The organism is Spirosoma flavus (assembly GCF_054778555.1).
The window spans coordinates 288,357-1,211,102 of the sequence record NZ_BAAGZL010000002.1; the positions used below are offsets into that span (position 1 = coordinate 288,357).

Annotated in this window: 722 protein-coding genes, 6 tRNA genes, 1 other RNA gene and 1 pseudogene (1 of these 730 cut by a window edge); 373 read left to right on the forward strand and 357 right to left on the reverse strand. The window is 48.0% G+C overall.

Features of this window, described 5'->3' with window-relative positions:
• The 9 genes from fumC to ACYVF1_RS10275 form a co-directional block, all read left to right on the forward strand.
• Positions 1 to 877 carry the 3' portion of a class II fumarate hydratase gene (gene fumC / locus ACYVF1_RS10235; protein ID WP_461078284.1) on the forward strand. 524 nt of this gene lie to the left of the window's left edge, so only the last 877 of its 1,401 coding nucleotides appear in the window; its start codon lies beyond the left edge, outside the window; its stop codon occupies positions 875 to 877.
• A 171-nt stretch (positions 878 to 1,048) separates the two neighbouring features.
• On the forward strand, positions 1,049 to 1,402 hold the full coding sequence (locus tag ACYVF1_RS10240) for a PadR family transcriptional regulator (RefSeq protein ID WP_461078286.1): 354 nt from the start codon (positions 1,049 to 1,051) through the stop codon (positions 1,400 to 1,402).
• A gap of 37 nt (positions 1,403 to 1,439) precedes the next feature.
• Positions 1,440 to 1,931 (forward strand): hypothetical protein, encoded by a 492-nt coding sequence (locus tag ACYVF1_RS10245; protein ID WP_461078288.1) that lies wholly within the window; start codon positions 1,440 to 1,442, stop codon positions 1,929 to 1,931.
• A 50-nt stretch (positions 1,932 to 1,981) separates the two neighbouring features.
• On the forward strand, positions 1,982 to 4,384 hold the full coding sequence (locus ACYVF1_RS10250; protein WP_461078290.1) for an ABC transporter permease: 2,403 nt from the start codon (positions 1,982 to 1,984) through the stop codon (positions 4,382 to 4,384).
• A 312-nt stretch (positions 4,385 to 4,696) separates the two neighbouring features.
• On the forward strand, positions 4,697 to 5,134 hold the full coding sequence (locus ACYVF1_RS10255) for a MarR family winged helix-turn-helix transcriptional regulator (protein ID WP_461078292.1): 438 nt from the start codon (positions 4,697 to 4,699) through the stop codon (positions 5,132 to 5,134).
• Positions 5,131 to 6,462 (forward strand): TolC family protein, encoded by a 1,332-nt coding sequence (locus ACYVF1_RS10260; RefSeq protein WP_461078294.1) that lies wholly within the window; start codon positions 5,131 to 5,133, stop codon positions 6,460 to 6,462. Before ACYVF1_RS10255 ends, ACYVF1_RS10260 begins: the two co-directional genes overlap by 4 nt.
• Positions 6,463 to 6,488: 26 nt before the next feature.
• Positions 6,489 to 7,598, forward strand: a complete 1,110-nt coding sequence (locus ACYVF1_RS10265) for an HlyD family secretion protein (RefSeq protein WP_461078296.1) — start codon at positions 6,489 to 6,491, stop codon at positions 7,596 to 7,598.
• A 53-nt stretch (positions 7,599 to 7,651) separates the two neighbouring features.
• On the forward strand, positions 7,652 to 9,208 hold the full coding sequence (locus ACYVF1_RS10270) for a DHA2 family efflux MFS transporter permease subunit (RefSeq protein ID WP_461078298.1): 1,557 nt from the start codon (positions 7,652 to 7,654) through the stop codon (positions 9,206 to 9,208).
• A gap of 241 nt (positions 9,209 to 9,449) precedes the next feature.
• On the forward strand, positions 9,450 to 9,929 hold the full coding sequence (locus ACYVF1_RS10275; protein WP_461078300.1) for a response regulator: 480 nt from the start codon (positions 9,450 to 9,452) through the stop codon (positions 9,927 to 9,929).
• A gap of 142 nt (positions 9,930 to 10,071) precedes the next feature.
• Here the strand turns inward: ACYVF1_RS10275 and menD are convergent, their stop codons facing one another.
• Together menD and ACYVF1_RS10285 are read right to left on the reverse strand one after the other, a co-directional pair.
• Positions 10,072 to 11,826 carry a 2-succinyl-5-enolpyruvyl-6-hydroxy-3-cyclohexene-1-carboxylic-acid synthase gene (gene menD, locus ACYVF1_RS10280; RefSeq protein WP_461078302.1) on the reverse strand — a complete coding sequence of 585 codons (1,755 nt, stop codon included), beginning with the start codon at positions 11,824 to 11,826 and terminating at the stop codon, positions 10,072 to 10,074.
• Between the two features lie 94 nt (positions 11,827 to 11,920).
• Positions 11,921 to 12,097, reverse strand: coding sequence for a hypothetical protein (locus tag ACYVF1_RS10285; RefSeq protein WP_461078304.1), 177 nt, complete (start codon positions 12,095 to 12,097; stop codon positions 11,921 to 11,923).
• A 262-nt stretch (positions 12,098 to 12,359) separates the two neighbouring features.
• Between ACYVF1_RS10285 and ACYVF1_RS10290 the strand changes: the two genes are divergently transcribed.
• From ACYVF1_RS10290 to trmB, 4 genes are all read left to right on the forward strand, one after another.
• Positions 12,360 to 13,304 (forward strand): hypothetical protein, encoded by a 945-nt coding sequence (locus tag ACYVF1_RS10290; protein WP_461078306.1) that lies wholly within the window; start codon positions 12,360 to 12,362, stop codon positions 13,302 to 13,304.
• On the forward strand, positions 13,304 to 14,617 hold the full coding sequence (locus ACYVF1_RS10295) for a bifunctional folylpolyglutamate synthase/dihydrofolate synthase (protein WP_461078308.1): 1,314 nt from the start codon (positions 13,304 to 13,306) through the stop codon (positions 14,615 to 14,617). The genes ACYVF1_RS10290 and ACYVF1_RS10295 overlap by 1 nt, the downstream gene beginning before the upstream one ends.
• Positions 14,614 to 15,030, forward strand: coding sequence for a hypothetical protein (locus tag ACYVF1_RS10300; protein ID WP_461078310.1), 417 nt, complete (start codon positions 14,614 to 14,616; stop codon positions 15,028 to 15,030). The genes ACYVF1_RS10295 and ACYVF1_RS10300 overlap by 4 nt, the downstream gene beginning before the upstream one ends.
• A gap of 131 nt (positions 15,031 to 15,161) precedes the next feature.
• Positions 15,162 to 15,824 carry a tRNA (guanosine(46)-N7)-methyltransferase TrmB gene (gene trmB / locus ACYVF1_RS10305; protein ID WP_461078312.1) on the forward strand — a complete coding sequence of 221 codons (663 nt, stop codon included), beginning with the start codon at positions 15,162 to 15,164 and terminating at the stop codon, positions 15,822 to 15,824.
• Between the two features lie 97 nt (positions 15,825 to 15,921).
• On the opposite strand, the gene gap is transcribed toward trmB, so the two are convergent.
• Positions 15,922 to 16,914: a type I glyceraldehyde-3-phosphate dehydrogenase gene (gene gap, locus ACYVF1_RS10310; RefSeq protein ID WP_461078314.1), complete on the reverse strand. Its 993-nt coding sequence runs from the start codon at positions 16,912 to 16,914 to the stop codon at positions 15,922 to 15,924.
• Positions 16,915 to 18,168: 1,254 nt separating this feature from the next.
• On the opposite strand from gap, the gene ACYVF1_RS10315 reads away from it, so the two are divergent.
• From ACYVF1_RS10315 to ACYVF1_RS10330, 4 genes are all read left to right on the forward strand, one after another.
• Positions 18,169 to 18,984, forward strand: a complete 816-nt coding sequence (locus ACYVF1_RS10315; protein ID WP_461078316.1) for a 2,3,4,5-tetrahydropyridine-2,6-dicarboxylate N-succinyltransferase — start codon at positions 18,169 to 18,171, stop codon at positions 18,982 to 18,984.
• A 268-nt stretch (positions 18,985 to 19,252) separates the two neighbouring features.
• Positions 19,253 to 19,786, forward strand: coding sequence for a helix-turn-helix transcriptional regulator (locus tag ACYVF1_RS10320; RefSeq protein ID WP_461078318.1), 534 nt, complete (start codon positions 19,253 to 19,255; stop codon positions 19,784 to 19,786).
• 137 nt (positions 19,787 to 19,923) lie between these two features.
• Positions 19,924 to 21,036 (forward strand): glycosyltransferase family protein, encoded by a 1,113-nt coding sequence (locus tag ACYVF1_RS10325; protein ID WP_461078320.1) that lies wholly within the window; start codon positions 19,924 to 19,926, stop codon positions 21,034 to 21,036.
• Complete coding sequence (locus tag ACYVF1_RS10330) at positions 21,033 to 21,416, forward strand: DMT family transporter (protein ID WP_461078322.1); 384 nt, start codon at positions 21,033 to 21,035, stop codon at positions 21,414 to 21,416. The genes ACYVF1_RS10325 and ACYVF1_RS10330 overlap by 4 nt, the downstream gene beginning before the upstream one ends.
• 434 nt (positions 21,417 to 21,850) lie before the next feature.
• Here ACYVF1_RS10330 and ACYVF1_RS10335 read toward each other — a convergent pair whose 3' ends face one another.
• From ACYVF1_RS10335 to parS, 4 genes are all read right to left on the reverse strand, one after another.
• The gene (locus ACYVF1_RS10335; protein ID WP_461078324.1) at positions 21,851 to 23,290 is read right to left on the reverse strand and encodes a tetratricopeptide repeat protein; all 1,440 of its coding nucleotides are present in this window, start codon (positions 23,288 to 23,290) and stop codon (positions 21,851 to 21,853) included.
• 153 nt (positions 23,291 to 23,443) lie between these two features.
• The gene (gene gyrA, locus ACYVF1_RS10340) at positions 23,444 to 25,963 is read right to left on the reverse strand and encodes a DNA gyrase subunit A (protein WP_461078326.1); all 2,520 of its coding nucleotides are present in this window, start codon (positions 25,961 to 25,963) and stop codon (positions 23,444 to 23,446) included.
• A gap of 326 nt (positions 25,964 to 26,289) precedes the next feature.
• The gene (locus ACYVF1_RS10345; RefSeq protein WP_461078328.1) at positions 26,290 to 26,739 is read right to left on the reverse strand and encodes an RES family NAD+ phosphorylase; all 450 of its coding nucleotides are present in this window, start codon (positions 26,737 to 26,739) and stop codon (positions 26,290 to 26,292) included.
• 139 nt (positions 26,740 to 26,878) lie between these two features.
• Complete coding sequence (gene parS, locus ACYVF1_RS10350) at positions 26,879 to 27,262, reverse strand: type II RES/Xre toxin-antitoxin system antitoxin (RefSeq protein ID WP_461078330.1); 384 nt, start codon at positions 27,260 to 27,262, stop codon at positions 26,879 to 26,881.
• Between the two features lie 127 nt (positions 27,263 to 27,389).
• Here parS and ACYVF1_RS10355 point away from each other — a divergent pair, with 127 nt between their 5' ends.
• From ACYVF1_RS10355 to ACYVF1_RS10365, 3 genes are read left to right on the forward strand one after another with little or no spacing between them, the layout of a single operon-like run.
• Positions 27,390 to 27,968, forward strand: coding sequence for a DUF4142 domain-containing protein (locus ACYVF1_RS10355; RefSeq protein WP_461078332.1), 579 nt, complete (start codon positions 27,390 to 27,392; stop codon positions 27,966 to 27,968).
• Positions 27,968 to 28,114: a hypothetical protein gene (locus ACYVF1_RS10360; RefSeq protein WP_461078334.1), complete on the forward strand. Its 147-nt coding sequence runs from the start codon at positions 27,968 to 27,970 to the stop codon at positions 28,112 to 28,114. Before ACYVF1_RS10355 ends, ACYVF1_RS10360 begins: the two co-directional genes overlap by 1 nt.
• Complete coding sequence (locus ACYVF1_RS10365; RefSeq protein ID WP_461078336.1) at positions 28,098 to 28,385, forward strand: hypothetical protein; 288 nt, start codon at positions 28,098 to 28,100, stop codon at positions 28,383 to 28,385. Before ACYVF1_RS10360 ends, ACYVF1_RS10365 begins: the two co-directional genes overlap by 17 nt.
• 207 nt (positions 28,386 to 28,592) lie before the next feature.
• Here ACYVF1_RS10365 and ACYVF1_RS10370 read toward each other — a convergent pair whose 3' ends face one another.
• Positions 28,593 to 29,090, reverse strand: coding sequence for a hypothetical protein (locus ACYVF1_RS10370; RefSeq protein WP_461078338.1), 498 nt, complete (start codon positions 29,088 to 29,090; stop codon positions 28,593 to 28,595).
• 8 nt (positions 29,091 to 29,098) lie between these two features.
• A complete protein-coding gene (locus ACYVF1_RS10375) occupies positions 29,099 to 29,539 on the reverse strand; it encodes a hypothetical protein (RefSeq protein WP_461078340.1) in 441 nt (146 codons plus the stop codon).
• Positions 29,540 to 29,837: 298 nt separating this feature from the next.
• On the opposite strand from ACYVF1_RS10375, the gene ACYVF1_RS10380 reads away from it, so the two are divergent.
• Complete coding sequence (locus ACYVF1_RS10380) at positions 29,838 to 31,667, forward strand: glycoside hydrolase family 2 protein (RefSeq protein WP_461078342.1); 1,830 nt, start codon at positions 29,838 to 29,840, stop codon at positions 31,665 to 31,667.
• Between the two features lie 232 nt (positions 31,668 to 31,899).
• On the opposite strand, the gene ssrA is transcribed toward ACYVF1_RS10380, so the two are convergent.
• Positions 31,900 to 32,273, reverse strand: a transfer-messenger RNA (tmRNA) gene (gene ssrA, locus ACYVF1_RS10385).
• Between the two features lie 160 nt (positions 32,274 to 32,433).
• On the opposite strand from ssrA, the gene ACYVF1_RS10390 reads away from it, so the two are divergent.
• Entirely contained in the window at positions 32,434 to 33,075 is a 642-nt protein-coding gene (locus tag ACYVF1_RS10390; protein WP_461078344.1) for a hypothetical protein, read from the forward strand.
• On the opposite strand, the gene ACYVF1_RS10395 is transcribed toward ACYVF1_RS10390, so the two are convergent.
• Together ACYVF1_RS10395 and ACYVF1_RS10400 are read right to left on the reverse strand one after the other, a co-directional pair.
• Positions 33,064 to 33,408, reverse strand: a complete 345-nt coding sequence (locus ACYVF1_RS10395) for a YciI family protein (protein WP_461078346.1) — start codon at positions 33,406 to 33,408, stop codon at positions 33,064 to 33,066. The genes ACYVF1_RS10390 and ACYVF1_RS10395 overlap by 12 nt on opposite strands.
• Positions 33,409 to 33,470: 62 nt before the next feature.
• Positions 33,471 to 34,244, reverse strand: coding sequence for a helix-turn-helix domain-containing protein (locus ACYVF1_RS10400; protein WP_461078347.1), 774 nt, complete (start codon positions 34,242 to 34,244; stop codon positions 33,471 to 33,473).
• Positions 34,245 to 34,511: 267 nt separating this feature from the next.
• On the opposite strand from ACYVF1_RS10400, the gene ACYVF1_RS10405 reads away from it, so the two are divergent.
• From ACYVF1_RS10405 to ACYVF1_RS10440, 8 genes are all read left to right on the forward strand, one after another.
• A complete protein-coding gene (locus tag ACYVF1_RS10405) occupies positions 34,512 to 35,054 on the forward strand; it encodes a DUF6580 family putative transport protein (RefSeq protein ID WP_461078349.1) in 543 nt (180 codons plus the stop codon).
• A 356-nt stretch (positions 35,055 to 35,410) separates the two neighbouring features.
• On the forward strand, positions 35,411 to 38,362 hold the full coding sequence (locus ACYVF1_RS10410; protein WP_461078351.1) for a PQQ-dependent sugar dehydrogenase: 2,952 nt from the start codon (positions 35,411 to 35,413) through the stop codon (positions 38,360 to 38,362).
• Positions 38,363 to 38,445: 83 nt separating this feature from the next.
• Positions 38,446 to 39,414 carry a sugar phosphate isomerase/epimerase family protein gene (locus tag ACYVF1_RS10415; RefSeq protein WP_461078352.1) on the forward strand — a complete coding sequence of 323 codons (969 nt, stop codon included), beginning with the start codon at positions 38,446 to 38,448 and terminating at the stop codon, positions 39,412 to 39,414.
• Positions 39,415 to 39,620: 206 nt separating this feature from the next.
• Positions 39,621 to 41,213 (forward strand): serine hydrolase domain-containing protein, encoded by a 1,593-nt coding sequence (locus ACYVF1_RS10420; protein ID WP_461078354.1) that lies wholly within the window; start codon positions 39,621 to 39,623, stop codon positions 41,211 to 41,213.
• A 136-nt stretch (positions 41,214 to 41,349) separates the two neighbouring features.
• On the forward strand, positions 41,350 to 41,673 hold the full coding sequence (locus tag ACYVF1_RS10425) for an ArsR/SmtB family transcription factor (RefSeq protein WP_461078356.1): 324 nt from the start codon (positions 41,350 to 41,352) through the stop codon (positions 41,671 to 41,673).
• A 6-nt stretch (positions 41,674 to 41,679) separates the two neighbouring features.
• Positions 41,680 to 42,162, forward strand: coding sequence for an SRPBCC domain-containing protein (locus tag ACYVF1_RS10430; protein WP_461078358.1), 483 nt, complete (start codon positions 41,680 to 41,682; stop codon positions 42,160 to 42,162).
• A complete protein-coding gene (locus ACYVF1_RS10435; RefSeq protein WP_461078360.1) occupies positions 42,146 to 42,538 on the forward strand; it encodes a DoxX family protein in 393 nt (130 codons plus the stop codon). The genes ACYVF1_RS10430 and ACYVF1_RS10435 overlap by 17 nt, the downstream gene beginning before the upstream one ends.
• Positions 42,539 to 42,543: 5 nt before the next feature.
• Complete coding sequence (locus ACYVF1_RS10440) at positions 42,544 to 43,107, forward strand: DUF4256 domain-containing protein (protein ID WP_461078362.1); 564 nt, start codon at positions 42,544 to 42,546, stop codon at positions 43,105 to 43,107.
• A gap of 111 nt (positions 43,108 to 43,218) precedes the next feature.
• Here ACYVF1_RS10440 and ACYVF1_RS10445 read toward each other — a convergent pair whose 3' ends face one another.
• From ACYVF1_RS10445 to ACYVF1_RS10455, 3 genes are read right to left on the reverse strand one after another with little or no spacing between them, the layout of a single operon-like run.
• The gene (locus tag ACYVF1_RS10445; RefSeq protein WP_461078364.1) at positions 43,219 to 45,465 is read right to left on the reverse strand and encodes a xanthine dehydrogenase family protein molybdopterin-binding subunit; all 2,247 of its coding nucleotides are present in this window, start codon (positions 45,463 to 45,465) and stop codon (positions 43,219 to 43,221) included.
• Positions 45,462 to 46,469: an FAD binding domain-containing protein gene (locus ACYVF1_RS10450; RefSeq protein ID WP_461078366.1), complete on the reverse strand. Its 1,008-nt coding sequence runs from the start codon at positions 46,467 to 46,469 to the stop codon at positions 45,462 to 45,464. Before ACYVF1_RS10450 ends, ACYVF1_RS10445 begins: the two co-directional genes overlap by 4 nt.
• Positions 46,466 to 47,020 carry a (2Fe-2S)-binding protein gene (locus ACYVF1_RS10455; protein WP_461078368.1) on the reverse strand — a complete coding sequence of 185 codons (555 nt, stop codon included), beginning with the start codon at positions 47,018 to 47,020 and terminating at the stop codon, positions 46,466 to 46,468. The genes ACYVF1_RS10450 and ACYVF1_RS10455 overlap by 4 nt, the downstream gene beginning before the upstream one ends.
• A gap of 259 nt (positions 47,021 to 47,279) precedes the next feature.
• Here ACYVF1_RS10455 and ACYVF1_RS10460 point away from each other — a divergent pair, with 259 nt between their 5' ends.
• A complete protein-coding gene (locus tag ACYVF1_RS10460; RefSeq protein ID WP_461078370.1) occupies positions 47,280 to 48,263 on the forward strand; it encodes a YihY/virulence factor BrkB family protein in 984 nt (327 codons plus the stop codon).
• A gap of 69 nt (positions 48,264 to 48,332) precedes the next feature.
• On the opposite strand, the gene ACYVF1_RS10465 is transcribed toward ACYVF1_RS10460, so the two are convergent.
• From ACYVF1_RS10465 to ACYVF1_RS10485, 5 genes are all read right to left on the reverse strand, one after another.
• A complete protein-coding gene (locus ACYVF1_RS10465; RefSeq protein ID WP_461078372.1) occupies positions 48,333 to 49,376 on the reverse strand; it encodes a sialidase family protein in 1,044 nt (347 codons plus the stop codon).
• Between the two features lie 36 nt (positions 49,377 to 49,412).
• Entirely contained in the window at positions 49,413 to 49,727 is a 315-nt protein-coding gene (rhaM, locus tag ACYVF1_RS10470) for an L-rhamnose mutarotase (protein WP_461078374.1), read from the reverse strand.
• 251 nt (positions 49,728 to 49,978) lie between these two features.
• On the reverse strand, positions 49,979 to 51,373 hold the full coding sequence (locus tag ACYVF1_RS10475) for an FGGY-family carbohydrate kinase (RefSeq protein ID WP_461080719.1): 1,395 nt from the start codon (positions 51,371 to 51,373) through the stop codon (positions 49,979 to 49,981).
• 136 nt (positions 51,374 to 51,509) lie between these two features.
• Positions 51,510 to 52,784, reverse strand: coding sequence for a sugar isomerase (locus ACYVF1_RS10480; protein WP_461078376.1), 1,275 nt, complete (start codon positions 52,782 to 52,784; stop codon positions 51,510 to 51,512).
• 89 nt (positions 52,785 to 52,873) lie between these two features.
• Positions 52,874 to 54,979: a bifunctional aldolase/short-chain dehydrogenase gene (locus tag ACYVF1_RS10485; RefSeq protein WP_461078378.1), complete on the reverse strand. Its 2,106-nt coding sequence runs from the start codon at positions 54,977 to 54,979 to the stop codon at positions 52,874 to 52,876.
• A 276-nt stretch (positions 54,980 to 55,255) separates the two neighbouring features.
• Between ACYVF1_RS10485 and rhaT the strand changes: the two genes are divergently transcribed.
• Entirely contained in the window at positions 55,256 to 56,293 is a 1,038-nt protein-coding gene (gene rhaT, locus ACYVF1_RS10490; protein ID WP_461078380.1) for an L-rhamnose/proton symporter RhaT, read from the forward strand.
• 97 nt (positions 56,294 to 56,390) lie between these two features.
• Positions 56,391 to 57,635, forward strand: a complete 1,245-nt coding sequence (locus tag ACYVF1_RS10495) for a cation:proton antiporter (protein ID WP_461078382.1) — start codon at positions 56,391 to 56,393, stop codon at positions 57,633 to 57,635.
• A gap of 65 nt (positions 57,636 to 57,700) precedes the next feature.
• Here the strand turns inward: ACYVF1_RS10495 and metF are convergent.
• The 8 genes and pseudogenes from metF to hisG all read right to left on the reverse strand — a co-directional run bounded on the left by metF (position 57,701) and on the right by hisG (position 67,735).
• Positions 57,701 to 58,659: pseudogene (metF, locus tag ACYVF1_RS10500) on the reverse strand (methylenetetrahydrofolate reductase [NAD(P)H]).
• A gap of 62 nt (positions 58,660 to 58,721) precedes the next feature.
• A complete protein-coding gene (locus tag ACYVF1_RS10505) occupies positions 58,722 to 59,609 on the reverse strand; it encodes a phosphatase PAP2 family protein (RefSeq protein ID WP_461078384.1) in 888 nt (295 codons plus the stop codon).
• A 27-nt stretch (positions 59,610 to 59,636) separates the two neighbouring features.
• Positions 59,637 to 63,002 (reverse strand): UvrD-helicase domain-containing protein, encoded by a 3,366-nt coding sequence (locus ACYVF1_RS10510; protein ID WP_461078386.1) that lies wholly within the window; start codon positions 63,000 to 63,002, stop codon positions 59,637 to 59,639.
• A gap of 73 nt (positions 63,003 to 63,075) precedes the next feature.
• Complete coding sequence (locus ACYVF1_RS10515; protein ID WP_461078388.1) at positions 63,076 to 63,606, reverse strand: hypothetical protein; 531 nt, start codon at positions 63,604 to 63,606, stop codon at positions 63,076 to 63,078.
• Positions 63,607 to 63,683: 77 nt separating this feature from the next.
• Positions 63,684 to 64,832 carry a histidinol-phosphate transaminase gene (gene hisC / locus ACYVF1_RS10520; RefSeq protein WP_461078390.1) on the reverse strand — a complete coding sequence of 383 codons (1,149 nt, stop codon included), beginning with the start codon at positions 64,830 to 64,832 and terminating at the stop codon, positions 63,684 to 63,686.
• A 106-nt stretch (positions 64,833 to 64,938) separates the two neighbouring features.
• Complete coding sequence (locus tag ACYVF1_RS10525; RefSeq protein ID WP_461078392.1) at positions 64,939 to 65,448, reverse strand: peptide deformylase; 510 nt, start codon at positions 65,446 to 65,448, stop codon at positions 64,939 to 64,941.
• Positions 65,449 to 65,460: 12 nt separating this feature from the next.
• Positions 65,461 to 66,750 carry a histidinol dehydrogenase gene (hisD, locus tag ACYVF1_RS10530; RefSeq protein WP_461078394.1) on the reverse strand — a complete coding sequence of 430 codons (1,290 nt, stop codon included), beginning with the start codon at positions 66,748 to 66,750 and terminating at the stop codon, positions 65,461 to 65,463.
• 124 nt (positions 66,751 to 66,874) lie between these two features.
• On the reverse strand, positions 66,875 to 67,735 hold the full coding sequence (hisG, locus tag ACYVF1_RS10535; RefSeq protein WP_461078396.1) for an ATP phosphoribosyltransferase: 861 nt from the start codon (positions 67,733 to 67,735) through the stop codon (positions 66,875 to 66,877).
• Positions 67,736 to 68,026: 291 nt separating this feature from the next.
• Here hisG and ACYVF1_RS10540 point away from each other — a divergent pair, with 291 nt between their 5' ends.
• From ACYVF1_RS10540 to ACYVF1_RS10570, 7 genes are all read left to right on the forward strand, one after another.
• Entirely contained in the window at positions 68,027 to 68,677 is a 651-nt protein-coding gene (locus ACYVF1_RS10540) for a 7-carboxy-7-deazaguanine synthase QueE (protein WP_461078398.1), read from the forward strand.
• 29 nt (positions 68,678 to 68,706) lie between these two features.
• On the forward strand, positions 68,707 to 70,614 hold the full coding sequence (locus ACYVF1_RS10545; protein WP_461078400.1) for an OmpA family protein: 1,908 nt from the start codon (positions 68,707 to 68,709) through the stop codon (positions 70,612 to 70,614).
• A 169-nt stretch (positions 70,615 to 70,783) separates the two neighbouring features.
• The gene (trxB, locus tag ACYVF1_RS10550) at positions 70,784 to 71,749 is read left to right on the forward strand and encodes a thioredoxin-disulfide reductase (RefSeq protein ID WP_461078402.1); all 966 of its coding nucleotides are present in this window, start codon (positions 70,784 to 70,786) and stop codon (positions 71,747 to 71,749) included.
• Positions 71,750 to 71,836: 87 nt separating this feature from the next.
• A complete protein-coding gene (locus ACYVF1_RS10555) occupies positions 71,837 to 72,907 on the forward strand; it encodes a peptidoglycan DD-metalloendopeptidase family protein (protein ID WP_461078404.1) in 1,071 nt (356 codons plus the stop codon).
• Between the two features lie 213 nt (positions 72,908 to 73,120).
• Positions 73,121 to 73,477 carry a T9SS type A sorting domain-containing protein gene (locus ACYVF1_RS10560; RefSeq protein WP_461078406.1) on the forward strand — a complete coding sequence of 119 codons (357 nt, stop codon included), beginning with the start codon at positions 73,121 to 73,123 and terminating at the stop codon, positions 73,475 to 73,477.
• A 152-nt stretch (positions 73,478 to 73,629) separates the two neighbouring features.
• Positions 73,630 to 74,742, forward strand: coding sequence for a sensor histidine kinase (locus tag ACYVF1_RS10565; RefSeq protein WP_461078408.1), 1,113 nt, complete (start codon positions 73,630 to 73,632; stop codon positions 74,740 to 74,742).
• An 81-nt stretch (positions 74,743 to 74,823) separates the two neighbouring features.
• Entirely contained in the window at positions 74,824 to 75,582 is a 759-nt protein-coding gene (locus tag ACYVF1_RS10570; RefSeq protein WP_461078410.1) for a LytR/AlgR family response regulator transcription factor, read from the forward strand.
• 61 nt (positions 75,583 to 75,643) lie between these two features.
• Here ACYVF1_RS10570 and ACYVF1_RS10575 read toward each other — a convergent pair whose 3' ends face one another.
• The 4 genes from ACYVF1_RS10575 to ACYVF1_RS10590 form a co-directional block, all read right to left on the reverse strand.
• Positions 75,644 to 76,945, reverse strand: coding sequence for an amidohydrolase family protein (locus ACYVF1_RS10575; RefSeq protein ID WP_461078412.1), 1,302 nt, complete (start codon positions 76,943 to 76,945; stop codon positions 75,644 to 75,646).
• 28 nt (positions 76,946 to 76,973) lie between these two features.
• The gene (locus tag ACYVF1_RS10580; protein WP_461078414.1) at positions 76,974 to 80,069 is read right to left on the reverse strand and encodes an amidohydrolase family protein; all 3,096 of its coding nucleotides are present in this window, start codon (positions 80,067 to 80,069) and stop codon (positions 76,974 to 76,976) included.
• Between the two features lie 289 nt (positions 80,070 to 80,358).
• Positions 80,359 to 81,540 (reverse strand): PepSY-associated TM helix domain-containing protein, encoded by a 1,182-nt coding sequence (locus ACYVF1_RS10585; RefSeq protein WP_461078416.1) that lies wholly within the window; start codon positions 81,538 to 81,540, stop codon positions 80,359 to 80,361.
• Between the two features lie 77 nt (positions 81,541 to 81,617).
• Positions 81,618 to 84,047, reverse strand: a complete 2,430-nt coding sequence (locus ACYVF1_RS10590) for a TonB-dependent receptor domain-containing protein (RefSeq protein ID WP_461078418.1) — start codon at positions 84,045 to 84,047, stop codon at positions 81,618 to 81,620.
• Positions 84,048 to 84,357: 310 nt separating this feature from the next.
• On the opposite strand from ACYVF1_RS10590, the gene ACYVF1_RS10595 reads away from it, so the two are divergent.
• The 4 genes from ACYVF1_RS10595 to ACYVF1_RS10610 all read left to right on the forward strand — a co-directional run bounded on the left by ACYVF1_RS10595 (position 84,358) and on the right by ACYVF1_RS10610 (position 88,873).
• On the forward strand, positions 84,358 to 84,795 hold the full coding sequence (locus tag ACYVF1_RS10595; RefSeq protein ID WP_461078420.1) for an SRPBCC family protein: 438 nt from the start codon (positions 84,358 to 84,360) through the stop codon (positions 84,793 to 84,795).
• 202 nt (positions 84,796 to 84,997) lie between these two features.
• Positions 84,998 to 86,563 carry an amidase family protein gene (locus tag ACYVF1_RS10600; RefSeq protein WP_461078422.1) on the forward strand — a complete coding sequence of 522 codons (1,566 nt, stop codon included), beginning with the start codon at positions 84,998 to 85,000 and terminating at the stop codon, positions 86,561 to 86,563.
• Between the two features lie 66 nt (positions 86,564 to 86,629).
• Entirely contained in the window at positions 86,630 to 88,369 is a 1,740-nt protein-coding gene (locus tag ACYVF1_RS10605; RefSeq protein WP_461078424.1) for a M14 family metallopeptidase, read from the forward strand.
• Positions 88,370 to 88,375: 6 nt separating this feature from the next.
• Positions 88,376 to 88,873 (forward strand): YybH family protein, encoded by a 498-nt coding sequence (locus ACYVF1_RS10610; protein WP_461078426.1) that lies wholly within the window; start codon positions 88,376 to 88,378, stop codon positions 88,871 to 88,873.
• A gap of 283 nt (positions 88,874 to 89,156) precedes the next feature.
• Here the strand turns inward: ACYVF1_RS10610 and ACYVF1_RS10615 are convergent, their stop codons facing one another.
• Complete coding sequence (locus ACYVF1_RS10615; RefSeq protein ID WP_461080722.1) at positions 89,157 to 90,890, reverse strand: glutamine--tRNA ligase/YqeY domain fusion protein; 1,734 nt, start codon at positions 90,888 to 90,890, stop codon at positions 89,157 to 89,159.
• A gap of 302 nt (positions 90,891 to 91,192) precedes the next feature.
• On the opposite strand from ACYVF1_RS10615, the gene ACYVF1_RS10620 reads away from it, so the two are divergent.
• The 3 genes from ACYVF1_RS10620 to ACYVF1_RS10630 all read left to right on the forward strand — a co-directional run bounded on the left by ACYVF1_RS10620 (position 91,193) and on the right by ACYVF1_RS10630 (position 97,069).
• Complete coding sequence (locus ACYVF1_RS10620) at positions 91,193 to 92,533, forward strand: TolC family protein (protein ID WP_461078428.1); 1,341 nt, start codon at positions 91,193 to 91,195, stop codon at positions 92,531 to 92,533.
• Between the two features lie 75 nt (positions 92,534 to 92,608).
• Positions 92,609 to 93,739, forward strand: coding sequence for an efflux RND transporter periplasmic adaptor subunit (locus ACYVF1_RS10625; protein ID WP_461078430.1), 1,131 nt, complete (start codon positions 92,609 to 92,611; stop codon positions 93,737 to 93,739).
• A 96-nt stretch (positions 93,740 to 93,835) separates the two neighbouring features.
• Positions 93,836 to 97,069, forward strand: a complete 3,234-nt coding sequence (locus tag ACYVF1_RS10630) for an efflux RND transporter permease subunit (protein ID WP_461078432.1) — start codon at positions 93,836 to 93,838, stop codon at positions 97,067 to 97,069.
• Between the two features lie 101 nt (positions 97,070 to 97,170).
• Here the strand turns inward: ACYVF1_RS10630 and ACYVF1_RS10635 are convergent, their stop codons facing one another.
• The gene (locus tag ACYVF1_RS10635) at positions 97,171 to 98,061 is read right to left on the reverse strand and encodes a carbohydrate kinase family protein (RefSeq protein WP_461078434.1); all 891 of its coding nucleotides are present in this window, start codon (positions 98,059 to 98,061) and stop codon (positions 97,171 to 97,173) included.
• A gap of 688 nt (positions 98,062 to 98,749) precedes the next feature.
• Between ACYVF1_RS10635 and ACYVF1_RS10640 the strand changes: the two genes are divergently transcribed.
• Positions 98,750 to 99,061, forward strand: a complete 312-nt coding sequence (locus tag ACYVF1_RS10640) for a hypothetical protein (protein WP_461078436.1) — start codon at positions 98,750 to 98,752, stop codon at positions 99,059 to 99,061.
• Between the two features lie 142 nt (positions 99,062 to 99,203).
• Here the strand turns inward: ACYVF1_RS10640 and ACYVF1_RS10645 are convergent, their stop codons facing one another.
• From ACYVF1_RS10645 to ACYVF1_RS10670, 6 genes are all read right to left on the reverse strand, one after another.
• Complete coding sequence (locus tag ACYVF1_RS10645) at positions 99,204 to 100,526, reverse strand: sugar porter family MFS transporter (protein WP_461080724.1); 1,323 nt, start codon at positions 100,524 to 100,526, stop codon at positions 99,204 to 99,206.
• 225 nt (positions 100,527 to 100,751) lie between these two features.
• Complete coding sequence (locus ACYVF1_RS10650) at positions 100,752 to 101,666, reverse strand: winged helix-turn-helix domain-containing protein (RefSeq protein WP_461078438.1); 915 nt, start codon at positions 101,664 to 101,666, stop codon at positions 100,752 to 100,754.
• Between the two features lie 145 nt (positions 101,667 to 101,811).
• Positions 101,812 to 102,303 carry a hypothetical protein gene (locus ACYVF1_RS10655; protein WP_461078440.1) on the reverse strand — a complete coding sequence of 164 codons (492 nt, stop codon included), beginning with the start codon at positions 102,301 to 102,303 and terminating at the stop codon, positions 101,812 to 101,814.
• Positions 102,304 to 102,358: 55 nt separating this feature from the next.
• Positions 102,359 to 102,769, reverse strand: a complete 411-nt coding sequence (locus tag ACYVF1_RS10660; protein ID WP_461078442.1) for a hypothetical protein — start codon at positions 102,767 to 102,769, stop codon at positions 102,359 to 102,361.
• A 234-nt stretch (positions 102,770 to 103,003) separates the two neighbouring features.
• Positions 103,004 to 103,609, reverse strand: coding sequence for a T9SS C-terminal target domain-containing protein (locus ACYVF1_RS10665; protein ID WP_461078444.1), 606 nt, complete (start codon positions 103,607 to 103,609; stop codon positions 103,004 to 103,006).
• A gap of 365 nt (positions 103,610 to 103,974) precedes the next feature.
• The gene (locus tag ACYVF1_RS10670) at positions 103,975 to 104,988 is read right to left on the reverse strand and encodes a bestrophin family protein (protein ID WP_461078446.1); all 1,014 of its coding nucleotides are present in this window, start codon (positions 104,986 to 104,988) and stop codon (positions 103,975 to 103,977) included.
• A gap of 218 nt (positions 104,989 to 105,206) precedes the next feature.
• On the opposite strand from ACYVF1_RS10670, the gene ACYVF1_RS10675 reads away from it, so the two are divergent.
• From ACYVF1_RS10675 to ACYVF1_RS10685, 3 genes are all read left to right on the forward strand, one after another.
• Positions 105,207 to 106,088 carry an SDR family NAD(P)-dependent oxidoreductase gene (locus ACYVF1_RS10675; protein WP_461078448.1) on the forward strand — a complete coding sequence of 294 codons (882 nt, stop codon included), beginning with the start codon at positions 105,207 to 105,209 and terminating at the stop codon, positions 106,086 to 106,088.
• Between the two features lie 78 nt (positions 106,089 to 106,166).
• Positions 106,167 to 107,096 carry a helix-turn-helix domain-containing protein gene (locus ACYVF1_RS10680; protein WP_461078450.1) on the forward strand — a complete coding sequence of 310 codons (930 nt, stop codon included), beginning with the start codon at positions 106,167 to 106,169 and terminating at the stop codon, positions 107,094 to 107,096.
• A gap of 87 nt (positions 107,097 to 107,183) precedes the next feature.
• Entirely contained in the window at positions 107,184 to 108,446 is a 1,263-nt protein-coding gene (locus ACYVF1_RS10685) for a lactate 2-monooxygenase (RefSeq protein ID WP_461078452.1), read from the forward strand.
• A gap of 101 nt (positions 108,447 to 108,547) precedes the next feature.
• On the opposite strand, the gene ACYVF1_RS10690 is transcribed toward ACYVF1_RS10685, so the two are convergent.
• Entirely contained in the window at positions 108,548 to 108,982 is a 435-nt protein-coding gene (locus tag ACYVF1_RS10690; protein WP_461078454.1) for a VOC family protein, read from the reverse strand.
• Between the two features lie 259 nt (positions 108,983 to 109,241).
• Here ACYVF1_RS10690 and ACYVF1_RS10695 point away from each other — a divergent pair, with 259 nt between their 5' ends.
• Positions 109,242 to 110,051: an SDR family oxidoreductase gene (locus ACYVF1_RS10695; protein ID WP_461078456.1), complete on the forward strand. Its 810-nt coding sequence runs from the start codon at positions 109,242 to 109,244 to the stop codon at positions 110,049 to 110,051.
• A 103-nt stretch (positions 110,052 to 110,154) separates the two neighbouring features.
• Positions 110,155 to 112,827: an MGH1-like glycoside hydrolase domain-containing protein gene (locus tag ACYVF1_RS10700; RefSeq protein WP_461078458.1), complete on the forward strand. Its 2,673-nt coding sequence runs from the start codon at positions 110,155 to 110,157 to the stop codon at positions 112,825 to 112,827.
• 63 nt (positions 112,828 to 112,890) lie between these two features.
• On the opposite strand, the gene ACYVF1_RS10705 is transcribed toward ACYVF1_RS10700, so the two are convergent.
• Together ACYVF1_RS10705 and ACYVF1_RS10710 are read right to left on the reverse strand one after the other, a co-directional pair.
• The gene (locus tag ACYVF1_RS10705; protein WP_461078460.1) at positions 112,891 to 113,091 is read right to left on the reverse strand and encodes a hypothetical protein; all 201 of its coding nucleotides are present in this window, start codon (positions 113,089 to 113,091) and stop codon (positions 112,891 to 112,893) included.
• A 90-nt stretch (positions 113,092 to 113,181) separates the two neighbouring features.
• Positions 113,182 to 113,373, reverse strand: a complete 192-nt coding sequence (locus tag ACYVF1_RS10710) for a hypothetical protein (RefSeq protein ID WP_461078462.1) — start codon at positions 113,371 to 113,373, stop codon at positions 113,182 to 113,184.
• A gap of 285 nt (positions 113,374 to 113,658) precedes the next feature.
• Here ACYVF1_RS10710 and ACYVF1_RS10715 point away from each other — a divergent pair, with 285 nt between their 5' ends.
• Complete coding sequence (locus ACYVF1_RS10715; RefSeq protein WP_461078464.1) at positions 113,659 to 116,490, forward strand: substrate-binding domain-containing protein; 2,832 nt, start codon at positions 113,659 to 113,661, stop codon at positions 116,488 to 116,490.
• Positions 116,491 to 116,569: 79 nt separating this feature from the next.
• On the opposite strand, the gene ACYVF1_RS10720 is transcribed toward ACYVF1_RS10715, so the two are convergent.
• Positions 116,570 to 117,673 carry a fasciclin domain-containing protein gene (locus ACYVF1_RS10720; RefSeq protein WP_461078466.1) on the reverse strand — a complete coding sequence of 368 codons (1,104 nt, stop codon included), beginning with the start codon at positions 117,671 to 117,673 and terminating at the stop codon, positions 116,570 to 116,572.
• A 372-nt stretch (positions 117,674 to 118,045) separates the two neighbouring features.
• On the opposite strand from ACYVF1_RS10720, the gene ACYVF1_RS10725 reads away from it, so the two are divergent.
• The 4 genes from ACYVF1_RS10725 (at position 118,046) to ACYVF1_RS10740 (ending at position 121,987) form a co-directional block, all read left to right on the forward strand.
• A complete protein-coding gene (locus ACYVF1_RS10725; RefSeq protein ID WP_461078468.1) occupies positions 118,046 to 118,915 on the forward strand; it encodes an AraC family transcriptional regulator in 870 nt (289 codons plus the stop codon).
• Between the two features lie 226 nt (positions 118,916 to 119,141).
• Entirely contained in the window at positions 119,142 to 119,405 is a 264-nt protein-coding gene (locus tag ACYVF1_RS10730) for a DUF983 domain-containing protein (protein WP_461078470.1), read from the forward strand.
• A gap of 61 nt (positions 119,406 to 119,466) precedes the next feature.
• Positions 119,467 to 120,372 carry a carbon-nitrogen hydrolase family protein gene (locus ACYVF1_RS10735; protein WP_461078472.1) on the forward strand — a complete coding sequence of 302 codons (906 nt, stop codon included), beginning with the start codon at positions 119,467 to 119,469 and terminating at the stop codon, positions 120,370 to 120,372.
• A gap of 151 nt (positions 120,373 to 120,523) precedes the next feature.
• On the forward strand, positions 120,524 to 121,987 hold the full coding sequence (locus ACYVF1_RS10740; protein WP_461078474.1) for a hypothetical protein: 1,464 nt from the start codon (positions 120,524 to 120,526) through the stop codon (positions 121,985 to 121,987).
• A 127-nt stretch (positions 121,988 to 122,114) separates the two neighbouring features.
• Here ACYVF1_RS10740 and ACYVF1_RS10745 read toward each other — a convergent pair whose 3' ends face one another.
• Both ACYVF1_RS10745 and uvsE read right to left on the reverse strand, forming a co-directional pair.
• Complete coding sequence (locus tag ACYVF1_RS10745) at positions 122,115 to 122,534, reverse strand: EthD family reductase (RefSeq protein ID WP_461078476.1); 420 nt, start codon at positions 122,532 to 122,534, stop codon at positions 122,115 to 122,117.
• A gap of 458 nt (positions 122,535 to 122,992) precedes the next feature.
• The gene (gene uvsE / locus ACYVF1_RS10750; RefSeq protein ID WP_461078478.1) at positions 122,993 to 123,892 is read right to left on the reverse strand and encodes a UV DNA damage repair endonuclease UvsE; all 900 of its coding nucleotides are present in this window, start codon (positions 123,890 to 123,892) and stop codon (positions 122,993 to 122,995) included.
• A gap of 139 nt (positions 123,893 to 124,031) precedes the next feature.
• Here uvsE and ACYVF1_RS10755 point away from each other — a divergent pair, with 139 nt between their 5' ends.
• Positions 124,032 to 124,433, forward strand: a complete 402-nt coding sequence (locus ACYVF1_RS10755) for a hypothetical protein (protein ID WP_461078480.1) — start codon at positions 124,032 to 124,034, stop codon at positions 124,431 to 124,433.
• Between the two features lie 93 nt (positions 124,434 to 124,526).
• Here ACYVF1_RS10755 and ACYVF1_RS10760 read toward each other — a convergent pair whose 3' ends face one another.
• Positions 124,527 to 124,979, reverse strand: a complete 453-nt coding sequence (locus ACYVF1_RS10760; RefSeq protein WP_461078482.1) for an FKBP-type peptidyl-prolyl cis-trans isomerase — start codon at positions 124,977 to 124,979, stop codon at positions 124,527 to 124,529.
• A gap of 278 nt (positions 124,980 to 125,257) precedes the next feature.
• Between ACYVF1_RS10760 and ACYVF1_RS10765 the strand changes: the two genes are divergently transcribed.
• A complete protein-coding gene (locus ACYVF1_RS10765) occupies positions 125,258 to 125,626 on the forward strand; it encodes a PadR family transcriptional regulator (RefSeq protein WP_461078484.1) in 369 nt (122 codons plus the stop codon).
• 36 nt (positions 125,627 to 125,662) lie between these two features.
• Positions 125,663 to 126,187 (forward strand): hypothetical protein, encoded by a 525-nt coding sequence (locus tag ACYVF1_RS10770; RefSeq protein WP_461078486.1) that lies wholly within the window; start codon positions 125,663 to 125,665, stop codon positions 126,185 to 126,187.
• A 79-nt stretch (positions 126,188 to 126,266) separates the two neighbouring features.
• On the opposite strand, the gene proS is transcribed toward ACYVF1_RS10770, so the two are convergent.
• Complete coding sequence (proS, locus tag ACYVF1_RS10775) at positions 126,267 to 127,739, reverse strand: proline--tRNA ligase (RefSeq protein ID WP_461078488.1); 1,473 nt, start codon at positions 127,737 to 127,739, stop codon at positions 126,267 to 126,269.
• A 270-nt stretch (positions 127,740 to 128,009) separates the two neighbouring features.
• Here proS and ACYVF1_RS10780 point away from each other — a divergent pair, with 270 nt between their 5' ends.
• Together ACYVF1_RS10780 and ACYVF1_RS10785 are read left to right on the forward strand one after the other, a co-directional pair.
• On the forward strand, positions 128,010 to 129,278 hold the full coding sequence (locus ACYVF1_RS10780; RefSeq protein ID WP_461078490.1) for a hypothetical protein: 1,269 nt from the start codon (positions 128,010 to 128,012) through the stop codon (positions 129,276 to 129,278).
• Between the two features lie 175 nt (positions 129,279 to 129,453).
• Positions 129,454 to 131,034 (forward strand): hypothetical protein, encoded by a 1,581-nt coding sequence (locus ACYVF1_RS10785; RefSeq protein ID WP_461078491.1) that lies wholly within the window; start codon positions 129,454 to 129,456, stop codon positions 131,032 to 131,034.
• 63 nt (positions 131,035 to 131,097) lie between these two features.
• Here the strand turns inward: ACYVF1_RS10785 and ACYVF1_RS10790 are convergent, their stop codons facing one another.
• The 3 genes from ACYVF1_RS10790 to ACYVF1_RS10800 all read right to left on the reverse strand — a co-directional run bounded on the left by ACYVF1_RS10790 (position 131,098) and on the right by ACYVF1_RS10800 (position 133,435).
• Complete coding sequence (locus tag ACYVF1_RS10790) at positions 131,098 to 131,604, reverse strand: shikimate kinase (RefSeq protein WP_461078493.1); 507 nt, start codon at positions 131,602 to 131,604, stop codon at positions 131,098 to 131,100.
• Positions 131,605 to 131,680: 76 nt separating this feature from the next.
• Complete coding sequence (locus ACYVF1_RS10795) at positions 131,681 to 132,832, reverse strand: BT_3928 family protein (RefSeq protein ID WP_461078495.1); 1,152 nt, start codon at positions 132,830 to 132,832, stop codon at positions 131,681 to 131,683.
• A 30-nt stretch (positions 132,833 to 132,862) separates the two neighbouring features.
• Positions 132,863 to 133,435 (reverse strand): DUF1599 domain-containing protein, encoded by a 573-nt coding sequence (locus ACYVF1_RS10800; protein ID WP_461078497.1) that lies wholly within the window; start codon positions 133,433 to 133,435, stop codon positions 132,863 to 132,865.
• 102 nt (positions 133,436 to 133,537) lie between these two features.
• On the opposite strand from ACYVF1_RS10800, the gene folP reads away from it, so the two are divergent.
• The 4 genes from folP (at position 133,538) to ACYVF1_RS10820 (ending at position 140,984) form a co-directional block, all read left to right on the forward strand.
• Positions 133,538 to 134,380: a dihydropteroate synthase gene (gene folP / locus ACYVF1_RS10805; protein WP_461078499.1), complete on the forward strand. Its 843-nt coding sequence runs from the start codon at positions 133,538 to 133,540 to the stop codon at positions 134,378 to 134,380.
• Between the two features lie 81 nt (positions 134,381 to 134,461).
• Positions 134,462 to 134,534, forward strand: a tRNA-Lys gene (locus ACYVF1_RS10810).
• 372 nt (positions 134,535 to 134,906) lie between these two features.
• A complete protein-coding gene (gltB, locus tag ACYVF1_RS10815) occupies positions 134,907 to 139,481 on the forward strand; it encodes a glutamate synthase large subunit (protein WP_461078501.1) in 4,575 nt (1,524 codons plus the stop codon).
• Between the two features lie 12 nt (positions 139,482 to 139,493).
• Positions 139,494 to 140,984 carry a glutamate synthase subunit beta gene (locus tag ACYVF1_RS10820; protein WP_461078503.1) on the forward strand — a complete coding sequence of 497 codons (1,491 nt, stop codon included), beginning with the start codon at positions 139,494 to 139,496 and terminating at the stop codon, positions 140,982 to 140,984.
• 82 nt (positions 140,985 to 141,066) lie between these two features.
• On the opposite strand, the gene ACYVF1_RS10825 is transcribed toward ACYVF1_RS10820, so the two are convergent.
• Positions 141,067 to 141,522, reverse strand: a complete 456-nt coding sequence (locus ACYVF1_RS10825) for a RidA family protein (protein ID WP_461078505.1) — start codon at positions 141,520 to 141,522, stop codon at positions 141,067 to 141,069.
• 96 nt (positions 141,523 to 141,618) lie between these two features.
• Entirely contained in the window at positions 141,619 to 142,332 is a 714-nt protein-coding gene (locus ACYVF1_RS10830) for a DUF2461 domain-containing protein (RefSeq protein ID WP_461078507.1), read from the reverse strand.
• A 179-nt stretch (positions 142,333 to 142,511) separates the two neighbouring features.
• Here ACYVF1_RS10830 and ACYVF1_RS10835 point away from each other — a divergent pair, with 179 nt between their 5' ends.
• Complete coding sequence (locus ACYVF1_RS10835; protein ID WP_461078509.1) at positions 142,512 to 142,946, forward strand: DoxX family protein; 435 nt, start codon at positions 142,512 to 142,514, stop codon at positions 142,944 to 142,946.
• Positions 142,947 to 143,069: 123 nt separating this feature from the next.
• On the opposite strand, the gene ACYVF1_RS10840 is transcribed toward ACYVF1_RS10835, so the two are convergent.
• Positions 143,070 to 144,107, reverse strand: coding sequence for a spore photoproduct lyase family protein (locus ACYVF1_RS10840; RefSeq protein WP_461078511.1), 1,038 nt, complete (start codon positions 144,105 to 144,107; stop codon positions 143,070 to 143,072).
• An 89-nt stretch (positions 144,108 to 144,196) separates the two neighbouring features.
• Positions 144,197 to 145,516: a hypothetical protein gene (locus ACYVF1_RS10845; protein WP_461078513.1), complete on the reverse strand. Its 1,320-nt coding sequence runs from the start codon at positions 145,514 to 145,516 to the stop codon at positions 144,197 to 144,199.
• Between the two features lie 125 nt (positions 145,517 to 145,641).
• On the opposite strand from ACYVF1_RS10845, the gene ACYVF1_RS10850 reads away from it, so the two are divergent.
• Complete coding sequence (locus ACYVF1_RS10850) at positions 145,642 to 146,739, forward strand: LamG domain-containing protein (RefSeq protein ID WP_461078515.1); 1,098 nt, start codon at positions 145,642 to 145,644, stop codon at positions 146,737 to 146,739.
• Between the two features lie 28 nt (positions 146,740 to 146,767).
• Here ACYVF1_RS10850 and ACYVF1_RS10855 read toward each other — a convergent pair whose 3' ends face one another.
• The 6 genes from ACYVF1_RS10855 to ACYVF1_RS10880 form a co-directional block, all read right to left on the reverse strand.
• The gene (locus ACYVF1_RS10855; protein WP_461078517.1) at positions 146,768 to 147,583 is read right to left on the reverse strand and encodes a sulfate/molybdate ABC transporter ATP-binding protein; all 816 of its coding nucleotides are present in this window, start codon (positions 147,581 to 147,583) and stop codon (positions 146,768 to 146,770) included.
• Positions 147,580 to 148,245: a molybdate ABC transporter permease subunit gene (modB, locus tag ACYVF1_RS10860; protein ID WP_461078519.1), complete on the reverse strand. Its 666-nt coding sequence runs from the start codon at positions 148,243 to 148,245 to the stop codon at positions 147,580 to 147,582. Before modB ends, ACYVF1_RS10855 begins: the two co-directional genes overlap by 4 nt.
• A gap of 105 nt (positions 148,246 to 148,350) precedes the next feature.
• Positions 148,351 to 149,088 carry a molybdate ABC transporter substrate-binding protein gene (gene modA, locus ACYVF1_RS10865; protein ID WP_461078521.1) on the reverse strand — a complete coding sequence of 246 codons (738 nt, stop codon included), beginning with the start codon at positions 149,086 to 149,088 and terminating at the stop codon, positions 148,351 to 148,353.
• Positions 149,089 to 149,109: 21 nt separating this feature from the next.
• Entirely contained in the window at positions 149,110 to 150,183 is a 1,074-nt protein-coding gene (locus tag ACYVF1_RS10870) for a cytochrome-c peroxidase (RefSeq protein WP_461078523.1), read from the reverse strand.
• A 34-nt stretch (positions 150,184 to 150,217) separates the two neighbouring features.
• Positions 150,218 to 150,724, reverse strand: a complete 507-nt coding sequence (locus ACYVF1_RS10875) for a molybdopterin-dependent oxidoreductase (RefSeq protein WP_461078525.1) — start codon at positions 150,722 to 150,724, stop codon at positions 150,218 to 150,220.
• A 7-nt stretch (positions 150,725 to 150,731) separates the two neighbouring features.
• Positions 150,732 to 152,756 (reverse strand): TonB-dependent receptor plug domain-containing protein, encoded by a 2,025-nt coding sequence (locus tag ACYVF1_RS10880; RefSeq protein ID WP_461078527.1) that lies wholly within the window; start codon positions 152,754 to 152,756, stop codon positions 150,732 to 150,734.
• A gap of 101 nt (positions 152,757 to 152,857) precedes the next feature.
• Between ACYVF1_RS10880 and ACYVF1_RS10885 the strand changes: the two genes are divergently transcribed.
• Positions 152,858 to 153,448, forward strand: a complete 591-nt coding sequence (locus ACYVF1_RS10885; RefSeq protein ID WP_461078529.1) for a hypothetical protein — start codon at positions 152,858 to 152,860, stop codon at positions 153,446 to 153,448.
• A complete protein-coding gene (locus ACYVF1_RS10890; RefSeq protein WP_461078531.1) occupies positions 153,445 to 154,857 on the forward strand; it encodes a hypothetical protein in 1,413 nt (470 codons plus the stop codon). The genes ACYVF1_RS10885 and ACYVF1_RS10890 overlap by 4 nt, the downstream gene beginning before the upstream one ends.
• 12 nt (positions 154,858 to 154,869) lie before the next feature.
• Here ACYVF1_RS10890 and selD read toward each other — a convergent pair whose 3' ends face one another.
• The 5 genes from selD to solA all read right to left on the reverse strand — a co-directional run bounded on the left by selD (position 154,870) and on the right by solA (position 159,543).
• Positions 154,870 to 155,910, reverse strand: coding sequence for a selenide, water dikinase SelD (selD, locus tag ACYVF1_RS10895; RefSeq protein WP_461078533.1), 1,041 nt, complete (start codon positions 155,908 to 155,910; stop codon positions 154,870 to 154,872).
• A complete protein-coding gene (gene mnmH / locus ACYVF1_RS10900) occupies positions 155,891 to 156,955 on the reverse strand; it encodes a tRNA 2-selenouridine(34) synthase MnmH (protein WP_461078535.1) in 1,065 nt (354 codons plus the stop codon). The genes selD and mnmH overlap by 20 nt, the downstream gene beginning before the upstream one ends.
• Before the next feature lie 88 nt (positions 156,956 to 157,043).
• Positions 157,044 to 157,592, reverse strand: a complete 549-nt coding sequence (locus ACYVF1_RS10905) for a hypothetical protein (protein WP_461078537.1) — start codon at positions 157,590 to 157,592, stop codon at positions 157,044 to 157,046.
• A 26-nt stretch (positions 157,593 to 157,618) separates the two neighbouring features.
• Positions 157,619 to 158,221, reverse strand: coding sequence for a YbhB/YbcL family Raf kinase inhibitor-like protein (locus ACYVF1_RS10910; protein ID WP_461078539.1), 603 nt, complete (start codon positions 158,219 to 158,221; stop codon positions 157,619 to 157,621).
• Between the two features lie 152 nt (positions 158,222 to 158,373).
• Entirely contained in the window at positions 158,374 to 159,543 is a 1,170-nt protein-coding gene (gene solA, locus ACYVF1_RS10915) for an N-methyl-L-tryptophan oxidase (RefSeq protein ID WP_461078541.1), read from the reverse strand.
• 165 nt (positions 159,544 to 159,708) lie between these two features.
• On the opposite strand from solA, the gene ACYVF1_RS10920 reads away from it, so the two are divergent.
• Positions 159,709 to 160,656, forward strand: coding sequence for a DUF4886 domain-containing protein (locus tag ACYVF1_RS10920; protein ID WP_461078543.1), 948 nt, complete (start codon positions 159,709 to 159,711; stop codon positions 160,654 to 160,656).
• 115 nt (positions 160,657 to 160,771) lie between these two features.
• Here ACYVF1_RS10920 and ppsA read toward each other — a convergent pair whose 3' ends face one another.
• The 9 genes from ppsA to ACYVF1_RS10965 form a co-directional block, all read right to left on the reverse strand.
• Positions 160,772 to 163,411, reverse strand: coding sequence for a phosphoenolpyruvate synthase (gene ppsA / locus ACYVF1_RS10925; RefSeq protein WP_461078545.1), 2,640 nt, complete (start codon positions 163,409 to 163,411; stop codon positions 160,772 to 160,774).
• An 8-nt stretch (positions 163,412 to 163,419) separates the two neighbouring features.
• On the reverse strand, positions 163,420 to 163,809 hold the full coding sequence (locus tag ACYVF1_RS10930) for a MarR family winged helix-turn-helix transcriptional regulator (RefSeq protein WP_461078547.1): 390 nt from the start codon (positions 163,807 to 163,809) through the stop codon (positions 163,420 to 163,422).
• Positions 163,810 to 164,093: 284 nt separating this feature from the next.
• Positions 164,094 to 165,377, reverse strand: a complete 1,284-nt coding sequence (locus tag ACYVF1_RS10935) for a sensor histidine kinase (RefSeq protein ID WP_461078549.1) — start codon at positions 165,375 to 165,377, stop codon at positions 164,094 to 164,096.
• A 74-nt stretch (positions 165,378 to 165,451) separates the two neighbouring features.
• On the reverse strand, positions 165,452 to 166,831 hold the full coding sequence (locus tag ACYVF1_RS10940; RefSeq protein WP_461078550.1) for a sigma-54-dependent transcriptional regulator: 1,380 nt from the start codon (positions 166,829 to 166,831) through the stop codon (positions 165,452 to 165,454).
• Between the two features lie 120 nt (positions 166,832 to 166,951).
• Positions 166,952 to 168,106, reverse strand: a complete 1,155-nt coding sequence (locus tag ACYVF1_RS10945; protein ID WP_461078551.1) for an ABC transporter permease — start codon at positions 168,104 to 168,106, stop codon at positions 166,952 to 166,954.
• Between the two features lie 97 nt (positions 168,107 to 168,203).
• Positions 168,204 to 169,448 (reverse strand): ABC transporter permease, encoded by a 1,245-nt coding sequence (locus ACYVF1_RS10950; RefSeq protein ID WP_461078552.1) that lies wholly within the window; start codon positions 169,446 to 169,448, stop codon positions 168,204 to 168,206.
• Between the two features lie 93 nt (positions 169,449 to 169,541).
• A complete protein-coding gene (locus ACYVF1_RS10955; protein WP_461078554.1) occupies positions 169,542 to 170,204 on the reverse strand; it encodes an ABC transporter ATP-binding protein in 663 nt (220 codons plus the stop codon).
• A gap of 52 nt (positions 170,205 to 170,256) precedes the next feature.
• Positions 170,257 to 171,720 (reverse strand): TolC family protein, encoded by a 1,464-nt coding sequence (locus ACYVF1_RS10960; protein WP_461078556.1) that lies wholly within the window; start codon positions 171,718 to 171,720, stop codon positions 170,257 to 170,259.
• A 5-nt stretch (positions 171,721 to 171,725) separates the two neighbouring features.
• Positions 171,726 to 172,988 (reverse strand): efflux RND transporter periplasmic adaptor subunit, encoded by a 1,263-nt coding sequence (locus tag ACYVF1_RS10965; RefSeq protein ID WP_461078558.1) that lies wholly within the window; start codon positions 172,986 to 172,988, stop codon positions 171,726 to 171,728.
• 252 nt (positions 172,989 to 173,240) lie between these two features.
• Here ACYVF1_RS10965 and ACYVF1_RS10970 point away from each other — a divergent pair, with 252 nt between their 5' ends.
• Positions 173,241 to 175,532 carry a GH92 family glycosyl hydrolase gene (locus ACYVF1_RS10970; RefSeq protein ID WP_461078560.1) on the forward strand — a complete coding sequence of 764 codons (2,292 nt, stop codon included), beginning with the start codon at positions 173,241 to 173,243 and terminating at the stop codon, positions 175,530 to 175,532.
• A gap of 205 nt (positions 175,533 to 175,737) precedes the next feature.
• Positions 175,738 to 176,994, forward strand: a complete 1,257-nt coding sequence (locus tag ACYVF1_RS10975; protein ID WP_461078562.1) for a sialidase family protein — start codon at positions 175,738 to 175,740, stop codon at positions 176,992 to 176,994.
• 61 nt (positions 176,995 to 177,055) lie between these two features.
• Here ACYVF1_RS10975 and ACYVF1_RS10980 read toward each other — a convergent pair whose 3' ends face one another.
• From ACYVF1_RS10980 to ACYVF1_RS11045, 14 genes are all read right to left on the reverse strand, one after another.
• Positions 177,056 to 178,039 carry an NADPH:quinone oxidoreductase family protein gene (locus tag ACYVF1_RS10980; RefSeq protein WP_461078564.1) on the reverse strand — a complete coding sequence of 328 codons (984 nt, stop codon included), beginning with the start codon at positions 178,037 to 178,039 and terminating at the stop codon, positions 177,056 to 177,058.
• A 98-nt stretch (positions 178,040 to 178,137) separates the two neighbouring features.
• Positions 178,138 to 179,004, reverse strand: a complete 867-nt coding sequence (locus tag ACYVF1_RS10985) for a sugar phosphate isomerase/epimerase family protein (RefSeq protein ID WP_461078566.1) — start codon at positions 179,002 to 179,004, stop codon at positions 178,138 to 178,140.
• A 137-nt stretch (positions 179,005 to 179,141) separates the two neighbouring features.
• Positions 179,142 to 182,309, reverse strand: coding sequence for a PVC-type heme-binding CxxCH protein (locus ACYVF1_RS10990; protein WP_461078568.1), 3,168 nt, complete (start codon positions 182,307 to 182,309; stop codon positions 179,142 to 179,144).
• A 15-nt stretch (positions 182,310 to 182,324) separates the two neighbouring features.
• Positions 182,325 to 183,230 (reverse strand): ThuA domain-containing protein, encoded by a 906-nt coding sequence (locus tag ACYVF1_RS10995; RefSeq protein WP_461078570.1) that lies wholly within the window; start codon positions 183,228 to 183,230, stop codon positions 182,325 to 182,327.
• A gap of 197 nt (positions 183,231 to 183,427) precedes the next feature.
• A complete protein-coding gene (locus ACYVF1_RS11000) occupies positions 183,428 to 184,492 on the reverse strand; it encodes an NAD(P)H-dependent flavin oxidoreductase (RefSeq protein ID WP_461078572.1) in 1,065 nt (354 codons plus the stop codon).
• A gap of 133 nt (positions 184,493 to 184,625) precedes the next feature.
• Positions 184,626 to 185,291, reverse strand: coding sequence for an SGNH/GDSL hydrolase family protein (locus tag ACYVF1_RS11005; RefSeq protein ID WP_461078574.1), 666 nt, complete (start codon positions 185,289 to 185,291; stop codon positions 184,626 to 184,628).
• Positions 185,292 to 185,503: 212 nt separating this feature from the next.
• On the reverse strand, positions 185,504 to 186,553 hold the full coding sequence (locus tag ACYVF1_RS11010) for a PKD domain-containing protein (protein ID WP_461078576.1): 1,050 nt from the start codon (positions 186,551 to 186,553) through the stop codon (positions 185,504 to 185,506).
• A gap of 214 nt (positions 186,554 to 186,767) precedes the next feature.
• A tRNA-Ser gene (locus ACYVF1_RS11015) sits at positions 186,768 to 186,854 on the reverse strand.
• A gap of 81 nt (positions 186,855 to 186,935) precedes the next feature.
• Entirely contained in the window at positions 186,936 to 188,048 is a 1,113-nt protein-coding gene (locus tag ACYVF1_RS11020; protein ID WP_461078578.1) for an asparaginase, read from the reverse strand.
• A 90-nt stretch (positions 188,049 to 188,138) separates the two neighbouring features.
• Positions 188,139 to 188,942: a TatD family hydrolase gene (locus ACYVF1_RS11025; RefSeq protein ID WP_461078580.1), complete on the reverse strand. Its 804-nt coding sequence runs from the start codon at positions 188,940 to 188,942 to the stop codon at positions 188,139 to 188,141.
• Positions 188,943 to 189,059: 117 nt separating this feature from the next.
• Entirely contained in the window at positions 189,060 to 190,064 is a 1,005-nt protein-coding gene (locus tag ACYVF1_RS11030) for a glycosyltransferase (RefSeq protein ID WP_461078582.1), read from the reverse strand.
• The gene (locus ACYVF1_RS11035) at positions 190,051 to 190,698 is read right to left on the reverse strand and encodes a polysaccharide deacetylase family protein (RefSeq protein ID WP_461078584.1); all 648 of its coding nucleotides are present in this window, start codon (positions 190,696 to 190,698) and stop codon (positions 190,051 to 190,053) included. The genes ACYVF1_RS11030 and ACYVF1_RS11035 overlap by 14 nt, the downstream gene beginning before the upstream one ends.
• A gap of 100 nt (positions 190,699 to 190,798) precedes the next feature.
• A complete protein-coding gene (locus ACYVF1_RS11040) occupies positions 190,799 to 191,920 on the reverse strand; it encodes a glycosyltransferase (RefSeq protein ID WP_461078586.1) in 1,122 nt (373 codons plus the stop codon).
• A gap of 96 nt (positions 191,921 to 192,016) precedes the next feature.
• Complete coding sequence (locus tag ACYVF1_RS11045) at positions 192,017 to 192,976, reverse strand: lysylphosphatidylglycerol synthase domain-containing protein (protein ID WP_461080726.1); 960 nt, start codon at positions 192,974 to 192,976, stop codon at positions 192,017 to 192,019.
• A 46-nt stretch (positions 192,977 to 193,022) separates the two neighbouring features.
• Here ACYVF1_RS11045 and ruvC point away from each other — a divergent pair, with 46 nt between their 5' ends.
• The 6 genes from ruvC to ACYVF1_RS11075 all read left to right on the forward strand — a co-directional run bounded on the left by ruvC (position 193,023) and on the right by ACYVF1_RS11075 (position 197,452).
• Positions 193,023 to 193,613, forward strand: coding sequence for a crossover junction endodeoxyribonuclease RuvC (gene ruvC / locus ACYVF1_RS11050; protein WP_461078588.1), 591 nt, complete (start codon positions 193,023 to 193,025; stop codon positions 193,611 to 193,613).
• A gap of 202 nt (positions 193,614 to 193,815) precedes the next feature.
• Positions 193,816 to 194,922 carry a sensor histidine kinase gene (locus ACYVF1_RS11055; protein ID WP_461078590.1) on the forward strand — a complete coding sequence of 369 codons (1,107 nt, stop codon included), beginning with the start codon at positions 193,816 to 193,818 and terminating at the stop codon, positions 194,920 to 194,922.
• On the forward strand, positions 194,919 to 195,659 hold the full coding sequence (locus tag ACYVF1_RS11060; protein WP_461078592.1) for a LytR/AlgR family response regulator transcription factor: 741 nt from the start codon (positions 194,919 to 194,921) through the stop codon (positions 195,657 to 195,659). The genes ACYVF1_RS11055 and ACYVF1_RS11060 overlap by 4 nt, the downstream gene beginning before the upstream one ends.
• Before the next feature lie 190 nt (positions 195,660 to 195,849).
• Complete coding sequence (locus tag ACYVF1_RS11065) at positions 195,850 to 196,023, forward strand: Sec-independent protein translocase subunit TatA/TatB (protein WP_461078593.1); 174 nt, start codon at positions 195,850 to 195,852, stop codon at positions 196,021 to 196,023.
• 100 nt (positions 196,024 to 196,123) lie between these two features.
• Positions 196,124 to 196,888 carry a dioxygenase family protein gene (locus ACYVF1_RS11070; RefSeq protein ID WP_461078595.1) on the forward strand — a complete coding sequence of 255 codons (765 nt, stop codon included), beginning with the start codon at positions 196,124 to 196,126 and terminating at the stop codon, positions 196,886 to 196,888.
• Between the two features lie 9 nt (positions 196,889 to 196,897).
• The gene (locus ACYVF1_RS11075) at positions 196,898 to 197,452 is read left to right on the forward strand and encodes a hypothetical protein (RefSeq protein WP_461078597.1); all 555 of its coding nucleotides are present in this window, start codon (positions 196,898 to 196,900) and stop codon (positions 197,450 to 197,452) included.
• Positions 197,453 to 197,520: 68 nt separating this feature from the next.
• On the opposite strand, the gene ACYVF1_RS11080 is transcribed toward ACYVF1_RS11075, so the two are convergent.
• Positions 197,521 to 198,357 (reverse strand): toxin-antitoxin system YwqK family antitoxin, encoded by an 837-nt coding sequence (locus ACYVF1_RS11080; protein WP_461078599.1) that lies wholly within the window; start codon positions 198,355 to 198,357, stop codon positions 197,521 to 197,523.
• Between the two features lie 130 nt (positions 198,358 to 198,487).
• On the opposite strand from ACYVF1_RS11080, the gene ACYVF1_RS11085 reads away from it, so the two are divergent.
• Positions 198,488 to 198,922 carry a secondary thiamine-phosphate synthase enzyme YjbQ gene (locus ACYVF1_RS11085; protein ID WP_461078601.1) on the forward strand — a complete coding sequence of 145 codons (435 nt, stop codon included), beginning with the start codon at positions 198,488 to 198,490 and terminating at the stop codon, positions 198,920 to 198,922.
• A 44-nt stretch (positions 198,923 to 198,966) separates the two neighbouring features.
• Here ACYVF1_RS11085 and ACYVF1_RS11090 read toward each other — a convergent pair whose 3' ends face one another.
• The gene (locus tag ACYVF1_RS11090; RefSeq protein WP_461080728.1) at positions 198,967 to 201,027 is read right to left on the reverse strand and encodes a thioredoxin domain-containing protein; all 2,061 of its coding nucleotides are present in this window, start codon (positions 201,025 to 201,027) and stop codon (positions 198,967 to 198,969) included.
• A gap of 97 nt (positions 201,028 to 201,124) precedes the next feature.
• The gene (locus ACYVF1_RS11095) at positions 201,125 to 202,771 is read right to left on the reverse strand and encodes a T9SS type A sorting domain-containing protein (RefSeq protein WP_461078603.1); all 1,647 of its coding nucleotides are present in this window, start codon (positions 202,769 to 202,771) and stop codon (positions 201,125 to 201,127) included.
• Between the two features lie 117 nt (positions 202,772 to 202,888).
• On the opposite strand from ACYVF1_RS11095, the gene ACYVF1_RS11100 reads away from it, so the two are divergent.
• From ACYVF1_RS11100 to ACYVF1_RS11115, 4 genes are all read left to right on the forward strand, one after another.
• The gene (locus tag ACYVF1_RS11100; protein ID WP_461078605.1) at positions 202,889 to 203,347 is read left to right on the forward strand and encodes a hypothetical protein; all 459 of its coding nucleotides are present in this window, start codon (positions 202,889 to 202,891) and stop codon (positions 203,345 to 203,347) included.
• A 132-nt stretch (positions 203,348 to 203,479) separates the two neighbouring features.
• A complete protein-coding gene (locus ACYVF1_RS11105) occupies positions 203,480 to 204,793 on the forward strand; it encodes an MFS transporter (protein WP_461078607.1) in 1,314 nt (437 codons plus the stop codon).
• Positions 204,794 to 204,886: 93 nt separating this feature from the next.
• A tRNA-Val gene (locus ACYVF1_RS11110) sits at positions 204,887 to 204,964 on the forward strand.
• Positions 204,965 to 205,324: 360 nt separating this feature from the next.
• On the forward strand, positions 205,325 to 208,054 hold the full coding sequence (locus ACYVF1_RS11115; RefSeq protein ID WP_461078609.1) for a T9SS type A sorting domain-containing protein: 2,730 nt from the start codon (positions 205,325 to 205,327) through the stop codon (positions 208,052 to 208,054).
• A 547-nt stretch (positions 208,055 to 208,601) separates the two neighbouring features.
• Here ACYVF1_RS11115 and ACYVF1_RS11120 read toward each other — a convergent pair.
• The 7 genes from ACYVF1_RS11120 to ACYVF1_RS11150 form a co-directional block, all read right to left on the reverse strand.
• On the reverse strand, positions 208,602 to 209,414 hold the full coding sequence (locus tag ACYVF1_RS11120; protein WP_461080730.1) for a putative Ig domain-containing protein: 813 nt from the start codon (positions 209,412 to 209,414) through the stop codon (positions 208,602 to 208,604).
• Between the two features lie 3 nt (positions 209,415 to 209,417).
• A complete protein-coding gene (locus tag ACYVF1_RS11125) occupies positions 209,418 to 211,208 on the reverse strand; it encodes a hypothetical protein (protein ID WP_461078611.1) in 1,791 nt (596 codons plus the stop codon).
• Between the two features lie 20 nt (positions 211,209 to 211,228).
• Positions 211,229 to 212,440 carry a hypothetical protein gene (locus ACYVF1_RS11130; protein WP_461078613.1) on the reverse strand — a complete coding sequence of 404 codons (1,212 nt, stop codon included), beginning with the start codon at positions 212,438 to 212,440 and terminating at the stop codon, positions 211,229 to 211,231.
• A 769-nt stretch (positions 212,441 to 213,209) separates the two neighbouring features.
• Positions 213,210 to 216,320: an efflux RND transporter permease subunit gene (locus ACYVF1_RS11135; protein WP_461078615.1), complete on the reverse strand. Its 3,111-nt coding sequence runs from the start codon at positions 216,318 to 216,320 to the stop codon at positions 213,210 to 213,212.
• An 83-nt stretch (positions 216,321 to 216,403) separates the two neighbouring features.
• Positions 216,404 to 217,483: an efflux RND transporter periplasmic adaptor subunit gene (locus ACYVF1_RS11140; RefSeq protein WP_461080732.1), complete on the reverse strand. Its 1,080-nt coding sequence runs from the start codon at positions 217,481 to 217,483 to the stop codon at positions 216,404 to 216,406.
• A 76-nt stretch (positions 217,484 to 217,559) separates the two neighbouring features.
• A complete protein-coding gene (locus tag ACYVF1_RS11145; RefSeq protein WP_461078617.1) occupies positions 217,560 to 218,828 on the reverse strand; it encodes a TolC family protein in 1,269 nt (422 codons plus the stop codon).
• 138 nt (positions 218,829 to 218,966) lie between these two features.
• Positions 218,967 to 219,665 (reverse strand): response regulator transcription factor, encoded by a 699-nt coding sequence (locus ACYVF1_RS11150; RefSeq protein WP_461078619.1) that lies wholly within the window; start codon positions 219,663 to 219,665, stop codon positions 218,967 to 218,969.
• A 542-nt stretch (positions 219,666 to 220,207) separates the two neighbouring features.
• Between ACYVF1_RS11150 and ACYVF1_RS11155 the strand changes: the two genes are divergently transcribed.
• The 4 genes from ACYVF1_RS11155 (at position 220,208) to ACYVF1_RS11170 (ending at position 225,605) form a co-directional block, all read left to right on the forward strand.
• Positions 220,208 to 221,896: a tail fiber domain-containing protein gene (locus tag ACYVF1_RS11155; RefSeq protein WP_461078621.1), complete on the forward strand. Its 1,689-nt coding sequence runs from the start codon at positions 220,208 to 220,210 to the stop codon at positions 221,894 to 221,896.
• A gap of 119 nt (positions 221,897 to 222,015) precedes the next feature.
• Positions 222,016 to 223,596 carry a tail fiber domain-containing protein gene (locus ACYVF1_RS11160; RefSeq protein WP_461078623.1) on the forward strand — a complete coding sequence of 527 codons (1,581 nt, stop codon included), beginning with the start codon at positions 222,016 to 222,018 and terminating at the stop codon, positions 223,594 to 223,596.
• 286 nt (positions 223,597 to 223,882) lie between these two features.
• On the forward strand, positions 223,883 to 224,110 hold the full coding sequence (locus ACYVF1_RS11165; RefSeq protein WP_461078625.1) for a hypothetical protein: 228 nt from the start codon (positions 223,883 to 223,885) through the stop codon (positions 224,108 to 224,110).
• A 148-nt stretch (positions 224,111 to 224,258) separates the two neighbouring features.
• Positions 224,259 to 225,605 (forward strand): Gfo/Idh/MocA family protein, encoded by a 1,347-nt coding sequence (locus ACYVF1_RS11170; protein WP_461078627.1) that lies wholly within the window; start codon positions 224,259 to 224,261, stop codon positions 225,603 to 225,605.
• Between the two features lie 78 nt (positions 225,606 to 225,683).
• On the opposite strand, the gene ACYVF1_RS11175 is transcribed toward ACYVF1_RS11170, so the two are convergent.
• Positions 225,684 to 225,881, reverse strand: coding sequence for a hypothetical protein (locus ACYVF1_RS11175; RefSeq protein ID WP_461078629.1), 198 nt, complete (start codon positions 225,879 to 225,881; stop codon positions 225,684 to 225,686).
• A gap of 131 nt (positions 225,882 to 226,012) precedes the next feature.
• Here ACYVF1_RS11175 and ACYVF1_RS11180 point away from each other — a divergent pair, with 131 nt between their 5' ends.
• Positions 226,013 to 226,918, forward strand: a complete 906-nt coding sequence (locus ACYVF1_RS11180; RefSeq protein WP_461078631.1) for an oxygenase MpaB family protein — start codon at positions 226,013 to 226,015, stop codon at positions 226,916 to 226,918.
• A gap of 156 nt (positions 226,919 to 227,074) precedes the next feature.
• Here ACYVF1_RS11180 and ACYVF1_RS11185 read toward each other — a convergent pair whose 3' ends face one another.
• A complete protein-coding gene (locus ACYVF1_RS11185; protein ID WP_461078633.1) occupies positions 227,075 to 228,523 on the reverse strand; it encodes a glycoside hydrolase family 30 protein in 1,449 nt (482 codons plus the stop codon).
• Positions 228,524 to 228,950: 427 nt separating this feature from the next.
• On the opposite strand from ACYVF1_RS11185, the gene ACYVF1_RS11190 reads away from it, so the two are divergent.
• Positions 228,951 to 229,247: a hypothetical protein gene (locus ACYVF1_RS11190; RefSeq protein WP_461078635.1), complete on the forward strand. Its 297-nt coding sequence runs from the start codon at positions 228,951 to 228,953 to the stop codon at positions 229,245 to 229,247.
• A gap of 26 nt (positions 229,248 to 229,273) precedes the next feature.
• On the opposite strand, the gene ACYVF1_RS11195 is transcribed toward ACYVF1_RS11190, so the two are convergent.
• A complete protein-coding gene (locus ACYVF1_RS11195) occupies positions 229,274 to 230,878 on the reverse strand; it encodes a SulP family inorganic anion transporter (protein ID WP_461078637.1) in 1,605 nt (534 codons plus the stop codon).
• 157 nt (positions 230,879 to 231,035) lie between these two features.
• Here ACYVF1_RS11195 and ACYVF1_RS11200 point away from each other — a divergent pair, with 157 nt between their 5' ends.
• Positions 231,036 to 232,250 carry a THUMP-like domain-containing protein gene (locus ACYVF1_RS11200; protein WP_461078639.1) on the forward strand — a complete coding sequence of 405 codons (1,215 nt, stop codon included), beginning with the start codon at positions 231,036 to 231,038 and terminating at the stop codon, positions 232,248 to 232,250.
• Positions 232,251 to 232,277: 27 nt separating this feature from the next.
• Positions 232,278 to 232,958, forward strand: a complete 681-nt coding sequence (locus tag ACYVF1_RS11205) for a hypothetical protein (protein WP_461078641.1) — start codon at positions 232,278 to 232,280, stop codon at positions 232,956 to 232,958.
• Positions 232,959 to 233,021: 63 nt separating this feature from the next.
• On the opposite strand, the gene ACYVF1_RS11210 is transcribed toward ACYVF1_RS11205, so the two are convergent.
• The 3 genes from ACYVF1_RS11210 to ACYVF1_RS11220 form a co-directional block, all read right to left on the reverse strand.
• Positions 233,022 to 235,529 carry a bifunctional UDP-N-acetylmuramoyl-tripeptide:D-alanyl-D-alanine ligase/alanine racemase gene (locus ACYVF1_RS11210; RefSeq protein WP_461078643.1) on the reverse strand — a complete coding sequence of 836 codons (2,508 nt, stop codon included), beginning with the start codon at positions 235,527 to 235,529 and terminating at the stop codon, positions 233,022 to 233,024.
• A gap of 36 nt (positions 235,530 to 235,565) precedes the next feature.
• Complete coding sequence (gene corA, locus ACYVF1_RS11215) at positions 235,566 to 236,693, reverse strand: magnesium/cobalt transporter CorA (RefSeq protein ID WP_461078645.1); 1,128 nt, start codon at positions 236,691 to 236,693, stop codon at positions 235,566 to 235,568.
• A gap of 127 nt (positions 236,694 to 236,820) precedes the next feature.
• Positions 236,821 to 237,699, reverse strand: a complete 879-nt coding sequence (locus ACYVF1_RS11220) for a sugar phosphate isomerase/epimerase family protein (RefSeq protein WP_461078647.1) — start codon at positions 237,697 to 237,699, stop codon at positions 236,821 to 236,823.
• Between the two features lie 286 nt (positions 237,700 to 237,985).
• Here ACYVF1_RS11220 and ACYVF1_RS11225 point away from each other — a divergent pair, with 286 nt between their 5' ends.
• Entirely contained in the window at positions 237,986 to 239,188 is a 1,203-nt protein-coding gene (locus ACYVF1_RS11225; RefSeq protein ID WP_461078649.1) for a hypothetical protein, read from the forward strand.
• A gap of 78 nt (positions 239,189 to 239,266) precedes the next feature.
• Here ACYVF1_RS11225 and ACYVF1_RS11230 read toward each other — a convergent pair whose 3' ends face one another.
• Together ACYVF1_RS11230 and ACYVF1_RS11235 are read right to left on the reverse strand one after the other, a co-directional pair.
• A complete protein-coding gene (locus tag ACYVF1_RS11230) occupies positions 239,267 to 240,379 on the reverse strand; it encodes a Gfo/Idh/MocA family protein (protein ID WP_461078651.1) in 1,113 nt (370 codons plus the stop codon).
• Between the two features lie 80 nt (positions 240,380 to 240,459).
• The gene (locus ACYVF1_RS11235) at positions 240,460 to 241,935 is read right to left on the reverse strand and encodes a DEAD/DEAH box helicase (protein WP_461080734.1); all 1,476 of its coding nucleotides are present in this window, start codon (positions 241,933 to 241,935) and stop codon (positions 240,460 to 240,462) included.
• A 612-nt stretch (positions 241,936 to 242,547) separates the two neighbouring features.
• Between ACYVF1_RS11235 and ACYVF1_RS11240 the strand changes: the two genes are divergently transcribed.
• The 5 genes from ACYVF1_RS11240 to ACYVF1_RS11260 all read left to right on the forward strand — a co-directional run bounded on the left by ACYVF1_RS11240 (position 242,548) and on the right by ACYVF1_RS11260 (position 249,377).
• Positions 242,548 to 243,042 carry a hypothetical protein gene (locus tag ACYVF1_RS11240; RefSeq protein WP_461078653.1) on the forward strand — a complete coding sequence of 165 codons (495 nt, stop codon included), beginning with the start codon at positions 242,548 to 242,550 and terminating at the stop codon, positions 243,040 to 243,042.
• A gap of 145 nt (positions 243,043 to 243,187) precedes the next feature.
• A complete protein-coding gene (locus tag ACYVF1_RS11245) occupies positions 243,188 to 243,973 on the forward strand; it encodes a hypothetical protein (protein ID WP_461078655.1) in 786 nt (261 codons plus the stop codon).
• Positions 243,974 to 244,204: 231 nt separating this feature from the next.
• Positions 244,205 to 246,289 (forward strand): TonB-dependent receptor, encoded by a 2,085-nt coding sequence (locus ACYVF1_RS11250; protein WP_461078657.1) that lies wholly within the window; start codon positions 244,205 to 244,207, stop codon positions 246,287 to 246,289.
• 303 nt (positions 246,290 to 246,592) lie between these two features.
• Positions 246,593 to 248,506, forward strand: coding sequence for a BACON domain-containing protein (locus tag ACYVF1_RS11255; protein WP_461078658.1), 1,914 nt, complete (start codon positions 246,593 to 246,595; stop codon positions 248,504 to 248,506).
• A 214-nt stretch (positions 248,507 to 248,720) separates the two neighbouring features.
• Complete coding sequence (locus tag ACYVF1_RS11260) at positions 248,721 to 249,377, forward strand: response regulator (protein WP_461078660.1); 657 nt, start codon at positions 248,721 to 248,723, stop codon at positions 249,375 to 249,377.
• 174 nt (positions 249,378 to 249,551) lie between these two features.
• Here the strand turns inward: ACYVF1_RS11260 and ACYVF1_RS11265 are convergent, their stop codons facing one another.
• The 5 genes from ACYVF1_RS11265 to fucP all read right to left on the reverse strand — a co-directional run bounded on the left by ACYVF1_RS11265 (position 249,552) and on the right by fucP (position 255,834).
• Positions 249,552 to 250,874 carry a hypothetical protein gene (locus ACYVF1_RS11265; RefSeq protein WP_461078662.1) on the reverse strand — a complete coding sequence of 441 codons (1,323 nt, stop codon included), beginning with the start codon at positions 250,872 to 250,874 and terminating at the stop codon, positions 249,552 to 249,554.
• Between the two features lie 272 nt (positions 250,875 to 251,146).
• Positions 251,147 to 252,163: a zinc-binding alcohol dehydrogenase family protein gene (locus tag ACYVF1_RS11270; protein ID WP_461078664.1), complete on the reverse strand. Its 1,017-nt coding sequence runs from the start codon at positions 252,161 to 252,163 to the stop codon at positions 251,147 to 251,149.
• A 123-nt stretch (positions 252,164 to 252,286) separates the two neighbouring features.
• On the reverse strand, positions 252,287 to 253,078 hold the full coding sequence (locus ACYVF1_RS11275) for an L-fucose dehydrogenase (protein ID WP_461078665.1): 792 nt from the start codon (positions 253,076 to 253,078) through the stop codon (positions 252,287 to 252,289).
• A gap of 63 nt (positions 253,079 to 253,141) precedes the next feature.
• Positions 253,142 to 254,497, reverse strand: coding sequence for a hypothetical protein (locus ACYVF1_RS11280; protein WP_461078667.1), 1,356 nt, complete (start codon positions 254,495 to 254,497; stop codon positions 253,142 to 253,144).
• A gap of 83 nt (positions 254,498 to 254,580) precedes the next feature.
• Positions 254,581 to 255,834, reverse strand: a complete 1,254-nt coding sequence (gene fucP / locus ACYVF1_RS11285; protein WP_461078669.1) for an L-fucose:H+ symporter permease — start codon at positions 255,832 to 255,834, stop codon at positions 254,581 to 254,583.
• 560 nt (positions 255,835 to 256,394) lie between these two features.
• On the opposite strand from fucP, the gene ACYVF1_RS11290 reads away from it, so the two are divergent.
• Entirely contained in the window at positions 256,395 to 258,623 is a 2,229-nt protein-coding gene (locus tag ACYVF1_RS11290) for a tetratricopeptide repeat-containing sensor histidine kinase (protein ID WP_461078671.1), read from the forward strand.
• A gap of 228 nt (positions 258,624 to 258,851) precedes the next feature.
• On the opposite strand, the gene ACYVF1_RS11295 is transcribed toward ACYVF1_RS11290, so the two are convergent.
• Positions 258,852 to 260,309 carry an alpha-L-fucosidase gene (locus ACYVF1_RS11295; protein ID WP_461078673.1) on the reverse strand — a complete coding sequence of 486 codons (1,458 nt, stop codon included), beginning with the start codon at positions 260,307 to 260,309 and terminating at the stop codon, positions 258,852 to 258,854.
• Between the two features lie 23 nt (positions 260,310 to 260,332).
• Positions 260,333 to 261,445, reverse strand: coding sequence for a glycoside hydrolase family 18 protein (locus ACYVF1_RS11300; RefSeq protein WP_461080736.1), 1,113 nt, complete (start codon positions 261,443 to 261,445; stop codon positions 260,333 to 260,335).
• A gap of 363 nt (positions 261,446 to 261,808) precedes the next feature.
• Here ACYVF1_RS11300 and ACYVF1_RS11305 point away from each other — a divergent pair, with 363 nt between their 5' ends.
• A complete protein-coding gene (locus ACYVF1_RS11305; protein WP_461078675.1) occupies positions 261,809 to 262,207 on the forward strand; it encodes an OsmC family protein in 399 nt (132 codons plus the stop codon).
• Positions 262,208 to 262,256: 49 nt separating this feature from the next.
• Here the strand turns inward: ACYVF1_RS11305 and ACYVF1_RS11310 are convergent, their stop codons facing one another.
• On the reverse strand, positions 262,257 to 263,297 hold the full coding sequence (locus ACYVF1_RS11310; RefSeq protein WP_461078677.1) for a sugar phosphate isomerase/epimerase family protein: 1,041 nt from the start codon (positions 263,295 to 263,297) through the stop codon (positions 262,257 to 262,259).
• Between the two features lie 84 nt (positions 263,298 to 263,381).
• Positions 263,382 to 264,110: a 3-keto-disaccharide hydrolase gene (locus ACYVF1_RS11315; RefSeq protein WP_461078679.1), complete on the reverse strand. Its 729-nt coding sequence runs from the start codon at positions 264,108 to 264,110 to the stop codon at positions 263,382 to 263,384.
• Between the two features lie 159 nt (positions 264,111 to 264,269).
• On the opposite strand from ACYVF1_RS11315, the gene ACYVF1_RS11320 reads away from it, so the two are divergent.
• Positions 264,270 to 264,644 carry a nuclear transport factor 2 family protein gene (locus tag ACYVF1_RS11320; protein WP_461078681.1) on the forward strand — a complete coding sequence of 125 codons (375 nt, stop codon included), beginning with the start codon at positions 264,270 to 264,272 and terminating at the stop codon, positions 264,642 to 264,644.
• Positions 264,645 to 264,667: 23 nt separating this feature from the next.
• Here the strand turns inward: ACYVF1_RS11320 and ACYVF1_RS11325 are convergent, their stop codons facing one another.
• The 3 genes from ACYVF1_RS11325 to ACYVF1_RS11335 all read right to left on the reverse strand — a co-directional run bounded on the left by ACYVF1_RS11325 (position 264,668) and on the right by ACYVF1_RS11335 (position 267,753).
• Positions 264,668 to 265,096 carry a response regulator gene (locus ACYVF1_RS11325; RefSeq protein WP_461078683.1) on the reverse strand — a complete coding sequence of 143 codons (429 nt, stop codon included), beginning with the start codon at positions 265,094 to 265,096 and terminating at the stop codon, positions 264,668 to 264,670.
• A gap of 244 nt (positions 265,097 to 265,340) precedes the next feature.
• Positions 265,341 to 265,763, reverse strand: coding sequence for a response regulator (locus ACYVF1_RS11330; RefSeq protein ID WP_461078685.1), 423 nt, complete (start codon positions 265,761 to 265,763; stop codon positions 265,341 to 265,343).
• 184 nt (positions 265,764 to 265,947) lie between these two features.
• Positions 265,948 to 267,753 carry a right-handed parallel beta-helix repeat-containing protein gene (locus ACYVF1_RS11335; protein WP_461078687.1) on the reverse strand — a complete coding sequence of 602 codons (1,806 nt, stop codon included), beginning with the start codon at positions 267,751 to 267,753 and terminating at the stop codon, positions 265,948 to 265,950.
• A 275-nt stretch (positions 267,754 to 268,028) separates the two neighbouring features.
• On the opposite strand from ACYVF1_RS11335, the gene ACYVF1_RS11340 reads away from it, so the two are divergent.
• A complete protein-coding gene (locus ACYVF1_RS11340; RefSeq protein WP_461078689.1) occupies positions 268,029 to 268,487 on the forward strand; it encodes a DoxX family protein in 459 nt (152 codons plus the stop codon).
• 173 nt (positions 268,488 to 268,660) lie between these two features.
• Here the strand turns inward: ACYVF1_RS11340 and ACYVF1_RS11345 are convergent, their stop codons facing one another.
• Genes ACYVF1_RS11345 through moaC form a run of 3 tightly spaced genes read right to left on the reverse strand, consistent with a single transcriptional unit; the run spans position 268,661 to position 270,366 of the window.
• A complete protein-coding gene (locus ACYVF1_RS11345) occupies positions 268,661 to 269,269 on the reverse strand; it encodes a DUF6992 family protein (RefSeq protein WP_461078691.1) in 609 nt (202 codons plus the stop codon).
• A gap of 55 nt (positions 269,270 to 269,324) precedes the next feature.
• Positions 269,325 to 269,897 (reverse strand): NTP transferase domain-containing protein, encoded by a 573-nt coding sequence (locus tag ACYVF1_RS11350; protein WP_461078693.1) that lies wholly within the window; start codon positions 269,895 to 269,897, stop codon positions 269,325 to 269,327.
• Positions 269,890 to 270,366 (reverse strand): cyclic pyranopterin monophosphate synthase MoaC, encoded by a 477-nt coding sequence (gene moaC / locus ACYVF1_RS11355; protein ID WP_461078695.1) that lies wholly within the window; start codon positions 270,364 to 270,366, stop codon positions 269,890 to 269,892. Before moaC ends, ACYVF1_RS11350 begins: the two co-directional genes overlap by 8 nt.
• Before the next feature lie 77 nt (positions 270,367 to 270,443).
• Between moaC and ACYVF1_RS11360 the strand changes: the two genes are divergently transcribed.
• The gene (locus ACYVF1_RS11360) at positions 270,444 to 271,637 is read left to right on the forward strand and encodes a molybdopterin molybdotransferase MoeA (RefSeq protein WP_461078697.1); all 1,194 of its coding nucleotides are present in this window, start codon (positions 270,444 to 270,446) and stop codon (positions 271,635 to 271,637) included.
• A gap of 79 nt (positions 271,638 to 271,716) precedes the next feature.
• On the opposite strand, the gene ACYVF1_RS11365 is transcribed toward ACYVF1_RS11360, so the two are convergent.
• Together ACYVF1_RS11365 and ACYVF1_RS11370 are read right to left on the reverse strand one after the other, a co-directional pair.
• The gene (locus ACYVF1_RS11365; RefSeq protein WP_461078699.1) at positions 271,717 to 272,364 is read right to left on the reverse strand and encodes a DJ-1/PfpI family protein; all 648 of its coding nucleotides are present in this window, start codon (positions 272,362 to 272,364) and stop codon (positions 271,717 to 271,719) included.
• A 224-nt stretch (positions 272,365 to 272,588) separates the two neighbouring features.
• Positions 272,589 to 273,548, reverse strand: coding sequence for a GlxA family transcriptional regulator (locus tag ACYVF1_RS11370; protein WP_461078701.1), 960 nt, complete (start codon positions 273,546 to 273,548; stop codon positions 272,589 to 272,591).
• A 154-nt stretch (positions 273,549 to 273,702) separates the two neighbouring features.
• Between ACYVF1_RS11370 and ACYVF1_RS11375 the strand changes: the two genes are divergently transcribed.
• Complete coding sequence (locus tag ACYVF1_RS11375; protein ID WP_461078703.1) at positions 273,703 to 274,305, forward strand: DUF4254 domain-containing protein; 603 nt, start codon at positions 273,703 to 273,705, stop codon at positions 274,303 to 274,305.
• Positions 274,306 to 274,404: 99 nt separating this feature from the next.
• On the forward strand, positions 274,405 to 275,463 hold the full coding sequence (locus ACYVF1_RS11380) for a glycosyltransferase family 9 protein (protein ID WP_461078705.1): 1,059 nt from the start codon (positions 274,405 to 274,407) through the stop codon (positions 275,461 to 275,463).
• Here the strand turns inward: ACYVF1_RS11380 and ACYVF1_RS11385 are convergent.
• The 5 genes from ACYVF1_RS11385 to ACYVF1_RS11405 form a co-directional block, all read right to left on the reverse strand.
• Positions 275,460 to 275,837, reverse strand: coding sequence for a hypothetical protein (locus ACYVF1_RS11385; RefSeq protein ID WP_461078707.1), 378 nt, complete (start codon positions 275,835 to 275,837; stop codon positions 275,460 to 275,462). The two genes, ACYVF1_RS11380 and ACYVF1_RS11385, sit on opposite strands and share 4 nt — an antisense overlap.
• A 124-nt stretch (positions 275,838 to 275,961) precedes the next feature.
• Positions 275,962 to 276,960, reverse strand: a complete 999-nt coding sequence (locus tag ACYVF1_RS11390) for a glycosyltransferase family 9 protein (protein ID WP_461078709.1) — start codon at positions 276,958 to 276,960, stop codon at positions 275,962 to 275,964.
• A 74-nt stretch (positions 276,961 to 277,034) separates the two neighbouring features.
• The gene (locus ACYVF1_RS11395; protein ID WP_461078711.1) at positions 277,035 to 278,099 is read right to left on the reverse strand and encodes a DUF4249 domain-containing protein; all 1,065 of its coding nucleotides are present in this window, start codon (positions 278,097 to 278,099) and stop codon (positions 277,035 to 277,037) included.
• Positions 278,099 to 280,510: a TonB-dependent receptor gene (locus ACYVF1_RS11400; RefSeq protein WP_461078713.1), complete on the reverse strand. Its 2,412-nt coding sequence runs from the start codon at positions 280,508 to 280,510 to the stop codon at positions 278,099 to 278,101. Before ACYVF1_RS11400 ends, ACYVF1_RS11395 begins: the two co-directional genes overlap by 1 nt.
• A 196-nt stretch (positions 280,511 to 280,706) precedes the next feature.
• A complete protein-coding gene (locus tag ACYVF1_RS11405; protein WP_461078715.1) occupies positions 280,707 to 282,437 on the reverse strand; it encodes a helix-hairpin-helix domain-containing protein in 1,731 nt (576 codons plus the stop codon).
• 63 nt (positions 282,438 to 282,500) lie between these two features.
• Between ACYVF1_RS11405 and ACYVF1_RS11410 the strand changes: the two genes are divergently transcribed.
• From ACYVF1_RS11410 to ACYVF1_RS11420, 3 genes are read left to right on the forward strand one after another with little or no spacing between them, the layout of a single operon-like run.
• On the forward strand, positions 282,501 to 283,043 hold the full coding sequence (locus tag ACYVF1_RS11410) for a DUF2306 domain-containing protein (protein WP_461078717.1): 543 nt from the start codon (positions 282,501 to 282,503) through the stop codon (positions 283,041 to 283,043).
• Positions 283,044 to 283,063: 20 nt separating this feature from the next.
• Entirely contained in the window at positions 283,064 to 283,363 is a 300-nt protein-coding gene (locus ACYVF1_RS11415) for a 2TM domain-containing protein (protein WP_461078719.1), read from the forward strand.
• A 54-nt stretch (positions 283,364 to 283,417) separates the two neighbouring features.
• Positions 283,418 to 284,614, forward strand: coding sequence for an FAD-dependent oxidoreductase (locus ACYVF1_RS11420; RefSeq protein WP_461078721.1), 1,197 nt, complete (start codon positions 283,418 to 283,420; stop codon positions 284,612 to 284,614).
• Between the two features lie 53 nt (positions 284,615 to 284,667).
• Here ACYVF1_RS11420 and ACYVF1_RS11425 read toward each other — a convergent pair whose 3' ends face one another.
• The 6 genes from ACYVF1_RS11425 to ACYVF1_RS11450 form a co-directional block, all read right to left on the reverse strand.
• Positions 284,668 to 285,234, reverse strand: a complete 567-nt coding sequence (locus ACYVF1_RS11425; protein WP_461078723.1) for a pentapeptide repeat-containing protein — start codon at positions 285,232 to 285,234, stop codon at positions 284,668 to 284,670.
• Between the two features lie 11 nt (positions 285,235 to 285,245).
• Complete coding sequence (locus tag ACYVF1_RS11430; RefSeq protein WP_461078725.1) at positions 285,246 to 286,040, reverse strand: thymidylate synthase; 795 nt, start codon at positions 286,038 to 286,040, stop codon at positions 285,246 to 285,248.
• Between the two features lie 98 nt (positions 286,041 to 286,138).
• Positions 286,139 to 286,288 (reverse strand): hypothetical protein, encoded by a 150-nt coding sequence (locus ACYVF1_RS11435; RefSeq protein ID WP_461078727.1) that lies wholly within the window; start codon positions 286,286 to 286,288, stop codon positions 286,139 to 286,141.
• A 332-nt stretch (positions 286,289 to 286,620) separates the two neighbouring features.
• Positions 286,621 to 287,358, reverse strand: coding sequence for a LytR/AlgR family response regulator transcription factor (locus tag ACYVF1_RS11440; protein WP_461078729.1), 738 nt, complete (start codon positions 287,356 to 287,358; stop codon positions 286,621 to 286,623).
• 23 nt (positions 287,359 to 287,381) lie between these two features.
• Positions 287,382 to 290,492: a two-component regulator propeller domain-containing protein gene (locus ACYVF1_RS11445; RefSeq protein ID WP_461078731.1), complete on the reverse strand. Its 3,111-nt coding sequence runs from the start codon at positions 290,490 to 290,492 to the stop codon at positions 287,382 to 287,384.
• Positions 290,493 to 291,071: 579 nt separating this feature from the next.
• The gene (locus ACYVF1_RS11450; protein WP_461078733.1) at positions 291,072 to 291,530 is read right to left on the reverse strand and encodes an OsmC family protein; all 459 of its coding nucleotides are present in this window, start codon (positions 291,528 to 291,530) and stop codon (positions 291,072 to 291,074) included.
• A 62-nt stretch (positions 291,531 to 291,592) separates the two neighbouring features.
• Here ACYVF1_RS11450 and ACYVF1_RS11455 point away from each other — a divergent pair, with 62 nt between their 5' ends.
• Together ACYVF1_RS11455 and ACYVF1_RS11460 are read left to right on the forward strand one after the other, a co-directional pair.
• Positions 291,593 to 291,946 carry a hypothetical protein gene (locus tag ACYVF1_RS11455; protein WP_461078735.1) on the forward strand — a complete coding sequence of 118 codons (354 nt, stop codon included), beginning with the start codon at positions 291,593 to 291,595 and terminating at the stop codon, positions 291,944 to 291,946.
• 256 nt (positions 291,947 to 292,202) lie between these two features.
• Positions 292,203 to 292,625 carry a response regulator gene (locus tag ACYVF1_RS11460; RefSeq protein ID WP_461078737.1) on the forward strand — a complete coding sequence of 141 codons (423 nt, stop codon included), beginning with the start codon at positions 292,203 to 292,205 and terminating at the stop codon, positions 292,623 to 292,625.
• Between the two features lie 72 nt (positions 292,626 to 292,697).
• Here ACYVF1_RS11460 and mtgA read toward each other — a convergent pair whose 3' ends face one another.
• The 3 genes from mtgA to ACYVF1_RS11475 form a co-directional block, all read right to left on the reverse strand.
• Entirely contained in the window at positions 292,698 to 293,561 is an 864-nt protein-coding gene (mtgA, locus tag ACYVF1_RS11465; RefSeq protein WP_461078739.1) for a monofunctional biosynthetic peptidoglycan transglycosylase, read from the reverse strand.
• A gap of 101 nt (positions 293,562 to 293,662) precedes the next feature.
• Entirely contained in the window at positions 293,663 to 294,784 is a 1,122-nt protein-coding gene (gene hemW, locus ACYVF1_RS11470; protein ID WP_461078741.1) for a radical SAM family heme chaperone HemW, read from the reverse strand.
• A 42-nt stretch (positions 294,785 to 294,826) separates the two neighbouring features.
• Complete coding sequence (locus tag ACYVF1_RS11475; RefSeq protein WP_461078743.1) at positions 294,827 to 295,279, reverse strand: GNAT family N-acetyltransferase; 453 nt, start codon at positions 295,277 to 295,279, stop codon at positions 294,827 to 294,829.
• A 393-nt stretch (positions 295,280 to 295,672) separates the two neighbouring features.
• On the opposite strand from ACYVF1_RS11475, the gene ACYVF1_RS11480 reads away from it, so the two are divergent.
• Positions 295,673 to 296,212 (forward strand): DinB family protein, encoded by a 540-nt coding sequence (locus ACYVF1_RS11480; protein WP_461078745.1) that lies wholly within the window; start codon positions 295,673 to 295,675, stop codon positions 296,210 to 296,212.
• 116 nt (positions 296,213 to 296,328) lie between these two features.
• Here the strand turns inward: ACYVF1_RS11480 and ACYVF1_RS11485 are convergent, their stop codons facing one another.
• The 3 genes from ACYVF1_RS11485 to tilS form a co-directional block, all read right to left on the reverse strand.
• The gene (locus ACYVF1_RS11485; protein WP_461078746.1) at positions 296,329 to 298,611 is read right to left on the reverse strand and encodes a carboxypeptidase regulatory-like domain-containing protein; all 2,283 of its coding nucleotides are present in this window, start codon (positions 298,609 to 298,611) and stop codon (positions 296,329 to 296,331) included.
• Between the two features lie 173 nt (positions 298,612 to 298,784).
• Entirely contained in the window at positions 298,785 to 299,228 is a 444-nt protein-coding gene (locus ACYVF1_RS11490) for a hypothetical protein (RefSeq protein ID WP_461078748.1), read from the reverse strand.
• 11 nt (positions 299,229 to 299,239) lie between these two features.
• On the reverse strand, positions 299,240 to 300,580 hold the full coding sequence (gene tilS / locus ACYVF1_RS11495; protein ID WP_461078750.1) for a tRNA lysidine(34) synthetase TilS: 1,341 nt from the start codon (positions 300,578 to 300,580) through the stop codon (positions 299,240 to 299,242).
• Positions 300,581 to 300,613: 33 nt separating this feature from the next.
• Between tilS and ACYVF1_RS11500 the strand changes: the two genes are divergently transcribed.
• From ACYVF1_RS11500 to ACYVF1_RS11545, 10 genes are all read left to right on the forward strand, one after another.
• The gene (locus tag ACYVF1_RS11500; RefSeq protein WP_461078752.1) at positions 300,614 to 302,452 is read left to right on the forward strand and encodes an OstA-like protein; all 1,839 of its coding nucleotides are present in this window, start codon (positions 300,614 to 300,616) and stop codon (positions 302,450 to 302,452) included.
• 95 nt (positions 302,453 to 302,547) lie between these two features.
• Positions 302,548 to 303,198 carry a T9SS type A sorting domain-containing protein gene (locus tag ACYVF1_RS11505; RefSeq protein ID WP_461078754.1) on the forward strand — a complete coding sequence of 217 codons (651 nt, stop codon included), beginning with the start codon at positions 302,548 to 302,550 and terminating at the stop codon, positions 303,196 to 303,198.
• Positions 303,199 to 303,318: 120 nt separating this feature from the next.
• Complete coding sequence (locus ACYVF1_RS11510) at positions 303,319 to 304,218, forward strand: outer membrane protein assembly factor BamD (RefSeq protein WP_461078756.1); 900 nt, start codon at positions 303,319 to 303,321, stop codon at positions 304,216 to 304,218.
• Between the two features lie 79 nt (positions 304,219 to 304,297).
• The gene (locus ACYVF1_RS11515) at positions 304,298 to 304,606 is read left to right on the forward strand and encodes a DNA-directed RNA polymerase subunit omega (RefSeq protein WP_461078758.1); all 309 of its coding nucleotides are present in this window, start codon (positions 304,298 to 304,300) and stop codon (positions 304,604 to 304,606) included.
• A 163-nt stretch (positions 304,607 to 304,769) separates the two neighbouring features.
• Positions 304,770 to 306,023 (forward strand): bifunctional phosphopantothenoylcysteine decarboxylase/phosphopantothenate--cysteine ligase CoaBC, encoded by a 1,254-nt coding sequence (gene coaBC, locus ACYVF1_RS11520; RefSeq protein WP_461078760.1) that lies wholly within the window; start codon positions 304,770 to 304,772, stop codon positions 306,021 to 306,023.
• Entirely contained in the window at positions 306,020 to 306,934 is a 915-nt protein-coding gene (gene porD / locus ACYVF1_RS11525) for a type IX secretion system protein PorD (protein WP_461078762.1), read from the forward strand. The genes coaBC and porD overlap by 4 nt, the downstream gene beginning before the upstream one ends.
• A 101-nt stretch (positions 306,935 to 307,035) precedes the next feature.
• Positions 307,036 to 308,709, forward strand: coding sequence for a DNA repair protein RecN (recN, locus tag ACYVF1_RS11530; RefSeq protein ID WP_461078764.1), 1,674 nt, complete (start codon positions 307,036 to 307,038; stop codon positions 308,707 to 308,709).
• Positions 308,710 to 308,783: 74 nt separating this feature from the next.
• Positions 308,784 to 309,236 carry a viral A-type inclusion protein gene (locus ACYVF1_RS11535; RefSeq protein ID WP_461078766.1) on the forward strand — a complete coding sequence of 151 codons (453 nt, stop codon included), beginning with the start codon at positions 308,784 to 308,786 and terminating at the stop codon, positions 309,234 to 309,236.
• Positions 309,175 to 309,870, forward strand: coding sequence for an SCO family protein (locus ACYVF1_RS11540; RefSeq protein WP_461078768.1), 696 nt, complete (start codon positions 309,175 to 309,177; stop codon positions 309,868 to 309,870). The genes ACYVF1_RS11535 and ACYVF1_RS11540 overlap by 62 nt, the downstream gene beginning before the upstream one ends.
• Entirely contained in the window at positions 309,867 to 310,289 is a 423-nt protein-coding gene (locus tag ACYVF1_RS11545; RefSeq protein ID WP_461078770.1) for a c-type cytochrome, read from the forward strand. Before ACYVF1_RS11540 ends, ACYVF1_RS11545 begins: the two co-directional genes overlap by 4 nt.
• A 38-nt stretch (positions 310,290 to 310,327) precedes the next feature.
• Here ACYVF1_RS11545 and lptC read toward each other — a convergent pair whose 3' ends face one another.
• From lptC to ACYVF1_RS11560, 3 genes are read right to left on the reverse strand one after another with little or no spacing between them, the layout of a single operon-like run.
• The gene (gene lptC, locus ACYVF1_RS11550; protein WP_461078772.1) at positions 310,328 to 310,927 is read right to left on the reverse strand and encodes an LPS export ABC transporter periplasmic protein LptC; all 600 of its coding nucleotides are present in this window, start codon (positions 310,925 to 310,927) and stop codon (positions 310,328 to 310,330) included.
• Between the two features lie 13 nt (positions 310,928 to 310,940).
• Positions 310,941 to 312,242, reverse strand: coding sequence for an OmpP1/FadL family transporter (locus tag ACYVF1_RS11555; RefSeq protein WP_461078774.1), 1,302 nt, complete (start codon positions 312,240 to 312,242; stop codon positions 310,941 to 310,943).
• Positions 312,202 to 313,011, reverse strand: a complete 810-nt coding sequence (locus ACYVF1_RS11560; protein WP_461078776.1) for a type III pantothenate kinase — start codon at positions 313,009 to 313,011, stop codon at positions 312,202 to 312,204. The genes ACYVF1_RS11555 and ACYVF1_RS11560 overlap by 41 nt, the downstream gene beginning before the upstream one ends.
• 632 nt (positions 313,012 to 313,643) lie before the next feature.
• Between ACYVF1_RS11560 and rho the strand changes: the two genes are divergently transcribed.
• From rho to ACYVF1_RS11595, 7 genes are all read left to right on the forward strand, one after another.
• Positions 313,644 to 315,851, forward strand: coding sequence for a transcription termination factor Rho (gene rho / locus ACYVF1_RS11565; protein ID WP_461078778.1), 2,208 nt, complete (start codon positions 313,644 to 313,646; stop codon positions 315,849 to 315,851).
• 235 nt (positions 315,852 to 316,086) lie between these two features.
• Entirely contained in the window at positions 316,087 to 317,100 is a 1,014-nt protein-coding gene (locus tag ACYVF1_RS11570) for an OmpA family protein (RefSeq protein WP_461078780.1), read from the forward strand.
• Between the two features lie 295 nt (positions 317,101 to 317,395).
• A complete protein-coding gene (locus tag ACYVF1_RS11575) occupies positions 317,396 to 319,240 on the forward strand; it encodes a sensor histidine kinase (RefSeq protein ID WP_461078782.1) in 1,845 nt (614 codons plus the stop codon).
• Entirely contained in the window at positions 319,203 to 319,829 is a 627-nt protein-coding gene (locus ACYVF1_RS11580) for a response regulator (RefSeq protein WP_461078784.1), read from the forward strand. Before ACYVF1_RS11575 ends, ACYVF1_RS11580 begins: the two co-directional genes overlap by 38 nt.
• Positions 319,830 to 319,920: 91 nt before the next feature.
• Positions 319,921 to 320,805: a sterol desaturase family protein gene (locus ACYVF1_RS11585; RefSeq protein ID WP_461078786.1), complete on the forward strand. Its 885-nt coding sequence runs from the start codon at positions 319,921 to 319,923 to the stop codon at positions 320,803 to 320,805.
• Positions 320,798 to 321,001: a hypothetical protein gene (locus tag ACYVF1_RS11590; protein WP_461078788.1), complete on the forward strand. Its 204-nt coding sequence runs from the start codon at positions 320,798 to 320,800 to the stop codon at positions 320,999 to 321,001. Before ACYVF1_RS11585 ends, ACYVF1_RS11590 begins: the two co-directional genes overlap by 8 nt.
• A 50-nt stretch (positions 321,002 to 321,051) precedes the next feature.
• Positions 321,052 to 321,762 (forward strand): hypothetical protein, encoded by a 711-nt coding sequence (locus tag ACYVF1_RS11595; protein WP_461078790.1) that lies wholly within the window; start codon positions 321,052 to 321,054, stop codon positions 321,760 to 321,762.
• Here the strand turns inward: ACYVF1_RS11595 and ACYVF1_RS11600 are convergent.
• A complete protein-coding gene (locus tag ACYVF1_RS11600) occupies positions 321,759 to 322,064 on the reverse strand; it encodes a GNAT family N-acetyltransferase (RefSeq protein WP_461078792.1) in 306 nt (101 codons plus the stop codon). The genes ACYVF1_RS11595 and ACYVF1_RS11600 overlap by 4 nt on opposite strands.
• 89 nt (positions 322,065 to 322,153) lie before the next feature.
• Between ACYVF1_RS11600 and ACYVF1_RS11605 the strand changes: the two genes are divergently transcribed.
• Entirely contained in the window at positions 322,154 to 322,525 is a 372-nt protein-coding gene (locus ACYVF1_RS11605; protein WP_461078794.1) for an immunity 8 family protein, read from the forward strand.
• Positions 322,526 to 322,583: 58 nt separating this feature from the next.
• On the opposite strand, the gene ACYVF1_RS11610 is transcribed toward ACYVF1_RS11605, so the two are convergent.
• The 8 genes from ACYVF1_RS11610 to ACYVF1_RS11645 form a co-directional block, all read right to left on the reverse strand.
• On the reverse strand, positions 322,584 to 324,017 hold the full coding sequence (locus ACYVF1_RS11610) for a TolC family protein (RefSeq protein ID WP_461078796.1): 1,434 nt from the start codon (positions 324,015 to 324,017) through the stop codon (positions 322,584 to 322,586).
• The gene (locus ACYVF1_RS11615; RefSeq protein ID WP_461078798.1) at positions 324,010 to 327,213 is read right to left on the reverse strand and encodes an efflux RND transporter permease subunit; all 3,204 of its coding nucleotides are present in this window, start codon (positions 327,211 to 327,213) and stop codon (positions 324,010 to 324,012) included. Before ACYVF1_RS11615 ends, ACYVF1_RS11610 begins: the two co-directional genes overlap by 8 nt.
• A gap of 26 nt (positions 327,214 to 327,239) precedes the next feature.
• The gene (locus tag ACYVF1_RS11620; RefSeq protein WP_461078800.1) at positions 327,240 to 328,328 is read right to left on the reverse strand and encodes an efflux RND transporter periplasmic adaptor subunit; all 1,089 of its coding nucleotides are present in this window, start codon (positions 328,326 to 328,328) and stop codon (positions 327,240 to 327,242) included.
• Positions 328,329 to 328,397: 69 nt separating this feature from the next.
• Positions 328,398 to 328,688, reverse strand: a complete 291-nt coding sequence (locus ACYVF1_RS11625; protein WP_461078802.1) for a hypothetical protein — start codon at positions 328,686 to 328,688, stop codon at positions 328,398 to 328,400.
• 309 nt (positions 328,689 to 328,997) lie between these two features.
• The gene (locus ACYVF1_RS11630; protein WP_461078804.1) at positions 328,998 to 329,747 is read right to left on the reverse strand and encodes a hypothetical protein; all 750 of its coding nucleotides are present in this window, start codon (positions 329,745 to 329,747) and stop codon (positions 328,998 to 329,000) included.
• A 196-nt stretch (positions 329,748 to 329,943) separates the two neighbouring features.
• Complete coding sequence (locus ACYVF1_RS11635; protein WP_461078806.1) at positions 329,944 to 330,897, reverse strand: alpha/beta fold hydrolase; 954 nt, start codon at positions 330,895 to 330,897, stop codon at positions 329,944 to 329,946.
• A gap of 179 nt (positions 330,898 to 331,076) precedes the next feature.
• A complete protein-coding gene (locus tag ACYVF1_RS11640; protein ID WP_461078808.1) occupies positions 331,077 to 332,432 on the reverse strand; it encodes a sensor histidine kinase in 1,356 nt (451 codons plus the stop codon).
• Positions 332,433 to 332,537: 105 nt separating this feature from the next.
• Positions 332,538 to 333,209: a response regulator gene (locus tag ACYVF1_RS11645; RefSeq protein WP_461078810.1), complete on the reverse strand. Its 672-nt coding sequence runs from the start codon at positions 333,207 to 333,209 to the stop codon at positions 332,538 to 332,540.
• Positions 333,210 to 333,336: 127 nt separating this feature from the next.
• Between ACYVF1_RS11645 and ACYVF1_RS11650 the strand changes: the two genes are divergently transcribed.
• Together ACYVF1_RS11650 and ACYVF1_RS11655 are read left to right on the forward strand one after the other, a co-directional pair.
• Positions 333,337 to 334,299 carry a helix-turn-helix transcriptional regulator gene (locus ACYVF1_RS11650; RefSeq protein WP_461078812.1) on the forward strand — a complete coding sequence of 321 codons (963 nt, stop codon included), beginning with the start codon at positions 333,337 to 333,339 and terminating at the stop codon, positions 334,297 to 334,299.
• A 94-nt stretch (positions 334,300 to 334,393) separates the two neighbouring features.
• Entirely contained in the window at positions 334,394 to 334,825 is a 432-nt protein-coding gene (locus ACYVF1_RS11655) for an SRPBCC family protein (RefSeq protein ID WP_461078814.1), read from the forward strand.
• Positions 334,826 to 334,904: 79 nt separating this feature from the next.
• Here the strand turns inward: ACYVF1_RS11655 and ACYVF1_RS11660 are convergent, their stop codons facing one another.
• The 3 genes from ACYVF1_RS11660 to ACYVF1_RS11670 all read right to left on the reverse strand — a co-directional run bounded on the left by ACYVF1_RS11660 (position 334,905) and on the right by ACYVF1_RS11670 (position 341,282).
• Complete coding sequence (locus ACYVF1_RS11660) at positions 334,905 to 336,113, reverse strand: acyl-CoA dehydrogenase family protein (RefSeq protein WP_461078816.1); 1,209 nt, start codon at positions 336,111 to 336,113, stop codon at positions 334,905 to 334,907.
• A gap of 150 nt (positions 336,114 to 336,263) precedes the next feature.
• A complete protein-coding gene (locus ACYVF1_RS11665) occupies positions 336,264 to 338,096 on the reverse strand; it encodes a RagB/SusD family nutrient uptake outer membrane protein (RefSeq protein WP_461078818.1) in 1,833 nt (610 codons plus the stop codon).
• 30 nt (positions 338,097 to 338,126) lie between these two features.
• The gene (locus ACYVF1_RS11670) at positions 338,127 to 341,282 is read right to left on the reverse strand and encodes a SusC/RagA family TonB-linked outer membrane protein (RefSeq protein WP_461078820.1); all 3,156 of its coding nucleotides are present in this window, start codon (positions 341,280 to 341,282) and stop codon (positions 338,127 to 338,129) included.
• A 430-nt stretch (positions 341,283 to 341,712) separates the two neighbouring features.
• On the opposite strand from ACYVF1_RS11670, the gene ACYVF1_RS11675 reads away from it, so the two are divergent.
• Both ACYVF1_RS11675 and ACYVF1_RS11680 read left to right on the forward strand, forming a co-directional pair.
• On the forward strand, positions 341,713 to 344,754 hold the full coding sequence (locus ACYVF1_RS11675; protein ID WP_461078822.1) for a SusC/RagA family TonB-linked outer membrane protein: 3,042 nt from the start codon (positions 341,713 to 341,715) through the stop codon (positions 344,752 to 344,754).
• 11 nt (positions 344,755 to 344,765) lie between these two features.
• A complete protein-coding gene (locus tag ACYVF1_RS11680; protein ID WP_461078824.1) occupies positions 344,766 to 346,451 on the forward strand; it encodes a RagB/SusD family nutrient uptake outer membrane protein in 1,686 nt (561 codons plus the stop codon).
• A 122-nt stretch (positions 346,452 to 346,573) separates the two neighbouring features.
• Here ACYVF1_RS11680 and ACYVF1_RS11685 read toward each other — a convergent pair whose 3' ends face one another.
• The 6 genes from ACYVF1_RS11685 to ACYVF1_RS11710 all read right to left on the reverse strand — a co-directional run bounded on the left by ACYVF1_RS11685 (position 346,574) and on the right by ACYVF1_RS11710 (position 355,047).
• The gene (locus tag ACYVF1_RS11685) at positions 346,574 to 347,560 is read right to left on the reverse strand and encodes a GlxA family transcriptional regulator (protein WP_461078826.1); all 987 of its coding nucleotides are present in this window, start codon (positions 347,558 to 347,560) and stop codon (positions 346,574 to 346,576) included.
• Positions 347,561 to 347,846: 286 nt separating this feature from the next.
• The gene (locus tag ACYVF1_RS11690; RefSeq protein WP_461078828.1) at positions 347,847 to 348,746 is read right to left on the reverse strand and encodes an SDR family oxidoreductase; all 900 of its coding nucleotides are present in this window, start codon (positions 348,744 to 348,746) and stop codon (positions 347,847 to 347,849) included.
• 70 nt (positions 348,747 to 348,816) lie between these two features.
• Positions 348,817 to 349,656 carry a crotonase/enoyl-CoA hydratase family protein gene (locus ACYVF1_RS11695; RefSeq protein WP_461080738.1) on the reverse strand — a complete coding sequence of 280 codons (840 nt, stop codon included), beginning with the start codon at positions 349,654 to 349,656 and terminating at the stop codon, positions 348,817 to 348,819.
• Between the two features lie 317 nt (positions 349,657 to 349,973).
• Positions 349,974 to 351,479, reverse strand: coding sequence for a DUF1501 domain-containing protein (locus ACYVF1_RS11700; RefSeq protein ID WP_461078830.1), 1,506 nt, complete (start codon positions 351,477 to 351,479; stop codon positions 349,974 to 349,976).
• A gap of 63 nt (positions 351,480 to 351,542) precedes the next feature.
• Positions 351,543 to 353,171, reverse strand: coding sequence for a DUF1800 domain-containing protein (locus ACYVF1_RS11705; protein WP_461078832.1), 1,629 nt, complete (start codon positions 353,169 to 353,171; stop codon positions 351,543 to 351,545).
• Positions 353,172 to 353,400: 229 nt separating this feature from the next.
• On the reverse strand, positions 353,401 to 355,047 hold the full coding sequence (locus ACYVF1_RS11710; RefSeq protein ID WP_461078834.1) for a DUF1800 domain-containing protein: 1,647 nt from the start codon (positions 355,045 to 355,047) through the stop codon (positions 353,401 to 353,403).
• 138 nt (positions 355,048 to 355,185) lie between these two features.
• On the opposite strand from ACYVF1_RS11710, the gene ACYVF1_RS11715 reads away from it, so the two are divergent.
• The gene (locus tag ACYVF1_RS11715; protein WP_461078836.1) at positions 355,186 to 356,304 is read left to right on the forward strand and encodes a trans-sulfuration enzyme family protein; all 1,119 of its coding nucleotides are present in this window, start codon (positions 355,186 to 355,188) and stop codon (positions 356,302 to 356,304) included.
• Between the two features lie 99 nt (positions 356,305 to 356,403).
• On the opposite strand, the gene ACYVF1_RS11720 is transcribed toward ACYVF1_RS11715, so the two are convergent.
• Positions 356,404 to 356,739, reverse strand: coding sequence for a hypothetical protein (locus tag ACYVF1_RS11720; RefSeq protein WP_461078838.1), 336 nt, complete (start codon positions 356,737 to 356,739; stop codon positions 356,404 to 356,406).
• A 139-nt stretch (positions 356,740 to 356,878) separates the two neighbouring features.
• On the opposite strand from ACYVF1_RS11720, the gene ACYVF1_RS11725 reads away from it, so the two are divergent.
• Positions 356,879 to 357,469: an NAD(P)H-dependent oxidoreductase gene (locus tag ACYVF1_RS11725; RefSeq protein ID WP_461078840.1), complete on the forward strand. Its 591-nt coding sequence runs from the start codon at positions 356,879 to 356,881 to the stop codon at positions 357,467 to 357,469.
• Positions 357,470 to 357,533: 64 nt separating this feature from the next.
• Here ACYVF1_RS11725 and ACYVF1_RS11730 read toward each other — a convergent pair whose 3' ends face one another.
• The 4 genes from ACYVF1_RS11730 to ACYVF1_RS11745 form a co-directional block, all read right to left on the reverse strand.
• Positions 357,534 to 358,721: a thioredoxin domain-containing protein gene (locus ACYVF1_RS11730; protein WP_461078842.1), complete on the reverse strand. Its 1,188-nt coding sequence runs from the start codon at positions 358,719 to 358,721 to the stop codon at positions 357,534 to 357,536.
• Between the two features lie 177 nt (positions 358,722 to 358,898).
• A complete protein-coding gene (gldC, locus tag ACYVF1_RS11735; RefSeq protein WP_461078844.1) occupies positions 358,899 to 359,249 on the reverse strand; it encodes a gliding motility protein GldC in 351 nt (116 codons plus the stop codon).
• Positions 359,250 to 359,410: 161 nt separating this feature from the next.
• Positions 359,411 to 360,148: a response regulator gene (locus ACYVF1_RS11740; RefSeq protein ID WP_461078846.1), complete on the reverse strand. Its 738-nt coding sequence runs from the start codon at positions 360,146 to 360,148 to the stop codon at positions 359,411 to 359,413.
• Positions 360,145 to 361,674, reverse strand: a complete 1,530-nt coding sequence (locus tag ACYVF1_RS11745) for a sensor histidine kinase (protein WP_461078848.1) — start codon at positions 361,672 to 361,674, stop codon at positions 360,145 to 360,147. The genes ACYVF1_RS11740 and ACYVF1_RS11745 overlap by 4 nt, the downstream gene beginning before the upstream one ends.
• A 611-nt stretch (positions 361,675 to 362,285) precedes the next feature.
• Here ACYVF1_RS11745 and ACYVF1_RS11750 point away from each other — a divergent pair.
• Entirely contained in the window at positions 362,286 to 362,633 is a 348-nt protein-coding gene (locus ACYVF1_RS11750; RefSeq protein WP_461078850.1) for an ArsC family reductase, read from the forward strand.
• A gap of 29 nt (positions 362,634 to 362,662) precedes the next feature.
• Complete coding sequence (locus ACYVF1_RS11755; protein WP_461078852.1) at positions 362,663 to 363,046, forward strand: group III truncated hemoglobin; 384 nt, start codon at positions 362,663 to 362,665, stop codon at positions 363,044 to 363,046.
• Between the two features lie 59 nt (positions 363,047 to 363,105).
• On the opposite strand, the gene ACYVF1_RS11760 is transcribed toward ACYVF1_RS11755, so the two are convergent.
• On the reverse strand, positions 363,106 to 363,867 hold the full coding sequence (locus tag ACYVF1_RS11760) for a DUF4197 domain-containing protein (protein ID WP_461078854.1): 762 nt from the start codon (positions 363,865 to 363,867) through the stop codon (positions 363,106 to 363,108).
• Between the two features lie 226 nt (positions 363,868 to 364,093).
• Between ACYVF1_RS11760 and ACYVF1_RS11765 the strand changes: the two genes are divergently transcribed.
• From ACYVF1_RS11765 to ACYVF1_RS11775, 3 genes are all read left to right on the forward strand, one after another.
• Positions 364,094 to 365,353: a competence/damage-inducible protein A gene (locus ACYVF1_RS11765; RefSeq protein WP_461078856.1), complete on the forward strand. Its 1,260-nt coding sequence runs from the start codon at positions 364,094 to 364,096 to the stop codon at positions 365,351 to 365,353.
• Positions 365,354 to 365,424: 71 nt separating this feature from the next.
• A complete protein-coding gene (locus tag ACYVF1_RS11770; protein WP_461078858.1) occupies positions 365,425 to 366,876 on the forward strand; it encodes a dihydrolipoamide acetyltransferase family protein in 1,452 nt (483 codons plus the stop codon).
• 101 nt (positions 366,877 to 366,977) lie between these two features.
• Positions 366,978 to 367,505, forward strand: a complete 528-nt coding sequence (locus ACYVF1_RS11775) for a 5' nucleotidase, NT5C type (RefSeq protein WP_461078860.1) — start codon at positions 366,978 to 366,980, stop codon at positions 367,503 to 367,505.
• A gap of 56 nt (positions 367,506 to 367,561) precedes the next feature.
• On the opposite strand, the gene ACYVF1_RS11780 is transcribed toward ACYVF1_RS11775, so the two are convergent.
• From ACYVF1_RS11780 to aroQ, 7 genes are all read right to left on the reverse strand, one after another.
• Positions 367,562 to 368,374, reverse strand: coding sequence for an acyl-CoA desaturase (locus ACYVF1_RS11780; protein ID WP_461080740.1), 813 nt, complete (start codon positions 368,372 to 368,374; stop codon positions 367,562 to 367,564).
• Between the two features lie 108 nt (positions 368,375 to 368,482).
• Positions 368,483 to 369,142, reverse strand: coding sequence for a DUF4159 domain-containing protein (locus ACYVF1_RS11785; RefSeq protein ID WP_461078862.1), 660 nt, complete (start codon positions 369,140 to 369,142; stop codon positions 368,483 to 368,485).
• Positions 369,139 to 369,834: a 16S rRNA (uracil(1498)-N(3))-methyltransferase gene (locus ACYVF1_RS11790; RefSeq protein WP_461078864.1), complete on the reverse strand. Its 696-nt coding sequence runs from the start codon at positions 369,832 to 369,834 to the stop codon at positions 369,139 to 369,141. Before ACYVF1_RS11790 ends, ACYVF1_RS11785 begins: the two co-directional genes overlap by 4 nt.
• A 160-nt stretch (positions 369,835 to 369,994) precedes the next feature.
• Entirely contained in the window at positions 369,995 to 371,482 is a 1,488-nt protein-coding gene (locus tag ACYVF1_RS11795; RefSeq protein WP_461078866.1) for a S41 family peptidase, read from the reverse strand.
• Between the two features lie 53 nt (positions 371,483 to 371,535).
• A complete protein-coding gene (locus ACYVF1_RS11800) occupies positions 371,536 to 372,111 on the reverse strand; it encodes a MarC family protein (RefSeq protein ID WP_461078868.1) in 576 nt (191 codons plus the stop codon).
• Positions 372,112 to 372,116: 5 nt separating this feature from the next.
• Positions 372,117 to 373,145 (reverse strand): aminotransferase class V-fold PLP-dependent enzyme, encoded by a 1,029-nt coding sequence (locus ACYVF1_RS11805; protein ID WP_461078870.1) that lies wholly within the window; start codon positions 373,143 to 373,145, stop codon positions 372,117 to 372,119.
• A 111-nt stretch (positions 373,146 to 373,256) separates the two neighbouring features.
• Positions 373,257 to 373,679 (reverse strand): type II 3-dehydroquinate dehydratase, encoded by a 423-nt coding sequence (aroQ, locus tag ACYVF1_RS11810; RefSeq protein WP_461078872.1) that lies wholly within the window; start codon positions 373,677 to 373,679, stop codon positions 373,257 to 373,259.
• A gap of 74 nt (positions 373,680 to 373,753) precedes the next feature.
• Between aroQ and xerD the strand changes: the two genes are divergently transcribed.
• On the forward strand, positions 373,754 to 374,656 hold the full coding sequence (gene xerD / locus ACYVF1_RS11815) for a site-specific tyrosine recombinase XerD (RefSeq protein WP_461078874.1): 903 nt from the start codon (positions 373,754 to 373,756) through the stop codon (positions 374,654 to 374,656).
• Positions 374,657 to 374,699: 43 nt separating this feature from the next.
• Here xerD and ACYVF1_RS11820 read toward each other — a convergent pair whose 3' ends face one another.
• From ACYVF1_RS11820 to ACYVF1_RS11840, 5 genes are read right to left on the reverse strand one after another with little or no spacing between them, the layout of a single operon-like run.
• Complete coding sequence (locus tag ACYVF1_RS11820; RefSeq protein WP_461078875.1) at positions 374,700 to 375,338, reverse strand: outer membrane beta-barrel protein; 639 nt, start codon at positions 375,336 to 375,338, stop codon at positions 374,700 to 374,702.
• Between the two features lie 50 nt (positions 375,339 to 375,388).
• Positions 375,389 to 377,200 carry a serine/threonine protein kinase gene (locus tag ACYVF1_RS11825; RefSeq protein ID WP_461078877.1) on the reverse strand — a complete coding sequence of 604 codons (1,812 nt, stop codon included), beginning with the start codon at positions 377,198 to 377,200 and terminating at the stop codon, positions 375,389 to 375,391.
• Positions 377,201 to 377,208: 8 nt separating this feature from the next.
• Positions 377,209 to 378,153, reverse strand: coding sequence for a Stp1/IreP family PP2C-type Ser/Thr phosphatase (locus ACYVF1_RS11830; RefSeq protein ID WP_461078879.1), 945 nt, complete (start codon positions 378,151 to 378,153; stop codon positions 377,209 to 377,211).
• Positions 378,154 to 378,166: 13 nt separating this feature from the next.
• A complete protein-coding gene (locus ACYVF1_RS11835) occupies positions 378,167 to 379,381 on the reverse strand; it encodes a serine/threonine-protein kinase (protein ID WP_461078881.1) in 1,215 nt (404 codons plus the stop codon).
• 51 nt (positions 379,382 to 379,432) lie between these two features.
• Positions 379,433 to 381,130 carry a trypsin-like peptidase domain-containing protein gene (locus tag ACYVF1_RS11840; RefSeq protein ID WP_461078883.1) on the reverse strand — a complete coding sequence of 566 codons (1,698 nt, stop codon included), beginning with the start codon at positions 381,128 to 381,130 and terminating at the stop codon, positions 379,433 to 379,435.
• Positions 381,131 to 381,462: 332 nt separating this feature from the next.
• Between ACYVF1_RS11840 and ACYVF1_RS11845 the strand changes: the two genes are divergently transcribed.
• Positions 381,463 to 383,532 carry an ATP-binding protein gene (locus tag ACYVF1_RS11845; RefSeq protein ID WP_461078885.1) on the forward strand — a complete coding sequence of 690 codons (2,070 nt, stop codon included), beginning with the start codon at positions 381,463 to 381,465 and terminating at the stop codon, positions 383,530 to 383,532.
• A gap of 4 nt (positions 383,533 to 383,536) precedes the next feature.
• Here ACYVF1_RS11845 and ACYVF1_RS11850 read toward each other — a convergent pair whose 3' ends face one another.
• From ACYVF1_RS11850 to ACYVF1_RS11860, 3 genes are all read right to left on the reverse strand, one after another.
• On the reverse strand, positions 383,537 to 383,875 hold the full coding sequence (locus ACYVF1_RS11850; protein ID WP_461078887.1) for a HepT-like ribonuclease domain-containing protein: 339 nt from the start codon (positions 383,873 to 383,875) through the stop codon (positions 383,537 to 383,539).
• Positions 383,865 to 384,167, reverse strand: a complete 303-nt coding sequence (locus ACYVF1_RS11855) for a nucleotidyltransferase family protein (RefSeq protein WP_461078889.1) — start codon at positions 384,165 to 384,167, stop codon at positions 383,865 to 383,867. Before ACYVF1_RS11855 ends, ACYVF1_RS11850 begins: the two co-directional genes overlap by 11 nt.
• Before the next feature lie 73 nt (positions 384,168 to 384,240).
• A complete protein-coding gene (locus ACYVF1_RS11860) occupies positions 384,241 to 384,894 on the reverse strand; it encodes a response regulator (RefSeq protein ID WP_461078891.1) in 654 nt (217 codons plus the stop codon).
• Between the two features lie 175 nt (positions 384,895 to 385,069).
• Between ACYVF1_RS11860 and ACYVF1_RS11865 the strand changes: the two genes are divergently transcribed.
• A complete protein-coding gene (locus tag ACYVF1_RS11865) occupies positions 385,070 to 386,107 on the forward strand; it encodes an MBL fold metallo-hydrolase (protein ID WP_461078893.1) in 1,038 nt (345 codons plus the stop codon).
• Positions 386,108 to 386,194: 87 nt separating this feature from the next.
• On the opposite strand, the gene ACYVF1_RS11870 is transcribed toward ACYVF1_RS11865, so the two are convergent.
• Positions 386,195 to 386,821, reverse strand: coding sequence for a cysteine hydrolase family protein (locus ACYVF1_RS11870; RefSeq protein WP_461078895.1), 627 nt, complete (start codon positions 386,819 to 386,821; stop codon positions 386,195 to 386,197).
• 214 nt (positions 386,822 to 387,035) lie between these two features.
• Between ACYVF1_RS11870 and ACYVF1_RS11875 the strand changes: the two genes are divergently transcribed.
• From ACYVF1_RS11875 to ACYVF1_RS11885, 3 genes are read left to right on the forward strand one after another with little or no spacing between them, the layout of a single operon-like run.
• Positions 387,036 to 387,827: an SDR family oxidoreductase gene (locus ACYVF1_RS11875; protein ID WP_461078897.1), complete on the forward strand. Its 792-nt coding sequence runs from the start codon at positions 387,036 to 387,038 to the stop codon at positions 387,825 to 387,827.
• A 2-nt stretch (positions 387,828 to 387,829) separates the two neighbouring features.
• Positions 387,830 to 388,174 carry a hypothetical protein gene (locus tag ACYVF1_RS11880; protein WP_461078899.1) on the forward strand — a complete coding sequence of 115 codons (345 nt, stop codon included), beginning with the start codon at positions 387,830 to 387,832 and terminating at the stop codon, positions 388,172 to 388,174.
• Between the two features lie 15 nt (positions 388,175 to 388,189).
• Complete coding sequence (locus ACYVF1_RS11885) at positions 388,190 to 389,098, forward strand: helix-turn-helix domain-containing protein (protein WP_461078901.1); 909 nt, start codon at positions 388,190 to 388,192, stop codon at positions 389,096 to 389,098.
• Between the two features lie 124 nt (positions 389,099 to 389,222).
• On the opposite strand, the gene ACYVF1_RS11890 is transcribed toward ACYVF1_RS11885, so the two are convergent.
• Together ACYVF1_RS11890 and ACYVF1_RS11895 are read right to left on the reverse strand one after the other, a co-directional pair.
• Positions 389,223 to 389,720 carry a methylated-DNA--[protein]-cysteine S-methyltransferase gene (locus ACYVF1_RS11890; protein WP_461078903.1) on the reverse strand — a complete coding sequence of 166 codons (498 nt, stop codon included), beginning with the start codon at positions 389,718 to 389,720 and terminating at the stop codon, positions 389,223 to 389,225.
• A gap of 151 nt (positions 389,721 to 389,871) precedes the next feature.
• Positions 389,872 to 391,110: a PQQ-dependent sugar dehydrogenase gene (locus ACYVF1_RS11895; RefSeq protein WP_461078905.1), complete on the reverse strand. Its 1,239-nt coding sequence runs from the start codon at positions 391,108 to 391,110 to the stop codon at positions 389,872 to 389,874.
• A 230-nt stretch (positions 391,111 to 391,340) separates the two neighbouring features.
• Between ACYVF1_RS11895 and ACYVF1_RS11900 the strand changes: the two genes are divergently transcribed.
• The 3 genes from ACYVF1_RS11900 (at position 391,341) to ACYVF1_RS11910 (ending at position 394,134) form a co-directional block, all read left to right on the forward strand.
• Positions 391,341 to 392,186 (forward strand): serine O-acetyltransferase, encoded by an 846-nt coding sequence (locus tag ACYVF1_RS11900; protein ID WP_461078907.1) that lies wholly within the window; start codon positions 391,341 to 391,343, stop codon positions 392,184 to 392,186.
• 68 nt (positions 392,187 to 392,254) lie between these two features.
• Positions 392,255 to 393,163, forward strand: a complete 909-nt coding sequence (gene cysK / locus ACYVF1_RS11905) for a cysteine synthase A (RefSeq protein ID WP_461078909.1) — start codon at positions 392,255 to 392,257, stop codon at positions 393,161 to 393,163.
• 101 nt (positions 393,164 to 393,264) lie between these two features.
• Positions 393,265 to 394,134, forward strand: a complete 870-nt coding sequence (locus tag ACYVF1_RS11910) for a YitT family protein (protein WP_461078911.1) — start codon at positions 393,265 to 393,267, stop codon at positions 394,132 to 394,134.
• Positions 394,135 to 394,147: 13 nt separating this feature from the next.
• On the opposite strand, the gene ACYVF1_RS11915 is transcribed toward ACYVF1_RS11910, so the two are convergent.
• A complete protein-coding gene (locus ACYVF1_RS11915; RefSeq protein ID WP_461078913.1) occupies positions 394,148 to 394,450 on the reverse strand; it encodes a winged helix-turn-helix transcriptional regulator in 303 nt (100 codons plus the stop codon).
• Positions 394,451 to 394,641: 191 nt separating this feature from the next.
• Here ACYVF1_RS11915 and ACYVF1_RS11920 point away from each other — a divergent pair, with 191 nt between their 5' ends.
• Positions 394,642 to 395,550, forward strand: coding sequence for a DsbA family protein (locus tag ACYVF1_RS11920; RefSeq protein WP_461078915.1), 909 nt, complete (start codon positions 394,642 to 394,644; stop codon positions 395,548 to 395,550).
• A gap of 329 nt (positions 395,551 to 395,879) precedes the next feature.
• Positions 395,880 to 398,318 (forward strand): outer membrane beta-barrel protein, encoded by a 2,439-nt coding sequence (locus ACYVF1_RS11925; RefSeq protein ID WP_461078917.1) that lies wholly within the window; start codon positions 395,880 to 395,882, stop codon positions 398,316 to 398,318.
• A 68-nt stretch (positions 398,319 to 398,386) separates the two neighbouring features.
• Here the strand turns inward: ACYVF1_RS11925 and ACYVF1_RS11930 are convergent, their stop codons facing one another.
• The 4 genes from ACYVF1_RS11930 to ACYVF1_RS11945 all read right to left on the reverse strand — a co-directional run bounded on the left by ACYVF1_RS11930 (position 398,387) and on the right by ACYVF1_RS11945 (position 401,835).
• Positions 398,387 to 399,253, reverse strand: a complete 867-nt coding sequence (locus ACYVF1_RS11930; protein ID WP_461078919.1) for an SDR family oxidoreductase — start codon at positions 399,251 to 399,253, stop codon at positions 398,387 to 398,389.
• 21 nt (positions 399,254 to 399,274) lie between these two features.
• Positions 399,275 to 399,868: a TetR/AcrR family transcriptional regulator gene (locus ACYVF1_RS11935; RefSeq protein ID WP_461078921.1), complete on the reverse strand. Its 594-nt coding sequence runs from the start codon at positions 399,866 to 399,868 to the stop codon at positions 399,275 to 399,277.
• Between the two features lie 183 nt (positions 399,869 to 400,051).
• A complete protein-coding gene (locus ACYVF1_RS11940; protein WP_461078923.1) occupies positions 400,052 to 400,810 on the reverse strand; it encodes a class I SAM-dependent methyltransferase in 759 nt (252 codons plus the stop codon).
• 113 nt (positions 400,811 to 400,923) lie between these two features.
• The gene (locus ACYVF1_RS11945; protein WP_461078925.1) at positions 400,924 to 401,835 is read right to left on the reverse strand and encodes an EamA/RhaT family transporter; all 912 of its coding nucleotides are present in this window, start codon (positions 401,833 to 401,835) and stop codon (positions 400,924 to 400,926) included.
• Between the two features lie 144 nt (positions 401,836 to 401,979).
• On the opposite strand from ACYVF1_RS11945, the gene ACYVF1_RS11950 reads away from it, so the two are divergent.
• Positions 401,980 to 402,651 carry a PorT family protein gene (locus tag ACYVF1_RS11950; RefSeq protein WP_461078927.1) on the forward strand — a complete coding sequence of 224 codons (672 nt, stop codon included), beginning with the start codon at positions 401,980 to 401,982 and terminating at the stop codon, positions 402,649 to 402,651.
• Positions 402,652 to 402,671: 20 nt separating this feature from the next.
• On the opposite strand, the gene ACYVF1_RS11955 is transcribed toward ACYVF1_RS11950, so the two are convergent.
• From ACYVF1_RS11955 to ACYVF1_RS11985, 7 genes are all read right to left on the reverse strand, one after another.
• Entirely contained in the window at positions 402,672 to 404,234 is a 1,563-nt protein-coding gene (locus ACYVF1_RS11955) for a hypothetical protein (RefSeq protein WP_461078929.1), read from the reverse strand.
• A 201-nt stretch (positions 404,235 to 404,435) separates the two neighbouring features.
• Positions 404,436 to 406,142: a tetratricopeptide repeat protein gene (locus tag ACYVF1_RS11960; protein WP_461078931.1), complete on the reverse strand. Its 1,707-nt coding sequence runs from the start codon at positions 406,140 to 406,142 to the stop codon at positions 404,436 to 404,438.
• Between the two features lie 732 nt (positions 406,143 to 406,874).
• On the reverse strand, positions 406,875 to 410,366 hold the full coding sequence (locus ACYVF1_RS11965; protein WP_461078933.1) for a VCBS repeat-containing protein: 3,492 nt from the start codon (positions 410,364 to 410,366) through the stop codon (positions 406,875 to 406,877).
• A gap of 20 nt (positions 410,367 to 410,386) precedes the next feature.
• Positions 410,387 to 411,421 carry a GntR family transcriptional regulator gene (locus tag ACYVF1_RS11970; protein ID WP_461078935.1) on the reverse strand — a complete coding sequence of 345 codons (1,035 nt, stop codon included), beginning with the start codon at positions 411,419 to 411,421 and terminating at the stop codon, positions 410,387 to 410,389.
• A gap of 22 nt (positions 411,422 to 411,443) precedes the next feature.
• Positions 411,444 to 411,581, reverse strand: a complete 138-nt coding sequence (locus tag ACYVF1_RS11975) for a hypothetical protein (protein ID WP_461078937.1) — start codon at positions 411,579 to 411,581, stop codon at positions 411,444 to 411,446.
• 294 nt (positions 411,582 to 411,875) lie between these two features.
• Positions 411,876 to 413,378 carry a RagB/SusD family nutrient uptake outer membrane protein gene (locus tag ACYVF1_RS11980; RefSeq protein WP_461078939.1) on the reverse strand — a complete coding sequence of 501 codons (1,503 nt, stop codon included), beginning with the start codon at positions 413,376 to 413,378 and terminating at the stop codon, positions 411,876 to 411,878.
• A 9-nt stretch (positions 413,379 to 413,387) separates the two neighbouring features.
• Positions 413,388 to 416,678, reverse strand: a complete 3,291-nt coding sequence (locus tag ACYVF1_RS11985) for a SusC/RagA family TonB-linked outer membrane protein (RefSeq protein WP_461078941.1) — start codon at positions 416,676 to 416,678, stop codon at positions 413,388 to 413,390.
• Between the two features lie 84 nt (positions 416,679 to 416,762).
• Between ACYVF1_RS11985 and ACYVF1_RS11990 the strand changes: the two genes are divergently transcribed.
• Positions 416,763 to 420,812, forward strand: a complete 4,050-nt coding sequence (locus ACYVF1_RS11990; protein WP_461078943.1) for a two-component regulator propeller domain-containing protein — start codon at positions 416,763 to 416,765, stop codon at positions 420,810 to 420,812.
• A gap of 16 nt (positions 420,813 to 420,828) precedes the next feature.
• Here the strand turns inward: ACYVF1_RS11990 and ACYVF1_RS11995 are convergent, their stop codons facing one another.
• The 6 genes from ACYVF1_RS11995 to ACYVF1_RS12020 all read right to left on the reverse strand — a co-directional run bounded on the left by ACYVF1_RS11995 (position 420,829) and on the right by ACYVF1_RS12020 (position 429,275).
• On the reverse strand, positions 420,829 to 421,236 hold the full coding sequence (locus tag ACYVF1_RS11995; RefSeq protein ID WP_461078945.1) for a putative toxin-antitoxin system toxin component, PIN family: 408 nt from the start codon (positions 421,234 to 421,236) through the stop codon (positions 420,829 to 420,831).
• A complete protein-coding gene (locus ACYVF1_RS12000; protein WP_461078947.1) occupies positions 421,226 to 421,450 on the reverse strand; it encodes a hypothetical protein in 225 nt (74 codons plus the stop codon). The genes ACYVF1_RS11995 and ACYVF1_RS12000 overlap by 11 nt, the downstream gene beginning before the upstream one ends.
• A gap of 73 nt (positions 421,451 to 421,523) precedes the next feature.
• Positions 421,524 to 424,493, reverse strand: coding sequence for a PVC-type heme-binding CxxCH protein (locus ACYVF1_RS12005; protein WP_461078949.1), 2,970 nt, complete (start codon positions 424,491 to 424,493; stop codon positions 421,524 to 421,526).
• Positions 424,490 to 426,031 (reverse strand): sulfatase family protein, encoded by a 1,542-nt coding sequence (locus ACYVF1_RS12010; protein ID WP_461078951.1) that lies wholly within the window; start codon positions 426,029 to 426,031, stop codon positions 424,490 to 424,492. The genes ACYVF1_RS12005 and ACYVF1_RS12010 overlap by 4 nt, the downstream gene beginning before the upstream one ends.
• 8 nt (positions 426,032 to 426,039) lie before the next feature.
• A complete protein-coding gene (locus ACYVF1_RS12015; RefSeq protein ID WP_461078953.1) occupies positions 426,040 to 428,247 on the reverse strand; it encodes a hypothetical protein in 2,208 nt (735 codons plus the stop codon).
• A complete protein-coding gene (locus tag ACYVF1_RS12020) occupies positions 428,244 to 429,275 on the reverse strand; it encodes a hypothetical protein (protein ID WP_461078955.1) in 1,032 nt (343 codons plus the stop codon). The genes ACYVF1_RS12015 and ACYVF1_RS12020 overlap by 4 nt, the downstream gene beginning before the upstream one ends.
• Positions 429,276 to 429,401: 126 nt before the next feature.
• On the opposite strand from ACYVF1_RS12020, the gene ACYVF1_RS12025 reads away from it, so the two are divergent.
• A complete protein-coding gene (locus ACYVF1_RS12025) occupies positions 429,402 to 431,090 on the forward strand; it encodes a glucosidase family protein (RefSeq protein WP_461078957.1) in 1,689 nt (562 codons plus the stop codon).
• A gap of 55 nt (positions 431,091 to 431,145) precedes the next feature.
• On the opposite strand, the gene ACYVF1_RS12030 is transcribed toward ACYVF1_RS12025, so the two are convergent.
• The 6 genes from ACYVF1_RS12030 to ACYVF1_RS12055 form a co-directional block, all read right to left on the reverse strand.
• Complete coding sequence (locus ACYVF1_RS12030; protein WP_461078959.1) at positions 431,146 to 431,409, reverse strand: hypothetical protein; 264 nt, start codon at positions 431,407 to 431,409, stop codon at positions 431,146 to 431,148.
• Between the two features lie 156 nt (positions 431,410 to 431,565).
• The gene (locus ACYVF1_RS12035; protein WP_461078960.1) at positions 431,566 to 433,110 is read right to left on the reverse strand and encodes an FG-GAP repeat domain-containing protein; all 1,545 of its coding nucleotides are present in this window, start codon (positions 433,108 to 433,110) and stop codon (positions 431,566 to 431,568) included.
• 289 nt (positions 433,111 to 433,399) lie between these two features.
• Complete coding sequence (locus tag ACYVF1_RS12040; protein ID WP_461078962.1) at positions 433,400 to 435,205, reverse strand: RagB/SusD family nutrient uptake outer membrane protein; 1,806 nt, start codon at positions 435,203 to 435,205, stop codon at positions 433,400 to 433,402.
• 20 nt (positions 435,206 to 435,225) lie between these two features.
• A complete protein-coding gene (locus tag ACYVF1_RS12045) occupies positions 435,226 to 438,858 on the reverse strand; it encodes a TonB-dependent receptor (protein WP_461078964.1) in 3,633 nt (1,210 codons plus the stop codon).
• A gap of 190 nt (positions 438,859 to 439,048) precedes the next feature.
• Positions 439,049 to 440,155 (reverse strand): FecR family protein, encoded by a 1,107-nt coding sequence (locus ACYVF1_RS12050; protein WP_461078966.1) that lies wholly within the window; start codon positions 440,153 to 440,155, stop codon positions 439,049 to 439,051.
• A gap of 109 nt (positions 440,156 to 440,264) precedes the next feature.
• Positions 440,265 to 440,867: an RNA polymerase sigma factor gene (locus tag ACYVF1_RS12055; RefSeq protein ID WP_461078968.1), complete on the reverse strand. Its 603-nt coding sequence runs from the start codon at positions 440,865 to 440,867 to the stop codon at positions 440,265 to 440,267.
• A gap of 412 nt (positions 440,868 to 441,279) precedes the next feature.
• Between ACYVF1_RS12055 and ACYVF1_RS12060 the strand changes: the two genes are divergently transcribed.
• The 4 genes from ACYVF1_RS12060 (at position 441,280) to ACYVF1_RS12075 (ending at position 447,689) form a co-directional block, all read left to right on the forward strand.
• Positions 441,280 to 443,688, forward strand: a complete 2,409-nt coding sequence (locus ACYVF1_RS12060; RefSeq protein ID WP_461078970.1) for a TonB-dependent receptor — start codon at positions 441,280 to 441,282, stop codon at positions 443,686 to 443,688.
• Positions 443,689 to 443,702: 14 nt separating this feature from the next.
• Positions 443,703 to 445,001: a DUF4249 domain-containing protein gene (locus ACYVF1_RS12065; protein WP_461078972.1), complete on the forward strand. Its 1,299-nt coding sequence runs from the start codon at positions 443,703 to 443,705 to the stop codon at positions 444,999 to 445,001.
• A 19-nt stretch (positions 445,002 to 445,020) separates the two neighbouring features.
• Positions 445,021 to 446,358, forward strand: a complete 1,338-nt coding sequence (locus ACYVF1_RS12070) for a DUF4249 domain-containing protein (RefSeq protein ID WP_461078974.1) — start codon at positions 445,021 to 445,023, stop codon at positions 446,356 to 446,358.
• A gap of 122 nt (positions 446,359 to 446,480) precedes the next feature.
• Complete coding sequence (locus tag ACYVF1_RS12075) at positions 446,481 to 447,689, forward strand: DUF6371 domain-containing protein (RefSeq protein ID WP_461078976.1); 1,209 nt, start codon at positions 446,481 to 446,483, stop codon at positions 447,687 to 447,689.
• 353 nt (positions 447,690 to 448,042) lie between these two features.
• Here ACYVF1_RS12075 and ACYVF1_RS12080 read toward each other — a convergent pair whose 3' ends face one another.
• On the reverse strand, positions 448,043 to 448,939 hold the full coding sequence (locus tag ACYVF1_RS12080) for an SDR family oxidoreductase (RefSeq protein ID WP_461078978.1): 897 nt from the start codon (positions 448,937 to 448,939) through the stop codon (positions 448,043 to 448,045).
• Positions 448,940 to 449,329: 390 nt separating this feature from the next.
• On the opposite strand from ACYVF1_RS12080, the gene ACYVF1_RS12085 reads away from it, so the two are divergent.
• From ACYVF1_RS12085 to secG, 6 genes are all read left to right on the forward strand, one after another.
• A complete protein-coding gene (locus ACYVF1_RS12085; protein WP_461078980.1) occupies positions 449,330 to 449,572 on the forward strand; it encodes a hypothetical protein in 243 nt (80 codons plus the stop codon).
• A 312-nt stretch (positions 449,573 to 449,884) separates the two neighbouring features.
• The gene (locus ACYVF1_RS12090) at positions 449,885 to 451,366 is read left to right on the forward strand and encodes a MiaB/RimO family radical SAM methylthiotransferase (protein WP_461078982.1); all 1,482 of its coding nucleotides are present in this window, start codon (positions 449,885 to 449,887) and stop codon (positions 451,364 to 451,366) included.
• A 61-nt stretch (positions 451,367 to 451,427) separates the two neighbouring features.
• Positions 451,428 to 452,777, forward strand: coding sequence for a sigma-54 interaction domain-containing protein (locus ACYVF1_RS12095; RefSeq protein ID WP_461078984.1), 1,350 nt, complete (start codon positions 451,428 to 451,430; stop codon positions 452,775 to 452,777).
• Positions 452,758 to 453,327, forward strand: coding sequence for an LPS assembly lipoprotein LptE (gene lptE, locus ACYVF1_RS12100; protein WP_461078986.1), 570 nt, complete (start codon positions 452,758 to 452,760; stop codon positions 453,325 to 453,327). Before ACYVF1_RS12095 ends, lptE begins: the two co-directional genes overlap by 20 nt.
• A 106-nt stretch (positions 453,328 to 453,433) precedes the next feature.
• Positions 453,434 to 454,225 (forward strand): hypothetical protein, encoded by a 792-nt coding sequence (locus tag ACYVF1_RS12105; RefSeq protein WP_461078988.1) that lies wholly within the window; start codon positions 453,434 to 453,436, stop codon positions 454,223 to 454,225.
• 56 nt (positions 454,226 to 454,281) lie between these two features.
• Positions 454,282 to 454,680: a preprotein translocase subunit SecG gene (gene secG, locus ACYVF1_RS12110; protein WP_461078989.1), complete on the forward strand. Its 399-nt coding sequence runs from the start codon at positions 454,282 to 454,284 to the stop codon at positions 454,678 to 454,680.
• A gap of 52 nt (positions 454,681 to 454,732) precedes the next feature.
• Here the strand turns inward: secG and ACYVF1_RS12115 are convergent, their stop codons facing one another.
• The gene (locus ACYVF1_RS12115) at positions 454,733 to 455,440 is read right to left on the reverse strand and encodes a hypothetical protein (protein WP_461078991.1); all 708 of its coding nucleotides are present in this window, start codon (positions 455,438 to 455,440) and stop codon (positions 454,733 to 454,735) included.
• Between the two features lie 273 nt (positions 455,441 to 455,713).
• On the opposite strand from ACYVF1_RS12115, the gene ACYVF1_RS12120 reads away from it, so the two are divergent.
• Together ACYVF1_RS12120 and groL are read left to right on the forward strand one after the other, a co-directional pair.
• Positions 455,714 to 456,010: a co-chaperone GroES gene (locus ACYVF1_RS12120; RefSeq protein WP_012925587.1), complete on the forward strand. Its 297-nt coding sequence runs from the start codon at positions 455,714 to 455,716 to the stop codon at positions 456,008 to 456,010.
• Positions 456,011 to 456,135: 125 nt separating this feature from the next.
• The gene (gene groL, locus ACYVF1_RS12125) at positions 456,136 to 457,773 is read left to right on the forward strand and encodes a chaperonin GroEL (RefSeq protein WP_461078993.1); all 1,638 of its coding nucleotides are present in this window, start codon (positions 456,136 to 456,138) and stop codon (positions 457,771 to 457,773) included.
• Between the two features lie 119 nt (positions 457,774 to 457,892).
• Here the strand turns inward: groL and ACYVF1_RS12130 are convergent, their stop codons facing one another.
• Entirely contained in the window at positions 457,893 to 459,275 is a 1,383-nt protein-coding gene (locus ACYVF1_RS12130; RefSeq protein ID WP_461078995.1) for a sensor histidine kinase, read from the reverse strand.
• 867 nt (positions 459,276 to 460,142) lie between these two features.
• Here ACYVF1_RS12130 and ACYVF1_RS12135 point away from each other — a divergent pair.
• Positions 460,143 to 460,562, forward strand: a complete 420-nt coding sequence (locus tag ACYVF1_RS12135) for a DoxX family protein (RefSeq protein WP_461078997.1) — start codon at positions 460,143 to 460,145, stop codon at positions 460,560 to 460,562.
• 345 nt (positions 460,563 to 460,907) lie between these two features.
• Here the strand turns inward: ACYVF1_RS12135 and ACYVF1_RS12140 are convergent, their stop codons facing one another.
• Positions 460,908 to 464,654, reverse strand: a complete 3,747-nt coding sequence (locus ACYVF1_RS12140) for an RICIN domain-containing protein (protein ID WP_461078999.1) — start codon at positions 464,652 to 464,654, stop codon at positions 460,908 to 460,910.
• Between the two features lie 76 nt (positions 464,655 to 464,730).
• Positions 464,731 to 465,390 (reverse strand): ABC transporter ATP-binding protein, encoded by a 660-nt coding sequence (locus ACYVF1_RS12145; protein ID WP_461079001.1) that lies wholly within the window; start codon positions 465,388 to 465,390, stop codon positions 464,731 to 464,733.
• Between the two features lie 168 nt (positions 465,391 to 465,558).
• Here ACYVF1_RS12145 and sucC point away from each other — a divergent pair, with 168 nt between their 5' ends.
• Complete coding sequence (gene sucC, locus ACYVF1_RS12150; RefSeq protein WP_461079003.1) at positions 465,559 to 466,776, forward strand: ADP-forming succinate--CoA ligase subunit beta; 1,218 nt, start codon at positions 465,559 to 465,561, stop codon at positions 466,774 to 466,776.
• A gap of 85 nt (positions 466,777 to 466,861) precedes the next feature.
• Here the strand turns inward: sucC and ACYVF1_RS12155 are convergent, their stop codons facing one another.
• Entirely contained in the window at positions 466,862 to 467,695 is an 834-nt protein-coding gene (locus ACYVF1_RS12155; protein ID WP_461079005.1) for a M48 family metallopeptidase, read from the reverse strand.
• Between the two features lie 180 nt (positions 467,696 to 467,875).
• On the opposite strand from ACYVF1_RS12155, the gene ACYVF1_RS12160 reads away from it, so the two are divergent.
• From ACYVF1_RS12160 to ACYVF1_RS12205, 10 genes are all read left to right on the forward strand, one after another.
• Entirely contained in the window at positions 467,876 to 468,487 is a 612-nt protein-coding gene (locus ACYVF1_RS12160; RefSeq protein ID WP_461079007.1) for a fumarylacetoacetate hydrolase family protein, read from the forward strand.
• 253 nt (positions 468,488 to 468,740) lie between these two features.
• Complete coding sequence (locus ACYVF1_RS12165) at positions 468,741 to 470,627, forward strand: M23 family metallopeptidase (protein WP_461080742.1); 1,887 nt, start codon at positions 468,741 to 468,743, stop codon at positions 470,625 to 470,627.
• Positions 470,628 to 470,692: 65 nt separating this feature from the next.
• Complete coding sequence (gene bcp, locus ACYVF1_RS12170) at positions 470,693 to 471,142, forward strand: thioredoxin-dependent thiol peroxidase (RefSeq protein WP_461079009.1); 450 nt, start codon at positions 470,693 to 470,695, stop codon at positions 471,140 to 471,142.
• 61 nt (positions 471,143 to 471,203) lie between these two features.
• Complete coding sequence (locus ACYVF1_RS12175) at positions 471,204 to 472,061, forward strand: transketolase (RefSeq protein WP_461079011.1); 858 nt, start codon at positions 471,204 to 471,206, stop codon at positions 472,059 to 472,061.
• A gap of 38 nt (positions 472,062 to 472,099) precedes the next feature.
• Entirely contained in the window at positions 472,100 to 473,062 is a 963-nt protein-coding gene (locus tag ACYVF1_RS12180) for an AAA family ATPase (protein WP_461079013.1), read from the forward strand.
• A complete protein-coding gene (locus tag ACYVF1_RS12185) occupies positions 473,056 to 473,625 on the forward strand; it encodes a hypothetical protein (protein WP_461079015.1) in 570 nt (189 codons plus the stop codon). The genes ACYVF1_RS12180 and ACYVF1_RS12185 overlap by 7 nt, the downstream gene beginning before the upstream one ends.
• A 9-nt stretch (positions 473,626 to 473,634) precedes the next feature.
• Positions 473,635 to 474,591: a transketolase family protein gene (locus tag ACYVF1_RS12190; protein WP_461079017.1), complete on the forward strand. Its 957-nt coding sequence runs from the start codon at positions 473,635 to 473,637 to the stop codon at positions 474,589 to 474,591.
• Between the two features lie 102 nt (positions 474,592 to 474,693).
• On the forward strand, positions 474,694 to 475,266 hold the full coding sequence (locus ACYVF1_RS12195; RefSeq protein ID WP_461079018.1) for an RNA polymerase sigma factor: 573 nt from the start codon (positions 474,694 to 474,696) through the stop codon (positions 475,264 to 475,266).
• Between the two features lie 65 nt (positions 475,267 to 475,331).
• Positions 475,332 to 475,796, forward strand: coding sequence for a hypothetical protein (locus ACYVF1_RS12200; RefSeq protein ID WP_461079020.1), 465 nt, complete (start codon positions 475,332 to 475,334; stop codon positions 475,794 to 475,796).
• An 8-nt stretch (positions 475,797 to 475,804) separates the two neighbouring features.
• Positions 475,805 to 476,257 carry a Spy/CpxP family protein refolding chaperone gene (locus ACYVF1_RS12205; RefSeq protein WP_461079022.1) on the forward strand — a complete coding sequence of 151 codons (453 nt, stop codon included), beginning with the start codon at positions 475,805 to 475,807 and terminating at the stop codon, positions 476,255 to 476,257.
• A 114-nt stretch (positions 476,258 to 476,371) separates the two neighbouring features.
• Here ACYVF1_RS12205 and ACYVF1_RS12210 read toward each other — a convergent pair whose 3' ends face one another.
• The 5 genes from ACYVF1_RS12210 to ACYVF1_RS12230 form a co-directional block, all read right to left on the reverse strand.
• Positions 476,372 to 477,397, reverse strand: coding sequence for a LiaI-LiaF-like domain-containing protein (locus ACYVF1_RS12210; protein ID WP_461079024.1), 1,026 nt, complete (start codon positions 477,395 to 477,397; stop codon positions 476,372 to 476,374).
• A 96-nt stretch (positions 477,398 to 477,493) separates the two neighbouring features.
• Complete coding sequence (locus ACYVF1_RS12215; RefSeq protein WP_461079025.1) at positions 477,494 to 477,973, reverse strand: PspC domain-containing protein; 480 nt, start codon at positions 477,971 to 477,973, stop codon at positions 477,494 to 477,496.
• Positions 477,974 to 478,209: 236 nt separating this feature from the next.
• Positions 478,210 to 478,830 (reverse strand): phosphoribosylanthranilate isomerase, encoded by a 621-nt coding sequence (gene trpF, locus ACYVF1_RS12220; protein WP_461079027.1) that lies wholly within the window; start codon positions 478,828 to 478,830, stop codon positions 478,210 to 478,212.
• Between the two features lie 196 nt (positions 478,831 to 479,026).
• Positions 479,027 to 480,013 carry a c-type cytochrome gene (locus tag ACYVF1_RS12225; protein ID WP_461079029.1) on the reverse strand — a complete coding sequence of 329 codons (987 nt, stop codon included), beginning with the start codon at positions 480,011 to 480,013 and terminating at the stop codon, positions 479,027 to 479,029.
• Positions 480,014 to 480,128: 115 nt separating this feature from the next.
• The gene (locus tag ACYVF1_RS12230; RefSeq protein WP_461079031.1) at positions 480,129 to 480,305 is read right to left on the reverse strand and encodes a hypothetical protein; all 177 of its coding nucleotides are present in this window, start codon (positions 480,303 to 480,305) and stop codon (positions 480,129 to 480,131) included.
• Between the two features lie 85 nt (positions 480,306 to 480,390).
• On the opposite strand from ACYVF1_RS12230, the gene ACYVF1_RS12235 reads away from it, so the two are divergent.
• The 3 genes from ACYVF1_RS12235 to ACYVF1_RS12245 are packed head-to-tail and all read left to right on the forward strand — an operon-like array spanning position 480,391 to position 483,958.
• Positions 480,391 to 480,738: a PadR family transcriptional regulator gene (locus ACYVF1_RS12235; RefSeq protein ID WP_461079033.1), complete on the forward strand. Its 348-nt coding sequence runs from the start codon at positions 480,391 to 480,393 to the stop codon at positions 480,736 to 480,738.
• Positions 480,739 to 480,760: 22 nt separating this feature from the next.
• A complete protein-coding gene (locus ACYVF1_RS12240) occupies positions 480,761 to 483,442 on the forward strand; it encodes a permease prefix domain 2-containing transporter (protein ID WP_461079035.1) in 2,682 nt (893 codons plus the stop codon).
• A gap of 54 nt (positions 483,443 to 483,496) precedes the next feature.
• Positions 483,497 to 483,958 (forward strand): YybH family protein, encoded by a 462-nt coding sequence (locus ACYVF1_RS12245; protein ID WP_461079036.1) that lies wholly within the window; start codon positions 483,497 to 483,499, stop codon positions 483,956 to 483,958.
• A gap of 68 nt (positions 483,959 to 484,026) precedes the next feature.
• Here ACYVF1_RS12245 and ACYVF1_RS12250 read toward each other — a convergent pair whose 3' ends face one another.
• Positions 484,027 to 484,875, reverse strand: coding sequence for a sugar phosphate isomerase/epimerase family protein (locus tag ACYVF1_RS12250; RefSeq protein ID WP_461079038.1), 849 nt, complete (start codon positions 484,873 to 484,875; stop codon positions 484,027 to 484,029).
• Positions 484,876 to 485,174: 299 nt separating this feature from the next.
• On the opposite strand from ACYVF1_RS12250, the gene ACYVF1_RS12255 reads away from it, so the two are divergent.
• From ACYVF1_RS12255 to ACYVF1_RS12275, 5 genes are read left to right on the forward strand one after another with little or no spacing between them, the layout of a single operon-like run.
• Positions 485,175 to 485,513 carry a PadR family transcriptional regulator gene (locus ACYVF1_RS12255; protein WP_461079040.1) on the forward strand — a complete coding sequence of 113 codons (339 nt, stop codon included), beginning with the start codon at positions 485,175 to 485,177 and terminating at the stop codon, positions 485,511 to 485,513.
• A 47-nt stretch (positions 485,514 to 485,560) separates the two neighbouring features.
• Positions 485,561 to 488,167 (forward strand): ABC transporter permease, encoded by a 2,607-nt coding sequence (locus ACYVF1_RS12260; protein ID WP_461079042.1) that lies wholly within the window; start codon positions 485,561 to 485,563, stop codon positions 488,165 to 488,167.
• 48 nt (positions 488,168 to 488,215) lie between these two features.
• The gene (locus ACYVF1_RS12265) at positions 488,216 to 490,822 is read left to right on the forward strand and encodes an ABC transporter permease (protein WP_461079044.1); all 2,607 of its coding nucleotides are present in this window, start codon (positions 488,216 to 488,218) and stop codon (positions 490,820 to 490,822) included.
• Between the two features lie 49 nt (positions 490,823 to 490,871).
• Positions 490,872 to 493,520 carry an ABC transporter permease gene (locus ACYVF1_RS12270; protein WP_461079046.1) on the forward strand — a complete coding sequence of 883 codons (2,649 nt, stop codon included), beginning with the start codon at positions 490,872 to 490,874 and terminating at the stop codon, positions 493,518 to 493,520.
• Between the two features lie 50 nt (positions 493,521 to 493,570).
• Positions 493,571 to 496,186 (forward strand): permease prefix domain 2-containing transporter, encoded by a 2,616-nt coding sequence (locus tag ACYVF1_RS12275; protein ID WP_461079048.1) that lies wholly within the window; start codon positions 493,571 to 493,573, stop codon positions 496,184 to 496,186.
• 28 nt (positions 496,187 to 496,214) lie between these two features.
• Here ACYVF1_RS12275 and ACYVF1_RS12280 read toward each other — a convergent pair whose 3' ends face one another.
• Both ACYVF1_RS12280 and ACYVF1_RS12285 read right to left on the reverse strand, forming a co-directional pair.
• Positions 496,215 to 496,697: a hypothetical protein gene (locus ACYVF1_RS12280; protein ID WP_461079050.1), complete on the reverse strand. Its 483-nt coding sequence runs from the start codon at positions 496,695 to 496,697 to the stop codon at positions 496,215 to 496,217.
• 49 nt (positions 496,698 to 496,746) lie between these two features.
• On the reverse strand, positions 496,747 to 498,180 hold the full coding sequence (locus ACYVF1_RS12285) for a hypothetical protein (protein ID WP_461079052.1): 1,434 nt from the start codon (positions 498,178 to 498,180) through the stop codon (positions 496,747 to 496,749).
• Positions 498,181 to 498,454: 274 nt separating this feature from the next.
• Here ACYVF1_RS12285 and ACYVF1_RS12290 point away from each other — a divergent pair, with 274 nt between their 5' ends.
• Positions 498,455 to 499,030, forward strand: coding sequence for a Crp/Fnr family transcriptional regulator (locus tag ACYVF1_RS12290; protein ID WP_461079054.1), 576 nt, complete (start codon positions 498,455 to 498,457; stop codon positions 499,028 to 499,030).
• 73 nt (positions 499,031 to 499,103) lie between these two features.
• Positions 499,104 to 500,582: a serine hydrolase domain-containing protein gene (locus ACYVF1_RS12295; protein WP_461079056.1), complete on the forward strand. Its 1,479-nt coding sequence runs from the start codon at positions 499,104 to 499,106 to the stop codon at positions 500,580 to 500,582.
• On the opposite strand, the gene ACYVF1_RS12300 is transcribed toward ACYVF1_RS12295, so the two are convergent.
• Together ACYVF1_RS12300 and ACYVF1_RS12305 are read right to left on the reverse strand one after the other, a co-directional pair.
• The gene (locus ACYVF1_RS12300; protein ID WP_461079058.1) at positions 500,574 to 501,095 is read right to left on the reverse strand and encodes a dihydrofolate reductase family protein; all 522 of its coding nucleotides are present in this window, start codon (positions 501,093 to 501,095) and stop codon (positions 500,574 to 500,576) included. The genes ACYVF1_RS12295 and ACYVF1_RS12300 overlap by 9 nt on opposite strands.
• A 66-nt stretch (positions 501,096 to 501,161) precedes the next feature.
• On the reverse strand, positions 501,162 to 501,962 hold the full coding sequence (locus ACYVF1_RS12305) for a helix-turn-helix domain-containing protein (protein WP_461079060.1): 801 nt from the start codon (positions 501,960 to 501,962) through the stop codon (positions 501,162 to 501,164).
• A gap of 181 nt (positions 501,963 to 502,143) precedes the next feature.
• On the opposite strand from ACYVF1_RS12305, the gene ACYVF1_RS12310 reads away from it, so the two are divergent.
• From ACYVF1_RS12310 to ACYVF1_RS12350, 9 genes are all read left to right on the forward strand, one after another.
• Positions 502,144 to 502,482 carry a PadR family transcriptional regulator gene (locus ACYVF1_RS12310; protein WP_461079062.1) on the forward strand — a complete coding sequence of 113 codons (339 nt, stop codon included), beginning with the start codon at positions 502,144 to 502,146 and terminating at the stop codon, positions 502,480 to 502,482.
• A gap of 81 nt (positions 502,483 to 502,563) precedes the next feature.
• Positions 502,564 to 505,161: an ABC transporter permease gene (locus ACYVF1_RS12315; RefSeq protein ID WP_461079064.1), complete on the forward strand. Its 2,598-nt coding sequence runs from the start codon at positions 502,564 to 502,566 to the stop codon at positions 505,159 to 505,161.
• A 51-nt stretch (positions 505,162 to 505,212) separates the two neighbouring features.
• Positions 505,213 to 507,846: an ABC transporter permease gene (locus ACYVF1_RS12320; protein WP_461079066.1), complete on the forward strand. Its 2,634-nt coding sequence runs from the start codon at positions 505,213 to 505,215 to the stop codon at positions 507,844 to 507,846.
• A gap of 51 nt (positions 507,847 to 507,897) precedes the next feature.
• Positions 507,898 to 510,519, forward strand: coding sequence for an ABC transporter permease (locus ACYVF1_RS12325; protein ID WP_461079069.1), 2,622 nt, complete (start codon positions 507,898 to 507,900; stop codon positions 510,517 to 510,519).
• Between the two features lie 419 nt (positions 510,520 to 510,938).
• Complete coding sequence (locus tag ACYVF1_RS12330; RefSeq protein WP_461079071.1) at positions 510,939 to 511,274, forward strand: PadR family transcriptional regulator; 336 nt, start codon at positions 510,939 to 510,941, stop codon at positions 511,272 to 511,274.
• Positions 511,275 to 511,375: 101 nt separating this feature from the next.
• Complete coding sequence (locus tag ACYVF1_RS12335; RefSeq protein ID WP_461079073.1) at positions 511,376 to 513,997, forward strand: ABC transporter permease; 2,622 nt, start codon at positions 511,376 to 511,378, stop codon at positions 513,995 to 513,997.
• Positions 513,998 to 514,044: 47 nt separating this feature from the next.
• Positions 514,045 to 516,681: an ABC transporter permease gene (locus ACYVF1_RS12340; protein WP_461079075.1), complete on the forward strand. Its 2,637-nt coding sequence runs from the start codon at positions 514,045 to 514,047 to the stop codon at positions 516,679 to 516,681.
• A 108-nt stretch (positions 516,682 to 516,789) separates the two neighbouring features.
• Entirely contained in the window at positions 516,790 to 519,399 is a 2,610-nt protein-coding gene (locus tag ACYVF1_RS12345; protein ID WP_461079077.1) for an ABC transporter permease, read from the forward strand.
• A 114-nt stretch (positions 519,400 to 519,513) separates the two neighbouring features.
• Positions 519,514 to 522,192, forward strand: coding sequence for a permease prefix domain 2-containing transporter (locus tag ACYVF1_RS12350; protein WP_461079079.1), 2,679 nt, complete (start codon positions 519,514 to 519,516; stop codon positions 522,190 to 522,192).
• A gap of 68 nt (positions 522,193 to 522,260) precedes the next feature.
• On the opposite strand, the gene ACYVF1_RS12355 is transcribed toward ACYVF1_RS12350, so the two are convergent.
• The 3 genes from ACYVF1_RS12355 to ACYVF1_RS12365 form a co-directional block, all read right to left on the reverse strand.
• Positions 522,261 to 523,694, reverse strand: coding sequence for an alpha/beta fold hydrolase (locus ACYVF1_RS12355; RefSeq protein WP_461079081.1), 1,434 nt, complete (start codon positions 523,692 to 523,694; stop codon positions 522,261 to 522,263).
• A 70-nt stretch (positions 523,695 to 523,764) separates the two neighbouring features.
• Entirely contained in the window at positions 523,765 to 524,574 is an 810-nt protein-coding gene (locus ACYVF1_RS12360; protein WP_461079083.1) for an AraC family transcriptional regulator, read from the reverse strand.
• A 2-nt stretch (positions 524,575 to 524,576) separates the two neighbouring features.
• Entirely contained in the window at positions 524,577 to 525,845 is a 1,269-nt protein-coding gene (locus ACYVF1_RS12365) for a hypothetical protein (protein WP_461079085.1), read from the reverse strand.
• A gap of 202 nt (positions 525,846 to 526,047) precedes the next feature.
• Here ACYVF1_RS12365 and ACYVF1_RS12370 point away from each other — a divergent pair, with 202 nt between their 5' ends.
• The 7 genes from ACYVF1_RS12370 (at position 526,048) to ACYVF1_RS12400 (ending at position 537,962) form a co-directional block, all read left to right on the forward strand.
• Positions 526,048 to 527,226 (forward strand): hypothetical protein, encoded by a 1,179-nt coding sequence (locus ACYVF1_RS12370; protein WP_461079087.1) that lies wholly within the window; start codon positions 526,048 to 526,050, stop codon positions 527,224 to 527,226.
• 26 nt (positions 527,227 to 527,252) lie between these two features.
• On the forward strand, positions 527,253 to 529,715 hold the full coding sequence (locus ACYVF1_RS12375) for an ABC transporter permease (protein WP_461079089.1): 2,463 nt from the start codon (positions 527,253 to 527,255) through the stop codon (positions 529,713 to 529,715).
• 414 nt (positions 529,716 to 530,129) lie between these two features.
• A complete protein-coding gene (locus ACYVF1_RS12380) occupies positions 530,130 to 530,456 on the forward strand; it encodes a PadR family transcriptional regulator (RefSeq protein ID WP_461079091.1) in 327 nt (108 codons plus the stop codon).
• Positions 530,457 to 530,461: 5 nt separating this feature from the next.
• A complete protein-coding gene (locus ACYVF1_RS12385) occupies positions 530,462 to 533,080 on the forward strand; it encodes an ABC transporter permease (RefSeq protein ID WP_461079093.1) in 2,619 nt (872 codons plus the stop codon).
• Positions 533,081 to 533,210: 130 nt separating this feature from the next.
• Positions 533,211 to 535,865: an ABC transporter permease gene (locus ACYVF1_RS12390; RefSeq protein ID WP_461079095.1), complete on the forward strand. Its 2,655-nt coding sequence runs from the start codon at positions 533,211 to 533,213 to the stop codon at positions 535,863 to 535,865.
• 67 nt (positions 535,866 to 535,932) lie between these two features.
• A complete protein-coding gene (locus tag ACYVF1_RS12395) occupies positions 535,933 to 537,108 on the forward strand; it encodes a helix-turn-helix domain-containing protein (protein WP_461079097.1) in 1,176 nt (391 codons plus the stop codon).
• Between the two features lie 59 nt (positions 537,109 to 537,167).
• Complete coding sequence (locus ACYVF1_RS12400) at positions 537,168 to 537,962, forward strand: C10 family peptidase (RefSeq protein WP_461079099.1); 795 nt, start codon at positions 537,168 to 537,170, stop codon at positions 537,960 to 537,962.
• 66 nt (positions 537,963 to 538,028) lie between these two features.
• Here ACYVF1_RS12400 and ACYVF1_RS12405 read toward each other — a convergent pair whose 3' ends face one another.
• Positions 538,029 to 539,444, reverse strand: coding sequence for a sulfatase family protein (locus ACYVF1_RS12405; RefSeq protein WP_461079101.1), 1,416 nt, complete (start codon positions 539,442 to 539,444; stop codon positions 538,029 to 538,031).
• Positions 539,445 to 539,594: 150 nt separating this feature from the next.
• Between ACYVF1_RS12405 and ACYVF1_RS12410 the strand changes: the two genes are divergently transcribed.
• Together ACYVF1_RS12410 and ACYVF1_RS12415 are read left to right on the forward strand one after the other, a co-directional pair.
• Positions 539,595 to 540,680: a glycoside hydrolase family 43 protein gene (locus tag ACYVF1_RS12410; protein ID WP_461079103.1), complete on the forward strand. Its 1,086-nt coding sequence runs from the start codon at positions 539,595 to 539,597 to the stop codon at positions 540,678 to 540,680.
• A 77-nt stretch (positions 540,681 to 540,757) separates the two neighbouring features.
• Positions 540,758 to 541,957, forward strand: a complete 1,200-nt coding sequence (locus ACYVF1_RS12415; RefSeq protein WP_461079105.1) for a glucuronyl esterase domain-containing protein — start codon at positions 540,758 to 540,760, stop codon at positions 541,955 to 541,957.
• A gap of 201 nt (positions 541,958 to 542,158) precedes the next feature.
• Here ACYVF1_RS12415 and ACYVF1_RS12420 read toward each other — a convergent pair whose 3' ends face one another.
• Genes ACYVF1_RS12420 through ACYVF1_RS12430 form a run of 3 tightly spaced genes read right to left on the reverse strand, consistent with a single transcriptional unit; the run spans position 542,159 to position 547,987 of the window.
• Positions 542,159 to 542,890, reverse strand: a complete 732-nt coding sequence (locus ACYVF1_RS12420; protein ID WP_461079107.1) for a DUF3823 domain-containing protein — start codon at positions 542,888 to 542,890, stop codon at positions 542,159 to 542,161.
• Between the two features lie 12 nt (positions 542,891 to 542,902).
• Positions 542,903 to 544,693 (reverse strand): RagB/SusD family nutrient uptake outer membrane protein, encoded by a 1,791-nt coding sequence (locus ACYVF1_RS12425; RefSeq protein ID WP_461079109.1) that lies wholly within the window; start codon positions 544,691 to 544,693, stop codon positions 542,903 to 542,905.
• A gap of 12 nt (positions 544,694 to 544,705) precedes the next feature.
• Positions 544,706 to 547,987: a SusC/RagA family TonB-linked outer membrane protein gene (locus ACYVF1_RS12430; RefSeq protein WP_461079111.1), complete on the reverse strand. Its 3,282-nt coding sequence runs from the start codon at positions 547,985 to 547,987 to the stop codon at positions 544,706 to 544,708.
• A 259-nt stretch (positions 547,988 to 548,246) separates the two neighbouring features.
• Between ACYVF1_RS12430 and ACYVF1_RS12435 the strand changes: the two genes are divergently transcribed.
• From ACYVF1_RS12435 to ACYVF1_RS12505, 15 genes are all read left to right on the forward strand, one after another.
• The gene (locus ACYVF1_RS12435) at positions 548,247 to 550,844 is read left to right on the forward strand and encodes a kelch repeat-containing protein (RefSeq protein ID WP_461079113.1); all 2,598 of its coding nucleotides are present in this window, start codon (positions 548,247 to 548,249) and stop codon (positions 550,842 to 550,844) included.
• Positions 550,845 to 551,111: 267 nt separating this feature from the next.
• The gene (locus ACYVF1_RS12440; RefSeq protein WP_461079115.1) at positions 551,112 to 551,699 is read left to right on the forward strand and encodes an RNA polymerase sigma-70 factor; all 588 of its coding nucleotides are present in this window, start codon (positions 551,112 to 551,114) and stop codon (positions 551,697 to 551,699) included.
• Positions 551,700 to 551,831: 132 nt separating this feature from the next.
• Positions 551,832 to 553,073, forward strand: coding sequence for a FecR family protein (locus ACYVF1_RS12445; protein ID WP_461079117.1), 1,242 nt, complete (start codon positions 551,832 to 551,834; stop codon positions 553,071 to 553,073).
• 172 nt (positions 553,074 to 553,245) lie between these two features.
• A complete protein-coding gene (locus tag ACYVF1_RS12450) occupies positions 553,246 to 556,839 on the forward strand; it encodes a SusC/RagA family TonB-linked outer membrane protein (RefSeq protein WP_461079119.1) in 3,594 nt (1,197 codons plus the stop codon).
• Between the two features lie 6 nt (positions 556,840 to 556,845).
• Positions 556,846 to 558,366, forward strand: coding sequence for a SusD/RagB family nutrient-binding outer membrane lipoprotein (locus ACYVF1_RS12455; RefSeq protein WP_461079120.1), 1,521 nt, complete (start codon positions 556,846 to 556,848; stop codon positions 558,364 to 558,366).
• 118 nt (positions 558,367 to 558,484) lie between these two features.
• On the forward strand, positions 558,485 to 560,674 hold the full coding sequence (locus tag ACYVF1_RS12460) for an outer membrane protein assembly factor BamB family protein (protein WP_461079121.1): 2,190 nt from the start codon (positions 558,485 to 558,487) through the stop codon (positions 560,672 to 560,674).
• Between the two features lie 96 nt (positions 560,675 to 560,770).
• On the forward strand, positions 560,771 to 562,135 hold the full coding sequence (locus tag ACYVF1_RS12465; RefSeq protein ID WP_461079123.1) for an enolase C-terminal domain-like protein: 1,365 nt from the start codon (positions 560,771 to 560,773) through the stop codon (positions 562,133 to 562,135).
• Between the two features lie 255 nt (positions 562,136 to 562,390).
• Positions 562,391 to 564,634: an outer membrane protein assembly factor BamB family protein gene (locus ACYVF1_RS12470; protein WP_461079125.1), complete on the forward strand. Its 2,244-nt coding sequence runs from the start codon at positions 562,391 to 562,393 to the stop codon at positions 564,632 to 564,634.
• A 69-nt stretch (positions 564,635 to 564,703) separates the two neighbouring features.
• Complete coding sequence (locus ACYVF1_RS12475) at positions 564,704 to 565,615, forward strand: sugar phosphate isomerase/epimerase family protein (RefSeq protein WP_461079127.1); 912 nt, start codon at positions 564,704 to 564,706, stop codon at positions 565,613 to 565,615.
• A gap of 20 nt (positions 565,616 to 565,635) precedes the next feature.
• Positions 565,636 to 567,585, forward strand: coding sequence for a family 16 glycoside hydrolase (locus tag ACYVF1_RS12480; protein WP_461079129.1), 1,950 nt, complete (start codon positions 565,636 to 565,638; stop codon positions 567,583 to 567,585).
• A 159-nt stretch (positions 567,586 to 567,744) separates the two neighbouring features.
• On the forward strand, positions 567,745 to 569,028 hold the full coding sequence (locus ACYVF1_RS12485) for a glycoside hydrolase family 71/99-like protein (RefSeq protein WP_461079131.1): 1,284 nt from the start codon (positions 567,745 to 567,747) through the stop codon (positions 569,026 to 569,028).
• 164 nt (positions 569,029 to 569,192) lie between these two features.
• Positions 569,193 to 570,338 carry a tRNA 2-thiouridine(34) synthase MnmA gene (mnmA, locus tag ACYVF1_RS12490; protein ID WP_461079133.1) on the forward strand — a complete coding sequence of 382 codons (1,146 nt, stop codon included), beginning with the start codon at positions 569,193 to 569,195 and terminating at the stop codon, positions 570,336 to 570,338.
• A gap of 93 nt (positions 570,339 to 570,431) precedes the next feature.
• On the forward strand, positions 570,432 to 571,136 hold the full coding sequence (locus ACYVF1_RS12495; RefSeq protein WP_461079135.1) for a 3-keto-disaccharide hydrolase: 705 nt from the start codon (positions 570,432 to 570,434) through the stop codon (positions 571,134 to 571,136).
• Between the two features lie 22 nt (positions 571,137 to 571,158).
• A complete protein-coding gene (locus tag ACYVF1_RS12500) occupies positions 571,159 to 571,413 on the forward strand; it encodes a hypothetical protein (RefSeq protein WP_461079137.1) in 255 nt (84 codons plus the stop codon).
• A 58-nt stretch (positions 571,414 to 571,471) separates the two neighbouring features.
• Positions 571,472 to 572,140 (forward strand): HAD family hydrolase, encoded by a 669-nt coding sequence (locus ACYVF1_RS12505; protein ID WP_461079139.1) that lies wholly within the window; start codon positions 571,472 to 571,474, stop codon positions 572,138 to 572,140.
• Positions 572,141 to 572,171: 31 nt separating this feature from the next.
• Here the strand turns inward: ACYVF1_RS12505 and ACYVF1_RS12510 are convergent, their stop codons facing one another.
• Entirely contained in the window at positions 572,172 to 575,303 is a 3,132-nt protein-coding gene (locus tag ACYVF1_RS12510) for a leucine-rich repeat domain-containing protein (protein WP_461079141.1), read from the reverse strand.
• A 187-nt stretch (positions 575,304 to 575,490) separates the two neighbouring features.
• On the opposite strand from ACYVF1_RS12510, the gene ACYVF1_RS12515 reads away from it, so the two are divergent.
• The 5 genes from ACYVF1_RS12515 (at position 575,491) to ACYVF1_RS12535 (ending at position 582,443) form a co-directional block, all read left to right on the forward strand.
• Positions 575,491 to 576,534: an agmatine deiminase family protein gene (locus tag ACYVF1_RS12515; RefSeq protein ID WP_461079143.1), complete on the forward strand. Its 1,044-nt coding sequence runs from the start codon at positions 575,491 to 575,493 to the stop codon at positions 576,532 to 576,534.
• 154 nt (positions 576,535 to 576,688) lie between these two features.
• Positions 576,689 to 577,378: a hypothetical protein gene (locus tag ACYVF1_RS12520; RefSeq protein WP_461079145.1), complete on the forward strand. Its 690-nt coding sequence runs from the start codon at positions 576,689 to 576,691 to the stop codon at positions 577,376 to 577,378.
• Between the two features lie 135 nt (positions 577,379 to 577,513).
• Complete coding sequence (locus tag ACYVF1_RS12525; RefSeq protein ID WP_461080744.1) at positions 577,514 to 579,865, forward strand: peptidylprolyl isomerase; 2,352 nt, start codon at positions 577,514 to 577,516, stop codon at positions 579,863 to 579,865.
• An 82-nt stretch (positions 579,866 to 579,947) separates the two neighbouring features.
• On the forward strand, positions 579,948 to 581,324 hold the full coding sequence (locus ACYVF1_RS12530) for a peptidylprolyl isomerase (RefSeq protein ID WP_461079147.1): 1,377 nt from the start codon (positions 579,948 to 579,950) through the stop codon (positions 581,322 to 581,324).
• A 156-nt stretch (positions 581,325 to 581,480) separates the two neighbouring features.
• Positions 581,481 to 582,443 (forward strand): AAA family ATPase, encoded by a 963-nt coding sequence (locus tag ACYVF1_RS12535; protein ID WP_461079149.1) that lies wholly within the window; start codon positions 581,481 to 581,483, stop codon positions 582,441 to 582,443.
• Between the two features lie 106 nt (positions 582,444 to 582,549).
• On the opposite strand, the gene ACYVF1_RS12540 is transcribed toward ACYVF1_RS12535, so the two are convergent.
• The 8 genes from ACYVF1_RS12540 to ACYVF1_RS12575 form a co-directional block, all read right to left on the reverse strand.
• Positions 582,550 to 582,717 carry a hypothetical protein gene (locus ACYVF1_RS12540; protein ID WP_461079151.1) on the reverse strand — a complete coding sequence of 56 codons (168 nt, stop codon included), beginning with the start codon at positions 582,715 to 582,717 and terminating at the stop codon, positions 582,550 to 582,552.
• A 58-nt stretch (positions 582,718 to 582,775) separates the two neighbouring features.
• Complete coding sequence (locus ACYVF1_RS12545; RefSeq protein ID WP_461079153.1) at positions 582,776 to 583,780, reverse strand: ABC transporter ATP-binding protein; 1,005 nt, start codon at positions 583,778 to 583,780, stop codon at positions 582,776 to 582,778.
• Between the two features lie 4 nt (positions 583,781 to 583,784).
• Complete coding sequence (locus tag ACYVF1_RS12550) at positions 583,785 to 584,651, reverse strand: nitrilase-related carbon-nitrogen hydrolase (protein ID WP_461079155.1); 867 nt, start codon at positions 584,649 to 584,651, stop codon at positions 583,785 to 583,787.
• Positions 584,652 to 584,730: 79 nt separating this feature from the next.
• The gene (hydA, locus tag ACYVF1_RS12555) at positions 584,731 to 586,113 is read right to left on the reverse strand and encodes a dihydropyrimidinase (protein ID WP_461079157.1); all 1,383 of its coding nucleotides are present in this window, start codon (positions 586,111 to 586,113) and stop codon (positions 584,731 to 584,733) included.
• A gap of 38 nt (positions 586,114 to 586,151) precedes the next feature.
• Positions 586,152 to 587,654: an NCS1 family nucleobase:cation symporter-1 gene (locus tag ACYVF1_RS12560; protein ID WP_461079159.1), complete on the reverse strand. Its 1,503-nt coding sequence runs from the start codon at positions 587,652 to 587,654 to the stop codon at positions 586,152 to 586,154.
• Positions 587,655 to 587,703: 49 nt separating this feature from the next.
• A complete protein-coding gene (locus ACYVF1_RS12565) occupies positions 587,704 to 588,756 on the reverse strand; it encodes a nucleoside hydrolase (protein ID WP_461079161.1) in 1,053 nt (350 codons plus the stop codon).
• Positions 588,757 to 588,861: 105 nt separating this feature from the next.
• Complete coding sequence (locus tag ACYVF1_RS12570) at positions 588,862 to 590,214, reverse strand: aminotransferase class III-fold pyridoxal phosphate-dependent enzyme (protein WP_461079163.1); 1,353 nt, start codon at positions 590,212 to 590,214, stop codon at positions 588,862 to 588,864.
• A 131-nt stretch (positions 590,215 to 590,345) separates the two neighbouring features.
• Positions 590,346 to 591,803, reverse strand: coding sequence for a CoA-acylating methylmalonate-semialdehyde dehydrogenase (locus ACYVF1_RS12575; RefSeq protein WP_461079165.1), 1,458 nt, complete (start codon positions 591,801 to 591,803; stop codon positions 590,346 to 590,348).
• Between the two features lie 106 nt (positions 591,804 to 591,909).
• Here ACYVF1_RS12575 and ACYVF1_RS12580 point away from each other — a divergent pair, with 106 nt between their 5' ends.
• The 3 genes from ACYVF1_RS12580 (at position 591,910) to ACYVF1_RS12590 (ending at position 593,034) form a co-directional block, all read left to right on the forward strand.
• The gene (locus ACYVF1_RS12580) at positions 591,910 to 592,380 is read left to right on the forward strand and encodes an Lrp/AsnC family transcriptional regulator (RefSeq protein ID WP_461079167.1); all 471 of its coding nucleotides are present in this window, start codon (positions 591,910 to 591,912) and stop codon (positions 592,378 to 592,380) included.
• Positions 592,381 to 592,490: 110 nt separating this feature from the next.
• Positions 592,491 to 592,721, forward strand: a complete 231-nt coding sequence (locus ACYVF1_RS12585) for a hypothetical protein (RefSeq protein ID WP_461079169.1) — start codon at positions 592,491 to 592,493, stop codon at positions 592,719 to 592,721.
• The gene (locus ACYVF1_RS12590) at positions 592,714 to 593,034 is read left to right on the forward strand and encodes a type II toxin-antitoxin system PemK/MazF family toxin (RefSeq protein WP_461079171.1); all 321 of its coding nucleotides are present in this window, start codon (positions 592,714 to 592,716) and stop codon (positions 593,032 to 593,034) included. Before ACYVF1_RS12585 ends, ACYVF1_RS12590 begins: the two co-directional genes overlap by 8 nt.
• A 41-nt stretch (positions 593,035 to 593,075) precedes the next feature.
• Here the strand turns inward: ACYVF1_RS12590 and ACYVF1_RS12595 are convergent, their stop codons facing one another.
• On the reverse strand, positions 593,076 to 593,930 hold the full coding sequence (locus ACYVF1_RS12595; protein ID WP_461079173.1) for a DUF4349 domain-containing protein: 855 nt from the start codon (positions 593,928 to 593,930) through the stop codon (positions 593,076 to 593,078).
• A gap of 367 nt (positions 593,931 to 594,297) precedes the next feature.
• On the opposite strand from ACYVF1_RS12595, the gene topA reads away from it, so the two are divergent.
• The 3 genes from topA to ACYVF1_RS12610 all read left to right on the forward strand — a co-directional run bounded on the left by topA (position 594,298) and on the right by ACYVF1_RS12610 (position 600,170).
• Positions 594,298 to 596,970, forward strand: a complete 2,673-nt coding sequence (topA, locus tag ACYVF1_RS12600; protein ID WP_461079175.1) for a type I DNA topoisomerase — start codon at positions 594,298 to 594,300, stop codon at positions 596,968 to 596,970.
• 117 nt (positions 596,971 to 597,087) lie between these two features.
• Positions 597,088 to 599,394: a glycoside hydrolase family 20 protein gene (locus ACYVF1_RS12605; protein ID WP_461079177.1), complete on the forward strand. Its 2,307-nt coding sequence runs from the start codon at positions 597,088 to 597,090 to the stop codon at positions 599,392 to 599,394.
• Positions 599,395 to 599,465: 71 nt separating this feature from the next.
• The gene (locus ACYVF1_RS12610) at positions 599,466 to 600,170 is read left to right on the forward strand and encodes an SIR2 family NAD-dependent protein deacylase (protein WP_461079179.1); all 705 of its coding nucleotides are present in this window, start codon (positions 599,466 to 599,468) and stop codon (positions 600,168 to 600,170) included.
• 123 nt (positions 600,171 to 600,293) lie between these two features.
• Here ACYVF1_RS12610 and ACYVF1_RS12615 read toward each other — a convergent pair whose 3' ends face one another.
• The 3 genes from ACYVF1_RS12615 to ACYVF1_RS12625 all read right to left on the reverse strand — a co-directional run bounded on the left by ACYVF1_RS12615 (position 600,294) and on the right by ACYVF1_RS12625 (position 602,636).
• Positions 600,294 to 601,025, reverse strand: a complete 732-nt coding sequence (locus ACYVF1_RS12615) for a hypothetical protein (protein ID WP_461079181.1) — start codon at positions 601,023 to 601,025, stop codon at positions 600,294 to 600,296.
• A gap of 48 nt (positions 601,026 to 601,073) precedes the next feature.
• Positions 601,074 to 601,562: a hypothetical protein gene (locus ACYVF1_RS12620; protein ID WP_461079183.1), complete on the reverse strand. Its 489-nt coding sequence runs from the start codon at positions 601,560 to 601,562 to the stop codon at positions 601,074 to 601,076.
• 63 nt (positions 601,563 to 601,625) lie between these two features.
• Positions 601,626 to 602,636 (reverse strand): OmpA family protein, encoded by a 1,011-nt coding sequence (locus ACYVF1_RS12625; RefSeq protein WP_461079185.1) that lies wholly within the window; start codon positions 602,634 to 602,636, stop codon positions 601,626 to 601,628.
• A 302-nt stretch (positions 602,637 to 602,938) separates the two neighbouring features.
• Here ACYVF1_RS12625 and ACYVF1_RS12630 point away from each other — a divergent pair, with 302 nt between their 5' ends.
• The gene (locus ACYVF1_RS12630) at positions 602,939 to 603,958 is read left to right on the forward strand and encodes a threonine aldolase family protein (protein WP_461079187.1); all 1,020 of its coding nucleotides are present in this window, start codon (positions 602,939 to 602,941) and stop codon (positions 603,956 to 603,958) included.
• 114 nt (positions 603,959 to 604,072) lie between these two features.
• Entirely contained in the window at positions 604,073 to 605,671 is a 1,599-nt protein-coding gene (locus ACYVF1_RS12635; RefSeq protein WP_461079189.1) for a GNAT family N-acetyltransferase, read from the forward strand.
• Positions 605,672 to 605,679: 8 nt separating this feature from the next.
• Here ACYVF1_RS12635 and ACYVF1_RS12640 read toward each other — a convergent pair whose 3' ends face one another.
• Together ACYVF1_RS12640 and ACYVF1_RS12645 are read right to left on the reverse strand one after the other, a co-directional pair.
• Positions 605,680 to 606,825, reverse strand: coding sequence for a DUF819 family protein (locus tag ACYVF1_RS12640; protein WP_461079191.1), 1,146 nt, complete (start codon positions 606,823 to 606,825; stop codon positions 605,680 to 605,682).
• Positions 606,826 to 606,927: 102 nt separating this feature from the next.
• On the reverse strand, positions 606,928 to 607,818 hold the full coding sequence (locus tag ACYVF1_RS12645) for a glycerophosphodiester phosphodiesterase family protein (RefSeq protein WP_461079193.1): 891 nt from the start codon (positions 607,816 to 607,818) through the stop codon (positions 606,928 to 606,930).
• A gap of 131 nt (positions 607,819 to 607,949) precedes the next feature.
• Here ACYVF1_RS12645 and ACYVF1_RS12650 point away from each other — a divergent pair, with 131 nt between their 5' ends.
• Complete coding sequence (locus ACYVF1_RS12650; protein ID WP_461079195.1) at positions 607,950 to 608,966, forward strand: LLM class flavin-dependent oxidoreductase; 1,017 nt, start codon at positions 607,950 to 607,952, stop codon at positions 608,964 to 608,966.
• 92 nt (positions 608,967 to 609,058) lie between these two features.
• Here the strand turns inward: ACYVF1_RS12650 and ACYVF1_RS12655 are convergent, their stop codons facing one another.
• Together ACYVF1_RS12655 and leuS are read right to left on the reverse strand one after the other, a co-directional pair.
• On the reverse strand, positions 609,059 to 611,347 hold the full coding sequence (locus tag ACYVF1_RS12655; RefSeq protein ID WP_461079197.1) for a fused MFS/spermidine synthase: 2,289 nt from the start codon (positions 611,345 to 611,347) through the stop codon (positions 609,059 to 609,061).
• A 133-nt stretch (positions 611,348 to 611,480) separates the two neighbouring features.
• A complete protein-coding gene (leuS, locus tag ACYVF1_RS12660; RefSeq protein WP_461079199.1) occupies positions 611,481 to 614,306 on the reverse strand; it encodes a leucine--tRNA ligase in 2,826 nt (941 codons plus the stop codon).
• Positions 614,307 to 614,437: 131 nt separating this feature from the next.
• Here leuS and ACYVF1_RS12665 point away from each other — a divergent pair, with 131 nt between their 5' ends.
• The 10 genes from ACYVF1_RS12665 to ACYVF1_RS12710 all read left to right on the forward strand — a co-directional run bounded on the left by ACYVF1_RS12665 (position 614,438) and on the right by ACYVF1_RS12710 (position 625,564).
• Positions 614,438 to 616,276, forward strand: a complete 1,839-nt coding sequence (locus tag ACYVF1_RS12665; RefSeq protein ID WP_461079201.1) for a hypothetical protein — start codon at positions 614,438 to 614,440, stop codon at positions 616,274 to 616,276.
• A 189-nt stretch (positions 616,277 to 616,465) separates the two neighbouring features.
• Positions 616,466 to 617,659: a S8 family peptidase gene (locus ACYVF1_RS12670; protein WP_461079203.1), complete on the forward strand. Its 1,194-nt coding sequence runs from the start codon at positions 616,466 to 616,468 to the stop codon at positions 617,657 to 617,659.
• A 90-nt stretch (positions 617,660 to 617,749) separates the two neighbouring features.
• Positions 617,750 to 618,322 carry a Crp/Fnr family transcriptional regulator gene (locus tag ACYVF1_RS12675; RefSeq protein WP_461079205.1) on the forward strand — a complete coding sequence of 191 codons (573 nt, stop codon included), beginning with the start codon at positions 617,750 to 617,752 and terminating at the stop codon, positions 618,320 to 618,322.
• Between the two features lie 75 nt (positions 618,323 to 618,397).
• Entirely contained in the window at positions 618,398 to 618,853 is a 456-nt protein-coding gene (locus ACYVF1_RS12680; RefSeq protein ID WP_461079207.1) for a DoxX family protein, read from the forward strand.
• A gap of 147 nt (positions 618,854 to 619,000) precedes the next feature.
• Positions 619,001 to 620,068, forward strand: a complete 1,068-nt coding sequence (locus ACYVF1_RS12685) for a sulfite exporter TauE/SafE family protein (protein WP_461079209.1) — start codon at positions 619,001 to 619,003, stop codon at positions 620,066 to 620,068.
• Between the two features lie 74 nt (positions 620,069 to 620,142).
• Positions 620,143 to 621,339: a trans-sulfuration enzyme family protein gene (locus ACYVF1_RS12690; RefSeq protein WP_461079211.1), complete on the forward strand. Its 1,197-nt coding sequence runs from the start codon at positions 620,143 to 620,145 to the stop codon at positions 621,337 to 621,339.
• A 25-nt stretch (positions 621,340 to 621,364) separates the two neighbouring features.
• Entirely contained in the window at positions 621,365 to 622,474 is a 1,110-nt protein-coding gene (locus ACYVF1_RS12695) for a Gfo/Idh/MocA family protein (protein WP_461079213.1), read from the forward strand.
• A gap of 5 nt (positions 622,475 to 622,479) precedes the next feature.
• Positions 622,480 to 623,214, forward strand: coding sequence for a phosphoadenylyl-sulfate reductase (locus ACYVF1_RS12700; protein WP_461079215.1), 735 nt, complete (start codon positions 622,480 to 622,482; stop codon positions 623,212 to 623,214).
• An 87-nt stretch (positions 623,215 to 623,301) separates the two neighbouring features.
• A complete protein-coding gene (gene cysD / locus ACYVF1_RS12705) occupies positions 623,302 to 624,204 on the forward strand; it encodes a sulfate adenylyltransferase subunit CysD (protein WP_461079217.1) in 903 nt (300 codons plus the stop codon).
• 91 nt (positions 624,205 to 624,295) lie between these two features.
• The gene (locus tag ACYVF1_RS12710) at positions 624,296 to 625,564 is read left to right on the forward strand and encodes a sulfate adenylyltransferase subunit 1 (RefSeq protein ID WP_461079219.1); all 1,269 of its coding nucleotides are present in this window, start codon (positions 624,296 to 624,298) and stop codon (positions 625,562 to 625,564) included.
• 144 nt (positions 625,565 to 625,708) lie between these two features.
• On the opposite strand, the gene ACYVF1_RS12715 is transcribed toward ACYVF1_RS12710, so the two are convergent.
• Positions 625,709 to 627,580, reverse strand: a complete 1,872-nt coding sequence (locus tag ACYVF1_RS12715; protein ID WP_461079221.1) for a M61 family metallopeptidase — start codon at positions 627,578 to 627,580, stop codon at positions 625,709 to 625,711.
• Between the two features lie 189 nt (positions 627,581 to 627,769).
• Here ACYVF1_RS12715 and ACYVF1_RS12720 point away from each other — a divergent pair, with 189 nt between their 5' ends.
• From ACYVF1_RS12720 to ACYVF1_RS12730, 3 genes are all read left to right on the forward strand, one after another.
• The gene (locus ACYVF1_RS12720; protein ID WP_461079223.1) at positions 627,770 to 630,844 is read left to right on the forward strand and encodes a tetratricopeptide repeat protein; all 3,075 of its coding nucleotides are present in this window, start codon (positions 627,770 to 627,772) and stop codon (positions 630,842 to 630,844) included.
• Between the two features lie 89 nt (positions 630,845 to 630,933).
• Positions 630,934 to 632,616, forward strand: coding sequence for a TonB-dependent receptor (locus ACYVF1_RS12725; protein ID WP_461079225.1), 1,683 nt, complete (start codon positions 630,934 to 630,936; stop codon positions 632,614 to 632,616).
• Positions 632,617 to 632,634: 18 nt separating this feature from the next.
• On the forward strand, positions 632,635 to 634,188 hold the full coding sequence (locus ACYVF1_RS12730; protein WP_461079227.1) for an HU domain-containing protein: 1,554 nt from the start codon (positions 632,635 to 632,637) through the stop codon (positions 634,186 to 634,188).
• Between the two features lie 94 nt (positions 634,189 to 634,282).
• Here the strand turns inward: ACYVF1_RS12730 and ACYVF1_RS12735 are convergent, their stop codons facing one another.
• The 5 genes from ACYVF1_RS12735 to ACYVF1_RS12755 all read right to left on the reverse strand — a co-directional run bounded on the left by ACYVF1_RS12735 (position 634,283) and on the right by ACYVF1_RS12755 (position 641,713).
• Positions 634,283 to 635,254 carry an XdhC family protein gene (locus ACYVF1_RS12735; RefSeq protein WP_461079229.1) on the reverse strand — a complete coding sequence of 324 codons (972 nt, stop codon included), beginning with the start codon at positions 635,252 to 635,254 and terminating at the stop codon, positions 634,283 to 634,285.
• Positions 635,217 to 637,532, reverse strand: coding sequence for a molybdopterin cofactor-binding domain-containing protein (locus tag ACYVF1_RS12740; protein ID WP_461079231.1), 2,316 nt, complete (start codon positions 637,530 to 637,532; stop codon positions 635,217 to 635,219). Before ACYVF1_RS12740 ends, ACYVF1_RS12735 begins: the two co-directional genes overlap by 38 nt.
• Positions 637,529 to 638,953 carry an FAD binding domain-containing protein gene (locus ACYVF1_RS12745; RefSeq protein WP_461079233.1) on the reverse strand — a complete coding sequence of 475 codons (1,425 nt, stop codon included), beginning with the start codon at positions 638,951 to 638,953 and terminating at the stop codon, positions 637,529 to 637,531. Before ACYVF1_RS12745 ends, ACYVF1_RS12740 begins: the two co-directional genes overlap by 4 nt.
• Positions 638,954 to 639,038: 85 nt before the next feature.
• A complete protein-coding gene (gene preA / locus ACYVF1_RS12750; RefSeq protein ID WP_461079235.1) occupies positions 639,039 to 640,307 on the reverse strand; it encodes an NAD-dependent dihydropyrimidine dehydrogenase subunit PreA in 1,269 nt (422 codons plus the stop codon).
• Positions 640,308 to 640,357: 50 nt separating this feature from the next.
• Positions 640,358 to 641,713 (reverse strand): NAD(P)-dependent oxidoreductase, encoded by a 1,356-nt coding sequence (locus tag ACYVF1_RS12755; RefSeq protein ID WP_461079237.1) that lies wholly within the window; start codon positions 641,711 to 641,713, stop codon positions 640,358 to 640,360.
• A 393-nt stretch (positions 641,714 to 642,106) separates the two neighbouring features.
• On the opposite strand from ACYVF1_RS12755, the gene ACYVF1_RS12760 reads away from it, so the two are divergent.
• Positions 642,107 to 643,381, forward strand: coding sequence for a PQQ-dependent sugar dehydrogenase (locus tag ACYVF1_RS12760; RefSeq protein ID WP_461079239.1), 1,275 nt, complete (start codon positions 642,107 to 642,109; stop codon positions 643,379 to 643,381).
• 240 nt (positions 643,382 to 643,621) lie between these two features.
• Positions 643,622 to 644,998 carry a PQQ-dependent sugar dehydrogenase gene (locus tag ACYVF1_RS12765; protein ID WP_461079241.1) on the forward strand — a complete coding sequence of 459 codons (1,377 nt, stop codon included), beginning with the start codon at positions 643,622 to 643,624 and terminating at the stop codon, positions 644,996 to 644,998.
• A gap of 92 nt (positions 644,999 to 645,090) precedes the next feature.
• Here ACYVF1_RS12765 and ACYVF1_RS12770 read toward each other — a convergent pair whose 3' ends face one another.
• Positions 645,091 to 646,800 (reverse strand): IlvD/Edd family dehydratase, encoded by a 1,710-nt coding sequence (locus ACYVF1_RS12770; RefSeq protein WP_461079243.1) that lies wholly within the window; start codon positions 646,798 to 646,800, stop codon positions 645,091 to 645,093.
• 334 nt (positions 646,801 to 647,134) lie between these two features.
• Here ACYVF1_RS12770 and ACYVF1_RS12775 point away from each other — a divergent pair.
• Both ACYVF1_RS12775 and ACYVF1_RS12780 read left to right on the forward strand, forming a co-directional pair.
• Positions 647,135 to 647,221 (forward strand) — tRNA-Ser (locus tag ACYVF1_RS12775).
• A gap of 999 nt (positions 647,222 to 648,220) precedes the next feature.
• Complete coding sequence (locus ACYVF1_RS12780) at positions 648,221 to 648,457, forward strand: hypothetical protein (RefSeq protein ID WP_461079245.1); 237 nt, start codon at positions 648,221 to 648,223, stop codon at positions 648,455 to 648,457.
• A 75-nt stretch (positions 648,458 to 648,532) separates the two neighbouring features.
• Here the strand turns inward: ACYVF1_RS12780 and ACYVF1_RS12785 are convergent, their stop codons facing one another.
• Positions 648,533 to 649,129, reverse strand: a complete 597-nt coding sequence (locus tag ACYVF1_RS12785; RefSeq protein WP_461079247.1) for a MiaE family protein — start codon at positions 649,127 to 649,129, stop codon at positions 648,533 to 648,535.
• A 124-nt stretch (positions 649,130 to 649,253) separates the two neighbouring features.
• Here ACYVF1_RS12785 and msrA point away from each other — a divergent pair, with 124 nt between their 5' ends.
• The 5 genes from msrA to ACYVF1_RS12810 all read left to right on the forward strand — a co-directional run bounded on the left by msrA (position 649,254) and on the right by ACYVF1_RS12810 (position 653,654).
• Positions 649,254 to 649,916: a peptide-methionine (S)-S-oxide reductase MsrA gene (gene msrA / locus ACYVF1_RS12790; RefSeq protein ID WP_461079249.1), complete on the forward strand. Its 663-nt coding sequence runs from the start codon at positions 649,254 to 649,256 to the stop codon at positions 649,914 to 649,916.
• Between the two features lie 138 nt (positions 649,917 to 650,054).
• A complete protein-coding gene (locus ACYVF1_RS12795) occupies positions 650,055 to 650,747 on the forward strand; it encodes a hypothetical protein (RefSeq protein WP_461079251.1) in 693 nt (230 codons plus the stop codon).
• Between the two features lie 111 nt (positions 650,748 to 650,858).
• Positions 650,859 to 651,872, forward strand: a complete 1,014-nt coding sequence (locus tag ACYVF1_RS12800) for a hypothetical protein (protein WP_461079253.1) — start codon at positions 650,859 to 650,861, stop codon at positions 651,870 to 651,872.
• Positions 651,873 to 652,011: 139 nt separating this feature from the next.
• Entirely contained in the window at positions 652,012 to 653,070 is a 1,059-nt protein-coding gene (locus ACYVF1_RS12805; protein WP_461079255.1) for a hypothetical protein, read from the forward strand.
• Between the two features lie 80 nt (positions 653,071 to 653,150).
• Positions 653,151 to 653,654, forward strand: coding sequence for a hypothetical protein (locus ACYVF1_RS12810; RefSeq protein ID WP_461079257.1), 504 nt, complete (start codon positions 653,151 to 653,153; stop codon positions 653,652 to 653,654).
• Between the two features lie 120 nt (positions 653,655 to 653,774).
• Here ACYVF1_RS12810 and ACYVF1_RS12815 read toward each other — a convergent pair whose 3' ends face one another.
• Together ACYVF1_RS12815 and ACYVF1_RS12820 are read right to left on the reverse strand one after the other, a co-directional pair.
• Positions 653,775 to 654,770, reverse strand: a complete 996-nt coding sequence (locus tag ACYVF1_RS12815; protein ID WP_461079259.1) for an EamA family transporter — start codon at positions 654,768 to 654,770, stop codon at positions 653,775 to 653,777.
• Positions 654,771 to 654,905: 135 nt separating this feature from the next.
• On the reverse strand, positions 654,906 to 655,328 hold the full coding sequence (locus tag ACYVF1_RS12820; protein WP_461079261.1) for a hypothetical protein: 423 nt from the start codon (positions 655,326 to 655,328) through the stop codon (positions 654,906 to 654,908).
• A gap of 99 nt (positions 655,329 to 655,427) precedes the next feature.
• On the opposite strand from ACYVF1_RS12820, the gene ACYVF1_RS12825 reads away from it, so the two are divergent.
• The 12 genes from ACYVF1_RS12825 to ACYVF1_RS12880 all read left to right on the forward strand — a co-directional run bounded on the left by ACYVF1_RS12825 (position 655,428) and on the right by ACYVF1_RS12880 (position 670,949).
• Positions 655,428 to 656,333 carry a LysR family transcriptional regulator gene (locus tag ACYVF1_RS12825; RefSeq protein WP_461079263.1) on the forward strand — a complete coding sequence of 302 codons (906 nt, stop codon included), beginning with the start codon at positions 655,428 to 655,430 and terminating at the stop codon, positions 656,331 to 656,333.
• A gap of 62 nt (positions 656,334 to 656,395) precedes the next feature.
• Positions 656,396 to 657,094, forward strand: a complete 699-nt coding sequence (locus ACYVF1_RS12830; protein WP_461079265.1) for a hypothetical protein — start codon at positions 656,396 to 656,398, stop codon at positions 657,092 to 657,094.
• On the forward strand, positions 657,048 to 658,721 hold the full coding sequence (locus ACYVF1_RS12835) for a S8 family serine peptidase (RefSeq protein WP_461079267.1): 1,674 nt from the start codon (positions 657,048 to 657,050) through the stop codon (positions 658,719 to 658,721). Before ACYVF1_RS12830 ends, ACYVF1_RS12835 begins: the two co-directional genes overlap by 47 nt.
• A gap of 265 nt (positions 658,722 to 658,986) precedes the next feature.
• The gene (locus ACYVF1_RS12840; protein WP_461079269.1) at positions 658,987 to 659,355 is read left to right on the forward strand and encodes a hypothetical protein; all 369 of its coding nucleotides are present in this window, start codon (positions 658,987 to 658,989) and stop codon (positions 659,353 to 659,355) included.
• Complete coding sequence (locus ACYVF1_RS12845; protein WP_461079271.1) at positions 659,333 to 659,533, forward strand: helix-turn-helix transcriptional regulator; 201 nt, start codon at positions 659,333 to 659,335, stop codon at positions 659,531 to 659,533. Before ACYVF1_RS12840 ends, ACYVF1_RS12845 begins: the two co-directional genes overlap by 23 nt.
• A 66-nt stretch (positions 659,534 to 659,599) precedes the next feature.
• Positions 659,600 to 660,112, forward strand: a complete 513-nt coding sequence (locus ACYVF1_RS12850) for an O-acetyl-ADP-ribose deacetylase (RefSeq protein ID WP_461079273.1) — start codon at positions 659,600 to 659,602, stop codon at positions 660,110 to 660,112.
• Positions 660,113 to 660,126: 14 nt separating this feature from the next.
• Positions 660,127 to 660,720 carry an O-methyltransferase gene (locus tag ACYVF1_RS12855; RefSeq protein WP_461079275.1) on the forward strand — a complete coding sequence of 198 codons (594 nt, stop codon included), beginning with the start codon at positions 660,127 to 660,129 and terminating at the stop codon, positions 660,718 to 660,720.
• 304 nt (positions 660,721 to 661,024) lie between these two features.
• Positions 661,025 to 664,270 (forward strand): SusC/RagA family TonB-linked outer membrane protein, encoded by a 3,246-nt coding sequence (locus ACYVF1_RS12860; RefSeq protein WP_461079277.1) that lies wholly within the window; start codon positions 661,025 to 661,027, stop codon positions 664,268 to 664,270.
• Between the two features lie 71 nt (positions 664,271 to 664,341).
• Entirely contained in the window at positions 664,342 to 665,940 is a 1,599-nt protein-coding gene (locus ACYVF1_RS12865) for a SusD/RagB family nutrient-binding outer membrane lipoprotein (RefSeq protein WP_461079279.1), read from the forward strand.
• Between the two features lie 66 nt (positions 665,941 to 666,006).
• Complete coding sequence (locus tag ACYVF1_RS12870; protein ID WP_461079281.1) at positions 666,007 to 666,633, forward strand: hypothetical protein; 627 nt, start codon at positions 666,007 to 666,009, stop codon at positions 666,631 to 666,633.
• Between the two features lie 74 nt (positions 666,634 to 666,707).
• Positions 666,708 to 669,533 (forward strand): M14 family metallopeptidase, encoded by a 2,826-nt coding sequence (locus ACYVF1_RS12875; RefSeq protein ID WP_461079283.1) that lies wholly within the window; start codon positions 666,708 to 666,710, stop codon positions 669,531 to 669,533.
• Positions 669,534 to 669,626: 93 nt separating this feature from the next.
• Complete coding sequence (locus ACYVF1_RS12880; protein WP_461079285.1) at positions 669,627 to 670,949, forward strand: M20/M25/M40 family metallo-hydrolase; 1,323 nt, start codon at positions 669,627 to 669,629, stop codon at positions 670,947 to 670,949.
• Positions 670,950 to 671,137: 188 nt separating this feature from the next.
• Here ACYVF1_RS12880 and ACYVF1_RS12885 read toward each other — a convergent pair whose 3' ends face one another.
• Entirely contained in the window at positions 671,138 to 671,545 is a 408-nt protein-coding gene (locus ACYVF1_RS12885) for a hypothetical protein (protein WP_461079287.1), read from the reverse strand.
• A gap of 77 nt (positions 671,546 to 671,622) precedes the next feature.
• Positions 671,623 to 672,165: an NUDIX hydrolase gene (locus tag ACYVF1_RS12890; protein ID WP_461079289.1), complete on the reverse strand. Its 543-nt coding sequence runs from the start codon at positions 672,163 to 672,165 to the stop codon at positions 671,623 to 671,625.
• A gap of 132 nt (positions 672,166 to 672,297) precedes the next feature.
• On the opposite strand from ACYVF1_RS12890, the gene ACYVF1_RS12895 reads away from it, so the two are divergent.
• Positions 672,298 to 673,203 (forward strand): DUF2911 domain-containing protein, encoded by a 906-nt coding sequence (locus ACYVF1_RS12895; RefSeq protein ID WP_461079291.1) that lies wholly within the window; start codon positions 672,298 to 672,300, stop codon positions 673,201 to 673,203.
• Between the two features lie 93 nt (positions 673,204 to 673,296).
• Here the strand turns inward: ACYVF1_RS12895 and ACYVF1_RS12900 are convergent, their stop codons facing one another.
• The 6 genes from ACYVF1_RS12900 to ACYVF1_RS12925 form a co-directional block, all read right to left on the reverse strand.
• A complete protein-coding gene (locus ACYVF1_RS12900) occupies positions 673,297 to 673,851 on the reverse strand; it encodes a hypothetical protein (protein WP_461079293.1) in 555 nt (184 codons plus the stop codon).
• Positions 673,852 to 674,063: 212 nt separating this feature from the next.
• Positions 674,064 to 674,276: a hypothetical protein gene (locus ACYVF1_RS12905; RefSeq protein ID WP_461079295.1), complete on the reverse strand. Its 213-nt coding sequence runs from the start codon at positions 674,274 to 674,276 to the stop codon at positions 674,064 to 674,066.
• Between the two features lie 95 nt (positions 674,277 to 674,371).
• Positions 674,372 to 676,054, reverse strand: coding sequence for a sodium:solute symporter family protein (locus tag ACYVF1_RS12910; protein WP_461079297.1), 1,683 nt, complete (start codon positions 676,052 to 676,054; stop codon positions 674,372 to 674,374).
• On the reverse strand, positions 676,051 to 676,176 hold the full coding sequence (locus tag ACYVF1_RS12915) for a hypothetical protein (protein WP_461079299.1): 126 nt from the start codon (positions 676,174 to 676,176) through the stop codon (positions 676,051 to 676,053). Before ACYVF1_RS12915 ends, ACYVF1_RS12910 begins: the two co-directional genes overlap by 4 nt.
• 77 nt (positions 676,177 to 676,253) lie before the next feature.
• Positions 676,254 to 677,132 carry a hypothetical protein gene (locus ACYVF1_RS12920; protein WP_461079301.1) on the reverse strand — a complete coding sequence of 293 codons (879 nt, stop codon included), beginning with the start codon at positions 677,130 to 677,132 and terminating at the stop codon, positions 676,254 to 676,256.
• A 66-nt stretch (positions 677,133 to 677,198) separates the two neighbouring features.
• A complete protein-coding gene (locus tag ACYVF1_RS12925; protein WP_461079303.1) occupies positions 677,199 to 678,386 on the reverse strand; it encodes a hypothetical protein in 1,188 nt (395 codons plus the stop codon).
• Positions 678,387 to 678,430: 44 nt separating this feature from the next.
• Between ACYVF1_RS12925 and ACYVF1_RS12930 the strand changes: the two genes are divergently transcribed.
• On the forward strand, positions 678,431 to 679,648 hold the full coding sequence (locus tag ACYVF1_RS12930) for an aspartate aminotransferase family protein (protein ID WP_461079305.1): 1,218 nt from the start codon (positions 678,431 to 678,433) through the stop codon (positions 679,646 to 679,648).
• A gap of 47 nt (positions 679,649 to 679,695) precedes the next feature.
• Here the strand turns inward: ACYVF1_RS12930 and ACYVF1_RS12935 are convergent, their stop codons facing one another.
• The 3 genes from ACYVF1_RS12935 to ACYVF1_RS12945 form a co-directional block, all read right to left on the reverse strand.
• Positions 679,696 to 680,394 (reverse strand): NAD-dependent epimerase/dehydratase family protein, encoded by a 699-nt coding sequence (locus ACYVF1_RS12935; protein WP_461079307.1) that lies wholly within the window; start codon positions 680,392 to 680,394, stop codon positions 679,696 to 679,698.
• 160 nt (positions 680,395 to 680,554) lie between these two features.
• A complete protein-coding gene (locus tag ACYVF1_RS12940; RefSeq protein WP_461079309.1) occupies positions 680,555 to 680,830 on the reverse strand; it encodes a hypothetical protein in 276 nt (91 codons plus the stop codon).
• Positions 680,831 to 680,908: 78 nt separating this feature from the next.
• A complete protein-coding gene (locus ACYVF1_RS12945) occupies positions 680,909 to 682,495 on the reverse strand; it encodes an acyl-CoA carboxylase subunit beta (RefSeq protein ID WP_461079311.1) in 1,587 nt (528 codons plus the stop codon).
• Between the two features lie 165 nt (positions 682,496 to 682,660).
• On the opposite strand from ACYVF1_RS12945, the gene ACYVF1_RS12950 reads away from it, so the two are divergent.
• From ACYVF1_RS12950 to ACYVF1_RS12965, 4 genes are all read left to right on the forward strand, one after another.
• Positions 682,661 to 684,544 (forward strand): beta-N-acetylhexosaminidase, encoded by a 1,884-nt coding sequence (locus tag ACYVF1_RS12950; RefSeq protein ID WP_461079313.1) that lies wholly within the window; start codon positions 682,661 to 682,663, stop codon positions 684,542 to 684,544.
• A 206-nt stretch (positions 684,545 to 684,750) separates the two neighbouring features.
• Positions 684,751 to 685,272: a GreA/GreB family elongation factor gene (locus tag ACYVF1_RS12955; RefSeq protein WP_461079315.1), complete on the forward strand. Its 522-nt coding sequence runs from the start codon at positions 684,751 to 684,753 to the stop codon at positions 685,270 to 685,272.
• A 172-nt stretch (positions 685,273 to 685,444) separates the two neighbouring features.
• The gene (locus ACYVF1_RS12960) at positions 685,445 to 686,149 is read left to right on the forward strand and encodes a hypothetical protein (protein WP_461079317.1); all 705 of its coding nucleotides are present in this window, start codon (positions 685,445 to 685,447) and stop codon (positions 686,147 to 686,149) included.
• 4 nt (positions 686,150 to 686,153) lie between these two features.
• Complete coding sequence (locus tag ACYVF1_RS12965; RefSeq protein ID WP_461079319.1) at positions 686,154 to 687,437, forward strand: hypothetical protein; 1,284 nt, start codon at positions 686,154 to 686,156, stop codon at positions 687,435 to 687,437.
• 33 nt (positions 687,438 to 687,470) lie between these two features.
• On the opposite strand, the gene ACYVF1_RS12970 is transcribed toward ACYVF1_RS12965, so the two are convergent.
• The 6 genes from ACYVF1_RS12970 to ACYVF1_RS12995 all read right to left on the reverse strand — a co-directional run bounded on the left by ACYVF1_RS12970 (position 687,471) and on the right by ACYVF1_RS12995 (position 692,533).
• Complete coding sequence (locus tag ACYVF1_RS12970) at positions 687,471 to 688,568, reverse strand: DKNYY domain-containing protein (protein WP_461079321.1); 1,098 nt, start codon at positions 688,566 to 688,568, stop codon at positions 687,471 to 687,473.
• A 162-nt stretch (positions 688,569 to 688,730) separates the two neighbouring features.
• On the reverse strand, positions 688,731 to 689,279 hold the full coding sequence (locus ACYVF1_RS12975) for a KdsC family phosphatase (protein WP_461079323.1): 549 nt from the start codon (positions 689,277 to 689,279) through the stop codon (positions 688,731 to 688,733).
• Between the two features lie 9 nt (positions 689,280 to 689,288).
• Positions 689,289 to 690,350 carry a type IX secretion system protein PorQ gene (gene porQ, locus ACYVF1_RS12980; protein ID WP_461079325.1) on the reverse strand — a complete coding sequence of 354 codons (1,062 nt, stop codon included), beginning with the start codon at positions 690,348 to 690,350 and terminating at the stop codon, positions 689,289 to 689,291.
• Positions 690,351 to 690,505: 155 nt separating this feature from the next.
• Positions 690,506 to 691,222 carry a DUF3575 domain-containing protein gene (locus tag ACYVF1_RS12985; protein ID WP_461079327.1) on the reverse strand — a complete coding sequence of 239 codons (717 nt, stop codon included), beginning with the start codon at positions 691,220 to 691,222 and terminating at the stop codon, positions 690,506 to 690,508.
• On the reverse strand, positions 691,219 to 691,965 hold the full coding sequence (locus ACYVF1_RS12990; RefSeq protein WP_461079329.1) for an LVIVD repeat-containing protein: 747 nt from the start codon (positions 691,963 to 691,965) through the stop codon (positions 691,219 to 691,221). Before ACYVF1_RS12990 ends, ACYVF1_RS12985 begins: the two co-directional genes overlap by 4 nt.
• Before the next feature lie 31 nt (positions 691,966 to 691,996).
• On the reverse strand, positions 691,997 to 692,533 hold the full coding sequence (locus ACYVF1_RS12995) for a hypothetical protein (protein WP_461079331.1): 537 nt from the start codon (positions 692,531 to 692,533) through the stop codon (positions 691,997 to 691,999).
• Between the two features lie 149 nt (positions 692,534 to 692,682).
• On the opposite strand from ACYVF1_RS12995, the gene ACYVF1_RS13000 reads away from it, so the two are divergent.
• On the forward strand, positions 692,683 to 693,132 hold the full coding sequence (locus ACYVF1_RS13000) for a rhodanese-like domain-containing protein (protein WP_461079333.1): 450 nt from the start codon (positions 692,683 to 692,685) through the stop codon (positions 693,130 to 693,132).
• Here the strand turns inward: ACYVF1_RS13000 and ACYVF1_RS13005 are convergent.
• The 4 genes from ACYVF1_RS13005 to ACYVF1_RS13020 all read right to left on the reverse strand — a co-directional run bounded on the left by ACYVF1_RS13005 (position 693,114) and on the right by ACYVF1_RS13020 (position 697,669).
• Positions 693,114 to 694,508: an APC family permease gene (locus tag ACYVF1_RS13005; RefSeq protein WP_461079335.1), complete on the reverse strand. Its 1,395-nt coding sequence runs from the start codon at positions 694,506 to 694,508 to the stop codon at positions 693,114 to 693,116. The genes ACYVF1_RS13000 and ACYVF1_RS13005 overlap by 19 nt on opposite strands.
• 103 nt (positions 694,509 to 694,611) lie before the next feature.
• Positions 694,612 to 695,529 (reverse strand): heme-dependent oxidative N-demethylase family protein, encoded by a 918-nt coding sequence (locus tag ACYVF1_RS13010; RefSeq protein ID WP_461079337.1) that lies wholly within the window; start codon positions 695,527 to 695,529, stop codon positions 694,612 to 694,614.
• Between the two features lie 15 nt (positions 695,530 to 695,544).
• A complete protein-coding gene (locus ACYVF1_RS13015) occupies positions 695,545 to 696,615 on the reverse strand; it encodes a mandelate racemase/muconate lactonizing enzyme family protein (protein WP_461079339.1) in 1,071 nt (356 codons plus the stop codon).
• Entirely contained in the window at positions 696,605 to 697,669 is a 1,065-nt protein-coding gene (locus ACYVF1_RS13020; protein ID WP_461079341.1) for a DUF1611 domain-containing protein, read from the reverse strand. The genes ACYVF1_RS13015 and ACYVF1_RS13020 overlap by 11 nt, the downstream gene beginning before the upstream one ends.
• A 101-nt stretch (positions 697,670 to 697,770) precedes the next feature.
• Between ACYVF1_RS13020 and ACYVF1_RS13025 the strand changes: the two genes are divergently transcribed.
• Positions 697,771 to 700,299, forward strand: coding sequence for a serine hydrolase (locus ACYVF1_RS13025; protein ID WP_461079343.1), 2,529 nt, complete (start codon positions 697,771 to 697,773; stop codon positions 700,297 to 700,299).
• A 192-nt stretch (positions 700,300 to 700,491) separates the two neighbouring features.
• Entirely contained in the window at positions 700,492 to 701,526 is a 1,035-nt protein-coding gene (gene holA / locus ACYVF1_RS13030; protein ID WP_461079345.1) for a DNA polymerase III subunit delta, read from the forward strand.
• An 8-nt stretch (positions 701,527 to 701,534) separates the two neighbouring features.
• Here the strand turns inward: holA and ACYVF1_RS13035 are convergent, their stop codons facing one another.
• Positions 701,535 to 701,942 carry a response regulator gene (locus ACYVF1_RS13035; RefSeq protein WP_461079347.1) on the reverse strand — a complete coding sequence of 136 codons (408 nt, stop codon included), beginning with the start codon at positions 701,940 to 701,942 and terminating at the stop codon, positions 701,535 to 701,537.
• A gap of 217 nt (positions 701,943 to 702,159) precedes the next feature.
• A complete protein-coding gene (locus tag ACYVF1_RS13040) occupies positions 702,160 to 702,330 on the reverse strand; it encodes a hypothetical protein (protein WP_461079349.1) in 171 nt (56 codons plus the stop codon).
• Between the two features lie 48 nt (positions 702,331 to 702,378).
• Here ACYVF1_RS13040 and ACYVF1_RS13045 point away from each other — a divergent pair, with 48 nt between their 5' ends.
• A complete protein-coding gene (locus ACYVF1_RS13045) occupies positions 702,379 to 702,753 on the forward strand; it encodes a hypothetical protein (protein ID WP_461079351.1) in 375 nt (124 codons plus the stop codon).
• A 235-nt stretch (positions 702,754 to 702,988) separates the two neighbouring features.
• Here the strand turns inward: ACYVF1_RS13045 and ACYVF1_RS13050 are convergent, their stop codons facing one another.
• Both ACYVF1_RS13050 and ACYVF1_RS13055 read right to left on the reverse strand, forming a co-directional pair.
• Entirely contained in the window at positions 702,989 to 704,542 is a 1,554-nt protein-coding gene (locus tag ACYVF1_RS13050) for a sodium:solute symporter family protein (RefSeq protein WP_461079353.1), read from the reverse strand.
• Positions 704,543 to 704,721: 179 nt separating this feature from the next.
• Positions 704,722 to 706,197, reverse strand: coding sequence for an acyl-CoA synthetase (locus ACYVF1_RS13055; RefSeq protein WP_461079355.1), 1,476 nt, complete (start codon positions 706,195 to 706,197; stop codon positions 704,722 to 704,724).
• 247 nt (positions 706,198 to 706,444) lie between these two features.
• Between ACYVF1_RS13055 and ACYVF1_RS13060 the strand changes: the two genes are divergently transcribed.
• Both ACYVF1_RS13060 and ACYVF1_RS13065 read left to right on the forward strand, forming a co-directional pair.
• Positions 706,445 to 706,789 (forward strand): hypothetical protein, encoded by a 345-nt coding sequence (locus ACYVF1_RS13060; RefSeq protein ID WP_461079357.1) that lies wholly within the window; start codon positions 706,445 to 706,447, stop codon positions 706,787 to 706,789.
• Positions 706,790 to 707,270: 481 nt separating this feature from the next.
• Complete coding sequence (locus tag ACYVF1_RS13065) at positions 707,271 to 707,525, forward strand: hypothetical protein (protein ID WP_461079359.1); 255 nt, start codon at positions 707,271 to 707,273, stop codon at positions 707,523 to 707,525.
• 364 nt (positions 707,526 to 707,889) lie between these two features.
• On the opposite strand, the gene ACYVF1_RS13070 is transcribed toward ACYVF1_RS13065, so the two are convergent.
• From ACYVF1_RS13070 to ACYVF1_RS13100, 7 genes are all read right to left on the reverse strand, one after another.
• Positions 707,890 to 708,963: a glycosyl hydrolase gene (locus tag ACYVF1_RS13070; protein ID WP_461079361.1), complete on the reverse strand. Its 1,074-nt coding sequence runs from the start codon at positions 708,961 to 708,963 to the stop codon at positions 707,890 to 707,892.
• Between the two features lie 79 nt (positions 708,964 to 709,042).
• Entirely contained in the window at positions 709,043 to 710,137 is a 1,095-nt protein-coding gene (locus tag ACYVF1_RS13075) for an IPT/TIG domain-containing protein (protein ID WP_461079363.1), read from the reverse strand.
• Between the two features lie 18 nt (positions 710,138 to 710,155).
• Positions 710,156 to 711,724 (reverse strand): RagB/SusD family nutrient uptake outer membrane protein, encoded by a 1,569-nt coding sequence (locus tag ACYVF1_RS13080; protein ID WP_461079365.1) that lies wholly within the window; start codon positions 711,722 to 711,724, stop codon positions 710,156 to 710,158.
• Between the two features lie 145 nt (positions 711,725 to 711,869).
• Positions 711,870 to 715,097 carry a SusC/RagA family TonB-linked outer membrane protein gene (locus ACYVF1_RS13085; RefSeq protein ID WP_461079367.1) on the reverse strand — a complete coding sequence of 1,076 codons (3,228 nt, stop codon included), beginning with the start codon at positions 715,095 to 715,097 and terminating at the stop codon, positions 711,870 to 711,872.
• A 91-nt stretch (positions 715,098 to 715,188) separates the two neighbouring features.
• Positions 715,189 to 716,979, reverse strand: coding sequence for an ATP-binding protein (locus ACYVF1_RS13090; RefSeq protein WP_461079369.1), 1,791 nt, complete (start codon positions 716,977 to 716,979; stop codon positions 715,189 to 715,191).
• 19 nt (positions 716,980 to 716,998) lie between these two features.
• Positions 716,999 to 717,640, reverse strand: coding sequence for a response regulator transcription factor (locus ACYVF1_RS13095; RefSeq protein ID WP_461079371.1), 642 nt, complete (start codon positions 717,638 to 717,640; stop codon positions 716,999 to 717,001).
• Positions 717,641 to 718,038: 398 nt separating this feature from the next.
• A complete protein-coding gene (locus ACYVF1_RS13100) occupies positions 718,039 to 719,838 on the reverse strand; it encodes a glycoside hydrolase family 9 protein (protein WP_461079373.1) in 1,800 nt (599 codons plus the stop codon).
• A gap of 592 nt (positions 719,839 to 720,430) precedes the next feature.
• Between ACYVF1_RS13100 and ACYVF1_RS13105 the strand changes: the two genes are divergently transcribed.
• The 3 genes from ACYVF1_RS13105 to ACYVF1_RS13115 all read left to right on the forward strand — a co-directional run bounded on the left by ACYVF1_RS13105 (position 720,431) and on the right by ACYVF1_RS13115 (position 726,370).
• Positions 720,431 to 723,643 (forward strand): SusC/RagA family TonB-linked outer membrane protein, encoded by a 3,213-nt coding sequence (locus ACYVF1_RS13105; RefSeq protein WP_461079375.1) that lies wholly within the window; start codon positions 720,431 to 720,433, stop codon positions 723,641 to 723,643.
• Between the two features lie 19 nt (positions 723,644 to 723,662).
• Entirely contained in the window at positions 723,663 to 725,186 is a 1,524-nt protein-coding gene (locus ACYVF1_RS13110; RefSeq protein ID WP_461079377.1) for a RagB/SusD family nutrient uptake outer membrane protein, read from the forward strand.
• A 131-nt stretch (positions 725,187 to 725,317) separates the two neighbouring features.
• Positions 725,318 to 726,370 carry a glycoside hydrolase family 43 protein gene (locus ACYVF1_RS13115; RefSeq protein WP_461079379.1) on the forward strand — a complete coding sequence of 351 codons (1,053 nt, stop codon included), beginning with the start codon at positions 725,318 to 725,320 and terminating at the stop codon, positions 726,368 to 726,370.
• A 79-nt stretch (positions 726,371 to 726,449) separates the two neighbouring features.
• Here the strand turns inward: ACYVF1_RS13115 and ACYVF1_RS13120 are convergent, their stop codons facing one another.
• Positions 726,450 to 726,692, reverse strand: a complete 243-nt coding sequence (locus ACYVF1_RS13120; RefSeq protein WP_461079381.1) for a hypothetical protein — start codon at positions 726,690 to 726,692, stop codon at positions 726,450 to 726,452.
• Positions 726,693 to 727,267: 575 nt separating this feature from the next.
• Here ACYVF1_RS13120 and ACYVF1_RS13125 point away from each other — a divergent pair.
• From ACYVF1_RS13125 to ACYVF1_RS13135, 3 genes are all read left to right on the forward strand, one after another.
• Positions 727,268 to 727,786 carry a DUF2231 domain-containing protein gene (locus ACYVF1_RS13125; RefSeq protein WP_461079383.1) on the forward strand — a complete coding sequence of 173 codons (519 nt, stop codon included), beginning with the start codon at positions 727,268 to 727,270 and terminating at the stop codon, positions 727,784 to 727,786.
• Between the two features lie 165 nt (positions 727,787 to 727,951).
• Positions 727,952 to 728,143: a hypothetical protein gene (locus ACYVF1_RS13130; protein ID WP_461079385.1), complete on the forward strand. Its 192-nt coding sequence runs from the start codon at positions 727,952 to 727,954 to the stop codon at positions 728,141 to 728,143.
• Positions 728,144 to 728,154: 11 nt separating this feature from the next.
• Complete coding sequence (locus tag ACYVF1_RS13135; RefSeq protein ID WP_461079387.1) at positions 728,155 to 728,337, forward strand: hypothetical protein; 183 nt, start codon at positions 728,155 to 728,157, stop codon at positions 728,335 to 728,337.
• A 104-nt stretch (positions 728,338 to 728,441) separates the two neighbouring features.
• Here ACYVF1_RS13135 and ACYVF1_RS13140 read toward each other — a convergent pair whose 3' ends face one another.
• The gene (locus tag ACYVF1_RS13140; protein ID WP_461079389.1) at positions 728,442 to 729,167 is read right to left on the reverse strand and encodes a DUF3891 family protein; all 726 of its coding nucleotides are present in this window, start codon (positions 729,165 to 729,167) and stop codon (positions 728,442 to 728,444) included.
• Positions 729,168 to 729,412: 245 nt separating this feature from the next.
• Between ACYVF1_RS13140 and ACYVF1_RS13145 the strand changes: the two genes are divergently transcribed.
• Positions 729,413 to 730,291 carry an alpha/beta fold hydrolase gene (locus ACYVF1_RS13145; protein ID WP_461079391.1) on the forward strand — a complete coding sequence of 293 codons (879 nt, stop codon included), beginning with the start codon at positions 729,413 to 729,415 and terminating at the stop codon, positions 730,289 to 730,291.
• Between the two features lie 106 nt (positions 730,292 to 730,397).
• Entirely contained in the window at positions 730,398 to 730,694 is a 297-nt protein-coding gene (locus ACYVF1_RS13150) for a hypothetical protein (protein WP_461079393.1), read from the forward strand.
• Between the two features lie 174 nt (positions 730,695 to 730,868).
• On the opposite strand, the gene ACYVF1_RS13155 is transcribed toward ACYVF1_RS13150, so the two are convergent.
• From ACYVF1_RS13155 to treZ, 3 genes are read right to left on the reverse strand one after another with little or no spacing between them, the layout of a single operon-like run.
• Positions 730,869 to 731,825 (reverse strand): TIGR03885 family FMN-dependent LLM class oxidoreductase, encoded by a 957-nt coding sequence (locus ACYVF1_RS13155; protein ID WP_461079395.1) that lies wholly within the window; start codon positions 731,823 to 731,825, stop codon positions 730,869 to 730,871.
• Positions 731,826 to 731,856: 31 nt separating this feature from the next.
• On the reverse strand, positions 731,857 to 736,152 hold the full coding sequence (gene treY, locus ACYVF1_RS13160) for a malto-oligosyltrehalose synthase (RefSeq protein WP_461079397.1): 4,296 nt from the start codon (positions 736,150 to 736,152) through the stop codon (positions 731,857 to 731,859).
• Positions 736,145 to 737,995 (reverse strand): malto-oligosyltrehalose trehalohydrolase, encoded by a 1,851-nt coding sequence (treZ, locus tag ACYVF1_RS13165; protein ID WP_461079399.1) that lies wholly within the window; start codon positions 737,993 to 737,995, stop codon positions 736,145 to 736,147. Before treZ ends, treY begins: the two co-directional genes overlap by 8 nt.
• A 344-nt stretch (positions 737,996 to 738,339) precedes the next feature.
• Here treZ and ACYVF1_RS13170 point away from each other — a divergent pair, with 344 nt between their 5' ends.
• Positions 738,340 to 739,134, forward strand: a complete 795-nt coding sequence (locus ACYVF1_RS13170; RefSeq protein ID WP_461079401.1) for an NIPSNAP family protein — start codon at positions 738,340 to 738,342, stop codon at positions 739,132 to 739,134.
• A gap of 895 nt (positions 739,135 to 740,029) precedes the next feature.
• Positions 740,030 to 741,550 carry a hypothetical protein gene (locus ACYVF1_RS13175; RefSeq protein ID WP_461079403.1) on the forward strand — a complete coding sequence of 507 codons (1,521 nt, stop codon included), beginning with the start codon at positions 740,030 to 740,032 and terminating at the stop codon, positions 741,548 to 741,550.
• A gap of 1,140 nt (positions 741,551 to 742,690) precedes the next feature.
• Here the strand turns inward: ACYVF1_RS13175 and ACYVF1_RS13180 are convergent.
• Positions 742,691 to 743,014, reverse strand: a complete 324-nt coding sequence (locus tag ACYVF1_RS13180; RefSeq protein ID WP_461079405.1) for a hypothetical protein — start codon at positions 743,012 to 743,014, stop codon at positions 742,691 to 742,693.
• A gap of 184 nt (positions 743,015 to 743,198) precedes the next feature.
• On the opposite strand from ACYVF1_RS13180, the gene ACYVF1_RS13185 reads away from it, so the two are divergent.
• The 3 genes from ACYVF1_RS13185 to ACYVF1_RS13195 all read left to right on the forward strand — a co-directional run bounded on the left by ACYVF1_RS13185 (position 743,199) and on the right by ACYVF1_RS13195 (position 744,771).
• Entirely contained in the window at positions 743,199 to 743,465 is a 267-nt protein-coding gene (locus ACYVF1_RS13185; RefSeq protein WP_461079407.1) for a hypothetical protein, read from the forward strand.
• A gap of 114 nt (positions 743,466 to 743,579) precedes the next feature.
• On the forward strand, positions 743,580 to 743,807 hold the full coding sequence (locus ACYVF1_RS13190) for a hypothetical protein (protein WP_461079409.1): 228 nt from the start codon (positions 743,580 to 743,582) through the stop codon (positions 743,805 to 743,807).
• A gap of 85 nt (positions 743,808 to 743,892) precedes the next feature.
• A complete protein-coding gene (locus ACYVF1_RS13195; RefSeq protein WP_461079411.1) occupies positions 743,893 to 744,771 on the forward strand; it encodes an MBL fold metallo-hydrolase in 879 nt (292 codons plus the stop codon).
• Between the two features lie 787 nt (positions 744,772 to 745,558).
• Here the strand turns inward: ACYVF1_RS13195 and ACYVF1_RS13200 are convergent.
• From ACYVF1_RS13200 to ACYVF1_RS13210, 3 genes are all read right to left on the reverse strand, one after another.
• Positions 745,559 to 746,356: a luciferase domain-containing protein gene (locus tag ACYVF1_RS13200; RefSeq protein ID WP_461079413.1), complete on the reverse strand. Its 798-nt coding sequence runs from the start codon at positions 746,354 to 746,356 to the stop codon at positions 745,559 to 745,561.
• 97 nt (positions 746,357 to 746,453) lie between these two features.
• Complete coding sequence (locus tag ACYVF1_RS13205; RefSeq protein ID WP_461079415.1) at positions 746,454 to 747,362, reverse strand: helix-turn-helix domain-containing protein; 909 nt, start codon at positions 747,360 to 747,362, stop codon at positions 746,454 to 746,456.
• A 1,137-nt stretch (positions 747,363 to 748,499) separates the two neighbouring features.
• Complete coding sequence (locus ACYVF1_RS13210) at positions 748,500 to 749,051, reverse strand: cupin domain-containing protein (RefSeq protein ID WP_461079417.1); 552 nt, start codon at positions 749,049 to 749,051, stop codon at positions 748,500 to 748,502.
• Positions 749,052 to 749,115: 64 nt separating this feature from the next.
• On the opposite strand from ACYVF1_RS13210, the gene ACYVF1_RS13215 reads away from it, so the two are divergent.
• From ACYVF1_RS13215 to ACYVF1_RS13260, 10 genes are all read left to right on the forward strand, one after another.
• Positions 749,116 to 749,724 carry a TetR/AcrR family transcriptional regulator gene (locus ACYVF1_RS13215; protein WP_461079419.1) on the forward strand — a complete coding sequence of 203 codons (609 nt, stop codon included), beginning with the start codon at positions 749,116 to 749,118 and terminating at the stop codon, positions 749,722 to 749,724.
• A gap of 1,444 nt (positions 749,725 to 751,168) precedes the next feature.
• Positions 751,169 to 751,474: a response regulator gene (locus ACYVF1_RS13220; RefSeq protein WP_461079421.1), complete on the forward strand. Its 306-nt coding sequence runs from the start codon at positions 751,169 to 751,171 to the stop codon at positions 751,472 to 751,474.
• A 324-nt stretch (positions 751,475 to 751,798) separates the two neighbouring features.
• The gene (locus ACYVF1_RS13225) at positions 751,799 to 752,353 is read left to right on the forward strand and encodes an RNA polymerase sigma factor (RefSeq protein WP_461079423.1); all 555 of its coding nucleotides are present in this window, start codon (positions 751,799 to 751,801) and stop codon (positions 752,351 to 752,353) included.
• Positions 752,354 to 752,769: 416 nt separating this feature from the next.
• A complete protein-coding gene (locus ACYVF1_RS13230; protein WP_461079425.1) occupies positions 752,770 to 752,979 on the forward strand; it encodes a hypothetical protein in 210 nt (69 codons plus the stop codon).
• Positions 752,980 to 754,255: 1,276 nt separating this feature from the next.
• Entirely contained in the window at positions 754,256 to 754,921 is a 666-nt protein-coding gene (locus ACYVF1_RS13235; RefSeq protein ID WP_461079427.1) for an RNA polymerase sigma-70 factor, read from the forward strand.
• A 52-nt stretch (positions 754,922 to 754,973) separates the two neighbouring features.
• A complete protein-coding gene (locus tag ACYVF1_RS13240) occupies positions 754,974 to 755,972 on the forward strand; it encodes a FecR family protein (RefSeq protein ID WP_461079429.1) in 999 nt (332 codons plus the stop codon).
• A gap of 24 nt (positions 755,973 to 755,996) precedes the next feature.
• Entirely contained in the window at positions 755,997 to 759,386 is a 3,390-nt protein-coding gene (locus ACYVF1_RS13245; RefSeq protein WP_461079431.1) for a SusC/RagA family TonB-linked outer membrane protein, read from the forward strand.
• 39 nt (positions 759,387 to 759,425) lie between these two features.
• Complete coding sequence (locus tag ACYVF1_RS13250) at positions 759,426 to 761,093, forward strand: RagB/SusD family nutrient uptake outer membrane protein (protein WP_461079433.1); 1,668 nt, start codon at positions 759,426 to 759,428, stop codon at positions 761,091 to 761,093.
• Positions 761,094 to 761,193: 100 nt separating this feature from the next.
• Positions 761,194 to 762,954, forward strand: a complete 1,761-nt coding sequence (locus ACYVF1_RS13255; RefSeq protein ID WP_461079435.1) for an FAD-dependent oxidoreductase — start codon at positions 761,194 to 761,196, stop codon at positions 762,952 to 762,954.
• 24 nt (positions 762,955 to 762,978) lie between these two features.
• Positions 762,979 to 764,973, forward strand: a complete 1,995-nt coding sequence (locus ACYVF1_RS13260; RefSeq protein ID WP_461079437.1) for an FAD-dependent oxidoreductase — start codon at positions 762,979 to 762,981, stop codon at positions 764,971 to 764,973.
• Positions 764,974 to 765,283: 310 nt separating this feature from the next.
• Here ACYVF1_RS13260 and ACYVF1_RS13265 read toward each other — a convergent pair whose 3' ends face one another.
• The gene (locus tag ACYVF1_RS13265; protein WP_461079439.1) at positions 765,284 to 765,409 is read right to left on the reverse strand and encodes a hypothetical protein; all 126 of its coding nucleotides are present in this window, start codon (positions 765,407 to 765,409) and stop codon (positions 765,284 to 765,286) included.
• A gap of 282 nt (positions 765,410 to 765,691) precedes the next feature.
• Here ACYVF1_RS13265 and ACYVF1_RS13270 point away from each other — a divergent pair, with 282 nt between their 5' ends.
• The 9 genes from ACYVF1_RS13270 to ACYVF1_RS13310 all read left to right on the forward strand — a co-directional run bounded on the left by ACYVF1_RS13270 (position 765,692) and on the right by ACYVF1_RS13310 (position 780,164).
• Complete coding sequence (locus ACYVF1_RS13270; protein ID WP_461079441.1) at positions 765,692 to 766,393, forward strand: hypothetical protein; 702 nt, start codon at positions 765,692 to 765,694, stop codon at positions 766,391 to 766,393.
• 209 nt (positions 766,394 to 766,602) lie between these two features.
• On the forward strand, positions 766,603 to 768,024 hold the full coding sequence (locus tag ACYVF1_RS13275; protein WP_461079443.1) for a carboxylesterase family protein: 1,422 nt from the start codon (positions 766,603 to 766,605) through the stop codon (positions 768,022 to 768,024).
• A gap of 483 nt (positions 768,025 to 768,507) precedes the next feature.
• Positions 768,508 to 770,100 carry a hypothetical protein gene (locus ACYVF1_RS13280; RefSeq protein ID WP_461079445.1) on the forward strand — a complete coding sequence of 531 codons (1,593 nt, stop codon included), beginning with the start codon at positions 768,508 to 768,510 and terminating at the stop codon, positions 770,098 to 770,100.
• 394 nt (positions 770,101 to 770,494) lie between these two features.
• A complete protein-coding gene (locus tag ACYVF1_RS13285; protein ID WP_461079447.1) occupies positions 770,495 to 771,121 on the forward strand; it encodes an RNA polymerase sigma-70 factor in 627 nt (208 codons plus the stop codon).
• Positions 771,118 to 772,137 carry a FecR family protein gene (locus ACYVF1_RS13290; protein ID WP_461079449.1) on the forward strand — a complete coding sequence of 340 codons (1,020 nt, stop codon included), beginning with the start codon at positions 771,118 to 771,120 and terminating at the stop codon, positions 772,135 to 772,137. The genes ACYVF1_RS13285 and ACYVF1_RS13290 overlap by 4 nt, the downstream gene beginning before the upstream one ends.
• A 212-nt stretch (positions 772,138 to 772,349) precedes the next feature.
• On the forward strand, positions 772,350 to 775,778 hold the full coding sequence (locus ACYVF1_RS13295; protein WP_461079451.1) for a SusC/RagA family TonB-linked outer membrane protein: 3,429 nt from the start codon (positions 772,350 to 772,352) through the stop codon (positions 775,776 to 775,778).
• Positions 775,779 to 775,798: 20 nt separating this feature from the next.
• Positions 775,799 to 777,253 carry a RagB/SusD family nutrient uptake outer membrane protein gene (locus ACYVF1_RS13300; protein WP_461079453.1) on the forward strand — a complete coding sequence of 485 codons (1,455 nt, stop codon included), beginning with the start codon at positions 775,799 to 775,801 and terminating at the stop codon, positions 777,251 to 777,253.
• A gap of 43 nt (positions 777,254 to 777,296) precedes the next feature.
• Complete coding sequence (locus ACYVF1_RS13305; protein WP_461079455.1) at positions 777,297 to 778,853, forward strand: sulfatase; 1,557 nt, start codon at positions 777,297 to 777,299, stop codon at positions 778,851 to 778,853.
• A gap of 1,083 nt (positions 778,854 to 779,936) precedes the next feature.
• Positions 779,937 to 780,164, forward strand: coding sequence for a helix-turn-helix domain-containing protein (locus ACYVF1_RS13310; RefSeq protein ID WP_461079457.1), 228 nt, complete (start codon positions 779,937 to 779,939; stop codon positions 780,162 to 780,164).
• A gap of 63 nt (positions 780,165 to 780,227) precedes the next feature.
• Here the strand turns inward: ACYVF1_RS13310 and ACYVF1_RS13315 are convergent, their stop codons facing one another.
• Positions 780,228 to 781,388 (reverse strand): redoxin domain-containing protein, encoded by a 1,161-nt coding sequence (locus ACYVF1_RS13315; RefSeq protein WP_461079459.1) that lies wholly within the window; start codon positions 781,386 to 781,388, stop codon positions 780,228 to 780,230.
• Between the two features lie 1,054 nt (positions 781,389 to 782,442).
• Between ACYVF1_RS13315 and ACYVF1_RS13320 the strand changes: the two genes are divergently transcribed.
• Positions 782,443 to 782,835, forward strand: coding sequence for a c-type cytochrome (locus tag ACYVF1_RS13320; RefSeq protein WP_461080746.1), 393 nt, complete (start codon positions 782,443 to 782,445; stop codon positions 782,833 to 782,835).
• A gap of 124 nt (positions 782,836 to 782,959) precedes the next feature.
• On the forward strand, positions 782,960 to 783,499 hold the full coding sequence (locus ACYVF1_RS13325) for a hypothetical protein (protein ID WP_461079461.1): 540 nt from the start codon (positions 782,960 to 782,962) through the stop codon (positions 783,497 to 783,499).
• A gap of 326 nt (positions 783,500 to 783,825) precedes the next feature.
• On the opposite strand, the gene ACYVF1_RS13330 is transcribed toward ACYVF1_RS13325, so the two are convergent.
• The gene (locus ACYVF1_RS13330) at positions 783,826 to 784,182 is read right to left on the reverse strand and encodes a hypothetical protein (RefSeq protein WP_461079463.1); all 357 of its coding nucleotides are present in this window, start codon (positions 784,180 to 784,182) and stop codon (positions 783,826 to 783,828) included.
• A 16-nt stretch (positions 784,183 to 784,198) separates the two neighbouring features.
• Here ACYVF1_RS13330 and ACYVF1_RS13335 point away from each other — a divergent pair, with 16 nt between their 5' ends.
• Together ACYVF1_RS13335 and ACYVF1_RS13340 are read left to right on the forward strand one after the other, a co-directional pair.
• Positions 784,199 to 785,632 (forward strand): hypothetical protein, encoded by a 1,434-nt coding sequence (locus ACYVF1_RS13335; RefSeq protein ID WP_461079465.1) that lies wholly within the window; start codon positions 784,199 to 784,201, stop codon positions 785,630 to 785,632.
• Positions 785,633 to 785,779: 147 nt separating this feature from the next.
• Complete coding sequence (locus ACYVF1_RS13340; RefSeq protein WP_461079467.1) at positions 785,780 to 787,225, forward strand: bZIP transcription factor; 1,446 nt, start codon at positions 785,780 to 785,782, stop codon at positions 787,223 to 787,225.
• A gap of 164 nt (positions 787,226 to 787,389) precedes the next feature.
• Here the strand turns inward: ACYVF1_RS13340 and ACYVF1_RS13345 are convergent.
• A tRNA-Leu gene (locus ACYVF1_RS13345) sits at positions 787,390 to 787,471 on the reverse strand.
• Positions 787,472 to 787,610: 139 nt separating this feature from the next.
• On the opposite strand from ACYVF1_RS13345, the gene ACYVF1_RS13350 reads away from it, so the two are divergent.
• Both ACYVF1_RS13350 and ACYVF1_RS13355 read left to right on the forward strand, forming a co-directional pair.
• On the forward strand, positions 787,611 to 788,024 hold the full coding sequence (locus tag ACYVF1_RS13350) for a DUF3127 domain-containing protein (protein ID WP_461079468.1): 414 nt from the start codon (positions 787,611 to 787,613) through the stop codon (positions 788,022 to 788,024).
• Between the two features lie 160 nt (positions 788,025 to 788,184).
• Complete coding sequence (locus ACYVF1_RS13355; RefSeq protein ID WP_461079470.1) at positions 788,185 to 788,859, forward strand: tetratricopeptide repeat protein; 675 nt, start codon at positions 788,185 to 788,187, stop codon at positions 788,857 to 788,859.
• A gap of 57 nt (positions 788,860 to 788,916) precedes the next feature.
• Here the strand turns inward: ACYVF1_RS13355 and ACYVF1_RS13360 are convergent, their stop codons facing one another.
• Complete coding sequence (locus tag ACYVF1_RS13360) at positions 788,917 to 789,729, reverse strand: SDR family oxidoreductase (RefSeq protein WP_461079472.1); 813 nt, start codon at positions 789,727 to 789,729, stop codon at positions 788,917 to 788,919.
• An 85-nt stretch (positions 789,730 to 789,814) separates the two neighbouring features.
• Positions 789,815 to 790,516, reverse strand: a complete 702-nt coding sequence (locus ACYVF1_RS13365) for an NUDIX hydrolase (RefSeq protein ID WP_461079474.1) — start codon at positions 790,514 to 790,516, stop codon at positions 789,815 to 789,817.
• Between the two features lie 295 nt (positions 790,517 to 790,811).
• Here ACYVF1_RS13365 and hslU point away from each other — a divergent pair, with 295 nt between their 5' ends.
• Entirely contained in the window at positions 790,812 to 792,200 is a 1,389-nt protein-coding gene (hslU, locus tag ACYVF1_RS13370) for an ATP-dependent protease ATPase subunit HslU (protein ID WP_461079476.1), read from the forward strand.
• 70 nt (positions 792,201 to 792,270) lie between these two features.
• Here the strand turns inward: hslU and ACYVF1_RS13375 are convergent, their stop codons facing one another.
• Complete coding sequence (locus ACYVF1_RS13375) at positions 792,271 to 792,672, reverse strand: hypothetical protein (protein ID WP_461079478.1); 402 nt, start codon at positions 792,670 to 792,672, stop codon at positions 792,271 to 792,273.
• Positions 792,672 to 794,033, reverse strand: coding sequence for an MFS transporter (locus tag ACYVF1_RS13380; protein ID WP_461079480.1), 1,362 nt, complete (start codon positions 794,031 to 794,033; stop codon positions 792,672 to 792,674). Before ACYVF1_RS13380 ends, ACYVF1_RS13375 begins: the two co-directional genes overlap by 1 nt.
• A 109-nt stretch (positions 794,034 to 794,142) precedes the next feature.
• Between ACYVF1_RS13380 and mltG the strand changes: the two genes are divergently transcribed.
• The 7 genes from mltG (at position 794,143) to ACYVF1_RS13415 (ending at position 801,378) form a co-directional block, all read left to right on the forward strand.
• The gene (gene mltG, locus ACYVF1_RS13385; RefSeq protein WP_461079482.1) at positions 794,143 to 795,180 is read left to right on the forward strand and encodes an endolytic transglycosylase MltG; all 1,038 of its coding nucleotides are present in this window, start codon (positions 794,143 to 794,145) and stop codon (positions 795,178 to 795,180) included.
• Between the two features lie 110 nt (positions 795,181 to 795,290).
• Entirely contained in the window at positions 795,291 to 795,698 is a 408-nt protein-coding gene (locus ACYVF1_RS13390) for an acyl-CoA thioesterase (protein ID WP_461079484.1), read from the forward strand.
• A 93-nt stretch (positions 795,699 to 795,791) separates the two neighbouring features.
• The gene (locus ACYVF1_RS13395) at positions 795,792 to 796,745 is read left to right on the forward strand and encodes a YihY/virulence factor BrkB family protein (RefSeq protein WP_461079486.1); all 954 of its coding nucleotides are present in this window, start codon (positions 795,792 to 795,794) and stop codon (positions 796,743 to 796,745) included.
• A gap of 261 nt (positions 796,746 to 797,006) precedes the next feature.
• Positions 797,007 to 798,026: a glycosyltransferase gene (locus ACYVF1_RS13400; protein WP_461079488.1), complete on the forward strand. Its 1,020-nt coding sequence runs from the start codon at positions 797,007 to 797,009 to the stop codon at positions 798,024 to 798,026.
• 98 nt (positions 798,027 to 798,124) lie between these two features.
• Positions 798,125 to 798,745 carry an L-threonylcarbamoyladenylate synthase gene (locus tag ACYVF1_RS13405; RefSeq protein ID WP_461079490.1) on the forward strand — a complete coding sequence of 207 codons (621 nt, stop codon included), beginning with the start codon at positions 798,125 to 798,127 and terminating at the stop codon, positions 798,743 to 798,745.
• A 102-nt stretch (positions 798,746 to 798,847) separates the two neighbouring features.
• Positions 798,848 to 799,873, forward strand: coding sequence for a hypothetical protein (locus ACYVF1_RS13410; protein ID WP_461079492.1), 1,026 nt, complete (start codon positions 798,848 to 798,850; stop codon positions 799,871 to 799,873).
• Between the two features lie 185 nt (positions 799,874 to 800,058).
• On the forward strand, positions 800,059 to 801,378 hold the full coding sequence (locus ACYVF1_RS13415; RefSeq protein WP_461079494.1) for a hypothetical protein: 1,320 nt from the start codon (positions 800,059 to 800,061) through the stop codon (positions 801,376 to 801,378).
• A 94-nt stretch (positions 801,379 to 801,472) separates the two neighbouring features.
• On the opposite strand, the gene tig is transcribed toward ACYVF1_RS13415, so the two are convergent.
• Together tig and ACYVF1_RS13425 are read right to left on the reverse strand one after the other, a co-directional pair.
• Positions 801,473 to 802,834 (reverse strand): trigger factor, encoded by a 1,362-nt coding sequence (gene tig, locus ACYVF1_RS13420; RefSeq protein ID WP_461079496.1) that lies wholly within the window; start codon positions 802,832 to 802,834, stop codon positions 801,473 to 801,475.
• 161 nt (positions 802,835 to 802,995) lie between these two features.
• Positions 802,996 to 803,077 (reverse strand) — tRNA-Leu (locus tag ACYVF1_RS13425).
• A gap of 264 nt (positions 803,078 to 803,341) precedes the next feature.
• Between ACYVF1_RS13425 and ACYVF1_RS13430 the strand changes: the two genes are divergently transcribed.
• The 4 genes from ACYVF1_RS13430 to ACYVF1_RS13445 all read left to right on the forward strand — a co-directional run bounded on the left by ACYVF1_RS13430 (position 803,342) and on the right by ACYVF1_RS13445 (position 809,690).
• The gene (locus tag ACYVF1_RS13430; protein ID WP_461079498.1) at positions 803,342 to 805,612 is read left to right on the forward strand and encodes a RelA/SpoT family protein; all 2,271 of its coding nucleotides are present in this window, start codon (positions 803,342 to 803,344) and stop codon (positions 805,610 to 805,612) included.
• A gap of 119 nt (positions 805,613 to 805,731) precedes the next feature.
• Complete coding sequence (locus ACYVF1_RS13435) at positions 805,732 to 806,238, forward strand: Fur family transcriptional regulator (protein ID WP_461079500.1); 507 nt, start codon at positions 805,732 to 805,734, stop codon at positions 806,236 to 806,238.
• Between the two features lie 245 nt (positions 806,239 to 806,483).
• A complete protein-coding gene (locus ACYVF1_RS13440; protein ID WP_461079502.1) occupies positions 806,484 to 807,770 on the forward strand; it encodes an adenylosuccinate synthase in 1,287 nt (428 codons plus the stop codon).
• 162 nt (positions 807,771 to 807,932) lie between these two features.
• Entirely contained in the window at positions 807,933 to 809,690 is a 1,758-nt protein-coding gene (locus ACYVF1_RS13445; RefSeq protein ID WP_461079504.1) for a GMC oxidoreductase, read from the forward strand.
• Between the two features lie 144 nt (positions 809,691 to 809,834).
• Here the strand turns inward: ACYVF1_RS13445 and ACYVF1_RS13450 are convergent, their stop codons facing one another.
• A complete protein-coding gene (locus ACYVF1_RS13450) occupies positions 809,835 to 812,363 on the reverse strand; it encodes an ATP-dependent Clp protease ATP-binding subunit (RefSeq protein WP_461079506.1) in 2,529 nt (842 codons plus the stop codon).
• A 64-nt stretch (positions 812,364 to 812,427) separates the two neighbouring features.
• On the reverse strand, positions 812,428 to 812,994 hold the full coding sequence (locus ACYVF1_RS13455; RefSeq protein WP_461079508.1) for a WbqC family protein: 567 nt from the start codon (positions 812,992 to 812,994) through the stop codon (positions 812,428 to 812,430).
• 221 nt (positions 812,995 to 813,215) lie between these two features.
• On the opposite strand from ACYVF1_RS13455, the gene ACYVF1_RS13460 reads away from it, so the two are divergent.
• On the forward strand, positions 813,216 to 814,088 hold the full coding sequence (locus ACYVF1_RS13460; protein WP_461079510.1) for a lysophospholipid acyltransferase family protein: 873 nt from the start codon (positions 813,216 to 813,218) through the stop codon (positions 814,086 to 814,088).
• Positions 814,089 to 814,161: 73 nt separating this feature from the next.
• Here ACYVF1_RS13460 and ACYVF1_RS13465 read toward each other — a convergent pair whose 3' ends face one another.
• Positions 814,162 to 814,545, reverse strand: coding sequence for a hypothetical protein (locus tag ACYVF1_RS13465; RefSeq protein WP_461079512.1), 384 nt, complete (start codon positions 814,543 to 814,545; stop codon positions 814,162 to 814,164).
• Positions 814,546 to 814,823: 278 nt separating this feature from the next.
• Between ACYVF1_RS13465 and ispG the strand changes: the two genes are divergently transcribed.
• The 4 genes from ispG (at position 814,824) to ACYVF1_RS13485 (ending at position 818,124) form a co-directional block, all read left to right on the forward strand.
• Entirely contained in the window at positions 814,824 to 816,845 is a 2,022-nt protein-coding gene (gene ispG, locus ACYVF1_RS13470; protein WP_461080748.1) for a (E)-4-hydroxy-3-methylbut-2-enyl-diphosphate synthase, read from the forward strand.
• A 120-nt stretch (positions 816,846 to 816,965) separates the two neighbouring features.
• A complete protein-coding gene (locus ACYVF1_RS13475) occupies positions 816,966 to 817,154 on the forward strand; it encodes a DUF6728 family protein (protein ID WP_461079514.1) in 189 nt (62 codons plus the stop codon).
• Positions 817,151 to 817,501: an MmcQ/YjbR family DNA-binding protein gene (locus tag ACYVF1_RS13480; RefSeq protein ID WP_461079516.1), complete on the forward strand. Its 351-nt coding sequence runs from the start codon at positions 817,151 to 817,153 to the stop codon at positions 817,499 to 817,501. Before ACYVF1_RS13475 ends, ACYVF1_RS13480 begins: the two co-directional genes overlap by 4 nt.
• A 65-nt stretch (positions 817,502 to 817,566) precedes the next feature.
• On the forward strand, positions 817,567 to 818,124 hold the full coding sequence (locus ACYVF1_RS13485) for a tetratricopeptide repeat protein (RefSeq protein ID WP_461079518.1): 558 nt from the start codon (positions 817,567 to 817,569) through the stop codon (positions 818,122 to 818,124).
• A 16-nt stretch (positions 818,125 to 818,140) separates the two neighbouring features.
• On the opposite strand, the gene ACYVF1_RS13490 is transcribed toward ACYVF1_RS13485, so the two are convergent.
• The 4 genes from ACYVF1_RS13490 to ACYVF1_RS13505 all read right to left on the reverse strand — a co-directional run bounded on the left by ACYVF1_RS13490 (position 818,141) and on the right by ACYVF1_RS13505 (position 823,139).
• Positions 818,141 to 820,270 carry a ComEC/Rec2 family competence protein gene (locus ACYVF1_RS13490; protein ID WP_461079520.1) on the reverse strand — a complete coding sequence of 710 codons (2,130 nt, stop codon included), beginning with the start codon at positions 820,268 to 820,270 and terminating at the stop codon, positions 818,141 to 818,143.
• On the reverse strand, positions 820,267 to 820,719 hold the full coding sequence (locus ACYVF1_RS13495) for a GNAT family N-acetyltransferase (protein WP_461079522.1): 453 nt from the start codon (positions 820,717 to 820,719) through the stop codon (positions 820,267 to 820,269). Before ACYVF1_RS13495 ends, ACYVF1_RS13490 begins: the two co-directional genes overlap by 4 nt.
• 118 nt (positions 820,720 to 820,837) lie before the next feature.
• A complete protein-coding gene (locus ACYVF1_RS13500) occupies positions 820,838 to 822,214 on the reverse strand; it encodes a M43 family zinc metalloprotease (protein WP_461079524.1) in 1,377 nt (458 codons plus the stop codon).
• On the reverse strand, positions 822,174 to 823,139 hold the full coding sequence (locus ACYVF1_RS13505; protein WP_461079526.1) for a PhoH family protein: 966 nt from the start codon (positions 823,137 to 823,139) through the stop codon (positions 822,174 to 822,176). Before ACYVF1_RS13505 ends, ACYVF1_RS13500 begins: the two co-directional genes overlap by 41 nt.
• Before the next feature lie 361 nt (positions 823,140 to 823,500).
• Here ACYVF1_RS13505 and dnaB point away from each other — a divergent pair, with 361 nt between their 5' ends.
• Both dnaB and ACYVF1_RS13515 read left to right on the forward strand, forming a co-directional pair.
• Positions 823,501 to 825,105: a replicative DNA helicase gene (gene dnaB, locus ACYVF1_RS13510; RefSeq protein ID WP_461079528.1), complete on the forward strand. Its 1,605-nt coding sequence runs from the start codon at positions 823,501 to 823,503 to the stop codon at positions 825,103 to 825,105.
• 92 nt (positions 825,106 to 825,197) lie between these two features.
• On the forward strand, positions 825,198 to 825,773 hold the full coding sequence (locus tag ACYVF1_RS13515) for a DUF2911 domain-containing protein (protein ID WP_461079530.1): 576 nt from the start codon (positions 825,198 to 825,200) through the stop codon (positions 825,771 to 825,773).
• Between the two features lie 71 nt (positions 825,774 to 825,844).
• Here ACYVF1_RS13515 and ACYVF1_RS13520 read toward each other — a convergent pair whose 3' ends face one another.
• From ACYVF1_RS13520 to ACYVF1_RS13580, 13 genes are all read right to left on the reverse strand, one after another.
• A complete protein-coding gene (locus ACYVF1_RS13520) occupies positions 825,845 to 826,645 on the reverse strand; it encodes an LOG family protein (RefSeq protein ID WP_461079532.1) in 801 nt (266 codons plus the stop codon).
• Positions 826,646 to 826,875: 230 nt separating this feature from the next.
• Complete coding sequence (locus tag ACYVF1_RS13525; protein ID WP_461080750.1) at positions 826,876 to 828,087, reverse strand: pyridoxal phosphate-dependent aminotransferase; 1,212 nt, start codon at positions 828,085 to 828,087, stop codon at positions 826,876 to 826,878.
• Between the two features lie 130 nt (positions 828,088 to 828,217).
• Positions 828,218 to 829,102, reverse strand: coding sequence for a DUF5694 domain-containing protein (locus ACYVF1_RS13530; RefSeq protein ID WP_461079534.1), 885 nt, complete (start codon positions 829,100 to 829,102; stop codon positions 828,218 to 828,220).
• Between the two features lie 30 nt (positions 829,103 to 829,132).
• A complete protein-coding gene (locus ACYVF1_RS13535; protein WP_461079536.1) occupies positions 829,133 to 832,516 on the reverse strand; it encodes a VCBS repeat-containing protein in 3,384 nt (1,127 codons plus the stop codon).
• Positions 832,517 to 832,608: 92 nt separating this feature from the next.
• Positions 832,609 to 834,459: a RagB/SusD family nutrient uptake outer membrane protein gene (locus ACYVF1_RS13540; RefSeq protein WP_461079538.1), complete on the reverse strand. Its 1,851-nt coding sequence runs from the start codon at positions 834,457 to 834,459 to the stop codon at positions 832,609 to 832,611.
• A 13-nt stretch (positions 834,460 to 834,472) separates the two neighbouring features.
• Positions 834,473 to 837,718, reverse strand: coding sequence for a SusC/RagA family TonB-linked outer membrane protein (locus tag ACYVF1_RS13545; protein WP_461079540.1), 3,246 nt, complete (start codon positions 837,716 to 837,718; stop codon positions 834,473 to 834,475).
• Positions 837,719 to 837,948: 230 nt separating this feature from the next.
• On the reverse strand, positions 837,949 to 840,057 hold the full coding sequence (gene recG, locus ACYVF1_RS13550) for an ATP-dependent DNA helicase RecG (protein ID WP_461079542.1): 2,109 nt from the start codon (positions 840,055 to 840,057) through the stop codon (positions 837,949 to 837,951).
• An 86-nt stretch (positions 840,058 to 840,143) separates the two neighbouring features.
• The gene (locus ACYVF1_RS13555) at positions 840,144 to 841,568 is read right to left on the reverse strand and encodes a DUF5723 family protein (protein ID WP_461079544.1); all 1,425 of its coding nucleotides are present in this window, start codon (positions 841,566 to 841,568) and stop codon (positions 840,144 to 840,146) included.
• 288 nt (positions 841,569 to 841,856) lie between these two features.
• Positions 841,857 to 842,459: a NifU family protein gene (locus ACYVF1_RS13560; protein WP_461079546.1), complete on the reverse strand. Its 603-nt coding sequence runs from the start codon at positions 842,457 to 842,459 to the stop codon at positions 841,857 to 841,859.
• A 131-nt stretch (positions 842,460 to 842,590) separates the two neighbouring features.
• The gene (gene rpmA / locus ACYVF1_RS13565) at positions 842,591 to 842,935 is read right to left on the reverse strand and encodes a 50S ribosomal protein L27 (RefSeq protein WP_461079548.1); all 345 of its coding nucleotides are present in this window, start codon (positions 842,933 to 842,935) and stop codon (positions 842,591 to 842,593) included.
• Between the two features lie 100 nt (positions 842,936 to 843,035).
• The gene (gene rplU, locus ACYVF1_RS13570; RefSeq protein ID WP_461079550.1) at positions 843,036 to 843,353 is read right to left on the reverse strand and encodes a 50S ribosomal protein L21; all 318 of its coding nucleotides are present in this window, start codon (positions 843,351 to 843,353) and stop codon (positions 843,036 to 843,038) included.
• A gap of 127 nt (positions 843,354 to 843,480) precedes the next feature.
• Positions 843,481 to 844,242, reverse strand: coding sequence for an HpcH/HpaI aldolase family protein (locus ACYVF1_RS13575; RefSeq protein ID WP_461079552.1), 762 nt, complete (start codon positions 844,240 to 844,242; stop codon positions 843,481 to 843,483).
• 113 nt (positions 844,243 to 844,355) lie between these two features.
• The gene (locus ACYVF1_RS13580; RefSeq protein WP_461080752.1) at positions 844,356 to 845,258 is read right to left on the reverse strand and encodes a histone deacetylase family protein; all 903 of its coding nucleotides are present in this window, start codon (positions 845,256 to 845,258) and stop codon (positions 844,356 to 844,358) included.
• 134 nt (positions 845,259 to 845,392) lie between these two features.
• Between ACYVF1_RS13580 and ACYVF1_RS13585 the strand changes: the two genes are divergently transcribed.
• From ACYVF1_RS13585 to ACYVF1_RS13605, 5 genes are all read left to right on the forward strand, one after another.
• On the forward strand, positions 845,393 to 846,142 hold the full coding sequence (locus tag ACYVF1_RS13585; protein ID WP_461079554.1) for an SDR family oxidoreductase: 750 nt from the start codon (positions 845,393 to 845,395) through the stop codon (positions 846,140 to 846,142).
• Between the two features lie 130 nt (positions 846,143 to 846,272).
• Positions 846,273 to 846,713 carry a hypothetical protein gene (locus ACYVF1_RS13590; RefSeq protein WP_461079556.1) on the forward strand — a complete coding sequence of 147 codons (441 nt, stop codon included), beginning with the start codon at positions 846,273 to 846,275 and terminating at the stop codon, positions 846,711 to 846,713.
• Between the two features lie 105 nt (positions 846,714 to 846,818).
• Complete coding sequence (locus ACYVF1_RS13595; protein ID WP_461079558.1) at positions 846,819 to 847,139, forward strand: hypothetical protein; 321 nt, start codon at positions 846,819 to 846,821, stop codon at positions 847,137 to 847,139.
• Between the two features lie 235 nt (positions 847,140 to 847,374).
• Positions 847,375 to 848,622, forward strand: coding sequence for a sugar MFS transporter (locus ACYVF1_RS13600; RefSeq protein ID WP_461079560.1), 1,248 nt, complete (start codon positions 847,375 to 847,377; stop codon positions 848,620 to 848,622).
• Positions 848,623 to 848,722: 100 nt separating this feature from the next.
• Positions 848,723 to 849,643 carry an ROK family protein gene (locus ACYVF1_RS13605; protein WP_461079562.1) on the forward strand — a complete coding sequence of 307 codons (921 nt, stop codon included), beginning with the start codon at positions 848,723 to 848,725 and terminating at the stop codon, positions 849,641 to 849,643.
• A 96-nt stretch (positions 849,644 to 849,739) separates the two neighbouring features.
• Here the strand turns inward: ACYVF1_RS13605 and ACYVF1_RS13610 are convergent, their stop codons facing one another.
• The gene (locus tag ACYVF1_RS13610) at positions 849,740 to 850,753 is read right to left on the reverse strand and encodes a zinc-binding alcohol dehydrogenase family protein (RefSeq protein WP_461079564.1); all 1,014 of its coding nucleotides are present in this window, start codon (positions 850,751 to 850,753) and stop codon (positions 849,740 to 849,742) included.
• Positions 850,754 to 850,812: 59 nt separating this feature from the next.
• Positions 850,813 to 851,991, reverse strand: coding sequence for a cysteine desulfurase family protein (locus ACYVF1_RS13615; RefSeq protein WP_461079566.1), 1,179 nt, complete (start codon positions 851,989 to 851,991; stop codon positions 850,813 to 850,815).
• Between the two features lie 105 nt (positions 851,992 to 852,096).
• Here ACYVF1_RS13615 and ACYVF1_RS13620 point away from each other — a divergent pair, with 105 nt between their 5' ends.
• On the forward strand, positions 852,097 to 852,963 hold the full coding sequence (locus tag ACYVF1_RS13620) for a mechanosensitive ion channel family protein (RefSeq protein WP_461079568.1): 867 nt from the start codon (positions 852,097 to 852,099) through the stop codon (positions 852,961 to 852,963).
• 54 nt (positions 852,964 to 853,017) lie between these two features.
• Here ACYVF1_RS13620 and ACYVF1_RS13625 read toward each other — a convergent pair whose 3' ends face one another.
• Complete coding sequence (locus ACYVF1_RS13625) at positions 853,018 to 853,752, reverse strand: TlpA family protein disulfide reductase (RefSeq protein WP_461079570.1); 735 nt, start codon at positions 853,750 to 853,752, stop codon at positions 853,018 to 853,020.
• Between the two features lie 188 nt (positions 853,753 to 853,940).
• On the opposite strand from ACYVF1_RS13625, the gene ACYVF1_RS13630 reads away from it, so the two are divergent.
• Entirely contained in the window at positions 853,941 to 854,303 is a 363-nt protein-coding gene (locus ACYVF1_RS13630) for a DUF1304 domain-containing protein (RefSeq protein WP_461079572.1), read from the forward strand.
• 257 nt (positions 854,304 to 854,560) lie between these two features.
• Here ACYVF1_RS13630 and ACYVF1_RS13635 read toward each other — a convergent pair whose 3' ends face one another.
• The 3 genes from ACYVF1_RS13635 to ACYVF1_RS13645 form a co-directional block, all read right to left on the reverse strand.
• Positions 854,561 to 855,889, reverse strand: a complete 1,329-nt coding sequence (locus ACYVF1_RS13635; RefSeq protein WP_461079574.1) for an ammonium transporter — start codon at positions 855,887 to 855,889, stop codon at positions 854,561 to 854,563.
• Positions 855,890 to 855,956: 67 nt separating this feature from the next.
• Complete coding sequence (locus tag ACYVF1_RS13640; protein ID WP_461079576.1) at positions 855,957 to 857,114, reverse strand: porin; 1,158 nt, start codon at positions 857,112 to 857,114, stop codon at positions 855,957 to 855,959.
• A 356-nt stretch (positions 857,115 to 857,470) separates the two neighbouring features.
• On the reverse strand, positions 857,471 to 857,821 hold the full coding sequence (locus ACYVF1_RS13645; protein WP_461079578.1) for a 4Fe-4S dicluster domain-containing protein: 351 nt from the start codon (positions 857,819 to 857,821) through the stop codon (positions 857,471 to 857,473).
• A gap of 133 nt (positions 857,822 to 857,954) precedes the next feature.
• Between ACYVF1_RS13645 and ACYVF1_RS13650 the strand changes: the two genes are divergently transcribed.
• Positions 857,955 to 858,989, forward strand: a complete 1,035-nt coding sequence (locus tag ACYVF1_RS13650) for an acyl-CoA reductase (protein ID WP_461079580.1) — start codon at positions 857,955 to 857,957, stop codon at positions 858,987 to 858,989.
• A gap of 35 nt (positions 858,990 to 859,024) precedes the next feature.
• Here ACYVF1_RS13650 and ACYVF1_RS13655 read toward each other — a convergent pair whose 3' ends face one another.
• Entirely contained in the window at positions 859,025 to 859,816 is a 792-nt protein-coding gene (locus ACYVF1_RS13655) for a hypothetical protein (RefSeq protein ID WP_461079582.1), read from the reverse strand.
• Positions 859,817 to 860,004: 188 nt separating this feature from the next.
• Here ACYVF1_RS13655 and ACYVF1_RS13660 point away from each other — a divergent pair, with 188 nt between their 5' ends.
• Positions 860,005 to 860,613, forward strand: a complete 609-nt coding sequence (locus tag ACYVF1_RS13660) for an outer membrane beta-barrel protein (protein WP_461079584.1) — start codon at positions 860,005 to 860,007, stop codon at positions 860,611 to 860,613.
• 323 nt (positions 860,614 to 860,936) lie between these two features.
• Positions 860,937 to 861,497, forward strand: a complete 561-nt coding sequence (locus tag ACYVF1_RS13665) for an RNA polymerase sigma factor (RefSeq protein ID WP_461079586.1) — start codon at positions 860,937 to 860,939, stop codon at positions 861,495 to 861,497.
• Positions 861,498 to 861,564: 67 nt separating this feature from the next.
• Here ACYVF1_RS13665 and ACYVF1_RS13670 read toward each other — a convergent pair whose 3' ends face one another.
• Positions 861,565 to 863,280, reverse strand: coding sequence for an alpha/beta hydrolase (locus ACYVF1_RS13670; protein ID WP_461079588.1), 1,716 nt, complete (start codon positions 863,278 to 863,280; stop codon positions 861,565 to 861,567).
• Between the two features lie 273 nt (positions 863,281 to 863,553).
• Here ACYVF1_RS13670 and ACYVF1_RS13675 point away from each other — a divergent pair, with 273 nt between their 5' ends.
• The 8 genes from ACYVF1_RS13675 to ACYVF1_RS13710 all read left to right on the forward strand — a co-directional run bounded on the left by ACYVF1_RS13675 (position 863,554) and on the right by ACYVF1_RS13710 (position 874,022).
• Positions 863,554 to 865,122 carry a response regulator gene (locus tag ACYVF1_RS13675; protein ID WP_461079590.1) on the forward strand — a complete coding sequence of 523 codons (1,569 nt, stop codon included), beginning with the start codon at positions 863,554 to 863,556 and terminating at the stop codon, positions 865,120 to 865,122.
• Positions 865,123 to 865,222: 100 nt separating this feature from the next.
• On the forward strand, positions 865,223 to 868,834 hold the full coding sequence (locus ACYVF1_RS13680) for a response regulator (RefSeq protein WP_461079592.1): 3,612 nt from the start codon (positions 865,223 to 865,225) through the stop codon (positions 868,832 to 868,834).
• Between the two features lie 69 nt (positions 868,835 to 868,903).
• Positions 868,904 to 869,269 (forward strand): response regulator, encoded by a 366-nt coding sequence (locus ACYVF1_RS13685; RefSeq protein WP_461079594.1) that lies wholly within the window; start codon positions 868,904 to 868,906, stop codon positions 869,267 to 869,269.
• Positions 869,270 to 869,278: 9 nt separating this feature from the next.
• Complete coding sequence (locus ACYVF1_RS13690; protein ID WP_461079596.1) at positions 869,279 to 870,088, forward strand: CheR family methyltransferase; 810 nt, start codon at positions 869,279 to 869,281, stop codon at positions 870,086 to 870,088.
• Positions 870,070 to 870,651 (forward strand): chemotaxis protein CheB, encoded by a 582-nt coding sequence (locus tag ACYVF1_RS13695; RefSeq protein WP_461079598.1) that lies wholly within the window; start codon positions 870,070 to 870,072, stop codon positions 870,649 to 870,651. The genes ACYVF1_RS13690 and ACYVF1_RS13695 overlap by 19 nt, the downstream gene beginning before the upstream one ends.
• A gap of 118 nt (positions 870,652 to 870,769) precedes the next feature.
• Positions 870,770 to 871,240 carry a RidA family protein gene (locus ACYVF1_RS13700; RefSeq protein WP_461079600.1) on the forward strand — a complete coding sequence of 157 codons (471 nt, stop codon included), beginning with the start codon at positions 870,770 to 870,772 and terminating at the stop codon, positions 871,238 to 871,240.
• Positions 871,241 to 871,243: 3 nt separating this feature from the next.
• Positions 871,244 to 872,359 carry a D-TA family PLP-dependent enzyme gene (locus ACYVF1_RS13705; RefSeq protein ID WP_461079602.1) on the forward strand — a complete coding sequence of 372 codons (1,116 nt, stop codon included), beginning with the start codon at positions 871,244 to 871,246 and terminating at the stop codon, positions 872,357 to 872,359.
• A gap of 4 nt (positions 872,360 to 872,363) precedes the next feature.
• Positions 872,364 to 874,022, forward strand: a complete 1,659-nt coding sequence (locus ACYVF1_RS13710; RefSeq protein WP_461079604.1) for a sulfatase family protein — start codon at positions 872,364 to 872,366, stop codon at positions 874,020 to 874,022.
• A 54-nt stretch (positions 874,023 to 874,076) separates the two neighbouring features.
• Here ACYVF1_RS13710 and ACYVF1_RS13715 read toward each other — a convergent pair whose 3' ends face one another.
• Positions 874,077 to 875,078, reverse strand: a complete 1,002-nt coding sequence (locus tag ACYVF1_RS13715) for a 3-hydroxyacyl-CoA dehydrogenase family protein (protein ID WP_461079605.1) — start codon at positions 875,076 to 875,078, stop codon at positions 874,077 to 874,079.
• A gap of 96 nt (positions 875,079 to 875,174) precedes the next feature.
• On the opposite strand from ACYVF1_RS13715, the gene ACYVF1_RS13720 reads away from it, so the two are divergent.
• Positions 875,175 to 875,444, forward strand: coding sequence for a hypothetical protein (locus ACYVF1_RS13720; RefSeq protein WP_461079606.1), 270 nt, complete (start codon positions 875,175 to 875,177; stop codon positions 875,442 to 875,444).
• A 5-nt stretch (positions 875,445 to 875,449) separates the two neighbouring features.
• Here the strand turns inward: ACYVF1_RS13720 and ACYVF1_RS13725 are convergent, their stop codons facing one another.
• Complete coding sequence (locus ACYVF1_RS13725; protein ID WP_461079607.1) at positions 875,450 to 876,190, reverse strand: EcsC family protein; 741 nt, start codon at positions 876,188 to 876,190, stop codon at positions 875,450 to 875,452.
• A 109-nt stretch (positions 876,191 to 876,299) separates the two neighbouring features.
• On the opposite strand from ACYVF1_RS13725, the gene ACYVF1_RS13730 reads away from it, so the two are divergent.
• Positions 876,300 to 877,019: a murein L,D-transpeptidase catalytic domain family protein gene (locus tag ACYVF1_RS13730; RefSeq protein ID WP_461079609.1), complete on the forward strand. Its 720-nt coding sequence runs from the start codon at positions 876,300 to 876,302 to the stop codon at positions 877,017 to 877,019.
• On the opposite strand, the gene ACYVF1_RS13735 is transcribed toward ACYVF1_RS13730, so the two are convergent.
• The 3 genes from ACYVF1_RS13735 to ACYVF1_RS13745 form a co-directional block, all read right to left on the reverse strand.
• Positions 876,989 to 878,233 (reverse strand): L,D-transpeptidase family protein, encoded by a 1,245-nt coding sequence (locus ACYVF1_RS13735; protein WP_461079611.1) that lies wholly within the window; start codon positions 878,231 to 878,233, stop codon positions 876,989 to 876,991. The two genes, ACYVF1_RS13730 and ACYVF1_RS13735, sit on opposite strands and share 31 nt — an antisense overlap.
• A gap of 137 nt (positions 878,234 to 878,370) precedes the next feature.
• The gene (locus tag ACYVF1_RS13740; RefSeq protein WP_461079613.1) at positions 878,371 to 878,613 is read right to left on the reverse strand and encodes a hypothetical protein; all 243 of its coding nucleotides are present in this window, start codon (positions 878,611 to 878,613) and stop codon (positions 878,371 to 878,373) included.
• Between the two features lie 98 nt (positions 878,614 to 878,711).
• Complete coding sequence (locus ACYVF1_RS13745; RefSeq protein WP_461079615.1) at positions 878,712 to 881,111, reverse strand: T9SS type B sorting domain-containing protein; 2,400 nt, start codon at positions 881,109 to 881,111, stop codon at positions 878,712 to 878,714.
• 596 nt (positions 881,112 to 881,707) lie between these two features.
• Between ACYVF1_RS13745 and ACYVF1_RS13750 the strand changes: the two genes are divergently transcribed.
• Positions 881,708 to 883,465, forward strand: a complete 1,758-nt coding sequence (locus tag ACYVF1_RS13750; protein WP_461079617.1) for a tail fiber domain-containing protein — start codon at positions 881,708 to 881,710, stop codon at positions 883,463 to 883,465.
• Positions 883,466 to 883,548: 83 nt separating this feature from the next.
• On the opposite strand, the gene ACYVF1_RS13755 is transcribed toward ACYVF1_RS13750, so the two are convergent.
• Together ACYVF1_RS13755 and ACYVF1_RS13760 are read right to left on the reverse strand one after the other, a co-directional pair.
• Entirely contained in the window at positions 883,549 to 884,829 is a 1,281-nt protein-coding gene (locus ACYVF1_RS13755; protein WP_461079619.1) for an RNA polymerase sigma factor, read from the reverse strand.
• Between the two features lie 80 nt (positions 884,830 to 884,909).
• Positions 884,910 to 885,251, reverse strand: a complete 342-nt coding sequence (locus ACYVF1_RS13760; RefSeq protein WP_461079621.1) for a YciI family protein — start codon at positions 885,249 to 885,251, stop codon at positions 884,910 to 884,912.
• A 239-nt stretch (positions 885,252 to 885,490) separates the two neighbouring features.
• Between ACYVF1_RS13760 and ACYVF1_RS13765 the strand changes: the two genes are divergently transcribed.
• Positions 885,491 to 889,657 carry a hybrid sensor histidine kinase/response regulator transcription factor gene (locus ACYVF1_RS13765; protein WP_461079624.1) on the forward strand — a complete coding sequence of 1,389 codons (4,167 nt, stop codon included), beginning with the start codon at positions 885,491 to 885,493 and terminating at the stop codon, positions 889,655 to 889,657.
• A gap of 39 nt (positions 889,658 to 889,696) precedes the next feature.
• Here the strand turns inward: ACYVF1_RS13765 and ACYVF1_RS13770 are convergent, their stop codons facing one another.
• Both ACYVF1_RS13770 and ACYVF1_RS13775 read right to left on the reverse strand, forming a co-directional pair.
• Positions 889,697 to 890,899, reverse strand: coding sequence for a glycoside hydrolase family 88 protein (locus ACYVF1_RS13770; RefSeq protein WP_461079627.1), 1,203 nt, complete (start codon positions 890,897 to 890,899; stop codon positions 889,697 to 889,699).
• Between the two features lie 17 nt (positions 890,900 to 890,916).
• Complete coding sequence (locus tag ACYVF1_RS13775; RefSeq protein ID WP_461079629.1) at positions 890,917 to 892,101, reverse strand: alginate lyase family protein; 1,185 nt, start codon at positions 892,099 to 892,101, stop codon at positions 890,917 to 890,919.
• 9 nt (positions 892,102 to 892,110) lie between these two features.
• Here ACYVF1_RS13775 and ACYVF1_RS13780 point away from each other — a divergent pair, with 9 nt between their 5' ends.
• The 6 genes from ACYVF1_RS13780 (at position 892,111) to ACYVF1_RS13805 (ending at position 901,079) form a co-directional block, all read left to right on the forward strand.
• Entirely contained in the window at positions 892,111 to 892,374 is a 264-nt protein-coding gene (locus ACYVF1_RS13780; protein ID WP_461079631.1) for a hypothetical protein, read from the forward strand.
• Between the two features lie 41 nt (positions 892,375 to 892,415).
• Positions 892,416 to 895,544 carry a SusC/RagA family TonB-linked outer membrane protein gene (locus ACYVF1_RS13785; RefSeq protein ID WP_461079633.1) on the forward strand — a complete coding sequence of 1,043 codons (3,129 nt, stop codon included), beginning with the start codon at positions 892,416 to 892,418 and terminating at the stop codon, positions 895,542 to 895,544.
• Between the two features lie 26 nt (positions 895,545 to 895,570).
• Positions 895,571 to 897,328, forward strand: coding sequence for a RagB/SusD family nutrient uptake outer membrane protein (locus ACYVF1_RS13790; RefSeq protein ID WP_461079635.1), 1,758 nt, complete (start codon positions 895,571 to 895,573; stop codon positions 897,326 to 897,328).
• 27 nt (positions 897,329 to 897,355) lie between these two features.
• On the forward strand, positions 897,356 to 897,751 hold the full coding sequence (locus ACYVF1_RS13795) for a hypothetical protein (protein ID WP_461079637.1): 396 nt from the start codon (positions 897,356 to 897,358) through the stop codon (positions 897,749 to 897,751).
• A gap of 18 nt (positions 897,752 to 897,769) precedes the next feature.
• Positions 897,770 to 898,765 (forward strand): DUF4466 family protein, encoded by a 996-nt coding sequence (locus tag ACYVF1_RS13800; RefSeq protein ID WP_461079639.1) that lies wholly within the window; start codon positions 897,770 to 897,772, stop codon positions 898,763 to 898,765.
• A gap of 127 nt (positions 898,766 to 898,892) precedes the next feature.
• Positions 898,893 to 901,079, forward strand: coding sequence for a polysaccharide lyase family 8 super-sandwich domain-containing protein (locus ACYVF1_RS13805; protein WP_461079641.1), 2,187 nt, complete (start codon positions 898,893 to 898,895; stop codon positions 901,077 to 901,079).
• 167 nt (positions 901,080 to 901,246) lie between these two features.
• On the opposite strand, the gene ACYVF1_RS13810 is transcribed toward ACYVF1_RS13805, so the two are convergent.
• Complete coding sequence (locus tag ACYVF1_RS13810) at positions 901,247 to 909,613, reverse strand: putative Ig domain-containing protein (protein ID WP_461079643.1); 8,367 nt, start codon at positions 909,611 to 909,613, stop codon at positions 901,247 to 901,249.
• A 477-nt stretch (positions 909,614 to 910,090) separates the two neighbouring features.
• Here ACYVF1_RS13810 and ACYVF1_RS13815 point away from each other — a divergent pair, with 477 nt between their 5' ends.
• Positions 910,091 to 910,561, forward strand: a complete 471-nt coding sequence (locus ACYVF1_RS13815; protein ID WP_461079645.1) for an FKBP-type peptidyl-prolyl cis-trans isomerase — start codon at positions 910,091 to 910,093, stop codon at positions 910,559 to 910,561.
• A gap of 94 nt (positions 910,562 to 910,655) precedes the next feature.
• Complete coding sequence (locus tag ACYVF1_RS13820; protein ID WP_461080754.1) at positions 910,656 to 911,615, forward strand: L-threonylcarbamoyladenylate synthase; 960 nt, start codon at positions 910,656 to 910,658, stop codon at positions 911,613 to 911,615.
• A 77-nt stretch (positions 911,616 to 911,692) separates the two neighbouring features.
• On the opposite strand, the gene ACYVF1_RS13825 is transcribed toward ACYVF1_RS13820, so the two are convergent.
• The 4 genes from ACYVF1_RS13825 to ACYVF1_RS13840 form a co-directional block, all read right to left on the reverse strand.
• A complete protein-coding gene (locus ACYVF1_RS13825) occupies positions 911,693 to 912,040 on the reverse strand; it encodes a carboxymuconolactone decarboxylase family protein (RefSeq protein ID WP_461079647.1) in 348 nt (115 codons plus the stop codon).
• Between the two features lie 125 nt (positions 912,041 to 912,165).
• On the reverse strand, positions 912,166 to 913,239 hold the full coding sequence (locus ACYVF1_RS13830) for a phosphotransferase family protein (protein ID WP_461079649.1): 1,074 nt from the start codon (positions 913,237 to 913,239) through the stop codon (positions 912,166 to 912,168).
• 34 nt (positions 913,240 to 913,273) lie between these two features.
• Complete coding sequence (locus ACYVF1_RS13835) at positions 913,274 to 914,557, reverse strand: acyl-CoA dehydrogenase family protein (RefSeq protein ID WP_461079651.1); 1,284 nt, start codon at positions 914,555 to 914,557, stop codon at positions 913,274 to 913,276.
• Positions 914,558 to 914,592: 35 nt separating this feature from the next.
• Positions 914,593 to 915,468, reverse strand: coding sequence for a 1-aminocyclopropane-1-carboxylate deaminase/D-cysteine desulfhydrase (locus ACYVF1_RS13840; protein ID WP_461079653.1), 876 nt, complete (start codon positions 915,466 to 915,468; stop codon positions 914,593 to 914,595).
• A 57-nt stretch (positions 915,469 to 915,525) separates the two neighbouring features.
• Between ACYVF1_RS13840 and ACYVF1_RS13845 the strand changes: the two genes are divergently transcribed.
• The 4 genes from ACYVF1_RS13845 (at position 915,526) to ACYVF1_RS13860 (ending at position 919,928) form a co-directional block, all read left to right on the forward strand.
• Positions 915,526 to 916,557, forward strand: a complete 1,032-nt coding sequence (locus tag ACYVF1_RS13845) for an RluA family pseudouridine synthase (RefSeq protein ID WP_461079655.1) — start codon at positions 915,526 to 915,528, stop codon at positions 916,555 to 916,557.
• A 49-nt stretch (positions 916,558 to 916,606) separates the two neighbouring features.
• On the forward strand, positions 916,607 to 917,059 hold the full coding sequence (locus ACYVF1_RS13850) for a GNAT family N-acetyltransferase (RefSeq protein WP_461079657.1): 453 nt from the start codon (positions 916,607 to 916,609) through the stop codon (positions 917,057 to 917,059).
• 148 nt (positions 917,060 to 917,207) lie between these two features.
• Positions 917,208 to 919,490: a transglycosylase domain-containing protein gene (locus tag ACYVF1_RS13855; protein ID WP_461079659.1), complete on the forward strand. Its 2,283-nt coding sequence runs from the start codon at positions 917,208 to 917,210 to the stop codon at positions 919,488 to 919,490.
• Between the two features lie 69 nt (positions 919,491 to 919,559).
• Positions 919,560 to 919,928, forward strand: a complete 369-nt coding sequence (locus ACYVF1_RS13860; protein WP_461079661.1) for a hypothetical protein — start codon at positions 919,560 to 919,562, stop codon at positions 919,926 to 919,928.
• Between the two features lie 14 nt (positions 919,929 to 919,942).
• Here ACYVF1_RS13860 and ACYVF1_RS13865 read toward each other — a convergent pair whose 3' ends face one another.
• From ACYVF1_RS13865 to ACYVF1_RS13880, 4 genes are all read right to left on the reverse strand, one after another.
• Positions 919,943 to 920,575 (reverse strand): NAD(P)-dependent oxidoreductase, encoded by a 633-nt coding sequence (locus ACYVF1_RS13865; RefSeq protein WP_461079663.1) that lies wholly within the window; start codon positions 920,573 to 920,575, stop codon positions 919,943 to 919,945.
• A gap of 69 nt (positions 920,576 to 920,644) precedes the next feature.
• The gene (gene trmD / locus ACYVF1_RS13870; RefSeq protein WP_461079665.1) at positions 920,645 to 921,319 is read right to left on the reverse strand and encodes a tRNA (guanosine(37)-N1)-methyltransferase TrmD; all 675 of its coding nucleotides are present in this window, start codon (positions 921,317 to 921,319) and stop codon (positions 920,645 to 920,647) included.
• A complete protein-coding gene (rimM, locus tag ACYVF1_RS13875; RefSeq protein WP_461079667.1) occupies positions 921,309 to 921,899 on the reverse strand; it encodes a ribosome maturation factor RimM in 591 nt (196 codons plus the stop codon). The genes trmD and rimM overlap by 11 nt, the downstream gene beginning before the upstream one ends.
• 111 nt (positions 921,900 to 922,010) lie before the next feature.
• Entirely contained in the window at positions 922,011 to 922,583 is a 573-nt protein-coding gene (locus tag ACYVF1_RS13880; RefSeq protein ID WP_461079669.1) for a 30S ribosomal protein S16, read from the reverse strand.
• Positions 922,584 to 922,746: the final 163 nt, after the last annotated feature.

Here is a 922,746-nt window from a genome sequence, read left to right on the forward strand (position 1 = left end):
CAAAGCCAAGCAGTTCATGCATGTCGTCAAAATTGGCCGGACGCACTTCATGGATGCTACGCCGTTGACAGTAGGGCAGGAGTTTTCGGGCTACGTATCGCAACTCGACCACGGTTTGCGGGCCATCAATAATACGTTGGCTCACCTGAGCGAACTGGCGTTGGGCGGTACAGCGGTTGGAACGGGTATCAATACGCCCCCGAATTATTCGGAGAACGTAGCAACGCATATCGCTACGTTGACCGGGCTATCGTTTGTAACGGCTGAAAATAAATTTGAAGCGCTGGCCGCTCACGATGCCATTGTCGAAGCGCACGGTGCGTTGAAAACAGTAGCCGCCAGTCTGATGAAAATCGGCAACGATATCCGGATGTTATCGTCGGGCCCACGGGCGGGTATTGGCGAATTGCACATTCCTGATAATGAGCCGGGTTCGTCGATTATGCCGGGTAAAGTGAACCCTACCCAGTGCGAAGCCATGACCATGGTGGCGGCCCAGGTGATGGGTAACGACGTAGCCATCAATTTCGGCGGGGCTCTGGGTCACTTCGAGCTGAACGTATTCAAGCCTGTCATGATTTACAACTTCCTGCACTCGGCCCGATTGATTGGCGATGTCTGCGTATCGTTTAACGATAAATGCGCCGAAGGTATCGAACCTATCGAAGCTAACATCAAAAAGCACGTCGATTCGTCGCTGATGCTGGTAACGGCGCTCAATACAAAAATCGGTTATTACAAAGCGGCCGAAATTGCCCAGACGGCCCATAAAACCGGTTCGACGCTACGTGAAACCGCCCTGAAGCTCGGTTATTTAACCGATGAAGAGTTTAATGAGTGGGTGAAACCAGAGGACATGGTAGGAGAGATTAAATAAATCTTCAGTACATATTATAAATAGAAACAGCCATGGCCGCTACGTTCAGTACGTAGCGGCCATGGCTGTTTCTAAAGGGTAAAAGCAGAATAACTTTTATGTTATTTTTATATATAAGAATTTTATATATTTTTGTTGCAGACTTTAGCTAATGCTAACCAGATAACCTATATGGATTCACCGAACCACGAATTCTTAAGAGGGACACTCAAAACAATTGTTCTTCGATTATTTGCCAAACGAGGACGCATGTATGGCTACGAAATCACTCAGGCTGTCGAAGAACGAACAGGAGGGGAGTTGATTCTTACCTTCGGCGCGCTCTATCCTGTTCTTCACAAACTGGAGGAAGAGGGATTGCTTATCACCCAAAGCCAGGAAGTTGACGGGCGGCTCCGCAAATATTATCAACTTACCCCGTCGGGTAGCGAAACGGCTGTTCGGAAAGCGGCTGAATTTGACCGGTTTATTCACTTGGTGCGGCTACTGATCGATCCGTCCCCAACTATAGCTATAGGTCAATAACTACGTACTAACCTCCCAAACCATTCCTGCCTGACATATGAATAAACTTTCTCGCGCACAACTTGATTTAGTTGCGCAACACATTCAGCAAGCTCAACCCCATCAGGCGTTGCAGGCTGAATTAATAGATCATCTGGCTTCCCAGATTGAGCAACGCATGGATCAGGGGCAGGCATTTTTAACCGCTTTTGAACAGGCCACACAACAGGCAAATGTGCAGGCGCTGGTTCAGTTAAAACAACTTTATATCCGGGAGTTCACTGGCCAGCCTGCATCCGCTACACAACGTAAGTTACAATCAAAACGACGCCCAGCAACCAAACCTTTTCAGTATATGCTGCTCTCGAGTGGGCTCACATTTCTGATCCTGATGGTTTTTTTTATCGTAATCATTTGGCCGCTAGCGATACCGATCAACGTTTTTCAAACGGCCTGGGGAATCGGGCTGGCGGGGTTGTTGGGCATACTTATGGTGCGGTGGTGGTTAGCTCGCCGATCCCGTAGACCAAAATCATTCTTCATCGCCTGATGCTACGTAGCGTACAATCGATTTTCGTTCCTAACTAATTTCCTTTTTCGATGGTAATTCACTACTTCACAGTGGCCCGGCGTCACTTGTGCCAGTATTGGCATGTCAATCTGATTAGCTTACTGGGTCTGGCGGTCGGGCTTGCCAGCGGCCTGGTCATTTTTCTGGTGGTCAATTATATGTTCAGTTTCGACCGCTACCATCCGCATCTCGACCGGACGTATTGGATAGTGACTGACGTCATTGGGGAAAGATCGATGCCCACCGATGCGGCTCCCCGCCCGCTGGCTGAAGTGCTCCGGCGAAACTATGCGTTTGTGGAAAGCAGCGTTCGGCTGGAGACTTTCTTTGGGCGTATTCTCAGCGTGTCAGATGGCAAGGGCAGTTGGGTCAAAAAGTTTGCAGAAGCCCGTAACATCTGTTTTACCGAACCTCAGTATTTCGAATTATTCGGCATGGAATGGGTCAATGGTAACCCCAAAACGGCGCTCTCAACTCCTAATACCATTGTGCTGAGTGAACGTTACGCTCAAAAATATTTTAACACTACCCAGGCTATGGGGCGGACACTACGGTTAGACAACCGAACCGACCTGACGGTAACCGGAATCGTTAAGGACCCACCTGCCAACACCCAGCTACGTTACGATGCGTTCGTTTCCTACGCTACCATTCCGGTATTGGAAGGCCCCACGGCACTGGCCGACTGGCAGGGGCTACAAGCCATGTGTTTTGTCCGTTTACGGGAAGGAACCAACCCTGATCTCCTCCAAAAGAGTTTACCCGTCATTCGGAATAAAAATCTATCGGCCCAGGAAGCCAGGCATTTCGATTATAAACTTTTACCGCTGGCTGATCTTAATCACGAACGTAGCGGTACGGCCCCTCGCCCGATTCTGTATGCGCTGATTGGCGTGGGGGTACTTCTGGTGATAGCGGGTTGTATCAACTTTATTAATCTGGCAACCGCCAGAGCGCTGAAACGGGCCAGGGAGGTTGGCGTTCGTAAAGTGGTGGGTAGTACCCGATGGCAACTGATCGGCCAGTTCATGCTGGAAACAGCTATATTAGTGATCCTTGCGATGTTCGCAGCGCTCCTGCTGACTCAACTGAGTTTACCTTCTGTCAACCGAATTCTGGCTGCAAACATCGAAATGCTACGTCCCGATTTGTCCATTGGCGACGTAGTGCAGCCCCGTGCAGTAGGTTGGTTTCTGGGGCTGCTCATGGGGGTTACCATCCTGTCAGGAATGTACCCGGCATTGGTGCTGGCTCGTTTTAGCCCCGCAACAGCACTCGCCAGCCAGGCGGTCATTCGTGTCAATAGCCGGTTCACCGTTCGGCAGGGGCTTATCCTGGTCCAGTTTGTTTTGATGCAGTTTTTTATCCTGAGTGCATTGGTTATCACGACGCAACTCTGGTACATGCAGCGCGCTACCTGGGGCTTTGAGTCTGAATCAATTGTCGCTGTTTTCTTACCCCAACAAAGCCCCGCTCCATTGGAGTCGCTGCGTGAACGATGGTTGCAGGTGCCGGGCGTTGAGCAAGTTGCTTTTGGTAGTGATTTTCCCGCGTCGCCCTACAACCGTCCAAGTTCATTTAGTTTTCACAAGGCGACAGAGCCGGAACCGTTTGAAACCCGCGTACGCGCCATTGATGAACACTACCTGTCGGTTTTGGGGCTAGCCTTAGTGGCGGGGAGAAACGTGCGAGACTCCGATACGACCGGTCGGGACGTAGTCGTTAATGAAACGATGGTGAAACAACTGGGCTTGTCTTCACCGGCTGCAATCCTGGGTAAACCCATCCGGGTAAAAGACGCTGATCGCGTGGTGGTGGGTGTTGTGCAGGATTTTCGAACGGGAGATCTGCACCAGCCCATTTTACCCGTAACGCTGATCCACGACCGTCCTCACAGTCGGGTAGCGTTGATACGTCTGCGTCCAGATCACGCATCCACAACTCGGGATGAGCTACAGCAGATTTGGGATAAAGTGTTGCCCGACCAGGTTTACCGTGCGCAGGAAATGAGCGAATTATTAAACAGCTTTTCCGACATGGAGCGATTGCTGGCCCAACTGATCCTGGCCTTTGCGTTCGTTTCTATCGGCCTGAGCTGTCTGGGATTATATGGGCTTGTTACGTTCCTGAGCGAAGCCAAAGCCAAAGAAATCGGTGTTCGTCGGGTGCTGGGTGCCCGTACCGACCAATTACTATGGTTGTTTGGCCGCGAGTTCGGAAAACTATTTGGTCTTGGCTTCCTTGTGGCCGCACCAATTGGCGTATGGATGTTATCGGGTTGGCTACAGCAGTACACCTACCGTATTTCAGTAAACGGCTGGCTGCTGGGGGGCACCTTCCTGCTAACCGGACTTATAACCGCCTTAACGGTCTCCCGTCAGGCATTAAAAGCGGCCCGTATCAATCCGGTTCATTACCTGAAAAACGAGTAGCGAGTACAACTACCCATAAAGGAAAATTAACCGTTAAAAAAAGTACGGTCTTCCTGTTAGCTCCGCTTTAATGTAAACCCTGATTAAAATTCCCTTAAAGTTATATTGGTCCTAAGCGCTAAAAAGCTTGCAAAACGCACCATTTCGGTGCGTTTTGCTTTTGTATTATTTTAATAGGGGGATTTTTTAGGATTAATTATAGAATAAAATAGAGCCTTTCTACAGTATGTACAATATAACAAAAATATGTTGTTTGAACGAAATTTGTTTAAACAAATATTGGTTATACCTTTGACACGCTCCTTTAAGACCATGGACATGCAGTTCCGTAACGAATACCATCGGCTCATCATCAATCTGCACAAGACCGACGGCTACATTTTCAATCACTTCCAGCAGAAAATGGCCCCGTTCGATTTGTCGGTGCAGCAATACAAGGCGCTACGTCTGCTTTCGGACGTCTTTCCGAACACTCTGACCGCTGGTGAACTGAAGGAGAAAATGACCGATATGAACTCCGACATGACCCGGTTGATCGATCGGCTGGTGGCGAAAAACCTGGTTGTTCGGGAAGTAGATGCCCAGAATCGTCGTCGGGTGAACCTCCGGCTGACCGAAACCTCAAATAAGTTTGTCGAAACGGTTGCGCAGGAGTTTAAAAATTTTGAATCCATCGTCAGTCACCTGACGGAGGAGGAAGCACGAGTTATGAATACGCTACTTGAAAAAATCAGAAATAGCTCACTATGAAAACGTATCGAATTGGCATTGGTTTTTGGCTGGCAAGCGTTACGCTGGCAGCAGCCCAGTCCACGCCAACGACCATGCCACTGGACAAAGCCATACAATTGGCGCTGCAAAATAACACCGGAATTAAGTTGGCTGATACGCGGACTCAAGCTGCGGAAGCCCGCTTACAGGAGACCAAGGATCGAAGTTTACCATCGGCCAATGCGTCATTGAGTTACTCCCGGTATAGCCTGACTGGCCCATTTTCGTTTGGGAAAGGGGAGGACGGAAAACCGTTGTTCGGTATTCCCGCCGGAGGTTTCAGTGCGACCATGGGGGGCGTTACGTTCAGTAAAGAAGTTTTTGGCGGATTTGCCGAAAAGTCCGCTGAAAAGTCGGCAGAGTTGCTGGCCAAAGCCAGTCAGCTGGATGCCCGCCGGAATCGCTCGGAACTGGCTTACACTGTAACGGACGCTTATTATAATATGGTCAAACTGATACGTTCTGTCAACGTCATCGAACAGAATATCAGGCAGTTTGACGAACGGGAACGCGAAGCCAATAACCTGCAGAAAGAGGGGGTAGTAACCGCCAATGAAGTCCTGAAAATTCAGTTGCAGAAAAACAATCTGAATTTGAGCCGATTGCAGGTCGAGAAAGCACTTCAAACCTCCTTATATAACTTCAATCTGCTGATCGGGTTACCTGATAAACAGCCAATTACCCTGGATACAACGCTTACGAATCCGGCGGCTGTAGCTGAACCACTCGCTAGTTTTCTGGATCAGGCCGTTCAAAGTCGCCCGGAGGTACAGGCCAATGCGCTACGTGTTCAATCGGCGCAGGAGCAGTTACGTAACACAAAAAGTGTAATGTACCCACACCTGGGTGTATCGACGGGTTACAATTACATCAACCCATCGGCCCGGATTATTCCGGAAGCCAATTCGTTTATCAGTGCCTGGAACGTAGGGGCTGGTGTTACGTATAATATTGGGTCCCTGTATAATCTGAAAGGTAAACTCCATACCGCGCAAACGGCTATTGATCAGGCAACTTTACAAGGACAGCAGCAAAACGACCAGATACGTTCGGAAGTCGTTACGTCCTATAATAATTATCAACTGGCGCTGGAACAGCAGAACGTCATTCGGACGGCCGTTGCCCAGGCGCAGGAAAACTACCGGCTGACAGAGTCCCGCTTCCGGAACGGGCTGGTGGGGTCAACCGATCTGCTCGAAGCCAATAGCTTTCTGATTCAGGCTCAACTTAATGTAATCAACGCAACCGTAGATGCGCAACTGGCCTATCAGCGCCTGTTGAAAGCTACTGGACATAATCTCAATTAATTCCCGTTTCGTAAAACGACACAATCATGGATAAGAAAACAATCTTTCGGATAGCGGGCGTCATCGTGCTGGTTGTTGCCCTATTTTTTGGGTACAGCGAGTTCAAGTACCTGCAACGGCACGAAACCACCGACGACGCGCAGATTGACGGCGATGTAAACCCGGTGATTCCTAAGGCGGGTGGCTACGTAAAAGAGATACGGTTTAAAGATAACCAGATGGTAAAAGAAGGCGATACGTTGCTGGTATTGGACGACGCTGATTATCGAATCCGGGTATTACAGGCTGAAGCGGCTTTACAAAGTGCAATGGCGGCTGCGGGCGTATCACGTTCGCAGGTTAACGTAGCATCGGCTACCATACAGAGTTCACAGGCGAGTGTACAAACGGCTCGTAATCAGGTAATTACGGCGCAGGCCAACGTAGCGGCTGCCCAGGCGCGCGCGCGCAAAGCGAATCAGGATTTTGAGCGATACGGTCGCTTACTGGCCGAAAAAACGGTGCCCCAACAGCAATTTGACGCCGTTGAGGCCGAGCGCGATGCGGCTCAGGCGCAGTTACAAGCGGCTCAGGCGCAGTTGCAAACGGCTCAATCACAAGTCAGTGCCGCTGGTACGCAGACGGGCGTAACGAGTTCGCAGCGTCGGGCAACGGAAGGGCAGATTTCAGTAGCGCAGGCGTCCATCAAACAACGCCAGGCTGAACTGGATATGGCGCAGTTGCAGCTTTCCTATACCCTTGTACGGGCCCCGATTTCGGGTGTCGTATCGAAACGTTCGGTGCAGATTGGGCAACTGGTTCAGGCTGGCCAGGCCGTTTGTTCAGTCGTTGGCAATTCGACGCTCTGGGTGACAGCCAATTTCAAGGAAACCCAGTTGAAACAGATGCAACCTGGCCAGACGGTCGATATTGATGTCGATGCGTTTGGTAACGAAAAACTGGTCGGTCACGTGGGGTCGTTCGCCGGGGCTACGGGGGCAAAATTCTCGCTCTTACCTCCCGACAATGCAACCGGTAACTACGTGAAAGTAGTGCAGCGGATTCCGGTACGTATCGAACTGGATAAGAACAGCCCACTTTACGCAAAACTGCGTCCCGGCATGAGTGCAACCGTAGCGGTTGATTTACAGAAATAGGAAACCAACGTAACGCCAGGACAAATGTGTTACGTTGTTAAACCGAAACGATTATGAATTTAGGTTTTGATAAATGGGTAGTTGTGTTGACCGTAACGACGGCTGCCCTGCTGCAAACCATCGACTCGTCGATTGTGAACGTAACGCTCAACCAGATGATGGGTAATCTGGGTGCGTCGCTGGGCGATATCAGCTGGGTCGTAACGGGTTACGCAGCAGCCAGCGCCATTATGATTACGATGTCGGGCTGGTTGACCTCTAAACTGGGTCGTCGGAATTACTTTGCCGCGTCGATCGTCCTGTTTACGATTGCGTCAATTTTTTGTGGTACGTCGACCAACGTTTGGGAACTGGTTTTCTTCCGGGTCGTACAGGGTATCGGTGGGGGAGGCCTGTTGACTACAGCGCAATCGATTCTGATTCAGACCTTTCCGAAAGAGCAGTTAGGTATTGCCAACGCCATCTTCGGTATGGGCGTCATTATTGGCCCGTCGATTGGTCCAACGCTTGGTGGTTACATTACCGATAATCTGTCCTGGAACTGGGTATTCTACATCAACATCCCATTTGGGATTGCTGCCACCGTGCTGACGTACCTATATATTAAAGAGCCGGCCGAGAAAGTGCTGGCCGGGAAAATGGACTGGCTCGCGCTTATCATGCTGACGGTGGGTATCGGTGGCTTACAGATCGTACTGGAAAAAGGCCATGAAGAAGACTGGTTTACTTCTGAGTTCATTGTCATAATGTCAATTCTGGCTGGTGTCGGTATTATCGGATTTATCTGGCGTCAATTGGTTGTCAAACAACCGATTCTGGATTTAAGCCTGTTGCGCGAACGCCGATTCGCGGTTGGCACCCTGTTCAATTTTATTCTGGGCTTCGGACTGTTTGCGTCGGTATTTATCATCCCGGTTTTCTGTCAGACGATTCTCGGTTTTACCGCAAGTCAGACGGGGTTATTGCTGATGCCAGGTTCGATCATGACTGGGCTGATGATGCCGGTGGTAGGAGGGTTGCTGAGCAAAAATTACATCTCGCCTATCTGGTACGCGGCCATCGGCTTCCTGCTGTTTTTCGGCTTCTGTTTCGATCTGTCGACCATCAGCCTTGCCGCCGGACCCGATTATTTCTTCTGGCCGCTGATTATCCGCGGTATCGGTATGGGTATGATTTTCATCCCTTTGACAACCATTACATTAGCTGATCTGAAAAACATTGAGATTCCACAAGGGTCGGCGCTAACCGGTATGATCCGGCAATTGGGTGGTACGTTCGGAACGGCGATCATGACAACGTACATTTCAACCCGTACCGTTTTTCATGCGTCGCGGCTGTCGGATAACGTATCGATTTACAATCCACTGTCGGTTGACCGTATCAAACAGTTCACCGGCTTGTTTCTGTCGAAAGGGGATGCGCTGATGACGGCGACCGGCAAAGCGTACGGGATGATGCAGGGGGCGGTGATGAGACAGGCACTGGTGATGACCTACGCCGATACGTTCCTGATTATTGGCGCCTTCTTTTTAGTCTGTGTGCCGCTGCTGCTCCTGTTTATCGGTAAGAAAATTGCAACGCCAGCCCATACGGAAATGGTAATGGAGTAAATTGAAATGTAGTATAAAGTTGTGAATTTGTTTTGTTCATGTGTTCGATTACATCGGCTGGCCTCATGGCTGGCCGATGTTTTTTGTTAAAACGTATTGCTGAGTCGCTGTCGTTGCTGGCTCAATTGTAACAGCAACGTCAGAGGACCATTCCCTTACTTCCTTGCCTAATCGTGGGCTATTTAGAAGAATGGTTAGATTCTATTGTATTTTTGTTATAAACCCATTTATTCAAAAGACTATGAAGTCAATGTCAATGCGAATAGTGGTCGTGGATGACAGTGACGACTATCGCCAACTTATCCGGTGGACGTTAACCAATGATCTAAAGGGAATTGTAGTTGAAGAAATGACTAGTGGGCAGGAACTGATCCATTGGCTTGCTCAATACCGAAGCCAGTTGGTGAAGACGCCCGGATTCGACGATTGCCAGGTGACGGTCATTCTGCTCGATCTGCACATGCCGGAGCTAAGCGGGCTGGATACCCTTAAAATGCTGGGCGACATGAGGGATTTGCCCTATATGCCCGTCATCCTGTTAACTGCTTCTACAAGTGAACAAGTCAAACATCAGGCTTACGAGCAGGGGATACATCTGTACATGGTAAAGCCAACCGGGCCAAGAGGTCTTTACCGGGTGGTGGAGGCCGTTAAGCTCTGCTACCGGGATACACTACACATCCGAGAGCAACAAAACTTACCGCCTATACTTCTAAAATAGGTATTAGCTTCGGAATGAGTTCATCCAATCGGGTTATTCAGCTTCTACAAAAAACAGGGACCGAACAAAAAGTTTAGAAGATGAACGTCAGGAAAGGTCAGTTACTGTACGTCCAGTTGAATTATTGATTACATAACTATAACTATAGTTTTAGTTTACTGCTGATTTCAGATTTATACGTCTGGAACTGTTGCTGGTTGGCCAGTTTGCTGGTTGTAATTTCTATTAGTTTAGCGGAAGAACTTGGTTGGAAAAAGTCGGGCAGGAGGGAGGCCAATTTTTCCGACGATTCACAGACTTCATAAGCGATCCGGGCGTCTTCGGCAGTACGTTGGGCGGTGTAACCGTGTGGGGTTTCGAAATAGGTTTCCAGTTCGGGTTGTCGGCTCGGCCCCTCGATCATCCGGAAAATATGACCACCATCGTTATTGAGCAGCACAATCCGCAGATTCGGCGGTACAGGGTTTGACCAGAGGGCATTCCGGTCGTAAAAGAAAGCCACGTCGCCGATGAGCAATGTAACGAGTTGGTCGGTAGCAAGCGCAGCCCCCACCGCCGTACTCAGACACCCATCGATTCCACTGACCCCCCGATTAGCGGACACCGCTACGTCGAGGTCTCCGCGCAGCCCCACCAGATTCGCGTAACGTACCGGCATACTGTTTGCCAAATGAAGTATACTACGTTGGGGCAACTGATCGAATACGAGCTGAGTCGCCGAAAAGTCGGTAAGAGGCTGGTCGGGTTGGGCAAGGGTTTGTGCTACGTGCCGGGCGGCCTGATGATCGGCGGATTGCCAGCGTTTCAGGAAGTGGCCTGCTTCCGTCTCGTTATCTTCGTCGTCACCCTGAAGAAACCGTTGGTAGTCTATATCCGCGAATAGTTTTTCCAGAAACGCAATCGGTTGAGCAGGAATCAACGTGGTCAGGCTCTGAAACGAATCGACGATACGTTCGGCGGAAGGTTGAATATGCCAGTGTTGGAGAGCCGGGTATTGTCGGAAAAACGTTTTCAGGTTACGCGTCAGGAACGAATTGCCGAGGGTAATCAGTAAATCCGGGCGTAACAGCTCTGCTACGTCAGGGGAAAGTCCCGACAGGAACGTATCCGTGTGTAAAATAAATGAATCAGTACCGGCGAGGTTACTGGTTATCTCACCCAAAACCGGAACCCCGAATTCCTCGCTTAATTTACCCAATATAGTACGTAGCGCGGGCGTATACGGAAACTGTCCGACGGCAATAAGAATTCGTTCGCTACGTTCCCACGCATTCAGGAGTTCATGCCAGGTTTCAGCAGGAAGCGTTGGCTGTGCCGGGCAGACTGCAATGGTACGTACTGGCCCATACTGGAACGTATCAGTCGCTGCCGGATAAAAAGGCTCGCGGAGTGGTACGTTAATATGCACCGGCCCGGCTGGCGAAAGCTGACTGAGTGAAATCGCTTCGTTAATCGACCGTTCGATGAACCAGCGGGCCTCTGCATGATTGTAATCGGCGGGAAGGTCGTAACTCCGTTTGATGTGTGTCCTATATATACCAGGCTGGTCAATGGTCTGCCCATCCTGTTGGTAGAGCCATTCGTGGGGTCGATCGGCGGTAAATACCAGAAGCGGAACCTGTTGAAAGAACGCTTCAGCGACAGCCGGAGCCAAATTATAAACCGCGCTGCCTGAGGTACAGATGAGCGCAACCGGGTTCTGGCTTTGCTGGGCCATTCCCAATCCGATAAATCCCGCCGACCGTTCGTCAGCCACTACGTGCACCCGTAATTTTGGATGACGGGCAACCGCCAGGGTTAGGGGAGCCGAGCGGGAACCAGGCGAAACAATGACCTCGGAAACACCTTTCTGGTGTAGCAATTCGGCAATATCGACAATAGGCTGTAGTACGGGCATCGGGCAAAATTAATGGATAATGATGAATGTAAAATGACGAATGGAGTTCCAGTAAAAACCAATTCATTCGTCATTTTACATTCATCATTATCCGCTAATTCTTCCTTCCGGAGCCGCTTTTTTTGCCACCACCCGAAGTTTTGTTGACCGTAGCCCAGGCGCGACGCTCGGCTTCTTCATTCGAAACGCCCCTATCTTCATAACTTTCCTCAATATGTTCGGCCTGCCGTTTCTGTTTGTCGGTATAGGCCGATTTGTCTCCTCGTGGCATACGCGTAGTCGTTTAGTTTAAGAATTCATTTGTCCAATGATGGAGCATTGGCTTCGTGCTGAGAAAACGACGGGTTTCCTGTTTTGTTAATCCGTCGATAGACCGGTAAGAAAATAGACTTAGATAGTTAGAAAGCGGTACGTTCAACCGGTCGTTTTTTGTTTTTTGCGTTACTTTGCTACCTCAACTCAGCTTTGTAAACTCCTGGGCGTAAACGAAGTTGCCATTTGCTACGTTATAGAGTCTGAAAACTATAGTCTGTATGAACCGGATTACATTTGAAAACGAAGACGAAATTCGGGTTAAATCCTTGACCGGTGCCCTGATTATCTACGGACTTATGATTGCGCTGTTGTTTCTGGTTCACTGGTCGCAGACGATCCCGAATCCGCCACCGATACAATTTGTTGAGGTAAATTTTGGGTTGGATAATCGAGGTAGCGGACGCATTCAGACTTATAATAAAGCGTCGGATTCACCGAATCGGGAGGATGTGAAAGCGGCCGATAAGAAACCGAATCCGAAGATTAATACGACCCCGCGCCTGGAGAAGGTTCGCCCTACGCCCAGTCCGAAAGTGGAGGAGGCCAAGCCCGCGAAGGTAGCCACCGAAAAACCCATTATTGCCAGTAAAGCCGAAAGCCCGGTAACGGCCCCGGAACGACCGGAACCGAAACGGGTTGAAGCGCCCAAGAATACAGCCCCGGTTGAGCAAAAGGCACCACCGGCTCCGCCCAAAAAAGTGGAAACGGTGAATACGGATGCGCTTTTTAAGAAATCGTCGGGTGGGGGTGGTTCCAACGGAACGGTTGGTAAAGCTTCCGGTGTTGGAGGAAACAATAACGGCGATGATGCCGACGGGGTTGGCGATAAGGGCAATCCAAAAGGGAAAATCGACGCCAAAGAATTTTACGGTACGCCGGGGGGAGCTGCAACAGGTGTTGCTTTTGACGTATCAGGTTGGTCATTAGCAAGTAAGCCAAATGTCAGTGACGAATCCGACGAGACGGGGAAGATTGTCTTTCAGATCAAAGTAGATGGCAGTGGCGAAATCATGAATGTTCGCCAGTTACAGAGTACGGTAAGCCCGTCGGTGAGTGAAGTATACCGGAAGGCCGTTCAACGACTCCGGTTAAGACCCAAGGGAGGAGCTACTCCGCCTACAGCCACCGGAACCATTACATTTATTATTAAGGCAAAAGATTAATGCAGTACACGGAAGCCCTCGACTATTTATACAGTCGGCTCCCAGTTTTTCACCGGATCGGCCCCAAGGCGATTAAACCCGGTTTAGGCAATACACTGGCTTTATGCGAAGCCCTCGACAATCCGCAGGGGAAATTTCGTAGCATCCATGTGGGAGGGACCAACGGAAAGGGAAGTACCTCCTACATGCTGGCGGCCATTTATCAGACAGCTGGCTACCGGACCGGTCTATATACATCGCCCCATCTGCAATCGTTTACCGAACGTATCCGTATTAATGGAGTCCCCATTGCCGAGGAGGACGTAGCCCGGTTTGTTGTCGAACACCAATCACTCATCGAACGTATCGAACCGTCGTTCTTTGAAGTGACGGTGGCAATGGCGTTCGATTATTTTGCCAGGCAGCAAGTCGACGTCGCGATTATTGAAGTGGGTCTGGGTGGACGGCTCGATTCAACGAACGTAATAACCCCACTGATTTCTGTTATCACCAACATCGGCTATGACCATACCGATATTCTGGGTGATACGTTGCCGCAGATTGCCAGTGAAAAGGCGGGTATCATTAAACCTGGCTTACCTATTATTATAGGAGAAACCCATCCCGAATCGGAACCCGTTTTTAGTAAAACAGCGCAATTGCTAAAAGCCCCTATTACGTTTGCTGACCAGACGTACCAAGTGGAGAACCGTGGCATAATCGACGGAGTACGACACCTGAGTGTTACGTATGGGGGGGAGAGCAACTACGTCCAAAACCTGTCGCTCGATTTATTAGGAACGTATCAACTGCCTAATCTCGCCACGGTATTAGCTACGGTAGAAGCGTTACAGCCGCAACTGCCGGTACGTTGGGAAGATGAAGCCAGCGCCTTGTCGGCCGTTACGTTACTGACCGGACTAAAGGGCCGTTTTCAGATGCTGGGTGATCAACCCAAAGTTATTGCCGATACCGCTCACAATCATCCGGGACTGATTGCCTTATTCGAAACAATTGCTACGTTGCCGTACGCTACGTTACGAATTGTCCTGGGCATGGTTGCGGATAAGGATCGGGGCAAGGTGCTGGATGTGTTGCCGAAAACGGCTGTCTATTATTTTTGCCAGGCGCAAACACCACGTGCTCTGCCCGCCGAAACCTTACAGGCTGAAGCCAGACAAGCGGGGCTATTGGGTGCGGTTTATCCTGAAGTAAACGTAGCGTTGAAGTCTGCTCTGGCAGAAGCTTCTGCCGACGATTTAATTCTGATAACGGGAAGTAATTACATCATCGCCGAATTAACTAATTTGGACACAAAACCTTTTACCGTATGAGCCTTCGACAATTAACTGTCATTTTTCTGACATCCTTATTTTTTTCCGTACAGGCGCAGGTACCTTCGACAACGCCTGATAAAGTTGAACAGGAAAAATTCGTATTCCTTAACAATGGCGCTACCGTTGGTATGATCATTAAGTCAGTATTGAAAGCGGATACCAAACGACTTAAGCTGACCGAGCCACAAGTGCCCAAAGCAAGAGACGTTATCAAGAAAGCAGTTGTCAGTTATAATGACGGGGTTAAAGCGCTAAAGAAGAGCGGCATGAATCAGAAAAAATTACGAACTCTGGCGATTGAGATTGAAACTGAAAAACTTCGTGGGTATAAACCAATCCTGACGCCCGAACAATATACATTGGTTGTTGCTCAGCACCGTAAAATGTATCCTGAAGCAAAACTTCCTTGATGATAACCAATCAACGTATTAACTTAAGTTATTTATATTTAATACGTTGATTGTCATATTTTTAACTACAATTAAATAAAGCGAATTCCTCACTACGTCAACCGAAGAGGTTGACGTTTTAATTTACAACCGTGACTAGACGAAAAACCCATCGATTTCTGCAGAATGCAGAAAGCTCAAACGTTATTGAAGTTGGTAAACCCCAGTATAAGACAATTCGTGGCCGCTGGCATGCGGATTATTTTAAAAATGAAAATCCGATTATCCTTGAGTTAGCCTGTGGAAAAGGTGAATATACAGTAGGACTAGGGCAGGCTTTTCCTAATTCCAATTTTATCGGCGTTGATATAAAGGGCGACCGAATTGCGAGAGGATCAAAAGCAGCACAGGAGTTGGGCTTAACAAACGTAGCGTTTCTACGTACCGACATTAATTTTCTTCTTGAATTTTTTGCCGGGGAGGAGGTAGATGAAATATGGATTACGTTCCCTGATCCGATGCCCCGACCTAAACAGGAAAAGCACCGATTGACGCATCCCCGTTTTTTAACTTTGTATAAACAGATCTTAAAGCCCGGTGGTACGTTACATTTGAAAACTGACAATCCTGAACTGTTTAACTTTAGTTTACAGCAACTAAAAGAAGAAAAAATACATGATTTACAATATACAACAGATCTTTATAATTCACATTTGAACACAATTCACATTGGTATCAAAACCAAGTATGAACAATTGTTTTTTGATAAAGGATTTACAATTAACTATTTACAATGTAAAATGGGTGCGATTTAACAATATCGCACCCATTTTAATATAATCTGTATTTATTTCTGTAATTTACATTTGTTAATAAACATCAAGTAGATGACAGAAACGTATGAAACTGATCTTAGAACAGGCTTGCGATCAAATCTGCGGCCCGGCTCGAGTAACCAAACTCATTATCATACCAGCCTACAACCTTAGCAAGGGTTCCATTGACAGCTGTTAACTTTGAATCAAAGATGCACGAGTGAGGATTGCCAACGATATCAATTGAAACAATTTCATCCGTGTTGTACTCCAGAATTCCTTTCAACGACGATTCTGAAGCTTCCTTAATGGCATTGTTGATTTCGTCAATAGATGCTGGTTTCTTCAGGATAACGGTTAAATCTGTAAGCGATCCATCTGGAGTAGGAACGCGCAATGCGTTACCATCCAGTTTACCTTTTAACTGAGGAAGTACCAGACCAACGGCTTTGGCGGCCCCTGTAGAGGTAGGAACAATTGATAATGCAGCTGCACGTGCACGACGCAAATCGGAGTGTGGAGCATCCTGTAAATTCTGGTCAGCGGTGTAAGCGTGGATAGTTGTCATGTATCCTTTTTCAATGCCAAACACATCGTCTAGAACCTTAGCCATTGGAGCTAAACAGTTGGTTGTGCAGGAGGCATTCGAAATAATGGTTTCGTTGCCTGTTAGTGTATCTGCGTTAACCCCTAGTACGACAGTTGGTATGTTTCCTTTGGCGGGTGCAGAAATAACAACTTTTTTAGCACCGGCCTGTAAATGCATACCTGCACCTGCTTCATCAACAAAACGGCCGGTTGATTCCAGTACTACGTCAATTTCTAAGTCTTTCCAGGGAAGATTCTTAGGATCACGTTCTGCATAAGCATGAATCCGATTTCCATCTACGGTTAAACTATCGCTGTCTGACGAAACTGAACCCGTAAACTTTCCATGTACGGAATCATATTTTAGCAAGTGCGCGAGGGTCGCATTATCTGTAAGGTCGTTAATGGCGATTATGTCAATGTTTTCTTTTTCCAATAATCGTCGGAACGACAGGCGTCCGATACGGCCGAAGCCATTAATAGCAACGCGTATTTTTTTCATGAACAGAGATAATAATTTGTTTTCGGGGTCAAATATAAAGATTTATAAGCCTATAATAAATCTGTATTAGTAAGCATTTTATTAGCAATTAAAGGAGTAATTTTTTAGCAAATATATTTTTTAAGCAAAATATTAGCAAAATGTTAAGTTATTACTAACAATTGTTGGCATAATACATCGATATTGCTAAGATATATTAGTTTTTACTAACTTTTATGCTAATTAAATACTAAATTTATATGAATTACTAAAGATAATGGATTTAGATATTTGTTAGTTATCCGGTAGGGTAGGACCGTTAGTATAGTCCTTCTATTTGCTGATGTTCGTATTTATAATAACAAACGATTAACTACTAAAGCTAGACAAAAATAGTTTCTCTTAAATCCTTCTATCTTAAGGGAACAGTAATATTAGACGAACAAACTAATAAACGGAACGAGTTTGGTATATCCATTTACTATTACTTTTAACGTAAATGAGTTTTATAGGAAGATTTTCTCTCTTGATACCCTTTTTACCAATTCTAGTAGAGAATTCTACATTTATAGCTGAGAATCTTCCCCAGTAGCAATAAAAGCGTTGGTAACAATCACTTTGGTTGCCTTTCTCGTTCATGAGAAAAATGAAATGAAAGAGTTTATATATTATAACTTCTGTATAAAGAAGTGTATAAAGTCTAGATAGCTCCAATCCTATTTCTCAAGTTGCCTAGTATAAATGAGATAAGCGTTCATGACTATCTAGCCACCTATTTAGAAGCTTAACTCGATTAAAATACTCTTGTGTTCGTCCAAATCAAACTAGCGCTAAATTACCATTCCCGCTTACTACAGCCCTGCGTTTTCTAATCAACCTACAACTTTCGATCTCAGACTGTCCCAACTATTACACAGTGAAATACATTTTTTTACCTAATTGGACATGCGAAAGACTAGTTGGGTCAAGATGCTTACTTAAATGCATAACGGCATATTTTTTGCTCTATATTCTATGGAAGCTGCTTTGTAATATATAACTCATTGTTTAGTTTACAACCAAAATTATGATAGGGCAGGAAGCCCTAATTTCTTTTCAAAAAAATATTTTAGGACTCTTATATTTTAACTATACATGCCTTCTTCTTACCTTTGAAAACAAGGGCTGATAGGGCTATATAATATTGATGTACAGCAATATAAAATTTGGTCATTTTCCTAAATAGGGCCATATCAGCACTTTACAACACATTAATTAAACAATTACTTTAATTAAATGACTCAAGAAATTGAACATTTATGGGCTAACCGAGAGTTGTTAGCGAACCCTGAATCGACTCAACTTATTCAGGACATAATAAAAAAATTAGATAGGGGAGAGCTGCGAGTAGCCACACCACCTACCGAAGAAGGCGGCTCATGGACAGTTAATGAATGGGTTAAAAAAGCTATTTTGCTTTATTTCCTCAGTCAGCAGATGCGGACGGAGGAGGTGGGCATTTTTACATTCAATGATAAAATTCCTTTAAAAACTAACTTTGCTGAGGCCAAAGTTAGGGCGGTTCCACCGGCGGTTGCTCGCTATGGTTCTTACCAGGCACCCGGTGTTATCCTTATGCCATCGTATGTAAACATCGGAGCTTACGTTGACGAGCGAACTATGGTTGATACTTGGGCTACGGTAGGAAGCTGCGCACAGATTGGGAAGGACGTCCACCTCAGCGGTGGGGTAGGTATAGGAGGAGTTCTAGAACCACCTCAAGCCGCTCCGGTTATTATTGAAGACGGCGCTTTCATTGGTTCTCGCTGCATTGTAGTCGAGGGGGCTCATATTGGCAAACGAGCTGTATTGGGAGCGGGGGTTACTATCACTGGCTCTACTAAAATAATTGACGTAACGAGTGCTAATGCAGTAGAATATAAAGGACACGTTCCTGCTAACTCGGTTGTGATACCTGGAACTTATGCTAAACATTTTCCTGCCGGTGAATTTCACGTACCCTGTGCCATCATCATTGGGCAACGTAAAACGTCAACCGATTTGAAAACGTCGCTTAATGATGCATTACGTGAAAACAACGTATCAGTTTAAATGTAAATTAACAATAGAGAAATGAATTGGTCACTCTATTGACAGTGTATTTAAATAAATTGCTTTGCGACACGTCAATAGTCAAGTGAACGTACTGTATACAAAAGAAAAGTGGTCGATGTTATAGTTAAACATCGACCACTTTTCTTTTGTATACAGTCAACATTAATTACAAAATTGTTTTACACAAAATTGGATTCACATTTTTTATAATTTACAGAATCGTTTTGTATTTATATTTGTGACGTTCGATTTAACTACTGATGTTATGACCATTAATGACAAGATTAAACAAATTCTGATCGACAAAAACCTCACACCATCTTATTTCGCTGACGAAATCGGTGTACAGCGTTCCAGCATCTCTCATATATTATCAGGACGTAATAGACCTAGTTTCGATATCATTCAAAAAATAATCCGCCGTTTCCCTGAACTGGGTTATGATTGGATTATGGAAGAGGATAACTCACAAGGAAATCAGGTACCTTCATCTAATTATGGAAACCGTCCTCCTTCAAATAATAACCGACCAGTGACGGATCGGAGAGATCCTTATGCAACAACTAGTCAGTTACCGTTTTCGTATGTAAATCCACCGTCAAGTGTTCGTACGCAACGTAATGAAATTCCTCCTGCTACAACACCGATCAATTCACCTGTACAATTTACCGAACCGGCCAGTGAATCGAACAACGCGCCAGAACCAGTTGTAAACGCAAACGCTCAGGAGAAAAAAGTTGAACGTATTTTAATATTTTATACAGACGGCTCTTTCCGTGAGTATATGCCGTCCATGTAATTCGTCTACCGTAGTCTTTTATTGAATTATTGGTCTATACATCTAATTCATTAGTTACCTACATAATATTCTATCTTCTCATATCAATTCTTCTGCAGGGTTATTAAGAAACTCGTGTAGGAACATATATGAATTGATTGATAAACGATGCGAGTGTTATTTATTGTTCAGGGCGAAGGTCGTGGTCATTTAACTCAAGCTATATCAATGGCGCAATTGCTACTACAGCAAGGGCATTGCGTATTGGTGGCTGGGTTAATGTCGATCAGCACAGACCCGTTCCGCCATTTTTTATAGAGCAGTTTTCATCTCCCATTATCGAACTGCCAGGCCCTTCATTAGTTTATAATCCTCAAACGAATGCCCTTGATTTAAAGACAACCATTAAAGGTATTCTAAAAAATACCGTTGTTTATAAGAATAGTATACGTCAGCTACGTATGGCTATCGAGCAACATCACCCTGATATCGTTGTCAATTTTTTTGAGCTATTGGGCGGTTTAACTTATGCCAGGTATAAGCTTAAGGCGCCTATGGTGTGTATTGCTCACCAATGCTTGGGATTACATCCTAACTTCCCATATCCAACGGGAAAATTACTTGACCGACTCCTTTTTAAAATTCTAATCAAAATCAATAGTTGGGGAGCAAAACAACGATTTGGATTATCATTCGATGAACAATCCGATGTCCCTGAAAAGCGTCTTCGGATTATGCCTCCCTTGTTACGTAAAGAGGTAACCTATAGAAATAGATTCAACGATGAAGATTTTGTTGTTTCCTATACTACTCAACCCGGACTACAATCTGAAGTCGTTAACACATGTTTGCAGAATCCTGCTGTTAACGTTAAATATTTTCAACCACAAACTGACCGTTTTAGTACACCAGTCGGTCAGCTTGAATTTATACCAATTGATGGTCAACTGTATTTAGATAAAATGCAACACTGCCGGGCGGTAATGACCACAGCAGGTTTTGAATCCGTTTGTGAAGCCATGTATCTAGGAAAACCGGTACAGATGAGACCGATGGATAATCACTTTGAACAGACTTGTAATGCTTTAGACGGGCAACGAGTAGGGGCAGGCGAGGCAGTTGCCAAGTTCGATGTCCGTAAATTACTCATCTACACTAACCAATATGATATGTCCGTCAGTGAGCGTTTTCACGAATGGTATAATAAAGGTACACCTCGGTTTATCCAAGCGCTTCAGGATGTAATCAAGCAAGCCAATAAGGAGTCATGAATCAAGCGCTACTAAGCTGGCTATGTTTAATCACAGCCGGATTTTGTCAGATGGGCTGGACATATTCACTAAAACTCATCCGATTTACCAACCTACAATCGTTTTGCTGGAGCAGTTTTAGTAAAGCGAATCTAATTATGATTGGCCCTTGGATAGGTTATATTGTATTCGGCGCAGTAAATTCTTTTTTGCTTTCAATCGCTATGCGCACAATCCCAACAGCGACAGTTTTTATTATCTGGATGGGTCTGTCCATTTTACTAATAAAGTTGTGCGATGTATTCTGGTTTAAACTACACTGGTCTTTTTCTGAATTCTTTTTTATCGGATTAATCCTTGTGGGCATAATAGGTTTAAAATTATCCGTTCAAGCTGACTAGACATTTATAGATATGAGATTAGTGACGCATATTTTAAAATGGATGTGGTTGCCGCTTATAGTAAGTGTCTTACTCTTTGTAAACTCATCTAATTTTTGGCTCAAATATGTCTTTTGGTTTATAACTGCTACCTATGTCCTTACCGATTGTGCACGAGGTGTAAAACCCATTTATTCGTCTAAAACCCATTTATTCGTCTAAAACCTCATTTTTCGCCATAAAATAGACTTTTTTAGTACACTTATTACTTAACTCTCTGTAAAGCAATACTTTACTGTTCCACGTGGATAACGTGTGGATAATACTGTTTACAAGTCCTTCTTAAACCAATACATTAAGTGGATTTTCCATCACCCTAATTGTTGTATAATTTATATTATGTTAAGTAGTATGTTTAAAGAATAGGGCCAGCGTTAGCCAGCCCCACCTATTTGTTATTCTACACAGACTACTTTCTTCTCCTCATACTGCTTGAGGATGTTTTGCAGGTTCGTCAGATTCTCGGTTACCTCTGCTTCCTCTTTAATGGATTTAGCTTTCGTAAAATAAGGTAGCGCCTGTTTGAACTTACCACACACTTTACCTTCAACCTCTTTGCCTTTCGCTTGGTATTCTTTCATATCCATAGCCGCCAGCCCTTTATTCAATTCAGCACCTTCATTATAGTAGAAAACACCTAACTGGTAATTAGCATCATAATTGTTCGGATCAACAGCGATTGCTTTGTCCAGATACACCTTTTCTTGCTTTTTATCTTCGGCAATTTTTTGTTTTAGCGGATCAATTTTTGACGCATCAGCTGCGGCTGTTGTATTCGCTGCAGCGGCTTTAGCATCCGCTTCAAGTTGAGTTATTGCCGCCTTTTGATCGGTGCTCTTTTTCTGTACATCAGCTAACTGACGTTTCAGTTCAGCGTTCTTAGGCTGTTTCTTAATAGCCGCTGACAACCGGGTTACTTCGCTGTTATAGGTTTCGACTAATGCCTTAGCGTCAGCAAGTTGCTTATTCGCCGAACTTCCTTTCTTGGAATCCCCTTCCAGCTTACGTAGCTCTTCCGACGATTTGCTCGCCATGTTATTATAAATAATTGACAAATTTACCAGATTCTGTACATTGTTCGGATCCTTATCGACCATCGCTTTCATACCGGCAATGGCATCATCCATCCGGTTTGCCGCCAGCCAGATATTGATTTTTTCATTCGACAAATCTTTATTCGTCGGAGCCAGCGCAATACCTTTATCGAGCATGGCTAACGCTTTGTCAATTTCATTGTCCGAACGATAGAGTGTTGCCAGCGAACCATAGATAGTAGCGTCTTTTCCCCCACTCGCTACGTATTTTTCCAGTTGTGTCTTTGCCGTAGCATTGTCCTTAATTTGCTGAGCTGCAATGGCACTGTACAAAGGTGCCAGCGTGTCTTTAGGGTTAATGTCACCCGCCATCGCCAAAGATTTCAGTGCATCGCCGTAGTTTTTGCTTTGAAACTTGGCCACCCCCTGCTGCATAAAGGCATTATACAGCGTCGGGCTTTTCAAGGCCTCTTCAGCTTCTTTTGCTAGTTTGCCAGGACCGCCTTTTTTATCTTTATCCAGTTCGACTACTTTCTTATAAGCATCATAAGCGGTTGTGGCAGCTGCCGAATCCAGTTTAATGTTGCCACCGGCGGCAATACCTTCATACGTTTTGGCACGGGCCATCCAGGTACTTGCCTTCGCACTGGATTTGGCATCCGTAATATCCTTATCACTCTTTTCTTTTTCCTTCTTAATAGCGTCCTGAGCAGCCTGATCAACGGTAGCCGCCCCTGTTTGTTGCGCCTGCACACCTGCCGACAGGCAACACGCGACGAGAATCAAAAAAACTGGTTTCATGTGTAAAATGGGGTTGTGTTTTCCTTAATTAGAAACGAAATTACGGAATCTGTCTGTATAAGCATGATAAGCTATAAAATGTTTGAGCCACTTGCTTGATTTTTACATCAGGCAAAGTGGCTCAACTAGCTTATTTTTAGGTATTTATACGTATTACTCCTCCTGGGCAACTTCAGGTTCGGCGTTTTTTCCCTCCTCCCCTTCTTCCTCCTGACGAATTTTTGTTACCGAAGAGATCTGGTCATCCTCACGCAGGCTGATAAGTCGGACGCCCTGGGTGTTCCGTCCAATCACGCTGATTTTGTTTACTGGCGTTCGAATAGCAATCCCTGATTTATTGATAATCATCAGGTCATCATTATCTGCTACGTCCAGTACAGCTACCAGCCGACCCACTTTTTCGGTCACTTTCAACGTACCAACACCTTTGGCACCCCGGTTGGTAATCCGGTATCCTTCGATTTCAGAGCGTTTGCCGTACCCTTTCTCCGACACGACCAGCAACTGCGCTTCGGGCGAGTCGATACAAACCATACCGATTACGTGGTCGGTTGTATCCTCATCGTCGAGCGAAATACCACGAACACCGGCTGCAGTACGTCCCATCGGACGTACCCGACTTTCGTGGAAGCGAACCGCCTTACCAGCGCTGGAGGCAATCACGATATCGTTGTTACCATTCGTCATGCAGACGCCAATCAGTTGGTCATCTTCATCGATGGTAATAGCAATGATACCATTTTGACGGGGGCGCGAGAAGGCTTCCAGCATAGTCTTCTTGATGGTTCCCTGCCGCGTGCACATCACAATGTAATTATTGTTGATGTAATCCTCGTTTTTAAGATCCGTTACGTTAATGACCGCTCGTACTTTATCGCCCGACTCGATATTGATGAAGTTCGCTAGGGGACGACCTTTAGCAACACGTGATCCTTCAGGCAACTGGTGAACAGGCAACCAGTATAATCGTCCCCGCTGGGTGAATACCAGCAAGGTATTGTGCATAGTTGCCGTAAACAAATGCTCCGTAAAGTCCTCTTCTTTAGTAGCGGCTGCTTTAGCTCCAACTCCTCCCCTGCTCTGCGACCGATATTCGGTTGTTGGTGTCCGTTTGACGTAGCCTTCGTGCGAGATGGTGATCACCATGTCCTCGTCGGCAATCAGGGAAAGGTCGCTGATGTTTCCGTCGCCCAGGGCGTTGATAGCCGTCCGACGTTCGTCACCATAGCGTGCCCGGACATCAATCAACTCTTCTTTAATAACCTGCCGTTTACGCTCTTCGCTGGCCAGAATGGCACGCAGTTCGTTAATCTCCTTCATCAACTCGTCGTATTCGGCCTGTAGCTTATCGCGTTCCAGACCGGTGAGCCGTTGCAGACGCATTTCCAGAATCGCTTTGGCCTGCAGGTCGCTCAGCGAGAACTGGCTCATCAGGCCTGTGCGGGCAATCTCCGGATCGCGCGAGGAGCGTATCAGGTTGATCACGGCATCGATATTATCCAGCGCAATCAACAAACCTTCCAGGATATGCGCCCGTTTTTCGGCTTCCCGCAGTTCATATTGCGTCCGGCGGGTCACTACGTCGAAACGGTGCTCAACGTAGTACTTCATCATATCCTTCAGATTCAGCAACATTGGGCGGCCTTTCACCAGCGCTACGTTATTGATACTAAAGGAGGACTGAAGCGCCGTATGCTTATACAGGTTGTTGAGTACTACGTTCGGAATGGCATCCTTACGGAGGTCATATACGACGCGCAGTCCGTCGCGGTCTGATTCATCCCGGAAGGCCGTGATACCTTCGATTTTCTTTTCGTTGATGAGATCAGCCGTTTTTTCAAGCATCACCGCTTTGTTGACCATATACGGTACGTCCGTCACGATGATCTGGGTTTTGCCTTTGTTTTCTTCGATGGTTGCATTGGCCCGCATCACGACGCGCCCACGCCCCGTCATAAAGGCCGATTTAACGCCTTCCATGCCGTATATAGTGGCTCCCGTCGGAAAATCCGGCGCTTTAACGTACTGCATCAACTCTTCTACGGTGATATCATTGTTATCGAGATACGCAATAATACCATCGACCACTTCCGTCAGGTTGTGCGGAGCCATGTTGGTAGCCATACCCACGGCAATCCCCGACGACCCGTTTAATAACAGGTTCGGCAGTTTGGCCGGCATAACGGTTGGTTCCTCCAGCGAATCATCGAAGTTGGGCTGGAAATCGACCGTTTCTTTATAAATATCGTTCAGCAGTTCTTCAGCGATACGTTTCAGGCGCGCTTCGGTATAGCGCATCGCAGCGGGTGAATCGCCGTCGATAGAGCCGAAGTTACCCTGTCCATCCACGAGGGGGTACCGCAGCGACCAATCCTGCGCCATACGTACCATCGTGTCATAAACCGAAGCATCACCGTGCGGGTGGTATTTACCCAGCACTTCCCCCACAATACGAGCCGATTTCTTGTGAGGCTTGTTATAACTAACGCCCAGTTCGGCCATACCGAACAACACCCGGCGATGGACCGGCTTCAGACCATCGCGCACATCGGGTAACGCCCGCGAGATGATAACCGACATCGAATAGTCGATGTAGGCACCGCGCATTTCGTCCTCAATGTTTATGGGAATAATGTTACTGGGAGATTCGAGGTCGGGATTTTCTTCCGCCATTTGTTAGAAGGAGTTTCGCAAAAAATTACTATTCAAACGCCTGGCTTTTGCCTGGCACACCTTATAGACAAATATACAAAATTTTCGGGACAAAACAGAAATAATCCCGTAAATCGCCAATAAAATAGGCAAAAACAGGCCTTTATTTTCATTTCTACCGCCAAAAATTGCGGTTACATCAAGTTGTCTATCATCTAAATGAAATACAATTCTATTTCAACTCAAATTGAGTTATAAAGTTGTAGGGTTATAAGGTTGTAAAGTTGGCTGACGCAAGAGTGGTATGTATGCGTCAGCCAACTTTACAACCTTATAACCCTACAACTTTATAACTTCAATCTTGGGTCGAACACGAACGGTTCGGTACGTAGCAACTGGATTTGCAGGAAATCAGGATGGGCGGGGTTGAGTAGGTAATTCCATTCGTTCGGGATAATGGCCGACGGCACTTTCAGCACGGCCGTTCGGACGCTACGTAGCCACTCCCCTCCTATTCGCTGGCAGGTATCGTATTGTCGGAACTCAAACCAGTCGGCTGGCAGACTGTCGACTGTGATAGTTTCCAGGGCCAGGCTATCCGATACGTCGATAACCATTACCCGAAAATCAGCTAATAAACCCTCCCCGCTCCGGTGTACTACGTTCTCAAGACAGGCCAGCGCCCGCGTGGCGGCAGTATAAACAACCATCTGTCCCCGCTCATTCCAGCGGGCCGCTCCTCCCGAAGCAACCAAACGATTAGCATACTGCGTTTTAGTAATCCGATAAACGAGCAATGTAGTAGTTGTAAAGTTGTAGGGTTATAGAGTTGTAAAGTTGTAGAGTTATAAGGTTGTAAAGTTAGCTGACGCCAGAATCAGGTTTATGCGTCAGCCAACTTTACAACCTTATAACTCTACAACTCTACAACTCCCGTTATGCCAGGTCGCCGTATTCGATACGTATCAGTTCGTCGAAAATGAGGTCAATGCCGCCTGAGGTGTGGAGCAGGTCAAATGGGATTTGGTTGCCTAATCCGTAGGCGGGTTTGTCCATCCAGCGCCGAAACGAGTCGGCGGAGCCAAAAACGGACTCCCCTAGCTGAAACAGCGACTTGATTTTGAGGACTTTCTCGCTGTCCTGTGGATTGAGTTTCTTTTTCTCGCGTTCGTACCGCTGAAACGTTTTGAGGGACGTATCGAACACCTCGGCGAGTTGTTCTCGTTTGTAGCCGGTTAATTCGGCAATCTCGAAAAAACGGGTTGCCGGAATTCCTTTGAGTGCCAGAAAGACAAGGGCTGTGCGGTTCGATGGTATCATACGACAAACATAGGAATTTTGTCTGACAAACACAGAATTTTGTCTATCGGTTCTCCATTTGTCAGCTTCTTCAAACCTAAGTAGATATTACTGGTTATAGTAGTTGATCAACTAATTTTAATATGTTATGAAAAAGGTAACCATAATGCTGTTGCTGGCCGTTAGTACGTTGACTTTCCAGGCCTGTGGCGATAAGAAACAGGAAAGTACCGACAGCGTAGAAAACGCAGATTCGACAAATGAGGCAAAAGAAGAAGCTGGCACCGGTCAGGACGACGACACCAATGAATTTGCGGTGAAAGCAGCCAACGGCGGAATGCTGGAAGTAGAACTCGGTCGGCTGGCCCAGGAGAAAGCCGCCAGTCAGGATGTGAAAGACTTCGGCGCGATGATGGTGAAAGATCACTCGAAAGCCAACGAGGAGTTTAAAACCATTGCGGCTACGCACAACATCACCCTCCCCTCTACGCTGGGTAGTGAAGAACAGGAACACGTGAACGAAATGGCTAAATTATCGGGCGCCGAGTTTGATAAGAAATACGTCAAAATGATGGTCGATGACCATAAAGAAGACATTGATTTATTCAAAAAAGCGGCCGAAGATGACGACACGAATCCGGCCGTTAAGGAGTTCGCCCGCAAAACCTTACCTACGTTGCAAACGCACATGGACCGTATTAATGCCATCGATAAAGCCATGAAGTAATGCATAGCCATACAATCATAAATAACGTATCAACCCGCGCTCAGTTACTGGCGCGGGTTGATACGTATCGGCCAAAATCCTATGAAAACGCGCAACCGAATCTGTTACGTAGTAACAATATTATTGGCTATGAATCACTACGTTAACGCGCAATCGACAACCGGCGGACGTAGCGGAGGCTCAACAGCCTCGACCGGTACAGGCTATCTGACCGGCGGAAAACGGCCAGCCGAAACAAGCCCTTACAGTATGACCATTGACGATGAGGGCTCCGCACGGAATTATATGTACGTACCACCCATGCCCAAGCCTAATCGAGCTTCTACGCCCGATGGTTCAGGTTCGTCAAGGGAACATCCTCGCTCAGATTCGGTTAAAGGTGTTGTGCCGCCAAAAGTCGGCCGGAAAAGTGCGTAGTTGACAACATAGCCTAGTTCGAATAATAGATCTACCCTCACTTTTCGATCAAAGTTCCTTCCTCGACAAATAGCTTATAGCCTGAAAGTGTCTGCACTACGTTGCTGCCGATGATAACGGCATCGTTGCAGGCGAGGCATTGTTGAGATCCGTGAAGCGCAGACCCGGTCGCTTTGTAAACCATGAACCCATCACATCCCTTACTTTCTAGTGAGGATTGCGTGCAGGTTGCTCAACCTGGTTTCGTAAACGGATTACCTCCTGCTCCAAACTAGTGGCTTTGAAATAATAATAAAGACCTAGTACCAAGAATACCTTCGAAAGAATAAATACGGCAATAAAAGCTGCCTTCCAGTGCTTATGGACTCGTATATGCGTAGTATCGACCTCTACCTGAACATACTGGGGCTCTGCCTTGGGTGAGCCATGACGGCTTTGGAAGGATTCATGGAAAACGGGTTCCTCCCATTTTTTTAGATCGGTCTGGTGAATACGCAACTCTATTTTCTCGCGGATGCCCGGTGGGGGTGGCACCGCGTTTCTTAAAAAGTACGCTTCCAGATTGGCTTCTACCTGGTTCAGGTCCGACAAAATATCGTCATCAGTTGCCAATAGGCGCTCAAACTCTCGCTTTTCCTGTTCGCTAACTACCCCTAACAAGTGAGCCTCCAGAATGCCGTCTTTTAAATACTGATAGTTTTTCAAAATCAAAGCTATTTTGAGGATCGTTGGTGTTTAAACTGTTGAGCAATGAGTTGTAAGACAGTAGCCGGGGTCAGCTGTAATTTATCAGCCACTTGCTCAACGCTGTAACCCTGGTAAAACGAGAGTTCGAATACGAGCACGCCCAGATCATCGGTCGCCGACGGCGAAACACTCACGGACGGCCTAACAGGCCTTAAGGCAAGCGCTTTGGCCCGGGCTAATCGAATGAGTGTAGCACTTACCAGCCCCGAATTTTCGGTCAAGGATTTTACCTCTGGACTAATGAACAGCTCAAACAAGACAGTTTGGGCAAGCTCTGGCTCAGGAATGATTTTACAAATGATTCCATACACTAAGGAACCATAACGATCATAGAGCGCCAGGCTGGATTGGCCAGGAGTGCTTTTGGGGGCAGCCGGCTCAGGATAGGATGGATGTAAGGAATTCATTCTGTTTTACTTCGTTCATTAACCAAAGCGTACGCTTCATGGCAAAGAATAGTCTGGCTTCGCTACTTAGGATAGTGGTAGGCGAAACCTTAGTTTGTATCAATTGACTGCAAGGTAGTCAATACCAAGATATTTTATAGTAATTCATGAAAACCCAAACTCAATACGGCTTAGTTTAAACAGGAAGGTTAAGAAACATAGGGTATACTAACACATAGTGTGCGTTAATTTGTGCATTCTAAAACAAGTAACGTTGAACGGCCCATTTTTGGAGGAGATACATCCCCCTGTCTAAAGTATGCATAAATATATTTCCTTCATTGCTATCTCGCTGTTGGTAACCAGCCTTATCTTCTCAAGTCAAAGCGTTCATGCCCAGGTCGCCGAGTTGCCAACCCGCTGGACTAAAGCGGCTCTGGCGGCCCCATTACCACTAAGTGAATACCCGCGCCCGCAGTTGCAACGTAGTGAGTGGCTTTGCCTGAACGGTACCTGGAATTATCAAGGTGGCAAATCGGTCGCGTCGGCTAAGAACCCTACCAGCGCACTTGCTTTCACGGCTACGACCGAAAAAATACGGGTTCCCTATTGTCCTGAATCGGTGCTGTCGGGTATCCAGCGGAAGCAGGAGACCAACATGTGGTACCAGCGTACATTTACCCTACCCCCTGTCTGGAATGGTAAGCAGGTCTTGCTGCACTTTGATGCCGTCGACCACCACGCTACCGTTTTTGTCAACGGACAGAAGGTGGGCAGCCACGCCGGCGGTTATGACGCTTTTTCCTTCGACATCACTGCCTTGCTGGTACCAGGAGCTAACAGCCTCGTCGTGGCCGCTTATGATGCCAATGACGGGCGCACGCCTTCGGGAAAAAACGGCCCTCGAGGTGATTATACCTTTTCTTCCGGTATCTGGCAAACGGTATGGCTGGAACCGGTCAGCCGCGATTATATCCAGACCCTACGGCTATTACCGGACTTAGCAGGCAAGCGGCTCAAACTTGAGGTCAAGGCCAGTGTGGCAGCCCGAATTACGGCGGTCGTGCTGGACGGAAAAAAAGAAGTGGCCCGGGCCGACGGAATGGCCGGAACGGCTTTTTACGTGCCTATTGCCAATCCCAAACCCTGGTCGCCAGATTCCCCTTTTCTCTATGATGTGAAACTTACCCTGACAGCACCCAACGGGAGCGCATCGGATGAGGTAATGAGTTACGCTGGCATGCGGGATGTCAATTTGGGTAAGGTTAACGGCGTTGTCCGCCCCTTGCTAAATGGGCAGTTTGTCATGCAGCTCGGCCTGCTCGATCAGGGCTATTGGCCCGATGGTATTTTGACCGCACCAACGGAAGAGGCCCTTAAATTCGACATTGAGTATACGAAGAAAGCCGGCTATAATCTCATCCGGAAGCACATGAAAACAGAACCCCAGCGGTTCTATTACTGGGCCGATAAACTGGGACTGCTCGTGTGGCAGGATATGCCTGCTATCTGGTATCCCAACGAAGACACCCTGGTCACCCGGGCTACGTTTCGCAACGAGCTGAAAGCCATTCTGGATGACCATTACAACTCCCCGTCCATTATAGCCTGGGTGCCTTTCAACGAAAACTGGGGGGCGTTCGATGTAGCCAATATTACAGACTGGGTCAAGCGGTATGATCCTTCCCGGCTGGTCAATGGCAATTCGGGATTCAACAATAATCCGCCTTATCAAAAAGCGTACGGCGATCCAAAGAACGGCGATTTTGTGGATACTCACATTTATGTGGGTCCCAATAAAGCTTCAGAACCCGACGAAAAACGGGCGGCTTCGCTAGGCGAGTTCGGGGGTGTGGGTTTGTTCGTTCGGGGGCATATGTGGCCCACCGAAAATAACGCCTACGCGTATGAGCCAACTAAAAACGCGCTAACCGATCGCTACGTTTTCTTACTTGACCAGGTTGAACAATTGATGCGCTACCGGGGGTTAAGCGTAGCGATTTACACTCAAACCACCGATGTTGAGCACGAAGTCAACGGCCTGCTCACGTATGACCGGGAGGTAGAAAAAATGGATACGGACCGAATTCGTACTGTCAATCAAGCCGTCATACAGGCCGGTTTTAGTCTGACATCCAGAAAAGAATAGCCTGCAGGTATCCTCAAGGCATTATCACCTAAAATCAGGCATCGGTCTGCCAGGCAGAGCAGGCTTAGCCTATGCATGCGATCTCTCAATAGTGATTATGTTCCTGGGAGAACATTATGGCCTTCTAACGTAGCTGCCTAAAAAGACAGAATCGGAATATACCTTACGTATACTCCGATTCTGTGTGTAATACTGCCTATAATACTAATAAGTATTTGATTTACAGGCTCATTTGTGGAGACGGAGGGATTTGAACCCTCGTCCAGTCCAGGAAACCGACGTGCTTTCTACATGTTTAGGTACACTTAGGATTGTCGGGAATCGGCCCGGTGTGTACCAGACCAAGCGTCATCCGTAGGTGCTTGTTTCTTACTCGGCCGTTAACACCATAAACCGAGCCAGCGCTGCGAGTCGATGCCTCCTGATCCAGCCAGCAGCACGTAGGCCGGGGAGACAATGGCTATTGCTTAATCCTCCGGATTAGGCAGCCATGGCGTAGTTATACTCGCCAGTTATTGTTTTGACGATTTGTTAGGGCGGGAAATTCCGTCAACTCCCGACATGCTTACACGCGACCTCAACAAGCTGTCAATTCCGGTCGTCCCCAGGTTGACACGTACCCGTATAAATAGACGTGTACTTGATTAACTGAAAACAGCCTTGTTTGGTTCGTCTGCAACGTAGTATACCTTTCCCCTAGATAAGCCGATAGCGTAAACTTATTGAGGTATAATTAGTTATCCCAGCACAAACCCTTCGTCCGACCATGACTTTTACCCCTTTTGAAACAAATCTGTATCAGTGCCTGACGCCGTTCTTCGAAGCGAATCAGTTTACCTGGATGCCCGAGAAAAAACAGTATCGACGTCAGACCGAGATTGGCTTTCAGAACGTACTGCTTTCTCCGGTTTTTCACGGCGACGAAACTGTTCTGGATGTGCATGTGGGCTGTCGTAATGAACAGGTTGAGCAGATTGCCCAGCAATTTCTTAATAACCTGATCGACCTGCGCGCCGACGCTAATACGTTGCTCGTTTCTATTGGTAAATTCAACGGGTTTCCAACTACCCGATATAGTATTCATTCGGATGCTGAACTACGCGCGAACTGCCAACAGATTGAGCAGTTTTTCCAGACAGCTGGCTTTCATTTTTTAACCGAATCCTGCTCTCTGCCAACCCTCGACCGATTACTGAATGAGCAGCCAGGGCAACCCTGCCAGTACGTATATAACCAGACGCATCGTTGTTACAAAGGACTCATTACCGCTCGTCTGAATCACAATGCCCACTTCGACGGGCTGGTCGATAGGTATCGACACCGCCTGATCCACCAGACGCAAAATCCCTACGAACAGGTGTACTTCGAGCGACTTATCGCCTATTTATATCACTACTCAGCTAATTAACACAATTGGCTTCGGAATTTCACGGACTTCTACGGTTCCGCCGTACGCTACTATGGGACAGGATTTCGCTCGTTCCAAAGCCTGTTCTGCGCCTTCTGCCCGAATAACGAGCTGGCTTACTACTCTGAGATTGCCCGAAAAAACCGATTCCTTTTTCACTGTTTTTTCGGCTCCTGATACCGTGTGACTTTCACCGGGAAACGCAAAACTGATCACGTAAACACCTTCAGTTTTCCAGATGTCGAGTAATTTGTCCCATTCCGGATTTACCAGTTTTGCCTGTTCGCTCGTATACGTATCAGGCACCCTCACTAATAAACTAAACTGTTTCATTTGCTTGTTTTTTAAACAAAGGTCAGCTTAGCAGTTACTCAATCCTTGTAAAAAATCATTGATTACCAATACCGAACCGATTTAAAGAAATCCGTTGGTGTCAGTCCTGTAAAAAGCTTGAAGTCTTTATTAAAATGAGGCTGGTCGTAATACCCGTTATCAAGCGCTAGATCGAGGAACGAAGCCGGCGAATCGTGTTGGCGAATAATTGCTTTCATTCTGATTATGGAGGCAAACTGCTTAGGCGTTGTCCCGGCCACTTTCCTGAACCGCTTTTCAAAAGCATCCTGGCTGATGCATAAATCGCTGGCCAGCTCTTTAACGCTGATCAGCCCGTTGGATGAATACATGCTACGTATTGCTTCGGATACGAGCCTGTCGGGTTTATGATTGATGAGTTTCGAACACAAAAACCGCTCAACAAGGGCTATTCTAGCTGGATTATGGGCAGCTTCAGCGAGTTGCTCTTCTAGTATCGACATTTCAGTTTGAGGGAAAAAAGTGTCCAGCGAAACGCTTTCTTCAAACAATTCGTGAAGCGGCTGCCTGAAGAAAGCATTTATACCGGCCTCGTTAAACTGCACAACTAAAGCCGCTGAATCAGGGGCGTAGTGAAAAAGCCGGACCGATTTCCGTAAGCCCGAAAAGGTTATTGTGGGCAGGATTACATGGGCAGATTCACGCCGATCGGAAATCTGTCCTCTAAAGCGAAAAGCAATCGTGAATGACGTACCGGGAAGAATTCTGTTTACGAGCTCGTCCTTACTTTCAATCATCCGATACGCCTTAATGTAAGGCTGTAACTGTTCAGTTGGCAGGTATTCAGTCGTTTCCATTAGCTCTTGACTATCTGAATTTTAGGCGATCAGGCACACTGGGAATTATACATAGTTCATCTTGTCAATGTTCCCGCTGTACCGATATCAAGATATCTACTTTCCAAATTGTCGATCTCCCTTTATTAGCCTTTATGCTGCATTCGCTGTCTATCCTACTTCGGATTAGCTTGGCGATCTCTGTTTCCGGGACTATCTTTGCAGCGAAAACACGGCACATCACTACGTTCGTAGCAGTTCGTTTCCGTTAACTATATTATTGCATTCATGAAACCGCTTCATATTCGCCTGACTACGCTGACTCTCCTGGTGTTGACAACGGCTCTGTTTCGCATTTTACCGCATTGGTACAATTTTACCCCCGTAGCTGCCTTAGCGCTCTTTGGTGCCGCTACGTTCGAGCGGAAGTGGCTGGGCCTGGTGGCTCCGCTGGCCGCTATGCTCCTGAGCGACGTAGTGATTGGCTTTCATGGCAACATGGAGTCTGTATACGTTAGTTTCGGTCTGACGTGGCTGCTGGGTTTGTGGGCGCTACGTCGGCCGACGGTGTGGAAAGTAGCGGCAGCTTCGCTGGCATCTTCCCTCCTGTTCTTTCTGATTACCAACTTCGCTGTCTGGTACGGCAGTACGTTCTACCCGCAAACGCTGGCGGGTCTGACGAGTTGCTACGTTGCCGGAATGGCCTTTTATAACGGTACGTCCTTTTTCCTGAACGGAATCCTGGGCGATCTGTTTTTCAGCGGATTATTATTTGGAGCGTACTATCTGCTTCAGCAACGATTCGTAGTATTACGTCCCCTACATGCCTGATCAAACAGTTTTACTCCTGACAAAAGCACAATCATAACGGTTGTGCTTTTTTTTATTCAACCGGATAAAGGTGGAAAATTTGTAGCGTCATAGAATTATAGGATTTACTATCTCAAAACATTGTCCTGGTTCAGCGAACTCTAACCCGCTACAACTATATAACGCTATCACCCCGTATCGAAAACGTCGACGTTCTCCCCGATTTGGTCGATAATATTTGGCGCTTTCGAAGATTCCTGCTACCATTGTATCACTTCGATACAATAGACGTAAATGCTTCAACAGCAAAGTAAAAAGTCAAGTATTCCGGCTTCATCTTCTGATCACCCTATCTGATTTTTATACCTGTTAAACCTATGATAACCAGTACGCATACTTACGCGTGGCTTACACGTTCTTTACGTTACGTTCTTCGGACCGGGCTGGCCGTTGGACTGACGGCATTTATCGGGCAGGATGAGCCCCCCAAGCCCGATGAGAGTCGGTTTACGCCCGTAGTCGTTGCCGACGATTTAGACGAGCCGATGGCTTTTGAAGTATTAAAAGATGGCACCGTTTATATCGCCGAGCGTAAAGGCGCCTTCCGGAAATACGATCCCGTTACGAAAACGACCGACCTGATTGCCACTATTCCGGTCAACACGAAATACGTGAGCGCTGAAGGTGTATCGCGGGAAGCCGAAGAAGGGTTGATGGGACTCTCCCTGGACCCCAATTTCGACAAGAATCATTGGGTTTACCTGTACTACGCGCACCCCACGGAAAAGAAACATCTGCTGACCCGCTGGCAATTACAGAACGATAAGCTCGTACAAGGCTCCGAAAAAGTGATGCTGGAAGTGGGTACGCAACGCGAAGTTTGCTGCCACACGGGTGGCGGTATGACCTGGGACCGCGCCGGAAATCTCTACCTGACTGTCGGCAACAACACCGGCAACCAGCAGGCCGCCCAGACCGACGAACGCCCCGGACGCAGTAGTTGGGACGATCAGGGGCACGCGGGCAATACGAACGATCTGCGCGGGAAAATACTACGTATCCACCCCGAAGCCGATGGTACGTATACCATCCCCGACGGAAACCTGTTCCCAAAAGGCACCGCCAAAACCCGCCCTGAGATTTACAGCATGGGCCACCGCAACCCCTGGCGCATTTCCATCGATAGCAAAACGGGCTACATCTATTGGGGCGAAGTTGGCCCTGATGCCAGCGAGGACTCCGAAATTGGCCCACGCGGCTACGACGAAATGAACCAGGCCCGTAAACCCGGTAACTTCGGCTGGCCGTGGTTCGTGGGTAACGATCAGGCATTCCCGGTTTTCGACTATGCGACGAATAAGCCGCTGGAGAAAAAAGATCCAAAGAAAACTATCAATTCATCGCCCAATAATACGGGCTTGACCGAATTGCCGCCGGTGGCTCCGTCGTTCATTTACTATCCCTACGGCGTTTCTGAGAAATTTCCGCTGGTGGGCTCGGGCGCACGTAGCGCTACGGGTGGACCAATTTACCACCAGTCCGATTTTAAAAATGCCAAACGCCCCTGGCCGGCGTATTACGAGAATAAGTGGATTGCTACCGACTTTTCGCGGGGCTGGATTATGGCCATCACCATGAACGAGCAGGGCGACTACGTATCGATGGAGCGCGTTTTACCAAGTTACCACCCTGTCGAACCAATCGACATGAAGTTTGGGCCCGATGGCGATATGTACGTACTGGAATACGGTAGCAACTGGTTCCGCAAAAGCGACAACTCCCGGCTGGTACGTATCGAGTACAACGGAGGCAACCGCAAACCCAACGTTCAGGCATCGGCCAGCACGACGGGTGGCACGGTCCCGTTTCAGGCTACGTTGTCGGCTGATGGTACTAAAGATTACGACGGCGATGCGTTGAAATACCAGTGGAAAATCGCGTCACCTGGGGCGGCTCCCCGCGTGTTTAACACGGCCAATCCGAACGTACCGTTTGCCAAGGCTGGCGTTTATACGGCTACCTTGACCGTAACCGACCCGCAAGGGGCTAGTAACAGCAAATCGATACGTATCGTAGCCGGAAATGAGCCGCCTAAAGTCAATATCAGTCTGGCGAGTAACAAAACGTTCTTCTTCCCGAATCAACCAATTCAATACGCCGTTCAGGTAGCGGATAAAGAAGATGGCACGCTATCGACGGGCAAAATTGCACCCGGCCGCGTAGCGATGAGCATCGATTATACATCGGAAGGATTCGATTTAGCCGAAGTAACGCAGGGACAACGTAGCGTCGATGCTTCGACTCAATATGCCGTAGCGCAGGCCCTGATTACCCAAAGCGACTGCAAGGTATGTCATCAGGTATCGACCAAATCGGTTGGCCCATCGTTTGTGGATGTTGCCACGAAATACAAAGGCGATGGTGGTATTACGGACAAACTGGTTAAAAAAATACGTAGTGGCGGTGTCGGTGTATGGGGCGACGTAGCCATGCCAGCTCACCCGGCTATGTCGGTTGCCGACGCGGGCACGATTGTCAATTACATTCTGCACGTAACGGATAAGACGTTCAGTACGTTGCCCACCGAAGGAACGTTCACGCCAAAAATTCCGGAAGGTGACAATGGTCGCGGTTCGGTTATCATCCGGGCGGCTTATACCGATAGAGGCAATTCGGCCAGTGGTGTGAAAAATATTCCGACGCAGACGAGCGAAAAGAGCATTGTGCTCCGTAGCCCTCAACTGAACGCATCAGACGCTCCAATTGTCAAAGAAGCGGAACTGAAAGGTCAGGGTATGGGACGGGGAATCAACGTAATACCACGTGCCAATGGCTACATCGCGTTTAAACAAATCGATCTCACCGGAATCAAGCAACTGGAATTGGCGGCCCAGGCTCAGAAACGGGAAGGCAGCGTAGGGGGCACCATCGAAATCCGGCTCGATTCGCCCACGGGTGACTTGGTTGGCGAAACCAACGTAGCAGTTACCGAACGGCGCATGGGTGGTGCACCTGCCACAGCGACAGCCATTCAAAATGCGGGTGGTGTTACTACGTCCCCAACATCTACGTCAACCGTTGCGAGTAATACGTCTGCCCCAACGCCAACCCCAGCAGCCCCTGCTACGTCGGCACCGACCAGCCAGACTACAGCCGCGGCCCCTGCCGGTGGAGGTTTTACGTTCCGTGGACCTACTCCGCTCAAAGCCGATCTGAAAGCGGTGAGTGGCATTCACGATGTGTACTTTGTTTTCAAAAACGATAAGGCCCGCGACATTGAGCCGCTGCTCTCCCTGTCGACCATTACGTTTAACAATGTCAAGAAATAAACCGCCCAGGGCATTGTAGGAGAAAAGGGCTGCTTAGCCGTTGCCCTACCAAAATGCCCCAGGCGGTGATTCGCAAAAAGAACATGGTATCAAGACGAGATTTTCTCAAAAATTCAGGGCTGGCGCTCGGTGGGCTGGCGGTGACTTCTTACGCTTCTGCCGAAAACCTGTGGACGCCGACGGCTGCGCGGCCTATTGGCCTTCAGTTGTTTACGCTGTTCCGGCAGATGAACGAAGACCCGAAAGCGACGCTGGAAAAAGTGGCGGCTATTGGCTATAAGGAAATTGAATCGGCCTTTAGCACACGGGGCGGCTACTATGGTTATAAACCCAAAGAGTTCAAACAACTGGTAGAAGATCTGGGCATGCACTGGCGGGCGCACCATGCCATGGGAGCGCCTTTCCGCCCTCGCCCTACCCCTCCGGCTGCTCAACCGGGCAGTGCCAATCCGGGGCAAGGGCCAGCTGGCGCGCAACGGCCAGGCATGGATTTTTCGAAAATGCCGCCAATGCTGAGTCTGCGCGATAATTACCAGCAGTTGGTAGATGATGCGGCCGAAGCTGGACTTACCTACCTGGTCTGCGCCAGCACGCCCGTGGCTACGGTAGACGAAATCAACAAATCCATTGAGGTATTTCAGAAAACGGGCGAAGCCTGCAAGAAAGCCAAGGTCGGTTTTGCCTACCACAACCACGCTACTGAATTCGATTCCGTCGAAGGCGGTAAAACACCGTATGAACTGATTTTATCACAGACGGATAAAGACTTGGTAAAGATGGAGTTAGACCTGGCCTGGGCAACCAAAGCCGGTAAAGATCCGGTTGCTTTATTTAAAGAGCATCCTGGCCGATTCCCGCTCTGGCATACGAAAGATATCAAGCAGGACCTAAAAACCCTCACCGAAGTGGGCAACGGCGTAGTCGATTTCAAGAAGGCATTTGCGGCTGCCGACATCGCCGGAATGAAGTATTTCTTCGTCGAGCAGGACATGGCTCCTTCTATCGACAGTGTGCAGACGAGCTACCAAAATCTGACCAAGATTCTGGCTTAACGTATTACGTTACTACGTAGCAAAAGGGATAAATATGGGGTTAATTCCATACTTATCCCTTTTTTATTCCTGAACTGGAAATTTTCCCGAAAAATATTCGTCAGTCAGTTCGATAAAATCCTCATGAACCTGTTCAGATTGGATAGTAGGGTAATCCGCTTTCCGGCTTTTCTGCAGAAACCCCAATTGATTCCATCCCGACCCTTATGCAATTAAATCGTAGAAATTTCCTCCAGCAACTTGGCTTCGGCGCAGCTGGATTGATTGTGGCTTCGTCGCTGCCAGCAGCGGGTATTTCGTTCCCCTACAAAACGGGCAAACTACCTCGCAGTTTTCCTGAGGCACAGGGTGTTGCTCCCGGTGGCTTGCTCGATTTCGTAACTAGCATCGAATCAAGCAAACTCAACGTGCATAGTGTGATGGTAGTCCGCCACGGGCAGGTGGTGGCCGAAGGCTGGTGGGCTCCCTACGCGCCCCAATACAAACACACGCTGTATTCGCTCAGCAAAAGTTTTACGTCGACGGCGGTCGGCATGGCGGTGGCCGAAAAACGGCTGACGGTGGAAGACAAAGTGGTGAAGTTTTTTCCGGACGACGTACCAGCAACCGTCAGTGCGAATCTAGCCGCCATGCGTGTGAAAGATTTGCTGACTATGTCCACGGGACACGACAAAGATACTACGGGTGCCCTGCGTGGTAATAATGAGACCAGTTGGGTAAAGTCCTTTCTTGCACAACCCGTTGAACATGAACCGGGTACGTTCTTCGTTTATAACAGTGGTGCTACGTATATGCTCTCCGCCATTGTGCAAAAACTGACGGGTCAAACTGTTTTAGACTATCTGAAACCTCGGTTGTTTGGCCCATTGGGCATTGAAGGCGAGGATTGGGAAGTATCGCCACAGGGAATCAATACGGGGGGCTGGGGGCTACGTGTCCGTACGGAAGATATCGCCAAATTCGGACAACTTTACCTGCAAAAAGGCATGTGGAATGGCAAACGACTGATTCAGGAAAACTGGATCAACGATGCGACCCGTGCCGAAGTACAATCGAAAGGCGGTAAGGGCGATGCGGCTGTAAACGACTGGATTCAGGGATATGGTTACCAGTTCTGGCGGTGCCGAAACGATGCCTATCGGGGCGATGGTGCGTTCGGTCAATACTGTATCGTTCTCCCGAAAGAAGATGCGGTCATAGCCATTACGTCCGAAACAGCGAATATGCAGGGCGTTCTGGATGCCGTATGGAACCATATTTTGCCCGCCCTTCGGGGAACCGATCTGGCTGCGGCCAAAACAAAACAGGCTGCGCTCACTAAAAAGTTAGCAACGCTCACTCTTCTGCCCGAAAATTCGCAACCCGCTACTACGGTTGCCAATCAGATTAGCGGTAAAACCTATGCTATTGCCGAGAACTCGCTCCACATCAAAGACGTTTCGCTGACGTTCGGGAAAGATGGTTGTATTTTCAAGGTACAAGACGATAAAGGAAGCCATCAGGTTCTGTGTGGCGTGAACCGTTGGGTTGAAGGAACCACGACCTTTCCCATTACTCAACTGCTGCTCACGTCGACTCCAGTCCCGGGTAGCGAAGACCGGAAAGTCGCAGGCAGTGGCACCTGGCAGGACGCCAATACATTCGTGATGACCTGGCGATTTGTCGAAACCGCTCACTACGACACCGTTACGTGTAAGTTCGACGCTAGCAGTGTTCAGGTTGAATTTCAGAAAAGCCTCTCGAAAATCAGCACTGCCAAAGACCAGCGACCTACACTGTCCGGAAAACTTGTCGCCTAAAAAAAAGCCTACCGGGAACGTAGCGCGTGTTTGAAAAGCCTGCAAAGTTTTTTAATTGAAAAACTTTGCAGGCTTTTTTACGAAAAATTGCGTAGTCAAATAACTACACGTATATTTGTAGTCAAATAACTACACGATGAACTTACGACGAGATGTATTCCAAGCCATAGCCGACCCAACAAGGCGGGCTATCCTGCTGCTGGTTGCTACGCAATCTATGACTGCCGGTGCCATCGCAGCCAATTTCGACACCGCCCGACCAACCGTTTCCAAACACCTTCAAATTCTCACTGAGTGCGAATTGCTAAAACAGGAACAGAACGGCAGAGAAATGTACTATCACATCAATGCTTTAAAAATGAAAGAAGTCGCCGATTTTATCGAGCCATTTCGCCAGATGTGGGACGACCGATTCAATAAACTGGAAGCCATCATGAAAAACTATCAATCCAAGCAATAAAACACCATGGAACAGAAAACGAAAGTCCATGCGGAAAACGGTAAGCAGGAACTGGTGATAACCAGAGAGTTTGATTTGCCGTTGGAACTGCTGTTTAAAGCTTACGTTGAACCCGATATCGTGGAGCAGTGGATGGGAACGAAAGTACTGAAACTGGATAATAAGAAGCACGGTGGTTATCAGTTTGTAACAACCGATCCAAAAGGAAACAAATATGGATTTAATGGAACAATCCATGACTTTGCGCCAAACCATAAAATCACCCGGACGTTCGAAATGGAGAATACTCCTTTTGGTGTCCAGCTTGAGTTTCTGGAATTTGAATCCCTCACAGATGATACGAGCAAACTCACGATGCATGTCATTTACAAATCAACCGCCCTGCGCGATCAGATCATGCAATTGCCCTTTGTGAAAGGTATTAATATGGCACACAATCGTTTGCAGAACGTAGTAAACAACATCATGTATCATGGCAAAACGCAATAAAATCATGTATTGGGTAGCAACCCTCTGGCTCGCTTTAGGAATGCTGTCGACTGGCGTAGTCCAGTTAATGAATGTAAAAGAGGGCCAGGGCGGACTTGATATGATCACGCATGAGGGTTATCCTGCTTATCTGCTAACCCTGCTGGGCGTCTGCAAGATTATGGGCGTCGTTGCTCTACTTGTCCCCAAATTTCCTCTAGTGAAAGAATGGGCTTATGCCGGTTTCTTCTTCATGATGTCGGGAGCAATCTTTTCGCATTTCGCATCGAGGGATGAGATCAGTTCAATCATACCTGCTTTGCTGCTCCTAGTTCTTACGCTTGCGTCCTGGTACTTCAGGCCTGTTGACAGAAAACTTGTTTTTGTAAACCAATAAATAGAATGAACAACAAAAAGGAATTGATGCCCGAACAGCGGGAAGCATTAATCAACGTATTGAAAACTCGTTTTGAGAAACATACGAACCGTCACCAGGGAATCAACTGGGCCGATGTTCAAGCTAAGCTTGAAGTAAATCCGGCTAAGTTATGGTCGCTCAATGAAATGGAGAGCACTGGTGGTGAGCCCGACGTAGTAAGTAGTGATGCGACTACGGGTAATTTCATTTTTATCGATTGCTCAGCCGAAACGCCAAAAGGCCGCCGAAGTATCTGTTACGACCACGAAGCGCTGGAATCAAGGAAAGAAAACAAACCGGGTAATAGCGCGGTCGGGATGGCAGCCGACATGGGCATCGAGCTATTAACGGAGGATGAATATCGTGAACTACAAAAATTCGGAAAGTTTGATGCGAAAACATCGAGTTGGGTAAAAACGCCCTCAGCCATTCGAAAACTTGGTGGTGCACTTTTTTGTGATTTTCGCTATGATACGGTTTTTCTATATCATAATGGAGCAGAATCGTACTATGGTGTGAGAGGATTCCGTGGCTCGCTTATCGTATAGTTTGTTCGTTTATGCCACGCTGACGAAGGAAACATCTTAACGTATCATCACTTGCCGTTCATGATATGGTAAGCTGCTTCCTTCGTCAGCATGATAACAAATAACATTCGTTTACATCAGCTTGTCTAACGTAATGGGCAACGTTCGGATGCGTTTACCAGTAGCGTGAAAAACGGCGTTGGCAATAGCTGCCGGAACTGCGACCAGCCCAATCTCTCCTACTCCTTTCACACCCAGCGGGTTCACAATATCATCGTGTTCCTCTACAAAAATCACATCGAGGTCCTGTACATCGGCGTTGACCGCTACGTGGTATTCGGCCAGGTTGTGGTTCATAATTCGGCCAAATTGATTGTCCATCACGCTTTCTTCCTCCAGCGCCTTGCTGATGCCCCACACCATACCGCCAATGATCTGGCTACGTGCCGTTTTGGGATTCAGAATCTTCCCGGCGGCAACGGCGCTTACGAGACGTGTTACGCGAACCGTACCAAAATCTTCATCAACTTCTACCTCCGCAAAGGCTGCCGAATGCGTAGCCCGAGCGTATTTTCGCTGCTTGAACAGGTTCGGCAACGCAGACGATGTTTCTCGAACAGCAGCTCCCCCATTAGCGTCAACAACGGCCCGCAAGGATACCGAAACAGACGTATCATTTTTCAATCGAATCGCTTTATCGGCAAATACGACGTCTGTAAACGCGGATTTGGCAAAGGGTGAATTAGGCATTTTGCGTGCGATTTTGAAAAGCTTTTTGGCTAAATCGTCGCAAACTGTTTTCACAGCCGTACCAACCGTAGCGGCTGTCCAGGAGCCCCCTTCGATGGGAGCGGCCGGCATATCACTATCTCCGAGTTTAAACATGACGTCCTCAATTGGCATCCCCAACGTATCGGCGGCAATCTGCGTCATGATGGTATACGTACCGGTGCCAATATCGGCGGTGGCGCTGCTTACGCGTAATTTTCCATTCACCATCAGCACCGCTTCGGCGCGGGCGGGCATGTGATACGCGTCCCAGATTCCGGTAGCTATCCCCCAACCAATAAGTGTACTGCCCCGACGCATGGAGCGCGGTTCCGGATTTCGCTTCATCCAGCCAAAACGTTCGGCTCCTTGTCGAAAACATTCCCGCAATTCTTTGCTGGAATACGGCAGATCGGCAATCTGGTCGCGCTCAGTATAGTTTCTGAGTCGAAATTCAACGGGATCGATACCCGCGTTATAAGCGAGCTCATCGACAGCACATTCGAGGGCGGAAACACCTGTAACGCCACCCGGCGCCCGCATATCCATGGGCGTTGCTACGTCCAGGTGCACCAACTTGTGTTCAAGTTTGTAATTCTCAACCGGGTACAGCATCGCGCCCCAATTGGCAATCACTTCAGTATAATCTTCGTACTGAGATGTTTCTGACGCAACGCCATGATAGAGTGCTGTCATTTTGCCATCAGCTGATGCGCCCAGCGCCAACGTCTGCACGTTAGCCGGACGATACCCAAGCGAAAACATTTGCTGGCGCGTCAACGTCACCCGTACCGACCGTTTCAATTCACGAGCAGCCATTACAGCCATAAATAATTGATACTGAGGGCGCAATCCAGATCCAAAAGCACCACCAACGTAAGGCGAGATTACCCGAATATCTTTGAATGGAATATCAAATACCTGCGCTACGTACAGAATGCTGTTTGTTACGCCCTGAGTTTTGTCATAAATCGTATAACGCCCCCCCGATTTATGACGTCCTTTTTCATACATCACCGTACTGGCAAACATTTCCATCGGGTTATGATGCTCCATACTGTGCATGAATTCGCCGGTCATCTGCACCGGCGACGCATTGAAGGCTTCTTCAAAATTACCGCGTGGTTTCGGTGGGCCAGGCTTAAACAGCGTAGCCATACCCACAGAAGGTTTACGCCCTTTGTGTCGATTCAACTCCACGGCGGTTTCGTGCTTAACTTCTTCGTAATCAACTTTAACCAGCGAAGCCGCATACCGAGCCAACTCGAATGTCTCGGCTACGACCAGCGCAATGGGTTGTGCATTGTACACAATGTTTTCATCGCGCAGTGGACGGAAAGGTGAACCAGGGGGCGCATCCTGGTCCTTATAGCTCATGTCGAACCAGGCGATTTTTGGGCGATTTTCGTGCGTAAAAACTTTCACTACGCCTGGCAAACTCAGGGCATCCTGCGCGTCGATACGTTTGATTTTCCCTTTCGTGATCGCGCTGTTCACTACGTAGCCATACAGCAAATCCGGTACGTCGAACTCAGCCGCATATTTGGCTTTTCCGGTCACTTTATCGTAGCCATCGACACGGCTCAACGGTTTTCCAACGTACTGCATCATAACGTATTAAGATTTGCGGCCTCCAACAGCGCTCGCACGATAGCCCGTTTAGCCAGTTCTATTTTAAACGTATTGTGTCCAAATCCCTGAGCGCCTTCCAGCATGGCTTCAGCGACCTGCTGAAAAGCATCTTTAGACGGTGCCTTATCGTACAACAGAGCCTCTACCTCCGGTCGTCGCCAAGGTTTATGCGCCACGCCCCCCAAGGCAATCCGGGCTTCAGCGATGCGTCCGTTTTCCAGTTCCAGCGCTGCCGCAACCGACACCAGCGCAAATGCATAGGATGTACGGTCGCGTAGTTTGATGTAGGCATAATAGGCTGGGAAACCACGTGCGGGCAACTCAATGGCTGTTATCAGCTCATCAGGTTGGAGGGTATTGTCGATGTGGGGCGTATCTCCCGGCAATCGGTGAAACTCCGCAAAAGGAATGCTACGTTCGCCATACGGCCCCGTAACGTGGACAACGGCTTCGAGCGCAGCCAACGCCACGCACATATCCGACGGATGCGTAGCGATGCAATGAATATCCCGATTGGCGGCCTGCGTGCCTAAAATAGCGTGTATCCGATTATACCCCTCAATGGCTGAGCAACCAGAACCGGGTTCTCGCTTATTACAGGGTGTCGCTACGTCGTAGAAATAGTAGCAGCGGGTCCGTTGCATTAAATTACCGCCATCGGTTGCCATGTTCCGAAGTTGGGGCGACGCGCCTGCGAGAATCGCCTTCGAAAGCAGCGGATAGCGTTCCGTTATCTTGGGATGATACGCGGTATCTGCATTGGTCATGAGGGCGCCCAATAGAATCCCATCCGTTTCGGTATCATCGATGGTGGCCAGCGGCAGGTGTGTAATATCAATCAATCGCGAAGGACGTTCTACGTTTTCCTTCATCAGGTCGATGAGGTTCGTTCCGCCCGCAATGAATTTAGCAGTCTCTTCCGAAGCCCGTTCGCGCACAGCGTTGCTGACGCCCTCGACCCGTGTGTAGGCAAATGGGTTCATAACGTAGCGGGGTTCGGGTGAATAACTGACTGGATAGCTGTAACAATATTGGGGTAAGCCCCACAGCGACAGATGTTTCCGCTCATTAGTTCGCGTATATCATCGGTTGTTTTTGCGTGGCCTTCGCGCATCATTCCAATCGCCGAACAAATCTGTCCAGGTGTACAGTAGCCGCACTGAAAAGCGTCGTGTTCGATAAATGCCTGCTGCAAGGGGTGCAGGTCGTTACGTTCCGACGTATCAGTTCCTTCCGACTGGGCTATTCCTTCGATGGTTGTAATCGATTTTCCTTCCTGCATAATGGCCAGTGTCAGGCAGGAATTGATCCGTTTACCATCAACTAAAACCGTGCAGGCCCCACATTGACCGTGGTCGCAGCCTTTTTTGGTACCGGTCAGGTGCATGTACTCACGTAGTGCGTCGAGCAGCGAAGTCCAGGGAGCCAGTTGTAATTCGGTTTCGTTGCCGTTGACTGTCAGTCTAACCGCATGGGTATCAGGTAACGACGGTGCAGTATGGGGTAAAGGAGGAGCTTCCGTAGTAAGGTTCATAGCGTTCAGTATAAGTCTATTGACTCCATGTACTGTTCGAACCACTAATCAGACAGGTTGTTCAAAAAAATAAATTAAAGGAGCTTTTCTCATTTTATGGCTATCAAAATGCCCTTTATAAGCCTCAATGGTAACAAGTTTTCCCCGATGTAGTTATCCCTATTGATCGAGCTTGCCTTGAGCACGCTTGAAATTATTGATACACATGGCAAATCTAATCACGCGGATATACCCGAAATTATTCGCAAACTCTATACCTATGCCGACCAGCAAAACCAGGACCAAGAAGCCTAAAGAAGGTTTCTTCTCCAATCTCTGGGTTATGCTCAAAGATGCATTTAATGGGTTTCAGGATGACCGTTGCCTGAAATTGAGCGCAGCCCTGGCTTATTACACCGTGTTCTCACTGGCGCCACTGCTAGTCCTTATTATTTCCCTATTCAGTATTTTCTTAGGAGAAGAGGCCATACGCGGACAAATTTTCTCACAGATCAATGGACTGGTGGGTAATGAAGCAGCCAAACAGATTCAGGAAATGATCAAAAGTGTTGAGCTGTCGGGTAAAACCAATACGGCGCTGGTTATTGGTATTGTTACGTTACTGATTGGTGCCAGCAGTCTGTTTATCGAGATTCAGGATTCGATCAACTTAATTTGGCGGGTGAAGCCAAAACCGAAACGGGGGTGGGTAAAGCTTCTGAAAGACCGATTATTATCATCATCATTGGTGGTCAGCCTGGGTTTTCTGTTGATGGTTTCGCTGATTATCAATGGAATCGTAGCCGCCATGAGCGATTATCTGGTACGCTTCATCCCGGGCGTAGGCGTCTATATCATCATGGCCGTCAATTTTACAATCAGTACGGCCGTAATCGCCCTATTATTTGCCGTCATTTTCAAGGTACTCCCCGATGCTAAAATTGCCTGGAAAGATGTTCGCTGGGGGGCAATTTTTACGGCGTTACTCTTTATGCTGGGACAATATTTAATTGGGTTATACATCAACACGACTGGCACCAGTTCTGCGTATGGGGCGGCTGGATCGCTGATTGTGATTCTCACCTGGATTTATTATACCGCAGCTATTCTGTATTTCGGTGCGGAATTCACGCAGGCTTATGCCAATCATTTTGGCATTAAAATCGAACCCGCTGACTACGCGGTGTACGTCGAACAAACCGAACAGGAACGCGACGTTTCCCATATTCCGACGGAGAAAAAAATGGAAGAAGCGAAAAAGTAATAAATGCTGTAGACTGAATAATGTACAAAACAGCCATTATTCAGTCTACAGCATTTATTACTCAATTCATTAGGGCATTTTATTCGCGTCAAGTACTACGTGCCGAACACGCTGACGTTTCCAGGTATACGTTACGTGTACAAGCCCATCATCCGTTTGAATGACAGCCGGATACGAATATTCGCCGGGTTCATTTTCAAGCACAGCCAGCGTTTTCCAGGTTTTACCATCTTTAGAAATCGCTACGTCGAGTGGCGTACGTGGGCCGTTTTTGTTCCCTGTTCTTGTCGTAGGATTATACACCAATACTTGTCGGCCATCTTTCAACGTAACGGCATCGGTGCCAGAGTTTGGGTTAGGAAGCTCCGTTTTTTCCAGCTTCGACCAGGTTTTGCCCCCATCTTTCGACCAGGCCTCCTGAATAAAGCCCAATTTCTGGCTACGGCAAAGAATCTGCAGCTGGCCGTTCGGGTGGAACAACACGCTCGGCTGAATGGCTCCGTCGTTAACACCGTCGTTGATGGCTGGTGTTCGGGTCCAGGTTTTGCCCCAATTACTGGTCATCTCGAAATGTACTCGCCAGTTATTGTCTTCCGAACTGGTTGGGCACAGCAATACACCGGAGGGCAACAGAACGGGTTTGTTTTTAATTGGCCCCAGGATCCCATCGGGTAGTCTCTCGGCTGCTGACCAGGTTTTACCGTTATCGTTCGAGCGCTTTAACAAGCCCCACCAGGTTGACGGACTTGGTCCCACTTTATAAAACAGTATTAATTCGCCTTTTGGAACCTGAAACAGAACTGGATTCCAGCAGGGTAATCGTTTACCATCGGGCTGTACGCCATCTGCCACCTCTACCGGTGTTGACCAACCCGTTTTGCTCCGACTACTCACCCAAATACCAACATCCGGGTTACGTTCTTCCGTCCCACCAAACCAGGCGGCCACAATACCAGATGGCGTCTCGGCCAGCGTCGAAGCGTGGCATTCGGGGAATGGAGCCTTCTCGTAAATAAACTCACGTTGACGAACAGCGGGGTTATCTGGCTGCGCCGAAAGTTTGGGTATGGCTATAGACAGTGTTGCAAAAAGGAGTAACCAATATTTTTTCATGTACTTGGTAAAAGTGAATGGAGGCTGAATGTACGCTTAATCCATGTGAAAGACCCGTTCCAGACGTATCGCTACGGGCGAATTATCGGGATACGTATCCATCAAATCGGCCATATAAGCCCACCATTTCTGCATAATGGCCTGTTCAGGCAACGTATCGGCGGTGTGGTTGAGCGTGCGCTTCTGCACGGCAAAGAGCATTCCGGAAGCACGGTCAAGAAAAATAGAATAATCGCGAATACCCGCTTCCGTTAATAAGGCGGATAGCTCGGGCCATATTTCATCATGACGGCGTAAATACTCAGCTTCAACGCCGGGTTTAAGTTTCATCGTAAAGGCAATCTCTTCCATATACAAAGGTTGATTCAATGGCTATGTTCCAGCCGAGCCACCGGACGTTCTCACGTTATTGATACGTTGAATTTGACATTAAGACTATCGTTTCATCTTAAATAATTCGGTTCCGGCCAGCAGGAAACATCCGGGACCGTCACCTTCAGAGCTGGTTTACTGTCGAACGTATTAGCCAGCCTCATTTTAGACAGACTCTCCTTCTTGTCAGACTGAACGTAGTAAAGGACTTACATTCAGTCAATTTAAAGTCAGTGTACGGTTACGGATGCGGTGTATTTTTTGAGATCAACGCAATCGCCTGGCAATGGATGCGAATTCCAGTGTTGGTGAATGGCCAGTGCAGCCCCCAGGGCCGAAGCCTGTGCAACTGATGCAGCATACACGTCAATGCTGGGAAAAGCAATCGCCAGCAGATTCATGTAGATCGGATTTTTGCCAAACCCCCCATCAACAAAAATGCGCTTGACGGGTGAACCGGCCAGCACCAGATTCGTTGAAATCAATTGTTGGGCTACGATGTCGAGTATAAGCTGGTGATAGGCTTCGGTATAATCGGCAAAATCAGTCAGTTCGCGCTGCCCGAACAGCGATCCTTTCATGGAAAGCAGTTGATTCCCCTTGGCGTCGGCTCCCGTTGTTACCTGGCTGTTTCGCTGACGTAGCTGGTCAATAATTTTTGGATTATAAGCAACGCGAACGTATTGATCAACAGGTACTTGAAAATGCACAGCCAGCCGTTTTATCTGCTGTTCGTGCTCATAGCCCGCAAACAGTCGCGCCGATTTCACCGGCTGACCTTTGTAATGCATGTAATTGAGGCAATCGTACTGCAACTCTTCTGGCGTCAGCGGACGGTTGTTGAACGGGTTCATACTGATGCACCACGTTCCCGTCGAAATTAGTACAAATGGTTCCTGAAACGATGCCAGATAGGGTACCAGTGCCGATGAGCTATCGTGCAAACCAACCCCTGCCTGGAGCGACGTACCGTCAATCGTTACAGTCTGAACCGAGTCGGAAGCAACAATGGGAGCCAGTCGACTATCTATTTCTTCATCGGTGACCCATTTGTGGTATTGCTGCCGGTCGAAATCCCAAAGCATGGTATGGCAGCCGACACTGGTCATGTCGGAGACGGGCCACTTGGTAATGAGGTAACTAATGTATTGCGGCAGGTGCAGCGCGTAGGTCAGTTTATCGAAAAGTTCAGGTTGCTCATATTTCATACGATATACCTGAAGTCCTGAATTCAAACTTCCCAGCGAAGGTGAGGCCGTCTGGCGCGTTAACTCTATTTCTGGCCCATACGTACCAAAAAACTGCTGCGACAACGTAGCAGGATAGGCTTTCAGGTAATTATACAGTTGCCCGACCGGCTCACCGTCTTTGTCAATATACACTATACTAGCTCCGTAACCAGAGACATTGACAGCCTTCACGGCGAACTGGGGCAGACGTAACACCTCCTCCAGCGACGTAGTGACCCAATTTCGAAGCCGATTTACGTCTTCGCACGAATCCCCGTCTTCGTCTGAAATCTCATCAAACTGTTCCGATTTTTCCCAGACAATCCGGTACTGTTCATCAAAAAGAAACAGTTTTTTGTTCGTCTTCCCAATGTCGAAAATAGCAACAACGTTCATGTATAAAGAGTGAAAGAGCAAATGAGTGAAATCGGACCGCCGAAGCGGAGCGAAAAGCTGACGCAACATATTCTGCCGGATGGAATTCGCTCCGCTTCGGCGGTCCGATTTCATTCATTCACTCTTTCGCCATTGTTTATAGTCCCGTGGCGAAAGTTTTGGCACCACGTTCGCCGATGAGTTGCTGGCGAACGTCTAATTTGCGGAAGAGTCCAAGTGGGTTTAAGGCGGCACCAGCCCGACGACGCGCTTCGGCAACTAGTGGGCGCACATCGGTACGGAAGGCATCCTGAAGTATTTCCTGCGCCCGAACGGGGTCGTTAGCTTCACGAGCTTCTTCCAGCGCTTCCCGATCAACCAGTAAGGCTTGCGCATAGGCCAGTTGAATGGCTTCGACCGACTGAAGTAGGTCTTCAAGCGGGTCTTTTACATTGTGGCTAGCGTCGATCATCCAGCCAAGGTCTTTAGCGTGATTCATACCGCGAGCGTCCATACCGTCCACCAATTCCGTGAAAATCAGGAACAGTTGGTACGGGCGAATGCTGCCGACGGTTAAATCATCGTCACCATATTTCGAATCGTTGAAGTGGAAACCGCCGAGTTTGCCCTGATGCAGCAAAATCGCGACAATCTGCTCGATGTTGGCATTCGGTAGGTGATGACCTAAGTCAACAAGCGTATAAGCTTTTGGACCGAGTTTATTGGCATATAAGAAACTGCTGCCCCAGTCGCCTACGGTCATCGAATAGAAATTCGGCTCAAAGGCTTTGTATTCCACGAACATCTTCCAGGCGTCGGGGAGCGCGGCATAGATTTGGGCCAGACTGTCCAGGGTACGGTCGAAGGCTTTACGAAAATTCAGTTGCCCCGGAAAACAGGAACCATCTGACAGCCAGACCGTCAGCGAATCAGAACCCAGCGCAACACCGTGTTTTATTACGTCGATGTTATGCTCAATCGCCTGCTGCCGTACGGAAGCATCCGTATGTTGCAGCGAGCCGAATTTATAGCTCAGGGATTGGTCAGCCTGATCCTGGAACGTATTGGAGTTTACCGCGTCGAAACGTAGTCCATTCTGAGCGGCTAATTGTTTAATAGCTTGTGGATCCGTCGGGATATCCCAGGGGATATGCAACGAAATGGCGCCACTCGCACGATTCAGGGCGTGAAGTAAACCTACGTCGGCAATTTTCTCTTCCAGCGAACGGGGCTCTCCCCCACCCGGGAACCGCCCGAAGCGCGTACCACCCGTACCCAGCGCCCAGCTCGGAATAGCTACCTGAAATTCAATCAGTTTCTGAATAATCGGTTCCGCCTTGGCAACCTCCTGCGTCCAGTACGACAGTTTTCGCTGGTGTCCTTCCAGTTGACTCTGGTTATAATCCGCTATGTGTTCCCGTTCGATTTGCATAAGGGTTCAGGTTTAATGAATAATGTAGAATAAATAATGGGGTTACTTTCACCCATCATTCATTCTACATTATCGATTAGTCAATATTTCTACCGCACAAATGCCATGGCGACGCCACCATCTACGTTCAGTACGTTGCCGGTTGATTTGGCAAGCAGACCATTGACGCAGGCCAGGCAAGCATTGGCGATATCGTCAGGCAGAATGATTTCGTTCAGCAAGGTACGTTTCGCGTAGTAAGCTGGAAGTTCAGCGACAGTGATGCCATACGCTTTAGCACGACCTTCGGCCCAGGCGCCCGCCCAGATTTTGGAATCGGAGATAACGGCGTCGGGGTTTACTACGTTCACACGGATATGGTCTTTGCCTAACTCAGCCGCGTTCAGGCGACTCAGGTGCAGTTGGGCCGCTTTAGCTGAACCGTAACCCGCGTTGTTCGGACCCGATACCAGGGCGTTTTTACTAACGATGTTGATAACGTCGCCACCCAGTTTCTGCTTGCGCATAATTTCGACGCCTTTCTGCGTCACCAGGAATTGACCTTTCACCAGTACGTCGTATAGCAAATCCCAGTCTTTTTCAGTGTGCTCTTCGATGGGTTTAGAAATACTCAATCCAGCGCAGTTCACCACAATATCGACGCCACCAAACGCTAACGTAGCGGTATCGAACGTAGCGGCAATGGTTTCGGCATTCGTTACGTCCAACTGATCGGCAGCATACGCATCTTTGCCGTATTGCTTCTGGAATTCATCTTTCGCACCCGCCAGACGGTCGGCGTCGTTGTCGTTGATCACCACGACAGCGCCTTCCGACAGGAATTTCTTGGCGATAGCTTTTCCAATTCCGCCGGCACTACCCGTAATCAGAGCGATCTTGCCCGACAGCGGTTTTGGCTTCGGCATCCGTTGCAATTTCGCTTCTTCCAGCAACCAGTATTCAATGTCGAACGCTTCCTGCTCGGGCAGTCCAACGTAGTCCGAAACGGCTTCGGCGCCTTTCATTACGTTGATGGCGTTGGTATAGAACTCAGCCGCTACCCGCGCCGTCTGCTTGTCTTTGGCGAACGTGATCATACCCACCCCCGGCCACAGCAATACGACCGGATTTGGGTCGCGGATAGCAGGGCTGTTGTCGTGTTTGCAACGCTCGTAATAGGCGGTATAATCGGCCCGGTAGTCTTCAAAGGCTTTTTCCAGATACGTAGCACTATCGGCGCCAGTAATTTGCTCAGGATCAAGTACCAGCGGACGGATTTTAGTACGTAAGAAGTGGTCGGGGCAGCTCGTTCCCAAACGTGCCAGTCGGGGCAGATCGTTCGAGTTTACGAATTCCAGAACGCGCGGGTCGTCGGTAAAGTGGCCAATCATCTGGCGGTAGCTCGACGCCAGACCACGCAACGTTGGCATCAGGTCGGCTGCCAGTTTTTTGCGCGTATCAGCATCCGTATTTTCGCGGGCTACGCCACCGAAAACAGGCCGTTTTTTACCAAAGTTCTGGTGCAGGTATTCCGACGCCTGCTCAATTACTTCCAACGTATTGATGTACGATTCATAAGACGTTTCCCCCCAGGTAAACAGACCATGCCCGCCGAGGATAATCCCCCGTAAATTTGGATTTTTCTGAACGGCTTCTTCCAGTTTCAGGCCTAGGTCGAAACCAGGGCGCTGCCAGGGAATCCAAGCCATCTTATCACCCCAGATTTCGTGCATAATGGCCTCGCCGTCTTTGCTGGCGGCAATGGCAATCAGCGCATCCGGATGCAGGTGGTCGATGTGTTTATAAGGTAGCAGCCCGTGTAAGGGCGTATCAATGGAAGGGGCAGCACATTTAGGATCGAACAGGCAGTGGTCGAACAGACCCACCATTTCGTCTTCATGGGCCAGTCCGCGATACCGGCTTTTCAACGCATGCAACCGCTCTACGTAGAGGTTCGCACAACCCTTTTTAGTAAGCGTACCAATGTCCCCGCCTGAACCTTTCACCCACATCACCTCAACAGGATCGCCAGTCAACGGATTGGTTTCCATCAACTTAACGGACGTATTGCCGCCAGCGTAGTTGGTCAGTCGAAGGTCGGCTCCGAGCAGATTTGAGCGGTAAATAAACAGGGCTACTTCGTCGCCGGCGAGTTCGGCCGCCTTTTTCTCATCCCAGAGATAGCTTACGTAGTTGAACGCTTGCGTCGTATTCATAAATTGGAGTAAGTAGTATCTATCTGTAATCTTGTTTTAGCAAAGTACGTTTAATTTGATTTCTCCTGCTTCATGTACTCTCCTGTAATTAAATTTTTTGACACCTTCGCTTGACTGCGTGGAAATCTAACTCCGAAAATGACCCATACGCGAAGCGTAACAGGAGAGAACAGGTAAGTTGGGGAGTAGTTGTAGATAAATTTGTTAAAAAATATGATTACCCGGTGTTTCTGAAAAACAAGTGTTCCAATTATCATTCATATTTCATTAAAAAAGGTGGCAGTTATCTGGGGAGTTATTCTACATGCGCTGGGCGGTTTTGCATCTGGCAGTTTTTATTTACCCTACAAAAAAGTTCGCGGGTGGTCCTGGGAAAGTTACTGGTTCATCGGTGGGCTGTTCTCCTGGATAGCAGCTCCACTCATACTCGGTACGCTGACCGTTCCTCATTTGTTCGACGTATTGAAACAGTCGCCTTCTGATACGCTCTGGTGGGTCTATTTCTGGGGTGTTTTATGGGGTTTTGGCGGATTAACTTTTGGGCTGGCTATGCGCTATCTGGGTCTGTCGCTGGGCATGGCTGTTACGTTGGGGCTATGTGCTTTTTTCGGAACGCTGGTGCCGCCTATTTACCAGGGCCAGTTTGGTGAGCTGATCAGTACAACTTCGGGCCAGGTGATTATTCTGGGGCTAGCCGTTTGTGTATTAGGCATTTCCATCTGCGGAGTCGCCGGTATGATGAAAGAACGTACCTTATCCGAAGAGCAGAAAAAGGCGGTTATTGCGGAGTTTGACATCCGGAAAGGACTGATGGTCGCGATTTTTTCGGGCGTGATGAGCGCTTGTTTCGCCTTCGGACAAACGGCCGGACAACCCATTGCCGAACTGGCAGTAAAGGCTGGCGCTGACCCGTTGTACATGAACAATGCCGCGCTGGTCATTATTCTTCTGGGCGGATTAACAACCAACGCCATCTGGACGATTTATCTCAATATCAAAAACCGCACGTATACTGACTACACGAACTTTTCTACCCCCATTGTAGCCAATATCATCTTCTGCGCCCTGGCCGGATTTACCTGGTATTTTCAATTTTTCTTCTACGGCATGGGCGACAGTAAAATGGGTGAGTATCGCTTCTCGGGCTGGACGCTCCACATGGCGTTTATTATTGCCTTCAGCAGCATGTGGGGCCTGTTTCTCCACGAATGGAAAGGCGCCAACAAGGCCACCATGCGAACCATTACGCTGGGCATCCTGACGGTCGTGCTGTCAACCGTTATCGTCGGCATCGGAAACTACCTGGCCGCATAAATAGTGATAGGCAATGAACGATGCGTGATAAGTAATGAATTTTGTCTAGCTAACTTTCGGCCATAATTCATCACGCATCGTTCATTGCTTATCATTTATGAGTCTATTTAGCCTGATTACGTTGCTGATTGTTGGTGCAGCTCTGTTTATGTACCTCAATACACGCTTTCTGAAATTGCCGGATACCATTGGTGTGATGGTTTTATCGCTGGTGATTTCTCTGGCGCTCATCAGCTTAAATGGCTTACATCCGGCCTGGTTTCAATACGTTCGTCAGAACATCGCCCAGATTGATTTCGGACGTATTTTGTTCGACGTAATGCTGAGTTTCCTGCTCTTTGCCGGGGCCTTCCACACCGACGCAACGTTGCTACGTATCGAACGCCGTTCTGTAATGCTATTTGCATTCGTGGGTGTCATTATCAGTACGTTTCTCGTCGGAACGGGCCTTTACTACGTTGCTAATGAGCTGGGGTTCGGCTTATCATATACGCTGTGCCTCCTGTTCGGCGCTCTGATTTCGCCCACCGATCCAATCGCCGTACTGAGTATTCTGGCGAAATTCGACTTACCCGAAAATGTCAAAATCAATATTGTCGGCGAATCGCTGTTCAACGATGGCGTGGGTGTGGTCATGTTTGCCTCGATTTATCAGTTGGTACAACAAGGCCCTGAGGTTGTCAGTGCAGGCGAGGTAGCCTGGCTTTTTATGAAAGAAGCGGGTGGCGGTATGCTGTTCGGACTAGCGCTTGGTTACGGAATGTATGGGCTCGTCCGGTCAATTAACCACTATCAAACGGAAGTATTGATTACAGTGGCAGGCGCAATGGGTGGCTATTTACTGGCACAGCAGCTGCACATTTCAGGTCCGCTGGCAATGGTTGTGGCCGGGCTGCTGGTGGGCGACCGAAAACGCGACGTCATGAGCGAGACAAGCGAAGATTACGTCGATAAATTCTGGGAACTTGTCGATGTCATTCTGAACGCCGTTTTATTCGTAATGATAGGGATCGAATTGGTTCTCATCAATTTTCACATCACTCAATGGACCATCTACGTACTGGTTATTCTGCTGGTGCTGCTGGCGCGTTACGTCTCCATTCTGATACCCTTCACGCTGGCCCACCGTTGGCTGGACCTCGACAACAAAGCCCCGCTCATGCTAACCTGGGGTGGTTTACGGGGCGGTTTGTCGATTGCAATGGCGCTATCGATTGACGATACGTTGCCGCACAAAGATTTTCTGGTGACTATTACGTACGCTGTTGTGCTATTCTCCGTTATCGGGCAGGGGCTGACGATGGAGCGGCTCATCCGGCGACTCTATCCGTCAGGTAGATAAAAATAAGGGCATTTAGGGACGTTTTCTGGTAAAAACGGCACAGAACCGGCGTAACTCGTGGGGCTTTAAAACAACTCGCGCGCAATTTTCATGACATTGTCGGACTTACCCATGGTATAAAAATGGAGTACGGGTGCCCCCGCATCGATCAGTTCGCGGCCTTGTTGGACGCACCACTCCACCCCTACTTGCCGGGCCTGCTGATCGTTTTCACAGGCGTCAACGGCTTTTACCAGATCGGCGGGCATTTCCAAATGAAACAGCTTCGGGAGAATTTGCAATTGCTTGCGGGTACTTAACGGTTTCAGCCCCGGAATGATGGGCACCATGATGCCGTGCTGACGACACCGCTCGACAAAGTCCAGGTATTTCTTATTGTCGAAAAACATCTGCGTCACAATGTAATCGGCCCCAGTTCAACTTTTTGCTTCAGGTAGTGGAAGTCAATATCGTGGTTAGCGGCTTCGAAATGTTTCTCGGGATAAGCGGCCACGCCAATACAGAAATTACTGGGCGCCAACGCCGTATCTTCTTCGTGCAGGTAGATTCCTCGATTCATGTTGGCAACCTGTTCCACCAGTTCGCTGGCGTAGGTGTAGCCGTTTTCTTTCGCTTTAAACGTAGTAAATGGCTTAGCCGGATCACCACGTAGCACCAGCGTATTGTCGATACCGAGGTAATGTAAATCAATCAGAAAATCTTCGGTTTCTTCGCGGGTGAAGCCGCCACAGAGCACGTGGGGCACCGGATCAACTCCGAAACGGTGCATGATGGCGGAACAGATTCCGACCGTACCGGGCCGTTTGCGCGTCACAATTTTCTGAATAGTGCCATCGGGAAGCGGTCGTTCAATGTATTCTTCGCGGTGATACGTTACGTCGATGAACGGGGGCTTGAACTCCATCAACGGCTCAATATTACCGAGCAGGCTTTTCAGGTTGTCGCCTTTGATGGGGGGAATAACTTCTATCGAAAAAATCGGTTTGCCGTTGGCGGCCTTAATGTGATCGGTAATTTTGGTCATTTCTGAAAACGGAGTACTACGTTCATTTTCACTACGTAGCAACACCCGAAAAAGCGGAAAACTTACCGCGAGAACACAGACAACTGAACATAGATTCCGTTGGCCGTTCCGCTGCTCCACGGCTGAATGTCGAGCCGTTGGCCCAGCGCCGTCTTGTTTTTGACTTCGTGAAGCTTCGGAATACCCCACCCTACCAACGTACCAAACGCGGCACCAGCCAGTAAATCAGACGGATAATGCAATCCCCCCTCGTACCGTAGCACCGCCGTGGCCGTCGCCAGTCCAAGCGAACCTACCCAGACAACCGGCTTCAGCTTCGACTGTGGGAAGTAGTGTCGGAACACTTCGCTTGTGAAAACGGCCGTGGCAAAGGCATTGGCTGCGTGGCCCGAAAAAAACGACTGTCGGGCATCCCGCTCGAGTTTATCGGCCAGTGGCGCATCGGGGTTGTATACGAACGGGCGAGTACGTTGCGTGACGGCTTTCACAATTCCTTTCACCCCATTTGTCAGCAGCATGGTTTCTACGTACATCACAGCCACCGTTTTTAAATCCTGCCGCATGGGTTTCGTGCCCAGCGTCAATAGCCCGGTTAACCCAATGGTGCCTGCCAGCGTTACGTCGCTGAGTTTATCGGCCGTCGTCGACCAGTGAAACGTCGCTTTCTGATCGAACGAGTTCACGTCAGATCGTTTCAATACGTTAATTTCTGCCGGAGTAAGGGGGTCGATGGTATGCGAAAGCGCGAAAGAGCCGCCTAACGTAGCACCCCCCGCCCCCAACAGGGTCAATTCGCGACCCGTGCGAAGTTCGTAGGGAGCCTGGGCGAAAGATGGGGTTATGAATAAGGCAAAATGGAGAATAAAAAATGTGGTGACATTACGTTTCTTCAGGACTTTTTTCCAACTACGTTCACAAATTTTTATCATCTCCACACGTTCATTATTCATTTTACATTAGTCAATAGTCTACACAAATCATACCACCCGAATTACTTCAGGTTCCTCGGCTAGCAATACCAGCCGTCCTTCAACTTCGGAGAAGCCCATTTCGCGGTATAGATTTGTAAAGTAGCGCAACGAAGCTGCTTGATCTTCAGACTGTTCCCTGCCGTAAGCTGCAGCCGCTTCATATTGGACCAGCACAATCTGACCCTCCGGGAAATGAACGACCCGATGTGGCGCTCCATGAATTCGCCGGCTGCTCAGAATGTTGCGGTCGGTATCAATACGTAGCGTAGCGTCGAACAAAGGGGCCAACGCCGGATGCGTCACGATATTGAGTAAATGTTTTCTGAGTTCAATCTGCTCTGCCTGACGTATCAACCCCTCGCTCAGCAGTCGTCGCAAGCTGCTGTCAATACTTTCGGGTCCTTTAATCAGGCTTAAGGCCGCGCATAGTTTACGGTCTCGTTCGCGGGTTTGTTCAAAAGTCGTTACGTCGAACATTCGGTCGGCCAGCCGACGGAGCTGCAAATCCTGCCCCCGGTGGCCGCTAACAATGTCGTCCAGAACAATCTCGTCTAACGTATCGCTGTGTTTTTCCTGCGTTCCCGCATCGGTACAGAGGCTGATTTCGTAACTGCTACGTCCCTCTTCCCAGGCGCAGCCGCATTTCTGAGCCGCTTCACTCCCCCGCAGAAAGGCGTGCAGCCAGTAACTCACGTCCTTTTGATTGATTCCTTTCCCAAAATCCGACGATTTTGCGATCACGTAAAGCCGGTCGGTTGGGCGGGTAAAGGCAACGTAGAGGAGGTTCATGTTTTCGATAAACGTCCGCGTCATTTCTTCCTCATACTGAGCGGCCACCGCTGTGTTACGTAGTTTACTGGTTGTATTCGACGGAGCCGACATAAGCCGGGTCGTGTGACCGGGCCCTGCTACGTGTGACAGGGCATCGGATTGAATATCAGTCAGATCGAGCCAGATTGTACTATCGTTGATGGGTTCTACCCGCCAGTTGGCAAACGGAATGATAACGACCGGAAATTCACGACCTTTCGATTTATGGATTGTCTCGATCGTTACGGCATTGCGAATACTCCCCTCCACCGACACTTTCTCCTGAACGCCTTCCCAATACAACAGAAAATCGCTCAGGTGGCCGCTACGTTTGTGATTGAAAGCCAAAACCTCATCGAGAAACCGGAACAGAAACGGATTATGTTCAGCCTGCCGAAATAAGCCAAACTGAGCGGTCAGCCGTTCGGCCAATTCATACGGATTCAACTGACCTAACTCGTACGGATCGACGGAAAAACCTTCTGCGGTCAGGTAGTCATACATAGCCGAGATGTCGGCGGTTTCAGCGGTCCGACGCAGCGTTTCGGTCAATTCATCGTCGGGAAAGATCCCGCGCACAACCCGATGGAACAGATACAGCAACTCATAACGTAGCAGCCGCTGGTCGGGTCGCTGAAGCAGCCGCATGAGGGTAATGATCCATTTTACGGGTTCCGAAAACTCCAGCGAGAGGGAATCGGCTGAAACGAGCGGAATTTGCTCTTTATGCAACTCGTTAGCCAGCTTTCGAGCATGGGATTTTTTGCGGCACAGAATCGCTATGTCGCCGAACCGGTAGCCATCGGCCAGCGATTTTCGCAGATGCGCAAGCGTGGTGTCAAGCATCTGGGTGGTTAAATCCTTTTCTGCTTCTTCACCGTTCGCCACAAAATCAATCTGCACATGACCATTTGGGCGGGCATCGGGTTGCGGCTGTTGATGGAATTGCTGCTGGGCATCGAATACATCGGCTAGTTTGGGGTGATGACTCTCAAACTGCCGGGCCGTATACTCAAAGAAGTTATTGTTGAAATTTACAATGGGCTTGGCACTGCGCCAGTTGGTATTCAGAACATCGGGCGTCAGATGACCATCGAGCATATCAATGCGGTCGGCGGTCCAGGACGTGGGATTATGGGCTATTTTCAGACTGTCAAGTTCTTTCCGATGAAGCGCTACAATCTGATCCATATCGCCCCCCCGGAACCGGTAAATAGCCTGCTTGCCATCACCCACGGCGAGGTTAAAATGGTTGCCAGCCAGCGCATTCTCGATCAGCGGCAGCAGGTTGGCAAACTGCAATCGGGACGTATCCTGAAACTCATCGATCAGTATGTGGTTGTATCGCGTGCCCAATCGCTCATACAGAAACGGTACCGGCTCCGTCGATACAATAGTCAGGATTTTCTTGTTAAATTCTGAAATGTGAACGCGTCCATCCTTCCGCAGCAGATCGTCGAACTCGATTCGCATCTGCTTCAGCAGGGCCAGTTTCTGCAAGTGCGGCAACAGACAGTCGAACAACGCCACCTGCTGCCCCCGTTCGTCACGAATGGCCTGAATCTGGCGGATACAATCGCTCAGTTCATCGGTCATGGCGTCGATCATCCCCTGAACTGGCATGGGCGTTTTCTTACCATACCAATCGCCTTTCTCAACCGCGTTACTGACACGGGCACCCGGTTCTTTGCCCGTATTTCCCTCGGCTATCGCCCGCAGGTATCCACCTACGCCTGAGTTCCCATATGCGAAATCACCTTCATCCAGGCCCGCATCGGCAATCCGTTTCCAGGCTCGTTGGCCCTGCGCTGTAATATCAACTTCGACCTGTTGGTTGTGCGCGAGCAATTGCGTTCGAATCATTCGTAACGCGCTGGGCGACAGCTCCTGCGCGGCATTCACAGCCTGATAAAACTGGTCGGAGGTGAGGTTACGACCAAATTCACGAAGTAGTTCGGGCAGTTGATTCCAACTTTTACCTTCGGTGGCCGCGTGGGTATAGTACTCGCTCAGGATGGTCGTGATTTCCTCCATCTCGTCCGTACCCGCCTTTTCGATGAGGTTATCGATGGCCAGCTCAAGCACTTCGTCTGTTTCCAGCTCAACCTCAAACGAATAGGGCAATCCCAGCTCGTCGGTGAAAGCCGCTACTACACGTTGAGTAAAAGAGTCGATGGTCGTTACGCTGAAATCGGCGTAGTGATGCAGAATAACTTTGAACACGGAAGCCGCTTTCTGGCGCACTTCTCGTTTGTGAATCTCAAAAGAATCTGTGCCGGGGCTATCCCCATATAATTCGCTCACTAATTCGTTGAGCAAACCCAGCGCTTTGGTGTCAGTAACCTCATCGTCAACATTATCCTCGTCATTACGCTTAATCCTGGAAAGCGTTTTCAAAATCCGCTCTTTCATTTCGTTGGCGGCTGCGTTGGTAAACGTAACCGCCAGAATATGCCGGAAATAATCGTCGTACACACCCGGCTGGAGCGCCAGTTTGAGGTACTCTTTCGTGAGTGTGTACGTTTTGCCCGACCCAGCCGAAGAACTATAGATCTTGAACATGGAAGAAAAGGGCAGCGGGAAAGGCAGCGGACAGACCGGGTACCCCTAGCCTCACTACCTTTGCCCGTTGCTTTTAAAAATTATACCGAAGCCCAAGTCCTGTATTTAGATTCAGAAAAAAAGGCGCCTGGAGCAGTTCGACGTAGCCGCCGGTTTCCAGAAAGAACGAATACGGTTTACTCGCCGGAAACACCTCTACCCCTCCTACACCAGAGGCTCCAAGAGAAAGCGCATTTTCATATTCACCATTTAGCCTTGGCGGATAAAAACGGCGCGTATTTACCTGTCCGCCAAAACCATAATACACCCGAACGCTCTCACTTTTGGTGAGCGCCAGATGCCAGATATAATGTCCCTGAATCGTAAGTCCAACACTTTTATAGACCCCTGAGCCATAGCTACGACGGGTTCCGTATATGCCACCATACGTACCGATGTTCAGGTCAAAGGCATGGTTTCCGCCAAAATATTTGCGAATGTTTGCACCCGCCGGTTCCCCAATCCGGAACCCTACCGACCAGTTATTGTACTGCGCTAACGCAACATCGGAAAAGAGCAGTAATCCCAGAATAGCCCCAAAAACGGCCACATACGTTTTTTTCATAAACTAGATAATTTGTCTTCCTCAGACTGGCAATCTCCGTTTTCGTAACATGAAGTTTTATTCTTTGTTACAAAAAACTAAGCGTTCGACACCAACTCAGGCTTCGATGCGTCTTCGCCGGACGCCAATGGCAACTCGCCCGTTACTGGTACATTGCTCATGGTTTGCAGTACGTTCATCAATCGCTCGTTCTCGTCCGACGTACCGACGGAAATCCGCAGACAATCCGCGCAAAGGATAACTTTCGAACGATCGCGCACAATCACTTGCTGCTCAATCAGGTGCTCAAAAACGTCTTTTGCCTGATCGAACTGCACCAGCAGAAAATTGGCATCGGACGGGTGAATAGCCCGCACCGACGGCAAAGAACGCAGTTTTTCGGCCAGCTGACGCCGTTGCTCCAGAATTTGCGCCACCATTTCGTTCTTCTCGGCTTCATTGTCCAGCGCTTTCAGGGCCAGTTGCTGGGTTGGTGCCGAAATGTTATAAGGTGGCTTGATTTTATTCAGCACCTGAATCAGTTCTTCGGACGCAAAGCACATACCCAGACGTAGCGCGGCTAGTCCCCAAGCCTTAGAAAAGGTTTGCAGAACCACCAGATTCGGGTACGTATCGAGTTCGGTAGTCCAGGACAACGTATCGGCAAAATCAATATAGGCTTCGTCCACAATGACCAGCGAATGATCGGCGGCTTCGAGAATGCTACGTATGGCTTCCCGCTGCAAGAGGTTCCCCGATGGATTATTGGGCGAGCACAGCCAGATAAGTTTCGTTTTTTCGGTTATAGCTGCCAGTACCGCCGACGTATCAACCTGAAAATCTGGCGTTAAAGGCACTTTAACAATCTGAACATCATTGATCGACGCCGACACTTCGTACATGCCGTAAGTGGGCGGCATAATCAGAATATTGTCCTCGCCGGGGATACACGTAGCCCGTACCAGCAGGTCAATGGGTTCGTCGGAACCGTTGCCCAGGAAAATCTGAGATGTTCGTACGCCTTTAATCGGTGCCAGTTTCTCTTTAATGGCCCACTGATGCGGATCGGGGTAGCGGTTGTAATCGGCATCGGTACTACGTTCGGTCGCAATGGCTGAGCCGAATGGGTTTTCGTTGGCATCTAAAAATACACCGATGGTACCAGTATACTCATCGCGGGCCGAAGAATATGGCGTTAGCGACAAAATGTGCGAACGAAGAATGTTACGTAGATTGAATGACTGCATTGGTTTAATTTCTGAAAGAACCGGGCATCGAACTCAATTGGTTCGATAGCCATTATTTTAACTTCTGAGAAAAAGCATGATGTTTACAACCCATTTAGTTAAGCAACTATGCTACGTTCGCTTTTGGCGTAGGCCGCCATTGAAACGATTGGTCGTCAATGGCGCGCATGGTACACAAAACGCCGTTCAGGTGGTCGTATTCATGCTGAATCAGCTCTGATAATCCCCAATCCGTTACGTTCCAGGTATGCGGTTGCCAGTGTTCATCGCGATACGTTAGCGTCAGGCTGCGATGGCGTTGGACACGTACCAACAGGTTTGGGAAGCTCATGCAATCGTCCCAGAGTTCGGCCATGCTATCACTGTAGGTTACAATTTCGGGATTGATAATCACTTGTGGTTTGCCGATGTTGAGGTAAATCAGCCGCTTCATAATACCCAGTTGTGGAGCAGCAATACCACGCCCAAACTGATACGTTGTCCGGATCTCCTCCATTACGTTGTGCAGATCGGCTACCCAGCCCGTCACGAGCGGAAGTTCGCTTTCCTGCACAGGTTCGCAGGTTTCGTATAAACGAGGATCACCCAAGAGTAATAGGTCGGCGAGATGTTTCATAGGGACAGGAAATCAGGCCAAATTTTCTTCCTCTAAACTCGCCAGCCGCAGGCTTACGGCTCGTTTATGAGCGTCGAGCGATTCGGCTTCGGCCATTGCTTCCACGACCGGACCGAGTTGCTGTAAACCCTCAGGCGTGATATGCTGAACTGTGATTTTCTTCACAAAACTGTCTAGTGATACGCCACTGTACGCTCGAGCGAATCCGTTGGTTGGCAATGTATGATTCGTGCCCGACGCGTAATCACCCGCCGATTCGGGTGTATAATTGCCGAGAAAGATAGAACCAGCGTTCGTGATACGTTCAGAAACCGCTTCTGCATTTTCGACGCTCAAAATCAGGTGCTCGGCAGCGTATTGATTTATCAAATCCAGTACATCGTCTTGTTTATCAAGCAGAATCATTTTGCTGTTTTTCAACGCTTCCGCTGCCATAGCCTGGCGGGGCAATCGGCTTAATTGCGTCGTTAACGTCAGGTTAACACTGTTAAGTAGTGTTTTACTGGTCGAAACAAGTAGTACCTGACTATCGACACCATGTTCGGCCTGCGAAAGTAAGTCAGCAGCCACAAAGGCTGGCACTGCTGAGTCGTCGGCATAAATGGCAACTTCGCTGGGACCGGCTGGCATGTCAATCGCTACGCCTTCTTTAGCCACCAGCATCTTGGCCGCCGTTACGTATTGATTGCCCGGACCGAAGATTTTGTACACCTGCGGCACCGACTCCGTTCCGTAGGCCATTGCTGCGATTGCCTGTGCCCCGCCGATCCGAAATACGCGGGTGACCCCCACCAGTTTGGCCGCAAAGTAGATGGCCGGATGGTCGCTGGGGGTGCACAGGATGATCTCGCGGCAGCCTGCCAGTTGCGCAGGAATGCCGAGCATCAGCACCGTACTGAACAACGGAGCCGTACCGCCCGGAATGTAAAGTCCAACTTTGTCGATGCCTACACTTTTCCGCCAGCACGTAACGCCGGGCATGGTTTCAATTTTCTCGACTGGCTGCTTCTGCCGTTCGTGAAACAGGCGAATATTCTGATACGCCTGCCGAATGGCCATTTTTAACGTATCACTGAGTTGGTTTTCGGCGGCATCAAGTTCCGCTACGTTCACTTCCAGTCCACTGGCTGTTACGTCCAGTTTATCGAACTTTCGAGTTAGCTCAACCAGAGCCGCATCGCCCCCGGCTCTTACCTGCGCCAGAATCGGCGCTACGGCGGCTTCAATCTGTTCGGTTGCCTGCACCGGCCGAGACAGCAGGGCAGACCACTCACTACGTTGCGGAAAAGGGATGATGTTCATAATAAAGAGCCGTTTCAAAGAGCGAAAGGGCGAAAGAGCAGAAGAGCGAAGCCATCCGGCAGAGTAACTTGCGTGAGCTATTCGCTCCGCTCCGGCGGCCCGGTTTCATTCTTTCGCTCTTTTTTTAATATATCATTTTCTCAATGGGTATAACCAGAATTCCTTCGGCACCGGCGGCCCGGATGGCTTCTATGTTTTCCCAAAACTCATTTTCGTTTAATACCGAATGCACGGAACTCCAGCCTTCTGTAGCCAATGGCGTTACAGTCGGACTCTTCATACCGGGTAATAGGGACGTAATCAGATCCAGCGCGTGATTTGGTGCGTTCAGGACAATATATTTATTATTCTTGGCGACCTGTACCGCTTTAATTCGGAACAGCAGTTTATCGGCTAATGTCTGTTTCTCAGCATCGAGTTCGGGGCGAGCAATCAGGATGGCTTCGGAGCGGAAAATGGTTTCCACTTCTTTCAAACCGTTGCTTAGTAACGTACTACCAGAACTAACAATGTCGCAGACGGCTTCAGCCAGTCCAATACTCGGCGCAATTTCAACCGACCCACTGATTTCGTGAATATGCGCCTTTACCCCTTCTCCGGCTAGATAATTTCCGAGTAGGTTAGGATAGGACGTAGCGATATTCTTTCCTTCCAGACTCTGAACGCCTGTCCACTCCGTACCGCGCAGAATGGCAATTGACAGGCGGCATTTCGAGAAACCAAGCTTATGAATCGTCTTTACATTACGGCCCATCTCTACCGCTACGTTCTCGCCAACAATACCTAAATCCGCTACGCCATCCTCTACGTAGCCTGGAATATCGTCATCACGCAGAAATAAAAATTCGGCCGGAAAATTCGACGAGATGGATTTGAGTTTACCAGTGCCGTAGTCGAAACGGATACCGCACTCTTTAAACAGTTGATACGAATCTTCGCTCAACCGACCCGATTTTTGCAGGGCAATACGTAATAGAGAAGACATTACTTGATGGATGATGTAGGATGTATGAACGATTTCATACTCCAGAGGAAAACTAAGCTGTGGTTTGGAAAATCAGGGCAAAAATAGAGAAAACGGGTAAATGCCGACGTATGAACGTATCAGGCACGATGATGGTGCCAATGTCGGAAGGGAGAATGTGTAGCCCGTTTTGAAATCATGGCGCGAAGATAGGCAAAAAGAAAGAGCAAAATAGCGAACGAGTGAATTTCCAGCGCCATCACTCATTCACACTTTCGTTTTTTCATCATTCGCAGTGCGTATCTTTGTACTATGGTACTGGAACAGAAACAACATCCGATAAACATAGAATCAGCGTCAACCGCTACGCTGCCGGTTATGGAAGCGTTTTACACACTTCAGGGCGAGGGAGCCCATACGGGCCGGGCGGCTTATTTTATTCGGCTGGGTGGCTGCGATGTGGGTTGCCATTGGTGCGACGTAAAAGAATCGTGGGATGCCGAGATTCATCCGAAACTGTCCATTGATGCAATCGTCGATGGGGCGTTACGTTATCCGGGGCGGATGGCTGTCGTAACGGGTGGCGAACCGCTCATGCACGATTTAACTGAATTGACTCAGACGCTGCAAAATGCTGGTTTCCGCACGAACATTGAAACGTCGGGCGTTTGTGAAGCGGTTACGGGGTCGTGGGACTGGATTTGTTTCTCGCCCAAAAAGTTTAAAAAGCCGAATCCGGCTATTTTCGAGAAGGCCGACGAATTAAAAGTTATCATTTATAATACGTCCGATTTCGCCTTTGCGGAGTCATTTGTGCCCTTTTTACGTCCCGATTGCAAACTCTTTTTGCAAACTGAGTGGAGTCGTTCCAATGAAATGCTACCTCGCATCGTTGATTACGTAAAAAATAATCCGCAATGGCAAATTTCGTTGCAGACACACAAGTACATGGACATTCCATAAGCGAATGTGTGATATATAATGCAAAATGCATGACAATTCGTGCATTCATTCTCATTATTCATTGTACAGTATTCATTACACCTTCGTCCTACGCCCAGAGTTCTAAAGCAAAAGAGCTTTATGCGCAGTCCATAAAATTGTTCGGAGAGCGGAAAGCGGGTGAAGCCATTCCGTTTATGGAACAAGCGGTTAAGCAAGACCCTGGCTTTTTAGATGCCCATCTAAAACTCGGCCAGCTTTACGAATTCACGAAAAGGTTTGATCCGGCCATTGCAGCCTACCGAGACGCCATTCAGTTGCAGCCCGACAGTCCGGCAGCGGCAGCGGCTTATCAGTCGCTGAGTACGATTCTTCTTCGGTTGGGTCGTTACGGCGATGCACTCCCATATCTCGAAAAATACCAGACGTTATTCCCGCCACAATCGGCTCAGGTAAAACGGATTAATCGTCAACTGGCCACCGCGCGTTTCGGCCAGGAGGCTATGAAAAACCCGCAGGCTGTTGACCCCAAACCTATTTCGTCGGTCTTGCAAACGACGCCTTCGCAGTATTTTCCTGTGCTGACAGCGGATGAACAGACACTTGTTTTTACGGCGCTCAAACCCGAAGGCGATGAGGATCTGATGGTTGCCACGTTCAATGGTGAAATATGGTCGCCCCCGGTTTCGTTGTCGCCGGGCATCAATACGCCTGATAATGAAGGCACTGCCAGTCTCTCTGCCGACGGACGTACCATCGTTTTTACGGCTTGCCAGGGACGTAAAGGTTTCGGTAGCTGCGATTTATACGTAAGCCATAAGACGGGCAGCGACTGGTCGAGCCCAGAAAATTTAGGTCAGATTATCAATACGCGTTATTACGAATCACAGCCCGCGTTGTCGGCAGATGGCCGTCGATTGTATTTTATTTCCGACCGACCCGGCGGCAAAGGTCAGCGCGATATCTGGCAGAGCGACCTTGGTGCCGATGGAAACTGGGCCGAACCGACTAATCTGGGTGAGCCGGTTAATACGCCTTTCAATGAAGCCTCACCTTTCATTCATGCTAATGGACAAAGCCTGTTTTTTGCTTCTGAGGGCCATGTTGGCATGGGTGGTTACGACTTATTTGTGGCTGATTACGGCGCTTCGGGTTGGTCGACACCTAGTAATCTAGGTTACCCCATCAATACGTCAGAAGATCAGGCTTCCCTGTTTGTTGCGGCCAACGGTACACGGGCCTATTACTCGTTTGAAGAGCAGAAAGATGGCGTTTCGCAGAAATCACGGCTATACACCTTCGATTTACCCGAAACGTTACGTGAGCGCGTTAAACCGGTCAGCTACTTAAAAGGGGTTGTCGCGGACGCTAAAACTAAAAAGCCTTTAGCAGGTACCGTTGAGCTTATTGATCTAAAAACCAACCAGGTAGTCTCTCGTGTACAAGCAGACACTCAGACGGGTCAATATACGGCTGTATTACCGAGCGGTGGCGAATACGCGCTCTACGTAAGTGTGCCAGGCTATCTTTTCAAAAGCCTGTCGTTTGATTTCACCCAGAAAACCAAAGGCGACGGCATGTCGCTAAGCATACCGCTGGAATCGGTAGCGGCTGGTACGTCGGCGAATGAAATACTCAATAATTTATTTTTTGAATCAGGCCGCTATGATCTGGCGGAAAAGTCACGTACTGAACTTGATCGCCTGTCTGCCTTTTTACAGGCTAACCCAACCCTAACCGTTGAAATTGCAGGGCATACCGACGATAAAGGGGACGCAACTGCGAATCAGGCACTTTCACAAAAACGAGCTCAGTCTGTAGCGGCATACCTTACTAAAGCCGGCATTGCCGCAACTCGAATAAAAGCGGTCGGTTATGGCAAAACCAAACCCGTAGCTCCCAACACTACTGAAGAAAACCGACGCCTGAACCGACGTATCGAGTGGCGGGTGTTGTAAGTTTCAAAGAGCGAACGAGTGAATGGTGAAAGAGCGAATGTCATCCGGATGGTTTCGCTCTTTTGCTTTCCTGCGGGATTTTTTTCAATTTTGTGTATGTTGTCAGAATACCCTCGTCCAGCAAAGTATAGGCAGGGGGTATTTTTTCATTTTGCTTCGTTTCTCTGCAATGACATCCGAACACGTTAAGTGCTTGATTATAGGCTCTGGCCCAGCCGGTTACACAGCGGCCATTTACGCATCGCGTGCGAATATGAATCCCGTTCTGTATCAGGGCGGTCAGCCCGGCGGGCAACTCACCATCACCAACGAAGTCGATAATTTTCCGGGCTATCCCGATGGCGTTCAAGGTCCGCAGATGATGCAGGATTTGGAAGCGCAGGCGCGTCGGTTCGGGACCGATATTCGGTATGGCCTGATTACCAGCGTACAATTCGTCGATCAGCCCAGCCACGACAATCCGCACCGGGCCATTGTTGACGATAAACATGAAATCACCGCTGATTCTATAATTATTTCGACGGGCGCTTCGGCCAAATGGCTTGGCTTACCCTCCGAGATGCGACTCAACGGCCTGGGCGTATCGGCCTGTGCTGTTTGTGATGGTTTCTTCTTCCGGGGCCAGGACGTAGCGATTGTTGGTGCCGGCGATACGGCCGCCGAAGAAGCCAGTTATCTGGCCAATCTTTGCCGGAAAGTGTATATGCTGGTACGTCGCGATGAGATGCGGGCGTCGCAGTTCATGCAGAAACGTGTGCAAACAGCTCCTAATATTGAAATCCTGTATAATACCGTTACGGAAGAAGTACTGGGCGACGAAGGCGTTAACGGCGTTCGAATAAAAGACACCCAAACCGGCGAAGAACGTATTCTGGACGTAACGGGCTTTTTTGTGGCCATCGGTCATACACCGAATACAGGAATTTTCCGGGATTACCTTGAGCTTGACGATAATGGCTATATCATCGTCGAAAAAGGTAGCACCCGCACCAACGTACCGGGCGTATTTGCCTGTGGTGATGCGCAGGATAATGTGTATCGGCAGGCGATTACGGCTGCTGGTACAGGCTGTATGGCCGCCCTTGATGCCGAGCGTTATCTGGTTACGCTGGAAATGCAGGCTGAAGAAATTTAAGCTATTAATCCGTTCTAAGTTTCAGGCTGACCACCGGTCGGTTTTCGCGTCAGCCAGCCTGAAACCTGGAACTCGTCTATACCTGTGATGAGAAAAACCGCTACACAGTGGCTGCTAGCCATTGGGTGTTGCCTGTTTCTGGCATTGCCAACACAGGCGCAGGAGCGCGGGCGATTTAAAAATAACCTGCGGATTACACCCAAAAATGAGGAAAAACCGAATGCACCGACGGTTCAACAACCGCAAAAAGCGGACGAGCAGTTTGAACAGGAACCAACACAGCTACGTTTCAACAGTCAGTTTGAACCCAAAAAAGAGCTGAACCCCGTAGTCAGCGAAGACACCAGCCAGATTGACCAGGGCGAAACCAGCGTAGTTGAAGTCGTAGATTCTGTACTTATAGGCACGGAATGGGTTAAAATCGCTGATTACTACGCCGTTTGGGATTCACATACCATTGACCCCTACAACATCAATGCCCTCGAATTCGATGAAGCGATCGACATCAAGTTGTATGACCCACCGGCAAACCGATATTGGTCAGCTCCGCTCGATGTTGGTAAAATGACGTCTAATTTTGGGTATCGCTGGGGTCGCTGGCACACCGGAACCGACCTCGATCTTGAAACCGGAACTCCTATTTATTCTGCTTTCGATGGCATCGTGCGCGTAGTAGGCTGGGATGGCAACGGGTATGGCCGCTACGTATTGGTTCGCCATTATAATGGCCTGGAAACGCTCTACGGGCACATGTCGAAGCAAACCGTTGAAAATGGTCAGCTCGTTAAAGCTGGCGACCAACTCGGGTTGGGCGGAAATACAGGACGCAGTTTTGGCGCACATCTTCACTTCGAAACCCGTTACGAAGGAAATCCGTTTAGCCCCCTGAATATTTATTCTTTCCCAGAAAATAGCATTAATTCTGACCACTTTCTGTTGACAAGTTCCGTTTGGGATTATTTACGGGGTGGGCGTTCGTCATCGTCAGAAGGTTCGTCAAGACCACGGCTTAAACGGACCGTATTGCATCGGGTACGTTCCGGCGAAACACTTAGCTCCATTGCCGACCGCTACGGTATGTCGGTATCTTCGTTGAAACGTAAAAACCACATGTCAGGCTCGCGCCTTCGACCGGGGCAAAAGTTGCGTGTGCATTAAGTATTGATTCTCTGCCTATATGATCCCGAAGGTGCGAACTTTCGGGATTTTTTTTGGCTGCTATCCCGAGCCATCAATTAGTCATCCCCTGAAAATCTACAGTTATCCGGTCAATTCCAACGTTCGTCGCCTTTGATTTTCAGGCTTGTTATGTCCATTGCAACTTTGTCTCACTAAACAACGAGATAAACAAACAACGAAATAAAACAAGCCATGAAAAAAGTACTTACACTGATGCTGGGACTGATCGCCGGAACTGTATCGTTCGCCACTCCTTCAACGAATCAACCTTCTGCCTCTGAAACGCGTGTCGTCATGACAACCGATCATAAACTAAAACTATACGTTCAGCCACTTCAGGCCAAAGGTAAGCTGGCAATTCGGGACGCAAACGGTCAGGAGATTTACAATTCGAACGTATCGCTACAAAAAGGGCTTAGCCAGTCCTTTGATTTTTCAAACCTGAGCATGGGAACGTATCAACTGGTGCTGAAAACGGGCGACCAAACAGTGACGAAAACCTTTGTTGTTCAGGCCGCTCCCAACGAGAGCTTCCTGATGCAGGAATAATCTCGTGCATTGAATTTGTTCTCGAACGTAGAAACCGGTTAGCCACCGGTTTCTACGTTTAAAATCACATAGTAGCCAAAAGGAACGTAATGCTTTCCTTTATAGGCAACAGACTAGAAGTAGCTTTACCGTTTCGTAGGTCAAACCGAATCATGCATAATCGACTTACTTTCAGGCAGAAATGGCAAATTGCCCTGTATTTATTGGGGCTTTTTTCACCGTTACTGCTTTACGTCAATCTACCCGATTCGGCGCGTAACTGGTCTTCCATATCCCGAGCTATTCCCTTCTTTGCGGTTTTTGCCCTTATCAACCTCGGCCTTTACTACGTTGGAATCACAGCGACGGACTGGTGCCAATGGCAATTGTCCCGTCTGTTCGGCAGAGACGTATTGATGGGATTTAGCGGAAAATCGTTTCTGTTCACGTTTCTCATTGCGCTGGCGCTTTCTGTTCTCTTTACGCAGGTGCTTCACCAGATTCTGGGTGGTATAGCGTTTTTAGTGGATTATTTTGGTCCTTCGACGGCCCATAAATCACATAATTCGCCGTTTAGCCCAGACGTACTGGCCTACATGAAGAGAGCCAATAACGTACTCTCGATCGTAATTATGCTATCGGCCTTTTACCTGACCATCAATTTGCGGGCCTTTCAGCAACTGAAAGATGTGCAGCTGAAAGCCGAGCGTTTGGAAAAAGAAGCCCTGCTTAGCCAGTTCGAAGCCCTGAAACATCAGCTTAGTCCACATTTTTTGTTTAATAGCTTAAGTATTCTGACCTCACTGATACATGAAGATGTTGATCTTTCCGAGCAGTTTATCAAGCGATTATCAAAAGCGTATCGTTATATTCTGGATCAACGTAATCAGGATCTGGTTCTGCTGAAAACGGAACTGGACTTCATCAAAGCGTATACGTTTCTGCTCCAGATTCGCTTCGAGAACAAGTTTGAAGTAATTATCGATGTATCGCAGGAAAGCCAGCTTCAGTGTCGGATTGCGCCACTAACGCTTCAGTTACTCGTTGAAAATGCGGTGAAACACAACCGAATGTCGCTTCAGGAGCGGCTCATGGTACGTATTTACACGCAGGATGACTGGCTGGTGGTAGAAAATCCTGTTCAGCCACGCGACCAGCCCGAGCCATCTACGGGTGTAGGGCTCCAAAATATTAAGAATCGCTATGCACTCCTAACCGATCGTACCATTCATTACGGAGAAGAGTCAGGTTCATTCATCGTCAAAATACCGTTATTAAATGAATGAAAGAGCGAAAGAGTGAATAGCTGATGCGAAATTATTCGCTCATTCACTCTTTCGCTCTTTCATTCTTTCGCTCTTTAAATCATGACTGTTCTGATTATTGAAGATGAAGCCCGTTCGGCGCGGCACCTCGAACGGATGCTCAAAAAATATGATCCCAGCATCCACATTCTGGCTCAGCTACCGTCGGTGCGGGAGTCCGTTACGTGGCTGTCGCAACACCCTACGCCGGATTTGATCATGATGGATATTCACCTGGAAGATGGACTGGCTTTCACTATTTTTGAGCAAATCCACTTAACTACTCCAATTATTTTCACGACCGCCTACGACGAGTATATGATCAAGGCGTTTAAGGTCAACAGTATCGATTATCTGCTAAAACCCGTCGACGAAGAGGAACTGGAAACCGCCCTGATAAAATGGAAAACGCTACGTAGTGTTGCCGCCAGCCCTGATCTAACCCAATTGCTACAAGTGATGCAGCAATTTCGTGAATCGCCTTTTAAAGAGCGCTTTATGATCAGTATCGGCACAAAAATACGAAGCGTCGAAACCGCCGACATCGCTTATTTCTATTCCGAAGAAAAAGCTACGTTTCTGATGACCCGAGACAATCAGTTTTTACCCCTCGAATACAGTCTCGATCAGCTGGCAGGTCTGTTAAATCCGTCGCAATTTTTCCGGGCCAATCGGCAATTTCTGGTTGCCCGTTCGGCTATACAAACGATTCATACGTATTCCGCGGGCAAGCTAAAACTTGATTTACAGCCTATTACGCGCCAGGAAGTATTCGTTAGCCTGAGCCGTCTATCCGATTTTAAAGACTGGCTGGGCCGCTAACAAAAACGAATGCCACTCCTTAACGGAATGGCATTCGTGATGTACTTCGTAAACACTTTTGTTATTTCTGCTCGTATTTATCCTTGTACTGCTTGTACAATCGTTTGTGCCGGTCGTCCAGATTTACTTTACGGCCCTGTATAAAAGCATGTTCCACTACGTTGGTGCGCATATCCAGCGCGTCGCCCGCCGAAACAAACAACGTAGCGTGTTTACCTTTTTCTAACGTACCGACCATTTTATCGATACCCAGAATTTTCGCCGTATTCGACGTAACGAGTTTAAGCGCTTCTTCTTTGTCCGTTATACCAAAGCCAGCGGCTGTACCCGCCAGAAACGGTAAGTTGCGGGTCCGCCACCACTCGTCGGCGTAGCTTAGTGCCACGAGTACACCCGCTTTTTGCAGAATCCCCGGCATCCGATACGGTAAGTCAACGTCTTCGTCCTCGCGATTGGGTAGCCGATGCAACGCGCTCAGAATCACGGGTACGTTATTTTCTTTCAGGAACCCAACCACTCGATTGGCTTCTTCACCACCTACAATCACTACGTTCGGTATGGCCAGCGACTTGGCGAACGTAACGGCCTCGATGATGTCTTTACCGTAATCGGCCCGGACATAAAGATTCTGCTTTCCCGTAAATAATCCTTTCATCGATTCCAGCTTGAGGTTCATCGGCATCGGATTGGTTAGCGCTGCGTACGCTTTGGCCTCGGTGAACGTAGTACGTAACACTTCGATAGCCTGCGCGCGCCGTTCGTTTTTCCGGACGACCGACGAGAAATCTTCGAAATTAAATTCCCGCGCCAGATACGTCGGCCAGTTCAGCCAGATACCGTCGTCCTTTTTCAGCACAGCATCTTCCCAATTCCAGCCATCAGACATCATGACGCTCGAACTTCCAGATACGGTTCCGCCCTGCGGCATGGCCTGCGAGAAGAGTACACCGTTATTACGTATCGTAGGAATAATCTCAGAATCAGTATTATAGGCAATTAACGCACGCACGTTCGGATTCAAAACACCAGTTTCCTGTTTATCGACCGTAGCCCGCACCGCGCTAATTTCCTGCAAACCAACTGTCGATGCAGGCGAAATAATCCCCGGATAAACGTGCTTGCCCGATACGTTGATGGTCTCTACGTTGGTCAGGTCAAGCCGGACCGTTGTCCCATCTACTACGTTGGTAATGATACCATTATTAAAGATCACAACGCCATTCGGAATCACCTGTCCGTTGCCAATGTGGACCGTCCCTCCCATTAAAGCAATGGTTCTTGTCTGCGCCCCTCCCGGAGCCGGATTCTGCGCCACGCTAGTCAGCGAAACCAGCGAAGCAGCGAGTATGAGTATATTTTTCATTTCTTCGTTCTGTTTCAGGTTTCAGCCTTTATTTCTCTTCCCCTTCTGCGATAACACCCTCAATATCTTCGCAATGCCACATCCGCGCCCGTCGGAATGTAGGACGTACGGTAGGTGAACCACTCGCTTTAGCATTCAGCATCTTCTGAACCAGCCGGGCTTTTTCAGCATGCATCGCGTCGCGTTTGGCGTCTTCGTCTTTCAGGCTGAAGAAAATGGCGCCATCGATTATTGTATATTCTGGACGGGCATAAATCGCCAGTGGGTGCGCATTCCATAGCACTAAGTCGGCGTCTTTACCGGCTTTAATACTTCCCAGGCGATTGTCGAGGTGCAGTAGTTTCGCTGGATTTAGCGTCACCATTTTCCAGGCATCTTCTTCGGTCACACCGCCATATTCTACGGTTTTGGCCGCTTCCTGATTCAACCGACGGGCCATTTCGGCATCATCAGAATTGATAGAAACTGTTACGCCCTGACGGTGCATCAGAGCGGCATTGTAGGGAATAGCATCGTGAACCTCCATCTTATACGCCCACCAGTCGGCGAAAGAAGAACCACCCGCGCCATGCTTCGCCATCTTATCGGCCAGTTTGTAACCCTCCAGAATGTGCGTGAACGTATTAACTTTAAAGCCCAGTGAATCAGCCACTTTGATGAGCATGTTAATTTCCGACTGAACATAGGAATGGCACGTAATGAATCGCTTCCCTTCCAGAATTTCGCCCAGCGCATCCAGTTCAATATCCCGACGTGGGGCTTGCGCCAACCCCTTGGCTTTTACATTCAACGTATTGTAATTCTGCCACATGCGCAGGTATTCTTTCGCCCGCGTAAAATGATCCATATACACCTGCTCAACGCCCATCCGCGACTGCGGGAAACGCGTCAGTACGTTCGGGTTGGGGTAGTTGGCTTGTTTTACGTTCTCACCCAATGCAAACTTGATGAAACCATCGGCGCCTTTGATCAACATGCCTTCCGGCGATTCACCCCACTTCAGTTTCACGATAGCCGACTGACCACCAATGGAGTTGGCCGAGCCATGCAGCAGTTGCGACGTAGTAACGCCCCCCGCCAGCTGCCGGTAAATATTGATATCTTCGGGATTAATCACATCAGCCATCCGTACTTCGGCCGAACTAGACTGTCCACCTTCATTAATCGACAGCAGCGCAATGTGCGAATGTTCGTCGATGATGCCGTTGGTGAGGTGCTTACCCGTTCCGTCGATTACTTTCACGTCGGCTCCAGCGGTTAGTCCCTTCCCTACTTTCGAAATCTTGCCGCCTGTCACCAGTACGTCGGCGTTGGTCAGAATGCCATCTTTTTCATTGGTCCAGACCGTTGCATTCCGAATCAGCATGCTTTCTGATTTGGGTAATTGCGCGTTGCCCATCCCGACAAACGGATAGATAACCGTTGCCGCCGTATTGCTTGCGGGCGTAGTAGCCGTTCCCGACGTAGCTACGGCAGCTGTTGAACTTCCTGCCGTGGTAGACGTAGCAGAGGTCGATTGGGGCGCATCGCCCGTACGTACCGCCGACCACGCAATAACCTTACCATCAGGCGATTCGCCATCCCCTTTAATGGTCGTGCCCATGCGGTAACCTGTCAGCCGGGTTGTGGCCGGATTTCGTCGATTCAACTGCACCTGCATCGAAATAACATCACCCGAAACAGAGACTTTCGGCGTTATTTTTACCGTATCAATAAGAATCTGGTATTCAGGCTTTTCGGGCGATTTTCCGGTAATGTTCAATTTCAGGTTCGATTGCTGCCCGATAGTCAGATTCCACGTACCGCGCAAATCCGCTACGTTTTTGTTCGTAACAATGTGCTGTTTGCCGCGCATCCAGTTTTCGTAAATCACGTTGTCGGCGCTGAACAGGTTTCCCGACGTAATGATAAAATTGGCCAGGCGACCTTTTTGCAACGTACCGAGCTGATCTTCAGCACGTATCAGCCGCGCCGGAACGGTGGTTAGCGCTTCCAGCGCTTTTTGTTCAGACAAACCGCCTTCGATGGCTCTACGCAGATTGGCCCAGAAATCGGCTTTGTTACGTAGCCCCGCCGTGGTGATCGCAAACAATACGTTGGCGTTGGCCAGCCGACCAGCATTCAAGGGTGCCATTTCCCAGTGCTTCAGTTCGGCCAGCGATACGTTGTCAGCATCCCAGGGGTCTTCTACGTCGTAGGGTTGCGGAAAATTCAGGGGAACAATCAGAGCCGCTTTGGTCGCTTTTATTTCGTCGATACGCTGGTATTCGTCTCCACCCGAGCGGACAACGTATTGAACGCCAAACTCATCACCAATTTTATCAGCCCGTAAAACGCCCATTTTATCGGTGGCTTCAAAAATGGCAGGCAACGGCTGAATCCGGCTGAATGCATCCAGCGACAGGTTCGATTGCTCTTTATTGCCAGCCCGTTTATACCAATCAGCGTCATAAAATGCCTGCCTCAGCAACGCCACTACGCCCATCATGGAGTTGGGATACTGCTGAGTCGAACTGCCTTTGCTGAATGAGTAGTGCGCCGTAGCGTTCGACTTGATCATCAGCAGATTCTCGCGGTCGTCGGCCAACGTAACGAGGGCACCCGTACCGCGGGCGATACCATCGTGCGGATGCGTGAGTACGGCACCAAACCCTAGTTTTCGTAACTCGTCGGCTTTGGCCGTATTGGCTTTAAAAATCAGGCTGGCGTCGTTTTCGGGCTGAATGGCCTGGTTCCAGTAATAGGGTCCTTTTTTGTTGGATTCGTATTGCGGTGGTCGGCCTCCCCCACCAAAGCCACCACCAGCGGCCCGCGTCACCTCGGGCATTCCATAATCGGAGTCGATGTCGATCAGGGCGGGATAAATCCGTTTTCCGGTTAAATCGGTCACTACGGCACCTGCGGGTACGCTCACCGCCGTTCCTACTGCTTCAACCCGACCATCGCGGATAAGGAGCGTAGCTTTGTTAAGTGTAGTTTGCGGGTCGACAATGATGGTTGCATTCGTAAAAGCATACAGTCCAGGTCGTTCGTCATGAACGCCGTTCTGCGGAAAAGTCGTCTGTGCTCGCGCCGTGTAAGTAATGGACAGCGCAAACAGTCCAGCCAGGAGATGTTTCTGCATGAAGTGATTGATTGATGATTTGGGTGAAGGATCAAAAATACAGAAATCAGCGCGCCAATAGGCACATTCTCCAAAGAAGATTTTGGTAAGTGGGAGAATCTAAGAAGTAATTTAACTTAGCAAAGCCCGTATACGAATGAATCAACGTATCGGTATTAATTAGAGCATCAAAAGCAGGAAGGTATAGAGACTCATAACCTAAATACTAGTTACGGCAATGTATTGCTCTACCCTCGCTCGGAACCAGTCGCCCGTTTCAGTAGAATAAATAGTTATGAAGTTGTATCAACTAATTCGCGCTGATGGCTTTTGGAAACGCTTTCGGCTGAGTTGATTTGGTAGTTTGGCGGGGCTTTTTTGCTTTCTTCTTCCGTCCCCACCAGATGTAAAAACCTGTTACGGGTAAGCTGGCAGCAATCAGACTGGCCATAAAAGCAATGATTTTACCGGGTAATCCCAGGATTGCGCCAACGTGTACGTCGTAATTTAACCGGGCAATTTTGTCGGCTATCAGAAGCGTTTTGTCAAACCGGCCGTAAAGGTGTTTCACGGGCACTTCCTTCAATGTGTACTGATCGTAATACCGGTAATCCAATTTCCAGAACGTACTGGCATCGGAATTCAGGGCAACGGCAATCGTTGACGTAGCTGTTTCCGGATAATGCACTTCAACGGTTTCCGCCTGCGGAGCGTGCGTAGCTGTCTGGAACCAAAGTTGGTCTACCACAGGCGCTTTTGGCGTCACTGGCTGTTTGGGAACAATAGAAGCTGGCTCATAAAAATCGACCTGCGTTCTTCCGCCCGATGTTATCCAATAAACCGACTTCGAAAACCACTGAAATCCCCAGATCAGGCCCGTAAACGCTAGCAGAAACAGTACGCTGGTGGCGTAGAAGCCCAATACGTTGTGCAGGTCGTAGTTACGGCGTTTCCGGGAAGCCTGCCATTTAACGGCAAATCGTTGCTTGCGGGCAGCTCTGTTTCTGGGCCACCAGAGCACTACTCCCGAAATTAGCAATACCACGAAAATCAGGGTCGACGACGCAACAATAGGCTGACCGATTGTCGGGGGTAGCCAGAGGTAATAATGCCCCTGAAGTACCTGATAGAAAAAGTCATAGCTCATGTCCTGCACATGTAGCACTTTCCCCGAATATGGATTTACATAAGCGAGATAATAATACGTTGGTTCGTAATGATAATACGTCAGAATGGCCGCTCGTCCACCCGTTCGATACGTAACGCTATGCAAATTCTTGCCGGGCAAAAGCTGATGGCCAATCTCCCGCATACGCGAAGGCGGAAGCACGGACTTGGCCTCCGCAGGAACGTAGCGGTACGATTGCGTCAGGTCTTCGATCTCCGTTTTGAACGCGTACAGGCAACCCGTTACCGCTACAATAAATACGACCAGCCCCGAAGCCATGCCTAGCCAGAGGTGAATTTTACCGATTGCTTTCTTTACGTTCATACCGAAGCGCTTAGGAGTAATTAACTAATAAATCGGTGGTCCGGGAAGAAGCTTCCCCCCAGACCACCGATCTGATTCTAAAATTTATAGGCCACGCTGCCGATAACGCTACGTAGTTTCTGCGGATTCATAGTTGTGTACCCGATCCAATACCGTTGATTGGTGAAATTATCGGTCTTTACCCCAAGCCGGAATTTGCGATGTTCGTAAAATGCCGATGCATTCAGAACAGTGTAGGCAGGCAGGATAAATTCGCCCTGACTAATGCTGTTCTGGATTTTGTTGTCGCTGGCGTAATTTCCGCCGATACCAAAACCTAAGCCTTTTACTACGTAATCGGGCAAACGGTAGCTTAACCACAGATTGGCCAGCACCGGCGATGAGGCCGTAGTAGGCCGACGTCCATTGACATCCGCATCCGCATTGGTCAGCTTAGAATCGTTGTACGAAAAGCCGCCCACTACGTTGAAACCGGCGAATGGGTTGGCAACTACGTCGATTTCGATACCCCGGCTCACCTGCGTACCATCCTGAGTTTGAGCAAATCGGGCGGCTGCCAGTGGGTTAGGATCGGTACGTAGCAGGTTTTTCACCTGAATATCGTAGTAACTGATCGTTGTGGTCAGTCGGCCGCCAAAGGTATTTAATTTCACCCCGGCTTCGAACTGATTAGCCTGTTCCAGTTTCGCAAACCGCCGGGCAATGCTGTCGGGCGCCGTTACGTCGTATGCGTTGTACAATCCACGATTCGCGAAGCTGTTCTGGTAATTAGCAAACAACGACACCTGGTCTTTAACTGGCTGATAGACAACTCCAAATTTCGGCGAGAAGGCGGTTTGCTCGTAGCCCGCAACAGCCGCGCCTTCCGTACCGCCCTTGTTGTTGAAGTGGTCGACCCGCAACGCAGCCAGCACACTCAGTTTATCGGTCAGATTCAGGACATCCGACAGAAAAGCACTGTACGTTTCGCGAATGCCCGTGACGGGGTACGTAAAATCAGGGGCTTTGCTGGCATACAGGGCGCTCAGAGCCGCTCCACTGAACTTGCTGTAATCGTAATTAGCTTCGACGGGTACGGTATCATACACACTACCAAAAAACAATTGATTGGAGTTAACCCGCAGGTAATCGAGCCCAAGCACCAGTCGGTTGCGCATATTTCCCAATTGGAAATCACCGTTTATCAGCTCCTGCACCTCAACAACGTTGTTGGTGCTGTTGCGCGTCGACTGATCGGCACGTACTATGTTATTCACACCCAACGTAGTACCGCCCGGAAGGAGGTAGAAATAGGGCCCGATGCCATTGGAAAAACTGTGGCTCGTACTGATATTGGTAGACGACGTCCACGACGGCGAGATACGGTAGTTTACCTGCCCGAATAGGTTGGTGCTGTTAGACTGCTGCGTCAGGCCGCTGCCCATGTATGAGTTACGGTAGTCAACATTCAGTTGGTCGGCCCGAGTAGCACCGAGGGTGTTGCCAGGAACGTAGAAGAAAATAAGCTGTTTGCCTACGTTTGTCGACCGATAGATTTCGGCATCGAGCAGAATCGATAGTTTTTCGGAAGGTTTGAACAACAGACTGGGCGCAATGGCTACGTTACGGTTGAAGCCCACCGTCTGAAAAGTACCCTGGTGCGTGAAAGCAGTATTGACCCGAAGCAACAGGTTTCTATTTTTCGTCAGCGGAGCATTCACATCAGCACTCACTCGCTGAAAATCGTAATTACCCGCCGACACGGCCACTTCGCCCCCGAACGTGTCGTACGGTTTTTTGGTCACCCGGTTAATTAAGCCACCATACGATGTTAATGAGCTGCCAAACAACGTAGCGGAAGGCCCTTTAATCGTTTCCAGTTTTTCGAGATTGACAGCGTCAATATCACTTGTTACGTTACCGGCCAACCCGTTGCGAAGCTGACTCTGCACAATAAACCCGCGGGTGCTATAATAACCTCCTCCATCGCCAGCCCGTCCGGTGGCTTCCCACATCCGCTGAACGCCCGGCGCGTTGCGCATGGCATCATCGACCGAAAAAACTAACTGTTCCGTGAGCAACTCCTTCCCAATACTATTGTACACCTGTGGGTTTTCAAGATTCTTGAGCGGCATCTTGGACACATACTCGCTCGACGTTCGGGAAAATCGGTTGATACGACTCCCACTAACCGTAACCTCCTTTAATTGAGCCGCGTTTTCGGTCAGCGTGAACGCCAGTGTTACAGTTTCCCCTGAGCCTACAGTTACCTCTTTTTCAGCGGTTTTCAGGCCAATGGCCGACACCTGTACAATGTACGAACCGGCCTTAACGCGATTAACGATGTATTCGCCTTTAGAATTAGTGATGGCCCCCTGCCCTTTTCCTTTCAGACTTATTGTGACAGCCTCCGCTGGTGTTTCATCCGAAGTAGTTACAGTGCCCCGTAGTGTGGCTGTTTGTTGTGCCTGCACCGCCAAAGGCAGCAGACCCAAAAGCACTATGCAAATTTTTGTATATAAACTCATAAGTGGATTGACATTATTTCCACTTGCAAAACAAAGGCTAAATCATGGTAAAGAAAAATTATTTTTAATTAATCTAAATAGTACTTAGAATTTTTCAATTGTAGATACTGGCGCGATCAGGTCCATCTGAACGGGCTGGATATTCCAAATGTACATTGCATGGCGTTGCTGGCGAATCACAAAAAGTATTCATAAACAACCCGTTACGTTTACACACAAAAACAAATGCAGAGTAAACCCACTTTTATATACGTAGCAAATAGGGGCAGTGAAACGTCCTATTGTATCCAGCAAATTGCTTATTACGAACATGAAAGACTACGTCGTTAAGAAAAAAATCAGCCTTAAAGCTGAGCCGTCAGTCGTTTGGAATGCACTGACCAATCCTGAAAAAACCAAACAGTATTTCTTCAATTGCGAAGTTTTTTCCGATTGGGAAGTTGGCAGCACAATCCTGTTTACGGGTCGAATGTTCCTGATCAAAAAAATTGAGATGAAGGGGCAAATCCTGGAAATCGAGCCAAATAAACTATTGAAATACAGCCTCGAAAACGATGACGATGATGACTCGAATTTTTCAATTGTCACCGATAAGCTAACGTACCGAAACGGCGTAACGACGTTATCCATCTCCGACGATGTTGGTCAGGGGACAGGCGCTGAAGATCGTTATAAACGCTCCGAAAAAGGCTGGGATACTATTCTGGAAGGCCTGAAAAAACTCGTGGATAGTGAAACGGAATCATAACGTCCCGGAATAAATTCCAGTTTAGCCCAGATTGGCTAAAGCGTACGAAACAAAGAGAAAATTAGACATTCAAAAGGCAGAAGGCTATAATTCAGCGAGATAGACTATTTTAGAGACGGCAGTTGGTTTATGTTCAAATTAGCTTTATACTGATTTAGGCCATTCTCCATCCTATCATTACCCACCTCCGTATCTCTAAACCATGAAAAAAGCTTTCCTTTTGCTGCTGTGCATACTTCTATTGCACTTTTCGTTGGTAAATGCCCAGTCGTTCAAGCCCAAAGACCTGCGCGAAGCCACCGTTGCTCAACTTCACACCGCTATGCAGGCCGGCAAATTGTCGGCGGTTCAGTTGGTGCAGCTCTACCTCGACCGTATTGAGGCCTACGACAAACAAGGCCCGTTTCTGAATGCCCTCATCATGATTAATCCAAAAGCCCTAAGCGAAGCCCGTCGGCTCGATTCGCTATATAGGGTGACGGGAAAGATGATTGGACCATTACACGGTATTCCGGTGATTGTCAAGGACAATTATGATACGTTCGACATGCCTACAACCAATGGTACGCTGGCCATGAAAAAATCCATACCGCCCGACGATGCCTTTGTGGTACGTAGGATCCGGGAAGCCGGTGCCATTATTATTGCCAAATCCAATCTGGCCGAGTTTGCTACGTCGGGGCATTATTCGGTGAGTTCGATTCTGCCGGGCTATTCCCGCAATCCGTACGATACCCGACGTACTACGGCGGGCTCCAGTGGTGGCACGGCAGCTGCCGTAGCGGCTGATTTTGGCACGATTGGATTAGGAACCGATACAGGAAGTTCTATTCGTGGGCCTTCGTCGCACCAAAGTCTGGTCGGTTTCCGGCCCACATTGGGGCTGGTCAGTCGCGATGGAATTGCTCCGCTGGCGATGACGAATGATACAGGCGGCCCCATTTGTCGGACGGTAGAAGATGCCGTTCGCGTATTAGATGTAATTGCGGGCTACGACAAAGCTGATTCAATAACCCGACGTAGCGAAGGCAGAATTCCACCAACGTATCGCCAATGTCTGGACAAAAACGGCTTGAAAGGGGCACGTATTGGTGTATTTCGTCAGTTATGTACGACCAAAAATTCAGACCCGCAGGTATATGCCCTATTCAACAAGGCGCTGGACGAACTGCGGGCGGCTGGCGCAATCGTTATTGACTCGGTACGTGTACCTGAACTGGATACGATCAATAAATCATTCGACACCATTCCGCAGCTCCGGCGTGATTTCAATCTTTACCTGGCGAGTCTGGGGCCAAACGCACCCCACAAAACGCTGAAATCCATCATCAAATCGAAGCAGTATCACCCTTATCTCGAAAAAACGCTGCTGGATGCCGACGCCGATACGTTACTTCCTGAAGCGCATAAAGGCTGGGCAAAAAACATGGGTCTGCGCGCCCGGCTCCGCCAGTTGTTGCTACGTTCCATGGATTCGACGGGGGTTGACGTACTGGTTTACCCATCATTCAGCTACCCGCCCCGGCTCATCGGCGATTTAAATACACCATCGGGCACGAACAACAATGCCCTGTCACCACCGACAGGTTTTCCGGCCTTTACCGTACCGATGGGGTTCACATACAACGATTTACCCGCCGGATTACAGTTTTTCGGAAGACCGTTTAGTGAGCCAATGCTCATCAAGCTCTGTTACGCCTACGAGCAGGCCACGCACCACCGCCAACCGCCAGCCAGTACCCCCGTTTTGCCAAAAAAGAAGCGGTAATGTTTAATGCAATGCGGACGGTCGACACCGTTACGTTTAATCAGTCATGCCTGTTAACTTGCCTGTATGTTACGTCCCTTCACTTTCTCTTTTCTATTTTTTCTGAGTCTGACAACCGTTCTGGCTATGTTCAACAATTTGTCTGCGCAACGTAGCGTCAATGCGTTGTCGCCATTTGAACGGGACACCAACCAAACGGCAACGTATTACCAGATTATCAGTTGGTATCAGCAATTAGACCGTCAGTATGAGCAAGCCAAACTGGTCGAGATTGGGCAAACTGACATCGGAAAACCGCTGCATTTATTTCTCCTGGCAGCAGACAAACAGTTCACAGCCCGGCCAGATCGCGTTACGTTGCTCATTAATAACGGCATCCATCCCGGCGAACCCGAAGGCATCGACGCCTGTATGATGCTAGCCCGCGACTTATTGAAAGCCAATAAGTTACCCAAGAACGTATTGCTGGCTATTGTACCGGTTTATAATGTAGGCGGCAGCCTGAACCGGGGTGTTTCGCGCGTGAACCAGAATGGCCCAGACTCCTACGGTTTTCGCGGAAATGCCCGAAACCTCAACCTCAACCGCGATTTTATCAAAGCTGAATCTGAAAATACGCGGGCGTTTCAAACCATGTTTCAGTCGCTTAAGCCGCAGGTTTTCGTGGATAACCACACCAGCGATGGCGCTGACTACCAGCACCTATTAACGTATTTCGCGACTCAGAAAGATAAATTAAATCCGAATGTATCAGGCTACATGACCGAAACATTCCAGCCACAGTTGGATAAAATACTGACTACCAAAGGCTTCCCGCCCGCTCCTTACGTAGATCACGTTGGCGATACGCCCGAAAGCGGCCTGGTTGGCTATAACGATACGCCCCGGTATTCGACGGGGTACGCTACGTTATTCAACTGCTTTGGTTTTACGCTCGAAACGCATATGTGGAAACCGTATCCGGCGCGGGTCAAGGCATCCTATGTTTTCGATGAGGCCGTACTACGTCTGTGCGAACGGGAAGCCAGTACGATTCTGGCAACTAAAAAACGGGCTGATGAGGCCGTTCGTCAACAAAAAACCTTTCCACTCAGCTTTTCTCTCAATCGGACTAAAGTTGATTCCGTTACGTTTCTGGGGTATGAAGCGGGTTACAAACCTAGCGAAGTATCGGGTCTGAAACGGCTTTACTACGACCGAAGTAAGCCCTTTACGAAGCGCATTCCTTATTTCAATACGTTTACGGCCAATGTCCAAGTGGACAAACCGCGTTTCTACCTGATTCCGCAAGGTTGGCGCGAAGTAATTAGCCAGCTCAAACGCAATGGCGTTACGTTGCAACCGCTGTCGAAAGATACCATATTGACCGTATCCGCTTATTACATTGATACGTTCAGAACGGGCCAGCGCCCCTATGAAGGCCATTACGTCCATTCGAACGTTACGATACGTACTGAAACGCAGAAACTTCAATTTTACAAGGGTGATTATCTTATTTCAACCAATCAGCCCACGAATCGATATATCATTGAAACGCTTGAACCACAAGGCGTTGATTCTTTTTTCGCCTGGAATTTCTTCGATAGTATTCTGGATCAGAAAGAGTATTTTTCCAATTATATTTTCGAGGACACAGCCGCCGAATTAGTCCGAAAAGATTCGGTGTTACGTAAACAGCTCGAAGAAAAACGGGCATCCGACAAAGCCTTTGCCGAAAACGCCAACGCCCAGCTGGATTTCATTTATCGCCAAACGCCTTATTACGAAAAAACGCACAATCGCTACCCTGTTTACCGACTGAATTGAGGTGTTATGGAAAATCTACTACGTATCTGGTTGTTGATTGCGATGCCCTGTTTGGCACTGGCGCAGGTTGACAAAAGTCCAAAAGTTACAGAGTCAACAGACGTAGCTTCGATTCGGGCACTACGTCTCCAGTCGAATCAGGCGATTGAAGCACGTAAACTTCAAACGTTCGGCGAGACGATGCTTCCGGATATTCAGGTTACGCGCGGAAGTGGTTCACACGTATCGAGCCGCGACTCGGTACTGGCGTCGGTCGCTCCGCAATTTAAAGATCCAAATTTTATGGGCTATATACGTACTACAGAGCGAATTGACATTAGTACGTCGGCCCCGCTTGCCGCCGAACATGGGCACTGGACCGGCCGTTTCCGACGCCCCGATGGCATTCAAATCATCACCGGAACGTACCTGTCCATGTGGCGCAAAACCGACGCAGGCTGGAAAATCCAATCGGAATTATTTATAAGTCTGAATTGTACGGGTAGCGAGGCTTGTGGGAAGTGAACGTTTGGTTTAGCATTTACAAATACAAATTCTTACCAAGCAGTACGTTTTCGACTTCACTAATCTCATCAATGTCGTTCCAGAATACACTGTAAGCACTGATGATGAAGTTGTTAGGTTGGTTTACGGAATCTACATCCAAATGCTTGGTCGAGAAAAGCGGAATCGCTACTATACGACCGTCATTTAACTGAAAATAATTACGTCTGAATCTATCCGTACCCCAGTCAAGGTGGGCATCCGGATAAATTCAGACGTTTAATTCTCAGAGTATGATACTTTTCTACCCCTTCTTCTGCTCTTTTGCCCAAGCGTCTTTCAACGTAACGGTGCGATTGAAAACGGGTTTGTCAGGTGTAGAATCGGAATCGAGAACGAAATAGCCTTTCCGCATGAACTGTACGTTGGATTGGGCGCCCGAACGTACCAGATCGATCAGAGCCGGTTCTACAAAAGCACGTACTACGTCTAACGAATTGGGATTCAGCAACTCACGAAATTCACGTTCGTCGGCAGCCGGGTTCTCGACGGAGAACAGGCGGTCGTAAAGCCGTACTTCGGCTTCGACGGCGTGCGGTACCGACACCCAGTGTATCGTGCCTTTCACGTTAATACCCGACGTATCGGAACCGCTGCGGCTCTCGGGAATGTACGAGCAACGTAGTTCGATGATTTCACCCGCGTTATCTTTCACTACTTCGTCGCATTTGATGATATACGCTCCTTTCAGACGTACCATACCGCCCGGAAACAGCCGAAAGAATTTCTTCGGCGGGTTTTCCATGAAATCATCGCGCTCGATGTACACCTCTCGACTAAAAGGTACGTTCCGCTCGCCCGCGCCGGAATCTTCGGGATTGTTTTCGATCGACATGATTTCTTCCCGACCAACCTCGTAGTTCGTGATGACCAGCTTCAATGGTTTTTCATCGACAACCGCCATCACGCGGTGGGTTGTTTTGTTCAGTTCTTCGCGAATGCAGAATTCCAGCAAGCCAACGTCAATCATGTTGTCGCGCTTGGCGATACCGATCCGGTCGGCAAATTCACGGATGCTGGCCGACGTATACCCGCGCCGACGAATACCAGCAATGGTTGGCATACGCGGATCGTCCCAACCACTGACGTGACCTTCTTCTACCAGCTGCTTCAGTTTCCGCTTACTCATGACGGTGTACGTCAGATTGAGCCGGGAAAACTCAATTTGTCGCGATGGAAAAATATTCAGTTTGTCGATAAACCAATCGTAAAGCGGACGGTGGACTTCAAACTCAAGCGTACAGAGTGAATGCGTAATATGCTCAATGGAATCCGACTGGCCGTGGGCGAAATCATACATTGGGTAAATGCACCATGCATCGCCCGTCCGGTGGTGGTGCGCATGCTTGATCCGGTAAATAATCGGGTCACGTAATTGCATATTCGGCGACGCCATATCTACCTTGGCACGTAGCACTTTCGCACCGTCGGGAAACTCCCCGGCTTTCATCCGGCGGAACAAATCCAGGCTTTCGTCGACGCTCCGGTCGCGGTATTTGCTCATGCGTCCTGGCTCGGTCGGCGTACCTTTCTGCGCAGCAATTTCCTCCGAAGTCGAATCATCGACATAGGCTAATCCTTTCTGAATCAGCGTTTCGGCAAATACATATAGCTGGTCAAAATAGTCCGATGCGTAAAATTCGTTTTCCCACTCAAAGCCCAGCCAGCGCACGTCGTTTTTAATAGAATCGACATATTCAGTGTCTTCGGTAACGGGGTTTGTGTCGTCGAAACGGAGGTTGGTTTGCCCGCCGTATTTGTCGGCCAGCCCAAAATTCAGACAAATCGATTTGGCGTGCCCGATGTGGAGATAGCCATTGGGCTCGGGCGGGAAGCGCGTATGTACACGGCCTCCGTTTTTGCCGGCAGCAATATCTTCTTCAACAATTTGTTCTATAAAATTCAGGGAGCTTCCGGGGTTGCCAATACCAGCATCGCTCCGGTCAACTCCTTCGGAGTCATTCAATACGTCGGCCATATTCATCCATCAATTCAGTCGAAGCCCGAAATTACGTCCTTTGGCCGGGTTTGGCAAACAGAAGTACATATGCTAGTCACGATAGGGGTTGATTTTAACATTAAAACGGGCCTACTTAATCGACAAAAAAGGCGGCATTGCACTCCGTCATTTTACCCAATTAGCAGCGAGAAGAACTACTTAAGTAAACAAAATGGGTTGTTAATTTCTTATTAATCAACGAACAAAATGATGTTATGAACGGGTTGTTGGGTAGTACACCCGATTGACTATCTACCAAAAGATTTCAGGGTTCACTCTGTATGAAAAAAGTTTTTATCGGCTTTCTGCTGGCGCTGGGCTGTTTTTTTTCGCCACTTGTGTCGGCTCAAAAGACATCAGATTCATTAGCTAAACAAGCCTTTCTTACCGATTGCATTCAGTACGCGCTGGAACACCAGCCCCTTGTCCGCCAATCAGTTATCGACCAGGAAATTGCCGAACGTACCGTTCAGAGCGCGTTAGCCGCCTGGTATCCGCAAATTGCAGGCAGCTATAACCTCCTGCACTACCTCAAGCTTCCCGTTACGCTCATTCCGGATGCAACAACCGGCGAACGACGACCCGTTGCGCTCGGCGCCCAGAATACGTCGACGGTATCGTTTTCGCTTACGCAAAGTATTTTCAGTCGCGATTTGCTACTGGCCAGTCAGACCGCCGATACCTATCGCGTGCAGGCTACGCAGGTCACGAACCGAAATAAAATCGACGTGGTGGTCAATGTCAGCAAGGCTTTTTACGACCTTATTCTGACGCAGCGTCAGGCCGATATTCTGACTGAAGATATTACGCGTCTGCAACGTAGTTTACAGGATGCCACCAACCAATATCAGGGCGGTATTGTCGATAAGACGGATCCGCAACGGGCACGTATTGCGTTGAATAATTCAGTAGCCCTACGGAAACAATATCGCGATCAGGCGAGTGCTAAGTATCAGATTTTGAAGCAATTGATGGGCTACCCGCCTAATTCGCAACTCAGTGTAGCTTACGATACGTTGCAACTGGCGAACGAAGCCAACATTGATACGTTGCAGTTAGTAAATCCGCAGAACCGCATTGAATACCAATTATTACGTACGCAGGGGCAGTTGCTGGATGCGAATGTGCGCTACAATCGCTGGTCGTATCTGCCGACGGTAAGCGCCAACGCCAACTACAATTTCCTCTATCAGAATAACGCCCTGGGACAGTTGTATGGTCAGTCGTTCCCCAATTCGCTCATTGGCCTAACGGTAGCGCTGCCTATTTTTCAGGGAGGTAGACGTATCCAGCAGACAAAAATCGCTGAACTACAAGTCAAACGTTTGCAGTGGGATTTAGCAGCGCTGACTAGTGCTGTCGATGCTGAATATGCGCAGGCTCTGTCGAATTACAAAGGGAATCTGGCAACGTACCTTGCGTTACGCGAAAACCAGCAATTAGCCGAGGAGGTTTACCGGGTTATTAACCTACAATATCGTTCAGGAATTAAAACGTACCTGGATGTTACCATCGCCGAAGCCGACCTACGTACCGCCCGTTTGAACGTATTCAATGCTTTATATCAGGTTTTAATCAGTAAGCTCGACGTGCAGCAAGCGTTGGGAGCCATACAGTTTTAGCGATTATCGGCCTATAAACCATTCACAGTCAATTAGTAAAATCACTACTATTCACCGAGCAATCGCCAACGTAACATGAAGAATCAATTTATAAATCCATCCATAATTGCCGTTGTTCTCGCTGCTCTGCTTACGGCCTGTGGCGGTAAAAAGGATGATAAGCAGCAACAGGCACCTCCCCCACCAACGCCCGTTACGGCGGTGAAAGCGGAGAAAGGCAGTGCAACATATTATGACGAGTTTCCAGCCACGGTAACAGCGCTGCGCGAAGTAGAAATTCAGCCGCAGGTATCCGGAAACATTACGGGTATATTCTTTCAGGATGGCCAGCACGTTAGCAAAGGTCAGAAACTTTACACGATTGACCCACAGCAATATCGGGCTGGTTATGACCAGGCCGTAGCGAACCTGAACGTACAGAAAGCCAACCTGAACCGGGCTCAGAAGGACGCCGACCGGTATAATACGTTGGCTCAACAGGACGCCGTTGCCAAACAATTGGTCGATAACGCCAACGCTACGTTGGAAGCCGCCAAAATGCAGGTGGCAGCCGCTCAGGCCAGCATTCAGCAGGTCGCTACAAACCTCAAATACACAACTATTTACGCCCCGCTTGATGGCACCATCGGCATTTCGCAGGTACGGTTGGGAGCCGCCGTGGCACCGGGTTCTACGCCACTCAATACAATCTCGGCAGATGACCCTATTTCGGCTGATTTGCAGGTCGATGAATCGCAGATTACCCGGTTTGGAGCCTTGCAGGGCAAACTAAACGTAACCCGCGATTCAACCTTTATCCTGATGCTACCCAGCGGCCAACCATATTCATATCCAGGTTCGGTACGTATCATCGACCGGGCCCTTGACCCACAGACAGGTACGCTACGTGTCCGCATCGCTTTCCCCAATCCGAAACGCCTTTTAAAGCCCGGTTTAAATGGAAACGTTCGGGTAAAAAATAGCACCGGTCAGCCGCAATTGTTGATTCCGTATCAGGCCGTAACCGAACAGATGAGCGAATTTTTCGTATTTGTCGTAGGCGACAGCAGTAAAGTGAGTCAGAAAAAGGTAACGCTCGGGGCACGTATCAACGACAAAGTAATCGTGAAAAACGGCCTGAACGAAGGCGAAGTGGTCGTCACAGAGGGTACACAGAAGATTAGAGAGGGAGCGGTGGTAAAAGTAAATGAGCGAAAGAGTGAATGAGTGAACGAGTGAATACCATCCGGGGAAAAATCATCCGGCAGGCTTTCGCTCGTTCACTCATTCACTCGTTCGCTCATTAAAATCACTCATTGAATCATGTTCGCAGAAATTTTTATCAATCGACCGGTTACGGCTATTGTTGCGTCTATCGTCATTCTGGCGCTAGGCATATTAGCCTTGCTGAGCTTGCCGGTTAGCCAATACCCCGACATTACGCCCCCGGTGGTGCAGGTCACAGGTACTTATACAGGCGCTGATGCTCAGACAGTTGAGCAGACAGTCGCTACACCCATAGAAACGCAGGTGAACGGTACGCCCGGCATGGACTACGTGCAAACCAACGCTACCAATGATGGCCGGATGACCATGAACGTAACGTTTAAGGTAGGCACCGACGTAAATATTGCCGCGCTTGATGTACAGAACCGTGTGGGTATTGCTCAGCCTCAGTTACCGGAAGAAGTTACCCGATTGGGCGTTGTGGTCCGTAAGCGGAACCCGTCACTGTTTATGCTAGTGGCCATTTACTCGCCAAACAAGACGCACAACGTATCATTCCTCGATAACTACGCCAACATCTACATCCGCGACGCGCTGTTACGTGTTCCGGGTGTGGGTGATATTTTCAGCCGCGCCGACGATTTCAGTATGCGGATCTGGCTTAAACCAGACCGTCTGGCGCAGCTTGGTCTAACCGCCGACGACGTAGTGGCGGCTTTGCAGGAACAGAACTTACAGGTAGCTGGTGGGTCGGTGGGCGCATCGCCACAACCAGCTACTCAGGCATTTGAGTACACCGTATTTACCAATAGCCGACTTAGTAAGGAAGACGAATTTCGTAAAATTGTGGTACGTAGTGATCCGTCCCGTGGCTCGCTGGTGTATCTGGAAGACGTAGCGCGGGTACAATTAGGTAAGTTTTCCTACGCCAGCAACTCGTTTGTCGATGGTAACCGGGCGGCTTATCTGCTCGTGTATCAGTTGCCGGGAAGTAACGCGCTCGAAACCGCCAAAGGGGTATACGCGGCTATGGATAATCTGAAAAAGACCTTTCCGAAAGATATCAACTACGTAGTGCCTTTTGAATCGGTTTCGGTTATTCAAGTATCTATTTCTGAAGTAGTTGAGACGCTTTTGGAAGCGTTGGTTCTGGTGGTTTTGGTTGTATTCCTTTTCTTGCAAAGCTGGCGGGCCACACTCATTACATTGCTGGCGATTCCCGTGTCCATTGTCGGTACGTTCGCGCTATTCGTGCCACTAGGATTTACAATTAATACGTTGACACTTTTTGCGTTCGTACTAGCCATCGGTATTGTTGTCGATGATGCCATTGTGGTAGTTGAAGCTGTGCAGGTGAATATTGATAAGGGTATGTCGCCAAAGGACGCCACTCGGGAAGCCATGCGCGAAATTTCAGCCCCGGTTATTGCTATTGCGCTGATTCTGGCGGCTGTGTTCGTGCCGGTTGGTTTCATTCCGGGTATAGTTGGCCGGTTGTATCAGCAATTTGCCATCACCATTGCAGTATCCGTACTGATTTCAGCGTTCGTGGCTTTGTCTCTAACACCGGCATTGTGTACACTGCTGCTACGTCCGATGGAAATCAACGAAAAAGCGACGGGGCTAAACAAGCTGTTCTACAAATTCAACCAATGGTTCGAGCGCGTAACGAATTCGTATACGAATGGCGTGAAGCGATTAATTAAATCGACACCACTGGTTCTGGTTGCGTTAGCTGTTATTTACGTAGGAACAGGATTGCTGTTTAAAGCGAAACCCACTGGCTTCATTCCGACTGAAGATGAAGGCCGTTTGATCGTAACCTACGAAATTCCTGAAGCGGCTTCGACCTCTCGAAGCCTGACGGTGCTCAACAGAATTATGAACATTCTGAAACAGCAACCCTACGTAGCACACTTTTCGGCGCTGGGGGGGCTGAACGCCGTTACCTTTGCGTCCAAGTCGAACAGTGGTACGGTGTTTATTCAGCTAAAACCGTGGGAAGAACGTAAAGAACCGGGTATGCAGGCTGATTCATTGGTCGTTAAACTGCAACGCGCGTTGGCGGTCTTGAACGATGCCCGGCCACAGGTCATTCAGCCGCCGGCTATTCCAGGGCTTGGTCAATCGTCTGGATTTACGTTCGAGATTCAGCAACGAGAAACCAACGATGATGTTCGGGCTTTCGACAACGTAGTACAGAACTTCCTCGCTGAAGCCAATAAACGGCCCGAAATTGGTCGCGCGTTTTCGTACTTCACGGCCAAAACGCCTGCGTATCGTGTTGACGTTGACCGCGATAAGTGTAAGAAACTAGGCATTTCGGTCAGCAACGTTTACCGAACGATGCAGACATTCCTGGGTAGTCAGTACGTGAACGATTTTATTATTTATGGACGGAAATTCCGGGTCGTCGCGCAGGCCGACACCATGTATCGAAGCGATATAAATCGGTTAGGCCAGTACTACGTTCGCAATCAGGGCGGGCAACTGGTGCCCATCAGTGCCGTTATTAAGACAAGTATTATCGAAAACGCGCCACTAATTTCGCACTTCAACCTGTTCCGGTCAGTCGAATTGAACGGGGGGGCCAAGCCGGGATACAGCAGCAGTCAGGCAAACGATGCGTTACGTGAGGTCGCGGCCAAAGTGCTACCGGCGGGCTATGCATATGATTTTGGCGGATTAAGTCGCGAGGAAATTAACGCAGGCAACAGTTCCGTTTACATTTTCGCTCTGTCGATTGGCTTCGTTTTCCTCTTCCTGGCGGCTCTTTACGAAAGCTGGTCGGTGCCGTTTTCGGTGTTGCTGTCCGTACCGATCGGTGCATTAGGCGCTATTACAGCACTGATTATTTTCCCATATTTAAGCAATAACGTGTATGCGCAAATCGGTTTGATTACGCTGATTGGTCTGGCGGCTAAAAACGCTATTCTGATTGTGGAATTTGCCAAAGAGCGTGTCGATAAAGGAGAAGATTTGATTGATTCGACACTAGAAGCGGTACGGTTGCGCCTTCGTCCGATTTTAATGACGTCACTAGCGTTTATTCTGGGTGTATTCCCGTTGGCGCTCGCTAGTGGAGCCGGTGGTGTTGCCCGCGCTACCATCGGACGTACCGTATTAGGTGGTATGCTGGCGGCTACGTCGATTGCCATTTTTGTAGTACCTGTGCTTTACGTAGGTATCACCCGATTGGCTTACGGTAAGAAAGGGCTGGAGGCTTTGCGTGCAAATGCCAAAAAGTCAGAAAATGGAAAAGCGGGTAAGACCGACGTAGTTAAACATCAGCCTGTTCCAGCTAACGGCAATGGTAATCATGACGTGTAACTAGATTCGCGTCAAATCGAACACAGATGGTTATGAAAAGCGTAGCACTGATCATAACCATCTGTGTTTTTGCTTTTACTGGCCTTACTGCATATTTAGTACTACGCCCCCAACTGCTGGCGGAACTGCAAAATTGTATCCTCAGAAAATTCTGGTGTCGCACCCTGCTTTGTTGCTACGTAAGCTCCTGTAGTACAAGCGAATGACAAGATTTCCTGAGGAGTTTCACCTTGTAACGTTTTGTAAAGAAAAGCAGCCAGAAATGCGTCGCCACTGCCAATAGTATCAGCGACTTTAACCGGAAAACCAGCCTGACGAACAAAGCCGTTTTTATCTAATAATACCGCTCCCTTCTCCCCCAGCGTAACGCACAATTGATCCAGTTCAAAGTGTTCGCGCAGAAATTCCATCGCGGGTTCTACATCAGTCGGCCCATTAAGCCAGCCGCTGATTTCACTTAGTTCATGTTCATTCAGTTTGGCAATATGCGCTTGTTGAATTAGCTCAAGAACCAATGTTTTTTCGTAATGGGGCGCCCGGAGATTTACATCGAACACTTTACGTCTGGCTACCCCTAGCAACGTAGTGAGCGTTTCCCGGCTTTGCGGACTACGTGCCACCAGACTTCCATAAACAAACAGGTCACTGCTACGTACCGCTTCGAGTAAGCCCGGTTCCAGTTGGATGTAATCCCAAGCTACCGGATGCACCAGCTTATATGTAACTTCGTTGCTATCGGATATATTGGCCTTTGCTACGCCCGTCAGGTGCGACTGCCCTACCTGCACCAGTTCGAGCGGGATGCCTTTTCGGCTCAAAAAATCGAGCAGTTCCTGCCCTAGTTCATCGTTACCTACTCTACTGATAAGTTGTGCATTCAGACCAAAATTACGTAGGTCGGCTGCTACGTTCATGGGTGCCCCACCCGGTTGTTTATTAGTGGGCAGTACGTCCCAGAGAATTTCGCCAAAGCAGGTGATTGTCGGTAACATAAAGTTAAGGAATGAAGGTTAAATGCCTAGCCAGAATGCCGTCGGCAAAAGTAAGCAATGTATTCAGGCTTGACTGCATAACAACTGCATGCATCTTTAGTAAGAACTGAAGTAGAGTTTCGTAAGACCACGCTGTTTTAAGGCGACAAAAAAGGAACTAAGTTCGTTTGGTTTATTAGTAATCAGCTCTTCTGGCAAACCAAATCGTTATTTTCTAGAAACTTTTATGACACTTTTGTGCCCTTGATGGTTTTATATTTAATAAACTATAAAGTATGTTTTGTATTTTTCCTATAATTCAAAACCATCTACCCTTAATAAGTAGTTATCTCAAAAGCAAAACCACAGATCATATTAAAAATTACAAGTTCTCATTATAAGACAATTATGGGACATTGATTCGTTTTTCGCCTTTTAAAATTCTACGTATTGTCTTTACAACCATAACCACTATATTTGTATTTATCCAATACTACATACTGTCGCGCGTAACAGGCGATTAATAGTCGGCTTAACGGGTTTATCAGGCCGTAACCGACTCAAACAGGTAACCGTTCGATTATTAACACCTTGCCGAACGAATTCCCACTTATTCAATCAGGCAAAACGATTCGCAACCGGAGCCAACGGCAAATCAGTCAACCGGTTGTTGCACTTCGTTTAGCCTTCACCAGGAAACTTAATCAACATGCATCGTTTTTCAGTAATATACCTGCACAAAAAGCAGTACCATCATATTGATTGTGAAACCCATTCGGAAGCTGACACCCTCCTGGAGCAGTTGAATGCCCAGGAAGAGCATAAGCCGATTGGTATCTACGACGCCAAAACAGAATTATTTTATTGGGAACCTGTACGCCAGCGTCAATACGATGAGGCTACTATTGAAAGGCAGGGCAAAATTGCGACCCATATCATCCAGATTGCGCAGGATCTACGGAGTCGTGACCAGACGGAAACCGCACAATCTAATTCGATTGGGCAGCTTCTTGATGCATAATCCCTGATTATTTAGGTTTTGGGCTGATACGTGCCAACTAAAATTTCACATTTTCACGAACCGGATAGCGTTGGAAGCTAGGGCTTACTACCTTAAACGGAATGCCCAACCTTTGTTCAACAGAAATACCTCCTCACTGAAATCAGTGAGCCACAAACGTCTTTTCGATTTGTTCGAGGCTGGTACCTTTAGTTTCGGGCATCAAACGTAGCACGAACAGCAATTGTAAAACCATCATTATCGTAAAGAACAGGAACGTATTGCCTCCCCCGAACCGCTCGGCCAGGTACGGAAAGGTAAACGTAATGATGGCGGCCATGAGCCAATGGGTGAAGCTCCCCAGCGACTGACCACTGGCACGAACTTCGTTTGGGAAAATTTCGGAGATAAATACCCAGATAACGGCGCCCTGCGAGAAGCCGAAAAAAGCAATGTAGGCAAACAGCAGAATGGGCACCGTCAGACCAAATTCTTCGACGTAAAAAGCTCTGGCAACCAGTCCCAACGTAATAATCAGGCCAACCGAACCGATTTTCATCAGCGTTCGGCGGCCATACTTATCAATCAGATTAAGCGAAATCAGCGTAAAAATAAGGTTTATTAACCCTATTCCGGTCGAAGAGAGCAGAGCCGAACTCTTGCCCAGACCGGTCATTTCAAAAATACGGGGTGCGTAATAAATGATGGCGTTAATACCCGAAACCTGATTAAAAACGGCAAATAATACAGCCAGTGTAATCGGGGTTTTGTATTCGGCCGAAAATAGCCGCGTAGAGCCTCCTGTCTGATGATTGCTCTGTTGGATGGCAATGAGTGTCTGCGAAGCTGTTTCCGGATCAATCATGTTCAGCACTTCCAGCGCTTCGGCCACCTGCCCGCGTTTGAGCAGCAGCCAGCGCGGACTCTCGGGAATATTCAGCACAGCGATCAGAAACACCAGCGAAGGAACGGCCTGAACGCCCAGCATCCACCGCCACGATTCACCGCCAACATCGCGCAGGAGGTAATTCGACAGATAGGCAATCAGAATACCCAATACAACATTGAACTGAAACATGGCAACCAGACGACCACGCGATTTGGGGGGTGAAATTTCGGTTATATACATTGGGGCGGCTACGGAAGATGCTCCAACACCCAGCCCACCTAAAAACCGGAAGACCAGAAAGCTACCCCAGTTGGGCGCCATCGCCGTACCGAGTGACGCTATCAGATAAAGAATGGCTATCCAGAACAGCGTTTTCTTTCGGCCCAACTGTTCAGTCGGGATTCCGCCCAGCAACGAACCAATGACGGTTCCAATCAGGGCGATTGAAACCGTCAGGCCGTGTTGCCAGACATCCAGTTGCCAAAGCGTCTGGATTGACTGCTCGACGCCCGAAATAACGGCCGTGTCGAAGCCAAACAGAAAACCGCCCAGAGCAGCCGTAACAGACCAAAAGAAAAGGCGCTGTTTCTGATTCATCATAGGTTAATTGCGACAAGTCATTTCAGACTTACCTTGCAAACTTACTTAACTTACCTGATTCGGGGTTTTGAGAATTGTTCAAATTATTTCGAAAATGATCAAAAACGATAAAACCCTGGTAAACAGGGTTTTATTTAAAGAATTTCAAAATCTACTTCTAGAAATGTTACGTCAATTTGCAGATTTGTTTCAGCATAATGCCTGCTCGTCCAGGCTACGGCTTTATGAAGGCAACGTAACATCCTTTGGCCGAATTTCCAGCCGGTACCCAACCCCATGTATGGCAATCAACCGAACAGTTGGATCGTCCTGAAAAAGTTTCCGCAAGCGTGACACAAATACATCAACGCTACGTCCGACGATAATTCCTTCGTCTTGCCAGACGGCCTTGAGAATGGCATCCCGTTCGATCACCTGATTGGGTTGGCTGACAAAAAACCGGAGCAGCTTGGCTTCTCGATACGTTAGCGTGTGGCTAGTTGAACCAGATTGGAGCGTTAAAGTAGCCGGATCGAACGTAGATTGACCGATACGTATCAGTTCTGGGGAGACCGGCAACGTATCAGTTGTTTCTTGTGATGAGTTACTACGTCCTGATTTTCGCCAGACAACGTAACCAAGCCCCGTTAGCATTGCGCCGACGCCCAACATCCAACCCAAGGTAGACGTATCGTTTTTCGGCTCAGCATGATGAAAAGAGACCTGCAGATTGTAGCAACCTATTTTTTGCGAACGGCCAGCACACGGAATTTCATTGGGTTTTGCTACATCGAGCTTAGTGTATCCCAACAGCAGTTCATTCCGTTGGCAATCCAGTACCGCTACGTCGTAATCAGCCCGGATGTTATACTGTTTAAGCGATTCTTTAAGTAAGCCAGGAAGTAATTTATAATCAAACGAATGGTCTAGCTTAACAATAAACGTACTGGCATTCGGTTGCTTAACTGGCTCAATCCGGGACGTAGCATCACCCGCCCGACGTAGCAGATGATCAGCCGTCCGACGCAAGGCTAGGTTAACACGCCGGGAAAAATCCACCTGTTCGGTCGCAGTATTTGCGGGAATACCGACATACGTAACAAAACCGCCTAACAGGGCAATGCTGATTATTCCCAAAAGCCCCACCACTTTTCCCATAACCTATCTCATTAACAACGTATTCTTACCCTGTAAAGCTAATGAATAACGATGAGAGATAAACGATCCGCCATAGCGGATCGCTGCACCATCAGTAACTTCTGGCGTCGGCAAACCGCTATGGCGGACCACTTATCTCTCATCTCTAGCATCCTTGCCCCTTCAGTGGTTTTGGAAGCCAGTTCTGTGGGAAAGGCCAGATGATTGGTTTTAGTCTGATAATTCGACGTGCCTGCGTATCTACGCTTCTAGCAGGTTCAATAATCAGGTCGTCGCCAGGCCGGGCGCCAGCCAGAACTTTGGTTACGTCTACAGAATATACAACCTGACGATTATCAGACGCTCCTTCACGGATAAATATACCGTCGCGAATCAGGTAAATATGAAACGGAATTTTAACAGCTTCTTCTGATTCGGGGTTTCCCGATACAACCGCCAATGTGCCTTCACTGTAGAGGGAAAAAGTTTCGTAATTGAGTGATTTCCCATTCAGCAACAACGGATTAGCGTAGAACGTAGGCTTTCCAGCCGGATCAGTTTTGGGACTTTCTTTGGCTACGCCTTTTGTAGAATTAGCCCGTACTGATAACCATACCATACAGGTAGTCACAGCCAGTAAACTCAGGATTTTCTTCATTGGAGTAAGTATTTAAACGGATGGATTGTAAATCAAACCTATAACTACGCTTGTGTTAACGTACCAGAATTTCGTTGTGGGGCAGGGCGTATTGCTCATTCGCTGTAATCAGCACAATAGAATCACCCTTCCGACATCTGGACAGTACGCGCTCAATCGGAATCTGATTGAATTTCTCTTGGGCGAACATCACCAGCGTTTTTGTGCTTTTATCGCGAATGGCAATGCTGAACGGAATCCGGTCGACAGGTTTGCTTTCTGTTTTCGACAAATTCACGGTATTCACCGTCAGTTCGCCGGTTGCCGTTGTCGAAACGCTGCATTTCCCGGTAGGCGTGTACTCATTCACGACCATTTTGCTACCCAAAAACGCAGCTGAACAATTGGTAAAATTTTGCTGGCCCAGGCACAGGTTCGACACGAGAGCACACGCAGGAATAAGGAGGAATTGACGTACGTTTTTCATGATGCTTGTTTTTAGCTGACACCAAGGCAAAACTATAGCCATGCTTCTAAAGCACCGGTAAAGTTCTGTAAAAGGTTGTTAAGGAATTGTAAAACCATAAAAAAACCCGCTACGTTGACACGTAGCGGGCTGGGATTGAATGGTTAACCGACTTGTCCGAAAAGACCGGTTAACGTAGTTAGTGTGTGAGTGTAATGAATTGGGCTGCTACGTTACCGTAGGCCCGTGGTGCGATTAGTGACGAATGTCGATACGCGACATAAACTGCTTCTGCTCAGGACCAACCACAAAGGTGTAAGCACCATCGGGCAGAGCCGACAGGTCGAACCGGCGGGATTCGCCTTTGAACGAATCGGTTTTCACCAGTATGTTCTGAGCATCATAAATCGCTACGTTCGTCTCGTCAACGTTTTTCGATGGCAGCACCACTTCAACTTTATTTTTATCGTATGCGGTCAGCGTTGGTTGTACGAGTTGCTTCAGATTACGTTCGTCCACGTTGATCGTGTTCGCTTTGATCGTAATTCCCTGCGACATCCACCAGGCATCGTTACCAGCCGTCAGGAAGTATTGACCGTCAGGCAGATTGTTCAGATTGAACTGAGTTGGTTTCTGATTGCTTTTGCTGATGGTTCCCCGGTAGAGAATAGTGCCATCCGCATCGATGATCGCTACGTCGACAGCTGCTCCCGGCTTTGTATATACACGTACTTTCTTTGCTTCGGACTTCTGCACTTTCACACCACCCATTCCTGATCCATTGTCGGCTTTGGCACCTCCCATGCCTGCCAGACCCCATACTGACAATAGTACGGCGATTGATAAACGGAACTGTTTCATTGGCTTGAAATATTTAAATTAACCGTGACAAAGGTGGTCGGTTAACTAGGTATAATGCAATAGTAAAAGCCGAATGAAAGTCGTTTTCAACGAATATTCTTTTAAAAGTTCAATTCTCTATTCGTTAAATAGGGCGATTCTAAAAAAAGTGCAAAAAGTCCCTTTAAATTACTCATGAATTGTATTTTTCTAATATTTGTAATTTATAGGACTATATACGTTTGCAACCCTAATTTTCATTCTTATAGTGCAATTGTTAAAAAATGAGTTATAAAGTTGTAGGGTTATGTAGTTGTAAAGTTGGCTGGCGCCAGTGCAATGTTTATGCATCAGCCAACTTTACAACTTTATAACTCTCCTTCCCCTTACATCAGAATATTATCGACGGCTTGCATACGTTGCGGTAAAGCCGTTTCGCCCAGCATATCGCGTAGGTCAATTTCAATATTTCGGCAGATAGCGGTCATAGGAATATCGTTGATGCTGTTCTCGAACGGGTTTTCGCTGGTATCGCCCACCACTTCCATAGTGTTGAACACCCAGGCAATGATGGTATAAAATGGAACGGTCAGCCAAATGTGCCAGCCGCCAACTTTAGCCATCTCGTTAAGCAGTCCATATGGCAATACTGCAATGAACAGCCAGGTAAAGACGTAGCTGAAGAATGCGTACTGCCGGGGAAATGGAAATGATTTGATACGTTCGCAGGCGCCCTGTTGGTTATAAAACTCGGCCAACCAGCGTTCGAGTTCGACGTGGTAATAGTCGGATAAGAAATTGGCATCGCGTAACTGGCGAAGCTGAGCTGACTGCTGACGTAGCAGATACGTAGCAGGATTGGGATGCTTGATAATGGCTTCGATTTCGTCCTGAGCCAGAAAACGACCCAGTTCTACGTCCAAACTGCATTGCCGAAATGCTTCGATACGTTCAATAACGTCGTGCGCCGGATCGTGATGGAGTACCCAAACGGGTTTCTGCCGAAGCTGCACTCGTAACGCCGTTATGTAAGCCAGATGGCGATAAATTAATTGCTGATGAATTTGCTGAACGTCGTGATCCTGCCCGATTCCGTTATTCGATTGCTCTGTTACGTAATCGAGTACCATAATAGCGAAGGAGCGGCTGGCATTGGTGATGCTGCCCCAGATGCGACGAGCCTCCCAAAGACGATCGTAGGATGAATTATTTTTAAATCCGACGTAGAACGCCACGGCTGTACCAATGGTAGCAATCGGCACAAAAGGAACCGCAAGAAATGTCCAGTTGAGTACTACGTATAATCCGCAGATAAGGGATGAATACATCAAAAAGAGCACCACAGAGCGCCAGGCAAATGGGAAAATGATGTGTAGAGGAACCCGTTTGGTTGTAAACATGCAAATGGAGATTAAAAAGTGATTAAGCGCAAATAAGGCCTAATCAATAAAAACACGTAGTGACCATCTCTAGATTGGCTTCAGATTGCCAAACAACGTCTTACAGATCTCCAGGCTTTGTGCTACGTTCTCATTTCGACTACAAATCCCCGCAATTCGACTACAGGAAGCGGATGCCCTAGCCTGACCTTTGGGGCATCATTAAAAGTCAAGTAAACATGATACATCTGAATGAAAGTGAGGGCGCTCAAACCGCTCCAACATCTGTTCCGTCTCCTAAAGTCTGGTTTATAACAGGCGCTTCCCGTGGTTTTGGCCGTGTCTGGACGGAGGCAGCGCTCAAGCGTGGCGATAGAGTGGCAGCCACAGCCCGCTCGTTGGCAAGTATTGCCGATCTTAACGAAACATATGGCGATAATGTGTTAACGCTGGAACTCGACGTAACTAAGCCAGAACAGGTAAAAACGGTTGTAGCAAAGGCGCACGCCCACTTCGGCCGGCTTGATATTGTGCTTAACAACGCGGGCTATTCGCTCGTTGGCACGATCGAAGAAGCCAGTCAAGACGATATTCGATTGCTCTATGAAACAAACGTGTTGGGTCCAGTGGCGGTTATACAGGCGGCTTTACCACTGTTACGTGAGCAGGGCTGGGGGCATATACTGGGCACATCGAGCAACCTCGGTCACGTAACGCTACCCGTCATTGGCTACTACTGCTCGTCTAAATGGGCATTCGAAGCCATTCACGAAAGTCTGGCCGCCGAGGTCAAGGATTTTGGTATAAACGTAACGATTATCGAACCAGGAGCCTATGCAACCGAGTTTGGAAGTCAGGAGTCGTTAAAATTTGCGGCAAATCTTGATATATACGCCGATTTTAAAGCCCATTTTTTTGAGGGTTTACGAAACCTGGAACGCGGTGACCCGGAAGCAACGCCAGAAGCACTTTTCAAAATGGTTGATTCCGAAAATCCGCCGTTACGTTTCTTCCTGGGTAGCCATAATCTGCCCTGGGTACGTACCGCCTACGCTGAGCGGCTAGCGACATGGGAAGCGTGGGAGGGCGTTTCCAATTCAGCGCAGAGTGTGTCAAAATAAAGGCTACCGCCTGAGTTAAGGGTCAGCAATAACTGATACGTTATAGGTATCGGTTATTGCTATATTCATTCATTTAAGATGAAAAAAGAAGAAAATAGCCACCTTAAGTTTAACTCAATTTCGGATGCGCATCGGGTCTTTGGCTTACCGAAACCAGTGCATCCCCTGATCAGTTTGATCAGCCATGCCCACGATCACATTGATATTAGTAGCCTTGCTAACTCTCACATATTGAGTTTTTACAAGATAGCATACAAACCAAAACTGAGCGGAAAACTCAAATATGGACAGGGGCATTACGATTTCGATGAAGGCGGATTACTATTTGCGGCCCCAAATCAGCTAATCGGCCATCCTAGCGATGACACTATTCATGCAGGTGCCTGTTCGCTTTACACACTCCTGATACATCCCGATTTTTTGTGGAATTATCCGTTGGCCAAAAAGATCAGACAGTATGGCTTTTTTTCTTACTCAGCCAATGAAACGCTGCATCTTTCGGAGACCGAAAAAGAAATGATCATCTCCATTTTCCACATGATCGAAAATGAACTGAGCAGCCGTATCGATGATTTCAGCCAGGACGTTGTTGTTTCCCAAATTGACTTATTACTAAACTACGCGAATCGTTTTTACAAACGTCAATTTCTAACCCGGAAAGCGGTTAACAACGACCTGCTTCAAAAGCTGGACGATTTGCTAGACGGTTATTTCACGAACGAAACTTCCGTAAATCAGGGGTTACCAACCGTTCACTACCTGGCAGACCATTTAAATCTTTCGCCAAGTTATTTAAGTGATATGTTGCGGTCGTTGATTGGTCAAAATACGCAGCAATACGTGCATACCAAACTCATTGAGCTGGCCAAAGAAAAACTGTCTACGACCAATTTGTCGGTAAGTGAAGTGGCTTATGCGTTAGGGTTCGAACACTCGCAATCGTTCAGCAAACTGTTTAAAACCAAAACGAATCTCTCGCCATTGGAATTTAGACGCTCGTTCAATTGATTCCTCCTGAAATCGAGAACGGTAAATACGGTAAATGAGCGCAACGGCAGCCTTCTCCTGTAAAGGCTCCCAGTAATTAAATGACCGATGCGTGCACTAGATTGGCAACGAAACATTTATCTGAATGGCTTTGCCGGAAAGAAGCCATTCATTCCTCCCCATTTCGATGAATTAGAGCTGGCTGCCATCGACCGGTTGACTCCAGCCGCAACAGCATACATTGTGGGTGGGGCTGGGCATGAGCTTACCTTGCAGGCCAATCGGCAGGGGTTCAATAAATGGCAGATCGTACCGCGAATGCTACGTAACGTCGAGAACCCTGATCTAAGTGTCGAGCTGTTGGGGCATAAACTGGGATCTCCTCTCCTGCTCGCTCCCATTGGCGTACTTGAAATGGCGCATCCCGAGGCCGATTTGGGCGTAGCAAAGGCAGCTACCGTAACGAATACTCCGTATATTTTTTCGAATCAGGCTTCGGTATCTATGGAAGCCTGTTCGGCGGTGATGGGCGATACGTTACGCCTGTTTCAGTTGTACTGGAGTCGATCCCGCGAATTGGTTAGCAGTTTTGTGGCTCGGGCCGAAGCCTGTGGCTGTGCAGGTATTGTGCTCACCCTTGATACGACTATGCTGGGATGGCGTACGCGCGACCTGGCCCTGGGGCATTTGCCCTTTCTGCACGGAAAAGGATTGGCTCAGTACACCTCCGACCCTGTTTTCGCCCAATTGCTCGACGAATTTCTGCTACGTCCGCCTGCGGCCCGGCCTGCTATCACGCCCACTACGTTACGGAATCTCGTGGCGGCTGTTCGTAAATATCCATCGGGCACGTTTTTGAACAAGCTACGTTCGGGTCGGGCGATGGGAGCGGTTTCGCTCTTTTCCAGTATTTACACCAACCCGACCATTACATGGGACGATCTGGCGTTTATACGTCAGCAAACCCATTTACCAATTCTGTTAAAAGGCATTCTGCATCCCGACGATGCCCGTAAAGCGGTCGATTACGGCATGAATGGTATTATCGTCTCGAACCACGGCGGTCGGCAGGTCGATGGATCAATCAGTGCAATAGAAGCGCTACCAGACGTAGTAGATGCCGTAAATGGCCAGCTACCGGTCTTGTTCGACAGCGGTATTCGGAGCGGGGCCGACGTACTAAAAGCCTTGGCACTCGGCGCCAGGGCCGTTTGTCTGGGACGTCCTTATGTATATGGGCTTGCATTGGGCGGACAGCAAGGCGTTGAAACGGTTATTCAGCACTTGCTGGCCGATATTGAATTAACGCTCAGTTTGAGTGGTTATAAAAGCCTGTCCGAGCTTAGCCCTGACGCGTTGCGGGCTGTTTAAAAAAACTAGTCTTAATTTTAATTATCGACACGTAGCGACCAAACTTGCTTGGTCGCTACGTGTCGATAATTAACCATACTGGTTATCCCGTTGACTAACTCCTACGCCTTTTCAGCCAGAATACTAACCATCCAGTTTACACCAAATTGGTCGGTTACCATGCCGAACGTATCACCCCAGAATTGCTTTTGAAGCGGTGACTTAACTTGTCCATTTTGAGAAAGCGCTTGAAAGTAGCCGGATAATTTGGGTTCGTCGCTACCCTCCAGCGATAAACTAAACGAAGTTTTGGGCTGGTTTTCTGAGCTGTTGGGGTCGTCGCTGGCCAACAGTGCGATGTCGCCGGAAAGTCGGGCATGCATAATTTTCGATTTCACTTCGTCACTGTTAGCCTTGGGGTCGGCATGAGCCTCAGCCGGACCTTCACCGAACGTGGTCAGTAGCAATTCCCCCCCGAAAACATCCTTATAAAACGTCATGGCTTCCCGGCAATTTCCGCCAAAGAAAAGATAGGGGTTGAGTGTTACCTGTGTCATAGCACTTAATTGTTTATTGGTTTATGGTCAGTACGTTTGTTCCTGTCATCGCCATCAGACCTGATTTTGCCTGATACGTCACATTAAACGCATTTAATGTGTTTTCGCCAAACCGGAGTTATTACCAATCAGTTATAACTTGGTCTCGACAATTATACGAAAGAGACAGTACTATTAACCATACTTTGTTACGTTGCTGTTTACTTTTTTAAACCATTATACAGACGTAGCATTTATTTATCATATCCTGTTACCATTCATGGATCAAGTCTTAAAAGGCCAGACGGCCATTATCACCGGCGCCAGTAGCGGCATCGGAGCGGGTGTAGCGAAATCACTGGCCGCAGCCGGAGCCAACGTAGTGGTGAATTACCCAAACGATTCATCGAAACCAGCGGCCGATGCCGTACTAAAAGACATTACCGATGCGGGCGGCACAGGCATAGTGGCGCAGTGCGATGTTAGTCAGGAAGCTCAGGTACAAAAAATGTTCGCCGACGTCGTAGCCGCTTATGGCACTGTTGATATTCTCATTAACAACGCTGGCCTTCAGCGCGATGCCAAATTCGATGAAATGACGCTGGACCAGTGGAATACCGTTATTAATGTCAATATGACGGGACAATTTCTGTGTGCACGGGAAGCGATCCGCGAATTTCTGCGCCGGGGTCCGCGACCGGACGTATCAGCTGCTACTGGCAAAATTATCTGCATGAGTTCGGTTCACGAGCTGATTCCGTGGGCAGGACACGTCAACTATGCTACGTCGAAGGGAGGGATTAAAATGCTGATGCAGTCGCTGGCGCAGGAGTACGGCGACCGCAAAATCCGGGTCAACAGTATCTGTCCGGGAGCCATTCAAACGCCCATCAACCGGCCCGCCTGGGAAACGCCCCAGGCCCTTAACAGCCTGATGACGCTCATTCCCTATAATCGTATCGGCCAGCCGCAGGACATCGGCAACCTCGCTGTTTTTCTGGCTTCCGATCTATCCGACTATATCACCGGCGCCAGCATCTTCATCGACGGCGGCATGACCGTGTTTGAAGGCTTCGCAACGGGAGGATAAGTAATATACGAAGAGTACTGTATGAAGTAGGATGTAGGGTATATCCTGCTTCATACATCCTGCTATCCCCATATTTCATACATTCTATTCCATACATCATTTGTTGACTACCGAACAACAGCGCCTAAAAGATCCAGCCTGGCGGCAATGGGGGCCTTATGTCTCTGACCGTCAGTGGGGAACCGTGCGCGAAGATTACAGTGCTAACGGCGATGCGTGGAATTATACGACCCACGACATGGCCCGCAGTTATACGTATCGCTGGGGAGAAGACGGCATTGCCGGAATTTCGGATGATAAACAGCAGTTGTGCCTCGCTCTGGCCCTCTGGAATGGCAACGATTCGATTCTGAAAGAACGCTATTTCGGCTTGACCAATCACGAAGGTAACCACGGCGAAGACGTAAAGGAGTTGTATTTCTACCTCGACAATACGCCGACGCATTCGTACCAGCGAATGCTTTATAAATATCCGCAGACAGCCTATCCCTATGAGTGGCTGTTACGTGAAAATGCGCGCCGTTCGCGATTGGAACCCGAATTTGAACTGCTCGATACGTGCATTTTCGACGAAGATCGCTATTTTGATGTATTCGTAGAATACGCCAAAGCAGGTCCTCAGGATTTGCTGATGACCATTACGGTGTATAATCGTGGGCCCGAAGCGGCTACGTTGCACGTATTACCAACACTTTGGTTTCGCAATACCTGGGCGTTTGGCGACGATACGGACGGCGTACCCAACTATTGCCCTTCCCTGATTTTACAGCCCGACAGAACGGTGTCCGTCGAAGACTCCGCCCTCGGACGCTACGTTCTCCATGCGGAAGGTCAGCCGAATTGGTTGTTCTGCGAAAACGAATCGAACGTAGCCCGTTTATATGATATTCATACGGGCGCCCTATATCCTAAAGATGGCATCAATGACTACGTAGTGAATGGTGCGGATTCTGTCAATCCTGCTCAGGTTGGCACAAAAGCAGCTGCTCACTACGTCCTGAACGTAGCGTCCGGTACGTCCACTACAATACGTCTCCGGCTCGAAGCCACCGGCCCGACTGGCACCGAATTGACGCAGCCGTTTGCTGATTTCGACCAGATACGAGCACAACGCAAACAGGAGGCCGACGAATTTTACAAGGCTATTCATCCCGAACCGGCTACCGATGACGAAAAACGGGTTCAGCGGCAGGCTTTCGCGGGCATGCTTTGGAACAAACAATACTATTATTATGACGTCACGCGCTGGCTCAATGGCGACCCTCATCAGCCGCCACCGCCCCTGGAACGGTGGCAAGGACGTAACCATACCTGGCTGCAACTAATCAACGCGGGCGTGGTTTCGATGCCCGACAAGTGGGAATACCCCTGGTATGCCGCCTGGGACTGGGCTTTTCACTGCGTTGCACTGGCCGTTATTGACCCCGATTTTGCCAAACAGCAACTTATGCTGCTCACGAACGAATGGTTCATGCACCCGAATGGGCAGTTACCCGCCTACGAATGGAATTTTTCGGATGTCAATCCACCTGTTCAGGCCTGGGCAGCCTGGCGCATTTTTCAGATGGATAGCAAGCGGTTAGCGGCTGGACGTGAACCTACTGAGGCAGAAACCCGACAAGCCAGTGATTTAACGTTCTTACGCGGTATTTTCCATAAACTGATGCTCAATTTCACCTGGTGGGTCAACCGAAAGGATGAAGTGGGCAACAACATTTTCGAGGGGGGGTTTCTGGGATTAGATAACATTGGCGTATTCGATCGCAACACCGTGTTTCCGAACGGAAGCCATCTGGAACAGGCCGACGGTACGAGCTGGATGGCCATGTACGCCCTGAACATGATGCGCATTGCCATGGAACTGGCCCGTTATGACTCTGTATACGACGAAATGGCAACCAAATTCTTCGATCATTTTTTGTACATCGCTGGCGCCATTACCAGCATGGGTGAAAGCCATATTGGCCTCTGGGACGAATCTGACGGGTTTTTCTACGATCAATTGCGCATGAGTGATGGTAGTGTACAACGACTTCGGGTTCGAACGCTGGTTGGCCTGATTCCGATGTTTGCCGTAGAGATTCTGGACGAAAAACTGTTGAAGGCCAATCCTGCTTTCTGGCAGCGGATGAACTGGTTTCAAAGCCACCGGCCCGATTTGTATCACCAGGTGTCGCGGTATACCGAAACAGGGCACCATGAAAAGCGACTACTCAGTCTGCTTCGTGGTTTCCGGCTCAAATCATTACTGGCTAAAGTAATGGACGAAACGGAGTTTCTGAGTCCGCACGGTGTACGGGCAGTCTCAAAAGTATATGAGAATCAGCCATATACCTTCACGCTGGACGGCACAACTTTCACCTTGACCTACACCCCCGCCGAGAGTGATAGCAATATGTTTGGCGGCAACAGCAACTGGCGCGGTCCCGTCTGGATGCCGACCAATTACCTGATCATCGAAAGCCTTGAGCGGTTCTACGATTATTTTGGCGACGAGTTTACAATAGAATACCCAATCGGAAGCAAGCAGCAGGTAACGCTTAGCGACGTAAGTCGTGAACTGACCAACCGACTCATCAGCCTGTTCACAACCGATGCCAACGGCAAACGACCCGCCATGGGGCTGCATCCGAAGTACCAGGACCCTTATTTCCGCGACTACACGCTCTTCTATGAATATTTCGACGGCGACAATGGTCGGGGACTGGGAGCAAGCCACCAAACCGGGTGGACAGGCCTTGTGGCTGAACTCATCAATCGAAAGTATGGTAAGTAAAGCGGTTAACAACTAGCAATTAAAGCTTCAAACATTGCACAGGTTGTCAACCGCCTTACTACGTTATTGGTCTGCCTGCAATTGCCGAAACCGACTTAAACCTACCTGAGCTTGCGTTTGCTTAGGCTTTGGCGCAGAAAAACGGCTAGAAATCGACGGATCATGCTGCCTGTCGGTGGTCAGCGCAATTAAGGAACTAACTTGCGTATGCAGATTCTCTACTTGTTGTTGTAATGAAAAGAGTTGTTTCTCTACTGAAGTCATAGCGTAATGATAGTATTGCTCAACGTACTACGGGAAACGTAGCATCAACTGTGAGTAAAGATTATTTTAGAATGGTGAAATTGGAGTGCATTAACGGGAGAGTATGTTTCCACCGAAAGGCGTAGACATACGGGCCAGCCCTTTGAAAACGAATTCGTTTTGACGAATAAAGCGCAATTGGGCGAAAACAGAAAAAGTACAAATTATCTTTTTTATAAATTGGGACAGATCATCTTTTTTAACCTCGTCTAAACTTTCAAAATTTTTCTTTAATTTATTCATAATCAATACAAATTAAGACACTTCTTTATTATTCAATTACACATTACTAACTAAATTAAGAGTAATATTAGTTTTCGTATATCAGTAAAATGCAAAAACTACTTCTGATTCTTCACCAAAAAACCGAATTGTACAAGCGATTCACCTAGTATTACTATGGTCTTTTTGTTGAAAAAAGGCGGATTTACCGAAGGAAAAACTAACCCTGATAAGGCTCATTCTGTGGCTTTGTAGTAAAATATTCACATCGTATATTTGGTCAATACCATAATCCTATACCCTTTTATGCGTTGGCCTGGTAACGAGTATATCCGATTCCGTCCATACTTGTTTTGGTGGCAGTTTTCGGCGTACAGAAAGTTCCGTTACCTCCTCCTAGTCGGGTATTTCGCCGTGGCCAGTTGTCAGCCGTCGGGTTCAGAGCGGATTTTTCGGATTGGTTTCTCGCAGTGTACTGGTGGCGACGAATGGCGAAAAACATTGCTGCACGACATGAAGCGGCAGTTGGCGTTTCACCCCAATTACACCCTTCTGTATGAAGACGCTGCTAACAATACAGATCGTCAGATTCGTCAGGTCGAAGCCCTCGCCAATCAGAATATCGACTTACTGATTATCTCACCGAACGAAAGTGCACCATTTACAAAAGTCGTTGAGGCTATTTTTCGAAAAGGCATACCGGTTATTTTGCTGGACAGAAAAGTTAATTCCGACTTATACAATGCCTATATCGGGGGCGACAATACTGAAATTGGCCGGATGGCGGCCGAATTCGTAGGGAAGTATTTGAACGGCAAAGGCAACGTAACAGAAATCTGGGGGTTGCGTAGTTCATCGCCTGCGCAGGAGCGACACAATGGGTTTCGAGAGGAATTAAAAAAATATCCAGGTATTCACGTAACGGCAGAAATCGACGGAAAATGGGAGCGGGATACCGCCCGTAACGTAGTATCGACTTCCCCTGACATCTTCAAAAACACCGATCTGATTTTCGCACACAACGATGTAATGGCCATCGGAGCATACGAAGCTACGAAACGTAACGACCTGACCGACAGACTTGAATTTATTGGTATTGATGCCTTACCCGGCCCCCGTGCGGGTATGCAGGCCGTGTCCGACGGCATCCTGAAAGCTAGTTTTTTATACCCGACCGGTGGCGAAGAAGCCATTGAAACAGCAGCCCATATACTCGAAGGGAAAGCGTTCAAACGGGAACAAATCCTGACATCGATTCAGGTCGATGCGAAAAACATTCGGGGACTGAAGGCACAAAGTGACAAATTGCTCGCTCAACAGGCTGATATTGAGAAGCAAAGTCAGATTATAGATGAGCTTACCCGAACGTATTCATCACAACGGAGCACCCTTTACATTACGCTGTGTAGCTTACTGATTGCCGTTGCGCTGGGTATCTGGGCTTATTATTTACTACGGGCGAGAAAAGTGGCTTACCAGACGCTCGAACGACAAAACGAGGAAATTCGTCAGCAAAAAAATCAGCTCGAAGACGTATCACGGCAGGCACGGCAGGCCACAGAAGACAAACTTCGGTTTTATTCATACATCTCACACGAATTTAATACGCCCCTCAGCCTGATTTTAACGCCTACGGAAGACTTGTTGAGTAAGAAATCGGTTAGCCCTTCCGAACTCCGGACGAGCCTATCGATGGTGCAGAAAAATGCGTACCGGCTGCTACGTCTCGTCGACCAGATGCTGGATTTACGCAAGTCGGATGCTGGTAAACAGCGGCTTCGGGCAGCAGAACAGGACGTAGTAACGTTTGTTAACGACATCGTAAACGATTTCAGACGCAAGGCTGACAAGCAACGTATTGACCTTCAGTTTTTGACCGAACTGAGTGTTCAGCCACTTTGGTTCGAGGCTGAAAAGCTCGATAAAGTTTTAGTCAATCTCCTGTCGAATGCCTTTAAATACACACCTAAAGGCGGCCTGATTCATGTCAAGCTTGACAAAATTGACGAGCAGGTACGTATCCAGGTACAAGACAACGGCCAGGGCATGACGACCGACGAGCAAGCCCACGCGTTCGACTTGTTTTTCAGTGGAGCACGCCCTTTTAACCTCTCAAAAGGACTTGGCCTGGCTCTGTCGAAAGAATTTATGGAGTTACATCAGGGCACTATTCGCGTGGAGTCAACATCCGGACAAGGTACCCTGTTTACGTTGCTTTTACCACTCGGTAACAGCCATCTGAGCGCTTCCGAACAGATAAAGCCCGATACAAATGAACGTAGCAGTTCGTATCAGAGTATCGATGGGCTAGAAACGGACTTTGGAAACGTAGCAGCAATACGTTTACCCGAGAAGAATGCCGCTACGTTACTGATTGTGGAAGATAACGACGACTTACGTTTGTTTCTGAGCGAACGCCTGAGCGGTGAATTTGATATTATTGCGGAACCCAATGGCGCGCTGGGTTGGGAACGCGCCCTCGAAACTATTCCCGATCTGGTAATCAGCGACGTAATGTTACCCACGTTGTCAAGATCCATCCAGTCTGGAACCGAAATAGACGGTCTGCAACTAACACAACGGCTCAAAACGGACCTACGCACATCGCACATTCCGGTTATTCTGCTGACGGCAAAACGTCAGACTGAGCATCAGATCGAGGGCGCCCGCGCTGGTGCCGACGCATACCTGACAAAACCGTTCAACACTACGTTCCTGCTCGAAACCATTCGTACTACGCTGGCGAACCGGCGTAAATGGCAGCAGCGACTCACGTCTGATTTTACAATTCAAACTGGCAATCGACAGGACAAAAAATTCCTGAATGAACTCACCTCACTCATCGAACAAAACCTGAGTGATTCGACTTTCAGCGTCGAAAAACTTAGCCGGGAAATGGGTTTGTCGAGGGTGCAGCTGTACCGGAAAGTTCAGGCGCTTCTTGAGATGAACGTAATGGATTACCTAACCGAAATCAGGCTGAAACGAGCGAAATACCTATTGCGGGAAACCAACCGACCCATGGCCGACATTGCTGTTGAAACGGGCTTCAACTCAGCAGCGTATTTCACTACGTTCTTTAAACAGCACACTCAGAAAACCCCTTCCGAATACCGAAAATCGCCCGTTGGAACGTAACATACCACAACTAAAACTCCGCCAAACGTAGCATCGTGCTACGTTTGGCGGAGTTTAATACGTATTCAATCAGCTTAATTTAGGGAGCTGCGGGAAGTAGGACGCGGTCAATTACTTGGATAATACCATTCGAAGCTACCTGGTCGGTTTGTACTACGTTGGCAGCAACTGATCCGTTTCCTTTACCGGTAATAGTCACTTTACCACCGCTAACATTAATCCGGACGCTGGTTCCCTGAGCCGTAACGATATCGGCACCATCCTGGAACGTCTGCGCATAAGCCCGGTATTTCAGAAGGTGATAAAGCAACAGATCAGCAACTTTCTTTTGGTCAGCAGCTTTAATAGCAGCTTCACTCGCATAACCAGCGGCTTTGAAGGCATCGTTCGTCGGAGCAAATAGCGTATAACCGTTTTTAGAGCTCTGGTTGATGATGTCCTGCACACTCGAACCAGCCCGTTCAATAGCTGCTGTCAGGAATGACAGGTTATTGTTGGCCTTAACAGCACCGGACAGGTTGGCAGTTGCTGGCATAAGCACCTGATTGATAACATGTACTACGCCATTTGTAGTAGGCAAGTCGCCCTCGGCAATTTTGGCCTGATTGACGCTAATGTTCGTCAGACTGGTTTTAAACACCGAAATCTGGTTGTCAGCCAACGCAGTCTGATATTCAGTGTTTACCGCCGTCGGAATGGACGACTGATCAATACGTGAGCCTACAATGTGATACCGAAGAATGCGTTGCAGATCGGCTACCGGGGCGGCTGCAATGGCCGCTTCACTGGCAAAACCGGCTGCTTTAAAGGCATCGTCAGACGGAGCGAAAATGGTGATCAGGCTATTATTAAACTCGCTAGCCAATCCGGCACGGGTTATAGCAGCCTCCAGAAAATTCAAATTAGATTTTTGAGCAATAAACGATACTGAGTTTACAACAACCAATGTGCCATTGCCAGGAGTTGTTGACGTACCAGAACCAGGGGTAGTCGATGTACCAGAACCGGGAGTTGTTGATGTGCCAGAACCGGGTGTAGTAGCCGTACCGGAACCAGGTGTTGTACTCGTTCCGCCACCCGTTGGGTCAGGCGTATCCATCTTACAACTTGAGAAAAAAGGTGCCGCTGCACAGAGCAGCACGAACGTACTCCACCGGAAGTACGAATGAAAGAATCGGTTCATTTTGTTGAGTAAATTAAGTGAACGTTAACATTTTATTCTCCGTCTTTACCGTCGCTCATTTGCATGAAATACGGATAGGACATCTGCATAAAAAACGTAGATTGTTCGGGGATGTTTTAGAAAATCTATCAATTTTTATGAAGGCAAATTACATATACATGATTTCTAAATATCTATAACGCATTGATTTTCAGAATTTTATTTTATAATTCTGTTTTTCTATGTAACCTTTTGAAAAAGTTACATTTTACGAATATCAATACTTATTTAGAGTAAATCTTACTAAAATCAGTACATATGAATAGAGCAAATTAAGTTGAACATTAGATATAATTTCAAACTTCATAACGTATACATAATTGATCCTTTTTTATGTCAACAGCGATCCCGAATTACAAATTACAGGCGTTTCCAAGGCACGAACCTCATGCTCTATTCTACATGACTCGCCTGGAAAAACTGGTTCAGGAATTTCACGGCATCGACAAGCCTCACTCGCATACATTCTATTTATTGATGTGGATCCGACAAGGTACGGGCACCCACACCATTGATTTCAAAACCTATCCGGTACGTATCAATCAGCTTTACTTTCTTACTCCCGGCCAGGTACATAGCTGGGAATTATCGTCAGATATTCAGGGATACAATTTGTTTTTCGAAGCCAATTTTTTTCGGGAGCGATTCGGGCAGCGGCTGTTTCAATATCCTTTTTTCCACTCTAATCAGCACCAACCACTCCTCGAAGTGACGAATGATGCCAGCCGTCTTGATACGTTGTTTTCCTACGCGTATGACGAATATGAGCACCAGCAAATTAATCGGGCGGAGGTTTTTCTATCTTTTGTGCACCTGTTACTCGAAACGGCAAACCGGCTTTATACCCAACAACTTACGAGTTCTGATGCGCAACTTTATGACCGCATTCGACAGTATGAGGAACTGATTGAGCAACAGTTTATGACCATTCGGGAGGTCAGGCACTACGCCGATCAAATGCATTTGACCCCAAATTACCTGAATCACATTTGCAAAAAAGTGCTCGATAAATCGGCCAGTCAGCTTATTCACGAACGTATCGCTATTGAAGCCAAACGCTGGTTAACCCATACGTCCAATTCCATTAAGGAAATCGGCTTCCAACTCGCTTTCGACGACCCCTCCTACTTTGTTCGCTTTTTCAAAAAGCAAACCGGTCAAACGCCCGCCGAATTTCGAGAAGAACTAAGACTTCATCGTTGATTTGTACCATAACTGACTTAATTTGAACTATCACTACTACGTTTGTAAATAGTACTTTTGTAACGTAACAAACGGCCTGCCAAATCGATGAGCATTTCCCCGTGTTACGTCCCTTGCCATGTTCGCCAATAGCCGATTCTATAGCGTAGTCGCCAATAAATGCCCAAGATGTCATCAAGGCGATTTCTTCGTTAAAAGCAGCGCCTTCAGTAAAAATTTCGACCAAATGCATTCGCACTGCCCGAATTGTGGCGAAAACTTCATGCCCGAACCCGGATTTTATTGGGCATCGATGTTCGTAAGTTATGCGTTATATACCATTTATTGCCTGTTGACGTTTTTTATCTTTGTACAATGGCTACAGATTGATCTGGATTACTATTTAATTGGTCTGGTACCCACGTTGATCCTGTTAACTCCGTATTTCTTCCGGGTAGCCCGCCGAACCTGGCTCACCTTATTCGTTGCGCCCAAACCCAATTTGGCGTAGCTATGAGCAACGGCCATTAATGGCAAGATGATTACCTTTATGGCTTACCGCCAAATTGATTATGCTTGTCAAAGTCGCCGTGGTTCAGGCATCGCCTATATTTTTCGACATTCAGCAGACAATCGATAAACTGGAAGCCTGCGTTGCTACGTCAGCAGAGCAGGGCTGCCAGTTTATTTTGTTTCCCGAATCCTTCATTCCGGGTTACCCCCGCAAATTCACCTTCGGCGCTAAAGTTGGTTTACGTACCGATGCAGGGCGCGAGCTTTACCTGAAATACTGGCAGAATAGCCTGCAAATTCCCAGTCCTGAGTTAACTAGAATTGAGCAGATCGCCCGCGATTATAACATGTTTCTGGCCGTGGGCGTCACCGAACGGGATGCCCTACATGGCAGTTTATATTGTACGTTGATTTACGTATCACCAACGGAGGGTTATTTAGGTAAACACCAGAAAATCAAGCCAACCGGCGTGGAGCGACTCGTTTGGGGTGAAGGTTCCGGCAAAGACTCGCTACGTGTGTTCGACACCAGTTTGGGACGTATCGGTGGGCTGATCTGTTGGGAAAACTACATGCCTTTGGCCCGTCTGAGCATTTACCAGCAGTTTCCGCAAATCTACCTCGCTCCCACCGCCGACGCCCGTCCAACCTGGCCCGCTACGTTGCAGCATATCGCCTGCGAAGCACGTTGCTACGTCCTGGGCTGCAATCAATTCGTGCAACGGAGTGATTACCCAGAAGATTATCAGGCCTTTCTGGATGAGGATGAACTCATTGTAAGTCGGGGCGGAAGTGCCATTATATCACCCCAGGGCGAGTTTTTAGCCGAACCGCTTTGGGGTGAAGAAGGTATTTTGATCGCTGAACTGGATTTGGATAATGTAATGAAAAGTAAACTTGATTTCGACGTAGTAGGCCATTACACCCGCCCGGATCTATTTGCTTTCACCCTGAATAAATTCTAGGACAAAGCCCGATTATCCGTCTGCATATTACATTAGATTCCGGTTTACCGATAACTAAAAACACAACGTATTGACCTGCTTTTCAGCGCCTTTTATTTCCTGATTGGCTTATCTTTCATGCAGTTTTGATTAATCCTGTAACCATACTCGCATGAAAACTTTCTACGTTTTATTCGCCATTCTGCTTAGTACGTCGGCATCGGCTCAAATTATAACCAATTACGTGGTGCGTTCCCCAAATTCTACCACACCAGCTGTTTACAACACACTTGTTGGCAGTTTTGCGGGAAATTCAACACTAACGGGCGGTTATAACGTATTATTAGGACCTTTTGCCGGCTCTAAAACGACATCGGGTAGTAGCAACATTCTGATAGGGTATCAGGCTGGCAATGAGAACACAACAGGAAGCAATAATGTTTATGTGGGCGGGTATGCGGGCTTTAATAGCACCGTTGGTACTGAAAACGTCTTTGTTGGTCATGAATCGGGAGAGAGTAATACGACCGGTGGCGGCAATGTATTTGTAGGATTTCAGGCGGGTCGTGCTAATTCAGGCGGAGTGGCCAACGTATTCGCCGGTCACCTGGCGGGCTATACAAATACAGGTGGTACTCAAAATGTATTTATGGGAAATCAGGCTGGCTTTCTTAACACAACAGGTAGTGAAAATGTCATTATTGGCAATGAAGCGGGCTACACCAATTCAGAAGGCTATGCTAATGTTTTCCTGGGTTTTGCAACCGGCAACAAGAACACAACCGGACATTACAATACCTTTTTAGGTTATGCTTCTGGCTACAAAAATACAGTTGGGCAGGCTAATACGTTCGTCGGTTATCTGGCTGGTGATCAGAACACAACAGGCGGAAATAACGTCTTCGTTGGGCAACAGGCAGGTTTTTTTAATACCACAGGCAGTAATAACATTATTATTGGCCCCTCGTCCGGCACAGTTGTTACTACCGGTAGTCAGAATATTATGCTGGGCGTGAATGCTCAACCTACTTCCGGAACCCTTCAAAATGCAGTGGCCATTGGTGCCAATGCGAGAGTAGCTTTGAATAACGCGATTGTACTGGGCGATCCAACGAATACCAGTATCGCCGTAGGTATCGGTACCGATTCACCCCAATTTCCGCTCGATGTGCGAGGCACCATTAATCTGCGGAATAGCGGTAGAATTAAATTCAGTCATCTTGTTAACCCCAACATACGTAACGGCACCACCGACCAATTTCTAACAGTTAACGAAGAGGGGGAAACCGTACTAGCCCGCCACCGACTACGTATCGACAACGTGAATCAATGGAGCGACAGGGTTTTTAGCCGGTCTTATGTGCTACGTCCGTTATCTTCAGTAGCTGCGTATGTGATCAGGTATGGGCACTTGCCGGGGCTTCCCTCAGCCAAGAACGTAGTAGAAGAGGGAATTGATCTGAACATACTGAATGCTACGTTGCTGGAAAAAATTGAAGAACTTACTCTTTACAGCATTCAACTGGAAAAAGCCAATCAGCAACAGCAGCAACAACTCAAAGCGATTGAGCGAAAGCATCAGCACGAAATTGATGAATTACGAGAACTCGTTAATCAATTAGCGAAAAGGAAATAAACCGCTTTACGTTTATTATGCGCTCAGTAACCAAGCCAGGTTGGTAACAGGCAATAAATTTAAAAATAACGGCCTTTTTCTGCTTTACATCAACAACAGAACCTTTACAATTTGGTACGACGTATAATCACTTGATTACTTCACTGATTTGTATCGTTGGGCTGATGTTAGTGTACTTTGGAAAATCTGCTCTAATGGCTTCTCGATTAGGAGCAATAGCTGCCTGATAATCAGCCAAACTTTTAACATAAAAACTTCCAATTGCCATGAAGGGTAATGGCGAGTTAGGCATTCCATTGGATACCCCTTTTTCTATAGTATACCGTACTAAATTAGCCCCTATCAAACCGGCTACAAATGGCATGTGATTCTTTTCGTAATAATCCATGTCGAACGTTTTGCCTTCTGCATACGGGTACAAAATGGAAATTTTAGTCAAGCCTTTTTCAACACCATCTGTTTTGATTTCAGATTTAGGCGTGTTTTTCTGTTGGGCAAATGTTGAAAAACTTATGCTAACAGCTAATACAAATAATACGAATTTCATTTTTTAAAAGGCCTTTTTTAATTGTCTGGAGCGAAGCTACTAAAAGTAACGAAAATCTACTTTTTTTAAGCGGCAAACATCGGAGATTTCGCGCTATACTACAGAGCCTAAAAGGGAAGCAACGTACATACCCTCCTTCTATAGTGAGCATGTAGCTGGGTTAATGAGCTGACAAAGCGAAGTAATTAACCAATATAAAACAGAAAAAAGCAAAAAAAGCAGATGGGCAAGGCTCATCTGCTTTCCTACTTCTATCCACACCATTTGAAGAAAGCACGTTCGTGCATCTTCTTCTAGTATGTCGTAAATATGAGATGAATAAAGGGTTTGTTTGCATATGTGACCATTAGTTTATTTAACGGTCCTGTTAGCAGTAAAAATTACCTAACCGGCTGAGTTTCGCCTATAGGCTAATCAGTCTTTATGAAAGGAAAAATATAATTCTATCCCAGCTAAGCCTATTGAACCAACTCTTTATTCATCACTTTTAAAACGGCCAATTCTTTCATTTTACATTCGTAGACAATGTCTACTTCTTTGCCATATGTATTAACGGGCGAGTAAAGCCAGTCGGCATGGGCTTCTTTTCTGGCTGTTGGATCTTCGAACTGTTTCCGGGAATCCGAAAAATGAAATACAGGTCGTACATCCCACGTACTATAGGCAGTCATGAACGCTTCTTCCTCAGTTTGTTCGCCGGGATTGAGCGAATGGTGAAAGTAGTCGAAGACGATGGGCGTCCCAATAGTTTCGTACAAGTAGGTCAAATCGGCCACTGTATATAAGCTCTGCCGGTCATCGTTTTCGACGGTTAACCGGGCCCGTAGATTTTCCGATAATAGGGCGAAATTTCGGGCAAATCGATCCAATGTTGCTTTCTTATCGCCATACGTTCCACCCGCATGAATATTAATTTTATTCCAGTGCGAAGGCGTCAATCCCATTAAATCAAATAGTTCTGACTGATATTCCAGATCGACGATGGTATTGTCGAGCACTTTACCCTGTCCGGCCAGGTGGTTGAATGGCCCCGGATGAGTCGTCAGCCGAATAGGCCGAGAGCCAATTTTTTCGAGAGTTGCTTTTATATCCGCAAAATCAGGCAGTTGGGAAATTTTATATTCAGATGCCCAGGGAAATAAATCTGACGAAACACGAAAAAGCCGGAAGCCATTTTCAAGATTCCAGTCGACAATCTTCAATAAATCCTGCACATTCTTCAGGGCTAGTTCCGACGCATAGGCAACCCCTTTTTCGGCGAATGTTTTTTTAACCATTCCCCGGTTAGTTGTGATTTTACTGGCCTGAAGGCTAAGATTGATGCAGGCGTAGCCGACACCATGTGGTGAAAGTATCATAACGTTTGAAAGAGATTTTTGACATCCGGCTTAACCGCTTGGTCAAAAGTTAATCGATTATTATTACTATCCGTTGTATCTTTTGCACGAAAGTCATAGACTTTTTGCAATGGGACGTAACGGGTTCTCATTACTATTTATGGAAGACTTTACACTTGAACAGATAACCAGCATAACTAGCGGTTATCGTAACCTGGCCCACGCTTTAAACGGATTTCAGGGGGAGCATTGGCAGGAATTGACCGACGAACAACATTTAGATATCAACGCCTACCAGAACAGTTTGCTCAACCGGGCAAACGACCTTCAGACACGTAGCGTCCGACCCGCTTTTACCAATGCGACCGACGTAGCGGATCAGGTTCGTCAGGCCATCGAAAAGGCCCGTATGGGGCTTCGGTACGTTCAGGATTTACCCGTTGCGCTCAATATTGGGGCTATTATTGTAGCCATGGCCTCCTACGTAGCACGCCCAAACGTTCGTGGTTTACAGACAACCCTGCGGGAGCTGGACGAGCTGTTGAAATCAAAAGCAGAATAAATAAGTAAGGGGTATGCAGCGACGGCGATGCTACGTTTGTACTGCCCGCTCGTCTCCCCATACCCCTTCTTCCTGCTGCCTATTTTTAGCAATCTACGAAACCAAACCTGATGGCGATTTTACGCCAACGAGTTCTACTTCGAAGGTTAAATCCTGACCGGCCAGCGGGTGATTCGCATCGAGCGTAACGCTAGTGTCAGTCAGTTCCCGTACGATGACCGGAATGGGGCGCGGGTTACCATCTTCGTGCATATTCAACGTAGCGCCCACTTCGAGCGGAATCTCGTCGGGAATCTCTGATCGATTCAGCGTGAAAATCATTTCTTCGTTAGCCGGCCCGTAAGCGTCCTCAACTGGAATATTTATCGTCTTCTTTTCGCCCTGGTTCATACCGGCTACGCCTTCATCGAATCCTCTGATAACCTGTCCGCTTCCTACTGTAAACTCCAGCGGAGTACGTCCTTCTGATGAATCGAAAATGGTTCCGTCGGTTAGCGTTCCGGTATAATGCACCTGAACGGTATCGCCAGATTTTGCCTGTGCCATAGTTGTATAGTTTTAATGTAACGTAGCCGTAAAGCTACCAGAATTGTAGCAAATGGCTACACTCTGCTTGTTGAGCAACTCAATAGTTGAGCCAAAAGTTTACAAAATGGTTGTTCGGTATAGGCAACGGATTCGCTTACGAACATAGAAGCTGTACATTCAGACAAACTAGATTGTTACTTCGTATAGATAAATGATTTAAGATTTTTTCCGCTTCCATATATTGGAAATTTATATATCTTTATTGTACATTAGTCGCATAATTTAGAAAATAACCTATGGACACATCGGGCAGTGAATTTTTACGAGGTACGTTAAAAACCATTGTGCTGAAACTGCTGGCGGAACAGAAGCCACCCAACCGTGGGCGCATGTACGGCTATGAAATTACGCAGGCTGTGAAAGAACGAACCAACGGCGACATTGTACTAACATTCGGGGCTTTATATCCCGTTTTACATAAACTGGAACAGGAAGGATTGCTCATTACCGAAACCGAAGAAGCCGAAGGACGACTACGTAAATATTATTCGCTAACACCCCAGGGCGACGAAACAGCTATGCAAAAAATATCTGATTTTGAACGCTTTATGGAAAATATGCGCCTACTGATGCAATCCCCGATCGGCCTGAGCCCTGGCCAATAACCTATACCTTACAGTACGACTAAACAGAAAAGCGTCATGGAAAAACTAAGCCCGCAACAAGTGGCCATTCTGCACAAACATCTTCTTCAGAATGGCTCTACCAACGTACTGCTCGATGAACTGGCTGATCACCTGGCCTGTGAAGTAGAATATTATATGTGGATCGGCTTATCATTCGATTCGGCTCTGAACGCAGTTTTGGAGCAAGCTAACGTAACAGCCGTTCGCCATCTGCACAATACGTATCAGGTTGAACTCGCCATGACGCCCGAACAGATTAATCAGGCCAGTCTGGACGACATCGTGTTTGAGTTTCGGAATAAAGCCTATGGAGCCTACGCGCTACGTCAATCATATCGACTTACGTTACGGAACGCCTTCATTATGGCCGTTGGGCTATGCATGATGCTGATGGCCATGATGGATTTACTAAGCCGCAAAACCTGGTCCTATTTCAGTCCGTGGGGAGCCGTCTGGATCGTTGGTCTGTGTGGCGTTACATTTGCTACAGCCAGTTGGTATATGGAACGTATCCGTCAGCAGGAACTATCGTTAAGATAAGTCAAAGTCGATAATTGTCAGTCAATAGTCATGAACAAAACTCACGAATGACCAATGACTGACGATTATCGACAAATTTCTAATAAGCTCTGGCAAAAACGACCCGGCCTTTTGAAGGTTTACCGGAGAAAATACAAACGCCTTCTTCTGGTTCCTGATCTAATGGAATACAACGTATCGTGGCTTTAGTCGCTTCTTTAATAGCTTCTTCGGTCTCCGACGTACCGTCCCAGTGGGCCAGCAAAAATCCGCCTTTTTCGATTTGCTCCTGAAACTGCTCAAACGTATCGACCCGGTACGTATTCTCCTGTCGAAACGCTTTCGCTTTTTCGTAAATTGATTGTTGAATATCGTCGAGCAGGGCTTTAATACGTTCGGTGAGGCCTTCAAACGAAACCGTTTCTTTGGTTTTCAAATCGCGCCGGGCAATTTCGACGGTGCCGTTTTCCAGATCGCGGGCTCCCATCGCCAGACGTACTGGTACACCCCGCAACTCGTATTCAGCGAATTTCCATCCCGGTTTATTCGCGTCAGAATCATCAAACTTCACCGAAATACCGGCTTTTTTCAATTCTTGAAGCAGGGGTTTAACCTTGGCTGTAATTTGCTCAAGTTGTTCTTCACTCCGGTAAATCGGCACAATAACCACCTGAATTGGAGCCAGTTTAGGCGGCAACACCAAACCATCGTCATCAGAATGCGCCATAATGAGCGCACCCATTAAGCGAGTCGATACGCCCCAGGACGTCCCCCAGACGTAATCCAGTTGGTTCTGTTTCGTCAGGAATTGCACATCGAACGCTTTGGCAAAGTTCTGCCCCAGAAAATGCGACGTACCGGCCTGTAGGGCTTTTCCATCCTGCATCATGGCTTCGATACAAAGCGTGTCTTCGGCGCCGGCAAAACGCTCATTCGGTGTTTTAGCCCCCCGCACAACCGGAACGGCCATCCATTCTTCGGCAAACTGGGCATACACATCAAGCATCTGGCGGGTTTCGGCCTGCGCTTCTTCTTTGGTTGCATGGGCCGTATGTCCTTCCTGCCACAGAAATTCAGAGGTACGTAGAAAAATCCTCGTCCGCATTTCCCAACGTACTACGTTCGCCCATTGGTTAATAAGTAACGGCAAATCGCGGTACGACTGAATCCAGTTCTTGTACGTACTCCAGATAACCGTCTCCGAAGTCGGCCGAACAATAAGTTCTTCCTCGAGCTTTGCTTCCGGATCGACAATCACACCTGAGCCATCCTCCGCGTTTTTGAGCCGGTAATGCGTCACCACAGCACATTCTTTGGCGAAGCCTTCTACGTGCGACGCTTCTTTACTTAAATATGATTTGGGTATGAAAAGCGGAAAATAGGCATTTGTGTGGCCGGTTTCTTTGAACATATCGTCCAGCGCCCGCTGCATTTTTTCCCAGATCGAAAAGCCATAGGGCTTAATGACCATACACCCGCGCACGGCTGAATTTTCGGCCAGGTCGGCCTTTCTGATTAACTCGTTATACCACTCCGAATAATTTTCGCTTCGCGAAGGAATTGCTTTAGCCATACTTTGGATAGTTAGTTGCTAGCCGTTAATCACCAGTCAATGGTTGCTATGATTTCAGGATCATTGACTGACGGCTGACGGCTAGCGACTAACAAAATTTAACAATTTTTAAAATCTAATTAAACCTTAATGAACAAATGGGAATCTAATAGGTTGAGAACTTGCAAATATAGGTTTTTACTCTATTTTTGTAATGAAACGGTTGATTCCTGTGTTATATAGAAAACCGGTACTCGTTATGAGTTTTTACTACGTTAATTCCCTTGCCAAATGAAAACGCAACCACTATATCGCTTTTTAACGCTGGCTGCTTTGGTTGGTATCTGGAGTTGCTCCTCCAGCCGTCAGACAGCGCAGAACGCGTCGGATTCCGACGATTTGTACGGTATTTCCAATAATTCGGAAGTATACGCCAGCAACAATGATTCGTACAACGATTCGCAGTTAAGCCGTCGGCAACAACGGTATGAGCGTCAGCAACAAGGCGCTCGTAACGCAAACCCGGATTATAACGATGAGCAGAGTTATAATTCGAACACCGACGAGTATTACACGGAACTGAGCGCCCGAAATCTAAAACGTGGCATCTCGCCAGACCCAGGTTGGGGGGATGATAACAGCTACAATTCGGGCTTTGTCAATGGCTACAATGCCGCTACGGCATCGGCCTACAGCTGGAACCGTTGGGGTTTCAACAACATGGGCTTCTATAATGGCTTAGGACTTGGTTTGGGCATGAGTGCCTTCAGCTACGGCTATCCCGGTTTTGGTGTTAGTTTTGGCAACCCATTTTATTCGCCGTATTACGGTGGTGGTTACGGCTACAACCCCTTCTACTCGCCATACCGCTATGCCGACCCATTCTATGGTTCATATGCCTACGGCGGTGGTTTTGGTAGCTTTTATAGCCCTTTCTATTCGCCTTACGGAAGCTACTATGGAGGGTATTATGGCAGCCCTGTGTATGTCAACAATGTATACGTAGCAGGCGCCGACCCTTATCGTAACCGAACCTATGTTCGTAACAATGACCGGTCGGCAGGACGTTATTCCTCAGGCTTTGATAATTCACCCCGCACTTACAATTCAAATGGTGGTCGTCGAAGTGCCGATAACGTAGGAACGGCCACACCGGGTAACGATGGTTACTATGCTCGTCCAAGCACAAGTAGTCGGGGGTCAAGCCGTGGTTCTTCTTACTACTACGACAACAGCAACAACTCGGGTAGTGGTTTTAGTGGAAGCGGCCGTGCGGGTAGTGCGGTATCTTCTCCATCTTATAATGGCAATTCCAGTTCAGGTGGCGACTATTATGCTCGTCCTCGTCAAAGCAGTCGGGGCAGCTATTCTCCTTCTGACGGTGGACGTAGCGTATTCACCCCACCCGCTCATCAGCAACAATCGCAGCCTAGCTTCCAGCAGCCCTCGCAAAGCAGCCGGAGCTTTAGCCAGCCTAGCTTCAGTGCCCCCAGTAGTGGTGGCAGCATGGGCGGAGGTGGTCGCTCGTTTGGTGGAGGTGGCGGACGTGGTCCGAGATAACTCAAGATTAAATTATTTGTAAAAAATCCCCGCTGATTAGGACAATTAGCGGGGATTTTCGTTTTGTTTACATTGTGGGTCCGCTACGTATTTTTTGGCCCTCCATTAAACGTTTAGGCGATTAATTTTTCTAAGGATTACGTACGTGGCATCCACCACCAATCGCTTTATAAATATGAAAAAACAGTTCTTTTTTTCGGTGGCTATTGTGTTACTGACACAACTGGCTTATGGGCAGGGGGCAACTGCCGACTATGCCGATGATGCGTTTCGCTTTTCTGATTTCAGTCAGAATGGATCAGCCCGTTTTCGGGGCATTGGAGGTAATCACGCGGCTTTAGGTGGCGACGCCAGCAATATTTCTGGTAATCCGGCCGGGTTGGGTTTCTATAATCGTTCGGAGTTGAGTATTAGTCCTGCTTTTACGTCAGTCAATAACCAGTCGACGTTTCTGGGCCAGCAGCTTACCGGCAGTAATGGTAAGGTAAGTGTAGGGCAGTTTGGGTTGATTCTGGCCGGAAGCACCAACGGAAGCCGTCGCTGGCGCCGTTCAGCATTTGGCGTTACATACTCGCAGTCAACTAATTTCTATGACTATACTGATGCGCACGGGCAAAATAACAACCCAAACTCGTCGGTCCTTCAGCCGTTTATTAATGGGGCGAATAGTGCCCGATACAGCGAACAGGAGCTAAGTGATGCCTTTCGTCCCAACGATCGCCAGGCCGATTTTTCGGAAGCTGCTGCCTATGGCCTTTACCTAATTAATCCAACTGATTTGGGTGCGAACGGTTCCGGTCCTCCATATACACGTTTTGATGCCAATACCCGCAAAGATCAACGGGTTACCCGCACCAATTCGGGCACGCACTCGCAATGGACGCTCGCCTATGCGGGCAATCTGGACAATAAACTTTACATTGGCGGATCGCTGGCCCTGACCCGGCTCCGATACTCGTATGAATCGGTGATTGTTGAAACACCCATCAATGGCGTTTATTTTAACAATTACGGACAGACAACCCGACTTGACGTAACGGGTAACGGAATCAACGCTACGTTGGGTTTGATCTACAAACTGACCCCAGAACTCCAGGTCGGAGCCACGATTGTAACGCCAACTTGGAGCAGCGCCAACGAAGTATTTGGACGCACCTTGACGGCTTCGGTTAAACCCACAAATCCGGAAGGTATTGTGCTGAAGACCAACAATGTCGACGTAGTAACGCCTTACGACAATTTCGAATATTCGCTCCAAACGCCGTTGCGTGCGTCGGCAGGTGCTACGTATTTCATCAACAAAGGCAAAATCGGTTTCCTGACTGCTACTGCCGAATACGTTGGGTATCAGACCATGCGGGTACGTACCTCGACCTTCGCCAGTCAGCAAGACAACACCGATTTTAAAAATGACGTAAAGGCCATTATTCGGGATAGTTATGACAATGTCCTTAATCTTCGGGCAGGTGCCGAAATCCGGGCGGGTCTGCTACGTATCCGGGCTGGTGCAGCTTATCTGCCTAGTGCCTACAAACTAACTTTGGATCGGGTTGCGAAGGAAGACCGCACGAAAATTCTGCTATCAGCGGGCTTAGGAGTACGTAACGACCGTTTTTTCGCAGACGTATCGGGTTCCTACCTGACTTACAAGTCCGGGTTTTCACCCTTTCAGCTTCCGAACGATTCCGACACGCCAACAATAGCGGTTAATAATCGCAACACTAACGTAATGCTATCGTTAGGAGTATTCTTCTAAACATACAATCACAACTGAAAAGGGCCAGCTTAGCTAAGCTGGCCCTTTTCAGTTGTGATTGTATTAAAGCCATTTGCCTAATTCCAGCAAAACTTCGTCTTCCGTTATTTCTCCATTCATTACTACGTTGGCCTGCCGATAAATTGGTAAGCGTTCCAGGTAGCGCTGTTGCAAAACGGCCAGTAAATTAGGGTCGCTGGGATTATTGAGTGGTCGGTCGTCCTGCGCATGAGCAAGAATTCGACGTACCAAAATATCGATGGGGACATCCAGAAACACGGATACGCCCGTGGCATTGATATAGGCCATGTTATCGTGAAAACAAGGCATTCCTCCCCCTGTCGATACTACAACATTTCCACCCGGTTTGATAGTGCGCAGTAACCGCCGTTCGGCCTCTCGGAAATATACCTCACCCGATTGTGCAAAAATATCCGCAATGGACCGGCCTTCTTCCCGAACAATTAGTTTATCAGTATCCAGAAAGCGATAGTGCAACGTTTCAGCAATCCGTTTCCCCAACGTACTCTTCCCCGACGAGGGCATTCCAACCAGGAAAATGTTCTTCATATGTCGAAAGAGCGAACGAGTAAACGAGTGAAAGAGCGGAATCCAGCGCTCTTTCACTCGTTTACTCGTTCGCTCTTTAAAACTTCTCTTTCATAATTTGTTTTACCTCCTCCGCTTCGGGTGTGGAGTTATAGTGCCATTTGCCACGAACTACGCCGTTGTCCAGAAGCCAAGTACCTGGATTTGAACGCATAATGGTTTTCAATACGGTAGCATCAGCTTTATAATAAGGTACGTTCTCTAGTTGATATTCTTTGCGAAACGCTTTGATTTCGTCATCGCTGGTCGAAGTCAAGATAAACGGCTTAATATCGGACCCCTGCAAACCTTCTACCAATTCACGTATCGCCGGCAGGCTACCAGCGTCAATATCAGTTGTATTCTTGATGATGATGAACAGCTTTTTCCCTTCGAAGGTCTGTTGGGTATAATCACCCGAATCATCCCAAACGCGGTAATCGGTAATTTTGGGTTTGGCACTTTCATTTACCAGCACCATTTCCTTGAATTTATAGCTCTGGTCGGTCGGGTATTTATCCAGTTCCTCCGTTTTCCCGGCGCGCTCCATTATATATTTATAACGTAGCGGCTCCGACGGTTTCATCTGGGTCGGAATGCTTTTACCAACGGCATACGGCAGCATATCGATCGGTGGTAAAAATTGAACGGCGTATACCCCAAGCGCCAGCGTTAATACGGTGGTTAGAGCCACCAGCCAGCCCGTGTTACGTGCCCGAAGTCGATTTCGATGACCGATGATAAACAAAATCAGCACGGTGAGTACTACGTCTTTCCCGAACGATGTCCAGGGTTTTAGTTTTATAGCATCGCCGAAACAGCCGCAATCGGTAACGCGATTAAAATACGCTGAATAAAACGTCAGAAACGTAAAGAAAACAATAAGAAAGAACAACAGCCAGACGGTGATTTTGGGTTTATAGGAAACCAGCAGAGCCACCCCCAAAATAACTTCAGCCGCGCAGAATAATACCGACATGACCAACGTAAAGGGTACTAATCCCATGAAGAAATCGTGCAAAAACGGTACGTCCTGCGCGAACACTTCAAAATACTCTTCAAACTTGATTTGGGTGCCAACCGGATCGTTTAGTTTGATTAGCCCCGAAAAAATAAAGACAATACCAACCAGAATCCGGGCGATGCGGGCGGCAATCAGCATAGGTGGCGTGCCGGTTTTTACTTTAGGCAGCGAAGTTGTTGGGGTCATACGTAACGCGGGTGGAAATCCGCAGTAGAGTTATAGTTGCGGTTTTTCACCCGCATTACTTAGTTTTATCAGGCAAAAAACGGCGTAATTAATCATATCCATATAATTGGCCTCAACGCCCTCCGACACCAACGTATTGCCCTGATTATCCTCAATTTGCTTCGTACGTAGCAGTTTCATCAGAATAATATCAGTCATAGAACTAACCCGCATGTCGCGCCAGGCCTCGCCGTAATCGTGATTTTTGGCAAACAACAGGTCAATAACCTTGCCAATTTCGGCGTCGTACAGTTGCTCAAGTTCATCGGTCGGGATATCCATCCGGGGCGAACTAGCCGACGTGTCATGGGCTAACTGCAACTGAATCAGCGCCATTACACAGTAATTAATAATGCCGACAAATTCAGGCTCAATACCTTCGCCTACCCGACTAACGCCTGTTTCCTGAAGCGTACGAATTCGCTGGGCTTTTATAAAAATCTGGTCGGTGATGCTGGGCAAACGCAGAATACGCCAGGCTGTGCCGTAATCTTTGTTCTTTTTTAGGAAAAGGTCTTTGCAGCGTTGGATAACCTGCCGATATTCGATTTCAGTATTCTTCATAGTCATCAGTCGATAGTCACGGTTCGCCGGGGCGGTTAGTCGATAGCAAAGCCTGGAAACGAATTGCTACAACTGTCGACTAATGACTATCGACTATTTTTTATGCCGAAAGTTACGAAAAAAACGCTGAACTGCCGGGGAAGGCTAGTTGATTTGCGAACACCCGCCGTGATGGGTATCCTGAACGTAACACCTGATTCGTTCTTCGCCGACAGCCGCGTTACGTTGGAGAAAACCGTAGAAGTTGCTGGAAAGATGCTTGATGAAGGGGCTACGTTCCTTGACATCGGTGGCTACTCAACCCGCCCCGGTGCCACCGACATTTCGCCCACCCAAGAAGCCGACCGCGTACTACCGATCATCGAACAAATTCTGACGGCTTTCCCGAACGCCCTGCTTTCTATTGATACGTTCCGGGCATCGGTAGCCCGTCAGGCGGTTGATGCCGGAGCCGTTCTGATCAACGACGTAGCAGGCGGCACACTTGATCCGGCCATGTTCGAGATGGTAGTTACCTTGGGGGTTCCATATATATTAATGCATCTGCGAGGCACACCACAAACCATGCAATCGCTGGCTAAGTATGAGAACGTAGTAACTGAAGTGATTGACGAGTTGGCAGCCCGGTTGGTCGAGTTACGTGCTTTGGGAGTAAAAGACGTTATTCTGGACCCCGGATTTGGCTTCGCGAAGACACCATCGCAAAATTTTTTTTTGCTGAATCACCTACGCGAATTTGCCTTATTCGAAGAACCGGTTCTGGTTGGGATTTCGCGCAAATCGACCATCTGGAAAACCTTGAACATCAGCGCCGATAAATCACTAAATGGCACTACGGTTTTGAACACAGTTGGGCTTCTGCAGGGGGCCTCTATCCTACGTGTTCACGATGTCCGGGATGCGGTTGAAGCTATAAAATTGACTCAACAATTAACTTTTTTTTGAGGCATACTTGCATTTAGTGCAACAAACCTCTACTTTTGCATTCCCAAACGACGACGCTCTGGCCGAATCGAAAAGGGAAATGATTTGGTAGCTCAGCTGGTAGAGCAATACACTTTTAATGTATGGGTCCTGGGTTCGAATCCCAGCCGAATCACAGAAGAAAGCCGAAGGGTGAAAAGAAGATAAAAATCGACTTTTCACCCTTCGGCTTTTTAATGATATTCCGATATAGTGAGCGTCAGTTATAATTGCTTTTTATTCACTTTTCAAGAACAATTATAATCAAATTCACAATTAGTGCCGTTCGCTATAAAATTCCGGAGAAGGCTGTTTTTACCAACTTTTTTTAGTAGTATATTGCGTGACTTTGTCACAAACGCCCTTCAGTCCGATTGCCTTCTCTAAGTTATAAGTACAGATCGGACTACCCGTTAATTTTGATTTTCTTAAAATTCGCCCCTATTTGTTGCGATTTTGTTAATTCAGTAATCCACGAATAGCGGCATTACCCAACACTGTTACGACCATGTCTGATCAGGTTGACCAACTGGCGAGTCTCTACCGCCCCGAGTTTGAACACGACAACTGCGGTATTGGCTTCGTGGCCCATATCAAAGGTCGCAAGTCACACCGTATCGTATCGGATGCTCTCCAGATGCTTCGGCGGATGGAGCACCGGGGTGCGGTGGGTTCCGAGCCCAATTCGGGCGACGGAGCCGGTCTGCTTATTCAACTTCCGCACGAGTTTTTCGTCGATGAAACTCGTAAGCTGGGCGTTCATCTGCCCCCCGCCCTTGAGTACGGTGTGGGTATGGTGTATTTTCCGAAAGATGTATGGCTTCGGGAAGAATGCCGGGCCATTCTGAACCGGAACATGAAGAAGCTAGGTCTCGAATTACTTTGCTACCGGGTCGTCCCGGTCAACAACAGCGATTTGGGTACTGGTTCTCGCTCGGCGGAACCGCAAATGGAGCAGGTGTTTATTAAACGTCCTGCTGATGTTACCAATCCAGACGATTTTGAGCGCAAACTTTACATTCTGCGTAACTACAGCACGCGGCTCATCAACGAGACGGTAGCTGGTGTTGACCATTTTTATTTCTCGTCGCTTTCGTGTCGGACAATTACGTATAAAGGACAACTAACCACGCTGCAACTGGAGCCTTACTTCCCGGATCTCCAGCAGGAGGAGGTTGTTTCGGCCATTGGTGTAGTCCACTCCCGTTTCTCAACCAATACGTTCCCATCGTGGAAGTTGGCCCAACCGTTCCGCTATATTGCCCATAATGGTGAGATTAACACTGTTAAGGGTAACGTTAACTGGATGAAAGCAGCAGAAGGGTTACTTGAGTCGAGCAAGTTTACGAAGGAAGAGATGGACATGCTGTTGCCCATCTGCGATCCTCGTCAATCAGACTCAGCCAACCTCGACAACGCGATCGAACTACTTGTGATGAGTGGCCGGTCGCTGCCGCACGTGATGATGATGCTGATTCCGGAAGCTTGGGACGGAAACGATCACATGGACCCGGTACGTAAAGCTTTCTATGAATTTCATGCGGCTCTGATTGAGCCCTGGGATGGTCCGGCGTCGATTTCATTTACCGACGGACGTATCGTTGGTGCTACGTTAGACCGGAATGGGCTACGTCCATCACGGTTCTGGGTAACGAACGACGACATCGTTATTATGGCGTCGGAAGTGGGCGTACTCGATATTGATCCCGCGAAAGTAGTGTCGAAAGGTCGTCTGCAACCGGGTAAAATGTTCCTCGTTGATATGGAGCAGGGCCGGATTGTGGCTGATGAAGAAATCAAAGCGCAAATTTCTTCCCGTAAGCCTTACCAGCAGTGGCTCGACGATAATAAAATAAAGATTCAGGACCTCGAAGCGCCAATACGTTCGTATAATCACTACGACCCCGCTAAACTGCTACGTATGCAGCAGGCATTTGGCTTTACGTCGGAAGATTTGCGGATGATTCTGGCACCGATGGTCGAAACGGGTAAAGAAGCGCTCGGCTCGATGGGAACCGACGTACCATTGGCGGTACTATCGGAACAAAGTCAGCACATGAGCCACTACTTCAAGCAGTTGTTTGCTCAGGTTACGAATCCGCCCATCGATTCGATTCGGGAGCGCTCGATTATGTCGCTGATTTCGTTCGTGGGTGCTACGTATAATCTGCTGAGTGAATCACCGGAACACTGCCGGCAGGTTGAACTGGAGCAGCCTGTTTTGACCACGAAAGAGTTTGACAAACTGCGATTTATCGATAAACCTAAGTTTCAGGCTAAAACCATTAACTGTCTGTTTACAGCCGACGGTCACGGGAAATCACTGGAACGTGCTTTGGATCGTATCTGCCGCTACGCTGAAGATGCCATTCAGGACGGCTACTCGATTCTGGTGCTTTCGGACCGGGCTATTGATTCCAGTCACGCGCCAATTCCGTCACTGCTCGCTACGTCAGCCATTCACCACCACCTGATACGTCAGGGATTACGGGGTAAAGTGGGTATTGTAGTTGAAGCGGGCGACGTATGGGAAACCCACCACGTTGCTACGTTGATTGGCTATGGCGCTTCGGGTGTGAACCCCTATATGGCGTTCGAAACCATCGCCAACCTTAAAGAAAAAGGACTGCTGGCCGTTGATTACGACCTTGACAAACTTTACAAAAATTACGTAAAAGCGGTGAATGGCGAGTTGCTGAAAATCTTCTCGAAGATGGGCATCTCGACGCTGCAATCATACCAGGGTGCTATGATTTTTGAGTGCCTTGGCCTCAATCAGGACGTAGTAAGCCGCTACTTCACAGGTACCGTATCACGTATCGGCGGCATGGGTCTCGATGAGATTGCCCGCGAAATACTGGTACGTCACTGCGTAGCATTCCCAACCACGCCGATGGCGGCACCACGGCTCGAAGTAGGGGGTATTTATCAGTGGAAGCAACGGGGTGAAAAGCACATTTTCAACCCCGACACAATTCACCTGCTGCAACAGTCGACGAAGAAGAACGATTACGCGCTTTTCAAGAAATACTCGAAGCTGATTGACGATCAGACGCAGAAAGCCATTACGTTACGCGGTTTGCTGAAGTTCAAAAAAGGCAATCCTGTTCCGCTGGATGAGGTCGAATCGATTGAAAGCATTTTCAAGCGTTTTGCAACGGGAGCCATGTCCTTCGGTTCGATTTCGTGGGAAGCACACACGACGCTGGCGATTGCGATGAACCGCATTGGTGGCAAAAGCAACTCGGGAGAAGGTGGTGAAGACGAGCTACGTTATAAACCGCTCGAAAACGGCGATAGCATGAATTCGGGCATCAAACAAGTGGCTTCGGGCCGGTTTGGTGTGACGAGTTACTACCTGACCAACGCCAAAGAACTGCAAATCAAAATGGCGCAGGGAGCCAAGCCCGGCGAAGGTGGCCAATTACCTGGTTTTAAGGTCGATGACTGGATCGGTCGGACGCGTCACTCTACGCCTGGCGTGGGCCTGATTTCACCCCCGCCCCACCACGATATTTATTCAATCGAGGACTTGGCGCAGTTGATTTCCGACCTTAAGAACTCCAATCGAGAAGCACGCATCAGCGTGAAACTGGTATCGGAAGCCGGTGTTGGAACGATTGCAGCCGGTGTTGCCAAAGCGCACGCCGACCATATTCTGATTTCTGGTCACGATGGCGGAACGGGGGCTTCTCCCCTCTCCTCAATTCGTCACGCCGGGCTTCCGTGGGAATTAGGATTGGCCGAAGCGCACCAGACGTTGGTTAAAAACAAACTTCGTGGTCGCGTTACGGTACAGGCTGACGGTCAGATGCGTACCGGTCGTGATCTGGCGATTGCGGCTCTCCTCGGCGCTGAAGAATTTGGTGTGGCGACGGCGGCACTCGTAGCGGCAGGATGCATTATGATGCGCAAGTGCCATCTCAATACGTGCCCGGTAGGTGTAGCGACGCAAAATAAAGAGCTACGCGCACTCTTCACGGGCAAGCCCGAGCACGTAGTAAATATGTTTACGTTCCTGGCAATGGAATTGCGTGAGATCATGGCTGAGCTGGGCTTCCGGACTATCAATGAAATGGTCGGTCAGTCGCAAATGCTTACAATGCGGCAAAACCTCCCGCATTGGAAATACAAAAACGTCAACCTTGATGCGCTGTTATATAGAGAGCCTACCAATCTGGAGGTTGCTTTGTACAAACAGGAAGAGCAAAACCACCATCTGGACGAAGTGCTCGACCGTAAGCTGATTGAACTAGCCAAGCCAGCTTTGGCCTCAGCAGAATCAGTATATGGAGAGTTTACGGTCCAAAACATCGACCGGAGTATTGGCACGATGCTGTCGAACGAGATTTCGAAAGTGTATGGTGGTCCTGGCCTTCCAGAAAGTACCATCCACGTAAAACTGCGTGGAACGGCTGGCCAGAGCTTCGGAGCCTTCAGCACAAGCGGTATAAAACTTGAACTCGAAGGCGATGCCAATGACTATTTTGGCAAAGGTCTCTGCGGTTCGCAACTTATCGTGTATCCTGACCGGGCCGCTCAGTTTAAACCGGAAGAAAACAGCATCGTCGGCAACGTATCGCTTTACGGTGCTACGTCGGGAGAAGCGTTTATTCGCGGTATGGCGGGCGAGCGTTTCTGCGTCCGTAACTCAGGAGCGAAAGTAGTTGTTGAAGGTATCGGTGACCACGGGCTCGAATACATGACAGGTGGTCTGGCTATCATCTTGGGCAAAACCGGACGCAATTTTGCGGCAGGGATGTCCGGGGGCGTTGCCTACGTCTGGGATCTGGACGGTACGTTCGCATCTAAAGTGAACATGGAGATGGTGAGCCTCGAGCCTTTAAATGAGGAAGATCAGGGCATTGTACGGGAATACGTCGATAAACATTTCCAGTATACAACCAGCAACGTAGCCCTTTCGCTGATTCAGGCTTGGGACAATCTAATCGGTCAGTTTGTGAAAGTGATGCCAAGCGATTTCCGGCAGGCGCTGGCAGGTCGAGGCATTTCGCTGGCCGACCAGATCCGTGATAAAAATATTGTTTATCAAGATATTACCGTGGACGTAACGCACGGTTGAGTATAAAATAAGATGGGAAAACCTACCGGATTTTTAGAATTTGCACGTGAGTTACCCAAAAAGCGTGCGCCCCAGGAACGTATTCACGATTACAAGGAAATTGACGTACCGCATTCCGAACAGGATTCTGGTCGGCAGGCAGCTCGTTGTATGGATTGCGGCACTCCGTTCTGCCATAGCGGGTGTCCGCTCGGAAATATCATTCCCGAATTTAACGATGCGGTGTATGAGCAGAACTGGGCTTACGCGTACGAAATTCTGAGTACAACCAACAATTTCCCGGAATTTACGGGTCGTATTTGTCCAGCACCCTGCGAAGCATCCTGCGTTCTGGGAATTAACAAGCCGCCAGTGGCGATTGAATTTATCGAAAAATCAATTGCAGAAGTCGCTTTTGAACGGGGATACGTAACGCCGAAGTTACCCAAAGAACATACAGGTAAAAAAATAGCAGTAGTTGGCTCTGGACCAGCCGGTTTGGCAGCTGCCGCTCAGCTTAATAAGGCGGGCCATACGGTGACCGTCTTTGAACGGGCCGATCAGATTGGCGGACTGCTCCGTTATGGTATCCCTGATTTCAAACTGGAGAAATGGACCATCGACCGAAGGCTAGCCGTTATGGAAGACGAAGGCATTACCTTCAAAACGGGCGTTAATGTCGGTGTCGATCTGAAAACCAAAGACTTGCTGAATGATTTCGATCTGGTGATGCTGACTGGCGGTTCTACCGTTCCACGCGATTTACCAATTCCCGGACGTTCACTGAAAGGAATTTATCCAGCTATGGAATTTCTGAGTCAGCAAAACAAACGTAACGCCGGCCGGCCCGTAGAAGTAGATCACCAGGGCGAAAAATACGGCGATGGCGAACTTTGGGCCACCGATAAGAACGTAGTAGTGATTGGTGGCGGTGACACCGGTTCAGACTGTGTGGGCACGTCGAACCGGCATGGAGCCAAGTCGGTTACGCAAATTGAACTAATGCCAATGCCCCCCAAAGATCGGGCAGAAAACACGCCCTGGCCCAACTGGCCAATGATGCTACGTACCAGTACGTCGCACGAGGAAGGTTGTGACCGGCACTGGTCTATAAATACCAAAGAATTTGTGGGCGACGAAAATGGTAATCTGAAAGCGCTACGTATCGTTGATCTGGAATGGAAAAACGAAAACGGACGAATGCAGATGGTTGAAGTAGCTGGTTCTGAACGCGACATTCCCTGCGAACTGGCGTTGCTGGCGGCTGGTTTCCTACACCCCCAACATAACGGTCTGCTCGATGAACTAGGTGTTGAATATGATGATCGGGGCAATGTAAAAGCCACTAACTATCAGACTACTACTAATCCAAATGTATTCTCGGCGGGCGATATGCGCCGAGGCCAATCACTGGTAGTATGGGCTATTTCGGAAGGTCGCGAGGCTGCCCGTGCTGCCGACAAATACCTGATGGGCGAAAGCCGACTCGAAGCGAAAGCTGTTTCGTTAATTGAAGTAGACTGATTTTCAGGAAATACAGCGTACAAAAAAGCCGCTTCTAGTTTAGAAGCGGCTTTTTTGTACGCTGAAGTAAGCGTCATATCGTTTATTTAATCGCGATCACTTCGATTTCAATCAAAACGTCGTCCTGAGCTATCTTAGCAACACTATTCGTTTTAGCTACCTGCGACGTTGTAACACCCGCAAAATACGTTTTAGCAACCTCACCAACTTGTTGAGTTAAAGAAGATTCAACCAGCCCTTTTCCTGACGTACCTTTATAATTATAGGTTATCTGTGTTACGTTGCTCATCGACATGCCGACACGTCCCAGGGCGGCTTTGATATTCTCAAATACCTGTTCAGTTTGTTTGGCTATACTTCCTGTGCCAACCAGTTCGCCATTGGCGTTATAGGGTCGCTGCCCACTGATGTATACCTGTTTTCCCGGTAGAGCAGAAGTCACTTTATAAGTATACCCAAGCGATAAATTCGAGGGTGTCTGTGCCAGGGCAAACGTTCCCAGCAACGTACTGATTAAAAGGATAAAGCAGAATTTCATAGTTCTAAGCGGTTCAATGACTTGTTAATTCAATTAAAGGTTTTCAATTCTCACGTAGCGCTTCTCAACCAACATGATAAACTAAGTATAACCAGCTTATAATAACGTAACAGGCTCTTCTTTTTCGTCAAAAAACAGGTAGTTCAACCAATCGCAGTAGGGCTTAATGATGCGGCATCCTCGTATCAATTCATCCACAAAATTTGCGCCTAAAACATCTTTATCAGTAAACCGATGCATAAAAAACAATTCTTTCCGGCGAAGCAAATCAATCTCAGGATGATCGACGGGATAGCCTTTCGGCATGCTTTTTAATTGCTCCCCATGTGCTTCGGGGAAATAGGCTTTGAACGTATCATTTTCGATAATGTCTCTCAACTCATCTACGTTATAGTCTACTTCCTGCCGAAATTTAGCTAGATTAGATGGTGTCGGCTGCCACATACCCGCCCCCAGAAACGATTGATTATCAGGCTGTATATGTACGTAGTAATCGATACGTCCCGAGTGTCGGCCGCCGGGCCCAATCGCAAATGCCAGATTTGACTTATACGGTTTTTTATCTTTAGAGAAACGAATGTCGCGGTTGATGCGGAAAACGCAGTCTTTAACAGACGTATTGGCCAACGGTTCATAAGGCGCAAGACCGGCCAGCACCTGTTCTACTACGTTACAAAGTTCAGCTTTAGCCGCATCGTATCGGGGTCGATTGGTCTGAAACCACTCTCGATTATTATTCTGAACAAGGTCTCGGAGGAACGTAAGCGTAGCTGGTGTAAAGCCAGCCTTTGGGGCAGATTTTGCTTTCATGACTAGTCAAAGATACAAAATTGTGCCCCAAGGTGGTTAACTCAACTGCCTATTTGTTAACTAATCAGTCTATTTGGATGCAATTTATTCTCCCGGAACCCCTAACTGGTTCGCGCTCAGCTTGATTTGGACGTAACCATTTTATATATTCGGTACAGTTTCACTAAATGCTTACTCGTATGAACGTATTACATCGTATTGAGCATTGGGGCGATACGCATCACCCCGCCTGGACAGACGCTCTCCGCATTATGCTGGGGATTATTCTGGTGCTGAAAGGCATAAGTTTTATTAGTGATACAACCTACCTGCATAATCTGGTGGGTGGGTTACATTTTGACCTTTATGCGGTCATGGCCGTTCATTACGTTGCGTTTGCCCATTTAATGGGTGGTTTTCTGATTATGGTGGGTTGTCTTACGCGGCTTATGTGTATCATTCAGCTACCAATTCTGATAGCGGCTGTCTTCTTTGTCAATATTCGCCAGGGATTTTCTCCTTTAAACTCGGAACTATGGCTTTCGCTGATTGTGCTGGGACTGCTACTATTATTTCTGGTCCTCGGCTCTGGTCGATTCTCCATGGATGAGTACGTGAAGCAACATAGTCGGTAGTCTGAACCGGGATTTCAACAAGGTTGGAACGATTTTCAGGATTTGTTTACATGATTCTTCTGCAACGTAAACAAATCCTGAAAATCGTTCCAACCTTGTTGAAATCCCGGTTCGGAAACCGGTTCAGAAAATGTATCGAATCTCACACCACGGAATCTCATCTTTGACCAGCCCTTCAAATACATCAACCATTTTCCGCTTGAGCTGGTGATTGTAGCGGATATTCCAGCCGCCAAACTGACTCACTTTACTTTCCTGTAATTCAGGCACCCACAATAATTCTTCAGCTTTTGGATTGATGGCTAAATTGGCCTGATGCTGCCATTGATTGTGTGTCAGGAAAATCACTTCGCATTTGAGCTGCGCCCGAACTTCGGGACGTAGTGATGCATCGAGCTGACGAAATAAATCACGGTAATCGTTGCGCCACTGCTTCCCGCCGTAAACAATGACGGGAGAAAAATTTACATGTACTTCGTAACCAGCGTCATAGAAATCGTTGATGGCCGCAATACGTTTCTCGATGCTGTCCGTACGAACATCGACTAGTTTACTTACGTGGCTGGGCATCAGGCTGAACCGGATGCGTATTTTTCGCTGCGGATCGAATTTGAGCATCGCCTGATTCACAAACTTCGTAGCAAACGTAGCTTTTGCTCTTGGGTGGGCGCGGTAGAATTCAAACACTTGCCGAATGCCGTCGGTCAAACTGTAGTCAATAGCGATATCGGAGTTACAGCCAATGTCGTATGTATAAAATTCAGGATCAGTTTGATTGATTGCCTTTGGCCAGGGAAGGCTCATCACGTGATGGTCGACCGAAGCAATATTTTCTTCTACATTAGTAAAGAGCGTAATGGGATTTACGGTTTTATGTCGGTCAACGTAGCAATACGCACAACCACCGAAACAACCGTTGGCCAGACTTGGCGCTATATAATCCGCGCTACGTCCACTCCACTTAATATCCTGCGACTTCAATCGACCCAGTACCAGTACGTCGGATTTAATCTTAAAATGATTCATACCCAGTTCAGGTAATCGATTATGCTGCTTCACTTCAAGGGCTTCCGCTTCCGGAAATTTGGCCAGTACAGCTTCTCCCCTCCCATTCAGAGAATCGGCAGTATAAAGTATATAGGATGGATTAAAATCAGGCATAAATAGACGTTGAGGCTACATTTAGTAAACGTCTGACGAGCTCCGTTAGTTCAAACCATAAAACATCAAAATCACTGATTTACAGTATATTATAAATGATTTTTAGCCGTAACTGGTGAATCAAAAGTATCTTCAAACACTACGTCACCATTCGGTTTTGCCAATCGGATCGCATCAACTGAACCGGTGCCTTCAAAGTCGTAGCTTATCCCCACAATGTCTTTTGCTTCAGCAGATAATTGAACTTCGTAAGCCTTTCTACTAGCTACAAACACTTTCGCCAATCCATTTCGTACTTCACAACGAACGTTCACCCATTTCGACAAATCCACACCAAAAGCCGATAAATTAGTGTCTTTTGCATCGGCGTAATGGTCTGGCAAATAAATACCTAAGTCACCAACACAACCTTTAGCCGATAGCGGAATAGAAAAGTATCCATTTTTACAATGAATCATAATGGTAACCCGCTGACAAATCGACGAGCCTTTTTGATAATCATTTTTTAGTCGGGTCTCCATCGTAAAGTTATCACTCCGAAGATTGTTAAACTCTTTTATGTATCGGTAACGAACGGTTGGAGGCTTGGGCTGCATCGGAATATTCTGTTGTTCAATCAGAGAAACCGGAATACCTAAACTACCCTTTTGACGCACTTCACTTTCTTTAAAGTAAACGGGTACTGGCTCCTGCATCACCGCTACGTTCCAACCTTCCGACGGAATCAGAAGATTATGCTCCTGCACAATTTGATTGCCAATAATCAGCTTAGCCCGGAAATAGCCCGGATAGTAATATATAGACGTATGTTCGTGACCGTTCTTCGGAACGAGTTGCCGACGCCGTGAGTCCCACGACTGTTGAATAAATATTGAGTCGGTGGGTGATGACGTAGCATTGTAATGAAACACCACCGAATTAGGAATTCCTTTCGTAACGGCCTGGCTACTGAACGAAAAATTTTCTGGCGTAAGCGGTCGGTGCCGCATGTAATTCAGGAAAATTGCCGACACGCCAATCAGACCTACTGCGAGCAGTCCACCAAGCCACCAACGGCGGGACGAATTTGGTAGTATGGCGTGGGGATTGATTGTTACGGTACGTTCCAGAGTTTCAGCTGGTGTTGAATCAGGCTGTAGTCCCTTTTTGAACTGCTGCCAGTTTTCGTAGCCGACGAACTGAACTAAGGCATTCAATGTAGTAGCTGTCGGTGCCGATTGGTATTTCACACGACCCCATACCCGCTTGAGCGTTGTGACGCTTAACGCTACGTTCGTCTGCTCGGCGATGCGTTCGCTTAATTGCTCAAAATCCTGCGTCGACCAGCCTTCTGAATTTCCCCAGGCAACTTTTTCTTCAATCAACTGACGACACCGAGCCAGTTGCCAGTCTTGCTGTTCCGATACCATTAACTACTCAAGTTCAGTTCATTACGTATTTGTGCAAACTTGAACACGGGTTGAACAACTTTGAATTGTCCATGTATCCGTCAAGTTGGATGTTTGCTTCTATACAGTCAAATGTAAGGAAACAAATGAAATCAATCCTGCTTGTTTTCAGCTTATTAGTTAGCCGCTACGTGCTTGCGCAGACGACCGCTCCGTTCGATGATTCGCATTGGGAAATCGTCGGAAAAATGTCAAAAGAAACATTTCAGGGCAAAGAAGGCATTCTGCTTACTGAAGGAACTGCTTACCTCAAAGACGATACGTTTCTTAACGGAATCATTGAATTTGACATGATGTTGGCGAAAGGCCGTTATTTTCCGGGCGTTCGTTTCCGCATGCAGGATAAAGACAATTATGAATCCGTTTATTTACGTCCGCATCAGCTAGGCAATCCCGACGCGCTTCAGTACACGCCTGTTTACAACCAGCAAGCGGCCTGGCAGCTTTATTATGGCGATGGTTATTCAACGGCTGTTACGTACCCGCTCAATGAATGGGTGCATATTAAACTTCTTGTTAGCGGCACGCAGGCGGAAGTATACGTTGGTGATCATAGCAAACCAGCATTCGTGATTCACAAACTTAAACGCACGCCCTACGCTGGAAGTATTAGTCTGGAGAATACCGCACCTGTTCCTACACGTTTTGCCAATTTTCAGTATACGAAACGGGATAATCCACCCTTGCAAGGTAAGTTTAAAGCGGAAGAAGCGGCTCAATCGGGCACGATTTCCAGTTGGCAGGTTTCGAATACGTTCGATAAAAAACGGCTTGAAAGTAGCTATACAATCCCCAAAGAGCTGGCTAGTCAGTTAATCTGGCAAAAATTATCAGCCGAAAACTCGGGAACGGTCAACTTCTCCCCTATTAGCAAACTGAGCGAAACCAGTAACACCGTTTTTGCCAAATTTATTATCGTGTCCGAAAAGCCACAGATCAAGAAACTTCGGTTGGGTTTCAGCGATGAAGTCAGAGTGTATACCAATGGAAAACTGGTTTACGGTGGGCAGGATGAGTTTTTGTCGCGAGATTACCGATTTCTGGGTACTATAGGTTATTTCGACGCTATTTATCTGGATCTCAGGCAGGGAAAGAACGAAATCTGGTTCGCCGTTTCGGAAAGCTTCGGCGGCTGGGGCATCAAAGGCCTGATCACAGATCAATCAGGAATAAAGCTAGAATGATGATGGATGACGTTTGATGTAGGAAATATTATGCCTCAAACGTCAACCAATCGCCCACGTGTCGTTGACTCCAGGCGAGGTTTTTAGAGGTTAGCTGCGTTGTTTCGGTTTCGATAATCCATTGATGTTGAGTCTTGTTATACTCAATCCGCGTGATACGTTCTTGAAATGGGCTCGATTCGCTACGTTGATCGACCTGTCGGTCAGCGTCAACCTGGCCTTGTACCAACGTAATCACACGGTCTGCTAGGGCCGCTACGTCGATGACATGGTGACTGACCAGCAACGTAGTGGTGCCCCAGTTTTGATGCAGTTCGCGTAATACCTGACGTAGCATCTGGCTGGCCTGCGCATCGAGTGCGGCAAAAGGCTCATCGAGCAACAACAATTTGGGGCGACGTACCAGCGCCCGGGCCAGCGCCACCCGTTGCCGTTGCCCACCCGACAACCGGGCTGGTTTCTGATTGACAAACGATTGCAGTCCTGTTGCTTCAATAAGTTCATTAACAAGCGGTTGTTGATCGTTTGCCACAGCGTACTGAATATTTTCCCGAACGGTCATATTTGGAAACAGAGCCGTATCCTGAAAAACGTAACCAATCGATCGCTGCTGCGGAGCTCGATTTATTCGTCGATGCGTATCGAGCCAGACCAAATCATCAACCACGATACGTCCCTGCCGAGCAGTTTCCAGACCGGCCAATACACGTAGCAAGGTCGTTTTCCCCGATCCTGACGGCCCAACCAGCGCAGTAAGATCACCTATTTTCAGGTCAACCTTTACACGAAGTTCACCGGAACCTTCGGCAAACAGGCGAGGTATTGCTACGTCGATGGCGATCATACCGTTACCCGTTTGTTAATGGCGTAAACCACCAGAAGAATACTAAAAGACACGGCTAATAATAAAGCGGCATACGCATGAGCCGTCTGGAAATGAAGCAGTTCAACTTCGTCGTAGATAGCAATGGAAGCTACCCGAGTCTGACCCGGCAGGTTTCCACCAATCATCAAAACTAAGCCGAATTCACCAATTGTGTGGGCAAACGTTAACACGATTCCTGTCAACAAAGCGGGTTTGCAGTTGGGCAAAAGTACTCGCCACAGCGTTCGAATTGACGATTGCCCAAGGGTATACGAAGCTTCACGCCAGGAAACAGGCAGGTTCTCTATCCCTGCCTGAATCGGATGGACCATAAACGGTAGACTGTAAATCAATGAAGCCACCACTAATCCTTCAAACGAAAAAACTAACTGCACGTTAACGGTTTTTAGTAACCAGGCTCCCAGCGCACTCGTCGGACTGAATGTCAGCAACAGATAGAAACCGACAACAGACGGAGGTAAAACTAGCGGCAAACTAATTATGGCTTCAACGACCGGCTTAAATCGGAACCGACTCAACGCCAGCCAACCCGCCAACGGCACACCAATCAGCAATAATAGCAGTGTGGTAATTCCCGCTAAGCGTAGCGTGAGCCAGATAGGTCCCCAGTCGATGGGCATAAATGAGTGCTAGTAATGATGAGCGATGAACGATGAGTGGTAAGTTGGCTGACGCGTATATTTTGGACGGCGTCGGTAAACCTATCACTCATCGTTCATCGCTCATTATTTTATTTGGTATCCAAATTTCTGCAAAATACGTCGTGCTGCCGGGCTCCCCAAAAAAGCAAGAAATTGTTGAGCGGCTTTGGCTTGCTCGGTACGTTTCAACACCACAACACCTTGTGCAATAGGCGAATATCCTGTTGTTGGTATATCAACCCAATGACCGCGCTTGGTAAGACTGGGGTCAAGCACAACTGATTTAGCGGTGAAACCTATCTCAGCCGAACCCGATAAAATGTATTGATTCACCTGCGCAATGCTTTCGCCGTAGACAATTTTTGGCTGTATTTTTTCCAGCAATTTTCTGGTTTTCAGGAACGAGATGGCCGCTTCGCCATAAGGGGCGGTCGCTGGATTGGCAATCGCTATATGGCGAACACCCGGTTCAGATAGCACTTTCAAATCAGCACCGACGGTTAAATCGCCTGCCGTCCACAAGACCAACGACCCGTACGCATAAACTACCGGTGCCTCCAGCGTAAATCCAGCTTTATGCAGCGTTTGTGGATATTCCATATCGGCCGATAAAAACACATCGTACGGCGCGCCCTGCTGAATTTGCGTAGTCAGTTTTCCAGATGAGTTTACGATAGATTCGACATTGATACCTGTTTGTTTCTGGAAAGCAGTTTTCAGTTGCTCCATCACAAACTGCGCATTTGCCGCCACCGCTACTCGCAACGACTGAGCGAATAGACTTGACGGACAAAGAAGCAAAATCAGAATTAACTTTTTCATAAATACGATAAACAGTACGCGCTACTTTATACGATGATGCGGATTGGCGAACTCGGGCTTATTGACGAACGTACTATCCGTAAATAAATGCATAAACGCAATCAACTCAGACTTTTCATTACGTGTCAAATGAAAACCATTTGTTTCCGCCGGCAATTCGCGACTCAGCGTTGGGCTGTTTTGAATATGTTCGCTGTAATGATCCAGAACAGCGTCTAACGTAGCAAATCGTCCATCGTGCATGTAAGGAGCGGTGAGGGCGATGTTACGCAGGGTCGGCACGCGGAATCGTCCTTTGTCCAGAGCAAGCCCGGTAATAGCCTGTCGACCAGCATCTTTCACCCGTTGGTCGAGACCGTTGTTGTGAAATACTTCCTGATATAATTTTGGTCCACCGTGGCAATGTGCGCAGTTACCTCCGCGCGTGTTACGTTCCAGGGAAGGCGACGTATTGAAAAGCTGCATCCCTCGTTTCTCCGATTCAGTCAACTGATACGTTCCCTGCAAATACTGATCGTAGCGCGAATTAGCCGAAATCAGGGTTCGTTCGAACTGAGCGATGGCTTTGCCAATGCGTGCGTCGGTAATGGTATCGGAGCCAAACACTTTTTTAAATAAGGCTGGATAAGGCGCTGTTTTCTGCAATCGCTGGGCTGCTTCGCCAGTTTTCGACCCCATTTCATCGGCATGCCCAAGGGGAACCAAGGCCTGTTCTTCTAAACTGTTTGAGCGTCCATCCCAAAATAATTGCCGTACCCAAAGTAAATTCGTCAACGACATTGAATTGCGCTGGGTGAGTTTACCACTGACGCCTACGCTCAACGGAAGTCCATCCGTAAAAGCCCGCGCTTGTTGATGGCAACTTGCGCAGGAAATGGTTTGGGTTGACGATAATTTTGGATCATAAAACAACATTCGCCCCAGGTAAACGCCTTCCTGCGTCGTTGGATTATCCGTAGGAATGGTGAACCGACCGCCAAACGCAGCGGGATAGTGAAGTGTATAAGGACCAGTTGGCACAGGGTCATCAATCGCTGTCCAGGCAGAAACGCCCAGAGCGACTAAACAAATAAAACCAAGTAGCCAGATACGCATCTTTTAACAGTATGTTATCATGCAGACAACATTATTACTTAGCAAACCGTACTTCAATTGATTTTACTTCGCGAATCCAGCGGGCTGGTTTTTTCTCACCGGGAACCACCACGCGAAACGGTCCGACGCCCTGCGCAAGCGGAGCGCCATCAACAGCATCGGCCAGAATAATGGTTCTGGTAGCAAATTCTGGGTCTATTTCAGGAAGGGCAAATACAACCTCGTAACCATCTATAGCTTTCACTACTACGTATTTTGTCAGGTTTTCGCCCCGGAGTTCGCTGCCTAACGTAGCGCCCGCCTGTTTGAGCAGATCGACCAGAGGAACACCCGCATAGGTATGTTCTTTACCATCTCGCTCCTTCGCCGTTACGTCGGTATGGGTCATGGCTTTCAGATCGGCAGCCTGTAAAGTAAGCGGTTTTGTAACTTCGCCGGAGATCGTAATTGTCTGGGCGCGAACGCTTGGTGCCAGTAAACATAAAGCGATGAAGAAAGCGGATTGGGCAATCGTTTTGCTACGTAAGCTTAGGGAGTTCATAATGGGTTTACAGATTACTAATCACCAGATTAACAAAGAAATTTCGGCCCGGTTCCGGGAAGCCTTCAGCTAATGCATAATTCCGGTCGAAGATATTATTCACCCCGCCTTCCACACTGACGTATCGTTGGATGCGAACATTTCCTTTAGCATTCGCAACCATAAAACCGCCCGCCTGTGTACCGTAGCTAGTGCTATACCGACTCGAGTTATACTCAACGTTACCAATTAAACCAACCCGACGTAGTAACTGGGCCTGCGCATAGACAAACACTTTGTTTTCAGGTACGTCGATAAATTTCAAATCGGGTGTACTTAAGTTTTCCCGGTGGATGTACGAATATTGAACACCCGCCTGAAACGCTGTACTCACCGGAATTTTAAGTGATACGTCTCCTCCATAAAATACAGCCAGACCCGTGTTCTGAAATTGATAAACGTTTGGCTGTACGTTGTTCACCTGCTGAATAGCATCGGTCAGTCGGCTATAGAACGCGCTGGCCTGGACTGCTACGTATTTGCTCCATTGATCAGCGTAGGCAGCTTCGAGGTGCAGCGCCGATTCTGCTTTTAAATCAGGGTTCGGAATAGCGGCACCCATTCGATACGAATACCGATCCTTTACAGTAGCGAAACGAGTTTTCTTAGCGACCGTCAGGCTCAGTTGTCGTTGCTCCTCTGGGTTGTAAAAAAGGCCAGCCTGGGCGTTTAACGCATCGCTATTATTACCGGGAAATGGCAAAATCGTTTTGGTCGTGCTGTTGTAGTTCTCGGCTTGTAAACTTGTCCGACTGTTGTAACTAATTCCCGGAACGAGCGAAAACCGACTTCCCAGCGCAATGACATCTTCCACACCAAACGATAGCGTCTGATCGACGAAGTTACGTACCGGTTCACCTGCATTGTTTTCCTGGTGACGATCCTGTTTGTAATGAATTGACGCTTTCAGGTTATGACTAGTGGCCAGTCGGGCACCATATTCAAGCGAACCACCTTTAGTATCGTCGTTGTAGTAACTGTTGAATGAAGAACCCCGCGTCTGCGTCGTGTATGTATTGTTGTCGAAGGCACTCAGCAGGTTTTTAAACTTATCGTAAAAAAGTCGAACCTTCAGGTAACTATTCGTTGTGATGGCCGTACGAGAAATAAAATACCAGCTTTCTTTATCCCAATACGGCCATTGCCAGAATCGAGCCGTTTGCCGGGAATCGCCCCCGACGTAGGGCGGTGTGCCTTTGGTGCCGTGCTGATTGATATAACTGATTGTATATTCGTCAGTTGCGTTTGGTGTAAAGCCAACCTTGAGGCTGTATTTCCGATCGTTTCGGTACGCATTTTCGCGATTGCCGCCATCCTCCTGCGTCTGTGGTGCAAAATCGGCCGACAGCGGAAACGTTTCCTGCTTCAGTTGCGAGGCCGATCCCTGAATATAAAACTTTCCCAGATTACTGCCAATGTTCAGATTCAGTCGACGCCCCTGCCCACTTAACCAACCGGCCCGCCCATCAAATTCCAGCTTTTTCTGCGGTCTACGAGAAACCAGATTGATCGCTCCGCCCAGGGTATTGGGGCCGTAGGTCACTGACGAAAACCCTTTTGCTACGTTCACTTCAGCCAGATCGAACGTAGTGAATCGACCTAAATCAACGTAGCCATCGTAGGGGACGTAAACCGGAATACCGTCGATAAAAACCGGCACCTGTCTAAGATCGAAGCCCCGCACATATACCATCGTTTCGTTACGTGCTCCAACGCTGGACACGTTGATACCGGGCAACAAATTCAGCGCGCGTCCAACATCGAGCCGGTTAAAAGCTTCGATACGTTGGCTCGAAGCTGTATTTGTTGAGTCTATTCCTCGTCGGCCCAACACAGTTACTTCACCCAAACTAAAGACACGGCTGGTACCAGCCGTATCAGCTTGCGCCAATACGTTCACTGTCAATACACTAGTAATCAATACTGCCGCAAAAGCGGTACGTAACGTAAAGTTGAGCATTCGTTTGTTATTGCGCCAGGTCGTTATATTCACGCAAATATAACGTTATCAACCGAATGCTGATGACCCGTTACGTAGCATCTATGTTGGGCCGGTAATCTATATTCGCGCTACGTCTTATTCATCATTCCGGCATGTCGATTTTTTCGGACCGATTTTACGCAGCCAGCCACCGTCGGCGATACTGGTACGTACAGTTTATGTATCTGATTGTCAGTTGTACGCTGGTAGGCATATTGCTTTGGTTGCCTTTAAATCAGGAATGGCTCACCGATTCGATCAGTCGATTTTACAACCAGCGCCAGCGATTGAGCCAAAAGACCTCCGTTGCTGAACGTCGACAGGAAGGTTACGCGCAGGCAAGTCCCTATCTCGATCTCATTCGTCAGCGTTGCCAGCCTAACGACTATTTTTTGATTCCTCCACAACGTTACCTGATTCGCAATGCCTATAATCTGGGCAAATCGACGGGTTACAACTGGCTATATCCGAGCAGTTTATATTATCACCTCGGCAAATCAGTTCATTTGCTGGATATGACGGCACCCGATTCGTTACTCCAGCGAGCCACGCACACGTTCTGGGTGTTCGAAAACAAGATTTTCCTGTTGACTTTTAAAGAACACAACCGCCCCCTGGTGCTGGGTGAGTTCAAAAAATACGATCCGCATTTTTTCGCCTACACACCCGATCAAGCGCGGGCTTACTACAAATCGAAGCAATGACGCTAGCTGTTACGTATCTTGTTCTTGCTCAGTTTCTAACCGGTTTTGGCGTCGTGACCCGACTTCGCCCGGTTTCGAACGGGCTGAGTTTGCTGGGATTATCGATGCTGGCAGGGCTGGGTATAAGCTCCGTGTTACCTTTTGTGCTTCAGTTTGCCCAAGTGCCTATTGCGCGATTGCCCATGTTCATCGGACTTGGCATACTGGCCGTTTTATCAGTACTGCTGTTACGTGGACAGTCCGCGTATCTGCGTACTACGTTGGCCCGACACCAGTTTATGGTTCGTTTGTATGAATTACCCTTTCTGGTTTTCTGGGGGTATCTGCTGTTTATTAGTGCCTGGAAATGTGCGTGGTATCCAAATTTACCGTTCGATACCATCGTCGGGCCGGACTTGCTTGCTACGTTTGCGGTGAAAGAACATACGCTGGTTTCATCGGTATTTACGGAACATCTGCCGTCCGTATCTGTATTCAGTAACCAGCCTTTTTATGCGCCATTTACGGCCATGCAGCAGATACTTTACCTACTGGCGGCTGGGGGAATTGGTACGTTTGCTTTCGGAAAATTGTGGCTTACGATTCTGGTAATGGCCTTCGGTTTGTTTATCTACGCCGAGATGCGGGAGCGCATTCACCCGCTGCTGGCTGGTTTTCTGATCACCATTCTAGCCTGTAGTCCGGAACTGTTCGCTTACACATTTCTCGTTCAAACTGACTGGGCAAACGCAGCTTTTTTCGCAGTTGGTGTTATGCTGTTACAGCGCTATTTTGATGATTCACAACGTAGTACGTTGATTGCGGCTACATTGTTCTTTGTCTTTGCCTGCTGGACACGTACTGAAACCATTTTGTTTGTTTCAATTGGCTCACTGCTGTTGTTTATCAACTCGTTACGTCCTTCGGCAGGCAAGGCACTCATGAAGGCATCGGCGTTATTTGTCGCCTGTCTCCTACCCTTTGTTTTTTGGAATTACATTTTTCTGCGCGGATACGTAGCATTGCCCGCCAGAACGCATTTAGGAGCCCTTCAAAACGTAACGGGAAATTACTTTACTAAATTATTCACCATCTACGGCACTATGACCGATACGGTACTGCTCCACCAGACTTACTGGAACTACGCCGTCTATGTATTTCTGGCACTTACTACGTTGAATATCATCATCTTCCGCGACAGAAAGGGACAATTCACACTCTTTTGGATACTGGCGACTTACGTACTCTTTGATTTCCTGATTTTGCACATTGAAGGAGCGAACGTTCCCTTTACGTTCCGCCGGGGATTCTTTAAAATCCTGTTTCTGATGTATATCTATCTAGCTTCTACGTCTCTACTTGGCAAGATTTCGGACTGGCTGTATCAGTGGGAAGCACGTTTCATACAGCCCCAAAATTCCGTTGAATAAATGCAGAAGTGGTTATACAACTGATATCAGCGGACCACCCTCTTGCGGCTTTAGCCAGCCTAAGCGCTGGCTCGGATATCCATGTTCCTGCAAAATCTGCTCTACTTCGGGGGCATGTTCCGGCGTAACAGCCACTAGCAGGCCCCCACTGGTTTGGGGATCGGCTAACACATATTTCTGCTTATCGGTCAAAGATCCTACTTTATGACCATAGCTCGCCCAGTTACGTTGCGTGCCACCGGGGTAGCAACCTTGTTCAAGGTAATAATCGAGGTTGCTGATAATCGGTACGTTATCGAATTCTACTACAGCTGAAACCCCACTACCTTCGCACATTTCGGCAAGGTGCCCCAACAGACCAAAACCTGTTACGTCGGTCATGGCTTTAACGCCTTCAAGCTGTCCAAATACCTCACCCAGCTTATTTAAGGTCGTCATACTTTTTAACGCGATGGCGGCATCTTCGGTACGTAGTATATCCCTTTTTTGAGCCGTAGAAAGAATTCCAACACCAAGTGATTTGGTCAGGTATAATCGACAGCCAGCCGTAGCGGTGGAATTCTGTTTTAATTGCGGGATATTCACTAACCCATTGACAGCCAATCCAAAAACGGGTTCAGGACAGTCGATGCTATGGCCGCCGGCCAACGTAATACCTGCTTCGGCGCAAATAGCCCTCGATCCCTCTAAAACCTTTTGGGCTACTTCGGGCGGTATACTATTGATTGGCCAACCCAGAATCGCAATTGCCAGAATGGGCTTCCCACCCATCGCATACACATCGCTGATCGCGTTGGCTGAAGCGATACGTCCGAAATCGTAGGCATCATCCACAATCGGCATAAAAAAATCGGTTGTCGAAATGAGTGCTGTCCCATTCCCCAGGTCCAAAACAGCGGCATCGTCGCGTTTGTCGTTACCAACCAGCAAACGCGGGTCAGCAAGTTGCGCCAGTGGACTGTGTAATATTTTATCGAGAATAGCCGGACTGATTTTACAGCCACAGCCAGCTCCGTGCGAGTATTGAGTAAGTTTAACCGTTGGTGTATTCATTCGTTTGAACGCTGTTTTTTAGCACGGACGTACTGAATTCTACTAATTGTTCAGCGCAATAAATGGTATCTGAGTTTGAAAGCAGAAGCGAAAAAACCTGATCCTCGTTCCGTCTGCTCAACCCGTTTCGATAGCTTTTGTCGTAATAAACCAGTGCCAATCGAATAAAATCCTCCATCCGATTTTCCTGAATGGCTGCAACAGACTGTTTGGTCTGGAGGGGACCGAGTTGTTTGTGGATGCGCTGGGTGCAGGTAATGAGAAAATCTTTGTCCAGCTTACCATACTCATCAACCAGATTCGCAATCCGTCGTTCCAGATCAACCTGAATATCAATTAGTACAGCCGCTCCCATCTGGCGCCAGAATGGATTCGGAATGATTAGTTTCCCAATCTTCAGGCTTTCGTCCTCTACCCAAATAGGGCGTTGCCGATCCAGCTTTTTTAATGTATCGGCAAGGTTATTTTCAAATTGTTCCTGCGTTGGCTGTATCAATCGGTTAAGAGTTCCATATGATGAACCCTGGTGCTGCGCCAAATCTTCCAGATCGATAACCTGCTGGTCCATTGCCTGGAGTTGCTGAAGGATTCTGGTTTTGCCCGATCCTGTCATACCGCCAAGAATAACCAGTTGAAAGACAGCTGCAAACTGCTCAAGTACCCAACGGCGATATTGCTTATAACCCCCTTCAATCAGGTAAACCTCAAAACCGTATAAACTTAGCGCCCAAGCCATTGCGCCACTTCGCATACCGCCCCGCCAGCAATGCACGGCAATTTTCTTGTCGGGAGCCATATCCAAAGCCTGCCGGATAAACCCCGACCATTTTGGTCCCGTCAGGTCAAACCCCAGCAGAATCGCAGCTTCTCGTCCGACCTGTTTATACGTAGTACCAACCTGCACCCGCTCCTCATTGCTAAACAATGGCAAATTGAATGCGCCGGGAATATGTCCATGCGTAAATTCGGCAGGTGTACGCACATCGGCAAGCGGTATGGGATCGTCAAACCGTAGAAAGTCGCTTATCGATATGGCTTTGATCATGGTATTCTGATGAATGTACGAATATCGCTCATCCGATTTAAGAAACTGCAAATCCGGTCAATTCACCTGAAATTACGGAGACAAATGGCTACAAATCCTGGACCTCTTTTAACGGTTTCCAGGGTTCTTTAGCCCGTTTAGCGTCTTGGGGATCGCCTGAACAGACCCGGCAGAGGTACGTCACTTCTACAGACCAACCTCGATTGGCATTTCCTAAAGCCAGCCGGATTTGGGTCCGGGGCGTCAGCCACGTAACGGTCTGGAGTTCGCCAACCTGCGCGGTTTTTCCTTTGCCGTATTTGTCCGTTATCAATGCCGCTAAGTCGATGGCGAGCTGTTTTACGTCGGCTTCAGAAACGCCCGGCAGTACGTAGTAAAAATAGTTTGCTGACAGCAGCGAGTCGCCATTAAATTCATACTCAAGCCCTACCGTTCGGCCAGCCAAGGGCACGCGGGCATAAACAAGTTGCTCTTTCTTGACCGACGTAGGCTTTAGCGTATCAGCATCCCGAACCTGTTTCGGCGAAAAACCCCAACGAACTTTTCGAAAGTCAAATTCTGTCTGAGCCAGTAGTTGATTAATGACAAGGAATTGCAGAAGAAACAGCAAAAAAACTCGTATGTGAATGGTTTTCATAAATATCAAATTACAATTCGGAACGGTTACTGCGGACGTTTAAATAAACCCACATACCCAGCTTTCCCTAAAACATGCCCATCGATAGCTTTTAAGACGGCCATCCGCGTCTCCGAACCGCCCGCACTCGGTTTAACATCAAGTTTAGTATCCAGCGCATATAGTTCGAATACGTAGTGGTGCAAAGGCCCCGAAGCTGCAGCGCCCGGCCCCCGATAACCCGCTGTAAACACATTCATCTGGTAACTGCCATCGGCCAATTGCGCACCCGCCGGAACGCCTTCGGGAAGACTCGTCGCTGTAGCGGGTATATTCCAGACTAGCCAATGCAGGTTATCGTCGGTCGTTTTGTTTCGGCTGACATCTACGTCATGCATGTGCAACACAAAGCTCTGAGTACCTGGTGGTACGTCAGACCAACTCAAAGCAGGCGATGTTCCTCCGCCCGGTGCTGCGTTTGGGGCCGCCTGGGAAAATTTCACGGGAATAATCCCTCCGTCAGAAAAAGCGGTTGTAGTCAGGCGCATGGGCAGTAAAGCCGTCGTCGAGGCCGGCGTTGCGTTTTGCTGAGCGTATGTGGCGGAAATTACTCCTGTTAATAACGCAATGGCAATAGCTAGCTGCTTCATGGTAACATTTGGTTAAGAGACCAATCTTGATCAGGAGGACGTACCGATTTGTTTTTACAGGTACAATCGGATTCCAGTGTCGATTGTTTCGCCAACGTATTGCCTTTGTGCAGTTTGACGTAACGTAGCCTGTAATTACCGACATGTTTTTGTTACGTAGTATGCGTCGAAAAGTTTGTTAGCTGAAAAGGTTTTATGTCAAACTCGGTACGTCCTTGCAAAGCCAGGTCGGATAGAATTTGCCCGACGGCCGCCGAATGTTTAAACCCGTGCCCCGAACAGGCCGAAGCCAACAATACATCAGAATGGTTCGGATGATGATCGATGATAAAGTCGCCATTTGGCGTCATGGTATACAGGCAAACTACTGATTTAATGCATTTTGGCCCAATGTCGACAAAATTAGGCGCTACGTATTGCTCATACATGCTTTGCTTTTCTGAATCTGAAACTGTTCGATTTATTTCATCTGGCGACGTAGCGCGTTCGAATGTTTCAGTCGCGACTTTAAGCCCACCTGCTAATCCATTGATCGCTGGGAACCCATATACACCTCGATCATTCAGAATAAATACCGGTAGTTTATCCGGTGTATATTGAGCATAATTACCCTGAATCTCAAACCAGTACAAAACTTGCCGATATACTTTGAGCAGGTCGGCATACGGCGTATTACGTAGCGACTCGGTGATCCAGCTTCCCGTCGTAAGGATTAACTTTCGGGTTTTATACGTTGCATTGTTCGTGTGAACAATTACCCCTCCGGCAGTTTTGTCAAACGACACCATCCGCTCCTGCGTATGAACCGACGCGCCATTTTTCCGGGCCTGATCGAGCTGTACAGTAATGCAGCGTTCGGGTTTTAAAAAGCCAGCCTCCTGCTCATAATAACCGATGTCATTCGGCTGAAACCGAAACTGCGTAAATTCCCGACGTAGCGTTTCCGGATCGAGAATTCGGTGCTCAATTCCGAACTGTTCGGCTGCCTGAAGCGTAGTCGTAAGCCAGCCGGGTTTGTTACGTGTCCGCACCGATGAGTCGCGCTGCCCGACAAATAGTCCACCCGTGATAGCCAGAAGTTGTTCGTCAGCACGTTGTTCGAGTTCCCGCCAAATCTGATAGGAACGTAGCGCCAATGGCACAAAGTGTAGGCCTTCGCCAATAGCCTGCCGCGTAATTCGGGTATCGCCGTGCGTTGACCCCAGTGTATGCGGTGGATTGAACTGGTCAATGCCTGCTACGTTAGGTGTTTGTTTGGAAAGCTGATAAAGTGCTGCGCTGCCCATCGCGCCCAAGCCTACTACAATCGCGTCGAGAACCATATCGGGAATCAATTACGCCATTAGATGGGTAAAGAAATGACTAAATCCGTTTAGATTATAAAGGAAAGTTACTACGTTGTGGATTGCTCGTAAATTATAGGTAGCCAATAATTCATTAACCTTATAACTTGACTCAGAAATTTACCAGGATTCTTTGACTAAAAAATGATCAAACTCAGCCCCGTTTTTCGAAGAACATTTATTCTTTTCTTATTCCTCTTCTCGGTCGAAATCGCCTTTGTACAGGCACAATCGGGCGGCAGCGAAAAACCATTACGCTTGTTTATGATTGGGAATAGCTTTTCGCAAAACGCATCGAAATATTTACCCGAGTTAAGCAAAGAAGGAGGCCACGTATTGGTGATCGGGCGGGCCGAAATTGGCGGTAGTTCGCTCCAACGCCACTGGGACCATGCCGAAGCGGCCGAACGAAACCCCGATGATCCGCAGGGGAAACCCTACAACGGAAAATCCCTGAAAACGCTGTTATCCGATGGTGTCTGGGATATTGTTACGATTCAACAGGCATCCATTTTATCCGGCGACGTAGAAACGTATCGTCCTTACGCCAAAAAATTATACGACTACGTTAAAAAACTCCAGCCGAATGCAAAAGTAGTTCTTCACCAAACCTGGGCATACCGCACTGACTCAAAGGATTTTAGTCGGATAGCCAATGGAGATTCTGCCAAAAGTGCGCAACAAATGTGGGAGAAATCGCGGGCGGCTTACCATACTATAGCTGGTGAATTAGGTATTCCAATTATTCCAAACGGCGATGCTTTCTGGCGAATAAATTCCAGTTCGAAATGGGCGTATCACCAGGACAATACGTTCGATTCGAAACAGGCGAAATCCCCCACGTTGCCCAACCAAACGCACTCATTGCATGTAGGTTACCGATGGGACAAAGACAAACTGGTTTTTGATTCCCACCACGCCAACGCGGCTGGCTGCTATTTAGGCGGGCTGGTTTGGTACAGCTTCCTTTTTCGCGAATCGCCCGTCAAGCTGACGTTTAAACCAGTAGAGGTCGACGATGATTTTGCTCGTCAATTGAAAAAAGTGGCCTGGAAAACGGTTAAAAGAGAAAGAAAGGCAAAAATAAAGTGAAAAATAGCGGCATTCTGTTGCAGCCCACACAATAAAGCTGGATTCTCGGCGTTTTTTGAGAGTTACGTTTCCATTGCTCCAGTAGGACAACTACTGGAGCTTTTTTATTTTCCCTTCATAGTAACGCTACGTATCCGTCCGTTCCATTCACCCGAATTCGCTGCCCATCTTGAATTAATTTGGTTGCATTATCCAGGCCGACCACGGCGGGTAAGCCATATTCTCGTGCGATAACGGCTCCGTGCGTCATCAGCCCGCCTACCTCGGTAATCAGCCCTTTAATAGAAACAAACAAGGGCGTCCAGCTAGGATCCGTAAATTTAGTGACCAGTATATCTCCGTCTTCCAGATCGGCATCTTCCATATTTAAAATGACCCGCGCCCGTCCCTCAATAATTCCTGAAGAAACCGGAAGTCCTGCCAAAGCACCAGCCGGAAGATGTTCGCGTTTGTAGTTACTCGTAATGATTTCGCCGTCAGACGTAAAAACGCGGGGGGGCGTTAGTTTTTCAAAGATTTTGTACTCATCTTTTCGATCGCTGACGAGCTGGTAATCCAGTGCATGAGTGCTAATAACTTCGCCCAGTTCGTCAAAAGTGAGGTAATAAATATCTTCTTTTTCGCGGAGAACGCCGGCCTCAACGAGCCGTTCGGCCTCTTTCAGTAAAGCCTGTTTATACACAAAATAGCGGCTAACGATGTCGTATTTTGGATATTCCCGATAACCGGCGAGGTTACGTACCAGACTAATCATTCGCCTGGTCTCTTCGGCTTTTTGTTCGCCATCCGGTAGTTGTTTCAATCGGTCCAGCAATTCCTTTTCCTTTTTCAAGGCTTCCTGCCGTCCGTGCTCAAATTTTCGCTTACTTTCACCGGGCTCAAAGTTTTTTATGTTGCTGAGAATCAGCGGAACAAGCGTTGCAGGTTTTTCACTCCAGCGTGGTCTCGTAATATCAATTTCCCCGGCGCAGCGCATGCCGTATTTGGTTAGAAATGCTTGAATAGCTTCTCGGGCTTCCTGCCCGCCCCGAATCGTTACCAGTTCATCCAGAAAAACACCCTCTTTTTCTTGTCGAAGAGTATCCCGTTGCAGATACGTAATGACGTCGGGATAAGGGCGAATCGCATCGGCAACATCCAGTAACGCCAGCCCCATTTCCGACGTAACATTATTGGGAACAGACTGCGACAGTGTATCTGCTACGTTCTTTTCACCCAGCCACGTCAGCATATTCTCATTGATCCAGGCCGACGCATTCATAGCAGTCATAATCACGCCAAAACTCTGCTGATCAGATAAATCTTTCCGCTTTCTCGAATGTTGAATAGCTTCAGGAATAAAACGAATCAGCTCCGTTCCTGATTTGTTCTGAATGGCCTGTTTTAACTCGTCTATTGACGTCTGGCTACGCTTGATCAACTCATCAACGATGGACGGATCATAGTCCTTCAATGTTTGATAATCGACGTACGAAGGGTCCTGATTCTTACTGAGTCCCTGTTCCGACGTATCATCTGGCAGGGTCTTGATAAAATCTCCGCGCTCCAGAATGGCCGTTACGGCACCTTTGATAATCGGATCAGATTTTCCCAGCACATTTACGATAATGTTTCTTCTGGCAGGGGAAGCCAGATCCGGCGCCACATCAACAAACATCCTTCCTCCAGCGGTAGGCATGGGTCGGGGAGCGGTTAATTGCCAGATTGATATCCCAAAAGGCTTCATCGCATCCGTCATCATCTGCTGATGGCCGACCGATACGTATACATGATTCTCCTGGTCTGTGGTTTCCGGAATGGGAAATAACGTAGTAATCGGGCGGCTTTGGACAATATAAAACGCATCATCCGCCAAACACCATTCAATGTCCTGCGGCTGGCCGAAGTGCCCTTCTATGTTTCTGCCGATGCGCTCAAGTTGTAAAATCTGCTCATCCGTCAGTGCCTGACTTTGCTGCTCTGAATCAAGTTCATGCTGTTTCGTACCGCCCTCTTTTAGTGCATAAATAGCCAGCTTCTTGGTGGATACGTTCTTCTCGATAACCTTACCGCTACGTACTTTATACGTATCTGCGTTCACCAGGCCAGAAACCAGTGCCTCACCAAGTCCGAAGCTGGCATCTATGGAAGTAACTTTTCTGTTACCCGTGATGGGGTCGGCCGTAAACATAATTCCGGACACCTGCGGAAAAACCATCTGCTGGATAACTACACTCAACTGCACTTTACGCTGATCGAAGCCATTCTGCATTCGGTAGATTACCGCGCGATCCGTAAATAGCGATGCCCAGCACTTACTGATATGCTTCAAAATCGCTTCTTTCCCAATGATATTCAGGTACGTATCCTGCTGACCAGCAAAGGAAGCCGTTGGTAAATCCTCCGCCGTAGCACTAGACCGAACGGCGTAAGCATCGCTTTCTCCAGTTTTTAAGAGATGACTTATTATATCTTCTTCGATATCTTGAGGAACAGCCGTTTCCTCAATGATCCGGCGAATTCTGGCACTAAGTTCACCAATTTTATCGCGGTTCTCCGGCTTTAGAAACGATAATTCATCCAGCAATCTGTCGATCAATGGTTCCTGAGTGATGATCCGTTTAAACACTTCGGTGGCAACACAAAAGCCATCTGGTACGTGTATTCCTTCGATCCTGGAAAGCTCCCCCAGGTTCGCGCCTTTACCGCCGACAATGCTAATTTGTGATTTACCAGTAGACTGAAAATCAATCACGTACGACTTAGTGCTTTTCATTTCTACGATTATTTATTGTTGAGTGTATTGGTTGTTGCATTCATCAGCTCAATTGCTTTCAAAAAATAAGCTTCAATAATTTCGCGCTGTTCATTTGAAAATGAGGCAATGAGTTGCTCCGACTGACTCCTGAATTCTTTATAAAGCGGCTCTAAAAGCGCCATAATAGCGGGGGTGTTCGGCACGATGAAAACCTTTCGCCTATCGTCCTCAGCAAACTGTCTTTTGACCAGATTTTTCTTTTCAAATCTGTCAATCAAACCAGTAATGGCTCCGGTGGTCAGCCCGGTCAGCGTCGACAGTTCGCCAGCAGTCATTTGCCCTCTTTCGATCAAGAATCCCAGGTACTTATGATCGGTGCCGGAAATACCGGCCTTCTGGGCAACAGCCTCATGCATTTGAATAGACGTGTACGCATACAATTGACTCAATTTTCTAACCCGTTTTACCCCCTCCTGATCCGGCATATATCTTATCTTCTAAATATCTTTGTTACTAAGATATTATTAAATAGTATAAATTCCCAAATGGATTATTCCTTTTGAGATCAGTTTATCAGCAAGAAAATAAAGTGAAAAATAAAGGGCTATCTGTATCAGCCTATACAATAAAGGAGGCACCCAGCCGTTTTATAGGAGTTACGTTTGTTCTGCTCCAGTAGGCTTCTGCTGGAGCTTTTTCTTTATAAGGCAAATCCGATCCGGAATTCAGTCCAGCCGTCGCTATTGGTTTTGAGCGAAAACGGGAATTGGTGGCTGAGCAACACTTCGCGGGTTAGCGTTAGCCCAATTCCCTGCCCTTCTGGCTTTGTACTGTAGAAAGGATTAAACAGGTTTCCTGCTACGTCGTCAGGAATAATTTGTCCATTATCGCGAATGAGCAACTGCTCAGATGTACTGACTACCTCAACCTGTTGTCCTGGCCCACAGGCTTCTATGGCATTTTTCACTACGTTCAGAAGTACCTGCTCCATCTGTTCCACATCGACTAATTGAACGTTACGTTCATCAGTAAGAACAGTCAACGTAACGCCACGGCCTTCGGCCATTGGCTGCATGAGTCGTGCTACGTTGCGGGCAATATCACTCATATCTGCCGACTGTTTCTGGGGCTGGGGCAGTCGCACTACGTCGGCAAATCGACGCATGAACCGGTTTAGCCGGTCGTTACGCTCCATAGCGACCTGCACGGCGTGCTGCACATCGGGCTCTGCTACGTAGGACTGCGTTACGTCAAGAATCGAGTTGACGGCTCCAATCGAGTTATTGACTTCGTGCGCCATCATCCGAATTACTTTGCTGTACGCTTTCTTTTCCGTCGCCAGAATTTCGGGCGTTAATTCTTCGATAATCAGAAACGACCGTCGAAAACCTCTGTCCATGAAATTGGCCCGTATCACTTTGTAAGTCTCGATGCCATTTGGTTTCATAATCCGAGATTCACCATCGGCCAGATCGGCTACCTGGGCCAGCAATGAGTAGCCCAACGCATCGAGTGGTTTACCCACTACGTCGTTTGGCTGAACCGATAATAACGTACTGGCCCGTGGATTGACAGACGCAACATTTCCATCGAAATCGAAAATCAAGATGGCAATCGGAGCTGCCTCGATGAGCTTGTTCAGAAAAAATTGCTGTTCCACTTGTCGGGTACGTTCCAACCGAAGCTGGTCGATCATGAGATTATAGACCGTAATTAGTTCGTCAACTTCCTGATTACCGGTCTGCACGAATTTTACCGTAAAGTCTTTATCCCGAATGGCTTCAATACCCGACGCAATAAATTCTGACGGCTGTTGAAAGGATCGGTAAATCTGAATGGCAAAGTAAATGGACAGTAAGAGGCCAATCTCGCTGACAATAAACAGCAGCTTATCTTGTTTCAGTACCAGAAAAAGCAGCGCTGTAATGGCAACGTGAACAACAACGATATAAACAATGTAACGGGTTCGAAAGCTGACGTGCATAAGGGCATGGGGCAGCGGGGTAATGGACTGGGGTTCAGGACTAATAATATTAATGTATCCTCGGTCCCATGTCTTTACCCTTCTGCTTCAGAATATGGTATCCCAAATTTCTCCAATCGGCGGTAGAGTGCAAAACGGGTGATACCCAGCGCTCGCGCGACTTTCGCGACCCGGTTCTGATGGAAAGCCATCGCCCGCTGAATCATCTGGTACTCCATTTCCTCCAGCGTCATCATGCCAACATCAGGCAGGGAGTTAGAAGACTGAGACACAGCGTTATTTTTTTGCGGTAGGTTTTGCTGAAAATCGTCGGACTGGAGTTCGTCGTTGGGCGACAGGAGAACCGTACGTTCAACGATATTTTTCAATTGACGAATATTTCCGGGCAATGTCAGGTTTTTCAACCATTTCTGTGCCGTCGAACTGACTCGTAAATCCGGGCGATTGTAAATGGTTTTCAAGTTGTTGACGAAATAATTAACCAGCAGCGGTATATCGCCAGGGCGCTCGCGGAGAGCCGGTAACCGTACCGTGATTAGGTTAATCCGGTAGAATAAATCTTCCCGAAACAGACCGTTGCTAACCATTTCTTCCAGATTCCGGTTCGTGGCGCAGATAACACGAACATCCACGGTTTTCGGCTTGCTGCTTCCCAGCGGCTCAAATGTTCGATCTTGTAACACACGTAGCAACTTAACCTGGCTGGCTGGGTCAAGATCGCCGATTTCGTCAAGGAAAATGGAGCCTTTATTCGCTAATTCAAACCGCCCGACACGATCGGTTTTGGCATCGGTATAGGCACCGCGTACATGGCCAAATAACTCGCTTTCGAACAACGTACTGGAAATCCCGCCGAGGTTGACTTTCACAAATGGCTGGCGTTTCCGGCGGCTGTTTTGATGAATGGCTTCCGCTATTAGCTCCTTCCCTGTACCACTTTCGCCCGTGATGAGCACCGGCGCATCGGTTGGCGCAACACGCCCAATGGTCGACAATACGTCCAGCAGCTTCGTATCGTCGCCAATAATATTATCGAATTGAAATTGCTGATCGAGCTTCCGGCGACCGGGCGACGTAGCGATTGTTTGTGCCAGATTGAGGGCAGTACGTACCGACTGCACTATGTGATCGTTCTGCCAGGGTTTGGTAATAAAATCTTTAGCCCCGGCTTTCATGCCTTCCACAGCGAGGTCGATACTTCCCCATCCGGTAATCAGAATAATCGGTACGTTCGGCAACCGCTCCCGAATCCGACGTAGCAATCGCAAACCGTCGTCTCCCGACGTATCAATCGAGAAATTCATATCCAGCAAAATGACCTCGGGGGTTTCCTCGGCCAGCACCTCGAACGTCTCAAACGGGCCGTCGGCCAGCCGCACAGTAAAGCCTTCTTTCCTGAATAAAAGCGAAAGAGACGTTTGAACAGCAATATCGTCGTCAATGATGAGCAGCATGTCTGAACCGAGTTTTAGCAGATCTAAGGATTTTCTGGATTTTGTTTTTCGCTTCTTCGAAGCGCTTCATCGATTAGCAAAATCCAGAAAATCCTTAAATCTGCTAAATCCCGGTTCAGATTACTCTTCGTGCAGCGCCACTGCCGGTTGAATCAACGCAGCCTGACGACTGGGGAAGAGGGCGCATAACGTAACGATGGCATATATGATCGCAATTGCAATTATAATAGCCGTTACGTAAATACCCGCTTGTACGTCAAACACATTTAGCAGTGGGAACTGGATGGCGAAGAGCAGACCGATCAGCATGGCGAACGTAGCGAGGACCCAGATTTCGCCGATAAACTGCGTCGAAATGCCGCTGCCCGTTGCGCCAATGGCCCGTCGCAGGCCGATTTCGCCACGACGCTTAGCGATGCTCAAGTTCAATACGCCGAACAAACCGAGCGCTACGTTGATCAGCAGAAAAGTGCAGACAACCAGTGCAATAATAACCGGTACCAGGACTAAGTTATGCTGATTTTTCCGCGAATCGGCCAGGTAATCGACTTCCACGCTCCAGCCGGTGACCATCGACGCAATATCTTTCACAATTTTCGCTTCAAAAACCGCGTCAGTTCCGGGTTTTACGCGAATCAGCATCGTATCGTTCCAGGTTTCGTTGACCTTGACCAATTCAAAAATGGCTGGTTTATCGGACATAAATTCGCCTTTCGCCTTGAATTTATCAACCACACCAACGACCCTTAATTTATCACTAACTATTTTTCCTAGTGCATTTTCATCGCCAAATAGTCCTTCTTTTGCCTTCTGGTTAATGACAATAGGTCTGTATTTTCCGACGCTGTCCACGTTTCGGTACCAGCTTCCCGCCGTGAGAGGAATCTCCAGAACCTTCACAAAATCTTCATCGGTTACGTAGAAATCGGCAAGAACCTTACGCTTATTGTAATCGACGCCGTTGTTCATCTGATTGGCTGAAAACGGAAAATTACCACTCATCCGCGACACAACTTCCACTTCAGGATATGCTTTTAGCCGCTGCATGATTCGCTGCTGCTTATCGGCGATATCCACCGTATCCTGGTTATTTCTCAAGCCTAAGGCCCATATGTTTTCGTACGTAAATCCAAGCGGTTGCCGATAATTTCCGACGTTAATGACAATCAGCGTTGCCAGTCCGAACAAAACCATAAACGAAGCCCATATTTCCACGATCAGCAGCGCGTGAGACTTCTTTTTATTCCAGATTAATTTAAAGAGATGAGGTAGCATTTTAAAAGAGCGAAAGAGTGAATGAGCGAAAGAGTGAAGGGCTAGTGCGAAAAAGAATTCGCTTATTCACTCCGCATCGGCGGTCCGATTTCGCTCTTTAAGATTTTAGCGCTTCAGCGATATTGAGTTTCGACATGCGAAGGGCGGGAAGTACGCCCGACAGGAATCCAAAAACCAGGCAGACGAGCAGGCTAACCAAGAACACATTCAGGTTGATGGTCAGATCGGCGAAGGGAATCCAGCCGCTTGCATTGATCAGTTGAATGGCAATGCTTGCCAAAAGCAAAGCGATAGCCCCGCCAATCAACGTAATGAAAATGTTTTCGACGATAAACTGCCAGACCAGCGTTTTTATGGGTGCTCCGAAGGCTTTCCGAATGCCGATTTCCGAAGCCCGCTCCATAATGCGACTAACGTTGACGTTCACCAGGTTAATAGCTGGCAACCCCATGACCATCAGCATAAGAAACGCTACAACACCGTAGAAAATCGTTTTGAGTCCGGCATTTTCGCCAATAATCGTCCCGATGAAATTTTCTACGTAAGGTTCACAGGGCACTTCCAGTACGGCATATTTAAAGCCATCTTCAAATCCAGGTAGCGGAATTCGATTGATACGTCCCTGAAACTCTTCCTGAATAGCCGCAAAATCGGCTTTGTTTTTGGCCAGTATCATACAGACGTACCCTCCGCGCATTCCGCCACGCTGATAATTACTTTTGGGCGTCGTGTACGGGAAATAAACATCGGCATAACTAAATGGTCGGGTGATCGGCCCGCTTCTGACTACACCGATTACCCGATAGCGAATGTTTTCGATCTCAATCGTCTTACCAACGGCAGATTCTGAGTCCTCAAAATACTGCCTCTTTAAATCGTCGGTGATAACGGCTACGTAGTCGCCATTGGCAGTATTTTGCTCATTATAAGGTTTCCCTTCAATAAATTCGAAGCTGTTGACGTACCAGAAATCTGCGTCGGTAAACTTCGTATTTAGTTTAATTTTTTGCGACCCAACATAAGCATTCGACGTATTGACAAACGTACTTAGGGTCACTCGTTCGGGAGTTTTTAGTGTCTTTGCAAAATCCGTCAAAAACTTGAAACTCATCGGTCCTGAATTCCGGGAGGTCCGACTCGAATCCCGCATACTCATCTGCATGACATACAGCGTCCGGTCACGATTCACTTCAGGATAGTGCGTTCCAAAAAGGTGATCTAGAAACGACGTAAGCACCATTAACACAGTCAGTGTCAGGCTGATGCCAAACAACGTAATGAAGGTATAAAACGGATGCCGCAGCAATACCTTCCAGGCGATTTTGATGTAGTTCAGTAGCATAATTAAAGAGCGAAAGAATGAATGAGCGAAAGAGCGTAGGAGTGAGTGTTAAAGCTTACTTTTCGCTCATTCACTCTTTCGCTCTTTCACTCTTTATAAAACCTGCGTGCCGTCGAATAACCTCACCAGTCGGTGCGTACGTTTGGCCATTTGCTCATCGTGGGTAACCATGACGATGGTAGCCCCTTCGCTGTTGAGTTGCTGGAGAATAGTCATGATCTCGTTTCCCATTCCGCTGTCGAGGTTGCCAGTTGGTTCGTCGGCCAGGATTATGTCGGGGTTACCGACGATGGCGCGGGCAATGGCGACCCGTTGTTTCTGACCGCCAGAGAGTTGTTTCGGGAAATGCTTCATGCGATTGCCCAAACCCACTTTCGCCAGAGCGTCTTTGGCGTAATCCTGACGAGGTTTGCCGTTGGTGGATCGATACAGCAACGGAATCTCTACGTTATCCAATACCGACAAATCATTGATCAGGTGAAAACTCTGGAAAATGAATCCAATTTTCTGATTCCGTAACCTGGCCAATTCCTTGTCGCGATACTGCGTAACAGGCTGTCCATCAAGCTCGACCGTACCTTTTGACGGTTCGTCGAGCAGGCCCATTACGTTGAGTAGCGTACTCTTGCCGCATCCCGAAGGGCCCATTATGGAAACAAATTCACCTTTCTGAATATCCAGATTGATGTTGTTGAGCGCCAGCGTTTCGATGGTGCTGGTCCGGTACACTTTTTCGATGTTTTTGAGATGTATCATGATAAGTTGGTAGTCATTAGTAGTCAGTCGATAGTAGAGTATGCATCAGCCACTATCGATTATTGACTATTTTTTGGTTTGTTTCAAAATCGTACAGAGTCAATAAACGTAGTGTGTAAAACGCCTGCCAATAGTCGCGGAGGGCGATGATGGCGTCGCGACGGGCACGGTCTTTTTCCTGCGTGGCAATACCTAAATCGGTCACGCTCAGATCACCGAGCTTAAAACGGTCCTGCGCAATCTGGTAGCGACTCTGACCAATTTGATCGGCTTTTTCGGTTAGGGTTACCTGCTGGCGGAGCATCTGGAGTAACGTAACTTGTGTAAAAATCTCCTGCTCAAAGGTCAGTTTGTCCTGTTCGACTGTCTGCTGCGTCAGCTCGCGATTCGCTTTCGCTGTTTCGACGACTGCCTGCTGCCGTCCCCACGACATAATCGGTAAGGTAAACTGAAGCGATACGTATTCCCGATTCTGTGGCCGCACGTACACATCACCTAAACTTGGGCCCTGGTTCGACAAACCATAACCAGCTATCAACGTAGCGTTCAGGCCATTATTCTTGCGTGCTTTATCGAGATCGCGGTCGGCTTCCAGCAATCTCCGGCGAAAACCAATAGCACTTGACCGATTGGCAACGGCTTCGTCGAGCGCCTGTCGAACATTGACGTTCAATAAGGGCAACTGATTGGGAATAGCCAGCTTGAGCGGTTGCAACTGAGCCGTGTCACGCATACCCGCAAACGACCTCAGACGTAACGAAGCCACTGCTTCTGTCTGACGCGCCGATGCCAAATCTTTCTCGGCATTCAATACGCTCAGTTGCAGTTGGAGCAGGTCATTCTGCGAAATTTTGCCCAGTTCGAGTTTGTGCAACGCAATGTGATATAACGTATCATTATTCACCCGGTTGGTTTCGGCAATCTGTAAATTCACCTGCGCCACCAGCAAATCGAAATAGAGCGTAGTTGCCGACAGCGAAACCTGTTCGCGCGCTTCCAGCGATTGCTGATTTCCTTCAGCATACACCAGCGGCTGAATTTTCCGGTCCCAGCGCATCAGGTTGAACTGAAACAGTGGCTGATTCAGGCCAATCCCGAACGGAACGCCATTATACAGGGTGTTTCCCTGTATGAAATTATCGAATCGTTGAAGTTGCTTTTGCAAAAAAATGGTCCCACCCGTTGGCGCAATCGTCTGACTTAGCGATAGATTCAACATTGAATTGTTATACGAGACCGGTTCAAATTGAATATTGCCATCAGGCTGTATCACCTGAACGTACGAACGGGTAAAGTTGGGCAACGTACCATCCAGACTTAATTGGGGTCGAAACTGCGCCAGAAACGAGCGGTACTGCCAATAGTTGGTGCGTAGCTGAGTACTGGCCCGCTTGGCCGCTACCGACTGATTTTGAGCCAGTTGCAAAACTTCATTCAATGTAATGGTTTGTGTTTGTCCGAAGGCCGTTTCGCTAATCAGCCACAAACCGAGCAATAAAGAAAAAATGCGGTTCATAGCGGTTACGGTTTCTTGGGGTCAATCGTGATTTCTTCCAGGTTTTCATACTCGCTCAGATCGGTCAGAATAACCTGTTCGCCCGCTTGTATCCCCTGCTTGATCTCTACAAAGTCGAAGTTTGTCAGGCCAATCGTCACTTCTCGCCGTTGCGCTACGTTGCTTCCTTTCGGTAATACGTAAACGTATTGTTTACGCTTACCCTTAAACGTTGGGCCATTTGCCACGCGCACCGCTTCGCCAACACGATCTGTAATAACAAATACGTCAACTTTCATATTGGGACGTAGCGATGCGTGATGGCTGTTGTCCAACTGAACCACGAACTGCAATACGCCATTTTTTACTGCGGGTTTTACCTGAGAAATCTGTCCACGCAGGCTAGCTTCGTTCACTTTAACGATGACAGGTAAACCGGCTTTCACCTGACTGGCATACACATCGGAACAGGAGGCTTCAATCCGAAAACTGCCTAAATCAGCTAGTTTAGCCAGTATTTCACCTTCGTTTACCGACGAGCCAATGTTCTCGTTTACCCAGGTCAGCACGCCGGGCCGGTCGGCAATAATGTTGGCCTGTTTCAGTTTATGATCTAATTCTTTCAGGTTCTTTTCTTCAATCTGCGCCTGTAACGTGGTTTCGCGCAGGCTGGCTCCCATCGATTGCCGATTGTAAACCAGATCATTTTCGAGTTGCTTTTTCTCCAGTTCGGCAACACGTAGTAAATTTTCGGTGCGTGTTACGTCTTCGGCGGTGCTCCCTCCTACTTTCTGCAACCGCCTGGCGCCCTCTACGTCCGCTTTCAGTTTATTGATATTGAGCTGTTTAATCTGATCATTAACCTCGGCGTCGTACAGGCTTTTGTTCAGTTTCATACGCAGTTGGTCAATACCGTTACGTTTCAGTGCCAGTTGATCAGACAGTTTTTCGCGCTCAATTTCGGAGAGTGATTTATCAAGATCGAGAATGGGCTGGCCGGGTTTTACAGCTGTGCCGGGCAGAAGAAGGATGCGCCGGATGCTGGCCCGAATAGGGCTGGTAATGATTTGCTCGAAAGCCGGAATTACTTCGCCCGTCGCATTCAATGAGTTTTCTACGGGGCCTCTTTCCGCAACCGCCGTCCGAATTCGGCTGGCTTCAACCGATGTTTTTAGCGCATTTCTTGCCCATAAAATTACAGCCGCTATTCCAACTGCAATCGCTACTCCAACGAGCAAGCTCCGATTACGACTTCGGTTGGTTATCTCCGGGGCAAGTTCCTTATCCATTTTCTCTGTTGTTATTCACAGAGAATAAACCAAACGACGTGCCATTGCATAATTTACTATCTATCAGTAAATTACCCCATACCACGTTACTGAAAATTGTGCGAAATCGCACAGTTCGTTACGTTATCGCACCGACCATTCAGCTGAAAGTTGACCAGTCTGATTTTTTCGATCTAAAAACTGTGTGCGCATCCGAAAGCTTTTCGTACCTTTTTAGCTTCTAATTACCTAGAATCGGTACATTCTCAAACAATGACAAAATTTACTTTATCTGTTCTTTTCCAATTCTTTGCTTTCCTTGCCTACGCGCAACCAAACCTCGCTCGCTACGTCCACCCGCTGATCGGCACCGAAAAAATGGGGCATACGTTTCCCGGCGCGACCGTCCCGTTTGGCGCCGTTCAGCTCAGTCCCGATTCCGATACGTTGTCGTACGAGTTCAATGGGATATACAATGGTGATGTATATCGGTACTGCGCGGGCTATAAATACGAAGACAAAACGATTGTTGGTTTCAGTCACACGCACTTCAGCGGAACGGGCCACTCCGACCTCGGTGATTTTCTGATTATGCCGACACAGGGCGAATTACAACTCAATCCGGGCGTCGCTTCGAATCCGAAAAGCGGTTATCGGTCAGCATTTTCACACGCGAATGAAATTGCCGAAGCGGGATATTATAAAGTTAAACTCGACGATCACAACATTCTGGCCGAGCTGACGGCGTCAAATCGGGTTGGTGTCCATCAATATACGTTTCCGAAATCTGACCAGTCGCACATCATTCTGGATCTGATGCACGGCATTTATAATTACGACGAAAAAGTCGTCTGGACGTATGTGCGCGTCGTGAATGATACATTGATAACCGGCTACCGACAAACCAACGGCTGGGCCCGCACCCGAACCGTTTATTTCGCCTTATCATTCTCGAAACCCTTTAAAAGCTACGGCCAAAAAAATCTGGATAAGCCCCAGGTTTACAAAGGATTCTGGCGGAAATTCGACCAAACGCGCAACTTCCCGGAGATTGCGGGCAAGCGCATTCGGATGTATTTCGATTTCGATACGCAGGAGGGAGAAAAGGTAAAACTAAAAATGGCGATTTCGCCGGTTAGTCAGGAAAATGCACTGGCGAATATGCAAGCCGAGGTTCCGCACTGGAATTTTGATCAGGTAAAAACGCAGGCTCAGGCCGCCTGGAATCAGGAACTAGCTAAAATTCAGATTGATGCGTCAGAGACCGATAAGGTCAATTTCTATACGTCGCTCTACCACACGTTCGTCAACCCGACGGTTTATATGGATGCTAATGGCCAATATAAAGGGTTGGATCAGAACGCGCATCAGGCTAACGGGTTCACCAACTACACGACCTTTTCACTTTGGGATACGTATCGGGCGCTGCATCCTTTTTTCAATCTGATGCAACCGAAACGTAACAACGACATGGTGCAGTCGATGCTCGCTCATTATGACCAGAGTACGTTGAAAATGCTGCCCATATGGTCGCACTACGCCAACGACAACTGGTGCATGAGCGGTTACCATAGCGTATCGGTACTGGCCGATGCGATCATCAAAGGTGTTTTTAAAGGCGATGCACAAAAAGCGTTAGACGCCTGTGTTGCTACGTCCAACCACCGTGATTATGAAGGCATTGGCGACTACATTGATAAAGGGTACATTCCGGCTACGTCCAATGGTACGTCCGTTTCTAATACGTTAGAATACGCTTACGATGACTGGTGCATTGCACAGCTGGCGAAGAAATTGAATCGACAGGATGTTTATGAAACGTATCAGAAACGCGCCCAGAACTGGCAAAATGTTTACGACAAATCCATCGGTTTCATGCGTCCGCGATTGGCTGATGGCACGTTCAAACCTGAATTTGATACGTATAGCACGCACGGACAGGGATTTATCGAAGGTAATTCCTGCAACTTCAGCTTTTTTGTGCCGCAAGACCCTGCTACGTTGATTCAGTATATGGGTGGACCGAAGAAATTTGCCGCCCGTCTTGATACGCTGTTTGCGATGAATTTGCCCGATAAGTTCTTCGCTGAAACCGAAGATATTACGCGCGAGGGTATTATTGGCGGTTATATTCATGGCAATGAGCCTGCACACCACGTAGCGTATCTGTATAACTGGGCGGGGCAGCCCTGGAAAACGCAGGAACGTATCCGAACGATTCTAAAAATGCAGTATAAACCTACTCCAGATGGCTTGGGTGGCAACGACGACTGCGGTCAGATGAGCGCGTGGTATCTGTTTTCGTCGATGGGCTTTTATCCGGTATCGCCCGGTTCCGAAGAGTACTCCTTAGGCAGTCCCTCCGTCAAAAATGCGCAACTTCATCTCGAAAACGGCCAAACGTTCACGATTGAAGCTATTAATCAGAGTGATCAGAATGTGTACGTCCAGAAAGTGCTGCTAAACGGCAAGCCATTAACTCAGCCTACAATTACCCATTCTGACATTTTAAAGGGTGGTAAGCTAACGTTTTATATGTCAGCAAAACCAGTAAAAAATAAATAATAATCGCTAAGATAACCGCAAAAGGTCGCGAAGTGCTTCGCGACCTTTTGCGGTTAAAAAGTAGTAACGAGCCAACTATTAAGAATTTATCTAAATAAAATTTGAAGGTCACTTTTCAGATTGTACTTTTGCAGGCTAACGATTCAACACGCTGGCTGCGAGTGGAACATCTAGTTTTTCAGTACATTATCAAGCCAATAAATTCATGAACAAGATTTTAAAATCTATGCTCGTAGGTAGCTGGCTCCTGCTTTCAGGAGTCGTTAGTTACGCAACCACCGGTAACTTCAACGATACGACTCGCACTTACGCCGTTCCGACACTGGCGAAAACGCCGAAAGGAAACGTAGCACTATCGTGGACCGAAAAAGACAAGGACGGTACTACGTTCTTTTACTGGGCCGAATCGAGCGATAAAGGCAAAACATTTGGTGATAAAAAGCTGATTTACTCCGCCGTTGGGTTGGTCAGTTCCCGACTGATGCGCCCGAAATTAATGTTCAAAAAAGATGGTTCGCTGGTAGCCGTGTTTGCCGCTCCCGGTACGTCGGTTAGCGCACCAACGGCATCATCTCAGTCAGGCCATGACCATGGCGATGCTCATGCTGGACACGGCAATGCACCAAAAGCGGGAGGCCGCCCGACGGATTTGCAAATTGTGTACAGCGTCTCGAAAGATGGCAACACCTGGAGCCAGCCAACACCTGTTCACGCCGACAAAACACCCAATACGGTACGTGGTTTCTTTGACGCTACGTTGTTAGCAAACGACGAGGTTGCCGTTGCTTATCTGAACGATATTCCCGGTAAAGCCCACGAGCGCGATTTAAAATTCGTTACGTCGAAAAGCGGCAAATTTACCGATGTAAAAACCTTAGACCCGTTTACCTGCGATTGCTGCAACATCAGTCTGCTGGTTGATAACAAGGGCGCGCTGAATTTATATTATCGTGAAAATCAGGATAACATCCGGGATATTTACAAAATGATTTCGACCGATAACGGCGCTACGTTCTCTAAAGCGGAAAACCTGTTTGCCGATAACTGGAAAGTGAACGGCTGCCCGCATTCCGGACCAACATCCAGCGCCAGTTCGGCCGGGAATCTGATTGCCTGGACATCAGGCACAACGGATTCGCCGGGTATTCGGGTGGTGACGCAACAAGGCAAACGTCTGTTTGTACTGGAAGACCAGTCGGCGAAAAACGCGTTTCTGGCGTCGGCGCCTAAATCGGCGGTTTTAGTTTGGGAACAAAATCAGGCGCTGGAAACAGGATTAACTTCAGTCATCGCGTACAAGCACATTACGTCGGATCAGAACCCGGCAACGCAGTTTGTTAAAAACGCTGTCAGCGGCACGAACGCAACAGGTGTTGTTATTGATAACCAACTAATTGTGGCTTACGAAGTCAAAAAAGGGAATAACAAAAACGGAGTAAGTGTGGCGCAGGTAGACTTGTAATATGTATGATTTATGAAGTATGATGTATTATCTACAGTCGATATACATCATACTTCATAAATCATACATTTTCTATTACCACTACTGCTTTTCCTACGATTTTCCGTTCCATCATATCGGTGAGCGCTTGAGGGGCTTCAGCCAGCGAATAACGTTTGTAAACGTGGGGCGAAATCTTGCCCTCAGATGCCCACTGAGCCAGCATCTGCATATTCTGCCGATTTAAGGCGGATTCTTTCTGCGTAAACATGCCCCAGAAAACGCCCACAATTGAACTGCCTTTGAGCAAGGCCAGATTCAGTGGGATTTTTGGAATATCGCCCCCAGCAAAACCAACTACCAAGTATCTACCTCGCCAGGCCATCGACCGAATAGCCGGTTCGGACCAGCGATCTCCGACGGGGTCATATACCACGTCAACACCTTTACCTTCCGTAATTTCTTTGATACGTTCGCGGAGGTCTTCGGTTGTGTAATTGATTAAATGCATAGCGCCTTTCTCCTGACAGACAGTTAGTTTCTCATTTGTTGAAGCGGCTGCAATTACCGTAGCCCCCATCCGTTTACCCAGTTCTACGGCGGCCAGCCCTACCCCGCCAGCGGCTCCCAAAACCAATAAAGTTTCGCCTTCTTTCAACTGGGCACGATCTTTCAGCGCGTGGTAGGACGTACCAAATGCATAGAGCGTTGATGCGCCCGTTACGTAATCCATGCCATCGGGCAGTAGAATCGTAGCACGCGCATCGGCGATACGTTCTTCAGCCAGTCCGCCGTGAGTTCCGAACGTGAAGACTCGATCACCGGGTTTGACGTGTTTAACGCCTTCGCCAACAGCCTTCACTACGCCCGACGCTTCACTTCCTGGCGAAAACGGCAGAGTTGGCTTAAACTGATACATGTTTCGGATGGTAAGTGTATCCGGAAAATTCAGGCTACAGGCTTTTACCTGAATCAACACCTCGCCAGCTCCCGGTACTGGCGACGGTACGTCCTCCAGTGTGAGCGTATCGGGCAAGCCGTAAGCGCGGCAAAGAATGGCTTTCATATGCAACACGGATAAAAAACACACCTACGTTAACACAATCCGGCCGCGTTACGTAGTTGTTGGCTAAAAGAACGTAATGATCACTCAACTGCTTTGGCCTAATTCGAATATTTAGCCTGCATAGATTTAATAAACCGGAGACCATTTTCGGCAATGTCCCAAGGGTCGTTGTACTCGCGCCAGACGTTGATGGAATTGGCGAAATCTATATCGTTCCGTGTAAACGCTTCGATGGTCATCCAGCCTTCGTAGTTTACTTCGGCCAGCGTTCGGAACGTATCATCCCAGGGAATATGGCCAGCGCCGGGCGTACCGCGGTCGTTTTCACTGATGTGCACGTGTGCAAGCAACGGGGCAATGGTACGTATCGCATCCGGGAACCGCTTCTCCTCCATGTTGGCGTGGTGCGTGTCAAACATTGCCCGCACATTAGGATGGTCAGTCAGGCGAAGCAGGTGCGTCAACTGAGCCATCGTATTGCACAAATAGCACTCAAACCGGTTTAGAGCCTCGGGAGTCAGTACGATATTGGCTTGTTTGGCGTAATCGCCAACAGTATTCAGGACTTCGGCGCTGTGGGCGTATTCATCAGGTTGGGGTTCACGTCGGCTGAACGTAGCGAAGGCAGAATGCATCGGTCCGCAAATTACCGTAGCGCCCATCGCGTGCGCCCGATCGATGGCTCCTTTCAGAAAATCGACGGCTTTCGCCCGAACGCTGGCCGAGTCGCTGGCCGGATTCTCATCGGGTCCAACCACCATAACCGTAGTACGTTGCAAACCCAATTGATCCAGATGCTGTCCGAACTGACTATACGCTGCTACGCCCTGATTATCAATAAAACACTCGATTCCGTCGTAACCAATATTTTTTAAGCGTTCGGCAATGGGGTGCATTTTCTCCGAAATCGGGGCCGACCAGGCAAGCAGATTGAAACCAACAGGGCACGCGTTTGATAAAGCCATAACTTAATAAATAAGGGTAAAGAACGGTTAGACTGTACCTGTTCAGGAACAAGTTCACAATGGGAGTTTTACCTTACTGAGGAAACTCTATACAAAGAAAAACTTTAAACCAGACGCTACGTATCAAATGGTACGTATCATTTCTCCATCGGATGCTCTTTCAGCAATTGTTCGGGGGAGTAAAAGTCCTTTTTCTGCCCGGTTGACGCCCGCACTTTTTTAACCTGTTCGGGTGTTATGGCAGGTGCTTGATTTCCAAAAGAATTACGCACGTAGGTTAGCACGGCAGCCAGTTCGTTGTCTTTCAGCAAACCACCAAACGGCGTCATCGGAACCTGACCAGGAAATTTCTGACCGTTCACTTCAATCGGCCCAAGCATACCTTTCAAGACCAGTTTGATGAGTCGTTCTTCGTTACCCGTTACCCATTTCGTACCGGCCAGGGGCGGAAATCCAGAGGCAGCCAGCCCTTTACCATCGGCCTGATGGCAGGTGATGCAGTAACCTTCCTTGGCAAAAATTTCCCGGCCCGTCGTGTACAAATCCAGGTCGGCGCCTTTCAGGCTGGACGTAACGGTTATTTCTTTTTTCTTCTGAACCGGCCTGTCGTTCAGGTGCGCTACGGCCGTTTCGTGCGCGTGAACCATCCAATCGTCCATTGGCTTCTTGGCGGCTTCGGCCAGAATGGGCAGGCCTTTTTCTTTTCCTATCCACGAAGCGGCTACGATGGCATCCAGCCGAACGCGGCTATTCTCATCACGAGCGGCCTGCATGAGCAAATCTGCCTGATCCGGCACCTGATGACCCGTATAACGTACCACCTGAACGGCAGCCGCCCGCGCATGGTAGTCCTTGGCTTTCAGCATCTGACGGAGCAGTTTCTGGTCTACTTTGTCCATCCCCCAGCTAACCCACAGCGCTTCCAGCATATGGTGTTCGTAACGCGGATCATTTTTGTCCAGCTTTGCTACCCAAGGGCCAATTTTGGCTAATACTTCATTCACATCCCGGCCACGTAACTCACGGCGGGTGCGGTAGCGCGCCCGGTATTCGGGTAATTTCAGGTTATCAAGCAATTCGTCAATAGTCGCTCCGTCGATTTTGGCGGGTTTCACCAGCGGACGAGATGGATACGTAACGCGATAGATACGTCCGTGTGAGTGGTCTCGTAGCGGGTCGCGGGCGTTGTGCTGCATGTGCCCGATCAGGATGTTGTGCCAGTCGATCAGGTAGAGCGAACCATCCGGCGCAAACTCCATATCGACCGGACGGAAGTTACGATCTTCGCTCACGACCAAATCCTGCCGATGTTTGCTTTTATAGCCCGTGCCGTCATCCACCATCGTGTGCTCTTTCATTCCCAGAAAACCGATGGTATTGTTGATCAGCAAATCACCCTGAAGTTCATCCGGGAAGTGGCGGCTCGACACAAATTCCAGTCCAGACGTTGGACGTACCCGGTGTGCTTCTTCAATAAGTTGCACCGATTTATGAGTGGCTTCACCGTAACGTGGCAATACACTGCCGGGCATCATCCAGCGTACATCAGGGCTTGATGTTTCGGCAAAAAACGGCTGACCCCAATCGTCGAAAGCAATCCCCCAAGGATTTGGAATAGAAAGCTGGGCGGTACGTTCAAGTTTCTTAAGCTGAGGAGCGTAGCGGTAAAATCCACCATTGGTCGCCCGTACTGGTCCGTACGACGTCTCTACGTTGGTATGCAGAAAAACGCCCTCACCTGAATAGATTGCACCAGATGGATCGACCGTGAAGGCATGGCTGTTGTGGTGCGTATCGTGGTCATCGTAACCACTCAGCAGAATTTCCACTTTGTCGGCTTTGTCGTCGCCATTGGTATCGACGAGTAGTTTCAGGTTCGTTCCCTGCGATACGTAGACGCCTTCTTTCGCGATTTCGAAACCCAGCGGCAGGTGCAGTTTATCAGCGAAAATGCTTTCTTTATCGGCCTTTCCGTCGTTGTTGGTATCTTCAAAAATCAGGATTTTGTCGTTAGGTTTGGCGTCGCCGGGTTTGTAGTGCGGATAACTGGGCATCACCGCTACCCATAACCGACCTTTGTTGTCAAACGACATTTGCATCGGTTTGGCCAGATCGGGAAACTGCTGCTCATCGGCAAACAACTCAATTTTATAACCTTCCGGCACTTTTAGTTTAGCCAGTGCTTCCGGACCGGTCAGGTACGTCAGGCTTCCGTTTTTCTCTGGGTTATAATTGGTTTTTACAGCCGGTAGAATCTTTGTTTTTTCATCAGCAGCCGCTACGTCCATTTTCTCACCTTTGGAAGCCGCCAGCCAGATCGCCTTGTCGCGAATGGCCGTCATCTGGCGGATTTTCTCAATTTCAGCCGGATAATTGTCCGGGCCGAACGGATTATACCGACGACCGTAGACGTGGACGCCATTTGGAATTTTGAAATCATTGTGCCACATCCAGTTTTTCTCCATCACGGCCTCGTGGACGAGTTTCCGATTGGTTTCGGCTTTAGCTGGCGTTTTCCCAAAAACCTGATCGGCGAGCAGCAGACCCAGTTTTTTGTAGCCTTCTTCGGTAAGCTGCGAACCGTCGATGGTTAGGTCGGCCTGGCTGTCGGCGTACCACTGTTTCGAGGGCGTAAACATATCGATAAACAGCACTTTGTTCTGCTCACAAACTTCCTGCATGGCTTTGGTATACATCGCCAGATTCTCGTTTTCCTTTTTACCATTCGGTAAATCGAACTTGGCCGACAAATCCTCGAACGCGATGGGCGACACAATAGCCAGTTGAGGAGCCGACGTACCGTTGTATTTCTGCTTCAGCGTCCATTTAATGAATGCATCCAGCTCACCTTTATAGTTTTCCAGTTTTTCTTTACCCTGAAACGATTCATTGTAGCCAAAAAAACCAATGATAATATCGGTTTTCAGGCGAGTGAGCCATTGGTCAGGCGTTTCAAAATGACCTTCGCTGCCCGAGTTTGTCGCGCATTCGGTCTGAAATTTTTCGGCACCCGGAAATGCCCAGGGGCTAAATCGGGATGCATGCGGCCGGAAACCGGGCGTATCACCCCCGTCGCACATGTTACGTATGAATAGCGAATCGGTGGGGTAACGTAGCTGCATCTCGGTTTCGAACGTACCGAAATTCATCATCCTTGAACCCAGGTTGTTACCGAGCAAAACGATACGTGCTTCCTTTTTAACGCTGAGGGCTGGAGGAGCGGCCAAAAAAGCGCTGAAGGCAAAAAAGGCCAGCACAACGACACCTACCAGGCCGGCTATGCTGATGAGCCTCGATGTATTCATATTGATTGTCAGAGATTATTTTGGATGACCGTACGGAACGTTAATGTCAATTTTACCTTTCCATTTTTTCGGTATGGGTTGGCCGAGCGCCCAGTGAATGGCGTTGATCACCAGATGCTGAAACGACTCAACCTGGAAATCTTCCGGATGGCCCATGGTCGTCATGAATGCTTTGCCACCCCATTGATTCTGCCACGTCCAGGCCACCGGATTTTCAATAGCTTCCTTATCTGGATCAACCGCTTTACCCATCAACAGATACGTAGCACCCTTGGCCGGATAGTCGGGTTTGACCCGGTACAACCATGACGCTACGTGAAATGAGGGGGCAACTCCCGTCAGAATTGGGTTCTTGGCGGCTTCGGGAATTATCGTTACGTCGGTCGTGCTTTTGTGGCCATAGTGCGTGTGTTTGGCTGCGCCACCCCAACCTGGAGGACTGCCAAAAGCAAATTCGCCAAATGAATTCCAGCGTTTCCGCTCGTCTCCATCAGGGTAATTAAACGCGTGAGTCGTGGTGCGGAAGCCGACAACCGGTTTGCCCGATTTCAGGTATTCGTCGATGTAATTTAATTGTTCCTGTGGGAGCAGACGCCAGCGCAGGAAAAACACGGCCAGATCGGCCTCACGTAATGATTCCAGCCCTGGAATGTCTTTTTCGCCATTATAATCGGGTACTGATTTCAGGACTTTTGTCCGCATCCCGTAGTTCTTTTCCAGTTCGGCGGCAATTAATGGAAGCGTCAATTCACCGCTGTACTCATGATCGCCCGTAACAAACACTACGTACGGCTTTTCGGCTTTGGCAGAGAGCGTTTCCAAATGGTTGGCAAAGGCTTCGTTTTGAGTCAGACCAAGCAAGCTGGATAAGCCCAGGAGGCCAGAAGTCTGTTGCAAAAAAGCTCTGCGTTTGGTTTTCATGGATTGTCGGTTTAGGATTTTCGAAACATCGCGCCCATAATTTCTGGTGCCCTTTCGTCAGTAAATCAGGGTTACTATTTAGGTTTTATGACAAGACGATTGGCCGCTTAATTTACCCATAACTTTATGGATTAGCTGGTATTAGCTAAAAAAGCGCAAATGTTGGCTAATATAATGGAACTTGCGGCTGATGTTACCTAAGCAGAACGCTTCAGTTTTTCGACCAGGGCCAAGAAAATATCGCTTGCTTTACCGCGTTGGCTACGGTAGGCAGATTGACCCGCCCAAAGTGAAATATAATCACGCAGATTATGTTGCTGCCCATAGGTACGTAGCGCGGCTGTCAAATTATTCTGGTACGTATAATAAGGAATCGTTACGTTCGATTGCTCGATACGTTTCATGAAACCATTTTTGATACCTCGCGCCCAACGACCGGAAAAAGCCCTTGTCAAGGCCGTCGACGTATCATGAGCAGTCAGTACGGCTTCTTTATAGATTTCACTGGCGGCACTTTCATCACTGACAATGAAGATACTGCCAAGTTGAACGCCTGAAGCGCCCAGCATAAATGCGGCATTTACAGTTCGATCATCATATAATCCTCCGGCAGCAATTACGGGCACTGAAACCGCATCAACCACTTGCGGAAGCAACGACATGAGCCCCACTTGAGGTAAGGCTTCATCCGTCAGAAAACTGCCCCGATGGCCGCCCGCTTCGATGCCCTGCGCCACAATCGCATCGACGCCCAGATCAGCCAGCACCTTTGCTTCGCGAACACTGGTAGCCGTTCCAATCAGCCTAATGCTCCGATTCTTACATTGGCCAATTACCTCCGGTTCCAGCGTACCAAAAGTGAAACTGATGATCGGCACTTGTTCATTGAGTAACACCTCTACTTGATCCATATAACTGAAGAACGTAAAGTCTGTCAAGGATTTGTGCTCAAAAGGGAGGCCAAGCTCGTCATAAATCGGCTTCAATAGCTGTTGCATGGCATCCAGCTGTTGCTGATCAACCGGATCACGAGTCGAGTGGGTAAACAAGTTAACGGCAAAAGGCTTGTTTGTTTTGGCTTTAGTCTGTCGAATTAACTCGGCTGTTTTTTGGGGCGACAAGCCACCGACTGGCAACGAACCCAGTCCACCTTCATTAGCGATAGCGGCCACCATAGCAGGGGTAGTCACTCCGAGCATCGGTGCCTGAATGATCGGGTAATCAATCTGTAAAAGCTGGGTTAATGAATTAGGCAAAATCATAAGTTGAGAAAAAAAGTCAGGTAATTGCAACTTACATCCAGACAACGTACTACTCAAAAACGTAACGTAGTAAAAAACAAATGCCGACCGAGTACATCAGTCAGCATTTGTTTTCAGGAACGTTCTGCTACGTTTATTTTCCTGCTGTCAATATGTTTTTCATCTGTTCGGCAACGTACTGATTGCCAGCGTCGTTTAGGTGAACACGATCGGTGGTCAGAATTCCCCGATCCTTATTTTCAGCGTTGCTTTTTAGATTGTAATCCAGAAAAGCCTTCCGCAAATCTATCAATGGTACGTTGTATTTTTTGGCGATATCACGGATGAACTGGCTGTACTGATTCAGGTCGCCATCCTGCTGATTGGTCATGTCTGTTTTTTCGCCGATTGCCGCTGGCGTACACAGCGCCACTTTGATATTAGCCGCCTGGAGTTTCTTGACAACGGCCTCATAGAATTTCACAAACTTGTCGGGGTCAGTGCCGGTGCCCGACGTTGCTTTGTGCCACACATCGTTCACGCCCACCCAGATCACAACCATATCGGGCTTCTGCGCCATCACATCATCGTCCATGCGCAGGAACAAATCATAGATTTTATTCCCGCCAATGCCAGCCCCTATTAGCTCATACTGATCGGCTGGAAGCATGGTTTTCAGCCGGTCGATGTAGCCGCCGGGCTTAACGCCAGCTTGTGTGATGGAATCGCCAAAGAAAATAATTCGGGTGGGTTTGGCAGCCGTCATTGCCAGCAGGCCGACGACCAGAAACGCAAGAATGAGTCGGGCAAATGTTTTCATAGTCAGCAAAGACATTCTGACTTCAGATTTACTAAATATGTATGTGTTGGCCTGGGCTAAAAATAACAACGGACTACCGTTTAATAAACTTCAGACTGAAACGTTATATAATGAACAGGCATAATTTTATGGGTTATTTGAAATGGCATCCCCATTGGGGTGCCATTTTTTGTTTAGTCGGTGTAGACCACAAAACATGCTACGTTAGTCTTTCATTTGCGCTTCGTTAACGTATAATCCGAACTTTTACTGACAAGCCCGTTTGCGTCGATAGCGTAGAATTTTAAGGACGTATCTGAAGTTATTTCAACCTTGAATTTCTTCCAGGCCGGGTCAAAATCTGTGTTCCAGTTACGATAACTCATTACGTTATTGGCATCGATTTTAAATTCGACCTTTTGCCTTTTTGCCCCTCCCTGATCAGTTGCATTATAGTAGTAAAAATTCTTTCCAGCCGAAAAATCAAAGAATACGTCTTTAGATGACAGGTAGTTGCCCTGATCCCAGTTCCCTGTCAATACAGAAAGGATTTGCCCTGATTTTACAACTACATCGACTGGTTTTTCTATGTCGCTTGTTTTAGTAAACAACTTAGGCAATTGTTCTGTAAATGAATTTCCCGTTTCAAATAGGCGAGAAACTTTCATCTCGTCATCGGACACCAATTCAATACGAGCGTGCCTAACCTGTTTTCCAGTAGCATCTTCCACATAAATAATGCTATTTACTATGCTGTATTTAAACTCGACTCTGGCCGTTTCCATAGCACTGGGGATAGAAACGCTAGGCTGGTAGTAATCCTGATAAATAAGGATATTGGTTTCGGGCGAAAACCGGTAGGTATAATTGTCAAATTTGTTTCCTTCGTCTTTTACATAAACACCCCAGACACCCGATAAATAATCCACCAGTTTTTTGTCATCTACTACGTCAGCCATGGCGTATTGAACGGCAGGAATGAGCACATTATCGGTTTTTGAGTTTTCACCACCATTTCCTCGGGCTGTCAGTTTCACTGAATAAGTCCCGGCTTTTGAATAGCGTAGTGTTGGATTTGGCTCCGTGGATGTCTTGCCGTTGCCAAAATCCCAGCTAAATGATTCGGCGTCTTTAGAGGTGTTGGTAAAGGAAACCTGCCCGTTTGCATTCACCCAGGTAAAGCTGGGGGCTGGCTTTACGGTTGCTACCTCAATTTCATTCGCCGAACAGCCTGCAATTGGTAAAATACTAACCAATACGAGAAAGGTGTAAAGCAATTTCATAAGGGTGAAGATAATTTTGAAAATTAAGTTAGCTTCTCAATCTTTTTTGAGCTCAGTCGGTTACAAAATCTCGTTTTTACCGTTGCATACGATTGGAAAATTCAGGCACTCAGGAGTACTACTAAAGTATGCACGATGAAGATAGCAAGTTTGGGCACAAGAAACAAAAAAGGCTTATAACCAACTGATTTAAAGTAAGTTATAAGCCTCTTAGCAGAGAGCGAGGGATTCGAACCCCCGGTACCCTTGCGAGTACTTCTGATTTCGAATCAGACCCGTTCGACCACTCCGGCAGCTCTCTTCGACTTTGGGATTGCAAAGATGCACGTTCACCCTTAATAACGCAAGGCATCCAGACAAAAAATAGTGCTTACAACCCAATTCACTCGCTCATTTCGCCACTGATGGGTTGAGCCAGCAAGGTCCGCAGGCGCGTTGTGGCCACCAGCTCCCGGTCGTTCTCACGACCCAGCAAGACCATGAGCTTTGTAATTGCCGCTTCGGTAGTAATATCTGCCCCGCTCACGACGCCAATCTCTAACAGCGGAACGCTTGTCTGGTATTGCCCCTGCGTAACGCGGCCGCCTTCGCACTGTGATACGTTAAAAATCAGCACACCTCGGTCGATAGCTCCTTTTAGCGCTTGTAGCAGCCAGGGGTCGGTGGGCGCATTGCCGGCTCCAAACGTTTCCAGCACAATACCCCGCAGATCAGGCATAGAGCAGATCGCTTCGACAACCGATAACGTAATACCGGGAAACAGTTTCAGAATCGCTACGTTCGGGTCGAGTGTAGTCCGAATTGTCAGCGTCTGGTCTGGCTGATGTGCCCGAATGAACGGGCGATTGTAGTCGATACTCACCCCCGCCGTTGCCAGGTGCGGATAATTTTCTGACACGAACGCATTGAACTGTACACTCTCCCGCTTGGTCGATCGATTGCCACGTAGCAGCAATGAATTGAAATACACGCACACTTCGGGCACCATAGGCCTTTTTTGGTGCTGATTTTCCGACTCCCCGGCCGATTCCACGGCGGCCGCAATCTCAAGGGCAGTCAGAAAATTTTCGCGGGCATCACTCCGGGCAACACCAATTGGGAGCTGAGCCCCCGTCAGAATAACGGGCTTATTTAGTCCTACCAGCATAAAACTAAGTGCTGATGCTGTGTATGCCATCGTGTCGGTACCGTGCAGAATCACAAAGCTGTCGAACGTAGCGTAGTTGCTCTGAATAATTTGAGCCAGTTCCACCCAAACCTCAGGTTTCATATTCGACGAATCGATGATATTCGGAAGCGTTAGCAACGTAACGTCGAAATTTAGTCGATGAAGTTCGGGGAGTCGTTCAATAGCACGCTCAAAGTCAAAGGGAACCAGTTGGCCGGCCTGCTGATCATAGACCATCCCGAACGTACCACCGGTATAAATAACGAGCACCGACGCCCGTGGCTGACTGGACGAACGCGGTTTAATGTGAATGGTTCTGTAAGACATTTTTGTACTATGTCTGGGTTAATCTCCAGCTTAGTTTCTGTATAAAGCGGGCAAAATTTAAACGGCCAAGCTGGAGCTTAGCCTAAGCAATCAGGGCAGTAAATTAGCGTATAAAGCCGGCAATAGCGATTGTGCATTAGCGGTTGTGTGCCGTGCTACGTCGTCGATATGCACTTGTTTGAGGTCGGCTACGCGTTGGGCAATCAGTTGTAGATAAGCGGGTTCGTTACGTTTTCCGCGATACGGTACCGGGGCCAGATACGGTGCATCGGTTTCCAGAACGAGATGCTCCAGATCAACGTAGGGCAACACTTTATCCAAACCGCCATTCTTGAACGTAGCCACTCCACCAATACCCAATTTGAATCCCATACCAATGGCGCGATTGGCCTCGTCAAGCGTTCCAACAAAACAGTGAAAAATGCCTGTTAGACCGGGTAAGGCCAGTTTCTCGATCAGGTCGGCGGCTTCGGCAAAGGCGTTACGTTCGTGGCCCGAGCGGGTGTGCATCGAAACGGGTAAATTTTGCGCTGCTGCCCATCGGAGTTGCGTTTCAAAGGCTACGAACTGCTGCTTGACAAATGTCATATCCCAGTAAAAATCCAGTCCGATTTCGCCAACGGCCATAAACGCATTCCGATTCAGGGCATCTTCCACGGCCGCCAATTCTTCCTCGAATGTATCACTAACGTAGGACGGATGCAGTCCCATCATCGGCAAACAACGGTCAGGATACTGTTCGGCCAGCGCCATCATGCCTGCTGCGGTTTCGCGGGCGCAGTTTGGCATCCATATCTGGCTTATCTGCTGTTTTTCAGCTTGTTGAAGCATCCCATCCCGGTCGTCATCAAACTGGGAATCGTAAATATGGGCGTGAGTATCGATAAAAGTCATTTCTGAAGTTATAAAATTGCAGGGTTTTATTGTTGTAGATTTATAGAACAGCCTACCGGGGAAGTTGCTGACTTATAGCGTTTTGCGTCAGCCAACTTTACAACTTTTCAACCTAAATCACCCATACCTCCTCCCCTTCCACACAAGTCCCGTTGGCAGGAGGTAAAAAAGTACAGCCAGCGGGCCAATAATGAGTTGGTAGGGTTCAAATAGCAACGCATACGGCCATAAGCTGGTTCGGCGGAGCCGGCTCAGACCGTAGGAAATTATAATAGCCTGGCCAAGCAACCGCACCAGATATAACCCAACGGCCAATACGGGCGAAATCAAGACTAGCAGCAATAACAGCGGCCCTGTCAGGTATTGGACAAACAATGAAATTACCATCCACAGGGGCAGATTTGTAGCTCCGCGCATCCAGCGTTTTCGTTGCTGAAAAAACGCCTGAACCGTAGTTATAGGCTTTGTACGGGCTAATACGTTCGCTTCAAGCAGATTGCGAAAGCCATATCCTTTAGCAACAATCGCCTGAAACAGAGTATAATCCTCCGTTACTGAGAACGGTAGCGATGCATAACCGCCAACGGCTTCATACGCGACCCGGCTCACCGCCATGTTATTACCAATTGCCGTCACCGGAATACCTACACTACTCAGAATATTGGTTTGGGCGAGATTATAGAGCCAGTCAATCGTTTGGAGCTTGGTGAAAAGACCATCGCCTTCGGGTAACGTAACGCCGGTAACAATACCCGTTTTTGCCGTCAATTGCCGACTCATTTCCCTGAGCCAGTCGGGTGGAACCTGCGTGTCGGCATCGGTAAAAAACAGTAATTGACCTCGAGCCTGTTGCGCGATTTGCGCCAGTACGTTCGCTTTGCCCCGCAAACCCGCCTGCACAGACGTTACGTCGATGAGCCGGTACGTTGGTTTGTCGACAATAAACTGAGCAATGACATCCCGCGTCTGGTCGGTAGACTGGTCGTTACCGATGATCACTTCGAGTGTACCCGGCGCGTGGTGAAGCTGGTCGATAGCGTTCAGGCAATCCAGAATGTTGCTTTCTTCATTACGAGCCGCAATCAGGATGCTGACGACAGGCTGCGTCTCAGAAACCGGCATAAATGGGTTGCGGGACAGCCCGGAACGAATACCCCCGCTCGGCAAAATGAGCCAGCATTCGGGGCAGAACGTAACGCATGGTAGGCCAGGCTTTCAGGCTGTCGTGGAAGACGACAATAGAACCTGGTTCGGTGTATTGAATGGTTTTCTTAAGACAGCTATCAGCGGGTAGATTAGGATCGAAATCACCGCTCAGTACGTCCCACATCACAATCGAATATGACTCCATCACCTCGGCCACCTGCGACTTCCTAATACGTCCGTAAGGCGGGCGAAACAGGTCCGTTTCGACGCCCAGCTCCTGCTGACATTTTTGGATATTTTCCAGATACGTAGCATCGTCGGTACGCCAGCCATTGAGGTGATTGTAGGTATGATTGCCGACCATATGCCCTGCTTCGAGTACCTGATACAGGACATCGCGATGTTTGCGAACATTGTCACCGATGCAGAAGAACGTAGCCTGAGCCGCAAATTTATCCAGTTGCTCCAGCACAAATTCCGTTACGTTAGGAATCGGACCATCGTCGAAGGTCAGATAAATCGTCGGTTCGGCGTCAGCTTCAATTTTCCACCAACACTCAGGATACACCGTTCTGAGCAGGAAATTCGATTTATGGAGAAACAAGCCCAAGGTATTATAGGATATAAGATGTATGATATAGGATGTAGAGTATAGGATGTTTGAGGTATGTAGGCTGATACATCATACTTCATATATTCTATGTCAAACATCAGTTAAGTTTTCGTCCTTTCCAGACATAGCCTTTTCCCTGGGCAGCCAGCCCGAAGAAAAGGACGTAGAGTGGATAAAAAAGTTGCGTCAGCGGGATGGTTACCACCGATGATTTTTTTTGTAAAAAAACAAGAACTTGCCGTAAAAACAAAAACTCTGGCAAGACCTTCAGCCCTATAACGATGAGTGCAACCGTTCCGTTTAAAAAATTGACGTAATAGCCTAACACAGCCAGAACCGGAGCCGCATTACTGACAAAAATAAACACCGCCAGCAGCGACGGCAGCGGACTTGCGTAAGCTCGCCATTTACTCGCCCACCGTTTCCGCTGGTTATAAAAGGCGCGCCACGAACGATGTGCCCCCGTTCGGACAATAGCGTCGGCACTTTTCAGAAACTGAACGCCCTTCGGGTACCGGGCAGCAATTTTGTGCATCAAAAATTCATCATCGCCCGATGCCAGATGGTCGACCCCCGCAAAGCCGTCTACTTCCTCAAATACTTCCTTTACGTAACAAAGGTTAGCTCCGTTGCACATGGTCGGAAAACCGAGCGACAGCGTACTGGCCCCCGCCCCAATCAGGCTGGCAAACTCTACTGTTTGTAAGGAGTCAAAAACGCTACGCTCGGTTGTAAACGTAACGGGACCCGTTATCATTTTTACGCCAGTATGCGCATAAGTTGCTGCAAATGAGGCCAGCCAGTCTGGACCAACGCGGCAATCGCCATCGGTAGTGAGAATCAGTTCACCCGTTGCCAGCGCAATACTTTGGGTTATTGCCCGCTTTTTCGGCGACGTGGTACGGTCGTTGGCTAAAGGCAAAGGACGGAGGATATAGGATACCTGCTGAACGTAGCGCTGAAGGATGGACAACGTATCGTCGGTTGAAGAATCGTCAGCAACAATGACTTCAAAATGTCGATACGTTTGAACGTTCAAATCCTGCAATAAATCGGCAATGTTGCTGGCTTCGTTCCGAACCGGGATAATAACGGTGATAAACGGGCCATTTTTGAGGTTTATCTCACTTTGTACCGATGGCATTCGCTGCCAGGCAACCCAGAGCACCAGGGTAAAAAAGGCGTAAAGACTACTGATTATTAACAGAATAAGAGTCATCTCATAAAGGCCCCGACAGGCTCCGGCTGTCGGCTACGTAGTAATAACCCTATTAGTCGCTAGCGCGACTCCGACAGCCGGAGCCTGTCGGGGCCTTTATAGACTTAGTTTAATTTTCCATACCCAAATCAGGCCGACTAATACGGGTGTTAATAAGTTTGCGACCCACAACGTTAACGTAGCGGTCAGCAATACAGGCGCGGGAATACCAAAGGGTGAAAATACCCACAACGAAGCGGCTTCCCGAACACCCAGATCGCTCAGCAGATTGAAGGCGGGCGTTATGGTTTTTACGAGGAACACCACCCCTATGCCGGATGCTGCTACGTTCGGTAAAGGGTTCAGGCCGACCAATCGCATTGCCAGGTAAAATTGCACGGAAAAAACAACGTAGCGAAGGGCCGCAACGCTCAGCGCTTTGATGATTTCCGCATGGGAATATAGCCCTGCTACGTTCCAATACTCCGAAAATCGACGCAGCGTAGGGCGCTTTTCGAGCCAGTTTACCAGCCGGTAACGTAGCAGTCCGAACACGACGCCCCCCAGCGACAACGCAACCAGCACGATGAGCAGCCAATACCCGGCAGTATTGTCACGTTCGGGGGCAGTGCTTAGGTAATACGCCCAGGCCACCGTTCCGAAAACTAGTGCTACGTAGAACTGCATTCCGCCCGACACCATCGACGCTCCGATGGCCTTTGCCCGATGATTCGGTAACGACAATACGCGACCCGCCGTATCGCCTAGCTGAGCGGGCAAAGCGAAACCCAGTGTTACGCCCACCAGCACTCCTTTGTAAGCCTCGGCAAACGTAGTGACTTCGACACGCCGGAGCAGAATCTGCCACTTTAACGCTTCGAAACCCCAATTTATGGGCGTCAGTAAAAACAGAGCTGTGGCCCAGCGCCCGGGGTGATCAACGCTACGTAGCTGTAATTGAACCACCGACCAATCGACGGGCTTTTGACGTACTACGTAGATGATGTAGACGATCAATCCGACAAAAACGGCTGTTTTTGCCCAGAAAATGAATTTTTTGCCCGATGTTAGCGACAAAACAAATGAAGAACACGTTACTTTGTAAGAAACCTCAACCCAGCTCATGTATATTACCCCAAAATCATCCGAACAACAGACCGAGAAAATCATCCTCGGCGTCGATCCCGGTACCCAGGTTGCCGGTTACGGCATCATCTCGGTACGCGCGGGGGTCATGCACATGGTACTGTCTGATGTGGTTCAATTGAACAAATATAGTACCTATCAACTGAAGCTTCAGAAACTCTACGATACCATTCTGCGACTTATTGATGAATATCACCCCGACGAAATGGCTATCGAAGATCCTTTTTTTGGCAAAAACGTGCAGGCTATGCTCAAGCTCGGTCGGGCGCAGGGTGTGGTGATGGCGGCTGCCCTTTCACGGAATATTCCAATTGTGGAGTACGCTCCGCGACGTATTAAACAGTCGGTGACGGGCAATGGCAATGCGTCGAAAGAGCAGGTTTCGCATATGGTCAGTCATTTGCTACGCGAAGATTTGAATCCAAAGTTTTTCGACGCAACCGATGCCCTGGCGATTGCTGTATGCCACCATTTTCACGAAAACGCTCTCCCAACGGTTTCGAATAAGAAAACCAAAAAAGGTGCCTGGGGCGCGTTCGTCAGTGAAAATTCAGGCCGGATTATGTAAATCCGGCCAATCGTCCGCGTTACTTCTACTTTTTCTTGGTTACACGTCGATTGATCGTTACGTTCTCGGCGTCTAACGTATTGAGCTGCTGAATTATAGTATTTAAAGTTGGAGAATCTCATTCACCGACACATTCGGGCGGTTCGTCCCAATTTTCACCTACGCTACGTTTCATTCGCCGATTGCGCCTTAACTTTCCCGAATGACAAATCGGCTTTCGACTATAGCCATTCACTTATTCGGCTGCCTGACGTTTCTGGCCTTACCCTATCTGTTCGCTGCGGATGGGTTTGCGAAACTGGCAGAGCTGCCCTACAATGCCCACGAACGACGGAACGTACTGTCGTATCTGCTCACGATTGCTTTCTTTTACGTCAATTACTACGTCCTGATTCCAAAACTCTATTTTAACCGGCGCTACGTTCTGTACGGAATTAGCGCACTAGGTTGTTTTTTGTTGATTGAAAGCGTGTTAGTTGCTATTAATCGGGGGCCATCACGACCACCGATGGAACGTCGATTCCCCCCATCCGAACGTAGTGAATATCATCCTTCGTTTCCCAACGACAACCGGCCACCTCGACCGCCCGATGAGTTTAATCAAATGGGGCCGAGAGACCAACCGGGGTTGCCGCCCGAATCGAGCCAAACGTTTTTTCTGACGGTAGCGGGGCTGCTATTGGCCCTGGCGATTCGGGTGAACAACCGCCTGCGCGAAACCGAACGCGAGAAAATCCAGACGGAACTTTCGTACCTCAAAGCCCAGATTAACCCTCATTTTCTGTTCAATACGTTAAATAGCATCTATGCGCTGGCAATTGTCGATTCGCCCCCGGCGGCCGATGCCATTGTGAAACTGTCGTCGTTTCTGCGCTACGTGATTCAGGATTCGCAGAAAAATCTGGTGTCGCTGGCTAACGAGCTGGATTATATCAGTCATTACGTTGCCTTACAGAAACTGCGTATAGTCAGTTCGGTAGAAATTGAGTTTACTATAAACGGTCGACCCAACGGCAAGCAGATTGCGCCATTGCTGCTGATTTCGTTTATTGAAAATGCGTTTAAATATGGCGTTAGTCCCGAAGAGCCGTCGACTATTCAGATTCAGATAACGATTGGCGAGAATGACCTGAACTGTTACGTATGTAATCGAAAAGTGCGTGTGTTTCAGCCGATGGCGGTGGCAAGTGGCATCGGGCTGACCAATACACAGGCTCGTCTCGATTTATTATATCCCAACCAACATCAACTGGTTATTAGCGACAAACCCGATCGTTTTACCGTCGATTTATTTCTTACGTTGTCATGATACGTGCCATTGCGCTTGACGATGAACCCCCTGCCCTACGTGTGCTGACCCACTTCTGTCAGCAGGTCGATTTTGTCGATTTGCAGAAAACGTTCACCCGCACCGACGAAGCGTTACGTCATCTGGAGCAGTTTCCGACCGATTTGTTGTTTCTTGATATCAACATGCCGTCGATTTCGGGCATCGATTTTTACAAATCGCTGAGTGATCCATCGGCCGATGGTACGTCGCTGAAGCAGCCGTTCATGGTTATTTTTACGACGGCGTATGCGGAGTATGCGGTGGAAGGGTTTACGCTCAATGCTGTCGATTACTTACTGAAGCCCTTTACGTTCGAACGATTTTTACAGGCCGTTAACAAAGCGGCCGATTATCACCGATGGCAGCAGCGTTCAGAGCCCTCCGGCGAAGCGTACTTGTACGTCCGGGCCGATTACACGCTTCATAAAATTGCCTTTACCGACATTGTCTTGATTGAAGGACTGGATGACTATCTCAAAATTCATCTTCAGCCTGGTAACCGTACCGACGTAGCACGGCCCATTGTGGCCCGCATGACCATGAAAACCATGCAGGAACGCCTACCCCCGGCTGATTTCATCCGTGTCCATCGTTCATACATTGTGCCGTTACGTCGGATTGAAGCAGTACGTAACAAAACTATTTTTATCGGTGGCCGCGAAATTCCGATCGGTGCCAGCTACGAAGCTGATTTCCAGAATCGATTTAATACGTAGAAAGAGTTAAGCAGCATACACTGAAGCAAATACCCGAATGACCAGGTTTTCGGGCGTTTGCTTTTAGCACCTGATTTACCGACACAATCGGTCGGTTTACCTACAATTGGTGTCTCGATGCAACGAAACGGGTCTGTTTCACGATACTAGTAATAGACAACTGCAACGTATCACCTAAAAACTCCGATTAATGTTTGGTTTAGGCACCCCCGAAATCGTGCTGATTATGTGCACACTTCTTCTGTTTTTCGGTGCGAAAAAACTGCCCGAACTCGCGCATGGGCTGGGTAAAAGTATCCGTGAATTTAAGGATGCTACACAGGACGTAAAATCTGGGATTGACCAGGCCTCTATCGATCAGTAATGAACAATGGGAGATTAAAGGCAACCTGCCCACATCACTTAGCTCTCACCGTTCATCCCCTATTTAATTAACTCCTCTACTACAATTGATTTTCAGGAACATGGAACGTAAAGAATTTTTAAAACGCGGCTTTGGCAGTTTATTGGGCATCGCGGCTGTGGCCCCGTTGGTAGGTGGCTGCTCAAAGACCGAAATCGACCCGACAACGACAACCGGAACCAGCACCAGTACAGGAACCAGTACGTCGACTGGGTCAAGCAATGGTAGTTCGTCGAGTAATTGCTCCGTAACGCCGTCCGAAACCGAAGGCCCCTTCCCTACCAAAACTCCGGCCAGCTACGTTCGGAAAGACATTACTGATGGCCAGACAGGTGTAGCTTTTACGATGAATATTACCATTAAAAACGCCAGTGCCAGTTGCGCTGCCCTGGCCGGTGCGGTAGTCGACGTGTGGCACTGCGATAAGCTTGGTAATTATTCGGAATACGGTGGAACAGGGATGCAGAGCACAAATTACACGAGCGTTCACTTTCTGCGTGGCCGTCAGACTACGGACGCGAATGGGCTGGCGTCCTTTACGTCAATTTTTCCCGGATGGTATTCGGGTCGCGCACCACACGTTCACGTTCACATTTATAATGCATCGGGCAAGTCGCTGCTGGTAACCCAAATCGCTTTCCCGTATGATATTTGTAACACGGTTTACACAACCGGCCAGTCATACGGTTATACGAAAGGGAAACAGGATACTTTGAACGAAAAAGACAACGTATTCAGCGATGGTTTTACTACAGAATTGGCTACCGTATCGGGCAGTCTGTCAGGTGGTTATACGCTGACGCACACTATCGTAGTAAACGGATAAATACCGCTTATGTCTACACGTATTATTCGCCTGAGTTACCGGAAACTCATCGACGCGTCGTCTCAGAAACTATGGGATAAATACGTGTTTGAAGATACCTACATGGAGTTTTACATGCAGGCCCAGTTTTATAATCAGGAGAATAAATACGCTACGTTCCAGGAATTGCTCGACAATGTGCCCAACGCCGACCGGCTGCACCAGCAAACCAGTACGGCCGCTGTTGGGTACATTCGGCAGCTCAGTGGCATCATCCCCGACGTAGTGAACCAATCGGGAAAACTCTGCCTGCCGTTCACGCAGTTCCGATTCGACATTATCCACTCGCACGTCACCGACAAACAGGCGCACAAAGTGGCCATTACGTTCTTCAGCGAACCGATTACCTGGATCGACACGGTAGGCACTACGTTGCTCATTGCCTATGGCGATAAACTGGAAGCTCTTCGTAAAGGAGACATTATTGATACTGATATGATTGCCTTGCAACCTTATTTGAGTATTGCTTACTATCAGAGGCTAGAACTAGGTGGGGAGAACGTATCAACTAATTCAGGATTATAGTACTATACTTATCGAACGGTGCGATTCAGTTACGGCGAGAGTTACTCAGGGACGTAGCACTTTAAGGCTTACATCTGATACGAAAGCCTGAACTGCATATCACCCTGAAACCGGAAAACGGATAGTACACAGGTTGATGCGATGGGGCGACCATCGTTAACGGCGGGTTGCCAGTTTAGCTTTTCGGGGGTCCATTCGGGCATGTTCCGAATGGTTTGCTGCATGTAGGCCTGAATGGCCGTTATCTGTTGGGGCGCCAGTGAAAACGACCGTACATCAACGTTTACCCGAATTATCTGCCCAATCTCATTGATAGTCAGGGTAGCTGTCAGGTTCCGGACCCGCTCCCCGTCGAGCACAGTACTCAATTGTTTCTTCAGGTAGGACTGAAGATCCTGAGTTTTTCCCAGAAATTTAGCCGCCTTGTAATACGGTTCACATTTCTGCTGAACGCCATCGCTTGTAAAACACTGGCTTTTGGTCAGCCGCCCCCCCTTATAGAATTCCCGACGTTTTATGGACCCATCTTCGTAAAAAACCATGAACGGGCCATGCAGCAGATTTTGCTTATACTCGCAGCTTAGATACAGCTGACCCGACGGATACATGATTTTGGTTGGGCCGTGGTGAATAACGCGACTCAGACTATCGAGAGGCAGGCCATTGGGCATTGTTTTGGGCAGCAACGAGTAGGAATCCAGCCGAAACAACGCTCCATTTTTCTGATAGATTCGAACAGAATAGTAGTCTTTGTGTTTACCGTAATACAGAATTTCTTCATCATATTCGGCAAAGGTATGACGTATCGCTGGCCCCGACGAAGCCCGCAACGTATCGGCTACCTGTTCGGCTTTAGCTGCCCGGCCAGCCAGAAAAATAAACAGCAAAAAGTAAACGATTTTCATTGGCCGCACCTGTTGAGTTGATCAACACCTATCAGCTTCATTCGAGCCAAAAATAACCAGAATTACAACTCAATTTACTCTAAATAGTTACACACTAACACATTTAACTTCTACTTTACGCTGCCTGCCAATGCCTGTTTATCAACACACGTTTCAACTGCCTTCTTATCAGCGGGGGTTTCATCTCATCACCCACCTTGTTGAACGTGAGTTTCCAGAATTATCTTCCATTCGTGTGGGAATGTTGCACGTTTTCATACAGCATACGTCGGCTAGTTTAACCATTAATGAAAACGCTGATCCGACTGTTAGAGGTGATTTTGAGCGGTTTTTCAATAAAACTGTTCCAGAAAACGCGCCCTACTACCAGCACGATTATGAAGGTTCTGACGATATGCCCGCCCATTTAAAAGCAGCCATGCTGGGCCATTCGGTGAGCATTCCAATCACAAACGGTCGACTTAATTTAGGAACCTGGCAGGGTATTTATCTGGGCGAACATCGCAACCACGGAGGTCGCCGAACGCTGGTTCTTACAGTTTGGGGAGAAATTAATGAGCAATGACCGACGAGTTATAGATGAGCGTGTAAGTTGTCCTGAAGCACTCCTCACTTATAACTCAATAATTTCGCCCAAACCTCTTCTACGTTCGTTACCGGTAGTTGACAGGCCCGGTTATAGCACACGTAAACGGCTGTTTGTCCATCAATAGGACCGCGTTGTTGCAGTAACGGGAGATCGCTTTTATCGACAGTTCCGCAGAGAATTTTGTTCGGGTAATAATTGGCATCTAGTTCAGCCCGGAATTGATCGACTTCTGGACCCGCTATCGCGATTTCGGCGGTTGGGCGGACACGTAACGCAAATTGGGCGGCCCAGTTGGTGAGGTAATCGGCGTTTTGCTGCACTAACGGCTGGATTCGACCCAGCATCTGATCGGCTCGCTCAGCATAAGTCTGACGCTCCAACAGTAAACTAAGCGTGTACAGATTTTCGGCCATCATCGAATTCGAAGACGGTATTACTTTGTCGAACAGCTCCTTACGTCGGGCTATGAGTTCTTCGCCGTTTTTGTCCGTAAAGAAAAACATCGGATCAGCCTCACCTTCGCCCGATTTTATGTCCGAAAAATTAGTCAGAACGTATTGCGTCAATTGATCCGCTTCGGTGAGCCAGCTTTCGGTAAAAGTAGCCTGATACAGTGCCAGCAATCCGTCGATAACGGCAGCATAATCTTCCAGAAAACCCGCCTGGCGCGCTCGTCCCAACTTGTACGAATGCCACAATCGCCCGTTGCGACTATCGCGCATTTTTCTCACCAGAAAAAACGCCAGACGTAGCGCCAGTGCTAAAAATTCAGGTTCGTTGAAAACCCGATAAGCCGTTACCAACCCTTTCAGCATCAGGCCGTTCCAGGAGCAAAGAATTTTATCGTCCAGCCCCGGGCGAATGCGCTCATTACGTACACGTAACAGTCGCAGATGCGTAGCGTCGAGCCGTAAATTCAAGTCATCCAGCGACCAACCGATGCGTTCAGCAAACGCTTCGTCGGTTTCGGTTCGGTGGAGAATGTTACGTCCGTGTTCCCAGTTGCCTTCATCTGTTATATGATATAGATCGGCGAACCAATCGTAATCGTCGCCTAGAATCTCTCGTAATTCAGGGGTTGTGAACGTATAAAATTTTCCTTCAACGCCTTCACTGTCGGCATCCAGTGCTGAATAAAAACCACCTTCCGGGCTGAGCAATTCGCGCTGTGCAAATCCAATGGTTTGATAAACAACGTGTTTGTAAAGTGGACTTTTTGTCAAACTGTAAGCTTCAGCGTAGAGCGTTAACAACTGCCCATTGTCGTAAAGCATTTTCTCAAAATGCGGGGCAAACCATTCCACGTCCGTCGAATACCGGGCAAATCCACCACCAAGCTGGTCATAAATACCACCCAGCGCCATTCTGTCCAGCGTCAGTTTTACCTGCTGCAAAGCCCGCTCCGACGTAGCAGAATCCCCTCCCATCGCTGCATGGTAACGTAGCAGAAACCGCCAGACGCTCGGCATCGGAAACTTCGGCGACCGGTGCATGCCGCCTTTCTCACTATCGGTTTTTACGGCAACTTTCCGGTATAAACCATCCAGCATATCTGGCGCAAACAGCGGGTTGTTCTGGGTCAGGCCGTAACGTTCCGAATCACTCAGGTTCAGTTCGGTGGCAAAGCCTTCTGCCGAATTTGCTAAATCCGTGCGGTGTTCGTCAAACGCGTTTCGAATGCTGTCGAGCAAATTGACCCAATTCCGTTTGGGGAGATACGTAACGCCATAAAACGGCTTGGCATTGGGCATCAGAAATACGTTGAGCGGCCAGCCACCCTGAACGCCCATCGCCTGCACGGCATCCATGTAAATTGCATCGACATCCGGGCGCTCTTCCCGGTCAACTTTGATGCACACAAAATGCTCGTTCATCACCTGCGCTACGTCGTCTTTCTCAAACGACTCATGCTCCATGACGTGGCACCAGTGGCAGGCCGAATAGCCAATACTCACTAAAATCGGCTTATCCTCATCGACAGCCCGGTTCAATGCCTCCTCCCCCCACGGATACCAGTCGACAGGATTATTGGCGTGTTGCAGTAAATAGGGGCTGGTTTCGTATTGCAGTTGATTGGGCATTTTTAAAGAGCGAAAGAGTGAATGAGCGAATGAGTGAATGGCATCCGGCAGAATAGCTTGCGTAAGCCATTCGCTCATTCACTCTTTCGCTCTTTACTTAGTGAGTAATAGCAATTTTCTTCGTCTGACTTCCGGTTTCGTTCTGGATACGTAGCAGATACATGCCAGCTGGTAGATTTACTACGTTTAGCTTCTCCTGCACGTTCTTGACTACTTTTTTAACGACGATCTGGCCGGTTGTGTTTAACAGGATGAGCTCGGTCGGTTCGGTTGGTAATTTTCCCAATGATACGTTCAGCTCGGTCTGGGCGGGGTTTGGGAAGACCGTTACGTTGGCCAGCAAAGGCTCATTGGCGGTAACGGTTCCCATATCGAAACGGCACAGATACACTTCCCGGCCCGTTACCTCAATGCTACGTTGCCACGATTTATAACGTACCGTCAGGGTATTTTTCTGCCCGTCGGCTGCGTATGGATTCTGGGCGGCTATCAGGATCTGGTTTCCTTTCGCTACGCCACGCCAAACGGGTAACTGCTTGTCCATGAGGTCGCGGGCTGGGGTTTCGATGACGAGTTCGTAAGTCCCCTGAAACATATCCGCAAAGCGCGACAGACGATAAAGTCCGTGCGTAAAATGTTCATAAGCGGCATACGTATCATTGCGTGTGGATGCGAGCTGTGGATTTTCCCAGAGCCATAAACCCGCTGCGCCCGAAAAAAACGGAAAAATGGCAGTGGCTTCGGCCATAAACGGCTGGATGAAATTCGGGAAACTACTCGAGCTATCGTGGTAACGCAACCAAACCCAGGGTACCACCGGCTTGCTGCTCCACGCTCGGTTTACTTCAACATGAAACAGCATATAAGCCAGATAGTCCGGAGCCAGCGGATTCGGGTAATCGTAATAAAAATAGGACGAAGGTGAGAGCGCATCAAGCTGATCGTAATAGGGCCCGCCGATACTACGTCCGGTCGAATCCTGCACCATATAATTGGTCAGGCTTAGGTTCGATTTCCAGTCGTTCCAGGTGAAGGTTGGTACGTTCAGGTACGTATTGAGGATGGGCGTATCGGCGTAACTACTGACGCTTATCCCCGTCAGATCAGCCCGTTGACGGACGTAGCGCATTCCTTCGGCATAGAGATTTCGCATGGCCTTTTTATACGCAGCCACAAATTCGGTGTCCGACAGATTCCGGTACGTAGCAGGCACGCGACTGTCCTGCTTGAGCCGGAGTATGCGCGTATCCGTTTCCAGAAACCGTTCGATATCTAAGGCGAATCGACCAATCGGCACTACATATTGACCGCTGGCATTCTTCTGACCACCAGCCAGTTCCGACAGAAATTTATCCCATTTGGCGCGATACGCTGTCAGGTCGTTTCCCCAGGGACTTTCGATGGTTTCCCAGGGTTGATTCAGTCCCGTCGCGAAGCCATAGTAAACAACGGCGCGTTGCTGGGGCTTCACCAATGTACCGAATTCATTAGGCTGTACATCCGTTAAATGGCTGAATCCGTGACGTAATGGGCTGGCCTGGGTATCCGTAAAACGTGGTCCACCGTAGATCACTGGAAATGGCAGCGTAAAGTCGGGAAATTTGTTCCACTCGATCTGATTCGGCTGACTGACGGGCGTAAACGTAAGCCGGTCGGCGCACTGTTGTTGAGCCGTCGCCATTGAACAAATTATCAGCCAGAAACCGATCAGATACGTAGTAAAATAGCCGAAAGAAACGCGCATGGCTTGAAGTTTCGGTAAAAGTACAGAATTTTAAGGGTAGAAATCGTTTACTCTACAAACGCACACTACTGATACAGCTGCCCCGCCGGCTGATTAAACTGTCTAAATCAATTCGTTATGAATATGTTCCGATTCCTGTCTGTGCTCACAATTTTCGCGCTTACAATCATTGGCTGTAAAAAAGACGATGGCACCACGCCAGGTATTACCAACAATTCGCAAACTGAGTTGCTGGTAGCAAATAATTGGCGAATGAAACGAGTGTCTGACCTTTCGAATCAGGAAATAAATCGCAACCGACTGAATCTGAGCACACAAGTTATTTATGATCTGGATATGCAATTCCGGAACAACGGAACGGTACGTGCGCTTGATCCCAAACAAAGTGGTACGGTTGTTAATGGTGGTTCCTGGAAACTAACTACTGACAATCAGTCCATTGACGTAGATGTACAAGGATTCAAAGGCATTTTTCCAATCGTTCAGCTCACTCGTAATAAACTTATTCTACGTCAGCGGGCTCCTGTTGATGGAAAAGATTCTGACATTAACCTGGAATTCGATCCGTCGATTTAATCCATAAGCTATTTAGTTAACTACTGCGCCCGCTACGGTTAGATCGCCGTTTAGCTACTTTTTTTGTGTATTATGGGAGCGAATCCATAACTTCGGCCATTCCTACCGTTTCACGCAATCGCGCATTCGTTGATGAAAAACATTCCGCGTATTTTGACCGCCTGGACTTTCTACGACTGGGCTAATTCGGTTCATTCGCTCGTTATTGTTTCCAGTATTTTTCCGGTCTATTTCTCAGCTACGGCCCTGAACGAAGCGGGTGGACCCATCATAAATTTTCTGGGCATTTCGATTAAAAACTCAGTGCTTTTTTCATACACCATTTCATTTGCCTTTCTATTTACAGCCCTGCTGTCGCCCATTTGCACTGCCATCGCCGATTACAGCGGACGCAAGAAAGCATTCATGAAAGTGTTCTGTTACACGGGCGCCATTAGTTGCAGTCTGCTGTATTTCTTCGTCCAGGAAACCACTACGTTCGCCGTTATCTGCTTCTGGCTCAGTTTGATTGGCTGGAGTGGCAGTATTGTATTTTACAATTCGTACCTCCCCGACATCGCTACCGAAGACCAGTATGACCGGGTGAGTGCACGCGGCTTTTCGATGGGGTATCTGGGCAGTGTTCTGCTCATGATTCTGAACCTGGTCGTGATTTTAAAGCGCGACTGGTTTGGAAATATTTCGGAAGGTATGGCCTCACGGCTCGCCTTTCTGACGGTTGGACTCTGGTGGATTGGCTTTGCTCAGATACCCTTCAACAGACTACCCGATGGCATCAAAAAGGGAACCGGGAAATCAGAAAACTACCTGCTGAATGGTTTTAAAGAACTACGTAACATTTGGGCTGAATTGCAGGAGCGTCCGCTGGCCAAGCGGTTTCTGGTTTCGTTTTTTGTCTACAACATGGCCGTTCAGACTGTGATGTACGTAGCAACCATTTTCGGAAGTGATGAACTAAAATTGCCCGGTCAAAGTCTGATTATCACTATCTTATTGATTCAGCTAGTTGCCATTCCGGGCGCATATGGCTTCTCTCGTCTGTCAGAACGTATCGGTAATACGTACGCGCTCATGGTAGCGGTGGTCATCTGGATAGGTATCTGTGGCTGCGCGTACTACGTTCAGACAGAGAACCAATTTTTCATTCTGGCAGCGGTGGTAGGCTTAGTTATGGGTGGTATTCAATCGCTTTCGCGCTCAACGTATTCCAAACTCATTCCCGCTACGAACGAAACCGCTTCGTATTTCAGTTTCTACGACGTAACAGAAAAAACGTCGATTGTTTTTGGTACGTTGGTCTACGGGCTAATCGAGCAAATTACGGGCAGTATGCGAAATTCAGTGCTGGCTTTACTGGTCTTTTTTGTGCTTGGTTTTCTGCTCCTGTGGCGAATTCCTTCGCAAAAAATATATCACACCCGCTTGGAAACAGAGGAAGTTTTGTAAGTTTGCGATGTCATATATGCAGTATAATGTCTGATATAGGATGTAGTAGACGCTGTTCTCATACACCATATATTCTACATCATACGTCAATTCAGGAGGTTAGCTCAGTTGGTTCAGAGCGCTGCTTTGACAGAGCAGAGGTCAGCGGTTCGAGCCCGCTACTTCCTACCAAAGAGGACTGGTTGCACATTTTTGTGACCAGTCTTTCTTTTTGCCCTCAAAATAAGAAATACCCGTTTTACTTCAGGAGGGGTATAATCAGTAATAGACTACCAAATTGGGGGACATCGATTTTCTGACCTTCTTCCATCAGTAAAGATTTATGATTATCAACTTGACTTTAGCCCGGGCTGCATAAAGTCAAGTCAAGAAGCAGTACCTTTGTGGTTAACTGTAATTTTAAAAAGCATTATTCCTTCCCTTTGGCAATCCTGAGACATAGTGCTTTTCACCTCCCGCCCACAATTTCCAATCATCCATCCTCAACCGGATTCGTCGTCCGCTAAAAACTGATATAACTTTAGAGAGTTAATGAAACGAATTTGTATCCTTTATTTAATTGTTTTAAGTTTTTTTCCACAACTGGCTATTGCCCAAATTCAGGTAACATTTCCCGTAAGTAGAGCCGTTTTTCAGCGATCGAATAGCAATGAATCGAAGATTCGCATCAATGGTTATTTTACATTACCCGTAAGCAGAATTGAAGCTCGTGTTCAGGCACGTAATGGTCAGGGCGTTTCATCCGAATGGGTGACGATCCAAAATAATCCATCGGGTGGAAATTACGCCGGGGATCTGACGGTTCGGGGGGGCTGGTACAATCTGGAAGTGCGAGGCATGAAAGACGACCAGGTTGTAGGAGTTACGGTGGTGGAGCGCGTTGGCGTTGGCGAGGTATTCATCGTGGCGGGTCAGTCGAATGCGCAGGGGATGTATTATGAAATGGGGAGTGCAGCTGATGATCGGGTAAATAGTATTAATTACTTCGATGCAACAGAATCATCTAGCGAGCCATCCGTCAACGTATTGAATCAGTTCTCCCATATGGCTCAGGGGGGCAGAGTCGCTCCCCGCGGCATAGGCACCTGGTGCTGGGGGCGGCTGGGCGATTTGCTAGCGCAACGTTTAAACGTACCCATTTTATTTTTCAATGCAGGTTATGAAGGGACGGCCATGCAGAATTGGCGGGAAAGTATTGAAACGGGACGCGCAAAGAGTGTTTATATAGCCGATGCATTTTATAAGGATGGTCAACCCTACGCCAATTTGCGCGTTGCCTTACAGTTTTATACCCATATGTTGGGCGTACGAGCAATACTTTGGGAACAGGGAGAGGCCGAGATTTTTGCGAACTCAACAGCAACCAGCTATTTTAATAACTTACAGTTTGTCATTAATCGGAGCAGACAGGATTCAGGCAAAAATATTGCCTGGGTGATATCGCGATCATCGTATTCAGGCGATATATTAGGTCCTCGACCAGAGCTCATAACGGCTCAGAATCAAGTGATCGCTACCGGATCGAACGTTTATGCGGGGCCTGCTACCGATGCAATCCAGATTCCCCGCCTGCGCCCCCCCCGAACAAATACTGATGATGTGCATTTCGATGTCAATGGCTTGGGTGAAGTTGCTACGGCCTGGAATAACAGCCTGAACGATAGCTTCTTCAGCATGGCCCAGCCTCAGCCACCTGTTCCGGCCCCGACGGTATCCGTTACGTGTTCGACTGCCAATCAATTGTCTATTGCTGTAAATGGGTCGTTTTCGTCGGTAAGCTGGAGTTCCGGCGAGACTGGCCAGACGATTGTAAAAGGGGCCGGTACGTATCGGGCTAAAGTAAAAGATGCCACCGGAAATATACTGTTTTCATCCGCTGTGCGGATACCCGATGCGCCAACCATACAAGCTTCCAGCTCGACTACCTTCTGTGCTGGAGGTAGTGTTAAATTGAAAGCTTCCTACGACAACAATATTGCCTGGACAACTAACGCAACCAGTCAGGAAATTACGCTAACGACAGCAGGCGATTATTCAGTACGTTATCAGGATGTGAGTGGATGCTCGTTCGTTTCAGCACCAGTGGCAGTACGTGTCAATCCGTTACCAGCTATGCCCGTCGTCACGGCAGCCAATCCAACCACGTTTTGTCAGGGGGGAGCTACGACCCTAAGTACAAGCGACAATGCCGCTTATAACTGGAGTTCAGGACAAACATCCCGCAGTATTACAGTGCAGACTGGAGGGACCTACACCGTAGCGGTAACCGACCAGAATGGGTGTACATCACCCCGCTCATCGGGGGTTGCCGTGGTCGTTAATCCATTGCCACCAACGCCAAGTATTACAGCCAGTCGCAGTACAACCTTTTGCGCCGACCAACAGCTCACATTGACAGCCAGTGAAGATCAGCAATACCAATGGACCAATGGGCAAACCTCACGTGCGATTTCGGTCAGTCAAACGGGAAGTTATTCACTACGTACCCTGAACAGTTTCAGCTGTGTCTCAGCAGCTTCGCCCCCCGTTCAGGTACTGGTGAATCCGTTGCCGCCAGCACCCACACTCACGGCCAGTGGACGGACCGTCTTTTGCGATGGTGACCAGGTCATTTTAACAGCAGCCAGTTTATTGAAGCCTGTCTGGACAACGGGAGATACAACAAGGACCATTACAGTGCGACAATCTGGAAGCTATACGGCCCGGGTGAAAGATGCCAACGGGTGTGATTCGCCCCCATCCGTAGCGCAGACCGTTGATGTGAAAGCCCTACCCAGTGTTCCTCTCCTGAAGCAGACGGGTACGTATACACTAGAAGCTATGGGCTCACTAACAGGCGATTACTACCGCTGGTATCTTAATACTGATACACTCGCGTCCCGGACCGCAACTATCAAAGCCAGTCGATCAGGTCTATACTCAGCTCAATCGTTTATAGATTACAGTGCTACGTTAACCTGTTTCTCCAAGCTATCTACCGGTTTGAACTTCATCGTTGATGATACCAATCAAGGACTAAGCATTTATCCAAACCCCAGCCCTACGAAAGTAATCTCAATCGAAACGCTGGCAGATTTAACTGACGCAACTATTTACATTTACACACTTTCCGGTCAGGAAATTACCAAGTTTAGCGTGCCGGTATTTAACGAACATAAATCGATTGATCTTACAGGCTTCTCAGGCGGAATGTACATTATGCAGGTACGGGCGCCTGGTTTTTCAGTTGCTAAACGCTTTGTAATCGGCGTTGGCAATTAAGCTCGGGCTCAATGGCGGCTTTCAGCTCATATATTTATTCTCCGTAAACCTGCTACCAATTGGTTTGAATTTTCACCAGTTAAGGCTGCCAGCAAGGGCTGATTACAAGCAAGTGTAATCAGCCTTTTTTTGTCGTCTTTTTGCTCGATCTGAAAACTATCTTGATCGAACACAAACCAAAGTTTCTCTACACAGTTGGCTGTTTTTAAGTATAGTTCAGACTTACTCATTGAACAGTTAGCCTTTGGGTTAACGGCTTAGCATTTTGTACTTAAGTTGCTCTGATCTATAGTAAGCTGATGGTTTCCGGTCCATCTACCACGAAGCAAGCCGATACAGATAATCGTTATAATGGTCATCTGGCTGTAATTGAACTAAGCCTGACGGATGAGACTTCGTCTGAATCACCCCCGCCCATCATAATACCAGTGATGTACCCCATCTCTTACTATTGAAATTTATGTCATAGTAACCCAGGTAAAACGTAAATCACCCCACTTAATTTACCAGAAACCAGTGGGGTGATTAATGAACGTACCAAGTAAATCTAGTGAGCTTTTACAACCCGAATCGTCTGCGATTCGCTAGTCGTACGGACCTGCAAGAGCAATACGCCCGGACCGCAATCGACGGCTAAACGAATCCGCTGACGAGCCGATGAAGAGTCAATCCGTTGTTCAGCGAAGCGATGGCCGTGTTGAGTCACCACCGATAGATCAACGGACTGGCCTTCCACTCCGCTGATTTCCATGTCCAGCCACTTGCCCTCAATTGGATTACCCAGCACACGTACCTGTAAACTGGCTCCTGGCTCTGTGGCACCCTGACGAGCCGGTGCATTACAGGCTGCCAGCCAGTTATAGGCATGGCTGGCCGTGGTTCCTGCCTGCTGCGCCCGTAACTGGAGCGTCGCATTATCAGTGTACAAGGTCAACGAGCAAGGACCCGATGCTGTGGTGGGTAGCAGTTCATTGACCACCGAGAAACTGACCGGCTCACCGCTCAAACCACTATACTGCGGGCTAAACGTGATGGTCCGACGGTTGGGTCCCGCGCTTACGCAACTGAGTGTCTGCACACCGGTGATGGTAAAGCCACTGGAGGTACCTGCTGGATTCACCGTCAACACAAACGTAGTACTCACACTCAGCCCGCCGGGATCGGTAGCCGTCACCGTTACCGTACTTATTCCAGGTTGTGTGGGCACTCCACCAATCTGATTGGGCTGACTGAAGTTCATACCTATGGGTAAGCCACTTACCGATAGCGCCAGGCTTTGGGGTGTCTCGTTATCGGTAAAGGTAAGCTGGGGAAGTGTGTACCCAAAAGCCTCCCCTACCTTAGCCGTTTGATTGGCCAGCGACTAATTCACCCGGGGAGCTGTGTTGGGCTGGGCACCGCTGCAAGCCGCGAACCAGTTGTAAGAGAGGGAAGCTTCACCAGGGGTGCCGATCTGCTGCGCTTTGAGGATAATTACCGGATTGTCCGTGTACAGTTGCAGCGTATAGGGCCCGGCCGCCGTGGTGGGGAACAGCTCGTTGAGTACCGAGAAGCTCACTGGCTGGCCGGTAAGGCCAGCATATTGGGGCGTGAAGCTGATCACGTAGCGATTGCTGGCAATCTGCTGACAGTTGTTGGTTGTTACCGACGTAATGGCAAACGGCCCCGACGGTGCATTCGTTTGCACCACCGTAACAGAAGCCACGCCCTGACAATTACCCGTAGTGCCCGTCACCGAGTAAACACCCGGCGCATTGACGACGATAGACGTGGTATTAGCGCTGTTGTTCCACAAGTAGGTCGTGGCACCGCTGGCCGTCAGCGTAGCACTCTGCCCTGGAGCAATGGTCAATGAAGGCGTAGCAGAAATGCTAACCGTAGGCAGTGAATTATCCTGGATTACTTGGGCCGTAGCGACAGCGGAGCAAGCGTTGCTGCCGGTCAGCGTCATTGAATACGTTCCTGCTGCGGTCGCACTAATGGTTTGCGTAGTGGCACCGGTGTTCCAAAGATATGTACTGGTTCCCCCGGCACTCAAACTCACCGATGAGCTTGCACACGTAAGCGTAGCACTGGCCGGGCTAATACTCACGGTGGGCACGTTGTTGTCTTGGAATACTTGGGCGCTGGCTGTGGCTGTGCATCCATTGCTACTGATCACCGTAACGGAGTAAACTATAGCGGACGTAGCACTGATGGAGGGCGTAGTTTCACCCGTACTCCACCGGTACGTTACTCCACTGCCATTGATCGATAAGGTCACCGCTGGATTGGCGCAGGTCAATGTAGCGCTATTGGGCGTGATACTCGCTATCGGTGCGTTACTATCTTGGGAAATCTGGGCCAAAGCCGTTGCTGTACAACCATTCGTAGCCATCAACGTAACTGAGTAGGTAGCGGCAGACGTAGCACTGATGGAGGATGACGTTTCTCCGGTATTCCAGCGATACGTACCACTGCTACCTGTAGCACTCAGACTCACGGACGAGGTAGCGCAGCTCAACGTAGCACTCGAAGGTGTAATGCTCACGGTCGGTACGTTGCTGGCTTGGAAAATAGTCAGGCTGGTCGTGCTTGAGCAACCTGAGGACGTAACGGTAACCGAATACGTACCCCTCGCACTCGCGACCGCTGTGCCTGAACTGGCATTCTGACTGAGGATTCCCGGCCCGGCGAAGCTGTAGCTGGTTCCTCCCGTCGCTGTCAGCGTCAAACTGGATTGGGCGCAGGTTAACGTACCCCCGAAATTGGCGGTCAGCGTAGCCACCAGCGGTGGAGTTATGGTGACGTTGGTGGTCGCTCTGGCCGATTGGTTATTAGCACTAACCGTCAGGGTAAACGCCTGACTACTGGGCACCGACGGGGTCAGGTTCTGACTAAAATTCGTATTGGCCGTCGTTCCCGTGGTGGTGCTGGTGCCGTTGGTGAGCGTGAAATTATAAGTACCCGTTACGTTGCCCACGGTGGCCGTAAAGGTGAGGGGTAATCCCAGACAGACCAAATCATCGACTGCGGCAAAACCGGCGATGGTCGGGGTGGTAGCCGGATTTACCACCAGCGTATACACTAGACTCACGGCGTAACAACCGCTGCTGGGTATGGTGGCCCGCACCGTCAATGTAAAACTTCCCGCCTGTGTGGGCGTACCCGACAAAACACCCGTATTGGATAGGGTTAGCCCCGGGGCAGCGGACCACTCTCCAGAGTAACGGTGGTACCCGCTGGGATTTGCTGGCCCTGCTGCGTGATCGCGTATACAACAGAGAACGACTGTGTGAATGGCGTACCCGCCGTGGCAGTGGTGGTGGTCGGCCGTTGTATATTGTTTACGGTAACCTCAGTCGAACTGGTAACCGTCGTGCTGGTAGTACTGATACACCCATTGGCATTAGCCGCCGATACCGAATACGTACCGGGAAGACTTACGGTTCGGATAGCACCGCTGCCGGGCAGTGGACTCCCGCTGCTGTTGACAAAGGTGTAGGACGTACCGCCCGAAGCCGTCAGCGTTACGTTGGTCATCGTACAGCTCAGTGGTCCATTGTTAGTCAACTCCGCCTGTGGTGAACTGTTGACGGTTACGTTGGTGGTGGCCGATGCCGATTGACCGTTATCCGTCACGATTAGGGTGAAGGCTTGAAGACCCGAGCCAGCCGCTGTTAAATTCTGACTCAACGACGTGGTAGACGTAGTGCCTGTGGTGGTACTCGTTCCGTTGGTGACAGTATAGGCATAACTGCCTGTTACGTTACCCACCGTCGCCGTGAAGGTAACCGGAGTTCCTACACAGGCCTGATTTGGACTAGCGGTAAAACCTGTGATCGTGGGATTTATATCTGTTGAGTAATGGGCTGTAATGTTGGGGAGACGATAGGAATATGTAGTTGAAAAGGGATAAGCTTTTCCTACCCCGCCTGTGATCGTGATATTGGCATCAGAGCCCACCACTACCCCTTCCGTGGCAGAAACAGTATAATTTACACCACCATAAACTCCATAACCTATATGCGTCACGTAAAACCCTACTTTTTGTCCAGCTGGGATAACCACATTGATGGGGATGGGAGTGGGAACGCCGTTACCTAACGAAGAAACGGCATTGGCTCTACCCACAAATGTCCAGTCGGCAGCCGTAGTTTCTGAGCCCTTATAACTTCCTATTTTATAATAAATTTCGTAATCAGCTGTGGTGGAAGCATACAGATTGGCATCGAAACAAGTGATAGTGCTGGTATTGGCGGCTTCAATATCGAACATAATTCCTCTATGGCCATTATTGGCATTATAATGGTGTCGCAAGCGTAGTGCCCGCGCATACGTCAGCAGCCGCAGCTTGCCTTGCCCTACTGTTTTTTGTTTTACGAACCGATAACCGCTCAGGGTCATCTTGTACTGAATTAACCTGGCAATAGGCCGTAAAAGCCGCCGAGAAACACAGCAGAAAAAGTAAAAGTCCAGATTTCATAAAGCCTGAGATGAGGAAAAAATGCTTGTTAATTTACTTTCCAAAAAGAGTACTTATTATTTAAAATAACCTACTTGTGTATACTTAAAAGCGACTGCTAAATACTATCAATATATGTTCCTATGCTAACACTGTCGTCGCATCGGCCAGAAAAATTGCGTAAATAGGTGCTTCTACGGCACTGAATGTGAATGCGGCTATGGCTAACTACTAATTCGCTAGTTACGGTTTAGGCTACTAATACCTATTTTAAAGTAATACTTGAAGAGGGAGGGTGAGATATGTGACTAGTGTAGGGTAACAAAGATTGTAGAAGTGTACTATATTAAGAGAGTTGTATTGAAGCTAAAAAGCGCCTAGTATCCAACTTACAGATCAAATACTTACTGGATTAGCCTAATCATCAGCGCTCAGCTAGCTACTGGACTTGTTTATTGTCGGTTGAAATGAGTGATAGGCGATAATGACAGATTCCTCTTGCCTTTTTATTTCACTGAACCAATGCATTTCATGGAAACCAAAATCGGCGTTGTACGGTCCTTTTGCACCCATTACGTACAGACAACGAGAGCATTAACCCAAGAAAATGGTTTGGAGATTTTCAGGTTTCCCAATCCATTTTCCGGGAATATTGCCACCAACTAAGCTTCAGTAAGCAACAGTAATTTTATGACTTGGCTATCATTCGCGTTAATCTAAATCGCTCAAGCTATGAACGTGATGCCGGTTAAAGAGTCGATAAATAATGGGGAAGATGAGCAAGGTTAATATCGTTGCCGTAATTAATCCGCCAATCACTACGATGGCAAGTGGCTTCTGCGTTTCCGAACCGATTCCCGTAGAAACGGCAGCCGGCAGGAGACCAATAGCGGCCATTAATGCGGTCATAACAACGGGTCGAATGCGGGAGCGCACCCCTTCGCGTATGGCTTCATCAAGTGGCATTCGCTCTTTTCGATTCTGATTGAAGACCGAAATCAGGATCACACCGTTCTGAACGCAAATTCCGAACAGCGCAATAAATCCTACCCCTGCCGAGATTCCAAAGTTCATGCCCGTAACATGCAGCGCCAGAATACCGCCAATGAGTGCGAACGGTACGTTCAACAAGACCAGTCCGGCGTCTTTGCCATTCCCGAACGTAATGAACAGGATAACAAAAATGGCGGCAATACTAATCGGAACGACCTGCCCCAACCGCTCCGTCGCCCGGACCTGGTTTTCAAATTCGCCAACCCATTCAACTGAGTAGCCTTTGGCCGGCTGAAGTTTCTGCTGCACTCGTTGTTGCGCTTCGGCAATCGTACTACCCAAATCGCGACCACGTACCGAAAATTTCACCCCAATAAAGCGTTTATTTAAATCCCTATAAATGAAAGCAGGGCCGGTAATTTGCCGAATACTGGCAATCTCTTTCAGGGGAATTTTACTACCACCCATCGTAGGGACCATCAGCCGCATGATGTCGTCTTCGCTTTTGCGGTATTCGGGCAGAAATCGAACGCGGATGTCAAATTTACGTTCGCCCTCGTACAAAATCGACGCAGTTTTACCACCAATAGCCATCTCGATAACGGCCTGTGCATCAGCGGTTGATACTCCGTAAAGCGCCATTTTATGGTCGTGAAACAAGACGCTAAGTTCGGGCTGACCTACGTTGCGGATGATACCTAAATCTTTCACACCCTCTACGTCCTTGATGGCTTCCATGGCCTGATTGGCGTATTTTTCCAACTCGTAGATATCCGAACCGAAAATTTTGATACCGTTGCTCGCTTTGTAACCCGCTACGGCTTCCGCTACGTTGTCGATAATCGGTTGCGAATAATTGTAGGTTATACCAGTATAGTTTTTCAGCTTGACGTCCATTTCGTCCGTCAGTTGCTCAGTCGTAATCTTGCGCCCCCACTCTTCTTTTGGCTTCAGATCGACCTGAAACTGGCAGAAATAAAATCCGTTTGGATCAGTACCATCGTTGGAGCGCCCCACCTGCGAAAGCACCTGTTTCACCTCGGGAAACGTATTCAAATCTTCCCGAATCGTTTTGGCCATATCGACACTTTCGGGCAGCGACATGCTCATAGGTAGTTCGGCAGTTACCCACAACGCGCCTTCGTTGAGTTGCGGCAAAAATTCCGTTCCGAGCATGGATGACGAAAAGAACGTAGCAATCATAAAGCTAATGGCCGCGAACAGACTTATCCGACGGTGGCGGAAGCACCAGCCAAAACCAGCCATCACAATGCGATTGAAGAAATTGACGATGGGGTTATTTTTCTCCCGTACGTTTTTCCGCAAAAGAATGGAGCAGAGCACCGGTACTAACGTAAGCGTAAACAGCAAGGCACCCAACAGTGCGAATCCGAGTGTCCAGGCCAGGGGCGAAAACATTTTTCCCTCTACTTTTTCAAAAGAGAAAATCGGCAGCAACGCCGTAATAATGATCAGTTTGGAAAAGAAAACCGCTTTCCCCAGCTCTCCTCCCGTTTTTCGAATTAGCCCTAGTTTAGCTAGCCGGTTAAAGCGCTCCATCCCAACGCGGTGCGCCCTATGGTCGAGTGCAACAAATATGCCCTCAACCATCACCACTGCCCCGTCGATGATAATCCCAAAATCGACCGCTCCCATCGACAGCAGATTGGCCGACATTCCTCTCAGTTTCAAACACATGAACGCGAACAGGAGCGCCAACGGAATAATGATCGACACGATCAACGTAGTGCGCCAATCGGCCATGAACAAAAAGACGATCACGGTAACCAGTACGATGCCTTCCGTGAGGTTGTGCAGAACGGTTTTCGTACAGAACGTGATCAGGTCATCGCGGTCATAGAAAGTGACCATTTGCACGTCAGAAGGCAGAACGCGCGTATTCAATTCTTCAATTTTATCTTTCACTCGCGTCAGCACTTCGCTCGGATTTTCGCCTTTTCGCATCACGATAATCCCTTCCACTGCGTCGTCGTTTTTATCCAGCCCGACCTGACCGACACGGGGCAGATTGGATTCCACTACGTCCGCTACGTTCTTGACCAGAACAGGATTGCCGCCTACTTCCTCAATGAGGATGTTTTCAATATCCTGGATAGACGTCAGCAGACCAATCCCCCGCACTACGTATGCCTGCGAATTTCGCTCAATTACGTCGCCCCCTACGTTAATGTTGCTACGTGTAACAGCCTGATATACTTCGAGTGGCGTAATGTCGTATTTGGTCAGTTGCGTTGGATTTACCCGTAATTCATAGATCTTATCGCGTCCACCAAACGCAACGATATCGGCCACGCCCGGTACGCTACGTAGCTGGCGGTCAATGACCCAGTTTTGCAGGGTAAGTAGCTCGCGGCTGTCGCGATTTTTGCTCTCCAGCGTGTAACGATAAATCTCACCCGTTGGCCCATACGGAGGTTGTATTTCAGGATCGACGCCCTCGGGCAGTGCTACGTTCCGAAGCAGATTATTCACCTGCTGGCGGGCGAAGAAATCCTCGACGCCGTCGTCGAAAATGATTTTCAGGACGGATAGCCCAAACATCGTCGTCGAGCGGACGTTGCTTTTCCGCTGCACCGAGTTCATGGCAACCTCAATCGGTACCGTCACGAACCGTTCGACCTCCTCCGCCGACCGGCCTTTCCATTCCGTCACGACGATAATCTGCGTGTTCGTTACGTCAGGGAAGGCTTCCAGCGGAGTGCGTAAATAGCTGAAAATACCGGCAATCACCAGCCCCGCCGTCATGAAGAAAATGAAGAAGCGGTTTTTCAGCGAAAAGCCAACCAGATTTCGAATGAATTTATTCATAATCCCTTAAAGAGTGAAAGAGCGAGAGAGTGAAAGAGTGAATCTCAGCTCAGGACGCTCTTTTACTCTTTCGCTCTTTAGAATTAATTATTAAGTGCGTTGTAAACGAGTAATTGATTTCTGGAAATGACCTTTTCGCCGGGCTTAATGCCCTGGCTGATATAGGCCCGATCGCCCAGCGATTTGAGCACGGTCACTTCCCGAACGTCAATATCCGAGCGGCTTTTGAACACCAGTACGTAATTTTTGGAACGGTCGAAAATGACGGCGCTGGAGGGTACAGTAGCCGATTGTCCACCGGCTTCGTACCGAAGCGTTACAGTCGCGTGCATCTCCGGGCGTAGCTTCATTCCCTGATTTGCCAGCCTGATACGTACCGTCATGGCCTTGGTATTTGGGTCCAGCACCGTATAGATTTTATCGACCTGCCCTTTGAAAATTTCGTCGGGATAGCTGAGCGTCTGTACGGCCGCTTCCATGCCGGTTTTCACCTGACGAATGTCGCTTTCGTTGACATTAGCCAGCACCCAGATTTGGTTAATTTGCCCAATTGTGAACAGATTATCAGCGTTATCGGAACGTAGCTGCATGTCGCGGTTGACGTTTTTTTCGATCACGTAGCCATCAATGGGGGCTTTTACGGTGTACATCGACGCTTTGCCGATGCCGTAAATTCGCGACACTTCTTTCACCCGATTCGATTCGGCCTGAGCCTTCTCGACTTCCTTTTGGGCGGCCACCACTTCCCGTTGCGACGTCAGTTTGGTTTCGAACAAATCCTGAGCTACCCGCAGGTTTTTTTCGGCAACCAGCAAATCCGATTGCGCCTGAATTCCCTGCCGCTCCAAATCGGCTACCTCGCCCGAACGTATCGACGCCAGCACCTGTCCTTTACGAACGTAGTCGCCGAGTTCAACTTTTACGTCCTCTACGTTCCCGCCAACTAGCGGGAATACCTTAATGACCCGGTTTTCATCGGCCACCACCCTGCCAACCAGCGTCAGTTCACTACGTACTGGTTGCGTGATAACGCTATCGAGTTTGATACGTTGCATCATCGTATCGGACAGCATAAACGCCTTATCGACGTCAGCGGTTGGTTTCGGCTCACATGCGCTGAGCATAAGCAGGCAACTAACTGCCCAATAAATAGTATGTTTCATACTTGTTTCGTTACGCCGAATCCAGAAATCGGCGGTGAGAGTGGATCGCATTTTCATGGATTGACTAATGACCGATTTACTTATACAGGTCTTCGCCGAGGAGATAATTAAGTTCTTCGTAGGCGCTCACCCGGTCTGCTTTCAGGCGATTGAGCTGGCTAACGCTATCATTATACGCTTCGATCAAATCGACAAATTCGAGGAGCGTAATATTGCCTTTTTGGAAACTGGTGATTACCCCTCGATTCAATTCCTCAAACTGGTTCGTAAACTGGCCTTCCACCGATTGCACCCGCCGTTCGACTTCCCGTATTTTTTGCAGGGACGTAGCGACTTCGTTTCCCACCTGATTTGCTTTTTGTCGCTGTAGCTGACTCTGGTATTGAATCTGACTGCGGGCCGCTCGAATTGCTCCCTGATTCCGATTGAAAACTGGTATATCCGCCAAAACCGACAAACCAACGTAGTTCTGAATATAGCTCCCAGCCTGATCGTACGTACCGCCAATTCGCAAATCCGGCGTTGCCAGAGCGCGTTGAAGATTATAATTTAGTTCGGCCTGTTTTGTAAGTGATTCCGTTGCTTTTAGGTCCGGACGATTACGAATGGCCATCTGCTGGAGCGTATCTTCCGACTGGACAGGTACGTGATACTGAGTCAACAGACTGTCGCCAACGACTGGCTTAACAGGCTGATCGACTGATAATAAAGTACGTAGCGCCCGTTGATCGTCGGCCAATTGAAACAGAATAGCAGTACGATCATTGGCGATTTGAAAAAGTAAGGCTTTCAGACGTAGCAATTCCCGAAGTGATACGTTGTTCCGATTGTACTGGACTTCATAAGCCGCAACGGTCGTTTGTAACGTAGCGAGTTGCTGATCGAAACGGGCCAGCGTTTGCTGCTGAAAATAAATCGAATAGAACCGGCTACGTAAGTCGAAGCGCAAACCACGTAGTAGATCCAGGAGCTCAAATTGGGTCAATCGAGCTGCTTCCGATGCCAGCGCGATACGTTTGTTACGTTTCCCCGCCGTATACAACAGTTGCTGAATGGCGAGACTTTTCTGCCCCTGACGCCCTACATCCAGCACTCGCCGGGTTTCGTTATTGTAACTACTAACCTCCAGACTGACGTTTGGATTATCGTACAAACTGGCCTGTAGAATCTGTGCCTGACTGGCATCGACGCGAAACCGCTCAGCCAACAGCAACAGGTTATTCTTTACAAACAGGCTGTCGGCCTGCTGAAGCGTTAGCCGAAGTGAATCCTGCCCAACGACGCTTTGAGCCGGTAGAGAACGAATAGAAACCCCGAGAAAAAACAGAAAAACAAACAGCCGCATGTGAAACATATTGTACGGCTACAAAGGTCTTCTGCCAATGTTACAGCAGACTTAATATAAACTTAGAATGTCTATAGAAAACAATTAGAAAGCGATTAGAGGATTATTAGCTAGTTTCCAAGTGTTTTGGCCTGGGCTTTATTCCTCCTCTTCCTTCAATACGTACCCCATGCCGAGCCGCGTGTGAATCAGTTTTGGCTTAAAATCACGGTCTACTTTTTTACGCAGGTAATTAATATAAACCTCTACTATTGAGGTTCCCGGATCGTGACGAAGGTGCCAGACGTGTTCCCCAATATCCAGTTTGGAAAGGACGCGCCCCCGGTTGCGAATCATGTATTCTAGTAAGGAAAATTCGCGGGCAGTCAGCTCAATGGGAGTATTGCCCCGATGAACCTCTTTGGTAGCACCATTCACGGTCAGGTTAGCGACCTGCCATGTCGTTGCTTGTCCGGTAGACGATTCCATCGAAAATTCTGTACGACGGAGACAGGTTTCGATTCGGGCAATTAATTCCCGGAAATCGAATGGTTTAACTATGTAATCGTCTGCGCCAATTCCAAGCCCCTCCACTTTATCTTCGATTTCGCCCAGTGCCGACAACATAATGATGGGTAACTGCGGTTTCGAGGATCGTACACTCCGGCAAACTTCAAAGCCATTGATTCCCGGCAGGTTAATATCCAGAATCAGCAAATCGACGCCGGGTTTTAGCGCAATTTCACGACCGTTAAGTCCTTCATAAACAACCTCGGTAGCATAACCTTCTTCCTGGAGCCCCCGCTTTATGTTCTGAGCGATACGTCTGTCGTCTTCAATTATTACGATTTTCTTCATATATCCACCAAATAATAAAAACACCAGCTCATAAGTCTGGTGTTTTTACGCTTATTTATAGATTACCAACTCTGTGACAAAAGTAGGATCTTGCTAGTTACCAGCCCATTAGAAGAGAATTAGATTTTTCTTAGATTAAGCTTAGAAGATCAACTAATACTTCGGAGCGCGCTTATATTATAAGTTTGTTAAAGTGGTAAACCCAGGCTGAAGCCAGCGATTTCACCTTACTTTTCTCTTCACTTTTACCCTCATCCATTTTGATGATTCGAGGGAGTTCTAAAAGAATTTATCGATCAAATAACAGATTGTTAAGTGCTGTCCCAATCCGACGATTTCGTAATCTGTCCTGTAATTTTACCTAAGCAGTATAACTATAAATAAGCCTTCATGTTTGGTGAAAGAAACTTCACCTACTGCACTCAAACATTGATTTTTAGTTTCTTTTTAAAACTTCAAACAGATTCTATATCACGGATAGTTATATAAAAGATGGATTCAATCTCCATCATAGGGTTTTCATTTTCTAACTATTAAATGCCATGAAAAAAATTGCACGTAACAACCATTTGACTCAGTTGCTCATTGCATTAAGCTTGAGTATAACCCTTTCCTACGGGCAAATCCGATTAGGTCCTCCAACAGGCACACTCGATGGATCGTCCAGTCTGGATGTCGAATCAGGTCCGTATCCTACGGGCAGTGCGTACCGGGGCTTACTACTACCTCTGGTTAACTCAACACAACGCGGACAAATTGGGGCTCCTGCCAAAGGCTTGATGGTCTTTAACACGTCTACTAACCAGGTTGAAGTCAATACAGGTACCTCAACTGGCCCCATCTGGACCCCTGGCGGAGCAGGAAGTGGTGGCGGGAGTTGGTCACTTACGGGTAATGCGGGCACAAATGCGAATAATTTCCTGGGCACGATAGATGCTAACCCGCTTATTTTCAAGATTTTCGGCTACAAATCGGGAATAATTGACCCGATTAACTTTAACACAGCCTTGGGGTTCCGATCTCAGGTCAATATGCAGGGGAACTATGCAGCAAAGCAAGGATTTGCTAATGTAGCGTTCGGTTATCTTACCCTCGAAGCGAATACAACAGGATTCGACAATACAGCACTTGGTACTACGGCACTTTATACAAATACGACCGGTGAAAATAACACTGCAGTAGGTACAGGTTCAATGGCTCGGAACACAACAGGTAGTTTTAATGTCGCTGTTGGAGGTAATACGTTGCCTTTTAATACTACAGGTTACTCGAACATGGCTATTGGGGTAGATGCGCTGGCAGAGAATGCCGACGGCCATGATAACGTAGCAGTTGGCGGTTCTGCCCTGTTAGTTCATCACGGTGGTGAAGGTAATACGGCCGTAGGTAATCTTGCTCTACGTCAGCTTAGCTCGGGTATCTTCAACACTGTTGTAGGCTTACTGGCAGGTCAGTACAGTGTAACGGGCGATCGCAATACGTTCATTGGTGTGGATGCTGGGCCTGCCAGTGGTAGTGGCGTCGTCAGTAATGCTATTGCTATTGGCAACGCAGCTCGCGTGAATAGCGGCAATTCGAACGCTATAGGCTCGCAAGCCGTCGCGAGTGTTGGTAATGCAACCGCCATTGGTGCATTGGCCAGAGTGAATGCCTATAATTCAACCGCTCTTGGTTTTAATGCTGCCGCCAATTCACCCAATACGATTGTACTGGGCGACGCTAACATTACCACACTACGTTGTAATGTGCAAACCATCTCCTCCCTGTCGGACCGACGCATCAAAGACAACGTCAAAGCCAACGTGCCCGGACTGAATTTCATCACCAAACTCAACCCGGTTACCTACAACGTAAACAAGCTCAAAGAAGCCAAACTGGTGGGCTACCCCCTGGCTAGCGTGAAGGAAGACAAAGTGCGCCACAGCGGTTTCATTGCCCAGGACGTTGAGTCGGCGGCCAAAGCGGTGGGCTATGATTTTGAGGGTGTTAAGCAGGAGGAGAACGGCAAGTACTACACGGTAGGCTATACGTTATTTGTGGTGCCTTTGGTGCAGGCTGTCAAGGAGCTCAATGCGGAGGTGGAGCGGCTGCAGGCCAAGCTGGCCAAAACCGAGAAAGAACGCGATTCGGACATAGCCAAACTGCTGGATAGAATTGCCGAAGTAGAACGAGTTCAGGCAAAACTGGCCAAGCCAGAAAAAGAGCCTAGCACGGATGTGGCCAGAGAATAATTATTAGTAATTTATTTCTTGGTATTTCGCTAAGTTTCTGGGCATTGTATAGTGATAATTATACAAAAAGTTGCCTGAATTTTATTTATTTGGGCTTTCAATTTAAACTAATCAATGCCATGCACACGAATACGCTCAACAACCATCTCAAGCACTTATGTATTGCGCTTGCTCTTAGTGTGACCAGCGCCTACAGCCAGATTCGGCTCGGTCCCCCAACTGGATCACTCGATGGGTCGGCCAGTCTGGAAGTCGAATCAGGTTCTTATCCTACAGGCAGTCCGTTTCGGGGCTTACTGTTGCCTTCGGTTAACTCAACCCAGCGGGGTCAGATTGTAGCCCCGGCCAAAGGGTTGATGATCTTTAATTCGACGAGTAATCAGGTTGAAGTCAATACGGGAACGGCAGGCGCTCCCGTCTGGACACCGGGTGGAGCAGTGAGCGGTGGTGGAGGTGGAAGTGGTTGGTTGCTAACTGGTAACGCTGGCACATCAACGAGCAATTTTCTGGGCACTACAGATAACGTACCACTTACGTTCAGAGTGAATAACATTAAATCAGGTTATATTGACCCAACTACGTTTAATACGGCATTCGGTTACCGGTCGCAGGTCAATACAACGGGTAGCGAAAATGTATCGCTTGGTTACCTTACATTGGAAGCCAATACATCAGGTATTCGCAACACGGCACTTGGTACTACGGCACTTTACCTGAACACCACAGGTAGTTACAACACAGCCATAGCGCCGGGTTCGTTGGCACGTAACACCGGGGGCAGTTACAACATAGCCATCGGCTCAAATTCATTGCCCAATAATCTTACTGGTAATTCGAATATGGCGCTGGGGGTGGATGCACTGGCACAGCTTAGCAGTGGGAGCGATAACGTAGCAGTTGGCGGTTCCGCTTTATTAGCGCAAACGAGTGGTGTACAAAATGTCGCTATTGGCAATCTAGCGCTACGGCAACTTACCAATGGTGTTAACAACGCGGCTTTGGGTCATAACGCGGGCGAGAATAGTACGTCGGGAAACTTCAATACGTTTGTAGGGGCTTACTCAGGTCCCGCGAGTGGTAATCCTGCGATTGCTAATTCCAGCGCACTTGGTGCTCAGGCCATTGTGAATACGTCCAATACGATTGTACTTGGTAACAACGGCATTACCGCACTACGTTGTAATGTGCAAACCATCTCCTCCCTGTCGGACCGACGCATCAAAGACAACGTCAAAGCCAACGTGCCCGGACTGAATTTCATCACCAAACTCAACCCGGTTACCTACAACGTAAACAAGCTCAAAGAAGCCAAACTGGTGGGCTACCCCCTGGCTAGCGTGAAGGAAGACAAAGTGCGCCACAGCGGTTTCATTGCCCAGGACGTTGAGTCGGCGGCCAAAGCGGTGGGCTATGATTTTGAGGGTGTTAAACAGGAGGAGAACGGCAAGTACTACACGGTAGGCTATACGTTATTTGTGGTGCCTTTGGTGCAGGCTGTCAAGGAGCTCAATGCGGAGGTGGAGCGGCTGCAGGCCAAGCTGGCCAAAACCGAGAAAGAACGCGATTCAGACGTAGCGAAGCTTCAGGCCAGAGTCGCTGAAGGCGAAACGGCATATAATGAGCTAGCTGCTCAGGTAAAACAAATGCAGGCGTTACTGGGTGTCAAAACGGATGCCTCGACGAAACTAGGTAAAAAATAATCATGTCTATTTCTTGCAGAGTCAGGTTAATAAGCCTGACTCTGCCAAGAGAAAATCTGTTGTTCATCAATTCTGAATAGCCTTACACAAATTAGCTACTTATAAAAACAAACGTTACTTTATACATTCCCCCCTCTGCTAACTAAAGCGTTTTACCTGATACATTATAGTAAATACATAGTAACCGATAGATCAATTTTATTAAATAATAATTTTTTCACATAAAAAAATGTAACCCAATATAGGTACTTACGTCTAAAGAATAGAAAGATTTAATTAGACAGCTATGCAAAAGATATTAAACGTAATCATGGTAATTTCGGCGGCCTTTTCCCTGTTCATCTGCTTCTACAAAATGACTGGAAATGACAGTTTAAACCTACTTAACACTGAGGCTTCATCAGTTCAGGTTAAACCGGTTTCTAGCGGAGATGGCGTACGGCCTCAGTTTGCAAAAGCCAACATCAGCAATACTACCACTGAAAAACAGCGCAATAATCGCATCGGTATTTAAGCACCAATTCATATTGTCAATGTCACGTAGATAGCCCTGAATAGGGCTATTTTTATTTTCATCCGGTTCTACCGCCCAGCGCTCCATTAGGTTAATGGCTTTTAATGCTTTTACTTCACTACGTTCTCAGCTAATACCTGATTCACAGATGAAAACTACACGCAGACATTTTTTACGCAACTCGGCCCTGTCAGCTGCTGGTGCCGGACTGATCCATCTTCCCTCTCCCGAAGCTATCGCCAGCCAACGGAAACAGGTTTCACCCAATGATAAATTACAAATCGGTGTAATCGGCTGCAATGGCATGGGCTGGTCTGACCTGCGTTCACATTTGCAGATGAGCGACGTAGAATGCGTGGCGCTGGCCGATGTTGACCAGAGCGTACTCGATAAACGAGCGGCCGACGTCGACACGATGCAGCACAAAAAACCCCAGCTCTTTAAAGATTACCGGAAGATGCTGGAAAACAAAGACATTGACGCTGTTATCATCGGCACGCCCGACCATTGGCACTGCATGGCCATGATCGACTCACTGTCGGCTGGCAAAAATGTGTATTGTGAAAAACCGCTCGCCAATAGCATTGAAGAATGTAACCTGATGCTGGCTGCAGCTCGTAAGTATAACAAAATTATACAGATAGGTCAGTGGCAACGTAGCGGTTCGCATTATGCCAAAGCGATAGAGTATATTCGTTCGGGCAAATTAGGAAACATTCGTCTGGTTAAAGTGTGGGCCTATCAGGGCTGGATGAACCCCGTTCCGGTTAAGCCCGACAGTGCTCCGCCGGCCGGTGTCGATTACGACATGTGGCTCGGACCGGCTCCCAAACGAGCCTTTAATCCCAACCGTTTTCATTTTAATTTCCGGTGGTTCTGGGACTATGCCGGTGGTTTGATGACCGACTGGGGTGTTCATGAAATCGACATTGCGCTTTACGCCATGAATGCCAAAGCCCCCAAATCAGTGATGGCTTCGGGTGGTAAACTTGCCTACCCCGACGATGCCTCCGAAACTCCCGATACGTTGCAGGCCGTTTATGAATACGAAGGCTTTAACATGCTGTGGGAACACGCGACCGGCATCGACGGCGGTAATTACGGACGTACCGAAGGCATCGCATTTATCGGCAATAACGCTACGTTGGTCTTGAATCGCGACGGCTGGGAATTACTGCCCGAAACAGAAACGAAGAATGGTATCAAAGTGTATAAAGTAGAAGATATTCCCAATCAGGTACGTAACGGCGATTATCTGGGCGAACACACCAAAAACTTTGTGCAGGCGATTAAAGCGAACGACCCCAGTATCCTTAAATGCGGTATAGAAACAGGTAGCATTGCGGCCATCAATGCGCATATGGGCAACATCGCCTATAAAACAGGCCGTAAGGTTTACTGGGACGCCACTGCCAAAGGTTTCAAAAACGATACGCAGGCCAACGCGCTGATAGCAGCTCATTACCACAACGGCTGGAAATTACCCGTCGTTTAATCAATAACAAGTGGAGCATAAACAATAAAAAAGATGGTTAAAGACGTACCATTTTTATTGTTTATGCTCCATTTTTCATTACGTCCCGAACACCTTCTGGATTTTGGCTGATACGTCACTGAACGATTCTATACAGTAGAATTCGCCACTGGTAGTCAGAATTTTACAACCTTGTCCAGCCGCACTATCTACTTTTATAATGTGATTGGCATTGATGATGTATTCATCACCCGATTTTGCATCTATAGATTTTTGCAGAATCAGGAATGGGTTCATAGTCTTATGATTTAACGTAGTGATAGTTAGCTACTTTGCCAGCTATGACGTATTAATCGATGCCATCTCAAAATGTTCCGGTTATTGCGGTTAAAAGTTGCTAACTTACTTGAGGGCAGCCGAACCTTACTATGAATACATCCTACAGCAAACGATTTGGCCTTTTTCGAAACTCCGCCGTCCGACGCGAACTGCAAACGCTCGACCCCATTCGCGATCATCAGCGGATGGTTCATTTATTGACGGCCTATGAATTTCCGTTCGACATGACCCGGGCGCTCGAACTGGCACTTTTCCATACGTACGCCAGTCCGCGCATATCGGGTTTGCTGGCACGTACCGGCGAATTTACTAACCACGGACAGAAACGATACGATGACACCAGCCGACTGATTGCTGAATTTATGGAATCAGGCTACGACAGCGAGCGAGGTAAACGAGCCATCGCCCGCATGAACTGGATTCATAATCAGTACAATATCGACAATGCCGATTACCTGTTTGTGCTCGCTACGTTCGTTTTTTATCCTACCAACTGGATAAACGATTACGGTTGGCGGAAACTGACATCATCCGAAGAACTAGCATTATTCTATTTTTTTCGAGAAGTGGGCAAACGTATGAACCTCAGTAACATACCCGATACCATAGCTCAACTATCAGCCTTTACGGACGATTACGAACGTCGTTATTTTCGGTATACTGAAAGCAATCGCAACGTAGCAGACGCTACCGTGAATATTGTAAAAGGCTGGTTTCCTGGATTTTTACATGGGCTGGTACGTCCTACGTTTGCGGCCCTGATTCCCGACAAACTACGTATCGCGTTCGGCTATAAACGGCCAGCCGATTGGTTTATATCCTTGACAAAAAGCGCACTATGGCTCCGAAAATGGCCGCTACGTTGGATTACATTTAAGAAATACCCAACCCTGATCGACAACTCGACGTATCGCTCTTACCCGACCGGCGCCCCCGAAATTGAATCCATTGGTCCTGAATCAATGGGTAAGCAACCCACTGCCCACACTAAATGAAAATGATACCAATCGAATTTTGGGCTCACGGCAACCTGATTCAATTCCCAAAAAAGGCGCTCTGGTTACAGCATCATGGCCAACAGATATTTTCTGGAAATCCTGCAAAAAGCCAGCTAACGTAACTTTATGCCAGTGTTTAGCAGGCAAAGTTGATCACTTTGCCTTCGTTTTTTTCTCTTCGTTTTTCCAGACATAGGTACCTACAGCGCCAGCCGGTAACGTAGTCGAAACAGAGTTGTTACGTAGAGCGATGACGAATTTCTGCGGGGTTCTACTATCATTCAGCACGATGAGAGTTACCCCTCCTTCCGGAGTTTTAAACGCTACGTTGGGCAACGATTTTAACGTATCAGACGCGATACGTACCGAACCTGGCCGCACAAATTTAGAGGCTATTGCTACGTTGTAATAAGCCGGGTTGCGTTTTACCGTATTGCCTTTAATAGTCAACGCGCCCAGACATTCGGTACAGCCGCCCGGCGTATGTGGTTTTTGTTCCGGGTCAGCCGCTAGATTCCACTGCAACACCGTGCGGCTCCAGTTGCGGGTGCCACCAATAATAAGTTCGCGAACGTGCCAGACCAGATCCCCTTTCAGATTGCCAGGTGCGCCGATCCACTGTTCGGTGAAATACAGGTTTTTGTCGGGATAGGCCTTGTGTACCTCCGAAAGCGCGGTGATGGGACCGGCATACAGGTGAAAAGCAGACCCGTCCACATATTTCCGGGCTTCGGCATCGTTCAAAATCGAAATCGGGTAATCAGGTCGGTCGGCGTTGTGGTCGTACAGAATGATTTTCGTTTTGATACGTGCCGCTTTAAACGATGGTCCCAGACTTTTTTTGATGAAGAGCGCCTGTTCAGCCGGTAACATCAGCAGGCTTGGGTTATTACCCGGGTGCAAGGGTTCATTCTGAATGGTAATGGCATCGATGCGAATTCCTTCTTTCGCCATCTCCTGAATGTATTTCACAAAATAGCGGGCATAGACGTCGTAGTACGTTGACTTCAAGCTCCCTCCTTTCGAATTTCTGTTACTCTTCATCCAGGCTGGGGGCGACCAGGGGGAACCCAGAATTTTAATAGCCGGATTTATAGCCAGAATCTCTTTTAAGACCGGAATTAAATGCTCCCGATCGGGGGCCAGACTAAATTTGGCCAGCGTTGGGTCGGTTTCGCCAGCCGGTACGTCGTCGTACGAGAAAACGCGTTCGTCCAGGTCCGATGCGCCAATACTCAGGCGTAAATAACTGACGCCAATACTTTTTCCAGTTGTCGAAAACAATTCGTTCAGCAACGCGGCACGGGCTTTGGCTTCCATGCCATGAATCAGCATAGCGCTGCCTCCGGTGAGCGTATACCCAAATCCGTCGATCGTTTGATACGTTTGCGTGTCGTCAATATGAATGGTTTCTCCACTCGCAGTGCCGCCTGACATTGACAATGAAGCCTGCTTCACAAACAGAATCGACTTGTTGGGATCAGTGAGCCAGTATTCGACCTGGTTACTCGTTTTTTTAGAAACCGACTGACCGAAACACAACGTAATGACACTGAAAACAAGTGTGGTTACGGAAAACAGGGAACTTATGAACTGCGTCATAGAGAGGTAATTTGACTTCAATTTACTGCCGAAGCAACTGATACTGGTAAACTATTCAGGTAAAAAACCCTCCCATCATAATGTGTAACTTTTTGACGGCTAGCCTCTACAAAACATTAATATGCTGATTATCAGTAGACACTTAAGGCGAACGTGCAAGCTGTTAATTAATAGCCATTGCTTAATTCGTAAATTAGATTCTTACGTATCACCTCAACCAGCTTATTTTATGAGCTAATTTTTCAGGCGCTGCACTCGGTGTGCTTAGTTGTGCTTTAGGATAAATTAAAGGATAAGCGACTATTAATCAACTTACTGGTGAAGCTCATTATTAAAATCATACCGTTAAATTAATTGAGCAAATCAGCAGTTGAAGGATCAGTCAGGATAAGTACTTTAGCCAATTAATTTTTAGCCACATTCTTATATGAGTCCTGAAATTAAAGTTGGTCTCCCAGTCAGAGCACTGTCGAGTCCTTTGAATAATTCTCTTAGTATAGAAGCCTATGGATCAAGCGGCTATATCCGCAAAGTCGATACAACAGGCGTTTCTATTTATCTGACCCACGGAAGTTTCAGAAAGGTGCTTGAAATTTTTGTACCGAATTATCTATACGGTGAAAATTTTTCAGAAGATTTATACGGCGTTTACGACGCACCTCTTTACAAAAGCCCGATTTCAACGCATTATCGTAAAATTTATCCCCAAGATTGTCGAAGTTAAGAGACACCTCTTTTTTGTGTTTTTTCTTAGCTGACAACCTTCTCTTTGCGTATCTTTTTTCGAGGGCTCAGGGCTATGTGCTGCAATTCGTAGTGAATTCCCTGAGCCTTTGCTGTTTCGCGGAAATCGTGCAACATGTTGAAAATGTCATGATCGATAAAAGGGGCTTTATGACCGTCAATCAATACGTCGTCGCCGGATTTGAGCTGACCCAGCGCTTCTTTTAACTGCGGTTTGCTCAGAAAATACATGTCTTTATCGAACTCAATCACTACTTTCCGCCCATCGCGCATGACTCGAAACGTGGACTGAAAGTTTGTATATAGAACGAACCCGATTCCAACGACAGCCCCGAATGCAATACCGATTAGCAGATCGGTAAAAATGATACCTATTACTGTGATAATGAAGGGAATAAACTGACTCCAGCCGTCCCGATACGTCTTTTTGAAAATAGCGGGTTTCGCCAGTTTATACCCAACCATAATTAACACAGCAGCCAGACACGACAACGGAATCATGTTCAGCAAAGGACCTCCCAGAAATACGGCAATCAACAGAAAAATACCGTGTAATATGGCTGAAACGCGGGTTCTTGCCCCGGCATACACATTCGCCGACGTTCGGACCACCACCGACGTAACAGGCAATCCGCCAATCAACCCTGACAACATATTACCTATCCCCTGCGCAATCAGTTCCTGGTTGGTAGACGAAACCCGTTTTTGTGAGTCGAGCCGGTCAGAAGCTTCGAGATTCAGAAGGGTTTCGAGGCTGGCTACCAAGGCAATCGTACCTGCAACGCCATAAACCTGCGGATTCTTGAGCTTACTAAAATCTGGGAAATCGAAGATCGAAAACACACTTTTTCCAGGCGCGATAGTCGGAATCTGAACCATGTGCTGGTGTGCCGTATCGCCTAGATACCATTCCGGAACCGCTGCCCGAAAAAACTCATTCAGGGCAACTCCACCCAAAACCACCACGAGCGGTGCCGGGAAATTTTTCAACACAGCTTTAGTGCTTTTGCCTACTGTCTGGTCCCAAAGAATTAAAAAAGCCAGCGAAATCAGGCTAATGACCACAGCCCCTGGACTGGCCGTTTCGATGGCGCGGTAGATTTCAGAAATTGTATTTTCGCCATCGGCCAGCTGCTGAAATTCGAATTCACCCTCATAGTCATTGTCGCGACCCAGCGCGTGTGGTATCTGCTTGAGAATGATTACAATACCGATTGCCACCAGCATTCCTTTAATCACACTATCGGGGAAGAAACTACTAAAACGTCCGGCCTTAATGATGCCTAGAACGAACTGAATAATCCCGGCCAGTACTACCGCTACCAGAAATGATTCATAAGCCCCTAATTTTGTAATGGCATCGGCCACTATAACGGCCAGCCCAGCCGCCGGCCCACTAACACTAACCTCCGAGCCAGACAACGTACCGATAATGATACCGCCAATCATACCCGCTACCAGTCCGGAGAATAAAGGTGCTCCGGAAGCCAGTGCAATGCCCAGACAAAGGGGCAGGGCTACCAGAAAGACAGATAAACCCGCTGGTAAATCCTGTCGTAAGTATTCAGATTTGTATGTACTCAGCGTGCGAAAAGGGCTTACTTTTTTCATGAAAACGGTATTGATCAAAGGTGGTTTAGTTTAAAAGCCTTGACGCTATTCGTTACGTTTAATTCGATTCAATGTAACTCTTTATGCATTAGGCATAATGCAAAATTAGAAATTAATTAAAGTTTGATTAAAAGTTGATTAAAAACTTATTTGACTGTTGATTAACATCTCTTTAGAAGAGCGGAAATTCATTCAGGCCAACCTCCGCGCTGATGTTCAGGCACTGCTGCTACGTACGCAAGCCACAGATGGATTGGCGATAAAAAAACTGGCCGCTCAGATTAAAGCCCGCCAGAAAGCCCGCGAAAAACTCCCGATCTGGTACGCCAACGACGAGCTGATTTTTCCACCTGCTCTATCCGTCGAGCAGGCTTCGTCGGAGGCAACTGCCCGCTACAAAGCGTCATTGGTGAACGGGAACATGCTACTTGATCTAACGGGTGGAATGGGGGTCGATACGTGGGCGTTCGCGCAACGTATCGAGCGCGTTGTCTACGTGGAGCAGCAACCCGAACTGGCCGAACTGGTTGCTTATAACCTTCCGCTGTTGGGTATCACAAATGTTGACGTTCGTACTGGCGACGGTCTGGCATTACTCAACGAGAAAAATCTGTTTCCTGACCCTGCTGACTGGCTGTACCTGGATCCTCATCGACGTAATGAGCAAGGAGGTAAGGTAGTACGTCTGGACGATTGTGAGCCCAATCTGGCTCAACCGGGCCTGGTGAAGAAGTTGCTGGAAAAGTCCACCAAAATTTTAGTGAAGGTTTCTCCGTTACTTGACATCAATACTGCCGTCAGACAATTACAGAACGTGGAATCGGTACATGTTGTAGCTATACAGGGCGAAGTGAAGGAAATTTTGCTTACACTTGGTAATCAGTCAGTTTCAGAAAATAATATAAAATCTAACGCTGTTAACTTACTTTCAGAAGGTCCGGTTGAGCTGAGTTTTTACCGACATGAAGAACAACAGGCGAACGTTATGTTCGGAAATCCGCTCCGGTACATTTATGAACCGAATGCTGCTGTGCTGAAAGCTGGTGCATTTCGGTTGATAGCCGAACGGTTTGGTCTGACGAAACTGGCACCCAATAGCCATCTGTACACAAGCGATACGTATCAGCCGGCTTTCCCTGGCCGCGCCTTTGCTTTGACGGACATGATTAAACCTGATGCCAAAACGCTCAAATCGGTAGTACCGGACTTACAGGCAAATCTTACCGTGCGCAATTTTCCGCAGACAGTGGCAGCGTTGCGGAAACAATTAAATTTGCGCGAAGGGGGAACTACGTACATCTTTGCAACCACCCTGTTCAACGGGGATAAACGTTTACTGATTACTCATAAAACAGACACGTTTTCAACCTAGTTACCTTTCAAAAAACAGAACCCACCCATGCGTAACGTATTTTGCCATATCTGGCTTTTCTGCATCATAGCTATAACGTATCGCTCACACGCTCAGACGGTTTATGCCGGCGAAAGCACCATCGATAAAGCCAAAGTATCGGGCTTGTATCTAACCGTCCAGGGCGATGGCAAGCAGATTGAAAAAGACTGGGAAACCGAGTTACGGAAGTACGGCAACATGTCGGCGTCGCGCGGTACGTATCGCGTTACTAATGCCGATATATCCGCTATTTCGTCGGAACCAATCAATCTGGCCAGCACCGTAAAATCGTCGCGTTCGGCCGCGACGATTTTTGTCTCGTTCGATTTGGGAAATGGTAATTATGTCAGACCCGGCAGTGCGGGTTATGCCGCAGCAGAAAGCTTTTTAAAGAACTTTTCTGATAACAGTCTTTATGGTCTTGAGGTGAAAACCGCCGAAGGCAGCTTCGACGAAGCTCAGCGAATTCACCAGAAAACGGTTCGCCGGGGTGAGCAGCTTCAGCGGGCCATCGAGCAGAACGCTAAAGAAAAAGACAAGCTTTTGAAACGTATTGAAGACAACGCTAAAGAGCTTGAACAGCTTCAGAAAGATATAGAAACCAACAAAACGGAACAAGCCACTGCCCTGACCGAACTCGAAAATCAAAAGAAAAATATCGAAGCGGTAAAAGCAAAGAAAAATTAAATGTCAAAGGGCATATGATAAGAGCAGAGGGTAAAAGACTGTATATCAATTACCCTCTGCCGTTTAGTTTTTAAAAAACACCCGTTTTACCCGTTCACTGACACCAGTCAGGATTTCATAGGGGATAGTGCCGATACGTTGGGCGAGTTCGGCGATGGGCAACGTATCACCGAAAATCAGTACGTCGTCGCCCTCCTTGGCCGACGCTTCCGTTACGTCGATCATCGTCATATCCATACATACATTTCCCACGGTGGGGCAGCGGGTTCCGTTTACCCAAATCTCGCCAGTACCATTACCTAGTCGACGGTCGTAGCCATCGGCATATCCAATGGCAATGGTTGCAATACGTGCATCATGTTCTAATACTCCCTTTCGACTATACCCTACTGATTCTCCGGCCTTTACGGTTTTGATCTGACTAATTACCGAACGCAACGTACCGACAGGCTGTAAGGCATTAGGGTCAATACCGCTGGCTTCGACACCATACAAGCCAATACCTAGCCGAACCATGTCCAGCTTATAATCTGGAAACCGGACAATACCCGCCGAATTGAGCAAATGGCGAGTCGGACGGTAGCCAAGGGCTTTTTCAAGAAAGTCGGTACTACGTATAAACGTTTGGTATTGCTGCTGTGAAAACGAATTGAATTTTGCTTCATCAGCGCCAACCAAATGGCTGAAAACCGTAGCCACCCGTAAATCAGTACGTTGATTTAGATAGGCTGCTACGTCCGGCAACTCGCTTTCCAGAAAACCAAGCCGGTGCATCCCCGTGTCAATTTTCAAATGGCAGAGGGCATGGGGCAGCGGGCGTGGGGCATTTTCAGTACTCTCCCTAGGCTCCAAATCCTCTGCTACGTATGCACCCCATTCACGTAGCAGACGCATGCTGTAAATTTCGGGTTCGAGCTTGTATTCAAGGAGGGCTGCGAAGGTTTCGGGGGCGGGATTCATGACCATAATGGGCAGATGAACGCCATTTTGACGGAGCGAAACACCTTCGTCGGCGTAGGCCACAGCCAGATAATCGACCCGGTGAAACTGAAGCAGTTGCGCCACTTCGGCACTGCCGCTTCCGTAAGCAAACGCTTTCACCATCACCATCAGCTTTGTTTCACTACCTACTTTTTCGCGGTAATAATTGAGGTTATGAGTCAGCGCGTCGAGGTTGATCTCCAGAACAGTACCATGAACTTTTCGCTCCAATCGATGAACGATACGTTCGAAGGAAAACGGGCGCGCTCCTTTGATCAGCACCGTACTATCTCGCAACGTACTAACCGGAAAATTGGTCAGAAATTCATCAGTCGTCTGGTAGAAAAGGCTATTCTCAGCAAAAAAATGAGCATTTTGGCTAAGTACCGGCCCGATTCCGATGAACTGCTCCACCTGATTACTTTGTATTAGTCCGCTCACCTGCTCGTACAAATCGGAAACGGGTTGCCCAGACTGCAATACATCCGACAGGATAACCGCCCGGCGACTGCGTGTGCTCTGCTGGTTCAGAAAGCCCAAAGCCAGTTGCAGGCCCGCCACATCATTATTATATGAATCGTCGATCAATACGCAATTATTGATGCCCTCTTTCTGTTCCAGCCGCATCGACACCGGGCGTAACCGATTGATACGTAGCTGGATAGCTTCGACCTCCCAACTACGTAGCGTCAGCATGGTTACGATGCAATGCATCAGGTTTTCGACCGAAGCAAAATCCTGGAAAGGCAGTACCAATTGCATGGCGGCCATTCCATTACCCGTCAACTGGAGTTGTTTTCCATGCAAAGCAGCCTGATAAACTGCTTCTTTGCCCGTTAACGACCACGTAACGAGACGCATCTCCGGGTTGACAGCTTTGAGCAGCAGATTAACCTCCTCATCGATATCTGCGTAGTCGACGCAATAAATCAACGTATCGGCGTGCGTAAATAGCCGGAGTTTTTCAGCGATTTTCTGTTTTCGGGTTCGGAAGCCTTCGTCGTGCGCCGTCCCGATATTTGTAAAAATGCCAATCGTTGGGCGAATAATCGCTTCCAAAGCGGGCATTTCCTGCGTTGTCGAGATACCGGCTTCGAAAATACCCAGCGTGTGTTCCTGATTTAGTTTGTGAACCGACAGCGGTACACCCAGTTGAGAATTATAACTTTTAGGGCTTTTGGCCACCACAAACGTATCGGTCCCCTCGCCCCCATCCAGCAGTTGCGCCAGCCACTCCTTCACAATGGTTTTGCCGTTGCTTCCCGTAATCCCAATCACCGGAATCTGAAACTGCTGTCGGTATTCGGCGGCCAGTTGCTGAAGCATTCGGAGACTGCTTTCGACCTCGATGAACGTAGCATTGGCGTAATTGGCCAGTTCGTTACGTCGTTCGGGATTTAACGCCGACCGTTCGACAACAAATTGCCGTATGCCTTTCTGGTACAGGTCGGCGATGAATTCGTGTCCGTCGTGATGTTCGCCTTTGATGGCAAAAAAAACGCCGTCGGTCAGATCGGTCATGGAGCCGGTCACTTGCCGGGAATCCGTAAACCAAACCGAGTTTATCAGTTGATTATCAGTTGCTGTCATATAAAAATAGCGTTACGTCCAACTCGAACGTAGCGTTCACATCCATCCGCGCCGTTTAAAATAAATGACTTCGCCAACGGCTATTATTGCCATAACGATCAGCACCCCGTAATAGCCGTGAGGCTGACGAAGTTCAGGCATATTATCGAAATTCATGCCGTAAACGCCCACAATAAACGTAAGAGGAATAAAAATAGAGGAGATGATCGTCAGGGTTTTCATCACCGAATTCATGCGGTTACTCACGATGGAATAGTACACATCCATTAGTCCCGCAATTAGTTCGCGGTAGGATTCGAGTGTTTCGATGACTTGGTTGACATGATCAGCTAGATCGCGTAAGTAAGGCAACGTAGCAGGTTTTATTAGTTCCGATTCTTCCCGAAGCAGCGTCCCAATGATGTCGCGGACCGGGTTCACCGTTCGTCGGATAACGGCCAGTTCCCGTTTTAGCTTGAACAGCGTAGCGAGGGTCTGTTGGGTAGCGCGTTCCTGCACGATTTCCTCTTCCAGATCGTCCATTTTTTCGCCGATACGTTCCGTGAGCAGAAAATAATGGTCGACCATTACGTCCATCAGCGCGTAGAGCAGGTAATCGGTTCCGTTACGTCGGGTTTTGCCGGACGAAGCTTTAATCCGATCAATCACCGGTTCGAAGATGTCTTTGGTACGTTCCTCCTGAAACGAAATGAGGTAATGTTTACCCACAACAAAACTGACATGCTCTACGTCGATTTCCTGTTTATGCCGACTGTGGTGGAGCATTTTCATGGTCACAAAAACCACCTGCCCCGCCGGATGGTACGTAACGCCGTTGTCGGTACGGGGAGGAGCGTCGTCGTAAATATCAATCTTGGGTTTCTGTTCTACGTTCAGAACGTCTTCCAGCAATAAGGGGTGCAGGTGATATTGCCGGCCAAGTGCCGCTACTACGTTCGGTTCATGGATTCCATCAACATCAACCCAACTTACAAATGGCGTTTCCCGCTCGGGTAAACGACAGGTGCTCAGCTTATTACTTTCATCAATTTTATAATCAGTCGAATTGAAGTCAATACGTTTGATTTTAGTAGCGTGCTGAATTTCTTCTCCTACGTAGGTGAGCGTGCCGGGCGATGTGCCGAGCGTTTTTTCGGCCGAATGATAACGACGGTGTTTCGACATAAAGTCTGTCTGTTGTTCTGAGTTAGTACCTCGAACAACCATTTTCGTCAAAGATAAACCAACTCAGGTTACCGACGATAACCACGTAGATGCCGATTGGTTCACGACCTGATGGTTTCAGCTATAATTAGACTTTGGCAATCATCCGGTCGAAAACGGCCCGTTGCTCTTTCATGGATTTTACTTTGTCGGCGGGGTTGGTATGGCATTCGAGCAGGACCCAGCCGTCGTAATTCATCTTCACCAGATTGGTTAGTAATTCCTGATAGGGATAGTCGGTGCGGTCTAGCTCGCGGACGTGGCACGTAGCGCCAAAGCGGTCTTTCACCAGATTGAAATTGGCTGCAAAACCCTTTCCATTCAGATCCTGTGGGTTACAGTTCCAGCAAATGGTAGCGTTGGGATGCGTCGCTACGTCCATAATCTTTCTAATGTTTGGCAATTCCTGCGTTTCTTCCCCGTGAACTTCCAGCCGAATTTGCTGCCCTAGCTCGGCGCCGTAGCGAGCCAGTTCGTTAAGCGATTCTCCAATTTGTGTCAAAGTCTTTTCAACGGGCACTTCTTTATGTAAGGCATTAGGCTTCACTTTCACGCCTGTTCCGCCCACATCGGCACTCAGTCGGATGAACTCTTTGGTACGTTCCATCGACGCTTTCAGGCGGTCAGGTTCTACGTAGTCAAACTGCTGATTGGTGCCCAGGCCAATCAATTTAACAGGGCTATCGGCAAATTTCTTTTTGACTTCACTACGTTGAGCAGCCGTCAGTTCGGGCATTACGTTGTGCGCATGTTCAACCCGCAACTCGACGCCAAGAATCCCCGTATCGGCACAGTTTTTAATCAACGTTGGCAAGTCCCAATCTTTACCCCACAGATACGTAACGAAACCCAACTTTACCGACGTTTTCTTGCTTGCGGACGTAGCCCAGCCTGTACTCGCCACCAGAGAAGCTCCCGCCAATAAAGAAGCCTCTTTCAGAAATGTTTTTCTATCAATAGTGGTCATGAATTTTTTGTATTGGAGGTGATTGCGGCAGCAAGTGCTACGTCCTGAAAATGACTTACTGACTGGTAAAGTATATCATTTTCAGTTGCTACTTATGAATAATGTATGAAGTAGAATGTAGGGTTTTTACTCGTCGCATACACATAATGCATACTATTTCATAGATCAGACTCTCTACGTCATAAATTATACATCGCTCATACAACGCTTGGCCAACTTTCTGCATCTACGATAAACCAAACGTTCCATTCGCTATCCAATACGTACCATCTAAGCTTTTACGGTCATGTTCCGGCCAATTCTACTTTCCGCCATTACAGCCCTCCTGCTAACTGCGTGCAGCAGTGGTAAATCTGCTCTCAAACGGGGTGATTTCGATCTCGCCGTTAAGAAAGCTTCGCAACGACTCAACCAGTCAAGTTTTTTGTCGAAACGGGGACAAGAACTGGCGCCTTTAGTTCTTAGGGATGCGTTCAAATTAGCGTACGACCAGCATCAGGCCACGATTCGTCGGCTGTCGTCAGCTAATCCAACTACCGCAAATCAGACACCGGCTTTCCGTTGGGAAACGGTTTTTCAGGAATATGGCGAACTTCAAAAATTGACGGATAATGCCCGGGCAAGTAACTGTGCGGCCTGCGCCGAATGGCTGACAACGTATCCCGTTTCCTACGCCGACCAACAACGCGAAATTCGGCAGTTAGCAGCCGCCGACCGTTACGACGTAGCCGAACAGGCGTTTGCTTATCGGGAAGACGACCGACAGGCCGCCAAAGATGCTTACCTAAATTACCAGAAAGCCCTCGACTGGGTACCCGATTTTCGGCAGGCACGGGGCAAAGCCGAGGACGCGCTACCTTTCGCCATTCTGCGCGTTGCCATTGAGCCATTGAGCCCAAGCCCTGAATTAGATCGTTCCGACAGTCAGGAATTGCAACAACTTATTTTCCGGCAAGTCGGTCAACAAACGGCGCCATCAACTTTTGTGCGATTTTATCCGCCCGATGCACGAGGTAGTGAGTTCGTCCCCGGCGATGGCTATCCGATTCATCAGGCCATTCAGATGGTGGTGAGTGGATATACGCCCTCGCGCGAAAACAAAACGTCGACCTGCACGACCGTTTACAGCAATCAGGAATACAAAGTGGGCGAGAAGAAAATTAATGATTCGACTAAAGTAGATATTAAAGAAAAAGTAAAAGGCACGCTTACTACGTACCGACGGGAAATCTACGCGAGCCTGGATATGCACATGCGGGCCATCGATACACAAACCGGAAAAGTGCTGTGGGAAGAGCCCATCGGCGAAACACGTAACTGGGTCACCGAATGGCAGTCGTTCACTGGCGACGATCGTGCTCTTAACGGTAATTCTTTGAAAACTGCCGACCCTTTTCCACCGTCCCGCTGGAGACTCCTCGACAGCATGCGCGACGAACTGGCCAGCGACGTAGCCCGCCGATTACGTTCGCGGTACGCGAGAGAGTGACAAATAATGTAGGGTATATGAAGTATGGTGTATAAACTCGTTCTAATACATCATACTTCATATACCCTACATTATTTGTCACTCTTTCCAGTCGAGTTGGATTTTGCGGCCTGTTTCAGCGGCCTGGAGAATGGCTTCTATTAGCTTCAAATCCTTCCAGCCTTCTTCGCCCGATGCTTCCGGTTTTGTGTTCGACCGGATGGACTGAACGAAGGCATCCATCTGCGCAATCTGCTGGTAATGCGGAGACGGTACGTCCATCGGACCTTTACTGGTAACACCTTGAGCCCCTGTGGCATTATAGGCCGGTTCAAGCTTGTACCAACCCCAGCGTTCGCAGGTAACGTAGAGCCGGTCAACGTAGGAAGAATACGTAGTACGGCAATCGGCAATGGTCCCTCCCGGAAACTCAAACTGCCAGAATACCATCTCATGAACGTCTTTGAAATGTTCCTTATCATACGTAAATGCCTGCGCCGTTACGTTGATAGGGTCAAGATTGAGCGCCCGTCGAGCACCCTGAATGGCGTACACACCCAAATCCATGATGGCTCCTCCCCCACCAATCTTTTTGTCTAATCGCCAGGATTTTGGGCCGGGAACGGTGAAACCCAAGGCGGACTCAATCACTTTTACCTGTCCGAATTCCTTCGCAGCCACTAACCTACGCAGTTCCAGATGATGGGGTTCAAAATAGAGCCGGTAGCCCACTGATAGCTGAACCGTTGCTTTTTCGCAGGCGGCTATCATCTGTCGGGCTTCGGTAGTATTCAGGGCCATCGGTTTTTCGCAGATGACGTGTTTGCCAGCCTGAGCAGCCCGAATAGTGTATTCGGCATGCAGAAAATTAGGAAGCACTACGTAGATAATATCAATATCGGGGTTGTTCCGAATCTGGTCGAAAGTCTGGTAGTTATAGATGTTTTTGGCCGGGATATTATATTTCTCCGCCCAGGTTTTTGCCTTGTCGGGCGACCCCGTTACGATACCCGCCAGATAGCAATTTTGAGTTTCGAGCAGGGCGGGCGCCAGTTGATTGGTAGCGTAATTTCCCAAACCGACGAGGGCAATTCCCAGCTTTTTCGGAGCCGGTTGTTCATCCAAAAAATGTGTCTGTGGACGTATCATTAACCCGCCAGCACTTAGCGCCAGGGTTTGTATGGATGTTCGACGGGATATAATTGCAGGCACAGGATACGTGTTTTTGCAAAAAGACACAAAAAAAGACAGTCTGTTGCAGTAAACAGACTGTCTAACTATTTTTACTAATGCTACTCACCAGTCGATGCCGACGTAGTAGAAATTGTGCTATTTTCTGACGAGCGCCCTTCTTTACGGGGGCCGCGCCGACGTTTGTTCCGTTTTTTCGTTTTATCCTGATCTGCTACGTTACCTTGCCCGTTTGCTACTGAATTACTACCCATTACCACTGGAGACGTAGCACCAACCTGAGATTGATTGTCTGCTCCACCGCCATTACGTCGGCGCTCGCTACGTCTTTCCTGCTGTTCGCCAACGGGCGTTCCTTCATGGCCTTGACGAGACTGACCACCCCGTCCTCTTTTACGATTTTTAGTACGTGAATTATCGCCACGTCGCCCTTCAGTACGATGCCCATCGCTCCGGTGCCCACTGAACCGCCGTGGGTCGAACAAAGGCGATTTACCCAAACCTAATTCTTCGGTGATGGACTGCTTATCGACTTCGCGCTCAATTAGTTTTTCGATGCGGGTAATTCGGTTCTGGTCTTGGTCGCTGATGAACGTAATGGCTGTTCCCGTCGTGGCCGCCCGGGCGGTACGTCCGATACGGTGAACGTAATCTTCGGCATCACGGGGAATGTCGTAATTCACTACGTGGGTCAGATTATCAATATCAATGCCGCGCGATAGTACGTCGGTAGCGACCAGAATCGGGAAGGCTTTATTCTTGAAATCACGTAGCACTACCTCGCGGGCGTCCTGCTCCAGGTCCGAGCTAATCCCCCGCGATTCATAGCCTAGTTTACTCAATGCACGAACAATGCTATTCACTTCCGCTTTCTTGGAGGTAAACAGTACCATGCTCTGCACCGGTTTTGGGCTGTTCGTAATCAGGTGAGCAAGCAAGGGCAATTTCTGGCTATCATAAGCCAGGTAAAACTGCTGGTCGATTCCGGCCGCTGGTTTCGAAACGGCCAGTCGAATTTCTTCGGGATCCTGGAGAATTCGTTTCGAGAACTCCCTGATTTTATTGGGCATGGTGGCCGAAAACAGCAGCGTTTGCCGTTTCGCGGGTAGTTTGTCGACAATATTTAGAATATCGTCGGAAAAGCCCATATCGAGCATCTTGTCGGCTTCATCAAGTACCAGATAATCCAGCTTACCGAAGTTGACATAGCCAAGTTGCATGTGGGCAATCAGCCGACCTGGCGTAGCAATGATAATATCGGCGCCGGTTTCGAGTGCCCGTCGTTGTTTGTCCCAATCATCGCCTTTACCGCCCCCGTAGATGGCAATGCTGTTCGCTTCTACAAAATAACCGAACCCTTCTACCTGCTCATCAATCTGTTTGGCCAACTCACGCGTGGGCACCAGAATAAGCGTACTGGTGTGGTCGTGATTGGCGTGTGAAATACGATCGAGAAGAGGAATCAGATAGGCGGCCGTTTTACCGGTACCGGTCTGAGCGCTGGCGATGAGGTCGCGCCCTTCGAGAATTTTGGGGATGGCCAGCTCCTGAATGGGCGTGGCTTTAAGGTAGTTCATGGCGTCTACACCGGCCAGCAGGTCGTCGTGCAGATTAAATTCCTGAAATGTCAAGGTACAGCTGCGTAAAAAGTGAATAAACGCTGACCTTACTTCCCCGGCCAGCAAATCGTCGCACTAGCAGATCATTCGTACAAATGATCCGCTTGATTTGAAACAAATATACTAAAAAATAGGGATTTATTGGTTCGTCGATGCCCTCACTAATGTGGCCTTATTTGAGCACACAGGTTCGTGCTACGTATGTCAGCAAACAGATCTTATACTCTTCTCTCATGAAAAATACCGGATTGACAGTAGATAAACTACCGCTTTCAGGTGATTGAATCAGCGCGAACGCGAACTGAACTTTGTATCGGAGTTAGCCAATAAGCTTTCCGTTTATATCCACATCTTAATTCCGTTTCTATCCACACCTTACTTATGTTCTACGTATCACTTGTCACCAGGCTCGCGAATCAGCCCGGGTTCACCCAGCAGGCCAGCCGCACCGCCGTTTGCCGGCCCCGCCCTGGTCCGGCACTTACTATCGGCTAATTAGTCTACAATTTGCTAATCCCACCCATTTAACTGCTTTTCAACTTATTACACCTTTTTTAACCACATCATTTTATGAAAAAACAATTAATTACCTGTCTGTTTGTAGTTGCTTCGCTCGTTGGGATGGATGCTTGTAAAAAACCTGAGCCACAAGACCCCCAACCCGATCCTAACCGGTTGGTTGGCCAGCCCGGAAATCCTCGTTTTAATCTCCAGTTTACGAATCAAACAGGTGCCGATTTAGATCTGCACGTTATTGAGCCGTCGGGCACCGAATTGTATTGGAACAATAGTTACTCTCGCACGAATGGCCAGTTAGACGTTGACTGCAATTGCTACGACTGTAGTTTGGGCCCTAACGAAAATGTATTCTGGCCCAATGGCCAGGGGCCGAAGGGTACGTATAAAGTTTGGGTGGAACATTTCGAAAAGTGCGGATCGGGTTCATCTACTACCTCAAGTTTCACCCTGCGTATTCTCGTCAACGAAGTCATTAAGCAGACTTATACGGGTACCTTGTCAAGTTCAAACCCCAAAAGTCAGGTCTGGACGTGGACCCAGAATTAACGTTTTCCTGCCACCGCCAAAATCCAATTTTTAGGTCTCGGCGGTGGACTAACACCAGCGGTTTTCTGCCTGCTTACAATGTATATCGTTGGCAGAAAATCATTACGTTACTATCTATCCTCTTTTCTACCCACATCATCTTTTTATGAAAACCAATACTATCCGACAGTTTATCGGTCTGCTATTCCTATCTGTCCACGTCTGGGCACAGGACGTTATTGTCAAAAATGATAAAACAGAACTGAACGTTAAAGTAGAAGAAATCACAACCAATACTGTCAAGTACCGCCAATTTACGCGCCTGGATGGCCCGATTTATAATCTGAATAAATCTGAGGTATTCATGATTATTTACAAAGATGGCACTCGGGAAACGTTCAGCAGTCCAGGTCCCGTTAGCTCACTGCCTTCGGTTTCCTCCTATAGAGAAACGACCTCTACTACCAGTTCATCGCAGCCAACACCAGCCCCGAATGTGTCTAACCCTCCAACGTCCGTAGGACGCGGATGGACTTATGGGATAGGCTACATGACTGCTGCCGAAGCGTTTGGTAGCGTCCACGGATATACTACTGAAGGTGGCTATTACTGGCTGCTCGGTCAGCGTCAACTGACAGGGATTTCGCTTGATTTAGGGTACATGGACTTTTTCCAAACCTATTCGACGAGCTGTACCACCTTTATGGCCAATAGTTTTTTGCGGTTTTCGCCCACGTCAAAGGTTTATATCGGTGGAGGATTGGGTTATGGCCTAGTTGGTGTTCCGACAGTTGACCGATATGGTCTCAATAAAAAAGCCTATTACGACGGAGCAAGTGGCAAGGTGTTTATGGGCGTGGGTAGTTTCAGAGCAACTTTAGTTTGGCCTTCGCTTGAGGCCGAAAGTGGCAGTTTAGTTACGTTTGGACTTTATACAAATCCGTTTAAGTGATTGATTAATTTCATAAAACATATCGGAATACCGCAATTCGTTTAAACGCTGGCAGAAAACCATACTTTACTATTAAAAAAGAAGACGATGCTTTAATTAAAACATAATTACTGCCGAAGGAGTATTAGCATGATATCACAGCAAGGCACTGAATATATATTCAGTGCCTTGCTGTGATATCCCTGAAAAGTTGGCAATTTCACGATAAAATTGCCTTGTTACATAGCCATTATGCTTCGGTGTTTCATTAGCGCAGGCCTGTTAAGTATTGTTGTCCCGACAGTTTTGCACGCCCAAACCTCAGACCCTTCCAGCCTCGATGATACGTTGCATCTCAATGAAGTTGTGGTGCGGGGCTACGCTACGAACCGGCGTCTGCTGGAAACGCCGGCCTCGGTGGGTTTGCTCACGCGCCGGGATTTGAACCAGCGTTTCGGTACACCTACACTCGTGCCAGCACTCAATACGTTGCCGGGCGTGCGGGCCGACGAGCGATCGCCGGGGAGTTACCGACTGGCGATCCGGGGAAGCGCAATCCGGTCGCCGTTTGGGGTACGAAATATCAAGACGTACTGGAATGAGATGCCGCTTACCGATGCGGGTGGCAATACGCCCCTGAATGCCCTCGATGTACGTGCTTTGGGCAGGGTTGAAGTTATTAAAGGCCCGTCGGGTAGTTTGTATGGCGCAGGCACAGGCGGCACAATTCTGTTTAACGGACTAACCGTACCGGCCAATAAAAGTAGTGTTGAATTATCGGCGCTTGGCGGTAGTTACGGACTTTTCGGCAATGGCATTTCGCTGCAAACCGGCAAGAATAATTCAGCTATTTCACTCAATTACAATCACCTGCAGAGCGATGGCTACCGCGATCAGAGTGCCGTGGTGCGCGATAATCTGAGTTTAGCCATGTCGTTTAACGTGAGCCCGAAACGGACGATTTCGGTGCTGGGCTTTTACTCGGATTTACACTATCAGACGCCCGGTGGACTTAATGAAGCGCAGTTTAAAGCCAACCCACGAGCCGCCCGGCCTGCTACGCCAACGTTACCCGGCAGTGTTGAACAGCAGGCTGGTATTTATCAAAAAATCGGGTATCTGGGCGTTTCACACGAATACCGCTGGAACGACCGCATTCAGAACACAACCGTCATTTTTGGCTCACATACCGATTTTGCTAACCCCTTCATTACCAACTACGAACGACGTACTGACCAGGGGCTCGGCGGGCGGACAATTACGCAATTTCGCTTCCCAAACGGGCCTTTACCGACAACCGTAACCGTTGGCGCCGAACTGCTACGTACCTTCATCGTCGACAGAAACTTTGGCAACCGACGAGGTGTGGCCGACACCATCCAAACCGACGAAGAACTCACCGCCCGCCAATCGACTCTGTTTTTGCAGGCCGAAACGGAACTACCCGCCCGATTTCGGCTAACCGCCGGACTGAGCCGAAACGATGGGCAATACGGATTTACACGCTTTCCGATACGTACCGGAAATCCACCCGCTACGTTGCTGACACGCAGTTTTTCGCCCGTGTGGCTGCCACGCCTGGCGCTGCTACGTACCTTCGGGCAGAACGTATCGGCATTCCTTAGTATCAGTACCGGCTATTCGGCTCCGTCGAGTCAGGAAGTACGTCCGTCGGCGGGCGGTTTCAACACCAGCCTGAACGCGGAACGAGGCACGAGCTATGAAGTGGGTTTGCGGGGTTCTGCGCTGGCGAATCGACTGTATTTTGACGTAGCATTCTATCAGTTTCAGCTTCGTGAAACTATTGTCCGTCGATCAGACGCGGCCGGTGCCGAATATTTTGTCAATGCCGGACGTACCGACCAGTTAGGACTTGAAGCACAGGCTAGTTACACGGTACGGTTCACGGGGGGGGAACTGCGTTTCTGGGATAATATAACCCTGACGAACTACCGATTCCGAGACTACCAGCAGGGTACTGCTGACCTATCAAATAACCGGATTCCGGGGGTACCGCCGACAACGAACGTAACGGGTATTGACGCGGAATTCAAACCGGGCTTTTACGCTCACCTGACGTATCAGTTCCTCAATCAGTTTGCACTCAACGACGCCAATACCGTTTTGTCATCGCCTACCCGCCTGTTTCAGGCAACTGTGGGATTCCGCCGAAACCTCGGTCAGCATTGGACGCTTGACCTCTACGTTAGTGGCGATAATTTGCTGAATCAGACCTATTCGTTGGGTTACGATCTCAACGCCGTTGGTAACCGTTATTTCAATGCGGCTCCCGCTAGAAATATGCTGGCCGGCGCGCGACTGGGCGTGAAATGGTAGCCTACGATAATACTAGTGCTGTTACCTAACTTACAGTAGCAGCAAGTTAAAATCGAGGGACGTAGTACAGGGCCATTTTTCAAGGTGATGGCCCTGTACTACGTCCCTCGATTCATTCCGTACTTTCCAGTAGCAAACACCAGCTATTGCCCTCCCCGAATGGCTTTTCTTTCCGCTAAGCATCTACTGTCAACAAGGTAGATAAATACCCTCATTATACCCTCTGGGCAGTATTTCGCTACGAAACGGTTCGCGGGAACTTTGCTCTGATAATCAATCATCCTTTCTCAATCTATACACATCATGAAAATAAGAACTACGTACTGGATTAGCCTAATCCTACTATCTATAATTCAGCTAGTTAGCTGTGAACAGAAGAAAGTTAATCCGCCAACGCTGGGGATCGATGGAGAGCCGCAGCAACTTACGTTTGCCTCGTCGGTAACCGATCAATCCTTTTCCATTAAAAACACCGGTGGAGGAGACCTGACCTGGACGGCTTCAGCCGATAAATCTTGGATTCAGGTTTCGCCTTCTCAGGGAACGAACACAGGCACAGTATACGTAACGGTAGATAAACAGGGCCTTCAGAGCGGCAATCAGTCGGGTATAGTTCAGGTAAAATCGAACGGTGGTGACCGCACGATCCGAGTGTCTATGACGGTTGGCAGCCCGATTCTTTCGGTATCACCAGCGTCGCTCAACTTCGGTACGTCGACGAGTCAGATGCAGGTAAACGTAGCGAATACCGGGGAGGGAAAACTAACCTGGAGTGCTACGTCGAATCGGAACTGGCTCACCATTACGTATCCCAGCGATCCAAATGCGTCTAATTTTACGGTAAACGTGAACCGGAATGGACTATCGGCTGGCACGCAGACCGGTAGTATTGCCGTTACGTCGAACGGCGGTTCCGTGGAGGTTCCGGTAACCGTCACCGTTGATCAACCTGCGGCAACGCTCGCCGTTAGTCCAGCCAACCTATCGTTTGGTACTACGTCTACAGAGCAAACTCTTAGCCTGTCAAACAGTGGCGGAGGCACACTGACCTGGTCCGTCAGCAGTAACCCAAACTGGCTCAGCGCATCACCAACGAGTGGCAGCAATAACGGTACAGTAACAGTACGTGTCAATCGGTCGGGTTTGGCGAGTGGTTCGTATACCGGAAGTATTCAGGTTACGTCTAACGGAGGCACGAGTACCATTCCGGTTACGATGAGCATTCCGACAGTTCAGTCTCAGCCTATTCTTTCAATTAGTCCATCATCGCTGAATTTCGGGGGTACGACCACTCAACTAACGCTTTCTGTAGCCAATACCGGAACCGGAACCCTGAACTGGACTGCAACGGATGATCGGAGCTGGCTGACGGTTTCACCAGCTAGTGGCAGTACCGGCACAATGACTGTGAACGTTAGCCGGAGTGGTTTAGCAGAGGGCAGTTACTCAGGAACGATATCGGTTGCTTCAAACGGAGGAAGCGCTACTATTCCCGTCACCATGGTTGTGAATCCAACTACAGGCTCCGCTACGCTTATTTTTGAGAACACGCTCATTGAAGACATCAATGTTTCGGTGAATGGAACCGTGGTTGGCAGTGTACCGGCGGGCGAGACCCGAAATCATACCGTATCTGGCTTAACGAATATGACTGTCGGGTTTGCGGTGCTGAGTGAGCAAAACGGTGGAGAACCGATGGCAGGCGTCTTCAGCGCCGTTAGTAATCCGTCTGGCAGCTATCGCTTCACGATTGATAATGTTATTGGCTCTCAATATTATTTTGCTCCCCTCATCACAAACAACGGGGGCAGTCGGTTGCTGGTAGGGGTCAATATGGGGCTACAATCAGAGAAACGAACCAATCGGGTTGCACCGGCTACTACCAAGAACGTCTATTTTGGCTATTTCAGGGGATACAGTAACTCGAACGTGCGCGCTTTTAAAGAAGGCAGCAATTACTCTGGCACCTATTTATACTGGAACGCCGGCAGTCAGTTTAACGTAACAAAGGGATCGGGGGCCGTGAACCTGACGGCTACGAGCTCGCTGCGGGAAGGCGTTTCGGAGGCAACCACCGGAACCGAAAGCGGCACTACGTATAGACTTGGTGGTTCTACGAATTCTATCAAAAGCTCAGAACATCTGATGCAGGAAGATCGGGAATGGAATGCGCCCGCTACCCTATTCCGACGGGCAAAACTACTTGGGGAGAAGTAATACAGAAACGAGCAGAGCTTACCGGTAAGCTCTGCTCGTTTCTGGCCTGTTCTTAAAAATTTGAACAGCTTCTAAGATTGTATAAGGCGATAGCTGGTCTACAGTAGCACTTTATTGATTAAACGGTATGTTTCTAAATTATTAACCAACAGGTTGTTATTTCAATCGTTTTGCGCTTATCTTCCTACGCAAAAAAGCCTGAAAATCAACTAGTATGGATACAATTAGGGTATTGCTGGCCGACGACCACGATATTTTGCTGGAGAGCTTAACATTACTGTTAAGTCGTATTGACCAGGTTGAGGTAGTCGGTGCTGTGAGCAATGGGCAGCAGGCCTTACTCTTTCTGCAACAGAATAAAGTAGACGTTGTTCTTGCCGACCTGAACATGCCCATTTTGAACGGCCTGGGCCTGGCCAGCGAAATCAGGAAACATCATTCTCAGGTGCGGATTATTCTGTTGACGATGGTTGAAGAGGCTGCCCAGATACGGGATGCTATTCAGATTGGCGTGGATGGGTATTTGCTGAAGAAGTCAAAACGGGCGGAAGTAGAAATGGCAATTCGCACCGTAGCCGGTGGGCAAACGTACTTCAGCTCGGCTATTACCCGTCAACTGGCGCAGCTACCCGACGCAACCTCAACATCTGGTCAGCTACAGGCCGATGAAGTTGAAACACTGACCGCGCGCGAACGTGAAATCCTCTTCCTGATTATTCAGGATTTGACCAATCAGGAGATCGCGGCCCGGCTCTTTATCAGTTCGCTCACCGTTGAAACTCACCGACGTAACCTATACCGCAAACTGGGCGTGAGCAGCGCCCTCGGCCTTATGCGCTATGCGCTCAGGAATGGAATGGAAATTAGTTGATGTACGCAAAATTCCACTGACCAAACCTAGATAAGTCCTCGGCATACACTACTTATTGAAAAAAGGCGAGATGTTGTGAACAGCGTGATCTCAAATCATGCAGCTACAACATTCGCCTTTTTAGTTTATAAGGTATTTGCAGTGAGGATAAGTTAAAACCCTTGCTACTAAACGCTATTTAAGATCGAGATAAAGCATACGGAATGAACCGGTTAGGGTAACTTTTTCCAATGACCAGTCTTTGTTGCATACGCCATGAGTCTGATAACCAGTCGCGATTACAGATCCTGTCACATAGGTTACCCCATTGACGATTTCAATTTTATCGATACTGACTTGCCCCGGAGAGGTAATTGTTTCATTAGAGCAGTTTACATAGGCGCACAGAAAGCCGTGTCCATTCAGTGGGTCATCTGTTGGCTTAAAGGCCAGCATTGCCGTGTTAGGTCTTTCTTCATTATCAAATTTGTAGTACCGTTCAGCCAGTTCATTCGTATTAAGTCTAAAATACATCTGGTTTACGCCCGCTCCACAACCGATATAGATCTGGCCATCGATTCGGCTACAGGAGAACGAGTGCCCTTTATATTCGGCATTATTGATCAGTATGTTAAAGAAAGTCCCATCCCCAACGTAGATCTGACAGATCAGGGTTACCTTAAACGGTTTTCCCTCAAACTCGATATCAGCCGTGACCAGCACCGGGTTCTGCTTTGGCACAGTCGTTGGGGCGGTGTAAGTTGCCCCTGTAAGCTCCGGGTTTAGTTTACCCTCACCGATCAGTTGCCAGTTTTTACCCAAGCCTCGTTTGGCTTTCAGCGGTTTTTCCTTTGCGCTTTTAGGATAGTTGGGGTCCTCCGTGTTAAGAACTGCATATAATTCTATCGTCCCACCCAACGGAACATATTCAGCGCCACTTCCAGTATTGGAGCCAATCTGGGTAAAGTTCAATTGCGATTCTTCGTAGGGCGTCCAGTCGCTGAAGTGCTCCATCGGCACAGTGACTTCATGCTTGCTCATGTTGACGCTACTGCCTGTTACCTGATACCAGACGCCGTCGTTACGTTGGTAAGCAATACGTAGGTTTTCAGGCTGTTTGCTCGAAATTTTCTTTTCATCGTATTGAAACGTCAACGTAGCGGGTTTGCTGAATTGCAAGCCTTCGGGCAGAAAGCGATAGGCCACGCCAAGACCCGTGGAGTTCTTGTTGGTAATGGGCTGAATGGAAATGTCGGTGGCTTTGCTGACTGCGCCCGCCGGAATCACCAATTGTACTTTACCGCCCTCTGCACTGATGCTACCGCCTTCAGGTCCGATGACTTTACTGGTAGCGGTTCCCTGGGGTTGACCTACTTCGGTAACGGTCCCGGAATGGTCTGGTATTACGACAGTAGTGCTATCAGGTCCGCCAGGCACGATAGGGTCGGTTGGGTGCTTACAGGATGTAAACGAAGCAATAAACGCTCCGCCGAGCAATAGATAATGGTGTAGTTTCATGGTTGTATCTGTGAAATCCATTAGTACACAGTTGCGTTGTTTGTCAAGTCAACCGTACAGTGCAAAAGTGGCTTACTCACCCCAACCCATCCTATCGATAAATCTTTGAACTGTTATAATGGGCGAATCAATTGCCAATTGAGTTGTACTATTTGTAGATACGTAGCGTGCTCATGAGAGACTTTTTTTGGTTAAAGAAACTCCCTAAAAACAAAGCTCCCCAGACCAACCTGCGTCAGTCTGGGGAGCCGGAATGTATTACGTATCGTCGATTAACCGATTTCAACCATCGCCTTAATGACGCCGTTAGCGGGGTCGAGCCAGCCCGCAAATTCGTCACTTACCTGCCCGAACGTAACGCGATGAGTGATGTACGTAGTTGGGTCGATAAGCCCTTTTTTCATGGACGTAGTGACGTGTTCAAAATCCTGTCGGGTAGCGTTTCGGCTGCTCATCACCGCAGCCTCCCGCTTGTGAAACTCCGGATGACTGAACGAAACCTCCCCGCGCTGCAAGCCTACCAATACGTAGCGCCCGCCGTGAGCCATGTACTGAAATGCATTATTAATAGCCCGTTGGCTTCCGGTGGCGTCAATAACAACCGTGGGCATATCGCCGTTAGTGATAGCCATTAATTGTTCTGTTACGTCCGAATCCGTTGCGACAACGGTATGCGCTACGTTCAGACGGTTACGGCAAAAGGCCAGTCGAGACTCGTTGATATCCAGCGCTATTACGTTGCCGCCCGCGATCCGGGCAAACTCCATTACCCCTAATCCAATCGGACCTGCGCCAATTACCAGCACCCACTCGCCCGGCTGAACATCGGCCCGCCGGACACCATGTGCACCGATTGATAACGGCTCAACAAGTGCCAACTCGTCGAAACTTAGACCGTCTCCATGTACTAATAATCGGGTTGGCACCGACAGGTATTCAACCATCCCACCATCGGAATGAACCCCAAAGACATTGAGGCTGGCACAGCAATTTGTTTTACCCATCCGGCAGGCAACGCAATGGCCGCAGTTGATGTAAGGCAGGAACGTAACGGCTTCACCAGCGGTAAATTCCGACGTATCGTCCGTTTCTACGACTTCGCCAGCCAGCTCGTGGCCCAGAATTCGGGGGTAATTGAAAAAGGGTTGTGTACCTTCAAACGCGTGAAGATCAGTGCCGCAGATACCGATACGTCGGATACGTAATAACGTTTCGCCGGGAGCACGTTCAGGTTTTACGCCGGTTTGATACGTCAGTGTTCCGGGCGTTGTACAGACTAGTGTTTGCATAATGTTAATCAAAAGGCCCCGACAGACTCTGGCTGTCGGAGCTAACGGAGGTAGCTACTGATTTAGTCACTTTCGCGACTCCGACAGCCGGAGCCTGTCGGGGCCTACATCACCCGCGTTACGTTAGGACGCATTGGCCAGCGCGCGGTCGAGGTGGACGTAGCCGCCATCGACGTAAAGCAACTGACCGGTTGTATGACTCGAACGGGACGATAGCAGAAACGCTGTGGTATTAGCAATTTCTTCGGCCGTCGTCATTCGGTTTTCGAGCGGAATTTTGGCAACAATCGACGCCAGTTTTTCTTCGGGATTGGGCAGTGTCTGAATCCATTTTTCGTACAAGGGCGTCCAGCATTCAGCGACGATGATGGCATTGACCCGGATACCGTATTTCAACAACTCAACCGCCCACTCGCGGGTGAGTGCGTTACGTCCGCCGTTGGCTGCTGCATAAGCCGACGTACCACCCTGCCCAGTTTCGGCGGTTTTGGAACTGATGTTGACTATTGCACCTTTCGATTCTTTCAACGCGGGCAGTGCATGGTGAACAATCAGGTAATAATGCACCAGATTTTTGTGCAGCGACGCCATAAAAGCTTCGTAATTTCCTGTTTCCAGTCCTACACCATCGTTCACACCCGCGTTGTTCACGACCCCATCGATACGTCCGAACTTATCCAGTGCCGACTTTACAGCCTTCTCTGATTCTTCCGGCTGAGTGAGTTCGGCCACTATCTGAAACGCCTGTTGGCCAGCGGCTTCAATGTCGGCCACAACCTTCTGATTATCGGCTTCGTTACGTCCGATAATAACGGGAATAGCACCTTCGGCCGCCAGCACTTTTACAATACCTTCGCCAATGCCTTTGGCTCCGCCCGTTACGAGAATGACTTTGTTTTGCAGGTTTAGATCCATTTGTACTACTATTTTATGTGTTAGGGTTGAGTTGTGTCAGAACAAGTTAACTAGTCCGCCAATTCAGTTTTCCGGCACGTACCAAAAAGGGATTTCCGCAATTTCTTCTTCCTTAGAAGCCCCCGCTTGGATACTCACTTTGATCATGTTTTTACCCAGTTTCAGATTGGTCGGCAGCAGAATGGTTTGCCAGCCCCGTTGCTGATGAGGGCCACGCTGCGTGAACAGTAAATCCGGCTTCTGATATAATGAGTCGTTTACAGAAAGGCGTATAATCCGATTGATCTGCTTACTACTCCAATCCGCTGTCTGCTGACGCTTTTCAGTTCTCGACAACGTATCACTCCAGTCCGGTTTTGGAGCCAGTTTGGCCAGGAGCGTATCCAGTGCTTTGGGGTATGCTACGTACAAACGAATGAACGGCTCACGGATAACGTCGGCCTGAATAGAGGCCATATCAATATAGTCATCCTCAGCGCGCTGATCGTCATACATACCAGCATTAATGGAGTGACGATCAACGCGATCCGTATTCAGATGGCGCCGGTTCAGGCCAGCCGTTCGGCTGTCCATTCGTGGCAAGCCACTTAAAAGTTCGAGGGCAACAATCACAATAAAAGCACCGAACATCAGCCCCATCGTTCGTAAAATCCGTTGATACGACAGATGGCTATAAAACGTATTGAGAATAAAACCAGAGGGTTTATAGAGCCCCCATAAAAATATCCTGAATAGTGTAGTAAAGCGATAGTGGAGATCGATGCCGACTGGATGGGCTCTGACCTTAGGCAAACTTAACACAAAGCTGGCCAGCATATAAATTGCGAAAAGTACATAAGCCGCTATTTTAACGGCTGGCCAATACTGGACTGGAATAATCGGTCGGAGGACCGAGTAAATCAGCATGAGTGCCAGATAAGCAGATGCCAGAATGATCAGGAAAAACACAAATAGAAAGGCCACGGCAAACACGACGTTACAGCGCCGGTCCAGTCGCAGGATATAGGCTTCCAGTGATCCCATATCAGCGGCCATCCGCTCCTGGGCATATTTGGTCGAAAAAGGAATGCGATCATAGTGAATACCCGTCGGATACACCGCCAGCAGCCCCACCAACCCTACCCAGAAAGCGCGCATGACGAAATTCGTTAGGAAAGCCAGAAATAAGACGTAGCAGGTAGCCTTCATCATGCTGTACGCTAGAAGAGGAAGACTCCCCTGCAAGCCTGCTGTATGGCTCATCAGGTTGTAGCGGAAGTAATCGAATACCACATCCAGCAAATCCGGCAATTGCAATACAGCAAACAGGGCCGCTCCAGAAATGACTAGTTCAAGGTTCCAGCTTTGCGTGGTTAACTCGCGCAATTTCTCCTCCTGCTCAGGTGAAAGTATGGCCTTAGATGGTGGCGGTTGAGACACTGAAATAATACTTGAAAATGATTAAAAAATACGAAAAGACGAACGATCTTTATTTAGCACAAGACTTATTAATACGTTCATTACTAGTGCGAAGCAGCTAGTTTAACCCGTTTCACCGAAAAATTTCGAACGGCGAAATATAACACAGGTAAAAAGCAGATGGCCGGAACGATATAGGCCGTTTGCATGGTACTCTGGTCAGAGATAAGGCCCATTAGTACCGGGAAAAATGCCCCACCCATAATGGCCATAATTACCAGCGATGAACCCAGTTTTGTTTTCGCGCCCAGACCACGAATGCTCAGGGCGAAAATGGTGGGAAACATAATCGACATGAAAAATTCGACGCCAATCAATGCATACACCGAAATCATGCCACTGGCCATAATCGCTAAAACCAGTAAACCGACGTTTATAACGCTGTAAAGAGCCAGCAGATGCGGAGGAGTGACGTACCGCATCAGGAACGTACCAAAGAAACGCCCCACCATAAACCCGAGCAACGCACCTGACAACCACTCTGCGGCTGATTTCTCGCCAAGCCCGGCCGCCTGACTGCTGAACCGAATGAAGAAACTGCTGATACAAACTTGGGCACCTACATAGAAAAATTGCGCCACAACCCCCAGAATCAGGTTTTTCTCTCCCAGAATCGAGCCGGAACCCGTAGCGTCAGCATCGGCCTCTTCATTGATAGTTGGCAACGTAGTGCGGCTTATCAAAATAGCAACCAGCAATACAACCGCCCCAATCACCAGAAACGGCGTCTGAACCGCCGATGCTTCTTCTTTCAGATACGCTTCAAATTGTGCCGGCGCCATCGTCTGTTGTTCGGCCGCCGATACGTTCCGACCGGACAGAATAAACCGTCCGCCAATCAGCGGGGCGAGAAAGGCGGCTAATCCATTAAACGACTGCGCAAAATTGAGCCGCTGCGTAGCCGAGTCGGCGTCGCCCAGCACTGTGATGTAAGGGTTAGCAGCCGTTTCGAGGAGGGTCAGGCCGCTAGCGATGATAAACAGAGCGATCAGAAAAAAGGCAAATTGGCGAGTCTCGGCTGCGGGATAAAACAGGAACGTACCACCCGCAAATAGCAGCAATCCTAACGTAATACCGGCTTTATAGCCATATCGCTTCATGAGCAGACCCGCCGGGAGCGCCATTAGGAAATACGCAATATAAGACGCCGAGTCAATCAGAGCCGATTGAAGATCAGTCAGTTGGCAGGCCTTTTTGAGGTGCGGAATCAGGATTGGATTGAGGTTCAGGGCAAATCCCCACAGAAAAAAAAGGACCGTAATTAAGGCTACGGCAAAGCGGTTTGCAGGTTTAGACACGAGTTAAGGTAAGTTAGTTCAGGACTGCATAATTAGGGCAAAGTACGGATAATTACCAGTGCATCTTTGCTAAAAAATTACCTGGATAGTGTGCTATTTTATCTTCCTTATGGTCTTATGAATAAGTTGTATCCAGCACAGACACGTCCAGGTTACTGCACCAACCCAACTGTTACGTTCTGCCCGTGAATTTGAGTGGGTGCGCCCGATGAGATTGAACAAATTAACCCAGCCAGCCAAACGGTCTTTCCGATTAAAACGGTTTTTTTCGATATAAAAAAAGTAAAAACTCAGGCATAAACAAATTGTATATTTAAGCTTTGAAACGGCCGTTTCAATTGACACGAAAGGCAGAGTTCGCCTGGGTGTCTACGGACATTCAATTACTTGCCATTACCTGGGTAGACCGAAAGAAATTGATTCGGTTCGGCGGGTTGGCTTTAGTGAGTTGATAAGCTGGCCAAGTCAAACCAAGACCATTCGTTAGGGTAATCGCTCAGCATCATTCGTTAAAATTTTGCAACAAATACATCCTGATCTTATTTATAGCCTATTTCGTCATGATGAAGACCATTGGCCTACTCATTCTCCTCTGGCTGGCCGCTTCCAATCGGGGGTATGGCCAAACAAATCCAGCGAGCATTGTTAGGTTGATCACTCAATACCGCGCCGAACTGAAGACAGCCCGTACCAATAAGGAACGGGCTCGGCTTTTGTTCAATTTAGCAGACTACTATTCAACCATCAATAAGGACTCGGCGATCTATTTTATCCGCGAGGGAATTCCACTTGCCATTAACCTGACTGACAAACATTTTCTGGTTGATTTATACGGCGAGTTAGGCCGGTATTACGAGGATGTTGGCAACACGGCCGAAGCCTTATCGACATTCCAGAAAGCCGAGACTATCGCCCTGCAGGCCAAAAACGATTCGGCCACAGCGCATGCGCGAATACTCCTGGCGAACTTCTATACCAAACAGGGAAATGACGAGCAGGCGCTTCACAAAGTACTGGCCGCGCTTTCCTATTTTGAACTGTATAAAAATCAGAAAAAAGCCTTAATCTGTAAGATCTATAATACGCTGGGAATTATCTATTCCAATCAGAAAAACTACCTCCTGTCCCTTCACTATTTTGATCAGTTAAAAGAAACGGGCGCGACCATCCTCAATGGTTATTATGTCTATTTAGCATGCATCAACGCGTCGGAAGTTTATACCGCGCTGAATGATTTCCAGCAAGCAGAAACTACGGCTAATCAGGCCCTGCTCAAGGCAAGGGAGCTGAAAAATGACCGAGGGGTTGGTTTCGGCTATGGGCAGCTGGCCGATATTATGCTCAAAAGAAAGCGGTATCCGGAAGCGATCGAGTATGGAAAAAAAGCCTTGCAAATCCGGGAGCAATTAGCCGATCTTCGGTTAACGGCGATGTCGGACATCACCCTGGCTGAAATTTACTATGAACTCAAGGATTATGGGCTGGCCCTCCCATTCGCCAGCCAGGCCGTGACCCTGTTAACCAGAACCCATGACCGAAATAAAGTAAAAGCGCTCGAAATCCAGGCTCAAATTCTGGAAAAACAACAGGAAGACAAACAAGCCTTTTCAGCCTATAAAGCCGCCCGTGAACTGAATGACAGTTTAACCAATATAGAGCGAGCCAGAGAGATAAGTCGTATTCAGGGCTCGTTTGATCTGGAGCGAAAACAAAGGCAGATTCAACTGCTTAACAATGACTTGGCGATTCAGCAGCTTCAGGCGGCTCAACGGCAAAAGCAGGTCTTATTATTGAATCAGGCAAAACAGGCCAGCGATCTTAAGAATCAATTACTGTCCCGAAAGGAGCAGCTTAGCAAATCCCAGCTTACATTACAACGCCTGGCAGCCAAACGACAGGAGACCCTGATTGCTCAGCAACAAACCCAGCTTCAGTATGAACGTCAGCAACGTTTTTTGTATGGAACGATCGTCGCCTTACTGATTGGGGTTATTTCATTAATCAGTTATTTTTTCCGCCGACAGCAGAAAGCTCAACACCTGTTAAGTCGTCAGCATACGGAAATTCAGCAACAAGCCTTGCGCCTGGTTGAGCTCAATGCGACAAAGGACAAGCTTTTTTCCCTGATCGGCCACGACTTACGTAGCCCCATGGCTTCCTTGAAAGCATCCCTTCAGCAGATTCAGCAGGGGAATAAAGGTCTTAATTCAGGACTGTCCAGATCGCTAAGTCGTTTAGATTCCCAGGTGGATACCGTAATTACCTTATTAACCAATTTACTGGACTGGTCAATGATGCAGTTAAAAGGTCTTAAGCCAAACCTGCGGCCGATCACTTTATCCGACATAATCGAGGAGGTAATCAGTCTCAGTAGTGATACCATTCGCTACAAAAAGTTGACGATTATCAACCAGGTAAGAACAGACGCGATGGTGATGGTGGATCACCATCAACTAGCGGCTATTGTTCGAAATATTTTAAGTAATGCCGTTAAATTCACGCCACCAGAAGGCTATATTCGGCTGCATACCCTTACTGAGCCGGATTGGGTTGAATTACGGATCAGTGATACGGGCATCGGTATGACGACTCAGCAAGTGGCTGACTTATTTCATACCCCTCAAGTTCGGCCGGGAACTCTTGGCGAACCAGGAACAGGACTAGGCTTACAGATATGCCGGGAACTTATTGAGCGGCAGGGCGGAAGGCTACACTTTGAAAGCACTCCCGACAAAGGAACTCAGGTTCGTATTCGTTTACCGGCTGCAAATTTACTCCAAACCGTCTGAATTGACTTATTGAGCCACCCTTTCGAAGGTGTACGGCGTCAAATGTTAGTGGACAAATGAGAGGAGAAACGTTCAGCTACTAACTCTTCGACTGAACGTAAGCCAGACCTATACATTAAAGCTGTTTAAACTCTCATTCGCGAGCTTTTTTTGTCATTCTGACGCAGCCGGGCCGCCGGAGCGGAAGAATAGCAAAAACAATCCGATAAACAAGTAGTGGATGATCACTTATTTCTCCAGTTTAAAAACCCAGGCGGGCTGCGTGGCTAACCACTGACGCGCCTGCTCCGGCAACGTAACGGTTGTCCCGTTCGGCGACGTATTAGTTTTGAGCGGTTTAGCGTATCCTAACAGTTTTATGTTCACTTTTTTGGCTGGCGATACGTTGTTCAGAATTAGTGTTGCCGGTGGAATTTCACCTTCGGCGGGCAGATACGTCTGATACGTAGCGCGTTCATTTCCGGTATAGGCCCACTTTTCCTGCCGATACGGAACTACGGGTTTAGTGTCGTAGATCGATTCGCCATTGATACGTAGCCAGGCACCAATTTCCTGTAATCGTTGGTACGCTTCAGGATGCCACTCACCATCGGGACCGGGGGCGATGTTCAGGAGCAGGTTTCCGTTTTTAGCCACGATGTCTACCAGCGTATGAATCAGTTTTCGGGCTGATTTGAAATTCTCTTTCGGAATGTATGACCACGAATCGCCCATCGTCATGCACGACTCCCACGGAATAGGCAGGTACGTATCGGGAATGGATTGTTCGGGCGTTACGTAATTTTCGAATTCCCCGGTCACGGTCCGGTCCACAACCAGTAGTCCCGGCTGGTGGCTCCGGCCCATTTGGGCGATACGTGCCATGTCGATGTCCTGATCGTAAGGTATGGTACGTTGCCAGCTAATGGTGGAATCGATGGTGCTTGCCGGACGTACCCAGCCGCCATCCAGCCAGAGAATGTCGATTTTACCGTAGTCCGTCATCAGCTCCTGTATCTGGTTGAACGTAAAGTCTTTAAACTGCTGCCACTTCTGCGGATACTTTTTTGGCGCATACGATACGTTTCGGTCTTTGGGCGGAAAATACGGATCCCAGTAGGATGGTACGTGCCAGTCGGGCTTGGAAAAATACGCGCCCACCATGAAGTTCTGATTTCGGAAAGCCGAGAACACCTCTTTCGCTACGTTACTACGTGGATTTTTGGAGAACGGCGTCTTCGGATCGGTGATTTTATAATCGGTCTGTTTGGTATCAAACATGCAGAACCCGTCGTGGTGCTTGGTCGTAAACACTACGTATTTCATGCCCGCATCTTTGGCCGCCGTCGCCCAGCGTTCGGGATTGAATTTGGTTGGATTGAAGGTTGTCTGGAGGTTTTCATACGCCCGCTTGTAGTCGTACCAGTTAGCCGCATACGGTCCCCGACGAACGCACCAGCCTTCATCCTCAGGACATAACGACCAGGATTCGACAACTCCCCACTCGCTGTAAGTTCCCCAGTGCATCAGCAAGCCAAACTTGACATTCTGCCACTGGGCCAGTTTCTGACGTACCAGACTGTCTTTAGGTACTATGTAGTGCGCGTGGTTCTGTTCCGAATGCTGCTGAGCAAACAACGTAACGGGCAACAATGTCAGGAGCAAAGACCAATTTTTGAGAAGATTTCGGAAATCGTAATTCTTCATGATGCTACGTCTTTGTTAAGAATTTACTTCCACAATCCATTGACCAGTTTGTCCAGAAGTACGGGCTGGCGGAGGTCATAAATGTATTCCCAGAACATCACCCCGGCTAAACCTTTCTGCTTTACAAAGGCCAGTTTAGGCTCAAACGATTCCGTATCAGCGTAGGAAATAAACGTACGCGAATCCGGATTCCAGAGGAAAGGCGCTTTGGCGTCGGCGTCCCAATAGCGAACGAAGCCGTTTTTATTGATGTATTTCGCCACTAGTTCGTCGTAACTGATAAACAGGTGCTTACCGGTTGCGGGTTGATAAAGACCATTGTCAACAGGGCGCACGTCGGTCCAGCCGCGTCCGTAAAACGGGAGGCCCAGCACAATTTTTTCGACAGGGACACCCGCTTTTATATGTCCATCCACCGCAGATATCGAACTGTTACGTGACTGGTTTCCTTTCTTCGACTGCGCCAGCGGACTATGGTGCCCCGTCACTTTATCATTGCCATGATAGAGGTCATACGTCATTATATTGACGTAATCGAGGTAGCGTTGCGCTTCGCCCAGATTAGTATGATTCACAAAAGCGGTATCGCCACCGGTAGCGGCCGTCAGCAGGTAATGGTTCGCGCCGATACGTTTGTCCTGCTGGCCCTGCTTATCCAACTGTTCACGAATGGCTTTCAGAAAAAGGGTAAAGTTCTCTTTGTCTTCAGGTCGAAAAATGTTGCCGGCCCCAATCTGAGCCGGGTATTCCCAGTCGATATCCACGCCATCGAGATGATGTTTTTTCAGGAAGCTGACTGCACTGCTGGCAAATTTCTTTCGGGAAGCATTCGTCAAAGCCGCATCCGAAAAATACTTGCATCCGCCCCAACCACCTACCGAAATCAGCACTTTCAGGTCTTTGTTAACCGATCGGAGCGACGTTAACGCAACCAGATTCGCCGAATCTTTGGCACTAATGGGCGCGAATTCGCCGTTTTGAGCAGGTACTGCAAACGCATAATTGATATGTGTGAGTTTATTCGGATCAATCTGAGCCTTTGTCCAGCCATTTCCGCTCACATAGCCAATTAGTACGCTACGTTTAGGTGGAATTGGCGTTAAACCCGTTATACTGGCTAATACGGTCAGACCAATTAGCCATGCGGCTAAAAAATGAATTGAGGTTGCTCTACGTTTCACTGCTCTTCGGTTTGGAACATAATAAGCAAAGCTACCAATTATTTAAAATTTTTAATAAACCAACTTATCATTTTAAAAATATTCACGAAATAATATTATGTCGATTACCATTTTAACTTCCGTTTAGAAAAGCGCCAGCCGTTGACACAAAATATAATAGCCCTAATTATATTGTCATTCTGGCCATAGCCGTTTTTCAGTAGGAATTTTGAGAATAGTAGTCTTAGAAGCTTCTTGATAAGCAATCTGACTTAGTAAATTATCCTCACAACGTAATGGCGTTAGCTAACGTAGCGCCCGATAAACCCTTGTATGCTTATGGAAATGTCGGCAGTTGTAAAAAATACGTACCAGCACCACAGTGTGATGGTAGAAACCAACGGCGATTCAAAACCGGTTCAGATTGCCGCCAAAGCGTCGGGATACGGCTCGTCTGTCAATGGTGGAGAATTGTTGCTGATGGCGCTGGCTACCTGCTTCTGCAACGATATTTATCGGGAAGCGGCCAAACGTAACATCGCTGTTTCAGAAGTTGAAGTTGTGTGCAGGGGTGAATTTGGGGCAGAAGGTGAGCCGGGACGTAATTTTCGCTACAAAGCCAAGGGCATTGCCGATGCTCCGGCCGAAGACATACAAGCCTTGATTCATTATACGGATAGCGTTGCCGAAATTCACAATACGTTACGACAAGGGCTATCTGTTACGTTGACAAATTAATGTATCTCAACGTAACAGATAGCCCTTTTTGTTTAGTAAAACGCTACGTCTAACTTAGGATATTCCGGCAATAGTTGACGCACTTTTTAACCTCCGCCACCGAATTAGACCCTTCTGGCACCTTATATTCAAGTTCTACTGAGGCTGGAAAGGTGTATTTCTGCTCGCTCATCAGTTTCAACACTTCCTTAAGTGGCGTATCACCCTGCCCCCAGGATAGATTTCCTTTACCGTTCGCTGGCCCCTGCCGGTCTTTGATGTGCATGCTGGAAATGCGGTCGTGCTTCTGTTTGATCAGCCCGATTGGGTCGGGCTGGCCAGCGGCTATGTAATGCCCCAAATCAAAGTTCATGGCATTTCCTGGCGACTGAGCCAAAGCCGTATCCCAGAAGGTAGGGGTTTGCTGCTCATGGCCGTGATAACCGACGCGAATTCCATGTTTCTCAGCCATTTTACCGAGTTTCATCGTATGTGCGTCATTGGCCGGATGTTCGAGCGTAACCTGATTGGCTCCCAGTGTTTTAGCGGCCTGCATGCCGTAGTTAATCTCTGCATCGGAGCTATTTATACCAAAAGCGTCGGGCTTGAAACCGTAAATAGTTACACCTGCCTGATTATACATTTTTCGAAACTGCTCAAACTTAGCCATCGATGCCGACGCACGCCATTTGGTCATTTCCTGGCGATACGCTTTCTGCTGCGCTTCCATTTCGGTCAGTGTCTTCTGCTCATCTTCGGTTAGGGGCTGGTTTTCGCGTCGCTTTCTCATAAGCGGAAACATGGTCTGCATATTGACCGTGTTTTTAGGTGCCCCCGCAAAAGTCTCAGCCGGGCCTCCCATCAGTTCGATGGCGCTTATACCGCTATCCAATATGTACTGCAACGTAGCTTCGGCACTTTGATCGGGCATATCGCGGAACGAGTACGTAATGCAGCCAATCTGCACACCTTTCATCAACGAATTGGGCTTATCGCCCAGGCTGCGGATGATGGCGGGAGCACCGAACAGTTTGCTGTTGTTGACAACAGCTCCCGAAACTAGTAGGGCCGCAGCTCCTAAAAACTGACGACGTGATGACTGATTTTCCATGAAATAAAGGGTTTAATGAATCCTGTAAAATGGTTAATAGATAATGAATAAGGTGAAAGTCCGTCGGTTCTTATTCATTATCTATTAACCATTCTTAATTTTAATGTTTCGGAACCAGACGCTGGTGTTCCAATCCTGTAAACCAATGTGCCCGACAAATTTACCGTTTGCAAACGGAATCCCTTTCTGAGCTTTGGCAGCTACACGTTTTTTCCAATCGGCACTAGTTACGTCGTGTTCCTGCACCACGTAGCCATTGATTGTTACGGTCAACTTATTCTTTTTCAGCGAAACATCCACTTTATTCCAGCTTCCCAGCGGTTGCGGTTCCTGGATGCGGACATCGGCAATGCCAAACAGATCACCAGAGCTGTGTGGATGCTCCACGGCTTTCTGATACAGCGCATCATCCCCTACCTGAACTTCAAGGGCAGTGCTGTATATTTTCTCATTTTTTGGCGATTCCTCGGCAAAGAAAAAGAAGCCGCTATTCGTGTATTTTTCGATTTTGAATTCGGCTTTAAACTCGAAATCACCCGAAAAAACGGCATCGGTTGTTAAATCACCGGCATCCCGGGGGGTCGCTCCCGCCGTTTGAGGGACATCCAGATGCAGCACGCCCTGTTCTACTTTCCAGGATGATGGTGTGCCTTTGCCATTATATCGGTGCCAGCCAGATAGATCCCGGCCGTTAAAAAGAAGTTTCCAGCCCTCTTTTTTTTCCTGGGCGGATAACGTATTAAGTGGTTGTGCATGAAGACCCGCTCCGGTGAGGCAAACAAATAAACTAAGGGCAAATCGATTGATAGACATGAAGTTTGGCATTTGAAACTATATAAGATAATCAGTCCTATAAACTCCTCATGCTACGTTATTACGTATCAGTTTTTCAGATAAAATACCAATTCAGACCGACTACGTTGATTGGACAATTGGGCGTATTCTTGCCAGAAACGTTAGCTGATACGTACCATGAGCACTTTAACCCAAATTCAGGAAGCGGAGGATCGATTGATGCATGCTCAACGTAGCAGCAATGTCGACGAACTCGATACGTTACTGGCCGACGATTTGCAAGCCGTTGGGCCTGATGGCCAGATAGCTGGTAAGGCCGATGATCTGACGGCCCATCGTTCGCGTATCTTTCGCATCGACTCAATGACCCGGTTATCCTTGACAATCAAGGTATTGAAACCCGATATCGTCGTTACGTTCGTCCTGATGGATATATTGGGGACCATTCACAATCTTCCTGCATCTGGACGCTACCAGTACACGCGCGTATGGTGCCTGACAAATGGGCAATGGCAGATTACGGCGGCTCACATTAGCCAGGTTACTACGTAAATGCGCTGTCACGGGGATAGGCGCTAAAAGCTATTTGGGTGGACACACGCCTTCCAATACGAAATAATCAAGTTCAACTGTTCTTTATAGTGAACAAACTCGCTAGCTTTTACATGAAAGCCCTGAATCGTTCCTTCATACGCCAGATTAACCAGTTCAGGCCCGGCAGCTGTGGTATAAAAAATAAACGGGATCGATTTTTTACGCAGAAACTCATCGGCATCAATAAGACGCCGAAATTCAAGCCCATTCATTACGGGCATATTGATATCACAAAGAATGAGAAGGGGCTTTTCCTGCGTTGTTTCCAGATAGGCTCTTGCTCCCAGGCCATCGGCAAAAAAACGGATTTCATTCAGTAACCCTAATTCCTTTATTGCCCGCCCAAACAAAAACTGGTCATCTTCATCGTCGTCCACGTAAACAATTGGCCCATCGGTTAGCGTTGTCATGGGTTCATGGAAAAGGCCGGGGCGTGTTTAACTCAGACCAGTGGAAGAAAAACCATCAATCGACAGCCACTCAAATAGGTATCATCGACGTAGTGACTAAGTAACTACTGACCGGCAAAACTGTTTCAATTTGCCCTATTCATTACTACAGCAGATCTCTACAAAAAAACCTGCCGTTCTGAACAAAGTATTCAGTAAACGACAGGAATGTATTAACGAGTTGCATTGACAGGCACTTAACCTACTAATTTGTCCGACGGCTTGGCGTTTTAGCCAGTCCAAACCAGTATAAACGTATTTGTTCGGCCAATTCAACCAGTGCGTGGTGATTAATCGGCTTCACAATGTATGTATTAGCCCCTAAATCATACGCCAGATTGATATCGCTTTCGTTTTCGGATGTGGTCAGTACAACGATCGGAATATGACGATAGAGCGGAGACGTTTTCATATGCTTCAACACATCGAACCCGTTTATAATAGGCATATTCAAATCCAGCAACACCAAATCAGGCAGAAATCGGGGGCTTTCAATCTTTTCCAGCACGTCCGTTCCATTGGTAGCAAACTGAAGGTTATACTGTAAGGAGTCTTTTTCAAAAGCTGTCCTGATAAGGTATTGATCATCTTCATCATCATCGACAATCAAAACGTTATACGTTTTCATGTTACGGTAAGCAAACGGTCTATTTAAGTAATTGTACGTATAAATATGTGCGTCTAAACTACAAATTTTTTACGTTTCCGTAGCGTCAAAATGGTTATTTAATCGACATACATGCTTACCAAATAGTATAAATTGACAACATCGCCTTAGTGATGCGATGTTGTCAATTTAGGGCCTGTATCATTTATTGACGCCCAACTTCCCGCCACATTGTAGCGCTCTGACGATATAAGGTTATGGTTTGGCCGGGTGCAAACGTAAAGTTGGCCCCATTTTTTAAGATGCAGTGTGCATTGTGCTGAATCACAACAGGATGATCGGCCTGTAGCGTAATCTGCTTGCCGGGAGCCACCCCTGGAATGCTCGTAATGGTGCCGCTCGAACTGCTGATGTAAACGTAGTAAGAGCCTGCATTAGCCAGATTTAACGTACCGTTATTAATCGCAACAGCAGCGGCACCCGCATGGGCCCAGGTGTCGTAGGGTTCGTTTTTAAACCGCACATTCGCACCATAAACAGGACGTTCTTCGTCATCCTGGTAGAAATTATTATCATCAACCAGCCAGTTATTATAATTATTGGCTCCTGGCGAGCAGACAACTCTGGGATGGGTGGAAATTGGCTTATAGCCGGAATAGCCCATAAACGAGTTTCCCTGCATTGAGATCACGTTTACTTTGCCGTCGTTATTTACCAGATTCAGCGGGGTGAACAGAATATCGACATTTGATGAGCCTTTCGTTCCCAGCCGGTTAAAGGTATTACCCTGCAGCACGTGAGCGCCGGGCGCAGCAGCCACAATTTCGATGGTTGCGCCTTTGTTGTTTTCAGCGTAACATCCCTGAATAACCCCCGAAACCCCTCCATTAAATCCCGAATATTGCAGTTTGATTCCTCTCCCGGTAGCTCCCGAACCATTGCCCAGCATCCGACAGCCGATGAACGAATTATTACAGCCATTTTCAATAAAGCACCCATAGTCCAGGTTACTGTTGAAAGCACAACTCAGAAACACGATTCCGTTTGGTGCCACCCCAAACGAAGCCGGAGCCGCATAAAGCCCCTTGTTGTTCCATTCAAAAACGCATTTTTCGACAATACCCTCGTTGGCGTCGATCAGGTTTAACCCTTTGTCAAAAAAGCCGACGTTTACTTCTTTCAAGGTGAAATTGGCCAGATTCCTAATGTCGAGCCCGGTTGCTTTACGCGCATTTCTATTTGTCGGAATAATACGAAAACCTTCCAGGTTCAGATTGTCATCGGTAGTACCCACAATTTTAAGTACGGTTATATCATCGTTACCGGTATAGCGAATCGCTACGTTAGACCGACCCGTACCCAGAATATTCAGGCGTCGGCCGCCGGTGTCCATATTCCCGGTGCTGTTGTTGATTGTAACCGACAGTGGTTGCGAGGTATTGTAAATGCCATCGCTCATAAACAGGGTGATACCTTTGTTTTTACAGTAGGTGAGCGCCTTCTGGAGAGCAGCATGATCGTCGGCTTCGCCGTCGCCTTTGGCCCCAAACCATTTCACGTTAACGAACGATTCCACGATTCGCTCGTAAACAAGACCCGATTTGGTTCGAAGCACCATTACCCCATCATCGGGCATTTTGGTGTCGTTCACATTTCTAACGAATATCCCACCCCGGCCCAGATCGGATATGTTAATAACCGACGGTGCGTTATCGGCCGCCACCGTCCACGCCTGTACGTCGGCCATCGTTCGGTAAACCGGTAGCGTATTCGCTCTGGGGTCGATTCGAAATGGAGTTTCCTGACCTTTTTTGTTGCGTTCATACCACAACCCATCTGCCTTCCGCCCTAAGTTGACGGCCCCATCAGCATTCGGTGCTTTGGGTGGCCCGATCGGGAATGTCTGCGCCTGAACCCCGATTGAACCCAGAATAAAGAACAGTATAAATAACTGGTTCACAAAAGATTGGCGTACTCGATCATTGAATGTTCGTTTGTCCGCTACGTTCATAGAAATTCGAATTTATGATTTGTAGTAAAAGTGAGTAGTCATTATAACGAACGAGCTACCCCGTTAGTTGATAGTATCCGGCAATTCCAGGCGAATTGCTTGTTCTGAAGCCGGTTTCAGAGCCAAAGCAAACGTACTGGAAACGTAGCAAAAAGGGATTCATAGGTCGTGGGAATAATGTCGTAAATGACCCGGTTTTTGCCGGTTTCACCCCTCCCATCCCCGGCGAAAAGCGGTAAATTTGATACGTAATCAAACATACAAATACTACCGACATGGCACACATTCAATCGTTAAACGCAAGCCCGAAAGTATCGAAAAAAGTAAACGTAACGTACTGGATTTTAACTGGTTTATTTGCTTTTGTTATGACAGGCTCGGCTATACCGAACATACTGGTCAATTCTATGTCAGTGCAGGGGTTCAGCGAAATGGGCTATCCTACCTACATCATTCCCTTTCTGGGATGGGCCAAACTGCTGGGGTCGATTGCTATTCTGGTGCCTGGCTTTCCTCGTCTTAAGGAATGGGCGTATGCTGGTCTTATTTATGACCTACTGGGTGCTACGTATTCCGTCGCAAACAGCGGTAAAGATGTCAGCAACTGGGCGCCTATTTTTATCTTTGTGGCGTTAGGTTTTGCGTCATATGTCTTCTACCACAAAAAGTATAAAGCCAGCGCTACGTCCGAAGCAGCCCAGCCCGTTCGGCGTAGCCTGGGAGCAATAGCTTAAGCATCTTTCAGTAACGAAACTCTTTTCATCCCGAGGGCTTTAGTCTTTCGGGATTTTTTTGTTTTATAATTAGCCGACAAAACGTACTGATCCCTCGCTACGTAACGACATCGAGCAGTTGTGAAATTTATGGACTGCGGTTGGTAGCCTATTGACGATGTTCCTGCGCTACGTCATCGAATCGGCAACGTAACACCCAAACCCGACGCAGTGGCTGAGAGCAACAGCCGCTCCTGTTTATCGCCCCGATTCTTGAAAATGAGATAATTAACAACATCGAATACCAGCAGAAATGCTCCCTGCGCCATAATCGACGTACCATAACCACGTAGCTGGTCGGCATTGTCGGGATGGCTTACGGCTCGTTCCCGCAAGTAGGCACCACCGACTACGTAGGCAACATCCAGGCCCGCGTTGACCAGTAGAATCTGCTTCATGTTTTCGTGCTGCCGAACAGCGTCAGCCAGTGTCTCGGTTGTTGCGCTACGTTTCCGCGAACCCAGCAAACCAGCCCCTGCAATTCCCAGGTTGACCAGATTCCAGTAGACGTTCATCCGGTGAAAGTATTTCGTCTCGCCCGACGTCTGCCCCGCAGCTATACTACCCACCGCGATATTGGCAAGGGCGAAACTGCCCAGCGTCAGCCCGATGGTTTTCTGGTGTCTGATCCGTTGCGCGCTAAAATCCTGAAGTTCAGTTGAAGTTGTGCTACGTTGCGCTTGAGCAGCGTTGCCAAGTAGCAACGATCCAGCGGCCAACAAAAATTGTCGAAATGGGGTCATACGTAGCGCGGTTGGAAACGGCATTATGTACAAAACGCTACGTTCGATTAATAGTTTATAAACCTAGTTTTGCCCTGGAGCTGGCGTCGTTGATGTTGGTCAATTCCCGAACGTCGGTAACGGTCAATAATTCAATATCATTCTGAAGCAGAATCTTCCGTGGCGCATACTGTCCATTAGCAACTGCCTGATGCAGAATTGGCCCAATGGCGGGTTCATAAATACCCAGTAGTGGTTCGGGCAATTGGCCATCAGAATCATAAAAAACGGTTGCCATTTTTGCCTGATTTCGCCCTTTGACCAATACCTCGAGGGAATTAATGGTAAGCAGGGGCATATCGCAGGCAACGACCAACCAAGCTGCTTCGGGGTCATATTGAAAAGCAGACAGGATACCATTGAGCGGAGTTCCCAATTCGAATGCATCGACGATACGTAGCTGGCTGGAGTCGACCAAATCGGCAGCCTGTGCCGCGTTGACTGACCAGAATACAACACTGCAATAGGGACGTAGCAACTCCGTCAGGTGTTCGCGCTGTGGTTTTTCGTGATAACGTAGCAATGATTTATCCTCGCCCATGCGGGTGCTACGTCCACCTGTCAAAATGAGTCCGTTGAGTTTAGACATCGCGCCGAAAATCTCGTTTACCGCCTGTTTTTTCCATCAACTTCGTCTCTTTGATTACGATATCATGCGAAAACGCTTTGCACATATCGTAAATGGTCAATGCCGCCACGGAGGCTCCTACCAGCGCTTCCATTTCAACGCCGGTTTTCCCTTCGGTCGATACCAGGCAATCAACGATGGCGTCGGTGCCTTCGGTTGTGATGGTAATCTGGCAGTTATCCAACCCCAGCGAGTGGCAGAGCGGAATTAAATCGTCGGTACGCTTGGCGGCCATCGTACCCGCAATAATGGCAGTCTGAAAAACAGGGCCTTTTTTAGTGCTGATATCCGAACCGCTGAGGTGTTGCATAATATCAGGTCCCAGCGCAACCACCGTTTGAGCGCGGGCAGTTCGTCGGGTAACGACTTTGGCCCCTACATCAACCATGGATGGATTTCCTTCGGCATTAAGATGTGAAAAAGAAGGCATAATTGATCAATGATAAATAGATTGCGACTTCGGTGCCAAAATTGATCATTTATCATTCATAATTCATCATTGTTACCATGCTTTCCGTTGCCGACGCCTTCGCCATTACGCAGCAATATTTGCTTTCGCTACCGGACAAGACCATTTCGCTTATTGATGCACAGGGTCGTGTGTTACGTGAGTCCGTTTCCGCCGACCGCGATTTTCCGCCCTTCGACAGGGTAGCAATGGATGGTATCGCCATTCGCTTTGCCGACTACGAGGCTGGAGAACGCCAATTTCGGATCGTTGGTATGCAGCGGGCCGGTCAGCCTCAACAGACACTTAATGAGCCTAAGACCTGCCTTGAAGTAATGACGGGGGCTATACTTCCGGTAGGCGTTGATACGGTGGTTCGGTATGAAGATATACGTATCGCCGACGGAATGGCTCAAGTTACGATTGACGATGTTGAACCGGGGCAACACGTTCATCCTCAGGCTACCGACCGCCGGGCAGGTGCCGAATTACTACCTGTCGGTACGTTGCTGGGACCTTCTGAACTGGCGGTGGCGGCTTCGGTCGGGCAGGTGAACGTAACGGTGAGTGCCTTACCACGAATCGCCCTGATTTCTACCGGCGATGAACTGGTGGACATTGGTGATTCACCGCTTCCTTACCAGATTCGCCGTTCCAATACGTATATGCTCCGGGCAGCTCTGGCATCGCTGGGTATTGATGCATCCCTGCACCATATTATTGACGACGAAGCTGTTTTGACCGAACGATTGGCTACGTTACTTGCTGAACACGACATGCTTATTTTAAGTGGTGGCGTTTCGGCCGGGAAGGCGGACTTTGTCCCCGACGTATTGTCAAACCTTGGTGTGCAGAAGCGTTTCCATAAAATTGAACAACGTCCGGGCAAACCACTCTGGTTCGGAACGGCACCCGAGAAAGCGGTGTTTGCGCTCCCCGGCAATCCCGTATCAACCATCCTGTGCGCCTATCGTTACGTACTGCCGTATCTGCGGGCATCGCTGGGAATGGCTCCCGCGCCAATACGGTACGCCCAACTGGCTGAGTCCGTTACGTTCCGACCGCCGATTACGTATTTTCTGCCGGTACGTTTAACCTCGGAGCCAATCGGACAAACCCTCGCTCATCCACTTCCCGGCTCTGGTTCAGCCGACTTTGCTAATCTTCTGGCAGCTGACGGGTTTATGGAACTTCCCGCCGAACGGTCGGAATTTGGGGCAGGTGAAGCTTTTCAGGTATGGGAAACGTTGTAGATTACAACCAAAGACCATGCAGCTTTACTTAATACTCCGTTTGCTATGTAGCGATAGGTTACGTACCAAACGGACTGACTTATTCGCGTTTGGCTGCCGTTTTGGCTGGTTGATCAACAATTAAACCTTCGTCGGGTTTCCATTTGTCGTATTCCATATAACGAGCCGTTTGCGTGGCTACGACGAGTCCTTTGAGTTTCGCTACTACGTGCAAGGCACCATCGATACCCGCCGAAACTCCGGCCGTTGTAATGATCTGGCCATTGTCGACAAAGCGCGTATTCCGTAAAATTTTAGCGTTCGGCGTTGCTTTTTGTAATGGATCGATATAGCTATGGAACGTAGTAGCCTGCTTGCCATCCAACAAACCCGCTTTGGCTAACAAGCCGGCCCCCGTGCAGACAGAGAGCATAATTTCAGCTTGTTGCGCACTTGCTTTGATCCAGTTTATGAGCGTTTCGTTTTTTATAAAAGGAGCGGTTTGCCCTCCCGGCAACACTACGATATCCGGTTTCGGGCAGTCGGCAAGGCTGTAGTTCGGAATAATTTTGATGAATCCCTGACTGGTAATAGGCTCTTTAGTCAGTGAAACGGTGTACACGTTGAAGCCCTGCGTAGACGCAAACACTTCGCTTGGGCCCGAGAAATCCAGTACTTCAACGCCATCGTGAATAAAAATCGCTACGTTGCGTTTGCCCGTTTTTTGTGCCTTTTGTAAGGAGTCCATAAGTGAAATACGACGTTGGATTAATTTCATACCACAATGCCTGCAAATACCGGGTCCGTCGTGGCGTTCGAAATCGCACTCATTGCCACAAGGCTCACAGAAATAAGCCATTAAGTCTTCTTTTCGAGCGACTTTCTGGGCCTCAGCTCTAACAGGAGAGATGGTCAGCAGGCCAATCCACAAAAAAAAGCGGGTGAAGGTCATACCAATATTCATAAGCGGAATTAGTAAGGTGATCGTTTAGTGACTGTCCGGGAGCTTGATTTTTGCCAGATTCGGCGCAGTTGACGAGCATCCTGAAAACCGCATTTGGCGGCTATGGCTTCCATTGTCATGCCCGGATTATGTTGCAGGGTTCGTGCCAGTTCCAGACGTAGCTGGGTTGTATAATTATGAATCGTCGTACCTGTTTCTTTCCGAAATGTGCGCGTCAGATTACGGGTACTCATGTTGGCAATTTCAGCCAATTCGTCCAGCGTTGCTTTGGCTTCCAGATTGGCAATCAGCCAGTCCTGCATCTGATGAATGGCCACATTCATGTGATTTCGGTAATCGAGGTAAACGCTTTGCTGGGAATGTTCAGCGCCCCGCCGAAAATAAACCACTAATTCGCGGGCTATTTTTGTGGCAAACAAGGCTCCATGATTCTCTTCAATAATGGCTAAACTCAAGTCGATACCGGCGGTGATTCCTGCGCTTGTATAGATAGTACCATCTTTTACAAACAAACGGTCATATTGGGCCATCATGTGAGGGTACGTGTTCTGTAGTTCTTCAACCCGTTTCCAATGGGTTGTGCATTTTCGGCCATCAAGCAAACCAGCCTGAGCCAGCGTGAAGGCTCCGGTACAAATCGAACACAGAGTTACCCCTTTCGCATGCTGATGACGGAGCCAGTCAAAGAAACTGGTTTCGTTTTTAAACTCAGCCGACCGAATATAGGCCATATCCATACCCGGCAGAAAAATATAGTCGCCAGGATGTGTTTGCAGATTATCGTATTGTGTAACAGTAGTAAAACCTAATCCGGCCGAACTGGTAACAGGGCTCTTGAACGAGCAGTATGTCAGCTGATAAGGGGCACCATATTCAACAGCTTCGTAAAAAACCTGGATTGGGCCCGTCAGATCCAGAACGTGTACATATGGCGGAACAACAAAAATTACCTGTGCAATACGCGTCATTGGTCAGCAAATTCGGTTTGTAAAATTAGGCAGCAAATTAAGCACACATGAGACTTCTACCGGACATTTCAGGCCACATTCACAACTAGCCTGAACATGCTCTTTTCCTGAATTCCCGCCGAAAATCCGTATCTTTGCTGTCCATTCACTGCTTATGAACGCTACGTTTGCCAACGACATTTTCCGTCAGAGCATTCAGGATTATCACCTGACCGATCACGTCGATACACCCATTAAAAATCCGTATTCAGACAACGGTATCTCCTTTTTGCTGTATCAGAAAAACTGGATTGATACGGTTCAGTGGCACCTCGAAGACATCATTCGCAGCCCAACGATCAGCCCGGATGAGCTGGTAGCGATTAAACGTCGGATTGATCAGTCGAATCAGGACAGAACGGATACTGTGGAGTTGATAGACAGTTGGTTTGTCGATTTATATGCCGGGATTGCAGTTAAGCCCGAAGCCCGGATGAATTCGGAAACACCCGCCTGGCTTCTAGACAGGATGTCGATTCTTCAGCTTAAACTATACCACTTTCGGGAACAGGTTGAACGCCCATCGGTTTCAGACGAACACCGTCAGAAAGCCAGTCTAAAACTCGACGTATTGCTCGAACAGGAAAGTGATCTGGCCCGCTGCTTCGATGAACTCCAAGAGGACATTCAACAGGGTAATCGTTACGTTAAAGTTTACCGGCAGATGAAAATGTATAACGACCCAACGCTGAATCCGGTACTTTACAACGATAAATGATAAGAGATGAACGATGCGTTTATTGACGCATATATTTGTTGATTGCGTTAGCAAACCCATCATTCATCCCTCTACGTTCATCCCTTATTAATTTTTCTTTTGAAAAAAAGCCTGCTCCTCCTTCGGTTTTCGGCTATGGGCGACGTAGCGTTGCTGGCGCCTGTTGTGCAGGCTTTCACGCAGCGTTACCCGGATATACCTATAACGTTGGTTACGAGGGGCCGTTTTCGTGTTTTTTTCGAAGGGTTTTCCAACGTTACCGTCGTAAGTGCCGATTTTACAGGTCGCCACAAGGGGTTTGCAGGACTGGTTCGCCTATTTCGGGAATTACAACAGAAGAGTCCGTATGCGCTAATTGTTGATGTTCATCAAAACCTACGTACCACCGTACTAAAAAGCCTGTTTCGGCTGGTCGGCGTTACGTCGGTGACGATTGAGAAAGGGCGTGCCGAGAAAAAAGCGCTGACACGCAAAGAAAACAAGATACGTCTCCCATTACCCCACAGTGTAGAACGTTACGTCCAAACCTTCGAGGAAGCCGGATTTTCCCTACAACCTGCTCGCCCCTTTCAGTTTCCGACTTATGTCTCCGCAGAAGACGAACTTCAACATTTTCTTGGTAAACAGCTGATTCCAGACAACGTACCGTGGTTAGGAATAGCGCCGTTTGCTCAGCATCGCCAGAAAATGTGGCCTTTTGAACGATTTGAGCCACTTGTCGAGGCACTGCTACTTCACCAGCCACTTGCTATTTTTCTGTTCGGTGGTGGAGCTTCCGAAGTCGCTCAGTTGGAAACGCTGAAGCAGAAATTCCCACAAGTTGTCTTAGTAGCCGGTCAACTTTCTCTATCAGCTGAACTGGCGCTGCTACGTCGACTTAAGGGTATGGTTTGCATGGATTCGGGGAATATGCACCTGGCCGCACTGAGTGGCGTACCTGTTCTCTCAATCTGGGGAGCCACGCACCCTGACGCTGGTTTCGGGCCATGGGGACAGGGCGAAGAAGCTATTCTCCAGATTCCGGCCGACGTATTGACCTGCCGCCCATGTTCTGTTTTTGGCAATAAACCTTGTTGGCGGGGCGATTTAGCCTGCTTATATGATATTTCCGTGCAGAACGTAGCAGAGCGCGTGCAGCAGATGATAGCCCGTGATTAAGTAAGTTTCTCTCGCAAAATTTGTAGAATTAACTCCTGCCCTACTTTTAGGCCAGCAATATCCTGCTTCATTCCAGTCATTGCCTGTTTCATTCCATTCATCTCATCGCGCATTTGATTCTGACTTTCTTCGAGCCGCTCAAAACCGATATCAACTTTGCGATTAAGTTGATGTAAGCGTTCATTAGTTGCATCGGAAGCGTCGGCGAGTCGGATAAGTTCCCGGCGCATTGCCGCTTGCTCCTGCTTGACCTCAAGAAATCCCTGTTGCGTATCGACGGTAAGTTTTGCTACCGCTTTTGCAATTGATTCCGCCTGTTTGCCCTGATCTACCGTCAGGGCTTCTAACTGTTGTACGCGTTGTTCCAGATACATACGTCAAATAGCTTATTTCCAAGCGTTGAGCGCGCCTGTAACTCATCCCTTTTTACGATGAAACTCGGCTTTCGTCACTACTTTTCGGTGGAAATTTTGCTCTTTTAAACCAACTAGCTGAATCTCAATCAAAATTTTTCTTTTTTGTCCGCAATTCTTTCACGTCAAAATCGAACGGGAGGTTGTTCATGCATTTGAAGTGTTTCATGGGACAATTTCCGAAACCAGTAGCCGAACAGGGACGGCAACCCAGGCCCGGAGTTTCGAGCCGAACGTGTGGGGTTTTATAAGGGTAGAAACCAAGTTGCGGGGAAGAGCTTCCCCAAATCGAATACACTTTTTTCCCGAAAGCAGCCGCAATGTGCATTAATCCAGTATCGTGGCTAAACACAACGCGTGCCTGTTGCAGTATTGATGCCGATTGATTCAGATTATAATGCCCACAAGCATTGTAGACGTATCGCTCTCCAATAGCCCGTACGATTTCATCGCCCGCCTGTCGGTCGTTTTTATCGCCCACTAACACAATCGGGTAATTGATTTTCAGGCAAAGTTCAATCATTCGCATGACGGGCATCCGGCGCGTAAAACTCTGCCCACCAATGGCATAAGCAACAAAATCCTGCCGATGCGTTTCGGGTAGCCAGTCCGTTTCAACCTCGTCTTTATACGGAACGAAGTAATCCAGACCCATGCCGTCATTTTCAACGCCCAGTGGGTGTACGGCCGTAAAATACCGATCTACTACGTGTTGATCAGGCATGGCATTCACTTTACACCGAACGTAGAGCCATTGGCGTAGTCTCTGATTTTCGACAGTAAAGGATTTACATCCCAACGCAATTCTTATAAATCCGGTAACAAAGGAATTTTGTAAATCGACAACGTAATCAAACTGTTCAGCCCGGAGCTGTCGAATGAACGTCAATACACTGCCATCGAGGTAATGTCGTCTCGTTACATTGGGATTGTAATCGATAATTGGCTGAAAATCGCGTGATGTGCAGAAATGAATCTCAGCAGCAGGGAGTTGCCGTTTTAAACAACGAATGACGGGTGTTGTTAGCACTACGTCGCCAATAGACGCGAATTGTAACAGGGCTATTTTAACGGGGCGCGTCATGTTGTTCACATTTACACAAATTTATTTTATTTATTCTCAATCACAAAAAGCAGTTTCCAGCCAATAATTCGCCGTCAAAACTGCCACCAACGAGGTTGGATAGGTGTTCGGTAAAGACTATTCTCACAAACAAAACAGGGCGATCGGTCTGGTATAGTTACAACCGGATCTAAGTCTGGTATACCTTCTCCCGCACTTCGGTCAACATAAATATATTGTTCAGAAAGGCCCGCTGCCCCAAAATAACCATAAACAACAGTTCCAGGATCATTCGTACAGTGTAGGTTACCACGTACCGTTGATGGCGCTGTGTCGAACAGTCCGCCCGTGTTGTTGACTAGCCCTTTTACACTTTTCCAAAAATCGTAAGCGCCTTTACTGATGGACTGTTGCTGTACTTCAAGGTAATAGCGACTCTTTGATTTATAAGGTACCCGCATAATAAACTGTCGGCTAATGGCATTTCCATTGACATTGGCATCGGAGCTGACATTGATGCACGAGTAACAGCGGTTTATATTCCAGCAGTTTGAGCAGCACCCTAAGCCAGTCAGTGTGCCGTCGAGCGCGTCCTTTATAAAGCAAACGCTCGTAAATTCATAGTTTGCCCAGTCCCATCGGTAATAATTTCCCGTCGTTTCAGGGTCTTTAGCATCTATGTACACATTCCATCCCTGACTTTTTGCCGTAGATAAAGCCCCTGACTCTTTGGTATATTCATAATACACTTTCTGAATGGGAACGCCAGGGGGCAATACTTCCGGTTCTGATTCATATTTTTTGCCAGCTTTTGTCTGAATAATCAACTTGTAGCTGCGACCCACCACGCCCCGAATGCCCGTAGCACTGGTCTGATAGACGCCCCCTCCAGCCGTCATTTCCTTTAACGTTTCGCGATTGCCTAGGTTATCTTCAATCGTCACCGTAGCGCCTGTTTCGAGTAGGTTCAAACTTTTGTAGGAGTAATCCGCCGTCCGGGTAAGCTTAACGGTATAAGGGCCAGGCTGATCGGTAATTTGCCCTTCTACAATCAGCGACGAAGGTATACTGATGCTATCCGGCTGAAACTCAGTTACGCAGGCAACCATCAGAAAAATAAACAAAACAAGTGGTGTATAGGCCAGTGCGCGACGTTTCATCAGAATTTAAAATTATAGGTCAGCGACGGAAAAGCCGTTCCAAAAATTGATAGCTTGTATGCATCAGAAAATGACGCCGGACTCAGTTTATAAAAAATGGAGTAGGCATTTTTGTGAGCGTAGACGTTGTAAACGGAGAAAACCCAACTGCTCTGATTTCGTTTTTTCTTAAGCGGATTTTGCTCGAACGTCATCGAAAAATCGAGTCGGTGATAATCGGGCACCCGCTGCTGATTCCGGTCAAGGTAAATCGGGACACGTATCCCACCAATCCGTGCAATTGCCGATGGTTGTGTTGTTGGCCGGCCGGTGCTATATGTAAAATTCAATGACATACTGAACCAGGAAGTCGGTCGATGGGTCGCCAGGATGTTCAGCGTGTGTGGTTTATCATAATTGGCCGGATAGGGATTTCCGTTATTAACGCGCTCATCGGCATAAGGACTCGTCATGGTCAGAAGTGTTCGGGCGTAGGTGTAACTCACGAATCCCGTCCACCGACCTTTATTTTTACGGAATAATCCCTCAAATCCGTAGGCCTGCCCCCTGCCCTGCACAATCTGCGTTTCAACGGCCTGGGCCAGCTGCAATTCGGCACCATCCCGATAATCGATGGCATTGGTGAGGGTTTTGTAATATATTTCCCCCGATGCTTCAATATCATTATCAGCGGTATTCCGGAAATAACCCAGCGACCATTGATCGGCAATAACGGGTTTCGTATACGTATCACTCAGATGCCAGCGCGAAGTCGGTAAGGCCGCAGTGGTATTCGTAACCTGCTGAATGTATTGCCGTAATCGACTGTAACCCGCCTTTACCGACTGCCCCTCTGCCAGCGACCAACGTATCGCCAATCGAGGCTCCAGTCCACCCATTGTGTTATAAATCTTGCCTGCTTCGTAGTTTTTTGTCGATACCACCGTTTCGTCCTGCCGGGGCGAATTTTCGGTATAGGAACGTACCGTAGCTGGCCCACGATTCAAAAGCGCGGAGTAACGTAATCCGGCGATTACCGCTACGTTCGCATTTACTTTCCATTCGTCCTGCACATAAGCAGCGAGTTCGTAAGCACGCTCCCGCGCCAGATCGATCGGCAGTACGTTTGACATCGGGCCGGGAATTCGGGTGTTGGGCTGAACGTAGTAATCAATAAAACTCAGACCTGCCTGCCACTGATGGGTTTCGCTGGGCGTAAATGTCAGATCCGTCTTAAGTTGGCGATGCCAGACTCCTGATTTCAAATTGAACGCGTTCGCTGAATCGGACGACGACAGATCAGCCTCATATTGGCTTAAGATAGCCGCCGTTGCCAGATTTAATTGTTTGCTCATGAAGTAGTTCCAACGTAGCGACGCAGTTGTGGTCTGGTAATTGAATTGCGTCGATGAGGCATTGATTTCCTGCCCGGAAAGGGAGTCGGATGCCAGTTTAAAAACGTCGGTACTACGATAACCTGTGAACGTGATGGTATGCTTTTCGTTCAGCTGATACTTCAGTTTGGTTGTTAGGTCGTAGAAGTTTGCCTTTGTATCCTTCAGGTTAGGTGGTGCCAGCTTAAACAGAAAATCATTGAACGAAACACGGGCAGCCGCCAGAAACGACAACTTATTTTTGACAATTGGTCCCTCAACGCCCAACCGACTCGAAATGATGCCGATACCACCGTTGACACCCCATTTCTGCATATCGGGTTCCTTGATTTTCACGTCCAGCACCGACGAAGCCCGGCCACCAAATGCAGGCGAAACGCCCCCTCGGTTCAGTGTTACGTCGCGCACTACGTCGGGATTGAATACCGAGAAAAAACCCATCAGGTGACTCGAATTAAAGACCGGCGCATCGTCAAACAGAATCAGGTTCTGATCGGCACTCCCCCCCCGCACGTTGAATCCCGGTGCCCCCTCACCTACTGTTGTGACACCAGGCAATAACAGCAAACTACGCACAATGTCGATTTCACCCATCAGGGGTGGAATGCGTCGGATGCTACGTATCGTCAGCTGCGACACTCCGATTTCAACTTTCTTTACATTACGATCGGGAGCTTCGCTGGTGACGACAACCTCTTCCAAATCTTTGGAGTCGTCTTCCATCACGATTTCCCGAAAAAGCGTTTTTTGTAGGGATATCGTATCCTGACGGGGTCGGTAACCGACGTGAGTAAACCGTAAAATATAATCGCCGGGCTGAAGTTGAATGACGTAAAAACCATCTTTCGCCGTTACGTATCCTTTCGATACGTTCAGCACAACGATATTCACGCCCTGAATCGGTTTACCCGTTTTAGCATCTCGCACATAACCCGTCGCCGAGAACGTATTAACCGACGTTTTCGGCTTGACTACTGACTGAGTTTTCCCTTCGTTGAGTAAGCAGATCGACAAAATTAGTACACACAATAAGCGCATAGAAACGGGTTTAGAAAGCCGTTGAAAATTGTCATGTTAAGTAAATGATGTCGGTTAGTTTTAAAGCAAAGCCACACTGCACTTCAGCAAACTGCTTCGCTTAGACTTCGAGTTAAGGTCCTAATCTTAAAAGATTTACTTTAGTATATTTACCCTATCAAATGAGTCATTAATGATGAATTAATGCCCATTTGCCTTACTTAGATATCTGTTCCCGGCGCTGTTGCAGATACGTTGTCATTTCTTCCAGCGTCAACGCATTGAATGTCATCCCTTTGGTCAGTCCACCTTTACGCCCAATGGCAACACCATAATGCATATCGAGCAGGCCCTCCAGGTCGTGGGCGTCGGGGTTGATACTGAGTTTAACGCCCTGCTGCATGGCGTAATCAATCCACCGCCAGTCGATGTCGAGCCGGTAGGGGCTGGCGTTGATTTCGATCACTACGTTGTGTTCGGCGCAGGCGTCGATAATGGCGCGGTGGTCGATGGGATAACCTTCGCGCGCCAGCAACAATCTGCCCGTCGGGTGCCCTAGAATGGTCGTATACGGATTCTCGATGGCACGTAGCAACCGCGTCGTCGCTTTTTCGAGCGACATGGTCAGCGTCTGGTGAACGGATGCCACTACGTAGTCGAACGTAGCTAACGTAGCGTCGTCATAATCCAGCGAACCATCGCCCAGAATATCGGATTCGATGCCTTTAAAAATACGGAACGTATCGCCAAATCCTTCGTTCAGTTTATCGATTTCAACCTGCTGTTGCTGAACCCGTTCTACGTCGAGACCATTGGCATACGTAGCGGTTTTTGAGTGATCGGCGATACCGAAATACGTAAGGCCAAGCTCCCGACAGTAAGCCGCCATATCGGCAACCGATTGTTTTCCATCCGACCACGTACTATGGTTATGCAACGTACCGCGCAAATCGTCCCAGGTTACCAGTTCATCGGTTTGGTGGCGGCTGGCCCAGCGAAATGCAAAATCATCTTCACGCATTTCCGGTACGATGTATGGCAAACCAGCCCGTGAGTAAATGGCCTTTTCTACGTCCTCGGTGGCGGCCTCCGTTACTTCCGAAACCACACTCGTATAAGCAACCTCCAACAACGACGCTCCACCATTGCCGACCTGCTGCAAATGCGGTTCGGACGCCGTTTGGATAAATAGCTGTCGGTTCATTTGCTCAGCCGGATAAAATAATAGCTCTACCTGAACATCGAATTTCATAAACTGACCCCGCCAGGCAAAGGGCGACGACTCAGCTTCGTTTTGCGTCAATGTCGGCAAGTTGTTCAGACTGAGCATGGCCGAAAGCGGGTCGTTTGTTTGTACGAGCAGTTGTACCGTGTCAACCTCCTGCGCTTTCCGGCGCACCTGCCCACTGATCTCAACGCGATCGAATAGTTTAGCCAGCTCTTCGTGCAACAGATTGGCAATCATGGCCGCTTTATCCATGCGTACTTTGCCCTGTTGTTCGTGCAAAAACTCCAGCGCAGCCAGAATTTTTTCCTGCGTACTTGCACCGAATCCTTTGATTTTGGCAATCTCGCCGTTTTCGCCCGCTCGTTGCAGATCCTGCAGGTTATCGATACCCAACTCGTGCCAGAGCGTACGTACTTTCTTAACACCCAATCCTTTAATTCGGAACATATCCAACACACCCTCAGGCGTTTGCGCCAACAGTTCATCGAGATCGGTCAGGCGACCGGTGTCGGCAATTTCGCGGATTTTCTGCGCTACGGATTTTCCAACGCCCTGTAATTTGATCAGTTCTTCGACGGGTAGATTGGCTAAATCAGCCGTTGATTTATCCAGATTAAAGGCAGCTGTCTGAAACGAACGGGTTTTAAAAGCGTCGCGGTCGTGGAGTTCCATCAAACGGCCCGTCAATTCGAGCAGGTCAACAATTTCGGCGTTGGTCATAAAAAAATGGTCATTTACTCCGCAAGTTAGGGAATTGGTCGGATAGCCCGATGCCTGCGGAATGTGCCACTCTATCTTTACTTCACAAACCCGCTCAAACCGATGTTAACCGACCTGATTCACTCGCCCGCTGGTGCCCTTCACCTCTATGCTGCCTTGGCGGCTTTAGTGCTGGGAACCTGCGTTTTACTACTACCTAAAGGCAGTAAAACGCACAAACAGGTAGGCTATGGCTACGTAGTGGCTATGATTCTGGTGAACGTAACGGCGTTTATGCTTTATAATCTGTTTGGCAAATTTGGCCCGTTTCACGTGGCAGCTCTGTTCAGCGGACTGTCCATTATCGGCGGTATGCTGCCCATCATTTTCCGACGCTACGTACCGGGCTGGTTCTACTACCACTATTATTTCATGAACTGGTCGGTAGTGGGGCTATATGCCGCATTCTGGGCCGAAACACTCGTACGGCTTTTCCCGATGCAGCAGTTCTGGCCGGTCGTTGTCGCGGCCACCAGCCTAACGGCTTTTATGGGAACCTATCTCATAAACCGGAACAAGACTAAGTTCTTCGACAAGTATATTCCTAAACCGAAACCAATAATCTAAACTAAACAACTTTCACCAAGATGGAAACCTCACAAACAACCCCCAACCGAGATCCTTATATCTGGAAACAAGCTAAAGCACGGGTAGGCTTCAAAATGCATCTGCGTACTTACCTACTTGTCAATGCTGGTCTCTGGCTCATCTGGACGGCTACCAATTTTGCCTTTCGCGCAGACCATTCAGGTAACATTTTTCCCTGGCCTATATTTCCACTTATTGGCTGGGGCATTGGTTTGGCTTCCCACTACTTTCATGTCTATCAACGAGTTAGCGAACGTAGCCTGATTGAAGAAGAGTATCAAAAACTCATTAGTCGCTAATTAACTGGCAGGCACTACGTCCAATCTCACCATCACAATACGTCAGTACGTATCATGACACATCAGAAAGCCCTTATTATTGGCTGTGGCATTTCCGGCCCGGTGCTGGCTTTATTCCTGAAACAAATTGGTATTGAGTCGATTATTTACGAGGCCAATTCGACCTACCGCGATGAAGCCGGTGCGTTTCTGGGCGTTACGCCAAATGGCCTGAACGTATTGAAGGAATTTATGCCTTTGGATTCCATTTTGACAGAGTTTACGCCGGGAAAAATGACGTTTTACAATGCAAAAAATAAAAGCATTGGCGAAATCGACAATGCGGATCAACCGGAACGTTACGGGGCTCAAACGGTTCAGTTAAAACGTGGTTTGCTCAATAAAGCAATACGTCAGGTAGCTATCGATAATGGTATCAGAATCGAGCTTGGAAAAAAGTTGACATACATTACACAAACAGATAAAACAGCCACCGCATTTTTTGATGATGGCACTCACATCTCAGCGGATTTCATTATCGGCTGCGATGGTATTCATTCCGCAACACGTAACGCTATTTTTCCTGATACACCAGCGCTGAAATACACAGGATTACTATCGACCGGTGGCTTTTCTAAACTGAAAAATGTAAACGATTTATACGGTTCGATTCGGATGACTTTTGGCGAACGGGCATTTTTTGCTTATGCCATTTCTAATACGGGCGATGTATGGTGGTTCAATAATATTTCCCAGGAAAAAGAACCGGAACGTAATGAATTATCAGGAATCGAACTAGATCAGCTAAAAGCAAAACTTTTTGCCCTTCACCAAAACGATCCCGCACCCATCGCCGATATCATTAAATCAGCGCAAAAAATCGAAATTTACCCGGTTTACGACATCCCTTTTTTGAAACAATGGTACAAAGGCCGCGTGTGTCTTCTTGGCGACGCAGCGCATGCAACGGCCCCTCATATTGGCCAGGGCGCTTCATTAGCGCTCGAAGATGGTATTGTACTGGCCAAATGTCTTCGGGATTTACCAGACTTGTCCACGGCATTTGCTACGTTCCAGTCACTACGTCAGGAGCGGGTGCAGAAAATTGTAAAAGAAGCGCGAAAAGTGGGTGATACGAAAACGGTTCCGAATAAAATTCAGCAATTTTTTAGAGATTTATTACTGCCCTATTTCGTAAAATTTGAAGCAAAAAAAATGGACTGGGTTTATTCATATAAAACAAACTGGGAAGAGATAATAAATAAAGTATGATGTAAGAAGTATGATATATGCAGGTCCATATATCGTACTTCTTACATCATACTTTATTTGGTAATAACAAGTCCATATTTCGTCAATAAGCCCGGCAAATTATTCAGAGAGAAACGAGCTTTTTTTACTTTATTATTTTCCGGATCTAGTTCGATATTATAGGAGCTGGAAAAATCAACCTGAGTCAGATCATTTTCTTCAAATTTTGCCAATTCAAGATCGCAATTGGCGAAAGTACTACCGGTTAATTCGCACTTAACAAAATAAGCTTCTTTTAAGGAGCAATCAATAAACTGTGCTTTCTTCAATTTGCGATTTAGGAAAACGGTATAATCAAGTTGGCACGTCTGAAAATCGGCGTGAAAGCCAAACGCATTACACAATCCAAAGTCGACGTGCGCTAGTTTGCAATTGACGAATGTAACGTCGTACAGCTTCGTGTTTTTCAACGTAGCGTTGACAAGCGAACAATCCTCGAACCGGCAGTTGATAAAGTTGGAACTGGCAAACGATGTACGTGACAAATCCAGTTTTTTAAACCGACATTGTTCAAACTCATGGTTTGTCCACTTATCAGGCAGTTCATCAGGTCGCTCGAAAACCTGGTCGAAATACTCCATACTGCTACGTCCTACACCGCTACCGGCGCTTTGATGGCTGGATACGGATTGTAGTTTTCGAGGGTGAAATCATCGTACGTAAAATCAAAAATGGACGTTACGTTCGGATTCAGGCGCATCGTAGGTAGCGGACGCGGTTCGCGCGAGAGCTGGATATCAACCTGCTCTAAGTGGTTCACGTACAGGTGAGTATCGCCACCCGTCCAGATGAATTCGTGAGCGGCATATCCGCATTCCTGCGCTACCATCATCGTCAGCAGTGCGTAGCTGGCAATGTTGAACGGCACACCCAGAAATACGTCGGCGCTACGTTGGTAAAGCTGGCAGGAAAGTTTGCCGTCTGCTACGTAGAACTGAAACAAGGCGTGACAAGGCGGCAGAGCCATATTTGGTACGTCGGACGGGTTCCAGGCAGAAACCATCATCCGGCGTGAATCGGGGGAGTTTTTGAGTTGACGTAGCACGTCGCTGAGTTGGTCAATCACACGACCGTCTGGAGCAGCCCAGCTTCGCCATTGTTTTCCGTAAACCGGCCCCAGGTTTCCGTTTTCGTCTGCCCATTCATCCCAGATACTTACACCATTGTCTTTCAGATACTTAATATTCGTATCGCCCTTAATGAACCATAACAGTTCATGAATAATCGACCGGGTATGTACCTTTTTGGTTGTCAGCAGCGGGAAGCCATCTTCCAGATTAAAGCGCATCTGATAGCCAAATACGCTGATGGTGCCGGTGCCGGTGCGGTCGGTTTTGCGGGTGCCGTGCTGAAGAATGTGGCGAAGGAGGTCGTGGTACTGTTGCATAAACAAAAATCGGAAGTGCTACGTCGTAAATCAACAGTTAACAAAAATAAACCCCTTCGTCAGCCTGGCGAAGGGGTTTGGATTACGGAACGCAGTCGCTAAGCATGCGCTTTTTTTAGGCCACACCTGCCTTTTGCACAGGCCGCCGATTTCGCTTTCTTCGACTTCTTCTCTTTCCGCACATCCACAGCAAACGAAACGGTAGTCAGGGTGGTTAGCAGCGCCAACCCAAGCAGGATTTTTTTCATTGGTAGTAAGTTGTTAAGGTTTCGGAAGCATAACGCGTTACGTAGCATTTTATGATGTGATTATCGAAACCCAACGTACTAATTTTAACGCTGTAACCAACTAGCGTTTATAGTGCTTTCCGGTAGCTATCACGCCAACTCCCTGAAATGAGCTAGGCCCACTTCAGGGGGTTGGGGTTTAAAATTGAATTTGGTGAATTATGCTATAGCGAGCAGCCCCGCTCATCGGTCAGTCGATCGCTAATTGATCAGTCGCAAAATTCAATACGTTCAGGCGAATAATTACAGCTCAGGTCTGAGTACGGGCCGTACAAATTGAGTGAATTATACAATTATCGAAACCGGTTCAGCAGCATCTCTTTTCGGCTTTTCGAGACAGGCACCGATACGTTATCGCTCATCATTACGTAGCCCCCTTCGCCCCGGACGTAGCGAATTAATTCATCCAGATTGATCAAATGAGACTGGTGAACTCGTAAGAACGTATCGCCGGCCAACAGCTCTTCAATTTCTTTCAGCGTCCGCGACACGAACAGCGACTTGCCATTTTTCAACCAGACACGGGTGTAATTATCATCGGCTTCACAGCGCACAATGGTGTCGGTATGTATTACGTCAAACCCATGCGTAGTTGGCAAAGCGATCTTCTGGCGCCCTTTTTTCGAGTCCAGTTTTTCCATCAGAATCTCGATTTGCTGCGCCATCTGCGTTACCGACTGACGCTGATACTTGGCTACTGCTTTCTGAAGATCCTCTTTATCAATGGGTTTAAGTAGATAATCCAAGGCGCTAAACCGAATGGCCTTAATAGCATACATGTCGTAACCCGTAGTGAATATGATCGCGAATGGAATCGTGGGCAGTTTTTCCAGTAACTCAAAGCCGTTCAGTTGAGGCATTTCGACATCAAGAAATACCAGATCGGGCGGAGTTTCCAGCAAATAACGCAAGCCCTCCGTCGCCGACCGTAACGTAGCAACCACCGCTACGTCCGGGCAGTATTTTTCCAGTTGCAGGGTCAGTGTTTCCCGACAGTGCTCTTCATCGTCGATGATAACAGCTTTAATCATAGGTTTAAAAGTGGTACGTTGAGTTATACTAGCGGGATTGTCAACACTACACGCGTGCCAGCTGGTTCGCCCTGATCATCAACCAAATCATGAATCGACACGGTGGGTTGCTGACCGTATAGGGTTTGGCTCAGCTTCAGTCGATCCGCCGTTATCTGCATCCCTTTCGATTTAGTGTGCGTTGCGGATTTACTCTTCAGTGCAGCCGCTTTCTCCCGGCCCACGCCATTATCTTCAATCACGCAGCTCAGTTGTTTTCCTTGTTTTTGAATCTCGATCAGAATGTGTCCCCCTCCTTCTTTCTGCATCAGCCCATGCCAGATCGCATTCTCTACATACGGTTGAATGAGCATTGGCGGGAGTTCCGTAAATTCGGGTTCAACAGCCTCATCGACTTGAATTGAATAGGTAAACTGGCCGGAAAACCGCAGCGATTCTAGTTCCAGATAAAGCGAAAGCGTATCTAATTCACTCGCCAGCGTTACCAGCGAAGCCGTTGAGCGGTTGAGAATGAGCCGGATTAACTTTGAAAATTTCGATAGATAAACCGAGGCCGATTCTGACTCATTTTTCATAATGAACCGATTAATTGAATTCAGGCTATTGAAGATAAAATGAGGATTCATCTGGGCTCGTAGAGCCTGCATCTCCATTTCGGCCAGTTTTTTATTGACCTCCGTCTTATTCCATTCTTCCTGCTGAATCTGCCGAACCCGGTACCGAAATCCGAGATACAAAAGCCCAAGCAACACGCTCACAACCAGAAAAATAAACCAGGTTGTGTTCCAAAAAGGGGGCTGAATCGTAATCTCAAGAGAAGTTCCCTTTTGATTCCAGATGCCGTCGTTATTGGCGGCTTTCACGTTAAACTGATAATCGCCGGGGGGCAGGTTCGCGTAACTGACAAACCGCCGTGTTCCGCTAAAAATCCAGTTTTTGTCGACACCGACTAATTGATACGCATAGGTATTCTTTTCGGGATGGATAAAATTTAGGGCCAGAAAATCGAAAGAGAGGTAATTGTCAAGGTGAGAAAGTACGATTTTTTTTTGCGGTAATGGCGCATGACGCGCGCCAATCTGGACGTTGGTGATATAGACTGGCGGAATACGTTTATTGATCTGAATTCGTCGGGGAGCGAACATACTAAAACCGTTAGCGCCACCAAACAGCAATGTATTAGTAAGCCCATGTGCATACGCTTCTAAGAACTCATTCGCCTGAAGCCCATCGTTTTTATCGTAGTTCTGGCACTGCCGGGTCTGGGGATTTAATCGGGACACACCCTGATTCGTCGCTAACCACAAATTGCCTTCTTCGTCCTCAAGAATACCGGTAACATGATTACTGGGAAGGCCATGGTGGGTTGTAAAAGCCGTAAATGAATCCGTTTGTGGTTGATATACATTCAGTCCACCCTGATTCGTACCAATCCAGACGCGCCCCTTTCGATCTTCGTAGATACAGCGGATGTCTTTATCGTTTAACTTTCCAGATGGCGACTGATAATCAGGCTGATACTGTTTAAAACGTCCTGTGGCAATGTTAAGTCGGCTAATTCCCCTGCGGACGGATGCCGTCCATACTGAACCATCCCGGGTTGGCACGGCCAGAATGAGTCCTTCATCGCCCAGCGTGGCTGGATTTCTCGGGTCGTGACGATAATAGGTGAACTGATGTGTCTTCGTATCGAAGCTGGCTAATCCACCATTGCCAGCAAGCCATAATTCACCTCGTAATCCTTCCCGAATGCTTCGAATGGCTATAGACGATGGGTATCGGATAAACCTCCCCGTTTTGGGCTCAAACTGGTGAAGGCAGGCCCCCGCCCCGACCCACAAATGCCCTGAACGATCCTCCCAGATTGCGTTGACGTTATTACTAATCAACTGGTTAGGATCACTCGGATTGGCCGGATAAGCCTGGTATTTTCCGGTTGCCGGTTGAAACGAATATAACCCGCTGGATTCATTAGACAGCCAGATCAGACCTGAGCGATCCTGGCACAAGGCGCGTATGCTGTTTTGGGGCAGCCGGACATGAGTTATGTTGGGTACTACCTGAAACGAATGGAATTTCTCCGGCACCGGATTCAGTATATCCAACCCATTATTGGTTCCTACCCAAATCAAGCCCTCCTGATCCTGAAATAGGGAAAAGATCGTGTTGCTGCTGAGACTGCCCTGCTCCGTTAAATTAGCACCAAATTGATTCCAGTGATTCGTTTTCGGGTTCAGCCGGATTAATCGATCCAGACCAGGAGGAGCCGCCCATAGATCGCCAGACCGGGTTTTCAACAACGCTCCAGCCATGATCTGCATTCTATTTTCCTGTCGATCGGGTTCACGTATGGCACACCGAACAGGCCGCCCACCTGGTTCGATCTGATACAAATGGCCTGATTCTGTCGCGATCCAGAGCGTTCCTTTGTCGTCCGAAAGAATGGAGGCTATTGCCGGAGCTGGCTCCGTAGCCGGTAAGGGAATTAACGTAGCCGATCCCGACCCGCGATCAAATAGAAACAAACCCGCTTTCGTACCTACCCAAAGCTGGCCCAGTTTGTCTTCTTCAACTGCAAATACGTCGGGATTCGCCGAATTGAACGGCTTATGAAGGGTAAAATTCCGCGATGTCGTGTTAAAGCTTATGAGTCCCTTCCGGGACGCTATCCAGAGTATCCCATAGTGATCTTCCATGACCGAGAACATCACATTACGTAACGAGATACGGTCTGAGTCGATCACCCGGTACGTCGTAGCTTTACCACTACGTCGGTCAAATAACTGAAGGCCACCGCCTAAGGTCGTCACCCACATCCTACCCGCCCGGTCTTCACAGATGTCGGTAATGACATTGTGCGAAAACGTATGAGTAGGATCAGCCGGATCGGGTTTATAAACGGTAAATGAATAGCCGTCGTACTTGTTAAGTCCGTCGCGGGTACCAATCCACAGAAATCCCTGCTTATCCTGCCAGATACAGAGTACTGTATTCTGAGAGAGGCCATTTTCAACCGACAGGTGAGAGAACTGAACCGATTCCATACCCGCCTGCTCTTGACCGAAACAGGTGCCCCAAAGAATCAGGCACGTAGCAATGTATACACTAAACAGGATGTATTTTCGGAAGTTCATGAACCTGCATCTGGTAAGCGAAACAAGTAACTATGTGAGGGAAAAGCAAACGACTTTGTGATTCTTATGGTGGAATTACTCAAGATTCAATTCGATAAACGTATCATTTCTCCTAAATCAACAACTACGTTTAAAACTATAACGGAGCAGCACGTACTGATTTCTCTAAAAATGAAAAAGCAGACCTTCAAAATAAAGTCTGCTTTAAGTATTACCTATTCTATTAATTCTTACAGAGCCAGTTGAATTGCTATGCAATTCTTGTATTTTTTATCAATAGGTTTGCGCAGTGCCTAGTGCTACGTTGTAAATCTCATCCAAATCAATTCGTACCAATTTGTTCCATACCCGCCTATTCTGCCGAATTGATGAGGCTAAACTATACTGCAACGCAACATTGTGCTACCTAGAATGAGTATCGAACTGGTTTGGGTGAGTAAACAGCCGGAATAGAGAAGAATTGGGAACGTAGCAACTATGTTTATTGAGCTTAGTTGGGCTCAATAAATTAGAAGGCAGTTTTTATGATTGCCGTGGCTTAATCATAAAAACTGCCTTCTGACTAGCTTCCTGCTACGTTCAGGCAATTTCAAACGAGTATGTAATGTCGGCGGTGGGACGTAGCTGGGCGGTCGCTGAGCAATATTTATCCATCGACAGGTCAATCGCCCGCTTCACTTTATCGGCATCTAACTGGCCTTTGAGCAAATAGGTAATGTGAATTTTTTTAAAGGGAGCCGGAATGGCTCCTTTTTCCCGTAATCCGTCCACTTTCAACCGAAAATCGTCGATGACCTGTTTCTGTTTTTTCAGAATCAGAATCACGTCGATAGCCGAACAGCCGGCCAGCCCCATCAAGAGCATTTCCATGGGTCGGGCACCGGCATTGTGTCCGCCAGTATCGGGTGCTGCGTCTATGTGCTGCGCCACGCCCGACGTACCAACGGCTTCAAAATGAAAGGCATCGTCGACGCGAGCCAGTTCGATGTGCATAGTAGTGAACTCCTGGTGGGTATCTACTTCTTGTGTATCAGGCATTATAATTTTTGCGTTTATCAGGTAAAATGTTTAAATTCACACACTTCAAAGTGAACAGGATTATGTCTGAAAAATTCACTGACGATATATTTGACCTCAAAAACGACCGCCGACTCAGCGTTTATTTGTATCGGGCCGGCTTCGGTTGCTGGCTTTTATACATCGTTTCGGGAGCTCGGTTTATGGAGTCTGTTCGTATCTACCGAACAGATTTTGGGGTGTTCTCGTTCTTTCTGATGGTGATGGCTCTGTCGGCGTCCATGATTTACGACTATTACCACCATCCCATTGAGTTTGCTCAGAAAAAAAAGTGGCTGGCGATCAGTTATTTAATTCTGGGAGGCCTGATTTACTTTTTTATTCTGCATAATCAGCCCGTTTCGCTAGAAGAAATTTTCGGCAAAGGTTTGTTCTAAATTGCCTTGCAGACGCTATGTATCTGCTTCAAAAAGCTCATCTTTGCGAGTGAAATCCAAATTTCTATGTGATTACGTATATAAGTAAAAATAACTAATCAATACGTTCAACCCATACCAATAAAATCTACTCAACTTCTATTTTTAAAATCGATACTTAAATAACCTGCCTTTGCCTTAAAATATACCGTACTTAATCCAACTCTCATCCTTCTTGTTGACATTGCTCTGCTTTGTCAGCAGCCCAGCCTACCGTATGAATGATTCATCTACCCCATACGTACTTCTTGTCGATGATGACGAAGACGATCGATTTCTGTTACAGGAGGTATTTCGCCAATATTGCCCCGAATGGCAGCTTAGATGCATTGAAGATAACGAGCAGTTAATCAATACGTTAACAAACTCGTCTGTATTACCCGCCCTTATTTTACTGGATCTGAATATGCCTTTTATGGGCGGCTTCGAAATGCTTCAGGCGCTTAAAGCAATGCCCGATTATCGTACTATTCCAGCCGTTATGCTAACTACATCCGATCAGCATAGTGATCGGCAAAAAGCGCTCGAACTTGGTGCCGACGATTTCTTGACGAAACCGGCTACACTCAATCAGTTCAACCAGCTCATTCTAAAAATAAATCAGCGATGGCTCCAGCCAGCCACGAAATCGGTGAAGTAGTTTTCAGTCGAAAGTCATAGGTTGAGATGTCAACTTGTCTCAGACAGCAGCTTGCTGTCTGAGACAAGTTACTCACAAATTGCGGATGTACTTCTCCCCGCCCAAATATCGCATCTGTCTGGCAATTTGCTTAGTTCGACGCTGTATGTAGTTTGATGGATTGCTAATGGAAAACTGAATCGGGTTGGGTAAGACGGCGGCTATTCGGGCTGCTTCGTTACGTGAGAGCGTTGACGCTGGGTGATTATAATAGCGTTGGGATGCGGCTTCGACACCAAACGTCATGGGGCCGGTTTCTGCTACGTTCAGATATACTTCTAGTATCCGCTTTTTCCCCCAGATCAACTCGATTAACACGGTAAAGTAAACTTCTAACCCTTTTCGGATATAGCTACGTCCGTTCCATAGAAATACGTTTTTTGCTACCTGCTGCGAAATCGTACTGGCTCCACGTGGGCGTTTTCGGTGCTGGTTTTCTTTAAGCGCATCCCGAATTTCGTCGAAATCAAAACCCCAGTGAGTTGGAAAATCCTGATCTTCAGAGGCAACTACGGCCAGTGCCATTTCTTTATTAATGTCGTCGTAAGACCGCCATTTTTTGTAAATATGCCCTGACTCATTCGTGCCAACCGGATTCATCCAACGCGACACAATTAGGGGCGTAACCCAAACCGGTACGTATTTGAGCGCGATCACGTAACCCAACGATAGAAAAAATACCCACAGAAATAGCCTGACGCATAGGCGATATATGATCCCTATCATCGGTTGCTCCTGTACATAACGACGTACTTGCCCCCAGCGCGAATCATTCCGCGAAGCAGCGTGTCCCGACCGGTACGATTGCGCTGTAGACGCATTAGAAGCCCTTGGACGCGGTTGCTGAGGAGGTGCATTGCGGAATCGATTGGCTGGACGTTGTGGCTGTGGGTTCATTGGAGAATCTATTCTGCGAAAATAATAGGAAAGCCTACTCATCGTCACTCAGTTTGAGCAACTGACGCAAAAAAACGGTTACTCCGAAAAATAAGGAGAGCTTATTCTACAAACAACGTAGCAGCCACACGATCGGCGAAAAGTTTACCTAACGGGGTCAGCAGAAGCTGGTCGCCCTGACGGGTAAGCCAGCCGGTAGCATACATGGCCGCGAGGTCGCGGGCCTGCGTTTGGGCAAAATCGGCCCTAAGCAGCGTCGATAATTGGGCCAGCGAACACCCCCATTGGGTCCGCAGTCCCGTCAGCAAATAATCATTAACCTGATCAGCAGAAGAGAGTTTTTCAACGGTAGCAGGTACGATACCTTGTTGAATTTCGGTGATATAACGAGAATTGTTAGCAATGTTGTATTGCCGCGAATAACCATTATACGAATGAGCGCTTGGTCCAACTCCTAAATAAGGTCTGCGCTGCCAATAAGCCGTATTATGGCGGGCGTATTGACCCGGTTTCGCAAAGTTCGAGATTTCGTAATGTTCGTAGCCAGCACCTGTAAGCGCCTGAACCAATTCCTCAAATTGGTCGGCTGCCAGGGCTTCATCAGCCGCCGGAAGTTGCCCTTTTTTTTGCCATCGTCCAAAGGCCGTATCTGGCTCGATTGTCAACGCATAGGCCGACAAATGCGGTACGTTCAGGGCCAGCATGTTTTGTAAATCGTCATGCCATTTGTCTTTTGGGCGATTGGGGATGCCATAAATCAAATCGACGCTCAGGTTACCAAAACCAGCTTCCTGCGCTAGAGCGACGCAATTTTGGGCTTCAGTCGCCGTATGCGCCCGGTTCATCCAACGTAGCACCGGCTCGTCAAAAGTTTGGATCCCAATACTCAGACGATTCACGTACTGACGTAGCATCCGAAGTTTTTCTGAAGTCAAATCATCGGGATTGGCCTCCAGCGTAATCTCGGCAGTTGGCGAAACCGTAAAGTACTGCCCAACAGTAGTCATGAGTTGAGCTAATTCTGTTTCGGTCAGCAACGACGGCGTACCTCCGCCCAAATAAATTGTGGTAAGTTCACGTACTGGCAGGTAGTCTTTTTGCAAACCAATTTCCGCACAAATAGCATCCACAAGTGCCGGTTTTCGGCTTAGATTCGTACTGAAATGAAAATCGCAGTAATGGCAAGCCTGCTTGCAAAAAGGAATGTGAATGTAAAGATGCATGAGCAGCCAGCGAAGAAAATAGTAGAACGTCTTTTTCCCCTCTTATAATTTCTTCTCTAGAACAATAGTCAACCCGCGCTTACCCTGAACCGTTCCAACAATATCAAAGCCGTGTTTCAGATTCAGGATGAGCATGGAACGCCACTGATTGTAAGTCTGCGTTCGGATAGTCTGGTATCCGCGCTGGCGACACCATTCGTGCTGACGCTTCATCAGTTCGGAAGCAATGCGCTGCCCTCGAAAATCAGAATGAACACACCCTAGCCAGCTGTAGAATTCGCCGGGTTGACGTTCGTAGCCAAGTTTACAGCCAACAACACGTTCACCCGAAACGGCCAATTCAAGCGATAGTCCGGTGCGTACTTGCTGATACTGAAGTTGTTCTAGAAATTCTCCTTGGGATTGATTGGCAAATACCTCAACAAGCAACGCAAGCAATGAACTTGCAACAGGTTCGGCCGGTAAATTGTCGTAGGATAAATAACGTAGTTCCATTCGGCGAAAATGCAGAAAAGAACCATTCAGCCAAAATAAGCAAGATTACCGGTCAGGGCATTTCTTGCATCGCTTACCTTTTTTATACTTCTTGCAGCACTTTTTCAGTACGCATTCATGACCCAAAAAGGGGTTTGACTGCATTGGCATTTTCGACGTAGCGTCGGCGATAAAACAATCAGCTATAACAGCTTCTGCGTTCATGCTCACGAGTTGATTGAGAGATCAAAATTAACACTGTTTAGATTCATTACAAACTAAACGACGAGAAATAGTTTATTAATGGCTAACCTGTTGCTGCAGAACATACCAAAAATTAAAAATTTATTGATCGCTACGTCTGTTTTTGGCAAGTTTTGGTTTCAGAATGGTCTTTTTTAATTATCAAAAACCATGAATAACGTACCGTCTCCAAGTACGCGTGAAGTCTGGCTTCGTGGTCCTCTACCTGACGTACCGCTGTTGCTTCAACCTGTCGCCCATGCATTGATGCAAGCTCGCGAAGAAGTCAATACCCTGCTGAATGACTTTCCGGAAACCTTACTTTGGGAACAGCCTGTCAATCCCCGCAACGACCATCGGCTAGCCTCCGCTGGTTTCCATCTACAACACCTGACGGGTGTACTTGACCGGCTTTTTACCTACGCCCGCAACGAATCGCTGTCCGACGAACAACTTACGTCGCTGGCTGCCGAAAGCAAAACAACTGAACCACGACTAACGCTTCGAGAATTAATACGTCGATTTGATGAACAGGTGGAGAAAGCGCTTACTCAACTCCGACAAACCGACGAACATACACTCACGGAGGTAAGAACCGTTGGGCGGGCGCAGTTGCCTTCGACGGTAATTGGCTTATTGACGCATTCGGCGGAGCATACCATGCGGCACGTCGGCCAACTGCTAGTTACTACTCAGCTAATTGCTACGTAGTAGATAATAGAACTAATTTTCCACTAGTGTATAGTAAAAAAGCGCAGGCCATCGACCCGCGCTTTTCAATTTATAATCTACTTCTTTCTCTCAATCTATACTTTAGCCACTACGTCCTATTGCACGGCAACAATCTTAAACTCAGTACGTCGATTTTGCTGGTGTTCGCTCTCGGTACAGTTCACCCCATCGACGCATCCATTCAGAATCTCGCTTTCGCCGTACCCTTTGGAAATCAGCCTACTGGACGGCACTCCGCGCGAAACTAGGTAGTCAAGTGCAGCACGCGCCCGGTTTTCCGACAGTCGGATATTATAAGCATCGGTGGCACGGGCATCGGTATGCGAACGTAGCTCAATCTGCATCTGCGGATATTCTTTCAGAATAGCCAGTACGTGGTCAAGTTCGCGAGCGGCATCCGGGCGGATGAAGAATTTATTCAAATCGTAATAAATGTTCTTCAACTGGAACACGTCGCCAACACCGTATAAACCAAGGGAATCTGTAACAACACGCGTGTTTTTCTTGGTCTTGTTGTACTTGGCTTTCTTCGTAGCGTAACGATCTTTCTGCGCTGTGATGGTGTAAGGCGCATTGGGCTTCATATCGAACTCATAGCCGCCATCCGGACCCGTCGTAACCGTCTGCTCCGATTTGTCTTTTTCGTTACGTAGCGTCACTTTCACGCCCGGCGCTGGTTGCTGGTTCACTTCCGTTTTAATCACCCCTTTCACCAGCGTATTTTCCGACCGTTCCAGATAAATCGAGACGTTCATTACAGGTTTCTGTGATTGGGTCAACGTAGAGAAACGAACACTGTTCAACGCAAAGCCCTCTTTTACAGCCTTAAACTCGTATTCAGTGTTTGAATCGACACACAATTCCGCACGTCCTTCTACGTTCGTCAGGCGCAGGTCCTGGTTCACGCCGTTACGCATGATACGTACATCGGCGTTTTCAAGGGCGGATCCGGATTTAGCATCATACACAAAAATATTGAGTTGTTTGCAGTTCCGACGGAAGGCATAAATATCATCGTCGCTAACCCCTTTTTTGCGGTTACTGCTGAAATAACCCGTTGTTTGGCCTTTATCCGTGATGATACCGAAGTCATCTTTTTCAGAGTTGATAGGCGCACCTACGTTCTGTACGCCTTTGTAGGCGACCCCTTCCCGCAGTTCAGCTACAAATACGTCCAGACCACCCAGACCTTCGTGCCCGTCGGACGAGAAGTAAAGATTGTCGCCTTCCGCTACGTACGGGAACATCTCGTTGCCTTCCGTATTAATTTCTTTACCCATGTTAACGGGCGTACCCCACTGGCCGTTGTTGTATTCCACTACGTAGATATCCGTACCCCCAAATCCGCCCGGCATATCCGACGCAAAATAGAGTTTGGTGTTGTCAGGCGAGAAAGCAGGGTGGCCTACGGAGTATTCGCTACTGTTGAACGGAAGCTCTTTTACTTCAACCCACTTTCCATTCTTATTCACGGAAGAATACAATTTTAATTTTCTTACACCATCAGAGCTTTTACCCGATTTTCCTTTACTTCCGTTGTTACGGGTGAAGACAATCACGTTCTGATCTTTGGTGAAGGTCATGGGACCTTCGTGGTATTTTGTGTTAAGCGTCCGGCTGAAAATTTCGGCCTTTGTCAGTTTCTGCCCGTCGGCTCCAAATTCTTCGGTGGGAACTTTACCATCGCCCCCACTACCCAATACAGCGGAACCCGGTGAACGTTTCACTTCTGTAATTGGAACGTGCAACTGATTGGTATCCGGGTGAAAATAAAGGTCCAGAAAGGGCGTCTGATTCCAGTTAAAAACCCGTTTAATAACGCCACCTTCATCGCGCGATGACACAAAAACCAGCCCGCCTTTATAATACATCGGGCTGAAATCGGCCTGGCGAGAATTGATTGGAAGATTGTATAATCGGTAGGAAGATGAGTCCTGATAAAAGCGACTCATATCCATATAGGAAACCGTATAACGACGCCCACGGAGGTCCTGACCCTGTTTTTCACCATATAGGCTATACATTTTCTGGGCTTCGCGGTACTTTCCATTCTGAGCCAGTGCCTGGGCGAAATACATGTAAATTTCGCTGTCCAGATCAGTATAATTTTTGGTCAGCTCACTATAGACTCGTTCGGCATTACGCGTATCCTGCAACTTGCGATAGCTGTAAGCCAGCTTGATCATAGCATCACGCGTCTCGGCGGGGTCTTTCTTTTTGTCACCGCGCAGAAACTCCTCATACGCCCGCACCGCGTTGACATAGCTGAAATTATCAAACTGCTTATTGGCCGCTCGTAACTTCGCACTTTGAGCCTGAACACCCAGGCTCCACAAGGCCAGTCCTGCCAGTAGCAGAACCCGTACAATTCGGTTCATGATTTTTAATGAGTTAGAGAAAAAAACAGGACTCGATCAAACACTAACAAATAAAGTGCCAACTTTACAAAAGTACGTTTTTTCTCATTTATAGCGCTAAACAAGCGCGAGACCTTATTCAAAAAATACAATTCAAGAACTCTAATTTTATCGTAATCTGAAGATTTCAGATCTCAGTGTCTCTTTCGGACCCGAACTACTACCGAGGTAGTCGAAATAGGGTAAGGATAAGAGAGTGAGCATTCAAATCGCAGGGGTGCATTTTGTAAAGGTGGGCAGTCGTAGATTTCATAATCGAGAGAAGGATCAATAATAATAGAATAACTATCAGTCCCGTTATCCCAACGTAAGGTTCGCTTAAACTGCCCTTTATCATCAGTCGTTACGGTATATTCGCCAGTAGCAGTTGGAGAAACCAGTGGTCCTCCATCTTTCAAACCGGAAAATGTTAAATTCACTTTAGGCAGCGGTGTTCCAGTAGAGTCCTGCATTACTCCTTCTACTGTCGATGTTTTGATAGAACGGTCTAAACACGATCCGGTCAATAACGCTACCATGGCTAGCCAAAATAGATTTCTGAGCAGGTGTTGACTTGCCGTCATTTGTCCTCCATTCATGCTTATACGTATTAGCGGCCTACCATTGTAATCCTGACAACTCTTTTTGTTTCTGCTGTTATGCGAAATAAATGAGAAATTCGGCAGCCAATCACCCACGCTATAGCGCCATTAGCCAATAACACGTTGGCATTTCCTCGTTCAGTTCGATCTAGTTTGAGATCATTCAATAAATCACTAACCAGCTTGCTCCCCTTTAGACCAAGCGGCCGAAAGCGGTCACCCTGCTGCCAAGGACGAATGGTGAGCGGAAAAGTAAATTTGTCGGCATCCAGACAGGCAATCGTTGAATCTGTAGATGGCTGAAAATCGGCTGGCTTTTCAAACACCTCAATCTGTAGTGTTACGTCTCCAGGCAACGTAACAGTCGACTCGGGCAAGCCATGTAGAACAATCTCAAAATCATTTCGGGCAGATAGTGGTTCAAGTAACAGGCCACTACGTTCGTGTACAATTCGATGCGTTGCCGACTGAAATACTTGCCCGGCTGGTTTCTGCAACGTAGCAAGGAGTTTGGTAACTTGATCAGCCGTGAATCCAAACGGTTTTAACCACTCCCCCATCCGAAAAGCAAATTCTGATACGTTGGCTAATTTTTCCATCGGCATCCAGATACGCTCATTCCCCACAATGGCCACCTGCTGCCACGATCGATCAAGTTCTTCCTGAACCAGTATTTCAGTCGCCCGCAACTTCTCGATGGTACGCTGCCAGGTATTCCAGAAATTCGGATTCAGGTTTGTTAGAACTGGTACTACGTGATGGCGGATTCGATTACGAGCGTATTTGTCCGACTGATTAGAGCTATCCTCCCGATAGGTAACGTGTTGTTCTTCAGCGTACGTAGCAAGTTGTTCACGGGTGGCGAAGAGCATAGGACGTATCAGCTTATCCTGGCGAACGGCAATTCCATGCAGTCCAGCCAATCCAGTGCCGCGTGTTAGGTTGAGCAACACGGTTTCCAAAACGTCGTTTTGATGATGAGCCGTAGCAATTCTAACGTAGTGGTGTTCGGCCAGTAATTCGTTGAACCAGGCGTAACGCAATTCGCGGGCGGCCATTTGAATTGATATGTTACGTTTGGCGGCAATTTCCGTCGTATTGAAATGCGTCAAATGAAACGGAACTCCATATTCTTCGGCCTTGTTGCCCACAAACAGCACGTCGGCTTCCGACTCGTCGCCCCGCAAACCAAAGTTTACGTGGGCAATGGCGAACGGCTGACCCGCGCGATGAAAAAGGCGAGCCATCACCATCGAATCGAGTCCACCACTAATGGCCAGCAACACCCGACCGGTTGGTTCAACCAGTTTCTTATCGTTAATAAATGCTAAAAAATCCTGTTCCAGCATCCAGAATCGGCCCTATGCCGTAGTTTTGTCTATATGAATCGCCTGATTTCCTGCTTTACTGCCTTCCTTCTACTCGGTTGCCTATTCGTGTTTACGCCCGCATTGGCTCAGGTGACTCCACCTTCGCCCGGTCGACCTGCTACGACTACCGACAAAGTAGAGCTGTTGCCAGGGGCCGATAGCTTAGTGGGTATCAACGTACCGGGTCAGGTAGTACGAAAGATTTATAATAACGTTCGGTTTCGCCAGAAAGGCATGCTGTTATATTGCGATCTGGCGATTCAGAACGTAACGACCAACGTTATCGAAGCCTACGGCAACGTCCGTCTCCTTCAGGGTGATACCATCAGTGTGCGGGGTGATACGTTGTTCTATTACGGCAATACGCGGCAGGCAAATGGTCGTGGACATGTAATAATGCGTGATCGTAAAATGACGCTTACTACGTCCCAACTCGATTACGACATGTTGTCGGGAATTGCTCATTACCCTAAACCAGGACGTATCGTCGACAAAGAAAACATACTGACCAGCCGCGAAGGCTATTACGATACGCACACAAAATTATTCACATTTCGCCAGAATGTCCGCTTAGTTAATCCAAAAGGTACGCTTACGGCTGATTCGCTGCTATATAATTCGCTGACCCGCATTGCTACGTTCCAGGGCCCAACCCGAATTACGAATAAAGATGGCATTCTGACGGCTGTTGCCGGAGATTACAATACCGTTACGGGAATTTCAAACTTTCAGCGTCGCGCTACGGTGGAAACACCTAAATATCAACTTACTGGTGATTCGCTCTACTATGACAACATATCGGAATTAGGGGTTGCGAAAGGCAACGTAGTAATGATTGCAAAAGACAAAAAAGCAGTCATTACAGGCGAACATGTGCGGTATAATGGGAAAATAGGAATTTCGAGGGTGACGGGCCGACCTGTTGCCAAAAGTCTGGCCAATGAAACTACTAATGACACGCTTTACCTACGTGCCGATACCTTATTTTCATTCGATAACAAAGTAACAAACACGCGCCGATTTCTGGGCCAGAAAAACGTATTTGTTTATAAGTCAGATCTGCAAAGCAAGTGCGATTCGTTGATTTATGACACCGCGGATTCGACGATTTATTTCTACAAAAAACCAATTGTCTGGAGTCAAAATAAGTATCAGATGGAAGCCGATTCGATTCGGGCGTTGATGAAAAATAATCGGATCAATACTTTATTTATGAAGACAAAATCCTTCGTGATTTCGCTCGATACGTTGAAAAATTTCAATCAAATCAAAGGAAGGACCATTACAGCTTATTTTGAAACCAAAATCATCTCAGCCACAGCAACATCCGCATCAGTAGTCCAAACAAGCAAACAGGTATCTGGTACAGCAATAAATGCAAAAAATGGATCGGTTTTTGCAACGAATTCGGTAGCAAAAGGCGTAATAGATGATAAAGACGCTAAACCAGCTTCTACGACGGCTCTGGCACGAGAGCAAACCTCACTTGACTGGGTAATTGTGGAAGGAAATGGACAAAGCATTTATTATGCCGTTGACGATAAGAATAAAATGATTGGACTAAACCACGTGGAGTGCAGTCGAATGAACATCGACTTTAACGATAACAAGGTTGGTCAGATTCGATTTTATGGAACGCCTGATTCGCAGTTAATTCCGCCGAAAGAAATAACTTCCGAGAATGAACAACTCGATGGTTTTCGGTGGCGTGACGCGGAAAAGCCAACCAAAGGGCAAGTTTTATGGATAGAAACTCCGCCTGCTGAGACTCCTGGGATTAAAAAACCAGTAAAAAATAAGTCAAAAATTAAACCATTGGCTCAAAAATTCGTTCAAAAGGCAAGAAATTAGGCCGTTTAACAATTTTTTAGATAATAGGCCGTTGACTTTGTCTTTTATCGTGGATAGGTTTGTGTTGAATATTTGTGCATTTGTAGAGGACTTTCATGAAACAATTTATACTTATTGGTGTATTGTCGGGCTTGCTAATGGCAACTATCCCGCTCCGAGCGCAGGTCGCTCAGCGGGATTCTGATGGCCGAAAGGGAAGCCGACTTGAGCTGGGCCGCGCAACGAAAACCAGCACAAGCACCGTATCGAATAAACGCTTTTCGGTGGTGCCTAATCCGGCTCTATCGAACTACGACCATCCCATAACGGTCAACAAAAACAAAGCCATCAATGAGCACTACCGCGCCTTGTTGATGCCAGCCACCAGCGCTAGAACTGGATCGTCTGTTTCGACCGATTTAGTAGCAGCCGCTCCTCCCAGCGAACTACGTTCATCTACACCCGTACAAGAAGGTAGCAACCGGATGTACACGAGCGATAAACTCTGGGTGTCGAACGTATATCCGAATCCTGCTGACGACGTTGCCGAGTTAGATTATCAGTTCAGCGGTTCAGTTGGTGAAGCAAAGCTAGTGCTGCTCAACGTGTTGGGCGCTCCCGTACCGGGCTACGAACTGAACCTAGAACCTAATGACCGGAAAGTCAAAATTGTGACCAGACCTCTGGATACGGGTTATTACCTATATCAACTCACGGTTGATGGCAAAAAAGTAGCTACCAAACGGTTGCTTGTCCGCCACCAATAGTTTGCCAATTTGTTAAAATTACATAAACAGGCTAAGCCTTATTTATTTTTCAGCACTATACCGGGCTACATCGTCGTTGAAGCGGTGTAGCCTGTATTTTTTTTGTATCTTTGCAAACGTATGCAACACCGTCATATTGGTAAGATTCTGCTGGGGGCCTGGGCCATCTTTTGTTTAGGCTCATGCAGTCCGTTCTCAAAATTGCAGAAAAGTGGGAGCGATGACGAAAAATATAAGGGTGCCCTCAACTACTACAAAAAAGAAGACTGGTATCGTGCAGGTTTGCTGTTCGAAGAACTGATTCCTGTATTGAAAGGTAGCACCGAGTCGGAGATGGCACAATTCTATTATGCCTACACCCAGTACCGCCAGCAACAATATCTACTGAGTGCTACGCTCTTCAAAAAGTTTTACGAGACGTTTGCCCGCTCGGAATACGTGGAGGAAGCGATGTATATGTATGCCAATTCGTTGTACAAAGACACGCCCTCTTTCAACCTCGACCAATCGAATACGTTGACTGCTACGTCGGCTCTGCAAGACTTTCTAAATACGTATCCTGATAGTAAATACAAAGCCGATGCAACTAAACAAATCCTTGATTTGCGCGGTAAACTAGAGCGGAAAGCCTACGAAAAAGCTATGCTGTATTATAAGACCAGCGGCTTTAATATTGCCTCCTACAAATCAGCCGTAATTGCGATCAATAACTTTCAAAAAGAATTTCCTGATTCGGAATATAACGAAGAACTTGCATTCAAGAAGGTAGACGCTGAATTCAGTTTGGCTCAGAACAGTCTGGAAACCAAACAAAAGGAACGTTATCAGGAGGCAATTAGTTATCATCAGGCATTTGTAGATAAATACCCTAACAGCCGATTCCTGAAACAGGCGGAAAAGATGTATGAGATCAGTCAGAAGGAAATCGAACGTCTCAACAAGCTGGAGCAGGAACACGAACAGGAAAAAGAACGCCAAAAAAATCTCAACCGACCCGCCAAAGTAACGGCAGCAAATTAATTTTTAAGTCAGGAATATTCAGTCGTCTGAATCATCGCTGCCGACTGGATATTTTGAACTATCGACTAGCAACTATATTATGGCAACCAATCAATCTATCATTACCCGCGATAACGATAAAATTGCGGCTCATACTGGCAACCTGTACGAATCAGTTGCGATTATTTCGAAACGTGCCCGGCAGATAGCTACTAAAAACAAAGAAGAACTGAGCAACAAACTATCGGAGTTCGTTTCAGCCGTCGATAACCTCGAAGAAGTATTCGAAAATCGTGAACAAATCGAAATTTCGAAGTTTTACGAGCGGATGCCGAAACCTACATCAATCGCTACTGACGAATTTTTGGAAGGTAAAATTTACTGGCGTTACAACGACGAGCAGCAGTAGTAGTATCAGCAGGTATTCTGTTTACAAAACCGCATGGTACGTCGCCGTGCGGTTTTGGCGTTTTAGTTATTATTCTCTGTTTCAAGTTCCAGACGATCTTCAACTTTATTAACTTGTTGGGATAATCTGGGCTACTAAACAAGGAATCTGAAACATCTTTTTCGTGAAAGGCAAACGCGTTCTTCTTGGGGTATCTGGCAGCATTTCCGCGTATAAATCGGCCCTGCTCGTCCGTCTGCTGGTAAAAGCTGGAGCTGAGGTTCAAGTAGTTATGACCGAGTCAGCCAAAGCATTTATTACTCCTTTAACGCTTGCTACGTTGTCGAAGCGCTCTGTTTTGTCTTCGTTTGTAGGTTCTGAAAAGGAGAGCGATGGTCGATGGAACAACCACGTAGAATTAGGCTTATGGGCCGACGTAATGGTAATTGCTCCGGCATCGGCACATACACTGGCTCGTTGCGCTATGGGTTTATGCAATGATCTTCTATCAGCTATTTATTTATCGGCCCGTTGTCCGGTTTATTTTGCTCCTGCAATGGACGTCGATATGTATCGGCATCCAACGACAGTTGAGAATCTACGGCGGCTGGCTTCTTTTGGTAACCATATTATTGAGGCTGAGCATGGTGAGTTAGCGAGTGGGCTAGTTGGCGAAGGCCGTTTAGCCGAACCAGGGACCATTGTGCAAGTGCTACGTGATTTCTGGGATAAATCGGACGTAATAGAAGAAAATACCGCAAAGATGGCTCCCGCTACGTTAGATTCTTTACGTGGGAAACGAGTACTGATTACCGCAGGTCCAACCCAGGAAGCGATTGATCCGGTACGTTACATCAGTAATCATTCGACCGGGAAAATGGGATATGCCATTGCAAAAGCCTTTTCCCAAGCGGGAGCCAACGTAACGCTTGTCAGTGGACCCACTGCGTTGCCCCTCCCCGCCCCGACTGTACACCGTATAGATGTTCGTTCGGCACAGCAAATGTTTGAGGCTGCTCTGGCTCATTTTGATCAAGCCAACGTAGTAGTATTAAGTGCAGCTGTAGCTGATTACACACCTGCACATCCAGCCGATCAGAAAATCAAAAAAAAGGAGTCTGTTTTTTCGTTGGAGTTAACTAAAACAACCGACATTGCAGCTACGTTAGGAACAAAGAAACAGCCGGACCAATTGATGATGGGGTTCGCGCTGGAAACCGACAACGAACTAGCTAATGCTCTCAAGAAACTGCACAGTAAAAATTTAGACTGGATTGTCTTAAATTCACTGCGAGATCCAGGTGCGGGTTTCGGGCACAATACCAACAAAATTACTGTTATTGATAAGGACGAACAAATTCATGAATTTGCGCTGAAATCGAAAGACGAAGTGGCACAGGATTTGGTCGTACTAGTAGCGAAAAAACTTGCTGTATGAAACAGGTAGTCTGCTTATTTTTTCTGATTGGTTGCGTATTTTCAGCCCGGGCTCAAGAGCTTAACTGCCAGATAACCATTAATTCTGACCAGTTATTTGCCCAGCAGAAAACCGATTTTTCGTATGTAAATCAGTTAAAGGGCATTATCACGGAATTCATGAACAACCGGCGCTGGACTAATGACCAGTTTGCCGTTGCAGAACGTATTAACTGTTCACTCTCTATTAACCTTATTAAGTCGCTGACGCAGGGCGCTTTCGAAGCTACAGCTCAAATAACTGTGACCCGGCCTGTCTACGGAACGAATTATGAAACTACTGTTTTTAGTTATGTAGATCGGGCTTTTAATTTTGTTTATCTGCCAACTACACCTGTGTATTTCCGTGACAATCAATTCACTGACGATTTAACTTCGCTACTGGCCTTCTATGCTAATATCATTCTCGCGGTTGATTATGATACGTTCGGAAAGCAAGGTGGGAATCCCTACGTTCAGCGGGCTTTTGCAATTACCAATCTGGCTCAGCAAGGGTCGCCTAATGGCGCATGGCAAACCGGTGGTGACCGTCGGAATCGGTACTGGCTGATTGAAAATATGCAAAATCAACAACTAATCCCGTTTCGCGAAGGGATGTATACGTATCACCGCATGGGTCTCGATGTTTTCGCATCCAATCCAGTACAGATTCGTAAACAAATGCTAACCTTTCTCAGCACGATCCGTACCATTGGCTTGCAATTGCCTAACTCGGTGTTAATCAACTCTTTTTTCGATGCGAAATCGCAGGAGCTGTACAACGTTTTTTACGAAGGAACGCCGACGGAACGTAAACAGGCATTTGATTTACTGTCGTACCTAGATCCGGCCAAAACAGAAAACTACAGAAAATTAATCACCTTAGGACAGTGAACTGCCAATAAATGAATACGGTGAAATGATTAGTGTATAATTATCAACTGATAAACATTAATCGTAATACATTATTCATTTACTTATGCCTTAGTCATTATATGCTCTCCCATTTATTGATAAAAAATTACGCCCTGATTGATGAGCTTTCCCTCAGCCCCAATCGGGGTTTAAACATCATTACGGGTGAAACAGGTGCGGGAAAATCCATCATGTTGGGAGCCATCGGTTTATTACTGGGTAACCGGGCCGATACACGCGTCCTCTACAATCCCGAAAAAAAGTGCGTAATAGAAGGCACATTTGGCGTTTCGGGGTATATCATCGAACAAATTTTTGAAGATGAAGAGTTGGATTATTCCGATGTATGTATCGTCCGTCGGGAAATCAGCGTAAGTGGCAAATCGCGGGCGTTTGTCAATGATACTCCCGTTAATTTGGAAACGCTACGTCGGGTAACAAGCCAGATGATGGATATTCACTCACAGCACGATTCGGTGTTGCTTGGCTCTAATGAATATCAGTTGGAAATTGTTGATACGTATGCTCAGAACGACAATCTGCTACGTAGCTATCATACTGATTACCAACTCTATCGATCAAAAAAAACGCTTTATGACCAGCTTCAGTCTGAAGCGGCAGCCATGCGTAAGGAGTTCGATTATAACAATTTTTTGTACGAAGAACTCGTAAAAGCGCAGCTACAGCCTGATGAACAGGAATCGCTCGAACAGGAATTGACGATTCTGGAAAATGCTGAAGAAATTAAAGAAAGACTTCAACTGGCCTACGAATATTTAGACAATACGGAACAGTCAGTTATTGACTTTTTAAAAGGTGCAGTCAGTAATCTGGCTTACATCAGCAAGCTATCAGATCAGTATGAGCAGTTACAGCAGCGGGCGCAAAGTAGCCTTATCGAACTACGTGATTTGGCCGACGAAATCAGTACTGAACAGGACCACGTCGAAGTAGATGATACGCGTGCCGAAACCATTCGTGAGCGGCTAAATCTGATTTACCAGCTTCAAACAAAACATCAGATAAAGGACGTAAACGGACTGATTGCGTTACGTAACGAACTCGGCCAAAAAGTAAGCAAGGTGCTGAACCTGGATGATGCTTTAGCTGAAGCCAAAGCGGCTGCTACGTTAGCCTACACGCAGCTTCAGGTTAGTGCTGAAACGTTGTCGGCTTCGAGGCAGACCGTTTTGCGCCCTATCGAAACCGAGATTGGGGGGCTGTTATTCGATCTAGGAATGCCCAATGCATCACTTCAGATAGCTGCGGAAACTGGAAAGCCAACAGCAACGGGTGTAGACACCATTACGTTCCTGTTCAGTGCCAACAAAGGCGTCAAACCACAACAACTGAAAAACGTAGCTTCTGGTGGTGAATTCTCACGGCTGATGATGGCTATCAAGTATATTCTAGCCAGTAAGCGGTCGTTGCCAACCATTGTTTTCGACGAAATTGACACGGGCGTTTCAGGTGAGATTGCTATTAAAATGGGGAATATGATGCGTGATATGGCTCATAGCCACCAGATTATTGCCATTACCCACTTACATCAAATTGCGGGTCAGGGTGTTGAGCATTACTTTGTCTACAAAGACAATTCGTCGGATAAGACCGTTAGCCGTATAAAAAAATTGACGCTGGAAGAACGTATCCAGGAAATCGCGCAGATGATTGGCGGCAAGAATCCGTCGGCCAGCGCTCTCAAAAATGCCCGCGAAATGCTGAAACAGCGTGCTATTCCGGCTACCAAATGAAACTAAAATCGTTCTTTTGCCGTCCCTCCTGCGTCAGGATGACAAAAGAACGAATCTATAATTTAATCACTTCTATGAGAAAATTTAACTTAGCCCTGGCAGGCTTTCTTCTTATCACCGCTGGTTTTGAGTCCTGTAAATCCGGTGACGATATAAAGGAAGCTGAAAATGAAGTGTTTGCGCTCCATGACGAAGTTATGCCCAAAATGGACGACATTATGCGGCTTCAGAAACAACTGAATCAACGCGTAGCAGCGATCGACAGCGTTAAAGAAACCGGCTCGGCAACCACAACGCTACGAACCAGCGAAGAAAAAGCACAGGCCAGCCGCTTGCTTTTAAACTTAAACGTAGCGGATAGCCTGATGAGGGGCTGGATGGACCATTATAATGGCGATACGTTGGCTAAACTGTCGTCGGATGATGCGCTACGTTATTTGAGTGATCAAAAAGAAAAAATTACCGATGTTAAAACAAAAGTTAAATCCAGTATTGACCAGGCTACGCAGTTTCTACAAAAAAAGTAACGGCACTACGTTACTGCTTATCCTGACAACGCTTTTACTACGTTGTACTTCATCCGATGATAAACTTCCGATTCTGGGAGAACGAGAAGCCGTTACTAAAACAGTTGACGGCAAGACAGTTATAGATTCTGTCTATCATAGCATTCCTGACTTCAAATTTGTCAGTCAGTATGGCGATACCGTCACGGCTAAAACAGTAACGGGAAAAATATACGTAGCGGATTTTTTCTTTACGACCTGCCCGACTATCTGCCCCAAAATGAAAGTGCAGTTGAAGCGAGTTTACGAAAAATTCAAGGGTAACCCGAACGTAATGCTATTGTCGCATACCATAGACCCGGCCCACGACTCGGTCTCGGTGCTTAACCAATTTGCCAAAGATCTGGGCGTAACTGATCACCAATGGCTGTTTGTGACGGGCGATCGTGAGAAGATTTATGACATTGGCCAGGGCAGCTATATGGTTACGGCACAGGAAGATAGCTCTGCTCCTGGTGGTGTTGTGCATAGTGGAGCATTCATTCTCGTTGATAAAGAACGGCACATCCGGGGCATTTACGATGGTACCACTGAGGCCGGTGTTGATAAGTTAATTAATGATATGAATCGGCTCCTGGCCGAATACAAATCATGAAGTATAATTTTCCTGGCCTTTTCACAATTATTCTCGTTCTCACGACTGTGTTTGCCTGTCAGAGCGAAGAGGAAATCAAGCGGCAACGATACATTACAGAAGGCATTCTTATTTACAAAAATAATTGCGCCAACTGCCACCAATCGAAAGGGGAAGGGCTGGCAGCACTCTATCCGCCACTGTCAGGTTCCGATTATCTGGATGATAAACACAGTGTTATCTGCCTTATTCGTTACGGTCAGAAAGGACCAATTGTAGTCAATGGTAAAACGTATAACCACCCCATGCCAGCTCAGCCGCAACTTAGCGATTTAGAAGTAGCCGAGCTTGTTACGTACATCTACAACGAATGGGGAAATGAAAAAAAGTTGATAAACGTCACCGACGTAACGCCGATTTTGAACGAGTGTAAAAAGTAATTGAAGGGACTCTTATCACTCAAGCAGTTGGAGGCTCCTTAAATTCCTCCTTCCATATTGAAAATTCCGGTTGGCTTGCGGATAGAGTATTGGGAAAAATCTTGATTGGCATCGAGCCCGACGCCGTACAGTTTCTCTCCGGTCTGCTGACTGAGTACGGTCACTCGCTTATCTGTGTATACTTTTTTTGAAACTGGGTTCCAGGTGAGTTCAGGCGTAAGTAGTTTTTCCTGTTTCTGCTTATTGATAACCACTACGTTACCCATTACCGTGTACAAATCTTTTACCCGATCATAGCGGCCTGAATCAGAACGTAACGTAGTTACCTCATCGCCGGTTGGTCCATAAAATACAATATTGACAGGCTTAGGGTATTTTCGATTGTCGTTTTCGTACCGATACTGCTTGGCCGTAGTCAGCTTCACTTTCAGCATAGCATTCTCGCTATACAGCAGCTTTACGTCGTTGATTTCTTCAATAGGTCCAGTGTACCGGGCGACGTTTTTAATTTTTTTGGGTTCCTCGCAGGCAAGCAGTAAATAATTAAAAATGACTAATGAGCAATAAAAAGTCCAACGAAACCAAACAGGAAGCTTCTTACTCTTTAGGGCAATTATATTGCATTCGTCATTCATCATTCAACAATCTTGTTTAGTCGACCACTTGCTTGCGGAACCACCAGTCGTTTAGGGAGAAGCCCAGTGCAAATCGCACGTACTGTTCCCGAATTTGTGTTCCTGTTAAGACGCCACGCTGGCCGCCAACGATAGATAGTGTTACGTGGTTGACTAAATAAGCACCCAATGGTAACGATAAACCGATACTGCCGTTTATGTCTGTGATCTGGGAACCGTTGACGCGATAAGGCATTTGATTATACTGAAAACCAGCTCGGTACGTAATCAAATCACGGTAACGCATGGAACTGGCTTTAGGTGTGTATTCGATACCAGCGGCTATGTTCATAGCATCAACAAGATTTCCTGGTTTATTGTCGGCCGTGCGGTAGCGACCCCACTGCTGAAACCCTACGTCAACACCAAATACCAACGTATTGTTTCTTTCCAGACTAATGCCGAAGCGAGCCTGTTGCGGCAACGTTACCTGACCATTCGAGTTGAGTCGAATGGTATCCGGGGCTGCCAGGGCCTGGCCCGCCAGCGTTGTTTGCTGATAAATATCGGTTTGACGCGCGTTGATACGTGTCTGTGGGTCATACGTAGCACCTACGTTCAGCGTCCAGGCTTCGGTTAGTTTCGGGCGCCAGGCAGCTCCTAAACGCCATACGATATCGCTATATGTTGTCCGGCTCAGGCGATTCACCCGTAAATCTTCGGAACTGATATAAGCGCGGGAGTCGGATGAGTGGGTTATGTTTCCGAAAAGAAACGAAGCATCTACACCAGCGTAGATATTTTTCGTCAGACGGAAACCATTTCCAAGCGTAGCTTTATTCAGCCCGCCTTCTCCTTTATAATTGTATTCTGCCGAGAAGTTAGTGCCAGGAACAAGCTCTTTTTGTTGCGTATTATAGTTAACGAACGTATAAGGTCGCAGGCCCAACGATATATTCCAGCGGGAATTGGCCGGGAAAGCCAATGCCAGATAGCCTAAGTTCCCCCCTGAATTACGTTGACTTTGTCGGCCATTATTAATATTTTGACTTAAGCCTTTCGATTGAGCTATTAGTCCTACTTCAAAAACCGTAAATCGCGACCGACGCGCTAATAACGCTGGATTCTGAAGATTTAAGTAAAACGGGCTGGCGTTACTCACACCAACGCCCCCCATACCCATATTGGTTACGTTACCTTCGCTATACGTATCGCCAATTCCCAGAGCAGAATAGGGCGAGTTACCCAAACTCTGCGCCCATACTGCCGGCGATGTTGCGGCAACAGCCAGCAAACTACTACTTATTATCTGGCGTACCTGTCTGTAAATTCTCAACATTATGACGTAAAATTCGATTCAACCCAATCAGCACGAGTTCGGGAACTACAAATATCGGGGGTTTCAGACGACTTTCAAAAAACGAAGCATCACCCCCACACACCAAAACCACTACGCTTGGCCACGTTGACCGATAGTATTCTATGAGTCCATTCAGTTCAAACAGCATCCCATTGAGAACACCGCTCTCCATTGCCTGCCGCGTATTCCTGGCTATCACAACTGGCCAATCCGCTGCTACGTCTGTACTCGTTACCTCAATCATTGGCAAACGAGCAGTCTGCTCATGCATCGCCCGAAAGCGCATCCGTACCCCCGGCGAAATCAGTCCACCCTGAAACGTAGCATCGGCGTCAACAAAATCGGCGGTTAAACAAGTACCCAAATCTAGCACCAGACACGGTTCGCCTGGAAATAAAGTAACGGCCCCGACTGCTGCTGCCACCCGATCTGCCCCTAACGTAGCGGGCGTATCGTAAGCCTTTCGTATGGGCACGGCCGTTTGCGAATTCAGTATCAGAATAGCGGCCTGCAAATCCGTTAGCTGAGTACGAATTTCTTCAGCGGGGCGGCTTGTCGACGACACAATCACCTGCTTCACGCTACGTTGCTTTATATCAGCGAATAACGTATCAATAGACACGTATCGTTTTGTTTCCAGCAGGGTTGCTCCATCGAACCAACCTATTTTCAAACTCGAATTTCCCCAGTCGATCACCAGATTCAGCGGTGATGACGTAGCAGTGGGAGATTTGCGTTCCAATTCCATGAATACTTGAACAGCCAACGTTGATTTCGGCCACAAAATTTGTAAATCTGTGGCGAATTAAGTTTTTTTAACGACAGAAACAGTTCGGGCCTGTTATTTGTATATGTATTAGTGACTGACGGGTCGTACACCGGAACTTGGCAGGCAAGTTTATCTCTGAAAAGTGTTTATTAATTTAAGCTGATTGGGGAAACATTTGCCTAACAATAACGTTATCTTGACAAAACCGGAACAAACTAGTACATTTGTTTCCATCAAGCTAGCGCGGCAGGTAGTGCTTTTTGAAAGCCGTAACTCATATTCAGCAGTAATACCTACGGCAGACCAGCGCAACATCGCATCGTCGTTTTCTAATTAGTTTGACAACCGGCCTGTCTGGCCCCACCAGAACATTAGGTTCGGAATCATAAAATCATCCCAGTTTAAAATTTTGGTTCTTTTTTCACTACGTAATTACCTGAATCTGTGAAGGTTAATTTTATTAACCACTCAGTGTTCCTACTTGATGGACCGCTGTACTACCTGATTTTCCGCCAGTCAATCAAAACAGTCTTTTCTTATTTCAACAAGTCCCAATTTCCATCCTTACCGCTCCAACGGTCCTTTAAAGGTTTATCGCTAACCTGACCTCTATGTATAACAAGGAAGATTTAAGTATGAAACTCCTCTCGGAGCTTCAACCAATTGCCGCTGAATTTGGTATTCGCGACACAGCTAAATACACAAAAGAAAAACTTATTCTGAAAATTTTAGGCGAACAGGCGCTTCGACCCGGACCGGAAGAAACGGCTCCCGTTGTCGAAACTCCGCGCAAAGGTCGTCGCACGAAAACAACCGAAGCCGTCATTGAAACGCCTACACCGGTAAGCCCACCAGTTGATATAACGCCGGAAGCTTCGGAAACACCGAAACCTCGTGGTCGTACCCGCCGGGAAACTGCTCCGAAAGCCGTTGAAACTACCGACGTAGCACCAACTCCCGTTGATGAGCCTGTCGTGCTAACGCCAGAGCCTGAAGTTATTGCTACGTCTGAGCCAGTGGTTACTTCGTCTGAACCTAGTACGTTGCCAACCGAAACGCCGGAACAACAGCCTCGTATGCCGCGCTCCCGTATCGATGAGCCACGGCCAAACAACCAACAACTCCGTAACCGGAACGATAATGGCCGTGATGGTGGTCAAACAAATTCGGGGGATTCTAATACACCATCGAACGACCGGAATTTCCGCCCCGGTTCTCCACGCAACGAACGGAACGGGCGGCCTGATTATAACCAGTCACGTCCTTCACGACCTGATGGAAATGGTCAACGCGACAACAATCGGCAACGATTTGAGCCCAACCGTGAAGGCGGCCAACGCGATACTGGGCCACGCGACGGCGGTCAGCGGGATAATAATCAGCGCAGGGATCAGCGGCCTCGTACCCAACGTGTGGCAAATGATGAGCTAACGCTAAATTTTGGCGCACATCACGATGACGAGTTTCTGACGCCAACCGTTATTTCGGCCGACACAGCTCCAAATATTGAGCCTACAAACGCTCCTGTAAATGTAACTCAGCCGGCGGTTGAAGCGCAGGAAAATCCTGAAAATCAGCCTGTGCAACCCGGTCAACCCGAAACGAATCAGGCCGGTCAGCCTAATCTAACCGGTCCTTCTCGTGAAGCGCAGGAATACCAGAATCGCATCCGTCGACAGTATAATCAGCACATCCGGGAGTTCGACGGCATTATTGATAATGAGGGCGTACTGGAAATTATGCAGGATGGCGGATACGGGTTCCTTCGTTCGGCTGATTATAACTACCTGGCCAGCCCCGACGATATTTACGTATCGCCTTCGCAGATTAAACTGTTTGGCCTGAAAACAGGTGATACGGTACGTGGAGCCATTCGCCCACCGAAAGAAGGTGAAAAATATTTTGCCCTGCTACGTGTTTCGACCGTAAATGGGAAAACGACGGAAGAAATTCGTGATCGGATTCCGTTTGAATACCTGACTCCGCTTTTCCCCGACGAACATCTTCGGTTGAGCAACCGTCCTGAAAACTATTCATCGCGCGTTTTGGACCTGTTCGCCCCTATCGGGAAAGGCCAGCGTGGGATGATTGTGGCCCAGCCTAAAACGGGTAAAACGGTACTACTTAAGGAGATAGCCAATGCCATCACGCAAAACCATCCCGAAGTTTACCTGATTGTGTTGCTGATTGACGAACGTCCGGAAGAGGTGACCGACATGGCACGTAGTGTAAATGCTGAAGTGATTTCTTCTACGTTCGATGAGCAGGCCGACCGGCACGTAAAAGTTTCGAGTATGGTGTTGGAAAAAGCCAAACGGATGGTTGAATGTGGTCACGACGTAGTAATTCTGCTCGACTCCATTACACGTCTGGCACGTGCTTACAATACTGTTGTTCCCTCCTCGGGTAAAATTCTATCGGGCGGTGTAGATGCCAACGCTTTGCACCGACCCAAGCGATTCTTCGGTGCCGCTCGGAACGTAGAGAATGGCGGTTCGCTGACAATTATTGCTACCGCTCTGATCGACACAGGTTCGAAAATGGACGAAGTGATTTTCGAAGAATTCAAAGGAACCGGTAATATGGAGCTTCAGCTCGACCGAAAACTAGCCAACAAGCGAATTTATCCGGCTGTCGACGTACTGTCATCCGGAACACGTCGTGAAGATTTGTTGCTGGACAAAGAAACGCTGCAACGTGTCTGGATTCTTCGTAAACACATGGCCGATATGAATCCAATGGAAACGATGGATTTCCTGCTCGATCGTATGAAAGGCACCCGTACAAACGAAGAGTTCCTCATTTCAATGAACCGATAGTTCATTAATTATATACCAATAACTAAAAAGGCGAGACTGCTACGTAGCAGTCTCGCCTTTTTTTAATCAAGAATTAATAGTACTGGTAAAACGAATACATTCTTTTGCGGGCGAGCGATGCTTAACTACATCATTATGAGCCTATTTTACCATTTGGGTTTATCGATAAGATACGTGTTGCTACGTTCAGTTGTTCATTCCATTCACAACTTATCAAGCCTATTCCTATTTCTTCATGAAACACTTTCTGGCAGGCCTTCTCCTGCTTCCTCTCCCCTGCCTGGCTCAGGACATCAAAGCGTATCAGAATTACGACTTTGTGGCTGGCGACAAAATTATTTTTGCCGATGATCTGGCCGATTCTCCGTTAGGGGAATTCGATCTACATTGGAAACTCATTGAGGGACAAGCGGTTGTTAATAAAGCGGGCGACGAAAAAGCTTTCTTTATAACTAAATATTATACCAAAGTGGCTCCTCGGTTAAAAACACCAGCCTATTTACCCAAAAACTTTACCGCTGAATTCGACAGTTATCTCGATGAGTCCTACGACAGTAACGAAGGCATTTACATTCAATTTTTGAATGGCGCAGAACCCGTTGTGAGTATTAGATCAAACCGTGATTATTCGGTGTTTGATGGTCCTAATACTAAACTGAATGGCGAATACCCTAAAGCTATTGCAGCCGAAAATTACCTTAATAAGTGGCACCACTACGCTATTGCTGTGCAAGATAACCAGGTGAAAATTTACTGCGATCAGTACCGAGTGCTGGTCGTACCTGAAGTTATTTTTAAAGCCACTTCGCTGTTAGTCGGTGGCGATGCCAGCGATGGCAAGAACATGATGTTCCGCAATTTTAAGCTGGCTGCCGGGGGCGGTATGAATTTGATCAGCAAAGCCTTTACAGATGGGAAATACGTTTCGCACGGCATCCTGTTCGACGTGAATAAAGCGACATTGAAACCACAGTCGATGGGCGAAATCAACGCCATTGTGAATGCCTTGACTGCTAACCCTAGTCTGAAGGTTGAAATTAGCGGCCACACCGATTCAGACGGTGACGACGCTAGCAACCTGAAGCTTTCAGAAGCTCGATCTAACACTGTTAAGTCGCAGCTTGTATCAATGGGTATTGACAGTAACAGACTCACTACCAAGGGGTATGGCAAAACAAAACCCATTGCCGATAATGCTACGTTCGAGGGAAAAGCCAAGAACCGCCGTGTCGAATTTGTGAAGCAATAATACCATCAATTAGGTAAAAAAAAGCCGCGCCAACTAGAACAGGCACGGCTTTTTATGCTTTACGGAGCTACTATCTTCACTTACCTAGATAACTCCTACTTGACGACGATACAAAAATGGTGTGGATAGAATGTCTAATAAGTCGTACAGAGTTCGTCAAATTAATCTTTCAGTTGTGTGGATAATGCTTTATCAATACAAAATTCGCCTTCTAATGATTGACAGACAATCCCCCTAAAGGGGGATTTTTTTATCTAAGAATCTGCTTTCTTTTGTGGTACTAAAACCAACCCGTATGCGAAGGCTTATTCTAGGTCTTTTATTTTCATTACTCGTTTTCCATAGCCGGGCGCAACCTTGTGTTTATTTAGACAGCCTTACTACCGGCTCATATGTGTCGGACTGTCTGATGGCTTTCACCGACTCTCTTGGCACCCGCACTATTAATCAACTCGATCTGAACAAGTTTAAACCGGTAGGCTCACATCAGCCTAATTTTGGTACAGATGGGCTTGTACATTGGCTCACATTTACTTGCCAAAACACGACCAACAGCGTCCGCCAGTTTATACTGGAAGTTGACATCGTGTATGCCGATGAAATGAGTTTTTACGTACTGGATGGGCAAAAAATCACTAAGAAAATAGAACATGACAGCTGGCATATCCCGCTCTGGGATCGGGAAATCCCCTCACGCTATTTTGCCTTTCCGCTTCATCTTCAGGCGCATCAGTCAGCACGAGTGTTCATAAAAGCGCAGGAACGTAGTGGTACGTTAATTACACCCATCCGAATCTGGGAGAAACCTGCCTACGAATATTATCATGCCACTGAAACTACGGTCTTGCTGCTACCCGCCATTATACTTCTCTTTATTGCGACGGCTGGTTTGTTATTGTTTTTGACATCGAGGAATGTTATCTGGCTCTATTACGCTATTCAGGCTTTCGGGACGGCAATTTATAATCTGAATATCGAAGGTATGATGGCTCATTACGCACCCGAGCCGTTTAATCAGATAAAAGGCTATGCGCTGGGCGTTTCGATGAGCTATATCGCTAACCTGCTTTTCACCCAGCAATACGTCTACAAACGACTCCCTAAACCGATTCCGTGGCTTAAATGTGCCTGCTATTCCGTCATTGGTATACAGATTTGCTGGTTTTTATACGTGCTTTTAACGCCTTTTCAGGAACGTAATGCCGATATAGCGCTGATTCTAACGGGCTTTACCGCTGGTTTTACATTCGTTTACCTGCTCGTCTGCCTGGTTGCAGGGAGTTATGAAGCCCGCTCGTATATGGTCGCGATTGCACCGTTTTTGTTTATTGTGGTGGTTCGCGTGCTGGATAGTGCCGACCTCATTACTACGCAGGACTGGCATTATTACCTCCGTTACTACGCCCCATTATTCGAGATTATCGTGTTGGGAATCGGCACTATTCAGCAATTGATCCGTGAGCGAGAAGCCACCCTGATCCAATTAAGTCGTGCAGAACGTGAAATCATAACCGCTCAGGATGCTGAGCGTCAACGTATTGCCGCCGATTTACACGATGACCTTGGAGGTGTTATTGCCACCATTAATCACCAGCTTACCCAAAGTCTCTACGCAAAGACATTAGCAGAGCTACAGGACAAAGTGGCTGACATTCAAGCCATTTCAGCCCAGGCCGGTGATAAGGTACGTAGCATTGCTCATAACCTGATGCCACCAGACTTTGAGCGACTTGGCTTGGTTGAGAGCGTACAGCAACTGGTACGTTCGTTGAACGACACACGATTCCAGTTTGCTACGTTTGGCGAACCCAGGCGCCTTTCACCTGAAATTGAATTGAACGCGTATCGAATTTTGTCAGAACTGATTCATAATGTTCACAAACATGCTCAGGCTCAGCAGGTTTTAGTGCAATTATTATTTCATACCGATGGTATAAGCCTGGAAGTTGACGATGATGGTGTTGGACATAAGATCACAGAAAATGCAGGAAGATCGACCGGAATCGGATTGAAAAATATATCTTCAAGGGTCAATTATCTAAATGCTCGCTGGCACACCGATACCAGCGAGCAGGGTACGACCACCCTTATTGAGATTCCTTATGAGTACGTCTCAGGTAAGTATTCTGATCGCCGATGACCATCGCATGTTTAATGACGCTGTTGTCAGCATGTTACGTCCTATTTTTGGACCAATCTGGCAGGTTTTCGATGGTTCTGACCTAACCTATGCAATCCAGAGACACAATCCTGAGTTACTGCTTCTTGACATTAATTTGCCGAATCTCAACGGATTGGAAGCGGCACGTATCATTCGTCAGACTGTACCGAGCTTACGAATCATTCTAGTTACAATGTACAACCATGTTCATTTTGTAGCTGAAGCAAAAGCACTTGGCTTAGAAGGGTACTTGTTGAAAGATTCGCCTTCGGAAGTGCTCATTCAGGGAATTCATTCCGTATTGGCAGGCAACTATTTCTTCGATCCCAAACTCCAGAAATTACCCGATTCATCCGACGATTTTGTAAAAGGCGCCATGCTGTCCCGGCGCGAAAAAGAGGTTATTCAGGGGCTGGTTTCCGGGAAAACCGCCGAGCAGATTGCCGATGATCTATCCATCGCCTTTGAAACTGTAAAAAGCCATCGTAAAAACATTTATTTGAAGTTAGGGATCAACAGTATTGTTGAGCTTGTACGTATTAGTCGTTCCCAAGGCTGGGCGAAATAAGCTACGAGGCTGCTGATACAAGAATACGAGAATAGGCGGTAGCAGGATCATCACTCTTTATTCCTTAACTTGCATAAAAGTCAGAAAAAGTATGAGGGATTTGATTCAGTACGCCATTCCGGGTTTTGTCATTCTGTTGGTTGCTGAAGTCATTGTAACGGCTAAACAGCAGAAAGATTATTACGACGCCAAAGACACGGCCAGCAGTCTATCGATGGGTATTGGCAACGTTATCATCGGGTTTGTCGGGAAACTAATTGTTTTTGGTACCTATTCGTTGGTGTATAAATTTCGGCTGTTTACCGTCGACATGACCCAATGGTGGGCGTGGGTAATCTTATTTTTTGCCGACGATTTTAGCTATTACTGGTTTCATCGAATCAGTCACAGCAGCCGATATTTCTGGGCATCGCACGTAGTGCACCACTCGTCAATGAAATATAATCTTGGCACGGCGCTACGTCAGACCTGGACGGGTAATATTTCAGGAGCATTTGTTTTCTGGATATGGCTTCCCTTGATTGGATTTTCGCCAGTGGCCGTCATGACCATGCAGTCAATCAGTCTGTTGTATCAGTTCTGGATTCATACAGAGCACATCAACAAATTTCCGTCTCCCATCGAATTTATCTTCAATACCCCCTCGCACCACCGGGTGCACCATGGTTCCGATCTGGATTATCTGGATAAAAATCACGCGGGTATACTCATCATCTGGGACCGTCTTTTCGGTACGTTCCAGGACGAACATAAGCGGCCGACGTACGGACTAACGACGAATATCAATACGTTTAATCCGGTACGTATTGCCTTTCACGAATGGGCGGCTATTGGGCGGGATGTCCGTCGGGCGGGTTCTTTCGGTGCAGCTATCGGTTACATTTTCGGACCGCCGGGTTGGAGTCATGATGGGTCGCGTAAAACAACGAAGCAATTACGAGCAGAAAAGACTTCAGAATCAGTATTACATGAATAAAATTCTACAAACACTAATTGCTATCAGCATGGTAATTACCTGGATAGCTACATTTTTTATCGCTTTCGGTTCTCCAAGTCTCCTTGGCAAAACGTCCATTTTAGCGAGCGGCCTATTGATAAACGTAGTACTGGGAATTGTCCACAGTTTCGTTAAAACGCGGGCTGGTAGTTTTCAGGAATGGCTGAGCAGCTAATCAATCAATTTTTTTAACCCAGTACCCCATTTTTCAGTTAGTAAGGCACTATGGTTGCTGCCTTTCTTATAGCCTGCAATTTACTGATTGCCAGCAGTGATACGTTAATACCGACCGACTCGGCACGTCTAAAACGGCCGAAGCTGTCCCCTGCCTTCAACCTTGATTTTCGCGATTCATTTCTTGAACAGCAACACGTCAACGTTTGGGGTGTAAACGCCGGTATTCAATTTGGCCTGAAACGACACCAGATTACGCTCGGGTATTACTGGATTAGCTACGCTACGTATCTGCGCCTGATCAACTGGAGCCGAGCAGCCTCCCGACGTATCAATCTGGATTATTATACCCGCACCGATATGTGGTTTATGAGCCTTTTGTACTGGTTCAACATCACCAATAATCAAAAGTGGCAAGTCAGTATTCCCGTCGAGCTGGGCGGTGGAGTGGCCAACGCCATTCCGCTAAATCTTCGGGAAGAAACGCCGAGAGACCGGAGCCGCCGTGATTTTTTTGTTCCCTTGCAGGCAGGTGCTTATGCCCAATGGCGAGCCACCCGCTGGGTTGGCCTGAGTGCGCAGTTGGGTTACCGACTTTCCGTTTTTCAGACGGCTATCGATCAGAACTTTAACGGCACCTATTACAGCATAGGCGTTACGATCTACCCTGCGATAGTTACCGACCTATGGCGCTGGATACGAAAAGGTGACCGGATTTCGCCCGTTCACCCTCCGCAGCCTCGAAAATTACCAACTCTCTAAAAATCATTAACCGAATACGTAGTAGAAACCACCCGGTTCCAGTCGGGATGCCGTTTTAGGTAAGCGGAAACGAACGGGCAGAGTGGTACGATTTTAAGGTTGTGATCTTCAATATAGTGCAGTACGCCATCTACAAGCTTCGAACCAATACCACGCCCCTCCAGGCTGGGGTCTACTTCGGTGTGCGTTAGCGCTAACGTATCGTCATCTACTTTGTGGTAAGCCACAATGGAAAGTTTGCCATCGGTTTCTAATTCGAATCGGTGTCGTTGTGAGTTGTGCTGAATGCTGGAAGATTCCATTATGTTCGTTTATTTGTTATTCTCACTACGTAAAAATAAGGGTAGTTGTTCAACACGATCAGCGTATTTTGTATTAACGCTCAACATCTATGAAACCAATTATTGTAAGCTGCGACTCGTCTGATGTTATTGATTTCTTCGACTATCAACCTGAAGTTCATGACGATTTTGGCTTTCCACTTAATCTGACCATCGGGATTGAGGGGCAAGAAGGAGCCAATAATTTTCAGCTCATGGTGGCTACGCCGAAGTATATTCAGCGAACGCATCCTAACCAGTCGGCTGTTCTGCTACGTCATTATCTGGTTGTATTTCAGTATGATTTCAATGAGATTCTGGATATAATTAATAACTACGTTCGTTCGATTGAAGAAGATTCCTGGGAAAAAGTAGCCGAAAAAATTGGCAGGATTGCTCAATGGGAATTTGAGGATTATAAACCGTTTGTCGAACCTATATAAAAAACGCCCACTATTAATCAGTGAGCGTTTTCAATATCAGCAACGTAGCGTTTCTTACTTATCGCCAGCCGCCACCCAAGGCGCGGTACGTATTGACAACTGCGTTCAACTGCTGCATCCGAGTTTCGAGTAGCTCCATTCTGGCATCTAGTACGTCGCGCTGGGTCAGCAGAACTTCCATATAATCGGCTCTGGCTGAAGTAAATAACTTAACCGATATGCTGCTCGACTGGGTAAGTGCCTGCACCTGGCTGTTCTTCGTATTGTACTTTTTTTCCAGGTTATCCATGTTCGACAACTGATTAACCACTTCGATGTAGGCACGTAGCACCGTCCGCTCGTAATCGTAAACAGCCTGAATCTGTTTGGCGCTGGCACTTTTGTAAGTAGCCGTGATAGCGTTTTTATTGACCAGTGGTCCAGTTAAATCACCTAACAAAGACGCAAATAATGATTCGGGCAGATTTGCCAAATAGATTGGATTGTAGGCCATCACACCTAACTCGGCCGTAAGACGTAGCGACGGGTAGAAATTGGCTCTCGCTACGGTCACATCGATTTTGGAAGCCTGCAGCCGTAATTCAGCCTGTCTAACATCCGGTCGATTTTCCAGTAATTGAGTAGGTACGCCAGCCTGAACTTTAGCAGGTATTAAGGTGCCGAAATTCTGAGAATCACGCTGAACAGGTTGCGGAAACCGACCAACCAGGAAATTAATCCGGTTTTCTGTCTCAACAATCCGCTGCTGAATTTCGTACTGAAGGCTCTGTGTTTTGTACACTTCGGCCTCAAACCGACGTACTGCCAGTTCCGTTACTTTGGCCGCTTCCTTCTCTTGCTTGATAATGGACAGGGCATTATTCAGAATTACAAGGTTCTGCTGTATTATAGTCAACTGATTATCAAGCGACATCAACTCATAATACGAAGTAGAAATTTCGGAAACCAGATTGATAACCTGGAAATTCCGCCCCTCAACAGAACTTAAGTAGTTGAGAACAGCCGATTTCTTCGCATTCCGCAGTTTGTGCCAGATGTCGACTTCCCAGCTGGCGAAGGCCCCAAAATACGAATTGGGCAAAATGGTTGGCGTAGGCTTACCGGGTTTGATTTCCGACATCTCATCCGCGGCCCCTTTACTGGTGTAGCGAGATACTTTTTCAGCGCCACTTCCGCCACCTAACGTAACAAACGGTTGATATTCCCCCGTCCGGGCCAATACTTCGTTACTGGAAATCTGAATTTCCTGCAACGTAATATTTAACTCCTGATTGTTACGTAAAGCCGTATCAATCAGAGTTATCAGATTAGGGTCGGTGAAATACGCCCGCCATGCCGTTTTTGCACTATTGGTTGAGTCCTGCGAGTTGTTATAACTCGCAGGCACTGCTCTATTTTCGGTTTTCTGAATCAGCCGGGGTACACTACAGCTGACACTCATTAGGGTAATAACTATTATCCCTAACCCGTTCGCTATTAATTTTTTAGTCATTGACTTCGCTTTCTTCAGGTTGCGGAAAATGGTCTACTGAATGAACCAGGCTATCGGTTAACGAATCGTCTTCTTCACCTTTAATCAGTTGTCGGCCATCTGCCAGATTACCAAATATGTAGTACAATCCAGGGATGATAATGACTCCAAAAACGGTTCCGAATAACATGCCGCCCATCGCTGAAGCACCAATGGTACGGTTACCAATAGCACCGGCACCGGTTGCAATAATCAGTGGTATCAAACCGGCTACGAAGGCGAATGAGGTCATCAAGATCGGGCGGAAACGAACTCTGGCCCCTTCGATGGCTGCGTTCAGAATCGTTTCGCCCTGCTGGCGTTTCTGAACGGCAAATTCCACGATCAGTACAGCGTTTTTACCCAACAGACCAACCAGCATAATAAGACCAATCTGGGCGTAGATGTTGTTTTCCAGCCCCATCAGCTTGAGCAGCAGGAACGAACCAAATACCCCAACCGGCAGCGAAAAAACAACGGCTAACGGAATGATAAAGCTCTCATACTGAGCAGCTAATACCAGATAAACGAAGGCTAATACAATCAGGAACACGTACAGCGACTCATTGCCCCGAATCGATTCGTCGTAAGAAAGACCTTCGAACGCGATGTCGTATCCACGTGGCAGTGTCTTGGCGGCTACTTCCCGGATGGCGGCAATAGCATCAGCCGTCGTAAATCCTTTCGCGGGAAGCCCCTGAATAGCAGCCGAGTTGTACAAGTTGAACCGGGTAATCTCGTTCGGCCCTTGTCCTTTTTTCAGCTTCATGAACGACGAGTAAGGCACCATTTCACCCGCTTCGTTTTTCACGAAAAGCTTCAACAGATCAGACGGAAGTCTACGGAAACTTGGGTCAGATTGTACATACACTTTAAAGAACTGGTTGAACTTAATAAACCCTTGTTCGTACGTACTACCGATCATGATGTTGAGGTTATCCATCGCTTTGCCGATAGACACGCCCTTCTGCATGGCCAGCTGATTATCAATCTCCAGCTCGTATTGCGGATAGTTCGCAGCAAAGAAAGAGAACAAGCCCGTCAGCTCTTTCCGCTTCGCCAGATTATCCATGAACTCCTTCTGGATTTTATCAAACTCCTGATAATCAGTATCAGATGTTTTGTCCAACAAACGCATTGAGAAACCACCCGACGTACCAAATCCTGGAATGGCTGGTGGCTCGAAGAATTCGACCGTGGCTCCGAGATCTTTCGATTTCACCTCCAGCTCTTCCATGATCTCTTTCACGTTCTTATCCCGCTCCGACCAGGGTTTCAGGTTGATCAGACACGTACCAGCATTTGAACCCCGGCCTTCCGTCATGATTTCATAGCCAGCCAGCGAAGAAATCGACTCAATTCCTGGCACCTCTTCACATATTTTCTGAAGGTGTCGCGAAACCTGGTTTGTTTTTTCCAACGTAGAGCCTGGGGGCGTCTGTATGATCGCGTAAATCGTACTCTGGTCTTCGTTCGGGATAAAGCCCGCTGGCAAAACCTGATTCTCGTAAACGATACCGGCGCAGAAAGCAGCTAAGACAATGAACGTAACAACTCTACGGTTGACGATTAATTTCAGCAAGCCAACGTAGCGCCCGGTCATTTTATCGAAACCCCGGTTGAAACTATCGATTCCTCTTGACAGGAAGTTTTTCTTGCGCTCGTGTCCATGATGATTTTTTAACAGCATGGCACACAATACAGGCGTAAGCGTCAGAGCGATCAGGGCGGAAATCACGATGGAACTTGCCATCGTAATCGAGAATTGCCGATAGAACGTACCAACCGGCCCCGACATGAACGAGATGGGCAGGAATACTGACACCATCACCAACGTAATGGCAATAATGGCACCGCTGATTTCACCAAGCACTTTCCGTACCGCACCAAAGGGCGTAATATGCGGCTCTTCTTCCATCTTGGCGTGCACGGCTTCCACCACCACAATGGCATCATCGACCACAATACCGATAGCCAGTACCAGCGCAAAAAGTGTAATTAAGTTGATGGAAAGCCCAAACGCCTGAATCACAAAAAACGCCCCAACCAACGATACCGGAACCGCCAGAATCGGAATTAACGTAGAGCGCCAGTCGCCCAGGAAGATGAACACCACCAGAGCAACAAGCAAAAACGCGTCACGTAGCGTGTGAATAACCTGTTCGATAGAGGCATCCAGAAACTGCGATACGTCGTAACTGATTTTATAGTCCATCCCCGGAGGAAAGGAACTTTTCATTACGTCGAGCTTCTTTTTTACTTCGTCAATTACCTCACTGGCGTTACTACCATAGTTTTGACGTAGCACGATCGCTGCCGAAGCATGACCATCGAGGTTGGAATAAATATCAAAGAATTCACTACCTAATTCAACTTTGGCGATATCCCTCAAGTGGATACTTTCACCCTCGGCATTGGCTCGGATAATGATACTCTCATATTCTTTCGGCTCGTTATAACGTCCTTTATACGTCAGTACGTATTCCAGCGATTGAGCTGCGATACCGGAACTTTGACCGATCCGGCCAGGACGACCGATGATACTTTGCTCGCCCAACGCCTTCATCACTTCTTCTACCGAAATATTATAGGCCCGCATGCGGTCAGGGTTTAGCCAGACGCGCATTGCATAACGGCGACTACCTAGTATTTGCGCCCGCGCTACCCCTCTGGTCCGCTGAATTTCAGGGATCATTTTAACGGTAGCGTAGTTGAACAGAAATTTTTCGTCAATGCTCTCATTCTTTGAATAGAGGTTGACGTACATCAACATACTGGGCTGAATAGGCGTAATGATAACCCCCTCACGTTGAACCAGTTCTGGCAAAAGCGGCATTACCTGGTCCACCCTTGTTTTCACCCTGATAACGGCGTCGTTCGGGTCGGTTCCGGGTTCAAAAATGATACGTAGAGTAGCTTCACCGGCGCTGGTTGCGTCAGTAGCAATATAACGCATATCCTGAACCCCGTTTATGGCCTGTTCCAACGTAATAAGGGTAGATTTCACCAGTACGTCGGCGCTGGAACCGGGATAGGCAATAAAAATATTAACGGTCGTAGGGGCAATATCCGGAAACTGAGAAATAGGCAATTGCCTGATAGCCAGCACACCGATAAAGACGATCATGACCGATATGACAATAGCGAATACAGGTCTGCGTATGAATTTACTAAACATATCTCCTGGTTTTTAAACGGGTTGAGTTACTCGGCATACAGGCTCAAATTCGAGATCACAGAAGCGGGTTCATTGTATTTGTAGGCTATTTTCTGATTTTCGCGAACCTGACGTAAGCCTTCCAGAAGGATCTTATCATCTTTGTTCAGACCCGATTTAACCACAAAAATGTGAGGCAATTCCGCAGCCAATTTGATCTCTCTCGACCGAACTTTATTTTCTTTGTCCAGTACGTATACATACTTTTTATCGAGCACTTCAAACGTAGCTTTCTGCGGTATAATCATGGCGTTCCGAAGCGGCAATGTCATCTGGATGTTACCCGTTTCGCCGTGGCGTAAGAGACTTTTAGGATTGGGGAACGTAGCACGGAAGGCGATGTTACCGGTTTCGTTATTGAAGTCAGCCTCAATTGTTTGCACTACGCCCGGATGCGGAAACACCTGATTATTAGCCATCAGCAGGTTTACATTGTTCAGGTTTTCCTGTTGGGCGTGAGTCTTATAATTCAGGTACTCAGCTTCCGGTACGTTGAAGTACACCCACATTTTGCTGTTGTCCGACAACGTAGTAAGCAGATCACCCTCGTTGACAAGGCTACCCAACCGCACTTGAAAGTGATCCATAATGCCGTCGAAAGGCGCTCTCACTTCGGTAAAACCTAAGTGAACCTTTGCCAAAGACACTTCAGCGTTTGCTTTGTCAAGTTTTGCTTTCGCAAGCGCCAATTCGTTTTTCGAAACGATGTTACTATCGGCCAGCGCTTTTGTGTTTTTAAATTCAACACCAACAAAATTGGCTTCAGCTTCTGCTTTTTGCAGTTCGGCCTGATATTGAATGGGCAAAATCTGGAACATAAGTTGCCCTTTCCGAACATATTGGCCTTCATCTACATAAATTTTCTGTAGATAGCCCTTCTCCAGTGCTCTTAATTCAATATGCTGGATAGAATGAACCTGACATACGTACTGGTTCGTAATGGTCGTATCTCTCACTAACGGACTGGTAACCTGAAACTTAGCTTCTTCTTCCTTCTCTTCTTCGTGATGTGAGCAGCTTGTGTTGCCTAGTAAGGCACAAACGCTCACCAGTATGAGTACGAGGCCTTTTTTCATGATCTGTTTATGGTTGGTTGTCACAACGTAGTATGGTAGCCACCAAGGGGGTTTGTAGTTTGAAATCTATTATTTTGACGGGGGATGCTGAACGATAACTGCCTGATCTGGCGGTGCATTAGTAACTGGTTCAAACCGACGTATTAGACTATCTTTCATTAGATTATCGCGCTGGCAATCGGAAAGCCGTTGTTGCCAAATTGCCTGGTCTGCCGGATGTATTACGTTGCCTAACTCGTCTTCGTAAACGATCAAGTGTCGGCTCTTTTCATACAGCAGAAATCCATTAAACGCCAGTGAAAGCGCTAGTGCCAGTCCAAAGCCATAGAGCAAAATCAAGGGGTAACTCCGGCGTTGCATAGCTTAATGTCATGTTGCTTTGCTCCAAAGCAAATACCAAGACATTAAAACGACATGAGAAGCAGATTAGAAGATATTAGAAAAGTCTATAACCAGGTTCATTGCAATACTGTAAAGAGGCTTTATTATAAATATAATACTATTTTTTACCCTAAAGAGGCAATATATTAGCTATTTGGGGCTGAGATAAACCACATCCTTAAATCTTATTATAAACGGATTAAAATTAAAAAACCAGACCGCATTGGTCTGGTTAGAAAGCGCTAATTATTTCACCTGCGCCGGTTATTAACGAAAAAGCTTTAATGATTATTGACCCAATCGAACGCTACTATCCATATTGAAAAGGAGTCGTCGACTGGCATCAAATGTAATTTGCATTGCCGTAGCCTGGTAACTGGTTGGAATTGTCACCACATGCTTTACCTGAACAAAGTCCGAAATCTGCGGAATTCGGCCACAATACCAAACACTGGGATCATTCCAAATGCCTGTTTTGACAGAATAAATGACAGTTTGGTTCGGAGGAAGCATTGTATTGACATTATAGATAAACGTAGCGGGTTGTCCGAGACATTCGGTTTCAGGATTAAATTGCCGGTCATTGTTGAGATCAATATAAGGCGTAAATGTTTCGCGCAGAGTTCCAGGAGTGTTTAGATTGAGCAACGTATAAGCACCATAAGTACGGTTGAAATATTCAATCCCTACGTCTGTCGGTGTCCGTTGTGCTGGTACTGGTATACCTTCAAACGCTACATTTCCGTCCGAGTTCATTTGCTCAATAAAGCGTAGATTAGCCGTTGATCCGTCGGAAGTTAACATGCTTACTACCATTTGACCGCCGTGGCATAAGTTTAGGGTAGTGGCTGTAGGCGAAGCGTTGGAGACAACTGCCGTATTGCTGCTCGAAACTGTAAAACTGAATATAGAAGGACACGTATCAGCAGAAGGAGAGGAAATAACCTGTCCTATAGGTAAGCCATTTGCATAACTTGTAAATTTCAGAGTAAATAATAATCCGCTAGTAAGTAAGAAATAAGGTAAAAAATTTTTCATAAAGGTTAGATAATTTGAGTTAATTAATCGTGAATGAAAACATGAAAACAGTTGAGTGCAATCTACTATAAAAAGTATTTATCACAGAAACTCTATAGAAAATTATATATTGCTTATTCTTTCAACTGTACCCTGACATATCCCTAATAACCTTTAAGCCATAATTAAGGAATGGCTTAACATTAAGATCAGTGTGTTATTTGCTTAAAAATTCACGGATGAGCTTAAAGGTTTTTGCGGGCTCTTCAACGAACGTATTGTGGCCACTACGTTCAAACAGCACAAATTGCGCCTGGGGGCAAAATTCTTTATACTGCACCGCCATCCAGGGAACTGCCACCCGATCAAACCGTCCCGTCATAATGAGTATGGGCATTTTCAGATTTTTCAAGACCGGTCTATAATCAAAGTTTCCAATGTCATTGCCAACGGTAAAATCACCATCATTACCCACCATTTGATAATACAGTTTCGTGTTGTATTTATTGGGGTACGCATAGTTTCGTGGCGTATTGAAATACGTAGGATTGTAGGCGTACATAAACTCGTAGGGTATGCGCGAATAGATTGCCTGATGTACCGGATCGCTGGATTGATATCCCTGTTTGCGGACGACCATCAATGTATCCCAGACTTCAGGATAGTTCGTCCTTATTTCCTTGTTATAATTGTCGTCATTTTCCTGCCACATGGCATTACTATGACAAGGAGCAGACAGCAGCAAATGACTCACCCGATCGGGATATTGCAGCGCATACCCCTGTGCGACCACAGTGCCATACGAATGTCCGAGAACATTTATTTTGGTAAAACCCATTGCTTTTCGCAATCCTTCAATGTCCTCAATATCTCGTTTTAAGCTATATTCTTTCACGTCTTTAGCCGTATCCGACTTTCCTCTGCCGAAAGCGTCAAAATAAACGAGGGTGCAACTAGAATGCAACGTATCAAATCTTCTTAAACCCGGATGCGCACCACCCGGCCCTCCCGGGATAATGAACAAGGGATCACCTTTCCCAAAACTGACCGTCCAGATTTTCGCCCCATTGACGGTATAATACTTCCCATCGGTTCGACTATCCGGAAACGTTTGGGCCAACAAACAGTGAATATTCGTAAAAAATACGATAGAAGCAATGAGCACACGCATAGCGAATCGTTGTTTACTAAGCTGTTAGACGTTCAGCAAAGCTAGAACAGTCGCCAGGTCTGTGCCACTCTAAATGAATAAGCAACGTAGTATCAACCCTAAATACCGTTTTCAACGCGTTAAGTCGCAAAACGAGGAGATCGTCAGAAACTACAGATTACCGTTATAAAAGTTCCGTCTTAAGTTTGACTAGGTAAGCTGATGGTAACCAGAGTGCCCTGGTTCAGATTGGAGATGATCTGGATAACGCCCTGATGCAGGTCAATGATTTTTTGCGTTACGGTCAGGCCGATACCGTAGCCAGGCACACCTTCTACGTTTTTCCCCCGGTAAAGCGGATCGAGTATGTGCACAACATCGGCCTCGGCAATCCCTCGTCCCTGATCCGATACGTTCACAGTGATCTGGTCGCCCTTCGCCTGCAGTTGTATCGAAACCGCTTCACTCGAATATTTACAGGCGTTATCCAGTACGTTCAGAAAAGCCGTCGTGAGCAACGTAGCATTTCCTTTTACAGTAAAAGTTTCTTCTGAGCCTGTCTTAAATTGGAGCGGCAGGTTACGGCCCGGATATTTCGTCTGCACCTGACTGATCGCGTTGAGCAGACAATCATCTACCTGAATTGTGGTCAGCGCAACGGCCCCATCTGTCACTTTGGCTAAACCCAGTAAACCGTTCGTCAGCGCGATCACTTTCTTGAGCTCGTCCACGGCTACTTCCATACTATCGCGCCAGTCGACCGGATTCTGGTCGTAACGTAATGATGTTTCCAGCGTTCCTAACGTATTAGTGAGCGGGGTACGTAGCTCGTGCGATGCGTGCGAAACAAAGCTACGTTGGGAAACAAACGCGTCTTCCAGCCGAAACAGCATCTGATTAAACGTCATGGCAAGCTGGGCAATTTCATCCCGGCGATTACCTTCATTTACCCGTTTGTGCAGGTGTGTAGCCGTAATCTGCTCTACCTCATCCACAATCTGAGAAATAGGTTTCAGCACCCGACCAGAAAAGTACCATCCTGCCAATACAATCAACGCAAAACCTAACAGATTGGCCAGCAGCAGAATCTGCTGCAACGTACCAAGTTTGGCCAGACCGATTCGGTCGTAACCCGATGCAAAAATGTAAAACAATTGCCCCCGGTCGCGGTAAGGCAACGAGATCGATTCGAGATGACCACTTCTGAATTGAGACAACGACGTAGTGTCCATCAAGGGAATTTTTTCTTTATAATAGTCCGACTCTTTTAAGTTTCGGTTCGTAAATACCAGATTGTGACGGTCATCATAAATGCTGATCTGCTCTTCCACAATGGTGAGCAAATCGGTACGTACCATATTTTTAAAAAAGTTATCGTGCAGATGCCGTCGGGAAATTAACACCCGCCCAGCCACACGAGCTTTCGAGAGCAACCTGCTATAAAATTCCTCCTGCCGATAAAGTGAATAAAAATACCAGACCAGCAACGACAGCGTGATCTGAATGGCTGTAGCCAGCAGCGTGAAAATGATGGTTATCCGATTCCGAATGAGCATGGTAAGGATGTATGATGTATGATGTAAAATGTATGATATATGATGTATGGGATGCTACGTCCTTTTGTCGAACATACATTTTATATCATACTTCATACATATTTTTCAGCCTTCACGAAGAACATATCCCATTCCCACCATGGTATGGAGTAACTTGGGGGTAAAACCCTTGTCGATTTTCTTTCGCAGGTAGCTGATATACACGTCGATAACGTTTGTATTACTATCAAAATTCAGGTTCCAGACCCGTTCGCTGATATCAACACGGGAAATGATTTTTCCCCGATTCAGCATTAGGTATTCCATCAGAGCATACTCGCGGGTAGTTAATTCAATACGTTTGCCAGCGCGGGTTACAGTTTGCGTACCCAGATTCAGCTCTAAATCAGCCAGCCGGAGTATCTGCGTATGCTTGGGGCTGTTCCGACGGGTCAACGCTCGGACACGCAACAGTAATTCCTGAAACTCAAATGGTTTGGCCAGATAATCGTCGGCACCAGCGTTAAAGCCATCCGATTTGTCGGCCAGACTGTCCAGCGCGGTTAGCATCAGTACAGGAACACCCTCGTTTTCAGAGCGAATCAACTGACACAGTTCAAAACCGTTCATCTGCGGCAGATTAACGTCTAATATGATGATGTCATACACACCCTGTCGGAACAGTGACAGGCCGGTACGTCCATCATAAGCAATTTCGACTTCGTAGCCCTCGGCCGACATGCCTTTACGGATAAACGAAGCCAACCTTTCTTCGTCTTCAACTAAGAGAATCTTCATAAAAAGGGGTTCGTTGATACGTTATATTCACTACGTCAGATAGGCTGTTACACGTTCTACGTAAAAAAAGGACTGCTTGTTCAACTCTACCGTTGTAATTTGCGGCACGTTCTTCTTTATCCTGTTTATGAATCGCCTTGACCGCCTGACCGCTATTCTGATTCACCTGCAAACCAAACGGGTTGTTCGCGCTCAGGAACTAGCCAACCGCTTCAAAATCAGCCTGCGAACGGTGTATCGGGATGTTCGGTCGCTTGAGGAAGCGGGCGTTCCTATCGGCGCGGAGGCAGGTTTAGGTTATTTTCTGACGGACTACCATCTGCCGCCCGTTATGTTCTCCACGGCCGAAGCCAGTGCCTTACTGTTAGGCGGCAAATTAATCGACCAATGGGCTGATGAATCAGTACGTACCGAATTCGAGTCGGCACTTTTCAAGATCAAATCTGTACTAAAAAAGGTCGATCAGGAACACCTGGATAATCTCGACGCGCATATCAACGTAGCGAAACCCCGTTTCCAGCAACCGTATTCCGACGATTTATTGAGTCATATTCAGCATGCTATTGCCCAAAACCACGTACTGGAACTTCTCTACCATTCGCTGTACAAAGATGCCGAAACCCGACGCGAAGTTGAACCTGTTGGGCTGTATCATTATCGCTTGAGCTGGCATCTAATTGCGTTTTGCCGAACGCGTCAGGATTATCGCGATTTCCGCATCGACCGCATTCGCCAACTGACTGATACAGGCCAACGATTCGCCCGTCGGGAGCGATTATCACTTCAGGAATATCTCGATCGATTGGGAGTCGACATGCCTGTAACGGACGTAACGATTACGTTGCCCAAATCAGTAGGTCGTTATATGTCAGGCGAAAAATACAGCTTTGGTTTTCAGCGGGAAGATGACCTTGGCGATTCTGTTCGGTTGCATTTTCAGACGCCCTACCCCGAAGGACTCGCCCGTTGGCTGCTGATGTTTGGCCGATCCATAACGATTGAACAGCCCGATACCTTACGTACCACCATGCAGCAACTGGCCAACGAAATACAGGCGCATTATGGAATAAGCGAAAGTGTGAATGAGTGAATTGCTCACGGCAGCGCTATTTCGCCCTTAAATACTACTGACATACAGTTGTCACTACGTTAGCCGAACTTTGACGTAGCAAAACTTTTCAATTATGCGCAACGATCTTATTGTATCTCAGTCCATCAACATCAACGCCAGCCCCGATAATGTCTGGAACGTATTGACCAACCCTGCCCTCATCAGCGAATATCTGTACGGCACCGAAACGGTAACTAACTGGAAGCCAGGCAATGAAGTAATATTCCAGGGTGAATATGAAAATCAGTCGTACCGCGACAAAGGCGTAGTGCTGGAGAATGTTCCGAATCAGCTACTTAGCTACAGTTACTGGAGCGGTTTTTCCGGGGCCGAAGACAAACCTGAAAATTACGCGACTATTACGTATACCCTAAAACCCATCGACCGCACTCAAACTGAATTCACCTGGACACAACAGGGATTCGCCACCGAAGACGGTTATAATCACTCGCTGAAGGGCATGGATGGACTGTTGAAACAGATAAAGGAAATTGCGGAGAGGTAAATAAAGAGTGAACGTGTGAATGAGTGAAAGAGCGCTGGCGTCAGCAATTCGCTCTTTCACTCATTCACACGTTCACTATTTATTTAAACGCCGGTATACCCGTTATCTCAGCGCCTAAAATCAGGAGTTGAATATCATGTGTACCTTCGTAGGTACTGACCGATTCGAGATTCATCAGGTGTCGCATGATGGGGTATTCGCCGGAAATCCCCATCGCTCCCAAAATCTGACGTGCTTCGCGGGCGGTACGTAGCGCGATCTCAACGTTGTTACGTTTTGCCATCGAAATCTGGGCGTTTGTGGCGCGATCTTCGTTTTTCAACGTACCAAGTCGCCAGCACAACAGTTGGGCCTGCGTAATATCGGTCAGCATTTCAGCTAGCTTTTTCTGCACCAACTGAAAACTGGCGATGGGTTTATTGAACTGAATACGTTCGAGAGCGTAGCGACGCGCCACTTCGTAGCACTCCATGGCCGCACCCAGCGCCCCCCAACTGATGCCGTAGCGAGCCTGCTCCAGGCATTTCAAGGCACTTTTTAGACCAAAAGCATTTGGCAGCATATTCGTTTTAGGAACCTGTACGTCCCGGAAAATCAGTTCGCCGGTGCTGCTGGCACGTAGCGACCATTTGTTTTTGATTTCATTGGTCGAGAAACCTTCCATACCGCGTTCCACAATCAACGCCCGAACTTTACCCTGATCGTTACGTGCCCAGACGATGGCAATATCGGCGATGTTGGCGTTAGTAATCCAGAGTTTAGAGCCGTTCAGCAGGTAGTAATCACTACGTTCGATGAAGTTAGCTTCCATGCCACCGGGGTCGGAGCCGTGGTTGGGTTCGGTGAGACCAAAGCATCCCAACAGTTCGCCCTGCGCCAGTTTTGGTAAGTATTTCTTCTTTTGTTCTTCGGAACCGAACGTAAAAATTGGGTACATTACCAGCGAACTCTGCACTGAAACGCACGAGCGCATCCCCGAATCGCCCCGCTCAATTTCCTGCGTCATCAGACCGTACGAAATCTGGTCCAGCCCTCCCCCACCGTATTCAGTTGGAAGCGTCGAGCCAAACACACCAATTTTCCCAAACTTTCGGACAATATGTTCTGGAAATTCGCCCCGTTGCGCATAGTCTTCGGCAATGGGCGTTATCTCACGTTTCACAAAATCGCGCACGGCCGACCGAACCAGCTTGTGTTCGGCCGTCAACAGATCGTCAAGACAGTAGAAATCGGGTGACTCAAACGAATCAACCTTATTTCGGGGAGGGGTGAGGGACGGTGTTTGCATAGTAAAAACAACTCAAAACAGGCCCGCTTGTTGGTATAAATCCCAAAAATTCACCCGCATTCCGCTATTTTTTAGGTAGCGAAATACGGGTGAATCAATTGAGTGAAAAGAAACGTTTTTATATCGGCGACATTTCTCGCAAATGTCCTATTATTTAGGCAGTTCGGTCAACGGCGCTACGTTCAGTTCGAAGCCAGCGTACCCTTTGTTCTGGTTAATTCTTCCTTTCGAATTTCCATCGATGGCGCTCTGAGGTACCGGCCACAATACGTGGTATGGACTTATTTTATATTCGTCGCCGTGCCGGGTAACAACACCTTTGTTATAGAAATTGCTCTTCTCCATGACGCGATCATAGAAGAAATTATTATCCGAGAAGTTATTCAGACTATAGGTTTTGCCGTTGTAAGCCGGTTTGCCCGTTTGCGCCAGAATGTAGGCGATACGTGTTAACTCGGTTTTGCGGGGTTCCTCGAAATACAGCTCACGCGCCCGTTCGTCCAGAATGGTGCCAATGTTGATTTTATCTGCTGTCAACGGACTGCAACCCGCCCGGGTTCTTACCTGATTCAGATCGTTGGCAGCATTGGCTAAATCGCCTTTCCAGAAATAGGCCTCGGCACGTAGCAGATACGTTTCGGCCAGTCGGAACACGTACCAATCGGTATGACCACCTACTGCCTGAACGCGTTCTGGGTCGGGGATAAACAACTTATAATGAGGCCAATCGAACCAGCAACGTATCGTATCGATGGTAAGCAGGGCACCGGCGTCGGTACGTAGCTGAAGTTTTTTGCCGTAATACGTATCCTTGCCTTTGAGCGCCGGATTGTTATATACCAGATCCTGCATCCGCATCCAGTTGCCAGGCGCATGGCGCAAATCTTTTGGATCATCCCAAACGCCGTGCGTCGAGTAATACGTTGGCCGCACCCGACCGATGCCCCGTCCGTATTGATTAACCTGGTCAATCTCAATGGCATACGTATCAATCGTACCGCGATTACCGCTCGGCGTGTTGATGTTGTTGTGCCAGAATGGTACCGTATTACGCATTAACTGAATGCCGTCAGCAAAATTGCCATCAATCAGCAGTCGGTCGATCACCATCATAATACCTTCGCGGTTGGTCGGTATTGATTTGTTTTCCGGACGGTGCAAATCCCAGATTATGTTCTTGGTCGCATCACCAGCCGTTGCCCCGAACCGCGTTTTCATTAGGCTGTGTGTACCACCATCGATCACATTACTGGCCGACTTAATCGCGTCATCGAACAGGCCAAGTGCCAGGTTAATTTTCGTAAGCAAATGACTCACAGCGCCTTTGTTCACCGTTCCTTTATCGGTATTAGCCGGAACCCATTTCTCGGCAAACTCAAGGTCTTCCTTCATTTTCTTCAGAATAACCTCTCGCTTGGTCGTCTGATAATCCAGTTTTGGCTCGGTAGCCTCGTTCAGAATCAGCGGTACGTCGCCAAACTGGTGCGTCAGTCGATAATAGCGCGCTGCCCGGTGAAAATAAGCCGCCCCAAGGAGTTCGTTGCGTTCCTGCTCCGATTTGTATTTCGGCTGATCGATACGTGTGATGGCGGTGTTCGCGTACTTGATTCCTTTATACCCTTCAGTCCAGTACCAGCCGATTTTGTTGTAATCGCCACTGTTGAGCTGCGCGGTCGGCGTAATCTGCAAATTCATGTTCTGCGCCGGACCCGATTTATCAGTGGTTCCTTCAACGGCGATGTCAGAAAAAATTGCTTCCGTTACCATCGGCGGAGCATCACCGTACCATTCGATGCGCATGTTACGTTCGCAGGCAACCAACGTAGCCCGTAGTCCGGCGGCATCGTTAAAGGTGTTTTCGGGTGCAAAAAAGGACAGCGGTTTCGGTTCGAGCCAGGATTTATCGCAGCTCGTCAGCGTGGTTACCAGCACCAACGCACTCAGCCGAACACCCTGTTTTATATGGTTCTTATTGATTTTCATGATGTTAATTAATTCTGTTGGATAACAGGCTTATAGCGAAATATCGAGTCCAAGTGTCAGGATGCGGGGCGTCGGTACGTTGGCTCCATCGTCGTTTGGTTCTGCATCCCAGAAATTCCAGTTTGGTGCGTAATAGCCTAGGTTCCGGCACGAAGCAAACACTTTCAAGTTCTGAATGTGCGCTTTCTGAACCCATGTTTTGGGCAGGGTGTAGCCCATCGAAATGTTGTCGAAACGGATGAACGAACGGTCGCGGTACACAGAAAATCCGGTAGCACCGCCTTCGCTGGAATACAGCCGGGCGTACTCATTGGTGGGGTTGGCTTCGGTCCAGTACGGTATTACGTAAGAGCTGGTCCGGTCGAGGAAGCCGTCGATGTTTTTCGCCTGGTTGTAAGCCGCTTTGTGGCCCCAGTACGAATACAGCACGAACGACACGTCGAAATTCTGGAAGAATTTGAATTCGTTACGTAGCGTCCAGCGATACCGTGGGTTGGTGTAACCCTGGAAAACTTTGTCGGCATTGGTGTATTTTCCGTCGTTGTCTACGTCTCTGATTTTGAAATCGCCCGGACGGACGCCGTATTTAGCAGCCTGTTCTTTTTCGGCCACCTGCCATACGCCATCGACCTGGAAATTCCATATTTCATCGATGGAATGACCGATGAACCAGCGATTTGTTACGTCGTCGATTTCTTTACCGTTCTTGTCGTAATCGCCATACAGGTGAACAATTTTATTCCGGTTTAACTGGAAGCTGGCAGTTGTACGCCAAGCGAAGTTCGGTTTGTTGATGTTCACCGAGTTTAACTGAAACTCAACCCCTCGGTTACGTACTTCGCCGAGGTTGTCCATTACAAAACTGAAACCCACTACGTCGGGCAGCAACCGCCGGACCAGCAAATCGGTAGTGGACGAGTTGTACACTTCAATCGAGCCGTCGATCCGGTTGTTGAGCAGGCCAAAATCCAGACCCAGGTTCAGCGACGTCGTACGTTCCCATTTCAGGTTTTTGTTCTGCATCCGGTCTACGTACAACTGGTTCACCTGATATACAGAACCATCGGGTTTCACGTAGAGATACTTACCAGTCGTCAGGTTAGAAAGTGCTACGTAGCGACCGTCGGTTCCCAGATCGCGGTTACCATTGCTTCCCCACGACAGCCGCAGTTTACCATAATTCAACCAGCTGCTCTTGAAGAATTTTTCATCCGTAAACACCCATCCCAAAGCCGCCGACGAGAACGTAGCACGCGGATTCGCCTGCCCAAACGCCGAGTAACCATCGCGCCGGGATGACAGAGTTACCATGTACCGATCTTTGAACGAATAAAACAGACGCGCCATCAGACCATCGCCGGTGCTGTATTCGTCGTTGCTGGTTACGGTGGGCGCCGTACCCGTGCTGATACCGTGCCAGATCAGCACGTCGCTGGGCAGAAACCCCTTATTGGTCATGGTGTTATCCCATTTCTGGTATTTCTCGGCGTTTGCCAGCAACGTTACGTCGAAGTTGTGCGAGCCAATGTTTTTATTCCATTTCAGGATGTTGTCAACCTGCCAGTAGTACGTCTTGGCTTGTTGGCGACTGGCGGTTCCACCCGTAGCGGTATAATCGGCGTGTTTCGACGAAATGGCGTTATACCTTTCATAAAACTCAAAGCGGGGCGTGAAATTCATCCGATACGTAATGCCCAACGGAAGTTTCAGGTTGCCGAACAAGGTAGTGTTCAACGTCGTAATCTTGATACGTTGGTCGGTGAGGCTGGGGGTATAATATGGATTGTTACCGCCACTGGCTTCGTTGTTTGGGCGCCATTTATACGTACCATCATCGTTCAAGGGTGACCCCCAGGGCGAGAGCGTTCGGGCCAAATTGTAATCAGCCACAACTGGACTTTCATCGCGGTCAGCAAACTGGGTCGTCATCCCTACCGACAGATAGTTGGTGAGCTGACTTTCCAGATTGATCCGGCTGCGAACAGTTTTGAAGCGGTCTCCCCAGATAATTCCCTGATTGTCCAGGTATCCCAGCGACATGTAATACGACGTACCGTCTTTTCGACCCGAAATGCTAACGGTATGATCCTGGCGCATCCCATTCTGGAAAATCATATCGTACCAGTTCGTGCTTTTGCCCGCCTTGTAGTTTTCAATTTCAATAGGCTGCATACCTAAACGTTGCAGCCAGATCGTCGTTGGGTCACCTTTCGAACCATCGTAAGCCAGCCACTGATCGACGGTTACACCAGCGGGGAGGTTATTAGGGTTATCGAACTGGCCTGGTTTATACGTAGCGTTAATATTTTTCATTACGTCACTTCGCCAGGACACAAACTCGTTCGGACCCAACACCGGTTGATTTCGCGATACGCTGGCCATACCAATATTGGTGTTGATATTGATGACCGGCTTACCTTCTTTCCCTTTTTTAGTTGTGATCAGGATAACACCACTGGCCGCTTTGGCACCAAAAACAGCCGCCGAACTCGCGTCTTTCAATACGTCAATCGTCTCAATATCATTGGGGTTAATGTCTGACAGTTCACCGTAATAAATCGCTCCATCGACAACCAGCAGAGGGCTGGTAGCCGCATTCAGCGAGTTACGACCCCGTACGAGCAGGCTACCCCCGCCCTTTGCCGACGGCGACATACCAACGTTTAGACCGGCAATGTTTCCCCGGAGCATATCCTGCACGGAGTTCGGGTTTTCGTTGTCGAGTTTAGCCCCGCTGATTTGCGACACGGCTCCCGTCAAATCGCGTTTTTTCTGCGTTCCGTACCCAACCACCACCACTTCGTTCAGCATTTTCTGGTCGCTGGCGAGCGAGATATTGATTGTGCTTTGGTTACCAACCGTCACCTCCTGCGCTACGTAACCCACTGCTGAAAAAACCAGAATCGTGTTGTCATCGGCCACGTTAAGCTTGAACCGTCCTTCGGCATCGGTTGTCGTACCATTGGTGGTATTTTTCACGACTACAGTCACACCAGGCACAGGCGTATTATCTTCTTTCGAAAGAACCTGTCCCGAAACGGGTTTGTCAGCAAACAAACCCGTAGTTGTGTATAAACCGATGGCCGGTAATGTGGTTGCCCAGATTGGAAAGGAAGGCAGTAAGCAGCCTGTCAGCACACCACAAATCAGAACTTGTCTTATAGACAAGGTAGATTGTTTAGTCATAATTAATTGATAAAATGGAGCTTAGGTTAATCTGGTATTAAATCAATATTAACTCAGTTGTTGAAGAAAGGTAGTTGATACCTGTAGATCTTAAGATGATACATATTAAAGCGATATTAATTATATACCTACTACTATTTTCTGCCAAAATCAGCGACACATTATTAAAGAAACGTTAACGCGTTTAGGTAGTTTTTCTAAATAGACAAAGGCGATCTTTGCCGACAGTTTTACGTGTATAGTTGTACTCTATTCTTAAAAAGAAGTTGCTGAAAAACGTATAATTCTTGATAATGAGATTACTATCCATTACAAAAAATTTATTAGATATTCAACATGTAAATATTAAGATTTTGTTATTAATTATACCATAACTAAGTAGTAATTTTGAATCGTTGAGTAATTTTCCTTTTAATTTAACCAACCTCTTATGCAATTTATCTACCATTTTTCCCCTCCACTTTTCCGGATTGGGGTTCTGGTGGCAAGCCTGTTTTTGGCTTCACCAGCCTTAGCTGACAATCCACCTTTGCCTGTTACAATAGCCAATTTGCCCCGTAATGAGAGCCCTGCTGCCGATGTAACTGTTAGCGGTCGCGTTACGGATGCAGCCACCAATGAAGCCCTGGCCGGCTGTAGTGTTGTGATCAAAGGTACACAACGGGGCACGACAGCCGACGCCAACGGTAACTATAAAATTGTAGTGCCCGACGGCAACGTAACACTGGTGTTTGGTTTCATTGGTTTCGTTTCGCAGGAAATCGCGGTTAACGGACGGACATCCATCAACGTAGCACTCAGCGCATCAGCTTCCGAGTTGTCGCAGGTAGTGGTTATCGGTTACGGAAGCGCATCGAAAAAGGACATGACGGGCGCTGTAAAATCCATCAAAAGTGCGGATTTCAACCGGGGTGTCATTAACTCACCTGAGCAGCTGTTGCAGGGTAAAGTGGCGGGCGTAAACGTTACGTCGGCGAGTGGCGAACCGGGTGGTGTTCAGAACATTACGATACGTGGTCCGGGTGGCGTTCGGACGGGCAGTACGCCCCTGTTTGTGCTCGACGGTATCGCGCTGGACAATTCGAGTACGGGTGGTGCTACGAACCCGCTCAACTTCCTGAATCCGCAGGATATTGAGTCGATCGACGTACTGAAAGATGCTTCAGCCACAGCCATTTATGGATCTCGCGGGGCAAATGGTGTGGTACTAATTACCACCAAGAAAGGAAAGTCTGGCTTTTCAACGATCAATCTTTCGTCGAGTTTAGGAATTTCCAATCTGGCTCGTCCGCTGCCAATTTTCGGTGCCGATGAGTACCGTAAGCAGGTTACGGCGGTGGGCGGTGTGTTGGAAGATTTCAAAGGATCGACCGACTGGCAGAAAGAAATTTCGCGGACGGCCTACACCTGGAATCACAATCTGTCGTTCAGTGGCGGTGGTGACAAACTAACGTATTACGGTTCGTTTGGTGTTCAGAATCAGGAAGGTGTCTTAAAAGGCAGTGATTTGAAACGGTATACCGGACGTATAAACGTATCGCAGAAATTTCTGGAAGATCGGTTAAATGTTGATGTAAACCTGACGGCATCATACACGCTGAACAACCGTCCGCCCATCGAAGGGATGCTCGGCGGTGCAATATCGGCCAATCCGACTTTACCGGCTTACGATGAAAAGGGGGATCCTTTCCGATACCAAAGTGGTACAAATCCGCTCATTACGCTGGCATTGAACCAGGACATTACAACGATCAATCGGGTTGTTGGCAACATTTCACCGTCTTTCAAAATCACGAAGGATTTGGTGTATAAGCTCAATCTTGGGGTCGACAATTCGAGTTCAGTACGTGATCTACAATCGTTACCCAGCGCGGTTCCGCAACAGGATGGCCGACTAGAAACGTATTACCGCACTAATCGCAATACGTTGATTGAGAACTACTTCACCTATACATTAGCGAAGCAGGATCACAATCTATCAGCGCTTTTGGGACATTCCTACCAGAAAATTTTCGTTCAGGAACGTAGTTACAGCATCAACAAATTTCCAATTTCTCCTATCCAGCCGATTTACAATCCCGGACTTGGTCAGGATTTGACGCTGGCGAACAACAAACCCGGTGGTTTTGCCATTGAAAATGAGCTGCAATCGTTCTTCGCTCGGGCCAATTACCAATACAAAGACAAGTATTTGGCTACTGCTACGGTGCGTGCCGACGGTTCATCTAAATTCGGTGCCAACAACAAATACGGTATTTTCCCATCGTTTTCAGTGGGCTGGCGTTTGAGCGAAGAAGCGTTTCTGAAATCGGGGCCATTCACCGACTTGAAACTGCGCGCTGGTTGGGGACGTACTGGCAATCAGGAGATTCCGTCCAAGATCACCCAAGCGCTGTTCACCTCGCAGGTGTCGGCTGCAACCAGCTACCCGCTCACGGCATCTGGCCCTTACCCCGCCGGTACGTCGTACTCGCGACTGGCCAACCCGGACATTCAGTGGGAAGTATCGTCGCAAACTGACTTAGGTATTGATTTTGCTCTCTTTAAAGGAGCACTTTCGGGCTCGGTGGATTACTTCAACAAAATCTCCAATAACATTCTGCTTGAAGTTATTCCGTCGGATCCAGTGCAGCCTGCCGGTACGTTCTGGACCAACGTGCCCGACATGACCATCACCAATAAAGGCCTTGAGTTGGATTTAAACTATCGCTACGCTAGTCTGAGCGGTTTCCGATTCGACATTGGCGGTAACATTACGTTTATCGACAACGTAGTGAAAAACTCACCCTATACGGTGATTCCTTCTGGTTCGGCGTCGGGTTCGGGACTGACGTCGGCTACGATCAACGGTTATATCAACGGGCAGCCGATTGGTACGTTCTTCCTGAAAGAATTTACGGGTTTCGACGAAAAAGGAATCAGTACGTTCCGGGACACTGACGGCGATGGCATCGTGACCGACAAAGACCGGGTTGCAATTGGAAGTGCCCTACCCACAAAGCAGTTCAACCTCAATACTAATCTGGCTTACAAGGGTTTCGATCTGGCTATCAATTTCAATGGCGTATCGGGCAACAAGGTTTATGATAATACGGCCAACGCCAATTTCTACAAACTGCGGCTGTCGAAAGGACTGAATACGACCCCTGAAGCGATTCAGTATACTAACGAGTCAATCAACAATTCGGCACCGGTCTCGTCCCGGTATCTGAAAAATGGCTCGTTTTTCCGACTCAACAACATGTCGCTGGGGTACAACCTCAATCCGAAAAGCATTGGTATTAAACGCTTTATTTCGGGAATTCGCCTGTCGGCTACGGGTCAAAACCTGTTTGTCATCACCAAATACGACGGTTACGACCCTGAGGTTAACATCGACCGTACGATCAACGGAATTTCATCGTATGGTATCGATTATCTCAGCTATCCAAAAGCCCGCACGTTTGTGTTTGGTCTGAACCTCACTTTTTAGCATTAAAACCTATGAATAAGAAACTTATATCCATGTTGGCCCTGGTTAGCCTGTTCGTGGTGAACGGCTGTACCAATCTGACAGAACGCGTACTGGATGAAGCGTCTGTAGCTGGTCTTTCGGACCAACAGGCTGCTGATGGCATCATCGCTCCGGTTTATGCTCGTCTGCCAGATATTTTCCTGCATACCAACTACTTCGCGCTTCAGGAAATCTCGACCGACGAGGCCATTCTGCCTTACCGGGGCGGCACCGACTGGGGCGATAACGGTATTTATCTGGCCATGCACCAGCATACGCATACCAGCACTGACCCTAACATACGTAGCACCTGGAACTTCATTTTGCAGGGTTTATCGCGCGCTATTATCGCTTCCAATACGTTGCCAACGCTGAACACGGCCGCAGCCAAGACGTACCTGGCCGAAGCGCGGGGAATGCGGGCTTACTACAATCTGCTAACGCTGGATTTATTCGGGCTCGTGTTCGTGAAGGACGATCTCGGTGCTACGTCCAGCCTTTTGCGGGGAGAACAGGCCGTCGAGTATTTGAAAAGCGAATTTCTCGCTGTTGAACCCAATCTGGAAACAACCGTTGGCCCTGGCCGACTGTCGAAAGGAGCCGTTTGGGGCTTGCTGGCGCGCCTGTATCTGAACGCAGCCGTTTACCGCGACCGCTACGCTACGCAATTCACGTTCAAGTCGGAAGACATGGACAAAGTAGTCGAGTATTGCGACAAAATCATTAGCTCGGGGCAGTATCAGCTTTCCAAAGATTTCTTCTCGATTTTCAATTCGGATAATCACGACAATAAAGAGCTGATCTTTGCCGTCGACCAACGGGCTGACCTGAATGGACACAACCGGATGGCTTATTTCTCGCTCTCTGGCGACCAGTTTCCAATTCCGGCTTATCCGAACGCCAACGGTACTGATGGACCGGGTATAACGCCCGATTACTATCGAAGCTGGGTTAACGCCTACGCGCCCGCCGACCCATCGGTAGACCCACGTTTTTATAAGCAAAATCTTCGGATTTACTCTAATCCAGCCGATTCGTGTGTAGCAGAAGCCGATTTCAACGTAAACCGGGGCATTTTGCGCGGCCAGCAGTATGGCCTGATTCGTCGGAACGGCGTGTTCTTAAAATGCCCCGATGGTAAGTTCAAAGTGGCTAAACTGTATCACGATACGCGTAACAGACCAACACAGCCAGTTGATTTCACTGAGCAAATCGACTTCACAGTTGCGGGTAGTAATTACAATACGGGCTACCGGGTTGAGAAGTATGAATTCAGCAAGAAATCGGTGAGCGGCCGGAACTTCGGTGAAGCTGACATTATCATTCTGCGGCTGGCGGATATTTATTTAATGCGGGCTGAAGCCAAGCTGCGTAAGAGCAACGATGCCGCCAGTGCGCTGGCCGACGTCAACGTAGTAAGAGCAGCACGTAACGTAACGACGCCCCCACCCGCTTTATCGTCGATGTCACTGGATTTATTGTTCCGGGAACGAGGATTTGAGCTGTACTGGGAAATGGTACGTCGTACCGATATGATACGTTTCGGAAAATACGAAGGCACATGGACCGAGAAAACGAACACAGATAAGTTCAAGCGTATTTTCCCAATTCCGCAAACAGCCGTAGACGGTGCTTCGAACCTGCCGGGTTACTTGAAGCAGAATGACAGTTATTAACGATTATGCTACGTTAGCACTACCTAAAATGGTGCCAACGTAGCAACAAAAAATGGGGTGCCAGTTTAAAAGCTGGCACCCCATTTTTTGTTTGACTAACGCGTACGGTCGGCCGTGCTACGTCACGCCATTACTAACCCTTCTTTGTTGTATTTATTTCGGTATTCAATAGGCGATAAGCCAGTGATTTTTTTGAACGTAGTGCGAAAAGCTTTGGTGTCGGTATAGCCAACATCATACATTACTTCATTGATATTTTTTCGGTTGGATTCGAAGCTTTTTTTGGCCACTTCTACTTTTACTCGCTGAATATATTCAACTACCGTATTAGCCGTCGCCTTTTTAAAACGTCGTTCCAGATTTCGGCGGCCAAGTGCTAGCATATCGGCTAGTTGATCGACGGATATTTTATCCTGGAAATTTGATTCAATAAATTCCTGCGCTTTTTTCACAGGTTCATCTTCGTGTTCTTTCTGTCCCTGAAAAATAATGAATGGCGACTGGCTATGTCGGTCAATATCAATCATGAACGCTTTCGCGATGATAATGGCTACGTCGCGACCGGCAAACTTTTCAATCAGATAAAGAATTAAATTCAGATACGAATAGGCTCCGCCACTTGTGTAAATTCCATCTTCTTCGGTCATTATTTTATCATCGACCAGATTTACATCGGGAAAAATGCTTCTGAATTCACCAGCCATCCGCCAGTGGGTAGCGCATTGTTTTCCATTCAGTAATCCTGTTGAAGCCAACAAGAAAGCGCCAATACAAAAACTGGCTACTTCTGCGCCAGTATTGTATTGTTGAACAATCCAGGGGATAAATTTTTTATTCTGTTGCAGGTTACTTGAATGCTCACCGTGAATAGCCGGAATAACAATAAGATCTGTCTTTTTTATATCCTGAATAAGTGCATCAGGCGTTACAGAAAATAAACCATTTTGCTGCTTAATTTTTTTGGAAATACCTACCAATTGAATTGAGAATAATGGTGGTTTTCCCATACTCGTCAATAGCTTGTTAACTTCGGAAAAAATCTGGTGCGTTCCTTCAATATTTGTGAGGCTGGTATGCCCGATGGGAGTAAGAATAGATACGTGTTTCATGGGATAAAAATAACCAAATCTAGTGTCGGAACCAACCCCAAATTCGGTACATTTCTCCTTATTTTAGCCTATATACGGAGTTAATTTTGCACTAGTGAATAACCTGCGTTTTTGCAGTATTATCAGTGAACGTAGTGTCAATAATTAACCATAGATAAAAATCAACTATACCAAAACACGTATCATGACACAAGTAACTATCTACCTGCGCGCCTATAATGCACTGTACAAAAACTCGTTAAATTCTTTTTCGTCAGTTATGCAAACGATGCACTTTCTACGTAGCTTAAGCGGTCTCTCCTCCTTCTTTTTTACTGGCGCGATTTGCCTGTTTGATGGTCTGCTCAATAGTGTCCCATTGTTCCGACGTAACGCTTTCTAAATGGCTAAATTCACCCGCCATCAAGACCTCACCCCCGTCGATAGTGATGGTTTCTCCGGTAATAAATCCGGAATAATCCGACAGTAAAAAAGCGGCCAGATTAGCCAGTTCGCCGTGTTCGCCTACGCGCTTAAGTGGGATTCGGCTAACGGGGTCCATAAGTTTTACTAAGGGTTCGGGAAAGAGCCGATCCCAGGCACCTTTTGTCGGAAATGGACCGGGCGCAATGGCGTTGAGTCGAATGCCGTATTTACCCCACTCGCCCGCCAGCGATTTTGTCATAATTAACGCTCCACCTTTCGCTACCGCCGATGGCACTACGTACCCTGAACCCGTAGTCGCATACGTAGTGGAAATATTCAGTACGGTACCCGGAATTTTGTTCTCAATCCAGTATTTACCAACCGCCAGCGTAAAGTAATACGTTCCTCGTAACACGATGTCGACGATGGTATCAAACGCTTTGTACGACAGTCGTTCGGTTGGGCTGATGAAGTTTCCCGCTGAGTTATTCAGAAGCCCGTCGATATGTCCGAAACGTTCGATGGTCTGTGCGATAACAGCTTCGATTTCCTCTGGCTTTCGCACATCGCAGGCAACGGCCAAAACCTGCCCGCCTGTTTCATCCGTTAACTCCTTCGCCGTAGCCTCGATGACAGGCAACCGACGGCTGCAAATCGTTACGTTCGCGCCAAGTTCCAGCAGATACCGGCTGATCGATTTCCCAAGGCCCGTTCCGCCCCCGGTAACAATAATGGTTTTTCCTTTCAGCGCATCTTCGCGCAGCATTCCGGTAGCGTTCATAAGTAAAGAGTGAAAGAGCGAAAGAGCGAATTTGTTGAGTCCAGCGCTCATTCACTCTTTCGCACTTTATTTAATATCCTCGATCTGATTTTTTGTTAAACTCCGCTTTGCGTTTTTCGAGCGTGGCCTGCATGGCTTCCGAAAAATCGTCGGACTGGAGTTGACTGGAGTTCCAGACCGCTACGTATTGCAGGCCATCTTCGATGGATTTATTCAGACTATAGTTGAGCACTCGTTTGGCACCCTGTACGGCCGAAGCAGGATTGTCGGCAATCTGACGAGCTAACGTGGTAGCAGCTTCGAAAAGCTGGTCAGGCGTATCGTAAACGTGGTTGACCAGACCGATACGTTCGGCAAAAGCAGCATCGTAGTCGGCGCCGGTAAACGCCAACTCGCGCGTAAATCCCTGACCAATAATATGAGGAAGGAACTGGAGTCCGCCAATGTCGGGCGTGATGGCCAGTTTCGCTTCACGCAGACTAAACTTTGCATCACGCGAACACAACCGAATATCGGCTGCGGCAATCATGTTCAGACCACCTCCAATGCACCAGCCATGTACGGCCGCAATAATCGGTTTAGGCGATTCGTGCATTTTCTGGAAACCCGACTGCATCTGACGGATCATCATCATAAGTTCTGCCCGCGTGTGCGCCAATACCGTACCAGTGGTCATGCTGCTTAACCGAGGCATCATCTGCGCTACGTGCAGTCCGTAGCTGAAGTGGTCGCCACTGCCCCGGAAAATAACGCAGCGGATGTCGGACATCCGGTTGATTTCGTCCATGGCCTGAGGGAGTTCCTCCCAGAACTCGGGACCCATGGCATTGCCTTTACCCGGTCCCAGCAACGTAACGGTCAGTACGCCCTGATCGGTGGTAAACGACAGTGATTGATACGCCTGTCTCATAACGTAGTATGCTTGCATACGGTTTGTTGTAAAGGTAGCAGAATAACCGAATACAACGCAAACAGTACTACGTTGGCAGGGCGTATACTATGAAGCTGATCTTGTAGAGCGTTTCGTCGCGTAGCGACTTAATGTTTGTAGAACATCATGGACTAAATTAGCCACTACGTCGCGTAGCGACCAAACAACAAATAAAGTTTGGTCGCTACGCGACAGACAAAATAGATATGAAAAAGACAGATGGCTATAGACATTAGGTCGCTACGCGACGAAACGTCCTACAGGATTAGCCTAAAACAGAAAGGATGGTAAATCCATTAGCCCACAACACTAATTTTGTATGGTCCGGTAAATTTTAGTTTTCCATCCAGTTTGATATTTTTCACCATAACATTCTGGTTCACCGTAACGGTATGAGCCGCATTTACTTTTACGTATTCGTTCGCAAACGGCATCCGGCCAACGGTCCAGGTGTTTCGATCCTGCCAGTTGCCTGACGCAACAGTTTCGACCGTATCGGAAAAGAGCGAAACCGTCGGGAAATCGTGGAAAAGCAACGAACTCGTGGTCGTGCGGTTGGTGCCGAACCAGTCGTTCAATACGTCGGTATACACCCGCCGGAAATCGATTTGCATCGGAATATCCTTGTTTCCATTGGTACCAACCAAGTTCGCCAGATCAGGATTCTGGCCGATGGTCCGGTGTTTTACGCTGCTACCAAACACAAATACAGGCGCTGCAATACCGTGATCGGTGCCTTTCGAGTTATTGGAATTGGCCCGGCGTCCAAACTCCGAGAAAGTCATGCCTACCACCCGGTCTTCTTTGCCCATGAGGTTCAAATCCTGCTGAAAAACGCCAATAGCATCCGAGAGTTTTCCTAGCAGAAGGGCATGTGCGCCAACCGTTACGTCTGTATCAACCTGCGTCGAATGCAGATCGAAACCGCTCAGCGACACAAAATAAATTTTCGTTTTCAGTCCACCATCAATCAGCCGGGCCACAATTTTAAGCTGGTCGGCCAGCGAGTTTTTAGCGGTAGCATCCGGGTAAGTCGCCCGATTGACACCCGCATCGGCAGCGGCTTTGATTTCAGTGGCGTAGCCCACCGACAGTGCCTGTTGCCGCCGGATGAACGAAATCAATTCACCCGCTTCACAGCATGGCAAATCGCCGGGCGAAGTTTGTCCGCCAGAACCGACCAGTTGATAAAAGCTATTCGGGTCACTCAACGCAATCCCCATCGACTGCTGACTCCCGAGCAGGGCCGTAGAGGTCAAATACCCAATCTGAATGGCCAGTGGATCTTCCATCTGAGTGTTCGGATAGCCCACCGGATAGCCCGGAAATCGGTTTTCCAGATACCGGCCAGCCCAACCCGAATCAGAGGTCTGGTTGGAATCGACGGCAGTCATCCAAATGTCGGTTGCCCGGTAGTGCGACTGATCGGGGTTAGGATACGAAACTGAGTGGACAATCGACAGTTTTCCATTATTGTACATATCCCGCATCTTGGTCATAGCCGGATGCAGGCCCGTAGCCGGATTGCCATCCAAACCCAGCACGGAGTTTTGCGGGATAGCGATATTGCTACGTAACCCATTGTACAATGAATACTGGTCGAGCGGAATTACGGTGTTGAGGCCGTCGTTTCCGCCGTTCAGATAGATTATGACCAATACCCGATCGCTGGCGAGGGCGGTTGTTCCCAGCAAGGATTGCACCAGTGCAGACTGTCCCGACATGGCTTTCAGTCCAAATCCATTCAGCATTACCGGCAATACCGACGCCGAAGCAGCCGCTAAAAAGTCTCTACGTTTCATGAGTCAATGAGCGAAAGAATGAAAGAGCGAATGAGCTGCCGGATGGCTTTCGCTTTTTCTCAATTAAAAAAGGTGATACTCCGCCATGCGAAGCATATACTTCATTAGATTTTGGAACCGGTACAGAACTGCGTTTTTATAGTTGGTATTCGTAGGCGCCCCCCGATAGCGATTCCATTCAAATTGCCAGGATGAGCACTGAAGCCCCTGCATCATGATCGTATTGATCAGGAAATCTTTCTGCGTTTGAAACAGATCGGTCGCAAACAGATTTTTGGCAAACAAATCCAGTACGTCCGTACAGGAAATGGACGGCGTATTGGTTACATCCGAAAAGTTGGGCTGTATTGCGGTAACCCACGCCACCAGATCGATGCCCATTTTATAACCGGGTTTCACCTGAAGCCATCGCCAGATGTAGGCATCCGTGTAATCACTACGTAGGGCGATGGTCGTCGTATTCATCCAGATTCGGGTGTATCCCGTCTGGTAATATGGCTCGTAACCAAACACCGATGGCTGGTCGATGAGGGCCATTTGCAAATCACGCATCCGCCAGAACATGAAATCGAAATACACCTTGAAAGCGGCATAGTCGGTCGTCATATCCGGCACCGGTTGGTTGAAAAACCGCATCGCGCCCACCGCCAGATCCGCCGGTGACTTGATCATCGCCCCGATGTTGGTCGTATCAAAGAAAATCTGGCTGGTTAGCAGCTTGACAATGACCGGCTGAATCGCATAGTTGTTGGCTGGACTAGCGAAGAAATTGGCCAGGGGAATGATAACATTATCTTCAATTGTCTGGTCGACGTTGGGGTTAACGTACCACCGATACAATTTGCGGCAGATGAAGCGGGGACACTGAGGATGGTTCAGCAGCATGGTCACCAGATCAGCCAGTTCCTCATCACCCGCCGTCGCTGTCGAACGCCCAACAATAGTCGTATTGCCGTAATTTGACGAAAAGACCTTATTGGTTTTATCGTGCTTAGTAAGGTTGAACGTAGTACCGAACGTAGTAGAGCCGTTAACCCAGTAGTTTGTGTATTTCCAGCCGGTCAGCACGCGGGCGGCTGTTTTTACGTCGTCTTCCGTATAATTCTTATTTCCCGCAAAGTCGAAAGCGCCTACCGTAAATAACTCCTGAAGTTCGCGCGCATAGTTTTCATTGGGTTTACCGACCTCATTTTCATTCCCATTAAGGTAACGTAGCATAGCCGGTTCCTTGCTGATCTGCGTAACCAGCGAGCGAAAATTACCCAGGGCATTGTTACGTAGCAGCAACAGGTATTTATTCACAAACCGGTAATCATCAACCACTTCACGCGTAGTAACAAAGTGGTTCTGCCAGAAGAGCGTCAGTTTGTCGAGCAGACTAGGCGGAGCGGTTTGCGACGTCATCAACCCCATCCACCAATACCGCAGATAATGACCAAAATCGAAATTCCGATCGCCATTGAACGGTTTGTCCAGATACGTCTGTCCAGCCGTCGGTTTTGTACTGTCTAGATCAACGGGGGGCGGGGGCGAATAATTGGCGTTGTTGATGAGTTGCTGAACAGCGGTAGCCGCCGTCAACCCGGTAAAGTTGGTGATTTCGGTCTGTGTAGGACCGAACGTAGCGCGACGCAGTAGGTGTGCGGCTGTTTTAGCCGTCAAAGGTTGAGTATACTGATCCAGATATGGCATTAATCAGTACGTTACGTTACAGAAAAAGTTGAATCGATATTTATTTTATCCGAGTGATGGGGGACCGTTTAATCAATAAAACTAAACCAAAAAAACGAATTATGCTAACATTAATTCCATTTTAATTAAAGTTTTGTTTACCTTTTTCAATAATAGTAAATATAAAATAAATAATTGACTGAAACAGAGGATGTAGGTATTTTTACTCTGTATTACTTTCACTACTCAACTAACAAATATGGTACTCAGCCATACGTAGCACGAACTTCATCAGATTCTGCATTCGAACCAGCACCGCGTACCGATAGCCGGTATTGGTGGGCTCCGTACGGTAGGCGTTCCATTCAAAATTCCAGGAGGTGCGCGGCAGATTCTGCATCATAATCGTGTCAATCAGGAAGTCGACCTGGGCAGTGAATAATTCGACAGCAAACAGATTTTTAATGAACGTATTGACAATTTCCGTACATGTAACGGCGGGCGTAACAATGACATCTGAAAAGTCGCCGGTGGGCGATGCGGCTCGCTGTAGTTGCGTAGCCCAGGCCACTACGTCGATGCCCATCAGGTAATCTGGCTTTACCTGAAGAAAGCGTAGTACGTAGGCATCGGTATATTGGTAACGATACCCGATTGTTGTTGCATTAATCCAGACTCGGGAGAAACCTGTCTGATAATAAGGTTCGTAGCCAAATACCGACGGCTGATCCATAATGGGCTGGAGCATATCCTGCATTCGATAAAACAGAAAATCACCGTAGATTTTAAAAGCCGCATAGTCAGCCGGTAACGCAGGAACCGGCTGGTTGAAAAACCGCATCATCCCTACGGCCAGATCCACAGGCGCCTTAACCATCGCGCCAATCGTTGAATTATCAAAGAAAATCTGGCTGGTCAGCAGCTTGACAATGACCGGCTGGATCGCAAAGTTGTTCGTCGGACTGGCAAAGAAATTGGCCAAGGGAATAATGACGTTGTCTTCAATAGTCTGGTCGACATTGGGGTTAACGTACCACCGATATAGTTTGCGGCAGATGAAACGGGGAGTTTGGGGGTGACTCAGCAGCATGTTCACCAGATCGGCCAGTTCCTCATCGCCCGCTGTCACTGTCGATCGGCCCGTGATGACTGTATTCCCGTAATGACTCGAAAACGTTTTATTGGTTGTATCGTGTTTGTCGAGCGCAAAGTGGGTCGTAAAATCGGTTGAACCGTCGTCTTCAAAGTTCGTATACTGCCAGCCCGTCAGTACACGGGCAGCGGCTTTCACATCATCTTCGGTATAGTTTTTATTCCCTGCAAAATCAATCACACCTACCGTAAACAACTCCTGCAGTTCTCGGCCATAATTCTCATTCGGCGACCCGACAACATTCTCATTTCCATTAAGGTAACGTAACATAGCGGGGTCTTTCGTAAGCTGAATAACCAGCGTGCGAAAGTTGGTAAGGGCCCCGTTACGTAACAAAAGCAGGTATTGGTACAGGAATCGATAATCGCCAACTCCTTCGCGCGTAGTGACAAAATGATTCTGCCAAAACAGGGTAAGCTTATCGAGTAAACTGAGGGGTGCAGTCTGAGACGCCATCAACCCCAACCACCAACAACGCATGTAATGACCAAGCTCAAAATTACGACCGTGGTCAAATGGCTTATCCATATACGTCTGTCCCGACGTAGGTCGATTACTTTCAAGATCGACGGGGGGCGGGGGCGAATAATTGGCGTTACTGATCAGCAACTGGACAGCTGCAGCGGCCGTCATCCCGGTGAAATTGGTGATTTCGGTCTGCGTTGGTCCGAACGTAGCACGGCGCAGGAGGTGCGCAGCTGTTCTAGCCGTCAATACAGTTGTATACGGATCTAAATAAGCCATTAACAGGGAGTTTACCCCAAAAATAAAAAGAAAAATGGCCTGTCCAGACAATTCTGACCTCTTACTGCCAAAATAACCGGCAGAAACGCTGAACTTGGCGTACAAAAAATGCGCCGTTCCTGCGGCAGTACCTAGCCTATGCAATTTGATACACTTGTCCTCCGCGCTACGCATCAGCCCGATGCAAACACTGGCGCCGTTGTTCCTCCACTATATTTATCGACAACGTTTGCCCGGAACGAAGCGAACGAACTACCTGCCGGCTACCTCTACACCCGAACCAATAACCCTACCCGCGAAGCCCTCGAAAAGGCATTAGCCGTCCTCGAAGGTGGCGCTGTCGGTATGGCATTTGGGTCGGGACAGGCGGCTACTATGACATTGCTACAGGCGCTACGTCCCGGCGATCACGTACTGTTATCAACCGATGCTTATTTCGGGACACCCGCCCTGCTCGAACATATTTTTCACCCCTGGGGGCTTACGTATACGCGAGTAGATTTAAGCGATTTGGCCGCTGTACAAGCGTCTATTCACGAAAATACCCGGCTAATCTGGTGCGAAACGCCCTCGAATCCCCGGCTAACGATTCAGGATTTAGCCGCAATTAGCGAGATAGCTCACGCAGTAGGCGCGTTATGCGTCAGCGACAACACCTGGGCCACGCCCGTACTCCAGCGCCCCCTGGCGTTAGGTTGCGACGTAGTAATGCACTCAACCACCAAATATTTGAGCGGCCACAGCGACGTATTGGGCGGGGCGCTGATTTTTAAGGATGATAACGAATTCAGCCAGCGTGTTCGGCAGATTCAGGGACTTTCGGGAGCGGTTCCGTCGCCTTTCGACTGCTGGTTAGTAAGCCGTGGAATAAAAACCCTGGCGGTTCGGGTTCGGGCACAGAGCGAAACCGCGCAACGTATCGCCGAATTTTTAGATGGTCATCCGGCGGTGGAAATGGTACATTATCCCGGCTTGAGTCACCATCCTGATCGAGCGCTTATTGATCGGCAAATGCTCGGTTCAGGGGCTATGCTTTCGGTTCGGGTAAACGGTGGTGCCACCGAAGCTCTGCAATTCATTGGTAAGTTGAAGCTTTTCACCCGCGCCACCAGTCTGGGTGGTGTCGAAAGTTTGATCGAGCACCGGGCCAGCGCCGAAGGCCCCAATTCTACATCCCCCGCCAATCTGCTACGTATTTCGGTCGGTTTGGAGCATGCTGACGATTTGATTGATGATCTACGGCAGGCGTTAGATTAGGCCGCGACAGGCTCTGGCTGTCGCAGTCACCATAGCGACTAAACCAGTAGCTATAGCCCACAGCCAGAGCCTATGGGAGCCATTGAACTAACGTAACACCTACCGCCGAAACCGACGTGGCAACACGTTCGGCATAGGCTTTATAAAACTTGGCATTTCTTCCTGGCGGAGATTCTTCTGAAAATGCCGATAGGGACGTAGCGCACTGTAGTACGTTGACGTATCGGGGACTTTCACGGGCATATTGTCTAACGTAGCACGCAGTACGTAGTTCGGGTCGGAATGATAGCGGTAGAATGAGTTGTTTGGTCGGGCGTTGGGTATCACATCCGGCGGGAAAACGGATGGTACTGAATCGCGTCGGATAAAAGACGAAGACACCTGCGCATGAGCAAAACCCGACAGGAAAAGGAGTAACAACGTAACGCGCTTCATAACATAATATCCGTTTAGCGAACAACTAAATTAATAGACCCGTTCTACGTTCAAAACGTTGCAAAACGGCCGCAATGGTCTCTACGAACTAAAGATAATAGGCCGTGGTTTTGTAACCGTATTGAATATACCTACGAAAATGAAAATTGCACTTATAGCCACCTCATCACGCCCAAACAGTAATTCGCTACGTTTCGTGAATTACCTTCGGCACTTACTGACCGATGATGGTCAGCATGAGGTTTCGATTGTTTCTTTTGAGAATTACGATATACCGTTTGTTGGTCAGGGAACGCTTCAGGCGGACAAACTAACTCCCTTCCAGCAAGAACTGATTAGTGCCTGGGAAGCTGCCGATCTAGTCATCTTTGCCATGCCCGAATACAACTGGACGGCTCCGCCACAAGCCACAAACACCATCCATCAATTGGGAGGGCCTGTTTTCAAGCACCTTTTCGATAATAAAGTCTTTGCGATGGCCGGTGTTTCGAACGGGCGTGGTGGTCGGCAACCGGCACTGGACATGACCACAGTGGTGAATAAACTGATCAGCTTCACCAACAGCTACTCAATTGTTTCGCCAAAGCTGTATGAATCGCACGAAACGGCCGTCAATCTGGATGCCGAAGGCCATTTTATCGGTCACGAGGTTTACGAACGTACTGTCCGCTCCTTCGTCGACTATACGCTCAACGTAGCACAACGCTGGCAGGTAATGGTTACTGAGTAGTTTTAAAGAGCGAAAGAGCGAATTTCTGGTGCCAGAAATTCGCTCTTTCGCTCTTTAAAAATGGTTATTTCAATTTCCCCATCTGTTCTACGTTCCGGCGCGTATCGATACGGCTGGCTTGAGCCATTTCCATTGATTTTTGAGCCGCTTTCTGTGCGTCAGCCGTTTTCCCCGCCCGTCGATAGGCTTCGGCTTGTTCGTAGTATAGATCAGCCTGCTCTTTTGGCGTTGGTTTCAGCGCCAGACCTTTATTGACCCATTTTACTACTGTCGGTACGTCGGAAACATCGGGACTGCTGCGGTTAAAAAGCCGCGAAATATACAGATACTCAGGAACCGTTAACTGGTTCGAATTGACTTGATTATCCATCCGTTCCGTGGCTTTAGCCGTTTGTCTGGCCCGGAAATACGCGTTCACTTCTGGAAGCAGCGTCCGGTTTGCGGCTATCTTGGGGTCGATACCAATTTTGGCTAATCCCTGCCGAATTTCAAGAATTTTGGCCGCCGGAAACTGTGCACCACGGCTGCTGTACAACGACGACATCAGAATATTTTCACCCACGTTCTGGACTTCCTGCGCCCCGTAGTTTTTCCGGAATGCATCAATATGACCAAGTAGATACGCAAACATCGGATTTTCGTAGTCCAGTACTAATTTTTGCAGGGCCAACCAGTTCGTCTGATTGGTATAGGTGGCGGGGGATTGCTGTTTAGCGTATTCGTTCATGGCCGCCATATTAGCTACGGTGTCGCGCGTAACCCGGGCAAACATGGCATAATCAATCAGAAAACTAGTTGACCGTTCGCCCTGCTGAAAGCGCGATTTCATGGTCTGGCTACGCGCCTGTGGGTCCAGCGCATTGGTACCATGACGTATCACCTCATCGGTCGAATTATTGCTCATGGCGAAATGCACCATATTTTGCTGCGGATCGAAGTACAGAAACAACGGCAGCGATGGCACAAACAGATGCCGACTTTCTAAAAATTGGCGCGTAGCTGGCTGACCAATATCCAGTTTCGTGCTCACGAACTTGCTATTGTAAAACTTCCCAACCCGAGCATCTTCCAGCGTCGGAATAAAGCTCTGACAAACGTGGCAGGTTGGTGAGAACACCTCGACAAAAACCGGCTTTCCAGCCCGACGAGCTTCCTGAAACACTGCACTAATCGGAATCTGCCGGAAGTTGATACCACCCTTTTGCCCAAGAGCAATGTTTGCTACGAATAATAGCAGAATGACTTTTTTCATGAATGGAGAATAATAGTGATAAACAGGCATCAGCAAATTAACGGCCAACCTGTTGACTTCTTATTTCCTGTGGGAAATGAATACTGTAAAACGTTTAATAACAAATGGCTCGTTTACCAAATAAGCGCCTATTATTCAACTTCCTACCATTACGCATTCTTCATTTCACCTGATTTATTAACCTTGCTTTTCCTGTTGCTTAATCTCCTCTTCGAGCCGTTTGCTAAGCACCTTACAGGTATTTTCAATGTCGTTGGCCATGCGTTGGTCGCCTGTTGCATTTACCGCTGTATCGGCAATGCCACTCATCATTTCAATAAGGAAGCGCTTCATATCCACCACTTCCATATCCTTGGTCCAAAGGTCAATTTTGAGCGTACTATTGTGGTAATGGTCCCAAAGGGCAATGGCAATGGCACGCGTATCGCTTAAGCCTTCGTTTGGGTTATCGGTGGCTTCCCAATAGATTTTATCGGGGATATTCTGGTTGTCTAATTCAACCGAAAAATGAATGTCTGATTTTTTCATAGCCACAAATTTACGCACTATGCCCCAAAACCTCTTCGTTAAATTGATGGAGATATTCGCCAAATGCCTTTCTTGACTTTTGGTTATAGAATGACGAATGGTGCGGTACGTTCGCTGAAACCAGAGCGATTGTTGATTGGAATGTTATTCAGCCTGCTACGTTAGCGGGTTCGTACAACAGCCAGTCTCCGCATAATTTCATTCCGGTTTCCTTCCGGAATAGGTAGTGAGTTTGGCTGATTGTGCATGTAAAGTTGGGTTCGCTCCAATCGCACTACATACTCCAGATTGATCAGATGTGAGCGTGAAAGCCGATAGAATTCAGTCGTTGGAAAGTACTGAGCGAGATACCCTAGGTTCATTGTAAATAGCCGGGGTTTATCTTCATCGGCCATAAACACTTTTACGTAGGACCCTTCGGCCATCAGGTAAACGACCTGACTTTTCCTGATTTTTTCGTAGCCTTTTTTTGCAGGCAGATACAGATTTTCCGATTCCGCTACGTTGGTTTCCTGTTGCTTTTTAGTATGATTCAGATAGGCCAGCTCGACCTGAAAAGCGAGTTCGTTATGACGAAACGGCTTTAGCAAAAAAGCGGCTGGCAACGTATCTTTTGCCTGCTGAAATACCTCAGGTTCCGACTGTGCAGTGAGGTAAATAATGGGCATCCAATGGATTTTCAATAATTCGCGAGCGGTTGTAATACCATCCACTGAAGAGCCGCTTAATACAATGTCAATGATCGCCAGATCAGGTTGTTGCTCAACGGCAGCTAACGCTTCCTGATAATTTCCTGCAATAGCAATTACCCGATGCCCGGCACGTTCGAGGGTTTCCTGAATGTCGACAGCGGTTATAAATACGTCTTCTACCAGCAAAATATTTAGCGAACTATTCATGAAACAACAGTAAAATTTAGGTTAAATACGGTTCCGCTCTGGTTTTTAAATGAATAGGTACCCCGCAACTGAGCGACCTGTATCTGAATCAATCGCATCCCAAATGACTGATGCGTTTTTGCCGATAAGTCGGCAATGGGTACCTGTGCAAGCCCCGGTCCATTATCGGCCACCCTCAGGTAGATTCGGTTCTTTTGCTGTTGGCAGGTAATCCGGAAAGCCGGTTCTTGATGGTCAGCAAACGCGTATTTGCAGGCATTAGTAGCCAATTCGTTGAGTATCAACCCTAATGGCAGCGCCAGATCGGCCAGAATACCAATTGGCTCCACCTCATAAACCGGCTGAATATACGGATAGCCAAATGACAGCAATACGTTCTCGACGAGTTCTGGAATAAATTCGGCCAGGTTTATCTGCGTCAACGTATCATTATCGTAGAGTCGGCGATGCAGAATGGCCATAGTTTCGATCCGTAGCTGACTAACTTCGGTGGCTCTTTTGGCAGCACTGTCGGTCAGGCGATTAGCTTGTAAATTGAGTAGGCTGGAAATAACCTGTAAGTTATTTTTTACTCTGTGATTCTGCTCTTTTACCAATGCTTCGTTACGTATACTGATCCGTTGATTTTTCCGATAAAGTCGATAAAAAACAATACTCATAACGGCCAGAATTAGCAATAGAGCGATCATGGTAGCTATAAATCGTTGCTGCACCTGCAAATTCTCCGAACGTAGCACCAGTTCTTTCTGCTGAGCTTTCAGCAAGGCTTCTTTTTTCTCTGTTTCAAATTCGAGGCTCAACCGCGTAACGGCTCCATCGCGATCAGTAATGTAATTGTTACGTTCCAGTTCATGAACTTTTTCACCATACTCATAGGCCTTCTTCCAATCACCCGTTTTCAGATAAAAGTTGCGGTAAGTCAACTGCAGCAACATACGATCACTATACGAATTGGCATACGTACTATTTTTCAGATGGCGTTCGGCTTCAAGAAGTAAGTGGCTAGCCTGACTCAGTTTGCCCATTTCCGAATACAGGACTGCCATTGCCAGCAAAATAGTAAAGTACTGACTTTTTTCTTCGGTCATAGCCAGACTGAGCGCTTTCCTCAGATGTATCATAGCCGTGGTATCTTTTTTCTCGTACCATAGCTTTTGGCCAGTTTCCAGGTGTCGATTTAATATATCTAACGGCTTTGTACTAACGCTTAAAATAGCTTCGTCGAACTGCCGATAATACCTGGTGGAATCCAAGTTAGCTTTGGGCAAATCAGGTTTTTTCCCTCCCTCCGACCAGTCTCGCTCATAAATATCACCTATGGTTCTATAAGCTCGCGCCAGTGCTGTTTCTGACTTGATGCGTCTGGCGGTATGCAAAGCTAATTGAGCATACTGAACTGTTTTTTTATAGTCGCCCTGCCGAAACCCACTTCGACTAATCCACCTGTATAAACGAACCAGATTTTCGGAATCGCCCCGTGGTTCAATAATTGCCAGCGATTTAAAAAACCAGCGTTGCGAAGTCAAAAAATCACCAGCGCTATCAAAAGTTTTCCCGTATAGATAGTACGCTTCAGCTAATAAGAGAGAGTCTTTAGTTACTATCGCTTTTCTGTAGACCGTGTCGGCCCAAAGTAATTTATGCGGCTGTAAAGGCAATATAATCGGTTTTTGGGCAAGGCTCCTGTAGCCCGTCAGGCAGCCTAACGCAAGTCCCCAGGCAAAAAGGAAACATGGAGCAGACAAACGCATGTGGATAGACAGTCTGGTTTTCTAACCGAAAGTACAGGCAAATCAAGGTAGTTACAAGTAAAATATTCTCGTTGCGTAAAGTCGGCATTTCATAAAGAAAAAAGCCTGATAGGTAAAGAATAGGAGGAAATTTATTCAGAAATAAAGGAAATTTGGCTGTCATCAATCTCATCTGTCATTACTCAAAGAGTCAATGAAAATTAGAGAATGATAAATTTCTATCCACATCATTTTTTTTATTTGTCCCTATTGGCTACAGTTTTACTCAAATAAAGTATTCTTCCCCATTGATTTCAGAAAAGTGTATTTATCGTAAGTCTTCGGCCTAGTTGGTCGGCAAACGGGCGCGTAAAACCTGTACCTTCGCCCAAAAGAACGTAACGCTAATGTATACGCTATACGCCATTCCCAACTGCGATACCGTCAAAAAAGCCCGTACCTGGCTGGCCGAACATGGGGTTAATTATCAATTTCACGACTACAAAAAGCAGGGCATCGACCAGAAAACGATTGAACACTGGCTCACCCAAAAGCCTTGGGAAGAATTGGTAAACCGAGCAGGCCAAACCTGGAAAAAACTCCCCGACAACGAGAAACCTACTGATAAAGAAGGTGCTATTGCGTTGATGCTCGACAAAACTTCCGTCATTCGACGACCGCTGATTGAAGCAGATGGTAAGATTGTAGCGCTGGGTTTTAATTCTGAGCAATACGCGGAAACGTTTTCAGCCTGAATTAGGGTTTTCTGGTAAAACGTACCGTAATGGAAAAGCGAACGCTGGATTCACCGGAAGCTATTAAGTTTCTGGTCGATTCGTTCTATGAAAAAGTGCAGTCAGACCCATTCATCGGTCCGGTGTTCACCGACGTAGCACAGGTTGACTGGAATGCGCACCTGCCTAAAATGTATGCGTTTTGGGAATCGATTATCCTGGGAAATAATCGGTACGACGGGCACCCGTTCCGCCCGCATTTACTAATCAATCAAAGCCATACGCTAACCACCAGCCATTTCGAACGGTGGCTACAGCTATTTTACAAAACGCTGGACGAGAAATTCACCGGCGAAACTGCCGAACAGGTGCGCCAACGCGCTACGCAGATCGCGATAGTCTGGAGCAAAAAACTGGAGTATATCAACGAATAATGTACAAGGCTCACTGAATGATTCAGTGAGCCTTGTACATTATTCGTTTTCCGGCCGTTTTACTGCTTCGAAAACACTCGTTTCAACAGGTCAGTAACACGAGCAGCTGGATTTTCGCGGATTTTTTTCTCTTCCTGAGCCACCAGAATAAACAGCCCATCAACGGCTTTGCCCGTAGCGTATTCAGTCAGGTTTGGATTCGCTTTCTGCACAAACGGTATCTTATTGTACGTATTGACCAGATCCGAATAATACTTTGTCGCGTTATTTTTCCGTAACGTACTGTCAATAATCGGTGTAAATTCAGTCACTAGTTGCTGCCCCGATGTCCGACGAAGATACACAGTAGCGGCATCATCTGTACCGCCCAAAATACCAACCGCATCCTGAATGGTCATCGACGTAATAGCCTTCACGAACACAGGAGCCGCTTTTTTAGCCGCATCCTCAGCCGCTCTGTTCAACGACAACTCGAACTGATCGACCTGTTTACTAAACCCAATTTGACGGAGCTTATTTGCTACGTTCTGCGCTTCGGGCGGAAAAGCAATTTTTAAGAGTGGGTTTTTAAAGTATCCGTCCAGTTTCGAAGCCTGATTCGAGCCGTTCGTAACGCCGATACGTAACGCTTCTTTCAAGCCAGTAGCAATATCTGTATTCGTCAGGCTTCCCGACGTACCAGCCGACGGTTGCGTAACGGCGTCCAAAATCTTACCAAAAACGCTTCCACCCGACGATTTCTGGCGTGTGGAATCCTGAGCAAAACTGGGTTGACTCAATATAAAAGCCAACAGGCCGGCAGTAATTATGTGTTTCTTCATTTTCCAATTAATCAGGTTGCCATTTCATAACGGTCAATGGCCCTAAATCGTTTTTTCGTACTTTTGACAAGAATAAATGTATAATGTATAATGGTTAATGAAAAATTATTTTCACCTGTCTGATTATCAGATAAATAAATTTTCCATTACCTGTTAGGAAGCACCCAGCATAACATTATTCATTATGCCGCACGGGCGACTCTGATTACTCATTATTTATTAACGAATGACCAACATGATCCGTGCCGAGGTCATTACTATCGGCGACGAAATTCTCTTCGGTCAAATCACCGATACCAATACCCAGTGGATTGGTACTGAATTGACAAATATCGGCATCCGGCCAGTACGTAAAACTTCGGTTGGCGATCAGACCGACGCCATCCTGAACGTCTTGCAGGAGGCACACCAGCGAGCCGATGTTATCATTATTACGGGTGGACTTGGCCCAACTAAAGACGACATTACCAAGAAAACGCTCTGCACGTATTTTGGCGTGGACATGGTACGTAACGAAGAGGCTTTAGCATTGGTTACTGGCTTTTTCGAAAAGCGAGGCCGCGCCATGACCGACCTCAACCGCGCCCAGGCCGACCTGCCTGCCAATGCCGTTTATATGCAAAACGACTGGGGAACAGCGCCCGGAATGTGGTTTGAACACGAAGGTCGGGTCTACGTATCGCTGCCGGGCGTACCGTTTGAGATGAAGCACTTGATGACGAACCGCATCCTGCCGAAGCTCACTTCGTATTTGCAGACGCCCATCATCAAGCACAAAATTATCCGGACCGTAGCCATTGGCGAATCGTTCCTGGCCGAACGTATCGAAGCTTGGGAAGATGCGTTACCTCCTCATATCCGATTGGCCTATCTACCCAGTTTCGGCGGGGTACGGTTACGTCTGACCGCTACCGGCGACGACAACGCCCAGCTCGACCGTGAACTGGCGGAGCAGGTCGAAAAAGTATTGCCGCTCATCGAAAAAAACGTATTTGGTTATGATGGCGATGAACTCGAAACTGTCATTGGCCGGTTATTGAGTGAGAAGCAACTATCGTTAGGCGTGGCTGAAAGTTGCACGGGTGGGTACGTATCGTCGCAGATTACCAAAGTACCCGGTTCGTCGGCGTATTTCTGGGGGGGCGTCGTCAGTTACAGTAACGTAGTGAAAGTAAATCAGTTGGGTGTACAGTCAGCTACGCTGGAGCAGTTCGGAGCCGTCAGCGAAGAAACCGTTCGCCAGATGGCGGAAGGCGTTCGGAAGGCACTCGGCACTAACGTTGGCATTGCCACAAGTGGCATAGCTGGACCCGACGGTGGCACACCCGACAAACCCGTTGGCACGATCTGGATTGCCTGTGCAACCGACAATCGAACCGTTGCCCGCCTGCTCAAACTCGGCCAGTACCGCGAACAGAACATTCAGCTAACCACTACGTATGTGCTGAATTTGCTGCGGGAAGAATTACTTAGTGATGAGCGATGAGTGATGAACGATGAGTGACTTCTAAAACTCATTGTTTATCACTCATCGCTCATCGTTCATCACTAAACAATATGGCTCTCATCGATATGGTGATGCCCAAAATGGGCGAAAGTATAATGGAATGCACGGTCATCAATTGGCTCAAAAAGCCCGGCGACCGGATTGAAGCGGACGAATCGGTGTTGGAAGTGGCTACGGATAAAGTAGATACGGAAGTACCTGCCTCGGCAAGTGGCATTCTGAAAGAAGTTTTAGTAAATGACGGAGACGTAGTGGCCATTGGCGCACCTATTGCCCGCATTGAAACAGAAGCAAGCGTCGATGGAGAAAACGTACCAGTAACGGATACGCCAACAGACGAACCAGCCGAGACACCAAAAGGCATCGGCGACGTTGCCAACGTAACGGCTCAGTCGAAACCGAGCGACGTAGCAGAAAGCGAAGTTGCTACGGCAGCCAGTGAACTCGAAGCTAACATCGCTGCCCTCAGCAGCCCGGCATCTACCGGAAAACCCGGCCCATCTTCTGGCGTTACGTTGCTGGACAGTCCTGTTTTCGCAAATCGATTCTATTCGCCTTTGGTTTTAAGTATTGCCAAAGAAGAAAACGTGTCGCGCGACGAACTCGAACGAATTCCCGGCTCAGGCGCCGAAAACCGGGTTACCAAAAAAGACATTCTGGCTTACGTACTCGATAGAGCTGAAGAACGCGGTTTCGGGGCAAAAACGCCAGCGTCTAAACCTACTAACGGCCAGACCACCGTATCCACTACGTTCCCCGTTGCCAAAAATCCGGTTCCTGCTACGTCGGTAAATGGTCAGACCGATATTATTCAGATGGACCGAATGCGCAAAATGATTGCGCAGCGTATGGTAGAATCGAAGCAGATTTCACCCCACGTTAGTTCGTTTGTAGAGGCCGATATGACGTCGGTGGTGGACTGGCGAACCAACGTTAAGGATCGTTTCAAAAAGCAAACCGGTGAAAATTTGACGTTTACGCCCATCCTCATCGAAGCCGTCGTGAAAGCCATCAAGGACTTCCCGATGATAAACGTATCGGTCGAAGGCGATAGAATTTTGGTCAAAAAAGCGGTGAACATTGGCATGGCGGTAGCCTTACCCAGTGGTAATCTCATTGTACCGGTTATTCACAATGCCGATCAGTATAACTTGGTCGGGCTTGCCACAAAAGTGAACGATCTCACCCGACGCGCCCGCGAAAATAAACTCACTGCCGATGATCTGGCTGGTGGTACGTATACCATTTCCAACATTGGTACGTTTGGCAACCTGATGGGTACGCCGATCATCGTACAACCACAGGTCGCCATTATGGCTTTTGGTGCTATCGTTAAAAAGCCCGCCGTCATCGAAACGCCCCAGGGCGATTTCATTGGCATTCGGCAACTGATGTTTCTCTCACACTCCTACGACCACCGTATTGTTGATGGGTCATTGGGCGGTCAATTCGTCCGGCGCGTAGCCGATTATCTCGAACAATTCAAACCTGGATTTAGCTGATTTAGAGATTTTCAGGATTTTATTTTCGACAAAACCGCTTCGAAGAAGCGAAAGCAAAATCCAGTAAATCCTTAAATCAGCTAAATCTTGGTTCAGACAATATGAAACAACGCATTGCCATTGACATGGATGATGTCATGGCCGACACCCATTCCAAGTTTATTAAGTTGTATCTGGAAGGCGAAATGCCTCGCTATACGCTTGAAGAGTTAAAAGAAAAATCATTCCACGAACTGTTCGACGAACACGAGTATCGCGCCATATCGCAACGGGTTTACGAACCAGGCTTTTTTGCCGACATTCCGGTTATGGATGGTGCCCAGGACGTAATTGCCAACCTGATGGAAAAATATGAAATTTTTGTAGCGTCGGCAGCGCAGGAATTTCCCAATTCATTACGTGAAAAATGGGACTGGCTTCAACAGCATTTTCCGGCAATTTCCTGGCGCCACTATATTTTTATGGGCGATAAAAGCGTCTTAAATACGGCTTACCTTATTGACGACATGCCGCGTAATCTCCGCACATTTCAGGGGGAGGGCTTATTATTTGATGCGCTCCATAACCGAGACGACACGGAATTTAAACGCATGAAATCCTGGCAGGACGTAGCAAAACTTTTGCTATAACGTAACAAAAAAGGCTCCGAGCGCTCGGAGCCTTTTTTGTTACGTTATAGCGCTTTTTACGCTTCCATTTTTTCCTTCTCTTCAACTCGGCGATCGTGTCCGACTTCATACTGTGCCTTTTTGGCTTCAGCCGACGGTCTGAGACGAACGATGTGCAACTTGTGCAGAATGCCAATCATCGGATAAGTTGGATCGAACTCGAACCATTTTGCACCAAAATTCGCTGAGTTAGGGCGCTTGTGGTGATTATTCTGGAATAATTCACCCATCATCACTACGTCCAGAATTAGCGAATTTTTCGATTTATCCTGGTTATCGAAGTTAGAGTAGCCGTATTTGTGCCCGCTCCAGTTGATGATAGCGCCATGTACAGGCCCCATCACGAAATGCACTGGTAACAGGAAGAAAAACGCCCAGTGCATATCCAGATAAATAAAGGCGAAAATGTAAAATAAGCTATATACTACGCCCCAGCCGAGCCGCGACGCCCAAGAGTCGCCCAATTTCTCGATGAAATTCCACTCTGGATAGTTACGGTCAAACTGCCGCTCTACCGTGTATTTCCGGTGAAGGACGGCGTTATAAATGTTTTTCGTCTGCCACATCATCGTAAAGATATTTTTGGTGTGGTGGGGCGAGTGAGGATCTCTTTCCGTGTCGCTGAATGCGTGGTGCATCCGGTGAAGCACCGCATACGCACGTGGGCTCAGGTATGATGAACCTTGAGATAAATAAGTCAGCGCGTAAAAGAACCGCTCCCAGAATTTGCTCATCGAGAACATCTTATGGGCTGAGTAGCGGTGCAGAAAAAACGTTTGGCAGAACAGGGACAGGTACCAGTGTCCAACAAACGCAGCCAATACAAAAATCACAGTATCTCCAATTAAAGGGTGAAATGACGAGGCACTAAGAATATTACTACAAAACTAACGAATTCTTAACAGTTTTGACGCTCTATCCCCAAATAATACTTTATATTAATTGGTAGTTGTTGCGTATTGCAATAGATTGGCGCCCATACGTAATGCTTGCTGACGTAGAGGTTCAGGGTCGTTATAAACACTTTGATCTTCCCAGCCATTGCCCAAATCGCACTCATAGCTGTAAAAGCAAATCAAACGCCCCTGATAAATGAGCCCGAATCCTTGGGGAGCCTTACCGTCGTGTTCATGTACTTTAGGCAGTCCAGTAGCAAACTTGAATTTCTGCTGATACACCGGGTGGTTATATGGTAGTTCCACAAAGTTGAGTTCTGGAAACACTTTCTTCATTTCCCGCCGGATAAACTTGTCGAGGCCGTAGTTATCATCGATATGCAGAAATCCGCCCGACATTAGGTATCGGCGCATGTTCTGAACGTCAGCATCACTAAACGTAATGTTTCCGTGCCCAGTCATATGTACAAATGGATAGCCAAATATGTCAGGGCTTCCCGGCTCCACAATGTCTTCTTCGGGGAAGATGTTCATGCGGAGGTTGGCGTTGGCGAACTTGATCAGGTTAGGCAGCGAGGTTTTGTTGGCATACCAGTCGCCCCCGCCGTTGTATTTCAGCTTAGCGATCTTATAAGCATACTGACCGTTGGCGACAAAAACCGACGACTGAAGCAGAAACAATACAATCAGTAATTTTTTCATGTATTAATAAAATTCAAAATCTGACAGGCGGTCAGGGCTGCCGTTTCGGTACGTAGTCGGTTATGGCCGAGCGTTACCATCTGAAAACCAGCATCTACAGCCTGTGTTATTTCCTTCTCCGAAAAATCACCTTCCGGCCCAATCAGTACAACGTAGCGCTCTCCCTGAATAGCCTTTTTCGCTACGTTGACAGGCGGTTCATGGTCGGGTAAATGCGCTATAAACCGCTGCTCCTCGCCTACCGAGGTCAATAGTTTCTCGAATGGCAATGCATCATCCAATATAGGCAAAAACGACTGTAAAGACTGCTTCATAGCCGCAATTGCAATTTTTTCCAATCGCTCCAGCTTCAGTACCCGACGTTCGGAATGTTGACCAAAAAAGAAACTGATACGTTCAATACCAATCTCAACGGCCTTCTCCACAAACCACTCGATACGGTCGAGGTTTTTGGTGGGCGCTACGCAAATTCGAATGGAAAAAGGACGCGGTTGGGTTGTCTGGGTAGTCAATATCCGAAATTCACACCGTCGGGCATTGGCTACCGTAATAACGGCTGAATGGCGGTTTCCGTGCCCGTCAGTCACAGCAATTTCATGACCTATCGCCAAACGTAACGTTTTGACGGCATGGTGTGAATCCTCTTCGGTCAGAAACAGTGAATCAACCGCTGGCTGATAAAATAAATGCATAGGTAGCAAATGTACGAAATTGAAAGTACGCGGTCGATTCACCACGTTACGCCTATTCCGTTATCTAATAAGCCCGTAACCAACGTAGTGATTCGAGTAGAGTAACCCCGCCAGGTTTTCCATTACGTTCCTTTGGGTACTTATCTTTGAAACAGTACGTTTACTTCGACTGCTTTTTGATTAACTCTTGGGCTTTTTCCAGTTCAAGATCCCTACCTTCTTTTTTATCCTGCCATCGGTAGTGAATCGCATAATCAGGCATTAAACCCCGCCCTCGATTCGATTTAGGGCTGGCTGACGGAACACGAAACAAGGGAAACTTGAGCCATAATTGCGTATTGGGCAAGGTAAGCGTCTGATTAATACCGCCACTACAACCCGCCTTGCCCCCGCCGGTTTCCTGACCAATCACTACAGCCTGACGCTGTGACTTGAGCGCAACAGCGAGTAAAGCGCCCGCTGAGAATGTAAAACCACTCGTTAGTAAGTAAACTTTACCTTTAAAAACAGGCTCACTTTGCGGTTGGAGCCAACCAGAGCCACCAGTTTTGAAATAAAATCGGTTCCCTTCCTGCCGTAAATAGGTTGTATTATCTGCAAACAATTGCTTGGTTTTAGCATCAAAATATTGGCTAAATGATGGAGTATTCGGGTTTCGTAACGTAGCCCACGTATCGCCAATTATTTGGAAACGCGTGTGCATCATGTAGCCCATCAAATTTGCGGCTGACTCTACATTTCCGCCTGGATTTTGCCGTAAATCGATGATTAAATGCTGTATATTTTGCTCATTCAGCTGCTTAAATACCTCTTTATGAAAGGCTTCGGCATCGTCATAACCAAAACCATTAATGGTTAACAACGCTGTTGCCGGAACGTCTGACAGTACTTTTAAATTACGCATTCGGTCAAGCTCTTCTGCACGCTGCCGGTCAAGATTGGCCTGATTCTCAGCTTCTGTCAGCACTTTCGGCGCACTAAACGTTGAATCGGCTGAAGCTGATTTCTTGGTTTTCTTGTAAACAGAATAGTGGGCTGATCGGCCATCTGCCGAAACGATTGTCAGTTGAAAAGGCTCTTTATTGCCATAGTATTCCCAGGCTACATCTTCCAGCACATGCCAGTTCAAATAATACTGTTTTAAGGACTGATTATAGCCATCAGCGGACTGAATAGATTTACCTTTTTGACAGATCGCGCTTATTGGATAACCATTTATGTGGGTGATTTCATCGCCTGCCAGTATAGTCGAATCGCTGCTTTTATTGTTGATTATGAATAACCGATTTTGATCCAACCAACTATCGAAAGGAAGGTAGGAAACCGGTGGATCTTCGCCTGGAGCCATTAGTAAATAGGTATGTCCACACCGAATAAGTGTTACAACAGGTGCCAGTACCTGATAAAATTCGCGCTTGGTTAACGGCTTTCTAATCTGATACGTAGCCTTTGCAAATGCGTCGTCAATCTCCTTTTTAGATGTGTACCAGTACAAACTTGGATGCGCTTCTTCCAATGCTTTTTTGAGCAAACGAATATCCTGTTTGAGTTGCGCAACGGAGTATTTAACCCCTGACTTGGGTGATTGGCTATGAACAAGCGAGCATCGAATTACTACGTAAAAAACGGTTAAGTATAGTGATCTCATCAGCGCGTATGGAGCCAAAAAATAAAACAAATGCTAGCAGATGTAGCGCTACGTTAGAAATCCGCAATGAGGTTCGTCTTAAAAAGCTTAATAGCAATCGCCAGTAGAATAATACCGAAAATTTTACGTAACACAGCTAGCCCTCCCGATCCAAGTTGTGTTTCGAGCCAGCCCGACGATTTCAGGACCAGATAAATAAGAATTAGATTGAGAACGATGCCGATGATGATATTAACGATCTGATATTCGGCACGTAACGAAATTATAGTGGTTAACGTACCGGCTCCGGCGATAAGCGGAAAAGCAATCGGAACGATATGAGTAGCCCCGCCGGTATCGATCTCTGACTTAAAAATGGTACGTCCCAGAATCATCTCCAGTCCAATCAGGAAAATAATCAGGGCTCCCGCCACCGCAAACGACGCTACGTCGACGCCGAACAGTTTCAGCAATCGTTCACCAACGAACAGAAACGACACCATCAGCGCGCCTGATGCGAACGTAGCCCGTTCAGCCTCAATTTTCCCCGATTTGCGACGTAAATCGATAATGACAGGCAATGAGCCTATTACGTCGATAACCGAAAACAAAATGAGGGTAACGGAGATAATTTCTTTAAAATCAGGCATAATCGTTAACGTAGCACGTTCGCATTAGTAGTCCACGTTTCTAAAAAGCGTTTCAATTTATCAATTTCTTCGTCCGTTATCGCCGGAAAATTAGCGATTCGGAATGTAGTGTTTTTCCAGTCACCGTAGCCGTTTCCGAGCGTAATACCTGCTTGTTGGGCGGCTAATTTGATCGCTTTTATAGCCGACTCGCTTCCTTCCAAAGCGATTACGGTATCTGAACGGGTGGCAGAGTCATCAATCAGTAATTTGAAACCGGTGCTACGTGTCTCGAAAAATGTATACCAGTCAGACGCCCGTTTTTTGGTCATCAGGTCAATTTCTGCAATGGGCTGAACCTGCTGCAGCACGCGCATGAGCAGATAAATTCCCAGTCCATTGGGCGTGTAAGGCGTCTGAAACTTTTCAAAATTCTCGTGAATAAAGAGAAGACTGTTGTAGTGCGCATTCTCACCGATTTGCTTCGCCCGTTCGAGAGCGGCTGGCGAATAAATGAAAACAGCCAGTCCTGCTGGTAATCCAAAACACTTTTGTACCGACGCAAACCAGACATCAGCAAGCTCCCAATTAAACCGAATCCCGGCCATCGACGAAACGGCATCTACTGCAATTAAACCCGAAAAATCACGTCGGAACTGGGCTAGCGTTTGTTCATTGACCTGCGTGCCGTTCGAAGTCTCATTCTGGACAATACACAGTACATCGGCTTCGCTCAAATTCAGGGGCGGTTTGATCCGATAGGCATATTCGGCCCATTTTTTACCGAATGCCCCACTGAATGGATGCAGACTCGCTTCTGAGGTCAGTGATTGCGCGACGATTTCCCAGCACTCCGTTGCCGATGACACCAACGCTACGTGGTACTCAGTCGGTACGTTCAGTTTTTCATGGATCAGACGAATCGTTTCTTTCACGATGTCCATGAAACCCGCACTCCGGTGATTCATGCTGACAATACCCTGACGTACTGCATCGACCGCATAATCAGCCACTTGCGGATACACTTTCGAAGGACCGGGATAGAAGGTTATCATGGAAGGAAGTTATAGAGTTGTAGGGTTATAAAGTTGTAGAGTTATAAGGTTGCAGAGTTATAATTTTCGCGAGCACGTCGGTCAACTTTATAACCGTATAACACTACAACGCTACAACTCCAATAAATACCTGATTGCCAGTTCGTAGCCTTTTAAGCCAAGCCCAGCAATAACGCCTTTGCATTTGGCAGACAAATAACTGTGATGCCGGAACGACTCGCGGGCGTGCACGTTGGAAATATGTACCTCTACTGCCGGTGCCGTAATCGCGCTCAACGCATCGGCAATGGCGATGGACGTATGGGTATAAGCACCCGCATTAATGACGATTCCATCGATGTCAAAACCCAGCTCGTGAATTTTATCAATCAGTTCGCCTTCGTGATTCGACTGAAAATAGCGAAGTTGCACCTCTGGAAACAGATCTTCGATGGTTTTGAGGTAATCGACAAACGAACGATTGCCATAAATGGTGGGCTCTCTCTTGCCTAGCAGATTTAGGTTTGGGCCGTTAATAATCAGAATCTGTTTCATGCCAGTAGCCAGGACGTAGCGTCCGAGTAAAGATTAATTTACGTATGGCCGGACGTAGCGTCCAGCTTAACACCATGTGGCAAAGTTATATAAACGCCTTTAAGAATTACCTGAAGCTGGAACGGTCGCTGGCCGAAAATTCGGTGGAAGCGTACCTGCACGACGCCGAAAAATTATACGAATACGTACTACTCACCGACCCCGCCAGAACACCCATGCAGGTAACTGAGAAGGAGTTGATGAATTTCCTGAAATACTTGGGCGAGTTAGGTTTAACGGCCACAAGCCAGGCCCGGATGCTGTCGGGACTGAAGTCATTTTTTAAATATTTACTGCTCGAAAACCTGATTCAGAAAGACCCTACCCAACAGCTAGAAGCTCCCAAATTAGGGCGTAAGTTACCTGATACGCTCAGTTTTCCGGAAATTGAATCAATCCTGCATGCCATCGACCTTTCGACTCCCGGCGGCACCCGCGACCGGGCAATGCTGGAAGTTCTCTACAGTTCAGGGCTGCGCGTTTCTGAACTTTTAAACCTGAGATTGACAAACTGTTTTTTCACGGAGGGATTTATCCGCGTACTGGGCAAAGGCGACAAAGTTCGGCTGGTCCCAATCGGCGAAGATGCTATGCACTATACCCGAATTTACGTAGAACACGTTCGGGGCCATTTGCCGGTTCAGAAAGGTGACGAAGACACTATTTTTTTAAATCTACGCGGGAGCCAACTGTCGCGTATCTCGGTGTTTACAACCATCAAGAAACTGGCGTCTGAGGTCGGCATCCTGAAAACCATCAGCCCCCATACGTTTCGGCATTCATTTGCCACGCACCTCATCGAAGGCGGAGCTGACTTACGGGCTGTCCAGCAAATGCTTGGTCACGAATCCATCACCACCACCGAAATTTACACTCACCTGGATAGAGATTATCTGCAACAGACCTTGCGCGAGTACCATCCGAGGAGTAAGCGGTGAACATTGTAGCGTTGCATAATTATGCCGCACCAGCCTCGAATGTCTAAAATAACTCATTCACATACACAATCACACCCAACGAAATACGGAAGGCTGCTACGTCGGCTTTGTCAGTTTGTTCGATACCATTCAACGTAAGAGGTGATTTAGCCCCGGCCTGAACGCTACCGTTCAACGTAATGGCCACGGGCAACGCCACAAAATAATTGAGGCCCGCACCTACGTGTAGAGCTCCTCCCTTGAAAATGAGATTATCGCGTCGGCCAGCGTTGTTGAGAACCTGATCTACTTTACCCGTCTGATACGTATAACCTACTTCTGCAAAGGGACGTAGCGCGTGGGTCGTGGCCGAAAAATTAAAACGTAACCCGCCCGTTACGTGCGAAAATTGAAATGCTTTGGCCGCTATGTTGTCGCTATTTAGGGTTGATAAGTTGTATTGGGCGAAAATCTCGTAGCGTTGAGTGAAACCATAGCCAGCTCGTACGCCAAAGCCCGGCCCATCCCCTGCATTTTCATCCAGAAATTGAAAATAATCAGACGACCAACCCATGTAATGTCCTGAAAGACCGAGACTAAAGCCTTCCGTAGTTGATCGTTGCCGAATGGTCTGCGCGTGTATAGTCGTCGATAAGAGAAGACCAAAGGTTAACATCAGGAAAATAGATCGGAAATGGTTCATGGCTGTGTCTTTTGAAAAGATTATGTGTATGAATGAGAATTATGAGGTGGTCAGAACGTAATGACGTCATCGCCGGTACGCACTTCGAAGGTTTGTCCAGACCGAAACTGAACTGGCTGACCCTTAGCTTCTTCACTAATTGTAGCCGAACGTAACGAGATCCGTTTGCCGTTGACTGCTTCTACCGAATTGATTCGAAACTCGAGTAGGCTCTTCTTGCGGAACACCTCGCCGTCGGCCCGTTTGATACGGCTGATTTCTCCATACGCCGTAGCACCACTCTGAATCACCACTTCGCCATCACTCACTACCGGCTCGGTAACCCGAAAGCGAATCGACTGCCCTTCCTGAGCACCATCGGATGAAAGGCCATCGACCAGACTCAGGCTTACCCGTAACCGGCGGATAGCAATGGATTTGTGGGCGCTTGAGCGGGGCGTTACCGTTTCAGGAGTCGGTTCAGGTTTTGTGGCCGGCGTAACTGGATTGGCGGGTGTTTCGACTGGAGAATTTGTCGAGGTTGGCTCTGGTTTCCCGACAATAGTGGGCGGGTTGCTATAGGGTCTAGCATTAGGGTTTGCGGTCCTTGGTTGCCGGATTACTGGCTCTGATTTTTTCACAACAGGGACAGCAGGCGCTGGACTCAATTCCCGGACTTGCGGAGTTGATACAGGTGTATTATTTTCCTCCGTTACGGTGGTAGTCAATACTGGTTCCTGATTGGTCGGCTCGATACGTTCCGTTTTTGGCGTTTTCTGATTGGCTATTAATACGGCCTTCTCCTTAATGGGCTTTTCTTGTGAACTGTCGAATACGATCAGGCCAATGAACAGTAAAGCCAGAAGCATAAGTCCACCTGCCAGAAGGGTTTGCCAATTTTCAGCAGCCCACCGTTTCATAGGATTGATAGGTCCCAACTGGGTATCTGCTGATACTAATTTCGTTTCCAGAAGCACCGTCTGCCGAACGGGCTGAATATTCATAATATCGGCGGCAGGAGCAGCGGGAGTAAGTTGGGCTGGATCGAGAACAGACAGTTGCGAATAATAGGGTTGCAGAGCTTTTTGAAATTCTTTGGCATCGGCAAACCGTTTTGCTGGATTTTTGTCAAGTGCCTTATGCACAATGGCTTCTATCTCTTTCGGGATATCGCCGTTTAGCTTACGTAGCGCAATCGGCTTTTCCCGAATGATAGCCTGCATTAGTGCGAAATCCGTTCGGCTGGCGAAGGGCAATTTACCCGAAAGCAGTTCATACAGCAAAATCCCGATGGCATAAATGTCTGAAGAGGGTGAAGGGGCTTCACCCTGCACGAGTTCGGGAGCCATGTATTCAAGGGTACCTACCAGCCGATTGGCCTGCGTCATCCGCTGATTTCCGATGACACGGGCAATACCGAAATCCATCAGTTTAACCTGTCCTTCTGGTGTCAGCATCAGGTTGGCGGGTTTGATATCGCGGTGTAGAACGCCTTTTCGATGGGCGTGTGCTAAGCCTTCCAGCGCCTGCCGAACAACCTCGGCGGCTACCGGAACCGATAACCGGCCCGTTTTGCGGACAAGCGTTTCCAGACTGTCGCCTGCTACGTATTCCATCGCCATGAAATAGTCGCTGCCATCCTGCAAAAAGTTGTAGACAACGGCAATATTGGGGTGGTTGAGCCGGGCCAGAATCATGGCTTCGTTGCGGAAACGCTCCGTGAAAGACGCCTGGTTGACAAGGTGCGTATGGAGCATTTTCATCGCAACAGGGCGTTCAAGGTGCGTATCGGTGGCCTGATAAACAGTGCCCATCCCGCCCTCACCCAGCAGCGATTCAACGCGGTAATGATGAATGAGTCGGCCTCGCATTGGTGGTTGCATGGTAGAAGTCATTGAAGAAGTTCAATATCACGGGTGAAAGGGACGTCAATTTCGCGGGTTTCTTTTGGCGATGGAGCCTCATCAGCCATGATACGTTCGGCCAGCACAATCGTAATGTTATCGTGGCCACCCCGGCTTTTAGCTAGGTTAACTAACTCATTAGCAGCATCATGCAGGCTTTGTTGCTGTAATAGGCTAACAAAATCGGCTTCCACGCAATACTCGTACAAACCATCCGAGCACAACATCAGTCGGTCGCCGTTGTCGAAGGGTAAAATGCAGCGGCCCAGGTCGATCTGAACGTTGGCTTTCGTGCCCATTGCCTGGGTCAATACGTTACGTTCGGGGTGGCTGGCAGCCGCTTCCGGGCTTATGTCTCCCTTACGTAGCAATTCCTGAATGTAGGTGTGATCCTGCGTTATCTGAATTAATTGGCCATTTTTGAACAAGTACGCCCGACTATCGCCAACATGCGCAAAGTACAATTGCTGTTCATGCACCACGATGGCCGTACACGTAGTACCCATGCCCCGAAACGTATCGTGCAAACGAGCTTCTTCAAAAATCTGGCGGTTCGCAATCTGAAACGCCCGCGCCAGATTCTTTTCAATGGTTTCGTTATGCTGAAAATATTCCCGACTCACGAGTTCAGCGGCCATCTGACTGGCTACTTCACCGGCTAAATGTCCGCCCATACCATCGGCAACCAGCAACAGATACCCTTTTGTCCGACGAATGCCTTCGTCTGCCAGCCGGACAAACAGGCCGGTATCTTCGTTGTTCTGGCGCACATTGCCCAGATCGGATACGACCACGGCGTTTACTTCGCCAGTGGAGACTGCATCCCCTGTAGCTATCGTTGATACGCCCGCCGGCTCGATAACTGATTCGACGGTTTCGGGAAGTGATGCGGGGTCGTTTTGCCCGAATAGCCGTTTGATGAGATTTTTCATGTGTTAGGAATTGCTATCGGTCAAAGTAACACTGGTATAAATTCTGTACTTCGGGATCAATCGTAAACTGCTGTTCAACGCCCTGATGGCGAATGGTAATCGGCAAAACCTGGCCGGGTGTTCGTTTGACAAAAAAAGGCTCCTGAGTCTGTACCGTCCCATCGGGCAGAACCAACTGGATGTCATAGTCAGCGTTTAGTACTTCAACCCGAATCTGTTCGTATTGCGTGACAGGTGCTTCGGTTGTTACGTCTCCTGCTTTTTTTGTTGGATTGGTTGCCCCATGATTAGCCCAGAACATCATTAGTATAATACCCAAAACGGCGCCTAGAAACCAGTAACGATACGTGCGAATAGAAGCGGAAAGCTCTTTTAAAGGGAATGTAACTAAAGCCAAAGCATTTTGAGCAAGTAACTGTGAATCAGCGGGCTTGTCCAACATTTTGATCATGTTAGCAGCGTTGGGCCGTTTGTCCGGATTGGCGTTCAGGCAACTGCCGATTAACGTAGCCAATTCTGGAGAAAGTGCTGGATTCAGCATTTGAGGGCGTGTAAACTGCCCTCGTTCAATTTGGTGGCGTAGAAGAAGCGGATTAGCCGCATCAAAAGGTAAATGGCCCGTCGTCATTTCGTAGAGCAGGACACCCAGAGCCCATACGTCTGATTTAGCATCAACCTGTCCGCGAAACTGTTCCGGGGCCATAAACTCGGTCGTTCCAACGGTGTGTCCAACTTTTGTCAGCTGTGGTGTTAAACGGCTTTTGGCGATACCGAAATCCACCAGTTTCACTTGCCCATTTGGCTGAATCCGAACGTTTGAGGGTTTCAGATCGCGGTGAATAATGCCCATTTGGTGCAGGTGAGCTATCGCGTTGGCCAGTTGTTTGATGATTCGGGTAGCTTCGTCGTTGCTCAAGCGATCTCTCCGACGTATCACTTCATCAAGTGACTGACCTTCAACCCATTCAATAACTAAGGCAGGCCGCTCATCAAGTAAGTTAAAGTCATACAGGGCGGCAATATTTGGGTGCGATATCGAACCCTGAACCGACGCTTCATTCCGAAACCGGGCGGTAAACTCTGGCCGGTATAACACTTTCACCGCTGCCAGTTTTCCCGTTTCGATATGGGTGGCTTTAAACACCTCTCCCATTCCTCCTGCCCCAACGTAGTCGGTCAGGCGATAGCCAGCAACAACACGGTAAAGAAATGGATGAGAGGGTGACATGAGCGTTAAATTTTATGTGTTAAAATCGTCTTGCCTAATTGTCAAGTAGGTTTACTCTACCACTTGCCGGCGGCCCATCAGTTCCAGACCGTATTTGATAGGGATAGCGAACGTAATGCGGGTAGCGTCTTCGTGGCTGGTGCTGGCGGAGAAAATTCCGATGGCGTTGCCTTCGCTGTCGAATACTGGGCCACCGCTGTTGCCAGCACCCGTTGCGTTGGCTGTAAGTTGATAGTAATCACCAAATTCGCTATAGTAAGCGGCAGCTTTGCCCATTGTCTGACCACGTAGTATTTTACCAACATTACCAGGTGTTACTGTTACGTCTGGCACTTTCACGATCTGCGGATTCCGGTTTGAGAAGTCTGACGAATACTCTCCCACGTATACGTCCGGCGAAATACCAGGGTAACCCATAACCGTGATTGGTTGACCTGGAGCGACCGTTTTATCGGCGTCACGTAGTTTAACCGGAGCCAGCGTTTCGGCAAGGCCAATTTTGATAAGTGCTACGTCGTGTTTGCTCGATACGATGGGTTTGCCTTCGGCGGGGAAACGTTGCTCGTTTTTGTTAAACGTAACGTCCATGTAGGTATTCACGCCTTCGATCAGTTTACCCGACATTGGTTTTTTACCAAAGAACTGGGTTTCAGACGGTACCCAACGGAATTCCTGAACAGGTTGCGCACTGAACTCCCAACCTTTAGCCCCTTCTACCAACAGAATACCAGGGAACGCATCCTGCGGGAAGCTGTAGTACGAATTCCAGGCAGCTGCTACGTGGCGGTTGGTCATAATGTGACCTTGTGGCGATACAACGAAACCCGTTCCGCTGGCGCCTGCCATGGCGATGGGCTTACCAACGGCTACGTTACGTTTCAGGCCTAGTAGCGGTTCAATTTTACCCTGTGCGGTTTCGATGTACACCGCTTTGTTGACGATACGTCCATCGGGTAGTTTGATTGGCATATACTCATGGTAAATGTCGTCGCCAGTATTGGTATGGATGAGTTTGTAGCCAAATTCGATGAACACAACTTTGCTGGTGTTAGAAGAAGCGATCTGCTCGGCCGATAAACCTGTATTAGCAGCTTTGACCACTTCCGTTTTTTCGTGGTGATGCACATGCACGGTTTCGGGCTTGATGTTATCCTTGAACATAAATGCCAGCCCTGACAAAACTACCAGCAGGGCCGATACGCTCAAGAGTACCGATGTGTTGGTTTTCCGCCGTTCTGTACTCATCATCCGTTCTACCGTCTGCTTACCCAAACCAACTTTAGGCGGCATAGCCAGTTCGTTCTCATTTGATCCGCCTACGGGTTCGGTGAGCATCAGTTCGGTGGTGGACTTCATCGATACCGGAATATCGACAATGCGAGTACTCATCATCAGTTCGGCCGGACGTGGATTCAGATCGAACTGGAAAACGGGGCCGCCCTGACCCAATTGAATTTCGTCGCCGGGCTGAACTTGGGCCGAACCAGCGATGCGGCTTTTGTTGACGAAAATACCATTGCGGGAATTGTTGTCGATCAGCGTGAAGGTGAAGGGCTTACCCGACTCACGGACAATTTTACCATGCTCACGGGAAACGGCGGAGTCGCGCTCGGGATCGAAACGCACTACGTTGGTAGCGGCCCGTCCGAAGGTCAATTCATTGTATTTTTTGTAGTCGAACTCTTCGACCTGGTTTGCTTTAGTACCGGTTAGGTGACGAATAACGTAGCGGTTAACAAGAGTTGCCATGATTTTCTGTATGTCTTGGGGTAAGAAATTGTTGTCGTTTTGACTGATACAAAGTTGGCGGATGCTACGTCGGTGGGAAATCGGGGAATGCCCGGATATTGGGGGCGGAAAACCTATATTTTACATCTATAGGAAAACCTATAGACTTGTTAAAGTGTGGGTTAATGAGCGAAAGAGTGAATGAGTGAAAGTGCGAGTAACAGGAAGCAACAATTTGGGCTTATAACTTGCTATTGAGGCAGTTAAATGCAAGTTTTACAGTAACGAAAGTGTGAGAACTAATGACTATCCAACCGCTCTTTCGCTCATTCACTCTTTCGCTCTTTAGAACCGTGCGTCACCTGTTCCTCTTCTTCTTGACCATTTCGTTAGTTTCAGCGCAGAACCCTACTATTGATTCGCTACGTAATCAGCTCACCAAATTGTCTGTCGACAGTAATCGTGTGAAAACCATGCATGAACTGGCAACCAACTTATGGTGGAACGGGTATGATTCGCTGGCTCGGCAAACGCTTTTCCAAATCATGCCTTTAGCCAGGCGAATCAAGTACCAGGAAGGCGAGATACGGGCACGATTAGCGCTGGCACGTATCGAAGCGGATTATTTATCGGACACTAAATCGGCTCACGCTCAACTGGATACCGCCTTTAAGATGGCAATAGCTATTCATAATCTATCGCTGGAGGGACAGGTCTATTTTCGACGGGCGCAACTGTATGAAAATCTGGAAAGTAAAATTCCCGAGTCCAGAAAATTACTGCAAAAAGCGCTACAAACGCTTCGAAAAGCCGGCGATCGGCGTTGGGAAGCCCAGGTATATAATGATATGGCCATCATGCAAATGGGCGAAGGCAAATACGTTGACGCGATCAACCTCTGGCTGGATGCCCGTCGTATTCAGGAGTCGATAAAAGATTGGAAAAGCCTTCGCAGTACGTTACCTAATCTGGGGGCGGCTTACCTGAAATTGAACCGTTATGATGATGCCATGGCTTGTTTTAATGAAGCCGAAAAAATTGCCGATCTGCTTAATGATAGAACTGTGAAGAGTTTCATTATACGCCGGAAAGCCGAAGTCCTCGAAAAAGAAGGTAAGTATCAGCAGGCGCTGGACATCTATCTGAAAGATTTGAAACAGTGGGAAGTTTCTAATCAGTCGAATTCGCTCTGCCGACTTTATGGAGCCATAGGCAGAATGTACATCCAATTAAAACAGTACGACAAAGCTCTTTATTACAGCAATTTAGCCCAAGACTTAAACCGAAAAATTGTCGCTAAAGACATCGAAACCCTGGATCACAGCGCGCAATCTAATTTCGGGAAGATATACTTAGCCAAGAAGCAATACGCTAAGGCCGTAGAAGCGGCAAAAGTGGGCCTACTCTGGACTAAAGGCATAAAAGAAATGCGTCCCGAACGTACCGAATACGTTCGCCAATTGGCTGATGCCTATGACCACCTAGGACAACCGGCCAAAGCACTCTATTATTTTAAATGGTATAAGGCTGAAGCAGATACGATGCTAAATGAAGAAGCTTTGCAAAAGGCAACGGCGGCCAGCATGACCTTTGATTTCGAAAAAAAGCAGCAGGTCACTCAATTGAAACAGGCTCAGCAGGAAGCCCAAATCCAATCGCTGGAAAACGATAAATTGGAACAACTCCGTAATTTTCTGATTGCGCTGCTGGTGGTCGGAGCTGGAATTTTGGTTTATGTATTCTGGAATAATCGGCGGTTAAAAAGTAAAAATGTAGAATTGTCGGAGAAGAACGCTGAAATTGAAGCAGCTTTATACAGGGGGCAGACGATTGAGCGGAAACGGGTAGCCAGCGAACTACACGATAGCGTAGCAGCCAAAGTATCGGCCCTGAAATGGCGATTCGAAGCCTTTGATACGGCCCGATTCGATGACGATCAGATGAAAGAACACGGCCGTCTGCTCGAACACATGGGCGAGGTTTACGACGATATACGTACCATCTCGCACAACCTGATGCCGGAGATTCTGGAGAAGCAAGGTTTGCAGGCCGCGCTCATCAAACTGACTGATACGCTGAATGTGCAGAACCGCATTAAGTTTATGCTCGAAGTCGATCAGTCGGGCGAGGATGTGCGGGGGAAAACGGCTTACGAACTCTACGCCATTACGTTAGAACTCGTCAACAACATTCTCAAACACGCCAAAGCGCGTCAGGCCGACATTGCCCTGCTACGTCAGAATGGATTTCTAACCTTGACCGTGCAGGATAACGGGCAGGGCATTGCCAGCGGAAAAACCCGGAATGGCATTGGTTTACAGAATATTCAGTCACGGCTGGAGCGGCTGGGCGGTACGTGTCAAATTTCGAACCGGGAGCAGGGCGGCACACAGGTTAACGTGCAGATTCCGATTGCTGCGTAGGAAATCACTCATTTAATAAGCTTTCTACTTCTGCCTGTAAAATAGGGAGTTGTCTAATAATAATGCCCCAAATTATTTCGTCGGAAACAGAATCATAGCCATGTATAATTCTGTTTCTAACAGCAACAATTTTACGAGAGTCGGTAATGTTAATTTCTTCGCTTTGTTTTAGAATCCGGGTCATTGCCTCGCCAATAATTTCTATATTCCGTTCAACAGCCCGCTTTGTTCGTAAATCTTTCTGATAAATCTGAAACTGCTTAGGAGTATCTATGAAAAAGCTTTCAATCTCATTAATTGCAGTTAAAATATCGTAAAGCCAAGCTTTTACGTTATCGTGCATAAATTAATTGTTTTTGCTCATTAATTTTTTCCCTAAAATATGGATTTCTGATTGCCTTTTCTTCTAATAAATCGACAGGGCGTTTCAGAATTTCTTCTAATGAAAATTTCAAATCGAAGTAATTGTCCCCATATTCCAAAACGTCGATCGGCATGAAATCAACTAATAGGTCGATATCACTACTACTGCTAAATTGATTTGTAAGAACAGACCCAAAAGCATATAAACTCTTTACGTTATGGGAAGTACAAAGCTTCTCAATTGCCGCATTATATTTTTCAAGATTATTCATGTTAAAACAATCTATTTAGAGTTTCTGCGTAAAAGCATCTTCTTTAAAAACTCAAATTTACGAACACTGACTATTACAGCAACCCATGCTTCACTGCATATTTAATAATACCAATTGAGTTTTTGACGCCCAATTTGCGAAGGATGTTATGCCGGTGCGTTTCAACGGTTCCGGGGCTGATGAATAACTTATCGGCAATGGCGTTGGTCGATAATTCCTGCGCCACGAGTTTAATGATTTCAATTTCTCGGTCGGTGAGCGGAACCAGTGGAGCCGGGGCTTCATCCGTAGAACGTACCGGCTCGACAGGCAACGCCATTAATTGGCTCATCACCGATTCAGAAAAATATTTTTCGCCCCTGGCCAAAGTTTTTAATGCCCGTTCCAGCTCGGCTTTCCCGGCTTTCTTCATGACGTAGCCTGAAATACCCGCCCGAAATGCCTCCCGAATTTTATCGGCATCTTCCGAAACCGTCAACATCAGCACCTTGAGCTGTGGAAACAGTTGACGAATCTGTAACGTCAGATTGATACCATTCAGGTCGGGCATGTCCATATCGGTTAGCAGGATATCGACTTCATTTTCTTCTATGAAACCAGCAACGTCGCGGCTGTCATTGAACGTTCCAACAACTTCAATGCCATCAATACGGCTCAGGAGCAGCGATAAACTGTCTAAAATAATTTCATGGTCATCAGTTAAAACGACGCGAATTGGAGCAGACATGGTACGTATGGGCCAGTGTAGAGGAACAGGATTAGCCAAAGATAAGCTGTGATTTGACGTTTGGCAATTCGCCTAGTTACTCTATACTCTTAGAAATCACCGAAATGGAAAAACTTTCCGTGTTACGTTCCCGTTTTAATTTGAATCCTGCTCTTCTGGTTCGTATTTTGACGGCATGTACTCTTTTATTCCCCTGGTCGTAGTGGCCTGTTTCCTAACAATGTCGGCTTGTGCTCCCCGCTATAAAGGTCCCGTTACGGATCATTTCGACGGAAAGAAATTCTTTAATCCAGGCATGCCGGAGCGAACATCCGGCGGTTTACTGAAATGGATGTTCAATCGGGATAAAGGCCCCTGGCCGGATCAACCCGATGCCTACGTAGGAGCTAAACCCGCTACCCGCATTGAGGGCGACAGTCTGGTGCTTACATTCGTTAACCATTCTACGTTCCTGATTCAAACCAACGGCCTGAACATTCTGACTGACCCTGTCTGGTCGAATCGGGTTGGTCCAACGTCGTGGCTGGGTGTCAAACGCAAACGGCCGCCGGGTCTTCGCTTCGACGAACTCCCTCCTATCGACGTAGTACTGCTGAGCCACAATCACTACGACCACCTGGATATGCCAACCCTCAAAAAGCTAGTTAAAGCGCATAATCCGCTCTTTGTGACACCGTTGGGCGTATCTCATCTCCCTAAATCTGCCGGTGGACGTATCAGTAAAGAACTCGACTGGAACGATACGTTAACCATAAATTCAAAGCTCTCGCTTAGCTGTACACAGGCTCAGCATTTCAGCAACCGGGGACTTGGTGACCGCGACGAAACGCTCTGGTGCGGGTATCTGCTCCATACAAGTTTCGGCACTACGTATTTTTGCGGAGACAGCGGCTACGGGCCTCATTTCAAACACATTGCCGAACAGGCCGAACGTAGCATAACCGGTCCAATAAAACTCGCTCTACTCCCAATCGGCTCTTATCGGCCAGAATGGTTTATGGCTCCCGTACACGTATCACCTGCGGGTGCCGTGCAGGCGTTCATCGACAGTAAGGCTAAACAGGCCGTAGGCATCCATTTTGGTACGTTCCAGCAAGGGGACGATGGCCTGTTCGAACCTGCCGACGATTTAAAAAAAGCGCTTCAGGAAAAGAACGTACCACACGAACAATTTCTGGTCCCGAAAGAAGGGCATCCGATGGTGTTCAAATGAACGTAGCACGGCCGGACACGGCCCTGGAAAACTGTAATTCCAGCTAACGCAGCGGGTTTCGATAGCAACGGTCGACCGTCCGCGTTACTAATCCTCCTGAGAAACCATACCCACCTTGCTTACTAATTCTTCCAGATCAAGCTCCTCAGCAGGTGTAGTATCAGCCTGAAGTACCCGTTCCATATAAGCCAGCGCATCCTCTTTATGGCTGGCTTTTATGGAGGTTACGCAGTCAGAGGGTATGTTAAGTTTCAGGTCGCGCATGTAGGCGTCGTTGGCCGTAAACAAAACGCACGAGTCAGTGCTCATACCCGTCAGAATCAGATGCTTTGCTTTAAAATACGTCAGTAGTGTATCCAACGTAGTAGCATAAAAAGCTGAATTCTTCGGCTTGAGTACGAAATAATCATCCTTCTCTGGTCTCAGTACTTCCGCCAGATTTTGTCCCAAAACACCATCGTTCAATACGTGGTCGGTTACTTCCTTGAAATCAGACCGCCAGCGACCAAAGTTATCGTTGATATAAATGACGGGAATACGTAGTGTTTTGGCCTTCCGTTTCAACGTAGCAATACGTTCGGCAATACGTTGGGCGGGGCCTAACAATTCATCGCCACCCGGAAATTCCAGGTCATTAATCATATCAATAATCAGCAGCACAACCGGCGATGAATCCGGTACGTTGCCATGGAGGTCTCCCTCTTTTGTTTCCATATACGTTACGTTTATTACAGGCCATACCTACGAAAATGGCCTCGAACACTCAAACAAAAAAATATAGTAATTGGCTAATCACATCCTAAAATATTTAGGGTATGTGGCTCGTCCCCGCCAACAGAATCTTCCCTTTCGACTACAACGTTTCGACTTTTGGCTACATCTGTTTTTTTATCCTTGCTGAACTTTGCAACAGAAAAAAACAGAAACCATGAACTTAGACAACAATACAATTTTAATCACTGGCGGAACGGGCGGTTTCGGCCTTGAGTTTGCGTCTAAACTTATTGACCTCGGAAATACGGTAATTATTACCGGCAGAAACACCCAAAAACTACAGGAAACCAAACTAAAACTTCCTGCGGTTCATACCATACAAAGCGATGTGAGCAAAGCAGAAGACATCGTCAATCTGTATAACCGGGTAACTCGGGAATTTCCTGACCTTAACATTCTCATTAACAACGCCGGGGAAATGCGCAAAATTAGCCTGAATCAGTCCCACGATCTGACCGACATTACCCGCGAAATTGACATCAATCTCATAGGACCGATACGTATGGTTCAACAGTTTCTGCCGCATTTAAAAAAGCAGAAAAACGCTTGTATTCTTAACGTGACGTCGGGTATTGCGTTGATGCCGTTTCCGATTTCGCCCATTTATAGTGCGAGCAAATCGGGACTCCGTTCGTATACGCAAGCATTGAGGGTTCAATTAAAACACAGCAATATCAAGGTGATTGAATTGGTAGCTCCGGGAAGTTCTACACCCTTAAATGAGAAATTCAAAAACGAGGACGGCTTTAGTGCTAGTGCATTGATGGCTCCCGATAAAATTGTTGATGCGGCTATTAAAGGAATGAAAAACGACCAGGATGAGGTCTATCCCGGACTCGCCAAAGTAATGCGGATTTTGAGTCGAATTGCACCCAAATTTTTGATTGCACAATCGGGCAAAATGGGCGCGTCGTTTATGTATGGAACTAATCAAACTACCAAATAAAAATGAAAATCATCAGCATCATACTCCTATTTATTTCCGCATTTCTGAGCCTGAAACATGGTTGGGATGCCTTTCAACCGACCACTGCTGAACAAACAAAAATGATGGCCGATTTAGGCATTACAAAAGGCATCATGCCGTATTTTGGTGTACTATCAATTCTTATTGGCTTAATGCTGTTTTTTCCACAAACATTTTTCATCAGCAATTTATTGAACGCGATTACCATTGTATTGATAATGGCATTTTCTCTAAGAGCAGGAAATACCACCATGGCTTTGATCGAAATACCTTTTCTTACAATGCCGTTGTTGTTAATTTGGCTGAAATATCCATTCCGATTTTAAAAATTAAATTGCAATATGAAAAGCGTAAAACCCTATCGAATAAAATCAATTACTGAAGGCCATCGACTAACGAACCTTCCCGAGCCGCATCATCCACTAATCAGTATTGTTGATGTGTCAGAGTTAAAAAGTAACGCCAATATAAATGCCGTAATTTTCGACTTTTATGTTGTATCGCTGAAACGTGGTTGCGACAAACTTCTTTATGGACAGCAGCAATATGATTTTGATGAAGGAATAATGGCTTTTGTATCACCCGGGCAGATTTTGCGGGGCGAAGAAAACGGTGCTCATTCAAAGCTGAAAGGCTGGATGTTGTTTATCCATCCCGATTTTTTGTGGAACACCCCACTTGCCAAAAAAATTAAGCAGTATGAATACTTCAATTATGCAGCAAACGAAGCATTATTCCTTTCCAATAAAGAAGAAAATACCATCAACGGCATTGTTGAAAATATAAGACAGGAATACCAGGCAAATATTGACAAATTCAGTCAGGATGTCATTATTGCACAGCTGGAATTGTTGTTTACCTATGCGCAACGATTTTACGAACGTCAATTCATAACCCGAAAAATTACCAACAGAAAAATTCTGGATCGTCTGGAAGAAGTATTGACAGATTATTTTAACAATGACGATCTACTTTCCAAAGGACTACCTTCGGTTCAATACATTGCCGATTCGCTTGCTATTTCTACTAAATATTTAAGCAGTTTGCTGAAACAACTCACCGGGCAAACTACCCAACAACTCATTCACGAAAAGTTAATTGAAAAAGCCAAAGAAAAGCTATCTACCACCGAATTATCAATCAGTGAAATTGCTTACGAATTAGGCTTTGAACATTCACAGTCGTTTAGTAAAATGTTCAAAAGCAAAACCAAGCAATCACCCCTGGAATTTAGGCAGGCTTTTAATTAAATACTGAAAAAATAAATTGAAAGATTGCCAATTTTCGATAACGCTACGTTAGATCTTGAAAGCACGAAAATTTACGTAGTGACTTTGATGGCTGAACTGATTTTTGTACGGATATCCCGTCAGTCTAAAACAAGGAGAGTTGACTTGAACGAACGAAAGCGCCTTCGTGCTCGAGCAACCATTGTTTTCGCCAAAGCCCACCCGCATAACCCGTCAGTGACCCGTCCGAACCGATGATGCGGTGGCAGGGTACGACAATCCAGAGTGGGTTTCGTCCGTTGGCAGCCGCTACAGCCCGTATCGCTTTCTCGTCGCCGATACGTCGGGAAAGGGCCAGATATGACAACGTAGTGCCAAACGGTACGTTCAGCAATGCTTGCCAGACGCTTTGCTGAAAGTCTGTTCCGGCTGGGTTCAACTGAAAATCAAATATTTGGCGCGTACCGTCAAAATAGTCCTGAAGTTGACTAATTGCGTGTTGAACAGGCTCTGGCAACGTATCGGTTGGTTCATTTGTCGGCAGTGATTCAGGGACATCGATGCAGGAAATAGCCGAAACACCACGTTCATCACCAATGATACGTACCAAACCAAGGGGAGACTCTAATACTACAGTTGCCATACTATTTACTACTACGTGCCGAAGATACAGAAAGCCCACCGCAGACGCAATGGGCTTTCTGTAGGCCCCGACAGGCTCTGGCTGTCGGAGTCGGGTAAGTGACTAATTACATCCGGCAACTCCGACAGCCAGAGCCTGTCGGGGCCAATATCTACTGATTCGTCGATAGTTTCAGAATTTTGCCGGAACTGAGATCGCACAGGTATAATTCTTTCTTCTGATCTTCACCAAAAGCAGATATAGAACCTGCACTCCTGACTATTTCCTGATTATCAGCCGCTTTATTGCCATTCATCGTCAACGCCCAGACACGTCCACTGGCGTAGTCGGCATAAACGTATTTCCCGGTTAAACCTGGATTCGAGGGGCCACGGTACACAATTCCACCCGTAATTGATACGTCGCCCTGACTACGTCCGTATTCGAAAACAGGCGCAATGAGTTCTGCTGCGTTTGAGGTATTACCACTGGCATTATAATCTCGGGTACCCTCCTTAACCCGCCATCCGTAGTTTCCGCCTTTGGTAACAATATCAATCTCTTCGACGGAATTCTGACCAACATCACCTACCCAAAGCCGCCCTTGATCATCGAAGCTCATGCGCCATGGATTCCGTAAGCCATAGGCAAAAATTTCTTCGAGATAGCGACTGGAATTTCCTTTGAACGGATTGTCAGCCGGAATACCATACTGACCTTTTTCCGTACTGTTAACATCCACACGTAGTACTTTACCCAACCAGCTTGCCCGGTTCTGGCTATTGTTTTGCGGGTCACCCCCACTACCGCCATCACCCGTTGCTACGTATAGATAGCCATCAGGCCCAAACAGAATTTTTCCGCCGTTGTGATTCGTATACGGTTGCTCGAAACGAAACAAAATCACTTCGGAGGCCGGATCAACCTGCGTAGCGCTAGCCGACGATGCTTTGAACCGACTGACAATCGTTTCGCGCGGGTTGTCTTTCGTATAGTTGACGTAGAAGAAACCATTTTGCTGAAAATTAGGGTGGAAGGCCAGTCCAAGTAGTCCCATTTCGCCACCCGACGCTACTTTCGATCGGATGTCCAGATACGTACCGGCCGAAGCGGTATTGACGTCATTTTCGAACACGCGGATACGCCCGGTTTGTTCAACCACAAAAACCCGGTTCGTGCCATCATTAGCAAATGTATATTCTACCGGAGATTCGAAAGTTAATTTTGGGTAGGCATTGACGGTCGTTACTTTGGCCGCTCCAGTGCCTGTGTTTGTTGAATCGGTTGTAACAACGTCGTTGCTGCTGGTCGGTTTACAGGCCGACGCCACAAACCACGAAACAATCGACGTAGCCACCAACGAAATGACAAACGTGGTTATCGTTTTAATTAACATGACAATTTGACTCATTTGATTACAAATTTTGTCTGCAAATCAGATTCCAATTAGAGTCGGCGAACTTTGCGGCCCACTTTTTGTTCCAAAATCAGGGAATTAGGCAACAGAGTACTCGTATCTATTCGTTAAACGAATGATCGGCAAGGTGTAGTGTTTCCCCAGAACGGGGTGTGGCCTCCACGAACAATGCACAAATTCCTTGTCTTTTTCTCATTTCCTGACGCCATACACTCGCTAATCGTATGACCACCGGTACCAGTAGTTTCTTAGAACACCTGCAAACCCAACGGGCACGCTACCGTTACAGACTTCCATCGCGGCCTGATGCCGGCCGTTTCATCGACCAGCTTATGCGGCTGTTGTTTCCGGTTACGCAGGACTGTAAATCGGTTTCGCAGCATGTCGAGGAAACGTATCAGGCACTACAGGATCAGCTCACCAACCTGATTTGCCCACTCGAAAAAAACCTGACCGAAAGTCCGGCGACGATCACCGGCCGTTTTTTCGAGCGTCTCCCGGCCATCTACGACAGTCTGCTACTCGACGCACACTCAATTGCCGATAATGACCCCGCTTCAATTGGCGTTGAGGAAGTTGTGGCGGTGTATCCCGGCTTCTACGCCATTGCCGTTTACCGGATCGCTCATGAGCTGCTGCACCTTGGCGTACCGCTTCTGCCCCGCATGCTGACCGAATATGCCCACGGACAAACCGGTATCGACATTCACCCCGGCGCTACCATTGGTCGGTCTTTCTTCATCGATCACGGCACGGGCGTGGTCATCGGCGAAACCACGATTATTGGCAACAACGTCAAGATTTATCAGGGTGTTACGTTGGGCGCAACCTACGTAGCGAAATCGATGGCGCAGAAAAAACGTCACCCAACCATCGAAAACAACGTAGTGATTTATGCCAACGCGACTATTCTGGGCGGTCATACCGTAGTCGGTCACGATTCGGTTATTGGCGGTAACGTCTGGCTCACCAGTAGCGTAGAACCCCATTCACTGGTTTTCCATCAACACCAAACCGACGTTCGGTTAAAATCACTGGAGTCTCTCGAACCGATCAACTTTGTGATCTAGTAAAAGAGACAAAACGACCTGCGGAGACAAGACATACCTTGTCTCTACTAACCCATTCACGACTATTTATGAAATTTCCTTCCATCCTCGCTACCATCGGTCAAACTCCTCACGTACGTATCAACCGGCTATTTCCGGGTTATGATGTCTGGACCAAACTGGAACGGGCCAATCCCGGTGCCAGTATTAAGGACCGGATTGCACTGGCGATGATTGAGGATGCCGAAGCGAAAGAACTGCTCAGGGAGGGAAGTACCATTATTGAGCCAACTTCGGGCAATACCGGTATTGGTCTGGCGATGGTAGCGGCCGTGAAGGGCTACAAAATTGTGCTGGTGATGCCTGAATCCATGAGTGTCGAACGGCGCAAAATCATGGCTGCCTACGGTGCCGAATTCGATCTGACACCACGCGAAAAGGGGATGAAAGGTGCCATTGAACGGGCGCATGAGCTAGTTGCTTCTATACCCGGCGCCTGGATGCCCCAGCAGTTTGAAAACCCGGCCAATATCGACGTGCATATACGTACCACGGCCGAAGAAATTCTGGCCGATTTCCCCGATGGTTTCGACGTATTGATTACGGGAGTTGGTACGGGTGGTCACATTACGGGAGTTGGACAGGTTTTAAAAGAAAAATTTCCGGCGCTGAAAGTCTTCGCCGTTGAACCTGAATTATCGCCGGTACTTAGCGGTGGCACACCGGGACCACACCCAATTCAGGGCATCGGCGCGGGATTTATTCCTCAGAATATGCATACCGATTTGCTCGACGGTGTAATTCAGGTCAGTAAAGAAGAAGCCTACACGATGGCACGACGGTCGGCTCGGGAAGAAGGCACTTTCATTGGCATTTCGTCGGGGGCGTCGCTGGCGGCTGTTGCGAAAAAATTACCAGATATTAAGCCTGGTAGCCGGATCTTAACCTTCTGTTATGATACCGGCGAGCGGTATTTATCGATAGAAGGTTTATATTAGCCGTTCTGTCTCTCAGGCGATTCCGCTTATAGCCATTCCTTTTACTTATCCATTCACATGGGCCGATACCCATTTGTATCGACTTTTAATCAACGTTATTTATGCATAGACAAACAAATACGTATCGAATCATAAAGGATTCTATCTTTATTGTAGCTGGTGTATTCAGTGCGGGTCTAGGGATTAAAGGCTTTCTGACATCCAGCAATTTCATCGACGGGGGCGTCACGGGCGTTTCCATGCTGATGGCTAATCTGTTCAAAATCCCCCTTCCTTTCTGGTTGCTCATTATCAACCTGCCCTTTATTGGTCTTGGTTATCGGCAATTTGGCCGTCAGTTCGCCTTGAAAAGTACGCTCGCTATCGCCGGGCTCTCAATCAGTCTGGCCGTTGTCCCTTACCCAGACGTAACACCTGATTTTCTTCTAACCTCAGTTTTTGGAGGATTCTTCATTGGTGCAGGTATCGGTCTGACTATTCGCGGTGGCGCCGTTCTGGACGGTACGGAGATTGCCGCCCTGCTCATAAGCCGAACGAACCCAACGCTCAAAGTCAGCGACGTGATTCTAGTACTGAACGTATCGATTTTTGGTGCTGCGGCATTCTTTCTGGGTGTCGGCCCGGCACTGTATTCGATGATTACGTATTTCGCAGCCTCGAAAACGGTCGATTTTGTGATTCACGGTATTGAAGAATATACAGCCATTCTGATTGTCTCGAAAAATCCGGAACCCATTCAGCAGCAAATTATTGAGCGAGGCTGGGGTATCACTATTCTTCGGGGCCACGGTGGCTACGGCAAGCACGGAAGCCACCAGGAAATAGACAGTGTATTATACACAGTTATTACACGACTGGAAATCAGCCGGCTACGTTCGATGGTCATTGAATTAGATCCCAATGCTTTTATCATCCAGCACAGTGTTGATGACGTAGCAGGGGGTAAAGTAAAAAGCCTGCCTATGCACTAGACCAGAACACTGGTTATAATGTCTCTAACTGCTTGAAGACGGGGATTAACGGTCGTCCTTTTTCGGATAACGTATACTCAATGTGTAAAGGCTTTTCTTTAACTATTACCTTGTTCAGATACCCCTCTTCCACTAATTCTTTCAGAGAAGAAGCGAGAGATTGCTTATTAGCTCCCTCAATTTGACGTAACAACGTATTGAAGCGGAGCGGACCGTTCAACGCTAGCCGAAATAGCTGCGGCTTCCATTTTCCGGCAAGCAGCTTTAACAGCTCTTCGGCAGGACAGCCATTATCATTTTCTTGTACTTTTCCCATAGTCAAGTTTTTTTGACTAATTGACTTCACCTAAAACCTGCACCAACTTTGCGGAAAAGTCATGTGTTAGAGTCTGGTAGAGACATTTAACAAAGGTACTTCAGAATTACAGGTGAAAGCCTTATCAAAAAGATCTAAAATGGATTTAACATGGATTTAGTGAAATCCGTTTGACAGAAACTCAAACTAAAATGGAAAATCAGACTATCAATCCGCTGCTGTGTGATCTGGAAACGGGTCAGTGCCAGATTCCAGATTCATCAACGCTCGACGTAGCCAATAAACCGAACAAAGCACTAAAAATTATTTACTATACCGACCCCATCTGCTCGACCTGCTGGGGAATCGAGCCACAATTGCGGAAACTAAAGCTTGAATATGGCAACGACCTTGACATAGAATACCGTATGGGCGGTCTATTACCAGACTGGAGTTATAACAGTGGAGGCATCAGTAAGCCTTCCGACGTAGCACACCACTGGGACGAAGTCAGTCAATATTATGATATGCCTATCGATGGTGATATTTGGCTCGAAGATCCGTTGCCTTCTTCTTATCCACCTTCGATTGCTTTCAAGGCTGCTCAGTTACAGGATGAAGTGAAAGCAATTGAATTCCTGCGCAAGATGCGCGAGATGGTTTTTCTGCAAAAGAAGAACATTACGAAGTGGGCGAATGTGGCGGAAGCGGCTCAAGCGGTTGGGCTGGACAGTGCGCAACTGAGAATCGATTACGACGGCAAAGCCAGAACGCATTTTAAGGACGATTTGGAGCTCGGCCGGCAATTGGCAGTGCGGGGATTTCCAACCTTGTTCTTTAGGGATGATTTAGGAAGACAGGAAGTTGTCTACGGATTTAAGCCCTACGATTTATTCGAGAAAGCTGTTCAGGATCTGCACCCATTAGTAGTAAAAGAAGCTTTTGATACACAATGGCAAAGCTTATTCTCAGTGTATCATTCGCTGACGGCCCGTGAATTTGCAGAATTGTCGGGCATGTCCCGGCAAGAGAGCGAATCTTATTTACAGAAATTGGCGGCTGAGGGTGAGTTGAGCCAGCTCGACACGAAAAACGGTAGCTTGTGGAGCAATAAGAATTGAGCTATAACACGATAAGTAGACTCGTGAAAACTATTTAGATCGATATTTTTTAATTCATTAATACTCTGAAAGGGACTTTGTCTAACTACAAACAAAGTCCCTTTTAGAGTATTTGCGTGTTATGAGGCTGCAAAGAATCCAAATTCTTTACGTTCAACTATTTATCTGAAGCAGATTCAGCTGCAACGCCCATAATTTCCTGCATTTTACTTTATTTTCCTCCCGCTAAAACTCATTTTTAGCCGCTTGTGGAGAAGTGCCGCGCTTCGTTCATAACGATTCGTCTTTTAAACGAAATTCGTTTTTCATCAACCTAAACATTACTCCACATGGCGTTTTATCTACGCGCTGGCCTTCTTTTCTGCTTATTTCTCACCTGTCATGTAGCATCGTACGCCACAAAAGATCCGATTGTTTCGGGTTCGGTACGCGATGAGCATGGTGCTAAAGTCGAATTCGCGACTGTTGCGCTGCATCGGGCTACTGATTCGGTCGTCGTAAAAACTGAATTCAGCGACGAAAGTGGTACGTTCCGATTCGATAAACTTCCGGCAGGAGAATATTTCGTATCGGCCTCGCAGGTTGGTTTCGAACGAAGCCAGACAGCTACGTTCATAATCGCTTCTATCGACCAGACACTCGCTCCTATTCAGCTCAAGCCCAGTCAAAAAATGCAGTTGAAGGAAGTGACAGTACAGGCTCGGAAACCGCTTTTCGAGCGGGAGATCGACCGAATTGTAGTTAATGTTGAGGGTAGTCCGCTCAGTGCCGGTGCTACGTCGCTGGAAGTGCTGAGCCGTGCACCGGGCGTTACGGTTGACCAGAATGATAATCTGGCGCTACGTGGGAAACAGGGCGTACTGGTACTCATTGACGGCAAGCGCGTTCCAATGACAGGCACCGAACTCGGCGATATGTTGCGGGGTTTACCGGCCAATTCGGTTGAGAAAATTGAACTCATCACCAATCCACCGGCCAAATATGATGCGGCTGGTGGTGCTGGGATTATCTCCATTAAATTAAAAAAAGACGGTCGACAGGGGACCAACGGCAGCGTTAATATGAGTTATGGGTATGGCCGTTACGGCAAATTCTCCACGGGTCTTTCGCTCAATCACCGGCATAAAAAACTAAACTTATTTGGTAGCTATAATTACAGCGACCGCAACGTGTATACACAGCTTAATTTGCACCGAAACTTCTACCAAAATAATCAGTTTGCGGGCAGCAGTGATCAGGCGAATTCGGGTAAAACCAACTACACTACGCATACATACCGCGCCGGTCTGGATTATAGTCTTTCGAAGCGAACATTGGTTGGAGTTGTAGTAAACGGACTGGCAATGGATGCGGAAGCCAAGCTCACCAACGCGACCCGGACCGCCGACGAGAAGAACGCGTTACAATCTGATTATCAATCAGCTAATCGCCGAACACTATCGATACCGAACCGGGCGCTCAACGTCAATTTCAAACATAGTTTTGACTCAACCGGACGTAGTGAATTAACCATTGACGGCGACATTGCCCATTACGAAACTCACCGGCTGCAAACGCTGGCCACTACGTTCACGCTGCCGGTACGTCCGCCCACTACGTTGTATGGTAACCTGAACGGCGCGCTGGACATTCGTTCAGCAAAAGCTGATTTCACCCATACGTTCTCCAACAAATTACGGCTCGACGCGGGCGTGAAAATGAGTCGGGTACATTCAGATAATAACGTACTGTTTGTGAACATCAATGAAGGAGTCAGCGTCATCGACACGGGAAAAAGTAACCAGTTTCGGTACGACGAAAGTATCGATGCGCTCTACGTTAATCTGAATAAAACGTTCAAAAAATTAACGATTCAGGCGGGTCTGCGGGGTGAACAAACCAACGCAACGGGTTATCAGGTAATTGGCAACACGGGTTTCGAACGCAATTATTTTCAGTTGTTTCCGAGTATCTTCTTCAAACAATCGGTATCGAAACTGCACGATTTGAGCCTGTCGCTAAGCCGACGTATTGACCGGCCGACATATAACCAGCTAAACCCATTCCGGGCCTATATCGACGCCACTACGTATTTCACCGGCAATCCGTCACTCTTTCCGCAGTTGAGTTATAACATCGAACTGACGCATACCTTTAAACAGAAATTTGTTACGTCGGTGATTTATACTCGGACCGATCAGCCCATTATTGACGTAATACAACCCGCCCCCGAAGGAAACCGCCAGGCCGTATCAACCTTCCAGAATCTGACTCGTTCGGAGTATTTCGGGATTACGATGGCCGTACCGGTGCAGCCAACTTCCTGGTGGACAATGGATAACAACGTAGTAGCGTACTACAATCGGTTTATCGGCAATCTGGCCGGTACGTCTATTAATCGTGGGATACCAACGTATACCATCAACAGCACCAGTACGTTTACCCTGGGGCGCGGCTGGACTGCCGACTTATCGGGCCGGTACCAATCGCGGGAACTGTATGGCTTTCTGGACATCCGCCCGCTAGGGCAATTAAACGTGGCCGTGCAGAAAAACATGTGGGGTAAGAAAGGCACGCTACGTATGAACGTAACGGATATTTTCTACACGAATCCGGTTCACGCTACGGCGGCTTATGCGAATTACGTGGAGCAGTTCGATCAGCGGCAGGACACTCGGATTGCGACAGCGTCGTTCACGTATCGGTTTGGTAGTGATACCATTGCTCCGTCGCGTCGTCGGACGGGGGGCGCAGAAGACGAAAAACGCCGGGCTGGTGGAGCGTCGTAAACGTACAGTATGTTAATCGTCAGTCAATAGTCATTATTTTTTCAATCTTGATGACTATCGACTGACGACTATTGACTTAGCTGTGCAAACCCCTCAATTGTTATTTCGGGTTTTCCCAGATCGGTCCAGGTCTGCTCGGCCTCGAATGTTTCCGGATATTTATTAATGGCTTCAGTGATGTGCCATCCATAATTTGCCATGGTGTTGAACCATCCTACAAATTTCATCAACGAGGCAGGGGCTGTCAGTACGCGCAGTTTTTCTTTCGAATAAGCCGCTACGTAACGTTCTGCCGCTTCGAGCTGAGTCACTGGTTCTGGTCCCTGAATTACGTATTCCTGCGGAACGCCTTCTTTCGCCAGGAACAGCGCTTTGGCTACCTGCTTCCCGTAATCCTGAGCGGCAACGTACCACTGTTTTATGGCTGATCGACCAATAAGCAACACCATGTTGCCGGCACGTTGTTGGCCGCTGATCGTTTCCATAAAACAGGATGGATAGAAAATACTGTACGGAATGCCTGATTCTTTCAGAAGACGAACGGCATTCTGCTTGATGTCAAACGCCCACCAGTGAAATCCGTTCGTTTCCTGGTAACGCATGACGATCGATGCCAGATAGGCAATCCGCTGAATTTTTGCCTGACGAGCAGCCTGAATCAGATTTACAAGCCCTTCACCCTCGGTATGAAAGTCACTCTGTTTTTCCGTTTGCTTTACGGACAGGTTCAGATAAACGGCATCCATTCCCTGCAAAGCATCAGTCAGGCTGGCTACGTTTTTAACATCACCAGGCACGACTTCAGCTTGCGGAAACAGCGCATTCGCCTTCGCTACGTCTCTGGCTATGATACGTACGGTATGCCCTGCCCGAATGAGTTCAAGCGTAACAGGATGGCCGAGCATACCCGTTGCGCCAATAATGGCGACACGCATAAAGACCAGAATGTAAGCGTTTTAGCTCAATTGACGTACAAATCGACGCATCGTTTCACAGTAGATCTGCTCCGACTGTTCAACGGGTTGCTCATCTTTAAGCAGCATCGCCAGCGTAATCATCCCGTGTGATAGTGACCACCACTGGTAATAAAGTCGTTTGATACTTTCTTTCGACTTGGGAATGAACGAGAAAATCGTTTGGCAGACAATATCACTAACCGCCTGCATCATCTCGGATTGACAAACCGGCATCGTGCAATAGGCACCGTCCAGATTGTACATTACCTGATAAATTTCGGGTTGCTGGCGAGCGAATTCCCACTGCGCCACGGATATTTCGTACAGGCGTTTTTCGGGGTCGCGGTAGAGTTTGAGGATACGGTCGTATTCCTGGTAGAGGTGACGGAAACCTTCGTTGCGAATTTCATCTAACAGCACATCTTTGCTGTCGAAATATTCATACACTATAGGCGCACTGTATTCAATGGCATCGGCGATTTTACGAATCGAGACGGCCTGCCAGCCCTCTCGTCGGGCAATCGACTTGGCCGTTTTTACGATGCCTGAGCGGGTCTGCTCACGGCTTCGCGGCTTGCGTTCGATTATTTCCATAAGTAATAGGTACTCAGTCTTCAGTTAACGGTGTTAAATTGTGTGTAAACTACATATTATGTTAATACTGTCCAAAGTATCTGGCAGAATTTCAAAAAAAAAGTAATTTACTACCAATTACACACTCGAAATTTTCATAAGTATCTGTTTTGCAGACTAACAGACGAACCTGTAGCCACAATATCAGTTACTTGATTTTTCAGCAAGTAACCAAACTGCTTCATCTCCCAGTTGATACGTATCACCATCAGTCGTTCCGTAACAACCGATCACTGTTAGGCCTGCTTCAGAAAACAAATGAACCAACTCAGCCAGCGTGTACACGTAGTACTGAGCATTACGTTGCTGAATTTCACCCTCACGTACGTAGGTAAGTTGAGCGTCTATCCTACTGGCAAGCGCGTCGTATTCATGCTCCGCCAGGAACAGTATATTGTCCCCCACAGGTTGCCAATTACGAGCTTGATAATCAGGCAGTATTGATTCAGCCACCATTTCTGAATGAGCCAGAAAACGACCTCCCGGCTTCAGTAAATCGGCAATTCGGCGCAGAAACGAAAGCATTTCGAGCCGGGGAAAGAAACTGAAACTATTACCTAAACAATACGCGGCATCGAACGATGCCGCCTTGCCAAAGTCAGTGAGGGGCAATGTCAGGAAATCACCAGCAATGGCATTGATTGCCAGTTTATTAGCGCTGGCCGTTGTTTCTAGCTCAGCAATGTATTCCGGTGAAATATCGACCGCTGTTAATCGGGCTCCCATTCGGGCAAGTGGCAACGCATGACGACCGTATCCACAGAAGACATCCAACAATCGGTCGTCGGGGCCAAATTCCAGCGTTTCAACCAATAATTCGAGATCGAGATGCGTTTGTTCATCAGTTTGGGCGGCCTTCCAGGTTTCCTGCGGCAAACCGTAAAAAAAATCGTGATACCACATAAATAAGCAGTTTACAATTTACAGCCGTGAGTTTACCGTTGTCTATTACTGAGTAGTTTATCAATAACGACAAACAACTAATAACGGTAAATAGTAAACTGTAAACCCTAGTATTAACGCAATGAAATAAGTCCGATGGCGAGGATGGCGAGTACCAACCCAATTTTGTTTAGATTTGAGAGTTTCTCCCGAAAGAAGAGCGTTCCCAGCAAAGCAGCCAGCAAAATAACACCGATGTTATAAAGTGGATAAACAAAAGCACCGTTGCTGCCAAATTCCGATAAGGCCAGCAAGAGCGTATAAAAACTCAGAAAATTCGGGACTCCCAACGTAACGGACGCCACCAGATTTTTACCTTGAATCGTTTCTTTCCCCTGAATAATACGTACCACGAGCATCAACAGGCCAGCGCCAACAGCGCCCAACACCATCGTCAGCATAACCTGAATCGTCTTATCGGTCGACGAAATGTACCGGAGGTTCATGTAGTTAATCAACGTATTGGTGATGCCGTATAGTAGAAATACGGCCACCGGAAGTAACACGTTCAGGTTCATCGGCGTTTGCCCGGAACGTACCGCCGTCGGCTCATTTCCAGTTTCTGGTTCTTTTTTATATGTACTCAAGCCCACGGCCACCACTGCCAGTACCAAACCCAGGTAATTCAACGTACCGAACGTATCAGTTCCCGTTTGAAAGACGAACAGACTGAAACAGACCGGAATAACCAATGACAAATTATTGGCAAGCGACGTAGCGGTGATGCCCACTCGCTGAGTCGATGCGCCCGACAGCAGAAACGTAATGATAAACCCCACACCTAGCCCCAACGCCAGCCAGGTCCAGTCTTGCGCGAAATCGACAGAAAACGTCTGCCCCGCAGGCAGGAGCAGCCAGCCGACCAGAAAACAGACCGGATAATTGAACACAATGGCCTGAAACGTATTGACTTCGTAACGTGGAAACAGCCGGAAATTGAGGAGCAAGAGAACCGATAGTACAATGCTAAGCACTAGAAAGAGCATGGCGAATCGCAATTTTCGGACGAAAATAATAGCACCAACGGCTTGTCCGTATATCTTTAGCTGGTTTCGTAACGCTTTCGACGTAGCAATACGTTCGTATCGCCTGAACAGACCTTACTTTTGCGACAAGCTTATTCTCACGTTATGCGGATTTGGGTACGGGTTTTATTGCTTTTTCTGTTAGTTCGATCGATGTCAGTGTTTGGTCAGCACAAGCTAACGCTCTCGGTGGCCAGTGCACCCTCGTATGTGCATACTGCTTTTAGTTACCGATACCTCTATCCCGACAGTGATGGCCAGATTGTGGAACCCATTTTCATGAATGGCGAACGGTGGTTGCCGGGGATTCAGGCAGGCCTTACGGCTACGTATACCTGGGAACCGGGCTGGTCGGTTTCGTCGGGGATCTGGTATCACCAACTCACAACGCGTCAGGTACGGCAAGCCATTGCGGGAAACGGACGTAGTACTATTCGCTATAGAACCATTCGTGTACCAGTCCTGCTTCATTTTCGGATGAATCAGAAGCGCTTATCGCCTTATTTTTCGTTCGGTACATTTCTCGATTTTCCGATACCCTCGCGGGTAATTGCCGAACGTGAAGGTTTACCCACTCAATACCTCCGTCTCAGCGCCGACTCAGGGCCAATCTTTCACATCATGCTGGGCGCTGGCGGTCAATACCGGCTTAATGAACGGCTTTCCCTCACCCTACAACCGCTGGCATCTTACAAACTGGGCCGATTTGGCGGGGCCGATACGAACGACCCGTCGTATGAAATCAGTATGCTGGCGCAAATCGGCTACACGTTTTGAGTTTGCTACGTTCGGGGAATCTATTTTTTCTCCAGCAGTTGGTTGACCAGGCGTTTCAATTCATCGATCTCAGCCTGTTGCTGCTGATCCTTTTTTTCCATCCTCAGCAATTTGTCCTCCTGCGATTGATTGGTTTTTTCCAGTTGAATACTGTAAAGCGTGAGTTCCTCAATCTTTGCCAGCAACGTAGCATCCATCTTCGCTACGTCGATACCTTGTTTCACTACGTCTTTAGCCGAAGGAACGCCCGGCAGATGACCGTGCTGACGGACGTAGCGCTCCACTTCGGGCAAATCCTTTAGCCGATACGTAGCATCAAAAACGTAGTCACTCCACTCCGAGGTATTTTTCACCGCTACTTTGACTTTCTCGGTTAAAATCCCCTCTTCCACAAACAGCTTATAGCCCGAAGGAGTGTGTGCTACGTTGCTACCGATGATGACCGCAGCATTCTGAGCACTTTGCAGAAACGTACCGCTACGTTGCCACAACGATTCCGAAACGCCTTCCCGGACCGAGCTGTTTATGCTACCTAAGACCACATCTCCAGCCGAATTTACAGTCAGGAACTTGTACTGGTTTGTAACGGAAGCTGGCGAGCTGCTGGTTAAGTTGGTCAACCGCAAGCCTGATTGGTTGGCAATACCCTGGGTGATTTCCAGCTTGTTCTGAGGGGCCGAATTACCGATGCCTACCTTTGAACCCGGTGCTCCCAGAATGACGGAGTTACTGACGGTGACAATGGCATTGACACCGATGGCTGTTGCGTTGTTGACCGTGGGCCCATTCGTACCAGCACCGAAGCCAATAAAGGTATTGTAATTGCCGCCCCCATTGCCCGTGTAGTTGGCTGCCCGGCCGATGTAGGTGTTGTTCTGGCCGGTAGTGCTGCCGTAGCCCGAGCCATCACCAATGAAGGTGTTACCCAAGCCTGATATATTGTTGTAGCCGGAGCCATTGCCAATGAAGAGGTTATACGAGCCGTTACTTTGAATGCCTGCTGCGTTGCCCATAAACAGATTGGCAGTGCCGGTGGTGTTGTTCAAACCAGTTTGATAACCAATGAACACGTTATTGCCAGCAGTGGTGTTTGAATTACCTGCCTGATGGCCAATGAACACGTTGTTGCGACCAGTGGTATTGTTTGACCCAGCAAAAGAACCCAGGAACGTATTCTGGCCTCCGGTTGAATTCACATTACCTGCTGCATAGCCCAGGAATGTATTTAGGCTTCCGGTTGAATTCAATTGACCTGCAAGTGAACCCAGGAACGTATTCTGGCTTCCGGTTGAATTGGCGTAGCCCGTATAATAGCCAATAATGACGTTTTCAACGCCCGATGTGGTTAGCATCCCTGATCTATAGCCCACAAATGTGTTACCTGTGCCCGTATTACTTTGCCCGGCAAAGGCACCCAGGGTAACCGTACGGCTTCCTGCATACGTACCCGCATAAGGTCCCAGGGTTATGTTTGATTTTCCATCAGCACTAGTCGATGCGGTGTAGTAGATACTTTCGGTTTGTTGAGCCAGGGCAGGGCTCATTAAAGCACCTACGCAAAGTAATAGAAGAGTTTGTTTCATCGCGTCAGAGATTTCATTTTATCAAATCTAGCTGAAAACGAGTCTGATTCTGATCCACTTTTACTTTCCGGCAGGGTTGGCAATGTAGAAACAGAAAAGCAGACGGGCGGTGCTCATCTGCTTTTCTGTTGAATTTTCGTTTGATCTTCAGCTTTTCCGATAGTATTTCCATTTCCAGTTTAATGCTCTGAAGCATTATTCTCAATAAACAGAAGAAACAGGTAATTGCTCGGCCTTTGCAAACGCGGCCCGATAGCCTGCTTCAATCGACGCTAATTCCGTCTTTTTGTTTTGCCCGGTCAACGCCCGGTGAAGCCCCACCATCGACCAGCCATTACCTGGGTTATGCGCTAAATCCTGTCGGTAAACGACCTCAGCTTCCTGCCATTTGTTCATTTCCAGCAAATACGCACCTAAAAACTGTCGGGCGGGTAAAGGCCAGTCGGCAGGTTCGGTGTAAATTAATACGTCCTCAATGGCAATTGCCTTTTGTAGGGATGCCAGCGCCTGATCCTGCTTTTTGGTGGCAAACAAAATAGAAGCATTCAGAATATGCTCCGCAAGTTGAGCCGATGGGTATAGAGCATTAAAAGGGATACGTCGCTTTTTCAGAATCGGGTCTTTCAGTCGCTCCCGAAGCAATTGCAGCTGCTGCTCCGCTTCAACCGGTTTGTTGGTACGTATCAGGGCCATTCCTCTCGCAAAATGATCCAGCAGATTTGCGTATGGCCAGTTCTGATCCGGTTTAGGCGTAGCTAACACCTCGTTCCATTTCCCCAACCTGACCAGCGTGAGCGACGGCAACATGTATAGATACTGATCATACGGATTATCGGCAACGGGCGCTACTGATTTGCGGCAACGTAGCGCATCGATTAATCCTGTTTTGTACATGCCTCCCGTCAGGGCGCAGTACGTCTGCACGGCAAAATAATGGGGCGAATGCTTCACTAATCCCAGGTTCGCAGCCAGTGAATCGTACGTAAGCAGATTGTCATCGGCCAGATCATTGACAATCACTCCTTGTAGAAAATACCCGTTACGTTGGTATTCATGGCTCGACATATGGACCATGTGCGCTACCCCCGGAAAGAGCGTTTTGAGTCGATCAGCGTTTGGAAACGCTACTTCCGGATGTTTAGAAGCTTCCGTAAGATGAATATAATAGTGCAACGCTCCCGGATGATCGGGCGAAGTTTCCAGTACGTTCTTGCTGATATCAACAACCTCCTGCGTCCAGGCTTTGGGCGTACCGTCATTGTTCCAGAAGTCCCAGGCGTGCATCAACATAACTGCGTCAACGTACAGCATTTTGCTATCGGGGTCATTAAACTCAGTAATCAACCGTCGGGTTGCGTTGGCGTAGGCCTGATTTAATTGTTTACGTTGCGCATCTGCCGGGTCCGAATTGTAGCGGGTATTCATCACCTCAATCAACTTTTTCTCTTTTGGGGTGGCCGAAGCAGCTAGCTCGTTCATGCGGCTCAGAATGGTCGACATATCGGCAGGAACCTTGTATAAATGAGCCGAATTATAGTACGGTCCACCTGCCAACGCCTGCCCCCACCAAGCCATCGCCGACGTAGAATCCAATCGGGCAGTTTCCTTAAATGAAGCCATAGCTTCCTTCATGTGGTAGCTATAATACATGGTCAGTCCCTGATTGAAATAAAATTGAGCGCTATCGACGCGGGTAGAGATGGGATACGAGTACGCTCCCCAGCCGGGTAGCGGTACGATGAATTTCCCATTTTCCATCGGAGAAATCAGGCCATCTGCACCCGCTCCGCACATAACGATCGAGTTGTTTTTGTCACTCTTTCCGTCCAGGGGATTCGTCAAATTGCTCAAAACCAGGAAAGCGCCTGCCAGCAAGGGCGTTATGAGCAGCATTAGAACGTATTTCATAGCCGTATTTTCGATGCATTGTCACGTAGTATCCGGGTTCACACTCGCTTCTAAAGCGTTTCTCCGACCCGGTTTCGAGACGAACGTACTAATTAATCCAATCCCGGCAACCATTTTTTGACTATTTGGTAGCTCTTGTAAACCCTAAACAGTCGCTTTCAGAGTGACTGTTTTCTGCGTTTTTTACTGACAGTGATTATGGTCAGGCTGACGTAGTAACGTCCCATTTGCGTTAATTTCTTCTTATAGATGGAGAAGAGTTAATGGCTGTTCCTGGCAAAAACGCGTTTTGTTTTCCTGTCAATTGCGTCTCCTCTCTCATTTATTCTATAAATAGTCGTTGTTTAGACGCCATTACTTAGAATAATACAATCTTATCAAATACCACTTATCGCCATTTTTTGGTGGTTTATACCTCAAAATCTACGCTTGGTAAGGTTTTGATTGTTTACTGAGACTTCTATCCCTCATCTTTGTATCATCAAACACAAACAACTACTACTAATGAAAACGAATTTTTTGCACATCAATCGCCCGGCCCGCCCTCGCATTATTGAAGTAGGTGGCCCAGTAATCGGCCTTCGTGGTCGTACAATTTACCGGATGCGGGTCCGCTAAGCGGCTGCTTCCCTGGCGGTGAGCTCCCGATAAATGGGAGCTTTTTTTATGCCTTCCCCGTTCATTTTCGTACCAAAAATACCAGACCTAAACTCATTACAGACCAACAAATAACTATTCGAGTACTCCGCGCATTAAATTATAACGAAATACCTGTAACCGCTCATTGACGTTTCCAACAAGAGTTAGCTTACCGCCATCTTTCATACGTAACGAACAGATTGATTTTGCCTCTTTATCAGCTTGTATACCAGTATATTTGGATATCTTAAAATTCCCGTGACCGTCTCCCACCAAAAGTGAACCTTTCGATGCGTCATGCCAGCCGCCGATGGTTTCCGATGCGTAGGAGTTACCAATGAGCAATGCGTCAGTGTGTCCGTCTCGATTGAAATCGTCGGCCAGAATACCGTGTACTGGGGCAAATTGGGTTTCCTGTGGCAGCGGATGCGCTTTAAAGCTGCTACCAATATTTTCAAAGTACATTGTTCGGAATTCAGTCGCCTTAAGGTGATACGCTGATTTAAGCTCATCTTCCGTAAACGATTCGTTGAACGTAGCATTTGCATACGTCTCGAAATTCGGGAAACGACGTTTCATGGAGGGAATCTGCGCCGTAAGCAAATCGCGGGTTTGCCGTATCCATTGCTTCCCCTCGTTGTAATACGTCATAATCGGATCGATACGTCCGTTTTTATCAAAATCGGCGGCAAACAACTCCATCGGCTGTTCGGGCGACGCTTTGTATTTGGTATTCAACCCCAGATTTCCAGCCATTAAATCCGTATCGCCATCGTTGTCAAAATCGGCAGCAACAAGCGAATTCCACCAGCCGGTGGCTTTGGGCAAAGGGCTTTGGGCAGAGGGGCTGGAACGTAGCAGATACGGCTTCAGGTCTTGCCCTTTGTCCAAAGCCCTTTGCCCCTGGCTACCTCGCAACACCGTAATTTGCATCCATTCGCCACAAAGGGCCAGGTCTTGCAGACCATCTTTGTCGAAATCAGCCCAGACAGCCGACGTAACCAGGCCAATGTTTTGTAGTTCAGGAGCGGCTTGCGCTGTTACGTCGATAAACCGACCGCGTTCATTTTTGAGCAAAAAACTTTTGGCCTGCATCGGATATTGCCCCGGAATTAGCCGACTTCCGCGAAACAAATCGAGGTCCCCATCATGGTCAAAATCACAGGCAGTTACGCACGAACCACTGTTATTGATGGCGGGTATTGCCTGACGGGATAGCGTTAAATGACCTTGCCCTTCATTTATGTAGAGCCGATCCTGATAAGCGTCCGACGGACCATTGGCGTGGCTCCCACCGCTGACTACATACAAATCCTGATCCCCATCCTGGTCGGCATCGAAAAACAAAGCGCCTGTATCTTCCTGGTTTACATTTTTAGGAAGTTCCGTTTTTGTAAAATGACCATTCGATTGCTGGAAATACACATAACTTTTCTGTCCAAAATCCGAACCAATATAGACATCCTCCAAACCATTTCCATCCACATCTGCGACTGCCATCGGCGGCCCATTCTGCGAATGTTTATGTGGTAGTAAAGGCGTCTGCGCAAAATCATTAAACTCACTTTCGACATGAACATAATCCAGACCAAGGTCAGCGGCAGAAACTTCCTGAAAGTAAGCGCGCGACGTAACGCTACGTGGTTTGTACTCCCCAATTGGCTCATAAGCGATACGTAGCAATTGATTCGCTTTGACATTACGCAGCATCTGATACGTTCCATTATTCCAGATGACCTCCACAGAATCAATTACCGACGTATCACCCAACCCAAAATGCAGGTAAGGCTCGACCGACGATACGTATCCCCGCGTCGGATTGAACTCAGCCGTTTGCGTATGATTTCCGTAATACACATTGACGCGGGTTCCCTGCGATGGATTCCGTTCGAGCGCCAATCGAAGCCACGAATTAGTATGCCCCTTGTCCTCTGCCCTTTGCCCCACACTATTTTCATACACAAAGGCTTCATCATCAATAGCATTGATTACTACGTCCAGATCACCGTCATTATCTAAATCAGCATAAGCAGCCCCATTGGAGAAATTTGGCGCATCAAAACCCCATTGCTCCGATACATCCTCAAACGTCAAACTGCCTTCTGCACACCGATTTCGGTAGCAGAAATCAGCCAGTTTTACATCTGGAAGCTCCATCAGCTTTTTGTAAGCTTTTTTATTTTTCTCCTGCTCATCACCAAAACCTCCAGCGTGTAAATCAGCCAGATAAGCCGTGAAATCCAGATTTGTTACGTCGCGCCGATAGCCATTGGTAATCAGTAAATCACGATACCCATCATTGTCAAAATCAGCGAACAACGGCGCCCAGCTCCAATCTGTCCTATCAACCCCTGCGAGTTGGGAAATTTCGGAGAAGCCCATCTTCCCTACACCCAACTGCAACGTATTGCGCATGTACTGAGGCTGGTAACCCATTTGCAAATCCATGCGAAATCGGTCGTAATTGTATCCGGGCAGCATCATTTTCTGCCGCTGATTTGTGTTTGGCAACATATCGACGACCATGATATCGGGCAGCAAATCGTTATTGATATCGGCAATATCGACACCCATTGCGTTGTGTGTCTGGTGCTTCAGATAATCAGCCGCCCGATTTGTGAACGTACCGTCTTGATTATTAACCCACACCAAATCATTCGACAGAAAATCATTCGCGCAGTACACATCTTCCCAGCCGTCGCCATTCAGATCAGCAATGGCAATTCCCAACCCATACCCCTCCGTCAGAATACCAGCCTCACGGGTAACATTGGTGAAGTGTGGGGTTGGGCATGGGGCATAGGGAATAGGGTTAGCTTCTCCGGATTTCATATCCTTAACCCTCTGCCCAGAACCCTTTGCCCCTTGCCCTCTGCCCTCTGCCAAACACCCATCATTTCGATACAGCCGATCGTTGCTGGGCGCTTCGCCGTTTACCATTTTCGGACGTAGCGCATTGCGATTGTATCGGTCGAGGGCGTTAGTCAGTACGTAGGCATCGAGGTCTCCGTCGTGATCGTAATCAAAAAAGGCGGTTTGGGTACTGTAACCCATGTCGTTCAGGCCGTATTCGCGGGCCATTTCCAGAAAGCGAACGGGACCACCTTTTTTCTTTGTCTGATTGATAAATAGCAGATTAGCGCGTTTGGTCGTGTCTTTGTCGTAACCCGCTACGCTCACGTAAATATCCTGCCAGCCATCCTGATTCAGGTCAACAACCGTAACGCCCGTACACCAGGCATGCGTCGTTACGCCCGCCGATTCCGTTACGTCCTCGAAACTGAGTGGTGATTCATCATCCTTTCCTTTGCTTAGGTATAACCGGGACGAAACCTGATTTCCCGTAAAAAAAATATCCTGCCAGCCATCATTATTGAAATCACCGATACCGACGCCCCCACCATTGTACAAGTATTCAAAACGCAGAATATTCACCGAATCCGATTCCTGAATTCGGTTATTGAACGTAATGCCGGTCTGCGATGAGGGGAGTCGCCGGAACAGTTTTGGCGTCGAGGGTTTATGTCCAACAGCCCAGGCTAATGAAGCCACTACAGGAATCAGGAGCAAAAAAAGTCGTTGCATGATGGATCAGGCGAAGGGATTTACAACGAACCTCGGTCGATAAATTGCATCGGAATGCGGACGGTCTGTTTCTGATTCTGGGCAATGATACTCGCCAGATTTCGCCCAATCGTCGCTACGTCGGTTTTTATCACCGAAATACCTCCGCCCAACACCGATTTGTAACTGGCATCGTTGAATGATACAATGCCTAGTTCATGGCCTAGCTTCAAGCCTTTTCTGCTTGCGTCCTGAATAGTCGTTATTAAATCGTCATCATCTACAAGCAGGTAAGCCGATCCTCGTTGCAAAGGCGCTTCATGAACGTCATCCAACACTTGCCCGTTTAGATGATGCGTTTCCGTAAATTCCAGAAATGCACTGTACCAGTCAGCGGGAATGTATTCGTTGTCGGTCGTGACGAAATTCAGTATGTGATAGTTACGGAATGTAGCGGCATTCGCTTCCAGAATAGACCGGAAATGTTCGCCACAACCGAAACGTACTGATGCGCAGTTTCGCGGAGCCGTTGCCGTTGAACCATCCAGAAAAATGAGCCGGTCAGATGGGATTTTCTTCAGCAATTCAGCTAAGTCGCAGATTTCGCCCAAATGGTGCGGCATCAGCACGAAATAATGGTAATTACCCGCCTGTTTTTCAAGCCCGTCGAGCAGGTAATCGCGCTGGTATTCGTAGGCATAAATATCGACTTTGTAGGATTTGCCTAACTGTTCGCTAACTGCCTTAAAAATAGCTCGATTGGTTTCGCTTATGGCCCCCGTCAGGAACAATACTCGTTTGACGATTTTACCGTGCGAAATGAAAAATCCCTTTCGGTACAACGACGTAATGTGCCCGCTTTTAAGCAGGTTGCAATACGCTTTTTCGACCGTAGCGCGAGCCAGATAATACTCGGCACTGGTTTCGTTGATACTCGGCAGTCGGTCGCCGGGTTTGAAGATACCGGCTTCAATTTGAGCAATAACGCCATTGATAATTTGTTGGAATTTGGGCGTTTTTCCGTTTTCGTCAATCCGTAAAAAAGATTCGTTGCGAATCGCAGTTCCCCCAATCATAATCGTTGCGGTTGGTGATTTATTACATCCAGCCGATACCCAGAACCAGCAACAGCATAATCAACAGGACAATCAGAGCTTCGAGCAGATAGCTTTGTTTATCGCTCAGTAGTTGCCTAAGCTTGCTGATATAATGCCGTATCAGTCGGGTAAAGGCCATAGGTTGATGCCGAAACGAAAGTAGACTGATGCCGAAAAATCGACTTGGACGATTTGTACAAAAACTTAGATGATAATTGCAAAGGGGCTTTTTATTACGAAAACAGCCCAGATACAAGGTGTCTGAGCTGTTTATTCTAAACCTAGCTTATGCAATTGCAATAGGCTTTTACCAACCTAATTTGAAATCTTCCCTGTTGCTGTGTCCTCACAGCAACTTATGCGGTAGATAATGTATTGCTGACGCATAGGTCGCTGTGAGGACACAGCAACGGGAGGTAATGTTTTTCGTATATTAATACCCCGGATTCTGCTTGACATTTGGATTAAGATTCGTCTCGATGTCAGGAATGGGGTAGTACAGATTTTTTTCCACCTTGAAGGCTACGTCGGTACGGGCTGAACTCCAGTTAAAGGAAGCCAGATTGATTTTACCAGCCATATGCCAACGACGTAAATCGAGCCAGCGGCTGCCTTCTTCTCCGGCTAATTCACGTAAGCGTTCGCCCATGATCCAGTCGAAAATTTTGGCTTTGTCGGTTTCGGTAGCCGCGAAATTAGCGGGCGATGTACCGCCTTTTACCATTTCCCTAGCACGAGTACGTACCTGATTGATCAAACCAATCGCTTCCGTTGTCGAACCACCTGATTCCAGAATCGCTTCAGCTTTCAGCAGCAGTACGTCGGCATAGCGAAGAATGCGAGGATTATTGACCGACGCTACGCCCGACTGCGATTTCTGATCGCCCGTATGCCAGTACTTGTAGAACTTAAGAGTTTGCGGTTCAAACGTAGAAGTAATACGTGGGTCGCCAGCATCGAAGGCTTGCGCTAATTTCTGCGTAGCGATATAAGGCGCTTGGCCGCCTAACTGCGAGCTATTTTCGTACCAACCCCAGAACGCCGACGTAGAACCGACGCCGTTCCGCTGAAAATCATTGGCCAGCCACACGTTGTCAAAATCGGGTTGCGAAGCTTGAAATTCAAACAGCGATTCGGCATTGTTCTCGGTTTTTACATCGAAATTATCGTTGAAATTCGGCACCAGACTAACACCCGATATTTTGTTGAATGCCGTAATGGCCGCCGTAAAATCAGCCGCTGCCTTCTTGGCCGATGCTCTGAATACCAACGCTTTCCCTAACAGTCCATTCGCCGAATTGCTGGTCACGCGCCCACGGTTAGCAGCATCCCAGGTGGCAGGCAATAACGTAGCAGCATCGGTGAGGTCTTTAATCGCCTGATCGAGCAGTTCAGTATCTTTTGAACTCGGCGGAGTGATTTTATCCGGCGTCTGAATCCGTTCTGTAATCAACGGCGACGTACCGTAGTAATTCCAGAGCAGAAAATTTGTGTAGCCGCGCAGAAAAAGCGTTTCACCACGAAGCCAGTTTTTTAGATTAGCCGTTTTGATAATACCTTTTTCGGCATCCAGTTTCTGTAACGCCGTGTTAGCCCGGCTAATTAACTGATAAGCAGTCCGATAAAATACCTGATTCTGACCCGTTGAAGGCTGTAACGTACCAAAAATCTCGAATGCATACGTACCTGTCGACGTAATATCATCGCCCGGTAACTGCCAGAAACCTTGTATAGGCGAACCCGCATTAAACCAGTAATAATCAGTCAGTTTGGCATATACACCCAGCACCGTCTTGTTAAAATCAGATTCTTCGGTGAAATATGACGCTTCGGTTGGTGAGAGCGGTTGCAGGTCGAGGTTTTTCTCGCTGCAACTTGCGTAAAATAGTGTCGTAAAAACGACGGTCAAGACAACGATTATCGAATATTTTTTCATGTTCAGGAGTTAGAAAGTAGCCGAAATACCCATGGTGATCGAACGTACCGGCGGAATCAAATCACTGCCGCCCCGGTCAATATCCTCAGGATCAAGACCTGTCCACGGCGTAACGACAAACAGGTTCGTTGCGCCTACGTAGGCACGTAGGCCGTTTATGAAACCAAGCGAGCGTGTCAGCGAAGCAGGAAGTGAGTAGCCTAACTGCACGTTTTTCAGGCGCAGGAAAGCGGCACTTTCGACAAAGCGGTCAGAAAAACGGTTGTTCCCAGCTGGGTCTGAGCGAACGGCGCGAGGCATCGTGGTGGATGGATTTTGCGCCGTCCAGCGATTCAGGGTGGTTGTCCATTGATTACTACCTGCGCCACTCATGTTTTCACCAGCCGCCCGCCAGCTATTGTAGCGATACACATCACCAACTCCCTGAAAGAAAATCGACAGATCGAAGCCTTTGAAGCTGCCGCCCAGGCTAAATCCGTAATAATATCCGGGAATGCTGCTACCCAGGAATGTCCGGTCGTTGGTGTTCACTTTGCCATCGGGCGTTTCCGAACGAATTTGTCCGGCATCTTTCGGATCGCCATACACATCCTGAAAATACATATCGCCCGGCGCGAAATTGTTGTTGTTGATTGCATCCGAATTTTTGGCCTTCCACGCATCGATTTCGGCCTGATTCTGGAAAATGCCACCTTTTTTATACCCCCACAGATAATTCATTGGCTGGCCCACTTCGATACGTCCATACTCGTTTCCGAAGGGAAGATTCTGGAATGTCGACTCGACGCGATTTTTCACCGTGGTCAGGTTACCGGAAATGTTGTACCGAAAATCTTTGCCCACCGTACCGTTGTAGCCAAGCTGAAATTCCATCCCGCTGTTCCGTACCGAGGCAATGTTTAGAATCGGCTGGTTCTGATTACCCACGCTAGCGGCCAGGTTTGCAGCCTGCAAAATCCCGGAAGTCAGGCGATTATAATATTCAACCGTAGCCGTCAGTTTCCCTTTCAGGAACGATCCATCAAAACCTAAACTGGTCGTTTTGCCGATTTCCCAGGTCAAATCCTGCACTGGAAAATCAGGCAGCGACGTGCCGTTCAGCAACGTACCAATCCCGTTTCCATTCCCCGAACCCAGTGCGTAATCGGGCGCATCAGAAACGAGTGATAGATACGCAAACGAGCGCGTTTCCTGATTACCCAGCTTGCCCCAGCCCCCGCGAATTTTTAGGTCATCGATGAACGTAGCGGTTTTCATAAACGGCTCAGCACTGATCCGCCAGGCCAGCGAAATCGCCGGGAACGTACCCCATTTATAACCCGGCGCAAACCGCGAAGCCCCATCCCGACGAACCGTTGCATCAACGTAGTACCGGCTGGCGTAGTTATAGCTCACGCGTCCCAAATACCCTTGCAACGCGTTTTGGTCGCGAAACGAACTGACATTGGTATACGGTTGTATGTTCGTCAGGCTTCGAAATTCTGGCTGGGCGTACTGAATCTGCGACGCGCCACCCTGCAAAAACTCATACGTGTACTTCTGGTCCATCGCGTTCAACAACACATCGACATTATGATCGCCAAACGACTTTGTATAATTGATACTGAACTCTTTAACAATGTTGGCATTTCGCGAATGCCGCTCACCATAGGTTCCTTTTGAGGTGCCATCACCCACCGAATACGGGTTACCGGGATTTTGCAGGAAGAGGTAATTATTGACCGCTGTCCAGTCGTTACGTCGGTTATAATACCAGTCGACGCTGAGCGTACCTTTGAATTTCAATCCCAGAATCGGCTCAACCTGCACAAACGCCGTTCCGATATTCCGTAGCAGCGAATAAGTTCGGTCGGACGTAGCGACCATACCGTAGAGGTTGTTGTTCGTTTCCGGCCCCCATAGCAACGTAGTGGCGTCGACAACGAAAGGCGGAATAGAAGGCAAATACTGCGGCCGCGACGTAACGGGTGTTCCTAATTCGGGGTTCGGCTTGAAAGTTAAATTGACAGATGGCGCGTAACCCAACGGCCCGTTGGGATCGTAGATCTGCTGCCAGGGCGACGTTTCAGCCGCATACTGTAACGCGCTTGGCGTGTTGTCAACCGCTTCAGAGTATGCCAGCCGATACGTTAATCCGGCCGACAGATATTTCGACACTTTCGTATCGACGTTCGTAGCCAGCGAATACCGCTTTAAACTGTTCTGAATCAGAGGCCCTTCGGTATTCGTATACCCTGCCGATACGTAGTACCGCGTCGCATCGTTACCGCCCGAAATCCGAAGGCTGTAGTCCGTATTGGGAGCGTTTTTGTTCAATAAGGGCGTTTGCCAGTCGGCAGTGGGTTTATTGCCTAGATAAGCCGCGTTGGTGGGGTCGAATTGTACGGGTAAGTTCTTGGCTTCGTTGGGGTTATTGGCGTAGGCTTCGCGGTAGAGCGCCACAAATTGCGGTACGTCGAGCATATTCAGTTTCTTCGTTACGTTCTGAATGCTGTGCGAAATCGATACGTCGACTTTTGGTGCACCGCGCGCTCCTTTCTTGGTCGTAATCAGGACTACGCCGTTGGCGGCCCTTACCCCATAAATAGCCGCTGCCGACGCATCTTTCAGCACAGACATCGACTCAATATCGTTGGGGTTAATCATCGACAATACATTCACATTCCCCCGAATGTCGCGGGTGACCGAACCACTGGCATTATCCGTTCCCGAACCATATTCCGTCAGCGGAATACCATCCACTACGTAAAGCGGCTCAGCGTTCCCGAACGTACTAACCCCCCGGATACGTACCTGCGGACGCGCCAGTGGACTACCTCCTGGTGTCGATACGTACACGCCCGCCATCCGGCCTTGCATGGCCAGTTCCGGCGCCTGCGCAACGCTCTTACTGATTTCTTTGGAAGAAACCGTTGAGATAGCTCCCGTCAGATCTTTTTTCTCCCGCGAACCATACCCAATAACTACAACTTCGCTCAGCGAACCTTCTTCGGCCGCAAGGGAAATGGTATAATCATTAGCATTGGTGATCGGCACTTCTTTCTTAATGTATCCGACAAAGGAGACGACGAATTGCTGCGCGGAGTTAGGTACCGACAGACTAAAATTACCATTAGCATCGCTGGTTGTCCCTTGCACCGAACCGGCAATTACGATATTGGCACCCGGCAAGGGTGTGCTGTTGCCCGCGTCGAGAACCTTCCCTTTTATGGTCCTGGTTTGTGCATAGGCGCTACTGAAAAGGAGTAGCAAGATCACTGCCATTACCAGATTTCTGGGAATAGAGTAAGGCTGATTCATACGTGTCGTTGGGATAAATATTTAGCTTTCTGACACGAAAATTGGTATCATTAAAAGATACCTTTGTCCTATTCTGTCATAGGTATGCGCGTACTGAAGTCGCTTTTCTTGATTCTGTTTTTAGTTGTACCAGTCTTTGGACAGGTCTCGTTTGAGCACCTGACTACGGCGGATGGCTTGTCGCAGAGTACGGTTTGGGCGATTGTGCAGGATAAAAAAGGGTTTATTTGGATGGCTACGTCCGATGGACTCAATCGGTACGACGGATACAGTTTTAAAGTGTTTCGGCGTCAGCCAGGTCTGAAGAATAGTTTGCCAATCAGCAACATCGCAGCACTCTACGCCGATCAGCATAACACAATTTGGGTAGGGCCGCGTAATAACGGCCTGTGTCGGCTACGTCCTGATGGCGAAACGTTTGACCATTTTCCGTTGCTAACACCAGGAACTCCTGATAGTCAAGTCAGTATTTCCTGTTTTGCCGAAGCTAATAATCGGCTCTGGATTGGTACGGCAGAAAAGGGATTATTCTATTATGATTATGCGACGCAAAAAGTTGACCGTTATGCTGATGCCCGAATCGGTACGTCGGTCACGGCCTTGTATCGGGATGAAGCTGGGCAATTATGGATTGGTACAACACAAGGAACAGTATTGGCATTCGGCCCTCAAACGGGCGAATTAGCCTCATATGCCATACCCTTTACAGCCGACGTAGCCGCTCACCATCGCTCTATTAATGTCATCAAAAAAGATCATCTGGGTCGTTTTTGGGTGGGTACGCATGGGCGCGGGCTATTCCAGTTTGAGCCAGATACAAAACAATTTCGTCAGGAATTTATCAAGCCCGGTGTGTATGAAACCGTCAATGTCATCACTGACGTAATCGACGATAAAGCGGGCAATCTCTGGGTAATGACCGATTACGGAGCCTGGTTTTACCCACAGGGCAATTCCGACCGGAAAGTTTATCTGCTGCCCGATAGCGAGGACAGTCATAGCCTGAGCACACACGCCTTAAAACGAGGGCTTTGCGATGCCGACGGAAATCTCTGGATTGGCTCCTGGCAGGGCGGCCTTAACATTCGTTACGCCCAACCCGAGCGGTTCAGTTCGTTCCGACACGAACCCCACAATCCACAAAGTTTGCTGGCCGACCGGGTCACCGCTGTTACGTATGACCGTCTGGGCAATCTGTGGGCGAGTTCCATCAAAGGATTAACCGCCATTTCACCCAACCGACAACAATCTCGTCGGTTTACGTCGGCCAATTCGCCGTTAAAAGCCAACGACGTTAATGTATTATTCCGAACGCCAACCGGCAACGTACTGATCAGCACCTGGACAGCCGGATTTTCGCTGTACAATCCTGACCAGAATCGGTTTACGCCGTTTTTGTTGCCGGGTAAAAGTAAGTCGGTGAAAGCGTTTACTGCATCGAAATCGGGTCGGGTATGGATTGGAAGTCATGAACGGGAATTGTATCTGTTCGATGAAAAAAACGGTCAGTTAGAACCGGTCATGAGTAATGCGTTAACGCAAATTTTTCAAAAGTTCGATCTTAACGTATTAGTCGAAGATGCGTCGGAAAATTTGTGGATTGGTACGTATAATTCAGGGTTGCTACGTTGGAATCGAAAAACGGAGAAGATTCGCCATTTTTCCAGTAGCGATAAACCAGTAGCGCTGGGCAGCAACAGCATTACGGCCCTTTATATTGATGCGCAAAAAAGACTCTGGGTTGGCACTAACGGCAATGGACTTCAGTTGTTCGATGCTCGCACCGAAACATTCCAATCGTGGACAACTAAAGACGGGCTGGCCAATAATTTCATCGCCAGTATTCTCGAAGATGATCAACAAAACCTCTGGCTATCGACGAATGGCGGTATTTCGTGCTTCAATCCGAAAACCCATTCCATTGAAAATTATGATCAGAGCGATGGCCTGATTGGTAAAGAGTTTTTGCCCGATGCCTGCACGCGACTACCATCTGGTGAACTAGCTTTTGGGAATATGCAAGGGCTAGTCGTTTTCCGTCCCAAACGGGTACGGTCGAACACAACGCCCCCGCTGGTTTATCTTTCTGATATAAAACTCTTTAACCGCCCAATCAATCCTGCCGATAGCGATGCGCCAACACAGCTGGATATGACCGACGTAACGAAACTGGTTTTCCATCCTTTCCAGTCAGTTTTTACCATCGATTTTACGGCGTTGTCGTTTCTGCCGCACCGTAACATCCGGTATGCGTATCAACTTGTGGGTTTCGACAATGACTGGAACTATGTTGGCTCGCAACGGTCAGCTACGTACACCAACCTGCGTGAAGGGGATTATCAGTTTCTGGTTAAAGCCGCTATTGGAAACAGTGCGTGGAGCCAGCCCAAAACTGTGCAGATAACTGTACTGCCGCCCTGGTACCGGACGTGGTGGGCGTATCTGTTGTATGGATTATTGTTTGTGAGCGCCTTGCTGACCTTCCGTCGAATTGTCAAAATTCGGGAGCAATTGAAAGCCGATATACGTATTAAGCAACTAGAAGCAGAGTCAATCAAAGCACTCGACGATGCCAAAACCAGTTTCTTTACCAATATCTCGCACGAGTTTCGAACGCCTTTAACGCTGATTCTGACGCCCTTAGACAAACTTGTTTCAGAACCAACCTTTGGCGATCGGCTTCAACACCAGTTTCAAACCATCCAACGTAACGCTCAGCGATTACTACGTTTAATTAACCAGTTATTGGATTTATCGAAGCTGGAAAGCCAGAGTTTAGTGCCCGATATTAGTCGTAACGATATTGTTCCATTTGTGGAACGGATCGTTCATTATTTTGATGAGCTGGCTGAAAGCAAACGAATTACGCTGTCGTTTAGGAGCAATTTTGATACGTTCGATGGTTTTTTCGATGCAGATATTGTTGAGAAAGTGATTTATAATCTGCTCTCTAATGCGTTCAAGTTTACGCCACAGGGTGGAGAAATTCGGGTAAATCTGGCGTTTATGCCAGCCGAAAAAAGCGTATGTATTACCGTAACTGATACGGGAATTGGTATTTCGCCGGGAGCGCAAACACATATTTTCGAGCGGTTTTATCAGGTGGCCGAACAGCATACGCAAAAGAAATCGGGTAGCGGTATTGGCCTTGCGCTCACTCGCGAGCTGGTTGAACTGCACAAAGGAAGTATTACCATTGAAAGCACTGAAAACGTGGGTACTACGTTCACTGTTACGTTGCCGCTCGATGCGCAGGCATTTCCGTCTGAGTGGGTTTCGCAATTGCATGAGATTCTCACAGAATCCATTCAGCCGTTGTTACCCACTACGTTGCCAGAGCAAGTCACTACGTTACCCACCAAAGCGCTACCAATTTTGCTGGTGGTTGAGGACAATGAGGAACTTCGGCAGTACCTGAAAGAAAGTTTCTCAGGAACGTATCACGTACTAACTGCTGCTAACGGTCAGCAAGCTATTTCACTGGCGCAGAAGCACATTCCCGATCTGATTCTGTCAGACTGGCTGATGCCAGTCCAGGCCGGTCCCGAAATGGACGGAACCGAACTTTGTCAGGCAATTCGATCTAACGAAAAAACCAGTCATATTCCGTTTCTGCTACTGACGTCGCGAGCGGCTAACCAGAGTCAGATTATGGCTTTCGGCACGGGTATTGACGATTACATGACCAAACCGTTCAATCTGTCGATTCTGGAAACAAAAATTAAAAGTCTGATCCGAAACCGTCAGTTACTCCGTGAAACCTGGCAGAAAAAAATACTGGCCTCTCCTTCCGACGTTCAACTGCCTCCTATGGAAGAATTGTTCATCCAGAAAGCCATTTCCATCATCGAAGCCCATATCGACGACACTCATTTCGACGTAGAGCAACTGGAAGAAGCAATGAACATGAGTCGGATGCAACTCTATCGGAAACTAAAAAGCATTCTCAACCTGTCGGGTGCGGAATTTATCCGGCAAGTGCGGCTGAAACGAGCAATTCAATTGCTGGAAAGTGGTCATTATAACGTATCGGAAGTAGCCTGGCAAGTCGGCTTCAACGATCCGGCTTACTTCAGTCGATGCTTTAAAAAAGAGTTTGGCAAAGCGCCACAGGAGTTTTTGATGAAGGTATAAGTGACTTCTGAAGTGGCTAAAATAGCTGAAGGAAGTCAGTGGCTTTCAGTACAGGAATCTTTTGGAAGGGGTGCAAAATCAATAAATCTTCATCGCCACTGATAATGCAGGAAGCTTGAGCGGTTAAGGCAAGAGCTAGATACTTATCATCTTTTGGGTCACGACAAGCGGGCACGGTTTCAGTTACCTGAATTTCATGAAATCGACTTAAAAATCGGTCTGCAATTTCCTCCCGTGCTGCCAAACTGAAATATTTATCAAATTTACTTCTGAACAAGACATCGAGAAATTCGAGCCACGTTTCATTTGAATAGACAATTTGACCAATCGAGTCCGCTTTTTTCAGTGCCTGAGCATTGGTTGATAATGGGGATAAAGCCGCGCTAATAAGTGTATTGGCATCAAAAACGAATTTACATTTCATTCAGAATTTGCGCCAGTATTTCGTCAGAAAATCCTTTTTCTTCGGCTTCAGCCCGTATTTTTTCCAAAAAAGGCCAGAGGTCGTCTTCCTGCTTATCTAATAAATCATTTAGAAGCTGGTCAAATTTTTCGGAGATACGTTGTCGAATTTGTGGATTGCTATAACGCCATTTGCGAGCCGTGTCGTTAGCTACCTCAAGAATAATTCGGTCCATAAACGTAGTAATTAATATAGATCAAAAATACGACTAAATGCAGAAAGTACGTACCGAACATCAACGGTTCGGTTTACTTCAATGTCGACAGATACGTCACTAGATCAACCAGTTCCTGCTTAGAGAGCGCTTCGCCAAAAGACGGCATCATCGACCGGGGTGCTTTGGCTTTTGATTGAATATCAGCTTTACGTAGCGTTTGCGTGACACCACCGGGTAATTTCAGTACCAATTCATCATTCGATTCACTGCTGAGCAGACCCATGAGTTGACCACCGTCGCGGGTATGAATTTGATACGTTTCGTAGCCGTAATTAATACCTTCATCGGGATAAAGAATGGCACGAAATAAGCCTTCATTGGAAAGTTTTGCGCCAATTTTAGAAAGTTCGGGACCGAATAAAGCACCTGATTGCTGTACCCGATGGCAGGGTTGGCAGTTTTGCGCAAAAATCGTTTTCCCCTTGCTGGCGACACCGTTTTCGTGGACGAGTAGATAAACGGGTGGCAACGGTTCCCCATTTTTACCGGCGGGTTTGGGCAAATAGTCGGCTGCTTCACGCTTGATTTCGTTACGGAAAGCCCCGAACAATACGCTACTGGCGGTCGGTTTTAATGCGTCGGGAAACGTTTTTTTCTTCACTTCATCGAGCAAGGCGCGTTCGCCAACCCAACTACTTCCCAATAAGCGAACCGCTGTTTTGCGAAGTTCGACTGGGCGTGACTCATCCAGCATTACGCCACTCAGCAACGCCAGCGCATCAGGACTTCCGTTGCCTTTGAGCGCTGTCATGATTGCTTCGGCGGTGGTATCGTCGTGCAATTGCTGCTTAACGAATTCTCTCTCACCGAATTTCCAGAGTAGTTGCATGGCTTCAACACCGACCTGTCGGGCAGCGCAGCAGCGTACCAGATTGAGCAGTTGATCGCGTTTATCGGTCAGGTGAAATTTCTCGACCAGATGCACGTAGCTTTCGGTTTGACCAGCTGTTTTTAACGCTGCTTCGAGCGACTGGTTCAGGATTTCGTTACGTGCTACATTGTTTCCGTCCATATGTTCCAGCGCCAGTCGCTGAATATCAGGGCGAGAATCGGTCAAGAGTGAACGTAATACGTCGTTTTTATCCGGCGATCGATGAAAATCGAAGGCTCGGAAATAGCGTAGCGTTTCGGATACGTCGGGGGTTTGCCGAATAAGTTGTCCTAATAATGGCAAGGCTTTTGCCGAACGACTCCGCCAGACAATAGCACGACCAGCGGGTTTATTCCAGTTGGCTCCAACTTTCCGTTGCCAGGCATCAAAACAAGCATCGGCACTCAGGTCGGAGCCGATGCCGAGTGCTTCCAGATACCAGCGATCTTTGCCTGTATGCTGCATCGCCAGCGTCGCCCACGATTCAGCCGCTTCGGGCGTTTTCAGGAAACGTAACGCAATCGCCCACTCTCTACGGACTTCGGGCGCTGGGTCTTTGGCCAACGTAGCACACAATTCAAACGGAAAACTTTCCCGCTGTCGAGCTGTTCGCAAGGCAGTGATACGTAGATCAGGGTTGGGATCACGTAGCGCTTGTTTTAAATAGGAATCGCCCGTTGATGGCAATTTTGTTAACAACCACAACGCCCGCGCTCGCCAAACCGGATTCGTCGATTGATACAATTTCTGCAAACTACTTTCTGCCTTGCTCCCCATTTTTTGCAAACTCACCCAGGCTTTCCGACGTGCTGCCCAGTTCGGACTTTTCAGCGCTTCAGTGGCGGATTCGGGTGTATTGAAGCGAAGTTTCGGAGTGCGATAGGTCGCTTTGCCGCCATAACTTACCCGGTAGATCCGGCCTTTATTTGCATCAGCGGCAGTGCCTCCGCCGATACCGGGGTCGTACCAGTCGGCTACCATTACTGAACCATCGGGCGCTATGCTCACATCAACCGGACGGAACCATTGCTGGCTGCTTTTCAATACGTTATGAATAGTAGCTTTATAGCCAGCACCTTGTTTTTGCGTTGTATATGAACGGACTACGTTGTACAACGCTTCGGCATGAAGCAATTGATTTTGATACAAAATCGAAAATTGGGTTCCTTCGTACACACACAAACCCGCTGGTGAACCCGCACCCGTGATCAGCATGGTTGGAATAACGCCAGGGTCGTTCTGATGCCAGTGCCGTTCGGGAACGGTTTTCTCCAAATTGGTGCGCGAGGCAGTCCAGGCGGCTCCGGTCATTTCGTCGGCAAAACCGTAGTTGCCGTATTCCATGACGTAGTCAATCCGGACGGACTGGTTGCCGTCATCATCGTTATCCGACACCCAAAGATTGCCGAACGAATCCAGCGTTGGTTCGTAGTGATTTCGGAAATTATGCGCGATGGTTTCCAGTTGGCTACCGTCGGGATTGCAGCGTAGAATCAGGCCGTTACGGTATGGATTCCCTTTGCCGTTTACGGGGTTACCTGCTACGTCGATGACAAGTTTGCCATGTTGGTCGCGGACTTCTCCACCATTGTTCCCCATCGAAAAATAGAGTTTACCATCGGGTCCCCAGAAAGGTGCGTGGATGCCATGATCGCGCGCTCCGAATCCCGAAAACAACGTATCGATACGGTCAGCGTGATCGTCGTGATTGGTATCGACCAACATCAGCAAATAGGGAGCCTGCGCCAGATATACGCGGTCTTCGGCCAGCAGCAGACCCATTGGCGATTTCATACCAGGATGCTCGAAGAAAACGGTACGTTTATCGGCTCGACCGTCGCCGTTTGCGTCTTCCAGAATGACGACCTTGTCGCCTTTTTTGTCGAATTCAGCGGGTGCTACGTCGTAGTTATGTGATTCGGTCACCCAAACGCGTCCGCGCTCATCCACGTCCATATTGGTTGGATTCGTCACCAGCGGTTCGGCAGCAAACTGCTGAACTATAAACCCTTTGGGCACCTGCATCGTTGCCAGCGCTGCCCGTGGATCGTGTGGGTCTGGCAATACGTTGATGAACCCAAATGCAAGGGTTATAGCTACGATAATACCCGTCGATATTCCTCTCTTCATACGTCCTCTTTCGCCAGCATATCGGTGGCCTCGGTATCTTTATATTCTTGTGTGAGTTTTTTTAACTCTCGTTTCAACTGGCTAATAATGGCCTGATTTTTAGGATTGGTGTAATCATTTTTCATTTCGTTCGGATCGGTTTTTAGGTCGAAAAACTCCCAGGATTCACCATTTCCGTAGAAATAAATCAGCTTGTAGCGCTCCGTCCGAATACCGAAATGCGCCATTACGCGATGGTCGTACGGATATTCATAGTAGTGATAATAGACGGCTTTTCGCGATTCGGCGGATTTGGGTAGCGGTAGAAACGATTTCCCCTGCATATCGGCTGGGATTGGAACGCCCGCCGTTTGCAGAATCGTTGGCGCAAAATCGGTGTTGACGAAAAGTTGTTTCGTTCGGGTTCCGGGTTTGAGTTTGGGCGGATAACGTACCAGCAACGGCATGTGGAGCGATTCTTCATACATAAACCGCTTGTCGAACCAGCCATGTTCGCCCAGATAAAAGCCCTGATCCGACGAATACATAATCAGCGTGTTTTCTTTCATGCCGTGCTTATCCAGGTAATCCAGCACACGCCCTACATTCCGGTCGACGGATAAAATGCAGGCCAGATAATCGTGCATGTAGCGTTGAAACTTCCAGTTGTCCAGCGCTTTACCGGTCAGATTTTGATCTTTAAATGCTTTATTGAGTGGATCGTAATAGGCTTTCCAAGCCTTGAGTTGCGCCGGATTCATGCGTTTGATAATCGGCATGGTATCGATATCGACTTTCAGGTCGAGGACGAGTCGCATGGTGGGCGTCGCAATCTGCATATCCTGATGCTGAGCTGCTTTACGGCCTTCATACGTATCGTAAAAAGTCGCTGGCATTGGAAACGTTTTGCCATCAAACGCGTGTAAATCAGTAGTGTCAGGTTGCCATTCGCGGTGGGGTGCTTTGTGACCAATAACCAGACAGAACGGTTTCGACGCATCGCGACCGCTATCGAGCCAATTCAGTGCATCGTCAGTAATTACGTTTGTCGCATAGCCTTCTTTCCGAACGGTTTTGCCATCCATCTGAATGAAATTCGGATTGTAATACAGCCCCTGGCCGGGCACAACTTCCCAGAAATCGAAATATTGCGGAGTAGCTTTCAGGTGCCATTTACCAATCCAGGCCGTTTGATAGCCAGCCTGTTGCAAATACTTCGGGAACATGGCCTGACTGGCATCGAAGGTTCCCTGATTGTCGCGATGGCCGTTCATGTGGCTGTATTTACCCGTCAGCAACGTAGCGCGGCTGGGCGCACAAATTGAATTGGTGCAGAACATGTTCTCGAACACAGCCCCTTCGCGCCCAATTCGATCAATATTGGGCGTTTTGATATATGGGCTGCCGTACGCACTAATGGCTTTCAGCGCATGGTCGTCGGAGAAGATAATGATGATGTTCGGCCTCGAGGGCGCTACGTCCTTTACCGGAATCCGACTAAAGGCAGCGAGTACAATTAGCGTTACAATGCCGAAAATGAGTTTGGTAATTCGAGTCATGTCATACCTTATTTTAAGACAATATCGCCCGTTTGGGCATCTAAAAGTAAGGTTGATCCGCGTTCCAGCGGAATCGTTATAGATTTTCCACTTCTCAGACGTAGCGTTCGCGTGCCACCATCTTTGGTATGCAGTAATAGCAAACCGCAGTTGGCGTAGGTAAAATCGTTACGTTCGTTGTAGATGTGACAACCTGCCTGCCTGAAAATTTCCCGAAATCCATCCGTTCCGTTAAGAGGCAATCCGCAGAAAATCGACGTAAACTCTTTCAATTTTTTACGGGCCATAATGACTTGCTTGCTCGTCTGCAATTCGGCCAGCGGTTCGGCCGTTTTGTCATTCACAGCCACGAGTGGCTCCACCGGACCGCTGAATTTGTAGTCGTAAGCGGGTTTTAGGAACGTAACGTTTGGCGTTTGTTTACCGTCGATACGTTCCAGATTCATTCCTGTTAGTGATTTCACGAAGGCTAAATCGAGTCGTTCACCGTTCGTATAGCCCGTCAAGTAATTCCAGACGATGGTACGTCCTCCTTTCGCTACGTTGTTCTGGATGAATGTTCGCTGCGCTTCCGTCAGTTTGTAGACATTCATGAAAACCACAGCTTTATACTGAGCTAGATTGACCCGATTTAGGTCGAAATCGTAGACATGGTCACCAACCGCGCCGGAACGCATGGCCTGCTCAATGGAATGATCCAGTACGTTGACGGTAATGGGTAACGGAGCCGATTTTAAATAATAAAACACATCCTGACTCCAGACATAAAGCACATCAGCCTCAGAGTGATACGGAACGGCAATCCGTTTTTCGAACAGTTCTTTTTCGGCCTTCATAGCAGTCAGATACTTCGGATCGTCCCACCAGCCAAAGCCTTTCTGCGGACCAAAATCATAGAACCAGAAGCCAATTCCCCGCATCAGGGGCAATAGTGCACAACGCTTCATGATACTGGCATAGGTAGTGTCGTAGCGCGAAGTGTAGCGTATGTTTTCAAAATCATTCTTGTACAAATAGCCGTTGTCAATTTCGTCGAACCAGAGTTTGCCGTGAAGCAAAGTCGATTCGATAATGCCGCGCGAATTTCCGGAGCCGCCCGCTTTTCGGCTATCGGGCCAGTACGTTTGCGGGGCCGATAAATAGTCGATGTACGGACTATCGAGAACTTGCTGTATAAACAGGTGACCACCAACAGTTTGGCGATTAAACGTCATATGCAGGTAACCGTAGAAAATACCCGTAACCAGCGGTCGGGGCCAGTTTTCCTTTGCTAGGCGGCAGAAATAGATGGCATCATCGGCAACAACTTGCTGCTGGGCGGTGAAGTAATCGATGGTACGTTGGTCCTGAACGGGATCTTTGAAAAAACCATCCTGCGTTTTGAGTCGCTCGGCTACGTTGGGTACTGTCGCATTATCGAACGTAGTGCTTGTCGATTGCCAGGCTTTTTGGATTGCCGAAACCGTTTTGTATTTGGTCTTAAGCCAGTTGCGAAAGTAGCTCGTCATGGCCGGGCCTGTATCCGGGTCGTGTTCGATGAAGCCCCAGTAATGCCATTCGCCATAAATGCCTCCCGCTACGTGCATACCAATCAAGGCATTGCCTTCAGGCGTTTTCGAGAGTTTTTGGCATAACTCAAACAGTTTCTGACCAGATTCCTGTCGCCAGCGTGTCGATGCCAGACTGGCTCGTAAAGCTGCATGAATGTCGTGTTCTTCGTTGTGATAAGGTGGTCCGGCTAACAACGTAGTATCGACGTGCGCATCAGCATATTGGGTGCATTCTTCCGGATGCGCTTTGTTCCACCAGAAGGGCGCGTTTACATGGATACGTAGCACGACGCCCGCATCTGGACATTGATCAAGGACGCCCCGAATTTGTCGTTGTGCTTTCTGAATATCGAGCGTATCGGCGTTTTTATACCAGATATCTTCGAACCACAAATCAACCTGAAACAGCCGGAATCCAATCTGGCAAAAGTTGTTCAGGTTTCGGGCGGGCACTTCCTCCCACGACCAACGTCCGCCGTATGCGTGTGTGAGCGCGTAAAACGTTGGCGTTTGCGCTTGTCCATTCACAAACAGTGTCGGCCGGCCGTTAAACGGCTTTATTTCAGCCGATTTTGGTGACTGAGCCAGCAGCGATTGATAGCAAATAATCAATAAAAGGGAGATTACAAACTTCATCAGCACTATACTACGTCGATGTTTTATCATTTCGTTTTGCTCTTCAACCAATCCATCAACTGTTCTTGATACTCGCCGAGATAATTGTGTTCAACGCCTTCGATTTCTTTCCACCACAGCTTTACCCCCGCCTTCAGAAAGTCATCTTTGAGTTTGCGATTCTCTACGTTCAGCCACTCTTTTTCGCCCCAAACCATCCAAACCGGCACATTTTTAAATTTAGCAGCTTCATCATAGGTCACGTTTTTGCCTAATGCGGCTGAGTACATTCCGACGGCAGCCCAGCGGTTCATCGTTTTCTGAGCAATACGGAACGTACCACCGCCACCCATCGAGAATCCGTATAGATATTGCCGTTTCGGATCGGTTTTGAATTGATTATCAAAATCTTGTAGACATTCAAAAATGTCGGTTTCGGCGACGTTGCGATAGCCTTTGTCACCCCGCCCCCAGGGTAAAATCATAAACCCTTCCCGGCGACTCATTTGGGCTGTAGCGCCCGCAGGCTTTGGCTGGAGATAGTCGTATAGCATGTGCCAGGGCGGATTATTCGTTCCACCACCACTGCCATGCAGTTCTACGTAAAACGGAAAATCGGTTTTCTTGGTCGCAAAACCTTTTGGCAGAAATAGCCAGTAATAGCTATTTTTCCCATCAGCCTTGGATTTGAAGGCCATAATCAGGGGCCGGGTGCCCTGAAGATATGTTTCCCATTTTGCACCTTCACCCTGCAAAAAGGCCAGTGTACCCACGGCTGCCTTAACTTGTTTATCATCAGGACGTAACCCGTGCGTCGAGTCCAGGCTCATCAGGATAACCGATTCGAAGTGGCGTTTCAGAAGTGGATTTTTCTCGTTTGCGGCCAACGTCCGTAAATATGCCACTAACTGCTGTATCTCATTTCGCTCGCTTGCCAAGGGCAGTTTGGATGCTTCACTAGTTGTATTCGAGGTAGCTGACTGTGCATAGCTAGTGATGTACGTAACTACCAGAGCGAGTAACAGAGCGTATTTTCTATACCTAAATGCGAACGTATTCATCCGATTTATGAGATTCATGTTGCAAACAACGTGTCCTGAATGGCTTACTTATCCTGCTTTATCCTGACCATCGACAAGGCAGGACAATGGCCTGATCGTAATCGTCTTACTTGCAGCTAATTCGTTTATAGTCTATCAAGAACTATGAAATCGCTTTATAAAGCCCTTCTACTTTTCGCATTCGTTATTAGTAGCTTATCCATCAGCTTCGGTCAGCAGCAAACTCAGTTTGGCAAAGGGACTGATGAGTATGGCACGCTTTTCAATAGCCTGAAAGATCAACTTATTCATACCCAATATCGAAAAACGGTTCACTTCGGCGGGAAGGAACGTAAACAGTTTGTGCAATGGATTCGGGATCATGTGCACGTAATGAAAGCCATGAAATACCTGGAACCGGATATCAGTACGTTTTGGCAGTTTTTCATCGAACAGCAAACGCCCGAAGGGCTGTATTTCGATTACTACTACCCGATGGTAGCGCGGGAAAATCACCGGCTCAATCTGTTTGAAAAGCGATATTGGAAAGTGTTTGCCCGCGATACCATTCAAATGCATCGGCTGCCAGTTGAGGCTGATTTAGAGTATTTAATGGTCGAGGGCGGACATTACATCTGGCAGGCTAACGGTGGTGATACGTCTTACATAAAAACCTGGATTCCCCGACTTGAAAAAGGAATTCGTTATTCGATGACCGATCCGCTACGTTGGTCCAAAAAATACCAGCTCGTGAAGCGCGGCTACACGCTCGATACGTGGGATTTTATGCAGTTGCCCACCACGCGAGCCGAATATGTAAAACAGGGAAAGGATGTACAGACTGGCATTTTCAACATCGACGAAAATACACCGATGGGCATTATGCATGGTGACAACAGCGGTACCTATGCCGCCTGTCGGCAACTGGCCCAACTTTATACAGCTTTAGGAAACGTAGCAAAAGCAACGTATTGGACGGAACAGGCCGATGGCATTCGGAAACGCACGAATGATCTTTGCTGGAACGGGAAATATTACGCGCACTTTGTCCCCGACGATCCGGTCCCTTCCTATCTGAGCATGGACCAGAAAAACACGCTGAGTTTATCGAATCCGTATGACATCAACCGGGGATTACCGACGGATGATATGGCTCAGTCGATTATCCAAACGTACCAGAGTCTGAAAGAAAAAAACGTAGAAAATTCATTTGCGGAATGGTTTGGCGTCTATCCGCCAGTTGAGCCCAGTTACGCGGATTATCTGCCGGGCTCCTACATGAATGGAGGTGTCAACACCATTGTTGGCGGAGAACTTGCCAAAGCCGCTTTTCAGCATGGTTTTGAAGAATACGGCGTAGATATTCTGAAACGCATGATTGAGTTAAATGAAAGTCACGGTGGCAAACTTCCCGTATCCTACAAACCCGATGGTACGGTTGACGAAGGCATTCCCGACAACTGGGGACAAGCGGCCATTATGAGCGCGATGGTTGAAGGATTAGCTGGTGTAGTCGATTTGGGCCACTCGTTCGAACAGGTTGAACTGGCTCCGCGATGGTTATCCGCTGGGAAAAACGAAGCGGATATCACTATTGCGTACGGTCCATCTGGAAAATACGTTCACTATGATTATCAGCACAATCCGCAACGCAAAACCATTACGTTGTCCATTGACGGAGCGTCAAAACAATACAATCTCCGCCAGCTTCTACCAGTCGGGAAACGCTTGAAACGCCTGACAGTTGATGGTAAAGCAAACGCTTCGACGCTCCAAGTAGTACGTAACAGTCAATACGTTCTGGTGAAAAATATACCAGGTGGAAAGCACTCAATACAGCTAACGTATAAATAATTGATCCGCTTCAATATGACTTTTAAATCCTAATTGAAGCGGAGGATACTGCATTTTAAGAACTCGCTTGAGTATCTGGCCGACATCTTTTACAGGTTACAGCGCCAGTTTTCAATTTTTCCTCCAGCTTTTGGGCGGCATCTTTGGCCTCTTCATAAGAGAAAAAACCGCCGTGCCAGCGGCCCATAGCATTGCCTAAAACATTGGTTTGCAACCCTCTACCGTAATTACAAAAGGGGCAATCTTCCAGATGGAGCGTGATTTTAGGAGTGCGATAATATGCATAAAAATACACTCGTTTATTGTTGACTTTATTCATTGCAATAGGTGCTATTGACCTAATTATCAGGTAATAGACTTTTTTCAGGTTGTTAATAAGTACTCACTCTACTATTACTCATGACGAAAAGCGACTCGCTATAATTCTCGGTTTAATCACAATTACAGTTTTTTAACACTTGCCTAAGCTGACTTTTCAACGTTTGCCAGACGTGGTATTTTCCAGCAAAATCAGTGGGAGATTGCCGTTCCAGTTGGGTTTAAATCCGACTTCATTCAGAAATCCCCGCGCATAATTGCCCAGTACTACGTCTACATCGCCATCGTGGTCCCAATCCTGCGCGTCCATGCAAAGCCACCGGCCGTATTGACTCACTGGAACGGCGTGTGGCTGAAATTGGGCCGTTTTCTGTTGCTCAAAATAGATGAACGTTTCGGCGGGTTTATTTTTCAGATCGGCGAAGAACGCAATGGTCGCTACGTCCAGATCGCCATCTTGGTCAAAGTCAGCAGCCAGCGCTTTCGTACAGCCGTTGATGGGATAGAAATATGTTTGCTTATACTGCCTATTTCCCTGATTAATGAAAATATAAACGCCGTGAAAGGACTTCAGAATACGGGAATAATCGCTGTTATCGCCACAGGTGTAGAGAATATCCAGACGCCCATCTTTGTTGAAATCGACTAGCTGAAAGCTCGTGGAGCCATAAACGGGTGGGAAACGCAGCAGATTTTGTTCCGTAAAACCGCCTTGCTGATCGTTGGTAAACAGCCAGATTCCTTCATCGGCATGCGCGAACAGGGTCATGAAATCGAGCCAGCCATCGTGGTTAAAATCGCCCGTGATGGTCTGCGTAGCGCCGGGGACTTCTTTAATAATCAACTTGTCAAATTGGTGATCGCTACGTTGTTTGAGCCAGTATAATCCGCCTGCATTATGTCCAAATCCACAAACAAGCCAATCGGTCAGGCCATCGCGGTTGAAATCGCCGGGCGTAGATTGGATAGGACGTGGCAGTTGCTGCGCCAAGGGACGTAGTGAAGCATTCGCTGATTTGTTTAGGTCAATTTCCAGCACTTCGCCAACGGGTTTGTCAACGGCCAGCATGGTCCCGATGCAGGTGAGCAATGCCTGACCAGAGCCTGTTACGTTATGTAGAAACGTAGCATTAACGGCAGGCGATGGCAGTTGCCGAACAAGCGTTGATTTTAACGTAGCATCCCATCCATAAAGTCCACTGCTGGTTTCGTCGCTGCTATAGATATGTCCACCAGTAGAGTCAATAGCGACCATTGTTGTAGTCGCGAGTTGGTCTTTTATTTCGGCAGGTTTTACCAGTTTAAAGATTGACCAGTCGTTGACGAGAGGCACTGAAGGAGTCGCTTTTGCGAGTGTGTCAGGGGCCAGTTTTTGGTAGTAATCAATCAGCTTAGTCCAATCTTCGAGCGAAATGGCCGCCGTAGATGGTCGGAAATAGTGGGTTTTCTGCCAGACTTCCAGCCCTAATTTCGTTGCCATTTCTGGTAATACATGCTTCTGCCAAGTTTCTTTATCCAGCATTTCAGGCGAAACCGGTAAATGACACGTACCGCAATATTGCTGAGCCAGTTTTTCACCCTCCAACGTCGCTGGATTCTGCACCTTTCCAGATGATTCCTGCCCGGATTGACAGCTGGTAACTCCGATCCACAAAAACGACAGGGCACAACTCCAGAAAATAACAAATGACAGTCTTTGCATAACTGATTCGAATTAGCGTAACCATTGACCGACTATAAATAGAAAAAAGGCAGCACGGCGACTGCCTTTTATCCTTACTGAAGGGGTGGTCATTAATATTTAAGTAACACTGTATGCAGTTCTATGTACCAGCGTTCACGCCCGAGAGCCGTTCGATTATTGTACTTATTCTTTAGCTGCCCTGGCGACTCCCAGACGTGGACGCTGGTACGAATTAGGCCCTGACAGGCTCCGGCAACTCCGACATCGGACCGCCGAAGCGGCCGGAGCCTGTCAGGGCCTACCACTATTAATTATAGCCAGGATTCTGCGTCAAGGACGATTTCCCACCGGAGGTGCTCAGGTCAATCTGGCGTTGCGGAATTGGGTAGTAATCGTTCTTCCCACTCACAAAACGTCCACCCCGAATATCGGTTGCTATCGTGCTTTCGTACGTGAAGTAGTTGTTCAGCGTAGGTTCAGCGATTCCCCAACGTACCAGATCGAAGAAGCGGTGACCTTCCATCGCCAGTTCAAGTTTACGCTCAAAGTAGATGGCTTTCAGAGCGCCGTCTTTGCCTAAGCTGGCGAAGCGGCCCGCCGGATAAACCTCCATTTTGTAGTTCGCAGCTGGCGTATTTGTGTATCCGGAAAGTGGAGCCGCATCGTTCACGTACTTGTAGACAAAATTGACCGGATTAGCCGCCCGCGCCCGTACCTGATTGACGTAGGTCTGCGCCTGTGCCAGATTGCCCAACTGTGCTTCAGCTTCGGCCGCCATCAGAATTACATCGGCGTAACGTATCAGGTTCAGGTTAATCGCTGTACCCGGAGCCCACGAGTGCTGATCGGAATACTGGTTCTGCGTTGCCTGCATATATACGTGTTTTTTGGGCGAGTATGGCCCCGCATACGTTTGACCTGGGCTCCGAATCCAGTCGGCTCCCGGGTGATTTCCCCAGTCGAGATAAGGCAATCCACGGCGACCAATGGTCCAGTCGATACGTGGGTCCAGATTACCAGCGTCGGGCGTGAAGGGTTGCGTAGAAGCAATTCCCTGGTCGTTTTTCACCGGGTGCGTATTGTAATCATCCAGATACGGCAGGCCCGTTGCATCGGTCCGGTACGAGTTAGCTAAATCCTGCGAAGGCTGATAGAAACCGCAGCACCGGAACGGACTATTGCCGTACGGATAATTCAGCATATCGCCCTGATTGGCGCTGGCAATGGTTCCGGTTCCGTCGTTCGCTACCATCTGAATTGCGAAAACTGACTCCGAATTGTTTTCGGTAGCTGCGTCGAAATTGTCGTGGAATTTCGTCACCAGCGCGTATTTCAGGCCATTGGACGTAACACCCTGACTTATGATCTGATCAAACAGCGCTTTGGCTTCGGCAAACTTATGCTCGTACAGATACGTCTTCGCCAGATACGTAGCAGCCGCCCATTTGTTCGCCCGACCCACGTCTGACTGCGTATTGGGCAGGTTGTCCATCGCGTATTTGAAATCCGCTTCGATGTTCGGCCAAATATCAGCGGTGTTGGTTTGACCACTAGCCGATGACGTCGTGATGGTTTCGTCGATCCAAGGCACTTTGTTCCACATTTTCTTCAGTTCGAAGTAGTAGTGCCCCCTTAGAAAACGCGCCTGAGCCGCAAAACTGGTTTTCTTCGCATCGGTGATACCCGTAGCTTGTCCCAATATGCGCAACGTAGCATTCGTCCGGTTTACACCTTCATAAACTGTCCGCCATTTGCTGTTGAAATAGCCGTTGCTGGCATCGGCCGTGAATTTGGCGATGGCGTCAACGGCGGGCTGGTCGCTACCGTCGCTGCCTTTGTGCGCTTCGCCACCAGCAATACTGCCATAGGTCCAGTTGTCGGGCGAGGCTTCCCAGGCATTCCCGCTGGCGAGGTTCAACGCCGAGCCGTTGTTGTACTGGCCATCCAGAGCCGCGTAGGCACCAGTCAGCAACGCATCAACGCCACTTTCGGTAGCCAGCGTCTGGTCACTCAGCGCGCCCTGCGCCGGAATTTCCAGACTGTCTTTACAGGAATCAAACGTCAATACAACGGCCGTAACCGCCAGGATCGCTATATATTGTGGTATTTTCATCGATTTGAGTTTAATAAGCATTAGAACGTAACATTCAGACCAACCAGGAACTGACGCTGGTTCGGATAAACGCCCTCGTCAATCCCGAACGACGTAGTGGTCGAGAACGACTGGTTCAAACTACCCCCCGAGCTGTTGTTGGTGTTGGCCGTCGTACCAATCTCAGGATCAAGACCCGAGTATTTGGTGATCGTGAACAGGTTAGCCGATTGCACATACACGCGCAGTCGCTCGATGCCCAGTTTTTTCAACGTAGCAGCTGGAAGCGTGTAGCCAAGCTGAGCGTTTTTCGCGCGCAGATACGAGCCGTTTTCTACGAAATACGAGTTTGGTACGTTGGCTGAGCTGAACGAACCCACCGTTTCCTGAATCGGTGCTTTGGCGTTGTGATTGTCAGGTGTCCAAGAATCATACAGCGCCGTTCTGCTCTTCGCACCCTGGAAGTTTGCGTTGAAATCGGTCCACCATCTTACGTTGTTCCAGATATCGTTGCCCTGCGTTCCGTAGAAGAAAATGCCGAAATCGAACTTCTTATACGTAGCACCCAGGTTCAAACCATAGCTGAATTTTGGGTTCGGATTGCCCAGATACGTCCGGTCAGCGTCCGTAATCTGTCCATCGCCGTTGGTGTCTGCATACCGGAAACGACCAACTGCTACGTCATTCTGATAAACCGAACCCGCGTTTCCTGTCTTTTGCTGAACCTGAGCGTTAGCCGCATTAATTTCTTCCTGCGAATTCCAGAATCCGACCGTTTTGTAGCCATAGAACTGGCCAATCGAGTGGCCAACTGCGTTCCGAACAATGTAGCTACCGTTGAACCGGCGACCTTCCTGATCGAAATAATCAATGCCTTCGGCCAGCGAAACGATTTTGTTGTTATACGTAGTGAACGTCAACGTAGCGTTCAGTTTTAGATCGCTGCCAACATTGAAGTTCGTAGAAGCCGCCAGATCGATACCCTGGTTACGCATCCGTGCTACGTTCACCGCGGGTGCTGTACCCAGACCCGCCGTGCCCGCCAGTTCGAGCGTATAAAGCAGGTCGCGCACTTCTTTGTTGTAATAGTCAACCGTCAGGTCAAGTTTGCCTTTCCAGAGGCTGGCATCGAAACCAATATTGGCGTTGATGTTTTTCTCCCATTTTGCATCGGGATTACCGATACGTGTCCGCTGGAATCCTAACGTATTAGACGAATTTGAGCCCGTAATTGCGTAATACGACGAGGTACGGTCACCGCCATACGTCGTGTAGGCGTTGGCCGGATCAACGTTCAACTGGTTACCCATTACGCCGTAACCCCCACGGATTTTCAGGTCGGTCAGCCAGGTCAGGTTACTCATGAAAGCCTCCTGTGAAATCCGCCAGCCCGCACTCACCGCCGGGAACCAGCCATACTGGTAATTCAGGAACCGCGACGAACCATCCCGACGGATCGTAGCCCCAAGCAAATACCTGTCTTTGAAGCTATAATCGACCCGGCCAATCAGCGAGAACAGCGCGTCAGAATAACGGCTGCTGTAGTTGGTTGGCGTACCCGAACCCGTCGACAAGTTGGTGAAGTTAGGGTCGAACGAGAAGTACCCCTGCGTGTTACCGCCTACGTTACGTCCCCGGTTCTGATACGCTTCCGTACCAACCAATACTTTCAGATCGTGCGTGTTATTGAAATTGTGCTGGTACTGTACCGTATTGGTCCAGGTCCAGTTGTAGCCGCTGAATGTATTTTCCGTGTACGAATTGGTCGTTGTGTTTTCCTGATTCTCGTAAGTTGGGTACGAAAACGAGTTGAAGTTACCCATGAATAGCTCCCCCCCGAAACTGCTGCGCGCCGTGAAATCTTTCAGAAAATCGACCTCAGCGTACATATTTCCAAACAGACGGTTGCTCAGGCCCCGGTTGTTGCGGGTACGTTCCTGAATAGCTACCGGGTTGTTGGCGTTACCCAGTCCCTGCCCGTAGCCACCAGCGTAATTTCCCATGATGTCGCGGACAGGAATGATCGGCTGTTCCCGAAACGCCATACCAATAGCGCTACCTTCCTGCAGGGCGTTGATACGTGGGTTGTCCGTTACCGAAAAAGCCAGATTTTCACCCACGCGGATGTTTTCGCGGATGTTATACTGGCTGTTGGAACGTATCGTATACCGTTTCAGATACGTATTGAGCAACGTTCCCTGTTGATTGAAGTAGTTGAACGAGAACAGATAGTTTCCCTGATTACTACCACCGCTAACAGCCAGATTATGGCTTGTGATTGGTGCCGCTTTGAAAATCTCGTGGAACCAATCCGTTCCGGCTTTGTTGGCGCGAGTGATCCTATTGAAAGCGTTGTATTGATCGGCGCTGGTATAATTTGGGTTTACATTATACTTCGATGGATCAACAGACGGATCACCTTCGTGAGCACCCTGTGGCGCAATATAATCCGGCAGAACGGGCGTTGCGCCACTACCATAGAGCGGATCATTGATCGTTACGTTCGGATTAGCGTTACGTAACGCGTTGAATTTCAACTGAGCCGTTTCCTGCGGATTCAGCAAATCCCATACGTTGCCACCTTTTGGTAGCTGCGTTCCGTAATACGCGTCGTACTGCACTTTAACCTTACCATTTCCGCGACGGGTCGTAATGATAATCACACCGTTAGCCGCCCGCGACCCATAAATCGAAGCCGAACCCGCATCTTTCAGCACCTGCATCGACGCTACGTCATTGGGGTTGATATCGTTGATATTTTGCGTTGGAACGCCGTCTACTACGTATAAAGGCTGGTTGTTACCAAACGTGTTAAGACCCCGAATCCGAATCTGCGGAGCCTCGCCCGGCTGACCCGAACCCAGCACCGTAACACCCGAAGCGCGACCCTGTAACTGGTTGGTAATCTGCGCCGTTGGCTGCTGCTGCAATTCTGCTACGTTCACCACGGCAACGGCGCCGGTCAGGTCTTTTTTACGTTGCGTACCGTATCCGACTACAACGACCTCGCTCAGCGAACGAACGTCGGTAGCCAGTTGAATATCTGGCAGGGTTGTGCGGTTGTTGATGGCAACTTCCTGCGAAGTGTAGCTGATTGACGAAATAACCAACGTACCATTTCCGTCGGGAACGTTCACCGAAAACCGTCCTTCGGCATCAGTGGTGGTACCTACGTTGCTGGTTCCTTTCAGCAACACCGTCGCGCCCGGCAGGCCAGCGCCTTTTTCATCGAGAACCCGACCCGTGACGGTAATGGGTGGGGCGAGTTTTTCGACGTTTGGGCCAGAAACCGCGTTTGTGGACGCTTTTTCGGCTGCCCGTTTCAGAATGATGGCTTTGCCACTTGCTTCATAACTGATCGACGCAGGGCCAAGAATTCGGTCCAGTACGTCGGAAAGACGCTCGTTGGTGAAGTTCAGCGCGCCGGTACGTTGCTGAGCGAAGATTCGTGGGTTGTACATGAACTTCACATCTGCTTCCTTACCAATGCGGCTGATAGCTTGTTCTAAGGTTAGGTTAGTCAGTTGAATACTCAACCGCCGATTAAGTAATTCCTGACCGTACGTATCGTGAGCCCGCGCCATAGACGCGAACGTAGTGACGGCGACAAACAGGTAAAAACTGAATCGCATAATTTTGAGCAGCCTTTGCTGCATTTCTATAGGAATTGTCATATTTTTGAATTGAATTGTCGTTTTAACTCGGCAAAAAGAATTCCCTTACCCCCGTCAGGAGGTGCTTTTTAGAGGAGAGCAATCAGGGGAATGACTCTGGAGTCAGTGGTGTTGGCGCATCGCTGACTCTTTTTTTGGTGTCAGTTTAGGTGTTTTTTGGGCATAGGCAGGGGTGTTGAGTTGAGTAAATTTATGGGCATCCTTTGCTGTTAATTAAAATTTTTCCGTCCATCTGTTCATACTGCGCATCCAGCGTCTGACAGATCATCGCGAGCTTCTCGAACAGCGGTTCATCATCCAGCGAAGCCGTCAGGTAGCAGTTTTTCATAATCTCCGCGTCGAAAACAATCTCGACACCATAGGCTCTCTCCAAAGCGGCAAAAACTTGGGAAACGGGCGTAGCGTTGAACTCAAACATAGACTGCTGAATCGGCATATCGAGCAAGGTTGGCGAATCGACCAGCGAACGTACCAAACGGCCTTCTTTCCGGTCGAGCAGCACCCGCTGGTTGGGTTCCAGCACCATGCCAATCAAATGTTTTGATTGCTGTTTCTCCAGTCGTTCTTTGTCGGAGCGTGTAAACACCGACACTTTGCCCGTCTTAACAATCACATTCACCGGTTCTTTGCCCATGGCCCGAACGGTGAAACTGGTTCCCAGAACTTTAGTAATCAGGTTATCGGCATATACGAAAAACGGTTTTTCAGGATTTTTAGCCACTTCGAAAAAAGCCTCACCGACCAGATAGATTTCACGGTTGGGATGCTGATCAAACTGTTTTGGGTAGCTAATCCGGCTGCCCGGCTGAAGCAGGACCGAACTTCCATCGGAGAGCAGCACCAGCCGATTTCGGGTTGATGTATTCGTAACTTCGGCTAACGGCGCTGTCGAATCAGCAGTTAATTGATGATAAATTTGGGAGGCAGGGTCAGCCGTTTGCCGGTTCCATTGCCAACCTAATCCAATCGTCATAATCAAAATTGCCGCGGCTACAGCCCACCGCCAGAATGTTGTCTGGTACCAGACTGTTGGTTGGCTGATCACCACCGGCGCGGTGTCTTCCAAAATGAGCCGAATATTTTGCCGAAGCTTACTGGTTGGCAAACCAAACGTATCGCCCTGAATAGCCAGCAGAGTTTCTTTAGCTTTTCGGTATACTGGTGCCTTGTCTGGGTAACGTATCGGAAACTCTTCCCACTCTTGATCGACTTCAGGCGATGCTTCTCCGGCTATCCAGCGTCGGAACGATTCATCCTCCAGAAAATCCCGTAACTCAGAATGATTAAATGTTTTCATCAAAAAACGCTATTGACTGGCCCTTTATATAGACAATTAGCGAGGGAGAAGAATATACCCTCCCTCTTTCGACTTTTTTTAAGTTTTTTTGACGTAACGGATGATGGCCTCAGGAAAGAGCCAAAAGCAATAGCGACAGGGTAAAGTTTTCCCAGTGATCGCGCAGAAACGTAAGGGCTTTGTGCAGATGATTCGACACCGACTGGCGGTTGATATTCATGATCTGGGCAATGTGATCGACCGCTAACCCTTCGAAGTAACGCAGGTAAAGCGCTTCCTGCTGACGGACAGGCAGGTGATTGATTGCTTCTTTTACTCGGTGCACCGTCCACTGCTCATTTTCCAGGATGAATGATACGTCCTGAAAATTCTGTTCAGCCGCCAGATCTGCCGCTTCGTCTTCAGCCACCCAACCCCGGCGATAGACCCGCTGTAATTCAAGCAGCATTTTATGCCGGAACGATTTGAACAGGTATTTTCGGATGGAATCGGTGGTGCCCAGCGATGTTCGTTTCTCCCACAGATAAACAAACAGGTCGTGGAGACAGTCCTCAATCAATCCGACATCTTTGGTGAATCGGGTACCAAACCGGAATAGACTATTATAATTGTTCGTAATGATCTGCTCAAAAGCTATCCGGTCTCCTTCTCTGAACTGTTGCCAGAGCTGTTGATCGGAGGGAGAGCCAGTAAGCGGAGCAACGTCAAGCATAAGGGTACTTTCAAATTTAATACGTAGCAATTACTTCATTTAGTGATAATACTACGTTCCTAAAACGAATTCAACGTATCAATAATTACTACGTTGTTAGTACTGCCATCGTTTCAGTTACGTCAAGTAAATTTCAATACGTTCGGTAAGCGCTGGCCTCTATAAACGTAATGTTAACAAGATCAAATTGGTGCCAATCTGAAGATAATTTATCGACTTTATACGTAACAAAGAATAAGTCACCAATTGCAGCCGCCAGCGGTTATCTCACAGAGTCGATGGCGAGAAAAGTTTAGTATTAAAACCAGGACAAATCCTCACCACTACGTATATAGGTAAACTTATTCATGTAATAACTTTATCATTAAATGCGCAGGCTACACCCTATGCCTATTTACACCAACGTTCTTTTATGACTCGACTGGTACTGGTTGCTTTACTGACGATAGGGATCGCGACGGCTCAGGCTCAGGTTCTTTACACGCTCTCTGGTACAGTTCGGGATTCGACTACGCGCCAGCCCATTGTACGGGCCGCCGTTGTACTCGATTACGAAAAAACAACTACCGGCACGTACACCGACGATCAGGGGCGATTTTCGATTCAGGCCCGGCCGGGGCAGCACGTTGTTGTGGTACGTAGTCTGGGTTTTGTGCCTTTCCGAACTACTATTTCCCTGCGCGAAAATCGAATTTTGAACATACTACTTCCTTCAGTATCAAGTCAGTTGGAAGAAGTGGTCGTAACCAGTAAAGGATATGATCGTAACGTTCGGCAGCCGCTACTGGGCGTGAGCCAGATTAACATTGCTACGTTGAAGAAAATGCCGGCCGCACTGGGGGAAGTCGATATTTTGCGGAGTCTGCAAATGCTGCCGGGCGTGACAAGTGTAGGCGAAGCGGCCAATGGCGTTAACATCAGGGGCGGCACTACCGATCAGAACCTGATTCTGATGGACGATACGCCCATTTTCAACCCGACGCACATGTTCGGGTTGTTTTCGGTTTTTCCGCCCGATGCTGTTGGTGGTCTGGATTTGTACAAAGGCAACGTACCAGCGCGCTACGGGGGACGGGCCGCTTCGGTGCTGGACATCAACCTGCGCAATCCCGATTTGAATCAATTTCGGCTGAGCGGGGGCGTCAGTTTAGTCGCCAATCGGCTAACGGTCGAAACGCCGATTGTAAAAGGCAAACTCAGTTTGCTGGTATCGGGTCGGGGCGCGTTCAACGATTTTCTGTTGCGATTAGTCTCAAGCCGATTGGACAACATCCGGGCTAAGTTTGGCGATGGTGCAGCCAAGCTGTTCTGGCGCCTAAACGATAAGAACACCGTGACCGCTATGGGGTATTTAAGCCAGGATTTGTTCCAGACCAATCTGCTAGGGAGTTTGGCCAACATCAACGCGGTCAATACGCAATACGCCCAGCAAACGGCCAATGGAATGGTACGTTGGTTTCATGCGTTCAACCCCCGCCTGAATGTGCAGACGACGGCGTTGGTTGCCCAATACATTCCGAGAATTATCTCGACGGAAGATAGCACCGCCAATCAGGTCATCCTAAAACAATCGCTGCTGCAACGGCAGATTAAGTCGAATCTCAACTATCAGCTGGATAATCAGAAGATTGAGCTGGGTATCAGCGGCACGCACTACCGGCTGAATCCGGGCGAGTTGATACCGGGAAATAGCTTAGCCGTCAATTACCAGAAAACGCCCATCGAAAATGCAATGGAACTGGGGATTCATGCTGAAGACGAAATCAGTCTTTCTGATAAACTGGCCGTGTCGGTAGGGCTGCGCTACTCGCATTTTCTGAACCTGGGGCCATCCGTCGTGCGTCAATACCGTAACGACGGACCGGCAAATGGCGAGGTTGCCGATGTAACAACGGTGGTTGATTCGGTGGTGTACGGAGCCGGAAAAGTGACGAAACAGTACGGTGGTCTGGAGCCGCGGCTGGGCCTGCGCTACGCACTGACGCCCAATTCCTCGATCAAAATTGGCTACAACCTCATGCGGCAGTATTTGCAGGTAATTACCAACACAACCACACCGCTGCCCACCGCCCGCTGGAAAACAGCTGACGAGCATATTCAACCCCAGGTAAGCCAGTTATGGTCGGCGGGGTATTTTCAGAATTCGAAAAATAACATTTTCGAGATGTCGGCGGAGGTGTACTGGCGGAGTACCCAACACATTTTAGACTACAAACCGGGTGCTGATTTTTTGCTGCAACCCTACCCGGAAACGCAACTGTTACCCGGTCAAAGCAAAGCCTACGGGCTGGAAGTGATGTTTTCCAAGAAGAAGGGCGAGCTAACAGGTTGGGTGAACTACACTTACGCCCGCACGCTCAATCAGGTGAATCAGGGAGTCGATTTTCAGCAGCAGATCAACAATGGCGACTGGTACCGGGCCAACTACGACCGTCCGCATAGTCTGAACATCAGCCTGAATATTAACCAGGGAAAACACCACAGTTTCTCGTTTAATTTTGCCTATAGTACGGGGCGGCCTTACACGGCACCGGAAGGTTTCATTCGCTACCAGAATCGGACGTACCCCTATTACGACGAGCGCAACCAATACCGGATTCCCGATTATCACCGGCTGGATTTCGCCTGGAACATTTACAATCCGAGTATGAAAAATCGGCGCTGGCAGGGGCACTGGACCTTTACGGTTTATAATCTGTACGGCCGACGGAACGTATACTCCATTTTTTACCGGACAGAAGGGCAGGCTACCAACCCATACCGCCTGAGCATCTTTGCCGCCCCCATCCCGAGTCTGACGTACAATTTCGAGTTTAAATAAACCATCTCAACCATATGCGTCCGGTGTTCATGATACTGCTGGCCATGCAGTTGATTTCCTGCGTTGATCCTGAAGAGGGAATCACACGGGGTACTGTAGACGTATTGGTGGTCGATGGAATTATTAACAACGTAGCAGAACCGCAGATTATCCGGCTGAATCGTTCAAAATCCGATCCGTTTTCGGGCCGCACTAGTTTTACACCCATTTCAAAGGCAACAGTCGACGTAGTGGTTGATTCGGCCGACGTTATCCCCTGTCACGAAACGGTCGATGGGACGTATCAATTACCTTCGGATTTCAAAGGGCAGGCTGGCCATGCGTATCAACTGCGCTTTACATTGGCAGATGGAACGCGGTACGTATCGGATCAGCAGATATTACCCGCCTATCCGGTACCATCGATTGACAAAGTGACCGCTCGGTTTAGCCGGACAAGCCTGTTCCCGCCACTGGATGGTTCCTTCGCGGCAGCCCACGATTTATTTATTGAACTCAGGGACCCCGCCGAAGCCCATAATTACTACCGCTGGGACTGGAAACTCTGGGAAAAACAGGAGTGGTGCCGGACCTGCCAACAGGGCGTTTATTCCATATATGGCATCCGGGATAGTCTGGTCAGGTCGAATTCTTCGCAAGGGAATTATTACATCTACACGGCGGATAATTCGACCTCGCTCGAAGACTGCTACCATGAATTAACGCCACCTCCCTACTCAAACCGGTTTCCACTGCCCGATTATGCCTATGATTATATGTGCCGGACGCAATGCTGGGAAATTCTGTATGGGCCTGATAGTCAGGTTTACGATGATCTTTATACAAACGGCGGTTTAATTACAGGGCTCAAGGTGGCGCAGATTCCGTTTTATACGTATAATTCGTGCCTTATCGAGATTCGGCAGAGTTCACTAACGGCAGACGCCTATCGGTATTTTAAAGCCTTTCAGGACCAGGCGCAACGTACCGGCGGACTGGCCGACACGCCACCGTCGGCATTAGCAGGCAATGTGAAAAATATAGCTGATCGCAAAGAAGTTGTTATCGGCTTTTTTACCGCTGCGGTTTTAACTCCCTTCCGGTACTGGCTCGACCGCAAAGATGCGTTTGGCGTATCGTTTGGCGGCTCCGGGCCAGCAGGTTATAAAGCAGAGTTGTTTTATGCGCTGAACCGACGCCAGCCCATTGCCGAACCTATTCTGCCCGCCGTCCCTCAAATGGTGATACGTAACAGCCCGAATCGGCCCCCAACCGCTCTTTGCCTCCCCAACAATAATCGAACCCCACGTAAGCCGGAAGGCTGGCGGGATTAGTCCTGTAAACAACCGGTTTATGCTACGTTATTCTTCCGTGCTACGTTCGATTGGCTGGCTACTCGGCGGGCTCCTAATTGTCGGGTTGCCTGCCGCCTGCGTGGACCCCGAAGACCTGCTCCTACACGGCACGAACGACATCCTGGTGGTAGATGGCACGATCACTAATCTGGCTGAAGCGCAGGTCATTAAGATTAACCGATCAACCGCCGACCGGCTGACGGGGCGCTTCGGGACACTGCCCGTTACGAAGGCACTAGTGGAAGTGGTCGTCGATTCCTCACAAGTGATTGCCTGTCATGAAACCATAGATGGCTCTTATCAGTTGCCCAGCGATTTCAAAGGACAGGCTGGTCATGCGTATCAGCTCCGCTTTACCCTCAGCAATGGCACCCGCTACGTTTCCTCGCAGCAGATTATGCCTGCCGTCTCGCCTATTTTAAAGACCTACGCCGAATTTAATCCGCAAAGTTTGCCGGTTGGCCAGCTGGGTAATTTCCGGGCGGGTCATGATATTTTCATCGACACACAGGACCCGCCCGATCAGCGAAACTATTATCGCTGGGACTGGACACTTTACGAACGCCAGTACTGGTGCAAAAGCTGCTATCAGGGTGTTTATTCTGTGTACAAAGTGATTCCTCGCCAGTATTTATACGGGTACTATTTTGTGGCGGGCAACGATCTTTATGAAGATTGCTTCGCCCCTCCAGTTGGTCAGGAAGCGTCTGACGCGCCCTTAGTAAAAGGTGGCTATTGGTATTATGATTATCAGTGCCGAACGGCCTGCTGGGAAATACTGCGGAATAATTCGATTAATTTATTTGACGACCAATACAGTAATGGCGGACTGCTTACAAAGCGGAAAGTGGCCCAGATACCGTTTTACCAGCACGCGCCCTGTCTGGTCGATATTCGGCAGGTAGCATTGACTAAGGATGCTTACATCTACTTTAAACGGTTTCAGGATCAGACCCAGAATACGGGCGGACTGGCCGATACGCCCCCAAGTGCTTTGCCCGGAAATGTGCAAAACGTAGCGAACACACGGGAATCGGTAGCCGGGTATTTTACAGCGTCAGCCGTTGCGCTGATTCACCAATGGCTCGACCGCAAAGATACCAAAGGAATTCCGCTAGGGGCCATGGACCCTCTAGGGCCGCATACGAACGTAGGCGACGATCTGTTCTATGCCCTAAACCTTCGTCGGCCTTACCCTGAGCCTTCGCCCCCATACACTGGTGCCCGCGAAGAACCCCAGGTACGTATCTGGCCCAACAACGACCGTCCGCCAACAGCTCCCTGCGGCCCCAGCGAGACCAAAACACCCTATCAGCCCGAAGGCTGGCGCAATTAAGTTAGGTTGTAAGGTTATAGAGTTGTAGCGTGAATAGGTTTAAACTTTTAGCCAGTTCCTTAAAACCTTCAACCCTACAACTTTACAACATTACAACCCTACAACTTTACAACTTTCACCTCATGCCTCAATCTGCGTTTCGGTATCAATTACCCAAAAAAGCCATCAAAGGGGATTGCCCAAATTGCAGTCCTAGGCACCGAAAGACACTTAGTCGATACGTCGATACCCAAACCGGAGAACCCTTACCCGACATCTATGGGCGATGCGACCGGGAGAGTAACTGCGGTTATCACCTCAATCCGTATCAGAAAGGCGCATCGGGCCTATCGTACTATGAAGAAATAAAAGCGCAGTTTAGCCGCCAGCCGATACCGAAAGAATGGTTTACGGTGGCCGCAAAACAGAAATACAAAGGAACCACAAAACAAAGCATCATTACGTATCTGATTCAGAACGAAGGGGCTACGCTCGAACAGGCCGAACGGGTGGTGGCCTTTCTGTTTGAGGAACCCATTGCCCGGCCAGGGCCTACTGTTACCCAACCCGAGCCTGGTCAGGTTTTCGCAATCCCGCAGGAGGTGTTTGAGCAATCGCTGGGGCATTACGATCGGAATCAGTTTGCTTATCTGCTACGTCGTCATTTTGGGCACGATGTAGCTGCTACGTTGCTGAAACAGTTTACTATCGGTACGTCGGGACGTTGGCCGGGAGCGTGTGTATTCTGGTACGTCGATGAGCAGCAGCGCGTTCGGGGCGGGCAGATCAAATTATTCGACGATACGTTCCATACCGTCAAATACGTAGTGAAAGATGGGGAGAAGCGTAGTAGAACGTCCTGGGTGCATTCGGCCTATGCGCTACGTTGCGATCGGCTGAATCTTCCGTATCCGGACTGGCTGATGGCTTATCTGGACGAACGTAATGACGTGCAGAAATCACCCTGCCTGTTTGGCTTACCCCAGTTACGTAACGCTCCGGCAGATCAGCCTGTCGCCATTGTTGAAGCACCCAAAACGGCTGTCATCAGTACGTATTATTTTCCTGATTTCATTTGGCTGGCGGTGGGTGCCCTGTCATACCTGAACGCCGAGCGATTAGCGCCACTACACGGACGGAAAATAGAATTGTTTCCTGATTTATCGAAAGACGGCAGCGCCTTTGACCGCTGGAACCGAGTTGCCGGTGAATTACTGGGACAAGGGTTTCAGATTACGGTGTCAACGTATCTGGAAGACAATGCGACTCAGGATGAAAAAGATGCCGGCCTCGACTTAGCGGACTTCTTATTGGAGCAGTGGATTGAATACCCGCCTGACTGGGATAGTTAGCCGTTCAACCCGCATCCGCCTTAATGCTATTGTTGACTGACGCTAAAGTCTGTCTCGGACGGAATAAAGAGTAACCTGCGACGAGCGCAACTTCCAGCTCCTGACAAAAGGCTTTTCTTAGTCCAGAGTTATCTCATCTCGATTAATTGCACCCAAACCACCGTGAATAGCAATTATATACATCGTTAACGTAGTGGAATAACTGACAACACAACCTCAACTGATCGCTCAAGGTTGTAACTTCGTTTAGTTATCGTTTCTGTAATCGATCAACGAATCTGGGAAATTTCGTTGATCGATTACAGAAACGACAAAGCTGAACTTCTTGAAACACAAGAATACGTCGACGGTGCTTATATACTTGGTGATCCGCCGGTTACCTGTACGGTACTACCAGTCATATAACTTGAATCTTCGGAAGCCAGCAATACGTAGGCGGGAGCCAGTTCGGCGGGTTGGCCGGCTCGCTTTAGTGGTACGTCCTGGCCAAAGTTCTTCACTTTTTCCGGGTCCATGGTCGCTGGAATCAGCGGAGTCCAGATCGGCCCTGGTGCTACGCAGTTGACCCGTATTCCTTTTTCGGCCCATACCTGAGCCAGATTGGCCGTAAAATTCTGGATGGCCGCTTTGGTGGCGGCATAATCCAGCAGCGTCGGGCTTGGTTTATAAGCGTTTATCGACGTAGTATTTACGACTGTACTACCTGGCTTGAGGTGTTTTTCAGCCGCCCGGCACAGGTAAAACATCGCGAAAATATTGGTCCGGAATGTGCGGTCTAACTGCTCGTTTGTAATATCCTGCAAGGAGTGCTGCGCCATCTGATAAGCGGCATTGTTAACCAGAATATCTAGGCCGCCCAGTTCGTCAACCGCTTGCTGAACGAGCTGTTCGCAGTGGGCATCGTCACTGATATCGCCAGCCACTAGCACCGCCTTTTGGCCAGCTTCCTCGACGTACCGAGCCGTTTCACGGGCATCTTCCTCTTCATTCAGATACGAAATCAGTACGTCGGCTCCTTCGCGGGCAAAGGCAATCGCTACCGCCCGGCCAATTCCTGAATCACCACCGGTAATAAGGGCTTTACGGCCTGTTAATTTTCCAGAACCTTTGTAGGACGTTTCGCCATGATCGGCCTTGGGTTGCATTTGAGATTCACTACCTGGTACGTCCTGTTGCTGATCAGGCTGGGGTGGTTGCGGATACTTTGTCTGTGGGTCTTGCATGGCAGACGTTGTGTGCTGAGATGTCATAGTTATTCAGTCAATGTTACACGGTATATAGTGTTAACCGATTTTTATAGACAAGAGAAATCAAAATCTTCCTGAATAAGGAAACGGCCGTCTAATTGAGCCACTAAAACCAGTTATGAAACCTTATACTACGTTCGGATTCACCGTGTAGTTGATGCCAGAAGGTTTGATACGTATGATGTGACTCCACAGAGGTAATGACCGCACCGGTCACCGCATACGACCACATCCCTCAACTTTGCGTCTCCGTTTTAAGCCTCAATCACCGTATTGATACGTTCTAAAAACCCGGACACGAAACTTTTTCAACTTCGTTTACCATGAATTAATCCCAACGCCATAAACGAAAGTACACCCCGCGCCGGCGGACCGGCCGAGTTCAAAGCCGATGTGTTGCAGCTAGTCCCCAATGGCGAACCCATCATGGCCGTTGCTCGCAAGATGGGTATTAGTGATTGGCCCACCATGCCTATTCTAGACGAGACCAATTTTGACCGTCTCCAGTTTCCTGAACTTAATGGCTTGGGGGAAACAATAAAACAGGTCGATGTCATTTTCGCGCCAAGTGAGCAATGGATGCTTTACGAGCAGGAAATACCCAAAACAGAAATTATCTGGTACATTAAAAAATAATGTCGTGTCCCCACCTTTAGAAAGTGGGGATTTTTTCAACAAGATGACTCGAATAAACGCCGACTAAATTCTGAACTCTTTCTTAATTAGATCTTAGTACGAAATAAAAAGACAAAAACAGGCAGTTTAGTAGGTATATAGTAATCAGCATCTTAACACAATTTAACTGTCATTTCCTGCCAAAATGACAGTTTTCAGGGCTTTCTTCGTAAATTTGTAAAAAAAGCCGATAGTCGTCAGTCATTAGTCAATAGGAGCTTTTCTACTAATGACCAATGTTTGACGACTGTTGACTAATGACTTTTATTGATAATGGCTCTCATTCCCGAACTGACCATACTGCAACCGGCTGATAAGGAACAAATTGACCTGCCTCGCACTTCAGAAGACGAACTAGCGGTAGGTAAAAAGCGGCTTTATATTGAAAGTTACGGTTGCCAGATGAATTTTGCCGATAGTGAAATTGTGGCGGCTGTAATGCGTAACGCCGGTTTCGCTACTACGTCCTCGGCTGAAGAAGCAGATCTTATTTTTCTTAATACCTGCGCCATTCGCGACAACGCGGAGCAGAAAGTACGTAACCGGCTCAAACACCTGACCGGCCTAAAACGTCAGAAACCCGAACTTCTGGTTGGAATGCTCGGCTGCATGGCCGAACGACTCAAAACCAAGCTTCTTGAAGAAGAAAAAGTCGTGGACATTGTGGCGGGCCCCGACGCCTACCGTGATATTCCGAAACTGGTGGAAGAAGCCGAATCGGGTCAGAAAGCGGTGAACGTATTCCTTTCGCGCGAGGAAACTTACGCTGATATTTCACCCATTCGCCTGAACTCCAACGGGGTAACGGCTTTCGTATCCATCATGCGGGGCTGCGACAATATGTGCAGTTTCTGCGTCGTGCCTTTCACCCGTGGCCGCGAACGTAGCCGCGATCCACACAGCATTGTTCGCGAAGCTCAGGACCTTTTCAACCAGGGATATCGGGAAGTGACGCTGCTTGGGCAAAACGTAGACTCGTATAAATGGCATGAGCAGTCCGAGGAGTTGGCTGAAGGAAATGGAATTGATTCGTCAACACAACCTTCTGCTCTTACCCCTCTGCCCGCTACCACTACGTTTGCCAATCTGCTTGAGATGGTGGCGCAAATCCATCCAGATTTGCGGGTGCGCTTTTCGACATCACATCCGAAAGATATTACGGACGATGTGCTGCACACGATGGCGCGCTACGTAAACATTTGCAATTACATTCACCTGCCGGCCCAAAGTGGTAATAGTCGAGTACTCAAGCTAATGAACCGGACGTATGACCGTGAGTGGTATGTGGGTAAAATCGACCGGATTCGGGAAATTCTGGGTGAAGACTGTGGTATTTCGACTGATATGATTTCGGGTTTCTGCACTGAAACAGAAGAAGAACATCAGGAATCGCTGTCGCTAATGGACTATGTTCATTACGATTATGCCTACATGTTTGCTTATTCAGAACGCCCCGGTACGTTGGCCGCAAAAAAATACGTGGATGATATCCCTGAAGAAGTTAAAAAGCGCCGTCTGAACGAAATCATCGCGAAGCAACTAACCCATTCTGCTGAACGTAATCAGCGGCATATCGGGCAAGTACAGCGCGTTCTGATTGAAGGGCCATCTAAACGGTCCGACGATTTCCTGTGCGGACGTAACGACCAGAACAAAATGGTTGTTTTTCCCAAAGGAAATTTCCAGAAAGGCCAGTACGTCAACGTATTAGTCACCGAATGTACATCCGCTACGTTGCGGGGCGAGGTGGTTTAACTGTTTCCGGTTTCAGCCGGTACGCCGGCGTGGCTAAAACCGGAAACTTGAAACAGATACAATGAACAATCAGGAAATTCAAAGTGTAAAACAACGATTCGGTATAATCGGGAATGCACCGGCACTCAACTACGCCATCAACGTAGCGATGCAGGTAGCAGCTACTGATCTTACCGTACTCATTACCGGCGAAAGCGGTAGTGGTAAAGAATCGTTTTCGAAAATCATACATAGCCTGAGCGCCCGAAAGCATGGTCAGTTTATTGCCATCAACTGCGGAGCTATTCCCGAAGGCACAATTGATTCTGAGCTTTTTGGGCACGAAAAAGGCTCTTTCACGGGGGCTGTCGATGCGCGGAAAGGGTATTTTGAAACAACCAATGGAGGCACCATTTTTCTGGATGAAATTGGCGAGATGCCACTCGGTACACAGGCTCGTTTGCTACGTGTGCTGGAAAACGGGGAGTTTATTCGAGTAGGTTCGTCCAAAACTCAAAAAACTGACGTCAGGGTAGTAGCCGCCACGAACGTCAACCTGATGGATGCCGTTGAAAAAGGGAAATTTCGGGAAGATTTATATTACCGGCTTAATACAGTTCCCATCTACGTACCGCCCCTACGCGAACGTGGCACTGATATCGAACTCTTGTTCAGGAAGTTCACTACTGATTTTGCCGAACGATACCGAATCAAGCCGCTTCAGCTCACCGAAGATGCCAAAGAAACTTTAATGGCATTTCCGTTTCCGGGCAACATTCGGCAACTGAAAAATATCGCGGAACAGATATCTATTCTCGAATCCGATCAGAATAAGGCCATCGACGGGCCGACACTAGCAAAATATTTGCCACAAGCGCAACAGCCTAGTCGCACGATGGCATTGTTTCCGTATGCAAACGGCAGCACAACTACTGAAAGCTTCTCTGAACGCGAACTGCTGTATAAAGTGCTGTTCGATATGCGCCGGGATGTAAACGAACTGAAGAAACTAGTTCGTGACGTATTGGGTAATGAACAGGATGGCCGGCAGATTCTGCACACGCACAAAGATCTGTTCGACTCCATTACACCTGATGTCGATTCTCGGCCGTCTACCGACATAACCCGTTTATTACCAGCCACTAACGGCACGTTACGTACTGACACGCCACCCTCCGAAACATACGGTAGCCATCCACCTGTGCAGATTTTCGAAGATGTTGACGGTGACATAAATGACGTAACAGTTGAAGACGTCAGCCATGAAACCGAAGAAGATGATTCGCTTTCGCTGGAACGGCAGGAGAAAGAAATGATTTTGAAAGCCTTACGACGTAACAACAACAAACGGAAGTACGCGGCTCAGGCACTTGGCATCTCCGAACGGACGTTATATCGAAAAATTAAACAGTATGAGATTGATGAAGAGTAAGATAAACGTGATGGGTGATGAGCTAAGAACGATGGGTGTTAACAGGTATCGCTTTATTTTGGTAATCATCGCTCTTAGCTCATTACTCGTCGTTCAATCTTGTGGTATTTACTCGTTTACGGGGACGACGCTTTCGCCCGACATAAAAACCGTAACTGTCAACAACTTCGTACTGGCTACGGCAGGGGGACCAGCTAACTTGCCGCTTACATTTAACGAGAAGTTGAAAGAATATTACCAGCGTTATACAAATTTGAAAGTTGTACCGGCAAACGGTGATATTTTATTAGAGGGCAATATTACGGGTTATGAACTGCAGGCAGTAGCCCCCACTGCGCAGGATCAAGCTGGGGTTAACCGCCTACAAATCACCGTTTTAGCTAGATTCTATAATAACAAAGACGAAACCAAGAATTTCGAGCAATCCTTCTCTTTTTACCAGGATTTTCCACAGGGTCAAACACTTAGTCAGAATGAAAGTCGGTTGGTGCCGAAAATTTTGGATCAAATTGTGCTAGATATTTTTAATAAAACAGCCGCCGACTGGTAACAAAAGATTTACGGGGGTAGCTGTAGCGATTTACTCGTGAAAAAAGTAGTTTAGCGAACCATACAACGTAACACTGGGCAGTTTCACTCGTCAATGACCGTTTCCTGTGCAGACACTCGATAAAGAAACCTTTTCATACTGGGTTACTCACCCTGAAGACCTCACGGTAACCGACCTGAACCAGCTTCAGGAGAGTTTGTCAATGTACCCATATTGCCAGTCGCTTTATACCCTGACGGCTAAGGCAGCTTCAATTCACCAGCGTACTCAGGCCGTTACGTTGATTCGGCAGGCGGCTGCCCATGCCCTCAGTCGGAACGCGTTACGCAAGCTGGTTGATAATGAATTTCAGTGGTCTACCAATTTACTGTCGAGGCTCAATGAATTATCGGCCAAGCACGTACCTATTCCCGACGATTATCAGCAAGAAAGTTACGCGCTCTTTAAGTCGAAACAGGGCTTTAGTGGAGGCTTTCCGAAATTGCAGCTTCTGCGTTTGCCCAGCATGCCCACGCCAGAAGACGCCACGCTGAGCGAAACAAATCTGCAAAATGAACTAGCCCAGATTGCTGAACCACCAGTTGAACCACTAACGGAAGCCGATCTGGCCCGTCAGCGTCAGTTTGAGCTGATTGAAAACTTCATCAAAAACGAGCCGAGTATTTCCCGCATTTTACCCAAGGAAACAGCCGATCAGGAAGATTTAACCAAACGGAATAAAATAGTCGGAGGGCCGCTAGTGACCGAAAGTTTTGCCAAAGTTTTAGAGAAACAAGGAAAATTTGATAAAGCCCGCGATGTCTATAAGAAACTAATGTCGAGAAATTCAGAAAAAAAGGCGTACTTTGCGGAAAAAATGGCTGAAATGGAAAGCCGACGAAAATCATCAGAGAGCTGATTTTTGCGTTTCTCCAGATAAGCAAAGGCATTAACTAAACATACGTAACATTTTACATGGTAACGGCAATCATTGTTCTTATTTGCATTCTTACCGTACTGCTGGTTTTAATCGTTCTGATTCAGAATTCGAAAGGCGGAGGTCTCGCGGGTGAATTTGGTGGTTTGGGTTCGAATCAATTAATGGGTGTGAAGAAAACAACCGACCTGCTCGAACAAATCACCTGGGGTCTTGGCATTGCCGTAATGGTCTTGTCGCTAGCGTCTTACGTTATGGTCGACCGCAGTCAGGCGGCAATCATCAACAGTGCAAACGTAGACCGGGCGCAAACCCAGACGCTACCAGGCGCTGCTGCACCAGCACCAACCGCTGCTAACGGAGCTGCACCAAGTCAGGCAGTTCCAGGCGCGCAATCGCCGGGTGCTTCGACCTCGGCACTGACACCTCAGAAATAACAGCTGAGCACGTAACAGCATAGAGAGCCACGTCCGAAACGACGTGGCTTTTTTATGCTACAGCCTGTGCCAACAGTTGCTGCGCAATAGGCAGCAACGTTTCCTGAACGGGATACGTCCGCTTACTCTCCAGCGTATACGTAGCTGGATTAGGCAAATCCCGATACCGACGTATTAAATCGAGTTTGATGTTTTCGAACGTATTAACCAGACTCTTACGTACAGCTTCTACGTAACGTAGCTTTACTACCCGTCCTCCTGGCTCCTTCTCTGAATAAAGAGTTATGGAAAAGTAATAAACCTGAGTTTCAGACTGATTTGAGGCATGAAGCAGTAAATAGCCTTCTTCAGGACGTAGGGGTAACACGCCTACAGGCATTAGAGTCATCGAACGGGCAATGTTATCCCAGCGCTGATGCCCTTCGTTCAACATGGCCTGAAATCTCGGAAGGGCAAACTCCATAATAGCATCCATTTCGGCCATAAATGCCGGATCGGTCACTTCCGATTTGTATTCAATTCTTGGTGGTGGACCAGTAATTCGGTTAATACGTTTGGGGAAAGCGGCATTTAACGTACCTTTGCCCCTCGAAAAACGAACACCAGCGTTGTAATGATCGCGTAGTTCAGGCAGATCTGGACAAAGTTTATGTTCGGTGAAGTTCTGCTGAACAGCTTGTAAGTATGCCATCACGACATATTTCTGGTATTCGGCATCGAGCCAATTATGTGTAAACCAGTCAGATTGTAATTTTTTCATAGGCCAAAATCAGCCATCTGGTGGGCAGATGACAAGGTTAATGTAGGCAATCGCAGATAAAATACCAAATTCTATTTGCTTAAAAACGCACTTTTCCCAAAGGAAGTACAGCGAATAGTTTAATTGGCAGTATGTCAGAGTGAAAGCTGAAAATTTGACAGTCTGACCGGGGTTGGCACAAAAATTGGCGAATGCCGAACCGGGACCGCCACTGCGGTCGTATGAATTCAATAGTACACAAACAATAATAACCTTAATCAACTCATTACTATCATGGTAGCAGAAACGGAAAGCGTTAAAGTGAACGTGAAACCGCTGGCCGACCGGGTGTTGGTAGAAGCCGCTCCGGCAGAAGAAAAAACCTCGTTCGGGATTATTATTCCTGATACAGCGAAGGAAAAACCCCAGCGTGGTACGGTCGTTGCCGTTGGCGCAGGTAAGAAAGATGAGCCGCTGACGGTTCAGGTGGGTGATACGGTGTTGTATGGCAAATATGCTGGTACAGAGATCACTGTTGATGGCAAAGAGTACCTTATCATGCGTGAATCTGACATTTTCGCAATCCTGTAATTTAATGATGAATGATAAATCGGGGCCGCCCGTGCGAATAGATGATGAATTGTCCCTAAGTATTGCAATTCTCGTTCATTCGGTTCATTCATAATTAATCATTCATAATTCATCATTAATCAACAATGGCAAAGAAAATATTTTTTGATACCGAAGCTCGTGAGCGCATTAAGAAGGGTGTAGATACCCTCGCCGACGCAGTTAAAGTAACACTGGGTCCTAAAGGACGTAACGTTATCCTTGACAAGAAATTCGGCTCGCCTGCCATCACCAAAGATGGTGTGACAGTAGCCAAAGAAATTGAACTGAAAGACGCCATGGAAAACATGGGCGCTCAATTAGTGAAAGAAGTAGCTTCGAAAACGGCTGATTCAGCTGGTGATGGTACGACCACCGCTACTGTACTGGCGCAAGCTATTTATTCTATCGGTGCCAAGAACGTAGCAGCCGGTGCAAACCCAATGGACCTGAAACGCGGTATCGACAAAGCAGTTCAGGCTGTGACGGCCAATCTGTCAGAGCAGGCACAAACCATTGGCGATGACTTCGGTAAAATCGAGCAGGTAGCTACCATCTCGGCTAACCACGACGAAGAAATCGGTAAGATGATTGCCGAAGCCATGAAGAAAGTAGGCAAAGAAGGTGTAATCACGGTTGAAGAAGCTCGTGGTACCGAAACGGAAGTTAAGACCGTAGAAGGTATGCAGTTCGACCGCGGTTACCTGTCGCCTTACTTCGTGACGAATACCGAGAAAATGGAAGTTGAACTGGATCGTCCGTTCATCCTGATTTCGGAAAAGAAAGTTTCGTCGATGAAAGAATTGCTTCCAGTTCTGGAGCAAGTTGCTCAAACCGGCCGTCCTTTATTGATCATCGCTGAAGACGTTGACGGTGAAGCTCTTGCTACGTTGGTAGTAAACAAAATCCGCGGTGCCCTGAAAGTAGCGGCTGTAAAAGCTCCTGGTTTCGGCGACCGTCGGAAAGCAATGCTGGAAGACATCGCTATCCTGACAGGTGGTCAAGTTATCAGCGAAGAGCGTGGTTTCAAACTCGAAAACGCATCGATCGATTATCTGGGCCAAGCTGAGAAAATCCTGATCGACAAAGACAACACGACTGTTGTAAATGGCGTTGGCGCGAAAGAAGACATCACAGGCCGCGTAAACCAAATCAAAGCACAAATCGAAAACACTACGTCGGATTACGACCGCGAGAAATTGCAGGAGCGTCTGGCTAAGTTGTCGGGTGGTGTTGCTATCCTTTATATCGGTGCTGCTACCGAAGTTGAGATGAAGGAGAAGAAAGACCGCGTTGACGATGCGCTGCACGCAACGCGCGCTGCCGTTGAAGAAGGTATCGTAACGGGTGGTGGTATCGCCCTGATCCGTGCTATCCCTGCACTTGATAGTGTCAACGCTGGCAATGAAGATGAGAAAACGGGTGTTAACATCATCCGTCAGGCACTGGAATCTCCGCTACGTACCATCGTGGCTAACGCTGGTGGCGAAGGTTCTGTAGTTGTCAATAAAGTAAAAGAAGGTGACGGTGGTTTCGGCTACAACGCGAAGAACGATACGTTCGAAGATCTGTTCGCAGCTGGTATCATCGACCCGAAAAAAGTATCTCGTCTAGCCCTGGAAAACGCAGCGTCTATCGCTGGACTGTTGCTGACGACCGAATGCGTTGTTGCTGATGAGCCAGAAGAAGCTCCAGCAGGTGGCGCCGGTCACGGTCACCCAGGCGGCATGGGCGGCATGATGTAATCATCTGAACCCGGATTTAACAGGTTCAAGGATTTACATGATTTTATAAAAAGCTCCTGATCTTTCATCAGGAGCTTTTTTGTTTATGCCAATATCTGCATTTACTGCTTTCTGAAAAACTAAACTTTTGATACGTCTTTGGTAACACCAGCCGTTAGTAAGGGCAACGTAACGCGGAACCAGCCTTGGGTTTCTTCAATACGTGGATTCGAGGAGTTCAGCAGTCGGTATTTATCGGTGATATTATTCAGCCCTACCCCATTCGATTCGACGCGCACGTTACGTCGCTGGATGTTGTTTTCGACAATTAACTGACCTTCTGACGTAGTATAAATGCGGATAGTCAGTGGCTCGTCGGGTAAGGCGCGGTTGTGCTTGACCGCGTTCTCAACCAGTAATTGCAAAGTCAGTGGTGGAATAAGCGACTCAGCCAAGGCATCTGGAACGGATATCTCAGGAAGAATACTACCACCGAACCGGGTTTTCAGCAAGTGGAAATAAGATTGGATAAAGTTCAGTTCAAGGCTGAGCGTTGTGAGTTCCTGATCGGTCGCCCGGAGGAGATAACGATACACACTGGATAACTCGTCCACATAATCAGTGGCCTGCTGCGGATTTTCATCGATAAGCGAAGACAGTGTATTCAATGCGTTGAACAAAAAGTGCGGATTAACCTGACTTTGCAACGCCTTCATTTGCGCTTCGATATGCTGCTGCTTGAGTTGTTGAAGTGCCAGATCAGCCTGGAGTTGACGGCGTAAGTGCTGCTCGCGTTCGCGCAGGAGTTCCTGCTCAGCCATTATCTGTCGCGTTGCCTGCTGCCGCTGCCGATACGACAATCCCAACGATACGCAGGACAGGTCCATCAATATACCCAGTTGCATAATAAAACTAGGATGGATAGGTAAGGGAAGGTGATTTAGCCTCTCAACCCCCAAGTCAGTATGAGAGAGAAGTTGGATAGACGCCCCTATTTGACCTGCCCACAAGGCTAACGTTCCTACGAAATAAAAGCGGGCCAAAATGTCTGTCCGTTTTAAATGAACTATAAACGTGTATAAAATGGACAGATTCGTGCCAAGCATAATAATTGTCCGGCCGATATTTAATTGTAATTCATGCCACCCAGTTTGCCACAGGGACGAAAACAGGTTGAAATATATCTCGGGCAGAATCATTATCACCCACGCCCATTGCATGATTCGATACCAACGTAGCAGTCGGGGAGATGCGCCCAGATTAAGGAACGTAATGGCCAGTTCCAGATATAATACCGAGAACAGGTTAAACGGAATAGTCCGCACAAAAGCCAATACATCAGGAGCCGGACGTAGTAGTTCTACGCTGAACGAGATCATCCAACAAAAAATATACAATCCGTAGAGGAGATAAATCCGCTCCCGACGAGTGATCCACTGAATCAGATTGGCCACTAGTATAACCGTAGTAGCCCCAGTATAGAGCAGCAGCCATTGTTCGTAGGAAGGCAAGCTTAAATTCATGAATCGGCACTACATAGTTCAAAACGAAAATACACAAAAGTCGCTTCACATACCTATTTTTCCAGTGTACCGGATTGCTGGCTGGGACGTAGCAGAAAGCCGTCAACTTTGGGCTACATTCAGAAACAGACAACGTAGCTCATGACGCCCCAGCGCATTCTCTTCGCAACTGTACCTTTCAATGGTCATTTCAGCCCCCTCACTGGTCTTGCTGTTCATCTTCATAACCTTGGCCACGATGTACGTTGGTGGTCATTACGGTGAGCGGGTCAAAAAACTGGATTTGATCCATTACCCAACAGTGAAAGCTTAGGTCATTAATCAGGAGAACATTGATGAGCTTTTTCCGGAACGTAAGACAATTAAAAATCCAGTAAAACGCGCCCGGCTCGACGTTAAAGAAACGTTATTAAATCCAGTTCCGGGCTACGTCGAAGATATGATGGCTATTCATGCCGAACGGCCTTTTGATCTGATCGTTTATGATCTGGCTTGTTTAGGCGCCTTATTTACACAACAATTGCTATCCATTAAAGGTACTAACTATCGATTTTTATCGTAAACAGGCACAGCAGTTGAGCGAAGAATTTAGACGGTATCAGCCAAATGAGCTAGCTACCGATTACATCCATAGTTTTTTTGAACACAAACAAGAGTCGGCCATAGCCAATTAGTCAGTTTGCTTAAAGCTGACGTATTACTAAAAAATCAAAAAGCCGCTAGTTTAGCGGCTTTTTGTTGTATAAGTGACTGGCAGTGGTTTAGGTTAGTGTAGTACTACTTTTTGATTCAAACCTTTGATACTTTTGAACGTCGTTACGTCTATAAAAAACGCATCGTGCTTATTCATCGTTAAAGCCTAATACTATGAGGAGATTCTTTTCGGCAGACGGTATTTCTCAAGAAAGTGGACTCGCTTTTATTCGAGTGATAGTAGGATTATCTCTCGTGTATCACGGCTGGGAAGTATTTGACCCTATTCAAATGAAGCAATATGCAGCCTGGGATACGTTTAAAGAATCAGCTTCTCCTTCATTTATGGTTTATCTGGGTAAGGGCTCCGAATTGGTAGCGGGCATTTTGCTAACAATAGGACTATTGACAAGGCTAGCGGCATTACTTACGATTGGCACCATGCTCTACATAACGTTTTTTGTAGGGCATGGAAAATTCTGGTATGAAGACCAGCATCCTTTTTTGTTTGTACTGCTTGCCCTTGTTTACTTTTTTACCGGCGGAGGAAAGTGGAGCCTCGATAGAATAGTTTTTGGCCCTACCCGGACGTAGGATTCGAAGCGAAAAGCTACGTAGTGATTACTTAAATAACTTAACGTAGTGAACTCACTAAACTTGTTAGCGAATCAGGACCTTATATAAACAAAAAAGCCAAGCGAGACACTCTCTTGGCTTTCTGATTTACTCAACGTTATGAAAAACTTTTCTTTTCGACACAATTATAAAACAAAAATAATAAAAAAAATATTCCACAGTCAAAAAAAAATCTACTCATTCCTTAAAACCCTAAAAATCATCTAATTATACAATTTGTTTATAGGTAAAAATACCCGGCATTGTCTACTTAGGCCATACTTATAGCCGGACCGTTCCCTCATAGAATTCCGGACTACCAAACTACCTTTCTATTAGTAAACGATGAGCTTGGCTCCATTGTTTACCATCTTGTAAGTGGATTAGGTATAGTCCGGTGGGTAAATTAGTCAATGGCAATCGATACGTTGTCGATTCTTTCAGCTGGAGCGCTTCCGAACGAATGCGCTGGCCAGTCGGAGAAATTAGATGTAATTGGATTTCCGTAGGTTCGCTAACTGGGATGTTTATCAATACGTAATCCTGAGCTGGATTCGGGTAAATTGTCACAAGATTCCCAACTTCTTCGCCAACTCGGCCACCTGCCGAACAGCCAACGGTTTCAACTTTCCAGTGTTGCGCATAAGCACCACTCAGTGAGTACTGGATAACAACTCCGCCTTCATCCTGACTGCCTATATCGAGCATTTTATTGGAATGAACGGCCTTGAGCGTTGAAAAGCCATCACCAACCGATTGCATCAACCACCGCTGATTTGTGGCCGATGATACGCTGGTTGCCTGCGTTATCATGGCCCAGTCGTTGGTAGCCGCATTAGGTACAGTAAGCGCTTTGCCGCTATGAATAGCGACCAGCTGATACGTATTGGCCACACCCGTTGTACGAAGCTCCCATTTCTGCCACACCTGATTAGCAAAGGTTCGTTGCTTAACCGGCGCACCATCCGTTGTTGAGGCTCCTTCAACTTCCAGCGATTTCCCGCTGATTCGATTTGTGATTTTATAGCAAGTTGAAGCGGATGTCGGTGGTGCGACAGTCGCACTTGTACAGCCCGTCGCTTCAATTTTCCAATACTGTACGTAGGCCCCGCTGGCTGCATATTGAATTACCATAGCGCCTTCATCCTGATTAGCTATGTCGAGCAATTTATTGGAGTGAGCGGCTTTTAAGGTCGAAAAGCCATCGCCATCCGTTTGGATAACCCATTTCTGGCTCGACGCATTTGTATTAGTCGTCTGATTTATACTCGCCCAGTCGTTGGTAGCCGCATTCTGAACGGAAAGCACTTTGCCACTATGTTGAGCCACCAACTGATACGTATTTGATCCCAGCGATAGAAACTTCCACTTTTGCCAGTCCTGATTGGCGAACGTATTCTGTTTTACGGCGGCTCCTTCAGCTGCCGAAGCGGCTTCAACAGTCAGCGACCTGCCACTGATTCGATTCGTAAGTTTATAACAGGACGCAGGGTCATAAGCGCCTGGTGACGTAGTAGTACTAGTGGTGCCCGTTGTTAACGACACCTCTACCCCACCCGACCAGGCTGTTCCTGCCCTGGTAAACACCCTGAAATAGTACGTTGTCTGCGGGCTCAGATTAGTAACTGTCACCATACTGGCAGTGCCACGATAAACGACCTTTCCGCCTTCAATGGCTGAACCGTTACCCGTAAAATCGGAATTTGCCGTATACGTTGTGCCCGATGGCCTGTCCAAGAAACTACTTCCCGACCGAGCAGCAACGAGAACCTCATCGAAAGGAGCGATCGGCGACGACCAGTTTAAATTCACATTCGTATTGGCATTCAACGTAGCAGTCAGGTTACGTACCGCCAGATTTGCCGAAGCGCAGTCGGGGTAAATCTTTACCGAATCAGTTGCCGTCAACCCGCCGTTATCCGTTACCTGAACTTTGATGAGGTAATAATACGTATCACCGTCGCAGCCAACTGGCGAAATTTTAACGCTGGGCGAAGCCTCCGTAACTACCGGCTCAGCATGCTGGTGATTGTTGTGGCGCAAAATGACCTGCCAGCTATAAGCCAGACTAGCCGTTGCTTCGTCGGTAACCGTAGCTTTTAACTGATACGTACTTTCCTTGTCTAACGGATATAAACTTCCATTAACTGGAGCCGTAATTTTCACGGTTGGAGCTGTGTTGTTCAACGAAATGACCTGCTGCTGACTGGCCGTTTGCCCCTTCGTATCGGTAACAGTTAGACGTACCGTGAAACTGGTGGTACCCGTCCCGGTAAAGGTATGCGACGGATTGGCTAAAGTAGAAGACGTATTATCGCCAAAATTCCAGGCATACGTAAGCGCGTCACCATCGGGGTCGCTGGAACCATCGCCTTTAAATTGTACAGTTAATGGGCTACTGCCCACCGTTTTGTCGGCAGTTAAGACGGCAATTGGTGGCTGGTTTGTTCCATAACTGATTTTCCGGATTTCGCCGTTGTTGATATTGGTATAAAAAAGCGTGCCATCGAGTGGGCTGATCTCTATATCAACAACGCCATTGGTGCCTCCCGCCGGCACAAAATCATTCACAGCCGTTACGGCTCCATTGCTATTTAACGTAGCATATTTTATCCAGTTAGCTCCGTAATCGGCGAAATAATACTTGTTACGATAGGCTGTCGGAAAGTTCGTGGCCGTGTAATAAGCGCCCCCTGTAACGCAATTTCCTTTGAAAGGCGTACCGGTGGCGGGTGAGCCGCTTGAGCCAATTACTGAAGCCGTTGTGGTTGTGGTTCCCAGTACGGGCACACGGGCCGTAGCTTGTGTATGATGCCAATCCAGCAAAGGTAGGCTGTGAACGTAGCGTCGCTGTAGCCCCGCCAAGGGCTGACCACTACACGGGTTCAACACCGTAGTCGTGCCGCTGGAAGCCTGCTTCAATAAGTTTGCAAACGTCAGATAGGGTTTGTTACAGGTATTAGTTGGGTTGGGTTCGTCACGGTTTTCTAGTGTCTGAGCCGCAGTTGAGTATGAACTTTGCTCCAGAATACCTTCAAAGATTGGCCATCCAGCATTCTCTCCTCCCTGTTTTATAAGGTGTGCATCCTCCCAGGTCGACCAGCCTACATCACCCACAAACAAGGTCCCCGGATTTCCATTCGCCGGATTTGTACTACCGGTACCCGGCTGAAGCCCCATCCGATATGGATTCCGGAATCCAAGCGCCCAAACACGTGATTGTGGAGAACGTGGAGCGGCTGAATTATAAAACGGATTGCTGGAAACACCATCGCCAGTGTTTGGGTCCAGACGTAGTACTTTGCCGCAGAGCGACGTAATCATCTGCGCGCGAAACGCTCCTACGTTCTCGTTAGTCCGCATGATACCATCGGTAATGGCTTGCTGCCAGTACGTATCACTCGAGCTGCCTTTATCAGTGGTATTATAACTGGCATTATCGCCGGTCGATACCAGCAACGTACCATCGGTTCCAAACAGGACTGTTGCACCCGCGTGCGATTCGTGGGTCAATGGAACACCTGTAGATTTCGTTTCGCCAAGGAGTATTTTCCGAGTGCTTACATCGGCCGCCAGTACGTTGTTCGTCTTAACAACCTTATAGCGAGTAAGTCGGCTTATCGTGGCGTTGAAATACACGTCGGCGGTAGGACTGTAAGAGGCCGTACCAAAATAGAGCAGGTGGTGGCGGTCTACTACGTAGTAAAGGTAAATAAGGCCGTTTGTAGCGAAATTCGGGTCGAGACACATGCTTAACAGACCGAAATCACGCCAGTTCCCAACTTCCTGGCTAATGTCCAGAACGGCAGTTGTCTGCTTAACGTATTGAACGCCGTTCCAGTCTGATACCCAGACACGTCCGGCTTTGTCCCACACAAAAAGCTGCTTACCATCGGGCGAAAAGATGGTGCCCATGGGCGTGGTATAGCCATTTTGAACCAGACTATTGTTGAAACCAGTGGGCAATTGACCAAAGGTCAGCATTGAACGGAACGTAAGCAGAATAGCTAGTATAAAGCCGAATGATCTGCGGGAACGTAGTAACAGAGAATCAACGTACAAGTTTTTCATTTATGGGTAGTTAAAGGCAATAAAAAACTAACTCCCTCAAAAGGAGGCATTGACATTCCAGAAAGAGCGTGTTGGATTAAGCGATTACCATTCCGTCCCGAATAACTAATTTTCGGTCCGCCAAGTCGGCCAGGTGCTCGTTATGCGTAACGATGACCAGCGTCTGACCGAATTCATCGCGCAGCCGAAAAAAAAGCTGATGAAGTTCTTCGGCATTTCGGGAGTCAAGATTACCGCTGGGTTCATCGGCGAAAACAATCGCCGGCTGGTTAATCAGCGCCCGGGCAACGGCAACCCGCTGCTGCTCCCCTCCCGACAGTTGAGACGGTAAGTGGTCGGTGCGGTCACGTAAACCAAGCATGTTTAGTAATTCATACGCTCGTTCACGTACCTGACTCTCAGCCGTTCCTGCAATGAATCCGGGCAGACAAACGTTTTCGAGCGCTGTAAATTCGGGCAGGAGGTTGTTGAATTGAAACACAAATCCGATACGTTCATTTCGGAATTTCGCCAGTTGTTTGTCGTTCAGCGTAAAGACGTTTTGCCCGTCGATCAGCAATTCACCCGAATCAGGCCGGTCGAGCGTTCCCAGAATCTGGAGCAATGTAGTTTTGCCGGCACCCGACGCGCCCACAATCGAAACCACTTCACTCGGTTCGATACGTATATTAATTCCTTTCAGGACCGGCAGATTTCCGTAATTCCGGCGTATATCGGTTGTTTGAAGAAGCGACACTTGTTGAATGATAAATGATGAATAATAAATGATGAATGATCGTGTAGAAAAGAAGAGGAGAAATCGCTTTTAGGTGATAACGTTCATCATTCATCATTCATCATTCATCATTTCCTGTTAACTTGCCGCGCAAAAATACGATTTCCAAATCTCCTTGTTGCAGTTACCATGAATATACACGAGTATCAGGGTAAAGAAATTCTCAAAAAATACGGCGTTCGCATTCAGGAAGGCATTGTAGCCGAATCGCCAGAGAAAGCCGTCGAAGCCGCCAAGCAGATTATGGCCCAGAGCGGATCAAAATTTGTCGTTGTAAAATCGCAAATCCATGCGGGCGGACGTGGTAAAGGTAAAATCGTTGGCAGTGAACAACGGGGTGTTGCCCTTGCCAAATCGGTTGAAGATGTACGTGACATTGCCAAAAATCTGATTGGCAACGTACTGGTCACGCATCAGACCGGCCCTGAAGGAAAAAAAGTAAATAAAGTACTGGTTGCACAGGACGTATTTTACCCCGGTGCTTCTGAACCGAAAGAGATGTATCTCAGCATATTGCTCGACCGGAGCAAAGCCTGCAACGTAATCATGGCCAGCACCGAAGGTGGCATGGACATTGAAGAAGTGGCGGAGAAAACCCCTGAGAAAATCGTGAAAGAATGGATTGATCCGGCCGTTGGCCTGCAATCGTTTCAGGCACGTAAGGTAGCATTCGGACTAGGACTGGAAGGCGAAGCTTTCAAGGAAATGGTCAAATTCGTTACGTCGTTGTACAAGGCCTATGTTGATACCGACGCATCGATGTTCGAAATCAACCCTGTCCTGAAAACATCGGACAACAAAATTCTGGCTGTCGATGCTAAAGTGAATCTGGATGATAATGCGCTGTATCGTCACCCGGATCTGGCTAATCTACGCGATATCTCAGAAGAAGATCCCCTCGAAGTAGAAGCATCGGCAAATGATCTCAACTACGTTAAACTCGATGGAAACGTTGGTTGTATGGTAAATGGAGCCGGACTGGCAATGGCCACTATGGACATTATCAAACTGGCAGGTGGTGAACCCGCAAACTTCCTCGACGTAGGCGGTGGCGCTAATGCCAAAACGGTTGAGGCTGGTTTCCGTATTATTCTGAAAGACCCGAATGTAAAGGCTATCCTGATCAATATCTTCGGTGGTATCGTTCGTTGCGACCGCGTAGCAACTGGTGTTGTGGAAGCGTATAAAGCTATCGGTGATATTCCCGTGCCGATCATTGTTCGTCTTCAGGGCACGAACGCGGCTGAGGGTGCGAAAATTATTGATGAATCTGGCCTGAAAGTACAGTCGGCGGTTGAGCTGAAAGAAGCTGCCGAAAAAGTACGCCAGGTTGTTGAGTCGCTATAAGGAGTTTTCTTTCTAACTAATCCAGAACGTAACGAAAAAGCCGGAGTTTATGCTCCGGCTTTTTCGTTACGTTACACTCTACAATTTAGCGACGGGCGCTTGCGTAATATTTCTGCGCGTCAGGCAGTAATTTCTGCAAATCAGCAATCCGACGCTCATCGGAGGGGTGATCTGAAAAGAATTCAGAAGACGCTTTGCCACCACCTGCTTTCGCCATTCGCTGCCAGAACGTAATGGCTTCGGCTGGATTGTAACCTGCCATGGCCATGAAAATTAATCCCAGGTGATCAGCTTCGGATTCCTGCTTACGGCTATGTGGAAGCCCACGACCAAACTGATACGCCAATGGACCTACGACTCCGATCGCTTGCTGAAATATTGCCTGCGTTTGAGGGGTACGCGCCGACGTAGCAATACCGGTTGCCACCTGGCCAGCTGATAACAACCCATTGGCAACCAGGCCTTCACTCATGCGTTCATTACCGTGTTCTGCAATCGCGTGCGAAACCTCATGGCCTAATACAGTAGCCAGACCAGCCTCGTTTTGGGTATAAGGTAGAATACCGGAGTAAACAACAATTTTACCACCTGGCATACACCAGGCATTTACCTGACCACTCTGTACAAGATGGTACTCCCATTGAAAACCTTCGAGTCGTTTGTTATAGCCGTTGGTGTTCATATACGTTTCAACAGCCTGACGAATACGATTTCCGACACGGTTGACCATTTCAGCGTCAGAGTTACTGGTACTGACCACTTTGCTTGTATCCAAAAAGGCCTTGTACTGCGTAAAGCTCATGGCGAGCATATCGTTGTTTGGCACCAGAATGAGTTGCTTTCGCCCTGTTAACGGGACTTTCTCACAGGCTGTCACCGCGAAGGCGATTGACAGCATGACAATAATGGCTTTTTTCATTTTTTAGTGTTTTTATAGTGACTGGGTATTCTGACGTATAATGACCTCAAACCTACCCGATTTGTTCAAATTTTTCCCTGATCCATGCGGTCAGGGCGTCTTTAGTCCTTAGATTTGCAGCTCATCTACAGGTTTAAATTCTGTCTTTATATAGATGGACAGAATGTCCGCGTTACGTCTATGAAAATCATTTGTGTTGGTCGAAACTATGTTGAGCACATCAAGGAGTTAAATAATGAAACACCCGACGACCCGGTTATCTTCCTGAAACCTGAAACGGCCATACCACTAAAAAATGAGCCGTTTTTCTACCCCGAATTTTCAAAAGACGTTCATTTTGAGGTCGAAATCCTGGTTAAAATCAACCGGGTTGGTAAGAATATCGACGAAAAATTTGCGCATAAATACTACGACGAAATCGGCATTGGCATTGATTTCACAGCGCGTGATGTACAAAGTAAACTGAAAGCCAAAGGCTTGCCGTGGGAACTGGCAAAAGGATTCAACGGCTCGGCGCCTATCTCGCAGTTCGTACCCAAAACCGATTTCCCAGATTTGCAGAATCTGAATTTTCAGCTTGATCTGAATGGCGATACGCGCCAGCGCGGAAATACGAGTCTGATGTTGTACAAAATCGACTACCTGATTTCGTTTGTATCTCGGTATTTTATGCTTCAGCAGGGCGACATCCTCTTCACCGGAACGCCCCACGGCGTTGGCCCCGTTCAAGTTGGAGACAAACTCACGGCCTCCATTGAAGGGCGGAAAATGTTGGAGGTTGACGTAAAATAATTATTGCTTGTCAGGTAACCGACGCTACGTCCTTATCTGAAAAATTAGTTTGCTTTTGAGACGATTTATCATTCTCTGCTTTCTTGGGATTTCAGTTGCCAGTGGCCTGACATTTGGTCAGAAAGGAGTCGTGCTTCCGGCACAGCCAGCCCAGCCATCGGCCCCGACGGCTTCCGTGTTGGCAGGTATTATTCAACCCGGTTATTTTCTGTTTCCCATTCAACCCGGTGCTATCAACTCGCTGTCGGGGGGCATGGGCGATTTACGTCCGAATCACTTTCATGCAGGTATCGATATTCGTACGGGTGGGCGCGAAGGACTGGATGTTCACGCGGCTGCCGATGGATACGTATCACGAATTGCAGTATTTACGGGTGGATACGGTAACGTAATATTTATCAAACACCCCAACGGACTAACAACTGTTTACGGTCACCTTCGCAACCTGAACGATACGTTAGGAACGTACCTACGCACAAATCAGTATCAAAAGAAAACGTTTGAAATTGACCTTCGTCCGGAACCCGGCCAGTTTCCGGTGAAAAAAGGTGATGTGATTGCTGCATCAGGCAACACAGGCGGCTCGGGTGGACCACACCTGCACTTTGAAATCCGCGATGGGAAAGACAATTTGATTAATCCCTTGCTATACGGGTTTACAGAAATTAAAGACGACGTACCGCCTTATTTCGAACGGGTCGCCCTGAAAACCATGACCGCTACGTCACGTATCAACGGTGAATATCAGCGTATCAGCTACGTTCCGGTTCGGCGTGCCGACGGTACGTTCACGATTACACAACCCATTACTGCCTCCGGATTGATCGGGATGGAGGTTTTGGCGTACGACAAAACAAGTGGCTCGCCGTATCGCAATGGCATTAGTTGTCTGGAAATTAAACTGGATGGCAAAGAGGTGTTTGCCTACAACATGAACAGCTTCCCCAATGAGCTGACTCGGTTCATGAACATCCACGAAAATTATGAAGTAGAGCAAATGAGTGGTCAGCGGTATCACCGGGGATACATCGCCGATGGTAACGTATTGAATCTATATAAGTTACCTAGCAACGCGTCGTATCGCGGTCGATTGCCCCTACTCGATGGGCAACCGCACGAAATCACGCTGACACTTTTCGACGCTTACGATCAGGCTACCCGACTCATTTTTACCGTCCAGCCTGAAGCTCCTTCAGTTTTGCCAATTTCACCCGATTCGGCAGCAGTTCAGGCAGATGAGAACGTAGCAGACGTACCGACAAAAGAGCCTTCAGTAACCATCACAACGGATGAAAATGTACTGAAACTAGCTGTCAAAAATGTGTCGTTAACGAATCCACCAAAAGCCAAACTCATTACCGGACGTAACGTAGCAGAGCAATCTGTCAGCTATGTACGTAACAATCAAGCCATTTATCTTATAGATTTGCGCTACGTATTACCCGACTCCGTTCAGTTTGGCCGGGGTGTGGTTCGTACGAATCTGAAAAAGCGGATTGTTCCCGGACGTAAAGAGACGGTTGTCGATGGCAATAATCGACTGGAATTCGGCGAACGAACGCTTTTTGACACACTTCATCTGGCCATGCGCCCTTTGCCAACGGGTGGTTTGGAAATTAACCAGCCAACCATTCCGCTCAACGATTATCTGACGGTGCAGTATACGCCAACCTATCCAATTGCGATTGACACCGCCCGAACCAAAGCGTACTGGGTGAGTGGTGGCCGCGAGAGCTATCTGGGAGGCACCTGGAACAAAGGACGTATTGAATTTAAAACCCGTTCGCTAGGGCGTTTTCAGTTGATGACCGATGCTAATCCGCCAACGGTTCAGATTCTGAGTGCAACGCCAACTGGTTTTTCGGCCCGTGTTCGGGATGATTTGTCAGGAATTGCCGAGTTTCGGGCGCTGGTCAATGGCGAGTGGGTATTGATGCAGTATGATTATAAACGAGCGTTAATTTGGTCAGATAAACTGGTTCCTGGCGAGTTGTTCGAGCCGGGAGCTGAAGTGCTGGTTCAGGTGAAAGATCGTTCGGGCAATATTGGCTCCGATACTACTGTCATTCAAGAGCCCCGGCGAGTAGTTACCCGTAAGGCAAAAACCAAAGTATCCAAGCGTAAGCGAAGTAGACGATAAATTGTTCCTATTTCAATCGGGCCGCCGGAGCGGTTGAAATACGAAACCATTAACCTGAAACAAATATGAGTTTACAAATTGGCGATCCCGCCCCCGATTTTACGAGCATTGATCAGAATGGTCAGCCTGTTAAATTATCCGATTATCGGGGCAAAAAAGTAGTCCTATATTTTTACCCCAAAGACGATACGCCGGGTTGCACTGCTCAGGCCTGTAGCCTACGCGACAATTACGAGAAACTACAATCGTCTGGCTATGAAGTTTTGGGCGTTAGCGTAGATGATGAAAAGTCGCACCAGAAGTTTAGTAAGAAATTTGATCTACCCTTCAAACTTGTGGCCGATACTGACCATCATATTGTAGAAGATTACGACGTATGGAAAGAAAAGTCGATGTATGGCCGAAACTTTATGGGCATCGTTCGCACTACGTTTGTGATTGACGAAAACGGCATCATTACCGAAATCATTCGTAAAATTGACACCCAAAACCACGCAGACCAGATTTTAACGTAACGCGGACTGAACGTTCGCCTTCATTCACTCATTATTTGCGGACAAGCAGTCCGCGTTACATATGGAAATCGAAACACTCGAACACATTGCTACCGCCGTACGGCGCGATATTGTCCGCATGGTTGCGGCTGTTAATTCTGGCCACCCCGGCGGTTCGCTCGGCTGCACCGACTTCATGGTTGCACTTTATTTCGACATCCTCCGCTTAAAGCGCGATGCCGATGGCAAGCCAATATTTGACATGAACGGTCGCGATGAAGATCTTTTCTTCCTCTCAAACGGCCACATTTCGCCGGTTTTCTATTCGGCACTGGCGCGCGCAGGCTATTTCCCGGTTTCTGAACTTGCTACGTTCCGCAAACTGGATAGCCGGTTGCAGGGGCACCCAACCACGGCTGAACACCTGCCTGGTATACGTATCGCATCGGGTTCGTTAGGTCAAGGTTTGTCGGTAGCATCTGGGGCAGCGTATGCTAAAAAGCTCAACGGCGACGATAAGCACGTATACGTACTAATGGGTGATGGCGAACAGCAGGAGGGCCAGGTATGGGAAGCGGCTCAATTTGCCCCCAACAAAAAACTCGGTAACCTAACCGCCATCATCGACCTCAACCACGCCCAGATCGACGGGTCTACTGACAATGTCAACGACAACCGTGATCTAGCGGCAAAATATCGCGCTTTCGGCTGGCACGTCGACGAAATGGACGGCAATGACATGGCTGACGTAATAAAAACACTACGTAAGTCTCAGGAGAATCCAGACGTACCGACCATGATTCTGATGCGTACCCAAATGGGTTTTGGCGTCGATTACATGATGGTAGGCCACAAATGGCACGGCATTGCCCCCAACGCCGAACAACTTACGCAGGCGCTTAATCAACTGCCATTGACGGTGGGTTACTCGGATTATTAATAGGCTCAAACAACCAGAGGTTGTTTCGGCCTTTACGTATGCAAATCAAACGCCTAGTCATCGAAAATTTCAAGTCCATTGAACGGATTGAGCTCATTGAGCCAAATCCGTTCACGGTCTTTGTCGGCCCCAACGGGTCGGGCAAATCGAATATTTTCGAGGCTTTGGAGTTTGTGAACGTAGCATATAAATATAAAGAAGCAACAAGTTTGTTTGGTGGATTAGAAAACTTACAGAGAAAACAGAATAAATCGTCAGTTTTTAATTTTGACGCTGATTTAGGACAACTCCGAATTTCTTCTAATAGCTTTTCTGGTATTGCTTCTTATGAAGCGGCAACATATATAGAAAGCTCTCAGACGCTATCTTATGAAGGAGACACTTACCAACAATTTTTGGATAGATTTTTACGCCTTTTTATAGGTAATCATAAAATCCTTAAGTTAGGTAGGAATGATGATCAACGTTTATCTCTTTCAGCAGAAAATCTCGAAAAAGTACTAAAACGTATTCTTACAAATAGTACGCTAAAGTCTGAAATCTTCGAATGGCTTGATTTATTTGTTCCCGGCTTTAAGTCTGTTGAAGTTGATGATCGTGATGAGCTTCACTGGTTTGAAAATTCATCTTCTGACTACTTCACTAAAGAACTCATCTCAGATGGTACCTATAATATTCTTGCTCTATTAACGGCTGTTTACCAAAGTGATGATAAACCCCAGTTTCTCTGCATTGAAGAACCTGAAAACGGCCTTCATCCGCAGGTTGCAGGTGAACTAGTTGATTTCTTTCGAATTATGTGTGAAGAACGGGGTCACTACATTTGGCTGAACACGCATTCCTTATCAATGGCTTCACGAGTTAGACCAGAAGAATTCGTTGTTGTAGACAAGAAAAACGGAGCTACTACAACTCGACAATTTACCGATGACGACTTTCGCGGAATAAGGACTGATGAAGCCTGGCTTACGAACATGCTAAATGGAGGTCTGGCATGGTAAACGTCGGTTTTATTTGTGAAGGAGACACAGAGGTAAAGATTGCTAAATCAGATGCCTTTCAACAAATGCTGAGCAACCTTAATTTGCAATGCGTATTTCCAATTGAAGATGCAGACGGTAATGGTAATCTATTACCTCATAATATTCATCCAAAGCGGCAAACGCTTGAAATTGCGGGCGCCGATTTAATCTTTATCTTAACAGATCTTGATGAAGACGTAACAATTCGTAACACCCGACAGCGAATAGGTGAATTTCCTAACCAACACATTATCGTAGCAGTACAGGAAGCCGAAGCTTGGTTTCTAGCAGATTCTGTTACACTCAGCACTCTGCTTGGTAAGTCTGTCTACTTTGAATTTCCAGAGCGCGAAACAGAGCCATTCGAAATAATTCGCCAATTATTTATCGAAGAAACCGGACGTGGCGTTGGCACAAAACCTATCCTTGCCCGTCGGATGCTAAAATATGGCTTTACCATCGAAAATGCAGCCCAACACCCAAATTGCCCTAGTGCTAATTATTTTTTGACCAAATTGCAAACCCTCGCTTCGGCGAACTGAAAATAGACCATGAAAAAATACGAATACACAGATAAGAAAGATACGCGTTCAGGATTTGGCGCGGGCATTGCCGAACTCGGAAAAACCCACCCCAACGTAGTGGCACTGACCGCCGATCTGGCTGGTTCTTTGAAACTGGAAACGTTTATCAAAGAGAATCCAGACCGATTCATTCAGTGTGGTATTGCCGAAGCCAATATGATTGGCGTATCAGCGGGCCTTACCATCGGTGGTAAGATTCCGTTTGCTACTACGTTCGCCAACTTTGCTACGGGCCGCGTGTATGACCAGATTCGGCAGTCGGTGGCGTATTCGAATAAGAACGTGAAAATCTGCGCTTCACACGCAGGTGTTACGTTGGGCGAAGATGGCGCTACGCACCAGATTCTGGAAGATTTGGGCATGATGAAAATGCTGCCCAACATGACCGTCATTAACCCCTGCGATTATAACCAAACCAAAGCTGCTACTATCGCCATTGCCGACCACGAAGGGCCGGTGTATCTGCGTTTCGGGCGCCCGGTAATTCCGGTATTTACCCCCGCCGATCAGAAGTTTGAGATTGGTAAAGCGTGGACTGTGAACGAGGGTAAAGACGTATCGATTTTCTGCACGGGGCACCTGGTTTGGGAAGCGATCAAAGCGGGTGAGATGCTAGCTGAAGAAGGAATCGAAGCCGATATTATCAACATTCACACCATTAAACCGTTAGATGAAGAGGCTATTTTGGCCTCGGTAAAGAAAACGGGTTGCGCGGTATCGGCCGAAGAACACATGCTGAATGGTGGCTTAGGCGACAGCGTAGCACAGGTTTTAGCTCGCAACTACCCTGCTCCACTTGAATATGTAGGTGTGCAGGATACATTCGGTGAAAGCGGTACGCCCGACCAACTGATGAAAAAATATGGCCTTACCGCCGACAAAATTGTTGAGCAGGTAAAGAAAGTAATGGCAAGAAAATCGTAGAGAAAGAGCAAGCACTTTCTCATAACCGAGCGGTTCTGTTGCCGAACGGTTTATTGCTGACGCTTAGGAGACAGGGCATGCCCTGTCTCTACACATAAAAAAATGACTGACGAAGAACTTCTCGCTAAATACCGCGACCCGTCGAGCCGGAATTATGCCTTCAACCTGATGGTACGGAAGTATCAGCAGAAGATTTATTGGCATATTCGGAAGATGGTTATCGATCACGATGACGCCGACGATCTGGTGCAGGAAACCTTCATAAAAGTCTGGAATAGTCTGGAACAGTTTCGGGGTGATAGTCAGTTATATACATGGATATATCGTATTGCTACGAACGAGTGCCTTAATTTCCTCAATAAAAAACGGCGACGCTTTTTTCTGCCCATCGGCGACGTAGAAGGTGAGTTGATGGAAAAGCTCGAAAGCAGTTCTGAATTCACTACGTCGGGCAATGAGCCTAGTGGCGAGGAAGTGCAGATGAAACTCCAAAAAGCGTTGTTAAAATTACCGGACAAACAACGTTTGGTGTTCAATATGAAGTATTTCGATGATATGAAATATGAAGAAATTGCCGAAATTACCGGTACGTCGGTTGGGGCACTGAAAGCGTCGTATCATTTGGCGGTAAAAAAAATCGAAGATTATATAACAAATACGGATACAACGAATTAAACCTCAGCGTGTCGGGACTGTCAAACTCTCAAACGAGAACAGAATTGTGTAATTGATACACCACCATGAACAAGTATAATAACATTCGGCTTGATGAACTCCCACCGGAGCACCCGATGCGGCAAAATCCGTTTGTTGCGCCAGATGGCTACTTCGACGACTTACCTTCGCGGGTACAGGCCCGAATCGCTCATAAGGCGAAACCAGCCTTTCGGATCAGCTGGTCGTGGCAGCGTTCGGTGGCGTCGCTAGCGGGCGCCAGTCTGATTGCTATACTGGTCTGGCAAACCTTGCCACAACGACAGGAGTCGATTGGAAACGAAGCGCTGGCGGGTGTTAGCGACGATGTGATTGCCGCCTATCTGGATGAACAAGGTATCAATGCTGATGAACTGGCCGACAGCCAGCAACTGCATTCGTCGTTAGGAAGCGATACAACGGCAATTCAATTTTTGAACGTAGCACCGACCGAAATTCAGCAGTTGATCAATGAGCAGAAACTGATTGATAAGTCAAATCGCGACTCTTGATTTTAAGAATGGTTAATTTCACCACAATGAGATACGCATGGATTGGTTGTCTGGTTGGTCTGTTGTTTTTAACGACCGCCGTTAAGGCACAGAACGACGTCAACGGACGCCAGAAAATTGAAGCTGCCAAAATTGGCATGATTACGAATCGGCTGAATCTTACCACCGATCAGGCTCCGCAATTTTGGGCGATTTATAACGAATACAACGGCAAAAAGCAGGAGCTGAACCGACGTGTTCGGCAACTGAATAACGCCCCATCGCGCAATTCGCTGACCGATGATCAGTTGGTTAATGGCCTACGGGAAGTAAACTCAACCAAACAAAAACTTGCCGATCTCGACGAGGAATACATGAGTCGATTCCTGAAAGTCATCAGCCCGGCTCAGTTGGCGGAGCTGTATAAGACGGAGCAGATGTTTAATAAAATGCTGCTTAATCGATTGAACCAGAATAATTAAGAACCGGGATTTAACAGATTTAGGGATTTTCAGGATTTTGCTTTCGCTTCTTCGAAGCGCTTTGGTCAAAACAAAATCCTGAAAATCCCTAAATCTGTTAAATCCCGGTTCTGACTAATAGCGCACTACTTTAAAGTGCGAGATGCCGCCATCGAAACGTATCGTTATTTTTTTGGAAGCAGCATCATAATCGGGGCTTACGTACTCTCCTCCACCTACGCTCGTAAAATCATCGAGTTGCTCGATGTTCAAAGCGCCATCTTTTTTGATACGGCAACCGACCGACTTCGGAACACGTACCGTTACGGAAGCCGCACCTACATCTAGTTTAACATCAGACTGATCGGCTTTATCACCTAATTTGAGGTCCAGTTCGGCGGCTCCGGCGGCAAGCTTCAGGTTTTTCACAACATAAGCGCTCAAATCCAGATCACCTGTGCCAGCGCCTAATGCTACGTCCATACTCCACACAGGCGTAGCGTTCAGATGGACATCCATCCGATTTTCGAATTTACCGTCTTTCCAGTCAATATTCTGACTGTCTTCTGTTGGCTTTAACTCAATAGTCGGGATATGAGTCGTCTCGTCGCGGTCAACCGACATTGAATAGATACCCGCTGTCTGTTTGGTATCAGCTTTAATCAGTTCGCTGCTTGGATCGCTGATGACAAAACGACCGGCACCACCGGCCAGCTTCAGCACCGCTTCACGCGTATCGGCTTCCATTGCTTCTGAGAACGTATTGGAATGCGATTCCAGGTTTCCTAACGAGCGACGTTCGCGCTCCGACCGGTAATCGTCTTCATTGTCATCATCATCGCCATTATCATGATCATCGTCATCATCATCGTCGTCGTCATGATGCCAGCGCCAATTGTATTCGTCACGATCCCGATGGTGCGAGAAAAACCCGAATAACGTAGTGGGCACAGCCACGGCTAACATAACCGTTGTGATAAAAGCGGCTTGACTATGACGCCGTTCCAAAATTATATGGGCACCCGCCAGAATCAGCAAAAGTGGCCATAAGTTCACTAAACTGTGCCAATCGACATCCAGCCATCCTGCCCGGCGGGCCAGAAGCAGTACGCCAAGTGTCAGCAGAAAAATTCCCCAGAATAATCCGTTTCGTCGTTGCATGACAGTAAGAAAGAATTTTGTGTATAAAGTAAGATGTATGGTGTACGAGTATAACTCAGAATGTATACACCATACATTCTACTTGAAACATCTGGTTTACAGAGTTCCGTTTGGATCGTTTGGATTGCTGCCGTAATTGGTGGTGTTATCGTAAGGCGGTTTAATCCGGTCTTTGAAGATTAACCACAACCCAATCGCAATCAGGAAGAACGGCCACAGATCACCGAAATCAATATCCAGATAACGGTCTAAAAGAAAAATGACGCCAAGAATAATCAGGACAGCCCCGCCGACGATACTGCGGTCGGAGGCAGGTTTGTTGGGATTGTAGGGATTCATGGAAAAATAAGGATTAGAAAAAGCCGTTGATTGAACTACTGCGCCGTCCGAACGTCGTTCGGGAAGCGCAATCCACAGGATAATGTAAATAATAATTGCCGGAAAATGCGGCAAAAAAATACCGATTACAAACAGTACGCGTACCAAAGCACGGTCAATGCCAAAATATTCGGCCAGACCAGCGCATACACCCCCTAACTGGGCCTGGTCGGCAATACGTTCTAATCGCTTGTTCATGATTTCTAGTTGTTTAAATCGATGTAAACCTAGCAGATAGAGAAGCTCGAAGAAAACAGAATTGGAAGAATGGACGCGGCTATGGATAGATGTATGTTTTCAATGATAGTAGGTAATACATAGTAGCACAAAGCAGAGAAGTTTGTTTAGCGAGTAAATGGTATGGGTCCTTTAAGCGTCGTACCTGGTTTCCATAACTCCTCCCCTATTTTCTGCCCTTACCCATATATCTCAGGCTAATCTACCTCTATAGCCTCCAGAACATCCATTAGTTCGCCGAACTCCTTGTTACCGGGCCGTTCTTCGTCGCCCCCGCTTAGGGCAATACCACGTACGGGTAAATCTGTCAAGAGTTCATGTACATTCTCGACAGATACGCCGGTTCCTAGGAGGATCGGATAGCGAGCAGCTAACCGTTGGATGATTTCTTTGAAATCGGCATCATAATGAAGTGATGTATTACTTTCGAGCAAGATATAATCGGCCCCGGTAGTGCTGGTCCGAAACAACGTATCGAGTTGATCGAGCGTCATTAATGATACATCAACGCGAAGGATAAGTGGACGGCCAAACGTAGTGAGGTAGGGTAATAGAGCCGCTTCATCTATTTGTAATACGTCGGGTTGATACGTAGTAAGTAGTTGCTCAATCTGTTCAGGGTCGATGGATGTTGTTTCGCCAACGATCTGAACGCCAGCCACCCACGATTTTATTTCTTCAAACTTTTTCGGGTCAACGTAATCTGATACATCGGCATCCATCGAAAAACCGAGCATATCAACGCCCATGCCTGCACAGTAGCGTGCATCGCTGAGGTTTGTTACGTTAGAAATTTTAACGAGCGTTTTCAGAGCCATAATTGAAGTGAGCCGAAACAATACTACGTTCTCAGCATAGGCACAAAGGTAGAAATGCTATCCGTAATATTTTATTTCCGCGCTGAGACTTGCCCTGTGCCATAAATGAGCACGTAGTATTTCATAAAAAAACCCTGATGAGATAGCAGCAACCACTATCTCATCAAGGTTTTTCAGCTTTCTAATATGTGCTACGTTAACGCTGTGCTACGTTAGCCGTGAACTTGTCAACTTTATTGGGAATTGGTTTCAGTGACATCAGATACGTGTATATAGCCCCTAAGTCCTCCTTTTTCATGCCGCCGTACATTGTCCAGGGCATGATCGTCTGGAAGTCATTTGGCCCAACTTTGTTTGGCTTGTACGTACTATCGGCATAGGTACTGAAACGAGTAATAAAAGCCTCTTTTGTCCAGCCGCCGATACCGGTTTCTTTGTCAGGCGTGATGTTTGCCGTATATAATGTACCGCTCGGCAACTTAAAATCACGACCACCAGCAAACGATTTTTCTTTGATAATCTGCCCTTTATCCACCTGCGTATGGCATTCTACGCAACCAGCGATCATGACCAGATATTTACCTGTAGCCAGCTCATCTTTCGGATCAGGCATTGGCTGCGGTTCCGCTTTTTGCGGAATGGTATTCAGGATGAAATTAAACGGGAAATCGGCTTTAGATTCCGCCGGTTTGTTTTCGATAGGTTTGATACTACGTAGATACGCAACGATACTTTTAGCGTCTTCATCGTTCATTTTACCGTAATACGGATAAGGCATTACCGGGAAAAAAGCATGCCCGTCGCGGCTGACGCCCGTAGTGATAGCCCGATAAATTTCACCGTCACTCCAGCTGCCAATACCGGCGGGTGTAATGTTTTTCGACGTAAAAGAACCAGGAAAACCCATCCCCTGATTGAACATTTCTCCTCCTTTCCCTAATGTTCCAGGTACTAATGGTGCTGAAAATAAGCTGTAGTCGCGTGTACTGTGGCAGTCCATGCAGACTGTTACGTGATTTGCCAGATATTCACCTCGTGCGATACGTTCTGGGGTTCGTTCTATCGTAAGAGTTGGTGCATCGCCCACATTAGGTAACGCCAGTTTAACATAAGCCAGCACACCAAGTACAACCAGCACAATGACGCCAACTACAATACTGATAATTTTGCCTACTTTTTTCATGTTTGGTTTAATAAAGAGGAGTAGAGATAATTTGATCGTTAAATTATTGATAGTCAGAAAACAATAAAAATGAAACAGTGAAATTAATTATTAGGCGGTCATCTTATTTGACCAGCTATTTTTGAGCAGTCTGCACAATAGCTTCAGCTACGTAGCCAGCAACTAATTTACTGGCTGGATAATTGACAAATTCATCAGCCAGCTTCCGAACGTTACTGCTGTTAAAGCAATCGTCACTACGTTCATCATCGGACAAATTCTGTACGAAATCGGACAATTGGTTTCCTATCATATACGCCCAATCAGGCTAAAAACGCATTTTTTACAGATTGGCAGAGCATTTGTTCTACAGAAGTTGAATATATACAAGCTACGTAATGAAACGAACGTATCTGGGCGAGTTTGAAGAGGTAGTCCTGCTGACGGTTGCCGTCCTGAACGAAAGGGCGTACGGCGTCGCCATTACCGATGAACTGGATCGGCAAACGGGCCGCTCGGTGAGCATCAGTGCCGTTCATGCCGCCTTAAGCCGACTTCAGGAAAAAGGCATGCTATCCTCGCACATGGGCGATGCAACCGCCGAGCGGGGTGGTCGGCGTAAACGGTTGTTTACAGTTACGGCACTTGGTAGCCGCACACTTCACGACATCCGTTCCATGCGCGACCAATTGTGGAATTCAATTGAACCCAATGCTTTACCAACCATCGGTCTGGCTGGTTCATAACCCTCCCTCTGCCCCGAATCTTATGCCACATACTCCCCGAAACGTCGGACCGCCCCGCCTGGCTGATCAACTGCTCGAATGGTTTTGTGCTCCTCATCTGCTGGAGGAGGTGCAGGGCGATTTGTATGAACGCTACGTTCGGGATGAGCAACGTAGCGGTACGTCAAACGCCAACCGTCGATACTGGTTCAACGTGCTACGTTTCATGCGCCCATTTGCCATCAAACGACGACCATCTGACTATTTACAACCGATTTTACTCCATCCGATTATGCTACGTAATTATTTTAAAACCAGCCTCCGCAATCTGGCAAAGAACAAAATCAGTACGTTGATTAACCTGCTTGGACTTACGCTGGGCGTTACGGCCTGCCTGGTTATCTACCTGATTACCAATTATGAACTTAGCTACGATACGTTCCATCCTGAGAGTGAGCGTATTTACCGGCTGGTTGGTGAAGCGCAATACGGCAATCCAGGCGATAAACATCCTGTTGGCTTTGTACCTAACGCGGTTCCGGCAGCGATTCGGAAAGAAATTGCGGGACTAGAAACAGTGGTGGCTTTCCATAATATTAGTTCCGACGTATTGATTCCGGATGGAAATGAGAAGCCAAAGCGATTCGAAAATTCTCATAGTGAGATCGTTGTCGCAGAGCCGCACTACTTCGATATTTTCAAGTACCAATGGCTGGCTGGTAACCCGCAAACGGCACTCAATGAGCCATTTAACGTAGTACTCTCGGAGCAGAAAGCCCGTACCTATTTTGGCGATCTACCGATTGAGAAAATGATCGGTAAAGAAGTTATTTATCAAGATTCGGTTCACACGAACGTAGCGGGGATTGTGAAAGGCTGGAGCCAACCCTCCGATTTCATATTTACCGATTTCATTTCGTTTGCCACGATTCGGGCGAGTCAGTTAAAGAAAGGCATAAATCTTGATCAATGGGATGATATCTGGTCGGCTTCGCAGGCATTTGTCAAATTACCGAAAGGCGCTACCCCTGCTCAATTCACCACTCATTTCCAGCGCTTTGGCAAAATCCATTATGCAAAAGAGTTTAAATATACGCCCGCCTTACAGCCTTTATCTGACCTCCATTTCAATGAAGATTATAGAGACAATTACTCCCGAAAAGCCCATTTGCCAACCTTATATGGGCTGATGGCGGTGGCTGGGTTTATCCTGCTGATTGCGGCCATCAATTTCATCAATCTGTCGACGGCTCAGTCGGTGCAGCGGGCCAAGGAAACCGGTATTCGGAAGGTGATGGGCGGCAGTCGCGCCAGTCTGGTTGTCCAGTTCCTGAGCGAAACGACGTTCCTGACACTGATTGCGGTTCTGGTCGCTTTAGTACTCGTCAAACCGATTTTAGCTGGCTTCCAGTCACTGATACCCAAAGGGTTAACGTTCGATTTATTCAGTGTGCAAACGGTCGTATTTCTGCTCGGCGTTACAGTCATTACGTCCCTGTTATCCGGATTTTACCCATCCTGGGTTCTATCATCGTACGTACCGGCGTTGACGCTCAAAGGTCAGACGGCTTTGACGAATGGGCAAAAAGGGCATTTTCGTAAAGCATTGATTATTTTCCAGTTTACGATTTCGCTCGTGTTTATTATCGGTACGTTGATGGTTGGTCGCCAGCTTAGTTTTATACGAAATAAAGATCTTGGCTTTTCGACGGATGCGATACTGGAAGTTCGTCCCCCTTGGGGCGACCGAGAGAAAGGATCTGTGCTTTTGCAAAAAATCAGGCAGTTATCGAACGTTGATCGTGTTACGCTCGAATGGTTTCCGCCCATGGGTCCTGCTTATATGGTCACGAAGTTGAAATACCAGCCACCTAAAAAACAGGCCATCGAAGCGGACGTATCGGCAAAAGTTGGGGATGAAAATTTTATTCCGCTCTATCAGTTACGTCTTCTGGCCGGGCGCAACTACGTCAAAGCGGATTCTCTTCGGGAACTGGTCATTAATGCTACGTATGCCAAATTGCTTGGTTTCCGCAAACCAGCCGACGCGCTGAATCAACTGATCGAGTGGCAGGGCAAAAAAATTCCGATCGTGGGTGTAGTCGCTGATTTCCATGAACAGTCTTTTCACGAAAAAATTAATGCTACGTTCATTGGCTACATGCCCGGACAGGCACGGAATATTGGGATAAAACTGCGGACAAAGGGTAAAGACATGGCCGATGTAAAAGTAACGCTAGCCAGCCTGGAGCAGCAATGGCAGAGTGTTTATCCAGATAACAAGTTCGACTATAAATTTCTCGACGATTCCATTGCCAGTCTATACGAAAAAGAGCAGAAAACCGGTCAGCTCGTCAATACGTCCACGCTCATTGCTATTCTGATTTCGTGTATGGGACTGTTCGGGCTGGCAATGTTCACGGCTGAGCAACGTACCAAGGAAATCGGCGTTCGGAAAGTATTAGGCGCATCCGTTGGCAGTATCATTACGTTGCTGTCGAAAGATTTTCTTAAGTTAGTGGTCATTGCTCTCGTCCTTGCTTCACCCATTGCGTGGTGGGCCATGAATCAGTGGCTGAAAGATTTTGCTTACAAAGTCGACATTGAATGGTGGATATTTGTGCTGGCGGGCATACTGTCTATCGGCATTGCGTTACTGACAGTTAGTTTTCAAAGTATCAAAGCCGCGCTGGTCAATCCGGTGAAATCGTTACGTGCCGAATAATTACGTAGCGACAAGGCATGCCTTGTCGCATACCAATCCAAAGCAAAAAGATTCATGCGTCAGTTGCGTCTTCTGATTTTCATCTGCCTGTTTGGTTCAGCGAATCCATTGGTGGCTCAACAATCTGTCCCCAGCTTCCCACCAACCGATTCATTGCGGTCGATAACGCTTCCACCCCAAATTGACCGGGTGCTCCGTGATTACGAACGCGAATGGGGCGCTGGTAATGCCGAAAAGCTAGCCAGTTTATTTACGCCAGATGGGTTTGTTCTGCAACCTCGCCGACCGGCTATTCGCGGTCAGGCAAACCTAAAAAATGCATATAGTAATTCGGGAGGGCAACCGCTTTTTCTGCGTGCACTTTCATTTGCACAAGGTGGAGATGTCGGTTATATCATTGGCGCGTACCGGGCAAAAGCAGAAGGACCCGATATCGGAAAATTTATTCTCGCCCTTCGCAAAGGTACTGACGGTCGCTGGCTGATTGCCGCCGATATGGACAATGGTGTGAGGTAGTACGGAACATGGGGGTAAGGGCATAAAATTAACTATCTTATGCCCTTACCCCCATGCCCTCTGCCACTTTACTGCCCGCTCCCGTAGATTTTGCGGAAGTTTTTCACGCTTTCGGCAATTTCGGGACCGTTGTTTTCCCAATGGTATTCATATTCAGCCGAAATTGGGCCTTTGAATTTCTGCCTTTTCATCTCGGCAATAACTTCAGATACTTTACAATCACCGGTTCCCCATACTACGTCGTGGTATTTCCCGTCGGGCGTGTCTTTCTTTACGTCCTTAAAGTGCATTCCCAGTACGTGTCCGTTTAGTTTTTTCAGGCATTCGACCGGGTCAAGTCCCGAACGTACCCAGTGCCCGATGTCGGCGCAGGAACCAACGTATTTACTGCCGCCAATGGCCGCCAGCACCGTATCAGGATGCCAATAGCGCGATGGTTTGGGGTGATTATGCAGCGCTACGTTGATTTTGTATTCATCGGCTAGTTTCCGAACCAGCGGCATTTGTTGTGGAGTCGGCTCGGAGTTGATATTCTGAATGCCCATATCTTTGGCAAATTCAAACAGCGTTTTCCATTCATCGTCGGTTTTGGGATTCACTACGCCATACGCCACAATGGTTAGCCCCCGCTCTTTAATTAACTCTTTGACAGCCTGACGTACCCCCGCGTCCATCGTAAAGTCCATCTTGGCTTGCCCGCCACCACCAATGGCCTGCCCCGGAAAAGCTTCGACATATTTCAAGCCACAGCTATCAATTTTCCGGATCGCTTCGGCAAAGTGGAATAAACGGAACGAATAAGCTTGTGCACCCAGTTTCCAGCCTGCTTTATCTTCGGGACTTTTCTGCGCCAGGATGCCGCTAAACGTGGCGAAAAATAAAGCTCCGCAGAGCAGGATTTTGGTCAGATGTTTCATTATCAGAACAGATTTTATTTCTGACTAAAAGTGTAGACCGAATGGCGTTTACCTATCCTGCCACAAACGGCATTTACGTAGTAGTCAACGTAACAAAACAGGTGTCGGCCTTTCCTCACCGCGTCAATTACAGGCAGACTGAGCCCGTTCAGGCTTGTCCCATACCGTACGTTCTTTGTCCGAAACCGGACAAAGGAATACAACCTACTGTCTCTACAAAAGCCATTTCCAGCCAATCAGGTGGCATTTTACATTCTGGCAGATCATTTGATCAGCAAAACTAGAACTTATAAACGACCATGAAACGAACGTATCTGGGCGAGTTTGAAGAAATTGTTCTACTAACCGTTGCCGTACTGGAAGGTCAGGCATATGGCGTAGCGATTACTCACGAAATTAATGAGCAGACGGGTCGTTCGGTGCGGCTCAATCAGATCCACGCAGCCCTGGATCGACTCGAGGATAAAGGTATGGTGAAGTCGGAAATGGGTGAACCCACCGCCGAACGAGGTGGTCGTCGCAAGCGACTGTTTACGGTAACTGCGTATGGCCGTAGAACGTTACAGGAAATTCAGGAAGTACGGGTCAGTTTCTGGGATCGGTTGTTAAGCCCCCTTAAACCGGCGACAAGTCTATAACCTGGGGCATCAAGTAACTCCGGCACCAACCCAACCCCTAATGCTCTATGCGCAACACACCACCCCGCCTAGCCGACCGACTACTACGTCTGTTCTGCGCTTCTGATCGATTGGAAGAGGTGCAGGGGGACTTGCATGAGGAGTTTGCGTATCAGCTACGTCGGGTGGGGGAACGGCGAGCGCGATGGCGCTACTGGTGGGACGTAGTAGGGTTTCTCAAACCAACATTTTCACGAAAACGACAACCTGAAACGTATTCGACAACTTTTCTAGTAAATCCGATTATGATCCGTAATTACCTTAGAACAGCCTGGCGAAATTTGGTTAAAAACCAGTTCTACTCGGTCATCAACATCACGGGGCTGACCGCTGGTCTGGCTGTGGGCATGCTCATTCTACTCTGGGTGCAGGATGAACTGAGTTTCGACCGTTTCCATCAACAATCGGCCAACATTTACCGACTTGAAAACTGGGCCGGCACGGGTAGCAGTCGCCAAATCTGGACGTCGACCGTAGCGCCAATTGCCGAAATGGGCAAAAAGGAGCTGCCGGAGATTAAACAGGCCGTTCGCTTATCGTACAACTACATGTACACCTTGTTTAAATACAAGGGCAAAACGGTTAATGAAGAAAATACAACTTTCGCCGATCCGACGCTGTTCTCGATGTTCGACTTCCCGTTGATTCAGGGAAATCCAGCGAATCCATTTCCGGATAATCACTCAATTGTACTGACGGAAAGTACGGCGAAACGGTATTTCGGAAACGACAATCCAATTGGCAAAGTCCTGACAAATGCGCATAATAACGCGTTTAAAGTCAGTGGAGTAATCCGGGATTTTCCGAAAAATTCGAGCATCCGTCGCGATATGATACTGCCAATTTCGCTGCTGTTCGACAGTATTTATCGCGCACGTACGGATGATCGTAATCAGATGAATGACTTTTCGCAGTTCAACTACGATACGTATTATCTGCTGCAACCGGGAGCCTCCAACGATAAACTGACCGATAAACTACGTACCATTCACCTACGCAACAAACCCGACGATACCGACCTGACGTATCTGCTGCAACCGCTTTCGGCTATGCACCTGTATCGGGCCGATGGCAGCAATGGCGGTATCGAAACGGTACGTATGTTTTCAATTATTGCGCTGCTGATTCTGGTGATTGCCTGTATCAACTACGTTAACCTTTCTACGGCCCGTTCCCTGCTACGTTCCAAAGAAGTAAGTATGCGTAAAATTGTGGGAGCCGCTAAGAGTCAGTTATTTATGCAGTTCCTGATCGAAACGGCGCTGCTGTTTGCGCTGGCAACGGTACTGGCATTCGGGTTGATGTATGTGCTACTACCCGCTTATAACCAGCTATCGGGCAAAGAACTGGTGCTGGATTTGTCAGACTATCGACTCTGGCGGCTTATTGGGTTAACGATTGTTGGTACACTGGCGGCATCGAGCATCTATCCCGCGTTGCTACTCTCGTCTTTTGAACCGCTGAAAGCGCTGAAAGGTAAAGTGTCGCCCCGTTTGAGCGAAGCTACGTTCCGAAGAGTGCTGGTCGTAACGCAGTTTGCCGTATCGGTAATCCTGATTGCCAGTACGTTAATTATCAGCACTCAATTAAAATACATCCAGTCGAAAGAGCTCGGCTATGACAAAACGCACGTGTTTGGCTTTTTCATGCGGGATGACATGAGCCGGCATTACGATGCGGTGAAAGCCGATTTACTGAATCAACCCGGTGTAGCGGCCGTTACGCGGGCCAGCAGTAACATTGTTCAGCTTGGCGCGCAAACTGGCGATAACGAATGGGTTGGCAAGGAAAAAGGCGAAACCATGTTTATTCGGCCCGTTGCCATCGACAAGGATTTCATTCCATTTTTCAAAATGCAGCTGTTGCAGGGCGCCAATTTCAGTGGTGCACCGGCTGATTCGCTGCACTTTATACTGAACGAAACCGCCATTAAACGCGCCAGACTTGACAACCCAATCGGCAAATCGTTCCGATTGTGGAAGGACAAAGGCACGATTGTCGGCGTGGTGAAAGACTTTCATTTTGAATCCATGCGACAAAAAATAGAACCAGCAATTTTCTATTATAGACCTAGCCAGATGCAGGCATTGTATGTCAAAACAACGGGTCAGAATGCACAAGAAGCGATTGCCGCAACGCAACGTGCCTACAGGCAATACAATCCAGATTTCCCGTTCGACTACGCGTTTCTGGACGATTCATTCAACCGGCTGTATAAGTCGGAACAGCAAACGGGATTACTATTCAATGTGTTTGCGGGAATAGCCATTCTCATTTCCAGCCTGGGTTTGTTTGGGCTCGCTACGTACACGGCGCAGGTACGGACTCGCGAGATTGGCGTCCGTAAAGTATTGGGAGCCAGCGTGTCGAGCATCATTCAGATGCTGGCGACGGATTTCATCAAACTGGTACTCATCGCTATTCTGATTGCTACGCCCATTGCCTGGTATGCCATGAGCCAGTGGTTGCAGGATTTCGCCTACAAGATTGACGTTCAATGGTGGGTCTTTGTGCTGGCAGGCTTCCTAGCGCTTGCCATCGCCCTGCTGACCGTCAGTTTCCAGAGCATCAGAGCCGCGCTGATGAACCCGGTAAAATCGTTGCGTTCTGAATAATCCCGTAGAGATAAGGAATACTTTGTCTCTGCAATGAACAACTAAACAATGAACCCACCGAAAATCGCCGACCAACTGCTGCGTCTCTTTCTTTCTCCCGACCGACTGGAGGAGGTACAAGGCGATTTGCACGAGGAATTTGCGTATCAGGTACGACGTATCGGTGAGCAACGGGCACGCTGGCGCTACTGGTGGGACGTAGTGGGATTTATTAGACCATTCTCCAGAAAACGACAAAAAATACAGTATTCAACAACCACTTTAATGAGCCCGACTATGTTCCGAAATTATATCAAAATTGCCTTTCGTAACCTTGCCAAGAGCAAGTCGTTCTCGGCCATCAATACCCTCGGCCTTGCGTTAGGCATGGCTTGCACCTTGCTGATTCTCCTCTGGATTCAGGACGAACGTAGCATGGATGCGTTTCATGCAAATAAAAACCAGTTGTACCGGATTTACATGCGCGAGTTTTTCAGCGGAGAAATGCAGGGGGTCATCTGGACACCAGGTCCGCTGGCGGCTGAGCTAAAAAAAGAAATCCCTGAAATTCAATATGCAACGGCCTACGAATGGCCAAGCCCTCAAACCTTTTCGGTTGGTAACAAAGTAAATAAACAGGTGACCAACACGGCTGGACCTGATTTCTTCAAGATGTTTAGCTTCAAACTCTTGCAGGGCACAGCTGAAGCCGCGCTTAAAGGCCCAAATAGTCTGGCAATCTCCCAAAGTATGGCCGACGCTTTTTTTGGGAGCCCCGAAGCCGCCATTGGCAAGTCAATCCGGTTCGATAATAGGAAAGATTTGCTGGTGACAGCTGTTTTCGAAAACCTGCCGAAAAACAGTACGTTACAATTCGACTGTCTGCGAAACTGGGATGGGTACGTTGCCGATGGCAATGATTGGGCGAAAGGCTGGGGAAGCACCGATCCGCTTACATTTTTCATGCTTCGCCCAGACGCCGATCCGGTGAAAGTGGAAGCCAAAATGAAGCACATGCTCGACAAATTCAATCGCGACGAAGGCAAGCCATTTCATACGGAGGTGGCCATGCAGCCTTTTCACGAATATTATCTAAACAGCAATTTCAAAAACGCCCAGATCGACGGCGGACGAATCGAGTACGTACGATTATTTAGCCTGGTTGCGGTCTTTATCTTACTGATTGCCTGCGTCAATTTCATGAATCTGGCCACGGCCCGATCGGCTAAACGAGCGAAAGAAGTGGGCGTTCGGAAAGTTGTCGGGGCGATGCGTTCGCTGCTCATCGGGCAGTTTGTCGGCGAAGCGATGCTGCTGACGGTATTCTCCGTTTTTCTGGCGATTTTACTGGTTGGTTTAATCTTGCCTGCCTTCAATACCCTCACTGGTAAACAAATCGTCCTTCCTATCAATGAGCCTGCTTTTTGGGGCGGATTAGCTGGATTAACCCTGCTGACAGGACTCGTCGCGGGTAGTTATCCCGCCTTTTTTCTGTCGTCGCTGAGCCCTATTCGCATATTGAAAGGAACCCTGAAATTCGATACGAAATCAACCTGGCTTCGGCAGGGATTGGTCGTTTTTCAATTCTCGCTTTCCATTATTCTCATTGTCGGGATGATCATTGTTTATCGACAAGTCGATTATACACAGACCAAAAATCTGGGTTATGATCGCGAAAATCTTATTCACTTCCCGCTGGAGGGTGAGCTGGCTAAGAATTACGATGTCCTGAAATCGGAGCTTGGGCAGCTTCCGGGCATAAAAGATGTATCGTACATGACTGCCGATCCGGCGTCTAACGGCGCAGGTACTGAAGGCATTAGCTGGCTGGGCAGCGATCCCAATGATAAAGTTCGGTTTACGCCTGTAGGGGTCGGTTTTGATTTTGCCAAAACCATGAATATTCAGGTTCGGGAAGGGCGGGACTTCTCCAAAGCATTTCCGGCTGACTCCAACCGCTTTCTGATCAACGAAGCGGCCCTGAAGATCATTGGCTATAAGCAACCGATTGGAAAACCCATAACCTGGGGAAAACAGAAAGGAACCATCGTTGGCGTAGTGAAAGATTTCCATTTTCAATCGCTTCACACGGCCATTCGGCCACTTATTGGTTATCTCCGAACAAGTCGTCTGGCCGGAAATGTCAATGCCATTGTACGTATTGAAGCCGGAAAAACAACTGAAGCTCTCGCCCAAATAGAACGTATCTGCAAGCAGTTGAATCCAAATTATCCGTTTACGTACACTTTTACCGATCAACAATACGCCCGTCAATACCAGAGCGAGCAGGTAGTCAGTAAGCTCTCCAATTACTTTGCGTTTCTGGCTATTTTCATTTCCTGTTTAGGCTTATTCGGCCTCGCTACGTTCACAGCCGAGCAACGTACTAAAGAAATCGGCGTTCGAAAAGTGCTGGGCGCATCGGTGACGAGCATCATTGGTCTGCTCTCGAAAGATTTCCTCAAACTGGTTGCTATTGCCATCCTACTGGCATCGCCTGTCGCGTGGTGGGCCATGAACAAGTGGTTACAGGACTTTGCCTACAAAATTGATATTGAGTGGTGGGTTTTTGCAATGGCTGGTCTGGTTTCGGTCGTAATCGCCCTGCTGACCGTCAGTTTTCAAAGCATCAAAGCCGCCTTGGTCAACCCAGTAAAATCGTTACGTTCCGAATAATTACGTAGCGAGAAGGCATGCCTTCTCGCTACAAAAACAAATCAAATCCATGCACCCACCCCACCTAGCCGACCGGTTGCTACGTCTGTTCTGCGCTTCTGATCGATTGGAAGAGGTGCAGGGAGACTTGCATGAGGAATTCACGTATCAGCTACGTCGGGTGGGGGAACGGCGAGCGCGCTGGCGCTACTGGTGGGACGTAGTAGGGTTTCTCAAACCAACATTTTCACGAAAACGACAAACTGATACGTATTCGACAACTCAGTTTGTGCAACCAATTATGCTACAGAACTATATAAAAATTGCGCTACGTGCGCTCTGGCGCAGCAAAGGCTATGCTGCCATCAATGTATTTGGCCTTTCGGTGGCTTTTTGCGTCTGTACGTTTTTGTTTCAGATGGTATATCGTCAACTCACCTTCGATTCATTCCATAAGGATGGCGACCGAATTTTTCAGGTGTACCGCTTCAACAACAACTCAGAGAAAACGAGTCGCTCGGGGAGTATGCCGATGCCCTTAGCACCTGCATTAAAAAAAGAATACCCGGAGGTGGAAGCCGCAACCCGATTTGTGGAGAGCAGTAGTTTGTTCGACTATAAAGGAAAGTTTGTCGAAAAAAATCTTAAATATGTCGACGCCGATTTTGTAAAGGTCTTTTCATTTCCCATGATCAAGGGGAATCGTTCACTGGCGCTACAAGACCTAAGTAGCCTGGTTATCAGCGAAAGCACGGCCCTAGCCATTTTTGGCACCGTAGACCCAATTGGCAAAACGCTACGTCTGGGAAGAGATGGTAATCAGCGGGAATACATAGTTACAGGTGTTCTAGCCGATTCGCCTGACAATTCGTCAATTAAGTACGATGCTCTGGCTCGTATCGAAAATTCGTTAGCCTATCAGAATTCTAAAAATCAATGGGATGCTTACAACCACACAGCTTACGTAAAGCTGGCGCCAAACGCAACGCAGGCTGCCCTTGAGAATCGACTGAAGCCTTTTGCGCAGAAATATTTTACCGTTGATCTGGAGAAATTAAAAAAACAAGGCGTCAAGCCCGATGAACGGGGTGACCTGGTTGCTATACGTTTTCAAAAACTCGCTAATGTTCACTTCGACAGAGAAATTGCCAGTTCTAGTGCCCCAGTTGCTCTGGTTTATGCCTTGCTGGGCATGGCTGTTTTTATATTGCTGATTGCCAGTATCAATTTTATTAACCTCAGCATAGCTCGCTCATTTACCCGCGCCCGTGAGGTAGGGGTTCGAAAATCGTTAGGGGCCGTAAAAAACCAGTTATTTGCCCAGATTTGGGGCGAATCGGCGCTGCTTTGTCTGGCGGGCTTCATTTTAGGTACGCTTCTCGCTATTCTACTCGCACCGGCTTTCAATGCCTATTTTAATGCGAAAATCGTTATGGCTTATCTCCTCCAGCCGGGAGCCATTGCGGGTATTTTATGTATGTTTTTGCTGGTCACGCTGGTAGCGGGTGGATATCCGTCCTGGCAAATGACCAAAATCAACACTGTTGAGGTCTTAAAAGGTAAGATTACCGTAAAACGACCAGGCTTCCTGCGTAACTCATTGATCGTAACGCAGTTTACCATCTCATGTCTACTCACCTGCTGCACAATCTTCGCCATTCAGCAGGTCGATTATTTGCGAACAAGGCCGCTGGGTTTCGAGAAAGAACAAGTGATCAGTATTCCGGTAGGTAATAAATATAGTGGACGACAGTTGGTACAGCGCCTGCGTAACAAACTTAGGAACGACCCATCCGTTCTGGCCATTTCTGGTTCGGGCGTAAACTTGGGGCGAGGTAAAGATGGCTCTACGTCGAGGGGCGTTCTTAGTTTTACGCATAAAGAAAAAGAAATAGCAAGCGACTGGCTTCTGGTCGACTACGATTACCTTAAAACACTAAATATCAAACTACTTTCTGGACGCGATTTTAGTCCTGCCTTTCCTTCTGATTCATTAGATCGGGTCGTCATTACAGAAACAATGGCGAAACAACTTGGCGAAAAAGACCCCGTTGGCAAGTTCTTCCAGACCGATACAGCGGGATCAAAAATTCAGATTATCGGGCTAATTCCCGACTATCATCTGTATTCACTTCAACAAAAGCCGAAAGCCATTACAATGCACATTTCGGCCTCAGAGGCAATTAGTTACATTTTCGTACGGGTCACTCCGCAGAGCCTAAACAGCTCGATGGAAAAGCTAAAACATATTTGGCCCGAAATAGCGCCGGGCGCTGAATTTACCGGGACGTTTGTCGACGAAAATATTGACGCCTTATATCGGAACGAGGAATCGATGGCCATGATTTTCAGTTTTGCATCCGGCATTGCGATTCTCCTGTCGTGTCTGGGTTTATTTGCCGTGGCGCTGATGGCCATCGAGCAACGCACTAAAGAAATCGGCGTTCGTAAGGTACTTGGCGCAAGTATCCCCGGTATCATCCTGTTGGTATCCCGCGATTTTATAAAACTTGTACTTGCAGCTTTAGTCATTGCAGTGCCTTTAACCTGGTTCTTAATGAATCAATGGCTATCCGAATATCCCTATCGTATCGAGTTAAGTTTATGGGTTTTCGGATTAGTAGGCGCTGGGGCCGTCGTCGTGGCGTTGGCAACGATCAGTTTCCATAGTGTCAAAGCCGCCCTGATGAATCCGGTAAAATCGTTACGTTCCGAATAACAGACGCTACGTAGCGACAAGGCAAGCTTTGTCGCTACAAACCAAAAACCATGCACCCACCCCGCCTAGCCGACCGGTTGCTACGTCTGTTCTGCGCTTCTGATCGACTGGAAGAGGTGCAGGGGGACTTGCATGAGGAATTCACGTATCAGCTACGTCGGGTGGGGGAACGGCGAGCGCGCTGGCGCTACTGGTGGGACGTAGTGGGGTTTCTCAAACCAACATTTTTGAGTAAACGAAAAACTGATACGTATTCAACAACTCATTACATGTACCCTGTCATGATTCAGAACTATATCAAAATCGCCTTTCGAAATCTTCAGAAAAGCAAGGTATCGAGTTTTATCAACGTACTGGGTCTCACGCTCGGCCTGGCATGCTGTGTGCTCATTACGGCTTACGTTTTAGATGATCTGACATACGATCAGTTCCATCAGAAGGCAGATCGAATCGTCTTATTTCAGCAGTTTGAGAATTCGGCCAGTAGTGGTGGCAAGTTTGCTACCGACTTAAAACAGCGTTTTTCAGCCGTGTCGGATGCGGTGCGTTTGACACGAATTAAGCCATTGATCGCCAATCCCCAATCGGCGGCTTATGAATCTAATTTCTGGTTTGCAGATAGTAGTGCGTTCAACGTGTTTACTCTACCGCTGGTGCAGGGCAACCCAAAAACGGCTCTGAATGAACAATATGGAGTGGTACTATCGGAAGCGATGGCCCGAAAGTATTTTGGCGTCGAGAATCCGGTAGGGCAACCGCTACATATCAACAATAAGGCGACGCTTCACGTAACGGGTGTGCTACGTAGCCTCCCCACCAATTCGCACCTGAAGATCGATTTTCTGGCTAACTACGCTAATGCCAATGAATTGGCTGGCTACGAAGTAACGAACAACTACTGGGGCAGCAATGATACATGGACGTACCTACTACTGGCTCCGGGTACCAATGCTGCTACGTTAGAAGCCCAATTTCCGGCCTATCTGCGGCAATTAGGCGATCCTAACGTGAGCGTCTGGAAACTCAATCTGATTCCGCTCACGGATATTTATCTTCGTACGAACCTGGTGGCTACCAACCGGCTGACCTACGCCTATGTGTTTGCCATCGTGGCCCTCCTTATTTTGGGATTAGCCTGTTTTAACTACGTCAATCTGGCAACGGCGCGTGCCACACAACGGGCGAAGGAAGTAGGCGTTCGGAAGGTGTTAGGTTCATCTTTTGGGCAGTTATGGGGTCAGTTTCTGGGCGAAACCTTGCTCTTTCTGGGCATTGCCGTTATACTGTCGGCAGGTGTTGTGATACTGGGACTGCCATTATTCAACCAATTGTCAGACAAGCAATTAACCATTCAATCGATGATCAGCGGGGAACGTATCAGTTGGTTGATGGCAGGCCTTGTGGTTGTTGGGTTATTGGCAGGGAGTTATCCGGCTTTTGTGCTTTCATCGTTCCGTCCTATTGCCGCCCTGACCAGAAGCCGACTCCCAAACGGCGGTAGCGGCTGGTTACGTAAAACGCTGATTATAGGGCAGTTTTCGGTTTCCATTGGCATGATCGTGGCCACATTGGTGGTTTACCAACAATTGCAGTTTGTCCAGCAACGTAACGTTGGCTACCAGCGCGACCAAATTCTAACCATGGATTTACGGGATGCTTCTGATCAGACAAAAGAACTGTTTAAGCAGCGCGTATCTCAAATACCGGGTGTGGAAGCCGCTACGCGTGCATTTAGCCTACCGGGAAGCGGAAGTTTGCGTGGCGAAAAACTTGTCAGTGAGTACGTTCCGAAAGGTTCGCAAACGGGTGGCATCGGCCATCTCAGCGTCGACAGTGATTTCCTGAAAACGTTCGGCATTCGGATTGTAGAAGGTCGTAATCTGGACCCGAACCGACCTGCCGACAAACAGGCTTTTTTGGTAAACCGGGCCGCCATGAATTATTTCGGCTGGAAAAATATCAACGGAAAAATGACTGGCTACTACACCTATGGGTATGATCCGGCCAACCCGAAAGGATACCGCGAAATACCGCTGAAAGGGCAAGTTATCGGCGTAATCGACGACTACAACCACGCTAATCTGAAACAGAAAGTAGAACCCATGATTATCTCGCTCAATTCGGGTTGGGAGGGTCAGCTTGCAGCCCGGATTCAGGCGGGGGCCATTCCGGGCACCATCCAGCAGATACAGCAATTATGGCATGACCAATTCCCCGACAAACCCTTTCTGTACGAATTTCTTGATGATAATTTCAACCGGACGTATCAGGTTGAAACACGTACTGGACAGATCTTCGCCCTGTTTGCGGGCTTAGCCGTGCTGATTTCCTGTTTAGGCTTATTTGGCCTTGCGACGTTCACCGCCGAACAACGTACCAAAGAAATTGGTGTCCGGAAAGTACTGGGTGCCAGCGCGTTCAGTATTGTTACGTTGCTTTCTAAAGATTTTGTTACGCTGATTTTAGTGGCAATTGTGATTGCATCGCCTGTTGCGTGGTGGGCCATGAATCAATGGCTACAGGCTTTTGCTTACAAAATTGATATTGAAAGCTGGGTGTTTGTGTTGGCCGGTGCACTAGCCTTATCGACTGCGCTGATCACGGTCAGTTTGCAAAGTGTAAGGGCTGCGTTAATGAATCCGGTAAAATCGCTACGTAGTGAATAAAGGCATGAAGCGCGGGGTATAGCCGGGTTTACCCTATGCTCCGCGCTTCATGCTCTATGCTATTTATCAGAATGAACGAGGCCAGTTCGGCAACTAGCAGATTGAAATGGGTAGTGGTTATATCGCCTACCAGATATGCCAGAAAGAGTTCATCGGATAGCACAAAAGCACCCCATAAGCCCAGTGTGATACCAAATGCCTGATGGATTGCCGTTTTGTGAGATGGTTGTTGCTCAAGCGTTTTCAAAAAGGCTTTCCAGAACAGAAAAGCGCCCAGTGCCTCCCAAAGAATTACTCCAGCGAACAGCCCAACAGCCAGCCAAATGGGTGACTGGTAAACAGCCAAGACCTTAACTATCAGTCCGTAATTTCCAGAGGCAAACGTCCAGTCTGCCGGAAGAACCGCCAGGTTTTTTAGGGCATCAGCGCAGTTACTGAGCAGTACGATGGAGAAATAAAGCGCCCAGAATATCAGCAAACCGGCACGGATGCGATTAGTAATAGCCTGCATGACAGCTTTCGGCCGTAGAGAAAGGCATGCCTCATCGCTACGATATGCCCTATTTTTTCAGCAATTGTTTCACCATCGATTTTAGCTCATCCACTTCGGTTTTTAGCGTCTGAAGCTCCTGCTGTTTTGCCTTATCTGCCTTCTCCAATTGAATGGTATAAAGCGTCAGTTCTTCAATTTTTTCCAGCAACGTAGCATTTAATTTAGTCAGGTCGATTCCCTGTTTTACTACGTCGTCGGCCGAAGGGATACCGGGCAGATGGTGATGCTGTTTTACATACGCGTCAACCCAGTTCAGCGAAGGCAGCCGGTAGCCGGCTTCGAAGACTTTATCGCTCCATTCCGCGCTGCTATTGATACGTAATTGATACTGCCCTTTGACCACTTCTCCGCGCTCATTGACGGTCAGAAACTGGTCTGTTTTTGCGGTGGCCGGGCTGCTGGCTGTGAGTCGAGGTAAACGTATGCCACTGTTGTTTTCTTCAGGAGCAACTACTTCCAGGCGAGCCGTAGGTGCTGACGTACCGATACCCACGTTGGCATTGTTCCCTAAAACGACGGCATCGCTGATGGCCACGTGGGCATCGGCACCAATTGCCGTTGCATGATGGAGTTCCATCGATTCAGCACTTGTCTGATGACCAATCATGGTATTGCTTCTGCCCGCCCATAATCCCCCACCCGACTCACTCCCGATAATGACATGATGACCACCCTGCCCTTTGCCCGTCTGCGAATTATAACCGATCAGTACGTTGTCATTACTGGTGGTAACAGTTGTTCCCGATCCGGGGCCAATAATAATATTGTTGTTTCCGGTAGTGGCGTTTTGACCAGCTTGTTGACCTATATATGTGTTGTTATTGCCGATGGTATTAGCGGCCCCAGCGTAGTAACCCAGAAAGGTATTTTGCGCACCTGTTGAATTAGCAAGGCCAGTATAGTATCCTAAAAATGTATTGTTGTACCCGGTTGAATTATTATAACCCGTATAATATCCCAGATACGTATTATTAGCACCCGCTGTATTCGAATAGCCTGTGAAATTGCCTACAAACGTATTGTAACTACCCGTCGTATTCACGTAACCAGCCCGGTATCCGATAAATGAATTATAATTACCCACTGTATTAGCTTGCCCCGCAGCGTAACCAAGAAAGCTGTTGTAACTCCCTGATGTATTTTCCCGTCCTGCGGCAAATCCTACGAAACTATTCTGAATACCAGAGCCGTTGCTGTTTCCCGAAGCATAGCCAATAAATGTGTTATTGGAGCCTGAAGCATTACCAGTTCCCGCACTATAGCCCAGAAACGTATTGTAATACCCTGACATATTGCTATTTCCCGCGTAGGGACCAACCAGCGTATTATACATACCAGGGTTTGACGAGTTGGGCGTATTGACAACATAGTTAGTCTGTGCCCGCAGAAGGACTGGAAAACAGCCCATTAACAGCATGAAATACGTAAAGTTTCTTTTCATAAGGTTAAACGAATAGTGCTAGTCAATTACCTGATTGTTTACAACTAATTGAATAAGCCGAAAATGAAATTAATTACTACTTGATTTTCATTTTTGCATCAATCGATTAACAAGATAAACATTATCCATATTGATATTGCAATATGGATAGTTACATTTTCAAGAAGCTTTATTAAACGTTTACAATAAGTATTGATTTATGATCCAGTCATTGATTTTAGTTACCATTTTACCCTTGTTACGCTCATTCATTTAATCCGCACCTGTCATTAATTTGGAAACGCTTAGCCAATTTCTTCACGCGCTTTCGCCCATCAGTGAAACAACATGGCAACGAATAGAGCCGCTGTTTGTCGAAACCCAATTAAAAAAAGGGGACTATTTTATTGAAGAAGGTCAGTTGGCTACTCAGTTTGCGTTTGTACAGTCGGGAGTAATTCGCGGTTTTTATCGTGATCAGCAGGGTACCGAATACAACAAGCATTTTTTCGTATCTCCCTCTATAGTGGGCGGATATACATCGCTCATTACCGGCAAACCCAATCAGATTATCCAGCAGGCATTAACCGACTGCCAACTTTTACAGGCTAACTATCAGACTTTTACGGCACTTTACGATTCATTTCCTGATCTGGAACGGGTTGGTCGGCGATTTGCCGAACGATATTTCGTGGAGAAAGAACGAAAAGAAATTGAAATAGTACTGCTGGATGCCGAAGATCGTTATCAACTATTTCAGGAACACTATCCGGGTTTGGAACAGCAGATTCCACAGTATCATATTGCATCATATCTGGGTATTACACCCACGCAGTTGAGTCGCATTCGAAAGAAATGGGCACGGCCCTGATTTCTTTACCTATGTATATGGATTTCACTACGTTCCACCAGAATTTTGCTACGTTGAACATCCCAACCACACGATGCGCCGTTTCACTCAGACGATACGTTCATTACAGCTTGTTTCAGCACTTATTTTCAGTTTTTCTCCTTTCGTTCACACTACGTATGCGCAATCACTGACCAACAAAATAGATAGCTACGTTCGGGCACGACTGGACAAAAGCAGCGTTCCGGGTCTGGCTATTGCCGTAGTGCATAATGATACGTTGCTGTTCACGAAAGGCTACGGGCTAACTACTACTAGTTATCCGGTTACACCCAACACACCTTTTGGGATTGCCTCGCTCAGTAAAGCATTCACGGCAATGGCCATTATGCAGTTGGTTGACGCAAGGAAGCTATCACTCGATGCACCTGTCGTTCGGTACGTACCTTCGTTTATCATCCGTGATAAACGTAGCCAGTCGATAACCGTCCGCCAATTGTTGCATCAAACCAGCGGACTGGCCGATACCGGATTCCCGGAATTAGCCTTTCGCGATCAGCCTGCTACGTTGGATGAGGCAACTGCCCAGTTTAAACATGCGCGACTGGTTAGTGAACCCGGAAAGCAGTATCATTACCACAATCCGAATTACCGGTTGCTGGCGAAAATTGTGGAGTCGGTTAGCCATGAGCCGTTTGCCTTTTATTTGAAGAAACACATTTTTCAGCCCTTGCACATGACACATACCGGCGATGTGTCGACCACAGCGTCGTTTTATACCGGTTCGGAACCGATGGATAACGGCCATATTTTTGTTCTCGGAAAACCCATTTCGAAACGGGAGCCGGATTGGTTTATTGACGGGGCCGCCGGGATGCGCTCTACAGCCACCGACATGGCGCACTGGCTCAGTTTCCAACTGGCAAATGGACGTGCTGGCGATACGCTGCTGATAAGTCAAAAATCAATGGCGCAGATGCATACTCCTCCTTCTGGAACAGCCATGCATTATGGCATGGGGTGGATATTACGTAGCGATTCAAGTCTGTATCACAGTGGTATTCTCTGGACGTACAGTGCTGAACAGCTTCTACTTACCAAAGAAGGCTATGGCGTTGTGATGCTCTTTAACAGCGGCATCAATCCGTATGTTGATTACCATTCATTTCTCCGGGGGGTCACCGATATCATTAGTGGCCATGAGCCCGAATTGCCAACCTTACCCGAATGGATTTTACCCATTGGCGTTGGATTTATTCTACTGGTATTCATCAGTTTAGCTATCCGACAATTATTCCGGTTCAGCTATTGGCGAGAAACGTATCGGCAAAGGCCCGTTTGGCGTTCGTGGCTATTGTTGCTCATTCGCCTGATCCCTTTCATTACATTTCTGCTGATTCCAACGCTGCTTACTGCGATCAGTGGTCGTGTTTTAAACTGGGAACGTATTTTCCTGATGATGCCCGATGGCGTGCTGGGTTTCGGCCTGATTGCCTTCCTGAATCTGGCAATTGTCGTTAGCCGTTTGGTCAGAATTTTCGGGCAAAAACGTATGGCTAACGTATCAATTTAACCGGTAGTAGAGCGAAACCAGTCCAGTCGAGTATATTTTTGAGTCGGTCAGCGTCAGTTTGATGCGGTCGTGAATGTTATTGAAAAGTGGTTTTCCCGCACCCAGAACAATAGGATGAACCGCCAGAAATAATTCATCCACCAGTCCGGCATTCATCAACGAACTCGTTAAATCGGCACCGCCGAACAGCCAGAAGTCTTTACCGGGTTGATTTTTCAGGGCGTTGATTTCCGTTTTAAGATCGCCACGTATCAACTCGGCCCCCTCGCCTACTTGGGTTAATGTGTTCGAGAAAACGTATTTTTTGTACGCCGAAAATTGATAATTACTAGCTTCTTCGGCTGGATTATTCATCAACTCGTAGCTTTTTCGACCAATGAAAATCGCGTCGATACGCTCCAGAAATGCATTCAGACCATAATCCTGATCGGTGAAACACCAATCGTATTCGCCATTCGGGCCTTCAATGTGGCCATCCAGACTGACGGCCAATCCTAAAATAACCTTACGCATATCGTTGTTTGTTCGTTTCGGCAAATGTGCAGACGAACTGATTTCCGTAATTGTAAAAATCGGACATCAGCATAAGATGTAGTTCGTCGACAGCAATTGGCGCGGAGTCAAACCCGAATAATCTCGACAGGCGTGGATGAAATGCGACTGATCGTAGTAACCACTGGCATAGGCAATCTCGGTGAGGCTGTAGTCAGGGAAAGATTTAAGTTGTGTTAACGCCTGTTTAAACGTAGTGATACGAGAAAACTCTTTGGGCGACAGACCGATACGTTCATTAAAACGACGTATCAACTGTCGGTTGCTGACCCCAACCCAACCGGCCAGTTCCTCCAGCGAAAGCTGACCATGCATTTGCCTGATCTGCTCGATGCAATGCGTAACAACCGGATCATACGTACCGTTTTTCGCCAACCGCCGAATCAGATATTGCTGAATAAGCTGAACGCGCTGCGCCATCGTTGGGGCTTCGTCAACGTAGTACTGCATTTCGTCGGCGCTACGTCCCCACAGGTCACGCAAGTCAACAATCTGATTAGCAACTGCCTGCATCGATACAGGAAAGAACGGATAGGCATTTCCACTCGAAAAACAAACCGATACAAACGATACGTTACTCAGCGTCCGAACGTCCATAAAATGACTCATTCGCGACGTAACGAAGCTCCTGCCGACGTGGGTTATCTTCCCAGTCGACGTAGCGACTGTCTGCGGTTGGTCGATATTTACGAAAAGCTCCACGCAGGTGTCAGGCAGCACCCGGATTGGGGGCGACGTAGCGGCTGGTTTGTCGTTTTCGATCGAACAAATTTCTTTGACAAAAGGCCTCAATACCGGAGCAATATCGTACAGTCGAAAATGCATCATTCAAAGGTACGCATTTCCAAACGTACCGATTGCTCCTGTCCGGTTTGCGGACAAACGATGTCCAGAAACGGACAGTTGGTTTCGCCAATGTATATGAAAAATGGCTCCAATTAACTCCAGATGGCCTTGTCAGGTATTGGCACCGCATTTGTTCGGCATTATCGTATAAAATAGTCAAACCATGAAAAGGGCCTTTCTGGGGGAATTTGAAGAAGTGGTATTATTAACCGTGGCAGTCCTTGACGAAGGAGCCTACGGCGTAAATATCACACAGGAAATTGAGCAGAAAACCGGTCGGTTGGTCGGGTTCAGCACGGTGCACACGACCCTTCAACGGCTGGAAGAAAAAGGATTTCTGTCCTCGCAGATGGGCGGAGCTACGGCAGAACGGGGTGGGCGTCGGAAACGGTTTTTCACCGTTACGTCGGCTGGTCGGCGAGCGTTATCCGAAGTTAAACAGATACGTACTGAACTATGGAATGCCCTGCCCCCACAGACATTACAACTGATGGGTGGGTGAGGTAGTGCTAGGCAAAGGGCATTGAATACCCCTAAACTCTTTGCCCAACGCCCCTACCCTATGCTTAAACTCCTATGTCCTATGCAATACTCACCGCCCCGCTTTGCTACCTGGCTGCTGAAAACCTTCGGCCATCCTGATACATCGGAAGAGGTACAGGGCGATTTGCTGGAATTGTATCAATACTGGATCCAAACGGTGGGGCAACGTAACGCCGATTGGCGGTATAGTCTGAGTGCCTTGAAATTACTGCGGCCACTGGCTAAACGGAAGTCGACTGAACAGTACACAACATTTTTTCTAAGTCCCACTATGATACGTAATTATGTAACCGTTGCTTTTCGAAATCTGATTCGCAACAAAGCCTTTTCAACGATCAACCTGCTGGGTTTGGCGCTGGGCATGGCCACCAGTCTGTTGGTGCTACTATGGGTGCAGGACGAACGTAGTAAAGACAGTTTTCACACTAACGGCAAATACCTGTATCAGGTCTACGAACGGCAGCAGTTTGATGGCAGAACGGAGGCTTCCTATGCAACGCAGGGGCTGTTGGCCGACGAACTCAAGCGTGTTGTTCCGGAAGTGCAATTCACCAGTGGTCTGGAAGAAGCCTTTCCATTTACGTTTCGGGCGGGTAATGAAGTAGCCAAAATGATGGGAACATTCGCCGGAGCTGATTTTTTCAAAATGTTCAGCTATCCACTTCTGAACGGCAATCCTAATACTGCTCTAGAAGGCACTAACGCGATTGCAATTTCCCGGAAAATGGCCGATCAATTCTTTGGAAGCCCAGAGCAGGCCGTTGGAAAAACGATACGCTACGAAAATAAAGAAGACCTGACCATAACGGCCGTTTTTGAAAATATGCCCGCCAATTCGTCGCAGCAATTTGATTTCCTGCGTACCTGGAAGGCCTATATTCGCGACAACGGCTGGGTTAACAATTGGGGAAATTACAACCCGACTACGTACATCCAGCTACGTCCAGATGCCGATCCAGCTAAGGTAGAAGCCAAAATCAAGGATTTTACGTATCGCTACAAGCCAAGAAGTGAGTCCTTTCAGGAAGAGCTGGCGCTACAACCCTATCCCGAAAAATACCTCCATTCGACGTTTAAGAATGGGCAACTGGAGGGTGGGCGCATCGAATACGTCCGATTATTCAGCTTTGTAGCCATTTTCATTCTGGTCATTGCCTGCATTAATTTTATGAACCTGGCTACAGCTCGTTCGGCCAGACGAGCGAAAGAGGTCGGCGTTCGTAAGGCTATTGGTGCGGCCCGTTCGTCACTAATCGGTCAGTTTGTGGGAGAGGCCGTTCTGCTTACGTTCTTTGCGATGCTGCTCGCGGTGGCGCTGGTTGTACTGATTCTGCCGGCCTTCAACAATCTGACTGGCAAACAAATCCTTCTGCCGTTCAACCAACCAATCTTCTGGGCTACACTCCTGAGTTTACTTGTACTGACTGGCTTTCTCTCAGGCAGTTATCCGGCACTTTTTCTATCGGCGCTGAATCCGGTTCGGGTATTGAAAGGTAGTCTTCGCTTTAGTCCGGCCACAACGGCTTTCCGAAAAGGGTTAGTGGTGTTCCAGTTTGGGCTTTCTATTCTGCTGGCTGTAGGTATGATTGTCATGTATAGGCAAGTGAATTACATTCAGACCAAGAATATCGGCTACAATCGGGAGAACCTCATTTACATACCGCTGGAAGGCGAACTCGTCAAAAAATACACGCTATTTAAGGAAGAAGCGAATCAGATGCCGGGCGTTCTGACGGTATCCCGGATGCGGGGCACACCCACTGTCATTGAACACCATACTGGCGATTTCACCTGGAAAGGCAAAGATCCCAATCAGTCTATCCGATTTGCGGACGAGACGGTAGGTTATGATTTCGTAAAAACTATGGGCCTGAAACTGAAAGAAGGACGCGATTTTTCCAAAGCGTTTGGCACCGACTCAGTAAGCTTTCTGGTCAACGAAACCGCGTTAGCCAAAATGGGCTATAAAACCGGCCTCGATCAACCATTGACCTGGGGCTCACGGCAGGGCAAGATCATCGGCGTATTGAAAGACTTCCATTTCAGTTCGATGCATCAGACCATCGAACCATTGGTCGTTCGGCTGGACGAAACCCGTAACTGGGGAACAATTATCGTTCGCGCGGAAGCGGGTAAAACGCAGGAAGCGCTGGCCAGTCTGGAAAAGATTAGTCAGCAGCTCAATCCTAATTTCCCTTTCACGTACCAGTTTTCTGACCTGGAATTTACCAAACTGTACCGAAGTGAGCAGATGGTCAGCCGGTTGGCTAATTACTTTGCGATTCTGGCCATTTTCATTTCGTGTTTGGGATTGTTCGGACTCGCTACGTTCACGGCTGAGCAACGTACCAAAGAAATTGGTGTCCGTAAGGTGTTGGGTGCATCCGTCAGCAGCGTCGTGACCCTACTCGCCAGAGATTTTCTGAAACCGGTTCTGGTTGCTATTCTCCTGACAACACCGGTTGCTTGGTTCGTAATGAATCGCTGGTTGCAGGATTTCGCCTACAAGATCAACCTCGACTGGTGGATGTTTGTGCTAGCGGGTGGCCTGGCTGTCCTGATAGCCTTAGCCACCGTCAGTTTCCAAAGTCTAAAAGCCGCGTTAGTCAATCCGGTGAAGAGTTTACGATCTGAATAATTACCAATACGTAGCGACGAGGTATGCCTCGTCGCTACACAAAATAATCTGATGACACCGCCCCGCTTTGCTACCTGGCTGCTGAAAACCTTCGGCCATCCTGATACATCGGAAGAGGTACAGGGCGATTTGCTGGAATTGTATCAATACTGGATCCAAACGGTGGGGCAACGTAGCGCCAATTGGCGGTATAGTCTGAGTGCCTTCAAATTGCTGCGGCCACTGGCCAAATCGAAAAAAGCTATCGAATATCCTCCACCTTTTTTACTAAGTCCTTCTATGTTACGTTCCTATGTAAAAATCGCCTGGCGAAATATCAGACACGCCAAAGCATTTGCGCTTATCAATGGCTTCGGCTTAGCACTCGGAATCGCCTGCGCTTTGCTGGTGTTTATGGTCATTCTGCACGAAACCAGTTACGACCAACAACTACCTAAAAGGGATCGAATCTACCGGATTGAAACCGTCAACTCGAGTGAACCGAATCCCCATCCCGGCACCTACACCGAACTGGGTGTTGTATTACCAAACGAAGCGCCTGAATTTGAAACCATAGTGCCTATTATGAATCTATGGCAACGTGGCTTGTCGATACCAGTCACCGGCGAAATTTTTAAAGAGAAGGTCGTCTTCATCGGGCAGGGTATTTCCCATTTGCTTGATTATAAATGGCTAAGCGGTGATGCCCGTACCGCACTTTCGCAACCCAATCAGGTTGTGATTACGGAGTCGTACGCCAACAAGTTTTTTGGTACCACGAACGTTCTCGGAAAAACCATTCGCTACGATAACAAGCAGGATTTACAGGTATCAGGCGTACTAAAAGATCACACTCAAACCACGAATTTTCCGTTCGACGTACTGGTTTCGTTTCCTACGCTCAAGCGTGTAAACCCCGATTATGACACACACGGCTGGAACGGTTTTGGGGATAATTTTCAGATTTTCGCGCTGCTGAAGCCCGGTTTTACGCCCGACCAATTGACCAAACGATTCCACGCCATTCAGGTCAAATACCAGAAAGACCCGAAGACAATTGAGCATCAGCATTTTGCGCTGAATCCATTGTCAGACATTCACTATTCGTTCAATTTTAGTGGTCGACAGGCGAATCCGAAGCTCCTCCGAATGCTAGCCTTAATTGGTGCGTTTGTACTACTGATTGCCTGTATCAATTTCATCAACCTGACGACGGCGCAGGCGCTTAAACGAGCGAAAGAAATTGGCGTTCGGAAAGCAGTGGGCAGTAATCGTTTATCGCTGATCTACCAATTCCTGACCGAAGCGGGTCTTATTACGTTTCTGGCGGCCTTGTTGTCAGTCATACTGGCGTGGCTAACCCTGCCGTCTATTGCCACAATGATGGGACTTCCGCTCACAACAACCGACCTGATTACCTGGAAAGTGGGCGCATTTTTGGTTGGTTTAGCCACTATAACCAGCCTGCTGGCCGGAACGTATCCCGCCTTCCGTCTCTCTGGCATGCCGCCGATCTGGGCGTTGAAAAACAATACGTTACCCAGCAATGAACGTAGCGTTACCTTACGCCAAGGACTAGTCGTTGTGCAATTCACTATCTCCATGATTTTGATTAGCAGCGCGTTACTAATCAACCGACAATTATCGTTTTTCCAGAATGCCGATCTTGGCTTTAATAAAGCAGCCATCATTACGGTTGGCTTACCCAGTAATGAACCAGAAAAACTGCAAACGCTACGTGCCCAGTTGATGGAATCGCCCCAGATTAAAGATGTCAGTTTCTCGTTCAACAGTGCTTCGGCTGAGAGCAACTGGATGCAAGGCATTCAATACCGAAAAGGGGCCAACCCCATCGAAATTAAGACCCAGATGAAAATGGGCGACTCACATTATCTGGATACATACGGAATTAAGCTATTGGCTGGCGAAAAGCTCAAAGACACTGATACGTCGTCGGCCGCGTTCAAGGTTCTCGCCAACGAGATTTTCCTGAATCGAATGGGCATTGACCAGCCGCAGGCCGCCATTGGGCAGAAAGTATATTTTGGCGACGGGAATCAGTTTGCTACCATTGTTGGCGTCGTTAAAAACTTCCACGTAAATTCATTACACCAGAAAATCGACCCGACTATCATGCAGGTCGTGCCCAACAATTTTTATCAGGTTGGCATCAAACTTCAGAGCGAGGCTCCAACTGTTCAGGCGATTCAAACAGCTTTAGCCACCATCGAAAAGTCGTGGAAAGCTACGTTCCCGAACCAGTTATTTGGGTATGATTTTCTGGATAAAACTCTGGCGGATGCTTACAAAAATGAAACCCGCACGGCGCAGCTCATCGAAACCTCTACGTTAATTGCCATTCTGATTGCTTGTTTAGGCTTGTTTGGTCTGGCCGCTTTTATGGCCGAACAACGTACCAAGGAAATCGGTGTCCGGAAAGTACTGGGCGCATCGGTGACCAGCATCATTACCCTCATGACTAGGGATTTCCTGAAGCTGGTGCTGATTGCCATGCTGATAGCCTCGCCCATTGCCTGGTACGCGATTAATCAGTGGCTGCAAAATTTTGAGTTCAAAACCGAAATCAGTTGGTGGGTATTTGCCTTAACCGGCCTGCTTATGGCTCTCATCGCCATGCTCACGGTGAGTTACCAAAGCACCAAAGCCGCGTTGATGAACCCCGTGAAATCGCTACGCTCGGAATAAATACGAATACCTAAAGACAAGGCCTGCTTTGCCGCTACACAAAATAATCCTATGACACCGCCCCGTTTTGCTACCTGGCTGCTGAAAACCTTCGGCCATCCTGATTCGTCGGAAGAGGTACAGGGCGATTTGCTGGAATTATATACGCACTGGGTAGAGACAGTGGGGCAACGTAGTGCTAATTGGCGATACGCGCTGAATGCACTGAAACTGCTACGTCCCCTAGCCCGGCGAAAAAACAAAGAACAGTACACAACACCATTCTTTCTGAGTCCAATTATGTTACGTAATTATCTGAAAATCGCCTTCCGAAATTTATCACGGAACAAATCGTATGCGACGATTAACGTATTAGGTCTTGCACTGGGCATGACCTGCGCTATTTTAATTTTCACGCTGGTCAGCTACCATCTTAGCTTCGACAATTTCCATGCAGACGCAGACCGGATTTATCGACTCGTAACTGAACAACACCGCGAAACGGTTCACTATTCACGTAGCGTACCTAGTCCGCTGGGGAAAGCTTTTCGGAACGATTACACCTTCGGCGAAAAAGTGGCCCGCGTTGCTACGTTCGATGACGTATTGATTACCCTTGAATCGGGGCAGGACAGGCAAAAATACCAAGAAGAGCATGGCGTTGCGTTTGTCGAAACGGACTTCTTCGACATCTTCAACTACCCCCTGCTGAAGGGTGACAAGGCGACGGTTTTGACGCAACCCAATACAGCCATTATGACTGAACGCATGGCCCGTAAATATTTTGGCGATGCCAATGCGATTAATAAAACATTTCATGTAGATAACAAGGTAAGTTTCAGAATCACAGGGATTTTGAGAGACCTGCCAATCAACACCGATCGCCGAACAGAAATCTATGTTTCTTACAATACACTCAAACAATTTGATGAATGGATGGCCAGCGATGACGCCTGGGGAGGTATCACGAGTGCCATGCAATGCTACGTTAAACTTCGGCCCGGCGTAGCACCAACTCAGGTAGAAAGTTTGCTGCCGGCTTACGTCAAAAAGTACCGGGCGAAGAGCAAAAATGTACACGTTTACAAGCTTCAGCCGCTCACCGACATGCATTTCGATGCCCGCTACGGTGGTACTATGACCAAAACAAACCTGTGGGTATTGAGCCTGATCGGCTTGTTTTTAATTATTACAGCATGCGTCAACTTCGTCAATCTGGCAACGGCCCAAGCGCTGAATCGGTCGAAGGAAGTGGGCGTTCGGAAGGTTCTCGGCAGTATTCGCGGGCAACTGTTCTGGCAGTTCATTTCCGAAACCGGCCTCATTACGGTTACAGCGGTCGTGCTGGCGGTCGTTCTCTCGATGTTGACACTTCCGTATGTGAATGACTGGTTTCAGTCGCGGGTACATATTAATCTTCTCACCGACTGGCGATTAACGCTATTTATCCTGGCTGCTACGTTGTTCGTGATTTTCTTTTCCGGCTCCTACCCTGGCCTGATTATCGCTCGTTTTCAGCCGGTTATGGCGCTCAAAGGAAAGCTTTCGCAGCAGAACATTGGCGGTTTTAATATTCGTCGGTCACTGATTGTTACGCAGTTCGCCATTTCGCAAATGCTGATTATCGGGGTGATTGTCATTGCGAATCAAATGCGTTACGCCAAACAATCCGATCTGGGTTTTAATAAAGATGCCGTAGTGATGCTTCCGATCGCAACGGGCTCCAACCCGCAAACAATGCATACATTAACCGATAGGCTATCCAACGTTTCGGGCGTAAAAAACGTGTCGCTATGCAGAGCAGCCCCTTCGTCTAGCAGCAATTGGACAACCTCGCCTACGTACGACAATCGAGCCGAACCGGAAAATTTCAATATCAACGTACGAGCCGCCGACGATCACTACGTTCCGATATTCGAACTGGATTTGGTTGCCGGACGTAACATTTTCCCTTCCGATTCGATCAAAGAATTTCTTGTCAACGAAATGTTCGCGAAGAAGCTCAATCTTAAATCTTCCGACGAAGCGCTTGGTAAAATGCTGAGTCTGAACGGAGGTAGAATGAAAGGACAGATCGTCGGCATTATCAAGGATTTCCACGACCTCTCCTTCCACGAAGCGATCAATGCCGTATGCATTGGCTCTGACATGGATAATTACGATTATTATGCCGTAAAAATTGACCTGGCCAATACGCAGCAAACTCTGGCGGCCCTTGATAAAACCTGGAGCGAGATGCACCCCGACCAGGTTTACAGTTATGAGTTTCTGGATGATCAGATCGCCGAATTTTACGAAACCGAATCGTTGATGCTGAAGCTTATTCAGGCCTTTGCGGCTATGGCAATTTTCATCGGCTGCCTTGGTCTTTACGGACTGGTTTCGTTCATGGCTTCGCAAAAGACGAAGGAAATCGGTATTCGTAAAGTGCTGGGTAGCAGCACCGGACAAATCATCTGGATTTTTGCTAAGGAGTTTTCGCGCCTGATTCTGATTGCCTTTATCGTGGCCGCTCCTGTTGCCTGGTACGTTATGAGCGCCTGGCTCAAAAACTTTCAATTCCAGATCGGCATAGGCGCCGATGTGTTTATCATTGCCATCGTCGCTACGTTCGGAATCGCCTTCCTGACCGTTGGATATCAGGCCACTAAAGCGGCATTAATGAATCCGATCAAATCGTTACGTTCCGAATAATTAGGTCCCTGTAGAGACCAGGCATGCCTTGTCGACTTTGCGTCGTCCCTAAAACGAGGGTCGATAAACCATCTCATCAACAGCCCCATCCGTTCAGCAGACAAGGCATGCCCAGTCTGCTGAACGGATGGGGCTGTCTTCATTTGCTCAATAAATCTAATTGCCTAGCCCGCTGTATCCTTTTGTCCAAGATAATGAATTGCGTACTGGAACGTAGCGCGCAAAGGTTCATTTCAATTCACTATGTCTGTCCATCTGCGTACAGAAAATGTCCGTTTCTGGACACTACGTATCACTAACCTTCGAGCAAAAACGGCCATTCCTGAATCTGGAAGGCACTTTTCTAGTTTGGCCGGGCATTTGATATACCGAAATAGATAATATAAGTTGTCGGCTTATTTCTAATCCAATTCTAGTTCATGCGACGTAGCGATTTAGGAGAATTTGAAGAGGTTGTACTGCTGGCGGTTGCCGCGCTGTCGCCGGGTGCCTATTCAGTAATCATTGCTGAAGAACTTGAAGCAGAAACGGGAAATTCGGTCAGCACGGGCGCTGTTCATGCCGCTTTGCAACGACTAGAACAGAAAGGGTACCTGACATCACATCTGGGCGAGGCCACTGCTGAACGGGGTGGTCGCCGAAAACGACTATTTACGGTGACGGCCCTGGGCGGTCGTATCCTGAGCGATGTGCGGGCTGTTCGCAATCGGCTCTGGGATCGAATCATTCCCAATATCCGGCTGGAGTGGAGTTAATAAGCATGGGACAGAGGGCGTGTAGCATCGGGTAAACCAACGACCCCGCCCGAAACCCTTAGCCTTATACCAATCTTCCGCTGCTTTTATTCCTCTGCCCTATGCTACGTCCCCGCTTCGCTGATCGTCTGCTACGTCTGTTTGTTGCTCCTCACCTGCACGAGGAGGTGCTGGGCGATTTGCACGAACGCTACGTTATACGCGCTAAACGACTGGGCGTGACGAAAGCACGTCGAAAATACTGGATCGATGTACTGACGTATCTGCGCCCGTCGATGATGAAACGTAAACCAACTGACTACTCCACCCCCAGAAGTTCTGATATGCTACGTAATTATCTCAAAATCGCCCTTCGCAACCTGATCCGGCAAAAATCGTATTCGGTCATCAACATTGGCGGGCTGGCCGTGGGTATGGCGGTGGCTATGCTGATCGGTCTGTGGATTTATGATGAATTATCGTTCAATAAATACCATAAGAATTACGACCGAATTGCGCAGGTCATGCAGAATCAAACCATAAACGGCTCTGTATCAACCGCCCCCACGGTTCCAATACCACTAGCCAATGTATTGCGCACTACGTATGGCAGTAATTTCAAGAATGTGGTATTATCCTCCTGGACAGAAGGGCACATTCTTTCTTTTGGCGATAAAAAATCCTGGCGAAGTGGCAATTATATAGAACCCCAGGCACCCGATGTATTTTCTCTGAAAATGGTTAAAGGCACACGGGCGGGTTTGCAGGAGACTTACTCGATTATGCTCTCGGAATCGGCAGCGGACGCCCTTTTTGGGAGCAGCGACCCGTTGGGTAAACTCGTTAAAATCGATAACCAGACTGCCGTTAAAGTAACGGGAGTTTATGAGAATTTACCCTACAATTCGCAGTTCAGTAATCTGGAGTACATGGTTCCCTGGCAGGTGAATGTGGCTATTCGGGACTGGGTAAAAAATTCGCAGCAAAAGTGGGATAATAACTCGTTCCAGCTTTTTGTCCAGCTTGCCGACAATGCCGATATGGATCAGGTTTCGGCGAAAATTAAGGATGCAAAACTGGCGTATGTCGATAAATGGTTCGCCAAATTCAAGCCTGAGATTTTTCTCCAGCCGATGCGTAACTGGCATCTGTATTCGGAGTTTAAAAACGGCGTAAACGTTGGTGGTCAAATTCAGTTCGTCTGGCTTTTTGGTATCATCGGCGTATTTGTCCTGTTGTTGGCCTGCATTAATTTCATGAATCTGAGCACGGCACGTAGCGAGAAACGGGCTAAAGAAGTTGGCATTCGAAAAGCGATTGGTTCGGTACGTTCGCAGTTAATTAGCCAGTTTTTAAGCGAATCCTTACTGATTGTTTTCATCGCGTTTGGGCTTGCTCTGCAGCTTGTAGAACTGATTTTACCGTTCTTCAACCAGGTAGCCGCCAAGCAGATGACTATCCTTTGGTCAACGCCTATTTTCTGGCTATTAGGACTCGGCTTTACCCTACTTACAGGCTTGATTGCGGGTAGCTACCCTGCTCTGTATTTGTCGGGATTTCAGCCCGTTAAAGTATTGAAAGGACCATCCAGTCCGGGCATCTTTCGGGTTGGGCGTTTTGCTTCGCTGCCGCGGCAGGTTCTGGTTGTGGCTCAGTTCAGCGTTTCTGTTACCCTCATTATCGGAACCATTGTTGTGTTCCAGCAAATTCAGCACGCCAAAAATCGCCCAATTGGTTATGACAGGAGTGGGTTGCTTTACATACAAACTACTACGCCCGACATCCATAATCATTTTGATGCCTTTCGGAATGAGTTAATCCAGGCGGGGGCGGTTACCGAAATCGCGGAATCGGAAAGTCCGTTAACGGGAATCTGGAACTATAACGGCGGTTTTGACTGGGATGGCAAAGACCCGAATCAACAGCCCGATTTTGCCGTCATCGGCGTAACCCATGATTTCGGAAAAACGGTCGGCTGGAATTTTAAGGAAGGGCGTGATTTCTCGAAAAAATTCAGCACCGACTCAGCCGCAATGGTCATAAACGAAGCGGCTGTAAAATTTATGGGGCTGAAAAATCCCGTTGGCAAGGTGATTCGCGAAGGTGATTTGCGATACACCATTGTGGGAGTTATCAAGGATATGGTGATGAACTCGCCTTATGAACCTGCCCAACAGACGCTGTTCTACATCAGTCGTTTCCCAAGCAATTTTATCAATATCCGCATTAATCCGGCCATAAGTGCCAGTGAAGCGGTGAGTAAAATTGGAAACGTTTTCAAAAAATACGCTCCGACGGCTATTTACGATTACAAATTCGCCGATCAGGAGTACGCTAAAAAATTCGCTACCGAAGAACGTATCGGTACGTTGGCGTCCTTCTTCGCCATCCTGGCCATCTTTATCAGTTGCCTGGGTCTGTTCGGATTGGCTTCCTACGTAGCCGAACAACGTACCAAAGAGATTGGTGTGCGCAAAGTGCTCGGCGCATCGGTACTAAACGTGTGGGGATTGCTCTCGAAAGATTTTGTCAAACTGGTTGTCGTCGCATTTTGTCTGGCATGTCCGGTCGCCTATTATTTCCTGGGCAACTGGCTCCAGAAATACCAGTATCATACCGATCTGTCCTGGTGGATTTTCGCAGGTACGGGTGCGGGTGCCTTGCTCATTACGTTGCTGACGGTCAGTTTCCAAAGTATCAAAGCGGCATTAATCAATCCGGTGAAATCGCTACGTAGTGAATAAAACATGTAGATAAGGCATGCCTTGTCTACACAAAAAATACAGAACCAATGCCCCCACCTCGTCTCGCTGATCGCCTGCTACGTCTGTTCTGCGCTCCTCACCTACAGGAGGAGGTGCTGGGCGATTTGCACGAACGTTACGTCATGCGGGCGGAGAGGTCGGGTAAAGCGAAAGCCCGACGACGCTATTGGCTGGACGTACTGGCTTATATGAGACCCGAGTTTATTCGACGAAAACCATCGGAATACCCGCAACCAACAAATACAACTATGCTACGTAATTATCTCAAAATCGCCTGGCGGAATTTAATGCTGAATAAAGCATTTACTGCGATTAACATGCTAGGGTTGGCCATTGGCCTGACCAGTTTTATGTTCATTGCCGTATTTGTGTACAACGAATTAAGTTATGACAGATATCCAGCTAAAGCCAGCCATCTCTATCGTGTACAACTTTCGGTTGTCGGCAACGGCAACGTAGAAATCTACCCTAATGTCGACATGGCTGTTGGCGAGGGCATTCAACGAACTTTCCCCGAAGTAAAAGCGTCGACGCGGATGGGACCTGCCATCGATTATATCCAATACCGGGAAAAGCAATTTAAAGAAGCGCACCTGGCCTTTGCCGATTCCAATTTCCTGCAATTGTTTTCGATCCCGCTAATTAAGGGCAATGCCGCGACCGCTTTAGTAGCGCCCAATAGTATTGTTATTTCGAAAGAATTTGCCGCAAAATACTTTGACGACGAAGATCCGATTGGCAAATCATTGGCGGTAGGTACGCAACGAGAACCGTTTACTATAACGGGGCTCATCGATAAGATACCCGACAATTCGCATTTTCATGCGGATGCCTTTATGAGTTTATCGACGCGGCATATTACCAATCCAACCTGGAGCAACCTGGGCTTTTTTACCTATCTGGAGTTGGCCGAAAAAGCGGACCCGAAAAAACTGGAAGCCAAATTCCCGCAGCTTGTAGCTAAATACGTAGTTCCAGAAATACAACGTGATATGGGTGTCAGTCTGGCTGAAGCGCAGAAATCGATTGAGACGTTCCGCTTCTTATTGCAGCCGCTTACCGACATCCATTTGTATTCGAACACCAAATACGAAATGGAGCCAAACAGTGATATTCAATACGTCTATATTTTCTCTGCGTTAGCACTGTTTATCCTTTTATTGGCCTGCATCAACTTCACCAATCTATCGACGGCTCAGGCAGCAAAACGTTCTCGGGAAGTGGGCATTCGGAAGGTAATGGGATCAATCAAAAACCAGTTAATCTTCCAGTTTCTGACTGAATCCGTACTGCTGACTTTTTTTGCAATGGTATGCGCTTATGGTCTGATAATCTTGCTATTACCTTACTTCAACCAGATTGCCAACAAGTCCATCGACCTCTCATTTTTTCTAGACTACCGGGCAATTCTTGGGCTATTTCTAATCAGTTTGCTATCCGGGATAATCGCGGGCGTTTACCCTGCTTTTTTCCTGTCATCATTCAGCATCATCAAAACGTTAAAAGGCTCTTTTTTCGGAAAAGGCTCGCAGAAAAGACCATTGCATAACGGGTTAATTGTGTTCCAGTTTTCAATTTCAACGATTCTGCTGATTGCAACAATCGTTGTCTATAAGCAGCTTGACTTCATGCAAAATAAAAAACTGGGCTACGAAAAAGATCAGGTGTTAGCCCTGCCCGATACACGTCTGCTAGGCGATAAACAACTTGCCTTCAAGGATCAACTTTTGCAGAATCCGCATGTTGTTTCGGCGAGTCTATCGAGGTTTGTACCGGGTGGAATTATGATGGATGGAACGCAGATTTATCCAAAAAACGAGACATCGAACGGCGTTGAAATTCACACCAATATTTATCACGTTGACTATGATTACCTGCGCACATTAGGTATCAGGATTGTGCAGGGCCGGAATTTCTCGAGAGACTTCCCGACCGATTCCATTTCCGGCGTACTCATCAACGAATCGGCGGTTCGTGAACTAGGCTGGAAAGGGGTAAATCCGGTTGGCCGATCTGTCGTTCGCTCGGGGAACCATGAGTTCAAAGTGATTGGCGTCGTAAAGGACTTCAACTACGTATCGGTCAAGCAGAAAGTGGCCCCGCTCATGCTGATGATGGGCCGGAATGCAGGTGGTATCGTTTTGAAAATCAAAACCACGGATGTGACGGATTTTCTGGATAACCTAAAACAGCAATGGGCGGCTTTCAATCCGGGTGGCCCGCTGGAATTCCATTTTCTGGACGATCAGTTTGCAAGTTTCTATGCCAGTGAACAACGTACCCAGCAGTTGTTTTCGGTGTTTGCCATACTTGCTATCATCATCGCCAGCCTCGGTCTGTTTGCACTTTCAGCCTTCGTAATTGAGCAACGTACCAAAGAAATCGGCATCCGCAAGGTAATGGGTGCCTCGGTGCCGGGCATTGTGCAATTGCTGGTCAAAGATTTTGTGCGACTGGTATTTATTGCCGTGGTCATTGCCGCGCCAATTGCCTGGTATGCCATGCACAAATGGTTGCAGGATTTCGCGTATCGCATCGATGTCGAATGGTGGATGGTCGCTCTTTCTGGTTTGATGGCCCTTTCCATTGCTTTGCTGACGGTCAGTTTCCGAAGTATAAAAGCGGCTCTAGTGAATCCGGTAAAATCGCTACGTTCCGAATAACCGACCCGCTACGTAGTGTATAGACATGTCTTGTTTCATAGCCGGATGGTTTGTGGCTGACGCACAGGGGACAAGGCATGCCTTGTCTCTACAAAAAACACAAAACCAATGCCTCCGCCCCGTTTAGCTGATTACCTGCTACGTCTGTTCTGCGCTCCTCACCTACAGGAGGAGGTGCTGGGCGATTTGCATGAACGCTACGTAGTGCGGGTGAAACAGTCAGGTGAAGCGAAAGCCCGGCAACGCTATTGGCTGGACGTACTGGCTTATGTGAGACCCGAATTTTTAAGGCGGAAACCCTCAAAGTTTCCCAAACCAACAAATACAACCATGCTACGAAACTATCTAAAAATTGCACTCCGGACCCTTGCTAAACATAAGGGATATTCGGCTATCAACATCGCTGGGCTTTCCGTGGGTATGGCGGTGGCGCTACTCATTGGGCTTTGGTTATGGGACGAAATTTCGTTCAACAAATACCATACGAACTACGATCGCATTGCGCAGGTCAAACAGAATATGGTAAACAACGGCGAAACACAAACCTGGAACACAACGCCTTACCCATTAGCCGAGGAACTTCGAAAACATTATGGAAGTGATTTTAAATACGTGGTACTGGGGCGTGAGGAGGGCGACCATATTTTGAGTGCTGGCGATGAAAAATTCACCCAGCGGGGCATGTATTTTGAGCCGCAGGTAACCGACATGCTGTCGCTGAACATGGTGAAAGGAAGCCGAAACGGACTGAAAGAGCCAGGCTCGATTCTATTGTCTGAGTCGGTGGCAAAAGCCTTTTTCGGTGATGCCGATCCAATCAATAAATTGATGAAGATCGACAATCGACTGGATGTGAAAGTAACGGGCGTTTACGAAGATATTCCGCGCAATTCTACGTTCCATGAGATCACGTTCATGGCGCCGTGGGATTTGTATTACAATAACACAGAATGGGTGAAAAATTCGCCTGACCCCTGGCGACCGAACGCATTTGTCACTTATGCGCAATTAAACGAACGAGCTGATTTTGAGAAAGTTTCAACTAAAATAAGAGACGCTAAACTCAATCGGGTAAGTAAAGAATTAGCTAAGAAAAAACCCGCTATTTTTCTACACCCAATGAGCCGTTGGCACCTGTATTCGGAGTTCAAGAATGGTGTTAACGTAGGTGGCAAAATTCAATACGTCTGGTTGTTCGGCATTATTGGCGGTTTCGTGTTGCTGCTGGCGTGTATCAACTTCATGAATCTGAGTACGGCCCGTTCAGAAAAACGCGCTAAGGAAGTGGGCATTCGCAAGGCCGTTGGTTCGGTGCGGGCGCAATTGATTTATCAGTTCTTTTTCGAGTCGTTGCTGGTGGTATTTTTTTCGCTGGTTCTCGGCTTACTCTGGGTTCAGTTACTGCTTCCGGCCTTCAATGACGTAGCCGATAAAGACGTTCGTATTCTTTGGACGAATCCAATCTTCTGGTCAGCCTGCCTGGGATTCAGCTTGTTGACGGGTTTGATTTCCGGAAGTTATCCGGCATTTTATTTATCGTCGTTTCAGCCGGTAAAAATTCTGAAAGGCGTTCGTTTTCAGGCGGGGCGCTGGGCTGCTATTCCCCGCAAAACGTTGGTTGTCATTCAGTTTACAGTTTCGGTCACCTTAATAATCGGAACAATTATTGTCTTCCGGCAGATTCAGTTTGCCCAAAACCGACCGATTGGCTATGATAGCAACGGGCTTGTTGTTGTACCAACGGTTACGGCCGACATTCACAACCACATTGATGCCGTTAAACGCGAGTTACTGCAAACCGGAACCGTTTTGGCGATGGCTGAAGCCGCTACTCCGCCCACCGAAGTGTGGAACAGCAGCAGCGCATTCGACTGGAAAGATAAAGACCCGAATCTGTCGGTTGATTTTCCCGTCGTTGATGCCTCGTATGACTATGGAAAAACCATTGGCTGGAAACTAAAAGATGGGCGTGATTTTTCAAAAGATTTTCTGACGGATTCAAGCGCGATTATTTTAAACGAAGCCGCCGTAAAATTCATGGGATTACGTAATCCGGTAGGCGAAATCATCCAGTGGTTCAATCAGCCGTTCAAGGTGATTGGCGTGGTCAGGGATTTGGTCATTAATTCGCCTTACGAACAGGTGAAGCCTACTATTTTTCATCTGGCAACCTATCCCGGCGGGAACGTCATCTTAAAGCTTAACCCCCAGTCCAGCGCTGGCGATGCTTTAGAACGTATCGAAACTGTTTTCAAGAAATTTAACCCTTCACAACCTTTTGACTATAAGTTCGTTGATGAAGAATTTGCCCGAAAATTCGGTAACGAGGAGCGTATCGGCAAACTGGCGAGCTTCTTCGCTATCCTGGCCATTTTCATTAGCTGCCTGGGGCTGTTTGGCTTAGCGTCGTTCATAGCCGAACAACGTACCAAAGAGATTGGTGTGCGGAAAGTATTGGGCGCATCGGTTGCCAATCTGTGGAGTTTGTTATCCATGGATTTTGTCGTGCTGGTGGTTATTTCCTGCGTTATTGCTACCCCCGTTGCGTACTACGTTCTTCAGGAATGGTTGCAGAAATTCACGTATCACACGGCTGTTCCGTGGTGGATTTTTGCGGCATCGAGTATGGGTGCCTTAACAATTACATTGCTAACGGTCAGTTTTCAAGCCATTAAAGCCGCCTTGATGAATCCCGTTAAATCACTACGTTCTGAATGACCGACGATACGTATCTACGTAGTGACAAGGCATGCCTTGTCACCTGACCGGATGGTTTATTGCTGACGCACAGGAGACAAGGCATGCCTTGTCTCTACAAAAAACACAAAACCGATGCCCCCACCCCGCTTAGCCGACCGCTTACTACGTCTGTTCTGTGCACCTCACCTACGAGAGGAGGTGCTGGGTGATTTACATGAGCGCTACATGGTGCGGCTCAAACGAGGGGGCCAAATGCACGCCCGACGACGTTACTGGCTGGACGTACTGGCCTATATGCGACCCGAATTTATTCGACGAAAACCAACTGAATTTCCCAACCCTACAAATGCAGCTATGATACGTAATTATCTCAAAATCACATTTCGAACGCTGAGTCGAAACAAACTTTATACTACGCTGAACGTAGCGGGTCTGACGTTTGGCGTTACGTGCTTTTTATTGATCGGTCTTTATCTATTTGATGAATTAACCTTCGATCAGCAACACAGCAACGCGAGTCGAATCTACCGGGCGATTCAGCACAAGAAGGGTCCAACCGAAGACCTTACCATTGCCGCATCGAGTTTCAAAGTGTCGGAAGAATCGAGGAAAAGCATTGGCGAAATCGAAAATACCGCTCGAATTGTCCGTGTTGGTCGTGCCAATCTGACAAATCCCGAAAACAAAAATACGTTTCAGGAAACCGTGGCTTATGCAAATAGCGGTATGATGGAAGTATTTGATTTCGAGACCGTTGATGGCAACAGCAAGTCGGCTTTGACAGAGCCGAATTCTATTGTAATCGTCGAAGAATTTGCTCAACGCCTGTTTAATACGTCTCAGGTAGTTGGTAAAACGTTGAGTCTGGAATTCATGGATAAACCCCTGAAGATAACGGCTGTATTAAAAAATCACCCCCGCAATTCAAGCCTGAATTTCAATTCACTCATTTCTGAAGCAACGATCATTCATGATGATGATTTTACCCAGTGGATCTCAAAATGGGATTCCCAAATTTTCATGACGTTTTTCCTGCTGAAGGAAAAGGCCAATCCAGACGTAACAGCCCAAAAAATCACGGATTTGCTCAATCGAAACGCCAAACTTGAACCGGGCACGTCGATGAGTTATACTCTGCAACCACTGGCCGATATACACTTGTATTCGGAACACATTATCGATGGCGCCCGAAACTCGAACGTAGCCGAAATGGGCAAAGGAGTACTACTGTATATCAAGGTATTTGCGGTTGTCGCGCTGTTTGTGCTGCTGATTGCCTGCATTAATTACATGAATCTGACGACGGCAAGAGCGTCGAACCGATCGAAGGAAATTGGGGTACGAAAAGCTAATGGCGCTTATCAAAGCCATCTTGTCAAGCAATTCCTGACTGAATCAATTGTCGTGACGACGATTTCGTTCCTGCTTGCGATTATCATCGTAAATTTATTACTACCGGAGTTTAACGAATTTACAGGCAAAGAACTGTCGCTTGGTTTTAGCGCTGATTATCGAATCTGGCTTTACGCCCTACTTGCTCTTATGCTTGTTGGTTTACTATCAGGTAGTTACCCAGCACTTTTACTATCGAGATTCAGCCTGTTGTCGTTGCTAAAAAACCTTAAGCTTCAGAGTAAAGGTGATTTATCGCTACGGAAAGGATTGGTTGTGTTTCAGTTTACCATCTCGGTGGTAATGATTATTGCGACTATCGTACTGTTTCAGCAAATCCGATTTGCTAACAATAAAGACCTGGGTTTCAATAAAGAACTCCTCTTGGTAGTCGATATCAATTCGGCAAAAATCAGAAGCGGAGCCCAAACCATTATAACGGAATTCAGCAAAATACCGACAGTGAAGAACGTATCAACTACGTCGCGCGTACCCGGCGAGTGGAAAACCCTTCCGACTGTCCATATCCGGCCAGAAGGAAATTCGGAGGAACATAAAGTCTCTTATTTATTGGGCGTCGATAAAAACTTTGCTAAAACCTTCGAAATACAGGTGCAGAAGGGTCGTAACTTCCTGAATGCGAACGATTCGGCCTCTGTCATTCTCAACGAAACAGCGGCTAAACTGCTGAACATTAACGACGTATCGGGTCAGCTAGTTGAGATTCCTGATCGCAGTATGGGTGGAAGTTACAGTCCGCTGGGTACTGGTCAAACGTTTCATGCGCGGGTCGTCGGCATTGTCAAAGATTTTCATTTTCAGTCGCTACGTGAAAAAATAGCGCCGATGGTGCTGGCCTATCAAAACAACCCGGTTCATACCATCGATTATTTTACCTCTCGTGTGGAAGGCAAGGACATCCCGGCAACATTGGCGAAAATGAATGATGTACTAACCAAAATCGACCCAACGCACTTACTAGAATATCATTTTCTGGATGAACAACTGGCCCGCTTTTACCTCGAAGATCGACGTCGCGAAACGCTGCTGATCTGGGTAGCGTTGGCGACTATTTTCATTGCCTGTATGGGCCTTTTCGGACTCGCTACGTATGCCGCCGAGCAACGTATTAAAGAAATTGGCGTTCGGAAAGTACTGGGAGCCAGTGTTTTTAACCTGACAGCCTTACTCTCCAAAGATTTCCTGAAGCTGGTGTTGATTGCCAATGGCATTGCTTTTCCGTTAGCCTGGTGGGCCACTAATCGATGGTTAGCCGAATTCGCTTATCACATCGATATCGAATGGTGGTTCTTCGTCATAGCTGGGCTATTGGCTATTGCTATTGCGCTGGCTACCGTCAGTTACCAGGCTATCAAAGCGGCCCTGGTCAATCCGGTAAAATCGTTACGTAGTGAGTAGCATTGGGTTAGGGGCGCAGGGTTCGATTAATATCCACCCTATGCCCCTAACACCAAGTTCAATGCCATCTAATACACCACTATACTGGGTTTGTCAGACTTTAGTTTCTGGTACGGATTGTTCAGGAACTGTTGTGTCAAACGGTTCCAATCGGAGCCACCAACGCCATGAGCACGATTTTTGAACAATACGCGCTGGCTGTTAGGCATATAATGATGAATCATGTCGATATACAGCGGACGGACGGCATTATCCATTTCACCATCGGCCAATAGAGCCGGCTTCGTTGAATAAAAGGGCTGTTTAGTTTCTGGTTTTATGGGGGGTACGTTCCAGCAATCACACATGGCTCTGTACACATCGTTGATGTGATATCCTTTCAGGTACGGATAGATATCGTAAAGCTGCTGAAGTACTTTTTCGCTATAATAAGCGGGCTGGTCGGCGCAATACACGGAAATTCGCATCCCCGAAGGCCCATTATTTCGTTCGAGTTTATGCTCCAGATAGGGTCGTATGTATGGGTCATGGTTGCCTTTAATCATTTCTGTGATGGCGAATGGTACATTCTTCATCGACGTATTGACCAGAATGTCCAGCAAATCGCTACGTGTGTACTCGATACGTAGCGTATCCGTTTGTCCCTTTGCTACGTATGGCATTGCAAATTTTTTGCCGCCAATAGTTGTAAAATACTGCTCGAATTTTGTCTTCAGATTACCGTAGCGCGCTTTATCAGTCGAATCGCTCTCAGCGTTCCGAAACAGTACGTTCAGCGCTTCGGCAAAATTAGCGGGCTCGTCTTCATCAATTGGAACAAAGGTCGGAAGCGGTGAATCCAGAACGAGCGAGCGGATCCGCGACGGGTCGCGCTGGAGTACCGCCGTCATGAGTCCTCCGCTATAGGAACCTCCGGTCAGATTAACGGAATCGATACGTAGGGTTGCGAGCAGATCGTGAATGTCTGATACTGTTTCGTCGGTATTGTATCCGGCGAGGTCAATTCCTTTGGCTTCCAGCGCTTTTTTATAGCGCTTTACCCCCACGACAATCATACTATCCTTATTCAGATTTTTCCGATACGATTCTTTGATTGCATTACTTAATTCCTCACTCCAAAGATTTGGAATGGCAAAATGGGTACCACGCTGCTCAAAGGCGATACAATCGCGGTCGTTGATAAGTGGCGATTGACTAGCACCTCTGGCCCACCCTAGCGAACTGCCACCCGGTCCACCGGCGGTAAACAGCAGCGGGTCTTTTTTCTTGCCGGGATTTTTACTTTCTACCAGAATGAATGGCAATTTGATGGTCTTTCCATTTTTCTTTTTCCGATTTTCAGGCACGATCATATACGCGCAACGAGTCCGAAAACTGCTGTCTATTTTAACCTGACAGGGGCAAGTTTCCAGTTTACGGACGACACCAGGCTGGCCTTGAACGTAGGAAAATGAGAGAAGAGAAATTGCCGCTAAAAGCAGGCGGGTCGAAACCAGATTCATTAGCTGTCGAATTAATTTTCGACAAAACAACGGGTTGAACGACAGAAATTTTAGTAAAAAACGGACAATCTTAACCGATGTGCTGGCTTAACTTTTTGCCCGTAAACTTGACGACGTCTTTGTAGAAATGACTCATGTCGTAATAACCAAAGTCATAAGGCGAGAAGCAGTCTTTATTGGATACGTAGTTAGAAAGTGCTGTTCGGGTTCTAACCAGCGACAGGAATTGTTTGGGCGGGGTACCGATAACCCGGTGAAAATAGCGGTTGATGGTTTTCGACGTAGCGAACAGTCGATCAGCGAGTTGGCCCGTGCTTAACACCATACCACTCTCATCGAACGTACCGATGGTCGTCGAGACGAATTGCCGGTAGTGATCCGTCTTTTTCTGCTGGTTGTATCGATTCAAAAAGTAGTACTGAAACAGTTCAATACGTTCCTCGAACGTGTCAAGTTGTTTAACCTGCTGAATAAGCGCTGCTGGCAAAACCGTCGCCAGATTGACAACCTGATCTACAAACTGCACCTGATTGATTCCCAGAATTGCTTCCAGTCCACCCGGATAAAACTTGATAGTGAAAATGTAATCAGTAGGCAAGTTATGTCGCTCCACGATGGTATTTCGCAGAATCAATACGTCTGTATCTTTCTGAATCAGATACTGTTTCGCACCGACGGAAAGTTGATAGGGTTCGCCCAGATTAACGTAGCAAGTAGGCGACCAACTCGGAAACATCTTCACTGTGAACTGATTATCAGCTACGTAGCGATACGTCTCTGCCGCCGATGATTCAGAGAAAAACTCAACATAATCAGCCAGCTCGTTGGTTGGTACGTAGAAGCGATACAGCTTTTTAATATTGTCGAAAATCTCCGTCATCGTCAAAAGTCCCCAAAAACCTTTTTGCCACCCGATGTTAACGTAACGCCTTTTACGGCCCCCGTTCCCCGAAAGCCATAAACCAGCCCAACAATCTCCGTTTTTTTGGTGGGAAGGGAGGCCGAATACACCACCTTATCATTGATGGTATAGTACAGTTTTTTCCCATCGCTGTGACAGGCTACGTGCACCCAGTTCGTAAAATCGACGCCTAATCCAGATAGATCGGTATTCTTTCCAGAAACACTCCGCGCGCCGTCCATTAGCATCAGTTCAGACACGCAGCCTTTTGTGGAGAGGGGTATTGTAATGGGCATATCGTTGGTCATCAGTACGATCCACGATAGCTGACAGGCGGCAGCTCCTTCATCATATTCATTTTTCACGTCGCAGCTAAAGGCGAAATCCGTAACCGGTACGGGGTTGAAATTGCCAACATTGAAATACTTTACCAAAGGTGCTTCTGGCTGTAAGGTTACGTTTTTCTCCCGGATTGTCGTGATAGGTACGCGCAATTGCTTCTGTCCCAGAAATTCAGCCGGTTTCAAATAGATCGGAACAGGTTTCTCGTTGATGGTGGCTAGCCAGCCATTTGTCGGTATGAGTAGCGAATGTTCCTTCACAACTTCGTGACCAACAATCAGTTTCGCACGGTAGAAACCAGGTTCGTAATACATAGACGTGTGCGTGTGTCCATCTTTACCCACTACGTCCCGGCGGGTCTGATCCCAGGACTGCTGTATGTAAACCGAATCGGTTGGCGAGGCTGATGCATCGTAGGTAAAAACAACTGAGTTCGGAATCGTTCGGGTCAGGGGTTTGCTACTAAAGCGATATTGAACGCCATCAATCTGTGGATGTTTCTGTTCAAACGCCAGAATCCCCATCAAGGCGATCACAATTATTACTCCCGCAATCCAGCCTAGCCTTTGCCAATTGATGCTACGTTGAGCTGGCTTTTCCACTATGGATTCAACAGAAATTGGCGATTCTATTCTGACTTCCTGCGACCGAACAAACTGCCGCCAGTCGGCATAACCGGCAAACTGTGCCAAGGTATTCAACGTAGTGCCGCTGGGCATATGCTGATAATCAACCCTTCCCCAGATTCGACGTAGCGTGCTCGCACTCAGCGAAACCCCTGTTTCGTCCAGAATCCGTTGCTGAAGATTGTCAAAATCGGCGCTGATCCAGGTTTCACTCGCTCCCCAATCGAGTTTCTGTTCAATCAATTGCTTGCAGCGGATCAAATCTGTCGACTCAGAAAGCATTGTAAATCAATGTGATAAAAATTGAAAAATCTTGAATGATAAATGATTTTACGCAGATGCCCTCTCTCGATACGTTTGCCGACACATTGTCAATCAGCCTACGAGTTTACATTTTTTTACAATCAATCCGATGCTGCCCGCGGCCTTTCAAACAATCTTTTATCACTTTTTCACTAATCCGAACAGTTTAAACACAACCCTTATGAATCGATTCATTTTGCTTCTTTTTGTCCTATTTCCACTGGTGCAAGCTACGTATGCCCAGAAAGTACCTGTACGCAAAACGGGGGAACTACACATTCCGATGACAGCCGATAAGTGGATTTTTGCGCCTGGACAGGTCGAATTTATGACTGGCAAAGAGGCTGGTATTATGAAAATACTGAAAGGGCCTAAAAGTATAGTTCTGAAAGACGTTACGTTCAGTAATGGGACCATTGAATACGATGTCGAACTCACAGGCCCCGGTTTTCCAGGTATCAATTTCAGAATGGATGCCGATCATCAGAATGGCGAAAACTTTTACCTCCGTTCGTTCGGTAAAGTGACACCCGACGTCCGCACTACGTTGCAATATGCTCCCATTTTTAATGGAATGAGTATGTGGGATTTGACGGATGAATATCAGACGGGCGCTGCGATGGCTGAAGCCGGTTGGAACCACGTAAAACTGGTCATTTCGGGTCGGCAGATGAAAGCCTATGTCAACGACATGAGCAAACCGGCGCTGATTGTCCCTGAATTTGAAAGCCCGGCAACGGCGGGAGGAATATCATTGAGTGGGTCGGTCAATTATGCCAATTTGGTTATCAAACCCGATGTTACTGAAGGCATTAATCCTGAGGCTGGTTATAACTTTCTTACGCACGACACCCGCTATTTAAGAAACTGGCTTGTTAGTGAGCCCGTCGTTTTTCCGTTTGGTAAAGAACCTGTGACCGGCGTACAAAGCACCTATGGGAAAGCGGGGCCGGCCGAGCTACCCGACAGCACCACGCGCTGGTCGCCCATCAAAGCTGAGAGTCGGAATATTGTTAACCTTAGCCGAAAGTATGCGCATAAAGATGGAGAAATTCGTTTGCTGGCGTGGCTCAAAACCAGTATTCAATCCGACAAAGCTCAGGACCGGCTGCTAAACCTGGGGTTTAGTGATGAAGTATGGGTCTTTATCAATGGGCAACTGCTTTACGCTGACAAAAATTATTTCGGAACACCTCAGCAGAAATTCCCTGGAGGCCGGTGCACAATCGAGAACACGAGCCTCAAACTACCTCTGAAAGAAGGCAAAAATGAGATCGTGATCGGGCTAGCCAATTATTTCTACGGATGGGGCATTGTTGCGCGTCTGGATGATACGGCCGGGATTCAACTCATGAAATAAACACCACTTTTTTTATCTCTCTGAGCATGTTACGAAACTATCTTCTCATTGCCTTGCGCAATTTCCGTCGCCAGAAAGGCTTTTCGCTGCTGAACATTGCCGGACTGTCGATTGGACTGGCCAGCGTTACGTTAATTTACCTCTTTATTATCGATGAACAGGAATTCGACCGTTTCCACCCCGACTCCGATAATCTATATATTTTAGGAACGCACCGCAAGCAAAATGGAGCCGAGCGAACATCGGCCTATGCGCCGGGCGCGTGGCTGAGCGCGCTACGTACTCAATTCCCGGACGTAATTGGCGGGGCGCAGGTGATCTCGATGGGGTATCCGGCTTCGTTCCGGGATCGGCAAAAAGACAAAATTCTGCTTTCGGAAAACGTTTTCTGGGTTACACCCGATTTTAAAGATGTGTTTTTCTTCCCGCTAAAGTATGGTGATTCGAAAGCGGTTTTCAACAAACCTAATGGCATTGTTTTGAGTAAGTCGATTTCAGAACAATTTTTCGGTGATCAGAATCCCGTTGGGAAAACACTGGAAATCAGCCACATCTATGCGACGGATAATAAATACATTCCGCTCACGATAACGGGTGTACTGGAAGACTATCCCGAAAATTCGCATATCCAGCCCGACTATCTGATTAGTACCGGTATGCTACGTCAGATGATGACGGCCAATGGGAAGAACTGGCTACAGAACTGGGGCAATGGCCCCGGCTATTTTCTAACGTATCTGCACACCAAAGAAGGCGCTGATATTGAGAAAATTACCAAGTCATTCAATCAGGTCGTTGAGGCCAATCTGCCCAAAGATCCTACGGGAGAGATGGGACCGGCGATACGTCCGCTGAAGAACGTTCACTTCGACCAGGAGTTGAAGTCGAGCTATAATAACAGCCGGATTGGCGACATGAAATACCTCTACATTTTTGCGTGTACGGCCTTACTCGTCATTATCATTGCCAGCATCAATTACATGAATCTGGCCACGGCAAGGGCAGTTCGACGGGCCAAAGAAATCGGGTTGCGAAAAGTGCTGGGCAGCAATCGCCGTCAGTTGGTGTGGCAGTTTCTGGGCGAATCGCTGCTTACTACGTTCGCGGCCTTATTGATTGCGTTAGTTCTAGTTATCAGCCTATTACCATTATTTAACGTAGTAGCGGGCAAACATTTTACCCTGGTCCATCTGGTGCAGGGTAAACTGATTGGCGTTACGTTGGGTACTACGTTGCTGGTAGGTCTGTTGGCAGGAAGTTATCCCGCGCTCTACTTATCAGGGTTGTTGCCGATCAGCGTCCTGAAAAATGCCCGGTTTTCCAGCCGCAGTTCAGACCTGCTACGCAGAGGGTTGATTATTGGTCAATATGCCATCACCATTTTGCTCATTATCTCGACCGGCGTGATGATGAAGCAGATGAATTTTATCCAGAGTTCGACCTTGAGCAAGACTGGCGATCAACTGCTTTCGATACGTTGGTCGGGGATAGCGACGATGGATCAATATCGTTCGTTGAAGCAGCGCATTCTGGAAGATTCTGAAATTCAGGCCGTTACAATGGCGAATCATTTACCGAATCAGGATTATTTTGGTTCGCTGGACCACGACGTTACGTTCCCGCAAAGGGGCAATCAGTTATACCAGTGGGCAGGCATGAATGGCGATTTCGACCTACCGAAAGCGTTTAATCTGGAACTGGTAGCTGGTCGAACATTTCGACACGACAACCCAGCTGATTCAAGCGCGTATTTGCTCAACGAAAGTGCAGTTAAAGCCTTGGGATTATCGCCGGATAAAGTGCTGGGCATGCAGCTTACCATTAAGCGGCCTTTTCAGGAAATGAACCAGAAAAAGGAAGGAACCGTCGTTGGCATTGTGCGCGATTTTCCTTTTCGCTCCATCCATCACACGATTTCCCCATTGGCTATCAGCGCCCGCCCTGACCCCGAAGATCGGATTGTGTACGTCAAACTACCGCAGGGAAAATATCAGGAGAAGATTGCTGAAGTGGAAAGAAAATGGAAGCAGGTGCTGCCCGACGTAGGTTTTGGTCACTGGTTCATGAGCGAGGAATTCGGGCGGATGTACGAAGGCGAAACCCGAATGTCGGGCCTATTTAAAGCGTTTTCCTTACTCTCCATTCTGATTGCCTGCATGGGATTATTTGGCCTATCATCCTACCTGGCTGAGCGACGGATGAAAGAGATTGGCATTCGCAAAGTGCTTGGCGCTACGTTACCGCAAATTCTTGGTCTTCTGTTCAAGCCCTTTCTTACCTTGCTAATAGTAGCCTGCCTACTCGCCATACCGATAGGCTGGGTAATGATGCACAAATGGCTCCAGGATTTTACGTATCGTGTCGATCTGGATGTGGCTATTTTTCTAGTCAGCGTTGTTCTGGTTCTTCTGTTAACTATCGCAGTGGTCAGCTACGAAACGTTACGGGCCGCACTGGTCAATCCTATAAAAAGCCTGCGTGTGGAGTAGAGACCGGTTCACCGTTGGGGAGGCATGCTTTTGTATATCCCTAAAATCCCTGCTAAAAAAGAAAGCCAGACGACGCGAAGTCACCTGGCTTTTGGTTCGCTTAATAGATCAGTTAATTCGAAAAAAGCAGGTGCCTTTCACAGCATCCCTATCTATCAGCGACTCACGAATATAAAACGCCATAAGGTTATGAATTGTTCGTGACTTGAAAAAATGACTGATAATTTTTCATTTTTATTAGTACTATCCTGCATGATAGCACAAATTGCTTGTCCATGTCCGTACAATTATTGTCCGTTTGTGGACAAGCCTCTCGAATCAATTATTAACAAAAGCGGCCTTTGCTGCACGGAAAGGCCGCTTTTTAATACTGGCAAGCCATTTGTTATACATTTACGCAACTAATCTTCGGGTATGAAAGGAACCTATCTGGGTGAATTTGAAGAAGTTGTTTTGCTAGCCGTCGCTATACGGTCGGGCGATGCTTACGGAGCCGCAATCGTCAACGAAATTGAGCAGCAGATGAACCGCTCGGTCAATCTGGGAGCTGTGCATTCGGCACTAAACCGCCTTCAGGAGAAAGGGCTGGTTAATTCTGAAATGGGTGGAATGACGTCCGAGCGGGGAGGTCGCCGAAAACGGCTGTATTCCGCAACGGCCTACGGTCGGCGGGCGCTGGAAGAAATTCGTCAACTGCGCAATCAGATGTGGGAGGCCATCCCCCGAACCGCCTGGTCATAAACGCTATGAATCCACCCCGTTTCGCTACGTCCCTGCTCCGTTGGTTCATCGCTCCACATCGAACCGAAGAGATAGAGGGCGACCTAAATGAACTATTCCAGCAACGTATCGTCGAGGTGGGTTTGCAGGAGGCCCGCTGGCGCTACGTTCGGGATGTGGTGAGTTCGCTACGTCCTTCCCTAATGAAGCAGGAAAACACTAAATGGTTAGTTAAAACGGATCCTAAACCAACAAATACAACTATGCTACGTAATTATCTCAAAATCGCCTGGCGAAATCTGCAAAAAAACACGGCCTACTCCGTCATTAATATTGGTGGGTTGGCTGTAGGTCTGGCGGTTGCCATACTGATTGGACTTTGGATGTACGATGAGCTGAGTTTCAACAAATACCATCCGAACTACGACCGTATTGCCCAGGTCATGCAACATGCTACGTTCAATGGCAAGATTGGATCGCAGACCGCTAATCCCGCCGTAATGGCCCCCGAAATCCGGGCGAAGTATGGCAGCAATTTTAAGTACGTAGTACAAGCATCCTGGCCAGGGTCGTATGTGTTGTCGATAGGCAATAATCACGTGTTGAAGGAAGGCATCTATTTCGAACCAGACGGCCCGGCTATGCTTGGCCTGCGCATGAAGCATGGAACGTATGCCGGTTTGAAAGACCCTTACTCGATTATGCTATCGGAATCGGTGGCCAAATCGCTCTTTGGCGACGCAAACCCGGTGGGCAAATCGTTGAAACTCGGTCGGAAATACGATGTAAAAGTAACCGGAGTTTATGAAGACCTGCCCTACAATACATCGTTTCGGAAGGTAAAAGTAATTATGCCATGGGCGTTGTGGCTGATTGACAACACATGGGCCAAAACGATGAAAAATCCCTGGGGAAGCAATTTTAGTCAGACGTTTGTTCAGGTGGCCGACAACGTTGCCCTGGAAGATGCATCGAAGCGAATAAAAACCGTAAAATCTGATAACCTGGACAAAGAAGATGCTAAATCCAAATGGTCGGCTTTTCTGCATCCCATGAGCAAATGGGAGTTATATAATGAATTCAAAGACGGCGTTAATACAGGTGGTCAAATTAAATACGTCTGGATGTTTGGCATCATCGGCCTATTTGTGCTGATTCTGGCGTGCATCAATTTCATGAATCTGGCCACGGCCCGCAGCGAGAAGCGAGCCAAAGAAGTAGGTATTCGCAAGGCGGTTGGCTCGGTACGTTCGCAGTTGATTAATCAATTTTTTGCCGAGTCGTATCTGGTCGTCCTCCTGTCGTTTATGGCTGCTGTGTTGCTGGTACTGTTGCTGCTGCCCGCTTTTAATGAAGTTGCCGATAAGAAAATCGAGTTTCTCTGGACAAACCCCTTGTTCTGGCTGATGGGCCTGGTATTCATTGGCATTACAGGTTTATTGGCGGGTAGCTATCCGGCTTTTTACCTGTCATCGTTTCAGCCGCTGAGCGTATTGAAGGGAACGTTTCGGGTGGGCAAATGGGCCTCAATTCCCCGCAAAGCCTTAGTTGTAGTGCAGTTTACCGTTTCCATCACCCTGATTATCGGGACGATCATTGTCTATCAGCAAATCCAGCATGCCAAAAACCGGCCGATTGGCTACAACCGGAACGGGCTGGTGAGCATGGGGGCGGAAAAAGAAATAATCGACCATTTCGACGCCTTTAGAGCTGAATTAAAATCGGCTGGCGCCGTCGAGGAAATAGCCGCTTCGAGCAGTCCGCTGACGGGCGTCTGGAATTCGAATGGTGGTTTTGATTGGGAAGGCAAAGATCCTAATCTGTCGGTCGATTTCCCCAACTCCAACGTAACCTATGAATGGGGTAAAACGGTGAACTGGAAAGTAAAAGAAGGCCGCGACTTCTCCCGTGCCTTTGCCACCGACTCATCGGCCTTTATCATTAACGAGGCCATGAAGCAGTTTCTCCCTTTTAAGGACCCGGTCGGCAAAATCCTGAAATGGGATGGCAAGCCCTACACGATTATTGGCGTGGTGAGCGATATAATGGCTGAATCGCCCTTTTACCCGGTTCGACCTTCGCTGTATCACACCAATTCGGACAATCATTGGAATATGACCATTCGCCTGAATCCTGCTAAAAGTTCGAGTCAATCGATGGCGCTGATTGAGCAAGCCTGGCGGAAATACGTACCGAACGTACCGTTTCAATACGAATTCGTCGATCAGCAGTATGGTAGCAAATTCAAATCGGAAGAACGGATCGGTACGTTATCGGCCTACTTTGCGGTGCTGGCTATTTTTATTTCCTGTCTGGGTATTTTCGGTATGGCGAGTTTCGTCGCGGAGCAACGGACTAAAGAAATCGGCATTCGTAAAGTACTGGGTGCCAGCGTTATCAACCTCTGGCAGCTGTTAACCAGAGATTTTGCGCTGCTGGTCCTGTTTGCCTGCCTGATAGCTTCCCCTATTGCCTACTATTACCTCGCCGATTGGCTCAAGGAGTATGATTACAGGGTCGAAATTTCCTGGTGGGTCTTTGTTGTAGCGGCCGTTGGTGCTTTGCTGATCACCTTATTAACCGTTAGTTATCAGAGCATAAAGGCAGCCCTGATTAACCCCGTAAAATCGTTACGTTCCGAATAACCAACGACATTACGTAGAAACAAGGCATGCCTTGTCTCATGGCCGGATGGTTTTTTAAGGAATTGTTAATGGCTGACGCCTGGGAGACGAGGCATGCCTTGTCGCTACGATTAAACAAAACGAAAAACCTATGACCCCGCCCCGTTTTGCTACGTTCCTGCTGCACCTGTTCTGCCCGCCCCACCGGGCCGAGGAGATGGAGGGCGATCTGGACGAGCTGTTCCAGCAACGTATCGAAGAGCTGGGCTTTGGTCGGGCGCGCTGGCGCTACGTTCGGGATGTGGTCAGTTTGCTACGTCCATCGTTAATGAAACGACAAAAAATTGACTACTCACAACCAAATCCAGTAACCATGCTACGTAATTATCTGAAAATCGCCTTCCGCAGTCTGGTCAAGAACCGCGTTTATTCGCTGATTAATACGGCAGGGTTGGCATTGGGTATGGCTACCTTCGTGCTTATTGCCGAATACGTAGCGTTTGAACGTAGCGTGGATGGATTTCATACAAATCTGCCTAATCTGTACCGGCTTCTGATGGATAACAACCGACAGACCTACTCCCAACAGGCTCCCGGAGTAGCGGTAATTGGAAAGCAGCAATTTGACGAAATACAGGATTATTGCCGGATCGCCAATGGTGTAAGTGATGGGATCGTAACCTGGGCGGGAACGGGCAAAGCTGATCAGAAATCTTTTCGGGAAACCAGTACAGCCTACGCCGACGGCAGTTTCTTTTCATTGTTTTCTTTCCCGCTGACCGACGGTTCACTTCTTTCAATTCAGCAACCCAACGTAGTAGCTATTTCGGAAACGGCTGCCCGAAAATATTTTGGAGACAATCGGGCAATCGGCAAAGTTCTGACCCTGAATAATCAGTTTGGCAAAACAGCTTTTACCGTTGGCGCGGTTTATCGGGACTTCCCTACCAATTCTGACTTCCGGGCTGACATGCTTTTTTCGCTCCAAACGCTGGCAAGTCCGGCTGGTCTGAATGGCAACGATTGGGCCCGGCTGGACAACCTCGAAAGCAACTTCATTGATACTTATCTGCTGCTACGTCCTCAAGCTAATTACCTGACTCTTGAAACGAAATTCAATAATTTCAAGAAAAAACTAAAGCCAGAAGATACGGAACAGATTCGGTTGCAGCCTGTGAAAAACATGCACCTGGCCCGGTCGCTGAGCGACTATTATCAAACCAATGGCAGCCTGCGTTTTGTATACCTGCTGGGTGGGATTGCTCTGCTCATTTTAGTAATCGCCTGGTTTAATTACATCAATTTATCGACAGCGGGCGCCCTTAAACGAGCTAAAGAAGTCGGAGTCAGAAAAACTGTTGGAGCGGGACACGGTCAGTTAATAACGCAGTTTTTAAGCGAATCGCTTCTGTTGAACGTATTGAGTCTGATTTTGGCATTCGGCCTGATTGCATTGCTGCAAGAACCCTTTAACCAACTGACAGGACGAACATTATCGACCGACGTCTTGCTACGTGGTAATTTCTGGGCATTGGCCGTAGGGTTTCTGCTGGCAGGTACGCTCCTGTCGGGTGGATACGTAGCATTTGTGCTGACTAAATTCCGGCCGGTACAAGTACTAAAAGGAGCGCTTAGCCGAATGGGACAGGGCGTTACGTTGCGGCAGTCGCTAGTTGTGTTTCAATTCAGTGTTTCGGTAGCGCTTATGGTTGCCACGGGGGTGATGCTACAACAATTGCGGTACATGCAGACGCAGGATTTGAGCATGAAACTCGACCAGTTGCTGGTGCTGCGTGGCCCCGACGTCGGAAAAGACAGTACGTTCAACAAACGCAGTGGAGCCTTTCGACAGTCGATTGCTCAGTTGGCGTCGGTTCAGGCGTTCTGCACGTCGGGCAGCGTACCGGGCAACTGGTACAACTTTAGTGCCGATGGCATTACCCGCCCCAACCCTCAGCCGGGTGATAACCAGAAGTCATACGCCGTTGTTAATGCCGACCACCGCTTTCTGGATACGTATGGCATTAAGTTAGTTGCTGGCCAGAACGTAACGGCTGCCGAATGCGACAAATCCTGGAACGATGTCACAAAGGTCATGATTAATGAGCGGGCCGTCGAGCAATTAGGGTTTCTGAACGTAGCAGCGGCTGTCGGTCAGAAAATCAAATGGGGAGAACGAGAGCTTGAGGTCGTGGGCATAGTGAAAAACTACCACCACCAGTCACTCAAGCAAGCCATTGAGCCCATCATTTTCATTCCACAAACCAGCGTCTTCTACACAACTGTCCGACTCACGACGGACCAACTGCCTGCCAAAATTGCTGAGCTGGAAAGGTTGTTCAGCCAGTATTTCCCCGGCAATCCATTCGACTATTTTTTCGTAGATGAACGCTATAATGAGCAGTACAAAGATGATCGACAGTCTGAACGAATATTTACCATAGCCTCGCTACTGGCCATTTTTATTGCCTGCCTGGGTCTGTTCGGTCTTGCTACGTACATGACGGAGCAGCGCACTAAAGAAATCGGTGTTCGGAAGGTACTCGGTGCTTCTGTTGGCAGTATCGTTACGTTGCTTTCCAAAGATTTTCTGAAGCCGGTTGTCATTGCCATTGTGATTGCGTCGCCCCTTGCATGGTGGGCCATGCAGCGCTGGTTGCAGGATTTCGCCTATAAGATTAACATTGGCTGGTGGGTGTTCGGTTTGGCGGGGATGTTGGCGGTAGGCATTGCCCTGGCAACCGTTAGTTTCCAAAGTATCCGAGCCGCGTTAAAGAATCCCGTGAAATCGCTACGTTCGGAATGACCCATCTAGAGCCAAGGTATGCCCTGTCTCTACACATTCTTTCTTATTTTGGAGTAAAAAAACGGTTTTGAGCGTCAGTATCAATGCATTCGACCTGATTGTCATTCTGGGTATCACGCAAGGATTGCTCTATGCAGGCTTGTTATTTTCCCGATATGGCCAGTACGCCAGCAAACGTTTGCTGGCGTTGCTGTTGTTGGTTTTCAGCGTATTGAGCGCCAAAATTTTGCTACATACACTGGGTTTGTGGCAGAATCCGACGCTACGTTATTTTCCACTTGCCTTCGACCTAACCATCCAGCCGCTTTTATATTTGTACGCCGTTGCGCTGACGCAGAAACAGTTTCGGCTCAAATCGCATCTGATTCATTTTGTACCCACACTGCTTTTTTTGCTTCACGCCATCATCGTTTATACTCAGACTCAAACGACAAATAATCTCCTCCAAAAAGATATTCTGGCCGAAAGACTAGCTTTTAACAATGTTAAACAGATCGAAGATTATCTGTCGGTGCTATCGGGGATAGCTTATGGAATCCTGAGTTTACGTCGATTAAATAACTATCGGCAGTGGCTTTTCGATACAATTTCTGATACGGCGTATCCGACCTATACTTGGCTTCGTAACGTAGTGATTGTCAGCGGTGGCGTTGGCCTATTACTGACAGTCAACATCTTTCTCGATACCGGACTAGGGTTCACAACGCGCTACTTTCTGCACTGGCAGTTGTTCTACGTTTATCTGTCCGGCTGCATTTATTACCTGGCGATTATGGGTTATCAGCAGCCGCCATTCGAAGTGGCTTTTGATACGACGAACATTCGCCCATCCGAAAATCGAGCGTCTACGGGAGTAGACGTAGCACAGATTCAGGCTATAAAATCCCGGTTGGAAACGGCTCTTGATCAGGAACGTGTTTTTCTAGATCCTGATCTGAGTCTGAACAGTCTGGCCGACCAGCTAAACGTATCACCTAGCGTATTATCGACGGTCATTAACAGCGTGTTCGGCAAAAGTTTCCGAAGTCTTATCAATGAACGTCGGGTCGCCGAAGTGACGCACCGACTGACCAACCCAACCTATCAGCACCTCTCCATTCTCGGTATCGCGCTTGATTCAGGCTTCAATTCTGAGGCAAGTTTCTATCGGGTTTTTAAATCCATCACGGGTTTATCACCCCGACATTTAGCGGAGCAACAGACTCTCAAAACACATAGTAAGGACTCTCAAAAGCCAATTTGAGAGGAAAGACACGGTTTCATTGGATTGTTTTGCCTCGAATCCTAGCAAAATAATCCCGTATGAAACGCATCATTTTTTGCCTGCTGATGACGACAAATTGCATCGCTCAGCTTCAACCGCCTGTACAGAAGAACGCCCCCTTTCTCCTGAAAACGAATTGGGATCAGTTTGGCCGTTACGCCCGCTACGTTCCCGAAAACCACCTACTGGGTTGCTGGAGTACAGCGTTGGCTCAAATTTTTTATTACCATCAGTTACGTCCCAGCGGTATTGTCCATTACCAATGTTCAAAAGGTTACGTCATCCGCGATACGTTGTCGAAGCATCCGTTTTCGTGGGATCAGTTTGCCCCTAAAATTGACTCAACAACGCCAGCGGTGGCCCAAAACAACATCGCACTTTTTTCGTACCTAACCGCCGAAGCGATACGTAAAGATTTTGGAACGGGTCACTATCTGGAGCTGGTCAATCCGGTTGGGCAGATTGAAAAACACTTTCCCTGCAAGGCTGAATTCTACGTATCGTTTACGGAACCCATCCCGCTATCCCAAGATCAGCTGGCCGCCATCTCCCGGCAGGAAAACATTCAAAACGTAGTACAACGCGCCGACGTAGTGAAGCTGATACGTCGGGAAATCGACGCCCACCGGCCTGTCTATTTTCACTTCGGCAATTTCACTACGTATGGCCATTCGACCGTTATTGATGGTTACCAGCAGGAAGGCGACACGCTCTGGGTGCACATCAACTATGGTTCCAGTGGGCAACGTAGCGGCTGGTACGACCTCTTCAAACCCATCGACGTGGCAGACGACATCAAACTCCGCGCTTTCGTCACTATTCGGGCAATCTAGCATTGGGCAATCGGGTGGGGGCATCGTGTAATCACTACCTCTCTTTGCTCCTACCCCTACGCTGCGTTAACGATCTTTCTTTTTGCCGTACTTGATGTTGAAGAAATAGCGTGTTAAACCATCCTGATCGTTCTGGACTTCCATCCAGTTTTCCATTGCTCGTCGAAACGCCGTCAACGTAGCACGGTTTTCCGGTGCACCTGCCAGGTTTGTTAGTTCGTAAGGGTCTTTTTCCAGATCATATAACTCCTCAGCGGGGCGCTGCTGATACGCCAGAACACGTTGCGCAGCTTTAGGATCGGTTTTGGCTTTTTCGACCCAACTATCCCAGTAATCTTTGCCATCTACGGGCTTAGCATTGGTAATGTGCGTCGTATACGTTCGTTCGGGTTCAAGGTTCATAATGTACTTGAGACGACGCGTCCGAATGCTACGTATCGGGTAATAATTGAACGCACCGTAACGCGTATCGGCTGTATACGTAGTGAAAATGGTGTCGCGATGCGTTGTCTGATTTCCGGTTAGCACAGGCAGAAAACTCCGGCCATCCAATCCGTTTGGGACGTTGCCACCTATGGCCTCCAGCAGCGTAGGCAGCACATCGACCAAAGGAGTCATCGCGTCGGTTGTACCGGGTTTTATTTTTCCCGGCCAGCGTACCAGCATCGGCACGCGAATGCCCTGATCGTACAGATTCCATTTACCAAAGGGCCACTGAGGTCCATTATCCGTCGTATACAGAAACAACGTGTTATCGGAGTAGCCGTATTTCTTCATCGATTTTAGACATTCGCCCACCGTTTTGTCCATATCCGTTACATCGGTGTAATACTTCGCCCGCACTTGTCGCGTTACGTCGGTATCAACCAGGAATGGCGGTACGTCAACAGTCTTGGGATCATAGCCGTCGATACCCGGCCAGGGAACGTGCGGGTTGTCCGTCGCAACCACCAGAAAAAGCGGTTTCTGGCCTGGTTTGGCGTGAGCAGCCAGTACCGAGTCAATTTTCGGGTAATCCTGATCTTTCTTTTTCAGGTAGATGTAAGGATAAGCCGATTGCGGCCAGACATGGTCTTTTCCCGCCAGAATCGTTTGATAGCCAAGCTCCTGCATATACACAGGTATCGTTTTGATTCCGGCATTGATCTTACTGTGGTTGGGATGCGCGCCGTTACGTGCCGGCATCAGTCCCGTACTGATTACAGCCCTCGATGGTACACAGTTTGGCGTATTGCAGAAAGCGTGCGTAAAACGTAAACTTTCTTTGCTCAGCGCGTCCAGGTTGGGCGTTCGAACGACTTTGGCGCCGGCAAAACCAGCATCTTCGTACCCATGATCATCGGAAATGAACAGGATAATATGAGGTCTGGAAGCTAGTGGATTTTGTGATGACGAAGTTAGCTGTGGTTTGGCAATGAAGAATCCACTGCCTGTCAACGTAACAATGACCAGCCAAAGAAAAGAATAACTGAGTTTTGTCATATAAGGTACTTTTACGGAATCGGGTGGTGTTTGCCGTTCTATCTTCAAAAAGTTCTCTGACAAAAAAGCATATAAACCGCCCTGTTCTACCTTTAGCTACGTAGCAGCCTACTACGTAGTGAAAATTTATAACCAAGTTTTCAACTTAAGATGAAGCTTACAACCTTATTTATTGCCCTACTTATCTCTTTTGAAATAGCTTCGGCACAATCGTCAACCGGAGCGGCATCCCAAAATTCACCGGCTAAAGTGCCGCTTAACATTGAGAACGGTAAAAACGTATGGATGCTGACCTACTTCCGGCAACGTTATCCGACACGTATCGAGATTGATGCACAGGGCAAAACGGTTGAGGTTCCCCTCCCCGACCCAATGTTAATCAACAAATTACATATTGCTTTATCCTCCGATGGCCGTCACTGGACACCGCTGAACGATAACAAACCCGTTTGGGAACATCATGTTCGTGATCCTTACGTACGCCGGGGCCCCGATGGCGTTTGGCGTATCTTATCGACAGGTGGCGGGAGAGCCAATGACCGGGAGAAAGTGGGGCCAAGCTGCCTCTACATTACATCTAAAGACCTGATTACCTGGCAGGTTGAAGGGAATCTACCCTTGATGAAAGACGTACGTAGTGACTCTGGAACCTTGGCGCGAAATATCTGGGCGCCAGAGTGGTTTTTTGATGACCGAACCAATGAATACGTATTAATCTGGTCGTCGTCTTTTAAAGATGCGGGCTGGAAAGAAAGTCGGCTCTGGTCTTGCCGAACGCGCGATTGGAAAACCTTTACGCCAGCCAACGTCTTCTTTGCTCCTCCCTACTCAGTGATCGACGGAACCCTACTGAAAGAAAAAGGAACGTACTATCTCTTTCACAAAGAAGAAGAATTTGGCGCAAAAACGGGCGAACGGCGGTCAATCCGACTGGCTACGTCGAAAAACCTGGAAGGTCCATACAGTGTGGTCGAAGGGCCGTTGAACAAGGGGCAAATTGTTCCGGTCATTACCGAGGGGCCAACGGCAATAAAAGACCCCGTTAAACCCGGCTGGCTGCTATTATATGACTATTGCATGACGAACCGTTTTGGTGCTTCTTATTCGCCGGATTTGATTCACTGGACCGTCGAAGACGATGTAAATTTTCCGTCGGAAGCCCGGCATGGCTGTATTTCAATGTTAACTTCAGACGAAGCGAAAGCTTTAGTTAGAGCGTATCCGGATAAGCCTTAGTGCATAACCCGATTTGCGTTATCCGCGGAAGGACTTTTTCTAAAATTGACTGAATACTTTTGATTACTCATATCGTTATGAAGCATTTAGTAAGGCTTATCTTCTTTTTCGCAGTAGTCATCAACGTACAGGCCCAGAATGGGTTTCAGGCCAACTACGACGAATCAAAAGTTCCAACTTATACGTTACCAGACGTATTAACAACAACCACAAATCAGCCCGTTCGCAGTAAACTATCCTGGGAAAACGTAAGACGACCCGAAATCATTAAGTTATTTGAGGAGAATGTGTATGGCCAGATGCCCAAATCCTATGACCGGCTCAGCTACTCGATAAAGAATGAGAATGCCCGCGCCATGGACGGCAAAACGACCTTGAAAGAGGTGACTATTGAGGTGATTAATCACAACAAGCCATTGAAAATCAACCTCGTACTTTTTGTGCCGAATCAGCAAAAAAAGCCGGTCCCGGTATTTCTGCTGATTAATAATCGGGGGAAAGACAATATGGACCCTACCCGTGTTCATAAAAGTGATTTCTGGCCGGCTGAACTGGTTATCGACGGCGGGTATGCAGTTGCGGCTTTCCATGTGAGCGATCTGGCTCCCGATGACACCGCCAAATACGTCAATGGCGTGCTGCAACTTTATCCGGAACAATTGACCGCTCCCGACGGCATGAAGGCTATTGGCGCCTGGGCCTGGGGAGCAAGTCGCGTACTGGATTATTTTGAGAAAGATAAAGCTGTAGATGCAAAGAAAGTAATGGTTGTGGGTCATTCGCGGGGAGGCAAAGCGTCTTTATGGGCGGCTGCCGAAGATCAGCGTTTTGCGATGTGCTTCACGAACTGTTCGGGCAATACTGGAGCTGCTTTATCTCACCGGCGATTTGGCGAAACGATTGGCCGAATCAACACCGTTTTCCCTCACTGGTTTGCCACCAATTACAAAAAGTACAACGATAAGGAAGAGTTATTACCTGTCGATCAGCACATGCTGCTGGCCGCCATCGCTCCCAGACCGCTGTATGTGACCAATGCGTCGAAAGATTTGTGGGCTGATCCTACCGGAACTTATTTGTCGTTGAAACTGGCCAGTAAAGTGTATGGATTATATGGTATTAACACCAATCTTCCGTCTGATCCACCGGGTATAAATCAGCCAGTTATGATTTCGCACATGGGGTATCATAACCGCGAGGGCGAGCATAACTTGACAGCTTACGACTGGAGCAATTTCATAAAATTTGCCGATCAGCATTTTAAGAAAGGAAAATAATTAATTGCCGCTGTACTTTCTGACCGCCGAGCCTGGGTTGCACAGAATAAAATGACTTGACTATTGAATGCTGTAAATTCGCAGTTGAGAGTATTGCGATTGGTATAAGCTGCTTCATGGATGCTGAAAACATAAGACTTTTTCTCGCTAAATGAGCTAAAAAATTACCCCTGGTTTTTGGCCAGGGGTAAATAAACTGACTTAACGAACGGTGGCTTTTATGACCGGACTATAATTGTATTTTGCCACGGCCGTTGTTCGTACACCCACCCTAAAATAATATTCTCCTTTGGGCAAATGGGTTTCCGACCATTTAAACGTGAACGTTCGCGGCACGCCTACGATACTGGCATCCGTCGTGGCCGATGGAATGTCCTGACGCCAAAGATTAATGTAATACCCTGACGTATTAGAACTGACACTTTCGTCGACAATCGCGTAATTATTGATCATGAAAATCACCTGCGAAATTTTCGTGGTCGTATTGGCCGCCGGTTTCGTAATGGTATACGTAAACGTACTATCGGCGATACTTGCTGACACCCGGTAATAAGGTGTTACCTTAAAATTCACTTCGGTCCGATTTCCATCAGACAACTGTACGGTCGCTGAATCGGCGGGTTGATAGAGAAACGCTCCGTCGCGAGGGAAGGCTTTGTACGTACCAGCAAAAAACTGGGTAGCTGAAAATTCACCATTGGCTTTCAGTTCGATATCGGTTGTACCTGGGTTCGGATATTTAGCCTTATCCCATTGGATAAACCGCACGGTTCCCCCGCCGGGTTGCCGGAGTTGCAGGGCCTGACCATTTTCTGCGTCGGTCAGTTTACCGTAGATGCCAGATTCGGGCTGGACAAAATTGTCCCATTTATTACAACCACTGAACGTAACGGTCAGCAGCGAAAAGAGTCCTAAAAGTTGTCGGGTCTTCATGAGTTGATACATTTAATAGCCAGGGTTTCCGTTACCGAGTTTAGAGCCTGCCTTACTACGTTCGGACGCTGGAATCTGGAAGTAATAATCCTTGGCCTGATACGTTTTGCCACCGCCATTGGGCGTTTTTTCAAAGACATAATCTTTGGCGTTGACGTCGTAGTAGATATAAAGTCCACTAGGAATCCAGCCGCTGAATTCGGTGGTTAGTGTGCGCCATCTGCGTAAATCCCAGAAGGTCCGGTTTTCAAAAGCCAGTTCTACCGAGCGTTCTTTGCGGATTTTGTCCCGGTCGATGGTCGCCAGAGCGGCTACGCCCGCCCGTGTACGAAGCTGATTAATAGCCCCGAGAGCCTCCGAAGTCGGTTTGCCCAATTCAAAAGCAACTTCGGCGTAATTCAGCAGCACCTCGCCCAGGCGCATATCCAGCCAGTCCGTTTCCGACGACCAGTCCACGCATAAATTGGCGGGGCGCGTAGGATCTAAAAACTTCTTCTGCCAGAACGTAACGGCCCCGTTGTTCGAATTGCCCGTTGCGCGAACCGAATTGGCCGTTGGAGCCGCTACGATTTGTCGCTTGTCAATATCAAAATACTGATTGAGGCCGGTACCGTTGTATCTCACCCCGTTGTAAATAACCCCGCGTTGCCCGGTAATCTCAGCTCCTTTAAATGGGCTTCCGGTTGAAATAATGGACCCGAAAAATCGTGGGTCTTTATTCTTAAATACGTCCTGTGGATTTTTGTAGTGAACATACGCAGTGGGGGTGCCGATGTTGAGCGTACCGGGCGTTCCATCAACGTAGTCGAACCGCTCGGCCATTTCCAGGGTCGGTGTCATCCGGTTGGCGTATCCGATGGGTGATTGGATTACCACTGGCAGCGCCATCAAATCCTGCGAGTGCGTCCGGCGGGTCGATTCATAGTCCCAGCCCTTGCAGAAAATCGCTTCCGAATTGCCCTGAAGTTCGTAAAAGAGCAGTTGAAAGTTCTGCGCCTTATCGTTCGGATACTTGTTGAACAGACTGTATTTTCCGTCATCGATGATTTTCTTCGCGGCATCGTAGGCAGACTGGAGATACGTAGTGGCCTTCGCCGGATCAACACCTACCAGCCCATCCAACTGCACCGTTCCGAACTTAGCAATGGAACCGGCATGCAACATGGTTCTTGATAACAGCGCCAGCGCTACGTATTTATTGGCTCTTCCGTAAACACTGGTTGGCGGTAAATTGGCCGCAGCAAAATCTAGATCCGATTTAACCAGATCCCAAACCTCAGCCTCTTTGCTACGTGGCAGATTGAGATCAGCCGCCGTGCCATCCGTTATGTTTTGCGGCTCTAGTAAGATTGGAACGCCACCCCAGAATTTCACGAGCTCCTGGTAGTAATAGGCCCGTACAAATTTGGCTTCTGCTACGTATGCGTTTTTGGTATTCTCAGGAATATTGACCGTGGCGATCTCTTTGATGAACGTATTGACGTTACGTATTGCCCGATACAGTTTCCCCCAGTTCTCGTCGTTATTTGACGCGTTGGTTGAATTAGTCGTTTCCCAGGTCCAATTGGAAGTGTAGCCATCGCCGTTGGCCGGAAATTCGCCAAATCGCCCGTTGCAATAGCTAAAATCTTCAATCGGTAAGTCTTTATACAACGTAGCAAAGTAAGCTTCAACAGCCTCGGGACTATTATAAACCTGTTCGGGACTTAATAAATCAACAGGTCGTTTATCCAGCAAGCTATCGTTACAGGCATATAAACCGCCGATGCACAGTAGGATCAGGTATTTTTTAAAACTCTTCATCGTCGTTACGTATTAAAAAGAAAGTTGGACACCCAGATTCAGGTTCATCGTCAGCGGATAATTGTAGCTGTACAATCGGTCGTCCGTGTATTCCGGATCAACGAAATCAAGCCCCTTCGACCAGGTAGCCAGATTGTAGCCGTTGGCGAAAACGCGTAGCCCTCGGATGTGCGCTTTGTTGAGTAATTCTTTGGGCAGACTGTAGCCAACTTCGAGGCTTTTCAACCGCAGATACGTAGCATCGAACCGCCAGAATTCGTTGCTCTTGTAATTCTGCCGCTGACCAGTCGAGGGATATTTACCCGGAATCCACTCACTGGCCGCATCGGCTACGTTCGAACGGTGCCAACGGTCGTTGAAGATCGAGATTGGGTTTGATCCAGTATTACCCGAGGAAAAATAGAAGGGTCTTGACAACTGATCCTGATAAGCCACCTGATACATCGTTGCCCCCTGGAACAAAACCGCTACGTCGAAACCTTTCCACGACAGACTAATATTCGTACCGAAGTAAATAGACGGTTTACTCTGACCACGCCCGATGACAGTTTCGTCCAGGTTATTAATAATGCCATCGCCGTTTAAGTCAACGTAGCGAATGTCGCCTGGCAGGATTGTCCGGTTGCCGGCTCCGTCCATGATGGGCCAGTTTCTGATTTCTTCGTAGCTGGTGAATTGGCCGTCGGTTTTGTAGCCCCAAACGATGTCATTGAACCGACCGGCGTTCCGATTCCGCCAGTAATCGTAATCGCTGTTGGCGGGCGTTTCTTCGCGGTAACGATACTGCGTTCGGGCGTAACTCATGTTGGCCGAGATCGAGTAGTTGACGCCCTTGTACTTGTTCCGATGGCCCAGCACGATCTCAAAACCCTGCGTGCGGTCTTGATTGATGTTTTCCTGCGGCAGGTTTACCCCATACGTAGCGGGTATCGTCGAGATACGGTCAGCGAGTAAGCCGTCCCGGTCGCGCCGAAATACGTCGGCTTCAAGCGTTAGTAAGCCATTCCAGAAAGCGCCCTCGATACCGAAATCGGTGGTGGTTGAGGTGTACCACGTAATGTTCGGGTTGGCTGAGTTTTTAAAGCCAAGTCCACCCACGAACGTAGTGCCGAACTGGTAGCCACTGCTCGGGTACGTATAGCCCGTCAGGAACTGGAACGAAGAACCGGCAATACCGTCATCACCCAAAATTCCGTACGAACCGCGCAGTTTCAGGTTGCTGATAAATGGCGCGTTGTTGCGAATAAACGGTTCTTCGGAAAGCCGCCATCCAGCCGATACGTAAGGGAAGAAACCCCACCGACTATTCTTTGGAAAGCTGGACGAGCCATCATACCGGAAACCCGCTTCGGCCAGATACTTGCCCGAATAATCGTAATTCACCCGACCGACGTAGCTCATGTTAGCGCTTGAGCTATAACCCGATCCAATAGCGTCCGTCTTACGGTTACCGGCCACAAGCTGATCAACGGCGTCAATAATAAATTGCGTATTGGCGCTGTTGCTGTTGTTCTCCCGGTCGATTTGCTCATACAGTCCCAGTGCCCCAATGGTATGCTTGCCGAACGTATTCTGGTAATTAAACGACAACTGAATATCGTTACGTTTACCCTGTCCAAAGGCTTCCGTTAACCGGGATGGCGCCAGGTGGCCATACGCTTTTTGGGTCAGCTGAGTCGTGACCGGGTCTACTACGTAATCGTACTGATTGTACTTCTTGGTGAACTGCTTCCGGAAACTATAGTTGATATCGTAGGCATACTGCGCTTTGACACTCAACCCCTTAACGAACGGTAGATTGTAGGTCAGATGGAAAGTCGAGGTCAGAAACTTCTCGTCATTTTTGTTATACCCACTGTACGCTTCCGAAAAATCGGCGATGGGATGGCTTAGCGAACTCAGTGGCTGACGCAGGTAATTAGGATCGTTGTTGGAGTAAAGCGGCTCGGTTGGGTCCCACTGCCAGACATTTTTTAACAACGCCCAAATCGCCTGACTTGGCTCTTTGCTGATGGAGTTGATAAAGGCCAGATTTGCGCCCATGGTAAGCCCTTGCGTCAACTCCGCGTCGATGTTAAACCGGAGGTTATACTTTTTACCGGTCATAATATCCGAATTGAAAAGCCCCCCTTCGTTGAAATAACCTGCTGACGCAAAATACCGAAGCTTGTCAGTGCCGCCGTTCACCGTCAGGTTATGCTGCTGCTGACCGGCCCGATCACGCATGACCGCTTTCAGAAAATCCGTACTGGCCAGCTTTCCACTCTGAAAATCGGCCAGTTGCTGATCCGAAAATCGTGGGGGCGTCATCTCCAGCCGATTGCTGATGTTATTGTTGATCTGCATCTCATTGAAGAGACTTGCGTACTGGTAGGCATTTGACAGTTGCGGATATTGAGTGATAATCTGTTGCCCGTAGTGACCCGTGTAGTTCACCTGCACTTTACCCTGACTGCCTTTCCGGGTCGTGACCAGAATAACGCCATTAGCCGCTTTTACGCCATAAATAGCCGCTGTAGCATCTTTCAGGACCGATACGCTTTCAATTTCGTTCGGGTCTAACCGGTCGAAACCCGCTTTGTCCCGCTGTACACCATCGACAATAATCAGTGGTCCGCCCGTCTGATTCCCGTTAATATCGTTCGGGTCGGTGTAGCTAAAACCCCGAATATCAATCTGCGAATCATACTTGCCCGGCTGGCTCGACAACTGCGTCACCCGAACGCCGGGAGCCCGACCGGTCAACGTATTAGTTACGTCGCTGTTGGCGTTGATCACCAATTCTTTATTGTTCACCTGAGCAATGGCCCCCGTTACGTTCACTTTCTTCTGAACGCCGTAGCCGACGACCACAATTTCATTCAGTGCCTTGGCATCTTCTTTCAGCGAAACTTCGATGCTTGTCTGGTTCCCAACTTCGACTTCCTTCGATTCATATCCGACAAACGAAAAAACTAAAATCGCCTGACCATTCGGCACACTTAATGAATACGTGCCCTTATCGCTGGTCGTCGTTCCACGGTTCGACCCTTTTAAGACGACACTCACACCTGGCAATACGCCCCCCTTTTCGTCAACGACTTTACCAGTAATGGTCCGGTCCAGTGGGGCGCGATTCAACGAGGAAGCTAACGCCACGTTCGTTAGTGTGCTGGTCGATACGTTCGTATGGCGGGCCAGTAAGTGTTGTGCTTCTACGTTCAGTGTGAGTGCTACGTTCAGTAGTAGCGTTCCCCAAACGGATCGGCGAATCAACCTCCTTATTCTCCTTTGGGCAAATAAATTTCTGTGCATAAACCCGGATTTATTTGGATTAAACATGGCACGAAGAACGCCGGAGAGGGTTAAAAATATCTTAATAAAAGCTTAACAATTAGACTAAAAGGCTATATTTTGTGAATTTTCTTATTCTTTTTGAGGATAATAAGCCACTTTGATAGCAAGCGGATAACTGGTAACTTAGAGGCAGTATCGTGTAGAGAATTCTTGTAACAACGCATTCCAGCAGGAATTTCTCCACACGTAGCGATCCGTTTATAAAGCTGAATACAACTTGGCGATCCTTCGAGAAATATATTATCGATTCGTACGTAGCGTAATGGTGCTGTTGATGGCTTCAACCGCCATCCATGCGCAGACGTATGGATTACGATTTGTTGGCCACGAAGAAATTCAGGACAGCCGCACCTCACTGAACCTCACGCCTGAGCATCCAATCTGTCTGAAAGGTGATGCAGAGGTTTCGTTTGATTTGACCCTGGTGCCTAATTACACAACCTATTTCGGCTACATTTTCAGAATTATTCAGGACGATAAACAGAACCTTGATCTACTCTACGAGCAAAAGTCGAAAAGTTTTAAAATGATCATTGGTGATCGGCTGGCTCAATCGGTTATCCGTCTCGATTCGGCGCACCTATATAAACAGTGGAACCGGTTTAGTATTAAGTGGAATACAAGCCAGCATTCGTTGCTAGTTTCTGTAAATAACAAGCTGGTTATCAAAGACAACGTATCGTTTAAGAATGAAGGTTGTTACAAGCTATTTTTCGGGAGTAATGAGTTCGGGCAATTCAAATCGAAAGATTTGCCCCCGATGAATATTAAAGACATTGTTCTGACAGAAAATGGCCAGCGAAAACACGTCTGGCCGTTAAAGGAAATAAACGGCACGACAACCAAAGACGAAATTGATGGACAACTTGCTACGGTCAAAAACCCGGTCTGGATCAAGTCGTTGCATAGTGAGTGGAAAAAGAATAGCCAGTTTTCGATGAAGGGCTATGCCAACGTAGCATTTGATCCTGTTACCGAAACGGTCTACGTTATTGGCTCTGAAAAACTGTATCAATACGTTGTTCCGACCCACCGAAGCACCGTTCAGGACCATAAAAATCCTCCTCTAAATCTGTTTCGGGGCAGTCAGGCCATTTTTAATCCATTTAATCGTCGGCTCTATAGCTTTTTCGTAGACCAAAAGTCTGTATACAGTTGCAATCCAGCTACCAGAGACTGGACTGCGGAGACGGTTTCCCCCAGCGCAATTAACGTAACCGAATATTGGCACGCGAATAAATTCATTTCCCGCTCTGATTCGTCGCTGTATATTTTGGGTGGTTATGGCCAGTTGACCTATAAAAACAGAGTGTTACGTTACCGTTTTGCCGCCAAAACCTGGGATACGCTTGCTACGAACGGTAATACGTATACGCCACGTTATCTGGCCGCTCTAGGTACAACTTCCACCACTGATACGTCTTATATCATTGGTGGTTACGGAAGCCTGACCGGGGAACAGATGCTTAATCCCAAAAACTCGTATGACGTATTGGAGTACTTAACAAAAACCAATACGTTCCGAAAAGTCTATGAACTGAACGTACCGAAAACGGATTTTGCGTTTGCCAACTCGTTGATGATTGATACAAAATCGAAGGAATATTACGGTCTTATTTTTCCCAATCAGCAGTTTAAGGCGCAGTTGCAATTGATTCGGGGCTCATTGAATAAGCCATCTTACGAGGTAGTGGGCAACCCTATCCCCTACTCGTTTCACGACATTCACTCATACGCTGACCTGTATTACTGCCCTATTAGTCAGAAACTTATCGTCGTTACGTTGTATCAAAATGAGGAAGCTCATACAACCGATGTAAAGCTGTATTCTATTTCATTTCCGCCTAATGCGTTAACGGTACAGACAGCTCAGGAACAACAGGCAGTTATCCCCTATTGGTGGTACGTTATCGCTGGTTTAGGTATGGTTGCTCTCTTCATTTATATTCGCCAACGACGCCTACCAGTTAGAAAAGAACCGGTTTCGAATCAAGATCAGCCACTATTAAACGATACGTTACCTCACACAACCCCATTATCGACGCCGGAAGTCCCCTCGATTCTACAGCCCTTGATTAAGGAGCCAGCCTTGCAGTCTAGTATTTTCTTTTTTGGCAATTTTCAGGTACTCGATCATTCAGGCATCGATATAACAAAGTCCTTCACTCCTCTTTTAAAAGAGCTTTTTCTGCTACTGGCGCTCAATAGCATTGGTAAACAGCGCGGAGTAGCCTCCGAAAAGTTGAACGAGATTCTCTGGCCTGATAAGTCCGGTCGGGAAGCCAGCAATAACCGCTCTGTCAACATCACGAAACTGCGGAATCTGTTGGAGAAAGTTGAGTTTTGTTCGCTTTCTAAGGAATCGGGCTATTGGAAAATCGAGTTTAATTTCGACCAGCCGCTCTACGTTGATTATGAGCGGTATATGACTATTATAAATAATAATATTCTCCTAACCAAACCGGCAATTATGGAGTTGGGCGAGATTACAAAACGAGGCCCGTTCTTGCAAAACACCGAATATTACTGGCTGGACGATTTCAAGGCCGACATTTCAAACCGGATTATCAATACGTTCCTGAAGTATGCCAATACGTTAACCATCAGCGAAGATCCTGAGCTCTTACTTCAAATTACAAACTTCATTTTTGATTACGACCCTGTCAGCGAAGACGCTATCATTTTAAAATGCAAGGCCCTGTCGTTGATGGGCAAACATTCGTTGGCCAAAAACACCTTCGAGCGATTCCTCCGGGACTATAAAGCTATCTACGGGGAAGAGTACGAGCAACCCTTCTCTGCCATCATCGATTAAAACGTACCTGTTCTACGTTGTATGGAAGTTCGTTTGGTTGCTTAGTTAACAGGACAAATTGCGTTTTTATAAACTTTAATAGATCTATTTGTAGAAATTAAGGTTTTATTAAGATTTTATTAAGGTAATTATGTTATTTAGTATCAGATAGATCCAAAAAAATAATGGATTTATAAAATTTTTAATACCATTATCAGACTAACACAGTAGAGAGCAGCAAGTATTAAATCAACGATTCTGCTTTTCATACGTAAAACTCACCGTGTAATGGGAGTACTCAAGCAACTAACGTCGATTAGGAAAAATCCAGAAGTAACTTCGGAGTCGCTGGAGCTAGATGCGCTATTTAAGGAATTCTACGACCGGCTTGTCTACTTCTCAGGACAGATACTCCGGGATCAGGCACAGGCTCAGGACATTACGCAGGACGCTTTTATAAAATACTGGCAGGAACGGGAAAATATCTTTCCCACCAAGGTTGCCATCAAAAACTACCTCTACACAACAGTACGTAACGCTAGTCTGAACGTAATACGGCATAATAAAGTCGTAGATGATTACTGGTTACGTAACGGTCTTTCAGAGTCGGAAGAATTAACCATCATGGACGCAATAATCTCCTCCGAGGTCCTGGCTGAACTTCATTCGGCTATTGAAGCGCTACCTGCTAATTATCGCACGATATCTGAGATGAGCTATCTGGAGGGCAAAAAAAATCAGGAGATTGCTGACGAATTAGGCATGTCAATCAACACCGTCAAGAAGCAAAAACAGCGGGCTCTTGAACTGCTCCGAATGCGACTCTCGCCTGAATTGTTTTCACTATTAGTTACTATAAGCAGCAACTTCCTATAAACCCCTTATTATCAAAGCCTTGATTTCTATATAATTCAATTCAACCTTTCTGCAGAAAATATTTTCTTTAAATTTTATATTTCCTTTATCCTATTCCCTGGTCTGCGTGTCTCTATGAGGTAACGCAATACCATGGATAATTTTAGCCATTATTTTAGACAGGGAGATCTGATTGCTAAGTATCTTAAAGGAGTGCTGAGTGATCAGGAACAGAAAGAGCTGGACGATTGGATTGCCCAAAGCGATCACAACCGGGCTCTGTTCATCAAGCTGACTCAGGAGTCGACGATTAGTAATGAGCTGGAGGCCTTTGGTTCATCTGACAAAACCGAAGCTTGGGAAAAAATAGCTCATGAATCCGGATTTAGTTCGCCTAAGGATGCCTCGTATATAGGTATACGTTCACTACGTTACGTTGCTGCCGCTGCTGTAATACTTATAATAGGATTGTTAATTTACCCGTCATTCAAAAAGCAGAATTCTCCCAAACCTGTTGCGGAAAAGCCGAAAGATTTTGCTCCTGGTGGTAATAAAGCAGTGCTAACTTTAGCCGATGCATCAAAAATAATTCTCGACGATGTAGCTGATGGTCAAATCGCCCGGCAAGCCGACGTAGTGATTACAAAAACGGCTGATGGGCAACTCTTGTATGGAGGAGGTTCAGCAGGAGTTTCTTCTAAAGTATCCCCTGCGCAACCCAGCTATAATACGATTACAACACCTCGCGGTGGCAAGTTTCGGATTATACTTCCCGACGGAAGCAAAGTCTGGTTAAATGCCGCTTCGTCACTTAAATATCCCACAAAATTTACTGGCAATGAACGCATTGTGTCGCTCACAGGCGAGGCTTATTTTGAGATAACGCCCCAGAAAAATGCCCGTAAGCAGTCGATGCCTTTCCGGGTACATTCAGCCAGCCAGGTTGTTGACGTATTGGGCACGCATTTCAACATTAACAGTTATTCCGATGAAAGCAGTGTTAAAACGACCCTACTAGAGGGCAAAGTTAAGGTTACGAAAACCACCCCAGACCGAGCTGAAAACGCGACCGAAATTATCCTTAAACCCGGTGAACAGGCTCAGCTATCCGTCGACAAAAAGCGTAAATTCAACCTGGTTACGAAAGTAGATCTGGAAGAAACGATAGCCTGGAAGAACGGGCAGTTTCAGTTTAAAGATACGGACCTGCCTACCGTTATGCGACAAATTGCCCGCTGGTACGACGTAGAAGTTGATTTTCAGGGCAAACTGCCGGATACAAAATTTAGAGGAAAGATTTCGAGAGACGTACCACTCTCCCAGATTTTTCAAATTCTCCAGTTGAGTGGCATCAACTTTAAAATTGAAGGAAGAAAAATAACCGTAAGATCCTGATCGACAATTGCTAAACTGGGCAAGGCTCGGAATAGCCGCGGAGTTTCTCATAAAAAAAGCCGGAATGTGTTGCGAGCACTTCCGGCGAAAGGCTGGGATTTCTCTGCAATGAGCAGATAAGCAAAACCTGTTGACGTACAAGTTTTTACCAACCCCAAACCCGTACAAAAGTATGAACTATTCTACTTTTTACCTACGTCTGTGCCAGTCCGAACGCTGGACGCAGCTTAGGCAGCGAATGACTCCCCGACTGACCCAAATGAGTCGGGATACGAAACGAACATGGATTATGCGACTCAATCTCACCAGCATATTCTTATTAGTCGCCTGTCTGCATATGTACGCAGCCGGGTACAGCCAATTGATTTCGCTGAACGAACGTAACGCACCACTTGAAAAAGTGATGATAAAGCTGGAAGAACAGAGTGGTTATTCCTTCTTTCTGCAATCGAACCTGCTCACGATCAGCAAACGGGTTACGTTACGGGTGAAAAATACGCCGTTAGAAAAAGTACTGGATGAAGTATTCAGAAACCAACCATTAAGCTATTCCATTGTCAGTAAGACGATTGTCATCAAAAAGAAAGAAGAAGCCGCACTTTTTGAGAAGTCGATTATTAACAGAGCCAGTAGTATTACCCTGGCCGACATCGAGAGTAAACCAGGTCTGCCGGAGCTGCAGGTTGGCCTGATCCAGAACGTAAAGCGGGCACTTACTGAAATTAACGGGAAAGTCACGGATGCAAAAGGAGACGGATTGCCGGGGGTAAGTGTGGTCGTTAAAGGCACTACTACTGGAACAACAACTAACGTGGATGGCGTTTTTTCATTAAATGTGCCAGACAATTCGGGAAGACTGGTTTTCTCGCATCTGGGCTACATCTCTCAGGAAAAAACCTATATTGGTGCCACTACAATCAACGTAGTACTGGCGGAAGACTCCAGAAATATTGATGAGGTTGTCGTTACAGCTCTGGGTATCAAGCGGGAATCGAAAACGCTTGGTTACGCCACGGCAACGGCAACGCCCGAACAGATTGCCGTTAACAAAACCGCGAATTTCATGAACGCCCTTCAGGGCAAACTGGCTGGTGTAAACATCACGCAAATGGGCACGGGGCCTGCCGGAACGACGAAAATACGTATTAGAGGGCAATCTTCCCTTGGCGCCGAAAACAGCCCGTTGATCGTTGTAAACGGCATTCCGATTAACAACAGTACGTACGGAATTGGCGGGAACAACCCAACGCGCGGTACGGGTACTTCGGACGGGGGCGACGGTTTATCGAGCATCAATCCCGACGATATTGAAACGATGAACGTATTGAAAGGTGCTGCTGCGGCTGCCCTTTACGGAGCCCGTGCTAAAGACGGCGTCATCATGATTACTACCCGAACCAAGGGGGCAAATCGGGGTATTGGCGTCGAAGTTACGTCGAACGTTACGTCCGATTCACCACTGGATTATACTGATTTTCAGTATGAATACGGGGAAGGTGAAAATGGCGTTCGACCGACAGCACCCAACCCGACCTCGGGCGTGTGGAGTTTCGGTGAGCGTTTTCAGCCGGGCATGACGCAAATCTTATTCGATGGCGTTGAAGTGCCGTACGTACCGCAATACAATCGGTACAAGAAATTTTACCGCACAGGCTACACGTTTACTAATACGGTTGCGGTATCCTCAGGAGGGCCTAATGGCGGTTTTAACCTGTCGATTTCGAATCTGGATAATACAAGTATCATTCCGAATTCAGATTATCACCGCAAGACGATCAACCTTGGTTTTACGCAGAATATTACACCCAAGCTGATCATCTCGGGCAACGTCAACTACTCGAAAGAGAATAACCGAAATCCGCCTGTCATTTCGGGAAACGGCTTTAACATTGCGCTGGTCATCAATACGTTATCTAATTCCATGCCGCTGGATTTACTGGATCAGAAACGGTATGATGCCGCCGGAAATGAAACCGTTTTTTCGCGTTTCCGTAACCGGACGAATCCGTACATTTCGGCTTATGATCGCTTCGAAAACATTACTCGCGACCGACTTTTTGGCAATATATCCGCCCGCTACAACTTTACAGACTGGCTGTATTTGCAGGCCCGAGTTGGGCAGGATTATTTCGCCCGAAACCGCGATTACAATAACCCGACCGGAATCGCTTTTCTGTCGCCGGCTCCGGCGGGTTTTTTCAACGGCATCTATAACCAGGAAGCGGGTCATTTTCGGGAAATCAATGCGGACTTTCTGTTGAGTGCTACCCGTAAATTCAAGGATTTTGGCGTCAACGTAACACTCGGCGGTAACCAGCGCTACGTCCAGTCTGATTTGAGCAGCGTATACGTGCAGGATTTTATTGTGAAAGGACTTTATACCGTGGCAAACGGTCGGCAGAAAGAGCCCGGATTTACCAACTCAGAACGTCAGATCAATTCATTGTATGGTGCCGCTGAGGTGTCGTATAAAGAGTTTTTATTCCTGAATGCCACGGCTCGCAACGACTGGTTCTCTACGTTATCGCCCGAAAACCGGAGTATTTTGTATCCATCGGTCACGGGTAGCTTTGTTTTCTCGCAGGCCTTCGATAATCTGCCCACCTGGCTGACTTTTAGTAAACTTCGAGCATCGTATGCGCGGGTGGGTAGCGATCTGGATATTGCGCCCTATGCAAACCGGCTGTTTTACGGCGTCAATGCCAACCTGTTTACCAGCTACGACGGTAGCCTTCAGCCGCTTGGCACAATTAGTACCGGTACGATTCCCAACGCCAGTCTGCATCCGATGAACGTATCGGAGGTGGAATTTGGTACCGAATTGAAACTGTTTCAGAATCGGGTCGGCGTCGATCTGACGTATTATCAAAAACTGAGTTCTGATCAAATCTTGGCGGCTCAAACCTCGGATGCGTCGGCCTACACCAGCCAGTTGATTAACGTAGGGAAAAGTAAAACGCAGGGTGTTGAATTGTTGCTGACGCTGGCGCCGGTTCAAACGACGAATTTTCAATGGAATGTCAGTTTCAATGCGTCCTACAATACGTCGGAAGTGCTGAAGCTCGGGAACAGCGATAAAGACGTAACGATTGGCGGAAACCTTCGCTTTGTTGTCGGTCAGCCCCTAGGCCAAATTTATGGCTTCGGCTATCTACGCGACAGCCAGGGCCGGCAAGTGTTCGACAAAAACACCGGTTTGCCGCTACGTACGCCCGATCTAATTCGGCTGGGAAGTGCCCTCCCCAAATACTTCGGTGGTATCACGAACCAGTTCAATTATAAAGGCATCAACCTGTCGTTTCTGATTGATTTCAAGCTGGGCCACGACATGTTCTCGCAAACAAACTGGAACGCGTATCGGCACGGACTGCATAAGGCCACGCTGGTGGGTCGGGAGCAGAACTACGTCATCGGCGATGGGGTCAATCCCGGCGGGGAAGTCAATACTACGAAAGCTAATTTACAGCAGTTCTATTCGATCGATAACACTCAGATTCGGGAAGGATTCGTTGAGAACGCTGGTTTCTGGAAACTTCGTCAGGTGACGCTTGGCTACGACTTCACCAAGCTTCTACCTAAAACATTCTTCATTAAAGGCATACGGGTTAATGCGGTCGCCAACAACGTATTGATACTAAAGAAATGGATTCAGAATATTGACCCAGAGGAGTTTAGCAACATTTCCGATACGTCGACCGGGTTAGGTGGCGACGGTGGTACGCCCACTACCCGCAGCATTGGTGTCAACGTAAACCTTAAATTCTAAGCCATCATGAAAAAATTAGCACGCTTTCTGGTTTGCCTGCTCACAAGCACTCTGCTGCTATCCAGTTGTGATAAAGGCTTCGACGATTTGAATACCAATAAACTCGTTCCAACATCGCTGGACCCGGTTTATCTGATGAACTCCGCGATTGCCAATACGTCTTATCCGCTCACGACGCTGGTGTTTGAGATTGCCATTGTGCAGCAGGTCGTTACGCCATTCGGCGGAGCGTTGGTCGGCGGAAATCTGAACATCGATAACCGTACGCGGAATTCGGGAAACTGGCAGCAATATTATCGGAATGTACTGAAATACACGGCCGATGTGAAGACGGCAACGGCTAATGATCCGGCCCGGTCGAATCTGTATCAAATTGCCCGCATCTGGCACTCGTACGCCAGCATGTTGCTGACCGACTCCTACGGTGATGTTCCCTATAAAGAAGCCAGTCTGGGTTATATCAACGGCACTGTTTTTCCGAAGTATGACGCGCAGCAGGCCATATATACGGATATTTTAAAAGAGCTGGATGAAGCTTCGGCTGCACTGGATACTAAAAAAGCGGCTTTCAGCAGCGACATCCTGTATAACGGGAACGTAGTACGCTGGAAAAGCTTTGGTTACTCACTACTGTTTCGGGCGGCCATGCGCCTGAGTAAAGTAGATCAGACAACGGCAAAAACCTACGTAGCCAAAGCCGTGGCTGGCGGGCTGATGAAAGCCTCTGACGATGATGCTATCATCCGGCATTCGTCGCAGTACCTCAATGCCATCGGTGATTTTCTGAACGCGGCCGAAGCCAACAACTACTACCTGGCTGAGCCTTTTCTTAATTACCTGAAAAGCAACAACGACCCGCGTTTGGCGTCTATCGCCGTTCGCTACGTTGGTGCAACCAGCGGCCCTAATCAGGTGGCTTCGCGGGCCTCTACCGATCCAAAAGTACAGATTGGAATGCCCATCGGGTACGATAATGGAGCCATTGGCGGTGTTGCCAAAAATGCTGGATTAGCCAGTTTTTACGATTATTCGCAGTTAGACCGTACCCGCCTGGGCGCAACCACAGCTCCCGTTTTCCTGGTTACGTACGCCCAGACGCAGTTGTTATTGGCGGAAGCCATTGCACGGGGCTGGGCCACGGGCGACGCAGCCGCAGCGTACGCCAACGGCATCCGCGCCCACATGCAGAGCATGGCAAAATACACGGATCGGTCGGCGATCAGCGCGGCTGATATTGCTACGTATCTCCAGTCGCATCCGCTCGAAACGGGCAAGGAGCTTGAGCTGATCAATACGCAATATTGGGTGGCCTCTTTTCTGAATGGACCCGAAGCCTTTGCCAATTTCCGACGTAGTGGTTTTCCGGCGCTGAAACCGAATCCCTACAAAGGCGAAATTACCGAAGCGTTCATCCGCCGACTCACCTACCCTGATTCCGAATTATCTGTTAATGCGGGCAATGTTCAGGAAGCGATTCAGCGACAGGGGGGCGACAAAATGGACACACACGTTTGGTGGGATAAATAAGCAGAAACTGCTCACTTAGAACGTAGTAGTACGTTGGCTTTCAACACGCTACTACGTTCTAAGCGAACACGTTTTCTTTATTTCGCTTCTATTCGGCACAATTGTTTTACATATTTCTATGAACCGTTTGAATCGTAAGGGAGCAATCTTCGGACTGGTAACAAGTGGCGCTTTCATTGCCAGCATGGTAACAGCCGAAGGTCCGCTATCGACCGGTAAAGATTGGCCCAATTACGGCGGCAATAAGGCTGGAAATCGCTATTCGCCACTGACCCAAATCAATACCCAGAACGTAACGAACTTACAGGTCACCTGGATGTATGACGCGTCCGAAAAACCCGATGCGAACGGACGTCGGCGCGACCGAGCGATTCAATGTCAGCCAATTGTGGTGGATGGGATTCTCTACGGCACTACGCCTGACCTGAACCTCTTCGCCCTGAAAGCGGGAACTGGCGAACAAATCTGGAAATTTGAACCATCACGTAACGACCGGCGCAACTCAAATCGGGGCGTTGTCTATTGGCAAAGCGGTTCAGACAAACGTATTCTGTATACGGTTGGCGCCAGTCTTTACGCCATCAATGCCGCAACGGGTGAGTCGATTTCCAGTTTTGGCACCAATGGCAAAGCAGATTTGCACGAAGGTTTGCAAACTGGTCTGGATCATGATGTAAGTAAGTTGTCGGTAAATGCTACGTCGCCGGGGATTGTGTACCGGAATACGTTTATCATCGGGTCGAGTGTGTCGGAGTCGGGTGATGCGGCACCCGGCCATATTCGCGCTTTTGACGTAGTGACGGGTAAACTGAAGTGGGTGTTTCACACGATTCCGCAGCCGGGCGAGTTTGGTTATGATACGTGGCCAAACGATGCTTACAAGAAAATTGGGGCTGTTAACAACTGGAGTGGCATGTCGCTGGATGAAGGCCGGGGCGTCGTGTATTTCGGAACCGGCTCGCCTGCGTCTGATTTCTACGGTGGCGACCGCAAAGGCCAGAACCTGTTTGCCAATTGCATTATGGCGCTGGACGCCGAAACGGGTAAACTGAAGTGGTATTACCAGACCATCCACCACGACCTTTGGGACCGTGACCATCCCTGCCCACCGAATCTCATTACGTTGCAACGTAACGGGAAGAAAGTTGATGCGGTGGTTCAAACAACCAAAGATGGGCTGGTATACGTACTGGATCGGGATAAAGGAACTTCACTTTTTCCAGTAGAAGAGCGTAAGGTTCCTATCAACGGTTTACCCGGCGAACATCCTTGGTCAACGCAGAAATCTCCCCTTAAACCGCTGCCCTCAAACCGGCAAGTGTACACCGAAGCCGACATTACAGACCTTTCGGCGGAAGCGCACGCGTACGTAAAGGAGCGTTTTCTTCAGCTAAAAACGGACAATAAATTTGCTCCTCCAACGGAGAAAGGCACACTGCTTTTTGGCTATAGTGGTGGAGCCGAATGGGGCGGCAATGCCATCGATCCATCAGGGATTCTTTACCAGAATGTCAACGAAGAACCCTGGGAACTGATCATGACCAAACGCGCAGATCTGGCGCAACGTAACGTGCCTGTTACAGCGGGAAATGCTTTATACATCGCAAATTGTGCCGCCTGTCATGGGCAGGACCGACGAGGAAGTGGCCCCGAATTACCTTCACTCATCGACATTGGCAAAAAACGATCAGTGGAAGAAATCAAAACGCTCCTGAAAACCGGAAGCGGTCGGATGCCTTCGTTTAGCCATTTATCAGAGAAAGATCGCGACGCGCTTATCAGTTTCCTGCTGAATACCGAAACCAGTTCGGCCAAAGTTACTCAGACCTCATCCGCTACGTCCACTTCGGCGACTAAAAGTGGCTTCCCCTACGTACCAATGTACGTGAGCAAAGTCTGGCAACGCTTTACCGATAAAGAAGGCTATCCCGGTATCAAACCGCCCTGGGGTACGCTGAATGCCATCGACCTGAATACCGGCGATTACCTCTGGCGGGTTCCGCTCGGGGAGTACCCGGAATTGGCCAAGAAAGGCGTGCCTACCACCGGAACCGATAGCTACGGCGGTCCACTGGCAACAGCGGGCGGACTGGTGTTTATTGCCGGAACGAAGGATGAAAAAATCCGGGCGTTCGACAAAAAGACGGGTAAGGTTATCTGGGAATATCAGCTTCCGGCAGGCGGTTTTGCAACACCCATTACGTACGAAGTGGCAGGAAAACAGTACGTTGTCATTGCCGCTGGTGGCGGAAGAGGACAGAAAATCGGCGGAAATTATATCGCCTTTTCCCTGAAAACAGAACGCTGATTTTTAACTGGCAGATTATAAATCAGTACTACGTAAAAGACGTAAAATAGCTTTTCAAACGAACAGATTTCTAAACCATTAACCGAATACACTTTTATGTCAAAGCCAGAACTACAATCAGAAACCACCCGTCGTAACGCCTTGAAAATGATAGGTATGGGATCAACTGCAGGCATCTTCGGTCTTTTCGATAGCCCCAAAGCACGCGCCGAAAACTACGTAACACCTGCCTATGCGAAAGGAACAACCCCGGTCACAATTAAAAGCGTACGCGCCATCACGACAGCCCCGGGCGGTGCCAACCTGGTGATTGTGAAAGTCGAAACCTCCGAGCCCGGCTTGTATGGGTTGGGCTGTGCTACGTTCACACAGCGGGCGTTGGTTGTGGTACCGGCTATCAATACGTATCTGAATGAATTTTGCGTCGGCAAAGATGTCGATAACATCGAGGATATGTGGCAGTCGGCTTATGTCAGTTCCTATTGGCGGAATGGCCCTGCGCTTAATAACGCCCTTTCCGGTCTCGATCAGGCACTTTGGGATATCAAAGGAAAACGAGCGAACATGCCTGTCCATCAACTACTTGGAGGCAAAACCCGATTTGCCGTCGATACGTATACGCATGCTAGCGGACCAACTCCCGAAGCCATCGCCGACAAGGTTCAGCAGTTTATGGAGATGGGATTCCGGCATGTGCGTATTCAGCAGGGAGGTTATGGTGGCGTCGGTGCGATGAATGATATCAAACCTGATTTTAAAGTCGCCGGATTTGGCAAAGAAACTGACGATTTTTCCGATCAGAAGACGTACCTGAGACGGGTTCCGAAAATGTTCGATACGGTACGCAAACGTTGTGGTGAAACCGTGGAGTTGTTGCACGATATGCACGAACTAACGGAGCCCATCGATGCGATCAACATGATCAAAAGTCTGGAAGAGTACAAACCTTATTTCATCGAAGACCCCTTCTCGCCCGAAAACACGAAGTGGTTCAAGATGTTACGGGAGACTACTGCGGTACCCATTGCCATGGGTGAACTCTTTAATAACATTAACGAGTTTAAAGAGCCGATGGCCAATCAGTGGTTCGACTTTATCCGCATTCATATTTCTCAGATTGGCGGAATCACCCCTGCCATGAAGGTAGCCCGATTGGGCGAATGGTTCAACGTTCGTACCGCCTGGCATGGTCCCGGTGATACGTCGCCTGTGGGGCACGCGGCCAACAATAGCATCGATATTGCGGTCTGGAATTTCGGAATTCAGGAATCGCAGATGTTTAACGACCGGGTGAAAGAAGTATTTCCGGGTTGCCCGACGATAAAGAATGGCTATTATCAAGTGAGCGATTCGCCGGGTTTGGGAATTGACATCAACGAAAAAGAAGCGGCCAAATACCCCATCGGAACCCGTTCGCGCTGGACAGTACGTAAAAGCGACGGCACCATTTTAAGACCGTAACGCAATTGGCTAAAGTTTTCCAAAGAAAGCTTTAGCCAATTGAAGCATTCCGGCATTCATTAAGACTTTGTTAAGATTCCATTAAGTACGAAAATCGTACTTCGGGATCTTATTTGCCCAAAATAAGCCAGGTAACCTACCAGTTTCACTTCTGATTTATGCAAATACCTACCGATGAAAGCACTACGTCATAAACGGAGACTATCTGGTTATTGGCTGGTCCCTCTCGTCCTTTCAGCCTTTTTGGGTCTCGCTATGATTGGTCTGAAGGGAGTTAATCCACGTATCAACCAGCACATTTCAGACTCGAACTGGCCCCAGTACGGCGGTCGACCTGACCAGTCTAAATATGTGAACCTGAGCCAGATCACGAAGCAGAATGTTGGCCAATTAAAGGTTGCCTGGCATTACCCGACGTCCGATAAGGTCGAGTATTTGTTTAATCCGATTATTGTCGATGGGGTCATGTACGTACTGGCGAAGAATAATTCGCTGGTGGCTCTCGATGCGGCAACGGGCAAAGAGATCTGGATACACGCAAATCTGAATGGAATCACCTGGCGAGGCATTAATTATTGGGAAAGCAAAGATCGCAAAGACCGGCGGCTGCTTTTCTGCCTGAACAATACGCTACAGGCCATCGACGCACAAACGGGTAAGTCGATTCTGAGTTTTGGCAACAATGGTTCGGTTTCGCTGCGGGAAGGATTGGGCCGCGATCCGTCCACCATTGGGCGGATTCAATCGACAACACCCGGCGCTATTTTTGAGAATCTGATCTTATTGGGTTCGTCACCGGGAGAAAACCTGTTTTCAGCACCGGGGCATCTTCGGGCATACGACGTAGTGACCGGCAAAATGGCGTGGGTTTTCCATACGATTCCACATCCGGGCGAGTTTGGCTACGATACGTGGCCGAAAGATGCATACAAATACGTCGGCGGGGCTAACACGTGGGGTGAAATCACGCTCGATGAAAAGCGCGGTATTGCTTACTTCCCCGTCGGGTCGCCTACGTATGACTATTATGGCGCCGACCGAATCGGCAGTAATCTATTCGGCAACTGCCTGCTGGCGCTCGATGCCCGCACGGGCAAACGGCTATGGCATTTCCAGACCGTTCACCACGATCTTTGGGACTATGACCTGACGGCTGCTCCACAACTCCTGACCGTCCGCCATAAAGACCGGTCTGGCGGGACAAAGTCAATTGACGCTGTAGCAATTGCAACGAAACAGGGTTTCTTGTTTGCCTTCAATCGGGTAACGGGTGAGCCGTTGTGGCCTATCGAGGAACGGCCCGTCCCAGCCAGCAACATGCCAGAAGAACAAGCCTGGCCAACGCAACCTTTTCCGACCGTACTACCTCCCTTCAATCGACAGAACGTAACGGTCAACGACATTAATCCATACCTTACGGCGGAAGAACGGGACAACTGGAAGTCGCGAATGGCAGCCGCCCGGACCGGTTTATTTACACCTATTTCCGATCAGTATGAGGTAATTGCCATGCCCGGAGCCGTGGGTGGCGCTAATTTTGGGAACACAGCCGCCAACCCTCAAACGGGGATCATGTACGTAGCGGCTCAGGAATATCCATCCGTTTACCGGCTCGCCAAAACCGAATTGGGCCAGGCCGCTCTGTCCGCCGATCAGATAACGCGGGCAACCAGTACATACAAAAACTACTGCCAGTCGTGCCACGGTGCTGACCGGACGGGTGTTGTTGGGCCGTCGCTGGTAGACCTCGGTACGCGACTCAATTTCGATAATTTCAAAGCGGTAGTTGGCGTGGGTAAAGGGCAGATGCCCGGCTTTCAGCACATCGATGAACAGACATTGAGCGCCCTGTACCGATTTCTGGGCGGTACGATTGAATCTGGCAGTCGACGTCCACAGAGTGCTCCATCGGGTTCGGTAGCGATGCCGGATGGCCCTGTAGTGGCTTCTGGGGGTGTCCCGAACGTACCAAGTGGATTTACGGCAATGCGTCCGACCAACGCGCTACGTGCCTATCCTGAAGACGTAGCCAGACCGGCTAACAAATACACAACCGGGTACGGTCTGGAATATTCCAATCTGCTGAGTCCGCCGTGGTCGTTTATCGTCGCTTATGACCTGAATGCCGGAACGATTAAATGGAAAAAGATAATCGGGCAGGACATTCGAGTGTTGAAACAGGGCGGGAAAGATACTGGTACGCCCATCGGTTCGCAGCGGAAAGGTATGATTGTTACGTCGACCGGGCTACTGTTTGCTACGTCCAAAGGCGGCAAAATATACGCTTTCGACGCCGAAACAGGCCAGACGCTCTGGACCGGCGAACTACCCAAAGAAACACAGGGACTATTATCCATGTACGAATCGAAAGGACGCCAATACCTCGTCGTTAGTTCCACCGCCAACTTCACCGTCGAGAGTGTTGCGAAAGGCGATACAAGTGTCCGAGCTAACGGACTGCCGCCGGGCTACATAGTATATGCACTTCCTGAGAAATGATCGCCTATATTTTTTTATAATGTTAACCGGTCCGCTGGTTAGCATGACAAAAAAATGAATCCTTATTCTATGGAACGAAGAACATTTTTGATCAATACGTCCGGTCTGATACTAACCGTCTGGACTTCACCGGCATTCCGCCCCGTGTCTGCTGACAAAATGGAGCGTATCGCTATGGGGACGGTTTTGTTTCGCTACCGATTTAAACAGACCAAGCCGAAAGAAACAGCCACCATCGCTAACGAACTGACATTGCTGGACGTACCGACTTATTACAAAAAACGGTTTGGCATTCAGCAACTTGAATTCTGGAGCAATCATTTCGAATCGCTCGAAAAACCGTATCTGGATCAGCTTAAAGCCAGCATGAAAGCCAGTTCATCGCGACTGGTGAACGTACAGGTAGACAGCGCATACGACTTAGCGGCAAACGATGAAACCGAGCGGCAACGGAGTCTGGCGCACGTCAACGAATGGATGGATGCCGTGGCTTATCTGGAGTCGCCCTGTGTGCGCATCAACCCCGGCCGGGCGAATGGATCGGTGGAGAAGAGTATCGAGTCGATGAAGGCAGTAAATGAGTACGCCAAACGTAAAAAGCTTATTCTGCTGACTGAAAATCACTTTGGTCTGGAGATGAATCCCGGCGTACATGTACGTATTGTTCAGGAAGTCGGTCAATCCACTCCAGAACAAAAAAACATCTATACCCTTCCTGATTTTGGCAATTATTCACAGGATGCCCGCTTCGACGCTTTGGCGAAAATTATGCCTTATGCTTACCTGATTTCCGCCAAAGTGGACAGTTTCAACGAAAACATGGAGCATACTTCCTACGACTTCGACCAATGCGTACGTCTTGCCGAGCGGATGGGATTCAAGGGAATTTATTCGCTGGAACAGTATAGCGGCAAGTACCAGAATCTGGATTACGAGAAAGTAGCCGACTGGCTGATCGAGCACGTAAAACGTAACATCTAGGCCACTAATCAACTCACTTTGTGAAAAATCTACTGTCTTGTCTCCTGTTGCTCAGTGTTACCGCTACGTTCGGGCAGTCGGGTGCGTCGGACGCTAAAGCTGGAAGCGGACTAACGTTTGTTCCAGATGTTACGTTTAAAGGCTCCAACCTCAACGGCTGGCACTCACTGGGGCAAGCCAACTGGCGAGCCGAAAACGGTGAACTAGTCGCTACGTTGAAATCTGGGGCTCAGTCAGGCTATCTGCTGCTCGACCGTTCCTATCAGGACGTAGGATTTCATGCACAATTCCGCTGTATTGGCGGGAGCGAAACGGGGGTATTGTTTCGGCTGGAGAAAACAGCCGAGGGGCTGAAAGGAATCCTGGTATCGATTCGGGAGACAGAAGTTGGTTCTTACCGCGTTACGTTGGATGCTCAGGGGCGCGAGTTGACGCGTGAGAAGTTACGTTCGGCGGGAAGCATTGTTCGACTGGCCCCTCCGCCCAAACCTAATGAAACTACCAATAATGCAGCCGCAAATCGAAACCGACGTCCAGCTTATTTTGGGCTAAAACTGCCCATTTCCCGCGTAGAAAGCAGCTTTCGCCCGAATGACTGGAATCAGGTCGAAATTTTCCTGGACAACAACATCATCCGCACATTCCTCAACGATAGTGGCGAAATGGCCGGGGGTGCAGCCGACGAAGAGGCCGGTCGATACGGTCCTATCGCGTTGTATGCGAGTGGCACCGGCGAAGTTCGGTTCAAGGATGTCAGCTATAAAGATGCGGCCATACGCACCATGCCTACGGAGAAAACGTCGGCCCGTTTTCAGGTGCAACGTATCAATGATATGTACTATTCCTGGGGCGCCGGTGCGGGTGATTTCAACCGGGATGGCAATACCGACGTAGTGGCCGGTCCTTATATTTACTATGGCCCTGATTTTACCCAGTCGCGGGAAATTTATCCGGCTTTTTCATTCAATCCGTCGAAAGAGTTTACGGACGTTAATTGCCAGTACGCTTACGATTTTAATGGCGACGGCTGGACGGACATTCTGACGGGGCCACCCCGTGCTACGTTGTATCTGAACCCCAAGGGCGAATCGCGTCGCTGGGACAAGTTCGAGGTCGTGGTTCCTGTCCAGACGGAAGTCTCGTTGTTTAAAGACATTGATAATGACGAAAAACCCGAATTGATTTACGGGGCGGAGGGTGAACTTCGCTACGCCAAACCCGATCCAGCCGACCCAACGAAACCCTGGATTGTGCATGCTGTCTCCGAAAAAGGCTATTTTCTGGCGCACGGCATTGGTATTGGCGACATTAACGGCGACGGACGTATCGACCTGGTTAATCCGAACGGCTGGTGGGAGCAGCCAACCGCTGATAGCCTTGGGAAATTATGGAATTATCACCCGGAAGCCTTTGCCCGATACGGTCACCGGGGGCCGGGCGTAGGCGGTAGCATGATGGCCGTGTACGATGTCAACGGCGACAAACTAAACGACGTAGTGACGGGCCTGAATGCTCATGGTTTTGGCTTAGGCTGGTATGAACAGCAACGTAGCGCCGACGGTAAAGTCTCATTCGTACAACACATCATTAGCGACGATTTCTCCACGAAAAACGCGGGCAACGTAACGTTTTCGCAACCCCACGGCTCGACGCAAGCCGATGTCGACGGCGATGGTATTCCCGATTTTATTGTAGGAAAACGCTACTGGTCGCACCTGGACAACTACTTCGACCCCGACCCATACGGGCCTCCGGTGCTGTACTATTACCGAACCGTTCGTAACCCGAAAGCACCGGGTGGTGCTGAGTTTATTCCCGAACTGATTCACAATCGATCGGGTGTCGGATCAGACGTATTGGCTACCGACCTGAATAAGGATGGCGCAATCGATATCGTTACGTCCACCGATCGCGGTACGTTTATTTTCTGGAATCAGAAAGGACAAAAGCAAAGCCGCAAGACGAATTAACGGCGTAACGTAGCACTATGTCTAATTAATCTGTCAACACAGAAAGGCAAAACCTACCCGCTACCGAGCAATCCATAGTAAAATATCTATACCATCCAGACACTAAACGAGTTAGTAAAACCCAGAACAAATGGGCGTTAAACCAGCCCCCTTATCATTATGAAAAAGAGATTACTCCTCTCCTTTAGCTGTTGGCTGCTGGTCACCATTGTTTGTAAAAGCCAGTTGACCGAAGTTAAATACGACGAAAAAGGTTGCCTTTACACCAGTTACAAAGGCTTGGTAATGGCCGGTTATCAGGGCTGGTTTGCGGCTCAGGGCGATGCCTCTGATCGTGGCTGGTATCACTATCAGAAACGGGGCAAATTCGAACCCGGTTTTGCATCAATTGACTTCTGGCCTGATGTGAAAGAATATACGACTACCTATAAAACAGCTTTTCAATTTGCCGACGGAAGCCCGGCAACACTTTATAGCCCCTACGACGAAAGCAGTGTCGATCTGCATTTCAAATGGATGAAGGAGTATGGTATTGATGGTGTGTTCATGCAGCGTTTTCTAGCCGAAGTGAAGTCAGAAAAAGGTAAACGGCATTTTAACAAAGTGCTGGAAAATGCCCTGAAAGCGTCCAAAAAATATGGTCGTGCTATCTGCATTATGTACGATCTGAGTGGCTCAACCTCGGCAGATATGGATTTGCTGGTAAAGGATTGGGAGGAAGTGCAGCAACTTTTTTCACTGTTCAACAACAAGCAGAATCCGACGTATCTGCGGCATAACGGTAAACCACTCCTCGCCATCTGGGGCGTGGGTTTCAACGATGGCCGCCGATACACGACCGCCGATATTCAGGCGCTGGTGGATCGGGTTAAAGGCCCGACAAAGAAAACGTCGGTTCTGCTCGGAGTGCCTTATTACTGGCGGACAATGACCAAAGACACCGAAGCGTCGGATTTGCTCCATCCGCTCATCAAAAGTGCTGATATTATTATGCCCTGGGCGGTAGGTCGTTATAAACCTGAAACCTATGCGAACGTAGCGGGCAGTACGTTGTCAGAGGACGTAGCATGGTGTAAGTCCGCAAAAGTTGACTACGTACCGCTGGTCTTTCCAGGATTTAGCTGGGGCAATCTCAAAAACAACCGCAGTGTCTACAACCAGATTCCTCGTCTGGAAGGCGACTTCCTCTGGCAACAGGTCGCTGGAGCAAAAACAGCGGGTGCTCAGAGTCTTTACGTAGCGATGTTTGATGAAGTTGACGAAGGAACCGCCATTTTCAAAACCCACAAAGAAGGCGATTTGCCCTTGAATGGCGAAGGAAAATTCGTTGGTATCGAATCGAACCTGGATTCGGATTATTACCTCTGGCTTACCGGGCAGGCGGCACAGTGGCTTCACGGCAAAAAAGGATATTCTTCCCAAAAGCCAGTTCGCAGCAAATAAACGTAGTGCAGATTTTAGGCGTTGAAATTTACAGTTGCTAAAGAACTAAACTTAAATCGAAACTAAGCCGAAGCTGATTATTGTTGGTACCTTTGCGCGTTAGTTATAGTAGACTAACTTAATCACAGAAAATCGGAGGGCTTTGAACCCTTGCGGATACAACAATGAGCAAACACGGACGAATTCTGGTCGCCATGAGTGGCGGCATCGATTCTTCGCTGGCAGCAGTATTGCTACACGAAGAAGGCTACGAGGTTATTGGAATGACCATGAAAACCTGGGATTATGCCTCATCAGGCGGTTCCAAAAAAGAAACGGGCTGTTGCAGTCTCGACAGTATCAACGACGCCCGCAATATTGCCGTCAGCCTGGGATTTCCTCACTACATTCTGGATATACGGGAAGAATTCGGCGACTACGTCATCGACCATTTTACCGGCGAATACCTCGAAGGCCGTACCCCAAACCCTTGCGTGTTGTGCAATACGCACATCAAATGGGATGCCCTTCTCCGCCGGGCCGACCGTCTCGATTGCGAGTCCATCGCCACCGGGCACTATGCGCATATTCGGGAAGAGAACAATCGGTTCGTGCTCTCGAAAGGCGTTGATACGTTAAAAGATCAATCTTACGTGCTCTGGGGCGTATCGCAGGAAAGCCTGAGCCGGACAAAGTTACCGTTGGGTCACCTGCGGAAATCCGAGATTCGGGAGATGGCGAAAGAACGGGGCTTTATTGAACTGGTTACTAAATCAGAATCTTACGAAATCTGTTTCGTCCCCGATAATGACTATCGTGGTTTTCTGAAACGACGCATGCCGGGACTGGAAGCCGAGGTTGCCGGAGGCAATTTCGTGATGGAAGGGACTGGTAAAATTCTGGGCAAGCACCAAGGTTACCCGTTCTATACCATTGGCCAACGGAAAGGACTGGGTATGGCATTCGGACAACCTATGTTTGTTACCGAAATCCGGAAAGAAACAAATGAAGTTGTGCTGGGCGTGGACAAGGATTTGCTACGCGATGGCATGATTGTCCGTAAACTGAACTTACAGAAATACGACCAGATTGCCGGGCCACTCGAAACCGTTACGAAAGTGCGCTACAAAGATCCCGGTACGTCGGCAATTATTTCGCAAATCGCCGATGATGAGATTGAGGTACGTTTCCATGAAGGCGTTTCGGCCATCGCACCGGGACAGGCTGCCGTTTTTTACGAAGGCGACGACGTAATAGGTGGCGGCTGGATCATGAAAAGCTTCCGTCAGCAGGATGCCGAAGCGCAACGTAGTGAAGCACAATTCGTTTAGACGTAACAATGAACGTAGCACCCGATACGTATCGGGTGCTACGTTACGTTAAATTGGCACGGTCATTCTCTTTATAGAGCAAACTTTCTACCAATGAAAAAAAATCTGCTGATAGCGATTGTCCTGATTAGTCTTGCGCACACCCTTTTTGCTCAGGCACCAACCAGTTCAGCCCCCAAAGGTCACCCGAATCCTAGTGGCCCCGGCTGGAAATCGCTTTTCGGTCCTGATTTATCGGAAGCTTCCTTCCCGAAGGGCGTGTGGGACTTTGATGATGATGGTGCTCTAACAGCTACTGCCGATAAAACCATCTGGACCAAAGTTCCTTACGATGATTTTGTACTAGACTTGTTCTTTAAAACCGCCAACGGTACGAATAGTGGTGTGGTTGTCCATGCCAGTGATACCACCGACTGGATTCCTAATGCGGTAGAAATCCAGATTGCGGACGACTACGCCCTAAAATTGCCTGACACGCCAACGAATACGCAATGTGGCGCTTTCTTTGGGCATCAGGCACCTACCAAAAAAGGCGTTGTTAAGCAGCCCGGCGAATGGAACCGCTATACCATTACGTGCCAAGGGAAAATGATTTACGTTGTGTTGAATAATCAGCTCATCAACACAATTGACCTGTCTAAATTTACATCGGCCAAGACCAACCCTGATGGCACTGCCGTACCGGAATGGCTTAGCAAACCTCCGGCCGAACTGCCGCTACGGGGCTACATTGGCTTGCAGGGCAAACACGCCGGCGCACCCATTTATTTCAGAAATATCAAGATTAAACCCCTTTAGTCAGAACCGGGATTTAGATAGTATGTCAACAGAACCTGAAACTCGTCATAGCCACGTTTTACCCGAACTGCGGTTTTCGCTTAGCTTACTCTACATAGGCCGTTTGTTGTTGGGTATGACGCCTTCATTACCCAATCAGGACGATAAGCTGGACGCGTTTGACGAACGTATTGAAAGCGTTACGGATGAGCTGGTTTCCACTGAGTTATTGCATGAGGCAGCCATTCTGGCAGGAAATATCCTGCCCGACGTATCACTCGACAATCGCGTTAATTAACCCGTGATGCGCTTTATTTGCGCTTTCAGGCGTTTTCGCTGACTTTACAACCTGTCTCATGGCCAATGCTCCTTTTGCCGCTCTGTTCGATATGGACGGCGTTTTAGTTGCCAATACCAATTTCCACATCAATGCCTGGCTTCAGTTTGCGCACAAGCATGATCGACCACTAACGCTGGAGCAATACGTCGAAAACATTAACGGGCGCGTTTCTGCGGATTCGATGGCCTACGTTTTTCAGCGCCCAATCTCGCCCGGCGAACTGATTGTGCTGACTGAAGAAAAGGAAGCTATTTACCGGGAATTGTATAGGCCGCATCTTCAGCCTGCGCCGGGGTTAATTGATTTTCTGAACGCGTTAAAGGCGCAGCATGTCAAATTAGCGGTTGGTACGTCGGCTCCGGAAAGTAATGTTCATTTTACGCTTGATGGCCTTTCACTACGTCCTTATTTCGATGCCATTGTGGACGCCAGTATGATTCATCACGGCAAGCCCAATCCTGAGATCTATCTGACAGCCGCCGAGCGTGTGAACGTATCACCGGATCGCTGCGTGGTGTTTGAAGACGCCCTTGCGGGCATTGAAGCAGGCCTTCGGGCAGGTATGGTTGTGATCGCCCTTGCCACGACGCACACACGTGATGAATTGGCGGATACTGGCGCTACGTTGATCGTAGATGATTTTACGCAATTGACGGTTGATTCCGTTCAGAAGCTGCTACGTTAGTCTATTCAGTATTTGCCCTTCGTTAACCGACTTACGGCTTTGTCAGTCGTTCTTTGACCAGGTCGGTAAGCTGACGAAGGGCAGTTATTTTTTCGGGAGATAATTTAGTTCTGGTCAGCCAATTGTCGAACAAATCAAAACTCCAGCCATACACTCGGGCGGGGTGCTTGGCCAGATAATCCGTAAAGTGAGTGGTGGCCTGCGTTTCGGTCTTTTCGTTTTGAACGATGGACAAACAAGTGGACAGGTACTCTTTTAATATCTCGAAACCATCCCGAAGCTCTTTGTCGTCCACTTTGTTCATGGCGTTCTTTGCTTGTGTATATCGGCCGGTTAGTAGTCCTAATTCAACAGCGGTCAGGCGAATGCCCGGATCGGAGTAGGGTAGTTTTTCATACAGATCCATTGCTTTACTAAAGCTGGAATCGGCCTCGGCCTGTTTCTCTTTTAAGGCCAGATATCGTCCTTTCTCCGTATAAATCAACCCACTAAGTGGCGTTTGGTCGAGGATTGGTACGTATCGTTCGGCCTGTGTTATGGCCTTGAGCGCATCATCCTGTTTTCCCAGAATGCCCATAATTGCAGCTTTCTGTTGCCAGTACGTAGCCAGGTTTCGATTTACACCCAATGTGTCCATAAGTTTATCCTTCCGGAGTTGCGGAGCGTATTGAATGGCTTTATCGTAATCGGCTAGTGCCTCGGCGTATTCTTTTCTAAAAAAATGCATACTAGCCCGCTGGGCATACGGCATGGACAAAATGGTATCAGGAGCATAGTCAATCGCCTTCTCCAAAGCACTCATTGCTCCCGACCAATCGCGCGTTCCGGCTTTCTGGGCAGCTAATTGCTGGTAAGCCATCGTTACCCGTCGATTGGGTTTACGCAAGCTTCCTAGTGGCAGCAGTCCAGCGTCGACAAAACCCACACGCAGGCCTTCTTTATCGTAAAAATCCCGATTCAACATGTCCGGAAGTTGATTCCCCCATAACGAAACGGCATTTAGTTTGGGAGCGTCCAGAATATTGACGGGTAGTTCAGTCAGTAAATTATTATGCAACCGCAACAGGCTCCAGTTAACATCTTTCCAGGAAAGAGCTGGTAAACGGCTGATATTGCATTCGGTGAGGCTCAGGGTAAATAACTTGTTCAGTTTAGCCAATTTTAAGAACGTATCGTCGGCATCGAGCTGGGGTTGCCGCTCAATAGCTATATTCCAAAGGCTGGTACAATAAACCAGGCTATCGGGTAGTAGCTGCAATCCGCCAGTACTTCCTTCCGTTACCTTATCTTTCCCTGTGATTCTCAGAGTAATAAGTTTTGTTAACCGTCCAATTGAATTAGGCAATCCTTCCAGCTTGTTTCGATCTAAAGAAAGATTCATTACGTCCTGCCAGCGGCCAATGCTGTTTGGTAAAGCAATTAACTCATTGTTACTCAGCGTTACCTGGCGAAGTTTGGTTAAGGCACCTATATTTTCGGGCAAAAGTCGTATCTGAGTTCCCATGATCGAGAGCGTTTCCAGATTACGCAATTCACAAATTGACGATGGTAATTCGGTTATTGGGTTTGCATCAATCGACAATTCTTTCAGTTTCACAAGCCCTCCCCAATCTGCCGGTAACGTAGTTAGTGAATTCGTACCAATCTGTAAGGTATAGAGGTTTTTCAAGCGAGAAATACTGCCTGGCAGACTTTTTAAGCGATTATTACCAATAAACAACACCTCCAGAGAATCGATCTGTCCAACACTGTTCGGCAATTCCTGCAACTTATTATTATGAAGCGATAGAAAATGAAGTTTCCGGAGTCTCCCAATATCATCAGGCAGCCGTTCCAGGTTATTATCAACAACGTTTAACGATCTCAAGTCCACCAGTCGGCTCAGCGATGCTGGTAATTGAGTCAGTTTATTTCGGGACGCCTGTAATGAGGTTAATTTCACCAATTGACCTAAATCATCAGGCAAGGTAGTTAGCTGATTTCCAATAACATTCAACTGATTTAACGAATGCATTTGCCCGAGATCAGGCAATCGAACTAACTTATTCCCGTCCAGACGCAACTCTTGCAGGGCAGTTAACTGGCTGATATCAGCAGGCAGCGACTCCAGTCCGCAATTGTTCAGAGACAAACTTTTCAACTGACGTAACGCCCCTATTCTAACGGGCAATCGATCCAGTTTCAGATTTTCGATACGTAGTTCCGTCAGTTGAATCAACTGACTAAGGCACTCAGGAGCTTTTAGTAGCGTTCCCCGCCCCAAAATCCGTAATGTGCGTAAGTTTGATAATGCACAAATGCCTGTCAGATCAATTGGTTGATTAAGTTGAATCGTGAGCCGTTCCAGATTCGACAGACTGGCGAAATCATTGGCATTTAGTACCAGTTCTGCATTATTGAGCAGATTAAACTCTTTAAGATTACTTAATCGATTCAGATTCAATTTTCGTAACTCACAGATATTATCTATCGTCAATATTTTCAGCCCGGGAAGTCCATTGATCGTTTGCTGGAACGTAGTGGTATCGACCTTGAAAGCCACCAGCGACAATTCGTTTAATTGTTTTAAGTTACTGAATGACTGCTGGTTAATAATCCAGTTTTGACCAGTAATTTTCAACGCTTCCAATTGGCTCAGCTTATTCAGATCAAGTAGTACCGTATTGGTTGACGGTATATACATCTGATTAAGGTCAAGCATTTTTAGACCCGACACCTTTTCTATAGACGATTGCCAAAGGCGATAATCGCCATTGAGCCGTATGTCGGTCAGTTTTGAAAATCGCTGGATTTTTTCGGGTACAGTCAATAGCTGAGCGCGATCTTTTTTATTCCCTTTTGATGGGGCTTCAAAAACAATTAACCGCTCCAGAGAGGACCAGTCCTGAATAACCTGAAATAAAGAATCTGTCTGCCCAGTTGTTAACCCATTCAGATTTAACAGACGTACCGTTTTCAGTTGACTTAACGTAGCGATATTACTCTTTTTCCAGACCTCTTTATCGATTGATAATGCATCGATCTTTCGCCCCTCTTTAGCCTGTTGAAGCAATTCATCGAAGGTTTCGTAGGTGTAGTCATCACGATTGGAATAAGTACTTATCGAGTACTCAGAAGGTTTGTAAATGGGATGCCAGATACGTAATCGATCGAGTTCTGACAAAGGTTTTTGGGTCGGCTGAGCTATGCTTTCTATGGACCAGATCAGGAGAAGGTTAGCTAGACTGAACCATCGGGTTTTCCTGTTGAACAGCATATTTTGTGTATTTTTGCAGTTGTGTCTATAATGCTCACCCGAATATACAACCGTTGGTTGAATCGGCAACTCAACCATAAATCGCACTGATTAAATGTCTTTTATACCTGCCCGTGAGGGCTTTTTCTTTCCGTCAGAGTGGCATCCGCACGTAGCAACCTGGCTTAGCTGGCCACATACCGAAGCATCCTGGAGCAGCGAACGTCAGGAATTGATGTTTCCGGCTTATATCGACTTCATAAAAGCCATTGCTGAAAGCGAACAAGTATGCATCAATGCTCACAACGACATTGTGATACAGGCCGCAAAGCTGCGTCTGCTGGCTGCCGGAGTCGATATGAGCCGCATTACGCTCCTACCCCACCCGACCAACGATTCGTGGTGTCGCGACCACGGCCCGGCGTTTCTCATCAATCCCGAAAAAGGCGAGCGAATGATTGTCAATTGGGGGTATAATGCGTGGGGTGGTAAATATCCTCCCTACGACCGCGACGACCTGATTCCCATCGAGATTGCGCACTATCGGAAACTGGAATACGTAACGCCGGGCATAATCATGGAAGGTGGTTCGGTAGAATTTAACGGAGCGGGAACGGTGCTTACCAGTCGGGCCTGCCTGCTTAACCAGAACCGGAACAGTCAGCTGACGCAGGAGAAAATCGAGCAATATCTGTGCGACTACTACGGTGTTCAGCAGGTGCTTTGGGTGGAAGAAGGTATCGTGGGCGATGATACCGACGGCCACATCGACGATACGGTACGTTTCGTGAACGAAGACACCGTTCTAGCCGCCTACGAGCCAAACGCCAACGACGACAATTACCCGTTTTTGCAGGAAATCCACCACGAGCTAAAGCAGATGCGATTGTTGAATGGCAAACAACTCAACATTGTCGAACTACCCATGCCCGACCCGGTTGTGAGTGATGGCTTACGCTTGCCGGCCTCTTACGCTAATTTCCTGATTACGAACGGTTCTGTTATCGTACCAACCTTTCGTTGCGCGAAAGATCAGCCGGCCTTGGACATTATCGGCCAGTGCTTCCCGGATCGTAAAGTCGTCGGCATCGACTCAACTGATATAGTTTGGGGATTAGGAAGTTTTCACTGCCTGAGCCAGCAGGAACCCAGTATCTGAACCGGGATTTAGCTGATTGATTAGGTGATTCAAAGAAGCGAGAAACAAAATCCAGAAAATCCATCAATCTGCTAAATCCCGGTTCAGACACCCGGTTCAGACATTCCCTAAAATCCTAAAAATCCCGGCCGTGTCGGCGGTCCGATCAGACAATATGCGCCAATACCTTCTCTCCCTCCTAGTTCTCCTGAGCAGCTGCGCCCGTCAGCCTATGTTCAGGGCTGAATTGGTGCCCCGTTCGCTGAAAGCTACGAATCTGGAAGAAACTATCAGTCGGCACGATGAGCTGATGATGGCTTATTCGCTTACGAGTTATGATGCTCAGAATAAGCCCGTTGGCGTTGTAAATGGCGGATGGGGCGTGGGGTCTCTACGGAAAAATCAACAATTGGATTTACAAGCGGCTGGCACGGGAAAAGCGAAGCCAATCAGCCTGGAATTGCCTAAAAATGGACGTATTGTGGCTTCGGTTGTTCTGATAGAAGTGGATGACTATAGCCGGGCTAAAGAAACCATGGCAAAGATTCAGCAGGTTCACAACGTAGTGGCGATTCCGGTGGGTTTGCTGGTAGCCGCCACTGAAGTGCTTACACCATTGAAGTACGTATCGGCGGGTCTGATGGCAACCGGCGTAGGGCTGAAACTGGTTGACAAACTCGACGACGATGATTTATTGGGCCAAAGCAGTATGGAACTTCGCGAGGCCGATGTGCGCCAGAAAAAACAACGGTTTGTACACGTACCGGCTGAGTTCACCGGGCGACATATGCGCGACGCCTTTGCCTATCGACTGGAGTACGACATTCTGCTGAACACCGCGAAAATCCGGCCGGTTCGCCAATAAGCTACCGTCTGAATCGTTGATAATCATAGCGAATGTTTTTTCTGGAAACTTGGTTTTCAAAAAATGGCAGGTATTCGCAAATCGGTTGCCAACGCCAAACCCACAATCTATAACCCTATTTTTTTACCCGACGCTATGCGCCATTTCACAGGAGGTATTCTGCTGGCACTGCTCGTAACGGCCTGTAAAACACCAGCGCCAATTGTGCAGCAAGCACCCCCGAAACCTGTTATTCTATCGCTTGGAAACAAGTCATTTACAACCGACGATTTTTTCCAGTCGTTCACAAAAAATCAGCTCTCTTCCGACTCGACTCAACGTACTGACGTAAAAGAGTATTTTGATTTATACACGAATTTGAAACTGAAAGTGCTGGCCGCCGAGGCCGAAGGGCGTGACACAACCGAAGCATTTCGGGAAGAAATGGCCACGTACCGCAAACAGCTAGCGCAGTCGTATTTAACGGATAAAGTACTGGTTGAATCGATGGCGGCCGAAGCGTACCAGCGCATGCAGGAAGAAGTCAACGTATCGCATATCCTGATTCCTGTATCGGAAGATGCACTGCCCGCCGATACAACTAAAGCTTACGAAACAGCACTGTCGTTACGTAAACAGGCATTAGCCGGTGCCGATTTTGCCCAATTAGCCCGCGATCATTCTCAGGATGCCAGGACGGCTCAGAACGGAGGAAGTCTGGGCTATGTGTCGGCCTTCGGCATCTTTTATCCCCTCGAAACAGCGGCTTATACCCTATCCAACGGTAGTATTTCGCAACCGGTACGTACCCGATTTGGCTACCATCTTGTCAAAGTAAACGGGCGCCGTCCCAGCCGTGGACGGGTACGTGTAGCGCATATTCTGGTACGTATCAGCCCCAGCGCCGACGAAGCCGGTCAGAAAGCGGCCCAGGAACGTATCGATGCGGCTTATGCTCGTCTGCAGGCAGGAGAATCATTTGACGTAGTTTGTCGGGACGTATCAGATGACGCTACGTCGAAAACCAATGGTGGCGCTTTGCCCATCTTCGAACCAGGGCGTTGGGTGCCAGCCTTCGAAGATGCTGCTTTCGCCCTGGCCAAACCGGGCGATTATTCAAAACCAGTCAAGACTAATTACGGCTGGCATATCATTAAACTCATCGAACGAAAGGGATTGGAACCTTATGCAACAATGGCCCCTTCGTTACGTCAGCGCGTCACCACCGACAGTCGGGCCGACGTAGTACGGCAGGCTACCATTCAGCGGCTCTGGACTGCGTATACGGTTCAGGAAATGGCTCCCGTTCTCGAACAGGCCCTTACCAAAGCCGACAGCACTTTACTACGTGGTCAGTGGCGGTATACCGAACCTCTCGACCCGACACTTCAGAACAAAACCATTCTTACGATTGCGAATCAGCCTTACACGGTCAACCAGTTTTTTGCGTATGTCCGGCAGCGGCAACAACCCCAGCGAAATCCGGTCATGGCGGCCAACGCGTCGGCTGGTGAAATCACGGCTACCGGTTCGCCAATGATAGCCATGCGTCGATTATTTGACCGGTTTGTGGGCGACCAGTTGATGGCCGTTGAAGAGCAGAATCTGGACAAAAAATCGCCGGAATTCCGGGCGCTTCTGAATGAAATCCGTGACGGGGTACTGCTTTCGCAGGTGATGGAACAGAATGTCTGGGAACGCTCAATGGTCGATTCGACGGGACAGCGACAGTATTTTGAACAGAACAAAGCGAAATACACGTATCCGGAACGCGCTGTTGCTACGATCCTGGTTGCCTCAACCGACAGCTTACTTCGCCAGTCAACAACAACCCTTTCGGGTAAGCCACCTTATCAGCTTCGACGGTCGGCAGCCACATTGCCTTTCGAAAAAGGGCAGACAATTCTGACAGCCCGCCAGCGCGAAAGTTTGTTCGATATTGTTGTGATAATGAGTAACAATCCGAACTACGTTATTGAAGTAACGGGTTCACACGACCCATCCGAACGTGATTCGGTATCGGCGGGGCGCATCCGTTCGGTGGTTGGTTATTTACAGAAAAATGGGGTGGCGCTACGTCGTATTATGGAAAAAGATTACCAGGGTGCACGGCCCGGAGCGAGTAGAGATGACCAGCGGAACGTAACGTTTCAATATTTTACTACGGCCCGAGAGGATGTTATCAAGACCCTGAATAGTAAGAACGCTACTACGTCGATTCCGTCGCCAATCACCATAACGACAGGCACTTACGCCGAAGGTGAATCTCCCTATCTGAATGCCATCGAACAGTGGAAAGTAGGTGCTACGTTCATTCGGGTGAACAACAAGCCCACAGCCGTTATTATTGACCGGATCGAACCAGCGCGCGCGAAGACGTTTGCCGAAGCGCGCGGAACGGTTATCAACGAATATCAGGCAGTTCTCGAAAAGCAATGGCTGGCTCAGCTCCGACAAGCCTACCCAGTGAAAGTGAATGAAGAGGAAATCCGGAAACTGGCCAAGTAACAAGGGTTCGGTTGGTGACCAAAGCAGTTATAAAATTTGTTAAAACACAGATGGCCTGCCTTTCTGTGCGTATCTTTAAAACATGAAAAAAGTAATCAGTAGTGCGCTCGTTATTTTGGTTGGTTGGGTTCTAACCTCACCTACCTTCGGGCAGGGACAGGGCATCAGCCTCAATAAAATTATCGCCAAGGTAGATAATTACTACGTGCTACGTTCCGATCTGGAAGAAGCTTACCAGTCGTATGTAGGTCAGAATCAGACACCTCCACAAAAATGTCAGATACTCGAAAGCCTGGTCATCAATAAAATGATGTTGGCTAAAGCTGAGATTGACTCCGTTGTCGTCGACGATAAGATTGTCGATCTCGAACTCGATCAGCGGATGCAGTACATGATCCAGCAATTTGGTTCGGAGAAGAACATTGTGGAGGCCTACGGAAAAAGCCTGGAAATGCTGAAAAGCGAACTGCGGACACAGGTTAAAGACCAGAAGATTGTTCAGAAAATGCAGCAAAAAATTACGACCGACGTAAAAGTTACTCCGCGCGAGGTTCGTAAATTTTTCGAAGCTATTCCAAGAGACAGCCTTCCCTACATGCCTGCCGAAGTTGAAGTTGGCCAAATCGTACGCTTTGCCAAACCAACTAAAGAACAGAAAGATGCGCTTCGGCAACGACTACTCGATATCAAAAAACGGGTCGAAAATGGGGAAGATTTCGGTAAACTAGCCAAAGAAACGTCGGAAGACGTAGGTTCGGCGGAACGTAACGGCGATCTGGGATTTGCGAAACGAGGCACGATGGTGGCTCCTTTCGAAGGTGCCGCTTTGAAGTTAAAGCCCAACGAGATGTCGGATGTGGTTGAATCTGAGTTTGGTTTGCACCTCATCCAACTCATCGAGACGCGGGGTGCCGAATACCACGCCCGCCATATTCTGTTACGTCCCGACTACAACCGCCTGGACCTAAGCGGCCCAACGAAATACCTGGACAGCCTGCGGAATCTTATCCAGATCGATTCACTCAAGTTTGATAAAGCTGCCCACGATTATTCAGAAGACAAAGCGACTGCCGATGCTGGTGGCCTGATACGTGACCAACAGACGAATAGCACCCGCCTGCCTATGGACCAAACCATGGAATATGCCCTGTTTCAGATGCTCGACACCATGCAGGTAGGTAGTATTTCGAAGCCTTTGCCTTACCGTACTGAAGATGGTAAAAGTGCGGTACGATTGTTGTATTTCAAGGCCAAGACGGCTCCACATACGGCTGAATACTCGAAAGATTTTGAGAAATTGCAAACCGTTGTTCTTCAAAACAAAAAGAACCGAGCCATTGACGACTGGTTTAAAAAATCGGTTGCTGACGTCTATATAACTGTTGACCCCGAATTCCAGAACTGCCGAATATTTGGCACCACGCAGAATAGTGCGGCCAGTACAGGCGGAAATGAATAAGGAGTTGTAAGGCTATATACCGGGCTGCCGATGCGGTTTTAATGTTATAGCGTTAGAAAGTTTGCAGGTAACGTATCATCCACCTTACAACTCTTTAACCTTACAACGTTATACCTTTACAACATTACAACTTTACAACCTTATAACTGAACCATTGTGCCTTACTCATCAGATGTAGCTGCTGCCGAAGCCCTGACTAGCTCTTACCAGAAACTAAAAAATGAGATTTCAAAAGTCGTTATCGGTCAGGATGATACCGTTCGGCTTTTATTAACGGCCATTTTCTGCCAGGGTCACTGTCTGCTGGTTGGTGTGCCCGGACTAGCCAAAACCCTACTGATCCAGACCATCGCCAGTGCTCTCCACCTCGATTTCAACCGCATTCAGTTCACGCCCGATTTGATGCCTTCCGATATTCTGGGTTCAGAAACTCTCGATCAGGAACGTAATTTCAAATTCATTAAAGGGCCTGTTTTTGCCAATATCATTCTGGCCGACGAAATCAACCGGACACCACCTAAAACGCAATCGGCCCTGCTTGAAGCTATGCAGGAGTATGCGGTAACCATTGCCGGTCAGAAATATGATCTGGGCCGCCCTTTCTTCGTACTGGCTACTCAAAACCCAATCGAACAGGAAGGTACATATCCTCTACCGGAAGCCCAGCTCGACCGGTTTATGTTCAATATTTACCTAGATTATCCCTCGTATCAGTCAGAACTGGATATTGTAAAAAACACCACTTCCGACAAACTGTACGACGTTCAACGGGTAATTACGAGTGAGGAAATTCGGGAATTCCAACATCTGGTACGTCGCGTACCTGTGGTTGATAACGTAGTAGAATATGCGGTGAGCTTGGTGCATAAAACTCGTCCTAATACCGATAAAGCTTCCTCAGATGCTAATCAGTACCTGGAATGGGGCGCTGGTCCACGTGCTTCGCAGGCGTTAATTCTGGCGGCCAAATGCAATGCCTTGTTAACGGGCAAGTATTCGCCGGATATTGAAGACGTAAAGGCGGTTGCCCTGCCGATCCTGCGCCACCGGGTTGTCCGAAACTTTAAAGCTGAGGCCGAAGGTATTTCCGTTGAGCAGTTGATCAAGCGACTGCTTTAAATAGCTGTAAAGCTGAAAACTGAAGGGTTATTAAGTTGGCTGACGCATGAATTGCTTTCGCGTCAGCCAACTTAATAACCCTTCAGTTTTTCAGCTTTACAGCTATTTAGTCTTCATCATTTTCTTTATTCGATTTCGCCAGGTAATCGTCTTCGCCCATACCGGTTGAATTGTCGTCTACACCGGTTGGTTTTACGTTCTCCGTTTTTTCACTGACTAATACGTCAGCTTTTCCATTCGGTTCGTCCTTTTCTACTTGTTCGTCGCGGTTCATAACGTTGTTGAGTTTGTTACCCAAAACAACTACGTCCTGCCTGAATAGTTACTAAAAATTAGCTTTTGACCTGCCATATATCATTTGGTGAAATGGCGATAGCAACGGTTTGGCCACGCTGCAGGTCACTACGTTCGGTTAGCAGTCGCAGCGATACGTAGCGTGAAACCTCTACGTCGATTTCGTAATGACTTCCCTTAAAGTAAATCGCCCGAATTACAGCCGGAATTCCTGATTCCAAAAGTTTTATTCGCTCCGGACGCAGGCAGATTAACTCCGTTGAAAGTTCTAACTCAGACAATCCGAGCAATTGACAATATTTTGCTTTGACGATGTTAACCGGACCGGTCATCCGCGCAGCATAAGCATTTGCGGGATGATGATAAACATCGACGGGAGCGCCAGTCTGAATCAGTTTCCCATCGCACAGAATACCCAACGTATCAGCAATCGACAGCGCGTCAGTTGCGTCGTGCGTCACAATCAGGCAGGCGGTAGCTGTTTCGTCAGTGGTGTCGTGACGTACCAGATCAAATAATAAATCACGAACAATGAGCCGGTTAGGTAAGTCGAGATGACTAAATGGTTCGTCGAGCAGCAGTAGAGCCGGTTTGTCGGCAATGGCGCGGGCAATGGCCGTGCGTTGCTTCTCTCCGCCAGATACCTGACGGGGAATTCGGTCCTGCACGTCGGTTAACCGGCAGAGTTTCAGCAGTTGGTTTACCCGAAAATCGCGGTAGCTTTTCTCGAAAAAACGTAGCGCATAAGCGATATTTTCACGTACTGATACGTTCGGCATCAGCTGGTATTCCTGATGCACCAATCGAATGGACACGTGACCCGGCACCAGCACTTCCAACGGCCCTTTCACACGCTCCCCGTTGAGCCGAACTTCACCCGAATCGACATCGGCTAACCCCGCCAATAGATTCAATAACGTACTTTTTCCCGAACCACTCGCGCCGACTAGCGCCATGATACGTCCCGGCTCCAGGCTGAATGATACGTTCCGCACCGCCCGAACATCCGTATAGGATTTGGTAAGTTTAGTAGCTGTTAACAAGCGGCTATAACTCTACCAGTTTGTCATAAGTTTCCGGTCGCCGATCGCGGAAAAATTGCCAGACGCTACGTACTTCGTCGATCATATCGAGGTCGAAATCAGCAATCAGCAATTCATCTTTATCTTCCGACGCGCTGGCAAAAATCTGACCGCGCGGGTCAACAAAATAAGACGTACCATAGAACCGCCCAAGGTTCCAGGGCTTCTCCTCCCCTACCCGGTTGATGCAGCCCATGAAATAACCGTTGGCCGCAGCATGTGCGGGTTGCTCTAATTTCCACAAGTATTGTGAAAGTCCAGCCACCGTTGCCGATGGATTGTACACAATTTCCGCTCCGTTCAGACCCAGGCAACGTGCCCCATCCGGAAAATGGCGGTCATAACAGATGTAAACGCCTATTTTTGCGTACTGCGTCTGAAAAACCGGATAACCGAGATTTCCGGGTTTAAAGAAAAATTTCTCCCAAAAACCGGACGTATGCGGAATGTGATTCTTTCGGTATTTGCCTAGATACGTACCGTCGGCATCGATCACCGCAGCCGTATTGTAAAGCACTCCAGCCTGCTCTTTTTCATAAATCGGAACAATCATGACCATGCTATATTTCTTCGCATACTCGGCCATCCGTTCGGTGGTTGGCCCTGGCACCGTTTCCGCAGATTTATACCACTCCGAATTTTGTCCCGGACAGAAATAAGGGGTATTAAAAATCTCCTGTAAGCACAGAATCTGCACCCCTTTCTGACCGGCTTCTTCAATAAGCGGCAGGTGCTTTTGCACCATCGCTTCTTTAATTTCATCAATAGAGCCCTCGCCTTCGGTCTTCGGCAGGCTCATCTGTATCAATCCCGATTTTATGATTCTTGGCATGTTTATTTAGTTTAGGGGTAGAGGGGTAAGGACGGAGAGACAAGCTAATCCCATGCCCTTATCCCTCTGCCCTATGGTATTAAATCTTCCCGCTTACTTTGTTACGTTTAATAAACTGACCGTACCCCTTATCTACCAGGCACTTGTCGTCGTCGATGGCGACGGTGCCACGTAGCAGTACGGTTTTTACTTTGCCCGTCAGCTTCCAGCCTTCATAGGCCGAATAATCGACATTCATATGGTGCGTTTTGGCTGAAATGGTGTGCATTTCATTTGGATCGAAGATAACAATATCGGCATCGCTCCCTACAGCAATAGTTCCTTTTTTGGGGAACATACCGAATATTTTGGCGGGGTTCGTACAGGCCACTTCTACGTATTTGTTTAAGGTGATTTTTCCCTTGTGAACGCCCTCGCTATAGAGTAATTCCATCCGATTTTCGATAGCCGGATGCCCGTTCGGAATTTTGGAGAAGTCATCTTTCCCCATCTGCTTCTGCTCCCACATAAACGGACAGTGGTCGGTGGCAACAACCTGAACGAGACCCTGATTAATACCGGCCCACAAGGTTTGCTGGTCTTTCTTTTCCCGCAACGGCGGACTCATGACCCATTTCGCGCCTTCAAAATCTTCCCCGTAAAGAGACGCATCCAGGGTCAGGTATTGAATGCAGGTTTCAACAAACACTTTCTGATTTCGTCGGGTCGCATTACGTACCGCGTTCAGTGCCCCTTCACACGTCAGGTGAACGATGTAGCCGGGGCAGCCGGTGTAATCAGCCATATCGGTAAAACGGCCACTAGCTTCACCCTCAGTAACTTCAGGTTGAGATAAATAATGGTAGCGTGGCGACAACTTTCCTTCGGAACGGTGTTTGGCCGTGAGGTAGTCAATGACGTCGCCGTTGGTGGCGTGAACCGTTACCATGCCGCCTTGCTTTTTCACTTCCTGCATCAGACCGACCATCTGTCGGTCGTCAATCATGAGAGCGCCTTTATAAGCCATAAAGGTTTTGAACGACGTAATACCTTCGTTCTCAACCATCTCTTTAATTTCAGCTTTCGAACTATCGTTGAAATCAGTAACGGCCATATGAAAACTGTAATCGCCCACCGCCGTACCCTTAGCGCGGGAATTCCATTCGGCAAGAGCTTCTTTTAAGGAATGCCCTTGTTTTTGCAGGACAAAATCAATGACCGTCGTTGTTCCTCCGAATAGAGCCGCCCGCGTTCCCGTCTCGTGCGTATCGCTCGAAAACGTACCCATAAACGGCATTTCTAAATGGACGTGCGGATCAATACCTCCCGGAAAAACCAGCTTCCCCGACGCGTCGATGACTGTATCGGCTTCCACTGTGAGATTCTTTCCTATTGTCGAAACCGTTTCTCCCTCGATGAAAATATCCGCAACGTAATCGTCAGAAGCCGTAATAATCCGGCCATTTTTTATCAGTACAGACATAGTAATTATTAACTTTTCTCAACAGGCCTAAAACTGTATCAGGCCGTAGTAAGCTGAGGTTTTTGAACAAGGTATCGCCCTCGCATCAGTCCCAAATACACGCCACCGCTCACCAGAAATCCAACGAACCAGGCGTAGTTATACAACTGCGTAATCCAACCCGGCACGCTCTCAGCCGACAAAGCACCTATCGTTACCAAAAAACCAGGAATATTGGGAAGAATACCTGCCAGCAACGCCCAGATAGCTGCTGAATTGAATCCATTTTTAAAACTATACATACCCGTTTGACTATATAAATCGCTGACAGATAGCTGTTTTTTCCTGAGAAAATAATAGTCAGCAATCATAATGCCGCCTACCGGTCCAAGTAGGCTCGAATACCCAACCAACCATGTAAAAATGAAGCCCGTTGGGTCGGCGATAAGTTTCCAGGGAAAAATGAGCATGCCAATAACACCCGTAATATACCCACCTTTCCGGAAGTCGATTTTCGAGGGAGCCAGGTTGGCAAAATCGTTGGCCGGACTCACGATGTTGGCGGCAATGTTCGTTGCCAGCGTCGAAATGGCAACCGCAATCATGGCAATACTCACCAGAAGTTTACTGTCAAATTTTCCAGCCAGCACAATGGGGTCCCAAATCGTAGTGCCGTAAATAATCGTTGTGGCCGACGTAACAACTACGCCAATAAATGAGAACAACGTCATGGCTGGCGGAAGGCCAATAATCTGACCATTCACCTGCGCCTGCTGACTGGTAGCGTACCGCGTAAAGTCGGGAATGTTGAGCGACAACGTAGCCCAGAAACCAACCATACCCGTCAGTGCCGGAAAGAAGAACGCAAAGAAGGCCGACGAGTCAGCAAATTTGGCAGGTTGTTGTAAAATTGGCCCCAATCCATTTCCGACTGAAATGGCCCAGAACAGCAGTGCAAGTGCAGCCGCTGGCAGGAAGAATGCTTTGAATACCAGTAGTTTCCGAATACTATCTACACCGAGATACACTACGTACATATTCAGCGCCCAGAACAGCAGAAAGCAGATCGCCGGTCCCGTTTCCAGTCCGAACGAAGCCGGAAAAATTCGAGGCAACGTTTCCAGCGACGGAATCCAGAGACGTAGCATCTGGTAGATCGAAAAACCACCAATCCAGGTTTGAATACCGAACCAGCCACAGGCCACAATGGCACGTAGCAACGCCGGGATATTAGCCCCACTGGTTCCGAAACTGGAACGTACCATCACCGGAAACGGAATACCATATTTCGCCCCCGCGTGACCGTTTAACACCATGGGAATCAGCACAATGGTATTACCGAGAAAGATTGTAAAAATAGCCTGCCACCAGTTCATACCACCCTGAATCAGCGAACTTGCCATCATGTACGTAGGAATACACAAACTCATGCTAATCCACAGAGCGGCATAATTCCAGGTTGTCCAGGTACGCTTCGAGATGGGCACAGGAGCCAAGTCCTCGCTATACAGCGAAGACGATTCGTCTACTTGGGTCGATGATTCTTCCAATTTCGCTGACACTGTATTCAAATTTTGATTAACAAGAGGTTAAACGACAAACTACGTATTTTCAAGCCATTTTCAACGTATCGAAGACCATTTTCTTGAACATCGCTTCATTGGCTTCCACACAGATCGTTGCGTTTGGCTGCTTTCCCCACACGCCCAACTCATCGATGGCTAACGCGCCCAATGTCAATTCTCCGCGTGTTTCGATATCAACAAAACGGTTTACCTTTTCAGTCACTATCGACGGGTCAATAACAGCCGCTATGGTTATGGCATCCGGATGATTGGAGCCGTTCATTTTCTGGTGCTCCATACAGTACTTCCGCCGGATTCGATTGATTTTCAGAAAGAAGTCGGCGTATTTGGTGCCCAGCTTTTCAACTTTCGCATAATCTGCATCGGTAAACACTGAGCTTTTCACGCTTACATCGAAACCAACAGTCGTTAGCGGAATTCCTGACTGAAACACCACACGCGCAGCTTCCGGATCGACCCACGCATTGTACGTAGCACCCGGATTGATGTTGCCATAAAACTTGTAAAAGCCACCCATGAAATAAAGTTCTTTCACTTTTTTCATGGTAGCAGGCGCTTTTAAAATGGCCAGTGCTACGTTGGTCAGCGGTCCAATGGCAACGATTGTTAACTCATTCGGGTATTTTTCGACCAGTCGGATAATCGCATCAACGGCGTGTTCCTGCTCTGGTTTTTGCTTGGCTTCCGGAAAAAACGAATCACTCATACCATCGCTGCCGTGCACATACGTAGCGTTTCCGTGTACCTGACGCACCAGTGGCCGCGCCGAGCCCTGATACACCGGCACCTGCCCTGACTTACCAGCCATTTCCAGCGTATATAGCGCGTTTTTGGTTTGCTGCTCGAAGCCAACATTTCCGCACGTAATGGTGATCGCTTCCACCTTCAACCGTGGCGACGTAACGGCCATCAACACCGCCAACGCATCGTCGGTTGCTGTATCGCTATCCAGAATGATACGTTTAGGCGAATCGGCATTCAGTAACGTAGCATTTTTCCCAAACGCTACTGCTGGTAACAAAGCCGATGCAGTCCCCACCGATACGGCCTGAATGAACCTTCGCCGAGTTGCGAACATAAAATTGTCTAGTTAATACAATGAAAAATGCACAATCAAAGAGGAGTGCCGGATAAGCCTGCAATATCCAATCATTTTGCATTATTCAGTGTATTTTGTCCATTACTAGACGTCTGCTACGTACTCGTCAGCAATGGCCAACGCTTCACTGATAATAGCCAACCCCTCGTCTATTTGCTCTTTCGTAACAATAAGGGGTGGGGCGACAAATACGTAACTCCAGCGAACGAAGGTATACATGCCCAGCTCCTTAATTTTGGCCGCTACTTTGCTCATAACCGCCATTTCTTCGGGTTTGGCGTTGAACGGGGCCATCGGTTCTTTGGTCTGCCGGTTTTTCACAATTTCGAAACAGCCCAACAGACCTGTCGTTCGGAAATCACCGATGCAGGGGTGTTTTTTTTTCATCAATTCAGCCTGCTCCGCTACGTAGCGACCCATTTCAGCGGCATTCTCAATAAGGTTATCGTCTTCGTAAATTTTGATGGTTTCGAGCGCGGCTGCACATCCGACCGGATGAGCGTTATACGTCATACCCGTTGCCAGAACCGTATCATTGTATTTAGCAGCAATTTTATCGGTCACCATCAGACAGCCAAAAGGCAGATAGCCACTTGTGATGCCTTTCGCCATCGTGACCATGTCGGGCACAATACCGTGATTTTCAAACCCAAACCATTTACCGGTACGTCCAAAGCCACTCATTACTTCGTCAATGATGAGCAGGATTCCGTACTTGTCGCAGATTTCGCGAACGGCCTTCAAATACCCCACCGGATATTGCAGACAGCCTGATGTACCAGATTCACCCTCAAGCAGAAAAGCAGCGATGTTACCCGGTCCTTCGTAGGCAATGATACGTTCTAGCTGCTCCACCGAATCCGTCAGCATACTAGCTTCGTCGTGGTTCCAGCGATACTTATACGGAATGTCAATATGCACAAAATTAGGCGACTGCTGCGAATCATCAGGCAATTTACGCGGGTCGCCACCGACAGAAAGAGCACCATACGTAGCACCATGATACGATTGGTAGCGGCTCAGAATTTTATGACGTCCCGTGTACGAACGCGCCATTTTCAGCGCAGCTTCTATCGACGTAGCACCGCAAAGGGTGAAGTAGGCTTTGTTTAAATCGCCGGGGCATATTTCGGCCATTTTTTTACCCAAGTCGCCCCGAACTTTGGTCACGCAGTAAGGCGTTACGTAGCTCACCTCCTGCATCTGCCGGACCACTGCTTCTGTAACACGTTGATTCCCATGACCGATGTTTACATTCATCAGGCCCGACGAAAAGTCGATATAGCGTTTCCCGTCGTAATCATAGAGGTAAACGCCCTGCGCATATTTTACGGCAATAGGCGAAATCCCTTTTTGTTTACTCCAGACGAAAACCGTTGAATCAAAATTGTCCTGAAGGACTTCCTGCGTTTCGGAAAGTGTTTGTGTATCAAGCATGTAGTTATAAAGTTATAGAGTTGTAAGGTTATAAAGTCGTAGAGTTAAGGTTGTAGAGTTGTAAATCTGTAAAGTTCGTGAGTGCGTCAGCCAACTTTATAACTTTACAACCTTACAACTTTATAACTTACTTAGCTCATCCAGTTAATGCCCGCTTCGGGGTTCCATTTGGTGGTACTCTTTTTCAGTTTTGTCCAGAATTCGATGGAGCTTTTGCCAGTAATGTCGCCGACGCCGAAGCGGCTTTCGTTCCAGCCGCCGAATGAAAACGGCTCACGCGGAACCGGTACGCCGACGTTCACGCCGACCATACCCGCACTGGCCCGATCCATGACGTAGCGCGCCATACCGCCGTTTTGGGTGAATACCGAAGCTGCGTTGCCATATGGGTTGGCATTCTCAATCGCCAGCGCTTCATCGACCGTTTTGGTCCGCATGATGCTGATGACGGGACCAAAAATTTCTTCTTTGGCTATGGCCATATCGGGCGTTACGTAGTCGATCACGGTGGGGCCAACATACGTACCATTTTCCTTACCTTCTACCTTCGGACTACGTCCATCAACCAGCACTTTGGCGCCTAAATTTTCAGCTTCGGTAATGTAACGTTCGATACGTTCTTTGGATTCTCGATTAATAACCGCACCCAGATTTTTTCCCGGCACTACGTTACGTGCTTCATCGCAGAGTTTCTCAATAATGTGGTCGACCGGCCCAACGGCAACCATCGCCGAAGCAGCCATACAACGTTGCCCCGCACAACCCGCCATCGACGCCGTGATGTTCTGCGCGGTCATACTCGGAATGGCGTCGGGAAGCACAATGAGGTGATTTTTAGCGCCACCCAGCGCCAGACAACGCTTCAGGTTGCTTGTGGCGCGTTGATAAACCAGTTTGGCAATTTTCGTGGAACCGACAAACGAAACGGCTTCGATGCCCGGATGATCGCAAATGGCTTCTACTACGTCCCGGTCGCCGTGTACTACGTTAAAAACGCCTTTGGGCAAGCCGGCTTCCTGCAACAGTTCAGCTAATCGGCCAACGCTCAGCGGTACTTTTTCGGAAGGTTTGATAATCATGCAGTTACCCAGCGCAATGGCGTTCGGAATAGTCCAGTTGGGCACCATGCTTGGGAAATTGAACGGTACGATACTGGCTACTACGCCCAGTGGTACGTGTTCGGTTCGGCATTCGACACCCCGGCTTACTTCCAGAATTTCGCCAGTTACTATTTGTGGCAATGAACACGCAAATTCGGCTAACTCCGCCCCTTTCTCAATCTCAGCAACCGCTTCGTCGTAGGTTTTGCCGTTTTCTTCCTGCACCAGCAGCGCCAGTTCTCTTAAATTCTTCTCCAGCAAGGCTTTATACCGAAAAAAGACTTGCACCCGCTCTTTAATTGTTGTGCGGCTCCATACCGGAAACGCAGCTTTTGCCGCCTGAACGGCTCTATACAAATCCTGATTGGTAGAAAGTGGAACTGTGGACAACAACGTGCCATCTACGGGTGAAATAACATCCAGAGAACGGTCCGTTGCAGTTTCGACAAATTCTCCGTTTATATAATTTCGAATAGGGGCGTATTTCATAATTATCAAACCGTATCTGCATTATTTGCAGAATACTAATCGCAAACTAAAAATTTTTTAACTACCAACAAATATTTAACATTATTTTTACGCGAGCTTTAATTTCATGGATAAGAATCACGCTACGCTCGATGACCTCGATTTTGCCATTTTAGCCTGTCTGCAAAAGGACGGGCGTATGTCGTTTACCGAAATCGCGGAACGATTGAACGTATCAGTCGGAACAGCCCGCACGCGTCTGAACCGACTCATTGAAGATGGTGTGATTAGCATTATTGGCCGCGTTGATCCCGATAAAGTAGGCTTCGGGGCTTATGCTCACATAGCTGTTTACATCCGGCCTGCTACGTTAAAAGAACACGTAGCGGCAACTATTTCTCAGTTACCCGAAGTGAGTTTTCTGGCCAGTACGTCGGGCGAATACGATTTGGAAGTCGACGTTATGTGCCAGAGTAACAGCCATTTGGTGCAGTTCGTCAATGACATTTCGATCATTGAAGGAGTTTATCAGACCAAAACCACGCTGTATTTTAAAGTCTACAAATACGCCCAGCCTGATTTAGGGTTGTTGAAGTAAGATTGCTCGCATTTGGTATTGTGATTCATACAACGACAAACTACCTACAACACCATTAGATGCCGACCTGTGGAGGCAATTTTCTTATATTTGACCATAAATTATGAGACATGACAAGACAGGCCATTATTGAACGAACTCTCAAAGCAATTAATCAACTTCCCGAAGATAAAGCGGAAGAAATATCTGACTTCGCCGACTTTGTAAGCAAACGTTACGAAGAGCATTTGTTGACCCAAGGCATTCAAAAGCTAACTAATCAGAGCCAAACGTTCGACTTTTTAAACAGCGAAGAAGATTTATATTCAGTGGCAGACTTAAAAGAAGTGTACAATGGCTAAAGGCGACATTGTACTGATTACGTTTCCATTTACTGATTTAAGCGGGAGCAAACACCGACCAGCTGTTGTACTTGCCGACACGAGCCTTGATCTGACCATGTGCTTTATTACGACCCAAACTGGCTGGCAAGAGGCAACTGATGTTTTATTGACACCTAATACGACAAATGGACTGAAGAAACAGTCGCTCATAAGAACCAGCAAAATTGCAACTCTTGACCGGTCCTTAGCTAAAGGGCTCTTAGGTAGACTTACTTCAACAGAAATTGCTGACCTGAATGGCAAGCTTAAGGTGTTATTTCAGTTACCTTAACAAGGCAATTTATTGCATAATGTTTGATATAAAATACGTCTTTACTTCACTACGTCCCTCCGTTTCTTGCGCCAGCGTAGAAACAACCACAAGACTCCCCAGCCAACCAGCGCCAGTGGCAGAAAGTAAAATACGCCAATCATTACGTCGCCCACCAGCCGAAAACCATCGGCAAGGTTATGCCAGATTTGCGCGTAAAATGGCTGTTCGGGACTCAGAGCTGCCTCGGTTTGCTGGTAATACGTTAGGTTGATTGTGCTCAGAGACACCTCGTCTTTGAGCTGGCGCAATTCGGCTTCCTCGACTTCACGATCTTCGCGGATGGTGGCCAGCTGCTCTTCTATTTTCAAAATATCCTCTACGTTACGTGCCTGTTTTAGCAACCTTAAGTACGTTTCTTCGACTGCTTTTTTACTACGTATCCGAGCCTCCGTATCCACGTAGCGACGCGTTACGTCCTCTGCTGTAATGGATTTGGTATCCGTGAAGACGGATTCTTTCAGCACCGATTCCAGCAGCGCATCGAAGCGGGCAGCCGGAACCCGAATAATCAATGCATTCTCAATAGTATTGTACGACTTTGTCTCGTTCGAGCTGGTAATTTGACCGCCCATTTGCTGGACAGCCTGTTCAATAGCTTTACCCGACGCTTTAAATTCATTGACGCGAATACGTAGCTGTGCATTTCGGATGATTTTCCGATTCGCCATTGCCTGCGGTTGCGGGGTTGTCTCGGGCGGAGCTTCTTCATCCGATTCCGGCTCGCTCTGTTCAGGCGATGGGGCTTTCATGGAAGCCATTTCGCGCGGTGCAGTAGCTTGTCTGGTTTTCCATTCCGGCTTCGATTGACAGGCTAGTGTGATAAGTAGCAGGGCAACTATCAAAAATTTATTCATGACCGTAAGATGTAGTTCGACGGTGATTTCCACACAAGATACGTAGCATTTTTACTTCCTTAAAAATGAACATAAATGCTCATTTTTAACTATTTGAACCAATAACTGCGAACGATGAGGGCTTCTCAGTTGTTATCTTGTTATAACCGGAATGGCCCACTGGCCCGGCACTCCCTCGCTTCCATTTTGTATCACTTTCCTTGTCAATTTTGACAAGTCGATGCATTTGCGTCTATATTTGGACGGTCCGACGCTTCGGCGAACCGGGCAGCGATTCAATGTTTTGTCAGGCCCGAAGCTCCAATCCAGGCGGAAAGGGACTTCGTAACACCAACAGCGAAGGTAGTATCAACTTGAATTTTGAATTATGTCAAAAAACTTAGTCATAGTGGAGTCCCCGGCGAAGGCGAAAACCATCGAAGGCTATTTAGGGAAAGATTTCACGGTAAAGTCTAGTTTTGGGCACGTCCGTGATCTGCCGAAAGATGGACTCGCCGTCGACGTAACGAATGGTTTTGTGCCCTCCTATGAGATTTCGCCCGACAAAAAGAAGTTGGTCAGTGAGTTAAAAACGCTGGCAAAATCGGCGGAAGAAGTTTGGCTGGCTACTGACGATGACCGCGAAGGAGAAGCTATTTCGTGGCACTTGAAAGAAGCCCTTGGCCTGCGCGACAATACAAAACGTATCGTTTTCCGGGAAATCACGAAAAACGCCATCCAGAATGCAATTAAAACGCCACGTACTATCGATGTCGATTTGGTGAATGCTCAACAGGCGCGTCGGGTACTCGACCGGCTTGTAGGGTATGAACTGTCGCCGGTTTTATGGCGGAAAATTAAGGGCGGAAGTACGGGCCTGTCGGCGGGCCGTGTTCAATCGGTGGCGCTACGTCTGGTGGTTGAACGCGAACGCGAAATTGACAAGCACTCGGCCAAATCGTCGTTTAAAGTCACGGCGCAATTCATTGTCGATGGCAATAAAGTTCTGAACGCCGAGTTGCCGAAGAACTTTGCTACGTCGGGAGAGGCACGGAAATTTCTGGAAGCCTGCATCGGCGCTACGTTCACCATCAAGAATTTAGAAGTAAAACCTGCCAAGAAATCACCGGCACCGCCATTTACTACATCGACGTTGCAACAGGAAGCTTCCCGGAAACTCAGCTACTCCGTTGACCGCACGATGCGGCTGGCGCAGAATCTGTACGAAGCGGGTAAGATTTCGTACATGCGGACAGACTCAACCAATCTGTCGCAGGAAGCCATCGATAAGGCAACGGCAGAAATTGAGACAGAATTTGGTCAACGCTACGTTCAGACACGCCAGTTTAAGACCAAAAATGAATCAGCGCAGGAAGCCCACGAAGCGATACGTCCAACCAACTTCAACGACCGCAATGCCGGTGCCGACCGCGATCAGAAACGACTCTACGAACTCATCTGGAAACGGGCCATTGCCTCACAAATGGCCGATGCTCAGCTCGAACGTACCATTGTAACCATTGGTATCCGCTTCGCCAATGGTGCACAGCCCGCGCAGGAACTTAGTTTCGACGTATTTGGAGACGATTTCGATGCATCGAAACAGGTACAATTTAACCCACAGAAACAGGCTGAAAATACTACGTTCCCGAATGAGCTGGTTGCTCAAGGCGAAGTGATTAAGTTTGATGGATTCCTTCGCGTGTATCTTGAATCGAAAGATGATGAGGACGATGAAGACGCAAAAGGCATGCTCCCTCCGCTCAACATCGGTCAGATTCTGAATCTGGGACAGATGAAAGCGACCGAGAAATTTACCCGTCCGCAACCGCGCTACGCTGAAGCCTCTTTGGTGAAAAAACTTGAAGAAATGGGCATCGGTCGTCCGTCTACGTATGCGCCAACGATCTCGACGATTATCAATCGGGGGTACGTTACCAAACAGGATAAGCCGGGTCAGGAACGGAAATATCTGGAATACACACTTCAGCAAAATAACATTACCGAAACCAGTGGAAAAGAAACGTTTGGCTCCGAAAAAGCGAAACTGTTCCCAACCAATACGGGTGTCGTAGTTAATGATTTCCTGGTCGAATATTTCCCTGACATCGTTGATTATAAATTCACCGCCACAGTCGAAAAAGACTTTGACGAGATTGCCGACGGGCGGATGAACTGGCAGAAAATGTTGGAAGGTTTCTACGGCGATTTCCACAAGAATATCGAAGAAATTCAGGGTTCGTCGGTGAGTTCATTCAAGACGGGAGCGCGTGAGTTGGGTATTGATCCAAGAACGGGCAAAAAAGTATCGGCCCGGCTCGGTAAATACGGTGCATACGCCCAAATCGGTGAATCGACCGACGATGATAAGCCGCAGTACGCCAATCTGCGTGATGGTCAACTTATTGAAACCATTACATTGCAGGAAGCGCTGGATTTGTTCACGCTCCCCCGTGAAGTTGGTTTCTTCGAAGACAAATCGCTGACCATTGGCATTGGGAAATTCGGCCCCTACGTGAAGCACGACGACAAGTATGTGTCACTCACGCGGGAGGATGACCCGTATACAATTGACGAAGCGCGGGCCATCCAACTGATTCAGGCCAAACGTGCCGAAGCGGTTAGCGAATCCCTTGGTGAGTTCGAAGGAAAGCCAGTCACAACGGGTAAAGGGCGTTTTGGCCCTTACGTGAAATTCGATGACAAATATGTGTCGTTGCCACGTAACGAACCCATGGCCGGGCTTACTCTTGAGCGAGCTATTGAATTGATTCAGGCCAAACGCCAGCAGGAAGCGAATAAATACATCAAGGAGTTTCCAGAACGGCCTGAAATTAAGGTTATGAATGGTCAATATGGGCCCTATCTGTCTGTTGGGAAACGTAACGTTCGCATTCCGAAAGATATTGACGCAGCGACCCTTACGCTAGAAGACTGCCTTAATTTGGCTGGCGAAGAACCAGCAGCCGCCAAAACGAAAGCTCCGTCAAAGGCGAAAGCTTCACCTAAAGCGACAGCCGCAAAGAAAACGACGGCGAAAAAGGCAACAACGAAGAAGTAGCTACGTTGTTTTTTCATTAAAGTGACCGTATAAAAAGCCTTCCCTTTCCGGAGGGCTTTTGTTTTATGCTCCATTACAAAAACGTCGCTATTTTGCGGCCTTAATTTATTTGCAACTATGCACATACACCTGAAACTCCTTTTTTTAGCTACCCTTCTCTCCTTTTCAACCTTTGCTCAAACTGACAATCAATATAATCTGATTCCTTTTCCGGCCCGTTTTTCTGGGCAGAACGGTCAGTTTAATCTTTCTTCATCTACCAAAATCGTCACGTCACCCGCTTCCGATGCAGCTGTTAAGGCCGTTGCTCAAACGTTCGCCAGCCAGGTGAAAGCGGCTAACGGATTGGGGTTAGCTGTTACGTCAACCAGCCCGGCTTTAGCGAAGGGAGCAAACATTTTTCTGTCCTTAAACAAAACACTAAACCTCGGCGACGAAGGCTACAAACTCACCGTTACGTCAGGTCGCGTGCTGGCCGAAGCATCCACGGCTAAAGGGCTTTTCTACGCGGCCCAAACGATGCGGCAACTCTTGCCCACTAATCAAAGTGCTACGCTCACCATGCCCGCCTGCGCCATCACCGACAAACCGCGTTTTGGTTATCGGGGGTTGATGCTCGACGCGTGTCGCCATTTTATGCCAGTGCCATTCGTCAAAAAGTTTATCGACCTGATGGCGATGCACAAACAAAATACGTTTCACTGGCACCTGACCGACGATCAGGGTTGGCGCATCGAGATCAAGAAATACCCCAAGCTGACCCAAATTGGCAGTAAGCGAGCGGAATCCATTATTGGGCAATACTATCAGAATTACCCGCAGCAGTTCGACGGAACTCCGCACGGTGGTTTTTATACGCAGGATCAGATTCGGGACGTAGTACGCTATGCCCAGAGTCGGTTTGTAACGATCATTCCCGAAATCGAAATGCCTGGTCATGGACAGGCTGCGCTTGCCGCTTACCCCGAATTGGGCTGCGATCCGGCGAAGGGTTATAAAGTGTTTACAAAGTGGGGTGTTTCAGATGATGTGTATTGTCCATCTGACAAAACATTCAGCTTTTTGCAGGACGTACTGACCGAAGTCATGGCGCTATTCCCCAGTAAATACATCCACATCGGTGGCGACGAATGCCCGAAAACAGCCTGGAAAAACAGTGCTTTCTGCCAGGATTTAATTAAGAAAAACAAGCTGAAAGACGAGAACGAACTGCAAAGCTATTTCATCCGACGTATCGAGAAATTTGTCAACAGCAAAGGCAAATCGATCATTGGCTGGGACGAAATTCTGGAAGGCGGCCTTGCGCCGAACGCTACGGTAATGAGCTGGCGTGGCACCGAAGGGGGCATTGAAGCAGCCAAACAAAAACACAATGTCATCATGACGCCGGGTGCTACGTGCTATCTCGATAAGTACCAGGGCAATCCGGCTACTGAACCGCTGGCAATTGGGGGCTATTTACCTCTCGATCAGGTATATGCTTACGAGCCAATGCCTTCAGAATTATCGGCGGCTGAACAGAAATACATACTGGGGGTGCAGGGAAACATCTGGACCGAATACATGAAAACGCCCGAAGACGTCGAATATATGGCATTTCCCAGAGCTATTGCGCTGGCCGAAATTGGCTGGATGCAGGCAAGTACGCACAACTTCGAGGATTTTGCCCAACGCCTGAAAAATCACCTACCCCGACTCAGCAACGTCAATTACGCAAAACGGCTGCTGGATATTTCGGCCAGTACGCAGCCTAACGATCAGGGGCAGCTCCAGGTCAAATTGAGCAAGCTGGATATTGATAGTCAGATATTTTACACCACCAACGGCAAGGAACCCAATGAACGTAGCACGGAATACATCGGCCCGTTTACGCTGACGAAAACGGCCACGGTACGTGCCATAACCTCAGCAGGAGAGAAACCCACGGGTGGTCAATTAACGCAGACGTTTACGTTGCACAAAGGCAAAAATAAGCCGTACACGTATGCCATTGCTCTTGGAAACAAGAGCGATGAAAATACCAAAAAACTTACTGACGGCATACGTAGCGAAACACCACGCGACAGACGTCAATGGGCCAATTTTTTCGGTGATATGGACGTAACACTCGACCTTGGCGACGTAACAAGTGTAACAAAAGTGTCGCTGAATTTCCTAAAGGTTATTTTAGAGAAAAATTTTCCACCTACATCGGTCGAAATTGCGTTATCGAAAGACGGGACAGATTTTAAAGAAGCAATCGCGCAACCTGTCAAGTACGAGTTGAACGGCCCTTGGGACATTTTGCCTGTGGTCGCTGACTTTAAAACGGCCCGCGCTCGTTACGTTCGGATTCGCGCCAAAAACGTAGGAGTATGTCCGCCCGAACACCCCGAAGCCGGCCAGAAAACCTGGTTCGCGACGGATGAGATTGTGGTGGAATAGCAGAAGGCTTGGGGCTTGGAACACGGGTGATTATCATATACTTACCGCTCCGCCCATAACATTTTTTACGCATGATCATTCGCAAAAAAATAGTTGTGCTATCTGGGGCTGGCATCAGCGCCGAAAGTGGTATTCCTACGTTTCGGGCGTCGGATGGCCTTTGGGAAAATCATCGCATTGAGGACGTAGCAACGTTCGATGCCTGGCAACGCAATCCGACGCTGGTGCAGGATTTTTATAACCAGCGCCGGAAGCAGGCGCTCAGCGTTCAGCCCAATATGGGGCATCTGGCGCTGGTTAGATTGGAAGAAAAATACGACGTAACGGTCATTACGCAGAACGTCGATAATTTGCACGAAAAAGCGGGTTCTTCGAAGGTGATTCACCTACACGGCGAATTATTCAAATCGCGCTCAACAGTCGATGAATCACTGGTTTATGATATAGAAGGTTGGGAGCTTAAACTCGGCGATCTCTGCGAAAAAGGAGCCCAGCTACGTCCGCACATCGTCTGGTTTGGCGAAGCGGTGCCCATGATGGACGTAGCACTCGATATTACGTATGATGCGGATATTTTTATTGTCGTCGGCACGTCCCTGAATGTATATCCAGCGGCTGGACTCGTGTATGCAACACGTAATGGGATTCCGATATACGTAGTAGATCCCAATATTCCAGAAATGCACAAAAAAGCCAATGTTACGTTCATTACCGAACCTGCGACTATTGGTTTAACCCAATTAGCCGACCAGTTGCTGGCAGAGGCAAATACGTAGTACGTAATCTATTATTTCATCAAAAAGCCCTTCCAGTGCACTGGAAGGGCTTTTTGATATATTCCTGTCTGAGTTTAGTCGAGACTGACCGTCACGCGGTCTGGCTCAGACGCCTATTCTACATTAGCTTTTTCCTCCGTATTTCCGGTCATAAAAGCCTTTGGCCTGTTCTACCCAATTATCGCGTTCGATACGTCCGGGAAAGAATTCAATGATTTCATTGACTTTATCGATGTCTTCTTTGGTAAAATTACCAACCTGTCGAAAGGTATAGATGCCAAGACTATGCAGTTTACGTTCGAGAAACGGGCCAATACCTACAATATCTTTAAGATCATCGGCTTCGGAAGCCACCGCTCGCCCGATCCGGTCAAAATTAATTTCACTGGCGCGCGACGCAATCCGGTTCAGCACGGCGGCTTCTGAATCGGTCGCTTTCACGGCGGCATCGGCTGGTGGAGCCACAACGGGTGGGGGCGTTGAAACAGGAGGTGGTGGAGGTACTACCGGCACATTCACGAGCGTGTTGATCGTAGGGGCCTCATCGGCGGCAATCGGTTCCGGCGTATCGTCGAGTGTAAAAGCGGGCAGGAGCGGGTCGGCAGGTACGTAGGCGGGAGGGGTTTCCAGAACAGGCTCCGGCCGACGATACGTTTCACCCGATGCGGTTTCAGATTTGGACCGACGGCAGTTTTCCAGTTCAACTTCCTTCTCGGCCACCGACGAACGTAACGTACTGATACGTCGGGACAAGACCAGCCGCCCCAACAGCCATCCGACAAAAGCAGCCAGCGCCAGCAAAAGCAGTATTTCAATTATAGCAACCGGACGACTCAAAGGATCTAATCCAAACATGGCAAAATTTTAGTTTAGGAAATGTTCCGGGTTAGTTAGAAGTGACATCTATTTTTTCGCCAAACGTTTTGCCTGACCTACCCAATCGTCACGCTCGATACGTCCGGGAAAAAATTCGATGATATCGTTCACTTTATAAATATCCTCTCTGGTAAAACTAGCGATCTGCCGGAAGGTATAAATGCCAATAGCATGTAGTTTTTTCTCCAGAAATGGCCCGACGCCCACAATAGCCTTTAGATCGTCGGCTTCGGCTGCCGAAGCAAGGCCAATGCGGGAGAAATTGATTTCGTTCGCCCGGTTCCGAATACGATTCAGCACAATTGTTTCTTCATCATCGGCGCTGATTGTCGGAGCAGGAATTCGGTAGCAGTCGTCGACTTCGCGTGTTGTACTCGCCAAATCTCCTTCGAGCTGACGAATGGTACTCTGCCGTGATACGTACCCAATAATAAATCCTAAGACCCCAGCCACCAGCAGCATAATCCACTGCTGCATCTGCGCATCAGGTAAGTTAAGAGGATTCAGTTCAAACATAATCCGGAGTATTTATGAGTTGAATCTTACGATGTTGAGTTTAATGTTCCTGTCAGAACCAGATTACTGGATCACCACCACCGTTACACGCCGGTTGGCTTTCCGCCCCGACATGGTGCTATTGTCGGCTTTTGGTTCTGATTCACCCTTGGCCCTGATTTCGATTTGTGATGATGGAACCCCTGCCTTGCGCAGTCTGGCTTTTACGTCATTGGCCCGATCACGAGAAAGTTGCAGGTTTATATTATCGGCTCCGGAGTTATCCGTGTGGCCGGTAAGCTGGAGTTTTTTGTCTTTGTGTTCCGACAGATATCTAATGGCTTCTTCAAAGAACTTAACCGTTTCCTTTGTTTTGATGTAATTGGCTTCAGCCAACGGAAAATACAGGTCGATGGGCTCAAATATAGACTTAAATTTCTGTCCCTCAGCCAATTCCCTTTCAGTGGTTGCCTCCGTAAGAGTCAGTATAGCGGGGGGGGTTGACGTAGCAGCAGTCGCGACTGGTTCAGAAATTGGGGCCGCAGTCGTTTCCGCTTCGGGCGGAGAACTCGTTTCTCCCGAAAACGCGAAATCGAGACCACCTGACAGCGAATCACCTTTTGCCGTATAGGGCATGCTACGTTCAACTCCTTTGGTGGTGATTGACGCGGCTGGAATGCCCTGCTGCACCAGGTATTGCTTCATGCCTTCGGCGCGGGCCAAACCCAGATTTGCAAACGATGTCGAGTTTAATTCATCGGAGCCATAGTAGCCAATCACCTCAACCTTCCGACCAGGGTTCTTTTTCAGATAAGCTGTCAATTCATCGAGCGAACCACCCAACGTATTCATGTTGGCGTTAGCGCCTGATTTCGCAAACGTGAACTGACCCGGGAAATCGAGACGAAACAGATTTCCATCGGCAATTGTATAGCCATCGGCTCCGGGTGGTGTGGTGGCTTCCGGATCGGAGGTAGAAACCGTTGGCTGGGCATCCTCAACGCATAACTCCTTAATCTTACAGACGTGCCACCAGGTTGAGCCGAGCATCCAGAGGATGAGCAGAATAATCCAGGGAGTTTTATTAGCGAACATAACGATAATTGGACAGTAAGCTGATGCGTGGTTTTGCGCGCTCGTTTGAGACGAAAAAACGGAAAAGGTTGCTCAAAAATAAGCGTAACTATTATAAATGCAAGATTACCAGTATTGTTGACGTCAACAAACAAACTTAGGCTCTCTACGTAGCAAAAAAGTCCATTTTGGGCGAAAAACGACGCGTCAGGAGTGTTAACTTGCAGACTCGTTGATGGATACTGGTTAATGGATAATGAGTTATAAATAAGACAGCAAATCCTCATTATCCATTAACCAGTATCCATTTTACTTTGTCCATTATGATGATCGATCTTCGCAGCGATACTGTTACTCAACCCACTCCTTCCATGCGCGAGGCTATGTTTTCGGCCTCGCTTGGCGATGACGTTTTTGGCGACGATCCAACCGTTAACGCCCTCGAACGTAAAGCGGCCACCATGTTCGGCATGGAAGCCGCCTTGTTTTGTGCATCCGGTACGATGACTAACCAACTGGCCATTCGCACGCATGTGCGCCCTGGCGATGACGTCATCTGCGATCAGCTTTCGCACGTATATCTCTACGAAGGCGGTGGTATTTCCGTTAACGCACTGGCATCGGTGAGTTTAGCAAAGGGTGAGCGCGGGAAACTCACACCCGATCTCATCCGCGAATACATTTACAGTGCTGCTGACCCGCACAAGCCATTATCGAGGCTGGTAGTTCTCGAAAACACAATGAACAAAGGGGGTGGCTGCTACTATACCGTGCCCGAAATTGCAGCTATCCGACGTACCTGCACAGAAAATGGGCTTTTACTGCATCTCGACGGCGCGCGCCTGTTCAATGCATTGGTCGAGACAGGTGAACCGACCGAAGCCTATGGTCAACTATTTGATTCCATCAGTATCTGCCTGTCAAAAGGATTGGGTTGCCCGGTAGGCTCTTTGCTGCTTGGGAAGGCTGACTTTATCAAACAGGCTCGCCGTTTTCGTAAACTGATGGGCGGTGGCTGGCGGCAGGCGGGATTTCTGGCGGCAGCTGGCATCTATGCCCTCGACCACCACGTTGACCGCCTGAAACAGGACCACGCCCGCGCCCGTAAAATCGGCACATTCCTCGAACGCTTACCCGAAGTCCAGGAAATCTTCCCGATCGATACCAATATCGTGATTTTTAGACTTCCCGAAACCATACTAGCCGCCGATTATGTTGACCAGTTAGCCGCCAAGGGCATTCGTAGCGTAACATTCGGCAAACATCTGGTCCGTTTTGTGACACATCATGATTTTACGGATGAGCACCTGGCGGAAATGGAAATTATTCTGAACCGGGATTGAGCAGATTAATGGATTTTCAGGATTTTGTTATGAATGAATGCGCTTCTTCGAAGCGAAAAACAAAATCCTGAAAATCCATTAATCCGTTAAATCCCGGTTCAGAAATCACACATTATGCATATACAAACCAGAGCATTACAGAAGTCCGATTATCATGATTTGAAAGAAACCATGATTGAGGTCTACAGCGGTATTGGGGGCGATTACTGGCCCAAAAGCTCGATTACCAAACTGCTGAATATTTTTCCTGAAGGTCAGTTTTGCGTCGAAGTCGATGGCAAAGTGGTAGCTAGTGCACTGGCTATACGGGTTAAATACGATGACTTCGGCGATAACCATACGTACTTTGAAATCACGGGGGGATACACGTTTAAAACCCACGATGATGAAGGCGATTACCTCTACGGCATTGAGGTGTTTGTACATCCCGATTATCGCGATTTGCGGCTAGGTCGACGGCTTTATGATGCCCGGAAAGAACTTTGCGAACAGCTCAATCTAAAAGGCATTCTGGCTGGTGGACGGATTCCGAATTATAACAAATATGCCGACGACCTGACGCCCCGGGAGTATATCGCCAAGGTAAAACAAAAGGAGATATACGACCCAACGCTTACGTTCCAGCTTTCGAACGACTTCCACGTTCGAAAGGTACTGCGTGGCTATCTACCCGGCGATTCCGAATCGAAAGAGTATGCTACGTTACTGGAGTGGATTAATATATACTACGTCAAAGAGGAGGATAAAAAACCGCATACCGACTCTATCATCCGGCTTGGCGTTATCCAGTGGCAAATGCGACTTTTCAAAAATCTGGCCTCATTTCTGGATCAGGTCGAGTTTTTTGTCAACGCCGTAAGCGATTATCGGGCCGATTTCATGGTATTGCCCGAGTTTTTTAATACGCCCCTGATGGCCGATTTCAACGACCTTCCGGAACCTGTGGCAATACGTAAGCTGGCTGATATTACTGTGTCAGTGCGCGAAAAGCTCTGCGAACTTGCCATTTCTTATAATGTCAACATTGTCGGCGGAAGTATGCCACTCGTCGATGACGATGGTAAATTGTATAACGTAGCGTATCTCTGTCGGCGCGATGGTTCGTGGGAAGAATACCGGAAGATTCACATTACACCTAACGAAGTGAGGCACTACGGCATGGTGGGTGGTTATGAAATCCGCGCCTTTGATACCGATTGCGGGAAAATTGGGATGCTCATCTGCTACGACGTTGAGTTTCCGGAACTGAGTCGGATTCTGTCGCAGCAGGGTATGCAGATTTTGTTTGTACCCTTCTTGACCGATACGCAGAATGGTTACTCACGGGTACGTCACTGTGCGCAGGCGCGGGCTATCGAAAACGAGTGCTACGTTGCCATTTCGGGTTGTGTAGGTAATTTGCCACGTGTACATAACATGGACATCAACTATGCCCAGTCGGCGGTATTTACGCCATCCGATTTTCAATTTCCAACGAACGCTGTTAAAGCGGAAGCAACGCCCAATACCGAAATGGTACTGATTGCTGATGTTGATTTGAGTCTTTTGAAAGAATTACACGAACATGGTTCGGTGCAGGTACTCAAAGACCGCCGAACCGACCTGTATGACGTAACACTGAAAAAGGCAGCCCGAAAAGCACTCAAGCAACGTAAAGCTTCCGCAGATAACGATCCCGAAGAAGTCGCGCCAATTATTGTCGTGTCGGAATAGGATTACGGTTAACGTAGCACTTCCGCAACCAGAATTCCCAGATACGTTCCGATTGCATTGCCAAGCGTACCGACAAGTACGGCTGGCAATTGCAAATCTGGACGATTCAGGCTCCGGGCCAATGCCAGCGCCGACGTAGCACCTCCAATATTTGCCTGAGATGCAATACTCAGTACGTCCCAGTCCTGTCGAAAGAAAGCCCCTATTCCAAACACAATAACGGCATGAATAAGTACCAGGAGCAAAATCATTCCCAAAAGAACAAACGCTAGTTGCCCATCACGTATCAGCGCTGCTACGTCGCAGTATGCGCCGATAACCGCCAGAAAAATATAAACCCCAAATAATCCCAGCAACCGACTTCCCCGAAGTTTATTCACAGCCCGAAACTGCGCTAACGCCAGTGCTAACGTAGTTAAAATCAGTACAAATGGAATAGAAGGAAGCAGAGTGGCTAGCTGCTTCGCCAGAAAAATCGCTCCAAAACCAAGCGCCAACAATATGGCTAAGTCGTTGGGAGCTATTTTTTCTACATCAGTAAATGGGTCATCAGCGGGGGCATCGGTGGTGCTTTCACTAAGTTCAGCAGTAGGCAAATGACGGGGAAAGCGTTGCTGAAGCAGACGAGGTAAAGCTATTGTAGCCACCATCCAGAGAGCCGTCATGATATTATCAGCAGCGGTAGCGGCAACAAACAGATTCCCAGCATTTGAGACCTTATAATGGAGCGCTACAGCATGATAATTAATGCTTCCTCCGATGTACGTACCTGTGAACATACCGGCTAACGCGTAGAAAAGATTTCCAACGGTTTGGGGAGCCGAAAAGGTCCATACACTGATAATTACGCCAATAATTGTACCGACAGACCCCACCAAAAACATTGTCAGCATCGGCAATCCGGCCTGACGAAGGTCTTTCAGGTTTACACTCAGAAGCAGAAGAAAGAGAGAAAACGGTGCTACGTAGCTGAAAATACTGTCGTAAACAGGCGTTTCGGTAGTCGGAACTATACCCAGATTAGCTTCGGCGGCCGTAACGATAATGACCAGCAAGGCCGTCCCGATATGCCGGAAGCCGGGTTTCTTGATGAGCCATTCGCAGATAATAACATTCAGGCAGAGGATGAAGAGAATAAAAAGGGAGTCGGTCACAGCAGCGGCAGGTTTTCCTGTAAAATAGCCAATATTGCCCTAACTGCGCAGCATACCCACATTTTTATTCCCAACGCCTTAACAACAAAAAGTAGTCGACACTCACTTGTAGATCACACGCGCCATTTCCAGCGGCCGGTCGGTGCTCAAAATATCGGCTCCATTATCGACAAACGTTTTGTAGACCTGATAACCTTTGGCGTCGGCCTGTTTGTCCAGATTGCCCAGCGTTCCCAGAATGCAGGCAATTCCTTTTTCGTGCAGAAACGTATATAGCTCAGATTCAGGCTCTTTAACGCCAACAAAAGCAACCATCCGATTATCGGGCACACCTAATTCACGCAGTCGGTCATATTCGGCACGGTTACGTATCGTTACCGAAATCATCAGATTCGGATCAAGCTGGTTGACTTTGGCCGCATCCTGCGCATTATACGTAATAACCGCTACGTAGTTGCTCATTCCGGTTTTCTGAACCATATCAACCACTTTGGCAAACGATACGTTACGTTTTACATCCAGCGTAAACGTAACGGGATTTTTACCCGCCTGACTTTTCCCCCATTGAAGCGTCTGTTCCAGCGTCGGAATTTTGTAAGGCGTTACGTTACCCATATTATCTTCCAACCGAAATTGATCCAGTTCGGCGTAGTTTTTATCGATTAGTTTGCCGGTTCCTGTGGTGGTGCGGTCAAGCGTGGCGTCGTGCATCATCACCATCACGCTGTCTTTTGTCAGATCAATATCGCATTCAATTACAGCCGGATGTGTGGCGGACCCCACCTGATTTGCTACGTAAGCAAACGATTCTAGGCAATTTTCGGGATAGCTCTTCAAATCGCCACCACCCCGGTGAACCGAGATTTTCGGCAACTGACCTGCTTTGTATTTGAAAAATTCGGCAGATTTAGACGTAGCAAGATTGGTAGAGGTTTTTGGCGCACAGGCAGTAACAAACCCAATAAGCCCCAACAACATTAATTTTGCGTTCATTCGCAATGCAGGAGAAAGGAACCGTTCGAACATGTTGACTTGTTGATGAACCACAAATGTACGCGGAATCCCGGCCGAATTCACGGATTTGGCCACCAGAATCCTCGTACGAACTCAATCATCCAAGTAGTATGGTTCCTTTTTCAATTCTGGATTTATCGCCTATTGTAGCTGGAAACACGGCTGCTCAGGCCTTACATAATACACTCGATCTGGCCCAACATGCTGAAAAGCTGGGTTATAATCGTTACTGGCTCGCCGAACATCACAACATGCCGGGAATTGCCAGTGCTGCTACGTCGGTAGTCATTGGCTACGTAGCAGGGGGCACAAAAACGATTCGGGTAGGTTCGGGTGGGATTATGTTACCTAACCACTCGCCCCTGGTCATTGCCGAACAGTTTGGTACGTTGGAATCACTTTACCCCGGACGTATTGATTTGGGACTTGGTCGGGCCCCCGGTTCCGACCAACCGACTGCCTACGCGTTACGTCGGAATGCTACCGGTCCTGATACGTTCCCGCAGGATGTAGTTGAATTACAACGCTATTTTCAACCCGACGACACCAATCAGTTTGTGCAGGCAATACCAGGTACTGGCTTAAACGTGCCGATCTGGATTCTGGGATCTAGTTTATTTGGGGCGCAACTGGCGGCTATGCTGGGCCTCCCTTACGCGTTTGCCTCGCACTTTGCCCCCAAAGATTTGATGTATGCGTTGCATGAGTATCGAACCCGGTTTACGCCCTCTGCCAATCTGGATAGACCGTATGCGATGGTAGCCGCTAACGTAATTGTTGCCGATACCGACGCCGAAGCGCACCGATTATTTACGTCCGTACAGCAACAGTTTCTGTACATTCGGCGGGGAAAAGCCCGACAAATGCAGCCGCCGGTTGACGACCTGGAAGCGTACTGGCCGGAAAACGAAATTATGGCGACTAATGCTATTTTCCGGTATGCCGCTGTCGGCTCTCCCGAAACAGTTCAACGGAAGTTGACCAATTTTCTGAACCAAACTCAGGCCGATGAACTGATTCTCTCCGCGCCGATTTTCGATCATGAGTCCAGGAAACATTCGCTTACCTTGACCGCGCAGGTACGAGACGCGATGGCCGCTCAACAGGCAGAAGCCATTGTTAATTGATGACTAATAAAGTTGTCTGAAAGCGTTTTTGTCATTCTGGTAGAGGAAGAGACCTAAAACTTCTTCCTTTACCAGAATGACAAAGAAAACTCCTAAAAATCGATTCGATCCTTGACGCGAATGCTGTATTCGTCTTTGGGAAAGAGATCAGTATTGATCTCTCCAGTTATTTCTTTAGTTTCGGTTAACAAGCGAATATCATGTCGATAATGGTCTAGTAATGACCAGATATTAATACCCGAACGCCCGTAGTGCCGCTGGCTGAAATCATGTTTTGCGCGCTGTTCAATAGCTTTCCAATCGAGTTGAATAGGCTGATTGCTACCGATCAAAACCAATTTATCGCAATACGCTACATAGGGAAAAACGGTCCGGAACGTATTGAGTACTCGCCCCGTCGGGCACCACGTAACGGCGAGTCCACCCGGGCAGAGCCGGTCACGTATCAGTTCGAAATACTCTTTGGAATAAACATTGCCAGAATAAGCCGAAAGCGGACGAAGCGCATCGGCTTCGATCACATCGTAGCGGGTCTCTCCGTTACGTATAGCGTAGCGTCCATCGCGAAAAACCATGTTTAGTCGAGTATCACGTAGCACGGCGTTTACAGCCGTGTCGCCCACACGACCAGCGTAATCAGTCAGCACTTTCTCCTGATTCGATGCAATTTCAAAACAATCAATCCGACGAGTTTCGGGCCGACCGGCAATGCCATTAACGGTTCCAGCCGAGCCTAGACCAATGACTGCTACGTGTTTCGGGTCGGGATGCATCATCACCGGCAAGGCACCCAGTAGGGTGTGGACAGCGTCGTAATGATACGGCAAACCGCTTTGTCCCAGCCCATTAACAAAGACAACACCCATTTTTTGATCGGGTGTCATTTTGATAACCGAAACTGCCGACTCGTTTTCATCAAACACAAAATCGCTCGGCTTTTCCAGTCCGTTCAGACGCTGCCAAAAATGAGTATTATCGGGAATGATAAAAATGGATAGTCCGAGTGCAATCGCCAGTAAGCCCACCACTAAACCGGGGCTATGTCGACGTATCAGTAACAGGGCTACGTAACCAAAACCCAGTGCAACAATGCATTTTAGCAAAAGCGCAGTGCCTAGATACGCAAATCCGATCCAGGTAACTGCCCATGCTCCCACCGCCGAACCGACAATATTGATGAACTGCAACCAGCCCACACGTCGACCGATTTCGGCATAGTTATTCTGAATGATCGACTGCGACAGTGAGAAACTAAGCCCCATCAGAAAGGTCGGGATACCCAACAGAAACACGGGTACCGCGCCGTAGGTAAACAAACTAAATCGCGGACTCAACACGGGCTCACCACTGGCAAAATAATCCCACAGAAATTGCAGGCCCGGCACTCGTCCAATGGCATTGACAAACAGCCCAATAGACAGCGCTGTATAGCCATACAACACCAGTTGCGCCAGTAGAAACGCCCGTTCCCGTCGGATGGCTGACTGGTAAGATGATCTACTGGTGAGCCACGTTCCAACAACCGTTCCGATGGCCATAGAGCCAAGATAGATTGCCAGCAGAATGGCAAACGTGAGTGAAACCGATTTAATGAGGGTTTCCAGCACACGAAACCAGATTAATTCCAACGACAAAGCCGCAAATCCCGACACCGCATACTGCATCGACCATAGGGCGAGGGGCAGAGGGCGTTGGGCTTGGGGCAAAGGATTTAAGACACTTGGGGTGGATTTGATCGTTGAAATTTCACCTCCTAAACCCTTTGCCCCGCGCACTATGCTCCATGCGCAGACTGCACAGATACCGTTTAGAGCGGCACCGACAAAAATGGCGTTGTCGAATCCGAGCCGACGTACCAGCAGGAAGCCAGTTACAAAAGCCCCCACCGACGCGCCGAGCGTATTGATAAAATACAGCAGACTGATGTACCGCGCCTGTTGGTCCATGTCATCAAAACGGAACGTCCGGGAGAGTACAGGCAGCGAAACGCCCATAAGAAACGTTGGCACCAGCACAATACCGAACACGATGATGTATATGAGTAACGGCTGGCCGGATGGTAATCGATTCGATTGATAGAGGAAGTCGTAAAAAATGGCTTTGCTGAACAGGGCGAAAACCATAATGCCCAGTTCGGCCAGGACAAAATAGCGCAGATTCTGTGTTGAGGTCGAGCGGTCGGCCAGCCGCCCACCGGCAAGGTATCCGATGCCCAAACCGGTCATAAAAGCCGACACAATCAGGCTAATACTGACAGTGTCGGAACCCGTATAAAACACAAGCAGCCGTTGCCAGATTATCTGATACAGCAGCGCGGCAAAACCAGACAGGAAAAACAATAGCAGCACGACCAGCGGCCGCCGGGAAGTAAAGATGTGCATAGACAAGTTACGTAGCGAAGTACGAAAATAAGAAAGCCGACAATACGTCGGCTTTCTTATTTTCAAAAACTCATTGAATATCAATCCAATAACATGATCTAAATAACATACTAGCGCTACGTCCAGACTAGTCTTAAATTACTACGTTCACGATTCGTTTTGGTACCACCACTACTTTTTTCGGAGTTTTTCCATCGAGCCATTTCTGCACGATTTCGTCGGCTAGCACCTCCCGCTCAATTTCATTAGCTGCCCGGTCGATGGCGAAACTGATCGTGGTACGTACTTTCCCGTTGATCTGAATCGGATACTCAAAAGCGTCCTCCACCAGGTAACTCGGGTTGAACGTTGGGAACTGCGCTTTCGAAATGGTACCTGCTTCGTTACCCAGAGCCGCCCACAACTCTTCGGTGATGTGTGGTGCATAAGGCGACAGAATCAACACCAAATCCTGTAAAATTGCCCGCTTATGGCAATTCAGCGTCGACAATTCATTTACGCAGACCATGAACGCGCTCACCGAGGTATTGAACGAGTACGCTTCAATATCACTTTCTGCTTTCTGAATGGTTCTGTGCAGCACTTTTAACTCTGCTGGGGTCGGTTGTTCATCATTTACAATCCACGTACTGCTTCCATCCAGGTTATCTTTATAGAATAACCGCCAGAATTTCCGAATGAAACGATACACACCGTCGATGCCGTTAGTATTCCAGGGTTTAGCCTGTTCCAGCGGGCCTAAGAACATCTCGTACATACGTAGCACGTCAGCACCGTATTTCGCAACGATGTCATCGGGATTCACTACGTTGAACTTCGACTTCGACATTTTTTCAACCTCTGTACCGACAACGTAACGTCCATCCGGTTCAAAAATAAACGTAGCATTATCAGTCAAATCAGGGCGAGCTTTCTTGAAAGCGTCAATATCTACTACGTCATTTTCAACGATGTTCACGTCAACGTGTAAGGGCGTTACGTCCTTCCCTTGAATCTGATTCAGCGACACGAAAACTGGTGCAATTCCCTCCTGCCCCGTTCCTTTCAAACGATACGCAAAATTGCTACGTCCCTGAATCATACCCTGGTTGATAAGCTTTTTGAACGGCTCTTCCTGCGGTACGTATCCCCGATCTTTCAGGAATTTATTCCAGAAACGACTGTACAAAAGGTGCCCCGTCGCGTGTTCGGTACCGCCGATGTATAGGTCCACGTTTTGCCAGTAATTGATAGCTTCTTTGCTGGCGAAAGCGGTATCGTTTTGCGGGTCCATGTAGCGATACCAGTAAAACGACGAGCCAGCCCATCCAGGCATAGTGCTCAGTTCGTAATCATAGATACCCTTATATTTCCAACCCTCGGCGCGGCCCAACGGTGGTTCGCCGGTTTCGGTTGGCAGGTATTTGTCAATGGCGGGCAATTCCAGTGGTAAGTCGCTTTCATCAATCAGATACGGCAATCGACCCGTCGAACCGTCCTCCCGGAAATAAACCGGCACCGGTTCGCCCCAATACCGCTGACGGCTGAACACGGCGTCACGCATCCGGTAGTTGACTTTACCCCGGCCTAAACCACCGTCTTCTAACCAGCTAATCAACGCAGGAACCGCCTGTTGATACGTCATCCCATCAATGATACCCGAATTGATATAGCGACCTTCTTTAGTGTTATCAGCCTGTTTATCAATATCTTTCTGAGCATCCAGAATTGGAATAATAGGCAAGCCAAAGTGCGTCGCAAATGTCCAGTCACGCTGATCGCCCGATGGTACGGCCATCACAGCTCCGGTTCCGTAACCCGCCAATACGTAGTCGGCCAGGAAAATGGGCACCTTCTCGCCGTTGACCGGATTGATGCAGTAGCTGCCCGTAAATACGCCCGAAACTGTTTTTGTATCGGACATACGGTCGCGTTCGGAACGTAGCTTAACCGCGTTTACGTAAGCTTCTACAGCTGCGCTCTGTTCTGGCGTTGTCAATTGCGGAACCAACTCATGCTCAGGAGCTAGTACCAGGAAAGAAACACCGTAAATGGTATCAACGCGCGTGGTGAAAACTTCAATGGTATCCGATGAATCTTCAACGGCAAACTTCACCGAAGCCCCAACGGATTTCCCAATCCAGTTACGCTGCTGCTCTTTCAGCGATTCGGTCCAGTCGATGGTATCGAGTCCCGTCAACAGTCGATCGGCGTAGGCGGTGATACGCATCATCCACTGGCGCATCAATTTTTGCTCCACCGGATAGCCGCCCCGTTCTGAAACGCCATCTTTCACTTCGTCATTCGCCAACACCGTACCCAACGCCGGGCACCAGTTCACCACCGCATCGGCCAGATACGTCAGGCGGTATTTCAGCGTAATTTCATACGATTCCTTCGCCGACATAGCATTCCATTCGGCGGCTGTGAACGTCGGCACATCATCATCGCAAACGGCGTTTACGTCAGTCGTGCCGTTGGTGGCAAACTTCTCCAGCAGCGTTTCGATGGGTTCGGCCCGGTCCGTATCCCGGTTGTACCACGATCGGAACAGTTCCATAAAAATCCACTGCGTCCACTTGTAAAAGGCCGGATCGGACGTGCGTACTTCGCGGGTCCAGTCGTAGCTGAAACCGATATTTTTTAACTGCTCGATGTAGCGCTGCCGATTCTGCTCGGTCGTAATGGCCGGATGCTGCCCCGTCTGGATAGCGTATTGTTCAGCCGGAAGCCCGAACGAATCGAACCCCATCGGGTGCAGTACGTTGAAGCCTTTCAGCCGTTTGTAGCGCGACACGATATCCGACGCAATGTAGCCCAGCGGGTGCCCCACGTGCAAGCCAGCCCCCGACGGATACGGGAACATGTCCAGAACGTAGTATTTCGGTTTGGCAGACTGTTCGTCGGGCTTGAACGTATCGTGATTATCCCAGAAATCCTGCCAGTATTTTTCAACTTTCGAATGGTTGTAGTCAGCCATGTTGGTAACGCGGCCGTGAAGCCGCCAAATTCAATGCGACGTTTCAGTCGCGTTACTAATTTTTGCAAAAATAGCCGTTTAGAGAGACTTTTGCCCATCGCCACCAAAGAGATACTGCCAAATTCCTCGAAATGAGTCAGGAACACCCCCTTCTTCGTCCACACCAAACCGGCATGACTGTATTTACGTGGTGGCGGTCCGCCTGGTTTTGGGGCGTTACGTTGGGCATCCTCACGGCGCTGCTAACCGCCTGGCCTGTGGGCAATTTTCAGTATCCCTTGTCAGATGGTTACGATACTGATCAGTACGAATACGTAGGTTATTTCTTTGGAAAGAACCTCAGACTGTGGCCGTTTCCTCAACTAAACCTGGTTAATACACAGACGTTTTATCCGTACGGCACCAATCAGGTCTTTCTGGACTGGGGCTTCGAACGCGACTACTGGTACGCCTTCTGTTATCGGATTTTCGGAGGTCCGGGGCCTTATTTGCAGTTCTACTACGTATATAGCCTGGTCGTTACATCGGTAGGTACGTTCCTGTTGCTACGTTCCCGATTTAGTCTACCGAAATCAGCATTGGCGGGGTTGATTGTTTCGATTTTCAATTTTTACGCTCTCTTCAAATACCCCATTCACATGAACGTCTGCGTGGCCCACTGGACCGTTCTGTGCATGGTTGCTACGTATCGTTTGCTACTGGACTGGATACAGAAAACACCGATTTCGCTAACGTACTGGCTGCTTTGCGGATGGCTGCACGTTCAGGTTCTTGGGCAGGAACTGGCCTACGTTGCAGGTTACGCGCTCATGTTCACGGCACTTGCCTGGCCCGTGCTGGCGGTAGTTCTATACCGTCGTTTTCCGAGAATAAATGATTGGCCGAGACAGCTAGTTCATTACGTCCAAGATGAATTTCGTGACCGTAAAGCGGGCGTTACTACGTTGCTCTTTCTGATTGGTTTTAGCTTTTGGCTATACGTTCCACTCACGTTGCAAATCGCGTCTACGGCCTGGACATTCAACTTCGACGCCGTTCCTGTAATTCCTTCCTGGTCGCATCCGCTACGTTTGTTGCTGCCGCATTTGCCCGGTCTGGATAGTTACGCCATGCCCTACCAACGTTGGCTGCATGATACGTTCGAGAGTTATGCTCAGGGAAGTCCAGGACTTTACTTAACACTGTTAGCTGGTGTCGGCTGGTGGCAAATCCGCCGAAAAATAGGCCTTTGGTTACCTACCGTATTGATGCTAATTCTGTGCCTAGTCTATCATCCAGTGCTGATACCGTCGCTTAAATTATTTCCCTGGTTCAGCTTCAATCGGCACGGGGGGCGGGCGTCGCTGGTATATCCGGTTTTGCTCTGTCTGCTGGCCTTACCGGTACAATGGCCCCGGCAACGTAGTGAAAAAATCGCGGCTACGTGTCTGGTCCTGTTGATGTGCCTGGAATGGTACACCAGTTATTCCCGCCGACTGGACGAACCCATTAACGTTGCATCAGTAGATGTGATACGTTACTGCAAGGTGATACGTCAGCAACCGGGCGAAGCGGTGCTTGATTGGCCATTCTGCACCGTTGGAGCAGACGGTACTGGCGACAAAGAAGGACTTTGTCCATTTTACGACCATCTAAACGCAGTCTTTACATTTCGTCGTTTCTACAACAAAAGCGGAGTCGGTCAGTATTTCGGACGCCTGCACAAAGACCAGATTCAGCCCTTCCTGCGCGACGGATGGCCCCGCCTACTTACCCCCGGCCGAAACTTTACCGAACAGGATTGGCAGTTCATGGAGCACTTCCTACGAAACAACCATTTTGCCGGGATCAATCTCTATCCTGATTTATTGCCTCCACAGCAGGTAGCCGGTTTTTACCAGCGATTTGGTCGCCCAATTGCAGAGACAAAATTTCCTGCCGCCGGTCGGGTCGTATTCATTCCGATACGTTCTAAAAAAGCGGTTTTATAACACAAGTCTGCAACGTTTTTTTCGTTTTTAACGTAGTACAATTAGAGCCTCTGACAACCGGGAAGCGGGGCCATTTCGCTGCTTTTTTAATTAATAACTCGCTCATTTCCTGTATCCTAAATCCAGCATCACGCATGAAATAACGTTGTACGATTTCATCACGTTTTCCAACAATTTCGTACTAAATACATGCGCTGTTTCACACCGCTTGCCACGTTTACCAACGTTGCTTTGGTCGGGCTTGCTATGCTTGGCTGCCAGTCTGATCAGGAACTAACGCCCGCTAGCTTATCGACCGATTGTCTGGTTAAAGCTTCCACTAACAATGGGGTTGCAATTGCCGGCTCGTATATCGTTACGTATCAACCGAGCCAAACGCTGCCAACCCTTCCGGGCGCGCGACTGGCAGCCGCTGAATCTGCTGCCGAACAAATGCTGGCCAGTCATCAGATGACGAATGCTTCGGTAGATGTACTGGCCTCCGGCGAACAGACAACTTTTCTGGCGCATCTGACCGAAAGTGAGTCCGAAAAACTAAAACTAGACCCTACTGTTACGTTGGTAGAACCCGACCGCATCATGTCGATGTGTAGCTGCGTCGACGTAGCAACGACTTCTACACTGAGCTGGAACGTAAAGCAAACAGGTTATGGCCGGGGCGATTTACAAACGGGCAAAACTGTCTGGGTTATCGATACGGGTATTGATCTGGACCACCCCGATCTGAATGTTGATGCGACACGTAGTAAATCGTTTATCAGCGGAAATTCGTCGGCGGATGACGAAAATGGGCACGGCACTCACGTAGCAGGCATTATCGGGGCAAAAAATAATAATATTGGCATAACGGGTATTGCTTCAGGCGCTACGTTAGTGGCGCTTCGGGTGCTGGATGACGATGGCGATGGGCGATTATCGGGTATTATTCAGGCGGTTAACTGGGTTGCTCAGAACGGTAAATCGGGCGACGTAGTGAACATGAGTTTAGGTGGCGAAGGCACGTCGGCCATACTCGAACGGGCAATTACGCAGGCTGCTAATTTGGGGATTTTATTCGCTATTGCGGCTGGTAACGAAAGCGCAAACGCCAATAATTACTCGCCCGCCCGATTGAATCACACGAATATTTTTACCGTGTCGGCCATGAATAATCTGAATCAATTTGCGTCGTTCTCCAATTTCGGCAGTAGTGTGGATGTGTGTGCGTACGGCGTTCGAATTACGTCGACGTATAAAGATGGCCGCTACGCTACGTTAAGCGGTACGTCGATGGCGGCTCCGCACGTAGCGGGTCTGTTATATATACGAGGCAATGATTTTCCAACCCACGGCACTGTGACGGGCGACACGGATGGAAAACCGGATCCGATGGCGGGTGAATAATTTTTTGTCATTCTTCGTTCCTCGAAATCACAAAAATGCAAAAACTGTTATCAGCTTGGAACCTGCTAACCGTTTTTGCATTTTTAACGCATGAATCCCCTCGACCGACTCCGCCAGAAATTTGATACGTTGACCCAGCAGTCTGATGAAGACTGGCAACTGTTCAGGCCAATTGTGGAATCCGTTACGTATCAGAAAAACGATTATCTGATTCAGGAGGGGCAGGTTGAACGCTACATTTACTACGTAGTGGATGGTATGGTTCGGCTGTTCCTAAATGACAACGGCAAAGACGTATCGCTCGATTTCACCTTCAGCAACGACTTCGTATCCGCTTATTCTTCGTTTCTGACGGAACAACCAACTGAATTTAACGTACAGGCGCTTACCGACGTAACGGCGCTGCGTTTCAACCGGACACATCTGCTGAACCTCTATCAACACTCGCACACCGCCGAGCGAATGGGCAGGCTAATTGCCGAACAGGCCTTTTTACGAAAAACTCGTCGCGAAGTGCAGTTTCTTACCAGCAACGCCAGGCAGCGTTATGTTTATTTGCTGGAGCAAGATCCTACGTTGGTGCAAACTATTTCCGTCCGTCATCTGGCTTCTTACCTCGGCATCGAGCCTGAAAGCCTGAGTCGTATTCGCCGGGAAGTTTGATTTACTAACAAATGTTAGGGGATTGCTCATTGGCCCATGGGAACTTTGTCGTGTAAATCAATAACAAATACGACGATGGCATTTTTCCTTGGTTTAGTATCGTTTGGCGTCCTGTTCTACGGAATCGGCTGGATTACCCAATCCACTTATTTATTTAATCTGCACAACGACGCCTTACTGGCCGCAACGACTATGTTCGTTCTGATTGGCCTTTCGCATTTGCGCAAGCCGGAAGGACTTATGTATATGATTCCGAGCTTCCTGCCGAATCCGCGTCTGCTTGTTTTGTTGTCGGGCGTGGGCGAGATTGTTCTGGCAATTGGCCTGCTTTTTCCGGCGACTCGTTTTCTGGCGGCTTGGGGACTAATTGCCCTCCTGATTACCATTTTTCCGGCGAATATCAACGTAGCGGTCAATAAGCTACCCCCTCCGGGTGGGTTACCAGCCAAACCCTGGTACGTATGGTCGCGGTTGTTGTTTCAGCCTGTTTATATTTTCTGGATATGGTACGCAGCTTTAGCAACTATGTAGCCTTGGTTTATAGGATTATTGTTAGAATTGTTGCATATGTAGCTTGTCTCTGTGTACCTTTGCAACAATCTTCATCATCAAGCGGCACTTCAATGTGCCGTTTTTCATAAAGATAATAATCTATTAATTCCATAGGTTTTATACCTTATGCAAGATCAGGTAGCCCCTCCTACTGATTCAGTTCGGGCAACACCAGCCGCTCTTTTATCAGACCTTGATCTCAACGGCCTGACCATCAGCCTTCAGGGTGAAAATGCCACCCAGCAGGCCGACACGCTACGAGCCGCCTTTCCGGGGGTTCAGATACAAACCGAACACGTCCGACCTATTCTCCGACGGCGTACACGTACTGAAATAGCTATTTATGCATTTGCTGCACTTGCTTTAATGGTTGTCGGGCATTTGCTATTCAGCTACTTCACGCTCGATCGGCTTACCCTAATCGCGAATAAAGTTGAGGTTACACCTGAAATTTTTTACTTCATTCTGGCTGGTTTTGTGGCGCAAATGATTGACGGGGCGCTGGGAATGGCTTATGGTGTAACGGCCACTACGTTTCTGACCAGCGTAGGTATCAGTCCGGTTTTTGCCACGGCCAGCGTACACAGCTCTGAAATTTTCACTTCGGGCGTATCGGGTTACATGCACTTGAAGTTTGGTAACGTGAACAGCCGGTTGTTTAAAATTGTGCTGATTCCTGGCGTTATCGGCGCGGCTCTTGGTGCCTTTTTGATCACGAAACTTGCCGATCTGGAAGTCATATCTAATTACCTTAATCCCGCTATTTCAGTCTATACAGCCATTTTGGGCGTGCTGATTTTACGGAAAGCACTTATCAAACGGGTTAAGAAAAAGCCTGTTCGCCAGATTGGTTTGCTAGCCTGGTTTGGCGGATTTGTGGATGCCATTGGTGGTGGGGGCTGGGGACCTATCGTTAACTCTACATTGATCGCTTCGGGTCGACATCCACGTTACACGATTGGCTCCGTGAACCTGGCCGAATTCTTTGTCTCCTTTGCTTCATCAGTCGTTTTTGCGCTTTACGCCGGCCTCGATAATTATGGGCTGGTCATTCTGGGGTTGATTCTTGGCGGTATGATTGCAGCGCCAATTGCCGCCCGACTAGCGCAAAAACTCCCTGTCAAAACCATGATGATTCTCGTCGGAATTGTGATTATCATCGTAAGTTTGCGCAAGATTATTAAGTTCTTTTAGGCCGTAACAGGCTCCGGCTGTTACGAAAAAAGTACCCTATTGATCACGCAGCCAGAGCCTGTGTGCGCCAGTCAATGAAAAAACAAACCAAAGCCATTCGCATTCAGACGGCAAAATCGCTGAACCGCGAACACTCCGTTCCCCTGTATCTTACCTCAAGTTTTGCTTTCGACAGTGCTGAACAAGGGAAAGCCCTGTTCGACGAAACCGAAGAAGGTAACATTTACTCGCGTTTCTCGAATCCGAACGTAACAGAGTTCGTCGAGAAAGTGTGTATGCTGGAAAATGCTGAAGAGGGCATTGCCACGGGAACAGGAATGGCTGCGGTATTTGCTAGTATGGCTGGTTTGCTAAAATCAGGTGATCACATTGTAGCCTGCCGGGCGTTGTTTGGCTCGGCGCACCAGATCATCACGCAGATTCTGAGCAAATGGGGCATTACGCATACGTATTTGGATGCCTCCGCCACCGAAGCCGAATGGGAAGCGGCCATCCAGCCAAACACGAAGATGGTATACCTCGAAACGCCTTCAAACCCCGGTCTTGAACTGGTTGATCTGGAGATGCTGGGACGTTTGAAGGCGAAATATGGTTTCATTCTGAACGTCGACAATTGTTTTGCTACCCCAATTTTGCAAACGCCTATTGAATACGGCGCTGATTTGTCGGTCCATTCTGCCACAAAATACATGGATGGGCAAGGCCGTGTTTTAGGGGGTATTGTCGTTGGCCGTGCCGATTTAATTCAGCCAATTCGGTTCTTCGCCCGGCATACGGGACCGTCGCTGTCGCCGTTCAATGCGTGGGTCTTATCGAAAAGTCTGGAAACGCTGGATTTACGGATGGAGCGTCACTGCCGTAATGCATTACAATTAGCCGAAGCACTAGAAGGCCATGCCGACGTAGCAAAGGTGTTGTATCCATTTTTGCCATCACATCCACAATACGAGCTGGCGAAAAAGCAAATGAGCGCGGGCGGTGCCATCGTTACGATTGAGTTGGAAGGTGGTTTTGAGCGGGTCAGCGCATTTTTTGATGCCCTGCAAATTCCAACTTTATCATCAAATCTGGGCGATTCACGTACCATCGTTACCAATCCGAACACAACGACGCACGCCAAACTGAAACCCGACGAGAAGTCCGCTTTGGGTATTACGCCCGGTTTAATACGTATTTCGGTTGGTCTGGAAGCCATTGAGGACTTAATCGAAGATTTCACGCAGGCAGTAGAAAAGTCGGCCGAAGTAGTTAAGGAGAAGGTAGCCGAATAAATATCTCGCCTTAACTTCACCCACTATGGTACGTTGCACCTTTATCGTTCTATTTTTTTGCTGCGCATTTGCCCAACTGGCTAATGGCCAAAGCGCTCAGAAACCGCTACGTGTCGGAATCGTTGGCCTTGTTCACGACCATGTTAACGGTATTTTGAACAAAGCCTTTAAAAAGGAAAATCAAACCGATATCGAAATTGTAGGCATCGTAGAGTCAAACCGCGACGTAGTGGAACGGCTTTCTAAACGGTTTGGCTTCCCAACGAGTCTGGTCTATCCGACACTAGCCGAAATGCTGGACAAAGCCAAACCAGAAGCAGTAACGGATTTCGGTCCGATTGCCGATCACAAAAAAACGGTGGAAGGATGTGCACCCCGTGGTGTTCACGTTATGGTCGAAAAGCCGCTGGCCACGACGTTCGCGGATGCCAAACAGATGGAAGCGCTGGCGAAAAAGTACAAGATTCAACTGCTCACGAATTACGAAACGACCTGGTACGGCAGCAATCATAAAGCCTACGCAATTGCCAATACCGAAAAATCTATCGGTGATTTGCGCAAAATAGTAGTGCACGATGGGCACGAAGGTCCAAAAGAAATCAACGTAAGCAGCCAATTTCTAAACTGGCTGACCGATCCTGTTTCCAACGGTGCCGGGGCGCTTTTCGACTTCGGTTGTTATGGAGCGAACCTGTCTACATGGCTCATGCATAACCAGCGACCTACTTCGGTTTTTGCCGTTACACAGCAAATAAAACCAGACATTTATCCCAAGGTAGACGACGAAGCCACTATAATTCTCACGTATCCAAAAACCCAAAGTATAATTCAGGGTTCCTGGAACTGGCCTTTCGGTCGGAAGGATATGGAAGTATATGGGCAAACGGGTTACGTTAAAACCATAGACGGTACTCAGATGCGCGTTCGGCTCAAAGGAGAAAAAAACGAACGTAGTACCGAAGCTGCTCCCGCCGATGCTCCTGCCACTGACCCGTTTGCCTACTATGCAAAACTGATACGTGGAGAAACTAAACCCGATGAATTAACGTCATTAGAAAACAATGTAATTGTCGTGGAAATTCTGGATGCTGCCCGCCAGTCGGCTAAAACTGGTAAGGCAGTAATGCTAAAATAGAAAGTATGATTGCCGAACCTACCACCAATACGCTCGAAAGTTTATCGGAGCAATTACAAGGCCTGAGCAACGTAGAAGCGCTACGTAAATTAGCCGACCTTTTTCCCGGTGAAGTCGTTTTCTCGACCAGTCTGGGTTATGAAGATCAGGTAATTACTGACCTGATTCTGGCGAATGATATCCCCATCAAAATCTTTACACTCGATACGGGGCGGATGTTTTCAGAAACGTACTCGGTCTGGAAAAAAACCAACGACCGTTATGGGATTACCATCGAAACGTATTTTCCGAAAGCTGATGCCGTTGAGAAATTGCTCACAACCAAAGGCCCCTACAGCATGTACGATTCGGTGGAGAACCGGAAAGAATGCTGTTTCATCCGTAAAGTGGAGCCGCTAAACCGGGCACTGGCGGGTAACAAAATTTGGATAACGGGCATCCGCGCTGAGCAATCGGCTAACCGGCAGGACATGACCCAGCTCGAATGGGATGAATCGCATCAACTTTTCAAATTCCACCCGCTGCTGGACTGGACGTTTGACGAAGTGAAACAATACGTTAAAGATCACCACGTACCGTATAATCCGCTGCATGACCGGGGCTTCGTAAGCATTGGTTGCCAGCCTTGCACCCGGGCGATTCAGGAGGGCGAAGATTTCCGCGCTGGTCGTTGGTGGTGGGAAGACAACTCGAAAAAAGAGTGCGGACTGCATACGCACGAGGAAGCATTTAAACCATAAAGAGCGAAAGAATGAAAGAGTGAAAGAGCGCATAGTCGCGTCAGCATTTCGCTCTTTCACTCTTCCGCTCTTTCACTCTTTGAAAAAATGAAACTTGATTATTTAGATCAGCTCGAGTCCGAAGCCATCCACATTATGCGGGAGGTAGCCGGGCAATTTGAGCGGCCTGCCCTGCTGTTTTCGGGGGGGAAAGATTCCATTACGTTAGTACATCTGGCGCTAAAAGCCTTTCGACCCGGTAAATTTCCGTTTCCGCTGGTGCATATCGACACCGGCCACAACTTTCAGGAAGCGCTCGATTTTCGGGATGATCTGGCCGAACGTATCGGCGAAAAACTCATCGTTCGCTACGTAGAAGATACTATTCGGGAAAAGAAACTGAAGGAGCCCACCGGACGTAACGCTACCCGTAACGGTCTGCAAACCTTTACGTTGCTCGACGCTATCGAAGAGTTTGAGTTCGACGCCTGTATCGGTGGGGCGCGTCGGGATGAAGAAAAAGCCCGTGCCAAGGAACGCGTCTTTTCGGTACGTGACGAATTCGGCTCATGGGACCCCAAACGTCAGCGTCCTGAACTCTGGAACCTCTATAACGGACGGATTCACAAAGGTGAGAACGTACGCGTGTTTCCTATTTCGAACTGGACCGAACTCGACGTATGGAATTACATCCGTCGCGAGAACATCGCCTTACCAAGCATTTATTTTGCTCACGAACGCGAACTACTTATCCGCGATGGCAAACTGATGGCTACGGCTGGTGGCGTTATCAAACCCGAACCTGATGACCAGCTTGTGACACGCCGTGTTCGCTTCCGTACTGTTGGCGACATTTCCTGCACAGCAGCCTCCGAATCGCAGGCCGATACGTTAGACGCGGTCATCGACGAAATTCAGGCAACGCGCATCTCCGAACGGGGTGAAACCCGCATGGACGATCAGCTTTCTGAAGCCGCTATGGAAGACCGCAAGAAGGGCGGGTATTTTTGATAAACGAATAGTATAAAATGATCAATGAATAATGTTTGAGTGATTGGGTACATAATTATCCATTTTACATTATTCATTATGCACTCACCAAATGGATCTTCTCCGCTTTATAACCGCCGGTTCGGTTGACGACGGCAAAAGCACGCTCATCGGGCGGCTTCTTTATGACTCCAAATCCATTCTGGCTGACCAGCTCGAAGCCATCGAACGAGCCAGCAAAAGCCGTGACGACGGAGAAATTGACCTAGCTCTCCTAACCGACGGACTACGTTCCGAACGTGAACAGGGCATAACCATCGACGTAGCGTATCGGTATTTTCAGACGCCCAAGCGCAAGTTTATCATTGTCGATGCGCCCGGCCATATTCAGTACACTCGTAATATGGTTACGGGAGCGTCAAACTGTCAGTTAGCCGTAGTTTTGGTTGATGCACGGCATGGAGTTGTCGAGCAAACCCGGCGGCACTCACTAATTGCGTCGTTACTTGGCATTCCACATATCGTGGTGGCTGTCAATAAAATGGACCTGGTTGATTATTCGCAGGATGTATTTTCGAACATCTGCATACATTACGCCGAACTGGCCAAAAAGCTGAATGTACATCAGGTAACATACATTCCAATGAGTGCTCTCAATGGCGACAACGTAGTAGACAGATCAACTGCCATGCCATGGTATGATGGCTTAACGCTATTGGAACACTTGGAGCAAGTGTCAATTGATGATGACGCGCAGGGGAAAACTGAAGAACGTCATCCAGCGCGTTTCCCTGTTCAGTACGTTATCCGTCCGCAAACCGCAGAACTGCACGATTATCGGGGGTATGCTGGCAAAATCACTAGTGGCCTGTTCCGAAAAGGAGATGCGATCACGGTGCTTCCTTCGGGCGAAACATCGACTATCGACGCCATTGAAATTGCGGAGAAACATCTGGACGAAGCCATTTCACCGATGTCGGTAGTGTTGCATCTAGCTACTGATGTCGACATTAGTCGGGGCGATCTTATAGTTCGTTCCAACAGCCAGCCCATCAGCACCCAAACCGTCGAAGCGATGCTCTGCTGGATGGATACGAAGGAGTTTAAAGTGGGCAACAAGTATTTATTACAGGTTGGTACGTTCCGTACCCGTTGTTCTGTGCGAGAAATAACGTATCAACTAAACGTCAATACGTATGAAGAAACGGAAGACGTAGAAAGCCTGAAGCTAAACGATTTAGCGAAGGTAGTACTACGTACCGCCCAGCCCATCAGCTTCGATCCGTATCAAAAGAACCGCGCTACAGGTGGAGCCATCCTGATTGACGAAACCTCAAACGTAACGGTCGGCGCGCTGATGCTCGTAGGCGAAGCGGAGTAACAATTTATCTTTTTCAAACAAAAGCCCTGCTACGTAACAATACGTAGCAGGGCTTTTTTTAGGCTCCGACAGGCTCTGGCTGTCGGCGTCGCGCTGCGACTAACCTATTCTCTACAACCGACAGCCAGAGCCTGTCGGAGCCGATCACTTAATATACAACCACTTGTTAAACAATGCCTTCTGCGCATCGGTGCGATTCGGTAGCGGTTCCAGCCGGTAGCTGGCTAATGGATTCTGCGTCAACGTAACGGTGATTTCACGGACAAATCCAGCCCGGTTTACGAGCACACTCAGCTTATCTCCTACACGACGACCGCTAATCAGACGTAGTAAGTCATCGCCCACGCGAACACTATCGACAGCCAGAATTTCATCACCAACATTTAGCCCATCATTATAAGCTGCTGACCCGCGACGAACGCCGGTTATCGTAGCCTTCCCGTTCGCAACTGTAGTAGCCGTTCCTAAAAAACCATCCTGTGTTCTGGCTGCTACGTTCACTAATTGGACACCAACAGGCTCAAAATAGGCGTTGTAGTTAATTGGATTTGCTGTATTGACAGCGATGTTGAAGAAAGCATCGAGCTTTTTGCCAGCTATCTGCTCGGCTGCTTTTCGAAATTCATCGTCAGTGAAACCGCGTTTCTGTTTCTTATAATATTCGTTGTACAGAAAACGCATCAGGTCGTCCATACTACGTTCGCCGTTGCTGCCCGCCAGAATTGCCAGATTCAGCAATGAACCCAATACACTACCCTTACTATAGTACGAAATAGTGGTGTTAGTCGAATTTTCGTTGGGGCGATAGCCTTTAATCCACGCATCCCAGCTCGATTCAGCCACTGACTGCACGCGCACACCCGGCTGATTTTCAATACCAGTAATATCATTGGCGACGATATTCAGATATGCTTCTGGCGTATGGAAACCGGCCCGACGTAGAATGTAATCTTCGTAGAAAGACGTACAACCTTCTGACAACCAGAGCATATGTGTATAATTCTCATTCTCGTAATCGAATGGTCCAAGGGCTATTGGGCGGATTCGCTTTACGTTCCACAGGTGGAAATATTCGTGCGCTACCAGCGTCAGGAAACCTTTGTAGTTGGCCTCCGTTGCGTAGGCGTTACGGGTCGTTTCGAGCGTTGTCGAGTTCTGGTGTTCCAGTCCACCCCCACCCGGTGGAATGTGATGGACGATGAACGTATAATCAGTACAAGGATGCTCACCAATGACTGTTGCTGCGGCTTCACAAACGCGCTTATAATCAGCGGCTAAACGCTCCTGATTGTACGCCACTTCACCAAACATGGCAACGGTATGCGGAACGTTGGAAGCCGTAAACGTAAAGGTATCGTGATTCCCAATCTCAAGCGGTGAATCGACCAGTATATCAAAATTGGGAGCTTCGAAGGTAAAATCAGTGGTAATGCCCAATTTCTCCGTTACCTGCTTTAGCCCCGTTGCCACCTTTTTCCAGTCCTTAAACGGCTTAACAATCAGACGTAGCGGCTGATTTTTCAGAGCGTCATGATACATAAACGTACCGGCTGGTGTTACGTAGCCATGGTCAGCATCAATAAAGCAGGTCCGAACCGTTAATTCATTGGCATACAACCGATAACGTATCGTTACGTTGTCATCACTTGTGTAAACGCGCCAGGCATTTTTGCGAATTTTTTCACTAGGTACCGTCTTATCTCCAACCGATGCGGTAAAGGCTTCTACGTTTTTAGCGTATTCCCGAATGAGGTACGAACCTGGTGTCCAGACGGGCATTTTAATATCAAGATATCCGTTCTTCTTCGCGCTGGTAGCTGTAGCCGCATTTTTCAGCTGCATTTCTACCTCGAAATAGTGAGTCTGCGGTTCCGGCATTGACAAGATATACGTCACGCTGGGAGCTGGGGCCGGAGGGGTATCATCGCCGGAACGGAACGGTTTTGCAACTAAACTTTGTGCCGCTAAAAAGGTCCATAGAGTAAGTAAATACAGAAGCTGCGCTTTTTTTTTCATACGGAAATCAGGAGTCCCTTCGTTTTTTGTCCAGATTTGACGAGGAAATTTGCCAATTTGTCGGCGAAACTACGACCTAAATTTGTTCAAAGCTCAACGTATCAGGTTCAAAGTTTCAAGTTCAAGACCTAACGTGCTTAGTGTCAGCCAACTTTAACCCTGAAACGTTGCATTCCAAAACCATTAATTATGCCCCAATCAAACCCACAGCCGGATCGGCCCCAACAATCGCTGTTACGTCTCCATCGATTGTTGTTCCTGCTGCTCTCTGGGCTGTTTCTGTCGCTTTCCGCGACTGCTCAACGCACACAAAGCAATGCCGAACCCGATTACCATTACCGAAACGGCCTCGAATTGTTTGAACGTAACAATTACGCAGCGGCCCGGTATGAATTTCGGCAATACCTCGAACCCCGCCGGGGCGATGGCACCCAAACGCTGCTCAACACCAGCGACCAGAACGCCGTGGAAGCCGAATATTACATCGCCCTCACGAGCCTTTACATCGATGAACCCGGTGCCGAACTGCTGGTAGATCGCTTCGTAAAAAACCACACCGAACATCCAAAAGCTGGGCAGTTGTACGGCGATCTGGGAACGTATTACTACAATCGGCAGGATTATACCAAAGCGATTGATTTCCTAGAGAAAGCCGTTGCGCAGGGCGGTAGCAGTAGTCAGTTGCTTGCCTTAAAATACCAATTGGCCATTGCTTATTACAATACGCAGGATTTACAGAAGGCGTTGCCACTTCTCAACGCGGTGAAACTGGATACCAGCTCGCCCGACGCACCAGCGGCTTCGTACTACGCTGGCGTGATTAACTTCCGAAACCGAAATTACAACGAAGCAGTTGCCGATTTTCGACGTATCGAGAACAATCCAACGTATCAGAGTCAGGTTCCGAACTGGATTGCGCAGTCGTTTTATAAGCAGCGCCGGTTTGATGATCTGCTGGCGTATACCGAACCGCTGCTGCGACGTAACAACGGGAATGGTTTGAGTGAAGTGGCGCTGTTTACGGCTGAAGTCTTTTATCAGCAAAATCAGTTTGCCAAAGCCATTCCGTATTACAAACAATACGTAAACGCCAGCGGTACCAAAACACCGAGTGCCGTTCGGTTCCGGTACGGGCAATCGCTGTTTCGGACGGGTGATTATCCAGATGCCATTACGCAGTTGAAACCACTCGCCGGAGGAAAAGACACAACAGCTCAATACGCAGCTTATACACTCGGGGTCAGCTATTTACAAACGCAGAACCCAACGTATGCGCTCAACGCCTTCGATCAGGCTGGACGATTATCGTTTAATAAAGAGATTCAGGAAGAGGCCAAATTCACGCACGCCAAGTTACAGTTGGACCAGAACAATGGGGCCGACGCGGTGAAAGAATTGACTGCTTTCTTGAAGCAATATCCTGATAGTAAGTTCGAAAATGAAGCGAATGAGTTAGTAGGCGAAGCGTATTACGCGTCCAACAACTATCCGGCAGCCATCGCCTATATCGAAGGGCTCAAGAAAAGAACTCCAAAAATCAACGCTACGTATCAACGACTGACTTATAATCAGGGCGTCAACGATTTTAACGCCGAGCGGTATCCGCAGGCGGTTGCCAATCTTGATAAATCGTTGAAATATCCGGTCGATAATGAGCTTCAGGCGGCCGCACAGTTTTGGAAAGCAGAGTCGTATTCGGCAGGAAAGCAGTATGATACGTCCATTCCACTCTACGCCAGCGTATCGAAAAGCGGGTCGAGTTTTGCAACCCGAAGTTTGTACGGATTGGGTTATGCCTATTACAATAAAAAAGACTATGCCCGCGCTCAACCCTACTTCCGCGATTTTGTAACGCGTGGAGGAAACAGTCAGGAGGAGGACGTAGCAGAGCAGGTGAAGGACGCCACCATCCGGCTGGCTGATACGTATTTTGTGACCAAGCAGTACGAAAATGCGATGAAGTATTACGATCAGGCCATTGCGCGGAATGCTGCTGATAAAGATTACGCGGCTTATCAGAAAGCGGTCATTCTCAGCTACGTTGGTCGCGATGCCGAAGCCAAAGCCCAGTTCGATCAGGTGCAGCGGCAGTATCCTACGTCGCGTTTTGTGGACGAATCGGTATTTCAGACGGCTAACGTTGATTTCGAGAAAGGTAACTATCAGGCAGCCATTCGAAATTTCACGAAGCTGATTCAGGATCGACCTAACAGTAAACTGATTCCAGCGGCTCTGTTAAAACGGGCGGTTGCTTACGGAAACGTCCAGCAATATGACCCAGCCATCGCCGACTACAAGCGAATTCTGGACAATTATGGCGATTCTGAACAGGCGCAAAGTGCGTTGCTCGGTATTCAGAATACGTTGAACGACGCCGGTCGTCCGGAAGAATTTTCGCAGGTTTTGGGGCAGTATAAGAAAAGCAATCCGGGCAGCACGGACATTGAGCGGGTGCAGTTCGATAACGCCAAAAATATTTATGCCAACGAGAAATACGCGCAGGCGATTCAGTCTTTTCAGGCGTTTATGCAGGAGTATCCGAACAGCCCAAACACCAACGAAGCGCGTTATTACGTAGCAGAGTCGTATCGCCAGACCGACGACCCAGGTAATGCGCTACGTTACTACAATCTGATTATTGCCGACCGACGCTCGGAATATCTGATACGTGCCGCCACGCGGGCCGCTGAATTGGAGATCGCGCAGAAAAATTACCCTCGTGCGATTCGCAATTACCAGATCATGCAGAGTCAGTCTGGCAGCAAAGCGGAACAGGTCACGGCGCAACTGGGCCTGATGGATACGTACTACGTTTACCCAAAACCCGATTCGGCAGCGGTTATGGCACGCGAAGTGCTTACGGCGGGCAACGTAGTACCGGGCGCACAAAACCGGGCGCAATTGATGCTGGGAAAAGTGGCATTTGGTAAAGGCGATTACAAAACCGCTCAGACGGAGTTCGACAAAACAATTGCTTTGGCAAAAGACGCCAACGGAGCGGAAGCCTTGTATTATCTCGGCGACATTTTGTACCGGCAGAAAAAGTATAAGGAGTCGATCACTACGTTGCTGAAATTCAATCAGCAATTCGGTGATTTCGAATACTGGAAAGGTAAAGCCTTTATTCTGGTTTCCGACAATAACGTAGCGCAGGAAGAATTTGCGCAGGCAAAAGCCGTTTTGAATTCCATCATCGAAAACACATCCGACCAAACCATCATTGCCGAAGCGAAGCAAAAGCTGGCGGCACTAGACTCTAAATGATGTATGAAGTATGATGTATAATGTATGGCTCGCCATGTTATTCCGCAAGCATACATTATACATCATACTTCATACATCGTACATCCCTTATGATCGTACGTCCCTTATTCATACTCGGTTTTTGTTCACTGGCAACTGTTGTTGTGGCGCAGGAAACGAAACCAAGCCGACCCGTTAAAGAAGGTGAGGTTGACAATCAGGAAATTACGGTTGAAAAAAGCCGTAAAATCGAGCTGCAACCCGCTACCCGGATTTTTAACAAGATTCCGTCGGTGAAACCGTCTGCTGAACAGCGGAAGTTGACCTACGAATTTGAAGACCGCAAACTGAGCGTGGGTGATCCACGTATCACGCCGGGTGTACTGGCTCCGGCGGCTACTCAGGCCGAAGAAACCTCGTCGTTCAATAACTATGTGAAACTGGGCGCGGGTAATTACAGCTCGTTTCTGGGCGAGGGTTTTGTTGGGCTTAATGCCATGTCGAATCTGTCACTGGAAGCGTCGGCCCGGCATTTGTCGTCGGCTATTGGTCCAGTCGATGGGAAGAACTCGGCCCAGAGCGATACGCGGTTTCGGGTTACTGGAAAATATTTGGCCGACGCCTTCAAACTTCAGGCCGATTTTGGGTACGACCGAAATGCCTACAACTTTTATGGCTATAGCCGTGAGTATGCTGCCCAATCCAGTTTTAATCCGGAGACGATAAAACAACACCTGAATACGATCAATTTTAAACTTGGCATTGAAAATGCGAACAGCGAAAATGCCATCGACTACTCGCTACGTACGGGCATCACAAACCTGAGCGACCGCTTTAATGCGTCCGAATTCGACTGGGGAACCAATCTGAACGCATCAATAGGTATTTCTGGCAGCGTTTTTGCACTTCTTGCGGCAGATGCATACGTAACGCAGCGTTCCGATGGTTCCATTGTCGACAACCGGAATTTATTCCGGGTAAAGCCTACGTTTAAGTATACGTCGTCGATGTTTACGCTGACGGTGGGTGTCAATGCGGTGAATCAGACGGATCAACGCCAGAACGTCAACGATACACGCGCTTTTCCGGTGGTCGATCTTGATCTGGTTCCTGTTGGAAATGTCCACATTTTTGCGGGCGTCGACGGCGATATTAACCGGAATACGTTACGTTCGTTACTGGGTGAAAATAAGTGGCTTGCCCCACAGGTTGTCCTGGCCAATACGGTGAAGATGATCGACATTTACGGCGGGTCGAAGGGGGCGTTGGGTGGTGGATTTTCGTATGAAGGTAAGGCGTCGTATGCACGCTACCGAAATTTTTCGACCTTTAACAATGCCATACCCGATACCTCTAAGTTTGCGGTTTTGTATGACGGAGGCATTGCCAACGTACTGACTATTTCGGGCCAGTTGGGGTACGCACAGAAAGATAAGTTCCGGTCGACGTTGAAAGCTGACTTTTTCAACTACTCGCTGGAACGACTCGAAGAAGCTTGGGGACGCCCGCGCGTGGCGGCCACCTGGACCAATTCGTTTATTCTGGACAAGAAATTGTTTATTACGGCTGACCTCTATTTTTACGAGGGTATTAAAAACAGAAATTTTGTTACCGCTAAAACCTATACATTAAACCCAATTTATGACGCAAACATAAAAATTGACTATTTCCTCGGTAAACAGATATCAGCATTCGTTTCCCTGAACAATCTCTTCGGGCAGAATTATCAGCGATATTTGTATTATCAAAATCAAGGACTTAACTTTCTTGGCGGAATTAGTTATTCGTTCTAATCGGTCTATGATCTGTTTATGACTACTGTTAATGAATACCTAAAGAAATTACTTTATCAGTACGACTGCGTGGTGGTACCAGAGTTAGGAGCATTCCTGACGCACTATCAACCTGCTACGTTCACTGAAGCCAGCGGCCTGTACCTGCCTCCTCGTAAGCGCATTGCGTTCAACGAAGCCCTTCGGCTGGACGATGGCATTCTGGTCAATTTTATCATGCTTCATGAATCCGTTGCCCGCGACGTAGCACAACGTCATGTTGCTACGTTCGTGAACGAGATGCATCAGCAAATCGACACGGGTGGCCGGTTCGAGATAGATAACATCGGAACCTTCACCAACAACGACGAAAAGCGGCTGCAGTTTCATCCGAGCGTACGGCACAACTTTTTCGGCGAAGCCTATGGAATGGCTCCGTTCTCGACGCAACGAGCCACCAAAAAGCCTCTTGCCGAACCGGCAATCGATGCCATTCCTGTTACAGCGTTAGGGCCGGTGTTGGTTCGCGACGAAGACGTAATACATACTCCGCTTCAACCTTCCATTCCGTATTGGCGTATTGCAGCTGCGGTATTACTTATTGGCTCGGTGGGTGTGGTTAGTTATTTTTCCGTCATCAAGCCCGGTCAGCCTTTCCAGAGTAGCTTAGATCCTTCCAAACTGCTCCACAGCACAACAGCTTATTTCGATAAGCTGACGGCTAAAAAAGAGGAGGCTAAACCAGAAGAGAATAAGAGTCTAACGCCTTTATCGATTCCGACTGAAGAAACAAAGTCAGCAGCGACGACACCGCCACCTGCGCCAGTCGTTGAAACGAAAGTAGCTACAGCTACTGTGAAGCCGGTTGAGGTTGCAACAAAACCTGCTACGGTTGCAACAGCGCCGGTGGCCGTAAAATCAGCGCCAGTTGTTGCTAAGTCAGCTCCCGTAGCTGAAGTAAAAACAGCCCCGATAGAAATTAAGGTTGCACCAGTGGCTGTCAAATCGGCTCCCGTAGTAAAACCCGTTATAGTTGCTACAAAACCGGTTATCTCGCCAAATTCAGCTCCGGCAGTTGTAAAAGCTGCACCGGTTGTAGTGAAATCGGCTCCTGCTGTTGTTAAGGCTGCTCCCGTAACGAAAACGACACCAGCTGTGGTGAAATCAGTTCCGGTAGTAACTAAGACTGTGCCTGTAATTGTTAAACCGTCGGCGGCTGCAGTAGCTGCCAGCAAAAAGGCGGTTGCGGCTCCAGCAGCTGTCAATGCCAGGCCCGAAGTAATTGCAGTTCCTTCCAGCAAACCAGCGGTTCTAAGAAAAGCGCAGGTTGCGGCTGTTAAACCTCATCGTATTTATCCTAGTTTTCTGGCTATTGCCGGTGTTTTTGTCAGTAAGCAGAACGCCTATCGGCTGAAGTACCAATTACGTCAGGCCGGTTACTCTGATGCTTTTGTTATTAACCCACGACGCGGCCAGAAGCAATTGTATAAAGTATCGGCAATGGGTTCAAATGTACGTGAGGATGTACTTACTAAAATGCCCGAAATCAATGATTTAACCGGTGCCGAAAGCTGGGTTTTTGAAAATTTCTAATACTTTGTAACTACTTATTTCCGGAAAGGCAGCTCTAATGAGCTGCCTTTTTTATGTCATTATCAACGGAGTTAAAGGTTGTGACGCCCCTACTTCACCGCTCATTTTTCACCCGAATAATTTCGGCAGCAATACTGACAGCGATTTCTTCGGGAGTCTGGCTATTGATGGCCATGCCTACTGGTGCATGAACCCATTGCAATTGTTCTTCAGCAATACCTTCAGCCCGGTATTGCGCAAACATTTTCTCAATTTTGGCCTTACTCCCAAGCAGACCAATATACCTGACTTGTTTACTTAACAACGCACGTAATGCTACGTCGTCGGTTCGGAAACCGAACGTCATGATGACAACGTAGCGATTTGAGCCAGACGGAATTAACTGAGCCAACTCTTCGTAGCTCTTCACTACGATTTTTTCGTGAGCAGCCTCATTCAGTCCCATCGTGTGCAGGCCGGGTCGGTCGTCGAAAACGCGGACGTAGAAGTCCATCTGGCTCATTAACTGTGAAAGTGCCAGTGCACAATGCCCCCCGCCAATAATAAAAAGCTCATTTTTATAACCCAATCGCTCCCAGTAAAGCCATTCTTCGTCGGATTGCATCGAAAATCGATACGTATCTTCCGGTAGTATATCGGGAGAAAACTGAATACCTTCAGGCGATAACTCTAACAAACCATTGCTACGTTGGTGGAGACACTGGATAATGGCCTGTACAGCTTCAGCATCGGACGAACGAACGTAGTAGAGCAGAACTGTCTGGTCGCCGGAGCAAATCATACCGCTCTGGTTATGAGCCGCTTTCTTATCGTGGTATTGCTTACGTATCGATGACTCGTATCGAATTCCCTGTCTAAGTTTTTCTTTAGCCAGTTCCACCAGCTTGTATTCCATCATCCCTCCTCCTATCGACCCGGCCATCTCTCCCCGGCTATTCAGCGCCATCAAAAAACCTTGCCGTCCAGGGCTGCTCCCGTGACTTTCCAGTACGTATAGCAGCATTATCGGCAAGCGTTTTTGCAGACTATTATGAATTAACTGCCACGTAGCTAACTGCTTTATCATGGGCGGGAGATAAATTCCGATGTGTGGACGTGCCATCATATAAAGCCAAGAGCACTTTTTCGGGCGTCATAGGCGCATCGAACGGAATACGAGCCGACGGGTTAAAGGCGAGAATGGCGTTACGTAGGGCAAAGTAAGCACCAATGCCATACATGAGTGGTGGCTCACCGACGGCTTTTGACCGGAAAATCGCCAGATTATCCTGCTCCGTTTGGAGCGCTTCAATGGCAATTTCGTCGGGCACCGAATAAATATCAGGTACTTTATACGTCGACAGGGCATTGGAACGTAGTCGACCCGCTTTGTCAAAAATCACCTCTTCCATCGTCATCCAGCCAAGCCCCTGCACAATACCGCCTTCAATCTGCCCCCGGTCGACGGCCGCATTCATGCTGACGCCAAAATCGTGGACGACTTTTACATTATCAATCTGATACGTACCACGCAGGCAATCGACTGTCGTTTCTACAATAGCAGTTCCGTAAACATGATACGCAAACGGATGTCCTTTCGCGGCAATGGAATCAAAATGAATGCCGGGCGTAGCGTAGTGCGCATGTTCGGACAAACTAACCCGTTTTGAGTAGGCAGCCATCAGCAATCGCTCCCAATCCCAATCGGTTTTCTGGCCGTCGACGCAAACACATTCGTCTTTCAACGTAACGGCTTCTTCGTTCGTCTGCAATTCACCAGCAGCTACGATTTTCAGGCGCTTCACCAGTTCATCACAAGCGAGTTGTACGGCTCTACCATTCAAATCGGCCGTTGCGCTGGCTGCGGATGGCGACGTACTGGCAATCCGATACGTACTGGTAGTCAATAATTTAATTCGTTCGCTACGTATCGATAACACCTGAGCCGCCACCTGAAGCATTTTTGTATTGACACCTTGCCCCATCTCCACCGCCCCTGTACTGACACTAACGCTTCCGTCGGTATACAGATGGACTAAAGCCCGCGCCTGATTCATACGCGTGTTTGTGAATGAAATTCCAAAACAAACAGGCATCAGTGCCAGGCCTTTTTTTTGCAAGCGATTTTCCCGGTTGAACGTATTGATACGTCCCCGAATAGCATCCAACCCGTAAAAAGCCACTGTCTTGTGCCAACAGGCTGGAGCTTCACTCTCCGCTTTCTGACCATAGGGAAACTCTTCACCTGTTTTGATCAGGTTTTTTTCCTGAATCACCGATGCATCAATCCCCAGCGATTCGGCGGCTTTGGCAATTGCTGCTTCGATCACGAACATACCCTGCGGACCGCCAAAGCCCCGAAAGGCTGTATTCGGCGGTAAATGCGTGCGGCAACTGTACGCCGTTGCCGATACGTTCGGAACGTAGTAACTGTTGGTGCAGTGAAATAATGTTCGCTCCAGAACGGCCGGCGAGAGGTCGGCAGCCGCTCCCGCATTCTGATAGAACGTAGCTTCGTAAGCAACGATTTTCAGGTCGTTGTCAAGGCCGATTTTAAAATCAGAGGAATACGGATGCCGCTTGCCGGTCATGGCCATATCTTCCATCCGCTGCAGCGAATACTTCACGGGTTTCCGAAGAACGTGAGCCGCCAGCGCCACTAGGGCCGCCCATATATTCGCCTGATCTTCCTTACCGCCAAATCCACCCCCCAACCGAATTACATCGACTTCGATCTGGTGCATCGGCAAACCCGACGACCGGCTGATAGCGCGTTGCACCGCCGTTGGCCCCTGGGTCGACGAGTATAGTTTAATGCCATTATTTTCCTGCGGAATGGCATAGGCGCCCTGCGTTTCGATATAAAGATGTTCCTGGCCGTTGGTGTCAGCGGAACCTTCGAAAATATGCTTACACTGCGCCCAGGCCGTCGATGTATCACCCAGTCGGAAATGTTTAGGCGGAATAATTAACTCGCCCAATGCCTGCGCTTCACGCGGATCGGTGATGACACGTAACGGCTCAATATTAACCGTGATTTTTTTTACGGCAGCACGCGCTTCATCATCCGTTTCGGCGACTACAAACGCAATCGGCATACCAACGTAGTGAACGTGGTGGTCAGCAAAGAGAGGTTCGTCGGGAATAATGCCGCCAATCTGATTTTCGCCTGTTACGTCCTTACAGGTCAAAATACGTACCACGCCGGGCATGGTTTCGGCGTCTGCTACGTTTAGGCTTCGGATAATGCCATGTGCCATCGGCGAGCCAAACGCAACGCCAAATAACGTACCTTGAATGAGCGGAATATCGTCCAGGTAAACCGATTCGCCCCGCACATGCGTTCTGGAATCAATATTTTTCATAGGAGCGATGGTGTAATCAGTTGTTCGATGCTTAGTTCCGGAAACAGTTTCAGGAAATGCGCTTTGATAAGCTGGCTCAGCAGCAACCGTTTATACGCTTCCGTACCGCGCGCGTCACTAATGGGCGAAATTTCGGACTGTACTACGTTGATCGCGTCGATAACTACCGCTTCTGACAATACTTTACCCATCAGAAACTCTTCCGTTTTCTCCAGTCGTTTTGGAATTGGTGCGACTCCTCCCGCCGACAGACAAACGTCCGTAATGACATCTGCTTCCAACGTAATCTGAATGGCCGAATTTACACTGGCGATATCTAGATGCGTACGTTTGCTGACTTTTTCAAAATTGAAGCGGCTATTCGGGCCGGGCAACGTAAAACGAATTTGCTCAACTAACTCATTTGGTTGTTTATCGAGCGTTTTATAACCCTTGTAAAACCGACGTAGCAGTACTTCCCGCGTTTGGTTACCATCATTCAACACCAACGTAGCATCCAGCGCCAGAAAGAAAATAGTGAAATCGCCGATGGGCGACGCATTGACAAAGTTACCGCCGATGGTCGCCATGTTACGTATCGGTGTGGAGGAAACTAATTTTGTATACGTATTAAAATAAGGAAAATGCGCCTGAATAACAGGCGATTCGATTAAATCAGTGACAGTAGAAGCAGCCTGTATAACACACTCGCTTCCCTCCTGCCTAACGCTTTTCAAACTTGATTTATCGGCTAGAAACTGAATGGCTGCGTCCTTGATTTCGTCGTGTTTCTGCACATACACATCCGTGCCACCTCCAACGTATTGGACTGACAACGCACCATTCGTATGTTCGCCATTCATACGTAGTGAAAGTGTCCGTAAATGCTCCGGAATACTCGCAAAATATGCTGGTAAAATGGCCTGTTCTACAGCGAACTGACTGGGTTTATCGTCGTTACGTCCCTCCAGCAAATGCGCCACCCGCTCGGCAGCCCGTTCAATGGATTTGTAGCCAGTACACCGACATATATTCCCATCAATAGCCGCAATGGCGTTTTGCCTTGTTGGCTTTTTATCGCTGAGGCAGAATCCGGCAAGCGACATCACAAAACCAGGCGTGCAGAAACCACACTGCGTCGCCGATTCATCAGCCATGGCCTGCTGGACAGGATTTAGTACGTCAAGGTTGACCCCTTCAATAGTAACAATATGTTTGCCCTGCGCATTACCCAGCGGCATCAGGCAAGACGTAGCGGTTCGGTAACGTACCGAATCCTCACGCAGCTCACCCACCATCACTGTACACGCGCCACAATCGCCCTCGCGACAGCCAATTTTGGTACCGGTCAAGTGCTGATGGTAGCGCACAAAATCGAGCAACGTAGTGCCGGGCAGCAGCGCCGTACTGATTTGTTTGTTATTAAGAATGAAGGTTGTCAAGGTACGGGTAGAGTTTTTGCAACCACAAATTCAGTAAAGATCGACGAGAAAACTTAGTGATCTTTGCGGCTTTAGATACGAATCGTCAATGATCATTCAGCGGCATACCGCGTCGCTGGAATTCTTTCCAGTTCAGGTATTCGTCGCCTTTACGTTGCTCAACCATTGTAATGCAGCTATCAACGGGGCATACCAGTTTACACAGATTACAGCCAACGCACTCATTTTCAATAATTGAGTACGTATTATACGGTTTACCATACGTCAGGTTAATGGCCTGATGAGACGTATCTTCACAGGCGATATAACATAGTCCGCAGTGGATGCACTTGTTCTGATCGATATTGGCGACGATGTGGTAATTAATATCCAGATCTTCCCAGTGCGTGATGGTCGGTACCGATTTACCGATGAAATCGTAAACTGTTTTAAATCCTTTTTCATCCATCCAGTTGCTGAGACCGTCGCAGAGGTCGTCGATGATGCGGAAACCGTGTTTCATTACGGCCGTACACACCTGCACCGACGTAGCACCGAGCAACATAAATTCGGCGGCATCTTTCCATGTACTGACTCCACCAATGCCCGAAATCGGCACTTTCGACGTAACAGGGTCCTGAGCAATGGTTGTCAGCATTTTAAGCGCAATGGGTTTCACCGCCGGACCACAATAACCGCCATAAACCGATTTGCCCGCTACGTAGGGATTGGGAACCAACGTATCTAAATCGACGCCCGTTACTGACTGGATGGTGTTGATGAGCGAAAGTGCGTTGGTACCGCCCTCCACCGAAGCCCGTCCCGTTGGTACTACCGAATGAACGTTGGGCGTCAGTTTCGTAATAACCGGAATTGTAGCCTTTTCCATCACCCATTCGACCACCATCCGAGCAATGTCGGGGTCTTGCCCAACGGCGGCTCCCATACCCCGCTCGGTCATGCCGTGCGGACAACCAAAATTAAGTTCCAGGCCATGTGCGCCGGTATCTTCGACCTGGGCGATGAGTTCGTGCCATTTCTCACGCGTATTGTCGGCCATGAGCGAAACCACCATTGCGCGGTCGGGAAACAGGCGCACGCATTCAGCGATTTCGCGCAGGTTAATGTCCAGTGGACGGTCGGAGATGAGTTCGATGTTGTTGAAACCCATCATCTTCGTGCCGTTATAATCAACCGCCGAATACCGTGATGATACGTTCTTCACCTGAGAACCCAATGTTTTCCAGACAACGCCCCCCCAACCCGCTTCAAAGGCACGTAGTACGTTGTATTTTTTATCAGTCGGTGGAGCGCTCGCCAGCCAGAACGGATTTGGCGATTTGATACCGAGGAAGTTTGTGCTTAAATCTGCCATAGTATTAATGAGCGAAAGAGTGAATGAGCGAAAGCCGTCCGGCAGGTCTTTCATTCTTTCGCACTTTCGCTCTTTATAAAGTCTAGTATCGCTTTTGCGCCGTCTTTGCCCGCCTGAACGGCGTCGACAACTTCTTTGCCGCCATTTACGCAGTCGCCACCGGCGAAAACACCTTTGAGGTTTGTCGAACAGTCTTCGTTAATAAGGAGCTTGCCTTTGGCGTGACTTAGTTGGTTGGTGCTAACCAGATCTTCGTACGGAATCTGTCCGGCTGCTTTGATCACCATGTCAACGTCTAGCGTAATGGTGTCGCCGGTTTCGACGGGCCAGCGTCGGCCGCTGGTATCGGGTAAACCCAGTTCCATTACGTTGCAGATCAATTGCGTTACTTTACCATTTTCGCCCTTGATTTCCTTGGGGGAAGCCAGCCAGATAACCCCGCAGCCATCCAGTTTAGCCAGATTTAATTCTACTTCGGTGCTGGGCATCTCGGCTTGAGTACGCCGATAAACAATCGTTACGTCTTTAGCACCCAGCCGTTTGGCTTGCGTTGCCGCGTCAATAGCCGTCATACCGAGGCCGATAACCGCTACCCTATCGCCAACGGGAATAGCGGGGTAGCCTTTGGTACGTATGTCGTAAATGAATTCAATAGCATCTTCCACGCCCTCCAGGTCTTCGCCCGGAATATCCAATTGGCGGGCCAACCCTACACCGATTCCTAGAAAAACGGCATCATATTCGATCTGAAGCTGAGAAAGCGTTACGTTACGTCCCAATTCCTGATCGTACTTGATATCGATACCGCCCAGCGACGTAATGAAATTGACTTCGTCTTCGCAGAATTGGGGCGTCACTTTGTAGGCCGCAATACCGTAGGTCATCAGCCCACCGCCTTTGCTTTCCTTTTCATAAATCGTTACGTCGATTCCTTCGCGACTCAATACGTGCGCACAACTCAAACCCGCCGGACCAGCGCCTACTACGGCCACTTTTCTATTCACAACGGGTTTGCGCATAAACAATGGCCATTGTTGCTCGATGGCTTTTTCGGTCGAATAGCGCTGAAGTTTGGCGATAGGAATAGGTGGCTCACTTAGCAGGTTGTATACGCAGGAGCCTTCGCACAATTTCTCGACTGGGCAAACCTTCGAGCAACCTCCGCCCATGATGTTGGAATCTAAAATGGTATAGGCCGAACCTTTGAGGTTGTCGGTTGTGATCTGCTTGATAAACTTCGGAATATTGATGCTCGTCGGGCAGCTTTTTATGCAGGGAGCATCATAGCAAAATAGGCACCGATTGGCTTCCACCAAGGCGGCTTCGCGGTTATCGAACGGCGGGTGAATGTCACTGAAATTTTCTGCGTATTCGTCAGTCGTTAATCGGTCGTTACGGATGGCCATAGGCACGTAGCAAAAAATAGGAATGAAAAGGAATAACGTATCATTCAAACCGTATCTTATTTGGCCTGTTAAATATCATTCCAAATAAATATAATCATTTGGGCGCATTAATCAACAGAAAAGCAAATCGCAAAAAAGAGAATTTCTTCCAATTTGTTACTAGTCTCCCGAAAAAATTAATTATCAAATTCTCACTACGATAAAATATCCTGTATTTGGTTAATTAGCACGAAGGTTTTTTTCCTAATTTTCCGCTTTCTTTTCCTCTTTTGCCAAAACTAACTCACCAGTATGCTTACTTTACTTAAACCTTCTCACTTCTTTTCTGTATTAATCCGTCCAATTTTACAATTAGCTATTGTAGCTTTTTTTTACCTGGCGTGTGTCTTTGCTATGCCCTTATTTGGTCAGACACTTCCGCCCAACTTTACAGTCGCGGAGCTGGTGGGTGGTTTAACTAACCCAACGACCTCAGTATTTGCCCCCGACGGTCGAATTTTCGTCAGTCAGCAAGGTGGTCAGTTACGGGTTATTAAGAATGGAAGCCTATTGACTACTCCGTTTGTTAGCCTCACCGTCAACACAGAAGGAGAACGGGGGCTGGCAGGCATTGCTTTTGACCCGGATTTTGCCACAAACAATTTTGTCTATTTATATTACACCGTTCCTACCAGCGGAACGGTAACGATTCACAACCGAGTGAGTCGATTCATCGCCAATGGCGACGTATCGGTTCCGAATAGTGAAACCATTATTCTGGAACTAGATCCTCTGACCTCACCATATCCGTACCACAATGGCGGTTCTATGGCGTTTGGGCCGGATGGTAAACTCTACGTATCAACCGGCGACAATGTTGACGGGAATAATGCGCAAAATCTTGACAATTATTTAGGAAAAATCCTTCGGATCAATCCGGATGGTAGCGTGCCCGCAGGTAATCCATTTACAACCGGTTCTGCAGCCCGGCGACGTATCTGGGCATACGGACTCCGTAACCCCTATAACGTTACGTTTCAGCCTGGAACTGGGCGATTGTTTATCAATGACGTAGGCGATGTTTCTTACGAAGAAATTAATGACGCAACAATAGGCGGCAAGAATTTCGGCTGGCCCGGAGCTGAGGGAGACCTTTGTAGCGTCACTAATTGCACTGGATTTACCTATCCTGTGTATGCTTATGAACACGGTAGTGGCGACGGCAAAGGCTGTGCGATAACAGGCGGTGCTTTTTACAATCCAACAACACCAAGGTATCCAGATTCCTATGTTGGGGCTTATTTCTTCTCCGACTTTTGTAATGGCTGGATGAACACGCTGGATTTGTCGGGACCAACCGCCGTTCGGTCGCCCTTCATGTCGAATACATTGACCGGAGATTTAACCATAATGCTCGGTCCCGACGGTTTTTTATATAGTCTGAGCCGATCACAGGGTAAAATTTATAAAATTCTTTACCTCGAAACCTGTACCACAATGTTGGCAGGAAAATGGGAGAACGAGGATATCTGGTCGTGCGGACACGTACCCACTTCCGCGAGCAAAGCTGTGGTGGGCCATGCTGTTACCATTGACAATAATCTGTCAGCACAGGTTTATAATATTCAGTACGTAGATGGTGGGCAAATCACCTTAAACGGCAACGCTACGTTACGGATGGGCCTTTAAGAAGGTTAGGGGTGCATAAGGCCTCGTGCTTACTCGGTGAATCGGGTAAGTACGAGGCCTTACTGTTAGCTGGCTACGTTGGGGTAATATCGAATGCAGATTTAGTCCTAGTTTCTCGAACAATTTACTCGGAAAATTATTCATACGATAAGTTATTGTTGCTTATCCTTTTTGTTTCTGAATTTTTTGTTACTATTATCTGCATTTCATTACCTCAACACCTTAAACTAGCTCATCCGTATGCATCACTTTTCCGTTTCTGTTCCGTTATTTTCAGTCATAATTCGCTCAAAAGAGCGAACGGCTGCCTTGATTTTCATTTTAATTGCGTTCGCCAGTTTCACATCCGCGTTCGGTCAGACACTTCCCGCTAATTTTACCTCGCAGTCGGTGGTCAGCGGATTATCTAACCCTACAGTATCCGTATTTGCACCTGACGGTCGCATTTTTGTGGCTCAGCAAACTGGACAATTACGGGTTGTTAAGAATGGCACTTTACTCGCCACACCATTTATTAGCCTTACGGTTGACCCAGCTGGGGAACGAGGTTTATTAGGCATCGCCTTTGACCCAAATTTTTCGTCAAATCAATACATTTATCTGTATTACACCATCCCTGCCAACGGAAACACAGCCGCTCGCAACAGGGTTAGCCGTTTCACTGCCAATGGTGACGTAGTTGTATCGGGAAGTGAATCTGTTGTGTTGGAGTTGAATAATTTGAGTACTGCCACCAATCATAATGGTGGCTCTCTGGCGTTTGGCCCGGATGGTAAACTCTACGTATCCGTTGGCGATAATGCCACGAGAGCTAATGCGCAAAACCTTGACAATTATTTAGGAAAAATCCTTCGGATCAATTCGGATGGCAGTGTGCCTACGGGAAACCCTTTTACAGGCGGATCGGCTTCCCGGCAACGTATCTGGGCGTACGGCCTCCGCAATCCATATAATATTACGTTCCAACCCGGAACCGGTCGTTTGTTTATTAATGAAGTGGGCGAAGGGAGCTGGGAAGAAATTAATGACGCCACTACGGGTGGCAAAAATTTTGGCTGGCCAACCGCCGAGGGCAATGTTTGTAGTGGTACTGCCTGCGCCGGATTCACATTTCCGGTATATACCTATCCCCACGGCTCGGGCGATGGCAAAGGCTGTTCAATAACGGGGGGAGCGTTTTACAATCCAGCAGTACCAACATACCCAAGCTCATATGTCGGCGATTATTTCTTCATGGATTATTGCAATGATTGGATGAACACGCTGGATTTATCTGGGCAGACCGCCGTACGGTCGCCTTTTATGACGAATGCACCAGGCGACGGATTGACTGTAATGCTAGGCCCCGACGGAAATATATACCATCTTAGTCGAGCACAAGGCAAAATCTTCAAGATTGTGTACCAGAACCCAATTTGTACCACAACTAAAGCAGGCAGTTGGCAGGATGCAACTGTCTGGTCGTGTGGACACGTACCGGCTAGCACCGATAAAGCGGTGGTGGGTCATCTTATCAACATCCCATCAAATCAGCAGGTCGACGCCAATAGAATTCAATACGTAGCAGGCGGCCGTATCAACTTTAACGTAAGCGCAAAATTACGGCTTGGCCTGTAAGGAGTTAAAAAAGGTCAGGGGTATCAGAGATTGTGGTAGATAAAACCAATCTCTGACACCCCTGACCTTATTAATCAATAATACCGTTTTGCCTAGTGTGAATCGCGCTTGACTTCGCTTCCCGACCCACCTTTAAGAAAATCAAAATCAGCACCTTCGTGAGCTTGTGTTACGTGACGGATATAAAGATTCACGTATCCCCGGTGATAACCCAGATCGAGCGGTTTGAAACGTACCAGTCGGCCCGCCAATTCCTCGTCTGATACGTGCAGGTGCAGCCGCCGATTCTCTACGTCGAGCGTAATCAAATCGCCGTTCTCAACCAGAGCCAGATTACCTCCTACTGCCGCTTCGGGCGATACGTGCAGCACCACCGTTCCAAAGCCGGTTCCGCTCATCCGTCCGTCTGAAATACGTACCATATCATGCACTCCAAGCGCCAGGATCTTGGCCGGCAACTGCATATTGCCGACTTCGGGCATACCTGGGTAGCCTTTGGGTCCTACGTTTTTCAGGACCAGTACGCAGGACGGATCAACATCTAGCTCCGGGTCGTCGATACGTGCTTTATAATCGTCAATATTTTCGAATACCACGGCTCGTCCCGTATGCTGCATCAGCGCAGGCGTTGCGGCAGACGGTTTAAGAACGGCGCCATTCGGGCAGAGATTACCACGTAGCACGGCGATACCCGATTCAGGTTTAAACGGCTGATCAACCGACGCAATAACCGCAGGATCGTAGCACTGAGCATCAACACAGTTCTCGCCAAGTGTCTTGCCATTTACCGTAATGGCGTCATTGTGCAGATACTGACGTAGCTCACGAATTACAGCCGGCAGTCCTCCGGCATAAAATAAGTCTTCAACAAAATGTTCGCCTGATGGCTGTAGGTTGGTCAACAGCGGGATTTTGGCGGATAAATTATCAAAATCATCGAGCGAGAGATCAATGCCTACCCGACCGGCAATGGCTGTCAAGTGCAGAATAAAGTTAGTAGAGCCACCCAGCGCGGCATTAACCATAATCGCATTTTCGAACGCCTGACGAGTCAGAATTTTTGAAGGCGTAATACCTTCGCGCGCTAGTTCAACCGCCCGCATACCTGTGAGATGTGCCAGTACTTTCCGGCGCGAATCGGCTGCCGGAATGGTTGCATTATCAGGAAGGGCCAACCCCAGCGATTCGACCATAGCGGCCATCGTCGATGCGGTTCCCATTACGGCGCAGTGTCCCTGTGAACGCGCCATACTGGCTTCAGCCGCCACAAACTCAGCCTGACTCATCTCCCCCATTTTATAGGCTTCAGCAAAACGCCACAGATCGCTCGTTCCGATCTTTCTTCCCTGAAACCGGCCGGCCAGCATCGGCCCACCCGAAACGACCATCGTTGGCAGGTCAACACTGCACGCGCCCATCACCAGCGAAGGCGTCGTTTTGTCGCAGCCGCACATCAAAATAACGGCATCAAGTGAATTTCCCCGAATGCTTTCCTCTACGTCCATACTGGCCAGATTGCGGAACAACATAGCTGTCGGCTTAATCTGGCATTCCCCCAGCGACATCACCGGAAATTCAAGTGGAAACCCGCCTGCTTCCCAGACTCCTCGCTTAATGGCTTCGGCCAGCTCGCGGAAGTGTGCATTACAGGGTGTGAGTTCAGACCACGTATTACAGATACCAATGACAGGTTTTCCCTGGAATTCGTGATGCGGAAAACCCTGATTTTTCATCCAAGCGCGGTAAATGAAGCCGTCTTTACCGGTGCGGCCAAACCAATCTTGAGAACGTAATTGAGCCATTCTTACAGTGAATTATCAGCCCCAAAGCTAATCGGAACATTCGTAAGAAAAGAGACGTAGTGACCCGTTTTACTTACATCGGAACCCGAAAAGCTCCGGTTCGGTAATCCCAACCCACTCTATTTCTTCGCAAGTGCTACGTTTGTCTAAACATCCAATGCAGGGAGTTTCTGCCGGTAATTTCTAAAACCAGTTTGCACACCATCTGCACAGTTCGTACTTTTGCGATTGGTCGAGACTGCCTATCAAGGATGTTTAGAAGGACCAATTGGTTGATAAAGGTGAATTTGACAATTCAGACACACTGATTATCAACGTACCAACAGTATCATACAGAGAGGTGTCCGAGTGGTTGAAGGAGCACGCCTGGAAAGTGTGTATACGGGCAACCGTATCGAGGGTTCGAATCCCTTCCTCTCTGCTAATAGCTTTATAACTGCTTAATTTATAGCGTGTTATAAAGCTATTTTTGTTTAGTTGAATTATAGTTGAACTACTCGACTATGCAGCACATCACCCACGATTTACTTTTAAAGCTAGTTTTTGTCGAAATCACAAATCGACGCCAGCGCTACGCTTACAAAGACATTGTGGGTCGACTTGAACCATAAAAATTTCGCCTTAGCGCCTTTCGCATCCGATAATATCTGTAACGGATTATGCTATCTGATGCTGCTGATTGACTAATACGAGAACGCTACATTTACACCGTGTCCTTCTCCGATGAATCAGCCATAGGTTTGCACACCTACCTGACAAACCTCATCAGTTTATCTGATTTTCGTCAGTTTTTCTACTGCTTCGCCTGATCTATTTTGCAACATTGCCGTACTTAGAGCGTACGGTATGGATAAAATCTCGCAAACGCCTGGCCAATTGGTCGGGTGTTTTTGTTGATAGTAGTCATTCCTTCTCCTGATTTGAATCACAACTGAACAGGCTTCACTGGCATAGTTCCTGTATTGATTCCAGTGATATGCGGGTATTTCGCAAGTCTCCCTACTATCAATCATTTATGGGTAACCAGAAAGCCTGCTATTTTATAGCCAGGCTTTCTTTTTTTCGCTTCATCGAAAGAGCTGATCAAGAATTCACGGCAAAACTTAGTCTACATCAGGTTTAGTATCTAAATATGAATTTCAAATTATTCACCATTGCTTTAACAGTAAATTAAAATTATATATTAAAATAACCCAATATAATCTTATATTGGGTTATTGATAAGCTCAACGGTACGTCAATGAATGTATTTAGACGCTCTTTCCGACTGGTTTTAGCCCTAAGTATTTCCATTGGATTTCTGACCTATAAATAGAAAAGCCGGGGCGCTTTTTTAATTTGGTATTCAAAAGTCAATGAAGAACAGTTTCCAGCCGGAACTGCCATTTTCGGCAGTGACGATGCGACCGGAGAATATTACATGCTCTATTTTGATGAGCGAAAAATATCTAGAAAATATGACGTTTCGGTTCAAAACAATGTGCTGACCTGGTGGCGAAATGCACCTGGTTTCTCACAACGCTATACCTGGACATTTACAGATGGCGATGACACAATCATCAGTAAAGGCGAATTAAGTAGAAACGGCACCACTTGGGATGCAGATTTGAGTCAAACATTCATTTGCATTAAGTCAACCAAGGGCAACAACTCATGAAAAGCAAATTCTGTCTCTGTTCTTAATGTCGAGGTCGTAAATACCAAACTACGTAGCACTCATCACTTAACTCATTTAGTGCATTCGGTCGCCACGCACCTCCAGATTTGTCATAATATCAGCTTCGACGGCCAGAAATTCTTTCCACCGCGCCCGTACATGTTCGGCAGGCAGGTAAGTTTCAGCGAGTTCGATAAAGTTACGGTAGTGGCCCGCTTCTGAAATCATTAGTTCACGGTAGAATTTTTGCAAGCCTTCGTCGGCGATATTTTCGGAGAGGAGTTTGAAACGTTCACAACTGCGGGCTTCGATAAGGGCGTTGATGAGCAGGTTATCCATCAATTGCTCGTTCTGGTCGCCGATGGGTCGACGGAGTCGGGAACGTAGCTGATTGACATACTCATCTTTTCGTTGCCGGCCCAGCGGAATGTTACGTTTGCGCAGCTCTTTCAATACGCGCTGAAAATGCCCCCATTCTTCGGCTACAACGGGTGTCAGCGTTTCGACCAGTGCTTCTTTATCGGAATACTGCACAATCAATGAAATGCACGACGAAGCCGCTTTCTGTTCGCAATAGGCATGGTCGATTAATATATCACCGATATTCATCTCGGCAATGTTCACCCAACGGGGGTCGGTAGGTAGTTCCAGTCCTAACGTAGTGAGAGTCATTTATTCCGTCGTTAGTCAAAAATCAACAGCTAATAGGAGCGTAAAGTTAATTCCGAAGCATCAAATCGCTTGATAAATAACCTCAACAACTAGTTTTCCGTTACGTTCCTATACTGGATGATCTATGAAAATAGCCCTTTCTATATTTTTAGTAACGATTCTGGCGGGGTTGATGCTACGTTGCAACCAACATCCAGCAGACAAGAAAGCTGCAGTTATTGATGTCAATCCGGCAAAATTGCCCACGCTACGTCCTGGCGAAGCGGTGGCTACCGTTGCAGGCGGCTGTTTCTGGGCGGTTCAGGAAGAAATGCAATCGTTAAAAGGTGTTCGGGAAGCTATTTCGGGTTATGCAGGTGGCGATCTGGAATATCCAACTTATGAACAAGTTGGCACCGACCAGACGGGCCATGCCGAGACCGTTCAGGTTTATTATGACCCGAAAGTGATTTCCTACGACGTAATACTCGATGCGTTTTTTGCGGGTCACGATGCAACGCAGTTAAACCGCCAGGGGCCGGATATTGGAAAACATTATCGCTCGGCCATCTTCTACCGCACCCCCGACGAGAAGGCACGTATTGAAGCGGCCATCCGGCGGGAAAATGCGTCTGGACACCACAAGGCGAAGGTTGTTACGCAAGTGGTTCCATTCACCGCTTTTTATGCCGCCGAAGTTTACCACCAGAACTACTACCGTAACAACGATTATAACATGTATATCACATTAGTTTCAAAACCTAAAGTAGAAACGTTCCGCGAGCGAATGGAGAAGTGGGTAAAATAGCCTTCGTCAACATGATAAAAATTTCGGCCCGTCCTACGACCATTTCCGTATTCCCGTAACCGTTCGGCCTAATCTGATATTGCGGGATTAGAGCGAACCTTGTAACATTGCTACGTCTTTCACCAATGACAGACCCTTATGCCAGAAACAGACAAATCAATTGGTCGTAAAATCCTGGGTTTCTTCATCAAAGAAGAAGAGCCAGGTGTCGCTACCGGTACGTCGCCAGAAAAAGCAGCGGCCCCTCCCCGACCCGCAGCTACGCCATCGAACCAGCCATCAGCCGCTACGCCGGCCGAAACGACCGGGTCAATCGATTCGAAGTTTGCCGAGCATTTTGCTACGGTACTCGCGCAGAATAACCCGCCCGGCCCCGATTATTTCGAGTTTCGGGAAGCGTTACGTAGCTTGGGCAACCTGGGCTTGCCGGAGGATAAACAATATCAGGCTGCGTGGGCTAGTTTCAAGGCTTTGGGTGGCGGCAACGACGTAGCAAAGCTGACCAATACGGCAAATGGCTATATTGCAGCGCTGAATAAAGACCGCGAAGCCTTTGGCAAGAGCGTGGAAGCGGCTCTGAATGAGCGAGTCGGCGGTTTGCAGAATGAGCAGAAAAAACTCCAGTCGGATAACGAAACGCTGGCGAAACAACTGATCGACATTCAAAAACAAATCGACGCGAACAATACCCGACTGGCGAACATCGGTGGCGAAATCACTGAGCAAAGCGGTAAAATCACGCAGAATCAGCAAAACTACGACACTACGTTCACGCATTTTACCGAGCAGATTAAAGGCGACATCGCCAAAATGACAGAATTTTTAAAATGAAGTTTTAAGGTTACAGAGTTGTAGAGTTAAAAAGTTGGCTGACGCGCTTATGAACTCTCTAGCTCTACAACCTTACAACCCTACAACTTTATAACTCTACAACTTTTCAAAATGGCAACTCCTGATTTTTCTCAACTTGGTGGTGGATCAGAACCTCAGAAAAAGTCGTTCTGGAACCGCCCCGAAGGTATTTTGGGTATGGTTGTACTGGCGGGTATCGCTGGTTACGGTCTGATCCACCTCAATGACATTCTCGAATTTTTGATCCGTGCTACGTCGAATATCCTTGAATTGTCGCTGCTGCTGGGTGCACTGGGCGTACTGATTTTCCTCTTCACGAGCAAAGACGTCCGGACAGCTATTTTCTTCCTGTTTAAATCGCTGATGCGGAGCCTTACGGGTACGGTGATTCAGCTGAATCCCATCGCGATCATGAAAATCTACGTTCAGGATTTACGGGACAAACGCGAAAAAATGCAGGGACAAATCAATACGTTGGCGGGCCAGCTGGTGAAGCTGAACAAACGTATCAATGAAAACAACGAGGCCATTAAGCAGAAATTTGCTGAAGCCAACAAAGCGAATTCCATGAGCGAAAAGCCTGGTATGAAAGAGCAGGCCCAGTTGGCAACCATCGAAGGCGCTGGTCTTCAGGAGATGAACGAAAAACTGCTGCCGCTGCAACGTAACATGAAGCAGGTGCTGGCCTTTATGGAAAAAGTGAACCAGAGCGCCGACTACATTATCAAAGAAACCGAAATCAAAGTTCGCCTGAAAGAGACAGAATATCAGATTGTTAAGGAAAGCTCGAACGCGCTGAAGACGGCCGTGAGCATCTTCAAAGGTGACCCCGATAAGAAGTTTTACTTCGACCAGTCGATGGAATACATTCAGGACGATATGAGTCAAAAGCTCGGGGAGATGAAACGCGCCATGGATCTTTCGATGGACTTCATTAACGGCGTCGATATTCAGAACGGTATCCTGTCCGACAAAGGTGAAGCCCTGCTTGACGCCTACAACAAAGGTGAGTTCAAGATGGTCCAGCTTGATGCTCCTGCCCAGCCCGTCAACCTCGGCCCCACTCCACAGAAGGACGCAGGCTATAAGAATTTGCTTGACTAATGTGAGTTGTAAAGTTGTAGGGTTGTAAGGTTATAAAGTTAGCTGACGCTATCTAAACTCTACAACCTTACAACCCTATAACTTTACAACCCTATAACTCTACAACGTTTCAACCCTACAACTTTAAAACTCCTAAAAGATGCAACGTTTAACTGTAGCCGGTCGGCTGCTCATTACGGTCCTGATTTTAGCCGGTATCTATTTCGGATTTCGCTATTTCGGCGGCAATGCAGCGCTGAAAAAACTTCAGCCCAAAGACAAGGAATACTCGGAATCGCAAACCATGCCTCGGTCTGATGACAAAACCGCCGAGGGAAGCGTAGAAGAATCACAGGCGTCTGACAACGGCTCATCAACTGGCTCGTCGGACGAAGCCACCAGCAGCCAGCCGCAGAAGGCATTTACCTACACCGCTCCCGAACCGCAGAATGGCGTGCTGAAAGGCGTAGTGGAACTGGGAGCCAGTGGTTTTAACTCGTTTATTGTACGTATCGACGACCAGAAACGCTGGAAACTCGAAAAAGCTGAGTTCGGCAATAGTCTGGTGATAGAAAACATGGCCAGCGACGATGATGTTCGTTCGGGGTTGAAAAGTTACATCGGCAAAATGCTCGATTTCGGTGTGGGCGGACGTAACATTCATTTTGTGGTCAGTTCAGGCGCGGTGAAGGCCGAAGGCACACAAAAGATTATTAAAGCCCTAAAATCGCTCAATTATTTCGTGAATACCGTAACACCTGAGCAGGAAGGTTCACTCGCACTACGTTCCGTGTTACCTTCTCAATACGCCGATAATTCGTTCGTTACTGATATTGGTTCGGGTAATACGAAGATTTCGTGGAAAAATGGCGGTTCAACCAAAGCACTGGAAACCTACGGCTCGAAATATTTTCAGGAAGGGACTTCTGACGAAACAGTTACCAGCGAAGTACAGGCAAAAGCCAAACAGGTACCTTCTGACCATCGTCAGACCTGCTTCATCATTGGGGGTGTTCCGTTCGAGTTAGCAAAATCCGTCCGGAAAGGTAAAGAACGGTATACAGTGCTGGATGCACCTTCGGCCTATAAATTGGATAATGCGAAGTCGAAAGCGGGCCTAAATATCTACAAAGCCATCGCTGATGGCACAGGCTGTAACCAGTTTGTATTCGACTGGGACGCCAATTTCACGATTGGGTATTTGTTGACGCTCAAATAAAGAGCGAAAGAATAAATGAGTGAAAGAGCGAAATTTCTGGATGGATTTCGCTCATTCATTCTTTCGCTCATTAATTTTTCATGACCCTACGCGACGTTTTTGAGGCCATTTCGAGCCAGCCAGCTTTGCTTTTTGTGCTTCTGATGGCCGTTCCAACAAGCGCTTTTCTGGTGAATTTATGGTCGGGTGAAACGGCTGAAGAAATCTGGAAATGGCGCTACGTGTATGCTACGTTGGTGTATCTGGCCTGCATTCCGGGAGTGTTTGCCGTTACGTTAAATATCTATCTGTTTCTGTTTGAGCGGCAAAGCGTCTGGGAAATGAATCTGGGGTTGCAGGTACTTCCTATTCTGACGATGGCCGGTACGTTGCTGCTCATCCGACGTAAGATGCCTTTCAGGTACATTCCCGGTTTTGGTAAATTATCGGGCTTTCTCACCCTGATTGCCGCCGTAATGGGCATACTCTGGTTCATCGACCGGACACGTATTTACGCCATTACATACGTACCATTCACGTACATTCTGGTGGGGTTTGTGGCCCTGCTCCTCATCATCCGCTTCGCCTGGAGCCGCATATTTTAGGACATCTTCTTTGTTATACTGAGTTACAAAGCATTTTAATGTATCGTTGCCTGAGAGTGATGATACGTTAAAATGTTTTGTAACTCAGTATAACAAAGAAACTATTCCAATAAACTTATTTTACTTGTAAACCAAGTGTTTGCGAGACGTAGCAACAGATGCAATTGGTTTTGGAGACTTGCCTTCTTTTACACTCCTGTATTTCGACAGGTTTATCAGCAACACACTACTCAGGATCACCACCAGACCAATAATCTGTAAAATTGAAATAGTCTCATGGGCAAAGGCCATCCCTAAAGTCAACGCAATTACCGGATTCACATACGCATACGTACTGACCTGCGTGGCCGGACGCACCTGAAGCAGCCAGACATAAGCTGTATACGCAATCACAGAACCAAACAAAACCAGGTAAGCCATCGCCAGCCATGCCTGCGGAGCTATTTGGCTCCACTGAATGGTGTCGAACTCATGCATGAGCAAACTTCCCGGTAGAAATACCAGGCTGGCAATAATCATTTGCCAGCCAACTCCGGCAGTGGGCGCTTCTTTAGTAGGATGATATTTGGAATAAAGGGATCCCGCTGGCCAAGCCATAGCACCCAGCATCAACAATAACATGCCAACCAATTTTGACTGATCCGCCTTTTCTGCCAGCATGCTGTTTACCTGCTCGCCAAACAGAAGTACTACGCCAACAAAGCCAACACCAAGACCAATTAGTGTCGATTTACTTTTAAAATTGACACCCCAGTTCGATTTATCGAGCAGTACAAACCAGATCGGCGACGATGACACCAAAATAGCTACCAAAGCACTCGGAATAGTTTGTTCGGCCCAAATGACGATCCCATTACCCACAACCAGCAGCAAAATACCCACCACCGCCGACGTAATGATTTCTGTTTTATTAAGTAAACGCTCACCCTTAAAAAAAGCCCAGATCAGCATAATTACACCCGCAGCAAAGAACCGCAAAGCTCCCAGCAAAAGCGGTGGAAAGTCCTTAACGGCTATTTGTATAAAAAAATAAGTGGAGCCCCAGACTATATAGACAATGGCAAACGCACCCGCCACCAATAGTGGGGAAGCGTTTTTTGTTGTATTCTGACTCATGATTTTCAGATTTTCAGCAGCTCATGCCATGCTGATGCAGGAAGCCGCTTAAGAATTCCCGCATCAGCGTGGCATGAACACTCGTTTCAATTAATTCAAAAATAGAACCAGTTCATCAGTAAATAAATCCGCCAATCAATGATTTGTTTGGGAAGAATAGGTTATATATCGCTGCGATTCAACTGCCGGGATATTCACGACATCAACCTGGCGAATGACTGTCTTATGACCGTCACTAATTTCGACTCGATAGACGCCTGGCTGGCTCCCATCGAAACTAATTTTTTGATGGTACGCTTTCGGCGACCTTCCCAGGTGCGTCACTTCCAGAACGGTATCATTGGCGTCCTTAATCTTCAGCGTTATGCCTTTTGGCGTATGAACAGCCAGCATCAGGTTGATCGTTAGGCCAGTGCCCATATACGTACCAACTTCAAATGGCTGTTTTTCTACCGGGGCATCCGTTTCAGTAATCACCGATTGAGCATTGGCAGCTACGCTTACCCAAATCAGACTCAAAATCAGCGTATTTCTTAACTTGTGTGTTAGTGATTTCATAAGGGTGTTCATTAGTTTTTGATTACGGTTCAAAGGTCGCTGGTCTTGGTATATTAACAAAACGAATTATTTTTGTAGAAATCATGAAAAATATTCATCATGGAACTTCGGCATCTGCAGATGATAAAAGAGGTTGCCAAGCACGGTAATCTAACCAAAGCGGCTGATCAATTATTCCTTACGCAATCAGCGCTGAGCCATCAGCTGAAAGAAGTAGAGGGCTATTTCAGTACTCAACTTTTTATCCGCGACAAAAAGCAGATGCTCCTCACCCAGGCCGGTGAGGTTGTTTTGCAGGCCGCCGAAAAAATTCTTCAGGAAGTTGCCGAAACCCGCGCGAAAGTTCGGTGCATTACGGATAAGGAAGCGGGCGAAATTCGCCTTTGTACCCAATGCTATACGTCGTACCACTGGCTGGCCGGTTTTCTGCGCGAATTCCAGACCATCTACCCGAAAGTAGATATCAAAGTTGAACTTGAAGCTGTGACGCAAGATGCCATTAAACACTTGGCAACCAATACTATAGACGTAGCAATTACCGAGGGCGATGATAATCCGAAGTTTTCATACACGCCACTTTTTCAAGACGAGTTCGTCGCCATTGTTGCCCCCGATCATCCATGGGTAGGGCGCTCCTGGGTAGAATTCGATGAGTTTGCTGACGAAAACTACATCATGTATAATATTCCCGACGAAGAAAGCGACAACTTTATGACCATTTTCAAAAATCGTCGGCCGCGAAAGGTTCATAAAATCACGCTGACAGAAGCGATTCTGGAGATGGTCAAGGCAGGGCTTGGTGTCGCCGTCATGCCAACCTGGGTAGTCCGGCCTTATTTGCAGTTAGGTCAACTAGCGACGGTACGTATCACGGAGAAACGTATCCTGCGCACCTGGTATGCCGCTACGTTGACGAGCAAGCAACAACCGCCTTACACAACCGCTTTCATCAATCGGCTGGCCTGCTACATGAAAGAATTAGACGGCTATGCCTGCGAAGTTTAATTGCTGATTAGTTCGTTACGTAGTGTGCAGACGTCCGTCAACAAGACTTAGCTTATTTATCTATGCTGCTACGTCTTTGTTTATTGCTGGCCTGTTGCGCTACGTTGTTTATTCTCACAGCCTGTCAACCGTCAACTACTGAGCCTACTAACACCACTACTGACTACATACCTCTAGAAACAGGCCGATACGTTATTTACGACGTTCAGGAAGAACAGTACGCTCTGAATACCAGCCCGCTGCAACGCCACTACCAACGAAAAGAAGTCATTGAGAATATATACAAGGACGTAACGGGCCAAACAGCGTATCGATTACTACGTTTTCGTCGGGCAACTGAAAATCAGTTGTGGCAGATGGATTCCATATGGTCGGTGCGAATGGTCAATGATGAATTGATACGTACCGAAAATGGACTTGATTTTATTTCGTTATTGTTACCAGTACGCAACGATTCAAGCTGGGATGGAAACAGACGCAATGTATTAGGTAACGATACATACACGGCACGCAACGTAACGGGTCCTTTTTACGTACAGAATAATAAATTTGAAGATACCGTAACGGTTGTTGAACAGGATGATTCAACGCTTGTTTCACAGGATAAACGTATTAGTGTGTATGCCCGCCAGGTTGGCTTGATTTATCGTGAGCGGACAGGACTTTCGTTTTGTTCGTCAACGCCAGCCTGCATTGGTCGAAATCAGATTGATTATGGGACTCGACAGATTTACCGCATTCTGGCCTACGGTCGCGAATAAAACGTACTGGCTTTTGAGTATAGGACTGCTGATCTGCAGCACTGGTTTCGGGCAGAACCGGAAATTTCTGGTACTTCTGCGCGATAAGGCTAATTCGCCCTTTAGCGTGAGCCAGCCGGAGAAATTTCTTTCGCAACGATCCATATTACGGCGGCAGAAGCAGAATATTGCCATAATAGAGCGCGACCTTCCCGTCAATCCGAATTACGTAACTCAGCTGGAGCAGGCGGGAGCCAAAATCTGGTTTCAATCGCGCTGGCTCAATGCCGTTTTGATCGAAACAACCGATGCTACGCTGGCAACTATTCAGAAATTGTCGTTTGTAAAAGGAGTTGAGTTTAACCGATCGCTGGCTAATGCTCGCGTGGGCGCTGGTGAACGTAGTGCCACCTCAAACACAACCGATGCCGTAGGTAAGTTTGGCGAAGTAACACCCCTGAATTATGGCCTTTCGCAGACGCAGGTTTCTCAACTTGGTGTCGACAAAATGCACCAGCAGGGCTATCATGGCGAAGGTATTTTGATTGGCGTGCTGGATGCTGGTTTCCTGAATGCGAACAAAGTTAATTTCTTAAAACCACTTTTTGACGAAAATCGAATACTGGCCACCTACGATTTCGTTAAAAAAGAAACCAGCGTTTACGAAGATGATTCACACGGTCTCTCCTGTTTATCGGCGATTGCCGCTACGGCTGATAATCAGCTATATGGTACGGCTTACAAGGCTTCGTTTGTGTTGCTACGTACTGAAGATGCCTTTACGGAACAGCAAATAGAGGAAGCCAACTGGCTTTTCGGAGCCGAATATGCCGACAGTGTCGGGGTTGATGTGATCAGTTCGTCGCTGGGATACACGGAATTCGACGACCCGACGACCAGCTACACCTATGCTAATCTGGATGGCAAAACCGCCCTCTCGACCAGAGCCGCGCAGATTGCCACCGAAACGGGCATGGTGGTGGTGGCAGCCGCAGGTAACGAAGGTAGCGATGCCTGGCATTATCTGTCGGCTCCGTCTGACGCAGCGTCGGTGTTGGCTATCGGTGCTGTTACGCAGGCCAGACAACGGGCTTTATTTAGTTCATTTGGCCCTTCCGCCGATAAGCGTGTCAAGCCCGATTTGGCGGCCCTTGGTCAGGGAACAGTAATTGGCAATCCGGGTGGAACGATTGTTCAGGGCAACGGTACGTCCTTTGCCACTCCGCTGATCGCTGGTCTGGTGGCCGGATTCTGGCAGGCTAACCCCCGGCTCACGGCGACGCAGATAACCGAAACGCTACGTCGGTCGGGTAGTCAGTACAGCACCCCTGATGACCAGTTGGGTTACGGCATTCCCAACTTCGAGCTAGCCACTACGTTAGCCAAATCTTACACACAATTGCTGATTTTCCCCAGCCCCTTCAGCGACGTAGAACCGTTACGTGTGCAATGGGGCGAAATTGATGCTAACGTACCACTCGATGCTACGTTAACCAGCGTCGCCGGAAAAATTGTCTGGCAGGGTCGCTACCTTTCATCGGGAATGGCGTCGTTTGTGCTACCTGGCCCCGGTTTGTCAGCCGGTGTTTATATTCTCACGCTCATTGCAGGCGATAAAAAACGAACGACGAAGGTGTTGAAATTGTAAAAAATCAAATCTTTTTGTCATGTTTCGCGCCTTAGCCTGTCAAATTACAGTTCCTGCACTCTTTCTATAATCGTTCTTCAGTCTAGAAAATTACATACGCCTGTGTAAAGTTTTCTCGACAATATGGAAAATAAACTTTACGTTTACGATGTAAAATAAACTTTACATCACCATGAAAACAAAATGGTTGTTTCCGCACTTATACCGGTTGATTGGCTGACTACTCTTCATTCCTTCATTTCTTTTAGGTTCGGCTGCCTTATATATGGAGTTTCAATTACATATTAAAACAACTACAGTTGGCATATGGAAAATACCCGGCAAAGCTGCGCCCCAGAATCTGACCGATGAGCTTGCCGGAATAGGTATTATTATGGGCCTGATGCTGATTGCGTTTTCGCGCGAGAAAGTTGAAGACGAAATGATTAGCCAACTACGCCTGGAAGCCTTGCAATGGAGTGTTTACGTCAATTATTTTATTCTGGCCATTGCTATGCTGACCATTTACGACTCCGCCTTTTTCGACGTCATGATTTATAATATGTTCACGGTACTGCTGGTTTTCATTGTGCGTTTTCGCTGGCTTATTTTCGGAACAACTATACTACGTTATGAAAAACCGACTGAAAATTGAACGGGCCGAACATAACGTATCACAAGCCGAATTAGCCGACCGAATTGGTGTTAGTCGGCAAACGATTAATTCTATTGAAGCGGGTCGCTACGTTCCATCCACCGTACTAGCCCTGAAACTGGCAAAGGTTTTTGGAAAACCCGTTGAGCATATTTTTTCGCTCGATGACAATGATTAGCCAGGTTAGCTAATAAACAGTTCGTAAACACATTCGTTATCTGAAAAAACTCAGCCAACTATTTTTATGGCAACGATTCGGGTTATACAAGGCGATATTACCAAACAGGCCGTCGATGCCATTGTAAACGCGGCCAATACCAGTCTGCTTGGCGGTGGCGGAGTCGATGGAGCGATTCACCGGGCGGCTGGGCCTGAATTAGTTAGGGAGTGCCGAATGCTGAACGGCTGCAAAACCGGCGACGCCAAACTGACGAAAGGCTACCAATTGCCAGCACGATACGTTATTCATGCCGTTGGCCCCGTCTGGCGAGGGGGGGCACATGGAGAGCCGGATTTGCTGGCTAGTTGCTATCGTCGGTCGCTGGAAATTGCGGCTGAACAGCAGTTACGCAGCATTGCTTTCCCAAACATCAGTACTGGTATTTATGGGTACCCAAAAGACAAAGCTGCCAACGTAGCCGTGGCCGCAGTCAACGATTTTTTAACCTTACCAACATCGATCAACGAAGTAATTTTCGTTTGCTTTGATGCCGACAATCTGGCGCTGTATAATAAATTGACGAACGAGGCAAGATAAGTGACCCGTCAATCATGGACCCTTCCCGACTTACTTTTCTGGAAAAACTGGGCCAGTTCGGTCAAAACAATGATCGGCAAGCGACCCGTCGTGAAGACAAATTTCTCAATATCACGCCAGATACCGGCCCGTTTCTTTCCTTGCTTATCAAGGCAACCGGATCGACGGCTATTCTCGAAATTGGTACGTCGAATGGCTATTCTACCATCTGGCTGTCCGACGCGGTTCAAAATACCCGTGGGCACGTAACAACTATCGAACAAAGTGCGGTGAAGGCGCTTCAGGCACAGGAAAATTTCCGACAGGCAGCCGTTATCGACACGATTACCCTCCTGCAAAGTCCAGCCGAAGCGGTATTGCCTACGTTTGCTGCTGATACGTTTGATTTTATTTTTCTGGATTCCGATCGGAACCAGTACGTTGGCTGGTGGCCATTGTTATTTACAATTCTTAAACCCGGCGGCCTGCTGGTTGTCGATAATGCGGTTTCGCATGAGACTGAACTAGCCGATTTTACATTCTTGCTCTCCCAGACGCCCGCTGTCGAAACATCACTGGTCCCCCTTGGTAACGGCGAGTTACTGGTCTGGAAACAACGTAATGAATAAGCGACATCGCCAGCCGTTATAGTTCACCCTTCTAATGTTTGTTTTACGTTTCGCCGACGGTGAGCGTTCCGGTTGATACTGCCTCAACATTCTAATCTTACGGTACGAACTGATTAGCGGCCTGCTTTAATTCTGAAGTTTATTAATTGGCCAATAATTGAATCTAAAGAAGACTATCTTTTATTTATCTCATTTTTAAAAATTTTCTTTGCCATATAGACAGTTTAATAAAATCTTAATTTTAATATTACTTCCTAATTACTCCACTTCCTCATCTCATTTAGTAAACAATAACCAAAACTCTATGAAGGTAAACCTACTCCTCATGGCTTTGCTATTGCCTGTTTTTTCCTTCGCTCAATCGCGGATTATCCGGGGAAAAGTAGGCGACGCAACTAGTAAGGAAGTCTTACCGGGTACTACCATTACCGTGAAAGGCGGTACGTTGGGAACAGTAACCGACGCACAGGGAACGTATCAAATTAACGTTCCCGACAAAAACACTACGTTAGTTTTCTCATCTGTGGGCTTTCAGTCACAGGAAATCGTAGTGGGCACCAAAGAGGTGATCGACGTACAACTCGTCGCTGATACCAAACAGCTTAGCGAAGTCGTAATTACTGCAGCCGGAATCAAGCGTGATAAGAATGCGCTGGGCTATGCCGTAAGCACACTGGACGCAACCAAACTAGCGCAACGCTCTGAACCAGACCCGCTACGTGCCTTAACGGGTAAAGTGGCCGGGGTGAATATCCAGGGTTCTGGCGGAGCGGCCGGCGGAGCAACCAACATCACCATTCGGGGCAATTCATCACTGGGCAATAACAACCAGCCCCTATTTGTAGTCGACGGTGTTCCGTTCGATAACTCCAGCTTTGGCAGTACGGATGGCACAGTCGGCGGCTCTACGATTACCAACCGCGCTTTTGATCTCGATCCCAATAACATCCTGACGATGACCGTCCTGAAAGGAGCCGCTGCGGCTGCGTTGTACGGGTCACGCGCGGCAAACGGAGCTATCATCGTAACCACCAAGGCTGGCAAGAGTCAGAGCCGTAAAGGACTGGAAATCAACTACAACATAGGCTATGCTACGGAAACAGTTGCAGGCTTGCCCGACTATCAGACGAAATACGGGCAAGGCACCAACTTCGACTATCGCAGTGGCGTTTTTGGTTCTTGGGGACCTCCATATCAAGGATTTACGAGCCTGATTCCGACTCGGGCAACCATACCTCATCCTCTTACAACCAACAACCGCTACCCCTCGACGGTATTTCCGCAGTTTTACCAAGCCGATGGCACTACGCCGATTCAGGTGCCTTATGAATCATTTGCGCAGTATAACGCCAAGAATTTTTTCCGGACAGGCAACGTATTTGAAAATGCTCTTTCTGTATCGACAGGGGGCGAAAAAGGAAATCTTACGGTTGGTTTGTCACGTACCAAAAACAATGGCGTTGTTCGCGAGAACGAGATTACCCGAACGGGCATTAACATCGGCGGAAATGCCCAGCTAGACAATAAGTTCTACGTTAGCGGTTCACTAAACTACGTCAATACCGATCAGGTTTCTCCTCAGGTAACGGCGGCAAACGGCAGTGGAGCTTCCATCCTGGACATCCTGATGTTTGTACCGACCAGTTACGATTTAACGGGTTTCCCGAACACTAATCCGCTGAATGGCAACAACGTATACGACCGGGTGGGCACCGATAACCCGTATTGGTCGGTGGTGAACAGCCCCACGACCAGCAAAGTGGATCGGTATTACGGCAACATGGTGCTGGGCGTCGACCCGCTACCCTGGCTGAACGTACAGAACACGATTGGCTTTAACGCCTACACCGACCGCCGAGTAGTTGTGAATGGCAAGGGAGGTGATTATTTCCCGAACGGCAACATCACCAACGACAACATTTATCGGCAGGAGCTGGATAATACGTTGCTCATTACGGCAACCAAGCAATTGGGTGAAAACTTCGGCCTGAAAGCCATTCTCGGAAACAACGTAAACCAACGTATCACCGAACGGCAGGTTGTATTTGGCGATGGAATTATCTTTCGGGGCATCAACTCACTGAATAACACCAGCGTAACAATTCCGCGTGTGCTACCGAACAACCGCAACAATTTCAAACAACGGTATTTTGCGTTCTTCACCGACATCTCGCTCGATTACAAAAACTACGCGTTCCTGAATCTGGTGGCACGTAACGATATTTCGTCGACGCTGCCGTCGAGCAACCGGAGCTATTTATACGGCGGAGCCAGTGCCTCGCTGATTTTTACAGAAGCGTTCAAACTACCGAAAAACATACTGAATTTCGGTAAACTTCGGGCGGGGTACACGCGGGTAGGTAACGAAGCAACGCCCTATCAGACCCAAACCGTTTTCATCGCCAACCCCGTTCTGGGAGCGGGCAATACTACTGGCACGATTGCTTCTCCGTTCAACGGTCAAAGCTCGCTTACTGAATCGGATTTGCTGGCCAATGCAGAATTAAAACCGGAATTTATCACCGAACTGGAATTGGGCGCTGAACTGCAATTCTTCAATAACCGGGTTGGGTTAGACGTAACGTACTACAATAAAATCAGTACGTCGCAGATTTTTACGGTGAACGCGGCCCCTTCTACCGGCTACACGCAAAAAGTGATTAACCTGGGAAAATCGAAGAACGAAGGCGTTGAGGTGGGTTTGAACGTAACGCCTGTTAAGCTGGCGAGTGGTTTTGAATGGAATATTTCGTCAGCGTTCACCCTAAACCGGAACATTGTGCTGGACATTGGTTCGCTGAAAGAACTTCCCTACGGCGGCTTTGCAAACTTGGGTAGTGTTCACGTAGCAGGTCAGCCATACGGCATGATTCGCGGCTCAACTTACGCCCGCGACGACGAAGGAAATATTCTGGTAAATCCCAACACAGGCAAACCCATTCTGAGTGGCAAAACGACGGCCATCGGCAACCCGAATCCCGATTTTATCTGGGGTATCACCAATACGTTTAACTATAAGGGTCTTTCGCTCAATGTCTTATTTGATTGGAAGAAGGGGGGCGATATGTATTCGTTCACAGCCTACGAACTGCTGAGCCGGGGTGTAACCAAAGATACCGAAGAACGGGAAGCTATTTTGGTTGGTCCGGGCGTGCTAGGCGACGTCAATACGTTGAAACCGCTGCTAAACGGCGAAGGCAAGAAGATTCCGAATAACATCGGCATTGGCGTAGCTGACTATTACTTTACAGGTGGTTTCGGGCCGGGTGGTGCCGACGAAGTGAACGTAATGGATGCTACGGTATTCAGACTACGTGAAGTATCATTGGGATACCAGTTCCCAAAATCCTGGCTGAAGAAAACACCTTTCGGAACGGCGTTTCTGTCGGTCAGCGGGCGTAACCTCTGGTACCTGGCGCCCAACTTCCCCAAGTACCTGAACTTCGATCCGGAAGTCAGTTCACTAGGGGCCGGAAACTCGCAAGGGTTCGACTTAATCGGTATTCCGACAACCCGTCGTCTGGGCGTCAACCTTCGGTTTAGTTTCTAAAACGGTCAACCTTTTAGGTTGCTACCGCAAAAATGTTGACGGAGAACCTGAAACAACAAACATTAACTTGTATGAAATTTACTAATCTTATACGAACGATTTTGGTGCTTAGCCTGCTGGGAATAGTGGGGGCCTGCAAAAATTTCGTCGAAATCAACAGTGACCCAAATAACCCGACAACGCCGGTACTGGAGTTACTGCTACCGGCAACCCAAATCTCGATGGCGGGTAGTCTGCGAGACGTCAATCAGGGTACGTCCATCGTGATGCAGCACCTGTACACGTCCACGGCCAGCCGTAATTTTCAGGATGGCACCGACTACCAACAATCCTGGAATGCGCTCTACACGCAGGTATTGAACGATATTGAGATTGTTATCCGGGAAGGTACGCGCCTGCAACGCTGGGACTACGTAGCGATTGCCAAATTGCAGAAAGCGTACATTTACAGTATCATGGTTGACCTCTGGGGCGACATTCCGTATACGGATGCCTCGAAAGGACTAACCGTTTCTGATCCAACGTTCGAGAGTGGTGCGGCTATTTATGACAAACTCTTTACGTTGATTGACGAGGGGTTGGCAGACGCCAATAAAGGCAATTTTGCCATCCAACCCACAACCGCCGACATCATCTACAAAGGTGACAAAGCTGCCTGGATTCGGATGGGCAACTCGCTGAAATTGAAGCTCTTCAATCAGATTCGGCTCGTACAACCGGATAAAGCCAAAACGGGTATTGCTACGTTGCTCAGCAGTAACGCACCGTTGATCTCGACCAACGCGCAGGATTTTTCGTTCCGGTTCGGTACGACCGAAACTCCGGCCAACCGCCACCCCTGGCATCGGACTGAATATCAGGCGGGAAAGAGCTATTACATGAGCCAGAATTTCATCGAACGTTTGTTTGGTACCGACGACATTCGGACGCGGTACTATTTCTTCCGCCAGACGTCAAACTATACGGTCGGTTTTACACCGACTGGGAATGGTTATTTTGGTCGTTACACCGGCGATGCTACGGCCTCCCCCAACGACAACGCCCTGAAAGCTACGTGTGGCGTGTATCCGGCGGGTGGCCTGTACGACAACAGTCCCATCAATAACCTCACGGCGGCTAACGTATTCATTACCAATACGGGTGCGACTGGTTCTCCTAAAGTGGTTACGAATTCCGACGGTTCAGGAGCTGGTGTCTTTCCGTTTATCACGAACGCGATGGTGAAATTCATCCTGGCAGAAGCCGCTCTGACGATGGGCACCACTGGCGATCCAAAACAACTGTTTCAGGATGGCATTACGGCGAGCCTGAACAGCATCAATACGATTTCTACAACGTCTGGAAATTCGGCTCCTGCCATGGCTGCGGCTAGTATTACGTCTTTCGTGGCTAGTCGGGCGGCTCAGTACGATGCCGCCGATGCTACCGGCAAGTTGAACGCTGTGATGACGCAGAAATACATCGCACTGTATGGCAACGGCATAGAATCCTATAACGATTACCGCCGAACGGGCTTTCCGATTCTACCGGCACCCATCGCGCCACTCAATACGTTCCCGCTGCGTTTGGCTTATTCCGTAACCGAGTTAGCCACCAATGCGAGCGTATCAGACAAAGCGGATCAACTTCAAACCGCTCAGCAAACAACCCCCGTTTTCTGGGACAAATAACTGTTTCGGGATGCTACGTTCACTCTTATCAACGTAGCATCCCGAAACGTAACCCATTCAGGATCTATGAAAAAAATCTCTTTATACTGTTCGTTGCTGGCCATTCTGGCACTGGATGCCTGTAAAACCGAGAATTATGTTTGGGAAAACTGGTCGTATACGGCAGTCCCATTGGTGGCGGTCAATACGTCCAAATCGGCCTTACCTACTCTAGCTACAGCTAATACGTCATTTTTTGATTTAGGCGCATCAAATCTGGCCAGCCAGGAATTTGAATACACGCTCAAATGGGAAGGGTTTGGCAAAACCGAAGTTAAAAATATTGAAGTCTATTTAGGTTTTGTGAAAGCGCCCGCAACGGGTAATCCAGCTTATCCGATCGTGGTTTCTCAACCTGGCGGCCTCTACCCGAGCGTAACGCAGTTCCCACTACCGAGTCGGGTTAGCTCCGCCGATAAGCTGTTTATGACCGTTACGGAATTTCCAAAAGTAATAACGGCCACAGCGGGTCAAATGGCTACCTTTACAGGAACCGACCTCACCAAGGTAGTTCAGAATGACTATTTTATCTTTAAATTTATCCTGACCATGACCGACGGTCGCCGAATTGAAGGCTATCAGGAAAACGTCTGCGATGAAGCCCGTGGTGAAGTCGGCGACTGCCGCGTCGGTGTCCGCTTTCGCCGTAAATAATCTTGTACCACAAACGATTAAACCTGAAATACCAACTCCTTTTTTTCAATAGTAACCTCAACTAACTTCCAACAATGCGTTATTCTCCGTACTCGCTTCTTGCCGGGCTTCTGATGGGTGTAAGCACTACGTTTGCCCAGACGATCCCCTCGCCCAAGGAGCATTTTGGGTTCAACATTGGCGATGATTATCAGCTCGCTACGTATACCCAGACCGAAGCTTATTTCCGAAAAGTAGCTGCTGCTTCTGACCGGGTTAAACTGGTCGACATTGGCCTGACCGAAGAAGGCCGGCATCAGTTAATGCTGATTGTCTCGTCGCCCGAAAACCTTAAGAAACTAGACCACTACAAGGAAATTTCGACGAAACTGGCCCGTGCTGAAGGTCTTTCCGACGAGCAGGCTCATGCGCTGGCGAACGAAGGCAAAGCCATTGTCTGGATTGACGGTGGCCTGCACGCGACCGAAACAGTTGGTACGATGCAGCTCATCGAAACTGTGTATCAGCTGACGAGCCGGAAAGATCCCGAAACGATGCGCATTCTGGATCAGGACGTTATCCTCCTCACCCACGCCAATCCTGACGGCCAGGAAATCGTGACGAACTGGTACATGCGCGAGCAGACGCCTAATAAGCGCGTACTTGATAACCTGCCTAAATTGTATCAGAAATACGTTGGGCACGACAACAACCGCGATTTCTTCATCATGAACATGAAGGAAACCCAGAACATGGGTAAGCAACTGTTCGTCGAATGGATTCCGCAGATTATGTACAACCACCACCAGCGCGGTCCAGCTGGTTCGGTGCTGGCGGGTCCCCCCTACCGCGATCCGTTCAATTACGTATTTGATCCTCTGATGATTACGGGTATCGACGCGCTGGGAGCGGCTATGATTAACCGGCTGAATTCGGAAAACAAACCAGGCTTCACGCGCTTGGGCGGTTCGGTTTTCTCGACCTGGTATAACGGCGGTCTACGTACCACGACGCACTTCCACAACATGATTGGTTTGCTGACCGAAATCATCGGCGGCCCAACACCCGAGGATATTCCGGTTGTATCGAAGTACCTGATTCCCAACGGCAATACACCGTTCCCGGTGTTGCCTCAGAAGTGGCACTTCAAGCAGTCTATTGATTATTCGCTTTCGCTGAACTACGCTGTACTGGGCTATGCTGCCCGCTACCGTGATGAGTTGTTGTTCAACATTTACCGCATGGGTAAAAACTCAATTGAGCGCGGTAGTAAGGATACATGGGGTTTATCGCCGAAGAAAATCGACGCGATTACGCAGGCTTTCCAGAATGACCCGAAAAAGCCGAACGTACCAACCAATGCCGCCCTGGCTCAATATGGCTTCGTTCCTCGCGGTGGTGGCATGCCGATGAAATATTACGACACGATCATGAAAGCGCCGGTGCTACGTGATCCACGCGGCTTCATCATTCCGTCCAATCAGCCTGATTTTGCCACTGCCATTAAGTTCATTAACGCACTGATACGTACTGGCATTCAGATTCAGCAGGCTACGTCCGATTTCACGGTGGCAGGCAAGAAATACCCGGCCGGTTCATACGTAGTGAAAACCGATCAGGCGTTCCGTCCGCACGTGCTGGATATGTTCGAACCCCAGGATCACCCCAACGATTTCCAGTATCCAGGTGGCCCGCCGGTACGTCCGTATGATGCCGCTGGCTGGACTTTGGCGTATACCATGAACGTGAAATTCGACCGGATTCTGGATGGCTTCGATGGACCATTTAAGAAGCTGCCCATCGGTGAACTACAGTCGCCGGAAGGACATATCGCTGGTGCGGCTGGTGCTGGATACGTATTGAGTGCCAAAGCAAATAACTCGTTTATTGCGGTTAATGACTTGCTAGCGTCGGGCGTTGACGTGTTCCGGTTACCAAATGGCACGGGCGGCAAATCGACGGCAGAGGCTGGTTCGTTCTATGTTCCTGCTTCGGCGAAAGCGAAATCGCTACTTGATAAATCAGCCAAAGACCTTGGTCTGGAAGTGATGGGCGTTTCTAAGAAACCCACTACGTCGATGATTAAAGTGTCGCCGATGCGTATTGCACTTTGGGATACGTACGGTGGATCGATGCCGTCCGGCTGGGTACGTTGGCTCATGGAGCAATATCATTTCCCGATGAAAGTGATTTTCCCACAGGACATCGACGCGGGTGATCTGAAGAAAAAATACGACGTAATCGTGTTCGTAACCCGTGCCATTCCTCCCGTTGGCGGTCGTGAAGAAGATATTTTCAGCGCGATGGAACGGGAGCCGAAAGAAGAAAGTACCCCGGCTGAATACCGCCAAATGTTAGGCAAGATTACCGCTGCCAAGTCTATTCCGCAACTAAAAACCTTCCTCGAAGCGGGCGGTACGGTAGTAACCATCGGCTCCAGCACGAACCTGGCGTATCACCTTGGCCTACCCGTTAAAAGCGCCCTGACCGAAATGACCGCTGCTGGTAAAGAACGTCCGCTTCCCGGCGAAAAATACTACATTCCTGGTAGCGTACTACGTGTTGCGCTCGATTCGACTCAGCACGCTACGTGGGGTTTGTCGAAACAAACCGATGTGTATTTCGATGCTAGCCCGGTCTTTAAACTGGCTCCTGAAGCCATTGCGAAAGGTACGATCACTCCGCTCGCGTGGTTCGATACTGATAAGCCGCTACGTTCCGGTTGGGCCTGGGGGCAGTCGTATTTGCAGGATGGCGTAGCTGCGTTCATGGCTCCGGTTGGGGCTGGTAAATTCTACGCATTTGGTCCCGAAATTACCTTCCGGGCGCAGGCGCAGGGCACCTTTAAATTTCTGTTCAACCAGCTTTACAACACAGGCAGAAGCGGCTCGCAAGGTAGTGACGTAGTGAGCGAAGAATAATCGTAAATCCAGTTCTCAAACGTAGTGAAGCGGTTGTTACGTAGCGATTCTAAACGAAAAGGTACGTAGCAACCGCTTCCAATTTTATTGACTATGCATCAACTTGTTAAAGTCGCTTTCATTGCTCCCCTGTTGCTAACGGCCAATCAACTATTTGCCCAGGAAGAAGAAGCCGATGAAGAATCGAAAAAAGTAGTTCCTATCGACAAACGTTACGAAACTGAAATCAGTACGTTAGTTAAAAAACCAGCGGTTCAGTCGGCATTCAAAATCTTCAACGAGCTGGAGCCGCAAACCAAACAGGATCTTTACACGCTAACCGAAATTGCTTCGCCCCCATTCAAGGAAAATGAACGGGCTAAAAAGTACGCGGCCATGATGAGAGAAGCCGGTGCCGATTCGGTCTGGATTGACGAGGTTAGTAACGTAATCGCCAAACGAAAAGGAAAGTCCGGCAAAAAAACGGTGGTCGTTGAAGCGCACCTCGATACGGTTTTTCCAGCCGGAACCGACGTAAAGATTAAAACTAAAGGCGACACGCTCTACGCGCCCGGCGTGGGCGATGATACGCGCGGATTGACAGCCGTGCTAGCTGTTTTGAAAGGTCTGGAAAAAGCAAAAATTGAAACCGAGGCCGACGTACTGTTTGTTGGTGCCGTTGGCGAAGAAGGACTTGGCGATTTGCGTGGTGTAAAGCACTTGTTACGTGATGGTAGTCAGAAAGTTGATTCGTACATCGCTGTCGACGGCCACGGTATTGAAACCATCACCCACCGGGGGCTGGGCTCACACCGATATCGCATTACGTTCAAAGGTCCGGGCGGGCATTCGTATGGTGCTTTTGGCATCGTGAATCCCCACGGCGCGCTGGGAAAAGCAATCTATTACTTCACCACCGATGCCGACAAATTCACCCGCGAAGGTGTAAAAACGACGTATAGCGTTAGTGTGATTGGTGGTGGTACGTCGATAAATGCCATTCCGTATGAATCGTGGATGGAAGTCGACATGCGTTCGGAAAGCAAGGAAAAACTGGCTGGTGTCGATAAGCTTTTACAGGCGGCTGTTCAACGGGCTTTGAAAGAAGAAAACGCCATGAAACGTAGCGGCCCCGATCTCACCGTCGACGTAAAGATGGTGGGTGACCGCCCATCCGGACGTATTGAGCCAACTATTCCGCTAGTGCAGCGGGCCATGGCTGTTTCCAAATACCTTCAGGGCGAACCCAAGCTGCGCGTCGGTTCCACCAACGCTAATATTCCCATTGCCAAAGGTATTCCGGCTGTAACGATTGGTAGCGGTGGCACGGGCGGTAACGCACACTCACTCCGCGAATGGTGGATTAACGACAAAGGCGTGTTAGGCCTTCAGCGAATTCTGCTCGTGCTCCTGTCCGAAGCCGGAACCGCGAATTAAGTATGCCAGAGAGAAGATTTATAACGTCGGATGGGCGACAATTGCCGGAAAATAGGGCGTGATACGCATGCATTACGGTATGGATAATGAAGTTAAACCTGGCGTTAGTCCTTACTTTTAACCTACTCTCGATTAAATCAAAACGAGCCACCTGATTTACGGATGGCTCGTTTTGATTTAAGACGTTTCTATTCACCCACAGCGGAATTATCACCCTTCCGTTTTGGCTTTTTCACGTAGTATTCGCTGGGCGGGCCAAGGGGTTGCGGCTCACTCAGACGCTGAATTTTATAATTGCGATCGGCCAGGTTACGCGATGGCGTATGTTCAACTGTGATGCCGCCGACGGGTTCCACCATTGGCATTTGATTTTTATAGTTCGCCACTTGAGCAGCACCCGGAGTAGGTGTCTGCACGGCAACGCCCGATTTTTTCTCCCAACGGCTAGCGGCCTTAGCCATGTTAGGATGTTTATAATTATGAGTCGAATACATCGGATTGTACAGCGGCTTTTTCCCCCCGTCATCCTGAGAGTATACTTGTTGCGATGCGACCAGCAAGCCAGCACTCGCAAGCAATAAAGTGAAGACTTTCATGATTATCTCTATGGTTTTGTTGTAGGGCAAATCTATACATTTGTCAGATTAAAAAACAATTAAAATAGCCACTATGTTTATAGTTTTTCTTCGTTTTTTAACACAAGTCTGAGAATTGAATCAGAATCGGCAATCTTTTTGGCGTTTTCTATCGAAAACCATTGAATATTCTTAATTTCATCAGAATCACCAAACGGTTCTTGTGGATCGGCTTCCAGCAAAAATCGAATGTCGTAATGTAAGTGTTCAGGAACGTCGTTCCGGGCCGGAATCGGGTGAATATCTACGTCATAAATGGTTGGCGACACCAAACGTAGTGACGTGAGTCCGGTTTCTTCCTGTGCTTCACGAAGGGCAACAGCCGCTACGTCGGGGTCCCCATCGGCGTGGCCACCCGGTTGGAGCCATCTATCTAATTTCCGATGATGAATCAGGAGTGTTTGCTGGTGATCGAGGCTTACAATCCAGGCCGATCCGGTAATGTGCCCTATTAATAGCGATCGTTCGAAGCAGTCGGGGTGTTGTTCTACGAACGTAATGGTTGCCTCCGTCATAGCCTGTTCGCTGGCATTGGCAGGTTGATGTTGACGCAGCAGTTGAAGCAAAAGTTGTCGTTGCATAAATGATTTGGGTAGTGACTAGTTAAGGGCGATTTCGTCTGACTTCACAAAATCGTATTTTGATTTGGTTGAGATTGTCTTTAAAAAGCCGCAATTTGCTGCCAAATTAATTCTATTACCCTATCGATTATTATGCGCAAGTTATCCTTAACAGCCGCTACGTTATGTCTGGTTACCCAACTAGCGACGGCTCAAATCAAACTTCCTTCGCCTAGCCCCGGTGCTTCGGTTATGCAAACGATCGGCACCACCGATCTGACTGTTACGTATTCTCGGCCTAGTCTGAAAGGTCGGCAGCCTTTTACAGACTCCTTTGTCCCCCTTGGAAAAGTGTGGCGTACCGGCGCTAATTCGCCGACTATGTTTACTGCGTCTACCGACGTAATGGTAAATGGCAAGACGCTTCCGGCTGGTTCATACGCCGTTTTGTCGATTCCACAGGAAGGTAGTGCCACGTTGATTTTCAGCAAGAATAAGGCAACTACCGAAGCGACGTACAAGCAGGACGAAGACGCGCTACGTGTGAACCTTACTCCGGCCGAACTTCCGGAAAAAGTAGAAACGTTTACCATTGGTTTCAGCGATTTGACCGACAGCACAGCCAAATTGAATTTCATGTGGGCGAACGTCAAAGCGTCGGCTGACGTACGGGTAGACGTAAACGCCAACTCTGCGGCCAACGTTGACAAAGCAGTAGCTGAGAAGCCGGATGATGCCGCCGTACTGATGGCCGCAGCCAGCTACAACGTATCGAAGGGACGCAATCTGGATCAGTCACTGACCTGGATCGACAAGTCGATTGCCAAGCAGGAAACGTACCGGAATCTCTACGTTAAATCGCAGATTCTGGCGAAAATGGGCAAATATGCCGAAGCGGCTCCAATAGCTCAGAAAGCCCTGTCGTTGGGACAAACCTCTAACGATCAGGCGTTTCCATTTTTCAAAGAAGCCATCGAAAAAAGTATTACAGAGTACTCTGCCAAAGTGCCAGCCGCCATGCCTGCCATGAAAGCCGGAAAAGGCAAGAAGAAGGCGTAATTGATACGTTGTTCCGTCATTTACCATTAAAAAAGCCAGCCAGAAACACATGATTCTGGCTGGCTTTTTTGTCTTACAATACTGGTTCTCAGTTTAATCTTTCAAGAAGACATACATAATACCTGCTTGAGGCTGGCCATAATACTGACTACTTCTGGAAAAGTGCAACCACTGAAAAGCGTAGTTCAATTCGATACGTAGCGATTTACTTACTCCCAAACTAAGTCCGGGGCTGATCTGAGAAAATTGCATGGATACGCTTGGATACGAAATACCAGCATTTTCCGCTACAGACCGCTGGCCAAATTGGTACGTGGCCTCTAAGAAAGGAGCCAGTCGCGTGTTTGTAAAGAAATACCGGGCTGAAGGTCCTAAAGTAAGATCGTGGACACCAATTTTGCCAACCCACTCTTTTGACCAACTTGCCGTTGCGCCAGCCACGAACCTGTTCGTCAGGTAATATCCCACAAAAGGCTGAAGACTATTTCGATGCTGAAGCAGGTTGCCATTCCCATACCCATCTCTCAACCCAATTTGCCAGCTACCTGCTTTTGAAGCAGTTGTACGAGGAAGTACCTGCGCGGACGCCGACTGAGCAGCCATGTAAGCCAGAAAAGCGAAAAGAAAAATAAATAGATTCGTTTTCATATGAGAAGTTTCTCAGAAAACGGACGAAGCTTGTGCTTCGTACACTACTTACCGCTTACTCAATAAATGCAAAAAAAGCCCTTCAGCGACCAGCCCGGCTGTCCGGCCATTCAATCCTCAACGTGTTGATTTGACGTCTTTTCGCAGCTAGTTCCTGACAGACGCTTACCTCTGGTAGTAGCTAAAGGTATCGCTTTTCCACAGACTTTTTTTCAGTTCGGATGCGCTGGAATACGTATTTTATTTTTTACAAACAGAAGTTCGTTGTAACGTATCTGAAGAACCATTACGCGTTTCCATCGAACCCACTCCCGCTTCCAACCCGATTTTCCCCGCAATTCCTCCGAAAATTCAGCGACAACCTGCCTTTTTAGCTTCCGGTAGACGGATGGTCGTCTTGACGAAAAGATTAGTGCTGTTGTCATGTGCTGGGAAGTTTATTAATTACAGAGACAGCTTTGTACAATCAATTTAATAAGTAGTATTCAGAAGTGCCTCAACGTAACAGTATACTCTGTATTTACCTATAAATCGTTCGCTGTAGTATCCAGGCGATACCAACGACCAGTAAACAGCCTATTACGTTCAGCCAAAGGAAAGCTGTCAGATTCAGGTACCAACTCGCTACGACCAGCGCTTCGGCAATAATAGCGGCCCAGAACGTAGCACCTCCCCCAACGGATTTGACGTAGAAAGCCACCACAAAAACACCCAGAATGACGCCGTAAAACAGCGATCCCAGAATATTCACGGCTTCAATCATACTACCCAGTTGATTGGCAAACTGGGCAACCACAATACAGAAAATACCCCAGCCAATAGTCGACCAGCGCGAGATTGATACGTATTGCGTATCGCTACAGCTATTGTTAATCAGCCGCTTATAAATATCAACGACCGTAGTTGAGGCCAGCGAATTATAAGCCGAGGCAATAGATCCCATTGAGGCAATGAAGATGACAGCAATGAGTAGCCCAATCAGCCCGTGCGGCAGATAGTCCAGCACGAAGCGCAGAAAAATGTAGTTGACGTCGTTGGTATCGGCTGTTGGGTTGTTCTGTTTGATGAGTTTCGCTACGTCGGCCTTCACCCCTTTCATGGCTTCGTCTGTTTCGCGAAGAGTACTGGCGGCTACGTTCTGCGCGGCTTCATCGTCCGATTTGAGCGCGGCTTGCATGTCGAGCACCGCTTTCTGTCGTTGAGCAGATAGGTTTTGATGCTTGATTTCGGCCAGCTGATACTGCTGAGCGTAAGGGCTTTCTTTCAGTCGATCCGTTTCCTGTTTGTTAAAAAAAGTGGGCGACGGATTGAACTGATAAAACACAAAAACCAGCACTCCAACCAGCAAAATCAGAAACTGCATCGGCACTTTCAGGAGCCCGTTCATTAATAAACCAAGCCGGCTCTGCCCAATGGATTCGCCCGTTAGGTAGCGCCCCACCTGCGATTGGTCGGTACCGAAATAAGACAGTTGAAGGAAAAAGCCGCCGATCAGCCCCGACCAGATGTTGTAGCGACTGTTGGGATCGAACTTCAGATCGATCAGGTTTACGCGCCCGGCCTTCCCCGCCACGTGCAGCGCATCGATAAAGCCAATTCCCTCGGGCAAAAGCTTCACCGTCAGGTATCCGGCTAAGCCCATGGCCAACGTAATGACCAGCATTTGCTGAAGATGCGTGTGCGAGATGGCTTTAGTACCACCTGCAACGGTGTAAACGAGCACGATACCGCCCATCAGCAGATTGGTCAGGTAGATATTCCAGCCCAGAATGGTCGATAAAATAATGGCTGGGGCGTAAATGGATAAACCCGTCGACAGGCCCCGCTGGAGGAGAAACAAACCAGCCGTCAGCGTTCGGACGCGGGCATCGAACCGGTCTTCCAGAAACTCGTAGGCTGTGAAAACTTTCAGTCGATGAAAAATCGGAACGAACGTAACAGACAGCACAACCATCGCCAGCGGTAGCCCAAAGTAGAACTGAACAAACCGCATTCCGTCGGCAAATCCCTGCCCCGGCGTCGACAGGAACGTAATGGCACTGGCCTGCGTGGCCATTACCGACAACCCTACGTGATACCAGGGCAACGACTGACCGGCCAGCAGGTAATCGTCCATGCTACGTGACCCACGACTACGTACTATGCCATAAATAATAATGCCAGCCAGCGTAACTGCCAGCACTACCCAATCAAGAACACTCATGACAGCCAGCGCATTAAACCGTAAAATAGCAGCATTTCAAGCACCAGGCAGCCAATGACAATGGCATAGAGTTGCGCCCACGTTCGGACAAAAGGGGGTAAATCGGTAGTGTCTTCAGGCATGAAGGTTAGGATTGTCTGACTATAACGGCGAAAATAGGGGAAATCGGTGTATCGCCCCCGATATTCACACAAACGGTTTATTTCCCGATACGAATGTGGTAGCTCGCGTAAGGCACCAACGTAACGAGATACGGAACTCCGGGCTCCGATATAAACGGAACATAAGCGGCTAAATCGAAAGCGTGACGCGGACGGTCGAAACGAAGCCCGGCCGACAGAATACCCGCAAAATTGACTGCGCCAGCGCCGAACAGAACAAGGTTTTCGCTGATCAATGTGAGCCTCGGGCTTACCTTTCGTACCAAGCCGAACGTACCGACAATATTCCGGGAAATTTCACCGTCGGCAATACTCCATCCGAGCCCGAACGTAGTGTTGTTACGTTTGTCGCCCATCGTCACTATACCCTGAACGTAGCTAAGTCCTTGGGGATCAGTAATGTCGGTTCGGAGCGATATATATTGAGCATTGACTCCTACCCGCACCCGATTATTGACGGGCAGCGACAACTTCGTATTCAGACTAAACAGGGTTGTCGGTAAAAACGTAAAAAAAGACGTACCAACGCTCCAGTTATTGGTAATCCCATACTCGAACTGGCTAATGTATAGAATGTAGTTATGAAAATAAAACTTTCCTTTTTCGGCCGAAAAAGCGGTTGGCGTCAATCGCATGGTATGCGGAAACGGGTTCGGATAGCCAGATTTTGACTGCGCATCCAGTTGTTCGATACGTACTATCTGCTCGGGTTTTAGTCGTATTTCGCCTAGATTTTCGGTTCGGATAATAGCTTCCGTGCTATCCTGTCGCAGCAATTCACCCCGAAGCTGCGTACCATCTTTCAGGTCAATCCGGTACGTCCGTTTGGGCGGATTGGGCTTCTTCTGATAATACTCATCCTGCGCCTGGGTTAGCATGGGCAAAACGAGCAGGAACATCCATAGAATATACTTCATACTTCGTCTTTGAAGCGTTACGTTCAGACAAATTTACTGCAAAGCAAGTGCCAGAGCCATTGAGGTTCAGTGTTTGCCAATGAGGAGATTGTAGGCCAGATAAGGGTAAAAATTTGTTTGGATTTTAGTGCCCGACGAATTGAACGTGTAATACGTATACGGTTGTAAAGTTGAGAGAACGCCGAGGTCGAATGCATGACGTTGACGATCAATACGTAATGCCATAGATAAATCAGCTCCACTGCCCCCAAAATATATATTTTTATAAAACATGTTATCGCTTACAAGCGTCAGACTAGGCGAAATTTTCTGGATTAGACCTATCGATAGAAACGATTGTTTTCTATTATAGAAAGAAGCGTAAATACCAGACGACGATGAAATAATATTCGTCAGCAGGCGCATTCCGTAGCTGATTGTTGCATTTCGCTGGCTAGTGCCCAACGACAGTATACCCTGCAGCAGCACCTGTTCAGGACTAAAAACTACATCGCCCTGTTGCTTCGGCTGGTAGATCGCATTAACGCCAACGCGAATCTGTTGCCCCACCTGAAACGCCACTTTTGTCGAAAAACGAAAACTAGCCGCCATAAACGACTGATTTCCAATTTTTATATCATTGAACATAGGAGCCAAACCCGCGCCAACGCTCCAGTTTTTGGTAATCCCATAGTCAATTTCATTTAGGAGCAGCAACGTATTGCGGTAATAAAATCGCCCTTTTTCCAGATTGAAGGCGGTTGGATTGGTGAGCATAAAAGGCGAAAATTTAGTAGGATACAGCGGCTTTTCCACCGATGCTCCTCCTGTTACGTTTGCCATATTTCCAGACTGAACGGTATCAACCCGAAGCAGTAGCTCAGGCTCGAAATACGTCAGTTGCCCATTACGTTTCCTGACAGTAATCATCGTTTCATTACGTCTGACGAAGGTTCCGGGCAGGCGAGTGCTGTCTTTCAGCACAAAAACGGTGGACTTAGCCGCACTATTTAGCAAATTACCACCGCTTTCGGGCGCAATTTTCGAAGCCGAAATCCGGCTCACCTGATCGGTTTCTACGTATGAATAATTTCCTCCGTGTAGACGTACCGTAATCAGTGAACTATCCTGACGCACAATACGCCCGTGAACCACAGAGCCATCGCGCAGCAGCAGGTACGATTGCTTACGCTGGAGATCCTGGAGGCTTGCCTGGATACGTTGCGCCCAGACGACGGCAGGGCAAAGCAAAAGGATGAGAAGAACTGTTTTCATGGTTGAAGGTGTTAGGATTTAGAAACTAAGATGATAATTTCTACATGTCAACGGTGACATCCCGGCAATTATTTTTTCAGCATATAGCACAGACCTCCGATTTCCCGTTAGCGTTGGAAATCGATCGGGCCGAAGGCATTTATTTAATTGGTCCATCGACTGCCGACACTGATGAAGCACGCTACATCGACCTGATTTCGGGCATAGGCGTGAGCAACGTGGGGCATCGACACCCGCGTGTGCTGGAAGCAATTCAGCAGCAACTGGACAAATACATGCACCTGATGGTGTATGGCGAATACGTGCAGACGCCCCAGGCCCAGCTAGCGCACGGGCTGGCGCAAACCCTGCCCCCAACGCTGAGCAACGTATATTTCACTAATTCGGGGACCGAAGCGACGGAAGGCGCCATGAAGCTGGCCAAACGTTTTACCGGTCGGACGGAAATCATCAGTTGCTTCAATGCGTATCACGGTTCAACGCAGGGGGCGCTTTCGCTGTCGGGTGACGAAAATTTCAAACGGAATTACCGCCCCCTCCTACCCGACATTCGCCACATTCACTACGGTAATTTTGATGATCTCGACCAGATAACTCATCGAACAGCCGCTGTTATCATGGAAGTGGTAGCAGGCGAAGCGGGCGTGCGCGTCCCCGATGCTACGTACCTGCAAGCCGTTCGGCAACGCTGCTCAGAAGTTGGTACGCTGCTCATTTTCGATGAAATTCAAACGGGTTTTGGTCGTACCGGTACGTTCTGGGCGTTCGAGGATTTCAACGTAGCACCCGACATTTTACTCTGCGCCAAAGGAATGGGTGGCGGTATGCCGATCGGTGCGTTTATCAGTTCAGCAGAGATCATGGGCGTCCTGAAAAACAACCCAATTTTGGGACACATTACTACGTTCGGCGGGCACCCGGTTTCGTGTGCGTCTTCGTTCGCTACGTTGCAGGTCATTCAAACCGAGAAGTTGCACGAAAAAGCCGAAGCCAAAGGACAGTTATTCAAGCAGTTGCTCCATCACCCGGCCATTAAGGAAGTACGTGGTAAGGGGCTGATGCTCGCGGCCGAGTTCGACTCGTTCGACGTTTTAAAGCCCGTTATTGACCGGGCCATTGCCCGCGGAACCTCCGGCCAGACGGGTGTTATTACAGATTGGTTTTTATTCTGCAATAATTCGATGCGAATCGCTCCGCCACTCATCATTACGGAAGAGCAAATTCACGAAGCGTGTAACGTAATTCTGGAAGCGATTGGGTAGATAAACAATGTTTTGCTGCCGCTCGGGGCGAATTGATTAACTGACAATTATTTATTTAACCGAAAGTTGGCGTTCCAGCCCAATTCTCGTTTCGCCTTATCGGTCAGTACGTTACCGCCGTCTTCAACAATGTTGTAGATACCGCCTTCACCATTCGTAATGGTTTTACGGGCCGCATCAGCAGCCGCGTCGACGTGAACGGCACAGCCCTCCGGAGGGCTGTCGAAGCCAGTGCCTGGTCCGTAAAATTTGCCGTAACGTAGCACAATTCCACCAAAACTCAGCACTTGTTCTTCCAGGCTAATAACCCCTTTTGATGCTGAATTCAGTGGTGCGTCTTCAGCGTATGGCATTGGTCCTGGTGCGTAGGCAAACGCAATACTCTGGGCGATAACTCGTTCAACGCCAACTGCTGACGCAGCACGTAGCAAATTTCGAGTTCCGACTTCCCGGATGTAGGCGTTACGTATCAGGGCTTCAGGCATCCGGGCGGGGTCGAGCGCAGGCGGCAAATCAGTGAGTTGGTGGATAACGATAGTCGGTTGAGACTCAGCAAAAACGCGGTTCAGCGACGCTACGTCGAAAACATCCACGATTACCGGCTCTATACCAATCGAACGTAACAGGGCGGCCTTTTGCTCTGAACGGGTGGTGCCGACTACCGACCATCCATCCGCCACCAACAACCGCGACAAGCGTTGGCCTACTGCTCCACTAGCTCCGGCCAGTAAAATCTTTTTCTTCATAACGAAATCATCCTGTTTTACGGAAACAAGACGCTCAACGAACCGACCAGTAGGGCCAATCCGAAAATAATCGCCAGCCCAATCAGAACGGTTTTCAATAAACTACCCGGCTTTTTGGATGTTGCCATTACTCTTTAGATTAATTCACGCACTATTTTCTTTAAATCAACCCTGCCAACGTAGCGAGCCAATACACCGTAATACCGATCAGGCAAATCCAATACAGTCCAACTAACACCAGCATTACGTAGTAGGCAACGTCTCGTCGAAGCGAAAATTCCTTCACCTGGTACAAGCCGCCAATTGCCATTAGCCAACCACCGCCAATAACGAGAAGCCCCCGCCACGTAGCAGCTAACATCGGCAAAAACGCAGCCAGCAGTACCAGCGCGAAACCAACAGAAACAAACAGAATTAGTTTTTGGGTGACTGTCATGGATACATTGATTCAGCTGGAACGTACTGCGGGCCGCGCGGGCAATTATAGTAAAGACCTTTGGTCTAACAATTTGTATTACAACGGAATATTGCCGTGTTTCTTCTTGGGCATCGATGCGACTTTGTTTTCCAGCATCTGGAACGCCCGGATGAGCTTCTGGCGGGTCTGGTCGGGCATAATCACTTCGTCGATGTAGCCCCGATGTGCGGCCCGGTACGGATTGGCGAATTTCTCGGTGTATTCCAGTACTTTTTCCTGCAACTTGGCCTGCGGGTCATCGGCTTCCGCAATTTCGCGTTTGAAAATGATTTCGGCGGCACCGCTTGCACCCATCACGGCAATTTCGGCGGTTGGCCAGGCATAGTTCAGGTCGGCGCCGATGTGTTTAGAATTCATTACGTCGTAGGCCCCGCCGTAGGCTTTGCGGGTGATGACCGTTACGCGGGGAACGGTAGCCTCGCAGAAAGCAAACAACAATTTGGCCCCGTTGGTGATAATGCCGTTCCACTCCTGATCGGTGCCCGGCAAAAAACCCGGTACGTCCTCCAGCACCAGGAGCGGTACGTTGAAACAGTCACAGAAGCGCACAAAACGGGCCGCTTTGGTACTGGCATTGATGTCGAGAACACCAGCCAGCACGGCGGGTTGGTTACCTACGACCCCGATGCTACGTCCGGCCAGCCGGGCAAAACCAACGACGATATTTTCCGCAAAATTTTTGTGCACTTCCATGAAACTGCCCGCGTCGACCAGTTCGTCAATCACCTCCCGCATATCGTACGGCTGGTTCGGATTGTCGGGAATAATGCTGTTCAGCGCCGAACGGGTTTCCTCCGAAGGCTCATAGTCCAGCATGGGTGGTTCGTCTTCGCAATTCTGGGGAATATAACTCAAAACACGCTTAATCGACTGAATGCAAGCCAGTTCGTTTTCACAGGCAAAATGCGTAACCCCCGATTTAGTGCTGTGGGTACTGGCTCCACCCAGTTCTTCGGCTGTAACGGTTTCATGCGTAACGGTCTTCACTACGTTGGGGCCGGTCACGAACATATAGCTCGTATTTTCGACCATGAAAATAAAATCCGTAATGGCCGGGCTGTATACGGCTCCACCGGCGCATGGCCCCATGATGGCCGACAACTGCGGAATAACGCCCGAAGCCTTCGTGTTCCGGTAAAAAATGTCAGCATAACCCGCCAGCGACAGAACTCCTTCCTGAATCCGGGCTCCGCCCGAGTCATTTAAGCCAATAAGGGGCGCACCGTTTTGCATCGCCAGATCCATCAGTTTGCAGATTTTTTCAGCGTGCGTTTCCGACAGAGCGCCCCCAAACACCGTAAAGTCCTGCGCAAACACGTAGACCAGCCGTCCATCAACAGTACCGTAGCCCGTCACAACGCCATCGCCCAGATAGTGCTCTTTATCGAGGCCAAAGTCGCGGGTGCGGTGCATGACGAACTTCCCGATTTCTTCAAACGAACCTTCATCAACCAGTAAGGCAATCCGTTCGCGGGCGGTCAGTTTACCTTTGGCGTGTTGGGCGTCAATACGTTTCTGGCCTCCACCGAGTTCGGCTTCCGTATTTTTTTTGGCCAGAGCTTCGGTTTTCGACGGTTTTAAGTCATTTGATAATTCTATATCTGCTTGCTTTTCAGTCTGCATAGGGTTCAATATTGTCGAAATCAGGTATGAGCAAAGTTAGGCTGTTTTTGCCAGATGAAACCTGGAACGGAAAAATCGGTAAAAAAGGGATACGTTCGCGAAAGTCTCGACGTTAAAATCTGACTTCGAGTTACTTTTGAAAATAATTTATTAATCGTTCAATTCATGAAGTTTAGCCATATCGTTTATTTGTGTCTGGCCGTTACGTTTGCACAGGCACAAACCCCCATTCATCTAATTCCCCAACCTGTACGCATAGAACCTCAGACTGGTGCTTTTACGCTCAACAAATCGACTACCATCCAGTACAATCAGGCTGATGGCCGAGTAGTGGCCGAGATGCTTAGCCAACAGCTGAACGTACCAACAGGATTAGGCCTTTCTGCCAAATCAGGAACGTCGGGAAAAATCCAGCTTACGCTGAACCAGACACCTGATAAACAGCTTGGCGAGGAGGGCTATACGCTCGATGCTTCCGCGAAACGTATCGTCATTACGGCTAATAAACCAGCCGGGCTGCTTTATGGCATGCAAACCCTGACGCAGTTGCTGCCCAAAGAAATTGAAAGCAAAAAGGCTGTATCGCAAAGCTGGACGGTGCCTGCAGTACGTATCACCGACTACCCACGCTTCGGCTGGCGGGGCGTCATGCTCGACGTAAGCCGCCATTTTTTCACTAAAGAGGAAGTCAAACAGTTTATCGACCAACTCGCAGAGCTGAAATTCAATACGTTGCACTGGCACCTGACCGACGATAATGGCTGGCGTATTGAAATCAAATCATTGCCGAAACTCACCGAAGTCGGTGCCTGGCGGGTAGCACGTACCGGCCATTACGGCGACCGACCCAGCCCCAAACCCGGCGAACCGACTACCTACGGCGGTTTTTATACGCAGAATGATATTAAGGAAGTGGTGGCCTACGCGCAGGCACGTAACGTAACGATTGTACCCGAAATCGACGTACCGGGGCACAGCATGGCGGCCCTGGCGGCTTACCCCGAACTGAGCTGCACAAAAGCTAAAGTAAATGTCGATCCCGGAACAGCCTTTTCGGAATGGTACGGCAACGGTACGTTCAAAATGAAGGTTGAAAATACGCTGAATCCGTCGGACGAAAACGTGTATGCCTTTCTGGATAAGGTATTTACCGAAGTAGCCGCCCTTTTCCCGAACCCATACATTCACGTTGGTGGCGATGAGTGCTATAAAGGCTATTGGGCCAATGATCCCGGTTGCCAGGCACTGATGAAGCAACTGAATATTCGCCACGTAGAAGATTTACAGGGCTATTTCATGAATCGGGTTGAAAAGATTCTGACGGCTAAAGGCAAAAAACTACTGGGCTGGGACGAGATTCTGGAAGGTGGGATTTCGCCGGGTGCTACGGTGATGAGCTGGCGGGGAATCAAAGGCGGAATCGAAGCGGCTCAGGCCGGTCATAACGTAGTCATGACGCCTACTACGTTCGCCTACCTGGATTATAACCAGGGTGATCCTACCATCGACCCTCCTATTTACGCCAACCTGCGCACGCAGAAAAGTTACAGTTTCGAACCCGTTCCGGATGGAGTGGATGCCAAATATATTCTGGGTGGTCAGGGAAATTTGTGGACCGAGCAGATCCCGACGCTACGTCATGTCGAATACATGGTATATCCACGCGCCTGGGCATTGTCAGAAGTTTATTGGTCGCCGAAAGAAGCGAAAAACTGGCCCAATTTTGTGCAACGGATGGAGACTCATTTCGAACGTGCCGACGTAGCACAGATCAATTATTCGAAAGCGGTATATGATGCCATCGTCCGAACCAGTCAGAACGGCGACAAACTCCGGCTCGAACTGGCCAGCGAAGTGCCCGGCCTCGACATCTACTACACCACCGACGATACCATGCCCGACCAGTTTTCGACTAAATACAGCCAACCCGTCGACCTACCTGATGGCAACATTACGCTCCGGGTCGTTACGTATCGGTCAGGCAAACCCATTGGCCATTTAATTACGCTTTCCCGCGATGCGCTGCAAAAGCGTATTGGTCGGTTTTAACCTCAATTGATGCTGAGCAATAAAATTGTAGCCCGAACGTGCACGTTCGGGCTACAATCATTTCATCTGGTTATCTTTTTTCCTCAATAGTCATCTGCTTACGTAATTAAGCATTTAATCAGCCCGGATCTCATCAGAAACAATTCACCCCAAGCGGCAGTTTTTTTAATGGGACCAACCCTAATCTGGCCTCGTCAATGTAGCATATGAGCAGCGCCTTTTTAAAAAATGAAACAGCCGATGCACCTGTCGTTATCCCCGCACGCGCTCCTTTACCGCCGGGTTCGCCTAACTACGTAACGCCCCACGGCCTTGTGTTGCTACGTGATGAACTTACAGACTTAGAGACCCAACGTGCTCACTTACAAGCCGCTGAGGTGGATGATGAGAACGAACGTAGTCGGCAGCTTGCTTTGCTTAATGGCACTATTGCGAATCTGAATCAGCGTATCTCCAGCGCTAAAGTGGTCGACACGCAGGAGCAGGACAAAGCTCGATTTGGGGCTACTGTTGGCCTGAAAATCCAAACCGGGAAACTAGCTGGCACTGAGCGTCAGTTCACGATTGTGGGAGTCGACCAGGCCAATGCCTCTCAGGGACTGATTGCCTTTACATCACCCTTGGCGAGAGTTTTACAAGGAAAGCGGATCGGCGAAACAGTGGAGTTGCCATCTTTGAAAGGAAAAGAGACTATGGAAATAGTAAGTATCCAGTATGGATTAGCCTAAAACTTCTCCTGTATTTTTCGATGCTGATCTTCCCAAGCGAAAACCGCCCATGCATCGTCAAACTCCATTTATAAAGTCATCGTAGCCAACTACCAATCTCCGGACTAGTCAGTTTCAAGGCACCTATTTTTGACATATCGATACGGTAATCAACGCACGTATCAAGTCAAAAATGCGCCAACCAAATACTACGTCCATGCAATTATCCAGCGTACTGCCTTATCTGCCGGGCTTATTGCTAATCGGCGGCTTTACCTATTTAACGTATCAGAATAGTCCTAAACATGCAATGTGGCTGCTCGGAATTGTAGTAGGCAGCATTTTAATAGGATATCTAACGCCCAGAGAAAAAACTATCCTGATCGGCGCGGCTATTGGAATTGTAGGCGTTTTTGTCGTCATGGTTCAATCGCGAAATGTACGGGAGCGCAGCCTGAGCGACTGGTTCGCGGAGAAAGAGTTCCGATGGACGGAATTCAGTGCGGTTAAAAGTCTGTTCAATACGGCCACGGCGGGGCGCATTTCTTACAGTACATACACTGGAAATTTAATCATTAATCAGCAGAAAATCTCCTGTCTGATGGCAACCCGATATAGCACAACTACGGTAAATAACTCCGTCAGTATAATTCTTGACTTTTCGTACTATTTCAGCGATCCAGAATCGATTGATTTATTTGAACAAAAATTCATAACAGCAAAAGAAAATACACCTCATACTAATTTATGGAAAAGCCAACTACGCTTTTTCGATTTAAAAGACTGTGAAATTTTCAGACCTTCAATTGGGGGACTAGTGGTCAGTTGGCGAACGCCTGCGACGTTAGACGGATATAATGATCGGTACAATTGGATAATAAACGCATTGCAATCGTAAATATATGAATACGTCATCTGGCACTTTAGAGGATAGCATCAATTTTATTTTCTGGCTTCTCATTTACGTACCATTGAATATATTTTTAATGGTAATGGCAGCCTTATTTTTCAGTCTAATCAATAAGCTTTTGCAACTTCATTTCCCTACGTGGGCGTTAGCTGTTGGCGCTGCTTTACTGGTATTTGTGATCATGACTAGTATACTCACTACCAGCAAGATCGATCACATGTTTTTCTATATAATTACACTGATCATTAATCTACTTTTTGGGGTGTTATTGCTTACAGTATCGGGCATCGCAAATTTTATTTTCAGAAATACATCAGCAGTTGATTTCAGCTTTGGGAAACCGCAACTTATTACGCTCTGTTTATATGGATTCGCTACCGCTTTCTTTGCGGCTATTCCCCTGTTAAGCCAGGGTAGCGATTATTTGACATATATTCAGAACGAAAAACAACTTGCAAAATTAAAAAAGGCAGTTGACGAAAATAATATAGAAACCTTTACAGAAATTCGTGATAAGAATACGGATCTATGGAAAACAAATTTACCGGGCGAAGAGAGACCACTTATCGAATACTTGGTTGCTCAGGACAAAACAGAACTGGTACATATATTAACAAAACGCAGTCAGGATTATTTTACATATTCACTTCGTTGGCCAATTAAAAGTTTTGCTATGGTTGATACCCTGATTACAGATGGTATGAATCCGAATAAAATTATTGATGAATTATCGCTAGCAAATCGAGCTGAACTAATAAAGTACGTAGTAAACAAATACCATCCTGATTTTACTAGTTCTGTTAGTTTCATTACGGAGAATCTGCTAAACAACAACAATATAGTTTTACTCGATTTTCTTCTAAAGAATGGATTAGCAACTCACGAAGACCAGAATCAGGATACTATCTATTGGCTTGCCAAAAAAAAGGATATTGAATCTATTAAATTAATAATAAAAAAGGGATTCAGAATCGACACAAATGATTGCGGGTTACCGTATCTGGCTATCAGTTCTCATAATTTATCATTTCTAGAATATCTATTTACTTACCCGTTCGATATAAATGCCCACTTCGATGAATATACCCATCTGGAGACGGCAATCCTGACGGGTAATATTGCCATTTTCGATTTTTTACTCAGCAAAAACCCGGATGTAAAAACAGTACACGTAACAAAATTTGATGGCGAAACGAATGCGCTACGTATAGCAGAACGATATAACCGGACTGAGATGCTGGAAAAACTAAAACAGTACGTGCATTCGCTCAATTAGCCGAAATTATATCAGAACAATAAACCAACTACGTTACTGCTCAGGAACAACGCGATTTCCTGCTAAATAGGAATAGTTTTTATCGGCCGCATCCCGACCGGCCTCATTTTCAACGAGTTTGAACGTAGCAGCATCAGCCCCAGTCAGCGCCTTACCTCGAAAATACACGTGTTTTTCGTCTGTGGCATAGCCTAATTCTAATACCCTGAATGACTGAATCAGGCAATTTTTGATTGGTCTATCCTGAAAAAAAACGGTTTTCCTGTCCTGCGCGTAGTCATCTGTGAGTAACCGAAAAGTCGGTTTGTCGGCGTTTTTCAGCAGATTTTCGTGGTAATAGATAAGACTGGTATCAGTCGCATAATTAATTGTATTGTCATCCCATTGTTTGAACGTAGCAGGATCGGCAAGGGGCAGCGGTTTGTCCTGGTAATAAGCGCGGTCGTTGTCTTTGGCATAATACATACCCAACACCGCAAAGGAACCAGGATCGGCTTTTTGAACTGGATGTATTCCCTCCGAAGCCAAACCATCCAGGTTCGTCCAGGCATAATAAACCTGGTGTTGATCTTTTGCAAAGTTTCGATTCAAAACCGCAAACGTAGCGCCGTGACTTCCCGGAATCTGTTTTAACTTGAAATACCCAATCTGATTATCTCTCCCGTAGTCATAATCAAGCACTTGGAAAGACGCTACGTCTTTTACCGGAAAGCCAACTGCTTTGTAATAACAACGTAGCGCGTCTTTCCCGTAATCATAACTTATCACTTGGAACGAGTTTACATCAGCCGATGGAATTCGATTTATTGTATTCCGTCGCTTCGTTTCAAACAACTTGAAGTCAATGTAATTATCGCAATAGAATACAGATGTTTTGTCTTTGCCATAATGCTCATCCATCGCCGAAAAGGCGGTACCATCGGCGCCGTTAACCGTAACGCCCCTGTAGTAAACCTGATGTTTATCGCGGGCAAAAACATCATTCAGGATTTCGAACGAAGAATAATCAGCATTGCTGATGGGCGAATCCTTGAAATAGACAACACCGTTTTTTTTATTGTAGCTGGAGTTTTTACAAGACCCCAGCACCCACAATCCCAGCAAGGATAGAACTAGTCGGAACAGCTTCATTTTCAGCAAAAATCAACCATTATACAGGTTGGCATTTGCCTCAAATCTACCATGAATCAAAAGGCTATGCTACGGCTGATTGACAGCGGGTTCTTCTTGGGTTATAACAGGCGCATTTGTTAACGTAACTGGTGTCCTGAGCCTGAATGTTCAGGATACCAGTTACTGCTCTTGCCCATCGTCTGATACGTTGGTTGGGCCGGCGAGATTTCTGGCTTGTTTAGCGTCAATAATGAGTTCGGCCAGTTCGCGGAAACAACCTTCTCCGCCTTTGGTTTCGCAGCAATAATCGACGACGGCTTTGTTGAAACGCGTAGCATCGGCCGGACAGGCAGCTAATCCGACAGCCTGCAAGATCTCCAGGTCGTTCACATCGTCGCCGATGAACGCGACCTCCGACGCGGCCAAACCAGTACGTTCCAGGACGGAATTCAATAGGGTTAGTTTGTCTTTAATACCCAAATGAAGTTCGGTGATTTTCAGCTTGGCGGCCCGCGTCACCACCGATGGCGATGTTTCGCCGGTAACGATGCCTACGTCAACGCCGACCAACGCCCGCAAGCGCTCAACGGCCATTCCATCGCGGATGTTGAATTTTTTGAAAATCTCGCCGTTCTCTCCGTAATACACACCCGCATCGGTCAAAACGCCATCGCAGTCGGTCAGCAGGAGTTTAATGCGAGCCGCTTTTTCCTGTAAAGATTGATTCATGTTTCAGATTTATTTCTTCGTCAGCCGGTCCAGATCAATACGTATCGACAGTTGGCTCGTGCCCGCCGTCGGAACCGACGTAAATCGGCCATACGTTAACTGAAAACCCCTCGCCTGTACCGACGCGCCGAATGAAATTCCCGGCCCAATCCCGCCCGAAGCAAGTTTACCTTCCTGCCGTTTTTGGTGATTGTAGCCCACTAAAAGGTGTACATTTCGATGGACAAGTAGCTCAGCGCCAACGCTTAGATGACGAGCTATTTTTTCAACAGTACCGGTCGCTGGCAAAATCGGATTGCCGTTGAGGTCGTAGCGGGTATTCAGATTAGGGTCGTTATACGTCATATCGAAACGGTACAGATGATGCGCTGTCAGCGTCAGGCGAATAGGTGCGTGCTTTGGCTTTAATGTAACACCCGCCTGTAAGTCGAATGGTAAGTTAGTTGTTGCGGCTGTCCGGTCGAGAGCGCCGTAATTTTTAAGCAGATAACCGACATTTTTGGCAACCAGACCAAACGTGAGGTCTTTTTTGGGATGACGCCACACACCACCCAAATCCGCCAGCAAGCCAAACGCCGAATACGTTTCAATCGATGAACCTACGGCTTTGAACGTAGCGCCGAGCGTAAAATTACCTTCGGTTCGGGCGTAGGTCAGACTCAGCGCATAATCGTTGACGGTGAACGTACCGAGCGTATTGCCCGCCGGATCGGTTTGCGCAAACTCGCCATAATTCAGGTACTGCAACCCAACTGCCCAGCCTACCCTTCTGTCAACCGATTTTTGTTTAGTAGGCAATCCGTAATGTAGTGTATAATATTTAGCAGCCGCCAGATAGGGCATCAGGCTGATCGAAAGATCATTAGGACGTATTGAATCGGCCAGCGCGGGGTTGTTTAAGTGGTAGGCGCCATCAGGACTTATCGCCGTAGCTATCTGTCCGCCAAGAGCTGCGACACGGGCGTGCGTAGGCAGGTCGAGAAACGAAAACACCCGTTGTCCGCCAATAGGTTGAGCAATCGCCCAACCTGGACACAGCAAAAAAAGGTAAAGTAAAGATCGGACTTTCAAGCGGATGTCAGGCGCAGTTTAGTACAAAGAAACGCCAATTTCGGCACTGTAAAAGCATTCATCTCAACAGAAACGTAGAATTAGAGTGCCTTGCCAGCTTTTCTTATGATTAACAAACGTAGCAAATCGCCATTTCAGCCTGTTGCCCACAAATTTTACAACGCAAAGCCAAGTTTGAAACCATACGACATGCTGAAGAGCGTAGCAGGTGTAGCGTTGAACGTATCGAATAAGTTGATTCCCGTCGATCGATAATAATACGTATCTGCGGCTGGACGATAACTTTCAACGATACGTCGTCGGAAACCAAGTCCTAAATAGACATCGAAAAGCCAATGATTATTAGTGGGGATGAATTGAAATTGCCGGCCAATTTTGACGTGGGCACCCCACACATATTTCTGTAGCGGAGCGGTGAACAGTTGGTAATATTGACACATTCCAGTTGCACATCCTATGCCCACCGTGCCGCTTTCTCGCAAGTTGACCTGCTTGTAAAAACCTTCTACGGCAACGTAGCGCCCTCGTGGCTGGCCGGTTGGATTGAAGAAATAACGCCATTCGAGCCGCCCCCGCCACACTTCCCGATCACGATAGCGCCCATTTCGGGAATTCTCCCAGAGGTTCATCCCCTGCCAGCCATAACCCGTTTCGAGTTGCAGACTTTGCCGCCGATTCAGCATTCGCTCCACGCCGAATTGAATGGTGTTATCAGGATCGAGCAGACTTAGTAAAGAGAATTTCACGGCCCACTTCCGGGCTGTTTCAATAGCCAAATCTGTTCCTGGGTCTGGCTCGATACGTTGCCCATAGCTCACGTATGTACTCCCCGACAATACGCTCATGATAAGAAAGATACGTAGCGATTTCATGGTTGAACAGGAAGCTTACTGAGCAGTTTTAACTGCTTCAGGTTAGAGTAGCTATACTGATAAATTCCATCCGGCCCCGTCACGATCAGACGCTTTTGCGTGGGTATTACGTCGTAGGTTTTAGTGCTGTCAATGTACTGAATCTCCCGCACGTCTTTCGGATTGCTGACGTCCATTATCCGCAACCCATAATCGCCTTCACCAACAAACAGCAACGTGCTGTCGACGCCCAGTCCGTGCGGATTTTTCATCGGATAGCTTTTCAGAAGTTGGGGGTTTGCTACGTTGCTGATGTCGATTACGTCGAGTGTATTGGCCAATGTATTTCGACAGGTCGTTCCGCTACGTAGTGTTACATAAGCGTAATTCCCCTGCGCCACTACCGGATCGCAACTCAGAATATGGTAATAGTTGGCTATACGTTTCGGACTATCGGGCTGACTGATATCGAAAATATACATGCCTGATTGTGTGCCAATAAACAGGTTATTGCGGTACGGAAAAATAGTTTCAACACCGATACCAATAGTAGTTTTACTCCCCGCTTTGGGGTTGCTGCTCAACGAGATATCGTACGTCTGGAGGCCAGTGTTGCTGACGGTATACAGACGGTCGCCACTGATGGTAAAGCGCGCCGTCGAACCGCCAGTCCCTGAACCCGGCGAGGGCGCATCATTACTGGCCCCTGAGGAACAGCCCATCATAAGTAGCATAAGCATACCAACGTAAAAATTTTGTTTCATACGATGATGATTTTAGAAATGTCTCTTCGGTCTAGCGATAACATTGCGCATTCTCAACGGTCGCTTTCTCCCAACGTATCACGACGCCCTTATTCCGATCGGCACACTCAAACCGAACGTTGGTTTCGGATGGGAAAGCCGGGTAGTCGAATGTGTTTTCGATACGTTTTACCAGTCGCACGTTACGTGGATTAGCAATGTTGAACGCCACCATATCAAGTACGTTGTCGGCGTATAACGTACTGTCTTTCACGGCCAGATCGTGGTTGCCGGGAATGAATAGAAACGCCAGTTTGACAGGGTTTGTCGGGTCGCGATTGTCGACAATATGAATTCCACTACCCACCTCATTAATAAACAGATAGGTATCTTTAACGTAAATCTTTCCTACATTTTTCATTGGCTGAGGAGCCAGCGACTGCACCGTTCGAACGTCTGCGTAAGATGCGTATATGGGTCGGTACGTATCGCCGGTTATCGATGGAGGAGTTGGGGGGGATGGCTGCCAGCAACCATCAAGCACCAAGGCAAAAAGCAGTATTCCAAACGAGCGTATACCTCTATCCATGGTTCAGCATTTTTGAAGAAACAAGGATACATAAAATCGAAAAATCGTTGGATATATGTTGAATATTTAATTTGGCAAGTTTATTTCGAAGTGAACTGCCTTCCTTTTCCCATTATGAAAAAGTCTCCATTATCTGTAAGTTTGTCATTATGAACTGGAAAAAATCGCGTTATTCGTTCGCTCTGACCCTTCTCATTCTTTGCGCTGGGCTAACTTATTTTGGCTGGCACAGAGCCGAGCCCTGGAGCCCTGAACAGCTTCTCGAACCAGCCGATTTAGCCGCATCCATTGCCGGCCCTGAAGCGCAACGACCGCTTATTATCAGCATCGGTCCGGCAGCTTCGATCAAATCGTCGGTGGGCGTTGGTCCGGCGAATGAAGCCGAAAATCTGGCAAAGCTGGAAAAGTTGCTCAGTAAAGAGCCGAAAGACCGGCAAATCGTGATTTACTGCGGCTGCTGCCCGTTCAAAAATTGCCCGAATGTTCGACCCGCATTTACCAAACTCAACGAGCTTGGTTTTAAAAATCACAGACTGCTGAACCTCGCCAAAAACCTCAAAACCGACTGGATCGATAAGGGCTACCCGGTTGTGGAGTGAGTTTCCTGGCTTTCTAAGTCAGACGCAGCATCGATGCTATTTTTCCGCCAGAACCAGTAAAACGGTAAACCAGTAGCAATCAGAGCGAGGCCAGTCAGGGCTTCGCGGGGTTGGTTGATGAGCGTCATACCAACGAGCAGAAAGCAGAAACAGGCGAAAAAAGCGGGTATTAGTGGGTAGCCAAAAACGCGATAAGGACGTTGCAAATCAGGACGTTTGATACGTAGCAGGATGACACCCACCGCTGTTGCTCCGTAAAAGATGAACGACGCAAACACCAGCATATCCGTCAACTGATCGAAACTACCCGACCAGACCAGCACGATTGCCCAACCACTTTGTAGCATAATGGCGACCGATGGTGTTTTATGGCGTGGATGGATAACAGCCGCAGCTTTAAAAAACAGGCCATCTCGCGCCATAGCGTAGAAGAGCCGGGCAGGCATCAGAATCGACGCATTGGTTGAATTGGACGTAGTGATCAGAATTAATACCGAAATAAACGTAGCGCCCACCCAGCCAGCCGCGTTACGTATCACCTCGACAGCCGCAATTTTTCCGGGCGAACTGGCCAGTTGCATTAATCCATCAATTGGCATTGCGAACACATACACCACATTCAGTAGTACATAAATTCCGACTACGATACTGGTGCCAATACTCAGGGCAATGGGCAGATTTCGTTGGGGTTGTTTGATTTCTTCTCCGATATACCCAATCTGATTCCAGCCTTCATACCCCCAGAAAGCCCCCAGCGACGCAACCACCAACGACCCTAGTAGACTGCTACGTTCAACGACGCCACTTGGCTGAACAGAACGGGTCAGGTTTGACAAACTTCCCGATTCGGCAGAAAAACCCAACCAGGCGATGACCGCCACCGCCACAAACACGACGTATGTAAGCGCTCTACTAAACCTTTCGGCAAACGTAACACCCCAGTAATTGAGCGAACTCAGAAACAGAATCAGCAACGTAGCGATGACTTTGACAATCAACTCAGCCGACTCGCTCGGGACTTCCACCAACGCCAGCAGCGATTGCCCAAAAACGTGTGCCAGTGCCGCAATCGTGGCCGTTCTCATGACGGCAAAAGCCCCCCAGCCGTACAGAAAAGCGAACAGTTTCCCGTATACCCGCTTGAAGTAAACGTACTCCCCACCCGACTGCGGAAACATGCCCGCCATTTCGGCGTACGTCAGAGCGCCAGTTAGACTTACTATTCCCGCCACAATCCAACAGGCCACCACCAGCATCGGTGAGCCTAGTTCAGCGGCCATGGGCGCCACTTTTTTAAACACACCCGAGCCAATAATGCCACTCACTACAAGCAGAATCGCAGAACGGGTATCTAAGGCACGAGTGAGATGGGGCATAGGAATTTTTAGTTGTATTGGGTTCCGATAGGCTCCGGCTATCAAAGTCGCACTAGCGACTAATCCAGTAACTATAACCGACAGCCGGAGCCTGTCAGAGCCTTTATCGACTAGTCAAATACGTCAACAAAGCGGGCATGAAACCAAACATACTTTTATAATCCAGCATGGCCGGGGGCGTTGTACCGAAAACCTGCGCCATTCGGGCAGCTCGATCCGGGTCGGCGGCTTCGTTGGCCAGCCGATTCTGATACGTATGAATACCGAACAAAATGGCTCCAGAACGAGGAAGCCGTGTGAGTGTCTGGCGTTCAACACGTACGTAAAGCTGTTCGCCGATGGTACTGGGCGCTAACGTAGCCAGTCGTTCGGCTAGCTGTTGTTTGAGTACGGGCGTATGACGACTGGTCATATCGAGCTGATCACTTAGTTTAACACTCCAGTTGGCCCTCCAAAATGGCTTTCCTACCGGCAAACGTTTCATAAAAGCTTGGGCGGCACGTAGCATCGGCTCAACAATAGGCGTAACAGGCGCGTGAATCTGCCAAAATGGAAGACCAATTTTTTCATCCAGACACCAATCATTGGCGAAACAAAGCTGTCCAGCCACCAACGTAGCGTCGTCGCCCGCGAGCAGAATCAAATCTTCCTGTACTTGCCGACCCACCCAATCGAGTGGTTCCAGCGGCAGCGTCGTTTCATCGCCAAACGTAAAGGCAGTTTCTTCATTCAGCAGATGGTTTTTCCACCGCCAATACGTACCATCCTGACGTAGCGAAAACGAAACGGGAGAGAATCTGGCCAGGTTTTCCAGTGCTAAAGCCAGCACTTCCCACTGCGCCGTTACGTGGCCGGGCAATGCCTGATAGTAGTAATTTGGCAGTTCAGCCAGGAGTTGGCGCTTGAGGGTTATTTCGGTCACGTAGTGTTCATCAACTTCAACCAGTCGGTCGCTTTCTAACAAAGGAGCCGTCCCCATTTTATCGTTAAATCGCTGACCAAATGGAAAGTACGGGAGCATACAACGGATGATACGTTATGATAAACGGGACAAACCCAGTCCGGCATTAGTTGTAGGGCGCATAAAGCCATTTTCAACTATAAAACCACCGGATACTATGTCTTCAGCGAGATCGAAACTGCCATCGAGGTCGATGTATCGCGTGTGCGGGCAGGCAAAAGCTGCGTGCAGGGCCGCTGTAATGCTTACCCGGCTTTCGTCGTTACATCCCCAAAATAGGGAAATTCCGGCGGTTTCGGCAATGGTAGCGATATCCAATGCCGCCCGAATGCCGCCACATTTCATCAGCTTAATGTTGTAAATTCCATACGGTTGAGGTTGTTGAGCAAGTTGCAAGGCCGCTTTGGGCCCTTTCAGCGATTCGTCGGCGGTTAGTTGTTGCCGAATGCTGTTTGGCAGACGTAGCAAATCCGACTCCTGCCCAACCGGTAAGGGTTGTTCAATCAGTTCAACGTTATCGTCTAACGTCTCCGCGCAAAAATGCTGTAAATCAGACATCGAATAACCCTGATTGGCGTCGACACGTATCGTCATGGAATTGCGGTACGTCTCCCGCAGCTTTTTGATACGTTCAACATCTTCCTCTACGTTCAAACCGGTTTTTACTTTCAGTACCCGAAATCCCTGTTGATAGTATCCGGCTGCTTCGGCCAACGTATCGGCTACGTTCATGATGCCAATGGTGACGGAGGTTGGCAGGGTATGAATTTTCTGGCCGTAAAACTGCACGATTGGAACGCCCAGGTATTGCCCAAAGGCATCGTGCAGGGCAATATCCAGCGCGGCCAACGTACCGGGCGCTTTCAAAAATCGTTGTCGCCCTTCCCGAATCAATCCCTGAAAAAGCCGAATGTCTTTCCCCACTAAACTTGATGCCCATTCGCCCTGCAGGTTTTGCAACGCTTGCTCCGGCGATTCGCCCACCACTTCTGGTGACGGATTCGCAGCTCCAAACCCAACCATTCCGTTATCGAGTTCGATTTCCAGGAAGACGTTCTCTACGTCAGACGTAATCTGATACGCAATCGTATACGGCTTGGTGAGTGCCAGGTTTCGGAGGTAAGCCCGAATCGATTTAATCCGCATAAGGCGTAGTAATTTTAGATTGAATGACCGATACTACGGCGTCAACACCCTGCTGCAACGGCAACAAAACCGGAATTCCCAACTTCTCAGAATACGTTTGCTGATACGTAACGGCTTCTTCCGGAGTGCAATCTTCCGTATTGAGCGCCAGCGCGATAACCTCCGAATTATACGCCCGAATCAGCGCAATTTCCGACTCGACGGATGGAATTTCGCCCCAGGCCGGATCATGATCATAGTACATTCGTTTGGGCGCGTGAACCAGCACGACGTAGCGCGCATTCCCCGATACCAGAAATTCCGATCCGCAGGGACCGCTTGGATTTCGTAAAGCGGCTTGTCCTTCAATCAGTAGTACGTCGGCGTGAGTCTCGCGCCAGCACGTAACGAGCGCATGTTCCAGCTCGCCCGACACAAAATCGTTTACTGTCGAATCGAAAATGAAACCGTATTTACCACCCTGTAACCAGCCCGTTTGGCCGGTATAAATCATCTGCGCGTTCAGACCATGTAGCTCGCAGGCTTCCCGAATCAGTCGGGCGGTGGTACGTTTGCCCAACGCGCAATCGGTGCCGATAACGGCGATGATGGGCGCCGTGATTTGTTTCACTTCGCCCGTCCAGAAATGCAGTTCATGGCGTGGTTTGGGCCGACGCACGTCGATGAGTTGAACCCCTTTTTCCTGCGCAAGCGTAACCATTTCGGGCTTATCAGTCAGAAAATCGTGCAGGCCATTGACAATGGACAGACCCCGTTCCAGGCATTCTTTCAGCGTTTGTAACAGGGTTGGCGGCAGGATTCCGCCGTTCGTAGCAATGGCCACAACTGCGTATGAAACCGAGTCAAGTTTTCCCAAAGCCTGATCGACCGATGCAAAAACAGGTATCTGACGCGGTTTTCCGTCCAGTATTTCGCCCGCATCCTGGCCCGCCGTCGGTTCATCGACCACGCCGACTATTGTATAACGCTCTGTTCCACGAATCAACCCGTGAGCCGTCTTGGCATTGGGGGTGCTTAATAATCCATCCGTGAGCAAAATCGCCCGATTTGTCATAAAGTAGTAACGTAGCAATGATGTTTTACGGTAATATGGTGATTGTCGCCCAAACTATTGCATGTAACGCTTATATTAGGCTGATTTTGCCTGCTTTACCCATGCACCCACCACGACTTTACGTACTACTCATCTTTCTCATTTTCATTTGGTTTCAGGGACATTCCCAATCGGCTACCTCATCGCTGGCTCCGCGCCTAAAAACGCTCGACTCGACACTGACAGTGCTTCACAATCGGGGTATGTTCAACGGCGTCGTTCTTGTAGCCGAACAGGGAAAGGTTCGCTTTCAGAAAGCATTGGGAACCGCCAACATCGATACCAAAGAGCCGCTCACTACTCAATCCGCATTCAATCTGGCTTCCGTGTCGAAGCAGTTCATCGCCATGATGATCATGCAGTTGCAGGAGCAGGGGAAATTAAAATACGACGAACCTGTCCAAACGTATTTGCCTGATTTTCCGTATACTGCGATTTCTGTTCGGGATTTATTGAACCACACGTCGGGGCTGCCTGAATACTTCGATCTGGCGCAGAAGTACCTTGGCCCACTCGATACGCTCAGCAACGATGGTCTAGTGCAATTGCTGCATCAGCATAAACCAGCGCCCGTTTTTCAACCCGGAGACAAATGGGAATATTCCAATACCGGCTACGTAGTGTTGGGGGCCATCATTGCCAAAGTGAGCGGCACGCCCGTCGAAACGTTTTTTGATCAGCATATTGTACGCCCACTAAAACTCAAAAACACGTACATCTACTACCACAAAAGCAAAACGATTCCGCACAATCGGGTGTATGGTTTCCGGCGCGAAAATGGTCGGAACGTAGCCGATGATCTGATTCGGCTGGATGGCGTGGTGGGCGACGGAAACGTGTATTCGTCCGCCGAAGACCTGTTGATTTGGGAGCAGGCACTGTCGAACGGAAAACTGGTGAAGGAATTTACGTTGCGGGAAGCGTTCATGCCCGCCAAGTTGAACGACGGCACTACGTATCCATACGGCTTCGGCTGGATGATTGAAGAGAACGGGAACGTACTGATGCACACGGGCGGCTGGGTCGGTTTTCGAACAGTAATCATTCGCTACGTCGACAAGAAGCAAACGCTGATTGTGCTGGCCAATGGCGGTAATGCGGCAGGACGAATTATCCGCGACATTCTGGACGGAAAATCTGTACAACTTCCTCAAACTCAACTTATTAGTAACATACGGCTTATCGACGGCACCGGAACGCCAGTCCGAAAAGCGGCTGTTCGGTTACGTAACGACCGCATCTGGGAAGTCGGTACGTTGACAGCGTTCCCGAATGAGCCTGTCATCGACGGTAAGAATATGGTACTGGCTCCCGGCTTCATCGACAGCCATAGTCATCACGACCTGAACGCACAGCCTGACGCTTTACCCGCAGTAAGTCAGGGCATTACAACCATTGTGATTGGGCAAGATGGCGGTGGCTTATTGATGGATACGTTGCAGGTACGATTGAAGCGGCAGCCTGTTGCCATCAATCTGGCGAGCTATACGGGTCACGCCATGCTACGTCAGAAAGCGATGGGGGCTAATGGACTTTATCGCACGGCTAAACCAGATGAAGTTGAGCAGATGAAGACGCTGCTACGTAGCGAGATGCATAACGGATCGCTGGGTTTATCGACGGGGTTGGAATATGAGTCGTCTTTCTTCTCCAATCGTGATGAGGTGCTTCAACTGGCGCAGGTGGCCGCCGATTCGGGTGGGCGATACATCAGCCACATTCGGAGTGAGGATATTACGTTGGATGAGGCTGTGGATGAGGTCATTCAGATTGGCCGCCAAACGAAAATGCCGGTGCAGATTTCGCACCTGAAAATCGCGCTACGTTCAAAATGGGGTCAGTCGCAACGATTACTGGCTTTACTCGAACAAGCTCGTTCGGAAGGCGTGAAAATTACTGCAGACTGCTATCCATATGACTACTGGATGTCGACACTACGTGTCCTGTTTCCGAAACGTGATTACACCGACCCGACCAGCGCTGAGTTTGCTGTTAATCAACTATTTGATCCAGCGCAATCCGTTTTGGTACGTTATGCAGCTAATCCAGCTTACGCCGGAAAATCGGTTGGCGACGTAGCGAAACTACGTAATGAAAAGCCAGCCCAAACCCTGATGAATCTGGTGGCCGAGGCATCGGATTTCGCGCAGAAAAACCCAGACGCTTCCGGCGTAGAAGGCATCATGGGGAAATCGATGAGTGAAACTGACGTCAAGGATTTTCTGGCATGGCCGCATACCAATATCTGCTCCGACGGGGCCAACGACGGACATCCGCGCGGTTATGGCGCGTTCACGCGCGTATTGGCCCGTTACGTTCGCGACCAGCGACTGATGACGCTGGAAACAGCTATCCAGAAAATGACCAGTCTTTCCGCCGAACATCTTGGATTAAAAAACCGGGGTATCGTTACGCCGGGCTACTTTGCGGATTTGGTTTTGCTTAATCCAGACACCGTGCAGGACAAGGCACGTATCGGTGATAACAAAGCCCTATCTACAGGCATCGAAGCGGTTTGGGTGGCGGGAAAACTCGTGTATCAGGGGCAAAAAGCGACAGGTACGCGACCCGGTACGTTGCTTCGGCGGTGAGAACGTAACCCATTTCTGTTCACTTACTGGTCTGTGGAATTTGCTGGCTCGTCGGACAGTTTGTCGACAAGATTTATTTTCTACCGAAAGTCTGTACGTAACAAATGGCGAGCAATCTTTATTTTTGTTACTTGTTTCAGCTACCACTACGTAGGTAGTTTGAAATCTGAATTTTGAAACGCTCTTTTTGTTTTGATTGCTGCTGTTGACGCCCTGCTGAAAGATATCCGCAACAAGCGGATTGCCCCCGTTTACCTTATCCATGGTGATGAGCCGTTTTACCTCGACCGCATTGCCGACGAACTCGAAAAAGTGGCCGTGCCGGTGGCCGAACGCGGTTTCAATCAGTTTGTGCTGTTTGGGAAAGATACCGATGCCGGTGCCGTACTGAACTATGCCCGGCGTTACCCGTTTATGGCCGAACGACAGTTGGTCTTGGTTAAAGAAGCGCAGCAAATGGGCGGCATCAACGATAAGTCGGCGCAGACGTTACTGGAAGATTATGCCCTCAATCCGTTGTCAAGCACGATTCTAATGCTGTGTTATGTCAAAGAAGATGGCAAACCCGGCCTCGACGAGCGAAAAGCCTGGGTGAAAGCTTTCGGAGCGAAAGGAAAATTGCTGGGCGTCAAAAAACTCTACGACAACAAGATTCCGGATTGGGTAGGCGAATACTGCCGCGAGCAGGGTGCGAAAATAAGTCCGAAAGCCTGTCAGTTGCTGGCCGATCATATTGGCAACGATCTGAAAAGGCTAGCCGGCGAAATCGACAAAATGCTGATTAACATGCACGTTGGCGAAGAAATTTCGGCGGCAACAGTAGAGAGGCTGGTCGGTATCAGTAAGGAATATAACGTATTCGAGTTGCAGAAAGCACTGACTCAACGCGAACTAGTGAAGGCCAATCAGATTGTCGACTATTTTGGCCGCAATCCGAAAGACAATCCGCTGGTAGTCATTCTGGCGCAGTTGTTCAGTTATTTTAGTAAAGTACTTCTGGTACAAGCGTCTAAAGACCAAAGTGAAAAAGGTTTAGCGCCTTTACTGGGCGTAAATCCGTTTTTTGTGAAAGATTACCTCACGGCCGCCCGTACTTTTCCGCTCCCCAAAGTTGTAGCCATCATCCATTCGATACGTCTGGCTGATGCGCGCAGCAAAGGCATCGATGCCCCGTCCATGAGCGAAAGTGATATTCTTCGTGAGCTGGTTTTCGACGTATTACATTGAGCGTTTCTCTAAAATGATACGCTGGCTGGCACCAGCTTAATTAACTCGAACCAATAGCGGCAGAAAATATCCATTTTGGCAAAAATATCCTGCTTCATAACGCAGGAATTTGCGCCTGACTGGTAGAAATGCATCGTATCTTCTTCGGATAACGTACCAGCCCATACAACAATCGGAATGTGTTGCCAACCTGAATTGGCTCGTAATTGACGTAGTAGTTCCTGCCCATTCATGATAGGCATCTGCGAATCGACCAGGATCAGATCGGGTCGCATGCCTTCCGATAATTTCTGGATGATTCCGGCACCATTCCAGACGTGTGTCAGCTTTACAGAAGAATTATGGCCATGCAGGTATTTAGTAAGCAATAAAACATCATCATCATCATCATCCGCAACCAGTAGATTGTATTCCATACGCACACCGCTTCAGTTTCTAAGGTATAGATACATAAACGCATAACAGGTATTCAATGCATGTGCTCACCATTCAGTAAGCATCATCTCTTGGTAAGCTGAAAGATTTACATATTGTTTAAAATTTATCTTTTTTTCTACTTCAGACCGGCATTGAGCCAAGCAACTCTCTAGATTTCACGCACCATTTATCCTACCTTTTTCACGCTTTGTTCTTTCATTTCGACGTCTGATCAATTTCGGGTTTCAGACGGCCTCCGCTTCCCTCTATTTTTGTCCGCAAGTGAACAAAGTTTGTCCAGTTACGGACATTACCCAGACATGGCACGCCACGCAAATAATTGATTATCAGGATTGGCACTGGATTGGCACAAGCTTTGGAATACATAAAGCATCACAGTAAACAACATCTTAAAACCATTAAACACACACAACCATGTTACCAGTAATCAGTAAAGTTGCCGCTTCTATTCTCCTGAGTGCTTCTACCCTTTTCAACCCGACAACGCCGAAAACGCTCTCGTTCGACGCAAGTGCTTACGTAACCGTAAATCACGAAATTCGGGTAGCTGTTGAAAAATCAACCGACGTTCCCGTCGTTGTGATTCTTCGCAACAAAAACAACGAGGTGCTTTATCATCAGAATTTGGGCAAGAAAGAATCCAAATTCGCCATGAAGATGAATGTGGATCAATTAGCCGATGGCGAGTATGAACTGGAAGTAAAATCGAGCGAAGGCAGCATCCGGAAGCAGTTAAATCTGTCAACCCAGGAACCTAAACAAGCTACTCGTAGTATTGCCCTGCAATAAGCAGATATCATAGGTTGATTATATACAATAGCCTGGCGTTTGTCAGGCTTTTGTTTTAAGTAGTCAGCAAATCGACGATACGTTGCTCACCCACATTATTGGCAAAAAATCCCAAGGCTGTTTTGTTACTTTTTCGAGTTACTACGTCAAAAGAATAGTAGCTACGACTACCTAACCTATAAAGATTTTAAGCCCGGCTAAATCAGTCGGGCTTTTTTTAACGTATCGAAAGTGCTTATCTTTTTACCAACGTATCATCCAGGGCGGGGTGCGTGTCGAATACCCTATTCAGATGCTCAAGAGTTGGTCTGCGCTGTGCCGTGAGCAAACTGACCACTACGTAGGCGACAAAAGACGCCAGAAATGCGGGAAAGACCTCATGGATATCGTTTAATCCTTCGACTCGAGTCCGGACGCCGAAACGCCATACGATATTGACGATAATACCGGCCAGCATGGAACTTATGGCGCCTAAATCGGTACCCCATCGAAAATAAAGACCACCGAAAATAGTCGGGAAGAAACTCGCTACGTAGACGGAACCGGCAAACGCTGAAAGCTCGACGACGTCGGCGGGTGGGAAGATCGTGAAGTAATACACAATGATGCAGTACAGCAGCATAGCGACCTTGGTGCGGGGAATGATACGTTCGACGGGCATGGGTTTCCAGACGTTCCAGATATCTTTCACCAACGTAGTGCCTACAACCAGCGTTACCGACGCCAGTGCGGCCATACCAGCCGCAAAAAGTCCCATCAGGCAAATACCGCTGATTAGTGGATTATTGAATTTTTTCAGCATAAATCCCACCACTTCATCGGTGTTATTGATGAGTTGAGCCGCTTCTTCGGTGGTAACCATACCGTGTACGAGCGCTCCCAGACCCATCACGCAAACCAGCGAAATTCCCATGAAAATGGGCGTCCAGGTCATGGCGAACTTCATACCAGCTTTATCTTTAACCGTATAAAAGCGAATGAGCAGTTTCGGTTCGGAAATTTGCTTCATACCAATTGACAGGCCGATACCGACGATATACGTAAAGGAAGTCAGTTGGCCGAACGTAACGAGACCGTTGCCGATAGGCGTCCCCTTTTTCGATACGTGCTCAACATACGCAATTTTGGCCATCAGTGCGTCGTAGCCTCCAGCGTATAGAAATGGTAGTGAGAGCATTATAATCGCAACGATAAACATCAAAATGCCCTGAACGGCGTCGGTCCACATAATGCCATACATCCCCCCGGCAATGGTGTAAAAGCACGTAAAAAACAGCATAAAAGCAGCTCCGTAAGCGTAGGGGATGTCGAGGAGCGAGTGCAGCAAGTGGGCGCAACCTTTGGCGATCCCTGTCATGTACCAGATTGTGGCAAACAGAATGATTACGGCCGACAAAACCCGGATGCTACGGGAAAGCCCACTCTGGTAACGTAGCTGGAAATAATCGGGCACGGTAAACGACTTGAGTCGGATGCTCTGATTGCGCATCCGGGGACCTAAAATCTGCCAGGAAATTATGCAGAAAACCGCCCAGAAAACACCTACCCAAGTCCACGACAAGCCATACCGAAACGACTCGCCCGCCTGCCCGATGTACGTATTCGTACTGACGAAGGTGGAAAAGAAAGCTAACGACACGACCCAACCCGGTATGCGTCGGTTAGCAACGTAGTACTCGCCTACTGTTTTGCTGGCCTGTCGTTGCAGATACCAGCCAAACGTAATGAGCAGAATCAGGTAGACAACCATGCAAAGCAGCACGGTAGCATGTTCGGAGAAGTAGGTCATAGCAGGGTTTAGGAGTGATGAATAATGAGCGCTGAACAATGACTTATTAATCACTCAGCGCTCATTATTTATTATTCATCGTCTTTTACGTCGATGTTTATGAATTGTACGACAATGGCATTCACTATCATGATGACAATGATGAACCAGTAGGGGAAAGCGGTTAGGAAGTCCATAGATCAGAAGAATTTTTTCAATTCGTTTTTGGTCACTTTGCCCATAGCATTACGGGGAAGTTCAGGTACAATGCGATAATGACGTGGTACCTTATAGGCCGCCATCTGCGTACGCATCCATTGGTTGAGCGCATCCAGATCAATTTCTTCAGCGGGGATTAACACAGCCCCTACAATTTCGCCCCATTCTTCATCAGGCAGTCCAATTACGCTACAATCGACGATGGCTGGATGTGTTCGGAGAATTTCTTCAATTTCGAGGGCAGATAGCTTATAGCCACCCGACTTGATAATATCGATCGAATTGCGGCCCAGGATTTTATAGCTTCCTTCGTCAACCACTGCTACGTCGCCCGTACGAAACCAACCATCGTCCGTAAACGCATCTTTCGTAGCTTGTGGTCGATTCCAGTATTCGCGAAACACCGTAGCGCTTTTCACCTGAATTTCGCCGGGCTGGCCTTCGTCAACCGGCTCGTCCTGTTCATCAACCAGCCGAACCCCGACCCCCGGAAGTGGTTGCCCAATATGCCCCGGAATTCGTTTTCCATGATACGGATTGCTGATTGCCATACCTATTTCGGTCATACCGTAGCGTTCGAGTAAGGTATGCCCACTGACTCGCTCCCATTTTTCCATGACCGTTACGGGTAAGGCCGCCGAGCCCGAAACCATCAACCGAAAGCTCTGCATGGTTTCGGTAAGCACTTGTTGTTCAGCTTCCGGTAGCGATTCCCAGTAGGCGATCAACTTGAAATAAATGGTTGGTACCGCCATAAACAGATTGATACGTCCCTGCTGAAAAGCTGCGAAAACAGCGGCTGGGGAAAACTCCGGAAGAAATTCACAGCAAGCCCCCGACCAGAGCGCACAGCCGATCACATTGACGATGCCGTGCACGTGGTGCAACGGCAACACGCACAAGATATGATCGGTAGGTTGCCATTCCCACGCCTTGATCAACGTGGTCATCTGTGCCTCCAGATTGGCGTGTGTGCTGACAACACCTTTGGGCAGACTCGTGGTCCCACTGGTGTAAAGAATCATGGCTCCCCGCGCCGGGTCAACATCCGGCAGTTCGCCAGTAGGGCTGGCTTCGGTTACCCCTAGTTCAATAAAACGAATAGTTCGGCCTTCGAGAATGGGACGTAGTACAGCAGCATATCGCGCAGATGCCACGACAATTTCAGCCGACGTATCGTCAATAACGTATTGCAATGAAGCAGGTGGATACGTTATGCAGAGTGGCACCGCAATGCCGCCCGCTCGCCAGATACCCCATTGCACGCTAACGTACTCGAAACCAGGTTCGACCATAAACGCAACGCGGGTTTCGGACAGATCGGCCTGACCATTCAGAAGCTGACCACTGACTTGCTCCGACGAATCCAGTAATTGTGCGTAAGTATATGACTGGCCGTCAGCCAAGATAGCGGTATTGGATGAGTGACGATACGCCTGTTGCACTATGTTGATCATACTGCTAAAAGAGAAGGCCACCATCTTATTACCCTACTAGTTGGATTAATGGTTTGTTCGTTCTCTGTCGGTTTTCTTCCAAAACTGCCAGGTTCAGGCAAAGCAGTCCAATGATTGGAGAAACTTCCTGTATATACTTTACTTCGCCCCCTCCAATAAAATCCTGATTTTGCAGCTTTTTCTTCTCTATCGTGTCATTATGCAGAACCGACCCGACCGACGGGTAGAACCAGAAATAACTTTGCATATGAACCGATCCTACAAGTCTGATAAAGAGCCGATAGAGTTGTTATTGGGAATGGGTGGCCCAGTTCAGTATCTCGAACATTCACTCAAAGACGATCTGAATTACATCGTTTCGGTGAAAACCAAAGCTGGTACGAAACAAATCACGATTCCTATCGAAGCGGTTCAGCAGATCCAATCCAAAAAGCCAACCAATCAGTTGATCGAATCCATAAAAAAACAGCTTGCTCTTGAATCAATAGGTGAAGAAGCCTCCCGCCCTACGCAGCTACAAACAAGAACACAATCAAGCGCTCATTTGAGGAAATGGCTGTTTAGTCTTTTCAGAATTGTTAACAAAAGGTGAATTCGGCATTAAAATTCACCTTGATTACTTTTCATTTTACTGCTGTTGATAAGTATGAATAGCATCCATATGGCTGAAGTATAAAGTCCTTATTTTACCGTCACCCTACACCATTTACACACAAAACCTTTAAGCTAAGAAATGGTTAATTGAATGATAGCCAATTTATTATGATCAAAATCTTTATTGATATAAATTTTTTAATAAACAATGATTTATCTGGGTCGTTATTTTTGGCTAAAGGAATACACGACAATTGGTTCATTTATGATTTCCCCGATTACCCCCAGGAGTTTTAATACACTGATCTGAAGCAGCAGTCTCTCAGGTCGGCTGACTGAGTAGCTTTCGTAACTCTAGTGTTTTACCATATATTGGCTTCGTAGGTAAGCACCTGACAATCATAATCTGATTCCTCTGCTGTGTACTGCCAATAACTATTAATCACTCAACTTACTTTAACCATTTCACCACTATTTGTATGGGCCTTGTAATGAAGGTAACGCCAGCGAATATCATACGCCTTTGGTTTGGCGCAGACACACCGATCCGAGATTATCAGATTAAAATGAACCCCCGACTATGGGCCGCCTGTATGCGTGTAAATATGCACTTTATTGCGCCATCAGGAGCTTCGACTTATGCCCAGTACCGAAAATCGGATAAAGTTGCCTTTGCAAGACTAGTACAGGAAAAATTGCAGGAACACGGTGTATACGAGGAAGCCGTTTTATAAGAAATGCTCAACGAATGGCGCAACCTGATAAATGACTGGGTAGGAAAGAAGTCTGGGTGTCTGGTCAGCAAACACGTTTGAACACGGGAACCCAGAGTTAATTTACGTATATAATAATTCCGCTGACAATTTATTGACACCAGAAGCTTCAACGGGTTCAGCCTGACAATTAGGTTTAATTCACGATTTAAATTGACTAATTCAATCGAAGCTTCTGGTTTTATCAGTTCACTATAAATGAATTAGTGCTTTCATCAATTCATTATTTACGTCAATAACGTATCTCATTCCAGATCGCTATTCATAAAATGTCTCTTATCGGTAATGACGTACCAATTGAATTGCGCAGAATATTCCAAATCGGTTAATGATTCCGCCAATCCGGCAATTCGTCGCGGGTGATGACGTCCGTATCGGTATAAACAGCTTTCAATACGTCAATGGGTTGTTTTTTAATCCAGCTGGTGCCATTCCAGACGGCAAACCAGGACCACCACGTATTCAGTGCGCGAATAGTTTCCGGCTTAGGTAAATGGCCCACTTCAGATAGCGTCACTAGTTTTTTGCCACTGAACGTTGTTTGTGTACTCGTCCAGTTACTGGTTAACGTAGCAGTCGGCTCCGTATAAATATCCAGCCCAAAGATATCAACGTATTGATCGCCGGGATACCACTCCGGATTGATGGTATCGGTGCCCGTGTATACCCAAATCAGGTTATGTAGTTGATGGTGATTCGTCAGCCGATCGTATAGAATTTGCCAGAGTTCTTTGAACGGACCAGCGCCTTTAGCGCCCCACCAGAACCAGCCTCCCGGCGCTTCATGCAGCGGTCGCCAGAGCACCGGTACGTCGGCGTCCTGAAACTTTTTGAGTTGTTCCGCAATGGCATCGATATCACGCAGTAAAAGGCCGTAGCGTTCGCCGTTTTTGTCCGCTAACGTAGCCGCCAGATCGAACGTAGTGGCTTTCGTGTAAAAACCGCTCCACCAGTGCTTGTCGGGTGCCTGATTGATCAAATCCGTAGGGGCGTTCCAATGCCAGCATAGACTAATGATACCCCGACCATCTCCTTTCTTCGCCCATTGAATGCAGTCCTCACTGGTACGTACCGGCTTACCACCAAACGGCAGGCGGCTGGGCGAATAGTCCATTAGATCGAAGGCACCGATGGCGGGTTCTTTGCCCGTTTTTTCCAGTACGTATTCCACATCATCCTGTTGCCCCGAAATCACTTTTTGACCGTACTGGCTGATCAAATACGAATACAATCCCTTTGTCGACAACGTAGCACGGGCGTCAATCAGTTGACTGGCAGGTTTGGCGGGAAGCGCCCGATTGTCCGACTTCTGCAGCGTATCGGCCGAAACCACGGATTCTGCCGCCCGGCAAGCCGACAGACTACTCATTACGTATAAAGCAAGCAAAAATACTTTCATAAGCATAAGCAACCTCCCTATATGACTTTCCCGTAGGCGTTGGCTCTACGGGAAAGTCATATAGCGTTTTGTGATGTTATTACTTCACCAACATTACGTCATCAAAATAGAACGTCTCATCCTGTTTATCAGGCCCTTTGATGCGAAAGCCTACTTGCTTCAACGTTTTGCCCGCCAACCAGAAATCCATGTCCGACAGCTTGATTTTGAAGTAATTCCAGACACCCGCTTTCACGTCGATCTTGTTCGCTTCAACGAATTCGCCAAAACCGGCTTTGTTCGCATCGGTAGTCAGATAGAGTGAATAATCAGCCGAAGCGCCTTTGACCCAGCCCGTTACGTAGGTGTAATCCGTCGAATAAGGTATAGCTGACGCCGACCAGTTGGCAAACGCGATCAAATGCCAGTTACCTTTCTGAAAATTCTTGCCAATGGAAGACGTTCCGGAAGCAAACTCTTTGGTCGAGACAGCAGCCGCGTCGCCCCAGGAGCCGTCCTGAAAACCAGCACCGTACGCATCCGTAAAGATCTGATACGCTTTGTCGACGTTCACGAATTCCTGCTTGGTCCGCATACGCCCGGTGCTGTTCGTGATGCTCAGCGTACCGCGCGAAAGAGTAGTCGCTGGCATCTGGACAACCAACTGCGTTTTTGATTTCGAAACCACCGTAGCCGCATCCGAAATCCCTTTCACCGAGTCGGCAATGGCTACGGCCGTTACGTCGTCGAAGTTGTTGCCGGTAAGCGTGATCACCGTCCCTTTCGTGAAGTTGTAATTCGATACGTCCGAAACGGTCGGGTACGCCAGCGCCTTAAACGGAACCGTCAACGTGTTGCCCGCGCTATTGGTGAACATAATGTTTTGTTTGCCGCCCAATACGTCGGTTGGTACCCGGAAAATCAGCACATTCTCGGTATTGAGCGTTGGCTGGAAACCGGCCGGTACGTTCTGTTTTTCGAAGACAATGCTACGTATATCGCCCAGTCCAGTACCGGTCAACGTAACGATAGCTCCCCCGGCAGCGGAGTCCGGCATGATCTTCGTCAGAACGGGATTTCCGGCTGGAATCTGTGGCGTACCGTCGGTATCTTTTGTGCAGGAACTCATGCCCAAACCGGCTACTGCGGCCAGAAAAGCAACCCCTGCTATTCGATTTATCTTATTGAATTTCATGAGCTTACTCAATGGGAATTAGTTGTAGTATGGAACGGGATCTTTACCTAGCTCGGGGTCCTGCACAATCTCACCAGCCGGAATCGGCAGAAACATCTTATCTTCGGTGAAATTGGTTAGGTACGTAGCACCCGTCACGGTTCCCCGGTTTTGTTTCTCGATAATCGCCTTGGCTTTGGCAAAACCCTGCCGCTGAACGTCGTACCAGTAATCGCCTTCGAAAGCAAACTCAACCCGGCGTTCGTGCAGAATATCGTCGTTGGTGATGGCCGTTTTTGGCGACAGTCCAGCCCGGCGTCGTACCTGATTCAGCGCGTCGAGTGCTTTGGCATCGGAGGTCGATGCACCACCCGCAAGCACCGCTTCGGCATAAATCAGCAAGACGTCGGCGTAACGTAGCAGCACTACGTTGTTCCCCGAATTCTGGCCCAGAACCGGCTCACCCCCAAAGCTCTTACCCGGTCCGGCGAAGTACTTAACCAGGTTTGCGCGGGTTGGGCTTAAGCTACCACCGTCAGCCGTCGGCTGCAACGTATCGTATTTGAAACCATTCGCCATGAACTCATTGTATTTCGGCGCATTGGCACGCTGAGGTTTCCAGTTTGGATTCGTCCAGCCCTGTTCCATCACCGACCATTTCCGGCGTAGATCGCCAAACTCATATTCTTTCAGCATGTCCAGCGACGGTACGTACATTTCCCAAGCATCGGCTTCGGCGGTACGTAGTGCCCCCGCTCCACGATCCGGGTTTTTGATGTTGCCCGTTCCCCAAGGGTCCTGTGCAAACTGGTGCTGGATCGAGAAGATTGCTTCGGCGTTATTGTTCATGCTCATCTTGGTGAACATGCCCGTGTAATCGTCAACCAGCCGGTATTTGCCGGAGTTGATTACTTCCTCGGCCTTGGTTTTGGCGTTCGCGTAATCTTTGCTGTAGAGGTACATTTTCGCCATCAGCGCCTTGGCTGCGTACTTCGTCACCCGGCCCGGTACGTCCGATTCGGGCAGACCAGCTTCGGCCATTTTCAACTCTTCGAGCGCAAACCGCAGTACGTCTTTTTGCAGATAACGCGGGATGTTGAAATTACCCGAGAGGGCCGTTGCACCCGGATCGGTAATGATCGGAGCGGCTCCCCACGTGCGGGCAATGTAGAAATAAAGCATGCCCCGAATGAAATGACACTCAGCAATGGCTGGGTCCAGGTAAGCCGCACCGCCACCGGCTGCTTTCTTCTCTTCAAAGGTTTTGATCATGACGTTGGAGTAGCCAATGATCTTGTAGAACGCGCCCCAGGCCGCACCAATCCGGTCGGAAGCCGACGATACGGTGAAGTTCAGGTACTCGACGTCGGTATAAGTGAACATGTTGCCGCCCATGACGTCGCCGATGGCATCCTGCGCCCGGCTTTCGTAATTCCGCCAGGGCAACCCGCTGTAGAGCGTACTGGTCGCGGCCCGAACCTCGTCCGCGTTGTTGTAATAGTTTCCGGTTGTGGTGCCCGACAGCGAAGGCCGGTCAATGAAGTCTTTCGAGCAGGAAGACAACAGCAACGCCGGGAGCAACAGAGCATATAGTGGCTTGATTTTCATCTTTTTAAAGAGTGAAAGAGTGAATGAGCGAAAGAGCGATTACCGCCTTCCGAAGAGAGGAATTAAGTGTTAGAGGCCTTGGGGTAATAAGTCGCTAATGCGCCAGCCCGCTCTTTCACTCATTCACTCTTTCGCTCTTTAAATTTTAAAATTGCAGATTCGCGCCTACGGTGAACGTACGTGGGTTTGGATAGTGGCCTGTGTCGACGTTCATCAGTTTGATGCTGTTGTTGAACGCACCGATTTCAGGATCGTAGCCCGAGTACTTGGTGAAGGTTTTCAGGTTCTGAATCGAACCGTAAATCCGCAGGTTCTGAATCTTCACCCGGTTGAGCAACGTTTTCGGCAAGCGGTAGCCTAACGTAATGTTCTGAATACGAGCGTAGGAAGCATCCTCTACGTAGCGGTCCGACATGGCCGTGTTGTTCTTGTTCGTATTCGTGAATCGAGGCAACGCACCGTCCGTATTGTTCTCTGTATAACGGTCGGTAACCGTTTTCATCTGGTTGGTGTAGGCGTTGTTCAGCCCTTCCAACTGCCAGCGCAGGAAGTTAAACGCTTTGCCACCCTGACTGCCTTGCAGGAAAATCGACAAATCCAGATCGCCGTAGTTCAACGTATTGGTGAAGCCCCAGGTGAATTTCGGTAGCGGACTGCCAAGGTACGTATAGTCCTGCGCGTCGATTTTCTTGTCACCGTTGATGTCCTTGAAGCGAATGTCGCCCAGCCAAGTTTCGGTCTGATTCACCTTGTAGCCAAACTGCGGCAGACTAGCATCCAATTCTGCCTGCGTACGGAACAATCCATCCGTAACCAATCCCCAGAACGAACCTACAGGACGGCCGGGCGTGGTGTGCGTAACGAGGTAGTTATTGTAATAAACTTTACCATCCAGCGCCGAAGCCGCACTTGCCGCCCGGTCGTAGCTATTGGTGAACTGCGTAAACACGGCGTTGGTCTTCCAGCTGAAATTCCCTTTTTTGATGTTAGTCGTGGTCAGGCCAATATCGATACCCGTGTTGGTCATCTGGCCAGCGTTGCCCAGCGGTGCTTTCAGGTCGTCCCACTGATCGCCCACGCCAATCAGGTTCGGGCCCGTCAGGAAGATGATCATGTCGGAAGTAACCTTTTTATAGACATCAATCGTCGCGTCGATACGTCCGTTCAGGAAGCCAAGGTCAATACCAGCGTTGGTCGTTTTCACCGATTCCCATTTTAGGTTCGGGTTTGGAATCCCGTTGATCATGTTCGACGAACCGAAACCAACTGGTCCCGAGAAGAACTGCACCGCACCAACGTAGGCCGGGTTCGGAGCCCCACCGGGGAAGTTCTGATTACCTACCAGCCCGTAGCCAACCCGCAGTTTCGCGTAATTCAGTACGTTCGAGATTGAGCCTTTTATGAACTTCTCGTTCGAGATCGTCCAGCCTGCCGATACACCGGGAAAATAACCCCAGCGGTTATTCGGACCGAAGTTCGAAGAACCATCCGCCCGGAAACTGGCCGACAGCGAGTAGCGGTCATCATACGTATAGTTGGCACGTGCAAAGTAGGATTCCATCGCCCACTGACCTTTTCCACCGCTTAGGCCCCAGGTTGTCTGGTCGGCGCTACCCGTGTTCAGGTCGAAGATGTTAGCCTGCAAATCCACTTTCGTACCCGAAATCGACTGGTAGTAGGAGTTCTGCACCTGATGACCAACCGTGGCCTGAATGCCGTGTTTTTGCAGGTTTTTGTTGTAGGCCAGGTAATTCGTCAGCGACCAGTAATAGCTATCTGAGCGCGAATCGATCAGTTTGCTGCGGAACGACGTACCACCCACGTTACCAGCTTTCTGGAACGCAATGTTGTTGTCCTGACCCAGCGAATACGACAGTTCGTTACGTAGCGACAGGTCTTTGGTCAGTTGCAGTTCGGCGTACAAACTTCCAAATACGTTGTTCGAGGTTTTGGTGTTCCCCCGAAACTGGCTGTTTCCGACCAAGTTGGCGTTGTTATATTGAATACCACCGACCGTCTGGCCACCGCCCCAGGTACCGTCGAGGTTTTTAACTGGAATCAGCGGGCTGGTCGAAGCACCCCACCAGATCGTTCCTTCGGCAGCATCGGCCAGCGATACGTTCTGAATGCTACGTGATACGTTGGCGCTCAACCCCACTTTAACCCAGTTTTTCAACTGAGAATCAAGGCTAAAGCGGCTGGCGTATCGCTTGAAATCCGACCCCAGCAGAATCCCTTTGTTGTCGAAATAATTCAGGGACAGGTAATACGTCGTTTTGTCTTTCCCGCCCGAAAAACTCAGTTGGTGGTTGTTGATTTTTCCGTGCTGGAACATGGCTTCCTGCCAGTCGGTACCCTTACCCAGCAAATCGGGATTTTTAAACTCGTCGGCCACCGGATTTCCGATAATGGGTAGGACTTCGTTCTGATAGCGGGCAAAATCCTGAAGGTTCATCAGGTCCAGCCGTCGAGCCACTTCCTGAACGCCCGTATACATCTCGTAATTGATCTTGCCTTCGCCCTGCTTGCCTTTCTTGGTGGTCACAAGAATCACCCCGTTAGCCGCCTGCGAACCGTAAATGGCCTGCGCCGAGGCATCTTTCAGTACGTCGATACTTTCAATATCGTTGGGGTTCAGCATGGCCATTACGCTGTTTCCAGTTTGACCATCGCCCCCGCCCAGACCAGCGTAACCCGTGCTGCTGGACGTATTGCCCCGCACAAACGGCACGCCGTCAATTACAAACAACGGGTCGTTGCTGTTGATCGACGTAACGCCACGCACCTGCACCGATACGCCACCGCCGGGCTGACCGCCGTTGCTGGTGACGGTTACCCCAGCGGCTTTCCCCTGCAAAAGCTGGTCGATACCAGCCGCCGGAAGGTCTTTCAATTCAGCCGCTTTGACGGTGGTAATTGAGGACGTAACGTCGGAACGCTTGGCCGTACCGTAACCGATAACAACCACTTCATTAAGCGATTGATCGCCTGTTTGTAACGTAATATTTAACGTAGTACGAGAACCGACTTCCACTTCTTGGGTTTTCATCCCGATAAACGAGATGACCAGCGTTTTCGACCCGGTCGGCATATTGAGCGTGAACGCGCCATTGACATCGGTTGTAGTACCGAGCGTCGTTCCTTTTATCGAGACAGTCGCGCCGGGAAGCGTATTCCCTTTTTCGTCGGATACCGTTCCTTTGACCGGACCTTTCGTATCCGACACGGCATTGGCAGCGGTTTTAGCCGCTTTGACGGTCGCCAACGCCGGCGGATTTTTGCCCACGGCTGCACTGGTTACGGCTCGCTCCTGCGCATGGACACTCATCCAACTGCTCAGGACGAAAGCCCCCGAAAGCACATGTTTGATCATATACAATAGAAATTAATTGTGAACTTAGGTAATAGGGTTACTAGGCTAGTTTATGTGTACGCATCCTGATTAAGCGCTCGACATGCGGCCATTAAGCGACGACTGTAGTTGTTTTGATGAGTTTCTGCATCGGCAGCGAAATCATAACCGATGTACCTTTCCCCACTTCGCTCTGCCACATCACCTGCCCGCCGAGGTACGCTATCCGTGATTTAATGTTGGCTAATCCATTGCCATTTGTAGGTTCTTCCGAAAAATTACCACCCTGTCCGTCATCATCGACGCTAATCAAAGCGGTCTCGTCATTGGTCATAATTTGTACCGTAATCGTTTGCGCATGAGCGTGTTTCAGCGCATTATTCAATAATTCCTGAATCACTCGAAAAAGCATAGCCGAGGCTTCTTCACCCAGGGGTGGCAATTCGCCGTAATGTTCTAAAACCAGTGTTGTTTCGTTAACCAGGTTTAATTTTTGTACCAAATCTTCCAAAGCCGGAATCAGGCCGAACGTCGATAGTGCATAAGGTCGTAAATCGTTTGAAATCAGCCGCGTTTCGGTGCAGGCTTCGTCCAGAAACTGGTTCAGCGGCTCTTTTACTGACAGCGGTAATTGCTCCTGATGCGCTTCCACAAACAGCTTGATACGTGATAGCTGAATACCCAATCCGTCGTGTAAATCGCGTGCAATCCGGCTCCGCTCGCCCTCCTGCCCCTCGATCATGGCACGTAGCGACTTTAGCTCCAGCTGGCGAATTTGCTGCTGGGCAATAACGGCCTGCTGACGAGCAATCAATTTTTGCTGACGACGTAAGAATACCAGAGCCGCTACGCCTGCAATGCTAATCAACAGCACACCCACCAGTACCGAATTCAGAAAACGCTGGCCCTGACTCTGTTCCTCAGCCAATTGTTTTTCAACCGCCAGCGTCTTGATCTGACTATCCAACTCCTGCAACCGGATGCTTTTGGTTTGTTCAGATTCGTAAAACTGATTCGCAAAATCGAGCGTCTTCAGCGATGATTCATAGGCGCTTTTGTAATCACCCATGTGGGAATAGGCATCGGCAGAATGCTTGGACAATTCCCGCAGCATGGCTACGTTTTTCTCTCCTTCCGCCAGTTTGTAACTCCGCTGATACGCGTCGATGGCCTCTTTTGAATGATTGCCGAATTGATCGACAATACCCTGATAGAAATGATTCAGGCTAATCAACCATCTGACATTCAGACGTTTCGATATGATTAGACTCCGGCTAACGAAATATTGGGCCGAGTCTGGATTTTTAAATCGCAGGTACGTATTAGCCAATAAATTCAGCGCATACGCCTGCGAAAACGCCTGCTTATTTTGTTCACTCATCCGTTCGGTTTCGCGCAAATCGGTCAGCAGACCAGCCGGTATAGGGTTTTTCTGTTGAGCAATGTTTGCCAGAGCCAGTCGACACTCAATCACTTTGGGCATATTATGCGTACGCTCAAAATACTGGCGTGCTTTGTTGAGGTACTTCTCCGCCGACGGCTGCATGAAATAATCATGCAAGTAGTAATCACCGATCGCCAGCTGCGCGTTGTAATAGCCCGCCGAATCACCATCCAGACTGTAATATTTCAGGCTGTTGAAATACGAATCCAGCGTGTATTTGTTGTAACCGTACAGTTTATGATAAAGTCCACCAAGTTGCTCATAGGCTTTAGCCGCAGGGACGTATCGATTATAAACAACCAGTTGTCTGATTTCTTTTTTAAGACTATCAATGCCCGGCGTCTGCGCTACGCTACTTACCGACTGGCACAAAACAGATAACACTACGAGCATAGCAGCTCGCAGACCTGTTTTTTTTGCCAGAAAGGACGTAGCACGTTGAAGCATATAGCGAGACATTCTGTAAAGCAAGATTCTATTAATCAATGTATTGCATTTCCATGGCCGTTTTTATCAACAAAGCCGTGTTCGGTACGCTGAATTTCATGAGCAAACTGCTCCGGTGAAACTCAACAGCTTTGGCGCTGACAAACAGCTGGGCGGCCATTTGCTGGGTTGTCAATCCCTGTGCCATGAGCATCAGCACTTCCGATTCGCGGGGTGTGAGATTCGGTTTAACCCCAGCCGCCGATTTCTTCGCCTTTGGCCCATCGTGCAGCAAAATCGACGTAATGATCTCGTTGAAATAAGGTTTCCCCTGATACACCGTCCGAATCGCCTGCAACAACTCGGTTTTGGTGGTATTTTTCAGCAGATACCCTTTGGCGCCTTTCTTCACAATCCGCTTGATCAGGCTGGCGTCATCGTGCATGGTCAGGGCCACTACGTTCGTATTTGGATACGAACGTGTGATGTACTCACACAACCCAAGCCCGTCGTCGATGTGTGGGAACGAAATGTCCAGCAACACTACGTCAATGTCCGTATGCGCCAGTTGCTCTACTACCGATGACACGCTGTAACACCGCTGTGCTACTTCGATCTCCGGAGAGCCAGAAATCAGCGATTCAATGCCTTCGACAAAGACATTATGGTCATCAGCTATCAATACTCGTATCATGAAATTACTCCGTCGACAATAGATTCTGTCAACAAAAACTGGTTAACGTTCTATCCTAATTAAACTGTTCAAGGTTACAATTGAACGATTCTATTAAATAGAACTTTGTTTAGCAAAATTAGGATTAAGTACACGGCTTAGGGAATAGTGAAAACCCGAATTATATAAAACTAGGGTTTACCCTAACAAATAGCCCGCGTTTATGGCGTCTCAATAAAGCTTTACAGAGATGAGTTTGGTCCTATTTACTTCTTATTTCTTAACGTAATAGAACGTATTTTAGATCGTATTTTGATAAGCTGAACCGAATAAAAATGACATCGCGCTGGCCCAGATAAAGGTGGGCCAGCGCGTTTCACTTAAAAATACTTCAGTCTTGTTTTTGAGTTATCCTAATGCTACTTCATGCGGCTTATTTTCGTCTGCAGAGCTTCAAGCGCGGTGGCCAGATACACCAACGGAGCGTTCCAGTTGATGGCAATTTCATTGGAGGCATAGGAGCAGTCAGCATCTAAAAAAACCTCATCGGCGACAGTAGTTGTATAGCCCGCGCATTTATCCTGCCGGGCAGCATTCGCATTAGTACCACCCGATAGCAAACCGGGCACTGGTGCTTCGATACCGTCGGCAACGGACGGACGGTGGTGGATATGCATTGGCGTTTTGCTACCAAAACCCGTCACGAAGGAGTATCCGACCGCGTTACGTCCCAACAAATAATCCAAGTTGCCGAGCGCTGCGATGAGGTAGCGCTGGTCATTCGTGAGCCGATAGGCCTGAAGAAGCGCGATGCCCTGGTTAGCCGCAACGGCACTACTACCCCAAATAAAATCCTTTGCCAATTTACCCATAACCGTTCCAAATGCCTGTTGGTCAACACCAGCCAACAGTGAATCGGCCTGAGATAGCAGATGCTTTTTCACTGTGGGCAAATCCTTCTGACCGCGTGCCGTTAGTTTATCGGCGAAACGAGCCAGTGAGTAATACGCCAGCGTTCGGACTTGGGGCCACGATGGCAATGGGGTTTTAGTATCGGGAAACAGATTAACGGCCGAGTAATACGTATCATCTTTCGTCGTCAAATACAGTTCGGTAGCCGCCCAAATCCACTCGTCGCTCGGGTCGCGGTCGCCATACGTGCCCGTAACCACATCAGGGTCGAACTGTTTATTCATAGCGTCCTGATTATACAACGTAGTGGGATTTTGTTTGGCCCAACTCCAGGCACGAACAGCCGCTTTCACGCACGTATCGGCCAAGCCTGGCAACTCGCGGTTATAAGGGCGAAACACCCGGCTTGCCTGCGCCATAACGGCGGCAAAATCAAGGGCAGCTGTTACGCTCTTCTGCACTACGTAGCGGTCGGGTTTGGCTTTGTCGGGCATAACCATGCCATCGAACTTCGGATTGGTCAGTTTATGATAAACACCCCCATCGGCTGGGTCCTGCATGTTGAGCATCCAGCGCAGGTTCCAGAGCGATTCGTCAAGCAGATCGGGCAGCCTATTATTGCTTTCAGGAATATTGTTAGTCAGCGTTTTGCAGAAATCGGGGAAGTCTTCATACAGCGAGAGCAGCGTTCCCATAGTGATGCCCGAATTGACGATGTATTTGTTGTAATCACCTGCGTCGTACCAGCCTAGTGGCGAGGCAATGGTACTACCCGCCGGACGAGTTGCCGAAGCCGCCGAAGGATGTATCAGTACGTGGTTATCGGGGTGACCGGCCGGTCTTGCCCACTGTCCAGCGTATTTGGCGGGCAGTTCGGTAGCGGTACGTTGATAATAAAAGCCTTTCAACGAACCCGCAGCCAGATTACGGTAAACGCCCGGACGAATCTGGAACGGATACGACTGTCCCAAACCGGGAACCACCACAACGAACGTACCAGTTTGTTTAAAACCCGAAAAATCGGCCTGCAACGTAGTCTTTCCCGAAATAGCATTCTTACGCGGTCCACTCAAAACCCCCGAAAACAATACCTTTTTCCCATCCGGACTGGTAATCTGAAAAGGTTGCCCTGCTGAACTAGTACCTGTCTCGTTAACCAGTACCGCTATTTTAGGCGCGTTGGGATAAAAACCAAGTTGGTTCAGGCGGATGTTCGCTGGGAGTAAAGATTGTGCATGTATAAGATGAATTGTAAGTAAGCAACCAACAAGCAAGCTGAATGGCAGTTTGGGGAATAAAATATTCATAGCGTATGAGGGAGGACCTGTGCTGAATGTAGGATTTTGGCGCAAGTAGCAAAAAAACCAGCTTAACTGTAAACGCACGCTGCGGATTGTAGCTTTCTAGTAAGATAACAGCTAGTATCAGTAATTAACCTGAAATCGAAACGAATTGAATTAAAGTCAATAATTTGTTCAATCATACCTGCCAATCGTTCAGCCCTGAACATCGACAACCAAACTTAAGGCTGGCCTTTCCCTCACTTATCATAAACCTTATCAACGACTTTCTGGAACAAACGGTTACTTAGGAAGCGCATTAGAGGGCAGCTGCGATTAGGTAAACTGTTTGGCGAGAAGCTTCTTGAACAGGTTGTGTAGCCTGTCCACAGTATGATTAATACGAGCTTGATTTCTTACGCTCATGCAAGAATTCCTCAACTGTATGCAGCAGTGAAAAATCTTTTTATGCGATTGCACTAGTATCTTTTTCACGGGTACTCCGTCTGAGATAATCGAGCGTACCCTGACATCTGCCTCGTAACGCTTGCTAACGGCCCGACCTTCAGCGCCCCAGTCCAATTAACTAATTGCCCCATTAACAAATTGCTCAAATTTTATGAAAAATCGGTACGTACCCTTATCCGCCTTATTAATGGGATTTGGCCTGTACAGCGTTGTCCAGCCATCAATGGCGCAACAACTCACGCAGGACAATTCCAGCTTCAATGGCTTACAGGTAGCGCAAGCCACAAAAACGTTACGTCAGAGCCATGCTCCAATAGTCGCTGTAGCTTATTCTACCCTAGGCTCAAAGACTGTAGTAAAACGAATTACTGGTCAGGTTCTAGACGAAAACAACACTGGCTTGCCGGGGGCATCGGTCCTTGAAAAAGGGACCGGAACGCCGGACCGGCAGAACGGCACCACGACTGATGCCAGCGGTAATTTCTCGCTAAACGTCGCCGATAATGCTACCACACTTACGGTATCAAGTGTGGGCTACACAACGCAGGACGTATCCATAGCCAACACCACAACCGTTACCATTAAACTGATTCCTGATACCAGATCGCTCAATGAAGTGGTGGTGATTGGCTACCAAACGGTTCGCAAGCGGGACGTAACGGGTGCCAACGACGTAATTAGTCCGGCTCAATCCAACAAAATAACGGCCAATTCCCTCGCCGAATCCATTCAGGGCTTATCGCCGGGGGTAACGGTACGGAACACGGGCGTACCCGGTCAGCAAGCGTCGATTCAGATTCGGGGAGTTGCCAGTTTTCTGAATACCGATCCGCTTTACGTTATTGATGGGATGATTGCCGATGCTAACCCGACTATCAATAATGACGACATTGAATCGATTCAGGTGTTGAAAGACGCATCGGCAGCGGCTATTTACGGGTCCAGAGCCGCTAACGGCGTTGTTATTATTACTACCAAGCAGGGAAAAGAAGGACCCATTCGCGTGTCGTTTTCGGCCAAATATGGAACACAGAATATCTACAAACGCTGGAATGTGACCGATGCTTCTGCCTTTGCCGCTTTGCAACGCCAGCAGTACCAGAACTCTGGCCAAACACCACCCGCCAGCGTGGCAACGGGTACATTTAACCCAAATGTCAATACCGATTGGCAGGACCAGGTCTTGCATACAGGGAGTTTGCAAGATTACAACCTGACGTTGTCGGGCGGCACAAAAACCGGTTCCTATTTGATTTCAGCCAGTTACTTTAAAAACAATGGCTACGTCATCGGCAGCAATTTTGACCGGGCGAGTCTACGGATTAATACAAAAAGCCAATTGGGTCGATTTACCGTTGGGGAAAACGTCGTACTGACCAACTCGAACATTCAGAATCCGCCCGGTGGTATCAACCCGATTTATGACATGGCCGGGATGCTGCCCGTCATTCCGGTGCAGGATCCACGCTACGTCAACGCCAGCAACCCGAGTGGCTACGGTATCGGTACAAATCCTGATGCGATTACCTATGCGTTTAACCCTGTAGCGGCCCGTAATCTGTCTACGGCCAAAAGCAATTTTGCCAAGGTGGTCGGAAACGCGTATCTGGACATCAAATTGGCCGACTGGCTGACTTACCGCGCCAATGCGGGTCTGGAAGTGAGTTTCGATTATACGCAAAACCTGCGTCAACTTGGTGTTTATCAGTACAGTGCTTCCCCAGTACCTAGCTCAGTGGGCGAAGATCGATCCCGATATTATAGTCTGTTGTTCGAACATACGCTGAACTTCAATAAGGCGTTTGGCCTGCACAGCATTAATGGGGTTGTTGGGCTTAGCCAGCAAACCGCCCGGCGGGATAACACGGCGGGCTCTCGAACGAACCTGGCAACCTCGGGCGGGCAGTATTTCAATACGATCGATGCTGCTACGGGTATCTCAAACTCCGCCGGTGGCACCGGAACCGACTACCGAATTCTGGGCTACTTAGGCCGGGTCAATTACGCCTACAACGACAGGTATTTGCTGACACTGACGGGGCGGGTCGATCAGGATTCTCGATTTGGGTCTAACTACCGAACTGGGTTTTTCCCATCTATTGCCGGCGCCTGGCGTATTAGTGAGGAGAAGTTTTTCCACGCACCCTGGATTTCGGATCTAAAAATCAGTGCTTCGTATGGAAAGCTCGGAATTGTGGTACCAACGCTAGGGTCGTTTCCCTATACAGCCTTTATCAACAACAATCCTCGCGCCATTTTCGGCGTCGATCAAACGCCCAACGTGGGTGCTTATCAGGCCCAGTTAGCCAATCCCGGTCTACGTTGGGAGCAGCGGTTGTCGCAGAATTACGGCGTAACGGCCAGCTTCCTTAACAACCGGATTTCCACCGAGATTAATTACTATAATTCGCTTTCGTCGGATGCCATTCTGAATCTGGCGGTACCGGGCTATTTGGGTAATCTTCAGGGAAATCCCTACGTAAATACGGCATCGATCCGCAATCAGGGAATTGAATTTTCGCTGACGTATCGCAACAACGAGAACCCGTTCAAATGGGACGTATCGGGTAATTTTACGACCATCAAAAACCGGATTGAGAATGTCGGCAATCAGGGCCAGAACATAAATTACATCCAGAGTGGCAATACCCGCTCGCAGGTCGGTCTTCCCGTTGGGCAGTGGTACGTACTGAAAACGGCGGGTATTTTCCAGACGCAGGAAGAGGTCAATAACTACAAAGGCCCGAATGGATCGCTGATTCAGCCTAACGCCAAACCCGGCGACATTCGTTACGTGGACACCAACGGTGATGGGCAGATTACCCAGAACGATGACCGGCAGTTTGTGGGTTCTCCCTGGCCAAAACTTCAGGCGGGGGCCCAGTTTAACGGCAGTTACGGCCCGTTTAGCCTGAACGTGCAGTTAATTGGCGTCTTTGGCTACACCGTGTACAACGACGTCCGGCGAAGTCTGGATACCTACCAGAACACAAACTTCCGGGCAGACGTTAGCCCGTGGTCATCGACGAATACCAATACCAACGACCCACGTATCGGCCTCGAAGCGGGTGATCAGGGAATTATTTCCAACAATTTTTCCTACACTGATCGCTGGCTCGAAAATGCGTCGTACGTCCGGCTACGCAACGTAGAAATTGGCTACAATTTCCAGAAAACGTTACTATCCAAATTAAGTGTTCGCAATGTGCGACTGTATGTGAGTGGTCAGAATCTATTTACGATCACCAGTTATTCGGGGCTTGATCCGGACGTAACAGGAGCAAATATTCAGGAGCGGGGGGTCGATAATGGCCACTGGCCTTCGCCCCGTGTGGTTTCTGTAGGCATAACCGGTGATTTTTAATCCATAACGCATCTCTACCATGAAAAATATAATTATCTGTCTGGGACTGGCAGCTATATCGCTACTGACAGCCTGCGACCGAAATCTGAATATTGTGAATCCTAACCAGCTGACGGCCCAGTCGTTCTGGAAAACCGATGCTGATGCGCTGGCGGGTGTCAATGCCGTATACAGTACTACGCACCGGGGCGGCATTACGCGCTGGATGCTGTTTTACTACATCATTCGTTCGGATGAAGGACGTAGCCAGAGCCCGGCCACCGACATTGTGAACAACATGGACCAGTTTCTGATCACTGATTACAATTATGGCAATGCCGTGTCTGTCTGGAACGACAATTACATCGGAGTGAACCGGGCTAATCAGGTCATTGACAACGTACCGAACATCCAGATGGATGCTACGTTGCGAAACCGCTACGTGGGTGAGGCCAAGTTTTTGCGGGCGATGTATTATTACCACCTGGTTACGCTGTGGGGGAACGTACCGTTGATCCTGCAAACATCGGTCGTTGGCGATAAACCAGCTTCTGCAACGGTGGCTCAGGTGTGGGCACAGATCGAGAAAGACCTGACCGATGCCGCTGCCGTGCTACCAACCACTTATAGCGGTGGTGAAGTTGGCCGAGCAACAAAAGGCGCGGCTTATGCCCTGCTGGCCAAAGCCCAAATGCAGCAACAGAAATACACGGAATCGCTAACGCCCTTGCAATGGCTGGTGGAGGGTGACGGCAAAACAGTTTATTCGCTGACGCCTAACTATCGCGACAACTTTTTGATTACCAGCGAAAACAATAGAGAGTCGGTATTCGAATGGCAGTTTCAAATCAACACGGCGGAGAATACCGACGATGATAGCCAGACACCGAACCAAAACTACGGCACATCCATAGCGCAGTTTTTTGGACCAAGCGGGATTGGCTGGTCGGATGGAGAAGCGCAGCGATGGCCTACCCGTGAATTTTACGAAAGAACATCAACGGGCGCGCGCGACCCTCGTCTGGAAGCATCATTTCTGTTTGACTCAACGAACGTAAAGGGCCCGGATTCGACCCTGATTTACGGTCAGACGTTCACCCAGCGGTACGGACGTGATAACAAACGTGTATGGTTCCGTAAGTTTCAGAATGACCACTGGAAAAATGAAGAGGGATACCGTTCCCCCAACAACTGGAGGTATATTCGTTATGCCGATGTGTTACTGATGTACGCTGAAGCTTTGAACGCTACCGGCAAAACGACGCAGGCATATACCTACGTTGATCAGGTGCGTCGACGCGCAGGCTTGCCAACACTTACCACAGCCCGGCCGGGTCTTACGCAGACTCAGTTTCTGGCGCAGCTCAAACACGAACGGGTAACGGAATTATCGGGAGAAGGCCACCGCTGGAACGACCTGGCGCGTTGGGGAGATCTAGGACCGCAGTTAGCTAGTCGTGATCCGGCTTTCTCAACATTCGTAAAAGGGAAAAGCGAATTGCTGCCCATCCCCCAACTAGACCGCGACTTGAACCCAAACCTGACGCAAAATCCGAATTATTGATAGTACTTCAAACGTAATAACCCCTAAATCCCCTGGAGGGGACTTTGCCTAACTAGGAACAAAGTCCCCTCCAGGGGATTTAGGAATTAAACAACCTGAAAAATAATCTCAGTTAGTTCGGTTACTCAACGATGAAAAATTATCTTATACTGTTACTGATAGCCTTGACAATCGCCTGCAAATCAAGCGATACGTCGATTACTACACCTACCCCACCAATCACTTCGGTTGATACAGTGGGGAAATTCAAAAACCCTGTCCTCTCCCCCGCTCCCGACCCCTGGGTTACCTATAAAGACGGATTTTACTACGTAATGCATACCACTGGCAACAGTCTGCGCATTTATAAAACCACTGCGATGAGTCGCCTGAGTACGGTCAGGCCGGTTACGGTCTGGACACCGCCTGCAACGGGGCCAAACTCGCGCGACATCTGGGCGCCTGAACTCCATAACGTCAACGGTGTCTGGTATATCTATTACGCAGCTGACAACAATGGTGTCGATGCTACGCACCGAATGTTCGTGCTCGAAAACAAAGCGACTGATCCAACCACGGGCACCTGGACAGATCGCGGACAGCTTAACCTGCCGGACAATAAATGGGCGATCGATGGTACGTTAGGGCAACTGAATGGCCAACTTTATTTCGCATGGTCTGGCTGGGAAAACGATTTGGGTGGCTCGCAACATATTTACATCTGCAAACTAACGAATCCCTATACCGCCGAAGGAGCGCGTGTCCGGGTGTCGTCGCCGGAGTTGGCCTGGGAAAAGCAAGGATTTCCAGTTAATGAAGCGCCCGAGTTTTTGACCCATGCTAACAAAGTGTTTCTGATTTATTCGGCTAGTTTCTGCGGCACGGATCAGTACGCCTTAGGGCAACTTTCGGCGGATGTGAGCGCCAGCTTGGTTACGCAAACGTCGTGGACAAAAGCGCAGAGTCCCGTTTTTGGTCCGTATGCGAGTGGTAGCGTTTACGGGGTGGGCCACAATAGTTTTTTCACTACTGCGGACGCTAAAGAGAACTGGCTGGTATATCACGCCAACGCAGCGCCCGGACAGGGTTGCGGTGATTTTCGATCTGCCCGGATGCAGCCATTCAGTTGGAAAGCCGATGGATCGCCCGATTTTGGTGCACCCGTTAATTTGGCCGATTATCTTAAACGCCCTTCGGGCGAGTGAACAATCGTTATGAGTCTATTAACCAACCCATTGGCCCTGTAAAATTAAAGCCCCACGCTAGTGCAGGTGGGGCAGGTGGCTAGTCCGTTTCAAATCCTTTCGGTATTTGAAGAACAATATTACGGCGCTCAAAATGGTCTTTTGCCCGCTTGAGGCTCAGAAACAACTCGTCCTCCAGCTTATTTAGACCATTATAAAGGGTGTAGATGTGCTTACTTTTACCCTTCACTTTCGTACTGCAAATGGCTTTAATCTTGTCTTTAGCTAATACTTGATCGGTCGTAGCGTAATACACCACATCCCCGACGAACATCTCGAACATGTAGGTTAGAAAACCAGGGCTTCTTTCAACTAGTAATCTATAAGAAAAACAATACAAGCAGTCGGTTAATTCAGCTTGTAGCATTAAATAACAGACTATTTTTATCAACGTCTATTGCATTATACCCGGAAACAGGCTGCTTACTACCACTCCCCTTCAGGTTTTGCCCGCTAACATCCGCAATTCTTTAGGGAGTATTTTGTATGAACTTAGTAGCAATCTCAACTCTGCATTACTGATTTGCTAAGGCTTAAGGTTAACGGACCAAAGTTTATTCAGGCTACGGAATGAACAAAAAAGGCTTCAGAAATAAACGCTATTGGTCTAAATTGTGAGGTTAGCGCCCTTTCCAACCGAGGATTCAAGGACATCTCTTACGTATTGCCTAATCATCAGTATCGATACTTTTTCCAGGCACTCGAACCACAGTAAAAGTTCACTTCTTCAAACTACAGTGTCCACTTACGTAGCATTCGTCCTGCCCTTTTAGCGTGGCTGGCCCTTTGCCTTATTACTCGGAAGCAACTCAAAACTACCGGGGTGCTCGACCTGTTAGTCAGCTTAAACGAACACGTATGGAAAGCAAAGCAAAACTGGCGGGGCATGCGGCCCACCCGATTCTAATCGTTTTTCCACTGGGTCTGCTGGCCACTTCGGTTTTATTCGATGGAGCGTATTTGCTCAACGATAATCCAACCATGAACCTGGTAGCGTACTGGATGATAACGGCAGGACTGCTGGCGGGGTTAGCAGCTGCCATTCCGGGTTGGATCGACTGGTTCGCCATTCCCGATGGAACCCGCGCCAAACGTATTGGCCTGCTGCACGGTGTAGGTAACGTAGTAGTGCTGCTGCTGTTTGGCGGAAGCTGGTTGTGGCGTACCGATGAGCCAGGTTATCATCCGCCTGTTCTGGCTCTGACTAGCTCCGGTCTGGCGTTTGTGATACTCGGTCTGACAGGTTGGCTGGGCGGTGAGCTAGTTGATCGATTGGGCGTCGGTGTTGACAAAGACGCCCACCTGAATGCGTCGAATTCGTTGTCGGGTAAACCCGCCATCAACCCATCAGTACTAAATAAACCTCATCGGGCTTAAGTGCCCTTAAATCACTGAATGAGACGGTTATCGATCAACAGACAGCGGAAAAGGACATAAAATCGTACGGGTCCAAAACCTCTTTTTTGATCGGCTTCGTAAACTGCTTCCAGCAGTGACCAGTTCAGCTTAAAAACAAAAATCATTTCTTAAACACGTAACGTTATGGCAGATAACACCCTAGAAAAAGTCGAAAAAGAATACGAAAATCAACGTATTACCGGCAATCAGGACAATGGCACCCAACACGGCAGCAAAGGCAATGGGCGTAGTTCGGTGTCTCACAAGAGTTCGTCCAAAGGCAATAGAAGCGCAGGAGGTTCAACGGGAGGAAGTAAGTCGGGACGTAGTAAATAAAACGTATCGTTATGCCATTATTTAGCAAGTACTACGCCCCCCAAAGCAGCGGAGGTAACAGTACAAAAAACCAGAAGGAAGAAGGGAAAGCCGGTAAATCAGGAAGCAATCAGCGCTCGACTAAGAAGACAACCGAAAAAAATGACCCGGATAAAGTCGAGCAAACGAAAACCAACGCCAACAGTGTAGATTAACGTATTACTGACGCGTGGAAATTCGACACCGTCTTTCATAGAAATCGCCTGGTACAAAATATATCAGGCGATTTCTATGAAAGACGGTGTCGAATAAATTATTTCTACTGCTTAAACTCCCACCGCTGGACTTCTACCTCAGCTTCCTGAATAGCCTGATAAAGTTGCTGGTCGGATTTGAAAACGAGCTGATTTAATTGAAACGCTTCTGTATGTACCTCAAAGTTTGATTGGTCAAAGGGCCAGGGATCGAGGGCTAAGGTGCCATCGGTTCGCTGGTATATAAAATAGGCTACTCCATCGGGTCCCTTGCTTACTTCGAGTCGCCGTTCTTCGGGCGGAATTTGTTGCAGACACAGGATTAACGACAAAGCATCGCACCACTGCAAAAACTCGTAGGCATATTTCGCTTCGGCTTTCGTCGTTTTTGTTTCCTTACGCCAAAGCGTTTGATTGGCAATCTGCTGCTCCAGAAAGGTATCTAACTCTTCGCTACTTCCCCGCTTGGGTTCATACAAAAACGATGTATGCATCGATACCATTAAGGCATTCCAGCGGCTTTTTTGCAGACCGATCTGAATGAGATTTCGACACTGCTCAAGCGAATAATCAATTAGCTTAAAATGAAGTGGTGCTCCCGAAGCAGTCAAATGATTGCGGCCTTTCCAGGGAACCTGTCCGTCGTCATGCTCGCCGATGGCAGTCAGCGTTTCGACCCATTGAGTGGGGCGTTTGTCGATTTTCCAGGCCAAAGCCAGTTGCAAGGCCAGTAAGCCATGCGCCGGTTGATGAATAATATTCCAGCCGGAGTCGGTTTGGTTAACAAGCATAAAAAGTAAACAACAATGTTACGTCCAGATGCGGGGTTGGTTAGCCTCCCTCATTTGGACGTAACAATAAAATGTAGGTTGGTAGTACTAATCGCAAACAACTGGAAATTAAGACAAAAGTCTTGCGGAAGCCGCTGGTTTGATCAATTAGTATTCCAACGGTCCTTTCTGGCATGAGTTAGTAGTAAAAAAGCCATAAACAGTTTCATCCGATTTCTGTCAATTCATAAAGAAAGGTAATTATCATGGAAGCTGGATTAATAGAAGCAGGCTGGGAAAGCCGTCGACTCCAAACTAACGGCCTGGCACTCCACGTAGTAGAAGCCGGTCCAGCAGATGGGCCTTTGCTCATTCTGTTACATGGTTTTCCTGAGTTCTGGTGGGCGTGGCGTCATCAGATCACTACGTTCGCCGAGCAGGGTTATCGGGTTGTGGTGCCCGATTTGCGGGGCTATAACAGCAGCGATGCTCCGCAGCACGTAGCGGATTACCGACTTGATACGTTAGTGAATGACGTACTAGCGCTGGCCGATCTTTACCGGGCCGATCGTTTCTACCTGGTGGGGCACGACTGGGGTGGCATTATCGCCTGGGCTGTTGGAGCGGCCCATTCCGAACGGCTATTCCGGTTGGTAATAATGGATGCGCCCCACTTAGATAGTTGGACCTGGCCTGTTCTCATACGTTCAACACAAATGCTACGTAGCTCCTACGTCGCTTTCTTTCAATTGCCCTGGTTACCCGAGACGTTGCTGAGCGCTTTTGGCTTTGCCTGGCTTCGGGCTACGCTTGAGCGCTCAGCCCGACCCGGTACGTTCAGGCCAGATGATCTGGATCAGTACGTTGCAGCCTGGTCGCATGCTGGCTCCTTACGGGCAATGCTTAATTACTATCGTGCGCTACGGAAACGAAAAAAGCCTGATCAACCAGCCCGTATCCGGTGCCCAACACTTATTCTCTGGGGCGAGCGTGATAGCTTTCTGGAACATCATGTTGCCCGCGCATCCCTCGCCCTGTGCGACAACGGAAATCTACTGATCGTGCCACGTACAACGCATTGGCTCCACCACGAAGAACCTGCTCGGGTGAACGCCGAGATCATTCGTTTTTTCGGATCGCAGTAGTACCAGACCGGGTCAAATCCTCATTTAAAGAATTTGTTTACCACATTACTGGATCTCCATTGGTTTTATACCAGCTAAGCAAAATCACAACAAAACAGCGACAACAATGCAACAGGTTAGATATCACAGTCCAAATCAGGCCGACGATTTATTGGAAGGTTACGTAAATCACGAGAATTCGGCGGAAGAACATACTATTGACGCTCCTCAGGGAACAGCGGCCATGAGCGACAACGATCAGGAGGTTACTACGGATAATCTAAGCTTCACAGACGACGATACGGAAAGATTAGGCGAAGAAGATAACACTATCCTGGGTGCCGGGGGATCAGCCGGGGGGCTATCGGGTGACGGGGAGCGGACCGATGAATACGATGCCGCGGTATGGGGAATTGGCGATTAAATAGATAGCCAGAGCCTGACCAATCCGGTTATGCTCTGGCTATAGATAAACTAGCTGTTTACTCATCTTCGTGCACATCCACGCCCGATTCCATAGAGGCAGCGTCATCGTCGGTGGGTGCTGAGTCAAATTCCGTCGAATCGTAATCCGTTTGGTCCAGCGTTGTGTCCTGTTCTAAAGTTGAGGTAAAACGTGCTGGCCAAAATCGTCAATAAACCGTTCCTGTTCAAGGTTTACATTGTGAAGCGACAACTGGTCAAAACCCATGTCGACGTATTGCTGTAACCACGTAGCATGTTGCCCAGGATCGGTGGAGATATGCACCATTTTATCGACTTCCTGCAAATTGACCAGTTCACCAGCCATATCAAATTGCTCCGGCATTCGCAGCTCTGTCAGCATGGCATTTTGAAAAATATTAGCCCGCCATTGATCGTAAGCGCCTTGATGGGCGGCTTCGTTGGTGACAGCGTAGGAAAGCTGTACTTTCAGGTACATCGGCTTGCCCTCTCCTCCCCCGCGCCGGAACGCATCGACAACCGCCTGCAATTGTCCCTTCGGCTGCGAAATAGTCAGCAGTCCATCCGCCCAACCACCGATCCATTCGGCGGTTTTACTCGTAACGGCTGCGCCAAACAGCAGCGGTGGTACGTCGGGACGGGTATAAAGCGAAGCATCTTCAACTGTCACTAAACCTTTGTGCGAAACCGTTTCGCCTTTCCACAGCGCCCGTATAATGTCGACGCATTCGGCCAAACGAGCGTTGCGATCAGCTTTGGCGGGCCATTTTTCGCCGGTGATGTGTTCGTTGAGAAACTGGCCCGTTCCGACGGCCATCCAGAATCGTTCGGGAAACATCTCGGCCAACGTAGCAGCCGCCTGCGCAATGATAGCCGGATGGTAGCGCTGGCCGGGCGCATTCACTACACCAAAACTCAATGAAGTCGCTTGCAAGGCAGCCCCGAGCCATGACCACGCAAAACCGCTTTCGCCTTGTCTGTTGCTCCAGGGATGAAAATGGTCCGATGACGTAGCGGCCGTGAAACCTGCCTGCTGAGCTCGCTTGACGTAGTTTAATAACGTACTGGGTTTGAACTGTTCGTGTGATGCGTGATAACCTATTTTTACCATGCTACGTGTCTTTGCTGGTTATATTTCTTACTTAGTATCGATTGTAAACCTCCGTCCATTCCCGAAGCTGCTCTTCAATGGCTGGCGTAAGTTGGTCGGGTTGTAGTCGCCAGGTCCAGTTTGTACCCGATTGGGCCGGGTTGTTCAAACGGGCAGTTTCGTCCAGGTTTAATACGTCCTGAATGGGCAGAATGGTGGTTTGAGCCACTGACGCATAGGCCATTCGAATCAGGATCAGGTGGATATTTTCTTCCGTTACGGAAAATCCAACGTAGCGTTCCAACTGCCGACTTTGCTTGTGTTTTTCATCCTGACGGTACCAGCCCCGAGCGGTATTGTTGTCGTGCGTCCCCGTGTAGGCAATGACATTCGGCTTGTGATTATGCAAATTATTGACCGATTGCGGCATGTCCTTCCCGTAAGCGAACTGAAGTACCGCCATTCCCGGCAACTCAAATTCATCCCGTAATTCGTAAACGGCGTGGTCGATTTTGCCTAAGTCTTCCGCCACGAAGGGCAGTTCACCAAGTTCCTTTTTCAGTACGGTAAACAAGTCGGCACCGGGGCCTGGCTGCCAGCTTCCATTTACGGCCGTTGACTGGTCGGCGGGAACTTCCCAGAAATCAGCAAAGGCGCGGAAATGATCGAGCCGGAGCAGGTCGTAGCGTTCTATATTCTTACGCAATCGTTCAACCCACCAGGAATAGTTCTGTTTTTTGAGGACATCCCACCGATAAACGGGCATGCCCCATAGTTGCCCATCGGCGTTAAAATAATCGGGCGGTACACCGGCTACACTGGTTAGTTGCCCGTCTTTATCGATGCTGAACAACTCGGGATTCGCCCAAACGTCCACTGAATCATAGCTGACGTAAAACGGCAAATCACCAAACAGTCGAATCCCCAGGTTATTACAGTACGTCTTTAAGCTGTTCCACTGCCGGGCAAAAACAAATTGGAGCCATTTAGTTTTTTCCAACTCGTCGGCCTGTTGCTTACTGAAGTCAGTCAACGCTCTTTTCTGTCGAAGCCTGTATTCTTTCGGCCACGCGTGCCAGGGCTTATTTCCGTGCTCCTGTTTTAGCGCCATATACAGCGCAAAATCATCCAGCCAATGCGCTTCTCGCTCGCAAAAATGCCCAAATTCCTGACGTAGCGTCGTCGGACAGTTCTGTTTAAAGTTTTGATATGCTTTATCAAACAGCGCTTCCTTTAGCTGAAAAACCTTTTGATAATCAACCTGATCTGTGTGAGGCAGGTATGCGCCCTGAAGATCGCTTTCGTCCAGCAAACCTTCCTCAGCCAACAGGGCTGGACTCAATAGCTGCGGACTGCCCGCCATACTGGCCGAAGTACTATACGGCGAATACCCTTCCAACGAATCGACAGGATTGAGGGGTAACACCTGCCAGTACGTCTGGCGGCTGCGACTCAAGAAATCGGCGAACGCTCTGGCTTCGGGCCCAAAATCGCCGATACCAAACGGCGACGGCAGAGACGTAACAGAGAGCAGAATACCAGCGCTACGTTCGGAGGGTGGCTGTTTCAGCTTGACAACAGCCAGTGGCAGAAACGTAAATAAATCGGTCAGGAGAAGCCCATTTTGGGCTTTGCCTACTACGTTGATGAATCGATGTTCCCATTGAATGGGCGCTTCATCGGGCAAAATAATTCGCGTGTTTCCCCAATCCAATGATACTACGTCGGTTTCCTGCTCCTGGCATAATTGAGCAATACCCAGCGGAACCGCCACTACGTACCATTCGCGCTGGTAGTGCCGGGCAAAGGCCAGTACGTTCTGTTTATAGCGCCCATCGACCCGAAGCGGTACGTAGTGCCCATCCGCAAAAAGATCGGGTTGTAACTTTCGCTCGTTCAGGAGTGTATGCACCAGCCAGAGTTTGATGCGGGCATCGTAGCGGTGCTCCCATAACTCCGCCCATTGATCGACGGTATTACCCCTGATCATCTCATCCAGCCATTCCTGGCGCTGGTCATAATCGACAGGCCGACGATTGTCGGGGTCAACCAAACTCAGGTCCCAGCCTTCGCAACCCTGATAGACATCTGGTACGCCGGGACAGGTGAATTTCAGTATTACCTGTGCCAATGAATTGATAATACCCAGGTCGGTAATACGCCGACGAAATGGTTCGAAGCGCTTCCAGAAAGGCTTTTTCTGATCCAGTAACTGACGAGCAAACGCTTTAGTCGCTTCTTCGTAGGCCTCGTTGGGTTCGGTGTACGTCGAATTGCGTTTCGCTTCACGCAGCGCTTTTTGTAAGTACTCGTCCAGACGTTCCGCAAAGTTTTTTTCGTCCTGGCCGGGAGACGACGTACTACGTTTTGATTCTTTAGCAGTATCAACCGTAGGCATTGGATAAGCGCCTATCAACGTCTGGTAGATGAAATACTCATCGTTAACATCGGGGGCATCCCCAACGGCTCCATCCAAACCCGTTACGTCCGCTTGCTTGAACTCGCGGGTCAGTTGCTGCCAGGCTTCGACTTCGGTAAACCACTCATCGGCCAGATCCGTCAATACGTTTAATCGACTGCGCACATCTTCACCCCGTTTTGTATCGTGGGTCGACGTAGCGTTCAGCGACAACGGCCAGTTAGTCTGCCGATCAAGCATATTCTGGTGAAAGTCTTTGACTTTAAGGCCAAAAAACTCTGGCGAATCGCCCACTTCGTCATGTCCGATAAAGCGGGTGTATGTATACATGAGCGTATCCTCCACCCCTTTGGCCATCAGCGGACCGGTAAACTGCATGCAGCGCTGGTAGAAACGTAACGCCCGGTTGTTGTAATCACTGTCGCCGGCTAAAGGCTTGGTCAGCAATACGTCTTCCAGCAAATCGGCGGCCGGTAAAAGACTCAGTTTGCGGTTACGAACTCGTTCTAAAATGGCCCGTACTTCGTCGGCTTCGGTTTGTTCCAGGGGTAAACAATTACCGTAATAGCGGTAGACCGGGCACTGCACCAAAAACTCACGGATGGCGCCTTTTAACGTATCATCCGGTAAAGCGGCCAACTGCTCCTTTTCAGCCAGATTTAAGTCCTGGAATAATCGGTGCAGGTTGTCCAGCTCACCCCGCATGTGCTCATCCAGAATATACGCTTTTTTGTCGTGCAACTCGCGCGAGACGACCTGCTTTTCGCCCAATAGCTTCGTATAAAACTGGGTGAATTTCTGCTGACTGCCCGTTCGGGTAAACAGATTATTGACCAGCGCCAGAAACTGATAACCGGTTTCGCCCTGAATGGGCCAGTTGGAGGGAAGTTCTTCGCCGGCTTCCAGAATTTTTTCAACCACAATGTAAGCCTCGTCGCCCGCCATTTCCCGAAGTTGATCCAGATACCGGCTGGGATCGTGCAGGCCATCGATATGATCGACACGCAATCCCTGAAATACGCCCGTTTTCAGCAGATTTTTCGTGTGTTCGTGTACATGTTCAAACACAACCGGATTCTGGATGTTCAGGCAAATCAGGCTGTTGACCGTAAAAAAACGCCGGTAATTAATCTGGAAATCGGTTTCTCCGTGAGCGCACAAACGATACGTTTGCTCATCAATCACTTGCTGAAGCAAAGCCGAATCGGCATTGACCGCCTTCAAATTGGTACGTAAAATGGATTTAGTTCCGGCATCGTTAAGCAATTCGGCCAGTTTTAGCAGCCACTCCTGACTACGCAAACGATACGTAGTGGCATCTGTGAGCTGATCCAGTTCGGGCAGTTGGTCCAGTAAGCGCTGAATTGGTTTACTGAATTTAGCCTCGCTGGCTTGCAAAACGCGGGCATACGAGCGCAGATGCAGCGGATATGCGGTGTCGTAATACGTCAATACCAGCCGTTTATCCTGCCAGGCCACAGCCAGTTCGCCGTTCTGAAGTACATCTTCTAGCGAATTTCCCAGAAACGGAACCATTAGTCGGCCTTCGTGAATCGGGCTGGTCCAGTCAATGTCAAAGAAGCAGCTATAAATCGACCGTTCCCCTTTTTCCAGTACGTCCATCAGCCAGTCGTTAGACGGATCAAAGGCCATGTGATTGGGAACAATGTCCTGTATCCAGCCAATGCCTCGCTGAGCCAGTTGCTTATGAATTCGGGTTAGCTGGGTCTGCGTACCAATTTCAGGGTTTAGCCGCTGCGGATTCACTACGTCGTAACCATGCTGGCTACCGGCCACAGCTTCGAAAATGGGAGACGCATAAACCGTTCGAATACCAAGCGTTTCCAGATACGGGATGATACGTTCAAAATGACTGAATGTAAACTCTTTATGAAATTGAATTCGATACGTAGCAATCGGGTTATTCATGAGATAGCGAGTAGATAATCAGTGATTCAGCCGGTAAAACCAGCGAGTCATTCACAGATAGCGAGTCGGCCGACGTAGCATCGCCGAGCCATTTCGGATCAGCCGAATCGAATAATTTTTGCCAGCCTTCACCTTCTATAGGTAACGTAATGGACTGATTTTCGTTAGAAAAATTAAGCAGACACAGAATTTGCTGATCTTCATGCCAGCGATGGACGGCCAGCGTTTTTTTAGCCTCGTCAACCACTACGCTCATGTTCTGGCGGTTCAGATGACGTAGTGCCGGATGCTGTTTGCGCAGAGCGATCAGCGTCTGATAATAACGTAACAGCGTTCGGTGCGGCTCCTGCTCCTGAAGCGTCCACTGCACTCGGGATTGCTGGAACGTATCGTCGCTTAAAGGGTCAGGCACGTCACGACCATCCAGAAAATCAGCGAATTCCTCTTCTCGGCCCTGCCGTACGGCTTCGGCCAGCTCTGGTTCTGAATGGCTCACGAAGTAGAGAAAAGGAGCCGTTTCACCCCATTCTTCGCCCATGAACAGCAACGGAACGTAGGGACTGATTAACACCGCTCCCGCCAGTAATTTCTGCATCTCAAAGCTATAAAGCTGACTGGAACGCTCGCCCAGTTTGCGGTTGCCTACCTGATCGTGGTTCTGGGAAAAAACGATAAACTGTTGACCGGGATTGGTTTCGGCTTTGTACCCAAACAACTTTTTTCGAACAGTCGAGAACTGGCCATCGTAGACGTAGGCATCGCGAAACGCTTTTGCCAGGTGACCGACGCCTTCAAAATCGGCGTAGTATCCTTCCGGTTTTTCCCCCGCCGAAACACGTAGCGAGTGATGAAATTCATCCATCCACTGCGCATCCATGCCATAGCCATGTTCCGACAGCGGATTAATGTAACGGGGGTCGTTGAGATCACATTCTACCAGCAAATAATGCTGCCGGCCGGTGGCTTCCATCAGTTGATCGACCTGCTGGCGAATTTCCTGAAGAATATGCACCGGACTGGAATCCTTAATGGCATGAACCGCATCCAGACGTAGCGCATCGATGTGAAAATCCCGTAACCACATCAGGGCATTCTGAAGGATGAACTGCCTTACGCCATCGCACCAGGCGTCATCGACATTAATCGCGTCTCCCCAGGGTGTGCAATATTTACTCGTTAGGTAAGGGCCAAATTCTTTGGCGTAACTTCCTTCGGGACCCAGGTGATTATATACTACGTCCAGTATAACGGCTATACCTTTCTGATGACAGGCATTAACGAGGTGCTGCAGTGCTTCCGGGCCACCATAACTATGCTCGGCAGCGTAAGGAAATACGCCATCATACCCCCAGTTCCGGCCATCAGGAAATTGACCAATAGGCATGATTTCGATGGCATTGACCCCTAACGTGTTCAGATAATCAAGTTTTTCTTCTAAAGACGTAAAGGTACCCTCGTCGGTAAACGTACCAATGTGCAATTCGTAAATCAGATACTCTTCCAGAGCTGGATTTTGCCATTTCTGATCATCCCACCGGAATTGGTTCGTATCAACAGCTTTTGAGGGGCCGTGTACACCCTGCGGCTGAAACAACGAAACAGGGTCTGGCCGCTCGTATTGCCCATCCATTATGAAGGTGTAAAGATCTTCGGGCTGAATCTGGTCTGTTTTTAGGCACCAGTAGCCTAATTCTTCCTGTTTAAGTGGTAATGCAGCTGGCTGGCCATAAATCTTAACGGCTATTTGCTTGGCAAAAGGGGCCCAAAGCACCACACTTGATTCATTTTTGTTGGAGAATGTCACCCCAAGTGTACGTCTTTCAAAAGAAGATGAATGGTTCATGACGATAGAAAGTATCACCACAAGCACACGTCGCAACCATACTAGCCTTTCTGCTAATCACTAGTGGGTTCATAAACGCGGCTGCTTTTCTAACTCTTTACAACTATTTAAGACCATTCTGGTAAGTTAGAAGTGAGACAACGGTACTATCTTTGAGGAAAGGATACAGGCGTTTTTAGCGACTAGAGCTATCTATTCGTTGAAAAGTCGATTATCTTGTCAAGCCTACTTCTAATCTGGGGAAATGCATGAATTTTTACTCATATATCTACCTGGAGGCTTAAAAACATTTGAATCTTACCTCGCTTAGTCAAAATCACATATAAACTCAACTCTTTATTCCGATGAAACGACGTCAGTTTGTAAAAGCTGCGATGCTTACTCCAACAGTACCTTATGCTGTCAACTCCTTATCTGATGACGCGACAAGTCAGCAAGGTGCTGGACAGGAGTTTTATGAATTACGGGTCTACAATTTAAAAAATGGACGACAACTCAAAACCGTTCAGGACTATTTCCAGAAAGCCGCCATTCCAGCCCTGAATAAGTTAGGGTGTCAACCAGTTGGGGTGTTTACCGAATACCTTCCTCAGGGTTTTACTAAGCTGGTGGCCGTCATCCCTTTCCCGTCGATGGAAGCTTATTTTAAGTTACCGGCTCAATTAGCTAATGATACAACCTATCAGCAGGCGGGCGCTGATTATTTAATGGCCGAAGCGACGGCTCCAGCTTACGAGCGCGTAGAGAGTTCGTTACTACGTGCCTTCACAGGAATGCCTAAAGTGGAAGTGCCCGAAAATAAGCCGCGCCTATTCGAGTTACGTCGCTACGAAAGCCCTTCCGAAACAGCGGGCCAGAAAAAAATAGAAATGTTCAATCAGGCTGGCGAAATCGCTATTTTCAAGCGTGTTGGGTTGACGCCCGTATTTTTCGGTGAAACGCTGATTGGCCCTAATCGGCCGAATTTAACGTATATGTTAACGTTCGATAATATGGCTGAGCATGACCAGAACTGGAAGGCATTCGGCAGCGATTCGGAGTGGAAAAAGATCAGTTCGATGCCAGAGTACGCTGATGCCAGACTTATTTCCAGTATCACTCGGACATTCCTCAACCCCGCATCTTTCTCACAAATTTAATCATTGACCTGGCCTGAACATTTAGTGAAAGAAACTTATCGAAGTGGATCAAATTGCTACAGTTCTGGGGAAAATTTTCCACCTTTTTCTACATAAATAGAAAATATGGCAAAACCAGATAAATCATAAGCATCTGAAAATCTTCCACTTACGTAATAACAATTACTAACAGCTATATCTGGCACAGTTTAGGCAATAGAAGAAGTAACGCTATGAAATTGCTAGCTGTCAGCAAAAAGGCAGCATTTATATAAACTCAACGTTAAGAAAAATGGAAGAAGGAAGCCTGACTATAGTCAGGCTTCTTTTTTTGTAGCTAGTATAACGTAATACGGTTGAGATCCCTTTGCAACTGACTTGACTCGGGCATGTTGCGGATGGCCAGTTTTAGTCAGCAAACCTGTTATTGACAAAAACAGATGTTTCTCGCAGGTCACTCAATTTAAGCTTCTGTACCTGTTTAAGCTTTTCACCAATTTTAACCAACAAATTACCCTGCCCGGAATCCTCAAGCCAATCGGCTTGAACACATCTCCGGACACAAGTTGGTAGTCGCAAATAAAAAGTAGCTGCTACGTGGTATGCTTCCTTCGATAATTTTATCAATTATATAGCTACCGATTAAAGAACTAACTCTGGTTGGAGCATAAAACAGCCTTATTGACAGAACGTATTGCCCAGAATATAAATAATGTAATGCTACGCATAGATTAAATCAAGGCTGTAAACATAACGCGTAGATGATACGCTGGCTCCACGAGGACTGGCGTTTTTTATTGGTCATCCACGCCCTACCGATTACTCAAAAGATGGATTAAAATCCAATTAACCTATTGATATACAACCTGATATTGAGTCAATTAGAAAAACATTTCTCATTACAAGCACTAAGTTTATGTATAAGCTTCTCGCTTTGGTTATCCCATTTCTGCTTCTGCCAGACATTCTAATTGCCCAAGGAAACTACGTACTCACCTCGCCTAACAATTCCAACACAGCTGTTTATGGCACGTTTAATACCATTATAGGGCCGGGAGCAGGCAGTAGTGGCAGTCTGATAGGCACCCGCAATACGGTAGTTGGCTATAATGCAGCCTACAAAATGCAAAGTGGCAGCTGGAATAGCTACTATGGTGTTGATGCGGGCCAGCAGACAACAGCCGGCAGTAATAATGTATTCGTTGGCCACGAAGCTGGTCGACAGAACACAGTTGGGGAGAACAACACATTTGTGGGACGAGGGGCAGGTCTGCTCAATTCTACGGGAATTAATAATGTATTCAGCGGGTACAGCGCAGGGTATTCCAATGTCAATGGGCATGAAAATATATTCAGCGGCAATCAGGCGGGGTACTCTAATGTCAGTGGGAATTATAATGTTTTCATTGGTCATCAGGCGGGGTATTCCGGTACAGCAACAAGTTATAATGTATTTACTGGTTATCAGGCAGGGTATACAGGGGGCCGCGAATGTGTGTTTATCGGTTACCAGGCAGGATATTCGAATAAACCTACGGGGCTTTATAACATATTTACCGGCTATCAGGCGGGGTATAACAATACCACAGGATACAAAAATATAATTACGGGCAATCAGGCGGGGTACAACAATACCGAAGGCCATGACAATGTATTCAGTGGCTACAATGCGGGGTTTTTGAATACTACGGGCTTCAACAACTTGTTTAACGGTAATCTTGCGGGTTATCAGAACGGTACGGGTAATAATAATACGTTTATAGGTTATCAGGCTGGTTTTTATAATACCACTGGTAGTAATAACATCATTATTGGCCCTCAGTCAGGCACCACCATTACCACCAGCGATGATAACGTACTAATGGGTTACAACAGCCAGGCAGAGGATGGGCTGAAAAACGCCATTGCCATCGGTTCCAACAGCCACGTAGCGACCAGTAACGCTCTAATCTTAGGAAATCAGGTCAATGTCGGAATCGGGACTTCAGCGCCGACTAATCGCCTGGAAGTGGTCAGTGAATTCCCTAATACCAGTGGGCTGACATTAACAAATCTAACAGCTAATAGTCCCACCAACCGATCCACTGATCAATTCCTGACCGTCACCGAGAAGGGAGAGGTTATCAAAGCTCGCTACCAGCTTCGTATCAACAGTCCTACCGAGTGGAGTGATAAAGTCTTTGCTCCGACGTACCAGCTTCGCCCACTGCCTTTTGTTGCCACCTACGTAGCCCAACACGGGCATTTACCTGGTGTTCCCTCGGCGGAGCAGGTCGCCAAAGAAGGGATTGATCTGGTAAAGATGAATGCAACTCTGTTGGAGAAAGTAGAGGAGTTGACGCTATATAGTATTCAACAAGAAAAGACTGTCAAGCAACAGCAGGGACAAATCGATGAACTTAAAGCATTAGTGAAACAGATTTTGGAAAGAAAATAGCCGCTTCAAGATTGATTAAGGCTTTTAGGTAATAAACCATCGACAGGCAAGTTGCGGAATTAAGCTGTGTACAATGGATTCATTGAGTCTGGCCCATTTGCAGGATACGTAGAAATTGTTGCAGTCGACGAGCGCGATCATGGCGGCTATACTTTATGAATAATGAACGTAACGACACTCAATAATCGGAAGTCGTCGCCCGGATGAATGTAGCTTGGCAGGTAGTCTATATTCGATGGCTCGAGTACAATCATCCGCCCGACGTAGCGAATACGTTTAAGTGTGTTTCCCCATTCGCCCAGGCAACTACGATTTAACCGTCAGTGGCCTCACGTGAACAATCGACAATCAATACGTCTCCTTCCTGGATATGCTCGTCCGACATACATGTCCCCTATCGCACGGACGAAGTACGTAGCTTCCGGGTTCGTGATGCAGAGGTAGTTCAGGTCACAGACCCGCTCTACATAATTGTCGATAGGACTAGGAAAACCAGCCTGTACTAATGACTGAAAGAAAGGAATCTGGAAGCGGGTCCGAACGACTGCTTTAACGAACGAATGAGAGCGTTTTCGTTTACCTCTTTCTGACATGGCGATTCATACATAACCCAAAAGCGCTATACTAAACTTTTGTTATATACAATACAATTATATTATAAATGCGCTACACGATTTCGCTTTCCCGTTCACTTTCTCCCTACAGAAATCGCTGGAAACGTATCACAGGCTACTCATAGGTTGCCAAATTTTCCGTACCAGAGAAAATTCAGGAGTACATCAACAAAGGCGGGAAACCAACGAGCTGGGGAGAGGAAGCTACGGATCCTAATCAGACTAAAGCGATCAAGATCACTTTTAAAAGCACTAAGATGGACGCTATCAAACTATTACGTGATAAACGTCCAGCGGGCCTCAATCGCAAGCTTTCAATTTCGGTCCATGACTGGGTTATTGAAGCTGTGCAGGAAAAGATCCAGCGGGATCAAGAAAAGTACGGTTTAACATTAATTTAGACGTTAAAATTAGCACCAAACTAAATACAAACTCCTGAAATATAGAACCTTATCATCAAGCTCTAAGTTTATACTCTTAAAAGTGATTCGTATGGATTCTTATTCTTTTCCATTTTTTCAGCGTGTCAATTCAAGCGTAAGTTCATGACGGCCTGATCCAGCTTCGTCAAAAACATGACCTGCCACTCGTCAATATAGGTAGCCTGCAACTCCTGATAGAGGGCTTTAGCTACAGGCAATGGTAAGTTCAGGGTGTGCGTTTTTGTTGGGACTTTATGCTTCCACGCTACTATTTTATCTATTTTCAAGCTCAATACGTAGTGGTTCAACACGACACCAGCCAGCGATTGTTGGGGTAGAGGTAGTTTCCAACTGCTGGAGAAGCTTTGCAGAAAACGAATCATACCAAAGAATTCTGAGGGGTAAACTTTTAGTTTAAGTTGGGTCATAACCACTAGTTATTATGATAAATACGTACTTCCTAACCTGCTAAATCGATTGCCAGAATTAGCCGCTGAAGTACATCAATAGTACACCATGAAATCCCTACTGCAAAGGCTGACAACGTAGCAAGAGGCCTGTTGCGTACGTAAATATATTCGACACCGTGACGAAATCCGGTACAGAGCAACGATGAACAACGTATCAGAACCAACAAAGAATGACCTCCGTCGTATTGGCGGTGAATTAGCCAGATTATCGTTTGAGCTGTTAACCGTTACGGGTATCGGTGATACGAATGAAGATGAGACTCACCAGAAACGACTCACCAAAGCCCTGAATCTAGTTGAGGAAGCGGCACACATTCTGGCCGATATCATTACCAACGAGCCAGCCGAAACGGACAACCTCGACGACGAAACCGGGATTGATTTCTGGCGTGGACCTACAAACAATTAGCTACTAAACGTAGTACTGATATCTACAGGGGATGTACCAGATCTAATAAAGGTATTTTTCTATTACTGATCAACAGATATAGATCGTAACCTACTAACCAAACTTCCTAGTAAGATGAAGTTATATGTCGTTGAAGCAGCCGAAACGCTGGAACTGCTCGAATCGCAAGTCGTTGATCGTTTGTCCGCTGGCTACGAGTTAGCCGGAGGAGTGGCCTTTAATCCAGTTGATGTTGTGTATATCCAGGCCTTGTTCTTACCCAGACTTGAAAAGCAGGTCGATGAGCTGTTAAGAGAAGAGGACGTTTTGAGTGAACGAAGCTTACTGGATCAGGTTAATTGATTAATTGATGTAGATCTTACAAAGTCACGATGACTGCCAAAAAAACTGGATATTAGGCGGTGGTAGTCGTCAGTCCCCGTGCGTAATGATACTGACGATAACTGGCTATTCGACGGCCCTATTTTCAACCTGGTATTTCGTTGAAGAGCTACGAGTATTACTCGATGCGGGCGATGGCATAGCCCCTACACTTTTACAGAAATCGCGCAAGATTGACCATATTTTCCTGTCGCACGCTGACCGCGACCACGTAACAGGACTGTTGCGCTTGAATGAACTAAACGCCCGCGACGGCTTTCCAGCCGTTTATTATCCAACCGATGCAGGATCTATTTCAGCACTGGAAACCTTTTCAAAACAATTTGACGGGCGAGTCAAAAAAACGGTATGGCAACCCATTGGGGATCAGCAACACATTCCGCTTCGTAAAGACTTATTTGTGCAGTCGGCCCGCAACAATCACGTTGTTAAAGCACAACCGCATGAAATAAAAAGCTTGGGCTATCAGATTTATGAAACAAAAAATAAGCTAAAATCAGAGTTCGTCAACCTATCAGGAGAAGCGTTGCGGCAGTTAGCGGAAAAGGTTGGGCGGGAAAATCTGACAGATGAAGTCCGGACAAACTTACTAGCTTATTCAGGCGACACACCCGCCGAAAACTTTGATCAGTGGAATAACACGCAGATCTTGATTCACGAAGCGACCTTCCTTACCCGGGCCGAATTGGCTACTTTAGAAACGAACCGGAATCAACACAGCACGCTGGAAGACGTTTTGGCGGCTGTTGCTGATCTTAATATTGAAACGCTGATTCTAGGTCATTTCTCGTCGCGGTACTCTGCTGAAGACATAGATGAGGCCATTCGTCGTTTCTGCACTGCCTTTCACATAACGATTCCGGTTCATCGGCTTCTGCCGGGTCAAACGCATTGGGATATTTTGCGAAGCGATCCAATTAACTAAAGGGACTTGTTATTGAATGATTGTAGCGGTACTGACCGATGGCTACCACGCTCCCCGGTTAGACCAGACCGTAAAGCAGTAAGGGTTCGGTAATCAGCATCTCACTGAATGGAGCCTTTTTGTGAGACCGTTGTATAGGCACCATATTTAGCTAATATGCCCACCTAATTAGGGGTAATAATCCACAACAGTCTGTAAAACCATCTTTTACGTTTCATTAATCTTCTTTTACAGCTCAGTAACAGACGACAGGAGTAAAGCTAATTAGCTCTGCACCCCACCGCAGTGGCGGCCACCGATGTGGTTGAAATCCTTGAAAACGAACAGAAATGACTAAAATCCTGCATATATGTGCTTTAGTGATGGTTTTGTTTAACGCTTTCTGTGGGGAGTTTTTATAACACTTTTATACAACCGAACCAACCACTGCGGTGGGCCGCTATGATAAAACAGCTCATCCTTACTCTACTAGTTACCTTTATATTAGTTCAAATGGACAAAAAACGAATACTGAAAATGTCGTTTGTTGGGGTTATTTGTCTATCAACATTAGTAATTGTTACCCGCTGGTTGTTTGATTATTATTTCGTTCCTTCATTTCTCTTCGAATTGATTGACCGAGCAAAAGCCGATAAGACCTTGATGGAACGTATCTGTTATATGTCAGCCAAAATCAAAACTTCAAGCGAAATACCGTTTCACGAAACGCCATAATATTGAAACAGATACATGAACGCTGGTTCGTCTCACGTGTGAGTCTTTTATGAGAATGGGAAAATTAGGTCACTTATTTGGCTGTGCGCAGGGATGAATAGAGAATAGCCGCTTCCAGTATCTTCTTAATGGTTACTAACTCTTCCTCTGTTCGAGGGGAATATACCATCATATATGTTGCCGGTAATTGACTCCCCGGCTTATAGATTTGTCCGGCTAACCCATGCAGCTCGCCCCATCCCTTTTCTAAAACCTCTTTGGTGTCACTGGGGCTTAAAGAAAAATGCATCGATCCATCAGTCGGGTGCAGGTGGCCTACTTCGGCATGCGTATCCGTTACGACCGTCTGATTACCCCTAGTGCTGTCGTTGAGAAACACGGCATCATTGTGCCGTTCAAAATAGCTTTTTCGCATGTGCACCAACGATTTGTTTTGCGCCACGACTTCATCAAAAAGGGCTTTTTGTTTCTCGCGGATGGCCGTGTCGTTATGCTGATCGGTTTGGCGGTGCGGAATGGCAAACGGGGCAATCGTGGGTCTGGCTCCTGTCCGCTTAGGCAAATCCGTGAGCGCTTTTATATCGCCGGTTGCCCCCATCTTGACAATCAGTTGTGAGATGTCGAGCGGGTTTCTAAGCTTCTTGTTGAGACTTTGTAAGGTACGAAAACCTTCTAGGGTATGCGGAAGCCCACCTACGCCAATGGCGACCCAGCTCTGGTATTCCTTGTATTCTTCCGGTGTTAATTGCGCCTTAATAGCCGATAACTCCATTTCAGATTGTGGGCTAGTTGGTGAAGGCACGTTTTGGGCCTGTAAAGCACCGGTAGAAAGTGGCAAAAGAAAAAGTAATGAGGTGAGTAGGCGTATCATGCTTGTCTTTGTTATCAGAAAACAAAGTTCCCACTCTAGCCCAGCATAAGGCTTATACAATTTACGGTTATGCTTATCTTTTTTAACGGCCGGCCGATTACGTACGGTATTGGGCACGAAATTCCAAGGGGGTCAGGCCGGTTTGCTTTTTGAAGAATCGATTGAAATAGGGCACATTGTCAAAGCCGAACCGATAGGCGATCTGAGCGATCTGGTCATCTGAATGTAACAAGTTGCTTTTTACCTCCAATATCATTTTACGCTGTAGATGAGTGGAAGCGGTTTGGCCGGTAACCCGTTTAATAACCTCATTGAGATAATTCGGGCTAACCCCTACTGAGTCGGCCAAAATAGACACAGAGGGCATTAGCATTTGTTGGCCCGTCACTAACTGCGCAAAATACTCATCCATTTGTTTTCGAAACCGATTAAATAGAGCTTGGTTATCTTTCTGCTCAGCAGGCTGATCGCCCATTTTTTTCGTATAGATTCGCCTTATTTTATGCAGATAGACGGTCAGTAGCTTTTGAATCATGCTCAGTTTGTCGGGCAACTCTGACTGCATCTCCTCAATCATTTCATTAGCTAGTTGCTGGAGTTGGCCAGCCTCTACGTCGTCCAACGAAAGCAGGGTATCGCCTTCAATTGTAAAAAAGGGAAACTGGCTATCAAAGGCCGAATGGTCAGGATTTAAACCGGCGAACTCTTCGGTAAAATAGATAACTGTTCCAAATAATCGTCCCTTTCGTTCCCAAGATTCCAATTTACCGGGATAGCTAAAGCTTAAACAATTCTGCCCGATTGATTGTCTAGTTTCCCCAGCGGTAAAGGCTAGCTGGGAGTTTGTAAACTGAATAACCCGGTAGAAATCGGATCGATACAGCGGCATGACGGTCAGCTTGGTATCGGGCTGTTCTTCCAAGCGCATACACATGATCTGTGGATACAATGGTCGCCCTAATCCATAGGCCTCAAAAAAATCGGAGATGGAATAGATAGCAGGCATAGTTGCCACTCTATTAACTAAGCATTTTCGTTAAGTTATAAAATTAATGATGCATCTCAGAAAACGCCCCAATTATGAAGCAGATATATGAATGCTGCTTCGTCTCACGTAGGAGCCTTTACTGAGAATGAACCAATAATTTTGTGCTCAACATACCTCGTCCCAATAGCTCACTTGAAAGAGATTTTTTCAGACAAGGCAGGCTGCTTAAAAAATGTCAGTTGTATTTTAATACTATTAAACTCGAACCGCTTTTCCTGTCGTAATAGGCTTCTACTGAACCTCATTTAAAGTCACACCTTGAACTTAACTCTTTCTCTAGCCACTTTTGGAGATTGGCTAATTGTTCAGTTTCACTTACTTCTGACCAAGTGCCCCAATCAGCGGTTTGATCGTATTTATGATCTGATACAATTAAAGCAACCTGTCTAAGTACGTTATTTTAAAAACCGAAGCTTAGTATGGAGTGGTATTTGCCGGATTGTACATTTTTAGCCGTTAACCACTGCCAGCTATTATGCCTATCTCTTGACTCTTGCACCTCGCCAAGATTCAAGTTTTTTAAATCTTTTCTAGTGTGGTATCGGGTCTGATTTGGACTGTCTCAGAGATATTCAAACTTCCAGTTTCTCGATCTATCATCCTTATTGTATAAGTGAACAATGTGGTAGTCAAAGTGCGAACCTCAGGCAAAATACCGTTTCTTTAAACGCCCGAATTATTGATACTCAAATCTCTCTTTGTCTCACGAAGGGGGTTTACTGAGATTAAGATAAAGACCCTTTGCCTGTCAACAGAAAACGTATTTTCATACTTTACTTCCCATAGTCCGAAATAGCTATGAATTGTCTGCTTCCAGTTTACCCATAAAGTGACTACACCGATCTGTTATCTGTTGATAGTGAGTAATCAACTTAGCTTTTACGGAGCCCTCCTTCAAGTAATGATGAGTTCTGACCAGCAACGCTTGAGTAGAACTTACCGTTCAGAGAATGGGTACTACTTGATCCTGTCGCAGTGTCAACAACAGTTTCTTGAATGTCCCCTCAACTAATTAGTTGCCAACGAGTTGGGCGAGTAGGGTTTCCTGATGCTGGCTAAGGGCATCGACTGGTTAGCATCAAGACAACGGCTACATTAGGGCAACGGATTAGGCGCATCCATAAAATGCTTGTATTTCCCCAGAAGCCGACCCGTCAGATACGTGAGGGGAATAATCACTTTTTTGACAAAAACTGGAATATCGACCATATCGTATTCAGAAGCATACCGAGTCAACAGATATGCCGCATCGAAGGCTTCGGGTTGCGCTTTGCCAGATTTGTTTTGAGCCGCATAGATGGCCGATAAATAATACACAATGCTATTGGCAGGTTGAATCCATCCTTTACAGAGCAATGGAGTTTCTCCGGCATTCCAGAATCGGTGGGGAGTGCCGCGTTTAAACAGGACACTCTCGCCCACATGGGCATAATGCACTTCCTGCCCCAGCACCTGATAAGCCAGTTTGCCCGCTACGACCGTCAGCGCTTCGTCCTGCTTAAAATGCGTATGCATGGGAGGGCCTGATTGAGGAGCTACTTGGTTTTCAACCAGCACTTTATCGCCATCGAGGCTTGGCTCAACTGAAAGAAACGTAAGTGTTTCTCCCAGGCAGTTTTCAATCGTGTGAGGATATGAAATAGTCATTTCCTTTTTTATTTGTTTGTTTTGACAAACGTAATAAATTTAGGACAATGCCCTAGAATAGAATATGACCAGAGAAGCAAAAATTGTGGATAAAGCGTTAGAAATGTTCAATGAACGGGGAATTGAGTACGTGGGTCTGCGTGAGATAGCCACTGCACTGGGCATCCGGGTGGGCAATCTAACCTACTACTTTCCCACGAAAGACGATTTAGTGAACCGGCTAGCCCAAGATTTATCCACATTAAACGAAGGCATTGTCGTCGAAGAGCCGCTTAGTTTATTTTCCTTTTTGGACCGGTTTCGACTTGTTTTTACGCATCATGTTCACTACCGCTGCCTGCTGCTCAGTATTGTGCACCTGATGGAACAGAACAAGGTCCTGTCGCAACGCTATAAGGAAACGGAAAAAAAGCGGTCTTCCTCGATCATAGCTAACCTGGTCAGTCTACAGGCGTCGGCGTATCTGGCCCCGGAATCCGATATAGATTTTCTGGTGTCAGTTTATACCCTGACGGCCCGTTTCTGGCTTTCCGAAGCCAGTGTATCATTTCGCCATCTGGATCCGCCAGCACAGATCACGCAATATGTCACCCTACTGGCTAAAGTGTTGCTACCCTACGCGACGGAGAAAGGGAAAGGGGATATTGAGCGATTTTTGGGCTTACTTAAATAAGAGCGCCTTGAGCTTAATCTTACGTAATTATGGCTAAAGGGGTTTTCGTTGGTGAGCCGTGTGAGGTAGATATAACTTTGTAAGTAATACCGCTAATTTCCGGCGATTTTCATCTCTCTAAATACGTCCCAATCAAGGAATGATAAACTTCTGAGTCTCATATGGGAGCGTTTTGCGCAACTTCTGTTTGCTTACATTTAATGAAAATCTTGATCGGCTTTTTTTACAATAAAAGCTTCAATTATACCATTTGTATTGGTTTCCTACTGGTAAATATCATCATAGATAACTAGTATAAATACTTAAGTATATTCCTCAGTTCCGCCATGATAATAATCATCTGCGCGGGTGATTTAACGCATCACATATTGTCTAATAACTAATTAGTCTTGCAACTAAGAGTTGCACAGCGGTATTAGGGTAAACGTGGGTTTAATGAGCAGCTCCAACAATTATATCTTCGGATAAAGCAAGAGCAGCAAAACCAGCCTAATCCCATAAGTATGAACAGCCAACCAGACACAATAATCATGTACCTGCCCCGAAATGATTATTGAAGCATAAATTTGCTTTAAAACGGGCTTTGATTTGCGGCATCTACTAAATACATAGCTATTTGGCAGATCAAATTTTCAGGTTGATGTCGTACCTGAAAAGTAAATGTATAAACGGGTCAACTGAGCATCCTCAGTATAAGACTCTATAGTTTGCCACCGCCGTCTTCTTGTTGCCAGAGTGAGTTTGATACTGCAATCGATCTTACCGGTTAACTTATTGCTGCCTGATTTTCAGATCATCACGTCTTTAGCCCCTGAGGTTAGCCGTACTATTTCAAAAGCGACGCAATACAGATTCAGTGAAACGAATCTCGGTTTAAGGTTGATCTGTCTATCCTGAAAGAGCGGGACTGCACTGCATTTCATGTTATGCCAAATCACTTTCCACTTGCCTTAACGACTTGATCTAATGACGACATTTTCATGGCGAACCTGTCCCTGGTTCTTGGAGAGTTCATTTTGCTTTCATTCATAACTGGGTTTTTAGTGCTACTTCACCAACAAAAAATTTCCCTCAACATGGTGAACAAAATTTACCAAAATGACGTCAAGGACATCATTTTGCGGTACAATAACCATCAACTCCCTGAACTAGACGACAAGACGCTGATAAGGGCAGCTAATAAACTGGAGTATGTTTATAAGCATTATTTCGATGGATTATCTACTAAAGAGATGTCAGCAACAGAGTTTTACTATGCCCAACAGGATCAGAAACAACTCCGTCTGATCTCAGACTCCATCTGGCAACTGCTTTGTGACCGGTATAAGCATATCGATTAAACGAATAGTACAAGGTTAGATCAGCTAGCGATTAGGTGGAGATTAGCTGTACTCATTGATAAATTTTCTATGTACCAAGTGACCAATAGTGAACTGCAATTAAGATGAGGTTCCTGAATCAACTAAGTAGATATCCGTTTCCAATCTTATTGGTAGATGATGATGCAGCGATGATCGACATCCTTCAACGTACTGCCAGCAGGAGCTTTCCTGAAGCGGAGTTTATACCTATCACAACATTCGACGAAGCAGCCTCCTACTTCTATAATTTGGAAGGCAAGGGTCCCAGAGTTATTCTCTTAGATATCACGTTGGCAGGTAGTCGCAACGGGCTGGATTTTTCACAATTGCTTAAAGGCCATCCCATAGGCAAGTTGGTACCAACTATTGTGCTGTCCCAGAGTGATTAGCCATAACAAGTCCAAGAAGCCTATCAATTAGGTGCTGCTAGTTATTGTTTAAAGCCATTTTCGCTGCTGGAGTGGCAACGATTTTTGACAGAACTTCGGTTGTTCTAATTTGAGACGGCTACTTTACCCCAAACGTATTTTGATAAACAGCAGGCCCCTTAAAAAGAGTCAACTTTACTGGACAAGGGTTTTGTGTTTTTAGGCACCTATAAACAAGGTTTTAATAGAAGCCTTAGTCGAATGTTCCCCAAGCGGATTAGGAGCACCTCAATCCGTATCGCGTTGAACTTACCTTAACTTAAACGACTATTCCAAACTGACATTATGAAACAAGTCATTACGTCAAACCTACAGACCGGCAATCTTAGTAACACGGGAATTTTTGAGACACTTTACAATCAGTACGTCAAAAAGGTCTTTCATAAATGCTTGACCATGACCCAGGATCCGGAGCAAGCTCAGGATTATACCCAGGACATATTCCTCAAAGTGTTTGTTAAGCTCGACCAGTTTACCAGTAAGTCAGCCCTGTCAACCTGGTTATTTGCAATTACCCATAATTATTGTCTGGATCAGATCAAGCTCAATAAAAAACTACAAACGGAATCGCTGACCTATCATTTAATCAATGAAACAGAGCCAACCGACGAAAGTATTAGTTCGCAAGAGCGGCTGGCTCTTTTTAATCAAGTGCTCATTCAGTTGCCAGTTGAAGAAACCACTTTATTAAAACTTAAATACGAGCATGACATGTCCATTGCTGAGTTGAGCAGTTATTACCGAGTCACGCAGACGGCGATGAAAATGCGCTTGAAACGAACAAGGGACAAACTGGCTAAACAGTACGCTGAGAAATGTAATCAACACGACCTTAGCTGATACGTTGCCCAGATCACTACTTATTCTTGTTGAAAACGGGGTTGATTGGGGTTGATTCAACTCGGTCTACAAACTTGGGCAACCCCATTTCTTTTCTGATCGTAGTCAGTAACTTGTTCTTTGGCTTGCCTGTTAACCTAACCCAGCTTACCCATGAACTTTCGCTACTCTAAAGCATTGATCGTTGTTTATTACCGAAGATTTCCCGTTTTCTGTTTTCACGCCGTAGCCCGACGTTTCAACCTACAAGCAGGCCAGCAAATCACCCGCCAATTCTTCCTCAAAGTAACCTTGGCGAATACTGTCCTCTTTGACCGCATTGATCGGCATGCAGCCTCACCTAACTAACCTTATAGGTCTAAATTTCCCTGTACTTCATTTACAGCCATCTTGTTCACGCTCTTCTATGCACAGCTATGAGACATTACCTGATTTTTCTGCTGTTCATTCTGGCCGTATTTGGTTGCTGCGTGGGCTATACCATGGCTTTAATCGACTGGATTGGGGACTACAAGTCGGGCATATACGATACTCATTACATGGAAGCAGCCAGTGAAACGGGCGTAATACTCTTATACACAGCTCTGGGAATCCGGTTCCTGATGAGTCGGATACACATTAAATAAGCTACAGAAACAGTTGGTATTATGGCTCGTTCTGCTGTCAAGCGTTTCTTAGATTTGGTTGATCATTAATGAATGAATTAGCGCAAGAAGAGTCTAAACATCTAAAACCCGAACATCCCCTTTCCCCGGCAGGCCTAACATCGCTTATAATAAGTGCCTTAAAACTTGTTTTAAGCGAATATGGAACTTTTCAAAAGTTAGCCGATTTAAGCGAAGAAAGTTAGTATAGTCTTTGTCGTACAAATACCTTACCAACTCTGTACAATTAGGCCTAATGGCAACGCAACGGCATTTTTAGCACATCAGTGTTTCCTGTGTTGTCCAAAAATGGGCACTTACAGTACCAAACCGGACGGCTTATTGATTGACTAGTAAGTTTATATTGGAAGAGAAGCACCTTTATCTTACAAAAACGCTCCCACCATAGACGAACGGCTAACCCGCATCAATATGTGCCAGTAATAGGGCGTTCCTAGCGACAATGGAAAGCTGCTTTACGCAGCCTTCCAACACAACCTTGTTGTAGGAGGGCATTACATCTTTTTGATATTTGTAAGCTGGTTCTTCGCCCCTGAATATGGCAATTCAAGCTCTGGGTTAGAGCCGGCACAATGCTTTTTAAGATTGCCCGAAATAGTGTAGTTCCAGGTATTTTCAGCTTTACTAATTTCCCAAGTTGTATCTATTTCACAGGGGTATATCTGGGTGAATCCCGAATTTATATCCGCAATTATAAACACGCCTTCACCCACGTATCTAGCTTGTACGTTTTCCAGGATACGATGTATTGAACTCTCACACCCAGAGTCTTGATCATCTTTTGAGCATGAAGAACAACAGAAAAAAGTAAAATAAGGTAGAAGAAATCCTTGCTAAAAGGCCGCATGTATAATCTTGTTTGGTGTGTTTCAATTAAGACCCACAAAAGAGGAACTAATTGAAAATAGCCAGTCAAATCTGTACTTAAATAACCATTGGCGAATTGAAAAACTCTTTGGAGCTGCGGAGAATATCCTCTCTGGTTCAACAGGTTCTTATAGCCACGGTCCTTCTATGAAATTGGGGGTTATTCATATGGAAGCCTTCACAATCCCTCTTTTTTTTCTGAAAATTTACCCCATCCTTCCCTACAAGTCCATTTCATGGCGCATCTCTTAGCAGTTAAAAAAATACCCCTTTACGAACAGATAATGAGGATTACGAAAATTTTTTGAAAAATCAGTAAGGGTAAAATTGTGCAATTAAGTCTTCGATTTGTTTAAGCAATATCGAGTCAATGGCTACCTTTACAGTATTGTCCCCTAATGCCACGCCCGACCCCTGGCCCTCGCCATCCGTAAACGAGCCAAAGCCAATGTCGACGGTATACGATTCAGAACTTTTTCTTCGGAAAACCTTTGAGCAAGACCCACGCAAAGGCTTCGAATTGCTATTTCGGCAGTATTACACGCCGTTGTGCAGCCATGCCGTCCGGTTTGTGTACTCCCGGCAACTGGCGGAAGACTTGGTGAGCGAAGTATTTTACCAGTTTTATCGGTCAGAGGCTTACAAAAAAATTCATTCGTCGTACGTCAGCTATTTGTTTACGGCGGTTCGGAACGAAGCCTACACGCATCTTCGGAAAGAATTCGGAAAAACGGATTCTATTGAATTAACTACCGAAAATCACTTGTCGGGCAGCCAACCGCAACCGGATGCGGAAGTCCACTTCAACAACCTCTTTCTGGCTGTCAATGAGGCTATTGGCCAACTTCCGGCGCAATGCCGACGGGTCTTTCTGCTGAGTCGGTTCGAGAATAAAAAATACGACGAGATAGCCACCGAATTGCAGATTTCGCCCCGCACGGTGGAAGTGCACATTTCCAGAGCGCTAAAACACCTACGCCAGACGCTACGTGAGGAATGGACCTTACTGCTGCTGCTTTTCAATCTTTTTGCTTAATGGATTAAGGGGAAAAACGGCTTATAAAGTCTCCCGTTCAAATGCTACGAATATGACTCATTCGTTATCGAAACAAAATCTGTTTGCCTATCTGGCCGGACAGGCTAACCCCCTCGAACGCCAGACCGTGGAAGAATGGCTGAAAAATCCAGCCAATACCGAAACCTTCCATGCCTGGTTGCTGGAATGGGAATCGGGCGCTATCCAGTTTCAGCCCGACCAGGAAGCGGCTTTTGCCAAATTATCGCTACGTCTGGACCAGACAGAAATTTCGAATACACCGGAAGAACCAGCAACAACATTGCCTTTCAGCCTATGGCGCTGGCGCACGTATCTGGTAGCCGCCACAGCTCTGCTCGTCCTCGGCGTAACGATCAGTCCACTACGTAGTAAAATCTTGTATCAAACGTATCAGACAGCAGCCGGCCATACACAAAACCTCCGGCTCGAAGACGGTACCAACGTTACGTTGAAACCCAACTCATCGATCCAGGTGCCGCGCTTTGGATTTGCCGACGATATCCGGCAGGTAGCGCTCACGGGCGAGGCCCGTTTTTCTGTAACGCACAAGCAGGATAATCAGCGGTTTGTCGTGAAAACGTCCGATCAGTTTCAGGTTGAGGTGCTGGGCACGGAGTTTACGGTTTATGCGCGCAATCAAGGTACCAACGTCGTACTGGATCGGGGTAAGATTCGGGTCGATTACAAATCCGATACGCAAAAACAGCAACTGGTGATGAAGCCCGGCGACATGGTTATGCTGACCAAACAGGGTAGCATTCACCTGCGCCCATTGGCCCCCGTAAAAGCCATCGACGCTGAAAAAGGGCATCTTTTTCAGTTTCGCAATACGTCGTTATGGGAAGCCTGCTACCTGATTGATGAACACTTCGGCCAGAAAGTAGAAGTAGCCGACGATTCGCTCGCGCAACGGACTATTTCTGGCAATTTTCACGCCCGCACCGCCAACGAGCTCCTTGATCTACTGACGGCTACGTTCACGCTCCGCGTCGATTCGACCGGTGCAACACCCATTTTAAAAGATAATTGATTATTTCCCTTCTCTTTCTTAAACATGAAGAAAACCCTACTCCATTTAGGTTTGGTGACGGCTTCACTGACAGGATTCCCGCTTGTGAGTTCAGGTCAGACATTCGCTTCGGCTCAGGTTGTACAACGCCAGGCGAATCGAAACGTACAAACCCAACTCAAAAATGTGTTATTCGATTTACAGCGCCATTACCGGGTCGAAATTGTATTCGAAGACCGGATTATGGCTGGTAAAACTGTTTCCTCTGACGTACTGAATCTGAACGTATCGGTGGAGAAAAATTTAAATCAGCTACTGAAAAATACCGGATTGCGTGTAAAGAAAATTCGGAAAGACACCTACGTAATTACTGAAGTTGTCCGCGGAAAAGCAAACGTATCGAGCCGACAGGAAGAAGCTACTGAAGCTACTACCACAGCAGGTTCGCCTGGCGAAGCAACCGCTGTACACGTAGTAGAAGCCACCGCCACCCGCCAGATCGACGTAGCAGACATCAGTGTTAGCGGTACGGTTATCGACGAATCGGGAGCTGGCTTACCGGGTGTGAGTGTGGTGGTAAAAGGCACAACGCGCGGCACTACGACCGATAGCAAAGGGTTTTATCAATTGAACGTACCTAACGAGCAGGCTGTATTGGTCTTCAGCTTTGTAGGCTATCTGCCGCAGGAAACGACAGTCGGCAGTCGTACTACCATTGGCATCAAGCTCGAAAATGATACGAAATCCCTATCTGAAGTCATCGTTGTGGGGTATGGAACGCAGAAAAAAGTGAACGTAACGGGCGCTGTTTCCAGCGTTTCCAGTGAAGAAATCACCCGTCGCCCTGTTGGACAAACATCGTCGGCCCTGCAGGGTCTGATGCCCGGCGTTACCGTAACGCAGCGATCGGGCCGTCCTGGCGGTGATGCGGGTTCGATCCGGATTCGGGGCGTCGGTACACTGGGCAATTCCGATCCACTGGTGTTGATCGACAATATCGAGGGTTCCATGAATAGTATCGACCCGAACCTGATCGAATCCATTACCGTGCTGAAAGATGCGGCTTCTGCGTCGATTTATGGATCGCGGGCGGCTAACGGGGTTATTCTGGTGACGACCAAACGGGCAAAAGCGAACCGAATTTCGATGAGTTACAACAACTACATCGGCTGGCAAACACCTACGAATCTGCCTAAAATGGCCAATGCCATCGACCATATGCTGTTGACCAACGAAGCGTATGTAAACGTTGGCCGCGCGCCATTGTATTCCGACGATCTGATTAATAAATACCGTACGCTGGGCGCTACCAACCGCGATTTGTATCCAGACACCGACTGGCAGCGCGAAGTATTGACCGGTTCCGGCTTACAGCAAAGTCATTTTTTCAGCATCAACGGCGGCAGCGAAAAAATCCGATTTCTGACTTCTGCCGGTTATCTCGATCAGAAAGGGGTCATTGAAAATTCCAGTTTCCGGCGGTATACACTCCGGAACAATATGGACATCCAAATTTCCAAAAAATTCAGCGCCCGCGCTGACTTACAGGTTGTTGCCGCCACCACATTCGAGCCGGGACGGGGTTCGGAAGAAGTGTTTCACTGGATGAACCGGATTCCGGCCAACCAGATTGGCATTAACTCGAACGGCACTTGGGGCGACGGCTGGAACGGCGACAACCCAATTGCCATGTCGCGCGATGGGGGCACCCGGAAAAATGACAGCCCGTACGTTATGCTCAACGCAGCTCTGGTATACAAACCCGTTGACGGAATCACGGCAGAGCTTGTCTATTCGCCAAAATATGCGCTCTCTATCGACAAAAACTTCAACAAATCGGTACAGACGTATAAGCCAGATGGTACGTTGAGTTTTCTGACTCCAGCACGTAGCAGTCTGACCGAAACCACCAACCGATCGATGTACAACACGCTACGCGCTACGCTGACCTATGATAAGGTTTACGGCGATCACGGATTTAAAATACTAGGCGGTTTCTCACGCGAGGATTTTCGCAACGATAACGTAACGGGCTACCGCGAAGGCTTTTTATTGCCCGATTATCAGGTGTTAAACGCGGGCGCGTCGGACCTTCAGCGGTCTTCGGGAGGGGCTTCTGAATGGGCGCTCCAATCCGTTTTCGGACGTATCAACTACGATTTCAAACAGAAATATCTCTTCGAAGCCAACGCACGGTACGATGGTTCGTCGCGGTTTTCGAAAGGGCACAAATACGGATTTTTCCCATCGGTTTCGGCTGGCTGGCGTATTTCGCAGGAATCGTTTATGCAACCGCTGCTGGGTACGATCAACGAGTTAAAGTTTAGAGCGTCGTGGGGGCAGTTGGGCAATCAGAATATCCAGGGCGGTAATTACCCGTTCATGTCGGCGCTGCAATTTGGGCCTTATACATTCGGCAAACAGATTGTTAACGTAGTGGCGTTGAATACGTTGGCCAACTCGGCTATCTCCTGGGAAACCACCGAAATGACTGATATTGGTATCGACGCTACGGTGTTTTCGAACCTGTCGGTTACCGCCGATTATTACTACAAACAAACGCGGGATATTCTGCTCGATCTGGACATACCGGCTATCATTGGCCTGGGAAAACCCTATCAGAATGCGGGTGTTGTCGAAAATAAAGGTTGGGAGCTTGGACTGAATTACAAAGGGGCTATCCGGGATTTCCGCTACGATATTGGATTCAACATTTCCGATGTCAAAAACAAAGTAGTCGATTTGCGGGGGGTGAATCAGGTAGGGACGCTGGCAAACCGCGAAGGCTATCCCATCCAGTCTATCTATGGATTACAAGCCGAAGGGTTATTTCAGACAGTGGACGAAGTAGCCTCTCACGCGCAGCAATTCGGCGTTATCAAACCTGGCGATATTAAGTACAAGGATCAGAACGGCGATGGTATTATCAACGGCAACGACAACGTAGTATTGGGCAACACCATTCCCCGCTTCACGTATGGCACTACGTTGAATGCTTACTACAAAGGTTTCAGCCTGAACATCGTTTTGCAGGGCGTGGGCAAAGCCGATGGTATGCTGTATGAGCAGGGCATTATGCCGTTCTTTCTGGGTGGTACCGTTCAGGAGCAGCACAAAGATCACTGGACGCCCGAAACGCCGAACGCTACGTTCCCCCGGCTGGCATTCAGCGAGTCAAACAATGAAAAAATCTCCAGCTTCTGGCTACGTAACGCAGCTTATCTGCGCCTGAAAAATATTCAGTTCGGCTATTCAATCCCTACGTCACTGACGCAACGTATCGGTATCAACAACATCCGCGTGTTTGCGAATGGTCAGAACATACTCACCTTCGATAAATTCTGGGATGGTTACGACGTAGAATCACCCGTGGGTACAGGACGTAGCTATCCGCAGGTCAAAATGTACAGCTTCGGTATCGACGTCAACTTTTAAGTACCAGCGCCAATTATTCAATTCCTAAAGACTTTACAAATGAAAAAAATACACTACTGGTTTCTGGCCGTTGCGTTGACGCTCAGTACTACGTCCTGCGAAGATTACCTCGAACGCTACCCGCTGGAAGGTCCCGCCGACCAATCTTATTTTGCCAATGCCAGCGAGCTGGAACTGGCCGTAAATGGTACGTACAAAGGCATGAATTTCCACCCGCTCGACGGTATGCCAACGCAGCTATTGCTCGATGACGGTACTGACCTTGGTTGGGATCGCAACAACAGTACACTGCAACAGATTGGGAAAGGCAGCCACGACAGCAACAACGGATTTTCGAAATCGGTATGGGATAACTCGTATAGAATTATCGGTCGTTGCAACTTCATTCTCGACAACATGGGCAAACTCGATGGCAAGATGGATGCTACGTTGCAGGCTCGTTACCGGGCCGAAACCCGCTTCGTTCGAGCGTATATGTATCACTACCTGATCGAACTGTTCGGTGGCGTTCCGCTGATTACCAAAACGATAGGGCTGGAAGAATCACAGGTTCCGCAAAGTACAAAAGCCGAATGCGTTACGTTCATTATGAGCGAGTTGGACGCAGCCGCCAAGGATTTGCCGATTAGTTATTCGGGTATAAATGTAGGCCGGGCTACGAGAGGGGCCGCTTTAGCCACCAAAGCACGTACTGCCCTTTACAACGAAAAATGGGCCGATGCAGCCACCGCTGCCAAAGCAGTTATGGACCTGAATTACCATAAACTACACACGAATTACGGTCAATTATTCTCGTATGCTGGGCAGACATCGACCGAAATTATTTTCGCGCTTCAGTACTTGAAAACCAGCACAGTTGTACACAGCACTCCGCAGAATTTTCTATCGCGGAATGCGCAGGGCGCGTCCAACAAGGTGCCTGGTCAGGCACTTATCGATGCCTATGAGTGCACGGATGGGTTAACGATTGATAAATCGCCCCTCTACAATCCGAAAGATCCGTTCAAAAACCGCGATCCCCGGCTCGATTTTACGGTAGCCGTTCCGGGTTCCAACTACTTCAATTTCAAGTTCGAGACTCACAAGGACAGCGTTAAAACGATCAACTACGCCACCGGTGCCCGCATTGATAATCAGGATGCCATTCACGCGTTTGCTACGTATACAGGCTATTGTTGGCGGAAATACACCGACCTGACCGATGCGAACGATCGTAGCAATTCGGAACTGAACATAAGCTTGATTCGCTACGCCGAAGTATTGCTCATTTACGCCGAAGCCAAAATCGAAGCCAACCAGATCGATCAGTCGGTATACGATGCTATCAATTTGGTACGTCAGCGGCCTTCGGTAAATATGCCCGCTATCAAAACCGGCAAAACGCAGGCCGAACTTCGCTCGATTATTCGGAAAGAGCGTAAGTATGAGTTAACAAATGAGGGCTTTCGGTTAATGGATATTCGTCGCTGGAAACTGGCCGATAAACTGATGGCAGGCAACTTCCTGGGCCGTATTCCCAAAGGCTTGCTGGCCACGGCTCCCGTCATCGACGACAACGGTACACCCAACTATAGTACAGTACCCAACAGAGCCGACATGCGCGTGGTGGAAGTTCGGATTTTCAAAGCCGACCGGGATTACCTGTGGCCAATTCCGTACATTGAAACTGTAACAAACAAAGCGCTCACGCAAAACCCTGGTTACTGATTTAACTGATTATCGGTTATTTTTTGTCATTCTTCTGCTCCGGCGGCCCGGCTGCATCAGGATGACAAAAAATAAACTGTGTTCTTCATCCCTCTCCCTTATGCCCTCAACCCGACGTCATTTTTTAAAAGTCTCTGGCCTGAGCGGTCTGGCTTTTTCCGCTGGTCTTCCCGAATTGTACGCAAACACAAATGCGCTCTTAGCTGACAGCGAGTATGATTTAATCATTGTTGGTGGTACGCCCGGCGGTATCATGGCGGCTGTAGCGGCTTCACGCATGGGCAAAAAATCACTACTTCTGGAACGTAGTGCCCATATCGGCGGTCTGCCTGCCAATGGCCTCGGGGCTACCGACATTGCTACGCGGGGCGCTACTGGCGGCCTGTTTCTCGAATTTGTAAACCGGATCAAAGCGCACTACGTAGCAAAATACGGCGCCGATTCGCAGCAGGCGAAAGATTGCGCTGATGGGTATCATTTTGAACCTTCGGTAGCAGCAAAAATTTTCAATGATTTCCTGAAAGAAAGTCCCAACGTTACCGTCATGACGATGCGGCAGTTCGATTTCGAGGCCGAAAATCTGACCATTCAGAACAATCGGATTCAGGGGATTCGCGTGCTGAATCGAACGACAAAGAAGCCAGAAACGTATCAGGGCCGTTTTTTCATCGACGCTACGTATGAGGGCGACTTGATAGCCGCTGCGGGCGTACCGTTTTTTCTGGGTCGGGAAGGCAAATCGGAATATGGCGAAGTGGGCGCGGGGCGGGTTTACAAATATTGGGCAGGGCCAGAAGGTCCGGGTTCGACGTTCGCGGGCGACAATGCCGTTCAATCATACAACTACCGCCTTTGCGTGACCAACGATCCGAAAATTCGGGTTAAGATTCCGAAGCCAGCTAATTACAATCGGGCTGAATACGAATCGATGATTAACGACGTAAAAACCGGTCATTATACGGGCGTAGCGATGTCGAAACTCACCGATGCGCAGAAGGCCGAAAATGAACGTAACGCCAAATCCGGTGTTCGACCGGATGTAGCTGGTATGCCAAAAGGTATTGCGTGGTTAACGAACATGGTGAAGCTGCCTAACGGCAAAAACGACGGCAATAACCAGCACCACGCTTTCATCTCGACTGATCTGCCCGAAGAAAACTGGCCCTATCCAACCTCTGGCTGGGACTGGCGCGACCGCTTTGCCCAACGATTGCGTGAATACACCGAAGGGCTTTTTTACTTCGCACAAAACGACTCCGAATTGCCCGACTGGTTTCGCAAAGAGTGTTCGGAATGGGGCTGGGCCAAAGACGAATACACCGACAACGGCCATTTTCCCCGGCAGCTCTACGTGCGCGAAGGTCGTCGGATGAAGGGGAAATACATATTTAAAGCGCAGGATGCACAGCCCGAGAAACCCGGCGGTCGCCCACCTTTGCATACCGATAGCATCACAGCTAGCCACTACGCGCTTGATTCGCACGCCGTTCGGAAACGGGAGCCGGGACGTATTCATTTAGATGGCTTTATCAGCTATCCGTCGGCTGTTTACACTGTGCCGTTTCGGGTTATTGTCCCGGATTCGCCACTTAAGAATTTGCTGGCACCTGTTCCGGCATCAGCTACGCACATCGGATTCTCAACGCTACGTATGGAACCCTGCTGGATGGCACTCGGACAGGCCGCCGGAACGGCTGCGGCTCTCTGTGTTCAGCAAAAGCAATCCGTACATGATTTATCGGTTCCGGAATTGCAGAAATCGCTGCTTCAGCAAAAAGCAATTCTCATTTACAGTAAAGGCATCAACACGGCTGACGCTAATTTTGAAGCGAATCAGTTAGCCGCTCTCCAAACGAAATAAGGCGATCATTATTAATTGTAACTCATGCGATACGCAACACTTTTTTGCCTTTGTTTTCTTTTAACGTTTTCAGCCGTTGCTCAGCAGCAGGTCGATATCTGTGTTTACGGCGGTACGTCTGGTGGCGTTATAGCCGCCTACACCGCCAGAAAAGCTGGAAAAACCGTGCTGCTGATTGAACCCGGTAAACACCTCGGCGGCATGACCTCCGGCGGCCTCGGGCTGACCGATATTGGTAACAAATATGCCATCACCGGCATTGCCCGCGATTATTACCGACGTATCGGCAAGCACTACGGCAAGTTTGAACAATGGATTTTTGAACCCCACGTAGCAGAAGATTTATTCGGTGAATACGTCAAACGCGGTCAGGTGAACGTAGTGTATTCGCATCGACTGGCGAGTGTAAAGAAAAACGGTGGTCAAATTCAGGAAATCGTTCTCGAAAATTCCGATAATCCATCCGCCAAACGTAGCGTTCGGGCGAAGATGTTTATCGATGCTACGTACGAGGGCGATTTGATGGCGAAAGCGGGCGTGTCCTATACGGTTGGCCGCGAAGACAATTCGACCTACAACGAAACGCTCAGTGGCGTTCAGCTCATGCACGGACACCAGCTTCCCGACGGTATCGACCCATATAAAACACCCGGAAATCCTGAATCAGGGCTGGTTTGGGGCGTTAGTCCGGCCAAGCTTGAACCCACCGGTACGGGCGACAAAAAAGTGCAGGCTTATAATTATCGCATCTGCCTGTCGTCGGACCCGGCCAATCAGGTACCTATTACGCGCCCAGCAGGTTATGATTCAACCAAATTCGAATTATTAGCTCGGTTGATTGCGGCCCAGCCCAATCGCAAAACGCTCAACGATTATTTCATCTGGAGCGGCATGCCCAACAAAAAAACCGACATCAACAACCGCAACGGTTTCTCGACCGATATGATTGGGATGAATTACGAATACGCCGACGGCAGTTACGAAAAACGGGCACAAATCATCCGCGAGCATGAGCTGTATACCAAAAGTCTGCTCTATTTCTTCGGTCATGATTCGCGGGTTCCAGAAGAGCTTCGGCAATCCATGCTGAAATGGGGTTATCCTAAAGACGAATACACCGACAACGGCAACTGGTCGCCACAGCTCTACGTTCGTGAGGCACGCCGGATGGTGGGCGCTTACGTAATGACGCAGGCGAACTGCCAGGCAAAGGAAGTAGTAACCGATGGCGTTGGTATGGCTGCATATCAGATGGATTCGCATAATATTCAGCGTATTGTCATCGAAAAAGATGGTAAGAAAATAGCAAAAAACGAAGGCAACGTAGAGGTTGGCGGTTTGGGGCCCTACCCTATTTCGTATCGTGCACTGATTCCGAAAGAGAGCGAATGCCAGAATCTGTTGGTGCCGGTTTGTTTGTCGGCAACGCACATTGCGTATGGTTCTATTCGGATGGAACCCGTATTTATGGTGCTGGGCCAATCGACGGCACTAGCCGCAGCGATGGCGATTGATGGGAAAACCAGCGTTCAGAAAATCGACGTTGCCAAACTCCAGCTGAAACTAAAATCCGACCCATTGTCGGATGGTAGTACGGCCGAAATTCTGATCGATAACGATGACAAAGCGGCCGTAGCAACGACAGGTTCATGGCGGCTGGAAACCAAGAGCAAAGGTGGTTACGGCCCATCGTATCTGGTCAACGAAGAATCGCCCGGAGGTGCGGTTAAGTTTACGCCTGATGTTGTCAGGGCGGGCAAATACCACATTTACACCTATTTTCCTCGTCTGGCCAAGACGGCAACCGAATTAGGCATCACCGTTTCGAATGGCAAAACGAACAAAACCATCCCTATTAAACCAGCCGATATTGTAGTCGTAGGCCAAACATCTGGCGAATGGGTATCATTGGGCGAGTATGACTTGCCTAAAGGCAAAACGTCGTCGGTTGAAATCGTTGCTAAACAACCCGATGGCCCCGTTGTAGCCGATGCCGTTTTATTCGTCCCGGCCTTCTAAGTGCCTTATACTGAAGCCAAGTAGTTGTGCCAGCACAACGGTGGATTGATTCTAGTTAAAACACTGAGAATATTCTCACAAAACCTTCCTGCGTGAGACGCGGGAAGGTTCATTTATTTATGTCAACAACTAGGTAATTAGCTCGCTCAATTACGTAACGCAGGTGAGTGACGCCAATCCCTGAGATGACTCTTGGGGAGCCGAGCGTATTGGGGGGGAGCAGCTGCTCGAAGAGCCGAATGGCTGACCCTAGCAGAACGCTGAAAATGTCAATCTGGAGCTCATCGAGTAAACCCGCGTTTAAGCATTGTTAGATCGCATCTGGGATTTCCACCTCACCCGAGAAGTACCCAGCAAACACTTCGACTACGCCATCTTGAAGGTCGGCGACAGAGCTGTCGAGCGACATGGCCATGATTGCATTGAGTTTTGCCATAATTTGTTACAGTTCGCTAACTCATATAAGGAGTATACCCCAGCCGTTTCTGCCAAGCTCAACGTCTGTAGACAGGCCCAATCATCGGTCATCACCACTTCCCTAAAAGTAGAGTCGTTGACCGGAAAAGTGTACTACTCTAGTCTTATTAAAAGGCCCCCCATGTGAGACGAAAGAGCCTTCATACTACAGTTTCTTGCCATAGTCAAGAAATGCTTATTAAGTATATTAAGCCGAGTCGCGAGCCTTGTAAAAGCACAATAAGCTATAATCTGACAGGAAATGAATTTTAAGGGTGGAGCAATACTTATCGGCTCTTTACTTTGGGACAAGGCATCAATTAAAGAGAAGTGGCGAACACTTCGCTTAAAAGAAATCTCAACAAAGATGGCTGTTAAAGTAAAAATTCGCTATGGAAGGCAATCACAGTCAAGGAAGGATACCTATTCAATGATATTTTCTAATCACCCGACAACTAAATTCGGACAAGCCTATATTTTAGGATTTAAAGAACCAATTAAAAATGCTAGAATACTGGAAAGTCAGGCATTCGCTTTAGCAAGTGCAGAGGGACTATGGAGCGACAAACCTACATTAAATAAGAATTGGGGGACAGTTGGGCTACTCGTTAATCCAACGGTTGATAGTAAGGACAAATTGGGTGCAGACATTATAAGAAAAAGGTGGACTGAAATTTATACGGGGTACTCGGACACATTTGAACCAGCCAGCTATTGCATAGACAATGATCCGCCGGTTATAGATGGCAATGGATTTCTAACCATAGATTGGACAGAGGAAATGAATGATTACGATTTTTTAATTGCAACCCCAGCCGTTCCTAATATAGAGCACCCGTTGAATGCAAAAGAAATCGCGGATAAGATGAAAGAGAAAAGCTATTTCGAGTATTTCGACAGCAATAATGCAAATGGCATTACAACATTTCAAGATAGCAAAATCAGAGAATTGCTTGGACGATAGAAAGACAATCAATGACTTAGATTTGGTTGGTAACTAATTAGCATTTCAAGTTTATCTGAAGGGTAGTTAGCCTCCATCAGTCAATTCTCAGAAATGGCTCCCACATAAGACGAACCAGCGTTCATGTGTCTGCTCCATTATTGGGGCGTTTTGTAAAACGGTATTTAGTCTGAGGTTTGTACTTTGGCAAACATAGCCATACGCTTATAATGACGAAAACTCCCGGCCAGAATGCCCTTTTCTTTCTGGGTCTTGCCCTAGCCATGGGGCTCTGCCAAAGCTTGCTCTATTTGATCGTGGGCGCGGACCTGGTGACTCAACCCTCATTCGCCAATTATTTTTTGGCGGCTAATCTGACCTCTTTCTTAGGTTCAGCATTGCTACTTCGATTGTACTATATCCAGCAATTCCGGGTAGCTTTTGTTACAGGTTTATTCGCTTTTTTTACCTCCTTGTTTCGGGTGGTGCTGCTCTATTGCATTCTGCTACCGATAACCAGGGCCTTTCAAGGCTATTATCCCTTTGTTTTAGTACTAGATCTGGGAGCCAGCCTCGTTGCCGCGAGCAGCTTGGTGCTTTCTCCTGCTGGAAAAAACGGCTGGCTAAAAGCGGCTGGGGTGTCCAGCTTCCTGGTGGCAAGTAGTGCCCTGATCCTACTAGTCGTCTCGATGCAGGTCTACAGCGGTCGCCCTACACCAACGCTGGAGAAGTGGCAGTTGGGGCTTTCGTTTATGGCCAGTTTACAGCCTATATTTTTCGTCGGCTATTTATGGCAACATCCGCCTGCCCGGTCACAACCCTCGGATTCGAACCTGTCTTCCTGGCAAACAATCCTGATAGACGCGGCTCGACTCGTCGGTATAGCCGCTTTCCTGTTTCTGGGCGTAAGCCTGTTGGGTGAAGGAATCAGGGCCAGCTATCCACAGCCGGAAGCCATCAAACAGGCCCGGATTTTCGAAGCGCGCGCCTTTACCAATCGGCGTGGTGACACGCTCACGTATCGCCTGCTCAGGCCAGAAGGATATGATTCTACCCAGCGCTACCCGCTGTTGGTTAGCCTGCACGGCGGAGCGGGTTATGGAACCGACAATATCCGCCAATTAGCCAGTTGGGAAATTCAGCGACTGACCGAGCCGGGAAATCGCAAAAAATACCCTGCCTTTATTTTGGCTCCTCAGTGTCCCCATGGCACCAGTTGGGGTGGATTAGCTAACCTAGTGCCACGGGATACGATCGTTTTTGACTTACTGAACGCCTTGGAAAGGGAATTTAGCATTGACCCCAATCGGCTTTACGTGGCAGGGCATTCGCTAGGAGGCTATGGCACCTGGTCTTTCATCGGGAATCGTCTGGGGGTGTTTGCTGCTGCCCTGCCCTTAAGTGGAGCCGGTGACCCTAGCTTGGCCAAAAACATGGTAGATATAGCCATCTGGGCCTTTCACGGCGAAACAGATCGGAATGTGCCGGTTGAGGGATGCCGAACTGTCATCAAGGCCATTCAACAAGCGGGTGGACATCCACGTTACACCAAGTTTGCGGGAGTGGGGCACTATCTAAACCCAAGCTTAGACGCTACGCCTGGCCTATTGGAGTGGTTGTTTGCTCAAAGACGAGAGGTTCAACAGAAGTAGAGCGTTATGAAAAAATAGTGTTCCCGCTTTTCTTACTTCTGATGAACCTGATGCTAATGGGTCGGAGTAATGCCACTTAAAAACGCTCCCACGTGAGACGACGAAGCGTTCATGTGTCTGCCTTATTATTAACAACTATCAACTACTATCCTTACTATACGGTAGCGATTAAATGAGGTTCTATAGCCATATAGCTTACTAGCGTACAGAGTATAGACATCGGCGATGGCCATATCGACAAGGAGCAGCAACAAATGATCTAGCACCTTGAGGATGGCCAAGCGTCACCAGGCCCTGTTACATCTCATCCATACGATTGCTCAATACAGCACGCTCTATCTTCAATTGAGCTTGATTCACCCTCCTCTTTAGTTGCCTGCCCGCTAGCTTTATCGAATCAATTCACCCAAGCCCTTTTAGGAAGCGCAAGTCGCATATAGGGTAATGGACCACCACTTATCAAACTGTCTACTTTTCGATCAAATGACTAAATCGTTACCTATCCTACTGCTACTAGGCACTGTTAGCCCCGTGCTGGCTCAAACCAACTATGTCGCCAACTCACCCGCTTCTAACACGCCCGGTGCCTTTAACACATTAATTGGCGTTACAGCCGGTAATGCCCAAATGACCGGCGATCGCAACACGCTGACGGGCTTTGCCGCCGGTAAATCCATGACCACGGGGGTGCACAACGCCTTCTATGGGGTGGATGCGGGGCAGACAAATACCAATGGAAGCGCCAACACCTTCATGGGCTATGAGGCCGGGCTCGAAAACACCGCAGGTTCAGGAAATACATTTTTAGGAAGAGGGGCCGGGCAAAACAACACCACCGGATCAAACAATGTCTTTACCGGGCAGTTTACTGGGCAAAGCAACACTACTGGCACCAATAATGTCTTTGCGGGCGTATCGGCTGGTCAATTCAACACGAGCGGATACAATAACATCTTTACCGGTAGAGATGCGGGGCAAAACACCACCACTGGATTTAATAATGTCTTCACGGGTCACATTGCCGGGCAAAAGAATACCACCGGCAGCAATAACGTCTTTACAGGAGCTGCTGCTGGAATAAACAACACGACCGGATCAGACAACGTCGTTACGGGTAAAGATGCTGGGTATTACAATACCTCTGGCCGATACAACTCCTTCTATGGTGGGAGTGCCGGAAAAGCGAATACATCGGGATGGTATAATACGTTTATGGGCTTTGAGTCCGGGCTATATACTACTACTGGGGAGCGGAATACCTTTTTGGGGGCGAGTGCGGGTCGCGATAATACGACTGGCTACTATAATGTCTTTACGGGCACAGGAGCCGGGCAAGTCAACACCACAGGCTATAATAATATGTTTGCCGGAACATTCGCCGGAAGTCACAATACCACCGGAAATAATAATGTGTTTATTGGCTCCTTTGCGGGTCATGATAGTGAGACCGGTAGCTACAATGTCGTGATCGGGCATACGGCTTACCTGACTCGCCCCAATCTATTTCAGGCAGTAGCCATTGGCTACAATTCTCGAGTTGCCGTAAGTAGCGGCATTGTGCTGGGTAATCCAGATAACACCAGTATCGCCGTGGGCATCGGCACTGACTCGCCTGAGTACCCTCTGGATGTGCGGGGCACCATCAACCTGCGCAGCAAGGGCACGCTTAAGTTTAGTCATCTGGCCAACCCCAACCTGCGTAATGGGGCTACCGATCAGTTTCTCACCGTCAACGAAGGGGGCGAAACCGTCTTAGCCCGCTACCAGGTGAAGCTAAGCAGCCCCAATCAATGGGCGGACAAGGTGTTTGAGCAGGGGTACCTGCTACGACCATTGTCCGAGGTAGCCCAGTATGTAAGTATAAACAAGCACTTGCCCGGCATTCCTTCTGCCCAGGAGATGGTCAACGAAGGGATCAGCTTAGAGGGGTTGAACGCTCGGTTACTGGAAAAGATTGAAGAGCTGACGATTTACAGTATTCAACAACAAAAACAGATTGAGAAACTAGAGAAGCAGCATCACCAAGAGATTGACGAGTTGAAAGCAATGGTTAAATTATTGCTTAAAACGAAATAAATAATCGATTTTACCCTGGTGCGACACAGCTTTACTAATTGTATTCCTCGCCTACCAGTGTGGTGAAAAGGGCATTTTGTTGAATTCAAGTTGAACGGCTATCTGGAGGCAGATAGCCGTTTTATAGTTGTTAATGGGGTTGGAGTTTCTTCAATGATGGTAGAACTGCATTAGTATCATCTAATTAATAGTCTCACCTAACGCTCCTTCATGTGACGAACGAGTCTTCATGTATCTGTTATAATATTTGGGCGTTTCAGAAGATGCTATTCCAGATGCCCATCCTGTCTGGGAAAATCTCGAAATTTTGAAATTAATCAAAGAACATCTTTTTTTTACGAACGCATTAGGGTAAAGAGCTTAAATGGTATCTATCTAAAACCACGTATCAATTATGGGTAAGCTACCATCTAATTCTGTGCCTGAACGGCAATCTGCCCGTCCGCTATACGCAGGCGACTATGATGCCAACGTATCGATTGGTCCAGACGATGAGTTGCTGATCCGGAGAGCCTTTGAAAGCGATCCATATCAGGGGTGCGACCTGCTTTTCCGGCGATATTATGAGCCGTTGTGTAGTCACGCCATTCGTTACGTGTATTCAAAAATGCTGGCCGAAGATATTGTAGCTGACCTGTTCCAGATGTTCTGGCAGAAACGGTTGTTCGAACGTATTACGTTCTCTTACCGGGCTTATTTATACCGGGCCGTTCGTCAGAATTGCCTGCTTTATCTACAACGAGAAGCGGGCCATACGGTTTCGCAGGAATTATTATCAAGTACTGAGCAGCTGAGTTTAACTACGCAGCCGTCTGAACAGATTCAGTTTGATGAACTCAGCGGTCAGATTGAAGCGGTTATCAACGGCTTCAGCCCAGCCGTTCGCCAGGTGTTTATGCTGAGTCGGTTTGAGGGGCGCAAAAATCAGGAGATTGCCGACGAACTCCATATTTCGCTTAAAACGGTGGAAGCGCATATAACCAAAGCGCTTGGTCTTTTCCGCAAAGTATTACAGTCATGAGCCATTCTCAATCAGGACCTACCAAAGCCGTTGTGTTCGCTTACTTTGCCCATCAGGCAACGCCTTTGGAACGGCAGGCCATTGAAGCGTGGTTAGCGACCGACGAAGGTACTCTGTTGTATTACACCTATCTGGATGAATGGGAACGCGAGCATCCGCAGTTTTACCCCGACAGCGAAGCGGCCCGCCAACGATTTACCCAATTCATTCGCTCGCCCCTTCAGTCAGAACTCGTCGATGCCAATCGAACTCGAGAAAGTTTAACGTACGACTTTACGAAAGAAACGACCTGGTTTCGATCACAGTGGCTAATCGGCCTGGCGGCATCAGTCGCGTTACTGGCAGGTGTATGGCTGACAACTGATTTCTGGTATTATACAACCCTCACCAACGGCTATCGGCAAATTCGATCGGTATCCCTTCCGGATGGGTCTGGAGTTCTGCTGGGAACAAACTCCTCCGTACGCTATGCCCGATTCGGTTTTAGCAGTGGGATCAGGCAGGTCTGGCTGGACGGAGAAGCAGAGTTTCAGATTGTCCATACGCCCGAAAGTAAACGGTTTACAGTTGAAACCCCTGATCATACGATCGTGGAGGTGTTGGGAACGGTATTTGTCGTCAACAGCCGCCGAAACAGCACGCAGGTCGTACTGGAAACGGGCCGTATAAAGCTAACCACGCCCCGTACCACCCGACCAGTCGTACTTTCGCCGGGTGATATGGTAACGGTATCGGCTCGTGGACAATTGAAACAGCAACATTTGACTCAAACACCATCCCGAGTGATTTGGCACGACCATCAATTTGTATTTGCTGATACCCCCCTATCCGACGTAGCCAATCAACTTCATGATACGTTTGGGGTTACCGTGCAAATTCCCCAAGCGCAGCTGATGACCCGAACCGTATCGGGAACATTCCAGGCAGAAACTGCAGATGATCTGCTCCAGGCATTGGCCATGATGATGAATCTCCAGTTAAATCAGGCTAAAGAGGTGTATATCCTGACAAATTAACGAGGCTGATCTATTCGTATCGTTACGTTTCACTTTCCTTTCACTGCATTAGGCCAGTATTTTTCAACCCTACTCACAGTATAATTTTTATTTTAAAAAATTACATTTTCCCATTAGGGTAGATAGTTCATTTTGTATCTATCCAGAAACGGTAGCGTAGCAATCAGATCAATTACAACCCAATAACCTACAAACGACATTCATCGTAAATTATGAAAAAACTGATACGTACTCGTCGATGTATCCGCGTGACTGGACTATTCGTATGGGGTTTACTGACGCTGACCCAGCTACCCTTGAAGGCGCAGGTACTGGCTCGTAATTCACAGCGGACCGTTGCTGGCCAACCCGATACGTATCGGTTAACGGATGCGATTCAACAGTTGAAAGACCGGTACCGCGTTAACATTATTTTTGAAGATCGCGCCCTGAAGAATCTGCTGGTGCCGGCCGAAACGATCCGCTCGCAGGCAACCCTCGAAGCCAGTTTGCAGGCCTTGCTGCATCCGTTTGGCCTCCAGTACAGAAAGGTAAAAAACAACTACGTTATTCTGACGAAGGATAGCAAAGACAAAAGCCAGGCTACCCTGACCGAGCCAGAGAAATCAGGCAATGATCCAATGACCGAACCTACCTCAGAAGTACCCGAAGGAGTATCCCGAAAGATAGCAGTGGCAGCAGAGCATCCGACCGTAGCTGCCATTAGTATTTCCGGTACGGTGAGCGACGAAAAAGGAGACGTATTGCCGGGAGTGAGTGTGGTTCTGAAAGGGACAACGACTGGCACAACAACGGGTAGTAACGGAAAATACACCTTATCGGTACCGAATCAGGCTGCTACGCTTGTGTTTAGTTTCGTTGGCTACGCTCCTCAGGAGATCGTTGTGGGTACCCGTACAACCCTAAATGTTACGTTGGTAGTTAGCGACAAAACGCTCAACGAAGTTGTGGTTGTCGGCTATGGCACCCAGAAAAAAAGCGATCTAACCGGATCAGTAGCCTCGGTTAGTGAGAAAGACTTTACACCCGGCGTTAATAACTCGGCTCTCCAGCTGCTGAATGGTAAAGCATCGGGCGTGCAGATCAGTCAGGCCAGTTCGGCACCGGGCGGGGGGATTGCCATTCGTATCCGGGGGGCGGGGTCGATCAATAGCAGCAACGATGCCCTGATTGTCGTCGATGGTTTGCCAGGGGCTACCACGGAGTCGCTAAGTCCTGGTGATATTGAGTCCATCCAGATTCTGAAAGATGCGTCGGCAGCTGCCATCTATGGCTCGCGGGCGGCTAATGGCGTCGTATTGATCACCACCAAGAAAGGCAGCAAAGGAACTTCGCAGGTTAACTACAGCGCCTACGTAGGTATTCAGAACGTAGCCAAACGCCTGGATTTACTGACTACTCCGCAGTACATCAGCGTTCTTAATGATTTGTCAATGGCGCAGAGCGGAAAACCCCGGTACACACCCGACCAGATAGCGGCCATTGGAGCAGGTACGGACTGGCAGGATCAAATATTTCGCACCGCGCTGGCACAAAACCATCAGCTATCGTTTTCGGGCGGGGCCGAAAAATCGAATTATTACATTGGCCTGAATTACCTCAATCAGGCTGGCGTCGTGTTGAATTCTGGCCTGAAGAAATATAATATCCGACTGAATTATCAGGTCAATCCATCTGATAAGCTCAAGGTAACGCTGAACCTCAACGTTAACCGAATGGCCACGACCAACATTCTGACGACAAATGCAGGCAATGAAAGTGCTGGTCCTATCAACGCAGCCCTTCAATTTGATCCCACCATTCCGGCAGGACTGGACGCGAACGGCCGATACCCTTTCAATCCCACTATATCGCTGGAAAACCCACTTGCTCTGTTAAACGGCGTCAATCAGTCCTACGTAGAAAACCGTTCATTCGGCACTGTAGCTGCCGATTACACGCCGATCAAAGGCTGGACAACGACCTTACGGCTGGGAGGTGATATTTCCAATGGACGTACCGATAACTACAACAGTACGGTTACCCAGAAAGGGCTTTCTTCGGGAGGTATCGGAAGCATTAATGCCAGCGAATACAATCACTGGATTACTGAGCTATTTTCGACGTATACCCATACCTATAATAGTGTTCATCAACTGTCGGTGCTAGCCGGGGCTACGCTGGAAGAGTATAACAATCTGGGTGTAGGTGCTTCGTCTATTAGTTTTCTGTCGGACGTAACGCAAACCAATCTGCTGCAGAGTGGGGATGGCGATCGGGGCGATAATGTAAACAGTAGCCGTTCAACTAACCGGCTCAATTCCTATTTAGGGCGGCTCAATTATACCTTCAAAGACAAATACCTGCTAACGGCCTCGCTTCGGGCTGATGGTACGTCGCGCTTTTCGGATCAGAATAAATATGCTTTCTTTCCATCTGTGGCGCTGGGCTGGCGGCTCTCGGAAGAGTCGTTTATTCAAAAAATCAATTTGTTTAATGACCTTAAACTCCGACTTAGCTACGGACAGAGTGGTAATCAGGCCATTAATAATTTCGAGACTCTACAAACACTGGTGGCTGGTGGCAAGGCGATTCTGGGTGGCGGCTTGGTTCAGGGGCTGGAGCCTGCCCGGATTCCGAACACCGATCTGCGATGGGAAACCACCGAAGAAGTGGATCTGGGTCTGGATTTCAGCATCCTGAAAGGGCGCGTAAGCGGCTCGATTGAGTATTTCAACAAAACCACCCGCGACCAGCTATTCCAAAAACCATTACCTACAACGTCGGGCTTTCAGAACATCCGGGTGAATTTCGGGAAGGTACGCAACCAGGGAATCGATCTGGCGCTGGAAACCCGGAATTTAGTTAATGCGCTGAAATGGACGTCGAATTTTACGTTTTCGACACTCAAGAACGAGGTTGTTGAACTTCCCGATTTTATTTCGCAGGTACTCACGGGAAGCGTGGGATACACGGCCAGCTACGCTATTACGCGCGTGGGGTCGCCTATCCAGTCGTTCTACGGCTACCAGACCAATGGAATCTATCAGACCAAAGAAGAAATTGCAGCCTCTGCGGAGCCCACAGCCCAGCCCGGCTATCTGCGGTTTGTGGATCAGAATGGAGATAGTAAAATTACCCCGGACGACCGGGTTATTCTTGGCAACCCATTACCTAAACTGCTTTTTGGTCTAACCAATACGTTCAATTACAAGGGTTTGAACCTGAGTTTTCTGCTGACGGCGGTGCAGGGGGTTAGCAGCCTGGACAACAACATCGTTGAATCGCTTTATCCAATCAACTTCGACCGAAATCGATTGGCCGTTCATTACCTGGATCGCTGGACGCCGGCTAATCCGGGGGCTATATATCCGTCGGGTATCAATCCAAGTGCTTACGGGGGAGCACGGGCCATCAATTCGCTGACAGTTTCCGATGCGTCGTTTGTCCGGCTTAAGAACGTAACACTTGGCTACACCATCCCAACTAAGCTGGTCCGGTTAGCTTCGGTGTACGTAGCGGCTGACAACGTATTTACCATCACCAAGTTTCTGGGCTTCGATCCGGATGCCAATGCATCGGGTACAGGCGTAGGACGGGCCAGCTATAACAGCTACCCGCTCAACCGGACTGTTCGTTTCGGCATAAATCTGGGTTTTTAATCACTAAACACTGCCTGACCATGATCAAGATATATAAACAGTTACGTCTCCTGGTAGTAGCGATCGGCTGTCTGATTCCTACCAGTTGTAAGCAGTTTTTGTCTGAACAGGTATACACCGAATTTGCTCCGCAAAGTCTGCTTCAAAATGAGGATGGCATAAAAAAGGTACTGTATGGCGCCTATAGCCAATCGCAGGTGAATGGCGGGATGCGGGAAGATCAGTATACATTGGCGGAATTTCCAACCGATATTATGTTCGAGAGTGGCGGGCAATTTGAGAAAGACGCCCTGCCATTTGTTAATTTTCAGTGGGATGCCACATCGGGTTTCCTGAACACCATCTGGTTGCAGATGTACAGGGCCGTTCGGGACGCGAACGTACTGCTGGAAAATATCGACAAGGTAACAGCCATCTCCCCTGCTCGTCTGGCGCAATACAAGGCCGAAGCTACGTTTATCCGGGCCGAAGCGTTTGCCCACCTGCATCGCTATTTTGGGTCAGTGCCATTGGTATTGACAACCAGTACCGATGATCTGAAACCAAGTCGACCAACGAATGACGAATTTGTCAATTTTGTCGCGGCTGAACTGACCAAAGCAGCTAAAGATCTCCCACTAACCCAGGCGCTACGTGGTCAGGCCGATAAAGGAACGGCTCTGGCCGTACTGACCAAGTTTTACCTCAATACAAAACAATGGCAAAAAGCCGCTGATACCGCTAAAGAGCTGATTGATTTGAAGAAGTATAAACTCTTTCCAGAAATCGAAAACCTGTTTGCGGTTCAGAATGAAAATAACGACGAATACATTTTTATTTATCCCTGTCTGGCGCAGGGGCCAGGCAATCTGTATATGCCCCACGCCTTTCCGCCAAACTATCCGATTCAAAACAACTGGATCAACTACGGAGCACAATTTCGAACCTACACGGCTTTCTATAAAACCTTCGACCCCAGCGACCGACGGCTGCGTATGTTCATTACCGAATATACAGATACCAAGGGAGTCAAGCAAAAATTACTCGAAGACGCCACCGGCAAACCGCTCGACGATGTCCGCAGTTTCAAATACACCCCCGACCCAAATGCCATCTCCCAGAATAACGGAAACGATATTCCCGTGATCCGCTACGCCGATATTCTGCTCAGCCGGGCTGAGGCTCTCAATGAATTACAAGGCCCTAATCAGGAATCCATTGACCTGATCAATCAGGTGCGGGTACGAGCGGGTGTCAAGTCGCTCGTACTCACGGATTTTACGACAAAAGAGAAATTGCGGGACCACTTGCTGAAGGAGCGAGGTTGGGAGTTTTTTTCCGAAGGAAAACGTCGGGAAGACCTCATCCGCATGGATCGGTTTATTGCCAGTGCTTTGGAACGGAAAAAGAATGCACAGCCGTTTCAAGTGTTGTATCCACTACCACAGTCCGAAATTGATGCCAATCCGAATCTCAAACAGAATCCGGGTTACTAGCTAAATATCCCAGGGAGTACAGTGACGTATAAAGAAGGCAGCTATGTATAAGGTTCTCACTTGGTTTGCACAGATAGGTTGGTCAATTGTCTTTATGGGCTGCGCGTTTGCTCAGCCAGCTAAACTCCCAGCCTCCCCCAATATTATAGTGTTTATGGTCGATGATATGGGCTGGCAAGATACTTCAGTCCCGTTCTGGAGCCAGACAACCACCCTAAATCGGCGCTATCATACCCCGAACATGGAACGACTCGCGCGGGAAGGCATGAAGTTTACCAATGCCTATGCGGCACCCGTTTGCACCCCTACGCGGGTCAGTCTGATGACGGGTATGAATCCCGCTCATCACCGCGTTTCGCACTGGACATCGCCCAACAAAAATACCAATACCGACTACCGCGATACGACCCTAAATTCGGTAAACTGGAATATTAACGGGCTCAGCCCGGTAGCTGGGGTCGAACATACGGTTTACGCCACTCCGCTGCCCGCTTTATTAAATCAGCACAAGTATTACACCATTCATTGTGGCAAAGCGCATTTCGGCTCGGCTGGAACGCCGGGTTCAAATCCTGAGAATATAGGATTCAAGGTGAACATAGCGGGTAATGAGATTGGGCATCCGGCGAGCTATCTAGGAACGGATAACTACGATCGTCCTGTAAAGGGAAAGCCCAACCGAAATGCGGTGCCCGGTCTTGATGCTTATCATGGTACGGATACGTTTCTGTCGGAAGCTCTTACACGGGAAGCCCTGAAAGCACTAGAGGAACCCGTGCGTCGCAAAGAGCCATTTTTTCTTTATATGGCCCATTACGCCGTCCACACGCCCATTATGGCCGACAAACGGTTTGTTGGCAAGTACCTAAAAGCGGGGCTGGATTCTACAGAAGCAAAGTACGCTTCGCTGGTGGAGGGAATGGATAAAAGTTTAGGGGATTTGCTTCAGTTTCTGGATGAACGGCAACTGACCCAAAATACTGTAATCCTGTTCATGTCGGATAATGGCGGATTGAGTACATCTCCGGCACGGTCGGCGCCAGCGCATACGCAAAATCTCCCCTTGCGGGCTGGCAAAAGCTCAGTATATGAAGGCGGTATTCGCGAGCCTATGCTGGTACGCTGGCCAGGTGTAGTGAAGCCAGGCAGCGTGGCCAGCCAGTATCTGATTATCGAGGATTTTTTTCCGACAATACTTGAAATAGCCGGAATCAGTAAGCCCCAGATACAGCAATCGCTCGATGGTATATCGTTCCTGCCGTCGCTGACGAATGCCGCTTTCCGGAACGATGACCGAACACTGATCTGGCACCATCCTCATCGCTGGATTCCGCAGGAAGGGCCACTCGTTTCGTGGGCCAGCGCCATGCGAAAAGGCGACTGGAAACTAGTATATGACCATCGTAAGGAGAAACTGGAACTCTATAATCTGAAAACTGACATTGGCGAACAGCATGATCTGGCGAGTCAGAATCCGAAAAAGGTCATCGAACTAGCCCAGCTATTTACGGATCAATTACAGCGCTGGGAGGCACAGTGGCCCACGTTTAAAGCAACCGGCAGACACGTGATGTCGCCATTGGAAGCCACCCGAAAGTAAAGCGAGATTGGCCAGAACGTGTTCAAGTGGTACCAACTTAATAGGCTGAAATACGGGTAATTCTGCCGAATCGTACCGCTGCTGCGGACCGTAAAATCCGTCAATTGCCGGTATTGTACGATTTAGTAGTTTTAAAAAGTTAGGGATCAAAAAGGCACATCTTTCTGAATCACAATCAATTAACGATTTTTAAGCTCTAATTAAGGCGAAAAGCAGGTCCACCGACCAATTTGGTTTTGTTTTATGAAACCGGCTTTCTGAGTTGGATTGGCTGTCAATCAATCTATTGGCTAGTTATAGTCATTCAATTGACGGATTTTACGCAGGGCCGCCTAGCGGTCCGCAGCAGCGGTACGATTCGGCTAACACACCCCATCTAGTGAAACCGGTGTATCTGGGAGCGCTGCTAAACATGCTCACCGATTTATTCGGCAGGGACTAGACCGACGTAGGATTGATATAATTCCTAAGTCTCCGAAAAACGCCCTATTCAATGAGATACTGATTACCGAGCCCAGACCGCTTTACAGTTTGACCCAACCGAGTGCATTGTATTTTATAAATGAGCCATCGGTCAGGACGGATACAACCCCCCAATAAGGAGTCCCTTTAGTTAATCGGATCGCTTCGCAAAATACCCCAATGCGTTTGACCCGGCAGAAGCCGATGAACCGGAATCGTTACGTGAAAGGTAAGGCTGATCCTGGTTTGACTTAGGCGCAGCCGGTGCGGAGCCAGAAGCCAGCCGCCCAACCCACGCCCTAACTGCTACGTGTGAAGCGACCGCATGGCCGCCGTAGACGGAGAGCCGATGAAGTGAGGAGGAACGATGAACGCAAGCGGAACGACCGACCAGCGGCCAGCGCGTCCACAGAACGGCACCAAGTTCACTTATGGCGAGTGAGAAGCCCCCCGCGCGTGCAGAGGTTGAGGGACACAGAGCGCCAAGCGGGGGAGCGCCGAACGATCAACAATCTTGCGTCAGCCTATAACGCCCGGCCAGGGCCCTGCGGAGCAACCGACTGGAAGCTTTTTTCTTGCTACGTTCGCTATTACTTACTTTTGCAGGAAATAACATAATCTATGAATAGTGAAGTGTCGTCGTTACGTATCAAAACGATTGTTAGTGCGCTCGGCTTGAAAATGCAGGGTTTTGCGAATGAAATAGAAATCAATAAACAGCAGATGTACCGCTATACGTCAGGCCAGTCTGTTCCCGCCTGGGAAACGCTTGATAAAATCCTGTCGAAATTTCCGAATGTATCGGCTGAGTACCTGATGCGGGGTAAAGGAGCAGTTTTGATCGAATAAATTCCCAGAAAGCTCGGGAATCGATTTAAACTGTAAGTAAGATTTTAAAAATCAGTACGTCTTTTATTGAGCCAGTAACTTACCCAATTTCTCCTCTAAGTCACGGATTTGAATATCCTGAGCTACGATCTTTTTACTGCTGTTCAATAAGACGGCGGTTGGAAGCCGCCCAACCTGGTACGTAGCGTGCACTCCGTTTTCATCTTCCAGATCGATAAATACGGGCCAGGGTAATTTCTCCTTCAGTAAAGCAGCTCTGGACGTCTGACTATCAAATTCCCGTGAGATGGTGATGATATCGAACCCTAGCGAGTGATAGCGTTCATAGAGTTTTTGGAGTGCCCCGTGTCGGCGTTTGTTGGAAGGTACGTAGCTGCTGGAGAAATCCAATAGTATGTACTTCGCCTTAATGTCCGCTAATCTTAGCCGCTTTCCTGTCAAAATTGGTAGCTCAAAATCCGACGCTTTGTGCCCTACCTGGTTGGCTGCTAAACCCCGCTGGATTTTTTGGTAAGAAGCATACTTCTGAAAGGAAGATAGTTTGGCAAATAACTCATTACGTATCTGATAAGGGAGAGTTAGAAAACGAGAACTGTACAGATACCAGCTTGAACTGGCCTTGGGGTGGGTAGCAATCAAATTAGCTAGTTTAGCTGCATATTCATTATGTAATGAATCCTCCAGTTGCTCCATTCGCTCCATGTCGTTAGGAATCGAGTTGCCTGAAATGGAATCTTTGGGCCACGCTGAACTAAACCGAAACTGACTTCTTAACTCGGTATGGCTTTCTAAAAGCTGACTCAACAAGCTATCTTGCTGAGTCCAAAGTTTAGAATCTAATGAACCTGTAATTTGGGGCGGTGATGTTAGATGGTCATTGAACGTGATACGTATATCGGCCGTGTCAATGAACAGGTTCACATCCTGTTTTCGATTCTCGATCCATATGTAGGCCGGACATGGCTCAGCGACGGTAACCACGAAAATGGCGTGGCCATCCAATACCATTGTCGAGTGAATAATAGGCTTGCTCTCAGGGCGCTTGATGACCAATTTACATTCGGTACTGTCTTTAGCCAGGGGGACGTAGCAATCGATTCGGCTGGTCAGCTGGGCACTGGCTAGTATCGGATCTAAAAGCAGGCAGATGAGGACAAGCAGAAGGCTGCTAGTTTGAAACAATACATCGATTTTACGAGTGAATCGTTGGCTGACCCCTTTCATCTGAAGCCCTGTGTTCGTAAGCTTTATACTTTGCTTTAGTAACGTTGATTTGTACAGTATCGATTTATATAAGCTCTACGTATTAGGTGAAAAGATGAAAAGAGATAAGTGTTTACGAATCCCGACGCCGACGATTGGCCATAAAAAAAGCTCCCACACTGGGGAGCTTACCGCTTCGGGAAAAGCTCGCTTAGCGAGCCCGCATCCGGTAGATGGTCCGACCACGCAGACCTACTAGAGGGCCACCGACTTCAATGATGCGGGGCCGAGCCGGGCGGTTGATGTGCATTAATTTAGTGTTCATCGTTTTTGTTGTTTGTGAATGTGTTACAAAAATAATGGGTAACGTACCCATCTGGCAACGAAGAACTGGTCAGGCGTCAAATTCAAGTGATAAACCGCCTAAAAATGGCGATAAATGGTATATCTAAAAAATTGACTTATTCTAAGGAATCGAGCAGCTGATTTTTGAATTTATAGTATAAAAGGAAGATATAGGACTTTTGTAAGAGGATAAAAAGAAAGCCAGACGACGCGAAAGTCACCTGGCTTCTGGTTTCACTCTATGTGCAGGCATACGGCTGCGTTTTAAGTGCATGTATGTCTACTTCGAGCGAAATACACTTTATAAACTAAGGCTAGAATCATTTGTTTGAGGAGTGGCCTGTTTTTTTGAAATTTGGATAATATGACCGCTTATTTTTCAGATTAGTTTGATATCTCCGTCCCCGTCAGCTAAGACCAGCTGATGAAGAAGGATCGATTGTTCTTATTACTAGCTCTGGCCGCTTTACTATTGGCATTTGTTGATGGACCGTTCAGATACGTCCTGCTAGGCTTTTCGACAAGTACCTTCTTGGTTTTTATCTGTAAAGGAACTGATCGAAATAATACTATTTAATATAATTGAGATTATACAACAGATGAGCGTAGCTTTTATATTATGATGACTTCTTCACATATTAGTTCGCTTATTGATGCTTTAAGGTGGCTAATTGGGCTAGTTAGCCTATGCATAGTTTTACTCTTAAGCGGATTGATCTGTTTGAGTTTAATGAGTAAGCCAGTAACCCCCGTTGAGTCACAGACTATAGATTACCCTATCCAAACTGTAAAATCGGATGCCAGTTTAACGCCTGCCTTAAAAAAGGGTAAGCTGCTTTTCACGGCCAATTGCGAAGCCTGTCATCAAATATCAGATACTCGCGTTGTTGGTCCTGGCTTACTGGGCGTATCTGAGCGGGTGCCTGATCGAGCTTGGCTCTTAAAGTGGATTAGAAACCCCTCCACAGTGCTTAATTCAGGTGATGTATATGCTAACCATATGGTCAAAGCATTTACTCCTGTCTTAATGCCTGGTTTCCCTTCTCTTACCGAAAACGAACTCCACGCTCTTATTGACTATGTAGACAGTCATAAAAGTACAGCGCCAAGTTTTACGCAATAGCCATTACTGTATTTTGACAGCTTAACATATAGCCACTTTTACAACAAAAATAAGTTGGAAGTATTCCATCTTATATACTGAATTAGAAGAACATGCGTTGTTGGAAAAATAGCTTCTCTTTCGGATGAAAACTATCCTACACACCTGCTCAATAAGCTTTCTTTTTGTATTACTACCACTACAAATAATTGCCCAACAAGTCATTGACTCAGGCAACCCGCGAACAGCGTTTAGAAAAGGTACTGAGCAAATCACGATTACTTATGGGTATAGTCGAGGTAGTTTAGTCAATAACCGAAGTGTTACGCAAATTCAAGCTGGATACTACGTCGCAAATCGAATAATGATTGGGCTAGCGGGTTCTTTAATGAAAGAATGGTTAGGAGAGCTTTCTTCGAAGAATATGTTTAGTGGAGGCCCCTTGATTAAGTATCAATTTACGGCTAGTCGTCTGTCTCCATTTGCAACACTCGCTTACCAATTTGGCAAGCCAACTATAAACCCCACGGTTAACCAAGCCCTTTTATTTACCCCAGGAGTAAATTTTGCTTTGTTTCCAGCGGTTCGACTTGAAGCTAGTTACAGCTTATTATTTGTGCCTACTAAAGAACGAATTAGCCAGCCACAGATAGGCGCAACCATTTTGTTTGGCAATAAGCAGTAGGTGTACGTCGTCAAGTAAAAGTGGACAAAAGGGGTGAAAAGGGGCAGAGACAATTCAGTAAAGTGTTTCACCCAAATCACCTTAATTATCTCTAATTCAGCCCAAAAGACCTATCCTAACCATTCCAAAAAGGCTCAGGCATCTTCCCCTGAGCCCAAACCAGATCTAGCTATTATTAAAGACATTCAACGACAGATCCGACGCCAATACACCCCTGAAGTAAAGATTCGCATTGGCCTCGAAGGATGGCAGGGCGAACCGTCGGTCGACGAAAGCGGTCGACGAGTAGGGCTCAGCACCACTATTTACTCCCCCCTTTACCTACTTTAAGAGCAGGCATTGGGGGTGGTATTATCGTTCGACAATGCTGGATGACTACTCCCGCTAAATTTTGGCGTGGGAACGGTGTCCGGGTATGCAGGCCACGGATGCAGCGCGAGCTGTACAGGTCGCTCTGAAAGCCAGTAGTTTAGCGGCTGATCCGCGACCACGTATGTTATCAGACTAACGTACGTCCCGCTGATGCTTACTGGACCATCAAGACCAAATCTTGGCCGACCGGCAAAAACTAAAACAGCTATCAATGCTGAACCGACGGAAAAGTCATATTTTTCAGCGTGGGCAAAGCGGTTAAAACCGTCTCTTTTCTTTTGACCCGCATCTGTCCATTTTTGGCTGACCATATACACCAAGCGGTTTTTGGATCAACTGAAAGTTACCACAACTACGCCGGGTGGTGGAGGCAGTTCGGGCAACGTCGATACGGATGGTTTTCTGCTCTATGATGATCAGGGCTGGATTGGTGCCGATGAGAAGCAGATCGAGAATACGCAGGTGATCATAAAGTTCAAGAAGTCGGTCGGCGGCTGTCCAACCTGGGCGGCTCTGAAAACCAACAACCGGAACGTCATCTGTGATCAGCAGGTAAACAATCAGTTTTCGGATAAAGGGGTCCAATGGCAGGTTAGTCTGTACGCCAACCCGAAACGGGTCTTCACGATTAACGGCGTTACCAAAGTTGGTACCGGTGCCAATCCCGTACCGGGCGGCTCCGATGCGCCGTGGTATACACCCGGCATTGTAATCAAATCGGCGGTTCTAAACGATTATGCGCGCGGTCAGGTGTTTTGCGTCAAACAACGGGGCTTATTCTGGAACTGGCAGAATGAGCCCGGTAATATCGTTGTCGATCTGGAGTGGTGGTTAGTGGGTCGACGTATTCACTATATAGCCAGAGCGGTCGTCGAAGCCAGAGCCAGCTACATTACCGAACAACGTAGCTGGGTTGGTCAGGAGCAGGAAAAACAATCGCTTTACAACATTGGCGACTTTAACCAGCACCGCACGAAGATCAATGGCAGTGAATACGATATGCGTACTGGACTTGGCGCGAGTGCGCCGGGTGTGGAAAACTTCAGTGATACGTTTTTAACCGATGCATGCTGGGCAGGTACCTACAACGGTGACTTTTCGCAGGGCGTTACGTATTTCACTCCGCAAAACTCAGCGTTCAAATCCTGGCAGAAATTTGGCGAAGGGGGTGAATGGAATAGTGGTGTATCCGCTTATCTGGTCGCCTGTCCGGAAAATAACTATGATGATATCGGTACCAAAACTATCGATATCGGCTATATGATTCTGGGTAGTAAATCAGACGCACTGACGGAGATTGCTACGTTAGGTGGAGCCGATCAGAGTTTTGATTTCGTATTTGGTGGGGCCGTCGATCCGCAATGGTTTTCGAAAGATGCTGCCATGAAAAAGATCGGTAACGATATCGTGTTTGAAGTGGGTACACCTAACCACGATAATGCGGCCTACAATACGTCACGCGTGAACTCACCACACCGGGCATGGCAGGCATCGGGCATCTCTCAGATTCAGTTCACCATCGCTGTACAGGGCAACGGTGGCAATCAGGACCTCAAATTTATCTGGGGTAAACCCGGCAAAAAAAGCCAGAACGAATATTTCAAATACTTCACGGTGCAGGCTGATGGCGTCGAGCGAACCTACACGGTCAATACAGCCGATGCTAACTGGAATGGGATCATCAGCCACATAGCGATTGGCGGTAAAGATGGCATGCCGACCACCACGACAATTAAGCTGAAGCGGATTAAGAAGCCTTAAAATGGGTTGACTCAGATTTAGTAAAAAGCTCCTTCCATCTGGTTGGGGCTTTCTTAGCCAGCCTGTTAGTTCGTACCGGTAAATAAACAGAGTCTGAAACAAACTGATTATCAGAATAAATTTGATAAACACTAATTTTTTGACTTTATGAAAGCACTTTATTTGTTCTTATTCTTAAGTCTGCTAAGCTATGGATTGTGGGCACAAGCTAATTATGTGGAACGCACTGCAAACTCTTCCACACCTGCTGGTGCCAACACACTGGTAGGTGTGAGCGCAGGCAATATGACCATGACAGGGCCTTCTAACACCTACATTGGTACTTCTGCGGGTACATCCACTGTGAATGGGTTTGCTAATGTAGCCGTGGGGTATCATTCGGGCTACTCAATTAATTCGGGGGATTATAATTGCTTTGTAGGGGGCAACTCGGGAAGATCAACTACAACGGGTAACCGAAATGTTTGCATAGGAATACTTTCCGGTTATTTGAACACCTCAGGCGAGAATAACACGTTTATGGGATACGAGTCCGGCCGTAACAACACTACCGCCAGCAATAACGTATTCATCGGCTACCAGGCCGGACTAAACAATACTACTGGCACTGCTAATCTGTTTATGGGCAACGCAGCGGGCATCCAAAGTAACGGCTCCTACAATATGTTCATCGGCAATGGATCGGGCTACAACAATACCTCAGGGCTAGGCAACACCTTCATCGGTGACGGCTCGGGCTACGGCAGTACCACCGGCCAGAACAACACCTACATCGGTCGGGCGGCTAACTATTCGGGCAATGGGGGCGGTAATTATAACACCTTCATCGGCTTCGGGGCGGGCACCAACGGACCCACCGTCAACAACGCCACCGCCATCGGCGTCAACGCCATCGTCACCGTTAGCAACGCGGTGGTTCTGGGAGCCCCTGGGACCAAAGTGGGCATCGGCAACTCGGCCCCCAACAACACCCTAGAGATCACCAAGGGTACCGCGAACCAGTCGGGCCTGCGACTGACTAACCTCAATAACTCTTCACCGGCAACAGCGCTTAATCAAACCAAGTTTCTCTCAGTCAACGAGCAGGGCGATGTGGTGATGGCCAGCATGAACAGCTCAGCCCGCGAAGGGGTGAGTGAAACCCTGTGGCAGCGCAAGGACTCCTTTCTGCAAAGCACCCAGAACGATGCAGTCATTATTGGTAGTAACGTAGCGCGTACGCCATCGGGTTACAAGTTATTTGTCGAAGAGGGCATTTTGACCGAGAAAGTAAAAGTAGCCGTCAAAAACACTTCCGACTGGAGTGATAAAGTCTTTGATGATACGTATCAGCTAAAGAGATTGTCGGAAGTGGAGAAATACATTCAGGTGAACAAGCATTTGCCCGGTATCCCTTCGGCTAAGGAGATGGTTGAGAAGGGTAACGATCTGCATAAGACAGATGCTAAACTGTTGGAGAAAATTGAAGAACTGACCCTGTATAGCATTCAGCAGGATAAGAAAGTAGAACAGCAGGAAGAAAAACTGAGACAGCAGCAGAAACGTATAGACCTCTTAGAGCAGCTCGTCCAACAGTTGCTGGATAAGAAATGAACGGGTTATATGTTTTAAAAGATCATTCTAAATAGGATGGTCTTTTTTTTGCACCCCCAGTTATGCCGAACCTTTTTCTCCTGTTGTTTCAGTTCTGTTTCAGCACAAAAACAGAAAATCCGCTGTAAGTATCTAACCTACAGCGGATTATATTATATCGATCGTGACCACGGGGAGACTCGAACTCCCATGCCGTGAAGCACCACCCCCTCAAGATGGCGTGTCTACCAGTTTCACCACGTGGCCATTTCTGAAATCGCGGTGCAAATATAGCCGGTTAGAAATTGTTTGCCAAACAGAGTCCATTTCTTTTACTTTTTTCTAATACTTATGGGCATAAATTGACGAGAATTTCGTATTTTAGCTTTCTAAATTCATAGAAAAAATGGCATTCGAAGTAGTTGGAAAACTCATAAAAGTTCTTCCTGAAGTTACAGGGCAAGGCAAAAATGGGGCCTGGAATAAACAGGAATTTGTATTAGAAACCCTTGATAGTCAATATCCTAAAAAAGTCTGTATGTCTATTTGGGGTGAAAAAGCCAGCGATCTGAAACAGTTTGCTGATGGGGATATGCTCAAAGCTACGTTCAGCGCCGAATCACGGGAATACAATGACCGCTGGTATACTGAGCTGCGTGCCTTCCGTATCGAACTGGCTGAGGGAGGAAACGAAGCTGGATACGTAGCACCTGCTCGGCCTACTTCCCAGCAACAGTCGGCTCCCGCTCGACAAAATCAGCCTGCTCAGGCTGCATTTAACGCGGCTTTCGATGAAGAAAGTAACGATTTACCGTTTTAATAGGACTCTCGCGCATATAACGTAACAAGCAGGACAAAATAGTATTTTGTCCTGCTTGTTACGTTATATGGCTTTTTTAATGTCTTCCGTACCTGGCAACAATATGGGGTTGTGCTATTCTAAACAAGCTTTTGCCTGCTTTCTTAGTAGATTGCTCTGTTTGCTATCTACTGCTACGTTAGCGCAGACCAACGTTAGGCAAGCGGATTCGCTTTACGCGAATGGTGACCAGGTACAGGCTGCTCGTTTGTACGAAAAAGCTCTGGCCGAAGGGCAGCCTGCCACCGACCCTATGCTTTTAAAGTTGGCTAGTGCCTATGAACGGCAGAACGATATTCCACGGTTGCTTTATTTTCTTGATGTTTACTTTGAACGCCATCCCGACGATAACGTACTACGTCGATTAAGCGACATCGCAAAAGCCAATAATTTAAGTGGCTACGAAACGGATGACCTAAATTATTTTTATTTCTTTTATCGAAAATACAGTGCTTATTTTCTCCTTTTTCTCTTAATTCTGGCCGGCTACGTTTTCGGTGTACTGATACTTAAACTGGTACGTAAACAGTCCATCTCTTCGCGTCAGAAAAGCGTCGTATTTTTTTACCTACTACTACTGCTTGCTTTCACTAACTTACCCGAAGGTGTTCAATCGGGCATTACCAGCCGTAATCGCGTTTTGCTACGTACTGACCCATCGGCAGCGGCTCCCGTGGTTGAGGTTATTGGTAAAGGACACAAGGTTAATATCCTGGGGCAAAAAGATATTTACTTACGCGTGCTCTGGCACAATGAGTTGTATTTTATTCGACGGGATAATTTGTGGATAATTTAGTCGATATTCAGTAGTTACCCATCTTTGCAATTGGCCATTATAAACTATAACTATTCATTATCGTTTTTTTAGCGGAGAATCTTTCTCCTTGGCTAACGTATTGAATACCAGATTATCGGCCAGAGATGGAAGCCATTTATTAATGAACACCGTCAATTTTCCCTGAGTAGTCAGAATCAGCTCACGTTTACGTTTTTTGACCGCTTTTAGAATGTGATCGGCGCATTCTTCAGCACTCATCATTGATGATTCGTCCCGCATGGTTTCGCCCTTCGCTTCACCATGTGCGTCGAGAGCTGAGAAGCGAATATTAGAGGCAGTAAAGCCGGGGCAAGCCGTCAATACGTGTACGCCCGAGTGAAGCAGTTCAGTACGTACCGCTTCCAGAAAGCCATTCATCGCGAACTTGGAAGCTGAGTAACCAGTTCGTACTGGCAAACCCCGGTAACCTGCGATAGACGATATGCCCACAATAGATCCTTTCGACTCCAAAAGGTATGGCAGGGCATAACGGGTACTATATACAGTACCCATAAAATTAATATCCATAACCTTCTGAATAACCGAAGGATCAGTATCTATCAGCATCGATCGCATGGAAATGCCCGCGTTATTGATTAGGATATCGAGCCGACCGAAGTGAGCAATTGTTTGATCGATGAGTTGTTTGACGTCCTGCTCAACACTTACGTCGGCCGTGAGGGCCAGTACGTTAATATTCGCCTGTTTAAGTTCATCACGTACAGCAAAAAGTGCATCAGCCTTCCGTCCGCAGATAACAATGCTGGCACCTTCGCGGCCAAAAGCAAAGGCGAGTGCCCGTCCAATTCCCGACGATGCGCCGGTAATAAGTACAATTTTATCATTCATCACCGGCAAAGTTAGGCGAATTCAACGAGAGTGCTTCGCTCACCTGCCAGTAAACACTAGGTAATCGTTTTTCGCCGGTAAATCCTTACATGATGGTTTCAGCGTGGGGAATAACATTCAAAAACGAATGGGCTGACTTTTGGTAGCGATCGGGGTCGAGTCGATAATAAAAAGCCCCCTTTTTTGAATAGCCCTTCTGCTTCTCATTCAGTTTAACGAGCAGTTTTGTCGACAGAATTTTCCGGCTGAAATTACGTTTATCAAAATCGGTATGGTAAATAGCGTCGTACAGTTTTTTAAGCTGTGGAATGGTGAATTTATCAGGAAGAAGCTCAAAACCAATGGGATGCTGCGATGCCTTGTACCGTAATCGTTCGATGGCCAACGTCACCATCTCGCTATGATCGAATAAAAGATTGGGAAGATTATAAATCGAAAACCATTTCGCCTTAAACGCGTCCGATAATTTTGTAGCATGATCGGCTAGTTTCACCAGGGAGAAATAAGCCACCGAAACGGTACGTGCAATTGGATCGCGATTGGGATTGCCAAACGCATGAAGTTGTTCCAGATACACTTCTTTCAACCCAGTCAGGTCAAATACTATCCGGGCTGCGGCCTCTTCCAGGCTTTCTTGTTCCTGGAGCCATCCGCCCATCAGCGACCATGTTTTTTCGCCAACGCCCCGTTCAACCAACAAAACATTTAAACCTTCGCCATCGAAACCAAAAATGATAGAATCTAACGCCAGCAGGTATGGATGCTGTTCTTTGTATTGCGCTAACATATTGGTGACAAAATTTATTACGCTTTCATAAAAACAGTAACATTTTTCATACCAATTTTTACTCTACTTTATCTTTGAAGTTTAGAGATAAGATTTTGTTATTATGCTATAGAGTTATATAGTTATAAACTTGATCCACTAAGGAACTTTAAAACTATATGACCCTGTAATCTTTTGAACTTCTTTAGCCTAGAAAAGGGTAGACTTTCCTAGCTTTTTATGTAGCATTGGCACATTTTTCGATTTCCTGCGTTACCTTAAAAAGCACCATTTTCATCACGCTTATCCAGAGTCAATGACCCTATCACTTAAAGACCTCACGCCCCGGCAAATTGTGGCCGAACTAGACCAGTACATTATCGGTCAGGGCGATGCTAAACGTAACGTTGCCATTGCCCTGCGTAATCGCTGGCGACGCATGAACAGCACTGCCGATATGCAGCGCGAAATTACCCCCAATAATATTCTGATGATTGGCGCAACTGGTGTCGGAAAAACCGAGATCGCCCGTCGGCTCGCCAAAATTGCCGATGCCCCTTTTGTGAAAGTTGAAGCGTCAAAATTCACCGAAGTTGGCTATGTCGGCCGCGATGTTGAAAGTATGGTTCGCGATTTGGTCGAGCAATCGGTCAACATGGTTCGGGCGGCTCGAAAAGAAGCCGTTCGCGGTCAGGCGCAGCAAATGGTAGAGGACACCATTCTGGATATTCTGATTCCTCCGGTCAAGCCAGCTAATGGACATTTAGGTTTCGAGAACGAAAAAAAGCAAGATCCCGACGCCGAACTGAACGAACGTACCCGCGAACGATTCCGCGAAAAAATTCGCCTGGGCGAAATGGACGACCGTAAAATCGACATTGACGTGCAGCAGAGTCAAACGCCCAATATCGGTGTCATGGGGGGCGCAGTCGATGATTTGTCGATGATGAACATTCAGGAGATGATCGGCAATATGATGCCCAAGCGCGGAAAAAAACGTAAAGTGAGCATAGCTGAAGCCCGCAAAATCCTCTTGGAAGAAGAAGCTTCCAAACTCATCGACATGGACGAGGTGAAAGAAGAAGCTATTCGCAAGGCCGAAGACGCTGGAATCATTTTCATCGACGAAATCGACAAAGTAGCGTCGGCGCGCTCGGGTAACGGCGGTGGCGGGCCCGACGTAAGCCGCGAGGGGGTCCAGCGCGATTTGCTACCGATTGTGGAAGGCAGCGCGGTAAATACCAAATACGGCGTTATTCATACCGACCACATTCTGTTTGTGGCGGCCGGCGCTTTCCACGTAGCAAAACCTAGCGATTTAATACCTGAGTTACAGGGTCGTTTCCCAATTCGGGTCGAGTTACAAAGCTTGTCGGAAGACGATTTCTACCAAATCCTAAAAGAACCGCGTAACGCTTTAACTAAGCAATACGTTGCCATGCTTGCCGCTGAGAACGTAGAACTGACTTTTCAGGACGAAGCGCTACGTGAACTGGCTCGTATTGCGTTTGAGGTTAACAGCGAAGTCGAAAATATTGGCGCACGTCGCTTACAGACGGTGTTGAGTCACCTTATGAATGACTTTATGTTCGACATTCCCGACGTAATTGGAGCCAATGCGAAAGTCGTTGTGACGCGCGACATGGTCAGCGAAAAACTAAACGGTTTAGTAAAAAACCGAGACTTAAGTCAATATATTTTGTGATGTATGAAGTAGGATATAGGTAGTACTTCGTGATAACAGGTAGCTGTATATAGCGGCTATACTCCATGTATCATATATCATACATAATCTTGATTACTTGTTCAATCGCCCGATCTACGTCGCTACGTTTGCGGTCAGGTGAATCGAAACGGTTGAAGGGACGTAGTTCGAGGACGAACGTTTCTTCAACCGTTTTTTCGTCAATAGGTGTCAGAAGCTTATAACCCTGAAGTTTGACCGGAATCAGGCCGTGTTGCGTTTTGAAACGTAGCAGTACGGAAGCCAGAAATTTCTCTACGTCCGTTGCCAACGTATCGGTTGCCGGAACAAACCGCACTTCGGCGTGATTACGATCAACAAGCGTTTGTTCGTCTGGCGCGAAATGACCTTCGCAACTGGAGAAGGTACGTATCAGTCCCGTTTGATTTAGCGCGTCAACCAGCGGACGAATTTTGGGTTCGAGGTCTTCCATCAGGGTTCACCGTCAACCAAAGCCATCTCGTCCGCGTCATTTACTTTATGCGATTTTCGCTGGGGTTCATTCCGCCAAAACCAGATTAAATAACCAACGGCCAGCAGCGCGAGTACGCCCGCCACACCAAATGAAGCCTCAATACCCGTTTCGCCAACGTGATTCAGCAACCACCCCGCTCCTACCGCGCCTAACCCAATACCTGCTTCGAGCGCAATGTACATAGTTGCCATAGCACGTCCACGGGTGTGCTCATCGCTCAAATCAGCCGTCCAGGCCTGCACCGTTGGCGAGTTCATCCCCCACGACATACCATAAAAAACAGCAGCTGTCCAGAACAACACCAACGTATCGGAAATTACCAGAATCGCCATAGAAATGGCCAGCACCGCTGTCGAAACGGCCAAAACAGGCACCCGACCGTACCGATCTGAGGTCTTGCTGAAAATCAGACGTACTACCAGCGAAGCAATGGTGTAAACCGTAAAAAACAACCCTTTATTCGTAATACCCAACGTAGCACTCAGGTCTGAAATAACCGTCAGCACTACGCCCGACGAGAACGACTGCAGCAGCAAAACAATAAAAGGAGGTATGGCCTGTTTGTCGAAAATTTCGTCTTTTTTCAGACGTAGCAACCCGAACCGAAAAGGCTGCCTATTTACCAATGTCTCCGGCATACGTAGCAAAATACCGATTGACATGAGTGCGAACCCCGATGATACCCAGAACATTACGTTCATCGAAAAATCGGTAGCTAACCAACTCCCGATGGCCGGCCCCAGCGACATACCCATCGCCGTAAACAACCCCAGCATACCCATTGCTTCGCCCCGACGGTTGGTTGGCACTACGTCCGCTACGTAGGCTGAGGTGGCCGTGGGCTTGGTTCCCGTCGAAAATCCGTGAATGAGACGTAGCGTCAGAAATCCCCAGACAGTTATCAGGTACGGATAGAGCAATCCGCAGACAAAGCAAACTAATGATCCAAACGCCATCACCGGAACCCGGCCGACGGTATCCGTAATTTTGCCGCTAAATGGCCGCGAAACACCCGCCGTAAACGTAAAGAGCGCAATAATTAATCCGACGTATTCCCGCCCGCCTAACCTGGTCAGGTAATTCGGGAGTTCAGGAATCATCATCGAAAAACTGGCCGAGAACAGGAAATTACTAACAGACAGCAGCCAAAACGAAAGCGTATACAGAGAAGGACCGCGGGAAACCGAGCGCGAAAATGGCGAGCGAACTATCAAAACGAGTTGATTTGGTTCACCCAAATTTACAACTCTTTCCGCAAATACCAGCAGACAGCGCATCAGTTCCAGGTTTGCCTGCGCGAATAATAGGGAACGTAGCATCTACTTCAGCGCATATGCCTAAATTTGCGATCTGAATTACGAATCAGCGTTCAGTCATTCATAATTCATCATTCATAATCGCACCGGCGATCCGGTCATCATTTTAAACATGTCTCGTAACTTCAAAATCGGCCTGTTCCTGACCGTTTCTATCCTGCTTACTACGTTCTCCTTCTATTTCTGGCAGGTTTTCAGAAGTCCGAATCTTCTGGTAAAAGACAATGACAAGACATTTGCCCTCCTGATTCCACGCGGTGCTACGTTCGAGTCGGTGATGGATACGCTCAAGCTGCATAAAGTCATCAATGACGAAACCTCGTTCCGATTTCTGGCCAAGATGATGAAATACACCGAGAAGGTGAAAGAGGGACGTTATGAGATCAAGCCTAAAATGGGTAACCGCGAAGCGCTGGTAAAACTACGTAGTGGAAATCAGGATGCGATGCCCGTTACGTTCAACAACATCCGCATGAAAAGCGACCTGATTCAACGGCTCGGCAGCAAGTTTGAGTTTGGTCCCGACGCGCTCGGCAAGCTACTGAACGACCCGGCCACCTGCGAAAAATTTGGCTTCGATACGACCACTATCGTATGTCTTTTCCTGCCTAATACATATCAGATTTTCTGGACCATCAAACCAGAAGCGTTTCTGGAGCGGATGGGGGCGGAGTATAAAAAATTCTGGACGCCTGAGCGTCAGGCGAAAGCCAAAGAAAAGGGCTTAACGCAAACACAAACCCAGGTGCTGGCTTCGATTGTAGCTTCCGAAACCAACAAACGCGACGAACAGCCACGCGTGGCCGGTGTTTACCTGAATCGCCTGAAACGTGGTATCAAGCTGGAAGCCGACCCAACCGTCATTTTTGCGCTACGTGATTTCAGCATACGTCGACTACTAAACCGTCAGCTTACCGTCGATTCGCCTTACAATACGTATCGTTATACCGGATTGCCTCCTGGACCCATAAATCTGCCTGCACCAGCTACAATTGATAATGTTCTGAACGCCGAACAGCATGATTATCTGTATTTTGTGGTTGATGCCCGGTTCAACGGCTACCATACATTCTCTAAAACCCTGGCAGAGCATCTGGCAAACGCCCGCCTGTATCAGCAGGCCCTCACTCGCATGAAGATTATGAAGTAAAAGGCCCCGACAGGCTCTGGCCGCTTCGGCGCGGGGCGGCCCGTGCCGTCCGATGTCGGTTCTAGCTACTGAGTTAGTCGCTCGCGCGACTCTGACTGATTACCCCTCCTATGATTACTCACGACGTTACTAATATTCGCGTACGCTATTACGATACTGACCAGATGGGCATTGTGTATTACGGCAACTACGCCCGCTATTACGAAATTGGCCGGGTCGAAACGCTACGTCATCTGGGGCTTACTTACAAAGAAGTTGAAGAAGGCGGTATTTCGATGCCCGTTTACGACCTTAATTCCCGATTCATCCGGGCCGCCAAGTATGATGATCTCCTGACCATTCGGGTCACGATCCCACAAATGCCCAAAACACGGCTGATGTTTGGTTATGAGATATTTAACCAGAAAGGACAGCTACTCAATACTGGCCAGACGACGCTCGTCTTTGTCCGTAGTGATACGGGGCGACCCTGTTCGGCACCTGCTGAATTAATCGAAGCGACCAAACCTTTCTTTTGAGTGTCAAGTTACTACGTAGTCAAGAGTCGGTAGTCATCAATCGTCAGTTAATTGCTGTTCCTAACGACTGATGACTACCGACTAATTACCACTATGTTCGACAAGCTATTGGGTTTTAAGTCGTTACAGAATGTACGCATCTGGCTGCACGACAATCATCCGTTCGACTCAAAAACAACCTGGTATGCCTTTCTAAAACGAATGGGTAATCAGATTGTCGACAATAATACCACCGAACGGGCCGCTTCGGTGGCCTACAGCCTGATACTGGCGGTATTTCCAACGGTGATCTTTTTTTTCACGCTGATTCCTTACATTCCATTTCCCGATCTCGAAGACCAGATCATGGTCTTTTTGAAGGAATTACTGCCCGGCGATACGTTCAGTTCAGTCGATACAACCATCCGGGATATCATTAGCCGACCACGTAGTGGAGTGCTGTCGCTGGGTTTTTTTCTGGCTCTGTACTCGGCTACCAGTGGTGTAGTAGCGCTGATGCAGGCGTTTAACTCGTCGTACCATTCGGCCGAACGGCGCGGTTTTTTCAAGATTCGTGTAATTGCCATCGGGTTGACGTTTACGCTGGCTTTTGCGTTGATTCTGGCCGTTGTTGTACTGATTATTGGCGGCATTGTCAGCGATTATCTGCTTCACTTCGGCATTCTGAACAATGTCGTGTTTGTCAACCTGTTAGCGGTTGGCCGGTATCTGGTCGTGTTTGCCGTTTTTTTGGCAACGGTTTCCACAATTTACCGGTTTGGCCCGAACGTAAATATGAAGTGGCGGCATATTCTGCCCGGTTCTGTTGTAGCTTCCATTTTAATTGTACTTACTACGTTCGGCTTTTCGTATTACGTATCAAATTTTGGATCATACAACAAATTGTACGGGTCTATCGGTACGTTGATTGCCTTAATGATCTGGATAAATCTTATCTCTGTACTTCTTATTTTGGGATTTGAAATGAACGTAGCGCTTTACGATTTAGAAGCTGATAAGCCCACTTCAAAACCCACCAAAACAACAAACGCCACCCTCAAAGCGTGAGGTGGCGTTTGTAAACCTAACCCATAAATGTAATAGCACACATCAACGACGTGTCAGTTTGGCACAATCGAAATGCGTTCATCCAATCGTTCGCCAAAAACGTGCCAACTTTTTGATCAGTGATATCAATTGCGGTTCTACTATCCTATTTGTAAATAAAAACAAAACTTAAGTTCGATCATTTGTCGCCTTAGGTGTCGAATAAACACAAATAAAACGAACCAATTAGTATAGAATGGTTTGGCATCGAACTTGCTTGATATGGCTACGCTGACTGGTTCAACTCCTTCTTTTTCAACTCAATTATCCGCCGATATTGCCTGGGTAACAGTCATTTGCACGTGTTACAATCACGAATCCTATATTGTTCAGGCCCTGCAATCCGTTATTGATCAGACTTATCCGTACGTTGAGTTAATCGTCATTGATAATGGAAGTTACGACAGCTCTGTTGAGCGTATTAATAGCTTTTTGGTTCAGCATCCAGCCGTTCGATTTATACAGAATCCTCAAAATCTGGGATTAAACCGCGCCTTTAATCAGGGACTCTTATGGGCTAAAGGCCACTACGTTGTCGATTTATCGGCGGATGACGTACTACTTCCAACACGTTTAGAAAAACAAGTGGCACAATTTGAAAAGCTACCCGGTACGTATGCCGTGGTTTTCTCGAATGCTACGTATATCGATACGTTAGGACGTAGCATAGGCACACATTTTCCCGTGGATGCAACTGGGCATACGCAGGCCAAGGTGCCTTCAGGCTTTATTTTCAGAGATATTCTGGAGAAGTATTTTATCTGTACGCCAACTATGCTTATGCGTCGCGACGTACTGAATCAGTTGGGCGGTTACGACGAATCGCTTGCTTATGAAGACTTCGACTTCTGGGTACGTTCCGCCCGCACGTATCAATATGCTTACCTCGATGAGGTACTGACGCTTAAGCGACGTCTGCCAACATCTCTATCTGCACAAGTAAGTTATACCGATAACAAATTGCTGGAATCGACACTGGTTGTATGCCAGAAAGCCTTCAAGCTTTGCCAAACCCCCGATGAACTGGCTGCCCTGGCCAGTCGTCTGCGTAAGTTTATCCGAAAAGCGTTTTACGCCGAACAGTTCGACCTGGCTGAGCGATTTAGCGAATTACTTCAACGTATTGAACGGCCTAACTTGGCAACTTACTTCGTGCTGTCACTGAATCGACTGCGCATTCCGGTTAATTCGTTATATCGTTTTTTTCTAAAACAAAGGAAGAGCCCCGTTTCAACCTTTTAAAAACAAAACGGGTTTAAATATAACGCGGGTGGTCGGCCGCTGCCGTAGAAACCCGCAATATGTATAGCAAAACAGCAGGTTTATACCCGCCTTATTCTATGGGAGCCGAATTCATAAAATTATATCCGAAAAATCCTGATCCACGCCGGATTGAGTACGTAGTAAATGCCCTACGCGATGGTGCCGTTGTCATTTATCCTACCGATACCATTTATGGGATGGGCTGCGATATCCATAATGCCCGTTCTGTTGAGCGTGTGGCACGTATTAAGGGAATCAAGCCTACGAAAAACGATTTCTCGTTTATCTGCTACGATCTTAGTCATATTGCCGACTATGCTCGGGTTAGCAATCAGGCATTTAAGCTCATGAAGAGCCTGCTTCCGGGTCCTTTTACGTTTATTCTTCAAGCGACGAACAGCGTACCCAAACTCCTCAATACGAATAAGAAAACGGTTGGTATCCGGGTACCCGACAACGATATTCCCCGGCAACTGGTGCATGAACTTGGCCACCCGATTATTACTACGTCGATTCGTGACGAAGACGAAATTATTGAATACTCCACTGACCCGGAATTAATTTTTGAAAAGTTTCAACACCAAGTTGACATCGTGATCGATGGCGGCTACGGCGGTAATGTTCCTTCTACCATCATCGATGCTACAGACGACGCTTTCACAGTTGTTCGACAGGGATTAGGGGAGTTCGCACTTTGAAATCTTGTCATAACCATTTATACTTGCATTGTTGGGTTAACACTCCTGGCGGAGGTTAACCCTTTTTTGTAAATATTATAGCCTTATCTTTTCCTTCCAAGTATGCGTTTTACCCTAGCCGCATTATCCCTGCTGGCTCTTTGTCACGTAACAAGTTGCTCCTCTCAATCGAAAGACGCTACTTCAAAGGCCAGCAAGCCGACCACCGAAGCTACTGCCAAATCAAGTCCGGCAACCGATTCTACCGAATCCACAGAAACAGCCGCAGCCGCCCCTGTTGGTTCGAAACGAGGTGTCAGCACCGGTGATTCAACACTGGATTCGTTGACGTATTCACCCGAAGGAGCTATCCTTCCCAGCAAACGAATTTTTGCCTATTATGGCAACCCACATTCGAAAAAAATGGGTGCTTTGGGTGAATACCCGAAAGAAGAAATGCTTCAGCGACTGGATAAAGAAATCAGCAACTGGCAAAAAGCAGATCCAGCAACACCCATTCAGCCTGCGCTTCACCTGGTCGCCATTTCGGCGCAGGGAGCACCGGGTAAAGATGGCGGTTATCGACTACGGATGTCAGATAAAACCATCAAAAAAGTCATCAAATGGGGAAACGAGCATAAAGCCATTGTATTTCTCGACATCCAGCGTGGCCACGCCGACCTCGGTGGTGAGATGGCATATCTGACTAAGTACCTTAAATTACCTTTTGTGCATCTGGGTATCGACCCTGAATTTTCGATGGTTACGGGCCACAAACCCGGCACCAAGATTGGTTCTTACGATGCTGCTGATGTAAACCAGGCGGTTCAGTTTTTGAGCAAAATCGTGAAAGAAAATAACCTGCCACCTAAGGTGCTGGTCGTTCACCGTTTTACGCAGGGTATGATCAAAAACTATAAAAACATCAAGCTCGACCCAAACGTACAGATCGTGATGGACATGGACGGCTGGGGCCCGCCGGTACTAAAAAAAGATTCGTACCACGACTATATCCAAAAAGAACCGGTTCAGTATACGGGCTTCAAACTGTTCTACAAAAACGACTTCCGCAAACCCGGATCACGTATCATGACGCCCGAAGAAGTACTAGCGCTGACGCCAAAGCCGATGTATATTCAGTACCAATAGAATTACTAATAACGCTCTGAAAAGAGATTCATCAATTCATTATTGAAGACCTCCTGCTCTGTGGATTAAAATCTGAGACAGGAGGTTTTACTTTTTGCTACATATGTAGCAATCTTGTAATAAGTAACTATCTTTCAAAGAATTATGATTCTTTTCGTTACTCACACCAACTTACTCAGTCGATCATGAAAAAACAGTCTACTACGTTTAGGAAATTTAGCCTATTACTGATGCTTATAGCCAGTCTAAACTGGTCGGGCGTATACGCACAACTTCGTATAGGTGGCTCCTCTTCTCCTACTAACCCAGGAGTTGCACTGGAAGTAGTTGGAAAACCTGTAGGAAATACTGAATATCAGGGCTTGCTGCTGCCACGGGTAGAATTAGTTGATTACGCTACCTGGACATTGGCTGGCACCCCAGTAGATGGCATGATTGTTTTCAACACGGCAACCACAACCGGCGATTATGCTGTTACGCCGGGCATATACTGCTGGTATAATTTTCATTGGGTCCGACAAAGTCCCTCCATTAATTCTGAACCTGCCATCATTTCATCAGTCGATTGTCAGCAGAGTACTGCAGCTTCAGGGGAATATTACCCCGCTATAAAACTTAATTCAGCCAACACTAAGCAAATACGTATTACACCCACTTCGGCCGGATCATTTTCGGCTAAAACTAACGTAGCAAATGGGTATTCTTTCTCGGCTACGGGTACGTTTACAGCTGAACAAGTGGGTATTTCGCAAAACATTACGTTGCAGGGAAATGGTACTCCACAGACAACGGGGCTAAATACATTTACACTAACTGTAGGCATACAAAGCTGTACGTTTAACGTAACCGTTTATGGACCTATTGATTGCAGTGGTCCACTGTCTGGCACGTATCAATCCCATATCCCTCTTACGTCGGCAAACACTAAACAAATTACGTATACACCTGCTGTCGCGGGTCCTTATTCAGCTACAACCGACGTAGTAAACGGGTATTCTTTCTCAGCTTCGGGCACTTTTACAACTGAGCAGATAGGTGTTCCGCAAACGATTATGTTGCAGGCTTCAGGAACTCCGCAGGCTAAATTTTCAAATAGTGCTTTCGTTAATTTTTCAGATACATTTATCCTAACACTAGGAGGTCAAAAGTGTACCTTTGATGTAAGCCCTCTATTCCCTTTCGATTGTAGTGGTCCATTAAACGGCACTTATAAGGTAGGCGTCCCGCTCAACAGCACGAATACAAAACAGATTACGTACGTCCCTAATGTCGTTGGAGAACATTACTTCAGGCTATATGTTCTTCAATCTCAAACTGCGTCTTTCACTTTATCTAAAGCGATCACCTTTACAAATGAACAAGTGGGCATTCCGCAAACTATTATACTTCAAGGTTCAGGGACTCCGGCTCGACAAGGCCCATACGGATCTACCCTCGAAATACGAGCCCTCACTACCGGACCAGCAACATATGCATGCCCTATTGAGGTAACAGTAGTTCCCTAAAAAAAGAGGCATTAAAATCTGATACGTATAAAAAGAAGCAGGGTAGCAACGTTACGTTGCTACCCTGCTTCTTTTTATACGTATTAACTATCTCTTACCGGTTCTCAACCAGCGCTTTAAACTCATCAACCGTCACGTCCTGCGTAGCTGTTGTCAGCTGCGTTTTGGTGTAGTCGATGATTTTATCATCGTACACCTGATTGAACGTACTGGTGTAATTTTGACCGTTGTTTTTCTCATCCGTCAGATAATTGCGGGCAATCCGGTCGATTGTTTTGTTCATTTCTTCATCGTCGGTATTGGCGAAACCAAACTGGTCGCGTACCATCGCCCGCGTTACGTTCAGCACTTCATCGAACTCAACTTTGATGTCTGCTTTATCAGCAATCTTGTTTTTGATGAGTTGCAGTTTCACCGACTTCGCAAAATCGTCATACTGTTCGTCCACCTGCTCCGGCGTAAACTTACCTTCGTTTACTTCCAGCAGCCAGTTTTTGAGGAATTCGTCGGGCAGCAGGATGGGCGTATTTTCAAGCAGCGTTTTTTCAATGTCCAGACGTAGCAACTGGGCTGACTCACGAGCGTAGTTACTCCGAATAATTTCGACCACTTTTGCCCGGAACTGCTCCTCATTTTCAACGGCACCAACGCCCAGCACTTTATCAAAAAACTCCTGATTCAGTTCAGCCGGTTCATGGCGTGTAATATCATCGATGGCAAACGTAAACTCACCGGTCAGGTTAACAGCTTCCTCAGCTTTTACACCGGTCGCGTTGGCACGAGCTTTCTCATCCGGAAAAGCCTGCTCCAGCACGAACGTAACAGCATCGCCTTTTTTCTTACCAACAAATTGACCTTTGGCGCTTTCTTCCATTTTGTTCATCGGCAGCGCCGTTTTGGCCGAGAAACCTGTTTCGCCTTCTGCTACGTTCAGTTGGTTCAGTTCACCATAAATGGTATCTTCTTCACCTACTTCTTCACCATGGGCGTGGGTATGAAAACGTTGCTGTAAATCCGCAATGGTTGAATTTACTTCAGCATCGCCCGCCTGAATGTCGTACTGCGTAATAGTTGGCAAATCGCTGAACTCAATGTCGAATTCCGACGCCAATCCTAATGTATAGCTAAACGCAAAATCGGTCTGATTATCCCAGTCGATGGCTTCTGCCTGTTCGCGATCTGGAATTGGATCGCCTACAACCTGAAGTTTATTGTCGCGGATATACTGGCTAACCGTTTTGCTGAGCATCGAATTGATTTCGTCGACCAGAATACTTTTTCCGTACATTTTCTGAACCAGCGAAGCAGGAACGTGGCCAGGCCGGAAACCTTTCAGTTGAACTCTCTTACCGTAATCTTTCAGCTTTTTATCAACTTCCGGCTTATAGTCGGCGGGGGTCAGTGTGATTTTCAGCGAGGCATTAGTATCGCTGGCTTTTTCTAAGGTAATATCCACGAGTGTATAGTTTAAAGAGTGAACGAGCGAAAAAATGAAAGAGTGATTCGTTCAACTAGCAATGCTCTTTCACTCATTCGTTCTTTGTTTAAAAGCGAAAGAGTGAAAGAATGAAAGAGTGAGTCATTCACAGACAAACGCTCTTTCGCTCTTAAACTTTGTACGGGCGGAGGGACTCGAACCCCCATGCCTTGCGGCACCAGATCCTAAGTCTGGCACGTCTACCAATTTCGCCACGCCCGCATGGCCTTTAGAAGCTGTAAAGTTTAAGAGTTCTAGTCTTGTAAAGTTAAAGAGCGTTCAGCTAACTCTATATCCTTAAAACTTTTTAACTCCCCTACTCTATAACTCCGTGTTTGGGAGTGCAAAAGTATGAAAAAAAATTAACTCATCAAGCAAATTGCTCAAGGTTTTATTTTTAGATAATATCCGGTCATTTTTCAGCGAATATTTTGTTATCTTGGTAGTACGCGTACTACCGATGCCAATACCTGCAACGAAGCTATCATGATGAATACAATCGACCGTCGCCCCCAACCAGAGCCTGTTATTGATCTGGAACTGGAGCGACAGGAAATCCTCAAACGTTATCGACGACTGCTACGTGCCGCCAAGCCTATGCTGAAAGGCGACGATGCGAAGCTGATCAAGAAAGCGTTCAATATGTCGGCCGAAGCCCACAAAAATATGCGACGGCGGTCGGGCGAGCCCTATATTTACCACCCGCTGGCCGTGGCGCAGATTGCCGTTGAAGAAATCGGTTTGGGCACTACCAGCATCGTTGCCGCGCTTCTTCACGACGTAGTAGAAGATACCGACACTACCATTGCCGATATTGACCGCGCATTTGGTCCCAAAATAGCCCGTATTATCGATGGTTTGACCAAGATTTCAGGCTATTTCGAGTACGGTTCGTCGCAACAGGCCGAAAACTTCCGGAAAATGTTGCTGACCCTTTCTGATGACGTTCGGGTCATTCTTATTAAGCTGGCCGACCGGCTCCATAATATGCGGACGCTGGACTCGATGCCCCGCGACAAGCAATTGAAAATCGCGTCGGAAACGATTTATATATACGCTCCACTAGCTCACCGGCTGGGTTTATACACCATCAAGTCGGAATTGGAAGATATGTATTTGAAGCATGTCGAGCCAGAAGCGTATAAGGATATAGCCAAAAAACTACGCGAAACCCGGCTGGCCCGCGACCGGTTTATTGGCCGCTTTATTGAGCCAATTGAAAAAGATATGGCTGAAACCAAAATCAAATATGTGATTAGGGGTCGGCCGAAATCTATTTACTCCATCTGGAACAAACTGAGTAAATCGAAAAAACCATTCGAAGAGATTTACGATTTGTTCGCGGTACGTATCATTCTCGACGTACCACAGGAAGAAGAGAAAGCGGCTTGCTGGCGAGCGTATTCCATTGTTACGGATCACTACAAACCCAACCCTGACCGCCTGAAAGACTGGATTAGCACTCCGCGCGCCAATGGTTATGAGTCGCTGCATACTACAGTCATGAGCAAACAGGGCCAGTGGGTTGAGGTACAGATACGTACCGAACGCATGAACGAAATTGCTGAAAAAGGATACGCGGCTCACTGGAAATATAAGGGCAATGACACGCAGGCTGGCGCTGGTATTGAGGCCTGGATCAGTCAGGTGCGTGACATGATTGAGTCGGCTGGGCATGGTGACAAAAAAGCCGCCATTGAATTTGTCGATGATTTCAGGAGCAATCTTTATAGCGAGGAAGTATTTGTGTTTACGCCCAAAGGTGAACTTAAGGTGCTACAACGAGGTGCCACGGCACTTGATTTTGCGTTTGACATTCACACGCAGGTAGGAGCTCGTTGTATGGCTGCCAAGGTCAACAATACGTTGGTACCACTAAGTTACGTCCTGCAAAATGGCGATCAGGTCGAAGTTATTACGTCGAATCGGCAGAAACCGAGTGAAGACTGGCTCCGGTTTGTGGTCACTTCGAAGGCCAAAACCAAGATTAAGGATTTAATCAAGGAAGATAACAAACGCTACGTTACCGACGGGCGCGAAGCGGTTGCCAAGAAATTGCGGCTGCTACGTATGGAGATGACGAACGAAGTTCTAAACCAGCTACGAGCGTATTTTGGGTCAAAAACCACCGATGATTTCTTTTACCGCGTGGGCAAAGGCCACATCGACGTAGGGGAACTGAAAAAATTCAAGTCGGACAAGGAAGCGAAGGAAAACCGCGCTAACAAGCTCAATACCGATACCATACCCGATGCCAAGGCGTTCGTTAAGGAACTGAAGAAGATTCACGGTGAACGGGCCGATGCCGATATGCTGCTCATTGGCGAGGATATGGATCGCATTGACTATACCCTCTCAAAATGCTGCAATCCAATTTCGGGTGACGACGTATTTGGTTTCGTGACGATCAACGAAGGCATTAAAATTCACCGCGTTACGTGCCCGAATGCCGTTGAACTCATGTCGAACCATGGCAATCGAATCATCAAAGCGAAATGGACGTCACAAAAGGAACTGGCATTTCTGGCGGGTCTACGTATCACAGGCACCGACCGGGTTGGCCTTATAAACGACGTAACACGAGTGATAAGCAACGAATTGCACATTAATATGCGTTCAGTAGCGATCGATTCGAAAGACGGAATTTTCGAAGGGAATATTAAGCTTTATGTCCACGATACAGGTCATCTAGACACGCTGATGAACAAGCTCGAACAGGTTAAGGGCGTTTTTGAAGTGGTTCGATTCGACTCCTAAAAAACGGTAAAGGTTTCTTTTATTTATACTGTATATATATTACACGGTATGAAGAGACCTATACTTGAAACCTGCAACCGCAAACTTACCTTTGCATTGTCAACTAATCGGAAACGGATATGCCTGCGCCGACACAAACGAATTTAGAGGCTGCCCAGATGATTTTTCGAGCGTACCTCGAACGAAAAGGTCTTCGAAAAACACCCGAACGCTTTGCTATCCTCGAAGAGATCTATAACCGTCAGGACCATTTTGATGTCGACGAGTTGTATATCTCTATGAAAAATAAAAAATATCGGGTTAGCCGGGCCACGGTCTACAACACATTAGACGTACTAGTCGACTGCGACCTGGTAACAAAACATCAGTTTGGACGTAACCTGGCCCAGTACGAAAAATCGTATGGGTACCGCCAGCACGACCACTTAATTTGTACGGATTGCCACAAAGTGATGGAATTCTGTGACCCCCGTGTGCAGAATATTCAGAACATGGTTGGTGAGATGTTGAAATTTAACGTATTACACCACTCATTAATTTTCTACGGATCCTGTGCCCGCGATTTCTGCGAAAACCGCGAGTTAGCTGCCACAAAAGCAGAAGTAACTGAGCCAGTGGAAGATTAACGTAGTATGCTGTTCAAGATACTTGTCAGGCTGACAAAAAGGTAGCAGATTGCCTGAGCAACAGGAAACTGCTACCTTTTTTTATTTTAATTGACCAGCGAACCCAAAAACTCGCTTGTTTTGTACTGAAAATACATCATCAGCCAACGAACTCAACTATAGCGTTACGTATCGGATTAAACTGATACATTCTTCTTTTATAGGGCTGGAACGGTTTACGAAGCAGTTCCAAATTCTTTTTTCTAATGATTGATGTTTTATTAGGGCTCCAGTGGGGCGACGAAGGAAAGGGTAAAATTGTGGACGTATTAGCACCACAGTATCAGGTCGTTGCCCGATTTCAGGGCGGTCCCAACGCCGGGCACACACTCGAATTCAATGGTTTGAAACATGTTCTGCATCAGATACCATCCGGTATTTTCCGCGATGACATTCAGAACATTATTGGCAACGGCGTTGTGCTGGACCCCATTGTGTTTAGAAAGGAAATTGACGGGCTGGCGAAATTTAACCTGCCTATCACGCAAAATTTACAGATTTCGCGTAAGGCCTCGATCATCATTCCAACGCACCGTCTTTTGGATGCTGCTTACGAGCAGGCTAAAGGTGCGTCGAAAATTGGTTCGACGCTACGTGGAATTGGACCAGCGTACCAGGATAAAGTAGCTCGGCAAGGTTTGCGGGTTGGTGATGTATTGTCGCCAAATTTTCGGGAAAAATATGTGAAACTGGTAAACGCACACAAGACAATTCTTGAGCATAACAATTTCGATTATGCGTCGGTCCTTCCCCAGCTAGAAACCGAGTTTTTCGATGCAGTTGAGTTCATGAAACAATTCGAACTGACTGATACTGAATACGTCATCAACGGCGCACTGACTGACAACAAAAAGATTTTGGCCGAGGGAGCGCAGGGGTCTTTACTCGACATTGATTTTGGCTCCTACCCTTTCGTTACGTCGTCCAACACCATGACGGCGGGTGCCTGCACTGGTCTGGGCGTAGCGCCCAAGCAGATTGGCGAAGTATACGGCATTTTCAAAGCATACTGCACCCGTGTCGGCAGCGGCCCTTTCCCAACCGAACTCAATGACGAAACCGGCGAACGCATGCGTCAGGAAGGTCGGGAATTTGGCGCTACAACGGGGCGCCCACGTCGATGCGGCTGGTTAGACCTTCCTGCGCTAAAATACGCTATCATGATAAACGGCGTAACGCAATTGGTCATGATGAAGGTTGACGTGTTGAATATCTTCGACGAAATTCAGATTTGCACCCATTACAAACTACCCGACGGCTCAATTACTGAGCAATTGCCATACGACCTCTGCGACACCGACGTAACGCCCATTTACAAGTCGTTCAAAGGCTGGAAATCTGACCTGACCAATATTCGGTCGTTCACCGACGTACCGGCTGAACTGGCTGACTACGTTTATTTTCTGGAAGACACCTTAGGGTTGCCCATCAACTTTATTTCGACAAGCCCCGACCGTGAAGCCATCATCCATCGGCAAGCGGTGATCGCTTAAAACCCAAAACTGCCCGACCAGCGCTGGTCGGGCAGTTTTGCTATATACCGATACGTAACGAGCAGTACAATAGGGATACGTAATAAGAGTAAACTACGTTGAAAACTGCCTTTTACTACGTATTATCGCTACTACTAACGTTTTCTAAGCCCTGATTGCCGAATGGATACACCACAAATCAAAAAAGCGCCTACGGTTTACGACGTGGCTATTATCGGCTCCGGTGCCGGGGGCGGCATGGCCGCTTATACACTCGCCAAAGCGGGTGCCAAAGTCCTGCTGCTCGAAGCAGGTGGCTATTATGACCCTGCCGATCCGAAATATATTACTCAATTAAAATGGCCCTGGGAATCGCCCCGGCGTGGAGCTTCTACGGAAGCCCGCTCGGGAGGAGATTTTGATGCTGCCTGGGGAGGTTGGGAAATTGAGGGAGAACCATATTCAACTGTAGGTGGTACCGAATTCGGCTGGTTTCGTTCGCGGATGCTCGGCGGACGTACCAACCACTGGGGGCGGATTTCGCTACGTTTCGGACCCGATGATTTCCGTCGTGGATCGATTACGGGCGTGGGCGATGACTGGCCGATCGCTTACGAAGATATGAAGCCGTTTTACGACAAAACGGATAAACTTATTGGTGTGTTCGGTACTAACTTACCAGACTTCCCGAACGAGCCTGACGGTTTTTTTCTGCCTCCGCCCAAGCCTCGACTTCATGAATTGATGCTTCGGAAAGCTGGCAAAAGCATTGGGGTTCCCGTAGTACCTTCACGGCTGAGCATCCTGACCAAACCCATCAACAACGAGCGCGGACAATGTTTTTACTGCCACCAGTGTAACCGGGGTTGCCAGGCTTATGCCGATTTTTCAGCATCATCCGTGCTTTGTATTCCTGCGGTTAAAACGGGTAATGTAACGCTTATTAATGGGGCAATGGCCCGCGAAATCCTAACCGATTCACAAACCGGTCTGGCTACGGGGGTAAGTTACGTTGATAAAGCCACATTACAGGAAATCACGGTACGTGCCAAAGCTGTTATGGTAGCAGCCAGCACCTGTGAATCTGCCCGGCTTCTATTGAATTCCAAATCGTCCCGTTTCCCAACTGGACTGGCCAATAGCAGCGGAGTAATTGGCAAATACCTGCACGACTCGACTGGTGCCAGCCGCTCTGGGTTTGTACCGGCACTGATGGACCGTAAACGCTATAACGAAGATGGCGTAGGTGGGATGCACGTATTTACCCCCTGGTGGCTCGACAACAAAAAACTTGACTTCCCACGCGGCTATCACATTGAATACGGCGGAGGCATGGGGATGCCAGGATATGGTTTCGGTGGCGGTATTGAATCGTTAAACGGAAAAATTCCCGGTCGCGATGGCCAAATGAAACAAGCTGGTGGCTATGGCAAGGGACTGAAAGACGATTATCGCCGGTTCTATGGCGCTTACATCAGCATGGCGGGTCGGGGCGAGCCGGTACCACTCGAAAGTAACTACTGCGAAATTGACCCCACCAAAGTCGATAAATATGGTATTCCGACCCTGCGATTCCATTATAAATGGTCGGATTATGAAGTTAAGCAGGCGAAACACATGCAGGACACCTTTGAGGAAATTATCCATGCCATGGGCGGTATCGCGCTTGGGTCCAAACCCGGTCCTGATTCAGGGCACGGTTATGGTTTGGCGGCTCCGGGACGTATCATCCATGAAGTAGGTACTGTTCGGATGGGCAATGATCCCAAGAAGTCAGCCCTGAACAAATTTCAGCAAGCGCATGACGTGAAAAACCTGTTTGTGGTTGATGCCGCTCCATTCCCGACGCAGGGCGACAAGAACGTAACGTGGACCATTTTAGCCGCTTCAATGCGTACGAGTGAATATTTCATTGATCAGGTGAAGCAGAAGAATATTTAGTAATTACCTGTTGACGTACGTCAACAGGAGGGCTGCGAAGATATCTTCGCAGCCCTCTCTTTTGGCATCAATTTAAGTAGCTTGATCAACAAAAAAACCGCCTAACGTAACACTAGGCGGTTTTTCATTTATAGAACAAAATACTTATTCTACTACGGCTTCTGGCTTTTTCACCGAGATGGTCAGGTTTTCACCTTCGCCACTGTAATCAGCCATTATTACATCGCCGTCTTTGAGTTCTCCTTTCAGGATTTCTTCGGCAACGGGGTCTTCGAGGTAACGCTGGATAGCGCGGCTCAGCGGACGAGCACCGTACTGAGGATCATAACCTTTCTCCGACAGGAAGTCTTTCGCTTTTTCAGTCAGTTCAACGGCATAACCCAGATTCGTTACACGGCCCAGCAATTTGCCCAGCATTAAGTCGATGATTTTGTGAATGTCCTCACGTTGCAGCGAGTTAAACACAATCACATCGTCCAGACGGTTCAGGAATTCTGGTGAGAACGCTTTCCGAAGCGCACTTTGAATCGTGCTCTTCATCAGTTCGTCCTGCGACTCAGCCGAGCGCTTGGTGGCGAAACCGATGCCGGCACCGAAATCTTTCAGGTCACGTACCCCGATGTTTGAGGTCATGATGATGATCGTATTTCGGAAATCAACCCGACGACCTAAGCCGTCCGTCAAGATACCATCGTCGAGCACTTGCAGCAGAATGTTGAACACATCCGGGTGCGCTTTTTCGATCTCGTCTAGCAATACTACGCTATAAGGTTTACGACGAATTTTCTCGGTCAACTGACCGCCTTCTTCGTAACCAACGTAGCCCGGAGGAGCGCCGACCAGACGGCTAACGCTGAATTTCTCCATGTACTCCGACATATCGATACGTACCAGTGCATCGTCTTTATCAAAGAGATACGTAGCAAGTACTTTTGCCAGCTCCGTTTTACCGACACCCGTAGGACCGAGGAAGATGAACGAACCAATTGGTTTCTTCGGATCTTTCAGACCAACGCGGGTACGTTGAATGGCTTTAACTAGCTTATCAATAGCCGATTGCTGACCGATAACGCGACCTTTCAGCTCTTCGCCCATGTTGACGAGTTTCTTGCCCTCATCGTTCGATACGCTCGTAACCGGGATACCCGTCATCATCGCAACTACTTCCGCTACGTTGTCTTCGTTAACCGTGTAGCGACGTTTCTTGGTATCTTCTTCCCAAGCTTGTTTAGCGCGGTCGAGTTGGTCGATCAGGCGTTTTTCCTTGTCACGAAGTTGGGCTGCTTCTTCGTACTTCTGGCTCTTGACAACCTGATTTTTCTCTTTCTTGATATTCTCAATCTGTTCTTCCAGTTTCAGAATATCTTCAGGAACCGTAATGTTCGAGATGTGTACGCGGGCGCCCACTTCGTCCAATACGTCGATCGCTTTATCCGGCAGGAACCGGTCCGAGATATACCGCTCCGACAACTTCACCGCAGCCTCAATGGCCTCTTTGGTATAGTTAACGTGGTGGTGATCCTCGTATTTATCCTTGATGTTGTTCAGGATTTCGATGGTTTCGTCAATCGACGTAGCATCGACCATAACCATCTGGAAACGACGGGCTAATGCGCCATCTTTCTCAATATACTGACGGTATTCGTCTAACGTAGTAGCACCGATACATTGAATGTCTCCCCGCGCTAAAGCCGGTTTGAACATGTTCGAGGCATCGAGCGAACCCGACGCACCACCTGCGCCAACGATGGTATGCAACTCATCGATAAAGAGGATAACTTCCGGCGATTTTTCCAGCTCGTTCATAACGGCTTTCATCCGCTCTTCGAACTGACCCCGGTATTTGGTACCCGCTACCAGCGACGCCAGATCAAGGGTAACGACGCGCTTGCCGAACAAGACACGCGATACTTTCTTCTGAACGATACGTAGGGCAAGACCTTCAGCAATGGCGGTTTTACCAACGCCGGGCTCACCAATCAGAATCGGGTTGTTTTTCTTACGGCGACTCAAAATCTGAGCGACACGTTCGATTTCTTTTTCACGACCAACGATGGGATCCAGTTTACCGACTTCGGCCAACTTGGTCAGATCGCGACCAAAATTGTCGAGTACGGGCGTCCGGGATTTCTCCGAGCCTTTGGGGTCTTTCCCCGAACTGGAGCTGCTACCACCGAACATCCCCCGATCGTTGTCGTCATCGTCGGTTTCAGGACCCATCACCGGACGGCTCCCTGAGGATTGATATTCCAGCATCTCCTTAATGACTTCGTAATTAACATTAAACTTATTGAGAATCTGCGTGGCGACATTGTCCTCATCACGCAGAATCGATAGTAGAAGGTGCTCCGTACCGATTAGCGGGCTTTTGAAAATTTTAGCTTCCAGATACGTGATTTTCAGCGTCTTTTCCGACTGACGGGTCAGGGGAATATTTGCTAAGTTTTTCACGTTGTTGGTTGCGGTTCCTTTCGTGGCCTGTTCAATGGTCACCCGGAGTTCGTCGAGCGAGATGCCGAGTTTCTTTAGCAACCCGACTGCCACACCCTCACCCTCACGTATCATACCCAGCAGCAGATGTTCCGTGCCGATGTAGTCGTGGCCTAAGCGCAAGGCTTCTTCCCGGCTCAGCGAGATAACTTCCTTAACGCGGTTTGAGAATTTTGCTTCCATTCGATTTAGGGTCTCCTATAGGTAAGCTTGCTTACTGGCCTAACGAAGAGTTTTACAGATTTGTTCATTCCTGAAGCCCTGCTTTCAGCACATCCAGCGCGGCTGGCCCCTGGCAAAATATCAGGTCTATAATACTAAGATTCGGTACAAATTCAACGCCAAAGTTCTGCTGATAAGGTGCGGACCGATGGAATATATACGATTCGGCCCGCTGCCGTGGATTTAACCTCGATCGAGCGTCAAAAATGCCGGTTGAGGTTTCTTTTTCATAGCAATCTGTCAGGTTCAGGGTAGGCGTATACCGTAGAAATTTCAGACAAATTGTCAGCAGTTCGTAATTTATGTCAAACAGGAACGTCCATCTTTTCTGACAAACACGTTCCAGATCGGGCGCGTAGTAGTCGAAAAACGGCGCTTTCCCGTAGGCGGCCTGTAAACATCGCCAGTGCTGTAGCTGCCAGGACTGGTCATTGTCAATCCGAAGACTGCGAACCGGTAGGTGGTGAGTGCCCTTTTGTACGGGTACGGCAAGGGACTCCACTTTATTTGCTGTCAGAACATAGCAGCGATTTCGGTAACTTTGCTTCTGGTAGTGCTCCTGAGCCTCAATCCAAACCTGATCGAATCGCATCAGCCCCGTTATGTAATCAAGACAGGGTAAATAATGTAATTCGATTAGTAAATTAGTTGACTGCGACGGTAACTGGTACTTTTCCAATAAAAGCATGCGTATCCGTTCACAATTAAAGCAAAAAATCAATACCACCAACTGAAATTACAAATTTTTAATTTTTTAGTCGTGCTGCAACAAAACGGCGATTCTCGTTTGTTAGCCCGCTATCAGCCCATTGCATGTTGTTTTTTCGCCTGCTCTCCCGCTTACCCCTCTGGTTCCTCTACGGTCTCTCCGACTTTTTGTACTTTTTACTGCTTTACATTATCCGTTACCGACGCCATGTAGTACTTGATAACCTACGTCAGTCATTCCCTGAAAAGTCATCAACTGATATTCGTCAGATAGCCAGAGACTTCTATAGAAATTTGACCGATTTACTGGTTGAGACGATCAAGATGCCAGCTATGTCACCTGATGATTTACGGCAGCGTGTCCAGTTTCCCAATGATCATATGGTGAAAGAAGAGTTAGATAAAGGCCATACGGTAATTGGTATGGCTTCGCACCAGAGCAACTGGGAGTGGATACCATCGGCTTCGGTTCTGCACGGCATGCCAGCCGATAGCGTTTACAAAACGTTGAACAATCCTTTTTTTGAGGAAATGATGCGAACGGTACGTTCGAGTTTTGGTGCGGTGCCTGTGCCTATGAATCAACTTCCACGCCGGATGGCTGCTCAGAAGAACGTAGCACGTATCATTGCCCTCGTCGCCGATCAGGTTCCCGACGTACCGGAACAGGCCTATTGGACCGATTTCTTACACCGTGATACGCCTTTTTACCCCGGTACCGAGCGACTCGCCCGAAGCCGCAGTCTACCTGTATTTTATGTAGAATTAGCACGCGTTCGACGCGGGCATTACGTTGTTACGTTCACTCGTATTGGCGAACCACCTTACGACAATCTGCCAGAAGGTGCTATTCTGGAACGATACCGCGATCTACTCGAAGAAACCATCCGAAAACACCCGTCCGACTGGTTGTGGTCGCACAAACGCTGGAAACACTGGCGCGGTAAGTATCCTAAAGTGGGCGCAAAACTTTCCTGACGCATAAAAAACAACATCCCGAACGTAGTGAGATTCACTACGTTCGGGATGTTACGTTGTTTATCAGTGTTGTTTACAACGAATCGCGTCGGGCTTTTTCAGCACGTACCGAATCGCGTTTCGCTTTTAGTTTATCACCCTCAGTGACGATGGCGTTCTCCGCTTTATCTAAACCTTTATTTACAGCTCGTCCAGTTTTGGTAGCAGCGCTATCAACTGCTTCTCCGGCAACTTTGGCTTTCCCTTTAATACCCTGACCGGCTTCATTAGCAGTTTCTCCTATTGCCCGACCCGTATTTTTCAGATCTTCTTTCATACGGGCTTTTCGTTCAGCTTTTTCCTGCTTGCGCATCTCTTTTCTTTCCTGCTTGCTCATCGCAGCAGTTGAGTCCTGCGCATAAGCCCCCACACTTATAAAAAGAGCGAGTGCAAAGGCGCTCATCAATTTCGTTTTCATAACGTAGCGTATTAGTTGATTGGTTGTATTTCGTATAAAGCCTTTCCATTTTAGTACAATCGGGATCGGCCTACATAGTTATTCAACCGCTCAACCCGATTTTTGTTTCTTAAAAACAACTTAATTCATTACGCTCTTTGTCTACTATATAGCTGTAAATTAGTGCTTCACAGACGAACATAACTATTTACGCGAATGTTCTTCAGATAGTGGATACGAAACTGAACCGCGTGTTTTTCCGTACCTTTGTCTGGTCAAACGGCGATGCCGATACCTGTATGTCCGATTCGATTCTAACCCCTACGTTGTCTACCGAAACCGCTACGTCGGGACGCGCTGATTCCTCTATTCTTTATACACCTTCACTGACGCAGTACGTTCGCCGAAAAACTATTCCGGTAACTATTGGCGACGTACCATTAGGCTCTGATTATCCAATTCGTGTGCAGTCGATGACTACTGTCGATACGATGGATACGGAGGGTTCGATTGAACAGTCTATTCGAATGATTGAAGCGGGATGCGAATACATTCGAATTACTGCGCCCAGCGTAAAAGAGGCCCAAAATCTGGAGAATATTCGTAAAGGCTTACGGGCACGGGGCTACACGACGCCGTTGGTGGCCGACATTCACTTCACGCCGAATGCCGCCGAACTGGCCGCTCGAATTGTAGAGAAGGTACGTATCAATCCGGGCAACTACGCCGACCGAAAACGCTTCGAATTCATCGATTATACCGATGCTGCCTACGAGGCAGAACTAGAGCGGATTCGGGCCAAGTTTCTGCCACTGGTACGTATCTGTAAAGAATACGGAACGGCCATGCGCATCGGCACCAATCACGGCTCCCTCTCCGACCGGATTCTGAGTCGCTACGGCGATACGCCCGTTGGTATGGTCGAATCAGCCTTGGAGTTCTTACGTATCTGCGAGGATGAAAACTACTTTAATATCGTCCTTTCGATGAAGTCGAGCAATCCGCAGGTGATGGTTCAGGCGTACCGACTGCTAGTCCAACGATTGGATGAAGAAGGGCTGAAACCGTACCCGCTTCACCTCGGCGTTACAGAAGCAGGCGAAGCCGAAGACGGACGTATCAAGTCGGCGCTGGGTATTGGTACGTTGCTCGAAGATGGCATCGGCGATACTGTCCGCGTATCACTCACCGAAGAACCCGAACGGGAAGCTCCAGTTGCCCAAGCACTTATCGAGCGGTACACGAATCGAGCAGCTGAAAGTCAGCCCATTCCTGCCGTTACGCATTATCCCATCAATCCATTTCAGTACGTTCGCCGGACAACGCACGAAGTAGCCAATTTTGGTGGACAGAACGTACCGCGCGTTATTGCCGATTACAGTCAGATTGCCGTCAGCGAACACGAGGATTTAAAACCAATCGGTCATTTTTACCTGCCCGAGCCCGACAAGTGGCGCATGAATGACCTTGGTGCCGATTATATCTACACGGGTTCGCATCCGGCGTCGTTTATGCTACCCAATGGCCTGAAACAGATTCTGGATTATAGCGCCTGGCAGTCGGTTTCTGATAAGATTAATACGTACCCCCTACTCACGGCCGCTACGTATCTGGACGCTCAAACGGCGCAGACGCTGTTGCACCAACGTCTGAACGTAGTACGTCTGTCGCTGGCCGATCTATCGGGTGAATTACTCCAAACGCTACGTAACGACCAGACGGTTGTGCTGCTGATAACCACCACCAATGCCCATGCTATGCCTGAATTACGTCGCCTTTTTGTCGAAATGATAAATCAGGGAATCACCGCACCAATCGTTGTTCAACGTAGCTATACCGACGTACCAACCGAAGACGTACCGTTGTATGCAGCAACGGATGTAGGTGGCTTACTGATTGACGGTCTGGGTGATGGAATTATGCTTTCGTCGGTGGGTGTTGATGCGCTCAAACCGCTAAACAATCTGGCTTTTGGCATTTTACAAGCTGCCCGGACACGTATCACCAAAACGGAGTACATTTCCTGCCCATCCTGCGGTCGTACTTTGTTCGATTTACAGGAAACAACAGCGCATATTCGCCAACGTACCGACCACCTGAAGGGTGTCAAAATCGGCATTATGGGTTGTATCGTGAATGGCCCCGGCGAGATGGCCGATGCTGACTATGGTTACGTTGGGATTGGGCGCGATAAAATTGCGCTTTACCGTGGTCAACAGGTCATCAAGAAATCGGTTCCTGCCGAGCTGGCAGTAGATGAACTCATCGAACTTATCCGCGAAGATGACCGCTGGATTGAACCCTCTCTTACAAATGAATAATGAAAAATGTTTGATGATTAATGACCATCCAGCGTAATGTTTTATTGCGTATGGTTGTTATCTAAGTGGGTCGTTTCATTTCCATTTTACGTTGTTCATTATTCATTTTATTAGCCTCACGTGAACAAATTCATTGATTACCTCAAAATCGGGCCTGTTTTTGCCTATTTCATTCGGGTGTTCAAAAAGCCTGATCCTAATCAGCCGACCAGCGTAAACTTACGTATGATGCACGGTATCAACCGGATATCTATACTCATGTTTCTGCTGGCAATAATTGTCTACACTGTTCGTCATTGCGGCCGATGAATGTAGAAACCCTGCGCGAGTACTGCCTCTCCAAGCCGCACACAACGGAATCGTTTCCGTTTGGCGGGGATGCGCTAGTGTTTAAAGTCGGTGGCAAGATGTTCGCCCTACTATCGACCGAGAGCCGCCCAACAACCATCAATCTAAAATGCGACCCCGAACTAGCCGTTCAGTTACGGGACGAACATAGCGCGGTGGCTCCCGGTTTTCACATGAATAAAACGCATTGGAATACTGTAACAGTGGATGGACGGGTACGTAGCAGCGACGTTCAGGAGTGGATTGATCACTCGTATGAACTGGTTCGAAAAAGTTTGCCTAAAGCGGTACAGGCTACGTTAAATTAAGGCCATTACGTTGGCAGCATAGCCTAAAACATTGTAAATTCGCAAAAAGACAACCTGATCTACTTATGGAAGTTATTCTGTTAAGTCTATTGTTCGGGATCTACATGACTATCCGGTATTTCTGGGTAGATCACGATACAATGGCCGATAAAGATCGGAAGCGATTTCAAAAAGGGGTTGATTTGGTAAATCATCGAAAAACTGAAGAGGCTTATCAGTATTTTAACGACGCTGTTCGGCAGTACCCAAAGTCAGCCATCGCTTATGCGTATCGAGGAAAATGTCAGCTTATTCAGGAGAATTATTATTCCGCGATTTACGACCTCACAGAAGCTATCAGTCGCGATAATACATTAGCAGACTGCTATCTGGATCGGGGAATCGCTTTTTACAATACTGCTGACAATCAGCAGGCATTTCGCGAATTTGATAAAGCTGTCTGGCATTTTCGCGACGAAAAACCAGACGCCTATCGCTGGCGGGCTTTAGCACGTATCCAACTCCGGCAGCTTCCCCAAGCCGAAAATGACCTACGCCGGGCCGTTAACCTTGGCGACGAAAACTCGTTCCATCTTCTGCTGCAACCACCCTTCACCCGACCAAATCCGGTCATGAAATTGTAAGTTAATTAACGTAGCACTACTCCAGTTCAGTCACATACGCACCCATCTGCCGGACTGAATAACAGGCAATGCTATTTTCCTTTGCTTCGGCTAACAACTTGTCTGTCAAGGGTGTTTTATTAGAATCGTCGAAGATAATCTGACGGGCAACAACCCGTCCATTCAACTGATTCCAGTTACGTAGCGCGTTACGGCGGATGATGAGGTAATCGACTACGGCGGGCAGGTGCCACTCGGACGCACTAAATTTGTTGACTATCAACAACGTTTTTCCTTTCCAAACCCACAACGCGTATTCGTCTGTGCGGTAATAGGCAGAGACACTCGGCAACAAAGCATTCCTGACATCAGCCCTGGTTAAGTCAGAAATACCCCATTGCCCGAATGTATTCTTCAGGTAGAAATCGAAAGAGCGCGTATCGGTACTGTCGAGATCGGTTAGTAGCAAACTTTTGTGACCGTCGGTTAAGCTAACGGCGGTTCGGTGGGGTAGAAAATGAACAGCTAGTTTTCGCTGATACGTTTGCTGATATTCATTCCATATATTCACGCCAGCCAGCAAAATAGCAGTGAGACAAGTTGCCCAAACGTACGACTTGCTACGTGTCATTACCAATGCAATGGCGCTCAGAATAAAGACATAGATCAATACCATAGCCACTGGCGATAACCATAATCCATCCCACGTAGCGCCTGGAATATTACCTGTTTGCATTACTACGTAGTTGAGCAACCAGGCCACTTTTTGTAAAAGCCATCCCAGACAATTATTGACATAGGGCACCCAACTCAGTCCTAATGTAGCCATCGCCAACGGGAGCAAGATCCCTGAAATCAACATGACCGCCGGATTGGCTAGTAGAAAATAAGTTGGAAATTGGTGGAAGTAAAAAACACCAAGTGGGAACGTAATCAACTGAGCCACCAGCGCAACCGCTGTTAACTTCCAGAGTTTATCGAACCACTTAGACTGAAACGTAATGGATTGATACAGCGACGCTTCCCAGGCCACAATACCGCCCACAGCCAGGCACGACAACTGAAAACCAGCAGAAAACAGAGCGTACGGATCGAAACAAAGAATGAAAAACGTCGACGCGCCCAACGTATTCAACAATTGTTGTGGGCGCCCGAGTGCTCTGGCTACAATAAGCAGGGTAAACATCGCAGCCGAACGTAACACTGGCGGTGAAAAACCCGTAACGAGGGCATAGAACCACAAAATCGCCAATTGAATACCTGCCATTAATAGCTTACTACGTCGATTTTTAGCCAGAAAACCGAGCAAAATTGTCAATACGTTGAACAGAATACCAACGTGTAGCCCTGAGACGGAGAGGATGTGCACAGCCCCGGCCGCCGAATACGCCCGGTAAAGTTCGGTATCCAAATCGTCACGAACGCCCAGAATCATGGCGTTCACAATACCAAACTCAGGCCGGGAACCTATCTGTTTAATGAACGTATCATCGGCCCAACGATTTACAAACGTAGCAAGCTGAGTGATTCGGTTTGGCGGTTCAACTCGTAAAACCTTCCGTTGAAACGGACGTAAGTATTGCTGATGATAAATATTTCGGTAGCTGAGGTATCGTTTGTAGTTAAATTCACCCGGATTCAGTGGAGGGTCAATTGGGCGCGGTGCACTGGCTACTAGCCAAACTTCGCCATAACGCGGCATCGGCTGATCAGCTTTATCCAGATACACAATGACACGTCCGCTAAGCGGCTGCCAATGAGAAGCTTCACTACGTTCGGACTGGCTCGACTCACTCCACTTTCCCCGATAAAGCTCCAGCTCGACGCGAAATGTTTTGGCGCGGGCTTCTGGTTGAGCGGCCACTACGCCTTCGTAGGCACGTAGCGTGTCGGTCAGATGGACGATGTTATCCGAGCGGTTGCTCGCCGTACATTGCCAGGTAATGCTCCATCCTATCGCGAGCAACAGTAACATTGCGCCCACACCCGATTCAATCCGAATGGGTTTTATGACTTTTCCCTTATTTCGCGTTAATCCCAGAAATAATAATCCAGCCCCGACGAAAAAAGCAATAAGCGGTAACTGATAAACATGGGGCAATTGATCGTACAAGACAATGCCCAGCATGAGTGCCATTACGTATCGAACGAACGGAAGGCCCTTCATTCTGTCGTGTAGGCCGAACCGGGCAACACCATTTTATAATGCTGAATATTAGCCTCTTCGAACATCGGCCCAACCGAAACAAATCCGAAACTGGTATAAAGCGGCATAGCCGAAACCTGGGCGTGCAAATAAATACGTTCGATGGGTTCGGGCTGCTGGCTGAACACATCATCAAGAACGGCACGCACCAGCGCCTTGCCGACACCTTTTCCCCGGCAATCGGGCAAAACAGCAAAACGTTCTAACTTAACACCTTCTGACGTACGACGCCAGCGGGCTGTGCCACAAGGCTTTCCATCGGAACTAGCCAGAAAATGGCGACTACTTTCTTCAAACTCGTCGTACTCTTCCCTGGCTGAAACATGCTGTTCCTCCACAAACACCTGTCGGCGAATGGCAAAGGCATGTTCCAGATCGGCGGGATTTGAAATTTGGGAGACTTCAATCATAAATAATTTCCGTTTAGCAACCCTTAATTGCTTAGACGTACAAACAGAAAGCAATGTAACGCGGAATTCGTCCGTCTGCTTACAATAAATCAATTCAGTAACGTAGCGTGAATCAAACTTATGGTACCAGCAGACGTTTACTAACTACTTCGTTATCTGTTTTTACACGGACAATATACACACCTTTACTCAATCCGTTGATAGATAACGCCACGCGCGTGCTGGGAGAGTTAGCATACGCAGAAGACCGAAGCTGCCTTCCTGTCATGTCGAACAAATCGACAATAAATGACTGATAACCTTTCAATTGCACATCAACGGTTGGATCAGCGTTGGATGGATTCGGATAAACGTTGATGGTCAATGTCTCGGTTTCTGGCAAAGGTGCGGCAACCGATTTAATCAGCCTGGCTCTGGCCGGGCTCAACATAAGTACCCGACGCATGCGAGCTACCTGACCCGCCGTAAACATATTCATACAGGCATCCGGCGAATACATCAGGTAATTTTCAATAGGGGCACGTAAACGCTGGCCCGAACAAACAGAAAAAATATCGTTGCAGAAGCGTGTCTGATTCAGGTTATCGGTTGGCGTCGTGTCGGCTACATAGTCGTCGGCGCAGGCACCATCGCCATTTACGTGGTATAGACCCAGCCAATGGCCGATTTCGTGCGTAGCGGTACGTCCTAATGCATATAACGAACTCGTCACTGTACCCGTTTGCTTGCCAAAATAACGGTAATCGATAATGGATCCATCGGTACGTTCACTTGCCGACTGAGGGTCAAGCAGTCCTTTTAACGTATCAGCGGCTACTGGAAACTGTGTATAACCCAGATAACTCTGTACTGAGGTTACCCAGATGTTTAAATACCGATCGCTGGGCCAGTAGGCAATTTGCGATAACAATTCGGCGTCCTGAAATACGTCAAATGACGATTTTTGCTGGTAATAATGACGGGTAATTCCCGTAGATGCCTGTCCGCTTGGGTCAGTTGTAGCCAGAAAAAATTCGATGCCGGCATCAGCACCAATCGGGCTGGTATTGTATCCATTTGTGCCCTCTTTTCTCCGATAATCTTCGTTCAATACCTGAATCTGCGAACGGATTTGCTCGTCCGAAATATTCACATTATTCGATCCGCCAATCGTACCCGACGCATTGCTGTGTACTACGTGTACGACAACCGGAATCCGGTAAATAGTGTCGGTAGCCTGCTGACGTAGCGAAGGGTTATCCTCCATTTCCTGAAGCTGCCGATTCAGCTTATTCAACAGCCGAAGTCGATTAGGATTCTGTCTTTGCAGAAATTGCTCTCGAACCGCTGTAGCACATCGGTTAGGCAGCTCTTCTTCGAGTGAATTCTTAGGAATTGACTGTCCCCATGTTACTGAGGTGAGTAAACACAGAAACGAACCGGCCAGCCAGCCGGTTCGTTTCCAGTTAGTTAGGCTATTGTTGCCCCGCTTTATCATACGCATTAATAATTTCACGAACGAGCCGGTGACGGACCACATCGCGGCCATCGAGTTCGACAAATGCAATTCCTTTAATATTCTTCAAAATATCGACCGACTCAATCAACCCCGATTTTTGTCGATTAGGCAAATCAATCTGCGAACGGTCGCCGGTAATGATCGCCTTCGACGTAGGGCCCATACGAGTCAGAAACATTTTCATCTGCATCGTGGTCGTATTCTGAGCTTCATCAAGCAGAATAAACGCATTATTGAGCGTTCGTCCGCGCATGTAAGCCAACGGCGCAATTTCAATAATCCGGTTTTCGGTATAGAACTTCAATTTCTCGGCCGGAATCATGTCGTCGAGCGCGTCATAAATTGGGCGGAGATATGGGTCGATCTTCTCTTTCAGATCGCCCGGCAGAAAGCCTAAATTTTCACCAGCTTCAACGGCAGGACGCGTAATGATGATTTTCTTAACCTCTTTGTTTTTCAGCGCCCGTACCGCAATGGCAACAGCAGTATACGTTTTACCTGTGCCGGCTGGCCCAACGGCGAAGACGAGATCATGTTTCTCAGCGGCTTCAACCAGTCGTTTCTGATTATCGGTTTTTGCCCGAACCACTACGCCCCGGTTTCCATAAACCAGCACTTCATCATCGTCGGGCGGTGTAGGGGGCGCCAGACCACCATTGACGGGTTGCCCGCTATGGCTGATGTAGGTTTGGACGTTTTCCTGGGTTATTTTCCCGTATTTCTGATAATGTTCAATCAGCGAATCCAGTATATCGCTAATACGGCTGATTTCGGGCGTCGTACCTTTGATCCGAATTTCGTTGCCGCGCGAGATAATTTTGCTCATCGGAAAGGCAGCGGCCACTTCCTTAATAGTAAGATTCTCTACACCCAGAAAGTCGATGAGCGAGACATTGTCAAGGGTGATTACTTTTTCGACCAAATGATAAATAGATTTAGTTGGAGATTCCGAAAAATAAGCGATTTCCTTACTTCTACAACGCGTTTTGCAAAAAAATTATTCCGTTGCTGGAATTCTCTATAAGCTACTTTATTTTAGCATAAAACGAGCAAATTTTTGGAATAAGTACGTATCTTGCTGACAGACAGACTCCTGTTATCTACCCATACTATGTACATCCTTTCTCCGTTGCTTCACAATAAAAATTATCAAAAAATTTTTCTGACTGATAGCGCTAACATTACCAGAATGTTACGTAGAAACTGGAGGTCTGATGGCCTATACGTTGGATCGGGTGGGCTTGCCTTATGGGGGTGCGATTGCGTAAACTTGCAGTAAGATCATGGAGAACAACGCACGCCCAAACCAGCACCTTCGAAAACAAACCGGTTTCGCAGGTGGTCGCCAACAGGCCGGTAATCACTGGCTCGATACGGGCCTCGGCAAATTACCGCCCCAGGCGCTGGACTTGGAGGAAGCCGTGTTGGGCGCGTTGATGATTGAAAAAGACGCCCTGTCGATGGTCGTCGACATTTTGAAGCCTGAGACGTTTTATAAAGAAGCCCATCAGCGGATTTACAGCGCCATTCTCACGCTATTCGGCAATTCCGACCCCATTGACTTATTGACGGTTACGCAGCAGCTTCGCAAAACCGGCGAGATTGAGATAGTTGGTGGTGGAGGCTTTGTATCTGAACTAACATTTCGGGTCAATTCGGCGGCCAACATCGAATACCACGCACGTGTTGTATCAGAACAGGCGCTAAAACGGGCGCTTATTGCTATGTCGTCGACCATTCTGCGCGACGCCTACGAAGATACCACCGACGTATTCGAACTCCTTGATCGTACCGAGCAGTCGCTCTTCAAGATTTCGGAATCGAACATCAAGAAGAATTACGCCGACATGAGTACCATCGTCAGGATGGCGCTCAACGAACTCGAAACCAAAAAGAATCAGGAAGGGCTAACGGGTGTACCGTCGGGATTCACTAACCTCGACCGCGTTACGTCGGGCTGGCAGCCTACCGAATTGATTATCCTGGCAGCCAGGCCAGCCATGGGTAAAACCGCGTTCGTAGTCAGCGCGTTACGTAACGCGGCCGTTGATCACGGAAAGCCCGTTGCTATTTTCTCACTGGAGATGTCGTCGGTGCAGTTGGTGAATCGTCTGATTTCGGCAGAAGCGGAAATTGATTCCGAAAAAATCCGGAAAGGTACGTTAGCTCCGCACGAGTGGACGCAGTTGCACCACAAAATTCAGCGACTAACCGAAGCGCCTATTTTTATTGACGATACTCCTGCCCTTTCCATTCTTGAACTGCGGGCAAAATGCCGCCGTCTGAAGGCGCAGCACGACATTCAAATGGTCGTAATTGACTACCTCCAGCTAATGTCGGGCGATACGTCTGGACGGGCGGGTGGTAACCGCGAACAGGAAATTGCGTCGATTTCGCGGGCGCTTAAGAATCTGGCAAAAGAGTTGAACGTTCCGGTTATTGCTCTTTCGCAGTTGAGCCGGGCCGTTGAAACCCGGGGCGGTGACAAGAAACCGCAGCTTTCTGACCTTCGGGAATCGGGATCCATCGAGCAGGACGCCGACATGGTTTGCTTCCTATACCGCCCTGAGTATTACAATATTACACAGGATGAGCAAGGCAATTCGACCCAGGGGATTGGCGAAGTAATCATAGCTAAAAACCGAAGTGGCTCGCTAGACACCATACAGCTTCGGTTCATCAATAAGTTTACAAAATTCTGCGACCTCGATTCGTATTTCGAGCCGGTTCAGACACAGGGTTTTGCTCCTGATGTGAATGGTTTGAGCAGTTTCGACGCACCACCGGGAGGGAACGTATTCAAAAGCAAAGCCAATGACCGGTCGAATTTAGATAATGGCATGTCGAATTTTGGCAATGCTGACCCGAATCAGGAAACACCTTTCTAATGTATCTACCATTTCAGTAGAGATTTTTACGGCTAGCATGTATTGCTGGCCGTGATTTTTTATTGTTCCCTTCACCTAAAACCTAAAGAAACATGAGACTTTGCTACGTTCTAGTTTATCTGTTTATCAGTGTTACGTTATCGGCTGAAGCTCAGAAGTTAAGAGGACTGGATAAGAGCCCGATGGACATGGCATACTATCCCGATGATTTCGCCCACGACCGGAAATTTGCTCCTGCTAAGGTTGGCGATAAAGTCTATGCTCGTGTTACGTACAGCCGCCCGGCTAAAAAGGATCGGGAAATTTTCGGCAAACTAATCCCCTATGGTAAAGTATGGCGGGTCGGGGCTAACGAAGCGACAGAAATAAAGTTCTTTACCGACGCTACTATTCAGGGCAAAAAGATAAAAGCGGGTGTTTACTCGTTTTACGCCATCCCAAACGAAACCGAATGGACACTCATTTTCAGCACAGATTTAGATCAATGGGGCGCTTATAGCTACAAACAGGATCTGGATGTATTACGTGTAAACGTACCCGTCAAAAAAACAGAAGAACCTGTTGAAAATCTGTCTATACAATTCAAAAAAGCGGGCGACAACGTCAACGAATCCGTTATGATGATCGCCTGGGACACTACGTTAGTAGAGGTGCCCGTTACGTTCTGAAATTGTAATAGCATGTCAATAAAAATGCCCAACTGATTTACGGTTGGGCATTTTTATTGACATGCTACGTATCAAAAATTCGGTTTGAGCATATAACGCGAATAGAAATCATCAATAACTTTTAAGGCTTCTGTTGGCGTATCGACGATGCTGATGAGTTTCATGTCTTCCGGATTAATATTATGCTGTTCTTCCAGCACTTCTTTAGTAATCCAGTCAACCAGACCCTGCCAAAACGACCGACCAACAAGTACAATCGGGAAACGGGCAATTTTCCGGGTCTGAATCAAGGTCAAAGCTTCAAACAATTCGTCGAGCGTTCCCATGCCACCGGGCATCACCACAAACCCCTGTGCATATTTGACAAACATTACTTTCCGGACAAAAAAGAAATCGAAGTTGATGCTTTTATCCGGATCAATATAGATGTTACTATGTTGCTCAAACGGCAATTTAATATTCAAACCAACTGATTTTCCTCCCTGTTCAAAGGCCCCTTTGTTACCGGCCTCCATGATTCCAGGTCCACCACCAGTAATAACCCCGTAGCCGTGCCGTACTAATTTGGCCGCTATTTCTTCGGTCATTTTATAATAAGGGTGTTCAGGCTTGGTACGTGCCGAGCCAAATATGGATACGCAAGGGCCAATTTTTGCCAGTTTATCAAACCCTTCGACAAACTCCGCCATCACTTTAAAGATGACCCAGGAATCGGCTGTTTTGATTTCATTCCAATCTCGGTCCTGAAATGCTTCTTTAATACGTTGTTCGTCGGGTGTTAGGAGTAACTCGTCGCGCTTGGGTAAATCGTGGGCAATGCGTTCGGTGCTCTGCGCTTCAGAGCGATGAACATTTTCTTTAGTTTCTTCCATTTAGATAGCAAAAAAGGCAGTGGGCGCGAAACGTACTCACTTCGTCATACATAAAACATCCGCCCTAATTAATAAAAAAATGGCATTCTGTATGATTCAGAACCGTTTTTCTTTAGAGCGGAACGATATAACGATATGTTTACAAAATTCGTTCGACAATAAAAGAGCGAAAACTGGCGCCAGTTTTCGCTCTTCCACTCATTCAATCTTTCGCCCCTTGAATTTGCTCTTTACCGACGACGACTTTCCAGGAAGTTCTCAATTCGGTCCATAGCAACCGTCATTTCGTCAACATTCGGAAGGCAAACAATTCGGAAGTGGTCATCGTGGGTGTAGTTAAAACCGTTGCCCGATACGACCAGTACTTTCTGCTCGGTCAGCAGATTCAGGACAAAGTCATCGTCATCGGCCAGGTTAAACTGCGACAGGTCAATTTTGGGAAAGATGTACAGAGCCCCTTTCGGTTTCACGCAGGTTACTCCCGGAATCGCCGTCATCCGCTCATAGGCCAGCATGATTTGCCGGTGCAAACGGCCAGCTGGCATCACTAAGTCATTGATACTTTGATAACCACCAAGCGCCGTTTGAATAGCATACTGCGTCGGTACGTTGGCGCAAAGGCGCATACTGGCGAGCAAGGTCAAACCTTCAATGTACGATTTCGCCCGGTGACGTGCTCCACTTAAAATCATCCATCCACCCCGAAAACCAGCTGCACGGTAGTTTTTCGACAATCCGCCCATCGTAATGCAGAGCGTATCGTTAATCATTTTGGAAATAGGATAGTGAACCGCTTCGTCATACAGAATTCGGTCATAAATTTCATCTGAAAACACAATGAGTTTATGCCGCTCCGCAATTCGGGCAATGCCCTCCAGTACCTCTTTATTGTATACAGCGCCCGTTGGATTGTTTGGATTGATCACCACAATGGCACGCGTCTTGGGCGTAATTTTCCGCTCAATGTCGGCTAAATCGGGATTCCAGTCGGAAGCTTCGTCGCAGACGTAGTGATTAGGTTTGCCGCCACAAAAGGCCACAGAAGCCGTCCAGAGCGGGTAGTCGGGGGAAGGAACCAACACTTCATCACCTTCATTCAGCAACGCCTGCATTGACAGCATGATCAGTTCGCTAACGCCGTTGCCGATGTAAATATCATTAATGGTAATACCCGGCAAACCAATATTTTGCGTATGGTGCATCACCGCTTTGCGGGCAGCAAAAAGCCCCCGCGAGTCAGAATACCCCTGCGCGTTACGTATGTTCAGGATGATGTCGTGAACAATCTCGTCGGGCGCGTCGAAGCCGAACGTAGCGGGATTGCCAATATTGAGGCTAATAATTTTATAGCCCTGACTCTCCAGTTCAAGCGATTTCTCGTAAATCGGGCCGCGAATATCGTATTTCAGGTGAACAAGCCGGTCGCTCTTCAGAATTTCCATTGCAGGCACTTCTACATCCATGTAGTCTACTTCCATGCCCCAAAAGTACGGAAAGTAAATTATCTTATTCGCAATATGATTTTTACTTGCCTGATCAGTTTAGCAAGGTAGCATTAACTGAACATTTCTCTTATTTCAATACGTCGTCCAGATTCACTACGTCAAAATAGGGATGCATCTTAGCCAGATACGTTAAAAATGGGATATGCGACGATCCATAAATTACCAAATAACAGTTGTCATTTGTATAGTCCACCTGCCGAAGTATATTATTGAAATTTCGAAGATTTGTACCATACCAGAACGTACCAACATAATCAGTCGCACTCATATCATTTTCAGTACCAATACTGAATAAATAATTCCAGTTGGTGTATTCGTCTCGCTTTAATTTTTCAGGAGAATTCAGGAATAATAAAAATTGCGACAACGTTGATTTTTGCAGGAGCGAATCCTGTTTAGGTAACGTAGCAGAATAAGGTAAATCATAAAAAGCAGCGTTTGTCCGGGTGGTATCGTTGAACTTATCTAAAGCAACGTATAAATCTCTAACTGCTTTATCTACAGGATTCTTAGGATGATATGTTGAAGTTAACAACTCCTCCGGTTGGTAGTTAATACCAATTATTTTTTTATAACCCAGCTTTTTAGCCGTTTTCATGCCTAACTGCACAATTTCATTGGCAAGAAGATTTCGTTTCTGCGGCAGCTTACCACGTAAATATTCTTGATAAACACTATCGTAAAAGGATTGATTTTTTTGCGTGAATTCCAGGAATATTTTATCCGGCTTTTGCTTGACTAATTTATTGACTAGTTCATCAATTTCTTTTTGACGTTTTTCCGTAAATAAATACGAATGTAATCGACTCGAACTATCCAGACTTTGATTAAAATGAAACGTACCGAGTAGTATAATTTTAATCTTTTTAGGACTCGTTTGGCCGAAGCTACTCCAACTAAACAAACACAACGCGAGAATGATAAATAGACGTATCACTGTGACAACAACCACTTAAATCTGACAGATCAAATTACAAACCTATCATTTAAGTTGATACGCTCGTACCGCCTGCTGATTAATTCCGAAAAGAATTGATTGCCCAACAGGCAGTGCCGATCGCACATCGCCCGTGAGCTGGAAGCCCGATTGTGCCTGAGGAATAGCCCTAAAATTACCTTTACCGTCACCACGTAGCAGCAGGCCGTAATTGGCATCAGCCCGGCCGAAACGTAGCCGTGCCTGGAGTGTATTACCACAAAGCAGCAAGTCTTTGTGGCCGTCTTTATTATAATCTAGAGTTGTAACTGTAAAAACTGGAGACATTTGCGCAGCCACTGGAAGTGGCTTTTCCACAAATTTCCCGTCGGACGTACTGACGAACAACGTTGTCTGTAACTGAGTGGCTGTTAACCGCTGCGCATCCTTCAACTCCTCTTCTTTGAACACGTCGGTTAACGTAGCATTGGAATATTTGTCATAATCGGTGAACCGAGAACGTAGCATTCCAACTTGATCGAGCAGTTCATCGCGGGTGGCATGGGGATAGCTTTTGCCCTGCACGTACAGACAAAGAATCGGGTCAATTTTCCCATTGTTGTCGAAGTCTTTGTATACCAGCTCGGCGGGTTCCGAATCGCTGGCGCGGCACTGTGTATTCAACCCCTGATTGCCAATCACCAAATCAGGCCGACCATCGCCGTTTACATCATCGACAAGCAATTTGTTCCACCAGCCCCGATACTCTTTTGTGAAATAATTTTTCGTTTGGTCAGTCAATTGCTTACCTGTCCAACTCAGTACCGTAACGGGCATCCATTCCCCAACGACAACTAATTCAGGCTTTTTATCGGCATTTAAATCAACCCAGGCGGCATCAGTCACCATACCGAGGGTCGATAACAAAGGAGCCAACGTTGCCGTCTGATCCGTAAATCGACCGGTACCGTCATTGACGAGCAGGTAACTTTTGGGCGTTTCGGGGTAGCGACCCGGCACCACGCGACCACCGACAAATAGATCGGGTTTACCATCGCCATTGACATCTGTTGCGCGCACGCAGCCTGTACTTGTCAAAATCGCGGGAAGTGCCGACGGACTACGGATAAACTTCCCTTTTCCATCGTTCAGGTAAAGACGATCCTGTAAGCGAGGGTCGTTCAACTGCAAATCACCGTAACCGCCACTACACACGTATAAATCGGGTTTATTATCGGCATTAACATCGACAAAGATGGCATCGGCATTGTTGCTGGCTTTATCAGTCTCGAAAGCGGGTTGGGGCAGTCTGGCAAATTGGCCCGACGCCTGCTGAATAAACAACCCCGCAGCCTGACCGCCACTTCCACCCACAAAAACATCCTCCCGGCCATCGCCATTAACGTCCGCCTTAGCCATACAAGGTCCGTTAAATGACTGAGCATTAATCAGTAGCGGCTGCCGTTTAAAATCGTTTAACGAAGTACTCGGATCAGAAAAAGCAATCGGTGATTTCACTTCCTGAAAAACAGAGGTCGTGGCAGCTGGCGCGCGATACGTAGCGGATGCCTCCGATTCTTTCAGCGTTACTAATTGATCGGCTTTTACGTTGTTCAACACCTGCTGCTTGCCGGTGGGCCAAACGATACGTAGCGTATCAATGTCGGAATTGCTCCCTAACCCGAAATGCAATCGTTGTGATACGTTCGATTGATAACCCTGCGTCGGCATTTGTTCAACGTACTGCTGTCTGCCTGAACGATAGATGGTTACCCTAGCCCCAATGCCCTGTGTGTTAGGTTTATTGCCTTCCAGTTTGATGTTCAGATAATGGTGTTTGAGCTCTTTATTGGCTTCGTTTCGAAAAATAAAAGCGGGCTGATTGGTATTGTTGACAACCAAATCAAGATCGCCGTCATTGTCGAGGTCGGCGTAGGCGGCTCCGGTGCTGTTAGAGGTTTGAGTAAGGCCCCAGGCAGCACCGCTGTTCATAAACGTAACTTCGTTACCCGATGCCGACGTATCGCCCATCCGGTTGCGGAAAGCGTAATTCGCTACGTTCGATGCCGGCATTTTGTGCACCAGCGACAATACGTCCTCGCGAGTTGGATTGGTTGGCCGATTGTGCATAAAGTCGTTCATGAATTTCAGAAAATCCATGTTCGTGTAATCGCGCACGTAGCCGTTCGTTACGTAGAGGTCTTTCCAGCCGTCGTTGTCATAGTCGGCCAGAAGCGGAGACCAACTCCAGTCGGTATTCGAAATTCCTGCCAGTTGACCCACTTCGCTATACGTTGGCACACTGAGTCCATCGCTACGTTTGGTACTGTTGCCGTTGCTGATATGCAGCATATTCCGCATGTTCTGGTGATAAAATCCAGACTGCACAGCGAGCGCATATTTATCATAATTATCAGGCGCCAGCAGGAGTTTTTGTCGCCGATTGTCTTCGGGCAGCATATCCAAGGTCAGGATGTCAGGCTGAGCGTCGTTGTTTACGTCGGCGACGGCATTTCCCATCGAGAAGTTAGAGGTATGTCCCACGCTCATTTTGAGCATGTCGCGAAAATGCCCTTTCTGGTCATTAACGTATAGGTAATCAGGCACACCGTAATCATTCGACACGTAAAGGTCTGGCCAGCCATCGCCATTTACATCAGATACGCCCGCACCGAGGCCATACGTTAACGCCGAGCTGCTCAGGCCACTTTTCTCCGTTACGTCTTCAAAGTGATTATTGGTGTTTTTATACAGCCGAACGCCAATTTCTGCATTCGATTCTTTCATTAACGAAGCCGTTGCTCCGGGCTCTAAAATAGGTAACAGCCGCGGGTTATGATTTAGTTGAAACAGATCCAGATCGCCGTCACGGTCGTAGTCGAAGAAGACGCCCTGCGTACTTTGTCGGGGTTGATTGAGACCAAATTCGGCTGTTTTGTCCGTAAAATGAGGAATTCCGTTTGCATCGGGGCCATCGTTGATAAACAGCTCCGGAGTACGGTTCTCGGGACGTATCGTTCCCGAATGAGAGACGTATAAATCCAATCGACCGTCGCCATTGACATCGGCCATGGTCACGCCGGTTTTCCAAGGCCCTTCTCGACCCGCTACGCCCGCCTTATCCGTTACGTCGACGAAATGCATGTTGCCCTTATTAAGGTATAGCTGATTGGGCGTCATGTTGGACGTAAAGTATAGATCCTCAAGTCCGTCATTATTGATATCGCCAATAGCTACTCCTCCCCCATTGTAGAAATACTCGTACATCAATACGTTGGTATTGAGGCCTTCCAGCAGGTTATTACTGAATAAAACGCCGGTAGAATCGGGAGAAAGTAGTGTAAATAACGGCGGCCCAGATGCCGACGCCGACGGGTCCGTTGACGTAGTATTATGGCAGCTAATGAGGGTAATTCCAGCGAATAAAGCGAATGACAGTAGCGATTTCACGAAAGCCGTGTTTACAATTATTCTTTAAAAATAAATCAAAAATGCCAGCACCCATAAGTACTGGCATTTTTGTACTAATAAGGTACGGTGGATTAGTATCCGGGGTTCTGAACCAGTTTGTTATTCCGGTTTATCTCATCGCGGCTAATCGGCAGGAAGTAGATTTTGTCGCTCCACTTCCGGTTTTCCTTACCCGTGCCCAAATCCTGCACTTTATACGTATAGTCGTAATTTTCTTTACTGTACCGATACGTAGTGACGGATTTGCCCGGCTTGAGTTTTCCCGTTACGATAATTATCTGGGCCTGCTTACCTAAAGCGGTAGGCGCAATCATCCAACGCCGGACGTCATAGAAGCGCTGATCTTCGAACAGCATTTCGATGTTACGTTCGTTTTGATAACGTGTCAATAGTGCCGTGCCGGTTTCGGTGATGGCTGGCATACCGGCCCGGAAGCGAACTTTGTTGATCCAGGCTTTCGCTTCGGCTTCTTCGCCCAACATCATACACGCTTCCGCATAGTTGAACACAACCTCCGTAAAACGAATCTGAATGGAGGGTACCTCCTGCCGGATATTCATATCAACAAGGGTTGGATCTGGATCCATGAACTTACGAATTGCATAACCGGTCCAGGTTCCGTTCCAGTTTTCAATAGAACTATTGCGGGTATCCAAGCCTGAAAATTTGGTCGGACTTGCCGAGCTACCAACCTCATATTCACCCATTTGAATTTCACCAGCCGGATCAATACCAGCGCCATCGGGCGTACGGGGCTTCCATTTAGAGCCATCGTACATAATAGACTGGTAGAAACGTGGGTCACGATTTTCGTAAGGTGCTGCGGCATGAGCAGGTTTGCTCCAGTCGAATTTCGTACCATCCATCATTTCGTAGCTATCAACCAGTTGCTGCGTCGGTTCGCTCGACGTCCAGCCGTGGTAACCGTTGGGCATGTTGTTACGTGGATACCAGGAACCCCAGTCGTCGAACGAAGCACGGATGTAGTATTTCAGGAAAATACCATCGGCTTCTCCCCCATTCCGAGACAACGATATGTTCAGGTAATTCTGCTGACCTTCAGCGGCTGTGACGGGTGCTGCCAGGTTCAGTTTATAGCCGTACTGATTCAGATCAATCACTGCTTTTGCCGCATCTTTAGCTTTCTGCCAACGCGCTTTCCGATCGCCACTTACATAACCGAGCAGTTCGGGCTTATCAAAGCTGGCAATCACAGTTGATTTAATTTTCGCCGTTGGAATATCGTGCAGGTCACTGGCGGCATACAGCAGCACCCGTGCTTTCAGGGCTAAAGCGGCTCCATACGTAGCACGTCCGGCTGCTAGGGTTTTGCCCTTCAGCAGAATAGCGGCAGAATCAAGATCGCTCACAATGAAATTTACACATTCCTCATACGTATTACGAGGCACCGTAAAATCGGCTTCATTCAGCGCATAGGGCGATTTAATGAGGGGAATACCACCATAATAACGTAGCAACTGATTGTAGAAATAGCCCCGCATGAAGTACATTTCTCCTTTCATACGATCGGCAATTCCGCTTGTATTATCGAACTTAGGCTTTGCCAGGTTAGCCAGCGCAATGTTGGCGGCCCGGATACGGGCATACATCGCACTCCATTCCATCGTCGTTTTCACCGTACCCAGGTTCGAGGGGCTCACGTTTGCTTCGTTTACGTCCTGCTTACCAAAGCTATAAAGAGCGTTATCGGTCTGACAGTCGAAACTCATTTGGTCCAGAATACCATCCCGAAGACCATTGTATACGTCCGTTACGAAGGCCTCTGACAGGTTAGCATCAGACCATACGGCTTCACCCGATACTTTATCTAGCGGTTTCGTATTTAAAAAATCCTGATTACAGGCGCTCATCGTTATTCCTATAACCAGAATAAGCGATAAGCATTTTGTGATATAGTTCATAGATGCGATACGTTTAGAAACTTACAGACAAACCGGTGTTAATGATACGTGCCTGTGGGTAATATTGCCCGTTCGTAGAGTTCGACGAAGCACTGGCGCCACTGGTCGACTCAGGGTCAAGGATGCCTTTCATCGCTGGCGAGTACGTTGCCAGGTTCAATGCATTGACATAAACACGCAGGTTAGTCAGGCCAATTTTGTTACCAATGTTTGCCGGTAAAGTATAGCCTAGCTCAAGGTTTTTCAGACGGACGTAATCGGTGCTTTTCATCCAGTACGTAGTACCGTTCGAGAAGTACTGATTGCTACGGTCAACGATACGTGGGTCAACTGTGCTTGGGTTATCGACCGTCCAGCGGTGATCGTAGTTGTATTTCAGGAAGTTCCCGATTGTTCCCGACTCCGTTTGCAGGAAGATCTGACCACCTGTCGAGGCCTGAATCAGCACCGTAAAGTCGAAGTTTTTCCACCGCAGATTACCATTGAAACCGCCCTGGAAACGAGGTTGGTTGTTGCGATCAGCCCGAACGCGGTCGTTACCGTCGATTTTACCGTTACCGTCGATATCTTTCAGACGCATATCGCCAGGACGTAGCAGACTAGCACCCACGCCACTGTAATCAATTTTATTAGCATCGATTTCGGCCTGGGTCGCAAAAATACCGTCGTATTGATACATCAACGTACCGTTAGCCTGGTTGGGGTCGTTTACGTTACTCGGAATTGGTTTTCCCGTCGAACGCTGCCACTCAGGCGCACCCGGCGTTTCGTCCCAGAACGTAATTTCGTTTTTGGCATAGCCGCCATTTACGCTGACGCTATATTTAAAATCGCCAGCCTGGCCATTGTAACCAATGTTGAATTCATAACCCCGGTTAGAGACTTTACCGATGTTCGTTGCAGGCAACGTAGCACCCGTTGTCTGTGGAACCGATGCGCTTTTCCGCCACAGAATGTTCGACCGTTTGTTCATGAATACGTCGAACTCGAAGAAGATTTTACCATTGAGGGCAGAGCCTTCCAGACCAATGTCCGTGTTGTTAGCAACCTCCCAGGTAAGCGACGTATTAGGTACGCCGTTCTCGTACAGGGTTTTACCAACCTGCCCGCCTACTACGTATCCCCAGTTGGCGTTCACAGGATCGCCATAGGCATAGGTTGGCAGGTAATCGTATTCACGTAATGCGTCGTTGAAATAAACCTGGTCGTTACCCAATTGTCCCCAAGATGCGCGCAGTTTGAGTGAGCTGATGGCAGGAATGTTTTTCTTGAAGAAATTCTCTTCGGAAATGCGCCAGCCAGCCGATACGCCAGGGAAGAAACCCCAACGGCTATTGACCGGGAACATGTAGGAACCATCGTACCGCCACAGGAATTCGGCCAGATATTTTTCTTTGAAGTTATAGCCTGCCCGACCAAAGTAGCTCATCCGGGCGCGTTCCCAGGCAGCCGTTGTATTACTGTTTTTCTCAGCATCGCCCCCCGCAAACAACTGATCGACAGCCGTTGACGCAAAATACTTACGATACCCGGAGAAACCGGCCGAATTGGATTGTTCTTTTGTAATACCCGCTAATAACGTAACAGCATGATCGCCCGCAAAGGTGTGATCGTATGACAGAATACCCGACAGCAGCGAGTTGAACTGGTCATTGGTATACTGGTTCAGCGTTGCCTGGGCAGGTCCTTTGGCAACACGGGTCAGCACCGGCTGTTTGTTCGCATCGTAGGACGTATAATCCCAGCTGTAAACGTACCAGGGTGTTTGCCAGGTTTTGCCTTGCTGTATGTATTTGTCAAAAGCCACGCTACCAGTAAATTTAAGTCCTGGTACCCAAGGGTTTGTGACATTTACACTAGCATTACTTTGCAGATAATAGCGCGTGTCGCGGTTATAGCCAGTTGCACTGGTTGTCACCAACACGGGTTGCTGGCCGTTTTCAATATCAGGAGCGGGCAAACCATTGGGCCAGAAAGCAGGCTTATTCGGATAACCGCGCATTAACATCCGGAAAATATCACCAGCGCCAACCGTTGGGAAAAAGCGATTTTCCTGACGACCTACTACGCCAATTACTGTACTGATATGCTTGCTGATTTTCGCATCCAGATTCAGGCGGAAGTCGTATTGCTTATAACCCGTTGCCGAATTTTTGTAATAGGCATCCTGGTTCTGATAATTAGCAGAAGCCAGATATTTGATGTTTTCACCCCCGCCATTTAGCTGGATGGTATGCCGAGACTGTGGCGACCAGGGCTTTAATGCAGCGGAAAACCAATCGGTATTCGGGTATTTCCAGGGGTCAGAACCATCCTGAAATTTCTTGATTTCATCGGGTGTGAAAGCAGCCTTGGCAATAGCCCCATTGTCGGGACGGGTATACGTACCGGTTGTATTGAAGGCGTCTAGTGCTGGTTTCCAATACTGCGAAGGCAGGTTATAAGCATTGATCTCGTTATTTATCTGCGCATACTCAGCAGCCGACGCCATTTGTGGAAGAACGGTTGGTTGCGCCCAGCCCTGGTTAAAATTATAGGTCAACTCAGGTTTACCCGTTTTACCACGCTTGGTAGTTACCAGGATAACACCATTGGCAGCCCGCGAACCGTAAATAGCAGCCGACGCATCTTTCAAAACAGAAATGCTTTCGATGTCGGCCGGATTCAGTCGGTCAATACCCCCCGCCCGTGCAGGAACACCGTCGATTACAATCAGAGCGTCGTTGTTTCCAAGTGTGTTTGCGCCACGAATCCGAATGGCAGAACCATCGTAACCAGGCTCACCACTGCGGTTTGTAGCAATTACGCCCGGCATCCGTCCAGCGATTGAGTTGGTTAAGTTAACGGCTGGCGATTTAACTAGTTCCTGACCTTTAACTGTTGCTACTGAACCCGTTACTGTTTCTTTCTTTTGTTCACCATAACCTACTACAATAACTTCATTCAACATTTTGTTGTCTGTAGCTAACGTAATGTTAATAGCATCCCGGTTGTTAATAGGAACCTCCTGGCTCGTATAACCGATGAATGAGTAAATCAACGTAGCGGTTTTGTTCGGCACATTCAATCCATAGGTACCATCTGCCGACGAAACGGTACCTGTTGTTGTTCCTTTCACCACAATACTCACCCCGGGTAAGCCCTGGCCCTGGTCGTCGATCACCTTTCCGGTAACTCTTGACTGAGCCATTGCACTAACAGTTCCCAAAAGGGTAAGCAAAAGCATCAGGCCGAATGAGTTCCGACCAAGTCGATTCATTCGGTTTCGGAAGGTGTCCCTATTTATCTTATGGACCCTTTGGTTAGTAGATTGATTTTGCATAAACTTTATACGGTCTAGTAAGCGTAATTACTCGTATAAAGTCACAGTTACCGTATTATTACTTAGCCTTTTTTAACCAATGGTTACTCTTTTTTGATAATACTACTATTTAAACTTGCTTTTTTCCTATCGAAAAAACGGTATCAGTATATTCCTTAAGTAGTAACTTAACTAATCCGACCCCAGTTACTTTCGGTCTTTTTCAGACTATCGACATGATTGCGGATAGGCGCGTGTTCAGGAAGCAGTAATTCAGGATCTTCCATTAAAATCGCCTGGGCCGATTCGCGGGCGGCTGTCAATATGGGCGCATCTTTGGCTAAGTCGGCAATCATCAGGTCCATAACTCCGCTTTGTTGTGTGCCCGTCAGATCGCCGGGGCCACGTAGCTGGAGATCTACATCAGCAATTTCGAAACCATTATTAGTACGTACCATCGTTTCCAGGCGCGTACGCGTATCACTACTCAATTTATAACCCGTCATCATGACACAGTACGACTGGTCGGCTCCCCGGCCAACACGCCCCCGCAACTGATGCAGCTGCGATAGGCCGAATCGCTCGGCACTTTCGATGACCATAACGCTGGCATTCGGTACGTTTACACCCACCTCAATTACTGTCGTCGCCACCAGAATCTGCGTTTCGTTTTTCAAAAACCGCTTCATCTCGTCGTCTTTTTCATAGGGCAGCATCTTGCCGTGTAAGATCCCGATCTCATATTTAGGCCGGGGGAACGCGCGTTGCATGCTTTCGTAGCCATCCATCAAGTCTTTGTAATCCAGCTTTTCGGATTCCTCAATCAATGGATAAACTACGTACACCTGCCGTCCCAATTCAATCTGCTGGCGCATAAAACCAAACACCTCGGAGCGGTGCTTATCGTACTTATGCACTGTTTTGATGGGTTTTCGCCCTTTGGGAAGTTCGTCAATAACCGATACGTCCAGATTACCGTAAAGGGTCATGGCCAAGGTCCGGGGAATGGGCGTGGCCGTCATCACCAGAATGTGCGGGGGAACCACTTCGTTTTTACGCCACAGCTTGGCCCGCTGTGCAACGCCAAAACGGTGCTGCTCGTCAATAATGCACAAGCCCAGGTTTTTGTATTGCACCGCATCCTCAAGCAAAGCGTGCGTGCCAACCAGAATGTGCATTTTTCCCGATTGGAGTTCCTCGTGCAGAACGGTACGTCGTTTTTTATTGGTCGAGCCAGTCAGGATGCCGAGATTCAAGCCCATCGCATCAGCAAATGGCTTAAGTCCGTTGTAATGTTGGTCGGCCAGGATTTCGGTGGGCGCCATCAGGCAGGCTTGTGCGCCATTGCCAATGGCCAGCAGGCAGGCAATAAACGCCACAATAGTTTTACCACTACCTACGTCGCCCTGAAGCAGTCGGTTCATCTGCTTACCCGTCAGAAAATCGGCGTAGACTTCCCGAATTACGCGCTGTTGCGCCCCCGTCAACTCAAAAGGCAGCAGTTCATTGTAGAAATGCTTCATGAGCGACGTATCACGGAAAATCTGACCCGGAAACTCCTCTTTCTGAATGAGTTTGTTTTTAATCAGCCGCAACTGATTGTAAAACAGTTCCTCAAATTTTAGCCGACGCTGTGCCTGTTTTAGCCAACCCTGGTTCTGCGGCAGATGAATATTCCAGATGGCTTCCCGTTTGCCAATCAACCGGAATTTTTCCACCAGCGAAGCCGGCAGCGTTTCGTGAATGTGCGGCCACGATTGCTCCAGCAGTACGCGCATCACTTTGGCGATGGCTTTGCTGTCGAGATGGCGTTTGCGAAGTTTTTCGGTTAAGTTATAGACTGGAAAGAAACCCGCTTCCTGCTCCGAGCCAGTTGCCAGGTTTTCCAGTTCCGGATGAACGATGCTGAATTGACCGTTGAACGACTGCGGTTTTCCATAAGCAATGTATTCGCCATCGCGCCGAAGTATTTTCTCGAGATATGTAATGCTCTGGAACCAGACCAGACTCATAGAGCCGGTACCATCCTGGAACGTAGCAACCAAGCGTTTTTTAGGCCCTTCGCCTTCCAGATACCAGTCACGAACCCGGCCCCGAATCTGCGCCGATGGCATCGAATCCATTAATTCGCTGATGGTGTAATACCGACTTCGGTCGTCGTAGCGAAAGGGGTAGTACTGGATCAGGTCGCCGTAAGTGAACAGGTTTAGCTCTTTGTTGAGCAATTCCGTTCGCTGAGGGCCTAAGCCTTTCAAATAAAGAAGCGGTGTATCAAAAAAAGTAGCTCGTTCGGTCATGACGGGCCGGGTCTGTTGTGACCATCAAATCCAATTTATCGCGGGATTTGACCAAAAATACGCATTTTTTGGGAAAGACTGTTACGTTATTCTTCTACTTCACCAATGCCAAAAGACAGTCCGGCGTAAACATCTAAGCCACGTGGAGAAATGCCGTTTGAACGATCCCCTAGTAATCCCAACAAATTATCCGTACCCAGCCAGGCCGGACCAACACGTAGTGAAGCCCCCGCCGTGAATCCTTTGTTCAGGTAGGCAAACGGCACGGCAATACCCAGCCAGCGCTTATCAAATCGGGGCGTAATAGCTAATATACTTGGCTGGTGAATCGCCATTGCGGCCGTTGACCGTACATCCTGTAGATACATCACATTCACTCCCAAACCCGCTGGCACCTGATAATCAAGTGTTGCGTTCAACGACGTAGGTAAACCTGCCTGAAAACTAGTTTTATCAGGACTACGACCCGTATTTAATTTGTTCTGAATAATCCGTACGATGTCGAGGCTACCATTAAGATTGTTAAAATCGTTGCTCCGGAAACGCACCGGATTCTGTCCAATGTTGGCGTAACTGTATGATTCGCCTTTATAAGTTAAACCACCAATATCGTTTAAAGCCACTCCCAGACGTAGCGCCGGGCTGTCAGCATCATACTGCTTGAGGTACGTGAAACCCAAATCGAAGCCAAAGCCACGACCGGGCGAGGCCGTACTCAACAAATTCGGGATGGAAAGACTGCGATTTTGCAGGAACGTAGTGTAATTCAACGTAGCGTCGAGCTGGTTCACCTCCAGAAAGGCATTGTTTGGGTTATTCGGGTCGGTGGAGATACGATACTGCATGCCCCGATTAATAAGTTGCTGTGCGTTATAGCCGAGAAGCAGTTTAGCAGTCGCGCCAAGGAGCAGCTTTTGGCCTTCCCCATCATCCCAAACGGTACCTGCATACGTAAAGCCCAACTCAGCATACGTATTAGTATTGGCACTGAACTGATTGTTGTTTGCCGGGATGCCGTAAAGCGCCCCATCGCCTAGTCCGGCACGAACAGCCGATAGCAACGACTCAGACGCACCAACAATCTGACCAACCGCTCGGAACCGGGTTGTAATGGCAATTGCACTACGTTCGCCCAAACGCGCCAAAAAAGCGGGGCCGCGTATTTCGCCCGCCAGTGTACCGTTTTTGGGGCTACCATCCAGAATTTCACGGGTATAGCTTGTTTCGAAATGCACAGAACCGTCCGAGTTTCGGTACTGGTTTGGTACGTTCCCGCTGATCAGCGTCAGAAATGAAAAGGGTGCCTGATATCGAACGTAGTTATTATTGGCGTGAAGATTCACCGTCCCAATGTTCAGATAAAATTTGCTTGGAGAATCGGCCGCTAACGATGGATTAATATAAAGCCGATTGGTTCCGCCGTAGCGACTTGTTGAAATTCCCAGCAGGTTCTGGGCGAAAAGAGAAGTAGTTCCTAAAAGAAACAGCCCTGCACATACTAAATACTTCATGTAGTAAATAAGTCAATTGGCGCGATATTGTTCAGATTCACCGTCTCGCCTACCTATAGACGTATCATACCGTACTACGTTACTTTCCTGAAGGGCACGCTACGTAGTAAAATTGGCAGAACGATTTTCTGTCTCACGACGGAGAAATTCCTGCAAAAGAAACGCCACTACGTCGGCGGCATTGGCTAGAAATGAATTTTCTTTTTAAACGGTAGGAAAAAGCAGAGACAGGGCATGCCCTGTCTCCTATGCGTCAGCAATAAAACCATCTGAATGGCAATTCTATAATTATACTCCTTCGGCTTCTACCAGTTTCACTTCGGGAACCAGGCGGGTCAGTAGGTTCTCAATACCAGCTTTCAACGTTAACGTTGAGGATGGGCAGCCACTGCACGAGCCTTGCAGAAGCACTTTCACCGTGCCGCTGGGTTCATCGAACGAGTAAAAGCTGATAGCGCCACCGTCAGATTCGACGGCGGGTTTGATGTACTGATCCAATACCGCTTTGATTTTCTGCACAGTTTCGGAGTCCATATCCAGCTTGGTGGTATTGGCATCCATTGTCCGTTGGGCAAAAACAGGCTTCTGTTCAGCAAAGTATTCTTTCAGAAAAAGCTTTACTTCGAACAGTACATCGTCCCACTCAGTTTCGTCGTCTTTGGTAACGGTTACAAAATTACCCGAGATGAACACCCGACGAACGAAATCAAAGCCGAACAGAGCAACGGCTAACGGCGACGCTTTACCGTCGAGCAGAGCATCACCCGGTGTAGCGTAGTCGAACGAAAGACCAGCCGGAACAAGCTCAAAACTGACTACGAACTTCATCGAGTTCGGGTTGGGACTTCCTTCTGTAAAGATTGATACAGGGCGGCTTAATGTCGGATTCATATCGAAATGTATGCGGTCAAGATTCGTTTGCAGTTACTAGGTAACACCCCAATTATTTTTTTAGTTTTTTGCCACAAAAAAACCCGCCAGATTGAGTCTGACGGGTAAATTCATGTCAATAGACGTAGCGATTAAGCTTCTGCAGCTTCTTCTTTAGCTGCTTTCTTCGGAGCCGCTTTTTCTTCAGCTACTGCAACGGGAGCCACTTCTACCGTTGAAGGACCAGCTGGAATAATATCTACGTAAGACCGGCTATCGCGACCAGGACGGAACTTAACTGTACCATCAACCAGAGCAAACAGGGTATAATCTTTACCCAAACCAACATTTCTGCCGGGGTGGTGTTTTGTGCCGCGCTGGCGGACAATAATATTGCCAGCAATCGCCGACTGGCCGCCGAACAGTTTGACACCTAAGCGTTTGCTTATCGAGTCACGGCCGTTTTTGGAACTACCTACACCTTTCTTGTGTGCCATTTTTTTAAGAAGTTGTCAAGTTTTACCGTTGTAGAGTTATAAAGTTGGTTTCACGCAGGGCAAAACTTGACAACTATATAACTTTTCAACTTTATAACTTTTAGAGAGTAATATCTTCAATGAGAACCTTCGTCAAATATTGACGGTGGCCATTTTTCTTTTTGTATCCTTTCCGGCGTTTCTTCTTGAAGACGAGTACTTTTTCGCCTTTCAGGTGTTCGACGATTTTGGCCGATACTGTTGCGCCTGCAACAGTCGGAGCACCGATGCTAATGCTCCCTTCGTTGTCAACAAGGAGAACTTTCACCTTGTCGGAGGCAAGTGCAGCGTCCACGTCGCCCTCTAACCGGTGGGTATAGATAGAGCGTCCTTTCTGGATCTTGAATTGCTGCCCTGCGATCTCTACGATTGCGTACATTGTGTTTTGTATGAATTTGGAAATGAGGGTGCAAAGGTAGAAAAAAAAGATGTATGATGTATGATGTGTGATAAACAAATTCTAAAACAAGAAGCCGGATTATCTAGAAACCCGCCATACATCAACCTTACCCTCTTCCTTTCATGAAATCGGTAGAGGCTGCTTTGAGTAACCCTGAGAACGTATTGAGGCAAAATAATACGCCCCGATCAATGAGGGCGCGTGCCTGATCGCCGGTAGCTGCGGTTGTTCCGACAACCAGCCCCGCTTTTTTGATTTTATCAACTACGCCCGCAATGGTACGTTTTACTTCGTCATGGTTAGAACCGTCATGATAACCCATTGACATAGCCAGATCGCGGGGACCAATGACAAAACCATCAACGCCTTCAACACTCAGCAATTGATCCAGATTATCAACGGCTTCCTTGCTTTCGATTTGGGGCAGTACCAACGTTTGCTCATTTGCGAATTCGACGTACTCACCCTGGTTCATTGTTCCCATCAGGTAATCGTTAGCCCGCACAAATCCGAAACCACGCGTACCAATTGGCGGATATTTGACCGCTCTGACAAAAGACTCAAGTTCAGCAACTGTACTGACGCCGGGCAGCATGATTCCCATTACACCCGCGTCGAGAAACTGTAAAATCAGTTTTGGGTCGTTGCTACGTACCCGCGCCAGGGGCGTTATACCACTTACTTCGCAGGCGCGAACAATGTCCAGAACCTGAGCGGTTGTGACGGGGCTGTGTTCCCCATCAATCATATAAAAATCCAGTCCCGAAAAACCACAAAGTTCTGCAATCGTCGGATCGGCACTATTGGCTAATACTCCTAAGACAGGCTGGCCATTTTTTAGCCGTGTTTTTACAATATTCTGCTTCAAGGTGGTAGAGTTATAAAGTTGTAAAGTTACAGAGTTGTAAGGTTATAAAGTTACAGAGTTATATAACTGTCGAACCTACCTTTATGAACCTACAACCGCAACGGCAAATCGCTCTAAAAAAACAAACTCGAAGCGACCCGGAACGTATTACAATGTGCTTCAACAATATCGGCCAGTCGGGGCGAGTAGCCACCACCCATCGAGACAACAATTGGTAATTTGTTACGTTGCGCCTGTTCAAAAACGAACGTATCACGCTGTTTGCAGCCTTCCCGACTTACCTTCAATTTTCCCAACCGATCCGATTCCAGGATGTCGACACCCGAAATGTAAAACAGAAAGTCAGGTTCTTCACGCTGAATCAATTGGGGTAACGTATCATATAATGTGTCCAGATACGTAGCGTCGGCGGTGTTTGTTGGTAATTCAATATCCAGATCAGACTGTTCTTTTTTGAGCGGATAATTATCTTTCCCGTGCATACTGAACGTAAAGACACGCGGCTCCTGCTGAAACATTACCGCAGTTCCGTTGCCTTGATGTACGTCTAAATCAATAATCAGTATCTTCTTCGCCTGCCCATTTTCTAACAAATAATGAGCGGCTACCCCTACGTCGTTCAGCATACAAAACCCTTCGCCCCGGTCAGGGTAAGCGTGATGCGTGCCACCTGCTACGTTCATCGCCACGCCATCTCGACGGGCAATTTGCGTACAGTCAATCGTTCCCTGCGTAATAATCCATTCGCGGTTAATCAGTTCGGGAGTCAGCGGAAAGCCAATCCGACGTACCATGGCAGATGGCACGGTCAGTTCCTTTAGCGATCGAACGTAGTCAGGAGTGTGAACGCCCAAAACCCAATGGTCATCAACCGGCGCGGGCGCAAAAAAATTGGCGTCGGTACAGGTGCCTTCGTACAATAATTGTTCGTAAATCAGTTCGTATTTGAGCATCGGAAACCGGTGACCTTCAGGTAATCGGAGCCGGTAAACTGGCGAAAAAGCAATCTGAAGCATAAAGTCAGCGGGTAAGTTTGCCCTGTCCCGTTCGATAAGGATATGCATTTCTTTAACGCATCCAGGTCATCTTGTGTTACCAATCTGACTCAATCGTTCGTTGTTCAGAAACTTCCAGTACTTATCCAACTCATATGAAAACAGCTATTATCACCGGTGGTGGTCAGGGAATTGGCCGCGTAACCACACAGTATTTATTAACTCACGGCTACCGGGTAGCTATCTGGGAATCAGACACCGACGCTCTGGCCGAACTGCGTGAAGCCTTCAAAGCATCATCGGCCCAGATACTTTTTGTCAGCTGCGACGTATCGAGCGATGCCAACGTCCGCAAGGCCGCCGAACAGACTGTTTCGCACTTCGGCCACATCGACACCCTTATTAACAATGCCGCTATTATGATCGAGCGACCGCTCGACAAACTAACGCTCGAAGAATGGAACCGGGTCATTGGTACGAACCTGACCGGAGCTTTTCTCTGCGCCAAGCATACTGCCGGTTATCTGGCCGCCCAAAAAGGGAGCATTATCAACATCTGCTCAACCCGGGCATTTCAGTCAGAACCTGATACGTTTGCGTATTCGGCTAGTAAAGGCGGTATTCTGGCCCTGACGCATTCGCTGGCCGTTAGTCTTGGCCCCGACGTACGCGTTAATGCCATTAGCCCAGGCTGGATCGACGTATCGGTATTGAAGAAAAAAGCAAAAGCAAAATCTGAAGAGCTCAGCCCCGAAGATCATTTGCAGCATCCGGCGGGGCGCGTTGGTCAGGCCGACGACATCGCCCGTATGATTTTGTTTCTGATTGCTCCCGAAAATAGCTTTATAACCGGTCAGAATTTTGTCGTCGATGGTGGTATGACCCGAAAGATGATTTACGTCTAGGCCAGTACGTTCACTGACCCACTAAAAGTCCTCGGGCCGGTTAATAAGAGTGTGCGAATTTATAACCAATCTGTTGCCATCGAGGTTACTTTTGCAGAACCTATTCGTCATCTCATACACTTTATCTGCTATGGAAATTGAACTCGCCACCGATCTTGCGACAGCGCCCCTGGAAGTCCTTGATCTTCAGGTATCATCTCGTCCAGACATAAACCAATCGTTATTATCGGTTAAAATGCTGTGCCGTCATGACCGAAATACGCGGCAGTGGCAGATGCCGAAACTGACTTGGTATGAGGCCAACCGGCTTCAACGGTTTTCGCGGGAAATGGCGGGCTCAAATCATTCTAAACCATACCGCATGGATTTGATGGATGCTGGTCTACGGTTGACGGGCTCGGTACGTCGGCAGGATGGCCGCTATACAACAGAACGAACGATTCAAATTGAACCATTACCAAGTTCGAAGAATCAGTTTTCGGCCTTTACGATTCACGCATCACGTAACGATATTTTAGCTTACGCTTCAAAATTATACCACCGGCTCTGGGAGGTATTTACACGGGGCTAAACAGGGACACTGAATAATGGTTACTGAATAATGAATAATTGGTGTGTTCAGCACCAATTATTCATTATTCAGTAACCATTATCTTTTTACTTAAATTGATACGTTATGGAAAATGTAAATCAGGATGCCATGCTCAATGAGCAATCGAAAACTTTTAAACCCGATACCGGCGGCCCCATTCAGGTTCCCGACCAAAACGAAATGTTGAATCAGGAATATGACCCAACCGATTTATCGGGCGATGCGAATACAGTCCCGACTACGCCAACGGACGAGCAGGATGCCCAGTCTGGAAATTCGGGCGCAGGAGTAGCTTCGGGCAGTCCCAATATGGAGCCAGATAATCGTAACTATGGTAATGGTGATACGTTGGGGAATAATGACGGCACCGAACCTGATCCGGAAATGACTGACGAAACAAACTAACTAGGTACGTAGCGTTTTACACTACGTCTAAATTAAAGGGGTGATTTATGAGGAGAGGGTCATTGACCTGTTCTCATAAATCACCCTTACTACGTTTTAAAGGGGGAATAACATACCTGCCAGCGAGAACAATTGCGGGTCTAAAAGGTAGTTTAGCGCCAGAAATTCCTTTACTACTCCAAAACTTCGTATCTGGCAGTCGAAACCCTTTCGCGCCGTTTCTTGACCTTAACTCATGCAGGCAACTCCCGCAGTTCATCCGGCAACCAAAGCCGCTTTTACCGAAAATAAATACCTTGTTACGTTAATATTTGTTACGTCGCTGTTCATGTTCTGGGGAGTCGCTATTACTATGGGCGACGTATTGAACAAGCACTTTCAGCATGTTTTGAACCTGACCAAGACCCAATCTGCCTTTGTGCAGTTTGCTATTTTTGGCGCGTATGCCGTGATGGGCATACCGGCGGGGCTGTTCATGAAACGGTTTGGCTATAAAAACGGCGTATTACTTGGGCTATCGCTTTTTGCATCGGGCGCGTTCTTATTTGTACCTGCCGCTGCCGCAGCTTCATTTACATTCTTTGGTATTGCACTTTTTATTTTAGGCTGTGGCTTGTCAACGCTTGAAACGGTGGCTCACCCATTTGTAGCCTCCCTCGGCGACCAACGTACCAGCGACCAACGTATCAATTTTGCTCAGGCTTTCAATGCTTTGGGCGCTATCATTGGGCCAGCAATCGGGTCTTATTTTCTGTTACGGAATAACACGGAGGGAAGTACAGATCTGACATCCGTTAAGACTTTATACATTGCCATTGGTAGTGTAATTGCATCCATTGCCATTCTTTTTTCGTTCGTAAAAGTCCCCGCACTAACAGACCCACACGCCGTCGTAGCCGATCCCGACGCAGCTAATGTAGATGTTGAGCCAGGAAAAACTCTTTTTGAGCATAAGCATTTTGTATGGGCCGTAATTGCGCAGTTTTTCAACGTAGCAGCACAGGGAGGAACCTGGGCGTTTTTTATTAATTATGGGCACGAAAAAATGGGTTTCTCAGACGCTACAGCCGGAAACTATATGGTGCTCTTCATGGGACTCATGCTGGCCGGACGTTTTGTAGGCACTTTTCTGATGCGGATCATCGCGCCACATACGTTACTAGCCATTTTTGCCGGCAGCAATATCTTGATGTGCCTCATTATTACTCAAAGTTTGGGGTGGCCCTCTTTTATTGCCTTACTGATGCTCAATTTCTTTTTTAGTATCATGTTCCCAACCATTTTCAGTTTGGGATTGAAAAATCTGGGATCGCACACGCAGCAGGCATCTTCGTTTATTTCAATGGGCGTAGTTGGTGGAGCCGTTTTTCCTTTTCTGATGGGTATGGCGGCCGAGAAAGACGTAGCCAACGCATACTACCTGCCTATTATCTGCTACGCCGTTATTTGCCTGTTTGGCGCTAAATTTTACAAGGTAAAATAAACGTATCGGCAACCCGTCTATTTTTGTGGTTAAACCGAAAAGTCAGCCGATGTACTACGTCGGTTCCTGACGACATTCATCATTTTTAGCGTAACAACAAATGCAAACGTATTGGGGGGTTGATTTAGGGGGGACCAAAACAGAAGCGGTTATTCTGTCGGCACCTTCGCCCGATGCCGTGATTATACGAAAGCGAATCGCTACAGAAGCGCACCACGGTTACCAGCACATCATTAATCAGATCGTCAAACTGATCGATCAGGTTAAGGCCGAAACGAATATTCAGCCCGATAAAATTGGCTTCTGCACGCCCGGCACAATCGATCCCGAAACAGCAACCATGAAAAATTCCAACATGGTCTGCATCAATGGCCTACCCTTCCGGGAAGACCTCAGCCGTGCGCTGGGCGTCGACGTAACGACGACCAACGATGCCAATTGTTTCGCTCTTTCCGAAGCTACGATGGGCAGCGTTCAGGATGTAGTCCCTGATTTTAGAATGGTTTTTGGCGTTATTCTCGGAACAGGCGTCGGTGGAGGTGTTGTTTTTCGTGGCCTCGACGGAAAGCCGGTAGTGCAGGCTGGACGGCAGGGAATTGGCGGAGAGTGGGGTCACAATATTCTCGAGGAAAATGGATATCCCTGTTACTGCGGCAAGCGAGGTTGTAACGAACAAGTTATTTCGGGTCCAGCCCTCGAACGGTTTTACCACGAACAAACTGGCGAAAAACGCACGCTGAAGGCCATTCTTGACCGCTACCAAAGCGGTGACGATACGTATGCAGCAGTCACCGTTGAGCGCTTGCTGGAGAATTTTGGCAGAGCCATTTCTACGATTGTCAATATGCTCGATCCCGACGCGATTGTGCTGGGCGGTGGCGTTGGCAATGTCGATTTGCTTTATACCGAAGGAGTTGAACGAGCAAAAAAATACGTATTCAACGACGGACGACTTAATACGTTATTTCTCAAACCCAAACTTGGTGACAGCGCCGGGGTATTTGGAGCGGCTTTACTATAGATTTTGGCCCCGACAGGCTCTGGCTGTCGGAGTCGCAATAGCGATTTATTAGAAACCATCCGGCCAATCCGACAGCCAGAGCCTGTCGGTGCCACACTAATACACAATCACCGTTTTGCCGATGGTTTTGCCGCTCTCCTGCAAGCGATGGGCTTCCTTTAGATTTTCAGCGGTGAACCCAGTTATGGTTTTGTTCAGCGTCGTTTTTAACGTACCGTCATCCAGTAATTTCGCTACCGTGCTCAGAATGTTGTGCTGCTGAATCATGTCGCTCGTCTGGAACATAGAGCGGGTATACATGAACTCCCACGAAAATGATACGCTCTTATTTTTCAGCTTATTAAGTGCCACCGGTACCGACGAACCGGTGATGGAAGCAATATGGCCCTGCGGTTTGATGAGTTCAGTGACGGCATCCCAATAGCCGTTGATATCAACAAAGTCCAGAATAAAATCAACTTCTTTGAAGCCAGCTGCCCGCACGTTTTCTACCAGATTGTCATGACTCACAACTACGTCTGCTCCCATTTCTTGGCACCATTCCTGCGTTTCAGGACGTGAAGCCGTAGCTATGACTGTCAGATGAGCTAATTTTTTGGCTAGTTGTATAGCAATGGAACCTACACCACCTGCCCCGCCAATCATCAGAATACTCTTACCACTATCTTTCTCAGCACTAATCCGTAGCCGGTCGAAGAGAATTTCCCAGGCGGTTAGTACTGTAAGCGGCATGGCAGCTGACTCGGCATCATTGAGTGTAATCGGTTTACGCCCCACGATACGTTCATCAACTAGCTGATATTCAGCATTGGCACCTGTACGAGTCAGGTCACCGGCGTAGTAGACCTCGTCACCCGGCTTAAACAAGGTAACTTCTTCTCCAACTGCTTCAACCACGCCAGCCGCATCCCAGCCAATGACTTTCGGTTCTGGAAGCACTGTGTCTTTAGCGCTGTTTTGCCGAATTTTAAAATCCACTGGATTAACGGAAATAGCCTTTATTTGAACCAATAAATCTTTGCCTTTTGGCTCAGGAATCGGTGTTTCAAATTCGATGAAGCTCTCCGGCTCCGAAACGGGCAATGATGTTTTAAAACCTATTGATTTCATTACGTAATGCGGGCTTTCACCCGCAGTTGTTGATTTAATACGTCGAGCTTTTGCCCGTCTTACTTAACCAATTCTTTCTGATAGAGCCCTACTAACGTATCAACGGCGTAATCTATCTCATCCGGCGTATTGTATTTTCCGAATGAAAACCGAACGTAGCCACGATCCTGGTCAATACCGGGCAGGGCCGCCAGTACGTGTGATCCAACGTTTGAACCACTCGAACAGGCCGATCCACCCGAAGCTGAAATCCGGGCAATATCGAGGCTAAACAGGAGCATATCATTAATGTCGGAAGGTGGCAGACTTACGTTTAAAACGGTATACAAACTGTTTGCTACGTCGGCGGAATCACCGTTAAATTGAACCTCAGGCATTTTTTCCCGTAGTCGGTCAATCATTCGTTGCTTTAACGCAGTGATGTGCTGTTGGTGAGCGTCCATATCGCGGTAAGCGATTTCCAGCGATTTCGCCAGCCCAACAATCCCGTAAACATTTTCGGTCCCCCCACGCATGTTACGTTCCTGTGCACCACCGTACACAAACGGATGAATCTTCACGCGATCGGCATTGACGTAGAGAAAGCCTACGCCTTTGGGTCCATGAAATTTATGGCCCGCCCCCACAATGAAATCGACGGGCAGTTGCTGCAAATTGTGCCGAAAGTGGCCCATGGTCTGCACCGTATCGGAATGAAAAATAGCGTCGTATTGACGGCAAATCTCCCCTACCCGATTCAGATCCAGCAAGTTACCGATTTCATTATTTCCATGCATCAGCGATACCAGCGAGCGACCGCCCTGTACGCTACGTTGGCTCTGCAAAAGTTCTTCAAGGTGAGCCAAATTGATACGTCCTTGGGCATCAATATCAACCAGACTTAATTGGATAGTACCTTGCTCGGCCAGGTGCTGAAGCGTATGCAACACAGCATGATGCTCCAATGGTGACGTAATGGCGTGACGAATACCGTAGGTTTCGATGCTACTACGTATCGCCGTGTTGTCGGCTTCGGTGCCTCCCGACGTAAAGAAAACTTCAGCGGGCGACGTATTGAGCAACATAGCTACTGTTTTACGCGCTTTCTCGATGGCCGTCCGCACCGTCCGGCCGTGGCTGTGAATAGATGAAGGATTGCCAAACTGCTCGGTCATCAGGGGCAGCATGGCGTCCAGCACCTCGGCATCAAGTTGGGTAGTAGCGGCATTATCCAGGTAAACAGCAGCGGTCGGTGTCATTCTACATTCTGATTTGTTGGGTGCAAAGGTACGGTCAACCTTAGTAATGATGAAACACAATCGAAGGCCCTGTCGTTCTCCAGATACCACTACGCACTACATACTATGGATTTTTCGCAGGCTTCCGGCCTCATCTACGCTGAGCTTTCGTCTTGGTCTCGCACGGCTATTCGCTACGTTCCCAAACTGGCGGTAGCCATTTTAGTGCTGCTTTTCTGTACGGTTCTGGCGCGTTGGCTGAGCCGATGGGTAGTGCGGGGCCTTAATCGGATCAGCACAAATCTATCGCTCGTGAACCTGACAGGTGCAGTGGTACATGTAGTGATTATGGGAATTGGGCTATTTATAGCGCTAGGTGTTCTGGGGCTGGAAAAAACCGTAACTTCCCTTCTGGCGGGTGCTGGCGTAATTGCGCTGGCTATTGGATTCGCTTTTCAGGACTTAACCGCCAATTTCATATCGGGCACCATGATTGCCCTGGCGAGACCCATTCAAGTGGGCGATACCGTTGAAACGAACGGTTTCACGGGTAAGGTGCTGGATATAAAACTACGTTCAATTGTTATTGATAACGGTAAAGGGCAAACGGTCGAGTTACCAAGTAAAGACGTTTTTCAAAAACCAATTACGAATTTTTCGCGGATCGGGCACCGACGTATCGAATTAAATGGCGGCATTTCGTACCTGGATGATATGGCTCACGCTCAGCAGGTTGCCAAAGCTGCCGTCAGCCAGCTTTCTTTTGTACTCACTACGTTTCCGGTTGAACTTCATTATCGAAATTTCGGTGATAATAACGTGCAGTTCGTCCTTTATTTCTGGATAAATCCATCCGTAACCAACCCTCAGGCGGCTTTGAGTGAAGCTATGATTGCCGTAAAAAGTGCTTTCGACAAACAGCATATTTTAACCGTTTTCGCCGGGCAAACATTTGATCTGAAACAGAAGCTAAACCCAGAAAAAAATGTATGAAGTATGTACTATGAGGTATAAAATGCAAATAGCTCATACGGCATACTTCAGCTATCAGTACAGCGCCGTAAGCACCTGTTTCAGGCGATCGTAAATACCGGGACCTTGTAGATTAGCTGCAACGTTCCCGGATTTATCGATAACAATAATTGTCGGAACTGAGGTTATGTGAAACTTATTGTGAAATCCGTAAGCATTCGGCACTGGACCAAATGGAAGATTTTTGAGAATCGGGTTTTTGTCGTCTTTCGACTGTTCACTATTCAGCACACCCAAAACCACGGGCGGGGTAGCGGATGGATTCGCGTGCAAAGCAGCAGCAAAATCAGCGGATTGTTTTTCGTCCCAAAACTCCTTCTGTAAGCTAATCAGAAAGCTCAGAATCACTACTTTGCCCACCAGTTCGGCGGAACGATAGACTTTACCATCCAGCCCCGTCATAACAAAAGGCGGCATTACCTGCCCACCTTTGGGCTGTTTGGCCGGGTCACGGTCGCGGAAACGATGCGATTTTTGCTCCTCAGTGGTCGAAACCCGCATCAAGTATTCCCGTGGCTGGCCGTATTCATCGTATTGAGGCACTAAATGATAAGCAAACGGGTCGTTTTTCGTCAACTGACTGTATTCATCTATTGATAGCCGTTGGCCAGTTGCCTGGTCCAGAATAGGTTTTTCTTCTACACGCTGGCTTGTTTGCCCGCTGATTTTTTGCACGCTGCCTTGTGCCATACATAACGTATTGATCATCAGCAGGCAAACTGCAAGGACTAGTCGTTGATTCGGAACCATTTTGTAATAAAGTTTTGCAGCCTCTGAAGGCGATACGTAACATTTGCTACGTACCATTCGAAGACTTTTTCTGGCCAAATCAAATATCGGGCCAGATCGACCACAGGCTTTAGAAAGTACAGATCATTAAGGAGTTAGTAAGCTATTTTTCGCATATTCACGCTCAGAAAATTAATACACATTCAATCATGCATTTACTTGCTGACGTACTGGTAGGTCTTGTTGCCATTGAGCACATTTATATTTTATGGCTGGAGATGTTCGCCTGGACTACACGCGGACGCAAAACTTTTCGCTCGCTCCCGCCCGAGCTGTTCGAACCCACTAAATCGCTGGCTGCCAATCAAGGGTTGTATAACGGATTTCTGGCCGCAGGATTAATCTGGTCACTACTCATCGAAGACAACCTCTGGGCTAGAAACGTTGCCTGGTTCTTTCTGGGATGCGTTATTGTTGCTGGTATATACGGTGCTCTAACAGCCCAGAGATCTATTTTTTACGTTCAAGCTCTTCCAGCTATCCTAGCTCTGATCGCTACGTTGTTGACCTGAAATGAATTTATAGCGTTGTAGAGTCGGAGGGTTATAAAGTTCTGGATATACCATTCTCGGCGGGGTTACAAACTCAATACCTCATAAAAGCAGGAAACCGCCCCCAAGCGGGAGCGGCTCCATGAGTACAACAAAACCACAGATAAAACTGTCAGACGTTTGGGCCAGACAGGTGCCTGTGGCTCAGTCGCTTATAATGGATGAAGTGTGATGTAGAACATACGTAGTACCAAAATATATTCTACATCATATCTAAATTAGGCTTCGATCAGGAACTCATCGTGCTGGCTGACATCCAGACCAACTTTCTCGTCTTCTTCGGTCACACGTAGTGGCAGAATCAGGTCGGTAACTTTCAGCAACAGGAACGACATACCGAATGCGAAAGCCGACACACCTACCAGCGCAATCATGTGCTCAACGAACAGACCGGTTTCGCCGAAAGCCAGACCTTCAACGGTTACGGCTGAGTTGATGCCTTTCGAAGCGAAAATACCCGTCATAACCATACCAACCATTCCGCCAACACCGTGGCAAGGGAATACGTCAAGGGTATCGTCGAGGGTTGATTTCGAGCGCAGATGTGCTACGAAGTTCGAGATGATAGAACTGATAGTTCCGATAAAAATTGCCGTTGGGATCGTAACAAAACCAGCCGCGGGCGTGATAGCTACCAGACCAACTACTGCACCGATACAGAACCCAAGGGCCGATACTTTTTTGCCTTTAGCCGCGTCGAACAATACCCAGGCTAAGCCAGCTGCTGCAGCGGCTGTATTAGTCGTTGCGAAAGCCGAAGCAGCCAGCGGAGTAGCACCCACTGCAGAACCAGCGTTAAAACCAAACCAGCCAAACCACAGTAAACCAGTTCCTAATAGTACGAACGGAATGTTTGCTGGTGGAAAATAGCTCGCTTCAATTTGCGATTTCCGACGCTTCAGATACAGAGCGCCCGCCAGAGCAGCCCAGCCAGCCGACATGTGAACAACCGTACCACCTGCAAAATCCAGTACACCACGCTTAAACAGAATACCTTCTGGATGCCAGGTCATGTGTGCCAGTGGCGCGTAAACGAACAGGCTGAACAGAATCATGAACAGGACATACGACCGGAAGTTGATACGTTCGGCCATCGAACCTGTTACAAGAGCGGGCGTAATTACGGCGAACTTCAATTGGAAGAAAGCAAAAACAACCAGCGGAATCGAAGCGGCCAGCGACCAGGGCTTACCATCGAGTACACCTTTGAACATGAAATGGTCCATTGGGTTTCCGATAAATCCGCCAATTGACGTACCAAACGCCAGGCTGAAACCTACAACTACCCAAAGTACACTGATTACGCCCATGGCAACAAAGCTTTGCAGCATGGTAGAAATCACGTTTTTGTTGTTGACCATACCCCCGTAGAAGTAAGCCAGGCCGGGCGTCATTAGCAATACAAGCGCAGTAGCAACGAGCATCCAGGCCGTGTCGCCCGAGTTAATACCCTCTGTTACGATCTGCGTAGGAACAGATGGAGACAGAACAGCCAATATGCTGATAATGAGCAATATGGCAAGCGGAATGTAATTGGGTTTTTGCATGATACGTAAGCTGTTTTTTTGTTGTACTAATATTTAAAAAATGGTTAAGAAAACGGGGATACGATTTTTAGAATTTAAAGATGGCCGCCATACCGAGGGTAGCCTGCGACGGCGTCAGTTTGCCATCATTTTTCTCGAATTTATCGGCTGAATAACTGTCGATACGTAGTTCAGGCTTGAGTAGGATGTGACCATCGGCCGCTGTGATATTGCCAGTCACCGTAATCGAATTTACGCTGGCACCGTTACCGGCAGCATCAGTCAAACCACGCACACCACTTTTGTTGTCAAACATTTCATAGCGAATACCCAGTCCGAATTTATCCGTGAAGGCGTAGTTCGAATAGATTGCATATCCGCCCCAGCTTCTCGAAGCCGAAGGGCCGCCTGCGCCTTGATAATCACCCTTTTGTGAACCGGTAGCTGCATTCAAACCCAGAAAGAACTTAGACGTAACCTGGTACGTAGTAGTCAGGTCGAACAGTTGATAGGAGGCATCATCCTGGCTCACAGCGTCAACAGCTTTAGAAGCTTCGTTCGACGCAATCGCATTCAGATACACGTTCCAGCCCGAAACCGGGGAGAAAAAGAATTGCCCGATCAGTCCTTTCTTTTTATTGTTGTCGAAAAGATTATCAACGTTATTGACCAGACCAACCATCAACGATGCTCGATCGCTGAAAGCATATTGCGCTTTCAAACCGATGTGATAGAATGGCCCATTGTTGAAGAGGTTCGACAGCGAATAGTTGTAGTTTACAGGAGCGTCGATGACTTCATAGCCAATGTGCGTTCCAAACTGACCGGCCGTAAACGAAAGTTTGCTCGTAGCCTTGAACGTAATGTATGCCTGCTTAATAGCCAACGCGGTAGAACCTGTTGTTCCTAGTAGTCCTACATTATTACCATAGTTCCCTAAATCGGCGAATGGACCGAAAGCCAGGTCCATTACGGCATCTACTTTATCGTGGGTGTAAACGGCTTTTGCCTGAATCAGGCCAATTCCAAACTGACCCGCTTTTTGATCAAAAGCCCGCGCATTACCAGCATTTGAACCATTTAAACCCAGGTTCGACTGGCTTTTTGGATTATTAAAATTCCCAAAATAATACGTATCCATGTAACCGGAAAAAGTAAATTTTCCGGAAGCAGCGGAGGTTGAATCCTGCGCCTGAACGGCAAACCCTAAAAACAAAGAACTAATAAGTAAAAAGACTTTTTTCATAGTTTTAATTTGGTTGCATAGGATTGTTACTGTGGTCTTATTTCGTAGCAAATTTTATTACTTAAATTATCCTATGCAAGAACTTGCTTTAAATAATTATGTCTTTTTTCAATTTTAAGTCAATTTTGTTAGAATTATACTATTGAATCTAGACTAAATGCCTAAAATGTCTTTAAATTTATTTCTTGTAAAATATTTTGCCCTTTAACTATTTTACCAAATATTCTTTTTGCTTATATTGTCTGATCCCAGAAAGATTCACTTTTTCACCTACTCAGAAAAGTGCAAAAACAAAAAGGCCCAACCAGCGAACTGATTGGGCCTTTTTGGTGATAATTGGTTTACATGCCGTACTTCTATGCTTCAGCGTGTAGCCAGGCTTTTTTCGCCAACAATGTATCTTCTTCTTCTTCGTGCTCTGGATCAGGAACACAGCAGTCGACGGGGCAGACAGCCGCGCACTGGGGCTCTTCATGAAAACCCATGCACTCTGTACATTTATCAGCTACGATATAATAAAATTCGTTTGAAACCGGAGCTTGTGGATCTCTGCCGCCTACTACCGTACCGTCGCCAAAATCAACTTCGGTTAGTTCGGTCCCTCCCCCCCAAGTCCATTCTACGCCACCTTCGTAGATGGCTGTGTTGGGGCATTCGGGTTCGCAGGCACCACAGTTGATGCACTCGTCGGTGATCATGATTGCCATGAGCAGTACTATTTATAAACAGTAAATTTGAAAATTCCTAAATTGAACAACAAATATAATTATTTAAAGGTTGGTACCAAACTAAAATTTCATTCCATTAGTTGATGGTGTATTCCATTTGTTTATCTACTACATGCTTCAATCTGAACGCCTACAAACGTTCGTCGCCTTAGGCGATTACTTACGCTCGGCCGAAGCCCATTCCGAACTGACTGAAATCGCTCATCGCGCTTACCATAAAAATAACTGGTTTACGGTTCATAACTCGCTGAATGCCTTAAGTGCCATTGCCAATGAGTTTCTGACCGCGGAGAAACTAACTGCCTGGCTAAGCAACTACCGATCCGAACCAGAAACACCTCGTACTGTTGGTGTTGTTATGGCGGGAAATATTCCGGCTGTTGGTTTTCATGATATGCTTTGCGTACTTATGAGTGGACACCGGCTGTTAGCTAAATTAAGCAGCCAAGATTTTGTACTTATCCATTATTTAATACAAAAATTAAAGGAGATTAATCCTGGCTTTGCAGATTATGTTCAGGAAGCTGAGCGATTGAATGCAGCCGATGCCTATATCGCTACGGGTAGCAATAATACATCGCGCTATTTTGACTATTATTTTGGCAAAAAACCCAATATTATTCGTAAAAACCGAACTTCAGTAGGGCTGCTGATGGGTGAAGAAAGTGAAGAAGAGTTTGTAAAACTAGGTCACGATATATCTGATTATTATGGACTTGGCTGCCGGAACGTATCGACAATCCTTGTCCCGGACGATTACGATTTTACGCCACTGCTACGTACGCTGGAGCCTAACGCGAAAACGTATTTGGACAATCACAAGTATCAGAATAATTACGATTACAACAAATCGATTTACCTCATCAACGCCATGCCCCATCTGGATAACGGTTATTTATTACTGACGAAAAATGATGGATTAGTTTCTCCGATTTCGGTACTATTTTATCAGACGTACCGAACACATTCCGACGTAATATCTTGGCTATCAGAACGTAGCGACCAAATTCAGGTGGTGGCGTCAGCGCAGAACTGGTTTTCGGGCCATACTACGTTATCAGGGGTCGCCTTTGGACAGACGCAGCAACCGGGCCTGAGCGATTATGCCGACGGCGTGGACACTATGGCGTTTTTATCGCAGCTTTGAATTGACAGGACCAAACTAAGACATGGTCCTGTCAATCAGTCCTCTAGCATAGCTTTTTCTTCTAGTTTGAAGTAATGCTCCAGCGTTTTACCGGCATCATTTTTATAGGTAAGGATTTCACTACGTATCATCCCGGTTTCTTTACCCGTTGCTACGTAAATCCTTTTGCCGGGCATCTGCACTTTTTCTGAAAGCCCACTGTATTCATCGTTCGCCGAAGGCTCATCGGCCATGTAGCGGACTCTACCATCTGGCTCTATTTTAAGCAAATACGTTTTCCCATTTCGGAGGGCTTTAAAAATTCGTACAAAATTGTCTGATTCACCATGCACCAGCCCAATAATGTGCGGAAAGTGGTCATACTCACCAGATGCGTGCTTTCGGTCGATGGCAGCCCATACGCGTTGTAAAAGTGCTACATACTGGTTGAAATCGTCCTGACTGAACCGATCTGGTGAGAGATAGAGCATGGTGCTGGGATGTTGCACGGCGTTATCAGGCTCGTTTCGATATGGTACGTGGTTTTTACCGATATAAACCCGAGTTGCTTGCCCATATAGGTCATCAGCATAGGGAGGTCCCCAATCGGTTGTAAGTGCGTCAATAATTACCCGTTTGCGATTTCCTAGTTTTACAGAATAATCGATTCGGTTGGTACTGAATCCCTTGGTTTCCAGAAATTGTACTTCGTAAGTTTCGCCGTTAAATGTACCGGTATGAAAAGTTTTCCAGCGTTCACACCCAGTCAGTCCCAATAGTGCGGGAAAGTAAACACAGATTAACCGTACCATACGTCCTGACACGACTTTGTTTGTTATCCGAAACATATTTCTCCTATTAGCATAACCTTTTTTCAATTTGGCTTCAAAATCTACGTACTACGTGTATTTCCTTTCTGACAATTAAGTAGGCTATTATCTTAAATTGATGGTACTTATTCGCCAGTTGATATATTTCTTCTGCATCTTTTCGAGCCTTGTTACGTCTCAGATAAATTCACCATCTGAGTGTAAACATGCGAAAGTTACTTATTTTGATTACCCTGTTGATAGCCGCAACTGTCCAGGCTCAAGATTACAAACCGTTTAAAGTGAATGTATCAGTTGGCTATGCCAATCCGTCCGGGCTTGGAGTCAAAGCTGGCGTATTATTTGGTATCGAACCAAAATATAACATACAGCCACGAATTGAAGTAGGCCTCCGGTTAGAAAGTGCTCTGATGATTCGGGGTGTCGAGTGGGATGTAAACAATCACGCATCAACGGGGGTAACGTCAGGTCTCGGATCGGCAGTGCTTACTGGTAATTATCTATTCGGCCCGTTCGGGGATTCAAATTTCCGTCCTTTTGTGGGTGTAGGTCTGGGTATCTTCCACATTGCTTCTGGAGGATCGGTACCCATCTATCAAAATCAAACGAACGCCGATCTGCCCCTAACAGAATATTCTACCATCGGCGGGCTGGTTCGAGCCGGCATTAAAGTAGGTCATTTTGTGGTAGGTATAGATTTCAACGCTATTCCAGACCACGTTTATAAGCTTACGAACTCACCTGTTGAGTACACAACAAAAAGCTCCTATACTGGCTTCCGCCTGGGATTCGACCTTGGTGGTGGACGCCGATAATCGTTGGTACCTTACCCCAGCCCATAAGTACTCCTTCTTTCAAATTAAGGTTAAAAAGTACAGGTTTATTTTTCCAGTAAAACTCATTACTAAAATGAGCTTTACTGGAGCTGGAACCTATTTTTTTCTAAAACCTGGTATGTTCTGTCCTAACTACTATCTGTAATTTAAAAGATTCAAGAATATCTAACTCTGTTTTAATATCATCTAAAATACGATTTCATATAGTTTATTCAAACGTTCTTATAGTAACTCTTTTGTTACCATTATTACAATTATGCAAATGCATAAATTTATGCTTTAACCAACCAATCGCAATCAATATGCATAAGATAATCAAACACTTAACTGACGAGCAATTAGTCTATCGGTATCAGCGTAATCAGCCAGGCGATAGCTTCGAATTGCTCTACGAACGGTACGTTCAGAAAGTGTATCAAAAGTGCCTTCACTTAACCAAAGATCATGAAGAAGCGCAGGATTTGACACAGGATATATTTCTAAAAGTCTTTGATAAACTAAACACATTCCAACATCGATCCACCTTTTCATCCTGGCTGTACGCAATCTCTCATAACTATTGTCTTAATAAAATAAGAGAATCGAAACGTATTTCGGCAGAATCACTTTCAGACCAGATTCGAGATCAGGAATCGGGTGATGAAGGAACCGATCATTGCTTTGAACAAAGAAGTTTGATTTTACTGCAGATACCAGAATCTGACATTATCGTACTGAAACTCAAATATGAACAGGACCTTTCCATTAAGGAAATCGGGGAGCGTTTCCGCATTTCAGAATCGGCGGTAAAAATGCGGTTAAAACGGGCTCGTCAGAAGGTAGTTCGGCTTTATTACGCTGCTCATCCCGCAGCCAAGAGTTAACCAAACTGTCATCCCGGCTGTAAGACGATCTTATCACACACCAACCCTATAACTTTACCACTCGCCACTAATACCGCCAGCTTTTCAAATCGGCATCGGCGGGGTGGTTGGCTTCAATACGTTTCAGGATTTTATCGATGTACATGGTGTTATAACGTAGCCGACTGATATAGTTGGGCTGCGTTGGATCGCCGTTCCAGCAGTGTTCGGCGCGATCGCCGTAAGCTACTTCGCTATTGGCCGCAGGGCTTTTCACGCTTTTCAGGAAATCCTCCATCAGGTAGACTGCGTTGTTGAGGTAATAATTGTCCATATCACCGCAGTAAATGTGAATCTTACCCGTCAGTTTTGGGCCCAGCGTTTTCCAATCGCGACGTAGTATATGCATCAGGTCAAAGTGTTCACGCCAGTATGTGGCCACGGTTGGGTCGATTTCGCCAGTCAGTTTGTTCCAGATACGTTTCGGATAACCATCGGAGCCCACTGGCGAATAAACAGCTTCCCAGATATCAAACTGATCCCCCGAGCGTGAGTGCGTGCCTAGAACCAACTCGCGATGGTTCGTTTCTTCCGTGGTACATTTCAATTGACCCAAATAATTTCGCTGCGCAGGGCGGGGAGTGCGTCTGAATGGGCCTTCGCTGTAGTACGCGTTTTTATCTTTATACAGGTTAAAATTGGTGTAGGCGTCAAACGTAATAGGATCGGGACAGGCCGCGAAACAACCGTTAAATTTGTCAGGATAAAGCGTTTGCACGGCTAAGGCTTCCCAGCCACCCGTTGAGCCGCCATACGTAAACCGAGCCCAACCCTGGCCAATTCCCCGGAAACGTTTCTCGATTTCGGGCAGCAGTTCATACATGATTGCATCGCCATACGGCCCCAGATTTTCGGAATTAACAGCGTAAGAATCATCGTAGTAGGGATTGGCATGCTGAATTTCGATGATCATCATTCGGGGGAAATCCTTACTCGTCCATTTCTTATAAAAATCATACGCTTCCTGAGCTTCGATTTTTTTATACCCATGAATATGAAACCGTTCGACATAATCCGTAGTGTCCATATTGGCCGGTTGTGGTGTTTCGCTGAACCCACCGAAATCATCGGGAAAATGGCCATGATAAATGCAGAGTGGGTAACGTGCTTCGGGGTGCTCATCAAAACCAGCCGGTAGCAGTACGTGAGCGCCCAGGTACATCGGACGCCCCCAGAACTCCGTCAGGCGTTTGCTCTGTATTTTAATATGTTTGATAAATTTCGTGTCCTTTGGCTCGGCTATTGGCGGATTCACCTGATCCATCACCAGCGCTACAGGCTGCTTATTACCAGCTTTCAGGCTGATTTTTTGTGGCTTACTAAATAGATTTCCTGGAGCCGTACGCCAGTTTTGCCCTTCTCCCCGATCCATCGGCAATTTCACTACGTGACCATCTTTCCGGTTAAAAGTTTCGTATTTGTGTAACACAGCCTGAACGTAGTAATCGCCCGCAGGCAGCTCCTTCAAACTCTTTTTTGGGTAACCAAACACACTCGCATCTACTACAGCAGCCTGTCCCGGTTTTAATCCGTTTACGTCTATCCCAAAAATCTGTGCTGTCTCCACCGCATCGCTCACTTGCTGGCGAGGTTCGGATTTGTTGCCTTTAGCCAAAATAAGTAACAAGCGTCCGTCGAGCGGTTTGGCAGACTGACTCGCCGGGAACGTAACCGAGAAGCTGGGCGTCTGTGCGAACGTAACACGCGTAATCAGAATCAGGCAAAGAAGTAGCAGGTATTTCATGAATAGTTCAGGTTGATTTTCAGCAGGTAAGATAATAAATGGTTGTTTACAGTACCAATTCATTCAACATACTGGTACGTAGTAAATCGGTGGTCATAAGCGTCATCGTTACGTACCGTATAATTCAGTTTTTTGGAAGCGTTTGAAAATGCATTTTATATTCACAGCAATTTCTCAGGGTACATTAAATAGGATATCCACTATAGATTCCGACTTCTGATCAAATTTTCGGACATTTGACAGCTCCCTCAGCGTTTTAGCCATTACGTATACATGATTTTAATTGTTGATGATAGGCCAGAGAATATTCTTCCGTTAAAAAAGCTTCTCGAACTACATCGCTTCTCGGTCGATACAGCAGAATCAGGTGAAGAAGCGCTTCGGAAAATTCTTAATACATCTTATTCGGTTATTATTCTGGACGTTCAGATGCCGGATATGGACGGCTTTGAAGTAGCCAATGCCATTGCTGGTTTCAGCAAAGCCCGCTACACGTCTATTATTTTCCTGTCGGCAGTCAATACCGAAAAAAAATTCATTACGAAAGGTTACACGGCTGGTGGCGTCGATTATCTGACCAAGCCCGTCGATCTCGATATTCTGGTACTGAAGATTAAAACGCTTCAAAAACTTTACGAACAACAGCAGGAACTACGTAGCACGCAGGAATCGCTACGTAAGGAAGTAGAGGTTCGCACGCAGGCGCAGGAGGCTCTTACCCAACAAATGCAGGCGTTGCAGGCCGTTCTGTCGTCGCTGCCGCAGATGGCGTTTACCGTTACGTCCGACGGACAGCTCGAATACGTGAACGAACACTGGTACCGCTATTCTACCAACGCCAAAAAGCTACCCGAATGCCACCCCGATGATGATATTTGTGATGACTGGGAATCAGCATTTGCTCAGGGAGTTGAGTTTACCCGCGAAATGCGTTTGAAAGACTTGACTTCGAATGCGTTTCGGTATCATCTGTTACGTATCGTCCCCATTAGACAACAGGACGTAGTGATACGTTGGATTGGTTCGTTCACTGACATTCATCCACAGAAACAGGCCGCCGAACTCCTGGAGCAACAGGTTGAATCACGTACGAACGAACTGTTGCTCAAAAACACCGAACTGGAGCGGACAAATCATGAACTACAGCAGTTCAGTTGGGTAGTATCGCACGATTTGAAAGAACCGCTTCGGAAAATTCAGTTACTGAATGACACCATTAAGGAAAAATTTCTGAAAGAAAACGAAGACGCCGTTTCGTACCTCGATCGGTCCATTCGGGCGTCGGCGCGGATGGCCACGCTCATCAGCGATTTGCTGACGTACTCCCGTTTATCGAATCCAGAAACGTATCAGTCTACCGATCTTAATGCTCTGCTGAACGAGTTACTGCTGGATTTCGACGAAACCATTAGCCGAACCAGTGCCCAGATCATTATCGATAAGATGCCAATTATCGAAACGATGCCCGGTCGGATACGGCAGGTTTTTCAGAATCTTATCAGTAACGCACTCAAATTTGTAAAGCCCAACGTAGCGCCCATCATTCACATTCAGGCCGAGCGTATTGCTACGTTAGCGTTTGATGGTGAACCTGATGACAATGGCTCGTACTGCCGGATTGTGGTACAGGATAATGGCATCGGGTTCGACGAAAAGTTTCTGGATCGCATTTTCGTTATTTTTCAACGGCTACATACCCGCACCAATTACGAAGGTACGGGCATCGGCCTGGCCATTGCCAAAAAGAATATCGAAAAGCACCACGGTCTTATCACAGCCCATAGTCGTGAGGGCGAGGGTGCTCGCTTTACGATCATTTTACCTATCAAGCAAGCGCAATAAGTATATGTATGATGTATAATATATGATGTCTTTTGCTCTGTTCATCAAAATATACTTCATACATTCTACATCATATATATAAAGAAATTCCAGTCCTGCTATGCCCCCATCCGCAACGTCAAATTCCGTTATTCGGCAGCTTCAGATTGTCTTTTCAATCTCAACCTTGCTGCTGCTGATTAGCCTGACAGCCTCATTTTACAGTATTCAGAAATTAATCAGCAACTCGCGGCTGGTCAATCATACGAATGAAGTGCTCATTGAGGCCGAGAACGTCATTTCGATCATGAAAGATGCCGAAACGGGTCAGCGCGGTTATCTGGTGACGCTCGATCCCATTTTTTTGCAACCTTATAATGGTAGCCGGGAGAGAATTAATACCAGTTATAAACATCTCGTCGAACTGACTGCCGACAATCCTGTTCAGGAGGAGAATCTTACCCGAATCAAATCGCTTTCCGAAGCCAAATTTGCTCAAATGGAGCGCGTCATTAGGCTGACCCGACGGAACCGGGCATTTCTTCGCGACACCGTGTCACGTAATGACGAGATGGTGAAGGGGAAACTGGTTATGGACGATCTGAGGACATACGTCAATCGGATCAAAACGTCGGAAGAGGAACTGCTTAAGAATCGGATTGAACAGCAGGAAGTATACATCACTTATACGCCTTTTCTGCTGGTTATTGCTGCAATTGTTTCCATGCTGATTACGGGCTTTACCTACGTACGTATCAAAAACGATATGGATGACCGGATTGCCCGCCAGGAGGCCGATGAAGCCAGATACATTGAAACGGCTATTCGGATTTCGGTGATGGAAGATATTACGCAACAGATTGCCGATGGTGATTACACTGTACGGAGTGAGGATACCCGCGACGACGACCTCGGACGTATCGCCAATGCCCTCAACCAGATGACGACTTCGCTGGAAGAAACATTCAACGATTTAAATGCAAAAAACTGGTTGCAAACGGGTCGAGTATCGTTGAGCGATGCTATTCGGGGAGAGCGCGACATCAAAAAACTGGCGAATCAACTACTCACTTCGTTTGCCGATTACCTGAAGGCGCCCCTCGGAACTCTTTATCTGAATGACGGCGAGATCGGCTTCCGACTAGCTAGCTCATTCGCTGCGACGCAGGCTCCCGAGACGTTTAGCCTTGGTCGGGGCTTGCTTGGTAAGGCCATCGAACGTAAAAAAACGATGGTGATTCAAGACCTTCCTGAAGATTATGCCCGAATTTCGTCTTCACTGGGCGATACGTTACCCCGAGCCATTATTCTGGCTCCGCTGATGTATGGCAATACGTGTCTGGGAGCGCTGGAATTAGGTTTGCTACGTACTCCCGGACCCCATGAACTTGAATTCGTAGAGACCAATCTGGAATCGGCGGCTATTGCTATCAATGCCGCGCAGGATTACGTGAAGCTGCAAAATTTCCTGGAAGAAACGCAGGCGCAGTCGGAAGAGCTACAAGCCCAGCACAACGAACTGGAAACCCTGAACGCCGAGTTGGAAATGCAGGCCCAGCGACTCCAGACTTCGGAAGAAGAGCTACGCGTGCAACAGGAAGAATTGCAGCAAACCAACACCGAACTGGAGGAACGAGGGCTATTGCTGGAGGAAAAAAACGAGGAAATTCAGAAAAAAGCCGACGAGTTGGAATTGGCAACTCGCTATAAATCAGAATTTCTGGCCAACATGAGCCACGAACTCCGAACACCGCTCAACTCCATTCTACTGCTCAGCCGACTTCTTTCTGAAAATACCGAAGAAAACCTATCCGACGATCAGATTGAGTATGCAAAAGTGATTCAGTCATCGGGGAATGGGCTGCTTGGATTAATCGACGAAATTCTGGATTTATCGAAGATCGAAGCCGGGCAGATGAAACTGGATTATCAGCCCGTATCCATTCGCGACATCACCGATGAACTTCAGGCGTTATTTACGCTTCTGGCGAAAGAAAAAGGACTTGATTTTGCGATTTCAGTTGAGCCAGACGTACCGGCGTCCATTGAAACCGATAAAATACGGTTGGGTCAAATTCTGAAAAATCTGCTGTCGAATGCCTTGAAATTCACCGCCAACGGAAGCGTTACGTTGTCGATTAAACGTAGCGAAAACCGTGTCGGCGAACCGACTCTCCTGTTTTCCGTTGCCGATACTGGCATAGGTATACCGCCTGAAAAACAGCCGATTATCTTCGAAGCTTTCCAACAGGCCGATGGTTCCACCAAACGAAAATACGGTGGTACGGGTCTTGGGTTGTCCATCAGCCGCGAACTGGCTAAACTGTTGGGGGGCGAAATCACACTGGTCAGCCAGGTCAACGAAGGCAGTACGTTCACGGTGCAGGTGCCCATTTCGGCTGCCTACGTAGCATCGGAACCGGCGCCAATGCCCAAACCTGTCAGCATTCCGCCAGTTCAACCTCCGACCTCCATAAAAGAGCCAGATAAATACGTCAGCACGAACATTCCAGAAGCCATCCCCGACGACCGAAAAGACATTGCAGCGGGCGATAAAGTCATTCTGATTGTTGAAGATGACACCAATTTTGCCAAGTCGCTGCTCGAATACACCCGTAAAAAGGGGTATAAGGGCGTGGTGGCGGTACGTGGTGATGAAGGTCTGCGACTGGCTGCGGCCCTTAAACCCATTGGTATTCTGCTCGATATTCAGTTGCCGGTGATGAGTGGCTGGGAAGTGATGGACGCCCTGAAAGCCGACCCGAAAACGCGCCCAATTCCGGTACACATTATGTCGTCGCACAAAATGAAAAACGAAAGTCTGCTGAAAGGGGCTATCGATTTTGTGGACAAACCCGTAGCGTTTGAGCAAATGCAGACCGTTTTCAAACGATTGGAATACGTACTGAATCGCGACCCCAAGAAAGTCCTGATTATTGAAGACAATCCCAAGCATGCCAAAGCGCTGGCCTATTTTCTGGAGTCGTTCAACATTACGTCGGAGCTAAAAAACAACGTAACGGAAGGCATCGACGCCCTGAAACGTAAAGAAGTCGACTGCGTGATTCTGGACATGGGCATTCCCGACAGCCGCGCCTACGAAACGTTGGAAGCCGTCAAGAAGAATCCGGGCCTTGAAAACTTGCCAATTATCATTTTCACGGGCAAGAGTCTGTCAATGGCCGAGGAACTGAAAATCAAGAAATACGCCGATTCCATTATTATTAAAACGGCTCACTCCTACCAGCGGATGCTGGATGAAGTATCGCTGTTTCTGCACCTGGTTGAAGAAAACAAACAGGCGGACAGCAAGAAAAGCTCATCCCGAAAACTAGGCGCGTTGAATCAGGTGCTTACGAACAAAACGGTGCTGGTTGCCGACGATGACGTACGTAACATTTTCTCGCTGTCGAAAGCACTTGAGCAATACAATATGACCGTCGTGGCAGCCCTGAACGGCCAGGAAGCGCTGGAGAAATTGAGCGAAAACCCCGGCGTCGATATTGTGCTGCTGGATATGATGATGCCCCAGCTGGATGGCTACGAAACCGCTCGTAAAATTCGGGAGCATTACCAGTGGAAAAACCTGCCGGTAATTGCCGTTACCGCCAAAGCCATGACCGGCGACCGCGAGAAGTGCATTCAGGCCGGGGCATCCGATTACATCACCAAACCCGTTGATATTGACCAACTTGTGTCGCTGCTACGTGTCTGGTTGTATGAACGAAATTAGTAGCAGTTAGTACATGTGCTGACCAATCCTAACCCAGCGCGGGCATCACAAACAGAACTATTTCCCACTATGTCAAAAAAGCGAGTCCTGATTATTGACGATGACCCCCGCAATATTTTTGCGCTTACCGCTACGTTAAAGGCAAAAGGCTTCGACTGCGTATCGAAACAGCGTGCTCAAGATGCGCTGACACTGTTGGCTACCGACGAACGTATCGACGCGGTTCTCATCGATATGATGATGCCCGAAATGGATGGATATGAAGCCATTCCCCGCATTAAAAACCTGCCTGATCGGGAAGACACGCCTATTTTTTCGGTGACGGCGCAGGCTATGGTAGGCGACCGCGAAAAATGCCTGCGGGCGGGCGCTACCGAGTATATTTCAAAACCGATTGATGTAGACAGGTTGTTATACCTGCTGTCAACGATTTAAGTGCCGTTTATGATTGAGGAACCCGAAATCGACATACTCCTGAACGACCTGCTGGAAGTGCATGGGTACGATTTTACCCATTATGCCCGCGCGTCATTAAAACGTCGTATCAATCGGCTGATGGTGCTGGACAAATTTCCAAGTTTTGCCGAACTACGGTATCGGGTAAAATCTGATGCTACGTACATCAAGCGGTTCGTTGAGGAACTGACGGTGAACGTAACAGAGATGTTTCGTGACCCACTGTTTTACAAAACGTTACGTGAGGACGTACTACCAACACTGGCCGCCAAGCCATTTATCCGAATCTGGCACGCGGGCTGTTCTACGGGCGAAGAAGTCTTTTCGATGGCCATCTTACTTCAGGAAACTAACCTGTTTCATAAATCGCTTTTGTATGCCACCGATTTGAATCCCGACGTACTGGAAAAGGCGCGCAAAGGCATTTTCAGTCTGGCTCCGATGAAGCAGTATTCCGAAAATTACTTGCTGTCGGGCGGTAAAAATGATTTTTCAAGTTATTATACAGCGCAGTACGGCTATGTCAAATTCAAGGAAGAGCTCGTGAAGAAAATGGTTTTTTCAACGCACAATCTGGTATCCGACCGTTCCTTCAACGAATTCGACCTGATTCTTTGCCGGAACGTGCTGATTTACTTCGATAAAGCCTTGCAGGAGCGCGTACTGAATCTGTTCGACGATAGCCTGGGGTCACTTGCTTACCTGGCTCTGGGCGCCAAAGAAACGCTTAAATTCTCTACGTTACAATCCCGTTACAAACAGTTATCCCGCGAAAAAATATGGCGAAAAATCGGGTAATCGATTCTTGTCAGATGCTGCTGATTGGCGGGTCAACGGGTAGTATCGAAGTCCTGATTCAACTGCTGCCTGCTCTGAAAGCTCCATTGTCCTTTGCACTCGTGCTGGTCGTTCATCGAAAAAACACAGCCGACTCGACACTGGTCAATTTACTTTCGCTCAAAACAGCGATTCCCCTTCAGGAGGTCGATGACAAAGACCCGATTCTGCCCGGTACGATTTATCTTGCTCCCGCTGATTATCACTTGTTAATTGAAAAAGACATGACATTTTCGCTGGACGATTCGGAGAAAATCAATTACAGCCGCCCTTCCATCGACGTAACATTTGAGTCAGCCGCCGACGTTTTCGGCCCCTCGCTAATTGGCATTTTGTTATCTGGTGCTAACACCGATGGAACAGCGGGTTTAAACGCCATCAAAAAAGCGGGAGGTGTTACGGTGGTTCAGAAACCCGAAACGGCTCAGGTCGCCTTCATGCCTCAACAGGCCATTGAAGGCGCGCCTATCGATTGGGTGCTGGACGTCAGGGAAATGGAAAAGTTTATGAACGATAAGCTATGAGTTTGCCGGCGCACTCAGTTGAAGCTAGCGTTAGCAAACACATCTCCCATCGTTCACTCTTATCACTATTTTTTCGTAAATCGCAGGCCAAACAAGCCGCTTATTCTATTATAGTCTTATGTCAGTTGTTTCGCCAGAAGCCTCCTTTGCCCAAACGGGCCTATCATTGCCGCCAGCCCCGACACCGCTGGGCGTTTATAAACCGTTTTTGATTGATGGAAAGTATCTGTACGTATCGGGTCATGGCCCAGTGCAGGACGACAAAAGTCTGATTATCGGACGTATCGGTGCCGATATGGATATCGAAGCCGGCAAACTGGCCGCTCGTCAGGTTGGCCTGACGATTCTGTCGACCATTAAAACAAATCTGGGTAGTCTTGACCGAGTCAAACGGGTTATTAAAGTTCTAGGAATGGTCAATTGTACACCCGATTTCGAACGTCACCCCTACATTATCAATGGTTGCAGCGAGTTGTTTGCAACTGTTTGGGGCGAAGAAAACGGCATTGGCGTTCGGTCGGCGGTAGGAATGGGTTCGCTGCCCGATAATATTCCGGTTGAAGTGGAAGCCTTATTTGAACTGGCCTGACCTATGGAACAATCCGCCTGGTACCAGATTGACAACCTTACGCACCTCGATACGCCCGCGCTGGTGGTATATCCCGACCGTGTGAAGGCAAATATCGCGGCCCTTCTCCGAGCAATTGGGGACGTGAACCGGCTACGCCCGCACGTGAAAACCAACAAATCGCGGGAGGCCAGTCAACTGCTGCTGGATGCCGGAATTCGCAAGTTCAAATGCGCAACTATTGCTGAAGCTGAAATGCTGGCGATGATTGGCGCGCCCGACGTATTGCTGGCCTATCAGCCCAACGGCACCAAAATGCATCGGCTGCTGGAGCTTATCACTACGTATCCAGCCACGCAGTTTTCCTGTCTGGTCGATAACGTAGCAACGGCCCGTCAATTGTCGGAACTGGCGGTAACGACTAACGTAGTGATTCCGGTTTTCATCGACCTCAATGTGGGTATGAACCGAACGGGAATTGTACCCGGTGAGGCTGTATTATCACTTTACGCCCAGCTCGACCAGCTACCGGGTATCCGTCCGATGGGTCTGCACGCTTACGATGGGCATATCCGCAATCCTGATCTTGCCCAGCGAACGAAAGAATGCGATGCTGCTTTCTGGCCCGTACAACTCCTGAGCGAAACCATTACGTCGCGGGGATTTGCTAAGCCAATTCTCGTGATGGGCGGCAGTCCTACGTTCCCCATTCATGCGCGTCATCCGGGGGCCGAATGTAGCCCTGGTACGTTCATTTATTGGGATAAAGGGTATAAAAACGGCCTTCCAGAGCAAAATTTCGAACCCGCAGCGCTGGTTGTAACGCGGGTCATTTCATTGCCAACTTCCACGCGTATCTGTGTTGATCTGGGGCATAAGTCGGTGGCGGCCGAGAATGAGTTGAGTGAACGTGTTACGTTCCTGAATGCGCCAGACCTCAAAGCCGTCGGCCAAAGTGAAGAGCATCTGGTGCTGGAAGCTGGTGAAGGGCATACGTATCAGGTTGGGGATGTATTGTACGGACTACCGATCCATATCTGCCCAACCGTAGCTCTCTACGAACGGGCTTATACCATTGAGCATGGCAACGTAACGGGTGAGTGGCAAACCATCGCCCGTGACCGGGTTATTTCGGTGTAAACCTATGTACAAACTGATCGTTTCGGGCCTTCTGCTGGCTATTTCGGCTACATCGTTTATCAGCCGAAAACTCGTTCAACCAGCGCAGCAACCGCTTCAGCCCAATATTCTCTGGATTACCTGCGAGGACATGTCGCCCCGGTTGTCTTGTTTTGGGGATAAGGAGCTGAAAACGCCGAATCTCGATCAGTTGGCAGCCGAAGGCGTTCGCTATACGCGCGTGTACGCAACAGCAGGTGTATGCGCTCCTGCCCGCTCCTCTATCATTACGGGCATGTATCCGACGTCTATCGGCACCCAGCACATGCGAACCGTTCAGCTTACGCCCGAAGCTAGCCAATCCCTGAAAATGAAAGGTTATTCGGCCGTTATTCCGGAAGCGGTACGTTGTTTTCCCGAATACCTCCGAAAAGTGGGCTATTACTGCACTAACAACGATAAGCAGGATTACCAGTTTATTCCGCCCGTGACGGTCTGGGACGAAAGCAGCAAAAAAGCACACTGGCGAAACCGTCAGGTCGGAAAGCCGTTTTTCTCCGTTTTCAATTTGATGATTACGCACGAATCACAGCTTTGGTCACGGGAGAACGAGCCGTTGCTGGTACGGCCCGAAGACGTAACGGTTCCGACGTATTACCCTGATACTAAAACGGTTCGGCACGACATCGCCCGGCACCTGTCGAATGTGATTCGAATGGATTCTATTGCTGGTACGCTTATCAGGCAGTTAAAAGAAGACGGGCTTTATGACAACACCATCATCTTTTTCTTCTCCGATCACGGCGACGGACTGCCCTTCGTTAAGCGGGAATTGTATGATCGCGGGTTACGCGTGCCGATGATCGTGCGTATTCCCGAAAAATTTAAGATAAATGGCAGCAAGCCTAAAGGTAGCACTGACAATCAGATCATTAGTTTTGTGGATTTAGCCCCCACGATGCTATCGCTGGCTAACATTCCATTGCCAGAATACTTACAAGGACAGGCGTTTCTGGGTGAAAAACGGGCTTCCGCACCTCGTAAATACATTTTTGCCGGTCGCGACCGGATGGACTTACCGGTAGACCGCGTCCGGACGGTTGGTGATGGCCGGTATAAGTACTACCGAAATTTTATGCCTGAAAAATCGTATTATCAGGACATTACGTATCGGTTGAGCATTCCAATGATGAGCGAAATGCTTCAGCTACGTAACGAAGGAAAACTAAATGCTACACAGATGATCTGGTTTCGGCCCACAAAGCCAAGAGAAGAACTGTGCGATACCCAAACCGACCCCAACGAGTTTACAAATCTGGTTAACAAACCTGCCTATAAAGCCAAACTAGCCGAACTACGGGGACAAATGGATGCCTGGCTTAAACGGGTCGGCGACAAAAGCGCTCTGCCCGAACCGGCCATGATTAAACAGATGTGGAACGGCGGAGATGAGCCTCCCAGAACTGCCGATCCAACGCTCATTACGTCGGGCCAAGCGGTTAGCATTCAATGCGCTACGTCCGGCGCTTCCATCGGCTACATACTGAAAAGCGGGAGTAATCAGTCGAATACCTGGCAAGTGTATGGTGGCGGTAAGCTAAACATGCAACCCGGCGATTCGCTACGTGTGGTAGCGCAACGTATCGGTTATCTGCCTAGCAAGGAAGTGAAAATGAAACTGTAGTGAACGAATGGTTTCTTTGCTAATACGTTCTGAAACCCCGGTTATTACGCTGCATCAACGTTCGGGTGCTACGTCTTTCTGATGCCTTTCTTTTAATTTTCGCTGGACAACATCCGCTGGATATTTCAGGGCCAGCTTACGAATTTCGTAAGTAAACTCGGTAAAGGTTTCTTCCCAAAGCTTTGCTTCTTCGGGCGTGTATTCATGAAAACCCTTCGCATTGGCGATGCCTTTACCCCCTTCTCTAACAATCCGGTCAATGAGTTCGGGCACCTCCGTGCTGTTATTGAGCGTCGGAAGTAAGTCTTTCATCACGGTATGGTAAGCCGGTACACCCGTCAGGTCCATCCAGCGAAACACCCCGACTAGTGTCATGTAATACCCTGCGTTGTTCCGACACGAACGATCAACATCCTCGACCGTAGCGTATCCCCCTTCGACCAGGCTCATAGCTTCCCGATACATGGCGTACATCAGTCGGTTGGTGATAAATCCGGCGATGTCTTTACGTACGAGAATTGGCTCTTTGCCCCACAGTGCCGACAGTTCATACAGATATTCGCCACGTTTTACATCGCTTTTATCGCCACAAATAATTTCGAGGAAACGAGTCGTGTGTGCCGGTTCGGTCCAGTGCAGCCCGAAAAACCGCTCAGGACGCTGAATGAGTTTCTGCAACGTACTGATCGGAATTGCCGACGTATTGCTGGTTATCAGCGCTTCCGCCGACACTTCAGCTTCAATCTTATTGAGTACAGTATCTTTTATCCCGATATTTTCGATGGTACACTCAATCACCAGCTGACAGGAACGTAGCGCTACGTAGTCTTCGGTGATGGTGAGGTTCTGCGTGTAAAATTCGGGTTGTTGGTCAATGAGTCCGTTTTCCAGCGAATGAGCCAGGTGTTCGTCGATACGTTGCCGGGCGTTCAATAAATCATCCGGAATGGGCGCAATGGCCACAACCGGATGCCCCGAAATGAGCAGACACGTAGCAATGCTACAGCCCATCAATCCCAAACCGACTACGCCTATTACAATTTCCTGTGAGTTCATAAATGCTGTTTCGAATACGCTTTTTGATAACTTCCGTTTTTACGCTGAACTACGTAGCCAATGACGATACGCTTTTCTGAACAAGAGCTGGAAACGATGAGAAATTACTTTAAAAAAATTGCTTCCGGGGAAACCCAAAAGCAATTAGATAGCCTGCAGCTTGATTCACCCGAATGGAACACCGTATTTCTTTTGCTTCGAAAATTGCTTGCGTATGGCATTTATAATAACGTGGAGACGCTTCAGGGCACAAGCTACGTAGTGCTACAGTCCAGAACCCAGAAGTCCAAAGACATGCTGGTGAATGTTCACGGATACTTAAGTGAATTTGAACATTTACTGGCTGTGTACGTAGCGCGAAATTAGTTTGTTTACTCCGTCAGAAGCGCTTTTCTCTCAGCGATCAACCGCATCCGGTAAGCATTCATGGCCGTGCGTCCCAGTTGGTTAACCAGCCGATAATTGACAACAATACCAACGGCGGCACCAATACCGGGAATGAGCTGAGCCATTTTCGCCAGGTCGATATAATCGCGGTATTCCTGCTGAAACGTAAGCCAGTCGAACTGATTGATATCTTCAGGAAGTTGTTGGCTATGTTCGGGCCAGTTGGCAATATATTGATACACCGTTTGCCGGCGCTCCTGACTCGAAAAAGCCAGTTGAAACACGTAAAGAATATACACCCGTTCGCGGTAATCGTCGACCGAGTAGCCGTAGAGACTGGCAATCTCGAAAAGCATTTTCATCTTTAGCGTGAGCAGAATCGGGAAGTCGGCCAGACTGAGCCAGAAACCACCTGCCCCCGTTACGCCCCCCTCAGCCGCGCTGGTTTTTTTATAGAATTCGATACGTCGGGCCACGGCGGACTCGCGCTCGATAAACGTCATGGATTCGGCAGGTGGCCGGGTCAAAAATTTCGCACCAAATAGTACGGCTCGGGTCATCTGTTTGATGGTTGCCGTAATGACATCATGTACGCGTTTGGGAATGATGCGGTTAATGCGCCGTTGCAGCGACGATGAAAGCCGCCCGAAGCCAGAGGGGGGCTTTTGCATGGCCTGTTGCCAGCGAATTAATTCGGTCTGAACGGACCTTTCGTATGCACTCATAGTAGCGAATGTCGGGAAAAAGTGATACCTTCAACGAATTAAAACGTCTACAATACTGTTTTACTTATATATCCATCCTAACAAAGCCTTACCGTAGCTTTTTGTCAGTATGAAGAACATTCTTTTTCTTCTGGTGGCCCTTACCATAGTATATTTTGCCACCACCGGATCCAAAAGTACACGCACCGTAGCTAAAGCTGTTCCTGCTTCCTCTCTCAAAAAAAATGTGTCAGCAGGTCATCTCGCCGTATACGACCAGCTGAATCTGGAACACTCTGGTTTACACAGGGATGTGTTCGAGTATGCTTTACGTGGGTGGCAAAAAATGGACACCAGCAAAGCGATGCTGACCATTGTAGACCTCAGCCAGCCCTCGAACCACAAACGTTTGTATGTGGTTGATCTGTTCAATAAAAAACTACTTTTTAATACGTACGTATCGCACGGGCGCAACTCCGGCGACCTGGTTCCGACGCAGTTTTCTAATACTCAATCGTCGTTCCAGAGCAGTTTAGGATTTTATCAGACGCTCAATACGTACATGGGCCGTCATGGCTTGTCGCTGCAACTCAAAGGTCTGGAAAAAGGCTTTAACGACAACGTGTATAACCGCAACATCGTGTTGCACGGCGCCGATTACGTCTGCGAGGATTTTATTCGCAAAACGGGTCGATTGGGTCGTAGCCAGGGTTGTCCAGCCGTTCCTTATGCCGACTCGAAGGCTATTATTCAGGCCGTTAAAGGTGGCTCCTGCCTGTTTGTTTATTCGCCAAATACCAACTACCTGAAAGAGTCGGCCTATTTGGCTTCTCCATATACGTCTTTGTAAAACCGGAGCTTTCCAGCCGCGTCGACATCGGCAACGTTGTATGTGATAAACACGGGGAAAGGCTTCGAAATTGGCAGATTGCGTGGTTTCTGGTCAATCAGGCACTTGTTCATAAAATCAGCATCAAAGGTCTCAGCACCCAGCACCAGGTTGGCTAATTCAACCGGCTTCTGCACGCGCACACAACCATGACTCCGCCAGCGGTCTTTAGTAAGCGTGAACAGGTCGCGGCTGTTGGTATCGTGGAGGTAAATAGCCAGCGGGTTTACCAGTTCAAACTTCAATAAACCCAGCGAGTTCTCGCAGCCCGACGCCTGCCGGATCCGGTACGGGAAATTCGTTTCCGAAACCTCGTTCCAGTCCACTTTTTCAGGGTCGACTTCGACGCCTTTTTCGTTCAGAACCTGAAAGTTTTGGTTGTATAAGTAAGCCAAATCGCGTCTGATATGAGGTAGGATTTCCTCCAGGGCAATATTCTGCGGTACGTTCCAGTACGGGTAGGCTACAATCGCGCGAATGTACGTAGTCATACAAGGCGTTTTCCGATCAGGTTTGCCCGTTATCACCTGCATCGGTAACAACCGTTTACCATTCCGATCAAATACGTTCAACTCACCCGCCGGAATGTTTACCATCACAAACTTGTCGGGATCAAAGCGATTAACGTAACGGTAGAAATTAAGTGTCTGCCGAATCAGCCGTAATGTATCCGTTATCGAAGGATTGCTGCGTCCTTTTTTTCGAAGCCGATTATAATGCCCAACCAGTTGCGTATATGGCCGGAACGTATTGAGACCTCTCACCGGCTGGGTCGAACGTAGCGTTTTTACCTTATCAGCCCAAGTCGAATCTACGGCTTCCTGCAAACCGCTGAATTCCAGGCTTGAAGGTTTCTTGCCGTAGCGCACTTCCAGCAGCAATTGCCGCATGGTTTCCTCGGTTTCCAGCGCCCCTCGTTTTGCAGCCCCAACGTAGCGGCTGGTATCAATTCCAACCGAGTCGGCATACAGACAGACCTGATGAAAAAGCATTCGGGTTTGTCTGGCCTCGGCTTCTGCCTGTTTCTGTTTTTCCTTGCGTACCTGCTCAAGTCGGGCAGTTTCCCTGGTGGCTTCTCGCTTTTGAATCAGCCATTTTCCTAAAAAGATTATGACAACCAGACCCACCACTATAGCGGCCCCAATCGCAATCTTTCGCTTATCAATATTGTCCATTAGTTGATGTCGTGAATGTCTTTGTTGTATCCGTATAACGTATCAAACCGATAATTGGTTACTGGATTACCGACGTAGCAACCAGCTTAAAGGCTACAAAAAAGGGTAACCCGTTGTGAGTCACCCTGATTAGCTACTTAGCTGTATGACGGTTTATCAATATCTGGTTTATCTGGATTACGATTCGGATGTGTCATTCGCACGTTTGCTCCGGGCTCTTCGCCATCCATATATTCATCCTCCAGGGCGTCGGGCGCCAATTCCTCGGGATCAATCTCGCTGCCAACGCCACTGGTTCCATCGACCGATTGATCGGCCAGTCCTGCTGGCGAAATAGCCTGTTTGGCTCTGATGATGTCTTCTCTATCCTGATTTTCCATAACGTTATTGCGCTGTTTTTATACCAAGTCTAACCAGCCAACGAACGTAATGTTTGATACAAAATCAGTTCATTGAGGCAAAGTAGCGATGTATTTTTTCAACGAATAACCGTTACCTGCCCCCGGTACGTAGTGAAAAGCGGCTCAGCATTGGTACGTATCTGATACGTATAGACACCCGTCGGTACGTACTCCTGATGATACGTACCATCCCAGGCCTTGCTATAACCTTTTGAGTAGAAAATCAGCTCGCCCCAGCGGTCATACACAAACACTTCACACTGCGGAAATGACGTAGCGTTGGGAATAATCCAATCGTCGTTCTGGCCATCGCCATTGGGCGAAAAGGCTGACGGAATATACAGAGGCTCAATCACTTCGACCTGCACCGCCAGTGTAGCTGAGCAACCTATTGCGGTAATCGCCGTGACCCGATACGGAGTAGTCACCTCCGGACTGGCAACCGGGCTTGCTACGTTGGCCTGATTTAATGATGTGGGCGGATTCCAGACGTAGCGATTGACGGGTTCATTAACCTGCGTAACGAGCTGAACGCTACGACCTTTCACAATTCGATACGTCTCCTGCCCCGTCAGATTTAGTCCGGACGATACCTCTACCTGCCTGCTTTTTTCGGCCCGACACCCTTCATCGGAGGTAAAGGTGTACGTAATGGTTTGAAAACCCGGCCCGGCCTGACTTGGATCAAAACTGTCGCCAAAAACACCGGGACCCGTATAAACGCCACCCGCCGGCTGGCCACGTAATGTAACCGTTCGAAAGTAACCAAAGCAAAAGGAAGGAATCGAATCCAGTTGCGCGGTAGGTTGTGCATACTGCGTTAATGTCAGCGACTCAGAGCCGGCTGTACAACCCGTTGGCGCTGTCACAACCAATTGATAAACACCCGCCTGACGAGCCACAAAGCGCCCGGTCTGATTGGTTTGCCGAGTATTATTATACTGCCAGGCGAAACTATTTCCGGGCGAATCAGCCGCTGTAATCATTACCGAATCGGTTAGGCAGAACGCCACTACGGGCGCACTAATTTTTGCAACTGGGCGGGGATTGATCGTTATAGTCAACGTATCCTGACCTTCGCAAACGGCCTGTGTCGGTTTGGCAAATACCTCGTACTTGCCTGATTGATAAACCCGAAGCCGCGACTGCTGCTCGCCGGTCAGGTCTTTTCCATCGCGTTGCCAGCGATACGTATAATTGGGCTGACCCTGGGCCTGAAGCGTCAACGTATCGCCGGTACAATACGGTTTGGCAGCCGTCAGGGATAGTTTAACTGCTGGAGCCGTGACGAATGTAATTTTTACCCCCTGCGACGTAGTATCGTTGGCGCAGGCGTTAGCGCGGCTTTTTACCACGGTATACACACCCGAATCCCGAACCCGTAACGTATCGGACGTAGCGCCACTGATGTTATCACCATCTTTCTGCCATTGATACGCCCAGGCCGCATTTTTCTCAGCCGACAAAATCAATGGCTGGGAACCACACCAGGCCATATCAACCGCTCTTTTACCATTGGCCGACACCACAGCGACCGGGGGCGTATTTTTGGAACAATCGACCACGGGCAACTGAAAATCACGACGTACCAGGCCGATACGTTCGCCATTCCGAAATTCCTCGACTTGTACAGTAAAGAGATACAAACCTGCCGTTGACGCCTTGACGGTCAGCAAACCAGTGTTGGGATTGACGCTCAGGGGTGGGTTACCCGGAATAACGTTTGCCAGGCCGTAACCCGTTGCCCAGCTAACCGTTGGATACGTGGTTCGGGTGGTTTCGGTGCCAAAAGGCGCATTTTTGTTCGTATAGCCATTGAGCGGAGTAACGAGTGAATAACGCAACTGATCGCCATCGGCATCAACCGCGCCGACATCGAACGTAAACGGTTTATTGATACAGATATAATCGCCGTTGGGCAGTCGGAAATCGGGCGACGAATTGATAAAATTTCCGCCATTTTTGACCATAGGCGGGAATTCCAGATAAAACGTCATGGCCACTCCATTCACTGCCGAAGCCCGAATATTGGTTAAGCCGTCATTCCGGCAGCACCGCTCCCAGACGATATAATACCCGCCCGGATCGGTATACTTACTAACGTCAAATTGATACGTGGCATAATAGCGGGCTTCGCTGAAACTCAGTTTACGCAGCGTGGCACAGGCAACGTTATCGAATGTAAGCGGTAATTTTTCCTGTAAATTAATATCGATGCGATCAATCAGCCGGGGGTTGTTTTTTCGATAAACCAGCAACGTAACAGTGGGGTCCTGGTTTCCGCTACCGACCTGAGTTTCATCCCAATATTGATTCAATTGTATCCTGAACAATCCTGGTGTAGTCCCTACCGCCCGCATACTGATGTCGCCCCCTATGATATGAATAGCCCGCAGGTCGGTTGATGCCAGTAAACCGATAGCCAGTATCAGGTATACCAGAAGTTTACCGGGCTTGTTAACACCAACCGCTTGCATACTATTAAGGACAGATTGACCAGATTATGACAGTAAGCGTTACAGAATCAGACTATGAATATACTCAGAATTATAGGATATATGGGCCGATTACAGCAAATGACTTAGTATTCGGCTACGTAGTAACCTATACGTATAGAGTATGCAAAGTGTTGCATTAAAAGGAGTTATAACGCAATAGGGTTATAGAGTTGTAAAGTTGGCCGCCAATGCAGCAAACCTCCACAATTCTATAACCCTACAACGTGATGACTCCTTTTTACTTAGAAAGCACCCCTCTGGCAATAAGGTATGGAATCAGAATCCACAACAAACCTTTGATCAGAAAAAACAGGAAGCCCACCCAGCCGACGCGCTTGAGCCAATATTTGAACCGCTCATTCATGCTGTAAAGATAACGATTTCTGACGCGGAACCTGTATCAGCAAGTGGTAAGCCCGTGCACAATAAACCGACGTATTCCGTGGTACGTACCCGGCCGCAACCATGCATCAGCGCCTGTTCATGTGAGTGCTTACTTTTACCGTTCACTAACACAAATGACTGATTAACAGAAGTTATCCATAAATTTTCGGCGACTTAAACCTTTTCCAGATATGATGCTACGTATCCTTTCGCTTATGCTACTGCTGAGCCTGTGTCTGGCTCCTTTTACTACGTTATTTGCGCAGATCGGTTTTAATTCGCCGACGGGTGTGAAACCGACCAACGATTTCGAGGTGTATAGCCGTGACGGTTTTTTTGTCCAGCGTAAATACCGCTACGTTACGACCGACCCGAATGCCAGTATCAATAATCTTAGCTGTGTTTCGCCCTCCGCGAACCTGACGGCTCTGGCCGGTACGTTGAAAGACCCCAATGGCGATGCCGACTACACACCCGGCGTGAGTTATTCATGCGTTCAGACAGTTTACCTGGGAAGTGTTGATTCACAGACAATGGCTGGCGGCAGCATTATTGGCATAGAAATCAGCGTCGAAGAATTTAATACTGAATACGACGATGTTTTGATCATTCAGGATTCGCAAAGTAACATAGTGGTGCCGGCCATGAACGATAATGGTTGGACCGGCTTAAAGTTCATCGTCACGGGAACGACAGCAAAATTCTCTTTCAAAACTGATAATGATGCAACCGTAGGTTCGGGTTTTCGTTTGAAGTGGCGGGCGCTCGTTCAGGTTGAGCCAGACCCGAATGCCCTCCCCGCGAACGCCTTTGGGAACGGCATGACGTTTGCTATGTATTCAGGCTCCCTCCGAACGGGTTATCTGGCGCGAACCCGTTTTGGTGAGGGCGCTTACTCCTTTGCCTCTGGCTTTTATAACGACGTTACGGGGAGCATCTCTGGGGCCATTGGAGCCCATAATGATGTAGACGGTGGGCAATCGGTCGCATTTGGTGGTAGCAATAAAATAGAAGGTACAGCCATTGGCTCGGCAACCATTGGTAGTAGTAACACGGCGGTTTCGCACTATAATCTCGCTTTGGGAGATGGCAATCGAGCAGCTGGCGATGCATCTCTGGCTTTGGGGCGATCAAATTCCACATCAGCATTTGCGGCCAGTTCCATTGGACTACAAAACCGGGCAATGGGAGAAGCGGCAGTGGCAATGGGCGAATCCAATTCCGCCCTCACGGAAAATAGCATCGCCATCGGGAGAGCCAATATTAGTCAGGGAATTAACGCTATATCTATTGGCGAATCCAGCTCCGCGCTTGGGCAACGGTCGGTAGCACTGGGTTATAAAGCCTCTACCAACAACTTTGCCGGTGCGTTCGTTTTGGGCGATAACAGCAGCACCACCATTACCAGTACAACCGCCAACCAGTTCACAGCCCGATTCACCGGCGGTTTCCGCATGGTTACAGCGGTGAACGGTTCCGGTGTCCCCACGGCGGGCGTCTCGCTGACAGCGGGCGGTACATCCTGGGGTACCATCTCCGACTCGACCCTAAAAGAATTGTTTTTACCCATCAACGGGCCTGATCTATTACGTAAAATAGGCGGCATGAAACTCACTACGTGGAACTACAAAGGTCAGCGGGGTATCCGGCATTACGGCCCAATGGCGCAGGAGTTTTTCAGTTTGTTTGGCCGCGATACGTATGGCGCTATCGGTTCTGACAAGCTAATTACCACGCAGGACATCGAAGGACTCACACTAACGGCGGTTCAGGAGCTGATACGTGAAAATGAGCGACTAAAAGCCGAAATAAGAGCGTTTAAGACTGAACGTATCGCCCAAACAAATCGAATCGTTCAATCCGAAAAACGCCTGGACGCGCTGGAATCGGTTTTGTTAGCCCAAAGACAACGTAGCGCCTATCGGGTTGTGCGATCGAATCACCGTTAGCGTAATGCTACGTTGTGCATGAACCCACCCTAAAAACATTCTTCGCCGGGGAGAGAGGTTTTAGGGTGGGGCTTTACCGACTCTTAATTAGATAGGTACGTATCGTTCTCTCCAGAGAGCCGGTTCAGTTTATGTTGCAATAGGTTTTTTTCGGCGGAGGACGTAGTAAGTTCTATAGCCCGCCTGTACTGTTTTTGAGCGGCTTCAGCCTGATGGTTCTGCTCGTATAAATCCCCCAGAATTGCGTGGTAATAATGCATAGTTTCCAGCCCAGACAACGCCAGAGCTTCGGTAAGTGCCTGCTGCGGGCCATGTACGTTTGCGACGACCACCGTTCGATTCAGAGCAACAACCGGTGTAGGTTTCTGTTTCAGTAACAAGTCATAATACTGGAGAATCGTCGGCCAGTCAGTGGCTTCATACGTAGGGGCAATGCAGTGCTGCATGGCAATACCTGCCTCAAAATGGTAGTCGCTGAAACGGTCTCCTTCGGCTGCCCGATTTAGGTAGAAATGTCCTTTCTGAATTAATTCCTGATTCCACCGGCTCCGATCCTGATCGGGAAGTAGTACTATAGCACCATCCTTATCCGTTCGGGCATCGAAACGCGCGGCCTGAAAACAGAACAATGCCAAAAGCGCATCCACAACGGGAAGCTTGGTACGTGGCGTTTGGGTTAATAACAGGCAAATCCGCATAGCTTCTTCGCATAAATCGCGTCGGATGAGTTGGTCAGATTGCGAGGAATTATAGCCTTCATTAAAAAGCAGATAGATGACTTTCAATACGTTATCCAGCCGACCAATAAGTTGGTTTCCGGTGGGGACTTCGAGTTGTATGGCTTCCTGCCTGATTTTTTCTTTCGCCCGATAAATCCGTTTGGCAATGGTTTCGTCGGTCGTCAGAAACGCGCTGGCAATTTCCCGAACGCTCAGGCCACACAGAATTTTAAGGCACATCGCCATCTGCGACTCAACGCCGATAGCCGGGTGACAGATGGCAAACAACATCCGTAACTGACTATCAGTGAGTTCATCGTCGAAAAAAACAGCTTGGTTCATGGCGTCTGCAGCTTCCTGCTGAATGAGGTAGTCAACGTCGGGAGTAATCTGCCGGAGTCGATTTTCGCGACGTACTACGTCCAGCGCCTTGTTTTTAGCGACCCGATACAACCACGCGCTGGGGTTATCGGGAATTCCCTGAAACGGCCAGCTACGTAGCGCCTGCATCATAGTATCCTGCACTACGTCCTCCGCCAGATCCACCCTATCGAAACCCAACATACACGTCAGCAATGACACGATACGTCCGGCTTCGTGGCGAAACAGATGATCGACCAACTGGCTTGAATTGGATGGTGGCATTAGGGCAAAAAATGGGGGTTACACACGACAAAACAGAACCGTGTCATCATTAGCAAAACAATGATGACACGGTTACCAACTTATTCAAAATTAATAATAGGCCGAACCTCAACTGTGCCGTCCATATCGAACAAAGGACATCCCTTCGCCAGTTCAACGGCTTCGTCCAGGCTGGCCGCCGTCAGAAGCATGTAGCCGCCAACAATCTCTTTGCCTTCGGTAAATGGCCCGTCGGTGATCAGTTGTCCTCCTTTCGTCATGACTTTACCGACGGGTGCCAGCGCATCGGTACCGAGCATTTTGCCCTGTGCCGCTAGCCCGCCAATCCAGTTGTTCCACTTCTGAATTTCAGCCTGAATTGCCTCTGGAGATTGTTCAACAAATGCGGTTTCCTGTGAATAAGGGGAGTAAAAAACGAGCATAAATTTGTCCATTGTACTTGATTATTTAGGGTGATTAATTGGTTTTCGTCACTAAGACGAATGCGCACGCCCAAATCGGACAGTGAGCCGAAAATTTTTTATAAATTTTTCAGGTAAGAAATGGGCTGGCTATACTGAGAAATTATAGAGTAAAAATATGTCTGCGTTCGCATTTTGTATTTGAATTGTACCATCATCTGGCACAACAATTCAGATTTAATCTATAATGTTATGCGACAATGAGCTTTACAAAAACCATCCTTTTTTTCAGTTTGTGGGCGGTTTACAGCTTCTCGCTACGTTCGGTTGCGGTTGGCCAGTCTGAGATACAGACATTTAGTCATCTCTCGGTTGAAGAAGGTTTGTCGCAAAGCAGTGTATATGCCATTGCGCAGGACGCCAAAGGCTTTATGTGGTTCGGCACCCGCGACGGACTGAATCGGTTTGATTCACATCGGGTTGTGGTTTACAATACGCAGGAAAGCAGAAAGAATACCCTTCCCTCCAATACGATCAACGGCTTACTGGTCGACAAAAAAGGGCAGTTATGGGTGGGCACTAGCCGAGGGCTAAGCCGTTACAGGCCCTTACAGGACGATTTTGAGCGAATTTCGTTCGCAGACAGCCGGGTGGCTACGTTGCCGGACTCCAACATTACCAGCCTTTTCGAAGATCACCAGCAACACATCTGGGTTGGTACGTTGCACGGACTCTATCGACTCGACCCGAAAAACCTTAATCGGTATCAGCCTATCAAGCTCCTGACGCAAAACCCGCTTGATCTTCCCAAAGCCTATATCCGAACGATTTACCAGGATCGGGAGCATACGCTTTGGGTCGGTACGTCGGCGGGATTAACCAGGCTTCGACCAACGAAACTTGGTCAATTTCAGCTCACCAATTATTACCTCGCTCCTGCCGATTCGATCTATCACGATGTCTCGAACGGTGTAAACGCCATTGCCGAAGATCAGGCCGGGCGGCTGTGGGTCGGCACCGAACGTAAAGGTATTGCTTTGTTCGATAAGCAGGCAGGACACGTCGTTTCGTGGCATCCTGCGGCTGGACTGAATTTAAGTATGCAGACCGTACGAACGATTCAACCCGATGGAAAAGGCAGTTTTTGGGTTGGCACGGTGGCCGGGCTGTACATTATCGCGCAGGATGGTAGCCGATTCAGAACCTTAATCAATCACCCCGCCGACCCCGGCTCGCTGGGCGATAATTCGGTACGTTCGCTTTTTCAGGACCGGGATGGCTCGTTCTGGGTTGGTACGTATTATGGCGGGGTGGATATGTACAGTCCGCTGGCCCGACAGTTTGGTTCATTTCGTCCGCTCGACCGACTGGGTGGGATGCCTTTTAAAATTGCCAGTTCGATTCTGCCAGCACAAAATCCACGTCAATTGTGGCTGGGTACGGAGGATAAGGGCCTTTTTCTGGTCAATAACAACCAGACGATTGCCCAACACTTCATGCATGATCCTAAAAATGCGCAGTCGCTGTCGAACGATAAAGTAAAATGTTTGCTGGCCGATGGGCCGAATGGCTTATGGATTGGCACAATTAAAGGGCTTAACTATCTGGATGTGCGTCGGCAGGTCATTACGCAATTCCTGCATGAACCAACAAATCCGCGCTCGCTGCCGAATGACCGTATTTACGATCTGAAACGGGATAAGCAGGGTACCTTATGGGTGGCCATCAATCAAGGAGGGCTCTGCCGATACGCCCCGTCAACGCGCTCTTTTGTGTCGCTGGTCCATCAGTCATCGCAAAAAACCTCCCTTAGTGCCAACAGCATTACTACGTTACTGGTCGACAGCCGGGGGGCACTGTGGGTTGGTACTATGGGTGGATTAAACCGAAGGGTGGATGGCAAAGACGAATTCATACGGTTTATGCATCGTGATGACGATACTACATCCATCAGCAGCAACCACATCAGTTGTTTTTATGAAGATCAGCACCACCGGCTCTGGATCGGAACCCGAGATAATGGCCTGAACCTGCTGCTTCCTGACGGGCGTTCGTTTAAACATATCGGCATCGCGCAAGGATTGCCCAGTAATTCGATAATGGGTATGCAGGAGGATCGCCGGGGCCGATTATGGATCAGTACCGACAAAGGGTTGGTTCAGTTTGATCCACAGCCGGAATCATTCATTCGGTACAATAAAAACGATGGGCTCATCTGCAAGGAATTCACGCCCAATTCGACGTATCAGGATGCCCGAGGTTACCTTTATTTTGGTGGCTACAATGGCATCGTCCGTTTTCACCCAGACAGTATCCGCCGGAACAACAAAGCTCCTTTACTGGCCTTCACGCAGTTACGCTTGTTTAATGAACAGGTTACGAATCTCCCGTCTGGTCAAAGTCCGGTAGCCTTCGATGATAAGCAGGGGCTCACGTTCACCCATCATCAGAATGTTTTTTCGCTGGACTTTGCTGCGTTCAATTTTATTAATTCGGCCAAAAACCGCTACGCTTACAAGCTTCTGAATTTTGATAATGACTGGAATTACGTCAGTGAACCCAGAGCCATGTACATGAATCTGGAACCCGGAAACTACGTATTGCAGGTAAAAGGAGCCAATAATGATGAGGTCTGGGCCGCAAAGCCACTCGAACTGGCGATTACGGTGCTGCCGCCCTTCTGGAAAACATACTGGGCTTATGCTTTGTATGTACTGATTTTTGTGATATTACTACGTCTCTGGTCTGGGTTTAACCAGAGTCGAATACGGCTCGCTCACGAGTTGGAAGTTGAACTTCTGGAGAAAAACAGGCAGCAGGAACTCCACCAGACGAAGCTGAATTTCTTTACGGAAATTGCCCACGAAATTCGGACGCCATTAACGCTGGTTATCGGGCCGCTCGAAACCCTGACCGAACGCTACGCCGATGAGCCGTTCATTCAGAAGCAGGTCGCTGTTATGCGCAACAGCACCGACCGACTGCTACGTTTGCTGAATCAACTGCTGGATTTCAGAAAACACGAAACCGGTAATGTTCAGCTAAATAGACAGCAAACCGACGTAGTGACTTTTCTACGTACCATCTCCGACTCGTTTCTGGATTATGCCCGGTCGCGCCAGATAACCCTGACGAACGAAGCGGAAGTTGCTACGTTGTTCGCCCGGATCGACGCTGGAGAAATGGAGAAAGTGATTTACAACCTGTTGCTGAATGCCTTTAAGTTTACTCCGGCTGGCAGCACCATTTCGGTACGTTTGCAACAGGATTTCACCAGCAAGGGCGGTGAGTATGCTATCATTGTTATTGAGGACGCGGGCGTAGGTATTCCAGCCGGCGATTTAGACCATATTTTCAACCGGTTTTATCAGGTCAACGGAGCCAAAACACGCGATTCAGGATTTGGGATCGGTTTGGCGCTCAGCAAAAGCATCGTTGAGCAACACCACGGGCAAATCACGGTCGAAAGCCGGGAGGCTGAGCTTGGGCAGTTGGGCTTTACACGATTCACTATTACACTGCCGCTGCTGAACGATCCTTTAATAAACCCAATTTCGGTCCCATCCCAATCCACACTTCTCACTACGCTGTCGCCGTTAGTAGCGGAAACGCCGTTTGAGTCAGCCGACGATACGTTGTCGGAAATGCAGGCTAGTACAGCGCCCGATAAACCGCTTCTGATGATTGTTGAAGATCAGGATGATATTCGCATTTACATCCGGGAGATGTTTTCAACAACGTACCAGATCATCGAAGCTTCCGACGGTGCAGCGGCCTGGGAAAAAGCCTCGCAGTTGTTGCCTGATATCGTTATTACCGACGTAGCGATGCCATGTATGGATGGGTTAGCCCTGACACAACGCCTTAAATCTGACGAACGTACCAGTCACATTCCGGTCATTCTGCTCACGGCCAAAGATACCGTGGATAACCAGTTAGCCGGTCTGGAAATCAGAGCCGACGACTACGTAGCGAAACCCTTCCACCCGATGCTACTTCAGGCTCGCGTCCGGAATCTGCTTTTACTACGTCAGCAGTTGAAAGCCAAGTATCACCGCATCGTTGCGCTGCAACCAGAAGTTCCAGCCCTGGATCACCCCGACGAAAAATTTCTCCGCCAACTGATGACATTACTCGATACCCACCTGGCCGACGCTGATTTTAACGTAACGAGCCTGGTTAGCGAGATGGGCATGAGCCGACCCGTTCTGTTTAGAAAAGTGAAAATGCTGACAGGATTATCGGTCATTGATCTGCTACGTACCACCCGACTCAAAATGGCTGAGCTGTTGATAAAACAGAAAAAAATGAGCGTGGCTGAAGTGGCATTCGCTGTCGGATACAACGACCCAAAATATTTCAGCCGCGCCTTCCGTGCTCAGTTTGGGCAGACGCCTACTGAGTATAAAGAAGTTATACAGTTATAGCGTTGTAAAGTTATTGTGAATGCGCCAGCAACTTTACAACTATTTCCCGTTCAGCTTTTTAGCTCGCAACAACGCTTCCAGGAAATAGTAATCGGCGTAGATAATTGGCACGTCTACTTCGCTGTTCTGTGGTTTTGACCCCGTGCTATGTAGCAGCAAAAAACCGTGACTCTGCCCCGCTGGCGCCATGTAATTTTTTGCCAGATTGGTAATAACCTGATCCGCTTTCTGACGGTATTGAACCCCATTGGCACTGTACGTACTCAACTCATATAGCCCAGACGCCATAATTGTGGCGGCCGATACGTCGCGCGGCTCATTGGGAATGCCGGGTGCATCGAAGTCATAATACGGAACCAGATCAGTGGGCATGTGCGGGTGGTTAAGGAGGAATTTGGCGATGGCTTCCGCTTGCTTCAGAAACTGAGGGTCGCGTGTTTCGCGGTAGCAGAGCGTGTAACCATACAAACCCCACGCCTGCCCCCGCGCCCATGCCGACTCATGACTATAGCCCTGATGCGTGTTTTTCTTCAAAACCTGCCCCGTCAACGTATCATAATCCACTACATGATAGGAGCTGTTATCAGGTCGGTAATGGTTTTTCATCGTCGTGCGGGCGTGCGTAACGGCGATCTTGTAATACGTTGAATCGCCGGTTAGTCGGGTAGCGGCAAAGAGTAGTTCCAGATTCATCATGTTATCGATAATGACCGGGCTTTGCCACTGGTCTTTATGATGATCCCACGAGCGGATGATGCCCGCAGCCGGTTTAAATCGCTTAATCAGCGTTTTAGCTCCCTGAATGATCACCTCCCGATACGTATTATCCTTAGTCAGCCGATACCCGTTGCCGTAGCTGCAATAGAGTTTGAAACCCATGTCGTGGGTGGTGGCATTCATCTTCTCGTTTTCGAGTTTCGCCATAGAAAGCTTAGCCTGCTCAGCCCAGCTTTTCTGACCCGTATACTCGTACAAAAACCATAATTCGCCAGCGAAAAAGCCACTCGTCCAGTCGCGGGCGGGCACTAATTGAAGCGTTCCATCAGCATTTAGGGATCGGGGCGAAACCGGCGCCGGTTTTTTATCGGATGCCGCTTGGCTGGCCGCTGCTACGTCCGACAGCAAAAGCTTTGTTTGCTGTTCGGCACGCTTAAACACGCTATCAATCACCGAATTAGGCACGAAACTCAGATATAAGCTTGTGACGATCAGCAGCAAAGTAGAAAATTTGAAGGTTTGCATAGTTTTCTTGGTGAGGTTTAGTTTAGCCAGATAAGCGGATTACGAATAGGCAGATTACGTAGCACTTCTTCTACCTGGGGATCATGATCGAGCCGTTTCCACGTAGTGAGCCACGCGTTTTGTCCATAAGCCAGCGCGCCAAATACTAAAAATGGATGGGCTACGGGCCAGTCATTCCAGTACATCACATCGGGTTTGAGCGGCCATTTCGCCTTATCGTCAACAAATAGATACAGATACGTAACGCCTGTTCGGATGCTACGTCCGTCGGCGGTTTGATACGTCCAGAGATTGTCGGTGGGCGTTGATAAAATCTGACAGATAGTGGTCATCGCATCGAGGTTGAAGAGCGAATAGCCGTAGGGCTTGGTTCGACGTAGCTCCTGCGGGAAACTGCCGTCAGCCGCCATCTGGTCGGGCAGTAATACGTTCCTGTATCGATTTCGACAAAACGTCATCAACGTATCATTTCCCGTCAGTCGGGCGAAGGCGGCTACCTGCATGACCCAGCACGTACCGTGGTTGTTTTTGGCGTTCATCTCATCACGGCCGTACGGGTGCGTGGACAGCCAGGTCAGGTAGTCGGTAAACCATTGCTTTATGGCGATCACCGCTTTTTTATCGGCTGATTTTGCGGCTTCCATCACACGAACGGCTTGGGCTGCTTCCATTAGATGAATGGTATCGATAATACCAATACCTCGTCCTGTAAACCGCCCTTTGATGGCTTGCGCATACAATAGCGATGGATTCATACGCGTTTCGGCGTCTACAAACCATGCCTTAAGATGCCGGAATGCCTGCCGAACGTAGCGCTCATCGCGCGTCAGTACGTAGGCCGACGCCAGACTTCCTACGATGCGGCTGAAACGTATCATGGCCTGACGATGCGCGACAAAATTATCGGGATTAGTCATACCATCCCGCTGGATGTATGGTCCCTGTAGGTTGGAAGAATCAGGCCACCAATAATCACCTTCCGAAAAGAAATCGTGTTTGCCACCTGCGCTACGTACCGATGTCTGCGCAGTTACCGTGATGGGTTGCTGCTGCATCGCCCAGCGTGCTTCGGCCAGAATATGTGGCTTTAACGTAGCAGGAACGACATCCCGTTTGGGCGATTGACCAGCCCCATTTATAACCACCAATTGGCAGAGAGCGACGATCAAAAGGAGTCGTATGTATAGGGTTTGGCGCGTCATTAGAGTATAATGGACAGAAGAAAAACGAGCAGTGTGATGAGTAGCATAAGCGACCCAGCTTCAGCCAATGTTAGTGTAAATCTGTCTTTTTTCACCTGTTCTGAACTATTGCTATTTATCAGTGCAAGTTTAGGAACAGGCGAATTTTGCAAGGTTATAGCAATTGCTCAAAAAGGTGGACAAACCGTTCAGGCGGGTGAAAGAACGTTCAAAGGGGTGGACGGAGCGTTCAATTTAGATTATTCCGATATTTTTTATTCACATGGCAATTAATATTGCTTCATCGGGCAATAGTTAACCAACCCTTTATTGCTATGTGTAAACGTTTATATTTCAAATTTCTTAACTGGACACTTTTTGGCTGGCTGGCAATCGTCTTGCTGGCGGGAGGCCATGTGCTGGCTCAGGCCAGTGGACCGGCTCGACCAACGTATCGATTTTCGGGTCGGGTACTCGACGAAAAAGGCGCTGGTCTTCCTGGCGCAACGGTGGTATTGAAAAACGATGCCAAAACCGGTACTACCTCCGACGCCGACGGCAAATTCACCATCAACATGCCCACCGGTGGTGGTACGTTAGTGGTATCGGCGATTGGCTATCTGGGACAGGAAGTGAACGTAACGAGTGAGACCACGCTCGACGTAACGATGGCTCCTGATGTGAAAATTTTGAACGAGGTTGTGGTTGTGGGTTACGGTACGCAGAAAAAGGAAAACCTGACCGGAGCGGTGGCCGCCATCACGATTGACGACAAAATTTCGAGCCGCGCGATTGCCAACGTATCGTCGGGTTTGTCTGGTCTGGTGCCGGGTCTATCGGTGCAGCAGTCGACGGGTCAGGCGGGGCGCTCCGGGGCCGCGCTGATTATTCGGGGACTCGGTACGGTCAACAATTCAGGGCCGCTGATTGTGGTTGATGGGATGCCCGACGTGGACATCAACCGTATCGACATGAACGACGTAGCGAGTATTTCGGTACTGAAAGATGCCGCTTCGGCCTCGGTTTATGGCTCGCGGGCGTCGAACGGGGTCGTGTTGATTACGACCAAAAACGGCTCGCAAAATAAGAAAGCGCAGATTACGTATACCGGTACGTATGGTCTCTCGCAGCCGACCAATTTCTACAATTATTTCGCCGATTATCCGCGCTCGCTGACCATGCATTTACGCGCTTCGGGGGCTGGAGCGTCCTCAACAACGTATCGGTATGGCACCATCGAAGAATGGCTTTCCAAAGGCTTGGTCGACCCAATTAATTACCCAAATACTGATTGGTGGAAAACGATTCTTCGCGATAACGGCCGTATTCAGACGCACAATCTGTCGGCTGCGGGCGGTAACGACAAAATGAATTTCTATCTATCGGCGGGGATTTACGACGAATTGGGTGTGTTGATCGAGCACGATTACAAACGCTACAACACGCGCTTCAACCTGGATTACAAAGTTCGTGACAACCTGAAAGTCGGTATTCGAATGGATGGGCAGTGGTCGAAGCAGAAATTCGCTAACTCCGAAGGTCTGATTACGTACACCGGAACGGCGGGTTATGACATTCGCTATGCGGTGGCGGGTATTCTTCCCCAAAACCCGAATACCGGGCAGTACGGCGGTATCATGGCGTATGGCGAAGATGCCTTTGCCCGGAACATGCTCTCGCTGTTCCAGATCAACCATAACTTCCGCGACCGGCAGGAAATCAACGCCAACTTATATGGCGAATGGACACCCCTCAACGGCCTGACGCTACGTGGTGATTACGGATTACGGTATTATAACCAGTTCACGAAAACCTATTCTGACCCGACCGACGAATGGAATTTCCAGACCGGTCTGATTTCGCGGAACGTAGTGGCCTCCAGCGCGGGCATCAGCAACAGCACCAACCAAGGCTTCAAAACGCTGCTTCAGGGCCGCGCTACGTATAACAAAACGCTGTTTGGCAATCACCAGCTCAGTTTACTTGCGGCTTATACCGAAGAATACTGGTTCAACCGCAACCTTTCGGCCAGCCGTCAGGACCGGATTAACCCACTCCTAAGCGAAATCGACGCAGCCTTAACAACGACTCAGGCGGCTGGCGGGAACTCCGATGCCGAAGGATTACGGTCGGGAATTGGACGTATCAACTACGTAGTGAACGACAAATATTTGTTTGAAGTCAACGCGCGTTACGATGGGTCGAGTAAGTTTCTACCGGGCTTTCAGTATGGTTTCTTCCCGTCAGCGTCGGCTGGCTGGCGCTTTTCGGAAGAGTCGTTTTTCAAGAAATTCTCTTCAGTTGTAACCTCGGGTAAACTGCGGGCTTCGATTGGGAAGTTGGGAAACAACTCCGGCGTAGGTCGCTACGAACAGCGCGACATCTTCAACCTGACCAACTATATCCTTAATGGGAAGATTGTCAAAGGGTTTAGCTCGGCCAAAATCATCAACGAAGACTTCTCCTGGGAAGAAACCAACGTAACAAACCTCGGTCTGGATCTGGCGTTCTTCGGCGGTCGGCTGACGAGCGAACTTGATTTCTACAACAAACTGACCACCGGCATGATACGTCCGTCGTCGCTGTCGTCGTTTTTGTCGGGCTATGACGCACCCCGCGTCAATATCGGCAAACTACAGAACCGGGGGATGGAGCTGAATCTAACGTATCGGGCCAAAGTGCGCGATGCTAACGTGGGGGCTACGTTCAACTTTGCGTACAACAAGAACAAGCTGCTGGAGTGGAACGAGTTTCTGGGTAAGGGCTTTACGTATCTGAACCTCCCCTACCACTTCGCCTACAGCCGCGTCTCGACGGGCATCGCGCAGAGTTGGGAAGACATCGCCAACGCGCCTTTCCAGGGACAGTATTTTTCGCCGGGCGACATTCTCTACAAAGACCTGAACGGCGACGGTCAGATAACCGACGAAGACCGGCTGGCGCAGCCGAAATACAATCGCGATCAACCGCTGGCTACGTATGGCCTCAACCTGTTCGGCAACTGGCGCGGCTTCGACATCAGCATTCTCTGGCAGGCTGCCACCGGACGGAAGGATTTCTGGCTGGAGCCATTCAACCAGGTGAACGTACCATCGACCCGCAACGCATTCCAGGATTTTCACTGGTACGACACCTGGAACCTGGATAACCGCACGGCTTCGTTGCCACGCTTAAACAGCGGCTCGGGCGGCAACAACCAGGGTGAGTCGACTTTCTGGCTGGATGATTTCAGCTACTTGCGGCTCAAAAATATTCAGGCGGGCTATAACATCCCGAGCAAATTCCTGAGCCGAGTGGGGGCGAGCCGTTTACGGGTTTACGTCACGGCTGAAAACCTGCTCACGTTCACCAAATATCGCGGTGTCGATCCTGAGAAAAGCACCAGCGTTTCGGGCGCCGAAAACAACGACGACCCATTCCCGCTGCTCAAATCGTACTCGTTCGGCCTTAACCTAAGCTTTTAATCCATCCTGATTTTGGGCTTTCACTCATGAAAAAACTCATTAAATTATATCTGCTGCTGGGTCTAGCGATTTTTGCAGCCGCCTGTACCGAAGATTTGCTCGATCAGGTACCGACCACCCAGCTATCGTCGGATTTATTCTGGAAAACAACCGACGATGCCATTTTTGCCGTCAACGGTGTCTACGACGCTAATCGGACTACGTTCGACCGGGATTACTATTTCGATGGGGCCGGTGAATTTGTGCACACCCGCGGTACCAGCAACAATCAGGGCACGTTTAACCCCGGCGCAATTGGGTCGGCTTCCGGACCATTTAACCTGAACGCCAGTACTGGTACGTTCAGTTTTCTATGGGCTGACTGTTACCGGACCATCAACCGGGCCAACTACGTACTGGAAAACATTGGTACGCTACGTGCCACGGCGAAAGCTCCCGCCGACGTAGCATTGATGAATCGGCTGGTTGGTGAAGTGCGTTTTCTGCGGGCACTCAATTACTTCAGGCTCATCGACTTGTGGGGCGACGTACCGTTTTTCAACAAAAAGCTGGAAGGAAATCCTGAAGCGTATACGCTGACGCGGACACCGCGCGCCGTTGTGAAAGATTCGATTCTGGCCGATTTGAACTATGCAGCCAACGTATTACCCGAAACCTACACGGGCGATAACCTCGGTCGGGCGTCGAAGCTGGCGGCCTGGGCGTTCAGCGGTAAAGTGAATCTGTATTGGGCCTGCTGGATGAAAACGGCTAACAATAACGCTGATGCGCAGAAGCACTACACAGCCGCAGCCGCCGACTTCAAGAAGATTATCGACAAAAATATCTCCCTCTTCCGTGGTGGCGAACCCGGCCCGGCCGACAATCCGAATTATTGGCACCTGTTTCAGTATTTCAACGAATACGATCCCGAAATCATCTTCTCGGTACAGTTTGGCGGACCATTGCTGAGCCAGGGCGAAGAATTAATGCGAGATTTTGGGACACGTAACACGGGCAACGCGCAATGCTGGGTAGCACCTACGTATCGCCTGGCCAACCGGTATCAACTGCTCAGCACCGGCGATTTTGCGACACCGCTTATTCTCTCCAAAAACACGACGCAGGTTAACAGCGCCACCAACCCAAGGTCTTACGCAGGGCGCGACTACCGGATGCGGGCAACTATGCTGTGGGATGAGCAAAAAATGCTACGTCTCTCCACCGACGGTCTGGCTGTTCAGGACAGCATTCCGTTCCGGTTCGGCAGCCGCGATGGTGTTACGTATATCAACTATGACGGTGCCCCAGCGGGTTATATTTTCCGGAAATGGGTACGGCAAACGGGCGGTATCGGACGTAGCGATGGCCCCCAGGACATTTATATGATGCGCCTGCCCGACGTCTGGCTGATGTATGCCGAAGCGGTCAATGAAGTGAACGGTGGTCCTACCGCAGAGTTATTTACGCTGTTAAATCGCATCCGACGTCGGGGTAATTTACCAGCGTTGGTGAACGCTAAGTTTTCGACGAAAGCCGATTTCTTCAAAGCCATTGAACAGGAAAGGATAGTAGAGCTGGTCGGTGAAGGACATCGTTTCTTCGATATCCGACGGTGGCGCAAAGCGGAAGAAATCTGGCCTGCACCTGGGGGCCAGGTTCTTTACGACTCGCAGGGCACCCGCATCCGCGATGAATTTGTAAACGCTCCCGACCGGAATTATCAGCGTTACTACATCTTCCAGATTCCGACCAGCGAAATCGAAGTTAACGCCAAGATCGTCCAGAATGAACCCTGGCTGTAACCAGTTAACGGAAAACAGATAACATACATGAAATCCTCAATTCTCTATAAAATTTTCGGGTTACTGGTTCTGGTAACCCTGCTGTCGTGCAGCAAAGATCCAATTGACGAAAATGGTTTGCTGATTACGGGTCGGTCGCAATGCTTCATGACGTTTTTCGACCTGCTCGGTTCCGATCACCGCACCGTACTGGTAAGTGGGCAGACGGTCATTGACACCACGGCTCTGACTGTTAAAGCCGTAGCCAAGTATGGCACGAACATACTTCGGGTGAAACCGTATTGCAGTGTCGTAACGGATGCCATTGTAGAACCAACGATGGGCATCTGGACCGATTACACGGAACCACAGAAATACACCGTGGTATCAGGCAATCGGCTGGTTCGTAAAACGTACACTGTTACCGTAACCGTTCAGAAATAATCCCATAACCTGCTTATTATGAAAACGATAACACGTACCGTACTGCCGGTTTTTGGGATAGTTCTTCTGGCCCTGAGTTGTAAAACCAAAGACGTAGCCCCCGAATCACTACGTAACGATTTGCTGAAGAAAACCACTGGCCCTGCTGTGGTGGGCGACCGAATCGAGTTTGCCTACGCCATCGGCACTACCGAAGGCGATCTGAAAAATGTTAGGGCGGAAGCATCTATTGCGGGCGGAACCGGCACCGGATTTACCCGCTTCTCCTGGTTTACTAACCGAAATACGGGCGTCGATCAGCCCGTTCAAACGGCAGCGGATACCATTACGAATGGCGCTACGTCAACGGCCAACATCATCGACGTAGCAACCAACAAGGCGGTTACGCTACGTTATTATTACTACCCGACGGAAGAGGCTAAAGGTAAAGACGTTACGTTCCGGTTTAGCGGTACGTCTTCGACGGGCAAAGAAGTGAGCTTCCAGTCGCCCGCTTACCGGGTTAGCCGCATGGACATGAAACGGTCACTGGCGCTGGTCGACGGTGCAAAAGCCTACGTATCAATTGCCGACATGGCGGTTTACACGAAAGCCGAGGTAGAGCAGAACAATCTGGCGAATAAAATCGACTTCGTTTACGTCTACCGGGCGACCCTCGGCACGGGTAATTTCGCTTTCGGACACGCATTAGTAGCACCTTCAAACGCCGATTATCTGAAGGACGTAACACTACCGACCGGCCTGGCAAAACCGCGCACGCTCATCGACAAACGCGTGGATGTGAAAGACGCTCAACTACGTAACACGACCGGTTTCGACGTGTATATTGATGATATCGACCTGCAACAAACCACGTTCAACAATTCAGCCGATTTCGCTTACGGACTCACCGCCGATCAGGGGGCGTTTGTCAAAACGGCTGATGGCGCCTATGCAGCTTATATTTACGTCAACGCGGTTAATAATACAGGTAAGTCGATGACTATCAGCATCAAGCGTTTGAAATTAAATTAATTTTTATTGTACTACGTTCGTAAGGGCAGGTTCTTAAACCTGCCCTTATTAGGTTTTGAGAAACCTCACTACGTCGGATATAAATACCCGACACCACAGAAAGAAACTTTAAGTCAAGCAACTCAACATGATTAAACAGTTCATTTATAACCTCATCGCACTGGTATTAATTGGCGCTACTACGTTGGCACAACCGACTGCTACCGGTAGCAGGGTGCAGAACGATGCGAAACGTATCAAAGAGAAGATTGTGGCTGACCTGATGGCTACTAAAGTCATTGATAGTCAGGCAGAAAGTATTCTTGCTAAGATGAATTCCGATGGTAGTTTTCAAGGAATAAACTATGAAGACCTCAGCCGTACAGCCGGATTCCCACACGGCAGACATACGCAGGATTTGGTCTATCTGGCTAAAGCGTACCAAAGCAAATCGTCAAAATTCTATCAAAATAAACAGATAAAGGAACGTATCATTAGCGGTCTCGACTACTGGGTGAAACACGATTTTGTAGGCGATAACTGGCATGATAACCAGATCACTACACCCACCAACCTGGGTAATCTGATGTTGATCATCGGCGACGAGCTTCCCCAGGAACTAGTAACCAAAGCGCAGCCGATGATTGGTCGGGCTAATATGAATGCATCGGGCGCTCGCCCGAGTGGAGACCGGATTGTAATTGCCGGCATTTTAGCCAAAAACCTGCTTTTCATGGCTGATTATCAAGAGTTTGACAAAATCATCAAGATTATTGAAAGCGAAATGAAATTTGCGACCGGCGAGCGGGGATTGCAGCATGATTACAGCTTCCACCATCGCGTAGACCGAGTTAACAATACGTCCTCCTATGGCTACGGAAAATTTGCCAATGCGTATGGCGACTGGTCGTATTACGTAGCGGGTACTACGTATGCATTCTCGAAAGAAAAAATCAATCAACTCGTTGATTATTACCTGGATGGTATCTATAAACAGATGGTGTATGGCATCTACGAAGATATCAGCGTCAAGAATCGAAGCATTTCTGGAAAATCTACTTTTCACCCGCAAAGTACACTCGAAATAGAGCGGGTATTAGTTAGCACAGACTATCGGAAAGCGGAACTGGAAGAAATCATTCGGTTACGCAAAGGCGAAAGTAAGCCATCAGCATCCTTCGCTAAATTCTTCTGGCAGAGTGAGCATTTCGTTTTCCAGCGACCAGAATTCTACACAACGGTACGTATGTTTTCGACGCGAAACCGGAACATGGAAGAACCCTACAACGGACCGGGTAAAACCACGCACCACCGCGCCGACGGAACTAACTACCTGATGCTGAAAGGCGACGAATACCAAAACATCTGGCCCGTATACAACTGGCAGAAAATATCGGGTACGACCATCGTCCAAAAGCCGCAACTCCCCGGTCCCAATGAAATCCAGAAAGCGGGATTAACTGATTTTGTAGGTGCTGTTACCGACGGTTTATACGGCGCTGTAGTCTTTGATTTTAAAAGTCCGCACGACCCACTGGAAGCTAAAAAATCGTGGTTCTTTTTCGACAAAGAATACGTTTGTCTGGGCACAGGTATCAAATCAACGGCTGATCTGCCGGTATTCACGACCGTCAATCAGGTATTGATGCACGGCGACGTGCGTATGATGCAGGATGGTAAACAGCAAAATGTTCCAAAAGGCAGCCGAACGCTCGACAAAGTAAAATGGGTATACCACGATAAAATCGGCTATATCTTCCCGCAACCGACCACCGTCAGCTTATCCAATCAGGCTGAAACGGGGCGCTGGTCGGATATCACGGATCAGAAAAACATTAGTACTGAAGTGGTTAGTGAAGATGTTTTTTCGTTGTGGTTCAATCATGGAAACAAGCCCACTGGTGCATCGTATCAATACATCGTCGTACCGGCAGTGACAGAGAAGCAGGTGGCTGAATCTGCTGCAAACAATCGTTCCATCGAAATTCTCTCTAATACGGCCGACATACAGGCAGTCAAACACAATCAATCGGGAATCATCCAGTTGGCTCTTTACAAAGCAGGAACCCTAACTATTGATAAAGGCACACAAGTAAGTCTGGATAATCCGGGTATGGCCATGCTGAAAATGGAAAGCGGCCGTTTGAAAGAGCTGACTTTAGCTGACCCATCCAGAAAACTGAGTAAAATTTCGTTTTCTGTGTCTGGTAAATACAAGACCAAGGGAGAAAACTTCCGTACTGAAGTCGATGAAACTAAAAATAGTACGTTGTTCACTGTCGATTTACCTCAAGGAGTCTATGCCGGAAAAAGCGTTCAATTGAAGGTGGAATAAATGAACTAGATAAGCAGTCAACTTAACTTCCAGATCAATTAACAAATTACTGACGCTTGGACAGCCACACCCTTATTCACGTATTTGTACCAATTTCTGACTATCAGTCAAAAAAAGCCGCCCTGGACATTTTTCAATATCCAGGGCGGCTGCCGTTTTTACCAACTTTATCGCCGTAACACCTTAACTACGCTGTTTTTCTGCGAAGTACTGACTTTCAGAATATAAACCCCGCCTTCGCTCGGTACCGGCATTTGCACCGTTTCGATTTCACGGGCCGATTCTACCACTTTTTGAGTCACAGGGTTGCCCTGCGTAGTAACCAGTTGAAGCTGCAAACGTTCTCCTGCAACCCCTCGAACTTCTACATCAACCGTAGGCCCCTCTACTGGATTACCCAGTACCCGAACTTCCAGATTGTGACCCGCTTCCGCCAATCCCTGACGCGCCGGAGTACTACAGGCCGCTAACCAATTATAGGCATAGCTGGCCTGAGCACCGCCCTGCTGCGCCCGCAATTGAATCGTCGGATTGTCTGTGTAAAGTGGCAACGTGTAAGGTCCCGGATTGGTAGTGGGTAACATCTCATTCACCACCGAGAAACTAATCGGACTGCCGTCTGTTCCACTGTACTGGGGCGTAAAGGTTATGGAACGGCGGTCGGCGCTGAGCGTCACGCAGCTAACTGTCTGCACACCTGTAATAGCAAAGCCGTTCGGTGTACCCGCCGGATTGACCGTCAACAGGAACGTAGTACTCACAGCGAGTCCCTGTGGATCAGTAGCTGTCACCGTTACCGTACTCACACCCGTTGCAGTTGGCACACCGCCAATCTGAGTCGGCTGCGTGAAATTCAACCCAGCGGGCAAGCCCGTCACCGTCAATACCAGACTGTTAGGTGTCTCATTGTCGGTAAACGTCAGCTGCGGAATGGTATAACCAAAGCCCTGACCCACTACAGCCACCTGATTCATAAGCGGCTGGTTCACGCGTGGAGCCGTGTTCGGCATTGGATTACCACAGGTCGCCAGCCAGTTGTAGCTGTAACTCACTTCACCGGGAGTTCCTCCCTGTTGCGCCTTCAGAATGATCACCGGATTATCCGTATAAAGCTGTAACGAGTACGGCCCTGGGTCGGTGGTAGGGAACAACTCGTTGACCACCGAGAAACTAATGGGCTGACCGTTGGTACCACTATAAACTGGTGTAAAGCTGATGGCGTAGCGGTTAGCCGAAATCTGCTGGCAATTGTTGGTTGTCACCGACGTAATCGCGAAACTGCCACCACTTGGCACCGGTTGTACCGTTAGGGTAAAGCCAGCTGTGGCCGACAGTCCGCCGGGGTCAGTTGCCGTCAGCGTGATGTTGGTCGTTCCCGTTTGCGAAGGCGTACCTGAAATTACCCCTCCAGCCAGCGTCAGTCCAGCCGGTAGCAGACTACTATTCAACAGCAGGGCGTTGGGTGTCTCGGCATCGGTGAAGACCGCACTCACATTCAGACTGAAGGGTTGGCCCTGGGTAGCCACCTGGTTGGCAACGGGATTAGCCACGGTTGGTGGTGTATTCATACCCGATGGCTGCACCACGCTCAGTGAGAAAGTGGTACTTACGGCGAGTCCCTGCGGATCGGTGGCCGTTACCGTTACCAAACTAACGCCCACCATAGCAGGCACACCACCAATCTGGTTGGGCTGCGTGAAATTCATCCCAGCCGGAAGCCCTGTTACGTTCAGCGCCAGACTGTTGGGCGTCTCGTTATCCGTGAACGTGAGTTGCGGAATGGTGTAGCCGAACGCTTCGCCCACCTTAGCAATCTGGTTCGCCAGCGGCTGATTCACCCGTGGGGGCGTATTGGGCATGGGGTTACTGCAAGCGGCCAGCCAGTTATAATTGAACGTGGCTTCGCCTGGAGTTCCTGTCTGCTGCGCCTTCAGAATGATCACCGGATTATCCGTATAAAGCTGGAGCGTGTACGGCGCTGGTGCCGTCGTGGGGAACATCTCGTTAACCACCGACACGCTCACCGGTTGGCCGTTAAGTCCTGCATACACAGGGGTGAAATTGATGACGTACCGGTTGGCCGCAATCTGCTGACAGTTGTTGGTCGTCACCGACGTAATGGCAAAAGGCCCCGATGGCGCGTTGGTTTGCACTACCGTCACAGAGGCTACGCCCTGACAGTTGCCGGTTGTACCCGTCACCGAATAAACACCCGGTGCATTGACGACGATAGCAGGCGTATTGGCGCTGTTGTTCCACTGATACGTAGTGGCACCACTGGCCGTTAACGTAGCGCTTTGCCCCGTAGCAATGGTCAATGAAGGCGTAGCAGCAATGCTAACCGTAGGCAGTGAGTTGTCCTGCACAACCTGGGCCGTAGCGGTAGCCGTACAGCCATTCCCAGCCGTCAAGGTAACAGTATACGTACCGGCCGCAGTAGCACTGATAACCTGGGAAGTAGAACCCGTATTCCAGAGATACGTACCCGTACCTACCGCACTCAGATTCACCGAAGTTATCGAACAACTCAACGTAGCACTCGCGGGCGAAATACTTACTGTAGGCACGCTGCTATCCTGAATAACAGTGGCGCTGGCAGTGGCTTTACAACCGTTTCCTGCCGTCAAAGTGACCGAGTAATTCCCGGCCGACGTAACAGAAATTACAGATGAGGTTGCCCCCGTGTTCCACAGATACGTACCACTACCCAGTGCGCTCAAACTCACGGAAGTAGTGGTGCAGCTCAACGTAGCACTTGATGGACTGACGCTTACCGTTGGCACCGTGTTATCTTGTACTACCTGGGCGTAAGCGATGGCCTTACAGCCGTTTGCCGCCGTCAATGTGACCGAATAGTTGCCAGCCGTAGTGGCGCTAATGACCTGGGTTGTAGCTCCTGTATTCCAGAGATACGTACCTGCCCCCACTGCACTTAGGCTTACCGAAGTCGTGGTACAACTTAACGTAGCACTCGACGGGCTGATACTCACCGTAGGCACCGTATTATCCTGAATAACCTGAGCCAACGCAGTAGCGGTGCAGCCATTACCGGCCGTTAAGGTAACTGAATACGTACCGGCGGCTGTGGCTGAAATAACGGACGTAGTTGCTCCGGTGTTCCAGAGATACGTACCAGCTCCTGTTGCACTTAGGCTCACCGAGGACGTAGTACAGTTCAACGTAGCACTTGCTGGTGAAATACTCACTGTTGGCACTGAGTTATCCTGAACAACTTGAGCGAAAGCAGTTGCTTTACAACCATTTCCTGCCGTCAAAGTGACCGAGTACGTACCGCCAGCTGTTGCCGAAATCACAGAAGTAGTGGCTCCAGTATTCCAGAGATACGTACCACTACCTACCGCGCTCAAACTTACCGATGTTGTCGTACAGCTCAACGTAGCACTTGTAGGACTGATGCTTACTGTAGGCACTGAATTGTCCTGAGTTACCTGCGCGTTAGCCGTAGCCGTACAACCATTTGATCCCGTCAAAGTAACCGAATATGTGTCTGCCGCAGTGGCGCTAATAATCTGAGTAGTAGCTCCTGTATTCCAACGATACGTCCCCGTTCCGATGGCTGTCAGACTCACGGAAGTAGTGGTGCAACTCAACGTAGCACTTGTAGGACTGATGCTTACCGTAGGTACCGTGTTATCCTGAACAACCTGAGCCAAAGCAGTAGCGGAGCAGCCGTTCGCACCCGTCAAAGTCACCGAATAGTTTCCAGCCGTGGTGGCGGAAATCGAAGCGGTAGTCGCTCCGGTGTTCCAGAGATACGTACCACTACCTACCGCACTCAGACTTACTGATGACGCAGCACAAGTTAACGTAGCACTCGATGGACTGATCGAAACCGTAGGTACTGAAACATCCTGCGAAACAGTAGCGCTGGCAAATCCAGTACAACCATTGCTACCTGTTAAAGTTACCGAATAGACACCGGCCGCTGTGACGCTGATGGCTTGGGAAGCATCGCCTGTATTCCACTGATACGTACCGCTACCTACTGCGCTCAAACTTACCGATGTTGTACTACAGGTCAGTGTGGCTGAGTTAGGGTTAATAGTTACCACGGGAGCACTGTTGTCCTGAATTACCTGAACCGAAGCAGTACCCAAACAGCCATTTCCCGCCGTTACCGTAACAGTGAAAAGACCCGACGAACTAACAACAGCGGTATTACTCGACGGCCATCCCGGCTGTCCCGTACCGGCGCTGAAAGCATAGCTGACAAAGCCCGGCGTCGCCGTTAGGACAACACTGGTCTGGGTGCAGTTTAGGCTACCACTGACTGCGAGCGTTACCGCAGGAACTGAAGTATCCGACTGGACAGAAGTAGTCTGGGTAGCGGTACAGCCATTGGCACTGGTAGCTGTTACCGAATACGTTCCACCTACATTCACCACCGCCTGATTACCCAATTGACTGATTACACCCGGACCACCGAATACATACGTAGCACCGCCCACAGCCGTCAATGTTACACTGGCCTGAGCACAGCTTAACGTACCACTGGCCGCCAATGTTACCGTTGGGAGAGTTGTATCCGACTGAACGTTGGTAGTCTGAATAGCCGTACACCCATTAGCGCTGGTAGCTGTCACGGAGTAGGTCCCCCCTACATTCACCACCGCCTGATTACCAGATCGGCTGATCACCCCTGGCCCATTGAAGTTGTAAATAACACCACCTCCGGCGGTAAGTGTAACGCTGGTCTGGGCGCAGCTCAATGTACCGCTCGAGGTCAACGTCACCGTCGGTACAGCCGTATCGGACTCGACTATGGTAGTTTGCGTGGCGGTACAGCCATTGACGCCGGAAGCAGTCACGGTATAGGTTCCGGCTACGCTTACCAGCGCTTGATTACCCGCCTGACTCAGCACGCCCGGTCCCGCGAACGTATAGGAAGTAGCTCCGCTGGCCGTTAACGTCACACTGGTCTGAGCACAGCTCAATGTACTATTAGCCGTCAGCGTCACCGTTGGCACAGTTGTCTCGGATTGAACCGTGGTCGTCTGAACGGCGGTGCAACCGTTAGCCCCTGTGGCGACTACAGTATAAGTTCCCGGCTGATTCACAGTAGCTATGTTACTCGACTGATTGACTACGCCCGGTCCCGTGAAGGTATATGAATTAGCCCCACTAGCACTTAGAGTCACCTGAGCCACCGAGCAGGTCAACGTACCATTGTTGCCCAACGTAATGGCGGGGGTGGACGTATCCGACTGAACCGTAGTAGTCTGAGTGGCGGTGCAGCCGTTAGCCCCCGAAGCCACTACGGTGTAGGTACCGGGTTGATCCACATACGCTACGTTGTTGGCCTGGCTGACCACACTCGGACCCGTGAACGTATACGAATTAGCCCCACTAGCGCTCAAGGTCACTTGGGCTACTGAGCAGGTCAACGTACCATTGTTGCCTAACGTGATAATCGGTGTAGCGGTATCCGACTGAACCGTGGTCGTCTGAGTGGCGGTGCAGCCGTTGGCCCCCGAGGCCACTACGGTGTAGGTACCGGGTTGATCCACATACGCTACGTTGTTGGCCTGGCTGACCACACTCGGACCCGTGAACGTATACGAATTAGCCCCACTAGCGCTCAAGGTCACTTGGGCTACTGAGCAGGTCAACGTACCATTGTTACCCAATGTAATGGCGGGCGTAGACGTATCAGAATACACTGTAGTAGTCTGGGAAGCGGTGCAACCATTGGGATTGGAAGCTGTCACCGTGTAGGTGCCCGGCTGATTGACCATCGCTACGTTATTGGCCTGGCTCACGACGCTTGGACCGGTGAAGGTATACGAATTAGCCCCGCTGGCACTTAGAGTCACCTGAGTTACCGAACAGGTTAACGTACCGTTATTGCCCAACGTAACGGCGGGGGTGGACGTATCTGAGTACACGGTGGTGGTTTGAGTCGCCGTGCATCCATTGGCTCCTGAGGCCACCACCGTGTAGGTACCCGGCAGGTTCACATAAGCCGCATTGTTGGCCTGACTGACAATGCCGGGACCGGTGAAGGTGTACGAATTAGCGCCACTAGCACTTACTGTAATCTGGGACACTGAACAGGTCAACGTACCACTATTGCCTAACGTAATAGCTGGCGTAGACGTATCGGATTGAACCGTGGTCGTCTGAGTGGCCGTGCAGCCGTTGGCCCCCGAGGCCACTACGGTGTAAGTACCGGGTTGATCCACATACGCTACGTTGTTGGCCTGGCTCACGACGCTTGGACCGGTGAAGGTATATGAGTTAGCCCCGCTGGCACTTAGAGTCACCTGAGCCACCGAACAGGTCAACGTACCACTATTGCCTAACGTAATGACTGGGGTGGACGTATCCGACTGAACCGTAGTGGTCTGAGTGGCCGTGCATCCATTAGCTCCTGAGGCCACCACCGTGTAGGTACCCGGCAGGTTCACATACGCTACATTGTTGGCCTGACTCACGATGCCCGGTCCGGTAAATGTATAGGAATTAGCCCCGCTGGCACTTAGAGTCACTTGAGTTACCGAGCAGGTCAACGTACCGTTATTGCCCAACGTAATGGTGGGGATAGCTGTGTCAGATTGTACGATAGTGGTCTGTACGGCAGTACAACCATTGACGCTGGTGGCCGTAACGGAATACGTGCCCGGTTGATTGACCGTCGCTACGTTATTGGCCTGATTGACCATGCCCGGTCCGGTGAAGGTATATGAATTAGCCCCACTAGCGCTCAAGGTCACTTCGAGCACGGAGCAAGTGAGCTGCCCATTGGGAGATAACATAACGGCAGGGGCCGCTTCTACAGTCAATGTAAAACCATTCGAATCGACAGTACCGCTGTTACCCGTTACGCGAACAAAATAAGTGCCCTCATCTTCCTCTTGCACATTCGTGAGCGATAACGTAGCGCTCGTTTCCCCGCCTAACGGAGTTGACGTATCACCCGGATTACCCCGGTACCATTGATACGTCAATGCCGCTCCTATCGCCTGTACAGAAATACTTACAGCACGTCCGCTACAAACCGTGCTGGCCGAGGCCGGCTGCCCCGTTATGAGCGTGGGTAAAGGCGGATCAGCAAATGTATAACTGGCATAGAAAGCATCACGATCTGCTGCTGCTGTTGTCGTATTCGTTGGGGAGAACGTAATTGGCACCCCTCCCGTAACGGCTCCAACAACCACCGCTTCCGTAGTACTCTTGGGAACAATTCCATTACCATAGTCGAATCCAGATCCTCCGATCTTAACAACCCCTACAAACGTACCAATTGGGCTTAACTTGAGCGCATAGGCATCGTTACTAGTACCTGCTGCAGCAAGAGTAGTTGACGTTACCGGATCTGGATCAAAATCTACAGTGCCACTAAAACTTCCAGTTAGATAAATATTCCCACTGGGGTCCAAAGAAATACCACCTACGTCATCGCCAGTTGCACCGCCAATACGTTTCGCCCAACCGAAATTACCCGAAGCATCCAGTTTCCAGATGAAAATATCAGATTGTCCCGCAGAGGTTAAAGGTGCACCTGGGCCTGGGTTAAAATCCATCGTATTCCGAAAATGTCCTCCAGCGTAAACGTCCGTGTTAGTCGCTACCAAAGCATTTCCCAGAGGGGCAGATACGAAACCAGTTGTAGTGGCAGCAGCTTTCGCCCACTGGTATACTCCACTCGAATTTAATTTTAGGATAAAACAAACCTGATTAGCAGCCGAATTATTCGTGTTAGCCACACCACCTGTAGATATATCAAAGTCGACAGTACCAACAAACCCCCCTGTCAGATAAACGGATGAAGCATCGGGCGATAAAGCAAGACCTGTAACGGATTCTCCCCCATTATTACCAATTGTACCCGCCCAGGCTGTGTTTCCGCTTGCGTCTAATTTGAGTACAAAAATGTCATTATTCTGAAAAGGATTTGCAAATTGTTGAGCTGTGCCAAAACTAATGACGCCCGAGCCGTTTGCTAGTCCGGTAAAACTTCCCGTCACGTAAATTTCTGTTCCTGCTCCATTTACCTGAATTGCTTTTCCTTCTTCCGCCGTACGTGTCGCTCCGGAACCACTGCCACCATACGTCTTTACCCAGATAAAATTCCCGTTTGTATCATACTTGAGGACGAAGATGTCGTTTCCACCAGTTGTTTGCACAATACCATTACCAAAGTTGGTTCCTGCACTATAAACACCGGTCGTGTAGACATTACCATTATTATCAACGGCAATTGCATTAGCTATATTCAACGATGAACTGGAAAGTCTTTTAGCCCATAGAACCGTACCGGTAGGGTTTACTTTACAGATAAATCCATTGTGACTGCTCGTGGTACCTGTCAATAAAATACCATTTCCAAAATTGACATCACCTCGGATATGGCCAGATATATAGGTATTACCGTCAGCATCTTTAGCAACACCAAAAGACCGGTCATCCCCGCCGGACCCAAAGAGTTTAGCATAGTTATAAGTCTGGGCAACGGCTGAAAGGCTAGCCAACCAAATGAGTATTAATACCCATAGAGTAAATAGTTTTGACATAAAGTATTCGGTTAAAAAATGAGTTGAGGTGATTAGAATAATGTGATTATTTACTTTTTGACCAGAACTTAACAGCTATTTATTTTCGCTGTATATATGACAGTTTACACGATCAAATTTTAAAAATAAGTTTAAGCATAGCCAAATATCATATCCTGTACAGCTAAAATTATATTTAATATTTATTGTTCGGCAACCTTAAGTTTAGTTTATATAAATATTGTACACATATCATATTTTATTAAAAACAAATAAAATGGCAAGTGGCTATTATCCGATTTTGTACATAAACCAGAAACCCAATCTACAGAATCATCTAAACTAACTAGCCTATACGTCAATCCGCCGTTTATAAAAAGTAGCCATTCACTCAGACCGTACGTGCAAATTCTTGAGGAATTCACGCAACTTTGCACCTTCACTTGTTGTAATACGTAAAGGGCTGCCAAAGATGGCACTCCCTAAACTCAATCCATCATGACAATTACAAAAGACGCAGTGGCCGCCATCCATTATACCCTTCGGGATAGTAATGGTACTATTCTGGATAGCAGCCAGGGGCGCGATCCGCTGTATTACCTGCACGGGGCGCATAATCTGATTCCGGGTATGGAAGAAAGTCTGGAAGGACGCAAAACTGGCGACCATTTTCAGGTTGAAATAGCGCCCGAAAAAGGCTACGGTGAACTCGACCCGAATCTAACCGAACGGGTACCTCGTAAAGCCTTTGGCGGACAGCCGGTGGAAGCGGGGATGCAGTTTCAGTCTAACGACGGGCAGGTAATCACCGTCGTTGGTGTTGAACCTGAATTTATCGTAGTTGATGGAAATCACCCACTTGCTGGCAAGACGCTGCATTTCGACGTAGAAGTTATTGCCGTTCGCGACGCCACTCCTGATGAACTGTCTCATGGCCACGTGCATGGCCCCGGCGGAGCCCATCATTAGATAGCAAGAGCCAGCGGGGCGCGGGGCAGTGGGTAAATGACCATTATTTATTTCACCCTCTGCCCCGCGCCCCATGCTCTATGCCCTTATTCACATGGCACAAATTGGTACTGACTGGCAATCAGCAAAAGGATTTCTGGAAGCAGGTAACGTAGTGGGCATTCCCACAGAAACCGTTTACGGTCTGGCCGGCAATGCCCTGAATCCCGATGCTGTTCTGACCATTTTTCGGGTCAAGAACCGCCCTTCGTTCGACCCGCTCATTATTCATACTGACTCTCTCGAAAAACTGGATCAGTTCGTTACGTCGGTTCCTGATGCCGCCCGAAAGCTGGCCGATACGTTCTGGCCGGGGCCGCTGACGCTGCTGCTCCCAAAACGCGATCTGATTTCCGATCTCGTTACGTCGGGGTTGCCGAGAGTAGCGGTACGTATTCCCAATCATCCGCTGACGCTGAGGTTACTACGTTCGCTTGACTTTCCACTGGCAGCTCCGAGCGCCAACCCATTTGGCTACATCAGCCCCACGACGGCGCAACACGTAGCAGACCAGTTAGGCAATCAGATTCCCTATATTCTGGATGGCGGCTCGGCAGGTATTGGACTGGAGTCAACGATTATTGGGTTTGAGGATGACCAGGCTACGGTTTTTCGGTTGGGCGGCATGGCGCTGGAGCAGATTGAGCAGGTTATTGGCCCCGTTTCGGTCCGTACGCATTCAACCTCGAACCCAAAAGCACCGGGTATGCTCAGCAGCCACTACGCTCCTCGGAAACCGTTGATTTTGTTGGCTCCCGGCGAAAGTCCGGAGCCGAGCGAGCGAGCTGGCGCTCTGGTTTTTCGGCAACCGTTTGGCGGTATACATGCTGATTATCAGCGTACCCTATCCCCTACTGGAGATTTAAACGAAGCGGCCAAAAACCTGTTTGCCCATTTACGAGCTTTAGATAACCTCCCCATCGACATCATCTACGCCGAACCTCTCCCGAATCAGGAACTTGGCTTTGCCATGAATGACCGACTGCGCCGGGCCAGCGTTGTTGGCGGTGTATAATGTATGAAATATAGTGTATTGCTGGTTTTTGGTTTATCCCCGATACATCATATTTCATACATCCTTTTATTCTAATTTCATACCATTTTTTCCGAACTCATTTCTTCGAAGAGCCGCATGGCCATAAGTCCATTTCCGACGGCTCCGCCTGCCCGGAGTGCAGAGGCAATAAACACAGTTTCGGCAATTTCTTCGCGAGTAGCTCCAGCTTCGACGGCATTCTGAATGTGCGATTCAATGCAATACGCACATTGGGTTGTCAGTGCAACAGCCACAGACATTAATTCCCGATACTTTATAGGAATTACACCATCCTTCCGTTCTGCCGTATACTTGAGGTTGAGGAAGGCCGCTGCTTCTTTAGGTGCTGATTTAATAAGCGTATCGACATAAGCGCGATCTTTCGGAGTTTGATACTCGGTCATGAGCGAAGAAAACAGTTAAAGGTTTGAAGCATCATCAATTATCTACGATGCTCAGGAAAGGTAGAGAAATCAAATGAATCGACCTTCATTCTATCCAAGTTAATTTACGAAGACGGGCTTTCTCCCTAAATCGCTCCGCGTTTCACTGAGGTAACCGCTTTGTCGGCCAGTTCAATAATCACGGGAAGCAGGTGTCCGAATCGTGCATCCTGACTGTGCCCCTGTTTCCAGCGTGCGTAAATCTGCTGGGCTATCACGGCATTTTTGTAAAGACCGAAAACGTAGTAAAACAAGATGGATGATACGTCGCGACCGCTACGTTCAGCGTACCGACGTACTACGTCCTGACGGGTGAGATTGCCGGGAAGCCATGTCAGATTGAAGTTGCGATACGCCGGACTATCGCCCGCTTCCGACCAGTAGGCCAACGTAGCGCCCAAATCCATGAGCGGATCACCGACGGTCGCCATTTCCCAATCCAGCACACCCGTAATGACGGGAGTAGGTTCGCCTGTGCTCGGATCAGGAGTGAGTACTACGTTGTCAAATTTGTAATCATTGTGCAGAAAAGCGGGGGCTTGTTCGGGCGGATAATTCCCTTGTAACCAGTCGCCTATCTGATTCATGGCCGAAATTGAGTCGGTTTCGGCGGCCTGATAACGACGAATCCAGCCTTCTACCTGCCGCTGAACGTAGCCAGCGGGTTTTCCCAACTGAGCCAATCCCGTCTGCTGAATATCCAGCGCGTGAATCTCGACCAGGTTATCGACCAACGCTTCGGAAAGCTGGCGCATCAACGCTTCGGGAAGATTGAGTTTGGGGGCCATCGATGCCCGCAGGATGATGCCTGACACCCGTTTCATGATGTAAAACGGTGCTCCTAATACGTCGGTTGATTCGCAGTACACAATTGGCTCTGGAATTTTATCGTAATGCCCCCTCAGCAGCGACAGCACCCGAAACTCGCGGCCCATGTCGTGACCACCTTTGATGTTCGCGCCAAACGGCGGGCGACGTAGCACATACTCCTGTTCTTCCGTTTTCAGGCAGTACGTCAGGTTCGAGAAACCGCCTGGAAATTGCTGCACCGACAGAACGGGGCCCATTTCTGGTACGTGTTGCTGAAGATACGTATTAAGTACCTCTGCATCAAGCTCTTCACCCGAACGAACGGCACGAGGGGAATCAGGAGAAATCATAGTGAATACCTACTTTGAAGGGAGTTTTTTGTCACTATCCATTAAGTTGTTCAGCGGCCATCAACTGGCGAAATTGTCGCAATTCTTTTGCCTTCTGCTTGATATCCAAACCGTATTTTTTCAGGATGCTGATAGCAAGATTCTGCTTATGCACTTCATCGGCACCATCCCAAATGCGGGCACCACGCTCGTGTCGGTACATACTGGCCAGCACCGTATCATCCGTAACGCCCAGCGCACCGTGCACCTGAATAGCCCGGTCGAGAACGCGCAAAAATGCGTTGGCAACGTAAAATTTGATACCCGACACCGCATCGCGGACGTTGCTCACGCCAACCGTATCGATCATATGCGCCGTGTTGAGTACGTATAGGCGACAGGCATCAATTTCGGCCCGACTTTCGGCGATGAAATCCTGAATAAACTGTTTTTCGCCCAGCATTACGTTGTCTTCTATTTCGCGCGTAGCGGCTCGTTTACACATCAGATCGAAGGCTTTTTCGGCGTTGCCAATCCAGCGCATGCAGTGATGGACACGCCCCGGCCCCAGTCGTTCCTGGGCCAGCCGAAAGCCCATTCCTTCGCCCGCAATGACGTTCGAAACCGGCACCCGGCAGTTCGTATACGTCACTTCGGAGTGACTGAACCAGCCTTCACCCGCTTCGCCAAAAACAGGGATGTTACGTTCTATTTTGAAGCCCGGCGTGTCGGTCGGAACGATAATCATGCTGGCTCGCTGGTGGGGTGCCGCATCGGGATTCGTGACCGCCATCACAACTGCGAACGTAGCACCGTCGGCCGAAGAGGTGAACCATTTTCGACCATTTATTACGTATTCGTCGCCCGCAACGGCGGACCGTTCACGGACTGCCAATGTAGCCATACGGGTAGGATTCGACCCCGCAAATTCAGGCTCCGTCATCGAAAAACAGGAACGGATTTCGCCCGCCATCAACGGTTTTAAATAACGCTCTTTCAATTCAGCCGAAGCAAACTTGTGCAGTAGTTCAGTGTTCCCAATATCGGGTGCCTGACAACCAAATACGTAGTGCCCGAAAAAAGGAGCATAGGCCAGCACTTCGCTGATCTGCCCAAATTCGCAGAGCGTCAATCCATGTCCGCCTTCTTCTTTTGATAAATGCAAACCCCACAAACCAGCGGTTTTTAGCAGTTCGCGTTTTTGATCGAGCACGGGTATTATTTCGCCCAACTTATGATGCGAGAAGCCCATTTCGAGCGGAATCAACTCATTATCAACAAACTCACGAACCCGCGCCAGTAACGGACGCACCCGTTCGGTGGTGAAAATCGTTTCCATGTGGGTAAGTTATTGAATTTCTTCGAAGATTGGCTTTACGGCTTATCCAACTCTGGGCTTCGTCCCTGCAATCCACCCGTATGAACCGCAACGACGGTTGCATCTGCTGGAAAATATCCTTTTCGGGCTAAGTCGTAAATGCCGTACAGCATTTTACCAGTATACACCTGATCGAGCAAAATCCCGGTAGTTCGTTCAAACGAACGAATGAAATCGACCAGTTCGGGTGTGGTTTTAGCGTAGCCACCAAAATGATACTCCCGAACTTGGGTCCAACCCTGATGCTGGTCAGATTCCGGAATTTTCAGTACTACAAAGCCCAGTATTTCAGTTGTTTGTGTGGTTGACTGCGCCAATCCAGCCACAGTTCCACCCGTGCCAACCGGGCAGCATACATAAGGCGGTACGTAGCCTAACTGGTCTATTATTTCAGGCAAAATTTCCGACGTACCACGTATCGCCAGCGCATTGGTGCCGCCTTCGGGCAGCACGTAGCATGGACCAAACTGATACGTTAATTCTTGCTGAAAATCAGTGGTTTCTTTACGTTGATAATCCGCCCGGCTAACAAAATGCAGTTGCATACCGAAACGTTCGCAGGCAGCCAACGTAGCGTTACGTGGTCGCGTCGCCAACTCTTCGCCCCTCACTACGCCAACCGTCTGAAAATCAAACGCCTGACCAGCCGCAGCCGTGGCATATAGATGATTTGAATAGGCCCCGCCAAAGGTCAGCAACGTAGTGAATCCCTGCTCACGGGCCGCCAATAAATTATACTTGAGTTTGCGCCATTTATTTCCCGAAATCTGCGGATGAATCAGGTCGTCGCGCTTCAGGTACAGACGGATGTTTACCTTCTCAGGAAAAGGATTCGCTACGTATTGTAAAGGTGAGTTGATTATCAGATTCACTACGTACTTGTTTGTAACAAGCGTAAATTTGCCAAACTTATTCAGAACGTAGCAACTATGACCGAAGCAGTCGAAGAATTTTCGGAGGACGAAGAATTATACGAACATCACCGCGTTGTGGTCGATAAAGGCCAGGGGTTGTTACGTATCGACCGCTTCCTGATGGATCGGCTGCAAAACGCTACCCGAACCAAAATCCAGGCCGCCATCGACGTAGAGTCGGTTCGGGTGAATGGTAACGTAACGAAGGCCAGTTATAAAGTTAAGCCGCTTGATGTCATCACTATTTCGCTGCCGCACCCGCCCCGCGACACCGATGTCAAACCCGAAAATATTCCCTTAAACATTGTTTTCGAGGACGATGATTTGCTGGTGCTCAATAAGCCGGCGGGTATGGTGGTTCATCCGGCGCACGGCAATTGGGACGGTACGTTGGTGAACGGGTTAGTGTATCATTTTCAGAACCTTCCGACGTCGCGTAATGGCGACATTCGCCCTGGACTCGTTCACCGCATCGACAAAGACACGTCGGGGCTAATGGTAATTGCCAAAACCGAATACGCCATGACGCATCTGGCCCGGCAGTTTTTCGAGCACACCATCGAACGTACCTATAATGCCCTTGCGTGGGGCATTCCGAATCCGCCAAATGGCACCATAACTGGCTACATTGGTCGGTCGGTACGTGACCGAAAAGTGCAGACCATTTACGATGACGAAAGTAAGGGCAAATGGGCCGTTACGCATTATAAAACGTTGGAAGATTTACGCTATGTTACTCTGCTTCAGTGCAATCTGGAAACGGGTCGTACCCACCAGATTCGAGCGCATTTGAAGCACATTGGTCACCCGCTATTCAACGACGCTACGTATGGTGGCGACCGGATTCTACGCGGAAATCCTGTCGGGAGCTACAAAGCCTTTGTTGAGAACGCGTTTAAACTACTACCCCGGCAGGCATTACACGCCAAATCATTGGGCTTTACCCATCCGAAAACCCGGCAATGGCTTCAATTTGACTCTGAATTACCAGAAGATTTTCAATCTGCTCTGAATAAATGGCGGAAATTAATGGATAATCTACAATGAATGCTGTACAATTGTCTACAGATTTATCACCTTCTTTCACCATTCCAAAATGATTATAATTCGCCCCGGCACTCTTGAGGATATACCCGACGCATTTGATTTAGTGATGGAGCTAGCCGTTTATGAACGTGCGGCCGATCAGGTTACTAACACGGTTGAGCAAATGGCTCTGGATGGGTTTGGGCCCAATCCGCTGTTTGGCATGATCATGGCCGAAGATTCGGAAACGAAAAAAATTGTCGGTATGGCGCTGTATTTTTTCCGGTATTCGACCTGGAAAGGGAAACGCCTGTATCTCGAAGACATCATTGTTACGGAATCCTTTCGCGGATATGGAGTGGGTAAACTACTGCTCGATGCTGCTGTCGAAATGGCCCACGAAACTAACTGCACAGGTATGATGTGGCAGGTACTCGACTGGAACGAACCGGCCATCGGTTTCTACAAACAATTCGGCACCCGCTTCGACGACGGCTGGACAAATTGCCACCTCGATTTTTAGCAAAGGGCAAAGGGCTTTGAGCACAGGGTGTGGAGACTACCTGAATAAATTCTTTTCCTTATACCCTTACCCCTCTGCCCTTTGCCCCTTCTCCTATGCCCTATGCTTATAAAACGCTATCTTTGTGGTTCGCGAATAGTGACAAAGCATGACATATAGTCAACGGAAAGCCTTGCGAATTGCGGGCTGGGTGTTTTTAAGCATTTTTTTAATTGCCTGTGTGGGAGCGGGTATTGCCTACTCCAAACGGGAGAAACTTCTACAGTCTACTCTCGAACGAGCTATTAAAAAGGCCAAGCGCGATTATAAACTCGACGTACGTATCGGTTCTGCCCGATTCACAGGACTCAGTTCAGTAGCGTTTACGAATATTTCGGTTGTCCCTGAAGAACGCGACAGCCTGGCTCGAATAGGACAGGTTGAAGTTTCCGTTCGCTTCTGGCCGTTATTGGCCGGAAAGGTTGGTTTATCAGGTATGACGCTCGAAAATGGTCTGATTCAGGTCATCAAACGCGATTCACTGTCCAACGTCGACTTTCTGCTACGTAAAAAACGCGATTCAACTCAGGTTGACGAAACGCCCCGCGAAACCGGACGACGTACTGACTTATCGGAAGTAGCCGAAAATCTGATCGACAATATTCTGTCCAAAATTCCCGACGATCTGAACGTAACAAATCTGGAGTTCCGGGCGATGGACAGCAATGATACGTTGAGCCTGCTCACGCAAACGGCTGTTATTGAAGACGAAGCGGTTACATCGACCATAAAACTCAACGGAAATCAGGCGACCTGGCACGTAGCGGGTACTGCCGATCCCCGCGGCCGCGAATATGACCTGGCTTTATACGCCGATGGCAAGCCTATTGAAATTCCATACATCCAGAAAAAGTACAATCTTAAGGTACAGGCCGATACACTACGGGCGCAGCTTCGGGACGTAGACCGTTCGGGAGGAGAGTTCCGTATGGAAGGAGCTGGTTCGGTGCAGAACTTACGTATCAATCACCCCGCCATTGCCCGTACCGACGTACTAGTGAAGCGTGCCGCTATGGATGCCAATCTGTTTGTGGGCGAGAATTATGTTGGTATCGACAGTTCATCGACGCTGTATCTGGGCCAGGTGAGTGCCCATCCGTTTCTGAAATACACCCTTTCCAGAAATGATGAACAGCCTCAGGTTAGGGCGGTACGTAATACGTCGGACAAAACGCCGGTTTCCAACAAAGTCTATGAATTACAGCTTCATACTGGCTCGATGGATGCACAGGCACTGATTAATTCCTTTCCGCAGGGCTTGTTCGAATCACTCGAAGGGATGAAGGTGGCAGGTAAGTTGAAATACGATATGGCATTTCAATTGGATACGGCGTTGCCTGACTCGGTTAAGTTCAATTCGGGGATGACGTCCGAAGGATTTAAGATTTTACGTATGGGGCAAACCGATTTTTCAATGATAAATCGACCCTTTATCTACACGCCCTACGAAAAAGGGAAGCCCGTCCGCGACATCATCGTTGGTCCGGAAAATCCTAATTATACACCGCTTGCGCAGATTTCGCCAGACTTACGCAACGCCTTACTCACCTCGGAAGATTACAATTTCTTCACCCACAAAGGTTTTAACGAAAAAGCCTTCCGGGTGTCAATTGCGACAAATTTTAAAGAGAAGTCGTTCAAACGGGGTGCCAGTACGATTTCGATGCAGTTGGTGAAAAACGTTTTTCTGAACCGAAACAAAACGCTTTCGCGCAAAGTCGAAGAGATTCTCATCGTATGGCTCATTGAGAATCAACATATTGTCTCTAAAGAAAGGATGTATGAAGTATATCTGAACATCATTGAATGGGGACGTAACAAATACGGTATCGGTGAAGCGGCCCGCTATTATTTCGACAAAAGCCCGGCCAATCTGGACTTAGGTGAAAGTATTTTTCTGGCTTTTGTGGTCCCCCGACCCAAACGGGCGCTCGACTGGTTTGTGCCCGATGGTACGTTACAGACCAGGAATGTACGGGGCTATTTCAAGCTTATCGGACGTATCATGGCCCGGCGTGGGCTGACAGCTCCTGATTCCGGCGCCTACGGATTCTACAATGTGCGGCTTCGTGAAGGTTTACGCCAGCAGGTCACTCCTATCGATTCGATTTACCAGCCCGATTTACTGTTTCCTGACCCAAATGGTGAAGAAGTTGACGAAGATGAGGGCACTGGAATTGGAGGTTTCTTCCGTCGTTTGTTTAAAGGAAAGAAGAGCGAAGAGAAAAATGACGCTGCACCACCTGCTGAGTCTCAGCCGAATACTACCGTTTCGAACGAAGCGGCTCCTACTGATACGGTCAAAACACGTAAACAGCTTCGGCAGGAACGACGGGAACGAAAACGGCGGGAACGCGAGGCTCAAGAACAACAGGAAAGTTCAAATAATTGATACGACTTATTGTGATACGTATCGTTTAGTATAAATCTGACTACCGCGAATATCCCCTTTACACTACCCATGAAATCGCTGATTAGACTCCTGTTGATACTTCTTGTTGTCGGTGGAGTGATTCTTTATTTCGTCTCACAACGGAATCACACCTCATTTTCACCCTCAACCATCGACCTGAGCGTTGATTGCACGGACCTGGATAACGTACTGGTTACGTCGACGGTGAACGTAGTAGTGAAGAATTTTTCGTCAAGAACGCATTCAGACGTATCGGTGAAACTCGTCGCCTACGACGAAAATGATAAAGTAATCAAGGAGAAATTCACGACTTTCTCGCGCACACTGGCCCCGCAAAGCACCTTCGACAAACCCGTTACGTTGCCCGCCGAAACCAAACGCTGCGACTGCAAAATCGTAAGCTCGCATCCGAACTGAGTACATTCAACGAACTATCTGCCCGTTATAGTTACAGCCTTATGCAGATACGTATCACTTTCGATTCGATTCAGAAGAAAATCCGCTACGTCGGCGCGGCTGATCCGCGGCATGACTAACCGGGGAAAGGGTAGATGTTCACCGACACGTAGCTGATGCGTCAGCGGTCCGTTTGTCAGGCTAGTCGGGCGGGCGATTGTCCAATCAAGATTACTCTGGCGAACAAAGGCTTCCTGTTCTTCTTTTTCGTCAATAGCTCCCTTTAAGAACGTACTGATAACCAGCTTACTAAGCCAGGGCGCTTCTTCATAACTGGTTCCTACCCCCAGCGATGACACGACAAGCAGCCGTCTGACATTAACCTGCTGCATCGCATCAATTAAGTTTTTGGTCCCGTCGGTCACAGCCTGACTCTGCTGCCCCGGCCTACTCCCTAATGCACAAAACACCGCATCCTGGCGCCGTACGGCAGGCAACAAAGTATCCGGTTTCAATACGTCCCCGATCAGGATAGTCAGATTAGGATGTTTGATGGCAAGTTTGGCCGGGTCGCGCACAAAAGCGGTTACGTAATAGCCCCGTTGGAGCGACTGCTCAACGGCCTGAAGTCCTGTTCCACCCGTAGCGCCTACAACTAAAATCTGCATAAAAATGGCCTATTTTGAGATGTTAGATTAACTCAAAATAGGCCATTCAGTTTAGTTTGCATCGACAGATTATTCCAGCAAATCCGGTCGGCGGGCCTGCGTGCGAGCCAGCGCCTGATTATGACGCCACTCGTCAATTTTCGCTTCGTGGCCAGAGAGAAGAATATCCGGTACACGATGGCCTTCAAACTCGGCCGGGCGCGTGTAGACGGGCGGAGCCAGCAGGTTATCCTGAAACGAGTCGGTCAGGGCCGAGGTTTCGTCGTTCAGGACGCCGGGCAGCAGACGAATTATGGAATCTGACAACACACAGGCCGCGAGTTCACCACCGCTCAATACGTAGTCGCCAATGCTGATTTCTTTGGTAATGAACAACTCACGCGCGCGTTCGTCGACACCCTTATAATGGCCGCAAAGGATAATCAAATTCTGACGTAGTGATAGCTTGTTTGCCGTTTTCTGATTCAGCCGCTCGCCGTCGGGCGTCATGTAGATGATTTCGTCGTAGCTACGTTCGGCCTGCAACGACCGGATGCAACGGGCAATCGGTTCAATCTGCATCACCATACCCGCGCCCCCACCAAAGGCGTAATCGTCCACGCGCCGATGCTTATCGAGCGTATAATCGCGCAGGTCGTGTACGGCTACCGTTACGTATCCGCCCTGTTGTGCTCGTTGCAGAATCGAATGCGCGAAAAAACTGTCCAGCAATTTGGGCAGACAGGTGATTATATCAATCCTCATCCGTATCGTCAGCTTCGTCGCCGTGCGTCTCGGGTTTATCTTTACCCGAATCTTCCATGTAGATTTCCAGCAGCCCCTCGGGTAGTACTACGTTCAGCTTCTGGTTGGCGCGGTCGATGGTCCGCACGATGTCGCTGTTGATCGGAATCAGGACTTCTTTGCCCTGATAATCCATCGCAATTAAATCCTGCGCATTCATGGCGTATACACCTCGAACAATACCCAGTTCGCCCGAATTGGCATCTACTACGTGGTAGCCAACAATTTCGTGGAAATAAAACCGGCTTTCGTCGGTAATAGGCTCCAGTTCGTCTAACGGAAGAAAAGCACCGCAGCCAATCAATCGCTCGGCCTGTTCAATTGTCTCCACGTCTTCGAAAGCCACGATGGCGCGGCTGCCTTTCACGATAGCAATCGACTCAATGAAATACGGAATCAGTTCACCTTTTACTTCCAGCAGTACCGATTCCAGATCGGCATACTCGTCGGGTTGATCTACGTCCAGAAAAAGCACCAGTTCACCGTTAACGCCGTGCGTTTTGGTGATGTGACCCAATTGGTAACAATCGTCTTTTGTCATATTTTCGAACACGGGTTGCTACGTATCGAACATAACCCGTAAATAAAATAAGCCCGTTCAGATGCGAACGGGCTCGTTGTTTTTTTGCCGGGTCGCCGGTACGTCAGAAAACTATTCGGCAGCTGGTGTTTCTTCAGCAGGAGCAGCAGCTTCAGTTGCGGCTGGAGTTTCTTCGGTGGCAGGCGCTTCTTCAGCAGCTGGAGCCGCTTCCGCTACAGGCTCTTCCACTTTGTTTTTCTTGGCAATTGCTTCGGCACGAGCGTCGTTCACCTTTTTCTCAGCTTCCAGACGAGCGGCACGAGCCTGCTCTTTGGTTTGTGCTTTGGTATCGGCAGCGCCAGCTTTACGATTTTCTTTATCTCCTTTCCAGGTTTCGAATTTTTCGTCGGCCTGTTCTTGAGAGATAGCTCCTTTGTTTACACCTACCTGCAGGTGCTTCTTGTACATTACACCTTCGTGCGACAGTACCGAGCGAGCAGTGTCAGTTGGCTGAGCACCTACCATAAGCCAGTACAGAGCCCGTTCCGACTTTAATACAACCGTCGAAGGGTCGGTGTTGGGGTTGTACGAACCGATTTTTTCGATAAACCGGCCATCACGTGGAGCAACGGATTCAGCCACTACGATGTCGTACATCGCCATTTTCTTGCGTCCACGACGCGCTAAACGAATTTTAACAGCCATTTGTGCTTGTTTGGTTTTGATGGAGGACGCATCCCCCTTGTAAAACGTGGCCGCAAAGGTACAAAAAAATTCATTACGTTCTACCTGAAGCTTCGAATCATGTCATACTTTTCTGAGCAGAAATAAACTCGTGACTTTCACGAAAATCGAAAGCCAAAACATT

Coding starts and splice junctions, on each gene's coding strand:
- ACYVF1_RS10240 (WP_461078286.1), top strand. CDS start 1,049: ATGGATTCACCGAACCACGAATTCTTAAGAGGGACACTCAAAACAATT.
- ACYVF1_RS10245 (WP_461078288.1), top strand. CDS start 1,440: ATGAATAAACTTTCTCGCGCACAACTTGATTTAGTTGCGCAACACATT.
- ACYVF1_RS10250 (WP_461078290.1), top strand. CDS start 1,982: ATGGTAATTCACTACTTCACAGTGGCCCGGCGTCACTTGTGCCAGTAT.
- ACYVF1_RS10255 (WP_461078292.1), top strand. CDS start 4,697: ATGGACATGCAGTTCCGTAACGAATACCATCGGCTCATCATCAATCTG.
- ACYVF1_RS10260 (WP_461078294.1), top strand. CDS start 5,131: ATGAAAACGTATCGAATTGGCATTGGTTTTTGGCTGGCAAGCGTTACG.
- ACYVF1_RS10265 (WP_461078296.1), top strand. CDS start 6,489: ATGGATAAGAAAACAATCTTTCGGATAGCGGGCGTCATCGTGCTGGTT.
- ACYVF1_RS10270 (WP_461078298.1), top strand. CDS start 7,652: ATGAATTTAGGTTTTGATAAATGGGTAGTTGTGTTGACCGTAACGACG.
- ACYVF1_RS10275 (WP_461078300.1), top strand. CDS start 9,450: ATGAAGTCAATGTCAATGCGAATAGTGGTCGTGGATGACAGTGACGAC.
- menD (WP_461078302.1), bottom strand. CDS start 11,826: ATGCCCGTACTACAGCCTATTGTCGATATTGCCGAATTGCTACACCAG.
- ACYVF1_RS10285 (WP_461078304.1), bottom strand. CDS start 12,097: ATGCCACGAGGAGACAAATCGGCCTATACCGACAAACAGAAACGGCAG.
- ACYVF1_RS10290 (WP_461078306.1), top strand. CDS start 12,360: ATGAACCGGATTACATTTGAAAACGAAGACGAAATTCGGGTTAAATCC.
- ACYVF1_RS10295 (WP_461078308.1), top strand. CDS start 13,304: ATGCAGTACACGGAAGCCCTCGACTATTTATACAGTCGGCTCCCAGTT.
- ACYVF1_RS10300 (WP_461078310.1), top strand. CDS start 14,614: ATGAGCCTTCGACAATTAACTGTCATTTTTCTGACATCCTTATTTTTT.
- gap (WP_461078314.1), bottom strand. CDS start 16,914: ATGAAAAAAATACGCGTTGCTATTAATGGCTTCGGCCGTATCGGACGC.
- ACYVF1_RS10315 (WP_461078316.1), top strand. CDS start 18,169: ATGACTCAAGAAATTGAACATTTATGGGCTAACCGAGAGTTGTTAGCG.
- ACYVF1_RS10320 (WP_461078318.1), top strand. CDS start 19,253: ATGACCATTAATGACAAGATTAAACAAATTCTGATCGACAAAAACCTC.
- ACYVF1_RS10330 (WP_461078322.1), top strand. CDS start 21,033: ATGAATCAAGCGCTACTAAGCTGGCTATGTTTAATCACAGCCGGATTT.
- ACYVF1_RS10335 (WP_461078324.1), bottom strand. CDS start 23,290: ATGAAACCAGTTTTTTTGATTCTCGTCGCGTGTTGCCTGTCGGCAGGT.
- gyrA (WP_461078326.1), bottom strand. CDS start 25,963: ATGGCGGAAGAAAATCCCGACCTCGAATCTCCCAGTAACATTATTCCC.
- parS (WP_461078330.1), bottom strand. CDS start 27,262: ATGATACCATCGAACCGCACAGCCCTTGTCTTTCTGGCACTCAAAGGA.
- ACYVF1_RS10355 (WP_461078332.1), top strand. CDS start 27,390: ATGAAAAAGGTAACCATAATGCTGTTGCTGGCCGTTAGTACGTTGACT.
- ACYVF1_RS10360 (WP_461078334.1), top strand. CDS start 27,968: ATGCATAGCCATACAATCATAAATAACGTATCAACCCGCGCTCAGTTA.
- ACYVF1_RS10365 (WP_461078336.1), top strand. CDS start 28,098: ATGAATCACTACGTTAACGCGCAATCGACAACCGGCGGACGTAGCGGA.
- ACYVF1_RS10375 (WP_461078340.1), bottom strand. CDS start 29,539: ATGAATTCCTTACATCCATCCTATCCTGAGCCGGCTGCCCCCAAAAGC.
- ACYVF1_RS10380 (WP_461078342.1), top strand. CDS start 29,838: ATGCATAAATATATTTCCTTCATTGCTATCTCGCTGTTGGTAACCAGC.
- ACYVF1_RS10390 (WP_461078344.1), top strand. CDS start 32,434: ATGACTTTTACCCCTTTTGAAACAAATCTGTATCAGTGCCTGACGCCG.
- ACYVF1_RS10395 (WP_461078346.1), bottom strand. CDS start 33,408: ATGAAACAGTTTAGTTTATTAGTGAGGGTGCCTGATACGTATACGAGC.
- ACYVF1_RS10400 (WP_461078347.1), bottom strand. CDS start 34,244: ATGGAAACGACTGAATACCTGCCAACTGAACAGTTACAGCCTTACATT.
- ACYVF1_RS10405 (WP_461078349.1), top strand. CDS start 34,512: ATGAAACCGCTTCATATTCGCCTGACTACGCTGACTCTCCTGGTGTTG.
- ACYVF1_RS10410 (WP_461078351.1), top strand. CDS start 35,411: ATGATAACCAGTACGCATACTTACGCGTGGCTTACACGTTCTTTACGT.
- ACYVF1_RS10415 (WP_461078352.1), top strand. CDS start 38,446: ATGGTATCAAGACGAGATTTTCTCAAAAATTCAGGGCTGGCGCTCGGT.
- ACYVF1_RS10420 (WP_461078354.1), top strand. CDS start 39,621: ATGCAATTAAATCGTAGAAATTTCCTCCAGCAACTTGGCTTCGGCGCA.
- ACYVF1_RS10425 (WP_461078356.1), top strand. CDS start 41,350: ATGAACTTACGACGAGATGTATTCCAAGCCATAGCCGACCCAACAAGG.
- ACYVF1_RS10430 (WP_461078358.1), top strand. CDS start 41,680: ATGGAACAGAAAACGAAAGTCCATGCGGAAAACGGTAAGCAGGAACTG.
- ACYVF1_RS10435 (WP_461078360.1), top strand. CDS start 42,146: ATGGCAAAACGCAATAAAATCATGTATTGGGTAGCAACCCTCTGGCTC.
- ACYVF1_RS10440 (WP_461078362.1), top strand. CDS start 42,544: ATGAACAACAAAAAGGAATTGATGCCCGAACAGCGGGAAGCATTAATC.
- ACYVF1_RS10445 (WP_461078364.1), bottom strand. CDS start 45,465: ATGATGCAGTACGTTGGAAAACCGTTGAGCCGTGTCGATGGCTACGAT.
- ACYVF1_RS10450 (WP_461078366.1), bottom strand. CDS start 46,469: ATGAACCCATTTGCCTACACACGGGTCGAGGGCGTCAGCAACGCTGTG.
- ACYVF1_RS10455 (WP_461078368.1), bottom strand. CDS start 47,020: ATGAACCTTACTACGGAAGCTCCTCCTTTACCCCATACTGCACCGTCG.
- ACYVF1_RS10460 (WP_461078370.1), top strand. CDS start 47,280: ATGCCGACCAGCAAAACCAGGACCAAGAAGCCTAAAGAAGGTTTCTTC.
- ACYVF1_RS10465 (WP_461078372.1), bottom strand. CDS start 49,376: ATGAAAAAATATTGGTTACTCCTTTTTGCAACACTGTCTATAGCCATA.
- rhaM (WP_461078374.1), bottom strand. CDS start 49,727: ATGGAAGAGATTGCCTTTACGATGAAACTTAAACCCGGCGTTGAAGCT.
- ACYVF1_RS10475 (WP_461080719.1), bottom strand. CDS start 51,373: ATGAACGTTGTTGCTATTTTCGACATTGGGAAGACGAACAAAAAACTG.
- ACYVF1_RS10480 (WP_461078376.1), bottom strand. CDS start 52,784: ATGCAAATCGAACGGGAACACATAGCGGATTATAACCAGAGTCAACTG.
- ACYVF1_RS10485 (WP_461078378.1), bottom strand. CDS start 54,979: ATGAATACGACGCAAGCGTTCAACTACGTAAGCTATCTCTGGGATGAG.
- ACYVF1_RS10495 (WP_461078382.1), top strand. CDS start 56,391: ATGAGTCTATTTAGCCTGATTACGTTGCTGATTGTTGGTGCAGCTCTG.
- ACYVF1_RS10505 (WP_461078384.1), bottom strand. CDS start 59,609: ATGAATAATGAACGTGTGGAGATGATAAAAATTTGTGAACGTAGTTGG.
- ACYVF1_RS10510 (WP_461078386.1), bottom strand. CDS start 63,002: ATGTTCAAGATCTATAGTTCTTCGGCTGGGTCGGGCAAAACGTACACA.
- ACYVF1_RS10515 (WP_461078388.1), bottom strand. CDS start 63,606: ATGAAAAAAACGTATGTGGCCGTTTTTGGGGCTATTCTGGGATTACTG.
- hisC (WP_461078390.1), bottom strand. CDS start 64,832: ATGCAGTCATTCAATCTACGTAACATTCTTCGTTCGCACATTTTGTCG.
- ACYVF1_RS10525 (WP_461078392.1), bottom strand. CDS start 65,448: ATGAAACATCTCGCCGACCTATTACTCTTGGGTGATCCTCGTTTATAC.
- hisD (WP_461078394.1), bottom strand. CDS start 66,750: ATGAACATCATCCCTTTTCCGCAACGTAGTGAGTGGTCTGCCCTGCTG.
- hisG (WP_461078396.1), bottom strand. CDS start 67,735: ATGTCTTCTCTATTACGTATTGCCCTGCAAAAATCGGGTCGGTTGAGC.
- ACYVF1_RS10540 (WP_461078398.1), top strand. CDS start 68,027: ATGGTACTGGAACAGAAACAACATCCGATAAACATAGAATCAGCGTCA.
- ACYVF1_RS10545 (WP_461078400.1), top strand. CDS start 68,707: ATGACAATTCGTGCATTCATTCTCATTATTCATTGTACAGTATTCATT.
- trxB (WP_461078402.1), top strand. CDS start 70,784: ATGACATCCGAACACGTTAAGTGCTTGATTATAGGCTCTGGCCCAGCC.
- ACYVF1_RS10555 (WP_461078404.1), top strand. CDS start 71,837: ATGAGAAAAACCGCTACACAGTGGCTGCTAGCCATTGGGTGTTGCCTG.
- ACYVF1_RS10560 (WP_461078406.1), top strand. CDS start 73,121: ATGAAAAAAGTACTTACACTGATGCTGGGACTGATCGCCGGAACTGTA.
- ACYVF1_RS10565 (WP_461078408.1), top strand. CDS start 73,630: ATGCATAATCGACTTACTTTCAGGCAGAAATGGCAAATTGCCCTGTAT.
- ACYVF1_RS10570 (WP_461078410.1), top strand. CDS start 74,824: ATGACTGTTCTGATTATTGAAGATGAAGCCCGTTCGGCGCGGCACCTC.
- ACYVF1_RS10575 (WP_461078412.1), bottom strand. CDS start 76,945: ATGAAAAATATACTCATACTCGCTGCTTCGCTGGTTTCGCTGACTAGC.
- ACYVF1_RS10580 (WP_461078414.1), bottom strand. CDS start 80,069: ATGCAGAAACATCTCCTGGCTGGACTGTTTGCGCTGTCCATTACTTAC.
- ACYVF1_RS10585 (WP_461078416.1), bottom strand. CDS start 81,540: ATGAACGTAAAGAAAGCAATCGGTAAAATTCACCTCTGGCTAGGCATG.
- ACYVF1_RS10590 (WP_461078418.1), bottom strand. CDS start 84,047: ATGAGTTTATATACAAAAATTTGCATAGTGCTTTTGGGTCTGCTGCCT.
- ACYVF1_RS10595 (WP_461078420.1), top strand. CDS start 84,358: ATGAAAGACTACGTCGTTAAGAAAAAAATCAGCCTTAAAGCTGAGCCG.
- ACYVF1_RS10600 (WP_461078422.1), top strand. CDS start 84,998: ATGAAAAAAGCTTTCCTTTTGCTGCTGTGCATACTTCTATTGCACTTT.
- ACYVF1_RS10605 (WP_461078424.1), top strand. CDS start 86,630: ATGTTACGTCCCTTCACTTTCTCTTTTCTATTTTTTCTGAGTCTGACA.
- ACYVF1_RS10610 (WP_461078426.1), top strand. CDS start 88,376: ATGGAAAATCTACTACGTATCTGGTTGTTGATTGCGATGCCCTGTTTG.
- ACYVF1_RS10615 (WP_461080722.1), bottom strand. CDS start 90,890: ATGGCCGACGTATTGAATGACTCCGAAGGAGTTGACCGGAGCGATGCT.
- ACYVF1_RS10620 (WP_461078428.1), top strand. CDS start 91,193: ATGAAAAAAGTTTTTATCGGCTTTCTGCTGGCGCTGGGCTGTTTTTTT.
- ACYVF1_RS10625 (WP_461078430.1), top strand. CDS start 92,609: ATGAAGAATCAATTTATAAATCCATCCATAATTGCCGTTGTTCTCGCT.
- ACYVF1_RS10630 (WP_461078432.1), top strand. CDS start 93,836: ATGTTCGCAGAAATTTTTATCAATCGACCGGTTACGGCTATTGTTGCG.
- ACYVF1_RS10635 (WP_461078434.1), bottom strand. CDS start 98,061: ATGTTACCGACAATCACCTGCTTTGGCGAAATTCTCTGGGACGTACTG.
- ACYVF1_RS10640 (WP_461078436.1), top strand. CDS start 98,750: ATGCATCGTTTTTCAGTAATATACCTGCACAAAAAGCAGTACCATCAT.
- ACYVF1_RS10645 (WP_461080724.1), bottom strand. CDS start 100,526: ATGAATCAGAAACAGCGCCTTTTCTTTTGGTCTGTTACGGCTGCTCTG.
- ACYVF1_RS10650 (WP_461078438.1), bottom strand. CDS start 101,666: ATGGGAAAAGTGGTGGGGCTTTTGGGAATAATCAGCATTGCCCTGTTA.
- ACYVF1_RS10655 (WP_461078440.1), bottom strand. CDS start 102,303: ATGAAGAAAATCCTGAGTTTACTGGCTGTGACTACCTGTATGGTATGG.
- ACYVF1_RS10660 (WP_461078442.1), bottom strand. CDS start 102,769: ATGAAAAACGTACGTCAATTCCTCCTTATTCCTGCGTGTGCTCTCGTG.
- ACYVF1_RS10665 (WP_461078444.1), bottom strand. CDS start 103,609: ATGAAACAGTTCCGTTTATCAATCGCCGTACTATTGTCAGTATGGGGT.
- ACYVF1_RS10670 (WP_461078446.1), bottom strand. CDS start 104,988: ATGTTTACAACCAAACGGGTTCCTCTACACATCATTTTCCCATTTGCC.
- ACYVF1_RS10675 (WP_461078448.1), top strand. CDS start 105,207: ATGATACATCTGAATGAAAGTGAGGGCGCTCAAACCGCTCCAACATCT.
- ACYVF1_RS10680 (WP_461078450.1), top strand. CDS start 106,167: ATGAAAAAAGAAGAAAATAGCCACCTTAAGTTTAACTCAATTTCGGAT.
- ACYVF1_RS10685 (WP_461078452.1), top strand. CDS start 107,184: ATGCGTGCACTAGATTGGCAACGAAACATTTATCTGAATGGCTTTGCC.
- ACYVF1_RS10690 (WP_461078454.1), bottom strand. CDS start 108,982: ATGACACAGGTAACACTCAACCCCTATCTTTTCTTTGGCGGAAATTGC.
- ACYVF1_RS10695 (WP_461078456.1), top strand. CDS start 109,242: ATGGATCAAGTCTTAAAAGGCCAGACGGCCATTATCACCGGCGCCAGT.
- ACYVF1_RS10705 (WP_461078460.1), bottom strand. CDS start 113,091: ATGACTTCAGTAGAGAAACAACTCTTTTCATTACAACAACAAGTAGAG.
- ACYVF1_RS10710 (WP_461078462.1), bottom strand. CDS start 113,373: ATGAATAAATTAAAGAAAAATTTTGAAAGTTTAGACGAGGTTAAAAAA.
- ACYVF1_RS10715 (WP_461078464.1), top strand. CDS start 113,659: ATGCGTTGGCCTGGTAACGAGTATATCCGATTCCGTCCATACTTGTTT.
- ACYVF1_RS10720 (WP_461078466.1), bottom strand. CDS start 117,673: ATGAACCGATTCTTTCATTCGTACTTCCGGTGGAGTACGTTCGTGCTG.
- ACYVF1_RS10725 (WP_461078468.1), top strand. CDS start 118,046: ATGTCAACAGCGATCCCGAATTACAAATTACAGGCGTTTCCAAGGCAC.
- ACYVF1_RS10730 (WP_461078470.1), top strand. CDS start 119,142: ATGCATTCGCACTGCCCGAATTGTGGCGAAAACTTCATGCCCGAACCC.
- ACYVF1_RS10735 (WP_461078472.1), top strand. CDS start 119,467: ATGCTTGTCAAAGTCGCCGTGGTTCAGGCATCGCCTATATTTTTCGAC.
- ACYVF1_RS10740 (WP_461078474.1), top strand. CDS start 120,524: ATGAAAACTTTCTACGTTTTATTCGCCATTCTGCTTAGTACGTCGGCA.
- ACYVF1_RS10745 (WP_461078476.1), bottom strand. CDS start 122,534: ATGAAATTCGTATTATTTGTATTAGCTGTTAGCATAAGTTTTTCAACA.
- uvsE (WP_461078478.1), bottom strand. CDS start 123,892: ATGATACTTTCACCACATGGTGTCGGCTACGCCTGCATCAATCTTAGC.
- ACYVF1_RS10755 (WP_461078480.1), top strand. CDS start 124,032: ATGGAAGACTTTACACTTGAACAGATAACCAGCATAACTAGCGGTTAT.
- ACYVF1_RS10760 (WP_461078482.1), bottom strand. CDS start 124,979: ATGGCACAGGCAAAATCTGGCGATACCGTTCAGGTGCATTATACCGGA.
- ACYVF1_RS10765 (WP_461078484.1), top strand. CDS start 125,258: ATGGACACATCGGGCAGTGAATTTTTACGAGGTACGTTAAAAACCATT.
- ACYVF1_RS10770 (WP_461078486.1), top strand. CDS start 125,663: ATGGAAAAACTAAGCCCGCAACAAGTGGCCATTCTGCACAAACATCTT.
- proS (WP_461078488.1), bottom strand. CDS start 127,739: ATGGCTAAAGCAATTCCTTCGCGAAGCGAAAATTATTCGGAGTGGTAT.
- ACYVF1_RS10780 (WP_461078490.1), top strand. CDS start 128,010: ATGAAAACGCAACCACTATATCGCTTTTTAACGCTGGCTGCTTTGGTT.
- ACYVF1_RS10785 (WP_461078491.1), top strand. CDS start 129,454: ATGAAAAAACAGTTCTTTTTTTCGGTGGCTATTGTGTTACTGACACAA.
- ACYVF1_RS10790 (WP_461078493.1), bottom strand. CDS start 131,604: ATGAAGAACATTTTCCTGGTTGGAATGCCCTCGTCGGGGAAGAGTACG.
- ACYVF1_RS10795 (WP_461078495.1), bottom strand. CDS start 132,832: ATGACCCCAACAACTTCGCTGCCTAAAGTAAAAACCGGCACGCCACCT.
- ACYVF1_RS10800 (WP_461078497.1), bottom strand. CDS start 133,435: ATGAAGAATACTGAAATCGAATATCGGCAGGTTATCCAACGCTGCAAA.
- folP (WP_461078499.1), top strand. CDS start 133,538: ATGCCGAAAGTTACGAAAAAAACGCTGAACTGCCGGGGAAGGCTAGTT.
- gltB (WP_461078501.1), top strand. CDS start 134,907: ATGTCTGATCAGGTTGACCAACTGGCGAGTCTCTACCGCCCCGAGTTT.
- ACYVF1_RS10820 (WP_461078503.1), top strand. CDS start 139,494: ATGGGAAAACCTACCGGATTTTTAGAATTTGCACGTGAGTTACCCAAA.
- ACYVF1_RS10825 (WP_461078505.1), bottom strand. CDS start 141,522: ATGAAATTCTGCTTTATCCTTTTAATCAGTACGTTGCTGGGAACGTTT.
- ACYVF1_RS10830 (WP_461078507.1), bottom strand. CDS start 142,332: ATGAAAGCAAAATCTGCCCCAAAGGCTGGCTTTACACCAGCTACGCTT.
- ACYVF1_RS10835 (WP_461078509.1), top strand. CDS start 142,512: ATGAACGTATTACATCGTATTGAGCATTGGGGCGATACGCATCACCCC.
- ACYVF1_RS10840 (WP_461078511.1), bottom strand. CDS start 144,107: ATGCCTGATTTTAATCCATCCTATATACTTTATACTGCCGATTCTCTG.
- ACYVF1_RS10845 (WP_461078513.1), bottom strand. CDS start 145,516: ATGGTATCGGAACAGCAAGACTGGCAACTGGCTCGGTGTCGTCAGTTG.
- ACYVF1_RS10850 (WP_461078515.1), top strand. CDS start 145,642: ATGAAATCAATCCTGCTTGTTTTCAGCTTATTAGTTAGCCGCTACGTG.
- ACYVF1_RS10855 (WP_461078517.1), bottom strand. CDS start 147,583: ATGATCGCCATCGACGTAGCAATACCTCGCCTGTTTGCCGAAGGTTCC.
- modB (WP_461078519.1), bottom strand. CDS start 148,245: ATGCCCATCGACTGGGGACCTATCTGGCTCACGCTACGCTTAGCGGGA.
- modA (WP_461078521.1), bottom strand. CDS start 149,088: ATGAAAAAGTTAATTCTGATTTTGCTTCTTTGTCCGTCAAGTCTATTC.
- ACYVF1_RS10870 (WP_461078523.1), bottom strand. CDS start 150,183: ATGCGTATCTGGCTACTTGGTTTTATTTGTTTAGTCGCTCTGGGCGTT.
- ACYVF1_RS10875 (WP_461078525.1), bottom strand. CDS start 150,724: ATGAACTCCCTAAGCTTACGTAGCAAAACGATTGCCCAATCCGCTTTC.
- ACYVF1_RS10885 (WP_461078529.1), top strand. CDS start 152,858: ATGTCGATTTTTTCGGACCGATTTTACGCAGCCAGCCACCGTCGGCGA.
- ACYVF1_RS10890 (WP_461078531.1), top strand. CDS start 153,445: ATGACGCTAGCTGTTACGTATCTTGTTCTTGCTCAGTTTCTAACCGGT.
- selD (WP_461078533.1), bottom strand. CDS start 155,910: ATGAATACACCAACGGTTAAACTTACTCAATACTCGCACGGAGCTGGC.
- mnmH (WP_461078535.1), bottom strand. CDS start 156,955: ATGATCAAAGCCATATCGATAAGCGACTTTCTACGGTTTGACGATCCC.
- ACYVF1_RS10905 (WP_461078537.1), bottom strand. CDS start 157,592: ATGAAAACCATTCACATACGAGTTTTTTTGCTGTTTCTTCTGCAATTC.
- ACYVF1_RS10910 (WP_461078539.1), bottom strand. CDS start 158,221: ATGAAGCAGCTAGCTATTGCCATTGCGTTATTAACAGGAGTAATTTCC.
- solA (WP_461078541.1), bottom strand. CDS start 159,543: ATGGTTCTCGACGCGATTGTAGTAGGCTTGGGCGCGATGGGCAGCGCA.
- ACYVF1_RS10920 (WP_461078543.1), top strand. CDS start 159,709: ATGATCAAACTCAGCCCCGTTTTTCGAAGAACATTTATTCTTTTCTTA.
- ppsA (WP_461078545.1), bottom strand. CDS start 163,411: ATGAAAAGCACTAAGTCGTACGTGATTGATTTTCAGTCTACTGGTAAA.
- ACYVF1_RS10930 (WP_461078547.1), bottom strand. CDS start 163,809: ATGCATGAGGCTGTTGCCCAGAAGGCCGGTATTTCCGGCACCGATCAT.
- ACYVF1_RS10935 (WP_461078549.1), bottom strand. CDS start 165,377: ATGCACGTCAGCTTTCGAACCCGTTACATTGTTTATATCGTTGTTGTT.
- ACYVF1_RS10940 (WP_461078550.1), bottom strand. CDS start 166,831: ATGCTGCTCATCATTGACGACGATATTGCTGTTCAAACGTCTCTTTCG.
- ACYVF1_RS10945 (WP_461078551.1), bottom strand. CDS start 168,106: ATGCTACCTCATCTCTTTAAATTAATCTGGAATAAAAAGAAGTCTCAC.
- ACYVF1_RS10950 (WP_461078552.1), bottom strand. CDS start 169,448: ATGCTACTGAACTACATCAAAATCGCCTGGAAGGTATTGCTGCGGCAT.
- ACYVF1_RS10955 (WP_461078554.1), bottom strand. CDS start 170,204: ATGATACATCTCAAAAACATCGAAAAAGTGTACCGGACCAGCACCATC.
- ACYVF1_RS10960 (WP_461078556.1), bottom strand. CDS start 171,720: ATGAACCGCATTTTTTCTTTATTGCTCGGTTTGTGGCTGATTAGCGAA.
- ACYVF1_RS10965 (WP_461078558.1), bottom strand. CDS start 172,988: ATGGATAAGGAACTTGCCCCGGAGATAACCAACCGAAGTCGTAATCGG.
- ACYVF1_RS10970 (WP_461078560.1), top strand. CDS start 173,241: ATGACAAAATTTACTTTATCTGTTCTTTTCCAATTCTTTGCTTTCCTT.
- ACYVF1_RS10975 (WP_461078562.1), top strand. CDS start 175,738: ATGAACAAGATTTTAAAATCTATGCTCGTAGGTAGCTGGCTCCTGCTT.
- ACYVF1_RS10980 (WP_461078564.1), bottom strand. CDS start 178,039: ATGAAAGCCATTCTTTGCCGCGCTTACGGCTTGCCCGATACGCTCACA.
- ACYVF1_RS10985 (WP_461078566.1), bottom strand. CDS start 179,004: ATGGCTTTATCAAACGCGTGCCCTGTTGGTTTCAATCTGCTTGCCTGG.
- ACYVF1_RS10990 (WP_461078568.1), bottom strand. CDS start 182,309: ATGAATACATCGAGGCTCATCAGCATAGCCGGCCTGGTAGGTGTCGTT.
- ACYVF1_RS10995 (WP_461078570.1), bottom strand. CDS start 183,230: ATGAAAACCAAACGCAGAGCTTTTTTGCAACAGACTTCTGGCCTCCTG.
- ACYVF1_RS11000 (WP_461078572.1), bottom strand. CDS start 184,492: ATGATTTTGCCTAATTCATTAACCCAGCTTTTACAGATTGATTACCCG.
- ACYVF1_RS11005 (WP_461078574.1), bottom strand. CDS start 185,291: ATGAAAACATTTGCCCGACTCATTCTTGCGTTTCTGGTCGTCGGCCTG.
- ACYVF1_RS11010 (WP_461078576.1), bottom strand. CDS start 186,553: ATGAAATTGCTTTACACCTTTCTCGTATTGGTTAGTATTTTACCAATT.
- ACYVF1_RS11020 (WP_461078578.1), bottom strand. CDS start 188,048: ATGTCTTACAGAACCATTCACATTAAACCGCGTTCGTCCAGTCAGCCA.
- ACYVF1_RS11025 (WP_461078580.1), bottom strand. CDS start 188,942: ATGACTTTTATCGATACTCACGCCCATATTTACGATTCCCAGTTTGAT.
- ACYVF1_RS11030 (WP_461078582.1), bottom strand. CDS start 190,064: ATGCCGGTTTCTGAGACGCAGCCTGTCGTCAGCATCCTGATTGCGGCT.
- ACYVF1_RS11040 (WP_461078586.1), bottom strand. CDS start 191,920: ATGACTCTTATTCTGTTAATAATCAGTAGTCTTTACGCCTTTTTTACC.
- ruvC (WP_461078588.1), top strand. CDS start 193,023: ATGTATATTACCCCAAAATCATCCGAACAACAGACCGAGAAAATCATC.
- ACYVF1_RS11055 (WP_461078590.1), top strand. CDS start 193,816: ATGACAAATCGGCTTTCGACTATAGCCATTCACTTATTCGGCTGCCTG.
- ACYVF1_RS11060 (WP_461078592.1), top strand. CDS start 194,919: ATGATACGTGCCATTGCGCTTGACGATGAACCCCCTGCCCTACGTGTG.
- ACYVF1_RS11065 (WP_461078593.1), top strand. CDS start 195,850: ATGTTTGGTTTAGGCACCCCCGAAATCGTGCTGATTATGTGCACACTT.
- ACYVF1_RS11070 (WP_461078595.1), top strand. CDS start 196,124: ATGGAACGTAAAGAATTTTTAAAACGCGGCTTTGGCAGTTTATTGGGC.
- ACYVF1_RS11075 (WP_461078597.1), top strand. CDS start 196,898: ATGTCTACACGTATTATTCGCCTGAGTTACCGGAAACTCATCGACGCG.
- ACYVF1_RS11080 (WP_461078599.1), bottom strand. CDS start 198,357: ATGAAAATCGTTTACTTTTTGCTGTTTATTTTTCTGGCTGGCCGGGCA.
- ACYVF1_RS11085 (WP_461078601.1), top strand. CDS start 198,488: ATGCCTGTTTATCAACACACGTTTCAACTGCCTTCTTATCAGCGGGGG.
- ACYVF1_RS11090 (WP_461080728.1), bottom strand. CDS start 201,027: ATGCCCAATCAACTGCAATACGAAACCAGCCCCTATTTACTGCAACAC.
- ACYVF1_RS11095 (WP_461078603.1), bottom strand. CDS start 202,771: ATGCGCGTTTCTTTCGGCTATTTTACTACGTATCTGATCGGTTTCTGG.
- ACYVF1_RS11100 (WP_461078605.1), top strand. CDS start 202,889: ATGAATATGTTCCGATTCCTGTCTGTGCTCACAATTTTCGCGCTTACA.
- ACYVF1_RS11105 (WP_461078607.1), top strand. CDS start 203,480: ATGAAAAACATTCCGCGTATTTTGACCGCCTGGACTTTCTACGACTGG.
- ACYVF1_RS11115 (WP_461078609.1), top strand. CDS start 205,325: ATGAAACGAATTTGTATCCTTTATTTAATTGTTTTAAGTTTTTTTCCA.
- ACYVF1_RS11130 (WP_461078613.1), bottom strand. CDS start 212,440: ATGACCCTGAGCGGTTATCGGTTCGTAAAACAAAAAACAGTAGGGCAA.
- ACYVF1_RS11135 (WP_461078615.1), bottom strand. CDS start 216,320: ATGAATAAATTCATTCGAAATCTGGTTGGCTTTTCGCTGAAAAACCGC.
- ACYVF1_RS11140 (WP_461080732.1), bottom strand. CDS start 217,483: ATGAAACATACTATTTATTGGGCAGTTAGTTGCCTGCTTATGCTCAGC.
- ACYVF1_RS11145 (WP_461078617.1), bottom strand. CDS start 218,828: ATGCGGCTGTTTGTTTTTCTGTTTTTTCTCGGGGTTTCTATTCGTTCT.
- ACYVF1_RS11150 (WP_461078619.1), bottom strand. CDS start 219,665: ATGAAGAAAATCGTAATAATTGAAGACGACAGACGTATCGCTCAGAAC.
- ACYVF1_RS11155 (WP_461078621.1), top strand. CDS start 220,208: ATGAAAAAAATTGCACGTAACAACCATTTGACTCAGTTGCTCATTGCA.
- ACYVF1_RS11160 (WP_461078623.1), top strand. CDS start 222,016: ATGCACACGAATACGCTCAACAACCATCTCAAGCACTTATGTATTGCG.
- ACYVF1_RS11165 (WP_461078625.1), top strand. CDS start 223,883: ATGCAAAAGATATTAAACGTAATCATGGTAATTTCGGCGGCCTTTTCC.
- ACYVF1_RS11170 (WP_461078627.1), top strand. CDS start 224,259: ATGAAAACTACACGCAGACATTTTTTACGCAACTCGGCCCTGTCAGCT.
- ACYVF1_RS11175 (WP_461078629.1), bottom strand. CDS start 225,881: ATGAACCCATTCCTGATTCTGCAAAAATCTATAGATGCAAAATCGGGT.
- ACYVF1_RS11180 (WP_461078631.1), top strand. CDS start 226,013: ATGAATACATCCTACAGCAAACGATTTGGCCTTTTTCGAAACTCCGCC.
- ACYVF1_RS11185 (WP_461078633.1), bottom strand. CDS start 228,523: ATGACGCAGTTCATAAGTTCCCTGTTTTCCGTAACCACACTTGTTTTC.
- ACYVF1_RS11190 (WP_461078635.1), top strand. CDS start 228,951: ATGAGTCCTGAAATTAAAGTTGGTCTCCCAGTCAGAGCACTGTCGAGT.
- ACYVF1_RS11195 (WP_461078637.1), bottom strand. CDS start 230,878: ATGAAAAAAGTAAGCCCTTTTCGCACGCTGAGTACATACAAATCTGAA.
- ACYVF1_RS11205 (WP_461078641.1), top strand. CDS start 232,278: ATGCGTAACGTATTTTGCCATATCTGGCTTTTCTGCATCATAGCTATA.
- ACYVF1_RS11210 (WP_461078643.1), bottom strand. CDS start 235,529: ATGACAGCAACTGATAATCAACTGATAAACTCGGTTTGGTTTACGGAT.
- corA (WP_461078645.1), bottom strand. CDS start 236,693: ATGTCGAAACACCGTCGTTATCATTCGGCCGAAAAAACGCTCGGCACA.
- ACYVF1_RS11220 (WP_461078647.1), bottom strand. CDS start 237,699: ATGACCACTATTGATAGAAAAACATTTCTGAAAGAGGCTTCTTTATTG.
- ACYVF1_RS11225 (WP_461078649.1), top strand. CDS start 237,986: ATGTTCCGGCCAATTCTACTTTCCGCCATTACAGCCCTCCTGCTAACT.
- ACYVF1_RS11235 (WP_461080734.1), bottom strand. CDS start 241,935: ATGAACTACCTTAAAGCCACGCCCATTCAGGAGCTGGCCATCCCCAAA.
- ACYVF1_RS11240 (WP_461078653.1), top strand. CDS start 242,548: ATGAAAAAACAATTAATTACCTGTCTGTTTGTAGTTGCTTCGCTCGTT.
- ACYVF1_RS11245 (WP_461078655.1), top strand. CDS start 243,188: ATGAAAACCAATACTATCCGACAGTTTATCGGTCTGCTATTCCTATCT.
- ACYVF1_RS11250 (WP_461078657.1), top strand. CDS start 244,205: ATGCTTCGGTGTTTCATTAGCGCAGGCCTGTTAAGTATTGTTGTCCCG.
- ACYVF1_RS11255 (WP_461078658.1), top strand. CDS start 246,593: ATGAAAATAAGAACTACGTACTGGATTAGCCTAATCCTACTATCTATA.
- ACYVF1_RS11260 (WP_461078660.1), top strand. CDS start 248,721: ATGGATACAATTAGGGTATTGCTGGCCGACGACCACGATATTTTGCTG.
- ACYVF1_RS11265 (WP_461078662.1), bottom strand. CDS start 250,874: ATGAAACTACACCATTATCTATTGCTCGGCGGAGCGTTTATTGCTTCG.
- ACYVF1_RS11270 (WP_461078664.1), bottom strand. CDS start 252,163: ATGCAAACACTAGTCTGTACAACGCCCGGAACACTGACGTATCAAACC.
- ACYVF1_RS11275 (WP_461078665.1), bottom strand. CDS start 253,078: ATGGATCTAAACCTGCAAAACAAAGTCATTCTCGTAACGGGCGGAGCC.
- ACYVF1_RS11290 (WP_461078671.1), top strand. CDS start 256,395: ATGATGAAGACCATTGGCCTACTCATTCTCCTCTGGCTGGCCGCTTCC.
- ACYVF1_RS11295 (WP_461078673.1), bottom strand. CDS start 260,309: ATGAAGAATTACGATTTCCGAAATCTTCTCAAAAATTGGTCTTTGCTC.
- ACYVF1_RS11305 (WP_461078675.1), top strand. CDS start 261,809: ATGGAAATGTCGGCAGTTGTAAAAAATACGTACCAGCACCACAGTGTG.
- ACYVF1_RS11310 (WP_461078677.1), bottom strand. CDS start 263,297: ATGGAAAATCAGTCATCACGTCGTCAGTTTTTAGGAGCTGCGGCCCTA.
- ACYVF1_RS11315 (WP_461078679.1), bottom strand. CDS start 264,110: ATGTCTATCAATCGATTTGCCCTTAGTTTATTTGTTTGCCTCACCGGA.
- ACYVF1_RS11320 (WP_461078681.1), top strand. CDS start 264,270: ATGAGCACTTTAACCCAAATTCAGGAAGCGGAGGATCGATTGATGCAT.
- ACYVF1_RS11325 (WP_461078683.1), bottom strand. CDS start 265,096: ATGACAACGCTAACCGATGGGCCAATTGTTTACGTGGACGACGATGAA.
- ACYVF1_RS11330 (WP_461078685.1), bottom strand. CDS start 265,763: ATGAAAACGTATAACGTTTTGATTGTCGATGATGATGAAGATGATCAA.
- ACYVF1_RS11335 (WP_461078687.1), bottom strand. CDS start 267,753: ATGAACGTAGCGGACAAACGAACATTCAATGATCGAGTACGCCAATCT.
- ACYVF1_RS11340 (WP_461078689.1), top strand. CDS start 268,029: ATGGCACACATTCAATCGTTAAACGCAAGCCCGAAAGTATCGAAAAAA.
- ACYVF1_RS11345 (WP_461078691.1), bottom strand. CDS start 269,269: ATGACCCCATTTCGACAATTTTTGTTGGCCGCTGGATCGTTGCTACTT.
- ACYVF1_RS11350 (WP_461078693.1), bottom strand. CDS start 269,897: ATGTCTAAACTCAACGGACTCATTTTGACAGGTGGACGTAGCACCCGC.
- moaC (WP_461078695.1), bottom strand. CDS start 270,366: ATGCCTTCTTTTTCACATCTTAATGCCGAAGGAAATCCATCCATGGTT.
- ACYVF1_RS11360 (WP_461078697.1), top strand. CDS start 270,444: ATGCTTTCCGTTGCCGACGCCTTCGCCATTACGCAGCAATATTTGCTT.
- ACYVF1_RS11365 (WP_461078699.1), bottom strand. CDS start 272,364: ATGGACTCCTTACAAAAGGCACAAAAAACGGGCAAACGCAACGTAGCG.
- ACYVF1_RS11370 (WP_461078701.1), bottom strand. CDS start 273,548: ATGACGCGTATTGCACAGGTAATTTTTGTTGTTCCGCCATATGTACAC.
- ACYVF1_RS11375 (WP_461078703.1), top strand. CDS start 273,703: ATGAACGCTACGTTTGCCAACGACATTTTCCGTCAGAGCATTCAGGAT.
- ACYVF1_RS11385 (WP_461078707.1), bottom strand. CDS start 275,837: ATGTATCTGGAACAACGCGTACAACAGTTAGAAGCCCTGACGGTAGAT.
- ACYVF1_RS11390 (WP_461078709.1), bottom strand. CDS start 276,960: ATGACGCGCCCCGTTAAAATAGCCCTGTTACAATTCGCGTCTATTGGC.
- ACYVF1_RS11395 (WP_461078711.1), bottom strand. CDS start 278,099: ATGAAACGTCGCGCACTGGCCTATACACCACTTGTTTTGTTTATTTTT.
- ACYVF1_RS11400 (WP_461078713.1), bottom strand. CDS start 280,510: ATGCGCTTATTGTGTGTACTAATTTTGTCGATCTGCTTACTCAACGAA.
- ACYVF1_RS11405 (WP_461078715.1), bottom strand. CDS start 282,437: ATGACCAACGCCGAAATTGTTGACCTGCTCGAATTGACGGGCCGTTTG.
- ACYVF1_RS11415 (WP_461078719.1), top strand. CDS start 283,064: ATGGAAACCTCACAAACAACCCCCAACCGAGATCCTTATATCTGGAAA.
- ACYVF1_RS11420 (WP_461078721.1), top strand. CDS start 283,418: ATGACACATCAGAAAGCCCTTATTATTGGCTGTGGCATTTCCGGCCCG.
- ACYVF1_RS11425 (WP_461078723.1), bottom strand. CDS start 285,234: ATGGAGTATTTCGACCAGGTTTTCGAGCGACCTGATGAACTGCCTGAT.
- ACYVF1_RS11430 (WP_461078725.1), bottom strand. CDS start 286,040: ATGCAACAGTACCACGACCTCCTTCGCCACATTCTTCAGCACGGCACC.
- ACYVF1_RS11435 (WP_461078727.1), bottom strand. CDS start 286,288: ATGAAAAAAATCCTGCTTGGGTTGGCGCTGCTAACCACCCTGACTACC.
- ACYVF1_RS11440 (WP_461078729.1), bottom strand. CDS start 287,358: ATGATTAAAGCTGTTATCATCGACGATGAAGAGCACTGTCGGGAAACA.
- ACYVF1_RS11445 (WP_461078731.1), bottom strand. CDS start 290,492: ATGAACTTCCGAAAATACATCCTGTTTAGTGTATACATTGCTACGTGC.
- ACYVF1_RS11450 (WP_461078733.1), bottom strand. CDS start 291,530: ATGCCTGATACACAAGAAGTAGATACCCACCAGGAGTTCACTACTATG.
- ACYVF1_RS11455 (WP_461078735.1), top strand. CDS start 291,593: ATGTCTGAAAAATTCACTGACGATATATTTGACCTCAAAAACGACCGC.
- ACYVF1_RS11460 (WP_461078737.1), top strand. CDS start 292,203: ATGAATGATTCATCTACCCCATACGTACTTCTTGTCGATGATGACGAA.
- mtgA (WP_461078739.1), bottom strand. CDS start 293,561: ATGAACCCACAGCCACAACGTCCAGCCAATCGATTCCGCAATGCACCT.
- hemW (WP_461078741.1), bottom strand. CDS start 294,784: ATGCATCTTTACATTCACATTCCTTTTTGCAAGCAGGCTTGCCATTAC.
- ACYVF1_RS11475 (WP_461078743.1), bottom strand. CDS start 295,279: ATGGAACTACGTTATTTATCCTACGACAATTTACCGGCCGAACCTGTT.
- ACYVF1_RS11480 (WP_461078745.1), top strand. CDS start 295,673: ATGAATAACGTACCGTCTCCAAGTACGCGTGAAGTCTGGCTTCGTGGT.
- ACYVF1_RS11485 (WP_461078746.1), bottom strand. CDS start 298,611: ATGAACCGAATTGTACGGGTTCTGCTACTGGCAGGACTGGCCTTGTGG.
- ACYVF1_RS11490 (WP_461078748.1), bottom strand. CDS start 299,228: ATGAATGGAGGACAAATGACGGCAAGTCAACACCTGCTCAGAAATCTA.
- tilS (WP_461078750.1), bottom strand. CDS start 300,580: ATGCTGGAACAGGATTTTTTAGCATTTATTAACGATAAGAAACTGGTT.
- ACYVF1_RS11500 (WP_461078752.1), top strand. CDS start 300,614: ATGAATCGCCTGATTTCCTGCTTTACTGCCTTCCTTCTACTCGGTTGC.
- ACYVF1_RS11505 (WP_461078754.1), top strand. CDS start 302,548: ATGAAACAATTTATACTTATTGGTGTATTGTCGGGCTTGCTAATGGCA.
- ACYVF1_RS11510 (WP_461078756.1), top strand. CDS start 303,319: ATGCAACACCGTCATATTGGTAAGATTCTGCTGGGGGCCTGGGCCATC.
- ACYVF1_RS11515 (WP_461078758.1), top strand. CDS start 304,298: ATGGCAACCAATCAATCTATCATTACCCGCGATAACGATAAAATTGCG.
- porD (WP_461078762.1), top strand. CDS start 306,020: ATGAAACAGGTAGTCTGCTTATTTTTTCTGATTGGTTGCGTATTTTCA.
- recN (WP_461078764.1), top strand. CDS start 307,036: ATGCTCTCCCATTTATTGATAAAAAATTACGCCCTGATTGATGAGCTT.
- ACYVF1_RS11535 (WP_461078766.1), top strand. CDS start 308,784: ATGAGAAAATTTAACTTAGCCCTGGCAGGCTTTCTTCTTATCACCGCT.
- ACYVF1_RS11540 (WP_461078768.1), top strand. CDS start 309,175: ATGTTAAAACAAAAGTTAAATCCAGTATTGACCAGGCTACGCAGTTTC.
- ACYVF1_RS11545 (WP_461078770.1), top strand. CDS start 309,867: ATGAAGTATAATTTTCCTGGCCTTTTCACAATTATTCTCGTTCTCACG.
- lptC (WP_461078772.1), bottom strand. CDS start 310,927: ATGATGAATGACGAATGCAATATAATTGCCCTAAAGAGTAAGAAGCTT.
- ACYVF1_RS11555 (WP_461078774.1), bottom strand. CDS start 312,242: ATGTTGAGAATTTACAGACAGGTACGCCAGATAATAAGTAGTAGTTTG.
- ACYVF1_RS11560 (WP_461078776.1), bottom strand. CDS start 313,011: ATGGAATTGGAACGCAAATCTCCCACTGCTACGTCATCACCGCTGAAT.
- rho (WP_461078778.1), top strand. CDS start 313,644: ATGTATAACAAGGAAGATTTAAGTATGAAACTCCTCTCGGAGCTTCAA.
- ACYVF1_RS11570 (WP_461078780.1), top strand. CDS start 316,087: ATGAAACACTTTCTGGCAGGCCTTCTCCTGCTTCCTCTCCCCTGCCTG.
- ACYVF1_RS11575 (WP_461078782.1), top strand. CDS start 317,396: ATGCGAAGGCTTATTCTAGGTCTTTTATTTTCATTACTCGTTTTCCAT.
- ACYVF1_RS11580 (WP_461078784.1), top strand. CDS start 319,203: ATGAGTACGTCTCAGGTAAGTATTCTGATCGCCGATGACCATCGCATG.
- ACYVF1_RS11585 (WP_461078786.1), top strand. CDS start 319,921: ATGAGGGATTTGATTCAGTACGCCATTCCGGGTTTTGTCATTCTGTTG.
- ACYVF1_RS11590 (WP_461078788.1), top strand. CDS start 320,798: ATGAATAAAATTCTACAAACACTAATTGCTATCAGCATGGTAATTACC.
- ACYVF1_RS11595 (WP_461078790.1), top strand. CDS start 321,052: ATGGTTGCTGCCTTTCTTATAGCCTGCAATTTACTGATTGCCAGCAGT.
- ACYVF1_RS11600 (WP_461078792.1), bottom strand. CDS start 322,064: ATGGAATCTTCCAGCATTCAGCACAACTCACAACGACACCGATTCGAA.
- ACYVF1_RS11605 (WP_461078794.1), top strand. CDS start 322,154: ATGAAACCAATTATTGTAAGCTGCGACTCGTCTGATGTTATTGATTTC.
- ACYVF1_RS11610 (WP_461078796.1), bottom strand. CDS start 324,017: ATGACTAAAAAATTAATAGCGAACGGGTTAGGGATAATAGTTATTACC.
- ACYVF1_RS11615 (WP_461078798.1), bottom strand. CDS start 327,213: ATGTTTAGTAAATTCATACGCAGACCTGTATTCGCTATTGTCATATCG.
- ACYVF1_RS11620 (WP_461078800.1), bottom strand. CDS start 328,328: ATGAAAAAAGGCCTCGTACTCATACTGGTGAGCGTTTGTGCCTTACTA.
- ACYVF1_RS11625 (WP_461078802.1), bottom strand. CDS start 328,688: ATGCAACGCCGGAGTTACCCCTTGATTTTGCTCTATGGCTTTGGACTG.
- ACYVF1_RS11630 (WP_461078804.1), bottom strand. CDS start 329,747: ATGAAAAATTTTTTACCTTATTTCTTACTTACTAGCGGATTATTATTT.
- ACYVF1_RS11635 (WP_461078806.1), bottom strand. CDS start 330,897: ATGCGTGTGCTCATTGCTTCTATCGTATTTTTTACGAATATTCACTGT.
- ACYVF1_RS11640 (WP_461078808.1), bottom strand. CDS start 332,432: ATGCTCATTCGGAATCGGATAACCATCATTTTCACGCTGCTGGCTACA.
- ACYVF1_RS11645 (WP_461078810.1), bottom strand. CDS start 333,209: ATGAAGATTCTCTTAGTTGAAGACGAAGAAAGGTTGGCTTCGTTTATC.
- ACYVF1_RS11650 (WP_461078812.1), top strand. CDS start 333,337: ATGAATCGCCTTGACCGCCTGACCGCTATTCTGATTCACCTGCAAACC.
- ACYVF1_RS11655 (WP_461078814.1), top strand. CDS start 334,394: ATGCGCAACGATCTTATTGTATCTCAGTCCATCAACATCAACGCCAGC.
- ACYVF1_RS11660 (WP_461078816.1), bottom strand. CDS start 336,113: ATGCAAACACCGTCCCTCACCCCTCCCCGAAATAAGGTTGATTCGTTT.
- ACYVF1_RS11665 (WP_461078818.1), bottom strand. CDS start 338,096: ATGAAAATCAATAAGAACCATATAAAACAGGGTGTTCGGCTGAGTGCG.
- ACYVF1_RS11670 (WP_461078820.1), bottom strand. CDS start 341,282: ATGACTAAACAATCTACCTTGTCTATAAGACAAGTTCTGATTTGTGGT.
- ACYVF1_RS11675 (WP_461078822.1), top strand. CDS start 341,713: ATGCAATTTATCTACCATTTTTCCCCTCCACTTTTCCGGATTGGGGTT.
- ACYVF1_RS11680 (WP_461078824.1), top strand. CDS start 344,766: ATGAATAAGAAACTTATATCCATGTTGGCCCTGGTTAGCCTGTTCGTG.
- ACYVF1_RS11685 (WP_461078826.1), bottom strand. CDS start 347,560: ATGAAACACGTATCTATTCTTACTCCCATCGGGCATACCAGCCTCACA.
- ACYVF1_RS11690 (WP_461078828.1), bottom strand. CDS start 348,746: ATGAACGCTACCGGAATGCTGCGCGAAGATGCGCTGAAAGGAAAAACC.
- ACYVF1_RS11695 (WP_461080738.1), bottom strand. CDS start 349,656: ATGAGACAGGCGTATCAATCACTGTCGTTTACCACCGATCAGGGCGTA.
- ACYVF1_RS11700 (WP_461078830.1), bottom strand. CDS start 351,479: ATGAAACGTAGAGACTTTTTAGCGGCTGCTTCGGCGTCGGTATTGCCG.
- ACYVF1_RS11705 (WP_461078832.1), bottom strand. CDS start 353,171: ATGCCATATCTGGATCAGTATACTCAACCTTTGACGGCTAAAACAGCC.
- ACYVF1_RS11710 (WP_461078834.1), bottom strand. CDS start 355,047: ATGGCTTATTTAGATCCGTATACAACTGTATTGACGGCTAGAACAGCT.
- ACYVF1_RS11715 (WP_461078836.1), top strand. CDS start 355,186: ATGCAATTTGATACACTTGTCCTCCGCGCTACGCATCAGCCCGATGCA.
- ACYVF1_RS11720 (WP_461078838.1), bottom strand. CDS start 356,739: ATGAAGCGCGTTACGTTGTTACTCCTTTTCCTGTCGGGTTTTGCTCAT.
- ACYVF1_RS11725 (WP_461078840.1), top strand. CDS start 356,879: ATGAAAATTGCACTTATAGCCACCTCATCACGCCCAAACAGTAATTCG.
- ACYVF1_RS11730 (WP_461078842.1), bottom strand. CDS start 358,721: ATGAAAAAAGTCATTCTGCTATTATTCGTAGCAAACATTGCTCTTGGG.
- gldC (WP_461078844.1), bottom strand. CDS start 359,249: ATGAAAAAATCAGACATTCATTTTTCGGTTGAATTAGACAACCAGAAT.
- ACYVF1_RS11740 (WP_461078846.1), bottom strand. CDS start 360,148: ATGAATAGTTCGCTAAATATTTTGCTGGTAGAAGACGTATTTATAACC.
- ACYVF1_RS11750 (WP_461078850.1), top strand. CDS start 362,286: ATGTATACGCTATACGCCATTCCCAACTGCGATACCGTCAAAAAAGCC.
- ACYVF1_RS11755 (WP_461078852.1), top strand. CDS start 362,663: ATGGAAAAGCGAACGCTGGATTCACCGGAAGCTATTAAGTTTCTGGTC.
- ACYVF1_RS11760 (WP_461078854.1), bottom strand. CDS start 363,867: ATGAAGAAACACATAATTACTGCCGGCCTGTTGGCTTTTATATTGAGT.
- ACYVF1_RS11765 (WP_461078856.1), top strand. CDS start 364,094: ATGACCAACATGATCCGTGCCGAGGTCATTACTATCGGCGACGAAATT.
- ACYVF1_RS11770 (WP_461078858.1), top strand. CDS start 365,425: ATGGCTCTCATCGATATGGTGATGCCCAAAATGGGCGAAAGTATAATG.
- ACYVF1_RS11775 (WP_461078860.1), top strand. CDS start 366,978: ATGAAACAACGCATTGCCATTGACATGGATGATGTCATGGCCGACACC.
- ACYVF1_RS11785 (WP_461078862.1), bottom strand. CDS start 369,142: ATGAAAAAATTACTGATTGTATTGTTTCTGCTTCAGTCGTCGGTTTTT.
- ACYVF1_RS11790 (WP_461078864.1), bottom strand. CDS start 369,834: ATGCATTTATTTTATCAGCCAGCGGTTGATTCACTGTTTCTGACCGAA.
- ACYVF1_RS11795 (WP_461078866.1), bottom strand. CDS start 371,482: ATGAGATCACTATACTTAACCGTTTTTTACGTAGTAATTCGATGCTCG.
- ACYVF1_RS11800 (WP_461078868.1), bottom strand. CDS start 372,111: ATGCCTGATTTTAAAGAAATTATCTCCGTTACCCTCATTTTGTTTTCG.
- ACYVF1_RS11805 (WP_461078870.1), bottom strand. CDS start 373,145: ATGATAACCTTCTATCCCGGTCCTTCGAAAGTGTATCCGCAAGTGGCT.
- aroQ (WP_461078872.1), bottom strand. CDS start 373,679: ATGAAACAGATTCTGATTATTAACGGCCCAAACCTAAATCTGCTAGGC.
- xerD (WP_461078874.1), top strand. CDS start 373,754: ATGTGGCAAAGTTATATAAACGCCTTTAAGAATTACCTGAAGCTGGAA.
- ACYVF1_RS11820 (WP_461078875.1), bottom strand. CDS start 375,338: ATGAACCATTTCCGATCTATTTTCCTGATGTTAACCTTTGGTCTTCTC.
- ACYVF1_RS11825 (WP_461078877.1), bottom strand. CDS start 377,200: ATGCAACCACCAATGCGAGGCCGACTCATTCATCATTACCGCGTTGAA.
- ACYVF1_RS11830 (WP_461078879.1), bottom strand. CDS start 378,153: ATGAAAAATCTCATCAAACGGCTATTCGGGCAAAACGACCCCGCATCA.
- ACYVF1_RS11835 (WP_461078881.1), bottom strand. CDS start 379,381: ATGTCACCCTCTCATCCATTTCTTTACCGTGTTGTTGCTGGCTATCGC.
- ACYVF1_RS11840 (WP_461078883.1), bottom strand. CDS start 381,130: ATGGCAACTCTTGTTAACCGCTACGTTATTCGTCACCTAACCGGTACT.
- ACYVF1_RS11850 (WP_461078887.1), bottom strand. CDS start 383,875: ATGCACGATAACGTAAAAGCTTGGCTTTACGATATTTTAACTGCAATT.
- ACYVF1_RS11855 (WP_461078889.1), bottom strand. CDS start 384,167: ATGAATAATCTTGAAAAATATAATGCGGCAATTGAGAAGCTTTGTACT.
- ACYVF1_RS11860 (WP_461078891.1), bottom strand. CDS start 384,894: ATGTCTGCTCCAATTCGCGTCGTTTTAACTGATGACCATGAAATTATT.
- ACYVF1_RS11865 (WP_461078893.1), top strand. CDS start 385,070: ATGTACTCTTTTATTCCCCTGGTCGTAGTGGCCTGTTTCCTAACAATG.
- ACYVF1_RS11870 (WP_461078895.1), bottom strand. CDS start 386,821: ATGGAAACAAAAGAGGGAGACCTCCATGGCAACGTACCGGATTCATCG.
- ACYVF1_RS11875 (WP_461078897.1), top strand. CDS start 387,036: ATGAACTTAGACAACAATACAATTTTAATCACTGGCGGAACGGGCGGT.
- ACYVF1_RS11880 (WP_461078899.1), top strand. CDS start 387,830: ATGAAAATCATCAGCATCATACTCCTATTTATTTCCGCATTTCTGAGC.
- ACYVF1_RS11885 (WP_461078901.1), top strand. CDS start 388,190: ATGAAAAGCGTAAAACCCTATCGAATAAAATCAATTACTGAAGGCCAT.
- ACYVF1_RS11890 (WP_461078903.1), bottom strand. CDS start 389,720: ATGGCAACTGTAGTATTAGAGTCTCCCCTTGGTTTGGTACGTATCATT.
- ACYVF1_RS11895 (WP_461078905.1), bottom strand. CDS start 391,110: ATGAGTCAAATTGTCATGTTAATTAAAACGATAACCACGTTTGTCATT.
- ACYVF1_RS11900 (WP_461078907.1), top strand. CDS start 391,341: ATGACCACCGGTACCAGTAGTTTCTTAGAACACCTGCAAACCCAACGG.
- cysK (WP_461078909.1), top strand. CDS start 392,255: ATGAAATTTCCTTCCATCCTCGCTACCATCGGTCAAACTCCTCACGTA.
- ACYVF1_RS11910 (WP_461078911.1), top strand. CDS start 393,265: ATGCATAGACAAACAAATACGTATCGAATCATAAAGGATTCTATCTTT.
- ACYVF1_RS11915 (WP_461078913.1), bottom strand. CDS start 394,450: ATGGGAAAAGTACAAGAAAATGATAATGGCTGTCCTGCCGAAGAGCTG.
- ACYVF1_RS11920 (WP_461078915.1), top strand. CDS start 394,642: ATGGAAAATCAGACTATCAATCCGCTGCTGTGTGATCTGGAAACGGGT.
- ACYVF1_RS11925 (WP_461078917.1), top strand. CDS start 395,880: ATGGCGTTTTATCTACGCGCTGGCCTTCTTTTCTGCTTATTTCTCACC.
- ACYVF1_RS11930 (WP_461078919.1), bottom strand. CDS start 399,253: ATGCGTGTCGCCATTATTGGCGCAACGGGTATGCTCGGCCATCCTGTT.
- ACYVF1_RS11935 (WP_461078921.1), bottom strand. CDS start 399,868: ATGGAAATAATCGAACGCAAGCCGCGAAGCCGTGAGCAGACCCGCTCA.
- ACYVF1_RS11940 (WP_461078923.1), bottom strand. CDS start 400,810: ATGTGGTATCACGATTTTTTTTACGGTTTGCCGCAGGAAACCTGGAAG.
- ACYVF1_RS11945 (WP_461078925.1), bottom strand. CDS start 401,835: ATGCTCTTTCTAGTGCTTAGCATTGTACTATCGGTTCTCTTGCTCCTC.
- ACYVF1_RS11950 (WP_461078927.1), top strand. CDS start 401,980: ATGCGGATTTGGGTACGGGTTTTATTGCTTTTTCTGTTAGTTCGATCG.
- ACYVF1_RS11955 (WP_461078929.1), bottom strand. CDS start 404,234: ATGAAACAAACTCTTCTATTACTTTGCGTAGGTGCTTTAATGAGCCCT.
- ACYVF1_RS11960 (WP_461078931.1), bottom strand. CDS start 406,142: ATGAAATACGTTCTAATGCTGCTCATAACGCCCTTGCTGGCAGGCGCT.
- ACYVF1_RS11965 (WP_461078933.1), bottom strand. CDS start 410,366: ATGCAACGACTTTTTTTGCTCCTGATTCCTGTAGTGGCTTCATTAGCC.
- ACYVF1_RS11970 (WP_461078935.1), bottom strand. CDS start 411,421: ATGATTGGGGGAACTGCGATTCGCAACGAATCTTTTTTACGGATTGAC.
- ACYVF1_RS11975 (WP_461078937.1), bottom strand. CDS start 411,581: ATGGCCTTTACCCGACTGATACGGCATTATATCAGCAAGCTTAGGCAA.
- ACYVF1_RS11980 (WP_461078939.1), bottom strand. CDS start 413,378: ATGAAAAAATATTCGATAATCGTTGTCTTGACCGTCGTTTTTACGACA.
- ACYVF1_RS11985 (WP_461078941.1), bottom strand. CDS start 416,678: ATGAATCAGCCTTACTCTATTCCCAGAAATCTGGTAATGGCAGTGATC.
- ACYVF1_RS11990 (WP_461078943.1), top strand. CDS start 416,763: ATGCGCGTACTGAAGTCGCTTTTCTTGATTCTGTTTTTAGTTGTACCA.
- ACYVF1_RS11995 (WP_461078945.1), bottom strand. CDS start 421,236: ATGAAATGTAAATTCGTTTTTGATGCCAATACACTTATTAGCGCGGCT.
- ACYVF1_RS12000 (WP_461078947.1), bottom strand. CDS start 421,450: ATGGACCGAATTATTCTTGAGGTAGCTAACGACACGGCTCGCAAATGG.
- ACYVF1_RS12005 (WP_461078949.1), bottom strand. CDS start 424,493: ATGAAGAGAGGAATATCGACGGGTATTATCGTAGCTATAACCCTTGCA.
- ACYVF1_RS12010 (WP_461078951.1), bottom strand. CDS start 426,031: ATGACTCGAATTACCAAACTCATTTTCGGCATTGTAACGCTAATTGTA.
- ACYVF1_RS12015 (WP_461078953.1), bottom strand. CDS start 428,247: ATGATAAAACATCGACGTAGTATAGTGCTGATGAAGTTTGTAATCTCC.
- ACYVF1_RS12020 (WP_461078955.1), bottom strand. CDS start 429,275: ATGAATCTCATAAATCGGATGAATACGTTCGCATTTAGGTATAGAAAA.
- ACYVF1_RS12025 (WP_461078957.1), top strand. CDS start 429,402: ATGAAATCGCTTTATAAAGCCCTTCTACTTTTCGCATTCGTTATTAGT.
- ACYVF1_RS12030 (WP_461078959.1), bottom strand. CDS start 431,409: ATGAATAAAGTCAACAATAAACGAGTGTATTTTTATGCATATTATCGC.
- ACYVF1_RS12035 (WP_461078960.1), bottom strand. CDS start 433,110: ATGCAAAGACTGTCATTTGTTATTTTCTGGAGTTGTGCCCTGTCGTTT.
- ACYVF1_RS12040 (WP_461078962.1), bottom strand. CDS start 435,205: ATGAAAATACCACAATATATAGCGATCCTGGCGGTTACGGCCGTTGTA.
- ACYVF1_RS12045 (WP_461078964.1), bottom strand. CDS start 438,858: ATGACAATTCCTATAGAAATGCAGCAAAGGCTGCTCAAAATTATGCGA.
- ACYVF1_RS12050 (WP_461078966.1), bottom strand. CDS start 440,155: ATGAAAACATTTAATCATTCTGAGTTACGGGATTTTCTGGAGGATGAA.
- ACYVF1_RS12055 (WP_461078968.1), bottom strand. CDS start 440,867: ATGCTTGACGTTGCTCCGCTTACTGGCTCTCCCTCCGATCAACAGCTC.
- ACYVF1_RS12060 (WP_461078970.1), top strand. CDS start 441,280: ATGACTCGACTGGTACTGGTTGCTTTACTGACGATAGGGATCGCGACG.
- ACYVF1_RS12065 (WP_461078972.1), top strand. CDS start 443,703: ATGCGTCCGGTGTTCATGATACTGCTGGCCATGCAGTTGATTTCCTGC.
- ACYVF1_RS12070 (WP_461078974.1), top strand. CDS start 445,021: ATGCTACGTTATTCTTCCGTGCTACGTTCGATTGGCTGGCTACTCGGC.
- ACYVF1_RS12075 (WP_461078976.1), top strand. CDS start 446,481: ATGCCTCAATCTGCGTTTCGGTATCAATTACCCAAAAAAGCCATCAAA.
- ACYVF1_RS12080 (WP_461078978.1), bottom strand. CDS start 448,939: ATGACATCTCAGCACACAACGTCTGCCATGCAAGACCCACAGACAAAG.
- ACYVF1_RS12090 (WP_461078982.1), top strand. CDS start 449,885: ATGGCTCTCATTCCCGAACTGACCATACTGCAACCGGCTGATAAGGAA.
- ACYVF1_RS12095 (WP_461078984.1), top strand. CDS start 451,428: ATGAACAATCAGGAAATTCAAAGTGTAAAACAACGATTCGGTATAATC.
- lptE (WP_461078986.1), top strand. CDS start 452,758: ATGAGATTGATGAAGAGTAAGATAAACGTGATGGGTGATGAGCTAAGA.
- secG (WP_461078989.1), top strand. CDS start 454,282: ATGGTAACGGCAATCATTGTTCTTATTTGCATTCTTACCGTACTGCTG.
- ACYVF1_RS12115 (WP_461078991.1), bottom strand. CDS start 455,440: ATGAAAAAATTACAATCTGACTGGTTTACACATAATTGGCTCGATGCC.
- ACYVF1_RS12120 (WP_012925587.1), top strand. CDS start 455,714: ATGGTAGCAGAAACGGAAAGCGTTAAAGTGAACGTGAAACCGCTGGCC.
- groL (WP_461078993.1), top strand. CDS start 456,136: ATGGCAAAGAAAATATTTTTTGATACCGAAGCTCGTGAGCGCATTAAG.
- ACYVF1_RS12130 (WP_461078995.1), bottom strand. CDS start 459,275: ATGAATTTAAGCTTGCCTTCCTACGAACAATGGCTGCTGCTCTATACT.
- ACYVF1_RS12135 (WP_461078997.1), top strand. CDS start 460,143: ATGAGGAGATTCTTTTCGGCAGACGGTATTTCTCAAGAAAGTGGACTC.
- ACYVF1_RS12140 (WP_461078999.1), bottom strand. CDS start 464,654: ATGAAAAACTTGTACGTTGATTCTCTGTTACTACGTTCCCGCAGATCA.
- sucC (WP_461079003.1), top strand. CDS start 465,559: ATGAATATACACGAGTATCAGGGTAAAGAAATTCTCAAAAAATACGGC.
- ACYVF1_RS12155 (WP_461079005.1), bottom strand. CDS start 467,695: ATGAAAAAAGCCATTATTGTCATGCTGTCAATCGCCTTCGCGGTGACA.
- ACYVF1_RS12160 (WP_461079007.1), top strand. CDS start 467,876: ATGAAAATCATTTGTGTTGGTCGAAACTATGTTGAGCACATCAAGGAG.
- ACYVF1_RS12165 (WP_461080742.1), top strand. CDS start 468,741: ATGGGCGATTTACGTCCGAATCACTTTCATGCAGGTATCGATATTCGT.
- bcp (WP_461079009.1), top strand. CDS start 470,693: ATGAGTTTACAAATTGGCGATCCCGCCCCCGATTTTACGAGCATTGAT.
- ACYVF1_RS12175 (WP_461079011.1), top strand. CDS start 471,204: ATGGAAATCGAAACACTCGAACACATTGCTACCGCCGTACGGCGCGAT.
- ACYVF1_RS12180 (WP_461079013.1), top strand. CDS start 472,100: ATGCAAATCAAACGCCTAGTCATCGAAAATTTCAAGTCCATTGAACGG.
- ACYVF1_RS12185 (WP_461079015.1), top strand. CDS start 473,056: ATGGTAAACGTCGGTTTTATTTGTGAAGGAGACACAGAGGTAAAGATT.
- ACYVF1_RS12190 (WP_461079017.1), top strand. CDS start 473,635: ATGAAAAAATACGAATACACAGATAAGAAAGATACGCGTTCAGGATTT.
- ACYVF1_RS12195 (WP_461079018.1), top strand. CDS start 474,694: ATGACTGACGAAGAACTTCTCGCTAAATACCGCGACCCGTCGAGCCGG.
- ACYVF1_RS12200 (WP_461079020.1), top strand. CDS start 475,332: ATGAACAAGTATAATAACATTCGGCTTGATGAACTCCCACCGGAGCAC.
- ACYVF1_RS12205 (WP_461079022.1), top strand. CDS start 475,805: ATGGTTAATTTCACCACAATGAGATACGCATGGATTGGTTGTCTGGTT.
- ACYVF1_RS12210 (WP_461079024.1), bottom strand. CDS start 477,397: ATGCAACGACGAAACGGATTATTCTGGGGAATTTTTCTGCTGACACTT.
- ACYVF1_RS12215 (WP_461079025.1), bottom strand. CDS start 477,973: ATGAACAAGCGATTAGAACGTATTGCCGACCAGGCCCAGTTAGGGGGT.
- trpF (WP_461079027.1), bottom strand. CDS start 478,830: ATGGCTCTGAAAACGCTCGTTAAAATTTCTAACGTAACAAACCTCAGC.
- ACYVF1_RS12225 (WP_461079029.1), bottom strand. CDS start 480,013: ATGAAAAAAGTAGGCAAAATTATCAGTATTGTAGTTGGCGTCATTGTG.
- ACYVF1_RS12230 (WP_461079031.1), bottom strand. CDS start 480,305: ATGATAGGAAACCAATTGTCCGATTTCGTACAGAATTTGTCCGATGAT.
- ACYVF1_RS12235 (WP_461079033.1), top strand. CDS start 480,391: ATGAAACGAACGTATCTGGGCGAGTTTGAAGAGGTAGTCCTGCTGACG.
- ACYVF1_RS12240 (WP_461079035.1), top strand. CDS start 480,761: ATGCCACATACTCCCCGAAACGTCGGACCGCCCCGCCTGGCTGATCAA.
- ACYVF1_RS12245 (WP_461079036.1), top strand. CDS start 483,497: ATGCGTCAGTTGCGTCTTCTGATTTTCATCTGCCTGTTTGGTTCAGCG.
- ACYVF1_RS12250 (WP_461079038.1), bottom strand. CDS start 484,875: ATGAAACATCTGACCAAAATCCTGCTCTGCGGAGCTTTATTTTTCGCC.
- ACYVF1_RS12255 (WP_461079040.1), top strand. CDS start 485,175: ATGAAACGAACGTATCTGGGCGAGTTTGAAGAAATTGTTCTACTAACC.
- ACYVF1_RS12260 (WP_461079042.1), top strand. CDS start 485,561: ATGCGCAACACACCACCCCGCCTAGCCGACCGACTACTACGTCTGTTC.
- ACYVF1_RS12265 (WP_461079044.1), top strand. CDS start 488,216: ATGAACCCACCGAAAATCGCCGACCAACTGCTGCGTCTCTTTCTTTCT.
- ACYVF1_RS12270 (WP_461079046.1), top strand. CDS start 490,872: ATGCACCCACCCCACCTAGCCGACCGGTTGCTACGTCTGTTCTGCGCT.
- ACYVF1_RS12275 (WP_461079048.1), top strand. CDS start 493,571: ATGCACCCACCCCGCCTAGCCGACCGGTTGCTACGTCTGTTCTGCGCT.
- ACYVF1_RS12280 (WP_461079050.1), bottom strand. CDS start 496,697: ATGCAGGCTATTACTAATCGCATCCGTGCCGGTTTGCTGATATTCTGG.
- ACYVF1_RS12285 (WP_461079052.1), bottom strand. CDS start 498,180: ATGAAAAGAAACTTTACGTATTTCATGCTGTTAATGGGCTGTTTTCCA.
- ACYVF1_RS12295 (WP_461079056.1), top strand. CDS start 499,104: ATGCGCCGTTTCACTCAGACGATACGTTCATTACAGCTTGTTTCAGCA.
- ACYVF1_RS12300 (WP_461079058.1), bottom strand. CDS start 501,095: ATGCGTAAGGTTATTTTAGGATTGGCCGTCAGTCTGGATGGCCACATT.
- ACYVF1_RS12305 (WP_461079060.1), bottom strand. CDS start 501,962: ATGATGCATTTTCGACTGTACGATATTGCTCCGGTATTGAGGCCTTTT.
- ACYVF1_RS12310 (WP_461079062.1), top strand. CDS start 502,144: ATGAAAAGGGCCTTTCTGGGGGAATTTGAAGAAGTGGTATTATTAACC.
- ACYVF1_RS12315 (WP_461079064.1), top strand. CDS start 502,564: ATGCAATACTCACCGCCCCGCTTTGCTACCTGGCTGCTGAAAACCTTC.
- ACYVF1_RS12320 (WP_461079066.1), top strand. CDS start 505,213: ATGACACCGCCCCGCTTTGCTACCTGGCTGCTGAAAACCTTCGGCCAT.
- ACYVF1_RS12325 (WP_461079069.1), top strand. CDS start 507,898: ATGACACCGCCCCGTTTTGCTACCTGGCTGCTGAAAACCTTCGGCCAT.
- ACYVF1_RS12330 (WP_461079071.1), top strand. CDS start 510,939: ATGCGACGTAGCGATTTAGGAGAATTTGAAGAGGTTGTACTGCTGGCG.
- ACYVF1_RS12335 (WP_461079073.1), top strand. CDS start 511,376: ATGCTACGTCCCCGCTTCGCTGATCGTCTGCTACGTCTGTTTGTTGCT.
- ACYVF1_RS12340 (WP_461079075.1), top strand. CDS start 514,045: ATGCCCCCACCTCGTCTCGCTGATCGCCTGCTACGTCTGTTCTGCGCT.
- ACYVF1_RS12345 (WP_461079077.1), top strand. CDS start 516,790: ATGCCTCCGCCCCGTTTAGCTGATTACCTGCTACGTCTGTTCTGCGCT.
- ACYVF1_RS12350 (WP_461079079.1), top strand. CDS start 519,514: ATGCCCCCACCCCGCTTAGCCGACCGCTTACTACGTCTGTTCTGTGCA.
- ACYVF1_RS12355 (WP_461079081.1), bottom strand. CDS start 523,694: ATGAATCTGGTTTCGACCCGCCTGCTTTTAGCGGCAATTTCTCTTCTC.
- ACYVF1_RS12360 (WP_461079083.1), bottom strand. CDS start 524,574: ATGACGGAGATTTTCGACAATATTAAAAAGCTGTATCGCTTCTACGTA.
- ACYVF1_RS12365 (WP_461079085.1), bottom strand. CDS start 525,845: ATGCTTTCTGAGTCGACAGATTTGATCCGCTGCAAGCAATTGATTGAA.
- ACYVF1_RS12370 (WP_461079087.1), top strand. CDS start 526,048: ATGAATCGATTCATTTTGCTTCTTTTTGTCCTATTTCCACTGGTGCAA.
- ACYVF1_RS12375 (WP_461079089.1), top strand. CDS start 527,253: ATGTTACGAAACTATCTTCTCATTGCCTTGCGCAATTTCCGTCGCCAG.
- ACYVF1_RS12380 (WP_461079091.1), top strand. CDS start 530,130: ATGAAAGGAACCTATCTGGGTGAATTTGAAGAAGTTGTTTTGCTAGCC.
- ACYVF1_RS12385 (WP_461079093.1), top strand. CDS start 530,462: ATGAATCCACCCCGTTTCGCTACGTCCCTGCTCCGTTGGTTCATCGCT.
- ACYVF1_RS12390 (WP_461079095.1), top strand. CDS start 533,211: ATGACCCCGCCCCGTTTTGCTACGTTCCTGCTGCACCTGTTCTGCCCG.
- ACYVF1_RS12400 (WP_461079099.1), top strand. CDS start 537,168: ATGAAACGCATCATTTTTTGCCTGCTGATGACGACAAATTGCATCGCT.
- ACYVF1_RS12405 (WP_461079101.1), bottom strand. CDS start 539,444: ATGACAAAACTCAGTTATTCTTTTCTTTGGCTGGTCATTGTTACGTTG.
- ACYVF1_RS12410 (WP_461079103.1), top strand. CDS start 539,595: ATGAAGCTTACAACCTTATTTATTGCCCTACTTATCTCTTTTGAAATA.
- ACYVF1_RS12415 (WP_461079105.1), top strand. CDS start 540,758: ATGAAGCATTTAGTAAGGCTTATCTTCTTTTTCGCAGTAGTCATCAAC.
- ACYVF1_RS12420 (WP_461079107.1), bottom strand. CDS start 542,890: ATGAAGACCCGACAACTTTTAGGACTCTTTTCGCTGCTGACCGTTACG.
- ACYVF1_RS12425 (WP_461079109.1), bottom strand. CDS start 544,693: ATGAAGAGTTTTAAAAAATACCTGATCCTACTGTGCATCGGCGGTTTA.
- ACYVF1_RS12430 (WP_461079111.1), bottom strand. CDS start 547,987: ATGCACAGAAATTTATTTGCCCAAAGGAGAATAAGGAGGTTGATTCGC.
- ACYVF1_RS12440 (WP_461079115.1), top strand. CDS start 551,112: ATGGGAGTACTCAAGCAACTAACGTCGATTAGGAAAAATCCAGAAGTA.
- ACYVF1_RS12445 (WP_461079117.1), top strand. CDS start 551,832: ATGGATAATTTTAGCCATTATTTTAGACAGGGAGATCTGATTGCTAAG.
- ACYVF1_RS12450 (WP_461079119.1), top strand. CDS start 553,246: ATGAACTATTCTACTTTTTACCTACGTCTGTGCCAGTCCGAACGCTGG.
- ACYVF1_RS12455 (WP_461079120.1), top strand. CDS start 556,846: ATGAAAAAATTAGCACGCTTTCTGGTTTGCCTGCTCACAAGCACTCTG.
- ACYVF1_RS12460 (WP_461079121.1), top strand. CDS start 558,485: ATGAACCGTTTGAATCGTAAGGGAGCAATCTTCGGACTGGTAACAAGT.
- ACYVF1_RS12465 (WP_461079123.1), top strand. CDS start 560,771: ATGTCAAAGCCAGAACTACAATCAGAAACCACCCGTCGTAACGCCTTG.
- ACYVF1_RS12470 (WP_461079125.1), top strand. CDS start 562,391: ATGATTGGTCTGAAGGGAGTTAATCCACGTATCAACCAGCACATTTCA.
- ACYVF1_RS12475 (WP_461079127.1), top strand. CDS start 564,704: ATGGAACGAAGAACATTTTTGATCAATACGTCCGGTCTGATACTAACC.
- ACYVF1_RS12485 (WP_461079131.1), top strand. CDS start 567,745: ATGAAAAAGAGATTACTCCTCTCCTTTAGCTGTTGGCTGCTGGTCACC.
- mnmA (WP_461079133.1), top strand. CDS start 569,193: ATGAGCAAACACGGACGAATTCTGGTCGCCATGAGTGGCGGCATCGAT.
- ACYVF1_RS12495 (WP_461079135.1), top strand. CDS start 570,432: ATGAAAAAAAATCTGCTGATAGCGATTGTCCTGATTAGTCTTGCGCAC.
- ACYVF1_RS12500 (WP_461079137.1), top strand. CDS start 571,159: ATGTCAACAGAACCTGAAACTCGTCATAGCCACGTTTTACCCGAACTG.
- ACYVF1_RS12505 (WP_461079139.1), top strand. CDS start 571,472: ATGGCCAATGCTCCTTTTGCCGCTCTGTTCGATATGGACGGCGTTTTA.
- ACYVF1_RS12515 (WP_461079143.1), top strand. CDS start 575,491: ATGTCTTTTATACCTGCCCGTGAGGGCTTTTTCTTTCCGTCAGAGTGG.
- ACYVF1_RS12520 (WP_461079145.1), top strand. CDS start 576,689: ATGCGCCAATACCTTCTCTCCCTCCTAGTTCTCCTGAGCAGCTGCGCC.
- ACYVF1_RS12525 (WP_461080744.1), top strand. CDS start 577,514: ATGCGCCATTTCACAGGAGGTATTCTGCTGGCACTGCTCGTAACGGCC.
- ACYVF1_RS12530 (WP_461079147.1), top strand. CDS start 579,948: ATGAAAAAAGTAATCAGTAGTGCGCTCGTTATTTTGGTTGGTTGGGTT.
- ACYVF1_RS12540 (WP_461079151.1), bottom strand. CDS start 582,717: ATGAACCGCGACGAACAAGTAGAAAAGGACGAACCGAATGGAAAAGCT.
- ACYVF1_RS12550 (WP_461079155.1), bottom strand. CDS start 584,651: ATGCCAAGAATCATAAAATCGGGATTGATACAGATGAGCCTGCCGAAG.
- hydA (WP_461079157.1), bottom strand. CDS start 586,113: ATGTCTGTACTGATAAAAAATGGCCGGATTATTACGGCTTCTGACGAT.
- ACYVF1_RS12565 (WP_461079161.1), bottom strand. CDS start 588,756: ATGTTCGCAACTCGGCGAAGGTTCATTCAGGCCGTATCGGTGGGGACT.
- ACYVF1_RS12570 (WP_461079163.1), bottom strand. CDS start 590,214: ATGCTTGATACACAAACACTTTCCGAAACGCAGGAAGTCCTTCAGGAC.
- ACYVF1_RS12575 (WP_461079165.1), bottom strand. CDS start 591,803: ATGAAATACGCCCCTATTCGAAATTATATAAACGGAGAATTTGTCGAA.
- ACYVF1_RS12580 (WP_461079167.1), top strand. CDS start 591,910: ATGGATAAGAATCACGCTACGCTCGATGACCTCGATTTTGCCATTTTA.
- ACYVF1_RS12585 (WP_461079169.1), top strand. CDS start 592,491: ATGACAAGACAGGCCATTATTGAACGAACTCTCAAAGCAATTAATCAA.
- ACYVF1_RS12590 (WP_461079171.1), top strand. CDS start 592,714: ATGGCTAAAGGCGACATTGTACTGATTACGTTTCCATTTACTGATTTA.
- ACYVF1_RS12595 (WP_461079173.1), bottom strand. CDS start 593,930: ATGAATAAATTTTTGATAGTTGCCCTGCTACTTATCACACTAGCCTGT.
- topA (WP_461079175.1), top strand. CDS start 594,298: ATGTCAAAAAACTTAGTCATAGTGGAGTCCCCGGCGAAGGCGAAAACC.
- ACYVF1_RS12605 (WP_461079177.1), top strand. CDS start 597,088: ATGCACATACACCTGAAACTCCTTTTTTTAGCTACCCTTCTCTCCTTT.
- ACYVF1_RS12610 (WP_461079179.1), top strand. CDS start 599,466: ATGATCATTCGCAAAAAAATAGTTGTGCTATCTGGGGCTGGCATCAGC.
- ACYVF1_RS12615 (WP_461079181.1), bottom strand. CDS start 601,025: ATGTTTGGATTAGATCCTTTGAGTCGTCCGGTTGCTATAATTGAAATA.
- ACYVF1_RS12620 (WP_461079183.1), bottom strand. CDS start 601,562: ATGTTTGAACTGAATCCTCTTAACTTACCTGATGCGCAGATGCAGCAG.
- ACYVF1_RS12625 (WP_461079185.1), bottom strand. CDS start 602,636: ATGTTCGCTAATAAAACTCCCTGGATTATTCTGCTCATCCTCTGGATG.
- ACYVF1_RS12630 (WP_461079187.1), top strand. CDS start 602,939: ATGATGATCGATCTTCGCAGCGATACTGTTACTCAACCCACTCCTTCC.
- ACYVF1_RS12635 (WP_461079189.1), top strand. CDS start 604,073: ATGCATATACAAACCAGAGCATTACAGAAGTCCGATTATCATGATTTG.
- ACYVF1_RS12645 (WP_461079193.1), bottom strand. CDS start 607,818: ATGAACGCAAAATTAATGTTGTTGGGGCTTATTGGGTTTGTTACTGCC.
- ACYVF1_RS12650 (WP_461079195.1), top strand. CDS start 607,950: ATGGTTCCTTTTTCAATTCTGGATTTATCGCCTATTGTAGCTGGAAAC.
- ACYVF1_RS12655 (WP_461079197.1), bottom strand. CDS start 611,347: ATGCACATCTTTACTTCCCGGCGGCCGCTGGTCGTGCTGCTATTGTTT.
- leuS (WP_461079199.1), bottom strand. CDS start 614,306: ATGGCTGACTACAACCATTCGAAAGTTGAAAAATACTGGCAGGATTTC.
- ACYVF1_RS12665 (WP_461079201.1), top strand. CDS start 614,438: ATGAGTCAGGAACACCCCCTTCTTCGTCCACACCAAACCGGCATGACT.
- ACYVF1_RS12670 (WP_461079203.1), top strand. CDS start 616,466: ATGCGCTGTTTCACACCGCTTGCCACGTTTACCAACGTTGCTTTGGTC.
- ACYVF1_RS12675 (WP_461079205.1), top strand. CDS start 617,750: ATGAATCCCCTCGACCGACTCCGCCAGAAATTTGATACGTTGACCCAG.
- ACYVF1_RS12680 (WP_461079207.1), top strand. CDS start 618,398: ATGGCATTTTTCCTTGGTTTAGTATCGTTTGGCGTCCTGTTCTACGGA.
- ACYVF1_RS12685 (WP_461079209.1), top strand. CDS start 619,001: ATGCAAGATCAGGTAGCCCCTCCTACTGATTCAGTTCGGGCAACACCA.
- ACYVF1_RS12690 (WP_461079211.1), top strand. CDS start 620,143: ATGAAAAAACAAACCAAAGCCATTCGCATTCAGACGGCAAAATCGCTG.
- ACYVF1_RS12695 (WP_461079213.1), top strand. CDS start 621,365: ATGGTACGTTGCACCTTTATCGTTCTATTTTTTTGCTGCGCATTTGCC.
- ACYVF1_RS12700 (WP_461079215.1), top strand. CDS start 622,480: ATGATTGCCGAACCTACCACCAATACGCTCGAAAGTTTATCGGAGCAA.
- cysD (WP_461079217.1), top strand. CDS start 623,302: ATGAAACTTGATTATTTAGATCAGCTCGAGTCCGAAGCCATCCACATT.
- ACYVF1_RS12710 (WP_461079219.1), top strand. CDS start 624,296: ATGGATCTTCTCCGCTTTATAACCGCCGGTTCGGTTGACGACGGCAAA.
- ACYVF1_RS12715 (WP_461079221.1), bottom strand. CDS start 627,580: ATGAAAAAAAAAGCGCAGCTTCTGTATTTACTTACTCTATGGACCTTT.
- ACYVF1_RS12720 (WP_461079223.1), top strand. CDS start 627,770: ATGCCCCAATCAAACCCACAGCCGGATCGGCCCCAACAATCGCTGTTA.
- ACYVF1_RS12725 (WP_461079225.1), top strand. CDS start 630,934: ATGATCGTACGTCCCTTATTCATACTCGGTTTTTGTTCACTGGCAACT.
- ACYVF1_RS12730 (WP_461079227.1), top strand. CDS start 632,635: ATGACTACTGTTAATGAATACCTAAAGAAATTACTTTATCAGTACGAC.
- ACYVF1_RS12735 (WP_461079229.1), bottom strand. CDS start 635,254: ATGATAAAGCAGTTAGCTACGTGGCAGTTAATTCATAATAGTCTGCAA.
- ACYVF1_RS12740 (WP_461079231.1), bottom strand. CDS start 637,532: ATGAAAAATATTGATTCCAGAACGCATGTGCGGGGCGAATCGGTTTAC.
- preA (WP_461079235.1), bottom strand. CDS start 640,307: ATGGCAGATTTAAGCACAAACTTCCTCGGTATCAAATCGCCAAATCCG.
- ACYVF1_RS12755 (WP_461079237.1), bottom strand. CDS start 641,713: ATGGCCATCCGTAACGACCGATTAACGACTGACGAATACGCAGAAAAT.
- ACYVF1_RS12760 (WP_461079239.1), top strand. CDS start 642,107: ATGCCCTTATTTGGTCAGACACTTCCGCCCAACTTTACAGTCGCGGAG.
- ACYVF1_RS12765 (WP_461079241.1), top strand. CDS start 643,622: ATGCATCACTTTTCCGTTTCTGTTCCGTTATTTTCAGTCATAATTCGC.
- ACYVF1_RS12770 (WP_461079243.1), bottom strand. CDS start 646,800: ATGGCTCAATTACGTTCTCAAGATTGGTTTGGCCGCACCGGTAAAGAC.
- ACYVF1_RS12780 (WP_461079245.1), top strand. CDS start 648,221: ATGCTCTATTTTGATGAGCGAAAAATATCTAGAAAATATGACGTTTCG.
- ACYVF1_RS12785 (WP_461079247.1), bottom strand. CDS start 649,129: ATGACTCTCACTACGTTAGGACTGGAACTACCTACCGACCCCCGTTGG.
- msrA (WP_461079249.1), top strand. CDS start 649,254: ATGAAAATAGCCCTTTCTATATTTTTAGTAACGATTCTGGCGGGGTTG.
- ACYVF1_RS12795 (WP_461079251.1), top strand. CDS start 650,055: ATGCCAGAAACAGACAAATCAATTGGTCGTAAAATCCTGGGTTTCTTC.
- ACYVF1_RS12800 (WP_461079253.1), top strand. CDS start 650,859: ATGGCAACTCCTGATTTTTCTCAACTTGGTGGTGGATCAGAACCTCAG.
- ACYVF1_RS12805 (WP_461079255.1), top strand. CDS start 652,012: ATGCAACGTTTAACTGTAGCCGGTCGGCTGCTCATTACGGTCCTGATT.
- ACYVF1_RS12810 (WP_461079257.1), top strand. CDS start 653,151: ATGACCCTACGCGACGTTTTTGAGGCCATTTCGAGCCAGCCAGCTTTG.
- ACYVF1_RS12815 (WP_461079259.1), bottom strand. CDS start 654,770: ATGAGTCAGAATACAACAAAAAACGCTTCCCCACTATTGGTGGCGGGT.
- ACYVF1_RS12820 (WP_461079261.1), bottom strand. CDS start 655,328: ATGAAATCACTAACACACAAGTTAAGAAATACGCTGATTTTGAGTCTG.
- ACYVF1_RS12825 (WP_461079263.1), top strand. CDS start 655,428: ATGGAACTTCGGCATCTGCAGATGATAAAAGAGGTTGCCAAGCACGGT.
- ACYVF1_RS12830 (WP_461079265.1), top strand. CDS start 656,396: ATGCTGCTACGTCTTTGTTTATTGCTGGCCTGTTGCGCTACGTTGTTT.
- ACYVF1_RS12835 (WP_461079267.1), top strand. CDS start 657,048: ATGGGACTCGACAGATTTACCGCATTCTGGCCTACGGTCGCGAATAAA.
- ACYVF1_RS12840 (WP_461079269.1), top strand. CDS start 658,987: ATGGAGTTTCAATTACATATTAAAACAACTACAGTTGGCATATGGAAA.
- ACYVF1_RS12845 (WP_461079271.1), top strand. CDS start 659,333: ATGAAAAACCGACTGAAAATTGAACGGGCCGAACATAACGTATCACAA.
- ACYVF1_RS12850 (WP_461079273.1), top strand. CDS start 659,600: ATGGCAACGATTCGGGTTATACAAGGCGATATTACCAAACAGGCCGTC.
- ACYVF1_RS12855 (WP_461079275.1), top strand. CDS start 660,127: ATGGACCCTTCCCGACTTACTTTTCTGGAAAAACTGGGCCAGTTCGGT.
- ACYVF1_RS12860 (WP_461079277.1), top strand. CDS start 661,025: ATGAAGGTAAACCTACTCCTCATGGCTTTGCTATTGCCTGTTTTTTCC.
- ACYVF1_RS12865 (WP_461079279.1), top strand. CDS start 664,342: ATGAAATTTACTAATCTTATACGAACGATTTTGGTGCTTAGCCTGCTG.
- ACYVF1_RS12870 (WP_461079281.1), top strand. CDS start 666,007: ATGAAAAAAATCTCTTTATACTGTTCGTTGCTGGCCATTCTGGCACTG.
- ACYVF1_RS12875 (WP_461079283.1), top strand. CDS start 666,708: ATGCGTTATTCTCCGTACTCGCTTCTTGCCGGGCTTCTGATGGGTGTA.
- ACYVF1_RS12880 (WP_461079285.1), top strand. CDS start 669,627: ATGCATCAACTTGTTAAAGTCGCTTTCATTGCTCCCCTGTTGCTAACG.
- ACYVF1_RS12885 (WP_461079287.1), bottom strand. CDS start 671,545: ATGAAAGTCTTCACTTTATTGCTTGCGAGTGCTGGCTTGCTGGTCGCA.
- ACYVF1_RS12890 (WP_461079289.1), bottom strand. CDS start 672,165: ATGCAACGACAACTTTTGCTTCAACTGCTGCGTCAACATCAACCTGCC.
- ACYVF1_RS12895 (WP_461079291.1), top strand. CDS start 672,298: ATGCGCAAGTTATCCTTAACAGCCGCTACGTTATGTCTGGTTACCCAA.
- ACYVF1_RS12900 (WP_461079293.1), bottom strand. CDS start 673,851: ATGAAAACGAATCTATTTATTTTTCTTTTCGCTTTTCTGGCTTACATG.
- ACYVF1_RS12905 (WP_461079295.1), bottom strand. CDS start 674,276: ATGACAACAGCACTAATCTTTTCGTCAAGACGACCATCCGTCTACCGG.
- ACYVF1_RS12910 (WP_461079297.1), bottom strand. CDS start 676,054: ATGAGTGTTCTTGATTGGGTAGTGCTGGCAGTTACGCTGGCTGGCATT.
- ACYVF1_RS12915 (WP_461079299.1), bottom strand. CDS start 676,176: ATGCCTGAAGACACTACCGATTTACCCCCTTTTGTCCGAACGTGGGCG.
- ACYVF1_RS12920 (WP_461079301.1), bottom strand. CDS start 677,132: ATGAAGTATATTCTATGGATGTTCCTGCTCGTTTTGCCCATGCTAACC.
- ACYVF1_RS12925 (WP_461079303.1), bottom strand. CDS start 678,386: ATGAAAACAGTTCTTCTCATCCTTTTGCTTTGCCCTGCCGTCGTCTGG.
- ACYVF1_RS12930 (WP_461079305.1), top strand. CDS start 678,431: ATGTCAACGGTGACATCCCGGCAATTATTTTTTCAGCATATAGCACAG.
- ACYVF1_RS12935 (WP_461079307.1), bottom strand. CDS start 680,394: ATGAAGAAAAAGATTTTACTGGCCGGAGCTAGTGGAGCAGTAGGCCAA.
- ACYVF1_RS12940 (WP_461079309.1), bottom strand. CDS start 680,830: ATGACAGTCACCCAAAAACTAATTCTGTTTGTTTCTGTTGGTTTCGCG.
- ACYVF1_RS12945 (WP_461079311.1), bottom strand. CDS start 682,495: ATGCAGACTGAAAAGCAAGCAGATATAGAATTATCAAATGACTTAAAA.
- ACYVF1_RS12950 (WP_461079313.1), top strand. CDS start 682,661: ATGAAGTTTAGCCATATCGTTTATTTGTGTCTGGCCGTTACGTTTGCA.
- ACYVF1_RS12955 (WP_461079315.1), top strand. CDS start 684,751: ATGAGCAGCGCCTTTTTAAAAAATGAAACAGCCGATGCACCTGTCGTT.
- ACYVF1_RS12960 (WP_461079317.1), top strand. CDS start 685,445: ATGCGCCAACCAAATACTACGTCCATGCAATTATCCAGCGTACTGCCT.
- ACYVF1_RS12965 (WP_461079319.1), top strand. CDS start 686,154: ATGAATACGTCATCTGGCACTTTAGAGGATAGCATCAATTTTATTTTC.
- ACYVF1_RS12970 (WP_461079321.1), bottom strand. CDS start 688,568: ATGAAGCTGTTCCGACTAGTTCTATCCTTGCTGGGATTGTGGGTGCTG.
- ACYVF1_RS12975 (WP_461079323.1), bottom strand. CDS start 689,279: ATGAATCAATCTTTACAGGAAAAAGCGGCTCGCATTAAACTCCTGCTG.
- ACYVF1_RS12985 (WP_461079327.1), bottom strand. CDS start 691,222: ATGAAATCGCTACGTATCTTTCTTATCATGAGCGTATTGTCGGGGAGT.
- ACYVF1_RS12990 (WP_461079329.1), bottom strand. CDS start 691,965: ATGAAACAAAATTTTTACGTTGGTATGCTTATGCTACTTATGATGGGC.
- ACYVF1_RS12995 (WP_461079331.1), bottom strand. CDS start 692,533: ATGGATAGAGGTATACGCTCGTTTGGAATACTGCTTTTTGCCTTGGTG.
- ACYVF1_RS13000 (WP_461079333.1), top strand. CDS start 692,683: ATGAACTGGAAAAAATCGCGTTATTCGTTCGCTCTGACCCTTCTCATT.
- ACYVF1_RS13005 (WP_461079335.1), bottom strand. CDS start 694,508: ATGCCCCATCTCACTCGTGCCTTAGATACCCGTTCTGCGATTCTGCTT.
- ACYVF1_RS13010 (WP_461079337.1), bottom strand. CDS start 695,529: ATGCTCCCGTACTTTCCATTTGGTCAGCGATTTAACGATAAAATGGGG.
- ACYVF1_RS13015 (WP_461079339.1), bottom strand. CDS start 696,615: ATGCGGATTAAATCGATTCGGGCTTACCTCCGAAACCTGGCACTCACC.
- ACYVF1_RS13020 (WP_461079341.1), bottom strand. CDS start 697,669: ATGACAAATCGGGCGATTTTGCTCACGGATGGATTATTAAGCACCCCC.
- ACYVF1_RS13025 (WP_461079343.1), top strand. CDS start 697,771: ATGCACCCACCACGACTTTACGTACTACTCATCTTTCTCATTTTCATT.
- ACYVF1_RS13035 (WP_461079347.1), bottom strand. CDS start 701,942: ATGGAATACAATCTACTGGTTGCGGATGATGATGATGATGATGTTTTA.
- ACYVF1_RS13040 (WP_461079349.1), bottom strand. CDS start 702,330: ATGTATTCCAAAGCTTGTGCCAATCCAGTGCCAATCCTGATAATCAAT.
- ACYVF1_RS13045 (WP_461079351.1), top strand. CDS start 702,379: ATGTTACCAGTAATCAGTAAAGTTGCCGCTTCTATTCTCCTGAGTGCT.
- ACYVF1_RS13050 (WP_461079353.1), bottom strand. CDS start 704,542: ATGACCTACTTCTCCGAACATGCTACCGTGCTGCTTTGCATGGTTGTC.
- ACYVF1_RS13055 (WP_461079355.1), bottom strand. CDS start 706,197: ATGATCAACATAGTGCAACAGGCGTATCGTCACTCATCCAATACCGCT.
- ACYVF1_RS13060 (WP_461079357.1), top strand. CDS start 706,445: ATGAACCGATCCTACAAGTCTGATAAAGAGCCGATAGAGTTGTTATTG.
- ACYVF1_RS13065 (WP_461079359.1), top strand. CDS start 707,271: ATGGGCCTTGTAATGAAGGTAACGCCAGCGAATATCATACGCCTTTGG.
- ACYVF1_RS13070 (WP_461079361.1), bottom strand. CDS start 708,963: ATGAAAGTATTTTTGCTTGCTTTATACGTAATGAGTAGTCTGTCGGCT.
- ACYVF1_RS13075 (WP_461079363.1), bottom strand. CDS start 710,137: ATGAAATTCAATAAGATAAATCGAATAGCAGGGGTTGCTTTTCTGGCC.
- ACYVF1_RS13080 (WP_461079365.1), bottom strand. CDS start 711,724: ATGAAAATCAAGCCACTATATGCTCTGTTGCTCCCGGCGTTGCTGTTG.
- ACYVF1_RS13085 (WP_461079367.1), bottom strand. CDS start 715,097: ATGATCAAACATGTGCTTTCGGGGGCTTTCGTCCTGAGCAGTTGGATG.
- ACYVF1_RS13090 (WP_461079369.1), bottom strand. CDS start 716,979: ATGTCTCGCTATATGCTTCAACGTGCTACGTCCTTTCTGGCAAAAAAA.
- ACYVF1_RS13095 (WP_461079371.1), bottom strand. CDS start 717,640: ATGATACGAGTATTGATAGCTGATGACCATAATGTCTTTGTCGAAGGC.
- ACYVF1_RS13100 (WP_461079373.1), bottom strand. CDS start 719,838: ATGAATATTTTATTCCCCAAACTGCCATTCAGCTTGCTTGTTGGTTGC.
- ACYVF1_RS13105 (WP_461079375.1), top strand. CDS start 720,431: ATGAAAAATCGGTACGTACCCTTATCCGCCTTATTAATGGGATTTGGC.
- ACYVF1_RS13110 (WP_461079377.1), top strand. CDS start 723,663: ATGAAAAATATAATTATCTGTCTGGGACTGGCAGCTATATCGCTACTG.
- ACYVF1_RS13115 (WP_461079379.1), top strand. CDS start 725,318: ATGAAAAATTATCTTATACTGTTACTGATAGCCTTGACAATCGCCTGC.
- ACYVF1_RS13120 (WP_461079381.1), bottom strand. CDS start 726,692: ATGTTCGAGATGTTCGTCGGGGATGTGGTGTATTACGCTACGACCGAT.
- ACYVF1_RS13125 (WP_461079383.1), top strand. CDS start 727,268: ATGGAAAGCAAAGCAAAACTGGCGGGGCATGCGGCCCACCCGATTCTA.
- ACYVF1_RS13130 (WP_461079385.1), top strand. CDS start 727,952: ATGGCAGATAACACCCTAGAAAAAGTCGAAAAAGAATACGAAAATCAA.
- ACYVF1_RS13135 (WP_461079387.1), top strand. CDS start 728,155: ATGCCATTATTTAGCAAGTACTACGCCCCCCAAAGCAGCGGAGGTAAC.
- ACYVF1_RS13140 (WP_461079389.1), bottom strand. CDS start 729,167: ATGCTTGTTAACCAAACCGACTCCGGCTGGAATATTATTCATCAACCG.
- ACYVF1_RS13145 (WP_461079391.1), top strand. CDS start 729,413: ATGGAAGCTGGATTAATAGAAGCAGGCTGGGAAAGCCGTCGACTCCAA.
- ACYVF1_RS13150 (WP_461079393.1), top strand. CDS start 730,398: ATGCAACAGGTTAGATATCACAGTCCAAATCAGGCCGACGATTTATTG.
- ACYVF1_RS13155 (WP_461079395.1), bottom strand. CDS start 731,825: ATGGTAAAAATAGGTTATCACGCATCACACGAACAGTTCAAACCCAGT.
- treY (WP_461079397.1), bottom strand. CDS start 736,152: ATGAATAACCCGATTGCTACGTATCGAATTCAATTTCATAAAGAGTTT.
- treZ (WP_461079399.1), bottom strand. CDS start 737,995: ATGAACCATTCATCTTCTTTTGAAAGACGTACACTTGGGGTGACATTC.
- ACYVF1_RS13170 (WP_461079401.1), top strand. CDS start 738,340: ATGAAACGACGTCAGTTTGTAAAAGCTGCGATGCTTACTCCAACAGTA.
- ACYVF1_RS13175 (WP_461079403.1), top strand. CDS start 740,030: ATGTATAAGCTTCTCGCTTTGGTTATCCCATTTCTGCTTCTGCCAGAC.
- ACYVF1_RS13180 (WP_461079405.1), bottom strand. CDS start 743,014: ATGACCCAACTTAAACTAAAAGTTTACCCCTCAGAATTCTTTGGTATG.
- ACYVF1_RS13185 (WP_461079407.1), top strand. CDS start 743,199: ATGAACAACGTATCAGAACCAACAAAGAATGACCTCCGTCGTATTGGC.
- ACYVF1_RS13190 (WP_461079409.1), top strand. CDS start 743,580: ATGAAGTTATATGTCGTTGAAGCAGCCGAAACGCTGGAACTGCTCGAA.
- ACYVF1_RS13195 (WP_461079411.1), top strand. CDS start 743,893: ATGATACTGACGATAACTGGCTATTCGACGGCCCTATTTTCAACCTGG.
- ACYVF1_RS13200 (WP_461079413.1), bottom strand. CDS start 746,356: ATGATACGCCTACTCACCTCATTACTTTTTCTTTTGCCACTTTCTACC.
- ACYVF1_RS13205 (WP_461079415.1), bottom strand. CDS start 747,362: ATGCCTGCTATCTATTCCATCTCCGATTTTTTTGAGGCCTATGGATTA.
- ACYVF1_RS13210 (WP_461079417.1), bottom strand. CDS start 749,051: ATGACTATTTCATATCCTCACACGATTGAAAACTGCCTGGGAGAAACA.
- ACYVF1_RS13215 (WP_461079419.1), top strand. CDS start 749,116: ATGACCAGAGAAGCAAAAATTGTGGATAAAGCGTTAGAAATGTTCAAT.
- ACYVF1_RS13220 (WP_461079421.1), top strand. CDS start 751,169: ATGAGGTTCCTGAATCAACTAAGTAGATATCCGTTTCCAATCTTATTG.
- ACYVF1_RS13225 (WP_461079423.1), top strand. CDS start 751,799: ATGAAACAAGTCATTACGTCAAACCTACAGACCGGCAATCTTAGTAAC.
- ACYVF1_RS13230 (WP_461079425.1), top strand. CDS start 752,770: ATGAGACATTACCTGATTTTTCTGCTGTTCATTCTGGCCGTATTTGGT.
- ACYVF1_RS13235 (WP_461079427.1), top strand. CDS start 754,256: ATGGCTACCTTTACAGTATTGTCCCCTAATGCCACGCCCGACCCCTGG.
- ACYVF1_RS13240 (WP_461079429.1), top strand. CDS start 754,974: ATGACTCATTCGTTATCGAAACAAAATCTGTTTGCCTATCTGGCCGGA.
- ACYVF1_RS13245 (WP_461079431.1), top strand. CDS start 755,997: ATGAAGAAAACCCTACTCCATTTAGGTTTGGTGACGGCTTCACTGACA.
- ACYVF1_RS13250 (WP_461079433.1), top strand. CDS start 759,426: ATGAAAAAAATACACTACTGGTTTCTGGCCGTTGCGTTGACGCTCAGT.
- ACYVF1_RS13255 (WP_461079435.1), top strand. CDS start 761,194: ATGCCCTCAACCCGACGTCATTTTTTAAAAGTCTCTGGCCTGAGCGGT.
- ACYVF1_RS13260 (WP_461079437.1), top strand. CDS start 762,979: ATGCGATACGCAACACTTTTTTGCCTTTGTTTTCTTTTAACGTTTTCA.
- ACYVF1_RS13265 (WP_461079439.1), bottom strand. CDS start 765,409: ATGGCAAAACTCAATGCAATCATGGCCATGTCGCTCGACAGCTCTGTC.
- ACYVF1_RS13270 (WP_461079441.1), top strand. CDS start 765,692: ATGAATTTTAAGGGTGGAGCAATACTTATCGGCTCTTTACTTTGGGAC.
- ACYVF1_RS13275 (WP_461079443.1), top strand. CDS start 766,603: ATGACGAAAACTCCCGGCCAGAATGCCCTTTTCTTTCTGGGTCTTGCC.
- ACYVF1_RS13280 (WP_461079445.1), top strand. CDS start 768,508: ATGACTAAATCGTTACCTATCCTACTGCTACTAGGCACTGTTAGCCCC.
- ACYVF1_RS13285 (WP_461079447.1), top strand. CDS start 770,495: ATGGGTAAGCTACCATCTAATTCTGTGCCTGAACGGCAATCTGCCCGT.
- ACYVF1_RS13290 (WP_461079449.1), top strand. CDS start 771,118: ATGAGCCATTCTCAATCAGGACCTACCAAAGCCGTTGTGTTCGCTTAC.
- ACYVF1_RS13295 (WP_461079451.1), top strand. CDS start 772,350: ATGAAAAAACTGATACGTACTCGTCGATGTATCCGCGTGACTGGACTA.
- ACYVF1_RS13300 (WP_461079453.1), top strand. CDS start 775,799: ATGATCAAGATATATAAACAGTTACGTCTCCTGGTAGTAGCGATCGGC.
- ACYVF1_RS13305 (WP_461079455.1), top strand. CDS start 777,297: ATGTATAAGGTTCTCACTTGGTTTGCACAGATAGGTTGGTCAATTGTC.
- ACYVF1_RS13310 (WP_461079457.1), top strand. CDS start 779,937: ATGAATAGTGAAGTGTCGTCGTTACGTATCAAAACGATTGTTAGTGCG.
- ACYVF1_RS13315 (WP_461079459.1), bottom strand. CDS start 781,388: ATGAAAGGGGTCAGCCAACGATTCACTCGTAAAATCGATGTATTGTTT.
- ACYVF1_RS13320 (WP_461080746.1), top strand. CDS start 782,443: ATGAGTAAGCCAGTAACCCCCGTTGAGTCACAGACTATAGATTACCCT.
- ACYVF1_RS13325 (WP_461079461.1), top strand. CDS start 782,960: ATGAAAACTATCCTACACACCTGCTCAATAAGCTTTCTTTTTGTATTA.
- ACYVF1_RS13330 (WP_461079463.1), bottom strand. CDS start 784,182: ATGGTCAGCCAAAAATGGACAGATGCGGGTCAAAAGAAAAGAGACGGT.
- ACYVF1_RS13340 (WP_461079467.1), top strand. CDS start 785,780: ATGAAAGCACTTTATTTGTTCTTATTCTTAAGTCTGCTAAGCTATGGA.
- ACYVF1_RS13350 (WP_461079468.1), top strand. CDS start 787,611: ATGGCATTCGAAGTAGTTGGAAAACTCATAAAAGTTCTTCCTGAAGTT.
- ACYVF1_RS13360 (WP_461079472.1), bottom strand. CDS start 789,729: ATGAATGATAAAATTGTACTTATTACCGGCGCATCGTCGGGAATTGGA.
- ACYVF1_RS13365 (WP_461079474.1), bottom strand. CDS start 790,516: ATGTTAGCGCAATACAAAGAACAGCATCCATACCTGCTGGCGTTAGAT.
- hslU (WP_461079476.1), top strand. CDS start 790,812: ATGACCCTATCACTTAAAGACCTCACGCCCCGGCAAATTGTGGCCGAA.
- ACYVF1_RS13375 (WP_461079478.1), bottom strand. CDS start 792,672: ATGGAAGACCTCGAACCCAAAATTCGTCCGCTGGTTGACGCGCTAAAT.
- ACYVF1_RS13380 (WP_461079480.1), bottom strand. CDS start 794,033: ATGCTACGTTCCCTATTATTCGCGCAGGCAAACCTGGAACTGATGCGC.
- mltG (WP_461079482.1), top strand. CDS start 794,143: ATGTCTCGTAACTTCAAAATCGGCCTGTTCCTGACCGTTTCTATCCTG.
- ACYVF1_RS13390 (WP_461079484.1), top strand. CDS start 795,291: ATGATTACTCACGACGTTACTAATATTCGCGTACGCTATTACGATACT.
- ACYVF1_RS13395 (WP_461079486.1), top strand. CDS start 795,792: ATGTTCGACAAGCTATTGGGTTTTAAGTCGTTACAGAATGTACGCATC.
- ACYVF1_RS13400 (WP_461079488.1), top strand. CDS start 797,007: ATGGCTACGCTGACTGGTTCAACTCCTTCTTTTTCAACTCAATTATCC.
- ACYVF1_RS13405 (WP_461079490.1), top strand. CDS start 798,125: ATGGGAGCCGAATTCATAAAATTATATCCGAAAAATCCTGATCCACGC.
- ACYVF1_RS13410 (WP_461079492.1), top strand. CDS start 798,848: ATGCGTTTTACCCTAGCCGCATTATCCCTGCTGGCTCTTTGTCACGTA.
- ACYVF1_RS13415 (WP_461079494.1), top strand. CDS start 800,059: ATGAAAAAACAGTCTACTACGTTTAGGAAATTTAGCCTATTACTGATG.
- ACYVF1_RS13430 (WP_461079498.1), top strand. CDS start 803,342: ATGATGAATACAATCGACCGTCGCCCCCAACCAGAGCCTGTTATTGAT.
- ACYVF1_RS13435 (WP_461079500.1), top strand. CDS start 805,732: ATGCCTGCGCCGACACAAACGAATTTAGAGGCTGCCCAGATGATTTTT.
- ACYVF1_RS13440 (WP_461079502.1), top strand. CDS start 806,484: ATGATTGATGTTTTATTAGGGCTCCAGTGGGGCGACGAAGGAAAGGGT.
- ACYVF1_RS13445 (WP_461079504.1), top strand. CDS start 807,933: ATGGATACACCACAAATCAAAAAAGCGCCTACGGTTTACGACGTGGCT.
- ACYVF1_RS13450 (WP_461079506.1), bottom strand. CDS start 812,363: ATGGAAGCAAAATTCTCAAACCGCGTTAAGGAAGTTATCTCGCTGAGC.
- ACYVF1_RS13455 (WP_461079508.1), bottom strand. CDS start 812,994: ATGCGATTCGATCAGGTTTGGATTGAGGCTCAGGAGCACTACCAGAAG.
- ACYVF1_RS13460 (WP_461079510.1), top strand. CDS start 813,216: ATGTTGTTTTTTCGCCTGCTCTCCCGCTTACCCCTCTGGTTCCTCTAC.
- ACYVF1_RS13465 (WP_461079512.1), bottom strand. CDS start 814,545: ATGAAAACGAAATTGATGAGCGCCTTTGCACTCGCTCTTTTTATAAGT.
- ispG (WP_461080748.1), top strand. CDS start 814,824: ATGTCCGATTCGATTCTAACCCCTACGTTGTCTACCGAAACCGCTACG.
- ACYVF1_RS13480 (WP_461079516.1), top strand. CDS start 817,151: ATGAATGTAGAAACCCTGCGCGAGTACTGCCTCTCCAAGCCGCACACA.
- ACYVF1_RS13485 (WP_461079518.1), top strand. CDS start 817,567: ATGGAAGTTATTCTGTTAAGTCTATTGTTCGGGATCTACATGACTATC.
- ACYVF1_RS13490 (WP_461079520.1), bottom strand. CDS start 820,270: ATGAAGGGCCTTCCGTTCGTTCGATACGTAATGGCACTCATGCTGGGC.
- ACYVF1_RS13495 (WP_461079522.1), bottom strand. CDS start 820,719: ATGATTGAAGTCTCCCAAATTTCAAATCCCGCCGATCTGGAACATGCC.
- dnaB (WP_461079528.1), top strand. CDS start 823,501: ATGGAGAACAACGCACGCCCAAACCAGCACCTTCGAAAACAAACCGGT.
- ACYVF1_RS13515 (WP_461079530.1), top strand. CDS start 825,198: ATGAGACTTTGCTACGTTCTAGTTTATCTGTTTATCAGTGTTACGTTA.
- ACYVF1_RS13520 (WP_461079532.1), bottom strand. CDS start 826,645: ATGGAAGAAACTAAAGAAAATGTTCATCGCTCTGAAGCGCAGAGCACC.
- ACYVF1_RS13525 (WP_461080750.1), bottom strand. CDS start 828,087: ATGGAAATTCTGAAGAGCGACCGGCTTGTTCACCTGAAATACGATATT.
- ACYVF1_RS13540 (WP_461079538.1), bottom strand. CDS start 834,459: ATGAACTATATCACAAAATGCTTATCGCTTATTCTGGTTATAGGAATA.
- ACYVF1_RS13545 (WP_461079540.1), bottom strand. CDS start 837,718: ATGAATCGACTTGGTCGGAACTCATTCGGCCTGATGCTTTTGCTTACC.
- recG (WP_461079542.1), bottom strand. CDS start 840,057: ATGACCGAACGAGCTACTTTTTTTGATACACCGCTTCTTTATTTGAAA.
- ACYVF1_RS13555 (WP_461079544.1), bottom strand. CDS start 841,568: ATGAAGTATTTAGTATGTGCAGGGCTGTTTCTTTTAGGAACTACTTCT.
- ACYVF1_RS13560 (WP_461079546.1), bottom strand. CDS start 842,459: ATGAATCCGACATTAAGCCGCCCTGTATCAATCTTTACAGAAGGAAGT.
- rpmA (WP_461079548.1), bottom strand. CDS start 842,935: ATGGCACACAAGAAAGGTGTAGGTAGTTCCAAAAACGGCCGTGACTCG.
- rplU (WP_461079550.1), bottom strand. CDS start 843,353: ATGTACGCAATCGTAGAGATCGCAGGGCAGCAATTCAAGATCCAGAAA.
- ACYVF1_RS13580 (WP_461080752.1), bottom strand. CDS start 845,258: ATGCTTCAGATTGCTTTTTCGCCAGTTTACCGGCTCCGATTACCTGAA.
- ACYVF1_RS13585 (WP_461079554.1), top strand. CDS start 845,393: ATGAAAACAGCTATTATCACCGGTGGTGGTCAGGGAATTGGCCGCGTA.
- ACYVF1_RS13590 (WP_461079556.1), top strand. CDS start 846,273: ATGGAAATTGAACTCGCCACCGATCTTGCGACAGCGCCCCTGGAAGTC.
- ACYVF1_RS13595 (WP_461079558.1), top strand. CDS start 846,819: ATGGAAAATGTAAATCAGGATGCCATGCTCAATGAGCAATCGAAAACT.
- ACYVF1_RS13600 (WP_461079560.1), top strand. CDS start 847,375: ATGCAGGCAACTCCCGCAGTTCATCCGGCAACCAAAGCCGCTTTTACC.
- ACYVF1_RS13605 (WP_461079562.1), top strand. CDS start 848,723: ATGCAAACGTATTGGGGGGTTGATTTAGGGGGGACCAAAACAGAAGCG.
- ACYVF1_RS13610 (WP_461079564.1), bottom strand. CDS start 850,753: ATGAAATCAATAGGTTTTAAAACATCATTGCCCGTTTCGGAGCCGGAG.
- ACYVF1_RS13615 (WP_461079566.1), bottom strand. CDS start 851,991: ATGACACCGACCGCTGCTGTTTACCTGGATAATGCCGCTACTACCCAA.
- ACYVF1_RS13620 (WP_461079568.1), top strand. CDS start 852,097: ATGGATTTTTCGCAGGCTTCCGGCCTCATCTACGCTGAGCTTTCGTCT.
- ACYVF1_RS13625 (WP_461079570.1), bottom strand. CDS start 853,752: ATGGTTCCGAATCAACGACTAGTCCTTGCAGTTTGCCTGCTGATGATC.
- ACYVF1_RS13630 (WP_461079572.1), top strand. CDS start 853,941: ATGCATTTACTTGCTGACGTACTGGTAGGTCTTGTTGCCATTGAGCAC.
- ACYVF1_RS13635 (WP_461079574.1), bottom strand. CDS start 855,889: ATGCAAAAACCCAATTACATTCCGCTTGCCATATTGCTCATTATCAGC.
- ACYVF1_RS13640 (WP_461079576.1), bottom strand. CDS start 857,114: ATGAAAAAAGTCTTTTTACTTATTAGTTCTTTGTTTTTAGGGTTTGCC.
- ACYVF1_RS13645 (WP_461079578.1), bottom strand. CDS start 857,821: ATGGCAATCATGATCACCGACGAGTGCATCAACTGTGGTGCCTGCGAA.
- ACYVF1_RS13650 (WP_461079580.1), top strand. CDS start 857,955: ATGCTTCAATCTGAACGCCTACAAACGTTCGTCGCCTTAGGCGATTAC.
- ACYVF1_RS13655 (WP_461079582.1), bottom strand. CDS start 859,816: ATGTTTCGGATAACAAACAAAGTCGTGTCAGGACGTATGGTACGGTTA.
- ACYVF1_RS13660 (WP_461079584.1), top strand. CDS start 860,005: ATGCGAAAGTTACTTATTTTGATTACCCTGTTGATAGCCGCAACTGTC.
- ACYVF1_RS13665 (WP_461079586.1), top strand. CDS start 860,937: ATGCATAAGATAATCAAACACTTAACTGACGAGCAATTAGTCTATCGG.
- ACYVF1_RS13670 (WP_461079588.1), bottom strand. CDS start 863,280: ATGAAATACCTGCTACTTCTTTGCCTGATTCTGATTACGCGTGTTACG.
- ACYVF1_RS13675 (WP_461079590.1), top strand. CDS start 863,554: ATGATTTTAATTGTTGATGATAGGCCAGAGAATATTCTTCCGTTAAAA.
- ACYVF1_RS13680 (WP_461079592.1), top strand. CDS start 865,223: ATGCCCCCATCCGCAACGTCAAATTCCGTTATTCGGCAGCTTCAGATT.
- ACYVF1_RS13685 (WP_461079594.1), top strand. CDS start 868,904: ATGTCAAAAAAGCGAGTCCTGATTATTGACGATGACCCCCGCAATATT.
- ACYVF1_RS13690 (WP_461079596.1), top strand. CDS start 869,279: ATGATTGAGGAACCCGAAATCGACATACTCCTGAACGACCTGCTGGAA.
- ACYVF1_RS13695 (WP_461079598.1), top strand. CDS start 870,070: ATGGCGAAAAATCGGGTAATCGATTCTTGTCAGATGCTGCTGATTGGC.
- ACYVF1_RS13700 (WP_461079600.1), top strand. CDS start 870,770: ATGTCAGTTGTTTCGCCAGAAGCCTCCTTTGCCCAAACGGGCCTATCA.
- ACYVF1_RS13705 (WP_461079602.1), top strand. CDS start 871,244: ATGGAACAATCCGCCTGGTACCAGATTGACAACCTTACGCACCTCGAT.
- ACYVF1_RS13710 (WP_461079604.1), top strand. CDS start 872,364: ATGTACAAACTGATCGTTTCGGGCCTTCTGCTGGCTATTTCGGCTACA.
- ACYVF1_RS13715 (WP_461079605.1), bottom strand. CDS start 875,078: ATGAACTCACAGGAAATTGTAATAGGCGTAGTCGGTTTGGGATTGATG.
- ACYVF1_RS13720 (WP_461079606.1), top strand. CDS start 875,175: ATGAGAAATTACTTTAAAAAAATTGCTTCCGGGGAAACCCAAAAGCAA.
- ACYVF1_RS13725 (WP_461079607.1), bottom strand. CDS start 876,190: ATGAGTGCATACGAAAGGTCCGTTCAGACCGAATTAATTCGCTGGCAA.
- ACYVF1_RS13730 (WP_461079609.1), top strand. CDS start 876,300: ATGAAGAACATTCTTTTTCTTCTGGTGGCCCTTACCATAGTATATTTT.
- ACYVF1_RS13735 (WP_461079611.1), bottom strand. CDS start 878,233: ATGGACAATATTGATAAGCGAAAGATTGCGATTGGGGCCGCTATAGTG.
- ACYVF1_RS13740 (WP_461079613.1), bottom strand. CDS start 878,613: ATGGAAAATCAGGATAGAGAAGACATCATCAGAGCCAAACAGGCTATT.
- ACYVF1_RS13745 (WP_461079615.1), bottom strand. CDS start 881,111: ATGCAAGCGGTTGGTGTTAACAAGCCCGGTAAACTTCTGGTATACCTG.
- ACYVF1_RS13750 (WP_461079617.1), top strand. CDS start 881,708: ATGATGCTACGTATCCTTTCGCTTATGCTACTGCTGAGCCTGTGTCTG.
- ACYVF1_RS13755 (WP_461079619.1), bottom strand. CDS start 884,829: ATGCCACCATCCAATTCAAGCCAGTTGGTCGATCATCTGTTTCGCCAC.
- ACYVF1_RS13760 (WP_461079621.1), bottom strand. CDS start 885,251: ATGCTCGTTTTTTACTCCCCTTATTCACAGGAAACCGCATTTGTTGAA.
- ACYVF1_RS13765 (WP_461079624.1), top strand. CDS start 885,491: ATGAGCTTTACAAAAACCATCCTTTTTTTCAGTTTGTGGGCGGTTTAC.
- ACYVF1_RS13770 (WP_461079627.1), bottom strand. CDS start 890,899: ATGCAAACCTTCAAATTTTCTACTTTGCTGCTGATCGTCACAAGCTTA.
- ACYVF1_RS13775 (WP_461079629.1), bottom strand. CDS start 892,101: ATGACGCGCCAAACCCTATACATACGACTCCTTTTGATCGTCGCTCTC.
- ACYVF1_RS13780 (WP_461079631.1), top strand. CDS start 892,111: ATGGACAGAAGAAAAACGAGCAGTGTGATGAGTAGCATAAGCGACCCA.
- ACYVF1_RS13785 (WP_461079633.1), top strand. CDS start 892,416: ATGTGTAAACGTTTATATTTCAAATTTCTTAACTGGACACTTTTTGGC.
- ACYVF1_RS13790 (WP_461079635.1), top strand. CDS start 895,571: ATGAAAAAACTCATTAAATTATATCTGCTGCTGGGTCTAGCGATTTTT.
- ACYVF1_RS13795 (WP_461079637.1), top strand. CDS start 897,356: ATGAAATCCTCAATTCTCTATAAAATTTTCGGGTTACTGGTTCTGGTA.
- ACYVF1_RS13800 (WP_461079639.1), top strand. CDS start 897,770: ATGAAAACGATAACACGTACCGTACTGCCGGTTTTTGGGATAGTTCTT.
- ACYVF1_RS13805 (WP_461079641.1), top strand. CDS start 898,893: ATGATTAAACAGTTCATTTATAACCTCATCGCACTGGTATTAATTGGC.
- ACYVF1_RS13810 (WP_461079643.1), bottom strand. CDS start 909,613: ATGTCAAAACTATTTACTCTATGGGTATTAATACTCATTTGGTTGGCT.
- ACYVF1_RS13815 (WP_461079645.1), top strand. CDS start 910,091: ATGACAATTACAAAAGACGCAGTGGCCGCCATCCATTATACCCTTCGG.
- ACYVF1_RS13820 (WP_461080754.1), top strand. CDS start 910,656: ATGGCACAAATTGGTACTGACTGGCAATCAGCAAAAGGATTTCTGGAA.
- ACYVF1_RS13825 (WP_461079647.1), bottom strand. CDS start 912,040: ATGACCGAGTATCAAACTCCGAAAGATCGCGCTTATGTCGATACGCTT.
- ACYVF1_RS13830 (WP_461079649.1), bottom strand. CDS start 913,239: ATGATTTCTCCTGATTCCCCTCGTGCCGTTCGTTCGGGTGAAGAGCTT.
- ACYVF1_RS13835 (WP_461079651.1), bottom strand. CDS start 914,557: ATGGAAACGATTTTCACCACCGAACGGGTGCGTCCGTTACTGGCGCGG.
- ACYVF1_RS13845 (WP_461079655.1), top strand. CDS start 915,526: ATGACCGAAGCAGTCGAAGAATTTTCGGAGGACGAAGAATTATACGAA.
- ACYVF1_RS13850 (WP_461079657.1), top strand. CDS start 916,607: ATGATTATAATTCGCCCCGGCACTCTTGAGGATATACCCGACGCATTT.
- ACYVF1_RS13855 (WP_461079659.1), top strand. CDS start 917,208: ATGACATATAGTCAACGGAAAGCCTTGCGAATTGCGGGCTGGGTGTTT.
- ACYVF1_RS13860 (WP_461079661.1), top strand. CDS start 919,560: ATGAAATCGCTGATTAGACTCCTGTTGATACTTCTTGTTGTCGGTGGA.
- ACYVF1_RS13865 (WP_461079663.1), bottom strand. CDS start 920,575: ATGCAGATTTTAGTTGTAGGCGCTACGGGTGGAACAGGACTTCAGGCC.
- trmD (WP_461079665.1), bottom strand. CDS start 921,319: ATGAGGATTGATATAATCACCTGTCTGCCCAAATTGCTGGACAGTTTT.
- rimM (WP_461079667.1), bottom strand. CDS start 921,899: ATGACAAAAGACGATTGTTACCAATTGGGTCACATCACCAAAACGCAC.
- ACYVF1_RS13880 (WP_461079669.1), bottom strand. CDS start 922,583: ATGGCTGTTAAAATTCGTTTAGCGCGTCGTGGACGCAAGAAAATGGCG.